Source organism: Hymenobacter jeollabukensis, assembly GCF_005771675.1.
GTDB classification, from domain to species: Bacteria; Bacteroidota; Bacteroidia; order Cytophagales; family Hymenobacteraceae; genus Solirubrum; species Solirubrum jeollabukense.
Genome location: NZ_VAJM01000001.1, coordinates 224,863 through 995,904, shown reverse-complemented (window position 1 = coordinate 995,904; position 771,042 = coordinate 224,863). Strand labels below are relative to the sequence as shown.

The window sequence follows — 771,042 nt, the reverse complement described above, 5'->3', positions numbered from 1 at the left end:
GTTCATCTGCGCCCAACACCAGAAAAACCCGGCTATCTTCACTCGCGACCCGAACCACCTCACGCTGGGACTATACATCTAGTGAGGCAGGGTTTCTTCCTCGTCGGGGCGGCTGTAGAGGTTGATCCAGACCAGCTGGCGGAAGAAGTTGAACGTGTCGCAGCAGTTCGGGTCGTCCTCGTGGGGCTTGCTGCGGGCGTGGCGCACGAACAGGTCGCGGGCGTCGCCGTCGGGCAGCACCTGCAGGCCGCGCACGTAGGCCGCGTCGGCTTTGGGCAGCGCCGCTCGATTGATGACGTCGTCGGGCGTGGTGGTTTCGTTCACGTCGCGGTGACTGAGGCCGGCTTCCAGCATCTGGTCGGCAATGCGGGCCGCCAGGGTCCAGCGGTATTCGGGGGCGGTGCGGTCGGGGGCAGCAGCGGTAGTAGCCATAGGGGCTGGTACGCGGCAGCGGCGCGGGCGTTGCGCGCTTACAGCTCCACGAAAGGGGAGGGGCTGAAACAGAGGATGAACACGAGCACCATCAGCCAGCCCAGCACCCGGCGGCCGGGGGAGAGGGGCCGCTCGTCGGGCGCGGGCGGGTGGTAAATGCCCGTGAGTCGGCCCAGCAGCAGGCCGAAGAGCAGCCAGCCGGGGTTGCCGCTAATGCCCGGTAGGGCCGTGGCCACGGCCAGCTGCGCCAGCCACACGCCCGCCGCCAGCAGCGCCACGCGCCGGAAGCCCGGCAGCACCCGCCACAGCGCCGCCAGCAGGTACAGGGCGTACACCGGGCCGTAGTACAGCCAGGTCTGCCAGGAGGAATCGAGCGTGAACAAGCCCAGCCCGGCGTAGAACATAAAGGCCAGGAACAGCACCGTCGAGAGGCGGTTGAAGCGCCGGAAGCCCAGCAGGCCGTAGAGAATGTGCCCGCCGTCGAGTTGGCCGATGGGCAGCAGGTTCAGGGCCGTGAAAAACAACGACAACGACCCGGCCAGCAGCACCGGGTAGTGCAGCAGCTCGTGCGCGTCGGGCAGCAGCGCGGGGTCGGCCAGCCAGCGGGCCAGCAATTGGTAGAGCAGCGGCTGGCTGAAGGTGAGGCCCGCTGCCGGCTGGCCCTGGTAAGCGTAGCGGGCGTAGTCGGCGCCGTAGGCCCGGTAGTCGGGGTGAATCTGAAAGAGATACTCCAGCGGCGGCAGGTGCGTGAAGCCGTAGATGAGCAGCGGCACGGCCACCACGAAGCCCGCCAGCGGCCCGGCAATGCCCACGTCGAAAAACTCGCGCCGCGAAAAAATCTTCTCCCGGATGCGAATCACCGCCCCGAACGTGCCGATGCCGAAGGGCACCGGCAGAAAATACGGCAGCGACACCCGGATGCGGTTGCGCCGCGCCGTGAAGTAGTGCCCGAACTCGTGCACGGCCAGCACCCCCAGAAACGGCCCAGCAAACCACAGCCCGCGCAGCAGCTCGGCGTTGCGCGCCGCCGCTGGCAGCTGAAACACATCCAGCGGCAGCAAATCAACTCCCCCGCGCGTGAGCATCACGCCAGCCAGGGTGGTAGTGACCAGCGTGATAAGAAACAGCCCTAGGTGCAGCAGCGCCGTTCGCCATAGCGGGGGCTCGGGCCGCTCGTAGCGGCGCCAGCGCAGCAGAAAGGGCGGCAGCGGCCTCAACTGCGGGCGGGGTTTGTCGTCGTCAGGAAACAGAGTCGGGAAAGGCACGAAGGGCGGCGGGCAGGGCTTCGGTGAGGGTAGCGGGCGGCTGCAGAAACAGGGTGCGAATCCCCAGTTGCTCGGCCGTGCGGATGTGCTGAATACTATCCTCGATGAAAAGGGTTTCCTCGGGCCGCCAGTTCATTTCGCGCAGCACGTGCTCGAAAATTTCCGTCCCGGGCTTGCGCAGGCCCACTTCCTGCGAGTAGAACACTCGGTCGAGCACGTCGGCAATGCCGTGCTGCAGCCCGTACTCCCGCCGCAGCATCTCGTTGATGACGGCAATGTGGATGCTGTTGGTATTCGAGAGCAGGGCCGTCTGGTACCCCTGCCGGCGCAGCTCCCGGATGTACTCCAGCCGCTCCAGCGGCAGGTCGAGCAACATGGCGTTCCAGGCTGCGTCCAGTTCCGCGTCGGTGGCGTGGTGCAGATCATAGTGCGTGCGCAGCCCCTGCCGAAACCCCTCGGGCGTGAGCCGGCCGGTTTCCAAATCGTCGAACAGCGCCGACTGCGCCGCCTGGGTAAACTCAATGGCCGAGCCCACCCGGCTCAAGGCGCGCATGGCTTCCAGGGTGCGGTTGTAGTCGATATTGATGATGACGCCGCCAAAATCAAACAGCAGATTCGGCAAGCGAGGCGCAGCGTTCATAGCAGGAAGGTTTGGTAATACCGCTGCGAAATTGGTAGATTGCGCCGCCGAAACCAACCAGTAGGGCTTCCTCTGGGCGGTTTTAGCCGGGCCTATAGCTCAATCGGTTAGAGCAGCTGACTCATAATCAGCAGGTCGCTGGTTCGATTCCAGCTGGGCCCACTAAAAAAGCCTGTTTCCAAGCTGGAAACAGGCTTTTTTAGTTATACCCCCGCTTTTGCCAACGATCACCTGCTATTAAGCAGCAGGCGAGGGCCGCTAGACGGCGTCCAGGCCCGGCAAGCTGAGGAGAGCGGCGGCGCGGTGCGCCACGGTTTTGACGCTGGCGACGTCCGGGCCGGTGATGGTCAGGTGGCCCATCTTGCGGCCGGCGCGCGCGTCCAACTTGCCGTACAGGTGCAGTCGCGTGCCCGGCAGGCTCAGCACCGCCTGCCAGTCCGGCTCCCGCCGTTGGCCGCCGGCATCAAACCACACCTCGCCCAGCAGGTTGAGCATGATGGCCGGGGAATGCTGCCGCGGCTGCGGCAGGGGCAAGCCCGCCATGGCGTGCACCTGCAGGTCAAACTGAGACGCGTCGCAGGCGTCCAGGGTGTAGTGGCCGCTGTTGTGGGGGCGCGGGGCCATTTCGTTGACCACCAGGCCGCCGTGCGCACTGCCGTCGTCCACCACAAAAAACTCGACGCACAGCACCCCGACGTAGCTGAGGTGCTGCGCGATGGAAACGGCCGCGTCGCGGGCCCTAGTGGCCAGGGGGGGCGGCAGGTTGCCTTCGTAGGCGTGGGTTACGGCCAGAATGCCGTCGACGTGCACGTTGCGCTGCGGGGCGAAGCTGACGACTTGCCCGTCCCAGCCGCGGGCCACCAGCACCGAGCATTCGGCGGTGAGCGGCAGCATCTTTTCCAGCACGCAGGCAACGCTGCCCAGCTCCGCCCAGGCGGCAGCCAGCTCCGCGGCGTTCTTCACGCGGACCTGCCCCTTGCCGTCGTAGCCCAGGCGGGCGGTTTTCAGGATGCCGGGCAGCAAATCCGGCCGATCGGCCTGCACGGCCTGCAGCTGGGCCGGCGTTTCAATCACCGCGTAGGGCCCGCAGCTCACCCCCGAGACGTCGGCGCAGGCGGCGAAGTGGACTTTTTCCTCGATGCGGTTTTGGGCAATGCCCACCACGGCCGCGCCCGGCGCCACGGGGCGGGTCTGCGCCAGCGTTTGCAGAACCTGGGCCGGCACGTTTTCAAACTCGGTGGTAATGGCCTGGCACAGCTGGGCCAGCTGCGCCAGCCCGGCCGGGTCGTCGTAGCCGGTCCGGATATGGTGGTGGCTCACCAGTCCGGCCGGACTTTGGGCGTCCGGGTCCAGCACGGCGGTGAAGTACCCCAGGCGCTGGGCGGCGTGCAAAAACATGCGCCCCAGCTGGCCGCCGCCCAACACGCCCAAGGTGGCGCGCCGGCCCGCGGCGTCCACACTGCCCGGGTAAATTGGGGTCATGGCTGCAATGTCAGTTCCGTCGTTCATACCGGCAGCTTCATGGCGCGGGCGGCTTCCGTTTGTTCAGCGCGAAACGCCAGCAGCTTGGCCGCCAGGTCCGCATCGTGCAGGGCCAGCAGGCTGACGGCGAACAGCGCGGCATTGGCCGCCCCGGCATTGCCGATAGCAAATGTCGCCACGGGTATTCCTTTGGGCATCTGCACGATGCTGTGCAGCGAATCCACGCCCTGCAAGTGGCGGCTGGCTACCGGTACGCCCAGCACGGGCACCGTCGTTTTGGCGGCCAGCATGCCCGGCAGGTGGGCCGCCCCGCCCGCGCCGGCAATAATGGCCTGCAAGCCGCGCGAACCGGCCTGTTCGGCGTAGGCAAACAGGTCGTCGGGCATGCGGTGGGCCGACACCACGCGCGCTTCGTGGGCCACGCCGAAGTCCGTGAGAATTTGCACGGCGTACTGCATGGTTTCCCAGTCGCTGCTGGAGCCCATGACCACGCCGATCAGGGGCTTGGGGGTATCGGAGGAAGAAGGAGTACTCATGGAGAATTATTTGGTCGTCATGCTGAGGGCAGTCGAAGCATCTCTACCGCTTCGCTGTGGCTACATAGGGGGATGAAGGAAATGCTTTGCGTACTCAGTGTAGATCATCCCGCCTGCTACGAATTTGTCAATAGAAGCTCCGTAGGCTTCAGTAGCAAAAGCAAGGGCCTCTTCTACTGAATCAAACTCATATCCTGTTCCATAAGGAGCATCTTCTGGATCCAACACAGAAAACTCATGTACGTCGTGAAATCCTTCGTCACCTTCGTCAAAAGACTCGAAATAAGTGACGATAAACTGGTTTTTGTCTTTGCCAATGGATAACCATCTGATAAAGGCGGACTCAGCCTCTTGCACGTAGGACAGCCATTGCTCGACTTCCTTTCCAAGACGAACACGAGCTATTAGTTCTAGAATAGTCAGGTAGCTTGACATCGTTGCCGTTTCAGAACATTTAGCCTTCAGATTCACAGAAGTATCCTGGTAGAGATGCTTCGCGGGGCTTAGCATGACGTTCTGTTTATCAGCTATTCACCACTAGCTGTTCGCGCTCCAGCAGGATTTCCGTGCCCAGAATCACCATATCCACCCGGCCTTGCAGCGTTTGGTTGATGAAGGGCGTGTTCTGGGATTTGGACTTCATGAACTCCTTCGTGAAAGTCGTTTCCGCCTCGGTATCGAACAAAACGCACTCGGCTTGCTGACCGACTTCGATGGTGGGCACCGGCAGGCCCATCAGGCGGCGGGGCTCGGCCGAATAGCGCTTCACCACCAGGTCCCAGCCGAATTTTTCGGGCCGCACGAAATAGTGATAGAGCGACACCAGGGCCGTATCCAGGCCGGTGATGCCGTTGGGGGCGCTGATGAAATCCTGGGCTTTTTCGTAGGGCGTGTGCGGCGCGTGGTCCGTGGCAATGAGGTCGAATACGCCTTCCTTGAGCCCTTCGAGCAGCGCGTCACAATCGGCCTGCGTGCGCAGCGGCGGGTTCATCTTGTAGTTCGTGTCGTAGTCGCCGATGTGCTCGTCGGTGAACAGCAGGTGGTGCGGGGCCACTTCGGCCGTGACTTTCACGTCGCCGCGGGATTTCCACCAGCGGATGGTTTCCATGCCCAGCTTGCTCGACACGTGCTGGATGTGAATGTGCGCGCCCGCCGCCCGGGCCAGCCGGATGTCGCGGTCGATGATGATTTCCTCCGCGCAGGCCGGCGAGCCTTTGATGCCGAGGCGGTAGCTCATCACGCCTTCGTTCAGGGCGCGGGGCCCGGCCAGCTCCGGCACCTCGCAGTGACTGGCGAAAAACATCCCAAACTCGGTGGCGTACTGCATGGCCCGCAGCAGCACGGCCGGGTCGTTGGTGGTGTCCCCGTCGTCGGTCAGCATCTGCACGCCGAGCATGCGCATGCCGTCGATTTCGGCCAGCTCCTTGCCCTCGCGGTTCTTGGTGACGCAGCCGGAGGTGTACACCGGAATGCGGGAGCGGAGTTTGGCGTTGTCGAGCACGGCTGCCACCACCGCCGCCGAGTCGATGGCCGGGCGGGTGTTGGGCATCATCACCACGCCGGTCACGCCGCCGTTGATGGCCGCTTCGCTGCCCGTGGTGATGGTTTCCTTGTTCTCGAAGCCCGGGGCGCGGAAATGCACGTGGGCATCAAACATGGCCGGCATCAGCACCCGGCCGCGCGCGTCGATGACGCGGGCGCCCTCGGGAACGGCGAGGTTGGTACCGATTTCCTGGATTTTTCCTTCGACAATCAGGACGTCGCCCTCGCGTAGTGCCGGTGAATGTTCGGAGGCGATGCGGGCGTTTTGCAGGAGGAGCATGAAGGGTTGATTTCGGTAAACGGGCAAGGGGAGGAGGGAGGTTCGGGCTGTTGGAGCTGCAAAGAAAGAACGGAATCAGCCGCCGCCGGCGTGCAAGGCACGAGCCGTGGAGCTAACTCGCTACCCTGCGGCGACCAGGACCGAGGCTAGGCCGTCAGGTGCGGGAGCTGCGCGAAAGACCGCTCGAACGTCGGCTCCGACTTCGGTGCTTCCCCACCCGGCGTGAGCCAGTCCAGCACGGCCATCCGGATGGCAATGCCGTTTTCGACCTGGTTGTTGATCAGGCTGCGCTCATAGTCCATGACGGCGTCGCACAGCTCGACTCCGCGGTTCACGGGGCCGGGGTGCATGATGTAGAGGCCGCGCTGACGAATTTCCGCCAGCCGGTCGTTGGTGATGCCGTAGATGCGGTGGTATTCGCGCAGGCTGGGGAAGAACTGCACGTCCTGGCGCTCCATCTGCACGCGGAGCAGGTACACCACATCGGGCGCCCAGGCCATGGCCTCCTCGTAGTTGGTGAAGCGGCGGATGTTTTCCGGGCCGTACTTAGGCACCAACGAGCCCGGGCCGAGGTAGGCGACATCGAGGCCCAGCTTTTTCAGCAGGGTGCTGGTGGAGCGCGCCACGCGGGAGTGGAGTATGTCCCCGATGATGAGGACTTTTTTGCCCACAGGATTGGGGAATTTCTCCCGGATGGTGAAGGCGTCCAGCAGGGCCTGGGTGGGGTGCGCGTGCGCCCCGTCGCCGGCGTTGATAACCGACGCCTTGGTCAGGCGCGCAATCATGCCGGGCAGCCCGGACCGGCCGTGGCGGACAACGATGTAGTCGGTGCGCATGGCCTGGAGCGTCTCCACCGTCTCGCGCACCGATTCGCCCTTGGTGATGGAAGACTGGGCAATGTCGAAATTCGTCACCTCGGCGGAAAGGCGCTTGGCCGCGACTTCGAAGGAGGTGTGCGTGCGGGTGCTGGGCTCGTAAAAGAGCATGAGCACGGACTTGCCCTCGAGGGAGGGGACTTTCTTCACCGAGCTGGTGAACTGTTCCTTAAAGGACGTGGACTGGTCGAGCAGGAACTCGATTTCCTCGCGGTGAAGAGATGCAATGTCGAGCAGGTCTTTACGGGCCATAGCGGAGTGGAGGAAAAGTGAGGTCGTCTGGCTAAAACGGATGGTGTGAAGGCTGATTTACTGCGGCCCACGCCGGAGCCGCGGGCGGCCGGTGCGGGCCGCGGCGCTGGGGGCGGCTGCCGCGTTTGGGGGCGCGGGCGTTGGCGGCCAGGGGAGGTTTGCGGGGCGCACTTGACCGGTGAACTGGCTGCGGGGCAGCCGCCGACGAACCCAATGGGCATAAAAAAACCGTTTCGAAATCCGAAACGGTAGCGGGGCAACACCCAGAAAAAACAACGGAAATGCCAGCGGCAACATCGAAAAAACCGACGGGGGCGAGGACCTTTTGGTCCCCTCGCGGTTCCTTGCCGAGCACGGCCCCGCGCTTCATCAACGGGTTCTTTGGTTGAAGCACGGTGCAAAACTACGGCATTGTTGGGCCCGGTAATTCATCGGCAAGGTTAATTTTTTTCGCCCCGCTTTTCGCAGCTCTTGGCTTCGGGCCAACGGGCCGAACGTTGCTTGGCCAGCACAAGCCGGCCTGCTGAACGGTACTCGGTAGTTCGTGGGCGGCTTGATTTGGCAGCGCTAATCATTAGGATTAGCAGGGCATCTCATAGCCGCAACAGCTCCCTGATTTGCTACTTGGGATTACCGAAACCGGCCCCAGCACGGCAGCGCCTGCTGGGACCGGGTTTCAGGTGCTGCTTTCGGTAAAGCCATCTTCTTCAACTGGCGGGTGAAGCCCTGAAGAGTGGAAGCCTTGCAACGCGCTAGTTGTTGAAATTTAGCGCTTTGGCGTTGTCGGTCTGGTTCCAGTCGATCAATAAATTGCGCGGGTCAACCCCCACGGTAGCGGGTCGGTCAGGTAGCGTGAGGACAATCGTCTGCGGGCCGGATTTGAGCAGGTGCTTCTGTAGATAAAGCGGCTGGCCGACCTCATGGCCCGCTTCGGCGGGAGCAAAGACGCCAATTTCCACCCAGTCCCGCAGCGGCAGTTTCGTCTCGGTGCCGGCGCTGTCCACGGCCACCTTATGCGCTTGCAGAGTGAGTGTTACCTGCCACTTGCCGCCCTTCAGCTGCCGAGCGGCGGCCGATTTCGTCTGCAATTCCCAGAAGGTGTTGGCCCGAAACAGGTCGTGCAGCAGCGGCTGGAGCGAGTCCGGGGTGACTGTCTGCAGCTCTTGGTACAAATCCAGCGAAGTGGGGCAGGGGAGCGTGCCGGGGCGGTGGTGCACAAGCAGCTGCCGGAGCGCGCCGTTTACCCGGTCGCGGCCGATGTACTGGCTCAGCGCGTACAGCGCCAGGGGGCCTTTGCGGTAGTTCTGGTACCAGTCATCGGCCTGGAGCAGCGGCAGGGCGGCGCGGGTGCGCGGGGTCTCATTTTCTTCCCGCAGAAAACGCAGCAGCCGCTGCAGGTGCGCCGGGCCATACTTGTCCTCCAGTACGCCCATGGCCGAGTACCAGGCCAGGCTTTCGGTAATCAGGCCGGCACCCTCCACGTAGGCTTGCTTGAGCTGGTTGCCCCACCACTGGTGCGCCACCTCGTGCGCCACCACGGCCGTCACCAGGTCGAAGCCGCGCTTGTCAGCTTCGGGGTTCAGCAGGAAAAAGCCTTCGTCGGCCGTAATGTCGATGGGGGCGGCGTGGTGGCCGAAGCCGGAGCTGGGACGGGCCACGAAGCGCAGCTGCCGGTGCGGGTAGGGCCCGAACTGCCGGGTGTAGTAGTCCAGCGACGCCCGGGCGCTGCGGACCATGCGCGCCGGGTTCTGCGTGAGCCCCGGCGGATAGTACACCTGGATGGCCACCGCCTGCGCCGGACCGGCCGATGAGCTGCGCCATTGGCCTTGCTGCACGGCGTAATTGGCCGAGAAGAAGGCGTACTCGTTCCGAATGGGCGCGTCGGTGGCGTAGTGGAAGTAGCGGCGGCCGGCGTGGGTCCAGGTGCGGCGCAAGGTGCCCGGCGCCACCGCCGTCTGGCCCGCATCCGTGCCCACGACGGCCTCGAAGCGGACCTGCTCGGCAAAGGGGGCGTAGCGGCGGGCTGCCACGTCGCGGAGCGAGTAAGTGGCGGGCCGGGGCGGCAGACCGTAGGCTTTGCGGGCGCCGGCCTCGTCCAGCTCCCGGTAGGGCTGGTAGCCGATGACCGGCAGCCACTCCAGATTCCGGAAGCTGCTGCCGTTGGCCAGCACCTGCGCGTCGGCGCCATCATTGGCAAAGCCCCGCGCCTGGTACGTCACCTGGAAGCGCAGGCGCAGCGAATCACCGGGCCGCACCGGCCGGGTCAGGGCGTAGATGCGGTGGTCAAGCTCCGCGTCCAGCCGCACCTCCTTGGCGGGCTGGCTGAAGTGGACTTCCGTGGTCTGCACGCCGGCGCCGGTGCCCAGGTGCACCGAGTCGATGGGAACTTGGCTGTTATTCACCAGCAGGTAGGTGCCCCGGATGTCCACCGTCCGCTGCCGGGGGTACAGCTCCACCCGCAGATTTACGCCGGTGAGCAGGGGCTGGGGCGTGGCGTGGTAGCGGCGGTAGCGTTGCTCATAAGCCGCCCGCTGGGCCGTGGCAGCGACCGAGCTGGTATAGTCGTGCAGCACGTTGGTGTTGTAGAATACAAACCCGCCGGCCCTCACGAGGCCGACTACGGCCACCGCGGCCAGCCCGGCCGCCGCACCCGTGAAGCGCCGACGGGCCAGCTGAATTCGGGCCGCAACGCTGCCTTCCCGGCCCCGCACCCCGAACAGCACCGCTACCACCGCCAGCAGCAGCGCCCAGGCCGCCCAGTAGGCTTTAAACCACAGCCAGGGCGCCAGCGTGGGCCCGAAACCGGCCATGGCGGTATACGTCCAGGGCGGGCTGGCGCCGAAGATGAGCAGCTTGTGCTCGAGGCCCAGGGTAGGCGCGAAGGCCATGGCTCCGTAGGCCAGCAGCGCCACCAGGTGCCCCACAAACTTCTGGTTCACCAGCACGTGCACCGTGAGGGCCAGCAGGGCGAAGAGCAGGCAGTCAACCAGCTGCAGCCCGAAGAGCGTGTGCAGGTACAGCCCGATTTCGGGCGCCGCGCCTCCGATTGCCACCTGCGCGGCTACTGCGGCCAGCAGCAGCAGGCCCAGCCAGAGCACCAAGACCAGGCCAAGGGCCAGAAACCGGCTCAGCAGCTGCACCCAGTCCGGTACCGGGGCCGCGTTGGTTAGGTCGCTCAGGCCGGCTTCCCGCTCCCGCCACACCAGCTCGCCGGCGTAGAAAATGGTGAGCAACGCAATAACGGGCCAGAAACGCTCCGGCTGCGTGAGGGGCGCGGTCAGGTATTCCAGCACGAAGTCGGTGCGGGGAAGCAGAGGCGTGCCGCGGCCCTGCAGGTTGTTGGGGACGACGGCACCCACCAGCAGAGCTAAGGCGGCCAGCAGGGGCAGCCCGGCCTTGCTGGTGGCCAGCGGCCGAAAGGCGTGCCAGGTAATGCGGCGCAACTGGCGCAGCTGCGTGGCCCCGCCGTGCGTGCCCCGGGCCGGCGGCAGCGCTTCCCCGTTTCCCCAGCGCAGCTTCGGCCAGGACGGCGCCGCCGGCAGTGGCCGGCTACTCGCAGGTGGTTTGGGGCTTACATCGGGCAGCACCAGCTGAAACCGGAAATACGTGAACGTGAGCAGGCCCAGCGAAATGCCGAGCCACAGCAGGCGGTTGGCGAGGAAGGAGCCTTCGAGCAGCAGGAAACGCGTGTTTTTCTCCAGTGAGGTCCAGTCGTTAGACAGATGACTCAGCACCGGGCCAAAACTCATCGGGTCAGCCAGATTGCCCCATTCGCCGCCTTTTTCCAGCAGGGGCCAGATTGTGTAGGCTGCCGCGAACAAGGCCGCGCCGACCAGATAACTGGCCAAGGGCCGGCGGCTGAGCACCGCCGCCGAAAATTGCATGGTGGTGGCGAAAAAGGCGTTGGGCAGCGCGATAAAGCCAAAGGTCGTCAGGTAAGGAGCCACCCGAAACGGACCCAGAATCGCGGCTTCTACCCCGGCAAAGTGCATGGCCAGCAGCATTCCCACCGGAATGGCCAGCAACTGGAGCGCACTCAGGGCAAAGGCGGCCAGGTACCGCCCGCCCAGGTAGGCGGCTTTGCTGGCCGGGGCCGCGTAGGTGAGCAAGTGCATACGGGTCTGCACGTCGCGGGCCGCCGCCTCGCCCGCCACGGAGGCTCCTATTACCAGCCAAAACACGCAGCTGATAACCGTGACGGCGGCCATGACGATGGGCGCGTTCAGGACGATGTACCCGTCCCGCGCATCGGCGGCGTAGTTGGCAATGACCACCAGAAACGTGATAAGCAGTACGACCCCGAAGTACAGCCAAGTGGTGGCCCGGCGCAGCTGGTAGCGGAATTCCAGCGCAAAAATCCGTTGGAACTTCATAGTCCTGCCGCCTCCGTTTGCTGCTGCTCAATGGCCGGACCGAAGCAGCCCGCCAGCGCACTGAAGTAGACATCCTCCAGATCCGGCTCCGCCGCCTCAAACCCGGGGCCGGGCTGGTCGGGGCTGTACACGTGCACCAGGGTGCGGCCGCTGAGCAGCTTGGCCGAAATGATCTGGTGCTCCTGCTGTAGCGCGGGCAGGGCCTGCTTGTCGATGAGCCGGCGCCAGATGCGGCCTTGCAGCGCCGCCACCGCTTCCAGCGGCTCGGCTTCCAGCAGAATCCGGCCCTGGTTGATGATGGCCATGTTGGTGCACAGCTCGGCCACGTCGGCCACAATGTGCGTGGAGAGAATTACCACGCTGTTTTCGCCCAACTCACTGAGCAGGTTGAGGAAGCGTACCCGCTCGGCCGGGTCCAGGCCCGCCGTGGGCTCGTCCACAATCAGCAATTGGGGGTTGCCCAGCAGGGCCACCGCCACGCCGAAGCGCTGCTTCATGCCCCCGGAGTAGCCACCCAGCTTCTGCTTGCGCTTATCCCACAGGTTGGTTTGCCGCAGCAGGGCCTCGGTGGTTTCCCGGCGCGCCGTGCGGTTGGTGATGCCCTTGAGCACGGCAAAGTAGTCGAGCAGCTCCTCGGCGCTGGCTTTGGGGTACACGCCAAACTCCTGGGGCAAGTAGCCCAGCGTCTGGCGCAAGGCGTCCTTCTGGTGCACCACGTCGATGTCGCCCAACAGTAGTTGCCCCGAATCGGGCTCCTGCAGCGTGGCCAGGGTGCGCATCAGGGTCGATTTGCCGGCGCCGTTGGGCCCCAGCAGCCCATACATGCCCGGCGGAATATTGAGCGACACGTCGTGCAGGGCCTGCACGCCATTGGCGTAGCGTTTGGAAACGTTGCGGATAATCAGGCCGCTCGGGGGCTTTTTCATGGTATCGGATGGGCTGCGGTTGCGCTATTGCAGTCCGAAGCACTCCTTACCGGCGCGGAAAGCGAAACCCGATATGCTGGGGCGGGGAAGTAATCGACCAAGTGGGCGTTTGCTGCCGCCAACCCGCTGGCAAACTCGTTTTCGTCGCTCGTAGATTAAGATGCGCAACTGGTCGAGAGCAATAGGCTGGGTGGGGCCGCAACAACCACCTTTGTGCTATGGAGCGCGTCAAACACATCTTCCGGCTGATTCACCTGGGAGTCTGGGTTTTGTTCATCTTTCTGGTCGTCTTACAGCTCAAGAGTGAAACCGATGCCTACTGGCGGAGCACCGCGGCCGGATTCATAGCCACCTGTCTGTATGTTTTCTACCTCCATTTCTACCTACTGACCCAATATTCCGGTAAGAGAAAAGAAAGAGGGTACTGGCTACGGCTGGGGGCAATTGCGTTAAGCGGCCCGTTGCCCTTTTTGATTTTCCACCAGAAGCCGTTCGATGTTGGGTTTTATTCGATGTGCCTGGTTACGATAATTCCCATCTTTCTTTGCCTGAGTTGGCTGGCCCGGGTTACTGAAAATCTGGTGCTCAATACCATCCGGAAAGAGCAGCTGGAAAAGCAAGCGGCGGAAGCCGAATTGCATTATCTAAAATTCCAGATCAACCCGCATTTTCTCTTCAATACGCTCAACAACATTCACACCCTGGTCTATAAACAAGCGCCCGCCGCGCCGGAAGCCGTCATGCAGCTGGCCTCGCTGATGCGCTACATGCTGTACGAGTCCAATGCGGCCACGGTGCCGCTGGCCCGGGAGATGGACTACCTGCGCGACTACGCGAACTTGCAGCAGCTCCGCTACAAGAACAACCCGGTGGTCGACCTGCAGATAACGGGCGAAACCGAGGCCTGCCCCATTGCCCCCTTGCTGTTCATTCACCTGCTGGAAAACGCCTACAAGCACAGTCCCGCCCGCCTGCAGCCCGGCGACGTGAAGGTGCGGGTGGCGCTACAAGCCGATACCCTCACCTTCAGCGTGCAAAACCCGATAGCCCCCAAACCGGCGAATCCGCTGGAAGGACCCGGCGGCATCGGGCTGCCCAACGTCCGGAAACGGCTGGCCTTGCTGTATCCCGAGCAGCATACCTTGACCATTCAGAACACCGGCGCCACCTTTACGGTCACGCTCACTATCCACGGCCTCCACGACGTACCGGCCCATGCAAGAAAAGCTCACCTGCTGCATCATTGAGGACGAGTACCTGGCCCAGGAAATCCTAGAGGAATACGTCAGCAAAGTCCCGTTCCTGGAGCTGAAAGGCACTTACATGAGCCCCCTGGAAGCCGCCGCCGACAAGCCCGACCTGCTGTTTCTGGACATCAATATGCCGGACCTGGACGGGCTCAGCTTCATTCCGATGCTGAACCCCAAACCTATGATTATTCTCACCACCGCCTACGATCAGTACGCGCTGAAAGCGTACGAATTAGAGGTAAAGGACTATTTGTTAAAACCCTTTACGTTCGAGCGGTTTTACAAAGCAGTGCTGCGGCTATACCAAGAGCAAAGCCCCCGGCATATTCAGGAAAAAAAAGAGGAAAAAGCAGTACTGAAAAATGAGCAGGAATATATCTTTATAAAAGTGGGTCACCGTATTCAGAAAGTAGCCATTCGCGATATTCTATTCGTGGAGGGAATGAAAGATTATTTGCGCATTCACACCACGGATGAAAAAATAATGACGCTGCTGAATTTTGCCAAACTAGAAGAGCTGCTGCCCGCCCAGAATTTTGCCCGCGTGCACCGGTCCTTTCTGGTGGCTATTGACAAAATCGACCACATCGAGAAAAACCGTATCCAGATTGCCGATCAAATCATTCCCATCAGTGATACGTACGCCGATGCTTTTTATAAAATGCTGAAGGGGTTTCAGTAGAGGAGTTGGAGCGTGTTGAGGATGTTCGTTTCAAGTCATGCTGAGCTTGATCGAAGCATCTCTACCGCGTCGTCAAGGAATCTTCAACGAAGCGGTAGAGATGCTTCGACAAGCTCAACATGATGTTCTAGAAGCACTTTTGGCAAAATCCACACACGCTCTTGGTACCGGGGCTTGGTATGCCGTGCCATTCAACCACGCGACGCGAACCTTAGGACGGCGCAACCAACACGCGTTTGTACCCCGGTGGCAAAATCACGGTGAATGCGCCCCGCCAGCACTTGATTTGGTGGTTTTTTGGAAGGAGGGCAGAAAACGGCCAGGTCAGGACTGCGCCGTGAGTCGTCAGGTCGGCATTGTGCGAGAAGATGATTCCAGGGGCTGCTGAGATGGTTGATGTGCTTGCCTTTAGCGCTGGATAGAAGATAGTTAGCTGGCGAATCGGGCGCGCTGATCCACGCAGCCGTGACGGGCAGGCTACGGGGGCGGCAGCCGGCGCGCTTCGGGGCAACAGCAGAAAGTTACGTTGGCGAGTAGGGGTGATGACGCCGATGGGTGTAGTACCCCAAACGTTTGCGGCCGATGGTCCCAAACGTTTGGGGCCATCGACGGCGCTTGGGCGTTGTCAGCGACTCTTTCCTACGCCCTTTCCTAACCCATACCCAATGTCCCACCCTTACTCCCGAGTTGCCCGGCTTACCCGCGTGAGCAGCTGCCTGATGATGCTGGGGCTGCTGCTCGGCGGCCCGGCCGCTCAGGCGCAGACCACGCCGCCGCTCAGCGGCACCTACTACGTCGGTACCAGCGCCTCGCCCAACCCCAGCCGCACCTTCGCCGACCTGCCCGCCGCCATGACGGCCCTAGGCGGCGGCGTGACGGCCGGCAGCAGCGTCACCTTCACCCTGCTCGACGCGAGCTACCCCCTGACGGCCACCCTGACGGTGCCGGCCCCGGCGCTGAGCGCGGGCCAGGGCATCAGCATCGTGCCGGCGGCGGGCGTGAGTCCGGTTATTTCGGGCAGCGTGGCCGCCGGCCTGCTGCTGCTCGACGGCACCGATAATCTGAGCATCAACGGCTACGACGGCAGCACGGCGGCGCGCACCATTACCATCCGCAACGCGGCGGCGGGTGCGGCCGTGCTGCTGCGCAACGACGCCACGGGCAATGCCCTGCGCTACCTCACGCTGGAATCGGCCAACACCGGCGCCAGCAGCGGCACGGTGCTGTTCAGCACCAGCGCCACCGGCGGCACCGGCAACGACTTCAACACGGTGGCCAACTGCGACGTGCGCGAGCTGAGCATCAGCCCCAACACGGTGCCGGCCAACGCCATTTTCTCGCTGGGCACCGGCGCGGCGGTCAGCGGCGTGCCGGCCAGCACGTCCAACAGCGACAACACCGTTCAGGACTGCAACATCTACAACTTCACCGCCGGCGGGGTGTTCTTGAACGACACCGGCAACGGCGGCAACTGGACCATCAGCGGCAATAATATCTACCAGACGGCCACGCGGACCGCGGGCGGCATCCGCGGCATCCGGGTGACCTACGGCAGCGGCCACGCCATCCGCAACAACAACCTGTACCAGGCGGCGGGCACCACGGCCAGCCTGTTTTACGGCATTGCCGTGGCCAACGGCGCCAACGGGGTGGAAATCAGCGGCAACACCATCGGCGGCTCGGCCCCCGGCGCGACGGGCGCGGCCATGGCGTTTACGGGCACGGCCATCGTGTACCCGATTTTCCTCTCGGTGGGCACCACCACGCCCTGCAGCATTCAGGGCAACACGATTCGCAACATCAGCTCGGCCTCGACCAGCGTCCTGTACGGCATTGATCTGCAGAACGGGGCGGCCAACATCGGCACGGTCACGGCCAACGTCATCGGCGGTACGGGCAGCGGGCAGGGGCTGGCGGCGGCCGGGCCGCTCTACGGCATTCAGCTGGAAAACGCCGCTACCGCCACCATTCAGAACAACATCTTCGGGGGCCTTTCCACCACGGCGGGGCTGCTGACGGCGGTGTACCTGAGCGGCAGCGGCGCGGCCACCGTCAGCGGCAACACCATCAGCGGGCTGTCGAGCAACCTGACGACGGCCGCGCAGCTGGCGGGCATTCAGTCGACGGGCACCGGGGCGGTGAGCATCAGCAACAACACCCTCAGCGACATCAGCCAGAGCGGGCTTACGAGCAACCTCTACGGCATTCAGAACAACTTCGTGGCCGGCTCCAACGTGAGCGGCAACACGGTGACCAACGTGACCTACTCGGGCAGCACGACGGGCAACACGGTGTACGGCATCTGGGCCGGCGGCTCGAACACGATTTCGGGCAACATCATCAGCACAGTGCAGGCCACCGGCACTAGCAAGGCCAACCTGCGCGGCCTCTACATCGGCGGCACCGGCGCCACGCCCACCGTGACCAGCAACCAGGTGACGGGCGTGCTCAACAGCACCACCGGCACCGACGTGCAGAGCATCGGCGTGTACGTGGGGCCGACTTCGGGCGCGATGGGCGCGGCCATCGTGCGCGGCAACCGCATCAGCAACGTGGGCACCGTGAATACCACCGCCACGGCCAGCACCAACGTGGTGACGGGCCTGCAGCTCGGCTCGCTCGGCAGCGGCTCGCTGATTGAGCGCAACCGGGTGTGGAACGTGTATGGCGGCTCGGCCGGCACCGGCGCCAACGCCGACCAGGTGCGCGGCCTGGCCGTTATCAGCCCGAATACGGGCACGACGGCCGCGGGCACCTTCGCCAACAACCAGATCAGCCTAACATCCGGCACGACCAGCCAGCTGAGCTACGGCATCGTGGACGCTTCGGGCGGGGGCACCAACAACTACTACTATAACACGGTGTACCTGGCCCCGGCCAGCGCCGCGGCAGCTACCAGCTACGGTTTCTTCCGCAGCGCCACGGCCACGCCCGCCACGGTGGAGCTGCGCAACAACATCCTCTACAATGACCGGCTGGCCGCCAGCGGGGCCAACGCCTTTGCCATCGGCACGGCCAGCACGACGGGCTGGACGGCCGCCAGCAGCAACTACAACCTCTTCGTGACGCCCACGGCTGCCGTAATGGGCGACTGGGCCGGCGCGGCGCTGGACTTCGCGGGCTGGAAAACCTCCTCCGCCGGCGACGCCAACAGCTACTACCGCCTGAACTCGGCCCTGCCGGCCGCCACCATCTTCGCGGCCCCGGCCAGCGGCAACCTGAGCATCAACCCCGCTTACTACAGCACGCCGTCCGTTATCGAATCGGGTGGGGTGGCGCTGAGCGGGGTGACCACCGACTACGACGGCGACACCCGCCAGGGCGCCGCCGGCTACAGCGGCACCGGCACCGCGCCCGACCTGGGCTCGGACGAGTACAACGCCGCCGCGCCCGCGGGCATGAGCTACGACCCGGCCACCGGCACCGCCGTGGCGCAGGTGACCGGCCCGGTAACGGCCGGCAGCACCAATCAGGCCATCCTCCGGGTGGCGCTGACCACCACCGGCGCGGCCAACCCGATTTCGGTCACGCAGCTGAACTTCACCGCCGACGGCACCACCGCGCTGGCCAACATCAGCAACGCCCGCGTGTACTTCACCGGCAGCAGCCCCACGTTTAGCACCGCCACCCAGTTTGGCACCAGCAGCGCGGCCCCGGCCTTCGGCCCGACGGGCTTCAGCCTCACGGGCAGCCAGGCGCTGAGCGAAGGTGTGAACTACTTCTTCCTGACCTACGACATCGTGGCCGGCGCGACGACCGGCAACGTGGTGGACGCGGCCCTGACCGGCGTGAAAATCGGGACGGGCGCGGTGAGCAGCATCAGCAGCGCCACCGGCAGCCCGGCCGGCAGCCGCCCGATTCTGGGGCCGATGAGCGGCACCTACACCGTGGGCTACCAGCTCGGCTCGGAAACCTACGCCTCGCTGACGGCCGCCGTGGCCGACCTGACCACGCGCGGCGTGGCCGCGGGCCAGAGCGTGACCTTTCAGCTGACCAACCCCGGCGCCAGCAAGCCCTACGACGACGCCACCTCGACCCCGGCGGCCAACCGGGAAACCTTCCCCATCGTCTTCCCGGCCGCCGCGCTCAGCCCCGGCCAGGGCCTCAGCATCGTGCCGGCTACGGGCGTGGCGCCGCTGCTGGCGGGCAGCAACACCACCGGCCTGCTGGTGCTCGACGGCACCGACAACCTGAGCATCAACGGCTACGACGGCAGCACTTCGGCGCGCACCATCACCGTGCGCAACGCGGGCAACGGTCCGGCCGTGACCCTGCGCAACGACGCCACGGGCAACGTGCTGCGCTACCTCACGCTGGAGTCGGCTAACACCAGCGCCAGCAGCGGCACGGTGTTTTTCGGTACCACCACCGGCACCACGGGCAACGACGACAACCTGATCAGTAACTGCGACGTGCGCGAGCTGAGCGTGGCCCCGAACACGGTGCCGGTGTACGCCATCTACTCGCAGGGCACCGGCACGGCCACCAATGGCGTGCCGACGGCCACGGCCAACAGCGGCAACGCGGTGCAAAGCTCCAACCTCTACAACTACACCGGCGGCGGGGTATACCTGAACGCCACCGGCAGCGGCGACGCCTGGATGGTGGGCGGCCCGACGGCGGCGCTGGGCAACCAGTTTTACCAGACTGCCGCCCGCACGGTGACCAACCTGATCAACATTCGCCTGGGCATCGGCAGCAACCACGTGGTGAGCAACAACCAGGTGTACCAGGCCACGGGCGCGGTGACGGGCACGTTCTACGGCATCTCGCTGATCGGCAACGGCAACGGCGCGGTCATTGCCAATAACACCATCGGCGGCTCGGCGGCCGGCGCGACGGGCAGCCCGCTGAGCGTGAACGGCTCGTTCTACGGCCTGAACCTGGTGGTGGGCACCACCACGCCCGCCAGCGTGCAGGGCAACGTGGTGCGCAACATCAGCAACACCAGCACCTCGGCCGAAACCCACGGCATCCGCGTCGATTCCGGCTCGGGCGCGGTGAACATCGGCACTACCACCGGCAACGTCATCGGCGACCCGAACCCGACCAGCCCGGCCGTGGGGCTGACCTCGACCCGCAACCTCTTCGGCATCTCGGTGTACAGCGCCAGCAGCACGGTGATTAATGGCAATACCATCGGCGGGCTGAGCTACGTGGGCAGCAGCAGCGGCATTGCCTCGTACGGCATCTACTCCAACGTCGACAACTCGGCCCACACCATCACCAATAACACGGTGAGCGGGTTGCTGGCTTCCAACGCGGCGGCCGTGAACCTGCGCGGCATCTACGTGGGCGGCAACGGCGCTACGCCGGTGGTCAACGACAACCAGGTAACGAGCGTGCTGAACGCCTCCAACGGGGCCGCCAACACCGCCGGTATCTTCGCGGGTCCGACCAGTGGCGCCTTCGCCAGCCTGGAAGTGCGAGGCAACCGCGTGAGCAACGTGGGCACCACCGCTACGGCCGCCCTCAGCGGCGCCAACCAGTACGTGACGACCGGCCTGCTCGTCGGGGCTACGGCGGCGGCTACGGTGGAGCGCAACCGGGTGTGGAACGTGTACGGCAGCTCGGCCGGCACGGGAGCCAACGCCGACCAGGTGCGCGGCCTCGCGGTGCAGGGCGCTTCGTCGGGCAGCTACGCCAACAACCAGGTGAGCCTGGCCGCCGGTACCGCTACTCAGCAGACCTACGGCATCCAGGACGCTTCCGTGAACGGCACCAACAACTTCACCTACAACTCGGTGCTGCTGCCGGCCGCTCCGGCCGCCGCGGCCACCAGCTACGCCTTCTTCCGCAGCGCCACCACCACGCCGCCCGCCGGCTCGCTGCGCAACAACCTGCTGTACAACGGCCGCCCCGCCGCCAGCGGCGCCAGCGCCTTTGCCATCGGCACGGCCAGCACCGCGACGTGGACGGCCGCGACCAGCAACTACAACCTGCTCATCAGCCCCGACGCCAACGTAGTGGGGGACTGGGGCGGCACCGCGCTGAGCTTTGCCGCCTGGAAGGCCGCGCAGCCCGCCGGTTCGGGCGGGGATGCCAGCTCCCTGAGCGTGACGAGCACCGTGGCCCCGGCCGCCAGCCTGTTTGCCGATGTGACGACGGGCAACCTCGATATCAACCCCGCCAACCCCGAAGCCTGGTACGCCAACGGCAACGGCGTGCAGGTAGCCGGCCAGACCGCCGACTACGGCAGCGCCGCCGCCGGCCGCTCGGTGAGCGTGATGACGGGCGGCACTGACATCGGTTCCGACGAATTCACCCCGACTTCGACGCCCCCGGCCCTGACGGTGTCGGCCGCGCCCGCGCCGGGCGGCACCCAGACCTTCAGCCTGGGGGGGCGCACCCTGGCCGTGCTGACCTACGGCACCGCCGGCACCGTGCCGACGAGCGTGACGGGCCGCTACTACTCGGGCGCCAACCCGCTGAACCCGCTGGTGAATGCCCGCTACCAGAACAGCTACCTGCGCCTGGAGCCCACCGGCGGCGCGGGCTTCACCTACGACCTGACCCTGTACTACGACGACGCCCTGCTGGGCACGGTAACGCCCGAAGCCAGCCTGCGCCTCTCGCGCCGCGTCCCGGTGGGGGGCTTCTACGAGTTCTACCCGCAGTCGGTGCTCGACGCTACGGCCAACACGCTCACGCAAACCGGCCTGGGGGCCTTCGGCGACTTTACCGGCTCCGACCAAGCCGCTCCGCTGCCCGTCACGCTCACCGGCTTCGCGGCTTTCCGCGTGGGCCAGCAGGCGCTGCTGAACTGGAACACCGCCACCGAGCGCAACAGCGCGGGCTACGAAGTGCAGGTGGCCACCGACGGCCGCGCGTACCGCGCCCTGGGCTTCGTGCGCAGCGCCCTGCCCAACAGCACCGCCCCGCAGTTCTACCAGTTCACCGACACCGAGGAGGGCAAGCAGGGCCTGCGCTACTACCGCCTCAAGCAAATCGACCTCGACGGCAAGTTCGCTTACTCGTCGGTGCAGACGGTGAGCTTCGGCGCCGCCGTGGCGGCCCCGGCCCTGACGGCCGCGCCCAACCCCTTCGCCGACGAGCTGACCCTGACGCTGACCGCCGCCAGCCCGGCCCCGGCCCAGCTGACGCTGACCGATGCCACCGGCCGCGTGGTGTACGCCCAGGACCTGCCGCTGTCCGCCGGCCCGACCCGCCTCACGCTACGCCAGCTGGCCCAGCTGCCCGCCGGCCTCTACGTGGTGCAGCTGACCGCCGAAGGCCGCGTGCAGCGCGCCAAAGTGGTGAAGCGGTAAGTGAGTTGTCAGTTGCGAGTTGCCAGTTGTCAGCGTCGTTCTGAATCAGAACCTCCTGACAACTCGCAACTGACAACTGACAACCGACAACTAATCCACCTGACAACTCAAAATCGACAACTGAATATGCGTAAACCTCTTCTCCTGCTAGCCCTGGGGGCTCTGACGTGGGGCTCGGCGCGGGCGCAGGCCGTGCGCTCGGTGCTGGCCGACTTCGGCCCCAACGACGTGACCAACGGCAACATCACGCCCAGCCCCGACGTCAACGGCAACTACTGGAACAACATCCTGAACCAGACCGGCGTGGCCGACACGTTCCGGCTGGTCGACAAAGCCAACGCGGCCACCGGCATCAAGCTCAAGGTGGGGGCCAACTTCCTCACCAACGGCATCACCACCGGCGGCCTGCTCGCGCCCGATCCGGCCCTGCTCGGCCAGTACGCCATTGCCACCGCCACCCAGGACTACTTCTTCCTGCAGGGCACCGGCGCCACCAGCGTGGGCTCGATGCGCATCAGCGGGCTGAACCGCTCGAAGCGCTACGTGTTCCACCTCTTCGGCAGCCGCGTGGCCACCGCCGAAACCCGCGTGACGCAGTACAAGCTCACCGGCAGCTCCGTCAACACCCTCTCGCTGACCACCACCGGCACCAATGTGGGCGCCAACGGCTACGCCGGCAACAACAACACGCTGGCCCACTCCGACACGCTTACGGCCGACGCCAGCGGGGCCATCGTGCTCGAAGTCAGCAAGACCACCGGCATGTACGCCTACCTGAACCTGATGCGCATCGACGAGGTGCCCGGGCGCACGTCGACGGTGAACTACGCCTTCCAGAACACCGGCTTCGAGCTGGGCAACCTGACCTCGTGGACCACCGCCGGCAACGCGGCCGGCGCCACCGTGAACACCGCCACCAAGCACCTGGGCGCGTACGCGGCCAAGCTCACCGGCGCCAGCCTGGGCCTGCAGCAGCAGATCAGCTACCGCGCCGCCGCGGGCGTGACCAGCTACCGCCTCGGCGGCTATTTCCTGAACCCCAGCGGCACCGAGGCCCTGCGCGGCGCCCAGTCGGCCCACCTGGAGCTGCTCTACTACGACCAGGCCATGACCTTGCTCGGGCGCTTCCGCTCCGATTCGCTGGTGGCCACCTCGGCCCCCAACGCCTGGGTCCGGCTCGACGCCATCGGCACGATTCCGGCCAACACGGCCTTCGTGAAAGCCGTCGCCGTGTGGCGCAACGCCGCCGGGGCCGCCGGCAGCGTGTACTTCGACGACCTGGAGCTGGCGCCCTACACCCCCCAGAACCCCTACAAGCTGACCTACATCGGCTCGTCGGGGGCCTACGGCACGGGCGCTACCAACCAGCGCGGCTACACCACCCTCTACGCCGAGCTGCTGACGCGGCGCAGCACCGCCGGCCAGGGCGCGCCCTGGGTGACGGCCAACGTGTGCGTGCCCGGCAACAACACCGTGGACGTGCTCGGCCGCTTCGACCGCGACGTGCTGCCGCAGAACGGCAAGTACGTGATGATCGGGCTGGTGCTCGGCAACGAGGGCATCATCACGGGCGGACAGGCCACATTCAATCAGTTCCGCACCAACATGATTCAGCTCATCAACCTGGCGCGGGCGGATGGCTTGGTGCCCATCATCAACAACGGCTACACCCGCAACGACTACACGGCCACCCAGTACACCTTCACCCGGCAGATGAACGCGCTGATCCACGGCTGGAACGTGCCCAGCGTGAACCTGCTCGGCGGCGTGGACGACGGCAACGGCCGCTGGGCCGAGGGCTACTGGTGGGACGCGCTGCACCCCAACGACCGCGGCCACGCCGAGCTGTCGTACACCATCGTGCCCTCATTGATGGACGCGCTGAACGCCAACAAGGCCCTGCCCACCCGCCGCGTGAGCAACGGCATCGTGCTGCGCAACTCCGCCACGGCCCCGGCCGATATCATCCGCCTCACGCCCGAGGAAGTGGTGCACCCCTTCACCACCGCCATCCGCTTCCGGGCCACGCAGGCCGGGCGCCTGGTAGAAGTGCAGGACAGCGCCGGCCTGAGCGCGGGCACCATCCGCATTGCCAGCAACGGCAAAGTGGTGTACCAGTCGGCCAAGGGCAACACCATCAACGGCACCGTCACCGTCACCGACAACCGCTGGCACAAGCTGGTGCTGACCCACTACTACGCCCGCGGCGCCACCCAGCTCTACGTCGACAGCGTGCGCGAGGGCAACGTGCCGGAGCGCCTGCGCCCCACCCGCCTCGACCTGGGCGGCAACCAGGCCCCGGCCCGCCTGCAGCTGCGCGACTGGTTTTTCTACCGCTCGGGCATGAACCAGGACGAAATCTGGGCCCTGGCCGCCGACTCGCTGCTCAAGTCCAGCCAGGAGCTGTACGCCCCCCTGGACGGCCGCCGCGTGGTCAGCACCGACTCGCTGACCAACCTGGCCCAGAGCCTGAACACGCTCACCCGCGTCAGCAGCCCGCTGGCCGTGCGCGAATCGACCCAGGCGGCGCTGGTGAGCCTGTTCCCGAACCCGACCACCGGCGCGCTGCTGTTGCAGGCCCCGCTGCGCCTGGAAGGCGTGCCCGTGACGGTGTACGACCTGGCCGGCCGCGCCGTGCTGACGGCCCCGGTGCGCAACGGCCGCCTGAGCGTGGCTTCGCTGCCCGCCGGCCTCTACACCGTCACCTTCCAGCTGAACGGCGAAGCCATTCACAAGCGGCTGGTCAAGCAGGACCGGTAACGGTGCCCCTGGCTCACATCAACAGAAAAGGCGGCTGCCCGATTGGGGAGCCGCCTTTTTGCGTGTCGGACGCGGGCCGCGCGGAGCTAGTTCCTGGGCTTGCGCAAGGACGACTCGCGCACCAGCAGCTGGGGCTTGAGCACCACGTTGCGGGGCTGGGGCTGGCGGTGCTCGGCGGTGTGCTGCAGCATCTGCTGCAGCAGGCGCACGGCCGAAATGCCCATCGTCTCGCAGCCCTGGTCGACGCTGGTCAGGTTGGGCTCGGTGAGGGTGGTGAAGGTTTCGTTGCTGAAGCCGGCTACGGCCACGTCCTGCGGCACGCGCAGCCCGGCGGCTTGGATGACGCGCATGGCGCCCACGGCGGCCAGGTCGTTGGAAGCAAACACGGCGTCGGGCGGGGTAGGCAGCTCCCGCAGCAGGCGCTGCATGGCCTCGGTGCCGCCGGCCTGGCTCTGCTCGCAGAACACGATGAGCTGCTCGTCGAGGGGCAGGCCGTGGTCACGCAAGGCGTCGCGGTAGCCCTGGTGGCGGTTTTTGTGGATGCTCATGTGCAGCGGCCCCGAGAAGTGCGCGATGCGTCGGCAGCCCTGCTCGATGAGGTGCTGCACCACCTGGTAGGCGCCGGCGTGGTCGTCGAGCACCACGGCCGAGACGTTGGCCCCGCGGAAGTCCTCCACCACGCGGTCGAAAAACACCAGCGGCACGCCCTGCTGGCGCAGCTCCTCGAAGTGGCTGATATCCTGGGTGGTGTTGGCCAGGGACACCATAATGCCCTCCACCTGGTTGTGGCGCAGCAGCTCGATGTTCTTTTTCTCCTGGGCCGCGTCCTCGTTCGACTGGCAGATCATCACCGTAAAGCCGGCCTTGCTGGCCTCGGTGGCAATGCCATTGACCACCTGCGGGAAGAAATGCCCGGTAATGTGGGGCACCAGCACGCCCAAGGTGTTGCTGCGCCCGCGGCGCAGGGCCGCCGCCAGCTGGTTGGGCTGGTAGTTGAGCTCCTGGGCCAGCTTGCGCACCCGGGCTTTGGTCGCCTCGCTCACCTCGCTGTGGTCGGCCAGGGCCCGCGACACGGTGGAGGGCGACAGGTTAAGTTGTTTGGCCAGTTCCGTCAGGGACACCCGCTGCATCGTCGTCGTACGTTAAGTCAAGCTGCGCCCGTTGCGAAGCCGGCCTCCGAGCAAGGGACATTCAACCCTTGTAGCAGGCGGCGGCGCTTACCGGCGCAGTACCGGGCCAAGTTACGCCCCGCGCCCGATAATCGGCACGCCGAGCATCGGGTGGGCCCAAAATGGGATTTGGCGCCGCCGGCCGCGTGATTTTTTTGTTAATTTTAGTGCCCCTTTTCGAACCCTCTCCCCGAGTGGAAATAGCGCGTGACTTTTCTGAACTGGACTGCCTTCGACGGCTGCGGCTGGGCGACGAGCGGGCCTTCGACGCGCTTTTTCGGCACTATAGCGCGCTGGTCTACCGCTTCGCCTACAGCTACCTCAAGGCCCGGCCCGAAGCGGAGGAAATCGTGCAGGAGTGCTTCCTCAAGATATGGGAGAAGCGCGAGCAGATTCACGACGACGTGCCGCTGAAGGGCTACCTCTTCACGGTAGCCCACCACGCGGTGCTCAACCAGCTGCGCCGCCGCCAGCACCACCTGCGTTTCCAGGCCTACACCACGGCCGCCGCGCCGCAGCACGCGCAGGTGGGCAACGAAGCCGAGTTTGCCGAGCTGGAAACGCTCTACCGCACCGCCCTGGCCCAGCTGCCGCCCAAGCGCCGCGAAATATTCGAGCTGAGCCGGCAGCAGGGCCTCTCATACCCCGAAATAGCCGCCCAGCTCAACCTCTCGGTGAAAACCGTGGAAGCGCAGATGTCGCACGCGCTGAAATTCATGCGCGAGTATTTCCAGGCCCACGGCGAAGGCGCCGCCGGCCTGGTGCTGGTGCTCGTGGTGGCTGGCTTGTAAGTAGGGTGGTTGTTGGTAGGGGAGTGGCGCCTGGGGCGCCCCCCGAACGTCATGCCGAGCACAGCCGAGGCATCTCGCGTGCTGAATCTGAATAGAATTTGATGAAAGCCCGTCATCCTGAGGCGCAGCCGAAGGACCTTCCTCGCACCCTGCACCGCCGCTGCCTACGAAGTGCCTACGCTTTTTGGTTAACGCCAAAGCGCAGCCGCCACGTCCGGATGATGGGGCGTTGGTGGCTGCGCTTATCGGTTCGTGCGGGGTTAGAGGAAGGTCCTTCGTTCTGCTCAGGATGACGGGCTGTTTTTCCCTTTTCACCTATCATCCTCGGCCTACTCAGCAATCCAGATAACCTCCAAGAAGCGCCTTTTCGGCCTCAATCGCCGCATCAACGTGCGCGCACCGTGGCCGCCCGGCCACACTTTATCGGGCTGAGGCAGAACCTACTTAAAAATTTTTTCCGGGTGGAGTAGGGGGGATGCCCCCCAGCGGTGTAGTACTGCAAACGATTGGGGAATCCATTCCCAAACGTTTGGGGCGCTACCCCGCCGCCGGCCGTGCGTGCCCGGCGGCAAATCACCCGGTAGCAACGCCCTTTCCCAACACCTGACCCTATGCCCCTGGACATTACCCAAGACCTCTTCACCCGCTACGTGCAGGGCACCGCCACCGCGGCTGAGTCCGACGCCGTGCGCGAATGGCTGGCCCAGCCCGCCAACCAGCTGCTGGCCCAGCACTGGATGCGCCAGCACTGGGACGTGCTGGCCGAAGCGCCCGCCCAGCCCCTGGCCGACGAGCCCGACTACGAAGACCTGCTGGTGAACCTGCACGAGCAGCTGGGCTTCCGCCGCGAGGAGCTGCCCATCAGCAGCCCGTGGTGGCGCCGCTGGGCCGCCGCTGCGGCCGTGGCCCTCACCGTGGGCGCCGGCGGCTGGCTGCTGTACTCGCAGCGCGCCGCCACCCCGCAGGAACTGGCCACCGACTACGGCCAGACGCGCACTGTGCGCTTGCCCGACGGCTCGGAGGTGACCCTGAACGGCCACTCCAAGCTGCACTACGCCCCGAAGTGGACTGGCGAAGGCCCGCGCGAGGTGTGGCTGGAAGGCGAGGCCTACTTCTCGGTGAAGCACCAGCCCAACGACCAGCGCTTCGTGGTGCACACCCAGGCCGGCTTCAACGTGGAAGTGCTCGGTACCAAGTTCACCGTGTACCGCCGCCGCGAGCAGGCCCGCGTGGTGCTGCTCTCGGGTAAGGTGCGCATCGACTTCGAAGACCACACCCGCCCCGACGTCATTCTGAAGCCCGGCGAGCTGGTGGAAACCCGCGACGCCCAGCCCGAGGCCGTGGTGCACAAGGCCGTGCACACCGCCCCCTACGCCTCCTGGAAAGACGCCCGCCTGGTGCTCGACGAAACCAGCATCGGCGAGCTGGCCACCCGCCTGCAGGACACCTACGGCATCACGGTGGAAGTGCAGACGCCCGGCCTGACCGAGCGCAAAGTCACCGGCACCATGCCCGTGGGCGACCTGGACGTGCTGCTGCAGGCCCTGGAAGAAGCCTTCGACCTGCACGCCACCCGCGAGGGCAACCGCATTATTCTGGCCGACAAGGCCAAGCCCTAACGCCAGCCTAGGGCCGCCGCCCGACCTCCCGACGACATTCCCACACTTTTTCTGATATGAACGAGTCCTCTACGCCCCTGGGCCGGCTGCTGACGCGCCCGACCACCCTCACGGCGGGCATCCTGCTGCAGGCGCTGCCCCTGGCCGCCTCCGCGCAGCTGCTGGCCGTCAACCACGCCGGCGGCCAGCACCCCTCGGTGGTGCCGGCCGTGGCCGAAAGCGTGGCCCTGAAGTCGCTGCTGCGGCAGTGGGAAACCGAGTACCGCGTCACCATCTTCTACGAAAGCAACGTGGTGGGCAACAAGCGCGTGCTGCCCCAGGCCACCGGCTCGCTCGAAGACAAGCTCAGCGCGGTACTCCCGCAGGCCGAGCTGCGCTTCAAGAAGCTGCGCGACGACTACTTCGTGGTGGTGAGCGAGCAGACGACCGGCGCCGCGCCGGCCGCTGCGGCTACCACCAGCGGCGCCGCTACCGCCGACGTGGCCGTATCGGGCCGCGTGACGGGCGCGGGCGGGGAGCCCCTGCCGGGCGTGACGGTGCTGGTAAAAGGCACCGCCATCGGCACGGCCACCAACGCCGACGGGCAGTTCGCGCTGAACGTGCCCGAAAACAGCACCCTGGTCTTTACGGCCGTGGGCTACGTGCGCCAGGAGGTGCCGGTGAGCGGCGCGGCTTCGGGCCTGAGCATCACCCTGCAGGAAGACCTGCAGGCGTTGAGCGAAGTGGTGGTGGTGGGCTACGGCACCCAGTCGCGCGCGGCGCTGACCACCTCCGTGGCCTCCGTCAACGGGGAAGCCCTGACGCGGCAGCCGGTTGCCGGCTTCGACCAAGCCCTGCAGGGCCAGGCGGCCGGCGTGCAGGTGACGGCGCCCTCCGGCGCGCCCGGCGCGGGCATCAACGTACGCATCCGCGGCACGGCCACCACCGGCCTGAATCCCTCGCCGCTGTACGTCATCGACGGCGTGCCGGTGCTGCCCACCTACGAGCAGGAGCTGGCCGTGGGCAGCCAGCGCCCCAACCCGCTGAACGCGCTCAACCCGAACGACATCGAGAGCATCGACATTCTGAAGGACGGCGCGGCGGCGGCCATTTACGGCCTGCGCGCGGCCAACGGGGTAGTGGTCATCACCACCAAGCGCGGCAAGGTGGGCAAGGCGCAGGTGGGTCTGAACATGTATTTCGGCCGGCAGACGCTGCGCAAAAAGCTGGACGTGCTCAACGGCCCGCAGTTTGCCGCCCTCTACAACGACATTCGGCAGAACGCCGGCTTCGGCCCGGCCTATTCGCTCGATACGGTGCGCACCACCACCGACTGGCAGGACGAAATCTACAGCCCGGCCAACATGCAGAACTACCAGCTGAGCGTGGGCGGTGGCACCGACAAAACCCGCTACTACCTGGCCGGCGGCTACTTCAAGCAGGACGGCATCAGCCTGAACTCGGGCTTCAACCGCTACACCTTCAAGCTCAACCTCGACCAGCAGCTCAGCAACCGGTTTCGGGCGGGCACCAGCTTGAACTTCAGCCGCACGCTGAACAACAACAGCACCCGCAGCGAAAACGGCGCCGGCAACTCGGGCACCGTGCTCGGGGCCCTGGCGCAGGTGCCCACCATTCCGGTGCGCTACGCCAACGGGCAGTACGCGGTCAACCCCTTCGACATCACCTTCAACAACCCGGTGGGCAACATCCGGGAAACCAGCAACAAGGCCCTGATTTACCAGGTCATCGGCAACGTGTACGGGGAGCTGGACCTGCTGAAGAACCTGACGCTGCGCTCCACGGCGGGCATTGATTTCCGCACCCAGACGGAAAACTACTTCCAGACCCTGAACTACCCCGGCACGGCCAACGCGGCCCCGGACGTGCGCGGCGTGGCCAACACGGCTACCAACCAGCAGCTGATCTGGCTGCAGGAAAACACCCTGACCTACAAGCCCGAGTTGGGCGGCAGCCACGACCTGACGCTGCTGGCCGGCGAGTCGATGCAGGCTTCGGACCGCTTCACCTCCAGCGCCGGCGGCACCGGCTTTGCCAGCAGCGCCGTGCCCTACGTGGCCAACCCGGCCAAGTTCACCACGCCCAGCAGCTACCAGGACCAGTGGGGCCTGGTGAGCTACTTCGCCCGCGCCATCTACAACTACGACCAGCGCTACCTGGCCACCCTCAGTCTGCGCGCCGACGGCTCCAGCCGCTTCGCGAAGGGCAATAAGTTTGGCTACTTCCCGGCCCTGGGCCTGGGCTGGCGCATCTCGAAGGAGGGCTTCTTCCCGCAGACCAAGGCGGTGTCGGACCTGAAGCTGCGCGCCAGCTTCGGCGCCAACGGCAACCAGGAATTCTACACCTACCAGCGGTTCCCGCGCTTCGGGGTGGGCAGCAACTACCCCGGCCTGGCCGACCTGGTGCTGCCCGGCATTGCCCAGACCGACATCGGCAACGAGAACATCAAGTGGGAAACCACTTACCAGTACAACGCGGGCGTGGACCTGGGCCTGCTGGCCGACCGCCTCACGCTGACCCTGGACGTGTACCGCAAAGACACCAAGGACCTGCTCACGCTGGTGGACATTCCGCTGAGCACCGGGGCCGCGTCGCTGCAGGTGCTGCAGAACCTGGGCAGCATCCGCAACCAGGGCGTGGAGCTGGGCCTGAACACGACCAACGTGCAGGCCCCCGACAACGGCTTCGGCTGGACCACCAACCTGAACGTGACCGTGAACCGCAACAAGGTGCTCGATCTGGGCCAGGTGCTCAACAACGAAGGACGGCTGGAAGACCGGCGCCTGCCGGGCGGCAACGGCTTCGTGCTGGTGGGCCAGCCCCTGGGCGTGTTCTACGGCTACCAGGTGGAGGGCATCATCCAGACCCAGGACGAGCTGAACGCGCTGAACGCGAAGTCGCCGACCGGCAACTACCAGTCGTCGAGCACGGCCCCCGGCGACATCAAGTTCCGCGACCTGAACGGCGACGGATTCGTGAACGATAAGGACCGCACGGTGATTGGCAACCCCAACCCCAAAGCGGTGGCCGGTGTGACCAATACCTTTACCTACAAAGGGTTGGAGCTGAGTGTGTTCTTCCAGGGTAGCTTCGGCAACGACATCTACAACCAGAACCGCGAAACGCTGGAGGCCATGTCGTCGCCGCTGAACCAGACCACCCGCGTGCTGGACCGCTGGACGCCCACGCACACCAACACGCGCGTGCCGCGCGCCATCCTGGGCGACCCGAACGGCAACGCCCGCTACTCCGACCGCTTCATCGAAGACGGCTCCTACGTGCGCCTCAAGAACCTGACCCTGGGCTACACCGTGCCCTCGGCCCTCACCCGCCGCGCCGCCATCGGCAGCCTGCGCCTCTACGTGACGGCCCAGAACCTGATTACCTGGACGGATTACTCCGGCTACGACCCCGAGGTAAGCTCCGCCCCGTTCTCGACCACCGGCCAGGGCCGCGACTTCGGCGTGTACCCGCAGGCGCGCACCTACATCGCCGGCCTGAACGTCACTTTCTAAGCCGCTAGCCCCGCCCCATTCCCATGAAAAAAGTACTGATTCCCGTGGTGTTGGCCGTTGCCCTGCTCAGCGGCTGCAACGTGCTGGACAAAGAGCCGCTGACGGCCATTGCCCCCTCGAACTTTTTCCGCACCGCCCAAGACGCGGAGGCCGCCATCACGGCCTGCTACGACGGGCTGCAGCGCAAGGGCTGCTACGCCGAAGTGCAGAACCTGATCGGCAACATGCCCTCCGACGACTGCACCAGCCAGAACGGCGACGTGCGCACCCTGGAAACCATCAACTGGAACGCCTCCACCGGGCAGGTGTACGACGCCTACCGCGACCCGTACGCGGCCATCAACCGGGCCAACGCCGTGCTGAAGTACGTGCCGGGCATCGAGATGAACCCCGGCCGCCGCAACGAAATCCTGGGCGAGGCCCGGTTTGTGCGGGCCCTGTGCTACTTCAATCTGGTGCGCCTATACGGCGGCGTGCCGCTGCGCCTGCTGCCCACCGAAACCGACGCCGCCGCCGAGCTGAACCTGCCCCGCGCCACGGCCGAGGAGGTGTACGCGCTGCTCATCGGCGACCTGACCACGGCCGAAAGCCTGGTGCCCACCAGCAACCCGGCCCGTGCCACCCGGGGCGCCGTGAATGCCCTGCTGGCCCGCGTGTACCTCACCCGGCGGCAGTGGGCACCGGCCCGCCAGGCCGCTGCCAAAGTGCTGACGAGCGGCTCTTACTCCCTGCTGCCGAGCTTCAACGCCCTCTTCCCGGCCGACAACAAAACCGAATCCATCTTCGAGATTCAGTTTTCGGGCAGCGCCGACGCCGGCACCAGCAACACCCTGCCCGACATCATCCTGCCGAACCCGCCGGCCACCTACTCCTTCCAGAAGTTCAACATTCCGACGGCCGAGCTGCTGAGCGTGCCCGACCAGGCCAACGACCTGCGCTGGAGCGACCAAGGCGTGGTGAATGCCGGCCGCAGCCACGCCAGCTACGTGGACCGCGGCCCCGGCAGCGGCAACGACAACGGCCCCTTCGTGTACAAGTGGCGCAGCAACGGCAACGGCTTCAACTCCTCGGACAACTACTACGTGCTGCGTCTGGCCGAAGTGTACCTGGCCTACGCCGAAGCCGCCAACGAGGAAGCCGGCCCGTCGCAGGATGCGCTGGAACACCTGAACATGGTGCGGCAGCGCGCCGGCCTGCCCGGCCTGCAGCTCACCGACCCCGAAGCGGCCAACAAGCAGAGCCTGCGCCGCGAAATCGAGAAGCAGCGCCGCCTGGAGCTGGCCTTCGAGGGCGAGCGGTGGTTCGACCTGATCCGCTACGCCCGCCACGAAACCGCCGACGCCAGCGCCGACCACGCCGTGACGGCCCTCGACGTTATTGCCCAGTTTCACAACGGCACGCGCGACCCGAACTACCTGCTGTTCCCGATTCCGCTGGCCGAGCTGAACACCAACACCCAGATTCAGCAGAATCCGGGGTACTAGCGTGGTCCGGACCGGGCAGTAGCCGGACGGGAAATAGTGCGTCTGACTACTGCCAGCCCGCTACTGACTACCAATCAAACAGCCGTTCCGGGGCAGCGGGGAACAGGGGAATGAGAATAACCCTGCCCTGGGACGGCATCTTTTTGTGCAGAAGGGGAACCGTAGGGTCCGACCCGCCGGCCTGGCGCCGTGAGGTGAGTGGCAGGGCGCCACCGCCGGCGGGTTTCCCTTCCTGACTTCCTGCTGCTTTTTCCTCTTTCGACTTTCTATGGCTCCTGGCATTATCACGCTGGCGCCGGCCGACACCGCGGCCGCTCCGGCCACCGGCACCGCGCCGCGCTACTCTTCGGCCCTGGCCTCGCTGACGGTGCTCTTCTTCATGATGGGCTTCATCACCTGTCTGAACGACATCCTGATTCCCTACCTGAAAGCCATCTTTCAGCTGAGCTACACCCAGGCCAACCTCATCAACCTCTGCTTTTTCGGGGCCTACTTCGTGATGGGCATTCCGGCGGGCCGGGTGGTGCAGCGCCTCGGCTACAAGGGCGGCATGCTGCTGGGCTTCGTGGTGGCGGCGCTGGGCTGCTTCCTGTTTTACCCCGCCGCCGACAGCCATTCGTACCCCTTGTTCCTCGGCGCCCTGTTCGTGCTGGCTACGGGCGTGGTGCTGCTGCAGGTGGCCGGCAACCCCTACGTGGCCGTGCTCGGGCCGGCCCGCTCGGCCCCGGCCCGCCTCACGCTCACCCAGGCCTTCAACTCGCTGGGCACCACCGTGGCCCCGCTGCTGGGCTCGGCCCTCATCCTCTCGCGCCTGCCCGACCTCGACGCGGCCCGCGCCGCCGAGGCCATCGACGTGCGCGCCGTGCAGGTGCCCTACCTGTGCATCGGGGCGGTGCTCATCGTCATCAGCGTGCTGCTGGGGCTGATGAAGCTGCCCGTCATTCAGCACGAAGAAGGCGCCGAAGACCACGCCGGCCGCCGCGCCTGGCACTACCGCCATTTGGTGCTCGGCATGGTGGGCATCTTCGCCTACGTGGGCGGGGAAGTGGCCATCGGCTCGCACATCGTGTCGTACCTGGGCCTCTCGGACGTGATGAACCTCTCGCCCAAAGCCGCCGGGGAGCAGATTGCCTACTACTGGGGCGGGGCCATGGTGGGCCGCTTCATCGGGGCTTACGTGCTCAACAAATTCAACCCCGGCCGGATGCTGGCCCTGAACGCGGTGGGCGCCGTGCTGCTACTTGTGGTATCGATGCTCACGCGCGGCGAACTGGCCATGTGGGCGCTGCTGGCCGTGGGGCTGATGAACAGCATCATGTTCGCCACCATCTTCACCCTGGCCGTGGCCGGGCTCGGCCGCCACACCAGCGCCGCCTCGGGCCTGCTGAACGTGGCCATCGTGGGCGGGGCCGTGGTGCCCATGCTCTTCGGGCTAGTGGCCGATGCCGCCTCGCTGCGTTTGGCGCTGCTGCTGCCGGTGGTCTGCTACCTCTACATCATGTGGTACGGCCTGCAGGGCCACGTGCGCCGCACGGCCTAAGATTTTTCCGCTTACCCCGACTTCAACGTGTCTACGCTTTTCTCCGTCCGCTTTACTGCTTCTGCCGGCTGGCTGCTGGGCGCGGCCCTGGCCGTAGCGCCCCTGCACAGCCACGCCCAGAAGCCGGCCAAAACGGGCGCGGCCAAAACGACCCAGGCCACCAAAGACGGCAACGCCGCCACGCTCTGGCTGACCACGCCCGACAAAGCCCAGCTGCTGCGCCAGCAGCCCGGCAAGCTGGCCTTTAAGCCCGCCGCCGCGAAAACCGTGGCCGGCCCGGTTATCGAGCTGAACGACGCGCAGCAGTACCAGAGCATCGACGGCTTCGGCTACTGCCTGACGGGCGGCTCGGCCGAGCTGCTGCACCGCATGGGCGCGGCCGAGCGGGCCAAGCTGCTGCGCGAGCTGTTCGCCACCGACGCCGCCAACATCGGCGTGAGCTACCTGCGCCTGAGCATCGGCGCCTCCGACCTCGACGCGCAGGTGTTCAGCTACGACGACCTGCCCGCCGGCCAGACCGACCCGGAGCTGAAGCAGTTCAGCCTCGCGCCGGACAAACAGCATCTGCTACCGGTGCTCAAGGAAATCCTGGCCATCAACCCCCGAATCAAGCTGCTGGGCTCGCCCTGGTCGCCGCCGACGTGGATGAAGACCAACGGCGAGTCCAAAGGCGGTTCGCTGAAGCCGGAGTTCTACGACGCCTACGCCCGCTACTTCGTGAAGTACGTGCAGGACATGGCCGCCGAAGGGGTGCGCATCGACGCCATTACCGTGCAGAACGAGCCGCTACACCCGGGCAACAACCCCAGCCTGCTCATGCCGGCCGAGCAGCAGGCCGAGTTCATCAAACAAGCCCTCGGCCCGGCCTTCAAAGCCGCCCGGCTAGACACGAAAATCATCGTGTACGACCACAACTGCGACAAGCCCGAGTACCCGCTCACGATTCTGAAAGACCCCGAGGCGGCCCAGTACGTCGACGGCTCGGCCTTCCACATGTACGCCGGGCAGATCGAGGCCCTGAGCCAGGTGCACGACGCCTTCCCGCAGAAGAACGTGTATTTCACCGAGCAGTGGATCGGGGCGCCGGGCAAGTTCCCGGGCGACCTGGCCTGGCACGTACGCACGCTCATCATCGGGGCCACGCGCAACTGGGCCCGCACCGTGCTGGAGTGGAACCTGGCGGCCGACCCGCAGCAGAACCCGCACACGCCCGGCGGCTGCACCGAGTGCCTCGGCGCCCTCACGCTCGACGGCAACGCGGTGACGCGCAACCCGGCCTACTACATCATCGGCCACGCCAGCAAGTGGGCCCGGCCCGGCTCGGTGCGCATCGGCTCCACCACGCCCGACAAGCTGCCCAACGTGGCCTTCCGCACGCCCGCGGGCCAGCACGTGCTCATCGTGCTCAACGACGCGGCCGCCGCGCAAGCCTTCCGCATCCGCCTCGGCGGGCGCGACGCGGCCACCCAACTGCCGGCCGGGGCGGTGGGCACCTACGTCTGGTAACTGCTTTCAACCCCTGACTCAACCCTACACACCAACTCATTCCCATGAACAAATTTTCTACCCTCGCGGCTGCGGCCGTTTTCTCCCTCGGCGCCTTCAGCGCCCAGGCCCAGTTCACCGTCAACGGCGTGCTGGCCCCGGCCGAAATCGGGACCGGCGCGGGCAAGTACCAGCTGGTGGGCACCTACACCAACACGCACTCCGTGGCCGACCGCGGCCTGAAGCAGCTGTACGTGGGCACCACCGCCACCACTCTGAACGTGATGCTGGTGGCCTCGCCCGAGAAAACCGACTACAACGCCCTGGTCTTCTACCTGGACATGCCCAACAAGACGGGCATTGCGGCCGGCACCCGCCTGCCCGGCGGCGACGACACGTCCTCGCAGCTGCGCCACCGCCCCACGCTGGATTTTCAGGCCGACTACGGCTTCCGCATCACCGTGTCGCCGCTCTCCAACACCGGCACCTTCAACGTGTACCTGAGCAAGCTGGACTACACCGTGGCGCCCAACACCGCCGGCAAGTATCCCGACAAATACCTCGGCCCGACCGACAAAACCGGTGCCGTGCTGAGCGTGACGGACGCAACCACCAACATTGTGGGGGCCAAGTTTGCCTACCGCACCACCACCAGCGTGGCCGCCAACACCACCACCGGCTGGGAATTTGAACTTCCGCTGACGGCCCTGGGCGGCGCATCGGCCAACGACGTGATGAACATGATGGCCGGTTACGTGGGCGACAACGGCGACTTCTACTCCGACGTGCTGCCGCAGGTGGCCGGCCAAATCACCGACCTGGGCCTCGATCCGAACTTCTCGCTGATTGCCGGCCGCCAGAGCTTCGCCTACCAGGTGGGCAACGGGCCGCTGGCCAGCCGCGCCGCCACCGCCGCCGCGCTGAATCTGGAAGCTTACCCCAACCCCGTGACGGCCGCCAGCCAGCTGCGCTACGCCGTGGCCGGCAGCCCCCAGCCGGTGAGCGTGGAGGTCTACAACTCGCTGGGCCAGCAGGTGCTGCGCCTGCTCGACGCCGAGCAGCAGCCCGGCCAGCACGCCACTTCGCTGGCCCCGCTGCGCCAGCTGGCGGCCGGCAACTACCTGGTGAAACTGCGCGTGGGAACGCAGCTCACCAGCCGCCGCGTGGCCGTGCAGTAATGCCACCGCGGTAGGGCCGAACGACCGGGCGGCCGCCCGTGTTGCCCGGTCGTTCTTAGCCCGCTGTTTTCCGCTTTTTCCGTTCCTGAGATGATGAATGCCCGCATGTTTGCCCTGAACCCGAAGCGTCTGGCGCGTCTGGCCCTGTCGGGCCTGCTGCTGGCCGCCGTGGCCTGCCAGGAAAAGGACCCCCAGCCCAACGACCCGGGCACCGATCCGCCCGTAGTGCAGCCCAGCGGCCCCTCGCAGGTGGCGTTCTGGCTGACCAACGGCGACCGGTCGGCGCTGTTCCGCAAGCAGGCGACGCGGCTGAATTTCGCCCCGCTCACTAATCAGAATCCGACCATCGTCGTCGACACCACCCAGCAGTACCAGGGCATCGACGGCTTTGGCTTCACGCTGACGGGCGGCAGCGCCTACGTCATCAACCGCATGAGCAGCACGGCCCGCGCCGGCCTGCTGCGCGAGCTGTTTGCCGCCGACAGCACCTGGCTGGGCGTGAGCTACCTGCGCCTGAGCATCGGCGCCTCCGACCTGAGCGACCGGGTATTCACCTACAACGACCTGCCCGCCGGCCAGACCGACGAGCCGATGGCGCAGTTCAGCCTGCAGCCCGAGCGCGCCGACCTGCTGCCGGTGCTGCGCGAAATCCTGGCCATCAACCCCAACATCAAGCTGCTCGGCACGCCCTGGACGGCGCCGTCGTGGATGAAAACCAACGGCAGCCCCATCGGCGGCTCGCTGAAGTCGCAGTACTACGCCGCCTACGCCCGTTACTTCGTGAAGTACGTGCAGCAGATGCAGGCCGAAGGCGTGCGCCTCGACGCGGTGACGGTGCAAAACGAGCCGCTGAACCAGTACAACGAGCCGAGCATGACCATGACGGCCGCCCAGCAGGCCGAGTTCGTGCGGGATTACCTCGGGCCGGCGTTTCAAGCCAATAACCTCACCACCAAAATCATTGCCTACGACCACAACGCCGACGCGGCGGGCCTGACTTACGTCAACGCCGTGCTCGGCGACGCGGGCGCCCGCGCCTACCTCGACGGCTCGGCGTTTCACCTCTACGAGAACAGCAACATTACCAACCTCTCGGCGATTCACAACTCCTTCCCGCAGAAGAACGTGTACTTCACCGAGCAGTACGTCAACTCCACCGGTAGCTTCGCCGCCGACCTCAACTGGCACGTCAACAACCTGCTGATCGGGGCGCCGCGCAACTGGAGCCGCAACGTGCTGGAGTGGAACCTGGCCGCCAACGCCGGCAACGGCCCGCGCACCACCGGCGGCTGCAGCACCTGCCTGCCGGCCGTGACGGTGACGAGCGACAACGTGACGCGCAACCAGGCCTACTACATCATTGCCCACGCCAGCAAGTTTGTGCGCCCCGGCTCGGTGCGCATCGGCTCCAACACGCCCAGCGACCTGGCCAACGTGGCCTACAAAACGCCCGCCGGCAAGAAAGTGCTCATCGTGCTGAACACCAGCTCGGCCCCGCGCACCTTCAACATCGACTACCGCGGCAAGCAGATTGTCAGCGCGCTCAACGGCGGCTCGGTGGGTACCTACGTGTGGTAGGCTGAGGCGGCAGCCAGCCATCCGGCGGCCGGTTGCTTGCCTTGCCGTTGGATATCAGCGGCCCATTTATTGGCTGATTACGGCTGACGGCTTCCGCTAAAAAAACGCCCTGCTTTTCCGGAAGCGGGCCAACCCCAATCCTGCTGGTTCTGCTTTGCCGCGGCCTTTTTGGGCGCCGGCCCGCCCGGGGCATGTCTGCTCCGATCAACTTTCTGCCCGTGAAAACGCCGCTTCTTCCCGCCATTGCCGCGCTGGCCCTGGTGGCCAGTCTGCCCGCTTCCGCCGCCGTGCGGCTGCCCCGCCTCGTGGGCGACCATATGGTGCTGCAGCGCGGGCAGCCGCTGCCCCTCTGGGGCTGGGCCGATGCGGGCGAAGCCGTGACGGTGACCTGGCGCGGGCAGACCTACGCCGCCAAAACCGGCGGTCCGAACGGCCGCTGGACGGTGACGCTGCCCGCCACGCCCGCCGGCGGCCCCTACGAGCTGACGGTGCAGGGTCAGAACCAGCTCACCGTGCGCGACGTGCTGGTGGGCGACGTGTGGCTGGCCTCGGGCCAATCGAACATGGAGTGGCCGGTGCGCGACGCGCTGAACGCCCCGGCCGAAATAGCCGCCGCCAACTTCCCGCGCATCCGCCGCATCGACGTGCCCAACGAGGCCGCGCTGACCCCGCAACCCGACTTCGGTGGGGCGGGCTGGCAGCCGTGCACGCCCGAAACGGTGGGCAGTTTCTCGGCCGTGGCCTACTTCTTCGCCCGCGAGCTGCAGCAGCAGTACCAGGTGCCCATCGGCCTGATTACGGCCGAATGGGGCGGCACCCCGGCCGAGGCCTGGACCAGCGCCGAAAGTCTGCGCCGCCTGCCCGATTTTGCCGAGCGGGTAGGGGCGGTGCAGGCCCTGAAAGGCAGCATCCCCAGCCTGCAGGCCGATTTCGACGCCCGGACCAAGGCCTGGCAGGCCAGCCCCGCCGGCCAGGACCAGGGCTTGCAGGGCGGCCAGGCCCGCTGGGCCGACCCCGCCTTCGACGCGCAAACCTGGCCCACGATGACGCTGCCCGGCTATTGGGAAAGCCAGACCGAGGCCCTGCGCGACTTCGACGGCATCGTGTGGCTGCGGCGCGCGTTTACCCTCACGGCCGCCGACGCCGCCCAGCCCGCCACCGTGGGCCTGGCCCGCATCGACGACCGGGACTCCACTTGGGTGAACGGCGTGGCGGTGGGCGGCACCCGCGGCTACTATCCCCAGCGCCGCTACCCAGTGCCCGCCGGCCTGCTGCGCCCCGGCCGCAACGTGGTGACGGTGCGCGTGGTGGACGACGGCGGGGGCGGGGGCATCTGGGGCGCCGGCGCCGACATGTACCTGGCCCTGCCCACCCGCCGCCTCCCGCTCGACGGCCCCTGGCAGTACCACGTGGCCTACGAACCGGCCACCCAGCCCCGGGCGCCCTTCCCCGGCGGTCCGCAGATGACCCCGACGGTGCTCTTCAACGGTCTGATCAACCCGCTGGTACCCTACGCGCTGAAGGGCGTCATCTGGTACCAGGGCGAAACGAACGCGCCCCGCGCCGCGCAGTACCGCACGCTGTTTCCGGCGCTGATCCGGGACTGGCGCGCCCAGTGGCAGCGGCCCGAGCTGCCCTTCCTCTTCGTGCAGATTGCCGGCTACCAGCCCAACGGCAATCTGCCCGCCGAGTCGACCTTCTCGGAGCTGCGCGAGGCCCAGCAGCTGGTCCTGGCGCTGCCCGCCACCGGCATGGCCACCGCCATCGACGTGGGCGACTCCACCGACATTCACCCCCGCGACAAGCAGACGGTGGGCCGCCGCCTGGCCCTGCAGGCCCGCCGCGTGGCCTACGGCGAGGCCGGCACCGTGGCCAGCGGCCCGGTATTCGATAAGATGACCATCAGCGGCAACACCGTGCGGCTGACCTTCAAAAATGCCGGCCACGACTTGGTACTGAAAGACGCCGGCGGTCCTTACCTGAAAGGCTTCGCTCTGGCCGGGGCCGACCGCAGGTTCGTGTGGGCTCAGGGCGAGGTGCAGGGCAGCAGCATCGTGCTGCGCAGCCCCGCGGTGCCCAAGCCGGTGGCCGTGCGCTACGCCTGGGGCAACATGCCCTTCCTGAACCTCTACAACCGCGAAGGACTGCCCGCGCCACCCTTCCGCACCGACCAGTGGCCCGGCCTGACGACGGGCAAAAAGTAAGTCCGCCGGCCGCGTCGCTGGTTGAAGTAAACCAACTCAGCACGTCATGCTGAGCGGAGTCGAAGCATCTCTACCGCTTCGCCAGAAACTACTCAACGAAGCGGTAGAGATGCTTCGACAGGCTCAGCATGACGCCCAGGAAGACTTGAATAGCCCTTTAGACTCAGCCTACCCGCCTGCGAAACCAAAGACCCGCCGCCAAACCACACCTTTTTGACCTTCCCCTTAACCGCTTCCGCCTATTCCTGAATTCCGCCTGCTCTAAGCTCCTACGCCTATCCTGTTGCACGCTTCCGCTCTGCCTTTCCGCCCCGCTCGGGGGCATTTCCACAACCCCAACCCATTACGCGTATGCAACACGTTTCCCGCTTACTCATTGGTCTGCTCGCCGGCGGCGGGGCCCTGCACGCCCCCGCAGCGCTGGCCCAGACGGTGAACCTGTGGGTGACCACCGGTGACCAGACCAAGCTGCTGCAGCCGCAGACGGCGCTGAACTTCGTGCCGAGCACCGGCACGGCCACCACCACCATCACCATCGACGAGGCCACGACTTACCAGACCATCGACGGCTTCGGGGCTTCGATGACGGGCGCCTCGGCTTACCTGCTGAACCAGAAAATGTCGGCCGCCCAGCGTGATGCGCTGCTCAACGAGCTGTTCACCGGCGCAGGCATCCGGCTCGGCTTTCTGCGCCACAGCATGGGCGCCTCGGACTTCTCGGCCTACGGCAACTACACCTACGACGACAAGCCCACCGGCCAGACCGACCCCATGCTGGCCTCGTTCAACCTCGGCCAGGATCTGACCGACGTGGTGCCCATGCTGCAGGCGGCCCGCGCCAAGAACGGCAGCCTCAAAATCATGGGTACGCCCTGGACGGCCCCGACCTGGATGAAGGAGGTGAACACCCAGTGGAACGGGAGCTGGCTGAGCACCGCCTGGTACCAGACCTACGCCAACTACTTCGTGAAGTACGTGCAGGCCATGCAGGCGCAAGGGCTGCCGGTGTACGCCGTGACCCTGCAGAACGAGCCGCTCTACGCCGCGCCCTACGTGTCGATGCGCATGGACGCGGGTAACCAGGCGGCTTTCCTGAAGAACAACATCGGGCCGGCCTTCCAGGCGGCGGGGCTCACCACCAAGCTCATTGCCTACGACCACAACTGGGACCACCCGGAATACCCCAACGCCATCTTCGCCGACGCCGCGGCCGCGCAGTACGCCGCCGGCTCGGCCTTTCACGGCTACGGCGGCGCGGTGAGCGGGCAGACGACGACGCACAACGCTTACCCTAACAAGGACATCTGGTTTACCGAAATCAGTGGCTCGGTGGGCTCCAGCTTCGCGGGGGACTTGAAGTGGCACCTCTCGAACATCATCATCGGCACGACGCGCAACTGGGCCAAGTCGGCGCTGGAATGGAACCTGGCCCTGGACCAGAACAACGGCCCGACCAACGGCGGCTGCACCAACTGCCGCGGCGTGGTGACCATCAACAACGCGACCGGCGCCGTGACGCGCAACGTGGAATACTACGCCCTCGGGCACGCCAGCAAGTTTGTGGATGCCGGCGCGGTGCGCCTCAGCTCCAACACCGTGGCCGGCGGCATCGAAAACGTGGCCTTCCGCAACCCCGACGGCACCCGCGTGCTCATCGCGCTGAACAACAGCACCGCCGCCAAAACCTTCAAGCTGATCTGGGACGGGCAGTCGTTCATTTACACCCTGCCGGCCGGGGCCGCGGCCACCTACAAGTGGGACGGCAACGAGCCGCGCATCGGGCGACTCTACGAAATCAGCTCCAAGAACGGCGGCAAGGCCTTGGAAATAGCCGGCAGCTCAACCTCGAACGGCGGGCAGGCCCAGCAGAAAACCTGGACGGCGGCCAGCAACCAGAAGTGGAAGCTGGTGGACACCGGCAGCGGCTACGTGCGCGTGGTGAACCTGTTCAGCAACAAGTCGCTGGACATTGCCGGGCCTTCGACCTCGAACGGCGCGCTGGTGCAGCAGTGGGACTGGCTCAGCCAGGACGACCAGTACTGGCAGGTGCTCGGCAACGGCGACGGCACCTACCGCCTGCAGAGCAAGTATAGCGGCAAGGTGCTGGACGTGCAGGGCAACTCCACCGCCGACAACGCCCTGATTCAGCAGTGGGACTACACCGGTGGCAACAACCAGCGCTGGTGGTTCTCGGACCAGGGCGCTGTCACGCGCACGGCCCTGGCCACCGCCTCGCCCGAGGTGGACGCCCGCCTGGCCGTGTACCCCACGGTGGTGGGCGCGGAGCTGGCCTTCACCTACGCCGCCGACCGCAGCCAGGAACTGGCGGTGCAGCTGGTCGACGTGCTCGGTCGTAGCGTGGCGCAGCTGCCGCGCACGGCCCACGCCGGCCCCAATCAGTTCACGCTGGACGTGGCCGGGTTTCCGGCCGGCGTCTATACCTTGCGCGTAGCCACGCCCGATGGGCAACTGCAGCGCCGCGTCCTCATCAGCCGCTAATGTCCCCGACCTGCTCCTTATTCCGACCCTGAAGCCCAGCCCCGCTCCGCCGCCCCGGCGGGGTGGGGCTGTCTGGCTCCCGGACCAGCAGCCACCGGGCGGCAGCGGCGGCTCATCATTCCCAACCCAATTTCATTCCTTACGCTAATGCACACTGCCACCTCGACGTGGGCCGCCGGCCTGCTGCTCGGCGCGGCCCTGACGGCCGCCCCGGCCGCCTCGGCCCAGACCAAAACCAAAGTCAAAACCAAATCGGCCACGACGATGACCGCGCCGGCCGCAGCGCCGATTTCGTACTCCGCCGCCGGCAAGCAGGCGCAGGTGTACCTGACGGTGCAGGGCACGCCGAGCCGACTGGCCGCCACCGAGAAGCTGAGCTTCAGGGAAGTGGGCCAGCCGCTGGAAACCGATCCGACGGTGTTCATCGACCCCACGCACGCTTACCAGACCATCGTGGGCATCGGCGGGGCGCTGACGGACGCCTCGGCCGAAACTTTCGCCAAGCTGCCCAAGGCCCAGCAGCAGGAATTGCTGCGCGCCTATTACAGCCCCACGCAGGGCATTGGCTACACGCTGGCGCGCACCAACATCAACAGCTGCGACTTTTCGAGCGACACCTACACCTACGTGCAGGACGGGGACAAGGAGCTGAAAACCTTCAACATCCAGCACGACGAGAAGTACAAGATTCCCTTCATCAAGCAGGCCACGGCGGCGGCGGGCGGCACCTTGCCCTTGTACGTGAGCCCCTGGAGCCCGCCCGCCTGGATGAAGGACAACAACTCCATGCTGCAGGGCGGGCACCTGCGGCCCGAGTTCCGCCAAGCCTGGGCGAATTACTACGTCAAGTTCATCCAGACCTACGAGAAAATGGGCCTGCCCATCTGGGGCCTGACGGTGCAGAACGAGCCCATGGCCAAGCAGCGCTGGGAGTCGTGCATCTTCACCGCCGAAGAGGAGCGCGACTTCGTGAAGGGCTTTCTGGGGCCCACGCTGCAGAAAAGCGGCCTCGGCGACAAAAAGCTCATCGGCTGGGACCATAACCGCGACCTGGCCTTCCAGCGCGCCAGCACCCTCTTCGACGACCCCGAAGCCAGCAAATACTACTGGGGCCTGGGCTACCACTGGTACGAGACGTGGACCGGCTCCAGCATGCAGTTCGACAACCTGCGCCGCGTGCACGAAACTTACCCCGCGAAGAACCTCATCTTCACCGAAGGCTGCATCGAGAAGTTTGACCTCGGCAAGGTCAATGACTGGCAGCTGGGCGAGAAGTACGGCCACTCGCTCATCAACGACTTCAACGCCGGCACCGTGGCCTGGACCGACTGGAACGTGCTGCTCGACGAAACCGGCGGCCCCAACCACGTCGGCAACTTCTGCTACGCCCCGGTCATTGCCGACACCAAGGCCGGCAAGCTCATCTACACCAACATCTACTACTACCTCGGCCACTTCTCCAAGTTCGTGCGCCCCGGCGCCCGGCGCATTGCCACCGCCAGCAGCCGCGACGTGCTCCAAACCACCGCTTTCCGCAACACCGACGGCTCGGTAGCCGTGGTGGTGATGAACCAGACCGACAAGGAACTGCCCTTCCAGCTCTGGATCAAAGGCCAGGCCGCCGCGACGGTCAGCCCCGCCCACTCCATTGCCACCTACGTGCTGAACTAGCGGGGAAAGCAGCGGAATCAGAATGCCAGGTAGTGGAAAAAGGCCGTCATCCTGAGGCGTAGCCGAAGGACCTTCCTCGCACCCTGCACTAACTGAGAAGCGCAGCCGCCAACGCCCAATCGTAAGGGCTCGGTGGCTGCGCTTCTTGGTTTGTGTGCTGCTGTTCTGGCGCCAGGGTCTGCACTTCGTAGGTGGCGACGGTGCGGGGTGGGAGAAAGGTCCTTCGCTGCGCTCAGGATGACGTTCTGAATTTTCCGGCTAACCCCAAACGTAGCGCGTCCGGCCTCTACAGCCGATCCAGCCGGCCGCCGTCCACGCGGATTTCGGCGCCCTGCACGAAGGCGGCGTCGTCGGAGGCGAGGTAGGCTACGGTGGCGGCCACGTCCTCGGGGCGGCCCACGTCGGCTTTGTCGATGGTTTCCACCCCGCTTTTCACGTTGGGATTTTCCCAGAGCATGGGCGTATCGATGGCGCCCGGCATGACCACGTTGACGCGGATGCCCTTGGGCTTGCCTTCCAGCGCGGCCGAGCGGGTGAGCGAGTTTACGCCCGCCTTGGCCGCCGCGTAGGGCGCCACCAGCGGGCTGGTTTCGACGGCGTGAATGCTCGACACGTTGACGATGCTGCTGCCGCGCTTCATGTGCAGAAAGCCCTGCTTGATGAAGTAAAACGAGCCGAGCAAATCCACGCTCAGCACGCGCAGCCAGTCTTCGCCGCTGTACTGCTCCAGGGGCTTGAACAGCATCAGCCCGGCGTTGTTGACGATGACGTCGAGGCGGCCGAAACGCTCCAGCGTGCCCTGCACGGTGGCTTCCACCTGCGCCTCCACCGATACGTCGCACACGCTGGCCCAGACCTCGGGCGCGCCGGCTTTTTTCACCAGCTCGGCGCCTTCGGTCAGCTGCTTTTCGGTGCGCCCGACTAATACCACGCGCGCCCCTTCCGAGGCCAGCCGCTGCGAAATAGCCAGGCCAATCCCGCTGGCCCCGCCGGTAACGATGGCAACTTTATCCTGAAAACGAGTCATTCGGAGTTTATGAGTTAAGGAGGTTGTGAGTTAATTAGTTAGGGTCAGGAGTGGGTGAATCGGGCTGGCGAGTAGGACGTAAGGTTTGCGGAAAGGAGCAGCTGGTAAGCTTTGGCTGCCGCACGAAGCCTGCAACTCTTTAACTTACAACCTCCTCCACTCGCAAACTAACCGGCTCCTTAGCTCGGCGCGTTGGCGGCCACGGTGGTTTTGTCCTGCTGCTGAGCTTCGGCCTGGTCCTGCTTCTGCTGGGCCCATTCCTGGCTTGCGTCGTGGGGCATCACAATGGGCACCTGCAGGCACACGCTCTGGGCGGGCAGCACCTGGCGCCAGTCGTGGATGAGCTGCTTGTAGGCCGCGCCCACGGGCCGGATTTTGCGGTCCAGGTCGTAGAGGCCCAGCGGGTTCACGGTGCCGCGGTCCTCGCGCAGGGCCGAGTCCCAGTCGACTTGGTCGGTGAGCGAGTACCAGGTGAAGCCCACGATGGGCACCCCGTCGTTGCGCACGCGCAGCACGTTGGCCCATTCCTTCCAGAGCCAGTTCACGGCCTCGTCGCCGCAGGGGCCCTGCCAGAGGTTGGTTTCGGTGTGCATCACCGGCAGGTGGTACCGGTCGTGGTACTGGCGGGTGATGACGTGGTAGCCGAACACCTCGCCCGAGGCCGTGGTGCTGCCGTCGGCGCGCACGCGGTGCTCGTTGGTTTTGTAGTAGTCGTTGCCCATGATGCACTGGTGGCGGCGGTGGTTGCGCAGGAAGAAGTGGTATTCCTCGCGCGTCATGCCGTTGTCGAGCAGGTACTCGTACATCTCCGAGTCCACGCGCCGGCCGTAGTTGAGGTCCAGCGAGAGGAAGCGGCGGGCGTTCATCAGCTCGGCCGGCTTGATGGCCTGCGGGTTTTCGGCGTGGAAGTACTCCGACGACTCGCTCTGGATAAACAGCGCGTCGGGCCGGACCTCGCCGATGGCGTGCATGGCCAGCACGTTGGCCTTCACGATGTGCTTGAGCGCCGTCACGAAGCTTTGGTCGCTGCTCAACTGCTCGTTCCACCAGCCGTAAAGGGCCGAAAACTGCGCGCAGATGAACATTTCGTTGACCGGCGTGTAGAGCTGCACCCACGGAAACCGCTCGGCAAAGGCCCGGGCATAGTCGCCAAACAGGGCCGGGAAATTCGGGTTCTGGAAGTTGCCCAGCCAGTCGGGCAGGCCGAAGTGACATAGGTCCACGATGGGGGCGATGTTGCGGCGGCCCAGGTCGCGGAAGGTCAGGTCGGCGAAGGTCCAGTCGTACTTGCCCGGCCCCAGCCAGGTGGTATGGATCGGCGGGCCGTAGCGCAGGAAGTGGATGCCCAGCTCTTCGACGAGGTCGAAATCTTTCTGCCAGAACTCGTAGTGGCGGCACTTGGCCATTTCATCGATGCGCACCCGGCCGTTCTGAATGGTCGGGTTGCTGTTTTCGATGCCGGTGGCGAATAAAAACTGCGGAATCATGCGGCGGAGCGGCCCGGGCACGGCGGCGGAGGGGCCAGCGGCCGCGGGGCGCTGCTAAATACTCCGTTCCGCCGCGGCGCGTTGCGCTCTGTGGGTAAAGGCGCCCCGCATGATTAGAACGTCATTCAGAGCGTAGCGAAGAATATCGCGTGCCGACGGTAGGGGTGATAAACCGGAACGTCATGCTGAGCGCAGTCGAAGCATCTCTACCGCTTCGTTGAATCGTGCGGTAGAGATGCTTCGCGGGGCTCAGCATGACGTTCTTTCTTGGTCGTTCAACGAAGCACGCGAGATGTCTCGACTTCGCTCGACATGACGGCCTGGATGAGGTCGTTCTTACCGCGGCAGTTCTTTAGCCGGCGAAGCGCTCCAGCAGCCACATGAGCACCAGGGCAATGAGGACCACAATGACGACGTACTTGGTGTTGGCCGGCGGCAGCGTCCGGCGCGGACGGGTGGGGCGTTGCATGACGTTGGGGAGAGTGGAAGGGAAGATGCGGAACTATACGCAGAGGCCGGCCGCACCGCTCGTCAGGCGCAGCCGGCTCCAAAGTAGCAACGCCACCGCCGCGCCGAAAATTTCAACGACCATCCGGGCCTTACGATAGCGCCTGCGGGGGCGGGGCCGCGCCCCCGGTGCCGGCCGGGCGGGTGCGGTCCTCGGGCAGGGGCACAAACTCGGCGTTGTCGTTGGGCGGCAGCGCGATGCGCCCGGCTTGCCAGTCGGCCTTGGCCTGCTCGATGCGCTCCTTGCGCGAGGACACGAAATTCCACCAGATAAACCGCTCCCCCAGCGGCTCGCCGCCCAGCAGCATCAGCGTGCTGGCTTCCAGGGCCACGATAACCGGGTCGATGCCGGGCGTGAAGACCAGTAGCTGGCCGGGGCCGTAGCGGTGCCCGCCCACTTCCACCAGGCCCTTGGCCACGTAGGCGCCGCGCTCGGGGTAGCCGCGCGGGAGGCCGAATCGCGCCCCGGGCTGCAGCACTACGTGCAGGTAAAACAGCGGCGAATGGGTGCGCACGTCGTTATGGAGGCCGTAGGCGTCGCCAGCAATCAGGCGCATCCACACGCCGGTATCGGTGAAAATGGGCAGCTCCTGGGGCTGGTAGTTCACGAAGCTCGGCGCGTTTTCCTCGGCCGCTTCGGGCAGTGCCACCCAGGTCTGAATCATTTCCAGCTGCCCGCCGGCCAGCGTGGCCGGGTCCTCGAACCGCTCGGAGTGCGCAATGCCGCTGCCGGCCGTCATCCAGTTCACTTCGCCGGGCCGGATGATCTGCTCCACGCCCAGGCTGTCGCGGTGCGTGACCTGCCCGCCGAACAGGTAGCTGACGGTGGAGAGGCCGATGTGGGGGTGGGGCAGCACGTCGAGGTTGTGTACCTGCTCGGGCGCTACCTGCACCGGCCCGGCGTGGTCCATGAAAATGAAGGGCCCGAGCATGCGACGCAGGCGGTAGGGCAGGATGCGCCGCACGTTGAAGCCGGCGCTGAGCGCCGCCGGGCGGGCGTCGATGACGAGGTCGAGCATGAGTAGGAGGGGGCTAGGCGTGAGAGGCAGGAAGGGAAAGGGGCCGTCCGGCCCAGTTATTACCGCCGAGTGAGTGGCTGGTTTGGCATGGCGTGGGTTTCCGCCGGGGTACCAGGTATAGCAGGGGGTAGGCGGAGCCCGGCCAGTGACCAGTCGGGAGGGCGAATAAGTGAAAAAAGTAGCCGGCTCGGTAGCGTTTTTCAGGTGTTTTTTATCCGCACGCGGCGCCGGCTGGCTACTGTACGGCGGCTGGTTGCGCGGCCTTTCCGCGTGTGTGCTAAGTGTACGCCACACGGGGCAGCAAGCGTACAACGGCCGTGTTTTGGCTTCAGACGCAGGGTTTTGGTGCTTGCATTTTAGCCCGGCAAGTATAAATATTAGGGTATTGCCGCCGCGGATCAGCCCCCTGAGCATCCGCCGCCCGGCTCCTGGCGCAAGCAGGTAGTGCCCCTCCGACCCCGACCCAACCATTCCCAACCCAAACACCTTATGAAAAACCTGTTTACCTCCCTGCTGGGCGCGGGGGCTGCGGCCTTGTTGTGCCTGGCCGCGCCCACCCACGCCCAGGCCCAAACCTACCAGCTCGTCTGGGCCGACGAGTTCAACGGCAGCATCAGCCCCGATTGGGTGTTCGAAACCGGCGGCGGCGGCTGGGGCAACAACGAGCGGCAGTACTACCAGCGCGCCAACGCCACCGTGACGAGCACGGAATTGCAGATAACGGCCCGCAAGCAGAGCGTGGGCGGCATGCCCTACACCTCGGCCCGCATGAAAACCCAGGGCACCCGGCAGTTTACCTACGGCAAGATCGAGGCGCGCATGAAGCTGCCGCTGGGCCAGGGACTATGGCCCGCGTTCTGGATGCTGGGGGCCAACATCGGCTCGGTGGGCTGGCCGGCCTGCGGCGAAATCGACGTGATGGAGCACATCAACAGCGAAAACAAGGTGTACGGCACCGTGCACTGGGACAGCAACGGCCACGCCGAGTACGGCGGCAACGTCATCACCTCCCCCGAGGCCTACCACGTGTACTCGGTGGAGTGGGACGCCAGCTACATCCGCTGGTTTGTCGACGGGGCCAAGTACCACGAAATTCTGATTCAGGGCGGCACGGGCAGCACCGAGGAGTTTCAGCGGCCCTTCTTCCTGCTGCTGAACCTGGCCGTGGCCGGCAACTGGCCCGGGCAGACGGTGGACGAAGGCAAGCTGCCCGCCACCATGTCCGTCGATTACGTGCGGGTGTACCAGAAAACCAGCACGCCGCCCAGCTCCACCACCATTCAGGCCGAAAGCTACTCGGCCATGAACGGCGTGCAGGTGGAAGCCTGCTCCGAAGGCGGGCAGAACGTGGGCTACGTGGATGCCGGCGACTGGCTGGCCTACAACAACGTGAACTTCCCGACCTCGGGCAGCTACACCATCGAGTACCGGGTGGCCAGCCCCTCTGGCGGCACCCTCTCGTCGGATTTGAACGCGGGCTCGATTCAGCTGGGCAACACGGCGGTGCCGGCCACCGGCGGCTGGCAGAACTGGACGACGGTGTCGCGCACGGTCAACGTCAACGCGGGTACGTACAATTTCGGCGTGTTTGCCCAGACCGGCGGCTGGAACCTTAACTGGATTCGCATCACCCGCAACGCCGCTGCCCGCGAAACGGCCGGTGCTTCCGCTACGGCTGCTCCTAACCGCCTGGATGAAAAAGCCGCCCCGCTGGAGCTGTACCCCAACCCGGTGCAAGGCGTGCTGAACGTGCGGCTGACCACCGGGCAGCCGCAGCAGCTGACGGTGACCAACCTGCTCGGCCGCACGGTGCTGCGCCAGGCACACGCCGGCACCCAGCCCGCCGCGCAGCTCGACGTGACGACGTTGCCCAAGGGCGTATACCTGCTGAGCGTGGAAACCGCCGGGCACGTGCAGACGCAGCGTTTCGTGAAGGAGTAAGCCGGGTACAAGCCTCAAAACGGCAAACGAAACGCCCGGTACGCGTTGCTGAGTCCGGCTCAGCGCCGCGTACCGGGCGTTTCGTTATTCCAGGAATCAGGCGGCCGTCGAAGCCTGGTCTGAGAAAGTGTGGGACGGCCCGTAAACGGCGGCCGTCAAAGTCGGCGGCCCGTCGTTTACGGGCATGCTTTCGAGCTTTATTCAAACCGGATCCAGTCGATTTCGACTGGCGCGGCCGTCCGGGACTGCACGACCAGGGGGTGGGTGCCGGGCCGAAACGCTGCCAGGGACACCCGCACTTCCCGCCAGCCGCTGGTTTTCGGTACGCTGACTTGCGCCAGCACCGGGCCGGTGGCCGCGTCGGCCCGCACCTGCACCGTGGCGCCGGCCGGTGCCGCTACGCGCAGCGTGATGGTCTTTAGCGGCTGCTGGCCGAAGGCCACGCCGTTGTACTGCACCCAGCCCTGCGGCCCCGACAGCACGGTTTTCCAGCCCTGAAACGGGTTGGCGGTATCCAGCAAGGCAATGGCCGCGCCTTGGGGGCTGAGGCGGCTGTAGCGGTCAAGCTGAATGCGCTGCCGGGCGTCGGTTAGGCCCACGCCACGCAGGGTGGGAGTGACTTTGCGGATGCGGCCATCGGGCTCGAAAAATAGGCTGTCCAGGCGAATGGAGCGGTTTTTATCGAAACGGGGCGAGAGGTCGTTGTGGTGGTAGAACAGGTACCACTGGTTTTTGAATTGCAGCAGGGAGTGGTGGTTGGTCCAGCAGCCGGTCGGCGACTCATCCATGATAACGCCCCGCACCTTGAACGGCCCCAGCGGCGAGGTGCTGGTGGCGTATTCCAACCGCTCGGTTTGGTGCTCCACGTGCGGGTAGGTGAGGTAGTACACGCCGTTGCGCTCAAACAGAAAGGGGCCTTCCTTGAGGCCTTTGGTCGGCAACTCGCCGAGGGTTTTGGGTTCTTCAGCCAGCTCCAGCATGTTGTCTTTCAGCTTGGCTCCGTAGATGTGGCCCTGCGACCAGTACAGGTAGGCCTGCCCGTCCCGGTCGATAAACACGTTGGGGTCGATGCCGCGCACGCCCCGGATGGGCTGCGGCTGCGGCACGAACGGGCCGGTGGGCTTATCAGCGACAGCTACCCCGATGGTGAAGCCGCGGCCGTTAAGCGTCGTGTCCTGGGGCGTGGTGGGGAAGTAGAAGTAGTATTTGCCGTTGCGCTGGATGCAGTCGGGGGCCCACATGCTGTAGCTGTCGGGCTTCACCCAGGGTACCTTGTTCTGCGTCACGATGACGCCGTGGTCGGTCCAGTCGGTGAGGTTGGCGGAGGAAAATACGTGGTAGTCTTCCATGCAAAACCAGCCGATGCGCCCGCGCCCCGGCCCGCAGGGAATGTCGTGCGACGGGTACACGTACACCCGGCCCTCGAACACCCGCGCCGTGGGGTCGGCGGTGAACTGGCTGGTGATGAACGGGTTTTGGGCCGTGGCGGCAGTGGTGAGTAGCAGCAGGATGCTTAGCAGGCAGAGCGCCTCACCCCCCGGTCCCCGCTCTGAAAAGGAGCGCAGGAGCCGGACGACGGCACGGTGGCGACCTGTAAGCAGTAAATTCTGCCGCCAGCGGCGAAAGTTGCGCATTGTCATTGGGCTGGTGGAAGCTGGTAGAAGAACTGTTTTGCCTGTCATGTCTCGCCTTCGCTCGACATGACGGTCCGGGTGCTTTGCTTTTCGGGAATGAGCAGATGACTACCTGCCGCCAGACGTTCTTTATTTCAGCTTGTCCTCGATGCGGAAATAGTCGAAATCGGCGTAGCCGCCGGGGTGCTGGGTGGCGTAGGTGAACAGCCCGAACCGGTAGCCCATGAAGTGCGGCAGCGTGTAGGCCATCTTCAGCGGCGCGCCGATGGGCTGCCAGGTCTTGCCGTCGAGGCTGTAGAAGAAGGTGGCCACGTCCCGGCGGTCCGTGAAGTCGCAGGTGGCTTTGAAGTACACGGTGTTCTGCACCAACGGAATGCGCTGCAGCTCCACCGGCTTTTCCGATTCGGCGCTGACCATCACGATGAAGCGCTGCCCGCCCCGCTGCGTCACGCCCACCAGCCCATAGCGCCGCTGCAGCAGGGCCAGGCCGGCCACGTCGCCGTCCTGCAGGTGCGACACATCGAGGGCGGTGCGGCCGGCGCAGGTGGGGCCGATGGTACGCTGGGTGAGGGTGTTGCGGGCCCGCAGGAAGGTGGTGTCCACGCGGTCGGTGCGCAGGCGCAGGTAGCCGGGCCGCTCCGTCACCGACCACAGCTCGCGGGCCGGGTTGTGGTTCCACTGCCATACCAGCGGCAGCCGGGCTTCCCCCTTGCGCCGGCTGAACTCGTCGGAGGCCACCACGCCGGGAATCAGGGGCTTATTGGCGGGCAGCGCCAGCGCGGCGGGCACTTTGCCGGCCGGGTCGCCCAGCACGGGCCAGCCATCCTGCCAGCGCACGGGCACCAGGTACGGGATGCGGCCCACGGCGCCGAAGTCGCGGAACAGGTAGGCAAACCAGCGGCCGTCGGGCGTGTCGATGAGGCCGCCCTGGGCCACGCCCAGATCCTGCAGGGCCACGCGGCCTTCGTAGGGGCCGGTAAGCTGGTCGGCGCGGTGCACCAGCACCGTGCGCATGCCGTCCTTGGGCCACACGATGTTGAAGAGATAGTACTTGCCGTTGATTTTGAAGAGCTGCGAGCCTTCCGCCGGCAGGTTGATGTTGGGCCCGGCCGGGGCGCTGGCGTTGGCTATGAGCACCTGCTCGGGGGCGCCGGGCTGCACGCCGGCAGCGTCGGCGGTCAACTCGACCAGCCGGATTTTGCCGCTGCCGTACACGAGGTACACGCGGCCGTCGTCGTCGAAAAACAGGGAGTGGTCGTGGTAGCTGGGCCGGAACGCCGCCCGTTTCCAGGGGCCTTTCTCGATGTCGCGGGTGGAGTAAACGTAGGTTTGGCCGGTCGTCTGGGCGAAGGTCGTGACGTAGTAGGTGCCGCGGTGCAGGCGCAGGCTGCTGGCCCAGGAGCCGCGCCCGTAGGTGCTCTGGCCATTCGTCAGATTCAGCGCGTCCACGTTGGCCAGCGTGTCGTAGGCGTAGCCGACCAGCTGCCAGTTCACCAGGTCCATCGATTTCATAATCGGCACGCCCGGACTCAGGTGCATGGTGGTGCTGCTCATGTAGTAGGTGCGGCCCACCCGGATCAGGGCCATATCCGGCACGTCGGCGAAGATGACGGGGTTCTGCGCCGGCTTGCTTTGCCCGAATGCACGGGCGCCGCTGAGCAGCCCGAGCAGCAGCAGGATGATCGAAACGACGTGTTTCATGGAAAGCAGGGAAAGAATGGACGAAATCATCAGCCCGGCATGTCGAGCGAAAGACAGCTCACGGGCTGATGCCGGATAGCACCCGTTTCGCGCAACGAGCAGATTACCACGCGAGCGAGATGTCTTTCGCTCGACATGACGTTCTTAAGGTAGCCGCGCCAGGTCAGCACGCGAGATGCTTGCCTACGGCGACCTTCGGTTCGGCTTCGCCTCTGCATGACGGACGGAGTTGGACGGTTGAAGCGCCGTCATTTCACCGGGGCCACGCCCTGGGTGGTCTGCACGATGGGCTGAATGGTGCCGTCGGGGTTGTAGCGCAGGATGTCCACGCAGATGGAGCGGCGGTAGCTGCCGCCGGTGGGCAGGGCGCCGTTGTGATAGAAAAAGTAGCTCTGGCCTTTGTAGTCGATGATGCCCGGATGGGTAGTGAAGCTGTTGGGCACGTTCGGCTGAATGATGCCCCGGTAGGTCCAGGGCCCGGTGGCGCTGGGAGCGGTGCAGTACTCAATCATTTCGGGCTTGGTGCCTTTGCCGGCGTACACCAGGTAGTACACCTTGTTGCGCTTGTACACCCACGGCCCCTCCATGTAGCCAGTGGGCGTGAAGACGTTGATGGGGCCGGCCAACTCGGTCAGGTTGTCCTTGAGCTTCACCCAGCGGCAGCTGCCGTTGCCCCAGTACAGGTAGGCCTGCTGGTCGTCGTCGATAAATACCGTGGGGTCGATGTCGTCCCAGGCGTGGGGCTGGTCCCGGGTCATTTCATTGACGATGAGCGCCCGGCCGATGGCGTCGCGAAACGGCCCCGTCGGGCGGTCCGACACCGCCACGCCGATGGCCGCCCCGCCCTGGCTGTGCTCGTCCTTCTTGTGAAAGGTCGACACGAACCAGTAGAACTTGCCCCGGTGGTACACGCACTGGGCCGCGTAGGCGTCGCCGGTGGCCCAGGCGAAGGTGCGCGGCGAGAGTCGCCGGCCGTAGGACTGCCAGTGCACCATGTCGGTGGTGGAGTAGATGCGCCAGTCGGGCATCTTGTAGTTGGTTTCCTGCGTCGAGGCCGTGTCGTGGCCGGTATACAGAAACAGCGTGTCGTGGTACACGAGCGGGGCCGGGTCGGCCGTAAACGCGTCGCGCAGTATCGGGTTTTGGGCTTGCAGGCCGAGGCTGGCCAGCAGGCCGAGCAGCAGCAGGAGCAGAGCTTTTTTCATACGGGGAGAATGGGGCAGCCTAGAACAGCTGCTGGGCAAACTGGTACAAGTCGTGGCGCCACACGGGCCAGGTGTGGCCGCCGGGGTACTCGCTGTAGGCGTAGCGGATGCCAAGCCCGTCGAAGCGGGCACGCATGGCCTTGTTGTTGGCGTAGGCAATGTCTTCGGGCCCGCCCATCGACAGCCACAGCTGCCGCAGGTTGGCGTTGATGGTAGTGGCATTGGCCTGCATGAAGGCGTACTGTGGGTCCGAAAGCTGCGGGTTGTTGGCAAAAAAGCCGGAGCTGAACACGCCCAGGTATTGGAACATGTCGGTGTTGCGCACGCCGGCGTAAAGCGTCTGCAGCCCGCCCATCGAGAGGCCGGCCAGGGCGCGGTTGGGGGCGCCGGGGGCCGTGCGGTAGCTGCTTTCCACCAGCGGCAGCACCACCTGCTTCAGCTCGTCCTCGAAGCGTTTCAGCGTAGCCTCCCCGAAGCCCGCCAGCCCGCCGGGCCCGCCTAGGTTGCCGTCGAGCATGACGACGAGCATGGGCTTGGCTTTTTTCTCGGCCAGCAGGTTGTCGAGGATCAGGTCTGCTTTGCCCTGCCGGGCCCAGCCGGTTTCGTCTTCGCCGCCGCCGTGCAGCAGGTACAGCACCGGATACTTGGTGGCGGCGTTGGCGTCGTAGCCCGGCGGGGTGTACACGAAAAACCGGCGCCACGAATTGGTGACTTTGGAGTAGAACCGCCGCTCGCGCACCTCGCCGTGGGGCACGTCGCGCAGGGCGTAGAAGTCCGTGCCGCGGCCGGGCACCTCCAGGCCGCTGGCCATGCGCCCCATGCCGTAGAAGGTGTCGCTGGCGGGGTCGGCAATGGGCAGGCCATCGAGGATAAGCGAATAGTAGTGCAGGCCGGGGCTGAGCACGTCGGTGGTGGCCGTCCAGGTACCGGTGCTGTCCTTGACCATATCGTATTTGCGGCCCAGGTCCAGCTGCACGCGCTGCACGCCGGGGGCTTTCAGGCGAAACACGGCCCGGTTGTCGGGCAGCAGCTGCGGGTACTTGGCGTTGCGCACGTTGGTGGCGGCCGGCGTACCCAGCACGGTGTAGCGGGGCAGGGCGGCCACGTCCACGGGCTTGAACAGCTGCTGCGCGAACATGTAGAGCCCATTTTTCCAGACCTTAAAGTCGTGGCCACCGGGCTCCAGGTAGTACACGTGGGGCACGCCGCGCTGGTAGAGGTAGTCGTGGGTGCGCTGGCTGACGGGCAGCAGGTTGTCGGCGTCGCCGCAGGAAATCCAGAGCAGCTTGAGGAGCTTCTTCGCCTTCTCAGGGTCGGGTACCAGCTCTTCGGGCTTGCGGGTATTGGGCGCCGAGGAAAAGCCGCCTACCCAGGCAAACTGCTCCATGTGACCCAGCCCGAAGTTCAACGACTGCCCGCCGCCCATCGACAGCCCGGCCACGGCCCGGTTTTCGCGCGTTTTCAGCGCAGGGTAGTGCCGCTGCACGTAGGGAATCAGGTCGGTGAGCAAATCCTGCTCGAAGGTGCCGAAGGCGGCCACCTTGTCGGGGCTGAAGATGTTGCCCACGGCCCGGTCGTCCTGCATGGCGCGGCCGTTGGGCATCACCACCAGCATGGGTTGCAGCTTGCCCTCCGCGTAGAGGTTGTCGAGAATCACCTGCGGCCGGCTGCCTTTCAGCCACTCCTTTTCGTCGCCGCCGATGCCGTGCAGCAGATAGAGCACCGGGTACTTCTTCTTTTTAGAATACCCCGGCGGCGTGTACACCAGCGCCCGGCGCACCGTGCCCACCGTTTTGGAGGCGTAGCTGATGGTATCGATGCGGCCCGTGGCAATACCTGGCCGGGGCTGGTCGAAGCCCTTGGGGGCTTCTATGGGCACTTTTTGCGCCAGGCTGGGGCTGGCGCCGAGCAGAACGGCACCTAGCGCGAGGAGTAAAGCGTGTTTCATTCGGATGGAAAAGGATGCGGCGGTAGGCAGGAGGCAAGGGAGCGGAAAAGGCCGTCATGCTGAGCTTGTCGAAGCATCTCTACCTCTTCATCGCGCCTCACCCCCGGCCCCCTCGCCGAAAAGGAGAGGAGAGCCTGACGAAGTGGAAGCAGGTTTCAAATAGGCTCAGGTGGCCTTTTTCAGCCTGGGTTGCTGATTCACTGGTCGTATTTAGCCAGCGGAATCAGCAGACCTAAAAAATTCTGGCTCCCCCTCTCCTTTTTCGGCGAGGGGGCGGGGGGGAGGCGCAACAGCTGGGCGTCAGGGCCGCACCACGAAGCCACCGCGCGCGGGCAGCGTCAGATTCAGCGTCTTGCCCGTCGCGGCTTGGGTGCGGAAGCTGCGGTTGGTGTCCCCGTCGGTGATGACGGTGCCGGCCGAGAGGCCCAGCTTGCCCAGGTCCAGTTGCAGGGTTTTGGGCTGGTCGGTGCCGTTGATGCCGGCCAGGTACCAGCGGCCGTCGGGGGCCTGGCGGGCCAGCACGGCGTACCCGCCGGGGAAGCCGTCGAGGTACTTCACATCGGCCCAGCGCGGCGGCAGGCTGCGCATGAAGTCCTGCACGTAGGCGGGCTGGGCGGCCATGCCCTCGGTCGTTTCGGCGTAGTGCTGGATACCCGACTGGAACAGCACCGCCAGGGCCAGCTCAAAGGCGTTGGAAGTGCGGCGCTGCTTGCCCCGGATTTCCGAAAACGCCACCGGCGTGAAGTCCATCGGGCCCACCGCGTTGCGGGTAAAGGGCAGAGTGGCGCAGTGCGTGGCTTCCTGGTCGGTGTTGCGCTGGTCAAAGGTCAGAAACTCGAAGCCCTTCACCGCCTCCATCGTCATCAGGTTGGGGTAGGTGCGGTTCCAGCCGCGCGGCAGGGTGGCGCCGTGGAAGTTCACCAGCAGCCCGACCTGGGCCGCGTCCACCAGCAAATCCTGGTAGTAGTTCATAAACGACTGCCCGTCGCCGCCGAAAAAGTCGATTTTCACCCCGGCCACGCCCATCTGCTTGATGCGGGCAAACTCGCGGCGCCGGCTTTCGGGCTCAAACAGCACGTTGGTGGGCGTCTGCGGGGCCTGGTTCCAGCTCCCGTTCGAGTTGTACCACACCAGCAGCCCCACGTTCTTGCTACGGGCGTACTGAGCCAGCTCCTGCACCTTGTCGTAGCCGATCTGCTTGTCCCAGAGCGCATCCACCAGGCAGTACTGCCAGCGCATATCGGCCGCGTAGTCGATAAAGCGGCGCTGCACGTCGTAGGTGGTGTTCTGGTCGCCCATCAGCACCCACGACCACGACGATTTGCCCGGCGCATTGGGCAGCACGGGCGTCTGGGTCGGCGCGCTCAGGTCGGTGGTCAAAGTCGATTCCACGATGGGAGCCAGGGACTTGCCCAGCACCAGCACGCGCCAGGGTGTGCGCCAGGGTAACGGGCTTTCGGGCAGCAAAGCCGCTTCGGGCGTGGTTTTTTCGGGCGCCTGCGGAAAGGCCACCTGGTACTCGCCGCCCGCCGATTCGTGGGCCAGGTGGGCGCCGCAGTAGGTGCGGCCCATGCCGGCCTCGGTCAGCAGCAGCCAGTGCCCATCGGTCTGAAACAAGGCCGGAAACGACCAGCCCTGGCCCAGCGGCGAAGGCGTGCCGACTGCAATTCCGCGCTGGTAATTCTCCTCGTACGAGGGCTGGGTGTTGGCAAAACCGGTCTGGGCCTTGGCGTGCGGGTGCAGCCAGCCCTTGGCCCCGCCCGGCAGCCGAAACGTGGTGGCTTCCTGCGTGATGCGCTGCACGTCTTTGGCCGGGCCTTCGATGAGGTACTGAAACGCCACCCCGTCGTCGGACACCTGGAAGATGACGCTGAGCTGCGGCCCGCCGGCCGCGCCCGCGAAGTGCAGCACGCGCCGGGTGGCCCGGTAGCGGCAGTGGGCGCGCTTGTCGGTGTTGAGCTGGTAGTCGTCGGCGACGGTGCTGGGCTTATCGGCCTGGGTCAGGCGCAGGCCTTGGCTGAGGTCGGCGCCGGCCAGCTTCAGACCCAGGCGCGAGGGTTGCAGCAGCTCCGTCTGGCCGTAGCGCACGGCGTAAGTAGGCTGGCCCTGGGCGGTCAGGTCCACCGTCACGCGCACGGCCCCGTCGGGGCTATTTATCTGAACGGGCTGGGCGGCCCGGGCGGCGCCGAGGGGTAACACGAGCAAGGTGATTAGGCTAAAATAACGCATACGGCGGGGCTTATTTGCGGTACATCGGGTCGTTACCCGCGTATTTCAGCCACTTGAAGGCGGCCGTGTTGGTCGTGGGCTGGCCCGCCGAGGTGCCGTACATGCCCAGCACGCAGCCGATAAAGCCGCCCGCCGTCTGGGTGCTCAGGAAGCGCGCGTCCACCTGGTCCTGGAGCGTCTGCCACTTCTTGCCGTCCTCCGAGAACTGGAAACCGTACTTGTCGCCCGCGAAGCTGACCCGCAGCCCCAGCTTGCCGCCGGCCGCTTTCAGCGGGGCCTGGGCCAGCTTCTCGGTTTTGTTGACCTCGGCGGTGCTTTTCAGCAGCTGCACCACCGGCTTGCCGTCGGCCACCGATTTGCAGAGGTAGTAGAAGTGCTTTTCGTCCTGAAACACCACCAAGCCCGCCGATTCGTTGGCCGCTTTGGCCGCGAAGTTCAGCTCGGTTTCGGTGCTGCCGTACATGTGCTGCTGCCGCTTGCCGATAAAGGCCGGGTTGCCCGTTTCGGCCACGGTTTCGGGCTTGAGCTTCAGCGTAAGGCCGTTGGCCTTGCTCAGCGAGAAGCTGCTGCTGTCCACGGTGCGCATGAAGAGCAGGGCCGGATCGAGCTGCTTCTCGAAGGTGAGGGTGTAGCCGAAGTTGCCGCTCTGCGGCCGGGCGCCGGGCTGCTTCACCTCCGGAAATTTTGCCGGGTAGCTGTACTGCACGCCATTGGGACCCGGCACCGTCACCGGCCACTCGTCTTTCCACTCCACGGGCACGATAAACGTCTCGCGGCCGGTGTTGTAGTGGTTGCCCTCGTAGGGGCGCACGGCCAGGAAGATGGCGTAGGTCTTGCCGTCGGGCCCGTCCACGAACTGCGCGTGCCCGGCCGAGGTAATCGGGTCTTTGCGGTCCTGGGGCAGCTCCCGCTGCGAGAGAATCGGGTTTTTCTCGTAGGGCACGAATGGCCCCCAGGCCGATTTGCCCCGGAACACTACTTCGGTGTGGTTCACAGAGGTGCCGCCTTCGGCCGCGTACAGGTAGTACCAGCTGCCGCGCTTCATCAGGTGCGGCCCTTCGATCCAGACGGGCTTTTTGCTCAGGTCCACCCCGCCGTTGACCACGATTTTGGCCTCGCCCACGGTCTGCAGCTTCACCGGGTCCAGCTCGATGATTTTGATGGAGCGGTGGCCGGAGTACAGCGGCTTGTTGTCGGGCGGGTCGCTGTTGTAGATGACGTAGGCCTTGTCGCCCTCGAAAAACAGCGAGGGGTCGATGCCGCGTACCTCGGGCAAGAATACCGGGTCGCTCCAGGGGCCGGCGGGGTTTTTGGCCGTCACCACGAAGTTGCCCTTGTGGTCGATCTGGGTGCAGGTGACGTAGTAGGTGCCGTTGTTGTGCTCGATGGCCGGCGCAAACAGTCCGCGCGTCATCCGGTCGCCCAGGAAGTTCATCTGCGTGGGCCGGCTGATGACGTTGCCGATCTGCTGCCAGTTCTTCAGGTCCTTGCTGTGAAAAACCGGGATGCCGGGAAAGTAGGAAAACGTGGAGTTGACTAGGTAGTAATCCGTCCCGACGCGAATCACGCTAGGGTCTGGGTAGAAGCCAGATAGGATCGGGTTTGTCAACACAATCGATTGTGCAAATAAAGCCGAATTTAGGAGCAGCAGGGCCGTTAAAGAACCAAGGAATCGTCTCAGTCGCGGTAGGAGCATGGGCTGGGGCGGAAAGGGTTGGGGTGGTTGGAAAAGGAGTCGGGTTGTCATTGCTGATCAGGCTTAGCGGAGCAGGCGCACGTCGTACACGCCGCCGGCCGTGGAGCCGGGCGCGGCCTCGAACTTCACGGTGAGCGAGGTGGCGGCCGGGGCGCGGCGCAGGGCTTCGGGCAGCGGGTATTCCACGTCGTAAAAGCTGCCCTCGGGGTTGCCGGTCAGCGTTACCTGGCTCAGCGGCGCGCCATTCACCAGAATCGTGAAGCGCCGGCCCTTGTCGCCACCGGCGTAGGTGACGCGCAGGGTGCGGGCGGCACGCTCGGGGTTACGCAGCTGGTAGCTAAACCAGCCGGCGGCGTGGCGCCAGTGGCGGTTGCGGTGCAGGCCGGTTTCCGTCTGCTCGCCCCGGAAGCCGTGGTCCGACTCGGGCTGCTGCTCCCCGGGCGTCACCTGGTCGACGGTGCGGGCTTCGAGGGCCCGCTTCTCGGCGTCGCGGCGGCGGATTTCCTCGGTGCGGGCCGCGAGGCCCTCGGGCGTCGTCACCGGCCAGTATACCATGTAGCGGGCGTCGTGGATCTGGTAGAAGGGCACCAGCCGCAGGTTCTGGTACCGTTCGGCGCCGCTCAGCCCGGCGGCGGTAAACGTCAGCGGCTGGCCCGCCACCGGCCGGATGCTGGCGGCCACGTCCTTGGGCGTAGTCGTGACGAGCACCGGGGCTTCTTCCAGCGGGTAGAGCGGGCCGCTGGCCACGTGGGCCATGCGCTGCCCGTCGGCGCGCAGGCCGCGCAGGTCGGTGGTATCGGTGGCGGCGGCCAGCACCACGGGCCCGTGCACGAAGGATACCCAGGGCGAGCCGTCGGGCAATGCCTCGGCGGTGGTGTGCATGGGCAGCGCCAGCGTCACCACGTCGCCCGTGCGCCACTTGCGGGTGAGCGTGAGGTAGCCGGGCGCGGTGGCGGCGGGCGTCACGGGTTTCCCGTTTACCTGCACCGCCAGCTGGCCCGCCGGCAGCCAGCCGGGCTGCCGGATGCTGAGGGCGAAGGTGCGCGGCTTCTTGAGTTTCAGCTCTAGCCGGGAGCGTTCTTCCTGCGGAAAGGTCGTTTGCTGGGTCAGGGTCAGGCCCTGCTCGGGCCAGCTCAGGCGGGAAGGCACGAACAGGTTCACCAGCAACTCCTGCTCCTTGCGGTGGGCGTACACCAGCTCGCCGTACTTGGCGTGGTTTTCCAGGCCCGAGCCCACGCAGCACCAGAAGCCCTCCTGCGGCTGCGAATACACGCGGTAGTGGCGCGGGCGCATCGGCGTGAAGTACACGAAGCCGCCCGCCGGCCCTGGGTGCTGCGAGGAGAGGATGTGGTTGTACATGGCCCGCTCGTAGAAATCGAGGTAGCGCGGGGCGCCGCTCTGCAGGTACAGCTGCTGGGTGAGCTTCAGCATGTTGTAGGTGTTGCAGGTCTCCGGGCCTTCTACGCCTTCCAGCATCGACGTGAAGTTGCCGGCCGGGTTGAAATGCTCACTCACGCTGTTGCCGCCGATGGACACGGTGCGGCGGTCCACCACCGTCTGCCAGAAAAATTCCGCCGCCCCGCGCCAAGCCGGGTCGCCGCCCACCTCCGCAATGCGCTCAAAGCCGATGACCTTCGGAATCTGGGTGTTGGCGTGCATGCCGTTGAGCACGTCCTGCCGGGCCAGCAGCGGCGTCAGCACGGCCTGGTGCGAAAAGCGCTGGGCCAGCGTGAGGTATTTCTTGTCGCCGGTGATTTGGGCCACGTCGGCAAACACCTCGTTCAGGCCGCCGTGCTCAGAGCGCAGCATGTCCTGAATCTGGGCGTCCGAAAGGCCCGCCGTGAGGTCCAGGCACCAGTCGGTGAGGCGGATGAGCATGGTGCGGGCCTGCTGGTTGCCGCCGATGAGGTAGGCGTCGCGCAGGCCGGCGTAGGTTTTGTGCAGGTTGTACCAGGGCACCCACTTCTGGTTCAGCCCGAAGCTGTTGGCGTTGATCTGCCCGGCCTTGACCTGCGCCCACATGGCCCGGCCGCCGGGCACGCCGCCGAGGTAGCCGTCCGGGTTCTGCTGCTGGCAGCGGGCCAGCTCCGTCACCATATACGTCAGGCGCTGCTGCACCTGCGCGTCGTGGGTGGCGGCGTACATCAACGCCAGGGCCGAGAGGTAGTGCCCGCCGATGTGGCCGTCGAGGCCGGTGTTTTCCCAGTTGCCGTAGCGCGCTGCCTTCGAGGGCAGGCCCGCCTCCAGCCGGTAAGGCGCCAGCAGCCGGTCGGCGTCGAGGGCCAGCAGATAGGCCTTGTCGGTTTGCTGCGCCTGCTGAAACGGGCCCGGCAGCAGCTCCACGGCCGTGGCCGGAAAGCGTTGCAGCGCAGCCGACTGCCCTGGGCTCAACCGAGTCAGCAGGCAGGCGCCCGCGGCCAATAAAAGGAATCGTTGCATAGAAGCTGTTTAGAAGGTCGGTGGCAGGCTGGCCGCCCCGACGCAGAAAAGAGCTTGTCCGGCAGGTTGCCCGAACTACAAAAGACCGGCCTGCTTCCGCTGCCATCCGCGCCGCCGAAGCTGCGCTACCGCTTCGTCAGAAGGGCTCATTCACTCACCACGAGGCAGCTGATTTCCAGCAGTAGCGCGGCTTTGGCAAGCGGATGACAGTGGATGCCGGGCCGGGTCTAAATGTCCAGCGAAAACACGCCGCCCAGGCCTTTCAGCGAGGATTTGCGGATGATCAGGTCGCCGCTGACGACGAAGGTGCGGGGCTGAAACCGCTCCTTTTGCTCCACCTGTTCCAGGAACAGTCGGGCCGCCTGCTGCCCGATGCGGTGCGGGTGCAGGTTGACGGTGGTCAGGCCGGGCTCGATCATGGCGGCCATAAACTCGTCGCCGAAGCCCACCACCGCTATTTCCTCGGGCACGCGCACCTGGCGTTCCTTCAGGGCCACCAGCAAGTCAAAGGCGTTGGTGTAGTTGATGGCAAAAATGGCGTCGGGCGGCTCGGGCAGGGCCAGCCAGCGGTCCAGGGCCGCCACCGCCGATTCGGGCCGGAAGTTGATGTGGGTCCGCAGCTCGGGCAGGGCCGGCAGCCGGTGCTTGGTCAGGGCGCTGAGGTAGCCCGCCAGGCGGTTGCGGCTGATGAGCAGGCTTTCGGGGCCGGCCAGAATGGCAATGCGCCGGGCGCCCTGCTCAATCAGGTGCTCCGTCACGTTGTACGCGCCGTTCCAGTCGTCCAGTATCACCTTGGCCGTTTCCACCTCGTCGCACACCCGGTCGAAGTGCACCACCGGCACGCCGCGGGTGGCGGCCGGGCGCACGTGGTCGAAGTTTTCCGTCTCGCGCGAGTGGCAGATCAGCAGCCCGTCGACGCGCGAGGCAATGAGGGCCTGCACGTTGCTGACCTCCATTTCGTACGACTCCTTCGACTGGCAGATCATCACGCGGTAGCCCGCCTCCGAGGCTACCTGCTGAATCCCGCTCACGCAGGTGGCGAAAAACGGCCGCTCGATGTCGGGGATGACCACGCCGATGGTGTGGGTGGCGCTGCTTTTCAGGCTCTGGGCCAGCAGGTTGGGCTGGTAGTCGAGCTGCCGGGCCACTTCCAGAATGGCCTGCCGGGTGTTGGTGTTGATGTCGGCGTGGCCGTTGAGCGCGCGCGAAACGGTGCTGGGCGCCACGCCGAGCACCTTGGCCACGTCGCTGATGGTAGTTTGGTGGCTGCGGCGCTCCGGGGTACGGGGCAGCTTCTGGTCAATGAAATGGTAGTCGCAGAGCTTGCAGAAGTAACGCTGCCGGCCGCGAATAAAGCCGGCGCGCTGCACTCCGTCGGGGGAGTTGCATTTGCTGCACTTCATCATAGAAGTAGGGCGTGGGAATGGGATTTTTTGAAAATCCGGGGCAGGTGGAGCGAAAATCAAGGGCCAGGTGGCCTTTGATTATTTGAAGATAGACGTAGGAAAATTTTTTCCATGGCCGGGCGCTAAAGATACCTATCGAAACCGTTTTCGGAAACGTTTGCGGTATTTTTTATTTGAAATCAGCGAGTTATAGCGGTTTTCGGACTGGATTTTCCGGAAATCGTTCGGCTATCTTCGGTCATAAGTCAGCACTCACCCACCCCCGCAACGTTCCCACGCAAATTGCGGCAACAACCTGGGTAGGCAGCTGTTCAATTGTACTTTACCATAGTACGCGTATGCTTCCCACCATGCGCTGGTTCGGCCCCACCGACCCGGTTCCCTTGTCCCACATCCGCCAGGCGGGCTGCACCGGCATCGTAACGGCCCTGCACCAGATTCCGGTAGGGGAGATGTGGTCGGTCGAAGATATTCGGGCCCGGCAGCAGCTAATCGAAGCCGGCAATAGTGAGTACTCACCGCTGCACTGGCTAGTGGTGGAGAGCCTGCCGGTGCACGAGGCCATCAAGAAGGGCCTGCCGGCGCGCGACGCGTACATCGAAAACTACAAGGCCTCGCTGCGCAACCTGGCCGCCTGCGGCCTGCGCACCGTCTGCTACAACTTCATGCCGGTGCTCGACTGGTCGCGCACCAACCTGGACTTCGAAATGCCCGACGGCTCGCGGGCCCTGCGCTTCGTGTGGCAGGACTTTGCCGTGTTCGACCTCCACATCCTGCAGCGCCCCGGCGCCGCGGCCGACTACGAGCCCCAGGTGCGGGCCGCCGCCCGCGACCAGTACGCGCAGATGAGCGACGCCGAGCGCCAGCACCTCGCCGACACCGTGCTGCTGGGCCTGCCCGGCTCGGAAGAAGCCTTCGAGTTGGCCGGCTTCCAGCAGCTGCTCGACGAGTACGCCGCCATCGACGCCGACGCGCTGCGCGCCAACCTGCACTACTTCATTCAGCAGGTGGGCCCGGTGGCCGCCGAAGCGGGCGTGAACCTCTGCATTCACCCCGACGACCCGCCCTACCCGCTGCTGGGCCTGCCCCGCGTGGTGAGCACCGAAGCCGATCTGACGGCCCTGCTGACTGCCTACGACCACCCCAGCAACGGCATCACCTACTGCACCGGCTCCTTGGGCGTGCGCGCCGACAACGACCTGCCGGGCATCGTGCGCCGACTCGGGCACCGCATTCACTTCGTGCACTTGCGGGCCACCAAGCGCGAGGACAACCCGCGCAACTTCCACGAGGCCGACCACCTCACCGGCGACGTGGACATGTACGCGGTGGTGCGCGAGCTGGTGCTGCAGGAGCAGCGCCGGCAGCGCAAGGGCTTCGGGCAGCCGCAGCTGCCCATGCGCCCCGACCACGGCCACCAGATGCTCGACGACCTGAACAAGAAAACCTACCCCGGCTACTCTGCCATCGGCCGCCTGCGCGGCCTGGCCGAGCTGCGCGGCCTGGAGCTGGGCATCCGCCGCTCCCTCGAAATCGAGCCGGCGCCTGCAGCCTCGGCCAGCTCGGCGGCCCACGCCGCGGCCTGGTTGCTGAACTAAACCCACGTGCCCCTTGCGCCCGCGCCGCTGCGCGCACTACTGCCGGCCTTCCCGGGCCAGTTTCCCGCCTCCGCTTCCCCGCATTCCCGCACCACGATGTCCCTGCGTACCTGCCTGCTTTTGCTATGCCTCTTCGTTTGCGCCGCCACCCGCGGCGTGGCCGATGACGGCTACCGCCTGTGGCTGAAGTACGACCTGATCGGGGACGCGGGGCAGCGCAAGCAGTACCAGCAGGCGGCGCAGTTCGTCAGCGTCAGCGGCCAATCGGCGACGCTGAAAGCCGCCGCTGACGAGCTGCAAACGGGCCTCAGCGGCCTGTTGGGCCAGCCGGTGCCGGTCATCGGCGACGCCAAGGGCAGGAAGGGCGGCATCATTCTGCGGGTCGACGCCCAGGCGCCCGACAACGCCGGGCTGGGGGAGGAGGGCTACCGCCTCTACGACGACAAAAACAACCTCGTCATTACCGGCCGCCGCGACGTGGCCGTGCTCTACGGCGCCTTTGCCCTGCTGCGGCAGGTGCAGACGCGGCAGCTGCTTGAAGGTCTGAAAATCAGCAGCGTACCGAAGATTCAGCGCCGCCTGCTCAACCACTGGGACAACCCCAACGGCACGGTGGAGCGCGGCTACGCGGGCTCTTCGATCTGGAAGTGGTACGAGCTGCCGGAAGTGGTGGACCCGCGCTACCGCGACTACGCCCGCGCCAACGCCTCGGTGGGCATCAACGGGGCGGTGCTCAACAACGTCAACGCCTCGCCGCGCCTGCTCACCACCGAGTACCTGCACAAGGTGGCCGCCGTGGCCGGCGTGCTGCGCCCCTACGGGCAGCGCGTGTACCTGTCGGTGTTCTGGGCCGCGCCCAAGGTTATCGGCGGGCTGCCCACCGCCGACCCGCTCGACCCGCAGGTGCGGCAGTGGTGGAAGGCCAAGACCGACGAGATTTACCAGATCATTCCCGATTTCGGCGGCTTTCTGGTGAAGGCCAACTCGGAAGGGGAGCCCGGCCCGCAGGACTACGGCCGCAACCACGCCGACGGGGCCAACATGCTGGCCGCCGCCCTGGAAGGCCACGACGGGCTGGTGATGTGGCGGGCCTTCGTCTACAAAGCCGACCCCAAGGGTGACCGGTTCAAGGCCGCCTCGGCTGAGTTTCTGCCCCTCGACGGCAAGTTCGCCCCGAAGGTGCTGGTGCAGGTCAAGAACGGGCCGATTGACTTTCAGGCCCGGGAGCCGTTTCACCCGCTGTTCGGGGCCATGCCGCGCACCCCGCTGGTGCTGGAAGTGCAGCTCACGCAGGAATACCTGGGCTTTGCCACCCACGCCGTGTACCTGGCCCCGCTCATCAAGGAGTGCCTGGATTCGGATACCTACGCCCAGGGCAAAGGCTCGACGGTGGCCCGCGTGGTCGACGGCTCGGTGGACCAGCACGCGGTGAGCGGCATGGCGGGCGTAGCCAACATCGGCGCCGACCGCAACTGGACCGGCCACCCTATCGGGCAGGCCAACTGGTACGCCTTCGGCCGCCTGGCCTGGGACCACACGCTCGGTTCGGAAGCCATTGCCGCAGAATGGACCCGGCAGACCCTCACCACCGACCCGCCGGCGGTGCAGACCATTGCCGGCCTCCTGCAGCAGACACGCCGCATCTACGTGCGCTACACCGCGCCGCTGGGCCTGCACCACATCATGGGCGAAGGTATTCACTACGGCCCGCAGCCCTGGCTGGAGCGCAGCGCCCGCCCCGACTGGACGGCCATCTACTACCACCGCGCCGACTCCGTGGGCCTGGGCTTCGACCGCACGGCCACCGGCTCCAACGCCCTGGCCCTGTACAAGCCGGAGGTGCAACAATTGTGGGGCAACGCGCAAACGATTGCGCCGGACTACCTGCTCTGGTTTCACCACGTGCCCTGGCGCCAGCGTCTGCGCACCGGCCGCACCCTCTGGGACGAGCTGTGCACCCGCTACTACACCGGCGCCGACTCGGTGCTGTGGCTGCAGCGGCAGTGGGCGCAGGTGCAGCCCAAGGTGGACCCGGCCCTGCACGCCGACGTGACGGCCCGCCTGCAAACCCAATACAAGGAAGCCCTCTGGTGGCGCGACGCCTGCGTGCTCTACTTCCAGACCTACGCCCGCCGGCCCATTCCGGCGCCCTTCGCGCCGCCCCAGCGCACCCTCGCCGACGTGAAGCGGCTGGTCGACATCTACCAGCTGCGCTAATCCTTCTTCCCCCGCTTCAACTCCTTTATTTCCGCTTCCTGATGGAAAACATTGTCGAACTCCTCAGCCAACACGGTCACCACGACGCCCTGGGACCGAAAACCACCGGCCAGGTGGCGCACGAGCAGGCGTTTTCGCTGGAGGGGCGCCTGGCCCTGGTGACCGGGGGCGGCAGCGGCATCGGGCTGGAAATAGCGCGCTGCATGACGCAAGCCGGCGCCACGGTCATCATCACCGGCCGCCGCGAGGACGTGCTGAAGGACGCCAAGCAAGCCCTGGGCGAGCGGGCTGAGTACCTCGTCAACGACGTGTGCGACCTGGCCGGGCTCGACGGGCTCGTGGCGCACATCGAAGCCACCTACGGCCCGCTCGACGTGCTGGTCAACAACGCCGGCATCAACATGAAAAAGCCGGCCCTGCAGGTCACCGACGAGGAATTTGCCCGCATCATCAATACCAACCTCAACGCGGTCTTCGCCCTCACGCGGGCCGCGGCCCAGCGCATGGTGGCCCGGCGCCAGGGCGTCATCCTGATGATTTCGTCGATGGCCGCCTACTACGGCATCGACCGCGTGGTGGCCTACGCGGCCTCCAAATCGGCGGTGGAAGGCATGGTGAAGGTGCTGGCCTCCGAGTTTTCGGCCCACGGCGTGCGCGTCAACGCCATTGCTCCGGGCTTTATCGAGACGGAGATGAGCCGCACGGCCATGAACGCCGACCCCGACCGCAAAAGCCGCGCCCTGCGCCGCACCCCGATGGGCTCCTTCGGCCAGCCCGAGGACATCGGCCGCGCCGCCGCCTTCCTGGCCTCTGACGCGGCCCGCTACATCACCGGCGCCTCGCTGCCCGTCGACGGCGGCAACTCCATCGGCTTCTAGCGCGGCCGGAGCCCTGACTGACTCCTACCTTTCCACAATTCCCACTCTCACTTCCATGACTACACCTTTACGCAGAACGGCCCTGCAACTCAGCTGGCCGCTGCTGACGGCCGCGGCCCTGCCGCTCGCCTTTGCCGGGGCGCCGCTGAGCGCCGTGGCCCAAGCTACGCAATCGGTATCGGGCCGCGTGACCGGCGCCGATGGCTCCGGCCTGCCGGGCGTGAGCGTAGTGGTGACCGGCACCTCGCAGGGTACGACTACCAACGCCGAGGGCATCTACAACCTGCAGAACGTGCCCGCCGGGGCCACGCTCACCTACTCCTTCGTGGGCTACAGCTCCCAGCGCATCCCGATGGACGGCCGCAGCGCGGTCGACGTGAAGCTGCTGGAGGACGTGCAGAACATCAACGAAGTGGTGGTGGTGGGCTACGGCACGCAGCGGGCCGAGGCCGTAACGGGCTCGGTGGCGTCGATCAGCGGGGACAACCTGCGCGAAGTGCCGGCGGCCAACATCTCGCAGTCGTTGCAGGGCCGGTTGCCGGGCGTGCAGTTCTCGCAGTCGTCCTCGCAGCCGGGCGCGGCCACCCAAATCCGGATTCGGGGTACCCGCTCGCTCCTGGCCACCAACGACCCGCTAGTGGTGCTCGACGGCATTCCGTTCCCGGGCTCCATCGGCGACATCAACCCCAACGACATCCAGAGCGTCGACATCCTGAAAGACGCCTCGGCCACGGCCATTTACGGCTCGCGGGGCGCCAACGGGGTTATCCTGGTGACGACGAAGAAGGGCAAGAGCGGGCAAAAGCCGCAAGTGTCGTACGACGGGTTCGTGGGCGTGAAGACGGTGTTTTCCCGCTACCCGATGATGACCGGGCCCGAGTTTGTGGCCCTGCGCAAGGCGGCCAACCTGTACCCCGCCAACGGGACCGACGAAGCCAACGACGTCGATACCGACTGGCAGGACCTGCTCTACAAGACCGGCCGGCAGATGAACCACAACGTGGGCATCAACGGCGGCACCCAGGACGGGCGCTACAACTTCAACGCGGGCTACTACCAGGAAGACGGCGTGGTGCCGACCCAGAAGTACACCCGCTACACCGTGCGCGGCTCCTTGGACCAGGGCGTGGGCAAGTACGTGCGCCTGGGCTTCACCGTCAACAACAGCTACAACCGCACCCAGGGCGCCAACATCGGGCTGTACCCCACGCTGAACTCCTCGCCCATCGCCAATCCCTACAACCCCGACGGCTCGCTGAAGCGCGTCATTAAGATGGCGGCGGATGACCAGTGGGTGTACACGAAAGAGACAATTGAGGCCAACAAGGACAAGTTTCTGAACGAAACGAAGAGCCTGGCCAGCTACAACACCCTCTTCGGCGAGTTGAAGATTCCGGGAATTGAGGGCTTGCGCTACCGCCTCAACCTGGGCGTGAACTACCGCCAGAGCCAGAACGGGGCCTTCACCGGCCGGGGCGTCAATGCCATCGACCCGGCAAACGTGTCCACGGGCTCGGTGAGCAACCAGGTGACCACCGACTGGACGGTGGAAAACCTGCTGATGTACGACCGCACCTTCGCCGAGAAGCACACCATCAGCGCGGTGGGCCTGTACTCGGCGTCCAATAACCTGTTCAACCAGACGCAGCTGGCGGCCCGCGACATTCCGTACGACGCCTTCCAGTACTACAACATCGGCCAGGCCGACGCGAAAAACATCACCGTCGACCCCAACCAGCAGCTCTACCGCAAATTCGGCCTGCTCTCGTACATGGGACGGGTAATGTACTCCTACGACGACCGGTACCTGCTGTCGGCCACGGTGCGCTCGGACGCTTCCTCGGTGCTGGCCAAGGGCTACCAGTGGAACACCTACCCGGCCGTATCGGTGGGCTGGAACGTGGCCCGGGAAGGGTTTATGCAGAACTTGTCGGTGGTGGACATGCTCAAGCTGCGCGCCGGCTTCGGCCGCACGTCCAACCAGTCCATCGGGCCGTACGCCACCCTGGGCCTGCTCTCGACCCGGCCGTACAACTTCGGCTCCGACTTCCAGACCGGCCTGTACGTGAGCCAGCTGCCCAACCCCAAGCTGGGCTGGGAATATTCCAACACCTGGAACTACGGCTTGGACTTCGCGCTGCTGAAAAACCGGCTGTCGGGTACGGTGGAGTACTACGTGACCAATACCGAGAACGTGCTGCTGGGGCTGCCGCTGCCCTACACGTCCGGCGTGGAAACCTTCACCACCAACATCGGCTCGACCCAGAACAAGGGGGTTGAGCTGTCGTTGAACGGGGTCATTCTAAGCAACCCCGACGGCTTTACCTGGGAAGCGGGCTTGAACCTGTACACCAACCGCAACAAGATTACCTCGCTGGCCGGCTCGCAGCCCGACGACAAGAACAACTGGTGGTTCGTGGGCAAGCCCATCAACGTCATCTACGACTACGAAAAGCAGGGCCTGTGGCAGCAGGACGACCCGTACCGCAGCATCCTGGAGCCCGGCACCAACACCGTGGGCATGATCAAGGTGAAGTACACCGGCCCGACCAACCCCGACGGCACCCCGACCCGCGCCATTGGGGCCGACGACCGGCAGGTGCTGGATACCAACCCCAAGTTTCAGGGCGGCTTCAACACCCGGCTGGCCTACAAAGGCTTTGACCTGACCGCGGTGGGGGCCTTCCAGAACGGCGGCCTGCTCAACAGCACCCTCTACGGCGCCTCGGGCTACCTGAACCTGATGAACGGCCGGCGCGGCAACGTGAAAGTGGACTACTGGACGCCCGAAAACACCGACGCCCAGTACCCCAACCCCGCCAGCATCCGCAGCGGCGACAACCTCAAGTACGCCTCTACGCTCGGCTACTTCGACGCTTCCTACCTGAAAATCCGCACCATCACGCTGGGCTACAACTTCGACCGGATGGACTGGCTGAAGAATGCCGGGGTGAGCCGCCTGCGGCTGTACGTGACGGCGCAGAACCCCTTCGTGTTCTTCTCGCCCTACAAGAAAGAGTCGGGCATGGACCCGGAAACCAACTCGTACGCCGACCAAAACGTGGCCGTGACGACGGGCGTCCCGCGCCGTCTGCTCACCATCGGCACCAACGCGCCGGCCACCCGCACCTTCCTGGCCGGGCTCAACGTCACCTTCTAAGCACTGCTTCCCACCATGAAACGCGTTAACCTAACTTTTCTGATCGGGGCGGCCGTCATCTCGCTGGCCACGCCTGGCTGCAACAAACTGCTGGACGAACAGCCCCGCGCCACCTACGACCCGAGCTACTTCCAGACGGAGCGGGGCGTCAGCGGCGGCCTGACGGCCCTGTACGCCCACCTGCGCTACATCTACGGCAACGCCTACTACTACAACACCACCCTGACCGGGACGGATGAAGTAACCTACGGGCAGAGCGCCGACGAAAACTTCCTGGCCATGGACTACTCCGGCCGGGCGGCGCTCAACGCCACCAACAGCCGGGCCGACGCCCTCTGGGTGGCGGCGTTTCCGAACATCAACACCGCCAGCGGCATCATCGAGAATGCCACGGCGGTCGGCACCATCTCGCCGGCCCTGATTGCCGAGGCCAAGTTTTTCCGCGCCTTCGACTACTTCCTGCTGGTGCAGACTTTCGGCGGCGTGCCGCTGGACCTGGGGGCGGGCGAGCTGAAGTTCAACAACAACCCGGTCCGGACCTCGGTGCGCAACACGGTGCCCGAGGTGTACACCAAAGCCATTTTCCCCGACCTGCTGCAGGCCATCAACGACCTGCCGGCCAATGGGCGGGTGACGGGCGGCGTAACCAAAACGGCGGCCCGCCTGCACTTGGCCAAAGCCTACCTGACCTACGCCTGGTGGCTGGAAAACCCGAACAACATCCCGACCTACCCGGCCACCCCGCGCACCGACCCGGACGGCCACAACGCCCAGTGGTACTACCAGAAGGCCTACGACGTAGCCGCCGACGCCATCGACAACCCGGGGCTGTTCCGCCTGCAGCCCACGTACTACGACGTGAACGTGGCCACCAACGACCGCAACAGCGAAATGCTGCTGTACGCCGACCACACCGAAGCCAGCGAGCAGTACAACGGCGGTAGCCTCACCTTCGGCAGCGGCGGCGCCCCCGACAACTTCGCCGGCTGGATGCTGACCTGGAACTACACCGCCATCCGCAGCAACGGGGTATCCTCGGTGCAGCGCGAAGCCGTGCAGCCGCTGGGCCGCCCCTGGGTGCGCATGGCGCCCACCATCGGCGCCATCGAAAATACCTTCGCCGACAAAACCAACGACTCGCGCTACGACGGCACCTTCACCACGGTGTACCGCGGCAACTGGCTGAAAACCGGTACGGGCGTAACGGCGGCCACCCTGAACAACGCCAACGGCCTGCCGATAACGCCGGGCAACGCGGTGCTGACGTTCCTGGATGCCGAGCCGGCTACGCCCATTAACTACGGCTCCGGGGGCGGGGCCAGCGGCGTCGGGGCCGGCACGCTGCCCGGCCGGGCCGACTACGTGGTTGGACCGCGCGGCATCAGCCGCATCGTGTACCCGGGCCTGTGGAAGCTGGGTCCCTACCGCACCGACAACGGCACCGGCCTGGGCCAGCCCAACGCCGGCAGCACCCGCCCGTTCAACATCGCCAAGTTCTCGGAGCTGTACTTCGTAGCGGCCGAAGCCGCCGTGAAGGGCGCCACGCCGCGCTCGGGCAAAACGGCCCGGGAGCTGATCAACGTGATTCGGGCCCGCGCCGGCAAGTGGCGCTTCGATAACAACGGCAACGTGGTCAAGAACCAGGACAACAGCGCCGCCATGGTAGCGGCCACCCCGGCCACCATCGACATCAACTACATCCTGGCCGAACGCTCGCGCGAGTACTTCGGCGAAGGCTACCGTTGGTTCGACCTGGTGCGCACCCAGAAGTGGAACGAGCTGGCCGGCACCTACAGCATCGGCGGCGTCAACTACGGCGACCATACGCCGCAGACCGTCACGCGGACCATCATGCCCTACCACTACCTGCGCCCCATCCCGCAGGTGCAGCTCGACCGCATGGACGTGTCAGCTGATGTAAAAGCGACGTACCAGAACCCTAACTACCAATAGGGCAATGAAAAGCATGGCTGCTCAACCTGAGCAGCCATGCTTTTGGCCGTCCGCGCTGCCCCGGTGCGTGCGGGTCGCACGCACCGGGCTGCCGGGGCAGGCTATCGGCTGCCAATTTAGACCAAGCCTGCGCCGCAAAGGCGCTTACTCAACCCGGCACGTTGTGCCAGGGTTAGCTCCCGACTGCCATCCGTCGGCGGGCTGCCCCGGCCAGCTCAACCGGACTTGCGGCTAAAACCGCGCTACCACCGCTCCAATTCCCAACCACCCATGCCCAACTTGTTTCGTCTGGTGCTCTGCGCCGCCACCCTCACTACTGCTGCCCCGGCCTACGCCGCCGTGCGCCTGCCCCGCCTCATCAGCGACGGGATGGTGCTGCAACGCGGTACCTCGGTGCCGGTGTGGGGCTGGGCCGACAAGGGCGAAGCCGTGACGCTGAGCTTTCAGGGCAAAGCCTACCGCGCCACCGCCGGCCAAGACGGCAAGTGGCAGGTGCAGCTGCCCGAGCTGAAGCCGGGCGGCCCCTTTACCATGATCATTAAGGCCAGCAACCAGCTGGACCTCAAAGATATTCTCGTCGGCGACGTGTGGCTGTGCTCGGGCCAGTCGAACATGGAGCTGCCCATGGCGCGGGTGCGCGACAAGTACCCCGAGGTGGTGGCCCAGGCCACGAACCCGCAGATCCGGCAGTTCGACGCGCCGACCCGCTACAGCAACCGCGGGCCGCAGAACGACCTGCCCTCGGGCCGCTGGACCGCCGCCGACCCCAAATCGGTGCTGCAATTCACGGCCGTGGGCTACTTCTTCGCCAAGGAGCTGCACGCCAAATACAAAGTGCCCATCGGCCTGATCCGGGCCGCCGTGGGCGGCTCGCCGGCCGAAGCCTGGCTGAGCGCCGACGCCCTGAAAAGCTTCCCCGTTTACGAAAAACGCGCCCAGCAGATCAAGGACAGCCTCTACGTGGCCGGCGTGCAGCAGCAGGAGCGGGCCCGCGACGTGGCCTGGTACCGCAACGCGCGCCAGCAGGACCAAGGCTCGGCCAAGGGCCAGACGCCCTGGTACCTGCCCACCGCCGACGCCTCGGGCTGGCAGCCCATGCGCATTCCCGGCTACTGGTCCGAACAAGGGTTGGGCCCGGTGAACGGCGTGGTGTGGCTGCGCCGCGAAATCGAAGTGCCGGCCAGCATGGTGGGGCAGCCCGCCCGCCTGGAGCTAGGTACCATCGTCGATGCCGACTCGGTGTACCTGAACGGTAAGTTCGTGGGCACGACGGGCTACCAGTACCCGCCCCGCAAGTACGAGCTGCCGGCCACGACGCTCAAGCCGGGCAAAAACCTGCTGGTGGTGCGCGTCATCAACAGCGCCGGCCGGGGCGGCTTCACCCCCGAAAAAACCTACGAGCTGCAGGCCGCCGGCCAGAAAGTGGATTTGCGCGGGGAGTGGCAGATGCGCCTGGGCATGAAATCGGAACCGCTGGCGGGGCCTACCTTCTGGCAGTGGCAGCCCGGCGTGCTCTACAACGGTATGGTGACCCCGCTGGCACCCTACGCCGTGAAGGGCGTCATCTGGTACCAGGGCGAATCGAATACCAAGGCGCCCAAGGAATATCTGCCGCTGATGACCAGCCTGATTGGGGACTGGCGCCGCACCTGGCAACAGCCGAACCTGCCCTTCCTGTACGTGCAGCTGGCCAATTTTATGGCCGTGAAGCCGCAGCCCACCGAAAGCAGCTGGGCCGAGCTGCGCGACCAGCAGCGCCGCACCCTGGCCGTGCCCCACACCGGTATGGCCGTGGCCATCGACCTGGGTGAGTGGAACGACATTCACCCGCTCGACAAGGCTACCGTGGGCCACCGCCTGGCTTTGCAGGCCGAGCGCGAAGCCTACGGCGAGAAAGTAGAAGCCTCCGGGCCGCTGTACCAGGGCATGAAAGTCAGCGGCAACAAAGTCACGCTCAGCTTCACGGAGCTGGGCGGCGGGCTGGTGGCCAAGGGCGGCGGCGAGCTGAAGCAGTTTGCCATTGCCGGGGCCGACCAGCAGTGGCAGTGGGCCCAGGCCCGCATCGAGGGCGACAAAGTGGTCGTCTGGAGCGAGCAGGTGCCCAACCCCGTGGCCGTACGCTACGCCTGGGCCGACAACCCCGAGGGCGCCAACCTCTACAACAAGGCGGGGCTGCCGGCCTCGCCCTTCCGAACTTCCAACTAACAACTACCGGCGTCGCCTCAATGTGGCGGCGCCCCGAGCATCCGGCCCACTGCGGGCCGGATAGCAACCCCGGCACGGATGCGCCCGACCAGCCGACGAGCGTGGGAACTCGTCGGCCCGGTGCCGCGCACTTGCCGCCACGCGGCGGCGGGAACAGGGGAATGTAGCGGCGCAGCGCCCGAAACACTGCTTTCGGCGGCTGCGCTGGGTGCCCCGTGCCGATGGTTGCGGCGCAGCTCAGAGTCAGTGGGGCTCTGACTGACACCGGCAGCTTCCTCCTGGTGAGTGACAGGGGAAGCTGCCGGTTTTGCCGCCGCTGCCGGATCCTTTATCGATTCAAGCTGCCGCGTCAAGCTCGGGTATAACAGCCTGTGCCCCTCCGCTGCGAAAGCACGCTGATTTTAACTCTCGCCGTAGTCATTGCCGCCGAATTCTTCACCGTTTGCCATGAATTCCAAGCCTTTCCTGCCGCTGGCCGCCGCGCTGCTGGCTCTGCCCCTGATGCTGCCACTGGCCGCGCAGGCCCAGGCCCCCGCCAGCGTGGCCCCGCTCTACCTCGACCCGGCCCAGCCGCTCAACGCCCGCGTCAACGACTACATCAGCAAGCTGACCCTGGCCGAAAAGGCCGACCAGATGATGTACAACAGCAAGGCCATCGAGCGGCTGAACGTGCCGGCCTACAACTGGTGGAACGAGGCCCTGCACGGCGTGGGCCGGGCCGGCGAGGCCACGGTGTTTCCGCAGGCCATCGGCCTGGGCGCCAGCTTCGACGAGGACCTGGCCCTGCGCGTATCGACGGCCATTTCGGATGAGGCGCGGGCCATGTACAACACGGCCGTGGCCAAAGGGCACCGCCTGCGCTACAGCGGCCTCACGTTCTGGACGCCCAACGTGAACATCTTCCGCGACCCGCGCTGGGGCCGCGGCCAGGAAACCTACGGCGAAGACCCCTACCTGACCTCGCGGCTGGGGGTGGCCTTCGTGCGCGGCCTGCAGGGCCCCGACCCCGAGCACCTGAAAGTGGCGGCCTGCGCCAAGCACTTCGCCGTGCACAGCGGACCCGAAAAGCTGCGCCACGAGTTCAACGCCCAGGCCAGCCCGCACGATTTGCGCGAAACCTACCTGCCGGCCTTCCAGGCGCTGGTGCAGGAGGCGAAGGTGGAAGCGGTGATGTGCGCCTACAACGCCACCAACGGCGAGCCGTGCTGCGCCAACCAGTACCTGCTCAACACGGTACTGCGGCAGGAGTGGAAGTTCCGGGGTCACGTGGTGTCCGACTGCTGGGCGCTGGTGGACCTTTACGAGGGCCACAAAGTGGTGAAAACGCCCGCCGAGGCCGCCGCGCTGGCCCTCAAGCGGGGCGTGAACCTGAACTGCGGCAGCGTGTACCCCTACCTGCCCGAAGCCGTGCAGAAGGGCCTCGTCACCGAAACCCAGATCGACAGCTCCCTGGCCGTGCTGCTGCGCACCCGCTTCCGCCTGGGCCTGTTCGACCCGGCCGGCGCCTCGCCCTACGACAAGATTCCGGCCTCGGTGGTGAATAGCGCCGAGCACCGCGCCCTGGCCCGGGAAGCGGCTCTGAAGTCGATGGTGCTGCTGAAAAACAACGGCGTGCTCCCGTTGCGCAACGACTTGCCGATGTACTTCGTGACCGGGCCCAACGCCAGCAACCTGGAGGCGCTGCTGGGCAACTACTACGGCGTGAACCGCAACATGACCACCATCCTGGAGGGCCTGGTGGGCGGGGCGGCGGCCGGCAGCCAGGTGCAGTACCGGCAGGGCACTTTGCTCGACAAACCCAACCAGAACCCCATCGACTGGACCACCAAAGCCGCCCAGGAAGCCGACGCGACCTTCGTGGTACTGGGCATCAACGGGCTGATGGAAGGGGAGGAGGGCGAGTCGATTTCCTCCACGACCTACGGCGACCGGCTCGACTACAACCTGCCCGCCAACCAGCTGGAATTCCTGCGCAAGCTGCGCAAGGACAACAAGAAGCCCATCGTGGCCATCATCACCGGCGGCTCGCCCATGAACCTGCAGGAGGTGCACGAGCTGGCCGACGCGGTGCTGCTGGCCTGGTACCCCGGCGAGGAAGGCGGCAACGCCGTGGCCGACCTGGTCTTCGGCAAGGCCGCGCCCTCGGGCAAGCTGCCGATAACCTTTCCCAAGAGCCTGGACCAACTGCCCGCCTACGAGGCCTACGGCATGACCGGGCGCACCTACCGCTACCTGCAGGCCGAGCCGATGTACCCCTTCGGCTTCGGGCTGAGCTATGCCAAGTTTGAGTACTCGGGCCTGAAGCTGCCCAAGAAACTGGCCAAGGGCAAGCCGGTGGAGGTGGAAGCCACCGTGACCAATACCGGCAAAATGGCCGGCGAGGAAGTGGTGCAGCTCTACCTCACCCACACTGCTCCGAAAGGTCAGCAAACCCCGCTCTACGCGCTGAAAAGCTTCCGCCGCGTGCAGCTGGCCCCCGGCGCCAGCCAGACGCTGCGCTTCACCCTCACGCCCGAGCAGCTGGCCCGCATCGATGATCAGGGCCGCAGCGTGGCGCCCTCGGGGCCGGTGACGGTGGCCGTGGGCGGCTCGTTGCCCTCGGCCCGCAGTCAGCAATTGGGGGCCGCCGCGCCGGCTACGGCCCAGCTGGCTGTGAAATAGTCGGCCTCCGCGCCTTCTGCGGGCTAAACCCATCCGGGCCGCTCCGCAATTATCCTCCGAATCTACTGCCACCGGGGCCCTACGGCCCGCATCCCCAACACCATATATGAACCGAAACACTACTTTACTGCTGGGCCTGCTCGGGTTGCTGAGCCTGGGCACCCAAACTGCGCAGGCCCAAAACGCGCCCGTGATTCAGCAGGCCGAAGGCGGCACGCTGGGCACCGACTGGCTGAGCCAGACGGCCAGCGGGGTGCAGTACGTGACCATCACGCCCACGGCCACCATCAACGCCCAGAACCCCGGCACGGCGGCGCGCGTGATTAACTACTCCGTGACGTTTCCCGGCGCGGGCTCTTACGACCTCTACGCCCGGGTGCGCGTGGGGCCGGCCGGGGCCAACGACGACAGCTTTTACTACGCCAACGGCTTCGGTACGAAGCTGCCCGCCGACGACACGAACTGGATTACCGTCAACAACCTGAACGCGGTGGGCTACGCCAGCACCGCCGGCAACGTGGCCGTGGACGGGGCCGGCGGCGCGGGCACGGGCGTGTGGAAGTGGCTGAATCTTTCCAAGTTCAACGGCGGGGAAGCGCCCGTCAGCTTCACCGTGGCCGCCGGGGCGCTGACGCAGACCTTCCAGCTCGGCGCCCGCGAAGACGGCCTGGACATCGACAAACTGGTGTTCGGCCAGACCGGCATCTACTTTACCCCGGCCCAGCTCGATGCAGGCCAGCAGGGCTCGACCACGCCGCCCGTCACCTTCACGCCCAGCGGCCCGCCGATGGCCCAGGGCAAGCCCAAGTACCTGGGCGGGGTGTGGAGCACCCCGCAGAAGCCGTTTTTCAACAAGTACTTCAACCAGGTGACGCCCGAAAACGCGGGCAAATGGGGCTCGGTGGAAGGCACCCGCAACCAGATGAACTGGGCCGAGCTGGACTCGACCTACGCCCTGGCCCAGCGCAACGGCATTCCGTTCAAGATGCACACGCTGATCTGGGGGGCGCAGCAGCCCATCTGGATTGAGACGCTGTCGGACGCCGACCAGCTGGCCGAAATCAACCAGTGGTTTCAGGCCGTGGCCCAGCGCTACCCCAACATTGCGCAGATCGAAGTGGTGAACGAGGCGCTGAACGACTTGCCGCTCAACGGCTCGACCGGCAACAACGGGCCGAACACGCCCGGCAGCGGCGCCGGCAACTACTACAACGCCCTCGGCGGGGCCGGCGCCACCGGCTGGGACTGGGTCATCACCTCGTTCACGCTGGCGCGGCAGTACTTCCCCAACGCCCAGCTGATGATCAATGACTACGGCGTCATCACCAACACGACCAACGCCCAGCGCTACCTCACGCTGATCAACCTGCTCACGGCCCGCAACCTGGTGGACGGCGTGGGCATTCAGGGCCACGCGTTTGAGACGCGTGGCATCCCGGCCACCACGCTGGCGGCCAATCTGACCACCCTGGCCTCGGCCGGCAAGCCGCTCTACATCACCGAGCTGGACATCGACGGCGTGGACGCGAGCAGCAACCTCGACGACGCCATTCAGCTGGCCGAGTACCAGCGCATCTTCCCCACCTTGTGGACGCACCCGGGCGTGAAGGGCATCACCCTCTGGGGCTACCGTCCCGGCCACTGGCGCACTGCCCAGGGCGCCTACCTGGCCAACGCCGACAACACCGAGCGCACGGCCTTCGTGTGGCTGCAGAATTACGTGCGCACCACCGTGCTGAAGGTCAAAAACGGCCAGGAAACCACCGTGCGCCTGTTTCCGAACCCCACGGCCGACGGCCGCTTCAGCCTGACCGGCACCCAGACTATCACGCAGCTGCGCATCGTCGACCGGCTGGGGCGCACCGTGCACCAGCAGGCCCTGCGCCAGCAGCCGGCGGTGGATTTGCAGCTCCAGTTGGCCCGCGGCCTCTACGTGGTGCAGCTCACCGAGCAGGACGGCAGCCTGATTACCAGCAAGCTGCTGGTGGAATAACCCCGCCGAACTTCGGGCTTTCCGGGCCGGCGGCTGCCCGCCGAAGGTGAGTGCGGCGGCCCGCCGCCGGCTCCGGGAACCTGACCAAGCATTACCTAACACCCTTTTTTCTTACCTCATCATGGCGCTGAGCACGCTTTCCCAAACCGAGTATTTCAAGGGCATTGCGCCGATCCAGTTCGAAGGCCGCGAGTCGGACAACCCGCTGGCTTTTAAGTGGTACGACGAGTCGCGCGTCGTGGCCGGCAAGACGATGAAGGAGCACCTGCGCTTCGCCACGGCCTACTGGCACACCTTCGTGGGCACCGGCGGCGACCCGTTCGGCCCCGGCACCAAGCAGTTTGCCTGGGACCAGCACGCCGACATCCTCGGCCGCGCCCAGGACAAAATGGACGCCGCCTTCGAGTTCTTCACCAAAATCGGCACGCCCTACTACTGCTTCCACGACGTGGACCTGGTGGACGAGGGCGCCTCGCTGCGCGAGTACGAAAGCAACCTGGCCGCCATCGTGGACTACGCCCGGCAGAAGCAGCAGGAAACGGGCGTGAAGCTGCTCTGGGGCACGGCCAACGTGTTTTCGAACCCGCGCTACATGAACGGCGCCAGCACCAACCCCGACTTTCAGGTGCTGGCCCACGCCGGCACGCAGGTGCTCAACGCCCTGGACGCGACCATCGCGCTGGGCGGGGAGAACTACGTGTTCTGGGGCGGGCGCGAAGGCTACATGACCCTGCTCAACACCGACATGAAGCGCGAGCTGGCGCACATGGGCCGCTTCCTGACCATGGCCCGCGACTACGCCCGCAAGCAGGGCTTCACCGGCAAGTTTTTCATCGAGCCCAAGCCGGCCGAGCCCACCAAGCACCAGTACGATTTCGACGCGGCCACCGTCATCGGCTTCCTCAAGGAGTACGGCCTGCAGGACGACTTCATGCTGAACCTGGAGGTGAACCACGCCACGCTGGCCGGCCACACCTTCCAGCACGAGCTGCAGGTGGCCGCCGACGCCGATATGCTGGGCTCGATGGACGCCAACCGCGGCGACTACCAGAACGGCTGGGACACCGACCAGTTTCCGGTGAACCTGAACGAGCTGACCGAATCCATGCTCATCATCCTGGAGCACGGCGGGTTCAAGCACGGCGGCATCAACTTCGACGCCAAAACCCGCCGCAATAGCACCGACCTGGAGGACATTTTCATTGCCCACATCGGCGGCATGGATGCCTTTGCCCGCGCCCTGGTGGTGGCCAACGACATCCTGGAAAAGTCGCCCTACCGCCAGTTCCGCCAGCAGCGCTACGCCTCCTTCGACGCGGGCGACGGCGCGGCATTTGAAAAAGGCCAGCTGACCCTGGAAGATCTGCGCCGCATTGCCCACGCGCACGGCGAGCCGACGCCGCGCAGCGGCAAGCAGGAGTGGCTGGAAAACATCATCAACCAATACATTTAACCAGTGCTGCGAATCTCATTCCCCGGCTTCCGTAGTTGCGAGCGAGGAAGCGTAGTCAACCCAGGACCAGAGGCGGTGCGGGGCCCCGGCTTATCTGCTCGGCCGCAGGCCCCGCGCCGCCCCCAAGCCCTGACGTCTGGCTCCCCCTCTCTTTTGGAGAGGGGGCCGGGGGGTGAGGCTTCACGCCTGCGCGGGCTCGTCGCCGCCCTGGCGCTGCTGACGCTGACGGCCACCGCGGCCCTGGCGCAGCAGCCCGTGCAGCTGACGGTGCAGCCCGCGCCGGCCGCCAAAACCACCATCAGCAAGCACATCTACGGGCACTTCGCCGAGCACCTGGGCCGCTGCGTGTACGACGGCTTCTGGGCCGACCCGGGGCTGAACGTGCCCAAGCAGGGCCGCATCCGGCTGGATATCGTGGAGGCGCTGCGCAAAATCAAGGTGGCCAACCTGCGCTGGCCCGGCGGCTGCTTTGCCGACGCCTACCACTGGCGCGACGGGGTGGGGCCCACGGCCCAGCGCCCGCGCACCATCAACACCTGGTGGGGCGACGCGGTGGAGGATAATAGCTTCGGCACGCACGAGTTTCTGGAGCTGTGCCAGCTGCTCGGCGCCGAGCCCTACCTGGCGGCCAACGTGGGCAGCGGCACGGTGCAGGAAATGGCCAACTGGATGGAGTACCTGAACTCCAACGCCGACACCCCGCTCACCCAGCAGCGCCGCCAGAACGGCCATGCTGAGCCGTACGGCGTGACCATGTGGGGCATCGGCAACGAAAGCTGGGGCTGCGGCGGCAACATGACGCCCGCTTACTACACCGACGTGTACAAGCGCTACGCCACCTTCGCCCACAACTACCCCGGCTCCCCGCCCCTCAAGCGCATCGTGAGCGGGGCCAACGGCGACGACCCGGCCTGGACGGAGACGTGCATGAAGAACATCCCGCTGGGCATGATGTGGGGCCTCACGCTGCACCAGTACACGCTGCCGACCGGCGACTGGGGCAAGAAAGGCCCCGCCACCGGCTTCGGCGAAGCGGAGTACTTCAGCACGGTGCGCAACTGCCTGCGCATGGACGCCATCGTGGCCAAGCACGCGGCCATCATGGATAAGTACGACCCCAAAAAGCAGGTGGCGCTGCTGGTGGACGAGTGGGGCGTGTGGACCGACGTGGAGCCGGGCACCAACCCCGGCTTCCTGTACCAGCAAAACTCCCTGCGCGACGCCCTAGTGGCCGGCACCACGCTCAACATCTTCAACAACCACTGCGACCGGGTGCGCGGCGCTAACCTCGCCCAGGCCGTGAACGTGCTGCAGGCGCTCATCCTGACCGACAAGGAAAAGATGCTACTCACGCCCACCTACCACGTCTTCGACCTCTACCAGGTGCACCAGGACGCGGAGTGGCTGCCCGTGCAGTTTCAGAGCCCCGAGTACGAGCTCGGCGGCGAGAAAATCCCCGCCCTGAACGCCTCGGCCTCCCGCGACAAAAGCGGCGCGGTGCACATCTCGCTGGTCAATCTCAACCCCAACCAGGCCCTGACGCTGCAAACAACCTTGCCCGGCATCAGCTGGAAGGCCGTGAGCGGCCGCATCCTGACCTCGGCCAAGGTCAGCGACTACAACTCGTTTGACAAGCCCAACGCCGTGCAGTTGGCCGACTTCAAGGGCGCCAAAAAGCACGGCGACCAGCTCGTGGTGACGCTGCCGGCCAAATCGGTGGTGGTATTGGAGCTGACGCCTACGGGCAAAACCGGCTCCTGATTCTTGCGCAATTTCTCTAGCACGTCATGCTTCGACAAGCTCAGCATGACGTTCTTTTTTCGTCCCATGACCAAGATTAATCTGCCCGCTCACCTCGGCCACCGCCTGCTGATGGCTGGCCTGTTACTGGGCAGCACCGCGCTGCTCAGCAGCCAACACTCCGCAGCCGACAAAGGCCTGAAAGACTACTACAAAGACTATTTCCCCGTCGGGGTGGCCGTGGGGCCGCAGTCCTTGCAGGGCGAAGAGGCCGCGCTCATCAAGGCGCAGTTCAACAGCGTGACGCCGGAAAATGCCATGAAAATGGGCCCGATTCACCCGGAGGAAAACCGCTACTTCTGGCGCGACGCCGACGCCATCGTGAGCTTCGCCCAGGCCAATCAGCTGCGGGTACGCGGCCACAACCTGCTCTGGCACGAACAGACGCCCAAATGGCTGTTTAAGGACGCGCAGGGCAAGCAGGTCAGCAAAGAAGTGCTGCTCAAGCGCCTGCACGACCACATTTTCACTGTGGTGAAGCGCTACAAGGGCAAGATTTACGCCTGGGACGTGGTCAATGAAGCTATTGCCGACAACCCGCAGGAGTTTCTGCGCAACTCGGAGTGGCTGCAGATCTGCGGGCCCGAGTTCATTGCCAAGGCTTTCGAGTACGCCCACGAGGCCGACCCCGACGCGGTGCTCTTCTACAACGACTACAACACCGAGCGGCCCGAGAAGCGCGAGCGGGTGTACAAGCTGCTCAAGCAGCTCGTCGACGCCAAGGTGCCCATTCACGCGGTGGGGCTGCAGGGGCACTGGTCCTTGCAGGAACCCACCGAACCGGAGCTGCGCGCGGCCATCGAGCGGTACGCCTCGCTGGGGCTGAAGGTGCAGATTACCGAGCTGGACGTGTCCATCTACCCCTGGGAAAAGGAGCGCCGCGCCAAGCGCCCGGGCGAGTCGGATGCCTATACGCCGGAGCTGGAGCAGAAGCAGGCCGAGCAGTACCGGATGTTCTTCCGCGTGTTCCGCGACTACCGCAAGGTGCTCACCGGCGTCACGTTCTGGAACGTGTCGGACCGCTACAGCTGGCTGGATACCTACCCCGTGGCCGGCCGCAAAAACTACCCGCTGCTCTTCGACCAGCAGCTGAAGCCGAAAAAGGCCTTTCAGGCGGTGGTGAGTTTCTAGAACCGCCTGTGTCGTAGCGCGAACTTTGCAGTTCGTGCTACGGCGCTGCCAGCCGCTTATTTTCACATTCGCATGTCCTTCCCCGAATCCATAATCCGCCGCGTCTGGCCACTGCTGCTGCTTTTTCTGCTGACGGCCGCCGCGCCCGCGCTGGCCGCACCCACCGTGCCGGGCAGTGAGGTATACGTGTCGCCCGATAAGGGCAAGGGCCGCTTCCCGCTGGTGGCCGGTGGCAAGGCCGCGCCGCTGTTCGCCAGCGCCCAGGACTGGCCCGGCGTGCTGCGCGCCGCCCGCGACCTGCAGGCCGACGTCAACCGCGTGACGAAAATTCCGCCGCCGCTGACCACCGACCAGGCGCCGCGCGGCAAGGAAGTCGTGCTCATCGGCACGGTGGGCAAAAGTCCGCTCATCGACGGGCTGATTCGGGCCGGGAAGCTCGATGCCAGCGGCCTGGCCGGCAAGTGGGAAACCTTCGTGGTGCAGACGGTGGATAAGCCGCTGCCGGGCGTGGAGCGGGCCCTGGTCGTGGCCGGCAGCGACAAGCGCGGTACCATTTACGGCATCTATGATTTGTCGCAGCAAATGGGCGTCTCGCCCTGGTACTGGTGGGCCGACGTGCCGGTGACCCCGCAAAAGGCGCTGTACGTGCTGCCCGGCCGCCATACGCTGGGCGAGCCGGCGGTGAAGTACCGCGGCATCTTCCTCAACGACGAAGCGCCGGCGCTGAGCGGCTGGGCCAAGGAGAAGTTCGGCGGCATCAACTCCAAGATGTACGTGCACGTGTTCGAGCTGATTCTGCGCCTGAAGGGCAACTACCTCTGGCCCGCCATGTGGGGCAACGCCTTCAACGACGACGACAAGCAAAGCCCGGTGCTGGCCGACGAGTACGGCGTGGTGATGGGCACTTCCCACCACGAGCCCATGCTGCGGGCCCAGCAGGAGTGGAAGCGCTTCGGCTCGGGGCCCTGGAACTACCAGACCAACCAGAAAACCCTGGCCGACTTCTGGCGCCAGGGCATCGTGAACATGGGCACCCACGAAAGCATCGTCACCGTCGGCATGCGCGGCGACGGCGACGAGCCCATGAGCGAGGAAAGCAACATTGCCCTGCTCGAACGCATCGTGGCCGACCAGCGCAAGATTTTGGCCGAGGCTACTGGCAAGCCCGCCGCCCAAACGCCCCAGCTCTGGGCCCTCTATAAGGAAGTGCAGGACTACTACGACCGCGGCATGCGCGTGCCCGACGACGTGACCCTGCTGCTCTGCGACGACAACTGGGGCAACCTGCGCAAGCTGCCCAAAGTGGGAGAGAAGCCCCGCGCCGGCGGCTATGGCATCTATTACCACTTCGACTACGTGGGCGGGCCACGCAACTACAAGTGGCTGAACACGAACCCGCTGCCGCGCATCCGGGAGCAGATGCACCTAGCCCACGAGCACGGCGCCAATCAAATCTGGATTGTGAACGTGGGCGACCTGAAGCCCATGGAACTGCCCATCAGCTTCTTCCTCGACTACGCCTGGAACCCCGCCCGCATCGGCGCCGACCAAGTGGCGGACTACACCCGGCAGTGGGCCGCCCAGCAGTTCGGCCCCAAGTCCGCCGCCGGCATCGCCGATATTCTGGCCAAATACACCAAGTACAACGCCCGCCGCAAGCCCGAACTGCTCAACGCGGACACCTACAGCCTTGCCAACTACGGCGAGTGGACCGGCGTGGCTGCCGACTGGCGCCAACTGCTGGCTCAGGCCGAACAACTGGGCCGGCAAGTGACCCCGGCGCAGCAGGATGCCTACTACCAACTGGTGCTGCACCCGGTGCAGGCCTGCGCCAACCTCAACGACCTGTATTACACCGTGGCCCTGAACCGCGCCGCGGCCCAGGCCGGCGCGGCCAATACCAATGAGCTGGCCGAGCAAGCCAAAGTGCTGTTTGCCAAGGACCAGGAAATCACCCGGCGCTACCACGCCCTGGCCGGCGGCAAGTGGAACCACATGATGGACCAGACGCACATCGGCTACACCTACTGGCAGCAGCCCGAGCAGCAAGCCATGCCGGTCGTGCAAACCCTGGCCGCCGGCGCGGCCAAAGCGCCGGCATTGGTGCCAGCTTCCGCGCCCGTCCCAGCTACCAGCACCGTAGCCCCGGGTGTTGGCTTCGTGGAAACCGACGGCTACGTGAGCATCGAGGCGGAGCACTACAGCCGGGCGGTGAATGGCAACGGCGTGAGCTGGCAAGTGCTACCCGACTTCGGCCGCACGCTTTCGGGTGTGACGGTGCTGCCCGCCACCGCCCCGGCCGTGGTGCTCGGTGCCGGCAGCCCGCACCTGCAGTACCAGGTGCAGTTCAGCGGCACGGCGCCCGTCACGGTGCACGCTTACCTGGCGCCCACGCTGGACTTCCGCCACCAGGGCGGCCTGCGCTACGCCGTCAGTTTCGACGACGAAGCCCCGCAGGTCGTCAACCTGCACCCCGGCTTGGTGGCGGACAACGGCAACCGGCCCTGGGAGCAGGCCGTGGCCCAGAACATCATCATTCGCACCTCGCAGCACCAGTTCCGCCAGCCCGGGGCGCACACGCTGAAGTTCTGGCTGGTCGACCCCGGGGTGGTATTGGAAAAGCTGGTTATCGACTGTGGCGGGCTGAAGACCAGCTACCTCGGCCCACCCGAAAGCCCACGCGGCGCGACGAAGAATCCGTAAGCTAGTCCAGCAGATGTGCTGCCGCCATACGTAGGGGTGCTGCCGAAAAAGTGAGCCAATGGCTCACTTTTTTTATTGTTTGTTATCCGCTTCGCAAACGTTTGCAGCCACTGATTTAAGGGCGTTGGCGCGGCAAATACGTGACACAACCGTGTGCGCTAAGCGTACATACGTAAGCGTAAAAGTGCGTTTCTGGCTTCTGAAGGAAGTTTTTATGCTTGCTTTTGGCTAACAACCCCCATAGCTTTGATCAACCAGAGTCCCTGACCGGCCGCCGCGGCTGCACCGCTGCCCGCCTTTTCCCCAACCACGGCCGGGGCCCTGGACCCTTCCCGCTCTTCCTGCCCGGCGTCGGCAAGGTCCGCTACTCGCGGGCTGCCGCGCCCCAGCCTGCCGGCCGCTTGCGCCGGCAGAGGTTGCTGCTCCACTTGGTGAGGCAGACAGCCGGCTATTGCCCGCTCATTCCCCAACCTCCACAACCATCATGACAACACTTCTACTCACCGGGCGGGCCGGGCAGTGGCTCCGCCGCAGCGCCCAGGCGCTGGCCGCCGGCGCAGGTCTCGCCGCGCTCAGCCCGAGCACCGCCCTGGCCCAGTGCAACCAGATTGTGTGGCAGGACGAGTTCAACACTGCCGGCGACCTGAGCAAGTGGCGCGTGTACGAGGGCGACGGCTGCGCCGAGGGCAACTGCAACTTCGGCAACGCCGAACTGCAGGCCTACCGCGCCGCCAACGCCGCCGTGGCCGGCGGCTACCTCACCATCACCACCCGCTACGAGCCGAGCACCGTGGGCGGGCGCAACTATGCCTACACCTCGGCCAAGCTGTTTTCGAAAACGGCCGCCGGCGCGCTGCAGACCTTCAGGTACGGCCGCATCGAAGCCAGCATCAAGCTGCCCTCGGGGCAGGGCGTGTGGCCCGCGTTCTGGATGCTGCCCGACCCCGGCAACTGGCCCAGCACCGGCGAAATTGACATCATGGAGGCCAAGCACAAGAACCCGACCTCCGTCGCCGGCACCATTCACTACGACGACAACGGCTGGCACTTCACCGGCCGCGAAGCCACGGGCACGGTGGATCTGAGCACCGGCTTTCACACCTACGCGGTGGAGTGGAGCCCCAACCAGATCAAGTGGTTTATCGACAACACGCTCTACCACACGGCCTCGCCCAAGACCACTTCGGGCGGCTCCTGGCCCTTCAACGACGGCAACTTCTACCTGATGCTCAACGCCGCCGTGGGCGGGCCCGGCACCGGCTTCACCGGCTACCAGAACCCCAACCCGGCCGATTACCCCACCACCATGCAGGTGGATTTCGTGCGCGTCTACAAGGGCAGCTACAACTACGCCGTGCTCGGCGACGAGACGGTGTACCAGAACGATACCAACAAAACCTACCGCCTCGACGCGGTGACGGGGGCCACGTACAGCTGGTCGGTGCCGGCCGGCGCGACGATTACCGCCGGGCAGGGCACCAACGCCATTCAGGTGAGCTGGGGCTCGTCGGCGGGCGGCAACGTGACGGTGACAACGGCCGTGAGCGGCTGCCCGACCGGGACTTACGCGCTGGGCGTGACGGTCAGCCCGGCCCTGCAGCTGGAAAAGCTCTACGAGGATTTCGAGGCCAACCGCTTCATCACCTACGCCTCGGCCACCGGCGTGCTCACCCAGGCCTTGACCAACCCGGTGAGCGGGGGGCAGAACACCTCGGCCAAGGTGGCGAAGTACGTGCGCAACACCGCCGAGCAGTACGACGTGATTTCGCTGCGCAACCTCACCGTCGGCAACGCCAACGACTTCGTGGCCGGGCGCAAGAAAATCTACCTCGACGTGTATTCCACGGCGCCGGTGGGCAGCAAGGTGACCCTGCAGCTGGAAAACAGCGCGGTGACGACGGCCACCAACTTCCCGCTGGGCCGGCACAGCGCCTACCGCGCCTACACCAGCCGGCAGAACGCCTGGGAAACCCTGGAATTCGACCTGGAGCGCAGCATCGACGCGGGCACCAGCATCTACAGCATCGACAACGTGACCCTGCTGTTTCAGCCCGCCACCAACTCCGGCGCCACGTTCTACTTCGACAACCTGCTGGTGAAGCAGCAGCCCGTGCCGGCCATCGTGAGCACCGACGTGCTGATCAACTACGACGGCGCGGCCCGCATCAGCCAGAACGCCGCCAAGACCAACGGCGCCTACACGGCCAACTTCGCCAACCCCGCGGCGACGGGCGTGAATACCTCGGCCCGGGTGGCTAAGTACGTGCGCAACAGCGCGGAGCAGTACGACGTGCTGTTCTTCGACGCCACGCCGGCGGGCACCATCATCGAGGACGCGGCGCTGTTTAAGAACCAGACCTACCAGATTCAGGCCGACGTGTACACGGCCGCGCCGGTGGGCACCGCCGTGCTGCTAAACCTGCAGAACAAGGCGGCCGCCGCCAATACCTACCCGGCCGGGCGCAACAGCACCTACGAGGCGCGCACCACGGTGCAGAACCAGTGGCAGACGCTGACGTTCAACTACGTAACCTCGCCCGACGGCGGCACGGCCAACGTGGCCATCGACGAGCTGGCCTTCCTGTTCGGCAACAACTCGCTGACCGGCGACACTTATTACGTCGACAACATCCGCATCGTGAAGCGGGCCGCCGCGCCGACCTACGCCGTCGCCGCCACCTTCGAGAACTACGACGCGACGCGCAACCTGACCCTGCTGAGCGCCAACGGCACCTACGCGGCCGTGGTGAACAACCCTTCGGCCACGGGCATCAACACCTCGACCAAGGTGGGGCAGTACGCCCGCAACGCGAGCGAGCAATACGACGTGCTGGCTTTCCGCAACCTGCTGACCAAGGACGGCGCGGCCTACAAGAATGGCGACAAGGCGTTTGCCATGGACGTGTATACCTCAGCCCCGGCCGGTACGGTCGTGTCCTGGCAGCTGGAAAGCAACGCGGCCTCCCGGCCCCAGAATTACCCCACCGGCCGCCACAGCATCTACCAGGCCGTCGTCAAGCAAACCAACGCCTGGCACACGCTCGTCTTCACCTTCGCCAGCGCCCCCGACCCCGGCACGCCCGACGCCGACGTGGACAACTCGGTGTTCCTCTTCGCCCCGAATACGCTGACGGGCGCCACGTTCTACATCGACAACCTGCGCAGCCTGACGAAGAACGGCGCTACCAACGCCGCCCCGAGCGTCAGCCTGACCTCGCCGGTGAGCGGCGCTTCATTCGCGGCGCCGGCCAGCATCGGCCTCACGGCCAGCGCTTCGGATTCGGATGGCTCGATCAGCAAGGTGGAGTTCTACAACGGCAGCACCCTGCTCGGCACCGCCACCACGAGCCCCTACAGCTACACCTGGACGGGCGTAGGCGCGGGCAATTACAGCCTCTCGGCCAAAGCCACCGACAACGCCGGCGCCGTGACGACCTCGGCCGCCGTGAGCGTCACCGTATCGGCCGCACCGACCGCGCAGGCCATTCCGGGCAAGATAGAGGCGGAAAGCTTCAGCACGCAGTCGGGCACGCAGACGGAAGCCACCACCGATACCGGCGGCGGGGTGAACGTGGACTGGTTTGAAACCGGCGACTGGCTGGACTACAGCGTGAACGTGGCCGCGGCCGGGCAGTACACGGTGGATTTCCGGGTGGCCTCGGCCAACGGCGGCGCCACCCTGCAGCTGCGCAACAGCGGCGGCACGGTGCTCGGCAGCATCAACGTGGGCAACACCGGCGGCTGGCAGAACTGGCAGACCCTCAGCACCACCGTGACCCTGCCCGCCGGCGCGCAGACCCTGCGCCTGTACGCCGCGGCCTCGACGGGCTGCAACGTGAACTGGCTGAATTTCACGGCCGCAGCGGCGGCCCCCAACCTGGCCCTGAACAAGCCGACCTTCACCTCCTCGACCGAAAACGCGGGCACGCCCGGCTCGGCCGCCGTCGACGGCAACGCTACGAGTACCCGCTGGAGCAGCGCCTTCTCCGACCCGCAGTGGCTGTACGTGGACCTGGGCGCCAGCTACAGCGTGAGCCGGGTGAAGCTAACCTGGGAAGGCGCCTACGGCAAGGATTACCTGGTGCAGGTATCGGCCGATGCGGCCACCTGGACCACCATCAGGACCGTGGCGGGCAACGCCACGCTCGTCAACGACCACACCGGCCTGACGGGCACCGGCCGCTACGTGCGCATCTACGGCACGGCCCGCGGCACCGCCTACGGCTACTCGCTCTACGAGCTGGAGGTGTACGGCACGGCCGCCGGCGGCACCAACCCGGGCGGCACCGGCCTCTGCACCGGCACCGTCGCCAATGGCGACTACAGCTACGAAGTGTCGACCACCAGCGGCACGGTAAGCTGGAAGTTCATCCCGCTCACGCCCATTGCCGGCAGCACCATGGCCCTGATCTATGTGAAAGTGGGCACCGGCGGCTACGCGGGCTACCAGATGACGGCCGCGGGCAGCAACTTCACCTTCTCGCAGGCCCAGGCGGCCGGCGCGGCGCTGTCGTTCTACTTCACCTACCGCGTGGGCACCAGCACCGCCGAGCGCAACTCCAGCGCCACCCCGCACAGCTACACCGCCGGCAGCACCTGCACCGGCAGCCGCCCGGCCCTGGCCAGCAAAGCGGCCCGGGCGCAAGCGGCCCCGCTGGCTTACCCGAACCCGGTGCGCGAGCAGCTGACCGTGCCGCTGCCCACCGCCGAAGCCGCCACCATTACCCTCACCGACGCCCTCGGCCGGGTGGTGCTGACGCAGACCACGGCCGCCAAGCAGGCCACCGCTACGCTGGATGTTCAGGCGCTGCGCCGCGGCGTGTACCAGCTCTCGGTGCGCAGCGCGACGAGCGTTCAGACCCAGAAAATCATCAAGGAATAACCTTTTGAAGTGAGTGAATGCGAGGGCAACGGGGCGGGGTTTCCTCGCCCCGTTTCTCGCTTTTGCCGCTTTCGATTTCAGCTATGAATCAGCGTACTACCCGCCTTTTTTTTCCTTCGGTAGCGACTAGCCTGCGGCGCGCCGGCGCCCTGGCCCTCACGGCGCTGCTGGGGCTGCCCAGCCTCTCATCATCGGCCCAGCAGCTGAGCTGGCTGAAGGCTCGGGGGCCGCAAATCGTGGATGCCCAGGGCCGGCCGGTGGTGCTGCGCGGCTGCAACGTGGGCGGCTGGCTGCTGCAGGAAAGCTACATCCTCAAAACCGATACCCTCGGCTGCCAGCGCCGCATCCAGCAGGGCCTGCTGCGGACGATGCCCGAGCGCGAGGTGGAGGAATTCTACCGCCAGTACCGCGCCGGTTTTGTCACCCGGGCCGACATCGACTGGCTGGCCCGGCAGGGCTTCAACTGCGTGCGCCTGCCGTTTCACTATGACTTGTTTCTGACCGCAGAGCAGCGCCGCGCCCGTACCAAAGCCCTGCAGAACCCCAATAGCGACGCCGCCGTGGACGCCTACGTGCAGGCGCTCGGCCGCTGGTACGACGCGAACGAGCTGTTCACCGCCGACCCGAAGACGCTCGACGGCTTCCGCCACCTCGACCAGGTGCTCGACTGGTGCGCGGCGAATAAGATGTACGTCGTTTTCGACCTGCACGCGGCGCCCGGCGGCCAAGGCACCGACGCCAACATCAACGACAACTTCCGCCCCCTGGACCTCTGGAAGCGCCGCGACGCCCGGGGCCGCCTGATTTACCAGGACGTGACCGTGCGCCTCTGGGAGCAGCTGGCCAAACGGTATAAAAACGATGCACGCGTGGCCATGTATGACCTGATCAACGAGCCGCACAACCTCAACGCCGAGCACGGACTTTCGGCTGATAATCAAGAGCTGAACGCTTTGTACAGCCGCCTCATCGACGCGGTGCGGGCCCAGCAGGACCGGCACCTGCTGCTGCTGGAAGGCAACGGCTACGGCAACGAGTACACCAACCTGACGCCGGACAAGCTGAAAAGCCAGGACAAAACCGGCCTCGTCTACAACGCCCACCGCTACTGGTGCCCCAACGACGCCACGGCCGGCGACCCGAACCCCAGCCAGATCAACCTGGTGAAGAACCTGGCCGCGTTCCGGGACCGGTGGCAGGTGCCGGTGTGGGTAGGGGAGACGGGCGAAAACTCCAACGAGTGGTTTGCCGCCGCCGTGCAGCAGCTGAATGCCCAACACATCGGCTGGTGCCACTGGAACCTGAAGCGCGTGGACGCCGGCAGTAGCCTGCTGCGGGTGTCGCCCTACGGCAGCATCCTCACGGCCGCCGGCCGGGCCGCCCTGCTGCGCAACGCCCAGTTTGCCAGCTGCGCGGTGAACCGCGACGCCCTCTTCGCCCTCACCCAGCCCGCCGACGCTCGTCAGCCCTTCGCCGCGTACCGGCTGCCCGGCACCCTCTTGGCCGCCGACTACGACCTGGGCCGCGAGGGCCTGGCCTACCACGACACCTACAACGCCCGCATCGACTACCGCGAGCTGAAGCCCACCAACAGCGGCAACGCCTACCGCAACGACGGCGTCGACGTGCAGCCTATCCAGGACGCGGGCGGCAACGGTTTCGGCGTGGGTCACACCGAGGCCGGCGAGTGGCTCAGCTACACCGTGACGGTGCCCAAAGCCGGCGCCTACGCCCTGCAGCTGCGTGCCACCAACGCCGGCGCCACCCCGGCCCGGCTGCTGCTGAAGCTGAACGATACCGTCGTGGGCCGCTTCACCGTGGCACCGGCTGCGACGGAAGCGGCTGGCTGGCAGACCATCAGTGGCGGTACGGTCGCGCTGCCGGCGGGTACGCACATGCTGCGCCTCGTGGTGGAGCAGCCGGGCGCCGTGCTCAGCTGGCTGCGCTTCAGCGAGGCCAAAGCTGCTACCCAGGGCGGGCAGTAGTGCTTTGGGCGAGTCCAGCCGGGTGATGCTCGGCTACCCAACACAAGCCGTCATAATTGGCGTGTAAGTGAGCTAGTACTTACTTTCAGTCTTCGGTATACTGATCAATTCGAGTTGTATGGTAAGTTGTTAATTACGAATACTCTACGGTTTACCCGCCGCGCGGGCGGGGCCCTTTGCTTATTCGGCCGACTGCGTGCGCTGCGGGTAGTTTCTCTAACTTGTAGACTCCCATGCGCCCCACCTTGCCCATTCCCAACACGTTCTTGTTCCTTGCCCGCTCTGGCCCGCTGCGCTGGCTCGTCACCCTGCTGGTCGGGGTGCTGCTCAGCGGTTTCAGCACCGCCGCGCCGCTGGGCCCTGAGAAGCCGCTGACCGTCAGCGCCCGGCAGGAGGAGGTTCTGATTCTGCCGCCCAACTACAGCGTGCTCGAAGACCCCGGCGGCAAGATGACGCTGACCGACGTGCAGCTGGGCGTGAATGCCGCCCGCTTCGTGGCCGGCTCCACCATTTCCACCAACATGCAGCACACCGGCGCGGCCTACTGGCTGCGCCTGACGGTGCAGGCCCGCGGTCCGCTGCCCCAGCACTGGTACCTGGAGCTGTACGATTCGCACCTGAGCGACGTCGTGTTCTTCCCCGATGCCGCCGACCCCGCCAGCGCCGTGCACACCGGCGCCGACCGGTCGTTTTTCTCGCGGCCCTACGGCTACAAGAACTTCCTGCTGCGCCTGCCCCTGCGCGCCGACCAGACGCAGACCTACTACCTGCGCCTGCAGGCCAACTCCAAGACCAGCTTCCTGGCCCGTCTGCGCACCGAGCAGGGCCTGGTAGAGCGTTTTCAGCAGGAATATGGCCTGCTGGGCGGCTTCTACGGCATCCTGCTCATCATGGTGGTGTACAACCTGTGCCTGTACTTCTTCACCCACGAGCAAACCTACCTGCGCTACGTACTCTACGTGCTCAGCTGCAGCCTCGTGTTTCTCTCCGAAGACGGCCTGGGCTTTCAGTACCTCTGGCCCGGCCACCCCTGGTTCAATCAGCTGGTGATTATCAGCTCGGCGCCGCTGCTGCTGCTCACCTTCAGCTACTACGCCCGCCACTTCCTCGATGCCCCGCAGCGCCTGCCGCACTACGACCCCTGGGTGCGCAACGTGGTGCTGCTCAGCGCCGCCGCCCTGCTGGTCGACGCGCTGTGGTGGCAGTCGGACCTGAGCTTCTGGCTGTATCTGCTGCCCTACGGGATGCTGTTCGTGGCTGCCCTGCGGGTGTGGCGCGGGGGCTTTCGGCCGGCGCGGTTTTTCCTGCTTTCCCACACGCTGGTGGTAGTCAGCGTGGGCTTCCTCATCCTGCGCAAGCTCGGCATCGACACCTTCACCAACACCTTCACGGTGTACAGCATGAACGCCGCCTTCGTGCTGGAAGTGGTGATTCTGTCCTACGCGCTGGGCGAGAAAATCAAGGGCATCCAAGACGCGACGCTTAGAGCGCAACAGCGCCTGGTGAAGCAGCTGCGCAAAAAGCACGAGGTGCAGGAGCAGCTGGTGGAGCAGCTGCGGCAGAACGATGAGCTTAAGGATCAACTCAATACCGAGCTAGAAGGCCTGGTAGCCCAGCGCACCGAGGAGTTGCGCGAGCAGGGCGAAACCATTGCCGCCCAGAACCGCGAGCTGCTACAGGCCAACGGGCTGCTGGCCCTGCAGTCGGCCGCCATCGAGAAGCTGAACGGTGACCTGCAGCGCGACCTGCAAAAGGCCCAGGCCGCCCGGGTGCTGGCGCAGGAAGTGGATTTTGGCGAGTTCAGCCAGATCTACCCCGACAAGGATGCCTGTCTGAGCTACCTGGCCGACCTGAAATGGGCCCAGGGCTACCACTGCCGCAAGTGCGGCCACGACAACTTCTGCGAAGGCCGCGAGCCGCACTCCCGCCGCTGCACCCGCTGCCGCTACGTGGAGTCGGCCACGGCGTACACCTTGCTGCAGAAGTGCAAGTTTCCCATTGTCAAGGCTTTCTACGCGGTGTTCCTGCTGCACACGCACAAGGGCAACTACCCCGCGCAGGAACTCTCGCGCGTGCTCGATCTGCGCCGCGCCACCTGCTGGAGCTTCAGCCAGAAAGTGCTGGAAGCCATGCGCCGCCAAGCCGCCGACGCCGCCGAAGACGAGAGCTGGACCGACCTGCTGCTCGACGATACGGCGGCTGATTCGGACGAGACAGGAGAGGAGGAAGTAACCTCCGTGCCGGTGTTGGCAAGGAAAGTGGAGACGTGGGCGAGTAAAGCAAAAACTAGTGAAAAAAAAGTGGGCTAAACCCCCACTTTTTTTTGTGTTTTTTACCCGTAAGGGCCGGAGTGGCTGAATGGCGCAAACGATTGCAGTAGCCGCATAATCGACCGGAAAAGAGGGTGCTCTAAGCGTACAGACGAAAGTGCGACGTAAGCGAAAAACGCTGTTTTTAGGCTATAGGCGCATTTTTGTCGCTTGATTTTTCAAAAACAACGCCGCTATATTTGACCAACCTTAATACGCCATTAATCTCCTGCCTCACTCGCTGGCTCGATCAACGCACCCCAGTCCAGCCCGCGGCCATGGCCGCCCGCCCGGCCTCCTGCGTGGGCGCCGCTTCGGCGCCCCTGGTGCGTGCTTCTATTAAAGAGCTGAAGCTGCCCGCCGCACTTTCCTGAGCCCAGGCCTCTCGCGGGCTCCCCGCCTTTGCTACTTACTGCCCGTTCCGGCCCGCCGTGGCCCGGAGCCCGGCTGCCTCTTTGCCTTGCCGAAGCCCACGGGCCCGGCATCGGTTTGCCGAAAAACACCTCACTCAATCACATCCATTCCCACACACATGAGCTACCACTTTTACCCGCATTCCATACTGCGGCGGGCGGTACCCCTGGCAGCCTGCGGCCTGCTGACGCTGGCCGCCCCCGCGCTAGCTGCTGCCAGCCCCGGCGACGCCCGCAGCCACCGCCCTGCCGTGGCCGACGTGCCCGTGTCGGGCCGCGTGACCCAGACCGATGGGGCGCCGATGCCCGGCGTCACCGTCATCGTGAAAGGCACCACGCTGGGCACCAGCACCAACGCCGAAGGCCAGTTTTCGCTGAACGTGCCCGAAGGCAGCACGCTGGTCATCAGCGCGGTGGGCTTTATGAAGCAGGAAATTCCCGTTTCGGGCGCCACGACGGGCCTGGACGTGAAGCTGCAGGAAGATCTGCAGGCGCTGGGCGAAGTGGTGGTGGTGGGCTACGGCACCCAGCAACGCAGCAGCGTGACGGGGGCGGTAGCCTCGGTATCGGGCCAGGAAATTCGGCAGCAGCCGATTTCGGACCCCACGCAGGCGCTGCAGGGCCGGGCCGCCGGCGTGACCGTGACGCAGAACTCCGGCGCGCCGGGTGGCGCGGGTGGTACCTCGGTGCGGGTGCGCGGCGTGACCTCGGCCGGCTACAACGCGCCGCTGTACGTGGTGGACGGCTTTCCGCTGCCCCCCGGCGACGAAAACCAACTGAACGCCATCAGCCCCAACGACATCGAGAGCATCGACGTGCTGAAGGACGCTGCGCAGGCCTCGATTTACGGGGTGCGCGCCGCCAACGGCGTGGTCATCATCACCACCAAGCGCGGCAAGGCGGGCAAAGCCAGCATCAACCTGGATGCCTACCGCGGCGTGCAGCAGGTGTGGCGCAAGCTGGACATGCTCAACGCCCGGGAGTACGCCGTCATCAACAACGAGGGGCGCATCGCGGGCAACACGGCCCTGCTGCCCAAGCTGCAGAACCCGCAGTCCTTGGGCGAAGGCACCGACTGGCAGGACCAGATTTTCCGCCGGGCCGCCATTCAGAACTACTCCCTGACGGCCACCGGCGGCAGCGACAAGGCCCGCTACGCTGTGGCGGGTAGCTACTACAAACAGGATGGCACCATCGTTGGCTCGAACTTCGAGCGGTTCACGCTGCGCGCCAACGGCGACCTGGACGTGAACAAGTGGTTTCGGATGGGCAACAGCCTCTCGCTCACGCACCTGAGCGACCGGCAGGTAAACACCACCGACGAGTTCAACGGCATCGTGACGCTGGCCCTGCAGATGCCGCCCACGGTGGAGCCCTACAAGCCCGACGGCACCTGGAACATGCCCGACCCGGTGGCCGATGCCTTCACCGAGCCCAATCCGCTCATCGAAGCCCTGCTGGACAAAAAGAAATTCACCCGCAACCGGGTGCTCAGCACGCTCTATGCCGAACTGGAGCCCGTGAAAGGGCTGCGCTTCCGCACCAACGTGGGCGTGGACATGATTTTCGATTACAGCCGCTACTTCCGGCCCGGCATTCCGAGCATTCCGAAGTACGCCACCATCACCGCCAACGCCAATTCCGCGTACTCGCCGAGCTACCTGATCGAGAATACGCTGACCTACGACCACCTGTTCGCCGGCAAGCACCAGGTGACGGCCCTGCTGGGGCAGTCGGGGCAGCAGTTCAACTTCTACAACCTGGGCGGCGGCCGCAGCGACTATGTTCGGCCCGACTTGCAGGAACTCGACGCCGGCCCGCGCAACGATAAGCGCTACAACAACGGCACCAGCAGCGAAACCTCGCTGGCCTCGTACTTCGGCCGCTTCAACTACGAGTACGCCGGCAAGTACATGCTGGCCGCCATCGTGCGCTACGACGGCTCGTCGGCCTTCAAGAGCGGGGAGCGGTTCGGCTTCTTCCCCGGCGTGTCGGCCGGCTGGCGCCTCTCGGAGGAGGGCTTCCTGCAGGACAACCGCCTGATCAGCAACCTGAAGCTGCGCGCCGGCTACGGCGTGGTGGGCAACCCCGCCAACGCCGGGGCCTTTGCCTCGCTGCCCACCATCAACACCGACATTATCTACCCCTTCGGCGAACAGGGCCAGACGGTGAACCAGGGCGCGGCCCCCACGCGGCTGCCCAACGACCTGCTGAAGTGGGAGAAAAACCAGCAGCTGAACGTGGGCCTGGACCTGGGCTTCTGGGACAACCGCGTGGAGGCCATCATCGACGTGTACAACCGCAAGTCGCCCAACCTGATTGCGGGCGTGCCGCCCTCGCGCGTGTCGGGTACCTACGAAGCGCCGCCCACCAACGCCGCCTCGGCCTACAACCGCGGCATCGACCTGGCTCTGACCACGCGCAACATTGCCAAGGGTGAGCTGACCTGGACGACCACGCTGAACTTCTCGACTTACAAAAACGAGCTGACTTCGCTGGGCTCGGGCCTGCCCTACGACGGGCAGGTGTACCGCAGCGGCGCCGTGGTGCGCTACGACAAGGGCCACCCCTTCGGCTTCTTCCGCGGCTTCGTGGCCGACGGCCTCTTTCAGACCGAGGAGGACGTACAGGCCCACGCCACCCAGGCGGGCGCTGCCCCCGGCGACATCCGCTTCAAAGACGTGAACGGCGACGGCACCATCAACGACCTGGACCGCACGCAGATCGGCAACCCCAACCCGGACTTCACCTACGGCCTGATCAACAACGTGGCGTGGAAGGGCTTCGATTTGTACGTGTTCCTGCAAGGCTCGCAGGGCAACGACGTGTACAACCTGAACCGCTTCTACACCGAGGGCGGCCTGAACGGCAACGGCAACTCCACCACCCGCGTGCTCGGGCGCTGGACCGGCCCGGGCACCAGCAACAGCGTGCCCCGCGCCACCACCAGCAACCCAAACCAAAACCAGCGGGTGAGCAGCTACTATGTGGAAGACGGCTCCTACATGCGCATTAAGGCCCTCACGCTGGGCTACTCGCTGCCCAAAAAGTGGGTCGGCGCCATCGGCGGGCAGCAGGTGCGAGTGTACGTATCGTCCCAGAACCTGCTGACGCTGACCAAGTACTCGGGCTTCGACCCCGAGGTGGGCGGCAACGCCGTGGACCGCGGCACTTACCCGCAGGCCCGTACCTTCCTGGGCGGCGTCAACATCGGGTTCTAGCAGTAGTCGGCGGGCCGGCGCCCGTCCGGCCTGCTTCACTCTTCCCCTTTCCAGCTTCTCATTCCCATGCTACATACCAAACGTTTTTTGGGCGCGGCGCTGCTTGCGAGCCTGCTGCTCAACAGCTGCGGCGATAAATTCCTCGACCAGGCGCCCACCGACCGCCTGACGGAGGCCAGCTTCTACAAAACCGAAACCGACGCCATTCAGGCCACCAACGCGGCCTACGGGGTGCTCACCCAGCAGGGCCTCTACAACGCCTCGCTCTGGGGCTTCGGCGACGTGATGGCCGACAACTCCGAAACCGGCGGCGGCGGCGGCGGCGACGGGGCCGAGTACGTGCAGCTCGACAACTACACCATCGCCCCGACCAACCCGCTGATTTTCGAGCACTGGTCGGCCTGCTACCTGGGCATCGGCCGGGCCAACCTGGTGCTGGAGCGCGTACCGGGCATCAGCATGACGGAGAGCATCCGCAAGCGTTGCCTGGGCGAGGCGCAGTTTCTGCGGGCCCTCTACTACTTCCACCTAGTGCGCATCTACGGCGACGTGCCGCTGATCCTAACCCCGCCCAAATCGGCCGCCGAGGCGCTGATTGCCCGCAGTCCGCAGGAAGAGGTGTACACCCAGATCGTGAAGGACCTGAACGACGCGGCCACCAACCTGGCCGCCTTCGAAAAGTACACCGGCGACGACGCCGGCCGGGCCACTAAGTGGTCGGCCGTGGGCCTGCTGGCCAAGGTGCAACTGACCCGCGGAAAGATGACGGAAGCCGCCGCTGCCGCCCGCCAGGTGATTAACTCCGGCAAGTTTCAGCTCTGGTCGGACTACGGCAACAACTTCAAGGTGGCCACCGAAAACGGGCAGGAATCCATTTTCGAGGTGCAGTTCAAGTCGAGCGTAACCACCTGGAACGACTACGGCGTGGGCTTCAAGGGCAACGAGTTCTTCGCCCCGCGCGGCCAGGGCCTGACGCCCAACAGCGGCTACGGCTTCAACGTGCCGATGCTGGAGTTTGCCCAGGGCTACGAAACCGGCGACACCCGCCGCGCCGTCACCATCTGGCGCCCCGGCGACGCCTACCCAGCCGGCACCACCGCCGGCACCGCGCAGCCCAACTCGCTGCCCGGCTCGCCCAACGGCCTGAACGTGAAGAAGTGGTTTGTGGGCCGCGCCAACAACTGCTGCCACGACTCGGAGCTGAACATTCCGGTGCTGCGCCTGGCCGAGATGCACCTGATTCTGGCCGAGGCCCTGGGTGCCACCACCGAGGGCTTCGAGAACCTGAACATCGTGCGCCGCCGCGCCTTCGGCGACACCACCCACGACCTGACCCCCGCCAACACGCCCGACTTCAAGGCGGCCGTGCTGCGCGAGCGGCGCTACGAGCTGGCCTTCGAGGACGACCGGTGGTACGACCTGAAGCGCACCAACACGCTGGTTTCGACCATGCGGGCCCGCGGCAAAAACATTCAGGAGTTCAACACGCTGCTGCCCATCCCGCAGTCGGAGCGCGACATCAACCCCAAGCTGACCCAAAATACCGGGTACTAACCGCCTTACCGCATCATTCCCATGCATTTCGATACGCTTTTCTCTTTGCGCCGCCCGGCCCTGGCCGGCAGCATGGCGCTGCTGCTCGGGGGCCTGCTGCTGGGCAGCTGCCAGGAAGACGACCCCGACGGCCTGGAGGGCCCCGTGCCCACCGCCGCCTTCAGCACCCAGCTCAACACCGCGCAGTACCCGGTGGAGGTGACGTTTACCAGCAGCAGCCAGGATGACTTTCTGGAGCAGTGGAACTTCGGCGACGGCTCGGCCCTGGAAACCCACCGGGCCGGCGAGGTGGTGAAGCACACCTACACCCGCGCCGGGGCCTACCAGGTGAAGTTGACCGCGGCCGGACGCGGCGGCACGGCCGTGTCGCCGGTCCAGACGGTCACCATTCCCTCGCTCTGCGGCGACGCGACCTTCAACGCCCTGACCAAGTGCAGCGGCAGCACCGGCTCGGCCTCCTGGCGCCTGAGCGACCAGCCCGGCGCCATCAAGCGCCTGTCGGCCAGCGGGACGGTCCTCTCGTCCTCCGCCGCGCCGCTGGATGCCTGCCTGACCGACGACGAGTTTTCTTTCGCCAACACCTACTCCTACAGCTACAACGCGGGCGCCGGCACCTACAGCGGCGGCACCTGCGGCCCGGCCCGCACGGCCAATTCCGGCTTCGTCTACAAAACCGGCAGCGGCAGCGTGCTGGGCCAGATCATCCTGCAGGGCAAAGGCGCCTTCATCGGCACGGCCGACTCGGTGGTCAATAAAACCTACAACATCGTGGAGGCGTCGGCCACCATCCTGCGCCTGCAGGGCACCAACCCCGACGGCACCAAGACCGAAGTGACGCTGCTGCCCCAGCTTTCGGCGCTGGAACTCATTAAGCTGCAGCTAACGGGCACCACCTCGCGCACCTGGATACTGGACAACCGGAAGGCTGCCGCCATTATCGTAGGCGAAAACGACGCCAGCCCGGGCGGCTACTACGGCGGCGGCGCGGCCGGAGCCCTGCCGCCCTGCCAGGCCGACGACGAGTTTACCTTCTCGGCCGCCAACGTGTACACCTACAACGCCAAAACCGAAACCTTCGTGGCAGGCGGGGTGGGCTGCCAAGCACCGCTTTCGGGCACGTCGAACTTCACGTTCGGGGCAGTGAGTGGCGGAGCGGGCGTGGCGCAGTTTGAACTGAGCCGCCCGGGCGCCTTCATCGGCGTGACGGATGCGCCCGACCTGCTGTATCGCATCATTTCCATCAACGACTCGTTGATGGTACTGCGGGCCGGGCGCAACAAGCCCACCGGCGCGGGCGGCATCGTGTTTACCATGAAGATGCGCGTGAAGTAATCGTTCTTGCTGCCGAACCCTTCTTTGCTACCTGATGCTTACCGTTTTTGATTTGCTGTGCCGCACGCTACGGGCCAGCGCCGGCCTGGGGCTGGCGCTGAGCCTGGCGGGCTGCACCGAAGAACCCGCCAAGCCCAAGCCCGTGCCGCCCGCGCCCGCGCCCAACGCCGCCGCCCGGCCCTTTGCCGACTACTCCCGGAAGATTACCGACAACAGCGACGATTTCGACGGCAGCGCGCTGAACCAGCAGAAGTGGAGCTATGAGGTGAGCGAAAACTGGTACAACAACGAAAAGCAGGCCACCACCAGCTCGCCCAATAATCTGTTTGTAACCAACGGCGAGCTGCACATCGTGGCCCGGCGCGAGCAGTCCGGCGCCCGGCAGTACACCTCGGCCCGCATCGTCACCAAGGGCAAGATGAACTACGGCTTCGGCCGCCTCGACGTGCGCGCCAAGCTACCCAAGGGCCAGGGCATCTGGCCGGCCATCTGGATGCTGGGCATCGACGACGCCACTACGGGCTGGCCAGCCTGCGGCGAAATCGACATCATGGAGCTGCGCGGCCACACGCCCAACGAAAACGTGATGACCGTGCACTACGGCACCAGCGCCACCGCCCACCAGCAGAAAGGCACCAGCTGGCGCCTGGCCAGCGGCGACTTTTCGGAGGCCTTCCACACCTTCAGCCTGATTCGCAGCGAGAATCAGCTGCGCTGGTTTATCGACGGCACGGAAGTCTACTCCGTCACGTCCGGCACGGTGTCGCCCTATCCCTTCAACAACCCGTTCTACACCATCCTGAACGTGGCCGTGGGCGGCGACTTTGGCGGCGACCCGACGACTTCGGAGCCCTTCCCCAAGGAAATGCTCGTCGACTACGTGCACTTTTATCAGTACCCGGAGTAGGGGCGTTTCGGGCGTCGTACGTAGTGCTTAGAGGGCTTGGCGCGTGCTGATTTCGATGCGAATGAAGCACGCCGCAGTCCTCACCGGGCACTACCAACCAAGCACCAAGCACTAATGACCAAGCAATACCTGTCCTTTGGGGCGGCCCGCGGCAAACGAATGTGGAATGTGCTGGTTGTGGGACTGGCCATTCTGGGAACAGGGGCGTTTGTCGGGGCCGCACCCGCGGGGCAGCCTTACCAGGCCCCGCAGGCCACCACCGCGCCCGTGCTCGACGGCCGCGCCACCGACGCCTGCTGGGCCCGCGCCGAGTGGCGTCCGCTCGACCAGCGCTGGGTGGGCCCGCCCGCCACGGCCGCCGACTTCCAGGGCCGCTACAAGGTCGTCTGGACGCCCGCGCGGCTCTACGTGCTGGCCGAAATCACCGATGACCGGCTCATCGACATTCACCCCGACCCGCTGGACAAGTGGTGGGACGACGACTGCCTGGAAATCTTCGTCGACCCGGACCGCTCCCGGGGCGACCATCAGTACAACTACAACGCCTGGGCCTACCACGTGGCCCTCGACGGCCACGTGGTGGACATGGGCCGCGACCAGAAAGGCCACCTCTTCGACGCGCACGTGCAGAGCAAGCACCGCCAGCAGGGGAAGGTGACTACCTGGGAAACCTCAGTAGCCCTGTACGCCGACACCTACGACGACCAGAACCCGGCGGCCAACCGGCCGCTGACCATCCGGGCCGGGCAGCCCATCGGCTTCGCCCTGGCCTACTGCGACAACGACCACAGCCCCGAGCGGGAAAACTTCTTCGGCAGCGAAGTGGTGACCGGCGAGGACAAAAACCGGGGCTGGATCGACGCGGGCATTTTCGGCACGCTCGTGCCAGTGGCCGCTCCTAAGGCTCCGCGCCGCTAGGTCCTTTCTGCGCGACGCGCCACCGCTGCGGCTGACCCAGCCCACCGCAGGGGCCCGGCTGGTACTTCATCGGCCGTGTTCCGGCGAAGCCGCCGCGCAGGCCGACGCCGCGTAATGCCCCGGCTTTGAGCCCGACTGACCCGGCCCCTCCATTGCGCCAACCACCTCCCCGCACGCCGCCTTACCGGCAAGCGGACCTCGGCTGGCTTTTTTCCACCGATTACCCAGCATTTCCTATGGCTGCTCCCGTTGTATCCGCCGCCGCGCCGCCGGCCGCCGCGCCGCCCGGCACGCCCCAAGCCAACTACGCCCCGGCCCTGGCCTCTTTGACGGTGCTGTTCTTCATGATGGGGTTCATCACCTGCCTGAACGACATCCTGATTCCCTACCTGAAAGGGCTGTTCACGCTCAGCTACGCCGAAGTCAACCTGGTGAATTCCTGCTTTTTCGGGGCTTACCTGGTGATGGGCGTGCCAGCCGGCCGGCTGGTGCAGCGCGTGGGCTACAAGGGCGGTATGCTGGTCGGCTTCCTGGTGGCGGCACTCGGGGCGGTGCTCTTCTTCCCGGCCGCCGAAAGCCGCACCTTCGGGCTGTTCCTGGGGGCGCTGTTCGTGCTGGCCACGGGCATCGTCACCCTGCAGGTGGCCGGCAACCCCTACGTGGCCATCCTCGGCCCGCCCGAAACGGCCTCGTCGCGCCTCTCGCTCACCCAGGCCTTCAATTCGCTGGCTACCACCGTGGCCCCGGTATTGGGCGCCCGGCTTATTCTCTCGCACCTGCCCGACCTCAAGCAGCTCACGCCCGCCCAGGCCGCGGCCCTCGACGTGACGTCGGTGCAGTACCTCTACCTGGGTATTGCGGCCGTGCTGGTGGTCATCAGCCTGCTGCTGCTGGTGCTGAAGCTGCCCCGCATCGAGCACGCCCCGGCTGTGGCCGGAGACACGCGCCGCGCTTGGCACTACGGCCACCTGCTGTTCGGGCTGGTGGGCATCTTCACCTACGTCGGGGCCGAAGTGGCCATTGGCTCGCACATCGTGAGCTACCTGAACCAGCCCGAGGTGATGGGCCTGAGCGCGCAGGCCGCCGGCTACCAAGTGGCCTACTACTGGGGCGCCGCCATGGTCGGCCGCTTCATCGGCATCTTCCTGCTGCGCGCCGTGGCGCCCGGCCGGGTGCTGGCCCTCAACGCCGCGGGCGCGGTGCTGCTGGTGCTGATTTCCATCAATACCACCGGCGCGGTGGCCATGTGGAGCCTACTGCTGGTGGGGCTGATGAACTCTATTATGTTCCCGGTCATCTTCACCCTGGCCGTGGCCGGCCTCGGCCGCCACACCGAAGACGCCTCGGGCCTGCTTTCGGCCGCCATCGTGGGCGGGGCGGTGGTGCCGCCGCTGTTCGGGCTGGTGGCCGACAGCGCCCTGGGTGGGGGAGGAGTGCACGCCCTGCGCCTGGCCTTCCTGCTGCCGGTCGTCTGCTACCTCTACATTGCCTGGTACGGCCTGCGGGGCTACCGCCCGGCCCCCGAGCCGGTGGCCGTACCCATCCAAAGCGTCTGAGGCATGGGCCGCCACCGCGACTTGCTCCGGCTGACGGCCGCCCAGCGGGCGGCCGTCAGCCACTGCCTGGCCCAGCCCGCGCTGGACCCGCGCCAGCGCAACCGCGCCGCCACCCTGCTCGACTGGGACGCCGCCCGCCCCGTGGCCGACACCGCCCGGCAGCTGGGCATGACGGTGGGCCGGGTGTACGCCCTGCGCCGCCTCTACCGCCTGCAAGGCCTGGAGGCTTACCTCAACGCCCCGCCCCAGGGCGGCGCCCCCACCAAGCTGACCCCGGCCGTGGAACAAGCCCTGGCCGCACTCATCACCGGTCCCGAGGCCGACGAAGCCAGCCACTGGCCGCTGCGCCGCCTCGCCGCCTACCTGGTGGAGCAGGGCTGCACGCACTCCATCAGCCCGGCCACCGTGGCCAAAGCCTGGCAGCGCCTGCGCACCCTGCTGCCGGCCGAAGCCGCCACGGGGTAGTCGGTACCCGGTAGTCAGTTTTAAGCAAGGCGCTTAGAAGCGAGTGTCTGACTACCAAGTGCCTGCTGCCCATTCCTCTGAACTGTTCACTTCCCTGATTACCCGGCGATGCATCTTTCCCGAATTGCCCTGCTCACGCTGCTGTCCGGCGGCCTCGCGCTCAGCGCCCAGGCCCAGCAGCAGAAAGTAAAAGTCAAGACCAAAACCAGCAAGGCCGGCCAGGCTGCTGCGTCCGCTGCTCCTTCTGCCGCCGATATTGAGCGCCGCGTGGAAGCCCTGCTGGCACAGATGACGCTGGAAGAAAAAGTGGGGCAGATGGCCCAGGTCACGCTCGACGTCATCGGCGTGGGCACCAACCGCTTCAGCAGTGCCGAGCCCTTCGCCGTGGACCCGGCCAAGCTGCGCGACGCGGTGGCGAAGTACAAGCTGGGCTCCATCCTGAACGCGGCCAACAACCGCGCCCGCACCCCGCAGGTGTGGGAGGGCATCATCCAGCAGATTCAGGACGTGGCCACCAAGGAGACCCGCCTGAAAATCCCGGTGCTCTACGGCATCGACGCGGTGCACGGCGAGACGTACACGGCCGGGGCCACCATGTTTCCGCAGCAGATAGCCCAGGCCGCCGCCCGCAACCGCCAGCTGGTGCGCCGCGGGGCCGAAATAACGGCCTACGAAACCCGCGCCAGCGCCATTCCCTGGGCCTTTTCGCCGGTGCTCGACCTGGGCTCCGACCCCCGCTCGCCCCGGCAGTGGGAAACCTACGGCGAAGACCCCTACCTGGCTTCGGAAATGGGCCGCGAGGTGGTGAAGGGCTACGAGGGCGAGCAAAACAATGTGGGTGCCCCCACGCACGTGGCTGCCAGCATCAAGCACTTCATGGGCTACCAGGTGCCGCAGTCGGGCAAGGACCGCACCAACGCCTATATCCCGCTGGAGTCGCTCTACGAGTACCACCTGCCGTCCTTCAAAGCCGCCATCGACGCCGGGGCCCACACCATCATGATCAACTCGGGCCTGATCAACGGGGTGCCCATGCACGCCAACTACGACATGCTCACCAAGCTGCTGCGCGAGCGGCTGGGCTTCCAGGGCCTGATCGTGACGGACTGGGGCGACATCGACAACCTGTATAAGCGGGACCACGTCGTGGCGAACGTGAAGGAGGCCATTGCCCTGGCCATCAACTCGGGCATTGACATGGGCATGCTGGCCTACCAGTACGAGGAGTTCTGCGACAACCTGGCGGCCAACGTGCGGGAGGGCAAGGTGAAGCAGGCCCGCGTGGACGACGCCGTGCGGCGCATTCTGCGGCTGAAAATGCAGCTGGGCCTGTTCGAGCAGCCCGTCACCCACGCCAAGGACTACCCCAAATTCGCCAGCGCCGAGCACGAAAAAGCCGCTTACGACATGGCCGCCGAGGCCATTACGCTACTCAAGAACCAGAATGGGCTGCTGCCGCTGAAGAAAACCAGCAAGGTGCTCGTGACCGGCCCCAACGCCAACTCCATGCGCGCCCTCAACGGCGCCTGGACCTACTCCTGGCAGGGCGAAAAGGTGGAAGACTTCGCCGCCAGGTACAACACCATTCTGGAGTCCGTGCAAAAGGAAATCGGCGCCCAGAACGTGCGCTACGTGCCCGGCGTGAGCTACAACCCCAAGCAGGACGGCAAGTACTACGACGAATCGGTCGATAAAATGGACGAGGCTGTGGCCGCCGCCAGGGACGTCGACGCCGTCATCCTCTGCCTGGGCGAAAACAGCTACGCCGAAAAGCCCGGCGACCTGAACGACATGACCATTTCGCCCCTGCAGATCGAGCTGGCCCGGCGCCTCGCGGCCACCGGCAAGCCCGTGGTGCTGGTGCTCAACGAAGGCCGCCCGCGCGTCATTTCGGCCTTTGAGCGCGACATGCCCGCCATCGTGCAGACCTATTTGCCCGGCAACCACGGCGGCGACGCGCTGGCCGACATCCTTTTCGGCGACGTGAATCCCTCCGGCAAGCTGCCCTACACCTACCCGCGCTACCCCAACGCCCTGGTCAGCTACATCCACAAGTACGCCGAGGAGCAGAAGAAGGGCGACGGCGTGTACAACTACGAAGCCGACTACAACCCGCAGTGGGAATTCGGCCACGGCCTGAGCTACACTACCTTTAAGTACGCCAACCTGGAGCTGGACCGCAGCAGCCTGACCAAGGACGGGCAGCTGACGGTGAAAGTGCAGGTGACCAACACCGGCCAGCGCGAAGGCCAGGAAGCCGTGCATCTCTACAGCTCCGACCTGGTAGCCGCCAACGTGGCCCCCGACGTGCGCCGCCTGCGCCGCTTCGATAAGGTGAGCCTCAAACCCGGCGAAACCAAAACCGTGACCTTCACCCTGCCCGCCCAGGAACTCGGCTACACCGGCCGCGACGGGGAGAAAGTGCTGGAAGCCGGCGAGTTCGAAATCCGCGTAGGCGACCAGATGAAGAAGGTGACCCTGACCGATTCCGGCTCGGCTTCGGCCAACTAAGCTGCGCCAGAAGGTATTAGAACGTCATGCTTCATCTGGCGTCCGCTTGTCGAAGCATCTCTACCGCTTCGTCAAATACTATTCAACGAAGCGGTAGAGATACTTCGACAAGCTCAGCATGACATTCTTGATTTACGTGCCTGTCCACCGTCTGATTCTGGTTCGGTTGGCTTCCTCCTGAGGTAAAAACAGGCAAGTTCAGCCGCCTGCCTACTCATACAGCCCGGCAAACTGCTCAACCGCCGCTTTAATCCTCGGATTGGAGCGGCGGTTTGCGTTGTGAGCCAGCAGAAAAGATTCAGCCGGAAGCGCCCCGCGAACCTGAAAAGCACCAAAAGCCGGCCCTTTTGGCCAATAATCAGCCTGTTTGTTGAACAATGCCGATGGTAGTATGACTATTTATAATTTAAGTATAAATTAATATTGTTTAAAGCATAAATATTGCCGTCCTTGGTTATCGAAAGTCAGCCGCCTGCAAGCTGCTGACAGAGTCCAGTCCTCGTAGCTCCCTCTCCGCCAGACCATGGAACGCTACCGCCACTATTCCGATGCCTCCCGCATCGTGCTGCCCATTGTGGATGTGCTGCTCATCTTGGGCGCCTTCCGCGTTGCCGGCTACATTGCCGCCGGTTATTGGTCATTCGATGGGTTGTACCCGGCCTTGTTCGCCGTATTCGCGCTGCTGTGGTGGATTCTCTCGGGCCACTACGCCAATATCTACCGCGTCGACAAGCTCATCACCTACCCCGAGAAGCTGCTGTACCTGGTACGCACCTTCCTGCTGCACGCCGTGCTGCTGCTGGTGGGAGCCGTGTTGCTCGGTCAATATTGGGTGCCCGCGCGCTACCTGCTCTCGGTCTACAGCCTTTCGGTAGTTGCCATCGTGACGGGGCGCTTCCTGCTCACCTTCGGCTACCGCAAGTACATGCAGTACCTCTCCCGGCCCATTAGCCGCTACGTCATCGTGGGGGTGGGGGAGAGCGGGCAGAGCCTGTACCGCTTCCTGGCCTCGCACGACCCCGACGGCAACGAATTCGCCGGTTTCTTCGCCGACGAGCCCATTCCCGGCGGCCTGCGCCCCCTGGTGCGCGGCCGGCTGGCCGACCTCAAGGAATACTGCCAGCGCAGCCAGGTCGACGAAATCTACTTCTCGCTGCCCCTGGACCGCCGCGACCTGATCGAGGACTTCTCGCAGTTTGCCGACCAGCACTTCCTCTCGTTCCGCATCGTGCCCGATTTCAGCGGCACCGTGCGCAAGGACGTGAACGTGTACTTCTACGACCACCTGCCCATCCTTACCATCCGGCACGCGCCGCTGGGCATCCGCACCAACCAGGTGCTTAAGCGGGTGTTCGATATCGGCTTCTCGCTGACGGTCATCCTCACGGTTTTCCCCATCCTGCTGCCCATCCTGGCCCTGATTATCAAGCTGGATTCGCCCGGGCCGGTGTTCTTCAAGCAGATGCGGCCGGGCAAGCGCAACCAGCTGTTCCCCTGCTTCAAGCTGCGCACCATGCGCACCGACCACGGCCGCGCCGAGCTGCAGGCTACCAAAAACGACGTGCGCATCACCCGTGTGGGCACTTACCTGCGCAAATACAACCTCGACGAGCTGCCCCAGTTCTTCAACGTGCTGCTGGGCCATATGTCGGTGGTGGGGCCGCGGCCCAACATGATTTCGCAGCTGGAAGAGTACTCCAAGCACATCAGCCAGTACCAGATGCGCCACGCCGTGCCGCCCGGCATCACCGGCTACGCCCAGGTCAACGGCTACCGCGGCGAAACCCGCGAGGCCGGCACCATGGAAAAACGCGTGGAGTACGACCTGAAATACATGGAAAACTGGTCGTTCGGGCTCGACATGAAAATCATCGGCCAGACCGTGTGGAACATGGTCCGCGGCGAAAAGAATGCCTACTAAGCGGTGAAGTAGTGATTTAGCGACTTCGTGAAACAGCCTTCTGCCAACGCAGCCGGCGCGAGCAATCCGTCCTCACGAAGTCGCTAAACCTACTCAGACACCGCATCCGAAACCCCGGAGGTGGACCGGGGTACCAACGTTCTGGCTGATTGCGCTTCCGAGTGTAGTGACGTCAGGACGTTGGTCCCCGGCCGCTCCGTTTTCTCGCCTCACTTCCTATCCGAGCCGTGCTACCGCGCTACCCCGTTCTCTCGTCCTGGATTTCGACCGGCCCGGCCCCGGCATTCGTGGATGCCGTGCTGCGGCTGGGGGCGGCCCGCTCCTCTTCGTACGTCTGTTTTGCCAACGTGCACATGGTGGTGGAAGCCCACCGCCAGCCCGCGTTTGGGCAGGTGGTCAACCGCGCCGCCCTGGTAGCGCCCGACGGCAGCCCGGTGGCGGCGGCGGTGCGCTGGTTTGGCGGCCCCGCTCAGCCCCGCGTGGCCGGCATGGATGCGCTGCCCCTGCTGCTGGCCGAGGCCGCGCGGCGCGGGCAGTCGGTGTATTTCTACGGTACCACGCCCGAAGTGCTGGGCGCCATCGAAGCCCGCATCCGGCAGGAGCTGCCCGAGCTGCGCCTGGCCGGCCTGCACGCCCCGCCCTTCCGGCCGCTCACGCCCGAGGAAGACGCCGAAGACGTGGCCCGCATCAACGCCGCCGACCCCGATCTGCTGTTTGTGGCCCTGGGCTGCCCGCGGCAGGAGCAGTGGATGGCCGCCCACCAGGGCCGCGTGCGCGCCTGTATGCTGGGCGTGGGCCAGGCCTTCATGACCTACGCCGGCCTGGAAAAGCGCCTGCCCGCCTGGGCCCGCCGCCTGTGGCTGGAATGGGCCTACCGGCTGTGGCTGGAGCCCCGGCGGCTGTGGCGGCGCTACCTCGTCACCAATTCGCGCTTCGTGTGGCTGATGCTGCGCCATGCGGCGGCCCAAGTCGGGCGCAAGGAATCTGAGCCAGCCACTTGGTGATAGTTTTATAACTATTTGAATTGTAATTATACTTTTGAAAATATTTAGGCTTATTAATTGTTGATAAATTATAATTAAAAATACCTTTAGTTATAATGATAGCGGTACTAAAAGCATTGCTCCCTGAGTGGATAAGGTTTTCTCACCGCTTCGGCTTTTCTCCACCTTTATTTCATTCTGCGCGATGAAAGCAGTTCTACTCGCCGGGGGCTACGGCACCCGCATCAGCGAAGAAAGCGGCATCCGACCCAAGCCCATGGTCGAAGTGGGCGGCAAGCCCATTCTGTGGCACATCATGAAGATCTACGCCCACCACGGCATCCGCGACTTCGTGGTGTGCTGCGGCTACAAGGGCCACCTGATCAAGCAGTACTTCGCCGATTACTTCCTGCACAGTGCCGACGTGACGTTCCGCATGGACCGCAACGAAATGCAGGTGCACCGCCACCACGCCGAGCCCTGGACGGTGACGCTGGTGGACACCGGGCAGGAAACCATGACCGGCGGCCGCCTGCGCCGCGTGCGGGAATACGTGGGCGACGAAACCTTCTGCCTGACCTACGGCGACGGGGTGGGCGACGTGAACATCCGCGAAGCCATCCGCTACCACCGGCAGCAGGGCGTACTGGCCACGCTCACGGCCGTGCGCCAGCCGGGCCGCTTCGGCGTATTCAACCTCGCGGAAGGCTCCGGCGCCGTCAATTCCTTCACCGAAAAGCCCGAGGGTGGCGAAACGCCCTGGATCAACGGGGGCTTCTTCGTGCTGGAGCCCGGCGTGTTCGATTACCTCGACGGCGACAATACCATCTGGGAAAAAGCACCGCTGGAGCGCCTGGCCAGTGCCGGGCAGCTGGCCGCCTACCGCCACCAGGGCTTCTGGCAGCCCATGGACACGCTGCGCGACCGAAACCTGCTGGAGGAGCTGTGGCAGAGCGGCAAAGCCCGCTGGAAAGTGTGGAGCGACCAGCCCGAATCCGCCCACGAAGACCCCGTGCTGGCCGAAATTCTGACCTCGCCGGTGCAGGCTCCGAAGGGGCAGCGCGTGGCCGGGCCCACGGTACTGCCCATAGACTAGCGGTGAACTGGTGAGATGGTGAATTGGTGAGTGTCGTTCTGCCTGCGCACCATGCGCGGTTCGCGCCTCCCAAACATCAAACTCACCATCTCACCATTCCACTATCTCACTTCTTTCTCCACCACATGAAACGCATCCTGATTACTGGCAACATGGGCTATGTGGGACCGGGCGTCGTGCGGCGTCTGCGCCAGGCTTTTCCCGGTGCCGAGCTGATTGGTTACGACCTGGGCTTCTTTGCCCACTGCCTCACCGGGGCCGACTGCCTGCCCGAAATCCGCCTGGACCGCCAGGTGTTCGGCGACCTGCGCCACCTGCCGCAGGATCTGCTGACGGGCGTCGAGGTGGTGGTGAACCTGGCCGCCATCAGCAACGACCCGATGAGCCACGCCTTCGAGGAAGTGACCCTGGCCGTAAACCACCGTGCCGGCATCGAGCTGGCCCGCCAGGCCAAGGCCGCGGGCGTGCGCAGCTTCGTCTTTGCCTCCTCGTGCAGCATGTACGGCGCCGGTGCCGACGCCCCGCGCACCGAATCGGCCGTGCTGAACCCGCTCACGGCCTACGCCCGCAGCAAAGTGCTTAGCGAGCAGGACCTGGCCCCGCTGGCCGACGAGCACTTCCGCGTGACCTGCCTGCGCTTCGCCACGGCCTGCGGCTGGAGCGAGCGGCTGCGGCTGGATCTGGTCGTCAACGACTTCGTGGCGGGGGCCGTGGCCACCGGGCGCATCAACATTCTCAGCGACGGCACGCCCTGGCGCCCGCTCATTCACGTGCAGGACATGGCCCGGGCCATCGAGTGGGCCGTGGAGCGGCCGGCGGCCAACGGCGGCGCCTTCCTGGCCGTGAACGTGGGCGCCGACAGCTGGAACTACCAGGTGCACGAGCTGGCCGCCGCCGTGGCCGCCGGCGTGCCCGGTACCGAGGTGACGCTCAACCACGAAGCCCCGCCCGACAAACGCTCCTACCGCGTCGATTTCAGCTTATTCCGCCGCCTGGCGCCTTTCCACCAGCCCCAGCGCAGCCTGACCGATACCATTGCCGAGCTGCGCGACCAGCTGCTGGACATGGGCTTCCACGACGCCGAGTTCCGCGCCTCCCAGCTCATGCGCCTGCGGGTGCTCACGGCCCTGCGCGAAGCCGGCCGCCTCAACGACCAGCTGGAGTGGCAGCGCAGCCCCGTGGCCGTGGTCCGTCCGCTCATCACCGCCGACCCGGAGCTGGTGGCCTAAGCGGTGAACTGGTGAGATGGTGAAATGGTGAGTTGATGCCCACGCGGCACTGTTTCGCACCGTTCTTACCGGCCGCTCCTTCAGAACGAAACTCACCATTTCACCAATTCACCATCTCACTACTTCCACCGCTATGATTTTCACCGAAACCGAACTCGCCGGCGCCTTCATCATCGACGTGGACCGCATGTCCGACGAGCGGGGCTTCTTTGCCCGCTCCTGGTGCGAAGACGAGTTTGCCGCCCACGGCATCCTCATGCCGCCGGTGCAGGCCAACCTCTCCTCGAACCCCCGGCGCGGCACGCTGCGCGGCATGCACTACCAGCTGGAGCCCTACGGCGAAACCAAGCTGGTGCGCTGCACCCGCGGCGCCATCTACGACGTCATCGTGGACCTGCGCGAGGAGTCGCCCACCTACGGCCAGTGGCTGGGCGTGGAGCTGACGGCCGACTCCTTCCGCATGTTGTTCGTGCCGGCCTGCTTCGCCCACGGCTTCATCACGCTGCAGGACCATACCGACGTGTGCTACCAGGTGTCGGCCAAGTATGCGCCGGGCTACGAGCGCGGCCTGCGCTGGAACGACCCGGCCATCGGTATTGAGTGGCCCGCCGTGCCCACCCTGATTTCTGAAAAAGACCGGCGGCACCCCGATTTCCAGCAGTTGGTGCACCATTCCTCCTAAGCCAACGGGTCGTCCGATCCTCCTCCGCAACCAGCGCCTGCCATGTCCGTCTCGCTCCCGTCTGCTTCCGCTGCCCCGGCCCGTCCGCTGCTCCTGGGCAAGGCCCGCCGTCTGCTGACGAGCAGCCCGGTGCCCGCGGCGGCCGAGCCCGGCTGCCGCTTCTGCGGGGCCACGCTGCGCACCACCTTCGTCGACCTGGGTACCTCGCCGCTGTGCGAAGACCTGGTGCGGCCCGAGCACTTCAACCGCGCCGAGCCGGTGTACCCGCTGCACGCCCGCGTCTGCGGGCAGTGCTGGCTGGTGCAGGTGGGCGACTTCGTGCGGCCCGAAGACATTTTCCGCGACGAGTACCCGTACTTCTCCTCGTTCTCGACCTCCTGGCTGCAGCACGCCCGCCGCTACACCGACGAGGTGACAGCGCGCTTTGGTATCGGGCCGGCGCAGCGGGTGGTGGAGGTGGCCAGCAACGACGGCTACCTGCTGCAGTACTTCCTGGAAAAGGGCGTGCCGGTGCTCGGCATCGAGCCGGCCGGCAATGTGGCCGACGCGGCCCGGGCCCGGGGCATCGAAACCATCAGCAAGTTCTTCGGGCGCAAAACGGCGCGCCAGGTGGCCCTCAGCCACGGCCAGGCCGACCTGCTGATCGGCAACAACGTGCTGGCCCACGTGCCCGACATCAACGACTTCGTGGGCGGGCTGCCGATCCTGCTCAAGGCTGGCGGCGTCATCACCATGGAGTTTCCGCACCTGCTGCGCCTGATCGAGGGCCGGCAGTTCGACACCATCTACCACGAGCACTTCAGCTACCTCTCGCTCTACACTGTGGAGCGCATTTTCGCCCACCACGGCCTCACCGTCTTCGACGTACAGGAGCTGCCCACCCACGGTGGGTCGCTGCGCATCTTCGCCCGCCACGCGGCCGACGCCAGCCAGCCGGTGGGCGAGCGGGTAGGGGAACTGCGCCGCCGCGAAATCGAGGCCGGCGTGTGCACCGAGGCCTTCTACACCGGTTTTGCCGAAACGGTGAAGCAGGCCAAGCGCGAGCTGCTGCAGTTTCTCATCGAGGCCAAAAACGCGGGCCAAACGGTGGTGGGCTATGGCGCGCCCGGCAAGGGCAACACCCTGCTCAACTACTGCGGCATCCGCACCGATTTCCTCGACTACACCGTCGACGCCAACCCCCACAAGCACGGGCTGTACCTGCCCGGCACGCGCATCCCGATTTACCCGCCCGAGCGCATCCGCCAGACGCGGCCCGATTTCGTGCTCATCCTGCCCTGGAACCTGAGCACCGAAATCCGGCAGCAAATGGCCGACATCCACGACTGGGGCGGCCGCTTCGTGGTGCCCATACCCAAAGTAACCGTCCTGGATTGACCCCACTTATTGCTCCGAATGCCGCGCGCTGAGCTATTGTCTGCCTCCTGACATGTAGTCTCCCTCCCCCTAACAACCCTCCTCGCTATGAAAGTCGTGCTGTTTTGCGGCGGTTTTGGAATGCGCCTGCGCGAATACTCCGAATCGACCCCCAAGCCCATGGTGCCCCTGGGCTACCGGCCCATCCTCTGGCACATCATGCGCTATTACGCTCACTTCGGCCACACCGATTTCATCCTCTGCCTGGGCTACAAGGCCGACAGCATCAAGCAGTACTTCATGAACTACAACGAGTGCCTCTCCAATGACTTCGTGTTTTCGAATGGCGGCAAGGACGTGAAACCCCTCACAACCGACATCGACGACTGGAACATCACCTTCGTGGATACCGGGCTGACGGCCTCCATCGGGCAGCGCCTGCTGGCCGTGCGCCATCTGCTGGAAGGGGAGGACATGTTTCTGGCCAACTACGCCGACGGCCTCTCCGACGTGAACGTGAACGAGACGGTGGCCGAGCTGACGCGCTCCAACGCCGTGGCCAGCTTCATGGCCTACCAGCCCACGCAAAGCTTCCACGTGGTGTCGCTGGGCGAGGACTCGCGGGTGGACTACATCAGCCCCATTGCCCAGTCGGGGCTGTGGATCAACGCGGGCTACTTCGTGCTGCGCTCCGAAATCTTCGATTACATGCGGCCCGGCGAGGAGCTGGTGGAGCAGCCGTTTCAGCGGCTGATTGCCAAGGACCGCCTGCTGGCCCACCGGCACCGGGGCTTCTGGGCCGCCATGGACACCTTCAAGGACAAGCAAACGCTCGACGAGCTACACGCAAACGGACCGGCGCCCTGGGAAGTGTGGCGGCAGCCGGAGGCCAGGGAGGCAATGCGCAAAGTCGTCCCGAAAACCCCGCAGCTGGCGGCATGATCCGGCTGCTGCCCGTGCCGCCCGCCGGAGCCGCCGGCCTGCGCGTGCTCTGCCTCGGAGCCCACGCCGACGACATCGAGATTGGGGCCGGGGGCACGCTGCTGCGGCTGCTGGCCGACAAACAGGTGGCGGCCGTGACCTGGGTGGTGTTCAGCAGCACGCCCGAGCGGGCCCGCGAGGCCCGGGCCAGCGCCGAGGCCTTCCTGGCCGACGCCCCGGCCAGCCTGCCGCGCGACATCCGCATCCTGGCCTTCACCGACGGGCTGCTGCCCCAGCTGGTGCCCGAGGTCAAAGCCATTTTCGAGCAGCTCAAAGCCTTCAACCCCGACCTGATCCTGACCCACTACCGCCACGACCTGCACCAGGACCACCGCCTGCTCTCGGAGCTGACCTGGAATACGTTTCGCAGCCACTTGGTGCTCGAATACGAGATTCCGAAGTACGACGGCGACCTGGGCAACCCCGGCTGCTTCGTGGAGCTGCCCGCCGCGGTGCTCGACCGCAAAGTGGAGCTGCTGCTCCGGCACTTCCCCTCGCAGGCCGGCAAGCACTGGTTTGACGCCGAAACGTTTCGGGCCCTGCCCCGGCTGCGGGGCATGCAGGCCGCCTGTTCGGGCCGATACGCCGAAGCCTTTTACACCCGCAAGGTGCTTTTATAAGTCTGATAACCTGCCTGAAACACTCCCACTGGCCGCTCCTCATTCGCGGTTGCTTTCCTTCTGACCTCTCCGCCTTTTAACGTTACCTGAGCCATGAACTGCCGTCACTGCGGAACCGAGCTGACCCACGTGTTTGCTGACCTCGGCCACTGCCCGCCGTCCAACTCCATGCTAAGCGCCACGCAGCTGGAAGAACCCGAACAGCACTACCCGCTGAAAACCTACGTCTGCGACAACTGCTGGCTGGTGCAGATCGGGGAAGTGAAAAAAGCCGTCGAGATTTTCGGCGAGGAGTACACCTACTTCTCCTCGTACTCGACCTCCTGGCTGGACCATGCCCGCCGCTACGTGGACATGATGATGGCGCGCTTCGGCTACACCGAAGACTCCCTGGTGATGGAAGCCGCCAGCAACGACGGCTACCTGCTGCAGTACTTCCACCAGCACGGCGTGCCGGTGCTCGGCATCGACCCCACGGCCAACACCGCGCGCATTGCCGCCGGCCGCGGCGTGCGCACCCTGGTCGACTTCTTCACCACCCGCCTGGCCCGCGAGCTGGCCGCCGACGGGCAGAAGGCCGACCTGCTGATCTGCAATAACGTGCTGGCCCACGTGCCCGACATGAACGACTTCGTGGGCGGCATGCAGCTAGTGCTCAAGCCCGGCGGCGTGGCTACCCTGGAATTTCCGCACCTGCTGAACCTGGTCGACGACTGCCAGTTCGATACCATCTACCACGAGCACTTCAGCTACCTCTCGCTGAACACCGTGGCCCGCGTCTTCGCCGCCCAGGGCCTCACCGTCTTCGACGTGCAGGAGCTGCCCACCCACGGCGGGTCGTTGCGCGTCTTCGCCCGGCACTCGGCCGACCGCAGCAAGCCCGTAACCGACGCGGTGCGCGAGCTGCTGGCCCGGGAGCGGGCCGCCGGCATGCTCACGCTGGAGTACTACCAGGATTTCCAGCCGCGCCTCGACACGGTGCGGGCCGAGTTCTTGGAGTTCCTGCTGGAGCAGCGCCGCGCGGGCAAAAAGGTCGTCGGCTACGGCGCCGCCGCCAAGGGCAACACCCTGCTCAACTACTGCGGCATTCAGGGCACCGACCTGATGCCCATCGTGGTCGACGCCTCGCCCTACAAGCAGGGCAAGTACCTGCCCGGCAGCCACATTCCGGTATTGTCGCCGGAGGCCATTCGCGAGGAAAAACCTGATTTCGTGGTCATTCTGCCCTGGAACATCAGCGCCGAAGTGGCCGATAACCTGAGCTACATCCGCACCTGGGGCGGGCAATTCGTGACGGCCATTCCGAGCCTGCACATCTTCAGTGAAGGCCATGCAAGCCGCGCCCGCACCGCCCCCGTTTGCTGAGCCGGCGCTGGCCTCGGCCACCGCGTCGGAGCGGGGCGAGGCCCTGCACGCGCTGCTGCGGGAGCTGTACCCCCTGCCGCGCAGCCTGACCGGCGACGGTGTGCGCCAGACGCTGCGCCTGCTGCAGGAGCGCCTGCTGCCTGGCCTCGTCGTCCACGAAGTGCCCAGCGGCACTGCGGTGCTCGACTGGACCGTGCCCGCCGAGTGGCGCATCCGCGACGCGTACGTGGCCACGGCCGAGGGCGAGCGGGTTATCGACTGGCACGCCCACAACCTGCACGTGCTCGGCTACAGCCAGCCGGTGCACAGCTGGCTGACGCTGGACGAGCTGCGCCCGCACCTCTACGCCCTGCCCGAGCAGCCCGATCTGATTCCCTACCGCACCTCCTACTACCACGCCAACTGGGGCTTCTGCCTCACGCAGCGGCAGCTTGAGGCGCTGGACGAACCGATCTACGAAGTCTGCATCGACACCGAGCTGGACCCGCACGGCAGCCTCACCTACGGCGAGCTGCTGCTGCCCGGCGAGGTGGAGGATGAGGTGCTGATTTCCTGCCACGTCTGCCACCCCTCGCTGGCCAACGACAACCTCTCCGGCATCGTGGTGGCCGCGCACCTGGCCCAGGCCCTGAGCCAGCGCCCGCACCGGCTGTCGTACCGGTTCCTGTTCGCGCCCGGCACCATTGGCTCCATCACCTGGCTGAGCCGGCAGACGCCCGCCACGCTGGCCCGCATCCGGCACGGACTGGTGACCACGCTGCTCGGCGGCCCCGGCGCCTTCACTTACAAGCGCACCCGTCTGGGCCAGGCCGACATCGATAGGGTAGTGGCCCACGTGCTGCGCCGCGAAGGCTACCCCCACGAGCTGCGCGACTACGTGCCCTACGGCTACGACGAGCGGCAATTCTGCTCCCCGGGCTTCGATTTGCCGGTGGGCTGCCTGTCGCGCACCCCGCACGGCGAGTTTCCGGAGTACCACACTTCGGCCGACAACTGCCAGTTCGTGCGGCCGGACCAGCTGGATGAGTCGCTGGCGCTGTACGAGCGGGTGGTGCAGGTGCTCGAAGGCAACCAGCGCTACCAGAACCGGCAGCCCTACGGCGAGCCGCAGCTCGGCCGCCGCGGCCTCTACGGCGCCGTGAAGGGCCAGGGCAACCCCCGCGAAGCCGAAATGGCCCTGCTCTGGGTGCTCAGCTACGCCGACGGCCACCACGACCTGCTGGCCATTGCCGAGCGCAGCGGGCTGCCCTTCGCCGTCATCCGCCGCGCCGCCGACCAGCTCCTCGCCACCGACCTGCTTGCGCCCCTTCCGGCCGTCGCCTGAGCCGCCGCTGTCATATTCTTCCACCACCATTAGCGTCCACCAGCCTTATGGAAACCGAACTGCTTACCACTGCCCCGGCCACGACTGCGGCCACCCAGCCCTGCCCGGTGTGCGGCTCCGCCGCCGGCGAAGTGTTTTTCGAAACCCACGGCGTACCCACGCAGTCGGGCATCCTCTGGCCCACCGTCGAGGCGGCCCGGCACGCGCCGACCACCGACATCAGGCTGGCCTTCTGCCCGCACTGCCACTACATCCACAACGAGGCCTACGAGGCCAGCAAAATCACCCACACCCGCAACGACTTCTCCCTGGAGTTTTCGCCCTCGTTCCGGGCCTTCACGCTGGGGCTGGCCACCGACCTGATCGAGCGCTACAACCTGCGCAACGGCCGCATCGTGGACATCGGCTGCGGCGACGGGGACTTCCTGCGCACGCTCTGCCGCCTGGGCCCCAACACCGGCCTGGGCATCGACCCGGGCTACGCGTCGCCGTTCGGCCTGCCCGAGGGCACCAACGAAGCGCTGGGCGTTACGTTCGTGAAGGACTACTTCGGCCCGGCCACCGCGCACGTGCTCGAAGGGGCCACCTTCATCAGCTGCCGCCACATGCTCAACGTGCTGGCCGGCCACGTCACGCAGTTTGTGCGCGACCTACGGGCCGCCATTCCGGCCGGCACCGCGCCCATCGTGTACGTGGAAGTGCCCAACGCGCTCTACGACATCGGCCAGCAGGTGGTGTGGAACATCGTCAACGAGCACGCGTCCTGGTTTACGCCCGCTTCGCTTTCGTACCTGTTCCGCAGCGCCGGCTTCGAGGTGCTGGACGTGCAGCCCTGCTGGCACGGCGAGTACCTGGGCCTGACGGCCCGCCCCACCACCGTGCCCGACCCGGCCACCCTCGCGCCCACCGACGACCCCGAAACGCCCGCCGCCGTGCGCGCCTTCGGCCGCTCGGCCCGGGCCGTGATGGAGCAGTGGCAGGACCGCGTCGACGAGCTGCGTAGCAGCGGCAAGCGCGTCCTCGCCTGGGGCGCCGGCTCGCGCGCCATCACCTTCCTGAACACCTTCGACCTGGCCGACACCGTGCTGGCCGTGGTCGACATCTACCCGCGCCGGCAGGGCCAGTTCATGCCGCTGACGGCCCACCCGGTCATCGCGCCGGAGGCCATCATGGACTACCGGCCCGACGTGATATTCATCACCAACCCGACCTACGCCGACGAAATCCGCACCCAGGCCCGCCAGCTCGGCTTCGAGGGCGAGTTCCTCGTGCTCTGAAGCCTCGCCCGCTTCGCCAACCCCGCTTTCCGCTCCAGACCACTCCAACCCAAAGTAGCTATATGAATACCGTGTACTTCGACTCGCCCATGTCCGACGACCAGCGGCGGGAGCAGCTTTACCGGGGGCAGCTGTTTGCCTACCAGCCCCGGCCCAGCGTGTTGGCGCTGGTGGAGTTCGGCCGCGAATTCGTGCGCGAAGCCTTCGGCGACATCGACCCCGCCCTGGCCCAGCACACCATGACGCCCGAGGCCTACAACGCCATCCTGGCCGATTTCAAGCCGCGCTTCATCAACCACGAGCGGTCCAAGCTCCTGGTGCAGCAGCTGCTGCTCGACTTCGGCTGCGACCCGGAGAAAACCTACTTCGACGTGCCCCGCATGCGCACCGTGACCAGCAACAACTTCCTGACCCACGGCCTGGCCTACCGCTTCGATACGCACCGCGACACCTGGTTTTCGGCCCCGCTGAACCAACTGAACTGGTGGTTCCCGATGTACGAGCACGAGTCCGGTAATGCGCTGGCCTTCCATCCCAATTACTGGGACCGGGGCGTTGCCAACGGCTCGGAAAACTACCATATGCACGAGTGGTACGCCGAGGGCGCCCGCCTGGCCGCCAGCGGCGAGCCGGACCGCCGCGAGCGGCCCCGCGCCTACGACGAGCTGGAGCTGCTGGAGCCGCAGCTGCGGCTGGTGCTGCCCCCCGGCGGCGTCACCATCTTCTCGGCCGCGCAGATGCACTCCACCGTGGTCAACCAAACCGGCCGCACCCGCTACAGCATCGATTTCCGCACCGTGCACATCGACGACGTGCGGGCCCACCGCGGCGCCCCGAACCACGACTCGGCCAGCACGGGCACCAACCTGATTGACTTCTTCCGGGTGTCGGATCTGGCCCGACTGCCCAAGGAGCTGACCGACGAGTACGAGCCCGGCACGCCGCTGCTCGACCCGGCCGTGATGCAGCCCGTGTCGGCCTGACCGGGGCCGAACGCCTGCCCGACGAGGCGCTGGGCCGTGGGCCCGCCAACCCCGGCTCAGCGCCCCGCGGGAAATGCTCCTAACTGCTTGCCAGTTGCCGGTTTCTGCCGGCCTCACTCTCCACCACCTCGCTCATGCTCCTCTCCAACTCTGCTTCGCCCCCGATCTGCCAGCCCGTCACGGCCCCCGATCAGCTGCTGCCCAGCCGCTTTACGGCTTCGCACGCGCTGCAGCCCCGCTTTCACGCCGCCATTCCGGGCGGCAGCCACACCTACGCCAAGGGCGACGACCAGTTTCCCGAGGGCCTGGCGCCCTACCTCGTGCGGGGCCGCGGCTGCCGCGTGTGGGATGCCGACGGCAACGCCTTCGTGGAGTACGGCATGGGGCTGCGCGCCGTCACGCTGGGCCACGCCTACGCCCCGGTGGTGCGGGCCGCCCAGCGCGAAATCAGCCGGGGCACCACCAACGTGGGCCGGCCCACCGTGCTGGAGCTACGTGCCGCCGAGGACTTTCTGGCCACCACCGGCGCCGGCGACATGGTGAAGTTCGCCAAGAACGGCTCCGACGTGACCTCCTCCGCCGTGAAGCTGGCCCGTGCCGCTACCGGCCGCGACCTGGTGGCCCTGTGCCAGGACCACCCCTTTTTCTCCTGCGACGACTGGTTTATCGGCACCACGGCGGTGCGGGCGGGTATTCCCGCGGCCGTGCGCGCGCTGACGCTGACCTTCCGCTACAACGACCTGGCCTCGGTGGAGCAGCTGTTTCGGGAGCATCCGGGGCAGGTGGCCTGCCTGATCCTCGAAATCGAAAAGGACGTGCCGCCCGCGCCCGGCTTTCTGCCCGGCCTGCGCCGCCTCTGCGACCAGCACGGCACCGTGCTCATCTTCGACGAAATCATCACCGGCCTGCGCTGGCACGTGGGCGGCGCCCAGGCGGCCTACGGCGTGCGCCCCGACCTGAGCACCTGGGCCAAAGCCCTCGGCAACGGCTTCAGCATCGCGGCCCTCACCGGCCGGCGCGAGCTGATGGAGCTGGGCGGCCTGCACCACGACAAGGAGCGCGTGTTCCTGCTCTCGACCACCTACGGCGCCGAAAGCCACGCCCTGGCCGCCATGCGCGAGGTGCTGGCTACCTACCGCCGCGAGCCGGTCATCGAGCACCTGCGCCAGGCCGGCGACTACCTGCGCCGCCTGCTCGAGCAGTCCATTGCCGAGCACGGCCTGACCGACTACTTCAGTCTGCAGGGGCCACCGCAGTGCATGATCTACGTCACCCGCGACGCTGCCGGGCTGCCTTCGCAGGGCTTCCGCACGCTGTTTTTGCAGGAAACGCTGCGCCGCGGCCTGCTGCTGCCCTCGCTCATCGTGAGCTACGCCCACCAGCCCGCCGACATTGAGCTAACCGCCGAACGAATTCACGAAGCCCTGGCCGTGTACCGCCGCGCCATCGACGAGGGCCTCGACCAATACCTGCACGGCCGCGCCGTGCAACCCGTGTACCGAGTGCGAAACTGAAAGGTGGAGCAGTTTCGATGCTTAGGTGCCGCGCCGTCGGTCTCGCAAGAGGCCGGCGGCGTTGTTATTCCGGGCGAGTCGCAAGAGGTGAGCCGGGGCCGGCGGGAGCCAGTTGGAATTGCCCGCTGCCGGCAATATCTTCACGCTGCCGGACTACCCGAAGCGGATTGACCCCGATACCATGTTTGCCCGACTGCCGCCTTTTATCTGGTTATTGCTGGCGCTGCTGCTGCTTTGCTGCCTGAGCTGCGGCCTGCAGTATGGCCCGACAGGCTTCTTCCGGGCCCTGCGCAACGCCGGGCCGCCGGCATTAGCCGTGGGCTGGATTTACGCCTACTGGAAAAGCAGAGGATGAATGGTGGCTGGCCCATACGCAAAAGCCCGCTGCCGGTACCGGCAGCGGGCTTTTGCGTATGGGCCGGCTTGAATTACCGGGCCAGCGGTACCAGCGGCGGGTGCTGCACCTGCTGCTCAGTGAGGGCGTAGCGGAAGTCGAACAGCGGCTTGCTGGCCAGCAGCTCGCGCCGCTGCCGAAACTCGGGCCAGCTGGTGAGCAGCACCAGCGCATCGACCTGCTCCACCAGCTCGGGCAGCGAGTCGGCGTAGGCAATGGGCAGCTGGGTTTCGCGGGCAAAGACCTCGTTGGCCATCGGGTCGTAGGCCACGATGCGGGTGTAGCCGCGGGCGCGCAGCTTCTCGATGATGGCCCGGCTCGGGCTCAGGCGCACGTCGTCGGAGCCGCTCTTGAAGGAGAGGCCCAGGATGCCGATGCGCTGCTGCGGCGTGACCTGAGCGGCAATCTGCTCGACCACGAAGTCCTTGATGTCCTCGTTGATCTGCAGGTTGGCGGGCAGCATTTTGGGCTGGTAGCCGTGGGTTTGGGCAATGCTGTTGAGCGCGGCCGTGTCCTTGGGCAGGCAGTAGCCGCCGTAGCCGCAGCCCGGAAACACGTAGCTGGCCATGGCCGCCGGCGTACCCGACCAGCGCCGGTCCTGGTGCAGCAGCTGGAAAGCCGCCGGCACGTCGATGCCGCCGATGTGGTGGGCTATCATGGCCATTTCGTTGGCGAAGCTCACCAGGGTCGACAGCAGCGTGTTGGAGAGGTACTTGACAAACTCGGCCGTGCTGAAGTCCACGAAGTGCACCGGCGCGTTGAAGGGCAGGTACAGCTCCGCCAGCACTTCCTTGGCCGCTTCGTCCTGCACGCCCACCACCACGCGGTCGGGGTGCATGAAGTCGTTCCAGGCGTGGCCTTCGCGCAGAAACTCGGGGTTCGAAGCCAGGCCTAGCTGCTTGCCGTACTGCTGGCTCAGCTCGGCCACGAAGGGCTGCACCGCGCGCGCCACCGTGGAGGGCGGCACCGTCGATTTCACCACCAGCACCCGGTAATCCGCGTCGCTGACGGCGAAGACCTCGCGCACCGCGTCGAGCAGGTAGGCGAGGTTAGCCTGGCCGTCGGGCAGGCCGGGCGTGCCCACGCAGATGATGACGGCGCGGCTGTCGTTGACGGCTTCTTCCAGCGAGGCGTCCACCACGAAGTTGTGGCCCAGCTCCTCGCGCAGCGCGTCTTCCAGGTGGGGCTCGTAGAAGGGCACCTCGTAGCGGCGGATGCTCTCCACCCGCGCCGCGTCCACGTCGATGCCGTAGACCTTGAAGCCTTTCTTGCTGAAGCCCAGGGCCGTGGTCAGCCCCACGAAGCCCAATCCGAGTACGGTAATCATGAGACGCTACGGGTCATGGAGTGGTGGAGAAACTGCAGGTAGCGGCGGATGCCCGTGGCCACGTCGACCGTGGGCGCGTACCCCAGCACGGCGCGGGCCTTGGCGAGGTCCGGGCAGCGGCGGTTGGGGTTATCCGTAAGATACTCTTTATCAGCGGAAACTTGAAACGTGATGCGCCCCGGGTAGCCGAAAATGTCGCGCCCGGCCTCGGTAAACAGCTCCGCGAACTGCCGCACCGACAGCTCGGGCTGGTCCTGGCCGATGTTGAACACGTCGAACTCGCCGTGCAGCAGCACTTTCAGGTAGCCGCTGATGGCGTCGGCGATGTAGCAGAAGGTGCGCGTGGGCGAGCCGTCGGAAAGGATTTCCAGGTCGCGGCCTTCCACCACGGCCTTGGCGAAGTCGGCGGGCAGGCGCTTGTCGCCCAGGCTCATGCCCGGGCCGTAGTTGTTGAAGGGCCGCGCAATGCCGATGGGCATCTGGTACTTCTGGGCGAAGAGGTAGCAGAGCGTCTCGCCGAAGCGCTTGGCCTCGTCGTAGCAGGCGCGCGGGCCGATGCTGGCCACGTTGCCGCGGTAGTCCTCGGGCGTGGGAATGAACTGGGGCTGCGGGTCGCCGTAAATCTCGCTGCTCGAAAAGAACAGGAAGCCGCGCAGAGGCCGCTCGGCGTAGTAGTCGAGCAGGCGGCGCAGGCCGGTCACGTTCGCATCCACGGTTTCGAGCGGGTAGATGCGGTAAAACGTCGGCGAGGCAATGGAGGCGAGGTGAATAATGAGGTCGGCCTCGGCCGCGCCGGGCACCGCGGCCACCTCGTCGGTGATGACGTTGAACTCGTGCAGCTGAATCAGCTCGGGGTGCCGGGCCGTCAGCTCGTCCAGCCAGTCCTTGGTGCCGGTCAGGAAGTTTTCCAGCGCCACCACCCGCCGTAACCCCAGCTCGGGGGCGTACTCGGCGAAGAAGTGCATGAAAAAGTAGCCCAGAAAGCCTCCGCAGCCGGTAATGAGCACGGTGGCGTCCCGGAACTTGGCCCGCTCGGCGGCGGTGAGCGTGGCGTATACCGCCGCCAGGTCTTCGCGGAGGATGCGGTTGTCGGTTGTGGTGGCTACGGCTTCCATGGGAAGGGGCCTCACCCCCCCGGCCCCCTCTCCGAGGGAGAGGGGGAGCCGCGGCGGCGCGGACGTTAGTGGTGGAGAAGAGAATTGATGGAACGGGCGGGGCCGCGCAGCGCGAGCGGAGCGGCCCCGCGTCGTCAGAACGATGCCATTGCTGACGGCCGGCTCCCCCTCTCTTTTGGAGAGGGGGCCGGGGGGTGAGGCCCTACGCCAGCGCCGCCGCGGCTGGCAGCGCCTGGGCCTGCAGGTGCGGGAAGAAGCGGGCCTGCTGCTCGCGCCAGAGGCGCTGCACCAGGTTGTCTTCGGGCAAAATCACGTCGTCGAAGGTCAGGGGCGTGTCGCGCTCCACGGCGTGGCGCAGCGTGCAGCCTTCGGCCAGGCCCACGGGCAGCAGGTTTAGCTGGCGGGCGGTGCCGGCGTTTTCGCACTGCCCGTAGGTGTCGTAGCCGCCGAGGCCGTCGAGGCGGTGGCCGGCCGGCAGCGGCGTTTTGGCCAGGGTGATGACCTCCACCACCGGCGCGCCGAGCGGGGCCATGGTCACGTCCTGCAAGAGCACGAGCCGGGCAATGGAGTGCGGAATTTCGGCGTAGATGAGGTGGTAGGGCTGGTAGAACGAGTACAGCGGCCCCGGCCCCAGCTTGCCGTAAGCGAGGTAGTGCTTGGATTTGGGGTCGTCGGTGGTGGCGTACACGAACACGCCGGGGCCGGGCTTGGGCCCCACCACGTAATCCACGATGCCGCCCAGGCGCTTCAGCTCGTCGATGTCGTACCACGAGGTCATGTCGTCCACGTGGCCGTCGTGCCGGTAGCCGTACATGCCGCGCCGGGCCACGCCCATGCCGGTGGCGTTGGCCACGGTGGCCTGCTCGATGCTGATTTTGGTGCCATCGGCGAAGCTGGTGACCATTTCGGGCGTCAGGTGCCACTGCGCGGCGAAGCCGGCCTGGGTGGTGGGGTTGCGGTAGTAGTCCTGCAGCCCCTTGATGTTGCCGCAGAGCAGCGGCGTCAGTCCCATGCCCTGCACGAAGCGGTACAAATCGATGATGCAGCCGGGCTGGTCGCCGGAGCAGCCGCTGAGCAGCACCCCGGCCTGGTCGGCGTACACTTTCAGGATGGGCCCGATCAGCGCGTCCACTTCGGGGTTGAACAGCAGGACGTTGCGCCCGTTGGCTATGGCCTTCATAATCAGGCCGGCGGCGTAGTGAACGGTGCCGGTGCACTCCACCAGCAAGTCCAGCCCGTCGACCTCGCAGAGCAGCTCCCCGTCATCAACGACGGCCAGCTGGCCCGCGTCGAGGCAGGCCTGCAGCTCGGCGCGGCTGCTGCACTCGCGGGCCACGTGGCCGGTATAGGCGTAGGCCTGGTGGGCCTTGGCGAGGGTGCGGTTGGCAATGACGCTGACTTCCATGCCCGGCGTGTAGCGCATCACCTGGTTGACCATGCCCTGGGCCATTTCGCCCGCACCCCATAGGCCTACTCGAACGGGGCGGCCGGCGCGCTGCCGGGCGTCCAGCAGTTTGTCGATAATAATCATGACGGAAGCGGTTGTTGGTGGAGAAGTGGGCCGCGGCGGGCCGGTAAAGCGAGGGGCGGACGGGTGGTCAGTGGGCCGGGGCAGGTGCGGAGGTCGGGGCAGGCGTGCGGGTACTGGCGGGCGGCATCGTGGTGCCTTCGTTTGGGAACCGCGGCGAGGCCAGCAGCAGGGCCGAGAGGCCCATGCGCGCCGGCGCCCAGCGGGCCGGCATGGCGAGCTGGCGCAGGGCGGGCAAGTCGAAGAGCTGCAGTACCTGGCGGGCGGCGTCGGCATCGTGCTGCTGCAGGCTGCGGTAGGCCCCGGCAAGGATGAACTGGTGGAAGAAGTGCGCCTGGGCCCGGCGCAGGTGCGGCTCGGGCAGCAGGCCGGTGGCCCGCACTTTCTCGAAGATGCGCAGCAGGTTATCGACGGTGGCGGGGGTGAACATGCGGGCCGTAATGGCCCCGGTGTGCACCGTGTAGGCCGCCGTGCAGGCGGGCACGCGCAGCACGCCGTGCCGGGCAAACACCCGGGCCCAGAGGTCGGTGTCGGCGGTGCTGCCCTGGCTTTCGTCGAGGCCGCCCGCTTCGGCGTAGGCCGCCCGGCTCACCACGATGGCCGGAATGCGCACGAAGGACGAATTGGTCAGCAGCTGCTCCACGGCCTCGGCGGGCGGCAGGTAGGTTTCCTCGGTCGCGCGCTGGTAGCGCAGCCGGCGCTTTTCCATGTCCACCACTTCCACGCCGAAGAGCACGGCCTGGTGGCTGGTCTGCACCTGGTGCAGGGTGTTGAGCATCCGCTCCAGGCCCCCGGCCAGCAGGTAGTCGTCGTCGTGCAGGTGCAGCACGTAACGGCCGCGGGCGCGCTGCAGGCACAGCCGGAAGTTGTCGACGGCGTTGCTGCCGGCGGGGTTGCGGTAGTAGCGCCACTGGCCAGCGGGCTGGGGCGTCAGCAGACGGTGGGCGGCTTCCTCGCAGGCGTCGTCGGCCACTGAGTTGTCGGATACCAGCACTTCCACCTCGGCCGGCAGCGGACCGATGGAGGCCAGCGCCCGGCTCAGCAGCTCGGGCCGGTGGTAGCAGGGCACGCAGATGCTCAGCAGCGGGGCCACGGGCAGCGGCCGTTCGGCGGCGGGCTGCCAGCCGCGCCGGGCCCGGGCCTGCACGCGTTGCCGGGCACCCCACAGGGCCCGGCGGTGCCGCCACACGTAGCGGTAGGCCGTCAGGGAGCGTGGCTCGCGCAGCACCAGAAACAGCAGGATGGCCAGCTGCCGGGGCAGGGCCTGCAGCCAGGTGCCCAGCGCCTGGCCCACCGGCGCATTCTTGATGAGCAGCAACAGCTGGTTTTTCACTGCGTCGGCCTTGATGGCCCCGTTCAGGCGCTGGCGCAGGGCCCAGTTGCCGGGGCGGAACACGCGCGGGTGCACGGCCCGGCAGCCCGGCTCCAGCCAGGTGCGCCAGCCAAACAGCTCCCCGCGCCAGGCCACGTCCCAGTCTTCCTTGTGGGCAAAAAACCGCTCGTCGAAGAACTGCCCTTCCACCCGCAAGTCGTCGATAAAGCGGCGGCGGTAGAGGGGCAGGGCGCCGTCGGCACCGGCCACCCAGCCGGGCTGCACGGTGGCTTGGCTCAGCAGCTCGTTGTGGTGGCGCAGGCCGTAGCGCCCGCCCGGCAGGGCCAGCAGCCCGGCCGAGTCGATGCGTGGGTCCGCATCGTGGCTTTGCACCAGCAGCCCGCACACGGCCCCGATGCGGGCGTCGCGCTGCATGGCCGAGAGGGCCCGGGCCAGGTAGTCGGGGGCCATGTCCACGTCGGGGTTCACCAGCAGCACGTAGTCGGTGCGGGTGCGGTCGAGGGCGTAGTTGTGGCCGCCGCAGAAGCCGGTGTTCTGGGGCAGCCGGTGCAGGCGCACGCGGGCGTCAGTGGCGGCCAGGGCGGCCACGCGGGCGCAGGTGTCGTCGGCCGAGGCGTTGTCGACCACCCACACCACGAAGTCGCGGTAGCTCTGCCGCAGCACCGAGCGCAGGCAGGCTTCGATGGTGGCGGCGCTGTTCCAGCTCACGATGGACAGCAAAACGGAAGGAGTACTAGCACCCATGACTGGCGGAAGTCAGTAGAAAAAACAGGCCGGGGTGGTGGCGCCCCGCGGCCGCGGGCGTCAGGAGGCCACCGCCGCGGCCGGCTGGCCGAGCAGGTGGGTAAGGCAGAGACGCAGCGCGTCCAGGTCGACGGTCAGATGCTCCCGGCGGGCGTCGCCGAGGTTGGTGGCGGCCTGCGCGTTCGGGCACACCAACCACTGGTAGCTCAGCCCGAGGCGGTAGCTGAATTCCATAAAATCGGGCACCACGAAGCCCTGAGGCAGCAGCTCCAGCACCGGCGTGCCCGGAGCCGCAAACGCCAGGTTGCTCAGCCCCGCGCCCACCGGTCCGATGATGGCCTTGGCCCCGCCGAACAGCGCCACCTTTTCGGCGAAGCTGAGCTGGCTGAGCACGTAGGTGCGGAAGCCGTAGGGCCGCAGCAGCTCCTCCACGGCGGCTTCATTGAGCACGTGGCGGGCATCGGCGTCGCGGCGGCTGATGTAGACGTAGGGCGCGAACTGCCGGGCCTGCACCAGCGCCGGATCGGGCGGCAGGTAGCTGCGGCGCAGGAAGTCGCAGGCCCACTCCGGCGTGTGCGCCCCGGTGCCGCGCACCGGCGAGGTCACCAGCAGGCGGTCGGCGCGCAGGTGGCGGTGGGTGCGCACGTCGATGACCTGCTCGGGCCGAATACCCAGCGGCGTCAGCGTTTGCAGCACGAAGCGCCAGTCGCGGTTGTAGACCAGGAAGTAATCCACCTCGCGCAACAGCCCGGCCGCCTGCAGCAGGTGCAGCCGCGGCAGCGAGTCGATCAGCCAGTGGTAGTAGTTGCCGATGGCCGCCCCGCCGCCCGCCAGCAGGCTGCACACGGTGCCAGCCACGGGCACGGGCTCCAGAAAGTATGCCTGCCGGAAGATGTTGTTGTCCTCGGGCCGGATGGTTTCCCAGGTTTTGTTGGTGTACTGAAACGAGGCGTCGCCCACCAGCCGGTCGTCGGCGGCTATGACGGCCACCGAGTCGTTGTTGTCGGCGTAGAGGCGGCCGCCGCGCAGCTCCAGCACGAAGGCAGCGGGCACTTCTTCGGTGCGCGGGGGCTTGCTGTGCAGGTGCCCGCCGTAGGCCGAAGCGGCCTCGTAGAACGCCGCCGGAATGTCGGTGTGCGAGGTGTGGGCCGCCTCCACTTCGTAGTAGGTGGCGGCGGCTCCGGGTATCTCGGGCAGCTCCCGGCTCGTGGCATGAATGCCCACCGGGCGGTAGTGCAGATTCAGCGGCAACCACTCGCGCAGCAGGCGGCCGGCGCGGCGTTGGGCTCTTTCCAGTAGCTGATGCATGGCGGAAGCGGGGTCAGAGGGTGGAGACTCGCCCGGCTCAGGCTGCCAGCATCGGCGCGGGTTGCGGGGCCAGCAGGTGGCGCCACTCGGCGTCGGTAATGGTGCGGGCCAGCCCCTCGCGCAGGCTGATCTGGTGGTGCCAGCCCAGGCCGTGCAGGCGGCTCACGTCGAGCAGCTTGCGCATGGTGCCGTCGGGCTTGCTGCTGTCGAACACGACCTCGCCGCGGAAGCCCGTCAGCTCGGCCAGCAGGCCCGACAACTCGCGGATGGTCAAATCTTCGCCGGTGCCCACGTTCACCGGCTCGCGGCCGTCGTAGTGCAGCATCAGGTGCAGGCAGGCGTCGGCTAGGTCGTCCACGTGCAAGAACTCGCGGCAGGGCGCGCCGGTGCCCCACACGGTCACCTGGGGCAGGTTCAGGTCGGCCGCTTCGCTGAACTTGCGCAGCAGGGCCGCCATCACGTGCGAGTTCTGCAGGTCGTAGTTGTCGTGCGGGCCGTAGAGGTTGGTGGGCATCACCGTGATGAAGTTGCAGCCGTGCTGGTCGCGGTAGGCCTCGCACATCTTCAGGCCGGCAATCTTCGAAATGGCGTAGGGCTCGTTGGTGGGCTCCAGCTGCCCGGTCAGCAGGTACTCCTCGCGGATGGGCTGCGGGGCCAGCTTGGGGTAGATGCACGAGGAGCCCAGGTACAGCAGCTTCTTCACGCCGTGGCGGTAGGCCTGGTCGAGCACGTTGCCCTCGATCATGAGGTTGTCGTAGAGGAAGTCGGCGCGGTAGGTGTTGTTGGCGTAGATGCCGCCCACCTTGGCGGCGGCCAGCATCACGTACTCGGGGCTCTCGTCGGTGAAGAAGGCGGCCACGGCGGCCTGGTCGCGCAGGTCCAGCTCCTTGGAGGTGCGGGTGATGATGTTGGTGTAGCCGGCGCGGCGCAGCCGCCGCACGAAAGCCGAGCCCACCATGCCACGGTGGCCCGCCACGTAGATTTTGGCGTTCAGGTCCATGTTGAAGAAAAGGTAAAGGGGTGAAATGGTGAGTGGTGAACTGGTGAGTTGATGTTCGAGCGACGCGGAACTGTGCATTGCGCGCAGCCGGCGCGGCACTCACGATTTCACCAGCTCACCAATTCACAGCTATTCATAGTAGTTGAGCACGCGGTGGCCGGCTTCGAGCAGCACGGCATCGCGGCGGAACACTTCCAGGTCGGCCTGCATCATGTCCTGCACCAGCGCGGGCAGGTCGTAGCGGGGCGTCCAGCCCAGCTTCTGCTGCGCCTTGGTCGGGTCGCCGATGAGCAATTCCACCTCGGTGGGGCGGTAGTAGGCGGGGTCCACGGCCACCACTTCCTTGCCCAGCGGCAGCTGGTAGTCGGGGTTGTGGCAGGCCACCACGTGGCCGGTTTCGTCGGCGCCTTCCCCGAAGAAGGTCAGCTCCACGCCCAGCTCGGCAAAGGCCATGCGCACGAAGTCGCGCACGGTGGTCGTCACGCCGGTGGCAATGACGAAGTCCTCGGGCGTGTCCTGCTGCAGAATGCGCCACATGGCTTCCACGTAGTCCTTGGCGTGGCCCCAGTCGCGGCGCGCGTCCAGGTTGCCCAGGTAGATTTTGTCCTGCAGCCCCAGCCCGATGCGGCTCACCCCGCGGGTGATTTTGCGGGTCACGAAGGTTTCGCCGCGCAGCGGGCTTTCGTGGTTGAAGAGGATGCCGTTGCAGGCGTACATGCCGTAGGCCTCGCGGTAGTTCACCGTAATCCAGTAGCCGTAGAGCTTGGCCACGGCGTAGGGCGAGCGGGGATAAAACGGCGTGGTTTCGCGCTGCGGCACTTCCTGCACCAGGCCGTACAGCTCTGAGGTCGAGGCCTGGTAGATGCGCGTCTTGCGCGTCAGGCCGAGGATGCGGACCGCCTCCAGCAGCCGCAGGGTGCCGATGCCGTCGACGTCGGCCACGTACTCGGGCGTGTCGAAAGACACCTTCACGTGCGACATGGCGCCGAGGTTGTAAATCTCGTCGGGCTGCACCTCCTGAATGATGCGGATCAGGTTCGTCGAGTCCGTCAGGTCGCCGTAGTGCAGCTTGAAGCGCACCTCCGATTCGTGCGGGTCCTGGTAGAGGTGGTCGATGCGGTCGGTATTGAACAGCGAGGAGCGGCGCTTGATGCCGTGAACCTCGTAGCCTTTGCTGAGGAGCAGTTCAGCCAGGTAAGCTCCATCCTGGCCGGTAATGCCGGTAATAAGGGCACGCTTCATGGGCAGAGAAGGTGAAGTGGTGGAGAGTTCGGAAAAGCAGCACTGTAGAACTTTGCCAGCAAATAATTGCATTAGAATTGGTAATTGCAATGGTTGTTGTAGGAAAAATTATTTATTTGTAAGGAATAGTTATATAGCAAGCGGCTAAGCACAAAAAAGCCTGACGCTTTAGCGTCGGGCTGAGCAAAAGGGCCTTGGAAATTGGTGACGCACCGGCCTCAGGCAGCCAAGTAAGCCCGCCCCAACGCGGAGCACCGCCGCAACATGCGGGTATGAGCAGGCAGAAAGGCTCCCTGAGTGCCCCTGAAAAACAACAGCGCCCGGCCTTGGGGGCCGGGCGCTGTACCGAGGAGCTGGTGGAAAATTACTGGACCTTGAAGATTTCGACGCCCGAAACGTTGGCGTAGCCGCCGCTGGTCTGGAGCAGGATCTGGCCGTTGGTCACCGTCACGCGCAGCGGGGTGGTCTTGCGCCAGGTGCCGGCGGGGCCGCTGTTGTAGTTGGTCAGCAGCGTCTGGCCGTTTACCGTCGCGCTGAAGGTTTCGGCGGCGTTGTCCTCGAAGAGGTAGTAAGCCACTTCGTAGGTGCCATTCGGCACGTTGGTCACGTTGTAGCGCAGGTTCTGGCCGTACACGAAGGAGCGGATCATGCCCGCGCGGGCGGCGTCGGTAGCCGGGTTCAGCGTCACGTTCGGCGTAGCCAGGCGGGTGCCGTTGGTGCTCACATTAGCGGCCGTGTTGCCGGCTTCGTAGCTAAGCCCGTCGATGGTCGAGGCGCTGCCGTTCACGTTGATGGCGCGGAAGAGGGTGCGCGTCGTCGGCGTGGTCGTCGGAGGCGTAGTCGGCGTGGTCGTGCTCTGCTTCCAGATTTCGATGCCCGAGAGGTTGGCGGCGCCGCCCTGCAGGTCCACCGAGATGTTACCGTCCGTTACGTTGGCCGTGAAAGGGCCCACGCGCTTCCAGCTGCCACCCGTGCCGCTGTTGAAGGCCGGTAGTACTTTCTGGCCTTCCACCGAGATGTCGTAGGTTTCGGGGCTGTTATCCTCGAATACGTAGAGGTACACGGCGTAGGTCCCGTTGGCCACATTGCCGACCGAGGCCGTCACGTGGTAGCCCCAGATAAAGGAGCGAATCAGGTCGGTGCGCGAAGCGTCGGTGCTCGGGTTCAGAGCCACGCTGCTCGTCAGGGGCGAGCCGCCGGTGTAGCTTACGTTAGCGGCGTTGCCGGCTTCCCAGGCGTTGCCGTCCAGAGTCATGGCCGAGCCGTTTACGTTCAGGCCACGGAAGAAGGTGTAGCCGCTCGGGCCCGTGGTGCTGCCGCCGCCGGTAGCGGGGGGCGTCGTGGTCTGAGCTGCGGCTACCGTTACGCTTACGGCCGTCGAGGTGGCGGCGGCGCCGGCGTTGTCCGTAGCCTTAGCCGTCAGCGAGAGGGTGCCGGTGGCCGTGGGGGTGTAGCTCAGCGTGTACGGAGCCGAGGTGTCTTCGCCAAGCTTGGTCGAGCCGTTGAAGAACTCCACTTTGGCAATGGTGCCGTCCGGGTCAGCGGCCGTAGCCGAGAGGGCCAGGGCCGTGTTCACCGTTACCGAGCTGGCAGCCGTCAGGGCCACGGTCGGGTTCTGGTTGGCGGCGGCGGCGTTTTGCTTCCAGATTTCGATGCCCGAGAGGTTGGCGTCGCCGCCCGAGGTAGCTACCGAGATGGTGCCGTTGGTCACGTTGGCCGTGAAGGGGCCGATGCGCTGCCAGCTACCAGCCGAGCCGCTGTTGAAGCCCGAGCGAACCGTCTGGCCCTGCACCGAGATGTCGTAGGTTTCGGCGTTGTTGTCTTCCCACACATAGAGGTAGACGCCGTAGGTGCCGTTGGCCACGTTGCCGACCGAGGCCGTCACGTTGCGGCCGTACACGAAGTTGCGGATCATGTCAGCGCGGCCGGCGTCGGTGTTCGGCGTCAGCGCCACGTTGGGGGCCGAGTAGGGCGTCGCGTTGACGGTTACACCCGCAGCGCCGCTGGCGGCTTCCCAGTTGTTGCCGTCCAGGGTCACGGCCGAGCCGTTCAGGTTCAGACCGCGGAAGAAGGAATAGCCGCTCGGGCCGGTCATCGGCGTGCTGCCGGTGTTGCCGCTGCCCGTCGTGCCACCGCTGGTCGGGGGCGTGGTGGGAGTCGTCGGCGTGGTCGGCGTCGTGGGGGTAGTCGGCGTGGTGGCCGGGCCACCGCCGTTAGCGCCCACGGTGATGCCGTTCTGCTGCAGCTTCTGCTGCCACAGGGTGAATTCGTTGTCTTCGGTCTGCAGCGTGATGGGGTTCGGCAGGTGAGTAGTGCCGGTGCACGGGGTGCAGTTGCCGTAGCTCAGGTCGTGGCGGTCCGGGTAAGGGATGCTGTAGCCCACGCTGCGGAAGCCGATGGTGTTGTTCTCCACGCGGTTGCCGAAGAACACGTTGCTCGGCATCTGGTAGGAGTTGAAGATCGAAGTAGCGGCGTACACGGCGCGCATCGGCGTGCCATCGGGGAAGTACGAGCTGGTAATCAGGCGGTTGTCGTGGTAGTAGTTGTCGTGGCCGGCGGCAATGTTCATCGACGCGTTCGAGGTGGCCAGAAACTGGTTGTTGTAAGCTTCCACGTAGGCCGTGGTCGTGCTCGGCGACGAGCCGTCCCCGTCGGTGGTCATGCCCGTACCCGAGTAGCTGGTGCCATTGGCGGGGTAGGGGTAAGCACCCTTGATGAAGTTGTCGTGCACCCGCACCGGGCTCGAAGCCGTGCCCGAAGCGTTGTAGAAGTTGATGATGTCGCCCGTCGAGCATTCGTTGGGCGTGTTGATAACCTGGTTGAAGGCTACCTCCATGTTGGCCACGCCCTGCACGGTGTTGAAGCCGATGAAGCTGCCGTTGTACTCCTGCGCGCTGCCCGAAATCTGGTTCCGGAAGCGGCCATCGATATTCGTTGCCTTATTGTAGCGCACGCGCACCGTCTCCGAGGTCGAGCCGTTGCCCGTCCAGCGGTACACCACGATGCCGCAGGTGTGGTCGAGGTAGTTGTTTTCCACCACCAAGTTGCGCCCGTCGCTGATGACGATGAAGCGGCCGCGGGGCACGTTGTCCATCGTGGGCGTCAGGCCGTAGCCCTGGCTGTTGCGGATGGTTACGTTGCTGCCACCCCCAGCACGGATCAGGTCACTGGCGCTGGCGATGATGCAACCTTCCAGAATCACCGGTTGCGACGTGTTGATGGTCACGGCCGGGGTGCTGGAGTCATTGCTACGGTAGTTACCAGTGTAAGTACCGCCTTGGGTAATGTTGATGGGCCCTTGAAACGTCACATTCGGAACGTTCTGGGCCGAGAGCGGCAGCGCCAGAAAGTTCATTACCAACAGCACGAGCGCCACCAACGGCAGAAAGCGTGCACCAGAGGACATTTCACGGTCAAACCGCGGCCGGATGTTTCCAGAGGTTTTTTGCATTCTGTTTTTGTTTATGAGAAACCCTATATAGGGTTTGTTGAGTGCTTAACCGTGTCAGGAGTCAATCCGTTCCGGCGAGCTGATTTTTTTTGTGCAATTACTTTCAAAGTATTCCGGGGCTCCCGTCTTGCGCCTTTGGCAACTGTTTTCACGGGGCTGGCCGGCCGGATCCAGCAGCGGAGCGGTAGGCTGATGCGCGGCCCGGCTTAAGGCGGCGCTACCTGAAAAAGGGGTATGTATGCAGTAAATGAAGTCATTGTCCTTCTGCTCTGTTCCAACATCACTGACTTTCCAACTACTAAGGCCCCAAGGACCTTCTCACTCTCAGAGTCCAACTGCAAAAGCCATTACGAGGCAAACAGGCAAACATCCGAAGCCCATGTTCTGAGTAGTGAATTGAAATAATTCAATTTCAGTTACTGGGGTGTGTTGCAAATGTATAAAAAAATGGCAGAAGGCAATACCTCGTGTAAATTTATTGTTTTGTACTTTTATTATATATAATTGATGAAATATGTGATGTGGTAGTTGGACGGTGCCGGGAAGCGCTATTGGCCAAAACACCGCGAAAGGCACAAAAAAAGCCTCCAGCAGGAGGCTTGGCGGCATATTGAAGCAGGTAAGAGGCGCGAAGGCGCCCCGACAGAGCGCCGCCACAAAAAAAGTGAACGGTGCTGCCGGGATTCTGCTCAGACAGTCAACTTCTTACCGGGAGCAAGGGCGTTCTGCTAGCGGCGGGCCAGGGGCGGCAACGAAGCCGGCGGCTCCCCGGCATCCAGCCGAACGCCCCGGCGGCGCAGCTTCTGCTGCCACAGCTGCCACTCTTGCCGCTCGGTGGCCAGCGTGATGGGGTTCGGCAGGTGCTCGTTGTCGGTGCAGCCGGTGCAGTTGCCGCTGCTCAGGTCGTGGCGGCTGTCGGCGGGCACCGCGTAGCCCGCCTTGGCGTAGCCGATAACGTTGTGGTCGACCGAGTTGCCAAAAAACACCGTGGCCGGCTGGTGGTAAGCATTAAAGATGGACGTAGCCGCGTAGGTGGCTTTCAGGGCCTGGCCGTCGGGCAGCAGCCCGCTGGTCACCATGCGGTTGTGGTGAAAGCGGATGTGGTGGCCGGCGGCAATGTTCATGGCCGCGTTGCAGGTGCTCACAATCTGGTTGTGGGCCGCATCTACGTAGGCCGTGGTCGTCAGGGCCGATACCCCGTCGCCGTCGGTGGTGAGGCCGGTGCCGGTGTAGTGCTGGGCCGTGGCGGGGTAAGGGTAGGCGCCCTGGATGTAGTTATTATGGAAGCGAATGGGGCTGCGCGCGGTGCCCGAGGAGTTGTAGAAGTTCACCACGTCGCCGGTAGCGCACTGGTTGGGCTCGTTCACCACCTCGTTGTAGCTGATGTCTACATTGGCCACGCCGCGCACCTGGTTCAGCCCCAGAAAGCTGGCGGTGGCGTCGGCGTCGCCGTTGCGGTAGCGCCCGTCAATGTTGCGCACGCGGTTGTAGCGCACGGTGAGCGTTTGGGCGGGGCTGCCGTCGCCCACCCACTGATACACCAGGATGCCGATGGTGTGGTCGAGGTAGTTGTGCTCGACGCGCAGGCTGCGGGCTGCGGCGGCCGTCAGAAACCGGCCCCGGCTGACGTTGTCCAGGCTCGGCGTAAGGCCGTAGCCCCGGCAGTTGCGCACCACCAGCCGGGCGCCCGGCTCGGCCACAATCAGGTCGCCCGCGCCGCGCAGCTCGCAGTTTTCCAGCACCACCGGCTCGTCGGTTTTGATGCGCACGCAGGGCACGGCGGAGTTGCGGCTGGTAAACCGCCCGGTGTAGCGGCCGCCGTGGCGCACTACCAGCACATCGGCGCCGAGCAGGGCACCCGACTGGGACGAGGGTAGCAGCAGGCAGGTGCCGGGCAGCAGCAGCGAAAAGAAGTGGGCGAAGCGTAAAATCATCGGCAGCGGGAATACGCGGGCGCTAGTCGTCGGTGTAGACCTGGAAATCGGCCAGCGGCACGGGCTGATCGGGCGTTTCCAGGTGCAGCAGCGGGACTTCGCCGTAGAACGAAGCCCACATGGAGTAGGAGCTGGGCGGCCCCAGCAGGTAGTCGCAGCCAGCCAGGGCGTACATATCCTCCACGAACTGACCGGAGGCGAAATGCACCTGCAAGCCCGGGAAGGCGGCAGCGGGCGGGGCGGCTTCGGAGCAGGCCACGAGGAAGGCCACGCGCTGCCCGGCCGGAAACTGCGCCGCCACGGTCTGCATGAAGCGGGCGTAGGTGGCGTCGTCGTAGTAGTAGCGGCCGTCGAGGTAGGTGGCGTAGTCGCTGCGGCGGATGTGCACGCCCACCAGCACGTCGGCCGTGCGGCGGGCGGCGGCCAGCACTTCGGCCACGGCCGTGCGGTGCGGCTCGATGAGCTGAAACAGCTCACGGATCAGCGCGGCGTGCTTGCGCAGGTTGGGCCGGTCGCGGAAGCACCAGCCGTGGAGCAGCACCGGCCGCTGGCCGTGGGCCAGCGAGAGGTAGTCGGGCTGGTTGAGGTCGTAGCCGTGGTCGTCGTCGAGGTAGAGCAGCTCGGGCAGGGCCGGGGCGGGCAGCTGGCGCCGCAGCCGCTGCAGCGCCCCGAACACGGCCGGGCGCTGCACCATATTAAAGAGGCGCTCCAGCCACCGCTCGGAGCGGGTGCCCAGCAGCACGTTGACGCGGATGGGCAGGCCGCCGAAGTCGCCGGTGGCCGGGGCCTGGAAGTAACGGGCGTAGCCGTTGAAGCTGGGGTTGGCTAGGGCGTAGCCGTGCTCGGCGGCGTTGGCCACCAAGTGCGCGAAGAGAAATAAGCGGTTGCCCAACTGGCCGAAGCGCTTGATCAGGATAACCATCGGTGGCGAGATGGTGAAGTGGATGAAGAGGTACTGGGGTTGTCCGGTCGAACGGAACAGGCACTTAGGTCAGACGAAATCGAACGTCATGTCGAGCTTGTCGAGACATCTCGCTGGATAGTAATGTCAATCGTCAGACTGGCTACTGCCTGACGTCTGCACATGAGGCAACGCCTTCCTTCGGGTCCTCGACAGGCTCGGAATGACGTTCTATTATTGCGGTGCTGATTTCATCGTTCAACGACGCACGCGAGATGTCTCGACTTCGCTCGACATGACGGCCTGTTGTTGACGCTCTGGATTGCTCGACATGACGTTCTGTTTTGTGCTGCCAATCAGTGCAGGAAGTAGCCGCCGAGGCGGCGCACGTAGCCGTTGAGCAGAAAGGAGGGAAGCAGCAGCGGTGGGCAGTTTTTCAGGGCGAAATGCGTGAAGTTGACCAGGTTGCCCCCGCCACGGATGCCGAAGAGGTGCTGGTAATAGCCGCGCAGGCTGCGCTGCTTGCGCGTCTGTTCCTGCCCGCTTTCCTCGGGGTAAGTGAGTAGGTGCGCGTCGTAGTTCAGGTACACCGGGAAGCCGTGGCGGCGGGCCACGCTGGTGTAGTCGTAGTCGGCCAGGTAGTGGGGCAGGCGCTTCTCGTCGAAAAGGCCGATGGCGGCCACCACCTGCGCCGGGATGAGCAGGCCGCGCCCCGGCAGGTAGGTGACGGGGTGCAGGCCGCGCCGCTGGGGTGGCGTGAGCTTGCTTAGTAGATCCTCGCTGCGGTGGGTAAGCCAGCTGAACTGCTCGCCGCCGTACACCGGCTGGCCCGAGTGCACGTCCAGCTCCAGGGCGCCGAGCAGGGCGTCGGGGTAGCGCTCGGCCCAGTGCAGCATGCGGGCCACGAAGTCGGGGGCGGCCACCACGTCGTTGTTCATGGTCATCAGGCGGTCGGCGCCTTCGCCCAGGGCGCGGCGCAGCCCGGCGTTGACGCCGGCCGTCCAGAACAGCTGTCCGGTGCCGGGCACCACTATTACCTCGGGATACTCGCGGGCCAGCACCTCGGCGGTGCCGTCGGTGGAGCCGTCGTCGACGACCACCGTGCGAAACTGTTGGGTGGTCTGGCGGCGCAGGGCGTCGAGGCAGGCCCGGGTGTACGCCAGGCGGTTGAATACCGGAATGACGATATAGAGCATCGGGGAGATGGAGAGGTGGTGAACTGAGGAGAGAAGGGCGCCGCGTCAGCTGGCGGCCAGCATGGCCGGATCGGGAGCGGGCGTAGGGGCTGGCATGCGCGTGGGCAGCGGCTCCGGCTGCGGCAGGCGCAGGGGCAGCGCGGCCAGCAGGGTCCGGAAACGGGCGGCCCGGGCGGGCCAGGTCTGGGTGAGGGCGTATTCGTAGCCGGCCCGGCCCATGGCGGCGCGGCGCAGCGGGGCGGCGGCCAGCTGTTCCACGGCCCGCGCCAGGGCGGCCGAGGTGACTTCGGGCGTGGTCACCGGCACTTTAATGGCGGCCGAGTCGGGAATAAAGTCGCGGGCGCCCTGGTGGTTCAGCGTGATGATGGGCAGGCCGCAGGCCATGGCTTCGAGGAACTGCGAGGCAAACGAGTCGCGCAGGCTGCCGAAGAGGAACACGTCGTGGGCCAGCATTTCGCCCTGAATCAGCGGCCAGGGCACTTCGCCGCGCCAGGTCACGCGGTCGGTGAGGCCGTACTGCGCAATCCAGCCGGGTACCAGCGGGCCCATGGGCCCGTCGCCGATGACGGTGAGGTGAAAGCGCACCGCCGGGGCCACCTGGGCCAGGGCTTCGAGCACCAGCGGCAGGGCCTTGCGCGGGTAGAGGCGGGCCAGCCAGAGCAGGCGCAGCTCGGGGCCGGGGCGGCGCTCCACGTACTGCCGGCCGTAGAACGACTCGGGCAGGCCGGTATCGAGGAACAGCTCCACGCGCTGGGCGCCGAGGCGGCGGGCCAGGGCGGCCGTTTCGCGGTTGCCGGCCAGCACCAGCGCGGCGTGGCGCACCGTCTGGCGGGCGTTGGGGCTCAGCGTCATCAGCAGCCCGCCGATGGCGTCGCGCATGGTTTCGGTCTTGAACCAGCCGGGCATGTAGCGGCGGAAGGCCTTGGGGGCCTGCTGCCCGCCGCCGACCGGCCCGAAAATCAGCGGCTTGCCGAGGCGCCACAGCTCCGAGCCCATCTGCAGGCTGCCGTAAGTGGCGTGGTGCACCAGGTCGAAGTCGACGGCGCGGTCGAGCTGCCGGGCGCGGCGCCAGGCCATGTGCTGCCACACGAGGTAGTGCACGTACACGCCGAACTGCCAGCGGTACAGAAACTGCACCCAGGCCGCCACCGCCACATAGACGACGTGCAGGCGCTGGGCTATGGGGGCGTGGGCGTGCTCGGCCAGGTAGGAGTCGAGGTCGGCGCGCTCAAACTCGGTGGTCAGGCACCACACCTCGTGGCCTTGCTGGGCGTGTTCCCAGGCCCAATGGAAGCCGTTGCCCCCTTCGCCGCCGTGGCGCGGATTGCAGGCGTAAGCCGAAAGCAGCACGTTCATGAGCGGGCCAGCTGAATGGTGGAGGAAGCAAGCTCGGGGGCCGCCGCTGGGGCGGGCTGCGGCAAGGACGCAGTAGTCGGAGCGGCGGGCAGTGCGGGCTGCGCGGCGCCGGGCACCAGGCGGCGCAGCAGGCGCTGCAGCTGGGCCGCTACGCGCTCCAGCATGAAGGCGCGGAAGCGGCGCTGGTCGCGGGCCCGGTCGCGGAGCACGGCCGGCGGGTGCTGCAGCGGCCACTGGAGCGCGGCCGTGGGCACGTCGGCGTGGGCGTCGCCCGCGTCGAAAGTGTGGGTGGCGTCGGTGCCGAAGCCGATGTTGCGCACCAGGTTCACGGCCGGCACGATGCACAGGCCCGAGTGGGCCGCCACGGCGAAGTGCCACTGGTAGTCCCAGATATCGGGCGGGGTGGGGGCGGCGTGCAGGGCGGCAAACTTGGGCAGCCAGTAGCGCCGCTCCAGGGCCGAGGGGTAGAGTCGCCCCAGCAGGCCGCGCCGTTGTAGCTCGGGCCAGAGGCGCAGGCTGAAATCGAATAGGTGCCAGGCCCGGCGCCAGGTGGCCCAGCCCCAGCTGTTCACCTGCCCCGAGAAGTAGTAGGAGTCGGCGCCGGCGGGCAGGGGGCGCAGGGCTTCGGCGGCGAAGTTGTTGCCGCCGATGTGCATCACGCGGCTGTCGTGGCGGTAGCGGGCCAGCAGGTCCTGGCAGAACGGGAAGAACTCGGGCGCGGGCACGCAGTCGTCTTCCAGGATAATGCCCTCCGACTCGTGGCCGAAAAACCAGCTGATGGCCGTGGCCGGGGCCACGCCGCAGTTCAGATTGGTGTCGTGGTAGAGGGTGTGCAGCTCGCAGGACCAGTCGACGGCCGTGCGCACCAGCTCGCGCACCTGCTGGCACAGGACGGCATCGGTGGGGCGGTGGGCGCGGGGGCCGTCGGCGGCGACGTAGAGGCGGGCCGGCCGCACTTCCCGCAGCGCGTCGAGCACGCGCCGGGTGGGTTCGGGTCGGTTGAAGACCAGCAGCAGCACCGAAGTCGGAAACGCGGCAGTAGGTGTCGTGGTCATAGTAAGGAGTAGGCAGTCAGTGGCGGAGAAAAACTAGGCGGCGGGCGCGGCCGTCAGCGCGGCGGGCACCGCGGGCGGCGCGGCGGCCAGCGTTTCGGGGCGGGGCTCGTCGGCCCCGAGGCGGCGCACGAACCGGGCCGGGTTGCCCGACCAGATTTCGTTGGCCGGCACGTCGCGGGTGACCACGCTGCCCGCCCCGATGACGGCGTTCCGGCCGATGGTGACGCCCTTGAGAATGATGCTGTTCATGCCGATAAACACGTTGTCCTCAATGACCACCGGCCGGCTGCGGATATTATCGAAGTTGAAGCGGCGGCTGTCGGTGCCCAGCGGGTGAAAGTCGGTGTCGGCCACGAAGGCGTTGGCGCCCATCATCACCCCGTTGCCGATGCGCACCTCCGTCTGCACGCAGATGCCGCCCCCGCTGATGCCGAAGTCGTCGCCGATGGTCAGGCGGGCCTCCGGGCTCATCAGCCGAATCATCACCGGGTGGTTGACGCCGGGCTGGCTGAAAAACGAGTCGGAAATCAGCCAGGCGCCGCGCCCGATGCGGATGTTCTGCCAGTTCTCGACTTCGAGCAGCGGCAGGCCGAACACCTGCACCGCGTTGCCGAGGCGCCGGGCGTAGCGGGCGTTAAACCAGGCATTGAGCAGCAAGTGCACCGCCTTGCGGACGCCCCAGATGCGAAACAGTGGATTCATGGCGGAGAGGGAGGTTAAGCGTAAGCGAGGGGGCGGGGCGTCGTCTGGTCGGCCAGCGGGTCGGCGTGGGCCTGCTGCACCGCGCGGTAAATGGCCAGGGTGCGCTCCAGAATGGTGGCTGGGTCGTGGCGGCGGCGGGCCACGACTTGGGCCTCGGCGGCCAGGCGCTCGGCCAGGCCGGGCTCCTGCAGCAGGCGCAATACCTGGGTGGCCAGATGTTCCGGGTTGAGGTCGGAGAGCAGGCCGGTGTGCTCGTGCTCGATCAGCGAGCTGACGCCGCCCACGTCGGAGGCCACCACCGGCAGGCCGGCCACCTGGGCCTCGCACACGCTGTTGGGGCTGTTGTCGATGTAGGAGGGATGCAGCAGGCAGCACGACTGACCGAACAGCTTCAGCAGCTCGGCCGTGCTCTGGTAGCCCCGGCACTCCACGTCGACGGGGTCCACGTGGCGCAGGCCGGCCTGCCGGATGTACTGCGCCACCTCCTCGGCATGCGAGTCGCCCACCAGCACCAGGCGGGCGGGCCGCTGCTGGCGCACCAGGTCGAAAGCCTGCAGGGCCTCGCGGAAGCCCTTCATGCGCTGGGTGCCGCCCATAAACAGGATCTGGGGCGTGGCGGGGTTGCGGGCCGGGCGCTCGGCCCGGAAAAACTCCGGCCGCAGCATTTCCCAGTTGTGGTGAATGCGCGCCCCCGGGCTCAGGCGCGTGATGCAGGCCTTGTCCCAGTGCGTGCGGCAGGAAAAGTCGTGGATGCGGGGCAGGTGCTGCCGCTCGTAGTAGCTGGCCAGCGTCCAGAGGGCCCGGCGCATGGTCAGCCACTCGGGCAGCAGCTTCAGGCACTCCGATACCAGCCCCTGCACCGACAACAGCACCGGCACCTCGAGCCCGGCCACGGCGGCCTGGTACTGCAGCTCGGAGCCGTGCACGTGAATGAGGTCGTAGCGCTGGGCGTGGCGGCGCAGGTAAGCAGCCGTGCGCGCAATGCGCTGGGTGTAGAGCGTGAGGATGTCGGCCCGGTTGCGCGGGGCGCGCACGAAGATGAAGCGCAGGCCCTGGTGCTCAAACTCTTCCACCGAGGCGGTCTGCTGCTCATCCCAGTTCAGGATGGTCAGCTCGACATCGGGCTGGGTGCCGAGGGCGCGGGCCAGGGAGGTGAGCCAGGGGGCGGGGTGCGTGGTGCTCCGGTGCGGATGGGGGAACGGGGCCAGCCAGAGGATGCGCATACAATAGGGGAGAGAAGTGGAGCAGGCGGGTCGGCGTCAGTAGGTAAGCGCCGGCGGGGCCGGCTCCGGAGAAGGAAAGGGGCGGGCTGCGGGCCGCTTCCGGGCCGCAACGGCCACCGCCGCGGCCGCCGGCACCGGCGCCGAGTCCTGCACGCCAGCCAGCATCAGGCCCACCAGCGCGTAGTAGTAGGCCGGCCAGTCGTAGGAAATGGCGTACACCACCAGCGTGGCGCAGCAAGCCATCAGCGCGGCCGTGGTGGCCGGGATGGGCCCCGGCTGCAGCAGGCGCTTCGCCACCACGTAAATCGGCATCAGCAGCACCAGCAGCACGCCCACGATGCCGAAGTAGAACAGGCGGTCGAGGTAGAAGCTGTGGAAGTGGTGGCCGGTGAAATTTTCCCAGACAGGGGCGTCGGTGTCGTCGCTGTAGAACTGCACCGGCAGCTCGAAGCCGTCGAGGCGCCAGCCCAGCACGGGCCGCTCGCGCAGCACGGGCTCGTAGGCTTCGTACTGCTTCATGCGCCAGCTGCCGGTGCCCTGCTTGTCGGGGTTCTGAATATCCTCGATGCTGGCTTCCAGGCGCTTGATAACGTTGGGATTGTCGATGATGGCCGCCACGCCGCCCACGCCGCCCACCAGCACCGGCAGCAGGCCCAGGATCAGCAGGCGCTGCGCCGAAAACCGCACGCCCGACACCCGGCGCAGCAGCAGCAGGTTCAGCGGCAGGGCCACGGCCGTGCTCACCCACACCGTGCGGTGCTGCAGGAACACAATCATGGCCATGCAGCCGAAAAACAGGCAGACGTGCAGCAGGTGGCCGCGCTGCAAAAACCAGTTCAGGTTCAGCAAACCCACCACCAGAAACAGGTAAGCCGAGGTGGTGACGAAGCCCCGCTCGTTGTTCAGAAAGGCGTTGAGCGAGAGGGAGTCACTGTTGAAGAAGGCCAGGTTGATGCCCAGGCCCAGCAAAATCAGGAACACCAGCGGGCCGAAGGGCGGCTGGCCCACGCGCCGGTAATAGGAGTAGGCCCCGAACACGTGCAGCAGCACCGTGAGCTTGCCAAACACGTGCGGGTACACCATCCACGAGCCCCAGCCCTGGTACGACTCCAGCGCCAGCAGGCTCAGCGCCGTCAGCACCGCGAAAAACCAGCGCCGCATGCCCACCGACATGTAGCGCAGGTTCAGCAGGCTGATTGCCAGTGAGAAGCCCACCAGCAGGTAGTGGTAGCGGCCCAGCAGTGGGTCGTCTTCGTGCGCGAAAAACAGCTGGTTGAAGCCCCGATCGGTGACGAGGATGGCCACGAACACGCCGAGCACCAGGAAGCGGAGGTTGATTTTCATGGCACCAGTACGCTAGCAGTGGAATCGGAAACGCGGGCTTCGACCGTCAGCTCGTGGCGGCGCAGCCAGCTTTGCAGGCCGGCCGTGCCCGGCACTTCCAAGTGGCCCAGGTGCCGGGCCACTTCGGTGTGCAGCTCGCGCAGCGGCAGCAGCAGGGCCAGCCCGGCCAGGCTCACCGCCCCGGCGCCCAGCTCGGCCGCGAAGCGCAGGGCCAGCGGCCATTGCGCCTGCAGGCCCAGCCAGGCCACCGCGGCTATGCTCAGGCCCACGCCCGCGCTCAGCACCACGGCCGGCCCGTAGCAGGCCAGCACCCGCAGCGGGGCCACGTCGAGCACCCGGCGCATCAGCAGCACGTAAAAGACGGTGCGCAGCACCTCGCCCAGCAGCACGCCCGCCGCCACGCCCAGCAGCCCGAAGCCCCGCAGCAGCCAGAACAGCCCCAGCAGGGCCCCGGCGTGGGCCAGCGTCAGCCAGAACTTGCGGCTGAGCGTGGCCGTAGCGTCGGCCACGGTGGCGGCAAACATGTTCATCATGCTCAGGGCAAACACCCCGCACACCAGCCGAAATACCGGTACCGCCTCCAGCCACTTCGCACCCAGCATCACGCGCACCACTTCGGGCGCGGCAGCGGCGGCCCCCAGGCAAATCGGCGGAATCACGCTGCCGATGAGCACCAGGCTGCGCAGGTAGGCCGCCCGCAGCCGGGGCCGGTCGTGCTGCACCTGGCTGAAGGAGGGCAGCGCCACCCGCGCCACGCTGGAGGAGAGGGTGTAAATCGGCAGGCCAATGAGCATCCAGGCGCGGGAGTAGAGGCCCACGGCGGCGGCGCCCCACAGGCGGCTGATGCTGAGCTTGTCCAGCTCGCCAGTCATGTACTCACAGAAGCTGATAACCGACGACCAGCCCCCGTAATGCACCAGCGGCCGGTAGGTGGCCCAGTCGAACAGCGGCCGGATGCTGTGGCGGGTGGCGGCGTAGGCCAGCACCATCAGCACGGCGGCCTGGGCCAGCTGCGCCCCCACCAGGCTCCAGACGCCGTAGCCGCGCCAGGCCAGTACGATGCCCACGCCCGCGTAGCCCACCAGAAAGGCCGTCACCTCCACCGTGGCCAGGGTGCGGAAGCGCATCTGCCGGCGCAGCAGGCTGATGGCGGTGGAATACAGCCCCACCAGCATCAGGCCGCCGGACAGGGCCCGCACCACCGGCACCACGGCCGGTTGCTCCAGCAGGTGCCCGCCCACCGGGGCCAGTAGCAGCAGCAGCCCGCCAAACACCACGCTCAGCCCCACCGAGGAGGTAAAGGCGGCGCGCACGTCGCGCTGGGTCAGCTCGGCTTTCTGGATGATGGCCTGCTCCATGCCCATCTGGGCGAAGTAGGAGCCGAAGCGCAGCAGGATACCGGCCAGCGCCACCAGCCCGAAAGCCTCCGGCGAGAGCAGCCGCGCCATCACGGCGGTGTAGCCCACCTGCAGCACGGACGTGGTCAGGGTGGCCGCGGTGGTCCATTTCACGCCGTGGACGGCGGCCTTGGTCAGGCTTTGGGTTTCGTCGACGGGGGCTGTGGTAGGGGAGGGAGCCATACGCGCGGGAGAAGAGGTGGAAACAAGGCGCGGCGGTGGGAGGCAGGTAGCGGAGCGAGTCTGAGCGGGCCGGTGCCTAGCTGTAACCGTAGGCGTAGGCGTTTTTCTTGTAGCGGTACTCGTAGGTCTTGCTGAAGTGCATGTCGTTGATAATCATGTACACGTGCTTGATCTTGCCCTCCGCGTACAGCTCGTTGATCTGCGCGATGAGCGAGCGGTCGGTGTAGTTTTGGCGCACCACGTAGATGTTGGCGTCGAGGTAGCGCAGCAGCACGAAGTACTCCGACACGTAGCCCACCGGCGGGGTGTCGAGCAGCACGTAGTCGTATTCGGCGCGCAGCTGCTCCAGCAGGCCGGCCATGCGCGGGCTTTCCAGCAGCTCCGTCGGGTTGGGCGGAATGGCCCCGCAGATCAGCACGTCGAGGTTGGGAATGCCCGAGGCGCGCAGGCAGCGGCCCAGCGGCTCCAGGTTGGCCAGGTAGGCGGCCAGGCCGGGCGCGTCGCGGTCCAGGTCGAAGTAGCTGGCCACGGTGGGGCGGCGTAGGTCGGTTTCCACCAGGGCCACGCGGCGGCCCGAGTGGGCCAGCTCGGCGGCCAGGTTCACCGCGCAGAAGCTTTTGCCTTCGCCCGGCACCGAGGACGTGACGCCCAACACCTTCTTGTCCAGCCCCGCCGAGAGGTACTGCAGGTTCACCCGAATGGAGCGGAACGACTCGGCAATCGGCCCTTTGGGGTTGCGCAGCATGTCGGCGCGCTCCTGCTTGTTGCCGTGGGCCACCACGCCCAGCATCGGAATGTCCGTCACGCGCACCAGGTCTTCCTTGCTCTGAATGCGGCGGTTGGCCTTGTCCAGCAGCAGGGCCAGGCCCAGCGGCCCCATCAGCCCGACGAGCATGGCCACCAGGCCCACAAACATCGGCCGGGGGGCCGAGGGGCCCGCGCTGCTCATGGCCGCCGCGTCGATAACCTTCTTGTCCGTCGAGTTGGTGGCCAGCGTGATGGCGGCTTCGGCCCGCTTCTCCACCAGGAAGTTGTAGTTCTTGTCGTTGAAGTCCGACTTGCCCTTGAGCACGGCCAGCTCCCGCTCGTTTTCGGGCATGCGGCTCATGTCGGCCCGCACCCGGCCCAACTGCCCGCCCATGTCGGCCAGCTGAATGTCCATGTTGTGAATCATGCTGGCCAGGTTCTGCTCCAGCGACGACTTGGTGGTGCGGATGCGCTCATCGAGCACCGTCACCAGCGGGTTGTTCACGCTGGCATTCACCACCAGCCCGGCTTTCTGGTTCGAGAGGTCGGCCAGCTGCAGAATCAGGCTGCTGAGCACCCCGTCGGGCACGCCCGCGGCGGCGGCGGCCGTCACGGTACGGTCGGCGCGCAGCTGCCCGAGCAGGTTCTGGTAGTAGCTGCGCTGCGAGGTGAGGCGGCTGCGCTCCAGCTCCAGCCCGGCGGCCTGCTGAATGCCCGCCGTCGACTGCGCATTCACGTCGACCACGCCGCGCGTGGCCCGGAACGTGCTCAGCGCCGCCGCCGACTGCTGCCGGGCCTGGCTGAGCTTCTTGATTTCGTTATCGAGGAAGGCCACGGTTTTCTGGCCCGTCAGGTTTTTCTCGCGCAGGTCTTCGGCAATGAACACGCTCATCAAGGTGTCCAGAAACTGCTTTTCCTTGGCGGGCACCGTTCCCTTGGTCGTCAGCTCGATGATGCGTGACTCGTGGTCGACGGAGCGCACCTGCAGGCGGCCCTGGTAGTCGCCGGCCACGCTGCCCAGGTCGTTGAGGGTGAAGTAGTACCGCTCGTGCGGGTCGGGTGTCACGCCGGGTTCGGGCTCGATGGTGAGGCTGAGCAGCGGGTGCTGCAGCGGCTCGCCGGCCCGCACGGTCTGGTCCACGTTCACGTCGAGCACCTCGCGCACCAGCTCGCCGGTGGGCAGGCTGGTGAGCTGACCCTGCTTGGCCTGGGCCGTGAGGCGGTACTTGCCACCGGGCAGGGGCTGCACCTGCACGCGCAGGCCGCTGAGCTGGGCTGCCGCCTGGTCGGGCACCACCCGGAAGGGCACCGAGCCAGACGCCCGTTCCCGCACCTGCAGCAGGCGCACCTTGTTTAGCCAGTTGTTGGGGGCGGCGTAGTAGCTCACCTGGAAGCCGGGCAGGCGCTGCACCACCTGGCGCACCATGCCGGCCGAGCTGATCAGCCCGATTTCGTCCTCCATCTTGATGCCCCGGTCCTTGACTTCCAGCAGGTTTAGCAGCTCCTGGGCCCGCTTCGAGCCCGAGCTCTGGTTGCCCAGCAGCATGGTGGCTCGGAAGTCGTACACCGGCGCCTTGGTCTGCAGGTACAGCCAGGCACAGGCCCCGGCCAGCAGCAGCCCGGTCAGAAACAGGGGCCAGCGGGCCCGCAACTTGAAAAACAGCAGGTGAAGATCAAGCTCGTCGGTTGCAGCGGTGCGTGGTTCCATAGCCGGGGCAGATTTACGGGGGCGGCCGGACGGCGCGGAGCGCGTCCGGCCGCCGCTAATTGGTTATCTTGATGTAGTTCAGAATCAGCACCAGCGCCGAGATGCCCGAGAAAACCAGGGCCAGATTACCCGCGTTGGCGCGGCGGGTGCGGGCCACCAGCGGCTCCACGTAGATGGCATCGTTGGGCAGCAGGTAGAAGTTGGGCGAAGCGAGCAGGGCCGGGTCGGTCAAATCCAGCAGCACCACCTCGTTGCCCTGGGGCGTGGGCCGGATCAGCTTTATGTTCTGGCGGTTGCCGTACTCGGTCAGGTCGCCGGCCAGGCCCAGGGCCTCCAACACGGTGGCCTGCCCATTGTACACGAAGTAGCGACCGGGCGTGCGCACTTCCCCGAGCACGGTTATCTTGAAGGAGAGCAGCTTCACCAGCACGTTGGCGTCGCGCACGTAGCGGCTCACCTGCTGCTGCACCAGCGCCTGCGCCTCGTCGACGGTGAGGCCCTGCACCTTGATCTTGCCCACCGTGGGCAGGTTGATGGTGCCGTTGGCGTCCACGTTGTAGCCGGCCAGAAACATGTTGCCCGGGTCGCCGGCCATCACGCTGCGCGTGTCCGTCACGTTGAACATCTCGTTCAGGGCGGGCTGCACGCTCTGCACGCGCACCGACAGCACGTCGTTGGGCTGCAGGCGGTAGGGCTGGGGGGCATTGGCTACGGCCACGGGGGCACGGGTGGAGTACTGCGGGCTTTGCAAGTAGGGCAGCTTGCGCTGCGAGATGCAGCCTCCGAGCCATAACAGCAAGAGGCACAGCACCGCCAGTGGCGGGCGGTTGATCCGGAAAGGGTAAGCCATGGTGGTGGTGGAGTTGGCTTAATTACAAATAGGCTGCTGAGGAGCGGGCAACCCGTGGCGCGGATGCCTGCCCGAAGAAGCCTAACAGCGCAAGAAGGGTTGAAGAGTCATGTTGATGTAATTTTTCCTTAAACATATAGGACTTAAATCTAAGAGTCAAGTTATTTTTTACTTATTCCATTAATAATTTGTAATAGTTTTTGTTGTAACTCCCCTCGTAGCGTAGTATTAAAGACGCATTAAAGTGGACGAGGTGCGCCCAAAGCGCCGGCAACCGCCTACCTTCGACCGCGTATTCATTGCGCGTATGAAGATTCTCCTGGTTGAAGACGAGCCCAAAGTGGCGGCCTTTCTGCAAAAAGGCCTGAGCGAACAAACCCACGCCGTCGACGTGGCGGCCGATGGGCTGCTGGGCCTGCGGCAAGCCCTATCCACCTCCTACGACCTGATCATTCTCGATCAGCTGCTGCCGGGCCTGAGCGGGCTGGAAGTGTGCCGGCAGGTGCGCGCCCACAACCCCGCCGTGCCCATCCTGATGCTCACGGCCCTGGGCGAGACGGACGATAAAATCCGCGGCCTCGACGCCGGCGCCGACGACTACCTCGTCAAGCCCTTCGCGTTTCAGGAGCTGCTGGCCCGCATCCGGGCGCTGGCCCGGCGGCGGCAGGAGCAGCCCGCCCAGCCCCAGCTGCGCCTGGCCGACCTCACCCTCGACCCCGTCAGCAAGGTGGTGACGCGCGCGGGCCAGCCCGTGCAGCTCACCGCCCGCGAGTTTGCCCTGCTCCACTACCTGCTGCGCAACCAGGGCCGCGTCGTCTCCCGCGTCGACATCCTGGAGCATGTCTGGGAAACCTCCTTCGACACCGGCTCCAACGTCATCGACGTGTACATCAACTTCCTGCGCAAGAAAATCGACAAGGACTTCACGCCCAAGCTCATTCACACCCTGGTGGGCATGGGTTACGTAGCCAAAGTCAATGAATGAGGTGAGATGGTGAGGTGGTGAACTGGTGAGTGCCGTGCGGCTGGCGTAAGGCTGCGCGGTCTGCGTCAGTTGCGCAGGACCAACCTCCCCAACATCAAACTCACCACCTCACCACCTCACTATCTCACCGCTTATGTCAATTCGTCTGCGGCTGGCGCTGCAGTACGCGGCCATCGTGGCCGTTACGCTGCTGCTGTTTTCGGCGCTGGTGTACGGCTTCACCTACTACTCGCGCAGCCAGTTTTTTGCCGAAACGCTGCGCAGCCGCGCCCGGGTAGTCGGCCACGTGTACTTCGACGGGCAGCACCCGCAGGCCGACGAGCGGCACCGCGCCGCCTACACCCGCTACCTGCGTCAGCTCTACCGCACCCTGCCCGACGAGGAAGTGCGCATTTACGACGCGGCCGGGCGCGTCGTCTTCCGCGAGGGCCAGGCCACCAGCCGGGAGGTGCCGGCCGGCTGGCTGACCACCATTGCCGAGCCGCTGCTGCGCCGCGACGCGGGCTGGCACTACACCCTCGGCCTGCACTACCGCGCCCCCAACGGCGGCCGCTACCTGGTGGCGGCGTGGTCGGTGGATACCGACAGCCAGCGGCAGCTGGGCACCCTGCGCAGCGTGCTGGGCATCGGCCTGCTGGTGTCGATGGTGCTGACGGGCATCGGCGGCTGGGTATTTGCCGGGCAGGCGCTGAGCCCCATGCGCCGGGCCGTGCAGGAAATGGGCAGCATCACGGCCTCCGATATGCACCGCCGCCTTTCCGGGGCCGAGGGCCAGGACGAGGTGTCGCAGCTGGCGCGCACCTTTAATAGCCTGCTCGACCGCCTCGAAACGGCCTTCGCCGGGCAGCGCACCTTCGTGCGCGACGCCTCGCACGAGCTGCGCACCCCGCTCACGGTGCTCATCGGCGAGCTGGAAGTGGCCCTGCTGCAGCCGCGCACCGCCGAGGGCTACCAGCAGGTGCTGCGCAACACCCTCGACGCGGCCCGCCTGCTCAAGGACCTCGCCAACGGCCTGCTGCAGATTGCCCGCGCCTCCGACGACCCTTCGCAGGTGCCGCTGAAGCCCCTGCACATGGACGAGCTGCTGCTGCAGGCCCACGAGGAGCTGCAGCGCCGCCACCCCACCTGCCGCATCGACCTAGACTTTCACCTGCCGCCCGAAGCCCCCGACGCCCTGGTACGCGGCAACGAGGCGCTGCTGCTCTCGGCCGTGCTCAACATCCTCGAAAACGCCTGCAAATTCTCCCGCGGGGCCGAGCACCCCATCATGGCGACCCTGCGCGCCCGCCCCGGCCGGGTGCTGCTGGAAGTGCAGGACCGCGGCGTAGGCATGAGCGAGGCCGACCGGCAGCAGGTGTTCGTGCCCTTCTTCCGCGCCGACAACGCCCGCGGCGTGCCTGGCCACGGCATCGGCCTGCCGCTCACCCACAAGATTATGGAGCTGCACCACGGTGCCATTCACGTCGAAAGCCAGCTGGGCGAAGGCACCCGCGTAGTGCTGGAGCTGCCGCGGGCCTGATGGAATGACGCAGTAAAATAGCCGGTCATCCTGAGCAGAGCGAAGGATCTTCCTCGCACCTTGCACGAACTGCTAAGCGCAGCCGCCAACGCCCAATCGTCAGGACGTGGTGGCTGCGCTTATAACATGCGTCTGCGCGTTGCTGGCAGCGGCGGGGTAGGATGCGAGGAATGTCCTTGGCTACGCCGTCCTGCGGTTCGGCTACGCCTCAGGATGACGTTCTGGTTTCTGCGGCTACCGTTACTCACCCCATCACGCTTTTAATCACCTTTTAATACCCTTTTAACGGGAGCTTAAGACGGGTGAGGAACCTTTGGGCTTAGGATCGGGAAGTGCGTCTAGCTTGCAGCGTCGCAAGCGGTAATGACCCGGTTTTGGTTGATCCGCCCTATGGAAGCATTCAAAATCGTTCCGGACCCGAAGCCGCACATGACGGCCAACGCCCCGCAACCGCGGCGCCTGGGTTCTACCCTAGGCAAGGACCTGCCGGCCGGGCTGGTGGTGTTTTTGGTGGCGCTGCCGCTGTGCTTGGGCATTTCGCTGGCTTCGGGCGCTCCGCTGCTTTCGGGCCTGATTGCGGGCATCATTGGCGGGCTGGTGGTAAGCTGGATCAGCGGCTCGCAGCTGAGCGTGAGCGGCCCCGCCGCCGGTCTGACGACCATCGTGCTGGGCGGCATTCAGAAAATGGGCAGTTACGAGGCCTTCCTGGTGGCCGTAGTGCTGGCCGGGGTAATGCAGTTCGCGCTGGGCCTGCTCAAGGCCGGCGTTATCGGCATGTACTTCCCCACTTCCGTCATCCGCGGAATGCTGGCCGCTATCGGCATTATTCTACTGATGAAGCAGATACCGCACTTCTTGGGCGGGCGCGAAGACTTTTTCAAGGACTTGGACCTGTTCGAGTCGGAGTTCGTGGGGACGCTGGACAAGATTCAGCGCGCCGCCTCCAAGCTGCAGCCCGGGGCCATGCTCATCGGCCTGATTTCGCTGTCGGTGCTGCTGATCTGGGAGCAGCCGTTTATCAAGCGCGTGCCCGTGCTCAAGCTGCTGCCCGGGGCGCTGGTGGTGGTGCTGGCGGCTATCGGCATCAACGAGCTGCTGGGGGCGCTGCGCCCCGAGTGGCAGGTGCAAACCGCCCACCTCGTGAACCTGCCGAGCATCAGCAGCCTCGACGATCTGAGCAAGGTGCTACGCTTCCCCGACTGGTCGGTGCTCACCAAGGGCCCGGGCGTGTACCTACTGGCCGCCACCATTGCGGCGGTAGCCTCGCTGGAAACGCTGCTGAGCGTGGAAGCCGTCGACAAGCTCGACCCGCAGAAGCGCCGCACGCCCACCAGCCGCGAGCTGCTGGCTCAGGGTGCCGGCAACTCCCTCTCGGGCCTGCTGGGCGGGCTGCCGCTGACGGCCGTCATCGTGCGCTCCTCGGCCAACGTGGGCGCCGGGGCCCAGTCGCGCCTCTCGGCCTTCATCCACGGCGTGCTGCTGCTGCTGGCGGTGCTCTTCCTCGACGACGTGCTCAACCTGATTCCGCTCTCGGCCCTGGCCGCGGTGCTGCTGCTGGTGGGCTACAAGCTCACCAAGCCGGCCCTGTACTCGGGCCAGTGGCGCCTGGGCGCGGCGCAGTTCGTGCCCTTCGTGGTGACGGTGGTAGCCATTTTGGCCTCCGACCTGCTCAAGGGCGTGGGCGTGGGCCTGGCCGTGGCCGCTTTCTTCATCCTGAAGGCCAACGCCGAGTCGGCGCTGTTTTTCCACTACGAGCCTGATCATCTGCCCGGTACCGTGCACGTGAAGCTCTCCGAGCACGTAACCTTCCTCAACAAAGCCGCCATTACCACTACCCTAGACCGCTTTCAGCCCGGAACACGCGTAATTTTGGACGGCTCCGATTCCGTCACCATTGATTACGATGTGCTCGAAGCCATCGAAAACTTCCGCCAAAGCGCCGCCGACCGCGGCGTGCAACTGGAGCTGCGCAGCATTCCGCAAGTGCAGCTGGCGGGCCACTAAGGTCGGCTACCGACCGAACGGCTGCGTAGAAGTTCAACGACATTCATTCTGGTTTCACTGCTGAACATCTGCTGCCATGGCCATTCCCAAGAACACCCCTCCCCACATGCAACGAATTCTCGAAGGCAACCGCCGCTGGGTGAAAGACCAACTGGCGAAAGACCCCGAATACTTCGAAAAACTCTCGCTGGGCCAGAAACCCCGCTACCTCTTCATCGGCTGCTCCGACTCGCGTGTGCCCGGCTCGGGCATCACCGGCACCGGCCCGGGCGAAATGTTCACCCACCGCAACATCGCCAACCTGGTGGTGCATACTGACATGAACCTGCTGTCGGTGCTGCAGTACGCGGTGGAAGTGCTGGAAGTGGAGGTTATCATGGTAGTGGGCCACTACGGCTGCGGTGGCGTGGCTGCGGCGGCTTCCAACAACCAGTACGGCCTCATCGACAACTGGCTGACCAACATTCGCGACGTCATCCGGCTGCACGAAACCGAGCTGCTGCGCATCAAGGACGACGAGGAGCGCCTGCGCCGCCTGGTCGAGCTGAACGTCATCGAGCAGGTGCGCAACCTGGCCAAGACCACCATTATCCAGAACGCCCGCAAGCGCCAGAACCCACCCAAGCTGCACGGCTTGGTGTACGACATCCGCGAGGGCCTGCTGAAAGACCTGGAGGTGAGCACCGAAGACCTAAACGAGTTCCAGCACATCTACCAGCGCGACAAGGCCGTGCTGACCGCTGGCACCCAGGTCTTGCTGGAAAAGCTGCAGCAGGAAGACAACGGGCACCAGGCGCCGGCCGCGCAGCCGGAGGAAAACCACCCGTTGGCACCGGAAATGTCGGAAGAAGAACAGGCCGAGGAAGCTGTGAACCTCAACAGCGCGGCCAAACAGAGCGGGCGGCGCGGTTAAGCGCCGGCCCAACAACAGTGCAGGTGTGGGTTGATAGCTCACCCACCCAGCCCGAAAACCTCCGTCGCCCTTGGCACGGAGGTTTTTTTGTGTCCAGAGGCGCCGGAGGGTCGCTTGGGCCGTCGTATGTTGCGGCCCGTCCTCGCCGCCATCCTGCTATGTCGCCCGCCGAACTGCTTCGTCTGCGCCTGCTGCACCAGCAGCTGCGCGCCCCCACCTGCGCCGAACCGGCAGATATGCCCGCGCATTTCGGGGCTATGCAGGCCCAGGATTACGCGCAGAGCCTGTGGGCCGTGGGCGTGCGGCTGCCCGGCAACCCGGCCCCGGCCGTGGAGCAGGCCCTGACCTCCGGCCGCCTCGTGCGTACCTGGCTGCTGCGCGGCACCCTGCACCTGGCCGCAGCCGCCGACGTGCGCTGGCTGCTGACGCTGCTGGCCCCGAGGCTGATTGCGGGCAGCGCGGCCGTGTACCGGGCCCGCGAGCTGGACGCGGAGACGATCAGCCGCAGCCTGCGGGTGCTGGAGCAGGCGCTGAGTGGCCAGCCGCCCCAGCCACGCCGTGCCCTGGCCGCCGCCCTGCAGCAGGCCGGCATCCGCACCGATGAGCAGCGCCTCTACAGCCTGCTGCACCGCGCCGTGCTGGCCCAGCTCATCAGTCCCGCCGGGCGGCAGGGGGCCGAGCCCACCTACGCCCTGGCCGATGACTGGCTGCCGCCCTGCGTACCCTTCACTGGCCCCGAGGCTGTGGCCGAGCTGGTCCGCCGCTACTTCCAGAGCCACGGCCCGGCCACGCTGGCCGATTTTGCGGGCTGGGCCGGACTGCCGCTGGGCCTCGCCCGCCAGGGCCTGGAAGCAGTGCGGCCCGGGCTGGTAAGCGTCGAGGCCGAGGGGCAGACGTATTGGCTGCCCGAGCCGCCCGCGGCCGAAGCGCCCGGGCCGGCGGCCTACCTGCTGCCCGGTTTCGACGAGTACCTGCTGGCCTACAAAAACCGGGAGCTGTTGCTCGACCCGGCCCGCACCCGGCAGGTGCTGACCGTCAACGGCATCTTCCGGCCGATTATCGTGGTCGACGGGCGGGTGGTGGGCACCTGGCGCTGGGCCGGGGAGCGGGTAGAGCTGGCGCCGTTCGGAGCCCTGCCGGCCCAAGCCGCCGCGCCGTTGGCGGAAGCCGAGCAGCGGCTTGCGCGGTTCTGGCAACCTTGAAAGCAGCTCCGGCGCCGGGCGTTATGGGCTGCTGAACGTATTTCGGCAGGGAGAATAGCGGCCGATGATGGTTGTGCGTACTGCCAGCTATAGCTGTTCTCACGTCCGTGTATCATCCTTTTTTCCAACGACCGGTCGGCAGGCTTTGGGCCGGCTGACCGGTGCGGACACGAACCCGGGAACTGCTCTAACTCCTCGTTCCCGCCCATGAAAGCCATTTACTACCTCGAATACGGCTCCGCCGACGTGCTGCGGTACGGCGAGCAGCCCACGCCCGAGCCCCGGGCCGACGAGCTGCTGCTGCGCGTACACGCCAGCAGCATCAACCCCGTCGACTGGAAAATCCGGCGCGGCGAGTTGAAGCTGGTGTCGGGCTTCGGCTTTCCGCAGATTCCGGGGCGCGACGTGGCCGGCGTGGTGGAGCGGGTGGGGGCGGCGGTCCAGGAGTTCCGGCCCGGCGACCGGGTGTTCGGCATGGTCGACAGCCTGGGCGGGGCCAATGCCGAATACGTGGTGCTGCCCGCCCGCGTGGCCGCCGCGCTGCCCCCGAATCTGAGCTTCGAGCAGGCCGCCGCGTTGCCGCTGGCCGGCCTCACCGCCCTGCAGGCCCTGCGCGACAAGGGCGCGCTGCGGGCCGGGGAGCGGGTGCTCATCAACGGGGCGTCGGGCGGGGTAGGTACGCTGGCCGTGCAGCTAGCCCGCCTGCTGGGCGCGGGCTCCGTGGTGGCCACCTGCGGCGCCCGCAACGTAGGGCTGGTGCGCGGCCTCGGTGCCGATGAAGTCATCGACTACGCCGCGCACGACTTCACCCAGGACCACGGCCGCTACGACCTGATTTTCGACGCCGTGGCCCACAGCAGCTACCGCCAAAGCAAGGCCGCCCTGCGCTCTGGTGGCCGCTACGTCACCACCGTGCCCAACCCCAAAGACCTGGCCCTGGGCCTGCCGCTGAGCGTGTTTTCCGACAAAAAGCTGCGCATCGTGGTGACCAAGGACCGCGGCCCGGATATGCGGCAGCTGGCTCAATGGCTGGGCCTGGGCCGGCTCCGCCCCGTCATCGACACTGCCTTTCCGCTGGCCGATACCGCCGCCGCGCACCGCTACAGCGAGCAAGGCCACGCAGCCGGCAAAATCGTGCTGACGGTGGCCTGAGACGGCCGCGAAAAGTCAGACGCGGGCGTAAGCTGTTGGGAGCGAAGCGGGGTTGGTGGTTATCTTCCGGCTCGCATCCGTCGCCGGGCGGTGCGCTTTGGCCTTCGATTTCTCGTTCTGATTTGATGAAGCGGCTCCCAGCCTTCGTGTTTCTGTTCGTTTCCACCGCGGGCTTCGGCCAAAGTCTGGCTGCCTCCGGCACCGAAACCACCGGCTGGGCCTTGTTCCGCAGCTACGCCCCGCTGCTGGCGGTGCTCATCCCGCTGGTGACCTACCTCACGGCCCAGTACAAGGACTGGCGCTCGGCCCAGGGCACGCTGAACAAAGCCTTCCAGGGCGAAAACGACGCGGTGGTGTACATGACCCACAAGGTGCAGCACAACGAGTGGAAGCGCCGCATGAAGCGCGCCCCCGGCTTCCGCCGCGAGGTCATCACGGCCCTGTGCCTGGCCTGGTCGGTGCAGCGGCTCGACTATATCAAGGCCCTGATTTTCGACGCCCTGCTGTGCGTGGGCCAGCAGGGCTACGCCGACGAAACCCAGTTCGTGCTCGACAAGCTGCTGCGCCAGTACCAGCAGTACCACGAACGGTTCGAGGCGGCCGAGTTTTCGGGCGTCATCGGGAGCATGGAACAGCTGAAAGTGGCCCTGGCGGCGGGGGAGGCCGAACGGGCCCCAAAAAACCAACGCGTTTAGAATTACAACTGATTCTAAACGCTATGATTACGCTACAGGCTATTATCGACAAGCTGCGCGCCAACCAGCACCGGCTGGGCATCGAGCTGAATCCGCCAGCTCCTGAAGCGGCTATTCAGCAGCTGGAGCAGGCTCTGGGCCGCCCGCTGCCGCCCGACATTGCGGCGTTCTACCGCTACTGCAACGGGTTTGAATGCGTCCAGGACTTTCTGTTCAAAATCAACCCCATTGACTGGATCCTGGAGTTCAGCGGCCAGTTGGCAGCGCAGCGGTTCGAGGTGGCCGATTACCTGATTTCCTCCGACGTGTGGGAAGTGGTGCTCGACCCAACTGACTTGGCCCGGTACCGCATCATCAACGCCAACCACGGGATGGAAGCTGAGGTGACGCTGACCGATTCCTTGTACGCCTTCATCAGCCGCTACCTCGATGGAGAGGGTTATCTGGATTTGTACCAGTGGTACGAACAGGTAAAGCAGCAACTGCCGTAGCCCGGGCCGGCGAAAAGTGCAACTTCCCCCGCCCGCCCCGACTTTTTCTCCGGTTATCTTTGTTGATTCAACGCGCCGCTGATGCCCCCGCCGTCAGCGCCGCCGGAATCATCAGCGGGAAGCTGCCAGTAGTGAAAGTCTGCATTGCCGAGAAGCCCAGCGTCGCCCGCGAAATTGCCAACGTGCTCGGCGCCCGCCTGCGCATGGACGGCTACTTCGAGGGCAACGGCTACCAGGTCACCTGGACGTTCGGGCACTTCTGTACTCTCAAGGAGCCCCAGGACTACCATCCCGAGTGGAAGCGCTGGAGCATCCACGACCTGCCCATGCTGCCCGAGCAGTTCGGCATCAAGCTGATGGAGGACGACGGGGTGCGCAAGCAGTTTGCCACCATCAAGCGCCTGCTGGCCGACGCGGAAGAGGTTATCAACTGCGGCGACGCCGGGCAGGAAGGGGAGGTGATTCAGCGCTGGGTGCTCACCGAGGCCAAGTACCGCAAGCCCTTCAAGCGCCTCTGGATTTCGTCCCTGACCGAAGAAGCCATCCGCCAGGGCTTCGCCAACCTGCGCGACGGCAAGGAATTCGACCGCCTGTACATGGCCGGCAAGAGCCGCGCCATCGGCGACTGGCTGCTGGGGCTGAACGCCACCCGCTTGTTCACGCTGAAATACGCCCAGGGCCGGGGCCAGGTGCTCAGCCTGGGCCGGGTGCAGACGCCCACGCTGGCTTTGCTGGTCGACCGCTACCACGAGATTCAGAACTTCAAGCCGGAGCCGTACTGGGTGTTGCGCACCGAGTACCGCGGCACCATGTTCAGCCACGTGGCGCCGCCCAAGAAGGGCAAGGCCGAGGACGACGAGCCGGACGAAAAGGCCCGCCTGAAGGCCCGCGGCTATTTCGTGAGCCAGGAAGAGGCCGATAAGGCCATGGAAGCGGTGAAGGATGTGCCGCTGGTCATTACCGGCGTCGAAATCAAAAAGGCGCTGGAGTCGCCGCCCTCGCTCTTCGACCTGACCTCGCTGCAGGTGCAGTGCAACAACCAGCTGGGCCTCTCGGCCGAGGATACCCTCAAAACCGTGCAGGCGCTCTACGAGAAGAAGGTGGTCAGCTACCCGCGCGTCGACACCACCTTCCTGCCCGACGACCAGTACGCTAAGATTCCGGGCATTCTGCAGGGCATCAGCGGGCCGTACCACAGCCTGGTGCAGCCGCTGCTGGGGCAGAAAATCCGCAAGTCCACCAAGGTCTTCAACAACAACAAAGTCACCGACCACCACGCCATCATCCCCACCGGCAACGCGCCCGGCGGGCTGAGCACCTGGGAGTCGAACGTGTACGACATCATCGTGCGCCGCTTCCTGGCCGCGTTTTACCCCGACTGCGAAGTCTCCAATACGACGGTAACGGCGGCGGCGGCCGGCTACCCCTTCCGGGTGCGCGGCCGGCAGATTCTGAGCCCCGGTTGGCGCATCGTCTACGGCGACCCGACGCAGCAGCAGGCCCCGAGCACCGCCAAAGCCGGCGAGGGCGACGACGACGTGGTGAATACCGTGCTGCCCAGCTTCGTGAAGGACGAATCGGGCCCGCACAAGCCCCGGCTGGACCAGAAAGTAACCCAGCCCCCGCGCGAGTACACCGAGGCCATGCTGCTGCGCGGCATGGAAACCGCCGGCCGCAACGTAGACGACGAGGAGCTGCGCCTGGCCATGAAGGAAAACGGCATCGGCCGGCCCAGCACCCGCGCCGCCATCATCGAAACGCTGTTCAAGCGCGGCTACATCCAGCGGGAGAAAAAGCGCATCGTGCCCACGCCGACCGGCGTCGAGCTGATCGGCCTGATTCGCAACCCCACCCTGAAATCGGCCGAGCTGACCGGGCAGTGGGAGCGGAAGCTGCGCCAGATCGAGGCCGGCAACCTGGAGTCCGACCAGTTTCTGGCCGAGCTGAAGACGCTGGTGCAGGAAATGGTGTTGGAGGTGAAGCAGGACCGCGCCCGCATGGTGGCCCTGCCACCCACCGCCACCGACGCGGCGGCGGCCGCGGCCAAAAACGGCGGCAGCAAAGCCCCGGCGAAGTCGGCCGCCAAGCCTGCCGCCCCGGCTGCCGGGGCCGCGCCCGGCCCTGAAGGCGCCCTCGGGAGCTGCCCGGCCTGCGGCAAGGGTCACGTCCTGAAGGGTAAAACCGCTTTCGGCTGCTCGCGTTGGAAGGAGGGTTGCAAATTCCGACTACCGTTGGTATTCGAGGGCAAGAAGTTCACCGACAAGCAGCTCACGGCCCTGTTCACGAAGGGCCGCACGCCCGTCATCAAGGGCTTCGTCGACGACGTGGGCCAGAAGTTCGACGCGGCCATCGGGCTGAACGCCCGGCACGAGCCGGAGCTGCTGCGCGCCGCCGAAAGCAAGCCCGCCGCCGACGATAAGCCCCAGCAGATTCCCTGCCCGGTGTGTCGCCTGGGCACCATGCTCAAGGGCAAAACCGCCTGGGGCTGCTCCCGCTTCCGCGAGGACTGCCAGTTCCGGGTGCCCCTGGAGCTCTGCGGCCGGCAGCTCACCGACGCCCAGGTGGCCAAGCTGCTGCGCCGCGGCAAATCCGACGTCATCCGCGGCTTCACCTCCCAGCGCACCGGCCAGAAGTTCGAGGCCGCGCTGGAAGTCACGGCCGAGGGCGAGGTGAAGTTCGTGTTCGAGAAGAAGGCGTGAGCAGCTTGCGGTAATGAGCAAACTATTGTGTGACTGTGGCCACGTCATCGTTGACCAGACGGATAATCTGCCTTACAAAGCTGATTTGATTCCGGATCAGCATCAGGAGAACTTGTATGCGCAACTTCCGAATGCGCTGGCCGGGCTGGTAAAGGCTACGCAGGAAGGTCGAAGAACTGATTGAATTCGCCGGAACTTCAGCGACGATTACCCTACTAATCTGAGGGATGAAAGCCTGATTGCTGATCTTATAAGCCGGTACTATCTGAATTGCTTCCGCCGGATGTATCAGTGCGAGGCTTGCGGGCGGCTCTTGGTTCAGATTAGCGGGTTAAATCGGTATGCGTCGTTCTTACCCGAAAGCAAGGAAGGACGCAACATACTCGCTGTACAGAGCAAATTCCCGCGCCTTGATATTTAAAGCATGGCCAAGAGACCCACCAAACGCCGCCCGGCCCCCACGCCTGCCCCGGTCCCAGAAATTCAGCCCGCCGCCCTGTTCCGCGCCCGGCTGCTGGGCTACCTCGTGGGCCTGCTGCCGCTGCTGGCGTTGCTGCTGATGTTCCGGCAGGTGCTGCCCAGCAACGTGGCGCTGGCGGTGGTGTTCATCGGCTTCATGGCCTCGGTGTGGCTGCAACAGCGCGTCCGGCAGCGCTACCCGTACGATTTCAGCCGCCGCGCCGAGTGGTGGGCGCTGGGTGCGTACACGGTGATTGTAGTGGCGGTGACGGTGGCGTTTTTGTCGCTGGTGCGCTGATGCGGCGCCGTACCCTGCGGCTGCTGGCGGGGCTGCTGGTCCTCGGTGGCCACCGGCCGGCCGCCGCGCAGGCCAGCCGCCTCGACTCCATCCGCACCGACGATGCCGTGCTGGCCCTGATCCGGCCGCTGGGCTGGGAATATGCCGCCGCCGTGCTGGGCGACTCGGCCGTCAGCGCGTACCGTCCGTACCGCAATACCCGTTTTGCCGTGCGTGGCGGCCAGACGTGGTGCAAGGCTGATTTTGACGGCAACGGGCGCACTGATTTGCTGGTGCTGGCCCGGCGGGCGGATATTCCGCTGGTGTTCTGCGTGCTGGATATGGGCGGTAGCCGCCTGCGGGCGGTGCGTAGCTTTTACAACGCCGTCCACCGCCGCCAGCCCACGGCCCAGGTCGTGTACCGGCGCGGGCAGGCGCTGCTACGCTACACCGATTTTGCCCGCCGCCGGGGAAGCAACGGTCGCTTGCGCAACCGGCACACCCAGCTGCTGGCCTACACGTACGGCGCGTTTCTGCCCGTGCAGCGCCGTCCAACGCGGCACCGCATCGAGGCTATTCGCCTGACCTGGAAGCTGACTTATCACGACCACGAAGAACTCGATCTGCGCATCGAACCAGATGACCGGGCTTACCTGCAAACGACGGAATACCCGGTGCTAGCACCTCAACAGATCAGCCGGCAGGCCCTGACGACGCAGCTCGACAGCGCCTGCCGGGCCGATATGGCCGGTTTGCTGAATTACGTGCGTTTCAGTCGCTGCCGCAACCAGTATGACGGGGGCGACCTGAACCATCATCCTCGCGTCGAGCTGACGATAACCTACGACGGTGGGCGCACGAAAACCATTCGGGATGCCAACGGTGAGGGCACGCCGGGCCTGGAATACGTGTACACGTACTTGGTAGGGCTGCGCCGTAGCCAACGCTGGCAGCCCACCACCGCTTCTGACGACCATGTCGCCCCACCTCGGTAAGCGCCTCGTCGTGCTGGGCCTCGACCTGGCCGTGCCCGGCGCCGTTATCTGGCGGAGCGGCAGCAGCTGGCTCAGCTGGTTCGGCCGCCTGCCTGGCGACATCCGGGTGGAGCGGCCGGGCTTTCGATTCTACGCCCCGCTGATGTCCATGCTGCTGGTGAGCTTGGCGCTAAGCGCGGTGCTCTGGCTGATTCGGCGGCTGGGTGGCTAGCGGCCGCCCCCCAGCGGCAGGGCGTAGCGCAGCTGGCCGTTGAGCTGGTAGTGGCGGCCGAAGTCAGTGGCGGCGTAGGGCTCCAGCAGCAGGCCGGTGCGGCCCAGCCGAAGCTGCCCGCTGACAAAGCCCATTACCGGCTGCGGGTAGTGACTGGCAAAGGCCAGGCCCGCCAGCAGGTGGCCGCCGTCGGTGGCGCCCAGGCCCGAGCCCACCCCTAGGCGGTACATGTAGTTGCCCAGGGCCAGCGGCCCCGTCCCAAAATCCATTTGCAGATAAGCCACGCGGCGTACCCCGGTCCACAGCGACGCTTCGGGCAGCACTTGCAGTGGGCGCGACCTGCCGGAGCTGGCCTCGCGCCGTATGGCATTATCAGAGTACCCTAGCTGCCCGATGTGCAACCCGGTCCGAAAGCCGATTCCCCAGTCGCCGCCGTCGGGGTAACGGTATTCTAGGTAGGGATTGATGTCCCAGAGCCGGCGGTGCAGCACATAATCCGGATTGCCAGTGACGAATGGTCCATTGGGGTCCAATTGCCTGATGCCGATATCTTCGGAGCCTCGCCACACGCCCACACCCAGCGCCCGGAAAGCCCGGCGAGGGTTCTGCACCGTGTATTCGACGGTGCCGCCCGCCACCCGGTAGCGGTGGTAATAGGCTGTGCGCGAGGAGTTTACGCTGCAGCCCGATTCCGTGTGTTGCTGGTCGTATGCTCCCCCGACCCCGCCCACGCCCAGCGTTAGGTAGCGGCGCACCGTCGCTGAATCGGCCGGGGCCGGCGCCTGGTTGGTAAACAGCAGCACCACCGACGCCAGCCCCAGCGGCAAGCTCAGGCGGTGCGGGCCGGCTTCGGCGCGGCTGCGCAGTAGGGCAACGGCTTCGGTCAGGAGCACCACCGTCAGGCCGGCTTTTATCACCAGCACCTCGGGCAGGGTGAAGGCGGCCGGGCCCAGCAGGGCCGTGAGGGCCAGCATGGCCGCCACGCCCAGCAGGATGCGCAGCGAATGATTGGCAGGCACCACGTCCGCCGCCGGGGCCGTGGTCCGCGGCCGGGTGCGCCGCCACCAGCCCCAGCCAAACAGCAGCAGCAGCGGCAGCAGGGTCCATTGCACCTGCTTCAGCGCCACGCCGCCCAGCGTCGTCAGCCCGGCGCCCACCTGCTCGCCGGCCGGGTCGCGCCCGAACTCGATCAGGAAGCGGCCCAGCAGCAGCAGGGCCACCTGCAGCAGCCGCCAGCTGCCGCCCGGCCAGGGCCGGTGGCGCAGCGCCCACAGCAGCCCGCCCACGCCCAGCACCAGTAGCCCCGACAGCGCCTGCGTGGGCAGCACCGGCAGGGAGTGCGCGGCCGTAGCCGGAATCAGCCCGCGCTGCACCTGCGCCAGGTAGGGCAAGGTGTCGGGGGCGTACTGCACGCCCCAGTCGGCCACGTGGCCGAAGCAGCAGCCGGTGAGCAGGCAACCCACGCACTGCACGGCGTAGGCGGCGGCCATGGGCAGGCAAAAGGCATCCAGTGCGTGCCAGCTGTAGCCCAGCCAGCGCCGCAGCGCCAGTCCGGCCAGCGCGCCCCCAATGGCCCCGCCCAGCACCGAGCGTGCCGTGCCGGCCGGCCATTGCCCGTGCTGCCACAGCGCGGCCCAGTCGGTGCCCGGCGCGGCTATGAGCTTGGTGCCCACGATGAAGGCCAGCGTGACGCCGGTGGTCAGCAGCAGCCAGGAGCGCAGCGGGTAGCCGCGCCGGTAGCCCACCCAGAGCAGCAGCGCTTGGTTGAGCAAAAAGGCCAGCACGTAAAACGTGGTGTAATAGTGGTGGCCGACGGGGGAGGGCAGCAGGAAGGCGGAGAAGTGCGGCATAGAGGCGGGAAATAGCGGGGCCGCCTACCCGGAAGCAGCTGCGGAAAGTACGACTGGGCGCGCCGAAAGCACCCGCAATGTCAGTCAGCATCTGACGCGTCCGGAGCGGCGGTATTGCGGGTAATGTATTGATTTGTAAAGAATAAATGTCGGAATAAATAGACTTTACGCGGCCCCCTGCGCGGCCCCCTGCGCGGCGGGCTTCGGCGACGAGCCGGCTGCTGGCGTGGCCCCGGCGGAGGGGTACTGCCCGATGTTCTCAATCATGCCCCGGAAGATGACGAAGTGGAAGGGCACCAGCGCGTACCAGTACAGCCGCCCGGCCAGCCCCCGGGGCCGAAACGCGGCCAGCTGCTCCAAGGTGTGCGAGCCGTCGGCGTTGTCGAGGATGCGGAACTGCAGCCAGGCCTCGCCGGGCAGCTTCATTTCGGCGTAGAGCAGCAGGCGCCGCCCGGCGCGGTCGGCCACCAGCACCCGCCAGAAGTCCAGCGGGTCGCCGGGGCGCAGGTCGGTGGGGGAGCGGCGGCCCCGGCGCAGGCCCACGCCGCCCGCCAGCTTGTCGAGCACGCCGCGCACCCGCCAGAGCCAGTCCACCTTGTACCAGCCGCGCTGCCCGCCGATGCGCCAGACGTTGTCGAGCACCTCCGCGGGCGGGCGGGTGAAGCGCAGCGTCTGCCGGTCGAAAAACATGCCCTGCTGCGGAATCTGCAGGTAATCCATGTAGTTGTCGGCGGCCACGCCGCTGCTGGCCGCGTCCTTCCAGCTGCTCACCACCTCGTTCTGCTCGATGCGCTGAAACGCCAGCGCCAGGGCCTCGGGGTAGCTCATGCAGTGGTGGGGCAGCACCCGCGCGATACTGCGCTGCGGATCCACTATGGTGTCGTTGCGCAGGGAGTCGACCAAACTCTGGGCCAGCGAAAACGAGGTGCGCGTGACCAGAAACAACCACCACGACGACAGCCGCGGCGTGAGCACCGGCACCGTGACGATGTAGCGCCGGAAGCCGCGCTGCCGGGCCAGGCCCTCCAGCATCTGCCGGTAAGTCAGCACGTCGGGCCCGCCGATGTCGAAGGCCTGGCCCAGGCAGCCGGGGTGGCCGAGCACCGCCGTGAGGTAGTGCATCACGTCGCGCACGCCGATTGGTTGGCAGCGCGAGTTCAGCCAGCGCGGCCCCACCATCACCGGCAGCTTTTCCACCAGGTCGCGGATGATTTCAAAGGAGGCCGAGCCCGAGCCGATGACGATGCTGGCCCGCAGCACCGTGAGCCGGGCCCGGGCGGCGCCGCGCAGCTCCTCTTCCACTCCCTGCCGGGAGCGAAGGTGCTCCGAGAGGTGCGCGTCGTTGACGATGCCCGAGAGGTAAATCACCTGCTGCACCGTGGTCTGGTCGAGGTACTGCACGAAGTTGCGCGCCGATTCCTGCTCCACGCGGGCAAAGTCGCGGCCATTGGTGCTCATGCTGTGTACCAGGTAATACGCCGCGTCGAAATCGGTGGGGAGCTGCCGCAGCGTATCGGGCTGGCGCAGATCGGCCGCTACCACCCGCACCCGCTCCCGCAGCGGCGCCGGCAGCTCGAAGCGGCGCGGGTCGCGCACCAGGCAGGTCACGTCGTGGCCGGCCGTGACCAGCAGCGGCAGCAGGCGCTGGCCGATGTAGCCGGTGGCGCCGGTGAGCAGGATGCGCATATAGGGGCAAAAAAGCAGATGGTAGGTTAATGGCCTATCCGCGCGGTAATTAGACGGATACCATGCTATATCCTACGCAAACCGAGCCGCCTTGGGCTGAAAAATGTCAATCGGCTCAACCTCCGGCGACAATTTCGCGGGCCGCATTTGCCCGGAGTGCCTGATCCGCCTTTGCCGCTCATGCACCAAGCCGGCCGCAGGACGCGCATGAGCAGCAGGGCTACTGGAAGCGCCGCCCGAAAACGGGGAAACCGATTCGACAGCCAACGCGGCCGGTTTTGGGCTATTTTTGCCCCGCTTCACCTGCCTTTTACCTATGCCTGCTTTGCCCCCAATGTCTTCGCGCCTGTGGTTGTGGCTGCTGCTTGCCGCGCTGGGCGGGGCCTTTCTGCTGAACCTGAACGCCTGGGGCGTGCTGGAAAGCAGCGAGGCCCGCTACGCCGAAATCGGGCGCGAAATGCTAGCGGGTGGCGACTGGCTGCACCCGCGGCTGCTCGGTATTCAGCACTTCCACAAGCCCCCGCTCACCTACTGGCTCACGGCCGCGGGCCTCGGCTTGTTCGGCGGCACGGCCGGGGCGGTGCGCCTGCTGCCGGTGCTGGCCGTGCTGGCGCAGGTGGCGTTGGTGTACGCGCTGGGCCTGCTCGTCTTCGCCCGCGACCGGCGCCGCGCCCTGGCCGCCGCCGTGGTCTACGGCACCTTGCCGGTGGTGCTGATTTCGGCCCTGAACGTGACCACCGACGCCTACCTGGCCACCCTGGAGCTGCTGGCGGCCTACGCGTTTCTGCACTACCACTGCACGCCCGCCGGCCGGCCCGCCGCCCGCTGGCTGTACCTGGGCTGGGTGGCGCTGGGGCTGGGCTTTCTGACCAAAGGCCCGGTGGCCGTGGTGCTGCCGGTGATGGTCGTCATCAGCCAGCACCTGAGCAAGGGCAGCCCGCGCCGCCCCTGGAGCTGGCACCACCTGTCGGCCGGCCTGCTCTTCGCGCTGGTGGGCCTAAGCTGGTACCTGGTGCTGGTGGCCGACAACCCCGCCTTCGTGCGCTACTTCCTCTTCGAGCACACCGTGGAGCGCTTCGCCAACGCGGCCACCTTCAATCGTGCCAAGCCCTGGTGGTTTTACCTGGTGCTGGCGCCGGTGGGGGCCCTGCCGTGGTCGGCGGCGCTGCTTACCGAGCTGGTGCGCAACGGCTGGCGCCGCCTGGGCCGCCGCTGGCAGCAGGTGCTGCTGTGGTGGGTGCTGGTGCCGCTGCTCTTCTTCTCGCTCTCCAAGTCCAAGCTGCTGCTCTACGTGCTGCCCATCTTCCCGGGCGTGGCCCTGCTCACGGTGGAGCTGCTCGGCCGCCGCACCGATGCCGTGCTGCTGCGCTGGTACGTGGGCTTCATGGCCCTGTTCGGGCTGGTGCTGGGCGGGCTGTGCCTGCTGCCGCTGCTGGGCGTGGGCTACGGGCTGGTGGTGGCGCCCTGGGTGGCGCTGTGGCCGGCGGCAGGCGTACTGCTGCTGCTCTTCACCCACATGTTCTGGGACGAGGTGCGCGTGGCGCCGCGCCTGCTGGTTCTCACGGTGCTCTTCTCGCTGGGCCTGCTGGCGGCGGCCAAACCCATTCTGGGCCAGATCGAGGCGCGGGCCAACGGCAGCCGCCCGGTGGCCCGGCGGCTGAAGGAGCTGAATCTGCAGGACCGTCCGGTGCTCGTCTACAACGAACTGCTGCCGTCGCTGGCCTTTGCCCAGCGCCGCCTGCCCGTCTCGCTCTACGACGGCAACCAGGCCCTGCAGCGCGAAACGCAGTTTGAGGCCGACGGCCGCTGGCATCAGAACCTGATCAACCTGCAGGACCCGGCCGACACCACCGTGCTCGGCCCGCTGCTGCGCCGCCAGCCGGTGCTGCTGGTGAAGGGCGAACTGCCTGAAGGCCGGGCCTGCCTGGCGCAGCGCCTGCCCAAGCACGAGCACGTCGGGCCGTGGACGATTTTCTACGCGCAGTAGACCGATAGAGGCGGTTGATTAACGAAAAACTGAAGCAAGACGCCCCGTGGCTCCACCAAGAGCCACGGGGCGTTGCATTTCATTAACAGGTTGGGGTGGGCCTACCCGACGTACACCGCCGCCGCCTGGTCGCGCAGGTTGTAGTGCGAGGACATAACCTCGCCGTAGGCCCCGGCCGTGCGCAGCACCACCACGTCGCCGCGGCGGGTTTCGGGCAGCGCCACCTGCCGCCCGAACGTATCCGACGACTCGCAGATGGGCCCTACCACGTCGTACAGTCGTTCCGAACCCTGGCTCGTGAGGTTTTCGATGCGGTGGTAGCTCTGGTACAAAGCCGGGCGGATCAGCTCGGTCATGCCCGCGTCGAGGATGGCGAAACGGGTCTGCTGGCTTTCCTTCACGTAGAGCACCCGGCTCACCAGCGTGCCGCACTGCGCCACCAGGGCCCGGCCCAGCTCCACGTGCACCTGCTGCCCCGGCCGCCGCTGCAGCAGCCGCCCGAAGATGCCGAAGTACCGCGCGAAGTCGGGCACGAGGTGCGCGTCGGGCTCCTGGTAATCCACGCCCAGGCCGCCGCCCACGTTAAGGTGCGGCAGCGGGATGCCGCGGTGCTCAAACCACTGCTGCAGCTCGTTCACGCGCCCGGCCAGCGTCTCAAACACCGACAGATCGGTAATCTGCGAGCCGATGTGCACGTGCAGGCCCACCAGCTCCACGTGGGGCAGGCGCCCGAGCAGCTCCACCACCTGCGGCAGGTCGGCTAGGTTGATGCCGAACTTGTTGGCTTCCAAGCCAGTGGTGATGTAGTGGTGAGTGCGCGCGTCCACGTTCGGGTTCAGGCGCAGGGCCACCCGGGCGCGGCGGCCCCGGGCCCCGGCCAGCTCGTCGATGACGGCCAGCTCGGGCGCCGACTCCACGTTGAAGCACCAGATGTCCGCGTCGAGGGCGCGGATGATTTCGGCGTCGGACTTGCCCACGCCGGCGAAGACGACGTGGTCGGGCGCGAAGCCCGAGTCGAGGGCGCGCTGCACCTCGTTGCCGCTCACACAGTCGGCCCCGAAGCCGTGCTGCTGCACCAGCGCCAGAATGGGCGCGTTGGAGTTGGCTTTCAGGGCGTAGTGTACCTGGATGTCGTGCGCCTGGGCCGCCGCGCGGGCGGCCTCCAGCGTCCGGCCGAGCAGGGCCAGGTCGTAGAGGTAGAAGGGCGTAGGCCGGGTCGAAAGGTCGGCCGGAAGTTGCAAGGGCATAGGGAGAAAAGCTGTAGCGCGAACTTGCCGTTCGCGTATTTCGGAACGATGTCCGTCGGTCCGGGGCCGGGCCGTTCGGCGACACGCGAACGGCAAGTTCGCGCTATCCGCAGGCGGCTAGGGCGCGACCGAGGCGCGGCGAAACAGGCCGTCGTTCAGGGCCAGCAGGGCGCGCTGCTTGTCGGCGGTATTGATGAGGATGCTGATGTTGTTGGGCGAGCCGCCGTAGCTGATCATGCGCAGCGGCACGTCGCGCAGCGTGTCGAACACCTGCCCGGCCGCGCCGTGGTGCTCCTGCACCAGGTTGCCCACTAGGCACACGATGCTCAGGTTGGTATCCACTTCCACCATGCCGAAGCGGCGCAGCTCCTCCAGAATTTCCGGCAGGTGCGTGGCGTCGTCGACGGTCAGGGACACGGCTACTTCCGAGGTCGTCACCATGTCGATGGGCGTACGGAACCGCTCAAACACGTCGAAAATGCTGCGCAGAAAGCCGTAGGCCAGCAGCATGCGGCTGCTCTTGATGCGGATGGCCGTCAGCCCGTCCTTGGCGGCCACGGCCTTGATGGCCTCGTCGCCGGTGCGGGCCGAAATCAGCGTGCCGGGCGCCTCGGGCTGCATGGTGTTGAGCAGGCGCACCGGGATGCCGTGCTCCCGGGCCGGCAGCACCGAGCTGGGGTGCAGAATCTTGGCTCCGAAATAAGCCAGCTCGGCTGCCTCGTCGAACGACAGCTCGCGGATAGGGTAGGTGCCGGGCACCACCCGCGGGTCGTTGTTGTGCAGCCCGTCGATGTCGGTCCAGATCTGAATTTCCGAGGCCCCGGCCGCCGCCCCGATCAGCGAAGCGGAGTAGTCGCTGCCGCCGCGCTTGAGGTTGTCGATGCCGCCGCCCACGTTGCGACAGATATAGCCCTGGGTGATGAACAGCGCGGCATCCGGGTGCTGGGCCAGCTGCTGGGCCAGCTGCTCCCGGATGTAGGCCGCGTCGGGCTCTTCGTCGGCGTCGAGGCGCATAAACTCCAGCGCGGGCAGCAGCACGGCCTGCTCGCCGCGGATGCGCGTGAGGTAGAGGTGAAACAGCCGGGTGCTCAGCAGCTCGCCCTGGGCCAGAATCACCTTCTCGCCGGCGGCCGACAGGGGCTGGCGCGTGAGGTTGAAAATGCTCTTGAACGAGTCATCGACCAGCTTCAGGCCCTCGGCGGCCACGGCTTCCTCGGGCAGCAGCTCCCGGGCCACGATGTGGTAGTGCTGGCGCAGCACCTCAATCTGCAGCGAGCCGGCATTCAGGTCGCCCTCGAACAGCAGCCGGGCAATGTTGACCAGCGCGTTGGTGGTGCCCGACATGGCCGACAGCACCACGATGCGCGGCTCGGTGGGGGCCTGAATCAGCCCGGCCACGGCCCGCATCCGCTCGGCCGTCCCGACGGACGTGCCGCCGAACTTGAGAACTTTCATGGAATCGGTGAAAGAAGAAGGTCAGAATGCGCAGCCGCCGACGTGGCCGGCTGCAGGATGAAACGCAACAAAAAAGCGCCGGTTCTCAGGAGAGGACCGGCGCGGCTGTTTGGGAAAGTCGGGGAGGACGGGTAACCAGGCGACGACGGTCAGCTTCGGGTGTGTTTCACCCGTTTAGCGCCCTTGCGTTTCTTGCTCACCAGACACGCGCCGCCCTTGGCCGATTTCGGCGAGCCAGCGGCAACGGGGGTGAAAAAACGCGGATTCAGGGTCATCGTGCTTGCATTGGTAAAGCCATTGGCGACAGGATACGCCGGCTTTGCGGCCGCAAGTACGGACAGAACGGGGCCATTTCCAGCGGAGGCGGCAAGAAAATTTAGAGTCCCGCCGGCGCCAGCTGGTAATACTCGCGCAGCCGAAAATCCTCGGCCGCGGCGTGCGAGGCCAGCTCGCGCAGAAGGTAATATTTGTGCGCGTGGCCCACCAGCACCACCACGCGCCGGGGCCGCAGCCGGGCTAGGTGCTGGCGGATGTGCCGGGCCATGGCCTGGTTGCGCTGGTCCCAGAAATCGGCGTAGAGGCGGTAGAAGGCATGGTACTCGATCAGCTCGGGCCGGGCCGCCACCACGTCGCGCAGCTGCTGAAACTGGTAGTGCTGGCGCCGCTCGGCCAGGGCGTAGGTGCCCGGCTGGTTGATAACGGCGGGCTGCTGCTGGTTGCAGCGGTTCAGCGAGTCGGTGAGGGCGTAGTAGCGGTCGAGGATGGTGCCCTGCGCGGGCGTAAGCTGGCGGCTTTGGTAGAGCGCGTCGAGCTGGGCCAGCACTTCGCCGGGCCGGGTGAGCAGCTGGTGCCGGCGGTGAAACTCGTTGCGCCCTTCGATGTCGAAGGGGCGCAGACGCACGGCGGGGTGCAGGCGGCGGTAGCGGGCCAGGCCAAGGTCCTCGTTTTCGCGGCCGGGCGTTTTCAGCTCGAAGGTCGGGGTGAAAAAGCTGCTGTCCAGCTCCACCAGAATCAATTCGGGCTGCACCCGCGCCAGGATGGCCGCCACCGAGTCGGGGTTGAACAGCCGCGTGGGCCGGTGCACCGTGCCCACGATGACCAGTTCGGTTGGCGCCGCAGCCGGCGGGGGCGGGTTCCGTTCAGGGCTTGAGGTGCCGAGCAGGGGCGCGGTCAAGAGCAGGGCAGGCAGGCGGAAACGGGCGAAACGCAACACAGGCAAAGCGGACTCGGAGGGCGCCAGCAGTGCGCCGCAACGGAGGAAGATACGGTCGTTTCCGGGTTTTCGCCGGCCGGCGACTTTGGCCGCAAGCGCCCGGTTGCCGGCCCGCTGAGTACCAGTTGTTTACCCGAAAGTGAAGCATAAATCAGCTGACAATCAGTAGGCTTCGGTGAATAATGCAAGCCCGCGCTGAATGCCCAGGCGGGCCTGCACAATAAAAAAACGGCCCGTACGTTGCTTGCCGCGGTCCGCCTGGCCCACCGCGGGTTTCCCAAGCCCGGCACCACGGCGCCACAATACAATTTGGCCAGGGCCGGCTCATAACTGCCGGAATGGGCCGATGTTTGCGGGAAGCTACCCCGGTTCCCACCGTTTCTGTCGCATGAAAACACTTCCGACCCTCGTCCTCGCCGGCTGCCTTTGTTGTCTGGCCGCGCCCACCCTGCAGGCCCAGCAGCTGCGCCTGCCCGCTATGAGCCCCACCGTGCGCCTGCGCGAGGATTTTTCGACTTCCTTTATCGAGCTGACCTACGCCCGCCCCTCCAAGCGCGGCCGGGAAGTATTCGGCAAGCTGGTGCCCAACGGCGAAGTGTGGCGCACCGGGGCCAACTCGTCCACCCGCATCCGCTTCGGCGAGGACGTGAAATTCGGCGGGCAGAACGTGCCGGCCGGTACTTACGCCCTCTTCACGATTCCCGACCCGAAGGAGTGGACGTTTATCCTGAACAAGGACACTTCGCAGTGGGGCGCCTACGACTACCGCCCCGAGCTGGACCTGCTGCGCGTAACGGCCAAGCCGCGCACCTCCAACACCGCTTTGGAAAGCTTTTCGCTGGGCCTGGAAAACCTGCAGCCCGAAGCCGCCGATCTGACCCTGCGCTGGGACAAAGTGCGGGTGAGCGTGCCCATCGTGGCCGACCCCGACGCCCGCATCATGGCCCAGATTCAGGAAGCCATGAAGGGCGACAAAAAGCCCTACTTCGCCGCCGCGCAGTACTACTACAGCACCAATAAGGATATCAACCAGGCCATCAGCTGGCTCGACGAGGCCATCAAGCAGCAGCCGAGCTACTACGGCTACTACTGGAAAGGCAAGATGCTGCAAAAGGCCGAGCGCAAAACCGAAGCCGCCGAGGCCGCCCGGCAGTCCTTGGTCCTGGTCAAAAACGAGAAGAACGCCCGCACCAAGGACGAATACACCCGCCTGAACGAGCAGCTGCTCAAGGAAGTCGGCGGCAATAGGAAGTAAGCCCGCATGCTTACCGCACGAGCGGCCGGTACCCTGCTGAGGTGCCGGCCGCTCGTTCTTTGGGGCGGTAGCTATTTGAGGTTGATGCGGTCGGCCAGGTAGGGCGGCAGCGTTTGAGCGGCTAGCTGCAGCTGCTGCCGGCTCCGGCGTTGGCGGGTGCTGTCGGCCAGGGAGCCCACGTAGTTGCGGTAGAGGTAAAACATCAGCAGGCGGTTGTAGTCGTCGAGCTGGGCGTCGGCCACCATGCCGCGCAGCTTGGTTTCGAGGGCGGCGGCGTGCTCGGTTTCGGCCAGGGCGCGGCCCAGCCGGCCGATGTTGCCGTAGTAATGGTTGGCGCTGGCGTTCTGCACTCGCAGGCTGCTGCCCAGCAGCAAATCCAGCACGTTGAGGTCGAGCACCTCCAGCTCGCGGATGTAGGTCTGGCGCCGGGCCTGGGCGTAGCTGCCGTCCGACACGCGCTCGAACCGGTCGTTCATGATGTCGAGGTGGGCGCGCAGAAACACCTCCCAGCTCACCGACTCGGCCGCCAGCTTGGCAATGTTCAGGGCGTGCACCCGCGGGCCATCGTCCATGCTGCAGCCGCCCACCACGATGCGGCTGCGCTTCAGCTCCAGGGCCGCGCGCGGCGAGGCGTAGCGGCTCACGTACTCCTCGAACTCGTCGTCGGAGCCCTGGCCGGCCCGGGCTTCGGCCAGGGCGGCGGCAAACAGCTGCTGAAACTTCGGGGTGGCGGCCAGCTGCTGGTCGATGACGAGGAAGCGGCGCAGCCGCCAGGCATCCAGGGCTTTGCTGTGGGCTTCGTATTCTTCGCCCCGCAGCTCGGGCTTTTGCGTTTCGGTGCCCACGTAGGCCACAAACTTCTCCACGGCGCGGCCCTGCTCGGAGCGGTAGCGGCGGCCGGTGCGGCGGGCTGCTTCGGTGAATACCAGCGCGCTGGTGTCCACCATGCAGTCGGTGTACTGCACCAGGCGGGCGTAGGGCTCGGGCAGGGCCGGCTGCCGAAATTCATCGAGCACGTAAAACGCCCGAATGGCTTCGGCAGAATATTCCGTTTTTTCGTCGTGAACCGTTACCCATTTTCCCCGCAGCGGCTGCTCGAAACGCGCTAAGTTTTCGTGGAAGGAAATGTAAGGCGCGTCGTCATAATTCAGCGGGATGCTGCGAAATACAACCTGCGCTTTTTCGTCGTAGTCCGTGCCGGCATACCGGGTTACTAATAATTCCTTTTCGATTTGCGCCTGCGGGTATTTGCGCACGAAATCTTCGAAACTAATGCCGCGTGCCAGGTCCTGCTGGGCCTGCCTGACGTTGCCCGTATCGAGCTTCACGTAGTGCGCGCGGGCTTGGGCGGGTGCCACGTAGCGGCGCGTCAGGTCGCAGGTGGTGAAGCGGTAGTTCAGGGAGTCGACGATGCGGCGGAGCTGCCGCAGGGTGCTGCGGGAGTAGATCAGGCCGCTATCGGTGGCGCCAAACTCGCCGTCCGGGTCGGCGGCAACGGCTTTTTCCTCGGCTGCCGCCTGGGCCATGGTATCGGCCAATTGCTGCGGGGCGGTGCGGGCGCAGGCGGCGAGCAGTAGGGCCGCCGTGGGTACTAGCATCAGGGCTTTCATAACGGGACATATGCGTGGAAAAACAATTGTGCCGAGCCGGAAATGCTGAATTAATAAGATGAAAATAGCAGCGGGCCGGTGCTGATAAACCGGCCCGCTTTAAGTGGTAGCTACTATGACGGCAATAAGAATTAAAGGAAGGTATTAAAACACAAAAGCAACCAGCGGCCTGGCGGCCATCCGGTTGCTTTCAGAACGCAAAAACCAAATTCAATATTGCGGTAGTTGCATACAAAGATTAATAAATTGTTGAGCAGCGGTTGGCAAGGCACTCTTTGCGTCCCGTAATCAAGCAGTTAAAGCTGACCGGGGCCGGATGGACTAACGGGCTCCTACCGGTTTCAGGCTCACGGCCGCGCCGCCGCCGGGCGCCAGCTGCAGCTTCAGCGTGGTCTTGCTGTCCACCGTCTGCTTGCGGATCTGGTAAGCTTCAGGGTTTTTATCCCAGGACGCGCCTTTGGCGTCGGCGTAGATGGTGGCCAGGTACTTCTGCCCGGCGGGCAGGAAGTCCAGCTTCACGGTTTGCTGGCGGGCGTTTTCATCGGTGATGGCGCCGAGGTACCACTCATTCTTGCCCTTGGCCTGGCGGGCAATGGTCAGGTACTCGCCGGGCTCGGCCTGCAGGATGCGGGTGTCGTCCCAGTCCACGGCCACGTCCTTGATGAACTGGAAGGCGTCGGGGTGCTGCTCGTAGGCTTCGGGCAGGTCGGCGGCCATCTGCAGGGGCGAGTACATGGTCACGTACAGGGCCAGCTGCTTGGCCAGCGTGGTGTGCACCTGCCGGCCCTTGTTGCGCTCGGGGTTCCAGCTTTCCAGCTTGATGCGGAAAATGCCGGGCGTATAGTCCATGGGGCCGCCCATGAGGCGGGTGAAGGGCAAAATGGTTTCGTGCTCGGGCGGGTTGCCCTCGCTCCAGGCGTTAAATTCGTTGCCGCGGGCGGCTTCGGCGGCCAGCCAGTTGGGGTAGGTGCGGTGCAGCCCCGTCGGCCGCACCGACTCGTGCATGTCGACCATGATGCGGCGCTGGGCCATGTTTTGGGCGGTGCGGTTGTAGTGATTCACCATCCACTGCCCGTCGTGGTGCTCCCCGCGCGGGATGATGCGGCCCACGTAGCCGGTTTTCACCGCGTCGTAGCCGTGGGCCTGCATGAAGTCGAGGGCGCGGTCCTGGCGCCGCTCGTAGTTGGTGACGGAGCCCGAAGTTTCGTGGTGCATGATGAGCTTGACGCCCTTGCTGGCGGCGTACTGCTGCAGCTCGGCCACGTCGAAGTCGGGGTAAGGCGTCACGAAGTCGAACACTTCTTCTTTCCAGTTGCCGTGCCAGTCCTCCCAGCCCACGTTCCAGCCCTCCACCAGCACGCTCTGCAAGCTGTTCTGAGCCGCGAAGTCGATGTAGCGCTTCACGTTCTGGGTGTTGGCGCCGTGGTGGCCGTTGGGCTTGAGCGCCTGCCAATCGGTATCGGCCAGCTTGAGGTTGGAGGCGTCGGAGTAATTCCAGCTGCTGCGGTTCACGTGCATTTCCCACCACACGCCCACGAATTTCTGCGGCCTAATCCAGCTGGTTTCGGTCAGCTGGCTCGGCTCGTTCAGGTTCAGAATCAACTTGCTGGCCAGGATGGCCGGGGCGTTGTCGGCTACCACCACAGTGCGCCAGGGCGTGTGCTCGGGGGCCTGCAGGTAGGCCGCCGCGCCGGTGGCGCTGGGCACCAGCTGCGCCGCCAGCCCGAAGGTTTGCGGGTTCACGTTGAGCATCATGGCCGGGTAGTTCACCAGCGCGGCCTCGTGGATATTCACGTACAGCCCGTTATCGGTCTTGAGCATCAGGGGCGTCTGCACCCGCTGCGGCGCCGATTTTTCCTGAATCGGGGTGATGCTGGCGCTGTTGACCTGGCTCAGGCGCGAGGTGGTGTAGGCGTACTCGTTGGAGTCGTAGTCGCCCGGAATCCAGAAGGCCTTGTGGTCGGCGGGCAGGTTGAACTCGGTCTGCTCGCCCGTCACGGTGAAATACTGCAGATTGGGCTGGCGCGGCCACTCGTAGCGGAAGCCCAGGCCGTCGTCGAACAGGCGGAAGCGCAGCTGCACCTGCCGCTGCTCGGTGCCGGGCTGTTGCAGCGTCACCAGCAGCTCCTTATAGTGGTTGCGAATCTGCTTGACCTCGCCCCACACCGGCGCCCAGGTGTCGTCGTGCTCGGTGGAGTCGACGCGCACCACCGTCAGGCCCTGCACGAAGCCCGCCTGGCCCTGCATGGCCACGCCGAGGCGACTGGGCCTGAGCACGGGGCGGTTGTCGTAGCTGAGCTGGTAGGTCGGCTCGCCGGCGGGACTGAGGCCGAACTGCAGGGCAAGCTTGTGGGAAGGCGAGTGGAGGCGTTGGGCAAGGCCGGGCAGGGCCAGCAGCGCGGCCGCCAACGTGAGCAGGGAGCGGGTCATAGCCCGAAAGTACACCGCCGGTCGGATTTCGCGCGGGCGCTGATGTGCTTGGTGGTCAGATAGCGTTGATAGTGAAGTGATAAAATAATGGCGCAAGTAATAATGCCCTTTGCCGGGCCCCTTGGCTTACGGCAAGGGGGCAGGTGATGCCAGTCGTGGGAGCAGCCGTCTTGGCAGGAAGTGATGCGGCGCTGCGTATCGGCAATGCGGAACAGGGTAAGCAGGGCCGCAAACGCATTGCGCCGCTCATCGGCTCGCAGGCTTATGATTTTGGGCAGCGCTATGTGAAAGGGAAAAGCGCGCAGCAGGGCTAGCGGCGTTGCGCCGCGCTTGATTGGTGCGGTAGCAACGGCTTGCTGAACCATCGTCGGCGTGGGATGCGACTGATGGACATAAAGGTGAAGCTCGTTCATTGCGGCCCGCTGTTCTTCGTCCGTCAGGGCATCGAACCAAGTCAGGCCAGCAGACAACGGGAGCTGGTCCTGAGCAATGCGGTTAAGCATCAGAAAAGCTGCGTCGAACATAGCTATCCTACGCGTTGCCAAGTGTGCCTGACCGGCTCAACCACTGCGCCGCCGTCATCTCAAACCACACTTCTCCGCTGCTCGTGCGCCCGGTTTCCTGCCAGCCCTGGCGGCGGTAGAATTCCTCGGCGCGGGTTCCGGGGGCGGTGCTGAGCCACACGGTTTCGGTGGTTTGCTGGAAGTACCAGTCCAGCATCAGCCGGTGCAGCCGCTTGCCGATGCCCTGCCGGTCGAAGTCGGGATGCACGAATAGGGCCCAGATGCTGTGGCCTTGCAAATCGGCAATGGCGAAGCTGGCCACTTGGTTGTCATCCGTCACGGCTACCCAGCCCCGGCCGCGGTGGGTGAGGTAGGCCACGTAATCGGTCGTCGTGACCAGGGCGGGGTTGCGCAGCTCGTTTTCGCGCACGGCCAGGCGCACGCGCGTCAGCTCGGGAATGTCGGTCAGCTGGGCTTCGCGGTAGTGCATAGTGCGAGAGAAGGTTTGCCGGCGTGGCAGTTGGCTTTGCTGGCTGCCGGCTTTTGCCCGTGTGGCTTACAGCAGCACTTCCAGCGTGAGGGCGGGCAGCACCAGCAGGCGGCGGCCGGTTTTGCGCATGGTGGCGCCGCCCTCGTCGTACTCGGCCCGGAAGCCGTTGGCCACGAACAGCTGCAGGCCGGTGCGCAGGTGCCGGTGAAAGCGCACGTTGGCTCCGAAGCCCCCGCCCACGTTCAGGTCGCGCACGTGGCCGCGGCCGCCGTGCTGCTGCCAGTGGTAGCGCGAATACAGGCCGCCCACCCCAATCATCGGCTCCACGGCTTTGAGGTGGGTGGGCAGGTAGTAGGTCAGCAGCCCGAGGCCGGCCGTGCTGTATTCGCCGGGGATGGTGCCGTCGGACTGGCGCACGGCGGCCAGCTTCAGCGCCCACGGCCCGCGGGCGCGCACTTCGCCCAGCAGCCCCACGGTGCGGTAGGAGCCGAGCACGCCCACGGCCGCGCGGTAGGGCGGGGGCGAATCGGGGGTGGCAGCGGGCGTCTGGGCGGCGGCGGGCAGCGTCAGCAGGGCGGCCGCCAGCAGGGACGGGAGCTTCATGGCAGATAGGTCGAGGGGGAATAGCGCGGGCCGAAGATAACAGTGCCCGGCCGGGCCCCGCAAGGTCCGACCGGGCAACTCAGAAATCAGCGGGTAACGTATCGGGTAGTGGCAATAGCCGCAATGGAATCGGGGGAGGCTAGCGGCCCATTACCTCGGGCGGGTGGCGGAAGGCCGTGACGAGCAGCAGCGTGGCCACCGGGCCCAGCAGCAGCGACAACAGAAACCAGTTGAGGCCGCTGCGGCCCTTGCTTTGGGCCAGGCCGGCGTTCAGCAGGGCCAGCGTGCCCCAGCCGAAGGTTTGTTCGTGGTGGTAGTGCATGGGTGACGAAGTGTTGAGGAAAGTTGGAAGCAACGCGGCACTGGGTCAGGCGGCGGGGCCGGGACGAATCGGCGGCGCGTCTTAGCGGCCCTCGTTGAGCAGCCGCACCACGGCAGCCGGGTCCCGCACTTCGATGATGAGCTGGTCGTAGTCTTCGTGTTCCAGCTCGATGATGACGGCCTGCTGCTCGTCGTGCACGTCCCAGAAGATGCGGCGGCCGTCCTTGAAGTAGGTGCCGGCCGTGAGCAGACCGGGTACGTGGGTGCCGGGCATGCGCCAGCCCTTCCACCAGCCGCCCAGCGCCTCGGCATCCTGGCGGGCCGAGCGGATGTGCGCGGCCGGAATCTGAAGCTGGCTTTTGAAGGCCCAAAGCTTGTGCAGGCCCTGCACGTCGAAGACGAACATATCAGCCTGGCGGGTTACGTTGACCATCGGTGAGTTAGTGATTTAGTGAATGAGTGAGGGGAATGGGTGGCAAACGTCCAGGTTGCCTATTATTCAAGGTGCTTACTGAGCGGCCGGCGGGCTGGCCATCTGCGAGAAGGCGCGGGCGGCGTTGGTGAAGTCCGAGGGCACGAGCACCACGGTGGTGGTATTGTTGTCGATACCGATTTCCGAGAGCATCTGCATGCGGCGCAGCTCCAGGGCCATGGGGCTGCCCTCCATCTGCCGGGCGCCCTGGGTAAGCTTCTCGGAGGCTTCCAGCTCGGCTTCGGCCTTGATGAGGCGGGCGCGCTTTTCGCGGATGGCTTCGGCCTCGCGGGCCATGGCGCGCTGCATGGAGCCGGGAATTTCCACGTCCTTGATTTCCACCATCTCAATCTTCACGCCCCAGGGCTCGGTGGCCTGATCCACCAGCTGCTGCAGCGTGCGGTTGATCTGCTCCCGCGACTTGAGCACCTCGTCGAGCTGGTGCTGCCCGATGATGTTGCGCAGGGCCGTGACGGACAGCTGGTACACCGCCTGGTTGAAGTTGGCCACCTTGATGACCGCGTCGGCCGGGTTCACCACCCGAAACCAGAGCACCGCGTTGACCTTGATGGTGACCGAGTCCTTGGTGATGGTTTCCTGCTGCTCCAAATCCACCGTCTTGGTGCGGATGTCGATGGTCTGCTGCCGGTCGATGAAGGGAATAATCCAGTATAAGCCGGGCCCGCGCACGCCGATAAAGCGGCCCAGGCGGAAGACAATGGCCCGCTCGTACTCCTGCGCGATGCGCAGGCCCAGGAGCAGAAAGACGGCAATAATGCTGAAGGTGATAAGGAAGTCCGACATGATTGAAGCATCGGCGGGAAAAGCCGATGCCCTTCCGTTGCAGCCGGCGTGCCAAGTGCTGCGGTTGAGCTCTAAAGGTGCCCCAAAAGCTTCTTAGCAGTCCGGTAGCCACGTTTTTTGATGATAGGCTTCCGCATAAAAAAAGCCGACCCTACCGTTTTGGTAGGGTTGGCTTTTCGTTTCGGGGAGTGTGGTCAGGGGCCGTTCGTAACAATTGGGGGCGGGGCTTTGAACAGAATCGGCTGGCAGGTAGCCCGGTTGCCGTTGGCGTCGATGGCTTCGAAGCTGACCCTGTATTCCGTTTCAGGCTGCAAACGAAAGATTTCGGCACAGGTAAACGTGCCCACATCCAAATAACCCTGCAGCGGCGTTATGTAGCCCCGCAGCGTGCGGCCACCGCCCACGGGCTGCACGGTGGCCCGCACTAAGTAAGCCGAAGTGTCGCGCACGGTAGAAGTGAAGCGCACATAAACATCCTTGCCTTCGCTGTTGTAGGATGATACATGGCCGGCTACCTGCGGCGTGCCGCGCCAGCGCGGTGCTTCAGTATCGGCCACTGCCACGCGCCAACGGTAGCGGCTGGGCAGCACAGCCGTGCGGCCAAGGGGCGTATTGGGAAGCAGGTTGTAAGCGGTTGGTGAGTTGATCAGGAAGCGCAACTGATAGACGGTGTCGGGCATCAACGCCTGTTCAGGCCGGAGTATCAGGCTTAGGTTTCCGGCGTCGTCCAGCAAGCTGTCGGTGGCCAGCAGACCCACTGAATCGTGGCGCGTCCACAGGTAAGCGTTGAAGTCGCGCCCGAACCGGCGGAGCGCCAGGAACGTGCCGGCGCCGGGCTCGTGGGCCGAGAACAGGAATACCTGCCGGGGCTGAATGCTCGGTTGCTCTTGTTTGGGCCAAATACCGAGGAAAGGCCACCCTACGCACTGCGCCCAAAGCAGTTGGGGCAGTAGTGCAAAAACAAGCGCGGTAAGGGCTGCGCGCATACATACTAGCATTGACGGGCCACTCAATTTCTAAATGCTGCATGAAACGGCCGGGCCTTGTGTTTACCGCACCGGCCGCGGAATCACCGGCAGGCTCTCGTGCCCCGCGGCATCCACCGCGGCCACGCCGAAGATGTAGTTGTCCTTGCTGTGGGGCAGATCGGCCGTGAGGCCCTGGGCGGGGAAGCGTTGCTGCCACACCGGCGAGGAGGTTTCGCGCATGAGCACCACGTAGCCGGCGGGCGGCCGGCCGGTGGCGGGAGCTTCCCACTTCAGCTGGGTGCGGTTGGTGAGGCCGGCGGTGAGCACGCCCACGTTTTGCGGCGCGGCCGGGGCCAGGGCCAGGCCGGCCAGGGTGGCCAGATTCACGCCGGTATTTTTGCGCAGGTACTCGTAGTCGACGAACTCGGGCAGGTCACCGTAGGGGCGGCCGGCTTCGGTGCGCAGGTCCTGGTGCTGGTGGGTGAAGTCTTCGTTCATCTCCGAGAAGCGGATAGCGGCGTAGCCCTGCTGGTTGAAGGGCGTATGGTCGCCGCCGCGCAGGAATCGGTCGGGGCGGTACTCCAGCTCCACTTTGTGGCCGGTCACGTACTGCTCGCCGGCCTGCTTGGCGTAGCGGGCCAGCTGGCGGGAGGGCGAGTCGTTTTCGCTGCTGAGCTGGCGGCGCAGCTGGGCCTGCTCGGGCGTTTCGTTGGCCGGCACACCTTCGCTGAACACGCGCACGCGGCCGGCGTCGCTCAGGTCCGGGTCGTGGCCGTGGGAGTTGCCCACGATGTCGTTGTTGAGCATGCCCACCACGTTCCAGTTCAGCGCCTTGGCTTTTTTAGCCAGGTAGCCCGAGCCGATCAGGCTCTGCTCTTCGCCCTGCACGGCCACGAACACGATGGTGCAGGGAAACCGTCGCGTCGACATGACGCGGGCCAGCTCCATCACCGTGGCCACGCCCGAGCCGTCGTCGTTGGCGCCGGGCGCGTCGGCGGTGCGGTTCATCACGTCGGTCACGCGCGAGTCGAGGTGGCCGCTGACGATGAACACGCGGTTGTCGGCGGGGTCGGTGCCGGGCAGGGTGGCCATGACGTTGGCCATGACGGTTTTCACGTCGACGCGGCGGCCGTCGGGCTTCACCGTGAAGGTGTCCTGCTCCACCTTCAGCCGCCCGCCGCTGGCCTTGGCGTACTTGCGGAACTCGTCCTCCACCCAGCGCCGGGCCGCCCCGATGCCGCGCTTCTTATCCTTGGTGTCGGAAAGCGTGTGGCGGGTGCCGAAGCTCACCATTTTGTAGATGTCGTCCTTGAGTCGCTCGGCCGACAGCTCGCCCACCATCTTCTGGATTTCGGCATCGGCGGGCGGCGGGGCCAGCTGGGCCGTAGCGGCAAAGGGCAGGGCAAAAACGGCGGAGAGAAGCGCGAAGGATTTCATAAGGCAGAACGTGGGAAAAGCGCGGCATGGCGAACATACGGCATTTTGCCCGGCCCGATGCCGGCTTATTCCACCCGCCGCACCACCGCGCAGGCCGCGTTGCCCCCGAAGCCCGCCGCGTTGACCAGCACCCGCCGCGCCGGCTGGCGAAGCGGATGTTCATTGATCCAGCTGGTGAAGGGCAGCGTCGGCGGCAACTCCTGCCGCCGCAGCAAGTCCAGGGCCCAGGCCACGCTCAGCGCCCCCGAGGCCCCGAGCGTGTGCCCGAGCAGCCACTTATTGGAAGCACAAGCCGGCAAGTCAGCCCCGAACACGGCCGCCAGGGCCGCCCGCTCGGCCGCGTCGCCGGCGCGGGTGCCGGGGCTGTGCAGCACGACTAGGTCGATGTCGGTGGGGGCGGGGCCGGCCAGGTGCAGGGCCTGCCGCATGGCTTGCTGAAAGTGCCGGCCGTCGGGCGTGAGGCCGGTTTTGGTGCCGGTGGCTTCGAAGCCGAAGCCCACGCTTTCCAGCACCATGTCGCCGGGACGCAGCGCCTCGGCGGGCACGGCTTCGAGGGCGAATACGGCCGCCCCCTCGCCCAGTACGAAGGTCGACGGGCCGCCCGCGCCGGGGCGGCAGGGCCAGTCGGCAGCGGGCAGGGCGGAGTAAATGCCCACGGCCTGCATCTGCGCCAGCGTGAAGGGCGTGAGCGGGGCCTCGGTGCCGCCGGCCACGAAGCGTTGCGCCAGACCGGCGCGCAGCCAGGCCACGGCGTTGCCCAGGGCCTGCAGGGCGGTGCTGCAGGTGCTGCTGTGGCTGATGGCCGCCCGTGCGCCGCCCAGGTCGTCGGCCACCCAGCTGGCCACGTTGCCCAGCGTGGTGAGCGGCGAAGCGGCCGGCGCGGCGGTGCCCGTGCGCAGGTACTCGGCGTGGAAGCTTTCCAGCCGCTCAGTGGCCCCGAGCGAGGAGCCGATGCTGACGGCCAGCGTTGCCGTTTCGTATGCTGCGGTAGCTTCTGATAGTGGGGCCGTGGCTGAATTGGTCTTAGCCAGCCAGCCTGCTTGTGCTACGGCATGCCGGGCGGTCAGCAGGGCCAGCAGCACGCTGCGGTCGAGGGCGCGGTAGGCGGGGCGGCTGCGGCGTAGCGCTTCTAGGGCGGCTTCGGCGGCGGGCGGCAGGGCGGCTACGGGCAGGTTCCGGGCATCCGCGGCTGGTACGAACGGGGACGTGGTGCCGGGCGCGGCGAAATCCAGCCCCAGAGCCGAGGCACTGCCCCAGCCGCGGATGACGACGGCCGGCAGGGCGGAATTAGTCATTGAGCGGAAATTCGGGCAAATGCGTGGCGGCGGGCGCGTTGGCGGGGCGCAATACCAGCTCGCGCATGGCGCGCAGCACCTCGTACACCAAGCCCAGCTCTTCGTCCTGAATGCAGTAGGGCGGCAGCACGTACACGATGTTGCCGAGCGGGCGCAGCACCACGCCGTGCGCTAGGCCCAGGGCGTAAAACTCGTCGCGCAGGCGGCTGAAGTATGAGGAGCTGCCATCGGCCCCGAACTCCACGGCCAGGATGGTACCCCGCTGGCGTACGGCCCGGATGCCGGCCTGCCCGCGCAACTCCTCGGCAAAGGCGGCGTGCCGGGCCGCTATGCGCGCCCGGTCGGCGGCCGACGCGGGGGTGAGCAGCAGTTCCAGGCTGGCCAGGCCGGCGGCGCAGGCCACGGGGTTGGCGGTGTAGGAATGGCCGTGGAAGAACGTGCGGGCCCGGTCCTCGCTCAGGAAGGCCTCGTAAATGGCGGCGGTGCAGGTGGTAGCGCCCAGGGCCATGGTGCCGCCGGTCAGGCCCTTCGAGAGGCAAAACAAATCGGGCTGCTCAGTGAGGTAATCGGCGGCGAACAGGCGGCCGGTGCGCCCGAAGCCGGTCATTACTTCGTCGGCAATGCAGAGGGCGCCGGCCTGGTGGCAGCGGCGGATGAGCGCGTCGAGGGCGGCGGGCTCGTACATGACCATGCCGGCCGTGCCGAGCACCAGTGGCTCGAAGATGAAGGCGGCCACGGCGTGCTCCCGCAGAATGACGTCGAGCTGGGCCAGGGCCTCGACTTCGCGGCCGGGCACCGGCACGTCGATGTACTGCACGTCGAAGAGCAAGTCGGCAAAGGGCGCGGTGAAGGCTGAACGGGCGCTTACCGCCATGGCCCCGAACGTGTCGCCGTGGTAGGAGTCGCGGAAGGCCACCAGGGTGCGGCGTTCAGGCTGGCCCAGGTGGTAGAAGTACTGCACGGCCATTTTCAGGGCCACTTCGATGGCGGTGGCGCCGTTGTCGGAGTAGAACACCCGGCGCTGGTTGGCGGGCAGCACGCGCAGCAGTACTTCGGCCAGCTCCACGGCCGGGGCGTGGGTGAAGCCGGCAAACATCACGTGGGCCAGCGTGCCGAGCTGCTCGCTCACGCGGCGGGCAATGACGGGGTGGGCGTGGCCGTGCAGGTTCACCCACCACGAAGCCACGGCGTCCAGGTAGCGGCGGCCGTCGTCGGCCAGCAGCCAGGCGCCCTCGCCGCCGACCACCGCAATGGGCAGCGGGGCGGTCTGCATCTGGGTGTAGGGGTGCCAGAGGACGGCGGCGTCGCGTTCGGCTAAGGTCATGAGGGGCAGGAAAAAGCGAATGAGTGGCCAGCGAAGTGGGCTGATTGCAAGAGCACGGCGTGGGCCGTGCTGACAAAAGCGCGAGAAGCTGTTCAAAATGGTTTTCTGCGCGCCGAGTCGATGTAGAGACGCAACCTTGCGTCTCGTTGGCCGCGCCGTGTGGACTTCACCTTCACAGCGGGAGTCGTTCAATGACGAGAAGCAAGGATGTCTCTCTACACCGGGCCGATGGTGCCCAAACCAGCTTTAGCCGGGGCTGGGTTTGGGTGAAGCGGCCGGCGCGGCCGAATCGGCCGGATGCCACTGCACCCGCCGGGCGTAGGCGGCCACCACCTGCGGCGTTAGCTCGGGCTCCTGGCGCAGGCGCAGCAGTACCGGCGCATCGGTGTAAGCGAGGATGGCGGCTTCGGTGATGGAGTCGTCGGGGCCGTTGAACACCAGCCCGCGCACCCGAATGCCGCGCTGCCGCAAGGCTTCCAGCGTGAGCAGGGTGTGGTTGATGGAGCCCAGGTAGTGCCGGCTGACAACCACCACGCTCAGTCGCAGGTGCTGCACCAGGTCGGCCACGAGCAGGCCGGGGGCCAGCGGCACCAGCAGCCCGCCCGCGCCCTCCACCACCAGGTGATTGGGCGTATCGGGCAAGGTAAAATCAGGGGCCCGGATCAGCACACCCTCGGCGGCGGCGGCGCGGTGGGGCGAGGCCGCCAGTTGCAGGCGGTGCCGCTCGGGGTGGAAGCTGCTGCCCGGGTGCGTCACGAGGCGGCGCACTTCGTCCGTGTCGGTGTGAGCGAGGCCGCCGGCCTGCACGGGCTTCCAGTAGTCGGCGCCGAGGCTTTGGGTGAGGATGGCGGCGGCCACAGTCTTGCCCACGTCGGTGCCGATGCCGGTGATGAACAGCCGTTCGGGGTGCTCAGGCCAGCGCCGTACGGAGGGCGGAAACGAGGTCATCGATGTCGGATTCGGAGTTGAAGCTGTGCGCGATGATGCGCAGGCACTGCCCGCCCGCCGGCACGGTCGGCGGCACGATGGCGCGCACGTCGAAGCCGGCCTGCTGCACTTGCGCCGCCACGGCCCGCACCTGCGCCGGGCTCAAGTCGGGCAGGCGCAGGGGCTGAATGACGCCCGGCTCGGCCGGCGGTACGGCACCCGGCAGAGTGGCCAGATGCTCGGCCAAGTAGGCGGCCCGGCTGCGGAGCAGCTGCCGCTCGGCGTCAAGGGTAGGCAACAGGTCGTAGGCCGCTTGCAAGGCGGCCACGGTGTAGGCCGGCAGGGCGGTGGTGTAGATGAAGGGCCGGCTGAAGTTCAGCAGGTAGTCGCGCAGCAGGGCCGGGCCTACCACGGCCGCGCCCTGCCCGCCCAGCGCCTTGCCGAAGGTGACGACGCGGGCCAGCACCTGGTCGGTCAGGCCCAGCTCGGCCACCAGCCCGGCACCCTGCGGCCCGTACACGCCCACGCTGTGCGCCTCATCCACCACCAGGTGCGCGCCGTGCTCCTGGCAGATGGCGGCCAGCTCGCGCAGCGGTGCCTGGTCGCCGCCCATGGAATACACCGCTTCCACGGCCACGAAGACCGACGCCCCGGCGGGCAGCACGAGCCGGGCGAGGCGCCGCCGCAGGTCGGCCCCGTCCTTGTGGCGGAAGCTGTAGGCCGTGGCGAAGGACGAGCGGATGCCGTCCTTCACCGAGGCGTGCGAGGCTTCGTCGTAGAGAATCACGTCGGCGCGCTGAGGCAGAGCGGCGAAGAAGCCGTGGTTGGCGGCGTAGCCCGAGGTGAAAAGCAGGGCGGCTTCGGCCTCGTGCAGGGCGGCCATCCGGGCTTCCAGGGCTTCGGCGGCGGCCGAGTTGCCGGTGAGCAGGCGGGCGCCGGTGCTGCCGAGGCCCGCCTGCTCATTGCTCAGCGCCTGCTGCACGGCGGCGCGCAGGGCCGGGTGCCGGCTCAGGCCGAGGTAGTCGTTGGAGGCAAAATCGACCAGCCCGGCAGCGGGCGCGGGCGGCAGGCGGCGGCGGGTGCCGGCCTGCTCGCGCTGCCGCAGCTGCCGGGCCAGGCGATGGAGAAGGGGAGACGCTTCGGGCATGGTACATCGGGGCCACGGCGCGGGCGCCGCGGCAGGGGCTCAGGCCTCGACGCGGCCCGCCGCCAGCCACACCGAGCCGTCCTGGCCGAAGGTGCGGGCCGTGATGAGCACCCACTCGGAGTCCACCTCCACCCGGTCGCCGACGGCGGGCAGGGTGCGGTGGCGCTGCCACACCAGGTTCACCGCCGCCCCGATTTTGTCTTCGAGGTCGGTGATGAGCTCCTGGGCGGCCAGCGAATCGGGGTTTTGCTGGCGCAGGTGTTCGGCGTAGGTGTGGTCGAGGTTGAGGTCGAAAAGAATATCCATGAACTGTGATTCAGTGAATGAGTGATTGAGTGAGAAAATGGCCGAAGGAGTGACGGGGCAGCCGCGCCGTTGCGGGGTCGGTTTCGGTGGGGCTGAATAACGCTGGGGCCGCTGCCAGGGTTGGGCTGCCGCGCAACCTTGCTCAATCACTCATTCACCGAATCACTTATTCACAGCCCGCCAGCACGGTGGCGCCTTCGGGGACGTGGTTTTTGAAGGCGGCGCGCGGGGTCAGGCCCAGCAGGGCAAACATTTCCTTGTCGGCGTCGAAGTCGGGGTTGGGCGTGGTCAGCAGCTTTTCGCCGGAGAAGATGGAGTTGGCGCCGGCCAGGAAGCACAGCGCCTGCTCCGTGACGGGCATTTCCTGGCGGCCGGCCGAGAGGCGCACCATCGTGCCGGGCATCAGGATGCGGGCCGTGGCAATCATGCGCAGCATTTCCCACACGCTCACGCGGGGCTGCTCGGCCAGGGGCGTGCCCGCCACCGGCACCAGCGCATTCACCGGCACCGACTCGGGGTGGGCCGGCAGGGTAGCCAGGGTGTGCAGCATCTTCACCCGGTCCTCGTCGGTTTCGCCCAGCCCGATAATGCCGCCCGAGCAGACGGAAATACCGGCCTTGCGCACGTGCTCCAGGGTGTCGAGCCGGTCGTCGTAGGTGCGGGTGGTGATGATGTTGGAGTAGTGGTCCTCGCTGGTGTCGAGGTTGTGGTTGTAGGCGTAGAGGCCGGCCTGCTTGAGGCGCTCGGCCTGGTACTCATTGAGCATGCCCAGGGTGCAGCACACTTCCAGGCCGAGGTTGTTGACCTCCGTTACCATGCCGAGCACGCGGTCGAAGTCGCGGTTGTCGCGCACTTCGCGCCAGGCGGCGCCCATGCAGAAGCGGGTGGAGCCGGCGTCCTTGGCGCGCTGGGCGGCGGCCAGCACTTCGGCGCCGGGCAGCAGCTTGTGGGCCTGCACGCCGGTGTGGTAGCGGGCGGCCTGGGGGCAGTAGGCGCAGTCTTCGGGGCAGCCGCCGGTTTTCACCGAGAGCAGGGTGCACACCTGCACTTCGCCGGTGGTTTGGTGCTGGCGGTGCACCTCGCTGGCCTGGGCCACGAGCTGCAGCACGGGTTGGTGGTAGAGGGCGTGTACTTCGGCGAGCGTCCAGTCGGTCCGGAGCATAAAGCGGTGGGAGAGGTTGTGGGGAATAAGGAGCAGCCGTTCGGGGCAACGAAAACGGCCCGCCAAAGCCGCAGAGGGCGGCTTTGGCGGGCCGAAGGTAGGAGAGAAGCTTGATTTTGTTGCGCTGCGGCCCCGGAAGCGGGCGGGTATTGCCGCGGGCGCGTTTGGGGCTACCGGCCGCCGCACTGCCCCAACGCAAAGGCCCTGACGCGTTTGCGCCAGGGCCTTTGCGTTAGGCAAAGAAGCCGCCGATTACTCGCGGACCACTTTCGTGACGAACTGCCTGGTTTTGGTTCGCACCGTGGCTACGTAGAGGCCGGGCGCCAGGGAATAAACGCGGGGCAACTCCACGGTGGTGACGCCCGCTACCAGCTGCACGGCCTGGCTCAGGATCATGCGGCCCAGGCGGTCCTGCAGCGTCAGCGTGGCCGGCTCTGTCGTGGTGGCGTTGATGCGCAGCTTCAGGTTGTCCCGGAACGGATTCGGGAAGGCTTCCATCACCAGCTCCTTGTCGCTCGACACCCATAGCGCAACCAGCGGCGACACGGTTGCGGTGCCGTCGTGGTCTACCTGGCGCAGGCGGTAGTACAGCAGGGCCTGGCCGTGGCGGCCAATGCGCTCATCCACAAACTGGTAGTCCGAGCGGCCCAGCGAATTGCCGCGGCCCGCCACCTGCCCCACCGGCTGAAACCGCTGCCCGTCGGTGCTGACCTCGACCAGGAAGTGGCTGTTGTTGTGCTCCGTGGCCGTGGACCAGCGCAGCAGCGCGTCGGCTCCGCGGCCCTGGGCCGTGAAGTGCAGCAGCTCCACGGGCAGCGGGTTGCTGACGTTGCTCACCGTCCAGCGGGAAAACGAAGGCGCATTCACCGTGATGGAGCGCGTGGCCGAGGCATCGGCTTCGCCGCCCACCGGCCGCCAGGGGTCGGCGGCCGTTTCCTGCTTCCAGACCCGGGCCTGCGTAAGGGTCAGCCCGTTGTCATTGTCCGCCACCCAGTTAAAGGTCACGGGAACCGGCGCAGTCGGCTGCGTCGTCGGCGTAATCTCCCAGATCTGGTCGATGCCCTTGATCAGGCCGCTGGCCGGATTGGTGCCGTAGCTCACGCCCGCGCTTTGCAGGCCGGCGGTTCGTTTCACCGTCACCGTGCCCAGGGAGCTGGTGGCATTGATGGTCACCCCGTTGCCAAAGCTGGTTATGCCGCTGACGTTGTTGGCCTGCGTTATCAGGTTGCCTTTCACGTAGCGGCCGGCGGTTTCGCCCGTGACCGATGCGCCCACCGCCATCGTAATGGCCGACGTCGCCGACGTCTGCACCATGCCGCGGGTAAACGCGAGCAGCGAGTTGATGGTCAGGTTGTCGTTGACGACAACCGCGCCGGCGGACTTGTCAATCGTGAGCTTTGCCAGCGCCGCGCCATTAGTGACCAGGGTCTGGTTGCCGCTGCCGTTGAGCACCAGACCGCCCGAGCCCAGGCCCGTCGTGCTGGTGGTATAGTTGACATTGCCGGCAACCGTTGCCGAAGGCACGTTCAGGGTCCCGTTAACCGTCAAGTCACCGCTTACACTCAATGCTCCGTTTACGCTAAGCGAGGAGCCACTCGCTACGCTCAGCGAAGTGCAGTTGATAGCGCCGGTGGCGTAAAGGGAGGTGCTGCTGGTTACCGTCAGGGAGCCGCAGCTGATAGCGGACCACGCCTGCGGAGCCGGAGGATAATAATAGACCGGCTGCCAATACGTGTTGTAGCAGGTGCGGGGTCTTAGCCACGTGCCGCAGCTGTAGCTCGTGGTGTAGGAGTAGCCGCGGTCCTGGTAAGGCTGGGGCGAAACGACCACCGCCGTATTGCTACCGGGCACCACGCCCGTGTTCCAGTTCTGGGGGTTGTGCCAATCCGACGAAACATTGCCGGTCCAGTAAGTTTGAGCCTGGGCGCCGCCCAGGCTCAGCAGCAGGAATGTCAAGAGGCCGACCAAGCGGCAGGTGCGCAGCTTGCCAGGTAAAAATGAACTCATCAAGGAGGGGTATTAGGGCAAAAAGGAATGATCCGTACGCCGGGCACTACTACCGTATTGGCTGCCCAGCATTGAGGTGCAATGCCGCAGAAAACCGGTGGACGGGAAAGTGCAGGGAACGGTTCGTATTGTAAAAGTAAAACATTAGACCTGTGTATTACAATAAAGTCATTATATTAATAATAAAAATATAATATTAAATTACTAAAATTATAAACCTTTTGCTTGTTGCCTCGTTGGCGTTGGCCAGTTGATTCCCGGCCAAATGGCTGGCCTACACATTGGCTGGCAGGCCGGCGCAATACCTAGGGAGTGCGGGCAATGGCTGCGTGGTGGTCGAGCAGCCGGGGCAGGGCCCAGGTGGCGTAAGCCAGGCCCGCTTGCTGGCCCCGCTCAATGGCGTCTCGAAAATGAATGCCTCCGTAGAGGCGCGAAATGGCAGCCTCCGCCGCCGCCTGCCGAAACGAGGTGAAACGCCGCGTCGGTAAGCCGTACGACTGCTCCGTGGCATCGGCGTAGGCGAAGTCGGGCCCGAAGTAACGGGTAAGAACTTCGGCGGCGGCAGTTGAAATAACGGAGTGCCCGCTGAGGTACTCCGGGAACGGCGGCGTCTGCAGCAGCGGCTTCCAGGTGGGGTCTACGTAGTGGCGGATGACCGTTTCGGGCCGGATGCGGTTGCTGCGGTACTTCTCGTCCCAGCAGCAGATGAAGGCATCGGTGAGCACCACCGCCAGCACCGCGTGAATCTGCAGGGTTTGGGCAAAGGCGGTATTGCGCTGCCGGCAGGCGGTGCCCGCAATAGCCATCCAGTGTCCCCCGGGCGACATTTTTTTGAGCCCCAGGCGCAAATGGCCGTCTTCGCGCAGCGCAAAGGGGTTACAGTCCCAGAACGCCGCGATGGTGCGTTGTTCCGCGGTCAGCGTGCGGCTGGCCTGGTACACCTCCCGCATGAGGCTGGCAAAGCCGGAACCGGGCAGCGAATCGAAGGCGGTGGGGGGAACGGGCCGAAACTGTGCGGCCGAGGTCAGCACAAACGGCCGTACCCGGTTGAAATACGGCTCCACCGCGCCGAAAAAGGCCGGTGGCGTGGGGCTCCAGTAGGCCCGGCCGGCCGTGGGCGTGTAGCGCGGGTAGTTGCTGATGCGGTTGTAGCCGTCCTGCTTGGCATAGGCCAGCAGCGCCGTGCCCACCTGCTGCCCATACGCCTGCGCTTCCGCCACTACCTCTTCGGGCACGCCGCTGCGGCGGCAGCTGTCACCCAGGGCCGTGACGGCCGCCGCCAGCTGCGCGCCCGAGGGCTGGAGCTTGCCGGCCGTGTGGAGCATGGCAAACAGGGCGGCCAGCTGCGGCGCCTGGCAGCGCCGCGCGGGCCGGGCCAGCCGCGGGTAGTCGCGCAGGCGGCCGTGCATCGACACCAGGGCGGAATCCGACTGCGCCAGGACCTCGTAGCCGGCCAGCATGGTATAAGCGTAAAAGCGGGCGGCCAGGGGCGGATTGGTCACGTCTTGGCGCATGAGCCGCTGCATGCGGTCGACCACCCAGTTTATGCGGGCAGCGGGCATCGCGTACGACACTGGCTGGGGCGCGCGCCGACAGGCCGGCCCCACGGCCAGGCCGGTGGCCAGTAGCAACAGAAAGATAACGGTCCTCATGGCGTGCGGAGGCGGTAGGCTTGCAGGGAATCGGCGCTGCGGCCCACTAGTAAGGTGTTGGGCAGCAGCGCAAAGCTGCGGATGTCGCCGCGGATGCGCAAGCCGGCTTCGCGCTGCGGCACGTAGCGGAAGCCGCCCTTGCCGTCGCCGGCGAGCAGGCAGCCGAAGCCCGCGTCCTGGTTGCCGAACCGGATGCGGTGATGCGCGATGTTGCCCCCGAGCAGCAGATCGGGGTGGCCGTCGTGGTTGTAGTCCAGCGGCTGCACGGCAAACACGGGCGTGAACTGGGCCTGCACGGGCAGCGTGGCTACGCGGTAGCGGCCGGCGGGCGTGCTCACGTAGCACTGGGTGCGCAGGCAGTTGGCCCGCAGCTGCTTGGCGCCCTTCAGCTCCTCGGGCGTAAATACCTCGGCCAGCGTAGCCGTGGCAAAGCGGGCGTAGGTGGGGAAGCGCGGGCGCAGCATGCTGATCTGGTCCAGCAGCTCGTCGCGGGTGGCGTAGGGGTAGCTTTTGCCCTGGTTGAAGAGGCACAGAATCGGGTCGATGGCCCCGTTGTCGTCGAAGTCCTTGTATACCAGCTCGGCGGGCTCCGCGTCGCTGGCTTTGCACTGGGAGTTCAGGCCCAGGTTGCCGGCCACGATGTCCACCCGGCCGTCGTGGTTCAGGTCGGTCAGCTGCAGGGTATTCCACCAGCCGGTGTGGGTGGCGGGCAGGTAGCGGGCGGTTTCGTCGCGCAGCCCCCGGCCGCCCTGGCTGATCCAGACCTGAATGGGCAGCCACTCGCCGGCCGTCACGAGGTCGGGGTAGCCGTCGGCGTTCAGGTCGGCCCAGGCGGCGGCCGTCACCATGCCCAGCCGCTGCAGCGGAGGCGCCAGCCGGGCCGTCTGGTCGGTGAAGCGGCCGTGGCCGTCGTTCAGCAGCACGTAGCTGCGCGGCGCTTCGGGGTAGCGGCCGGGCACCACGCGCCCGCCCACGAACAGGTCCGCGAACCGGTCCCCGTTGATGTCGGCGACGGCCACCGTGCCGGTGCTGGTGCGCATGCGGGGCAGGGCCGCCGGGCTCTTGCGGAAGCGGCCGCGCCCGTCGTTCAGGTACAGGCGGTCCTGCAGCCGCGCATCCTCGGGCTCGAAGGAGTCGTAGCCGCCGCTGCCCACGTACAGGTCCAGGTCGCCGTCGTTATCCGCGTCCAAAAACGCGGCGGCGGCGTCTTCGCTCGCCGCATCGGCGGCCAGCGCGGGCTGCGGCAGCTCCGCGTAGCTGCCCCCGGCGCCTTGCACCCACACGCGGCCCGGGTGGCCCTGCGCCCCGCCCACGAAGAGGTCGGGCCGCTGGTCGCCATTCACGTCGGCCGAAACCAGGCAGGGCCCGCCGTACGAGAGGCTGGCCGGCAGCAGGGGCTGGCGCTTGAAGTCGTTGACGTCGTTTTCGGGGCACACGGCCGGCACGGGCGAGGGCACGGCCGTGAACACCGGCCGGAAGCGCGGGGCGCCGGGTCGGGGGGCGGGGGCGGCCGCGGTTTCGCGCAGCGTGAGCAGGCCGTTGGGCTTCACGTCCCGCAGCGTTTGGGCGGCGCCGCCGGGCCATTGCACTTGCACCGAGTCGATGACGGCCGCCGCGCCGAGCCCGAAGTGCAGCACGGGCGACACGCTGGACTGAAAGCCGCGCACGAGCAGCTGCTCCAGCAGCTGGTGCCGGCCGCCGCCGTGCACCGTCACTTTGGCCCCCACGCCGTAGGAGTTGTGGCCCGCGCCCTGCAGCTTCACGCGCAGGTAGCCGTTGGCCGCCCCCCGGTGGCGGGTGTTGTTGCGGTACACAAAAGCGGGCTCGTTCAGGTTGTTCACCACCAGGTCCAGGTCGCCGTCGTTGTCCAGGTCGGCGTAGGCGGCGCCGTTGCTGTTGGCGGCCGCGCTGATGCCCCAGGCCGCGTTCATCGGCCGGAACCTCACGCCGTCCTGGTTTTGGAAGACGTAGTTGCTCAGCCGGGTCGCCGGCACCTGCTTGGCCAGCCGGTACAGGGCTTCCTTGGAGATGTTGCCCTGGCGCATGTCGATGGAGTCGCCGGAGCGGCGCACGAAATCCATGTTCGTGTAGTCGTGCAAAAAGCCGTTGGTCACGAACAGGTCCTTCAGCCCGTCGTTGTCGTAATCGGCCAGCAGGGGTGCCCAGCTCCAGTCGGTATTGGAAATGCCCGCCAGCTGCCCTACTTCGGCGAAGGTGCCGTCGCCGTTGTTGAGGTGCAGCATGTTGCGCATGAACTGCCGGTGCAGCCCCGTGCGTACGCGCATCTGGAAGACTTCAAAGCTTTCGTCGCCCATCAGCAGCTTCTGGCGCCGAAAGTCCTCGGGGAGCATGTCCAGGGTCAGGATGTCCAGCAGGCCGTCGTTGTTGACGTCAGCAATGTCGTTGCCCATCGAAAACGTGGACGTGTGCCCGAGCTGCTGGCGGCTCTGGTTCTGGAAGGTGCGGTTGCGCTGGTTGAGGTAGAGGTAGTCCGGGGCCTCAAAGTCGTTCGACACGTACAGGTCGGCCCAGTTGTCCAGGTTCAGATCGGCCGCGGTGGCGGCCAGCCCGTGCGTGAAGGTGGTGTTGCGAATCTGGCTGCGCGCGTCGAGCACGAAGTGCGCGCGGCCCGCGTCGAGCTGGTTGAGGTAGAGCTTCAGGCCGTTCAGGGAGTCGGGCGTGGCCAGGGCGCGGCGGATGAAATCTTCATCCAGCGTGGTCATCCGCTCGGAGTTGTAGTTGACCAGGAGCATGTCCAGGTCGTGGTCGTTGTCGTAATCGAAGAACACGGCCTGCATGCTGTTGGCCGGGTCGGCGAGGCCGTAGGCGGCGGCTTCCTCCCGGAAGCGCGGGATGCCCTGCGGGGAGTTGCCCTGGTTGATGAACAGCTGGTTGCGGCTGTTGCTGCCGGGCGCCACCGCCGAGCGGCACACGTGCAGGTCCAGCCGCCCGTCGCCGTTCACGTCCACCATCGTGATGCCGGTTTTCCAGGTGCCCGGCGCCGCCACGCCGGCCGCCGCCGTCACGTCCTCGAAGCGCAGGCCGCCGCGGTTCAGGTACAGCTGGTTGGGGGCCTGGTTGGACGAAAAGTAGATGTCCTCCCGGCCGTCGTTGTTCACGTCCCCGATGGCCACGCCCCCGCCCATGTAAGCCGTGGCCTGCACGAAGCCGTTCACCTCCTTGTCTTCCCGCAGAACGTTGTTGAACGTGACGTGGGTGCTGTCCGGGGAAAGCGGCGTGAACAGGGTGGCAGGGGTGGGGGCGGGGCTGGCGCAGCTGGCCAGCCACAGGCAGCCCACCGCACCGCGCAGCAGCGGGGCAAGACGCATCAGCATAGCATTCGGGCTTGGGGGGCCGGCCGCCCCGAGTCGGGGTAGTGGCCAGGGTGTGGCAACGTTCGGATTGGTAGCGGGTTAGCGGCCGGTTTGGCGGCCCCGGCCGCCGCTGGTATTGGGGCGAGCGGCGCGGGCCGCCGGCTTGCCGGCGGCTTTGCGCGGGGCTTTGCCGGCGGGCTTCGGGGCGGCGTTGGCGGGGGCGGCTTTGCCCGGCGCAGCTGCCTTGGGCTTGCCCGTGCCCGGCCGGTGGCGGCCCTTGGCCTTGGCCTCGGCGCCGTAGGTTTTGGGGCGGGGCTTGGCCTCTTTCGGGCGCGGGGCCTCGCTCAGCCATTCCTCGCTGGCTATCTGCTGCGGGGTTTTCTCGCCCCGGGCGCGGCGGGTACGGGTGGTGCCGCTGGAGTGCTCGATGTTCTCGAAGAGCACCTTCAGCTCCTTGTCGGTCAGCTCGCGCCAGTCGCCCACGCCCAGGCCCTTCAGGGTGATGTGCATCACCCGGATGCGCTCCAGCTGCACCACCTCGTAGCCGAAAAACTCGCACATGCGGCGAATCTGCCTGTTCAGGCCCTGCACCAGGGTGATGCGGAAGATGTAGTCGGTTTCCCGTTGCACCGGGCAGGGCTTGGTGATGGTGCCCAGCATGGGCACGCCTTGGCGCATGCTCTCCAGCACGGCGTCGGTCAGGGGCTTGTCCACCATCACGATGTACTCCTTCTCGTGCTGGTTGCCGGCGCGCAGGATCTTGTTGACGATGTCGCCGTTGGACGTGAGCAGAATCAGGCCCTGCGACTCCTTGTCGAGGCGGCCGATGGGGAAGATGCGCTCCGAGTGCTTGATGTAGCGGATGATGTTGTCCTTCACCCCCCGCTCGGTGGTGGTGGTGATGCCCGGCGGCTTGTTGAAGGCAATGTAGATGGCGTCCTCGGCCGCGCGCGGCTCGATGCGGTTGCCGTTGACCACCACTTTGTCGGTGGGCTCCACCTGGGTGCCCACCTCTGCGCGCTTGCCATTGACGAACACCACGCCCTGCTCAATGAAACGGTCGGCTTCGCGGCGCGAGCAGATGCCGCTTTCGCTGATGTATTTGTTGAGACGGGTAGGCATGAGGCAAGCGGGGTTAAAAAAGAGGCGCAAGTTACGAAGACCTCACCCCCCGACCCTCTCTCCTTAGGGAGAGGGGGAGCCACGGCGGCGCTGAGGGCCGGTAATGCAAAAGGGAAAGGGTGTTTTGCTTTGCGTAAGGGGTATTTCGTGTTGCGGAGGGGGTGTTTTGCACTCCGTAGGAGGTGTTACGGCTTGCGGAAGAGGTGTTTTACGCTGCGGAGGAGGTGTTTTGCTTTACGCACGGGGTGTTTCGTATTGCGGAGGAGGTGTTTTGGGCTGCGTAGAAGGTGTTTTCGACCTCTAACAAAGCGTTTTCAGAGGCAGGGGACAGGCTTACTTAGCTCGAATGGGTTTCGGCAGATTCCGGATAGTTTTTAGAAGGAGCTACCAAAGACCTTGCATGTGTCCAGTAGCCGTTCCTGAGCAGCAGTGGAGCTGCTTCTTCGCCAAGAGGCTGCTGGCTCTGGCTAATACCTAAAGGTGCGCTTCTCAACGAGCACCTTCTTGCCTTCGATCAACTCGTACTGCTTAGTCCAGGGGCCGCGTGGCGAATAATCGTAGTCATACTGCTGATTGTCGCCTTGTCCATCGATCCAGAATGTGACGGCCGGTTTGGGCGACATAGAGCGGGTTTCCTGAATCAAATGGCCGCGGTCGTTGTATTGGTGAGTCACCGTGGTGATGGTCGCGCCTTCAGGTTCGTAATCGGTGCGGCGGTTGGTTTCCTGTCCGGTGGCGTAGGTTATTTCGGTCAGCGACGCGGGCGCACGGCCCAAGCCGTGGGCTTGTGTGAGCTTGGTAGGGCGGTTGGCGGCGTCGAATTCCAGAAACCGGGCGATGTAGAGCGTATCGGTGTCGGTATAGCAAACTTCCAGCAGTACCCGGGACGAATCTGCGTTGTAGCGGTAGGTATTGTAGATGTTGTGGGTGGTGTTGGGGTGGTTGATGTCAAACGTGGTAGCCTGCCGGAGCACCTGGTGCCGACGGTTGTAGGTGTATATAGTAGTAGACAGGTGTCGGCGGCTGCGGTAGCGCTTTTCCTCGGTCGCATGGCCTTGGTTGTCGAATTGGTACAAAGCCCAAAAACCGGCAGGCCCCCGGCCAAATGCCTGTATTTTCAGGCGTTTGGCTCCCGGGAATCTTTCCTGCTCCACGTTGAGACTCTGCGCCCGGACTGAGGTCGTGGAAAGGAGGGCCAGACCGGCCACTAAGCTTAGGGCGTCAGTGGTGCGCATAAGGTATAGGGACTTGAGCTTAATCCAGGATAAGATCCTGCGGTACTTAAGGGGGAAGTGGCCTACAAAGACATTTTCTGCTCGCCCCGGTCCACCGCCAGCATCCACTTCGTGAGCCCGGCCATGTAGGTCGGCTGGTCGTCGTAGAAGCTCATGTGGCTGCCGTTGGGGCAGATCAGAGCGGTGCCGTGCTGCACCTTCCGGGCCACCATGCGCATGTGCTCGGGGTCCATGGTGTCGTACTTGCCGCCGATGCTGAGCACGGGCACCGTGAGTTTGGGCAGGTCGGCCACCCGGTCCCAGTTCACCAGCTTGCCCGAGGCGCCAAACTCGCTGGGGCCCTGCATGGTCACGTAGAGCGACTGATTGGTTTTGCCCAGGGAGCGGGCGGCCGGCTCGGGCAGGGGCACGCGGCAGAGGTGCTCGGCGTAGAAGTTGGGTTCCAGCAGCTGCATGTAGCGCGGGTTGTCGAAGTCCTTCCTGGCCTCGATCTGCCGGATTTCGGCCAGCACCTCGGGCTTGAGCTGCGGGGCCAGCACCTCGTCGGCGTACTTGTTGTAGGCCGGAATGCTCATCATCATGTTGGAAATGACGAGGCCCTTCAGGTGCTGCTGGTACTTCAGGGCGTACTCGGCGGCCAGGATACCGCCCCAGCTGTGGCCCAGCAGGTAGAAGTTGTCTTTGTCCAGCTGCAGGGCCTGGCGCACCTGCTCCACTTCCTCCACGTAGCGCGGCAGGCTCCACATGCTGGTGTCCTTGGGGTTGTCGGAGTTGCCGCAGCCGAGTTGGTCGTAGTAGATGAACTCGATGCCCTCCTGCGGCAGAAAGCTCTCCATACACTCGAAGTACTCGTGGGTGGCGCCGGGCCCGCCGTTGAGCAGCAGCAGCCGGATGCGCGGGTTGTGGCCGAAGCGCTTGGTCCACACGTTGAACGTGCCCTTGGGCGTGCGGATGGGAATGACCTGCACGCCGCCGGTCTTCACGCGGGCCGTGTCGCCGCTGAAGTAACTGGCGGGCGCGGCGGCGGCCGCATCAGCTGGTTTGGTTTCGGTGGGTGAGGAGCAGGCGGCGGCCAGCAGCAGGGCGGCGGGCAGGAGTTTGGTAAGGTGCATGGCGTAGGGCGGAGGAGAAGCAGAAGCCTAAACCTAGGGCTTTGCCGAGGCTATTCCTACTGCTGCGGGGGCCGCAGGTCAGTGCCGCTCCTGCAGCCACTGCAGGGCCCAGTATTCGTCGGGGCCGAGAAACAGGTTCAGGATCTGCGGGGCGGCGCGCAGGCCGTTTTCGCCGTTGGTGAGGAACACCACGCTCTCGCCGGTATCGGGGAAAACCAGGAAGAAGTTCTTGAAGTCCACGTTGTCGCCCCAGTGCCAGAGGGCGCGGCCGCGGCTGCTCTGCTGCAGGCCCACGCCCAGGCCCCAGCCCAGGTGCGCCCCGGCCGTGCCGGGCGGCCCGCAGTGCGCGGCCGGGCCGCTGGCCGTGAGCAGCAGCTGGTGGGTGGCGGGCTGCAGCCCGGTGCCCTGGGCCAGGGCCCGCACGAAGCGGCTGTAGTCGGTGGCGGTGCTCACGAGGCTGAAGGCGGCGCTGGGCTCGCGGAAGCGGCGGCGCAGGGTGGGCGTGCCGGTGCTGTCGTGGCCCGAGCAGAGGCGGCCGCTGAAGCGGGCGTCCCAGCCGAAGCTGCTGTCGGCCATGCCCAGCGGCCCGAACACCTCTTCCTGGGCCAGCTGCTGCAGACCCTTGCCGGTGAGGTGCTCCACCACCCGCTGCAGGTAGGCGTAGCCCTCGCCCGAGTAGTGCCACAGGCTGTCGGGGCGGTAGCGCAGTTGCAGCACGCCCTGGTTCCAGCGGGTAATCTTCGTGTCACCGTACTCGGCCCAGTGCGAGAGGCCGCTGGTGTGGCGCAGCACCATGCGGGCCGTGATGCGGGCAGCCACCAGCTGATTTTGCGGGTGCTTGTGCGGCAGCCCGTAGCGGGCCAGCGGCGCATCCAGGTCCAGCACGCCGCGGTCGACGAGGCGCAGCACCACGTAGGCAAACACCGGCTTGCTCAGCGAGGCGGCCTGAAACACGGTGTGGTCGTCGACGGCCGGTGCCTCGCCCTGGCACTGTACGCCCTGGCTGAGCGTGGTGGTGCGGCCGTCGGGGGCGGTGTAGGCCAGCTGCAGGCCCGGAATGTGGTACTGCTCGGTGAGGGCCAGGAGCAGGCGCAGCTGCACGGCCGCCACCGGCGACACCCGCAGCTGGGCCCGGACCGGCAGGCCGAGCAGCAGTAGCAATGCCAGGAGCACAGGCCGCATTCAGATGTGCCCTGGCTTTTCCAGCAGCACTCGTTTCCCCCCGCGTCGTACAATCAGAACCATTCGCCGGCATTCGGTATGCAGTGCTGAAAATACCGATTTGATTGGACCTTGCCAAGCCAGGCCTGGCCGGCCAAGGTTCGGGAGGCCCCAAAAACAAGCTCCCCCGCCGGCCAAGGGGCCAGCGGGGGAGCCTGCAACTTGCTGAACGTGGTGGGGCTTAGCCCAGGGTGTGGTACACGGCCTGCACGTCGTCGTCGTCCTCGAATTTTTCGATCAGGTTCATCACCTCTTCCAGTTGCTCGCCTTCCAGGTGCACGGTGGTGTTCGGAATGCGCTGCAGTTGGGCGCTGATGACGTTCAGCTGCTTCTGCTCCAGGGCCTTTTGCATCTGGCCGAAGTCGCTGAAGGCCGTTTCCACCACGATGTAGTGCTTTTCGTGGCCGTGCTCGTCTTCTTCCGAGTCCTCGTAGATGTCGTCGGCGCCGAAGTCAATCAGCTCCAGCTCCAGCTCCTCGGCGTCGAGGCCTTCGGCGGCCAGCTTGAACACGCCCTTGCGGGTGAAGGTGAAGTCGGAGGAGCCGGCCGTGCCCAGGGCGCCGTTGCCGCGGTTGAAGTACATGCGCACGTTGGCCACGGTGCGGGTGGGGTTGTCGGTGGCCGTTTCCACCACGATGGCCACCCCGTGCGGGGCGTAGCCCTCGTACACCACCTCCGAGTAGTTGCCTTCTTCCTTCGACGAAGCGCGCTTGATGGCGGCCTCCACGCGGTCCTTGGGCATGTTCACGCCCTTGGCGTTTTGCATGGCCGTGCGCAGGCGCGAGTTGGTGTCGGGGTTGGCGCCGCCTTCTTTCACGGCAATGACGATTTCGCGCCCGATGCGGGTGAAGTCTTTCGACATTCGGTCCCAGCGCTTCATTTTGCGGCCTTTGCGGAATTCAAACGCGCGTCCCATCTATCAGTGAAGTGGTGAAATGGTGATTTAGTGAGTTAAGCTCCGACAAACCGAGGGGCCGGCTGCCGAAGGGGCCGCAAGTTAGCCGAAAGCCCGGCCAAGGGCAACCCCCGGCGCGGCGAAGTCCGGCTTAGCGCTGCTCTTGGCGCCGGGGCAGCAGCCCGATGCTGCGGCCCAGCAGCCAGTCGAGCCAGCGGGCGGGCAGCAGGCGCGGCACCACCCAGGCCCGCAGCAGATCCGGCACGATGGCGTAGCGCACCCTGGGGCGCGGGGTTTCCAGGATGCCGACCAGCCGCTGGGCCACGTATTCCGGCGTCAGGCCTTCCCGGATGGTCTTCTGCACGTACTGCACGAAGCGCTGCGCCGGGCCGTAGTAGGGCGTGTCGCGGTAAGCTTCCAGGTCGATTCCCTTGTCCCAGATGGGCGTCCTGGTCACGCCCAGCCCGATCAGGATGACGTCGACGCCGAACAGCTGCAGCTCCCGCCGCCAGCTGGCCGAGAGGCCTTCCAGCGCGTGCTTCGAGCCCACGTAAGCCCCCACGAACGGCGCGGCCACCTGCCCGCTCACCGAGCCGATGTTGATGAAGCGGCCGGTCGTACCGGTGAAGTTCGGGCGGGCGCCCAGCAGCGGCAGAAACGCCTGCGTGACCTGCACCAGGCCCACCACGTTCACCTCGAAATGCTGCCGCACTACCTCGATGGGCTGGTAGAGCAAGGGCCCGCCGAAGGCCACGCCGGCGTTGTTGATCAAGGCCGTCAGCGGCGCGCCGGCCAGCTCGGCCTGCACCAACGCTACCGCCGTAGCAATGGCCGCCGGGTCCGTCACGTCGAAGAGCAGGGGCGTGAACTGCGGCCCCAGCGCCTGCTGCAACTCCTTGGCATCTGCCGGGCGGCGCACGCTGCCGAAGACGCGGTAGCCGCGCTGCAGCAACGCCTCGGCGGTGGCCCGGCCCACGCCGCTGGAAACGCCGGTAATTACGATGGTTTTCGGGCGGTTGCTCATGCCCGCAAGCTACGCAGCCGGGGCCTACTTGCCGGGGGTGGCCGGGGTCGTTGCGTCGGCGCCGGCCACCAGGGTATACACGCTGCGGCTGCCGGCCGGAAAGCCCTCGATGGTGATGACCAGGGCGCCCTGCTGGGCATCGTAGCGGTAGGTGCCGGTGTCGGTGCGGGGCTGGCCCTGCTTGGTGAGGTAGCGGAAGCGCAGGGCGTGGCCGCCGAGTAACTGGTACTCGCCGCTACGCTCAAACACGGTGGTTTTCGGGGCCAGCCCGATGCGCAGGCGCTGCTCGAAGCGGCCGTCGGGGCGCAGAGTGAGCGTGCCGCCCACGCCCTCGGCCACGATGGGCTCGGGGCCGCTTTCCGAGTCGTAGATCAGGAAGGAGAGGTAGGCATAGGTGGTGCATTGCAGGCTGCTGTCGGCAGGCAGCGCGGCGGTAGGAGGGAGGGGCTGGGCAGCGGGAGCGGCAGGGAGCGTCTGGGCCGCGGCCGGGAGCTGCCAAAACAGCCCGCCGAGCCCGAGCACCACGGCCAGCAACAGGCGGTAGGACATACGCAACAGGGAAAACGGCCGCTGCGGTCGGCAGCCGGCGTGCAAGTTACGGCGCTGACGGCTAGTGGGGCCGTGCGGGGGGCGTTGCGGCTTCCCGTTCGGCGGCCTTACCTTAGCCCGCCGGCCGCGCCCCTCATCGGCCCGCCTCATCCGCCCCCATGCAGCTTTTCGACCTCACCCACCCCGCCGAGCAGCGCCTGCCCATCGTCATCAGCGTGCCCCACGCCGGCACCGAGTTTCCCGACGACATCCAGGCCGAGCTGAAGTCCCACCTGCTGCCGCCCGACGACACCGACTGGTTCGTGCACCAGCTCTACGACTTCGCCACCGAACTGGGCATTCCCATTCTGCGCGCCCGCTACAGCCGCTGGGTTATCGACCTGAACCGCAACCCTGACAGCGCCCCGCTCTACTCGGACGGCCGGGTCATCACCGGCCTGTGCACGGCTACCACCTTCCTGGGCGAGCCGATTTACCAGGACGAGCGCACCGAAGTAGCCCCCGCCGACGTGGCCTGGCGTCGAGCCCTGTACTTCGCCCCCTACCACCAGGCCCTGCAGCGCCTGCTCGACGACACCCGGGCCCGCTTCGGTCGCGTGCTGCTCTGGGACTGCCACAGCATCCGCCGCCTGGTGCCCGCCATTCACCAGGGTCCCTTCCCCGACCTCATTCTCGGCTCGGCCGACGAAACCTCCGCTGCGCCCGCGCTGATTCAACAGGCGCTGCAGCAGCTCGGTAGCGGCGCGTACTCGCTGCAGCACAACCACCCGTTCAAGGGCGGCTACATCACCCGTCACTTCGGCCGTCCCGACATCGAGCAGCACGCCCTGCAGCTGGAAATGGCCAAGGACGTGTATATGAACGACGCCGAGCTGGCCTACGCGCCCGAGCGGGCCGAGCAAATCCGCGCCGTGCTGCGCCAAACGCTGCTCACGCTGGGGCAGAGCCTATTGCAGTAGTAGAACGACCCAAGAAGAACGTCATGTCGAGCTTGTCGAGACATCTCGCGTGCTTCGTTGAACGAGCAGAAAGAACGTCATGCTTCATCTGGCGTCCGCGCAGTCGAAGCATCTCTACCGCTTCGTCAGATAGTAAACTCAATACCTGCCATCAGCCCGCGAGGTTTCTCGATCCTTGCTTAATGCGCAACAAGCTCGACATGACGGCCGGTTGGCCCGTTCTTTTTGCCTGATGATTACAACCGCCCCACCCAACTCCCCGCATGCACTATTACCACTTCTCCGCCCTGCTGCTGCAATCCGGCTGGCTCCGTCCGGCCTACGTCGGCGTCGATGCGCAGGGCCTGATTCAGTATCTCTCCTCGGAAGCCCCCACGGAGCCCGGCGCCACCGTGGAAGCGGTGGCTGGCGCCGCGTTGCCGGGTTTTCAGAACGCGCACTCGCACGCCTTTCAGTACGGCATGGCGGGCCACGCTGAGCAGCACGAGCCCGGCACCCGCGACGACTTCTGGAGCTGGCGCGAGGCCATGTACGCCTGCGCCGAAACCTTCTCGCCCGAGCAGAACGAGCAGGTAGCCACCACGCTCTACCGCCACCTGCTGCGCAACGGCTATACGTCAGTAGTCGAGTTTCACTACCTGCACCACGACCCCACCGGCCGCCCCTACGCCAACCTGGCCGAAATGGGCGAGCGGCTGGTGGCGGCTGCCCGCACCGCCGGCATCAAAATCACCCTGGTGCCGGTGTTCTACCAGAAGGGCGACTTCGGCCGCGAGCCGGCGCCCCGGCAGCGCCGCTTCATCTCGCCGGATCTGGAGGCCTACCTGCGCCTGCTCGACGCCAGCCGCCAGGCCGTGACGCACTACCAGCGGGCCCGCCTGGGCTTCGGCGTGCACAGCCTGCGGGCCGTGGAAGCCGCCGACGTGCTGGCCACTCACGCCCAGGGCCCGCAAGACCTCCCGTTTCACCTGCACGCCGCCGAGCAGACCCTGGAAGTGGAGCGCAGCCTGGCCCACCTCGGCGCCCGCCCGGTGGAGTGGCTGCTCGACCACCTGCCCCTCGACGAGCGGTTTCACCTCGTGCACTGCACCCACATGACGCCCGACGAAACCCGCCGCCTGGCCCAGTCGGGCGCCCAGGTGGTGCTCTGCCCCGGCACCGAGGGCAACCTCGGCGACGGCATCTTCCCGCTGGTCGACTACGCCGCCGCCGGGGGGCGCTGGTCCATCGGCACCGACAGCCACATCAGCCTTAACCCGCTGGAAGACCTGCGCTGGCTCGACTACGGGCAGCGCCTGATTAACCGCCGCCGCAACACCTTCGCCGACGGCGCCACCACGCTGGTCGACACCACGTTCTTTGCCGGGCAGCGCGCCGCCGGCCGCCGCGTGGCCGACTACTTCGCCCTGGGCCAGCCCCTCGACGCCGTCGTCTACGACCTGCAGCAGCCGCTGCTGGCCCAGGCCGGCACCCAGCACCTGCTGCCGGCCCTCGTCTACACCACCGACCCGTCGGCCGTGCTTGGCACCTTGGTGGATGGTCGGTGGGCTTACCGAGCCAGGGAATAGGAGGGGGGTGTTACGAAGAGATTAAGGAACGAATTAAACAGAACGTCATCCTGAGCGAAGCGAACCGAAGGTCGACGTAGTCAAGGAGCTTCCTCGAAGCTTGCACCGCCGCTGCCTATTAACGAGCAGACGCTAATCGTCACAACCACAAAAAGCGCAGCCACCAGCCCGATAAGTAAGCGTCGGTGGCTGCGCTTGTTAGTTGGTGCGAGGTGCGAAGAAGGTCCTTGACTACGTCGACCTTCGGTTCGCTTCGCTCAGGATGACGGAAGGAGAGGCACTGAAAAAAATATATACGAAAAATTTCGTTGTATCTGCAACTGCGGATATTCCGGCGTCGTCAGTAGGGCAACATTCCAAACCACACAGCCCTTCTGACGCTATGAAGACCCTGCTTACCGCCCTGCTGCTGAGCACCGCCGCCCTTGCCGCCCGCGCCCAATCGGCGCCCGCCTTCACCTCCACCTGCGAGGAGGGCAAGTGGGGCAACTCCGAGCAAAAGCGCTACTGCGAAACCCGCGACCTGACCCTGCCGGCCATCAAATCGGGCCAGCTGACCGTAGACGGGGGCCACAACGGCGGCATCTCGGTGAAAGGCTACAGCGGCTCCGAAATCCGGGTGCGGGCCAAGGTGCAGGCCTGGGCCAAGGACGAAGCTACCGCCAAAGCCCGCGTGGCCGACATGAAGGTGAGCACCGAGGGCAACACCCTGCGCGCCGCCGGCTCCGACGGCCGCGGGCAGAACGACGGCTACGCCGTCAGCGACGGGGGCTACGCGGTGAGCTACGAAATCTTCGTGCCCGAGAAAACCGCCCTGGCCCTGAGCACCCACAACGGCGGCATTCACCTCGAAAACCTGCGCGGCCCGGTGAGCTTCCAGGCCCAGAACGGCGGCGTGAGCATCCTCGGCGACGGCGGCGACGTGAAGGGCCGCACCCAGAACGGCGGCCTGAGCATCACCCTCACCGGTAGCAAGTGGGACGGGGCCGGCCTCGACGTGGCCACCACCAACGGCGGCATCAACTGGAAGCTGCCCGCCGATTATTCGGCCCAGTTTTTCACCAGCACCGTGCACGGCCCCATCCGCACCGACTTCCCCTCCAACGTGCAGGGCTCGGTCAGCCGCTCGGAAGTAGCCGTGGCCCTGGGTAAGGGTGGCGCGCCGGTGAAGGCCGTCACCACCAACGGCGGCGTGACGGTCAGCCGCTCCGGTAAATAAAAAATCGTATATTCCCAATCCGCTCACATACACAAGTCCGGGCCGTTCCGCTAGCGCGGGGCGGCCCGATGTATGGGACGGCCAACGAAAAGCCCCCGCGCTTCAGCGAAGCGCGGGGGCTTTTCCGGTTTTCAGGCCAGGCCAGGATGTATGGCCTAATTATCCTGGAAGGTCATTCCGAGCATGTTGCGCATCAAGCAAGGATCGAGATATCCCACTCAATAGTATTCTGCTCGTTGAACAAGATTTACTATCGTCCATCAGCAAGCGTTATGTCGAGCGCAGCCGAGACATAACGCTTGCTGAAATAGCTCTACCTATAGACCCTTAATACCGTATTTCCTTGTACGGATACTCGTCCGAAGCCGGCTCGCAGGAAGCCTGGCCGGACTTGCGGGCCCGCCGGGCGGCCAGGTCGTATACCTTGGAATTTTTCTTGGGCTCCTTGGCCGGCTTGTGGCCGTTGGATTTGCCGCCGCGGCTGAGCAGGGCTATGCCCACGGCCGCCAGAGCCACGCCCGCCCCGACCAAGGCGGCCTTGGCCGGCAGGGTGTCTTTGGGCGCGGGCGGCAGGTACTGTACCCCGGCGACGTCGATAACGGCCGGATCGGTGACGTAGCGACCGTGCGCGGGCATGGGGAAATGGTTGGCCAGCTGCCGCAGGTCGACCGATGCTTCGGCGCCCTGGATAACCGGCCCGTGCCCGCAGCCGATGGCGTGGGGCACCAGCGCAGCCAGGGTCTGCACCGAGTCGCGCACCTGCTGCCAGTTGTAGTTGAATGGCGCGCCCGCTACGCTGATTTTCGGCAGCTGCAGCAGCAGCGAGGGCACCGATTCGTGGTTGGCGGTGGCAAAGGCATCGGCGCCGAGCAGGGTGCGGTCTTCCTCGCGGAACAGAGCTATCTGGCCGGGGGCGTGGCCGGGCACGTGCAGCCAGCGCCAGCCGGGCAGGAAGGGCGTTTCGTCGTTGTCGGTGGCCAGGGGCTGCACCACGTCGCTGAGCTGGAACGACTGGGGCGGGAAAAACCGGGACACGAAAGCCAGCGTGCCGCCGCCGTCCACGGTGGGGTCGGCGGGCGGGTACACGGCCTTGCCCTGCAGGAAGGGCAGCTCCAGCGGGTGCGCCAGCACCGGCACGTGCCAGTGCTCGGCCAGGGCCCGCGCCGAGCCGGAGTGGTCCATGTGGCCGTGCGTCAGGATGATGGCCGTGGGGTGGGTGCCGGGGTAAAACAGCGCGTCGGCGGCGGCAATGATGTCTTTTTCGGAGCCCGGCAAGCCGGTATCGACCAGCACCCACTCGCCGGGGTTGCTGCTTTCGACGAAGTATACGTTGACAAAGCGTTGGATCTGGAGCTGGGTGACGCCAGCGGCTACCTGGTTCATCGGGTTCGGGTGTTTGGTGTAGCGTGGAGTACGCAGCTTGGCCGCTGGCGGGTGCATCTGGGAGCAATTACCGCCACGCGGATGCCCGTAGCCACGCGGCGCCGTCAGGACAACCCAGAGCGGATAGGTGGCGCTACGGCAGCAATGGTTTGATACGCTAATTGAATAGATAAATCCAATAAATAATAAATATGTCATCATTTTTCGATCATATAATTTTGATATAAAAAGTTTTGTTTGGATTTTGGTTGTGCGTTTAACCCTGGCCAATAGTCCGAGCGTAGGAGTTACAGCCCGTTGAAGTCTTGCCCCGTTTCGCCACAGCGGCTGCCGGACCCGTCGTTTTCCAATGCCATCAACCATTTCCACCATGTCCGCCACCCTTACCCGTTTCCTGATCTGCGCGCTGCTGCTGCTGGGCAGCAACCTCTGCTTCGGCCAGAGCCGCGCCGCCGAATCCCTGCTGCGCCAGGCCGAAGAGCTCGACCGCGCCGGCAAGCTGGACGCTGCCACCGCCGCCTACCAGCGGGCCGAGCGCGCCTTCAACCAGGCCAACGACTACAACGGCCGCCAAAAAGCCATGACCGCGCTGGCCGCCCTCTCGGAACGCCAGGCCAATCAGCTGCTCAGCAGCGTTGGGGCCAGCGAAATGGCCTCAACCGCCCCGGCGAGTGCTGCACCTGCGGCGGCGCCGGCTGCCGCCGCGCCCTCTGCCCCGGTCGCCAGCCCGGCTCCCGCCGACAAAGCCGCTTCCAGCCGCCCGGCTGCACCCGCCGCCCGCCTACGCTGATGGTGCTTTAGGGTGTATTTCGGCGTTGGTGATGCTTCATCTGGCGTCCGCTTGTCGAAGCATCTTTACTGCTTCGCCTGAAAATAAGCTCAACGAAGCGGTAGGGATGCTTCGACAAGCGCAGATAAAGCATGACGTTCTAGAGGCGTTTTCAGCGAAACCCAGATGTTTTCTTAGCTCAAGTTGGCCCTACCCGGACTTCTGCGGCCGGCGGTGGCCCCTGAAGCCGATGACTCGTTAAGCAGACCCCGCAAAAAACGGCAAGCCCCACGTCAGTGAGACACGGGGCTTGCCGTTTTTGGGTACGTATGGGTCCGGAATGCCTATTGCCCGGCCATGGTGTCTGGCATGGCATTGTTGGTGGGGGCGCCCGCGTCGGTGCGCACCGTATCGACTTTGCCTTCGTCGCCATCGGCGTTGCCCAGGCGGGTGCTGGTCATGGTCGAGCCGGAGGCGTTGCCTTCGGCACCGTTGGTTTTGCTTTCGTCGCAGGCGGCCAGGCTCAGGGAGGCAGCGGCCCGGGCCAGGAACAGGACTCGTTTCATCGCGTTGGATCGGTGTCGGTTGTGGATTGTTTTCCTGGGTAAACGTACGCCGGCCGCGCTGGTTGGCCCGGCCAAACGAAGCGGACCCGCGGGCGCGGCGCCTGCCCGCGCCGCAAGCCTCGTCGGCCCGCCGCCAATTGAGCCGCCGCAAAACGGGCACCACGCGCCGAAAACGCTATATTCGCCGTTCCACCCGAACCCCCGATTCACTCCCCTCGTCATGTCGCATTCCGCTCTCGACACGCCCGAACTCAACCTCGAAGCCACCAGCAAATCCTCGGCCATCGGCAAGAACGCCCAGCGGCCCATGTACTACGAGTACAAGCCCACGGAAACGGTGAAGGCCCAGCACGGCACCACGCTGCGCTGCAAAACCTGGGAAGCCGAAGCGGCCCTGCGCATGCTCGAAAATAACCTCGACCCGGCCGTTTCGCTGGTGTACGACGAGCTGATTGTGTACGGCGGCGCCGGCCGCGCGGCCCGCAACTGGAAGGAGTTCCAGACCATTGTCAAGAGTCTCAAGGAGCTGGAAGCCGACGAAACCCTGCTGGTGCAGTCGGGCAAGGCGGTGGGCGTGCTGCGCACCTGGGCCCACGCCCCGCGCGTGCTCATTGCCAACTCGAACATCGTGCCCGCCTGGAGCACCCAGGAGTACTTCGACGAGCTGGACCGCATGGGCCTGATGATGTACGGGCAGATGACGGCCGGCTCCTGGATTTACATTGCCACCCAGGGCATCCTGCAAGGGACGTATGAAACCTTCGCCGCGGTGGGAGACAAGCACTTCGGCGGCACGCTGGCCGGCACCGTCACCATCACGGCCGGCCTGGGCGGCATGAGCGGCGCGCAGCCGCTGGCCGTGACCATGAACGACGGCGTGTGCCTGGTCATCGAGCCCATTGACGCCCGCGTGAAGCAGAAGGTGCGCGAAGGCTACGTCGACGAGCAGGCCCGCGACCTGGACCACGCCCTGGAGCTGTGCGCGCAGTACAAAGCCGCCCGCCAGGGCTGGAGCATCGGCCTCACCGGCAACGCCGCCACGGTATTGCCCGAGCTGCTGGCCCGGGGCTTCAAGGCCGAAATCGTCACCGACCAGACCTCGGCCCACGACCTGATGGACTATATTCCCGAGGGCGACATCGACCAGGTGCTGCAGCTGCGCAAGGACCAGCCCGAGGAGTTCAAGCGCCAGGCCCTGGCCTCCATCGTGAAGCACTGCCAGGCCATTATCGACATGCAGGCCGGCGGGGCCGTGGCCCTCGACTACGGCAACAACCTGCGCGGGCAAGCCGAAAAAGGCGGCCTGCGGGTGCGCGACGAAAACGGGCAGTTCCTCTACCCCGGCTTCGTGCCCGGCTACATCCGCCCGCTGTTCTGCGAGGGCAAAGGCCCCTTCCGCTGGGCCGCCCTCAGCGGCGACCCGCAGGACATCCTGCGCATCGACCGCGCCCTGCTCGAAACCTTCCCCGACAACAAGATGCTGGCCCGCTGGATCGAGAAGGCCCAGGCCAAGGTGCCCTTCATCGGCCTGCCCGCCCGCGTGTGCTGGCTGGGCTACGGCGAGCGGGAGAAATTCGGCCTGGTCATCAACGACCTGGTGGCCCGCGGCGAAGTATCGGCCCCCATCGTCATCGGCCGGGACCACCTCGACTGCGGCTCCGTGGCCTCGCCCAACCGCGAAACCGAGGGCATGAAGGACGGCTCCGACGCCGTAGCCGACTGGCCCCTGCTCAACGCCCTGGCCAACTGCGCCAGCGGCGCCGACTGGGTGAGCCTGCACAACGGCGGCGGTGTGGGCATCGGCAACAGCACGCACTCCGGTATGGTGATAGTAGCCACCGGCACCCCCGAAAAAGCCGAGCGCCTGCGCCGCGTCCTCACCACCGACCCCGGCATGGGCGTCTTCCGCCACGCCGACGCGGGCTACGAACTGGCCCAGCAGGTAGCCGAGGAGCGCGGGGCGAAGATTCCGGGACTGGAGTAAAGTGTCATCCGCACGATGTAGAGACGCAACCTTGCGTCTCCTCGTTGAACGACTGACGTCCGCATGATGACCCAAGCGGTGCGGACGACAAGGCGCAAGGTTGCGTCTCTACATCGTTCTTTAAACCGTCCAGCGGCGGCCGGTGGAATATTCCGCCGGCCGCCGTTGTTGCTTTCGTATCTTCCAGAAACAACCAGTTCAGACGATGACACTCGTGCTTGTAGAAGTCCCCGATAAAGCTGCCGTCGAGATTCTCCGGCTACAAAAGAATGTACGCGTGGTGGGTATTATAGAGCAATCGGGCGATGCGTATGAAGGAGTAAAGAAGCTGCCTTTAGCCCAGCCCTCACCCAAACCTTCAGTGGCTTCTCTCATCGGAAGCCTTTCGCCTGAGTCAGCGAAGCGGATGCTGCAACAAAATGCTGAACTGCGCGACGAATGGGAGCGGGAATCCTAATTGACACGAACGCAGCAATTGAGTTTCAAAGCCAGTTGCTGCCGCCTGCCAGTCTACAATGGATGGTGCAGGTGATAGATGGAGGTACTGCATTCCTGTCGGTTATCAATCGAATAGAATTGCTGATCAAGCCGGCCAATGCTGCGGAAGAGGCGGCGTTGCTTCAGTTTATTGGTCTTTGCACCGTGCTGCCGCTCGACGAGCCGGTCATTCAGCAAACCATCCGGTTGCGCCAGCAGCACCGCATCAAGCTCCCCGACGCCATCATTGCCGCCACTGCCCTGGCTCACGGCCTGCCGCTGCTCACCCGCAACACCAGCGACTTTGGCGCCGTGCCCGGCCTGCAAGTGCTGAACCCGCACGACGCCGGGCAACTGCCGCCGCTGTGAGGCTTCAGGTGTGTTGCCACAACGAGTACTGGTTTTATATTCGGTTGATAGAGTAGAACATAACTGCTGATAATAAACTTTCGCTGAATAGTTAATTTTTAAAGGATATAAGTAGATGAAAAATATTTTGGCATTGATTGCGCTTTGTTTATTTTCTATTGCCGCTAAGGCGCAAAGTGGGGCTGCTACGTTGGTGGATACTCTTTATTCTGCCTTTAGGCCAGAGGGTGATGATGTAGAAACTGTGGTAAGGAAGCTGCCGGAATACAAAGCGGAATCTTGTTTGTTCAGCTTGCTAGACGATATTATACGACATGACAAGGCTTGTAAACGGGAAGTAGGCTACTACTTTTCATGCGCTAAAGTCGAAGAAAAAACAGTAGTTAAAATAAGTCCGGTTAATTTTAATAGAATAGTTCACGGAAAGTATTTTGGCTATTTTGTCTATGGTAACAGAAATTTCTTATGCTATGGTGATACACGTTATTTTGTCTCCAAGAAGCTGCTAGGCACTCCGCTTGTGTTGACTTCATTCATATCGGAATATCCTCAAATAGCTGATATTTATCTTGGCGGGGATACAAACGGTATGCTGAGGGCTTTTAGCTGCAATAATGAAAAGCAGTATGCGCTGATTAAAACGTGTATAAGTCCAGTTAGAAAGGAAGCAACACAGAAGTAGGGTAGTAGTGGTCCATCTAGTTAACTGTCCACCCAGCCCCACCAAACAATCCCCCCACCTCCGCTGTCTACCTGCCTGAACCTGCGCCGGCCCCCGGCCGGCGCTCAAACGTAGACAACCATGAACATCGGAATCATTGGCGCCGGCCACATCGGCAGCGCCCTGGCGGAGCGGCTTACGGGCCTCGGCCATACGGTATACATTGCTAACTCCCGTGGGCCGGAAACCCTGAAGGACGTGGAGCAGAAGACGGGCGCCAAGGCCGTCACGGCGGAGGAAGCGGCCCGGCGCGGCAGCGACATCGTGGTGGTGACCATCCCACTCAAGAACATTCCCGATCTGCCCAAGGACCTGCTGGCCGCGGTGCCGGCGGACGTGCCCGTTATCGATACCAGCAACTACTACCCGTTGCTGCGCGACGGGAAGATTCAGGAGCTGGAAACGGGCGACTTGACCGAGAGCGAGTGGGTGCAGCAGCACCTGGGGCGCCCGGTGGTGAAGGTGTTCAACAACATCTACGCCCACCACATCGTGGAGAAGGGGCAGCCCGCCGGCACGCCCGGCCGCATTGCCCTGCCCGTGGCCGGCGACGATGCCGCCGCCAAGCAGAAAGTAATGGCCCTGGTGGACGAGCTGGGCTTCGACGCGGTGGACGACGGCACGCTGCGCCAGTCGTGGCGGCAGCAGCCGGGCGGGCCGGTGTACGGCAACGACTTGCCGGCCGATAAGCTGCGGGCGCAGCTGGATAGCCTCGGCACCGAGCGCACCGAGGCCCAGCACGCCGAGTTCCTGGCCAACCACGCCAGGATGGAGCAGGGCATCCGGCAGCAGATGCAGCAGTCGTCGGCGGAGTAGCTGGTGGCTGGCCGCTGGCTGGCGCGAGCTTAGTGCCCGGGGACGGGCCTAGCGGGGGAGGTGCTGCCTCCCCGGCCGCATTACTGCCAAACCGTTACCAACGCCGCCCGGGGAAACCCGGGCGGCGTTGTTCGTTTGGGCGGGGGCGTACCGTTTGCCGGGGCCAGCGGCCCCGGGCTGCCGGCCCGCGCCTGCTTGGGCGCGGCGCGGCCGGCAACGCCGTGGGCAGCGGTCCGGAAAACCTCGGATACCTCGCGGACGCTTCCGCGAGGCACCCGGAAAACTTCGGGTGGCCCGTGGAAGCTTCCGCGAAGCACTCGGAAAACTTCGGGTGGCCCGCGGAAGCTTCCGCGAGGCACCCGGAAAACTTCGGACGGCCCACGGAACCTTGCGCGAGGCATCCGGAAAACTTCGGGGGGCCCGCGGAGACTTTCGTGGGCCGGCCGGGAAACCTCGGGTGGCCCGCGGAAGCTTGCGCGAGGCTTCCGCGGTTTTTCGGTTGGATAATTCAGCTATTGTTGGTAGCTAGAAGGAAGTTTAACCTTCACTTACCTACCTTTTTATGTTGTCGTTCGACAAAATTTTTGGCGACTGGTTTGCGGATGATTCCATCAGCAACCAAGACTTGGAAGCCGGCACCCGGGACCACCTGGACCGCCTGCGCAAAGGCAACGAGGCCGGCCGCTTCGACGGGCTCATTGCCGGCACGGAGGCCCGCTTCACGGCCTACTTCGGGCACCGCAGCGACGCCAGCACGGGCCTGAGCGCCGGCAAGGGGCAGACGCTGACGCTGGAAGCCGCCCGGGATACCCTGCGCAAGTGGATTACCGGCGAGGGCCGCGAGGACGTCCACTACAAAATCAAGGACGAAGCCCAGCGGCTGCGCTTCTACCCCAACGGGGCCACGGAGTACCACAAGGCCGACTACGCCGAGTGGCCCGGCCTGCTGGAGCGCTTCGACCAGGCCCTGGCGGAGCTGGGCACCAAGTTCGACGCCAGCTTCAAGACCACCTACACCCAGCACCGCGACGCGCTGCTGGCGGCCCTGAAGGCGCAGAGCGGGCAAAAGAAGGTGCAGGCCGACGCCCGCGTGGGCACCAAGGCCGAGCGCGCCCTGCTCACCCGCCAACTCTCGCGCAACGCCCGCCAGCTGGGCCTCGACTTCGAGGAGCAGCCCGCCCTGGCCCTGACGTTCTTCGACCGGAAGTTCTTCAACCAGCACCAGCCCGCCGACGCGGCCAAAACGGCCGTGCCCGCGTCCCGGCCCGCGCTGAACTAAGCCGCCGGGCCGCCCGGCCCGCACCCCGTCGCCCCGCTTATTCTCGTTCGATTCTACCTATTGCACGCACGCCGGCGCCCGGCTTCCCACTTGCGGAAGCCGGGCGCTTTGGCGTATAGGGGAAAGCGTTGATTGGGCCTGAGGACGCTGGGGGCGGTGAACGGTGACCCATCAGCACGTCATGCTGAGCTTGTCGAAGCATCTCTACCGCTTCGTCAGATACAATTCAACGAAGCGGTAGAGATGCTTCGACAAGCGGACGCCAGATCAAGCATGACGTTCGGGTGTTGGCGACACGCCCCGGCCCCAAACCGGGGCCGGCCCATCTTGGCCGATACGTACAAGTTCCGGGGCGGCCGGGGGCGGACTTTTGTCGAAAAACCAACCGCTATGAAACGAACCCTGCTTTTCGCCTCCCTCATCGTGGCCTCGGGCCTGCTGCTCACCAATATCTACACCTCGCTGGTGGATGCGCCCGCCTGGGGCCACGACATTCCCCGCTCGATTCAGACCGCCCGGGACTACTACCGGGTGTCGAACCCCGGAAACTTCTTTCGCGTCTTTTCGCCGCTGAACCAGGGCCTGGCGCTGCTGTGCGCGGCCCTGTTCTGGAAGCGCGGCCGGCCCACCCGCCACCTGCTGCTGCTGGCCCTGCTGCTGTACGTGGGGGCCGAGGGCATGACGTTCAACTACTTCTATCCGCGCAACGCCATCCTGTTCGGGCCGCAGGTGACGGACGTGGCCACCCTGCAGCGCATCTGGCAGGAGTGGAGCGCCATGAACTGGGTCCGCACGCTGGTCGTGGCCGGGGGCATTGTCTGCTCGGCCCTGGCCCTGCACCGCAGCTATTTCCCGGCCCTGGCCGCACGAGGAGCGGAGCGGAAGGGCGTGGCCATAGGCGCTGCCTAGCGCCCGGCCCGGCGGCCAGCGAAAATAGGTTTGTAGAAACGCGGATTCGCATCTGGTCGGGCGTGCCGTTTACTGAGCAGAAACGAATAAGTATCCCTACAATGCTTCCCGCACGGCCCCGAAACGGTTAACTCCCACTTCGTCAACCAGCAGCGCAGCTGGAAGCGGTTCCGCCGCCGCCAGTGGAAGGATTGAGCCGGAGCCCCGGCTACCCGCGCCGCCCCGAAAAACCGGGGCGTCGCTTTTCGTTCGGGCCGGCTACCTGAGGTCGTTGGCCTTATTCAGCTCAATGCGGACTAATATTGTCGCCGCAACCCTGGCCCTGCCCGATGCGACTACCACTCAAAACCTACCACTACTGGACGGGTGTCCTGTTGTCCGGGTTCATCCTGGTTCACCTGGCCAATCACCTGGCGGCGCTCGGGAGCGTGCAGGCGCACCAGGTGGTCATGACCGCGCTGCGCCGGATGTACCGGCATCCGGTGGTCGAAACGGGTTTGCTGCTGGCCGTAGTGGGGCAGGTATTCACCGGTCTGCGCCTGTACTGGCGGGGCCGCCGGCAGCCGCCGTGGCCGGTGGCGGAGCGGGTTCAGATTCTCTCCGGCCTGTACCTCGCCTTCTTTCTGCTGGTACATACCGGGGCGGTGCTCACCGGCCGGGCCGTGTTTGGGCTCGATACCAACCTGTACTTCGCGGCGGCGGGCATCAACACCTTTCCCTTTAGCCTGTTTTTCGTCCCGTACTACTTTCTGGCCGTCACGGCCGTCTTTCTGCACCTGGCCAGCCTGCACTACCAGAAGGGCCGCGGCCTCTGGGGCGAGGCCCGCGCGCGGCGGCAGGCCGTGGGCATTGGCGGCGCGGGGGTGCTGGTGGCCTTGCTCATCCTGTTTGCCATGACCAACCGCCTGCAGGGCCTGCCCATTCCCGCGCCCTACCTGCGGACCTTGGGCAAGTAAAGCGGCTCGTTTATCCCCATGAAATACCTTCTTACTGCCCGAGCTGCGGCCCACGGGATGCTCCTTATTCTGAGTCTCATCGTGCTGTTCCACCTTTTGATTCTAACGGGCGTTATTCCGTTTGCCATCGTGTGGGGCGGGCGCCTGAAAAGCCACCAGCAGATGCTGTCGTTCGAAACCGTGTCCATCGGCCTGAACCTGCTGATGCTGGCCGTGGTGGCCCTGGCCGCGGGCCGGCTGCGGCTGCGCGTCAATTCCCGGCTGATAACGGGCGCGTTATGGCTGATGACGGCCCTGTTTCTGGCGAATACCGTGGGCAATCTGCTGGCCCGGACCGCGCTGGAGCAGCTGGTCTTTACCCCCTTGACGCTGTTGCTGGCCGTGTTCAGCTTCCGCCTGGCTATGGATCGGAAAAAAATTACCGTGCCTGCCAGCGCCTAGCCGGCCCCGCTGCCTGCGGAATGTTGTAGCACCTGCGCCAGTTGAGCGCGCGTATCAAGCTCCTCCCTTTCACCGACCGATGAAACCCGAATTTCAAGCCCTACCGCTCGTCGACAATAGCGGCAGCCACCGCTTCGAGCTGACCGTGAACCACGCCACCGCCTTTATGGAGTACGGCGACCGGGACGGCGCCCTGGCCCTGTTCCATACCGAAGTGCCGGCGCAGCTGGAAGGGCAGGGGGTAGGCACGGCCATCGTGGAAAAGGTGCTGGCCGAAGTCGAGCGGCGGCAGCGGCTGCTGATTCCGCTGTGCCCCTTCGTGACGAGCTACCTGAAGCGCAACCCCGAGTGGCAGCGGCTGGTGGCACCCGCTTATCAGCGCTGGTTTCAGGGGTAGGGTGCGTGTGGGCCATGCGTAACAAGAACGTTTCGGGCACCTGGCCCGCTTCGGCCGCCGGTTCGGCTGCCTGCCTTTTCATCTGAGGGCGGTTGCGCAATCGACCGGAGGATGAACCGCTGACTGGTAGCGGCTTGGGTCAGAGGATAGGTGCTTATTTGATTTAAATAAGCTGTTTTTGAACTTAGTTTAGGTACGCCCCGTTAAGCCCATTGTAACCTGCTGCCAGTCGCCGCACCCTCCCGCAACCGGGCTTGTCAGTCGCCGCGCCGCGAGTCACGCATTTTCAGGCAAGTTGCCTCGTTTCACCTACCTCCATTCGCTTGCAGAATCACCGTAGCGTTCCGTTGTCAGTTGCTTTTTGTACTCTCTTTTCCTAAAGCATCATGTCAACAGGAACCGTAAAATTCTTCAATGAAATCAAAGGCTTTGGTTTCATCAACGACACCACCACCGGCGAGGACGTTTTCGTCCACGTAACCGGCCTCATCGACGAAATCCGTGACAACGACGCGGTACAGTTTGAGGTAGAGCAGGGCCGTCGTGGCCTGAATGCCGTCAACGTACGTCGCGCCTAGTTTCGGCCGCCGACAACAGCAGAGCAGCACCCCTCGGGTGCTGCTTTTTTGTGCCTGCCGGGGCCGTCAGCGCGGTTTTGCCCGGGCGCAGCCCGGGAGTCGTGGTGGCCCCGACGGGCAGTATTTAAAGTAGCCGCCGACTGAACTTTCCCCCCCAACGGCCGGTTTGACACCCGTAACGCGACCTGAAAGACCGGGCAAACCTGTGAAGGCCGGAAATAAAGGCGTATGTTTACACTGTTTAAGGCAAGTTGCCTCGTGTTACCTACCCCCCTTCGCTTGACGAACTACCGTAGTGTTCCGTTGTCAGTTGCTCGTTTTTCACCTTTTTCCTAAAGCATCATGGCAACGGGAACCGTAAAATTCTTCAATGAGACCAAAGGTTTTGGTTTCATCAATGACAGCACCACCGGCCAGGACATCTTCGTCCACGTAACCGGTCTGATCGACGAAATCCGCGACAACGACAAAGTCGAGTTCGAAGTGGAGCAGGGCCGCAAGGGCCTGAACGCCGTGAAAGTTCGTCGCGCCTAGTCCGAGCGACTACCGCACAAAAAAAGCAGCACTCCCACCGGGAGTGCTGCTTTTTTTGTGCCCGGCGGCGTTAGCGCCGCGTGGCCAGCAGCTCCGGCACCGTGGTCCAGCGCATGTCCGGGTAGCGGTTGTTGTCGAGCGGCTCGGCGAGTTTGGCCTGGCCGGTGAGCATGTTGTGCAAGTACTGCATGCCCTGCCAGGGCGGAAACACCTCCTCGCGGGCCGGCATCAGGGCGCGCGTGACCTTGATCATGCCCGCGAGCATGCCCAGCCCGCCGACGCGGAACAGGTGGTAGGGCTGGCCGGTGGCGGCCGTGGCGGCGGCCTGCAGCCCGCGGATGCTGCGCACGTCGCCGGCCACGCGCAGGTAGCGCGGCGTATCAGGGTCGAGGGCGGCGCGGGCGGTGAAGGCGGCCGTGTCGGGCATGGTGGTCACGTCCAGGGGCTGGTCGGCGTCGCCCCAATAGATGATCAGGCGCGGGCCGGGCTGAATCAGCGGCGCCTGGCCCTTGAGCAGCTCCATGAACATGCCGTTGAGAATGGAAGTGGCCCGGATCGGCGCTTTATCGAGGCGGCGCATAAACTCCCGGCGCAGGTCGAAGTTGCGGTTGGAGCCCTCGGGCAAGTGGGTGAAGTCGGCGGCGAAATCCGAGGGAATGAAGCGCGGCACGCCGGCCGCCACGGCCCCATCGAGCAGCCGCGTCTGGGCATCCACGATGACCTCGCGCAGCCCCGATAGGGCCGACACCACGCAGCCCGCGCCGCGACAGGCTGCCGTCAGCGCCGCCGCGTCGTGGTAATCGACTTCGAGCACCTCCACACCCTGCAGGCGTAGCGACTCCACTTCGGCGCTGGCGCGTCTCTCGGGGCGAATGAGGGCCCGCACCGGGGCCCCGAGCTGGCGCAGGTGGTGGGCAATGAGCAGACCCAGCTGCCCGGTGGCGCCGGCCAGCACCACGGGTGCGGCTGATGAAGCGGCGGAGGCGGAAGAGGGGGAATTCATGAAAGGCGGGAGAAATGGTGGTGCGGGCGCCCGGGGTGGGGCCGCGGCTACAATACCCCCGCGCATCCCGGAAGGTTATGGGCGGGGGCGCGGGCGCAACGGCGGCGGGTGCATATTTGCCGCGGACCTTTCCCACCTGCCATGCCTGATTTCGCGCCTTCCCGACCAGTCGTGCTGGTGCCGTACCAGCCCGGTTGGGCCGTTGAGTTTGCCGCCCTTGCTGCCTGTCTGCGGGCCCTGGTCGGACCGGTGGCGCTTGGCATCGAGCACATTGGCTCCACGGCCGTGCCGGGGCTCAGCGCCAAGGACGTCATCGACGTGCAGCTGACCGTGCCGGACCTGGAAGCGGCGGCGGCGGAGCTGCTGCCGCCGCTGTGGCGGGCGGGGTTTCGGCAGGGGCGGGAGTGGCAGTACGACCAGTTTCACGACCTGCCCGCCGACTCGCCGGAGCTGCGCAAGCTGTACCTGCGCGAGCCGGCCGGGGAGCGGCGCCTGCATCTGCACCTGCGCGAGGATGGCCGCTTCAACGCCCGCTTCGCCCTGCTGTTTCGCGACTACCTGCGCGCCGAGCCGACGGCCCGCCGCGAGTACGAGCTGCTGAAGCAGCGCGCCGCCGCGCTGTTCCCGGCCAGCATCGACGGCTACCTGTACCTGAAAGAGCCGGTGTTTCACCTGATCTACCAAGCCGCCACGCACTGGGCCGCGCTGACGGGCTGGCAACCGGCCGCCGCTGCCGGCGGCGCGGGGTAAAGGCAGGCGGAGTCGCGTCGGCTGGAAACGGGCTGAACCTGTGGGCAAGGAATCAGAACAGTAGTCAAAAGGGCGTCATGCTTCATCTGACGTCCGCTTGCCGAAGCATCTCTACCGCTTCGCCTGATACTAAATTCAACGAAGTGGTAGAGATGCTTCGACTCCGCTCAGCATGACGTTCTGCTGGTCACTGGTAACCAAACTTCCAGACGGAGCCGGTTCTAAGTGCGAATAACGGCTGAGCGTAAAGTATTTGCTCGGCTGCTGCGTCGGCCCTGGCAGCCACCACGTAAGCCTATTTCTGATGCCTGAACTCTCCGATCAAATCGTCCTCGTCACCGGTGCCACCTCGGGCATTGGCGAAGTAACCGCCCGCGAACTGGCCCGTCGCGGCGCCCAGGTAGTGCTGCTGGCCCGCAGCGCCGACAAAGCCGCCGCTACCCAGGCCCGCATCGAGGCGGCCGTGCCCGGGGCGCAGGTCGACGTGCTGCTGGCCGACCTGGCCGACTTCGAGCAGGTGCGCCGCGCCGCCGCCGAATTCAACGCCCGCTACCCGCGCCTCGACGTGCTCATCAACAACGCCGGCCTGCTGCCGCCCGATGAGCGCCGCCGCACGCCCCAGGGCCTCGACTTCAGCCTGGCCACCAACCACCTCGGCCCCTTCCTGCTCACCAGCCTGCTGATCGACCGGCTGCGCCAGAGCCCGGCGGCCCGCGTCATCAACGTGTCGTCGGCCCTACACCAGCAGGCCCGGCCCGATTTCGGGGATTTTCAGCACGAGCGGCACTACGACACCACCCTTGCCTACGCCAACGCCAAGCTCTACAACATCATGTTCACGCAGGAGCTGGCCCGCCGCCTGCGCGCCCATGGCATCGATAACGTGGTGACCAACGCCCTGCACCCGGGCGTGGTGGCCACGGCCTTCGGGGCGGGCGGCAAGAGCATGATGGCGCGGGTGCTGCCCCTTATCCGGCCATTCCTGAGCACGCCGGAGCAGGGCGCCGCCACCACGCTTTTCCTGGCCACCGACCCGGCCGCCGGCCGCAGCAGCGGGGGCTACTACGCCAAGCAGCGGACCCAGGCCGTGAAGAACCCCTTCAACACGCCCGAAAACGCCCGCCGACTCTGGCAGCTGAGCGAGGAACTGACGGGTACTACGCTGCTGAGCGACTAAAGCGGAGGGCGGCGTAAAAGTCGGGGCAGCAGAAGAGGCGGCGGTTTGGCGCGAGCCGCTAACTTGGGCTCCGCCAGACTCCAACGGTCCGGCTTGCTGCCCATGCTCCCTGCCGCCGACGTATCTGTGCCCGTTGCAAATTCCCCTACCGCTGCCGTTCGTGTGCAGGCCATCGACGTGGTGCGCGGGCTGGTCATGCTCATCATGGCCATCGACCACGTGCGCGACTGTTTCAGCCCCACGCCGTTTCGGCCCGAGGACCTGGGGCAGACCACCACGCTGTGGTTTTTCACGCGCTGGATTACGCACTTCTGCGCGCCCACCTTCGTGTTTCTGGCGGGCGTGAGCATCTGGCTGGCCCAGCAGCGCCGCGGCAGCCGCCGGGCCACCAGCTGGTTTTTGCTCACGCGCGGGCTGTGGCTGGTGGCGGCCGAGGTGCTGCTCATCGCGCCGGTGCTGCACTGGGACTACGGCATGATTCTGCTGCAGGTCATCTGGGCCATTGGCTGGGGCATGGTGCTGCTGGCGGGGCTGCTCTGGCTGCCGCGCCCGGTGCTGCTGGGGCTGGCCGCGCTGATTTTGCTGGGCCACGACGCGCTGCCGTTTATTCAGCCCGTCACGGCGCACAACGCGCTGTGGGCCCTGCTGCACAACAACACCTTCGTGCTGGCCCTGCCGCCGCTGCCGCCGCTGCTGGTGGCCTATTCCATCGGGCCGTGGCTGGGCGTGCTGCTGGCGGGCTACCTTATCGGGCCCTGGTTTGCGCTGCCGCTGCCCGAGCGCACCCGGCGGCTGCGTGTGGCCGGCACAGCCGCGTTGCTGCTGTTCGGAGCCCTGCGGGCCACCAACTGGTACGGCGACCCGGCGCCCTGGAGCCAGCAGGCGCGCGGCGCCTGGTACACGGTGCTGTCGTTTGTGAACGTGAGCAAGTACCCGCCCTCGTTGCTGTTCGCGTGCCTCACGCTGGGCGTGGCGCTGTGGCTGCTGAGCGGGGCCGAGCAGCTCAGCAGCCGGCCGGCCCGCTGGCTGCGCACCTACGGGCGGGTGCCGTTTTTCTACTATATGCTGCACCTTCTGCTGATCAGCGGCGGGAGCTGGCTGTGGACGCGTGCCGCCTTCGGGCAGCCCTTTAACCTCGCCTTCTCGACCCCGGCCGAGTGGCCGGCCGCGTATCAGCCCAGCCTGCTGCGCACCTACGTGGTGTGGCTGGCGGTGGTAGGGCTGCTCTACTGGCCCTGCCGCTGGTACGAGGGCTACCGGCAGCGGCACCGCTACTGGTGGATGTCGTACCTGTAGGCGGGCTGCCACCCTTGGCTGGCCTGGCGAGGGGGCGATGAATCCTGGCACACTGGGCAATGCCGCTGAGCTTAAGGCGTTGATTAAGGGTGCCGTAGCGTCATTGCGTGGCTTCGGCACCGGTTGTTTGTGCTCTTATCCACCAAAACCCGGTTTTCATGTATTCCAAACTATTTACGGCCCTGGCGCTGCTGGTCGCCAGCGGCAATGCCCGGGCCCAGACGAACTGCCCCGCACCCGCGCTCAGCGTGTTGCGCGACAACCAGCCCGTGCCCGCCACCGGCAGCGCCCTGGCCCCGGCTGTGACGTTGGAGCTCAAGCCCAATCCGCAGTGTCCGCCCGAAATGCGCTATCAGTTCACCCATGCGGAAGTCACGCTGATGCGTGGTATCCGGCCCGCTACGCCGACCTTGATTGCCGCCAAACCCGAGTTGAGCCTTAGCGCTTTCATGCCGCTGTACCAGGATGGCGACTGGCTCTACATTTTCATCCCTTACAAAAATCTGCGCGTCGTGGGAGCTGATGGCCAGGCCCAGCCTTACACCGCGCCTGTCACCGGGGCCGACAGCAACGCCGACAACGGAATCGGCTTCAGCTGGCCCCTGAGCCGGAAATAGGTTGGGCGGCGCCTCGCGGATCGGCGCAAAACCATCGGTAAAAAATCAGAAAAAATATGTACGTTTACCCCCGTTCAAAGGCAAGTCGCCGCGCATTGCTACCGTTTATTCGCTTGCAGAATTGATAGAGCAGTGTCGTTGTCAGTTGCTTTATTTTCATCACTTTCCTAATGCATCATGGCTACGGGAACCGTAAAATTCTTTAATGAGACCAAAGGGTTTGGTTTCATCAAAAACAATGAAACTGGTCAGGACGTGTTCGTTCACGTAACCGGTCTGATCGATGAAATCCGCGAAAACGACAAAGTCGAGTTCGACGTGGAGCAGGGCCGCAAGGGCGTGAATGCCGTAAAAGTGCGCCGCGTAGCCTAACCTGCACCGAACTCTACGCAGAGTAAAGAAGCATGCCCCAGGCATGCTTCTTTTTTTATGCCCGCAGGATTGGTTGAAAGCCCCTGCCTGGTCCTCGCCGGGCCCGATGAAGCGAAGCAAAACGGCCCGGCGGATGCAGCATCCGCCGGGCCGGCAATTGGTCGGTCAGCTAGCTATGCCAGCGTTTCGGCGGCCTGCAGCTGCTTCACCAGCTGCTGCAGCGGCTGATGGTGGGGCAGCTTGGCGGCCAGCATCAGCAGGCTGCCCATTTCCCGCTCGCCCAGCGGCAGGGGCTGGCCGCCGGTGAAGTGGCGCACGTTGCGCTCAAAGCGCTGGCGGGCGTCGGGCTGGCGGCCGTGGCCTTCGAGGCGGAACTGGGCCGGGGCCAGCATGCCGAAAAACAGCTCGGGCGCCAGCTCGGGGTACCGCTCGATGCTGGGAGCCACGCCCAGGTCGTGCGAAATCATTTCGGCCACTTGCTGGCAGGTGGCGTGGCCGCGCTCCTGCTGCAGCCGCGCTTCGGCCAGGCCCACGGCCATATCGACGGCGGTGGGGGTGGGGTGGGCCCCGCTCCAGCAGGCCGCAATCCAGCGGGCCTGCAGCTCGGCCGTCACAAAGTAGGAGCCGATCTGCTCGTAGAGGCCCATGAAGGCGAAGCCGGGCAGGGCGGGGTGGAAGGTGAAGTGATGCAGCTCCAGGTGTTGGCGGTTGGCGCGCACGGCCCGGCGCAGGTCTTCGTGCAGGAAGGGCAGGTGCAGGTCGTAGCCCGTAGCCAGGATGACGGCGTCGACCTCCAGCACTTCGCCGTCGGTGAGCACGGCCCGGCCGGGGGCGTAGGCCTGCACGCCCGTCACGGCCCGGATGCGGCCGGCCTGTACCAGGTCGAGGTAGTCCTGGCACTGCGACACGCCGGCTTCCATCAGGCTGTCGGCCGGGCGCAGGCCGCCGAAGTCGGCGGGGTTGCCCACGGCGCTCAGGATGAGCTGCTTCAGACCTTCGGCGGCCTCGGCGGGCGGCAGGGCCTGGTTGACGTAGGCCCCGAAGCGGGTGAAGGCCAGCTGGTCGGTGGGCACGCCGTGCATGATTTTGCGGGCGATGTAGCGCGGCTTGCGGGCCGAGGAAACAACCGTAACGGTTTCGTCCTTGGCCAGGTCGCTGGCAATTTCCAGCCCGCTGATGCTGTTGCCGACCACCAGCACCCGCTGCCCGCGGAACTGCTCGCGCCCGCGGTACTCCATCGAGTGGATGACGCGGCCGTGGAAGTGGTCGAGGCCGGGCGTGTTGGGGTAGCGCGGCTTGTTGTAGCGCCCGGTGGCCACGATGACGCGCTCGAACAGCTCGGTGCGCCGCTCCCCGTCCTTGTTCACCGTCCACACCACGTACTGGTTTTCGGGGCCACGGGCAATCAGCTCGACGCGGGTATGAAAGCGCACGTGGGCATCGACGCCGAAATGGTGGGCGTAGTCGTGCAGGTAGGCCAGCACCTCCCGGTTGGTCGGGAACATCTGCGTGCCGGTGGGGTAGTCGTAGTCCGAGAAGGACATCTTGATGTGGCAGGAGTTGGCGTGCATGCCGGGCCACTGCCCGCTGTGGGCCGCGCCCTGCTGCCACTGCCCGCCGAGGGCGCCGCTTTGCTCAATGATGACGGGCGTCAGGCCGTCTTCCAGGAGAGATTTGGCGGCGGCAATGCCGGCCGGACCGCCACCGATGATGGCTACTTGGTTGGTTTTCATAGCAAATGGGTTGGGAAAGAAGCGAAGCCGCCGGACCGTCACGAAGCCGGGTCATTTGGCGATGCAAGTCTAGCGGTATTTAACCCCTATTGTCTATAGCATTTTCATGTGAGCGGGAGCTGGCCGGGCCGACCATAACGGCTCGGCTGTGCTACCACTTCTTTTCTGAGCCCAAGCCCCTGATCTATTCTGGTCAAGGATAATAGCCTGATTAACAAGTATAAATTTGCGGTGCGGGGTCTGCTAAATTTTTGTAAGTTTGTATTTTAAGGAGAAATTATGTACACTCATATATGAGTGCCGACAATTCTCTGCCCTGCTCTGCCTGCCCGAAACCCACATACCTATGTCGCAATCTTCTACTCGCAAGTTGACGCCCGCCCGGCGCTTGCCGGCCGGCTCGGAGCGGTCCTGGTGGCGGCGTTGGCTGGGCGCCGGCCGCGTGGTAGCCATGGGCGGGGGCGTGCTGCTGGCTGCCAGCGCCCACGCCCAGGACGTCATTATCAAGAACGATAAGTCCGAGATTAGCGCCAAGGTCATCGAGATAACCGAAGACCACATCAAATACCGCCTGTCCGACTTCCTCGACGGGCCGCTCTACAACGTGCGCAAGACGGACGTGTGGATGATTATCTACGAGAAGGGCCGGCGGGAAAAGTTTAACGTGCCCGAGCAGACGGCCGCCGCGCCCGTTGCGCCGGCTGCCGCTCCTGCTACGCCCGCTCCGGCTGCCGCCGCTGCCCCGGCCCCAGTCACGGCTGCGGCTCCGGTGGTGGTGCCAGCCAGCCCGGCCGCCCCTGCCGAGCCGCTCGTAGCCGCCCCCGTCGCCGTTGTGGCGGAGGCGCCTGCCGCTCCGGCAGTGGCTCCCGCTACGCCGGTTGCCGCCCCAACCCCGGCTCCCGAGGCTCCGACTGCGCCGGCGCCAGCTACTTCGCAGCTAGCTGTGGCCCAGGAGCGCCCCGCCACGCCCGCACCGGAAGCGGTGCCCGTCGCGGCTCCGGCTGCCCCGGAGCCGGTACCACCCGTGCCCGCGCCGGCTGCCACCGCTACGCCCGCCGCTGAAGCCGTGGCACCCGCGCCCGAAGCGGCTCCTATCAGCCCGGCGCCTACAGCCGCACCGCCGGCCTCGCCCGACGTGGCGGCCACTGGCGGCGGAGAGGCTCCTCCGGCTCCCAACGCCCCGGCTCCCACGACGGCCACTGCGACGGATTCGCCCGCTGCGGTGGCCGTCGAAGCTAATGAGGACACGGCGGCGCCGGAGCAGGACCCGGTACCTACGCGGCTGGCCGATGCGCCGCCCGCGCCGGTGCCGGTACTACCTGCCCGGCTGCGGCGCGAGCCGGCGGCCGACGTAGCTGCGGGGCAGCAGGTGTGGGCCAAGCTCGGCAACGGGCCGGCGCCGGTGAAGTACCTCAACGCCGACGGCAACATCCTCATCCTGAAGGCCAACTTCGTGATGAGCCTGGCCAAGAACACCGGCAAGCCGCTGTGGCTGACCAAGGTGGAGCGCACCAAATCGGCCCACCTGATCGGCAACGGCCCGCTGATTCAGGTGGTGGCCAAGTCGGCCTCTTCCGAGTACCTGCAGTCGTACATTCTCAACTCGGAAACCGGCAAGGCCGTGTACAGCCCCCCGGCGGCCAGGCAGCTGGAAAACCGCATCATCGACGCGGCTCACCTGGTGGTGTGGGAAGCCACCGACGCGGGTACCCGGGCGCTGCTGCTTGACAAGGTGACGGGCGCGCGTCTGCACGAGCTGCCGATTGCGCCGACCTGGGCCAAGGCCGCCCGCATTCTGCCCCTGCCCGACGGCAAGGTGTGCGTGGTGTCGAGCTACGGGGTGACGGCCCTGGACCCGGCCAGCGGCAAGCTGCTCTACAACCTGCCGCTGAAACGCTCGGGCAAGGTGGCGGAGCTGCTGCCGCCCACCGAGCCCACGTTTGAGGTGCTGGAAACGGGCACGCCTGGGCTGGTGTGCGTGCTCCAGAACGGCTACCTCACCGGCGTGAACGTGCGCACCGGGCAGCTCACGGGCGAAACGGAGCTGCCCGGCGCCTTCGTCACCTACCGCGACGCGGGCCCGGACCGGCTGGTCGTCGGCAAGTCGGGCAAGAAGGACAAGGACCTGCTGCTGGCCGTGTACGACAAGCGCAGCTGCCAGGAGCTGCGCACGGCCACGGTCGACATCAGCAACGCGGGCGCCATGCAGCCCATCGGCAACGACCTGTTCGTGGTGAGCGGGGGCTCGGCGGTGAAGCTGGTGGACCTGACCACCCTGCAGCTGAAAGCCGACAAAACCTTCAAAACCAGCGGCGACAACGTGCAGCTGTTCGTCAACGACCAGGGAATCGGCCTGCTCAGCGCCTGCTGCGTGGAGTACTTCAACCCCCAGGGCTACGCGGCCATCGGCAAAACCCGCTACTTCGACCCGGCGGGGCGCGTGAAGCTCAAGGCCGGCGAGGACACCTACTTCTGGGCCAACGGCTACCTGGGCCGGGTGAATCCGAAGAAAGGGGAGGAGACCCTGCTGCTGAAGGACAAGCTGCCCCTGAAGCTGCTCGACAACGAGGCGCCCCAGCTTGAGCTGCTCGACGACGGGCTGGCGGTGGTTACGGCGCAGTCGGTAACCAAGGTGGATTTCAACGGACGCATCGTGTACAACCAGTACTTCACGCCGCCGGTGGTGGTGGCCGGCGCCATTGCGGGCCAGGCCGCCGCGCAGGCGGCCGATGCCGCGGCCAAGGCCAAAGTCCACGCCACCAAGCAGTCGTGGGTGGCCGCGCAGCACGCCTTCGAGGCGGGCAGCAGCGAAGCCGTGTACAGCGGGCCTCGCACGTTTCACACCGAGCTGCGGCACCACATCGTGCTGACCAAGGCTGACAGGGACGAAGTCGGCCGCTTCAAGCTGCTCAAAATCAACAAGGCTACCGGCAAGGTGGAGGGGCAGGTGGAAGTGGAAAACCGCACCCCGGACTACATTTTTGACCCCGTCGACAGCGTGGTATACCTGTTCGACGTGGACTCGGTGCGGGCCTACAAGATTTGAGCCGCTGAGCCCGCCGAAGCAAGCGTCGCCCCGGTTACGGACCTGCCGTGGTCGGGGCAGCGTTTTTCGGGGCAAATTCGGGCGGCCGGCGTACTAAACCGCCCGGCCCGGCAGTTGAGCTAACACGAGGCCGGAGGCACCGCCGGCGCAGCTATAGCTCATGAAATGGTATCTGATTGGGAGCCTGCTGCTGAGCGGGCTTCGCGGCTGCTCGGCGCAACCGGCCGCCCCCGCCGCGCCCACGTTTTCGCCGGCCGACTACCGCCTCCGCCTGCGTGCCCTCGACGCCCGGCGCCAGCAGCTGGGCCGCCGGTACCGGCAGGCGCCCAGCGCCGCCGGGCGGGCCGCCTGCCTGGCCAAAGCGCGCACCCTGTTCCTCGCGGCCCTCGACAGCACCATCTTCCCGGCCTGGGAGGGCACGCCGTGGGCGTTTTACGGGCAGAGCTGGGAGCCCCGCCGGGGCAGCATTGCCTGCGGCTACTTCGTGACGACCACCCTGCACGACGCGGGCCTGCATCTGCAGCGCAGCCTGCTGGCCAAGCAGGCCTCCGAAGTCATCATCAAGAACCTCACCGCCGAAACCTACATCCACCGCTACCGGGGCCTCGACCAGGCCGAGTTCGTGCGGCAGGTGCGGGCGCTCGGGCCGGGGCTTTACGTGCTCGGCCTCGACTTTCACGCCGGCTTTCTGCGCGTGCGCGACGACGGGACCGTGCAGATGGTGCACTCCTCGTACCTAGGCCCGGCCACGGTGACACGCGAAGCCGCCGAAGCCGCTGAGGCGCTGGCCTCCACCTACCGGGTGGTGGGCAAAGTATCGGCCGATGGGGTGTTGCTACGGGCCTGGCTGCTAGGCCGGCCGCTGGCCGTACGCGGCGCTACGGTGCGGAAATGAGCCAACGAGAAATCGGCAGAGCACTTGGCTTGTCCAAAAAGGGGGTAACAAATAGCATATCATAATTTTTGAATGGTTGGACGGTACAAGCAAAGGGGGTAGCCATTACATTGACGACGAATTAGTTGTTAACCCCCTTCTCTCACCACCCCTCACCGTTCGATGAAGCAACTTTACCCTGCAGCGACTCCGGCAGCACCCACTGCCGGCCGTCGCCTGTACCGATTGCGTGCGTACCTGTGGGCCCTGCTGCTGGGGCTGCTGGCGCCGCTGGCGGCGGCCGCCCAGATCGAGCCGGCCGCGCAGTACACCAAGCTGACCATGGCGCAGTTTATGGCCTGGACCACGACCGGCCCGACGGCCATTCCGGCCAACGTGAGCCGGGTGCCGCTGGCCGCCCGCCAAAACGCGCTGGCCCCGCAGCTCAACCCAGCCATGAGCTTCAGCCACAAGGTCAACTACATTCCCGACGGCATGGCCAACTTCGCCGGCTACCTCGGCGAGCAAAACCACTTCAACCTCTACAACTTCACCCACTGGCAGTACATCGACGTGCTGACCTGGTTCGACGGCACGGTGGGCATTCCGACGCGGCCCTGGGTGGAAACGGCTCACCGCAACGGCGTGAAGGTCATCGGCACGGTGTTTACCAGCGCCGCCGACGTGGCCGCCCTGCTGCAGAAAGACGGCAATGGCGCCTACATCGGGGCGCAGAAGCTGGTGGACATGGCCACCTACTACGGCTTCGACGGCTGGTTTTTCAACCAGGAAAACACCCTGAGCACCGCCCAGGCGCTGGAGCTGCGCGCGTTTCTGCAGCGGCTGCAGGTGATTAAGCCCGCCGGCATGGAAATTCACTGGTACGATGCCATGCGCTCCAACGGGGTGCTGGCCTACCAGAACGCGCTGAACGCCAACAACCAGGCCCTGCTGCAGGACGGCACCACGCGCGTGAGCGACGCCATGTTCACCAACTACTTCTGGTCGGGCGCCACCAACATCAACACCTCCGTGACCACGGCCAACGCCATCGGCCGCAGCCCCTTCGACGTGTACATGGGCGCCGACCTCTGGCCCGGCCGCAACCCCCAGGGCCTGTTTGCGCGCACCACCTGGTTCGACAACTACTTCACCAACGGTGACCTGACCCAGCCCCGGCTGTCGGTGGGCCTGTTTGCCACCAACCTGACCTACAACGGCGGGCTGAACAACTTCAACAACAACCCGGCCGACTACGCCAATTTCTACCGCACCGAGCAGCGCGTGTTTGCCGGCGACGATTACGACATCACCACCGCCGACGCCACCGGTTGGAAGGGCCTGGGCTACTACCTGCCGGTGCGCACCGTCATTACCAGCCTGCCCTTCGAAACCTTCTTCTCGGTGGGGCAGGGCAAGGTGTTTGCCAACAACGGTGCCGTGGTGACCAAGGAGTGGACCGACATGGGCAAGCAAAGCCTGCTGCCCTCCTGGCAATGGGCCAAAACCGGCGCCGCCCCCGTCACCGTCGGCTTCGACTTTGACGACGCCTACTACGGCGGCAGCTGCGTGAAGCTGACCGGCAGCCTGGGCGGCGGTACCAGCAGCGCGGTGGTGAAACTGTACCAGACCAAGCTAGCCATTACGGCTGCCAGCAGCTTCGAGGTGGTGTACAAAGCCGCCGCGGCAGGCGCCACCAGCACCCAGCTGCTGCTCTACTTCTCCGACAACCTCGCCGCGCCCGTGGCGCTGGACTTCGGCACCGCCCCCGACGCGCAATGGAACACCCGCACCTTCTCGCTGGCGGCCTACGCCGGCCGCGAGCTGGCCATTATCGGGGTGCAAGCCTCGTCGGCCACGGCCGTGGGTGCGTACGGGCTGAAGCTGGGCAAATTCCGGGTGTACGACGGCACGGCGGCGGTAGCGGCGCCCACGGCGGGCTTTTCGGCCAGCGCCACCCGCGTGGTGGTGGGCGAGCCGGTGACCTTTGCCAACTCCTCGACCGGGGCCAGCAGCTACACCTGGACCTTTGCCGGGGGCACGCCGGCCAGCAGCACGGCCATTCACCCGGCGGTGAGCTACGCCGCGCCGGGCACGTACGCGGTGAAGCTGCGCGCCCAAAGCGCCGCCGGCCGCGACTCGCTCACCCGCCCCGACTACGTGACGGTGGTGCCCGCGGCCACGCCCGGCGGCAATACCGCCCTGCTCTACGACGGGGTGGGCAAGTACGTGGACGCCGGCCCGATAAACCTCAGCGGCACGGCCCTGAGCCTGGAGTGCTGGGTGAAGGTCAACGCCTTCAAAACCGGGGCCCCCTACATTTCCAGCCTGATGGGCATCGAAGACAACGGCGGCGCGGCCATGCTGCGCCTCGGCGACGCGGGGCTGGCGGCCAACCGGGTGCAGTTCGTGCTAGGCGGTGTCAATCTGGCCTCCAACGCGGCGCTGAACGCCAACACATGGTACCATCTGGCCGGCACCTTCGACGGCAGCGCCATGCGCCTCTACGTCAACGGCGTGCTCGACAACAGCCGCACCGGCCCCAGCTCGGTGCTGGCCGACGCGAATTTCTACCTGGGCCGTAACTACGCCAGTTCCCGCTGCCTCGACGGCTCGCTGGACGAGGTGCGGGTGTGGAAGCGGGCCCTTACAGCCGCCGAAATAGCGGCCAACGCCTGCCAGGTGAGCCGCAACGCGGCGGGCCTGGAAGCCTACTGGCCCTGCAACGAGGCCACCGGCTCGGTGGCCAACGACGCCACCGGCCACGGCCACACCGGCACGCTGATGGGCATGGTGCGCAGCGACTGGTCCGACAACGTGCCCACGCAGTGCGCCGGCATTACGGCCGTGCAGTCCGCGCGGGGTGTTTCGGGCCTGCAGGTGCAAGTGCTCGGCAACCCCGCCCACGGCAGCCAGGTCGAGCTGGCCATCAGCGGGGCGCAGGGCCAGCCGGTCCGCCTGGAGCTTCTGAACGCGCTGGGGGCGGTGGTGCGCACGCTGCCGGTGCCGGCCGGCGCCACGCGCGCGACGCTGCCCTTGCCGGCCGCCGCCGGGGTGTACGTGGTGCGGGTGCGCACGGCCACCGGCACCGCGTCGGTCAAGCTGCTGAAACCGTAGCGTTGCGGCTGGCCCAAAGCGTCGGTCGGGGCCTGCGGTGCCGGCAATGGCAGAAGCCGCGGCGCAGCGGCCCGTGCCTGGGCTGCGCCGAAATGCGCAGCGCAGCCCAGTGCAATTACTTGAAAAACAATCATTCAACCAGTTTCTTTTTAACCCCTTTTCATTGATGAAACACGCTTACTCTTCGTCGCAGCCGGCTTCCATCACCGGCTTCCTCCCATCGTCGTTGCGCGGGGCCGTGCTGGCGGGGCTGCTGGGCCTGGGCCTGCCAGCCGCCGCGCAAAGTCCATCGGCCCTGACGCTGAACGGCTCCTCGTCGTACGTGCAGGCCAATACGGTGACGCTCAACGGCACGGCGCTGACCATGGAATGCTGGGTGCGGGTATCGGCATTCAAAGCATCTTCGCCCTTTATTTCCAGCGTGATGGGCGTGGAAGACGGCAACAACGCGGCCATGTTGCGCTTCGGCGACGTGGGCATCGGCTCCAACAAGCTGCAGTTCGTGCTGACGGTGGGCACCACCCAGCGCAAGCTGAATTCGGTGACTTCTTTTAACACCAACACCTGGTACCACGTGGCCGGCACCTTCGACGGCAGCACCATGCGCCTCTACGTCAACGGCGTACTGGATGGCTCGGCGAGTGGTACGGCGGGTTCGATGGCCGGTACCGGCGTGTTCTGCCTCGGCCGCAACTACGAAAGCGTGCGCGTGCTGAACGGCACCGTGGACGAAGCCCGCGTGTGGACGCGCGCCCTCACCGCCACCGAGCTGGCCGCCAGCCCGTGCAGCGTCAGCGCCTCGGCCACGGGCCTGGAAGCTTACTGGAAGTTGGACGAAGGCACCGGCACCGTGGCCGCCGATGCCTCCGGCCGCGGCCACGGCGGCACGCTGATCGGCACCACCAACGCCAGCTGGACCACCGCCATTCCTACGCAGTGCGTTACCACGGCGGTGAATACGGGGCGTAAACTGGACGGCTTGCAGGTGCAGGTGCTCGGCAATCCTGTCCACGGCAGCCAGGCTACCATCGAGGTGCGCGGCACGCAGGGCCAGCCGGCCACGGTGCAGGTGTTCAACATGCTGGGGGCGCTGGTGCAGCGTCTCACGCTGAAACCCACCACCGACGCCCAGCAGAGTCGCCTAACGCTGCCCGGGGCCGCCGGCCTCTACGTGGTGCGCGTGAGCACGCCCGCCGGCACGGCCACTACCAGATTGATCAAGCAGTAATCAACTGGGATTCGCCGGCGCTCTGACTCGGGGCCCTCACCGCCGTGGTGAGGGCCCCGTTTGGCGTAAACCCGTCCCAGACGCGTCGAACGAAGCCGCACCAGGCCTTAGGCAGCTTCTTCGGGCGGAGTTTCGGTCGGAGCGTCAGCTGCTGCGGGCTGCTGCAGCTCTCGCCATTCGTCTTCCAGAATGCCCATTTCCACCAGGCTCCAGTAAGTGTCGCCGTGGCGCACCACGTCGCGCATCACGCCTTCTTGCCGGAAGCCCGCTTTCAGGTAGCATTTCAGGGCGGCGTGGTTGAAGTCGTACACGCCCAGGCTGATGCGGTGCAGCTGCAGCTCCTCGAAACCGATGCGCAGCAGCGCCTGCACCATGCGGCGGCACACGCCCTTGCCGCGGGTGCACTGGTTGCCCACCAGCACCCGCGTCACGCGCGCCGACCGGTCGCGCTGGCTGATGCTGCCCAGCGAAATGTGCCCCACGGCCTCCCCGGTCTTGGTGTCGACGGCCTTGTAGACGAACACGTCGGGGTTCTGCAGGTCGTTGGCGCCTTCGATGTACCAGGCCAGGCTTTCCTCGGTCAGCGGATACGAAAACAGGGAGCCCGACCATTCCTTCATCAGCCGCTCGCTGTTGATCCATTCGATGAGCTGGCTGAAGTCGGCCGGGGTGAAGCGTTCTAGGCGAATCATAGGCAAAAGGGAGGAGAAGGGGCCGGCAGCCCGATTAAGCCCTACGGCTCATACCAGGGCACGTTGCACGGGGCGACGCGCTGCCGGCAAGCCGGTCCGACTTGTCGGCAGTCGGCCCAAAGGTACCGGGTTTGCGGATGAGCTTGCGGGGCCGCCGAACCAAGCGCCCCGTAACTTGTGCCGACTTATCCCTGCCGCCTATGTCCGTTGCCCGTACCGTCCTGCTCGTCCGCCCCGCCAGCTTCGGCTACAACGCCGAAACGGCCGTCACCAATCACTTCCAGCAAACCCCGGCCGGCCTCGACGCCGCGGCCGGGCAGCAGCAGGCCCTGGCCGAGTTCGATGCGGCCGTGGCCACGCTGCGGGCCCACGGCCTGGAGGTGCTGGTGTTCGACGACACGGCCGCGCCCGCCAAGCCCGACGCGGTGTTTCCCAACAACTGGCTGACCCTGCACCCCGACGGCCGCGCCCTGCTCTACCCCATGTGCGCCCCCAACCGCCGCGCCGAGCGCCGCCCCGACATCCTGGCCGCCCTGGGCCGGCAGTTTCAGCTGCGCGAAATCATCGACTTCTCGCCCTACGAGGCCGAGGGGCGCTACCTCGAAGGCACCGGCAGCCTCATCTTCGACCATGCGCGGCGCGTGGCCTACGCCGCCCTCTCGCCCCGCACCGACGCCCGGCTGCTGGCCGAAGTGGCCGCCCTGCTCGGCTACCACTCCCTGGCCTTCCACGCCGTCGACGGGCAGGGGCAGGCCATTTACCACACCAATGTGATGATGTGTCTGGGCCCGGGTTTCGCCGTCATCTGCCTCGAAAGCCTGCCCGACGCGGCGGAGCGGGCCGCGGTGGTGGCCGAACTCGAAGCCGGCGGCCACGAAATCGTCGATATCACGTTGGCCCAGGTGGCGCGCTTCGCCGGCAACATGCTGGCGCTGGAATCCGCGGCCGGACAGCCGCTGCTGGTCATGTCGCAGAGCGCCCACGACGCGCTGACGCCCGCGCAACGGGAACAGTTGCAGCGCCACGCGGAGCTGCTCCCGCTGTGCATTCCCACCATCGAAACGTTGGGCGGGGGCAGTGCGCGCTGCATGTTGGCCGAGGTGCTGCTGCCGCGGGCCTGAGAGGGCTGCCGGGAATGAGAAAAGCCGCCCGGCTGGTAGGCCGGGCGGCTTTTGCGTTGATGGGCCGGACGGTAACTGCGGTCAGCCGCCGGCAGTAGCAGATCCTACAGGGAGTAAAACAGGGCGCTGGCCGCAGCCAGGCTCATGAGCAGGTACACCACCACGTCGTTGCGGCGGACTGCCCGGTTGTATTGGCCGTGCGAAAGCATGAGGTTTGGTCGTTGGAGAGTCGCCGCAAGGGAATGCCGGAAGGACTGCCCGTCGGGGCGCTGCGGCGGCGATGGGGCCGGCGGCGGGCAGCTAGTGTTAGAACGAGAAACGTCGTGGAACGGCTACCGATTGGTGTTACCAAAACGTTATCAATCTGGCTGTCAAACCCGAAGCGAAGCAGATTGTTTGCCAGGGCGCAGTTTAGCCAGTCTACTGGGCGCGCTGTAGACCCGAAAACACGCAGGCCCGGGGTGTGCCCCAGGCCTGCAGCAGGTCCACTGGCAAACCCGCCGCCTTAGCTGCTGACCGAGGCGTTCAGGCCCAGCACCTCGCCGGTGTGGGTGCGGATTTCTTCCACCAGCTGCGGGTTGTCGTTGAGCGAGAGGCTAAAGGAGGGAATCATCTGCCGGAACTTGGCCTGCCACGCGGGCGTGGCCGCCTGCTGCGGGTAGCAGCGCTGAATCAGGCCCAGCATGATGCTCACGGCCGTGGAGGCGCCCGGCGAAGCGCCCAGCAGGGCCGCAATGGAGCCATCGGCGGCGCTGACCACCTCGGTGCCGAATTCGAGCACGCCGCCTTCTTTTTTGTCCTTCTTGATGACCTGCACGCGCTGCCCGGCCACTTCCAGCTCCCAGTCTTCGGAGCGGGCGGCGGGCAGGTACTCGCGCAGGGCCGCCAGCCGGTCTTCCGGCGACTGCCGCACCTGGTTGATGAGGTAGCGGGTCAGCGGAATGTTTTTCAGGCCGGCAATAATCATCGGGCGCATGTTGCTGAGCTTGATGCTCAACGGCAGATCCAGGAAGGAGCCCTTCTTCAGGAACTTGGTGCTGAAGCCCGCGTAGGGCCCGAACAGCAGCTCCTTCTTGCCGTTGATGACGCGCGAATCGAGGTGGGGCACCGACATGGGCGGCGAGCCGACCGAGGCCTTGCCGTACACCTTCGCGTCGTGGCGGGCAATGACGGCGGGGTTGGTGCATTTCAGCCACTGCCCGCTCACCGGGAAGCCGCCGAAGCCCTGCCCCTCGGGAATGCCCGAGGCAATGAGCAGGGGCAAAGAGCCGCCGCCCGCGCCGATGAACACGAACGGCGCCCGGAGCTTGAGCTTGGCGCCGGTAGCGCGGTTTTCGGCCCGCACGCCCCAGCGCCCGTCCTCCTTGCGCTTGATTTTCTCCACCTCGTGGTGGAAGTAGAACGTCACGCCGGGTTTTTCCTGCAGGAGGTAGAACATGCCGCGGGTCAGGGAACCGAAGTTGACGTCGGTGCCCAGGTCCATGCGGGTGGCGGCCACGGGCTGCTGCGGGTCGCGGCCTTCCATCACCAGGGGCATCCACTGCAGCAGCTCGGCCGGGTCGGTGCTGAACTGCATGCCCCGGAACAGCGGCGAGAGGGTGAGGGCGGCGTGGCGCTTGCGCAAGTATTCCACGTTGTCGGGGCCCCACACGAAGCTCAGGTGCGGCACGTGGTTGATGAAGCGGCTGAGCTCCTTCACCTGGTATTGCTCGGCCAGGTAGGTCCAGAACTGCTTGCTCTGCTCAAACTGCTCGGCAATCTTGATGGCCTTGCTCGTGTCGATGCTGCCGTCGGGGCGTTCGGGGGTGTAGTTCAGCTCGCAGAAGGCCGAGTGGCCGGTGCCGGCGTTGTTCCAGGCGTCGGAGCTTTCGGCGGCGGCCACGTCGAGGCGCTCCACCACGGCAATGCGCAGGTCGGGCTGCAGTTCCTTGAGCATCAGGCCCAGCGTGGCGCTCATGATGCCCGCCCCGATCAGAATGACGTCGGGCTGCAGCTCGGTATCGGCCGAAGGATTGGGAGTATTCATAAAGTCGGAAAAAGACTTTGGCAGTACGGGAAAGCGAAAAAAAGGTGGCTACCGCCCAGGTTAGCGGGCGGCCCGCCAGGAAAGCAGGGCAGCAGAAGCGGAGCCGTAATTCGGACCGGGCACGAAGCCGCTGCTGCGGGCCTGGGCCCGGCTGGCAGGGGCGGGGCTGCCGGAATCGGGTGTCAGTAGCCGGGCCCGGGACGGGCTAGCCGGGCGGCGGGGCGTGCTGGCCGGGATGCCCCGAGTTGGCCGGGGGCTGCAGGATACGATGCCGGGTTCGGCCGCCGGCATATTCGCCGGCCCGAACCGCTAGCCGCAAGTCAGGTAGAAAGCACACTTCGCCAAGGCTGAGCGCGAAAAATCAAGAAGGCAACGCGGCGGTGGGAGGGGAGGCCGTCGTTTTGGCGCGGGTGGTGGCGGGGCTCAGCCGGGCAAAGATATCGGGAAACCGAATTTCCGGGCCACTATGTTTAATCACAACTTGCCCCGCCCATGATTCTGCCCGTGATACCGCCCGCCGGGCGCCGTTCGTCGGCCCCCGGCTTGGCGCCAGTAGCCCTGCGGGCCGGCCTGCTGGCCGGCACCCTCGATATTCTCGCTGCCATCGTGGTCTTCGGCTGGCTGCGCGGCAAGGCCACCCCGCTGCAGATTCTGCAGTCGGTGGCCAGCGGCGTGTGGGGCCCGGCTGCCTACGAAGGCGGCTGGACGACGGGCCTGGCCGGCCTGGGCCTGCACTTCCTCATCGCGCTGCTTTGGGCCGGGCTGTTCGTGGCCGCCGCCCGCGCCTGGCCCGCGCTGCGCCGGCACTGGGTGCTCAGCGGCGTGCTCTACGGCGCCGTGGTGTGGGCGCTGATGAACTTGGTGGTCGTGCCCCTGTCGCAGGTGCCGCCCCGGCTGCTCACGCCGGTGGGCATAGTCCTGAACCTGAGCATTCTGGTGCTGATGATCGGCCTGCCCATTGCCTGCACCGCGTTCAGGCCGTGCGAATTGCTCAATACCCCAGCGGTGTGCCCAGCCCCGGCGCGTAGCCCGGCGCCGTCGCGCCCTGCGACACCCGCACCCCGCCCGACACCGAAAAGTGCTCGGTAACGTGGTAGTCGGCGCGCAGGTTCACGCCCTGGCCCAGGTTGCCGCCGAAGCCGGCGTAGGGATTCACCAGGGTGCCCGGAGTGGTGGGCGTGAGGTCTTTCCAGGCGCTGCCGGTCAGAAACAGGCGGGGACTGAGCGCGTAAGTGCCGCCGCCCTGGATGAGGTAATGATTGGTGCCGGCCCAGCCGTTGGGGCGCCGGCCGCCTTCGGTGGCGGGCTGGTAGGCGCCGGGCAAGGTGCGCAGGTAGGTCAGGCCGCCGAACAGCTGCAAGCGGTTGGTCAGCTGGTAGTTGGCCTGCGGGCTCAGGTAGGTGGCCGAGCCGTAGCGGCCCGCGAACATAGCGCCCGCGTTGAGGCTGTAGCTCACCCGCGACGCCGGGCGCAGGCCCTGCGTCGGCGCTTCGGTCGGCGCGGCCGTTTGGGCCGAAACGGCGGTGGCGGACAGCAAAGACAGCAGGACGGCGGGCAGAAACAGGCGCATGGTCGGCAAAGGAAAAAGACCTACGGCCAAGGTACGAAGCCCGGGCCGGAAAGCTGAAGCTTAAACGGCGGCCGGGGCGGGATTGGTGCCGCCGGCCACCGCAATTCTTCACCCGGCCGCCAACCAAACGGGCCGCTCGTTGGTATTACCGCCGTTTCGTCCCTGCTTTACCTTGGCTGCTTCTCTCATGAACCTGACCGACAACACCATTCTCATCACCGGCGGCGCCTCGGGCATCGGCCTGGCCCTGGCCCAGCGCTTCGTGCGGGCCGGCAGCACCGTCATCGTCTGCGGCCGCCGCGCCGATAAGCTGCGCGAAGCCCAGCAGCAGGTGCCCGGCCTGCAGGTGCGCGCGTGCGACCTGGCCTCGCCCGCCGAGCGCGTGGCCCTGCGCGACTGGGTTACCGCGCAATTCCCGCAGCTCAACGTGCTCATCAACAACGCCGGGGTGCAGCGCCGCTTGCAGGTGGCCGACCCGGAAGACTGGGCCACGCGGCAGCAGGAAATTGCCATCAACTTCGAGGCGCCGGTGCATTTGTCGGAGCTGTTTATCCCGCACCTGCGCCAGCAAGACTACGCGGCCATCGTCAACGTAACGTCGGGCTTGGCCTTCACGCCGCCCACCTTTGCCCCGATCTACGGGGCCACCAAGGCGGCGCTGCATTCCTTCACCATTGCCCTGCGCCACCAGCTGCGCGATACGCGCATCGAGGTGCTGGAAATCGTGCCGCCGGCCGTGAATACCGACCTGGGCGGCACGGGTCTGCACAACTTCGGCGTGCCGGTGGATGAGTTTGCCGATTCGGTGCTGGCGCGGCTGGCCGCCGGCGAGCTGGAAGTCGGCTTTGGCACCTCAGAGGAGCGCCGCCTGGCCTCGCGCAGCGAGCTGGACGCGGCCACCGAAGCCATGAATGCCCGCTTCAGCTAAGACGAGCCCGGAACCACCAGAGCAGTCATGCTGAGCACAGTCGAAGCATCTCTACTGCTTCGCGTGAATAACCCAAGCAGAACGTCATGTCGAGCGCAGTCGAGACATCTCGCGTGCTGACGCCAGATAGTAAAACCATTTCAACGATGGAATTGCTATCCAACGAGATGTCTCGACTGCGCTCGACATGACATACTTGTTAGTTCCGGTTCAGCGAATGGGCGAAGTAGGGCGTCTTTGGAATTGAAGCTGAGCAACGCCGCCCGGCTCACTCGGCAACGCTGCTGACGGCGAAGCCGGGCGCCGCCGGGGCGTCGACGGTGGTGCGCGTGCGGGGCAGGCACTCGGGGTAGTGCTGCTGAATGAAGCCCACGAGCCGTTCGCGCACGTCGCAGCGCAGGTCGAAGGCCTGGCTGGAGTTGGCGGCGCTGACCAGGATGCGCAGCTCCAGGGTGCGCTCCTTGGAATCGGTGACCTGGAGCACGCACACGCGCTTGTCCCAGAGCGGATGAGCGGCCACGAGGCGCTGCAGCTCCTGCCGCACCGCGTCGATGGGCAGGGTGTAATCGGTGTAGATGAACACGGTGCCCAGCAGCTGCGAGGTGGTGCGCGTCCAGTTCTGGAAGGGCTTTTCGATGAAGTAGTTGAGCGGCAGTACCAGGCGCCGCTCGTCCCAGATGCGCAGCACCACGTAGGTGAAGGTAATTTCCTCGACCCGGCCCCACTCGCCTTCCACCACCAGCACGTCGTCGAGGCGGATGGGCTGGGTGAAGGCAATCTGGAAGCCAGCCAGCAGGTTGCCGATGGAGCGCTGCGCCGCAAAGCCCACGATAACCGACACGATGCCCGCCGAGGTGAGCAGCCCGGTGCCGATTTTGCGCACCGTGGCGAAGCTCATCAGAATCAGGGCCACGGCCAGGAAGACGATGAGTGACACGACCAGCTTGCGCACGAACTGCAGCTGGGTGAAGAGCTTGCGCACCCGCAGGTTGTCGGCCTCGCCCAGGCGGTAGTGCTCCTGCACCAGGTCTTCCACCACGTTCACGGTGCGCACCAGGCCCCAGGCGAAGGTGCTGATCAGCAGGGACTCCACCACCCGCCGCAGCACCTCGAAGGGCTTAGGGCCCAGCGGGGCCAGCGGCAGCAGAAACGACAGCGCCAGCACCGGCAGAAACCACGCGCTGGGTGCGCTCAGCCAGCGCGCCACCGATTGGGTAAGGAGCGGCGCGTCGGGCCGGCGGTTGTAGACGCGCAACAGCCCAAACAGCAGCCACTTAAGCAGCAGGCCCAGGCCGAGGCCGCCCAGCACCACGGCGGCGGTATCGAGAACGAGCGAAAGACGGTAGGGCAGGTCCAGGCCGAGGTCCGACGACGACATAGGCGGAGTAGGGGGGACAGCGCGGCACCGGCGCTGGTGCCCGCTGCGTCTACCCCCGCCCGCCGGCAAAGGTTATGCACCAGGGCCATGCACCGAGCTTCGGTATCTGACCGGAGGGGCATGCTGGCGCCTCACATCATTATGTGAATCAGCGGACTAGTCGCATATTTTACCTTTGTGCCGAACCGCGCCGAGGCCACCCGGTCGCGCCGGAGTTACCCACTCTACCACTCATGTCTCGTTTGCCGCCCGGGCTACGTACCGGCGCGGTCCTCATCCTTTTTGCCCGATGGCGTACCAGGGTCAAACTATCGAAAACCCCTTCACGGGGCAGAGTCTACACTTTCTGACCACGGCCCGGCAAACCGGCGGTACCGCCCTGGTACTGCAATCCAGCTGGCGCGGGCAGGGCAGCGAGCCGGCGCCGCACTACCACCCGGCGCAGGAAGAGCTGTTCGAGGTGTTGCAGGGCCAGCTCACGGTGCGCCTCGACGGGGAGCTACGCCACCTGCGCGCCGGGGAGCAGCTGCGCATCCGGCCCGGACAGGTGCATTCGATGTGGAACGAGGTTGACGAGCGGGCCACCGCCCGCTGGACCACCCGCCCCGCCCTGCGCACCGAAGACCTGCTGGAAACCGTTTTCTCACTGGCCCAGGCCGGCCTCGTCAAGGCCGATGGGGCGCCGGGGCTGCTACAGGCCGCCGTGCTGCTGCCCGCCTACGACCAGGAGTTTCGCTTGGCCAGGCCGCCGCGCTGGGTGCAGCGCGTGGTGTTCGGCCTGCTGCGCCCCCTGGCCCGCCTCATCGGCCTGAAAGCCACCTACAGCGCGGGCCAGCCATGGACCGAAAAGGTAGCCGCGGTTAAGGCCTGAGTAACAATTGGCCGGCTTAAAACGCCATACTTGATCTGGAATCTGCTTGTCGGCGCAGCCCTACCGAACAACGGAGCGGTAGAGCTGCTTCGACAAGCGGATGCCAGATGAGCATGACGTTATCGGATTTCAGATGACTCACCGAGTTGTCCGCAGGTGGCCGGTTTGGCGTGACAAGGCGGTGCCACTCGCGGTGCTGGCTAGCCCAGCAGTTCCCGGCTGTGCACCAAGTGGCCGCCCAACTGGTGCAGCTCGGCCTTGGCCTGCTCGAAGCCTTCGGGCGAAATGGCGCGGGTAGCGTCTTCGATGATGAAGGTGTCGAAGCCTTGGCCGCGGGCGTCCTTGGCGGAGTAGAACACGCAGTAGTCGGCGGCCAGGCCGGCCAGGTACACCTCGGTCACCTCGCGGCCGCGCAGGTAAGCGGCCAGGCCGGTGCTGCGGCGGTGCCCGTTGTCGAAGAAGCCGCTGTAGCTGTCGATTTCGCGGGCCATGCCCTTGCGAAAGATGGCCTCGATGCGGTGCTGGTCGAGGTCGGGGTGCAGCTCGGCGCCGGTGGTGCCCTGCACGCAGTGGTCGGGCCAGAGCACCTGGGCCAGGCCGTACAGCTCGATGCGGTCGAACACCTGCCGGCCGGGGTGGCTGCTGGCGAAGCTCAGGTGCCCGGCCGGGTGCCAGTCCTGGGTGGCCACCACCAGGTCGAATTGCGGCTGCAGGCGGTTGACGAGCGGGATGATGTCGGCCCCACCGGGCACAGCCAGCGCGCCGCCGGGCACGAAATCGTTCTGAATATCAATCAGCAGGAGAGCTTTCATGGGGTAGCGGGTATGAAGTCATCAGACTATTACGGCCCGAGCCGGCTGCGCTGGGGCCGGGCGAAAGTACGTGGCCGAAGCCAATGGCAAACCGCACCGGAGCAACGCGGGCTACGCGTTTTCGCCGAACGGGAAGGTGCGCAGCAGCTCCCAGGGGCCGCCGCGGTAGGCCCACAGCTGCAGGCCGGTGCCGGTGGCCACGAAGGGCCGGAACGTAGCCGTCAGCTCGGCCAGCAGGTGGCGGGCCTCGTCGGGCGTCACCTTGTTCTGCACCGTCACGTGCGGGCGGCGGCGCTGCTGGTCCTGGGGCGTGAGGTGGGTTTGCCAGTGCGTCTGCAGCTCGTGGTGCAGGGCCTCGGTGGCGGGGCTGAAGAGGGAGTAGGCCACGCCGCGCCCCAACGACTGTAGCCCACTCACGTGCAGCTCAATGGGTGCCTGCGCCCGGCAGCGCACAGCCAGGTAAGCTTCGATGTTGTCCAGCTCGGGCCCCGGCAGGTGGTGAAACAGCGTGAGGTGAGCGGCCAGAAAATTGCGCTCGGGCGGAAAGTGCTGCTGGCGTAGCGCATCGAAAAACGCCTGAGCTTCGGCATCGAGCTGCAGGGTCAGGATCAGCGGGGCATCAATAGGCGGCATGGGCAGGGAAGGAGGTCGTCGGCTACTGCCTACCCGGCCACGGCCCGGAAGGTTGCGTCCGGCCGCTCCCTCGCTTCGGCCGCAGCCCGGCCGCCGGCGCTACTGCGGGGCCGGGTTACACACTTCCGCCAGCAGCTGCCAGCCCTTGGCGCCGTGCTGCCACAGGTGCACGTAGCTGCCGCGGCCGGGCTGCCCGGCGCCGCTGTTCTGATAGGTGCCGTAAGTGTAAGCCAGTTCGCCGGAGCGGGCGATGCGGCCGCCCGCGGGCAGCAGTTGGCGCGGCGCCTCGCCGTCGAGCTGCTGCCGGATGGCGGCCGGCGTGGTCAGCGGCATGATTCCTTCGCGCAGCAGCCGCGCCTGCGGGTGCAGCCGGGCGGTGTAGGCCGGGGCCAGTCCCTGCGCCGCCGTGGCCGCCGACAGTTGTTCATCCAGCGCCGTAGCGGTGCGCAGCACGTCGGTGCTGCCGCGCCGGGGCGGCTGGCCGGCGGCGGGGTAGCTGAGGGTGGCCGGCGGCTCGGGGCTGCCGGCGGGGGCAGGGTGGCTGATGCCGTTATCGAGCAGCCAGCGGTAGCGGCCGTCGGGCTGCCGCGCCCAGATGGTGAAAAACTGCCCGTAGGTCACGCGCTGCCCGTCGGGCTGCTGCAGGTACCAGGGGCCGGTGCTGTAGCCCAGCTCGCCGGAAGCGGCGGCGCCTACCGTAGCGGGCCCCCAGCGCAGGCTCGGATCGGTGGGCGTGGCGGCGGGACGGCCGCTCCACACGCTGCGGGCCAGCGCCGGTTCGGCCCGGCTGAACACCACCGCCGAATCGGCCATAGTCGCCAGGAACGCGGCTTTGTTGCCTTCCTGCAGGGCCTGCGCGGCAAAGGCGCGCTCGGCCGCCGCAATGGCCTGCGCGGCCGGCGGGGGCGAGGCCGGTTTCGGGGATTGGGCGGTGGCCCCTAGCGGCAGCAGGCTGACAGCGAGCAGGGGAAGTAAGCCTGGTTTCATAGGCGGAGCAACGGGGCGGCAAGCTGCGGATTCGCGGCGGCGGGTGCAACGACATAATGATGTGAGGCGTGGCCCGGCGTGGCAGCGCCGATAAGACTATTGTTTGCTAAACTGCGGCCATGCAGGCCATCATCTTTTGCGGCATTCAGGCCACCGGCAAGTCCACCTTCTACAAGGAGCGGTTTTTCAATTCCCACATCCGCCTGAGCCTGGATTTGCTCAACACCCGTAACCGCGAAGCCCGCCTGCTGCAGCTCTGCCTCGACACCCAGGCCCGCTTCGTGGTCGACAACACCAACCCCACGGCGGCCGAGCGGGCGCGCTACATTGGCCCGGCCAAAGCGGCGGGCTACAAAATCGTGGGCTACTACTTCCAGTCGGTGCCGCGGGCGGCCGTGCTGCGCAACCGGCAGCGCCCCGCCGCCGAGCAGGTGCCCGACGTGGGTTTGTTCGGCACCGCGGGGCGGCTGCAGCTGCCCACCTGGGCCGAGGGCTTCGACCAGCTCTACTACGTGCGCATCCTGCCCGAAGGCGGCTTCGCGGTGGAGCCCTGGCAGACCGAGGCGCCGTCCGAATCGAGCATCCCCGGCCCGCCCAAGCCGGCCGCATCCTAGTCTTTTATTCCCCCAGCATAGCCCCTCCGCGGCCCCATGAAGTTCGACGCCCTCGACGCCCGCCTGCGCGTCTTCGAAACCGCCCACGACCACTGCGCCCTGCCCGGGCTCTACCTGGTGGCCCGCCTCGACGGGCGCGGCTTTACCCGCCTCACCAAGGAAATGCACCAGTTTGAAGCGCCCTTCGACGTGCGGTTTCGTGATATGATGGTGGCCACCGTGGAGCACCTGATGCAGTGCGGCTTCCGCGTCAGCTATGGCTTCACCTAGAGCGACGAAATTTCGCTGCTGCTCGACCCGGCCGAGGACACCTTCGGGCGGAAGCTGCGCAAGCTGATTTCGGTGCTGGCGGGCGAGGCCTCGGCCAAGTTCACCCAGCAGCTCGGCGCCCTGGCCTGCTTCGACTGCCGCATTTCGCAGCTGCCGCGCCCCGCCGACGTGGTCGACTACTTCCGCTGGCGGCAGGAAGACGCCCACCGCAACTCCCTGAACGCGCACTGCTACTGGCTGCTGCGCGGCCTCGGCCAACCGGCTCCCGCCGCCCACGCCCGGGTGCAGGGCCTGAGCGTGGGGGCCAAAAACGAGCTGCTGTTTCAGCACGGCGTCAACTACAACGCGCTGCCCGTCTGGCAGAAGCGCGGCGTGGGGGTGTACTGGGCCACCCGGCTGAAAGATGCCTTTGACCCCATCCGCCAGCAGCCGGTGCAGGTGACGCGCCGCGCCCTGCACGCCGACTACGAGCTGCCGCTCGGGCCCGATTACGCCGCGCTGGTGCAGCAGTGGCTGCCGCGCGCCGGGCAGGAGTAGAATTCCTATTTTACCGCCATGAAATCCGCCGTCGACAAACTGCAAATCAAGCCCGGCGCCGTGGTGGGCCTGCTGGGCCTGCCCTCCGACCTGCAACCCGCCCTGGCCGAGCTCTGGGAGCGGGCCACCGTGGAAGCCGCCCTGGCCCCGACGGTGCCCTTCACCTCGGTGCTGGCCTTTGCCACCAAGCAGCAGGAAGTGGAGGAACTGGCCGCGCAGCTGGTCCACGCCCCCGGCGACGTGGCCGTGTGGGTGGCCTACCCCAAGGGCACTTCCAAAAAGTACCGCTGCGAGTTCAACCGCGACACCGGCTGGGCGGCCCTGGGCGCGGCCGGCTTCGAGCCCGTCAGCCAGGTGGCCATCGACGAGGACTGGTCGGCGCTGCGCTTCCGGCGGGTGGAGTTTATCAAGAAAATGACCCGCGGCGGCGCTATTTCGGCGGTGGGGAAGCAGCGGATTGGTAAGTAGCGTCTTGCCGGGTAATAAATAAGGTACGAGGCGCGTTGGCGGAGCCAAATGGGGATGTCCGTTTCAGGCCCGCAATAACCTTACATAACCACGACGATGCGTTTAACTATTGCCCTTTGCCTGCTGCCGTTGCTCGGCGCGGCGCAGACCAAACCTGTGCTGGGAGCCAATGACAACCCGGTGCTGACGGCGCCGGAGGTGCGTTTTCTGGACTCGCTGCTGCGCGACCAGCGCCAGGAATTCACCTTCGCCGAAAAACGGATTGCGTTTTCCTCGGGCAGCGGCGGAACGGTGATTGAGTCGAAAAGTCGGGCGTTTCAGCATATCCTTCCCTGGACCACCAAAGGCCAGCAGCCCGCAGTACGTCTGGTGCCGCTGACGGCCGCCGAGAAGCAGGCATCGGGCGGCTACGACGCTCTGGTGGTGACATGGGCGAAAGTCTTCGACGAAAAGCGGAAGCAGCGCGTGTTGCGGGCATTAGGCAACGGTATGCGGGCTGGCTTGGTGCCGTAAGCGGCCCGTCACTTGCTGCCCACGCCTGATGGCATAAAGGCCCGGCCGCGTACTTTTGACGCGCACCTAGCCCGCGCCGCCATGCCCCAGCCCTACTCCCTGCTCTTCTGCCACGCCGCCCAGGTGCTCACCCTGGCCGGCGGCCCCACTGATAAGCCCCTCACTGGCCCCGACCACGCCGACTGGCGCATCATCGAGCACGGCTACGTGGCCTGCCTGGGCGACACCATTGCCGCCGTGGGGCCGATGGGCGAGCTGGACGCCGGCCGCATCGGGCCCGATACGCGCATCGTGGACGTTTCGGGGCGGGTACTGATGCCGGGCCTGGTGGAGTGTCACACCCACCTCGTGTTTGGCGGCAACCGCGCCGACGAGTTTCAGCGCAAGCTGCAGGGCGAGTCCTACCTCGACATCCTGGCCGCGGGCGGCGGCATCCTGAGCACCGTGCGCAAGACCCGCGCCGCCTCGGAGGACGAGCTGCTGCAGAGTGCCCTGCACCACCTGGAGGGCTTCCGGCGTTACGGCGTCACCACGCTGGAGGCCAAAAGCGGCTACGGCCTCGACGCCGCCACCGAGCTGCGCCTCGTGCGGGTGGCCCAGGAGGCCAGCCGCCGCCAGTCCGTGCGCGTGGTGCCCACCTTCCTCGGCGCCCACGTACCCGGCCCCGAGTACAGAGGCCGCCCCGTCGAGTACCTCGACATGCTGGCCGCCGACGTGCTGCCCCGGCTCGACCCGGCCGCGGTGCCCTTCGTCGATATTTTCTGCGAGGAAGGCGCCTTCAGCGTCGACGACTCGCGCGGCTACCTGCAGCGGGCCCGGGAACTGGGCTTCGGGCTGAAAATCCACGCCGAGCAGCTGCACGACCTGGGCGGCTGCCTGATGGCGGCCGAGCTGGGCGCCATCAGCGTCGACCACTGCGACTACCTCACGCCCGAGGGCGCCGCCCAGGTGGCCGCCGCCAGTCAGGGCCGCACCGTGGCCGTGCTGCTGCCGCTGGTGCCGCTATACCTGCGGCAAGAGAAGTACGCCCCCGGCCGGCAGTTCATCGAGGCGGGCCTGCCCGTGGCCCTGAGCACCGACTTCAATCCCGGTTCCTGCCCCAGCAAAAACCTCTGGCTGGCCCTGCAGGTGGCCTGCCTGAAAATGGGGCTGACCCCGCGCGAAGCCCTGGCCGCCGTTACGCTCAACGCCGCCTGGGCCATCGGCCGGCAGCACGACTGCGGCTCGCTGGAGCCCGGCAAGCGCGCCGACCTGCTCATCCTCGGCGTGCCCGATTACCGCGAGCTGCCCTACTGGCTGGGCGAAAACCCGGTGGAGCAGGTCGTCATCGGCGGCGAGGTGCTGGCGTAGCCGATAAGCAGAAAAGCCGCCCCACCCAGGGCGGCTTTTCACGGGCATGCGTTAGGGAAAAAATAGAAGCGTTAAGAATAGAAGGCGCGCGGGTGGTCAACGGTTGCAAACCCGCCGCCCGCCACCGGAATCTATAGTTGCTGCACCTCGGCCAGTAGGTCGGCTTCGCTCAGGGCGCGCAGCGTCGGCGCATACTGCTGGTTGGCCGCCACCGTGGCCGTCTGTTTGCCGAAGTAATACTGCCCGTTGACCAAGCGGATGACCACCGCCGTCACCGACAGCCCCACCGGCATGTTGGGCGTGGTCACCGTGTTCTGGCCCGTCGTCACGTAGCCGCGGGCCACCGAGTTGATGCTGTTGAACACCCAGAACACCATCGTGTTGCCCGGTTCCACCTCGGCCGCGGGCACGGCAATGGTGGCCGTCACCGTGGTTTTGGGGTTGATGTTGGCAAACCGGTCGCAGTTAATCCAGCCCAGCGAGTCGTTGTTGAGCGTGAGGTTGTAAAAATTGCCTTGCCCCAGGCTGTCGACGCTGATGGTCGAGGGGTTCTGCTGCGGCTGCGGCGTCCAGTTGACGCTGCCGTTGGCCATGGGCGAGCCGAAGAACAGGCGCATGGCGTAGTCGGGCTGCCCGACGGGGTTGGGCGCCTTGATGTAGAGCCGCGCCGAGGGCTTCAGCCGCAGCCGCGCGTTGTTCTGGGTGGCGCGCAGGTAATACTGCCCGCCCGATACCAGGATTTCCCCGTTCGACACCGTCGGCATGGCGCTGAGCACCATGTCGGGCTTGCGCAGAATTTCGCGCACGGTCAACTGCACGGCCCCGGTGGCGGGCGTCACGCCATCGGCCTGCACGAAGGCCCCGTAAGGCACCGTCACGCGGGCGCCCTTGGCCGTGACGAAGCTGGCGGTGGCCCCCGGCGCCGGGTTCACCGTGAAGCTCTGCGCCGGGGCTTCGTATTTGCGCACGAAGGAGTTGGTCAGCGAGGCGTTGGTCAGCACCTCGTGGTCATCGGTCGGGGCGGGTGTGCAGTCGATTTGGTCTTTGGAACAGGCCGCGAAGAGTAGGCCACCCGCCAGTAGCGAGCAGATCAGGTTGAGTTTCATAAAGGGGATTAGGATGAAGGAGTGAACGAAAAATCAGGGCAAGTCGAAACGCATACCGGTCTGCACCGACAAGCCCAAGGGGCGGCGCGCGGGCCGCGGAGATTCGCTGATGGAGTGCAGGGCCTGCTGCAACACCGGCTGCAGCAGCACGTGCCAGCCCGGGCGCAGCTCGTATTCGGCGGCGGCGCCCACCGTCAGCAGGGCCGTAGCTACCCGAAACGGACTATTGCCGGGGCGCCAGCTGATTTGCTCGCAGGCGCAGGCTGAACTGCCCTGGGTGGTGCGCCCGCCCAGGTAGAGGCCCAGCGCCGCGCCGGCCAGCACGTCGTACGACCAGCGGCCCGCCGTGCCCAGGCGCAGCCGCGCTTGCAGCGGCACGGTGAGGTAGCGGTAGGTGTCGCGCTGGCGCAAGCTGGTTCGCGTAGTTCCCACGATGGAGTCGTGGCTGGTCACGAAGACGAGCGTGTCGCGGCGGGTGCCGTTGCTGAACACCTGCACCCTGCGGCTGGTGAAGGTTTGCACCCGCGCCGCCGTGACCACGGCATTGAAGTGCGTCGCGTATTCGACGTAGCCCAGGCCCGTGCTCAGGCGCAGCCGGGGGGTGGCCGCGTAGCCCACCTGCAACTGCCCCGCGTAGCCCAGGGCCGGCCGCTCCAGCCGGCTCAGGCCCGGGCCGGCGCTGTCCGTTGCCGCGCCCAACAGGCGGTAGGTGAGGGCGGGCCCGGCCTGCACCGCCAGGCTCCAGCGGCTGGGGCGCGTGGGTGTGGGCAAGGGCAGCGGCGTGGTGGGCACGCCCGCCAGCGGCGTGGGCAGGGGCGAGGCCGGCAACTGCAGCGCGGCGTGGCGCCAAGAGAGGCTTTCGGTAATGCCCGGCGAGGAGGCCAGCGCCGCCGCGGGAAGTCCGACTGAGCCGGAGAATTGGCCGTCGTTCGGCTGCTGGGCAGCGGCGGAGTTGCTGTTGTTGCCCGGGGCATTGCCAGCGCCGACACCCGGCAGCGCCGCTGTGGCTGGGGCGCTGCTAGTAAGCTCTTTCGTCCCAAGGGTGGTCTGCTGCGCGGCAGCGCGAGTTGTCGGCCCGCCCGCCAAAACACCGCCTGACTGAGCGGCTTCCAGGGCCGCCGGCGAGGAGTTGGTGGCCGAAGGCGTACGGCCCACAGTCGTCGAGCTGCCCGTGGTGCGCGCTTCGGCAGCGGCCCGGCGCGACACGGCCCGGCGCGACACGGGCTGGCGCGAGCCGGAGCCGGCAATGACGAGGGCTACTGCTTGCCGCCGCGCCCGTCGCCCGGGGCGCGCAATGCCAGCCCGAGCGGTTGAGGCGTAAGATGCTGTAGCCGCTCGAGCACGCGCCTCGCGTGTTTGGGCACCCGACGACAGCTGCTGGGACGGCTCCACCAGCGGCGGCGTGGCCAATGCGCCGCCGGCGCTTGCCGAAGCGGGCTTGGTAGCCAGAGCGGGTGGCGCGGACTCTGCCAAAGACGATTGACTGGAACCAGCCGGGCGGGACACTGGTGCGCCCGCAGCACCCGGGCGCGGCGCCGACGAAATTGAGGAGGCCGTCCCGGCGCGTTCAGCTGCCGAAGAAGCCGATGATGCCGCCGTACCCCCCGCGCGCTCTGGGCGCGCCGTTTGCCGGGCGGCCAAGGGCGGTGCGGGACTCAGGCGCTGCCACAGCGCCGCGGGCACGCCGACGAGCAGCAAGCAGGCCGCTACCAGCAGCCAGCGTTGCCAACGCTGCGCCCGGGTGGGAGCGGCCGGGGCCGCCAGGTGCTGCTCCAGGCCCGCCCACACGTCGGGCGAAGGATGGCTGCCGTAGTCCTCCAACTTGCGGCGCAGCTCCTCGAAAAGATGATCTGGTTCGCGTTCGGTCATTTGGTGGCTAGCCGGCTGGGCGTAGGAAGTGACAATTTGGATTCGAGCAGGCGGCGGGCGCGGGCCAGCTGCGACTTGCTGGTGCCCTCCGAGATGCCGAGCATTTCGGCTATTTCGGCGTGGGAGTAGCCCTCCACCGCGTAGAGGTTCAGCACGGTACGGTAGCCCAGGGGCAAGGTGTGGAGCACGCGCATGAGGTCGTCGGCCGATAGTTGTTCCAGGGGCGTGCCGTCGGGGTGAGCCACTTCCGGGGCGTCGTCGTACTCCACGTGCGGCCCGCGCTGCTGGCGCTGGTGGTAGGCATTGATGGCCGTGGTGACGGCAATGCGCCGGGCCCAGGCCTCGAAAGGACCTTTGTCGTTGAACTGGTGCAGGTTGGTGAAAATCTTGATGAAGGCGTTCTGCAGGGCATCCTCGGCTTCGGCCCGCGAGGGGCAGTAGCGCAGGCACACTCCCATCAGCGGGTACGCCAGGTGCTGATACAGCGCCCGTTGTGCCCCCGACTGGCCCCGCCGGCAGCCGGCCAGGATGTCCTCAAGTGATAAAGCCATGCGCGGAGGCGGAAGAGCAGAAGAGCAGCGGCAAAAGGCCAGATTCGGGGTTCTGCAGCCATGACCAGCCGAGTGGCCAACGGGTTGCGCGAGCTAAAATAAATGTGTTATGTACTTGATAATAAGATTGATAATTTTTTCATAATGGATTGGGTTTCTGCTTAGCGGCTGATCCAGGACGGGGCGCATCCGCCGGCGCGACGCCGCGGCCATTGGCGGTAATGGCGCGCTGGATAACCGGATTTAGTAGCTTAGCCCGCCGCGAATTCCGCCCGCCCTCCTCATCCGCTTCGCCATGACGCTTCCGCTTTACCAGGTCGACGCCTTCACCGACCACGTCTTTGCCGGCAACCCGGCCGCCGTGTGCCCGCTCCAGGAGTGGCTGCCCGCTGATACCATGCAGGCCATTGCGGCCGAAAACAACCTGGCCGAAACCGCCTTTTTCGTGCCCCGCGCCGGCACCGCGGCCGAGTACGAGCTGCGCTGGTTTACGCCCGCCGTGGAAGTCGCCCTGTGCGGCCACGCCACCCTGGCCACGGCCCACGTGCTGTTTCGCCACCTCGGGGCCACCGCCGCCGAGCTAACCTTCCACTCCAAGAGCGGCCCGCTGCACGTGCGCCAGCAGCCGCACACCGGCCGCCTCACCCTCGACTTCCCAGCCCAGCCGCCCCAGCCCCTCACCCAGCACCCCGACGGCCTCATCGACGGGCTGCGGGCCACGCCCCTGCGCATCCTCGCCGGCCCCGACCTGATTGCCGTGTTCGACACCGAGGCCGAAGTGCGCGCCCTGCGCCCCCACATGCAGCACCTGGCCAAAGTCGAGTACCGCGGCATCATCGTCACGGCGCCCGGCAGCGGCGAAATCGACTTCGTGTCGCGCTTTTTCGGCCCCCGCGTGGGCGTGCCCGAAGACCCCGTCACCGGCTCGGCCCACACCCAACTGGTGCCGTACTGGGCCGAGCGCCTGGGCAAAACCGAGCTGCGCGCCCGGCAGGTATCGGCCCGGGGCGGTGACCTGTGGTGTGAGCTGCGCGGCGAGCGGGTGCTGATGAGCGGCGCGGCGGTGACCTACCTGAAGGGCGAAATCGAGTGGTGAGCGGCGCGGCAAAACCGGCGTCGAATCGGCTGTACGCCCTGCTGACCTACGCCCTGGCGGCTGTGTGGCTCGTTAACGGGCTATTGTGCAAGGTGCTGCTGCTGGTGCCCCGCCATCAGCAAATCGTGGCCCGCATCCTGGGCGCTGAATACGCCGGGCCGCTCACCCGCCTGATCGGGCTGGCCGAAATCGGCATGGCCGTGTGGGTGCTCAGCGGCATCCGGCGGCGGCTGTGCGTACTGACGCAGATGGTCCTGGTGCTGCTGATGAACGCGCTGGAATACGCCCTGGCGCCCGACCTGCTGCTCTGGGGCCGGCTGAACTTGGTGTTTGCCGTTCTGTTTGTGCTCGGACTTTATTATTACGGGTTTCGGCTGCCCGCGCCCCAGGCCGCACGCCGCTGATGCTGCACCACCATCCCTTCGCCGTGGAGGCCCTGCTGGCCCGCACCACCGTGCTGACCTACGCCGCCCCCGCCGCCGCGCTGCAGCCGCTGCTGCCCCCCTGCCTCACGCTCAATGCCCTCGACGGGCGGGGCTTCGTGGCGGTGGCCCTGGTGCAGACGCGCCAGCTGCGCCCCCGCGGCCTGCCGGCTTGGCTGGGGCAGGATTTCTTTCTGATCGGCTACCGGCTGCTGGTGCGCTACACTTCCGCGGCCGGCAAGCGGCTGCGCGGCCTCTACATCCTGCGCTCCGAAACGGACCGGCGGCGCATGACCTTGCTGGGCAACATGTTTACCAGCTACGGCTACGTTACGGTGGATATTCAGCAGCACGCTGCCGGCAGCCGGCAACGCATTCACTCCACCCAGTCGGGGCTCGATATTGTGGTCGACCACGCCGAAGCGGCACCAGCACTACCGCCCGGTTCGCCCTTTGCCGACTGGGCGCAGGCCCGCCGCTACGCCGGGCCGCTGCCGTTCACGTTTTCTTACCACGCCCCCGAGCGGCAGGTCGTCATCGTGCAGGGCCGACGCGAAGAGTGGGCGCCGCAGCCCGTGCGGGTAGTGGCGGCCGAGGTGCCGTTTCTGGCGCAGCTGACCACGGAGCCACTGACCCTGGCCAGTGCCTTCGTCACCGAAAACATTCCCTACCACTGGCAGAAAGGCCGCATCGAGCAATGGAAAGGGTAAGAAGGCCCTGGGAAGGCACCTGGAACATCGTGCGCTTCAACTGGCACTTCTACGCCGGAGCCGGGGCCGCCTGTGCGTCGCTATTGCTGCTGCGGGCCTGGCCAAACCAGCCGCTGGGCCCCTGGCCCCAACTGGCCGCCCTGGGCATTGCCGCGGCCACGCTGGTTTCGCTGCTCGTGTCGGCCTACGTGTACGATGGCTCGGGGCTCTACCAGCTGGCCTGGCTGCGCGAAGCCGCCCCGCCGCACCCGGCAGCCGTAGTCAACATCCATGCGGGTTTCGACGAAAGCAGCCACCTGCTGCTGCAGTACCTGCGGCCGGCCTCGCTCGCGGTGCTGGACTTTTACGACCCCGCCGCCCACACCGAATTGGCCATTCGCCGGGCGCGGCGGGCCTACCCGGCCTTTCCCGGCACCCGGGCGGTGCCCACGGGCCGGCTGCCCCTGCCCGCTGACGCCGCTGACCTGGTGCTGCTGATGCTGGCCGCTCACGAAATCCGCAGCGAAGCCGAGCGCACCGCGTTCTTTCGCGAAGCCGGCCGCATCACCCGGCCCGGCGGGCGTATCGTGGTGGTAGAGCACCTGCGCGACGCGGCCAACTTGCTGGCCTACAACGTTGGGGCGTTTCACTTTTACTCGCGGCGGTGCTGGCGGCGCGTGTTTGGGCGGGCGGGCCTGCGGGTGCTGCAAGAGCAGAAAATCACTCCTTTCGTAGCCGTTTTTACCCTTACCCATGCTGATTCTGCAGGTTAGGCTGCTGGGCTTGCTGTTGCTGCTGCTGGCCGTGGCCCACGCCGGCTTTCCGCGCTACTTCAACTGGGCCGGTGAGCTGCGGACGCTGAGCCTGATCAACCGGCAGATGATGTACATCCACACCCTGTTCGTGGCCCTGGGAGTGCTGCTGATGGGGTTGCTGTGCCTGACGAGCGCGCCTGAACTGGTCGCCACCGCGCTGGGCCGCAGAGTTTGCCTGGGGCTGGGCCTGTTCTGGCTGGCGCGCCTGCTGGTGCAGTTTGTGGGCTATTCGCCGGCACTATGGCGGGGCCGCCGCTTCGAAACCGTCGTCCACGTTGTTTTTGCCCTGCTCTGGGCGTACCTGACGGTGGTTTTCTTCGTTGTGGCCTGGGGCCGAGCTATGTAAGATGCGCTTTCGAGCCAAGTAACCGTCTTCCGCCGCCCGAATACGCCCCCGTCAGCCGCCAATCCGCCAGCAATTGCGACTTTTGGGGCCCGAGGCGCGGGGGAAATGAATGTTGCAGGGGTGGCCCCAGCCCAATTCTCAGTCCACACAATCAATGGATACCATAAATAAATCAGCCGCGGCGCTGAATCCCCGGCGCATCGTACCGGTTGACGAAACCGATTACCAGGCCGTGCACAACCTGCGCCGCGCTAGCGAAGATCAGGTGCTGGTCGTGCTCGACGAGCTGCTGGCCTGGACGCGAACCGGCAACTCGGCCATCACCCGGGGCGTGGGCGAAGTGCTGGCCCAGCACTTCCAGGCCATTCGGCCGGCGGTGCTCAAGGTGCTGCGCGGGCATGATGCCAACTGGCAGTACTTCCTACTAAGCCTCGTCGTGGGGCCGGTGCTGCGGGCGCACGTTGATCAGGAGCTGGTGCGCGAGCTGCGCCGCCTAGCGCAGCAGCCCGCGCCCGGTGAGCAGGCAGCCGAGCGGGCCCGCCTCCTGCTCGACGAAATAGGGCTTTGACCGAGGGGCTAGGCCGCCGGCTTCTTGCGGGCGGCCACGGCTTTTTTGCCGGCCACCGGCGCGGCCAGCTTGCCGGGGTTGTCGGCCAGAAACTTCCCCCAGCTCTTGCCGCCGGCCTGCACGTTGTTACCCTTCTGGTGGTGGTGGCACATGGCCACGGCCAGCGCGTCGGTGGCGTCGAAAAATTTCGGCGCATCCTCCGCGGACAGGTTCAGGGTCTGGCGCAGCATGGCCGCCACCTGCTCCTTGCTGGCCGCGCCCGAGCCGGTGACCGACTGCTTGACCTTGGTAGGGGCGTATTCCACGTAGGGAATCTGGCGGGAGAGGCAGGCGGCAATGGCCACGCCTTGCGCTCGGCCTAGCTTCAACATACTCTGCACGTTGGCCCCGTAGAAGGGCGCTTCGATGGCCAGCTCGTCGGGCAGGAACTCCTCGATCAGCTCGATCATGCGGTCGAAGATCTTCTTTAGCTTTACGGCGTGATTGGACCCAAACGCCTTGAGATTGATGACGTCGTAGCGCAGCACCTGCACGCGCTGCCCGGTAACCTCAATCACGGCGTAACCCATAATCTGGGTGCCGGGGTCCACGCCCATGATAATCTTGGGCAGGTCGGGGAGGGGAGCAGAGGGGAGGAAAGCGGCCATGTACCCCAAAGTTACGCAACGAAACCCCGGCACGCGGGCAAAATCCGGCGGCAGCGCCTGCGCCCCTGGGTGGTGGCCAGCAAGCTGGCCGTCACGGCCCTGACGCTGTGGCTGCTGTGGCAGTCGGTGGTGGCCGACCGGGCCACGGCCGCCGCCTGGCGTGGCCTGCTCACCGATGCCCAGCGCGGCCCGGCCCTGGCGGCCCTGCTGCTGGTGCCCCTGAACTGGGCCCTCGAAGCCTGGAAGTGGTGGCGCTTGGCCCGGCACCTGGAGCCGGTGTCCTTCGCGCGCAGCTTCCGGGCGGTGCTCACCGGCCTCACCCTGGGCTTCGTGACGCCCAACCGCGTGGGCGACTACGCCGGCCGCCTGCTCGAACTCAAAAACCGCCGCCCCGAAGCCTTGGGTGCGGTATTTCTGGGGCGCTACTGCCAGTTGGTCATCACCCTGCTGGCCGGCTCGGGGGGCGTGCTCTACTTCGTGATGCGCTACCTGGGGCCGCAGTACCCGCTGGTGGCGGCTGGCCTGGGCCTGACGGCCCTGCTCGGCAACGCCCTGGTGCTGCTGCCGCTCTACCGCAGCCGCCTGCTGCTCACGGCCGTGCTGCAGTGGCGGCCCCTGCGCCGGTTCCAGCGCTACACGGCCAACCTGCCGCATTACCCTACCTCGGTGCTGAACCAGGTGCTGCTGCTCTCGGGGCTGCGCTACGGGGTGTTCACGGCCCAGTTCGGGCTGCTGTTGGCGGCGTACGGCGCCAAGGTGCCGCTGGGGGCCGCGCTGGCCGCTATTGCCGGCACCTTCCTGCTGAAGTCATTGGTGCCCTCGCTCAACGCCCTCACCGACGTGGGCGCGCGGGAGCTGTCGGCCACGCACCTGTTTGGGCTGCTGGGGCTGCCGGTACTGCCGGTGCTGTCGGCCAGTCTGAGCTTGTGGGTGCTCAACATTGCCCTGCCCAGCGCCGCCGGGCTGTTGTTCGTGCTGCGCCTGAAGGTGCTGCGCCGCAGCCACCGGCAGCCGGCTACCGGGCCGGCCGCATGAGCGGGGCTGATTGGCTGGGGCTGCTGCTGTGCTTGCCTTCTGCCCTTTACGCATTGATATTCTGGCAATACCGCCGCTCCTGGTTGCGCCTCGGCGGGTCCGATGTGCCCGGCCAGCCCGGCAGCGACGCGGATCAGATGTTACCGGCCGGGCTGCAGGCTTCCGTCATCATTGCGGCCCGCAACGAGGCGCTGGCCCTGCCCGCGCTGCTGGCCGACCTAAGCCGGCAAACCTGGCAAGGGCAGGGCGGCCCGTTTTTCGAGGTCATCGTGGCCGACGACCACTCCTCCGACGGCACGGCTGACGTGGTGCGCCAGGCCGCAGCCGACAGCGCCTTCCCGGTTCGATTGGTTTCACTGAGCGAGCTGCCCGGCCGGCCCACCGGCAAAAAGGCCGCCGTGGAAGCCGCCCTGGCCGTAGCGCGGGCGCCCTGGGCCATCTGCACCGACGCCGACTGTCGGGTGTCGACGGGCTGGCTGCGGGCCTACGCGCCGTATTTCGGGCAGGAGGCGGTGCAGTTCGTGAGCGGGCCGGTGCTGCTGACGGGGACGGGTCTGCTGGCCGATTTGCAGGGGCTGGAGCTGGCCGCCCTGGTGGGCACCGGCGCCGCCAGCATCGCCCGGGGGGCGCCCACCATGTGCAACGGCGCCAACCTGGCCTACCGCCGCGCCGCCTTTGCCGAGGTCGGGGGCTTCCGCGGCAACGACCACCTGCCCAGCGGCGACGACGAGTTTCTGCTCCATAAACTGGCAGCCAGCTACCCGCAGGGCATCCGCTTCGTGCGGCACCCCGCCGCCACGGTGCGCACCGCCGCCCAATCCGGCCTCGGCGCCTTGCTGCAGCAGCGGGTGCGCTGGGCCAGCAAGTGGCGGCATTACCAGCCGGGCGGGGCCTCGCGCGGCCTGGCCCTGCTGGTGCTCGGGGCCAACGTGAGTTTGTACCTGCTGCCGTTGCTGCTGCTCTGGCAGCCAGCATCCTGGCCCTGGGTCGTGGCCGGCTGGGCCCTCAAGCTGGGCGCCGACGTGCTGTTTCTGACGCCGGTGTTGGGCTTTTTCGGGCGGCGGCGCTGGCTGCGGCTGGTGCCGCTGCTGCAACTGCTGTACCCGCCTTACGCGCTGGCCGTGGGGCTGCTGGGCTTGCGCGGGGGGTATAGCTGGAAGGGGCGGCAGATAATATAGCGGTTTCGCGAACGGTCAATCAGGTGAGTGTAGAGACGCGACCCATCGCGTCTCAATCGTTGCTGACTCCTGTATGACCAGGACGACGGCTGTTCGACGACGAGACGCGATGGGTCGCGTCTCTACATGGACCTATCGTTCGCGAAACCGCTATATGATGTTCGGATAGACCATCTAAAGGTTTTGCGAAGCCTTAGATAGTAGTACCTATTCGTTGTTTGCATAGGAATAGCTTAGTTGCATATGATGAAGCTGTTTAGGAAGTCATTCAGAGCGCAGCGAAGAATCTCGCGTGCTGATTCCAGATATTAATTCACTCGTTCACGAAGGAAATTACTATCCAGCGAGATTCTTCGCTGCGCTCTGAATGACTTCCTAAACAGCTTCGATTAAAGTTTAAATACTCTGAATTAGTATCAGGATGAAAAGATTGCTTTTAATAAGCATTGTTATGGTTTTGCTGTGGAAAAACTCGGCATCAGCCCAATGCTTGCTCCCTGTTGCCTGCCAACCCGGCAATGCTCCCACCGCGAACCAGAGCTTCGGCATGGGCATCTACCGCGTACAATTCGGCGGGCTGGACACGACTACCAACGGGGCGGCCGACGGCTACCAGGACTACAGCTGCCGCGCCCGTGCCGCCCAATTGGTGCGCGGGGGCAGCTACACGCTGGTGGTGCGCACCAATCCGAACGTCGACGAAACGGTGCGCGCCTGGTTGGATACCAACAACGACGGGCAGTTCGCGGCAGCCGAGCAGGTGCTGGCCTCCACCAACGCCCGCCAGCACCAGGCCACCTTCACCGTGCCGGCCACGGCCCCGGCAGGCGTGGGCCTGCGCCTGCGCATCGCCGCCGATTACGCCAACGCGCCCGTGCCCACGGCCTGCTCCACGCGGTAGTACTCGCAGACCGAGGACTACCGCGTGGTGGTGCTGGCCACGGCCCCGCCCCGCCCGCAGGCGCGTTTCGCGGCCGTGGACACCGTGAGCTGCGGGGCAGCGTTGAGCTTTCGCGACCAGTCGCTGAACGCGCCCACGCAGTGGCGCTGGGACTTCGGCGACGGGCAGACCAGCGCCCAGCAGCACCCGCAGCACACCTACGCCGCGGCCGGCACCTACACCGTGAAGCTGCGCGCCTGCAACGCCGCCGGCTGCGACTCCCTCACCAAGGCCGGCTACGTGACCGTGCGCGCCGACGCCCCGCGCCCGGCCCCGTGCACGCCCGCCACCACGGCCTACTGCTGCGGCTACGGCCTCACCCGCGTGCAGCTGGGCAGCATCGACCGCCGCTCGCCGGACGGGCAGGGCGGCTACGAAGACTTCAGCTGCGGCTGGCGCGCCACCCTGACGGCCGACCGCCCCGCTACGCTGCAGCTGACCACCGGTGCCATTGCCCACGACGTGCGCGTGTACCTGGACCTGAATGACGACGGGCAGTTCACGGCCCCGGCCGAGCTACTGTACCAGGGCCTGGCCGTGCAAAGCCCCAGCACCCCGCTCACCGTGCCCGGCACCGCGCCCGGGCTGGTGTACAACCGCCCGCTGCGCCTGCGCATCGTGGCCGACTACGCCGGCAGCGCGGCCACCGGGCCGTGCAGCGCCCCGCGCCAGGGGCAGGTGGAGGACTACAGCGTGGTGGTGCAGCCCAACGCGGCCCCACCCGCCGCCGCGTTTGCCGTGACCTACCAGCAGTTTTGCGGCCCGGTGCGGGTGAGTTTCGCCAACCAGACCACCGGGGCGGCCACCGCCTACGCCTGGGACTTCGGCGACGGCACCACCAGCACGCTGGCCTCCCCGCCGGCCCACACCTTCGCCCGCGCCGGTATGTTTGAGGTGCGGCTGGTGGCCCACAACGCCGCCGGCCGCGACACGGCCTGGCAGCGCGCCTGCCCCACCTACTGCACGCCCGGCGGCACGGGCGGCAGCACCTCGTCCCCGACGTACTTTACGGGGGTGCGCCTCGGCGCCATCGACAACCAGGTGCCGCGTACGCGCGGCGTGGCCTACCGTGACTTCACTGCCCAGTACACTACCCTACAGATCGGGCAGATGTACCAGTTTGAAACCCATTCGCCGCTCGACTCGTGGAGCACGGGGGGCGACAAGCGGGTAACCTTGCTACTCGACAGCAACCAGGACGGCTTTTTCACGGCCTCCGAATACCTAGGCACTGTCACTGGATCGACCGTCCATGTGGCGTCGTTTCAACTGCCCGCTGCTACCAAGGTGGGCGCCACGCGGCTGCGGGCGGTGGTGCAGAGTACAAATACGGCCACGCCCTGGCCCTCCACCACCTGCACGCCCTCGTTCTTCCAGGGCGCCACCGAGGACTACACCGTGGTGGTGCTGCCCGCGCCGGGCCGGCCCCGGGCGCTGTTTTCGGCGGAGCTGCCCACCTCGTGCACCGGCACCGTGCAGTTTCGCGACTCCACGCAGCACGGCCCCACCAGCTGGCGCTGGCGCTTCGGCGACGGCGACTCGGCCGCGGTGCAGCACCCGCGCCACACCTACGCCGCCCCTGGCACCTACACCGTGTCGCTGGTGGTGCGCAACCGCTTCGGGGCCGATTCGCTCACGCGCACCGGCTACGTCACCATCCGCAGCCTGAACAGCGGGCCGGTACCGGCGGCCTGCCGCCCGGCGCCGGGCACCACCGGCTCGCTGCGCGCCATCCAGACGTTCCGCATCGGCTCGGCGCTCAGCTACGGCCCGCAGCCGCTCAACGCGCCTATTTACCGGGACGAAACCTGCGCTACGCCTGCGGCCACGCTGGTGCGCGGCACGTCATACCAACTGACCATGGCCGACCGCTACAACGCCGGGGCGGCGGCGTTTGTGTGGCTGGACGTCAACAACGACGGGGTGCTCGACCCGGTGGCCGAGCTGCTCTACGACGCCATTCCCTTCCCCGTGCCGTTCGGCACCCCGCGCACGGGCACGCTCACCTTGCCGGCCGCCACCGTGCTGGGGCAGCCCCTACGCCTGCGCGTGATGTTCGCCAACGGCACCTTGCCCAACGGCGACTTCGACGGCGTGCCCGCGCCCTGCTCCCAGCGCGACGCCGACCAGGTGCGCGACTTTACCGTCATTGCCACCAGCGCCACGGCCTCCGCCGCAGGAGCAGTTCCAGTCTGGACGGCGTTTCCGAATCCATCTACCGGGGCTGTTTCGTTGCGCGGCGACTTCCGCCAGTTTACGGAGGTAGAAGTGCACGACGTATTGGGGCGGCCGGTGTACCGTCGGCGGCTGTCGGCGGTAGCCGGCGAACTACGACTGGACCTGACGTCGCTTCCCCGTGGTGTGTATTTGCTGCGCCTGCCAACCTATGGTGGTAACGTAAGATTGCTGTTGGAATAAGCTTGGGCAACGGCGCACAAATCCGCGAAAAAGCTTGGCTGCCAACGCTGCCGCTGCTACTTTTTGGCCGATTTCAATGTGCCCGAATTAGCCCCGTTCGCCATGTCCCGTAATGCCCTCACGCTGGTATTTCCAGCCGCCGTTGCGCTGCTCGTGTGCAGCCTTGTCGTATTATTTCTGACGGCTACCGGCCTGGAGCCGGGACCAGCCTCCGATGAGCCGCTGGCAGCCGCAACGGCCGACTCCGTGCGCCGCGCCACCACGCCTGGCAACGATTCGCTGTACCTGGCTTCATTGAATCTGTCGGCCGCTGATGCCGAAGCCATAGCCGCCGGCGACGCGCTGTTTAAAAGTAACTGCGCCCAGTGCCACGCCGTCAACGACGTGGTAGTCGGCCCGGCTTTGGCCGGCATCGACAAGCGCCGGCCCATGCCCTGGCTTATCAAGTGGGTGAAGAATTCCAGCAAAGTGGTGGCCAGCGGCGACGAGTACGCGGTGAAGCTCTTCAACCAGTACCAGAAGCAGCAGATGCCCAGCTTCAGCCTCACGGACCAGGAAATCGAGCGCATCGTGAAGTACGTGTCCTCGCCGGGTTCCTGCCTGCCCCCGCGCGGAACCGATGACGCAGTAGCCGTCAACTGACCCGGATTTAGGTGTGCGCACCGGTCAGCCGGCCCAAAGCCGGCCGGCCGGTCTTTGGAAGGATGATACACGGACGGGAGAACAGCTGCAGGCGCGACTCCTCGGGGCTGAAACCCGGACTTCGCATTCCTGCCCGGCCAATGATACCTTTGCCGCATCATCCGCTGAGCTTCCCGCCGTGACCGACGCCGAATTCGATATCCTCGACGAGCTGTACTTCGTCGCTTCCTTTCCCGACCTGCTGCAGCGCACCAAGCTGCCCGCCGCCGAGCTGGAACAGGGCCTGCGCGGCCTGCTGGAGCAGGGCCTGATCCGTTGCTACTGGCCCGACCCCGACACCGAGCTGGCCTACGAGCCGACGTCCTTCGGCGCCCTGCGGCAGGACTGCTTTTTCCTGGCCTCCAAGGAAGGCCTGCTGCAGCACAACACGCGCTGATGGCGGCCCCCGTCCTAGCTCCGACAGCCGCGCCGGTGCGCACGCCCGGCTACTACGTGCGCCGGCGCCTGTTGCGCAACGCCCCGGCCATGGCCGGGGCCGGCTTTATCCTGCTGTGTACCCTAGTGGCGCTGCTGGGCTACCTCATCCTGCCCGACGCCTCGCCCGACGCCAACAACAGCCTGGTGCAGCTGCAGAAGCAGCCGCCCGGTTTCCGCGCCACCCTGCTGCGCCTGCCCCTCACCGACTCGGTCGGGGAGGCCCCCGGCCTGGGCGGGCGCTGGCTGGGCGGCGCGCCCCTGCGCTACGAGGAAGTGCCCATCGGCGGCTGGCAGGTGCAGGGCGATACGCTGGTGGCGCAGCCGTTTCAGGCCAAGGGCACCCTGCCCGAGCCGGCGCGCCGCTACGCGCTGAGCCGCATCACCGGCCATCCTGGTCCGGCCGCCGCGCTGCGGGCCGAAATCGAGCAGGAGCATATCAGCCAGCGCACCTACTGGCTGGGCACCGACAAAGCCGGCCGCGACGAGCTGAGCCGCCTCTTGCTGGGCACGCGCATTTCGCTGGGCATTGGGCTGGTGGCGGTGCTCATCTCGCTGGTCATCGGCGTGACGGTGGGCGCCGTGGCGGGCTACACCGGCGGCTGGCTCGATTCGCTCTTGCTGGGCGTGATGACAGTAGTTTGGAGCATTCCGGGCATCATGCTGGTTATTGCTATTTCGCTGGCCTTTGGCTCCAAGGGCGTGTGGACCAGCTTCGTAGCCGTGGGTCTGACCATGTGGGTGGACGTGGCGCGGGTGGTGCGCGGGCAGATGTTGAGCTTGCGCGAGAAAACCTTCGTGGAGGCCGGCCGCGTACTAGGCCTGCCGACGAGCCGCCTGCTGATCCGTCACCTGCTGCCCAACCTGCTCGGCCCGCTCATTGTCATTGCCACCAGCAACTTCGCCGCCGCCATCCTGCTCGAAGCCGGCCTGAGCTTCCTCGGGCTGGGCGTGCAGCCTCCGGCCCCCTCCTGGGGCCTGATGGTCAACGAAGGCTTTCAACTACTAGGCACCCAGGCCGGTTTGTGGCTTACGCTGCTGCCCGGTGCGGCTATTAGCTTGCTGGTGCTTAGCTTTAACCTGCTCGGCAACGGCCTGCGCGACGCCTACGACCCCAAAACGCCCCTCCAGTGAAATGGTAAGATGGTGAAATGGTGAGTTGATGTTCAATCAACCCGCATTTCGCCCGTCAACCTCACCATCTCACCATTTCACCATCTCACCGATTATGCCCGATACCCTGCCCCCGCTCACCAAGGAAGAGCACCTGCTGCTGAAGCTGAAGGAGCGGGAGCTGGCCGCCTTGCTGGAAATCACGCAGTCCATCAACGGCGAGCCCAGCGACGAGAACCTCTACAAGATTTTCCAGTTCACGCTGCTGGGCCAGCTCGGCGTGCGGCAGCTGGCCGTGTACGTGGTGGAGGACGGGCAGTGGCGCTGCCCGGTGGCCTTCGGGCCCGGCATTCCCGATTTCCGCGGCATTGTGCTGCCCGAGCAGCTGCAGCGCTTTCCGCCCGAGCACCCGGTGGAAGTGGCCGACCTGGAGTTGGGTAAGCCCTGGTTTCACTTCGCCTCGGTGCTGCCCGTGCGCCAGAGTGACCAGCTGCTGGGCCTGGTGTTCATCGGGCTGCCGCACCAGAACTACACCGCCACAGCCGAAGCCCGGCGCGAGGCCGTGTCGTTCATCGAGTCGCTGAGCCAGATTCTGCTGGGCGCGGTGTCGTCGCGGCGGCTGGTGCGCCAGCAGGTGCAGGCCGCGGCGGTGCGCAAGGAAATCGAAATTGCCCAGGAAGTGCAGGCCATGCTCTTCCCCAGCAAGCTGCCCAACGACGCGCAGGTAGCGGTGCACGCCACCTACGTGCCCCACACCGCCGTCGGCGGCGACTTCTACGACGTGGTACCCATTGACAAGGAGCGGTTTCTCTTCTGCGTGGCCGACGTGTCGGGCAAGGGCGTGGGGGCTTCGCTGCTTATGTCGAACTTCCAGGCCGGGCTGCGCACCTTGCTGCGCCAGCGGGCCGAGCTGTCGACGGTAGTCAGCGAGCTGAACAACCTCATTTTTCGCAACTCTGGCGGCGACCGGTTCATCACCGCCTTCTTCGGGGTGTACAACCGCAGCACGCGCGAGTTGGAGTACGTCAACGCCGGCCACAACGACCCGCTGCTGCTGCCCGACGTGGGCCAGGGCCCGCCGCAGGTGCTCAAAACCGGCACCATCATGCTGGGCGTGATGGACGAGCTGCCCATGCTGCAAGTAGGCCGCCTGCCGATACCGCCCCACAGCACCCTGCTCAACTACACCGACGGCCTGACCGAAGTATTCAACGAGCCCGGCGACGAATTCGGGGAGGAGGGCGTGCTGCAGACCATGCAGGAGCACCGCTACCTGCCCCTGCCCAAGCTGCACGACGAGCTGCTGCGCCGCATCACCGCCTTCAACGTGAAGGGCACGCACTACGCCGACGACATCACCATCCTGACCTGCCGCTTCCGCTAAACTGGAACCGCCACCCCGCCAAACGGGCGCCGGCCACGCAGGAAGTCTTCTGCGAGCCGGCGCCCGTTTGCATTAACCACCTATCATGTCCGATTCTGCCAATATTCCCGCCGTCATTGCCCATATTCGCTACGTCCTCGACGACGCTTTTGCCCGTCTGAACGAGTGGTTCGACCACCCCGAAGCCGAGCGGAAGTTCCGCCCGCGCAGCGGCGGCTGGACCGCGGACGAAGTACTGGAGCACGTCGGGCTGACCAACCACTTCCTGCTCATCCTCATCGACAAGGGCGCCGCCAAAGCCCTGAAAAACCAGGCCGGTCTGGACCTGGCCACCGAGCTGCAGAGCTACCAGTTCACCGACCCGCGCCTCGATGAAGTCGGTCTGCATAAGTCATTCGAGTGGATTCGGCCCGCCCACATGGAGCCCACGGGCCAAAAGCTGCTGCCCGAGGTGCGGGAGCAGCTACAGGAGCAGCTCCGACACTGCCACCGCGTGCTCGACCTGCTGCCCAACGGGGAAGGAGTGCTGTACCGCACCACCATGACGGTCAACGACCTGGGCAAAATCGACGTGTACCAGTACGTGTACTTTCTGGCCCGCCACGCCGAGCGGCACCTGACGCAGCTGGCCCGCATCCGGGAGGAGTACGCGGCGGATTAGCGGTTGATTTCCTCCGCGGCGGCGGGTTCTCCCATCCACTCCCGGCACTTAATCAGCACGGCCAGGCTGATGAAGAAGAAGGAGCCGATTTTGTCGACTTCCACCAGCTCGTTCAGCGTGAGGTGGAAGATGATGACCACCAACGACAGCGTAGCGGCCAGCACCACCGGGCGCAGGGCCGGGCGGGCGGCGGCGCGGTGGTAGAGCGTTTCGGCCGTAATCAGCGCCACGCAGAGCAGCAGCGCAAACAGCGCGAAGCCCGGCACTCCCTGCTCGGCCAGCTGCAGCAGGAAGTAGTTGTGGGTGGTGGAGTGCTCCGGGTTGTCCGACACGTAGGTGCGGAAGCTCTTGACGGTGTAGCGCTTATACTCGGGGTAGAACGTGGAGGGCCCGCTGCCGGTCAGGGGCTTGTCCGACACCATACGGGCGGCGGCCACCCAGCGGTATACCCGCTCCATACCCGACACGTCCTGCAGCTTGTAGGTGGCTTCCAGGTGCTTCTCGAAGTTGCCGCCGTTGAAGATGGTCTTCTCGAAGTCCGGGGCGTAGAGCATGTAGTTATTCTGCTGCACGAAGTAGCCCGCCCCGCCAGCCACCCCGATCAGGGCCCCCAGCAGCACCCAGCGCGTGAGGCGCAGGCGCATCACCCCGTAGAAAAGGGCCGCAATCGGGATGGAGAGGATGGAGGCGCGGGTGTAGGAAATCAGCAGGCCGAACACCAGCACCGCCACCGCCAGCTGCCACCAGCGGCGCGGCATGCCTTTGGCCGCGCGGGCGGCGTAAAACGCGTAGGGCAGCAGCAGGGCCAGCACCGTGGCGTAGATAACGTGGTTGATGTAGAATGGCTGAATGGCCCAGTTGATGTCGGCAAACCCGAAGCCCTTGGTGGCGTGCCGGGCGGCCGTGTAGAGCACCGTGAGGCAGGCGCCGCCCGCGTGGCAGGCCGCAATGCGCCACACGTCGGCGGGGCGGCGCAGCAGCATGAGCGTGATGAGCAGGAAGGGCCCCAGGTACCAGGTTTTGGCCAGCAGATACTTCACCGACTTGGTGGTGTCCACCGAAAACAGCGTGGACACGCAGGCCCAGAGCAGCATCAGGCCCAGAATGACCACCACCGGGTGCTGCAGCTCGCGCCGCGTGAGGCCGGTGCGGCCCGCCAGCACGGCCACGCCCAGGCAGCCCAGCAGCACCAGCATCAACGGCTCGGAGGGCACGTCCAGCGTGAGGCTACCCAAGTGCAGCTCCTGCGAAAAAGCCAGGGTGCTCAGCAGCAGGTAGTACAGCCAGCGCCAGTCGACGAGCAGCACGCCCACGCCTACCACGGCCAGGGCCGGCGCCACGCCCAGCGGCGTGCGGGCCAGCAGGGCCACGGCCCCGCCGCCCACCAGCAGCAGCACGAAGGCCACGAACACCCGCTCCGGGGTGTCGCGCGGGGTGAGGCGGGCCAGCCAGGTATTCATGCCGTTACGCGTGTTGGGCCGGCTGCGCAGGGTTCGGGCGGCCGATGTTGCGGCGGTACAGTTCCAGCAGCGTAATCACAATCACCGACAGCACGAAGGTGATGAGCACCGACGAGGCCACGATCAGCCAGCGGATGGGCTTGGATTTCTTGGCGGCCGGGTAGGCTTTCTGCACCACGTACAGCGACGAAATGCGCCCCTTGATGGCCAGTTCAGCCGTTTCGTAGGCCGAGCGGGCGCCCACCAGGCGGCTCTGCAGGTCGTTGAAACGGGCGTAGAGGGTCGTCATCGAGTCGGTGCCCTGCACGTAGCTTTCCAGGTTGATGACGTTGCCGCCGTCGGCGTGGGTGAGGGCGTAGAGGGCGCGGCGCAGCTCGTTGGCCTCGCCGCGGTTGCCGGCGGCCTCGGCCCGGCGCAGCGCCGTTTCGGTCTTGATGATTTCCATGCCCAGGTAGCGCGACTGCTGCTCCAGGCCGAAGATGCCGTAGCGGCGGCGGCCTTCCAGCAGGGCCTTGCGGGTGCGGTCGTACTCGCCCTGCAGAAACCGGTAGCGGGTGCCGTAGAGCCCGAGCACGCGGCGGCGGTTTTCCAGCGTGAGCTGCTGGTTAAACGAGTCGATGACGCTGACCAGGGTGTTGGCGACCTGGGCGGCCAGGTGCTTGTCCTTGTCCTGAAAAGTCAGCTCGATGGCGTCGCGGTCGGTGTGCACGATGTTCAGGTTGCCGCTGAACTCATCCAGCGCGGCCTGATCGGCCATTTCCTCGCCGGGCTTGCCGGCCTTGTAGTGCTGGTGCAGCCGTAGTTTCTGGATGACGTACTCGGCCACCGGCTGCGAGTTGCCGATGGTGATGACGCGGTCGATGTCCTCAGTGCGCCCGCTCAGCTCCAGCTTGCCGCCCTCGATGACGATGCGGTCGGGGTCGGTGGTCTGGGGGTTGGTGGGGTAGAAGACGGCCGTCGACTTAAAGATATTGGGCAGCAGCAGGGCCACCACGATGCTCACGACGGCAGCCAGGGCCACGGCCCCGAGTACCAGGTACTTCCAACGATTAACAATCGGCCAAAGGCCCAATAAAGAGTACGGGCGTGCGGACATGTAGCGCAAAAACGAGGAAACCAGCCCGGCGCAGGGTCGCATCTTCGCGGCCGGACTCGGCAAAGCTACCACAAAAACCGGGTACGCGCGGCTTTTTGGTAGCTTTGCGGCCCACCTTCCTGCCCCCGCCATCAAACGCTTTTTCGGAAACATCAGCCTGGCCGTTTTGCTCAACCTGCTCGTGAAGCCGGGCTGGGTGCTGGCCGAAAACGTGGTGCAGGACCGCATCGGCAATGCGGCTTTCGGCACGTTTGCGGCCTTGCTGAACTTCACGCTGGTGCTGGCCTCGGTGTCGGACCTGGGCATCACCCAGCACACCACCAAGCGCGTGGCGGCCGAGCCGGGCTTTCTGCCCGAGTATTTCCCCACGGTGCTGCCGTTGCGCGGGGCCTTGAGCGTGGTGTTTCTGGGGGTGATGGTGGCCGGCGGCTGGCTGATGGGCTACCGCGGCCACACGCTCATGCTGCTGGCCCTCATCGGCGTGGGCCTACTGCTGACGCAGTACGCGCAGTTTTTGCGCGGGGCGGTGCAGGCCCACCAGCACTTCCGCACCGATGCCTGGCTGTCGGTGCTGGAAAAGGCCCTGATGCTCGGGCTGGTGCTGGCCCTACTGCCCATCGGCATCACCCTGGACCGCTACGTGACGGTGCGCACCGCCGCCGCGGGCTTCACCTTCGTGCTGCTCTATGGCCTCGTCACGCGGCTGTTCGGACGGGTGCCCTGGCGGCCGCGCCGGGCCCAGGCCGGCGAACTGCTGCGCGGCAGCCTGCCTTTCGCCCTCATCACCCTGCTCTACGGCATGAATGAGCGCATCGACATGCTGATGATCGAGCGGCTGGCCTCGCCCCAGGAAGCGGGCTACTACGCCGGCGCCTACCGCTGGGTCGACGCCATCATGATGTACCTCTGGACGGTGCTGCCGCTGTTCTTCGCCAAGTTTGCCCACTCGCTGCACAGCCGCGAGGAGCAGCGGGAGCTGCTGTGGTTCGGGCAGCGGGTGGCCACGGTGCCGCTGCTGTTCGTGGCGGCTTTCGTGCTCTTTCACGGCGAGCTGCTGTTCTTCCAGTTCAAGCACAGCACCCCCGCCGAGCTGGCCCGGATGACCTTGTGCGCCCAGCTGCTCTTCCTCAATGTGCTGGTCCACGCCTTTTTCGCCATCTACAGCACCCTGCTCACCAGCACCTCGCACGAGCGGCCGGTGAGCTGGCTGGTGGCCCTGAGCATCGCGCTGAACATCGGGCTGAACGTGCTGCTGCTGCCGCGCTACGGGGCCGTGGCCGGGGCCCTGAACACGCTGATCTGCGCCATTATGGTATCGGGCGGCTACGTGTGGCTGGTGCAATACCGCGCCGGGGTGGCCGTGCCCTGGGCGTTGCTGGCCCGCCTCGGCCTGACCTTCGGGGGCCTCTGCGCCGGGTGGTACGCCCTGCAAGCCTACGCCGGCCTGCCCTGGCTGCTGGAAAGCCTGCTGGCGGGCCTGGCCTTCGTGGGGCTGCTGTTTGCTACCGGCGTGCTGCGGGTAGGGGAGCTGCGCGGGGCACTGCGCCGCAATGATTGAATGACTGAATGAGGGAATGATTGATGAGCTATGATTCTTTTGCCGGCCCGCGTGATTTTCGGTTTTCGAAGGCTTGGCGCTTGTAGCGACTTTTGGCCGCCCAGCTGATTGTCAGCTGCGGCAGAAGCGGAAACTTGCGCAGAAGCTGCGGCAACCAGCTGGTCCAGGCGCTCCTTCACTCATTCACTTCTTCACTCATTGGACATAGCCGTCAACACTCGCTTCCTCTTGCCCGGCGACCAGCTCGAAGGCATCGGGCGCTTCACCTACGAGACGCTGCGGCGACTGGTGCGGCAGCACCCGGAGCACACGTTTCACTTCCTCTTCGACCGCGCCTTTGACAAGCGCTACCTGTTCGGGCCGAACGTGGTGCCGCACGTGCTCGGCCCACCGGCCCGGCACCCGCTGCTGTTCGTGGCCTGGTTTGAGGGCGCCGTGGCCGCGTGGCTGCGCCGCCACCGCCCGGCCGTGCTGCTGAGCACCGACGGCTTCACCACGCTGATGACCTCGGTGCCGCGCGTGACGGTGGTGCACGACCTGGCCTTTGAGCACTTTCCGCAGGACGTGAGCTGGCTGGTGCGCCGGTACTACCACTTCTTTTTCCCGCGCTTCGTGCGCGCCTCCCGCCGCCTCGTGGCCGTGTCGGAAGCCACCCGGCAGGACGTGGTACAGACCTACGGCGTCGATCCGCGGCGCATTGATATTGTATACAACGCCGCCGACGCGCACTTCCGGCCCCTGCCTGCCGCCGCGCAGCCGGCTGTGCGCCAGCAGTTCAGCGGCGGGCGGCCCTACATCCTGTTCGTGGGCGCCCTGCAGCCGCGCAAAAACCTGGTGAACCTGCTGCGCGCCTTCGACCAGTTCAAAACCCAGACCGGCTCCGACACCCAGCTGCTCATCGTGGGGCGCAAGGCCTGGAAAGCCGGCCCCATCTTCGACGTGTACCAGCAGATGCAGCACCAGCCGGCCGTGCACCTCACCGGCCGCGTGACGGACGAGGAGCTGGTGCAGCTCTACGGCGCCGCCCGCGCCTGCGCCTACGTGCCGTATTTTGAGGGTTTTGGCATCCCGATAGTGGAAGCCCAGCAGAGTGGCTGCCCGGTGCTGACCTCCGACCGTAGCTCCATGCCCGAGGTGGCCGGCCCCGGCGGCGCGCTGCTGGCCGATCCATTTTCCGTCGATGAGCTGGCCGCTGCCCTTACGCGTCTGGATGCCGACGAGGCGCTGCGGGCGCAGCTGGTGCAGCAGGGGTTCGAAAACGTGCGTCGCTTCAGCTGGGACGAAAGCGCCCGGCGGTTGTGGCGCAGCATCGAGGCTGCTGTCGGTGAAGGTGGTAAATAAGCTTACTGGTTTGGTAATCTAATTTAGTAAGTGGCTTGATGCTCGCTCATCAAATCGATTAGAAAGCAATTCTCTTCGATTAGGCGCTGTTCTAGTAACAAGAGCAACTGCGCTACGCTCTGTTCGGGCTCTTCTAGCTGGCGCTTAAAAGCCTGTAGCTCCGGCAGCGACATCGTAAAATACTGGCGCAGCTCCCGCAGCGTAAGCGGCTGCCGGGCCCGCTCAGCAACCCGCTGCTCAAAATACTGCAACTGCTGTTGTAGCTTTCGTAGCGCGGAAAAATCGGCCCAGCCAATTTCCTGAACTCTCCGGCTGCGCTTGCCGATGACGTAGCCAGGCGCGCCGGCAAACTGCATGCTTCGTGCTGCGTGGGGAAGGCCTGGGCGGTGCGCTGTGCAGTTGTCAAAGTACCACAATTGGCGGTATTCCACCGGCTGGCCTACCACTAGGTAGTAATCAGGATGCAGCGGAGTTTCGGCGTTGCACTGCGCAATGTAGCGTCGAGCCGCGTCAAGGGCTTCTTCTCGGGTCATGGAGTCGAAGATGGAGTGAGCAGCCGTGAAGATGCACGAAATCCGGCTACCGGCCCGACTGCCGCGCCTGCCTTACCTTCGCGGCGCACCATCCTTCCTCCCGCTTCATGCGCCTGCACCGCCTGCCCGACGTGATGCACCGCTGGCTGCCCGGCGCCGTCTGGCAGGGCCCGGCCGCCGCGCAGCCCACCGTGTACCTCACCTTCGACGACGGCCCCATCCCCGAGGAAACGCCCTGGGTGCTGGAGCAACTAGCCCGTTTCGATGCCCAGGCGCTGTTTTTCTGCGTGGGCGACAACGTGGAGCGCCACCCCGACGTGGCCCGGCAGGTGCTGGACGCCGGCCATCAGCTTGGCAACCATACCCACCACCACCGCAGCGGTTGGAGTACCCCGCGGGAAGCCTACCTGCAGGACGTAGCCCGCTGCCAGCAGGCGCTGGATGCCCTGCAGCCCGACGCCCGGCGCTACTTTCGTCCTCCCTACGGCCGCACCACACCCAGCCTGCACCGCGCCCTGCACCCCGACTACCAGGTAGTGATGTGGGACCTGCTCACCTGCGACTACGACCGCGCCTACGCCCCCGAGCGCTGCCTGCGCGATGCGCTGCGCTACACTCGCCCCGGCGCCGTGGTGGTGTTCCACGACAGCCTCAAAGCCAGCCCCAACCTGCGCTACGTGCTGCCCCGCTACCTCGAAGCGCTGCGCGAGCAGGGCTACCGCTTCGGCGCTTTGTAGCATTAGCATGCTGCTGCGTCACAAGCACGTCGTGTCGAGCATGTCGCGAATCAAGCGAAGGCCCTAGACATTTTGCTGGATGGTATTCTGCTTGTTGAATTTACTATTGGACATCAGCACGCGAGATGTCTCGACAAGCTCGACATGACGTTCTAATGGTTTTATGATAAAACGCTCCTTTTAATTGCCCTCTTTCCTCCTGCTCGTCTTCTTCGCCGGCTGGTTTGCCGTGTTGCTGGGCTCCTGGCTGCTGTTTAGCCGCCGCCGGGCGCCACAGGGCCGCCCGCTGCCTGCTGCGCCGCCCCGGGTGAGCATCCTCATTGCCGCCCGCAACGAAGAAGCCGTCATAGCCCGCTGCCTGCGCAGCGTGCGCGCCCTCGATTATCCGCCCGCGTGCCTGGACGTGCTGCTCGGCGACGACGCCAGCACCGACCAGACGGCCGCCGTGGCCGAGGCCGCCATGCAGGGCTTCGCGGGCACGTTCCGCATCCTGCCCATCACCGATGCGCTGGGCTCGGCCCGCGGCAAGGCCAACGTGCTGGCCCATCTGGCCCGCGCCGCCACGGCCGATGTATTCCTCATCACCGACGCCGACATCCGCCTGCCCGCCAGCTGGGTGCGGGGCCTGCTGGGTCACCTGCGACCCGGCCTGGGTACCGTGACGGGCCTCACGCTGGTCACCGGGCCGCGCCTGTTCGACCGCCTGCAGGGGCTGGATTGGCTGATGTCGCTGGCGCTGGTGCAGATGGTGTCGGACCGGGGGCAGCCGGTTACGGCCATGGGCAACAACATGCTCATCACCCGCGAAGCCTACGAGGCCGTGGGCGGCTACGAGAGCCTACCGTTTTCCGTCACCGAAGACTACGAGCTGTTTCGGGCCGTGCTGGCGAAAGGTTTCGGCTGGCTGAACCTGTTCGAGCCCGCCGTGCTGGCCGAGTCGCTGCCCATCGGCACCTGGGCGCAGCTGCTGCACCAGCGGCGGCGCTGGCTGCGCGGGGTGGAGGGCCTGCCCGGTCACATTCAGGCCGGCCTGATCTACTACGCCGGTTTCTACCCGGCGTTGGCGGTGGCGGCCTGGCTCTGGGGCGGCGGGGCGGTGTTGGGCATCTGGACTGCCAAAATGCTGGCCCAGGGCCTGCTGGCCGGCAGCGCATTCCGCAAAACAGGCCGCCGCGCCCCGCTGCACCTGCTGCCGCTGTTCGAGCTGTACACCCTGGCCGTCACGGCGGGCCTGACGTGGTTTCGCCTGAGCCGCCGCCCCTTCGTGTGGAAAGGCCGCCAGTATTCGAGGTGATGGGAGTGTGTAAGTGACACGTGACACGTAACAGGTAACACGTGACAGGCAACAGGTAGCCGTCATTCCTGCCATTGGGAAGACTTGTACACCGATTACGCCTCGCGCAATGCCCAGTCATCTTCGCCCGTCACCAGTCAAGCCCAAACCTGTCACGTGTTACTTGTCACGTGTTACTTGTCACGTGTTACCCCCTAGCTTTGCCCCAATCGTCCACCAAATCCGTGCAATCCGGAAAATCCGTCTAAATCCGTGGTCCTGACCGATTCCCACGCCCACATCTACGCCGAGCAGTTCAAGCCGGACCGCGACGCGGCGCTGGAGCGGGCCTACGCCGCCGGCGTGCGTACCATCCTGATGCCCAACATCGACCACACCAGCATCGACGTGATGCTGGAGACGGAGGCGCGGCACCCCGGGCACTGCCACGCCATGATGGGCCTGCACCCCTGCCACGTACTCAAGGACTTCGAGCAGGAGCTGTACCGGGTGGAAGACTGGCTGTCGAAGCGCCCGTTCGTGGCGGTAGGGGAGTGCGGCGTCGATTTGTACTGGGACAAAACCACCCTGGCCTGGCAGCAGGAGGCGCTGAAAGTGCAGCTCGACCTGGCCAAAAAGCACCGACTGCCCATCGTGCTGCACACCCGCGAGGCTTTCGACGAAACCGCCGCGCTGGTGGAAGCCGCCCAGGATGGCACGCTCACGGGCGTGTTTCACTGCTTTTCCGGAACGAAAGAGGAGGCCGAACGCGCCATCAAGCTGGGCTTCAAGCTCGGCATCGGCGGGGTAGCCACGTTCAAAAACGGCGGCCTCGACCAGGTGCTGCCCCATATCGGCCTGGAGCACCTGCTGCTGGAAACCGACTGCCCCTACCTGGCCCCCGTGCCCCACCGCGGCAAGCGCAACGAGCCCAGCTACCTGCCCCTCATTGCCCAGCGCGTCGCCGACCTGCTGCAGCGCGACGTAGCCGAAATAGCCGAAGCCACCACCCGCAACGCGGCGGAGCTGTTCAAGCTGTAAAGGGGCGACTTTCCATCGGCGGCCGGGCGCAGGCACAAGACGCGGTCCGGCTGAAAAAGGACGGACTACCAGTAGTATGGCCGGGGTAAGCCCTGAATCCTGGCAAGCTGTCGGCCCGGGCCGGAGCCGGGGGAACCGTCTCAGGCGGTGGCCGCCGCCCGGTGCGCGAGCAGCAGTATGCAGCTTGGCGGGGCGTATTACTGCCGCTTCACCACGACCTTGCCCTTGGCCCGTCCCGTTTCCACGTAGGCCAGCGCCTCGTTGGTTTGCGCAAACGGAAACGTCTTGTCCACCACGGGCTTGATAATCCCGGATTCCAGCAGCTGGGTGAGTTGCTCCAGTTGCTGGCCGTTGGCTTTCATAAACAGGAAAGTAAAGCGCACCCCCAGCTGCCGGGCCTTGCGGCGGATGCTGAAGCTCAGCAGCTGGGCAACGACCCGGACGTACCAGGGCAGGCCGGCTTCCTGGGCAAATGCGCCGTCGGGCGGCCCGGAGATGGATACGACTACGCCGCCGGGCTTGAGAATCCGCAGCGACTTTTCCAGGGTTTTGGCGTCCTGGCTGTTGAGCACCACGTCGTAGTCGCTGAGCAGGGCTTCGAAATCCTGGGTTTTGTAGTCAATCACCACGTCGGCGCCCAGGCGCCGGACCAGCTCCGCGTTGGCCGCGCTGGTGGTGGTAGCCACGAAGGCGCCCAGGTGCTTGGCCAGCTGGATGGCAACGGTGCCCACCCCGCCCGAGCCGGCCTGGATAAATACTTTTTGCCCCGGCCGCAGCTGAGCCCGCTCCACAAGGGCCTGCCAGGCCGTGAGGCCCACCAGCGGAACCGCCGCGGCTTCCGCCATCGTAAGGTTGCGCGGCTTGTGGGCCACATCGGCTTCCGGCACGGCAATCAGCTCGGCGAACGTACCGATGTGGAAATCGGCCGGGCGGGCGTACACCGCGTCGCCGACCCGGAACCGGCTTACCCGCGCCCCGACGGCCACCACGGTGCCCGCCACGTCGTGGCCCAGCCCGAACGGCGGCTTGTAGGGCAAAATCAGCTTGAATTCCCCGTCGCGGATTTTGGAATCCAGCTGGTTTACGCTGGCCGCGTGGACCTCAATCAGCACCTCGTCGGCTTGCGGGGTGGGCGGTGGGGTTTCGGTGAGCTGCAACGGTTCGTTTTTGCCGTAGCGGGTTACCAGAAAGGCTTTCATATCGGGCAGGGGGAAGAATAGAAAACGGGGGCCGCTTTAGCCGGCAGTGGCGGGGCTGAACCGGCCCATCAGGTTGATGGTACTTTTACGGGGCAGCAGCCGGCTGAAAAACACCAGCAGGCGGTTCATGGACCCGGACACCACGCGGGGCCGGCTGCGCCGCCGAAGCGCCCGCACCAGCTCCTGGGCCACGGCTTCCGGCGTTTGCATGGAAGAGAAGGTGTCTTTCCCGCCGCCGGCCGCCGTGTGGAAGCTGCTGCCGGTGGCGCCGGGGTTGAAGCTCATCACGTAGACGCCCCGGTCTTTCATTTCCCACCACAGCGTCTCGCTCAGAATGCCTACGAAGGCCTTGGTGGCCGTGTACACGCCCGTGCCGGGCAACGAAGTCAGCCCCACCGTCGAGGCGGTATTCACCAGGGCGTCGCCGCGCCGGGCCTGCCGCAGGTAGTGGTGGGCCAGTACGGCCACCGCGTCCATGTTGAGGTGCATGAGGTCGAGCTGCTGGGCGAGGGGCAGGTCGGCGAAGCGGCCGTAGATGCCCGCCCCGGCATTGTTGATGAACGCATCGTAGCGGTTTTCGTCGATGTGCTTCGCCACCAGGCTCATGCCCGCGGGCGTCGAGAGGTCGGCGACCAGGCTGCGGTGCCCGCTGCCGGCCAGGGTGCCCAGCGCGGCCTGCAGCTTTGCGGGGTCGCGGGCCACCAGCGTGAGGGCGGCCCTCTCGGCGGCCAGCAGCTGCGCGGCCGCCCGCCCGATTCCGTCGCTGCCGCCGGTAATCAGAATCTGTTTCATGGCAAAAGGGAAAAGAAAGTGAGCAGAAACTCCGGTCTTGTCCGAGACGTTCGTTACTGGTGGTTAAAAAGATTACAGTGTTTAGAATAAGGGTAAAAAAATAGGGTTACAGTGCCCTTCTGATAAGGTCGTAGAACAAGGTCAGGGCTTCCTGCATGGCGGGGAGCCGGCGTTCCTCGGGCAGCACCACCAGCCGCTGCCGCAAGTGCAGGGCGGCCAGGCCGTGCACCTGCGCCCACACCATCAGCGCCGCGCTTTCGGCGTTCTGCGGCCGGAATACCCCTTTATCAATGCCGCGTTGCACGATGCCGACCACCTGCGCGAAGGCCGAGCCACCCCCGGGCCAGGCATTGGCGCCCGCGCAGGCCTGGGCAGCCACCATCGGCCCGCTCATGATGAACATCAATTCGAACAGCTCCGGATGGCGGAAGGCAAAGCCCAGAAACTGCTCCCCGACGGCCCGCAGCTGCTCGGCCGGGTGCTCGATGGACGTGATGACGCCCAACTCCCGCACCAACAGCTCAAAGCCCTGGGTTTGCAGGGCCAGTAGCAGCTCGTTTTTGTCCTTAAAATAGAGGTAGATAGTTGCCGGGCTGTACTCGATGGTGTCGGCAATGTTGCGCATGCTCACCTTCTCAAACCCCTGCTGGGTGAACAGGTGCAGAGCCGCGTCCAGAATGGCCTGGCGGCGTTCGGTTTTTTCGCGCAGCTTTCGGTCGGCAATGCCCACGGCGGAGGGAGGTGTGTTTACGATGCAAATATAATGAACACTGTTCTGTATTTGTTTCGACGTCGTACAAAATACCCCGGCTCCCGTTCTAATTCATCGTTTCACTGGGCTGAAGGGGGAGAAAAAGTCAAGCCATGGTGTCAATCCGGGCGGGCGGGAGAGGAGCGGCGGTAGTTGACGCCGGCCCGGTAGGGCCCCGACGTGCTTTTCTCGGCCGGCGTATCTGGGGGTATCTGGTAAATGTGGCACCTTTGTCCAGTCTAAACTCTCCCTTTCTTCCCCCCTTTGGAGCCTCAAATAATCGTTGAAGCGCCGGCCTCGGCGGCCGGGGAACGGCCGGCCTCGGTGCTGGTGGTGTACACCGGCGGCACGGTGGGCATGTCGGTCAACAAGCGCGGCGAGCTTGTGCCAATGGATTTCACCCAGATCCGCAAGCAGGTACCCGAAATGCGCCATCTGGGCATGCAGGTGTCGGTGCTGAGCTTGCCCGAGCCCATCGACTCAAGCAACGTGACGCCCGCCGAGTGGCTGATGCTGGCTGGCATCCTGCAGCAGCACTACGCGCAGTACGACGGCTTCGTGGTGCTGCACGGCACCGATACGATGGCCTATTCGGCCGCCGCGCTGAGCTATCTGCTGGAAAACCTAGGCAAGCCCGTCATCTTCACCGGGGCGCAGGTGCCGGTGGGCCGCATCCGCACCGATGCGCGGCGCAACCTGGTCACGGCCCTGGAAATTGCCGCCGCCCGGCACCCCCGGGCCGGCACCGTGCGCGTGCCCGAAGTCTGCGTGTTCTTCAACGACGTGCTCATCCGCGGCTGCCGGGCCAAGAAGGTGGAAAGCCAGCACTACTCGGCCTTCAAGAGCGAGAATTACCCGCCGCTGGCCCGGGCCGGCATCGAGCTGGAATTCGATGACAGCCTGGTGCGCCTGCTGCCCGCCGGCCCCCTGCGCGTGCACCCGCAGCTCGACGACCGGGTGGTCATCCTCAAGCTCTTTCCCGGCATCACCGAGCGCACCGTGCGCGGCATCCTCGGCGCCGAGGACCTGCGCGGCTGCGTGCTCGAAACTTACGGCTCGGGCAATGCGCCCACCAGCCCGTGGTTTCTGGAGTGCCTACGCGAAGCCACCGCGCGGGGCGTGTTCGTGCTTAACGTGAGCCAGTGCGAGGAGGGCCGCGTCATCCAGGGCCGCTACGAAACCAGCGCCCACCTCACCGACCTCGGCGTCATCGGCGGCGAGGACATTACCACCGAGGCGGCCATCACCAAGCTCATGTACGTGCTCGGCCTAGGCCACGATGCCGCTACCACCCGCCGCCTGCTGATGAGCGACTTACGCGGCGAAATCTCGCTCGGCCCGGCCGCCGGCACCGGTATCCGCGTCTAGCGGCTTGCAGATGTGCGAAATGCCGCGTTACTTTGCGCAGCTTTCCGCAACCTAGAGAGGTGTCCGAGTGGTCGAAGGAGCACGCCTGGAAAGTGTGTATGGCCCAAAAGGTCATCGTGGGTTCGAATCCCATCCTCTCTGCTGAAAAGCCCGTTTCTGCGCCAGAAACGGGCTTTTTATTTTGCCGGGAAGCGGCTCCTGCCCCGGGCTCAGGGGCAGATTGCCGTTTATTTTTCGCGTCACCGGGAGTAAGGCGGGAAGAACAGCTCCGCGCGGCACCCGGGCTGGCCGGCCCGATTCGGCGCAGCGGCCGGGCCCGTGAGCGGCGCGCCGGGCCCGGGCCCCCGAAAGGCGGTATCTTACCCGGGCCTTAGCGGTTGGAGCTTACCCGATCCGGCCTTTTTGAAGCACGGCCCGTTGGCCGTCCTTGCCCACTCGCGGGTCCGCCTGCAGCGGATGCCCGGGCGCATGGGGTATTTCCCGGTAAACAAGTCAACGCCTGCCGGCCCGGCGGGCAACCCCTGCACGATGACGGAAAGCGAAACGAATGATCCGGCCCGCCCGAAAGCCAGCCCGGATATGGTGGTTACCGTCGATCTGCAGGGCGGCATCGTCGCCTGCAATGAGGCGGCGCTGACGCTCACGGGCGCGGCCCGCGACGCCGTGCCGGGAATCGATTTCTTCCGCTTGTTTACCGAGCCAGAGGCCCTGCGGGAGCTTCACCACGAAGTCGTAACCCAGGGGGCGGTCCGCGACGTGCCGCTCGTGCTGCGCCCGGCCCGGCAGGCGCCGACCCAAGTGCTGGTCAGCGGCGCGGCGACCAAGGACGAGGACGGCAATGCCTCGGGCGCGGTGTACCAGGTGCGGGATGCGGCCGAACCTAGTTGGGCGACGGCGCTGGGCCTGGCCAACCAGGAGCTGGCGCTTCAGCAGCTGGAAAAGGCCAAGCGGGCCGATGAGCTGCTCCTGGCCAACGAGGAGCTGGCGTTTCAGAACGACGAGAAGGAGAAGCGTGCCCAGGAATTGCGCGCGGCCAACCAGGAACTGGCGTTTCAAAACGACGAGAAGGAGAAGCGCGCGGCGGAGCTCCGCATTGCCAACCGGGAACTGGCGTTTCAGAACGCGGAAAAGGAGAAACGCGCCCAGGAGCTGCTCATCGCGAATGCGGAGCTGGCCTTCCAGAACGAGGAAAAGGAGAAGCGGGCGGCCGAATTGGTGGTGGCCAACCGGGAGCTGGCCTTCCAGAACGAAGAAAAGGTGAAGCGGGCGGCCGAGCTGCGCGTGGCCAACTACGCCCGGGGCCTGATCGAGGCCAGCCGCGACCCGCTGATTACCATCAGTCCGGAAGGCAAAATCACGGACATGAACCAGGCTACGGTGAACATCACCGGCCTGGACCGCGCCCGGCTGATCGGCTCCGATTTCTTCGCGTATTTCACCGACCCGCAGATGGCGCGCGAGGTGTACCAGGAGGTGTTTGCCCGGGGCACCGTGGCCGACGCGCCCCTGACCCTGCGCCACCAGGGCGGCAAGCTCACCGACGTGCTCTTCAACGGGTCGGTGTACCGCAACGACGAAGGCCGGGTGCTGGGCGTGGTGGTGGTGGCCCGCGACGTAACCGAGCAGAAGCGCATTGCCTCCGAGCTGATCGAGGCCCGGTTCGCGGCGGAGCGGGCCACGGTGCTGGCCGAAGAGGCCCAGGCCAAAGCCGAAAGCGCGGTGAAGGCCAAGCAGCAGTTTCTGAGCAACATGAGCCACGAAATCCGCACGCCCATGAACGCCATCATCGGCTTCACGAAGGTGGTGCTGAAAACCGAGCTGACCGACAAGCAGCGCGAATACCTGACGGCCATCAAGCTCAGCGGCGACACGCTCATTGTGCTCATCAACGACATTCTGGACCTGGCCAAGGTGGACGCGGGCAAGATGACGTTCGAGCAGATTCCGTTCCGGCTGGCGGCCTCAGTGGCGGCCATGGTGCACCTGTTCGAAGCCAAGTGCCAGGAAAAAAACCTGGCCCTGGTGCTCGATTACGACCCGCGCATCCCGGAGGTGCTGCTAGGCGACCCGGTGCGCCTGCACCAGATCATTCTCAATTTGGTGAGCAACGCCGTCAAGTTTACCAGCGCGGGCAGCATCACCGTGGGCGTGCGGCGGCTGGTGCAGGACGCGGACCACGTTATCCTGGAGTTTGCCGTCACCGATACCGGCATCGGCATCGAGCAGGCCCAGCTGAGCGCCGTGTTCGACGACTTCCAGCAGGCCAGCAGCGGCACTGCCCGCCTCTACGGCGGCACGGGCCTGGGTCTGGCCATCGTGAAGAACCTGGTGGAGGCGCAGGGTGGCACCGTCGACGTGAAAAGCCGGGTGGGCGTGGGCTCGACCTTCAGCTTCGTGCTGCGCTTCGGCAAAACCACCGCCCTGCCCGAGGCCGACCTGCCCCTGGCCGTCGAGCAGGAACCGGGGCTGCAGCACGCGCGCATCCTGGTGGTGGAGGACATTGCCCTGAACCAGCTGCTGATGAAGACCCTGCTGGAAGACTTCGGCTTTCACATGGACGTGGCCGTCGACGGAAGCCAGGCCCTGGACATGTTGCGCGCCGCCCCCTACGACCTGGTGCTCATGGACTTGCAGATGCCGGTCATGAACGGGTTTGAGGCCACGGCCTACATCCGGCAGGAACTGGGCCTGAGCGTCCCCATCATTGCCCTCACGGCCGACGTGACGTCGGTGGACGTGGCCAAATGCCAGGCCGTGGGCATGAACGACTACATCACCAAGCCGATTGACGACCGGCTGCTGTACCGCAAAATCGTCAAGTTTCTGAAGCAGGATGCCCCGGCTCAGCCCGCGGCGCCTGCCCCGGCCGCCGCGGGGCCGCCCCCGCCCCGGAGCTGCGTCAACCTGGACTACCTGAAGCGCATCACCAAAAGCGACGCGCGCCTGGCGGAAATGCTTGGCCTGTATCTGCAGGAAATTCCGCAGCTGGTGCAGGCCGTAAAAAAGGCCCTGGCCGAAAAAGACTGGCCGGGCCTGAAGCTCGCCGCGCATTCCCTGATTCCCACCTTTGCCACCGTGGGCATGCCGCCGGAATTCGAGCTTATCACCAAATCCATGCAGAGCACGGCCGAGCAGCTGCTGGCCAGCGGCGCCGGCCCCAGCCAGGAAACCATGATGGGGCTGCTGGCCGCGTTTTCCAAGATCGAAGCCGTTTGCGCCCAGGCCGCCCGGGAATTGGAGGAAAAGCTGCTGGCACTGGCCCCGCCCGCTGCCCCGGCCCCAGAAGCGCGGTAGCCGCGGCTACCTGCCAAACCCGGACGGCGTCAGTGCATGGTGGGCAGCACCAGCACGGGCACGGGGCTGTGCTGCAGCAGCTGGGCCGTGACGCTGCGGTGAAATAGCCCGTCCAGAAACGTGTGCGGGCGGGCCAGCACCACCAGCATGTCGGCCTGCAGTTCGGCGGCGGCGTGCAGAATGCCCGTGGCGGTGGCTTCCTCGCGCACTTCGTAGAGGCTGTTGTCGGAAAGCGGGCCGAACAGCTCGCAGCGGCGCACGGCCTCGAAGCCCACCGCGGCCTGCGAGGGGCCGTGGGCCGGACCTACGTGCACGACGGTGGTGCTGGGCTGCCAGCGGGCAATCAGCTCGCCCAGGGCCAGGGACTGGGGCGTGAGCCAGAAGCCGTGGTCGTCGGCGGCCACCACGAGGCGGCGCGGAGCGGCATCGGCGGACCAGCATTCGGGCACCAGCAGCAGGGGGTAGCGGGCGGTTTGCAGGATAGGGCCGGCCTGGTGGCGCAGCAGGCGGTCAATCATGGTGCTGTGCTGCTCGCGGCCGAGCGCCAGCAGCAGAGGGTGGTGCTGGGCTACCACCTCGGTCACAGCGTCGCCGAGCGTATCGATGGAGAGGTGCGTTTCGGTGGGCAGGGCCTGCTGCCGGGCGCGCTCGGCCAGTTCGGCCAGAATTTGCTTGCGGCTTTGCAGCACCATGGGCAGGGTCACCATGGCGGCTTCGGGCTCCAGCAGCGGGTCCTGGTACACGTGCAGCAGCACCAGCCGGCCATCGACCTGCTCGGCCAGCCGGGTGGTGTAGCGCAGCGCCCGCTCGGCGGCGGGCGAAAAATCGGTGAGAACGACAAAGGCGGGGTGCATGGCGAGATGGGTTGGGAAGGAGGAGGGCAACAGCGCGGGTTGGGTAACCCGCGTGGCAGGGCCTTGAATTCAAGTTTTCAGCGCTGCCAGGGGCGGTGGGTGCTGAGGCCCAGCACGCCGTAGAGCGGGCAGTAGCCGATGGCGCCGGTCAGCAGCAGAAACAGGGGAATGAGCAGCCAGGCCAGCAGTTCGGGGGCGCTGAACTGCTTGCCGAGCACCAGCAGGCCGGCGGCAATTGCCGCGGCCAGGGCCATGCGAATTACCCGGTCGTAGGAACCTATGTTCTGAGTCATGACGAAAAGCGAAAAAAGGGTGGGAAACAGGTAGGAGGGAGCAGGGTCAGCGCCCCGAAGGCGAAGCAACGCTCAGGCCACCAGGGCCGGCGGATAATCGGAGGGCGCGGCCGGGCGGGGCGGTAGGCTGGCGTGCGTCTGCACCAGCAGCCCGTTGACGACGCTGAGCACCCCGGCCGTGCCGGCGGCCAGCTCTTCCAGGCGGGCTTTTTCGAAGTGGCCGGGCACGGTGCCGCGCAGGATGGCGCGGCCGTGGTCGACCACCCATTCCACCGGCAGGGCCTGCACGTAGGCGTCGTGGGCCTGGGCCCGCTGCAGGGTGTGTAGCAGCTCCGCGTCGTCGGGCAGGCGGCGCGGCCACACGCGCAAGTGGTTGTTGACGTGCCAGATGCCGGTGGCATTGCGGGCGTCCTGCTCGGCGGCGCGGCGGGCCCGCACGGTGCTCACAGCCCCGTTGAGCGTGGCCACGCCGTTGACGACCTGCAGGGCGGGCAGATCGGTGCCCAGGCGCTCATCCAGCTGCCAGGCGTCGTGAATGGCCTGCTCGCTGGCGCTATCGGGCACGCGCAGACGCGGGGCGCGGGGCTCGGCGGGCGGCCGGGCCCACACGCCCACGGCCAGCTGCCCGGCGTCGACGGCGGTGGCGCCGGCGGCCCAGGCCGTGGCTACCAGCCGGCTGCGGGTGCAGTCCGAGTCGACGGCCCCGCGCAGGCGTACCCGGCCGCGCTGCACCTGCACGTCCACCCCGTCGGCGCGCAGGTAGGCGTCCCAGCTGAGCTGCTCGTCGAGGTACAGGCTGAGGTCGGCGTCGCTGATGCCCTGGGCGCCGGTGCAGGCCAGGCGGTCCTGTACGTGCCAGATGCCCACCACCTGCTTCACCACGCGCAGCAGCCACTGCTTCACCACCCACGAATCGACCACGCCGCTGAGGGTGGCGGTGGCGTGCTGCACCGTGACCTGCACGCTGGGGTGGGGGCCGCACTCGGCCAGAATCAAAGCGGCGGCCCGCTGCTGCAGCAGCTCGTCGGCCAGGTCGGCCGTGCGCATCTGTAGCTCGTTGACTACGCCACGCACGCCGTTGACGGCCCGGGCCAGCTCCTCGGCGCGTTCCAGCGAGAGGAGGTTGTCGGTGAAGCCCGTCAGGCGCACGATGCCCCGCACCACGGCCACCTGAATGCGGGTGTCGTGTACGCCGGGCTTGAGGGAGTATTGCCGGTGGACGGCGGCGGCCAGCTCCGCATCAGCGGGCGGCGGCAAGGAAAGCGTGTCGAGCAAATGGTTCATGGGGCAACAGGCTGTGGAGTAAGTAAATATCCACGTTTGCTGAGCCCGGTTCCATGACGCACGTTACCCGAAAACGTGACGTATATCATGCCGCCGGCCGGCCAAAATCAGCCCCGTGGCGGCCCGATTCGGTGCCCCGCTGCTTACCCCTGCGCCTGCTGCTGCAGGTCGGCCGTCAGGGGCACGGCATCGGCCTCCACGACCGGCAGCAGCAGCACCGGCAGCGTGCTGCGCTCAATCACGGCGGCCGTCACACTGCGGTGAAACAGCTCGCCGAGGTAGCTGCGCGAGCGGGCCAGCAGCACCAGCAGGTCGGCGCCGACTTCCTCGGCCGCGCCCAGCAGGCCGGTGGCCGCATCGGGCGCCAGGCAGCCGCGCAGCTCCACCGTGGTTTCGGGCGCCAGCACCCCGCTGGCCTGCACCGCCCGCAAGGCCCGCGCGCACCCCGCGTCATCCTCCACCTCCGACACGTAGGCGACGGTGAAATCGGCCCCCAGCGTCTGGAGCAGCCCGGCGGCGGCTTCGCTGGTGGGGGCCAGGCCGAAGGCTTCGCGGTCGGCGGCGATGAGCACGCGCTGGGGCAGGTCGGCGGCCGTGGTGGCTTCGGGTACGAGCAGCACCGGAAACTGGGCGGCGCGCAGCAGCTCCAGGGCGGCCGTGCTCACCTGCCCGGCGGCTTCGGGGCCGGCGGCGGGCAGGCCCAGCACGAACAGGGCCGGGGCGTAGCGCTGCGTCAGGGCCGGGAGCATGGTGGGCAGCAGGTCGGTCATCAGCTCCACCGTGGCGGGCGCCCGCAGCTGCCCGGCCAGCTCGCGCAGCAGGGCCGCCGCGTCGGCATCCTGGGCCAGCTCCTGGCGGCGCCAGGCCTCGCCGGCAAACATGTAGGGGTCGTAGAGCGAGGCGCGGTGGGCGTGCAGCAGCACCAGGTGGCCGCCCTGGGCGCTGGCCAGGGCGTCGGCGTAGCGCAGGGCCCGCTGCTCGGGCGGGTAAAAGCTGGCTAGAACGAGGAAGGTGAAGGCCATGGCAGTAGGGAAAAGCGGGGTCGGCGGAAGCTAGTCGGCGGCGGGCAGCAGCAGCATGGGCACGGGGCAGGTGCGCAGCAGGCGGCTGGTGACGCTGCGGTGAAACAGCGCGCTCAGGAAGCTGTGGCGGCGGGCAATGAGCACGAGCAGGTCGGCCGGGGTTTGGGCCACGGCCTGCAGCAGCCCGCCCACCGGCGACTGGTGTCGGATGGCTTCCACGTCGGTGTGGCAGGCGGTGGCGGCCAGCCCGGCGCTGTGCACCTGCCGCAGGGCCGTGGCGCACACCGCGTCTTCCGCCGCCGCCGACACGGTGGCCACCGTCAGGCGCGGCTCCAACTGCTTGAGCAGCTGCAGGGCCGGGCCGGGGTGCTCCAGCCGGAACGGGTCACCATCGGCCGCCACCAGCGCGTGCGTGGGCACGGCGGGGCCCCGGTACGCTTCGGGCACGATGAGCAGCGGAAACTCGCCGCTGCGCAGCACGTCCAGCACGGCCTGGCTGACGGGCGCGTCCTGCTCCACCTCGGCGGCCTGGCCGAGCACGAACACGGCCGGAGTGTACCGGTGCAGCAGGGCGGCGGCGGTGCTCAGCTGCAGGTCGGGCACCAGCTCGATGCTGGTGGGCACGTACACCTCGTCGGCCAGGGCCTGCACGGCCATCAGCAGCTCCCCGTCGCGCTCCTGGCTGGGCTGGTCGAGCAGCTCCCCATCGAGCACCGAAACCTCCCGCACGTGCAGCAACACGAGCTGGGCCCCCAGCGGCGCCGCCAGCTCGGCCGCGTAGCGCACGGCCCGGTGCGCGGCCGGGAAGAAGTTGGTCAGCACAATCAGCGACAGGGACTTCAGCTCGCCTGCCGGTGGCATTGTGGGCGCATTTTGAATCTGGTTGAGCGTCATGGCCAAAGCAGGTTAAGTGAACGGGTGGAGATGAACAGAGCCCGGCCACTGGGGCCGGCTATCTGCTCAGGCAAGGTGGCCCCGACCGGAGGGCATTGGCAATGATTTCTGTCAGCCGGGAAATTGCCGAAAGCGGGGCTAGGGCTGGGGCAGGGCCGCGGCCAGGGCCCGGCGCAGGGGCGCGTCGCGCTGGTAGATGTCGGGGTAGAAGCGCAGCTGGCCCTGCTCCACGGCGCAGGTGGCGTAGCACACGTGCAGGGGCATGGGGCGGCGCAGCCACACGTTCCGGGAGCGGGCATCCCGGGCGCAGGTGGCTTCGTCGGGCAGCTGCGCGGACTGGCCCTCGCGGCGCAGCAGGTAGGCGGCTAGGCGCATGGGCTCGGCCACCCGCATGCAGCCGTGGCTCAGGGCCCGCTGCGGCTGCTCGAAGAGCTGGCGCACGGGCGTATCGTGCAGGTACACGGAGTAGGGGTTCGGGAAGCGGAAGACGATGTTGCCCAGAGCGTTGTCGCAGCCCGCCGTCTGGCGGATGATGTAGCTGAAATTCCCGGACGTCACCCCCGACCAGGCCACCTGCCACGGGTCGAGGGGCCGGCCCCGGCTGTCGTAGAGCGCGTAGTGGTTGCGGGCCAAGTAGCCGGGGTCGGCCTTCACGCGCGGCAGCAGCTCCTTGGTGGCGATGGAGCGCGGCACGTACCAGTCGGGGGCCAGGGTGAAGTACAGGATGTGGCTGCTGAGCGTGGGCGAGGGCGTCCGGGGCTTGCCCACTATCACGCGGTGCTGCTGCCGCACGGTGTCGCCGCGCACCACCAGCAGCTCGTAGGCGGGCAGGTTCACGAGCACGTACTCCGATTCGGGCAGGGCCCGCCAGCGCCAGCGTTCCAGGTTCAGGGCTACCTGCTCGTAGCGGGCCTGCCAGCGGGCCGCCGAATCGGCCGGCACGGGCTGGCGCAGCCACCGGGCCAGCGCCGCCTGCAGCCGGCGGTACTCGCGGTGCCGGGGCTGGCAACGGAGCACCGCCGCCCGCACGTCGGCGTCGGCCAGGGCTTGGCGCAGGGTGTCGGCGGGGCTGAACGTGGTGCCGCTGGCGCGCTCCGCGGGCGAGGGCGTGGCGGGACGTAGGCGGCCGCGGTGCAGGTCGCGCATGAAGCTGAGGGCGGCGTCGCTCAGGTACACCTCGAAGCGGGCCTGCCGCGCCGGCAGCTGCGCATCCGCGGGGCCGGCCAGGGAGTCGCGCAGGGCCTGCAGGCGCGGCATTCCATAGTACGCCGGCTGCAGCCCATAGGCCGGTGCCTGCTCCAGCAGGGTCAGCAGGCCCTCAGCCGAGGGCGTGAGGGTGCCGTCGGCGTGCGTCCAGACGGGCGCCGGCGCCGGCCCGTACAGCATCCGCACGGCCGCCTCGCTCTGCAGGCGCGGCCGGCCGGTGGTCGGCACGGTGTCGAGCAGCACCCGCAGCCAGTGCGCTACCGGCGTTTCGCCCGGCAGCACGGCGTCGACCGCCACGGCCCGCACAGGCAGCCCAGGTGAAACGGCCAACGGCACCGCGACGAGTCCGTCAGGCCGCGGCGCCGCCAGCCACCAGCCGATCAGCAGCAGCCCGGCGGCGTACAGGGCCGGGCGCGTCAGGTGGCTGAGCAGGGAATCGGAGGTTTTCACGGCGAGCAGACTGGCTGCAGCACCGCCGGGGCGGGCTGCAATTCGTGGGCGGCGGGGTGGCCCTGCGCCCAGGCATCGAGGTTTTCGACGGTGGTCGTGGCAATATTGCTCAGCGCCTCCCGGGTGAGAAAGGCCTGGTGGCCGGTCACCAGCACGTTGGGCTGTTGCAGCAGCTCGTCGAGCAGCGCATCGTGGGTGGCGTCCTGGCGGTGGTCCTCGAAGAAGAGGCCGCGCTCATGCTCGTACACATCGAGGCCCAGGTAGCCGAGCCGGCCCGACTGCAGGGCGGCCAGAGCGGCGGCCGTGTCGAGCACGGCCCCGCGCCCGGTGTTGATGAGCATGGCCCCGGGCTTGAGCTGGGCCAGTAGGTCGGCATCGATCAGGTGGCGGGTTTCGGCCGTCAGCGGGGCGTGTACCGACACGATGTCGGCCGCCGCGCACAGCTCGGGCAGCGACACGTAGCGCAGGCCGGTGCGCTGGCTCAGCGCCGGGTCGGGCTGCACGTCATAGCCAAGCAGGCGGCAGCCGAAGCCGCGCAGGATATCGGCCAGCACCCCGCCGATGCGCCCGCAGCCGATGAGGCCGACGGTTTTGCCGTGCAGGTCGAAGCCCTCCAGCCCGTCGAGGCGGTAGTCGTGGCGGCGCAGCTGCTGGTCGGCCTGGCGCAGGCGGCGGTTCAGGGCCAGCATCAGGGCCACCGCGTGCTCGGCCACGGCATAGGGCGAGTAGGCGGGCACGTTGGCCACGCGCAGGCCCAGGCGGGCGGCGGCGGGCAGGTCTACCTGGTCGTGGCCGGCGGCGCGCACGGCCACGTAGCGTACGCCCAGCTCGGCCAGGCGCGCCAGCACCGGGGCCGAGGCATCGTCGCTGGTGAAGAGGGCCACGGCTTGGCTGCCGGCGGCCTGGGCCGCGGTATCGAGGGAAAGCGGAGTTTCCACGAAGCGCAGCTCATGCCGCCCGCCCGCCGCGGCGGTGAGGTGGGGCTGCTCGTAGGCATGGGCACTGAAAACGGTGACGTGCATGGGGGAAAGAAAAATTAGTTGGTTGGGATGTAATACGTTTTGAATGAGCTGCTTGAATGGTTTTGCTTAAACAATGACAGCAGGTTTGGCGCCGGCCAGGCCGCAGCCGCTATAGCCCGGTAAACAGCACGTCGGACTCGCCGTATTCGGGCACGGTCACGTTGGCCCAGCCCCGCTCCAGGCGCAGGGTTTGGGCCAGGCTGGCGGCGGCGGCCGGCTCGCCGTGCACCACGAACGTGCGCTTGGGCGCCTGCTGAAAGCCGTGCAGCCAGCGCAGCAATTCGCCCCGGTCGGCGTGGGCCGAAAAGCCGTCGAGCTCGGCCACGTGGCAGCGCACCGGCACCCAGTCGCCGAACATCTTGATTTCCCGCTCGCCGTCCTGCAGGCGGCGGCCGCGGGTGCCCTCGGCCTGGTAGCCCACCAGCAGCACCGTATCCTGGGGGCGGGGCAGGCGGTGGTGCAGGTGGTGCACGATGCGCCCACCGGTGCACATGCCGCTGGCCGAAATGATGATGGCCGGCCCGGTCAGGCGGTTCAGCGCCTTGGACTGCTCCTGATCGGTGACGAAGGTGAGCCCGTCGAAGTGAAACGGGTTGTCGTGGCCCAGGCGGTGGGCCGTCGGGTGGTTGCCGAACAGGTGGGTGACCCGGATGCCCATCGGGCTGTCGACGTAGACCGGCACGGCGGGCACGCGGCCCTGGCGGCGCAGCTCGCGCAGGTGGTAGAGCAGCGTTTGGGTGCGGCCCACGGCGAAGGCGGCAATGAGCAGCACCCCGCCGCGGCCCAGTGCCTCGTTCACCACAGCGGCCAGGGCGGCGGCCGGGTCGGCAGTGCGCGTGTTCCGGTCGCCGTAGGTCGACTCGACCAGCAGCACGTCGGCCTCGCGGATGGGCGTCGGGTCGAAGAGCACCGGGTTGTCGTAGCGGCCCAGGTCGCCGGAAAACACCAGCTTCTTGGTTTGCCGGGCGCCTTCCACCTGCAGTTCCACGATGGCCGAGCCCAGGATGTGGCCCGCGTCGTGGAAGGTGACCTGCACGTGCTCGGCTACCAGCACCGGCACGCCGTAGGGCGCGGGGCGCAACAGCGGCAGCACCTGCTCGGCGTCGGCCACGGTGTAGAGCGGCCGGGCCGGGTGGTGCTTGGAGAAGCCCTCCGCGTTGGCGTAAGCGGCTTCTTCCTCCTGCAGCCTGGCCGAATCGAGCAGCAGGATGCGCAGCAGCTCGGCCGTGGCTTCGGTGCAGAAAATCGGGCCCTGGAAGCCGTCTTTCACCAGCTTGGGCAGGTAGCCGCTGTGGTCGATGTGGGCGTGGGTGAGCACCACGGCATCGAGCGCAGCTACGTCTATGGGCAGCGCGTCCCAGTTGCGGTGGCGCAGCTCCTTCAGGCCCTGAAACAGGCCGCAGTCGACCAGCAGGCGCTGCTGGTGCGGGCCGCGGCTGAGCGTGAGCACGTACTTGGAGCCCGTCACCGTCTGGGCCGCGCCGAGAAACTCCAGGCTCACGTCGAGCCCGTACAGCTCGGGCGAAAGAATGCCCGCCTGCTCCGGCTGCCAGGTCGTGGGAGCGGGCGCAATGGCGGGCGACGGGCCGGCGGCGCGGTAGGGCAGGCAGGCGGGGGCTACCGGTCGGGAGAGGTGTGGGAAGGCATTCATAGCAGGCAGAACGTGAGCGGGTTAAACGCTGGTGGGAGCGGCCGGCGACTGGTAACAAGTATACCGGGCCCGGCGGACAAAAAGGATGACATTAATCATGGCCGAGCACGATACTTGTGCTGGCTTAGGGCGAGGGGAATTGCGTATTTAATGGCTTGGCGGTACGAAGCCGCCAGTTCCCGCCACCGCGGGTTGGCCCGGTCGGTTCGCAGCGGTTTGGCCGGGGCCGCCAGCCGCGCCCGGCGCACCGTAATTGTAAGTTCCTGCTTGTCAGTATTCGGGGTGGCCAAAACGCAAGACGGAGGCTACTGCCGCGGGCAAACCGGCAGCCAAGCCCGGTCCTGTGCCGTATGAGGAAGCACAAGCCGGCTGGCGGCGCGTGCCGACAGGTGCCGCCAGCGCGGAATCCGTTCCATCATTTTCTACCCAGCAGCATGGCTACCACGCCCGACCACGCGCAGCCTTCCTCGCCCAACGAGGAGCCGAAGCGCCCCCACGCCAGCAACAGCGGCGCCAACGATAACCCCGACGAATTCAGCGAATTCCGCAAGCCCAACGCGCCCGGCACCGAAGACTACAGCGCCGAAAGCCGCCAGGCCGACCCCCGCGAGCAGCCCGGCCACGTGGAGCAAAACCAGAACCCCGACGCCGTAGCCGCCGCCCAAAACGCCGACAACGACGAGCAGCGCGCCGCCTGGAAGGCCGACGACCCGCGCTACGGCAGCGGCCACCGCCCCGGCACCCAGCGCAGCCCCGCCGACGGGGGCGAAGACGCCGACTAATCCCCGAATCGATGCCAGGCCCGACGCTGGCTCCGCCCGAAGCGGGGTGCCGGTCGGGTGGCAGAAAGAACAAGGCCCGCCGACATTGCGTCGGCGGGCCTTGTTGCGTTGGTAGAATCGGCGGAGGTTAGCGGGAACCGAGCTGGCTGGTCACTTCCGGGCTCAGCGGCGACACGGCCGGGCCGAAGTAGTGCGTCAGCCGGCCGTCGGGGCCGACGAGGTACTTGGCAAAGTTCCAGTCGGGGGCCTGCTCGTTCCAGCCGTTGCGGCGGGCGTCGCTGAGCCACTGGTACACGGCGTTCTGCTGGGGCTGCTTCACCACCACGCTCTTCTTCATCAAGGGAAACGACACGCCGAAGTTCACCTGGCAGAACTGGCTGATGGCGTGGTCGTCGGCTTTTTCCTGCTCGGCAAAGTCGTTGGCCGGAAACCCCAGCACCACCAGCTGTTCGCCGTACTGCTCCTGCAGCTGCTGCAGCTCCTCGTATTGCCCGGTAAAGCCGCAGTTGGAGGCCGTGTTGACCAGCAGCACCTGCTTGCCTTTCAGGTCGCGGAAGGGCAGGGGCTGGCCCGAGTTGAGCGTGCCGGCCAGGTCGTAGAACGAGGCCGGGGCGGCGGCGCGCTGCTTGTTTTCCAGCACCTTGCCGCGGCTGCTGGACTTGCTCAGGCGCATGATCAGGGGGTAGAGCAGCTTCAGGAGTTTCTGGCGGAACGTGGGCATGGCGGCAAACTGGAAGTGAAGTCGATAGGTACTGGCCGGCAACCCGGTGGGTTGCGCGGCGGGCAAAGGTAGCGCCGGGGCGGCTGGGAGCGGTGCCGGTTCCGGGCGCAGCCGCTATCATTGCGGCCGGCTACCCGCTTTTCCGCCCCCGGCTTGACCCAGTACCTGCTTTTTGTCGACACCGAAACCACCGGCCTGCCGCGCCGCTGGGACCAGCCCTACGCCTCGGGCCAGTGGCCCCACGTGGCCCAGCTGGCCTGGCAGATCTACACCGCCGCGGGTGAGCTGGTGAAGGAGGAAAACCACTTCCTGCAGATTCCCGCGGGCTCCATGCCGGCCGCCGCGGTGGCCGTGCACGGCATCACCCCGGCGTTTTTGCACCAGCACGGCCAGCCTCCCGGCCCGGTGCTGCAGCGCCTGCTGGCTGACCTGGCGCAGTACCAGCCGCGCGTCATCGGCTACTTTCTGCAGCTCGATTTTCACGTCATCGGGGCCGCGCTGCACCGCGCCGGGCTGCCCAACCCGCTGCCGGCCCTGCCGCAGTTTTGCACCATGAAAGTCAGCGGCCGCCCCGACGACGGCACCCACCGCCGCTACCGCCGCCTGGCCGAGCTGCACGAGCTGCTGCTGGGCCAGGCCCTGCCCCGCCTGCACGACGCCCGTGAAGACGCCGCCGCCACCGCCCGCTGCTTTTTCGAGCTGCGGCGCCTCGGCCGCATCCCGCCCGACGTATTGAGCGGGCAGCCGCCGCTGCAGCCGCCCACCGGCCGGCCCGCCGCCGTGTGGCCACCCCGCTCCTTGTTGCTCGTGGGCGGCGCCTTGCTTCTCGTTCTGCTCTTACTTGCCCTGCTATGGACACTCGTTTAGCCTTTCTGCGCACCGTGGAGCCCTTTGCCTTCCTGCCCGACGAGGTGCTGGCCGGCGTGGTGGAGCTGCTGGAGGAAGTGAAGTACCCCCAGAAAACCCTGCTCTACCAGCAGGACGCGACCAAGCTGCGCCACCTCGACATCGTGGTAGAGGGCGCCTACGACACGTTTTTCCTCGACAGCGAGCAGCGCCAGCGCCTGCCCGAGGTCTACGGCGCGGGCACCTGCTACGGGGGCATGTCCATCTTGCTCAACAAAAAGCGCAGCCTGCGCACCGTGGTGGCCCGCGCCGGCACCCGGGTGCTGCAACTACCGCGCCGCGACTTTCGGGCCCTGTGCCTGGCCTACGAGCCGTTTTTTCAGTATTTCACCCACCGCTTCGGCCAGCGCATGCTCGACGACGAGTACGCGCACTTCGTCAAGCCCGCCTCGCCGCCCGAAGAGAATTTCCTCGTCGCCGACCAGCTGTTCTCGCGCCGCATCGACTCGCTGGAAGTGCGGCCCATCGTGGCGGCGCCGGCCAGCACGCCCATTTTCCAGGTGGCCCGGCGCATGGGCACGGCCAAGGTCAGCTGCCTGTTCGTGACCGACGAGAGCGGCGACAACCTCGTCGGTTACTGCACCGACATTACCCTGCGCGACGCGGTGGTGGCCAAGTGCCTCGACGCCACGCGGCCGGTAGGGGAGGTGGCGGCCACCCCGCTGGTTTCCATCCCGAGCGCGGCCTACGTGCACGAGGCCATCCTGCTCATGTTTCAGACCAAGACGCGCTACCTGCTGGTGGAGCGCGAGGGCCGCTATGTGGGTTTTCTGAGCCGCAACAAGTTGCTGTCGGACCTGGCGCAGTCGCCGTTTATGTTCATCCAGGCCGTGAAGCTGGCCCAGAGCACCCGGGAGCTGAAGCGCCGCTGGGACATGGTGCCCGACATGGTGAACCAGCTGCTGACCCGCGGCGTGCGCCCCGAAATCGTCAACCAGGTCATCAGCACCGTGGCCGATACCATTGCCCTCAAGGTCATCGAGCACGTGCTGGAGGCCCACGGCCCGGCCCCGGCGCGCTTCGCCTTCATGGTGCTCGGCAGCGAGGGCCGGCAGGAGCAGACGCTCGTCACCGACCAGGACAACGCCATCATTTACGAGGACAAGGCCAATGAGCAGCGCGAGCTGGTGCGCGCCTACTTCCTGCGCTTCGCCGAGGCCGTGTCGGACGAGCTGAACCACATCGGGCTGCACTACTGCACGGGCGGCTTCATGGCCAAGAACCCCAAGTGGACGCACTCCCTCTCGCACTGGAAGCGCAACTACCAGGCGTGGATTCGCGAGTCGGTGCCCGAAACGGTGATGCAGTTCGCCACCTTTTTCGACTGCCGCCACCTCTACGGCGACGCCGCGCTGGTGCAGGAGCTGCAGGCCTTCGTGCGCGACGAGCTGCAGGCCGGCAAATCGGAGCGCTTCCTGTTTTTCCTGGCCAAAAACGCCCTGCAGTACGAGCCCCCGCTGACCTTTTTCCGCGGCTTCCGCACTTTCGCCCAGGAAGGCCAGCAGGTGTTTGACCTGAAGAAAGCCATGACGCCCATCGTGGACCTGGTGCGCGTGTACGCCCTGCAGCGGCAGGTGCCCGGCACCAACACCGGCGAGCGGCTGGCCCGCCTGCGCGAGCTGGGTGTGTTCAAGGAGCGCGAGTACGAGGAGCTGCTGCAGGCCTACTACTACCTGATGGGCATGCGCCTCAAGAAGCAGGCCCGCCAGCTCATTTCGGACCGCCGCGCCGCCACCAACTACCTCGACCCCAAGACGCTGACCCAGGTGGAGCAGGTGACCCTGAAGGAAATCTTCAAAGTCATCGGCGACTTCCAGGTGAAGATTAAGGTGGCGTTTACCAAGGCGCTGTAGGGGCGGGTCGGTTTTGGCTGTAGCTTATGGGCCGCTGCTGACCTCCGCAGTCTTCACGCATTTGTTTCTCTCATGCTTCGGCAAAAAAACTATAACTCCTCTCTCGTATTGGTGGTGGCTTCGCTTTTGGGGAATTGCACCTCAGCTCCGGAAGAAAAACCAGCAGAGCCTGCTGCTCCTCTCTCGGCGGCACCTGCGCCCGTGACCACCCCTGCTGCCTGTGCGCTGCCGGTGTACGATCTGGCCACAATTGCGAAAACGCACAAGCGGCTGAGCACTGACGACGTGCAGCAGATGATGCGCCAGAACCCGGGTTTACCGAGCTTTTTCAAAGACTACAGCCAGTACACGGATCTGTTGGTGCTGGATACGCTGCGCTGCCAAGGTTACACGCTGGTGCCGGTGCTGTGGCGTCACGAAGACTGTTGCGAGGATTTGGTGTACCTGACTACGTCGTCGGATGGCTCGGCGGTGCTGGACTCGATGCGAGTAGCGGGCCGTGGCATGGATGGGCAATGGCACGCGGAGGCATCGATGCGCCTGGCAAGCCACGGGGAGCTACTCGCGACGGTGCTCGAAGAAAACGCTTCGGATTCGGAAAGCGAGCCAAACGTGCTGGATTCGGTCGTCACCGCTTATGCGGTTAGTCCGCAGGGGCGGTTTACGAAAAGACAGGTCAGCAGCGTGCAGCGAAATCTGCGAGCAGGGGAGCATATTCCCGGCCCAAAAAAGTAAGCGGTTGTCCTATAAGACGCGCCGGAAAAGCCGCATTATCCTTCTTCCGCCAATCTGATGCGGTACCCGATGGCGGAACAGCCGTACCCGGCCCAACCGGGAGAGTAACGGTCGAAATGCGCTGCGCTAGGCGTTGCGCCGACAATTTTTACTGCGCCACCGAGCCGCTAGCTGCCAGCCGGTTGCGGCGCGGCTGATTGCAAAAATCATCGGCTTTCGGCCGTTATGCTGGGTCGACTATATCGTCGGCTACTGATTTTCTTGTTATTTTTCCCCAGAAGAGACTAGCCCGGTGCCAGCAGGGCCCGGCCAGGCCTTCCCCCGCGCCCCTTCGTCCGAGCCCACCCCCGAAGGTTGTTACCGTCCCTGTTTCGGCTTTCAACCCCTTCCGCCCGCTGAGCAGCCGCGCCTTGCGTGTTGCCCGCGCCGGCTTCGTCTCCGACTTCTTATGGGTGCCTCTTCGTTGGCCGCCGACCTCGCGGCCGATTTTCAACTGCACTTCGGGGCTGCGCCCGTGGTGGTGCGCGCCCCGGCCCGCGTCACCCTGCTCGGCAAGCACCTGGAGCACTACCAGGGGTGGGTGCTGCCCGCCGCCCTCGACCGCGAAGCCGTGGTGGCCGTGGCCCTGAACCACACCGGCCGGGTGCGCCTCTATTCCTACGATTCCGACGTGATGGTGGAAGCCCCGCTGGCCGCCACCGGCCCGCCCGGCGCCAAGTCGTGGATGTACCGGCTGCTGGGCGTGGCCGCCGGCTTTCAGCAGCTGGGCTACGCGCTGCCGGGCTTCGACTGCATGTTTGGCGGCAACATTCCGGTGGGGGCGGGCCTCTCGCCGGCCGCCGCCGTGGCCAGCGGCCTGGCCTTTGCCCTCAACCAGCTGCTCGACGCCCGCCTCGACGGCCTGGCCCTGGCCCGCCTGGCCCAGCGCGCCGAGTACCTCGAAGCCGACCACCCCGCCGGCCTCATCGACTATGTGGCCGCGCTGTGCGGCAGCCCCGGCCACCTGCCCCGCCTCGACTGCCGCACGCTAGAAGTGGAGCTGCTGCCCTTCGACGCCGCGCAGTACCGCTTCGTGCTCTGCGACGCGGGCATCTCGCGCAGCCGGGCTAGCGCGGGCTACGCCGTGCGCCACGAGGAATGCGCCCGCGGCCTGGCCGTGCTGCGCCGCCACTACCCCGAGCTGCGCAGCCTGCGCGAGGTGACGCCCATGCAGCTGCACCGCTACCGCCAGGAAATGGGGGAGTCGGTGTACCGGCGCTGCGCCTTCGTGCTGGCCGAAAACCAGCGCGTGGAGCTGGCCGCCATGCACCTGCAGGCCGGCAACGTGCGCGCCCTAGGCCAGCAGATGTACGCCGCCCACGCCGGCCTGCGCAACGACTACGCCGTGAGCTGCCCCGAGCTGGACGAGCTGGTGCTCATTGCCCAGGACTACCCCGGCACCCTGGGCGCCTGCATGCTCGGCGGCCTGAGCAGCTGCACCCTGAACCTGCTGCCCGCCGCCGCCGCCGATACCTTCGTGCGCCACGTGGCCGCCGCCTACCAGCAGCGCCGCGACGGGGCCCTGGTCACCTACCAGGCCGGCATCAGCCCCGGTGTGGTGCTCATCGACGAAGCCGAGCTGGCCGCCGTGGCGCGCTGAGCCGGTGAGAGGCCGAAAGAAAGCAGCCCCGACTACCGGCTAAGAGTGTGTCGGGGATTTTAGAACTTGGTCATGCGTCGCGGGGCTCTGCTTGACGCTCAAGAATCCTTTTTATGGAAATCCAAACACCCTCTTAGCCCCAGATCAGCACCAGGGTGCCCGTGATGATGAGCCCCGCGCCCAGGCCCGTCTGCCAACTCAGCCGCTCGCCCAGAAACACCACCGACAAAACAATGGCCAGGGCCACGCTCAGCTTGTCGACGGGCGCTACCTGCGACACCTTGCCCAGCTGCAAGGCCCGGAAATAGAACAGCCACGACAGCCCGGTAGCCAGGCCCGAGAGGCCCAGAAACAGCAGGTTCTGGCGCGTGAGCGTGTGCACCTGCTCCAGCCCGCCGCGGAAATACACGATGCCCCAGGCCAGCACCAGAATGACGGCCGTGCGCACGGCCGTGGCCAGGTTGGAGTCGACGCCCTTGATGCCGATTTTGGCCAGCACGGCCGTGAGGGCGGCGAAGAAAGCGGAAAGCAGAGCGTACATCCACCACATAAGTCAGCGCGAAAAGGGTACAGCCACCGTGTACGGCGTCGGCGGGCCGACTGGCGACGGGCGCTGCTGCGCAGGACTTCAGGGCGCGGTCAGCTGCGCCAGTTCCGCCCGCACTTCGGCCAGCCGAGCCTGCTTCTGCGGCTCGCGCTGCGTGGCGGCGGTGCGCGTCCAGTAGCGGTGGGTGGTTAAGAACTCCTGCTGCAGCCGCAGCCAGGCCGCCGCGTCGTAGGGCTGACCGTGGCTGGCCAGCTCGGTGCGCAGGGTCTGGCTGATGGGCCAGTAGTCGGGGCGGCCGAGGTAGTCCAGGTCGGCGTCGCAGAGGATGCGGGCCAGCGGCTCGGGGCCGGGCGCCTGGGGCATTTCGGTGGCCATGATAAGCCGGCAGATCAGCTCGATCTGCGCCGCGGAGTAGCCGAACCCGGGCAGAACCGTGCGGGCCAGAGCGCAGCCGGCGGCTTCGTGGCCGCGGTAAGTCGAGAGGAAGCCCGCGTCGTGGTAGTGGGCGGCGGTGCGCAGCAGGGTTAGCTGCTCGGGGTCGGTGATGCCCTCGGCGGCGGCCAGGGCCTGGGCAGCCGCTACCACGTCGAGGGTATGGTGCCGGCCGTGGTAGCGCAGGTCGGGGGGCAGCTGGTGCAGCAGGTCGAGCACGTAGGTTTCGGCGCGCAGGCAATCCATCGGGGGAGGCGAGGGGTTAAGGGCGCGTAATTACCGGAAAAATCCGCGCCGGGCCGCTTCGGGCGCTATCTTGCAGCTTTCATGGGGCCCCGGGCTCCGCCAGATTCAGCTATCCGGAATGACACTACTCGCACGCTGGCGCCAGTTGCTGGGCATTCGCGCCGACGAAGGGCGCACGGTGGGCCTGTTCTTCCTGCACAACTTCCTGCTCGGCATCGGCACCATCCTGGTGTACGTGTCGGCTAACGTTATCCTGCTCGAAAACAACCCCGAGCGTAACCTGCCGCTGGCCTACATGGCCGCCGCCGCCGCCATGATCGGGGCTGGCAAAATCTACGCCCGCTACGAGCACCACCTCGGCCTGCAGCGGGTGGCCGTGCGGGTACTGCTGGCCACCCTGGCCCTGACCGGGGTGCTGGCCGCCTTGGTTACCTGGGGCCACTCGGTGGCCGCGGCGGTGGCCATCATGACGGGCTACCGCGTGATTTACCTGCTCACCAACCTGGAGTTCTGGGGCGTGTCGGCGGTGGTGTTCGACGTGCGCCAGGGCCGGCGCCTCTTCAGCGTCATCAGCTCGGGCGACATGCCGGCCAAGGCCCTGGGCGCGGTGCTGGCCATCCTCATCCACCACCACTCCGAGCTGCTCTGGCTGCTGCTCACCGCTTTCGGGGCCTACCTGGGCGCCCTGCTGGTGCTGCGGGCCACCGGCCGGGGCCACGCCGTGGAAGTGCGCGCCGCCGCCCGCGGTGCCCGGCAGCAGGCCGTAGCGCCGGCCCTGCAGCGCTGGTTCGGCAGCAGCCGCCTGGTGCTGACGATGTGCCTGAGCATGCTGGCCGTGGCGGCCGTCACCACCGGCATCGAGTACTCGTTTTTCGTCAACGTCAAGCACAAATTCCACGACCAGGCCACGGTGATGCGCTACGTGGGCTCGGTGCTCGTCGTCACCTACCTGCTGGCGCTGGGCTTCAAGCTGCTGCTCTCGCGTGCCACCACCGACCAGGTGGGCGTGCGCCGCACCCTCATGGCGCTGCCCATCATCATGGCCGCGGGCATGGTGCTGGCCGGCGGCCTGTGGTACGTGCAGGCCGACGACGAAACCCTGCTGCTGTACTTCTGCGGGCTGTTTCTGATCCTGGAAGTGCTGCGCCGTGCCCTGTTCGACCCGCTGTTTCTGACCCTGTTTCAGCCCCTTTCGCCGCCCGAGCGCCTGCAGGCCCACACCCTGGCCAAGGGAGTGTATGAGCCGCTGGGCCTGGGCCTGGGCGGCCTGCTGCTGCTAGCGGTGCACCGCCTGCCCGACGTGTCGGCCTGGGCGCCGTTTGCCTGGATGAGCGGCTTCGTGCTCATGGCCGGGTACTTCCTGTTCCGCACCCACAACCACTACCTCGCCGAGCTGCAGCACGCCCTGAGCCGCCGCTTCTCTAGCACCGCCGACACCGCCGCCAGCCTGCGCTGGGCCGATACCGCCGACGCGGGCGGCAGTGCCGCCGCTGATTTCAACCCGGACGATTTTGCGCCGGTCGAACCGGCTCAGCTCATCGAGGCCCTGCGCGACAAAGCCACCCGGCCCGCCGCCACCCAGGCCCTGCTGCAGCGTGGCCCCGCCGCCGTGCCGGCCCTGGCCGCCACCCTGGAAAGCCCCGACGCCGACGACGCGCTGGTGCGCCGCGTGGCCCTGCTCTGCGGCCGGCTGCCCCTGCCCGCCAGCCGCCAGGCCCTGGTGGCCCTGGCCTGGCAGCCCAACCTTTTCCGCCGCGAAGCCGCCCTGCGCGCCCTGCGCAGCTTTGCCCCCGAGGCCGCCGACGCGCCGGTGTTCGAGGCCCTGGTGCAGGAGGAGCTGCAGCTGGCCCGCCACCTGCTCAGCGGCCTCGCCGAGCTGGACCCGGCCGCGCCGCTGGCCAGTAGCCTGGAGTACGAGCTGACGCGGGTGCAGCAGCGCCTGTTCGGCCTGCTGGGGCAGCTCTACCCGCCCCAGCTCATTGCCGACGCCCAGCGCGGCGTGGCCCAGGCCGCCCGCGAGCGGCAGGCCAACGCCCTCGAAATCCTCGACAACCTCATTCCGCAGCCCGTATACCAGGCCCTGCAGACCCTGCTGGAAGTGGCCCCGGCCGCCGCGCGCCTGCGCACCTTCGAGCAGCTGCTGACCTACGACGAGCCATTGGCGGCCATCGTGCCCACCGTAGCCCGCCGCGGCGAAGCGGCCTTCACCGACTGGACCATTGCCCAGGCCCTCGGGCAGTGGCAGCCCACCGCCGCCCTGGCCGACGCCGCCGCCCTGCGGGCCCGCCTGGGCAGCGCCAGCCCGCTGGTGCGCGAGGCGGCCGAAGCCCTGGCCCGCCGCGTGCAGCAGCAGGAGCCCGGGCTGTACGCACAGCTGCGGACCCATCAACCCACCCTCGATTCCGTTCTCATGAGCCATTCTGCGCCCGAATCCCGCATTTCCGCCGCCGAGCGGGTGGCCCTGCTCAAGCACACCGCCCTCTTCGCCGCCACCCCCGAAAACGTGCTCAGCAGCATCGTGCCCATCATGAAAGAAGTCAGCTTCCCGGCCGGGGAGCAGATTTTTGCCAAGGGCGACCTGGGCACCTCGCTCTTCATCGTGCAGACAGGCGAGGTGGGCATCTTCTCCGGGGCGCAGCAGCTGGCCACCTTCGGCCCCGGCGACTTTTTCGGCGAGCTGGCCCTGCTCGACGCCGAGCCCCGCTCCGCTTCCGCCCTCACCCAGGGCCCCGTGCTGGCCTTCCGCCTCGATCAGGACGACTTCTATGACGTGATGGAGGAGCGCCCCGAAGTGCTGCGCAACATCCTGCGCGTGCTCTGCCAGCGCCTGCGCCGCCAGAACGAGAAGTCGGTAGCGGCGGGATAGGGGTTCGTTGTTTGTTTTTCGTTGTTCGACAGGTAAAAGCCGTCATCCTGAGGCGCAGCCGAAGGACCTTCCTCGCACCCTGCACCACCGCTGCCTACGAAGTGCTGACGCTTTTCCGGTAATGCAGAAGCGCAGCCGCCAAGCCCGGACAAAAGGGCGTTGGCGGCTGCGCTTCGTAGTTGGTGCAGGGTGTGAGGAAGGTCCTTCGCTCTGCTCAGGATGACGTTCAGGGGACGAACAACGAACAACGAAAAACGCTCCTACGCCACCACTTCGTAAATCATGATGGGCTGGGCCTTGTTCTTCAGCGTCACTTCGTGCAGCGGGCGGCACTGAAACGACTCCTTCACCAGCTCGTAGGTCGATTCGGTGATGATGATCTGGCCGGGCTGGGCCACCGACTGCAGGCGCTGGCTCACGTTCACCGTGTCGCCGATGACGGTGTAATCCAGGCGCTTGAGTGAGGCCGAGCCGATGTTGCCCGACACCATTTCGCCGGTATTGACGCCGATGCTCACCTGCGGCTGGTAGCGCTGGCCGTCGGGCAGGGTGTACTCGTTGGCCTGCACCGTGGCGCGCACCGCCAGAGCCGCGTCGATGGCGCGGTCGAGGTGGTACTCGCCCCGGAACACGGCCATGACCGCGTCGCCCATAAACTTGTCGACGTGGCCGCCCTGGGCAATGATTTCCTTCACCATCTGGTCGAAGTACGTATTGAGCATGCCCACGATGTCGGCGGCGGGCAGCACTTCGGAGAGGCTGGTGAAGCCGCAGATGTCGATAAAGGCCACGCTGGCCTGCACCGTCTCGCTGATCATGAGCGTGTGCTCGAACTCGGGCCGGGCCATCACGTTGAGCACCGTCTCGTCGACGTACATCTTCAGGATGTTGTTTTCCTGGATGGCGCGCAGCGTGTCGCGCAGCTGCTGTACGTGCTGGGCGGTCTTGTCCATGGTGGTTTCCAGGTCGGCGAAGTCCACCGGCTTGGTCACGAAGTCGAAGGCGCCGCGGTTCATGGCCGTGCGCAGGTTCTGCATGTCGCCGTAAGCCGACACGATGACCGTCTTGACCACCGGGTTCGTCTCCTGCAGGCGGCTGAGCAGGGTCAGCCCGTCCATCACCGGCATGTTGATGTCGCTGAGGATGATGTCGGTGTCGGGGTGCTGGCGCAGCGCGTCGAGGGCCTGCTGGCCGTTGCTGGCAAATACGAACTCGTAGACGTTTTCGCGGATTTTGCGCCGGAACTTCTGCTTGATGAGCAGTTCCAGGTCCGCCTCGTCGTCGACGACCAGAATCTTAGTTTTCATGCGGTTCCATGGCGGCCAGCTTGGCCTTAAGGGCGACGAAGTCGACGGGCTTGGTCAGGAAGTCATCGGCGCCGAGGCGCAGGGCCTGGTCGTGGCTGTCCTGGTCGCCGTAGGCCGTAATCATCATCACCTGCGGGGGCGGCGGGGCCGGGTATTCGGCCCGGATGTGGCGCAGCAGCTCCAAGCCGCTCATGCCGGGCATGTTGATGTCGCTGAGAATCAGTACTACTTCGGAGGGGTGCGCGTGCAGGTACTCCAGGGCTTCTTCGCCGGAGTAAGCGAAGGAAAACGAGAACTGCCCGCTGCGGATTTCGCGGCGAAACCGCTGCTCAAACAGCGTGCGCACATCCGGCTCGTCGTCGACCACTAATATTTTCATCGTAAGCAAAGCTAGGGCAATTCGCTGGAGCGCGAACGGCTGCTAGGCCGGCAAGGTGATAATAAACTCGGTGCCGACGCCGGCCGTCGACTCCACTTCCAGGGTGCCGCCGTGGCCCTTGGTGACGATGTCGTAGCTCAGCGACAGGCCCAGACCGGTGCCTTCGCCGGTGGGCTTGGTGGTGAAGAAGGGCTGGAAGATTTTCTGCTGCACGTCGGCCGGAATGCCCGTGCCGTTGTCCTTCACCCGGATTTCCACCTCGCCCGCGCGGTTGCGGTGGGTGGTCACGCTCACGGTGGGCACGTAGCCGGCGCCGTCGGCTTCCTGGCGCTTCTGCACGGCGTAAAAGGCGTTGGTAAACAGGTTCAGCAGCACCCGCCCCAAATCCTGCGACACGGCGTCGATGCTGCCCACGGCCGGGTCGAAGAAGGTGGTGATGGTGGCGTTGAAGGCCTTGTTTTTGGCCCGCAGGCCGTGGTAGGCCAGGCGCAGGTACTCGTCGGCGAGGTTGTTCACGTCGGTGGGCTGCCGTTCGCCGGTGCTCTGGCGGGAGTGCTCCAGCATGCCGCGCACGATGCTGGCGGCCCGCTGCCCGTGGTGGTGGATCTTCTCCAGGTTCTGGCGCAGGTCGCTGAGCAGCTCGGCTTCCAGGTCCGGGTCGCGTTCGGGGCGCTGCTGTTCTTCCAGCAGCTCCTGCACCAGCTCAGCCGACACGTCGGAGAAGTTGGTGACGAAGTTCAGCGGGTTCTGGATTTCGTGGGCAATGCCGGCGGTCAGCTCGCCCAGCGAAGCCATTTTCTCGCTCTGAATCAGCTGGTCCTGGGTGGTCTTGAGCTCGTCAAGCGCGTGCTGCAGCTCCTGGGTCTGCTGGGTGAGGGTGGCGGTGCGCTCGGCCACCATGCGCTCCAGTTGGCTGTTTTCGGCCTCGATGCGGCGTTTTTCGGCCGCTTCTTTTTCGCGCTCAGCCAGCTCCCGCTCCAGGTGCTTTTTCTGGTTGCGGGCAATGAGCACGAAGCTCACCAGCCAGATGATGGTGAAGCCCTGGGAGGTTTCGAACACCTCGTCGTAGCTCTTGAGCAGGCTTTTGCCGAAGGCCGCCACCAGCAGCTCAATCAGCGAGTAGGCTACGAATGGCGCCAGCGCCAGCACCAGGGTGCGGGCCGGGCGGTAGTCCTGGCAGCGCACCAGCACGTAGAGCACCACCCCGAAGACGAACAGCTGGTACACCTCGTCGAGCAGGCTGGAGTCCCAGCCCACCGACAGGGCCAGCAGGGCCACGCCGGGTACCCAGATCCAGTCGAGCAGGCGGTTGATCTGGGGCAAGCGGGTGGGCAGGTTCAACAGCTGCCGCAGCCAGCGCACGGCCAGCATGCTCAGGGCAATGGGAATGACGAGGGAGGTGTTGACGTTCATGGCAGCCGGACAGGGGCGGAGAAGTTAGTCGTTCTTGGGAGCGGCCGGGGCCTCGGCCTTTTTGCCGGATAGCAGCTGCGGCAGCGGCACCGTAAAGACCAGCACCGGGTTGCTGGTGCGCGGGGCCGTTTTGCCGGCGGGCTTGGCGGCGTTGTCGTCCTTGCTGAGCAGCCGCATGGCGTAGCCCACGGCCGTGGGCAGGGTCACGCGCAACGTCATTACCTGCTGGGCCGGGGCGGCCGGAGGGGGCTCCGGCCGGGTCTGGGCCCGGGCCGGCATGGCTGCCAGCGCGACAAGCGGAAAGAGCAGAAACAACCGGTGGCTAAACGACATCAAAAAAGCTATTGGTGGCCAAAGATGCGACTATATGCGAAGCGGCACCAAAGCCGAAGCCCGGTGCCGCCGAATTAGATTCGAAATAAGGGCCGGCCGTTGCCTGAGCGCCGTGCTGGGTTAGTCGCTCACTCCGGGTTTGCGCGGTATTTTGGAGAAGTAAGAAATACCGCGCAAACCCAACGGCGAATCATGCGCGGTATGCTGAATTTGTGGGAAATACCGCGCAAAAAACATTGGCTGGCGAGTCTGGCGCCCCTTGCCCAGCCAGCGCGGACTCAAGCCCACATACCCACCGCGTGCTTGCTGGGCAGCGCCGTTTTGCCCATCAGAAACTGGTCGACCTGCCGGGCGGCTTCGCGGCCCTCCGAAATGGCCCAGACCACCAACGACTGCCCGCGGCGCATGTCGCCGGCCACGAACACCTTCGCCACGCTGGTCTGGTAGTCCTGCTCCGAGGCCCGCACGTTGCCGCGCTCATCCAGGGCCGCGCCGAGTTGCTGGAGCAGGCCGCCCGGCTCGGGGCCGGTGAAGCCCAGAGCCAGCAGCACCCGCTGGGCCGGAATTTCGCGCGCCGAGCCCTCGATTTCCTGGAAGCCCAGGCGGCGGCCCAGCACGTCGGTTTCCCAGCTGATGTCGGATACCAGCAGGGCGCGCACCCGGCCGGCGGCGTCGCCCAGGAAGGCCTTGGTTTTGATGCCCCAGTAGCGCTGGCAGCCTTCCTCGTGCGAGGTGCTCGTGCGGAAAATGGCCGGCTCCAGCGGCCAGGGCGTGTGGGCGGGCCGCTCGGCGGCGGGCTCGTTCATCTGGGCAAACTGCGTGACCGAGCGGGCCTGCTGGCGGTTGGCCGTGCCCACGCAGTCGGAGCCCGTGTCGCCGCTGCCGATGACCACCACGTCTTCGCCGGCAAAGTGCAGCTCCTCGCCCTCAATGGGCTGGCCGGCCACGCGGCGGTTGTGCTGCGTGAGGTAGGGCATGGCCTGGTGGATGCCCTGCAGCTCCCGGCCGTCGATGGGCAAATCCCGCGGGGCCAGGGCGCCGCCGGCCAACACCACCGCGTCGAAGTCGCGCAGCAGGTCGGCAGCGGGCAGGTCGCGGCCAATTTCCACCCCGCAGCGGAACTGCACGCCGTCGGCTTCGAGCAAGGCCAGGCGGCGGTCAATTACCCACTTTTCTAGCTTGAAATCGGGTACGCCGTAGCGTAGCAAGCCGCCGGGCCGCTCGTCGCGCTCAAACACCGTGACGGCGTGCCCGGCCCGCACCAGCTGGGCCGCCGCCGCCAGTCCGGCCGGCCCCGAGCCCACCACCGCCACCGCCCGGTCCGACTTCAGCACCGGTGACGTAGGCCGCACGTAGCCCTTGGCGAAGGCCAGCTCAATGATGTGCTTCTCGATTTCCTCGATGGCCACCGGCGCCCGGTTGATGCTCAGCACGCAGGCCGCCTCGCAGGGCGCGGGGCAGATGCGGCCGGTAAACTCGGGGAAGTTGTTGGTGGCGGCCAGAATCTGGTAGGCCTGCTCCCAGTCCTGCCGGTGCACCGCCTCGTTGAACTCCGGGATGATGTTGCCCAGCGGACAGCCCGCGTGACAGAACGGAATGCCGCAGTTCATGCAGCGGGCGGCTTGCGTGGTCAGCTGCGCCTGCTCGTAGCGGCCCACGAACTCCTGGTTGTGCTGCACGCGCTCCTGCGGGGCCGCCTTGGGGGGCAGCTCGCGGGCAAATTCCTTGAAACCGGTGATGTGTGCCATAGGCGCCTCACCCCCCGGCCCCCTCTCCGAAAAGGAGAGGGGGAGCCTGACGACTTTGGGAGGCTGGTTTGTTTTCGTTGATGATTGATTTTGGATTGGTGCGAATCCGCTCGTCACCCTAACCTGAATTTCCCATTGATGCAGGACCACGTCGTCGCCGCCATCAGGCTCCCCCTCTCCCCAAGGAGAGGGGGCCGGGGGGTGAGGTTACCGCTCAGCCGGCTCCAGCTGCGCCGCCTGCAGCACCTTTTTGTACTCCGAAGGAAACACCTTCACGAAGCGGCCGGCTTCCTGCGGCCAGTTATCGAGCAGGAAGGCGGCCAGCCGGGAGCCGGTGAGCTGCTGGTGGCGCAGCAGCAGCTGGCGGATCTGGTCTTCGTCGTCGGCGTCGAGCGGGTCCAGGTCCACCATTTCCCGGTTGCAGTTGGCGGGGAAGGAGCCGTCCGGGTCGTACACCCAGGCCAAGCCCCCGCTCATGCCGGCGGCGAAGTTGCGCCCGGTGCGGCCCAGGATGAGGGCCCGGCCCCCGGTCATGTACTCGCAGCCGTGGTCCCCCACGCCTTCGACCACCGCCGTGGCGCCGGAATTGCGCACGGCAAACCGTTCCCCGGCCTGCCCGCGCACGAACAGCTCCCCGGAGGTAGCCCCGTACAGGGCCACGTTGCCGATGATGATGTTCTGCTCAGGCAGGTAGCGGGCCTCGGGCGGCGGACAAATGGCCAGCTGCGCCCCACTCAGGCCCTTGCCCACGTAGTCGTTGGCCTCGCCTTCGAGCCGGAACGAGAGGCCCCTGGCGCAGAACGCCCCGAAGCTCTGCCCCGCCGAGCCGCGGAAGGTGTAGTTAATCGTATCGGCGGGCAGCCCGGCGCCCTGGTAGCGCTTGGTCACCTCGTTGCTGAGCAGGGTGCCGATGGTGCGGTCGGTGTTGTGCACTTCGAAGGTGGCAAACACTGGTACCCGCTCGGCTAAAGCCGGCTGCGCGTGCTCCAGCAGCTGCCAGTCGAGGACATGGCGGAGGCCGTGGTCCTGCTCCTCGCTCTGGTGTAGGGTGCCGCCCGAGGGGTTGGGCACGGGCTGCAGCAGGTCGGTCAGGTCCAGGGTGCGGGCTTTCCAGTGGGTGAGGTCCTCGCGCACTTTCAGAAACTGCGGCCGGCCCACCATTTCATTTACCGTGCGGAAGCCCAGCTCGGCCATGATTTCGCGCAGCTCCTCGGCCAGGAAGCGGAACAGGTTCACGATGTGCTCGGGCTGGCCGGTGAAGAACTTGCGCAGCTCCGGGTCCTGGGTAGCCACGCCCACCGGGCAGGTGTTCAGGTGGCACTTGCGCATCAGGATGCAGCCGCCGGCAATCAGCGCGGCCGTGGCTACGCCCCATTCCTCGGCCCCGAGCAGGGCGGCCACGGCCAGGTCGCGGCCGGTTTTCACCTGCCCGTCGGCCTGCAGCACCACCCGGCTGCGCAGCTGGTTGCGCACCAGCGTCTGGTGGGCTTCGGCCAGGCCCAGCTCCCAGGGCAAGCCGGCGTGCTTGATGGATGAAATGGGCGAGGCCCCGGTGCCGCCGTCGTAGCCGGCAATCAGGATGACGTCGGCGTGGGCTTTGGCGACGCCCGCCGCAATGGTGCCCACGCCGGCCTTGGATACCAGCTTCACGCTGATGCGGGCCGCCCGGTTGGCGTTTTTGAGGTCGAAGATAAGCTGGGCCAGGTCCTCGATGGAGTAGATGTCGTGGTGGGGCGGGGGCGAGATGAGCCCGACGCCGGGCGTGGCGTGCCGGACCCGGGCAATCCACTCGTCCACCTTGTGGCCGGGCAATTGGCCCCCTTCGCCCGGCTTGGCGCCCTGGGCCATCTTGATCTGCAGCTCGTCGGCGTTGGTCAGGTACTGGGCCGTCACGCCGAAGCGGGCCGAGGCCACCTGCTTGATGGCCGAGCGCATGGAGTCGCCATTGGGCAGCCGTTCGTAGCGCAGCGGGTCCTCGCCGCCTTCGCCAGTGTTGCTTTTGCCCCCGATACGGTTCATGGCAATGGCCAGGGTGCTGTGCGCCTCGTGCGAGATGGAGCCGAACGACATGGCCCCGGTGGCAAAGCGCCGCATGATGCTTTCGGCCGGCTCCACTTCCGCCAGCGGAATGGCCGGCCGGTGCCGGGCAAAGTCCAGCAGCCCGCGCAGCGTAAACAGCCGCTCCTGCTGCTCGTTCACCAGCCGGGCGTAACGCCGGTAGGTTTCGTAGTTATTGGTGCGGGTGGCGTGCTGGAGCAGGTGCACGGTTTCGGGGTTGAACATGTGCGCCTCCCCGCGCCGCCGCCACTGGTACACCCCGCCCTCCGGCAGCAGCGGCTGCTCCTCCGCCGACGAGCTGCGGAAGCCCTGAAACTGCTTGTACAGCGTCTCCCGGGCAATTTCATCCAAGCCCAGCCCGCCGATGCGCGTCACCGCCCCGGTAAAATACCGGTCGACCACCGCCTGGTTCAGGCCCAGAATTTCAAACACCTGCGCGCCCTGGTACGACTGCAGGGTGCTGATGCCCATCTTCGAGAAAATCTTCAGCAGCCCGTCGCACACCGCCTTGATGTAGTTCTGCCGCAGCTTATCGGCGTCGAGCGTAGTCCGGAACTGCCCACCCGCGTGCATGGTCTGCACCGTCGACAGCGCCAGGTACGGGTTGATGGCCGTGGCCCCGAAGGCCAGCAGGCAGGCGAAATGGTGGACTTCCCACACGTCGCCGGCCTCCACAACCAGGCCCACGGCGGCGCGCACGCCCAGCCGGATCAAATGGTGGTGCACCGCCGACACGGCCAGCAGCGACGGAATCGGGGCGTGCTTGGAGTCCACGGCCCGGTCGGAGAGGATGAGCACCTCGAAGCCGTCGCGCACCGCGTCCTCGGCGTAGCGGCACAGGCGCGAAAGGCCGGCTTCCAGAGCGCCCGGCTGCCCGTCGGCCTTGAAGTAGGTCTGCAGGGTCTTGGCGTTGAACAGGCCCGTATCGATGCTGCGCAGCTTTTCGAGCTCGTGGTTGGTCAGCACCGGCTGCCGCAAAGCCACGCAGTGGCAGTGCATCTTGTCCTCGTCCAGGATGTTGCCGTTGTTGCCGATAAACGTGGCCAGGCTCATCACCAGCCGCTCCCGGATCGGGTCGATGGGCGGGTTGGTGACCTGGGCGAAGAACTGCTTGAAGTAGCTGCTCAAATGCTGCGGCTGGTCCGACAGCACCGCCAGCGGCACATCCACGCCCATCGAGCCAATCGGCTCCTTGCCCTCCAGGGCCATCGGCGTAATCAGCGTGTCGATATCCTCGCGGGTGTAGCCGAACACCTGGTGGTACTTAAACACCGCGTCGGCCGCCAGGTCCGTGAACACCTGCCGGGGCTCGGGCAGCTCCTCCAGCCGGATCTGGTACTCCGCCAGCCACTGCCCGTAGGGCTGCTGCCGCGCCGCCTGCGACTTCAGCTCCTCGTCCGTCACGATTTTGCCGGCCCGCGTGTCGATGAGCAGCATCTTGCCCGGCTGCAGGCGGCCTTTCTTGGTGATGGTGGCCTCGTCAATCGGCAGCACGCCGGTTTCGGAGGCCACCAGCACCCGGCCATCGTCGGTGAGGGTGTAGCGCAGGGGGCGCAGGCCGTTGCGGTCCAGCATGGCCCCGAGCAGGTGGCCGTCGGTAAACAGCAGGGCCGCCGGGCCGTCCCAGGGCTCCATAAACGTGGCGTGGAACTCGTAGAAGGCCTTTTTCAGCGGGGCCATCTGCTCGTTGCCGTCCCAGGCTTCGGGCACCAGCATCATCAGCACGTGCGGCAAGGGCCGGCCCGAGTGCAGGAGCACCTCCACGATGTTATCCAAGCAGGCCGAATCCGACTGCTGGCTGTCGATAACCGGCAGCAGCATGTCCATTTCTGCCCGCGTGAAGTACGGCGACACGTATGAGCGCACCCCGGCGTAAAACCAGTTCAGATTGCCCCGCAGCGTGTTGATTTCGCCATTATGCGCCAAATGCCGGAATGGCTGGGCCAGCTTCCAGGAGGGCAGCGTGTTCGTCGAAAAGCGCGAATGCACCATCCCAAACGCCGACGTCACCCGCGCATTCGACAAATCCGGAAAGTAGCTGCGCACCTGGTAGGTGGTCAGCTGCCCCTTGTATACGATGGTCTGGCTCGACAGCGAAGCAAAGTAAAAAACGTCCGCCGCGGCCGGCACCGTTTCGGCTACCGTCTTGGTGATGAAGCGGCGCAGCACGTACAGCTTCCGCTCGAAGTCCTCGACTGTAGCCAGCCCCGGTGGCCGCAGTACGAACACCTGCTCCATAGCCGGCTCCGCTGCCAGCGCCGTCGGCCCGATGCCGGCGGGGTTGGTGGGCACCGGGCGGTAGCCCAGGATGGGCAGCCCCAGCTGCTTACCCGCCGCGTTGATGACCTGGCGGCAGGCCGTTTGCGCGGCCGCGTCCTTGGGCAAAAACAGCATGCCCACGCCGTAGCCGCCGGGCTCGGGCAGGCGGATGCTCAGGGCGGTGCATTCTTCGAGCAGAAACCAGTGGGGGAGTTGGAGCAGCAGCCCGGCGCCGTCGCCGGAATCTGCGTCGCAGCCGCAGGCGCCGCGGTGCTCCATGTTTTCCAACATGGTCAGCGCGTCGCTGATGATCTGGTGCGACTTCTGCCCGTTCAGGTACGCGATAAATCCCGTCCCACAGGCGTCGTGCTCGAACTCCGGGCGGTAGAGGCCCGGGGAAGGAGTTGGCGTCATTGGTAGCTGGTGCTAAACGGGAATGCGGTAGGCAGGAGCGGCGCGAATTAGTAAGGTAGAGAATAATTTGTTGGATGTTACCCGACTCTTGTGTTAAAAAAATATCATCTGGATTCTGTAACGGATAACGGCTAAAAACCGCTTAGTTACGGTCGTTTGGCAGGTTGGGCTGCAAACGTTTGCGGTACCAAGCGGCTTTCGTTGCTACATTCTCAATTGATGAAGTTGCACAAGTGCCGCAAACCCATTACTTGCATCGGCTTAACAATTCGGTAACATGGAAGTCGCAGTTTTGAAGTACCCGGCGGTGCGTAACTACGTCGCTGGTCAGTTTGTCGAAGACGCCGGAGCCCGCAGCCTCGACGTGTACAGCCCGCTTACCGGCGGGGTGATTTCCACGGTGCCGCTGTCGGGCACGGCCGCCCTGGACCAAGCCGTGCAGGCCGCCAAAGCCGCGTTTCCCGCCTGGTCGGCCATGCCGATTAAGGAACGGGTGCAGATTTTCTACCGCTACAAAACGCTGCTGGAGCGCGACATGAAGGCTCTGGCCGACCTGGTGCAGGAAGAAAACGGCAAAACCTTCGACGAAGCCCGCGCCGAAGTGGAAAAAGCCATTGAGCTGACCGAGTTTGCCTGCTCCATGCCCCAGCTGATTCAGGGCGAGTTTCTGGAAGTAAGCAAGGGCGTCGAAGCCCGCGTGGAGCGCAAGCCGCTGGGCGTAGTGGCCAGCATCGCGCCCTTCAACTTCCCCAACATGGTGCCGCACTGGACCATCCCGAACGCCCTGGTGCTCGGCAACTGCATGATCCTCAAGCCCTCGGAAGTAGTACCGCTGAGCGCCGGCCGCATTGCCGAGCTGCTCAAGGAAGCCGGCCTGCCCGACGGCGTGCTCAACATCGTGCACGGCGACCGGGAAATCGTGGAAGCCATCTGCGACCATCCGGGCATCGAGGCCGTGTCGTTCGTGGGTTCCACCAAAATTGCCAAGGTCGTCTACATCCGCGCCACCTCGAACCTGAAGCGCTGCGTAGCCCTCGGCGGGGCCAAAAACCACCTGATGGTGCTGCCCGACGCCCACCCCGACATGACCGCCTCCAATGTGGCCGCCTCCATGTCGGGTTGCGCGGGGCAGCGCTGCATGGCCGGCTCCACCATGGTCGGAGTAGGGGCCGTCGACCACATCGTGCAGAAGCTGGTGGATGAGGCCAAGAAAATCGTGCCCGGCCAGAACCTGGGCTCGGTTATCAGCAAGGAAGCCAAGGAGCGCATCGAAAAGCACATCACCGAGGCCGAAGCCGCCGGCGCCAAAGTGCTGCTCGACGGCCGCAACGCCCGGGTGGAGGGCCACGAAGACGGCTACTACGTGGGCCCCACCGTGGTCGACTACGTGACGCCCGACATGCGCATTGCCCAGGAAGAAGTGTTCGGCCCGGTGCTGGCCATCCTGCGCACCAACACGCTCGACGAGGCCCTGGCCATCGAAAACGCCAACCCCTACGGCAACGCGGCGGCGGTATTTACCCAGAGCGGCAGCATGGCCCGCTACGTGATGGACCACGCCAACGCCGGCATGATTGGCGTCAACATCGGCGTGCCGGTGCCCCGGGAGCCATTCTCCTTCGGCGGCTGGAACGAGTCGAAATTCGGTGCCTGCGACATCACCGGCAAAAGCTCCATCGAATTCTGGACCCAGCTCAAGAAAACCACGACCAAGTGGAACCCCGAGTCGCGGGTAAACTGGATGAGCTAACAGGAATTTCTTAACTTAATTTCTCGCAATGTTTCGCGATTTTCAAGCGCAGTGTTTCGCAGTGTGCTGATATCGTTAGAACACTGCGAGACACTGCGTAATCCTCTGCGGAACACCGCGAGAAATTAATCCCACCCACAAATGGAAACCTACACCGAAACCGACAAGGAGCAAATCCTGCGGGATAATCTGGACCATACCCTGTTTTCCTGGTCGAAACAGGCCGGGCTAAACCCCATCAGCGCCGAGCGGGCCGAGGGCGTGTATCTGTGGGACCGGGACGGGAAGCGCTACATCGATTTCTCGTCGCAGCTGATGAACGTTAACATCGGCCACGGCAACCAGAAGGTGACTGAAGCGGTGGCCGCGCAGATGCGGGAGCTGAGCTACGTGTACCCCGGCATGATTACTAAGGCCCGGGGCGACTTGGGCAAGCGGCTGGCGGAAATCACCGCCCCTAACCTGACCAAGGCCTTCTTCACCCTGGGCGGGGCCGAGGCCATTGAAAACGCCATCAAACTGGCCCGCATCTACACCGGCCGGCACAAGATCGTGTCGCTGTACCAGTCGTTTCACGGCGCCTCGTACGGGGCCATCAGCGTGGGCGGCGACCCGCGCAAGTTCGCCGTCGACTCCCAGGCCATGCCCGGCACGGTGCACGTCGAAAACCCGTATTTCTACCGCTGCCCCTGGTACAGCAGCACGCCCGAGGAGTGCGCCGAGCGCGCCGCCGCGGCCATGGAACGCATCATCGGCTACGAGAATCCGGGCAGCGTGGCGGCCATCGTGCTGGAGGGCGAGTCGGGCACTTCGGGCTGCATCAAGTACCCGCCCGGCTACTGGCAGCGGGTGCGGCAAATCTGTGATAAACACGGCATTATGCTGATTGCCGACGAGGTAATGTCGGGCTTCGGGCGCACGGGCAAATGGTTTGGCTCCGACCACCACGGCGTGAAAGTCGACCTGATGTGCATGGCCAAGGGCATCACCGCCGGCTACCTACCCCTGGGCGCGGTGATGGTGGACGATGCCATTGCGCACTACTTCGACGAGCGGCCCCTGCCGCTGGGCCTCACGTACTCGGCTCACCCGGTTTCCTGCGCCGCCGCCGTGGCCGTGCTCGACATCTACGAGGAGGAAAACATGCTGCAGAACGTGCAGGAGCTGGGCCACTACCTTGACGCCCGCATCTGCGACCTGATGGCGGAGCACCCGAGCATCGGTGACTGGCGCAACACCGGCCTGTTTGGCTGCCTGGAACTGGTGAAGAACCGCGACACCAAGGAGCCGATGGCACCCTGGAACGCCACGGCCGAGCAGATGGCGGTGATGAACCAGGTGGCAGCCAAAATCCGGGAGCTGGGCATGTACACTTTCGTGCGCTGGAACCTCATCTTCATTGCGCCCCCGCTCAACATCACCAAGGACGAGCTGGACGAGGGCCTCGATATTATTTCCCAGGCCCTGCGCATCGCCGATCAGCACGTAAATTAATCGGCGCTGCAAAATGCAATTCAGGAGTCAATTCAGGCTCCTGAATTTTCAGTCACAATAATTATCGGTAGGGTTTGTTGCCTCGCTTGGCACGGGGTAGGGTAGCTATTTTCTGCTGAGTAATAATTATGCGCTTTGGTAAATTGAAATCAGCGCGGAAAAGCTTATATTTTCCAACTGATTGCGGTACTTCTTTTTTCCATTGAATGGCGTCTTTGCTGATTAAAAATGGCCGCGTCGTGACGGCCGATTCCGACGCGGTGTGTGACATCCTGGTTGAGGGCGAAACCATTGCCGCCATCGGGAAGAATCTGCCGGTGCAGGCCGACGAAACCATCGACGCTACCGGCAAAATCATCGTGCCGGGCGGCATCGACCCGCACGTGCACCTGGACATGCCCTTTATGGGCACGTTCAGCTCCGACACCCACGAGACGGGCACCCGCGCCGCCTTGCACGGCGGCACCACCACCGCCATCGACTTCGTGCTGCAGAAGCAGGGCCACTCCTTGCGGGAGGCGCTGACCGAGTGGCAGGGCCGGGCCACCGGCACGGCCGTGGGCGACTACTCGTTCCACATGGCCGTGACGGATTTCAACCCGAGCACCAAGGAGGAAATCAAGGATATGGTGGCCGAGGGCATTACCTCGTTCAAGACCTTCATGGCCTACAAGGGCGCCCTGATGATTGACGACGCGCAGATGGTGGGGCTGATGCAGGAGGTGCGCCGGCACGGCGGGCTGGTGACGGCCCACGCCACCAACGGCGACATGATCGACACGCTCATTGCCCAGCACCGGGCCGCGGGCAAGCTCACGCCGCGCTACCACTACCTCTCGCAGCCCGAAGTGACGGAGGCCGAAGCCTCGGGCCGCTTCGCCGACATTGCCAACTACACCGGCGTCAACAGCTACATCGTGCACCTGACCTGCGAGGGGGCCCTCAACCAGGTGCGCCGCGCCACGGAGCGGAATCAGCGGGTGTTCGTCGAAACCTGCATCCAGTACCTGCTGCTCGACGCCTCGCTCTACGGCGACGATTTTGAGGGCGCGAAGTGGGTGATGTCGCCGCCGCTGCGGGAGCCGAAGGACCAGCAGACGCTCTGGGCCGGCATCAACCAGGGGCTGGTGCAGGTGGTGGGCACCGACCACTGCCCCTTCATGTGGGAGCAGAAACGCATGGGCGCCGACGACTTTTCCAAGATTCCGAACGGTCACCCGGCCATCGAGCACCGCATGGAATTGCTGTTTTCGGAGGGCGTGAACAAGGGCCGCATTTCGCTGCAGAAGTTCGTGGAAGTCAGCAGCACCAACTCGGCCAAGATATTCGGCATGTTTCCGCGCAAAGGCACCATCAGCATCGGTGCCGACGCGGACTTAGTGCTTATTGACCCGGAGAAAAAGCACACGATTTCGGCCGAAACCCACCACATGAACGTGGACTACTCCGGCTACGAAGGCTGGGAGCTGACCGGCAAAATCGAGACGGTGCTGCTGCGCGGGCAGGTGGCCGTGGACGCGGGCGAGACGAAAGTCGGGCGCGGCTACGGGCAGTTTATTAAGCGCGGGCCAGTTAATTACTAACTTACTAGGAGGTGTTTTCCAGCACGTCATGTCGAGCTTGTCGAGACATCTCGCGTGCTGACTCCGGATAGCAACTTCTGTTCAACGAGAGAATCACCATCGAGCGAGATTCCTCGACTTCGCTCGGATTGACGCCCTTTGGGCTCATCCCGACTTCCGCCAGAAACCCTTTCCCAACCAAATAACCGCGTACCCCACAATGCCACGAATGATTAAATCCGGGCTCATTCAGATGAGCCTGCCCATGACCGAAGGCGAAGGCACGATTGCCGAAATCATGGAAGCCATGGTACAGAAGCACATTCCCTTGATTGAGGAGGCTGGCCGGCAGGGCGTGCAGATTCTGTGTCTGCAGGAAATCTTCAATACGCCCTATTTCTGCCCCGGTCAGGACAAGGCCTGGTACACCTCCGCCGAATCGGTGCCCGGGCCCACGACCGAACGCATGGCCGAGTACGCCAAGAAGTACAACATGGTCATCATCGTGCCGGTGTACGAAAAGGAGCAGGCGGGCTTCCTCTACAACACCGCCGCCGTCATCGACGCCGACGGGACCTACCTGGGCAAGTACCGCAAGAACCACATTCCGCACACCTCGGGCTTCTGGGAAAAGTACTTTTTCAAGCCCGGCAACCTGGGCTACCCGGTGTTCCAGACCAAGTACGCCAAGGTGGGCGTGTACATCTGTTACGACCGGCACTTCCCCGACGGCGCCCGGGTGCTGGGCCTGAACGGGGCCGAAATCGTGTACAACCCCTCGGCCACGGTGGCCGGCCTCTCGCAGTACCTCTGGAAGCTGGAGCAGCCCGCCCACGCGGCCGCCAACGGCTACTTCATGGGCTGCATCAACCGCGTGGGGGAGGAGAAGCCCTGGAACCTGGGCCGCTTCTACGGCACGAGCTACTTCGTGGACCCGCGCGGCCAGATCATTGCCGAAGCCGACGAATACAAGGACGAGCTGCTGGTGGCCGACTTCGACCTGGACATGATTGACGAGGTGCGCGCCACCTGGCAGTTCTTCCGCGACCGGCGCCCCGAGACGTACGAGAAGCTGGTGGAGCTGTAGGCCGGCGCTGATGCCATGGAGCCGACACCTCCGGCCGGTGCAAGCCGTTCCGCAATTGTAGGGTGGTACAGACGAGCAACCTTCTGCTACGCACTGCCCTTTGGCTTGGGGTTGCTGGGAGCAGTTGTACCGCTCTTTTTCACGCTGGCGCTACTTGGTATACTTCCGCTCGCCCTAGCGGGTCTCTTCTTCACGAAACGCGGTTGGACGCTGGCCGTCCGGAGCGGCGATGTGGAGAAAAAGGACGTCGGCTTCGCGAATTTCATTCTCGGAGCCATTCTCCTGGCGCTTGGTCTCCTCGGTTTCTTTCTTGCTTACCTCATGACCAGTTAGCCCCGGCTACCTGGGCTATGGAGCGCAACCGAACAGCTCGGTGGCGCTCCGGGTCATATTTTCCTTCTCTCCGCAACCAACGCCATACCCCCATGGCCGAGTACCCAACCCCCACGACCGAGCAGGAGTTTGCGGCGAATTTCGCCCAGATCAAGCCCCTGATGAGCAACACCGAGGCGCTCTACGAAAGCTCCCGCTGCCTGTTCTGCTTCGACGCGCCCTGCATCAAGGCCTGCCCCTCGGGCATCGATATTCCGCAGTTTATCCGGCAGATCAACTCCGGCAATACCACCGGCGCGGCCAAAACCATCTACGAGGCCAACTACTTCGGCAACGCCTGCGGCAAGGTGTGCCCCACGGAGGTGCTCTGCGAAGGCGCCTGCGTGTACAACCTCAACGAGCAGAAGCCCATCGAAATCGGGCGGCTGCAGAGCCACGCCACCCGCAAGGTTATCGACAGTGGCAAGCAGCTGTTCGCGCCGGGCGCCGCGAACGGGCGCAAGGTGGCCGTTATCGGGGCCGGGCCGGCGGGTATTTCGGCGGCCTGCGAGCTGCGCGCTTTGGGCTACGAGGTGGACGTGTTTGAGGCCCGGGCCCAGCCGTCGGGGCTGACCTTGTACGGCGTGGCGCCCTACAAAATCACCAACGCCGAGACGCTGGCCGAAATGGACTACCTGCAGATGCAGTTCGGCTACCGCGTGCACTACAACCAGCGCATCGGCAGCCGCGAGGAGCTGGCGGCGCTGGAGGAAGCCTACGACGCCATCTTCCTCGGCATCGGGCTGGGCGCGACGAATGCGCTGCTGCTGCCCGGCGAAGAGCGGCAGAACTGCGTGGGCGCGGTGGAGTTCATCGAGCAGCTGCGCATCGGGCACGAGCAGGTGCAGGTGGGCCGCAAGGTGGTGGTGCTCGGCGGGGGCAATACGGCGATGGACGCGGCCTCCGAATCGGCCCGGATGGGGGCGCAGGACGTGGTGCTGGCCTACCGCCGCGGCAAGGATGAAATGGGCGCCTACGAATTCGAGTACGACCTGGCCAAGGCCGTGGGCGTGAAGGGCCTGTTCAACGTGGCGCCGGTGGAAATCGTGGGCAACGGCAAGGTGGAGGGCGTGCGGTTTATCCGCACCGCCACCGTCGACGGGCAGGTGCAGGTGGTGCCCGGCTCGGAGTTCGTAGAGCCCTGCGACATGGTCATCAAAGCCACCGGGCAGGCCAAGCAGACGCACTTTCTGCACCTTATTCCAGGTTTGCAGCTCGACGGCAAAGGCCGTATCGTGGCCGATGCGCGCACCGGGCAGACCACCAACCCCAAGTATTTCGCCTCCGGCGACGCGCTGAACGGCGGGGCGGAGGTGGTCAACGCCGCCGCCGAAGCCAAGCAGACGGCGCGGGGGATTCACGCATTTCTGAGCGGCAACTAACCTCCCTGGCCGTCATGCTCTATCTGTCGTCCGCCTGTCGAAGCATCTCTACCGCTTCGTTGAGTTCTATCTGACGAAGCGGTAGAGATGCTTCGACAGGCGGACGACAGATAGAGCATGACGTTCATTTTCAACTGACAACCAATGCCTGACCTTTCCATAAATTTTGCCGGTATCAAGTCGCCGAACCCGTTCTGGCTGGCTTCGGCGCCGCCCACCAACTCCGGCTACCAGGTGATGAAAGCCTTCGACGCGGGCTGGGGCGGGGCCGTGTGGAAGACCCTGGGCGTGCCCGTGGTCAACGTGTCGAGCCGCTACGGCGGGGTGAACTACCGCGACAAACGCCTCATCGGCTTCAACAACATCGAGCTGATTTCGGACCGCCCGCTGGCCGACAACCTGCGCGAAATCGAGGAGGTGAAAAAGCGCTTCCCCAACCACGCCGTCATTGCCTCCCTGATGGTACAGAGCCGGCAGGAGTGGCACGACATCGTGCGCGACGTGCAGAACGCCGGCTCCGACGGCATCGAGCTGAACTTTGGCTGCCCGCACGGTATGTGCGAGCGGGGCATGGGCTCGGCCGTGGGCCAGGAGCCGGAGGTGCTGCGCACCATCGTAGAGTGGGTGATGGAAGTGGCCCGGATTCCGGTTATCGTCAAGCTCACGCCCAACATTTCGGACATCACCGAGCCGGCCCGGGCCGCCCGCGCCGGCGGGGCCGACGCCATTTCGCTCATCAACACCATCCAGAGCATCGTGGGCGTAGATCTGGACCGGTTTGCGCCGTACCCCATCGTCGACGGGCAGGGCTCGAACGGGGGCTACTGCGGGCCGGCGGTGAAGCCCATTGCCCTGAACATGGTGAAAAACTGCGCCCAGGACCCCGACGTGCGCCTGCCCATTTCGGGCATTGGCGGCATCGAGAACTGGCGCGACGCGGCGGAGCACATTCTGCTCGGCGCCAGCTCGGTGCAGGTGTGCACGGCGGCCATGCACTTTGGCTTCGGCATCATCCGCGAAATGACGGCCGGGCTGGAGCAGTACATGACCGAGAAGGGCTTCAACACCATCTACGACTTCGTGGGCAAGGCCCTGCCGAACGTGCGGCACTGGGAGGATCTGAACCTGAAGTACAAGGTCACGGCCAGCATCAACGAGGACAAGTGCATCGGCTGCCAGCTGTGCTACACGGCCTGCGAAGACGGCGCCCACCAGGCTATCCGCCTGCAGGAAGGCACCCGCACGCCCGCCATCATCGAGGAAAACTGCGTGGGCTGCAACCTCTGCTCGTTGGTGTGCCCGGTGGAGGAGTGCATCACCATGGAGCGCCGCGACGACGGCACCCAGCACCTGACCTGGAAAGAGCGCACCGAAGCCAACGATATTCCGGTGACCTTCAACGACGAGCGGGCCGGCGGGCTGCACCACTGGGTGCCCGAGCCATCGGCCGCCCTGGGCAAGGAGCGGCACAAGACCCTGCCCGGCAAAGCCCGCGCCCTGGGCAGCCCCGAGGATGCCGTGGCGAAAACGGCTTCCGACGTGGTCAGCTGATTCGACCGATGGCTACAAGCACCAACGCCGCTTCTGGAACAGTCCGGAAGCGGCGTTGGTGCGTAAAGAATTATAGTCCAGTGCGTAGCGCTGGGCGTTGCCAGAGCCGCAGCGCGGCGGCATGTTGGTAGAAATCCGGGGCGGGTACGGCTTGGAGCTGCAGCGCAGCGGCATCCGTTGGTTCCGGTGACCTTCGGTTGCTGACGTTTGAGCGGCAGGTGACGGCCAAGCGGCTCCTTTACCATGCCGCTTGCAGCTCCACGTTCTGGCGGGCAGTTTTGCTACCGATATGGCGCCGCGCTGCGGCTGTGGTACCTACTTGTAGCACTCATGGGAGTCCTAGCTCCTGCGACGGGCGGTTTCGGCTACTTCAGCACTTCCAGCCAGCCCTTGAAGCGGCGGCCGTTGGTGTAGGTGACGAGGTAATAGTAGGTGCCGGCCACGCCCGCGCCGGGCCAGTTGAACGAGCGTGTCGCCGAGTGGTACACCTCGTTGCCCCAGCGCGAGAAGATGCGCACCCCGGCGAAGCGCTGGTCGCAGAAATCGGGCGGCAGATTGGGCAGGGTGAACGAGTCATTCAGGCCGTCGCCGTTGGGCGTGATGACGTTGGGCGGCAGAAAGGCCACGGAATCAGTAGCGGGCACGAGGCGGAAGCGCACGGTGCGCTGCTGGGGCAGGGGCGTACAGGTGGCCGCTTCCTGCAGCTGGAACACCACCGTCAGCTCCGGCTTGCCGGCCGCGTCGCAGGTGGCCTGCCACTGGAAGGTACCGTCGGCGCGGCCGGTGCCGTTTTGGGCGCTGAACTGCATGCCCATGGCGGGCAAGTCGAAGCCCTGGCCGGTGGCGGTGAGCGTGAGGCCGTTGTTATCCGTGTCGGTGCCGAGCAGGGTGGCCGCGTAGGTCTGGCCGGGCGTGAGCTGCACGAGCACGGGCGGATCGGCGGCGTCCTGCGGGGCGGGCGGGAAGGTGGTCGTCAGCAGCGGGGCGCGGTTGACGGCCGGGCGGGCGGTGAAGGCCAGGCGCACGGTGTCGCGCTTGGGCAAGGAGCAGCCGTTGTCGGCCACGATGAGGTCGAGCAGATACACGCGGCCCTGCGAATCCATGCAATCGGGAAAGCAGAGGGTGGCGCGCAGCGTATCGGGGGCGCCGGCCGCGCGCACCGTGCCGCTGGTGGCGGTGGTGAAAACCGGGCCGGGCGCGCCGCTGGCCGGGATGTAGTTGACGGGCAGCGCCGTCAGGGTGAGCTGAGTACTGGGGTCAGGGTCGGTGAAGACGAGCTGCACGCAGTGGTCGGTGCCGGGCAGCAGGCGCAGGGTGTCACGGCCGGGCTGGTAGGCCCGGGGGCGGCCTGGCTGCTGCAGCGCCACGCTGGGGGCCGCATTCTGCGGGCAGGCCAGCACCATGAGTTGAAAGTCGCGGCGCGTTTCCCCGATTTTAATGCCCCGGTGGTACTCCGCGCAGCGCACCCCGAATACGAAGAGCCCCAGGCGGCTGGGCCGCACCGTCAGCCGGCCCGTGTGGGCATCAATGCCGAGCGTCGGGGAGCCCGGAATCTGGTTCTGGGCGCTCAGGCCGGTGCTCCAGGTGATGGGGCTGAACGGGGCGGCTTGGGTAGTAGTCAGCGTGGGGGCGCTGGCGGTGGTGTGGCCGTTGAGCGGCGTCACCAGGTCGTAGACCAGCGAGTCGCCGTCGGCGTCCTGCCCGCCGAAGTCGTAGTAAAACAGCTCGCCCAGGCAGGCGTAGTCGCCCAGGGGCGGGAAGATGCGCGGGGTGGAATCGATAAACGGCCGGCCGTCGCGCACCACCGCCGGAAACTCCAGGTAGAACGTCTGGGCCGCCGCGCCGGGGCTGACGATGTTGCCGATGGCCAGGTTGCGGCAGCAGCGCTCCACGGCCGCGTAGTAGCCGGCCGTACTGGTGTAGGTGGCCGCGTCGAGCGTCACGTCGAGGCTGTACACCAGCTTGCGCGTGCTCAAGGAGCCGGCCGCGCAGGCCGGGTTGGTGTAGCTGACGAAGGTATTGCTGACCAGCGGCAGTGTGACTTGCTGCAGGCGCCGGTTGGTGGCCTTGTCGAAAATGCCGGCCAGCATCTGCTGGTCGAGGGCGCCGGCGTTGCCGTTGACGGCGTCGAAGTACAGGTTCAGCGTGAGCGTGTAGGTGCTGCCGCTCTTGTGCGTCAGCTCCATTTCGCCGCCCACAATGTGCGTGGCGCGAGCCGGCAGCAGCAGCCCCAGGCAGCCGCACAACAGCAGCAAGCGGCGAAGAGTGTAGGAGAAAAAGGGCGCCATCACAACGTCAACGAAAAGGAAATTTGCCGGAGCTGAGAGCAGACTAGGCGGAGGTAAGGCAGGCAGAATAGCGGCAGGCTGGGCGTCGCTGCTAAGGCGCCTGACCGACCAAACCCGGAAAGCAGCGGCCGATAGCCCGATCGGCCGCTGCCCGGGAGCTTAGCTGGCGCCGCCCGTGCCGGTAGTCGTGGTGGTCGTGCCAGTCTTGGTGCCGCCGCAGCCGCCCTTGCCGCCTTTCGGGCTGACATCGGGCGTTTCGCAGCTGCTGACGGCCAGCGCAAGGCCGGCCAGCAGCAGGCCGGAAAAACGAAGCGAGAGGTTACGCATAGAGCAAAACAGAAAAAAGGTGAAACGCGGGCTGATGAGGCAGCGCCCGCGCCGGCCAGCCCAGCCGGCAGCGGGTCGAAATCAGAGGTTGCCCCCCACGGGCAGGCCGCTGGGCACGCGCGCGGGCACGCTGCGGTCGAAGCTGCTGGCGCTGAGGGCGCCGAGAAAAGCCACGATGGCCGGCTGGTTGGTGACGCGGGTGGGCAGCAGCGCGTCGAGGCGGCTGGCGGGCACGTTCGGGTTCAGAGAGGCGCGGCCGCCGCGCGGGCCAGCGTCGTAGAAGCGCACCACCTCGGCCAGGGTGCTCATCGTGCCGTTGTGCATGTAGGGCGCGGTGGCGGCCACCTGGCGCAGGCTGGGCGTGCGGAAGGCGTAGGTGCCGTTCTGGCCGGCGTCGGAGGCGGCGAGTTTGGCGTTGTCGGCCACGCCGAGCACGTGGGTCTGGTAGTCGGAGAACATGGGACCCGCGTGGCATTTCGGGCAGCCGCTCTGCACGAAGGCCGTCAGCCCCTGCACCTGCTCGTCGGTGAGGGCGGCGTGGTCGCCGCGCAGGTAGCGGTCATAGGGCGCGTCGGTGGCCGTCAGGCTGCGCTCGAAGCAGGCCAGGGCACGGCCGAGGTTGGCGGCCGTCACGGGCTCGGCGCCCCCGAACACCGCCCCGAAACGCTGCTGGTACTCCTGAATGCGGCGCAGCCGGGCCACCACCGAATCGACGGCCGCGGCTTCCGGGAACTGGCGCCCGCGCATTTCGGCCAGGGTGGCAAGGGGCAGCAGCGTCTGGGCTTCCAGCGAGTGGGCGCGGCTGTCCCAGAACATGGCCGCCGTCCCCGGGTCGCAGTGGCCGGCCGCGTCGATGCCATTGAAGGCCACGTTGAGCACGGTGGGGGCGTTGCGCTGGGCGAAGGGCAGGTCGTTGGGCTGGCGAAAATGCCGGCTGCTGCCCTGGCCCTGGCCGTTCGGGCCAATGGAGAGGTCCAGCGCGTCGGTGTAGCCCGAGGCCGGGTGGTGGCAGCTGGCGCAGCTCACGTCGCGCGGACCGGAGAGGACGGGGTCCCAGAACAAGAGCCGCCCCAGCTCCACCTTGGCCGCCGACGAGGGGTTGTCGGGCGGGGCCGTGACGGCCGTGGGCAGGGCGCTCAGGCCGTTGTCGGCGGCTAGGCGCACGGCATCGGGCGTGGGGCTGTCGGGCTGGCAGGCCACTACGGCGCTGAAGAGGCCGGCGGCGAGCAGGCCCGCCAGGCGACGAACGGAAAACGGGGTAAACCTCAGCGTCATAGCAGGCAGCACGGGCGGCGGGGCCGCGGGACGGGAAAAACTCAGCCCTGCCAAAAGGGTGGCGGTTATGGCTCCAAAACAAGTGTAAGGCGCGCAAGCGGCTAAACGCAATAGACGACTCGCCCCCGAATGCCGACGAACGGGCCCGGGTCGGTGCTAGCTAGCTCGGAGTTGAGGCCGGCTGTGGTTGCCTGGGGCGGAAGTGCCCTTGGGTTTCGCGCCAAATTCGCCCGAAAAGCCCCCGGTGTGGGCTTGTCCTTACCCAAAACTTTTTTCGCCCTTTAACAGGTGCTGCAAAGGCCTTTTTTTGTCCGCTGAAACGGACGAAAACGAGCTAAAACAAGTAGGCAACCAAGCGAAAAAGCCCTTCCGGCCAGGTGGCCGGAAGGGCTTTTGAGTTTTGGGTAAGGACAAGAGTGTGGGGCGGGCTTGCCACAGGGCGGCCGTGGAGTGGCAGCGGTGCCGACCCCGGTCAGAAGCACCGCGGGGCGGTGGCAGCTACAGCTTGGCAGTGCCGACCACTGTGAAGGTTAGCTGGGTGGTTTTGTCGTCCAGGTTCGGCACCGAGTAAGTATCAACCGACTGCGTGGGGCTGAGCTGCCGGAACTGGCGCCGGTAATAGGTCGTCGTGCGCATGGGCCGGGCGTGGCCCGATGGTGCGCTAATGCCAGCGTGGACTTCCGTAAAATCCGTGCGGTTGGAATATGTTCTTGTCCAGCGCGAGTACAAAAAGCGGGAGTACGACGCGCTTTCTCGCTCCCGGGAGTACGGCTCAGTTTTATCGGTGGAGACGGGCCGCGGCCGGGCGTACACCGTGGCGGTGACGCGGCGTTGGGCCGGCTCAATGGTCCAGGTAATGGTTTCCTCGTTGTTGTCGTGCCAGCGCCGGTTGCCGGGGTTGCGGCGCTCCAGCAGCGTTAGTAGGTAGGTTTGGTTGCCGGCCCAGGCCGGGTCGTCGCTCGTGGCGCGCAGCTGGTAGCAGGCCAGCGTGTCGCCCTGCAGGCCCTGCTGGGCGTTGTATACGACCAGGGTCTGGTCCGGCCGGTAGGCGGCCGGTTGCAGGCTCAGCAGGGCCAGCGGGTTGAGGTTGCCTTGTAACCGCACGTCGCCCGCGTCGAGGCCGCCGAAGTCGCTGGTGTACCGGTGGTAGAGGCCCCAGCTCGACGGCAGACTGTCGTTTGGATGCGAGTAGCGGCTGAGCTGGTAGCGGGCGTAGGCCACGGCCGCCGCGTGGCCGGTTTCGCCGCGCAGCAAATAGCTTTCCCGCGTCCAGCGCTGGTACCGGCTGGAGTCGGGTTCGGCCGAGGTCCGTACCCCCGCCGACTCCAGCAGGTACGGGCGTTTATCCACCAATAAGGATTGTTGACGGGCCGTTACGCCCGGGGGCAGCAGAGCTTCCTGGTAACGGAAGGTGGTTTCCAGGCGGCGGTTGAAGAGGTCGTTGACCCGCACGAGCAGCTCGGGTGCCTGGGCAAACACGCCGGGACTAACTACCAGCAGGCCGCCCGACAGGAACCAGTCCAAACAGCGGCGCTTCAGCATAGCAAGGCTAAGGGAAAAATACAGTGACCGGCGGCGGGGGTAGCGCGCCGGGCGGGAAAAGACAACGCGCGGTCGGGCGGCCCTGTTGCGCGGGGCCGTAACCTGCAACTCACAATCCAGGCAGCCCTAAACCTTATTTCACCACCTACTGCGCCCGTTTCAGGCCGGCGGTGGCGGTGGCGTCGCCGGGGCGGATGAGCAGGGCCTTGCCGTAGAGCACGCGGGCCTCGGTTTTCTTGCCCAGGTTCAGGTAGGCCCAGGCCAGCGAGAGGTTGGCGTCGTAGTCGAAGGGGTAGAGGTTGACGACCTTCTCGAAGTAGCGGGCGGCCGACTCGTAGCTTTTGCGGTTGAGGAAGATGACGCCCAGCCAGTAGTTGGCCTGGGTATTCTGCGGGTCGATTTTCAGGATGGCCTGGTACAGCTCCTGCATGCGCTCCACCTTGTTCAGGGCGTTGAGCGGCTTCACCAGCCCCAGTTTCGGCTCGATGGCGTAGGGGCGCTGCTCCACGGCTTTCTGGTAGTAGGCCTCCGAAACCGGGTAGTTCTTGGCCAGGAAATACAGCCAGCCCAGGCGTAGGTTCTGCTCGTAGGTGCCGGCGTAGCCCTTTTTCAGGGCCGCAATGGCGTCGGCGTACTCGCCCTTGGCCTCGGCGGCGTAGCTGCTGGCAAAAGCCGCCTGCAAATCCTGGGCGCGGACGCCGAGGTGCACGGTGAGGGCCAGGAGCAGCGTAGCGGTGAAGAGTTTTACCAGGTCCATGTGGCGGCGAGGGTCAGCGTGTGTTGGGTGTAAAACGTAAGCGTCTGAATCTGGGTGCGGGCTTCGGCGCCGTAGTACAGGCGCGCCTGCCAGTGGCCGCCGGGCAGCGGCACCAATAGCCCCAGGCCCAGGCGGCGGCGCAGCGGGTCGAGCAGGTTGTAGACGTAGGCCCCGTCCTGATCGGCCAGCACTGGCACGCGGCCCCAGCCGGCGTAGCCCTCGGCCCAGAGGCGCGAAGCCAGCCGGGCGCCGGCCCCCACCAGCACGTGCGGGTAGGTGCGCCCGGCCGAACGCACGAAGGCCGCCCGCGTGAAGCCGTAGAGGCGCAGGTTGCCCAGCGGCAATATCGTCAGCTGCACTTCGGTCTGGGTGCGGCTGGTGTCGGTAAGGCGGCCGGCGTAAAGACCTGCCTGCAGCTGCCAGTAGGGGCGCACGTAGCGCAGGGCCGCGTACGCCAGGTGGCCGGGGTAGCGCGTCTCGTGGAAGCGGCTGCCCGTGAAATGGTAGCCCAGGCGGCCCTGCAGGTGCAGCGGCAGGGGCACCGTCAGCAGGGCCTGGTAGTCGAACTGCCGCACGGGCACCCAGCGGGGCCGCACCGGCTCGGGGTAGGGGCCGGGGCGCGGGTCGGGGTACGGGTCGGGCACCGCCACGCGCACCTGCTGGGCGTAGTGGGAGGCGGCCTGCCAGAGCGTCCAGCCCCCGCCCAACTGGCTGCCCACGCCCAACCGCACGAAGCTGGCGGCGCTGCGGTCGGGGCTGCTGGGCCACTGCGCGCCCACCTCGGCTTCGGCCCGGGCCATGGCGCGCGGGCTCAGGTGCAGCGCCCGCCGCAAGGAGTCAGGCAGGGGCCGCGCCAGCTGGGCGGCAGTTTCGCGCTGATTCAGGGCCAGCCAGCCGTAGGCCAGGCCCAGGCGCGCGAGCGGGTCGGCGGCGTTGGCGTGCCGGGCGCGTTCGTACTGCCCGATGGCCACCGCCGGCCGGCCGCGCAGGGCGGCGGCGTAGCCCAGGCGCTGGCGCAGCACTGGGTAGTCGAGACCCAGGGCCAGGGCGCGGCGGCCGGCCGAGTCCAGCGCCGCCCAGCGGCCCCGGGCCAGCAGCGCCGCCGTCAGGCTATCGGCGTAGGCGTAATCCGACAAATCCCGCGGGCCGATGCGCGGCGGGGCGTATCGAACTGAATCGACTGGCGTCACCGGCTCGACAACCAGACTATCGGTTTTAGTGGGGCGCAGGGTATCGGCCGGCAGCTGCTCCACCACGAGGCTATCGGGGCGGGCGGGCGGCGTGGTTTGGGCCGCGGCGGGCCGCCGGCTCAGTCCCAGCAGCAGGCCGAGCCAGAGCAGGGGCAGGGTCAGGCGGCGGGGCGGCATACGAAGCGAAGAGGCGAGGACTGATCAGGGAGTTGCACGCTAAAGCCGGCCAGCGCGCCGCCGGCCAGCTCGATATCGGCCTGCTGCAGCAGTTGTGCCCGGCCAAAATAGCGCAAAGTGGCGCGGCTGCTGAGCTGCAGGCGGCGCGGGTGGTAGGCATCGTCGGCGCCGTGGTAGCGCAGGGCGAAGCTGGGACGGATAAAGCGCACGAACGGGGCCACCACGTCCTGGGCCCACTTCAGCGCGGGGTTGCGCACCAGGGTCAGCGGGAAGGCGTCGAGCAGCTCGGCCTGGGGCTGGTAGCTGAGCAGCACGCGGTAGGCGGCGCGGTAGAAGTAGTAGAGCGCGGTGGTTTCGGAACCGTAGTAGGCCGTGAAGCTGAAGGCCGCCGTGCTGCGCTCAAAGTAGGCCACCGCGCCCGAGTGGTGGCAGTAGAGGTAGGTTTTATTGTAGGCGTCGGTAAATACCTCCCAGCGCTGGACCGGCGCGGCTTCGTCGTCCGGATTGACTACATCGAGGCGGAAGCCGGGCGGCAGGTCGAAGGCCTGGCGGAGCAGGGGGCTCAGCGGCAGGTTCTGCACGGTTTCGCCCTCGGCCGGCACCTGGAAGCTGCGCACCTGCGCCGCGAGGCCGCTGCCGCTCAGGTAGTAAGCCAGCGGGTAGGCCAGGGTGCGCGAACCGATGTAGGGCGTGGCCTGCACCTGGAAGTGCAGGTGCGGCTCGGCCGAGCGGCCCGAATTGCCGCAGGTGCCGAGCAGGTCGCCGCGGCGCACCCGGTCGCCGGGCTGCAGGGTGGTGCTGTGCGGCCGCAAGTGCGACACCTTGCTGAACAGCCCCGGCTGGTGCTCCAGCACCACGGTGTTGCCCCAGTTCTGCTGGGTATTCACCTGGCCCACCGGGTTGTCGTCGAGGTGCGCCACGACTTCAACCACCACCCCGTCGGCGCAGGCCAGCACGGGCTTGTTGTAGCAGTAGTAGTCGGCCAGGTTGGCGCCGGGGCCGCGGTAGGTGCGCCCGTCCGCGTCGCGGATCATGAAGTCCAGGGCCTGGGCCCATTCGCCCTGGTGGGTGGGCTGGCCCGCGTAGCCCTGCGTCACCTGCCACTCGCCCAGGAAGGGCAGGCTCAGGTGCACGTAGAGCTGACTTTGCAGCCGCTCCCGGTCGTTGGTGTAGGCGTAGAGGTTGCGCTCGGGCGAGTAGCGCTGAATGGGCGTGAGCGGCAGCCAGTCGGCGCGCTGGCGCAGCAGCAGCACGTACAGGAACAGCTGCGAGGTCAGGCAGAAGGGCAGCGCGAAGGCCGGCAGCCCCAGGCGCGCCAGCAGGGTGGTCAGCCCCGCCACCAGCACCGCCGTGATGGGCACGCTCAGCAGCGCCCACAAGTACGAAGCCGCCGAAGGCACGACGAATACCCCGCCCACCGCCACGGCCGCCATGATGTAGTTGGCGCCCAGGTTGTAGTGGTTGATGCCCTCCGCGTAGGCCCCGGTAGCCATGCCGAAGGCGTAAGCGCCCAGAAAGGCCACTATCGACAGCGAAAACGCAATGCGGGAGTGCCAGAGCAGCCCGGCGGCCATCAGCAGGCCCACCAACGGACTGTCCTGGAAAAAGACGGAGCTCAGGGCCCGCAGGTAGGTGTCGGGCATCAGCGGCAGGTGCCAGCCGTTGAGCCAGTGAATGACGTGCAGCAGCGGCGCCCCGCCCACGGCGTACATTTCGTTGAGCCAGTAGATGCCCCGCTCGTTCAGGGCCAGGGCGTGAAACTGCTCGGCCGCCGGCGTGAGCAGCCAGATGACGCCCAGAAACGGCAACGACAGCGGCGGCAGCCCGCGCGGGCCCAGCCAGCCGCCCAGGGCCACCGTCAGCAGCAGCGCAAACAGCGCGCCCACCAGCAGCACCAGCCCGTAGGCCCAGCCCGGCTCGTAGAACGTGCCCAGGGCCAGCCCCACCAGCAGGGCGTTGAAGCCGTAGCCACCGGTGGCCAGCACCTCCCGGTTGAAGCCCATCAGCCAGCCCGCGCCCACCGCCAGCACCGTGGCCGCCAGTCCCGCCACCCCCGCGCCGGGGTTGGCAAACGAGAGCAGCAGCAGCAAGGCCGCGAAGCCCCGGTGCTGGGAAAAGAAAATCAGGCTGTAGCTGCGCAATACGGCCAAAGCGAGGGTGCGCAGGGTCGTATTGGCTGGGAGCATTTGAGGGGCCTCACCCCCCGGCCCCCTCTCCAAGGGGAGAGGGGGAGCCGAGGCGGCGCGAAGGATGAATGGTGGAAAAACAAAGGTAGAACGGGCGGGGCCGCGCAGCGCGAGCGGAGCGGCCCCGCGGCGTCAGAACGAAATCAGCCGGGCGTCGTCGTTGCTGATGGCTGGCTCCCCCTCTCTTTTGGAGAGGGGGCCGGGGGGTGAGGCCCCAGGTGCGCCGGTACTTCCTCCAACTGCTGCAGATAGTCCAGCGTTTCGGCCTGGCGGATGCGGTGGGGGCGGCCCTGCTCATCCAGCAGCACTACGGCTGGGCGCAGGGTGATGAACTGCATCCACTGCGTCATGTTGTAGGCGCCCACTTTATGCACCACCACCTGGTCGCCGCGGTTGAGCAGGGGCAGGTTCACGCTGTCGCGCAGCACGTCGATGTTCATGCACAGCGGCCCGAAGAGCACCGTGTCCTCGGTGTGCTGCGAAAAGTCGCCGGCCGGGCTGATTTTGTGGTCGTACCAGAAGCTGGTGAAGAGCACGTTCACCCCGAAGTCGAGGATGGTGGCGCGGCGGCCGTCGGCCAGGCGCTTGGTGGCCAGCACCGTGCCCAGCAAATAGCCCGCGTCGTCGACGAGCAGGCGGCCGGCTTCGAGGATGAGCAGCGGCAGCTCGTCCTGGCGGAAGCCGGCCCGTTGCAGCGTGTCGGCAATGACTTCGGCAAACTCGTCGATGCCCGGCGCGGTGTCGGTGCCGGGCAGGTAGGCGCCCTTCAGGGTGTTGGTCGACGGAAAGCCGCCGCCTAGGTCCAGGTACTGAATGGGCGTGTTCAGCTGGGTACGGCAGCTCCAGGCCAGGTCGGCCAGCTTCTGGGCAGCCACGCCGTAGGGCTTGGTGGTCAGCAGGTAGGTGCCCAGGTGGCAGTGCAGCCCCACCAGCTCCAGCCGCCCCGAGCCCACGATGCGGCCGATGGCGTTCCAGGCCTGCCCGTTTTCCAGGTTGAAGCCGAACCGGTCCCACTGCGGGTACACGCCCGCGTCGAGGTTGACGCGCACGGCCACTCGCGGCCGGCGCGGCAAGCTGGCGGCCAGGTCCAGCAGCTCGTACAGCTCGTCGAAGTGGTCGAGGTGAATCACCGAGTCCAGCTCGCAGGCCCGCTGCAGCTCCGCCCGCGACTTGCCCGGTCCGTTGAAGATGATCTGCGGGCCCGGCACCCCGTTCAGCAGCGCCTTTTCGTACTCAAAGCCCGACACCACTTCCGCCCAGGCGCCCTCCTGGTGAAACACCCGGCACACCGCGTTGAGGTAGTTGGTCTTGTACGACCACGCGAACTGCACCCGCGGGTAGCGCGTGCGAAACGCCCGCACCGCCAGCTGGTAATTGCGCCGCAGCTGCTTTTCGCTGAGCACGAACAGCGGCGAGCCAAACGCGCGCAGCAGCTCCTTCACCGGCGCCCCGTCGATGTCGGGCACCGGCTGGGCCTCGGTGCGCGCGCCGAACTTGTTGAGCGGCCCGGCGCTGAGCTTTTTGATGAGCGGCCGTTCGTAGCGTTGTTTCATACGGGTGGAATGTAGCGCGAACTTTCAGTTCGCGTAGCGCAGAACGATAAAGGAGCGGGTCGGTTTCGACCTGATGGCAGCGGGAATACGCGAACTGAAAGTTCGCGCTACAACTCGCCGAAAGCGGAAATCTGGTGAAACTCGTGGTTGTCGGTAATCAGGTCCCAGGCGTAGCGGATAAACATGCGGCCCACGGCGTACTGCGTCCAGGGCTCCGTGGGTAGGCCCAGGGCCAGGCGCACCAGCGCGGCCGGCTGGTTCTGGCCCGCCGCCGCCGTCAGGTAAATCCAGGCCGGGAAGCGCGGGTTGATTTCCAGGATGTAGGGCCGCCCGTCGGCGGTGCGCATGATTTCCAGCTCGCAGCCGCCGCGCCACTGGGTGCCCGCCACGAAGCGGCGCGCCAGCTGCAGCAGGGTTTCGTCTTCCAGGGTGATGCCGGCCCAGGCCTTGCCCTTGTCGGTGATGTAGAGCTTGCGCATGGGCACCGCGCTCAGGGTGCGGCCGGTGCCGTCGCCCAGGGCCGCCACGTTGATTTCGTGGCCCTGCACAAACTCCTGGGCAATAACCGGCAGCCCCCACTTGGCGCTGATCTGGTGAAAGGCCTTGCGCGCTTGCTCCAGCGTGTGCGCCACCACCGCGTCGTAAAACCGGCCCTTGACGACCAAGGGGTAGCCCAGTTCGTCAGCGGCGGCGGCCAGTTCGTCGGCGCGGTGCAGCAGGCGCTGCCGGGGCACCAGCAGGCCGTGCGCCTCGCCGAACGCGCGCAGGTTCAGCTTGTCGCGGGCTTCCAGCTGCTCCAGCGTGGGCAGAAAGGTTCGGATGCCCAGCGCCGCCAGCCGCGAAGCCAGGCGCACGAAGTTGGGCAGCTCCGCGTCGAAATTCGGAATGATGACGTCCAGCCCTTCCCGCTCGTGAATCTCGCCGAGGCGCTCCAGCAGCACCTGCGTGCCGGCCGAGGGGTAGGGCAGCTGGTAGGTTTTGTCGACGAGCTCGTGCATGTAGATGCCCGGCTCCAGCGCCTCGTAGCTCAGCCCGATGATGCGCACCGCGAAGTCCGGGCTTTCGCGCAGGGCCCGGATAACGGCCACGCCCGGCCCGGGGCTGTCGATGGCGTTCAGCCCGGTCACGCCGATGACGTAGCGCGGGCGGTGGTCGGCGGTGGCACTCATCTAGTCCAGCAGCTGATGGTCGCGCAGCTGGGCCACGAGGTCGTCCCAGTCTTTTTCGAGCTGGTTGGGCTCCACGTCGTAGCGGTTGAGCAGCAGGGTTTTGATGTCGGCCGGGCTGCGGTCCTGCTTGAGCAGCTGCAGGATTTCGGTGGCCAGCGCGTTGGCCGTAAACGAGTCGCCTGTAGCGGGGTTGAAGATGAACCCGGTTTCGCTGGTGGCAATGTTCTTCTTGAGTTTCATAGCTGGGCATCCGGCGCAGGGCAGGCAGGGCAAAGGTGGGGGCAAGCCGGAAAAGGTGCGCTCCTGCCCCTAAACATACGTCGTGCCTACCGCAGCAGCCATTACCCAATCGACTAGCACTGGGCAAACACCGACGAACCAGCAACTGGAACACTCTTCAGAAAAACAGCTCCAAGTGTTCCACTAGCTGGAACACTTTATATAAAAACTGAAAGGAGTGTTCCAGCTAGTGGAACACTTTATAATAAATCAGGGGAGAATGTTCCACCGAGGAGCCGTCAGGGCTAAGGAGCTTGCCGAAGCCCGCAATCAGCGCGTGAGCGTCGCCCGCGTTGGAAATAGTAGTGCCCCAATGACCGCTGCGTCAGTCGTTACCCGCAAAACCCAAGCAGCGTTACACTCATTCACCACCACTCGCGCGGGGGGCGCAAACGCCGGCGCGGGGCGGTCATCGGGAAGCGTAGCGGTGGGGTCGATAGCAGGCAGTTAGGCGGCGAGGTAGTGCAGAATGTCGGTGAGCAGGCGGCCCTGCTGGGCGGCCGAGAAGTACGTGCTCAGCTGCGGGTGCGGAGCCGCGGCCGGGGCCTGGCGGCCGGCCTGCAGCACTTCGCGCGTCTGCATGGCGCAGAAGGCTAGGTCGCGGGCCGGAAACAGGTGCTGCAACCCCGGAAAATCGGCGGCGCTGGCGCCCTCGGCCGCTACCACCGGGCACGCGGCGGCCAGCGCCGCGAGCAGCAGCGGGTCGTAGTCGTCGGTGGGGGCGGGGGAGAGCAGCGCGTCGAGGGCGGGGAAGAGCAGGCCGCCGGCCTCGGGAGCGTGAAACGGCCGCAGGTACACCGCCTGCGAGAGGCCCAGCGCCCGGGCGTGCTGGCGCAGCTGCTGCCAGCGGCGGGCGTCGGGCGCGGTGCGCGGGTGGCTCACGACGACCAGCTCGGCCGGCAGGTGCAGCTCGGTGCGCAGGCGGTAGAGCACTTCCAGGGCAAAGTCGGCGCTCCGGCCGTCGTCGGCCACGCCGAGCAGCGGGGCCGCGGTGGGCAGATCGAGCAGGCGGCGGGCCTGGGCGGGCGGGGTGGCGGCCACGCGGCGGGCGGCGGCAGGCAGGCCGGGCGGCACCACCCACAGCTGCCGGGCATCGAGGCCGGTGCGGGCTTCCACGGCGCGGGCCGTGCCGGGCAGCGGGGCCAGCCAGGCATCGAGCGGGCGGCGGCTCAGGCGCGCCCACCACGCGGCCGGCGCCGCGGCGGCCAGCGGCTCGTGCTGGTGAAACACCAGGCGCAAGCGCCCGCGCAGCAGCCACTTGGCGGCGCTGGCCACCGGCAGATCGAGGGCGCGGGCCACTAGCAGCGTGCCGATGCGCTGCCGGCGCAGCCAGCGGGCCAGCAGCCAGGCCGCACGCGGTACGCGGCCGAGGCTTCGGGGACCCGACAAGGGCGGCACCGGCAGCCGGCCGGTGGCGTGGGGGGCCAGGGGTGAATCGGTGGCCACCACCAGCTGCACGGACTGGGTGGCCGTGCGCAGGGTGGCGCACAGCCGCAGCAGCTGCTCTTCGGCCGGGCCGAGGTCCGGCGCCAGGCTCAGTACGGCCAGCGGCTCGGCCAGCACGACCGGCGCGCTGGGCCGCACAAGGACGGACGCAGAAACAAACGTGGGCATAAGACGAAAAACGGGGCATGGAAGAGCAACGGCTCAAACATAGCCGACCGCCCAGGTCGACACTCACGGATTGGACCAGCCGCCCGATTGTATCGACCAATCCGGCGCGGCGGCGGCCCGTCACCGGCTTGGACGCTCGGAGAGGCCCGGGGTTCAGCCAGCTAGAAAAACCCGCCATTCGTCTAGGTCTAGGGTCGATTGGGCGAATGCGCTGGCGCGGCAGCTGGCGGCTGAGTTGTTTTACCGCAGGTTTCTGCTCCGCGTCACCTGCGGCACCGTTCGGTCAGCTTCGCTGGACCCCGGGCAGCTTCCTAAAGGAAAACTTTATTGTGTTGGGGAAAAGGCCGCTTTGATTCAAAGCGGTTTTTTTATTGCCCAGTGGCAGGTAATAAGCGGATAGGAAAGACGGACGCCAGATGAAGCGTGACGTCCTGGCTAATTTCGACGACTTCCTAAACCGACTCAATGGGACTGTTCAGGATGACCGACGGCGACCCTAAAACGGTATGCATCGGCCGAAGAAAACCCGGCCCCGGTCGGTAAACTTCGGCCGCTGGTGGAGCGCGGGCGCCCGAATGCGCCTCCACCCGTAGCTTGCCGCAGGTTGGCGGGGCCGGGCGCCTCAGTTCCTGGCGCGGCCAACCCCGCCGGCCGCTCCTGCGTCTGAGGGCGCAGCGCCGCCGCTACCCGTCCCGACTCGCCCAATGCCCCTGAATTCCACCTTCGTCCGCTACGCCTCCACCTTGCTGCTGCACGCCCTCATCTGGGGGCTGATCGGGCTGCTGCTGGCCTCGCCGCCGCCGGGGCAGCCCAGCCCGCTGCCCACGGCCTTCTGGCTGAAGCAGGGCGCGGTGCTGCTGGCGCTCATGGTGCTGTTCTACGCCAACGCGCTTTGGGCCGTGCCGCGCCTGCTCTACCGCCGCCGGGTGTGGCTGTATCTGCCGCTGCTGGCGGCGGCCGTGGCCGGTGTGCTCGGGCTGCACCAGCGCCTGGAAGTGGCCCTGAACGTACCCGAGCTGCTGGCCCAGGCCCGCGAAAACGCCCTGAACGTGAGTGCCTGGTGCGGCCCGCGCCCCCATGTGCAGCTCGGGCCCCAGGACGAGCCCGAAATCCTCAACCCCGGCATCCTGCTCATCACGCTGCTCACGCTGGCCATCAGCACCGGCACCACGGTGGTGCAGCGCGCCCAGCACGAGGCCCAGGTGCGGCGCGAGCTGGAGCAGGAAAAGCTGGCCACCGAGCTGAGCTTGCTCAAGGCCCAGATCAACCCGCACTTCTTCTTCAACACGCTCAACAACATCTACGCCCTCACGCTCATCGACGGAGAGCAGGCCCGCGCCGCCCTGCACCGCCTCTCGCGCATGATGCGCTACGTGCTCTACGAAACGCCCGCCGGCACCACTTTGCTGAGCCACGAGCTGACGTTTGCCCGGGACTACATCGAGCTGATGCACCTGCGCCTGACCGACAAGGTGCAGGTCACTTTCGATGCGCCCGAGCACGTGCGGGAAGTGCAGATTGCGCCCATGATGCTGCTGCCCTTCGTCGAAAACGCATTCAAGCACGGCGTCAGCGCCGTGGAGCCGAGCCGCATCTACATCGGCGTGCGCCAGCCCGATGCGCATACCGTGGAAATGGAAGTGCGTAACACCCTGTTCCCCGAGCGTGCGGGCAGCCTCGACGAGCCCGGCGGCATCGGCCTCGTCAACACCCGCCGCCGCCTGGAGCTGCTCTACCCCGGCCGCTACACCCTCACCGTCAACCCGCGCACCGCCCACCACGAGTACCAGGTGCTCCTAACCTTAGCCGTATGATTCTGAACTGCATTGCCGTCGACGACGAGCCCCTGGCCCTGGGCATGGTGTGCGCCTTTATCGAACAGACGCCGTTTCTGAAGCTGGCGGGCCGCTACGGCAGCGCCGTGGAAGCCCTGCGCGGCCTGCACCAAACGGCGGGGGAGCCGGTCGACCTGATCTTCCTCGACATCCAGATGCCTGACCTCAACGGCCTGGAGCTGGCCCGCGTGCTCGGCCGGGGCGAGGACAAGGCCCGCATCATCTTCACCACGGCTTTCAATCAGTACGCCCTCGAAGGCTACAAAGTCGACGCGCTGGACTACTTGGTGAAGCCCTTCAACTACGACGAGTTTCTGCGCGCCGCCCTCAAGGCCAAGAATTACTTCGAGCTGATTCGGCGCCCCGCCGCCGTGGCTGCCCCGGCCCCGGCAGCCGAGCCCGCCCCCGCCCCCGCGCCGCCCGCCCCCGAAGACGAGTACCTCTACCTGAAAGTGGAGTACCAGCTGGTGCGCGTGCCGCTCAGCGACATCCTCTACATCGAAGGCCTGAAGGACTACATCAAAGTGTACCGCCGCAGCGAAGCCCGGCCGCTTCTCTCGCTTTCCAGCCTCAAGGGGGTGGAAGACAAGCTGCCCGCGCGCCGCTTCATGCGCATTCACCGCTCCTACATCGTGGCGCTGGACCACATCACGTCCGTCACCCGGGGCACCGTGCAGATCGGCGGCGAAACCATCCCCGTCAGCGACAGTTACCGCGAGGCGTTTGATAAGTACCTGAGCCGGTGGAAGTAGCTTGTTTGCTGACGCGCCAGCTGGGTAACGGTGCCGGAGCGGCCATCGTTAGGCGTCGTCTACAGCCGCGTAGCGGCGCCATCTTGGTAGCATTTGGCGAAACAAGAACGGACATGAGCTGCAGCGCAGCGGCATAGTACTGCTGACGTTACCTGGGGCGTATTGGTCAAGCGGGCACCTTTGTCATGCCGCTGCGTTGCAGCTCTAACGTTCGTTTTGGGCACGTATCCTACCAATATGACGCCGCGCTGCGGCTGTATTTTCGCACTGTTCTGAAGCCTGCTTGGTAAAAACCAGAAACGGCCGCCCGAACCCGGGCGGCCGTTTCTTCGTGGCGCGGATGGTGACGAATCAGCGCTTGCGCAGGCGGCGCAGGGCGTAGGCCGCGCCACCGGCCAGCAGCAGCGAGGCGCCGCCGTCGATAGGTACGGCCGTGGGTTCGGGGGCGCCGGGCGTGGGGCCACCCGAGCCCGGGTCCTGGGCAAAAGACGCTGCGGCGCAGAACAGCAGCGGCAGCAGAAGCAGCAGAGAGCGTTTCATTGGTGGAGGAGGCGTTAGTTCAGAACGAGTTTGTGGGTAAGCGAGCCGGCAGCCGTGCGCACCTGCACGGTGTACACGCCCGCGGGCAGCTGCTCAACCGACAGCTGGTGCTCCAGCAGGCGGCCGCTGAGCGGGGCCGTTTCGCGGCGCACCAGCTGGCCCAGGCTATTCAGCAGGCGCAGCTCGGCCTGGCCGCCCGTCAGCCCCACGGCCGACACCGTGACCGTGCGGCCCTGGGCGGGGTTGGGAAATACGTGCAGCTCGGTGCCGGCGAGGTGGGCATTCTGCGTCGAGGTCACGCGCTGGGCGTTCAGGTGCAGCACGAAGCGCGTGGTGCTGGCTCCGGCGGCGAGCTGGGCGGCGTAGTCGCCCTGGCGCAGGTCGTGCCAGGTGCCGCTGAGGCGGTCCTCCAGGTAGATAGCGGCCGTGGTCGGGAAGTTCACCAGCTGCCGGGCCGCGAAGGTGTAGGTGCCGGCGGCGGGGGCGTAGAGGCCCAGCGGCAGATCGACGGGCTGATTGCCGTCGGGCAGGCCCTGGATGCTCAGCGCATCGGCGCCGGCCTGCTGGTAGAGCGTGGGCTGCTGGCCGCCGTTGAGCTGCACCTTGAGCGCGTCGTAGCGGCCGTCGAAGTTCAGCGTGGCGCCGGCCTGCTGGTACACGAAGAGCACGTCTTCACGGGCGGCCGCGCCGGCGGCGTTCGGGGCCGTCAGTGCCAGCTCCAGCAGCGGGCGGATTTCCTGGGTGCGGTTCAGGGCCGGGTTTTCCAGCGTGGTGACGCGCGCGGTGTTATTCAGCGCCAGGGTGGGCGTGCCGGTAGCGGCCCGCACAAAGAAGGCCTGGCCCAGCGGAATCAGCTGGGCGCCGGGGGCACCCACGCCGTTGACGTAGCTGATGTAGCCGCCGGCGTAGGGGCCGGTACTGCGGTACACGTAGGCCGCCGCGTTCATGCCGGTCGGAATGGTCACCAGCGCCCAGTCGAGGGGCGAGGGGTAGGGGTTGCCCACCAGGTTCCAGCCCGGGGCCGCCGTGCCGCGGGTCAGCGGGATGTTCACCGCGCCGTTGCCCAGCGTGCCCACGAAGTCTACCGTCTGCTGGGTGAGCTGCACGGTGTAGCCGCGGCCGGGCGTCAGCGCATCAGCCGTGCTGGCCGGCGACTCCCAGCCGGTGTCGAAGGTGTTGGCGGTGGCCGTCAGGCGCTGCTCGTTGTAGCCGAACACGGTGGGGAAGGGCGTCACCGTGCCGGGGTTGGCGGCCGCGTTGTAGGCCGGGTTCACCACCGGGGTAAACAAGCCGGTGCCCAGGTCGGCCACCGTCGAGCCGCTGACGGGTGCGGCCAGGTGGCGGTAGCCGGGGCCGGCATTGATGGCGGGGCTGATCCAGCGTTGCACCGTGGCCGTACCCTGCACCACGCCGCCGTTGTTGTAGACGGAGGCCGTGCCGGAGCCGTTCGAGAGCAGGGTTAGCGCCTGCCCGTTCACGTTCAGGTTGCCGTTGAGCGTCAGCAGGCCCTGCACCCGCAGCGCGGCCGTCATGCGGGCGCCGGCCGAGCCCACGCTCAGGTTGCCGAAGTCGGTGCCGAGGCCGCCGAGGTCGTTGGGCGTGGCGCCCAGCAGGCTCACGGTGCCGCCGGTCTGGTTGAAAAAGCCGCTGTTGGTAAACTGGCCCATCACCGAGAAGTTGCCGCCCGTGAGCGAGACGGTGCCGCCGCTCAGGATGGTGATGCTGCCCACCGAGGCATTGGCGCTGATGATGGGGTAGCGCGGCATACCGGCCGGAATCGTAATGTTGTCGGCTGCCGTGGGTACCACGCCGCAGGCCCAGTTGGCCGCGTTGTTCCAGTCGGTGCTCACCGCGCCGCTCCAGCTGAACTGCCCGCCCACGTTCACCACCACGGAGGCTTCGGCAAAGCAGCCGCTGTTCACGTTGGTGGCCCGCACGCGGTAGGTGGTCGTGGCGGTGGGATTGGCCAGCACGGCGGCCGTGGTGGTACCGCTCAGGCCCGTGGCCGGCGTCCAGGTGTAGGCCAGGCCCTGGCGGATGGTGGCCGTGTTGTTGATCCAGGTGGGCGTGGTGCTGCCGCTGCCCAGGGTGCCGTTGTTGGCGTTGGCGGTCTGGTCGACGAAGGCGGTGCCGTTGCCCTCATCCAGGCGGTAGTAGGCCACCAGGCCGGGCTGGGTGCCGAGCACGGTTTTGTTGTAATCGGCCTGCACCTGGGCTTCCGAGCGGGCCACGTTCCAGAGGCGTACTTCATCCAGCTGGCCGTTGTAGTATTCCGCGTAGCCGGGCTGATTGCCCAGGGCCAGGGCGTTGCCGTTGGTGGCCACGGTGCCGGTCAGGGCCTGGTCCAGCACCTTGGCCCCGTCGATGAAAATCTTCACCCGGCTGCCGTCGTAGCTGGCCGCCACGTGGTGCCAGCTGCCCTTGTAGGCGGTGTAGGGCGTCGAAAACACCCGCCAGCTGCCATTGATGTGCAGCCAGATGGCCAGGTCGTCCCAGCGCGTATCGGTGCGGGGGAAGATGTAGCCGGTGTTGGCGCTCTGGCTCGATTTGCACACCACGTCCTGCGTGGCGGCCCCCGTGCCCACCGGGTTGATCCAGGCCTCCATCGTCAGGGCCGAGGTCAGGTTCAGCGAGTTGCTGGCCGGCACGCTGGCCACGTCGTCGGTGCCGTCGAAGCGCAGGCCGCGGCCGGCCACCGAGGCGGTGTTGTTAGTGCCGGTGGCGGTGAGCGTGGTGGAGCCGCCCGAGCAGATGGTGGTGCTGCCCGCGGGCGAAATCGTCACCGACGGGGCCGTGTCGGCCATGATGTTGAAGGGCGCCGAGGTGGCCGTGCAGCTGGCATCATTGGTTACGCGTACCGAGTAAGCGCCGGTGGTGCTGATGTTCGAAAGGCCCGGCCCGTTGGCGCCGGTGACGCTGGCGGCCAGGTCCACGCCGTTGAGCTGCCACTGATACGTCGCCGCCTCGTCCGAGAGGGCCACGGCGTCGATTTCGTTCCAGCCTGGCACGGCCGCCGAATTGATGGCCAGGCGCACGTCGCGCACGGCGAAGGTGGTCAGCGGGAAGTTGATATTCAGAATGCGCGAGTTGGAGCCGGCCGCGGCGGCCGTGGCCGTGTACACCGGCACCCAGGCGTTGGTCGAGGGGTTGCGCACAAACACCGTGTCGATGGCGCCGGGGTTGTAGGTTTCCCAGATCAGGATGCGCTTGGCCGGGGCCGGGTTGTCGAAGCGCAGCACCAGGTACTCGCGGGTGCCGTCGGCCGCGCTGCTGGCCCAGGTGCCGCTGATGTCACCGTGCTGCGGGTACACGTTGGGCGTGCCGGTGGCCATGCTGGCCGCCCAGCTGCTGCTGTACTCGGTGCTGAAGCGCAGCACCGAGGCGGCGTAGCGCACTGGGTTGGCGCCGAGCGTGGTGATGAGGCTGACCTGCCCGTTGCAGACGGAGGCAGCGCCGTTGGAGGTGACGGTGGGCGCGGGGCATTGCGCCAGGGCGGCCTGGGCCCCCCAGGTGCTCAGTAACCCAAGCAGGGGTAAGATTCGGTTCATGCAAAGCGTGCGGTTAGAAGTTCACGATGGCCGCCCGCCGGCCGCCCCCAAGCGGACCCGACGAAGCCTGCGCAAAGGAATGCTTCTGCGTTGCACTAATCAATGGCATGATTGAGTTTTAAAAGCATATGCGCCTCACATAATCATGTGATGCACCAGGGCCTCCACCCGTCAGCCCCGGGCACTGCGAGGCGCCGACTCAGTCGCAGAGCGTGGGCAGCTCGGGCTGTCGGGCAAAGCGGAACATGGCCGCCAGCTGCGCCGCCGTGGCCCGCGCTTCCGACAGCGGCAGCGTCGCAATTTCGCTTTCGCGCACCCAGCGCACCTCGCCCGTCTCCATGGTGTGGCTCTGAATGGCACCGCCTACCACCCGGCACAGGATAAAGCACTTGTACACGTACCACGGCTCGACGGGGTGGGCGTGCAGTTTTTTGTCGAAGAGGGCCAGCAGGCGCACGGCTTCCACGTCCAGCCCGGTTTCCTCGCGGGCCTCTTTCACGGCCACTTCCTTGGGCGTGTGGCCGATGTCGGCCCAGCCGCCGGGCAGGGTCCAGCGGTTGTCGTCCACCTTTTCCTGTACCATCAGCACTTCATCGGAGCCCCGGAACACGACGGCCCGCACGTCAACTTTGGGCGTCTGGTAGCCGGTTTCGGTGGCGAAGAGCCGAGTGAGCTTGTCAACCGGCTCGTCGGTCAGGCGGTGCAAAATGTCCACGCTCAGGGCGCGCAGCTGCTCGTAGCGCTCCGTGTCGTACACGTTTTGGCTGTAGGTCAGGCCGGTTTGGGCAATGGCTTGCAGCTGCTGGGCAATGCCGAGCCAGTCGAGGTTGGTCATGGAGCGAAAGTAGCGCCGGTCGGCGGTTCGCGCTGCGGCGCGGCCCGCGCTACCGCCGGCCGCGCAGCTGGCTTAGGCGGCGCCCGGCGTCGCGGCCGAGGCGCGGGTGCTTGGCCGTGCCCACCACCTGCGCCCCGTAGATGCCGCCGTGGCCCGAGGTGAGGTAGGCCACCACGCAGCCCAGGGCCAGGTAGGGCGCGGCGGGCAGGCCAAACAGCTCCAGGCCCATCAGGGTGCAGGCCAGCGGGGTGTTGGCCGCGCCGCTGAACACGGCCACGAAGCCCACGCCCGCCAGCAGGGCCACCGGCAGCGGTAGCACCAGGGCCAGGGCCGACCCCAGCGCCGCGCCCACAAAAAACAGCGGTGTCACCTCGCCGCCCTTGAAGCCCGCGCCCAGGGTGAGCGAGGTCAGCAGCAGCTTCAGCCCGAAGCTGTACCAAGGCAGCGGCGCCTCGAAGGCCGCCACGATGGTGGGCACACCCAGGCCCAGGTAGCGCGTCACCTCGGGGCCGATGACGAGGTAGAGCAGCCCCACCAACGCCAGCAACCCGGCCCCGCCCGCCACCGGCCGCAGCGGCGGCCAGGCTATCAATCGGCCAAACCAGCTCTGCCAGGCGTGCACCGCCGCCACGAAGCCCCGGGCCGTGAGGCCGCTGAGCAGCCCCAGCAGCAGCGTGGCCGCCACACCCGCGGCCGACAGCGCCGGCACTTCGAGCACCAGGTAATGCGTGTGGCCCACGCCCCAGGCCCGCGTCACCCAGTCGGCACCGAAAGCGGCCAGCAGGCTGGGCAGCAGCGCCTCGTAGCGCAGCCGGCCGACGCGAAATACCTCCAGCCCGAACACGGCCCCGGCCAGCGGCGTGCCGAACACCGAGGCGAAGCCCGCGCTGATGCCCGCAATGAGCAACAGGCGCCGCTCACGCGGGCGGTGCAGGCGCAGGCCGCGCGGCAGCCAGCGGCTCAGCTGGTCGGCCAGGGCGCCGCCCATCTGCACGGCCGTGCCCTCGCGGCCCGCCGAGCCGCCCACCAGGTGGGTGAGTAGGGTGCCCAGCAGCACCAGCGGCGCCATGCGCAGCGGCACCACGTCGCGGGGCTGGTGGATTTCCTCGATGAGCTGGTTGTTGCCCCGCGCCACCGATTGGCCGAAATAATGGTAGAGCAGCCCCACCAGCAGTCCGCCCACCGGGAGCAGCCCGAGCAGCCAGGGCTGGGCCTCGCGGGTGCGGGTCGTCCAGTCCAGCGCCACCAGGAAGCCCGCCGAGGCCGTGCCCGCCAGCGCGCTGACCACGCCGCCGAGCAGCAGCCAGCGCAGCACGAACTGCAGCTGGGGCAGCGGCTCGGGCCAGGGGCGGCGGCGCGGGTTCGGAGCAGGAGGGGAGGGAGCGGTCAAGCGGCGAGACAAGGGCGGTGGGCGTAAAAGTAGGGGAGTCGGGCCAGCCTCAGGCGGCCTTTCGCTGCCGACTGCGTATGTAGTCCACTATTATTGCCGGGCCGAAGCACCCCGACCGCCGCCAACCGCCGGTTGATTCAGCCCACTTTACAGCGTCCTCCTCGCATGACCACCCCGCCCATTCCCGCCGTGCTCCTTGCCGCCGGTGCCTCCACCCGCATGGGCCAGCCCAAGCAGCTCCTGCCCTACCAGGGCCGCACCCTGCTGCGTCGCGCCGCCGAAACCGCCCTGGCCGCCGGCTGCGCGCCCGTTATCATCGTCACCGGGGCGCTGCACCAGGAGCTGGTGGCCGAGGTGGCCGACCTGCCGGTGCAGCTGGTGCACAACGCCGTGTGGGAGGCCGGGCTGGGTACTTCCATCGGGGTGGGCGTGCAGGCCGTGGAAGAGGCCGCCCCCGAGGCGGCGGCCGTGCTCATTATGCTCACCGATCAGCCCCTCGTCACGCCTGAGCTGCTGCGCGAGCTGCTAAAAGAGTGGCAGCAAAGCGGGCTGCCCGTGGCCACCGGCTACGCCAGCAGCGTGGGCGTGCCCGCCGTGTTCGGCCGGCTGGTGTGGCCGCAGCTGCTGGCCCTGCCCGCCGCCGCCGGCGCCAAGCTGCTGCTGCAGCGCCTCGGCGACGAGCTGGCCGTGGTGCCCTTTCCCGCCGCCGCCCTCGACGTGGACACGCCCGAGCAGTACCAGCAGCTGCTGGGCGAAGCACCCGAGGTATAACCCTATGTTGATCAGGTGTTGGCAAACGCACCATGGTCCGCTCATGCGGGCCCATTGAGGCTGGGTTGAGCGGCTCGGGCATCATGGCGCGAATCGTAGGCGGGCATAGCCAATTCGCTGCTCTACCTGCCCGATGACCCGTTTGGATAGCGGCTACAGTGCGGCACACCGGCTGGCACTGCCCGCGGGCAGTGCCGATTCAAATGCTTCAGAAAGCCGCGCCAGCGCCGGACGCTACGCCAACTCGATGAAGAAGGTGCTGCCCTTTTGCTCCTGGCTTTCCAACCAGATAGCTCCGCCGTGCAGCTCCACGATCTGGCGGGCAATAAACAGTCCCAGGCCGGTGGTCGTTTCGCCGTGCAGGCCGGCGCGGCGGGTGGGGTTAAACTTCTCGAACAGCTGCGCGTGCAGCTTGCCGGGAATGCCAATGCCGGTATCCCGGACCATGAAACGGGGTTTGCCCTTCTCCAGGCGCAGGCCCAGGGTCACGGTGCCCCCGGCCGGGGTAAACTTCAGGGCGTTGGCGAGCAGATTGCCTATCACCCGGCCGAACTTGTCGGGGTGCAGGCGGATCTGCACCGGATCCGTGGGCAGATCCAGCACCAGGGTTATTCCTTTGGTGCGCGCCTCCAGTTGGTGCAGCTCGGCTTGGGCCGCCAGGTACGAGGACAGGTCGGTGGCGCGTTTTTCCAGGCCGTTCTGGTCCAGGTCGCCCACGTAGAGCACGTCGTCGAGCAGGCTGCGGGCGCGGAAGCAGGCCGCCTGGATGAGGTCGAGGTAGTGCATCATCTCGGGCGGGGGCGGCCCCTGCCCGCTGCGGCTGTTGACTTCGCGCTGCAGCAGGTCGGCGAGCAGCTCGATCTGGGCGACGGGGCCCTTCAGGTCGTGGGTGGCCAGCTGCAGGATGGTTTCCTGCGCGTCATACACCCGCTTGAGCGAGGCTTCCAGCCGTTTGCGCTCGGAAATGTCTTCCAGGATGGTGTAGCCCAGCTCGGCCCCGTCGTCGGGGAAGAGCACGGAATGCACCTGGCACCAGAAGGAGGAGCCGTCGGCGCGCACCAGGCAGGTTTCGAGCGAAAACGCGGGCAGCTTGTGCTGCCACAGCCGGGTTTGCAGCTCCTGCCAGTCGGCGCGGTGGCCGGGGTGCGCGAATTCGAGAATCCGGCGGCCGATCAGCTCCTCGGGCTGCTCGTAGCCGAGCATGTTCACCACGGCTTGGTTGACCTGGCGAATGGTCAGGTCCGGGGTGATGATTTTTTGGCCGAGCGGGGCATTTTCGAACACGGTCCGAAAACGGGCCTGGCTTTGGGCGTACCGGTCGAGCGGCGCCAGGGGCTCCGCAGCCGCGGCGAGCTGGGCGCGCAGCTGGCCAATTTCCACGCGCAGGGCGTCGTTTTCCGCCTGAAGCGAAGGTTCAGAGTCGGCGGCAGGGGACGGATGAGGCATGGGCGCAGAGCGAGGGTACCGCCTATACGGCCTGCCCGCCAAAACAACCGGCCGCGGGCAAACTCATTTGGGCGCTTGCATCCCGCGACAAGCCCACTGGCGTAGCCGGCTACAAAACGCGCTGTCCGTAAGGTGGTTCGAAAGGCTTAGGGCCGGAGCGTACGCCGCCGCCGCCCGCCGCCCCGGCCGCCGCGCCGGTATCCTATTTTGGGACGGAGCCCCGCCGCCGTCGGCCATCCCGGGGCGGCCAAGGGGCCGTTGGGGTCGCACCGCCCGGCTTCATCGCCCGCCCGGGCTGACGCGGCCCCGGCGCGGCCGCCTCCCATTTTGATAAAGCCTTTGCCGGGTGGCAGAAGCCAATATATTCGAAGCTCAACCTTAACCCCTTCTATTCCAATGCCCATCGAGTATTCGCTGGCGGAGCGCGGCAACCCCAGCAAGCCCACCGAGCCCAAGAAATTCTACGCCGCTGCCCGTTCCCAGGGCGACACCACCGTGCGCGGCATCGCCGAGCGCATCAACCAGATGAGCACCGTCAGCACCATCGACGTGATGGCCGTGCTCGAAGCCTTCTTCCAGACGGTGCCCCAGGAGCTGGCCGACGGCCGCATCGTGCGCTTCGGCGACTTCGGCTCCTTCTTCGTCACCTTGCAAAGCGAGGGCGCGGCCACCGAAAAGGAGTTCAACGCCGCCCTCATCAGCAACGTGAAGGTGCAGTTTCGCCCCGGCAAGCTGTTCGACCAGGCCATGCAGGGGGCGGCGCTGAAAAAAGTGAGCCCCTCGGCTGAGTCAGTAGCCCGGGCTGCCCGGCGCAAAACCAAGTAGCCCGCGAAAGCGGACAACCTATCGTCCGCCCCCGGACGATAGGTTGTCCGGGGGCGGACGATAGGTTGTCCGGAAAAACCGCCGACGGGCCTGCCACTACCGGCAGGCCCGTTATTTTTGGCGCCCACTGCCGTGCAGGTTTGTAGAGACGCATCATGGCGTTTCAGCGTGCGCGCCGCCCGGGTCACGCGGGCGAGGTCGTTCAACGACGAGCCGCTACAGCCCTGGTTCTTTGCCGAAACCGCCCCCGCTTCACCGCGATAGTGCGCGCCAATTTCGCGCATTTACCGCAGCACTAACCACCGCCTGCGCCGATTCTGCGTAGTTTGCCCGTTGCCAACCCTCACCCCCCACGAGCTACATGACCACTGCCGCCGCGCCCGCCGCCGACTCGGGCTTTGAAAGCGTACCCAAGGACGACAAGCGCATCACCCGCGGCTGGACGTTCTACGACTGGGCCAACTCCGTCTACCCGCTGGTCATCACCAGCTCGATCTTCCCGATTTACTGGGGCTCGGTCACCAAGGAGCTGAGTCCGGAAACCGACGTGGTGAACTTCCTGGGCTTCCAGGTGCCCGGCTCCTCGCTGCTGACCTACGCCATTTCGGCCGCCTTCCTGCTCATTGCCCTGGTCAGCCCCTTCCTCACGGCCCTGGCCGACTACTCGGGCCGCAAGAAGCTGTTCATGCAGATCTTCTGCTACATCGGGGCCATTTCCTGCGCCGCGTTGTACTGGTTCGACAAGTCCACGCTGGTCGTGTCGACGTTTATCTTCATTGCCGCCACGGTGGGCTTCTCGGGCTCCATCGTGTTCTACAACAGCTACCTGCCCGTCATCAGCTCCGAGGAAAAGTACGACTCGCTCTCGGCCCGGGGCTTTTCCATGGGCTACATCGGCTCGGTGCTGCTGCTGGTTATCTGCCTGGTGCTCATCATGGGCCACGAAACCTTCGGGCTCGAAACCGGGCAGGCCACCCGCATCGGCTTTCTGCTGACGGGCATCTGGTGGGCCGGCTTCGCGCAGATTCCCTTCGCCACGCTGCCCAAGGACCCCGGCCGCGCCGCCGGCGCCGCCACTTCCGACGCGGGCTGGGTGCTCAACGGCTTCCACGAGCTGGGCAAGGTGTGGGCGCAGCTCAAGCACCTGCCCAACCTCAAGCGCTTCCTGCTGGCCTACTTCACCTACAACATGGGCGTGCAGACGGTGATGTACGTGGCCACCATCTTCGGCGACAAAGAGTTGCACCTGGAAAGCACTGCCCTGATTACCACCATTCTGCTGCTGCAATTGGTCGGCATTCTGGGCGCCTGGCTGTTTGCCAAGCTCTCCGACCGCATCGGCAACACCCGGGCCCTGAGCTGGTCGGTGGTTATCTGGTGCGGCATCTGCGTAGCGGGCTACTTCGTGCAGGCGGGCTGGTCGTTCTACGCCCTGGCCTCGGTTATCGGCCTCACCATGGGCGCCATCCAGAGCCTCTCGCGCAGCACCTACTCCAAGATAATTCCCGAAAATACGCCCAACACGGCCGCCTTCTTCAGCTTCTTCGACGTGACCGAGAAGCTCAGCATCGTGATTGGCACCTTCTCCTTTGGCTACATCGCCCAGCTCACCGGCTCGATGCGCAACAGCATCCTGGCGCTGATCGTGTACTTCATCCTGGGCCTGCTGTTCCTGCTCACCCTGCGCGGCAAGAAGCTGCGCGACATCACCACCCACGGCGCCCAAATCATGCCGCCCCCGCCCGCCTCGGCCAACGTGAGCATGCCCGCCTCGATTGAATAGAGCACTAGTAGTCCACCGCACGAAAAAGCCCCGCGGCCAGCCGGCCGCGGGGCTTTTTCGTGCGGTGGACTGGGCTGCCCGACTCCGGTAACGGGCGGCTCCAACTATTCTGCTATTTATGCAACCCGGAACCCTCTCATCTTTTCTCCCATGTCCGAAACCTTACCCCAACCTACCATCCAGGCCGCCTACGCCCAGGAGCTGAAGCACGAGTTGCAGTTGACGCGCCGCCTGCTGGAGCGCGTGCCCACCGACCGGTTCGACTGGGCGCCGCACCCCAAGTCCATGCCCATCGGCAAACTGGCCACGCACATGGCCAATTTGTTGACCTTCGTCGAACGCTCCCTACAAGGACCCGAAACCGATATGCTGACCGTGGCCCCGCCGCCCGCCCTCAGCAGCACCGACGACCTGCTGAGCCGCTTCGACGTAAACGCCGCCAGCATTCAGCAGGCGGTAGTTCAGGCCGCTGATGAGGCCTGGCAGCAGCCCTGGGTTATGCGCCGCGGCGAGCAGGTTATCTTCAACATGCCGCGTCGGGCGGTGGCCCGCGTGCTGGTGCTCAACCACCTGATTCACCACCGCGGCCAGCTCTCTGTGTACCTGCGCCTGCTCGACATCCCCGTACCCAGCATCTACGGCCCCTCCGCCGACGAGCGGTAGGCGCCAAGAGAAATAAAAAGCGGCTTCCTGAGGTTCAGGAAGCCGCTTTTGCATACGTAATAGTGCCGATTACTTCGCACCGTACACCTTCTCGCCCTGGATGTAAGTGCCGAGTACTTTCGCGTCGCGCAGCTGCTCGGCCGGGGCGGTCATGATGTCGCGGTCCAAGATTACGAAGTCGGCCCACTTGCCGGGGGTGAGCGTGCCTTTCTGGTCGTCCTCGAAGGCGGCCCAGGCGGCCCACTCGGTCATACCGCGCAGGGCCTGCTCGCGGGTGAGGGCGTTTTCGGGCTGAAAGCCGCCTTTCGGGAAGTTCTTGGCGTCTTGCCGGGCCACGGCGGCGTGGAAGCCGAACAGCGGGTTCAGGTACTCCACCGGGAAGTCGGAGCCCAGGGCCAGGCGGCCGGTGGCGCGCAGCAGGTCCTGGTAGGCGTAGGCGGTTTTCAGCCGCTCGGCGCCCAGCCGCTCCCCGGCCCAGTACATATCGGAGGTGGCGTGGGTGGGCTGCACCGAGGGCACGATGCCGTAGCGGGCAAACTTGGCCACGTCGGGGCGGCTGACCACCTGGGCGTGCTCGATGCGCCAGCGCCGGTCCTTCTGCCCGCGCAGCACCTCGCCGTAGATGTCGAGCAGCAGGCGGTTGGCCGAGTCGCCGATGGCGTGGGTGTTCATCTGGAAGGGGCTGGCGGCCAGGCGCTGGGCCAGGGCGCGGTACTCCTGCACCGAGGAGAGCAGGAAGCCCGTTTGCTTGGGCCGGTCGGCGTACGGGTGCAGCAGGCAGGCCCCGCGGGAGCCCAGCGCCCCGTCGGCGTACACCTTAAAGGAGTTGACGGTGAGCCGGTCGGTGCGGGTAGGCCCCTGCTTGAGGTAGTACTGCACGTTGGCCGGCGAGGCGCTGACCATGGCATCCAGTCGTAGCTTCAGCTTGCCAGCCTTTTGCAGGGAGTCGATTCGCGCAATCTGGGCGGGCTCCAGGCCGGCGTCGGCGAGGCTGGTCAGGCCCAGGGCCAGGCACTCCTGCTGGGCCTGCATGAGCAGCTTGCCGGCTTCGGCGGGCGTGGGCTCGGGTATTTTGGCCGACACCAGATCCACCGCGTTGTCAACGAGCAGGCCCGTGAGGCGGCCCTGGGCATCCTTTTCCAGCACGCCGCCGCTGATGGGCGTGCGGGCCGTCACGCCGGCCAGATCCAGCGCCTTTTGATTAACCAGCGCCGCGTGCCCGTCGATGCGGATGAGGAACACCGGCACATCGGGAAACTGCCGGTCCAGCGAGTCTTTGGTCGGAAACTGCTTCGAAGCCCAGTCGTTCTGGTCCCAGCCGCGGCCCGTCAGCCACGGCGCCTGCGGGTACTGCCGGCGCTGGGCGCGCAGCTTCCGCAGCACGTCGGACCAGGAAGTAGTGCCCACCAGCAGGGCGTCGCGCAGGCCCAGGCTGTAGCGGTAGAAGTGGCAGTGCGCGTCGTAGAAGCCGGGGTAGATGAACTTGCCTTGGGCGTCGACTTCTTCCTTGCCCTGGTAGCGCCGCCGGGCCTCGGCCGCGCTGCCCACAAATACCACGCGGCCACCCTGCACAGCCAGGGCCTCGGCCTTGCTGAAGGTGGAATCGACGGGATATACGGTGGCGTTGTAGACCAACAAATCGGCGGGCTGCCGGGCGCTGGGGCAGCCGGTGAGGCCAAGGAGCAGGGCGGGAAGGGCGGCCGGCAGCCAGAGCTGGCGCAGCCGCGGCAGGCGGAGCGGGCGAATCATGGGGCGAAGGTACTGCCTCGCCTGATTCGCCGCTTACGCCACCGCCGCGTCGTGGCTGGCGCAGAGGTGCAGCCAGCGGCGGGCTTCGGTTTCGCTGGTAAAGCGGGCCAGCTGGTAGGGGCGCCGGTCGTAGTGCGAGAGGTCGGCGATGCGCGGATCGGCCAGGGCCCCGGCCAGCTGGTGCGGGGCCATGAGCAAGGCAATGTAGGTGATGCCGCCCAGGCGCTTGGGGAGCTGCGGAAAAAACTCTTCGCGCATCCACTGCACGTCGCCCGCGTCGAGGCCCACGCGGCGCGGGGTCGTGTCTACCAGCCAGAACCGGCACCGGTGCTTTTCGGCCATGTCGAGCAGGCGGTCGTAGCCGCGGCTCAGCTCGAAGGGCATCACCATGCGCTGCCAGCGGCCGGTAAGCACACCGGTTTCGGCGTCGTAGTTGACGGTGAGGTAGTCGGAGACAGGCATGAGCAGACTGACGAGAGGACGGCAAAAATAGCAAGACCCCGGCAATTTTGCCGAGGTCTTGCGGTAAATCAGCCAATTAGAACCGCGTTCAGTACCACGCGAAGCAGGCCGCGGAGGACCTACTCAAAGCGCATGTGCTTCACCGACTCGCCCGAGTTTTTCAGCTCCAGCAACGACTCAATGCCGATTTGCAGGTGCGAGGTGACGTAGTCAGAAGTAACTTTCTTGTCGCTTTCGGCCGTTTTCACGCCCTCGGGCGTCATCGGCTCGTCCGACACGAGCAGCAGGGCGCCGTGGGGAATTTCGTTGGTGAAGCCCACCACGAAGATGGTGGCCGTTTCCATGTCCACGGCCATGGCCCGGATCTGCCGCAGGTAGTCCTTGAAGCTCTCGTCGTGCTCCCACACGCGGCGGTTGGTGGTGTACACCGTACCCGTCCAGTAGTCCTTCTCGTACTTCTTGATCATCGACGACACGGCCCGCTGCAGGCGGAAGGAGGGCAGTGCGGGGATTTCCGGAGGTAGGTAGTCATCCGACGTACCCTCGCCGCGGATGGCGGCGATGGGCAGGATCAGGTCGCCCACGCGGGTGTTGTGCTTCAGGCCGCCGCACTTGCCCAGGAACAGGGCCGCCTTGGGCTTGATGGCCGAGAGCAAATCCATCACGGTGGCGGCCATGGCCGAGCCCATGCCGAAGTTGATGATGGTAATGCCGTTGGCCGTGGCCGTCTGCATGGGCTTGTCGAGCCCGCGAATCGGCACGCCGAACTGCTGGGCAAACATTTCCACGTAGTTGATGAAGTTGGTCAGCAGGATGTACTGGCCAAACTCCTCCAGCGGCACGCCCGTGTAGCGCGGCAGCCAGTTCTTGACGATGTCTGGTTTGGTCTTCATGTATTGTGGGAAAGGGTCTTGGCTAACTTGTTGGATTGTTGCATTGTTAAATTGCTGACTCGCTCAGATCCGGGTGCGGGTTTACAGAACAGCCAACAATTTGACAATTCAACAATGAAGCAATGTAGAGGATACAAAAAAACCGTCGTACATGTGCTGAACGACGGCTCTGCGAAGCGAAAAGCGGGTGCAGGAGCCTGACTTGTGCCGTACCTTTGGAGGTGATGCAAGCGTTGAACCTGCCGCCTTTCGCCCACAAACTTACGCAATCCGGCGCAAATCTGCTGATCTGGGACGGCCTACGCCGCCGCAACGTGGTGTGCACGCCCGAGGAATGGGTGCGCCAGCACGTGGTCAATTACCTGGTGGAGCACCTGGGCTACCCGCGCGGCCTGATCAGCCTAGAGCGCGGCCACACCTACAACCAGCGCCGCAAGCGCACCGACCTGCACGCCCTCGGCCCCGACGGCCAGCCCCTGCTGCTGGTGGAGTGCAAAGCCGCCGCCGTGCCGCTGACGGCGGCCGTCACCATGCAGATTGCCACCTACAACCAGACCGTGGGCGCCCCGCTGATGCTGGTGACGAACGGCGTGCAGCATTACTGCTGGCGCGTGCACCCGCTGGAGCGCACCACCCAGGCCCTCACGTTTATTCCCACCTACGCCGAAGCCCTGGAGCTGCTGGCCGTAGCCCGGCCGTAGCCGCCGATGCCGCGCTGGTGCCTGGAACGGGGGTAGGCCAGAGGATACCCGGCTGCCCACGACCGGACCTGCCTGGCCTGGTAAGCGCCCGATTGGTACCGAACCACGGACCGGCGGGATTATTTTGTGCCCGACGAAGGCCAATCGGAACCAAAATCGGCTACCTTCCGGCTAGGTGCCGCCGCAACCACGGCACCCCGCTCATGGTCGAAAGCGACTTCACTCCCCTCGAGCCGCAGTCCGGGCCGCAGCCCGAAGCCCTGGTCTACCTCAACGGTCGGGGCGAATTCGTGCATGGCAATGAGGTCTTCGCGGCCCTGACCGGCCATTTGCCCACCGCCCTGCCCGGGCAGTCGTTGCTAGACCTGGTCGACCCCGCCGAGGCGGAAGCCATGCTGCCGGTGCTGCGCCGCGGCCTCAGCGGCGAAACGCTTACCTGCCACGTGCGTCTGCGTACCGCCGCCGGCCAGCACGTACGGTTTGCCCTGACCATGTTTCCGCTGCACCCTACGGCCGACGCCGGTACCGGCGTCATTCTGCGTCCGGCCGGCGCCTCGGCGGCGGCGGCCGTTCTGGAGCGCGAAAAGCAGCTCTCCATCATCTTCGAAACCATTGCCGACGTGATTTTCGTGCTGAAGGTGGAAGAGCCGGGCCAGTACCGCTTTCAGTTCGTCAACCACGCCTTTACGCGCATCACCGGGCTCAGCCCCGAGCTGGTGGTGGGCCGGCTGGTGACGGAGGTCATTCCCGAGCCCTCACTGAGCCTGGTGCTGGAGCATTACCAGCAGGTCGCGCAAACCGGCCAGCCCGTGCGCTGGGTCGAAACCTCGGACTACCCCTCGGGCCGGGTGGTGGGCGAGGTGAGCGTGAAGCCGGTGTTCGACGCCCGCGGGCAGTGCAGCCAGCTGGTGGGCGTGGTGCACGACCTGACCGAGCAGCAGCAGGCCGAGCACGCCCTGCGCGACAGCAACGAGCGGTTTCGCTACGCCCTCAAGGCCACCACCGATGCCCTTTACGACTGGGACGTGGCCGCCGATACGCTGTTCTGGGGCGAAGGCTTCGAGGAGCTGTTCGGCTACCATATCGCCCAAAATCCGACGCCCTTCCGCCAGTGGTCGGCGCACGTACACCCCGAGGATGCGCCGCGCACCGTCGACGACCTGCGCCACACGGCTTTCTACACCACGCGCACCCGCTGGCAGCAGGAGTACCGCTTTCAGCGCGCCGACGGCAGCTGGGCCACCGTGTTTGACCGCGGCTACCTGCTGCGCGACGCCGCCGGTCGGGCCACGCGCATGATCGGGGCCATGCAGGATATTTCGGAGCGCAAGGAGGCCGAGCGGCGGCAGCAGCAGCTGGCCCAGGAACTGTTTCAGCACAACGCCGACCTGCAGCAGTTCACTTACGTCGTGTCGCACAACCTGCGCGCCCCGCTGGCCAATGCCACGGGCTTCGCCGGGCTGCTGAGCCGCCTGCAGCCCGGCTCGGCCGAGTTTGGGCAGGCCATCGAGCATCTGCACACCAGCCTGCGCCGCGTCGACGAGGTGCTGCGCGACCTGAACACCATCCTGTCGGTGCGGGGCCAGGCCCTGCTGGCCGAGCCCGAGCCCGTGGTGCTGGCCGACGTGCTGGGCGAAGTCACCGATCTGCTAGTGGAAGACCTGGCCAACTGCGGCGGCGAAATCCGCAACGAATTGCCGGCCGGCCTGCGCGTGCTGGGCCGCCGGGCTTATTTCCACAGCATCTTCTACAACCTGCTGGCCAACGCCATCAAGTACCGGGCACCGCAGCGCACCTTGCGCGTGACCATCAGCGCCGAGCCGCCCGCTGAGGGCGTCGTCACGCTGCACGTGGTCGACAACGGCGCCGGATTTGACGCCGGCCGGGCCGGCACCGACGCCTTTCAGCTCTACCAGCGCTTCAACCAAGCGGTGCCCGGTCGGGGCATCGGCCTGTTTTTGGTGAAAGCGCACACTGAATCGATGGGCGGCCGCGTGACGGTGGTCAGCCAAGTCGGCCAGGGTACTACCTTTACGTTGCAGTTCCGCTTGCCCGCCGCATGACGATTTATTTGATTGACGACGACTCTCTGGGTAATTACCTGACCGAAGCCTTGCTGAGGCTGGAAAACTTCGCCAGCCAGATTCGCACCTACGAATCGGCCGAGGACGCCTTGGAGGAGCTGCTGCAGGCCCCCGTGCCGCCCCGCGTCATCTTTCTGGACCTGAACATGCCCGTGATGAGCGGCTGGGACTTTCTCGAAGCCCTGGCGCCTTACCGCCCCCGCCTGCTGGGCCAGTGTCACATCTACATCCTGACGTCGTCCCTGGCGTTGTCGGACATGGAAAAGGCCCGCACCTACGACCTGGTCAGCGGCCTCATCCACAAGCCCATCGACCGGGAGGAAATCCGCGCCATTCAGGCCGAGCTGACCACCGAAGACCACAGCTGAGCCCCGGTCACCGGGCTGCGCCCTACGGCGCCGGCTGGCGGTACAAAGAGTTGTCGAGCAGGCCGTTGGTGAAGTACTGCGTCACGGCCCGCAGCTCGTCGCCGTACCGCTGCAGCTTGGCGGCCGGCGGGTGGGGCAGGGGCTGGGCGGGCAGCTGGTGGGTGGCGTAAGGGTAGAGGCGCACCTGGTTATCGGCAGTCAGCTCGGTCACGTAGTCGTGGTGCACGAGGTAATGCGCGCCGTTGGAAAGAAACAGCGCCCGGCCGGGCGCCTGCCCATCGAACACCGAGTAGCCGAAAGGCAGCAGCTGCCGGCTGTCGGCCCCGAAGCCCAGGGCGTCGAGCACCGTGGCGGGCACGTCGGCCTGCTGGGTGATGCGGTGCGCGTCGGCCGGGGGCAGCGGGCGGCCGGGGTGGAAGAGCAGCAGCGGCGTCTTATGCTCGCCGAGCAGGTTCTGGTAGGTGGGCGCCTGGCTTTGCGAAGTATGGTCGGCCAGCAGCACAAACAGCGTGTTGCGGTACCAGGGCTGGTGGCTGGCCGTCTGGAAAAAGCGGCGCAGCGCGTAGTCGGTGTACTCGATGGAGGCGTGAATTTCCAGCGGGCCGGGCCGGAAGCGGCCCCGGTACTGCGGCGGCACCGGAAACGGGTCGTGCGAGGTGAGCGTGAAGACCGTGGAAAAAAACGGCGGCTTCTGCCGGCTGAGCTGCCCGGCAAAGTACTGCAGGTAGGGCTCGTCGTAGATGCCCCAGTGCCCGTCGAAATCCGGGCTTCGGGTGCCGCCGGGGTATTCTTCCAGGCCGTAGTACTGCTGCACGCCTGCCTTGCCGCTGAACACGTTGAAGCCCATCGTGCCGTTCTGGGCGCCGTGAAACACGGAAGTGGCGTAACCGCGGCGGCCCAGCAGCTCGCCCAGGCCGTGCAGCTCGTCGGTCTGGAAGTTGGAGGTGATAAAGGCCGACTCCATCAGCGCCGGCAGCCCCGCCAGCACCGCCGGCAAGGCCTCGATGGAGCGCTGCCCGTTGGCGTAATGCTCGCGCATCAGCAGCGCCCCCGGGCTCGTGGCCAGCGAATCGAAAAACGGCGTGTAGCTGCGCTGCCCCGGGTTTTCGACGCCGTTGTACTCCGACGCGAAGCTTTCCACCAGCAGAATCACCACGTTGTCGGGCGTCGGATTGGGCCGCGGGGCGGGGTAGTGGGCCGCCAGGGCCCGCTGCAGCTCGGCCTCTGAGGTGAAATATTCCGGCCGCTCCAGCGTCTTCTGCCCAATGCTTTTGATGAAGGTGAAGGTGCTGTTCAGGGCCACGTGGCCGAGGGCGGGCGGCGTCTGCACGAAGGCGTGCCCGGGTCGTAAGGGCTTGAGCTGCAGCCCGCCGCGGATACCGAGCACCGCCAGCGCGGCCACCAGGCTCAGTTCCGACATGGCCCAGGCCATGCGCCACAGCACCGGACGCGGCGTGGGCGCGGGGGCCGCGCCGGGCATGGGGTAGCCGTACCACAGCAGCCCCAGCAGCAGCAGCCACGGCAGCAGCAGAAACCAGTAGTGCCCGAAAAGCTGCCCCGCCTGCCGCTCAATGTCTCCGGTGATGGTGAATAGCTCGTCGGAGGTGCGCCGGCCGATAAACTTGAAGTACTGGCTGTCGATGATGTTCAGGGCCAGGCCCGGCGCATTCAGCACCAGGTACAGCCCGCGCAGAAGTTGCTGCCAGCCCCGCCCGTACCCCGGCACGAACGAGAGCAGGATAAACGGCACGTTCACCAGCAGCAGCGCCGATAAATCGAACCGGAAGCCGTGCCAGAAGGCCAGCACCGTCTGCCCCGCCGAGGCCTCCGCGAAAGCGCCGTAGTTGGCCGCGTAGAACCCGAGGCGCAGCAGCAGGTAGGCCGCCAGCAGCAGCGAAAACCGGCGCAGCAGCAGCCAAAGCAGGGGAGAGGGCATTCAGGTGAAATGGTGAAATAGCGAAATGGTGAGTGATGTTCTGGTGTGTCGAACGTCAAACTCACCAGTTCACCAGCTCACCATTTCACCGCTAGTAGTCTTTGCGCAGGCGAATCTGCTGGCCGGGCTTGAGCTTGATGATCTGCTTGTAGAGGTGGGCCAGGGAGTGCAGACGCACTTCCGTGGGCATGCGCGTCAGCTCGAAGCTCTCGTCGTCGCTCTTCACGCACACCGGCGGGTAGATGGCCAGCAGCTCACCGGGCTGCAGCAGGGCGCCGTATTCCATGAACTGACCCACCGGGCCGAGGTCCAGGGCCTTGTCGGGGAAGCGCTGCACGCCCTCGATGAAGCCGGTGAAGTTGACGCCCAGGGGCTGAATTTCGCCGGTTTCCGCGTCGAGGAAGATAACCTCGCCGCGGCGCAGCAAGAACTGGTTGCCCACCGCGTCTTCGGCGAAGGGCAGGTCGGAGCGCTTCACGTTGCGGTAGTTGCGCCAGAAAGCGTTGGGGCCGTCCCAGGTTTCGCGGATGCTGTGCCAGAGCGGCTCCTGGCAGCAGCCGCGGATGTGCAGCGCGCCGTAGTAGGCTATCAGGCCGTTGTTCTGCAGCATAAACGACTGCATATCAAACGGCAGCAGCTTGAAGGTGGCCGCGTCGGATACGGGCGCCCCGATGTAGGTAATGTCTTTCATAAGCAAAAGGAAAGCAGTTCAGCAAAAAGCCTCCCCGGCCACGGTCGGGCGGGAAGGCTCTTCAGGTAATTCTGAATTGAGAATTATGAATGCTGAATTGGGCCGAAACGAAATTCAGAATTCATAATTCCTAATTCACAATTCAAAATTAGGCCACGTAGGCCGGGTCCAGCACCTTCGATACGTTGGTCAGGCCCAGGCCCCAGGCTTCGGCCACGCCTTTGTACACGACCTCGCCGTTCACCACGTTCAGGCCCAGGCGCAGCGCCGCGTCGCGGGTGCAGGCCTCGCGCCAGCCCAGGTTGGCCAGCTTCAGGGCGTAGGGCAGGGTGGCGTTGGTCAGGGCCAGGGTGCTGGTGTAGGGCACCGCGCCGGGCATGTTGGCCACGCAGTAGTGCACCACGTCGTCGATGATGAAGGTCGGGTTTTCGTGGGTCGTCGGGGTGCAGGTTTCGATGCAGCCGCCCTGGTCCACGGCCACGTCCACCACCACGGCGCCCGACTTCATGTCCTTGAGCATGTCGCGGGTGACGAGGTGCGGGGCCTTGGCGCCCGGAATCAGCACGGCGCCAATCACGAGGTCAGCCGTTTTGATGGCTTCGCGGATGTTGTAGTCGTTGGAGTACTGGGTCACCACGTTCTTGGGCATGATGTCGTCCAGCTCGCGCAGGCGGTTCAGGCTGATGTCCATGATGGTCACCTGCGCGCCGAGGCCGGCAGCCACTTTCGCCGCGTTGGTGCCGACCACGCCGCCGCCCAGGATGAGCACTTCGGCGGGGCGCACGCCGGGCACGCCGCCCAGCAGGATGCCGCGGCCTTTCAGCGGCTTCTCCAGGTACTTGGCGCCTTCCTGCGGGGCCATGCGGCCGGCCACTTCGCTCATCGGCACCAGCAGGGGCAGCGAGCGGTTGGGCAGCTCCACCGTCTCGTAGGCCAGGCAGGTAGCCTTGCGCTCGATCATGGCGTGCGTCAGCTCTTCCGACGAAGCAAAGTGGAAGTAGGTGAACAGCAGCTGACCTTCCTTGATCAAACCGTACTCCTCCGAAATCGGCTCCTTCACTTTCACGATCATCTCGGCCTGCGCGTACACCTCTTCGATGGTCGGCAGCAGCAGGGCGCCGGCTTGCTCGTATTCGGCGTCGGAGAAGCCGCTGCCGAGGCCGGCGCTGGCTTGTACGTACACCGTATGGCCCGCCTTGCGGAATTCAGCTACACCGGCCGGCGTCACGCCCACTCGGTTTTCGTTGTTTTTAATCTCCTTCGGAACGCCGATGATCATGGGAAAAATGCTGGGATGGGTTGACGGGGGAAAACGCCGGCAAATATAGGCAAGGTTTCGCGCGGGCGGGCGAACAACAGTTAGTTTGTGGCCGCTGAGCAGCGGCCAACCAACTGTAACCGCAACAGGCCAACCGCTTGCCCGGGCATTTCGGCCGCGGTTGCAGTCAAGCCCGTGTCCGCCTAAAACCGGTACCGATTGCTTGGAATTTCGATAACCCGGGCGAAGCTGCCGGCCGGCGAATACACCCGTGGGTGGTAAAATAGCTGCAGCTGGTAGTCGGCCTGCGACTTGGGCCGCGTCTGCCCACCGAAGCGGCTCAGGGGCAGCTCGTAGGTGCGCGTGACGCTGCCGTGGGCCGGCACGGTGATGCGCTGGTCCTTGCCGCGGCGCATGTGCAGCTCCCAGGGCAACGCCTGGCCGTTTACCCACACCACCGGCAGGCAGGCCTGCGTCTGGGCCGGGTCCGACACCACGAAGGGCAAATCGTTCTGGTTCACCAGCTCCACGGTGGCACGCACGCCGTCGAGGTCGGTGCCGGGCGTGATGGGGGGCAGGCTCACGCGCACCTGCAGGCCGTACTGCGGCGTGGCGCGGGGCGAGTGGACGTTGCGGGCGCAGCCGCCGAGCAGCGCGGCCGAAAACAGGAGCAGGGTGGGTAGGGGAAAACGCATAGCTTAAGCTTGTTGAGAGGAGAGAAGCAGGGCGCCGAAGCGCGTGAGCAGGGCCCATAAAAAATAATGCCACGACCGGCGGCCGTGGCATCAAAACTGGCGGAAATCAGCGAATCGGCGTCAGAATCAGCCGAAAAGAAACGTGGAGTGCAGAAGACGTTTGGGACACCAGACGATTCCAGCCACAAAATCCGTGAAATCCTTGGCCTTTACTTGAAGGGCACCGCGGCGTTGCCTTCCTTCAGCATGCTCTGCTGGCTGAGGCTCTGCACCACGTAGGCCTTCAGCACCACTTTGGCGTCGGCGCCGGTGATGTCGTTGGAGTGCAGCGTGACTTCATCGGCCATCAGGCCCACCTGGCGCTGGGCGTACTGCAGCTCGATGACGGCCGACGCGCCCGGCTTAATGCCTTTGGGCAGGCTTTTGGCCGTCACGCAGAAGCAGCCCGACGAAACGGAGCTGATGTCCAGCGGCGACTTGCCGGTGTTTTTCACCGTCACCTTGGCCGTGGGCTGCTGGCCGGTTTCCATCTTACCCAGGTCGACGGTCGTGCGGTCCAGCGTCAGCTTGGGCGACTTGGCAATTTCGGCCGCGCTGTAGGATTTGGCCATTTCCGCCTTGTCGACCACCGTGCCGGTGATGCTGAGCGTCACGGAAGGCTCCTTGGCGTTGCTGGTCACCGTCACCGACTTGTTGAACTGGCCGGGGCGGCCGGCGCTGTTGTAGGCGGCGCGGATAAAGCCGGTTTTGCCGGGCAGTACGGGCGTTTTGGTCCAGTCCGGGGTGGTGCAGCCGCAGGAGGCCTGCACGTTGGCAATAACCACCGGCTGGTTACCGGTGTTGGTGAACTTGAACTCGTGGGTAGCCATGTTGCCCTCGGCCACCTGCTTGAAGTCGTGGGCCTTTTCGGTGAACGTGAGCACGCCTTGGGCCGCGGCCCCCAGCGAAGCCACCAGAACCAGGGCCAGCGGGCCCAGCAGGGAAGTAAAAATGTTGCGCACCATATGCAGAGAAGTTGAAAACCAGGGAAACGAGCCCGCAAAAACGGCGCCGTAAAGTGAAACCGCGGTGAAGCTACGTCGCGCCGCGCACCCCAGCAAATATAATCATAACCCGCGGCGGATGCACGACGCCCGGGCGCGGTCCGTACCCTAACGCTCGTTTTGCGTACTTTTGCCTGCCTGCCGTGCGGTCAGGCCGCCCTGCCCACCGGGCGTCTGCTCCCCCAATCCATTCCCCCATAGTTACTGCATGTCCACCGCCGACTCGGCCGTAGCTTCGGCCGCCGCCACGCTTAGCAAGGAAGAACTGCTCCGTGATTACCGCCTCGGCTGGGAAAGCCGGCAGGCCTCGCTCACCGGCCGCAAAGAAGTATTCATGGGCAAGGCCAAATTTGGCATCTTCGGCGACGGCAAAGAGCTGCCGCAGCTGGCCATGGCCCGCGCCTTCCGCCCCGGCGACTGGCGCTCCGGTTACTACCGCGACCAGACCTTCATGCTCGCCACCGGCGAGCTGACGCTGCAACAGTACTTCGCCCAGCTCTACGCCCACCCCGACGTAGAGGCAGAGCCCAGCACTGCCGGCCGCGCCATGAACGGCCACTTCGGCACCCGCATCCTCGACGAGGACGGGCAGTTCAAAGACCAGCTGGCCAGCAAGAATTCCTCCGCCGACATTTCGCCCACCGGCGGGCAGATGCCTCGTCTGCTAGGTTTGGCCTACGCCTCCAAGCTCTACCGCCAGAACCCTGCGCTGGAGCAATTCGCGCAGTTTTCGCGCAACGGCGACGAGGTGGCTTTCGGCACCATCGGCAACGCCAGCACCTCCGAGGGCATGTTCTTCGAGGCCATCAACGCCGCCGGTGTGCTGCAGGTGCCCATGCTGATGAGCGTGTGGGACGACCACTACGGCATTTCGGTGCCGGCCGAATATCAGACGACGAAGCAGAGCATCAGCGAAATCCTGATGGGCTTCCAGCGCAACGCGCCGGGCGAGCAGGGCTTTGAAATCTTCGTGGTGAAGGGCTGGGACTACCCGGCGCTGGTCGATACCTACCAGCGCGCCGCCGAGGTGTGTCGCCGCGAGCATGTGCCGGTGCTCATCCACGTCACCGAGTTGACGCAGCCGCAGGGGCACAGCACCAGCGGCTCGCACGAGCGGTACAAGAGCAAGGACCGCCTGGGCTGGGAGCAGGAGTTTGACTGCCTGCGCCAGCTGCGTATCTGGCTGCTGCAGGAAGGCCACGCCACCGAGGCCGAGCTGGACCAGATTGAGAACGAGGCCAAGGACACCGTGCGCCAGGCCCGCGCCGCCGCCTGGGAAGCCTTCTTCAACCCCATCAAGGAGGAGCGTACGGAAGTGGTGCGGCTGCTCAACGAGCTGGCCACCGAAGCCGGCCGCGAAAACGAACTGCACGAGCTGATTCACCAGCTGGAGCACAACCCCACGCCCATCCGCGCCGACCTGATGCGGGCCGTGCGCAAGGCCCTGCGCATGGTGCGCGACCTGAAGCGCAGCTTCGCCCGCGCCGAGCTGCGCCGCTGGCACGAGCAGGCCCTGGCCGACAACGCCGACCGCTACAACTCCCACCTGCACAGCCAGAGCGAAGACGCGGCCCTCAACATCGACGAAATCAAGCCCGAGTACGCCGCCGACGCCCCGCAGGTGGACGGCCGCGAGGTGCTGCAGGCCTGCTTCGATGCGCTGTTCAGCCGCGACCCGCGCGTGTTTGCCATCGGCGAGGACGTGGGCCGCATCGGCGACGTGAACCAGGCTTTTGCGGGCCTGCAAGAGAAATTTGGCGAGCTGCGCATTACCGATACCGGCATCCGCGAGTGCACCATCGTGGGGCAGGGCATCGGGGCGGCGCTGCGCGGGCTGCGGCCCATCACCGAAATTCAGTACCTGGATTACCTGCTCTACGCCATCCAGATTCTCTCTGACGACGTGGCCTGCCTGCAGTACCGCACCAAGGGCGGCCAGAAGGCACCGCTCATCGTGCGGACGCGCGGGCACCGGCTGGAAGGCATCTGGCACAGCGGCTCGCCCATTCAGATGATTCTGGGCTCCATCCGCGGCATGTACCTCTGCGTGCCCCGCGACATGACTCAGGCCGCCGGCTTCTACAACCTGCTGCTGAAGGGCGACGACCCGGCCATCGTCATCGAGCCGCTCAACGGCTACCGCCTCAAGGAGCGCCTGCCCGCCAATGTGGGCGACTTCACGGTGCCGCTGGGCGTGCCCGAGGTGCTGCGCAAAGGAGAAGACGTAACCGTCGTCACGTACGGCTCGATGTGCCGCATCGTCATGGACGCGGCCAAGCAGCTGGAGCAGGTGGGCGTGTCCGTCGAGGTTATCGACGTGCAGACCCTGCTGCCCTTCGACCGCGAAGGCGTGATTCTGGAGTCGATTCAGAAAACCAACCGGGTGGTCTTCGCCGACGAGGACGTGCCCGGTGGCGCTTCGGCCTACATGCTACAGCAGGTGCTCGACGAGCAGGGCGGCTACCGCTTCCTCGACTCGCAGCCCCGCTGCCTGGCCGCCCAGCCCCACCGCCCGCCCTACGGCTCCGACGGCGACTATTTCAGCAAGCCCAACGCGGAGGATGTGTTCGACGTGGTGTACGAGCTGATGCAAGAAGCCGCGCCCGGCCAGTTTCCGAACATCTACTAGGCGCGGCCCCGCGGCCGGAAACGCAACCGCCCCGCCATCGGCTTAGCTGATGGCGGGGCGGTTTAAGTTCGCGGGAAGCAGCTGGCTAGGGCAGCACCAGCTCCTCGGTGGTGATGACGTTGCTTTTGTGCAAGGCGCGGTCGTAGATATAGATATCGAATTTGACGCGGTTGCCGGGCCGAAATTCGGGGTAGTTGATGGGAAAGCCGTCACCCTTGCCCGGTTCGTAGGTGAGGTCGCCGCGGATAGGCTGTGGCTTGGCGGTTTCCTCCAGCATGCGGGCAAAGGTACCGTTGTAAGTCAGGGCGGGGTTGGGGTAAACGTACTCCTCGAACCGCAGGTAATTAGTGTTGTACCAGTACAGCTTCACGTGGTAGTTAAACCGGTAGTCGCTAGTCGAGCTGTTGAACGGCGGGGTGTCCTTGTCGGCGGCCGAAAGTCCCAGGTCGCCGTTGCCATCTTTGTAGCCGATTGTAATGAAAATCCGGTTGCTGGGCGTGCCGCCGTTGGCCGGGGTGTCGCGCTCGGCCCGGATGTTCTTGAACTCAATCGACGGCTCGTCGGGGTAGGTTGGCGCCGACTCGCAGGCTCCGACGGCCAAGGCCGTGGCGGCGGTGAGCAAGCTCGAAAGTAAACGTGTGCGTAGCATAGGAACTGGCAAAGCGGGCGTGGGCAACATCCGACGGCAAAAAGTACGCATTAATATCCTCTGAACGCGCAAGGGCCGCATTTGTTATGCTCTTTCCAAACCCGGTTTTCCAGCAATGAGTTTCCGCGCCGATTACTTGTCTGAGCTGCCCCAGGTGACGCCCGCCACGGCCGAAGCCCTGGCCCTGCGCCTGTTCCGCCACCAGGCCGAGCACTGCGCCCCGTACCGCCAGTGGCTGCAGGCGCTGGGCTGCCGCCCTGAGCAGGTGCAGCGCCTGACCGACGTGCCGTTTCTGCCCATCGAGTTTTTCAAAACCCAGGACGTCGTCACCCTGGAGCCGGGCGAGGCGTGGGCGCCCGCGCAGGTGTTTCGCAGCAGCGGCACCACCCTGCAGCAGCGCAGCCGCCACCTCGTGCGCAACCCGCAGCTCTACCACCAGCACGCCCAGCGCATTTTCGAGCAGCAGTACGGGCCGCTCCCGGGCTGGACGTTTCTGGCCCTGCTGCCCTCGTACCTGGAGCAGGGCGAGTCGTCGCTGGTCGACATGGTGGAGCATTTCGTGCGGGCCTCGGGGCAGCCGCAGCAAGAGGTCTTTTTCCTGCGTGACCACGCCGCGCTGCTGGCCGCCATACAGCAGGCAAAGCAGGTGCAGCCCAAGCGGAAGCTCATGCTCATCGGGGTGACCTACGCCCTGCTGGACCTGCTGGCCGCGTACCCCGACCACCCAGCCCTGGCGCTACCCGATGCGGTGCTGGAAACCGGTGGCATGAAGGGCCGCCGCCGCGAAATGATCCGCGAGGAGCTGCACGCCGAGCTGGCCGCCGGCTTCGGGCAAACGGTCATCCACTCCGAGTACGGCATGACGGAGCTGCTCTCGCAGGCCTACAGCCCGGGCCACGGCCGCTTCTGGGCCCCGCCAGCCCTGCAAATCCTGCTGCGCGAGCCCACCGACCCGTTCAGCGCCAGCTTCGAGCGGGCCGCCGGGGCCCTCAACGTGGTCGATCTGGCCAACGTGGACAGCTGCGCCTTCCTGGAAACCCGCGACCTGGGCCGCCGCCACCCCGACGGCTCCTTCGAGGTGCTCGGCCGGCTCGATAACTCCGATATCCGCGGGTGCAGCCAGCTGGCGTAAGGGCAGCGGTTCACCCCGCAGTCATTGCGAGCGAAGCGCGGCAATCGTTCCTCCCGCGGCACAACGGTTTAGCTGGCAGAAACCGAAAATAGCTGAACTGAAAACGGCACCGCCCGAAACTGCAGCTATCAGTTTCGGGCGGTGCCGTTTTCGGTTTGTAGGTATTGCTTCGGCGGTGCTGCTAGAGGAACGATTGCCGCGCTTCGCTCGCAATGACTGCCAGGGCTACCGTTGGCCTGCTACTTCCCGGCGTAGCTCTTCGCGTCGTCCTCGGTTATCGGGTCGCCGCCCATAATGACGAGGCGCTCCACCACGTTGCGCAGCTCGCGGATGTTGCCGCGCCAGTCGAGGCTTTGCAGGTAGGTCATGCCTTCGGGGCTCATCTTTTTGGGCTTGGTGCCGTAGTCGTTGCCGATGTCGGCCAGGAACTTCTCCACCAGAGCCGGAATATCGTCGCGGCGGTCGTTCAGGGCGGGCACCTGGATGAGGATGACCGAGAGGCGGTGGTAGAGGTCTTCGCGGAAGTTGCGGTCGGCAATTTCCTGCAGAAGGTTCTTGTTGGTGGCGGCCACCACGCGCACGTTCACGCTGATTTCCTTTTCGCCGCCCACGCGGGTAATCTTGTTTTCCTGCAGGGCGCGCAGCACCTTGGCCTGGGCCGAAAGGCTCATGTCGCCGATTTCGTCGAGGAACAGCGTACCGCCGTCGGCCTGCTCGAATTTGCCGATGCGCTGCTTGACGGCCGAAGTGAACGAGCCTTTCTCGTGCCCGAACAGCTCCGACTCAATCAGCTCGGAGGGAATGGCGGCGCAGTTGACCTCCACCAGCGGCCCGTTGGCGCGGTTGCTCAGCTCGTGAATCTGCCGGGCCACCATTTCCTTGCCGGCGCCGTTGGGGCCGGTGATGAGCACGCGGGCATCGGTGGGGGCGACTTTCTCAATGGCAGTGCGCACGGCGCTCAGGGCGGCCGAGGAGCCCACCATTTCCGAGCTTTTGGCAATCTTCTTCTTCAGCGTCTTGGTTTCCGTCACCAGCTTGGTGCGGTCCAGGGCGTTGCGCACCGTCACGAGCAGGCGGTTCAGGTCGGGCGGCTTCGGGATGAAGTCGAAGGCGCCCTTCTTGGTGGCGTCGACGGCCATTTCGATGTTGCCGTGGGCCGAAACCATGATGAAAGCCGTGTCGGGGGCAATTTTCTGGGCGCGCTCCAGCACTTCGAGGCCGTCCATCTTGGGCATTTTCACGTCGCAGAGCACCACGTCGTACTTGTCCTTGATGAGCATGTCGAGGCCGGCGGGCCCGTCTTCGGCCTGGTCGACGGTGTAGCTTTCAAACTCCAGGATTTCCTTGAGCGTGTGGCGAATGGCTTTTTCGTCGTCGATGATGAGGATGCGGGGCATGGAAAACGGGGTAGGTCAGTCGGGGGTGAAAGTAAGGAAAAGGGCGGAGTGAGCTGTAGCGCGAACTTTCGGCTCACGTATCGTTGAACAGTCGGCGTTCGGGCGGCAAGCAGCGATACGCGAACTGGAAGTTAGCTTCGCTGACCTGCGGCTCGCGCTACAAGCAAAAACCGGCCGCCGCTGCTGATGCAACGACGGCCGGTTCCTGATACGCAGTGATGCGCCTGTAAGCCGGGTTCTGTCCGCCCCCTTGCGGCAGCGGCCCCACCATTTATCTAGGCCCGAACTCGCGCGCGGGCTCCATCAGCCTACCCGCCGACCGGACGAGCCGCCCGTTGCCAAGCCGAAGCCTGGCATGCCGGCCTATTTGGCCTTTCAACCCCTGAGGTTTACCCAGCCGGACGGTCACCCGCCCGCTGGTGCGCTCTTACCGCACCTTTTCACCCTTACCGGATGGTGAGGTGGTGAAATTGTGAAATGGTGAGTGTCGTTGGACGATTGACTCACTAGTTCACCAATCACCATTCCACCGCCCGGCGGTAGTTTTCTGTGGCACTGGCTGTCCGGCGGCCGTTCCCAGCCGCCGTCCTTCCCGTTAGGAAGCAGGGTGCTCTGCGTTGCCCGGACTTTCCTCTCCGCCCTTGCGGGCGCAGCGGTGGGGCGGCGCATCACTTGCGGGCAAAGGTAGGCTATAAGGGAAGCAAGTAGGACTGGTCAGCGCAAATTCCTCTCTTATCTTTTACATTTGATTGATGATCAGAAAAGGTTTATTATCAACACTTCGTGCAGTGGATCTTCGTAAAAGGCGACTGACGTCGTAGTTCTATTATGTTCTGCTTAACCAGGTCCGGCGATGCTGCTAGCCTTATTGCTATCCGAAAACACCCCTATTGCCTTAGCCGGCTTTATTCTGCTGCTACTGCCATTACTATTGATAGTTCTATTGCCTTGTTACCTGCTGACCAGAGCGGGGGCTTCCTCAAAATCCATCGTTCTGGCTTTGGTACTGGCCGCACTACCAATTTGGCTTGGTCAGGGCTTGGCTTCAGAGCTTGGTGGCTTAGCGGCCCTGTTCAGCTTTTTACCGCTGGCTTTGGTATTCGTAAATCTGGCCCGAAGCGCGAACAAAGGATAACAGCTTACTTCCCCGTCCACACGTTGTCCTGCGGGTAGCTGTCCGGTACCAGGGTGCTGCCCAGCTTCACCTGCTTCACCGGTTTATCGCCGGGAATCGTCACCGTGACGCTGCGGGCGCCGGTTTCCCAGACGGCCACCGAGCGGTGGGCCTGCTGGGTCGAGCCGTCGGTGAAGGTGACAGTGAGGTCGACGGGGACGGGTTTCGTGCCTTTGGCTTCTACTACGATGTCGTGGCCGGCGCCCTGCTTGCTGACGCTTTGGATGCTGAGGTCGGGGTAGCCGACGTCGAAAAACCAGCGCTGCCAGAACCAGTTCAGGTTGCGGCCGGAGCCGGCGTTCATGCTGTTGAAGAAGTCGAAGGGCATGGGGTGCTTGCCGTGCCAGGTCTGGATGTAGTGGTGTAGGGCCTTGGTGAACAGCTCGTCGCCGAGCATGTCCTTCACGTAGAGGTAGCCCAGGCCGGGCTTGGGGTAAGAGTTCAGGAAGAAGGCCCGGTCGGTTTGCTGGGTGCTGAGCGTGGTGATGGGCACGTCGACTTCAGTGGCGGCCAGACCGGCGTAGGGCGCAATACCGTAGTCATCATCCAGCTTGGGGTCGATGATGCTGGAAATCAGCCACTCACCGATGGTGGCCCAGCCCTCGTCCATCCAGCCGTACTTGGTTTCGTTGGTGCCCATGTAGAAGGGAAACATGGTGTGGAAGATTTCGTGGTCGGTCAGCGTAATGGCGTCGGCACGGGTTTCCACCGGGTTGTCGTTCACCATCATCGGGTACTCCATCTGGTCGAGGCCGTCGAACACGGTGATGTGCGGGTAGGGGAAGGGCCACCGGGGGAAGGTGTAGCTCATGGCTTCCACCGTCTTGCGCCCAAACTGCACCACTTCCTCGTAGTCCTGGTGCTTGGGGTTGTACACGGCATCGACCCGGGTGCGGCGCTTGGTTTTCGGGTCGACCACCAGGCTGGTGGCCTGCCACACGTAATGATCCGACGTGGCGAAGGCAAAGTCCGTCACGTCCTGGGCCTCGAAGTGCCAGGTGTTCTGCGCGTTCGGGGCGGTGATGCCGCGGCGCTCGGCCTCCTGTCGGCTGATGATGGTGGTGTAGCCGTCCTTTTTCTCGGCTTCGCGCAGGCGCTTGAGGTAAGTTTTGGTCAGCACCTGCTCGGCGTTGGTCAGGTCGCCGGTGGCCCACACCAGGAAGTCCTTGGGCACGGTCACGTCGGCGGAGAAGTTGCAGAAGTCGTTGTAGAACTCCTGCTGGCCGTTGTAGGCAAACTCGTTCCAGCCGTCGATGTCGTCGTACACGGCCACGCGCGGGAAGAAGTAGGCCACGAAATCGGCCCCCGGCTCAATCTCGCCGGTGCGCATGTGCGAGCCTTTGTTGAGCGTGTACGAATACGTAATGGACACCTGCGCGTGCTGCTTCGAGGCCAGCGCCTGCGGCAGCGGCACCGACATATTGGTGGCCTGCACGCGCCACTTGGCCGCGTCCACCGCCTGCCCGTTCACCGTCAGCCGCTCGATCTTCACCCCGTCGCCGATGTCCTCGGGGTTCATGTGCCCGGCGCGCTGGGCGCCCTTCTGGTACAGGTTGGGGTAGAGCTTCAGCAACAGCCGCGGCAGCTCGTCGGGGCTGTTGTTCTGGTATTTGATGTCGACGGTGCCCGCCACGCGCCGCGTCGTGGGGTCGAAGTTGACCTTGATAACGTAGTCGGCCGTGTTCTGCCAGTAGTTGGGGCCGGGCTGGCCGTCGGGGCTGCGGGTGCCTTTGGTATAGGTGGCTTGCAGGTTGCGCGGCACGGGCAGCGCGGGCGCGGCGGGCTGCTGGGCAAACAGGGAGAAGGTGCTGAGGACGAAGAGCGGCGCGGCGAGCAGGCCAGAACGAGTCATGCGGGGCAATGGAAAAGCGGTAGATAAGCCAAGAGACGAAGCTAGCGGTAATTTGCTGCGTGAGCCGGGCCGGAAAGTCTTTTGCCGCCTGTGTCAGCTACGAGTTTTCGGGCAGCCCAAGGCCCCAGCGGCCTAAGTCCACTCGCCCCGTCCGCCGGGGCAGCGCCGCCGACTCACCCTTAAAAACAGGCTGGGCGGCCTCTTGCACGGAGCCGCCCAGCCTGTTAAGTAATACTATGACTAATTATCTGCGCACTATCTATAACGCTGTAGTCAGTTACTCGCGCACTACCTGCCGGCTGCTGACCGAGCCGTCGGGCAGCGTCACGCGCAGGATGTACAACCCGGCGGCCAGGCCGCGCAGGTCCAGGGTTTCGCGCAGGCTGCCGGCCGCGGTCCGCAGGGTTTGTTGGCGCACGGGGCGGCCCAGCGCATCCCGCAGCTCCAGCCCAACGGCCCCGGCGGTGGGCACTTCGGCCGAAACCGTAATAGCGTCGGCGGCGGGGTTGGGGTAGGCGCTCCAGGCCGGCGCCTGGTGCTGGGCCACGGCGGCGGTGGCCAGCGCCACGGTGGTGGTAGTCGTGTTGGTACGCACCGGGCTGTTGTAGTCGAAGAAAATCGAGGCGTGGTTCGGAATGACCTCGCCCACCGCCAGCGTGGTGCGCGGCTGCACCCGGAAGCGCACGAAGCCCTGGGAGCGAATCACGTCCTGGCCGCGGTGGGGCAGGCCGATGAAGGGGAAACGCACCGTCAGCTCGCCCTGGCCGCTCAGGCTCCAGATGCAGTTGTGCGACTGGGCCACCAGCTGCAGGGTGTTCAGGTTGAGCTTGCTGAAGTTGAGCGTGTCCTTCACGACCACCGTAAAGGCCGTATCGGTGCCCATGTTCTGAAACCGGACGGTGTAATCGAGCGGCTGGCCGGCGGCTACCTGCGCCGGCGTGAGCCGCGAGTAATTGACGGTAATGTCGTTGGGGTCGAAGGAGCCGGTAACCGTATGCGGCAGGCTGGCCGTGTTGTCGGCGGGCACCACGTCGGCGGCCAGCGGGGCCGCGGCCGCGCTGGAGAGCAGGGTGCCCAGCGGCGTGTTGACGGGCAGGCTGAAGAGCACATCGAACTCGCGCTTGCCGAACGGGGCCAGGCTGGCGTAGCTCCACGTAATGGTTTGCCCGCTCACCGTGCCGCCGCCCGTGTTGCTGATGTAGGCGGCCCGGCTGTCGAGCGTGGCGGTGGCGCTGCCGCTGGCCACGGTGGTGCCCACGTTTTCGAGCGTTACGCGGTAGCGGGTCACGAAGCCCGGGCGGGCGGCACCGTAGGCGGTTAGGCTGACGCGGACATCGGTTTGGTTGGCCACGGGCCGGTAGCCGAAGTGCCGGGCCGTATCGACGCCGCCGTAGCCCGTAAAGCTGCCCGCGTACGCCCCGTTGCCGGGCTGGCTGAGCGTGTAGTGCAGCGGGGCCACCGGTACGGAGAGGGAATAAGCGCCCGTGCCCACGTACACGTTGTAGAAGCCTTCCGTGTCGAACGTGCCGAGCCGGGCGAGGGTGGGTTGCAGCGACTCCAGCACCATGTTGTGCGGGAAGGGGCCTTCGCCGGTGTCGCGCACGCCGTTGCCGTTGGCATCGAGGTAGAGGCGGCCGCGGACGGTGTTGTGCTGGGTGCCGATGCAGGCCACGCTCACGCCGGCGCCCATCTGCGTCAGCGGCCCCAGCAGGTAGGTGGGCAGCAGGTTGCTGGTCCAGTTGCCGGGGGCCGATACGTAGTACACGTTGCCGCGCGCGTTGACGCCCAGCGCCACCGGTTCGTTGACAAAGGGCGAGGTAATGACGGTGAACCGGCTGGCGTCGCGGGGGGCGGCCAGCCACTTCGGCTCACCGGTTCGGGAAAGGTGAATGATATTTTGTTCGTCGCGCAGCTCAAAATTGCCGTAGGTTGCCACGGACATGGTGGGCCGGTAGTCGGGCTGCGCGACGATGGTCACCTCCTGGTTCTGGTCGACTACGAGCCGGTTAACGTAGTTGAAGTTGTAGGTAGCGCCGCCGGCCAGGGGCGGCTGCGGGGGTTGCGTGGTCACCCACAGCAGGGTGCCGCTGGCAGAATACTTGGCCACGCTGATGTTGCTGCGGGCGTTGTTGCCCGCGTCGCAGCTGCCGCCCACGTAGTAGTTGCCAACTGCGTCGGCCGCCACGGCCGAGGCCACCGGCACGGGCTGCGAGCCGGCCTGGCCATCGGGCCGAATCCAGGTCAGGGTGCCGGTCGGGCTGACGGAGGCAATAAACCGGTCAAACGTGTTCAGCGGTTTGCTGCTGTTCAGTACCGGCGGATTGCCGGCGCTGCCGAAGTACAGCTGCTGATTGAAGGAGCCGAACAGCAGGCAGCCGCCGTCCGCCCTCGGCCCGAGGCCGACTTCGCCGAGGCCAGCCGGAAAGTTCAGGGCGTAGGGGGTGGTTACGCGCGGCATGGGCGTAGCGCGCAGGCGCTGGGTCCACTCGCCGTTCCCGCCAAGGTTGTTGCCTACCATAAAAACCTCCGTGGTGTCAATGGGCAGGCTGCCCAGCGTACCGGTGCCGCTGTTGCCAAAACGGGTTACAAAGCCGGCCACGTAGCAGTTGCCCTGCCGGTCCACGGCGAGCCGGATGGGAGAATTGGGGTTGCTGGGCAGCGGGCGCGTCCACAGCAGGTTGCCGGCGGCGTCGCAGCGCCCATAAAACCCCTGAAACTGCTGCGCCGGGATGGTGGCCGCGGCCGGAATGGCCACGCCCCCCCAGGTGGCGCCCGGGTACATGATGCCGGTCACGAAAAAGCCCAGGTTGGGCGGTCCGGCCTGCAGCATGCTCTGCCCGCTCCCCGTTTGGAGGTAGATGTTGGCCAGCTCTTTTATCCAGGCCAGCCGGCCCGTCGAGTCGTACTTGATGACGTTAAGGTCCCGGCTCAGGCCGACGGAAGGGGCCGTGCGCAGCACGCGCCGGCCGCCCACCCGGGCGCTGTCTTTGTAGGCAAAGGCCACGTAGGAATTGCCGGATCCGTCGATGGCCGCGCCCGCGTCGGTGCCGTAATGATTGCCCCGGTTGTGGGCCAGCTGGGCCCATTCAAACGCCTGACTAAACCCGGGGAAGTGCCCGCCCAGTACGAGTACGGTCAGCAGCAAAGCATTTCGTAATAAGTTCGATGTCATGTTGGAGTAAAAAGAGATGCGTGCGAAGAATGAAAAGTCACCGGTAACCACTGGTTGCGCCGGCCGGGCCGCAGCGAGGATATCGGGTTTCAGGTTGTCAGACCGGCGCCGCGGGCAAAAGGCTGCCGGCGTCGCGCAAATAATTACAGCTTGACCCGCAGCCCCACCTGCAGGCCCGTGGCCACCGGCTGCTGAATCAGCCCGGTGCTGGCCTTGTAGACCGACAGCGTCTGCCAGCGCAGGCTGGGCGCCACGCTCAGGCTGAGGCGCTCGGTGAGGGCATAATTCAGCGCCAGGGAGCCGGACAACGCCAGATTGAGCGCCCGGAACGGCCCGTTGTGCACCGTGATTTTTTCGCTGTAGAAGTTCTGCCCATCGGCGGTGACAGCCTGCGTGCCGCCCAGGAAAAACTGCAGCTGGGCGCCCGTGGCCACATCGGCCCACCAGCGGCCGGGGCCCAGGGTGAGGCGGTAGCGCAGCAGCACGGGCACGGTGAAGAAGCGGTAGGTGGGCTTGAGCACTTTCGTGCTGAACACGTCGTGCTTGCTGATGAGCGGGGTGATGGTGTTGGTGGTGGTGCGCACCGTGTCGTGCTGCAGGGTGGTGGTGCGCACGGTGTCCTGGCGCGGCACGTACACGGTGTCGTAGCGAATAACCTGGCCGTTGCCGTTGAACACGGGCGACAGTTGCGGAATCTGAATGATGCGGATGGAGTACGTCTGGTGCGTGCTCGTGTAGGCCGTGGTCGTGTGCGTGGTGGTGGTATCGTAGGTCACGCGCACGTCGGTTTCCTTGTTGGTGATGCGCAGGTTGGCCCCGTAGGTGCTGTAGCCCACCCCGGCCCCGATGCTCAGGCGCGGCTTCAGCTGATACTCGGCCACCAGGCTGGCGTTGAAGCCGCCGCGGCCAGTTTCGTGGGTGCGGCGCAGCGAGTTCAGGGTGTCGCCGGGGCGGCTGCGCAGCGAAAGAGTGTTTTGTTCCGGGGCTGTCGAGAGCAGCAGGCTCCAGCGGCGGGTGAGGGGCAGCGGCAGGCGGGGCCGCAGCTGCGCGGTGTCGGGCGCGGCGGCCACGACGGGCGGAGCCGCCAGCGAAACGGCGCCCAGGGCCAGCAGGGTGCTGTCGGTGCGGCGCTGCAGGCGCAGCAGCTCGGTGCGCTGAGCGCGCAGGGTCCGAATGAGTTCGGTCCGGCTGCCGGCCGTGGCGGGGCCCGGCGCCAGCGTGCCGATGCCCGGTAGCTGCGTCATCGACTGCCGCTCCAGCGCCACCAAGGGGCGCAAAGCCGCCGGCACGGAATCGGCCGGCGCGGCGACCGAGCCAGCCGCGGCCATTGAGGCGGCCGGGCTGGCCGTAGCTGCCGAGGTTGCCGGGGTGGCCGCGGTTGCGGGGGTGGCCGCCTCAATGGAGTTCGGCACGGCTTGGGACGCCGGGCTATCCAACGGCGCAGCATCGGCCGCCAACTGCCGGGCCAGGGTGGTCCGCTCGGGCTGCCCCGCTACGACCACCACAGCCGCCGCCGACCGGCGCCGACCCGTAACGGTTGAGCGGATTCGCTGGGAGGCAGCTTCTTCGGCTACTTGCTGACGCTCTGCTGCCGCGGAAGTAACGGTAGACGCGGCGGCGTAACCGGTCCGGCCGGCCGGCGTCGCGGCCGACTGGGGCGCTGGCTCGGCGGTGCTTGCGGCCTGACGGTGCGCCGCGGACTGGCCGGCGCCGCGCGGTGCCGACTCAACCCGTGGCCTGGTGCTGGCCCAGGGCGACTGGTGCGGTAGCAGCCAGCCCAGCACCCCGCCCAGCAAGCCTACCAGGGCAAACAGCAGCGGCAGGGGCACCGGCAGCCGGCGGCGCGGGCGCAGCTGGGGCGCCGGCGGAATCCGCTGCTCAATGCCCGCCCACACCGGCGCGCCCGGGGTGAGCTCGAAATCTTCGAATTTATTGCGCAGGGACTGGTCAAGCCAGTTCTCTTCTGGTTCCTCCATCATAATTTCAAATAGCTGATCTGCCGCTGGTGCAGCAGGTGGAGTTGCTTGCGGGCTTTGCTAAGCTGGGCCTTGGAGGTACTCTCCTGAATGCCCAGCAGCTCGGCAATTTCGCCGTGGGTGTAGCCGTCCACGGCGTAGAGGTTGAGCACCAGCCGGCAGCCGTCGGGCAACTGCTCCATCAGGGCCAGCACTTCGGTCACGCTCAGGCGGTCGAGGGCGTCGGCCTCGGCGGCGGGCGGCTCGGCCACGTCGTCGAGGGCGAGGTGCTGGCGCTGGTGCTGCCGGCTCTGCCAGTGGTTGATGGCCGTGGTGACGACGATGCGCCGCATCCAGCCCTCAAACGAGCCCTCCGCCCGGAACTCGCCCAGATGGGTGAACATCTTCACGAACGCGTCCTGCAGAATGTCCTCGGCTTCGGCCTGGGTGCGCACGTAGCGGCGCGCCACGCCCAGCATCCGGCCGGCGTAGCGGGCGTACAGCAGGCGCTGGGCCGCCGGTTCGCGGCGGCCACAGCGGGAAAGCAGATCGGCTAAGTCAGCGGCGGAAGCTGGCATGAAGGCAAAATAAGCCCGCAAAATGGGCAAGCGCGGGGCAGACAAGCGCCGCCCGAAAAAGGCTGCTCTGGTCGGCAACTTTTTTTTCGCCGACTTCAGCCGACCACCCGGACAAGCGCAGCCGCACGGCTCCGACGAGCGGTAAAAGCGCACGACGCAATCTGTTGAAGATACTCCGGAATAGCCCGCCAGCATGGTCGCCACAGCGTTGGAAACGGCGCTTTCTGGCTCCCCGCAGGGCGTCGCTGCCAGAGCTGGCCAACAAAAAAGCCCCTGGTCGAATGACCAGAGGCTCGTTTAGTGAAAAGAGGTGTGGAAGGCGGGGCAACGGACGGAGCAGCGGCCCCGGCCTTCTGCGCCGCGTTACTTCAGCCGCACCAGCGTGGCGCCGTAGCCGAACTTCTCCTTGCGCGCTTCCTCGAAGAACTTGATGTCGCGGTTGCGGCTCAGGCGCTTGTGCAGCTCCTTGCGCAGCGTGCCGTTGCCCACGCCGTGGATGAAGATGATTTCGTGCATGTTCGTCGCCAGGGCCCGGCTCAGCGCATCCTCGAAGGCGGCCGTTTGCAGCTCCAGCACGGCGGTGTTGCTCAGACCCTCGATGCCGCCTTCGGGCTTCAGGGCCTCCAGGTGCAGGTCCACCTCGTGGGGCGGGGCTACAATGGCCTTCAGCGGCTCCTGCTTGGGCGCGGGCACTACGGTTTTGGCGTCGCCGCGCAGCTTGTCGGCCAGCTGGTCGCGCAGCTTCGCCGGGTCCACGGTAGGGGTGGGCTTGGGGGCCTCGTCGGTGAGGGGCACGGCAATGGGGGCGGCGGGCTTCTCGTCGAGCTGGAACAGGTAGGCCTCGCGCTTAATCACCGGCGCCTCGCGGCGCGCGGAGTAGAACGAGCTGGCCTTGAACGAGACGCGCTTGAGCAGCGTGTCGTAAAGCGTGGGCGCGTTCAGCTGGGCGGGGAGCAGCTGCACCACCGCCGTGGCCCACTGGTCGAAGTCCTTGAGGTGGCGGTGGCCCAGCGGTTGGCTCACGGTCTTGGGGGCCAGCTTGTCGGCGGCCAGGGCACGGTACTGCCCGCCGCGCTCCTCCCCGAAGGTGAAGAGCACGTCGGCGTCAGTGTTGTTGATGAGGTGGGCCACCAGCAGCTCCGAGGTTTGCTGCACCAGGGCCAAATACAGGCCCTTGGGCGCGGGCGGGGCCGGCGCGGCCTTGGCGGGCGTGCTGGTGCTGCCGGTGGGCGTGGTGGTGGTGGTAGGCGCGGCGGGGGCTTTGCCCGGCTTGCCGGGCTTGAGCGGGCGGGCCGGGGCTACCTGCGAAGGCGCCAGCTCGCTGCCGCCGAAGGCCTTAAATTCTTCGGCAGCCACCAGCACCAGCTCCGAGCGGAGCACCGGCACCGGGAAGTCGTCGATGGTAACTTCCACCAGGTTTTGGTCGAGGATGCGGGTAACGATGCCTTCTTCGCGGCCCGACATGAGGCGCACACGGTCTCCGATATTCATAGTTGTTGCGTGGGTGAGTGGTCCTTGCATACGCGGAGCGGGGCCGAAAAAGTGCCGCCGTGGCGTCGGGCAAGGGGGTAAAGGTCGGCAGAGAATCGGGAATGTTGCCTGCGGGGCTAGCTGCGGCGCCCATGGGCACCGCTTGGGCGCGTACCAGGCTTCGCTGACCGGTCAGCAGCCCCGTTTCCGGTACGAAATAGCCTCGCTGATCAGGCAGCACACACTTCCCTAACTAAAAATGCCCCTGCTGAACGTCCAGGGGCAGATCTAGCCGCTAGCCGGGCAATCAGGGGCAGCGGGAATTGGTGCTGCAAAAGACCCTACAAGGGTTGAATTAATGTCGCGGGCTAATAATACAGCCCGTGCAGCACCAGGCCGCGCTTGCGGTTCAGCTCCAGCGCCGGGGCGGGCAGGTGGAAGATGCTGGCCACGTAGAACACCGTGCGCAAGGCCTTGCTGCGCGTCGGGATGCGGCGCAGGTCGAGGTCAAAAGACAAGTAGTACTGCCGGTAGCTGTCGAGGCCGGCGGCGCGGTTGGTGGCCGCGTCGTTGTACACCAGCTGCTGGGCGCCGTAGCCCAGGGCCGGCTGCAGCCAGCGCGGCCAGCGGCTGCCTGCGGGCAGAAATACGCCCACGTCGGCGCACAGCCAGTAGGTCTGCCCGTTGTAGTCCTTCAGCAGCCGCTCCCCGAAGCTCTGGCCGAGCACGTTGGGCCGCTGCCGGGCGTAGGGCGTCAGGTGAAACGACACCTTGGGCATCAGCCGCACCTCGCCCCAGGCCAGCTGCTGCCCGATGAGGCCCGCCGAGCCCAGGAAATTGGCCGCCAGGTCGCTGGCCGAGGCGCCGTAGGCCGGGTCGCGGCCGTCGAAATACTCGATGGGGCTCTGCAGCAGAAAGCCCACGAAGCCGCCGTACCACAGGGCCTTTTTGGGCGAAAGGCCCGCCCAGCGCAGCATGTCCACCGCGCCCCGGCTTTCGTGGAAAGCTCCCCAGAAATGGCCGGCTTTGTCGAGCTGCTTCCACTCGGGCAGGTCGTTGAACCAGTGAAACCGCTCGCGCGGGCCGGTGTACCAGCCCGCCGCCAGCGCGGAGTACGTGCCGGCGTAGCCCGCGGCGAAGGTGCCGATGACCAGCGGCAGGCGGTAGCGCGGCACGGCCAGCGGCAGCGAGTCGGGCAGGGGAGCGGGGCGAGAGAGACTGACGGGGTAGTGGTATTCGACTTGCCCGCGAATAGGCATCCGGTGGCGCAGCATCTGCTCGATGGAAGGCTGGTCGCCCGCCGAAGTTATTGCTGCTAAGCGGGGAATTACCCGTTGAGAATCCGGGTTTTGCCCCTGGGCTGAGTGAGCACTCAATCCATTAAAAAACATTAATAAACCACACAAATAAAAACGGAAGTAACTTAGTGGCTTCATCGCCCGAAAAGTACGCAGAAAAGCCCGATACGCCCGGTTACGTGTGTTGAACTGCTGCCGGACCAGGGTGGCCAACCTTCGCTGCAAACGATTTTTCCCAACCATTCCCACTCCCTACATGAAAGCACTTCGACTCCTGACGGTGCTGCTGCTGGCGCTGACCGGCGTAGCGCGGGCCCAGGTGGTAACCACCAACCCCGCGTTTTTCACCGCCGCCGACGCGGTGACGCTGACCTTCAACGCCGCGCAGGGCAACCAGGGCCTCAACAACTTCACCGGCGACGTGTACGCCCACATCGGCGTCATCACCAACCTGAGCACCTCGCCATCGGATTGGAAGTACGTGAAGTTCACCAACTTCAACGCCGCTGATCCGTCGGTGCTCCTGACGCGCACCGGCACCAATACCTACACGCTGAGCATCACGCCCAATGTGCGGGCCTGGTTCAACGTGCCGGCCGCCGAGCAGATTCTGAAGCTGGCCATGGTGTTTCGCAACGCCAACGGCTCCATTGTGGGCCGCGCCACCGGCGGCGGCGACATCTACGTCGACGTAGCCCAGACCAGCGCCCTGGCCGTGCGCCTCACCGCCCCGACCACGGGCCAGAACCCGACCTTCATCAGCTCGGGCGCCACGGTGAACGTGACGGGCACGGCCTCGCAGGCCGCCACGCTCACGCTGCGCCTCAACGGCACGCAGATCAGCCAGCAAACCAACGCCACCAGCTTCAGCGGCAGCGTGGCCCCGACCCAGGCCGGCCGCAACGTCATCCGCCTGACTGCCACCGTGGGCAGCACCTCGGTATCCGACTCGGCCATCGTGTTCGTGCGCCCGGCCGTGACCACCGCCGCCCTGCCCACCGGCATGCGCGACGGCATCAACTACCTGGCCGGCGGCACTTCCGCCGTGCTGGTGCTGACGGCCCCGGGCAAGCAGTTCGTGTACGCCATCGGCGAGTTCAACGGCTGGCAGCCGGGCACGGCCGCCTACATGAACAAGACCCCCGACGGCAACCAGTGGTGGGTGCAGCTCAACGGCCTGACGGCCGGCCAGGAGTACGCCTTCCAGTACCTCGTCGACGGCGACCTGCGCGTGGCCGACCCCTACGCCGAGAAAGTGCTCGACCCGAACAACGACCGGTTCATTCCGGCCGCGACCTACCCCAACCTGAAGGCCTACCCCACGGGCCAGACCACCGGCATCGTGTCGGTGCTGCAAACCAACGCGCCGGGCTACACCTGGCAGGTGACCAACTTCCAGAAGCCGGCCAAGAGCAAGATGGTGGTGTACGAGCTGCTGCTGCGCGACTTCATTGCCCGCCACGATTACCAGACGCTCATCGATACGCTGGGCTACCTGCAGCGCCTCGGCGTGAATGCCATCGAGCTGATGCCGGTGGGCGAGTTCGAGGGCAACGAATCCTGGGGCTACAACCCCTCGTTCCACATGGCTCCCGACAAGTACTACGGCCCGAAAAACGAGCTGAAGCGCTTCGTGGATGCCGCCCACGCCCGCGGCATGGCCGTGGTGCTCGACATGGTACTCAACCACGCCTTCGGCCAGAACCCGATGGTGCAGCTGTACTTCGCCAACGGCAACGTGACCGCGGCCTCGCCCTGGTTCAACGTGACGCCCACCCACCCCTACAACGTGGGCTACGACTTCAACCACGAAAGCACCTTCACCAAGAACTACTGCAAGCGCGTGATGCAGTACTGGCTGCAGGAGTACCACATGGACGGGTACCGCTTCGACCTCTCGAAGGGCTTCACCCAGACCAACTCCGGCACTTCCGACACCGGCGTGGGCCCCTGGGGCCGCTACGACCAGTCGCGCATCAACATCTGGACCGACTACAACACCTACATCAAGTCGGTGGACCCGAACGCCTACGTCATCCTGGAGCACTTCGCCGAAAACTCGGAGGAAACCGTGCTGGCCAACGCCGGCATGATGCTGTGGGGCAACCTGAACTACAACTACGCCGAGGCCACGATGGGCTGGCTGCCCAACTCCAACTTCAGCTGGGGCTACTACGGCAGCGGCAACGGCGGCCGCGGCTGGTCGCAGCCCGGCCTGGTGACCTACATGGAAAGCCACGACGAGGAGCGGCAGATGTTTAAGAACATCACCTACGGCAACCAAGCCAACCTCGCCCACGACACGCGCACCCTGCCCGTGGCCCTGGCCCGCAGCGAAGCCGCCGCGGCCTTCTTCTTCACCGTGCCCGGCGCGAAAATGCTGTGGCAGTTCGGCGAACTGGGCTACGACGTGAGCATCGACTTCAACGGCCGCGTGGGCAACAAGCCCATTCGCTGGAACTACTACCAGGAGCCCGCCCGCCGCAAGCTCTACGACGTGTACAGCTCGCTCATCGCCCTGAAGAAAAGCCAGGCCGTGTTCGACAACCCCAGCAGCTACAGCCAGCAGCTGGCCGGCGCTGCCAAATCGATTCACCTGAGCGACGCTGCCCAGAAAGTGACGGTCATCGGCAACTTCGACGTGACCAGCACCACCATCGACCCGGCCTTCCAGCAAACCGGCAAGTGGTATAACTACCTCTCCGGTGACAGCATCAGCGTGACGAACGTGAATGCCCAGCTGACCCTGCAGCCCGGCGAGTACCGCGTGTACACCACCGCCCGCGTGCGTCGCCCCGCCACCGTGCTGGCCTCGAAAGCCGCCCAGCAGGTGGCTGCCCTCGGCCTGACCGTGGCCCCGAACCCCGCCGCCGCCCGCGCCACCGTGCGCCTGACGCTGCCCTCGGCCGCGCCCGTAACGGTGAGCGTGCGCAACGTTATCGGCCGCGAGGTGCGCCGCGTGCAGCTGCCCGCCCGCCCCGCCGGAGCCACCGTGGAAGTTCCGTTGACGCTCGATGGCCTAGCCGCCGGCCTCTACATCGTGAACGTGCAGGCTGGGGCTGCCAGCGCCGCCACGCGCCTCGTGGTGCAGCCCTAACCGTTTCGAAAAGCAATTAAAAAGCCCGCTCCGGATTCCGGGGCGGGCTTTTTTATGGGTGTAACATGGCAAAATCAAGAACGTCATCCTGCGGCGCAGCCGAAGGACCCTCCTCGCCCCCGTACCGCCGCTGCCGACGAAGCGCAGGCGCTTTTTAGAAGAGCACAATAATGCAGAAGCGCAGCCCCCGCGGCCCCGATGATTGGGCGTTAGGGGCTGCGCTTGTCGGTTAGTGCAAGGTGCGAGGCAGGCCCTATGACGTCCATTTACACCGTTTTTCGTTACTCCGCCGCGGCCATTTCCACGTGGTAGTCCACCAGCGAATCGATAGGGGAGCGGATGATCTTGCCGACTTCCATACCGTGCGAGCGGGCCACCTGGGCCAGCGCGTCGCGGAAGTTGTAGCCCACCGAGCCCACGCAGTTGAACGAGTAGTCCTGGTAGCCCGGGTACTGAATCACCAGGTTCTGGAAGAATGCTTCGAAGCCCTCGACCACGATGTCGCGGCAGTAGCTCACGTTGTTGTGGTCGTAGGCAAACTTGCTGAACGAGGCCAGGAAGCGGTTGGGCAGCGGCTGGTTGTAGACGCGGTCGAAGATCTGCTCGTTTTCCAGGCCGTACTGCTCGCGGAAGGCGTCCTGCAGGCCGTCGGGCAGCAGCTTGCGCATGTAGTCGCGCAGCAGGCGCTTGCCGATCCAGGAGCCCGAGCCCTCGTCGCCGAGGAAGTAGCCCAGCGAGTCGATATTGTGGGTAATGTCCTTGCCGTCGTAGATGGCGGAGTTGGTGCCCGTGCCGAGGATGGCCGCGAAGCCCGGCTTGTTGCCCAGCAGCGCCCGGGCCGAGGCCAGCAGGTCGTGGCCCACGAAGATGTTGGCCAGCGGAAACACCTGGCGCATGGCTTTTTCCACGATGGCCACGTTGTGCTCGGTGGAGCAGCCCGCCCCGTAGTAGCTCACTTCGCGCACGGCCTGCCGGTTCAGCGTGTCGGGCAGGTTGGCATCCAGCGAGGCCACGATGCCGGCCGTGTCGATGAAGTAAGGGTTGTAGCCTTCCGTGTTGAAGTGCACGCGCTGCTGCGGGTCGGCCAGATCGAGTTGGCACCAGCTGGTCTTGGTGGAGCCGCCGTCGGCAATCAGGATCATAAAAGGAGAGGTTGCGGTAAGACATATCCGCGACACCGAGGCGGCACGGGGCGGCTAAGTTACGGGCCTGTGTGGAAGTTAACGCGTATTCCGGATTCCAGAGCCGGGTTTTTTCGATGATGTAAGTGAGCCTTTACACACAGCGGCCAATCACGCAGGAATAATACATCTTCCGGTGAAAAAAACACGCAACTTACACACGGCGCCTTTGCGTGGTAGTCAACTTCCTTCTCTCACGGTTAGGCACCAGAGCGGCGGCCCGGGTGCAGGTGGAAGGCGCGGCTTATTCGTATGCCGGTACCAAGGGGTATGCATGAGCTTTTAGTTGACAACCGCAGACGATTTTAGAAGCCTAACGACCAAGGTTACCAACTACTCAATGAATTCACGGCGGCTCTAGGTCATAAAAAAAGCTCCGGCCATTGGCCGGAGCTTTCAGTAAGTTGTGCAAGCAGTTCCTAAGGACGTTTCGACCAAGTGAACGTTTTGGCGGCGACGTTCAGGCTGATATCGTAGTTGCCGCTGCCGCTTGGTACGGAAATATCCGGACCGCCACCTACCAGCGTAGGCGAGGGCGTATTAGCCGATGCCGCAGCCGTGCCACCGAAGTTGAGAGCCCAGTCATCATTCGCGCGGAACTTGAACTTGCCGCTAGCGCTGAGGGCAATGTTGCTGATTTTGTACGTCCCGGAACAGAAATCATAGTTCATATCGGAGTCTGAACCCCAGCCGGTAGGCGTAGCATCGCCGATAATTCCCCATCTGTCAGTCGGGGCTTGCTGCGCTTGGTAAGGCGTCGCCGTGAAAGCCAGCACCTGCGACATAGAAGGATCCACTTTATCGCCAATGGAGGCCCGTACACGCACGTCGAGTGGCGTGGCGGGTGGGGCAGCCGGCAGGTTGCAGTCCAAATCGTTGTAGACCTGGTTCAACTCGCCTTTGGTAAACGACTTGGTGAGCGTAGTGAGAGGAAATGCCTTGGCGTTGGCGAAATTGGTACCGGCTTTGGCGAATTCCAGCGTGTATGTCACAGCCGCTTGGTAGCCGAATTCAGCTGGGGTCCAGCTGAACGTTACCCCGGCTTGGCTGGCATTGGCAGGCGTGAGGGTCGCCGACGTGGCCGTAGCCGTTAGAGTTGGCATATTGCCAACTTTGAGCGTAGCACGGTCCTCATCTTTGTCGCAGGCCGTGAAGCCAAACCCAAGTGCGCAGACAACCGCTGCTTGGAGAAACCATTTTTTCATAAGACTGGATTGTTTTGAAGTTGGGTGAGGTGTATGTAAAGCCAACGGCCAAGGCTGTAACCCCTGCAGAGTGGCTTTAAATTCACGAACGGGGTAGCATTCAGGAATTTACGGCGTTCATCCGAGGCGAGTGATACCCGCGAGAAAGTGGCGGGTGGCCAATCAGGCTATTTCTGGTAAGCCAACCCCGTCGCTTACACCAGCCGTTGCCGTTTGGGGTCAACGGCTGGTGCCAGACGGATTAGTAGCCGTCGTTTTGCGGCAAAGCCGGATTCACGGCCCGGTCCGAAGCCGGAATTGGGAACAGTACACGGGTGTCTGCCACAGCCCGGCCAGTGCGCGAGCCGCCTTTGAAGGGCCAGTTCGAGCGCGGGTTAGTGGTTACGCGGGTAAACATGTTGTCGAAGCGGATCAGGTCGGAGCGACGGAACCCTTCCCAGTGCAGTTCGCGCTGGCGTTCATCCAGCAAGCGGTCCAGCGTCAGGGAAGTGAAGTCGACCGAGGCGTCCGGCGTGTTAATGGGCTTGTTGTAAGCCCGGCGGCGAATCTGGTTGACGTAGCCCAGTGCCAGGCCCGCGTCGCCGGTGCCGCCGCGCTGCACGGCCTCGGTGTAGTTCAGCATAACTTCCGCCAGACGGATCATCGGGAAATCAGTGCTGGCAAAGTAGAAGGCTGGGGCCAACGGCTGCGCAATAGCCGTACCACTCGAGGTGACGTTGCGGTATTTCACCACCCCGTAGCCCTGCTCTTTCTTGGTGACGTCGTCAATATCGAGCGTCTGACCCTGGGCCCAGAAGCGGCCGCGCGAATCACGCCCCCGGGCCGTGTCCGCCCCGAATACGTCCACCAGGTTACGGGTAGTCCGCAGACCATCCCAGCCCGAAGGCATCCCTACGTAGTTCTTCCAACCGGTGCTGCCGCTACCCGTCGAGCCGTTGATCAGGAAGCTGGTGCCCCCGAAGCTGCGCGTGTTAGCCGCGTCAAAGGTCACGGGCCAGATAACCTCGTTGCGAGCAGGTGCCGTGTGGTTATCAGCCAGGAACAGGCGCCCGTAGGCCGAAGACACCGTACCGGCCGCCGTGGTATTCAGCGTGTAACCCGCGTCGATTACTTGCTTGGCATACCGGGCTGCGTCCGTGTAACGAGCGGTGCCGTTGTTCTGGCCCGGTACGGAGGCCGTATACACGTTCGCGTTCAGGTACAGGCGCGAAAGCATGGCCCACGCGGCGGCTTTGTCGACGCGGCCGTACTCGTTGGTACGCGGCTCAGCAAATTCCGGGCTGCTGGCCAGGGCCAGCAACTCCTGCTCCACGTACTCAAACAGCTGCTGCCGGGTGCGGTACGGGGGCGTGTACGCCGTGGGGTCGGTATCGATGACGAACGGGCCGCCGCCGTACAGGTCCACTACGTGAGAGTAAGCCACGGCGCGCAGGAAACGGGCCTCGGCGCGGTAGCGCTTGGCGGTGGCCACGTCAGCGCCGCTGAGACGCGAATTCAGCTTGTCGTCGCTCGACTCGCGGATGAACTCGTTGCAGAGTGCAATTTCGTAGTACAAGCGGTAGTACAGGCCGCGCACCACCACGTTGGAGGCCGTCCAGTTCATGTTGTGCCAGTCCTGCACACCGGGGTCCGGCCAGGTCCACACGGCTTCGTCGGTGGTCAGTTCCTGCGCGCTCCAGAGCTGACGAATGTAGTCGGAAGTGCCTTCGTCGATGTCGGCAATATCGCCACCACCGGCCGCGCCGTTGGCGTTATCGTTGCCCAGGCCCGTCACGGCAAAGCCGCCGTACACCTTCGCCAGCACCGAGCGGTAGCCATTCAGGTCCACGTAAACTTTGTCGGGGGTATTCTCATACTTGGGTTTGAGGTCCAGGTCGTTGCAGGAAACCAGGCCTGCGCTCAGGGCCAACCCGGTGGTGGCTACTACTAAGCCACGAGTGAAAAGATGTTTCATTAGATCGGGTGGGTTAGAAGCTGGCGTTCAGGCCGAAGGTAAACGTGCGGGCGCGGGGGTAGAAGTTATTATCAACCCCGCTGAAGATTTCCGGATCCAAACCGCTGTACTTGGTGATGAGGAACACGTTCTGAACAGCGGCGGTCAGGCGAAGATTCGTGCCTTCGCGGAAAATTTTACCCACGTTGTAGCCCAGCGTGATATTCTCCCCGCGCAGGAACGAGCCGTTTTCCAGGTAGTAATCGGAATAGATCTGGCGCTGGCGGCTGGCGTTGAAGTACGTGTCGCGGACGCTGGTGGGCACGTTGCTTAGGAAGAGCGCCGAGCCCTGCTGAATACCAATCAGGTTGGCTTGGTCAGCGGCAATGCGGTTGTACACGTAGTTGCCCACGTTGGCGCGCAGTACGGCGTTCAGGGTCAGGCGCTTGTAGGTGAAGTTGGTGGTAAAGCCGAACGTTGCCAGCGGCGCGCGTTGCTTGTAGCGGTACAGGTCGGCCTCGTTCAGGACGCCGTCGCCGTTGCGGTCCACATACAATTCCTCAACAGGGCGGCCATCGGCGCCGTATACCTGCTGGTACACGTAGAAGGCGTTGTTGGGGTAGCCGACAGTCTGGATCTGGATGTTGTTGCCAGTGCCGCCGCCGATGCCCTCCACCTGGTAGCCGATGAAGCCTTCCAGCTGCGGACCCAGGTCGGTGATTTCTGTCTTGTTGTAAGCCGCGTTCAGGTTCACGTCCCAGGTGAAGTCCTCCGTACGAACGGGCACTACGTTCAGGGCCACTTCCACGCCACGGTTGCGCAGCGAGCCTACGTTGCGGTTCAGCTTGTTGGCCAGGCCACCGGCCGGCACGAACACGTTGGCCAGCAGGTTGTCGGTGTTGCGCTGGTACACGTCAATGCTACCCGACACGCGGTTGTCGAACAGACCCCAGTCCAGGCCCGCGTTGTACGTGGCGGTGGTTTCCCAGGTCAGGTCGGCGTTGTAGCCGGCCGGGCGCTGGAACGGAATGAAGATGGGGTTGCCGGCGGCATCCAGTCCGAGCTGGTACTGTACCGAGTTGTTCCCCCGTACGTAGCGCGGCAGGTAGTCAAACGGCCCGCCGATTTCCTGCTGACCCGTGATGCCGTAGCCAGCGCGCAGCTTCAGCTCGGTCACCGATTGGTTGTTGGTCAGGAAATTTTCGCCTTTCAAGCGCCAGCCCAAACCCAGCGCGGGGAAGTAGCCGCTGCGGTTGCCCTCGCCAAAGCGCGAGGTGTTGTCGTTACGCAGCGTAGCCGTGAGCAGGTAGCGGTCCTTCACCGACAGGTTGGCCCGGCCGAAGTAGGAAATCAAACGGTACGGGTCGTAGTAACCGCTCGGGGAGGGCGGGTCGCCGAGCGGGGTGGTGCGGTCGAAGCGGAAGATCTGGTAGTTCGGGCCCTGGTTTTCGAAGTCCTGGTACGAGTAACCGGCTTGCACGTCAAACTTGGTGTCGGCGCCGAGCTGCTTGTTGTAGGCCAGGTAGAATTCCAGCAGGCGCATGTCTTTGTCCTGCTTGAACCGGGTGAAGCGGCCTTGGCCCACATTGCCGAAGTCGGTCACGCTGGTAGCCGTCGAGCCTTCGCCCCGCGACACGTCGGTGGCCAGGTTCAGGTTGGCGCGCAGCTCGGGCAGGAAGTGGAACTTGTAGTCCAGCTGCACGTTGCCGATGAAGCGCTTCACCGTGCTGATGTTGTTCGAGTTGTTCAGAGCCGCCACGGGGTTGCCCGGCGCCTGGGAAGCCGGCAGGCCGTTGGTGCCCAGGTACTGGAAATAGCCGCCGTAGGGCACGTACTGCGCTTCGGACGAGCGAACTGGCACCGTGGGGTTGTAGCTGATGGCACCGCCGATCTGGCCGTCGTCGATGAAGCGGTTCTTGATCTGCGTACCCTTGGCGTTGATGTCCACGCGCAGGTGGCCGTCGAGCAATACGGGCGTCAGGCTCAGGGAGCCGGTGTTACGCTTCAGGCTGTTGGTGATGACGATACCGTCCTGGTTCAGGTTGCCGTACGACACGCGGAAGGGGAGCTTCTTAATGCTACCCGTCAGGCTGATGTTGTTGTCGAACGTTGCGGCCGTGCGGAAAATCTCGTCCTGCCAGTCCGTATTGGCCGTGCCCAGGTTGGCTTTCTGCGCGGCCGAGCCGCGCTCCTGCACGAGGGTGCGCAGTTCGTCGGCGCTCAGCACGTCGTACTTGTTGAAGCGGCGCGATACTGACGTCTGCGAGGAGAAGTTCACCGTCAGCTTTTCGCCCTGCAGGCCGCGCTTGGTGGTGATGAGCACGACGCCGTTGGAGGCACGGTTGCCGTAGATGGCCAGCGCCGAAGCGTCTTTCAGCACCGTCACCGACTCGATGTCGTTCGGGTTGATGAGCGAGAGCGGGTTGCTGGCGCCGCTGATGCCGCCTTTGTCCACCGGCACGCCGTCGATAACGAACAGCGGGTCGTTGCTGGCATTCAGCGAGGAGTTGCCGCGGATGCGGATGGCGTTGGCCGAGCCCGGGGCACCGCCGCCGGTCGTGATGCTCACACCCGCGATTTTACCCTGCACCAGCTGCTCCGGGTTGGTTACCTGGCCCGGCACAAAGTCCTTCGAGGTCACCGTGGCAATGGAGCCCGTCACGTCCTGGCGGCGCTGCACGCCGTAACCCACGACAACGGCCTCGTTCAGCAGGGTGGTATTTTCACCCAGCGTGATGTCCTTCACGTTGGTGGTCTGGCCGTTGGCTACGTTCACCGGCAGGCGCTGGGTGGAGTAGCCCACGAACGAGGTCAGCACGGTTTGCTGACCCGCGGGGACGTTCTGAATTAGGAACTGGCCTTCGGCGTTAGTGGAGCTGCCGAGTTGCGTTCCTTCGATGATTACCGTTACGCCCGGCAGCGGCTGCGCCTTTTCATCGAGTACGCGGCCGCCCACGGTGCCCTGAGCGGCCGCACTCAGCGTGCAACTAATGAAAAACAGCGGAAAACCGAGTTTCGACAGGTAGGATTGCTTCATGTTGTCATGAAAAGGGTTGTGGGAAAATGGCAGGGTTTGCGGAGGGCGGCTGGGGTGGCCGGAATGACTTCCCGGCAACGTTTGCGGAACCTACGAAATCAGCCCGAAAGCTGATGATGCTCTTTAAAAAACGGCGCAAGATAAATTAGGAAAATTGACCGTATCCCCAAGCAGCATCCGCATCGGCGGCCAAGGTTACGCCAGGATTATCGGCGCCCCGAAAGCCAGTCGGCTGATTATCAGTTAGGATGCGAACCAAGGAAGCAAGAGGCTGAGCGACTGACGTGAGTAAGCGTTCAATCACCAAAAGGTTTTCGTAGGCAAATTTCGCTGGTTTCTACCACTTTTGTGCTGTAAACCCCCCGATTATATGCGTCTTTTTTTTGCTTTGCTATTGCTGCTGACCAGCAGTGCCCGTGCGCAAACGATTGTTCGACTGACCAGCATCCCAGCCAACACGCCTGCCGGGGCCACGCTGTATCTGGCCGGCTCGTTCAATAGCTGGAACCCGAGCAGCGCCACCCACGCTCTGGCGCGCCAACCCGACGGCAGTTACACCGTCACGCTGCCGGCCTCGGTCACCGGCGCGCTGGAGTTCAAGTTTACCCGCGGCAGCTGGACCTCCGTGGAATCCGATGCCCAGAACCAGGACATCAGCAACCGCCGCTACACCGCCACTGGCGCCCCGACCACGGTGAATCTGCAGGTGCTTGGTTGGAAGGACCTGGGCACCGTGGCGCCCTGCCAGTCTTCAGCGCTGCAGCCCAACGTGCAGGTCATCAACACCGCGTTTGCCATGCCGCAGCTCGGGCGCACCCGCCGCGTATGGGTGTATCTGCCTACCGGCTACGCCAGCAGCGGCACCCGGCGCTACCCCGTGTTGTATATGCACGACGGCCAGAACGTGTTCGACCAGTGCACCAGCTTCTCGGGCGAGTGGGGCGTGGACGAGGCCCTGGCCGCGCTGCAGCAAAACGGGCAGGACCCCACCGGCTGCATCGTGGTGGCCATCGACAACGACGGGGCGCAGCGCCTCAACGAGTATTCGCCCTGGAACAACCCGCAGTACGGCGGCGGGCAGGGCGACCAGTACGTGGAGTTTCTGGTGCAGACGCTCAAGCCCTACATCGACCAGCAGTACCGCACCCTGCCCGACCGCCTGAACACCGGCATCGGCGGCAGCAGCATGGGCGGGCTTATTTCGCTGTACGCGGCCCTGAAGTACCCGGCTGTGTTCGGGCGGGCGGCCATTTTCTCGCCCGCGTTCTGGTTTGCCGAAGCCCCGCTGAAGGCCTACCTGCACCAGCACCGCGCCACCGCCGCCCAGCCCACGCGCTTCTACTTCGTGGCCGGCACCGCCGAAAGCCAGACCATGGTGCCCTTGATGCAGGCCGTGCGAGACTCGCTGCAGCGCGCCGGCTACGCCGCCTCGGACCTCAATTCCCTCTCGCTGGCCGACGGGCAGCACGCCGAATGGTTTTGGCGCCGCGAGTTTCCGGCCGCTTACCAGTGGCTGTACCGCCCCGGCACCACCACGGCAGTACGCCCCACCAGCGGCGCCACGTTCCAGCTGTTTCCGAACCCGGCGGCGCACGTGCTGACGGTGCAGCTGCCCGTCGGCTGGCAGCGCGGCCGGCTGGAAATTCAGGACTCGGCCGGCCGGGTGGTGCTGCGCCGTAATCTGCGGCAGGCGGCTGAGGCCGTCAACGTGGCTGGCCTGCGCCGTGGGCACTACGTGGCGCGGCTGCAGGGCGAGAAAACCACGCTCAGTCAGCCTTTCGTGAAGGAATAGCCCAGAGCTGACGCGGCCCAGAAAGCCGTTTGCCTGCTTCGTGCCGGGCACTGCCAAAGAACTTTGGTGGTGGCCGGCACGACTTTTTTAAGCGCCTGGCGTTAGCATATCCGCAAAATGGGCGGGTGTTGGTCGGGTGATTTTAGAAGCAGGCAATAATTTGAACAGGTATTTTGCGAATTGTTAAAATTTTTACTGATTGTTTAAAATAATTTGATTTTGACTTGGCGCCTGCTGCCCGGCTGCGGTACTTTTGCAGCGTCAACCATTCACTCACCATGACACTCGCTTCGAACCTGCATCTGCCGCTTTGGTGGTGGTCCAGCCGTTTTGCCGGTCGGGACCAGCTCTTTGCGTGTATAGCCTAAATCGAAGCAGTTGACCCTGCTATCCTTGAATGCTTAGCAGTGCAAGCCCGGCCCGCCAGCCGGGCTTGTTGCTTTTCGGAGCCTGCCGCTACGCCTTCTGCCGCCCCGTTTTCTCTACCGACTCAGTATGCCGCCTACCATTGCCCTGCGCACCCGCCACCTGCGCCTGCCCGCCGACACCGTTACGCCCGTAGGGCTGTATTTGCGGCTGCGCGACCAGTATCCCGGCTGCCTGCTGCTGGAAAGCTCCGACTACCACGCCCAGCAGAACGCGTTTTCCTACCTCGCCCTCGACGAGCTGGCCCGCTTCGAGCTGCGCGGCGCCGAGCTGCTGGAGCGCCTGCCCGGCGGCCGGGAGCAGCGCCGCACCCTGCAGGACCCGCGCCACGAGGCCCTGGACTGCCTGCGCCAGTTCGCCGGCCGCTTCTCGGCCCCCGACAGCGGGCAGCCCTTCATCAGCGGTGGCCTGTTCGGTTTCATGGGCTACGGCGCCGCCCCGTACTGCGAGGACGTGACCTTCGACGCCGGCAAGCCCGCGCCCTACCAGCTGCCCGACGCGCGCTACGGCCTCTATCGCTACGTGCTGGCCCTGAACCACTACCGCCAGGAGCTGCACGTATTTGAGCACACGCCCGAAGGGCAGGAGCCCGACGAGGCCGCCCTGCAGCGCCTGCTGAGCGTGGTGCGCAGCCCCGTGCGGCCCTCGTTCAGCTTTGCGCTGGAAGGGGAGGAGGCCACCAACCAAACCGACGACGAGTTCCGGCGGGTGCTGGCCCAGGGGCAGCGCCACTGCCTGCGCGGCGACGTGTTTCAGCTGGTTCTCTCGCGGCGCTTTCAGCAGCGCTTCCGTGGCGACGAGTTTCAGGTGTACCGCGCGCTGCGGGCCATCAACCCCTCGCCCTACCTGTTTTACTTCGACTACGGCAGCTACCGCCTGCTGGGCTCTTCGCCCGAGCCGCAGCTACGGGTGGCCCACGGCGAGGCCAGCATCTTCCCCATTGCCGGCACCTTCCGCCGCACCGGCCACGACGCCGAGGATGCCGCGCTGGCCGAAAAGCTGGCCGCCGACCCCAAGGAAAACGCCGAACACGTGATGCTGGTGGATTTGGCCCGCAACGATTTGGCCCGCCACGCCGAGCGGGTGGAGGTGCGCCGCTTCCGCGAAATCCAGTACTACTCGCACGTCATCCACCTCGTCAGCCACGTGCAGGCCACGCTGGCCCCGGGCACCGACTCGCTGCAGGTGGCGGCCGATACCTTTCCGGCCGGCACGCTCTCGGGCGCGCCCAAGGTGCGGGCCATGCAGCTCATCGACGGGCTGGAGCCCACGGCTCGGGGGCTCTACGGCGGCTGCCTCGGCCACCTGGGCTTCGACGGCAGCTTCAACCACGCCATTTTCATTCGCTCCTTCGTGAGCGTGGGCGGCACGCTCTACTACCAGGCCGGCGCGGGCGTGGTGGCCAAGTCCGACCTGGAAGCCGAGCTCAACGAGGTGCACCACAAGCTCGGCGCGCTGCGGCAGGCGCTCAAGCAGGCCGCCCGCGCCGGCGAAGAAGTGGTGGCCACCGAGCTGGGCGAGCGGGCGCCGTTTCCCACCGCAGCCGTCTGATTGCCCCTGCCTCTGAGCCCCGATTACGCCTCGAAAACCCACTTGAGCCGATGAATATCCTCGTTTTCGACAACTACGACTCCTTCACCTACAACCTCGTGCAGGTACTGCGCGAGCTGGGCCACGGTACCGCATTGACGGTGCGCCGCAACGACCAGCTCGATCTGGATGAGGTGGAGGCCTACGACGCGCTGCTCCTCTCGCCCGGCCCGGGCATCCCTTCGGAAGCTGGCCTGATGCCCGCGCTGATTCAGCGCTACGCCCCCACCAAGCGCATCCTGGGGGTATGCCTGGGCCACCAGGGCATTGCCGAAAGCTTCGGCGCCGAGTTGGTGAACCTAACCGAGGTGCACCACGGCGTGGCCAGCCAGGCCACCGTCACGTTGCCCGACGAGCGGCTGTTCCAAGGCCTGCCGACGCACTTCAACGTGGGCCGCTACCACTCCTGGGCCGTGCGCCCCGGCTCCCTGCCCGCCAGCCTCGAAGCCACCGCCCACGACGCCAGCGGCGAAATCATGGCCCTGCGCCACCGCACGTATGACGTGCGCGGGGTGCAGTTCCACCCCGAATCGGTGTTGACCGAGCACGGCCACCAACTGCTGCAAAACTGGCTCGAAGGTGAAATAGTGAGATGATGAAATGGTGAGTTGAGGCGCCGCTTGCGCATGTAACTCTTCTCCAACATCAAACTCGCCACTTCGCCATTTCACCACCTGACATGAAAGAACTGCTCACTGCCTTATTCGACCACCATACCCTGAGCCGCCCGGAGGCGCACGCGCTGATGCTGCGGCTGGGGGAGGGCGAGGTCACGGACGTGGAAGCGGCGGCCCTGCTGGCCGTCTACCGCATGCGCCCGATTACCGTGCCCGAGCTGGCCGGCTTCCGCGACGCGCTGCTGGAGCTGTGCCGCGACCCGCTGCTGGGCACCCACGAGGTGCTCGACATCGTGGGTACCGGCGGCGACGGCAAGGCCACGCTCAACATCAGCACCCTCGCGTCCTTCGTGGTGGCGGGGGCGGGCTACAAGGTGGCCAAGCACGGCAACTTCGGCGTGTCGTCGCCGGTGGGCTCCAGCAACGTGCTGGCCTACTTCGGCTACGACTTCGACGCCGACCCCGACCGCCTGCGCCGCCAGCTCGACGCGGCCGGCATCTGCTTCTTGCACGCGCCGGCCTACCACCCGGCCATGCGCCGCGTGGCCCCGGTGCGCCGCGACCTGGGTGTGCGTACCTTCTTCAACATGCTCGGCCCGCTGATCAACCCCGCCCGCCCGGCGGCCCAGCTGCTGGGTGTGTACAGCCTGGAGCTGCTGCGCCTCTACCAATACCTGCTCGAAGACGCCGGCACGCGCTACGCCGTGGTGCACGCCCTCGACGGCTACGACGAGCTAAGCTTGACCGGCGAGGCCAAAATTGCCACCTCGGCCGAGGGCGAGCAGCTGCTCACGGCCGAAGCCCTGGGCCTGCCCGTATGCCAGGCTGAAGAGTTGGCCGGCGGGCAGTCGGTGGAAGCCTCGGCGCGCATCTTCCGCGACGTGCTCGACGGCAAAGGCACCCGCGCCCAGTGCGACGTGGTGGCCGCCAACGCCGCCCTCGGCATCCGCTGCATCAACCCGCACATGTCGCTGCCCGACGCCCTCGAAGCCGCCTACGATTCCCTGGATTCCGGCCGCGCCCGACGCGCCTTCATCGGCCTGCTGAACACGCATTAAGTTCTAGTAGAGCAGCATAGGCGCTTTTCCTCGCGGCAGCCGCGGAAGGTTATCTAACGCTGAGACGCAAGGTTGCGGCTTTACCCCCGCCGCATTTCCCTAAACATCAACCCAACATACCTCCCACGCCATCAGGCTCCCCCTCTCCCCATGCTGCGCATCAAGCAGGGGAAGGGGGCCGGGGGTAAGGCCCTTATGACAACTACTCTGAACACCCCCGACGTACTGGCCCGCATTGTGGCCCACAAGCGGCAGGAAGTGGCCGAGCGCCGCGGCCTGCAGCCCGAAAAGCTGCTGGAGCGCAGCCAGTACCTCGACGCGCCCACGCTTTCCCTGCGCCAGTACCTGCGCCGGCCCGAGCTGAGCGGCATCATCGCCGAGTTCAAGCGCCGCTCGCCCTCCAAGGGCTGGATCAACGAGTTTGCGCCGGTGGAGCGCACCACCCTGGGCTACATGCAGGCCGGCGCGTCGGCGCTGTCAGTGCTCACGGATACCGAGTTTTTCGGCGGCAAAAACGAGGACCTGACCACGGCCCGGCGCTTCAACCTGTGCCCGATTCTGCGCAAGGACTTCGTGGTCGACGCCTACCAGCTGCTCGAAGCCCGCAGCCTCGGCGCCGACGCGGTGCTGCTCATTGCCAGCGTACTCACGCCCCAGGAAATCCGCGAACTGGGCCGGCAGGCGCAGGCGCTGGGCCTGGAAGTGCTGCTGGAAGTGCACGATAAAGAAGAGCTGGACCGCTCGCTCGACGCGGCCCACGACGCCATCGACCTGGTTGGCGTGAACAACCGCGACCTGCGCGACTTCAGCGTGTCGTTGGAGCGCAGCCTGCAGCTGGTGGAGCACCTGCCCGCCGGGCTGGGCCGGGTGGCCGAAAGCGGCCTGCGCACGGCTCAGGACGTAGCCACGCTGCGCCGGGCCGGCTTCGAAGGCTTCCTCATCGGCGAAACGTTCATGCGCCACGGCCGCCCCGAGCGGGCCTGCGCCGCCCTGGTGCAGCAACTGCGCGAGCTGTCGGCCGCCCGCTAGCCTTATCAAGCCATGACCATGACCTCTGCCATCAGCGCCCCCGCCCTGCCCAGCCCGCGCCCCGATCGGCCGCTGCTGAAGGTGTGCGGGCTGAAATACCCCGCCAACGTAGCCGCCGTGGCCGCGCTGCCAGTGGATATACTCGGCTTCATCTTCGCGCCGAAGTCGCCGCGCTACGCCCCGCTAGCCCTGGATGCGGCCCAGCTGCGGATGCTGCCGGTGGCCAAAGTGGGCGTATTCGTGGACGAGACGCCGGCCGTCATTCGTCGCACGGCCCTGCACTTCGGGCTGACGGCCGTGCAGCTGCACGGGCAGGAGTCGGCGGCCGACTGCGCGGCGCTGGCCGAGGCCGGGCTGCCGGTGCTCAAGGCCATAGCGGTAGGGGAGCAGCTCGACCTGGCGCGGCTGGCCGCTTACGCGCCGTTTTGCTCTTACTTCATCTTCGATACGGCCGGGCCGGCGGCGGGCGGCAACGGCACCGCCTTCAACTGGGAGCTGCTGCGCGCCTACGACCTGCCCACGCCCTACCTGCTGGCCGGCGGCCTCGGGCCCGACCACGCGGCCGTCCTGCGCGAATTGCGGCTGCCGGGCCTCGCGGGCTTCGACGTGAACAGCCGCTTTGAGCAGGGGCCGGGGCTGAAGGATGTGGCGCGGCTGCGCCACTTTATTGACGAATTGCGCGGCTAGCTTTTTAGCCCGCAGCGGGCGCCGAAGTTCCGCGGAGGGCGCTGAGTCGCTCAACGACGCTTTGCCCCAACAACCAGAACCATCATGAGCCAATACCAACCTTCCGCCCGCGGCTATTACGGCCAGTTTGGCGGCGCTTTCATCCCCGAAATGCTCTACCCCAACGTGGAAGAGCTGCGGGAGCAGTACCTCGACATTCTGGCGGACCCGGACTTTCAGCGGGAGTACCAACTGCTACTGCGCGACTACGTGGGCCGTCCCACGCCGCTGTTCCGGGCCGAGCGGCTGAGCCAGCACTTCGGCGCCACCATCTACCTCAAGCGCGAGGACCTCTGCCACACCGGCGCCCACAAGGTCAACAACACGGTGGGGCAGATTCTGCTGGCCGAGCGCCTGGGCAAGAAGCGCATCATTGCCGAAACCGGGGCCGGGCAGCACGGCGTGGCCACGGCCACCGTCTGCGCCCTGCGCGGGCTGCAGTGCATCGTGTACATGGGCGCCGTCGACATGGAGCGGCAGAAGCCCAACGTGGCCCGCATGCGCATGCTCGGGGCCGAGGTCCGTGCCGCCGTCAGCGGCTCCCAAACGCTCAAGGACGCCACCAACGAGGCCATTCGGGACTGGATTTCGAACCCTACCGACACGCACTACATCATCGGCTCGGTGGTGGGCCCGCACCCGTACCCTGATCTGGTGGCCCGGCTGCAGGCCGTTATCAGCGAGGAAATCCGGCGGCAGCTGCGCGAGAAAACCGGCTCGGAGCTGCCCGACTACGTGGTGGCCTGCGTGGGCGGGGGCTCCAACGCGGCCGGCGCCTTTTACCACTACCTCGACGAGCCCGCGGTGCAGCTGGTGGCCGTGGAAGCCGCCGGCCACGGCGTCGATACCGACAAGTCGGCCGCTACCTCGGTGCTGGGGCGGCCGGGCATCATCCACGGCAGCCGCACCCTGCTGATGCAGGACGAGCACGGCCAGATTACCGAGCCGCACTCCATTTCGGCCGGCCTCGACTACCCCGGCATCGGCCCGCTGCACGCCTTTCTGGCCGACTCCCGGCGGGCGCAGTTCCTGAGCATCACCGACCACGACGCGCTGCAAGCCGCCCAGCTCTGCAGCCGCCTCGAAGGCATCATCCCGGCCCTGGAATCGGCCCACGCCATTGCCGCGCTGGAGGTCATGGATCTGAAACCCACCGACGTGGTGGTGCTCAACCTCTCCGGCCGCGGCGACAAAGACCTGGAAACCTACCTGCGCGAGCTGCAGCTGGTTTGATGCTTGAATGCCGGACGATAGGTCGATTTTCAAAAACGACCTATCGTCCGGGGGCGGACATACTATCGTCCGGTTCGGGACATAGGTATGTTCCAAAAGCCTGCTTCGTTCAACGACAGTCGTCCCGGGCTACGCGAGCTGCAAGTTCGCGCTACACGCGGGTGACGCGGCGGGCCCAATCGTCCACAAAATCCGTGAACCGAAGGAAGGCGCAAGCCAAATCCGAAAATCCGCACCAATCCGTGATTAATCGATTCCAAAACCTGCTGGCCCGCAAGCCCCAGTGCCTGCTCAATCTGTACGTAACGGCCGGCTACCCCCGCCTGCACGACACTGTGCCACTGCTGCAGACCCTGGCCGCGGCCGGCGCCGACATCCTCGAAATCGGGGTACCCTTCTCCGACCCGCTGGCCGACGGGCCGGTGATTCAGCAAACCAGCGCGGTGGCCCTGCGCAACGGCATGACGCTGAAGCTGCTGCTGCGGGAGCTGCAAGGCATCCGGCAAGTGTTGCCCGATACGCCGCTGCTGCTCATGGGCTACCTCAACCCCGTGCTGCAACTGGGCATGGAGGAGTTCTGCCGCCAGGCTTCGGAAGCGGGCATCGACGGCGTCATCCTGCCCGACCTGCCCGCCGAGGAATACGCGGACTTCTACCAGGAAACGTTTCGCCGCTACAACCTGCGGCCGGTGTTTCTCATCACCCCGCAAACTTCCGAGGCCCGTATCCGCCGCCTCGACGAGCTGACCGACGCCTTCCTCTACCTCGTCTCGGGCCCGGGCCTGACCGGCGGCAACCAGACCGCCGACCAGGGCGCCCAGCAGGCCTACCTGCGGCGCGTGGAGGCCCTGAACCTGCGCAATCCCCGCCTCGTGGGCTTCGGCATTGCCGATAAAGCGTCGTTCGAACAGGCCTGCCAGCACGCCCACGGCGCCATCATCGGCTCGGCCCTGCTGCGCGCCCTCGACGGGGCCGCCGACCCGCACGAAGCGGCCCGGCAGTTCGTGCAGGGCATCCGGCCGGCACAGTCCACAACGCCCGCCATTTCCTGATTTCCCCCGCTGAATCCGGTCGGTGCTCCTCGGAGCGTCGGCCACCTTTCCCCGCTTTTTCGCCGCCCCATGATCATTCACCTCGCCCCCGACCTTACCGCCGCCGACCAGGACACCCTGGTGGCCCAGCTGCGCGAATTGCGCTTCAAAGTAACCCCCGTGCGCACCCAGCGCGCCGCTTACCTCGTGGCCCTGGGCCCTCAGGACGTCGACATCCGCCGCATCGGCGCCCTGCCCGGCGTACGCGACGTGCACCGCGTGTCCGATGACTACAAGCTCGTCTCGCGCAAGTGGCGCGTGCACCCCACCGTGCTCGACCTGGGCGACGGTATCCATCTCGGCGAAGGCTCGTTGAGCATCGTGGCCGGGCCGTGCAGCATCGAAAACGAGGCGCAGATGGAGGTCGTGATGCAGCATTTGGTGCAGAGCGGCGTGCGGCTGATGCGCGGCGGCGTGTTCAAGCCCCGCTCGTCGCCGTACTCCTTCCGCGGCCTGGGGCTGGAGGGCCTGCGCGACTTTTACCGCCTGGCCCGGCAGCACGGCCTGCGCATCGTGACGGAGGTCATGCAGGTGTCGCAGGTGGAGGAAATGCTCGATTACGTGGACGTGTTCCAGGTGGGCGCCCGTAACACCCAGAACTTCAACCTGCTCGACGCCTTGGGCCAGGTGGATAAGCCGGTGCTGCTCAAGCGCGGCGTGTCGGGCACCATCGAGGAGCTGCTGCACTCGGCCGAGTACATCTTCTCGGGCGGCAACGAGCACATCATCCTCTGCGAGCGGGGCATCCGCACCTTCGAAACGGCCTCGCGCAACACCCTGGACCTGAACGCGGTGCCTATCCTCAAGGAGAAAACCCACCTGCCCGTGTTCGTCGACCCCTCGCACGGCATCGGTATCCGGGAGCACGTGGCCCCGCTGGCCCTGGCCGGCGTGATGGCCGGCGCCGACGGCATCCTCTACGAAACCGCCCCGGTGCCCGAGCGCGCCGCCTCCGACGGGCAGCAGACCCTGAACTTCGACGAGTCGGCGCGGCTGGTGGAGGCCCTGCGCCGTACCTACGCCCTGCGCCAGGAGCTGCAGGAGCTGGAGCTGGTGTAGCGGAGCCGCTTCCCGGCGCGGGCCGGCGCCTATATTCGCGCCATGCCGCCTTTCGTCTTCAATGCCTACAGCAGCCTGCTCCTGCCATTCTTCGTGCAGGGGCTGGTGGTGAGCGGGCTGCTGCTGGTGCGCGGCCGGCGCCACGGCACCCCCGCCGACGGCTGGCTGGCCCTGCTGCTGCTGCTGAGCACGGCCCGGCTGGCGCAGTGGATGCTGGGCTTCGGCGGCTGGTACGACGCGCACGACGCGCGCACGACTTTCATGTTCTACTTCCCGTTCGGCAACTGGCTGGCGCTGGGGCCCGGGCTGTACTTCTACTTCCGCAGCCTCACCAACCAGGAATTTCGCTTCGGTGGGCGCGACGGGCGCCACTTCCTGCCCGCCTTGCTCTACCTGGCCGGCTGCCTGCTGCTCTGGGCCTACGACGTGGGCTGGCAGCACCTGGTGCTGGGCCGGCCGCTGCCCGGGCACTTCGGCACCAAGGGCAGCCTGGCCACCTGGCTCGACGCCTCCGCGCTGAGCCGCGGGGCCGAGCTGCTGGGCTACGTGTCGGTGCTGCTGTACGCCGCGCTGACCTTGCGCCACTACCGCGCCTACCGCCGCTACGTCAACGACAACTTCAGCGACACCGAGCGGCTGCGCTTCACCTGGCTGCGCAACGTGCTGGTGGCCGTGCCGGCGGGCCTGCTCGTCACGCTGCTCTTCGAGGCCGTGAATGCCGCCATCCGCCCCCTCGACTACTACCAGGCCTGGTACGACTACCTCTTTACCGGCATCCTGATTTACTACCTGAGCATTGCCGGCCTGCTGGCCAACCACCGCCTCACCGCGCCCCTGCACTTTCAGCCCACCGCGCCGGCCCCTGATGAAGCGCCACCCGAGCGGGCAGTTGCCACCAGTGTATCGGCCCCTGAATCCAACCTGCCTGCGGCTGCTCTAACCTTCGGAACGGCGAGTGTCATCAGCCCAACCGGCCCTTCGGAACTGCCGGCCGCTGCGGTGGCCGAAGCGGAAGTAATTGCCGCAGCCGAAGCCGCCGCGCCCGACCGGGAGCTGGAACGCTGGACCGAAAAGCTGCGCGCCCACATGGCCGCCGCCCGGCCCTACCTCGCGCCCGAGCTGACGCTGAGCGAGCTGGCCGCGCAGCTGCGCACCAATACGTCCTGGTTGTCGCGCGTCATCAATACCGGCTGCGGGCAGAACTTCAACGACTTCGTGAATGAGTACCGGGTGCGCGAGGCCGAGCAGCGGCTGCGCGACCCGCAGTTTCGGCACTACACATTGCTGGCCGTGGCGCTGGAGTCGGGCTTCAACTCCAAGTCCACCTTCAACCGCGTATTCCGCAAGCTGCGCGGCCTGACGCCCAGCGAGGCGGCGGGGCGCAATCCATAAGTTGGGACGTCCCAATGCGTAATGCGGCGCGCACGGCGGGCCGAAGCGGGGCTCTTTTGGGGCATTGTTTCACCCCAATCCCGCACTGCCATGTTGCGCCCCCTGTTTCTCGCCGCCCCGCTCGGCCCCCGCGCCCTCGACGCCGCCTACCTGCTCTTCCGCCTGCACCTGGGCCTCTCCATTGCCATCGGCGCCGGCTGGTCCAAGCTCATCAACCTCAGCACCACCCGCGACCTGGCCAAGCTCCTCTGGCACCCCGACCAGCTCAGCACCCCCGACTGGTTTGTGCAGCAAGTGGCCGGGCTGGGCTTTACGTTTCCGTCGCCCTACTTCTGGGCCGCGCTGGCCGTGTGGGGCGAGCTGCTGGGCGGCCTGCTCATTGCCCTGGGCCTGGCCACGCGCCTGGCCGCCGCCCAGCTGGCGGTGCAGTTTCTGGTCATTGCCTTCTTCTGGTACGAAACGCCCGAGCCCGTGCTCGGCATGTACTACCAGCAGCTGCTGTTCTGGGCCTTCGTGCTGGTGACGGCCCTCGGCGGCGGCCGGTTCTCGCTCGATTACCTGCTGAGCCGGCCGCGTCGTACGCCGGCGGTGCGGGGCCTCGGCGCACCGGCCCTGGCCGTCATCGGCCTGTGGCTGATCTGCGCCACCGCTCCGGTACAGGCCCAGGCCCCGCCCGCCGATACGCCCGCCGTGCGCCTGGCCGATTTCCGCCCGCTGCTGCGTTACGACTGGCAGGGCACGCTTACCTACCTCGATTACCAAAGCCAGCGCCCCGTCACGCTGGTCACCCGCCTCAACGGCATGCAGGCCGGCGCTGGTGAGCTGGTGCTCGACTACCAGTACCAGGAGCCCGAAGGCGGCCTGGTGAAGGGCTTCGAGCGACTACGCCTGCGCCCCGACGGACACGGCTTGGTGTGGGACGAGCTGCCCATGCGCCTGCATCAGCGCACGGCGCGGCCCGACAGCACCCTGCAGCTGGTGCTGGTGGGCGAGGGGCGCGACGACAACCGCCCGGCTACCATCCGGCGCACGGTGCTCATCGGCGCCCGCCGCTGCCGCATCCGCAAGGAGGTGCGCTTTGCCGGGCAGACCGATTTTCTGCAGCGCAACGAATACCAGTTCACCCGGTGAATATGACCGCAGCGTGAAATTTATTGGCTCGAACCCAGTTGGGTTTGCACAAGTCTGAAATCCTGCTACTTTTGTAGTCACCATGCTGCACCAGACCATTAATTGCAACTTTACGATGTACGTCCAGCCCCTGAAAGGGCCCGGAGCCGTGCCGTTGCAAACTGTCTGGAAATGAAGCCCCCGCAGCTCGTTTTTCCGACCTGAAATCAACCAAGCCCGGCTCCGCACCACGGAGGCCGGGCTTTTTTTCTGCCTTGCCAGTTATGAAAGCCCCGCTCTTCACCGCCGAAGACCACCTCGTGTGGAAAGTTCTCTTCGACCGTCAGACCGCCCTGCTGCACCGCCGGGCCGCGGCGCCCTTTATGGCCGGCGTGCAGCGCCTCGGCCTCAGCCGTGACGCCGCCCCCGACCTCAACGCCCTGAGCCAGCGCCTGCACCGCCTCAGCGGCTGGGAAGTGGTGCCCGCCCCCGGCCGCGTCGACGACCAGACGTTCCTGGGTTTGCTGGCCGAGCGGAAGTACCCCGTCACGCACTGGGTGCGCTCCATGCAGTTCTTCGACTACCTCGCCGGGCCCGACCTCTTCCACGACGCCTTCGGCCACCTGCCGCTGCTCACCGACCCCGAGTGGGCCGCCTGGCTGGCGCACTTTGGCCAGATAGCCCGCCACCACCTGCACGACGCGCAGGCCGCGCAGCAGCTGGTGCGCCTGTTCTGGCACACCGCCGAGTTTGGTCTCGTGCAAGAAGGCGAGGCGCTGCGCGTGTACGGCGCCGGCCTGCTCTCCTCGGCGGCCGAGCTGCACCACTGCCTGGCCGCCGAAGCGCCCCGGCAGCCGCTCGAAGTCAGCACCGCGCTGGCCACGCCCATCGTGCGCGACGGGTTTCAGCAGCAGTACTTCGTGCTGCCCGCCTGGGCCGAGCTGGCCGACGTCACGGCCGAGCTGGTGGTGCGCCTGACGGCCACCCCTGCGGCGCCGGTGCTGGCTCCTGCGCCGCAGGTAGCCGCCTCGCGCGTGCAGCCCTAACGGGTTCCAGGCATAAGCTTGTGCCGCACACTCGTGAAACGGGTTGACACGAAAAAGGCCCGCTCCGGATTTCGGAGCGGGCCTTTTTCGCGTAGCGGATAACTGCGGTGAGGCAGGAGCGAATCAGCGTTTGCGCAGACGCTTGAGAGCGTAGAGCGCGCCGCCGGCCAGCAGCAGCGAGGCCCCACCGTCGATGGGCACGGCGGTGGGTTCGGGGGCGCCGGGCGTGGGGCCGCCTGAGCCCGGATCTTGCGCCTGGGCGGCGTGAACAAACAGAACGAGCAGCCCGGTGCACAGACCGGTGCGGAAAAGAGCGGTTGAAAAGGTCATACGATGGAGTTGGAACAAGAGCGTAAGAAATGCCAGCGGCGGGGTTACTCAACCACGACGCGCTTGGTGACGGTGCCGGCGGCCAGGGCTACGCGCAGCGTGTACACGCCACGGGCCAGCTGACCCAGCTGCAGGGCCTGCGCCGCCGCGCCCCGGCCAGCCGGCAGCGTGCGGTGCATCACCTGTTGGCCCAGGGCGTTGAGCAACACCACCTCGGCCACGTGCTGGTCGGCGGGCAGGCTCAGCCAGAGCTGCTGATGCGCCGGGTTCGGGTACACCGATACCTGGGCGTTGAGGGCGGCGGGAGTAGCCGCCGTAACGCGGCTGGCATTGAAAATCAGCTCGAAGCGGGGCGTGCTGAGCGAGGCATCGGCCGTGAACGAGTACGTAGCCTGCGGCGTCAGCGGCGTGAGGGTGCCGGTGAGCAGGTCGCGCAGCTGCACGGTGGTGCCGGCGGGCAGGTTCAGCAGCTCGTCGGCGCGCAGGGTGTAGGTGCTGGTCCGGGCTACGCGCACGAGCACCGGAACCGTGACGGGAGCAGTGCCCAGCGTCGGCAGGCCGTTGATGGCCAGCAGCGCGCCGGGCGTGTCGAGGCCCAGCAGCACGTTGTGGCCGGCCGTCAGCTTGGGCGCGTCAAAGGCGGTATCGAAACCCGCCGTGGCGCCGGCCTCGAAGTACACGGCTACCTCGTCGCTGACGCCCAGGCCGCTCAGGCTCAGGCGCAGCAGCGGGCGGGTTTCGGCCGTGGTGCGCTGCAGAGCGGCATCAGTATAAGAGCTCAGGCGGGCGGCGTTGCTCAGGTTCAGGCTGCCGGGCGTAGCGGCTGAGGAGGTGCGCACGAAGAAAGCCTGGCCCAGCGGAATGATGTTGGAGCCGCCGTTGACGCCCACGCCGTTGACAAAGCTGGCGTAGGAGCCGGCATACTGGCCGCTCGACTTGTACACGTGCACGGCATTGTCGAGGCCGGTGGCGCCGAGGTAGGCCTGGGTCCAGTTGATGGGGGCCGGGTAGGGGTTGCCTAGCAGGTACCAGCCCGACTGGGCCGATGCTCCGCGCGTGAGGCCGGTGAGCGGCACGCTGCCGTTACCGAGCGTGCCCACGAAATCCACCGTCTGCCCGGCGGCCAGGTTCACGGTGTAGCCCCGGCCCGGCGTCAGGGCATCCGTCGTGCTGCCCGGCGACACCCAGCCTTTGTCAAAATCGGCCACGGCCCCGCCGGCGCCGGTGCTGACGCGGCTCTGGTCGTAGGAGAATACCGTGGGGAAGGGCGTAACGCTGCCCGGGTTGGCGGCCGTGTTGTAAGCCGCATTGACGCGCGGCGTAAAGCTGGCGGTGGTCAGATCGGCCACGGTGGTATTGCTGACGGGCGCTGCGAAGTGGCGGTAGCCCAGGCCCGGGTTGAGGCCGCCATCGATGTAGCGCTGCACGGTGGCCGGGCCGCTCACGGCCGCCGTCCCGTTATTGATGACCATGGCCGTGCCCGTTGCCGACGAGAGCAGCGTCAGGTTGCCGCCCGAAGCCAGGTTGCCGTTGAGCGTGAGCAGTCGGGCCACGGCCAGCGGGGCATTCAGCTGCAGGCCGGCCGCGCCCACGGTTACGTTGGCCAGGCTCAGGCCGCTGCTGCCGCCCACGCTCTGGGCCGAGCTGCCACCCGTGAGCAGGGTGCCCGCGCCGCTGAGCGTGCCGTTGTTGGTCAGGTTGCCGTTCAGGGTGAGGGTGCCGCCGCTGCCGATGCTGAGCGAAGCGCCGCTGGCCACCGTGAGGCCCGCCGCGGCCGCGCTGCTGCTGAGCAGCGGCATGCGCGGCACGCCCGCCGGAATTACCACGTCGGTGGTGCCGGTGGGCAGCACGTTGTTGGTCCAGTTGCCGGCCGTGGCCCAGTCGGTGCTCACCGCGCCGGTCCAGGTGCCGTTGGTCACGGGCGGGTTCACAACAACGGTCAGATCGAACGTGGTTTGCGCCGGTGCCGGCAGGCCGTTGTCGAGGGCGATGAAGCTGACTACGTTGGTGCCCACGTTGCACGGGCTCCCGGTTACCGTAAACGTGGTCGTGGGGTTGGTGCCGCCGTTGCCGGTGGTGGTAGCCGAGGCATTGCAGAGGCCGCGCAGGGCCGTGCTCACGTCGACAGTTTGGTTGGTTTCAGGACCCGAAAACTGCAACGGCACCGTAACGGTTTGCCCCTGGTTTACGGTGATGGTATTGCCGGCGGGCAGGCCGGCCACGGCGGGCGGAATGTTGCTGCTGCCGGTGCTCGAGCCGCGCACCTGGTAGCCCAGGCACTGCTGATCCAGCCAGTTAATGCCGCCCGGGTCGCCCACGTTGGGCTGGTTGGGAGCTTGGTTGCTGTTCAGGTTGAAGCGGCCGGTCTGAATGTAGTCGACGTTGTTGCCGCGGTTGGCCCCCACGGTGGCCGGAATGCCACCGAAGCCAAAAGAGCCCTGCGAGGCGCTGCCCGTTGTCCACTGCATGTCATCGTAGGAGATGAGCACGTCGTTGCCGGTGAAGCCGGGGGCGGTATTGGCCTTGATAACGAGCTGGAAGGTGTTCTTTTTGTCGGCTTGGCTATTGAAATAGCCCACCTTGTTCCAGACTACCACCAGCCGGTCGGGGAATACCTTGTACCAGACCGAGCCGCTGGCTGGGTTGCGGGTGTCCACGTCGGCCCAGAAAGCGGCTACCATCGGTGTGGCGATGGGGAAGCCCGCCGCGTTAAACGTGCTCAGCGGCGAGTCGAAGGTGATGTTGCCGTTGGTATTGATATACACGTTGTTGTACCGCGCGCCGAACAGCGAAAAGTCCCAGCCCAGCGCCACCGGCCCAAAGGAGTTGTCGTCGTCGCGCACCACCTGCGACCAGCCGCCCGTCGCCGTGGTGTCAAACGGCTCGAAGCAGGCCGGGCGGGCCACAACCGGCCCGTTGGGCAAAGCAGCCGCTGGACTACTGCGCCGCACGGGCGCTGTGGGCGGGCTGGCCTGTTGCTGCTTGTGTTGGGAATAGTTGGGGTTGGTATCGGCCGGATTCCAATTGCGGGCTGGGCCGGTTTGCTGGGCCACCGCAGCGCTGCCCAGCAACGCTGCCAACAGCCCGGCGCCGAGCAAACGACGTAGTCGGGTAAATGTGGTCATAATGCGAGAAAATGAAATGGAAAAATCTTGATTTAAGTCACCACGGGCCTGACAGCCAGCGGCGACACGACTAGCGGCAATAGTCTGAGCGAATGTAATAGGAGTAAGCAGGGAAACAACCGGCCAAATCAGGGATTTTAGCCCAATGACGGCGGCGGTATACCAGTCCCCCCTCATCAGTCGGCCCGGACGGGCACGAAGTCGACCAAGCTGATCCTGCGGTGTGCTATGGAATAAGCAGCATGCAAAAGCCGCCGACACCCGAGGGCGCCGGCGGCTTGTAACGGCCTCTGAAACCGGGGATTATGCCTTCAGCTTGAACTTTTTCAGCAGGTAGTTCAGGGCAATGGTATTGGCCTGAGTGGCCGCCTTGGCGTCGTATTTGGGGTTCGAGGGGTTGGCAAAGGCGTGCACGGCGTCGAAGTTATGCACCGTGAGCTGCTTGCTGGCCTTCTTCATATCGGCCTGAAACTGCTTCACCACGGCCGGGCTGATGCCCTGATCCTGGGTGGCAAATAGCCCCAGCACGTCGGTGTTGAGGGTTTTGAGCTTGGCCACGTCCTTTTCCGGCATACCGTAGTACATCACGCAGCCCACCGCCTGCTTGCCGGCCAGCAGCGCCGCCTGCAACGACCAGCCCCCGCCGAAGCACCAGCCCAGCGTGGCTACCTGCGCTTTGGCCCCGGCGCGGGTAAGGGCGCCGCGCAGGATGTTTTTGGCGCGGTTGTTATCCACGGCCTGCACCAAGCGGCTGGCTTCGTCGGCGGTGGTGGCCAGCTTGCCGTCGTAGAGGTCCACGGCCAGCACCGTCACGCCGGGCAGCGAAGCGGCCAGCCGGTCGGCCTCGCGCTTGATGTAGTCGTTCAGGCCCCACCACTCATGGATGACCAGCAGGTACTTGCCGTCCTTAGTGCCCGGGCCTACCTGATAGGCGTGAGCCGTGCTGCTGTCGGGCGTGGGATAGGTGACGAGCTTGCCGGCTTCCTGGTAATCCAGCGGCAGGGGCGAGTCGTGCCCGCTCATGAATGCGGGGTCGGCGGCCAGGCTGGCAAAGGCCACCAAGGCGTCAGGGGCGGGTTTGGCGCAGCAGGAGGGCGCGGCCTTCTGGGCGAAGGCGGCCGTGGAGGCCAGCAAGGCCAGCAATGAAAAAAAGAAATGCTTCATGGAATAAGAAGGCTGAGAAGTGGGCTTGGTGCCTTGAATCGAAATCCGGGGCAATAGGTTGCGGCGCCGGGCCCTGAGGCCACCCACGGCGTCACTGCTGAACTTAAAACCGAACAGCGGAGCCCGCCTTCGGTCAGGACTATTCCGCCGTGTCGCTGGCGTCACCCGTGCGCACGCGGGCTTTCAGTTCCGTCAGCAGCGCGTACAGGCCCACGTAGGTGCGGTTCAGGTAGATGAAGTGCTCCGAGCCGCGCGGCTCCCGCTGCTGGCGCAGCTCGGGCTGCTGCATCAGGTCGTCGCCGAGGGCGTAGAGGGCCTGCATAAAGCCCGGGTCGCCGAAGTCAAAGGTAGGCTGGCGGAACGGGCGGCCCACCAGCGCCAGCGAGTCGTGCAGGGTGCGCAGGTAGAGCTGGCGCAGGGCGGGCGCATCGTGGGGGCGCAGCACACCGGCTTCCTCCAGCAGGGCCGCGAGGCGGCTTTCGTCCTCCAGGGTTTCGGGGGCGAGCAGGGCGGTGAACAGGCGGTGTACTTCGGCTGGAATTTCCTTGACGCAGCCGAAATCGAGCACGCCCACGGTGCCGCCCGCGTCGGCGCGCAGCAGGAAGTTGCCCGGGTGCGGATCGGCGTGCACCTGCCGCAGCGTGTGCAGCTGGTGCATGTAGAAGTCCCAGAGCGCCTGCCCGAGCTGGTTGCGCACCTGCTGGCTGGGCTCGGTGGCCAGAAACTCGCGCAGGTGCTGGCCGCCGAGCCAGTCCATCGTCAGGATGCGGGCGCCCGACAGCTCCGGGTAGTACCGGGGAAACTCCAGGTGGAGCAGGTGGGCGCACTGGGCGGCAATGTGCTGGCCGCGGCGCAGCTCCAGGGCGTAGTCGGTTTCCTCCATGAGCCGCGTTTCCACCTCCTGCAGGTAAGGCCGCACGGTGGCTTCGTCCAGGCCCAGCACGCGCAGAGCAATGGGTTTCACCAGCCGGATGTCGGAGCGGATGCTGTCGGCCACGCCCGGGTACTGCACCTTCACGGCCAGGGCGCGGCCATCCTTGCGGGCAAAATGCACCTGCCCGATGCTGGCCGCCTGCCGGGCCTGGGGCTCGAAGGCGTCGAACAGCTCGTAGGGCGACTGACCGAACGCGTCGCGGAAGGCCTTGACCACCAGTGGGCCCGACAGCGGCGGCGTCTGGTACTGGGCCTGGGCAAACTGCTCGGCGTAGGCCGCCGGCAGAATGTTCTTTTCCATGGCCAGCATCTGCGCCACCTTCAGCACCGAGCCTTTCATCTCGCTCAGAGCGCCGTACAGCTCCGCCGCGTTGGCCGCGTGCAGGTCTTCGGGGCTGACTTCGGCCCCGGCGGCCCGCTTGGCGTAGTGCTTCACGTAGTTGGCGCCCACCTTCAGGCCGGTCTTGGCGAAGCGCGCCGCCCGGGCCACTTTGGTGGTCGGCAGCGAGGCCTGGGGCTGGTTTTCGGGTTCCGACGGCGCCGGGCTCGGGGTTGGCTCGCTCATCCGCGCCGGGCCGATTGGATGAGGAAGCGCGCCAAATCCAGGGCTGAGTCGAAGGTGTTGCGGCCCACCAGGTCGAAGCTCAGCGTCACGGCTTTTTCCACGGCCGCGTCGGTGCGCTCGAAGTTCAGCGACTCGTCTTTGGCGAAGAAGCCGAGCACGAACAGCACCTGCTGCCAGAAGGCGCGCGGGTACTGCTCCTGCACCAGCGGGCGGCTGGCCACTTCCTCGCTCAGCCGGCCTTCGCGCAGCAAGTCGGCCACGAAAGTTTCAAAGTCCTGGCGGAAGTCGTCGAGCACCCGGGGCGTGAAGCCGGGCACCGACGGCATCGAGCGGTGCAGGGACTGCAGCGCGTAGCTGCGGTTTTGCTTCAGGATTTCGAGCAGCGTGAAGTAAAACGCCAGTAGCTTTTCGCGGGCCCCGTACTCGGCCCACACCGGCTCCTGCGCGGCCCGGTTGCGGGCGTCGCGCCCGAAATCCGCCCACAGCTCCCGGTCGATGGCCGCGAAGGTGGGGTAGAAGCGGTAAAACTCAGTTTCGGGCAAGTCCAGCTGCTGCGTGAGCTGGTACACCGAGGCCGGCGGCTGGTTGTGCCGGAGCACGTAGTCGAGGTAAGCCTGCTTGATGCGGTCCTTTTCCATAGCGGAACAATAACCGCCTGATTGGCCGAATAGTTGGGAGAAATCAAAGTCATTAACAGTAATGTATTTAAATAATATTTTATTGAACATAGTTGTTGTTATGTGCAACAATACTATTTTTGGATAAGCGTATTTTATGTCATTTGTCTAATGATACATGCCCATACCCTGCGTCCACTGCTTTGCTGGGGTGGCCTGCTGCTCACTGCATCGGCGGTGCAGGCTCAAAACGTCAATAGCTCCATAGCCGGCAGTGTGCAGTCGGCTGATCATCAGGTGCTAAGCAAAGCCCTGGTAACGGTAGTACACGTGCCATCCGGGGCCAAAAAAGCCACTACCACCGATGGCAGCGGGCAATTTGCGCTCAGCGGGCTGACCGTCGGCGGACCTTACGTGGTGCAGGTCACCCAGCCCGGCTTTCAGTCGCGCATGGCCGACAACGTGTTTCTGACCACTGATAAGCCGACCAGGCTTTCCTTCACCCTGAGCCGGCCGGGCACCCGGCCCACCGTGGCCGCCGCCCCGCCCACCTACATCAAGCAGGTGCCGCGCCCGGACGAAACATCGGCGCCCACCACCGCTGCACCCCCCGCAACGTCCCCCAATCCTGCTACCATCACCGCTTCGGCGGCTGCTCCTGCCCCCGCCGCTGCCAACGAGCCGCCGCGCACCTACCGCTACAAGCCGCAGTACGCCTATACGCCGCGCAAACCCGCGCCCGTGGTTAAGCCCGTCACCAGCGGCCACTACGACGCCAAAACCGGCAACTACATCTACGAAACCGGCACCCCCGTCACCCTGAAGCTGGCCGGCGGCAGCCAGCTGACCGGGGTGGGGCAGATGTCGACCGAAAGCCTGCTCCACCGCTTCCTCACCGACCCGGCCGCGCAGGTCGATACGGTGGACCTGACCAAGGGCTGGCTGAACTTCGACCGGGTGTTTTTCGAGCCCGGCAAAGCCACCCTCACGCCCGACTCCAAGGTGCAGCTCGGCCACATTGCCCAGATCATGCGCGCCTACCCCAAGGTGCGCATCAAAATCGGGGGCTACACCGACAGCACCGGCACCTACAAGGTAAACCGCCTGCTCAGCGAAGCCCGCGCCCAGGCCGCCTGGGCCGTGCTGGTCGAAATGGGCGTGGGTGCCAGCCGCATGGATGCTCGCGGCTACGGCCCGCGCTACGCCATTGCGCAGAATACCAGTGAGGAAGGCCGGGCCATGAACCGCCGCCTGAGCATTAAGGTGCTGCAGAAGTAACCACTGGCATCGACTTTAAAATCCCGGGCCCAACTACCATTTGGCAGTTGGGCCCGGGATTTTTGGCTAAGGCAGCACCTCAGCCGCCAGCCGCGGTCTGGTAAGCCGCCCGGTAGGTATCAATGGCCCGCTGCCGGGCCCATTTGTGCTCCACCATGGGCGCGGGGTAGGCGGGCGTGCCGAGTTCGGGCACCCAGCGGCGTACATACTCATGCGTGGGGTCGAATTTCTGCAGCTGCGAGTCGGGGCTGAACACCCGAAACCAGGGCGCGGCCACCACGCCGGTGCCGGCCACCCACTGCCAGTTGCCCACGTTCAGGGCCAGGTCGTAGTCGAGTAGCTTGTCGCCGAAGTACCGCTCGCCCCAGCGCCAGTCGATGAGCAGGTGCTTGACCAGGAAGCTGGCCGCCGCAATGCGCGCCCGGTTGGGCAGGTAGCCGGTCTGGTTCAGCTCCCGCATGCCCGCATCGATGAGAGGGTAGCCGGTCTGGCCCTCGCACCAGCGTTGAAAGTCCGCCTCGGCGTGGCGAAACGGCACCCCGCGTAGCCGCGGCTCGAAGCTCTGCTCGGGCAGCTGCGGGTAGTGCCAGAGCAGCATCATGAAATAGTCGCGCCAGATCAGCTCGGCCAGCAGCTTGGGGTTCAGCTCCTGCGCCTGCCGCATCAGCTCCCGCACGCTCAGTGTGCCGAAGCGCAAGTGCACCGAGCGCCGCGTGCTGCTGTCGACGAGGTGCAGCTGGTCGCGGGTGGCGTGGTAGTGGCGCACCAGCTGCTCGGCCGGCAGCTCCGCGGCGGGTACGAACTGCTCGTACCGCTCAAAACCCATCGAGGGCAGCGTCGGCCGCGGCGGGGCGGTGGGCAGGAAGTGCAGTCGGCCGCCCAACAACTCGGCGGAAGGGTATGGCTGCAGCATCTCGGGGCGCAGGGCCGCCAGCCAGGCGTCGCGGTAGGGGCCGAAGCTGCGGTGCGGGGTGCCGCTCTTGGTCAGCACCTCGCGCCGGTGAAAAATCACCTGGTCTTTCCGGGCCTCGAAGCCGATGCCGCGCTGCCGGCACAGCTGCGCCACGGCGGCGTCGCGGGCGGTGGCGTAGGGCTCGTAATCGGCGTTGGTATACACCGCCGCCACGTCCAGCTGCTCGAACAGCTGCCGAAAAACCTCTGCCGGCCGGCCGTAGTAGGCCAAAAACGTGCCCCCGGCCGTGGCGGTCTGCTCCGCCAGCCGCTCCACCTGATCATGAATGAACGTGACGCGCGCATCCCGGGGGCGCGGAACGTGGTCGAGAATGTCGGTGTCGTAAATGAAAAGGGGCACGACGGGCAGGCCACTCTGCAGGGCGGCCGTCAGGCCCGCGTTGTCGTGCAGGCGCAGGTCGCGCCGGTGCCAGAACAGGGCTATGGGCATAGATCAGGATAGGAGTTTAGGAGTTAAGAACGGTGGGAGTTTGTGAGTTGTCGGAGCAATAACTCCCGAACTCTTACCCTCCCAACGTCTTGCCCCTATTTCAGGGTGGAGTAACCTCCATCGACCCGGATAATCTGCCCGGTGATGAAGCTGGCCGCGTCGGAGAGCAGAAAGGCAGCGGTTTCAGCTAGATCTTGTGGCTGGCCCACGCGCTGCAGCGGGTGCCGTTTGGCGCCGGCTTCCTGCTTTTCGGGCGTGTTGAGCAGCGCGGCGGCCAGGGGCGTATCGGTGAGCGAAGGCGCCAGGGCATTGACGCGCACCCCGCTGCTGGCGTACTCGGCGGCCAGGGAGCGAGTCAGGCCTTCGAGGGCGGCCTTGGCGGCGGCAATGCTGGCGTGAAAAGGCATGCCGTTGTAGGCCGCCACCGTGCTAAACAGCACAACGGAAGCCCCACCGGCCTTTTTCAGCCGCTTGATGACGGCCTGCAGCACCTGCACCGCACCCACCACGTTCAGCTCGAAATCCTGCCGGAACTGCTCCGGCCCCAGCCGCTCAAACGGCCGCAGCAAGATGGAGCCCGGGCAGTACACCACCCCGTGCAGCACGTCGGGCAGCGCGTCCAGCGCCGCCGCGTCGAACTGCGTTACGTCCAGCGCTAGGTGCTGGGTAGCCAGCGCAGCCAGCTCGGCCGATTGGTGACGCGAAGCCGTAATCAGGGTGGCGCCGGCGGCGTGCAGCCGTTGGGCGGTGGCCAGGCCGATGCCCGACGAGGCACCGACGATGAGAATGGTTTTGCCGGTGAAATCCATGTGGTGGGAGTGGTTGCGGAACGAGGCATGAACCCGGCCGGAGCCCGAAGGTTTGCCCGAAAGCCGCCCCAGGGCAGAAATCGGCGGTAACGCTCAGACAGCAGCTGCGGGCAACCGGTCAGACGTAGAAATATCCCGGTCTAACTAACTATCTTTTAGTCAAGAACCTCTTGCTGGAGGAGTATAAATTAACGGCGCAAAAATACTCGGCATGCCGACTATATCTCCGGCGAAAGCAGTGGCTTTTGCGTAGCTTCGGCGCATCCCCTCCCCACGTTCCCCAACCCCACAACCTCACTTTCATGAACATCCGCAAGCTGCTCGTCGCCAACCGCGGCGAAATTGCGATTCGCGTGCTGCGCGCGGCCACCGAGCTGGGCATCCAGACGGTGGCCATGTACACCTACGAGGACCGCTACTCGCTGCACCGCTACAAAGCTGATGAGGCGTACCAGATCGGCCGCGACGAGGACCCGCTCAAGCCCTACCTCGACATCGAGGAAATTCTGCGGGTGGCCAAGGCCAACGGCGTCGACGCGATTCACCCCGGCTACGGCTTCCTCTCCGAAAACGCCACGTTTGCCCGGCGCTGCGGCGAGGAGGGCATCACCTTCGTGGGTCCCCGCCCGGAGGTGATGGAAGCCCTCGGCGACAAAGTGAAGGCCAAGGAAGTGGCTGTGCGCTGCCAGGTGCCCATCATCGAAAGCAGCCAGCAGGACCTGACCTCATTTGAAATAGCCCGGCAGGAAGCGCAGCGCATTGGCTACCCGGTGATGCTGAAGGCGGCCTCGGGCGGCGGCGGGCGCGGCATGCGCGTCATCCGCGACGACGAGCAGCTGGAAAAAGGCTTTTTCGAGGCCCGCAACGAAGCCCTCAAAGCTTTCGGCGACGACACGGTGTTTCTGGAGAAGTTCGTGGAGCGGCCCAAGCACATCGAGGTGCAGCTGGTGGCCGACAACCACGGCAACATCATGCATCTCTACGAGCGGGACTGCTCGGTGCAGCGCCGCTACCAGAAAGTGGTGGAAGTGGCCCCGTCGCTGAACCTGCCCGACCACATGCGCCACCTGTTGTATGAGTACTCGCTGCGCCTGGGCCGGGCGGTGGGCTACAACAACGTGGGCACCGTCGAATTCCTCGTCAACCCCGAGCTGGACCGCATCTACTTCATCGAGGTGAATCCGCGCATTCAGGTGGAGCACACGGTGACGGAGATGATTACCGGCATCGACCTGATCAAAACCCAGCTGCACATTGCCGACGGCCGCCACCTTTCGGACCCCGAAATCGGCCTGGGCGGCGACAAGCCGCTGAAAATCGGCTACGCCATTCAGTGCCGCATCACCACCGAAGACCCCGAAAACGACTTCAAGCCCGATTACGGCACCATCGTGGCCTACCGCTCGGCGGGCGGCTTCGGCATCCGCCTCGACCAGGGCTCGGTGTATCAGGGCGTGAAAATTTCTCCCTTCTTCGACTCCCTATTAGTGAAGGTGTCGGCCCACGCGCCCACGCTGGAGGGCGCGGCGCAGAAGATGCAGCGGACCCTGGACGAGTTCCGGGTGCGCGGGGTGCGCACCAACATCCAGTTTTTGCAGAACATCATTCAGCACCCGGTCTTCGTGAGCGGGCAGGCCAACGTGGACTTCATCAAAGACCACGCGGAGCTGTTCAAGTTCAAAGTCCGGCTCGACCGCGGCACCCGCCTGCTGGAGTTTTTGGGGGACCTGATTGTGAACGGCAACCCGGACGTGAAGGGCCACGTCGACCCCAAGAAGGAGCTGCCCAAGCCCCACCTGCCGTACAGCGAACCGGGCCTGGCGGTGCCGCCCGGCAGCAAGCAGAAGCTCACGGAGCTCGGCCCCGAGGGCTTTGCCCAGTGGCTGCGCGAGGACCCGCTGATTCATTACACCGACACCACTTACCGCGACGCGCACCAGAGCCTGCTGGCCACCCGCATGCGCTCCTTCGACATGCTGAAGGTGGCCGACCGCTACGCCCGGCGCCACCCGCAGACTTTCTCGATGGAAGTGTGGGGCGGCGCCACCTTCGACGTGGCCCTGCGCTTTTTGCACGAAGACCCCTGGGACCGGCTGGCCAAACTGCGCGAGGCCGTGCCCAACATCCTGCTGCAGATGCTCATCCGCGGGGCCAACGGCGTGGGCTACAAGGCCTATCCCGACAACCTGACGGAACGCTTCGTGCAGCAGGCCTGGGAAACGGGCGTCGACGTGTTCCGCATCTTCGACTCGCTGAACTGGATGAAGGGCATGGAGGCCTGCATCGGCTTCGTGCGCAACAAAACCCAGGGCCTCGCGGAAGCGGCCATCTGCTACACCGGCGACATTCTGGACCCCAAGCGCAACCAGAAATACAACCTCGACTACTACCTGCGCCTCGCGAAGCAAATCGAGGACGCGGGTGCCCATATCCTCTGCATCAAGGACATGGCCGGGCTGCTCAAGCCCTACGCGGCCACCGAACTGGTGATGGCCCTGCGCGCCACGGTGAAGCTGCCCATTCACCTGCACACCCACGACACCTCGTCGTTGCAGGCCGCCACCTACCTGAAGGCCGTGGAAGCGGGCGTCGACGTTATCGACGTGGCGCTGGGCTCCTTGTCGGGCCTGACCTCGCAGCCCAACTTCAACTCGGTGGTGGAAATGCTGCGTGGCACGCCCCGGCACCGCGAGTTCGACCAGCTGAGCCTGAACGAGTTCAGCAACTACTTCGAAACGGTCCGCGACTATTACTACCCCTTCGAGTCGGGGCTGAAGGCGGGCACCTCGGAGGTGTTCCAGCACGAAATTCCCGGCGGGCAGTACTCCAACCTGCGCCCCCAAGCCGCCGCGCTGGGCCTCCTGGACAAGTTCGAGCTGATTAAGAAGACCTTCGCCGAGGTCAACCAGCTGTTCGGCGACATCGTGAAGGTGACGCCGTCCTCGAAAGTGGTCGGCGACATGGCCCTGTTTCTGGTGTCGAACAACCTCACGACCGAGGACGTGCTGACCAAGGGGGACGGCATCGACTTCCCGGAGTCGGTGCGCGAGCTGTTCCGCGGCGACATCGGGCAGCCCGAGGGCGGCTGGCCAAAGAAGCTGCAGAAGCTGATTCTCAAGGACGAGAAGCCCTTCAAGGACCGTCCCAACGAGCACCTGCAGCCCATCGATTTCGAGCGGGAGTGGCCGAAGTTTCAGGAGAAATTCGGCCCGGGCGCGCGCTTTACCGATCTATTGTCCTGGCTGCTGTACCCCAAGGTGTTCGAGCAGTACTGGTCGCACCTGCAGCAGTACGGCGACGTGTCGGTGGTGCCCACGCGGGTGTTCTTCTACGGGCTGCGACCTGGCGAGGAAACCATCATCGACATTGCCCGCGGCAAGAGCATCATCGTGCGCCTGCAGTCCATCGGTCAGGTCAACGACGACGGCTGCCGCACCATCTTCTTCACCCTGAACGGGCAGACGCGCAACCTGGAAATCCGCGACAAGTCGGTGGAAGTCAAGACCGTGTCGAACCCCAAGGCCGACAAGAGCAAGACCGGACAGATCGGGGCGCCGCTGCAGGGGCTGCTCTCGAAGGTGCTGGTGGCAAACGGGCAGAAGGTCAAGCGCAACACCCCGCTATTCATCATCGAGGCCATGAAGATGGAAACCACCATCACCGCCCCGGCCGACGCGTTGGTGCAGGCCGTGAACCTGAGCGAAGGCACCCTGGTAAATGCCGACGACCTGGTGCTGACGCTTAACTAAAGCGGCGCAGCGGGTAGCACCGGCCGGTCAGCGCGGACTCGTTCCGGCCGACCGGCCGGTGCTTTTTGGCAGAATATTGGCTAAGTTGCGTCGGTTTATCCTTTCTCTACAGTCGATGAATACCACGTTTCAGCCTCGTCTGAGCCAACTCCTGCTGCTGGGTTTCGCCCTGGGTGTCACGCCCGCCGTAGCCCAGCAAACCACGAACGGCGCCGCTCAGCCCGCCAATTACAACAAGACCAACATCGCGCCCGGGGAATTCCAGGCCTACAACACCTTCGACCACCGCTACGAGGGCCTCGTAGGCACGCCCTACCTGAGCAAAGGCTGGTCGATGGCCAAGGTAACGCTGGCCGACAAGCGCGAGCTGGCCGGCGCCCCCGCGCGCTACGACGTGTACCGCCGGGTGCTGGTGGTGCAGCCCTACGCCAACAAAAAGGACTCGGTGTGGCTCGATGCCAACCGCATGAAGGAATTCAGCCTGCTGCCCGTGTTGCCCGGTCAGGCCGAGCGCCGCTTTCTGCCCTTTGCCGAGGCGCCCGACGCGGAAAAGCGCACCGCCTTCGTGGAAGTGCTGTACCAGGGCGCCAGCGGCTACGCGCTGCTCAAGCTGCCCCGCAAGCTGATGGTGAAGGCCAACTACCAGGGCGGCTACGCCGCCGACCGCCGCTTCGACGAGCTGGTGGACCGTACCGAATACTACCTGCGCCGCCCCGACGGCTCGGTCGTGGAAGTGAAGCTCAACCAGAAATCCATTGCCGGCGCCGCCCCGGCCCTGGCCGCCCTGGGCCAGACCAAGCGCACGGTGAAAACCGAGCAGGACGCGGTGGAGCTGCTGCGCGCGGCCGACCCGGCGAAATAACCCGCTGCTGACGACAAGCAATTGACGGCAAGGCCGCCGCTCCGATGTGGGCGGCGGCCTTCGTCGTTAGCGGGTGTACACGGCTTCGAGCCGCAGCAGGGGCGCGGTTTCGGCGGGCGGCCCGGCGTAGAGCCGCAGCGTGTCGCCGACGATGCGGAAGTAGCTGATCTGGCCGAGGGCGCCCATAAAGCGCGTTTCGGTGTCGAGGGCGGGGCAGGCCATTTTGGTGGACAGCAGCTTGCTGAAGCGCACCTGCTCGGGCGTAGGCTGCTCGTAGGTGCCCGAAAACCGGTTGCAGCCGGCGTTGCCCTGCACGCGGGTGTCCTCGGTGCGCAGCAGCAAATCAGCTTCGCGGCCCTCGGCGGGCACGGTTACGGCCTCGGAGCCGAGCTGGCGGAGCACCCAGCGGGTATTGCGCAGGGGCGCGGGCGGGGTGGTGGGGGAGGCGCCGGTCTGGGCGGCGGGCCCGGCCGTCTGGCAGGCGGAAAGCAGCAGGCCGGCGGCCAGAAGGCGGAAATAAGCAGGAATCATAGCAGGACGAGCAGGAGTGGGTGCGTCAATCGGCTTTCCTTAACGCGGCGGAGCTGGCGGAGTTGGGCGCCCCGCAGCAAGTAACTGGGCTTGATCGGCTTATTTGCTGGGGCGGCCGCCAATGCCAGCGCCCCCGCCGCCCGCTCGAAGAGGGGCCGCGGGGGCGCGGATGCGGAAATGCGCGGGACGGTTAGTAGCTACCCGAGGCTAGGGGCTGCATGCGTTGGGCGCGGGAACGGTTAGCGGGGCTGATGGCCTGTTGCCGCTCCAGCTGCTGGAGTTGGACATTCTGGGCGTTGTAGCGCGTCACCAGCTGGTCGTAGGCCTGCAGCAGGTTCTGCAGCTGCGTTTTCAGCTCGGTCAGCTCCGAGGCCTGGGCGTAGCGCGGGTCCATGGGCTCCGGGTCGCCAAAGCCGGTGACGGATGTGTTGGGGCGTTCCGCGGGCGTCTGGGCGTGGGCGGAAGCGTAACCGAGCAGGAGCAGGGCGAAGAGCAGCAGGAAGCGGAAGAGCGTGGACGGCATTTTGTGTTGGATGGAGCGTGGTTTGAATGTGACAAAACTAGGTCGTCTGCATTCTGCTCACAATCACACGAACATGTGAGCCGCGCAACCAGCCGCGCCCGCCTGTGCTACCTAATGCGGCAGCCGCACGCTCAGCCCGCCGCTGACCACGGCCCCGCGCTGGCCCGTAAAGGCCTGACCCGCACCGATATCGAGGCGCAGACCGGGCAGGGGGCGCCAGTTCAGGCCCACGGTGCCGCCATTGGTAAAGCTCTGCCGGCCAAAACCGTAGGCTTCGGTGAAGAAGCCAAACTTACCCACCAGCGGCCCGTTCAGCGCCAGCGTGTAGAGAAACTGCCCCTGCTTGGTATCGGCCGCCCGAAAACCGCTCTGGCTGAAGCCCAGGTTGGTTTCAATGCCGAAGCGCTGCCCGATCTGCTGCGACACCAGGGCCCGGGCCGAGGCCAGCGGCTTGGCCAGGTGCAGGGTCTGGTCGCCGGTTTTGGGCAGCGTCAGCTCGGTGAGGAATACCACCTGCGAGCGGGCGTCCTGGTTGGTGGAAGCCAGCCACTTGGCGCCCACGGTGAGCGGGGCGAGGCCAGCCGCCACCACGGCGGCATCGGAGCCGAGCACGCGCGGGCCGGCGTGCTGGTAGCCCTGGGTGAGGCGCAGCTCCATGTGATTGAAGAAGCCCACGCGTAGCAGCCCCGTGGAGAGGGTGCGGGCCTGGCCGCCGGCCGGCAGCTGCCGCTGCGTGCCCAGCTCCACCTGAAACTGGCCAGGGCGCAGCATGCTGGTCGTCACGGTCTGGCCGGGTCGGTCGGGCCGGATGTTGCGCACAAAGGGCGCGTCTTCGTTGTACGTCGGGTCGATGGCGGGGGACTGGGCCAGGGTGCGGCCGGTGGCAGCCGCAAATAGGGCGCCGGTCAGCAGGATGGTCGTACGCATATCCTATCGACACGCATGAGCCTGTTTGTCGTTCAATAATTGTCTGCCGGGAAGGAATAACTTTAAAATCAAGTCAATCAGTTGGATTTAAATTGTTCTTTTCAAAGAATATGAAATAAAATACAACCTTGGCTGCCCGATTTCGTCAGCCGTCCGCAACGACACCTCCCGTACTTTTTTGCGCTATGAAGCACTTTTACCTCCTGCTGGGGCTGACGCTGAGTTGTTCGGCGGCCCGCGCCCAGAGCCCCGCCGCGGCGGCCGATTCCATTTCGCTCTGGAAAACCAAGTTCAAGGGCGCGCTGAATATCAGCGAAGCCCTGCTGTCGGACAACTGGAAGGGTGGGGGCGTGAGCTTCCTGGGCCTGAACGGGCTGCTGAACGCGCAGGCCAACTACCGCCGCGACCGGTACAGCTGGGACAACCAGGCCGACCTGCTCTTCGCCTTTGCCCAGAACAAGGGCCAGGGCTACCGCAAAAACCAGGACCGCCTGTTCCTCGACACCAAGTACGGCTACGGCATCAGCGGCGACTGGGACATGTTTCTCTCCCTGAACCTGCTCTCGCAGTTTGCCCGCGGCTACGAGTACGGCAAGGACGCCAACGGCAACGAGCAGGCGCGGCTGGTGTCGTCGTGGTTTGCGCCGGCCTTCCTCACGGCCGCCTACGGCTTCGAGTACCACCCGGCTACCTTCTTCAAGCTGCGCCTCTCGCCCTTCGCGCCGCGCTTCACCTTCGTCAACCGGCCGGAGCGCTTTCTGACTTCCGTGGGCGCCGAGCCCTACGGCGTGCGGCCTCCGCGCGAGGTGCGCCGCGAGTGGCTGGCCGCGCAGGTGCTGGCCGAGTTCGACAAGGACATCATGCAGAACGTGAACCTGAAGGCGCGCTACCTGCTATTTGCCAACTACCAGGAACTGCGCTGGCGCAGCATCGACCACCGCCTGGAACTGGCCGTAACGGCCAAGGTCAACCGCTACATCAACGTGGCCGTGACCGGTATCGGCCTCTACGACCGGGACCAGGACGCGCACGTGCAGGCCAGCCAGGCGTTGTCGCTGGGCTTCCTCTACACCTTCCAGAACTACGAAGACAAAAAGCAGCCGTAAGCAACGGCCCGCTCAGGGGCCACTGCTTCCGGGCGGGCGCTACTCCATCGAGTGCGTTTCCGTCTTGGTGGCGAAGCGCCGCAGGATGAACTCGGCGTCTTCGGCAATGCCGTTGCGCAGCCGCAGCACGGCGGCGTCTTCCCAGTTGCGCAGCTGCATGGGGTCGTGGCGGCGGTTGTGCAGGCGGTCGGGGTGGGTGCTCAGCCACTGGGCCACATAGGCGCGGGCCTGCTGGTCGTTCATCGATTCCATGGGTATTGGGAGTTTGGAGTTGCCGATGGATATAAGATACAACCGCTTGGTTCCGAAACGGATGAGTCGGGTGCTGATAATTGTCAGCACCGCATGACCGTCCGGCCAGCAAGCCGCCGACGCCGCCGGCTATGACCGGTCACAAAGCGGCCCGTAACAACGCAGGTTGCTACGGGCCGCTTTGTTACGGATCCGGTGACCTACCGGGCTTAGCGGCGGCGCTGGTTGCCCAGGTCGGGCGTGTCGCTCCAGCCGCGGCGGCTGTCCCGGCCGCGCCGCTCAGCCTGGTCGCGCGGCGCATTACGGTTGTCCTCGGGGCGGCGGAAGGCACTGTTGCGACTGTTCGGGTCGTAGAGGCTGCTGCTGTAGTCGTCGCCGTAGCCGTAGTCCGAGCGGGCGCCGTCGCGGTTGCTACCGTCGTAGCGGCGGCGCTGTTCGGGGCGGTCCGGAGTGCGGCGGTCCGGAGTGCGGCGGTAATCCTGGCGCGATTCTTCGTCGCGGGGCTCGGGGCGGCTGGCGAAGTTGTCGCGGTAGCTTTCGGAGGAATGGCTGGGGCGCTGGTCGAAGTCGCGGCGCGAGGGCAAGTTGCGGGCGTCGTCGTAGCCCCGGCGGCCCGAATTGTCCCGGGCGTGGCGGGAGGTGTCGCGGTCATCGGTGCGCCGGTCGCTGAGGTAGCCGGAGGTGCCTTCGGGGTGGTAGCCCCGGCTGTCGGCGTCGCGGCTCGGGCGGCGGCTGTCATCGTCTGGGCGGCGGGTGTAGTCGGCGCGGCCGGCTTCCGGGCGGCCGGCCCCGTAGCCGCGGCCCCGGTCGGAACCGGCGTAGTCGCCGTAGTGGCTGAAGCCGCGGCGGCGGTCGTCGTCTTCCTGGTGGCGGCGGCGGTCATCGGCTTCGTGAGGCTGGTCCCAGCGGCTGCGGAAGCGGCCCTGCTCGTCGCGGGGCTCTTCGCGCCAATAGTCGTGGCGGCGCGGCTCGTAGTTGTCGCCGAACCGGTCGTGGGGGCGGCGCTCATCGTGGCGGTTATGCTGGTTGCGGCTCCGGTCGTCGAATTCGTCCGGGCGGCGGTTTGGGTGCTGGTTCATGGTGCGGATAGGGTTTGATTGTCAGCTTGTTTACCCCGGAAGCCGGGCGCGGGTTGCAGGTCGCGAATCCTGGCAATGGGGGCGGGCAATTCAAGCAAAAAGCCCCTGGCCAGTGGTCAGGGGCTTTCGGAAACTCGTTCGGAACGGTGGAAAAAGGAACGAGCAAGGCGGAAAAACCGGTGCCGCGCCTGCGCCCGAACCGGCGCGACAGGCGGGGCCGGAGAACTTTCCGGGCTGCCTACGCCGTGGCCAGCTGCCGCTCGGCCGGGGCGGCGGGCGCATCCTGGTGCAGGGAGGCGTAGGCCCAGCGGAACACCAGCGGGAATACCAGCAGCGTCAGCACCGTGGCCGACACCAGCCCGCCAATCACCACGATGGCCAGCGGCTTTTGCGTTTCGGAGCCGATGCCGGTGCTCAGCGCGGCCGGAAACAGGCCAATCATGGCCATCAGGGCGGTCATCACCACCGGGCGCACGCGGGAGGCCACGCCCAGGCGCAAGGATTCGTCGAGCGTGAGCTTTTGGCGCAGGTTCTGCTTGAACACGGTGATGAGAATCACCCCGTTCTGAATGCAGATGCCGAAGAGGGCGATAAAGCCGATGCCGGCCGAGATGCTGAAGTTGGTGTGCGTCAGGTGCAGGGCCGCGATGCCGCCGATGAGGGCGAAGGGCACGTTGACCAGCACCAAGCCGGCGTCCTTGGCGTTGCCAAAGGTGATGAAGAGCAGGATGAAGATGATAACCAGCGACACCGGCACCACCTGGGTGAGACGCTTGGTGGCGCGCACCTGGTTTTCAAACTCCCCGGCCCAGGCAATGCTGTAGCCCTTGGGCAGGTGAATCTGCTTGTCGACCTTCTTCTGCGCCTCGGCGATGGTGGAGCCCATGTCCCGGTCGCGGATGCTGAATTTGACGGCAATGAAGCGCTGCCCGTTGTCGTGGTACACGAAGGCCGGGCCGGTGATGGTGCGTACGTCGGCAATTTCCTTGAGGGCTACTTTGCCGCCGTGGATGGTGGGAACCCGCAGTTCCCGAATCTGCTCCTCAGTCGAGCGGTACTGCTCGGGGTAGCGGATGCGCACGTCGAACTTCCGCTCGCCCTCGAAGAGCTGGGTGGCTGCTTTGCCGCCGATGGCCATTTCCACCACCGTCTGCGCGTCGGCGGTGCGCACGCCGTAGACGGCCATGCGGCCTTCATCGAGCAGCACGCTCATTTCGGGCTGGCCCAGGTTGCGCATGATGCCCAGGTCCTTCACGCCGCGCACGCCCTTGAGGATGGCGGCCACCGAGTCAGCTTTCTGGTCGATGGTTTCCAGGTCGTTGCCGAAGATTTTGACGGCCAGCGAGGCGTTGATGCCGGCCACGGCCTCGGCCACGTTGTCGATGATGGGCTGGGAGTAGTTATAGATGACGCCGGGGTACTGGCGCAGCTTCTGGTCCATCTGGTCGATGAGCTGCTCCTTGGAAATCTTGCGCGTCCATTCCTCTTTGGGCTTCAGGTTTACCTGGCACTGCACGTAGTACATGCCCGAGGGGTCGGTGCCGTCGTTGGAGCGGCCGGTCTGGCTCAGCACCCCGTTGACTTCGGGGAAGGAGCCCAGAATCTTGCGAAACTCGGCCACTTTCCGGGTCGTCTCGGTGAGGGACGACGACATGGGCAGCTTGGCTTCCACCCACAGGGCGCCCTCGTTCAGCTCGGGCAGAAACTCCGAGCCCAGGAACTTAAACGAGTACAGGGCCACGGCCATGATGGCAAAGCTCACCAGCAGACTCAGGCGGCGGTGGGCGTAGGTGAAGGCAAAGCCGCGGGTGACGATGCGGTCGAAGAAGTTGACGATGGGGTTGTTCTTTTCCCGCACGTTCCGGTTGAGCAGGATGGAGGCCATGACCGGCACGAAGGTCAGGGTCAGGATGAGGGCGCCGAGCAGGGCAAAGCCCAGGGTCCAGGCCAGGGGGCTGAACATCTTGCCTTCCACCTTCTCGAAGGCGAAAATGGGCAGCAGGCAGGTCAGGATGATGAGCTTGGAGAAGAAGATGGCCTTGCCCAACTCCTTGCCAGTCTTCTTGATGAGGCCCAGCTTCGCCAGCTTGTTGTAGGTGGGCATGCCCACCTGATGGGCCTTGTGGTCGAGCACCACGAACAGACCCTCCACCATCACCACGGCCCCGTCGATGATGATGCCGAAGTCGATGGCGCCCATGCTCAGCAGGTTGGCCGACATGCCTTTCAGCCGCAGGCAGATGAAGGCAAAGAGCAACGAGAGCGGGATGATGATGCTCACGATGAGCGTGGTGCGCCAGTCGGCCATGAACAGGAACACGATGAGCGTGACCAGCAGAATGCCCTCCACCAGGTTGTGAATCACGGTGTGGGTGCAGAATTCCATGAGCCGGTCCCGGTCGTAGAAGGTCACCAGCTTCACGTCGGCGGGCAGCACCTTGGTGTTTAGCTCCTCGATTTTGGCCTTGACGCGCCCCAGCACCTCGGCCGGGTTTTCGCCCTTGCGCATAATCACGATACCCTCCACCACGTCGTCGTTGCCGTCGAGGCCGGCCTGGCCCACGCGCGGGGCGTGGCTTTCGGCCACCCGGGCCACGTTGCGCACCAGAATGGGCGTGTTGTTGACCTCGTCGACGATGATGTTGCCGATGTCGTCGGGCTTGTTGAGCAGGCCGATGCCGCGCACCACGTAGGCCTGCCCGTTCTTCTCAATCACGTCGCCGCCCACGTTGAGGTTGCTTTTCTGCACGGCCTCATACACGTCGGCGGGGGTGAGGTTATACTTCTGCAGCTGGGCCGGGTCGACGCTGATTTCGTAGATTTTCTTGGTGCCGCCGAAGGCTGCAATGTCGGCCACGCCCGGCACCGATTTCAGGGCCCGCTCCACCGTCCAGTCCTGGATGGCCAGCAAATCGTTGGTGTTGCGGCCGGCCTTGCTCTGCACGGTGTAGCGGAAAATCTCGCCGGTGGGGCCGTAGGGCGGCTGCACGTGGTTTTCGCAGCCCTCGGGGAAGTTCACGCCGGCCAGCAGGTTGTTGACCTGCTGCCGGGCGAAGAAGTCCTCCACGTCGTCGTCGAAGTTGATTTTGATGACCGACAGCCCGAACATGCTGATGGAGCGCATGTTGGACTTCTTCTGCACCGAGTTCATGGCCACCTCGATGGGCACCGACACGAACCGCTCCACTTCCTGCGCCGAGCGGCCCGGCCACTGGCTCACGATGATAATCTGGGTGTTGGTGACGTCGGGAAACGCCTCGATGGGCGTGTGCAGGTAGCTGAAGATGCCGCCGGCCACCAGCAGGGCCGTGAGGAAGAACACGAAGAAGCGGTTCTTCAGCGAAAAGGAAATGATGCCCTGAATGAATTTATTCATCGGGATGCGCCGGCATGAGCCGGTCGGGAAAAGAGGTGGTGAGGAAAAACGCTGAAGGCAGGAGCACTAAACGCCACGAAGCCGCCCGCCCAAATCGGGCAGGCGGCAGCGGAGGCGAACGGGCTGGTTTAGGAGGCGGGGAGGCGGGGCATAGGGTAGAAGATGGTGAGGCTGGGATGTAGGCGGAATGAAGGCCTGGTTTGGCAGAAAACCCGCCGTGAAACACGACGGGCTTTTCTCTCACCAAACCTTGAAAGGGTAATCAGAAGAACTGTCCGGCCGGGCCGACCGCGGCCCGTTGCTGCCGCCCGCGCCGGTACGCCGCGCGGAACAGGTGGCGCAGGTGGGCCAGGTTGGCCACCACCAGCACCGTGGTGGCATAGCCGATGAGCATTTCGCTGGTCACGTAGCACTGCCCGAGCAGGGTGGTGGGGTACACCTCGTTGCTGCCGGCGGTGGTGAAGGTGCCCGCGCTCAGGTAGAAGAAAGTGAGCAGCTGGCCCAGCGGGTCCCGCTCGCCGAAGGGCAGCCGGAATGCCCCGGGGTAGATGCGGTGCAGGCAGTAGTAATCGAGGGCGTAGGAGGTGATGATGAGCAGCACCGTCAGGGCCATGAAGGTGGTCAGGTGGTGCAGGTGCTCGGTCGAATCCACCGTGCGCCGGATCCAGCCCAGCACGGCCCGGCCGCAGTACCACAGCTTGCCGGCCGTGACGAGCAGCAGGAGCCCCGCCACCAGCCCCGGCCGGGCCAGCGTGTACCAGTCGAGCACGAAGAGCACCGCGCCCAGCCCGATAAGGCCGGCAAAGAGCAGCAGCGCGTGTAGCACGGAAGCGGGAAGGCGAAGCATGGCGGAAGTGGGGAACAGGGGAGTGGGGGCGTCGGCCAACCGGCCGCCGGGCTGCCGCGGCAGGCCCGGGCAACCGGGGCGGCGGGCCGTTAGTGCACGAGCACGGCTTCGGTTTCGGGGTGCAGCTCGGCGTCGGTGTGCGGGCCGTACTTACTGTGCTCGGCGCGGTAGGCGCGCTCGAAAATCAAGGGGAAGATGAACAGCGTCAGGATGGTGCCGGTGATGAGGCCGCCGATAACCACGATGGCCAGGGGCTTGGAGGTTTCGGAGCCGATGCCGGTGCTGATGGCGGCCGGCATCAGGCCGATGGTGGCCATCAGGGCGGTCATCACCACCGGGCGCACCCGGCTGGTCACCCCGTCGTAGATGCTCCGGTCGAGGCTCATCTTGCGCAGCATGTTCTGCTTGAACACCGAGATGAGAATCACCCCGTTCTGAATGCAGATACCGAACAGCGCGATGAAGCCGATACCGGCCGAAATCGAGAAGTTGGTGTGCGTGATGAGCAGCGCGGCCACGCCGCCGATGATGGCGAAGGGCACGTTCAGCAGCACCAGCCCGGCGTCCTTGAGGTTGCCGAAGAGGATGAAGAGGATGAAGAAGATCAGCCCGAGCGAGATGGGCACTACCTGGGTGAGGCGCTGGGTGGCGCGGCGCTGGTTTTCGAAGTCACCGGTCCACTTCATGGTGTAGCCCTTGGGCAGGTGCACGGCCTGCTCCACCTTCTTCTGAGCTTCCTCGATGGTCGAGCCCATGTCGCGGCCCCGAATCGAGAATTTCACGGCGGCGAAGCGCTTGTTGTCGTCGCGGTAGATGAGGGAGGGGCCGTTCACGGGGCCGATGGTGGCTATTTCCGAAATCGGGATGGTCTTGCCCGCTTGGGTGGGCACCATCAGCTGGGCAATCTGGGCGGGCGTCGAGCGGTACTGCTGCTCGTAGCGGACGCGGATGGGGAATTTCCGCTCGCCCTCGTAGAGCTGGGTGGCCTGCTTGCCGCCCACGGCCATTTCCAGCACCGCGTTGGCGTCGGCCTTGTCCACGCCGTAGCTGGCCATCTTGTTCTCGTCCAGCTCCACGTGCAGCTCCGGCTGGCCGATGTTGCGCAGCGCGCCCAGGTCGTCGATGCCCTTAATCTTTTTGAGCACGGCGTACACCTCGCGGCCTTTTTCCTCCATCAGCTTGAGGTCGGTGCCGTAGATTTTGACGGCAATGGAGCCTTTCACGCCCGAGGCGGCTTCCTCCACGTTGTCCATGATAGGCTGCGAGAAGTTGAAGTCCACGCCGGGGAAGCGGTTGAGTTTCGCCTTCATGTGCTCGATGAGCTGGGCCCGGTAGGCGGCCGACTTCATCTTGTTCTGCACGTCCTTGGTGTGCTTGATCTGCACCAGGAACTCGTTGTTGTAGAAGCCCGTCGGGTCGGTGCCGTCGTTGGGGCGGCCGGTCTGGCTCACCACGTCCGACACCTCCGGAAAGCTCAGGAACACCCCGCGCATCTCGTTGCAGAGCTTGTTGGACTCGTCCAGCCCGATGCTCAGCGGCAGCTGGGCCCGCACGTAAATCGAGCCTTCGTTCAGCTCCGGCAGGAACTCCGAGCCCAGGAACTTGAAGGCCCCGAGGCCGCCGGCCACCACGATGGTGGCAATGAGCAGGCTGATGCCTTTGCGGGCGTAGGTGAAGCGGAAGAAGCGCTGGGCGCCGCGGTTGATGCCCCGCACGAAGAAGTTATCCTTCTCCCACACGTTCTTCTTGAGCAGGATGGAGGCCAGCACCGGCACCAGCGTCAGCGTGAAAATCAGGGCGCCGAGCAGGGCGAAGCCGAGCGTCCAGGCCAGGGGCGAGAACATCTTGCCCTCCACTTTCTCGAAGGAGAAGATGGGCAGCAAAGCGGTGATGATGATGGCCTTGGAGAAGAAGATGGCCTTGCCCATGTCGCGGCCGGTCTTCTTGATCAGGCCGAGCTTGGCCAGCTTGTTGAACCGCTCCATGCCCTTTTTGTGCGCCTCGTGGTCCAGCGCCACAAAGAGGCCCTCCACCATCACCACCGCGCCGTCGATGATGATACCGAAGTCGATGGCGCCCATGCTCAGCAGGTTCGCGCTCATGCCCTTCAGCCGCAGGCAGATAAAGGCGAAGAGCAAAGCCAGCGGGATAATCACCGACACGATGACGGTGGTGCGCCAGTCGGCCATGAACAGGAACACGATAACCGTGACGAGCACGATGCCTTCGAGCAGGTTGTGAATCACCGTCTCCGTCGAGAAGTCGATGAGCTGCTGCCGGTCGTAGAAGGTCTTGATCTGTACGCCCGGGGGCAGGATCTTCTCGTTCAGCTCCTGCACCTTGTCCTGCAGGCGGGCAATGACCTCCGAGGGGTTTTCCCCCTTGCGCATCACCACGATGCCCTCCACCTTGTCGTCCTCCAGCCCGCGCCCGACTTTACCCAGGCGCGGCAGCGCCGACTCCTGCACCGAAGCCACGTTCTTGATCAGAATCGGGGCCCCGTTCACGTTCTTGATGACCGTGTTGTTGATGTCGTTGATGTTGTTCAGCAGCCCGATGCCGCGCACCACGAAGTTCTGCTGGCCCTCGTTGATGACGTCACCGCCCACGTTGATGTTGCTGCGCTGCACGGCGTTGTACACGTCGAGCGGGGTGATGCCGAAGGTCTGCAGCTTGGTGGGGTCCACGCTGATTTCGTAGTCCTTCACCTCGCCGCCGAAGCTGTTCACATCGGCCACGCCGGGCACGGCTTTCAGGTTGCGCTCAATCACCCAGTCCTGGATGGTTTTCAGCTCGCGCACCGTCTTGCCCTTGCTCTCGATGGTGTAGCGGTAGATTTCGCCCGTCGGGCCGTAGGGCGGCTGCACCTCCGGGTCGATGCCGTCGGGCAAATCCACGTCGGCCAGCAGGTTATTCACCTGCTGCCGGGCGAAGAAATCCTCCACGCCGTCGTCGAAAATCACCTTCACCACCGACAGGCCGAAGAGCGAGGTGCTGCGCACCGAGGTCTTCTTCTGCACCGGGTTCAGCGCAATTTCAATCGGCGCCGTCACGAACTTCTCAATCTCCTCCGCCGAGCGGCCGGGCCACTGGGTGATGATGGTAATTTCGGTGTTGGTGACGTCCGGAAACGCTTCGATGGGCGTATTCCGGTAGCTCACCACCCCGGCCACGATGGCCACCGCCGTCATCAGGAAGACGAACCCGCGGTTTTTAAGCGAAAAGGCAATGATGCCCTGGATGAACTTGTTCATTTTGTTGAGCTGCAAGCTTTAAGCGGCAAGCTTCAAGCAATGAGAATAGGCAAAGGGGGGGCTGGCTGCCAGCAGAGCCGGCAACGGTGAGGCAGTAGGAATTGGCCGGTCAGGCCGCCGCGGCGCAGAAAAACTTGCCGCTTGTAGCCTGAAGCTTGCAGCTCCCTAGTCATTAAGCTCGTCGTACACGAGCAGCTGGTTTTTGGCGATGATGACGTCGCCGTCCTTCAGACCGGAGGCCACGTAGCTCACGTCGCCCACGGTCTTGTCGATTTTCACCTCGCGGGTGTCCACGTGCTTCCGGTCGCGGTAGACCATCACGTAGTTGCGGTCCTTGTCGAAGATGACGGCCTCGGCGGGCACGGCCAGCATCTTGGCGTCCTCGGTGTTGAGCACGTTGATGCGGGCGTACATTTCGGGCTTGAGCAGGTAGCCGGGGTTGGCCAGGCGCACCCGCACTTTCATCACCTTGGCCTGCGGGTCGAGCACGTTGAATACCTTGTCGATGCGGCCCTGGAAGTGCTTGTCGGGGTAGGCCAGCGTGGTCACGTCGGCCTGGTAGCCCTCCTTCACCTTCGAGATGTCCGACTCGAACACGTTGGCCATAATCCACACGTCGTCGAGGTTCGACACGGTGAATAGGTTCTGCACGTTGTCGGCGTTGAACTGCATGTGGTCGGTGGCGTTCTTCTCCGTGATGAAGCCCGAAATTGGGGCCCGCAGGGTGTAGGTGCCGTCGGCCGATACGCCGTAGATGCTCAGCTGCTTGCGCGACTTGCCCACGTTGCTCTGGGCTTTCTGCAGCTCCTTGCGGGCCAGCACCACGTCACGCTCCGAGGCCAGGCCAGATTGGAACTGGTCCTCGGCCACCGCCAGGTTTTTGCGGGCAATGTCGAGGTCGGTGCCGGCGGTGCTGCTCTGGTTCTGCAGGTCCGCTATTTCGCCCGAGCGGATAACGGCCAGCACCTGGCCCTTTTGCACATGGTCGCCCAGCTCCACGTTGAGCTGCTCGACCACGCCGCCCACCAGCGGGAATACCTGTACGGTCTTGTCGCCGTTGGTGGCAATCTGGCCCGACAGGGTCAGCTCGTTGCGCACCGCCTCGGCGTGCACCGTGTCGAGCTTGATTTCCTTCATCATCGTGTCGGACAGGGCGAAGGGCTGGGTTTCTTCGGCGGCCGGGTTGGCGTCGGAATCGGTGCAGCTGCTCAGCAGGCCCGCGGCGGCCAGCGGAAACAGCAGAGCGGTAAGGGAGCGGGAAACGCGAAGCATGGCGGTATTGGTGAGGAGCGCGGCAGGCGCTTGAGGTTGAAAGACGGAAGGTGTTCGGGGTTGGCGGGAGCAAGCGGCTCACCCCAGGTCGTCATGTCGAGCTTGTCGAGACATCTCGCCGGATAGTAAGTCCAATCACTAGGTTACTATCTGAAAGTGAGCACGCGAGATGCCTCGACAAGCTCGACCTGACGTTCTGTAAGATGATGTTCTACTGGGGCGTCAGCACCGGGCGGCCGACGGCGTAGTTGAGCTGCTCGTAGGCGCGGATGCGGTTGTTGCTGCGCTCATTGCGCTGGAGCAGGTTTTCCTTGTAGCTCTCGTAGAAGTCGAGGAATTCCACGATGGTGATGTTGCGCTGGGCGTAGCTGCGCTCGATGCCGTCGATGAGCTTGTCGAAGTCGGCGGTGTTGCGGTCGGTGTTGGCCGAGAGCTGCTCGGCCTGCTGGGCCAGGGTGTAAGCCTGAAACACGTCCTGGCGTACCTGCAGCTGCTGCTGCGAGAGTTGGGCCCGGCTGCCCTCCATCTGCGCCTTGGCCGTGCGGATGTTGCCCTGGTTGCGGTTGAAGATGGGCACCGCAATGCCCAGGGTCAGCGCGTTGTAGTTCTGGATGTAGTTGCCGGCGCGGTCGTACACGTAGCCCACGGCCAGGTCGGGGGTGGCCAGGGCGTGCTGCAGGCGTAGGTTGGCCTGCTGCTGCTGCACCTGGGCCATGCGGGCCTTCACGTCGGCGCGGTAGGTCTGGGCCGAGTCGGCCAGGGCGGTTTCGGCCGGGGCCTGGCCCAGCGAGAGGGCCCGCAGGGCGGCCACCGAGGCCTGGGGAACCAGGTAAGAGCTGGTTTCGTCGCGCAGCAGCACGTGCAGGTCGGCCTGGTCCTGGGCCATGTCGCGCAGCAGGGTCTGCCGCTCGGTTTCCAGGTCGAAGAGGAAGGCTTTCAGGCGCACCACGTCCTTCAGCGCGATGTTGCCCTTCTGCAGCTGCTGCTCGTAGAGGCCGATGGTGCGCCGGAATTCGCTGATCTGCCGGTCGTACACGCTCAGGGAGCGTTGCTTGAAGTACAGGTCGTAGAAGGTGGTGCGCAGCTGAAAGCGCAGCGTACGCAAGAGGTCCTGCAGGTTGTACTGCTCGGCCAGCGCGTTCTGCTGGGCCACGGCCGCGGCGGCTTTGCGGCGGCCCGCAATGGCGAACAGCTGCTGCACCTGCACGATGGTGTTGCCCTGCTTGGTAACGTCGAAATACCGGCGCGTCTGCGGGTTGTAGGTGTTCTGCTCGACGCTGACCGTCGGGTTGTCCCACAGCCGGGCCTGCAGGATCTGCGCCTCGGCGGCCGACACGTTGTAGCGCTGGGCCAGCAGGGCGAAATTGTTGTCGGTAAACTGGCGTTCGGCCTGGCTCAGGTCGAGGCGGAGGGTATCGGCAGCGGTAGCCTGGACGGGCGCTGCGGCGCGGGCGGCGGCAGCCGTCAGCAGCAGGCCGGCGGCCAGGGAAAGAAAGCGAAGAGGGGCGCGGAACATTGTCGTCTGGTGAGTTGACAATGCAAGTGTACCGTGGGGGTATTAGGCGAGAATTAGAGGTGGATTAGAAACAGATTAGAACGGCTTTTTTTTCTGGAAAAGTCGGTTTTTAGGCTGTTAAAGGGCTTTTTTGAAACGCTCCAGAGTCAGCTTTTTTTAGAAAGTAAGCGGCGCGGTGCAAACAACAGACGCGTGGCTTGGCCGAATCAGCCGTGGCATACCGCCCCTCTGAGGCCAATTCGGCGCTAGCCCGCCGCCGGCTCAAATACCACCTCGGCCACCGTGCCGCCGTCCGGGCGGGGCCGGAGCGTTAGCTGCCCGCCGTGCCGCCCGATGATGTTCAGCGCCAGCGGCAGCCCCACGCCGTGGCCCACCACCTGGCGCGAGTTGTCGCCGCGGAAGAAAGGCTGAAACAGCCGGGCAAAATCCTTTTCGGCAATGCCGATGCCCCGGTCGAGTACGCGCAGGCGCAGGATGCGCGGGGCTTGGTATTCAAGGCGGAGCTCCACCGGCTGCTCGTCGGGGGAGTATTTCAGGGCATTTTCCACCAGGTTGCTCACCGCCCGCAGCAGCAGGGAGCGGCTGCCGCGCACCACCAGCTGGTCGGCGTCGTCGGGCAGCTCACCCAGCTGCACCTGCACCCGGCGCCGTTGCTCGGCCGGCAGTCCGTCGCGCACTTCCCACACCAGCTCGTCGAGGCGGATTTCCTCGGCCTGGGGCAGCGCGGAGTCGTCCTGGGCCAGTTCCAGCAGGTTGTTGACCAGCACCCGGAACTGCTGCAGCTCCGCCAGCACCGAGCCCAGGGCTTCGCGATAGGCGGGGGCGTCCCGCTCGCGGGCCAGCAGCACCTGCAATTCGCCGATGGTGGCCGTGAGTGGGGTGCGCAGCTCGTGGGAGGCATTGCGCACGAAGGTGCCCTGGCCCTCGAACGAGTCCTCCAGCCGCTGCAGCATGCGGTTGAAGGTGCGGGCCAGGCGCGAAATTTCGTCGGGCTTCTCGTTCTGGCCTTCGTCGAGGCGCAGGTGCAGGTCGCGGGCCGTAATGCGCTCCACCTGGTCGTTGATGTCGGCAATGGGGGTGAGGGCCCGGCCCGCAAACACGCGCCCGGCCACGTAAGTCAGCAGCAGACTGATGACGAACACGGCCGCCAGCGAGAAGGTCATGTACTCGGTGCGGTCCTGCCCGGAGGCGTTCTGGGCCGCCGCCACGATGACAAACTCGCCCTGGTTGTCGCGGTAGAAAATGCCCACGGCCTGCCGCCGCCCCATGTTGAAGAACACCTCCTTTTCGGCCACGATGCGCGCCAGCAGCTCATCCGATACCTTGATTCGCTCGTCTTCCTCGATGAACGTCGGCTCCATCTTCGAGTCGTAGACCTGCAGAATCTCGTTGGGCAGCGTCTGCATAAAGCGGCGCTGAAAATCCCGAAACGCGGCGGCCCGCATCTCGTCGCGCTCCAGAAAGATGTAGCCCGTCACGTCGGCCCGGTCGCGCAGGCGGTCATTAAACTGCTCGTGGGTGTAGTCGGCGTGGATGATGAGCGTAGCCGACAGCGCCCCGAGCAGAATAACGCCCACCAGGCCCACGAACAGCAGCGTCAGGCGGTTACGAATGGTCATTGTGGTGAAATAGTGAAATGGTGAGTTTGATGTGCAGGTAAACAGGAGGTCAGAACGGCACTCACTATTTCACTATCTCACCATTTCACCGCTCGTCTTCCCGCATCACGTAGCCCATGCCTACCACGGTGTGGATCAGCTTGGTGGGGAAGGGCTTGTCGACTTTGTTGCGCAGGTAGTTCACGTACACGTCGATGACGTTGGAGCCCGCGTCGAAGGAGTCTTCCCAGCTGTGCTCGGCTATTTCGGCCCGGCTGAGCACGCGGCCCTGGTTGCGCAGCAGCAGCTCCAGCAGGGCAAACTCGCGGGCCGTCAGCTTGAGCGGCTGCCCGGCCCGGGTCACGGTTTTGGCGGCCGTGTCCAGCGTGAGGTCGGCCAACGTCAGGGTGGCGCCCTTCACGCCGTGCCCCCCGCGGCGGCGGGTGAGGGCCCGCACCCGGGCCAGCAGCTCCGGAAAGTCGAAGGGCTTGACCAGGTAATCGTCGGCCCCGGCGTTGAAGCCCTCCAGCTTGTCGGTGGTGGTGCCCAGGGCGGTGAGCATGAGCACCGGCACGTCCTGGTCGCGCTGCCGGATGGTTTTGAGCACCTCAAAGCCGCTCATGCCGGGCAGAATCACGTCCAGGATAATCAGATCGAAGCTGTGCCCCAGGGCCAGCCGGGCGCCGAAAGTGCCGTCGTAGGCCACCTCCACGTCGAAATGCTCTTCTTCCAGCCCTTTCCGAATGAAGGCTGATACCTTGGGTTCGTCCTCGACGAGCAATATTTTCATCGTGTGGGGCTGGGCTAGGTGTATCGTCCGCACCGTGCGCGCTACGGCCCGCACGGCCCATTTGTCGAAAAATGTTAGGCGTGCCGAATAAATTTTAGTCGTCCTCGTAGTCCAGTCCGAGTACGTTATTGAGGGCGCCCTGCAGCTCCGAAGCGGCGTGCATCTGCCCGGCTTTACGGGCCACGGTGAGGCCCGTACGCAGGATGTTTTCGGCTTCTTCCACGTGCCCCTGTTCCTGCCGGAGCTTGCCGGCGTGGTAGTAAGTGCCCACGTAATCAGGGTGTTCCGTCAGGAGCTTCTGGTAGTACTGCCAGGCCGTGTCCGGGTCGCCGGCCGAGCGGTACTCGGTGGCCAGCGCGTACACGGTAAAGGCGTCGGTCGGGTCTTCCTTGTAGAAGGTGAGCAGTTGCTCCAGGCGGCTAGGTGCGGTTTCCATCGGCGGGATTTTCCAGTATCTTCGGCCCGAAATTAGGGCATTGCCCGCATCTTCTGACCCTTAAGTCGACCTGATGAAGTTCCTCGTTTGCATTAGCAACGTCCCGGACACGACGACCAAAATCACGTTTACCCCGGATAATAAGGAGTTTAACAAGGCGGGCGTGCAGTTCGTCATCAATCCGTGGGATGAGTATGCACTCACTCGCGCCATTGAGCTCAAAGAAGCCCAGGGCAGCGGCACCGTCACGGTGCTCAACGTCGGGGAAGCCGACACCGAACCCAACATCCGCAAAGCCCTGGCCATCGGTGCCGACGACGCCATCCGCGTCAACGCCGCCCCCAAAGACGCCTGGTTTGTGGCCCAGCAGATTGCCCACTACGCCAAGGAAGGCGGCTACGAGGTCATCCTGATGGGCAAGGAAAGCATCGACTACAACGGCTTTCAGGTGCACGGCATGGTGGGTGAGCTTCTCGGCATTCCCACGGTAGCCCCGGCCATGAAGCTCGACATGAGCGGCAACACCGCCACGCTAGAGCGCGAAATCGAAGGCGGCAAGGAAATCGTGGAGGTTGCGGCCCCGTTCGTGGCCTCGTGCCAGCAGCCGATGTGCGAACCCCGCATCCCGAACATGCGCGGCATCATGACGGCCCGCACCAAGCCGCTGAAAGTGGTGGAAGCCGTGGGCGAAGGCGCCGCTACGGCCGTGGCCGAGTACCAGCTGCCGCCCAAGAAGCAGGGCGTGAAGCTCATCGACGCCGCCAATGCCGGCGAGCTGATCAAGCTGCTGCGCAACGAAGCCAAAGTCATCTAAGAATCAATTAATAATTAATAATGAAGAATTAATAATTGGTTTGACCGTCAATGCGGCAGGCTAATCATAATTCTTAATTATTAATTATTAATTCTTAATTGTAGAACCATGTCTGTTCTCGTAGTAGTAGAATGCGATAAGGGCGAAGTGAAAAAATCTTCGCTGGAAGTAGCGTCGTACGGCGCGCAGGTGGCCCAGATGCTCGGCACCACGGCTACGGCCGTGGCCGTGGGCGAGGCCACCGAAGCCAACCTGGCCGCCCTGGGCGAGCAGGGCATCACGAAGGTGCTGTTCGACGCGGAGCCGCGCCTGAAGGACTTCGTCAACGGCGCCTACACCAAGCTGATTGCCGCCGCCGCCGATAAGGAGCAGGCCAAGGTAATCGTGCTGGCCAACTCCAACATCGGGGCTTCGGTCGGCTCGCGCCTGGCGGTGCGCCTGAAGGCTTCCCTGGCCACCAACGTGGTGGAACTGCCCAAAACCGACGGCGGCCAGTTCACGGTGAAGCGCGGCGCCTTCTCGGGCAAGGCCTTCGCCGATGTGACCCTGTCGGGCGACCGGAAAATCATTGCCGTTAAGAAAAACAGCATCGAAGCCCAGCACAACGGCGGCCAGACCGCCCAGGTGGAGTCGTTCACGGCCCAGCTGTCCGACGCTGACTTCGCCGACGCGCCCAAGCAGGTGATTATGCAGGATCAGGCCGGCGGCATTCTGCTGCCGGAAGCCGACAAAGTGGTATCGGGTGGCCGCGGCATGAAGGGCCCGGAGAACTGGCACCTCATTGAGGACCTGGCCAAGGCGCTGGGTGCGGCTACGGCCTGCTCCAAGCCGGTGTCGGACGTTGACTGGCGCCCCCACCACGAGCACGTGGGCCAGACGGGCATCACCGTGTCGCCGAACTTGTATATTGCCTGCGGCATCTCGGGCGCCATCCAGCACTTGGCCGGCGTCAACTCGTCGAAGGTTATCGTGGTCATCAACAAGGACCCCGAGGCTCCCTTCTTCAAGGCCGCCGACTACGGCATCGTGGGCGACGTGTTTGAGGTGCTGCCCAAGCTGACCCAGGCCGTCAAGGAGCTGGGCTAGCCGAGTGACTGCGCAAAAAGTGCGGGCGGGAAAAAATCAGCTAACATTTTCCCCCCGCTCGCATTATTGCGTTAGAAGCAATTCAGTCACCCATCACCCATTCGCATACATTTCTCCCTCGTGAAGAAAATTCAGCTCGAAATTCTGGGCTTGTCCTCCAGCCAGTCGCAATCGGGGTCGTTTGCCCTGATTCTGGGTGAAAAGCACGGCAACCGCCGCCTGCCCATCATCATTGGCATGTTTGAGGCGCAGAGCATTGCCATCCAGATCGAGAAAATCAACCCCAACCGTCCGCTCACCCACGACCTGTTCAAGTCGTTTGCCGAGCAGGTACACGTGACCATCCTGGAGGTGCTCATCTCCGACCTGAAGGAAGGCGTGTTCTACTCCAAAATCGTGTGCTCCGACGGGGCCACCACGTTTGAGCTGGACTCGCGGCCTTCCGACGCCATTGCCATCGGCCTGCGCTTCGGCGTGCCGATTTACACGGTGGAAAGCGTGATGAGCGAAGCCGGTATCATCCTCTCCGACCTCGACGAAGGCGCCGAAACCGACGACGAGGACGATGACGACGAGGACGACGACACCCCGAGCACCCCGCGCAGCGAGGTGGCCGAGCACAAGGAGCCCTCGGGCCAGGTGTCGCAGGAAGAGCTGACCAAGATGCTGGCCCAGGCGCTGGAGCGCGAGGACTACGAGAAGGCCGCCAAAATCCGCGACGAGCTAAACAAGCGCGGCGACAAGGACAAAGGCCACGAATAGCGGCCTGGCCGGCTGTTCCAGTCGTTTGATCCAGAAACAAAGCGGCCCGTTTCCGGCAAGGAAACGGGCCGCTTTGCGTATTGCCGGCAGGAGGGAAGCACCTATCGGTTGGCCGCAATTCCGTAGACTTGCGGCGCTTAATTTTGCCCCTATGTCGACTCCCGAAACCCAACCTGCCGCCGAGCAGGACCTGCGCTACCCCATTGGCCACTACCAACTGCCCGAGCAGCCGCTGACGGCCGAGCAGCGCCACGGCTACATTCAGCAGCTGATGGCTTTGCCCACCGAGCTGCGCATGGCCCTCGATGGCCTTAGCGGGGAGCAGTTTGATACGCCCTACCGTCCGGGCGGCTGGACGGTGCGCCAGGTGCTGCACCACCTGCCCGACTCGCACGTGAACAGCTACACCCGCTTCCGGCTGGCTCTGACCGAGGACAACCCCACCATCCGGCCCTACAACGAAGCCGCCTGGGCCCAGCTGCCCGACGTGACCATCGTGCCGCCCGACGTGTCGCTGATCCTGCTCGACGCGCTGCACGCCCGCTGGGTGGTGCTGCTCAGCCAGCTCACCGACGAGCAGTGGCAGCGCACCTGGTACCACCCGGCAACGGAGCAGACGATTCGCCTCGACCAAGCCCTAGTGCTGTACGCCTGGCACGGCCGGCACCATATTGCGCACATCACCAGCCTGCGCAAGCGCATGGGCTGGGGCAACTTCCAGCAGGGATAAGCAAGCGGCTGCCCCGGCCGTCATTGCGAGCGAAGCGCGGCAACCGCAGGAAGGCGTAGCCAATCTTTCCTCCAGTAGCACCGCCGCTACAACTGGCAGAAACCCAAAACAGCACCGCCCGAAACCAGCGTTACTTGGTTTCGGGCGGCGCCATTGTTACTCAGTCGACTTTCGGTTTGCAGGCATTGCATCGGCGGCACATTGGCCAGGACCGATTGCTTCGCGCTGCTCGCAATGACGGCCAGTGCTGCCGTCTGCTTGTGTTGCCGATGGCTAGATGTCCTTCGAGGGTTCCTGGCGGATTTCCTCCAGGCTGCCGCCTTCCATTTCGATGCGCTTGGCGGCGCGCACCAGGCTGCTGCTGAAGATGAATTCCTTCAGCTCGGGCACCTGGGCGTTGAGAATTTCATCCTTGGTGCCGTCCCAAAGCTTCTGGCCCTTGTGCAGGTACACGATATGGTCGCCGATTTCCACCACTGAGTTCATGTCGTGGGTGATGATGACGGTGGTGATGTTGTACTCGTGGGTAATTTCGTAGATCAGCTCGTCGATTTTGATGCTGGTGAGCGGGTCGAGGCCGGAGTTGGGCTCGTCGCAGAACAGGTAGGTACAGTTCGGGGCAATGGCGCGGGCAATGCCCACGCGCTTCTTCATGCCGCCCGACAGCTCGGAGGGCATCTTGTTGCCGGCCGCTTCGAGGCCCACGCGCTTCAGGCAGAACTCCACCCGGTCGCGCCGCTCGGCCCGGCTCATGTCGGGCGTGAGCATCTTCAGCGGAAATTCCACGTTCTCGAACACGTTCATCGAGTCGAACAACGCCGAGGCCTGGAACAGCATCCCGATCTGCTTCCGGATTTCCTGGCGGATTTCCACCTTGTTGTTGGTGAAGATGGTGCCGTCGAAGGTGATGGAGCCGATGTCGGGCTTGAGCAGGCCCACGATGCACTTGAGCAGCACCGATTTGCCGGTGCCCGAGCCCCCGAGCACCAGGTTGCACTTGCCAGTCTCGAAGGTGCAGGTGACGCCCTTCAGAATGGGCGCGTCGCCGAAGGATTTATGGACGTTGTGAATTTCGATCATGTCACAAGTGGTGAGATTGTGAGGTGGTGAAGTGGTGAGTGTCGTTTAGGCTTCCCAAACGTTAAACTCACCACTTCACCAGCTCACCATTTCACCTTTAAAGGAGCGTGTAGGCCAGGACGAAGTCGCCGATCAGGATGGCAATGATGGAGTGCGTGACGGCCGTGGTGCTGCTGGCGCCCACTTCCAGCGCGCCGCCTACGGTGAAGTAGCCGCGGTAAGCCGAAATGGCCGATACCAGGAAGGCAAACACCACCGACTTGATCAGCGCAAACACGATGTTGTAGGGAATAAACGTGTCGCGGATGCCTTCCACGTATTCCTGGGCGGTCATGGCGCCGGAGAGCGTGCCGGCCAGGTAGCCGCCCAGAATCGAGAGGACCATGGCCAGGATAACCAGCAGCGGAAACGTGATGATGGAGCCCAGAATGCGCGGCAGCACCAGGTAGTTGCTGGAATTGATGCCCATGACCTCCAGGGCGTCGATTTGCTCGGTGATGCGCATGGTGCCCAGGCCGCCGGCAATGCTGCTGCCCACCTTGCCCGCTAGCACGATGCTGGTGATGGTGGGGGCCAGCTCCAGAATGGTCATTTCGCGCACCATGTAGCCGATGGTCGACTTCGGAATGAGCGGGTTGATGAGGTTGTAGGCAATCTGCACGCAGGTTACGGCCCCGATAAAGGCGGAAACGATGCTGACGATGAGAATCGAATCGATGCCGATGAGCACGGCTTCGTCGAGGGTGCGGTTCCAGATAACTTTGACGCGCTCGGTGCGCACGAGCATGCTCTGCAGGAAAAGCAGAAATTGGCCGAAAACTTTGACCATAGTAGGGGCTGGAGAGAAAAAATGAAACCGCCGGAGCGGTGCGAGCTTACATACGTACAAACCGCGAAACAATCTTACGCGATATGCAGAAAACAATTGTGGTGACGGGCGGCAGCAAGGGCATTGGCCGCGCCATTCTGGAACGTTTTGCCCGCGCCGGCTGGCGCCTGGTCACCTGCGCCCGCTCGGCCGAAGACCTCGACGCGCTGCGCACCGATTTGGAGCAACAATTCCCGGACGCCGAGGTTCAGGCCCTGCCCGCCGACCTGAGCAAGCCCAACGAAGCCCGCCGCTTCGTGGATTTCGTGCTCGGCCTGGGCGGCGACGTGGACGTGCTGGTCAACAACGCCGGCTCCTTCGTGCCCGGCCGCCTGCAGGACGACGCCGCTGATGGCTCGACCCTGCGCGACATGCTGGCCGTGAACCTGCTGAGCACCTACGACGTGACCCGCGGCCTGCTGCCGCAGCTGTTGGCGCAACCGGCGGCGCACATTTTCACCATGTGCTCCACCGCCAGCCTAGTGCCGTACCCCAACGGCGGCTCCTACGGGGTGGCCAAGTTTGCCCTCTACGGCCTGACCAAAAACCTGCGCGAGGAGTTGAAGCTCACCAACGTGCGCGTGACGGCCGTGCTGCCCGGCGCCACCTACACCGCCAGCTGGGAAGGCGTAGAGCTGCCCCGGGAGCGGTTTATCCGGGCCGAAGACGTGGCCGAAGCCGTGTTCAGCACCTGGAGCCTCTCACCCCAGGCCGTGGTGGAGGAGCTACTGATCCGGCCCCAGCTGGGAGATATTTGAGGGCAATGAGCAATTATCAATAAGCAATGAACAATAGGGAATACACCCTTGCGCCATTGTTCATTGGCTTACCGCCCGGCCTTTACCCGTCACGCTGATGTCTTTCTGCGCGGCGGAGCCATTGTAGTACAGGCTGCCATTGCCGGCCACGCGGGCGCCGAGGAAGTCGGTGACCAGCACGTGGGCGTCGCCGTCACCGAGCTTGTCCAGGTCGACGCTGGCGCGGCGGACGCGCAAGCCCTGGGCGTAGAGGCTGCCCAGGTCGCCGACGGTAGCCACCAGCTCGTCGGTGCGGCCGGAAAGGCGCATGTCGCCCAGCTCGTAGAGGTCGACCCACAGCCGCTTGCTTTCGACTTCGAACTCCACATCGCCGGCGCGGGCCAGGTGCAGAAAAAGTGTGTCCTGGCGGAAAACGCCCTGGGTGCGCAGGGTTTTCTCGCCGGTATGAAACACGTCGGTGAGGCGCGGGGTGTGCAGCGTGACTTGCCGGGGCACGTCGTAGCGGCGCACCCAGTTGCAGCGGCTGGTGTTGCGGATGGTCAGCGTGCCGTCCTGCTCGGTCAGCTCCAGGTCTTCCTGCAGGTTCTGGCCGGTGCGCACCAGGGCGTAGGTTTCCGCGTCCTGCACCACGGTTACTTCCACGTTGTCGTAGAGGCGCAGCACCCGGAACGGGGCCAGCTCGCGCCGCTCCTCCGTCACCTTGCCGCTGCTCTTGAAACAGTCGCCCTCGTGGTCTTTGCGGCAGCCGCCGAGCAGCACGGCCGCCACCAGCAGGGCCGGGGCCGCGTATGCCCCTAGCCGGAGGCGCGTGCTATCTTGCGCGCCCGTTTTGCAGCGGTTCATCAACACTTTTTCCAACCTAACAACATCATGGATCTGAACGGCAAGGTAGCCATTGTCACGGGCGTCAGCAAAGGCATCGGGCTGGCCACGGCGGAGCTGCTGCTCCAGCGCGGAGCCGTGGTGGCCGGCTGGGGCCGCAGCCGGCCCGCCGGGCTGCAGCACGAGCGGTTTTCGTTTTTCGAGTGCGACGTGCGCGACGAAGTGCAGGTGCAGGAAACCCTGACCAACACGCAGCGGGAGCTGGGCCCGGATATTCACGTGCTCGTCAACAACGCCGGCCTGGGCATTTCGGGCGCCGTCGACGGCTTCAGTTCCGCCGACTGGCACCAGATGTTCGATACCAACGTGCACGGGCTGTTCTACTGCACCAAGGCCGTGCTGCCGCCGATGAAACGCCAGCAGCTGGGCCACATCGTCAATATTTCGTCCATTGCCGGCCTGACGGGCATCGAAATGATGGCCGGCTACTGCGCCACCAAGTATGCGGTGCGCGGCTTTTCGCACTCCATCTTCAAGGAAGTGCGCAAGGACGGCATCAAGGTCACCTGCCTGTATCCCGGCTCCACGCAGACCAACTTCTTCGACGACATTCCCGGCACCACGGCCAACGAGCACATGATGCAGCCCGCGGACATTGCCGGCGCCATTGTTTACGCCCTCGAAACACCGTTCAACTTCCACGTCGTGGACATGGAAATGCGGCCCCTGCAACCCAAAGGCCGCTAAGCCGTGTTGCTGATCTGGGCCGCGTCGGTGCTGCTGCTCTGGTACACGCTGCGCCAGTACCGGGCCGCCCGGCCGCCGCGCCGGCCGGTGCTGCGGACGTTCGTTTTCCTGGCCCTGGCCTGGATTGTGCTGCTCGGCATCTGGGTGATTTTCCCGCTGGTGGCTTCCTGGGTCGGGGAGTACCTGCTGCGGAAGCCGTAAATAGTTGTCTGACTGATAGCGGATTTAATATGGGCCAGAAGTGGAAATTGCCGCTGCCGCAGGCGCAGGAAAACGGCACGGATTACCTGGTGGCGGAAGACGACATCGACGGCACGGGCGGCGCCTACGTCTACTACCTGAGCACCATCAACCCCGCGCAGGGCTTCGACAGCTGGCACGAAACCCTGGCCGAGGCCCTGGATATGGCGGCCGAGTATGGCTGCAGCCTCGAAGATTGGCAATCCATGCCGCCCGAGGCTTAACGGACGTGTATCTTCGCGCAATGGTTGAAATTTCTCACCTGACCAAGCTCTTCGGTTCGCAGGCCGCCGTCAATGACATTTCGTTTACGGCCGGCCGGGGCGAAATCCTGGGCTTCCTGGGCCCGAACGGCGCCGGCAAGTCCACCACCATGAAAATTGCCACCGGCTACCTGCCGCCCAGCAGCGGCACGGTGCGCGTGGCCGATTTCGACGTGGTGGAGCAGCCCCTGGAAGTGCGCCGCCGCGTGGGCTACCTGCCCGAGCACAACCCGCTCTACCTCGACATGTACGTGCACGAGTACCTCGACTTCATCGGCCGCGTGCACGGCCTGGGGGGCAGCGCGCTGCGCCAGCGGGTGCAGGAGCTGGTGGGCCGCGTGGGCCTCACCCGCGAGCAGAACAAGCAGATCGGGGCCCTCTCGAAGGGCTACCGGCAGCGCGTGGGGCTGGCCCAGGCCCTGATTCACGACCCGCAGGTACTCATCCTCGACGAGCCCACCACCGGCCTCGACCCCAACCAGATTGGCGAAATCCGCACGCTGATCCGGGAGCTGGGCCAGGATAAAACGGTCATTTTTAGCACCCACATCCTGCCCGAAGTGCAGGCCCTCTGCGACCGGGTGGTCATCATCAGCCGCGGGCAGCTGGTGGCCGATGCGCCCGTGCGCGAGCTGGCCGGCCTCACCAAGGGCGGCGCCGTCATCCGCGCCGAGTTCGAGGGCCCGATCGACCCGGCCCCGCTCTGGCAGCTGCCCGGCGTGAAAGCCGTCGAGCAGGGGCAGGGCGGCGCCTGGATTATCCGCACCGAAGGCAAGGGCGACCAGCGCCGCGCCATTTCGCAGCTGGCCGCCCAGCAGGGCTGGCTGCTGCTCGGGCTGCGCCAGGAAGAACAGTCGCTGGAGCAGGTGTTCCAGGAACTGACGACCTCCACCAAATCTGAAAAGTAAGAACGTCAACTCCCCTCCTTTTTTCAAGGAGGGGTGGCCGAAGGCCGGGGTGGTTTTCGGCAGTGAACGTCAGGCGTCCGGTAGATTACTATCTGACGTGAAACCACCCCAGCCAACGCTGGCGCGTTGGCGTCCCCTCCTTCAAAAAGGAGGGGAGTTTACCGTCCTATCATCAGCACATTCCTCTGAATGTTCGCCGTCCTTCGCAAAGAATTCAACGCCTTTCTCAACTCCCCGGTGGCCTACGTGGTGCTCGGGGTGTTTCTGGTGGCCACCGGCCTGTTCGTGTGGGTCTTCCCCGATAGCAGCGTGCTCGACTACGGCTTTGCCGACCTGCAGACACTGTTCAACCTCGCGCCCTGGATTTTCCTGTTCCTGATTCCGGCCATTACCATGCGCACCTTCGCCGAGGAGAAGAAGGCCGGCACCATCGAGCTGCTGCTCACCCGCCCGCTCACCGACGGGCAATTGGTAGGAGGGAAGTACCTGGCCTGCCTGCTGCTGGCCCTGCTGGCGCTGGTGCCCACGCTGCTCTACTACTACTCCGTCTACCAGCTCGGCTCCCCGCAGGGTAACATCGACTCGGCCGCCTTTGCCGGCTCGCTCATCGGCCTGGCCCTGCTGGCCGCCGTCTTCGCCGCCATCGGTGTGCTGGCCTCGGCCCTCACGCGCGACCAGATCATTGCCTTCCTCGTCGCCGTGGTCGGCTGCTTCCTGGTCTACTCCGGCTTCGATTCGCTGGCCTCGCTCTTCGACGGCGGTCCGGCCTACTACATCGGCCAGCTCGGTATTGCGGCCCACTACCGCGACTTGAGCAAAGGCCTCATCGACTCCCGCGACCTGCTGTATTTCTTTTCCGTGGTAGCCGCCATGCTGCTGGCTACCCGCCTCGTGCTGCGTAGCCGCAACTGGTAACCCGGACTTTCTGACGCATGGAAACCACTCCCGCCGCCACTTCGCCCGCCCCGGTTGCCCCCGCTTCCTCCCGCAAGCAGCGCGACCTGCTCCGCTTCGGCCTTGTCCTGCTGGCGCTGCTGGTGCTCAACGTGCTGGCCCAGCAGTTCTTCGTCCGCCTCGACCTGACGGAGGACAAGCGCTACAGCATGGCTCCCGCCACCAAGCAGCTGCTCGAAACCGCCCCGGAGCCCATTACCGTGACGGTGTACCTGGCCGGCGACTTTCCGCCCGCCTTTCGCCGCCTCGCCCAGGCCACCCGCGAAACCCTCGACGAAATGCAGATTCACGCCGGCTCCAAGCTGCGCTACGTCTTCGTCGACCCCTCCGCCGCCAGCTCCGAGGCCGACCGCAACAAGGAGTACGCCCGCCTGGTGCAGAAAGGCCTGCGCCCCACCAACCTCGGCGCCAACGAGGGCGGCAAGCGGGTCGAGAAAATCATCTTCCCCTGGGCCACCATCACGGTGGGCAACCGCGAGGAAAACGTGCTGCTGCTGCGCGGCAACCAGGCCGCCCCGCCCGACGTGCGCCTCAACCAGAGCATCGAGGGCCTCGAATACGAGCTGGCCAGCGCCATCCGCCGCCTGGAACCCTCGAAGCGTAAGCTCATCGGCATCGTGGAGGGCCACGGGGAGCCGGATAATGAGCACGTAGCCGACCTTATCGGCACCCTGCAGCGCGACTACAACGTGTACCGCATCGACCTGAACAAGGTCACCGAGCAGAACATGAAGGCCCTCTCGGCCGTCATCGTGGCCAAGCCCGAACGCCCGTACTCCGACCCCGAGAAGTACCAGCTCGATAAGTTCATCACCGAGGGCGGCCGGGCGCTGTTCTTCGTGGATGCCATGCGCGTGAACCTCGACAGCGCCAACCGCGGCGGCATGCTCTCCTTCCCGCAGGAGTTGGGCCTGACCGACCTGCTGTTCACCTACGGCGTGCGCGTCAACGGGGACCTGATCCTGGACGTGAACTGCGGCCTGATTCCGCTGGTGACGGGCATGTCGGGCAACAAGCCGCAGGTGGAGCCCATGCCCTGGCCGTTCTACCCGGTCGTCAACAACTTCAGCCCGCACCCCATCACCCGCAACCTCGACGCGGTGTACCTCAAGTTCGTCAGCAGCATCGACACGGTGAAGGCCCGCGGCATCCGCAAAACCCCCCTGATGTTCACCTCGCGCTACACCCGCGTGCTGCCCGCCCCGGTGCCCATCAACCTCAATGACGCCCGCCTGCCCCCCGACCCCAAGCTGTACAAAAGCGGCCCCAAACCCGTCGGCTACCTGCTCGAAGGCCAGTTCCGCTCTCTCTTCGCCAACCGCGCCAAGCCCGGTACCACCCAATTCCTGCCCGCCCAGAGCCCCCAGGCCAAGCCCAGCAAAATCCTGCTCATCTCCGACGGCGACTTCGTGCGAAACGACGTGGACCCCAAAACCAAGCGCCCCCTGCGCCTGGGCTATGACCGCCTCGCCACCACCGAATTTGCCAACCGCGAGCTGACCCAGAACGCCGTCGACTACCTGCTCGACGAATCCGGCCTGATCGGCGTGCGCGGTAAGCAAATCACCCTGCGCCCCCTGGATAAGGTGAAAATCAACGCCGAGAAGCGCCAGTGGCAGCTGCTGAACCTGGGCGCCCCGCTGGCCTTGCTGGCCGTGTTCGGGCTGGTGCGGGCCTGGCTACGCAAGCGGAAGTACGCCTCCTTCGCCACCGAATAAAAGAAAAGCCCTTCCACCGGCTTATCCTTACCCAAATCTTAGAAGTGATTCTGCTTAATTGGGGCCTTCTGAGAAGGCGGACTAAATAGCACGTTAAGTGCCGTAGGGATTTACAGTGGCAGGACGCACATTTAGTACACCGAGGATAGGTGTCCGTTATGTTCAGACAAAAGGGCAGTTAGTTGGTCTTACCACCATTTTTCTATGCGGATAGCATTTAAAAAGAGGTAGATTCCGACAAAGAACACGGTCAAAAGCATGAAACCAATCCCATAGCCTAGGGCTTGGCGAAAGCGGCGGGTAACCAATTTCCAGCAGAAGAGCATTAGGTTAGCAGCCAAGCCGATGCCCGCCAGGGGTAGCAAGATCATGAGCGGGCCCAAAGTTGCGTAGCTACCCGACGTAGCGGCCACAGCCAGCCCGTCCACGAGTAAGAGGCCCCACACGACGCCGTTGAGACGCCACGCGCCGGCATGAATTCTAGCAGGAAACTCAGGAGTAGGTCTTGAAGACATAACGAACAAGAAGTAAAGCTAAAGTGTCCAATATACATTCATCTATGACCAGTCATCCTGGCTGCCGCGCCCAGCCGGCGGCCAAGCGGTAGACGCGGCGTGTACGCCGGACGTCGCCCAGTTGCACGGTGCCGAAATGCCGTTGCGCCCAGCCGACGGCATCCCCAAAATCAGTCGAAACCCTCATGCCCATCACTTACGAAAAAGCCGCCCCAGTCACTTAACCGGGGCGGCTTCGAGTTTTGGGTAAGGATAAGCCACCGGAAGGGCTTTTCTTTTATTCGGTTTTGTCACCTGGGTAATGAATCGTTGGTTGTGAGGCTCCTTGTAGAACGGATTATAGATCTATAAATTCTTCTTGCCCTATAGTTTTGAACTACATTGTAGTAGGCGTGATTTGAATACGGAAAGCTTGCAAGATAGAATCTACATTTGTTTATGACAAAGCCGTGTATCATCCACATGGTAGAGCCATTTTGGTATGTCTGCCCGGAACCGTCAACTGAAGGTATCTTAGGTGTTTTGCAACTGCGTTTGAATATTCTATGACCAACAGACTGTCTTATCTTTTTTATGCCTTTAAATTCTAATTTGCCTCCTTGCTCGACTAATTCAGGTGCCAATTCAAACAGGTATGAGTAGAACGCAGTCGGTGTTTTGACTATGAATATGTTTCTGTAATCATAAGGTATCTTATTGCGCCATTGTAATGAGCGCAACTGTAGTATACTTGAAATGGTATCTTCTTTGGTCATTTCTTCATAAAATATGGAATGATTGATTTTGCTACTTGTGCTTTGACTACACAATTTACTTGGTATAATAATGCACAATAGTGCTAAAGCCGATATGGTTAATTTTATTTGATTCATGAGCTTTGAGTTGTGGTAGCGTTGAAACAATGCGATAAGCCAAAGCTTACATGTGGCTGGTGTTGTCTTTGAGGTGTTCCTCCCGCCACCGCCGATAATTCTCCAGCAACCCCCGAATATTGGCCGCGCCCACCGGGTTGGCCGAATGCACGTTAAACCGCTCCACCAGCAGCTCCTGCTCCACCAGCCACTTAGCGCAGTCGTAGCCGCTGTAGAGACGCATATTTGCGTCTCGTCGTTGAACGACCAGCTGGTAACCTCCGCCTTACTCCACCGTCAGACGCAGGCGCTGCACGCCGGTGCCGCCGTCCCAGGTCAGCACGTAGAAGCCGGCGGGCAGATTCGTGAGCGGCAGGTCGAAAGCGGGCTGGTCGGTGGGGCCGGTGGCCGTGCGTACCGGGCGGCCCAGCGCGTCGAGCAGCTGCACGCGGGCGCGGCCGGCCGGGGCCAACGGCCCGCGCAGGTGCACCAGCCCGGTGGCGGGGTTGGGGTAGGCGCTGAGGGCCCCGGCTTCGCCCTGCACCGCCACCGCGGACGAGTACGCCACGGTGCCGTCCTGATCTACCTGGCGCAGGCGGAAGTAGCGCAGCCCTGCCACCGGGCGCGCGTCCTGGGCCTGGTAGTGGCGCAGGCTGGTGCTGTGGCCGGCGGCGGGCTGGCGCGTCAGCTCCTGCCAGGTGTTGATGCCGGCTTCCTGGCTTTCCACCGCGAAATAGGCCGCGTCCAGCTCCGAGGCCGTAGACCAGTTCAGCCGGGTGCCCTGGCCGGGCGCGTAGCGGGCCGTAAAGGCCACCAGCTCCACGGGCAGCGGGCAGGCGCTGGTAGCAGCATAGGCGGCGAAGGAGCAGCGCTGGGCCGCGGTGGCGCTGGTGCTGTAGCTGGTTTCGTCGCTGGCGGCGGCCAGGTCGGTGCCGGCGTCGAGGGTGCGGCGGGTGGTGCCCGTGGTCAGGGCAAAATTCATCACCCCGGTGCTGGAAATAATGTGCCCCAGCTGAATGCCGTGGCCCTGCTCGTGCAGGGCCACGCTTTGAAAGTCGGACTGCCCGCCGCCCGGCGTGCCGGTGCCGTAGTAGAAGTCGGCTGAGTTGGAAAACGTGTAGTCGGTTTCGGTCAGCACCCAGTAGAGGGTGCCGCCGCTGAAGCAGCCGCTGTAGTAGCTGCTGGTGACGCCCAGCACCCCGGCCGGCAGCGCCCCGAAGCTGACCAGATTTACCCCATCCTGGTTGGCCTGGGTCTGGCTGGCGTCGATGCTGCCGATAACGCGGTTGGCGCCGCCCTGGCAGGCCCAGGTAGCCAGGGCGGTTTCGAAGGCGGTGCGGGCGGCGGCCGGCACCGCCGTGCCCGCGGCCGCACTGGCGGTGTAGCGCAGCACGTAGCCGCCCGGGTTGGCGGTGCCGCCGGGACCCACCAGCCCGATGCGGTAGTTCTGGCCGCTGTCGTCGATGTTGGTGAGGGCGTAGGTGACGGTGAGGCTGGCGCTGCTGCCCGCGCTGCCGTCGCTGTTGACGACCGTTACCGGGCCGGTGCCGGCCGTGTTGCCGCTGGCGCTGTTGGAGGGCACCCGCACCCGGATCTGGGTGTCGCTCCAGGCCAGGTAGTCGCCGGCTAGAGGCTGGGTGGCGCCGGCGCCGCCGTTGTCGGCGTTGCGAAATGCCACGTAGCCCGTGCCCCGGCTGGCGTTGAAGCCCGAGCCGTTAATGGTCAGAATACCGGGGTTCGACGGCGTGGTAACGGTATTGGTGCCCGCCGGGAGGGCCGTCGGCGAGAGGCTGCTGATGCTGGGCGTGGCGGCGGGCCGGTGCGCGGCGGTCTGCGCCGCCCGTGCCCGCGCCGCCTCCAGGCCAGTGTTGGGCTGCACCGGGCGGGCGGTTTGGTTGGTCAGGACCGCGAGGGTGGGGTAGAGGCCGGCCCCGATGGCGGGGTAGCGGGCAAACGGGTCAGTGGCGGTGAGGGTGCCCAGGTCGTAGGCCAGCAACCCCTGGGGCCCGGCCGCCAGGCGCAGTGCGCCGGGGTGTTCGGGGTCGGGCTCCAGCAGGAAAATGCCCTGCTGCCCCGGCGCCGGGGTGAGCGAACCACTGACCACTTCGCGCCGCCGGCCCACGGTGCCGCCCGGCGTCAGCAGCTCCAGGGAGCTGGCCGCCGGGCCCTTGAGCACCGCGAATACCCGCAGCGTGGAGCGCGTGCCGATGCGGCCGCCGGGCCACAGCTCCGCCCGTTGCTCAACGATCTGCGCCTCCACCACCCGCGTGGCCAGTTGCACCCGTTCGGCCAGCGGTACCGGCGTCAGCAGGCAGCCCGATTGCGCCCGTGCCCCGACCGGGCCCAGAATCAGCATCCCCAGCACCCAGGCCAGGGCCATTCGGCAAACAGCAGTATTTCGTTTCATCGCGCCATCGTGATGACGCAAGATACATGGTTGGCTGCCGCCCCACTGACCCACGTTCAGCGCAACACCGCTCGTGCCCAGCTACAATATACATCTACTGCCGTCCCAGCCGCAAAATCGCACCGCCGGCCACTCAAACGCCTGCCTCATCCGCCCGCCACCGCCGATAATTCTCCAGCAGCCCCCGAATATTCGCCGCCCCCACCGGGTTGGCCGAATGCACGTTGAACCGCTCCACCAGCAGCCCCTGCGCCACCAGCCACTTGGCGCAGTCGTAGCCGCTGGGCAGCTCACAGTTCCGGGTTTCGTCCCAGCCCAGGTCGTGGTCGAAGGAAATTTCCTCGGGTACGCCCCGCTGCTCGATGGTAGCCACGAATTCCTCGAAGCTGCGCACCACCACCCAACCCTCGTTGCGGGGCGTGCGCAGGTCATCCAGGTAGAGCTTGTAGGGCATAAGTAGAGAAGGCCGAATGCAGAGACGCAACCTTGCGTCTCGTCGTTGAACGATGTAGCAGGAGGGAAGCCGCCACGGCGGAAACGCAAATATGCGTACAGCATATCAACACCTCTCACCAGCCCGCCAGAACGAGTAACAAGGTCGCCAGAACCAGTAACGCGCCCGACAGCGGCCATTACAAGGTCGACAGTGGCCATTACAAGGTCGACAGTGGCCATTACAAGGTCGGCAGAAGCCATTACAAGCTTGACAGACGCCATTACAAGCTTGACAGACGCCATTACATGCCCGACAGCAGGCATTACAAGGTCGACAGCAGCCATTACATCCCCGACAGATGCCATTGCAAGGTCGGCAGACGCCATTACAGCTTCGGTAGCGGCCATTACAAGGTCGGCAGCGCCGCGCCACAAACCCCGCCCATTCCCGCCCCCGAAGCCTAGTTTTACCCGCTTACCCTTTTATCTTTGTCCTCCCCAAACCGACACATTTCCCAAAGCCCTATATGAAGTTCATCGTCTCGTCCTCGGCGCTCCTCAAGCAGCTCCAGAGCATCAACGGCGTCGTCACGAGCAACCCCGTGGTACCCATCCTGGAGAACTTCCTCTTTGAAATCGAGAACGGCAAGCTCACCATCACGGCCTCCGACCTCGAAACCAGCATGATTACCGAGCTGCCCGTCGAAGCCCGCGAAAGTGGCCGCATTGCCGCCCCCGCCCGCATCCTGCTCGATACCCTCAAGAACCTGCCCGACCAGCCCGTCACCTTCACCCTGGACGAGGAAACCTACGGCATCGAAATCAGCTCCGCCAACGGCCGCTACAAGCTGGCCGGCGAAAACGCCACCGACTTCCCCCGCGTGCCGGTGGTGAAAGGCTCGGCTCCGGTCGAAATTCCATCCAGCTCCCTGCTGCGCGCCATCACCAAGACCATCTTCGCCGTCAGCACCGACGAGCTGCGCCCGGCCATGACCGGCATCCTGGTGCAGCTGGCCGACAACCAGGCTACCTTCGTCGCCACCGACGGGCACCGCCTGCTCCGCTACCGCCGCCAGGACGTGGCCGCCGGCCAGACGGCCAACCTCATCATCCCGCGCAAAGCCTTCAACCTGCTGAAAGGCGCCCTGCCCTCCGAAGCCACCCCCGTGCGCATGGAGTTCAACCAGTCGAACGCCTTTTTCTCGTTCAACCAGATGCGCCTCGTGTGCCGCCTCATCGACGAGCGGTACCCCGACTACGAGAACGTAATTCCCGTCTCGAACCCCAACAAGCTCATCATCGACCGCGGCCAGCTGCTGAACTCGGTGAGGCGCATTGCCATCTACTCCAACAAGACCACTCACCAGGTGCGTCTGCGCCTCGCCGGCTCCGAGCTGACCATTTCGGCCGAAGACCTGGACTTCAGCAATGAAGCCAACGAAAAGCTGCCCTGCCAGTACGACGGCGAGGACATGGAAATCGGCTTCAACGCCCGCTTCCTCATCGAAATGCTCTCCAACATCGACTCCGAGGAAATTACCCTGGAGCTGAGCACGCCCAACCGCGCCGGCCTGCTGATGCCCACCCTGGCCGAAGACAACGAGAGCATCCTGATGCTGGTGATGCCGGTGATGCTGAACAACTACGTGTAATCCCGGTTTACACGCTTCCCAAGCCCGTCATGCTGAGCTTGTCGAAGCATCTCTCCCGCTTCGCTCGATAGTAATTTCTATCTGACATCAGCGGTAGAGATGCTTCGGCAAGCTCAGCATGACGTTCTTTTTTGCTCTGACTTACTCACACACGCATGAAAAAATCCGAAATCCGCTTCAGCATTGCCCTCGACGACCAGAAAATTCCCGAGGCCATCAGCTGGAGCGCCACCGACGCCGGCGCCGACATTCACTTCGCCAAGGCCATGAACATCTCGATCTGGGACCGGGAGCAGGCCGGCACCATGAAAATTGACCTCTGGACCAAGGACATGCCCGTCGACGAGATGAAGCGCTTCTACGTGGACATGATCGGCTCCCTGGCCGAGGGCATCATCGCCGCCACCAACGACGAGTACATGGGTGCCAAGCTCCGGGCCCTGGGCAAGGAGCTGGCCCAGCACGTGGAGCAGGAGGAGCGCAGCCAGCGCTAGAAAACGTTGTGCTAGCGCACAAAAAAGCCCGCCCGGCGAATTGCCGGGCGGGCTTCTCATTTTTATATAGCGTGGGGCTTAGCGCGTACGCGCGGCGGCCGACTTGCTGTCGTCGCGGGTCTGGGTGATGGTTGCACCCTTGGCACTGGCCGGCAGCGGGTTCTGCACCGACTTCACGAGCATGATGTCCGAAGCCTGGGCCGCGTAGTCCTTGTCGTACTTGTAGTACACCGAGCGGTTGCTGAAGTAATTGCTGTACTGATCGGTCGTCAGTACGGCGCGCAGCTCCCGGTCGCGCTCCTGGCACACGCCCTGGCATTGCTGGTCGATCAGCTGGTTGTTGCCGGCCAGCTTGGTCTCGATGGCGGCCATCTTGGCCACTTTATCCTCGTTGATGGCGCGCAGCTTGGTGGTCTGGTAGTTGTTCAGCCGCAACTCGCGGGCCATCTGGTTGGAGAGGCGTTCGGCGCGCTGCTGCACCACCGGAGTTTTCTTGGCTTGGGCCTGCACGCCAAGGGCTACTCCCGTTGCCAGCGCGGCCGTTGCTAGGATCTTCTTCATCGTCATGGCAAGTTGTATCGTTAGCGGGCCGAAGCCACGGAGACTGAGAATCAGGCTGCCAAAGCAACCAACGCCCTTTCCTAACGAAAAAGTGTGCCAACCGGTTCGGCCTCAAACCAAATCTGCCTGAAAACACCATTCCAAGCCCCGCGGGGCCCGGGATTCAGAAGCGCCACCAGCGGGCTAAAACTTGTTCATCCACATCATCGACTCCACGGGCTGGTCGGTGCGCTGGTTGTACTTGGCGTTGGGCTTGCGGTTGTAGTAGTTCTGGATGGCGCCTTCCACGGTGAAGTAGATCAGCTGGCCGATGGGCATGCCGCGGTAGATACGCACGGGCTGCGTCACGCTGATTTCCAGCGTCCAGGTGTTGGAGAAGCCCACGTCGCCCTTGCCGGCGGTGGCGTGAATATCGATGCCGAGGCGGCCCACCGAGCTTTTGCCTTCGAGGAAGGGCACGTGGGCGTGGGTTTCGGTGTATTCCTCGGTCACGCCCAGGTACAGGGTGTTCTGCTCAAGTACAAAGCCCTCCTCGGGGATTTCGAAAACGTTGATCTGGTTGTGCCGACGGGCATCGAGCACCCGGTCGCGGTAGGTAGCCAGGTAGCGGCCCAGGTGCACGTCGTAGGAGTTGGTGCCGAGGCAGGCGCGGTCGTAGGGTTCGATTACGATGGTGCCGCGCTCCATCTCGGCCAGGATTTGCTCGTCGGTGAGAATCATCTTTGGGAATTATGAATTAAGAATTATGAATGCTGAATTAGGGGATTGACTTCCACAGCCAATTCATAATTCCGCATTCATAATTCAGAATTAGGCGAAGCACTAGGCTTCGTCGTCTTCGTAGCGGTCCTCGGGCAGCACGGCGGCGGGGCGCTTGGCCGGGGCGGGGGCCTCTTCGTCCTCTTCAAAGGGCTCGGGCTCCACGGTGAGGCTGTTGAGCTGGGCGCGCATGCCGGGAATGACCGACATGGTCAGGTACAGCAGCAGGGCCAGCGAGGTCACCGCGCAGAGCAGGGTGGTGTAGTCGAGCCAGTCGTGGCGGGGGGCGCCGTAGTCGCCAAGGGCGCGGGTGCGGGCGGTAGCCGACTCGGTGGAGGCTGCCGCTTCAGCCTCGGCTTCGGCAGTAGGGGCGGCGTCTTCCAGCGGCTTGGTCAGCGGGGCTTCGGCGTTGGCGTCCACGTCGGCCGGGGGCACATTGGCCGCGTCGACCAGCAGCTCCTCGGGCGCCGGGTCTTCGGAGGCGTTAAACTGGGCGCTGGCCTGCTTGATGTAGCGTTGCAGGCCGTGGATGAGGCCGGCCCGCTCGTCGCGCGGCAGGCCACGGATGAAGAACTCGAAGTTGGAGTCGATGAGGATGCCGTTGAGCTGCTTCTCGAACTCCACCAGGTCGGTGCGGCCCTTGCCGAAGCGGTTCTTGAACCGCTCGGCCACGCCGTTGTAGTTGCGGAACAGGGTCTTGAGGTCGTCGCGGCCGGCGAAGTCGTCGAACTCGCGGCGGGCCTTGGCCGTGCGCAGCGTCACGGGAAACTTGCGGCGGGTAAAGGCCTTGTCGTAGACGGCTTCCATGGTGCGGAAGTTCATCTCATCGACGGCGCGGTCGTAGAGCTGCTTGTTTTGCGCGGTGGTTTTTTCGGTTTGGGCGCGCAGCATCGACGGCACCACCAACAGCACGAGCAGCAGGCTCCAGAACCCCAAACGGTAGCGGTAAGGCATAGCAGGCAGCAAACGGTTTGGGGGCAAAGATAGACCGCGGATAGGGTATGATGCCAAACGGATGGCTATAATGCGGAAAATGAGGGCTTGGGGCTTGGAATAAGCTAAAATGTTGGTTGTGTCAGAGGGATAAAAACCCGTCAGCCTGAGCAGAGCGAAGGACCTTCCTCGTAGCCTGCACCAACTGAGAAGCGCAGCCACCAACGCCCAGTCGTCCGGGCAAGGTGGCTGCGCTTTGACGTTAGCGGGAAAGCGGTTGTACTTCGTAGGTAGCGGCGGTGCAGGGTGGGAGGAAGGTCCTTCGCTCTGCTCAGGATGACGGGCTTTTACCCCTGCCAATCCTCCTCCTACAACCCGTGGGCTTCGCGCATGGCGGCGCGGCAGGCGCTCAGGTAGAGGTCCACCAGGTCGTCGGTGACGGCGGTGCTGACGAAGAGGGCCTCGAACTGCGAGGGCGCCAGGTAGATGCCGCGGTGCAGCATGGCGCGGAAGTAGCGGCCGAAGGCTTCCAGGTCGGAGGTTTTAGCCGAAGCCAGGTCGGTGACGGGCTGAGTGGTGAAGAACACGTTCCACATCGAGCCGACGCGGTTGACGGTGTAGTTCAGGCCCAGCTCGGCGGCAATCTGCCGGGTACCGTCGGCCAGCAGGGCGCTGGTGCGCTCCAGCTGCTGGTACACCTCGGGGTGCTCGTTGAGGTAGCGCAGCTGGGCCAGGCCGGCGGCGGTGGCAATGGGGTTGCCGGAGAGCGTGCCGGCTTGGTACACCTTGCCGGCCGGGGCCACCTGGTCCATGATTTCCTTTTTGCCGCCGTAGGCGCCCACCGGCATGCCGCCGCCGATGATTTTGCCCAGGGTGGTCATGTCCGGCTCGATGCCGTAGAGCTCCTGCGCGCCGCCGCGGGCCAGGCGGAAGCCGGTCATCACCTCGTCGAAGATGTAAACGATGCCGTGCCGGGTGCACAGCTCGCGCAGGCCCTGCAGGAAGCCTTCGGCGGGCGGCACCAGGCCGATATTGCCGACGACGGGCTCCAGAATGATGGCGGCAATCTGCTCGGGGTTGGCCTCGATGGCCGCGGCCACAGCGGCGAGGTCGTTGTAGGGCACCGTCAGGGTATCCTTCGCCACGCCTTCGGTCACGCCGGGCGAATCGGGGGTGCCCAGGGTGAGGGCGCCCGAGCCGGCCGCAATCAGGAACGAGTCGCCGTGGCCGTGGTAGCAGCCCTCAAACTTCAGGATCTTGGGGCGGCCGGTGTAGCCGCGGGCCACCCGGATGGCCGACATGGTAGCCTCGGTGCCGGAGTTGACCAGGCGCACCTTTTCGATGCTGGGCACCATCTCAATGATAAGCTCAGCCATGTCGACCTCGCGGCGCGTGGGGGCGCCGAACGACAGCGACGAGGGCAGGGCCTGCGCCACGGCGTCGAGCACGATTTGCGGGGCGTGGCCCAAAATCATCGGGCCCCAGCTGTTGATGAAGTCCAGGTAGCGGTTGCCGTCGACGTCGGTGAGCCAGGCGCCCTGGGCCGACTGCATGAACACCGGGTGGCCGCCCACGGCGCGGAAGGCGCGCACCGGCGAGTTGACGCCGCCCGGAATCAGGTCTTTGGCGCGGGTGAAGAGCTGGTCGCTGGTCGAGAGGTTGAGGTCGGGAGCGGAAGAGGCTTGCTGCATAATGGGCCGAGGGCGCGGCGGGGTGGGTTTGGCCCGGCGCGGTGCAGGCAAAGGTAGACCGCCGCGAGTTATATGCTGCCGGATATGGGTGCGTGCTGGCTGACGGTAGATGTTTCTGAACGTGAGTAGTTGACCAACGCCAGCAACGGCGGTCAGCCACCCCAGCGGCAAGTAAACCTGCCGCGTCCCCTCCTCATCCGAGGAGGGAAGCTTGTCGTTCAATCCTAACTCCTAACTCCTAACTCCTAACTCCTAACTCCTAACTCCTAACTCCTCAGAACCCTTTCGGCAGGTCGATACCCTTGATGGTGCGGAAGAGGCTGAGGGCGTTCTGGTCGGTGAGGGTGCCCACGTAGTCGGTCAGCAGGATGATCTGCTCGTAGGCCGGGAGGTCGGCCTGGGCGCCGGTGGCGCGGTAGTGAGCGGGCAGCAGGTCGAGCAGCTTGCGCGAGCGGGCGGAAGCCGAAGGGTCGAAGGCGGCGTGCAGGAAGGCGTCGAGCAGGCCAGCCAGCACCTCGAAGCCGGCGGCCTCGATTTGCAGCACGGGGTGGCTGCGGTAGAGGTGCTGCACCGAGAGCTGCTGGATTTCCTGCAGCTGGGGCCAGCATTCCAGCTCCTGGATCAGGCAGTCGTCGTAGTCGCCGGTGAGCATGGCGGGGGCGTGCCGGGCAAAGACCTGGGCGGTTTCGGCCACCAGCTTGCCGATGAGGCGGGCACGCAGGTAGCCCAGCTCCTCGCGCCAGTCGTGCCACTGCACGGTGCGGGGACGGTCGGCGGGGTCGGCCAGGATGGCGCGCAGGCGCTGCAGGCCCTCGGCCGGGGGCAGCAGACCCAGCTTAAGCGCGTCCTCGAAGTCGATGATGCGGTAGCAGATGTCGTCGGCGGCTTCGACGAGGAAGGCCAGCGGGTGGCGGTGGTAGAAGCCCTGGGCGTCGTCGGCCTTGGGCAGCAGGCCCAGGTCCTGGGCCACGTGCTGGAAGCGGGCGGCCTCGGTCTGGAAGTGGCCGAACTTCTTTTCGCTGGCCCCGCCGGTCTGGTCGCTGGCCCCGCCGGTCTGGTCGCTGGCCTCCACCTGCGAGGGGCGCGGATACTTGGTAAAGGCGCCGAGCGTGGCGTAGGTCAGGCCCAGGCCGGCCGTGCCGCTGCTGTGGGCCGGGTAGGTGTGGGTGAGCACGCGGAAGCCCGCCGCGTTGCCGCCGAAGTGCTGCAGATCGGCGCGTTGGGCGGCGGAGAGGGTGCGCACGAAGGGCTCGGCGGCGGGGCTGTTGAAGTAAGCCGCAATGGCATCTTCGCCGGCATGGCCGAAGGGCGGGTTGCCGATGTCGTGGGCCAAGCAGGCGGCGGCCACGATGTCGCCGCAGTCGGCGTCGAAGAAGGGCAGCTCCTCGGCCAGCGTGGGGTCATGCTCCATCAGCAGGCGCCCGCCGAAACGGCCCAGGGAGCGGCCCACGCAGGCGGTTTCGAGGGAGTGCGTGAGGCGGGTGTGCACGAAATCAGTTTCGGGCAGGGGCACGTTCTGGGCTTGGCGCTGCAGGCGGCGGAAGGCCGAGCTGAACACCACCCGGTCGTAGTCCTGCACAAAGGCCCCGCGCACGGGCGCCGCGTCGGTCACGACGTGCAGCTGAGGCTGGTCGGGGTAGCGGCGGCGCGAGAGCAGCCGCGGCCAGGACATGGGGGCGGGGGAGGAGGCGAGGTGCATGCGGTAGGCAAGATACGCAGGGGGCAAGCTTCCTATTCCTCCTCTGTTTTTACAAAGTCAATGAAAGCAGTATAACCGCGAATTAGTACCGACAGATGGTAAGCGTTGTGCAGCCAAGGAATTGCAGTTGGGTGGTTTTCTGGCTCAGCTAAGTCAGATAATAATCTAACAATGGTTTTACGACCAATGCCGGGTACTTTGAGGAGCAGTGAGGTCTGCTGCTCCGCCCAATTCGAGGGAGCGTGTTCAGGTTTCTCTGCATGTACCTGCGAGGTGAATGTTGTGCAGCGGTAATCGAAGAAGAAGGTATAGAGCGGCATGGGGCAATAATTGGCAGCTCAACTATTTGAGTAGGAGCTAAATTACTCAAACACATTGGTGGCTTTGGAAGGCATAAGACAGCACGTAGTAAAGCCATTCTTACTCTTCCGCCGTCACCTGCAGCCGCCCCAAGGCCCGTAGCGTGAGGTAGCCCAGCAGCAGGAAGGCGCCGAGTAGCACGGTGACCCCCCAGGCGCGGGGGTGCGAAGCCGGGTGCAGCAGGGTGCCGAGGATGTCGTAGGCGAGGCTGAAGGGGTTGGTGAGGATGTCCCAGCTGTTCCAGCGCAGAAAGCGGCCCAGGTACACGCCGTAGGAACTGAGCGTGAGGGCCACCGTGCTGAACACCCAGCCCGTCGCCCAGCCCAGGCGCTCCTCTACGAAGCGCTGCATGTCGAGCAGGGAGGCGTAGCCGAGCATCAGGCCATTCCAGCCCGCGGTGAGAATAAGCGTCAGGTCGTACCAGCGCGGCACGCCGGGGTACTGGCCCAGGTGCAGCAGATCGGTGAGGATGTAGGGTGCGTTGGGGAAGAACAGCAGCCAGAGCAGGCCCACCGGCAGCAGCCAGCGGCGGCGGGCATTGGGCGTCAGCAGCCCCAGCAGCAAGCTCAGGCCCAGCGGAATGGCGGCCAGAAACAGGTTCCAGAGCAGGAAGACGAAGGTGATGTGGTGCGTCCAGAACACGCGGAATACGATGAGCACCGTGCTCAGGGCCAGCGAGGCACCGAGAATGAGCACGAGGCCGAAACGTTGGCGCAGCAGGGAGCTGGCAGCGGGGGATAGGGTAGCCATAGCAGCTAAGAAAAGGGCGAAGCCGCTTCAACGCGGCAGCAGCGGTAATTGGTATACGGGAAGGTAACGAAAAGACAGTGAGGCTGGCACTGCGGGGCGAAGTTGCGCTGGGCGCTGATGAAAAGGTGAAGCGCCCCGCCCGATTGGACGACGCGCTTCACGACTCACACTCATGCAGCATTCACCCGCAAGTAATGAGAAGCGTCTTAAGCTCAGATTAAGGTGAGCTTAAACCTGCGTTAAAAAAGCTGGATTCGGCGGGCAAAATGACGGAAGCTCCTGGGGGCGGCGGGCGCGAGCCGTATCGCGGGGCAGGGCAACTGTGTACCTTTGCCCACCGGGCCGGCCTGAGCGGCCTGGGTTGTCCTCCCCGTTGACCACTTTCCCCTATGCGGTCCTTTCTCGCGTGCTTTCTCGTGACGTCGTCGGTGCTGGCCGGGCCGGTGCTGGCCCAGCAGCCCACGCCGACCAAGCCAGCCCCGGCCAAACCAGCGGCTACCAAGCCGGCGACCAGTGCCACCCCGAAGCCCGCGGCGGCGCCCGGCAAAACCACGCAAACGCCCGCGAAGCCCGGCAGCACCGCCCCCGGCGCCAAGCCCACGACCACCACCGCGCCCAAGGCCGCCGGCACCACTGCCAAGCCCGCCGCTGGCACCAGCACCCCGGCCAAAGCAGCCACTACCGCCGCGCCCGTCACGGCCCCGGCCGCCCCGAAGCCCGCGCCGAAACCCGCCCCGCCGCTGCCCGCCAACCTCGGCTCCCAGGACCCGAACACCCGCTACCGCAACGGCAAGACGCTCATCGACCAAACCCGCTACGACCTGGCCATGGAGGAGCTGCTGCCGCTCACGGCGCCCGCGGCTAAGTTTGCCAAAGCGCCCGAAGCGGCTTACCTCTACGCCGTGGCCGCCAGCCGCGCCCGGCGCTGGGCCGAGGCCGAGCAGATGCTCAACCTGCTGCGCACCGAGTACCCGCAGTGGCCGGGCCTGCCCGACGCGTACTTCCTGCAGGGACAGGTGTCCTTCGAGCAGGGCGACACCGATAACGCCCTGCAGGTGCTCGGCCAGATTCCGGCCACCCAGCTGCGCGCTCCGCGCACGGCCATGAAAACCACCTACCTGGCCCGCCTGCGCGACAAAGCCCTCTGGCAAAACCTGGTGCGCCGCTACCCCCAGGACACCGTGCTGGCCCGCGCCTACGCCGAGCAGCTGGTCTTCGGCGGCCTCTACACCGATGCCGACCGCCCGCAGCTCGACCAGCTGGTGCAGCAGTACGGCCTCGACCGCACCCGCTACTCCCCACGCCCCCGGCCCCAGAAAAAGACCAGCTACAACGTGGCCGTGCTGCTCCCGTTCGAGTTCGACGACCCGAGCTGGGAGACGCGCCGCCGCCTGCAGTTCGTCACCGATCTGTACGCCGGCATGAAGCTGGCCCAGGACTCGCTGCAGCGCGAGGGCCGTTTCGTGAACCTCTACGCATACGATACCGGCGCCGACACCCTGCAGCTTAAGCAGCTCCTGCAGCAGCCCGAGCTGGCCGGCATGGACCTGATTATCGGGCCGGTGTATAAGACCGGCGCCCGCATTCTGGCCCGCTACGCCCAGCAAAACCAGATTGTGGCCGTGAATCCCCTCTCGCAGGACGGCTCCCTGGTGCAGGACAACGCCTGGTACTACCTCTACGAGCCAAGCACCGCCACCCAGGGCCGCGTGGCCGCCGAATACGCCTACCGCACCTTTAATAATAGTCGCCCGGCCGTGGTGTTCTACGAAGACACCAAGGACGACGCGGCCTTCGCCGAGGCCTACAAGAAAACCTACGAGGCCCTCGGCGGCAAGGTATCGGCCATGCGCCGCATCGATTCCGACAACGCAGAAAGCCTCAACGCCGGCTTCGGCGGGCTCGATTTGACAAGCGCCGGGCACCTCGTGGTGGCCTCCGACCACCGCAAGGCCGGACCCTTCGCGCTGGGCGTGATGCAGACCCAGGGCCTGACCATGCCGCTGATTACCTACGCTTCCTGGCAGGAAAACCCCAGCATCAGCCTCGGCCAGCTCGACCGACGCGACATTCACTTCCTGCAGCCCAAGTACCTCGACCTCGCTCTGCCCGGCGTGCGCCGCTTCCGCCAGCTTTACACCCAGCAGCAGAATATTCCGCCCTCGGTGTTTGCCGCCTCGGGCTACGAGCTGCTCTACTATTTCGGCTCGCAGCTGCACCAGAACGGCCCCGCTTTCCAGCAGCCGCTGGCCAATAGCGGCCCCGTGTCGGGCACGCTGTTTCCGGGCATCGGCTACCCCCAGCAGGCCCACGACAACCAGTACGTGCCCATCACCAAGCTGGAGCGCCTCGAAATCGAGGTGCAAAACCCGGTGGGCATTAGGTGAAATGGTGAGATGGTGAACTGGTGAGTTTGACATTTGGGGTGAATGCGCAAACGGCCCCGGCAACACGTGTTGCCGGGGCCGTTGACGCTAACGGAGGTATGGTAGGATGAGAGGCCGTCGGAACGTCAACTCACCAGTTCACCACCTCTCCATTTCACCACTTTGGTTTATTCCCACTCAATCGTCGCCGGCGGCTTCGACGAAATGTCGTACACCACGCGGTTGATGCCGCGCACTTGGTTGATGATTTTGTTCGACACGTCGGCCAGGAACTCGTAGGGCAGGTGGGCCCAGTCGGCCGTCATGCCGTCGACGCTGGTGACGGCGCGCAGGGCCACCACCTGCTCGTAGGTCCGCTCGTCGCCCATCACGCCCACGCTGTGAATGGGCAGCAGGATGGCGCCGGCCTGCCACACCTTCTCGTAGAGGCCGGTCTGGTGCAGGGCGTCGATAAACACCGCGTCGGCCGCCTGCAACAGCTGCACTTTTTCGGGCGTGATGTCGCCCAGGATGCGGATGCCCAGGCCGGGGCCGGGGAAGGGGTGGCGGTGCAAGATGTGGTGGGGCAGCCCGAGGGTTTCGCCCACTTCGCGCACCTCGTCCTTGAAGAGCATGCGCAGCGGCTCCACCACCTTCAGGTTCATCTGCTCGGGCAGCCCGCCCACGTTGTGGTGGCTCTTGATAGTCACCGCCGGGCCCTTCACCGACACCGACTCAATCACGTCGGGGTAGATGGTGCCCTGGGCCAGCCACCGGGCGCCCTCTACTTTGTGCGCCTCCCGGTCGAACACCTCGATGAAGGTGCGGCCGATGGCCTTGCGCTTCTGCTCGGGGTCGGAGAGGCCCTTGAGCGCGGCGTAAAACTCCTCCGACGCGTCCACGCCGGTCACGTTCAGGCCCAGGCCCTGGTAGGAGTGAAGCACGCTCTCAAACTCCTCTTTGCGCAGCAGCCCGTTGTTGACGAAGATGCCGTGTAGGCGCGGCCCGATGGCCCGGTGCAGCAGCAGGGCTGCCACCGACGAGTCGACGCCGCCCGAGAGGCCCAGAATCACCTGGTCGTCGGGGCCGATGGTGCGCTGCAGCGCCACCACCGAGGAATCGACGTAGTGCTCGGGCGTCCAGTCCTGGGCGCACTGGCAGATGTCGACCACGAAGTTGCGCAGCAGCTGCTTGCCCTGCGTCGAGTGCGTGACTTCGGGGTGAAACTGGATGCCGTAGGTGGGCTGCCCTTCGATGTGGTAGGCGGCCACTTCCACTTCCGGGGTGCTGGCAATGACCTCGTAGCCCTTGGGCAAGGTCTTAATCGTGTCGCCGTGCGACATCCACACCTGCGAGTCCAGGCTCAGGCCTTGCATCAGCGGGGAGCTTTGCTCGATGTGGTGCAGCCGGGCGCGGCCGTACTCGCGGATGGTGGCCGGCAGCACTTCGCCGCCGCCCTGCTGGGCTAGCAACTGCGCCCCGTAGCACACGCCGAGCACCGGCACGTGGCCCAGGTACTTGCTGAGGTCGGGGTTGGGTGCCTCCGGGTCGCGCACCGAGCACGGACTACCTGAAAGCACAACGCCCCGGATATCCTCAGTGAGGTCCGGGGCGTGCGTGAAGGGGTGAATTTCGCAGAACACGTTCAGCTCGCGGATGCGCCGCGCAATCAGCTGGGTGTACTGCGACCCGAAATCAAGGATCAGAATCTGTTGAGGCATGGGCAAAGGTAGGGCCGCAAACCCTTGCCATCCAAGCTCGGGGCGCGGGCTAATGCGCCGGCGGCCCGCGTGGGCCCGGGCGGGCGGGGCCGATTAGGATGCGAAAAAGACCCGGCTTGATTATTTGGGCACGCCGCCGAAAACGCGGGAAACGGCTTGCATTGAATATGCGGAATTCGCTTTCTTACACCACGTTCCGAAATTCTGCCCTCCTCTTACCCGCGTGCAAAAACTTTTACTTCTCCTCCTCCTCACGACCGGCGCCGCACAGGCCCAGTCGCTGGATATGCTGCCGCCCGGCGGGGCGGCCGTACCCCCGCCGCCCCCGGCCGTAACACCCAAGCCTGTTGCTCCAGCGCCCTCGGCCTGGCAGGGCGGCCTGCTCATGGGCCACGATTTGTTTCGCGTCACCAACCAGCGCCCAGCCTTTTCGGTGGGCCAGTACCGGGTGGTGCCGCGCATGACCACGCCCGCCCCCGGCTTCCGCATTGGGTTCTGGGCGCGCTACAACTTCGGCCCCGGCCGCCGCTGGTTGGTGCAGCCCGAGGCCTCGTATTCGCGCAGCCAGAGCTGGCACCGCGTCACCAATACGGCCGCCAATAACGGCCCGGGCACGCCGCCCAACGCCGACTTCAGCGCCCTCTCCACCAGCCAGGACTGGCAGCGGCTCAACCTGGCCCTGCCCGTGGGCTACCGCCTCACCCGGCGCCTGCTGGTGCTGGGCGGCCCGGTGCTGGCCCGGCGCATTCCCACCGGCTACGAGCGGCTCGACCAGGGCTACGCGATGCGCATCGTGGAGAGCATCAACCACAGCATGCGCCGCAACGGGCTGGCCTGGCAGGCCGGCGTGGGCTACGAGCTGGGCCGCGTGCTGCTCACCGCCCGCTACGAGCGCAGCCTGCTGCACGTGGCCCGCGACATCGAGCTCGACGGGCAGCGCTACGCCTTCCGGCACTTCGCTACCCAGATCAGCTTTGGGGCGGCTTTGCGCGTGGCGCCGCTGCGCTGAGCTGTTTTTTTTGCGGCCCGGAGTGGTTATAAACCAGCTTGTTTGGCGGGCTGGGGAAGCTCCTGACGCAGTTTTTTGCGGCAATTCGATGCCCGAGCTTGTTTCGGGCCGAATTGCCGTTGTATCTTTGCAGCGGCGAATCAGTACGACCAGCTCCCGCTGAACTCCCCCAGGACCGGAAGGTAGCAAGGGCAGGCGGTTGAAGCGGTGCGATACTGGTTCGCTTTTTTTTTGCCCTATCCCTAGCGCGTCCGTGGGGCCATGTCCACGGCGGGATGCCCCGCGACGCCCGGCTATCGGCCTCGTTTTCGATGCCGTGCCGGTCACAAAATCCGTGACATCCGCAAAATCCGGTGAATCCGTGGTTAGCTTTGGGCCAGCATTTTCCTTTTTTAAGCGTTTCCCCCGATGAAGTTTTTCATTGACACCGCCAACCTGAAGGACATTCAGGAAGCCGTGGAGCTTGGTGTGCTCGACGGCGTAACCACCAACCCCTCGCTGATGGCCAAGGAAGGCATCGGCGGCGTGGACAACGTGATGGCCCACTACAAGCGCATCTGCGAGCTGGTGGACGGCGACGTGTCGGCCGAAGTTATCGGCACCACCTACGAGGACATCATCCGCGAAGGCGAGGAGCTGGCCGAGCTGCACCCCAACATCGTGGTGAAAGTGCCCATGATCCGCGACGGCGTGAAGGCCATCAAGTACTTCTCGGAGAAAGGCATCAAAACCAACTGCACGCTGATTTTCACGGCCGGGCAGGCTCTGCTGGCCGCCAAAGCCGGCGCCACCTACGTGTCGCCCTTCGTCGGCCGTCTCGACGACATCGGCCACGACGGCATTCAGCTCATCGAGCAGATCGTGCAGATTTTCGGCAACTACGGCTACCCCACGCAGGTGCTGGCCGCCTCGCTGCGCCACGTGCCGCACCTGATTCAGTGCGCCGAAGTGGGCGCCGACGTGGTGACCTGCCCGCTCAGCGTCATCACCGGCCTGCTGAACCACCCCCTGACCGACAAAGGCCTGGCCACCTTCCTGGCCGACCACAAAAAGGTCAACGGCTAAATGAATTATGAATGTTGAATTATGAATTATGAATTCTGTTTTGGACCGGTTTAGCGGCTTCAATTCAGAATTCAGCATTCATAATTCATAATTCCTACCCCGGTGTACATCATCAAAGTCAAAGGCAAGGCGAAGATTCCGGACTACATCCAGCTCCGCGACAGTGACTTCGTGCTCATTGCCTACTTCCGCGCCGACCGCCCGCTGAAGGATTTGCACCGCTACGGGCTGGAGGGCAAGGAAGCCGAGCTGGCCGCCGTTATCGAGCAGCTGGAGTTCGGCAAGCTGCAGCCGCTGGCCATTTAAGCCGACTGGTTTTTAGGTATCCTGGGTGTCGGGCCGTGCGCCGGGCGCCCAGGATACTTATTTTAGCGCCCGGTCCCCACTGTTTCGCCCGTAAGACCCCGCATGGAATCTTCCCCCGCCGTTATCGAGCTGCGCGACGCGCGCATCATGCAGGACTTTCACACGGTGCTGCAGCATGTGTCATTGACGGTGGCCAAGGGCGAGTTTGCCTACCTGGTAGGCCGCACCGGCTCGGGCAAAACCTCGTTGCTGAAGACGCTCTATGCCGATTTGCCGCTGCCCGAGGGCATGGGCACGGTGGTGGGCTACCCCCTGCAGAAGCTGGCTGTGGCCAAAGTGCCCTACCTGCGTCGCAAGCTGGGCATCGTATTCCAGGATTTTCAGCTGCTCTACGACCGGAGCGTGGCCCAGAACCTGCTGTTCGTACTGCAGGCCACCGGCTGGCAGGACCGCGCCAAGATGAAGCAGCGCGTGCAGGACGTGCTCATGCGCGTGGGCCTGAGCAGCGTGGGCACCAAAATGCCGCACCAACTCTCGGGCGGCGAGCAGCAGCGCGTGGTCATTGCCCGCGCCCTGCTCAACGAGCCGGTGCTGCTGCTGGCCGACGAGCCCACCGGCAACCTCGACCCGGACGTGACCGACGGCATCATGCGCCTGTTTCTGGAAATCAACAACGCGGGCACGGCCGTGCTCATGGCCACCCACAACTACGACCTGATTCACCGCTACCCCAAGCGCGTATTCCGCTGCGCCGACGGGCAGGTATCGGTAATTAATAATGAAGAATTAAGAATTAAGAATTGGGAGGGCTAAACTGCCTGACTCGACTTTTCCACGAGTCGCAAATAGCCATTGGGCTGCCAGGTCGAACGGCTGATTTTTAATTTTTAATTCTGAATTTTTAATTGAAACCCGCAGGGCTTTCGGTGCTGATTCCGGTGTACAACTGGCCCGTGGAAGGCCTGGTGCGCGCCCTGCTGGCCCAGCTGCCCGACTGGCCCGGCCCCGCCGAAATCCTGCTGCTCGACGACGGCTCGGCCCCGGAATTTCGGCAGCGAAACCGGCTGCTGGCCGAGCTGCCGGGAGTGCAGTACGAGGAGCTGCCGCGCAACGTGGGCCGCGCCGCCATTCGCAACCAGCTGGTGGCGCGGGCGCAATACCCCTGGCTGCTGCTGCTCGACAACGACTCCTCGCTGCCCGACGCGCAGTTTCTGGCCCGCTACGCCGCTGCCAGTGCCCAAGCACCGGTGCTCGTGGGCGGCACCTGCTACCCCGCCACTCCGCCTGCCGACGCGGCCCTGCGCCTGCGCTGGCACTACGGCCGGCAGCGCGAGCAGCGCCCCGCCACCCTGCGGCAGCAGCTGCCCTACGCCCAGCTCACGGTCAACAACCTGCTGATTCAAGCTGCGGTGTTTCGTCAGTTCGGCCTCGATGAAGAACTGACCCGCTATGGCCACGAGGACACCAAATTCGGCTGGCACCTGCGCGAAGCGGGCGTGCCGGTGCTGCACCTCGACAACCCCGTGCTGCACGACGGCCTGGAACCCGCCGAGGCGTTTCTGCGCAAGTCCCGCGACGCGGTGCGCAACCTAGCCGCCCTGTACCGCGCCGAGGGCCTCGGCACCGACTCCCGGCTGCTGACGATGGCGCTGCGGCTGGGCCGCCTGGGCCTGGCCACTGCTGCCCGCCGCACCCTGCAGCTGCTGGAGCCGCGCCTGCGCCGGCAAGTACTGGGAGCCAAGCCCAACCTGCGCGCCTTCGACCTGCTGAAGCTGCTGTGGCTGCTGCAGGAATTGACGTAATCGGGCATTTCGGGGCTCATTCCGAGTGCAGCGAGGAATGAAAAGCGGCCCCTTCGGAAAACCGAAGGGGCCGCTTCACTCGACGACAATCGTCCACAAAATCCGTGGAATCCGGATAAATCCGTCGAATCCGTGGTCCTTAGTCGTTGTCGGTGTTTTTGACTTCCGACTTCACTTCCTTGTAGCCTTCCTTGGTTTTCTCGCCGACTTTCTTGGCGACGTGGCCGATGCCGTGGCCTACGTCCTTGCCGGCCTGCTTCACGTCCTGGGCGGTGTTCGAAGCGGCCTGGCCGACTTTGCTACGCTCGTCGCGGGTGTCTACCTCGGCTTGCTGGGCCTCGCCTTTCACGTCGGTAACGGCTTGCTCGGCTCGTACGGCCGTCTTATTGGCCGATTTGATGCCCGCGTACTTCAGTTTCTCTTTCTGAATTTCAGCCAGGTCCTTGGCCGGAATGTCGCCTTTGACTTTGTCGTAGGCCTCGTCCAGGGCCCGCCATTCGGCATTCACGTAGCGCCAGTCGTCGATGTCGTACTGGCCACCGTTTTGCTTGACGTTGTTGACAAACGACTCGTAGGTCTGGCGGGCGTTGGCAGCCGTAATCTGAGCGGCCGGGTTCATCGGCGTGTAGTACTTGCCGGGCTTGGTGGGCATGGCCGCGCTGGCCGAAGCCCCGCCGGCGCTCATGCTGGCCGTGTAGGCGGCGGCGCGCTTGTCGTAGGCGGTGGTGTAGCGGGTTTTGAGCTGCTCATACTCCTGCTTGCGGGCCTCGTCCCAGTTGCCCATATCGGCTTCGGCGGCAGCCACTTTGGCGTCGTATTCGTCCTTGAGCTGCTTGGTTTCCTCGTCCCACTCGGCCTGGGTTTTGTTGCCCACGGCTTCGGCGTTGGTTTCGGTGTTGGCCACGAAGGTTTTAAAGTCGTCGTAGGCCTGGTCGGTTTCGGCGGCGGCCTCCTGGCGGTCGGCGCGGTTGCAGCTGGTGCTGGTGAAAGCCACGCCGCCACCGAGCAGCAGCAGGGCGAGGGCGTGGATGGTCAGGGTCTTCTTAAACATGGTCGTAGCTAGGTTACGGTGGGGAAGGGCCCGCGTTGCGGCAGCGGGCGTTTGGGCCGCATTAACGCAGCCTCAACATAGCAGGTTACGCATACAGCCCGCGAAAGGATCAGCCCGGGCGGATTTTCGGGCCAGCAGCGGCCGGCGTCGCCTATCTTTAGCGCCCCGCGCCGCGTGGCGCGGTTTCGTTTCGATCTGCCGCTTTGCCTGCTCCGCTGCCCGCCGCCCCGCCCGCGCCCATCCGCCTGCTCGATCTGCCCGCCCAGCACGCCGCCATTCAACCCGAGCTTGACGCGGCCCTGCGGCGCGTGATGCAGGAGGGCGCTTTCATCCAGGGCGCCGACGTGCAGCTGTTCGCCGACGAGCTGGGCCGCTACCTCGGCGGGGCCCGCGTGGTGCCCTGCGCCAACGGCACCGATGCCCTGCAGCTGGCCCTGATGAGCCTCGCCCTGCAGCCCGGCGACGAGGTCATCGTGCCGGCTTTCACCTACGTGGCCACCGCCGAAGCCGCCGCCATCCTGGGCCTGCGCCCCGTGCCCGCCGACGTCGACCCCGGCACCTTCAACCTCGACCCGGCCGCCGCCGAAGCCGCCATCACGCCGCGCACCCGTGCCATTCTCTGCGTACACCTCTACGGGCAGTGCGCCGACCTGACGGCACTGCGCGCCCTGGCCGACCGGCACGGCCTGGCCTTGATCGAAGACAACGCCCAGGCCATCGGCGCCACCTGGCAGATGCCCGATGGCGCTGTGGCCCACGCCGGCACGGTAGGGGAGGTGGGCACCACGTCGTTTTTCCCCTCCAAAAACCTGGGCTGCCTCGGCGACGGCGGCGCCCTGCTCACCCGCGACGAGGCCCGCGCCACCCTGCTCTACGAGCTGGCCAACCACGGCCAGGCCCGCGGCCGCAAGTACGTGCACCAGCGCCTGGGCTTGAATTCCCGCCTCGACACCCTGCAGGCCGCTTTGCTGCGGGTGAAGCTGCGCCACCTGGCCGACTGGACGGCCGCCCGCCAGCGCGTGGCCGCCCAGTACGACGCCCTGCTGGCCGATGTGCCCGGTCTGCGCACGCCGCAGCGGCAGGCCGGCAGCAGCCACGTCTTCCACCAATACACCCTCACGCTCCACTCCGAAGCCCGGCGCGACGCGCTGCAGCAGCACCTGCAGCACCACGGCGTGCCCTCGGTGGTGTATTACCCGGTGCCGGTGCACCGGCAGCCGGCCTACGCGTACCTGGGCTACGGCGAAGGGCGGTTTCCGGTGGCCGAGCAGCTGTGCCGCACGGTGTTGTCGCTGCCCATTCACCCCGGGCTGACGCCGGAGCAGGTGGCTTACGTGGCGGCGGCGGTGCGAATGGTGAGCTGGTGAGTGTCGTTGACGCGAAACTCACTATTTCACCAATTCACCACCTCATAACGGCGCTGGCACCGTTTTTTCTAGGCGGCCGTACAAGCCACCATTGATTCTCAACCGACCATGAACCGTTCCCTGCACACCCTTGCCGCCTCCGCCCTGGCCGTAGCCGGGCTGACGGCCGCCGCCGTACACCAGCCCGCAGCCAAGCCCGCCGCTCCGGCCCAGGGCTTCAATATTTTCTCCGTCGACCAGGATGTAGCGCTGGGCGCCCAGGTAGCCCACCAGACCGACTCGATGTACCAGGCCAAGGGCCAGTTGATGGCCCGCGGCAGCAACGCCCGCGCCTACCAGCTGCTCGACGGCGTGGTAAACCGCGTGCTCGACAACGGCAACCTGAAGTACCGCACGAAGTTTCCCTGGGACGTGAAGCTCATCAAGGACGACGCCACCCAGAACGCCTTTGCCACGCCCGGCGGGCATATCTACGTGTTTACCGGCCTGGTGAAGTTCCTCGACAACGAAAGCCAGCTGGCGGGCGTGCTCGGCCACGAAATTGCCCACGCCGACCGGCGGCACAGCACCCAGCTGCTGCAGCGCCAGTACGGGGTGGGCATTCTGGCCAGCATGATTCTGGGCAAAAACCAAGGGTTAGTCGCCCAAATTGCCGGCGGCTTGGCCGGGCTGGGCACGTTGAAATTCAGCCGCACCTTCGAGCAGGAAGCCGATAAGTACTCCACGGTGTACCTCAACGGCACCCGCTACTACGCCTGTGACGGGGCCGCCGGCTTCTTCATCAAGGCCGAAAAGCAGGGCAGCGCCAACCCGCCGGAGTTTCTGAGCACCCACCCCAACCCCGGCTCCCGCATTCAGGCCATCCAGAACAACGCCCGCTCCCTGGGCTGCACCGGCCGATCGGTAAGCAACAGCAACTTCGAGGAGCTGAAGCGCCTGCTGTAGCCGCAACCCGGCCCGCCAATGCGAGCAACCAACGAGCCACTCTGAAGCCGTGCCGCGCAGGAGTTGCCGGCGGGCCTTCCGCCACCTGTTAAGCGCCGCTGCTTCTTCCGACGAAGGAGCGGCGGCGCTTTTACCTGGACCAGCTTTGCAGCGTGGGGTTGTACGAGTAAGTGAGCCTTTTTGAAAACACTCGTACAAGAATGCCGCAGCGGTTGTACGACTCTTTTCAGAAATCTGAATCGGTTCGTACACGCTGCGGCTCCCGTCGAAGCACTTGCGCCAGGGCGTCGTCATTGCATCCGGCGCTTTTTTCGGAGCTTGCGGCGTGCTGTCCTCCGACTCTATTTCTGCTGCTGCGGCGCCGGTCCGCTTTGTTATCTGCGGCGTGGGCCACATCGGCCGGCGCCATGCCTCGCTGGTGGCCCGCCACCCCGGCGCCACGCTCACGGCCCTCATCGATACCAACGAGGCGCTGCGCCCGGGCCTCGAAGCCGAGTTTCCGGGCGTGCCCTTCTTCGCCTCCCTCGACGATTACCTCGCCCACGGCCCCCAGGCCGACGTGCTGACGGTGGCCACGCCGAATTACCTGCACGCCCCGCAGGCCATCCGGGGGCTGCGCGCGGGGCTGCACGCGGTGGTCGAAAAGCCCATTGCCCTGCGCAAAGCCGACGCCGAAGACCTCGTGCACACGGCCCTGCAAACCGGCCGGCTGGTGTTCGGAGTGATGCAGAACCGCTACTCGCCGCCCGCCGCCTGGCTGAAGCAGGTGGTCGACGAGGGCCGCCTAGGCCAAATCTACCTGGTGCAGCTCAACTGCTTCTGGAACCGCGACGCCCGCTACTACCGCCCCGGCAGCTGGCACGGCACCCGCGAGCAGGATGGCGGCACGCTATTCACCCAGTTCAGCCACTTCATCGATCTGCTCTACTGGGTGTTCGGCGACATCCACAACATCACGGCCCGCTTCCGCGACTTCAACCACCAGCAGCTCACCGAATTTGAGGACAGCGGGCTGGTGACGTTCGACCTGGTGCGCGGCGGCTCGGGCACCCTGCAGTACAGCACCGCCGTGTGGGACCGGAATCTGGAAAGCTCCCTGACGGTGGTGGCCGAGCACGGCAGCCTGCGCCTCGGCGGGCAGTACATGGACAAAGTGGAGTACTGCCACGTGCAGGATTACGTGATGCCCGCGCTGCCGCCCACCAACCCGGCCAATAACTACGGCCCTTACCAGGGCTCGGCGGCCAACCACGTGCAGGTCATCGAAAACGTAGTGGACACGGTGCAGCGCCGCAGCTACGCCACGACCAACGCCTTGGAAGGGCTGAAGGTGGTGGAGATTATTGAGCGGATTTATGGTCTGAAGCCCCGCTACACCTAACCTCTTGCCCTGGTGCACATGCCCAATTCGCGTCGCGAAAGAGTACAGATACTTTCGAGCTGGAAGTTGCGCCGCCGCCTGCTGGCCAGTCGCCCGGTGCTGCTGGGGGGGCTGTTGGTGCTCCTGCTGTTGCCCTTCTTGGCGCTGTGCTACTTCAACGTTCCGTACTGGGACGACTACGGCAACGCCGCACTGGCCCGCGACCTGGGTGCTTGGCCGGCCCTGAAGCAGCTGTACGTTACGTGGAGCGGCCGCTACTTCTCGCTGTGGATGCTGACGGCACTGAACCCGCTCACCTACGGCTGGCTCGGGGGGCTGCCGGCTTTTTCCCTGCTGGTGTTTGCCGCTACCTGGTGGGTACAGGCGTTTGCCTTGCGCGTGCTCACCCGGCAACAACTGGCATGGCCGGGCGCCGCGGGCTGGTCGGCGCTGTTGCTGCTGGCCCAGCTCTATATCTACCCAAGTCCAAATTCGGCGTTTTACTGGTTTGCCAGCGTGGTGGTCTACCAGCTGGCGGCCATCCTACTCTTGCTGTTGCCGATTGCGGTGCTGCAGGCCTTGCGGGCCCGGTCCGGTTTTGGGCGCGTAGCCTGGTACGGGCTGGCTGTGGGATGCGTATTGGCCATTGCCGGGGCCAACGAACTGGCCCTGTTGCTGCTGGGCTGGGTGCTGGCGGGGGGCTGCGCAGTTTGTTATCGGCAGGGCCTGCGTCGGGCGCTGCGCTACTGGGCGGTTCTGCTGGGCGTAGCGGTGCTGGCCGGCAGCGTGGCGCTGCTGGCGCCCGGCAACGTTGCCCGCATGGTCTACGAGGGCAAAGCCGCTTCGCCGGGCCTGCTACGCATTGCCTGGCGCGGCCTCACGCATAGCTATACCCTGCTTAGCGAGCCGCGGCTGGCTACGGCTCTGGCTGTGCTGCCCCTGCTCCTGTCTGGAGTGGGCCACCGCTACCGGCACCTGCGGCCGGCCGGTCTGGCCATGCCGCTGGGCCGTAGTCTGAGCTTCCTGCTGCTCGGACTGCTGCTGCTGCTACTGCTGCTGGGTCGAACCTGGTCGGGCTACCCGGCCGCGCGCACCCAGAACTTTCTGTACTTCTGGGTGCTGATCGGCTGGCTGCTGGCACTATGGGCCGCCGTGCCCACGTCCGGCCCGAGAATCTGGCAACCACTTTTACGTCGCCTCCGGTGGCCCACCGCAGTGTATGTGACCTTGATCATGGGCGGCGGCACCGAGCGGGCGGCTTGGCAGGAACTGCGCGAAAATGCCCGCGCCTGGCAGCAGCAGCACCAGGACCGGCACGCCGCCATCCTCGCCGCGCGGCGGCAGGGCGTGCGCCGCCTAGTCGTCGAACCCATCCGAAACATCAGGCCGCAGCAAGTACTGATTCTGGGCGAAACGCTGGATACGCAGGCCGCAAGCGACCTGAATAAGGCCGTAGCGGCCTGGTACCGCCTGGATTCCCTGCGGGTAAAGCATCTGGTCCTGCCGCCAGCCGACGTCAATCTGCACTGAGGGAATAATCATTATTGGCCGTCACCGGATACCCCAACTTGAAAATGAGCCCCACCGACCAACACGCTTACACCGAACTGCACCGCTGGCAGCAGAAGATGCAGGCCGCGCCCGGCCCGCTCGACCGCCTCACCCGCACGGTGCAGACGCGCCTGAACGCCCTGCTGCCCGAGAAGCTGCATCAGGCCATAACCGCCACCATCAAGCAGATGGTGCGCGGGGTGCTGTTCGGCTCCACCCACCTCACGCGCCGTCCGCTGACCGAGGGCACCCTGGCCGAGCGGGAGACGGTGGTGCGCCAGCGCATCCGCCGCTACCGGCACGTGGCCGTGGTGGAGGGCGCCGCCACCGGCGCGGCCGGCTTCTTCGTCGGGCTGACGGATTTTCCGCTGCTGCTGGGCATCAAGCTCAAGCTGCTCTTCGACGTGGCCGCGCTCTACGGCTACGACGTGAAGGATTACACCGAGCGGCTATACCTGCTGCACGTGTTTCAGCTGGCTTTCAGCAGCCAGCACACCCGCAACGCCACCTACCAGCGCCTGGCCCACTGGGAAGAGTACCGCCAAAGCCTCCCGCCCGACGCCGCCGACTTCGACTGGCGCACCTTCCAGCAGGAGTACCGCGACTACATCGACCTGGCCAAGCTGGCCCAGCTGATACCGTTCATCGGCGCGGCCGTGGGGGCAGTGGCCAACTACCGCCTGCTGGAGCAGCTCGGCGAAACGGCCATGAACTGCTACCGGATGCGGTATTTTGAGGCGGAAGCGGCGGAAGGCAAGCCAGAATAGCTTAGCCAACGGCCACGCCGGCCGTCATTGCGAGGCGTAGCCGAAGCAATCCTTCCTCTAGTAGCACCGCCGCCACAGCACGCACCAACCGAAACAGCGCCGCCCGAACCTGCAGATAGTAGGTTTCGGGCGGCGTTGTTTTGGGCTTCTGCCAGTTGGGCCGTTGGGCCGCGAGGGGAAAGATTGCTTCGCGTTGCTCGCAATGACGGCTGGTGTTGTCGTGGTCGGCTGGCTGGCACCGCTGCTTTTCAGCCTAGCCCTTCACCTGCTTGCGAATCCACTCCAGGATCAGCAGCTGCACCTGCTGCGACACGACGGGCTGCTGCTGGCCGTTGATGAGCGGCCACTCCTGCGGCGGGGCCTGGAAGGTGTGGTTGAAGCCCTCGAGGCGGCGGAACTGGGCGCGTTTGTTGTCTTTCAGGGCCTTTTCCAGCGCGTTGAGGTTGCTGGGCTGCAGCTGCTGGTCGTCGGTGCCGTGGAGCAGGAGCATGGCGGCGCGCAGCTGCCCGAAGTTGGCGGTGGGCGTGTAGTTGAGGTAGGCGCGGTACCAGGGCGCGGTCATTTCCGCCGCCAGGGCCTGGGCGTCGGCGACGGGTAGGTCGGGCTGCTGCTGGCGCAGCATGTTCAGCACGATGGCCTGGGCCTGGCCGTTGTCGGCGGTGTGGCGCACGATTTCCATCATCGGGCGCTGGCGCTTGTAGCGGCCGTCGAGCTGTTTTTTGTCGGCGGCGCGCTGGCGCATCTGCTGCTGGCCCACGTAGGTGTCGATCTGGGCCGAGTTGGCCCCTTTGGCGCGCAGCTCGGCCACTTTCTCAGCCGTGGTCTGCTGCTGGCGCAGGCGGCGGCGGGCAGCGTTTTCCTGGGCCGTATCGGCTTCACCGGCTTTCAGGAAGCCCAGCGCGGGGCGCTGCGCCATTACCTCGTAGCCGGGCGTGCCCGCCCCGGCCAGCGACACCACAAAGGCCGGCCCCAGCGGCTGGGCCGCCACTTCCAGCGCCACGTTGGCCCCCGTGCCAACGCCGATGATGCCCAGCTGGGCAATGTCGATGCGGGGGCGGGTACGCAGGAAGTTCAGCGCCACCTGGGCGTCCTTCTGCAGATCGAGCGGGGTGGCGCTGCGCCAGTCGCCGCCCGACTGGCCCACGCCCCGATCGTCGAGGCGGAGCACGGCCACGCCGTGGCGGGTGAGGTAATCGGCCATGGCCCCGAACAGCTTGTAGTCGCCCTGGGTGGCGTCGCGGTCCTGGGGGCCGAGGTCGGAGAGGAGCAGTACGGCGGGGAAGGGCCCCTCGCCGGGCGGCACGGTGAGCGTGCCGGCCAGCTTGGTGTTGTCGTGGGCGCTGGTGAAGGCCACGTCCTCCACGCGGTAGGGCGGCGGAAACTTAAACGTCTTAGGCTGGGGCGGCAGCGGGGTAAACTGCAGCGTGAGGCTGGACGGAGCAAAGCCCTGCTGGCGCCACTGGCCCTGCAGCTGCTGGCCGTCGGCCGAGCGCAGGCACACGTAGCTGCAGCCCAGCTCCTGCGAGTCGAAAATGACGGTGTCGGCCTTGAGGTCGACGGTGAGCAGGGCGCGGTTGATGCGTTGGGCGGGCACGCTGAGCACGGCAAAGCGGGTGCCGTTGGCCAGCTCCGTCACCGTGATGCTCAGCGGCAAAGTGCCGCCGGGCACCGTCAGCGGGCCTTTCCACTCGCCTTCGAGCGTGGCTTTCACGGCCGGCTGGGTTTGGGCCGCGGCCAGCAATGGGCAGAGTACTACGAGCAACAACCAGCCGAATCCGCTGGCAAACAACTTCTTCATGCCGTAAAAGTAGCCAAGCCCGCCGCTGCAGCCGCACCCGGGGCGACTAACCAGCGGCGGGCGTCGCCGAAGAGGAACAAAGCGTGGCCGAACGGCTAGGGCATCAGCACCCGGTCGATGACGTGCACCACGCCGTTGGTGCACTGGATATCGGGAATGACCATGTTGGCCGTCTGCCCGTTGTTGCCGTTGGCACGCACCGTCAGCGTGCCGTCCACGAAGGGGCCGAAGGTGACGTTGCCGCCGCCAGCCGAGCCCGCCGTGGCGTTTTCGGGCAGCTCCGGGGTGAATTTGGCGCCGGGCAGGGCGTGCTGCAGCAGCACCGCCTCTACCGTGCTTTTGGGTAGCTTGCGCACGTCGGCGGGCACGTAGCCGGCGGGCGAGCCGGGCGTGACGCGCTCGGTCGTCAGCAGGTTGCGGAAGGCCTGGTCGTTGGGGGCAAACACGGTGAACGGCCCGGGGCCGGAAAGCGTGGCGGCCAGATCGGCGTAAAGGACGGCTTCTACTAGGAACGTCAGGTCGGGCTGCACGAACACCTGGCCCTGGCTTACGGCCACGGCCGAGCCCACGATGTTGGCGCCCGTGGCCAGCAGCACTTTGTCGATGACGTGGACCGTGCCGTTGGAGGCGCGCACGTCGGTGGCCAGAATGCGCGAGCCGTTGACGTAGGTGCTGCCGCCGCGGGTGATGACGCGCCGCGTGAGGCCCTGAAGTGCTGAAGCAGAGGTGCTGCCGGCTTGCAGGGCGCTGCCCGGCAGGGTGCCACCCGTCACGTGGTAAAACAGCGTGTTGGTCAGAAATTCCTTGTTGAGCGCCAGCAGATCGGGGGCGCTGCGCAGGCCGAGGCGGGCAAAGGCGGCATTGTTGGGGGCAAACACGGTGTAGTTGCCCTGGGACGCCGGGTCGGGGTTTCGGTTCGACAGAATGCCCACCACCCCGCCGCGCACAGCCGCGTCTTCGAGCACGCTGAAGTCGTCGTTGGCCACGGCAATGCCGGCAATCGACGGGTTCGTTTCGGTGTTTTTGTTGCAGCCGCCGAGCAGGGAAGCGGCGGTTATTCCCAGGATGGGAAGAAACAGGCGTAGGGGTGTGGGCATGGCGGAGGAGGTGATTTGGGCGGATTGACGGCGAAGCCGACTACAAACGGGGGGCGTTGGGCGAGCGGATTTACCCGTTCAACAAATTTTTCTCCCGCTATGGGAATCCGAAGGTAATCTTGTTCCCGTAGCTAGCGCGCCTCAATTAGGTAAGCACCGGAAACTGCCCTCTCAACGGCCCGACTTGCTCGCTGAAGCGCCCTTTCCTCCACCACTTCCTGCTCCTCTATGCCACACTCTTACCGCCGCATCGTCCTGACCGGAGCCGCGCTGCTGTGCCTTGCCACGGCCGGTCAGGCCCAAAGTCTGATTACCGGATTCATGGCCGGCAAAAGCCACGGCTCGGTGGTTTTCACCGGCACGGCCGAGCGCTACCGCAACGTGTTTCTGGTGCCCGAGAAAGTCGACGCCGTGCCGATTTACCGGGAAGTGCGCGTGTCCTCGGTGAGCCTGTTTGCCAACTACGGCCTCACCGACAAGATCGAGGCCGTGGTGAGTCTGCCGTTTATCCAGTCGACGGGGCGGGCCAACAAGACGGTGCTCGACGCCCTGGGTTCGACCTACACCAACACCCGCAGCGGCTTGCAGGACTTCTCGGCCTTCGTGAAGTTCAAGGCGTATTCGGCGCCGGTCGGCAACAGCCAGCTCGACCTGCTGGGCGCGGTGGGCGTGAGTACGCCCGCCAGCAGCTACCAGAGCAAGGCCGATCTGGGCTACATCATTGCCATCGGCAACCGGGCCACCAAGTACACCACGGTGGGCGTGGCGCACCTGCGCACGCCCTCGGGCGTGTTCGTGACGGGGCAGGCCGGCTACAGCGCCCGCACCAACCCGGTGCCCGACGCCTTCGTGGCCGACGGCAAGGTGGGCTACGCCGGCCTGAAGCTCTACGGCGAAGCCTGGGTGTCGTACCAGCAGTCGAGCAGCAAGGGCACCGACATTCTGCAGCCCGGCTTCACGGGGCTGTTCACCGCCACCCGCGTCAACTACACCCGCGTGGGCGTGAGCCTCTACAAGCCGCTGAGCAAGGGCGTCGGCATCATTCTGGGCGCCAGCCAGTACCTGGCCGGCCGCAACGTGGGCCAGTCGACGGGCGTGTCGGCGGGCGTGTCGTACAATTACTAGCCGCGCGTTTTCTGAGCTAGGAAACCAAACTTACTTGTGCAGCCCGGTGGGGTGGAGGCCGTGCGGCCGCCGCTGCGCCGGGCTGCCGGCGTTTGCGGGTGGCGTGGGCTTGCACAGTGGGCGCCGCCGGGGCTACCTTTGCGGCACCAATTCTTTACTGCTGAAGGATTGTTTTTATACAGAGGCGTGGAGAGACAGGCTCCGTGAAGCGCCGGCAACCCCCGGGAACGTCCCGAACGGTGCCAAGTCCTGACCATATAAAAACAAGTTGCCGTGGGCTTTTCGCACCCGTTTTTCGCTTCGTTTGCCAACCGCTTTGCCGCCGCCGCGCCGCATTGTTGCTGTTGTTGCTGAAGCTCCCGTCGGCTGAGTCGCCGGCTGATTGCCGCCCGTAGCCGCCGCTAAGCGCCGCCCGGGCCGCCCTTTTCATCCTTTCTCTATTTCTGATTTCCGCCGATGCGGGCTGGCTGCTTTGCGCGCCGGTGCGTCGGAGGAAGGCCGCGCTGCGGATGCGCGGGTGTTTTCGGGTGTCCGCCGCGGCGGGCGCCGCCCTTGTGTTATGCTCAAAAAATCCTTGGAGCTGCTGCGGCTGGAAGCCGCGGAAAGCGGCTCGCACACGCTCAAGCGCAGCCTGGGCCCGCTCAACCTCATTGCCATTGGCGTGGGTGTCATCATCGGGGCGGGGCTGTTTTCGCTCACCGGCATTGCCGCCGCCAACCACACCGGCCCGGCCGTTACGCTCTCCTTTATCGTGGCGGCCATCGGCTGCGCGTTTTCGGCCCTGTGCTACGCCGAATTTGCCTCCATGGTACCGGTGGCCGGCTCGGCCTACACCTACTCCTACGCCACGATGGGGGAGCTGTTTGCCTGGATTATCGGCTGGGATTTGGTGCTGGAATATTCGGTGGGCGCGGCTACGGTGGCCATCAGCTGGTCGCAGTACCTGGTGAAGTTCCTCGCTAAATACGGCTTGCACCTGCCGCCGCAGCTGGTGATGTCGCCCTGGGAAACGGCGCAGCTGGCTGATGGCGCGGTGGTGCACGGCTGGGTGAACCTACCGGCGGTGCTGGTGGTGCTGGCCATTACGGCCATCATCGTGCGCGGCACGCAGGGCTCGGCCTGGTTCAACGCCGTGGTGGTGGCCCTGAAGGTGGCGGTGGTGCTGGTGTTCATCGGGCTGGGCTGGCGCTACATCGATCCGGCCAACTACCACCCCTACATCCCCGAGAATACCGGCAAATTCGGCGAGTTTGGCTGGAGCGGCATTCTGCGCGGGGCGGGCGTGGTGTTCTTCGTGTTCATCGGCTTCGACATCGTGGCCACGATGGCGCAGGAGGCCAAAAATCCGCAGCGCAACATGCCTATCGGCATCATTGGCTCGCTGGTGGTGTGCACGGTTTTGTTCGTGGTGTTCGGCTACGTGATGACGGGGCTGGCGCATTACACCGAGTTCAAGAACAGCGCCGCGCCGGTGGCCGTGGCCATCGAAAAGACGCCTTACGGCTGGCTGTCAACGGCCATTATCGGGGCCATTCTGATCGGCTATACGTCGGTTATCCTGGTCGACTTGCTGGGCCAGAGCCGGGTGTTCTTCTCCATGAGCCGGGACGGGCTGCTGCCGCGGGTCTTCGCCGAAATTCACCCGCGCTTTCAGACGCCCCACAAGTCCAACCTGCTGCTGGGCGCGTTTATCAGCCTGTTCGCGGGGCTGGTGCCCATTCAGGTGGTGGGCGAGATGTGCAGCATCGGCACCCTGCTGGCCTTCGTGATGGTGTGCGTGGGCGTGCTCATCATGCGCAAGCGGGAGCCCGACGCCCCGCGTGCCTTCCGCACGCCCTGGGTGCCGCTGGTGCCCATCCTGGGCATCGTCACCTGCCTGGTGATGATGCTGAGTTTGCCCCTGGATACCTGGATTCGCCTGTTCGTGTGGCTGGCCATTGGCCTGGTGATTTACTTCGGCTACGGCAAGAAGCACAGCAAGCTGGGCCGGGGCATCGGGGTGGATGCGACGGTGGAACCGGTAGGCAACCAGGTGGCGTAGGCTGGCCGGCTGGTAGCAGACCACACGCGGCGGCGTCGTTTTTAGCCCGGGCAGAATGGCTATTTTGCAGGGTATCCGCGTCACGTAATGGAGCCTACCTATTCCGAAGCCGAAGCTTCCCCGACTGAACTTATTGAAGCCGCAGCGGCTGAGCGGGCCGCCGTGCCACCGCCGGCCTACCCGACTTACGCCGAAAGCTGGGGCGTGCTGGGCTGGTACCTGCTCACCATGCTGTTGACGGGCATTGTGGCCGGGGGCTTCCTGCTGTGGCTGCCCAAATCGACGCGCACCGGCCCGACCATGCTGCTCGGCGAGTTGGCGCAGCTGGGGCTGGTGTTTTGGCTGGTGGCGCAGGCGGGAGGGCGTGCTCAGCCCGTGCGCTGGCGGGGCCGCTTCGATGGTCCGGTGCTGGGCGCCGTGGTGGTACTCACCACCTACGGCGTGGCCCTGGCCGTGTCGGCGCTGCAGTGGCTGCGGCTGCCGCACTGGGGCGTGGATGCGGCGTTCAACCAGCTCATGCTGAACCCGGCGTTGAGCTTCGGGCTGATCTGCGTGGCGGCGCCCGTCATTGAAGAGTGGCTGTTTCGGGGGCTGCTGCTGCCGGGCCTGGCGCGCAACTACGGCCCGACGCGCGCCATTCTGCAGAGCAGCCTGCTGTTTGGCATCATTCACTTCAACCCCGCCCAAAGCCTGATGGCTTTTTGCCTAGGGCTGTTTCAGGGCTGGCTGTATACCCGCACCCGGTCGGTGCGCGTCTGCGTGCTGTCGCACGCCACGGTGAACACGGCGGCCTGGGCCGGCATGTACTTCACCCGGCAGCCGTACGGCCAGGCGACGTCCTGGGCTCAAACCTCGGCCGGGGATTTGGCCAGCATCGGGGCCGGAGCGCTGGTAGCCGCCGCCGGCATCTGGTACCTGCATCGACTAACCGCCGCCGGCCAGCCGGACGCCCTGGAGGTGGCGGCTTCTCACTGGCCAGCCGAGGACTGAGCCGGCCCGCTGTGCCTGCCGTGCGGCCGTGAACAACCGAAACCGAGGGCTGGACGACCGGGACTTCGCTTTGGAAGATCGTGACCAAGGCTTGAACGACTGCGTCCGAGCCTTGGAGGGTTGAGGCGAAGCTTTGGAGCATCGGAACGTAGGCTTGGCTGGCTGCGCCCAAGGCTTTGATGGTCGAGGCAGAGGCTTGGCTGGCTGCGACCAAGCCTTGGACGATTGGGGCGCAGGCTTGAAGGACTGCGGCCAAGGGTTGGCGGCTCGTGCCATAGCATTGGATGACTGCGTCCAGTGTTTGGCTTTTCAGTCCGAAATCAGCGCAAGCGGGCGCGGAGTTTCTGCAGCAGCGGCTGCACTTCCGGTACGGCCCGGGTGAGCAGCAGACCGACGGCGTACACCAGCGTCAGGGCGGCGGAGCGCAGCACCATCGTCACGAAGAACGAGTGCAGCGCCGGCACCAGCCAGCCGGCCAGCGCGGCGGCGGCGGCCACGCCCAGGATCAGCGGAATGCGCCCGTCGAAGGGCTGCAGTCGGTAGGCGTGCCACACAAACCAGGTGCGGGCCACGTTGATGCTGGTAAGGGCCAGCAGCGCCGCCCAGGCCGCGCCCACCATGCCCAGCGGCGGAATCAGCAGCAGGTTCAGCCCCACGGTACCCGCAGCCAGGGCCACGTTGAACACCAGATCGAAGCGGTAGCGCGGGGAGGTGACGACGATGAGCCCGTTGACGCCGGTGATGCCGTCCAGGAGGCGGCCGGCCAGCAGAATCCAGACGATGGTGGTGCCGGCGGCGTACTCGGGCTTCATCAGCGAGTAGATAAAGTCCAGGTTCAGGCCGATGCCCAGGGCCAGGTAGCAGCCCAGCACGGTGTTGAGGCGGGTGGTACGGCGGTAGAAATCGGCCATGCGGGCCATGTCCTGCTCCTTCCAGTAATCGGCCAGCAGCGGAAAGGCAATCTTGTAGAGCGAGCGGAACGGAATGGTCAGCGCCGTGCTGATAAAAAAGGCCGTGGTGTAGACGCCGGCCGCCTTCAGATTCACCTTGGAGCCCACCATCAAGGCGTCGATGGAGCTGATGACGGTGCCGGAAATATTGGAGAGCAGCGCAAAGGCCCCGAAGCTGAGCAACTCGCGCACCGGCCGCACCCGCAGGGCCGCCCGGGTGGGCCGCAGGTGCAGCTCGCCGATGTAGGCCAGGTAGCCGGTCAGCAGCAAGGTCAGCGCGCTGTTGACGCCGATGTAGGCCAGCACGAACTGGTGAAACGTGAGGTAGCCTAGCCCGAAGGCCAGCGTGACGCCGGCAATGAGCACGCGCAGCAGCACTTCCTGCAGAAACGAGGAAAACGCGGTGTGGTAGAGGCCCTTCAGGTAAGCGTCCTGCAGGGAGTAGAGCAGGGTAAACAGGGCCAGCAGGGCGCACCAGCCGTAGTAGGGCCCGAGCAGGGCCGCGTCGGCGTCGTAGGCGGCCAAAATTAGCGGGCGGCCCAGCCAGTAGGCCAGCGAAATCACGGCGAAGCCGAGCATGGGCAGCCCCAGCAGCAGCGGCAGAAAGCCCTGGTGGCCAGCTTCGCGGTTGCGGAAATAAGGGAAGAAGCGGATGCCCGCGCTGGCAAAGCCGAAAGCCGCCAGCTGGGCGTAGATGGTGGCCAGGCTCAGCAGCACCCGCGTCAGGCCCACCTGGTCGGAGGCCAGAAAGCGCGGCATCAGCAGGGCCGTATTGACGAAGCCCAGCCCCAGCCCGAAGTAGGAAATAACGGTATTGCGCAGCCCCTGGCGCTGAACGATGCCCAAGCGGTGAAATGGTGAAATGGTGAACTGGTGAGTGACGGCCTAGCGGCGTGGCTGTTGCCAGAACGACAAACTCACCAGTTCACTATTTCACCATCTCACAGATTGCCCGTCCCGTCAAGAAGGCGGTTTGGCGGCTGCGAAGGTAGGCCATGATGCGGTGGAACTCCCGCGGGCCGTTCACGGTGTTGGCCGGGTCGAAGTTTTCGTTGTGCCAGAGCAGGGTGAAGACGCCCCCGAACCGCTCGATTTCCTGCAGCATCGGCTCGATGGCGGGCAGGATTTCGTCGGGGGCCAGCTGCAGGTAGCGGGGGTGGTGCAGGGTGGCGTCCATCAGGTTCAGCGGAATTTCGAGGAAGCGGCAGGCTTCGCCTTCCTCAAAGTTGAACGGGTGGAAGGGCAGGCAGTAGCTGTGGCGGAAGCCGAAGTGCTCGGCGAAGCCCAGGGTGGAGTCGTACTCGAAACCGGTACTTTCTACCACGTGGGGCGTGATGCGCGGCTCCCAGCGCAGGTAATGAAAGCGGTTGCCGCGCGGTTTGACGGGCAGCATCTCAGTTTCCAGCCACAAGTCGGCCTCGTGGGTGTCGGTGCCTAAGCTGCCGTGGATAGCTATTTCGGCGCCCAGGTCGTGGAGCTGCCGAATCTGCTGTTGCACGGCAGGGGCACGCAGTCGGTAGTCGGCATTGGGCGTACCAGCGGGGCTCGGCCGGTGGTTGCCCAAAAAAAAGTACGTGCTCCGCGCTCCGTATTGGGCTACGGCTTGCTGTAGCTGCGCCAGATTGTCCCAGGCATCGGCGTGCGTGAAGCGCCGGCCAACCTGACGTAAAAAGTCGATAGCATTGACGCGCCGCAGCGCCGCCTTGGCCGGCTCCTTCCAGGCGCTGTACAGGTTGTCGATGTCGTGGGTGACGAAGGTGGCAAAGGGTGCGCCATCGGCCCAGCGGCGCGGGCGCAGCGGCCGGCCCGTTACGTGTTCCACGGCCCGGCGCAGCACGTCGAAGTAGTAATTAACTACCGGTACTTCCACAAAGCCGAAGAAGTCCTGCACGCTGGCCGCGAATGGAAAGCGGCCGTGCTGGTCGCGTTCCTCCGAGTAATATTCCTGCCAGCCGCTGAGCAGGTAAAAGGCGGCGGAAACGACGTCCACGTGGATTTCGGCCCGGCCCGGCGCCAGCGTGAGCAGCGGGCCGGTAGTACCCGGAGCAAAAAAGAACGGCAGTTCCCGACCCATCCACACCAGGAAAGCCGGCGGGGGTGCGTACGGCTCGGTGCCGCTGAAAAAATCCCCGGCCGCATCGGCTACTTCGATATCTGGCTGCGTGTCGGCGTAGCCAATGCTGGGCAGCCCGCCCTCGACTTCGTAGGCTAGGCGGAAATGCCGGAGCACGTAAGCCAGTCGGGTGTCGGCCGAAACGGGTGAGGCTTCCAGCGGCGGGAGCGGAGGAACAGGAGCAGCCATAGGCGCAAATTACGCCGCGCCGCCCTTCGCCAGCCAGGCGTCCAGCTCCCGCAGGGCCAGCTGCTGGCTGCGGCCTTCGTCGGGCGTGCCGAGGGTGGCGCAGTAATAGCCGGCGCGGCGGTAGTGGTCGGCGGGCTTGTGGGCCACGTAGCCGCGCAGCAGCTGGCCCAGCTCGTCCAGCGAAAAGGCGCGGTCCACCAGGCCGTGGGCGGCGTAGCCGTAGTAGTCATCGGCCACGCCGTGCTGGCCGAAGCGGTAGTACAGGCTCACCAGGTTTAGCAGGGTGGCTTCGAGGTGAGTGGAGGTGTCGGCCGCAATCAGCGCGTCGTGACGCTGCAGAAACTCAAACACCGACTCCTGCCGGGCATCCGAAAACGCGAGCTGTGGAAAGCGGGTGCGCAGCTCCTGGAAGCGGCGCGGGTCGCTGGGGTGGGCGCGGTAGGTGAACTGTAGCGCCGGAAACGCAGTCAGCAGGTACGTCACCGCCGCCTCGATGCCGGCCGTATCGTCCAGCGTATTCGTGGCCAGGGCTACGCGCTGCACCCGGGGCTGCTCGTTGCGTTGCCGCACAAAAGCGTCGGCCTTGGGCATGCCTACCAAGCGCGTCTGGCCCGGTACGGGGCCGCAGAGCCGGTATTTGTCCAGCGCGTCCTGGCCTTCGAGCAAACTCAGGTCGAAGCCCAGGGGCGGGAAGTTGGTGCTGACGCTGGCGTGCTGCACGTAGGCCGTGGGCACGCCCTCCCGGCGGCAGGCCAGCAGCAGGGCCCGGGCGTCGTCGTTGTGGTCGTTGGCGAAGACCACCGCCCGCGGCCGGTAGTGCCGCAGGGCCCGGCGGTACACCTCGTAGTAGCCGATGGCGTTGAAAATCAAGTCGAAGAAGCGCCAGGCCCGGCGCCCCTCCGTGCGCAGCAGCCCCACCAGTACCAGCGGCAGCTGCCAATAGTACAGCAGCTTGCGCCGCAGCGAAAGGCGGTTTACCTGCTGGTTGTAGCGCCCGATCTGCTTGGCCTGCCCGGCCAGCAGCACCGCGTCGGCCCGGTGCTCCTTGATGAAGCGTAGCGAGTCGTAGTTGTTCTGACTAACCACGTACAGCCAGACCGCCCCGCGCAGCTGCTCGGGGTTTTTGAAGGGTTTGAACACGTTCCCGACCAGCCGCAGGGCCGCGTAGCCCAGCACCTTGGCCAGGCGCTTGAGCGGGTTGCTGGGCGAAATCGACTCCAGTAGCGCCTTCGGAAACGCCTCGAAGTGGTCGGTGAAGCGCACGTACAGCAGGTCGCGCAGCCGGGTGGTGCGGGTAGGCGGAACGGCGTCGGTGGGAGTGAAGCGGGGCAAGGCGGGGTGTAGCGCGAACTTTCAGTTCTCGTTTAACAGAACAACGAATCAGAGCTGGATGCGGCCAATAAGCGTGTAATGCGCGAACTGAAAGTTGACGACGTTGACCTTCGGTTCGCGCCACCAGCGCTGCTACCCGATATGCCTCACCAGCATAAACGCCTCGGCAAACGGCTGGCCGATAACCACGCCCCAGCGCTGGGCCTGAATGCGCAGGGCCTCCGGGGAGCGGGGGTGCGGGTAGGGGCGCTTCTCAAACTCGTAGGCCTCCATACCGGTGATTTTGGCCTGCACGTCTTCTTCCGTCACGGCCAGGAAGACGTTCGGCAGAAACGGATTCGGATAGCTGGCCGCCTGCCATTCGGTGCTTGATGGCGTTTCGCAGGCCAGGATGGTGCGCATCGGCTCCCCCGGCACGGGGCGGCTGCCGGTCACCACGGCCTCGAAGGTGCGGCGGTGGTCAATGTTGGTGTCGCCGCCGTGGTGGGTGAAGATGTAGTCGGGCTGAAACTGCTCCTTCTCCTGCTCAAATACCTTCACCAGATCCAGCAAATTCACCGAGTCGAAGCGGTTGTCGGCGAAATCGTAGATACCGGTGGAGCTGTAGCCGATGGCCGCGGCGGCCCGCTCAATGTTGGAGCGGTGCACGCGTAGCTCCTCGGCCCACTTTTCCGGGTCGCGCACTTCCGAGCGGGAGGTGATGCCCTCACCCAGGATGACGGCGCGGGCCGTGCAGCCGTGGTGGTGAACCAGGCGGTGAATGGTGGCGCCCAACCCCAACAACTCGTCGTCGGGGTGAGCTACCACGACCAGGACTTTCTTCCCTTCGAAATCAAACGGCATCGGGCGAAACGGCTAGCAGGCGGCGGTATTCCTCGGGCAGTACCGAGCTAAATGGGCGGCCGGTGTAAAACTTGATGCCCCGGCGGCGAAGGAAGTCGCGGAAATCCTCCTCGACTTCGCCGAAGGCCCCGGCGGCTTGCATGGTCGTGAGGTCAAATACCACTTCGTTGCAGTAAATGCGCTGGCTGTCAGTATCGAAGCGCAGCGTTGCGGACAGCTGTTTGTAGGCAGCCAGCTCCTGGTAATCGGCCAGCACGCGCTCTACGAGCTGGTCGTTGCGCTGCTGGTCGTGGCTGGGGTACACGTTTTCGCGCAGAATCTTCACCGGAATGCCGCCCGCGAGGCAGCCGTCGGGCAGGTCCTTGTTGATGAGCGAGTTGGTGCCGATAACCACGTTGTTGCCGATGCGCCGGTTGGGCAGCACCGTCGACTTGGCGGGCAGCCACACCCGGTTGCCGATGCTCACCGGCCCGAAATCGGCCGGAAATCCTTCCAGAATGGGTAGGTAGGAGCCGTGCGTCCACACGGCCACGTCCTCGCCGATGCCCACGTACTCGCCGATGTCAATGCGGTGGTTGACGTTCAGCGTGATGCGGGCGCAGATCATGGAGTAGCCCCCAACCGTCAGGTGCGCGTCCTGGCTGAACTTGCCGCCGTGCCCCACCACCACGTTCGAGTCCCAGTACACGTACCGACCGACCTGCACCGTGCGGGCCGTCACGTTGTTCTGGTTGCCGAATATGGTCAGCTCCTCAATTTCCAGGCGCTGGCTCACCAGAAACACGTTGCCCGCGCCGATGCTCACGTTGTCGCCGATGATGCACTCCGAGGCCCGAATCGTGGTGTTCGGCCCGATGCGGAAGTTTGCGCCGATGCTCAGGCGGTCGGCAATGATGTAGCTGCCGTTATCGAATTTGCGGATTTCCATAGGTCGTCAAGATGGAAAAACAGAACGTCATGTCGCGCTTGTTGAGACATCTCGCTCGATAGTAATTCCTTCGTTGAACGAGGATTTTACCATCCAGGGGCAGCACGCGAGATGCTTCGCTGTGCTCTGCATGACGTTCAACATTGCTTACAACAAGTCCCAGCTCAGGGCGGTGCCGCGGCGCACGGCCTGGCGCACCGCACGGCCCAGCACCTGCTCCAGCAGGTGGGGCGGCAGGCCGTGGCCGGGCCGGATGACGCGCACGTTTTTGCGGGTCAGCGCTTCGCCGGCGGCCACGTCTTCCACCACGTAGATGGAGCGGCGGAAGGCCAGGGACTTCAGCTCGGCCTGGGTGGGGCCGTACTGCACGGTGCCCAGGGCCTGCTGCGCCTGCCGGCACTCCACTACTAGGCGTGCCATTTCCTCGGGCTCCATCGAGAAGGACGAGTCGGGGCCGCCGTCGGCGCGGCGCATGGTCAGGTGCTTTTCGATGACGACTGCGCCCATGACCGTGGCGGCTACGGCCACGCCGGTGCCCATGGTGTGGTCGGAGAGGCCCACGTGGCAGCCCAGCATCTGGCGCAGGTGCGGAATGGTGGCCAGGTTGGTATTGTGCGGCAGGGCGGGGTAGGTGCTGGTACACTTGAGCAGAATCACCTGCTCGTTGCCCTCGGCTCGGACGGCCTGCACCATGCGCTCCAGGTCGGCCAGATCGGCCATGCCGGTGCTGATGATGACAGGCTTGCCGGTGCGGGCGGCGTGGCGAATCAGCTCGGTCCAGTTGTTTTCGAAGGAGGCAATCTTGTAGGCCGGGCAGCCCACCGACTCCAGAAAATCAACGGCTTCGGTGCCGAAGGGGGAGCTGAAGGCCACCATGCCGTGCTCCCGGGCGCGGGCAAAAATGGCCGCGTGCCACTCGTAGGGGGTGTAGTTGGTGGTGTACAGCTCGTAGAGCGACTGGCCTTCCCAGTCCTGGTTGGCCCCGCGCACGATAAAGTCCGGCTCACGGCTGTTCAGCGTGAGCATGTCCGGCGTGCTGGTCTGAATCTTCAAACCCTGACAGCCCGCGGCAGCGGCGGCATCCACGATTTCCAGGGCTTTTTCCAAACTCTGGCCGTGGTTGCCCGACATTTCGGCAATGATGAACGGCGCGTGCCCCGCGCCGATGCGGTAGTCACCGATGAGTATATCCTGCATAGAAGCGCAACTAAGCGGGCGAACCGAATGCGGCCGCCGCGTGCAAAAATACGTCGTAGGGCTCATCGTGCAGCCGCCTGGTGCCCCAGCGCCGAAAGCCCAGCCGCTCAAACACCCGCGCCGAGGCCTCGTTCTGCGGTTTCACCTGGCCGACCACTGTCCAGTCGCCCGCCCGATCCTGCCGCAGCTGCTGCAGTGCCCGGTGCAGAATGGCCGTACCCAGTCCGCGCCCGCGCCAAGCCGCATCCACCGAGTAGTCGATAATGCCGGAGGCGGCAACATGCTCACCGTCAAACTCGATGCGCACCTGCCCGACCGGCGTGCCGTCCTGCTCCAGCACGTAGAGGTAGGCGGCCGAGTCGGCGAGGCGGCGGCCAAACCAGCCGACGTGCCCTTCCCACTCGATGGGCTCGGTATGCACCGCGTTCCGGCGCACGGCCGGGTCGTTGGCCCAGTCGAAGTACAGCCGGGCATCGTCGGCCGTGGCGCGGCGGATGGTGAGGCCGTCGGGGGCCGCCGTTGAAGGGCTGGCGGCGGAAGTTGCTACAGCGCCTTGCTCGGCCGGCGAATCAGCAGCTGCCAGCTCCGCAAAAGCCCGCCGGATGCGCTCGGCCACGCGGCCGTCGAAGTGCTGGTGCTGGGCTAGGCGCATGCGTTCGGCCACGCGGGCCGCTTCGCCGGAGGTCAGCACGTTGGCGGCCGAGTGGTAGGGCAGGGCCAGGCCCTGCTCGCGCAAAAACCGGTCGATGCCGCGCTGATTATCGGCCAGGGGCTGGGTGAACAGCAGGCCGCCGCCGCTGGCGCAGTACTCGTAGCTGACGGTGCTGGGGGCGCACACGGCCGCTCCGCAGAGCTGCATCAGCGCCACTAGGTCGGCCGCCGCGAGGTTGCGGTGCAGCAGCAGGCGGGGCTGGTCGGTGGCCCACTGCTGCAGGGCGTCCCAGCCCTGGTAAGCGCTGCCGACTACGGCATTGACCTGCCGCACCGATGCCAGCGCCAGCAACGCTTCGGCCACGCGCTGGGTTTGCTGCGACGGGTCGGCGCCACCCAGGCAGATCAGGATGGTATCGGGCTCGGCGGGTTGTCGTTTGGCGGCCGAAGCAGCAGCAGCCAGGAAGGCGGGGCGCAGCGGGGCGTAGGCCGGGCCGCTCAGCAGTCGGGCGCCGGGCTGGCGCAGGTCGTAGTCAGCCGCCGATACGCCGCCGGCGGGATTGATAACCAGATTGGCCGCCGAGGGGAAGCTGTGCAGGTCGTCGAGGCAGACGAGCCGGGCCACGTGCGGGCGCACGTCCTGCTGATAGTTGTACTCGAAGCCGTAGCCATCAAGAATCAGAATGTCATCGGGTTGTAGGACGTGCTGTGCTAACCATGCTGGCTCCCCGGCGGCCGGCTGGGCAGTCATTTCCACCACCTCATCCACCGCAGCCGTCAGTAGCGCCAGCAGCTCAGCGGAGGGCTCCTGGATGACGAACGTGGTGCGAAAATCCGGGCGCAGCATATCGGCCAGGGCCAGCAGGCGCATCACGTGGCCCAGGCCGATGCGCGGGTTGCCGTCGGCGCGCAGCACCAAGCGGGGCAGATCGGGGCGGCTCATACTTTTACCTGTTGGTTGTCATGATTGATGAAGCGCAGCCAGGGTTGCGCGGCCAGCAGCTGCCCCACCTCGGCCAAGCCAAAACCGGCGGGCAGGGTGGTAAACAGCAGGTGCAGCAGGGCGTAGTCGCTCGGATAATCCAGGGTCAGCCGCAGATCAGCCGGGGCGCCCGGGGCCGTCAGCGGCAGCGTCTGCAGCCGAAACAGCTCGGGGTGGCGGCGCAGGTAGGGCGTCACGTGTTCCCGCTCCTCGGGTTGCCGGGCCTCGGCAGCGGCCCGATCCAAAGCGGCCCGCCCGATGATTTCCAGGTTGGTTCCCAGTGGCAGGCCGGTCGTGAGCGTGTAGTCGGCGGCGGCGGCGAGGTGGCTGCGCACGGCTTCATCGAGGTACTGCGGGTCGAGGGCTGGGTTGTCGCCGGTGAGCCGCACGATGACGTCGAGCCGGTGCTCGACGGCGGCTTGCTGGAAGCGCCCCAGCACATCGGCCTCGTCGCCGCGGAATACGGGTGCGCCCAGGGCCGCCGCCGCGGTGGCCAGCACGTCGTCGGCGGGCAAGGTGGAGGTGGCTACCACGGTGGTATGCAGGGTGGTGGCGCGGCCGGCGCGGGCCAGCACCTGCGCCAGCACCGTGGTCGGGCCGCCCAGCGGCAGGGGCATCAGCGCCTTGCCCGGCAGGCGCATCGAACCCATGCGCGCCTGCAGCAGCGCCCCGATGCGCGTTACTTGATGGTCCATCCGCCGTCGACAACTAAGTTGTGGCCCGTCACGAAATCCGAGGCCCGGGACGCCAGAAACACAAACGAGCCGGCCAGGTCCTGGGGCTGCCCGATGCGGCCCAGCGGAATGCGCCGGCTGAGCTGCTCCACGAACTCGGTGCTCTGCTCCTGCACCGCCGGGCTGGGAAAGGCGCCCGGCGTGACGCAGTTGACCTGGATGTTTTCGGGGCCGAGGTAGGAGGCGAAGTACTTGGTGAGCTGAATCACGCCGGCTTTGGCCGCCCCGTAGTGCGGCGGGTTGGTGAATTGGGGCGTGGCTTCATAAGCCGAAAAGTCGGGCGCCACTACGCCGTACATCGAGGCCACGTTGATGATTTTGCCGCCGCCGCGCCGCCGCAGGTAGGGCAGCGCCTCACGGATGCAGCGGTAAGTGCTAACCAGAGAACCGTCGAGGCCGAGGGCAAACTCCTCATCCGTCAGCTGGTCGGGGCGGCTGCCGCGGCTGTAGAAGGCGTTGTTGATGAGCACCGCGGGCAGCCCGTAATGCGCCTCCACGGCCGCCAGCGCGGCCTGCACGGAGGCGGTGTCGGCTACGTCGCAGAACTGAAAGTGGATGGTGGATTCGGCCGTGAAAGTGGTTTGGAAGGTCGCTTCGTCGCGGCCGAGCACGACTACGCTAGCGCCGTGAGTCGCCAGGCCGCGGGCTATGGCCTGGCCCAGGTAGCCGTAGCCGCCGGTGAGCAGTACGAGCTGGCCGCGCAGGGAAAACAGATTGGCAAATGATAAATTGGACATGCTGAAATCCGCTGGAAGAGGCTGTCCATCGTTTCGGACAGGGGAAAGCGGGTGCGGGCGCAAAGGTGACAAAATCACAGAACTGATGCCGATCAACCTATCTTTGTCGGTTGCTTACCGTGGCTAACAGGTCTATTTCCTGATTTTTTAATTCTACTTCGGCGCGATGCCTAACAATTATTATTGGCTGCTGCTGGCGCTGTGGCTTACCTCTGGCTGGCTTGGCGTGCGCGGCCAGGGCTACAACAACAACTGGTATTTCGGTACCCAAGCCGGGCTGACGTTCAGCAGCGGTACTCCCGCGCCGCTCACCAACGGTCAGCTGACTTCCTACGAAGGCTGCGCCTCGATTTCCGACGCCACAGGTACGCTACAGGCCTATAGCCACGGCGTCACAATCTGGAACCGCAGCCACCAACCCATGCCCAACGGCACCGGTATGGGCGGCCATGAGTCGGCTTCGCAGGCGTGCATGTTTCTGCCCTACCCGGGCCAGCCCAGCAAGTTCGTTTATCTGATTGTCGATGCTATCGACAACAACCTGGTGTACGGCTTGCGCTATTCGGTGCTCGATATGACCTTGCAGAACGGGCTGGGGGACGTGACGGCAACAAAGAACGTACGCCTGCCGACCCCAACGCTTACGGGCAAGGTGACGGAAAAACTTACGGCGGCCTTGCACGCCAACGGCCGAGACTATTGGATTATCGTGAAAGGCTGGCAAAATAATGAGTTTTACAGCTTTCTGCTCAGTCCCAGCGGGGTCAGCAGCACGCCGGTCATCAGCGCCGCCGGGCCAGTACACCAAGGTGGCGGCAGCTTCTTCGGGGCTGGCAATGCCGTTGGCTGCATGCGGGTATCACCGGATGGGCAATGGCTAGCTCTGGCCCAGCGCGACAACGAGTTTGCCCTACACAACTTCAACAACGCTACAGGTGTAGTGTCGAACTACGTCCGATTAGGTGCGTTCGGCTACAACTACGGCGTGGAGTTTTCCCCGAACAGCTCGCGCCTGTACTGTGCCGCCAGCCCATTCGGTAGCATCGGCCAATACAACTTGCAGGCTGGCGCGCTGACGCAGATTGCGGCTTCGCGGGTCACTATCTACAGCGGCGACATCAGCAGCCTGCAGCGCGGCCCCGATGGCAAAATCTACGGCGCTATGTTGTTCAATGGCAACATCAGCGTCATTGATAACCCTGATGCATTGGGTACGGCCTGTAACCTGCGGGTAGCAGGCGTGCCGCTGGGCGGCCGCCAAAGCCAGAATGGCCTGCCCAATTATCCTAATGCCTTTGCCCGCAACGTAGTGCTGTCAATTGCCTTAACGGCTACTCCGGCCTGCCTGCCCAGTCCGTTCACTTTCGTGGGCACCGCGTCGGGTTTTGTGACGGGCAGTACGTATACCTGGAATTTTGGCGACCCGACTTCCGGCGCGGCCAATACTGCCACGGGACTTACGGCGTCACACGTATTTTCCGGGCCGGGGACGTATACCGTGACGCTGCTAGGAACCTCGCCGGATGGCACCGCCAGCGCGACGCAAACGGTTACCGCTGCGGCCCCGCCCGCCTTCAGCCTTGGGCGTGACACGACCGTGTGCCTCACCCAACCGTTTGTGCTGCGGCCAACGCCTGCGCAACCTGGTGGCACCACTTACCGCTGGCAGGACGGCTCGACTGGGGCCACTTACGCCGCAGCGTTGCCGGGCATTTACTCGGTGGAAATTACCCGCAACGGCTGCAGCAGCCGCGACGAAATCATCGTGACGGGGGCCGCTGCTCCCAGCTTCTCCCTCGGGCCCGACACGCTCGTCTGCCTGGAAAAGCCCTTGGTGCTGCGGCCGCGCGCTGCGCAGCCGGCCGGTTCCACGTACCGCTGGCAGGATGGCTCGACGGCGGCGACCTTTACCGTCACCGAGCCCGGTACCTACTGGCTGGAAATCAGCCGTAACGGCAGCTGCAGCGGCCGCGATGAAATCAGCGTCGGCAACCAGTGCCCGGTGGTCATTCCGAACATCATCACGCCCGACGATGGCGACCAGCTCAACCAGACGTTCAAACTCAAAGGGCTGATTGCCGCGGAATGGTCGTTGGAAATCTATAACCGCTGGGGCAGGGAAGTTTACCAGGTAAGCCGCTACGACAACAGCTGGAGTGCCGACAAGCAGCCGGCCGGCGTCTATTACTACCACCTGCGCCACAACGCCACGGGGCAGATGTACCGGGGCTGGGTGAAGGTAATGCGCTAACCTCGCGGCGGCCAGCGGTAGGGCAGAATCAGCTCCTCCGTGGTTTCGGCCAGCTCGGCCAGGGCCGGGCGCAGGGCCGTGAAGGCCGGCAGGTAGTGCTCGGCCGCTACGTTGGCCCGCAGGTTGGCCACCGTATCGACGCCGATAACGACGCGGGCCACGCCGGGCGCGGTGGCCGCGAAGAGCAGCAAGGCGGCTTCGAGCGGCATGCCGGCCGCCGCCGCCAGCGCGCGTAGCCGCGTCAGCCGGGGCCGCAACGGCTCGAAGTAGGTCGGGAGCGTATCGAGCGGACGCAGCAGCAGGCCCTGCAGAAACGCCGAGCGCACGTGCACTTCCACGCCGCGTTCGGCCAGGGCCGGCAGCACCGCCTCGAAGCGCTGGTCGAGCACGTTGTAGGGCACCTGCAACAGGTCCACGTCCCAGCCCCGGCGGTCGAGCAGCCACTGGGCCTGCCAGGGATGGTAGAGCGAAATGCCGATGCGGGTGGTCAGGCCGGCGGCGCGGCTGGCCTGCAGGCCCTGCCAGGCCGGCAGTTGCTGCTGCAGGGCGTTGAAATCGTGGAAGAGCACCCCGTACACCCGCGTCAGCTGCAGCCGCCCGAGGCTGGCCTGCACCGCCGCCCGCACCACGGCCGGCGCGGCCGCCGCCACTTTGGTCACTACCTCGAACGGGGCTTCCGGGTGCTGGCTGAGCCACTGGCCCAGGCGCGCCTCACTGTCGCCGTAGGCCGCGGCGGTGTCGAGCAAGGTCAGGCCGGCCGCCTGGGCTTCGGCCAGCACGGCGGCCACGGCGTCGTCGTTGGGGCGGCCCTGGGTGTTGTTGATGCCGTAGGCCAAGCCGAACTGCGCCGTGCCCAGGGCCAGCTTCTGCCGAAATTCCGCCGCCGTCATTGGCCCACAAACTCGCGCACGCAGTCGATGACGTACTGCTGCTCCTCGTCGGTAAGGCTGGGGAACATGGGCAGGCTCAGGCAGCGGGCGTAGTAGGCCTCGGCCGCCGGAAAGTCGCCGGGCTGCCAGCCCAGCTGCTGGTAGTAGGGCATGGTGTGCACCGGGATGTAGTGCACCTGGGCGAAAATCTGCTTGCCGCGCAGAAAGTCGTAGAGCCCGCGCCGGTCCTGCACCTGGATGACGTAGAGGTGGTAGGCGTGGCCCGCGGCGCCGGCCAGCGGCGTCACGCCGGGCGTCTGGGCAAAGGCCGCGTCGTACTGCCGGGCCAGCTGGCGGCGGCGGGCCAGGCCTTCGTCGGCCCGCTCCAGCTGGCTGATGCCCAGGGCGCAGAGCATGTCGGGCATGCGGTAGTTGTAGCCCAGCTCCTGCATTTCGTAGTACCAGCCGCCCTCGTCGGGGTGCTGCAGGCGGCCCGGGTCGCGGGTGATGCCGTGGGTGCGCAGCAGCAGGAGCTGCTCGTACAGGTCGCGGCGGTTGGTGGTAATCATGCCGCCCTCGCCGGTGGCAATGTGCTTGACGGGGTGAAACGAGAAGATGGCCAGCTCGGCCAGTTGCCCGTTGCCGCAACGCTGCTCCCGGCCCTGGTCATCGGTGAAGAAGCCGCCGGGCGCGTGGCAGGCATCCTCGATCAGCCAGAGCCCGAACTCGTCGGCCAGCTGCCGGGCCGCCTGCAGATTCACGGGCAGGCCGGCGAAATCCACCGGAATCAGGCCGTGGAAGTAGCCCTTGGGGTGGCTTTCGAGCAGGCTACGTACCGCTTGCAGGTCGATGAGGGCCGTTTCCGGGTCGATGTCGGCGAAGTGCACCTCGCCGCCGCAGTAGCGCACGCAGTTGGCCGAGGCGGCGAAGGTGATGGGCGTGGTGATGACGCGCTGCCCCGGCTGCACCCCCAGCGCCAGCGCGCACAGGTGCAGGGCGGCCGTGCCGTTGCTCACCGCCACGGCGTACTCCACGCCGATGTATTGGGCGAAGCGGCGCTCAAACTCGGCCACCTGCGGGCCCTGGGTCAGGAAGTCGGAGTGCAGGGTGCTGATGACGGCCTGCACGTCGGCGTCGGTGATGTGCTGGCGGCCGTAGGGGATGGGGCGGGTCGGGGTGAAGGAAAGGCGCATGATGATCAAAAGTACACGCTGGAGGCTGGGAAACCGTTTTCGCTGCCGTAGTTTTACCGGCCCACCAGCAGATAGGGCCTTATAGCACGTGAAAATTAAGCAGCAATTCTTCAGGCTTTACCTAGCCGTGGTGCTATGCACGTTCCTGGTCCAGCCGGCCCTGGCTCAGCGCGAGTTTTACCACTGGTACTTCGGCAACCGGGGCGCGTTCCGGCTGCAGCCGGGTGGGCCGCCCGCAGGAGTGAGCGGCAGCGTGATGAACACTCAGGAGGGCTGCGCGTCGGTGGCCGACAAGCACGGTAACCTGCTGCTCTACACCAACGGCGAAGCCATCTGGGACCGTACCAACACGCTCATTCCGCTCAGCGGCTTGGGCGGCAGTGGCTCCGCCACGCAAGGGTCGCTGATTGTGCGGCAGCCCGGTAGCCAGACGCGGTATTACGTGTTTGCCGTTGAGGCGGTGGAGCAGTGGACCAGCGGGCCGAACGTCGCCGGGTTTCGCTACGGCGTGGTCGATATGAGCTTGCGCAACGGCTTAGGCGGCATGGCCGGGCCCAGCGGGGTGAGGGTGCCGCTACCACCCAACAACCACGCCGCCGAGCAGGTGTTGGCCGTGCGGCAGGCCAACGGGGTGGACTACTGGATTGTGGTGCACGGCGGCAATACCAACGCGTATTTTGCCTTTCCGCTGACGGCGGCGGGGCTGGGCACAGTGCCGGTGGTGAGCCAGGTGGGAGCCGTGCGCCAGGAGGGCGGCTTCACAGCCAGCGGATGCGCCAAAGCGTCGCCCGACGGCACCCAGCTGGCGGCGGCATTTTACCGCTCGCACTTCGAGCTGCTCGACTTCGACCCGGCAACCGGGCAGGTTAGCAATGCGCGGCGGCTGGATGCCTACGTGCCGCCGAGCCTGGGCCAGACAGCATACGGCGTCGAGTTTTCGCCCGACGGCACCAAGCTATACCTGACCGGCGGCTATCAATCCTTGTTGCAGGGCGTGTATCAACTCGACTTGACCAATAACTTCGCCTGCGTAAAAGTCGACCCGTACACCACGGGCGCACCGTATACCGGCCTGCAGCTGGGCCCCGACGGCCGCATCTACACCGCCGTGTGCACCGGTCCCGGCATCGATGTCATCACCGAGCCCGACCGGCCCGGCGCGGCCTGCGGCTTCCGCACCCGGGCCGTCGTGCTGCCGACGGGCTACGTGGTGTTTGGCATCACCAACTTTCCCACCCCCGATTTCCTAGCGCCCCGGCACGTGGCTTTGCAGGGGGCCACTCGCGTGTGCACCGGTGAGCCGGCTGCGTTTGGCTGTGTCGCTTCCGGCGCGGCCGTGGTGAGTTGGGACTTCGGCGACGGGGCCGTGGAACCGGCCGGCACCACACGCACAGTTCACCTGTACACCCGCCCCGGGCGTTACCTCGTCGGGGTAACGGTGGCCGATACCGCCGGCGCGGTGCTGCGGGCGTACCACCCGGTATGGGTAAGGGCTGCGCCGGTCGTTGACCTGGGCCCGGGAGAGCAGGAGGCCTGCGCCGAGCGGCCCTTGGTGCTCGACGCCCGGCAGCCCGACAGCGTAGCTGTGCGCTGGTCCGACGGCTCCATGACACCCACCCTGACGGTGACGACCTCGGGGACATACTGGGTGGAGGTGCGCACGCCCGGCGGTTGCCGCGCCGCCGATACGGTGCGGGTAACGGTGCGACCTTGCATCGTACCCAACATCATCACCCCCGACGGCGACGGGCTCAACGACACATTCGTGTTGCGCGGCCTGGAGCCGGGCATCTGGACGCTGCGCGTATTCAACCGCTGGGGGCGGCTGGTGAACCAAACCACTCAATACCGCAACGAGTGGCAGGCGCACGGGCAGCCGGCCGGGGTGTACTACTACGAACTGCTTTCCCCCCGCACCGGCCAGCGCCTCAAGGGCACGGTGGAAGTGGTGCGCTGATAACTGCTGCTACGAAAAAAAGCCCGGCTGTTGGTCGCAGCCGGGCTTTTTCGTGGATTGTCGAATCGCGGCTTATGCCTGAAACGTGGGGTCGACGTGCACGCGGATTTCCTCGCGCAGCTGCTCGGCGCTCAGCCACTCGGTGTTGTTGGCCGAGTCGTAGTGGAAGCCCAGCGGCACGCGCTGCCCGCCGAAGTGCTGGATAAACTTGTCGAGGCTCCACGGCGGCGTGGCGGGCAAAATGACGTAGTAGCGGTCCAGCTCCACGGTGCTCAGCGCGTCGGTTTCCGTAATCATTTCCTCGTGCAGCTTCTCGCCGGGCCGGATGCCCACGATTTCCTGCTGGCACTCGGGCCCGATGGCCGTGGCCAGCTCGGTGATTTTGTAGGAGGCAATCTTCGGCACGAAAATCTCACCGCCCCAGGCGTGCTCCAGCGCGTAGAGCACCAGGTCGACGCCCTCTTCCAGCGAGATGTTGAAGCGCGTCATGTCGGGGTGGGTGATGGGCAATACCCCCTTGTGGCGCTGCTGCAGGAAAAAGGGCACCACCGAGCCGCGCGAGCCGATAACGTTGCCGTAGCGCACCACCGAGAAGCGCAGGTCGCGGGCGCCCTTCATGTTGTTGGCCGCCACAAACAGCTTGTCGGAGCAGAGCTTGGTGGCGCCGTACAGGTTGATGGGGGCGGCGGCTTTGTCGGTGCTCAGGGCTACCACGTCCTTCACGCCGCAGTCCAGGGCGGCGTTAATCACGTTTTCGGCCCCGAAGATGTTGGTCTTGATGCACTCCATCGGGTTGTACTCGGCGGCGGGCACCTGCTTGAGGGCCGCGGCGTGCACAATGATGTCGATGCCCTCGCAGGCGCGCTTCATGCGCTCCGCGTCGCGCACGTCGCCGATGAAGTAGCGCATGGCCGGGTACTTCTCGACGGGGAAGTGCTGGGCCATCTCGTACTGCTTCAGCTCGTCGCGCGAAAACACGACGAGGCGTCGGATCTGCGGAAATTGGTCGAGCACCGTTTGCACGAACTGTTTGCCGAACGAACCGGTGCCGCCGGTTACCAGGATGGATTTATGGTTGAGGTCGAGGGCCATGTAAATTATGCAGTGCCAGCCGGCGGGGTGGGCGGCGGCAAGGGCGCAAAAGTAGGCAATCTTTGCACCACAGTTGTCAGTTGTTAGTTGCGAGTTGTCAGTCCTGGTTGGTCCTGGCAACTCGCACCTGATAACCGGCAACGATACTAGAACCTCCCGATGGCGCCCGATCTGACCACTGACAACTTCCAACTGTCAACTGAAAACCCCGTCAAGCTCATCATCTGGGACCTGGACGACACGTTCTGGCGCGGCACGCTCTCGGAAGGCGAAATCGAAGCCGTTGCCGACCACGTGGAGCTGGTGCGCGCCACGGCGGCCCGCGGCATCATCCACACCGTGGTCAGCAAAAACGACCTGGCCCCGGCCGAAGCCAAGCTCCAGGAGCTGGGCGTGCGCGACCTGTTCGTGTTCCTGCGAGTGAGCTGGCAGCCCAAAGGACCGATTATCAAACAGCTGCTGGAAGACATGCAGCTGCGCGCCCCCAACGCGCTGTTCCTCGACGACAACCCCATCAACCGGGCCGAAGCGCTGCACTACAACCCCCGGCTGCAGGTAGCCGACCCCGCCGACCTGCCCCGCCTCGCGCCCGCGCTGCTGGCCCTCGGCCAGCCCGACCCCGGCTACGCCCGCCTGGAGCAGTACCGCCTGCTGGAGCGCCAGCAGCAGGCCCGCGCCGACTACCAGGGCGACAACCTGGCCTTCCTGCGCGACGCCCAGGTGCGGGTGGAGCTGCGCGAGGGCAAAGACGCCGTGTGGCCCGACTTCAACCGCGTCGATGAGCTGATTAACCGCTCCAACCAGCTGAACTACACCAAGAAGCGGGTGGTATACCAGCAGCTGGAAGCCCGCTTGGAGGCCACGCGCCTGCGCTGGGGCACCGTGCGCGTCCGCGACCGTTTCGGCGACTACGGCCTGGTGGGCGTGTACGCCCTGAACACCTTCACCAACGAGCTGGAGCAGTTCACCTTCAGCTGCCGCATCCTGCACCTGGGCGTGGAGCAATGGACGTACGCCTACTTGGGTTTTCCGAAGCTCGACGTGCAGGGCGACGTAGCCACTCCGCTCAACCAGACCGAGCAGCCCGACTGGATTACGCTGGAAACCCCGGCCGAAGCCGCGCAGGGCCGCGAAGCCGCCGCCCTGCCGCCGGGCGCCGACCACGGCCGCCTGCGCATCCTGCTCAAGGGCGGCTGCGACCTGGGCCAGCTCACGCCCTACCTGCAGACTTACCAGGTCGACGTGACCGAGGACTTCAACTACGTCAACGACCAGCAGGTGCCGGTGCACACCGAGCACACCGAGCTGCTGCGCCTGAGCCAGACGCTGCCCGCCGCCGAGCAGCACCGCCTGGCCGACGCGCTGCCCTTCCTCGACCGCGAAGCCTTTCAGCCCCGGCTCTGGCAGCCCGGTCCCGGCTACGACGCGGTGGTGTACAGCCCGCTGATGGACTACACCCAGGACCTGTACCGCGAAAATGCCACCGGCCTGCTGATTCCCTTCGGCGGCTACCAGGACCTGACCCAGGTCGACCCCGCCGCCCAAGCCCGGCGCTACGCCCAGCGCAAGTTTCGCGGCATGGACGAAGCCTGGCTGCGCCGCTTCCGCGAGCAGTTCAGCTACGCCGGCCCGCTCACGCCCGAGCGGTTCCAGGAGAACCTGCAGTGGCTGCGCCAGCAGCTACCGGCCGCGGTGCCGCTCATCCTGCTCACCGGCGCCGAGGTGGAAGTGCCCGGCTCGCCCGAACCCGGCGCCGTGCAGCGCCACCAGCAGATGAACGCCGCCCTGCTCGACTTCGCCGCCCGCACCCCCAACGTGCTGGTAATCGACGTGCGCGAGGTGGTGCGCACCCGCGCCGACGTGACCAACAACCTGCGCCACTACCAGCGGCCGCTTTACAAAGCCCTGGCCGAAAAGCTGGCCGCCGAGCTGGCCCAGTGGCAGGGCGGCCAGTTGCGCCGTTCACCCCTGGGGCAACTGCGGGCCGCCCTGCTGGATGCCATGCCCAAGCCCGTGCGCAAGGTGTGGGACCGGCTGACGCAGTAACGTGCAGCGAACGGTCGATGTAGCGCGAACGTTTAGTTCGCGTATCGTTGCTGACGTCCGTTCGATTGCCGTTTAACGGCTTCGTTCAAGATTACACGACCGGAAAATTCGCGCTACAGTCGCCTACTTCCGAATCAGCTCCACCAGCCGCTCGGTCAGGCCGCGGCGGGAGTAGCGGGCGCTGCTGAAGGCGGGCAAGTCCTGATTCGGGTTCTGCTGCCAGCTGGCTACCAGCTGGTCGAGGTAGGCGCGCATGGCCGCCCGGTCCTCGTAGTCGAAATTCTGCCCGGCGCTGGTTTCGTCCAGGATGTGGGCCGCGTCGGAGCCATCCGGGCCGATGCAGAGGACGGGCTTGTTGGCGGCCAGGTACTCGAACACCTTGCCGGGCAGAATGCCGCGGTTGTGCGGCACGTCGGGAATGCCGAGCAGCAGCGCAGTGCTGCGCAGCATGTAGCCCACGGCCTCGTCGTGCGGCACGAATTCCACCAGCTCGGTGCGCTCCACGAGGCCCGCTTCGGTCAGCTGCTGGGCCACTTCCTTGGCCACGCGCCCCACGAAGCGCAGGCGCAGCGGCACCTGCGGGTGGCGGACGGCGCAGGCCGCTAACTCTTCCAGAAACGGCCCGACGTGGTACTGCCCAGTAATGGTGCCCACGTAGGTCAGCAGCAGCGCATCAGCGGGTGGGAGCGAGGGGTGCTGAAAATCGGCCTCGTCGTAGCCGTTGGGCAGCACCGCAAACTTATCCGAGTGCAGCCCGGTGCCCTTGCCCTGCAGCAGCCGGCCGGTGTCGGGGCTGGTGGTGATGACCACGTCGGCGGCTTCCAGCACCTGCCGCTCGTAGCGCTGATCCAGCCAGCGGGCCACGGCGGTGCGCATCAGCGTCTGGGTGTAGTAGATGTCGGTCCACGGGTCGCGTAGGTCGGCCAGCCAGCGCCAGCCGTAGCGCTTCTTGAGGGCCAGGCCGATGAGCTGGGTGGAATGCGGCGGCGAGGAGGTAAGCACCGCGTCAAACTGCTCCCCGGCGGCCATCAGGGCCGCTACTTGCTTCAGCACGAAGCTGTTCCAGCCCCGGCGCGGGTCGGGCAAGAACACGTTGCCGCGCACGAAGCGCGCCACCCGCTGCGCCATCGAGGGCCGGCCTTCGTTGGCAAAGCCGCCGTGCGGAATGGGCCGGTTAGTCAGCTTCTGGTAGGCCCCGAACGGCTCCCGCGTGCCCGTGCGCAGCACCCGTACGCCCGGCGGCACGTCGGCCTCCAGCGAGTAATCGAGCACCGGATACGCCGCTTGGGCCGGGTCGACGGTGATGACCGTGGGCGCCACGCCCAGGGCGGGCAGGTGCTTCACCCACTTCAGGCAGCGCTGCACCCCGGCCCCGCCCGAAGGCGGCCAGTAGTAGGTGATGACCAGCAAACGAAGCGGCGCGGGCACGGCGGGGCGGTTTTTGGGGTGATGGGAGGGCGAAAGTAAAGCGCAGAACCGGCTTTCATGGTTTTGTGGCTATTTTTGTGCTTGGTGCTCCGGCCCCGCGCTTGGGGCGCGGCCTCCCAGCCTGCACTTTTTCGCCCGAAGCAGCTCTTTGCTACTCCCGACCCATGTTTGATAATTTATCTACCAAGCTCGACCGCGCCTTCAAAACCCTCAAAGGCCAGGGCAGCATCACCGAAATCAACGTCGCCTCGACGGTCAAGGAAATCCGCCGCGCGCTGGTGGACGCCGACGTGAACTACAAGGTGGCCAAGGAAGTCACCGACAAGATCAAGGACGAGGCCATGGGCCGCGAAGTCCTGACGGCCGTGTCGCCGGGTCAGCTGATGGTCAAAATCGTCTACGACGAGCTGACCGAGCTGATGGGCGGCGAGAAGAAGGACATCCAGATCAAGGGCGACCCGGCCGTGGTGCTGCTCTCGGGCCTGCAGGGCTCGGGCAAAACCACCTTCGCCGGCAAGCTGGCCGCCTTCATCAAAAAGCAGAATCGCACCGTGCTGCTGGTGGCCTGCGACGTGTACCGCCCCGCCGCTATCGACCAGCTCAAGGTGCTCGGCGAGCAGATCGGGGTGGAGGTGTACGCCGAAGTCGAGAACAAGAACCCGGTTCAGATTTCGCAGAACGCCATTGAGTACGCCCGCAAAAACAACAAGAAGGTCGTCATCATCGACACCGCCGGCCGCCTGGCCGTGGACGAGCAGATGATGGCCGAAATCGAGCAGGTAAAGCGGGCCATCAACCCCTCGGAAACCCTGTTCGTGGTCGACTCCATGACCGGCCAGGACGCGGTGAACACCGCCAAGACCTTCAATGAGCGCATCAACTTCGACGGCGTGGTGCTCACCAAGCTCGACGGCGACTCGCGCGGCGGCGCGGCCCTGAGCATCCGGGCCGTGGTCGAAAAGCCCATCAAGTTCATCTCGACGGGCGAGAAGATGGAGGCGCTGGACCTGTTCTACCCCGACCGCATGGCTCAGCGCATCCTGGGCATGGGCGACGTGATTTCGCTGGTCGAGCGCGCCCAGCAGCAGTTCGATGAGGACGAGGCCAAGCGCATCAACGCCAAGATCCGCAAGAACCAGTTCAACTTCGACGACTTCCTCTCGCAGCTGGACCAGATCAAGAAGATGGGCAACCTGAAGGACCTCGTCGGCATGATTCCGGGCATGGGCAAGGCCATGAAGGACGTGGAAATCGACGACGACGCCTTCAAACCGATTGAGGCCATCATCAAGAGCATGACCCCGCAGGAGCGCGCCAATCCGGACATCATCAACGGTTCGCGCCGCAAGCGCCTCGCCGCCGGCTCGGGCCAGGGCATTCAGCAGGTCAACAACCTGATGAAGCAGTTCGACGAGATGCGCAAGATGATGCGCACCATGAACAAGATGAGCCAAACCAAGGGCGGCATGGCCCAGATGGCCAAGATGATGGGTATGCGTCGCTAATTCAGCGCCGGCAGCACTGGCCGTCATTGCGAGCAACGCGAAGCAATCTTTCCTCCAGTAGCACCGCCGACACAATCCTTACTGACCGAAAACGGCACCGCCCGAAACTGTAGCATCAGTTTCGGGCGGTACCGTTTTCGGTCAGTTGGTCCGTCTGTGCCGCGAGAGGAAAGATTGCTTCGTCCTTCGTCCTCGCAATGACAGCGGGGTGAACCGCCTTATCGGATTAGTACTCCGTCTTGCCTTCCTGCTGCTCCCAGGCGCCGAACCCTTCCAGAGCTTCGTCGCGCAGCAGCTGCTGCATGGGAATGCTGCGCTCGGCGAGGGGCTTCTCGATTTCGTCGTAGATGAACTGGTCGTCGAAGCCGATGGCGGCCGCGTCCTGCTTGGTGTTGCCGTAGAACACGCGGCGCGGGCGGGCCCAGTAGATGGCCCCGAGGCACATGGGGCACGGCTCGCAGCTGGTGTACAGGTCGCAGTCGGTGAGCTGGAAGGTGCCCAGCTCGCGGCAGGCCTTGCGGATGGCGTCGACCTCGGCGTGGCAGGTCGGGTCGTTGGTACTGGTGACCTGGTTGTAGCCGCGGGCGATGATGCGGCCGTCTTTGACGACGACGGCGCCGAAGGGGCCGCCGTGGCCGGCCTGCATCTGCTCGACGGAGAGGCGGATGGCCTCGCGCATGAAGTCGGGGTTGGGAGAGTCCATAGAAAAAAGTGGGAAACGAACCGGCAAAAATACGTTGCTGCCAAGCAACTATCCGCGGCCGGATTGCGAGTTTACGACTAGCACTTAATAAAGGCCGGCTGGCACTGCGCAAAGTGGGCTGCCCGGCCTTACCACAACCAAACCCTTTTCCCACTCCTCAACCAAACCTCCTCCCTTATGAACCGACCATCTACGCTTGGACGACTGTTCGGGCTGGCCGCCGCGCTGCTGCTGAGCCTGGCCGCCCGCGCCGACCACCTGCGCCCCCACCTGCTGCTCGGCGCCCAGCTCAGCGGCGCTCAGGAAGTGCCGGCCGTCACTACTACGGCCCGGGGCGTGGCCAGCTTCACGCTCAACGCCACCCGCGACACGCTCTTTCTCACTGCCGCGTTCAATGGCCTGAGCGGCCCCATCACCCAGGCCCACGTGCACGATGGGGCCCGGGGCGTGGCCGGCCCGGTGGTGACCAACCTGCTGCAGTTCGTGCAGGGCAACCGCATGCAGGGCTTCCTCACCGGTACTGACATCGACCGGGCCAAGCTCAGCAAGTACCTGCGCGGCGAGTATTACATCAACGTGCACACGGCGGCCAACCCCGGTGGCGAAATCAGGGGGCAGATTGAGGTGGAAACCGATGGGGAGTACGCCGCCGCGCTGACCGGCGACCAGGAAGTGCCGGCCGTCACGACCAGCGGCACCGGCCTGGGAACGTTTAACCTGAGCCAGGACCAAACCAAGCTCAAGTTTAAAGTGGTGGTTTCGGGACTGAGCAGTGCCATCACCAACAGCCACTTTCACACGGGCGCTATCGGGGTTAGCGGTCCGGTCATCGTGGGGACGGAATCCTTCCGCACTGGCAACGTCATCGAGGGCGAAATCACGCCCACGGCGGCCTTCCTCACGGCTTTGGCCGCCGGACAGATTTATTTCAACGTGCACACGGCTAATAACCCTGGCGGCGAAATTCGCGGCCAGGTGCTACTCACCGCTCGTTCGCTGGCCCACGACGCCCGCCTCGACGGCTCGCAGATGGTGCCGGCCGTCACGACCAGCGGCCACGGCGTGGCCGTGTTGCGCTTAAATACCACGCTGGATACGCTCCGAATAGCTATTTCGCACACCGGGCTGAGCGGCGCGCCCACCAGCATTCAGCTGTTTGCCACCGAAGCAGGCACCGCCAATACCACGGCCAATCGGTTGCTGAACGTCGCCATTCCGGCCGGCACGGCCAACAGCTTCGGCCTGACGCTGACCGGCCTGAGCGCGGCGGCTATCAACCTGTTTCTGAGCGGCGGCGCCAACGTGGTGTTTACCACGGCCGCCAACCCCAACGGTGAAATCCGCGGGCAGATTTACCGCCTGGCGCGCGAGGGCTACACCTTCGCCCTGAACGGCCAGCAGGAAGCGCCCACGCCCGTGAGCAGCAGCGGCTACGGTGCCGGCTTCGTGTCCATCGACCGCGACCAGACCAACGCACACTTTGCCTTGGTGTGGGGCGGTCTGAGCGGCCCGGCCACCAACGCCCACTTCCACACCGGGTTGTTCCGGCAGGCCGGGCCGGTAGTATTCAATCTGCCGCCCTTCTTCAATAATACCACCAACCCCTTCGAAGCCAACGGTTTCTGGACCAGCGGGGCCGCACAGCCCTTCAACCTGCGCCGCTCCCAGCAGTTCCGCAAGGACAGCATGTACGTGAACATCCACACGGCTGCCAACCCCGGCGGGGAGATTCGCGGGCAGGTATTCCGCGGGGCCCGCAACCTGAGCCGGGTGCTGGCCACCCAGCCCGCCGCCCTGGTGGCCGAGTCGTTTGCGGCCTTCCCCAATCCGGTGCAGGAGCAGGTGCAGCTAACTTTTGAAAGCCGAGTGGCCGCGCCGGGCACTATTCAGGTGACCGATGTGTTAGGCCGCCAAGTTCTTTCGCAGACCGTGCGGATGCAACCCGGAGCCAATAATCCGACTCTTGGGGTTAGTGACTTGAAGGCCGGAATATATTTTGTCACCATAAATAGTTCTGGCACGAAGATTGTCACTAAATTTGCGAAAGAATAGTTTTTAGGTGTTTTGGTTGTGGAAAAGAGGGCGGCTGTTAGCTGCCCTTTTTTTATTACTGATAAACAAATAGTTACGTCGGTTTGCGGTCTGCCAAAAAGCATGTCAGTACATCAAATTGACAGCGTCACCCGCTCTGCCAAAGCCCGCAGTATTCAGCTAGACGCATAGAAATACTCCTGCCGCGGTTCGGAACTGCCGTGGCGGCGGTGCTGCTCTTCCTGCGCCCGCAGTTCCACCCGCCGAATTTTGCCGCTGATGGTCTTGGGTAGCTCGGCGACAAACTCCAGGATGCGCGGCATCTTGTAGGGGGCCAACTGCTGTCGGGAAAAGGCAAACAGCTCGGTGGCCAGCGCCTCGGAAGCCGGCGTGTCGGGGTGCAGGATGATGAAGGCCTTGATTTCGTGGCCCTTGATGGGGTGCGGCGAACCGACCACGGCGGCTTCCACCACGGCCGGGTGGTCAATCAGCGCGCTTTCTACTTCGAAGGGGCCCACGCGGTAGTCGGAGGATTTAATGACGTCGTCGTCGCGGCCCACGAACCAGACGTAGCCGTCGGCGTCGCGGTAGGCTTTGTCGCCGGTGTAGTAGAGGCCGTGGCGGAACACGGTGGCGGCGCGTTCCGGCTCGCCGAAGTATTCCTTGAAGATGCCGTTGGGGCGGCCCGTGGTCATGCGCACCGTGATGTGGCCTTCCTCCAGCGCAGGCAGCTCGCGGCCTTCGTCGTCGGCAATGACGATGTCGTACATAAACGACGAGCGGCCCATGGAGCCGAAGCGCACCGCGCTGCCGGGCAGGTTGTAGACCATGGCGGTGCTTTCCGTCTGCCCGTACCCGTCGCGGATCAGCCGGCCGGTGCCGCGCTGCCAGGCCTCGATGACCTCGGGGTTGAGCGGCTCGCCGGCGCTGACGCACTCGCGGAATCGGAACTGGTAGGCGGTAAGGTCTTCCAGAATGAGCAGGCGCAGCACGGTGGGCGGGGCGCAGAAGGTGGTGGCGCCCTCGCGCGCTAAGGCCCGCAGCAGGGGCGGGGCCGCGAATTTGCCGGCTTGCCGATACACCAGCAGCGTGGCGCCCACGCTCAGCGGAGCAAAAAAGCTGCTCCAGGCAAACTTGGCCCAGCCCGCCTGCGAGATGTTGCAGTGCAAATCGTCGGGCCCAACGCCAATCCACGCGGCCGTGCTCAGGTGCCCGACGGGGTAAGAGAAGTGCGTGTGCGTGACGACTTTGGGCAGGCCCGTGGTGCCCGAGGTGAAGAAGAGAAACAGCGGGTCGTCGGCGCGGGTGGGGGCGGCGGTGGCGGTATCCGGGTACGGCCGGGTTTCGTCGAAGCGGACCCAGCCCGGGCGTTCGGCCGGGCCCACCAGCATTTTCAGCGGAATCTGGGCGCCCAGCGCCGCTTCGGCCTGGTCGATTTTGGCGGCGTTGTCGGCGTCGGCAATGACCACGGCGGGCAGCAGGCGGCCGAAGCGGTACTGCAGGTCGGCTACCGTCATGATGGTGGCGGTGGGAATGAGCACCTGCCCGCCCTTGATGCCGGCCAGGTAGGTAAACCACAGCTCGGCCACCACGGGCACCATCAGCAGCACGGCCTGCCCGGGCTGCACGCCGCGGGCGCGCCAGTAGCCCAGCAGGCGGTTGGCGTGGGCGCTCAACTCGGCGTAGCGGTAGCTTTCCACCGGCTCCGCTTCGTCGCCAACCAGGCGTAGCGCCTCCTTATCGGGGTGCGCGGTCGTGTGCAGGCCCTCGAAGATGTCGGCGGTCCAGTTGAACAGCTCCGGCTTGGGCAGGGGCCGCCGGGCCAAATCCTCGTAGCGGCCGGCGGCGGCCAGCTGCTGAAACTGCTGGAAATACGCTTTCATGCGGGCAAAGTAGGGGAGGAGCAGAACTAAAAAAGCGCGGCCGACCCAGGTCGGCCGCGCCCGAAGCGCCGGGCTCCGGCTGGTTAATGTACGACCCGCAGGATGTAGTTGGGCGCGTCGGCGGGGCTGTTTTCGTCGCGGAAAGCGCCCACGCGGCTGGGGCCGTAGCCCAGGTTCACCTTCACCCATTCGTCGCGGGTGGGGAGCAGGGCCAGTACCTCCTGGCGCAGGGCATCAAGGGTGGTGTGCAGGTTGTCGCGCTGCTGGGTTTGCTCGTCGGTGGTCTGGTCGAAGCTGCCGGTGGGCGGGCGCTGCTCAAACGGAGCGGTGTCGGGCGCGGGCTGGGCGGTTTCGGCCTGGTACGTGCGGGTGGCCACGTTCAGCTGGCGCAGCTCTTCTTCGGCGGCGAGGTAGGCGGTGACTTTCTCCTCCAGTGGGAGCAAGTTGGGGTCGAGGTAATCGAGGTTGGAGGCCATGGTTGAGAGAAAACAAGGTCGGTAACTGAACGGAAGGCGCCGCGGGAAGGATACAGCGGGCGCGGAAGCTAACCAGCGCGTCGCGCGTGCAACAGATGTTTGGAGGCGGAGAAACGCCCGGAAGGTCAGGGTGCAGGTTCGGGTTTCGGCCGGTTGCGCTGGCACTTTTCGCCGCAGTATTTCACCTCGTCCCAGCTGCGGGCCCACTTCTTGCGCCAGGCAAAGGGCCGCCCGCAGGTAGCGCAGATTTTGGTGGGCAGGGTGGCTTTGGTGTAGCGCGGAGCGGGGGCCATAAGAAAGCAGGACGGGTGCGTATGTGTTATTACTCGGCGGACGGGCGCCGAGTTGTGCCTACCTTTGCGGGCTTTTTCCGTTTCCCCACCCGCATGAATCGATTACTCCTGATGCTGCTGGCCGTCAGCATGGGCGCGCTGCTGCCCGTGCAGGCCGCGCTGAATACGCGCCTGGCCCGCGCCACCGACGGCCCGGTGGTGGCCGCCCTGGCGTCCTTTGCCGTGGGCACGCTCACCTTGCTCGTCATTGCCCTGGCTGCCGGCATGCGCCTGAGCAGCATCACCGAAGCCGTGCGCACCCAGTCGCCCACGGTGTGGCTGGGCGGGGTTATCGGGGCCTGCTACGTGGGCTCGGTCACGGTGCTCACCCCCCGGCTGGGTGTGGCCCTCACTTTCGGGCTGCTCATTGCCGGGCAGCTGGTGCTGTCGGTGCTCTTCGACCATTTCGGCCTGTTCGGGTTGCCGGTGCAGCGCCTCTCGCCTGGGCGCGTGGCGGGCGTACTTTTGCTGCTCATCGGCGTAGTACTGATTCGCCGCTTCTGAGCAGGTACCCCGGGTCGTCGGCCTAACTAACGACGGCGGCCGGGGCCTGACAACTGGCAACCCACAACTGACAACCCCCAATGGCTTCCACTTTCGACCCCATCGGCGCCGCGCTGCTCGACTACGTGGCCGGCCACTCGGCCGCTACCATCACCGTGCACAGCAACGTGGCTGAGGACGAGCCGCTGCCCGCCAAGTACTTTTTCCGCACGCTCTGGGAAATGCCCGCTTTGGAGCGCACCGCCCTCGACCAGTGCCGTGGCCGGGTGCTCGACCTCGGGGCCGGGGCCGGCGCCCACGCCCTGGAGCTGCAGAGCCGCGGTTTCCAAGTGAAGGCCGTCGACGTGTCGCCGGGCGCGGTGCAGGTGATGCAGCAGCGCGGCGTGCAGGAAGTGGCCTGCCACGACGTGTTCGAGCTGAGCACCCGCCACGATGACGTCCGCTACGACACCCTGCTCATGCTCATGAACGGCCTGGGCGTGGTGGGCACGCTGGAAGGGCTGGAGCAGTTTCTGCAGCTAGCGCACCCGCTGCTGGTGCCCGGCGGGCAGATTCTGGCCACTTCGGCCGACATCAGCTACCTCTTCGAGGACGAAGACGGCGCCTTGGTGTTCGACCTGAACGCGCCGTACTACGGACAGGTGGAGTACCAGATGAGCTACCAGGAGCAGACCGGCCCCACCTTCCACTGGCTGTTTGCCGACCCTACCATCGTGCAGGACTACGCCGAGGCCGCCGGCTACGAGGTGGAGTTTGTCGATGAGGACGAGAACCAGCAGTTCCTGGTGCGCCTCACGCGCCGCTAGTCCCGGGCACTGTTTCAGGGGGCGTTGCTGAGCTGTACATTGCTCCGCCGACGGCCCGCTCGTCCGTTTTACGCAGTTGCGGCGGCCCCGCAGGCCGAAACATCTGCCCGCAGCGCCGGTTATCCTGCCTTTCGGCCGCGCGCCCATTTCCTCCCTCATGACGACCTACGCCAAGCACTACCCCATTCGGTGGGCCGACCTCGACCCGAACGGCCACATGCGCCACTCGGCCTACAACGACTACGCCGCCCAGCTGCGCCTCGACTACCTCACCGACGCGGGCTTTCCGCTGGCGCAGTTTGCCAAGCTCGGCATCGGCCCCATCCTGTTCCGCGAAGACACGCGCTTCCTGAAGGAAATCAGCCCGAACGAAACCATCAAGGTGGATGCCCAACTGGCCGGCCTGAGCCCCGACGGCAGCCGCTGGCGCATCGTGCACACGGTGTACAAGCAGGACGGGCGCGCCTCGGCCACCATCACCGTCGACGGGGCCTGGCTGGATTTGCGCCAGCGCAAGCTGGCCGTGCCGCCGGTGGAGCTAGCCACCGCCCTCAGCCAGCTGACGCACCACAGCACCTACGGCGAGATTGAGCGGCGGCCCAAGGCCGAATAAAGCTGTTTTTCCAAATTTCAGCAATAAGCCGGCCCGGCCGATTCGAAGCACTGTTCGAATCGGCCGGGCCGGAGTGGTTTTGGTTGATTTCGGGCGATGCTGCCGATGCGGTTACCCAGCCGCGGCTTGCTGGCCCTTGCGGGCGGGCGGAGCCGGGACGGGGGCGGCGCCCAGGGCCTTGGCAATGCGCGCCACCTGCTGGCGGTGGTGCAGCACATGGTCGAGCATAAAATCCAGCGTCTGCTCGATGGTAAGCATGCCGGCGCGCGGGTGTTTGAAGATGGGGCGGCGGGCTAGTTTGCTCGGAAACTCGTTGAGCAGCTGCTCCAGCTGCCGCCGGGTGGAGGCCCACTGCTGGCGCATGTCGGCCAGCGGGGGCAGGGCGGTGGTGTCGGTGGGAGTGAGGGCGGCGAGCTTGGCGGGGGCTTTGAACTTCAGGCCCGGCAGGCGCAGGGCCAGCCGCAGCAGCACCGCGCGCAGCTTGGTGCCCAGCGTGGCCGGCCCCAGCTGCGCCTGCTCGCGCAGTTTCTGCTGCAGATACTGCCCGATGGCCACTTCGGACGCCAGCAGGTGGTGCACCACGTGCGCGGCCGACCACTGCCCGGCGGCCGGGGCCGCGTAGGCCCGCTCGCCCAGGTTTGCGGCGGCTTGCAGGAGCTGTTCGGTGGCGCTTTCGAGCTGTTCGAAGCGCAGGTGCAGGCGGTTATTCATGGGGAATGCGGCGGGGGAAGAAGCGGGCGGAACTGGCAAAGCTCGGTCTAAAAGGTACACCTTTGCGGACGAATGAGTTTGCAGCCGTCCTCCGCCCCCGAACGCGTCATCGTCCGGCGCCTGACCGGTGCCCTGTTGCTGGGCTACCTGGTGTACCTGTTCAGCACCCCGTATACGGCCCTGTACTACGATTCGATGACGTACTGGGACCTGACGGGCCTCTACTATTATCCCACCAAGAGCTTCCGTCTGCTCTCGTTCAACTCCAGCATCCGGGGCTACCTGCTGCCGCTGCTGCTGTTTCCGTTTCGGGTAGCGGCTTACCTCACGCACGTTCCGCCGATTCAGTTTACGCGGGTGCTGGGCGCGGTGCTGGCCGCCGGGCTGTTTGGCTGGGCCGCGCCGGCCACCTGGCAGGCGGTGGTGGCGCCCGCGCCGCTGAGCTGGCCGCGGCGGCTGGCCTTTGCGGCCTTGGGCTTCCTGTTCTGGCGCGACTATTTCAACTTCCCGCTCACCGATTTCCTGTCGCTGGGCCTTATGCTGACGGTGTTCTGGCTGATTGCCCGGCGCGGGCAGCGGCCGGGTTGGCTGCTGCTGGCCGGGGCGCTGTGCATGGCCGCCGTGAACATGCGCCCGGTGTACGCCGGTGCCGCCGGGCTGCTGGTGCTCGGCGGGCTGGTGCTGGCCCGGCAGCAGCGCCTGGGCTGGCCGGTGGTAGGCCGTTTGCTCGGGGCCTTCGTGCTGGGCATGGCTCTGGTGGGCGCCCCGCAGCTGGCCATGAATGCCCGGCACTATGACCAGTACACCCCGCTGGTGCTCACCTGGAAGAACCCCGCTGCCCCGCAGAGCCTCTACCTCTCGCAGCTCAGCTGGGGCCTGGCCGTGCAGAAGTACGAAACCACCATCGACCCTAACTACCCGAATACTAAGGAGCCCGACCCGCGCATCATGTACGTGGACAAGGTGGGGCAGCGCATCATGGACGAGGAGCAGATTTCCTTTGTCTACGGCCTGCGCGACCTGAACCACTACCTCGTGGCCGTCGGCCACAACCTGCCCGACATGGCCGCGCTCTACGCCCGCCACATCTTCAACGGGCTCGACGTGAAATACCCCACGCCCTACCTGCCGCGGGTGTACGGCTCCACGCTGCCGCTGTCGTTGCTGAACTACACGGTGCTGTTTCTGGCCGGGCTGCTCTTGCTGGGGCGGCGGCACCAGCGCCCCAGCTGGCCGCAGTGGGTGGTGCTGGTGGTACTCGTCGGGCCCTGCCTGCTGGCCATTCCCACCGCCATCGAGTGCCGTTTCTTCATTCCGATCTACCTGCTGATCTACGCCGTGCTCTGCTTTCAGTGGCCCACCGACTGGCGCCAGTGGCTGCTGCGCTGGCCGGTGGCGCTGGCCTACGTGGCCTTCGTGCTGATGTGCCTGGTCATGTCGTCGAACACCATGTGGCACATGAGCAACGGCCCACGCCTGCTTTGGCCCTGAACCAGGGATGGGCAGTGGGGTAGGGAATTGACTTTCTTGCGCGGTTCTCTACCCATCATGTGACGAAAATGGAGCCCGCACGAGGACACGTGCAGAAGTCCGCGGTTCTGAGTCCGGCGTGGTAATTTCGCCGGGTGCCGCTGCCTCGATGCGCGACCTTCTCGTCACATTTTCCGTTGCGTTTGCCCGATTCCACCGCCTTTCTGCCGAGCCGACCTGCTTGGCGCCTTTATTTGCCGCTGGCCCTGCTAGTGCTGCTGGGCTACCTGCTGTATTTGCCGCTGACCGGCTACCCGCGTTTGGTGTATGACGCCGAGCTGTACTGGTTCATCTCCATCTACTTCCACAAAGCAGGCAGCATCTCGCTGCTGCACTTCCACGATGCCATGCGCGGCTACGTGTGGCCGCTGCTGCTGCTGCCGGCGCGGGTGGCACAGTTTTATTCAGGGCTGCCGCCCATCTTCTTTACCCGCCTGCTGGGCGCGCTAACGGCGGCCGGGGGCTTCGGGCTGCTGGGGCCGCTGCTGTGGCAGGCCGTGCGGGCCGCCGCTGCGCCGCTGAGCTGGCGGCGGCGGCTGGCGTTTGCCGGCCTCGGTTTCCTGCTGTGGCGCGACCATTTCAACTTCCCGCTCACCGATTTCCCCGCGCTGTGGGCGCTGGGTCTCGGCCTGTTGCTGCTCTTCCGTCGGCCGGGGTGCCTGGGGCCGGCGCTGGCGGCGGGCCTGTGCCTGGCCGCGGCCACCAACATGCGCCCGATCTACCTCGCGTCGGTGCCATTCTTTCTGATGCTACAGTGGATGTTGCTGCCCGCCGGGCTGAGTGCTGGCCGCCTCGCCGGAGCGGTAGCCGCGTTGCTACTGGGGGCGGTGCTGGTGCTCGGGCCGCAGCTGCTCATCAATCAGCGCCACTTCGCCCAAGACACCCCGCTGGTGCTGGCCCAGGATGCCAATATTGCCCCCGGCACCTTGTATTGCTTCAAGCTGCTGCGGGGCCTGAAGTTTCAGAAGTACGAAACCAGCATCGGCACCGATTATCCGCAGTCGGTGCTCTTCTTTTTCGACCCCGCCGGCCGCCGCTTCGTGGAGCAGCAGCACCTGCGGGAGTTTCGCTCCACCGCCGAATACGCCCGCCTGGTGTTGCGGCACCCGGTATTCTTCGCCCGCCTTTACTTGCGGCGCCTCTTCAACGGTCTCGACGTGCAGTACCCTACGCCTTACATTCAGCGGGTGTACGCGCCCACCTGGGGGCTTGCCATGCTGAATTATACCATCTGGTTTGCCGCCGGGTTGGTGGCGTGGCACGGGCGTCGACGGCTGAGCGCAGTGCAATGGTTGGTGCTAGCGACCCTGCTGGTACCCTGCTTGCTCGTCGTGCCCACCGACCTGGAATGCCGTTATCTGTTGCCCCTGCATCTGCTGCTCTACGCGCTGCTGTGCTTCGGCTGGTCCGCTAAGTGGCGGCCGGCAGCAATACCCCAGCGGCGGCTGTGGCTGGTTGGTGCGGCTTACGCGGCGTTTTTGTGGGGATGCTTTGTCCTCTCGGCCACTACCCAAGCCCAACTAGAGTATGGTGGCCGCTCGTTGTTGGGCCAGCGACTGTCGCCCCCGCGCTAGCTGCCCGGGGCCGGCTCCTTGGCTGGGCAGCGTAGGAGCGTGTTCGGGTTTTGGCTTAACAGGCCTCCAAACCCCAGGCGGAGCCCCGCGCAACGTCTGCACCGCACGATTCAACGAGGCAGTAGAACTGCTTCGACGGCGCGGCTGCCAGATGAGCAGGACCAGAAACTGAGAAAACCAAACACGCCCTATACCCGCAAGATTTGGTTTCCGCACGTCGCCGGGGATACACCGTTTGCGAATCCGCTATACTTTTGTCTGCGCATTGTATCCGTATTGCATGAAAGAATCTGCTTCAAAACGTCCGCTGCTCGAAAACAGCCTCCTGTGGTTCTTTATCGTCTTCTTGGTGTTTTCAACGCACTTGCTTACCTCGAAGTATAATACCCTTTATTATGATTCGCATGATTACTGGAAGTATGCCAAAACCTTTGTGGTGGATGATAAATTTTCGCTTCTGAATTTCACTGACCGGTTGCGGGGGTATGTGTACCCCTTGCTGAATTACCCGCTTATCTTCTTTTTCAGCGAGGGCGACCCGGAACCGTCCAGCAAAGAAATGGTGGCCATTAAACTGCTGGGGGCACTGTACGCCAGTACAATATTTGCCGTGGTGGCGCCGTCGTTGTGGATGGCCGTTACACGCACGAATCGGCTCGGCTGGTTTCGCCGGTTAGCTTTTGCCGCCGCCGGGTTTTTCATGTGGCGGGACTATTTCAATTTCACGCTTTCGGATTTTCCCGGGCTTCTGGCGGTAATGGCAGCTATTCTCGCGGCGTACAAGCTGCGGAATATTCCGGGTGCTTTTCTGGTGGGCGTTCTGACTGCCGCTGCGATATACATACGGCCGGTATACGTGCTGTCCGCGCCTTTTTTATTGCTGCTGGTTGTGCAGCAGCAGGCCGTGTTACGTCAGAAGTATCTGCATGCCCGCAATTACCTGGCCCTTGCTGCCTTTGCTGGCGGCCTCGTTCTGGTCGGATTGCCGCAGTATTTAATCAATAAAACGAATTTGGGAAGCAATAGCGTATTGGTGCTGGCCGATAACGAATATTATTTGGTTGCCGGGAAACCCAACTTGTACCTGTGGCAATTAAATAGCGGGTTGAAAGTTCAGCGTTACGAAACCAATATTGGCGGCGACTACCCCAATGCGCAGGTGTTCTTCAACGACTTGGCGGGGCAGACCATGCTTAATAACGAAGGCGTAGCTGAGCTTACGTCATACGCAGATTATTTTCTGTTTATGCTTAAAAGGCCCGTTGATGCTATTGCGTTGTATGGCCGGCACCTCTTTAATGGGCTGGATATCTTATACACCACGCCGTACCTGGCCCATGTACATGCGAAGGCACTGTGGCTGTCATTCCTGAACTATACGTATTTCTTTAGCGCCCTGCTGGTCCTGATTTTTGCGAAAAAGAACCTGCGTATCGATCATTGGTTGATTTTGGCCGCCTTGCTGCTGCCCTGCGCCGCCTGCGTGCCGATGGTGGTCGAGTGCCGTTTTTTCCTGCCCTTGCACCTGCTACTCTACGCGGTAGCCTGCTTTGGCTGGCCCAGCCACTGGCAAGGCCAATTCAAGCAGCTGACGCGGCTGCAGCTGACGCGACTGGCCACGTCCTACGCCTTCTTCCTACTGATCTGCTTTATGCTGTCTTCCAGCACGCAAGCAACGCTGCAAATGGCCACGAAAATCATTCAGCCCTAACAGGTTGAATGATAGGCCACAGCAAAAAGGCCCGGATGGAATACCATCCGGGCCTTTTTGCTGATTGCGTAGGCTGGTTTAGCGGTACAGCACGTCTTTCACCGCCTTCACCGTGCGGGCTACGTTCGGCAGTGCGGCTTCGATGAGGGTGGGGGCGTAGGGCAGGGGCACGTCGGCCGAGGTCACGCGGCCGATGGGGGCGTCGAGGTAGTCGAAGGCGTAGCGCTGCACGTGGTAGGCCAGCTCCGAGCTGATCGAGGCCAGCGGCCAGGCTTCCTCCACCACCACGAGGCGGTTGGTTTTCTTCACCGATTCCACCAGGGTGGCGTAGTCGATGGGGCGCACCGAACGCAGGTCGATGACCTCGGCTTCGATGCCTTCCTTGGCCAGCTCGTCGGCGGCGGCGTACACCACCTTCATCATCTTGCCGAAGGATACCAGCGTCACGTCCTTGCCCGGCCGCACGATGTTGGCTTTGCCGATTTCGAGGATGTACTCCTCTTCCGGCACCTCGCCCTTGTCGCCGTACATCAGCTCCGACTCCATGAAAATCACCGGGTCGTTGTCGCGGATGGCGGCCTTGAGCAGGCCCTTCGCGTCGTAGGGGTTGGAGGGCACCACCACTTTCAGGCCGGGGGTGTTGGCGTACCAGTTCTCGAAGTTCTGTGAGTGCTGCGAGGAGAGCATGCCCGCGTTGCCCGTCGGGCCGCGGAACACGATGGGGCAGGTGTACTGCCCGCCCGACATCGACATCATCTTGGCGGCCGAGTTAATCACCTGGTCGATGGCCACCAGCGAGAAGTTGAAGGTCATGAACTCGATGATGGGGCGCAGGCCGTTCATCGAAGCACCCACGCCGATGCCGGCAAAGCCCAGCTCGGCAATCGGGGTGTCGATGACGCGCTCCGCACCAAACTCGTCGAGCATGCCTTGGCTTACTTTGTAGGCGCCGTTGTATTCGGCTACCTCTTCGCCCATCAGGAAAATGCTCGGGTCACGGCGCATTTCCTCGGACATGGCTTCGCGCAGGGCTTCCCGGAATTGGATGGTCCGCATGTAGATGTCAGGAAAGAAAAAGTCGGGTCAATGAAAACTTGGGCCGATTCGGGCTGAACCGGCTCGTAAAGCTACAACCCTCGGCCGGAGTGGGCAAATTCGGGCCACCTCGCGGGAAATAGCAAACGTTTGCGGCGGGTAAAACTGCTTACGCCATCGATTCGCGCTACGACGTACGCGGCGCGCACATCCGCATTTACTGCCGCAGGGCCTCGGTAAAGACCTTATTCGAGGCGTACTCGCGGAATTCCAGGTCCTCCACGGCCCGCTGGGCGTAGCTGCGGTCGAGCTGCACGGCGCGGCGCAGAAACTGGCCCACGTCGCCGGGGCGCTGGGCGCGGGCGGCCACCACGGCCAGGCAGTAGTAGGCCTGCGCGTCGTTGGGCCGGATGGTGAGGGCCTGCTGGTAGCGGTCGGCGGCGCCCTCGTAGTTTTCCTTCATCAGGTAGATGAGGGCCTTGTTCATCACGTTCTGGTAGGCCTGCGGGTCGCCGAAGGCGAGGCTGCGCAGGGCGTCGTCGGTCTGGCCGATTTCGATTTCCAGGGCGGCTTTGTCGGCAAAGACCTTGTCGAGCACCAGGCGCGGGCCGCCGAGCTTGATGGCGTAGTCGTAGTTCTGCAGGGCTTCGAGCCGGTCGCCGGCGCGGTGCCAGGCGGTGGCCACGTGGTAGAACATGTCGGCCGTGGGGTTGCGGTGGGCGGCCAGCGTGAAGTTGGTGGCCGCCCGGCGCTGGTAGGCCTTGCGCACCCGGTCCGATACCTCCTTGTCGGCGCGCTCCAGCAGCACCACCCCGAGGTTGTGGTAGGCCTGCCAGCTGCCCGAGGTGGCCACGGCCGTTTCGTAGATGCGCTGCTTTTCGGCCAGCAGCGGCGTGAGCGTGGCCGAGTAGCGCAGCTCCTCGGGCGTCAGCGCGTCGGCCTCCACTTCCTTCTCCACGATTTTCTTCGAGAGAATGTAGATTTCCGACTGCAGGCGCTTGGGTGCCGAGTATTTCACGGCCACCGTGCCGAAGCGCATCACCGGGTAGATGTACTGCTCCAGGTAGTCGAAGTAGCTGAGCCGGTGCAGGGCTTTTTCCTTGCCGGCCCAGCCGCCGGGCGCGTCGTTGATGATGTCGATAACCGAATCCTGCTGGGCCGGCTTCAGGGCCGAGGCCTGCAGCTTGCTCACGAACAAATCCCAGCGGCGGTGGTAGGCCTGCGTCTCGAAGCGCACCGATTTTGGGGAATTAAGGTAGGAATCGGTATCGAGGCGCTTCTGGTAATACTTCAGCAGGGCTTTCACGCGCTTGTCGGCCAGCTGCGCGTCGTGCGAGTCCAGCGAGTCGGGTGAGTGGCCGGCCACAATCATCACCCGCTCGGTGCGCTGGTTGGCCTCGATAAATTCCTCCAGCGCGGCCACGTTGGTGCCCAGGTAGTTGCGGATGGCCGACTGGCCCTGGTCGAAGAAAAAGGGCAGCACCCGGGTGCCGCCGCCCTCCAGGCTGGCCGCCTCGGGTAGGTACTGCACGGGCAGCAGCTCGCGCACCACCATCCGGCTGGGCTGGGCCACGCCCCGCGCCAGCACGATTTCCTGCTCGGCCTTGAGCACCTTGCCGTTGGCCTTGAGCTGGCGCACCTGCGGGCGGGCCAGCAGCTGGCCCGGGTTTTTGCGCGGCTCGAAGCGAAATGCTATCGGCTTGCGCACTACCAGCAGGCTCTTGTCGGCGTCGTCGTACACGTACTCGCCGAGCTGAAAGCGCACGGTGCCCACGGTGTCTTCGCGCAGGCCGTTGTCGTAGCGGTAGCGCAGGGGCAGCTCGTACACGGCGCCCTTGTGCAGGTGCGCGGCGGGCACTTTGATGGTCAGCTCCCCGAGCACCTGGTCGCCGTTGGCCTCCAGCACCGGCGGGTGGGGCTGCACCTGCTGGCCGCCCTGGGCAACCCGCAACATGCGCGGCAACGTACAAGCGGGAAGCCAAGCCGTTGAAATAACCGTAATTAGCGGGACCAGCGCGCGGCGCGAAACATTCATGCAACTCAATTCAGACGGCAAAATCAGCACCCTTAACGCAGATTGCGGCGGCTCGGACACGTAACCAACGAACTTTACGGCGCCCGGGATTTGCCCGATTGCCGGCAGCAAGTTAACTTTTCGGCAGAACTGCCCTGAACCCCACCCCGCTATGAAACGCATTACCGACTTTATCGAGCAGCAAAGCTTCGGCGTGTGCAGCGCCATGGGCAACCGGCTGGGCTTCTCCACGCGTAGCGTCCGCCTGTCCTTTATCTACGCCTCGTTCTTCACGTTCGGCTCGCCCGTCGTGCTCTACTTCGCGCTGGCCTTCTGGATGAACATGCGCCGCGCCCTGCGCCAGCAGCGGAGCACGGTTTGGGATTTGTAGCACTGGCTTTTGACTTCGACTTCAACCCGGCTGGATGGCGTTGCGCTATCCGGCCGGGTTTTTCGTTATGGCCTGGCCGTTCAGCGGAGAAATCAGCCCGCTGAGGGCGCCGAAGAAACGCTGAGGGCGCAGAGCGCGGACGATTCAGGGCAGCAGCTCACTGAAGCGACGCTTGCCCCGCGCGAAGTAGGCCCAGACCAGGCTGCCGTTGTAGGTGCCGGGCCGCTGGGCGGCGCGCAAATGCGGCTTGGCCAGTGCGCGCCGTTGCCGCCAGTAGTCCAGCTTCTGCCAGAAATGCCAGTGGGCCCGCAGGATGGCGCGGAAGTCGCCAGCCTGGCCTTTCGCCAGCATCTGCGCAGCGGCTACGAGGTCGAGCACGGTGCGCTGCAGCAGCGTGGGCCACAGTTCGCCGGGCGCTAGGTTTTTGTAGAGCAGGGCCAGGCCGTTGCGGAAGTTTAGGTAAGTCTTGCGCGGATTTGACTTGTGCAGGGTGCCGCCGCCCACGTGGTACACAGTGCTGCCGCCGTGGTACCACACCTCATAACCGGCGTTCCAGAGGCGCCAGCACAGGTCGATTTCCTCCATGTGGGCGAAAAACGCCGGCTCCAGGCCCTGCTGCGCGTGCCAGGCCTCGGCGCGTACCAGCATGCAGGCGCCGGTAGCCCAGGCCACGGGACGCGGGTCGTCGTACTGGCCCTGGTCGGTTTCCAGCGTGTCGAACAGGCGGCCGCGGCAGAAGGGGTAGCCCAGGCGGTCGAGGTAGCCGCCGCCGGCGCCGGCGTACTCAAACTCCGTCTTGGCGTGGAAGGCGCGAATTTTGGGCTGCACGGCGGCCACCGCGGGCCGCTCGGCCAGGAGCTGCAGCTGCGGGCGCAGCCAGTCGGGCGTCACTTCCACGTCGGAGTTGAGCAGCACGTAGTGCGCGTAGCCGAGCAGCTCGCGCAGGGCGCGGTTGTAGCCCTCGCAGAAGCCGAAATTCTCGGCCAGGCGCAGCACCTGCACCTGCTCGGGGTAGTGCGCCCGCAGCCAGGCCACCGAGTCGTCGGAGCTGGCGTTGTCGGCCACCACGATGCGGGCCGCGTCGGAATGGGCCAGCACCGACGGGAGAAACTGCTCCAGCCAGCGCCGCCCGTTCCAGTTCAGGATGACCACGGCCACGCCGGTGGCGTAGCCGGTGGCCGGTACGCTGCTAGAGGCCAAATCCGCTCAGGTCGAGGCCGGGAATGTTGGGCAGCAGGCCCTGGGTGCGCGACTTGAGGTGGTCCTTGCCCTTGTCGCCGGCTTCGTCGAGTACTTTGTTGACGGCGGCCACCACCAGGTCGGCCAGCATGTCGCGGTCCTGCGGGGTGAGCAGCGTCTCGTCGATTTCCAGCTTGAGCAGCTGGCGCTTGCCGTTGGCCGTGGCGCGCACCATGCCGCCGCCGGCTTCGGCCGTGGCCGTGATGTGCTGCAGCTCTTCCTGGGCTTGCTTTACTTTCTCTTGCAGGTCTTTCAGGCGACCCATCATGCCCATCATGTCAAACATAGCGGAGGCGGTTTTCGGGAAAAGGGGAGAAACAACCGCGCCGGACCACGGCCAAACCGCGGCCCGGCGCCGGCGTTGGGACTTCAAAAGTACGCCACGCAAGCCGACCGGCCTACTACCGCTGCTCAGCGCAGCAGCGTGACGGTGGCGCGCTGGATGATGCGCTGCCCGGTTTCATCCACAGCCTCAAAGCGGTACGAAAACACCTGCGGGGCGGCCAGCGCGCCGCGGATGCGGCCGTCCCAGGTCTGGGCGCGGTCGGTGGCGCGGAATACCTCCACGCCGTTGCGGTCGTAGAGCGTCAGGCTGAAGGCCTTCAGGAAGCGGCCCTTGATTTCGAGCACGTCGTTCAGCCCGTCGCCGTTGGGACTGAAAGCCGTGGGGATAATCACCAGCAGCTTGCGGGTGACGGTGGCCACGTTGCTGAACACCACCAGGCCCGCGGCCGAAGTGGCTTCGAGGCGGTAGCGCAGCACCTGCCGGTCGGTGGGCGGGGCAGGGGCCTGGGCGGGCTGGGTGGCGGTGCTCAGGGCCGAGCTGCTGAGCTCCTGGCCGGCCTCATCGAGCAGGATGAGGCGGTAGCGCCAGCCGCTGCCCTGGCCGGCCGGCTCGGCCCAGGTTAGGTCGATGCGGTTGCCTTCGCGGTCGGTGGGCACGGCGGCCAGCACCGGCGGGCAGGCGCTGGGGCCATCGGCCGAGGCGTTGCCGCAGGGGTCGGTGAGGCGGCCGACGTAGCAGGGCACCTGCGCGGGCGTCACCAGCCCGGGCTGATCAACTACCGGGCGGCGACGCGAGAAGGGAAGCTCGGTGGTGGTGGTGCCAAGCGTACGGCGCAGCAGCAGGCGGCTGGCCGTATCGGCGGCCGCGGCGGCCAGGTTGATTTCGACGCTGTTGTCGAGGCGGAACGAAGCCGTTAGGCGCGGAGCGGGTGCGGCCTGGGCGGCCACCGTCGTCACCGTGCGCTCAGCCGAAACGGAGGTGGCCGGGCCGCTGCGGGCCACAACCTGGTAGCGGTAGGCCACGCCGCAGGTCACCGTCTGGTCGGTGTACTGGCGGTCGGTGGCCGCGACGGTAGCCAGCGGCTGCCCGTCGCGCAGCAGGTCGTAGGCGGTGACGGTGCTGCCGGCGGGTTGGCTCCAGGTGAGCGTGTTCTGGCGGTCGGCCGAACTGACCTGCAGATCCACCGGGCAAAGCACCGCCGAGGGGCGGTTGAGCAGGCCGCAGGCATCGGTGAGGCGCAGGCGGTAGCAGCTGCTGAGCGAGGCGCCGGGCAGCTCAAACGTGGTGCTGGTGGCCGGTACCGGCGTGCCCGGGCCGGCGTCGGGCTCCAGCACGTAGCGGAAGCTCGGGTCGTTGACCAGGCCGCTGAACGTGAAGGCCAGTCCGGTGGGCAGCACCGCCAGCCGCTGCAGCCCCGGCGTGCCGGCGGTGGGCGGTGCGGTGAATGTCACCGGGGTACTGCCCTCGCAGAGCAGCGCGTCGGTGTAGTTGGCGTACACGGTGAGCCCAGCGGCTCCGGCCGGCACGGGGTAGGCCGCGCCGCTGGGCTGCGTTAGGGGCTGGCGCGGGCCGTTGCCCAGCTGGATTTCGTAGCGGATGTTGGACTGCGCGTTGGTAATGGCCACGAATACCTGCGTGAATGGGCTGCCGCAATAGCGCACCTGCACGGCCGGTACCGGCGCCGCGCGCACCTCAAACGAGCGGGAATACTGCAGCCCTAGGCGGTTGGCCGGGTAGCCGTTGCCGCCCGCCGGAAAGGGGTTGGGCCGCTGCTGCAGAATGATCAAGGGGCCCGTACTGGGCACCGTCAGCGTGGTGATGGTATCGGTGTTGGCGCCGCTGCAGCCTAAGCCGTAGCGGATGTTGGTGCGCGGAATATTCTCACCGCCGCAGTAGCGCACCCGGATGCGCGTACCAGCGCAGAGCACCGTGGGGCCGTTGGGGCCGGCCACGTCGAGCAGCTGGCCGGTGGTGCTGTAGACCTGAAAGCAGTTGCCGGGGATGCCCACGTCGTCGAGGGGGCACACCGCTTGGGCCTGGGCCGCCATTATGGTCAGCCCCAGCAGGCACCCCAGCAGTCCGAAACAACGAAGCATCATGGCGAGACCAACGCGGGCTGGCCGGTTTTCATATTTCATCAGCGGCTATTCTGTACGAAAGCAAGGCAGCGCCGGGTGGCTACACCCAGGCATACGTGCGCACAAACTGCGCGGCGGCGTGCAGGTCGGGGTAGAGCACCCGGTCGCGGGCAATGAAGGGCGCCTGTTGCTGAAACGCGGCTACCACCGCTTCCAGGGCTTCGGACGAGCGGGCCGGGCGGCGGAAGGCCAGGGCCTGCACCGCATTCAGCAGCTCGATGCCGAGCACCTGCTCGGTGTTTTCGATGACGCGCAGGGCCTTGGTGGCCGCGTTGGCGCCCATGCTCACGTGGTCTTCCTGCCCGTTGCTGCTCACGATGCTGTCGACGGAAGCGGGGGTGCACAACTGCTTGCTCTGGCTGACGATGCTGGCGGCGGCGTACTGCGGAATCATCAGGCCGGAGTTCAGCCCCGGCTCGGCCACCAAGAAGGGCGGCAGGCCGCGCTGCCCGCCGATGAGCTGGTAGGTGCGGCGCTCCGAAATCGAGCCCAGCTCGGCTACGGCAATGGCCAGGAAATCAAGCGAAAGGGCCAGGGGCTGGCCGTGGAAGTTGCCACCGGAGAGGATGGCGTCGCTTTCGGGGAAGATGTTGGGGTTGTCGGTGACGGCGTTGCACTCGGTCTCGACCACGCCGGCCACGTGCTGCACCGCGTCGCGGGAGGCGCCGTGCACCTGGGGCATGCAGCGGAAGGAGTAGGGGTCCTGCACGGCGGTTTTCGCTTGCTGCTGCAGCTCGCTGCCGGCCAGCAGCTCGCGCAGGTGGCGGGCGGTGGCCAATTGGCCGGCGTGGGGCCGGATGCGGTGCAGGCGCTCATCGAAGGGCTCGGGGCGGCCGTCGAAGGCTTCGAGGGACAGGGCGCCGATAACGTCGGCTGCTTCGAGCAGGCGGCGGGCCCGCAGGGTGGTGTGCACGGCGTAGGCCAGCATAAACTGGGTGCCGTTGAGCAGGGCCAGCCCTTCCTTGGCCTGCAGCTCGATGGGCTGCCAGCTGAAGAGGTGCATGGCGTCGGCGGCGGCGAGGCGGTAACCTTCAAAGTGCACCTCGCCCAGCCCGATGAGGGGCAGGCAGAGGTGGGCCAGCGGGGCCAGGTCGCCGCTGGCGCCGAGGGAGCCCTGCTGGTAGACGACGGGGTGAATGCCGCGGTTGTAGAAATCGAGCAGGCGCTGCACGGTGCGCAACTGCACCCCGCTGTGGCCGTAGCTCAGGCTCTGGGCCTTCAGGAGCAGCATCAGCCGCACCAGCTCGGCGGGGACCTCCTGCCCCGTGCCGCAGGCGTGCGACATCATCAGGTTGGTCTGGAGCTGGCCGCGGTCTTCGGGCGAGATGCTGGTGTTGCAGAGGGCGCCGAAGCCGGTGTTGATGCCGTAGATGGGCGCGTCGGAGTGTTCGAGGCGGTCTTGCAGGTACTGGTGGCAGTGCTCGATGCGTTGGCGGGCGTCGTCGCTGAGGGCGAGGGGGCGCTGTTCGCGGAGTACTTGCTCCAGGGTATTGAGGTCGAGGTAAGTGGCGGGGCTGAGGGTAAACGTGTCGGGCATGGGGTGAAGCGCGGCCGGGGCGAGGGGGTGGGCGGCCGTTTGGGAGCCGGAAGCTACTCAGATTGGGCGAAATCAGCGGCCCCGGCGCCAACTCGACCCGCCCGGCGGCTGCCGGGAACTGAACGCGCAGCTGCGGCAACGGAGAAAATTATTTGCGTTAATGCTATGGGTATTTAGTGCAAATTCTATTTGGAAGAAAGTAAGCTTTTATAAATTAGCAAATGTGCCACAAAAATAAAGCCGCGTCTTTGCAATCGATGCCGTTATCGTTCCCGATATCGATTGCATAATTATATCCACTCCGCAGAGCATTTTGCCGTTGGGAGGGTGTCAATATTAGCCCCGGCTAACCAGGCGGTTAGCGCATTTCCACAACCAACACAATATCCCATGAAAACCCTTTCCACGCTACTGCTGCTGGCAGTAGGCGCCGCCGCGTGCAGCAAGCACAACGACCCGACGCTGAGCCCCGAACTGACCGCTAAGTCGCAGTCTGCCAAAGTCAGTACGACGGTGACCACCGAATCGGCTCTGCGCACGGCCATCGGCAACGCCAAACCCGGCGACATCATCACCGTCAGCGGCACCATTCGCCTCACCAGCACGCTGCAGTGCCTGAACAGCGGGACCAGCAGCGCCAAAATCAACTTTGCCGGCGGCACGCTCGACTGCTCGGGCATTGCGTCGGGCTGGGGCGTGAAGGTGAACGGCAGCTATTGGAACATCACCAACATGGTGATCAAAAATGCGCCCGACTGCGGGCTGGTGTTCCAACAGGGCGGCTATAATTACGTGTACAAAGTTACCACCACGGCCAATAAAGATTCGGGCCTGCAGGTATACAACGGCGCGCACGACAACAACATTTCGTATTGTACTTCCACCGAGAATTTCGACACGGCCAACAACGGCGAAAATGCCGACGGCTTTGCCTGCAAACTATCGGCGGGGCGCAACAACAAATTCGACCACTGCACGGCCAACCATAACTCCGACGACGGCTGGGATTTGTACGGGCAGCCCTACACCGTGACCATTACCAACTGCACCGCCACCAACAATGGCTACGGCGGCGCGGGCGACGGAAACGGGTTCAAGCTCGGCAGCGCGGGCCAGACGGTGGCGCACACCGCCACGGGCTGCACCAGCAGCTACAACAAAGCCAGCGGCTACGACGGCAATGGCAACACCGGCCACATCACCACCACGGGCAGCGGCGGCACCGGCAACGGCAAAATGCTGTTCTACCGCATCTACTAGCGGGCTTACCCGGAACAAAAAGCGGCCCTGCCAGGAAGGCGGGGCCGTTTTTTTGCAGCTAACCATCAAGGCGGCTAAGCCAGGATTTGCAGCGCGGCGGCCACCTCGGCGGCAGCCACGGTTTGCTCGGTGCCGGCGCGCATGTCGCGCAGCTTCACCACGCCGTTGGCGCGCTCTTCGGAGCCGGCCAGGATCATGAAGCGGATGCCGCGCTTGTCGGCGTACTCGAACTGCTTTTTGAGTTTCGAGACTTCCGGGTACAGTTCGGCCGAGAGGCCCGCGTCGCGCAGCTGGCGCAGCAGGGGCAGCACGGTGCTGCGGCCCTCGGCGTCGAAATTGGCCACCAGGCAGAGCGGGGCGGCCACGGCGCCTTCGGGGAACAGCTGCAGCTCTTCGAGCACGTCGTAGATGCGGTCGACGCCGAACGAGAAGCCCACGCCGGAGAGGCCGGGCAGGCCGAAGCTGCCGGTGAGGTTGTCGTAGCGGCCGCCGCCCGAGATGCTGCCCATCTGCACGTTGTTCACCTTCACTTCGAAGATGCAGCCGGTGTAGTAGCTCAGGCCGCGGGCCAGCGTCACGTCGAAGTCGAGGCGCTCGAAGTGCTGGAAGCCGAAGTCCTGCAGGTACTGCTGCACCTCGGTGAGGTCCTGCAAGCCCTTGGCGGGGCCGGCGGTGGCCTCCGTTAGCACGCCATCCTGGCCGAAAGCAGCGCGCAGGGCGGCCAGCTTCTCGTCGAAGGAGCCGCTGACTTCCAGGTAGCCGAACACCTTGTCCACGGCCGCCTGCGGGAAGCCGCGCTCCAGCAACTCCTTGGTCACGCCGTCGCGGCCGATTTTATCGAGCTTGTCGATGGCCACGAACAGGTCCGACTCGCGGCCCACGCCGCCTAGGGCCTGGTAGATGCCCGAGAGCACGCCGCGGTGGTTGATTTTGATGGTGAAGTCCGTCAGGCCCAGCGTCGACAGCACTTCGTTGATCATCAGCACGATTTCGGCCTCGCAGAGCAGGGAGTTAGTGCCCACTACGTCGGCGTCGCACTGCACAAACTCGCGGTAGCGGCCGCGCTGGGGGCGGTCGGCGCGCCACACGGGCTGGATCTGGTAGCGCTTGAAGGGTAGGGTGAGCTGGCCCCGGTTCATCACCACGTAGCGGGCGAAGGGCACCGTCAGGTCGTAGCGCAGACCTTTCTCGGCTACTTTGGGCAGGATTTTCTTGGCGCCGGCCGTCAGGTCCTCGGCCGTCACGTCCTTGGCGAAGTCGCCGGAGTTGAGGATTTTGAACAGCAGCTGGTCGCCCTCGTCGCCGTACTTGCCGGTGAGCACCGCCAGATTTTCCATCGTCGGCGTCTCCAGCGGGGCGAAGCCGAATTTTTCGAATACGCGGCGGATAACGCCGAAAATATAGTTGCGCCGGGCCACCTGCACGGGACCAAAGTCGCGGGTGCCTTTCGGGATGCTGGGTTTCTGAACGCTCATTCGTCAGGGAAAACTCGAAAATGTGGGCGCGAAGGTACGGCCTGCCACCCAGAGCAGCCAGAGCTGGCCGGATGAGGTATGGGCGGACTGATCGAACCTGCTGGGGCCGCCGGCATAAAAAAAGCCGCCCACCGATGGTCGGCGGGCGGCTAATAGGGTGCGAACGAGGCCGTTTACTGCACCACCAGCTTCTGCTGGCCCCGGGCGTCGCCGGCGCGCAGCTCCAGCGTGTAGAGGCCGGCGCGGCAGCGGCTCAGGTCGAGGGTTGTTTCGGCGGCAGCGGCGGCGGGCTGCTCCAGCACTAGGCGGCCCAGCGCGTCGCGCACGCGCAGGTGAGCGGCCGGCCCGGCGGGCACCTGCACGCGGAAGCGGCCGTCGGCCGAGGGGTTGGGGGCTACCTGCACGGCCAGGGCCTGCGGGCGAGCCGACGAGAGGGCCGTCCCAACGTACTGGTTCATGCCCGCGCCGCCCGTCACGTCCCCGTTGGCATCCACCACCAGTTCCGCCGACCAGCCGGCCGCGGCACTCACGAAATCGACCAGGCCGTGGTTTCGCGTGCTTTCGATGGGCGTCCAGGTCTGGCCGTCATCGGTGGAGTACGAGGAGCCGGCCCCGGTGCCGAAGCCCGGGCCGGTGCCCGATAAGGCCACGCCGGTGGCGACGTAGGTGCGGGTGCCCGGAACAGCGTCGAGGCCGACGGTATGGTAGGCGCCGCCGGGCTGCAGGCGCGTCCAGGTAGCGCCGCCGTTGGTGGTGCGCAGCAGCTGCCCGTCGACGAGCATGATCAGGCCGTTGTTGGCGTCGCGGAAGGCAATGGCCGCCGCGAATTCATTGCTGGCATCCATCCCGGTGCTGCTGGCCGCCCAGCTCTGGCCGGCGTTGGCCGAGTAGAATACGCGGCCTTCATCGGTGGTAAACCACAGGGACGTCCCGCTCTGCGCGATGCGCGGCACGATTTCGTAGATGGTTTCGTACTGCAGCGTGACCGGAATATTGGCTGCGGGCACGGCCGTCCAGGTGCTGCCGCCGTTGCTGGTGGTATATATCTCGAAGCGTCCCCCCACGGCTTCTCCGATGACCACGCCCTGGCTGGCATTGAAGAAGCGCAGGTACGCGGGGAAACTTTCGGAGTCGGCAAACATGGCCGGCGTGCTGGCCACGGTCCAGGTCTGGCCGCCGTTGGTGGTTTTGATGAGCCGGTTGCCGGTAGCGCCGGGCGTACCCAGGTCACTGGCGACGATGGCCCAGGCCGTATTGGCATCAAGGGCCTGCAGCTCGACAATGGCCTCGCCCTGCGCCACGCCCGGCACGGGCTGCACCGTCCAGTTCTGGCCGCCGTTGGTCGTGCGCGCGTAGAGCAGCGTGGGGCCGTCCAGGATGTTGTCCGGTTCCACCACCGTGGTCCAGGCCACGTTCGCGTCGACGGCGGAAATGCTCAGGTTGAATTGAGCGGGGTTGGCAAAGGGGACGGGGCGGTTCAGCCACTGCGCCGACGCCGAAAAACCGCTGGCCAGCAAGCCCAGCAGGAGTAGGGTTTTGTTCATCGTGAATTAAGACCGAGACAAGGAAATAGAGCCCGCCCCAACCGCTGCCAGGGCGGGCCGAGGGGTTATTGAATGACGAGCTTTTGCTGCGCCACGCCTGTATCGGAGCGCAGCTCCAGGGTATAGAGGCCGGCCTTCTGCTGGCGCAGATCGAGCGGGGTGCTGCCGGCCCGCCCGCTGGTGGCGCGGAGCGCGGTGCGGTACACTTCGCGGCCCAGCGCATCGGTCACGCGCAGCTCAGTGGCCTGGGGCAGGCTGGTGGCCAGATCCAGCGTGAACACGCCGTCGTGGCTGGGGTTGGGGTACACCGACAGAGCCTGCTGCAAGGCCGCGTCGCGGCGGGTGCTCTGTATGAAAACGCTGAATTTGTTCACGCCGTTGCCGCCGAGGGTATTGGGGTTGACGCTGCCCGACCAGCCGCTCGCGTTGCTGAGCATGTCCAGCGACGTGTGGTTGAAGGTCGTTTCGAGGCTGATCCAGCTCGCGCCGTTGTTCGTGGTGTACGACGAGCCGCCGTCGTTGAGGCCCAGCAGCGGCAGCGAAAAGCCCGCCGTCATGTAGCCGCCACTGATACCGGGAATGTTGTCGATGGCCGCCGCGTGCAGCGGGCCCGTGTACGTCACGGCCGCCCAGGTGGTGCCGCCGTCGGTGGTCCGCCGCAACTCGTAGCTGGAGCCCGTGGCATCGGGGGCCACCAGCAGGCCGTTGCTGACCGTGGAGAAGCTGAGGCTGGAGATGTCGCCGCTGGCGCCGCTGCTGCTCACGGTCCAGGTCTGGCCCCGGTTGGCCGAATGGTAAATGCGGCCCGCGTCCGTCGCAAACCAAACGTTGTCGCCAACTACAGCGGGGCGGATGGTCGAGCCGATGATGGTAGTAGCCCCCAGTTCGTCGGTCAGGGCCGCCGGCAAGGAGCTGAGGCGCGTCCAGGTGGTGCCGCCGTTGGCCGTCGTGTAAATTTCGAAGCTGGGCGTCGTGCCATCCGGGTCGCCCACGGCTACGCCTTCGTTGGCGTTGAAGAAGTGCACGAAGTTGGCGTAGCTGTCCGGATTGGCAAACGGGCTACCGCCGGTTTGGGCCGCCCAGATGGTGCCGCCGTCGGTGGTTTTCAGAATGCGGCTGCCGCCGCTGGCCGTGTTGTAGGTCGTGACCCAGGCCAAATTGGCATCGACTGCGCTCAGGTAGGTTAGGGTTTCGCCGGTGCTCAGTGCCGGTCCAGCGCCCGGCGTCCAGGTCGTGCCGTCGATGGTGCGGGCCGTGCCGGCCGCGGTGCCGAGCGGGTCGAGGGCCATTGCCCAAGCGACGCCGCTGCTCACGGCGTTGACGTGCGTCACCACCAAGGCGGAGTTGCTGAAGCCGACGGGCTGGTTGATCCATTGGGCCTGAGCTGCCAGGGTAGTCAGGCCGAAAGCAGCGAGGGTGAGTAGTTTTTTTCTCATAGCATGAAAAAATTGGAATTTAGCCGAAAGGTAACGCCTGCCAGTCGTGAACGAGGCATTTCCCTACGATAGAGCTGTCAGGAGCCCATCTGGTTGGCTGAGCTGCATTATTTTTCTGCTCCCCGGCGCGCCTGGTAGATAACCGAAGCGGCCAGCGGGGCCTTCAGCGCGGCCCGGATGCCGGCGCGGCCCAGGGCCTGGTTGGTCCAGTCGTTGCAGGTGCGCAGGGCGTGATAGTGGCCGCGGGCGCGGAAGAAGAAGTCCTCCGGCGAGTAGCCTGCCGCGTTGCGCAGCTGCCAGCGCCCCGCCGAATCGGGCGCGAAGGACTGCGCTACGTAGCGGCTCAGGCGCTGGTACTGGGCCACCGAAATGCGCAGCGGCACCACCCGCGGCCCCGCTTGTGGGCCGTGGCGGTAAAAATCGACGTGCATCAGGGTGCGGCCGGGCAGCAGGGCGCCCAGCACGGTGCCGGCTTTGGGAAAGTGGCCGCTGTAGGACTGCAGGTAGAACTGCTCATTGCCCCAGCCGAATGCCACGTACTCGTACGTCCCGAACTGCTGCTGCCACTGCGGCTGGCCCAGGCGCTGCAGCCAGTCCTGCCCGGTGCGCGGCTCGCGCAGGGGCAGCACCACGTCGGTGTGAAAGCCGTTCGACACCACGTAGATGGGCACGCCGTCCGGGGTCGGGCGAAAATCGGCGTGGCGGGGCACCAGGGTGCCGCCCATCAGCAGCAACACGAAAACGGCAAAAGCGGGCATCAGCAGGCGAAAGGTGCGGCTCAGCAAACGCATACGCGGCGCGGGGAAGGGCCGGCCGGGGGTGGCAAGCCCTGTTCATCCGCCGCGGCCGGCTACGTAACCCGCCTGAACGCAAACGGCCGGGCCCCGCACCACCAAGGGCGGGGCCCGGACCGGCGGGCAAACCCGGAAAAACCGGCAGGGCTAGAGCTGCACCGGGCGCGAGGCCGTCAGGCGCTGGCGGTGGGCCGAGGTCAGCACGAAGCGGCCGGCGTTGCCCACCTTGGCCACGCGGCTGGCCGGAGCGGGTTCGGGCGTGCCTACCAGCTGGCCGGCCAGGGTGGCGCCGAAGGGCATCATTTCCACGCTGCCCAGCGCCAGGTTAGGCTGGCGGTTCGATACGGCCACTACCGGGCGCATGGGCTCGTAGCCGAGTACGGTGGGCTGCAGGCGGTAGCGGCCGAAGGGCACGTTGTGGAAGGCGAACGAGCCGTCGGCGCGGGTGGCAGCGGTGGCCACGTAGGCGCCGTCGGCGGCGCGCAGCAGCACCACGTTGGCCTGCGGAATGGCCTCGTGCGAGCCGCCGTCGAGCAGGGTGCCGGTGAGCTGGCCGTGGGTGGCGGGGCCGGGGGCCGCGGCCGGGGCGTAGAGGGCCACCGAGGCCAGGGCCAGCACCGAGAGGAATAAGCGGAAAGGAGCGAAGGTTTTCATAGCAGCAGAAAGGGTCGGAAAAGCGGGTTGGGAAACGCAGCGAATCTGGGGGCTTGGGCGGGCAGCCGCGGTACTGCCTCGGTGGAGCCGGTTGATTCGGCGGGTGGCCTGTAAGTCAGTTGCTTAGCGGCCGTTGGATTGTTGGTCAGCCAACGATACAAAGGTAGCCCGGGGCCCCGGTGCGGATCAATCGCACGATGATGTGGGGCGGGTTAAAATCGGCGTTTGCAGCGGCTGAAAGCGGTTTTCGAAACCTGAAAAACGGTTGATTTCCCGGCCATCCATCAAGCCCCCGGCCGGGCCTAACATACCTGGGTGATGCCGGGCCAAAAAAGAAGCCGCCGGAGCAAGCATCGTCGGGCACCTCCACTGCCAAGCCTGGGTCACACTCATTCACCAGCACCCGGAATCCTACGTGTAAGGCGCCGCGACTATGCTCAGTCCGGCAGCTCATTTTTTGGTTGTCAGTTGCGGGTTGTCAGTTGTCAGGGCGGGCGACAACCCGGCTACGATGCGTCAGCGTATTTTCTGACAACTGACAACTGACAACTGACAACTGACAACTCGATTACCCGCCGAAGCCGCCTCCGCCGCCCTGCGGCTGGTTGTCGATTTTCTTGGAGGGCTTGGTGTTGCCCAGGAACCAGGCGAAGCCCAGGTAGCCCACCCGACTTTCCCACTTGTTGTAGGAGTGGGCCGTGTAGCGCGTGTCGGCCGTCGTTACGAAGGACTCGGCGCGGTTGCGCTGGGTGTTGAAGATATCCGACACGCGCAGGGTGAGGGCGGCGCGGTCCTTGAACAGGCGCTGGCGCAGGGCCACGTCCACCGAGCCCACGGGGGCGAAGCGGCCCTGCGAGGTGAGGGTAGCGGCGCGGTAGTTGCCGGTCAGCTGCAGGTCCAGCTTGGGGGTGGGGGTGAAGGAGTTCATCACCCGGGCCGTGCCCGACACCGTGCTGCGGCTCGATTCGTTGCCGGTGGCGGCCGTCACGCTGGTCTGGAACAGGGAGCCGTTCACGGTCAGGCGCCACCACTTGGCCAGCGGCTGGTTCAGGCTCAGCTCGGCGCCGTAGCTGTAGGCCCGGCCGAAGTTGTCGGCGTACTGGGCCGTGATGAGGGCGCCGTTGCCATAGCGGCGGCTGGCCACGCTGTCGATGGCCGTCAGGCGCTGGATGGCGTTGGTGGTCTGGCGGTAAAACAGCGTCGAGGTCACGTTGGCCTGGCCCAGGGTCATCTGGTGGCCCAGCTCCAGGGCGTTGATGTACTCGGGGCGCAGCGTCGGGTCGCCGATGCGGTAGCTGCGCTGGTCCTGGTAGAGCGGGAAGGCCAGCAGCTGCATGAAGCCCGGCCGGTTCAGGCGGCGCGAGTAGCTCAGCTGCACGCGCTGGTCGGCCTTCTTGATGTTGCGCACCAGGGTGGCCGAGGGGAACAGGTTCAGGTATTCCTGCCGGAAGGGCCCTTTGCCGTTTTCCACCTCGCCGCTGGTGTTGGTGTATTCGGCCCGCAGCCCGCCCTGCACGCTCCAGGGGCCTATTTCGTGCTGGTAGGTGCCGTAGGCGGCCTGGGTGTATTCGTGGAAGGTGTAGACGTAGGAGCGGTCGGCCAGGCGGTCAAACTCCGACCCGTCGGCGCGCTGCTGCAGGAAGTTGTCGGTGCCGCCGTTGTTGTTCCACTGGCCTTTCAGGCCGGCGTCGAGGCGGGTTTTGTCGCCCAGCGGGTGCACGTAGTCCACCTGCCCATACATGGCGCGCAGGTTCACGTCCAGGTCCTGCTTCCACTCGCGCAGGTCGGTGGTTTCGCTGCCCTCGGTGTTGCGCTGGCCCACCACCACGTCGGCACTCACGTTGGAGTAGCCCAGGTTGGCCGTCAGCTCGCGGCCCTTGTGCGCCTCCCAGGTGCGGCGGTAGTCGGCCGACACGTCGGTGTTGTCCACGTTTTCATCCACGCGAAACAGGCTGTTGATCTGGCGGGTGCCGCCGGCGTTGGTGATGGTGGCGGCCTGGGTGCCGCTGTTCACGCTGCGGTTGAAGTTGGGCTGGGCCGTCACCGTCAGGCTCTGGTTGGCCGGCAGGGTCAGGTCGAAGCCCAGGCGGCCGCCGTAGGTTTTGTTGTGGCGCACGTTGGTGCCCGTCTGGAAGGTGCTGACGCGGTTGCCCTGCAGGTCGGCCACCTGGTCGGTCCACTGATTGCTGCGGAATACCATGTCGCGCGCGTCGGCCGAGGCGAAGTAGTTCAGCTTGCCGGCGCGGCGGTTCAGGCTCAGGCTGCCGTTGTATTTGTCGCGGGTGCCGGCCGTGAGCGAGGCCTGCCCGTTCCAGCCGTCCTTCTTCTGCTTTTTCAGGATAATGTTGATGACCCCGCCCGCGCCGGCCGCGTCGTAGCGGGCCGAAGGGTTGGTCACCACTTCCACCTTCTCGATGCTGCTGGCCGGAATCTGCTCCAGGCGGTTGCCCATGCCCCCGTTGCCCCCGCCCATCGGCTTGCCGTCGATGAGGATGGTCAGGTTCGAGGAGCCGCGCATGCTCACCGTGCCATCAGCCGATACGGCCACCGAGGGCACGTTCTGCAGCACGTTCACGGCCGTGCCGCCCACGCTCGTCAGGTCCTTTTCCACGTTGATGACCTTCTTATCGAGGTTGTCCTGCACGGCCGCCCGCTCGCCGGTTACCGTCACGCCCTTCAGCTGCGTGGTGGTGGGCTGCAGGGCCACGCTGCCCAAATCCAGCGTCCCGGTCGGGCCCACCGTCACCGGCCGGCGCAGGGCCTGGTAGCCCAGCACCGTGGCGCGCAGGGTGTAGGTGCCGGCGGCCACTTTCTCCAGCCGGAAGCGGCCGGTTTCGCTGGTCTGCGCGCCCGTCACCAGCACTGAGTCCTGGGCGCGAAACAATACGACGTTGGCGAAGGGCAGCGGCTGCTGGTTGCTGCCATCAAGCAAGGTGCCGCTGATGCCGCCGGTGGTCTGGGCCTGCACCGCCAGCGGGGCGGTCAGGGCGAGGGAAGCGGCGCAGCAGGTTTGGAAGAAGGAGAGCGTGTTCATAGCGAGGAGCGGTGAGTGAGTGAGCTGACGTTACGTCGCACGAAAGGAACCTGTGAGTGGCTAGTACTGTGTAAAACAAGGTACATGGCCGAAAAAAAGGCGGATAAATCCGCAACGAGGCAATCAAGGACTATCCGAAGGCTGGATAGGAGCGTCCCGGAGTCCGGGAAGTCAGCTTGCCAGTGCGGGGCAAGCATGACTCCACCGGAGGAAAGAGGCAGCGGGACTGAGCCGCTGAAGGCCGGGAATGCGGGGACGGTGCATGGTGCAGGTGGCTTAGGGCTGGGTAGCCAGGGCCACCATGGTCGTCGTTTTGGTCGAAGCCGTAGCGCTCAGCGGAATCAGCGCGTAAGTGCCCAAGTCAATCAGGTCGCGGCCGGCAGCCAGCGTTACGGTTTCGTGGAGGGGTTGGTAGCCAGGCACTTCCACGTGCAGGGTGTAGTGGCCGAAGGAGGCGCGGTCGAGGCGGAATTCGCCGTTTTCGGCCGACAGAGCGCCGGAAATCAGCTGCTCACTGTCCTGGCGCATCAGGGCCACGGTGGCTTGCTGCAGCGGGCGGCCGGTGTACTGATCGAGCAGCACGCCGGTGAACGAGCCGGTCAGCTGCAGGGTGGGCCGCACGGGGTTTTCGGCCAGGTTGGCCGTGGCGGGTTGGGAAACGGAAGCGGCGAGGAGGCTGGCGCTCAGCAGAGCGCGGTTCAGCAGGGAGAACAACATGGCTTTGGAAAAGGAAAGGTTACACGAACGGGTAAGGCCGTCGGGCAGCCGTGGCCGCGGATCCACGTGTTGCTGTCAGGTAGGCCGACTACGGCAGAAAAACAGACGAGTCGCTGGAAGTCAAGGGGCTGGCAGGGCTCATCGCCGGGGCCAGGCGGGGTTGGCAGCAGGCCCGGGGGCCGGCAGTGCCTGGTTCAGAACCGGACCCCGCGCTGGTTAGATGCTTTCAACGGTTCAAAGGTAATTACAGGTACTTTGTAAAGCAAGGTACTTGGTAAATTTTTTTATTGGGAAGTTTCAAAGCTCAGAAAGGCAGGGGAGGCGGGGCGTGTGCAGCGGAAGATGGAAGCGCAACGAGAAGCGTTGCCGGGCGTCGAAAAAAAGCCGGCGGAACCCGCGACGCAGCGCTGCTTGGGCGGCTGGTCGCTGAGCGGGAGGGAGTCGGCCGGCGGCCGCGGTTCCGCCGGCCTTTCACTCACTCATTCACTCGGGTTACTGACTACGAAACGATTCGTAGGTTGCACAAAGTATTGAACGAGCTGAATATTTTTTTTCGAGCTCGTTCCGGCGGCCCCGGTTGGGCCACCCAAAAGTCGCAGCGGCGGGTAGCTAAGCGGCTTTCGGGGGTATAGATGGCAGCCGGAAAGCAGGCGTTGCCTGGAAACAAAAAAATAACCGCCGACCCCTGCAGGAGCCGACGGTTCAGCGAGTTAGCGGCGAGAATTATTTGCTGCCCGCGGGTAATTCCTGGCCGTTGCGGAAAGTTTTTTTCTGCTGCACGGTTTTGCCGTCGGCCGCGAAGTAGCTCCACACGCCGGTTTCGCGGTTGTTGCGGTATTGTCCCTGCACTTCCGCGGTGCCGTCCTCGCGCAGCTGGCGGTAGGCGCCCACCTTGTTGCCCGATTTCCAGGTGGTTTCGCTGCGCAGCTTGCCCGAGGGGAAGTATTCCTGCTCCAGTCCGCTGGCGCGGCCCCCTTCATACAGGAGCTTGCGCTGCACCTGCCCGCTGGGGTGATAGGTCAGCTGCTCGCCCACCAGGCGGCCGTTGGCGTAGGTTTCCTTACGTTGCAGCTGCTTGCCGCCGGGGAAAAACGTGCGCCAGGCTCCGCTGCGCTGGGCGTTCTTGTACTCCTGCTCCTCCTTGGTGCCGCCCTCCTCGAAATACACCGTGACCTTACGGTCCTTGCCGTTATTGGAGTACGCCACGTCCTGCTCGGGCTTGCCGGAGGCATAGAAGTAGTGTGCCGTGCCCGTCAGCACGCCGCCCTTATAGGTCTGGGTGCTCTTGACGGTTCCGCTTTCATAATAAGTCTTCACCGGGCCTTCCAGGTTGGCGGTGCCCGGCGCCAGCTGCTGGGCGCGCTTGGTCAGGTCGTCGCCGAGCTGGTTGGTCACCGCGCGGGTAGCGGCGGCGGCGGGCACGTAGTTGCCCTCGCTGCGCAGCTTGCCCGAGGGGTAGTAAGTTTTGATGGTGCCCCGGCCGGTTTTGTCCATGCTCACGTCGGTTTCCACCTGCCCGTTCTGGTACCAGGTTTTGTAGCCGCCCGCCAGCAGGCCGTTGCGGTAGGTGCCTTCGCTCTGCACCTGCCCGTTGGGGAAGTAGGTGCGCACGAGGCCGTTGGGCTGGCCGCCGGCGTAGGTCATTTCCACCTGCGGCTTGCCCGAGGCGTACACCTGCCGCACCACGCCCGTGGGCTGGCCCTTTTCCAGCGTGGTTTCCAGCTTCAGCTCCCCCGAGGGGTGGTACATCTTGATGGTGCCACTGGGCTGGTCGTCGAGGTAGCTGCCCTCCTGCGCGAGCTTGCCGGTGGGGTAGAAGGTGCGAAACGGCCCCTGCCGCTGCCCGTCGCGAAAGGTCACTTCCAGCCGCCGCTGCCCGCTCTCGAAGAACTCCACGTAGGCGCTGTCGGGCTTGCCGGCGCGGTAGCCCGTCTGCACTTCCAGCTTGCCCGAGCGGTAAAAGCGCTTGTAGCCGCCCTCCAGCACGGTGTCGCGGCCCACCAGGGCGTGGTATACCTCGCGCCGCTTGGTGCGGGTGGTGTCGTAATACGTCGTCAAAAGGCGCGGACGCTGGGCCAGCGCCTCGTGGGCGCCGAGCGTGAGCAGCGTCAGCAAAAGCAACATGATTCGATTCATGCCCGCAAAAACGCAGAAATTCTGCCAAACGTGCGGACCACGGATTTTTCGGATTTGACGGATTGCCCGGATTTCGTGGACGATTATCGTCCGAACGCGTGGTGCTAGGACTCTAAAGTCGTGGCACCACTACGTGTAAGCAGCCCACATGGCGGCTCAGCAGACAAGTAGAATTAGTAAAGCCCTTCGCCACCATAATAAAAAAGTGGTGCCACGACTCCCAAAGTCGTGGCACCACCCGGTGCTGGATCATCCACAAAATCCGCGGAATCCGAAGAATCCGGCGAATCCGTGGTTACAGCTTCTCGAACACCAGCGAGCTGGCACCGCCGCCGCCGTTGCAGATGCCCGTCACGCCGATTTTGCCGCCTTCGTTCTTCATCACGTTCAGCAGCGTGGTCACGATGCGCGCGCCCGAAGCCCCCAGCGGGTGGCCCAGCGACACGGCCCCGCCGTACACGTTCACCTTGTCGCCTTCCAGGTTCAGCAGCTTGTTGTTGGCCAGCGACACCACCGAGAAAGCCTCGTTGATTTCGTAGAAATCCACTTTGTCGGCCGACACGCCGGCGTTTTTCAGCGCCTTCGGAATAGCCAGCGAGGGGGAGGTGGTAAACCACTCCGGGGCCTGCTCGGCGTCGGCGAAGCCCAGCACCTTGGCCAGGGGCGTCAGGCCCAGCTCCTCGGCTTTTTCCTTGCTCATCAGCAGCACGGCGGCGGCGCCGTCGTTCAGGGTCGAGGCGTTGGCGGCCGTCACGGTGCCTTCCTTGGTAAAGGCCGGCTTCAGGCCCGGCACCTTGGCGAAGTCGACTTTCAGATACTCCTCGTCGTCTTCCACCACCACGGTCTTGCCGCGCTGCTCGATGGTCACCGGCACGATTTCGTCCTTCTTCTTGCCGGCCTTGGCCGCGTTGGCGCTGCGGGTGTAGCTTTCGATGGCGAAGGCGTCCTGCTCCTCGCGGCTGATGTTCATTTCCTTGGCCGTATTCTCGGCCGCGTTGCCCATGGCGTAGTTGTGGTACGGGTCCCACAAGCCGTCCTTCATCAGGCCGTCAATCATCTGCCCGTGGCCGTACTTGGCGCCGAAGCGGGCTTTGTCGAGGTAGTAGGGCACGTTCGACATACTTTCCATGCCGCCGGCCAGCACCACGTCGGCCTGCCCAAGCATGATGGCCTGGGCGGCCATCATAATAGCCTTCGAGCCCGAGGCGCACACTTTATTTACGGTCGTGCACTCCACCTCATAGCCGAGGCCAGCCTTGAGAGCCGCTTGGCGGGCCGGGGCCTGACCCAGGTTAGCGGAAATCACATTGCCCATGATGACCTGCTGCACTTCTTTAGGATCCACGCCGGCTTTTTCCAGCGCCCCTTTCAGCGCGATACCGCCCAGCTCGACGGCCGACAGCGAAGCAAGGCTGCCCCCGAAGGAGCCAATGGGCGTGCGTACGGCCGAAATGACGTAGACTTCTTTGGTCTGCATGATGGTAAGTAGGGTAGGGTTGGGAATGAGTTCGGGGCTGAAACCGGGCGGCCCGCTAGGCCCGCACCGCGCCAAAAGTAGCAGGATTTTTCGGCCCTGCGGCGAAACTGCCTAACGTTTGTTTGCCTATTGGTAACAGCAAATTTACCAAGCTGGTTTCCGCGGATCGGCGCGGCGGGTGGCGCGGTGAGGCAGTTGCTGCAGATACTGCTGCTCAGCGGCCTGCAGGGCATCAAGCACCTGGCGGGCCTGCGCCTCGTTGAGGTTGCCCGCTGGCTCGCGCTGGCGGGTGCCCAAGCGGTTGTCTTCGGCCGTAGCGGCCTCGGCGCTGGGCGCTTTGCCGGGTGCGGTGCCGCTGCTGCCCGCATCCAAACCACGCGTAGTACCGCCGGCCGTGCCCTGAGCCATTTCCTGCGAAGTTCCCTGCCCGGGCGCCTTTCCTCCGCCGGCCGGGGCATCGGTAGTGCCGCTGGCGTCCGGCGCGGTCTGGGGTTTTTGCTGCGGCTGATTACCCGATTTGGGTCGGTTTTGCTGGCCCTGGCCGGGCGGCGGGGGAGGGGGCGGCAGCTGCGGCGGCTGGCGGCGGCCGAGCAGCGGGCTTAGCAGCTCGTAATTGTAGCGCGCCACCGCATTGGCCGGATTATCGGTCAGGGCCTGCCGCAGCAGCGCCACCGCCTGCGGGTAGTTGCCCTCGGTAGCCGCCAGCACGGCCAGCTGCTGCCGGGCCAGGCTCCGCAGCGCGGCCGAAGCGTTGGTCAGCACCTGGCCATACGCCTCCCGGGCCGCCGCCGACTGGCCTGATTGCGCGTAGGCGTGCCCAAGGTCGAGCTGCAGCTGGGCCGAGCGGCTGCCCAGCTCCCGCGCCCGGGCAAACGCGGCGGCGGCGGCGCGGTAGTCGCGGCGGCTGAAAGCGGCGGCGCCAAGTTGCTGGGCCTCATTGGCGTGCTGCACGCGCTGAAACGCGTCCCACCAGCTACCAATAAAGAGCAATAATAGAAGCAGGACCGGCCGCATCATGGCTTGATAACGGTAACGGTGAGCACCACATCCAGCGCCAGCAGCAGCAGGGCCGCCGCCAGCGGGTAGGTGTAGCGGTTGTCGGCTACCGTCACGGTGCGCACCTGCTGAGCCTGGCCTTCGAGGCGGCTCAGGGCGCGCAGCAGCAGCGGCATTTCGTCGCGCTGATCAGTTAGCTCCACGTAAATTCCGCCGGTAGCTTCGGCCAGGCGGCGCAGCGGGGCGGCCTGCAGCCGCGTCACCACGGGCTTGCCCTGGGCGTTGCGCAGGTAGCCGCCCGGCCGCGAAATGCGCCCGCCGGCCGCCGTGCCCACGCCCACCGTGAACAGGCGCTGCCCGCTGCGAGCCAGGTCACGCAGCACCGCTTCCTGGTTTTCCCCGAAGTCTTCCCCGTCGCTGACGAGCACCAGCGCCGTGGCCCGTGGCGCGGCCCCGGCCGAATCGGCGCTGCTGGCGGCCGCGCGCGCGAGGGCCAGGTTTAGCGGTTGGGCGAGGTCGGTGCTGCCGGGTGGCACCAGGCGAGTATCGAGGGTGCTGAGCAGCAGCAGCAGCGCGTCCTGGTCGTAGGTAAGCGGGCAGTGCACGTAGGCTTCGGAGCTGAACACGATCAGGCCGATGCGGTCGGCCGGGAAGCGGCGTACCAGCTCTTCCAGCTCCGCCCGGGCTTTCTGCAGGCGTGAGGGCGCCACGTCGTCGGCATCCATGGAGCGCGAAAGGTCGACCAGCAGCCACAGGTCCTTGCCGGCGGTGCGCACGGCGCGCTGGGTGAGGCCGTAGGCGGGGCCCAGCAGGGCCACCAGCAGCAGGGCAAAGGCCAGCAGGCGCGGCAGCAGTTTCCAGCCCACCCGCCAGCCCGACTGATTCAGGGGCCGCGCCAGGCGAACGGTGCGCTGCACGTAGCCCAGGTACAATAGTCCGGCCGCCGCGGCCAGCGCAGCCTCCCATTGCGACCAGGAATACAGCCAATTAAGCATAGCGGACAGCCGATGGTTGGGCCGGCAGGAAGTCAAAGATAAGGCCCTGGCGAGGCCGTAGGGCATAATTTTTTTTGTGGGTGGGGTTGGTTTGGAAAAAGTCGCTTGTATATTTGCTGCCCCGAAGGGTAAACGGCCCACGGGATAAAGCCTCAAACACGGAGAGGTGGGTGAGTGGCTTAAACCAGTAGTTTGCTAAACTGCCGTAGCTCTAAAGGCTACCGGGGGTTCGAATCCCCCCCTCTCCGCCACGGGCTTTCCGGTTGCTCCGGGAAGCCCGCTTTTGTATCTGCCAACGCCGTCCGGGCGTTGGCGCCGCGGGGTGTAGCGTAGCCCGGTATCGCGCCTGCTTTGGGAGCAGGAGGCCGCAGGTTCGAATCCTGCCACCCCGACCACTTGTGGAAGCCGTCTGCCCGCCCTGTCGCGGTGGGCGGCTTCCGCTGTTTTTATGCCCCGTTAGCTCAGTTGGATAGAGCATCCGCCTTCTAAGCGGACGGTCAGGAGTTCGAATCTCTTACGGGGTACTGCAAGGCTGCGCTTCGGGGCAGCCTTTTGCATTTGGGCCTGATGGCTGCGCAACGCGGGTAGCAGCTCATCAATAATGGGCAGGGCGTGCAACCAAATTAGCCGACGACCAGTCTACTTACCGGCTGAGGGAGGATTCCTGCGACGGACCAAACCCGGGTTATCACGTGCGTTTGCCGTTTTCCGAGCAAAGTCATTACCTTGCAGTGCCTCACACCCAGGCAGCACTCACCCCGGATTCCTTCCACTCAACACCTTCACCATGAAGAAAACCTTACTCACTCTGGCCTGCGCTATGCTCTTCGGCACGGCGGCCTACGCGCAACAACCGTGGTCTGTCGTATCAGTTGGCACGGCTGTACCGACCAATTACATCACAGAGGACATCGTTACGGTCAGCCCGGCTGTCGTGTGGGCCTTGTACCGCGAAATTCCGGCCCAAGGTGCTACCACCGCGCCGCCGACCCGCACGTATGCCCGCACTATCGACGGGGGCCAAACCTGGACGGGTGGTACCCTGGGTATTCCGGGTGACTTGAACGTGACCAACATCACCGCCGTTGATGGGCAGACGGCTTGGATTGCTGCTTTCACCGGCTCGACGAATAAAGCTTCTCAGGGTATTTACAAGACCACCGACGGGGGCGCAACTTGGACCAAGCAAGGCACGGCCAGCTTCTCCACCGCGGATTCCTTCCCGAACGGGGTGCATTTCTTCGATGCCAACAACGGCGTTTGCTTCGGGGATTCGCCCACGCCGCACACTACTAGCTCGCGCCTAGAGGTATACACTACTTCTAACGGCGGTACCACTTGGACGCCGCGCACCGGGCCTCAAGTAACCAATCTGCAGGAGTACGGCCTGGCTGGGTCCTACTTCGCGCTGGGCAACACCATCTGGCACGGCGGCGTGAGCGACGACGGTAGCGGCCCGGCGTCGGGAATTGGGGCGCGGCTCTACAAGTCGACCGACCGGGGCGTGACTTGGACTGCTGCCGACACCGACCTGCCGTACGCAGTGAACTACATTGCCTTTACCAGCCCCACAAACGGCTTGCTCTCCAGCGGCTACGAGTTGCTATCGACCAACAACGGCGGCACGACCAACCTGACGCTGCTGTACTCGGGCAACTTCCGTAGCGCAGGCATGGACGCAGTTCCGAACCTGGCCAATACCTACATTTCCGTAGGGGTACCCCAGGGCGGCACTTCGTCTAACAATGGCAGCTCTATTTCGTACGACGGTGGCAACAACTGGACGAACATGCTGACGGGCACGGCCAGCATCAACCAGTACGAAATCGACATGCTCAGCAACACGGTGGGCTACACCGGCGCTGTAGCGCAGGGCACCGTTGGGGCGCCGACCGTAAACGTGGCGGGCATCACCAAGCTGAACACCGTACTGCAACTGCCGAACGCCAGCAAGAACAGCGAAGCGCTGCGCGGCGTGCTGCAGGTGTTCCCGAACCCGAGCAACGACGGCCTTTTCCTGTACAACGTGAACCTGCCTGGTGCCACCAAGCGCGACCTGACCGTAACCGACGCGCTGGGCCGCGTGGTGAAGCAGATCAAGCTGAATGCTACCGGCGCAACGGTGCAGAACCAGTCGCTGGACCTGAGCCAGTGCAAAGCCGGCGTGTACACCCTGCGCCTCGTAACTGAGCAGGGCACCACGGTGGAGAAGCTCGTTATCAAGTAAGCGTAGCTTCGGCTTCGTTCAAAAGCCCCCGTTCAGCCTAGCTGAACGGGGGCTTTTTTGTGTCCCGTCCGGAGAGCTATTGGGTTTACTTTAGTTCGTTGGCCGCCTGCTGGGGACGGCGTAAACAGCAGTAGGAGGGCAGGGGGACAGACTATGATCAATCGTGGCCGGATGGAGGCGAAACGGACGCAATAAATCCCCCTGAAAACCCCGCAAAACCTAGTTGGAAAGGGATGTTTCGGTATCTTCGCGTGTTATACAGAACTGAACATTAACCGCTGCTACATGAGCGAAACTCAAGAGAAAAAAGCCTCCACCGCCTACTCCGCGGACAGTATCCAAGTACTGGAAGGGCTGGAAGCCGTGCGCAAGCGCCCGGCCATGTACATCGGCGACATTGGCATCAAAGGTCTGCACCACCTGGTGTGGGAAGTCGTCGACAACTCGATTGACGAGGCCCTGGCCGGGCACTGCGACACGATTGACGTCACCATCAACGAAGACAACTCCATCACCGTCCGCGACAACGGCCGCGGCATCCCGGTGGATTTTCACCAGAAGGAAGGCCGCTCGGCGCTGGAGGTCGTGATGACCGTGCTCCACGCCGGTGGTAAGTTTGACAAGGACAGCTACAAAGTATCCGGCGGCCTGCACGGCGTGGGCGTGAGCTGCGTGAATGCCCTCTCGAACCTGCTGCGCGTGACCGTGTACAAGGACGGTAAGGTGTACCAGCAGGAGTACGAGCGCGGCGCCCCGCTGTACCCGGTCAAGCAGATCGGCGAAACGGACACCCGGGGCACCCAGGTGGAGTTCTGGCCCGACGACTCGATCTTCACCGAAACGGTGTACCGCTACGAAACCATCGCGGCCCGTCTGCGCGAGCTGTCGTACCTGAACAAGGGTATTCGCATCAACCTGCTCGACAAGCGCGAAATCGATGAGAACGGCGTGGCTCGCGGCGAGCAGTTCTACTCCGAAGGCGGCCTGGCCGAGTTCGTGCAGTACCTCGACGGCGCCGAGCGCCGGGCCCTGATGCCCAAGCCCATTCACGTGGTGAGCGAGAAGGGCAACGTGCCGGTGGAAGTGGCCCTGCAGTACAACGACTCCTACCAGGAGCACGTGTTCAGCTACGTCAACAACATCAACACCCACGAGGGGGGCACCCACGTGGCCGGCTTCCGCTCGGCCCTGACGCGCACCCTGAAGGCCTACGCCGACAAGTCGGGCCGCCTGGCCAAGGAGAAGATTGAAATTTCGGGCGACGACTTCCGCGAGGGCATCACCGCCGTTATTTCGGTGAAGGTGCAGGAGCCGCAGTTCGAAGGCCAGACCAAAACCAAGCTGGGCAACAGCGAGGTGAGCGGCGCGGTGAACACCGTGGTGGGTGAAATCCTGGCCCAGTACCTGGAGGAAAACCCCAAGGAGGCCATCCTCATCGTGGACAAGGTAATTCTGGCCGCCAAGGCCCGCATTGCCGCCAAGAAAGCCCGCGAGATGGTGCAGCGCAAGACGGTCATGGGCTCGTTCTCCTTGCCCGGCAAGCTGGCCGACTGCTCGGAAACCGACCCGGAAATCTGCGAGCTGTATCTGGTGGAAGGGGACTCGGCCGGCGGCACCGCCAAGCAGGGCCGTAACCGGGCGTTCCAGGCCATTCTGCCGCTGCGCGGCAAGATCCTGAACGTGGAGAAGGCGCAGGAGCACCACATCTACGAAAACCAGGAAATCCGGAACATGATTACGGCCCTGGGCGTGAGCTTCGGGGTGCCGGCCGATCCGGAACGCGGCATCGAAAAGGACGAGAAGGCGCTGAACCTCTCCAAGCTGCGCTACCACAAGGTCATCATCATGACTGACGCCGACGTGGACGGCTCGCACATCCGCACGCTGATCCTGACCTTCTTCTTCCGCTACATGCGCGAACTGGTCGACAAGGGCTACGTGTACATTGCGCTGCCGCCGCTATACCTGGTGAAAAAGGGCAAGGAGGAGCGCTACTGCTGGACCGAAGTAGAGCGCCAGGCCGCCGTGGACGAGCTGGCCAAGGGCCGCCCCGAATCGGTGGGCATTCAGCGCTACAAAGGCTTGGGCGAGATGAACGCCGAGCAGCTCTGGACCACCACCATGCAGCCCGAGACCCGCTCCCTGAAGCAGGTAACGGTGGAATCGGCCGCCGAAGCCGACCACCTGTTCTCCATGCTGATGGGCGACGAAGTGGCCCCGCGCCGCGACTTCATCGAGAAAAACGCCAAATACGCCAAGCTGGACGTGTAAGCGTCGAGCGAGTAGAAAAGCCCGCCTTGCGCGGGCTTTTTTATTGGCTAACATTGATTTTGTAAGCCCGTCATGTCGAGCGAAGTCGAGACATCTCGCGTGCTGATGTCGGATAGCAACCTGTGTCGTTCAACGAAGGAATTACTATCCAGCGAGATGTCTCGGCTGCGCTTGACATAACGTGCTACCCTAGTTCTGATAACTCATGAGCAGACAACTCATATCCTCCGAATCACCCTGGGAAGGGCCGGTCGGTTATTCCCGCGCCGTGCGCGTGGGCAACGTAATTGAAGTGGCCGGCACCACCGCCCAGGACGGCGACGTGACGCCCAGCGGCGACGCCTACGCCCAGACCAAGCGCATCCTGGAAAAAATAGCCGACGCCCTGGCCCAGGCCGGTGCCACGCTGGAAGACGTGGTGCGCACCCGCATTTACGTAACCGACATTAGGCACTGGGAGGCGGTGGGCCGGGCCCACGGCGAGGTGTTTCACGCCATTCGGCCGGCCAGCACCATGGTCGAGGTCAGCGCCCTGATCGACCCGCGCCTGCAGGTGGAAATTGAAGCCACGGCCATTATTTCGTAACTCTGCGCAACCTCGCGCGGGCTGGCCCGAATACGCGGGTAGCATTTTCCCCTGTATGAAGCTGTTTAAGTCCTCGGACCTCATCCGCAAAAGCAAATACATCAGCCGCGACCTGAGCTGGTTGCGCTTTAACTACCGCGTGCTCGACCAGGCCCGCGACGCCGGCCGCTCGGTGCTCGACCGGCTGCGCTTCCTGGGCATCACGGCCTCCAACCTCGACGAGTTCTTCATGATTCGCGTCGGGTCGCTGTATAACTACCTCGATTACGGCAAGCTGCGCGTCGACTATTCCGGGCTGCGCGAATTGCCCTTCCGCCGCAAGCTGCTGGACTTCGCCCACCGCTTCGTGCACGACCAGACGCAGACCTTCACCCAGGAGCTGCGGCCGTTGTTTGCCAAGAACGGCTTCGACATTCTCAGCGTGTCGGAGCTGACGGAGGTGGAGCAGAAGAAGGCCGACGGCTACTTCAAGAACACCGTCTTCCCGCTGCTCACGCCGATGGTGTACGACTCCTACCACGGCTTTCCGCTGATGATGAATCAGCTGCTGGTGTTCGGGGTGGTGACGCGCATGAACCCGGAAGGGCCGGAGGAAGGGCAGGAGCGGCTGACGTTCGTGCAGATTCCGGCCAACCTGGCGCGCTTCTTTGAGCTGCAGCGCAAGGACCGCGTCATCTTCGTGCCCATCGAGGAAATCGTGCGGGCCAACCTCGACAAGCTGTTTCGCAACGTCGACATTCTCTCGGCCACGCTGATGCGCATCACGCGCAACGGCGACTTCACGCTGGAAGAGTCGGACGACATCGACGTGGACTTTATCCAGGAAATTCAGCTGGGCCTGAAGACGCGCAAGCGCGGCCGGGTGGTGCGCCTGGAAGTGGAGCCCGACGCCTCCAACCTGCTGATGAACGTGCTGAAGGAGCGGTGGAAAATCGACAACGGCAACGTGTTCGTCATCAACGGCCTCATCGACCTGCGGGGCCTGAACCAGATTGTGCGCCACCCCAGCTTCCGCGACAAGCTGCCGCGCTCCATGTCGCCGGTGCAGCCGCTGAGTTTGCCGCTGGGCGCCGACGAGAACCTGTTTGAGTACCTGAAGCACCACGACGTGCTGCTGCACCACCCCTACAACTCGATTGACCCGGTGGTGAAGCTGCTCGAACAGGCTGCCGAAGACCCGCACGTGCTCGGTATCAAACAGACGATTTACCGCCTCGCCGACGACTCGCGCGTGACGGCGGCGCTGCTCAAGGCGGCCGAAAACGGCAAGCACGTGTCGGTGCTCTTCGAGGTGAAGGCCCGCTTCGACGAGGAGCGCAACATCCGGGAGGGCACCAAGCTGGAAAAGGCGGGCTGCTTTGTCATCTACGGCGTGTCGAAGTACAAGACGCACACCAAGATGGCCATGATCATCCGCAAGGAGGGCGAGAAGGTAACGCGCTACGTGCACATCGGCTCGGGCAACTACAACGAGGCCACTTCCCGCTTCTACACCGACGTGAGCCTGCTCACCACCAACGACGTGTACGGCCACGACGTGTCGGAATTCTTCAACGTGATTACCGGCCACTCGCAGCCCGACGACTACGAGTACCTCATCACGGCGCCCAAGGACATGCGTCAGCAGCTCATTCAGCTCATCCGCGACGAGGCCCGCAACGCCAAGAAGGGCCTGCCCGCCGGCATCGTGATGAAGATGAACTCCCTGGAGGACCGCGACGTCATCGACGAGCTGTACAAAGCCTCCAAGGCCGGCGTGCCCATCCGCCTGATCGTGCGCGGCATCTGCTGCCTGCGCCCGGGCCGGCCCGGGCTGAGCGAGAACATCGAGGTGCGCAGCATCGTGGGCGAGTACCTGGAGCATACGCGCCTGTTCTACTTTCACCACGCCGGCCACCCCAAGCTGTACTCCGGCTCGGCCGACGTGATGGTGCGCTCCTTCGACCGCCGCATCGAGGCGCTGTTTCTCATCGTGAATCCGCAGTTGATGCGCGAGGCCATCAACATCCTCTACTTCAACCTCAAGGACAACTACAATACCTACCTCATGCGAGAGGACGGGGCCTACATCAAGCGCGTGCCGGAGGAAGGCGAACCGCTGTTCAACGTGCACAAGGAGTTCTATTTCAAGAACTACGGCCTGATGAGCGACTCCGCCCTGTACGACGACTACCTGGTGAAAAAGTCGGCCGACGTGCCCGACGGCGAAGCTGTGTCGCCCTCGGAAGACAGCCTGATTGCCGGCGAGGAAATCGTGCTACCCGACGAGGACGTGGAAATCAACGGCGTGCCGGAGCCTCTGCCGCTGGTCGAAGCCCCCGCCGAGCCGCTGGCCCCCGGCCCGATTCCGCCGGTCATTGCCGAGGACGTGGAGAATGTGTAAGCAGTAAAAGGATGGCGCCGGCTCGCCCGCAGTCATTGCGAGGCGTAGCCGAAGCAATCGGTCCTGGCCAGCGTGTCGCCCATAAAAGAAAAGTAGCACCGCCCGAAACCCAGCGTCTGCAGGTTTCGGGCGGTGTCGTTTTCGGGTAGCAGGAACTTAATCGGCGGTGCTACTGGAGGAAGGATTGCTTCGCTTCGCTCGCAATGACGGCTAACTCTACCGACAGCTTATGATTCCGAATCGTTCTGAATCGTCAGGTACGGCACGCGCAGGGTGTGGTCCGTCACGGGGCGGATTTCCTCGAAGTGGTCCTCGAACAGGGCCTGCAGCATGCCGTCTTTCAGGCCGATATCGGGCACGAGCATGTCCTTGGCGCCCGACCATTCCATGGCCGAGAGGTAAATCTGCCCGGCGGGCACGATGACGTCGGCGCGGTCGGGGTTGAGCATCAGCAAGTTCACCCGCTCGTCCATGCTCATGCCGCGCAGGCGGGTCAGGATGTCGCTGATGCGCTTGCGGGGCAGGGGCTGATCGGCGGGCAGCTGGGCCAGGGAGTAGATTTTGTTGATGTTGCCGCCGGTGCCGATGGCGCGGGTCACGTGGAAGCGGCGGGAGTTGTCCTTCACCCACTGCTCCATGCGCTGCCAGGTGTCCTGCAGGGCCTCACCGGGCTGCCCGTTCTGCTGCAGCCGGCGGATGGAGCCCACCTCGAAGGATTGCGAGGCAATTTTCTTGCGGTCGGAGTAGAGGTTGAACTCGGTGCTGCCGCCGCCCACGTCGATGTGCAGGTAGTGGCGCTTGTCCTCCAGCAGCTGCATTATAACGCGGTTGACGTAGGCGGCCTCGGCCTGCCCGTCGATGATCTGCACCTTAATGCCCAGCTCGCGCTGCATGCGGTCGGCAATGGCCTGCCCGTTGTCGGCGGAGCGCATGGCGGAGGTGGAGCAGATCAGGTAGTGCGCCACGTCGTGCACGTCCATCAGCAGCTTCAGGGCGTGCATGAACTTGACGAACTTCTCCTCCTTTTCGGGCGAAATGTGGCCGGTGGCAAACACGTCTTCGCCCAGGCGCAGGGGGTAGCGCACGTACTCCACCCGCTTGAGGCGGTAGGCGCCCTCGTACTCCAGCACGGCGGAAATCTGACAACGGACGGCGTTGGAGCCGATATCAATGGCGGCCAGTTTCAGCAGCGGGTATTCCATGCGCGGGAGTGAAGTGACGGGAGAAGTGCGGCAAAGATAAAAGGCCGGGGATAAGCCCGGCCTTTTCTGTTATTCGGCATGCCGAAGAGTTTGGTTGCGCGCCCGGTTACTGGTCGATGCGGAAGCCCAGGCCGAACTGGATGAGTGCGGCTTCTTCCACCGAGTGCTGCACCGATACCGATAGGGCGAAGGTTTCGTACACCGGCGCGATGTAGAAGCCGCCGCCGTAGCCGCGGTGCCAGCCGCCCAGCGCGTCGCCCTTGTAGTACACCTGGCCCTGGTCGTAGAAGCCGAACAGACCGTAGTAGAAGGGCAGAATGGAGGTGTTGGCGTAGCCCAGGGAGAGGCGCAGCTCCGTGTTCAGGTACAGCGAGGCGTCGCCGGTGAAGCGGTTGCGCACGTAGCCGCGCAGGCTCTGGCGCTGGCCCAGCTGGGTGAACTTGTAGAACGGAATGTCGTCGTCGGGGCCGTAGTTCTTGCCGCCGCCGCCCTTAACGGCCAGCGTCACCGGGATGCCCAGGCGGGCGGTGGCCAGGTACTCGGCAAAGGCTTCGGTGAGGCCGAAGGTGTTGCTGCCTTGGTTGAGCTGCTGCCAGGTGGTGTGCTCCCCGTAGAGGCGTACGCCCTTGCGGGCGAAGAGCTTCCGGTCCCGGAAGTCCAGGTCGACCACGGCTTTACCGCCGAGCAGGCGCTGGAAATCGGTGTTGGGTACCAGGTCGGAGGGCGTGGGCTGGGCTTTCAGCTGGCCGATGTAGCTGCTGGCCGAAAAGTCGCTCTGGTACTGCTCGTACACCGGCCCGAGGCGCACGTAGCTCTTGCCACGGAAGGCCCGCTCGAAGAAGGCCTCCGTCTGGTAGCCGCGGTAGCGGGCCCGGTAGTAGTGGTCGTCGTAACGGTTGTCGTCCTTGGCGGTGTTGTTGCCTAGGCCGAAGAAGTTGTAGAAGGGAAAGAAGTTGCCGTAAGTGGCGCGGGCGCCGAAGTCCCACTTGCCGATCAGGTAGCGCCAGCGCACGTTGCCCGTAAGCTGCCGGTTGCCGCCGGTGGTGTACTGCGCGTCGATGCCGTAGCGCACCCGGTAATCGGGCTTGCGGAAGCCCTGCTTCACCCAGTCAAAGCCGGCCGCGATGCCGAAGCCGTCGTTCTGGTTGTAGATGATGCTGCCGCGGGGGGCGTAGCCGTCGTACTCGAAGGCGTCGCGGTCGTAGTGGTTGATGCCCAGGCGCAGGGAGCGGCGGTCGGCGGTGCCGGGGCCGGCTTTCAGCTCGGTATTGGGCACGTCGTACACCTCGGTGCGGCCGCCCGTGGCGTTATCGGCCACCATATCACCCCCCTCGCCGCCGACGATGCGCACGCGGATGCTGTTGTTGCCCGCGCCGCTCACGTTAAACACGTCCTTGCCGTCGAGGCCGTAGAGGCGGATGTCGCGGGTTTCACCCTTCACGAAGGTGCGGTCGAAGAAGGGCTGGCCCTTGGCCGCGCCGTCGTCGTCCTTCTTGCTGACCTGCACGCGCACGTTGCCGTCGGGCAGGCGCTGCACGGTGAAGACCTCGGCCTTGTTGGAGCCGACCACGTCCACGTCGCGGGCCAGCATCAGGTAATATTCGTCGATGGCCTTGGGCAGCTCCTGAATGCGGCTTTTCAGCTTGCGGTTGATGTCGTTGCCCGAAATTCCCTGGATTTCCCTGGGCAGCTGGGCCGTGGCCGAGTCGATAGCCGTGAGCGTGATGCGCCGCTGCAGGTACTGGCCGATCTGCTTCCAGTCGTCGCGGGTGAGGCTCTGCAGCAGGGCGCGGTCGAGGTGGCGGGCCGGCCAGTTCAGGCTTTCCAGGTCGTTGAACTTCAGCTGGAAGTCCTCGATGCTGGGCACGGCCCACTCACGGTTGGCAATCCAGGTCAGCGCCCCGTTCCAGAGGGTAAATGACTGGTCCCGGTCGCGCGGAATGGGCTGGTACACCGAGCCTTTGCCTTCCTTGTACTCGGCCCACTTCCAGTTGTCCTCGTGCTTGCCGAAGTCGGCTACCAGCATGTCGAAGGCCCGGGCTTTGCCCAGCTGCTTGGCATCGACGCGGTTGTCGTTGTCCTTGTAGAGCTGCCGGAACATGCTGAACGAGCGGCGCACATTGTCGGAGCCGCCGAAGCCGGCAATGTTGTCCTTCTTGTCCCACGGGTCGTCTTCCAGCGTGCCGAGCAGGCCGGCGTACTGCTCGCGGTAGGGCCCGAGCTGCTGGTTGTCGGGCAGCACGAACAGGCGCGGGCGGGCGTGCAGAATGTCGGTGCGGTCGAGCAGGGGCGAGATGACCAGGGCCGAGTAGGGGTGGGCCGTGGGCGTGATGTCGCGCAGGATGTCGGCCGCCACCGAGCCGCGAAGCTCCGGCGGCAGAATCTTGGTCACGTCCTTGTCGACGGAGCGGAAGGTGTACTCCGACGAATCGGCCGCAATCATCTTCAGCGAAGTGGTCTGGCGTCCGCCGCCGCGCCCGGTGGGGCGCAGCCCGCCTTTCTCGGTGTTCAGATCGAGCACCGGCACGGTCACCGGCTGCGTCCAGGAAGTGCGGTATACCGGCCCCACCATTGACTTCTGCAGGCCGTGGGCGCGGTACTGCGGGCCGGGCGTCACGGTGGCCGTGGGGCCGCCGGCCGCGTCGGGTTTGGGCACGGCCACGCCCTTCGGCGCTGTGGGGCAGTCGGGCATGAAGGCGTTGGTGGGCGTGTCCTTGCTGGCGGGCAGGCAGGCCGACTGAAACAGCGTGGCCGAAAATGCCTCTTTCACCGCGTCGCCCGCCTCAAAGCGCAGCATCACCGTTTTCACCGTGCCGTCGGGGTAGTAGTCGAGGCGGGTGTAGCCGGCGTCGGCTTCGTTGTAGAGCGACTTGGCGTTGCTGCCCACCGGCTCGGTGTGCGCAAACGAGCCGCTGACGATGTGGTAGTTTTTCTCGAACGGCGTGAGCTGCAGGCTGAAGTCGTGCGCCGCGGCGTAGATGACGCCGGGGTGCTCCTTCAGGGTGCTCAGCAAGGTTTTCTTGAACTCCTGGTAGCCCGGTGAAGCCATGTCGCGCGGGGTGCCCACGTTCTGGCGGTAAGCCGCGTTGATGGTACCAAAGACCGGCGGGGATAGGTGGCGCTTCAGCGGCTGAAAGCCGCCGTAGGTGCCGTTGCTGATGGCCGGCTGGTGGCCCACCAGCAGCACGTTGCGGCCCTTGGTGTCGTCGATGACGTCCTGAATCTGCTCCCGGAATTCCTCCGTCGACATGGTTTTGCAGTCCGTATCGGGGGCTTCGGGCCGGTCGAAGGGGTGCGAAAACCAGGGCGTGTTCAGCGCCACCAGCCGCACCAGCGGGGCCACGTCCACGATTTCGGGGCCGGGGCAGCCGTTGCTGGGGATGAAGGCGTTCTGCCCACCCAGCTGCTGCTCGATGTATTTTTCCAGCCGCCGCACGCTTTTCTGCCCGTCGCGGCCGGAGTTGTTCCAGTCCTTGTCGCCGGGCACGAAGTAGATGCGGCCGTTGGGCAGGTCCTTCACCAAGGCCAGCAGGGCGTTGGCCCGGCTTTCGAGGCCGGCGCGGGTGGTATCCTGCTTGTCGGAGAGGCCCGCGTTGCCCACAATGTCGCCCAGGTGCACCACGGTGAAGGGCGTGGTTTCCTGCTCCAGCGTGCGGCGCAGGGCCTTCAGGCGGGCGTCGGGCACCGGCCCGGCGGTGTTGCCGAGCAGGTAAACGTGGTGGGCCGGCGGGGTTGATTGGGCATGGACGGGCAAAGCCGCCGTCAGCAGCAAACCCGCGGCGAACAGCGGGCGGTAGAAATAGCTCATTGGCGAGGAGGGTAGAACGGGAACCCGCCGGCTGCGGCACCGGCAAGGCTTGTTGGCTACCTACGCGAAAACCCGTTCTTGGGATAACCCAATGACAAACATCAGTCGGCCCCGCGGCTCCTGCGCCAACTGCCGTTCGCGCGGGCCTTTGATATTTCCCGGCAAATGAGCTGCTTACGCCGTCGACATTGCCGCCTCATGCAAACTGCTACCCCCTTACTCGTGGCGGGCGCGGGCCCCACGGGCCTGCTGCTGGCCCTGGAACTGTGCCGCCACGGCCTGCGCCCCCGCTTGGTAGACGCCGCGCCCGGCCCCTCGCCCCTGAGCCGGGCGCTGGTGGTGCACGCCCGCACCCTGGAGCTGCTCGACCGGCACGGCCTGGCCCATGCCTTCGTGGGGCGGGGCGAAGTGCTGCGGGCGGCGGGCCTGCGCCTGCACGGGCGGCTGCGGGCGGTGGCGCCGGTAGGCCGCATTGGCACCGGGCTCAGTCCGTTCCCGTTTCTGCTGACCCTGTCGCAGGACCAGACCGAGCAATTGCTGCGCGAGGCCCTGGCCGGCTACGGGGTAGCAGTGGAATGGGGTACCCGCCTGCTCGGCCTGAGCACGGAGGCCGACGGCGTGACGGTGCAGCTGCAGCGCGGGGCCGGCGCCGTGGAAACAGCCCGAACTGGCTACGTGGCCGGCTGCGACGGGGCCCACTCGGCCGTGCGCCACGCGCTGGGCGTGGGCTTTCCCGGCGGCACCTACGAACAGGTGTTTTTCGTGGCCGATACCGTGACCGAGGGCCTGGACGCGCCGGGCGGGGCGCGGCTGCTGCAGATTTCCCTCGACGAGCGGCAGTTTTCGGCCTTCTTTCCCATGCCGCAGGGCTGCACCCGCATCATCGGCCTGCTGCCGCCGGGCGTGGCCCCGGCCGAGGCTTCCTTCGAGCAGCTGCGCCCCGCCCTGGAGCAGCTGGAGCGCATTCGGGTGCGCGAGGTCAGCTGGTTTTCCACCTACAAAGTCCACCACCGCGTGGCCGAGGCCTTCCGCCGGGGCCGGGTGCTGCTGCTCGGCGACGCGGCCCACGTGCACAGCCCCGCCGGCGGGCAGGGCATGAACACCGGCCTGGGCGACGCCGTGAACCTGGGCTGGAAGCTAGCCGCCGTGGCCGAAGGCCAGGCCCCCGAGCGGCTGCTGGACACCTACGCCGCCGAGCGCCTGCCCTTTGCCCGGCAGCTCGTAGCCACCACCGACCGCGCCTTCACCGGGGCCACGAGCGGCTCGGCCTGGGCCAGCTGGGTGCGCACCCAGCTGGTGCCGCGCGTGCTGCCCTGGCTATTGCGCGTGCCCGCGCTGCGCCGGCTGCTGTTTCGCATCCTCTCCCAAACCGGCATTCATTACCCCGATTCGCCCCTGAGCCAGGGCCGGGCCGGCCGGGCCCGCGGCGGCGACCGGCTGCCCTGGGCGCCAGAGCCGCGCTACGAGCCGCTGCGACAACCCGGCTGGCAGCTGCTGAGTCTGGGCAAGCCAACGGCGGCGCTGCGGACCTGGGCCGCCCGGCAGCCGCTGCCGCTAACCGTAGTGCCTCCCGGCCAAGGGGAAGCCGCCGGTACCATCTACCTCGTGCGGCCCGACGGCTACCTCGGCCTGGTCGCACCGCGGTTCGACGAACCGCAGTTTTCGGCGTACGCGGCGGAATGGAACGTGCGGGGAATGGTCCCAGACGCCGGTTTTCAGCCCTGATTCGCCCGCGCCAGCAGCTCCTGGACGACCCGCGGCACACCTACGGTGGCCGGCTCGGCTACGAACTGCACCCCGCGCCGTGAGGTGCCGGGCTGGCCGGGGTCGATGACGTACAAGGGCCGGCCGCTGGGCAAATAGTGCAGCAATCCGGCCGCCGGATACACCTGCAGCGAGGTGCCCACCACCAGCATGATGTCGGCGGTGGCGCACTCTTCGGCGGCGCGCTCAATCAGCGGCACGGCCTCGCCAAACCACACGATGTTGGGCCGCAGCTGCTGGCCCCGCTCGCACAGCTCGCCCATCTCAATGCGGTCCTTGTCGCCGAGCGGGTACACCAGCTCCTCGTAGCGCGAGCTGCGGGCCTCGTTGAGCTTGCCGTGCAGGTGAATGACGTGATGAGAGCCGGCCCGCTCGTGCAAATCATCCACGTTTTGCGTCACGATGACGACTTCGTAGGCTTTTTCCAGCTCCACCAGAGCGCGGTGGCCAGCGTTGGGCTGGGCGCGGCGGGCGGCGGCGCGGCGCTGGTTGTAGAATTCCTGCACCAGGGCGGGGTTGCGGGCCCAGCCCTCGGGCGAGGCCACGTCCTCCACCCGGTGATTTTCCCAGAGCCCATCGGAAGCGCGGAAGGTGGCAATGCCGCTTTCGGCGGAGATGCCCGCGCCGGTAAGAACAACGACTTTCTTCATAACAGCCCATTTTACGAAGCCAGTGGGAAATTCTGTGGGTAAGAACCTACTTCTTTTGCTATGACCCTTTCTACCCATTGGGGTAGAATCACTAGCAAGTGTCGTTGACTCTATCCAACACGCAGAATAAGTAAGCTAAGCCTTATAGCTCGTCAGGTAGAAGATATCGTGAAGCCAAGTAGAAACTTCTACCCTAGCAGTTGTTCAGCGCCGGCGCAATACCAGCCGGTTTGTCTTGCCGGATTGGGCCGGGGCCGCGCTATTGCCAGCGCTTCAGCTGGTCGGCCCCAAATTCCCACTCCGGCGTCTCGAACACGCCATTCGAGGCCTCCAGCCGAAACCAGGCGCCCAGCTGCGGCTCGTTCACGTTGCGCAGCACGTGCATATCCTGGGCGGGCATGTAGCTCTGGGCCAGCAGCACGTAGCGGGCGTGGGTGCTGGGGTGTTCGGCCACGTCGAGCACCGTCACGGCATGGCCCGGCGAGCCGCCCTGCACCAGCACGTCGCCGGGCTGGGCCTGCGTGAGCGGCACCGGCCGCAGCTCCCGGCTCAGCGACAAAGTACCGGCGTAGGTGAACATCACGTCGAGGTAGCGGCGCAGAGCCGCGTGGGTAGGGGCTTCGGCGGGGCGGGAGGCCGGCAGCACTTCCTCGCCCTGTACCCGGAAGCCCTGGCCCGCCACCCAGTCTCCAAACCAGATGTCGTGGCCGCTGGTGAGGTAAAAGTGAATCGAGCGGAAGTTCTGGGTGAACTGGTACTCGGCCCGCAGGCGAATGGCCGCGTCGGCGCACTGCTGCAGGTCGCGCGGGCCGGTGTCGATGTCGATGACGGCCGCGTGAACCGTCTGCGGGTCTTTCAGCCGGCCGTCGTGCAGGCGCACGGCGGTGCCCCGGGGCCGCAGCGGCAGCCCCCGCAGCCATTCGCCGTAAGAGCCCGAGGCCACGGCCACCCGCTGGCAGCCAGTCGGCGGGGCAAAGCGTGCCGCCAGGGCCGCTTGGGCGTTGTAGGGCCGGGTGAGCCAGTCGTAGCGAGGCGCGGGGGCCGGGGTAGGGCTCGGGATTAGCGGCTGCTCGGGCGGTGGTACCAGCAACGGCTCAGCCGATGCAAACAGCCCGGCGGCGGCCAGCGAAACGATAAATAGTGACTTGCTCATAGGCCACTAGCAACGTGACCGGGCGGCTTTTCTTGCGTACGGGCGGCCAGCATCGGACATACTTTTTGGCGGCTCAATCCGCGTCGCCGGCCGTGGGCTGGGGCTGGCCGGGCACGGCTTGGTTGAGCCGCGCCTTGTGCTGCCGCCAGTCGGGCATAAACTGGTCCATGAGCCCCCAGAAGCGGGCGTTGTGCAGCCGTTCGTGCAGGTGGGTCAGCTCGTGGACCAACACGTATTCCAGGCAGTCCTGCGGCTTTTTGATCAGCTCCAGGCTCAGCCAGATGCGGTGGGCGCGGGTGTTGCAGGTGCCCCAGCGGGTGCGCATCTGCTTCACGCCCCAGGCCGCGGCCCGGGCGCCCACCACCGGCTCCCAGCGGGCCAGCAGCGCGGGCAGCTGCTCCTTCAGCCGGGCGCGGTACCACGCCGCCAGCACCTGCTGCCGCTCGGCGGGCGTGCTGGCGGCCGGGGCGTACAGGTCCAGCACGCCCTCGTCTTCCTGCAGCACAACCCGGGCGCGGCCTTCGGTGGCGTGCACGCGCAGCTGGTAGGGCCGGCCCTGGTAGTAGTGCGTTTCGCCGGTGCTGTAGCTCAGCTCGGCCGCCGGCGTCTGCGTTGCAAAACGCGCCTGGTGCTTTTGAATCCAGGCCCGCCGGGCCTCGATGAACTCGTGGATGTTGGCCTCGGGCAGGCGCAGGGGCGCGGCCACGCGCACCCGGCCGTGGGGCGGGTACACCGTCACGCGCAGGGTGCGAATGGCCTTGCGCACCAGCTCCACTTCCAGCCCGGCAATCTGAATGGTCTTACTCATTGCTATTCCTCCTCCCGCAGCCTGACGCGAAACGGTTCAAGCGCCTCCATTTCTTTTATTCAGCGCCCGGCCGCATTCCGCAAAAGTACGCCACGCAAAAGCCCCGCCGACGAGCTTGCGTCAGCGGGGCTTGCACGATGGAAGGCGGCCCAGTTACTTGGTCGTCTTCTTGGCGGCGCCGGTGGCTTTGGGGGCCGCCGGTTTCTTGGCCGCGGTGGTCGTTTTCTTCGCCGCAGCCGTCTTGGTCGATGCTTTGGCGGCCTTGGCGGGCGCGCCGTCCGTCGCCGGGGCGGCTTTCTTTGCCCCGAAGCGGCCCTTGGCGGGCTTGTCCGGGGTGGCGTCGGCCAGCTCGATGCAGCGCTCCAAGGTCAGCTCCCGCGGCTCTTCACCCTTGGGAATCTTCACGTTCTTGCCCGCCGCCACGATGTAGGGGCCGTACTTGCCGTTGACCACCTGCACGTCGGCGCGGCCCTCAGCCTCGAAGCTCTTGATGACCTTCTCTGCCTCCTGTTTGCGCTTGGCGTTGATGAGCTCCACGGCTTCCTCGGCCGTCACGGTGTGCGGGTCCTGGCCCTTGGCAAGGGAGTAAAACTTGCCGTCGTGGCGGATGTAGGGACCGAAGCGGCCCACGGCGGCGGTCATGTCGGCCTCCTCGTACTGGCCCACGTTGCGCGGCAGCTTAAACAGCTCCAGCGCGTCTTCCAGCGTCAGGCTCTCGATGAACTGGCCCTTGCGCAGGTTGGCGTAGGCGGGCTTCTTGGTCTTGTCCTCGTCGATTTCGCCCAGCTGCACGTAGGGCCCGAAGCGGCCCAGCTTGGCGTAGATTTTCTCGCCGGTTTCGGGGTGCAGGCCCACTTCACGGGTGGTGCCCACGTCGGCGCGCTCCACTTCCTTGCCGCGCTCCACGGTTTCGTGGAAGGTGCCGTAGAAAGCCGCAATCATTTCCTCCCAGCTTTCCAGCCCGTCGGCAATGCGGTCAAACTCGTCCTCCACCTTGGCCGTGAACTGAAAGTCCACAATCACCGGGAAGTGCTCCACCAGGAAGTCGTTCACCACCATGGCCGTATCGGTGGGAAAGAGCTTGGCCTTATCGGCCCCGTAGGTTTCGGTCTTGACCTCGGTCTGCACCTCGCCGCCGTTCAGCGTGAGCACATGGAACTTCCGCTCCTTGCCCTCCCGCGAGTCTTTCTCCACGTAGCCGCGCTTCTGAATGGTGCTGATGGTCGGGGCGTAGGTCGACGGGCGGCCGATGCCCATTTCCTCCATCTTCTTCACCAGCGAGGCTTCGGTGTAGCGCGCCGCCGGGGTGGCGTAACGCTCCGTGGCCGTCAGGCGCTGCAGCGGCAGCGGCTGGCCCACCGACAGCGGCGGCAGCCCCCGCGAAAACGACGACTCCCCGTCCGTGGCCTCGTCCTCGTCCTTCGACTCGGCGTAGGCTTTCAGAAAGCCTTCAAACGAAATGACTTCGCCCGTGGCCGTCAGGCGGGTATCGGGCTGGGTGCTGATGCCGATGGTAGCGGTGGTGCGCTCGATCTGCGCGTCGGCCATCTGCGAAGCCAAGGCACGCTTGCGAATCAAATCGTACAGGCGCTGCTCGGCCGAATCCTCACCGGCTTTCACCAGCGAGAAGTCCGTGGGGCGGATGGCTTCGTGGGCCTCCTGGGCCGAGGCGGCTTTGGTTTTGTACTGCCGGGTGTGGGCGTACTCGGGGCCGTAGCTGCGCTCAATCTCGTGCTTGGCCCCGGTCAGCGCCTCCTGCGAGAGATTCACCGAGTCGGTTCGCATGTAGCTGATCTTACCGGCTTCGTAGAGGCGCTGGGCCACGCTCATGGTCTGCGCCACCGAGAAGCTCAGCTTGCGCGAAGCTTCCTGCTGCAGCGTGGAGGTGGTGAAGGGCGGGGCGGGGGAGCGTTTGCCCGGCTTCTTTTCTAAGGTGTCGATGGTGTAGGCCGCGCCCACGCAGCGGGCCAGGAAGTTCGAGGCTTCCTCCAGCGTCGGCAGGCGACGGGGCAGCTCGGCCTCCAGCACGGCGCCGTTGCCGGCGTCGAAGCGGGCCACCACGCGGTAGGCCGAGGAGGTCTTGAACTGGCTGATTTCCCGCTCCCGCTCCACCACCAGGCGCACAGCCACCGACTGCACGCGGCCGGCCGAAAGGCCGGTCTTAACCTTTTTCCAGAGCACCGGGCTCAGCTCGAAGCCCACCAGGCGGTCGAGCACGCGGCGGGCCTGCTGGGCATTCACTAGGTTCAGGTCGATTTCCCGGGGCGAATCGATGGCGTTCAGGATGGCATTCTTGGTGATTTCGCGGAACACGATGCGCCGCGTCTTCTCGTTGGTCAGGTCCAGCGTTTCGGCCAGGTGCCAGCTGATGGCTTCGCCTTCGCGGTCATCGTCACTCGCCAGCCACACGGTTTCGGCTTCCTTGGCCAGCTTCTTCAGCTGGGCAATGACCTCGCGTTTGTCGGGTGACACCACGTAGGTCGGTTTGAAGCCGTTCTTAATATCAATGGCGTTGTTGTCCTTGGGCAGGTCGCGGACGTGGCCGAAGCTGGACTTGACGATGAAGTCTTTGCCCAGGTAGCCTTCTATGGTCTTCGCCTTGGCGGGCGACTCCACGATGACAAGATTCTTGACCATACAATGAGGGGGTAGTATCGGTAGGCGCTAAGCGTCGGTTTGGGGAAAAAACGGAAACAAAAAGCGCGGCGCGGCGTTGAAGTTGGCCGCAAAGATGAACGAATAATCCGTTGTGCGGCGCCGTGCGTTCGTTAGGCTCCTAGCAACGCGCCCGGTCCGCGCCGAGTTTCGCCCCCGTGAAAGTATTGCCGGTCAGCACCCTTGCGAAGTCATATTTGACCTCCCGCCAACACAAAAGAATATATAGTAGCGCGCAACCGAAGTGGTTTGCTACTTTTGCCGATACCGCCTGCCATGCCCGGCCGGCTTCCCCACGCCCTCACTGCGCTTCCTCGCGCCCTGCATTCCGCACATATGGCCACCGGTAAGACCAGCAAACCTGCTACGACGCCTACGCCCTCCGACGCCAACCTGCCCGATACTCCTGTCACCGGCACCGGACCCGTTACCCGCAACGGTACCGGCATGCTGGCGCGCACCACGTCGGACCTGACGCGCAAACGCGGCGTGGCCCGCGGCGGCGCCAACGACTCGGCCGACCCGGACTACGTCAACGAGCAGCTCAACCGGGTGCTCTACGCCCTCGACGCCTTTAAGAAGGGCGACATCTCGGTGCGCCTGACCAAGCAGAACGACGACATCTTCGCCGAAATTGCCGAAGCCTACAACTCCATGGTGGAGATGATTGGCGGCGTGGGCGGCGAGGTGTCGCGCATCTCCAAAGTAGCCGGGGTAGAAGGGAATCTGAAGGCCCGCGCCTCCGGCGAAAACGCCACGGGCTTCTGGCGGGACATGATCAACAACATCAACGGCCTGGTGGACTCCATCGCCGTGCCGGTGTTGGAAGTGGGCAAGGTACTGAAGAACATCAGCCGGGGTAACCTGGACGAGTCGTTCCAGATTCCGGTGTCGGGCGACTTCAAGCTGATGGCCGAAACCATCAACAAAACCATCGATAACCTGAACGTCTTCGCCAGCGAAGTAACCCGCGTGGCGCAGGAAGTAGGTACCGAAGGGAAGCTGGGCGGCCAGGCCTCCGTGCCGAACGTGGGCGGGGTGTGGAAAGACCTGACCGACAACGTGAACACGATGGCCTCGAACCTGACCTCTCAGGTACGGGACATTGCCAACGTGGCAACGGCCGTAGCCCGCGGCGACTTGAGCCAGAAAATCACGGTAAACGTAAAGGGCGAGCTGCTGCAGTTGAAGGAAAACCTCAACCAGATGGTGGACTCGCTGAACCTCTTCGCCGGCGAAGTAACCCGCGTGGCGCAGGAAGTGGGTACCGAAGGGAAGCTAGGTGGCCAGGCCGTGGTACCGGGCGTTGGCGGGGTTTGGAAAGACCTGACCGACAACGTAAACAACATGGCCGCCAACTTGACGAGTCAGGTGCGTGACATTGCCAACGTAGCTACCGCCGTAGCAAAAGGCGACCTGAGCCAGAAGATTACGGTTGACGTGAAAGGCGAGCTGTTGCAGCTCAAGATGAACCTCAACCAGATGGTGGACTCGCTGAACCTGTTCGCCGGGGAAGTAACCCGCGTGGCGCAGGAAGTGGGTACCGAAGGCCGCCTCGGCGGCCAGGCCAACGTGCCCAGCGTGGCCGGCGTGTGGAAGGAACTGACGGACAACGTGAACACGATGGCCTCGAACCTGACCTCGCAGGTGCGTGACATTGCCAACGTAGCTACCGCCGTAGCCAAAGGGGACCTGACCCAGAAAATCACCGTGGACGTGAAAGGGGAGCTGCTCCAACTGAAGCAGAACCTCAACCAGATGGTGGACTCGCTGAACCTGTTCGCCGGCGAAGTAACCCGCGTGGCACTGGAAGTTGGTACGGAGGGTAAGCTCGGCGGTCAGGCCATTGTGCCGGGCGTCGGCGGGGTGTGGAAGGAGCTGACCGACAACGTTAACAACATGGCCTCGAACCTGACCTCTCAGGTACGAGACATTGCCAACGTGGCTACCGCCGTAGCCCGCGGCGACTTGTCGCAGAAGATGACGGTGAACGTGAAGGGCGAAATCCTGGAGCTCAAGAACATCTTGAACCAGATGGTGGACTCGCTCAACATCTTCGGTGACGAAGTAACCCGCGTGGCCCGCGAAGTGGGTACGGAGGGTAAACTGGGCGGCCAGGCCGTGGTGCCCCGCGTCGGTGGTACCTGGAAGGAGCTGACCGACAACGTAAACACCATGGCCTCGAACCTGACGAGCCAAGTGCGTGACATTGCCAACGTAGCCACCGCGGTAGCAAAGGGTGACCTGACCCAGAAAATCACGGTAGATGTAAAGGGCGAGCTGCTGGATCTGAAGAACATTCTGAACCAGATGGTGGACTCGCTCAACATCTTCGCCGGCGAAGTAACCCGCGTGGCCCGCGAAGTAGGTACCGAGGGTATCCTCGGCGGCCAGGCCAACGTGCCGAACGTAGGCGGGGTGTGGAAGGATCTGACGGACAACGTGAACACGATGGCCTCGAACCTGACCTCGCAGGTGCGTGACATTGCCAACGTAGCCACCGCCGTAGCCCGCGGCGACTTGAGCCAGAAAATCACTGTAAATGTGAAAGGTGAGCTTCTCCAGCTCAAGGAGAACCTTAACCAGATGGTGGACTCGCTGAACACCTTCGGTGACGAAGTAACCCGCGTGGCCCGCGAAGTAGGCACCGAAGGAAAGCTGGGCGGGCAGGCCAACGTGCCCAACGTCCGGGGTACCTGGAAGGAGCTGACCGACAACGTAAACACCATGGCCGCCTCGCTGACCTCGCAGGTGCGCGACATTGCCAACGTAGCCACGGCCGTAGCAAAAGGCGACCTGACCCAGAAGGTATCGGTGGATGTGCGCGGCGAGATGCTGGAGCTGAAGAACATCCTCAACCAGATGGTGGACTCGCTCAACGTGTTTGCCGGCGAAGTAACCCGCGTGGCGCAGGAAGTGGGTACCGAAGGCCGCCTCGGCGGCCAGGCCAACGTGCCGAACGTGTCGGGCGTGTGGAAGGACCTGACCGACAACGTAAACCGCATGGCCGCCAACCTCACCACGCAGGTACGCGGCATCGTGAAGGTAGTAACCGGCGTATCGCAGGGTGACCTTACCCAGAAACTGACCCTGGAAGCCCGCGGCGAGGTGGCCGACCTGGCCGACACCATCAACCGCATGGTGGACGACCTGAACCGCCTGGCCCAGGAAGTGTCGCGCGTAGCCCGCGTGGCCGGGGTGGAAGGCAAGCTGACCGAGCGCGCCATGGTAACCGGCGTATCAGGTTCGTGGAAAGACATCGTGGACACGCTCAACGACCTGATCGAGTCCATTGCCTCGCCGGTACTGGAAGTGTCGCGCGTGGTGCGGGCCCTCTCGGAAGGCGACCTGACCCAGCGCGTGGAAGTACCCACCGCCGGCGACATCTACGCCATGGCCATGGCCCTGAACACCGCCGTGGACTCGCTCAACGAGCTGCTGGCGGAAATCAACGAGTCGTCCCTGGTAGTAGGGGCTTCGTCGGAGGAAATGGCCCAGAAAGGTCTGGAGATGAGCCGCGTGACAGTGGACGTGTCCTTGGCCATGCAGCAGATGGCTGAGGGCGCCCAGAATCAGGCTATGAAGACCGACCAGGCCTTCAAGCTGATCGAGGAAATCATGACGGCCACCAAGGAAACGGCCAACAAAGCCGACGTGGTAAACAAAGCCGCCATCCTCGGGGAGCAAACCTCCCAGCTCGGTCTGAAAACCGTGGCCGAGGTGGTAAAGAACATGGAAGAAATTTCCAGCGCTTCGGCCGGCACCGCCCGCACCATCGACGTGCTGTCGGTCCGCTCGCAGGACATTTCCAAGTCGCTGGGCGTAATCACCGACATTGCCGCCCAAACCAACCTGCTGGCTCTGAACGCCGCCATCGAAGCCGCCCGCGCCGGGGAAGCCGGTCGGGGTTTCGCGGTGGTAGCCGAGGAAATCCGCAAGCTGGCCGAAGGCTCCCGTAAATCCGCCAACGAAATCAACACGCTGGTAGAGGACGTGAAAAAGGACACCGCTTCGGCCGCCGCGGCAATTTCGACCATGGAAGGCCGAGTGTTGAAAGGGAAGAACGCGACGTTTGAGGCTTCGTCGGCCTTTAAAAACATTGCCACCAGCTCGGGCGAAATCCTGCGCACCTCCCGCGACATTCTCACGGCCACCGAGATTCAGAAAACCTCGATTGGCGACGTGGTGAAGTACGTGGAAGAAGTGGTAGCCATTGCCGAGCAAACGGCTTCGGGCACCCAGCAGGTAGCCAGCACGGCCAAGCAGCTCAGCTCGTCGATGGCCGAGCTGACCGCGTCGAGCCAGAAGCTGACCGACATTGCCGACGACCTGCAGGTGGGCCTCTCGGCCTTCCAGCTGATGGACTACATGGCCGAGGATGTCTACTACGAGCCCGAGCCCGTGCGGCCCGCCCGCCCGGCGCGTCGGCAGCCCGTAGCGCCGCAGCCCGAGGCCCCGGCCCAGCGCCCGGTGGGCCGCATGGCCGCCCGGCAGGCCGCGTCGGCGGCGCCGTCCGCAGCACCCGCCGCGCCGCCGCGTCGTCCGGCCCCGGCTCAGCGCCCCGCTGCCGGTGGCGCTTTGACCAACGCCGCCCCGGCCCGTCCGCTGCCGACGCGCAAGCCCGCTGCCCACGCGGCGGAGCCCACCGAGCCGACCATGCCCACGCCCCGCAAGGCGCCGGTACGTCGGGCGGGAGCCTCGGAGGCCAAAAACGGCAAGCCGGCCGACAACCAGCGTCCGGATAACGCGGCCAAAGCCCCGGCTCCCAAGCAACGCAAGAAATAATACGGTCTGAATGCTGCCCGGCCGGAGCCTCATCCGCTCCGGCCGGGCCGACCGTTTCGCTCTAACCCACCCCGTGCATGCCTGATAGTCAAGCGGCCGCCGACAAAAAAGCCTCCAAGCCCGACGTGCCCGTGCAGCTCATCGTGTTCCGCCTCGCCGGCGAAGAATACGGGATTCGCATCGAGCAGGTGAAGGAGGTCACGCTCACCCCCGAAATTGCGCGCATGCCCAAAACGCCGCGCTTCGTGAAGGGCATTGCCAACCTGCGCGGCGACATCATTGCCATCATCGACCTGGAAGAGCGGTTTCGGCTGCGCACCTCCAGCAACGAGCCGGTGACGGGCGTGACCTACACCATGGCCCTCGAGGCCAAGGACTACACCATCGGCATCATCGTGCGCGAGGTGCCCCAGCCCCTGTCGCTGCCGGCCGCCAGCATCGAAAAAGCCCCGGAGTTCATCCAGGACCTGAACATCAACGACAAATACATTGAGGGCATCGCCCGGGTGGAAAACCGCATCATCATCGTGCTGGACATGCTCAAGCTGCTCACGCCCGAGGAAATCATGCAGCTCAAGCCCAAAGCCACATCTTCCGCCGCTACTGAGCGTAGATAGGCCCGGTAACTCTGCCACTCCCACGCTCACTCCCTAGACCGCACCCTTATGAAAAACCGCATCCTCATCGTAGACGACTCGTTCTACATGCGCACGATGCTGAAGAATATGCTCACCGACGCCGGTTACGACGTGGTGGGTGAGGCCGCAAACGGCCAGCAGGCCCGCGACCTAGCCAGCGAAACCAAGCCCGACCTGATTACCCTCGACGTCATCCTGCCCGACAACACCGGCCTGGAAGTGCTCAAGGACATCCGCCAGGAGCTGCCCAACGTGAAAATTGTGATGTGCTCGGCCGTAGGGCAGGAGGTCATCGTGAACGAAGCCCTGGAAAGCGGCGCTTCTGCCTACATCGTGAAGCCTTTCTCCGAAGACAAGGTGCTCGAAATCGTGGGCGGCGCGCTGCAGGACAGCGGCGCTTCGGCCTAATTCCGCGTTCGGCGTTGGCGCGGCGCCCCGCCTAAGGGACGCCGGCTCGTGTTCTGCTTCTGTTTCGTTGCGCTTTGTTTAACCCCCCGGTACTGCCTGCTCCCCTGACCATCCTGCTTGGCGACATGCCAGGCTTGATGCGCTTGGCGTTGTCCAAGCTGCTGCGGACCGACGCGAGCGTGCAGATTGTGGGCAGCACCGCCGGCCCCGACGACCTCATTGCCCAGGCCCGCCGCCTGCGTCCCGACCTCGTCATCACCGGCGAGCAGCCCGTGGCCAGCATGAAGCGCCTGGCGCAGTTTCACCGCGGCCCCGTGCTGCTCTACGCCGGCTACACCCTGCCCTCGGCCACGCTGCGCGAAGCCTCGCAGTGGGGCGTGTACGACCACATCGGCCCCTTACCGGCGCCCACCGACCCCGACTATGGCTTCGCGCGCCGCGACCTGCTGCGCAAAGTGCACCAGTCGCGGGCGGTAGCCACGGCGGCCCTGCAACGGCTGAGCCTGAGCAGCGGATCGGCCGTGTACGGCATGGCCGGACACGTGCTGAGCACCACCCCGCGCGGCGTCATAGTTATCGGCGGCTCGACGGGCGGGGCGGCAGCGGTGGAAGCCCTGGTGCGCGGCCTGCAGCCGGGCCTGCGCTGGACGGTGGTGGTGGCGGTGCATTTGCCGGCGGCTTTCACGGCTTCGCTGCTGGAACGGGTGCGCCGGGCCGCGTCGTTGCCGGTAGTGGAGGGCCGCGCCGGACTGCGCCTGCAGGCCGGGCAAATCGTGGTGGTGCCCGGCGGCTCGAACTGGGCCGTGCGCGGCGAAGTGGGCCAGTCGCTCTGGCTGCAGCAGGCCCATGAGCCCGCCGCCGGCCTCGACGAGCCCAACATTGATTTGCTGATGATTTCGGCCGCCCGGGCCGCCGGCGCCCGCACCCTGGGCGTGGTGCTGACCGGGCTGGGCTGCGACGGCACCGCCGGCGCGGCCATGATCCGCCACTTCGGCGGCACGGTCCTGGCCCAGAGCGAACAGTCGGCCGCCGTATTTGCCATGCCCAAGGCTGTCATTGAGGGCGGACACGCTTCGGCGGTGCTGGCCCTGGAAGACATGGCCCGCTTTATCAACGGCCACGTGCAGCCGCTGCGCCCCGCCGCCCCGCCGCGCGTGTCACCCGCTATCCGTTCGTACTCCCGATGAAGTCACGCGAACAGGAATACCGGGAGTTGTTTATGGCCGAGGCCCTGGAGGCCTACGACGCCATGAGCCAGCACATGTCGGTGCTGGAAAAGCGGCCGGGCGACGAAGGGGCGTTGAACGAAGTGTTCCGCCTGCTCCACAACCTGAAGGCCAACGCCCGGGCCATGGGCCACGACGCCATCGGCGAAGTGGCGCACCGGATGGAAACCATCTTCGGGCAGATCCGCAGCAAGGAGCGGCCCTTCGCCGGCTCCATGGTACCCGTGCTCTTCAGCGGCATCGACGTGCTGGGCGGCATGATCCGGGCCGTGGGCGCCAACCAGGAGCTGACCGAAAACCTTCCGCTCATCGAGAACCTGGACCGGGTTATCGAGGGCGAAGAGCCGGTGCTGCTGGACGACGACGAATCTGGCAGCGAGGAAGATGCCACCCGCAAGTTGGAGCTGTCGGACCTGGTTTACATCCCGATCAAGAAGCTCGACCACCTGCTCAACCTCGTCGGGGAGCTGATCATCGACCGGGACCGGGTGCTGACCCTGGCCCAGGAAATCGGCGACACCACCCTGCAGACGGTGACGGCCCACCTCAGCCGCCTCGCCGACGATTTGCAGTACTCAGTGATGGACGCCCGCCTGGTGGGCGTGGGCACGCTGTTCAACAAGTTTCCGCGGGTGGTGCGCGACGTGGCCACTGCCGAGCAGAAGCAGGTGGAGCTGACCATCAGCGGGCAGGATATCCAGATCGACCGCAACATCCTGCAGATCATCACCGATTCTTTGCTGCACCTGGTGCGCAACGCCATCGGCCACGGCCTGGAAACGCCCGAGGAGCGCGTGAAGGCGGGCAAGCCGGAAATCGGGCAGCTGGTCCTCTCGGCCCAGACCGACCGCGACAACGTGCTCATCCGCATCAGCGACGACGGGCGCGGGGTGGACGTGGAGCGCGTGCGCCGCAAGGCCGTGGACCGCGGGCTGCTCACGCGCGAAGCGGCGGCCCGCCTCAACGAAACGGAAGTGCACAACCTGCTCTTCGAGGCCGGCTTCTCGACGGCTGAGCAGGTAACCGAAATTTCGGGCCGCGGCGTGGGCCTCGACGTGGTAAAGCTGGCCATCGACTCGCTCGGCGGGCAGCTGCGCGTGGATTCCAAGCTGGGCCAGGGCACCACCTTCACGCTGGTGCTGCCCACCTCCATTGCCGTGAAGGGCGCCCTGCTCTTCGAACTCGACGGCCACCCGTACGCGCTGCCGCTGATGCACACCGACTCGGTGGTGTCGTTGGCGCCGGAGAAGCTGCACGTGGTGGGCGGCACGCTGCTGGCCAAGGTGCTGACCGAGAACATTCCGGTGGTGCGCCTGGCTGACCTGCTGGCCGACAACGACGACGCCCTGCTGCCGGCCAACCGCGCCGCGCTGACCGGGGCGCAGGACATCATCATCACCAATTACAACGGCCGTAAATTAGGCCTGATTGTCGACCGGTTCCTGCGTCAGCAGGATATCGTCATCAAACCCGTCAGCCAGCCGCTCGACATGATCGATCTGTTTGGCGGAGTTACCTTGCTCGGCAGCGGGCAGGTGTGCCTGGTACTCGACGTGCCAGCTATTACGCGCCTGTTCTTATCCCGCCGCCCATGAAATTCGTACTGCCAACCCCCCAGGGTCGCTGCCGCGTAGCCGCCGCCGGCCTGCTTTTAACCTAAGCCACCCGTATGGACCTGCTCATGAATGATCTGGAACGGGATATTATCCGCGAAATCCTGAATATCGGATTGGCGCGGGCCGCCGACTCGTTTGCAGCCATTGCCCAGGAGAGGGTGTTGCTGGAAGTGCCCAGCCTGGAGCTGGTGCGCGCCGGCGACATTATCAAGCTCATCAGCAGCTACCAGAGCAGCCACGTGGCCATTCAGTCCGACATCAAGGGCGACTTCAACGGCACCACGCTGATGTTCTTCTCCGGCCAGCACGTGCAGCGCCTCTCCAAGGTGTGCCTGCGCATGGACGTGAGCGACGACCTGAACATCAACGAGATGCAGGAGTCGTTGCTGCTGGAAATCAGCAACATCATCACCGGGGCCTTGGTGACGCAGCTGGCGAATATCCTGAAGGCGAAAATCTACGGGGCCCCGCCGCGCGCCGCCACCCACGGCAACCTGGCCCACTCGCTCGACAGCCTGCTGGAAACGCACCCGAAGATGCAGCCGCTGATTTTCTCGGTCATCACGCAGTTTTCCGACCAGAACAGCAACGTGGAACTGCCCCTGATGCTCTTCTTCGACCGCGAGACCTTCGACAAAATCCTGACCATTATCCGCACCTACGACCTGCCCGGCAACGGCCTGCCCGCCTAGCCACCGGCAGCTGACGGCAGGATTGAACCGGTGCGGAAACCCTTCCAGCGCCGCTTCAATCCTGCCGTTTTTTTACGGCCCGCTTCTTCTTTCTCCCCGAATTTTCCTTTCGTCATGCACGACCCGATTGTCCTTGCGCTGCAGCAGAAAATAGCCAATTTCGACCCCAACGCCGTCGGTGATACGTCCGGTGGCCTGTTCGGCCTGCCTTTCTCGCCCGAGGAAGCCCAGGTGGTGGTGGTGCCCGTGCCCTGGGAAGTCACCGTGTCTTACCGCGCCGGCACGGCCCAGGGCCCGGCCGCCATTGCCGAGGCCTCGGCCCAGGTCGACCTCTACGACCCGGACCTGCCCGACGCCTGGAAGCTGGGCCTGGCTATGGAAGAGGTGGACGAGAAGTGGGAAGCCGAAAGCCGCGAGCTGCGTGAGCTGGCCGAAGGCTACATCGGCTGGCTGGAAGACGGCCAGCCTGCGGAATCGGCCAAGAAGTTTGCCAACGTGACGGGCAAGGTCACCGAGCGGGGCGAGGCGCTGCTGAAGTGGCTCAAGGCCAAAACCGGCGCTTACCTCGACGCCGGCAAGGGCGTGGTGGTGCTCGGCGGCGACCATAGCACCCCGCTGGGCTACATGCACGCGCTGGCCGAGCGCCACGAGGAATTTGGCATCCTGCAGATCGACGCGCACTGTGACCTGCGCACGGCCTACGAGGGCTTTCAGTACTCGCACGCCAGTATCATGTACAATGCCCTGCAGCTGCCGCAGGTGAAGAAGCTCGTGCAAGTAGGCATCCGCGACCTGTGCCAGCAGGAGGCCGACCTCATTGCCCAATCGGGCGGGCGGGTGGTGATGTTCCACCACCGCTTCCTGCGCGAGGGCATGTACGAGAAGAAATCCTGGAAAAAGCAGTGCGGTAAAATCATTGCCCAGCTGCCCCAGAAGGTGTACCTGAGCTTCGACATCGACGGGCTGGACCCCAAGCTGTGCCCCGGCACCGGCACCCCGGTACCCGGCGGGCTGGAGTTTGAGGAGGCGCTGTACCTGATCCGGGCCGTGGTGCGCTCGGGCCGCCAAATCATCGGCTGCGACCTGAACGAAGTAGCCCCCGGCGACACCGACTGGAACGGCAACGTGGGCGCCCGCCTGCTCTACCAGATGGCCAACTGGATGGCCGTGTCGCAGGGCCGGCTGACGGCCAACGGCATTACGGAAGCGTAAGCGCAGCCAAGCATAGACTTTTGCGTATAGTTGCCCGTCGGTTCACTGCTGAGCCGGCGGGCTTCTCTTTTCTCCTCCTTCCAAACTGTTTCCCGTATGGGCTTCATTCTGAAATTCATCCTCAGCGCCATCATTGCCTACGTGCTGACGAAGGTGCTGCCCGGCGCCCACCTCGGCGGCTTCACCGACGCGCTGCTGCTGGTGCTGGTGCTCGGCATCCTGAACGCGGTGGTCAAGCCCATCCTGAAAATCCTGGGCTTCCCCATCACTGTGCTCACCCTGGGCCTGTTTCTGCTGGTCATCAACGCCGTCATCGTGCTGCTGGCCGACTGGCTGCTGCCTGGCTTCAAGGTCGATGGGTTTCTTTACGCCCTCATCTTCAGCATCGTGCTGACCTTGGTGACGTCGGTAGTGGATATGATCATCGACTGAGCAGCTTGCTGCTTGCTACGCACAAAAAAGCCCGGTACCGCAATGAGGCCGGGCTTTTTTGTGCGTAAGCGGCACTACTACTGCAAAGCCAGCCGGCGCAGGCGCCAGCGGCGAACCAGCCAGAACACAACGCCCCCGACCAGCAGTAGCGGCCACAGCGCCACCAGGCCGATGCACAGCCCGGTGACCAGCTGCCAGCCGTCGTAAAATGCCTCGACTACGCGGCTGCCGAAGGAAATAACCGGCGCGTCGGGCGCGGGCAGGGTCAACGGCTGGTAGAGCTTCAGCGTGATGGTGGAGTAGGCTACTTGGTCGTTCAGGGCCTTAAAGCGGCTTTCCGCCGACTCGATTTCCTCGCGCACCTGCCCGATTTTGCCCTCGATTTCCAGCACCTCGCTCACCTTTTTGGCCTGGCTCAGCAGCCCGATGTAGCGCTGCTCCAGGGCGCGCTTGGTGCGCAGGCGGGCCGCCACGTCGGCGTGCTCGGCCGTTACGTCCTCCGAAGTCAGGGCCTTGCGCTCCACGGTACCGAGGGCGGACAGGCCCGCGAGCAAAGTGGTAAACCGCTCGGGCCGCACGCGGATGGTCATTTCCTGCCGCCACGCGTCGTCGGAGTGGGTTTGGGCGGCAGCGCCCACCCAGCTGCCGCTGCGCCGCACGATGCTGTCGACGCGGGCCGCCGCGCGGGGCAGGTCACGGACTTTGATGTCGACGTCGGCCTTGTAAATCAGCTGCCGGGCCGTGGGGCTGACGGGCACGGCGGCGGGGCCGCTGTTGCCGTCGGCCAGGGCATCGGCCTGCTCTGCTTCGGCGGCTCCGGAAACCGGCGCGTATTCCACGGCCGGGGCCTCCAGCATCACGGCCTGATCGGCCACGGCTGGGGCCGCTTCCTTATCGTTGCTGCAACCGCCCAGCAGCAACCCCAACCCCACCAGAATTCCAGTTAGTTTATGCATGGCAATACATGGGTTTAGATGAATGTGGATGGATAACGACGGTTGGAGAATTTCCTTTTGCGGCAGCGCTTGGGGCAAACAAAAAGCCCCGCCGGTAGGGGCGGGGCTTTTTAGGGTCAACGGGCTTCGGTGCCTTAGCCGACGCGCTTGATCTGGGCACCCAGGGCCTGCAGGCGGCCTTCGATGTTCTGGTAGCCGCGGTCAATCTGCTCGATGTTGAGAATCGTGCTCTTGCCCTCGGCCGAGAGGGCGGCAATCAGCAGGGCCACGCCGGCGCGGATGTCGGGCGAGGTCATGGTGATGCCGCGCAGGGCGTGGTGCTTGTCGAGGCCGATGACGATGGCGCGGTGCGGGTCGCAGAGGGTAATCTGCGCGCCCATGTCGATGAGCTTGTCGACGAAGAACAGGCGCGACTCGAACATCTTCTGGTGAATCAGCACGGTGCCTTTGGCCTGAGTGGCCACCACCAGCATAATGCTCAGCAAATCGGGCGTGAAACCCGGCCAGGTGTGGTCCGATACCGTCAGGATGGAGCCGTCGAGGTAGGTGGCAATTTCGTAGCGCGGCTGGGCCGGCACGAAGATGTCGTCGCCGCGGAACTCCAGCTGGATGCCCAGCTTGCGGAAGGTGTCCGGAATCAAACCCAGCTCGGGGATGGCGCAGTCCTTGATGGTAATTTCCGAGCCCGTCATGGCTGCCAGCCCGATAAACGAGCCGATTTCAATCATGTCGGGCAGCATGCGGTGCTCGGTGCCGCCGAGCGACTTCACGCCTTCGATGACCAGCAGGTTCGAGCCGATGCCTTGGATATTGGCGCCCATACGCACCAGCATCCTGCAGAGCTGCTGCAGGTACGGCTCGCAGGCCGCGTTGTAGATGGTGGTGGTACCCTCGGCCAGCACCGCGCCCATCACGATGTTGGCCGTGCCCGTTACCGAAGCCTCGTCCAGCAGCATGTACGCGCCGCGCAGCCCGTTCGAGGCCGACATACGGTAAAACTCCGGGCCTTCCACTTTCAGGTCGGCGCCGAGTTTCTGCAGGCCCCAGAAATGGGTATCCAGCGGCCGGCGGCCAATTTTGTCGCCGCCGGGCTTGGGCAGCTGGCACTTGCCGTAGCGGGCCAGCATCGGGCCCAGAATCATCACCGAGCCGCGCAGCTCGCGCGCCTGCTTCACGAACTCCGGCGTGTCGAGGTAGTCGAGGTTGACTTCATCGGCCTGGAAGCGGTAGGTATCGGCCGAGAGCCGCTCTACCTGCACACCCATGCTGCCGAGCAGCTCAATGAGCTTGTTGACGTCGCGGATGTCCGGAATGTTGGAGATGGTGACGGGCTCCGGGGTCAGAAGCACGGCACAGAGGATTTGCAGGGCCTCGTTTTTGGCCCCTTGCGGCACTATCTCGCCGCGCAGCGGTTTCCCGCCGATTACTTCAAAAGCTGCTGCCATTCTGGAACAGAGTCGATGAGATATGAGACAGTGAGGCCTGAGAAGGGAGACGGACATCCAGGTTCAGCGAAATCGTTGCTGACGTCTGTCTCACTTCTCATGTCTCACCAGCCCATGTCCAAATAATTACTGCGGCGGTTGTTGCGGTTCACGGCCTCCTTTTTTGCCCCGGCGCTTGTCGCGGCGCTCCTGCTTGCCGCCACCGCGGCGCTGCTCCCGCTCCTGGCGGGGCTGCGGCACCACGAATGCGCCCTGGCTGGCGCGGCCGCCGCCACCACCGCCCTGACTGGCCGAGCCGGTCATGGTGTCGAAGCCGCCGGCGGCGTCCACCTGGGCCTGGTCGAGCTGCAGCTTGCCGGCCGACAAATCTTTGAGGTGGCGGATGATGGTCACGTCCTTCGGGATGTCCTTGCTGTGCATCCGGTGCAGAAACTTCATCACCCGGCCGATACTAATGGCTGCCTGCTCGCGGGCGGTGGTATCTTCCAGGGCCACGGCCTTGGCCACCAGCTCCTCCACGTTTTTGCCGTAAGGACGCAGCTTGGGGCCCTTGGTGGGGTAGCTGAGGCGTTCGGGCTTGCGGGTAAACTGGTCGAGGCCGGTGAGGGGGAAGGGGGCGTCCACGTCCAGCTGGTTGCCGGTCATGGCGTAGAGGTGGTTCCAGAGCTTGTGCTGGTAGTCCTGCTGCTCCCGTACGCCGGGATTCAGGCGGAACATGAGCTGCACAATCTGCTGGGCGCGCTTGGTGCGCTCGGCGCGGTCTTCCAGCGTGAGCAGCGTCTGGGCCAGCTGGTAGGTATTCTGGCCGTATTCGCGCACCAGCAGCTGGAGCTGCGGGGGAAGAATGTCAATCATTGGTTTGTCAGGAAAGGAATTCGGCGGCGCGGAGTCGGATACCCGGATAGGAGGGGAGGCCAGCCGAGGGTGCCGAGCAGGTAATGGCTCGACGGTTTGAAGCGCTAAATATACGGCAGTTGCACCGTTCAGGTCGCGTTTTCGCCGCTACGAAACGCCAACAGCCCAAATTATTGGCCGGCCGCCAGAATACGTAGGGCTTCGGCCAGCGCCGCCGCATCCAAGCCGCGGTGGTAGGCCGTGCGGACCCAGTGCCGGCGGTAGTGGTCTGGCAGCCCGGCCAGCCGGCTGTCGTCGTCGATAATGACGTAGCGGGCCGGCTCGCCGTGCCGGGTCAGCCAGCCCTCTATTTCAGAAGCGCGGGACGTCCCGTTTGGTTCAGTGGCCTCATCGACTTTGCCCCGGATGTCACCACGAAAGCCACGGCGCTGCATCAAGGCCTGAAATCCGGCCAAAGTTACGGTCATGCGGCGCGACGAAGTAAGGACGATCTGTGCGCCGGTTTTTTCAACCAACGCGTTCAGATTGGCCACGCAGGCGGCGTTGAACTCGCTGTACCCGTCGTCGGCCATGACTTCTGGCTTCCATAGTGGTTGGGTGCAGAGCACGCCGTCGATATCGAGGAAGATCATGCTTGTGTGGCTCATTAGCTAAAAAAATAGTTCGCGTATCCTTAGCGGCATCTTGTAACGACAACCGTTCAGGATACGCGAACTACAAGTTCGCGCTACGACGCGGGCGGGGTTATACAATCCGCAGCTTGGCGAAGCTCAGCAGCAGGGTTTTCTCGCCCACGCCGCCCTCGAACTGAATCGTGGCTTTCACCGAGCCGTCCTGCTTTTCCAGCTTGACCACCGTGCCGAAGCCGAACTTGGGGTGCTCCACCTTGTTGCCGACGGCCAGGTTGGTGGTGTCCGAGGGCTTGAAGTCGGGGGAGGGCACGTAGGGCTTCACCGGGGCCGCGGCGGGCTTGATTTTCTGAGCGCCGACCAGGTTCGAGCGGCGTTCCAGCACCGGGGCGAAGGGGCTTTCCTCCTGCCCGTACTTGAACTCCACGAACGTGGGGTCGATTTCGTCGATAAAGCGGCTTTTCTCGCAGCTGCGCAGGTTGCCCCACTGGTAGCGGGAGGTGGCGTAGCTGAGCGTGAGCTTTTTCTCGGCCCGGGTAATGGCCACGTAGAACAGGCGGCGCTCCTCCTCCAGGTCCGAGCGCGAGGTTATCATCATCTGCGAGGGGAACAGGTTTTCCTCCATGCCCACGATGTACACGTTGCGGAACTCCAGGCCCTTGGCCGAGTGAATCGTCATCAGCGTGACGGATTCGCCCTCGTCCTTGGCGTCCTTGAGGTCGGTATCCGTCACCAGCGCAATGTCCTGCAGGAAGGAAGCCAGAGACTTGTCCTCCCGCTCCGGGTCGTCCACGTATTCCTTGATGCCGTTCAGCAGCTCCTGGATGTTCTCGTAGCGCGAGAGGCCCTCGATGCTCTTGTCGGCGTAGAGGTCCTCGATCATGCCCGAGTTCTTGGCAATGAACTTGGCCGCCTCGAAGGCGTCATCCTTGCCGGCCACCACGGCGTAGCTCTTGATTTTCTCGCCGAAGTCCACCACCGGGTTCGACACCCGGGCGGGCAGAAACTGGTCAGCATTGGTCACCACTTCCCAGAGCGTATGGTTCGACTCCTCCGCCGCGTTGATCAGCTTGCTGATCGTGGTGTCGCCGATGCCGCGCTTGGGGTAGTTGATGATGCGGCGCAGGGCCTGCTCGTCGTTGGGGTTGACGGTTAGGCGCAGGTAGGCCACCAGGTCCTTGATTTCCTTGCGCTGGTAGAACGAGAGGCCGCCGACGATTTTGTACTTGATGTTGAGCTTGCGCAGGGCCTCTTCCATGGCCCGGCTCTGAGCGTTGGTGCGGTAGAGGATGGCAAAATGGTCGTAGGAAAGATGGTGGTTCATCTTCTCCTCGTAGATGCCGTTGGCCACCAGCTTGCCCTCCTCGTTGTCTGAGGCCGCCCGAATCACCTCGATGCGCGGGCCTTCCTCGTTGTCGGAAAACACGCTTTTGCGCAGCTGGGCCTGGTTGTTCTTGATAACCGAGTTGGCCGCCTTCACGATGTTTTTCGTGCTGCGGTAGTTCTGCTCCAGCTTGAAAATGGCCAGCTCGGGGTAGTCCTTCTCGAAGTTGAGGATGTTCTGGATGTCGGCGCCGCGGAAGGCGTAGATGCTCTGCGCGTCGTCGCCCACCACGCAGATGTTGCGGTTTTTGGCCGCCAGCTTCCGGCTGATGAGATACTGCGAGTAGTTGGTGTCCTGGTACTCGTCCACCATCACGTAGTGGAAGATGTTCTGATACTTGTTCAGCGCGTCCGGGTGGTCCTTGAACAGGACGTTGGTCTGGTACAGCAGGTCGTCGAAGTCCATGGCGCCGGCCTTGAAGCAGCGCTGCTGGTACTGCTGGTAGATGACGCCGATTTTGGGCCGCAGCGCGGCCTCGTCGTCCTGCTTGATGACGGGGTCCTGCAGGTACTGCTGCACCGAAATCAGTTTGTTCTTGGCCGCAGAAATGCGGCCCAGCACGGTGCTCGGCTTGTAGAGCTTGTCGTCCAGGTCCAGCTCCTTCACAATCTGGGTGATGAGCGTCTTGGTGTCCTGGGTGTCGTAGATGGTGAAGTGCCGCGGGTAGCCGAGCTTATCGGCCTCCGAGCGCAGAATGCGGGCGAAGATGCTGTGGAAGGTGCCCATCCACAGGTTCTTGGCCTCGGGGCCCACCACCTTCTCAATCCGGGCGCGCATTTCGCGGGCGGCCTTGTTGGTAAAGGTCAGGGCCAGGATGTTGAACGGGTCCACGCCCTTTTCCAGCAGGTGGGCAATGCGGTAGGTCAGTACCCGCGTCTTGCCCGAGCCCGCGCCCGCAATAATCATCGCCGGGCCCTCGGTGTGCAACACCGCGCCGCGCTGCGACTCGTTGAGTAGGTTGATATAGTCCAGTGCCATTCGTCGTCTTCGTAGCCGGCTTGGCGGCTAAACCACAAAGGTAAGACGAACGGGGCGGCGGGGGAAGGGGCCGGGCGGCTAATGTGGTTAGCTTACTTTATCTTTCACTTCCATGAACGCAGACCAACTTTCCTGGGGCCGCTCGGCAGCGGCGGGGTTTGCCCTGACGGTCGGGTTTTACTTGCTGTGCATAATTGCCTGCGTGCTAATGGCGCAGTTCATGCCGGTGGGTAGTGCATGCACGTTAGGAACACCCGTACTACCCCTGCTCTTCGGTTATGGCTTTGGCATTTTCTGGGGCCTGTTCCTCGTGGGCAAATGCATCCTGGAGCGCGCTTCTGCCTTTGACAAGGGCAGCTTATCGGCTCACGTCCTGGTATTGGGCATTGTGTTGATTTGCGTGAAGCTGTGGCGCTGAGTTTGCCTTACGTGACGGGTAGGTGCGCTGAGCGGCTAAGGGAAAGGCGAACTTCGCGCCGCCGGGCGTTGTTCGGCAGCGAATCTGCCGCCGTATCTTTGCGGCTCGTTTCCCGCACCCTTCCATGATTGTCATCCAGAATACCATCGTCTCCGACGACGTCCGCGACCAGTTTTTCGTCTGCAACCTGGAGCGCTGCAAGGGCGCCTGCTGCGTGGAGGGTGACCTGGGCGCCCCGCTGGAAGAGGCGGAGCTCAAGATTCTGGAGCAGGAGTACGATAAGATCAAGCCCTTCCTGACCCACGCCGGCCGCCACGCCATTGAGGAGCAGGGCCTGTACGTGGAGGACTGGGAGGGCGACTACTCGACCACCACCATCGACAACCGGGAGTGTGCCTACGCCTTGTACGACGAGCGGGGCATCCTGAAGTGCGGCATCGAGCAGGCCTATCTGGCCGGGGCCACCACGTTCAAAAAGCCCATCAGCTGCCACCTGTACCCCATCCGCATCAGCAAGTACGACGAGTTCGAGGCCCTGAACTACGACCGGTGGGAAATCTGCAATCCGGCCTGCGCCTTCGGCGCCCAGCTGGGCGTGCCGGTGTACAAGTTCCTGAAGGAGCCGCTGATTCGAAAGTACGGCGAGGCCTGGTACCAGGAGCTGACCCAGGAAATCGAAAATCCAACTCCTGAAACGACGACCTAACAGCCACGGGGCCGACCAATTGGCCGGCCCCGCGGCTGTTATTGCGGGTTCAACGCGCGCCCGGTCCTAGCTCATAGTGCAGCGTCAGTTCGGCAAAGTCCTCGCCGGTAGCACGCTCCGGCACACGGGCGGGGTCTGGGCCGTGGCGGCCGGCGCCGGCAGTAGCGTAATCAGCACGGCAGGAGGAGCAGAAAATGGCCGGGTCGGCGGCATACGGAGCGCAGATTTGCGCCTTAACGCCGCGGCTTGGTATTCAGTGTGGGCCGCTTGGTAGAGGCCAGTCCCGGGTCCATCGACTTTGCGCGGATTTCGGCGGCGCAATGGGTATTTTCTGAGCCCGTCCACCATTCCCCGGCATTCCCACCATGTCAGCCCGTTTCCTCGCCGCAACCCTGGTTGTGGCCGCGCTGCTGAGCAGCCGCCCGCTCCACGCGCAGTCCGATGCCGCCGCCAAGCACCAGGCCGTAGTGGCCATTTATCCAGTGATGCTGCAGGCGGTGCAGGCGCGCAACCTCACCCAGGCCCGGACGCTCTGCCAGCAGGCCATCGACTACGAGCCCCAGGACCCGGTGCACCGCTACAATATGGCCTGCATTGAGTCCCTGGCCGGCAATGCCAACGCCGCCTTTGCCGCTCTGAACCAGGCTACGGCCCTAGGCTACGCCGACCCCAACTCCCTGCGCACCGACGCCGACCTGGCCGCCGTGCGCCCCGATGCACGCTTTGCCACCGTGCTGCAGGCCGCCGCCCGCAATGCCGGCGGCAGCGCCAGCGCGCCAGCTCCGGCGACGCAGCCGGCCAGCACTATCCGACCGGTAGGGCCCGGCCCCGCCACCGCCCCGGCGGCGGCCCGCCCGGCTCCGGCCGTCACGGCGGCCCCGCGCCCGGCAGCCCGCCCGGCCGCCGTGGCCCAGCCCCTGGTCGGCAAGGTGACGGGCAACCGCCCGGTGGGCCTGTTTTTGATGACGCGCTACTGGATTGCCACCCGTTCCCTGGAGAAAAGTACCTACTACTTCACGCCCGATGGCCGGGTGTACGTGGACCCGACCGGCTTCTCGGCGGCCGAGCTGGCGGCGCTCAAGCCGGGCTACCGCGGCACCTTCCAGGTTAGTGGCAACAAGCTCACGGTAGCCTGGGCCAGCGGGCAGAAATCCAGCAGCGTGGTGGAGGACGCCAAAGCCGACGCCTTCAACTGGGACACGGGCATCTTCGTGGGGGCACAGCCGTTTCGCAGCACCCAGCAGCTGCTAGGTACTTTCGAGGGCGGCAATTCCGTTTCCACCGGCTCAGGCTCCATTGCCGTGGCCGGCACCTACACCTTCCGCGCCGACGGCACCTATTCCCGCTCCGGCGTGGCCTCCTCCAGTAGCGTCTCCGACGGCTCGGTCCTGAAGACCGGCGGGCAGGGCCAGGCAGCCGGCCGCTGGCAGCTCAACGGCTTTGTCCTGACGCTGACCGACAACCAGGGGCAGCAAACCAGCGGGGTGAGCTTTCCCTTCGTGACCGAAGGCACGGCGGCCAAGCCCGAACGCATCTACTTCAATGGTACCTTGTACAAGCGCCAATAAAGCCCTGTTGCAACCGAAAAAAGGCCAGCTGAAGCAGCTGGCCTTTTTTCATTCACACAAACATTAAAGCGTCTTCCCGGCGCTACTGCCAGGTATCGGTGCGCGTCAGCGTGGTGCCGGTGGGGGTGAAGCTGCGGTTCGAGCCGCCTTCCCAGAGCACGTTGCCGGCCCCGTCCTTGCGGATGTACTTGTACTGCACGGCCGTGCCCGCGGTCAGGTTCACGGTGCCGCTCCACTTGGGCCAGGCCGCGCCGCTGAGCTTGATGGCGCTGGCCGTGTTCCAGTTGCCGAGCTGGGCCGTGCTGCCGATAACGTACACATCCTGCCCGCTCACGGTGTTGCTGTAAGTCACGTTGAACGTCACGGCCGTGGTGCCGCTGGGTGGGGGCGTGGTGCCGCCGGTGCCAGGCACCCACACAGCGTAGCCGCGGGCACCCACCGGGAAGTTGCCGGTGCCGTTGGCGTCGGTGGTGATGGTGCTGGTGTTGTTGCCGGTTTTGTCGGTCAGGGTTACGCTCTTGAAGGGCGTGGTAATGGTCTTGGTGCGGGCCGTGCTGCCGTCGTTGAGCAGCACCAGCAGGCCGGGGTGCGAGGCGTCGCCGGCGCGGGAATAGGCGTACACGTCGGCGTCATTCACGCTGGTGTACTCCGTGGCGGCCCCGTAGGCGTTGGCTTTGCGGATGGTAATGAGCGTTTTGATCTGCCCGCCCAGGCCGTACTCGTAATAGTCGCGGTAGAACACGCAGGGGTAGCCTTTCTCGCGGGTGAGGATGTAGGCGTAGGCCAGCATCTTCAGGTTGGTCACCGGCGAATACAGCGCCCCGCCCTGCTGGTCGGTGTCGTGGTTATCCACGAAGGATACCGACAGCGGCCCGTTGGCCTCGGTGAAGCCGGCAAACTGCAGCCCGCGCATGTCCCAGCTGCCATTGCCGTTGCTCATGTCCTGGAAGGTGTAGTGCAGCGGCACGTCGAACAGGCTGGTGCGGCCCCCGGTGGCGGCGGCGTAGTTGTTCATGTCGCCCAGGTTCCGGAACCAGGCCTCCGACACGGCAAACCGGCCGCTGCTGCCCTTCACCGCGTCCAGCCACTGATTCACGTAGGGCGTGTAGATGTGCTTCGTGGCGTCGAGGCGGTAGCCGTCGAGCTGGAGCTTGGTGGTAATCCAGTTGCCCCAGTTGATGGTTTCGGTGGCATTGCTGGCGTTGCCGTTGTACTGGATTTCCGAGCCCAGCAGGTTGTCGTAGGCGTCGTTGTTGGCGTAGGGCTGAAAGTCCCAGCTTTTCCACTGGTACCAGCCGTTGTTGGGCGCCTGCTGGGTGCCGGTGAAGTTGTTGTAGCCCCACTTATAGGCGCTGTAGGTGCTGCCGCGGCCGGGGTAGTTGAACTTGGTGTACACTGTGTTGCCGTTCACCGTTTCCTGCGCGTCGGCCCAGGTGAGGTGGTTCATCACCATGTCCTCGTACACCTGGATGCCCTTGCCGTGCAGGGCCGTAATGGCCGACTGCAGCTGGCCGATGGTGCCGTAGCGGGTGGCCACGGTGCCTTTCTGGTTGAATTCGCCCAAATCGTACCGGTCGTACACGCCGTAGCCCACGTCCTGGGCGCTGCCGCCCTTGTAGGCCGGGGGCAGCCAGATGGCGGTGATGCCCGCGTCGCTCAGCTCCTGGGCCTTGCTGCCCAGGTTTTGCCACCAGCTGCCGGCCGTGGTGCTGATGGGCGTGTTCCAGTAAAAGCCCTGCATCATCACGCCGTTGGCGGCCACGGCGTTGGGGGTAGTGGCCAGGGGCGCCACGGCGGGAGCGGGCGAGAGGGCCGCTTCTTTGCTGCACGAAGCCAATACGGCTCCGGCCGCGAGCAGCCAGGCGGCTGCCGCAGAGTGTTTGAACATAATGGTGGGAATGGATTGGTTGTGGAGGCGGCAAATAGTCAATTATTGGCGATATTTCATAAAAAAATTACGCAAGATTGAAATTGTCATAACGACAGATAAAGTTCGTTACCAAAGCTCACAGGCATAAAGTGGGGTTGTGTAGGTTGATAAAATATGACTTCGGATACCGGGAGTGGTGCCCGACACCAGGAAATGGGGCGGTTTTGACTTTTCGAATATGCCCAGCCCGCGTTCAGCCAGCCGCAGGGGCGGTTGACTGAATTATGCGGGGAGCTATAAAACCGTATGATTATTTTTAGGGTCCTGCCTTGTCTCCGCCCCATGCTCCCCGGATTTCCCCGCCCGCTTACCTCCCGCTTGTCCCCCAGGTTCTGGATTCGCTGCTACTTCGCCCTGTGGCTGCTGCTGGGCCTGCTGCTACTGCCCGGCTACGGCGTGTCGTGGGACGAGCCCACGGACCGCACCACCGGCCTGATCAGTACCCGGTACGTGACCAGCCAGGTGGCTCCGGCCTGGACGGCCCGGCAGCCGGCCCTGCAGAATCTGCCCGACTTCGCCACCTACTCCGACAACGACCACGGCGTGCTGTTTGAGCTGCCGGTGTGTCTGCTGGAGCAGCTGCTGGGCCTGCACGATTCGCGGGCGGTGTACCTCTGGCGCCACGGCTGCGTGTTCCTGGTGTTCTGGATGGGCGCCTGGGCGCTGTATGGGCTGGCCCGCGCCCGGTTCCAGGACTGGCGCCTGGGGCTGGCCGCCAGCACCTTGCTGCTGCTCTCGCCCCGCTTTTTCGCCGAGGGCTTCTACAACACCAAGGACATCGTGTTCCTTGCCTTTTTCACCCTGGGCGTGTACACCCTGGTGCGCCTGCTGCAGCGCCCCACGCCGGGCCGGGCGGCGCTGCACGGCCTGGCCACCGCCGCCGCCACCGACGTGCGCATCATGGGTATCCTGCTGCTGGCCTTCACCCTGGGCATGGTGGCGCTGGAGCTGCTGGCGGCGCCCCGCCCCGACAAGCAGCCCGGCCGGTGGCTGCGCCTGCTGCCCGTTTACCTGCTCGTGACGCTGGTGGCCATCATCGTGGGCTGGCCCTACCTCTGGGCGGCCCCGCTTGCCAACTTCCAGCGCGCCTTTGCCAGCCTGAGCAAGTTCAGCTTCGACGCCGACCTGCTGTACTTCGGCCAGCGGGTGTCCATCAACGCCCTGCCCTGGCACTACATCCCGGTGTGGGTGCTGCTGACCACGCCGGTGGCCTACGTGACGGCCGCGCTGCTGGGCGCCGGTACCTACCTGGCGGCCTGGCTGCGGCGCCCCCTGGCCCAGCTGCAGCCGCTCAATGGCCGCCTCGACGCGCTGTTCATTGGCTGGCTGGCCTTGCCCGTGCTGATGGTTATCGTGCTGCACTCGGTGGTGTACGACGGCTGGCGTCACCTGTACTTCATTTACCCGGCCCTGCTGCTGCTGGCCCTGCGCGGCGCCTGGGCCGTGGCGCAGGCCGCCCGGCGCCCCGGCTGGGGGCGGCGGCTGGCCCAGGGCGCCGCCACGCTGGCCGCTGTCGAAGTACTGCTGACCCTGGGCCGCATGGTGGCCGCCCACCCGCAGCAGCAGGTGTACTTCTCGTTTCTGCCGCCCGCCGTGGTCGAGCAGCAGTTCGAACGGGACTACTGGGGCCTCTCGTACCGGGCCGGCCTGGAATGGGTGCTGGCCCACGACGCGGCCCCGCGGATTCACCTCGACGCCGGCCAGCGTATGCCGATGATGAACAACGTGGCCATCCTGCCCGCCGCGGCCCGTCAGCGCCTGCAGCTGGACCCGGCCGCCAAGGATGTGTACTTCCTGACCGCTTACCGCACGCATCCCGAGGCCTACCCCGATTCGCTCGGCGCCGAAGTGTACGTGCTGCGTGCTAACGGCGTGAAGGTGCTGTCGGTGTTTCAGAAGCGGCCCTGGTAGTGCATCGGCGCCGAACTTATTGCCAGCACTGGCTAAACCGCGCAATAACCGCTTGCAGCCAGGCCCGGATGCCCGGCACCACGGCTAGCGCCCCGGCGTAGGACTCCGGGTGCCGGTGCGTAAGGCTGCACACATCCTCGATGAGCCGGCGCTCCACGGGCGGCTGCACAAACGCCAGCGGCGCCACGCGCATAGCGCCCCCGTTGCCGGCCGCGTACTCGCCGCCGCGGCCTGCCTGGCTCCAGTGGCCGCTCGCTGCCAGCCCCTGCAAGGCCTGCAGGGAAGAATCAGCAGGGCCGCCGGGCAGACCAGCCAGCGCAGGGAGCGGTCCAGAATCGGTAGTTTGCGGGGCACCATCGGATAGTAAGTAGCAACAAAAAACGGCTCATCCAGACGAGGATGAGCCGTTTTACGCTTGCGAAAAAGCCGCTTACAGCGTCGAGAAGTCAAATGACTCCAGGAACTTCGTGGTGAAGTTGCCGGCTTTGAACTCCTCGTCGTCCATCAGCTTCAGGTGGAAGGGAATCGTCGTCTTGACGCCTTCCACCACGAATTCCGACAGGGCGCGCTTCATTTTCACCACGCACTCCTCCCGGGTCTGGGCCACGGTGATGAGCTTGGCAATCATCGAGTCGTAGTTGGGCGGAATCTGGTAGCCCGCGTACACGTGGGTGTCCACGCGCACGCCGTGGCCGCCGGGAATGTGCAGCACCGTGATTTTGCCGGGCGCCGGGCGGAAGTCCTTGCGCGGGTCCTCGGCGTTGATGCGGCACTCCATGGCGTGCAGCTTGGGTAGGTAGTTTTTGCCCGAAATGGCAATGCCCGCCGCCACTTTGATCTGTTCCTTGATCAGGTCGAAGTTGATAACCTCCTCCGTCACGGGGTGCTCCACCTGGATGCGGGTGTTCATCTCCATGAAGTAGAAGTCCCGGTTTTTGTCGACCAGGAACTCGATGGTGCCCACGCCCTCGTAGCCGATGCTGCTGGCGCCGGCCACGGCGGCCTTGCCCATCTTCTCGCGCAGCTCGTCAGTCATGAAGGGCGACGGGGCCTCTTCCACCAGCTTCTGGTGCCGGCGCTGAATCGAGCAGTCCCGCTCCGAGAGGTGGCACACGGTGCCGAACTGGTCGCCGGCAATCTGGATTTCGATGTGGCGGGGCTCCTCCACGAACTTCTCCAGGTACACGCCGTCGTTGCCGAAAGCGGCTTTGGCCTCGGTGCGGGCGTCGTTCCAGGCCTTCTCGAACTCGTCCTCGCTCTTGATGATGCGCATGCCGCGCCCGCCGCCGCCGGCCGTAGCCTTCAGGATAACGGGGTACTTGATCTTGGCCGCCACCTTCTTGCCCTGCTCAATGGAGTCGAGCAGACCGTCGGAGCCCGGAATGGTGGGCACGCCGGCCTTTTTCATGGTGTCCTTGGCCGAAGCCTTGTCGCCCATCGAGTTGATCATCTCGGGCGAGGCCCCGATGAACTTGATGCCGTTTTCGCGGCAGATGCGCGAGAATTCCGCGTTTTCCGACAGGAAGCCGTAGCCGGGGTGAATGGCGTCGGCGTTGGTGATTTCGGCGGCGGCAATCAGATTCGGAATGTTCAGGTACGAGTCGCGCGAGGCGGGCGGCCCGATGCACACGGCTTCGTCGGCGAAGCGTACGTGCAGGCTTTCCTTATCGGCGGTGGAGTACACGGCCACCGTCTTGATGCCCATCTCGCGGCAGGTGCGAATCACGCGCAGCGCAATTTCCCCGCGGTTGGCAATGAGTATTTTCTTGAACATGGTTGTGGGAAAGAAATGAGACTGTGAGACATGAGAAGTGAGATGGACGATTTCGCAGAACGATTCGTCTGTCTCACTTCTCATGTCTCACAGTCTCATGTCCAAGGATTACATCGGCTCGATCAGGAACAGGGGCTGGTCGTACTCCACGGGGGAGGCGTTGTCGACCATGGCCTTCACGATGCGGCCACGCTGCTCGGCTTCGATTTCGTTGAACAGCTTCATGGCTTCGATGATGCAAATCACCTGGCCCTGCTCCACCACGTCGCCCACGTTCACGAAGGAGGGGCTTTCGGGGCTGCTCGAGCGGTAGAAGGTGCCAATCATCGGGGCTTTCAGCGCTACCGTGTTGCTGGCAGCCGGCGCTTCGGCGGCGGCAGGCGCAGCAGCCGGGGCGGCCGGAGCGGCGGCGGGGGCAGGCGCAGCAGCCGGGGCGGCTACGGGTGCCGGGGCGGCGGGAGCTGCCGAGGCCACGTATTTCGTGTTCGGCTCGCGCTGAACCGAAATCTTGAATTCTTCCGTCTCGATGTTGACCTTGTTCAGGCCCGACTTCGCGATGAAGTCGATGAGGTCTTGCAGTTCTTTGGCTTTCATGGCAGCGGGGGAGGGCTTCGCTTGGTCCTTATTTGACTCTTTCGACATAGGAGTAGTCGCGGGTGTCGACCTTGATTTTCTGGTCCTGGTCAATGAACAAAGGCACCTGGATGCGGGCCCCCGTCTCCAGGATGGCCGGCTTCAGGGTGTTGGTGGCCGTGTCGCCGCGCAGGCCGGGCTCGGTGTAGGTCACCACCAGCTCCACGAAGGCGGGCAGCTCGGCAGTCAGCGGCTGCTCGGTTTCGGCGTGCATCAGGATGGTCGCCATCTGGCCTTCCTTCATCAGGTCGGCGAAGGGCACCATGGCCTCGGGCAGCGTAATCTGCTCGAAGCTGTCGGTATCCATGAAGGTGTAGCCGTAGTCGTCCTTGTACAGGTACTGGTGCGGGCGCTGCTCCACGCGGGCCGTTTCCACTTTCACGCCGGCGTTGAAGGTGTTGTCAATCACCTTGCCGGTCTTGATGTTGCGCATTTTGGTGCGCACGAAAGCGGGGCCTTTGCCGGGCTTCACGTGCTGAAACTCCGTGATGACGTGCAGGTCCCCGTTGTAGTTCAACACGAGGCCATTGCGAAAATCCGCGGTGGTTGCCATGAGGTAAAGAAGAGTTTGGGTTGACGCCGCTGCCGGGCTGATTCCGGAAAACCGTCGGGCTGCCGCGCCAGGGGAGGAAAACGATTGGGGGAGAAAACAAAAACGTGCCGACCCGTCCGGGTGGGCGGGGCGGCACGTCGGGAGGTGCAAGTATAGGGGTTCCGCGCCGGCCGCCTGAAATTAAGCGGTTTGCGGACCAGGCTTCGGGTCGTAGGCCCACTTCACGTAGAGCGCGCCCCAGGTGAAGCCGCCGCCGAAGGCCGCCACAATCAGGTTGTTGCCGCGACGCAGCTGGCTTTCGTAGTCCGAGAGGCAGAGCGGAATGGTGGCGTTGGTGGTGTTGCCGTACTTGTAGATGTTCAGCATCACCTTGTCGGCGCCGATGCCCACGCGCGAGGCGGTGGCGTCGATGATGCGCTTGTTGGCCTGGTGCGGCACCAGCCAGTCGATGGTGTCGGCGGTGAGGCCGTTGCGCTCGGCCACGGTGCCGGCCACATCGGCCATGCCCTTCACGGCAAACTTGTACACCGTTGCGCCTTCCTGGTACACGAAATGCTCCCGGTTGGTCACCGTCTCGATGGACGGCGGGCGGCGCGAGCCGCCGGCTTTCTGGTACAGGTAGTTTTCGCCGATGCCGTCGGAGCGCAGCTCCTGGTCGAGGATGCCGTAGCCGTCGGTGGTCGGTTCCAGCAGCACCGCGCCGGCCCCGTCGCCGAACAGGATGCAGGTGCTGCGGTCGGTGTAGTCGGTAATGGCCGACATCTTATCGGCCCCGACGATGATGACTTTCTTGTACAGACCCGCCCGGACGAACGAGGCGCCGGTGGCCAGGGCAAACAGGAAGCCCGAGCAGGCGGCCGAAATGTCGTAGCCGAAGGCATTCTTGATGCCCACGCCTTCGCAGATGATGTTGGCCGTAGCCGGGAAGACCATGTCCGGCGTGGTGGTAGCGCAGATCAGCAGCTCCACTTCCTCGGGCCGGGTGCCGGTTTTGTCCAGTAGCTGCTGCACGGCCTTGATGGCCATGACCGAGGTACCCTGATTTTCACCTTTCAGGATGCGGCGCTCCTTGATGCCGGTCCGGGTCTGAATCCACTCGTCGTTGGTATCGACCAGCTTTTCGAGTTCCTGGTTGGTCAGCACGTACTCGGGTACGTAGGCGCCTACGCCGGTAATGGCAGCGGTCAGCTTCATGGGCAAGAGAAAAAGAAAGGTGCGGCTGATGAGAAGGCGCCGCCTAAAACGGCCGCCAAGGTAGTAAAAAGTCCGACCGAGGTGGCCGGACTGAGCGGCGGATGTGCTTCCGCGCTAGGACTTGAAGGTGTCCTTGATCTGGTCGGCAATGCCCGACTTGGCCATCTGGAAGCCCTGCATCAGCATGCTGCAGATAGCCTTCGGCCCGCTCACGCCGTGGCCGATGATGACGTTGTCGTTGATGCCCAGAATCGGGGAGCCGCCCACGCCTTCGTAGTCGAACTTGTGGAAGAACGGGTCCTTATGGATGCCCTTCTCGTGCATGATGTCGTAAAACGACTCCGAGAGCTTCAGAATCACGTTCCCGGTGTAGCCGTCGCACACAATCACGTCGGCCTTCTCATTGAACATGTCGCGGCCCTCGATGTTGCCGATGAAGTGAATGTGGGGGTTCACTTTCAGCAGGTTGTAGGCGGCTTGCAGCAGGGCGGTGCCCTTGCCTTCTTCCTCCCCGAGGTTCATCAGGCCTACTTTCGGCCGATCAATGCCCAACACGTACTGCGCGTAGAGCGAGCCAAGCTCGGCAAACTGCTCCAGCATTTCGGGCTTGCACTCGGCGTTGGCGCCGGCGTCCACCATCACGCCGTACTCGCCTTTCAGCTTGGGCACGAGGTTGGCAATGGCCGGGCGCATCACGCCGGGCACGGGCTTCACGCTGAAGATGGCGCCCACCAGCATGGCACCGGTGCTGCCAGCCGAGCAGAAGGCTTCCACGTCGCTGCCGTGCAGCAGCTTGTAGCCCACGGCAATACTGGAATCGGGCTTTTGCTGCAGGGCTTTGGTGGGGTGTTCCCCCATGGCAATGACCTGCGTGGCGGGCACGAACTCAATATTGCGGGCACGCTCGCCGTGCGCGTCGAGCAGGGGGCGCACGGCTTCTTCCTGGCCGATGACCACAATAGTGGCCTGGCCATCGAGTTGTTCGGCGGCCAGCACGGCTCCGTCCACGGCAGCTTTGGGGGCGAAGTCGCCGCCCATGGCGTCGAGGGCTATTTTCATGAAAGCGGGATGAAGAACAGTCGGCGGTAATGTAAAACCGGCGGCCGGGTGAGGGCCGCCGGCTGGGCTAGGAGCGGGTCGGGGCTATTCCTCGTCGGTGCTGGGAGCGGCCGAAGCTACCGGAGCGTAGCCGGCAATAGCTACTTTACCGTTGAGGTACAGGTCACCATCTACCACGTACGCGCGGTGACGCAGGTGCAGCTCGCCGGTGGTCTGGCAAACGGAAACCGGCTTCGGGTCGAGCTTGTAGTGGGTGCGACGCTTGTCGCGGCGGACGGCGGAAATGCGTCGTTTGGGGTGTGCCATGAGTGAAAGTGAAGAAAAAAATGAAAAAACGGGAGAAGGGGTGCGGCCTTAGTTTAGGTTCCGCAGCGCATTCCAGCGCGGGTCGCCGGGGTCCTGGTCATCATCGTCCTCGGCGTCCGAAGACGAGCCGGTGGAGTAGATGAGCTTGACTTCGGCGTCGGGGTTGTCGTCCTCCTCATTCTGGAAGCGCGGGTGCAGCTTCTTCATGGGCAAGGCCAGACCGATGTAGTCGAACAGGTGCTGGGCCATCGGCAGGGTCTGCGTGTCGGGCGTCACCTGCAGCACGTCGTCGTCGAGCTCCAGTTCCTGGTCGCCGAAGCGCAGCAGCAGCTGGTTTTCCACGTCGATGGGCTGGTCGAACTCGTCGAGGCTCCGGTCGCAGATCAGCTGCACGGTGCCCACGATGTGCGTGTCGATGACGATGCGCTGGGCGGTTTTGTCGACCACCACATCGGCGCGCAGCTTGCCGTCCGGAATCAGGGTCTGGTCGAATTGCTCGAAGAACGCCTGGTCGAGGTCAAACACGAACTCGTGCTTTTTCTCGGTCAGGGCGGCCAGCGGCAGGTCGTATTTATGGTCCTTTTTCACGGAGTCGGTTCAGGCGGGCGGCAAAAATAGCAATATTTCGCCGCTTGAATGAGGGTTGAGGGAAGCTTCAGCGGGAGTTTAGGCCTTTTTGAGAATAAACTCCGGACTGATGCCCAGCCGCTCGTAGAGCTTTTTGGCCAGATCCAGGGTTACGCGGCGCTTGCCACTCAGGATCTGGGACAGGGCGCCGGCCGGCACTTCCAGCAGCTGCGCCAGCTCTTTCTGCTTGAGGCGCATCTGCTGCCGCTTCAGCTCAATCATGTCGGCCAGCGACTCCGGCAGCGACGGAATGGGCATCAGCCCGAGCTGGCCCTCGTAGGCGTCGATGGCCACGACCAGCTCCCGAAACTCGGTTTCCAGCGCCACGTTGCCCTCGAAACCGGCGGCCACCAGTGCGTCGAGGCGGCGCAGGGCAGACTTATATTCCGAAGGGTTGTGGAGCGTCATGAGCGAGGTGAAGCGAGGGTGGAACGGCGGAATCAGACGGTGCCAATCAGCCTTTCCGGCTACAAAGGTGCAGCAGAAATTGCGAAATCAAAAACAAAGTTTCGTTTTTGAAAAGAATGTTTCTGTGATGGTAATAGTAAATGCGCCGCTCCTAGGTTGTAATCAAGGCGTAAAGGGTTCATGCACAGCCGCCGAGCGGCGTCATATTGGTAGGGGCGACGTGCAGAAAGAACAGCCGAGCTGCAGCGCAGCGGCATGGCAGAGGTGCCGCTAGAACGTCAAAATTAGCCCCACATCAGCAAGGCAATGCCGCTGCGCTGCAGCTTGGCTGTTCTTCTATACCGCTGGGTTACTACCAACATGTCGCCGCGCTGCGGCTGGGGACGACTCAGACGGCCACGCGCCGCAATGCCGGATTACCGCGCCGTGGCTTCCTTCTCCTTGTTGCGGTTGCGTACCAGGTCACAGGCCAGGTACAGGGCTTCGCGGAAAGAGGTCGGGTCGGCGTCGAACTTGCCGGCCAGGCCGTAAGCGGTGCCGTGGTCGGGAGAGGTGCGGATGACGGGCAGGCCGGCGGTGAAGTTGACGCCCCGCTCGAAGGCAATGGTTTTGAACGGGATGAGGCCCTGGTCGTGGTACAAGGCCAGGGTGGCGTCGAACTGCCCGTACTGCCGGGTGCCGAAGAAGCCGTCGGCAGGGTAGGGGCCGTAGACGAGGTGGCCGTCGTTGAGGAATTGCTGGATAACCGGCATCACCAGATCCTGTTCTTCTTTGCCGATCAGGCCTTTTTCGCCGGCGTGCGGATTCAGGCCCAGCACGGCCACCCGGGGCTTATCGATGCCGAAATCCTGGCGCAGGGAGTGCAGCAGCATCCGGAGCTTGCCGCTGAGTACCTCGGAGGTGAGGCGGGCGGGCACGTCCTTTAGGGCAATGTGGCCGGTGGCGGTGGCCACGCGCAAATCGTCGGCCACCAGGAACATCAGGCTGTCGTTGTTGGGGCTGAAGTGGTGAGCCAGGAACTCGGTGTGGCCGGGGAAGTTGAATCCCTCGCCCTGGGTGTTTTCCTTGCTGATGGGCGCCGTCACCAGCGCGTCGATCAGCCCGGCCTTGAGGTCCTCGGCGGCGGCAATCAGGGACAGGCGGGCGGCGCGACCGGACGCTTCGGTGGGCTGGCCGGGCGTGAGTACGAAGTCCTCGTCCCAGCAGGTCACGGCGTTGACTTTGCCGGCCGTGATGTCGGCTGCCTCGCGCACCTGCCGGAAGCTCAGCGGCGGGTGGTGCTTATCGTGCGGGAAGTCGTCGAAGAGGGTGGCGGCGGTGCCGTAAACTACCGGGGTGCAGAAGCGTAGAACCCGCGGGTCCTGCAGGGTGCGGTAGATGATTTCGGGGCCGATGCCGGCCAGGTCGCCGGTGCTGATGCCAATGCGGGGAAGCATTCTGTGGAGTTGGTGCTAAGGGAGGAGAGAAGCAGCTGAACCGAAGCAGCTGACTAAACAGAACGTCATGTCGAGCTTGTCGAGACATCTCGCGTGTTTGGTCTGAAAGCAATTTCCTCGTTCAACGAACGGGTTGCTATCTGGCATCAGCACGCAAGATGCCTCGGCTGCGCTCGGCATGACGTTCTTAGAAAACCAGGCTACGCGCGGCTGGTTAGGAAATCGTAAATCAGCCGCACGGCCGTGCCGGTGCCGTTTTTGCCGCGGTACGAGTCGGGAGCGGTGAGGTAGGCGGGGGCGGCAATGTCGAGGTGAATCCAGGGCGTGCCTTCGATGAAGCGCTCCAGGAACTTGCCGGCCGAAATGGCGCCGGCTTCGGCTTTGCCCAGGTTGTTGATGTCGGCAATGTCGCTCTTGATGTGCTCGGCGTACTCGTCCCAGAGCGGAAACTCCACGATCCGCTCGTGCACGCGGCGGCCGGCGGCGGCCAGCTCCTGCATTGTTTCGTCGCCGCAGGTGCCCATGGCCACGATGCCCTCCTTGCCGATGGCGCGGGCGGCCGAGCCGGTGAGCGTGGCCGCGTCGATAACCAGCTCGGGCTGGTATTTCTTGGCGAAGTGCAGCGCATCGGCCAGGATGAGGCGGCCTTCGGCGTCGGTGTTGAGCACTTCCACCGTGAGGCCCGAGTGCATGGTCAGCACGTCGCCAGGGGCGAAGGCGTTGCCGCCGGGGCGGTTGTCGGTGGCGGGCACCAGGCCGATGACGTGCAGCGGGACGTTGTTTTTGGCCAGGGCGTAGAGCGTGCCCACCATAGCGGCGGCGCCGGCCATGTCGCACTTCATAAAGTCCATGCTGCCGGGCGTGGGCTTTAGGCTCAGGCCGCCGGTGTCGTACACCACGCCCTTGCCCACCAGCACGTAGGGCTTGTCATTTTTGGCGCCCGCGGGCTTCCACTCCATGATGGTGAAGGTGGGCGGCTCGGGGCTGCCTTGGTTCACGGCCAGCAGCCCGCCCATGCGCAGGGCTTCGATGCGGGCCTGGTCGAGGATTTCGACCTGGAAGCCGGCCTGCTCGCCCGCGGCGGCCATCTGCTCGGCAAAGTTGGTGGCGGTGAGCTTGTTGGCGGGCAGGTTCACCAGGTCGCGGGCCAGCTCCACGCCGCTGAGCAGGTGGGCCAGGGCCGTCACCTCGGCTTCGGCGGCGTCCACCAGCACCACGCGCTGCAGGTCGGCCGGCTGCTTGCTTTTCTCGTCGGTTTTGTAGCCCTCGAACTGGTAGGCCGTCAGGTACAGGCCTTCGGCCAGGGGCAGGGCGGCTTTCTTTTCAGCGGTCAGGTCGACGATGTGCAGCTCCTTGACTTTGGCGGTTTTCAGCTTGGCGTGCAGCTCGTGGCCCTTGCGGCGCAGCTGCTCGGCGTTGAGGTCGGCGGTTTTCTTCTCTTCGGCCACCACCACGTACAGGCGGTGCGAGTACAGGTTCACGGCGAACAGCTTCTGCTCGGCGGCCAGCTGGCTTTCGGCGTACTGGCGGGCAGCCTCGGGCAGGGCGGGGGCTTGGGCGGGCAGGGAAGTGCTGCCGGCGGGCAGAATCACGACGGTATCGGCGGGGCCGGCGGGCAGCGCGGCGGCAGTGGCGAGTTGGAGAGACATTAGCGCAGGTATAGCTTCGGCGCGCAAGTTATCGGGTTATGCGTAACCGCCGCGTAACACGCGGGCGGCGCGGCCCGGCCGGGCTTTCGTACTTTTGCCGCCCAATCCAACGCGCGAAGCTGTCCTTTGCGCCCCCGCCCGTGGAACGCGTCACCCCGAAGAAGCACCTGGGCCAGCATTTTCTGGCCGACCTCAACATTTCTCGCGACATCGCCGAAAGCCTGCGCCTGCCCGACGGCGTGCGCCACGTGCTGGAAGTGGGCCCCGGCATGGGCGTGCTCACGCAGTTCCTGCTGGAGCGCCCGGACGCGTACGAAACCACCGTTATCGAAATCGACCGGGACTCGGTGGCCTACCTGAAAGTGCATTTTCCGGCCCTGCAGGACCGCATTCTGTCGGCCGACTTTCTCAAGCAGGACCTGGGCAAGCTGTTCAATAACGAGCCGCTGGCCGTCATCGGCAACTTTCCTTACAACATCAGCACCCAGATTTACTTCAAGGTGCTGGAGCACCGCCAGCAGGTGCGCGAGTGCGTGGGCATGATCCAGAAGGAAGTGGCCGAGCGCATTGCCGCCGGCCCCGGCTCCAAGGTCTACGGCATCCTGAGCGTGCTGGTGCAGGCTTTCTACGACACCGAATACCTCTTCACGGTGCCCCCGCACGTGTTTGTGCCGCCGCCCAAGGTGCAGAGCGCGGTGCTGCGCCTGACGCGTAATAAAGTAGAGCGTCTCGACTGCGATGAGAAGCTGTTCTTCCAGGTGGTGAAGCAGGCCTTCAGCACCCGCCGCAAGACGCTGCGCAACTGCCTCAAGCCCCTGGGGATGCCCGCCGAAGCCATGACCGAGCCCATCTTCGACAAGCGCGCCGAGCAGCTCAGCGTGCAGGATTTCATCGGCCTGACCCAGCAGGTGGCCGCGCACCGCAAGCAGGGCTAAGTACTGCCGGCCAGCGGATTGCCGCTGGCTCCCGCTCGATGCCTGCGGCTTAGGCCAACCGGGCGTGGTTTTCGCTGTTCCGTTCTCTCCACCACCTATCCTGAGCTATGATCTGCTGCCTTGTCGTCGATGAAATGCACCCTTCGCTAAAGACGCTCATGCGTGAAGCCGGGGTGCAGATTGATTACGAACCCGATTTGCTGCCCGCCGAAGTGCCGGCTGCGTTAGCCAAAAGACCCTACGACGGCCTGATCGTGCGCTCCAAGGTGCGCGTGACGGCCGAGCTGCTGCGCCACGGCCACCAGCTTCGCTTCGTGGCCCGCGCCGGCGCCGGCGTCGACAACATCGACGTGGCGGCCCTGGAGGCGGCCGGCGTGGCGCTGGTGAATGCGCCCGAAGGCAACGCCCAGGCCGTGGGCGAATTTGCGGTGGGCACGCTGCTGGCCCTGCTGCGCAAAGTGGCCTCGGCCGACGCCGAGGTGCGCCGCGGCGAGTGGCAGCGCGAAGCCAACCGCGGCTACGAGCTGCAGGCCCGCACCGTGGGCATTATCGGCGCGGGCCACATGGGGCGCAGCTTTGCCCGCTGCCTGCGCGGCTTCGGCTGCACCGTGCTCGGCTACGACCACGACCCGGCCGTAGCCGCCACCGACTACCTGCCGCTGGTGAGCCTGGCGGAGCTGCAGCAGCGCTGCGACGTGCTCAGCATCCACATTCCGTACTCGCCCGAAAACCACGGCTTCGTCAACGAGGCACTGCTGCGCGGATTCCACCACAAGCTCTGGCTGCTCAACACGGCCCGCGGCGAAGTGCTCGACCACAGTGCCCTGGTGCCGCTGCTGCGCGAAGGCAAGCTGCGCGGCGCGGCCCTCGACGTGCTCGACAACGAGCGGCTGAGCGGCCTCAAGCCCGAGCAGCGCACCCGCTTTGAGTATCTGCGCACGGCTCCCAACGTGGTGCTCACCCCGCACGTGGGCGGCTGGACGCACGAGTCCTACCAGCGCATCAACGAGGTGCTGGCTCGGAAGATTGGTGAGTTGGTGAGGGTGTGAAATGGTGCGTTTTCGGAGGCGCTGACGCCGGTTTGTCAACAGCACGTTGCGCAACCGTGGCCTACATACCGCCGGCTCTCAGCCTGCGTCCGGCGCCCGCGCGAAACCACTGGGCCGCCACTGTAACCGTCTACGCTGGTTGCATACCTGCTTTACGCCGGGCTCCGGTTACGCCAGCGGCTAAACCGGGACCAGTGCGCCGGGCCGAACCAAAAAATGAGGTTCTGGCAATCAGAACAGTCACGCACCATTTCACCATCTCACCAGTTCACCGGTTGCGCACTGTGGGCCTGATTGCCTATATTTGCTGATGCCTGTTCGGGAGAACGGCCGGCAGCGCCGGCCGTTCTCCTTGTTTTTTTACCTGATTGACCCACCACACCCTACTTCGTCATGGCCGTCAACTATTATACCGCCGAAGGCTTGCAAAAGCTGAAGGACGAACTGCAGGATCTTAAAATCCGCGGTCGGGCCGAGGCAGCCCGCCAGCTGGCCGAAGCCCGCGACAAAGGTGACCTGAGCGAAAACGCCGAGTACGACGCGGCCAAGGAGTCGCAGGGCCATCTGGAGCTGAAAATCTCCAAGCTCGAAGAAATCATCGGCAACGCCCGCATCCTCGACGACAGCAACCTGGACAACAGCAAGGTGTTGATCATGAGTAAGGTGAAGCTGAAGAACCTGAAGAACAACATGGTGCTCGACTACACGCTGGTGGCCGAAGAAGAAGCCAACCTGGCCGCCGGCAAAATCTCGGTGAAGTCGCCCATCGGCAAGGGCCTGCTGGGCAAGTCGGCCGGCGACGTGGCCGAAATCACCGTGCCCGCCGGCAAGCTGCAGTTCGAAATCCTGGAAATCAGCCGGTAAGCGGTGAGATGGTGAGTGGTGAACTGGTGAGTTGACCATTACTGCTCTCCTGCGACATTGTAAAAAGGGCGAAGCTGCGGCTTCGCCCTTTTGCATTTTGCCCCGTACTTTGACGGCCGGCCCAATCGGCCCGCCTGGTGCCGCCAGAACGGCAACTCACCAGTTCACCACCTCACCATTTCACCGCATGCCTTCCATCTTTTCCCGCATCGTGGCGGGTGAGCTGCCCGCCTACAAAGTGGCCGAAGACGAGCATCACCTGGCCTTTCTCGACATCACGCCGCTGGTGGAGGGCCACACGCTGGTCATTCCCAAGAAGGAGGTCGACTACATCTTCGACCTGCCCCCGGCCGAGTTGGCGGCGCTGCACCAGTTTGCCCAGCGCGTGGCCAAGGGCGTGAAGGCCGCCGTGCCCTGCAAGCGCATCGGGGTGGCCGTTATCGGGCTGGAAGTGCCGCACGCGCACATTCACCTGATTCCGATGAACCAGGTGTCGGACATGAACTTCGCCAACCCCAAAATCAAGGTGCCCGAGGAGCGTATGAAGGAGCTGGCCGCCGCTATTGCCGCCAAGGTGCCCGGTGCCGACGGCAGCCCGGCCGCCAAAACGGCCGATAAGCCCCTGGAAAGCAAGGCGGAGCGCGAAACCGCCGCTTCCAACGTCGCCAAAACTGCCGACGCCAGCCCGGCCGATGCCTCGCTCGAGCAGCTGCGCCAGCTCACCGAAGGCCTGTACTTCGTCAGCGAATCGGATGCGCCGCTGACGGTGGTGAGCTACCAGGCCCCGAGTGGGGCGCTGGACGCCAAGGAGCTGCTGAAGCTGCTCAATCAGCCCGCCGACACGCCGGTGCAGGAGCAGGAGCTGACGTACTTCCTGCGCAACCACACCGCCGACGACGGCGTGCTCGGCAACGTGGACCTGGCCAACCGCTACAAAGCCCTGCAGATGTTCCTGAAACAGGAGCTGGAGGACGTGAAAGTGTACCGCATCGGGAAAGGGCCGCAGCTGGAGGCCTACGCCCTGGGCAAAACCAGCGGCGGCAAGCTGGCCGGCTTCAAAACCACCCTGGTGGAAACCTGAGCCGCCGGGCACTGGCCTGCGGGCATGAGCGCAAGGGGCCGCCGGTTGGCGCTGGTTTACGGGCCGTGCCGGCCGGCGGCCCCTTGGCTGAGGATGACGGAATGATAATGCGGGAAAGTCGTGGCTGATCGAATGCGGCGCGAAAGTTGCGTGAGCAGGCACCTAAAACCGGCTGCGGACGTTGTTGCGTAGCTTCAGTCATTCCTTATCCCAACGCTTATGTCACGGTTGCTAGTCGTTTGCTCATTGCTCCTGTTGGGGCACACTACCACTTCCTGGGCCCAGTCGGCGCCGACTGCCCTGGCAACTGCCAACGGCGGCCCGGTAGCGGCCGCGCCGGCCGCGTCTCCGGCCAGCATCGAAGCCTACGTCCGGCAAGCCAGCCGCGGCGGCGAAATGGACTTCGAGAAGCTGCTCGCCTCGAAAAAGCAGACCATGTTTCTGCACGACGGCAACATGTACAACCGCCACCAGTACGCCTTGGTGCTCTGGGGCATGCGGGCCAAAACGTTGGGCGTCGAAACGGCGGAGCGCGCCTGCGCCGTGTACGCCCAGGCCAGCAACCGCCCGCTCTCGGCCGCCGACCGGCAGCTGCTCGTCAGTGGTTTCGACAGCGGCACGCGGGAGTAACCGCCGTTGAATGCTCAATAAAGCGCAAGCCCGCTCTGGCAACTGCCGGAGCGGGCTTGTTCATGGTATAGCCGAAACCGGGCCTAGCGCGTGGGGCCGGCGTCGACCTGGGCTTCCAGCCGGGCCTGGGCCTCGACGGGCAGCAGGCTGAGCAGGTCGAGGCCGGTGGCGGCTTCGATGGCGTCGACGGAAGTGCGGTACTTCGCCCAGTCGGGGTCCACGCTGTTGTCGTTGGGCGTGTCGATGGCAATGAGGCGGGCCTGGCCGCCGGCAATGCGCTGCAGGTCGCCGGAGCCGTTGGGCAGCACCACCAGCACCTTCCACACGCGCTTGGGCACGGTCACGTGGCCGTTGTCGAGGGTTTGGGCGGGGCCGTTGGAGCCGGTGCCGCCGCGGCCGTAGCTGCCCATCAGCACGTACACTTCGTTGCCGGCCTGCACCAGGTCGCGCGAGTAGTCTTCGAGGTGATTCCAGGTACGCTGGTTGTTCATGGGCGCCTGCGGAATCATGTTGGTCATCAGGAAGGTGGCCGAGTTGTCGTCCAGCGTCAGGCTGCGGTCGGCCGAGGGGCAGTTGTGGCCCTTGTCGAAGCCCGAGCCGGAGTAGGAGCGGGGCGTGACCTGGTACCAGCCGCGGGGCAGGGCCGGGTCGGGGCGAAAGTCGTCCTGGCGCGGGGCCGAGCCCATCCACGCCTTGCTCAGGTGCCACACCACCCAGTTGGGCGTGCCCCGGTCGCGGGAGTAACTGAGAGTGTACTGGGGCTTCACCATCAGGTAGTTGTTGGGCGACTGGGCGGGGCTGCTGGTGGCGCCGCTGGGGTTGCCGAGGCTGAGCGGGTCGTCCTGACCCGCCGGACCGGTGCCCTGCGGCAAGGTGGCCGGCGCAGTGGTGGTAACCGGTGCGGCAGCGGCGGGCGTTTTGGCGCCGTTGCCGGCCACGGCGGGCGGGGTGCCGCCCTGGTAGGGCTCCACCGAGAAGTCGTCGATGTTCAGCCGGTCGTCGCCGCCATCGAGCTTGCGGATTTCCAGGCGCAGCGGGCCGGGGCGGTTCACCACGATGGTAGCGGGCAGGCCGGCGCCTTCCACCTTGATTTCGCTGCCCACGGGCTGCCAGCTACGGCCGCGGTCCTGGGAGCCCCAGAGCTGCCAGCGCACGGCGCCATCCTTGCCGTAGCTGGCGTGAAAGACGCGCACCCGGCCGGCGCCGGCGGGCAGGTCGAAGCGCATCTGGGCGCGGCCCTTGCCGCGCAGGCGCAGGGCTTTCTGGCCGTGCTTGTGGTCTTGCTCGGCCGTGCCGATGAGGGCGTCGTCGAGCAGCCAGCGGCCGGAGGGCAGGGTTTCTTCGGCGGCGGCGTAGGAGCCCTTGCTGCCGGCTTCGAAATCTTCGCTGAGGGTTTTACCAGTTTGCAGCACCACGGCATCGGCGCCGGGCGCGGCGGCAGCGGCTTGGTGGGCTTCGTCGGGGCTGCGCTGGAAGCAGGCGGCCAGGGCGCCGGTCAGCAGCAGGGCGGGCAGGAGCGGGGAGGTATTCAGGCGCATAGGGTACGGAGGAGGGGCGCAATATAGAAAAGCGGGCCGTCCGTGGCACCGGCCGTTGGGGCTACCGCCGCCCCGCCGCCCGCGCCGGGGGCGGCCTTTACCGGGTGGCGGGGCGGCGGCGCAGCAGCAGCAGGGCCAGCAGACCGGTGCCGAGGGTCAGCAGGATGGTATTCAGGTTCAGCGGCAGGCCGGCAGTGCTGGGGGCAATGGCCACTTGCTCCAAGGCGGTGAGGCGGGCGCGCAGCCGCTCGTTTTCGACTTGCAGGGCGCGGGTGCGGGCGTCGAGGGCCTGCACACCGGCCAGGGCTACGCCGTCGGCGTCCACGGTACCGATGCTGATGCTGTCGGGGCCGAGCTGGAAGGCGCGGTAGAAGTCCTGGGCCATGGGGCCGAGGTGGCGCACCGGGCCGGTTTCCTGCTTGTAGCTCCAGCGGGTGATGGGCAGCCGGCGCAGGCGGCGCAGCACGTCCTCGCCCGACACGGCCTCGAAGCGGTGCTTCCTGTGGCGGTCGGAGGTATTGGTCCACACGCCGCTGGTGCTCAGGTAGGCCCCGGTGGAGGTGGAGATGACCGCGTTGTTCTGGCCCCAGTTGTTGGTAACCGTACCCGACTGGAAGGTGACGCCGGTGGTCAGGTTGCTGCTGGTAAAGACGCGGAAGCCGCCCGACACCCGCCAGTTGGCCAAGTGGTTGACGCCGGCCCGGAAGGCATTGTTGTTGGAGCCGCCGTTATCGTGCACCACGGAGCGGTCGGCGAAGACGAAGGAGCCCTGCCGGGCGTTGGTGTGCGCGTCGTAGCCCAGGGCCACCGAGGTGGCGCCCGACGCGACGGCGTATTCGCCCGCGGCAACGGAACCGAACTGGGCGGCCGTCACGTCCTTGCCGAAGGCGGTAGAGTATTCGCCAAAGGCCCGGCAGTTGAAGCCGGCAGCGGTGGAGTAGCTGCCGATGTTGGCCGCGTCCCACTGGGTGCCGTCGATGCCCCCGGCGCGGAAGGCGCCTTTGCCGGGGTACCAGATCAGGCGGGTGCCGCTGCCTTCCAGCGGGACGCCAAGGCCGCTGGGGTCCCCGTCGTAGTCGCCGCCGAGGTAGAGGCCGCCGGTGGTCTGCAGCTGCAGGCGCGTGGCCGGCGTGGCGTCGGTGGTTTTGACTTCCACGAGGGAAGCGGGGTACTGGGCGGCGGCGGCCAGGGGCAACAGGGCCAGGGCACCGACGCGCAGGCAGGCAAAGAAGCGGGGCATACGAAGGGCAGTTGAGAGAAAGAGGAGCTAAATATAGGGCAGTGATAATAGGTGTAATGCGCAGCCACCGGGTACTGCGGGAGAATTGCTGGCAGCGGCTGGGAATAGCAAGCCCAGGTGGCAAGCATGAGCAGGACGAAGCGGCCGGCAACTGTGGCGCGGGCCAGTGCCCGCAGTCGGGCGAACCGTTCACCGCATTTAGTGCCCGCCGCCGTGGACTGAGCCGAAGCCCGGCGCCAAGCCCGCACTGCAGTGGGCCGTGCCGGTCTGACTACTGACTACTGCATACCGACTACCGACTACCCCCTTACAGCCGCCGGCGCACCTGGCCCAACACGCGCTCCACCTCGTTGCGCACGGCCCAGCTGCTGGCCGCGTGGTTGTTGTTGAGGAAGGCAAAGGCGACGAGCCGGCCCGAGCGGGTGCGCAGGTAGCCGCAGAGGTTGAGGTCGTGGCGCAGGGTGCCGGTTTTGGCCCAGAGCCAGGGGCCGTGGGCGTCGGCGTAGCGGCGACGCAGGGTGCCGGGGCCGCCGCCGGCCGCCAGCAGGCTCAGCAGGCGGTGCTCGGGCATCTCGGCGTGCAGGCGGCAGAGCAGGGCGGTCAGGTCGCGGGGAGTGAGCAGGTTCAGGGGCGAGAGGCCGGAGCCATCCACCCACACCGGGGCGTCGGGCAAAAAGGCGAGGCTGGTGCGGCGGGCCGCGCGGATGACGCGGCCGGTGCTCAGCGAGTCGTGGTAGCCCACCCGGGTGCTGCACAGGAGCAGCAGCTGCTCAGCCAGGAAATTGTCGCTCACGCGCAGCATGCGGCGGTAGAGCGTGTCGGCGGGCAGGCCCGGCAGGGTGCGGATGGTGTCGCCGCGGCCGGGGTGGGGGCGCCAGGGAGCAGCCACCACCCGGCGGCGCAGCGTGTCGCCGAGCAGGCGCAGCAGCAGGGTGCGGCTGGTGCGGTAGGGGACCTCGTCGACCCAGCGGCGCGGCGCGGGCAGGGCCACGAAGCGGTTGTCGAGCTGGGCGCGGCGCACGTGACCCTGGGCCGGGCCGGGCTCCGGGGCGGGGGCCAGCGCGGTGAGTGGCGCAAAGACGCGGGGGCGCACCTGCAGCCGGGCCGGGCGGCCGGGGCGGCGGCGCAGCGCGGGCACGGCGGGCGAGTAATAAAAACGCACTGTATGGCCGTAGAGCGGGAAGGCGCCGCGCTCGGCCTGGAAGTAGTAGCGGTAGTCGTCCCAGGCCCAGCCGGGGCCGTAGGCGGGGGCGGTGGGCAGCTCGCAGTAGGCCAGTACGCGCTCGGGGCGGGTAGCCAGGAAGGCGTAGGCCCGGCGCGAGGGCACGTCGGGGTGGAGGAAGGTCGGGTCGCCGGTGCCCTGGAAGTAGAGGGTATCGTGGCGGGAGAAGTAGCGCAGGCTGGGTAGCGTGTCGCCGAGCAGGTGCCGGGCCGCGTAGAAGCTAAGCAGCTTCAGGGTGCTGGCCGGCACGAAGTACTGGTCGGCGTGGTAGGCGTAAAAGGGCCGGGCGCTGTCGGCGTAGGCCAGGCTGAGGCCCACGGCGTGGCGACGCAGGCCGGGCGTGGTGGTCAGCAAGGAATCCAGCCAGGGCAGGGGCGTGGCGGCGGTGGCCGGGGGCGGCACGGCGGCCGGGCCGCGCTGGCGGGAGCAGGCAGGGGGCCAGGACAGACTCCAGGCCGTCAGCAGCAGAAGCAGGGAAGTACGGAGCAGCACGGGGCGCAAGATACGCAGGCGTGGCGGCTGGTTTCGCGGTCTATGGGGATTGGCAGCACGGGCTGCGGCAAAATAGCGGGAGGAAAAAGCGCCGTTTGCCGGGTTACTTCCCCCGCCTCGCCGGTATGTACAGAACCCCGGCGCTACTGGCGCCGGAGGCTTCACACCCGGCCCGGCGCCCTTGCGCCGCTGGCCGCGCCGGTGCTGCAGTTGCGGGTTTTCGTCGCGAAGAAAACCCGGGCCGCAGCGCCGCCCCCCGCAGGTCGCGAATTGCGGCGGGGCGGGTAGCCGGTGCGCCTAGACCGGGGCGTTTCCAGTCCACCTAAGCCTTTTCCTGCCATGACGATTATCCGCTTGCGGCCCCTGCGGGGGCTGCTGCTGGCGGCTGCGCTCTTGTCGGCCTGCAGCCAGCAATACTCCACCGAAAACCTGAAAGCCGGGGCCCAGCCCGAGCTGGTTGAAACCACCACGGATGCCGCAATGGCACCGGAGCCGGTGGCCAATCAGCCCGTGCCTGGCGCGGCCGACACGGCCCCGGCCCGCCGCGAGAATTACGCCGTCATCCACGAAAACCCGTTTCTCGACGCCCGGCGCAACCCGCTCAGCACCTTCGCCATCGACGTAGACCGGGCTTCATACGCCAACGTGCGCCGCTTTCTGCTGCAAAACCGCCAGCTGCCCCCGCCCGACGCGGTGCGGCTGGAGGAGCTGGTGAATTACTTTCCCTGCCAGTACCCGCAGCCCGGCAGCGGCCCCGCCTCGCTGAATGCCGAGGTGGCCGCCTGCCCCTGGAACCCCGCCCACCAGCTGGTGCTGGTGGGCGTGCAGGGCAAGGACGTTGCCTCCGAAAACCTGCCGCCGGCCAATCTGGTGTTTCTGCTCGACGTGTCGGGCTCGATGAACGACCCCGACAAGCTACCGCTGCTGAAAGAGTCGCTGCGGCTGCTGGTGCGCGAGCGGCTGCGGCCCCAGGACTACGTGAGCATCGTGGTGTACGCCGGGGCCGCCGGGCTGGTGCTGCCGCCCACTTCGGGCACCGAGCGGGAAACCATCCTGGGTGCCCTGGATAAGCTCGAAGCCGGCGGCTCGACGGCGGGCGGCGAGGGGCTGCGCCTGGCCTACGAGGTGGCGCGGCAGCACCGGCAGCCCGGCGGCAATAACCGCGTCATCCTGGCCACCGACGGCGACTTCAACGTGGGCGAGCAGAGCGACGCCGACATGGAGCGGCTGATTACCCGGGAGCGGGAGTCGGGAGTGTTTTTGTCGGTGCTGGGCTTCGGGCAGGGCAACCTGCAAGACAGCCAGATGGAGCTGCTGGCCGACAAGGGTAACGGCAACTACGCCTACATCGACCAGCTGGGCGAGGCCCGGCGGGTGCTGGTGCAGCAGTTCGGCGGCACGCTCTTCACCCTGGCCAAGGACGTGAAAGTGCAGGTCGAGTTCAACCCCGCCCTGGTGCGCGAGTACCGCCTGCTGGGCTACGAAAACCGCCTGCTGGCCGCCGAAGACTTCAACGATGACCGCAAAGACGCCGGCGAGTTGGGCGCGGGCCAGCAGGTCACGGCCCTCTACGAAATCGTACCCACCGGGTCCCCCACCGCCGCTGCCAGCCCCGCCGTCGATCCGCTGAAGTACCAGGCCACGGCCGCCACCTACGCGGCGGGCAGCAGCCCGGAGCTGCTCACCGTGAAGCTGCGCTACCAGGAACCGCAGGGCAGCCCCAGCCGCCTGCTCACCCTGCCCGTGCGCGGCGCCCGTCTCGACGAGCCCATTGTCCGGGCCTCCGACAACCTGCGCTGGGCCGCGGCCGTGGCGCAGTTCGGCCTGCTGCTGCGCGGCTCGCAGTACCGCGGCACGGCCAGCTGGGCCAGCACCCAGGAGCTGACCAGCCGCGCCACTGGCCCCGATGCCGACGGCACCCGCGCCGAGTTCCGGCAGCTGGTGCAACAGGCGGCGATGCTGCAAGGCGAAACCGCTCAGCGTTGAGCCCGCGCTACCGCCCACAAAAAAGCCGGGCCGCTGACGTCAGCGGCCCGGCTTTGGGCATTCGGCATTAGGGAAAAAGTACTTACAGCATCTGGCCCATCACCGTGAGGGCGGCCATGGTGGGGGTGGGGTGGCCGCCGGCGTCTTCCAGCGTCACGGCAAAGGCCTGGGCGCTGGCCACGTCCTTCATGCGCTGCAGACTGTCGCCAACAGCGGTGGTCTGGGCCAGCATGCCGGCGTCGACGGGCTTGCCCTTGTCGAGGGCCCATAGCTGGTACTGCTTGCCGCTGGGAGCGGCGGGCAGGTTCTTCACGTCCACGTATACGCGGCGGCTGACGGGGTTGTACATCACCCGGGCGCGGGCGCCGGGGGCCTGGGCCGTACCGGTCATCACCACCATGCGGAACTGCTCGTCGCGCAGCACCCCGATTTCCTGGGTACGCGCGGCCAGGCTTTTCTGCACGGCCTGGGTGGTAGCCGCGTAGCGGGCCTGCTCGGCCTGGGCCAGCACCAGTTGGTTTTCCGACTGCTGCCAGCGGCTGTAGAACAGCCAGTTGGCCCCCAGGCTCAGCAGCAGCGCCACCGAAGCGGCAATGGCCAGCCAGCGGAAGCCGCTGCCGGTAGATTCGGCGGGCAGGCTGCGCACCACGGCTTCGGGGGCCGGCGCGGCCTCGTAGCGGGGAGCCGGGGCGGTGGGCGCCACACTTGGCACTACATAAGGAGCGGACGTTTCGGTCGGCGCGGAGGGTTCGGCGGCTGAGGCGGCTTGATTAACGGCTTGCTGGAAGCTGCTGAGCACCCGCTCGCGCAGGGCGGCGGGCGGGGTCACGGCGTGGGCTTCGGCGTAGAGGCCCAGGGCCCGCTGTACGTTGATGAGTTCAGCCCGGATGGGCGGGTGTTCGGCCGCCAGCCGCTCCACCTCGGCCGCTTCGGCCGGGGAAAGCTGCTGCAGCGCGTACAGCTCTAGTTGACCCGATTCGATGTATTCCTCGATGTTCACGGCAGGTTATCGGATCAGGGTGGAGAGGACTTTGATGGCGGCGCGGGCGCGGGTTTTCACTGTACCTAGGGGCATATTCAGCTCGTCGGCCACCTCGCTTTGGGTGTAGCCTTCGAAATACAGCAAGTCGACAATTTGGCGCTGCTCAGGGTTCAATCGGCGCGTGAGTTCCTGCAGCCCGATGTGCTCGGGCCGGAAGGAATCGACGGCGGGTTGGCGCTCGGCAGGACTATCGTCCAGTGGCTGACTGTGAGAACTTACGCGGTACTGGCGGGAGCGGATTTTGTCGATGGCTAAATTTCTGCTCACGTTCAAAACCCACGTAAACAGGCGCCCTTTCGACGCGTCGTAGCTCGGAAACGAATGCCATATTTTTACCATGGCCTCCTGCAGCACGTCTTCGGCTTCTTCCTCGCGGCGCACGATGCGCAGGATTACGCCGTAGAGCGCAGCCGAGTACTTGTCGTAGAACTCGGTCATGGCGGACTCGTCCTGGGCGCGCAGCCGGGCTACGAGCTGCTGTTCAGCGGCGGGGGGCGACTCGGGTAGCAAACTGGTCACGGTGTGGGAAATGGGGCCGCCGCCGTGCCGGAGTGGGCGCAGACCGGGGCCGGTCAAAAGTAAGGACAAAACGCAGACGACAAAGGCGGCCGGGTCAACCCCGGAGTCGGCAAACCGGTTATAGGTAGCGGCCGCGCGCTTTCTGCGTACGTACTTACGGAGCCACCGTTGCCCGCCGATTTGCACTTTTGTTTATGCCCATCGAGTCCTACAACCCCTACACCGGCCGCGTGCTGCGCCGTTTCCGCCCCTTTGCCTGGTCCCGCGTCGAGCGGATTCTGGCCCAAAGCCACCGCGCCGCCGCCCAATGGCGACTGACCACGTTTGCCGAGCGCGCCCGCCTGATGCGCCGCGCGGCGGCCTTGCTGCGCGAGCGGGCCGACGAGCTGGCCCGCCTCATGGCCCTGGAAATGGGCAAACCCGTCGTCGACGGCCGGGCCGAAGCCCAGAAGTGCGCCCTCTGCTGCGACTACTACGCCGAGCACGCCGAAGCCTTTCTGGCCGACGAGGAAATCAAGACCGAGGCCCGGCGCAGTTTCATCAGCCACGAGCCCATCGGCGTGGTGCTGGCCGTGATGCCCTGGAACTTCCCCTTCTGGCAGGTGGTGCGCTTCGCCGCGCCCGCGCTGATGGCCGGCAACGTGGGGCTGCTCAAGCACGCCTCCAACGTGCCGCAGTGCGCCCTGGCCCTGGAAAAGATTTTCCACGACGCGGGCTTTCCGCCGGCCACCTTCCGCACCCTGCTCATCGGCTCCGAGCTGGTGAGCAAGCTCATCGAGGACGACCGGGTGCGGGCCGTCACGCTCACCGGCTCGGAGCCGGCCGGGGCGCAGGTGGCCGCCACGGCCGGTGCCCAGATCAAGAAAACCGTGCTGGAGCTGGGCGGCTCCGATGCCTTCGTCGTGCTGGCGGATGCCGACCTGGAGCTGGCCGCCAAAACCGCCGCCCAGGCCCGCATGATCAATGCCGGGCAGAGCTGCATTGCCGCCAAGCGCTTCATCGTGGAGAAGCCGGTGCTCAAGGAGTTCATCAGCAAGATGAAAACCCACCTGCTGGCCCTGCGCACCGGCGACCCGCTGCTGGAAACCACCCAGTACGGCCCCCTGGCCCGCCCCGACCTGGCCGACGAGCTGACCGAACAGGTCAATGACTCGGTGAAACAGGGCGCGAAGGTGGAGCTGTTCGGCGGGCAGTCGGCGCCCGGCACGGCGCTGTTCCGCCCCATGATCCTGTCAAACGTGAAGCCCGGGCAGCGGGCCTACGCGGAGGAGCTGTTCGGCCCGGTGGCGCTGGTGCTCGAAGCCAAGGACGCGGACGATGCCATCCGCCTTGCCAACGACTCGCGCTTCGGCCTGGGCGCCGCTATCTGGACCCGCGACGCGGCGCGCGGTGAGGCGCTGGCCCGGCGCATCGAGGCCGGGGCGGTGTTCATCAACGCGTTGGTGAAGTCTTCGCCCGAAATGCCCTTTGGTGGGGTCAAGAAGTCGGGCTACGGCCGGGAGCTGAGCTATTTGGGTATCCGCGAGTTTGTCAATCAGAAATCGGTGTGGGTAGCGCCGGCGCCCCAGTCGGAGGGTAAGAAGGTGGAATAGCCTAAGGATTGAATTGGGAAATCGTCCGTCATTCTGAGGCGCAGCCGAAGGATGACGGACGATTTCCCTATCCGCCCATTCCCTCACGCGTAGCCCAGCACCCGGTACACCACGTAGCCGCTGATTTCGTGCAGCAGCAGGCTCCAGCGGGCCAGCGCGTCGGCGTCGGGCACCAGCCAGTAATCGGGCGAGAGGCGACGGTCGGTGGTGACGAAGCCGGCGGGGAAGGGCGCCGGGCGCAGCCCCACGCGGTGGAAACAGCCCAGGGCCCGGCGCTGGTGAAAGGCCGAGGTGATGAGCACCAGCGACTTGATATCGGGGTGCCGGGCCAGCAGCTCCTTGGTGTAAAGGGCGTTTTCGCGGGTGTTGCGGCTTCGCTCTTCCAATAGGATGTCGCGGGCGGGCACGCCGGCCAGGCGCAGCAGCACGTACAGCTCGTGGGCTTCGGTGTGCCCGCGCGCACCCTTCAGCAGCCCCGAGCCGCCCGAGATGATGATGCGGCGGATGCGGCCGGCGCGGTACAGCCACAGGGCGTTGGTCAGGCGGTCGGCGCCACGGCCCAGGTACACCCGGTCGTGCGGCGACTTGCGCCCGTCGCCGATGCCGGTGAGCAGCACGCCCGCGTCGTAGGGGCCACCGAGCTGGCGCAGCGTCAACGGGGGCAGCTCCCAGGCCAGCAGGGCTTCGTTGACGAGGGCGTTGTTGGTGCCGATGACGAGCAGCAGCAGCGCCGTCAGCAGCAGGGCGCGGCGCCGGGCCGGGCGGCGGGTGAGCAGGGCGGCCAGCAGCAGCCCCAGCAGCCACAGGGCCGGCAGCAGCAGAAAGTCGAGCAGCTTGGAGAGCAGGAAAAACACGGCCGCAAAAATCACGGATTCTTGCGGATTTGCCGGATTACCCAGATTGCGTGGACGATTGATTCACGAACCTGCGTGGGTTTGACGAATTTCCTGGACTGCCAAGGTGCTCGTAACCTGGTGTCTGGCCGGGAATATGCCTTAATCACCAATCACCAATCACCAATCACCAATCACCAATCACCGCGTGTGCGGCACGAAGGCGCGCAGGCGGTCGAGCATGCCGCGCACGGCTTCTTCGGTGGTGAGCGAGTCGCACTCCAGCAGCTGGCCCTGGCAGTAGCTCACGAAAAACGGGGCCACGCGCTCCTGCATCAGCTTTTTGGCCACCGGATTTTCGTCGGAGTCCAGGCGCAGGAAAAGGATGGGCTGGTACTGCTCGTCGTCGGCAAACTTGGCGAAGGGCGGGGCCAGCAGCTCGCAGGTGGCGCAACCCTGGGAAGTGAACTTGGCGAAGACCTTCAGGTGGTCGTGGGTGTAGTGGCGCAGGCCCTCATCGTCGGTATCGTACACGCGCTGGCGGTCGGCTTCTTTCATTGCGGCAGGCTGAGTTAGGAGCTTGTGGAGAAGGTGTGTATCGGCCGTTGTACGCAACCGGCCCGCTTTTGGCTCAAATTGGGACGGCTGCCAGCCGCGCGCCCGGCGGACCGCAAAGCGCCGAGCCCCGCTCAGCGGAGCCCGGCGCGCCGGCACGGGTGATGGGCCGCTTAGCGCAGCATCAGCTGGCGGATGTACTTCACCGGGGCGCTGCCGTAGCTCAGGAACTGCTCGTTGAAGTTCTTCAGGTCGAAGGCCTTGCCCTGTTTCTGCTTCAGCTCCTCGCGCAGGGCCATGATTTCGCTGTAGCCGGTGAAGTAGGAGCTGAGCTGCACCTGGCTGAGCGTGGCGCGGCGCCACTTGTTACGGGCCTCGGCTTCCTCCTGAAATCCGTCGCGCATGAGCAGCTGCACCGTTTCGGGCTCCGTAATGCTGCCCGTCTGCACCAGGTGGTCGAGGATGGTGTTGAGCGTCACGCGCATGTTCCACTTGTCCCACATCAGCCAGATTTCGTCGGAGCCGCCGGCGTAGCCGCTTTCCAGCATCATGCGCTCGGCGTACACGGCCCAGCCCTCGATCATGGCCCCGTTGCCGAGCACGGCCTTGATGATGCTGGGCGAGCGGTTGGCGTACACCAGCTGGGTGTAGTGGCCCGGAATGGCCTCGTGGATGTTCAGAATCTGCAGGGTGTACTGGTTGTACTCGCGCAAATAGCTTTCGGCCTGGGCGGCGGGCTGTCCGTCCAGCGGCTCCACATTGTAGTAGGTGTCGGCGCCCTTGTCGTAGGGGCCGGGAGCCGAAACCGACGCGCCCGCGCCCGAGCCGCGCATGTACAGCGGGGTTTCGCGCACCACCAGCGGCTTGGTCGGGTCCTGGGTGAGCAGCTTCTTGTCGTCGACGAACTTGACGAGCACCGGAATCTGCTGGCGCACCGCATCCACGAAGCCGGCCTGCGTGGCGTGCTTCTCCGACAGCTTTTGAATGACCGCGCGGATGCGGGTGAGCGTGTCGGCGGGCATAGGCTGCGCGGCGAAGTACTTCGGCCAGAGGCGGGTGGCACGCCGGGCCATGTCCTGCAGCAGCTCCTGCTTGTGGCGCTGGGCCCGCTGGTACACTTCGTCGGCCGAGGCGTTGGCCACGATGTCGTAGCGGAATTTCTGGTCGAACAGCGTCTTGCCGATGCGGAAGCTGCGCCGGGCCTGGGGCCGCAGCTCCTTATCGAGGAAGCGCACGTACTCCTGCATCACCTGCCGGGTGGTTTCGATGCGGGCGCGCAGCTCCTCCTTCTCGCGGGCGGGCAGGTCGGCGCGGCTCACCGAGTCGAGCAGGGCGGGGCCGAACACGTCGAGGCCGCCGCGGTTCTGCAGGATGGCCAGCTCCAGGTGCTCCCGGGTGGGGTTCTGCAGGTTGGTTTTGGCCGCTTCGTAGTACTCGGCCACCCGGTTGATTTTGGCCGAAATGCTGCGCAGGCGCATGGCCAGCGGCTGGTAGCGGCCGTTAAGGATTTCGGCCACCGGGGCGCTGAGGTTGTACTGGCTCGGGTCCCATTGCCAGCTGCGCAGCGTGTCGTTGTACCAGCGCGTCGAGCGCAGCTGGTTCACCATCAGCAGGTAGTCGGTCTGGTTGTTGGGCGAGAGGCTGTCGAAAGCGAAGCCGCGCAGCTCCTTCAGGCCGCGGGCGGCGGCCACGTTCTCCACCTGCCGGCGCCCGGCCGTGGGAATGACGAGCACCGCGTCGTACTTGTGAAAGCCCTGCGAGGAGGCCCAGCCGGGGTTGTAGTACCAGAGCGAGTCGATGAACCGCTTCTTGTAACGGTCGAAGCCGATGTCGGCGGGCGAGGCCTGGGCCGCGTCTTGTTTGGCGTCGCGCTGGCAGGCGGCGGTGCCCAGCGCGCCGGCCGCGAGCAGCAGGCCCAGCAGGCGGGAGTAGGAGTGGGGCATAGAATCGGGGGGATTGAAACGACAAGGTAGCGGCAAATCCGCCCGTTGCTACCCGCCCGGCGGCTTCGGCGCGGGGCACCGCTCACGGCTGGGGCTGCGGGCTGCCAGCGCCGGCCAATATTTCCGCCAACGTGGAAGGCTATTTGTACGTTCGTGTTGTATTTTCTTTGGACTTTTGGGTTTTCGACTCCTCCATGCACGGCACCATTTTCACCCTGCTCAAGCGCTACGTGCAGACACAGTACGACCACAGCACCTGGATTCGCCTCGTTGAAGCGGCCGGCATCAGCGGCCTCGACTTCGACCACAAGCACGTGTACCCCGACGAGCACATGTACGCCCTGGTGGGCCACGCCGCCGAAATGACCGGCATTCCGGCCGCCGAGCTGCAGGAGAAATTCGGCGAGTACCTCGTGCCCGACCTGCTCTACATGTACCAGAAGCTCATGGACCCCGGCTGGCGTACCCTGGAAATGCTGGAGCACACCGAAAAGGTGATGCACAAGCGCGTGCGCGAGGAGCACGAAGACAATGCCCCGCCGGTGCTCGACGTGCGCCGCGTGGCCCCCGACGAAGTGGTGGTGGAGTACGTGTCGAAGCGGCGCATGGGCGCGCTGGCCGTGGGCATCGTGCGCGGCCTGGCCACTTACTTCGACGAGGCCGACCGCATCGAGGTGACGCCCACCACCCGCGAAGACGGGGAGCACGTGCACATCCGGGTACGCCGGCTGGCCTAGCTGGCCCCGGCCGATTTTTCACCCCGCCAATCCGAACCCGGCGCGGCTACGTTTGTTGACCCCACTATGGAAAAGAGCACCTACTACAATCCCGCCGACCTGGCCAAGTTTGGCAACATCACCGAGTGGCAGGCCGAGATGGGCCGCAAGTTCTTCGACTACTACGGCGAGGTCTTCAAGGAAGGCGCCCTCTCGGAGCGCGAAAAAGCCCTCATTGCCCTGGCCGTGGCCCACGCCGTGCAGTGCCCCTACTGCATCGACGCCTACACCACCGACTCCTTGCAGAAAGGCGCCGACGAGGCCCAGATGATGGAAGCCGTGCACGTGGCCGCGGCCATCAAGGGCGGGGCCGTCCTGGTGCACGGCGTACAGATGATGAACAAGGCCAAGGAACTGTCCATGTAGCAGTTAATGTGGGGGAATGTGCTGAATGGGTGGCGCTTTGCTGATGTGAGAAATGTGCTTGTTTGCTGATGAATGACTCAAAACAGCGTCAGCTCGTGTTCCACATCCCGACGCATTAGCGAAGCGCCGCACCTTTTCCGATTCCCGCACATTTATCACATTCAGAATTTGAAACGACTCCTGCTGATGTGGTCCGCTTTGCTGGCGCTGGTCGGCTGCGGCTCGGCCCAGACGAAGGCGCCCGATCCGGCCGTGTCGCCGGCCTACGCGACGCTGCTGCGGACCATGTACAAGAACACGGTGCCCACCGTGTCGGCCGCCGAGCTGGCGCAGCTGCGCCAGCAGCGGCCCGCCCTCACGCTGCTCGATACGCGCACCGCGGCCGAGTACAACGTAAGCCACCTCGCCGGCGCCCGCTTCGTCGATTACGACGCGTTCAGCCCGGCCGCCGTGCGCGACCTGCCGCGCGAGCAGCCGGTGGTGGTGTATTGCTCGGTAGGCGTGCGCTCCGAGCGCATCGGCGAGCAGCTGCGGGCCCTGGGCTTCCGCGACGTGCGCAACCTCTACGGCGGCATCTTCCAGTGGGCCAACGAAGCCCGCCCGCTGGTCGACGCCCACGGCCCCACCCAGCGCGTGCACCCATACTCGGCCCTCTGGGGCGCCTGGCTGACCCGCGGCGAAAAGGCTTATAATTAATGTGAAGAATGAGGTGGAATGTGCGAAATGTGGCGACCATGAGCCATGAAATAAGCGCCCCGGCGCTGTTGGCGGCTGATGGCATTGCAGAACAGCTCGGCGAGCTACGACTTCTCTTCCGCGAACCGCTGTCAGAAACCGTCGCCTGCGCATTGCGCACATTACCCCACATGCGCGAAGCGCAGCATATTCCCGCATATTAAATGACTGAGCACCTGCTGATTTTTGCGCGCTACCCGGAGCTGGGCAAGGTGAAGACGCGCCTGGCCGCCGGCCTGGGCGAAGAAGCCGCGCTGGACATCTACCGGCAGCTGCTCGACCACACCCAGGCGGCCGTGGCGCCGCTGCCCATCGAAAGCACGCTCTGGCTGGCCGCCGCGCCGCCCCCCGGTGCTGGTCCGCTGTGGCCCGGCACCCGGCAGCAGCTGCAGCCCGCCGCGGCCGACCTGGGCCAGCGCATGGCCCACGCCTTCGCCGCGGCCTTTGCCGAAGGCGCCCAACGCACGGTGGTCATCGGCACCGACTGCCCGGGCCTGAGCACCGATATCCTCGTTGCCGCCTTCCGTCAATTGCACGGCCACGACGTAGTGCTCGGGCCGGCCGACGACGGCGGCTACTACCTGCTGGGCCTGCGCCAGCCCCAGTCCGCGCTGTTCGAGGGCATTCATTGGAGCACCGACTCGGTGCTGCGCGACACGCTGGCCCGGGCCGCCGCAGCCGGCCTGACGGTGGCCCTGCTGCCCACGCTCCACGACGTGGACACGGCCGAGGACTGGCGCCGCTGGCAGGCCGCGACGCCCGAATAGCCCGGCGGGCGTACCTTGCGCCGACATTCTGCCCGTATGCCTGCTCGCCCTTTTCGTCTCGCTCTTCACTCCTGCGCCGGGGTAGTTCTTGGTGCGCTGCTGCTCACCGGTTGCGGCCAATCAGGCCCGGCCATGGAGCGGGCTGGCACCGACCAGTACCCGCAGGCGCTGAAGCCGCTGCACCGTTATTTCAACGTGAATTGGGCGCAGAACAAGCTCTGGGACGATGGCTTGGCCGAGGTGGCGACGTACTCGGCCGAGCGGGTGGTGTACGACAAGCCGCGGGCCTACGAGCTGACCATCATCACGGTGAAGGAGGACTTCAACCGGGCCTTCGACGTGAAAACGGACGACTACAAGCGCGAGGACCTGTTCGGGGTGATGAAGGTGAACGAGTTCTGCCAGATTCCGACCGACAACTACCCCTACCACTACCTCACGTCCCTGTTTTTCCGGCGCGAAGACCCGCTGCAGCTCCATAAGCTGACCAGCTCCTCGCAGGAGTGGTGCGGCAACACGTTCAAGGCCATTACGCAGCAGGAGCAGGGCTACGACCTGAGCTACAACTCGTACTGGGACGGGCAGGGCACCGGGCACCGGTCGCTGCCCTTCGACCTGGTGCTGGAAGACGCGCTGCCCTACACCCTGCGCAGCCTGCGCTTCAACGACGAGCCGCTGCTGGAGCTGAACGTGCTCGAAACCCAGCAAACCAGCAAGGCCGCCGAGCCCAAGCGCTACCGCGCCGAGGTCCGCGTGGCCCGCGCCGCCGATGCCGAGGCACCGCGCCCTTCCTGGCGCGTGACGGTGCGCCTGGAGCGCGGCAAGGACAACGTGTACTGGTTCGATCAGCGGTATCCGCACCTGCTGCTCAAGCACGCGGCCTGGGACGGCCGCACCCTGCTGCTCAAGGACGTGCGCCGCTACGCCTACTGGCAGCACTGAGCCGGCTCGCGGCCGGCCGCCGCGCAATGGCGTACTTGCCAGCTCAGCACTCCGAACGATGAGCGACTTTGTAGGCTATTGCGCGGCCCAGGTAGCCGATGCCGACCTGAACCTGACCTTCCCGGTGGCGGTATTTTACCCCACCGACACCGCCAGTCAGCCCGAAACCATCGGCCTGTACCAGCTCGACGTGGCCCGTGACGCCGCGCCGCTGGCCGGGCCGTTTCCGCTGGTGCTGCTCTCGCACGGTACCGGCAGCTCGGGAATGGTGCACCGCAACCTGGCCCTGGACCTGGCCCGCCGCGGCTACGTGGTGGCCCTGCCCGAGCACCCGCACAACAACCGCGACGACGACAGCTGGGCTCATACGGCGCAGAACCTGCAGGCCCGCCCCCGCCACCTGCAGCTCGCCATCGACCACCTGCTGACCGATGCGCGTCTGGCCTCGGTCATCCGGCCCAACGCGGTGGCGCTGATCGGCCACTCGCTGGGCAGCTATACCGCGCTGGCCCTGGCCGGTGGCCGGCCCACCAGCGTGTCGCGCACCCCAGCCGACGGTCCGCCCCGGCTCATTCCGGTGCCCGCCGCCGATGCGCGGGTACGGGCCCTGGTGCTGTTGGCGCCGGCCATACCCTGGTTTTTGGCCGAGGGCAGTCTGCGCGGGGTGCAGGTTCCGGTGCTGGCGCTGGCGGGCGAGCAGGACGAACACATACCGCCGGGCTTCATCCAGCACGTACTGAACGGCTTGCCCGACGCGAACCGGTTGGATTACCGCCTCGTCGCCAACGCCGGCCACTTCTCGTTTTTGAGCCCGTTTCCGGCGGCGCGGGTCAGTCCGCAGTTTCCGCCCTCCCAGGACCCGCCGGGCTTCGACCGGGCCCGTTTCCACCAGCAGGAGCTGTACCCGGCCATTGCCGATTTCCTCGGGCGCTTGCTCCGGTAGGTCATTATCCACCCCCCCGAGCCGTAAGATGGGATGCCCGGCTAGCGGTTTTGATTAAAAATCAGATAGATACCGGGTGTGTCCGTTTTCGCAGTCGGAGGGTTCAGCCGTCCGTACCCACTCAGTCGGCGCGGCCCGGGCTGATTGGTGCTGCTGGCTCGACGGGCGTAGTGGCTACCCGGCGGCGCCAGTCCCCCAGGGCCATCAGCAGCACGCCCAGGTACTCCAGCGCCACCAGCGCTAGGTTTTCGTGGTAGGCAGCGGTGCGGTAGGTGGCATACGAAAGCGTCGCCAGCGCCGCCCAGGCTGCCGGGTAGCGCCAGCCGGTGAAGCAGCTCAGCGCCACCAGCGGCGTGAGGTACCAGGGGTGTACGGTGGTGGCCAGCAGATAGTAGAGCGTGAAGGCCAGCAGGGCCGCCCGCGGCAGCGTGGCCAGCGTGGGGAGGCTCTCCAGGGCTGCCAGCAGCAGCACGCCCAGCGCCGCCGTGGCCGCCAGCCCGGTGCCAAGGCGGGCAATTTCGTTGTAGCCCGTGAGCTGGTAGCCGATGGCGCGCAGCAGGTAGTACACGCTGGCGTTGAACTCGAAGGAGTGGAAGTACAGATCGAGGCTGCGGCCGATGTTGCGTAGCAGCGCGGCCGAGGCAAAGGGGGCGAAGCTGGCCGCCAGCACGACGCCCAGGGTCAGGCCAAACAATACCGTGCGCCGCCAGCCCAGCCGGCGCAGCAGCAGCGGCAGGGCCAGCAGGGGCGTAAGCTTGGCTGCCACGCCCACGGCTAAGGCTCCGGCCGCCCACAGCAGCTGGCCGCGCGTCAGCAGCCAGAGGGCGCCCAGCACCCCGGCAATTACCACCGCCTCGAAGTGCAGGTTGCCCACCAGCTCGGTCAGCACCAACGGGTGCAGCAGGTACAGAAAAGCCCGCTCCGGCGGCTGCCCGAACCGGCGCAGCAGCCGCACCAGCAGCAGGGCCGTAGCCGCTTCGGCCAGCAGCAGCGCCAGGCGCAGCACGATGATCTGCGCCAGTTCCGAGGCCGGGAACAGCCGCATGGCCAGTCCGAACAGCGCCTGGCAGACCGGGGGGTATACCGAATAGTAGCGCGGCGAGTTCAGGTGCTGGTAGAGCTGCGGGGTGAGTTGGGGCGGGCCCGTCAGCGTGCCGCCGCCGGCCTGGTATTCGTCGGGGCGGTGCAGGAAGGGGCTTTGGCCGGCCGCCACCTGGGCCCCGTCCCAGCGGAAGCGGTGGTAGTCGTCGGACAGGGCGGGCGTGGCGGGCAGCCAGAGCAGGCGCAGCAGCAGGGCCAGCAGCAGGCCGGCGCGCAGGGGCAGGCGGTAGTGCAGGAGGGCCGCGTAGGCCAGGGTGCCGAGGCCGAACAGCGCCAGCAGCTGCGCGGTGTGAGGGCGGGGCGTGTAGTAGGCCAGGCCGAGCTGGGTGGCGGCCAGCAGCAGGGCCGCGGCGCCCAGCAGCGTGGGGCGGCGGGCAGCGCTCATGGCTGCCGGGCGTGCCGCACGCTGTAGTACACCACCGCCGCGTAGCCCGCCGTCAGCAGCAGGTGAAAGGGCAGCAGACCGTAGTTGTGCAGGCGGAACGCGAGGTAAATGCCCCCGGCGAAGTACAGGGCCAGCAGTGCCTCCAGCACCGTCTGCCCGTTGACGGAGCCGGTGCGGTAGCGCCGGAGGCGGGCCGTAGCGCCCGGCGTGCTCAGCCCCGATTTCGGCGTGCGCACGAAGGGCGTGAGGCGGCCGGCCAGCCCGGTGAGCACCGCCCAGCCGTTGTGCAACGAGAGGCCCATCGAGATGGAGAGGAAGAGCAGCAGCTTGGGCGCAAAGGCGCGGCCCGTGGCGCCCCGGCCGCCGTTCCAGCGCCAGGCCGCGTAGTAATAGGCCACCAGCGGCGTCAGGCTCAGCACCGAAAGGCCCGCCAGCCGAAACACCCAGCTCAGCTCGGGCGTGGTGGTTTGCACCAGCAGCAAGGGCACGCTCAGCAGGCCCATCAGCAGCACGGCCACGAACACGGCGCTGTTGAGCAGGTGGGCGGTGGCGTAGAGCTTGGTGCTCAGCGGCAGCGCGGCGCTGCGCCACACCCGGCCCAGGTGCTTGCGGGCGGTTTCGGCCCCGCCCTTGTTCCAGCGGTGCTGCTGCGAGCGGAGCGCGTCCATCTGGGCGGGCAGCTCGGCCGGGGCCACCACCGCGGGCAGGTAGCGGAAGTGCCAGCCGCCGAGCTGGGCCCGGTAGCTTAGGTCCAGGTCTTCGGTGAGCGTATCGGCCTGCCAGCCGCCGGCCTGCTCGATGCAGCGCCGCCGCCACACCCCGCCGGTGCCGTTGAAGTTGATGAAGTGGTGCCCGGCGTTGCGGCCCACTTGCTCCACCAGAAAGTGCGCGTTCAGCCCGAAGGCCTGCAGCTCGGTGAGCAGGGAATAATCCTCGTTGAGGTGGCCCCAGCGCGTCTGCACCACGCCCAGCTGCGCGTCGGCCAGGAAGTAGGGCACCGTCAGGCGCAGAAAGTCCGGCGCGGGCACGAAGTCGGCGTCGAAGATGGCCACCAGTTCGCCGGTGGCCGATGCGAGGCCGTGGGCCAGGGCTCCGGCCTTGTAGCCCTGCCGGTCGGGCCGCCGCACCTGCTCGATGTCGACGCCGCGGGCGCGGTGGTAGGCCACGCGGGTGGCGGCCAGGGCCACCGATTCGTCGGTGGAGTCGTCGAGCAGCTGAATCTGCAGGCGGTCGGCGGGGTAGTCTAGGGCGGCGGCGGCGTCGATGATGCGCTCCACCACGTTCAGCTCGTTGTAGACGGGCAGCTGCACCGTCACGCGGGGCCACTGCCGCGCGTCGGCGGGCAGGGGCGGGGCGGGCGCGGTGGCCGCGGCTACGTAGGCGCGTCGGGCCAGGCGCGTGAGCCGCCACTGCGCCACGCTGAAGGCCAGCACGAACAGCAGGCACAGCCCGTAGAGGACTAGCAGCAGAATTTCCAGCCCAAGCATCGGTAAGCAGCCACGGTAATCAACTTCATCGGCCCGGCAAAGGTACGCGGCCGGGCGGCGCGGCGGCTAGCCACGGGCGTAGCGGAAAATGGTCCACAGAATCTTGTAGCCCGCGCCCAGGGTGCCCTTCACCGTGCCCGACACCTTCGACACGCCGATGCGGCGGCGGTAGCGCACCGGCACCTCGGCGCAGCGCAAGCCCTGTTTGGCGGCTTTGAGCTGCATTTCCACCGTCCAGCCGTAGGTCTGGTCCTGCATGTCGAGGCGGCGCAGGGCCTCGGCCCGGATGGCACGGAAGGGGCCCAGGTCGGTGAAATGCGCCCCGTAAAGGCGCCGCAGCAGCGTGGTGGCCAGCCAGTTGCCGAAAATCTGCTGGGGCAGCATGGCGCCCGGCTCGCGCTGGCCCAGGGCCCGGGAGCCGATGACCATGTCCACGCCATCCTCCAGAATCGGGCGCAGCAGCTCGGGCAGCTGCTCGGGGTAGTCGGAGTAGTCGCCGTCGAGAAACACGATGATGTCGGGCTGCTCCCGGGGCGGGCGGGCGTAGCAGTGGGCCATGCCGCGCAGGCAGGCGAAGCCGTAGCCGGGGCGGTCTTCGCGCAGCACGGTGGCCCCGCCGGCGCGGGCCGGGGTGGCCGTGTCGTCGGTGGAGGCGTTGTCGACCACGATGACCTCGCGCACCCAAGCCCAGGGAATGTCGCGGAGCACCAGCCCGATGCTGCGGGCTTCGTTGTGGGCCGGGATGATAACGTCGATGAGCGGAAGCGGGGAGGGCGGTGCGGAAGAAGAGGGCATGCGGCGCGAATCAGGGCGCAAAAGTGGGGACAAGCAGCCGAACCGGCGGCAAACGGTACGGCGCGGAGGGGCTACTCGTGGCGGCGGCGCTGCAACACCCGGCGGTGCCAGCGGCCGGCGCGGTTGCTGGTTTGCAGCTCGGCTTCCTCGCTCAAAATCAGGTATAGGCTGTAGCCGAACACGAAGGCCGTGGCCCCGCTCAGCAACCAGCCCCAGCTGCGGGTGAAGGCCATGAAGAAGTCGTAGGCCATGACGGCGCCCGGCACGGCGGCGGCCAGCACGGCCATGCGGCGCGAGGGGCGGGGCTGCTCGAACAGCAGGGTGGCCAGGAAGGCCGTCAGCAGCACCGTCTGGTGAATGGCCTCGCCCATCCACCAGGGCAGCAGGTTGTTGAAGCCGATGAAGCGCGACACGGCGCGCAGCACGTAGGCCAGGGCCGCCGCTTCCACGATGGCCAGCAACAGGGGCAACAAGGGGCGTAGTACGAGTCGGGCCATAGGCACGGGCTAGGGTAGAGGGCAGGGCGGCGGCAGGGAAGGCGCAGCGGGCGTCACGGGCGGTGGCCCCCCACATACGCGGCGGGCCGGGCGGCCGGTTTTCGGCCGGAGCGCCCAATTCGCGCCTTCCAATATACCTCTTTCGCGCATCCGGCGCCGGTGGCTTCGGCGGCAGCCAGCCGGAATGAAGCCGGCGCCGCGCCTTTAAAGGCGGCCGACCCGCACCTATCGGCCCGCGTCGGCTTGCCGAACCAAACGGGCTGGCTACTTTTAGCCCTTCTTATCGTCCGAATCCCAGCTGCTTCCCCGTGCCTCCATCCTCCCGCCTGCAAGTGCTGCACTCGTACGACATCCTGCACTCGGCCCAGGAGCCGCTGTTCGACGACCTGACGGCCCTGGCCGCCTACATTTTCAGCGTGCCGGTGGCGCGCATTGCCTTCGTGGCCGACGAGGAGGTGTGGCACAAAGCCAGCGTGGGCATGCCCGCCCAAGACAGCCTGCCGATTGAGCAGAGCATCTGCCCGCAGGCCGTGCGCCACGAGCTGCCGGTGCTCGTTTTCCCTGACCTCGCCGCCCAGCCCCAGTTCAGCACCCCGCTCATGCGGGCCCAGCACGTGGTGTTCTACGCCGGGGCCCAGCTACGGGCGCCGCAGGGCGGCTGCCTGGGCACGCTGTGCCTGGCCGGCTACGAACCCCGCGAGCTAACCGAAGCCGAGCAGCAGATGCTGGCCCACCTGGCCGAGCTGACCATGCTGGCCCTGGAAGCCCGCCGCCGCCTGCGCGCCGCCGACGAGGCCGGCTGGGAGCGGCTGCGCCAGAATGCCGAAACCGAGCTGCGCAACCAAATGGCCCTGGTGCGCTACCTGAAAGTGCGCAGCGGGGAGCAGGTGCCCGTACCGGCCGATTTCCTGGAAGAAGTAAGCCGCCGCCTGCGCGAAGTGGCTGGTTTGCTGGCCGCTGCCGCGCAGGGGTAAGCTCGGTAGCGCCTCGCCGGCTCAAGATTCACGTACTTTGCGCCCGTACTTACCCCGCAGGGATTCCGCATGCCGCCTTACGTTCAGCCCGCCTCGCTTATTCCGGCCACCGAACCGACGCGCCTGCGCACGCTCTACCAGTACGAGATTCTGAATACCACCCCGGAGCCGATTTTCGACGATTACGTGGCCTTGGCCGCGCAGCTCTTCAATCTGCCCATCTCGCTGATTTCCCTGGTCGGGGCCGAAGATGTGTTTTTCAAGGCCAACGTGGGCCTGCCGGGCCTGGAAACCGTGCCCCGGGCCGACAGCCTGTGCTCGGCGGCCGTGCTGGAGCATACTACTGTCACCTTCCCCGACCTGGAGCAGGAGCGTTGCAACCTGGTAAACCCGCTGGTGGCCGAAGCCGCCGGGCTGCGCTGCTACGCCGGGGCCCCGTTGCGCATGCCCGAGGGCGAGAACATCGGCACTATGTGCGTGATTGGGCGGGAGCCGCGCGCATTTACCGCCGCCGAAGACGCGCTCCTGGCCCGGCTGGCCGGCCTGGTAAGCCTGACCATCCAGCTACGCGCCCGCCTGCTGACCGGAGGCAGCGCGGACGCTTGGGAGCAGGCCCAACGCGAGCTGCGCAGCTACCTGCACGAAAGCTCGACGCTGGCGCGCTACCTGGCCGCCCGCACCAACGGCGCCGCCTTCTTCAGCGACGAGGTGCTGCAAACCGTCAACCGCCGCCTGGACGTTATCGAGCAAGCCCTACGCCGCCTGCTGCGCTAACACCCCGAAATTGTAGCGTGGGCTTTAGTCCGCGTCCGCGTGGGAGGCAATTGTCCGGGCGGACGCGGCCCGGTTGAAATGGCCATAGCTTCGGTCCCAAACCACCGCGGGCCCCGACTGTCTGGCAGTCGGGGCCCGCGGTGGTTGCTGGCGACAAACTTGCTGCGCGGCTTATTGCGTCACCATCGGCTCGATGGTTTCGATGCTGCCGTCGGGGCGGCGTTTGAGTTCGGTCACTTTCACGTTGCGCAGGTGGGTCTTGCCCGACAGCTCGGTGTCGTGGTAGAAGATGTACCACTTGCCCTTGTGCTCGATGATGGAGTGGTGCGTGGTCCAGCCCTGCACCGGGTTCATGATGACGCCTTTGTAGGTAAACGGCCCGGTGGGCTTGTCGCCGACGGCGTAGACCAGCAAATGGGTGTCGCCGGTGGAGTAAGAGTAGTAGTACTTGCCCTGGTACTTGTGCAGCCAGCCGCCCTCGAAAAAGCGGCGCTTGGTGTCGCCGGCCAGCAGGGGCTTGCCGTTTTCATCCAGAATCTGCACTTCCGTCACCGGCCCGGCGAAGCTGCGCATGTCCTTGCTCAGCCGCGCCACCCGCGGGCCGATGGCCACGGCCTGGGCGGGCTGGTTGGGCGCCACCGTCGAGTCGTACTGCGTGCCGCGCCAGCGCTGCAGCTGCCCGCCCCAGATGCCGCCGAAGTACAGGTAGCTCTGCCCGTCGGCGTCGGTGAATACGTTCGGGTCGATGCTGTAGGAGCCGGCCATGGGCTTGGGGTCGGCCTTGAAGGGGCCGGTGGGTGAGGTGCTGGTGGCCACGCCGAGGCGGAACACGTCCTGCTTGTCCTTCACCGGGAAGTAGAGGTAGTAGGTGCCGTTCTTGAACTCCGCGTCGGGCGCCCAGAGCTGGCGCTTGGCCCAGGGAATGTCCTTGATATCCAGCGCCACGCCGTGGTCCGTCACCTTGCCGCCCACGCTGTCCATCGACAGCACGTGGTAGTCGCGCATGGCGAAGTGGGCGCCGTTGTCGTCTTCCTTGATGCCCGCGTCGATGTCGTGCGAGGGATAGATGTAGATGCGCCCGCCGAACACGTGCGCCGAGGGGTCGGCCGTGTAGATGTCGCGTACCAACGGCGCCGACAGGAATTTGGGCTTGGCGGCGGTGGCCGTAGCGGCGGAGTCGGCCGCGGCGGGCTGGGCCGTGGTAGTTTCGGACGACGAAGAATTGCTCTGGCAGGCGGCGCCGGCCAGCAGCAGCGGCAGGCCGAAGCCGAGCAGGTGAGCCTTCGAGAGGCGGGAAACGAGCATGGGCGGGAGATAGGTAAGGCGTTGGTTCCGCAAAAAACACCGCCTCGTTCCGGAAAACGACCGATATAGATAGGTTCCGAATCGGCATAGGAGAAATTCACCCTTTGGCCTCTGAAAAAGCCGCAAAGCTGCTTTCTGCGCCGTATTTTGCGCGTCTTACCGATGCCCTTGCGGCGTCTGAATCGATTTCGATGGGAGCTTTACTGACCGATTTGCTGCAGCGGGCCCAGCGCAACCGCCGCGTGGTGGCCCTGCAGGCCGCCGGCGAACTGTACCTGGGCTATGTGCTCAGCCACAACCCCGACCTGGTGCTGCTGCGCACCATCACCCGCCAGGGCATGCTCACCGGCGTGCGCAGCATCGCGCTGCCCGAAGTGGCCCAGGTGCACTTCGACGACAAGTACGTGCGCCTGATTGAGTTTAAGGAGCAACACCCCGAAGCCGTGTACGGCCTGCCCACCGCCCCCGACGGCCTCGATGAGCACTACCTCACTGTGCCTGCCCTGCTGCAGCGCGCCCACGAGGCGCACCAGCTTGTGCAGCTCGTCACTTCCAACTCCCAGAACGACCCCTACGGCTACGTGGTGCGCCTCACCGACGACGAGCTGCTGCTGGAAGTCTTCACCGCGTTCGGCGAGCCCGACGGCCACACCGTGCTGCAGGTGGAGGACGTGCGCAGCGTGGTGTGGAGCGACGAGGAAACGCGCACCATCGAGCTGCTGCTCCGGCAGCGGGCCGCAGAAGGGCAGTAGCCGTGAACAGGAAGCCATTGCTGCTGCCGCTGGTGGCGGCCGGGGCGTTTGCGCTGGGCTGGTTTGGCCGGCCGCAGGGCCCGCCGGCCCCGGCACGCCGCTCGGGACCGGGGCCCGACTACGCCACCGAGCTGCGGGGCCGCTTCCTGATCGATTCCGCCGAGTGCGCCGGGTTTGAGTTTGTCGGCAGCGACTACGCCATCTGGCGCAACGAAATTACCTGCAACGACCCCGATACCTTTTACCTGCGCTGGCTGGACCGCACCACGTTCCTGGCCAAGCAAAAGCACCCCTACGACGAGCAGCACAGCCCGCTGCTGTGGGTATACTCCGTCGACCACTACGACGGGCAAACCCTGCGGCTGCGCGAGTTGTGGACGGGAACCGGGCCGTTTCGCGACGAGTTGCAGCAACTGCGGCGGCTCCCTGGTGAGCCGGCCGAACGGTAGCCTTTCCCTGATTGTGCCGCCGCTGGTTAGCTGAGCTTGCTGCCCCCGCGTACCGGTACGGCCAGCGCTTCGGGCTGCGGCGCCAGCCAAAACCGGCCGTTCTGCGTAACTCGGGGCTCCACCAAGCTTCTCTCGATGCCTCGTTTGCTTCTCCTCGTGCTGGCGGCACTGCTGCTCAGTGGCCGCCCGGCCGCCGCCCAGTCGGCCGTGCCCCACGTGCTCAACGCCACCCTCGACGACTACGACTACCCGCACCCGGTGCAGTACCTGCCGCTGCGGCTAGAGGGCCAGCCCGTGCGCATGGCCTATATGGACGTGCGGCCCACCGCCGCGGCCAACGGCCGCACCGTGCTGCTGCTGCACGGCAAAAACTTCTTCGGGGCCTACTGGCGCGGCACCATCGAGGCGCTGACCAAGGCCGGCTTTCGGGTGGTGGTGCCCGATCAGGTGGGCTTCGGCAAGTCCGATAAGCCCAACCTGCACTACTCTTTTCACCAGCTGGCCCGCAACACCAAGACCCTGCTCGACACGCTGGGCGTGAAAAAAGCCGTGGTGCTGGGCCACAGCATGGGCGGCATGCTGGCCACGCGCTTCGCCATCGAATACCCGGCCGCCACCGAGCGGCTGGTGCTCGAAAACCCCATCGGGCTGGAGGACTACCGCCGCGGCGTGCCCTTCCAGACGGTGCTCGACGCCACCCGCACCGAGCTGCAGGCCACCGAGGAGAGCATCCGCAAGTACCACGCGAGCTACTACCCCGGGCCGTACCCGCAGGCCCACGACCAGTGGCTGCTGCCCCTGGCCGCCCAGACGCGCAGCCCCGATTACCCCACCGTGGCCGTGGCCAGCGCCCTCACCTACGATATGATCTACCAGCAGCCCGTCTGCTACGAGTTCGACCGGGTGCAGGTGCCCACGCTGCTCATCATCGGGCAGAAAGACCGCACGGTGGTGGGCAAAGGGCTGATCAAAGACCCGAAAGTGCTGGAGAAACTGGGTCAGTACCCGGCGCTGGGCCAGCGCACGGCCAAGGCCATCAAGGGCAGCAAGTTGGTGGAGCTGCCCGGCGTGGGCCACATTCCGCACCTGCAGGAGCCACAGCAGTTCTACGCCGCCGTGCTGGCGTTTCTGAAGTAGGCCCGGTGATAGGTGCCGGGCGGCCGGTTGAGAAATGACCGGATTGTACGATGGTCAGGACTGCAACATATGCAGGATTTGGTGCGTCTTTAATCTGGTTAACTAACAGTTATTCAGTATGAAAACCGGCCTTCTGATCATCGGCTTTTTGCTGTTGGCTGGCAATGCCATGGCCCAGCAGAAGCCTGCCAAACCGGCCATCGAGCCCGTGCCCAAGGCGCCGCTTAGGTTTGACCGCCTCTACCCCGCCCACGACGCACCGCTGCTGTTGACCGACCTCGCACCCATGTCGCCCGCGCCCGGCAGCTACCGCGCCGAACCCTACGCCCTGCGCGTCGTGGTGCCCGCCCCGCACCCCGATTCGGCCGCCGTGGTTCGGCTGAGCCGAAAACAGCCGGAACGGATGCCGCAGGAGTCGCTGCCCAAGGTGCGGCTGGTGCCGGAAAGGCCGCGTCAGCAGCAGTAGCGCGGTCTACTTGCGGTTCGGGTAACTCGCTTCGCACACGCATCGGAACCCCACAGTGGGAGCCGGACCGGAATAGCTGCCGCGGGCTCTGACGGTGCAGGCAGTCAGCTGGTCCTGGTAGCTGCCGCCCTTGGTGAGGCCGGGCTCCTGCACCAGCTCGGCCGCGTTGCCGAACATCTGGTACAAGCCAAAATCATTAGGCGGGCCTTGCCAGACGTAAGCCGGGGAAGCCAAGCGTAGAAAGTAGGGCTCGGCTTGGGCATAGCTCACCCAGTCGCGTGCGGGCTGCCGCTGGTTGTATGCTTTGATGTCAGCTGCAATCTGCTCGACGCTGGCCGTGCTGCCCGAGCGGCGCTGCAGGTAAGCCGCCGCACTCGGATTCACGCGTACCGGAATGCTGATGCATTTGACGCCCCAGGGCCCTCGGCCCCCGGCTGCCGCGGCCAACTCCCATTCGGCTTCGGTGGGCAGGCGGTATTCGAAGCGCACGTAGTCACGGTTGAGCGAGTCGAGGTGGTTGCCCGTATTGTAGGCCTGCGTCACCACGCGGCTGCGCCAGCGGCAGAACACCTGAGCCTGCTCACGGCTGATGCCCACGATGGGAAAACGGTGGTAAAACGCATCGGTGTAGTAGGCCGGTACGGGCAGCGCTGGTGCCAGGGGCTGCACGGCGGGGTTGAGGGGCTGGCCGGCGGGTGCGGTCAGCTCCTGGTAACGTTTCCATTCCAGCACCGACACCTCTGCTTCATCAATGCCCAGCCCCGCTGTGGGCAACGGAACAATGCCCGGCGCCTGCGGTAGCCTGGTATGCTGTAGTTCTTTGTAGGAGAAGGTCAACGTGTCGCGACAGCGCTCATCGGTGGCTTTTCCAGGGTGGAATTTCAGCACATTGAAATCGTTGATGCCGCCGGCTGCCGTGGTCCACACGCGTGAGCCAGTGGCCGGCAGGCCGGTGGTGGCGGCATAGAGGCCAGGCGAAATGCTGCTGGGAGGCCCGATGCTGACGCAGCCACTAAGCAGAAGAAGGTCGGTCAGCAGAATCAGCAGCTGACGGGAAAAAAGAGGCATAAACGAACAAGGCAACGCAGTGGGCCGGCGGAGAACCTTGCAATACTACAAGGACCGCCACAATCGGCCGGCATGCTAGTCCAGAATCCGCAGGCTCTCGGCCCGAATCAGCTGGCTGGGCTGGTAGCGGCCTTCGCGCGGGCCGTTTTCCAGGTTCAGCACCCCGCGCGGGCAGGCCGTGCTGCACAGGCCGCAGCCCACGCAGGCCGCCCGGATGATCGGCTCGCCGCGCTGGGCGTACTGCTTCACGTCGATGCCCATTTCGCAGACGTTGGAGCAGTTGCCGCAGCTGATGCACTGCCCGCCATTGGTCGTGATGCGGAAGCGGGAAAAATGCTTCTGCAGCAGGCCCAGGTAGGCCGCCATCGGGCAGCCGTAGCGGCACCACACCCGGCTGCCCAGAATAGGATAGAAGCCCACGCCCACCACGCCCGAAAACAGCGCCCCGACCACGAAGCCGTAGGTGCGCGAAAACTCGTCGGAGAGGCGGCCGAGCAGGGCCCCGCCCAGGCGGGTGTTCAGCCACAGCAGCGCCGTGGTCACCACGATGAAGCCGAGCACGGTGTAGACGATGCTGACCTCGTAGCGCCAGGCTTCGCGGCGTTTGTCGCTGAGGTGGCGGTACGGGTCGCCGGCGGTTTCGGCGAGCCCGCCGCAGCCGCACACCCAGGAGCAGTACCAGCGCTTCCCGAAAAAGTAGGTGAGCACCGGCGTGGCCACGAAGGACATAATCACGCCCCAGCCGACCATGAAGGCGCCGAGGTGCCCGTTTTGCAGCAAGGACTGCACGCCGCCGGGAAACAGGTAATCGTACTTCAGCGGCCAGAAATAGGTGAAGTAAAACTCGGGCTGCTGCAGGGCCAGCAGCACGCCCGGCAGCAGCCAGGCAAAGCCCAATTGAAAGAACATCACCGAGGCGGTGCGCACGCGCTGGTAGGGCGAGTGGCGGTACTTCAGCAGGGCCCGCGCACCCATCAGCAGCACGGCCAGGGTGTAGAACGTGCCGTAAAGAAACCACTGGTCGGCCTGGCGCTGGCGCAGCAACTGGCTCAGCCCGTCGAGCGGGCGGATGAGGTTTTCCAGGTACTCGGGCCACCAGTACAGCACCACGTAAAAGCCCGTTAGGGCCACGCCCGTAACCCAGGCTACGGCTCCGCGCGAGGTGCTGGCGCGGGCCCAGAGGTAGTTGTGACGCACGCCATCGGGGCCCCGTCCAAACTTCCACCAGCTCCAGCCCAGCGCACCGGCGCTCAGCAGGGCCACGCCCAGCCAGAAGGCCGGCTCGCGCAGCCCGGCCGGGGCAGCGGCCGTCACGACCAGGGCCAGCAGCCCCAGGGCTACCAACGCCAGCCACAGGCGCTCCGCCGCGGGCGTGTCAGGAGCAGGGTGGGCCAGGGGCTGATCGGAATACGCGGAAAGTGAGGGCATGAAACGAATGAAAGTGAACTGGCCCCGGTGTCGCAATGCAGCGGCGTAACCGGCGCCAGCCGTTGTCAATGATGATGATGGTCGTCGGGCTTGCCGAAGAGGTTGGTGAGCGTGCCGAGCACGAAAACCCCGGCCCAGACCACGTACAGCCAATGAAATCCGTCCGGCTTGGGCTGCCGAATCAGGGCTAGTACGAGCTGGGCGCCCAGAGTCATTACGATGCCGGTGAAGGCAATGGTTTGCCAGGCGTTGAAAGCGGCGGGGTGATAGAGCTTGCGGTAGTCGGGTTTGGCGGCCATGATGGGCGGATTATACGGAAAGCAGGCGGCCGAGCAGGCCCTTGCGGCGGCGCAGCACCACGGCCGGCTCGTCGGGGTGCCGGGCGTTGTACGCGGCCACGATGGCCGGCTCGTGCTGGGCGAAGAATTCGGGGTCGAAATTAGCGGCCCCGAGCTGCGCCAGCACCTCCGGCACCGGCGTGGCGCGGCGCAGCCACTGGTCGCACACGTCGTGGCGCAGGCGCAGACCCAGCGCATTGACGCCCAGCAAGGCCCGGGAGGCGTCGGCGCGGTAGTGCAGGCGCAGACCCAGCGGGGCCGTGGGGTGCTGCCACCAGAAGCTGGCCTTGCCGTCGGCGGGCCGGGCCGGCACCTGCCCATAGGTCTGGTATTCGAGGTCGAAAAACTTGGCTGAGTTGAACCAGGGCCCGCGCTGGTACGCCGTGGGCTGCCCGCAGATGGTGTGAGCTACCGTCTCGCCCTGCATGCGGCCGGTGTACCACAGCGGCTCGATGGCCGCCTCGCCGGGCGGCGGCGTGCGGCGCTGGGCACAGTCGCCGGCCGCGAAAATGCCCGGCACCGAGGTGCGCAGGTACTCGTCGACGAGGATGCCGCGGTCGGTTTCGATGCTGGTGCCGGCCGTAAGGGCTAGGTTGGGCACGACGCCGGTGGCCACGCCCAGCCACTGGCAGGGCAGCTCCTGGCCGCCGCTGGTGCGCACGGCCCGCACCCGGCCGCTGGCGTCACCCAGAATTTCGGCCAGCTCGGTGCCATACTGCACCCGCACGCCGTGGCGGCGCAGCTGGGCATCGACCAGGGCCGCCTCTTCGGGCGGCAGCACCGAGCCCCAGTAGTGCCGGTCGCGCACCAGCATGGTGACGGCCAGGCCGCGGGTGCGCAGCATCTCGGCCATTTCCACCCCGATCAGGCCGCCACCTACCACCACCGCCTCGCGCACGTCGCGGGTGAGGTCGGCCATCAGCTCCACGTCGGCTTTCGACACCAGGCCTTGCACGCCGCGCAGGTCTTGGCCGGGCCAATCGTAGTACTGGGTGGTGGCGCCGGTGGCCAGCAGCAGCGCGTCGTAGGCGAGGGACGGGCCGGCGGCCAAGTGCACCGTATGCGCGTCCGCGTCGATGCGGGTGGCGCGGTCGTGCACCAGCTCCAGGCGGTTTTCGACCCAGTACCAGTCCTCGAAGGGCTTCACGTCGGGCCAGCGCAGGTGGCCCATGTAGAGGTACATCAGCGCGGGGCGGGAGAAGTGGTGGGCGCTTTCGGCCGACACCAGCGTAATGCGGGCCTCGGGCCGGAGGCGGCGCACCGTCTGGGCGCAGCTGACGCCCGCAATGCCGTTGCCGATGATAACCAGGTGCATGGGTCGAGGAGTGGATGAGCAGGTGAGCGGATCAGCCGGGGCGTAGGCGGCGGCGCGGCGGCGCCTGGTTTGGGGCCGTGGCCAAACGTACTGGTTTTTGACCGCGCCGGATTCAGCCACGGCTTTGCCTACGCGAAATCCGCCATCCACGGCCGGTCCGAACGCGGGGCCGGTGCGCTGCGTACAGCCTACCAGACACCAACTCAGTCCTACCCGTCATGGCAACTCCCCTCAACCTCAATACCGAAGGCACCCACAACGACGACAACGAGCAGATCAAGCGCGACAAAAACGTGGTGCCGCGCGACCCGCAGCAGGAGCAGGAGCGCGACTTCCAGCAAATTGTCAACAACAACACCGATGTCGACAAGGACCCCACGGCCTACCGCAACGCCGGCGCCCGGGGCTACACCCAGCGCGAAGGCGAGAAAAACCAGCTGAAAAACCTGCACATCGGCGGCAGCGAAACCAGCCCCCAGGGCGCCAACGACCACGTCACGGACCAGAGCAAGCGGCAGGGCTCGGGCTTCGAGGCGGAAGGCAGCTTCGAACTGGACCACGAGCAAAACCTGCGCACCCGCGAGCAGCCTTTCGGTTCAACGGCCCCCGACGGCGCGGCCCAGCCAGTGCAGGAATAAACGCGTCGTCAGCAGCAATTTTAGCGTCGCTCCGGGCTTGATGACCGGGGCGGCGCTTTGTTTTTGGCGAATTGCATCCGCCTGTTGCAGTATAGCCATACGAATGTGATATATTTAGGGACGAACTAGACAACCTGCGCACAATCCAGGGCCGGCCACCGTGCTTGGCCTGGTTGGGTTGGCTGGTTCACCTCCCATTCACCCCGGTACCCCCACCGTACTTTTTACCGCCGATGAGCGACAACTACCAATCCGTTACCGAAGAGCCGGTTGAGGCCGACGAATCGTCCCTTGACTCGGGCAACCGCAAGCTTGGCCTGCTGGCCGGCGGCGTAGTGCTGCTGCTGGGCGCTGCCCTGGCCTTCGGCCCGGCCGCCAACCGCGAGCGTATTGCCAACGGGCAGATGCCCAGCTTTGAGCTGATCGGCGCCAGCGTCGTAGGCTCGCGCAGCGCCGCAGAAGAAGAAGCCGCGCCAGCCGAAACCGCCGCCCCCACCGCCGCTGCCGCCGCCAAAACCACGGCCGCCCCCATCAAACCAGCTGCTTCGGCTAAAGCCACGGCAGCTCCGGCCGCCAGCGCCCCCGCTGCCACGGCCGCACCCGAGCCGGCGGCTCCCGCCGCCGAGCCCGTGGCCGCTGCCGCGCCGGTGGTGGAAGAAGCCCCGCGCACGGCCACGCTCAGCGGCCGCATCCTCGACGAAAACGGCAAGCCCATGGCCGGCGCCACCGTGTTCGTGAAGGGCACCAACAAGATTGCCAGCACCGACCAGAACGGCAACTATACCGTGGAAACGCCCGCCGGCGAAGCCAGCGTGGTGTACGGCTACGGCGGCTACCAGGACCAGGAAATGCGCGTACGCAGCGGCCAGGCCAACAACGTGACCCTGCTGCCGAGCGAAAACGGCAAGCGCCGTCGGCGCTAGTCGCCGGCCCGTTTTTCGGCTCAACGCAAACGGCCGCTTTCCTCGTGGGAAAGCGGCCGTTGCTTTTTCACTGCTGGTCGTCGGTGCCTCAGGACTGCGGCGGCACGTTACCGGCAAAGCGGTTACGGAACAGGAAGTACACCGGCACCCCCAGGGCCACCAGCACCAGCCCGCGCCACGAAAACTCGGCCGTGCCGGGGGCAAACAGCAGAATCAGGCAGAAGGCCGAGGCCAGCAGCACGTAGATGGCCGGCAGCACCGGGTAGCCCCAGGCGCGGTAAGGGCGCGGGGCGTCGGGGCGGGTGCGGCGCAGCACGAAGATGCCGATGATGGTGACGACGTAGAACAGAATCACCGAGAACATCACGTAGTTGAGCAGCTGGCCGTAGGAGCCGCTCAGGCAGAGCTGGCAGGCCCACAGGCACTGGGCCCACAGCGCCCGGTTGGGCACGCCGGCCGCGTTCAGCCGAGCCAGGCCGGGGAAGAACAGCCCGTCCTTGGCCATGGCGAAGTAGGCGCGGGCCCCGGCCAGGATGATGCCGTTGTTGGCCCCGAAGGTGCTGAGCATGATGAGCACCGCCAGCACCACGGCGCCCACCGGCCCGAGCACGTGCTCGGCTACGGCGGTGGCCACCCGGTCGTCGGTGGCGTACATGATGCCGCGGCCGGCCAGGGTGGTGGCGTCGGGCGAGCCGTGCAGGGGCAGCACCAGCAGGTACACCACGTTGGAGAGGATGTAGAGGGCCGTGACGATGGCCGTGCCAATGGCCATGCTGCGGACCAGGGTGCGCTCCGGATTCACGATTTCCTCGCCCGCGAAGCCGATGTTGTTCCAGGAGTCAGAGGAAAACAGCGAGCCGGTCATGGCCATGCCGATGGCCACGACTAGGCCGCTCAGGGTTAGGGGCATGGGCAGGGCGGTGGTGCCGGGGGCAGGGTAGCTCACGGTGCGCCACATGTCGTGGAAGTTGGCCTGCACGGCTTCGGCGTTCAGCCCCAGCAGCAGGCCGCCGACGATGAGCAGGGCCAGGGCCACCAGCTTGGTCGAGCTCAGCACGTTCTGAATCAGCTTGCCGGCGCGCACCCCGCGGGCGTTGATGGCCGTGATGCCGATAATCAGGATGATGGCCAGCAGCTGCACCGAGGAAAAGGGAAACGGCCCCAGGGAAAACAGCACGTTGTTGACGCTGAACCAGGGCACGAGCACGCCGGTGAACTTGGCAAAGGCCACGGCCACGGCCGCAATTACGCCGGTCTGAATGACGAGGAACAGCGTCCAGCCGTACAGGAACGCCACCAGCTTGCCGAAGGCCTCGCGCAGGTACACGTACTGCCCGCCCACCTTGGGGAACATGGAGGCCAGCTCGCCGTAGCTCACCGCCCCGGCCAGCGTAATGACGCCCGTCAGCAGCCACACCACCAGCAGCCAGCCCGCGCCGCCCACCTGCCGGCCGATGTCGGCCGAGACAATAAAAATACCGGAGCCAATCATGCTGCCGGTCACAATCATAATGGCGTCGAACAGCCCGATGGCGCGCTGAAAGTGGCCTTGTGGTTCGCTCATGCGGAGGAGGGAGTGAGGAATGAGGGCCGGAAGATAGACGTTTGCCCCGCATCGACCCCAACAAAAAGGCCCGCCGAAAGGGCAGGCCACTGAAAAATCCGCTGCAAGTAAAAGTCGGACGCGGTCGGTTGGCTCCCAATTCCGGAAAATCCTTGGGAAAGACGCGAGCCAGCACGGCTGCAATCCGTGATTAAAACTCGCTGCGGTCGTACCAGCGGCGCATGCGCCAGGGCTCCGAGCGGTTTTTGCGCACCAGCTCCAGGCGGGCCGTGCCGGTGCCGTCGAAGCGCTGGTTGTCGCGCTGCTCGATGCTCAGCGAGAAGGCCCGCTCCACGAACACCAGCGTATCGGAGTACATGGTGTCGGTGGTGGGCAGGTACTGCGTCCACTGCAAGTTGGCCGAGCGGGCGGCCCGAAACAGCTTGTAGGTGGCATTCACGTCCACGTCGCGGTTCCAGCTGCGGTCGGCGTTGGCGGCGAAGTCGCGGTAGGTGAAGGTGAACTTGCGGTTGACCAGCTGCCCGTAGAGCGTGGAGTCGCGCAGCTGGTAGGAGGCCCGGAATCGGTCGAAAAAGCCGCGCACCGTCACGGGGTTGCCCAGCAGCTGGTTGGGGTTGATGCTTTCGTCGTCGAGGCCGGGGGCGAAGGGGTTGCAGGCGGCCAGGGCCACGGCTGCGCCCAGCGGGGCCCAGCGCCCCAGGCGAGTCGGCACCGGGCGGGCAGGCAAGCGAAACAGGGGCAAACGGTTCATCATCCGGGGCATACGGTTCGGTGCAAGCTACGGCGCGGCCCGGCAAGGTGCAATAGCTCCGGGCTATATTCTATCAGCCGAGCTGGGGCCGCGGCGCAGCCAAACGCCGGGACCATGCTTTTGTTGGCAGCCCGTCAGTTGCGGATGAAGTATTTTTTGGCTTCCGTCCACACCGGCTGGCTGCCGGTGGCCAGGTCGCGCCAGGCCGAAATCTGCCACTCGTTGTTGCGGCGGCGCAGCAGCAGGCGAATGTTGCCCGTCATGGTGCGGTAGTGAAAGGCCGTATCGGTCTGGCTGAGGGTGAGCAGGTACTGGGCCGATACCTCGGCCGAGTCGGGCCCGTAAATCTGGTCGCGGCGGGCCGAGAGTAGCAGCTGGTTCTGGGCCGCAGCGGGCGTGCGCTGCCGCAGGCGGTTGAAGTAGTCCAGCTCTTCGCGCAGGCCCCAGTTGGCAAACAGGGCCGCGTTGGTGGAGCCCGCCGCGGCCGGATCGGGGTAGAAGCGGTAGCCGCGGGGCACGAAGCACCGCTCGTAGTTGGCCGCGTTGAGCCGCTGCACCGCCGTGGCGAAGTTGGTGAGCAGCAAATCGATGCTGGTGGGCGATACCCACTCGCTCGACGCGTTGGCGGGCTCCGGCGTGCGCAAATCAAAGCAGGCGGGCAGGGCCGCGAGCAGCAGGAGGGAAGCAGCGGGCAACAACGGGCGGGAGAAGCGCGGCATACGGTGCGGAAGGTACGGAATCGGCGGGCCGGATGCTACGGGTGGTTGGATTCGGAAGGCGGTAGCAGGTAGCAGTAACGTCATGTCGAGCGAAGTCGAGACATCTCGCGTGCTGACTTCCACAAGTAATTTTCTGACGATTGAAATTACTACCAAGCGAGATGTCTCGACTTCGCTCGACATGACGGCCTGGCGGGGGCAACGAAGCGGCCAATTCGGCAACCTGTTCGGCCACCGGTCCGAATAGCTACCTTTGCCGCCTTTCCACCCCGCCTCGCCGCCGCTGCATGTCGAACCGCTTACTGGTCCTGCTTTCGGGTTTGCTGCTGCTCATGGCGCTGGCGTCGTACGTGTACTACCGCCGCGTGGTGGCCCGCACGCCCGTCGACCCCTGGGCGCTGGTGCCCGAGGACGCGGCCCTGGTCATTGCCACCCGCGACCATCCCACGCTGGTGCGCCGGCTGAAGGAAACGCAGCTCTGGGACAACCTGGCCTCCCTGCGCTACTTTCAGCAGGTGGAAGAGCAGGTGGTGCTGGCCGACAGCCTGGGCAGCACCAAGGGCTCGGTGCTCGACTTCCTGGGCCGCAAAACGGTGCTGACCTCGCTGCACGTCACCGGCCCGCGCAGCTTCGATCTGTTGTTTCAGGTGCCGGTGAGCAGCGTGCGGGAGCACCGCCAGATTCGCACCCTTGTGGAAAGCCTGGGCCGCGACGCCCGCTACCAGGTGAGCACCCGCGACTACCACGGCAACCAGCTCATCACCGTCACCCAGCGCCGCAACGGCCTCGGGATGACCTACGTGAACTACCGCAATACGCTCATCATCAGTGCTAATTCGGGCCTGGTGGAGGCCGTGCTGCAGCGCACCGAATACCCGCAGCAGCCGTCCATTGCGGCGGAGTTTGGGGAAACCGACTACCTGCAGCTCAAAGACGTAGACGCGGCCCTGCTCATCAACTACCGCCAGCTGCCGCCGTTTCTGGGCGTGTTTTTCCGGCCCGAGCTGCGACCCGATTTTGAGTACCTGGCCAGCATCGGCAGCAAGAGCCTGCTGGAAATGAAGCTGACCGGCAACCGCGTGCTCTTCAACGGCTTCACCAACGCCGAAACGGCCGCCGGCAGCCTGCACCAGCGCCTGCGGGGGCAGCGGGCCGGCCGCCTGCGCATGGCCGAGGTGCTCAGCACCCGCACCGCCGCCCTGGTGCACCTGCACGCCGCCACCGCCGCCCTGCGCCCCGCCACCGCCGCCGATACCCTGGCCCGCCCGCTGGTCGACAGCCTGGCCGCCACCCTCGACGACGAAGCCGCGCTGTGCTACCTGGCCACGCCCTCGCCGCGGGCGCTGCCGGGCCGCCTAGCCCTGGTGCGCACCCGCAACGCCGCCCGCACCGCCCAGTGGCTGGGGCGGCTGCGCCGCCGCACCGGCACCAGCCCCAGCTTCGAGCGGTTCGGGCCCTACCAACTGTACCAAAACGGCGTGCCGCGCCTACCCGAGCGCCTGCTTGGGCCGCTGTTTGCGCCCGTCGCGGCCTCGGTGGGCAGCGCCACCGCCCTCGTCGGCGACTACCTGGTGCTGGCCGACGACGCCGCGGCCCTGCGCACCTACCTCACCGACGTAGCCGCCGGCCAGACCTGGACCCGCACGCCCTCACAAGTAGCGTTGCTGGAGGAAACCACGCCCGTGGCCGAGCTGAGCGTGATGCTCGACACGCGCAACAGCTGGAATATGCTGCTGCGGGCCCTAATAGAGGAGCGCCGCGCCGGCCTGCTGCGCAACGAAGCGCTGTTGCAGCGCTTTCCGCAGGTGGCCCTGCAGTACGCCCCGGCCGACAGCGGGCAGTACTATACCCAGCTGGTGCTGCGCCACCCGCCGGTAGGGCCGGCCGTGGCGGGCCCCCAAACGGCCGGCGGCGTGGGCAGCAGCCTGACTTTTCAGGCGGGCCTGGCCCCGCTGGGCCCGGTGCTGCTGCCGGCCGCCCCGGGCCGCACCGCGCCGGTGCTGGTGCAGGACTGCCGCGGCGCCGTGCACTACGTCACGGCCGACAACACCGTGGGCTGGTCCGACTCGCTGGGCGGGCCGCTGGTGGTGCCGCCTAGTGTGCTACCCGGGGCGTTCGGCCGGCGGGCGGGTCTGCTGCTGCTGACGGCCAACCGCATACACTTGCTCGATGAGCGCGGCCGGCCCGCCCGCAACTTCCCGCTAAACCTGCCCGATACCGTGCAGGCCGCCTCGCTGAGCAGCGTTCCGCCAGCCGATAACCAGCCCGCCCGCCTGCTGGTGGCCGACCGCTACGCCAACGTCTTCCTCTTCGATGCCCGTGGCAACGCCCCGGCCGGCTGGCAGCCCAAGCGGCTGGACTTTGCCCTGGCCGCGCCGCCCCAGTTGCTGCGCGTGGGCGGCCGCGACGTGGTGGTGTGCCTGCTCGAAAACGGCTACATCTTCGCCTACGACGCGCTGGGCAATACCCTGCCGGGCTTCCCCATCAGCCTGGGGGCGCGCCTGCACACCAGCGCCTTCGTGGAAGCCGGCCCCACGCTGCGCCGCACCCGCCTGACGGTGGTCAACCAACACGGCGAGCTGCTCACCTTCACGCTCAGCGGCGAAATCAGCCCGCGCCGGCGCCTCGCCACCTGGAGCCGCAACAGCGTGTTTCGCCTCGTGGCCGATCCGGCCGGCCGGGGCTACGTCATCGTGCGTGACGACGGACTGGGCCACCTCACCGTGCTCGATGCCGCCGGCCGCCGCTTGGTGGAGCAGACCTTCCTCACCTCGGCCGAGAAGCCTGCGCAGCTGTTTGATTTCGGCAACGGCCGGCGCGTGCTGGTCGTCACCGAAACCGGCCCCGGCAAGGCCTACCTCTACGACGCCCGCGGCCGCCTCATCGGCGGGCAGCCCTTCGATAGCACGGCGCCCACCGTGGGCCTGAGCTACGACGCCTCGGCCGGCACCTACCAGCTGTTTCGGGTGGTCGGCACCGAGCTGCGCCGGCTCACGCTCAAGATGGATTAGCCGGCTGGAAACCCGTTCGGGAATGACCAATCAGCCAACGCATCGGACCGGCCTCGTGGTGGGCAAGTTCGCTCCGCTGCACCGCGGGCATCAGCTGCTCATCGAAGCGGCGGCAGGGCAGGTCGCGGAGCTGCACGTGTGGGTGTACTCCGAGCCCGACCTGGCGCGCCTGCCGGCTCCGGTGCGCGCCGAGTGGCTGCGGCAGATCTATGGGATGAGTATCGGCGACTGCCGCCTGCACGTGCGGGCGCTGACCAAACCGGACTACCCGCAGCTGCCGCCCAACGATGCGCCGGACTTCGCGCACCGGGAGTTTGTGCGTCAACTGCTGCTTGAGCTGAACTTGCGCATCGACGTAGTATTCACCAGCGAAGCCTACGGCGCGGGCTTCGCTGCCCACCTCGGCGCGGCTCACGTGCTGGTCGACCAGGAGCGGCGCCTGCGGCCGGTGTCGGGCACGGCGCTGCGGGCCGATGTGTACGGGCAGCCCGAGTGGCTGCACCCGGTGGTGCAGGCTCATTTCCGCTCCGCCGACTACGTGCAGCGGGTGGCGCTCCTCGGCGCCGAAAGCACCGGCAAGTCGAGGCTGACGGCGGCGCTGGGCCAGCACTTGGGCACGGCCTGGGTGGCCGAATACGGCCGCACGCTCTGGGAGGAGCAAGGTGGGCAGCTGGCTTACGCCGACCTGCTGCGCATTGCCCGGCAGCACCGCGCCCTCGAAGACCAGGCCCTGCCGCGGGCCCGGCACTGGCTTCTGAGCGACACCAACGCCGTGACGACGCTCTGGTACAGCTACGCCTATTTCGGCCGGGCCGAGGCGGCGCTGCACGCGCTGGCCGCCGAGTGCCGCACCCGTTATGCCCACACCTTCGTCTGCGCCCCCGACTTCCCTTTCGAGCAGGACGGCACCCGCGCCCCGGCCGCGCAGCAGCCGCTGCAGCAGCACACCCAGCTCATGCTGCTGGACGTGCTCGGCATCCCGTACCAGCTGCTGACGGGCTCGGTGGATGAGCGCGTGCGGCAGGTGCAGGCGGCGCTGGGCGAAGCGCTGCCGGTGCGGCTGTAGGGAGGGTTTTATGGTTTTAGTAAATAAACTGTTAGTCATCAATTGCTAAACCATCCCTTGCGGTAGAAATACACCAACATCCCGATGGCGACGACGCCCATAAAGATGAGCACCGTGGGGTAGCCGATGGGGTTATATAGCTCCGGCATGTTCAGGTGGTTCACGCCGCCTTGCGGATTCTCGCGGGAGAAGTTCATGCCGTAGACGCCGGCAATGAAGCTGAGCGGGATGAACACGGCGCTGATCATGGTCAGCACTTTCATCACCTCGTTCATGCGGTTGCTCTGGTCCGACATGTACAGGTCGATCAGGCTCGACACCGATTCGCGGTAGCTTTCGGTCAGGTCGAGGGCCTGGATGGCGTGGTCGTAACAGTCGCGGAAGAACACCTTGATTTCCTCAGGCACCACCTCGTCGTGCATGCGCAGCAGCTCGGCAATCTTCTCCCGCTCGGGGTACACCAGCCGGCGGAAGCGCACGATGTCCTTCTTGATCTGCAGGATGCGCGCCAGCAGCCGCTTGGTGGGCCGCCCGCGGATGATGGCGTTTTCCAGGTCCTCGATGTAGTCGCCGATGGCGGCCATGGTGGGGTAGTAGTGGTCGAGCACTACGTCGGTGAGGGCGTAGGCCAGGTACAGCGGCGGGCGCTGCTTGATCTGGCTGAAACCCGAGCGGATGCGCTGCCGCACCGTGTCGAGGCAGTCCTCGTAGTCGTCCTGGAAGGAGAGGACGTAGTTGGGGCCGGTGAAGATGCTGAGCTGGTCGTCGTCGATTTCGAGCTGCTCGGTAAACTCCGTCATGCGCGAGACGAGGAACAGGCGGTTGTCGCCGAATACTTCCACCTTGGCCCGCTGGTAGTCGCCCAGCACGTCCTCCATCTGCAGCGGGTGCAGGTCGAAATCCTCCATGATGCGCTGCATCAGGGCCACGTCGCCGTAGCCGCGCACGTCGATCCAGTGGCGGCGCTCGGGGTGGGTGCGGAAGCGGTGCATCAGCTCGGCGTAGTCTTCGCACTCGTGCTCGGCGTAGCCGTTGTCGTCGTAGCTGAAGATGAACAGCCGGGGCGCGAGCGAGCCGGCGCGGGGGCTGAGCGTACCGGGGCGGGCGCCCACGCCCTGCAGGCGGGCCTGGCGGGTGGCGTCGCGGTCGGAAACGCTGGTGGCGGCCGCCTCTTCGGCGGTGGGGGGCGGAGAGGATAGCTCAGGAGCGGAATCGGCCGGTGCGGCGGCGCGGGTTTCCGGTGCAAAGTCGGGCATGAACAAACGCGGGGTAATCGGCCCAGGAGCGGGCGGCTGGTAATGCTACGCAGACGCGGCCAAAAATGTGCGGCCGGGCCGGCAGGAAGTGCCCCGGAAACGACGTCCAACAACCGGTACGGCCGATTTTCACGTACTTTCGGCGCTTCGTTGCTTTGTCCGTGCCCGGTTTTTCGCCTCCCGTTGCTCCTTCCACCTTCCTGGCCGCGCCGCCCGAGCTGCCGGCCGGGCAGGGGCGTTACCGGCTGCGCTGGCTGACGGACGCCGCCGCACCCCCGCTGCCGCTGGCCGCCGAGCTGTACCTCTACCAGCAGCCCGCCCAGCTGCGCGCCGCAGTGCCCCCGCTGGCCGTAGCCCTGCTCGAAGACCAGCACGCGGCCCAGACCGTGGCCTGGTGGCCCATTTTTCGGCAGCCCGACGGCCTGGCCGGCAGCAGCCCCGCGGCCCCGTTCAGCTACCCCCAGTTGCTCACGGCCGAGCTGCCCGCGCCGGTGCTTGAGGAGTGGCTGCGCGCGGTGCATGAAACGCTGGCCGCCCAGGGCTGCCTCGCGTGGCAGCTTCGCCTGCCGCCCTTCGCCTACGAGCCAACCAGCGGCGCGCTGGTGGCCGCGTTGGAGCGCCTGGGCTACTGGGTCGAGCTGGCCGAAATCGATACCTACCTGCCGCTGGATCAGCCCTACGAGGCGCGGCTGCATCCTTCGGAGCGGCGGCGGCTGCACAAGTGCCAGCGCCACGGCTTCCGCTTCGAGCAGGAGCCGCCCTTGCTGCTGCCGCTGGCCTACGAGTTTCTGCGCCGCTGCCGCGAGGAGAAGGGGCAGGCCCTGTCGCTGAGCGAGGCACAGCTCACGGCCCTGTTCCGCGACTTCCCACGCGACTACCTGCTGTTTTCGGTGCGCGACGCGGCCGGCGACTGGGCCGCCCTGACGGTGGCCGTGCTGGCCGGCCGCGGCGTGCTCTACAATTTTTACCCCGCCAGCCCGTTGCGCTACAACGCGTTCAGCCCGGTGGTGCTGCTTAACGCCGGTCTGCACGCCTTCGGCCTGGCCAGCGGCCTGCGCCTGCTCGACCTGGGCACTTCCACTTTGCCCGAGGGCCAGAACGAGTCGTTGCTGCGCTTCAAGCGTCACCTCGGCGGCGTGCCCAGCCTCAAGCTCACGCTCACGCGGCGCGGCTGAAGAGGCCGTCGGCAAGTAGACAATGGGGCTGGCCGCAGCTTCGTTAGCCACTTAGGCGTTGAATCCCTATTCACTACAGTTGTTATGCATCGACTGCTATTCCCACTGGCTGTGTGCCTGACCGCACTACCGCTTACCGCCGTGGCGCAGCGCGCCTGGCATCTGGGGCTGACGGCCGCCGCCGCCCGCAGCGGCTTCACGGATCGGGTGGAGCTGACGTTCAGGCCGCTCGACGGCAGCGCGGGGGTGAATCCCGGCTACGGCTCGGGCCCGGCGGCTACGGCCACCTACCACCTGGGGCTGCAGATCAGCGGCGAGCTGACCGACCGCCTCACCCTGGAAATAGAGCCGCGCTACTGGCGCCTGCGCCACGAATACCAGCTGACGCTGGGGCAACCGCCCAACCAGACGTACATCAACGGGCGCGTAGTGGGCGGCACGGTGCAGCTGCCGCTGGGGCTGCGGTGGCGCTTTGGCCGACCCGGTAGCCTGCAGCCGCACCTGCTGGGGCGGGTGGTGTCGGGCCTCACTCAAACGGCCGTGGAGCCCCCGCGGCTGGTGCCGAATAGCCGCACGCCCTCCCTGCTGAGCATCGGCCTCGACGGCGTGGGCCTGCACTGGCAGCTGGGGCTGGAAGGCGGTATCGGCGTGGTGGTGCGGCAGCGGGTGGGGCTGAACCTGCTTTACTACCACGGCTTGCGGCCCACGCGCCTGGCCCGGCCTGACGCCCTGCTGCTCTACGAAGCCAACGACGGCGGGCAATACCTCTACACCGCGCAGGGCGTGCTGGCCGGGCGGCTGAACGCGCTCAGCCTGCAGGCCGTGGCTTATTTCAACTAAGGCCTACCCGTCAGCGCGTACCTTGCGCCGCCCCAGCCCGTTGCCATGAGCCTGCCCGCCGCCGAAGACGATGCCACCGAAACCCTGCCCGCCGCGCCGGCGCCGGCCGGGCTGGCGCGCTTCGTGCGCGGCTCCTTGGGCTCGGGCGTGTCGGTGCTGGCGCGGGCGGGCGGGGCGCTGGCCCTGAACAAGCTGCTGGCCGTGTTTGGCGGGCCCGGCGGCCTCACCCTGCTGGCGCACTTTCAGAACCTGATGGCCCTGCTCACCACCCTGCCCAACGACGGGGTGCACGTGGGCATCGTGAAGTTCCTGGCGCCGCGGCGGCCGGGCTCGGCGGGCTGGCGGCTGTGGTTCGGCAGCGGCGTGGTGCTGAACGCGGCCGTGCTGCTGCTGGGCTTCCTGGCGTTGCCGGTGCTGCGCGGGCCGCTGCTGGCCGCGTTCCGGCCCACGGCGGGCTGGGTGCTGGGCGTGGTGGCGGGCATCACCCTGCTCACCGCTCATGCCTACCTGGCCGCCGTGCTGCTGGCCGCCCAGCGCCTACGCGCCTATGTGGCCCTGACGGTGCTGCTGAGTTTGCTCGGGCCGCTGGCGGTGGCCGGCGCGCTGGCTTTGCATTGGCCCGTGCCGCGGGTGCTGCTGGCCTACCTGCTGGCCCAGGGACTGACGGTGCTGCCCACTGCCTGGGTGTGCGCCCGCGCCGGGCTGCTGACCTCGGTACGCCCCCGCCTGAGCCGCCCGGCGCTGCTGGGCCTGGGCCGCTTCCTGCTGATGGCCCTGAGCGTGCTGGTGTGCAGCAAGGCCGTCGACTTTGCCGTGCGCGACCTGCTCATCAGTCGCTTCAGCCTGACGCAGACGGGCCTGTGGCAGGCCGTGGCCAAGCTCTCGGACAACTACACCATGGTGTTTTCGGCGGTGATGGGGGCCGTGTTCTATCCCCGGCTGGCGGCCCTGGCCGGGCAGCCGGCCGCTCGCCGCGCCTACGTGCGGGCCGTGTTCGGGCTGCTGGCCGGGTTGCTGGCCCTGGGCCTGGCCTGCCTCTGGCTCTTGCGCGACTGGCTGCTGCCCCTGCTCTTCGACGCCCGCTTCGCCGCCGCCCGTACCCTGCTGGGCCCGCAGTTGCTCGGCGACTGGGCCAAGTTTCTGAGCTGGACGCTGCTCTACCTGCTCGTGGCTGAGGCCCGGGCTGGGCGCTACGTGGCAGTGCAGCTGGCCTCGGCGGCCCTCTACGCCGGGCTGCTGGCCCTGCTGCTGCCGCGCTACGGCCTCTACGGAGCCCCGCTGGCCCACGCGGCGCGCTTCGGCATGGTACTGCTGGCCTGCGGGCTGTACTTTCGGGCCTATTTTCGCCGCTGAAGCCGCCACCAGGTCGGCCGCGGAATCAGGCTCCTAAGCTCCGGATGAGTATCGGCTGGAGCCGCTTATGCTTTCAGTCTCATGATGCCGGATCAATCGTCTGCCACCGCCTCTGCTTCGCCTGCTCAGCCGCGCCCCCTCGTTACCATCGTGGCGCTGTGCCACAACCACGCCCGCTTCCTGGCCGCCGCCCTCGATTCAATTGCGTCCCAGACCTACCCTAACCTGGAGGTGTGGCTGGTCGACGACGCCAGCACCGACGGCAGTCCGGCGCTGCTGCAGGAGTACGCCGCCCGCTTTCCGGCCTGGCACCTGCTGCTGCTGCCCGACAACGTGGGCAACTGCCGCGCCTTCAACCAGGCCCTGCGCCGCAGCCGGGGCGAGTTTGTCATCGACTTCGCCACCGACGACGTGCTGCTGCCCGAGCGCGTGGCCCGGCAGGTGGCCTTCATGCAGGCCGAGGGCCCGCGCTGCGGCGTGGCCTACCACGACTGCGACCTGATTGACGAGCAGGGCCAGCACGTGCGCTTTCACTTCCGCCGCGACGAAGCCGGCCGGCCGGTGCACCCGCGCCCCGCCGCCGGCCAGGTCTTCGCCGACGTGCTCAGCCGCTACTTCATCAGCACGCCCACTATGCTGTTCCGGCGCTCCATGCTCGACGCCCTCGGCGGCTACGACGAGACGCTGGCCTACGAGGACTTCGACCTGTGGGTGCGCGCCGCCCGCGACTGGGACTTCGGCTTCCAGGACGAGGTGCTGACCCAGAAGCGCCTGCACCCGCAGTCCATGTCGCGCAAGGCCTACCGCCCCGGCGACCCGTACGTGGCCTCCACCATCCGCGTCTGCGAAAAGGCCCTGGCCATGTGCCGCACCCCTGCCGAGCGGGCCGCCCTGGCCGTGCGCCTGCGCTGGGAGCTGCGCCAGGCCGTGCGCTTCCGCCGTGGCCCTGAAGCTCGCCGGCTGTACGCCCTGCTGCGCCAAACCGGCCCGCTTCGCCCGCTGGACTACGCCCTGGGAGTGGCGGCGCGTTTGCTTAAGTGATGATGAAAATGGTTGCGGATATGTGCACTGGAAATAAGTTACTTATATCAAGTATTAGCTAATGTGAATAGGCGCCAGCTTTAAGCTGAATTGCTTGGCAAAGCCTGCATCTAGCCTAGGCCAGCGTCACTTGATCTGGTACAGCTCCACCGGGCCATCCTGCAGGAGCAAGCGGCGGCGCGGGTACCAGCTGAGCACGCTGTCGGGGGAGTAGCGCAGCAGCTTGCGGGTCAGCTCGGGGTTGCGGAGGGTGGCGTGGTTGAGCAGCAGCCAGGCGGTTTCGCCGGGCGCCAGCTGCACCGAGTCGCGGGCCCAGTAGCGGCGGAAGCGCAGCCCGGCCGGCATTCGAAAGCGGTAATAAAAGTCGTAGTTTCCGATCAGGTAATCGTCGACGAACACCACCCCGCGGCGGGGCGGCTGCAGCGCTTTCTCGATGACGCGGGCCTGCGGAAAGTGCCCCGATACGCTGGGCTTCAGCAGCAGGTAGGCGGGGCGCAGCGCCAGCACGGTCGCCAGCCCGAGTATCCCCAGGGCTGCGTAGTGGCCGGGCCGCTCGGGGCGTAGCGGGTGCCGGAGCAAGGGCAGGCTCAGCCCCGCCAGCACTGCGGCGCAGCCGGCGTACAGCACGGCGGCGCTGCCCCGGTCGAGGGCGGCCAGCAGCACCAGGCCGACCGCGTACAGCCCCAGCCGCCGGCCGCTCTGCAGGGCATCGGCCAGCCCGAACGCGGCGGCCAGGCACAGCGGCGGCAGCAGCGGCGTGAGCATGCGGGGCACCAGGCTGATGGGGTTGTAGGACGTGAGTGAAGTGCTACCCAGCCAGTAAACGGCCAGGGTGCTCAACGCGAGGCCCAGCCAGAAGCGCCGGTCATCGGAGCCAGACTCGGCTGCTGGAAAAGGTGCCGACTCGGCGCGCAGCGGAAATGCTGACCCCACGGCCAGCAGCACGGCCAGCCCCAACCCGCTGCCCAGCAGCACCTGCGACGGCGCCAGGGTGAGCCGGTGCAGCAGCGCGGCGTGGTTGCCGGCCAGGTAGTTGCCCTCGGCCAGCACCTCGTTGGTGTGCTCGATGAGGTGCAGCCGGTACAGTGCGTCGGCGGTCTGCCACTGGTAGAAGGCCAGGTAGGCGCCCAGCAGCAGCGCGCCCGCCCCGGCCGCGACCAGCCAAAAGCGCAGACGACCCCGCCGGGCGTCGAGCAGGAGCAGGGCCAGGTAGAAGGGCGCGTAGAAGACCACGGTTTCCTTGCACAGCAGCGCGGCCATGTTCAGCCCGGCAAAGGCCACGCCCCAGCCCACGGCCGCCCGCCCCGCCGCCCGCCGCCCGCGCAGCAGCGCCAGCGCCGCCCCCAGGCAGGCCAGCATGTTCACGTTGTCGGGGTAGAGGTAGGTGGTCAGGTTCAGGCTGAAGTAGTGCAGGCCCAGCAGCACCAGCGCCCCGCTGGCCACCAGCGGCTGCCGTCGGCGGTACGCGGCCCAGATCAAACCCAGGCAGGCCAGCGTGGCCAGCAGCGGCCAGAGCGTGGTGCTCCAGATGTTGATGCCCAGCAGGGCGTAGAGCCCCGCCACCGGCCCGAAAATCAGCCACCGCTCGTGCAGCGGGTCGTGCAGCTGGCGGAGCGGATCGGGCCCGAGATGGAAGGTGCCGGTGAGCAGCTGGTGGGCGTAGCGGGCGTAGTAATAGTCGTCGAGGGCGTAGAGGCCCTCGTGCGCGCCGACGAAGTAGGCGAGGGTGACGAGCGTGACCAGCCCCAGCGTGAGGGTCGGCAGCAGGCGGAGCAGGCGCGCGGAAGGATTCACGGCGGCGAAAATCGGGAAAGAATCCGGCCGGCCGCGCGGCCCGCGCCCGATTCGCGTATTTTGCCGGCTATGACGCACGCTTCGGGGCTGGGCTATTGGGGGCGCGTCGTCGGCCTGCCGGTGCTGCTGGTGCTGCTGACGGCCACCGTGCTCGGCAGCCACTACGAAACCAACGACGACTTCAGCATCACCTTGCTGCTGCGCGGGCGCACGACCGCGGCCCCGGTCACCAATCTGCACCTCTACTTCCACGGCTGGGCCTGGCTGCTGGCCCGGCTCTACCAAACCTGGCCCGGGCTGCCCTGGTACGGCCTGGTGCTCTACGGCCTGCTCACGCTGGCCCTGGTGCTGCTGACGGCCGTGCTGGAACGGCTGCTGGCCCCGCACACCAGTCCCGCGCAGCGCGCCGGCCTGCTGGCTGGGTTTCTCTTGCTGGCCGGCCTGGAGCACGCGCAGTGGTTCAACTACGTGCGGGTGCCGCTGCTGCTGGGCGGCGCGGCCGTGCTGTGGGCGGCGCAGCAGCCGGGCGGCCCCCGAAGCCGCCCGGCTCTGCTGCTGGGCTTACTGCTTTTCGCCGCCGCCTGGGCCATCCGCCCCAGCGCCGCCGTGCTGGGAGCCGTCGTAGTGGCCCCAGTCGCGTGGGGGCTGGGCCGCCCCGGCGCCTGGCGCGTGGTGGCCGGCGCCGCTGCCGTGGCCCTGCTGCTGGGCCTGCTGGTGCAGCTCACCCGCACGCCCCAAGCCGCCCGCTACCGCCGCCTCGACGTGCTCAAGTCGGAAGTGCTGGACTACGGCTGGCGCGTGCCCGCCCCCCGCACCCGCGCCGACAGCCTGGGCGTGCAGGCCGTAGAGCAGTGGGCGTTTGGCGACTCGACGCTGGTAAACGAGGCGTTTTTTCAGCGGGCGTACCGGCCCAATCCGCGCTTTGTCGCCGAGCGGCTGGCCGGGCTGCTGCCCGCCGCTGTTCAGCTGGCGCGTGACTATTTTCCGCTGCTGGCCCTCAGTGCTTTGCTGCTTCTGCTGGGCCTGGACCAGCCCGCCGCTCGGCGCCGTTGGTCGCAGCTGTACCTGCTGGGGCTGGTGCTGCTGTTGCTGGGGCTGCAGCTGGGCCTGAAGCTGCCGCCGCGCCTGGCCGGCCCGCTGCTCACGCTGGGCGTGCTGACGCAACTGGCCCTGATGGCGGCCCAGCCCTGGCGCCTGCCCGCCTGGAAACGGCGCCTTGTTTTGCCCGTACTGGCGTTGCTGGTCAGTGCGTACGGGTACAAGGTGATGCACCGCCGGCAGGTATTACATGAGGAAGAACGTCGGAACCTGGCGCTGCTGCGTAGCCAGCTAAGGCGGCCGCCTGAAAGGGCGCGCGTAATCGTCGGAGTCGGCCTGGAAGCTGCGTTCAAGTCCCTTTCACCCTTTCGGCAGGTGGTGCCCGCCGACGGCCCACCCTGGCTGCTGCTCACCGGCTGGCCCACGCTCGACCCCTCGCAGCCCCAGCTGCGTCAGCAGCTCACCGGCTCCCGCGTCCAGCCCGAGGCCCTGCGGCGCCTGGCACGCCGCTCCGACGTACGCTGGCTCGGCCCGGCGCCGCTGCCGCCCGCCCGGCCGCTGCCCCAAACCTACCGGCAGCCGCCACGCTAATTATCCCAGGCAAGGTTGGGCTTTTCCTGCATGAGTTTCGTATGAACAAATAGCGCAAGCGTCCATCAGGCATTCCACCCGGTAATTGCCTACTTTTGGCCTTTCCCCGACTGCTTCGTCCTTCTTCCTCCATCACCACTTTTCCTCAGCCCGCATGATTGCTACCATGACTTCCCGCGGGGAAGTATTGCAGCACCTCGAAGTTTTTTTGCGTGAGAACATGGGTTCTTTCCTCAAAAAAGTAGAGGACAGCTGGCAACCGTCCGATTTTCTGCCCGACTCGCGCCTCGACAACTTCTTCGACGAAGTGAAGCTGTTGCGCGAACGGGCCAAAGAGCTGAGCTATGACCTGCTGGCCGTGCTCATCGGCGACACCATTACCGAAGAAGCTCTGCCCAACTACGAAGCTTGGTTTCACCAGCTCGACGACCTGAACCGCGACCCCAACAACGGCTGGGCCCAGTGGATCCGGGGCTGGACGGCCGAGGAAAACCGCCACGGCGACCTGCTCAACCGCTACCTCTACCTCTCCGGGCGCGTGAACATGCGCGAGTTCGAGATGAGCACTCAGTACCTGATTGCCGACGGCTTCGACCTGGGCACCGCCCACGACCCGTACCGCGCCTTCGTGTACACCTCCTACCAGGAGGCCGCCACCAACCTCTCGCACCGCCGCGTGGGCCAGCTGGCCCGCAAAGCCGGCGACGCGGCCCTCTCCAAGCTCTGCGGCATGATTGCCGGCGACGAAGTGCGCCACGCCCGCGTGTACCAGACCTTCGTGGAGAAAATCTTCGAGGTGGACCCGAGCGAGATGATGCTGGCCTTCGAGGACATGATGCGCAAGAAAATCGTCATGCCCGCCCACTACATGCGCGAGCTGGGCGTGGAAGTCGGCAAGACCTTCGGCCACTTCACCGACGCGGCCCAGCGCCTCGGCGTGTACACCAGCCAGGACTACACCGACATCCTGGAAGGCCTGCTGCAAACCTGGAACGTAGACAAGATTACCGGCCTGAGCGCCCCAGCCGAAAAGGCCCGCGACTACGTGATGGCCCTGCCCAACCGCCTGCGCCGCGTAGCCGACCGCATGCCCGTACCCAAGCTGGAGTACAAGTTTAAGTGGATTGAGTAAAGAGCTTAACGATTATAGTGTTGCACGACTGAATTGTTGGCCATTCTGACGATTTGATGTAAACTGCAACAACGCAAAAGGCCGCTCCCCAGGGAGCGGCCTTTTCTTTTTAGGCAGAAAAAAGAGCTTGGCAGAACGACCAGCAATTCGGCTACGCCGCAGTTAAGCAATGCCATCTAAACCCCATCCCGGTGCCCCACCACGGTGATGGCGCCTTCCTTTTTGGGCATCTCGTACTCCACGGTGCGCGTGCCGCCCGAGGGCGTGCTGTTGGGGTCGTCGGGGCGGTAGATGGGGAAGGTGCGAATGATGCGGCGGCCGTCGACGCGGAAGGCATCGTGGCCGAGGTAGCCCTCGGCGGCGGCGCCTTCTAGCGTAGGCAGCGTGAGCGGACGGCGGCCCCGGCTCAGAAACTCGTAGCCAACCAGGCGGCCGTAGGAGCCGCTGCCGGCATCGGCCACAAAGACCAGCAGCTCGGGGTAGTCGTCGTTATTGAGGTTGGTTGCCTGCGCGTCGAGCACCGTGCCGTCGAGATTGTCGGTCATGGAGGCCAGCTCACGGCCCAGGCGCTCGGCCCGCCACACCAGCTGGCGCTGGCTGCCGGTGCCCAGCGTCTGCACGGCAAAGCGGTAGTCGCCGCGCTGCAATTCTTTCTGGTAGCTCACGGCCGAAGCGGCGGGCGACGTGGTAGCCGTGGAAACCGGCGCGGCGCTTTCGGAGGTGGTGCGCTGCGAGTCGCAGCCGCTGCCGAGCAGCACCAGCGCCGTGGCGGGCAGCAGGAGGTGGCGAGGTGTGGTCATGGGGCAAAGCAGAAGGGCAGGGCCAAGGAGCGGCCAGCCCGGTGGTACATGCGGAGCGGTACTGGTACTAACGCGGGGCCGCAGGCGAGGTTACGTTGCCAAAGCTGTAGCGGTGATGCATGCACTGCGGCATGAAAAAGCCCGCCTTGGGCAAGGCGGGCTTTTTCTGATTGGGACGAAGCCGAAGCTGGATTAGGGCTTGGGCGGAGTCGTGGTGCCCGACTGGGGCGCCACCACCGGCGTGGTCGGCATCGGCATCAGCATGCCTTGCCCGTTCAGGGTGTACTCCACCGTCTGCGACTGGCCGGTGGCCGTGGCGCTGGCGTCGGTGCCGGTGTACACGGGGTAGGTGCGCACCAGGTGGTTGCCGCGGATTTCGTATTTGTCTTCGCCCTTGTAGCCGGCGGCCAGGTCATTGCTGAGCTTGGGGATGGCCTGAATCGGGCGGAATGCCTTGTCGACGAACTCGTAGGCTTCGACGCCACCCATACCCATCGAGCCGCCGCTGGTAAACACGTAGAGCTCGGGGCTGCCGTTGCCGTTCAGGTCGCCCATTACCGCGTCGGTTACGTTGCCCTTCACGTTCAGGCGGATCGGGTCGGTTACCAGCGCGTCGCCGCGGCGGGTCTTGATGGTGAGCTGCTGGCCATTGTCCAGCGTATTCGACTGAATCTGAAAGCGGTACTCGCCCTGGGTCAGGTCGCGCGAGAAGGCTACGTCGCCGGGCGTGGTCACGGTCGTTTCCACGGTTGCGGTGCCGTTGGAGGTGTCGGTGGTATTGCGGGCCGAGTCGCAGCTGCCAAGCAGCACGAGCGCGGCGCCGAGCGGCCACACTGCAGTAAGTCGTTTCATGAGGGTTGGAATATGGAAGTGGAGAGAAGGAGCAGTATTGTCAGTGCGCTATACTAACGCCTTTTGGCCAAATGGGTTACGTCGCGGCCATTATTTACCCGTTACGGCACCACCTGTACGCCCTTCCAGAAGGCCACCCGGCCGCGGATGTGCTCGGCCGCCGGCTTGGGGTCGGCGTAGTACCAGGCAGCGTCCTTGTTGAGCTGCCCGTCGACGCGCAGGGAGTAGTAGCTGGCGCGGCCTTTCCAGGGGCAGGTGGTGCCGGCAATGCTGTCCTCAAAGTATTCATTATTAAGCGAATAGGCCGGGAAATAATGGTTATTTTCGACGAGCACCGTGTCGTCGCTTTCCGCCAGCACGGCGTTGTTCCAGATGGCTTTCATGGGTGTTCGTTTTTCGTTGTTGGTTTTTCGTTGTTCGTGCCGGGCAGCCCAGCGCCTATGCCTGGGCCCAGTGCTGTCGAGCAACGATAAACGAGTAACGAAAAACTAACTCGGGCCGGCCGTTGTTTTCCTGGTCCATTCCTCCTGACTATGGCTGTTGGTTTCCGCTTCCGCGACTTTGTACCCGACGAAAACCCCGAAAAGGGCTTCGATACGCTTTTTAAACTGTTCATGCAGCTGGTCACCATCACGGCCGGCGACGTGAGTGAGGCCCTGCAGTGGCTCAACGAGCTGGATAAGCAGTACGGCCTGACCGACGACGAGTACGGCATGGGCGACTTCATCGAGGACCTGAAGAAGAAGGGCTACATCGATGAAAACGAGCAGCAGCTGGGCGAACTGAAGATTACCGCCAAGTCGGAGCAGCTGATCCGCAAGTCGGCGCTGGAGGAAATCTTCGGCAAGCTCAAGCGCGGCACCCAGGGCAACCATCGCACCCCGCACGCGGGCCAGGGCGACGAGCTGACCACCGACCTGCGCGACTACCAGTTCGGCGACACCATCGAGCAGATCGAAATGACCGAGAGCCTGCGCAACGCCCAGCTCAACCACGGTCTGGAGGGCAACTTCCTGCTTACCGAGGGCGACCTGGAAGTGCGCGACACCGAGCACAAGACCCAGACGTCGACGGTGCTGATGATTGATATTTCGCACTCGATGATTCTGTACGGCGAGGACCGCATCACGCCGGCCAAAAAAGTGGCTATGGCCCTGGCCGAGTTGGTGAAGCAGAAGTACCCCAAGGACTTCCTCGACATCATCGTGTTCGGCAACGATGCCTGGCAGATCGAGGTGAAGGACTTGCCCTACCTGCAGGTGGGGCCCTACCACACCAACACGGTAGCCGGCCTGGAGCTGGCCATGGATTTGCTGCGCAAGCGCAAGACGGCCAACAAGCAGATTTTCATGATTACCGACGGCAAGCCCACCTGCCTCAAGGAACCCGGCGGCTACTACAAGAACTCGTTCGGCCTGGACCGCAAGGTGGTCAACAAGACCCTGAATCTGGCCGCCGCCGCCCGCCGCCTCAAGATTCCCATCACCACCTTCATGATTGCCTCGGACCCGTACCTGCAGCAGTTCGTGCGTGAGTTCACCGAGACGAACCAGGGCAAGGCCTACTACAGCTCGCTGAAGGGCCTGGGCAGCATGATTTTCGAGGACTACAAGCGCAACCGCCGCAAGACGCTGTAGCCCACGCAGCCGCTACAAAGCCCAACCGGCGCCCCGAAGCAATTTCGGGGCGCCGGTTGAGTGTTCGGACCAGGGGACACTAGTCCTCCGGGTTGGCCGTGCGCGTACCGGCGTAGTAGTACAGCTCGGCCAGCGTCTTCTCGTAGCTGGCGCGCAGGCTTTCCTGCTTCAGCCGCAGGTCGATGAGCTTGGTTTCGCGGGCGTTGACGAGGAAGATGGTGCTTTCGCCCAGCTCGAATTTCTGCGTTTCGGCCCGCAACAGGGTGCGCTGGTTTTCGATGGTCTGCGCCTGCAACAGCAGCTGCCGCTCGTAGGCCTTCAGGGCATTGAATTTGGCCGACACCTGGGTGACGATGCTGCGGCGGCTGTTTTGCTGCTCCAGGGTGGCGTCCTGCACCTTCACGCGCGTTTCCCACAGCTTGCCGCGCTCCTTGCGCAGAAACAGCGGCACGGCGAAATCCACGCCCACCTTGTAGTTGTTCAGGCCGAAATCGTAGCTGGCGGGCACCTCGGGGCGGTAAAAGTCGCCGCGGCTGAGCAGGTAGCCGCTCACGTTAAGGGTGGGCTTCAGCAGCTCGCGGCGGTAGCGCTCCTCCACGCCCAGCTGCCGGATTTTGGCGTCGAGCTTGAGCAGGGTGGGGTGGCGGCTGTCGGCAAAGTCCAGCAGCCCGCGCAGCGCCAGCGTATCGACGGGCGTGAGCGGGGGGCGCTGGGGCACGGCGTAGGCGGGCAGTTCCACGGGCTGGCCGTCCCGGTTCCAGAGGTGATTGGAGAGCAGCAGGCGGGCGTTCTGCAGCTCCACCAGCAGCTGCTCGTACTGCACCTGCCGGTCCTGCACCGTAATCTGGGCTTCCACCGAGTCGATGGGGGCCTGGTCGCCGAGCAGGGCGCGGCGGCTGGTGCCTCGGAAGCGCGTTGCGGCCAGCTCCACGCCTTCCTCAATCAGCCGCATCTGCTGGTAGGTGTAGTACCAGGTCCAGTAGTCCTTGGCGGCCTGCAGCCAGATTTCGTTGATCTGTTTCACCTGGTCGGCCTCGGCCGCGTCTACCATAATGCAGGCCTGGCGCAGGGTGCTGCGGCGCGCGTCAATGAGCAGGCCCTGGCCCAGCGGCACCGACAGGCCGGCCACGGCCAGCCCGTCGAGCGGGGTGCGGTACTCCGGGTTCACGTAGCGGCCCACCATCCGGTCGTAGCCCACTTTCAGGTCGATGCCGGCGGGCCAGATGGGGACTTTCAGCTCGTTGGCCCAGTTGTTATAGTAGTCGGTGCCGCCGAAGAGCTTACGGTCGAAGCCCGAGCCCAGCTTGGGGTCGAAGCCGCCGCGGGCCTGCTGCACCTGGGCGCGGGCGGTTTCGCTCAGCAGCGCGGCCTGCTTCACCACCGGGTGATTGGCGAAGACCAGCTCGGCCAGGTTCTGCAGGGCAAACACGCGGGCCGTATCGGCGGCCGGGCGGTCCGGGGCCAGCTGCTCCGTTTGCAGCGGGGCGGGCTCCAGGCCGGGCTTACGGGCGGGCAGGCGCGGGTCCTGAGCCTGGGCGCTCAGGCCCAGGCCGGCGGTCAGCAGCAGCAGGGCGGCGGTGCGTTTCCCGTTGGTGGCCGTCCGTTTTTCGTCCAGCCATGAACCAAGAAGCAACGACCAGGAATTGGGGCGCTGTTTCAGGAAACGGGAAGTCAACGAAAAAAGAAAAGCGAACAACGAAAAACCAGTCAAATGCTTCCTCATACCCTTACTTCTCCGCTTTGACTTTCACCGGGGCCTCGGCCGGTTCGGCCTGCAGCGTCGGCGGGAAGCCGTTGAGCTGCCGCCAGATTTCGTACCACACCGGCACCGAGTCCAGAATCACCCAGCCGTACACGCCCGAGCCCAGGCGCAGCTGCGCCGGCCAGGGCTTGTCGCGGCGGTGGTGCTGGGCGGGGCGCACCAGCAGGCGGTACTTGCCGTTGCCGCTGCTCACCACGTCGATGACGGTGACCGTGCCGGCAAAAGTGCCCACGGCCACCGAGGGCCAGCCCGAAAACTGAATGGCCGGCCAGCCGTCGAACTGCAGGCGCACCTGCCGCCCGCGCTGAATCAGCGGCACGTCCATGGCCCGCACGTATATCTCGGCGGCCAGCACCGGCGCGTCGGGCTGCAGCGTCACGATGGATTCGCCCTCCTTGATGGTTTCGCCGATGCCGGCCTTGAGCGTGCGCACCACGTAGCCCGCCTGCGGGGCCCGCACCACGTACAGCCCGCGCCGCACCTCCACGTTGCTGATTTTGTTGCGCAAAGAAGCTACCTCGCCTTCCGACGACGCCCGGCTCGACACGGCCGAGCTGCGGTCCGAGAGGGTTTTGGCCAGGTCCTGCCCGTACTTGGCGCGCAGGTTGCTCAGCTCGATGCGGGCATTGGCCAGGCTCTGCTGCGAGTTCAGCAGCTTGTTGCGTTGGGCCGTCACCTTGGCCTGGTCCTCCTGCAGCTTCAGGCGCCGGCTTTCGATGTCGGTAAGCGAGAACAGGCCGTTTTTGTAACCTTCCTCGTAGCGGGCCAGCCGGGCCTGGGCAATCTGGTAGAAGTTGGTCACCGCCACCAGGTCGGCCGAGTCGATGCGGACGCTGTTGCGGGCCTGGGTCACGCGGTTGCGGGCGGCGGCCAGCTGCACGTCCAGTGTCGTACGCAGGGCCGCAATCTGTTGATCGGTGGCCTCGATTTTGGCCGCGTTGGCGGCCACGTTGCCCTGCTTGGCGGCCAGCTGCTCGCGCAGGCGCTCGGGCAGGTTGGGGTCGAAGTACTCGTCCTTGATTTCGGAAATGGTCAGCAGCGTGTCGCCGCGCTGCACCAGCAGCCCTTCGCGCACGTGCCACCGCTCGATGCGGCCCGCAATCTGGTTTTGCACCGTTTGGGGGCGGTCCTGGGGCCGCAGGGTGGTCAGCGTGCCTGTGCCTTCGATGGTCTGACGCCAGGGCAGGAAGAGAATGATGAGGAAGATCAGGCCAATCACCAGCAGGACGCGGCCCAGGCGGCGGCCCCCCTTGGGGTCGAGCAGCTCGCGCTGGGCGCGGGGCAGCGACTCGTCCCATACCCGCTCGGCCACTTGTTGGTTCGAGATGTTAAGCATGTTCGATGTCGGCTTGGGTTTCGTCCAGGGGCAGGTCGGTCACGGCGGCCAGCTTTTCCACCCCGGTCAGGATGTCGAACACGGTGTTTACGCCGGTCAGCAGCTTCTCAATGGAGCCGCTGATCTGCACGATGAGCACCTCAGCGGCCACGAACTGGCCCAGCGTCATCTGCCGCGACACCACGAACAGCGTACCGGCAATGAGCAGGCCGCCGGTAAGCACCGTGCGCAGGCCCACGCCCCAGCCGTAGAGGTTCTTGAGCACGCCGAAGTGGCGGTTGCGGGCCCGCAGGTAAGCGCTGGTCAGCTCGTCGGTGCGCGCCAGGGCGTGGCGCTGCTCCGCGTCGTTGCGGTGGAAGCGCGGCAGGTCGCCGGCCACCTGCTCCAGCCAATCCACGGTGTCGTACTTGTGGGCCGATTCCTCGATGCTGGTGCGCAGGGCTCGGCGGTAGTTCAGGGCGTAGATCAGGCCCAGCGTGAGCAGCGTGAACACCCCCAAACCGATAAAAATCGGGTGGTAAAACGACAGCACGATGACGCCGAACAAAATCTGAATACCGGCAAACATCAGATCAATCAGCACTTTGGTCAGGCCTTTCTGCACCGTCAGCACGTCAAAAAAGCGGTTGACCAGCTCCGGCGGGTTTTCGTCGTCCCAGGCCTGGGGCTGGATGCGCGGCAGCCGGTAGGCGTATTCCAGGGCCGCCTTGGCAAACAGGCGCTGCTCCATGGATTCAACCAGGGTGAGCTGCCCGATGAGCAGGATGCCCGCCAGCAGCACCCCCAGCACCACCACCCCGATCAGGATGTAGGTCGAGGCAAACACGGCCCCGGTCGACACCAGGTTGAACACGGCCTGGGTGCCCAGCGGCAGCGTCAGGCTGATCAGGCCGGTGACGATGGCGTAAAAGAGGATGAAGCGGATGGTACGACGCTCCGGCTCCAGCATGCGGGTGAAGCGCTGCCAGGGCGTCGGTGGGGGTAAAGCGAGGTTTTTTGAAGCCATAAAGGGCAATAATGACCACGTCCCGGGGCAGCACGCAGGGTGCAGAACCAACTCGCAGAGCTGGAGGTGGTCGGGTGAAAAAATGAAACTGAGCAACCGGACGCGGAACTGTCCGGCAAGCTCAGTAGCACCGGGACGTACGAAATAACAACTGAATAGGACAAGAAGTTGGATTAAAATTGTATTAAATAGGGTCGGCTGGGCAGTAAGGGCCAGCTACTGAGTTCGGTATAACGACAAAAACGGTCATCCCCGACTGGGATGACCGTTTTGCACAGCCGGGCTTGGTTTTTCCCTAACGCGTAGCCACGGCGGCGGCACCGTCTTCCGGCGTCGCGTTCTTAAGTACGGGAACGGTGCGTAAATAGGCGTAAATGGCCTTGGCTTCCGTTTCGTCCATGAGCGTAAACTTGGGCATGGGCGCCCGCAGCGGCCCGTGCGGCGACTGACCGTAGCGCACGGCCTGCACGAACTGCGCCTCCGTCCAGTCGCCGAGGCCGGTTTCGGGGTCGGGCGTGAGGTTGCGCGTCACAATGCTGCTGCCATCGGGCATGGTCATGGCGGCGCCGCCGGCCAGATAGCCTTCCGACTGCTCCGGCTCCAGGTGGTTATTGGTCTTGAAGTCCTTGCTGTGGCAGTCGTAGCACTTGTAGCGGCCGATGACCAGGTAGCGGCCGTAGGCCACGGCGTCGGTGGGTTCGGGAGCCAGCACGGCGCCGGCCGGCATGGGCAAGGGCTTCATCACCGTGTTCACCAGCGCCTTGGCCAGGAAGGAGGGCTCCTGCTCGTGCGAGGGCGTGGCATTGGGCTGCACCTGCGAGTCGGTGGAATGCAGGTAGGAAATCACGCTGGCCACGTCCTCGTCGGACATGTGCACGAAGTTGGGCATCACCACCCGGAAGCGCCCGTCGCGCCCGATACCGGTGCGCAGCAGGCCCACCAGTTCCTCGTCGGACCACGCGCCGATGCCGTGCTGCTTGTCCTGGGTGATGTTGGCCGAGTAAAGCTTGCCGAATTCCGGCGGCAGCTCGGTGAGCAGCTTGCCGGTCAGCGCACCGGTCTGCTTATTGAGGTGGCAGTCGGCACACATGGCATTCACGATTTTCTGGCCGTGGGCAATGCGCGCGGGCGTGGCCACGATTTTCTGGGCCGCTACCTGCGGCTTGTCGTAGCTCGGAATACCGCGCACCTGCACGAAGGTGGCTGCGCAGGCGCCCAGAAACACGACGCCGGCCAGGAGCAGGCCGAGCATACGGAGGACTTTTTTCATAGCATCAGAAAGGCTGTTGGGAGCAATAGGAGAGTGGGACAAAAGTAGGCTAGCATTGCACTCCAGTCACTCGCATAATGATGTGAGTGGGTCCAGGTGCGGGCCGCTCCACCTGCTATTCATCCATTCCAGCAACAGAAAAAAGGGCGGCTGAACCATGCCAGCCGCCCTCACTACCGATCAGCCAGGCGGCTGCTTCAGCGCTGCGCCACGGCCGTGGGGCCGTCCTCCGGTGTGGCGTTTTTGATGACGGGCACCGTGCGCAGGTAGGCGAAGATGGCGCGGGCCTCTTCGTCGGTCACCAGGGAATATTTGGGCATGGGGTAGCGCAGCGGGCCGTTGGGCGAGCGGCCGTACTTCATGGCCTGGGCAAACTGCTCGGGCGTCCAGTCGCCGGTGCCGGTTTCGGGGTCGGCCGTCAGGTTGCGGCTCAGAATGTCGTGGCCCTCCGCGTCCTGCAGCACCGAGCCGCCGCCCATGTAGCCAAAGGACTTTTCGGGGTCTTTGCCGTCGGTTTTCAGGATGTCGCCGGAGTGGCAGTCGTAGCACTTGTAGCGCGAGGTGACGAGGTAGCGGCCGAAGGCCACCTGGTCGTTGGGGTTGGGCTGCAACACCGGCTTGGCGGGCAGCTCCTCGGGCTGAATGATGGTGTTGGCCAGTACGTTGCCCAGAAAGCTGGGCTCCTGCGCGTGCGAGGGCGTGGCGTCGGGCTGCACCACCGCGTCGGCGGAGCGCAGAAAGGCCACGACGCTCAGCACATCCTCGTCGGAGAGGCGGTTAAAGGTGGGCATCACCGAGCGGATGCGGCCGTCGGGGCCCAGGCCGGTGCGCAGCAGCGCCACCACCTGCGCGTCGGTCCACGCGCCGATGCCGTGCTGCTTATCCTGGGTGATGTTGGCCGAGTAGAACTTGCCGAACTGGGCTGGAATGTCCTTGAGGTGCTGCCCGCTGAGGCGGCCGGTTTGCTTGTCGCGGTGGCACTCGGCGCACACGCTCATCACTAGGCGCTGGCCGTGCTCCACGCGCTCGGGAGTGTAAGCCACGGGGGCCAGCTTGAGCTGGGGCGGGTCGTAGCTCGGGATGCCGCGCACCTGCACGAAGGTGGCCGCGCAGGCGCCCAGGAAGACCAGGCCGGCCACCAGCAGGCCGACGATTCGGAGGATCTTTTTCATAGCGGAAAAGGGTAGGGTTGGAAACGGAGCGGAGTGTCGGGGCAAAAGTATCCGCGGGAGCTACGCCTGTCAGTCGCATAATCATGTGTATCGCGGGCGGACCCGGCTGAAAAGCAGCCCGTCATTCTGCGGTTCGCTCTGCTCAGAATGACGGGCTTTCCCGCTCCGCCCCATTCATTCATCCCCACCCCCACGGGCCCCGCCGAACCTCAGCCGCCCTTTCGCTGTTTAGGTAGCCGGGACCCTTCTCCCGCTCCCTATCTGCCCCGAATGAACCACGAAGCTATTCACACCCTCGGCCAGCTCAAGGCTGCGGGCTACCGCTCACGCACCGTCAAGGAAGAGCTGCGCGACAACCTGATTCAGAAGCTCCAGCGCCGCGAAAACGCCTTTCCCGGCATCCACGGCTACGACGAGACGGTGATTCCCGACCTGCAGCGGGCCATCCTCTCCATGCACCACATCAACCTGCTGGGTTTGCGCGGGCAGGCCAAGACGCGCATTGCCCGCCAGCTCGTGGGCCTGCTCGATGAGTACATCCCCGTCGTGCAGGGCTCCGAGCTGAACGACGACCCGCTGCAGCCCCTCTCGCGCTACGCTCTGGACCTGGTGGCCGAAAAGGGCGACGACACACCCATCAGCTGGCTGCCCCGCGCGGAGCGCTACACCGAGAAGCTGGCCACGCCCGACGTGTCGGTGGCCGACCTCATCGGCGACGCCGACCCCATTAAAGCCGCTACGCTCAAGCTGCCGTACTCCGATGAGCGCGTGATTCACTTCGGCCTGATTCCGCGGGCGCACCGGGGCATCTTCGTCATCAACGAGCTGCCCGACTTGCAGGCCCGCATCCAGGTGGCGCTGTTCAACATCCTGCAGGAAGGCGACATCCAGATCCGCGGCTTCAAGGTGCGCCTGCCGCTGGATATCCAGTTTGTCTTCACCGCCAACCCCGAGGACTACACCAACCGCGGCAGCATTGTCACCCCGCTCAAGGACCGCATCGACGCGCAGATCATCACGCACTACCCCAAAACGCTGGAAATCGGCAAGCGCATCACCCGCCAAGAGGCCCGCCTCACGGACGCCCAGCGCGGGCTGGTGACCGGCAACGAGGTCATTCACGACCTGGTCGAGCAGGTGGCCATCGAGGCCCGGGGCTCGGAGTACGTCGACGCCAAGTCGGGCGTGTCGGCCCGCCTGACCATCTCGGCCTACGAGCAGGTTATTGCCGCCGCCGAGCGTCGGGCGCTGATCAACGGCGAGACGAGCACCCGCGTGCGCGTGGCCGACTTCATGGCCGCCGTGCCCGCCATCACCGGCAAGGTGGAGCTGGTGTACGAGGGCGAGCAGGAGGGCGCGGGCATCGTGGCCGAGAAGCTGATGGGCAAGGCCCTGCGCACCCAGTTTCTGCACTACTTCCCCGACCCCGAAAAGGCCAAGAAGCAGAAGGACAAGCCCAACCCCTACAAGCCGGTGCAGGATTGGTTTGGCGCCCACACCGTCGACATCCTGCACGACGCGCCGGCGGCTGACTACCAAAAGGCCATCGAAGCGGTGCCGGGCCTGAAAGACCTGGTGACGCAGAGCATCCCGGCCGACATGTTTGCCGAAGACCCGCTGTTCTGGCAGGAATTTGCCCTGCACGGCATGGCCGAAATGAGCCTCTTGTCCCGCAACCGCCTCACCGGCGGCACCCAGTTCAAGGACCTTTTCTCCTCCATGTTCACCATGCCGAACTTCGGCGGCGACGACGACGATGACGACGAGGACTACCTCTCGTCGAAGAAGCGCAAGCGGCGGTAGGTGCCGCTGCCACCCGGACCACAAAAAAGCCGCCTGCAAATGCAGGCGGCTTTTTTGTGGTCTGACCATTGCAAATCGAATGGAAGATGCTCCTAAATTCCGGGGATGTGCTGCTGGAAGTATTGGTCCAGAATGGCGTGAACCTTGGCCTCGGTCAGCGGCTTGTCGACGACGGTGGTGACGGGCAGCTGCTGCACCTGCTGCATGTCGCGCGCGTGCAGGGACGTGGTCAGCACCACCACCACAGTGCCCTGGCGGCGGGCCACGGGCAGCTGCTGCCAGGCCTGCAGAAACTCGATGCCGTTCATCACGGGCATGTTCACGTCGAGCAGAATCAGGGAGGGGGCGGGGCTGCCCAGGGCCTGGGGCGGCGGCGCCAGCAGGCGGAGCGCCTCGGCGCCGTTTTCCGCTACCAATAGCTCATCGGCAACGGCCATGCGGCGCAATAGGTGCTGATTTAGAAAATTAGTGGTCGAGTCATCGTCGACCAGCAGAATACTGGATAGGTGCGGCATGCGGAAAACGGCCCGGGGGAGGCCAGAGCGGAGCTTGCCGCCTTATACGCAACTCAGGCCGGCAGGTCGATAATAAAGGTGCTGCCTTGGCCCAGCTCGCTCTGCACCCGGATGCTGCCGCCGGCATTTTCCACGATTTTCTTCACCATGTAGAGCCCGATGCCCGAGCCTTCGACGTGGGTGTGCAGGCGCTGAAACATGCCAAAAATGCGGCCCTTCTGCGCTTCGTCGAGGCCCAGGCCGTTGTCCTGCACCTGCAGGTGCAGGCGGCCGTCGAGGTGCTGGCAGCTCAGGCGCACGTCGGGCACGCGCGCGGGGTGGTGGTACTTGAGGGCGTTGCTGAGCAGGTTGTAAATGATGCTGCGCAGGTTTTTGGGCGAAAACAGGATAGTAGGGCAGGCGGCCACGTCCACGCTGAGCCGGGCGCCGGTATTGCGCAGCAGCGGCAGCAGGTCCTGGCGCACGTCCTCGATCAGGGCGGTCAGATCCACCGGCTCGGTGGGCTGGGCGTGCTCCTGTTGCAGTTTGCTCACGTCGGTGAGGTTGTCCAGGGTACGCTTGAAGCGGTCCACCGCGCCGTGCATGCGCGCCAGAATGGGCTCCACCAGGTCCTGCTGCAGCACCTCGGTCGGGAGCTGCTCGGAGAGGGCGTGCAGCAGGCCCTCGATGTTGGTGATGGGCGCTTTGAGGTCGTGGGAGGCGGTGTAGATGAAGTTGTCCAGGTCCACGTTGGTGCGCCGCAGCTGCTGGTTGAGTGCGTCGAGGTCGGCGTTGGTGCCGCGCAGCTGCTCGTTGGCGGTGGCCACCTGCTGCCGGGCCTCCACCTGCTCGGTCACGTCGCTGACGAGGGCATAGAAACCCAACACCTGTCCCTCGCGCCAGTCGGGAATGTAGTCGACGTGGATGTAGCGGACGAAGTCCTCGCGGTAGGGCATACGCGCCTCAAACTCCAGCCGCTCACCGGCAAATACCCGCTCCATGTACTGCTTGACGTTGCGGTACGCCGCTTCGCCCACCACGTCGCGCACCAGCTGGCCCATCAGGTCGCTCGGGCGCTGGTTGAACCAAGCCTCGTAGGCGCGGTTGGCAAATTGGTACCGCTCGTCGCGGTCGACGTAACTGATGAGCACCGGCAGCGCGTCGGTGAGCAGCTGCAGCCGCTGGGCACTGGCTTCGCTGGCCTGGCGGGCGCGCACCTGCTCCGTCACCTCGAAGGCAAACACCATCACCCCGTCGATGCGGCCCTGCTCGTCGAAGCGGGCCTGCTGGATGTAGTTGAAGTAGCGGTTTTCCAGCACTCCGTCGCCGGGGCGGGCCAGCGGAATGAGCATGCCCAGCTCCTGTTGGGTGTGGCCCGTCGCGTACACTTCCCGGAACGCTTGGTACACGATGTGGTTACCGAGCTCCGGCAGTGCTTCGAGCAGGGGGCGGCCCAGCAACTGCCGGTCGGGAAACAGCTGCTGGTAGCCGGGGTTGACCAACTCGAACACCAGCTCCGGGCCGCGCAGAATGCAGATGGCGGCCGGGGCCTGCATAAACAGGCGCTCCAGCAGGGCGCGCTGCCGCTCGGCTTCGGCCCGGGCGGCCTGCGCCTCGCGGGTGCGCAGCTCCACGCGGGCTTCCAGGGCCTGGGCCAGCTCCTGCAGCTGCGCCTGGGCGTGCCGCAGCTCAGTGTTGGTCCTCAGCAGTTCCGCGTTGATGGCGGCCAGCTCCTCGTTGAGGGCCTGCACCTGCTGGCGGGTCTGCACCTGCGGCGTCACGTCGTAGGCAAAGACGAAGATGCCGTCGATGGTGCCGGCCAGGTTGTAGCGGGGCTGGTAGATAAAGTTGTAGTAGCGCTTTTCCAGCTCCCGCCGGCCCTCGTTGTGGTGGTCGAGCTGCACCAGCATTTCGGTGGCGTGAAAGGTGCGCCCGGTGTGGTACACCTCGTCGAGCAGCCCGAAAATGGACTGGCCGGCCAGCTCGGGCATGGCCTCGCGGATGGGGCGGCCCACCAACGGCCGCTCGCCCACCAGCGCCTGGTACTGCGGGTTGACAAACTGGAAGGCGTGCGCCGGCCCGTCGAATATGCAGATCATGGCTGGGGCCTGCTGAAACACGCTGCGCAGCTGCTGGCGCTGCAGCTCGGCCTCGGCCCGGGCTGCCCGCTCCCGGGCCTGGCTGGCGCGCAGCGCCTCCTCCACGGCCGTGCGCGCGTGGTCGGCGGTGTCGGTAAAGCTCACCACCAGCAGGGCGCCGCTGCGCTGGGCCTGCAGGTGGAAGTAGTTGTCGAGCCCGTCGAACTGGTAGTTGACGTCGTAGCGCCGGGTTTCGCCGCCGGCCAGGAAGGCGGCGCAGTAGAAGTCGAAGACGCCCGTTTCGGGGGCCTGGGCGTGGGGGTAGAGCGTGAGGAAGGTGTCGTTGGGGCGCTCGGGCAGGCGCAGCATGCGCTGGGCCGCCGGGTTCAGGTGCACGTAGGCCAGATCGACGATGGTAGCCTCGTCATCGGCGGCGTACACGGGCTGGAACAGGATAACGCCGGTCAGCGACACGCTCAACAGCGCCTGCAGCAGGTCACCGGCCGGGGCCGAAGCCAGGGTGGCGGGGGGAAAGTCGGGCATAGCGGCAGCGCCGGGCGGTGAAGGCGAAGGGTGGGACGGGCCCGATTATCAGGCCGGCAAGTTCGCGGAAAAGCCCATACCGGCAACGGCGCAACCGCCGAACGGGTTGCCGGCCGGGCTCAGCCAGCGAGGCGCGCCGTTCGCACAGCCGTTTTCCCCATTCGGCGAAACTCCCGGCGGGCAGGGGGCGGGCCGCCGCACCTTTGTCATGTCGAACGGGCACAACGGCCCGCTCCACGCTCCCGAAACGCCCTTTTTGCCCGAACTTATGAAAGCCACCGTCCTCGCCCGCCTCGCCTCGTTCTTCCTGGTTGTTGCCCTGCTGCTGCCCTCGCTGGACGCCGCCGCGGCCCGCCCCGGCAACTTCGGCCGCCGTGGCAAGACCAGCATGCACCGGCCGGTATACAAGAAATACCAGCCCGGCTGCCGGTGGATTTTCCAGAAATACTAGTTGCCCGGACCGCGGATGCGGGGTCAGCAGAAGGGAATGGCTGCTGCTCCCGATTGCCCTTCCGCCGGTCTGCGACTAGCGTTGCCCTCTTCGTCGGTACCGGCCGGCGGGAGGGCATTTTTTTTGAGCTGCCGGTGCCGCCATCGGTCGTAAAAAAAGCCCGCCGCCGAATACGGCCGCGGGCTTTTTGCTGCGTGGCAGAAGGGCCGGCGCTAGGCCTGGTCGTCCTGCACCACGATTTTCTCGATGGTGTCGTTGGGGCGGATCTGGTCGATGACGTCCAGGCCCTCTACCACCTTGCCGAAGCAGGTGTGGTTGCGGTCGAGGTGGGCGGTGTTGTCGCGCGAGTGGCAGATGAAGAACTGCGAGCCGCCGGTGTTGCGGCCGGCGTGGGCCATAGAGAGCACGCCGCGGTCGTGGTACTGGTTGCCGCCGGTCAGCTCGCAGGGAATCTTGTAGCCGGGGCCGCCGGTGCCGGGCGTGCCCTTGGCGCCGTCGCGCGAGTTGGGGCAGCCGCCCTGAATCACGAAGTTCGGCAGCACGCGGTGAAACTTCAGCCCGTCGTAGAAGCCCTTCTGGGCCAGGTCGGTGAAGTTCTTCACGGTGCCGGGAGCATCCTGCTCGTAGAACTCAACTTTCATCACACCCTTGCTGGTGTGGATTTCGGCAGTTTTCATGGAATGAGGGACTGTGGGGAAACGGGTACCCGAACCGGCCCGCGGGCCGGAGCGGCTGCAAAAGTAGCTGTTTACGGCGGGTCGCAAATCCGGGGTGCCCTCGGGCTTCGTAAGGTGCTGACCGCGGGCCGTTGACATACGGCCACCCGCGGTGCCATCCTTCTTTCCAAACCCTCATTCCGCTCGATGAAAAAGACCCTGACCACCGCTGCCCTGGCCCTGCTGACCGTGGCGGCCCCGCTGGCCCTCAGCAGCTGCGGCGACAACAAAACGGCCGAAACCACCACGACCACCGAAACGGCCACCGTCACGGAGGCGCCCATGGACTCGGCCACCGCGGCCCCGGCCGGCGAAGGCGTGCTGGTGGGCGGCGCCATGATGACGCCCGATAAGGACATCGTCGACAACGCCGTGAATTCCAAGGACCACACCACTTTGGTAGCCGCCGTGAAGGCCGCCGGCCTGGTGGAGACACTGAAAGGCGCCGGCCCGTTCACGGTCTTCGCGCCCACCAACGCGGCTTTTGAAGCCCTGCCCGCCGGCACCGTGGACGGCCTGCTGAAGCCCGAGAGCAAGGCCAAGCTCACCAAAGTGCTGACCTACCACGTGGTGCCCGGCGCCCTGAAGGCCGCCGACCTGACCGATGGCCAGGAACTGACCACCGTGGAAGGCGAGAAGCTGAAAGTGAGCGTGAAAGACGGCAAGGTGATGGTCGGCGGCGCCACCGTCACCATTCCCGACGTGGTGTCGAGCAACGGCGTGACCCACGTGGTCGACAAAGTGCTGCTGCCGGCCAAGCTCTAAGCCCGGCGCGGTCTGGCGAATACCGGCCCGGTCTGCTCCACGCAGGCCGGGCTTTTTCTTGCCGGGCGTCGTCGTGGCGGCCCGCAGAAAGGGGAGAAGCCGCCGCCGGGCCAACCTTGCCGGCCGCTCTTGCGTCTGCTAGCTTTACGCTCCCAATTTGACTTCTATGCGCATCCGCTTTACGCCCCTGCTGGCTTTGCTGCCGCTGCTGGCCGCCTGCAACTCCCAGCCCGAAACCACCAACCCCGAAGGCACCGACGCTGCCGTCACCGACTCCACCGCCTACGACCCCAACGCCAGCTCCGATTCCCTGCGCATGGGCAAAACCGGCGGCGTGGAAGTGGGCGGCTCGGCCCTCACCCCCGACAAAACCCTGGCCCAGAACCTGGCCGCATCGCCCGAGCTAAGCCAGCTGCTGGCCGCCGCCCAGAAAACCGACCTGGCCGCCAAGCTGGCCGGTGACGGGCCCTACACCGTATTTGCCCCGAGCAACGCCGCCTTCAAGGGCCTGCCCTACGGCGCCATGGCCGGCCTGCTCAAGCCCGAAAGCAAGGACAACCTGACCGGCCTGCTGGGCTACCACATCATCCAGAGCCGCCTGCTGGCCCTCGACCTGCGCGACGGGCAGGAGCTGACTACCATGGAAGGCCACAAGCTGAAAATCAGCGTGCAGGGCGACAACATCACCGTCAACGGCGCCAAAGTCACCACGCCCGACGTGGTGTCGAAAAACGGCATCATCCACGTCATCGACAAAGTGCTGCTGCCGCCCAGCGAGTAGTTGAGAATGGGAAAAGGCGTGTCATCCTGAGGCGTAGCCGAACCGAAGGTCGACGGAGTCAAGGACCTTGCTCACACCTTGCACCAACGCCGAAGCGCAGCTACCAAGGCCCCGTCGTTCGGGCTAGGTAGCTGCGCTTCGGTGTTAATGACATCACAAAGAAAGCTTCAGCACTTCATGGGCAGCGGCGGAGCGAGGGACGCGCAATGTTCTTGGCTACGTCTTCCTGCGGTTTGCGCTGCTCAGGATGACCGAGCAGATTATTTCACCGAATCAAACCCGCGCTTTCGGAAATGCGCCGGGCGAAGGACGTCCAGTCTTCATCGGCGGAGGAGTGGCGGGTGACGGTGGCGGTCAGATGGTCAAGGATGATGTTGGCCACGGGCATGGGCACCTGGTGGGCGCGGGCCTCCGCCAGCGTAAGCTTCAGGTCTTTCTCCAGCAGGGACGGTGCCGTGCCAGCGGGCTGGTAGTCTTCCTCGGCCACCATACGGCCGTAGGTGCGGTAGGCGGGGCTGTTGAACAGCGCCGTGGTCAGAAATTCAAACACCACCATGCGGTCTAGCCCGCTCTTTTCGGCCAGGGTAAAGGCTTCGGCCATGGCCTCGATGGCGGCGCCCAGCATGAAGTTGCCGCAGAGCTTGAGCACGTTGGCCGCGCCCGGGTCTTCGCCTAGGTCGAAGTTGCCCTGGCTGAAGGAAGGCAGCAGCGGCAGCAGGCGCGACTTGGCCTTGTTCGGGCCGGCCAGGCACACCCACAACTGCCCGTTGGCCGCCACGATGGGCCGCCCGAACACCGGCGCCGCCACCAGCCAGGAGCCGTGCTCCCGGTGCATCATGGCCAGCTCCTGATTGGTGGCGGGGGCCACGGTGCTGCAGGAGGCGTGCACGGCGTCGGGGGGCAGGCCGGCCAGGATGCCGTCGTCGCCAGTGGTCAGCTCGCGCAGCACCTCGTCGTCGGTCACCATCGTGAAGACGACTTCGGCCTCGCGCACCGCGTCGGCGGGCGTGTCGGCTACGCTGGCGCCGCGGGCCCGCATGGCCTCCGCTTTGTCCGGCGAGCGGTTGTAGACGGTGAGGGTGTGGCCGGCCAGCAGCAGGTTGGTCGCCATGGCCTGGCCCATGCGGCCCAGGCCAATGAAGGCAATGTGATGCTTCATGGAATACGTCCGCGCCCAAGGAGGCCCGTACTGGTGTATTCGCAGCGAACGGGGCGCAGGTTGTTGCCGAGCCGAATCAGCGAGTTGTGGGAGCCGGCAACGATAGTGGTAGCACGACCTGAAAGTCGTGCTGTCCCAGCGGTTTAGTGGCGGTTGTCCTCGTCGGCGAGCATGCTGAGGTAGCTGTCGTAGCGGGGCAGGGCAATGCGGCCCTTTTTCACGCCCTCGCGCACGGCGCAGCCGGGTTCTTCCACGTGGCGGCAGTTGTGGTAGCGGCACTGGCCGAGCAGGGCGCGCATTTCGGGGAAGTAGTGCGCCAGCTCAGTCTTCTTCATATCCACCAGCCCCAGCTCCTTGATGCCGGGCGTGTCGATGAGGTAGGTGCCGGGGCGCACTTCCAGCATTTCGGCGAAGGTGGTCGTGTGCTTGCCCTTGTCGGAGTACTCGCTGATTTCGGCCGTTTTCAGGTCCAGGTCGGGCACCAGCGCGTTGATGAGCGTGCTCTTGCCCACGCCCGAATGGCCCGAGAGCAGGGTAGTTTTGCCCTCCAGCAGCGCCGCAATCTGAGCGACGCCTTCACCGCTGTGCGCCGAGCTGCGCAGGGTGGGGTAGCCGGTGCGCTGGTACATATTCTCGATCTGCCCGAGGTAGTCCAGCAGCTCTTCCTCGTAGATGTCTACCTTGTTGAACACCAGCGTGGCCGGAATCTGGTAGGCCTCGGCCGTCACCAGAAACCGGTCGATGAAACCGAACGAGGTGGCCGGCGAGGCCAGCGTCACCACCAGCAGGGCCTGGTCGATATTGGCCGCCACAATGTGCGCGTGCTCGGTCTTGTGCACCGAGCGGCGGATGATGTAGTTGCGCCGTGGCTCGATGTGGTCGATGACGCCGGTGCCCGCGTCGCCGTCGAGGTCGGTGTCAAACCGCACCACGTCGCCCACGGCCAGCGGGTTGCTCACCTTCAGGCCCTTGTGCTTGAAGCGCCCGCGCAGGCGGCAGCGGTGCAGCTGCAGGGTGGCATGGTCGCGCACCACGTACCACGAGCCGGTGGATTTGACGACGGTTCCGGTCATGCGGTGAATGAGTGATTGGTGAATGAGGGAAGTAGCAAGCGGGTAGACGAATGTGAGGTGGTTGAAATAGAACGATAATCACTCATTTGCTCATTCGCTCATTCACCGCGCGCAGAATGCGCGCCGTGGCCCCGGCTTCGTGCTGTACGTAGGCGCGGGCCCGCTGGCCCAGGTCGGTGCGCCGGGCGGCATCCGTCAGCAGCGGCGCTAAGCGGGCCTCGGCTTCGGCGGCCGTGGTTACCACGAAGGCGCTGCCCCCGGCCACCAGGTCGCGGGCTTCGCGAAACTTCTCGTAGCGCGGGCCGAAGAGCAGGGGCAGGCCGAAGGCGGCGGCTTCCAGGGTGTTGTGCAGGCCCTTGCCGAAAGCCCCGCCCACGTAGGCCAGGTCGCCGGCGCGGTACAGCTCGCGCAGCAGCCCGATGTTGTCGATGAGCAGCACGCGGGCCTGGGCCACGGTAGCGGCGTCGGCGCGGGAGTAGCGCACCACCCGGCCGGGCAGGGCAGCTTCCACCTGCTGGAGGTGCGCCTCGCTGATTTCGTGCGGGGCCACGATGACGCGCAGCTCGTCGGCGTGGCGCTGCAGGCTGGGCGTGAGCACGTCCACGTCGGGCGGCCACACCGAGCCAGCCACCAGCACCGGGGCCGCATCGGCCGTGAAAGCCGCCACGATGGGCAACTCCCGCGCCGGGGCGGCCGCTGTAGCCACCACCGTATCGAAGCGGGTGTCGCCGGCCACCGTCACCTGCGAAATGCCGATGCCGCGCAGCAGCCGGGCCGAGGCCTCGTCCTGGGTGAAGATGTGCGTCAGCTGGCGCAGCACCCGGCGGAAAAAGCCGCCCCAGGGCTTGAAAAACGCCTGTTCGGATCGGAAGATGGCCGATACGCACACGGTCGGCACCTGCTGGCGCTTCAGCTCGGCCAGGTAATGGTACCAGAACTCGTACTTGACAAAAATGGCCAGCTCGGGCCGCACCGCCGCCACGAAGGCGCGGGCGTTGGCGGCCGTGTCGAGCGGGAGGTAGAACACGTAGTCGGCGCCGGGCCAGTCCTTGCGCACCTCGTAGCCCGAGGGCGAGAAGAACGTCAGCACCAGCCGGTGGCCGGGGTACTGCCGGCGCAGGGCTTCCAGCAGCGGCCGGCCCTGCTCAAACTCGCCCAGCGAGGCGCAGTGCAGCCAGATGCGCGGGGCAGCATCGTTGGCCAGGCGGGCCTGCAGGCCCGGCAACCAATTGCGGCGGCCGTCCACCCACTGCCGGGCTTTGGGCACAAAGGGCGCCACGAGCCGCAGCAGCAGACCGTAGAAGTGAAGGGCGAGAGAATAAAGGAAAACCAACTTTTAGTGCTTGGTGCGTAGGTGCTTGGTGCGTAGGGGCATCAAGCGGCGGAAAGCCGGCGTTCAAAGGCAGCCGACCGATCAATCAGGCTGCAAAATTAACCGGTAGCCGCTGGTAATACTGCCGGTAGCCCCAAAAACGAAAAAGCTCCGGCCGCAACGACCGGAGCTTTTCAACGTGCATTAGCTTATTACTAAGCGTGCTTGGCCAGGTAGCTGGCTACGCCTTCGCGGGTGGCCGACATGGCTTCCTTGCCTTCTTCCCAGTTGGCGGGGCACACTTCGCCGTTTTTCTCGAAGTACTGCAGGGCATCCACTAGGCGCATGGCCTCGTCGATGCTGCGGCCCAGCGGACCGTCGTTCACCAGCTGGTGGCGCACGATGCCGTCCTTGTCGATCAGGAACAGGCCGCGGTAGGCTACGGGCGAGCCCACGAAGGTCATTTCGCCGGCTTCGTTGTAGTCGTAGTGGCCGCCGAGCACGTCGTAGTTGGCCGCAATGGTTTTGGTCGCGTCGGCTACCAGCGGGTAGGTCACGCCTTCGATGCCGCCCTTGTCGCGCGGGGTGCTCAGCCAGGCGAAGTGCGAGAAATGCGAGTCGGTGGAGCAGCCCACGACGGCTACGCCTTTAGCCTCAAACTCGGCCAAACGGTCTTCAAACGCAATGATTTCGGTGGGGCAAACGAACGTGAAGTCGGCCGGGTAGAAGTAGAAGATAACGTGCTTCTTGCCCAGGTAACGGTCGAGCGAGAAATCCTCTTCGAATTCGCCGTCGATAACGGCGGTAGCTTTGAACGAGGGGGCACGCTTGCCTACGAGAACTGCCATGATTATGGGGTTGAGTGAAAAAGGGTTGTTTGCGGTTGGTTGGTGGGACAGTTATTAGGTGCGGTCGGTTGCGGGGGTATACGCAGCAGCCCGCGCGCCGGCCGTGCCGATGGGACGCGCCAACTGGGTTGCGGTCAGCGGGGGGTTACTTGCGCACACCGGTGATGTGCAGCGAGAAGGAGTGGGGCTGGAAATGCTCGAAGCCCCGGCTGGCGAAAAATTCCTGCAGCAGCTGGTCCAGCTTCGGGTCGCAATAATCGATGATTTCCTGCGTGTCCTGGCAGACGAGGTGGTGGTGGTTGGTGCAGTCCGTGTCGTAGCGGCGGCGGGTGCCGTCGGCGTCAGCCACGCGCTTGAGCAGGCCGGCGGCCACAAACGAGTCCAGCGCCTTGTACACCGTGCCCAGCGAAATGGTAGGGTTGGCCGGCCGCACCGAGCGAAACACCTGCTCGGCCGTGGGGTGGCCCGGCAGGGTCAGCAGGGCTTCCAGAATGCCCAGGCGCTGTTGCGTGGCCCGCAGCCCGGCCTTGGTCAGGCGCTGGTACAGCTGGTCACGGTCGGGAACGGACAAATTCAAAGGCGTACTCACAGATAGGAATGATTCTCCGCAGCAAAAGTACGCCTATAAGCCGAACCGGGCCAAAAAGGTTTGATGTTGGGGGGCAAGTAACCGGTGGCACGTAAAAAGTTCATGTTTGCGGCCTGTCACCCGTCACTTGTCAGCTGAAGCTCGCGCCACGAACTGAAACGTCTGCCGGGTGCGCTGCTCCAGCAGCAGCTCGCGCCCCTGCGTCAGCTGGCTGATGGCCTCGGGCGTGTAGTTCTTGATGGTGTAGAGCTCCAGGCCGGTGTTGTAGTAGATGGTGAACTGCTCGCGCAGCTGCTCCAGCAGCTTGCGCAGGCGGTACTCGTGCCAGTCGGTACACACCGAAAACGAAATGGCCGAGTTCTGCATCAGGTTGATTTTCAGCCGCACTTGGGCCAGCGTGCCGAAAATAACCTCCAGGTTCTCCTCCGAAATGAACGTCAGGTCTTTCGATTCAAAGGAAATCAGGCATTGATCCGTCTTGCGAATCAGCGCCGGGGCCAGCAGCCCGTGCTTGCAGTCGTGAATCTTGGTGCCCTCGGCCGCGGGGTCCACAAACGACTTCACGTACAGCGGAATGCGCCGCACGGCCAGGGGCTTGATGGTCTTGGGGTGAATCACCGAGGCCCCGTAGTAGGCCATTTCGATGGTTTCCTGGTAGCTGATTTCGGGGTAGCGCACCGTATCGGGGAAGATTTTCGGGTCGGCATTCAGCAGCCCCGCCACGTCCTTCCAAATGGTCACCGACTCGGCCCCGAGGCAGTAGGCCAGGATGGCGGCCGTGTAGTCGCTGCCCTCGCGGCCCAGCGTGGTCGTCTGCCCGCTGGCCGTGCCGCCCAGGAAGCCCTGCGTGAGCACCACCCCGCGCTGCAGCATGGGCAGCACCTGCTCGCGCAGGTTACGCTCGGTGGTGGCCCAGTCCACGCGGCCCTCGCGCCAGCTGTGGTCGGTGCGAATGAGTGGGCGCACGTCCAGCCATTGGGCGCCCACGGCCGCCGCCACCACGCAGGTGGCCAGCAGTTCGCCGAAGCTCACCACCTGGTCGTACTGCCGGTCGTACTCGCCCTTCGTCAGCGTGGCCAGCCGGTCGCCTAATTCCTGCAGCAGGTGGTGCAGGGCGCCGCTGCCTTCCCCGCAGGCGGGCACGCCGTCGGGGTTCAGCTGGGCGTCGGGCAGCAGGGCTTGGGCTACCTCCAGGTGAAAGCGGCGCAGCTCGGCCAGCGGGGCGGAATAGTCCTCGCCCGAGTGCGCCAGATGGAATATGTGCTCCAGCGCGTTGGTGGTTTTGCCCATGGCCGAAACCACCACCAGAAGCGGTTGGCCGTCAGGATTCTGCCCCAGGATATGTTGCAGATTTTTTATCGCGGCGGCGTCCTTGACGGAGGCGCCACCGAACTTATACACGCGGAGCGGGTGCGAAGATTGCATGCGTCAAAAGTAGAAAGCGGGTCGAAAAGGCGTAGTTTTGTTACCCCCTGTTCCCGCTTTTTTCTCACTTTCCCACTGCTATGGATCATAATCAGGACCGCCTCGCGCTGCCGGTCGGCACCACCCTCGACCGGTTTATCATGCGCAAGCAGGAGGACTTCCCCTACGCTACCGGCGAGCTGTCCCAGCTGCTGCGCGACATTGCGCTGGCGGCCAAAATCGTCAACCGCGAAATCAACCGCTCCGGCCTGATCGACATCACCGGCGCCTACGGCCAGCAAAACGTGCAGGGCGAAGAGCAGCAGAAGCTCGACGTCATTGCCAACATCCGCTTCATCCGCGCCCTGCGCAACGGCGGCGAAGTCTGCACGGTCATTTCCGAGGAAGACGAGGACATGATCCAGACCGGCAAAAACCAGGGCAAGTACGTGGTGGCCATCGACCCCTTGGACGGCTCCTCGAATATCGACGTGAACGTGAGCATCGGCACCATCTTCTCGATTTACCGCCGCCAGTCGGCCATCGGGCAGGAGGGCACCCAGGAAGACTGCCTGCAGAAGGGCGTGCACCAGGTAGCCGCTGGCTACGTGATTTACGGCTCGAGCACCATGCTGGTGTACACCACCGGCAACGGCGTCAACGGCTTCACCTACGAAGCTTCGCTGGGCGAATTTTTCCTTTCGCACCCCAACATCACCACGCCGCCGTCGGGCAACATCTACTCCATCAACGAAGGCAGTGCCAACTCCTTCCCCGAGGGCGTGAAGCAGTTCGTGCAGTACTGCAAGGACGAGTCGTTTTCGGCCCGCTACATCGGCTCCCTGGTGGCCGATTTCCACCGCAACCTGCTCAAGGGCGGCATCTACATCTACCCGGCCACGGCCAAAAACGCCAACGGCAAGCTGCGCCTGATGTACGAATGCAACGCCCTGGCCTTCATCGTGGAGCAGGCCGGCGGCAAGGCCAGCAACGGCCAGAAGCGCCTGATGGAAATCGAGCCGACCTCGCTGCACCAGCGCTGCCCGCTCTACATCGGCTCGACGGAGCTGGTCGACAAAGCCGAGTCCTTCCTCTCGCCCGAGCCCGCCGAAGCCGTAGCCGCCCGCGAGGCGTAGGCCGGCAACAGCGCGATAAGCCCGTCGTGCCTCGGCTGCGCCCGACCTGATGGGTCATCATGAAACACAATAAAAAAGCCCCGCTGAGCAATCAGCGGGGCTTTTTTGTGCGAGTCAGGCCTGATTACTCTGCCTTCTTGCTCTTGCGCTTGGGCTTATCTTCCGTGGCGGCTTCGGGGCTGCCGGCCGCGTCATCGGCCTCCGTCGACTGGGTGGGCACGGCGCCGCCGGTGCTCAGCTCATCCGTCGAGCCAGCGTCTTCGGCGGCCGCTTCCTGGTAGGGCAGGCGGCTGCTCACGGCCGCGTACCACGATACCAGTTTCTTGATATCGGAGAGGTACACGCGCTGGCGGTCGAAGTCGGGAATGATGTCGCCCAGGAAGCCGGTCAGCTCCTTGTCGGTCGACTTGTTGGTCACGGGCAGCTGTTGGCCGTGCTTCTGGTAGATGCGGTCAAACACCTCCGTCAGCGGCACGGTGTAGTCCGGGTCTTCGGTGTAGATGCTGATTTCGTGCAGCAGCGAAACTTTGTTGCGGGCCGAAGCTACGGAGCGGCGGGCCTGCGGGTCCAGGGTTTCCACCAGCACACCGTTGTTGGCGGGGCGCACGAGGCGGTAGAGGCCGGGCATACCGCTGATGGCGGCAATTTCCCTCAGGTCGTAGGGCATAAAGAGCGGGGAATGGGATGTGAGAAAAAAGCGGGGTTATTCGGCGGTCGTGTTGGCGCCGGCAGCGCCCAGCTTGAAGCTGATGGGCAGGCTGGTCAGAATGGGGTATTCGGGCTTCTTGAATTGCAGCAGCTTCACCAGGCGCAGCGCTTCTTCGCCCGTGCCGCCGCCGACCTGCTTCACGAGCTTCACGCCGCTCATGGTGCCGTCCGGGGTCAGGGTAAAGCTCACGATGCAGGTGCCCTGAATGCGGTTGCGACGGGCCATCAGCGGGTACTTCAGCTCCTTGTAGATGAAGTCGTACATGGCCTGCTGCCCGCCTTCGTAGTACTCGGCGACGGGAATGGATTTCGGAGCGGCCGTGGCAATTTTGGTAACCGGGTCCTGCGCGGGGGCTACTTCCGGAGCCGGCGCGGTGCCTTCGGTTTTCACTTTCACTTTCTGCTGAGCCAGGGCGGGCAGCGCAACCAGCGCCGACAGGGCCAGGGCCAGCGTGAAGGTGGTCTTTTTCATGGTGAGGAGGGGTGGAAAAGAGAAGGAAACAAAACGAGTGCGCAGCGCGCGTTCCGGCTTGGCAATTACGCTGCCAATCTACGCATTCCCTTCCGTTTCGCGCATCTGCCCGTTCACCTCCTCGATGAAGGCCAGCACCGCGTCGCGCCCCTCCCGGGCCGAGGCCGAAGTGATAAACCAGCGCGGCAATTCGTCCCAGGTTTCGCTCATCTTGGCCAGGAACACGTCCACGTTCTGCTGGGTTTTGCCGGTCGACTGCTTATCGGCCTTGGTGAAGGCCAGCACGAACGGCACGCCCCGCTCGCCCAATTCGCTAATAAACTCCAGGTCAACGGGCTGCGGGGGCAGGCGCGAGTCGATGAGCACAAATACGCAGGTCAGATTTTCGCGCTTCGACAAATACGCCCAAATCATTTTGCGCCATTTGGCGCGCGACTCCTTGCTCACGCGGGCGTAGCCGTAGCCCGGCAAATCGACTAGGTACCACTGCTCGTTAATTATAAAATGGTTGATCAGCTGGGTTTTGCCCGGCAACGATGACGTTTTGGCCAGCCCGGTGCGGGCAGTCAGCATATTGATCAGCGAGGATTTGCCCACGTTGGAGCGTCCGATAAAGGCATATTCGGGCAGCGTGGCCGGCGGGCACTTGGCTACTTCGGTGTTGCTGGTCAGAAAACGGGCGTCACGAATGTGCATATTTACCGGGCCTTGAATTAGGTGAATTACGCCCGCAAAAGTACGGGGCCGCGGATTAGGGATTAGAAGTCCTATTTTTTCTGGGTTCGTATTAAATTTTTGGCTGGCCCCCTTGCTATTATTATTGTGCGTCTATATTTGTGCGGCTCCAAGTGGGTTTTTCACACTTTTTTGCAAGCGGCAAAATCACGAAACTCTTGGGTGTCAGCTTGCCAGCGGATTGGATACGGCGAAGGTCGTATTATAAAATTTTTATCTTTGCCCGTGGTAAACCCGTTTTCGGGTGTCTCCGCGGGGGTTAGAAGGAAGCCGACTTTCGACAGAAGAGCCGGCTTCTCCGCAAAATTACCCGACGGCAAACTAACCTTAAGGCAGCTTTTGAGTATATAGGGACGCTTTTGCTAACCCTAGCCCCGTTTTTCGGGAGTACGCAAAGCACCGCACAACCCTTCTCTGCAACTCCATATTCCAAACTCCCCTTCCAATGGACAACTTCGTCAGAAGGTTACTACAGGCTTCGGTGGCCATGGCCCTGACTGCTGCGGTGGCTCAGCCTTCGATGGCCCAAGGCACCCGAAAGCAACTCAAGACCGCCAATAAGTTCTTTGACCAGGAGAACTACCGCGCCGCCATTCCCTACTACGAGCAAGTACTGGCCAAAGACCCCAACAACGCCCTGGCGCTGTTCCGGGCCGGCATCTCGTACATGTCGTTCGACAAGGAGAAGGCCAGCGACTACATCTACAAGGCGCAGAAACTGAAGCCGAAAGTCTCGAAAGACGTTGAGTACTGGCTCGGCCGCGTCGACCACCTGAACTATAACTTTGACGAGGCCATTGCCCACTTCCAAGCGTACAACGCCACGCTGAAGAAGAAGGACACCCGCAAAGCCCAGCTGGCCCAGCTGATTCAGCACGCCAAAAACGCTAAGATTCAGTTCAACTCGCCCAAGGACATCTTCGTGAAGAACCTCGGGCCGACGGTGAATACCTCGTACTCGGAGCACAGCCCGGTTATTTCGGCCGACGACAAAGTGCTGTTGTTCACCTCGCGCTCGGGCGAAGCCCGCGGTGCCGACCCAAACAACGCCACCCCGAGCGGCAAGCAGAAAGTAGCCGCCGACGGCGAGTACTACGAAGATATCTACGAGTCGAAGCGCCTGGGCGAAGACGAGTGGGAGAAGCCCCGCTCGCTGTCGGGTGCGCTCAACGGCAAGGGTCACGACGCCTCGATTCAGGTGTTCGATAATGACACCAAGCTGCTGATGTACCGCAACGACGAGAACGGCGACATCTTCTACTCGGAGAAGACGGGTGCTGACTGGTCGGAGCCGAAGAAGCTGAACGGTAACATCAACTCGAAAGCCTTCGAGTCGGATGCTTACATCACCCCGGACGGGCTGACCATCTACTTCTCGACCAGCAAGTACTCCGAGGACAACACCCTCGACATATACTACGCCACCCGCCAGCCCGGCGGCGACTGGGGCCCGGCCAAGAGCATCGGCAACCAGATCAACACCAAGTTCGACGACGACAGCCCCTACCTGAGCCGCGACGGCAAGACGATGTACTTCGCCTCGCGTGGTCACAACACCATGGGCGGCTACGACATCTTCAAGTCGAGCTGGGACGAGGCGGCCCGCGCCTGGGGCCGCCCCGAAAACATGGGCTACCCGGTGAACACGCCGGACGATGACACCTACTACCGCCTTTCGCCCGACGGCTCGTACGCCTACCTGTCGTCGTACCGCATCGGCGGCTACGGGGAAAAGGACATCTACACCATCAACTACATCAAGAACGTCAACATCAAGGGCAAGGTCTTCTCCTCCCGCGACTCGACGACGGTCATTCCGGGGGTAGAGCTGGTGTTCAACGGGCAGACGGCTTCGAAAGAGGTTATCAGCTTCCGCGACGTGACCAAGCCCGACTCGGGCAACTACCAGGTGAACGTGCTGTCGGGCCGTTCGTACCAGGTGGCGCTGTCGAAAGACGGTAAGAACATCACGACAGAGGAGTTTGCCGTACCGGTGGTAACGAACGATTCGACCACCATCACCAAGAACTTCTACATCCCGTACGTGGACACGACCTCCCTGGCGGGCGTGAACATGAAGCCGATTTACTTCGATACGGACAAGTACAACCTGCGTCCTGAATCGGTGAAGCAGCTGAACAACGTGGCCGGCATCATGAAGTCGAACCCCGGGCTGAACATCTCCATCGAGGGCCACTGCGACTCGCGTAACACCGACGAGTACAACATGGTGCTTGGGCAGAACCGCGCCAACTCGGCCTTCAACTTCCTGAAGAAGAATGGCGTGACGGATACCCGCATGGTAACGGTTAGCTACGGCGAGCGTCGCCCGGCTGCCCCGAACGATTCGCCGGAGAACATGCAGCTCAACCGCCGTGTGGAATTCAAGCCGATTCTGAAGGAAGGCCAGACCATCAACGACGTAATGACGACCCCCGGCGGCGGTGCCACCACCACCACTACTGGTACGACTACTACGACCACTGGCACGTCGAGCCGCACCACGGCCCCGCTGCAGCCCGGCAAAACCAAGGCTAAAACGGCCGACGGCACCAAGGTGAAAACCAAGGTGGACGAGGACAGCGACAAAGTGAAGGTGAAAACCAAAGGCGCCGACGACTCCAAGACCAAGACCACGACCAAAAACGGGGAACTGGACGGCAAAGCCAAGGACGCCACCGGCGACAAAACCAAAGTGAAAACCAAAACCGAATAGCCTAGCCGGTTTTGGCAGCCCGAAAAGCGGGTCGGACCAGTGGTCCGACCCGCTTTTTTTTAACATTATGCGGGCGGCTCCGTTGTTATTGGGCAATTTGCGGCCCCTTTGGCCGTTTGTACGCCCACCGCACCATGACCGTAGTACCCTACAAAGACGACCCCACCGGCAAGAAGACGCAGGTCGCGCAGATGTTCAACAGCATCGCGGGCAAGTATGACTTCCTGAACCACTTCCTGAGCGCCGGCACCGATATCTACTGGCGCCGCAAGGCCGTGGGCGAGCTGAAAGCCCTGCACCCGAGCCGTATTCTGGACATTGCCACCGGCACCGGCGACTTCGCCTTCGAAACCCTGAAGCTGGGCGAGCAGGCCCACGTGACGGGCGTCGACATTTCGGAGGGCATGCTGGAGGTGGGGCGCCGCAAGGTGCGCGACCGGGGCCTGGGCCACCGCGTGGAGCTGCAGCTGGGCGACTCGGAGAACCTACCCTTCGAGGACAACACCTTCGACGCGGTGACGGCTTCCTTCGGGGTGCGTAACTTTGAAAACCTGCGGCAGGGCCTGGCCGAAATGCAGCGCGTGCTGCGACCGGGCGGTAAAGTGGTGATTCTGGAGTTTTCCAAGCCCCGCAAGTTTCCCTTCAAGCAGGCCTACAACTTCTACTTCCGGCACGTGCTGCCGGTATTCGGCAAATTGATTTCCAAGGACCGCGCGGCCTACACCTACCTGCCCGAATCGGTGCAGGCCTTCCCCGACGGTCCGGATTTTCTGACCATCCTGCGCGAGGTCGGATTTACTTCTCCCCAATGGCAACCGCTCACCTTCGGCATCAGCTCCATCTACACCGCCACCAAGTAACGCTGCGCCTGTTGGCGCTGCTACTGCTGGGCCTGCCCACGGCGGCCCTGGCCCAGAATAAAAGCTACACCAAAGCTAAGCGCGGCAAGAACGGGCAGGTGAAATCGGTGACGGTGAACAACCTGCCGGGCTACGACGAGCGGTGGTACCGCCCGGGCTTCAACATTGGCCTGAACATGTCGCGCTACCGGCTGGAGCACTCGCAGTACTACGTGGACCGCATCAAGGGCGGCACCGGTATTGCGGCCAACGCCAAGGTGGCCCCCGGCTTCGCGGTGGGCTTCGTCAACGACGTGCGCCTGGCCGACCACTGGAACCTGCGCTTTATTCCCGGCGTGTCGTTTCTGACGCGGCAGGTGGAGTTCGAGAAAGTGGGCAACGCAACGGAGGAAATCAACAACCAGGAAATCGGCTCGACGCAGCTGGATGTGCCGCTGCTGATCAAGTTTAAGTCGGACCGGCGGCGCAACACCCGCATGTACCTGGTGGGCGGCGTGCGGCAGAGCTTTAACATCGGCAACCGCCGCCGCGACCCGGAGCGCAACCAGATGCAGGTGGGCACCTCGGACTTCGCCATCGAGTACGGGGTGGGGCTGGACCTGTTCTACCCGTTCTTCAAGTTTGCGCCCGAACTGCGCTTCTCGCACGGGCTGACCAACTTGGCCCAGCCGGGTGCCCCCGACGTGTACTCGCGCAGCTTTCAGCGCATCCGCAGCAACACGGTGACGCTGTACTTCACGTTTGAATAAGTTTTGACTGTCAAATGGCTGAATGGATAAATGGCTGGTCGTTCTGGTAACAGAACAATCAACCGTTTGACCATTCAGCCATTTAACCATTTCGCAAGATGAAAACAGCACTTGTAACCGGCGCTTCGTCGGGTATCGGGCGGGCTACGGCGGTGGCGCTGGCGCAGGTCGGCTTCCAGCTGGTCGTGACGGGGCGGCGGCGGGAGCGGCTGGAGGAGCTGGCCGCCGCGCTGGGCCCCGCGCCGGTCCATATTCTGACTTTCGACGTGCGCGACCGGGCCGCTACCATCGCGGCCGTCGACAGCCTGCCGGTAGCTTTTCGGCAGATTGACGTGCTCGTCAACAATGCCGGCAACGCCCACGGCCTGGCGCCGATTCAGGACGGCGACCCGAACGACTGGGACCTGATGCTCGACAGCAACGTGCGCGGGCTGCTGAACGTGACCCACGCGGTGCTGCCGGTGATGCAGGAACGACGCAGCGGCTTTATCGTCAACATCGGCTCCATTGCCGGACACGAGGCCTACGCCAACGGTAACGTGTACTGCGCCTCCAAGGCGGCCGTGGCCTCGCTCAGCAAGGGCATGCGGCTGGATTTGATCAGCCTGGGCATCCGGGTGGCGGAGGTAAACCCCGGCGCCGTGGAAACGGAGTTTTCGGCGGTGCGCTTCAAGGGCGACGCGGAGCGGGCGGCCAAGGTGTACCAGGGCTTCGAGCCGCTCAAGCCCGAGGACGTGGCCGAAGTCATCCAGTTCATTGTAACGCGCCCGCCGCACGTGACCATTTCGGAAGTCACCATCCTGGCCGGGGCCCAGGCCGCCGCTACGACCATCGTCAAGCAGCCGGGGTAGCCCTCATTTCATTAGCGCCACAAGACGAACGGCCCGCTACTCAGCGGGCCGTTTGCTTTTGCCTGAATTAGTGCTGCGCCAGCCGGCGTAGGATGGGCGGCTTCATCTCGTGGTTGCCTTCAAACCAAATCATGTCTGGCTGGGCGCCCAATCCGCGCAGCAGGGCCAGCTGCTCGTTGACGCGCTCCTCGGGCAAATAGCTGTCCGAGTCGCCGCAGACGACGGTGAGGCGGGGCACGCGGGTGAGCAGGGCGGTGGCTGCGGTGGGGTCGACGTCGGCGGGGAAGGTGCCGGCCCAGAGGACCAGGTGCGCGGGCGTGAAGCCGCTGCGCAGCAGCCAGCGGCTGACGGTGGTGGCACCCTGCGAAAAGCCGAGCACCGTCACCGCGACATCGGCGGGTGCGGCGGCCAGCAGCTGCTGAAGCAGGGTGTCAAGGTAGGCCGAGAAGTCCTCGATTTCGGTGAGGCGGTCCTCGCTCGTCATCCAGGTGGCGCCCACGCGGCCGCTGTTGCCCTGCAGGTAGAACCTGGAGAGGCCTTCGGGCGCTACCACGACCGTGCCGGGCACGGTGTCGACGGCCAGGCGAAAGTGGCGGATGAAATACGCCGCCAGCTGTCCGTAGCCGTGGCAAACCACGAAGAGCTGGCGGGCGGTGGCCAGCTCGCCGAGCTGGTAGTAGCGGGCGGTGCGGGGCACCTGCAGGCGGTGTTCGTGGGCTTCCATAGCGGGCAACTGAGCGGGCGGGCGAATAACCACCGCCCGCCCGTTTGGTTAGCCGCGGGCCGGCAGCACGTCCGACATAAACTGGAAGGGGAGCAGGTCGGCCAGGCTGTGGAAGCGCCAGATGGTGCCGTTGGGGCCGGGCAGCAGCAGCGGAATCGACTCGGCCTGCCGGCTTTCGGACTCGGCCATCACCTGGCGGCAGGCGCCGCAGGAGGTGACGGCCACGAACTCGCCGTTTTGGGGGCGGGCGGCCACGGCCATCAGCTTGACGGTGCGGCCGGGCTGGCCGTTCAGGCCGAAGAGCACGGTGCGCTCGGCGCAGAGGCCGGAGGGATAGGCAGCGTTTTCCTGGTTGGTGTTCCAGGTGATGCTGCCGTCATCAAGCAGCAGGGCGGCGCCGACGTGGAAGTGGGAGTAAGGCGCGTACGCGTGGTCGGTGGCGGCCTGGGCGGCCTGCCAGCAGCGGGCTTCGTCGGCGGAGAGTTCCGCCGGCGTCAGCACGTCGGCGGTAATGGTAAGGTTCAGGGTTTGGGCCATCAGAAGGCTCAAAAACGGCGGGAAAAGAAGGGAATGCAGCCACCTGAACGGTGGCCCCGTTGGGCCACGGGGGACGAAAATAGTACATTTCGGGCAGGAATCAGTTGTCAGTTGCGAGTTGTGGGTTGTCAGTCATTGAAAAATTGGCAGCACCAGCCCCCTGACAACCGACAACTCGCAACAGATAACTCACTTTCCCACCTGCATGACCCGCATCCTCCTGCTCGGCGCTGGCCGCTCGGCTTCGTCCCTGATTCAGTACCTGCTTCGCCACCTCGCCACCGAAGACTGGCAGCTCACCATTGCCGACGTGAACCCCGAGCCGCTGGGCCCGGTGGTGGCCGCGCACGGCGAGCGGGCCCGGGCCGTAGCCTTCGAAATCGGGCAGACGGAGCGGCTGCACGAGCTGGTGGCCGCGCACGAAGTGGCCATTTCGATGCTGCCGGCGCTGTTTCACCCGCTGGTGGCCCAGGCCTGCCTGCACCACGGCCGGCACCTGGCCACGGCCTCGTACGCCACCGAGGAAATTCGCGGCTTCGATGCCCAGGCCAAGGCGCAGGGGCTGACGTTTCTGATGGAATGCGGGCTCGACCCGGGGCTGGACCACATGTCGGCGCTGCCCGTCATCGAGGAAATCCGGGCCCAGGGCGGGCGGCTGACGTCGTTTAAGTCGTACTGCGGCGGGCTGATGGCGCCCGACTCGGAGGGCGACAATCCGTGGCGCTACAAGTTCACCTGGAACCCGCGCAACGTGGTGGTGGCCGGGCAGGGCACGGCCCGCTACATCGAGGGCGGGCACCCGCGCTTCATCCCGTACCAGCAGCTGTTTCGGCGCACCGAGCGGCTAAGCGTGCCGGGCTACGGCGAGTTTGAGGGCTACGCCAACCGCGACTCCCTGAGCTACCGCCCGCTCTACGGCCTCGACGACATTCCGACCATGCTGCGCGGCACCCTGCGCCGTCCCGGCTACTGCGCCGCCTGGGCCGCCCTGGTCGCGCTGGGCCTCACTGACGACTCCTATCACCTCGGCAACGCCGCCGAGCTGCCCTGGGCCAGCCTGATCGAGTCGTTCCTGCCGCCGGCCGCCGAATTGGCGCTGCCCGCGCGCGTGGCCGCCTACCTCGGCCTCGACCCCGCCGGCGAAGAAATGCAGCGCCTCGCCTGGGCCGGGCTGTTCGGCCCCGCGCCCGTGGGCCTGCCCGACGCCACGCCCGCGCAGCTGCTGGAGCGCCTGCTGACCGCCAAATGGCAGCTGCAACCCCACGACCACGACATGATTGTGATGCAGCACCTGTTTGAGTACGAGCCGGCCGAGGGTGGCCCCGCGCAGCAGCGCACTTCCTCGCTGGTGGTTACCGGCGACGACGCGGTGCACACGGCCATGGCCAAGACCGTGGGTTTGCCGCTGGGCATGGCCGTGCGCCGTCTGGCCCGGGGCGAGGTGGCCCACCAGGGCGTGGTGGTGCCCGTGCACGCCGACCTATACCGGCCCATTCTGCGGGAGCTGGAAATCGACTACAACATTCGGTTTGTGGAATCGGAACACGCGCTGGCCTAGCCCCGCCGCGTTATCGGCCCGATGAAAGACTACCTGCTTCTGCGCCTGCGCACCCAAACGCGCCAATGGGCCGAGCTGGGCTGGTGGCGCGCGGCCTTGCTGTTGGTGCTGCTGGCGGCGGCCGGGCGGCAGCTGTGGCTGGTGCTGGCCACCCAGCCCGCCGCGCAATGGGCCGTGCCGCCGCTGCTGGCCCTGGCCGTCGTGGGGGGCCACCGCCAGCGCGCTGACCTGACGTTTCTGCAGCTCACAGCGCCGCAGTACCGCCGCTGGCTGATGGGGGAGTACGTGGTGCTTGGGCTGTTAGGGGCCGCTTGGCTGTTGCCCTTCGGCTACTGGTGGAGTGCCCTGCTCACCGTGCTGCTGCCGCCGCTGGCCGTCCTGCTGCCCCCTGCGGCCGAGCGCACCGCCCGCACCCGCCGCAGCCTGGTGCGGGCCGAGGCCTTCGAATGGGTGAGCGGGCTGCGCCGCCGGACCGGCTGGCTGCTGTGGCTGGTGCTGCTGGCCGTAGCCGTGTGGCAGCGCGAGCAAAGCGCTGCGCCCGCGCTGTGCCTGGTCGCGTGGCTACTGCTCGTCACCAGCTTCTACGACGTGCCCGAACCCGTGGAGATGCTGCTGAGCGCGGCCCGCAGCCCCGGGCAGTGGCTGCGCGGCCGCCTGGGCTGGGCCGTCCTGTACTTCGGGCTGACGGCCGCGCCGTTTCTGGTCCTGCTGGGGCTGGGCGCCGCGAGCTGGGGTGGGGCCGCCGCGCTGCTGCTCTGGTGCCTGACGGTGCTGACCCTGGTGATATTGGCTAAATACACGTTCTACCCGCACGTCACCATCATGCGCTACGCCCAGGGCGCGGTGGTGGCGCTGGGCTTCCTCATTCTGGTCCATTCGGTGTACGCGGCCCTGCTGGCCGCCGCGCTGGTGGGCCTCGTCTGGCGCAGCCGCTACCGCCTCCGCACCTACCGCTATGATTAACATCCGCGACCTGCACTACCGCTACGGCCGCCACGAGGTGCTGCGCGGCGTGAGCCTGACACTGCGGCCCGGCAGCATTCATGGGCTGGTGGGCGCCAACGGGGCCGGCAAAACCACCCTGCTGAGCTGCCTCTACGGACTGCTGGCCGATTACCAGGGCGAGGTGCGCGAAGCCAGCGGCCAGGCCATCCGCGAATGCGCCGGCCTGCTGCCCTACGAGCCGTTTTTCTACCCGCGCCTGACTGGCCGCGAGTACGTCACCTTCTGTCTGCAGGCCCGTCGCCAGCCCGTGCGCGGCCTCGATGCCTGGAACGAGCTGCTGGAGCTGCCCCTCGATCAGTACGCCGAAACCTACTCGGCCGGCATGAAAAAGAAGCTGGCGCTGCTGCCGCTGCTGGTGCAGCCCTTCCGCTACCTCATCCTCGACGAGCCCTTCAACGGCCTTGACCTGGGCGCCAACCTGCTGCTGATGGAAATGCTGCGCCGCCTGCGCCGGCAGGGCACCGGCCTGCTGCTGACCTCGCACCTGCTGGGCTCCCTCACCGAGCTCTGCGACGAAATAACCGTGCTGGCCGACGGCCGGGTGCTGCGCCACTACGCCCAAACGGAGTTCGGGGCCCTTTCCGCCGACCTGCTCGATACCCTGCACCAGCACAAGCTCCAACGGCTGCAGACCTTGCTGCCGGAGCGGTAGGAAAGTAGATTTTCCGTCACCCTGCGCCCAGCCGAGCTGAAGGTTAAGGACCCTTCTCGCACCCTGCACCGCCGCCAGCCTTCTGGAACGCTAAAGCGCAGCCGCTTCGCCCTGACAATTGGGCGTTGGTGGCTGCACTTTACAGTTGGTACAGGGTAGGAGGAAGGTCTTTTGCTGCGCTCAGAATGGCCAGCCTTTTACCGGCGCCGGAAGCCCGTTACGAATCTTCCAGAATCTGCTCCACCTCCAGTAGCAGCTTGGAACTGGTTAGCAAATCGTTCAGCCACATCAGCTCATTGAGGCTGAACAGCAGCGTGAGGTTGTCGACGGGACTGCGCAGGCTGATGCGGCGCATATCGGGCTCCTGGGCCGATTCCAGGGCGTAGCCGTTGTACAGATTATGGACGGTATCGAGCCAGGGAGCCAGCTCGTGGGGCTTCAGAGCCAGGGCTACGTTGCCGAAATAGACGTGCAGGCAGCAGCCACCCGGGCAGCGCAGGGCACAGCCGAACTCGTTGGAATGAAGGCACCGGTGCATGGTTGTGGAGTTTTGGTGGTTGTCAGTTGCGAGTTGGTAGGGCAAGTGTCAGCCCGGTACTGGTCAGGCAGCGTATTTTCTGACAACTGACAACTGACAACCGCATGAAATGGCAGCGGCGGGGGGGGGCTGCCGCCGGTCCTTCCGGCCCGTGGCAGCCGCACCGCTGTTCCCGCAGCGCTGTTTAGATAATTTCTAAACAGTGGTAAAAGTAATTCTGGAATCTTGTCCTGCAAGAATTATTTAGAATAATTTTAAATAAACTCGCTTTTTCTCACCAATCAACCCTAGCTTCGCCACCATAACCCTTATTTCGTCCTGGATTCGCGGTTGATGAAGCGCGCGTCAGCTCGTTCCCGTGGGGACATGTGAAAGCACAGCGGTATGCGGCCCCAGGACGCGGGCTTGGGCTGCTGAAGATTACGACCCAGGCGCCTTGCCCCGGCAAGGCAAAAGCCTCGCCTTCTTCCTCATCAGTTCCGCCAAAATTTCCGACGTCCTGCGTCGCCGGCCTGCTGGTCTACGGTGCGGTCCTACATGTTTCAGGCCCACCCCTGCACCTTCAGCCCCGGTGTGCCCACCGCCCGTCTGCACGACCATGCATGCACTGCTGGCCCTGGTCGATACGTTGCGCATTGGCCACGCCGGGCAGCGCAAAACCGTCTGCGACTTGCTACTGGTGCGACCGGGGCGTGGTTGAGGCTCCCGCGGGCTTATCAGTACCGTCGCGCCGCCAGGGCATCAGAAGGCCAGGTAAAAGTCTCGCAGCAAGGTGCGGAATTCGGCAGAATACGACTCGTCGGCGGCGTGAATGGTCAGCGGCGACTCTACTGGTGTCGGCTGCGGACCAGCGGCCAAGCCGAACGTTGTCACGTGCCGCAGCGGCTTGCTGCCGGGGCGGTGCCGCAGAATCAGGTGACTGATGGGGGAGAGGGCAGCGCGGGCGGCTTCCTGCTCAAACTCGCGCATCTCGGGCGGGGGCAGCAGCACCGTGAGGCGGCCGGCGGGCGTGAGGTGTGCGGCGGCAAAGGCGGCCAGCTCGGCGAAGCTCAGCGTATCAGCGGCGGCGTGGCGGGCGGTGGTGCGCTGCGCGTCGGGGGAGCGGAGGGAGTGGCGGAAAAACGGCGGATTGCTCAGGATGTGGTCGAACGGCCCGGGCGCGGTAGCCGCGTAATCGGCCAGGCTTAGGGCGTGAACCCGAATCCGGGCGGCCCAGGGCGAGGCGGCCACGTTGCGCGCCGCCTGGGCCGCCGCCGCCGCGTCGATTTCCACGGCTTCAATCCGCGCCGTAGGATTGCGCTGGGCGGCCATCAGGGCCAGCAGGCCGGTGCCGGAGCCCACGTCCAGGATGCGCGCGGCACCGGCTACCCCGGCTGCCGCGCCCAGCACGCAGGCGTCGGTACTGACCTTCATGGCGCAGGCGGCCTGCTCGATGCGGAAATGCTTGAACTGAAAGTAGTCGTTGGGCACGGCGCGGGAGAAAAGGCAGCCGGACTAAGCCCGCCGGGCCTCGATCAGCTCGTAGCCCTCGTCGACCAACAAGCGGCCCTGGGTGGCGCTGCCCACGGCCAGCTGGTCGCACCGCTCGTTTTCGGCGTGGCCGTTGTGGCCGCGTACCCACTTGAACTGCACCTTGCGCTGGCGGTACACCTTCAAGAAGCGGCGCCAAAGGTCCTCGTTGGCCTTTTTGCCGAAGTCAGGCTTCTTTTCCCAGCCGAATACCCAACGTTTCTCCACCGCGTCGACCACGTACTTGGAGTCCGTTACGACGGTGATGGGTAGCTCGGGGCGGGTAATGGCTTCCAGGCCAATGATGACGGCCAGCAGCTCCATGCGGTTGTTGGTGGTCAGGCGGAAGCCCTGGGTAAGTTCTTTTTCGTGCGGCCCGAAGCGCAGAATGGCGCCGTAGCCGCCGGGCCCGGGGTTGCCGCGCGACGAGCCGTCGGTGAACAGGTGAATCAAGGGGCAAAAGGAGAAATTAGAACGTCATTCCGAGCGAAGTCGAGGAATCTCGCGTGCTGATGGCAGGTAGTACATTCTTTTTTTAGAGAAAATTACTATCCAGCTAAACACGCGAGATTCCTCGGCTTCGCTCGGAATGACGTTCTGAAAATTAAAAATTCTGTTTGAAGAGCTTGATGGCAATGGCCAGCAGGATGACGCCGAACACGCGGCGCAGAATGTCTTCGCCGGCCTGCCCGAGCTTGCGCTCAATCCAGTGGCTGCTTTTGAGCACCAGGTACACGAATACCAGGTTCACCACGATGCCCACCAGCACGTTGGGCAGCGAGTAGATGGCCCGCAGCGACAGCAGCGTGGTCATGGTGCCGGCCCCCACGATGAGCGGGAAGGCCAGCGGCACGATGGAGCCGGTGCCGCTGGTGGTGGGGTTGTGGCGGAAAATCTGCACCCCCAGCACCATTTCCAGCGCGATGAAGAAGATGATGAGCGAGCCGGCCAGGGCAAACGAGGCCAGGTCGACGCTGAACAGGGCCAGGATGCTCTGGCCTAGGAACAGGAACACCACCATCAGCACGCCCGCCACCAGGGTGGCCACTTCGGAGTTGATGCGGCCCTCGCGCTGGCGGATCTGGATGATGATTGGAATGGAGCCCAGGATGTCGATGATGGCAAACAACGTCAGCGTCACCGACGAAATCTGCTTCAGCGAGAACAGGGTGGCAAAGTCAGGCATGAGCGTAATATACTCCAGCCCGTCATGCAGAGGCGAAGCATTTCGCGTGCTGACTCCTGGTAGTATCTTCTTCGTTGAGCCACAAAGGTACTAGCAGGAGTCAGCACGCGAGATGTCTCGACTACGCTCGACATGACGGCCCATGGTGGCCGTGAAGGAAGACCGTTAAGCCGCCGGCACCGCGCTCAGCACCTGCAGCAGCTGGTCGAAGGCCACGTCGGGCAGGGCGGGGAAGTTGGCAATGCGGAAGGTGCTCTTGGCCCAGTTGCCGTAGCCGCTGCCCAGGGTGAGGCCGGCGGCGGCGGCGCGCTTCTTCACCTCGTCGATGAGGGCCGGAGCGGCCTGCACGGCAATGACGGTGGTGGAGCGCGTCTCGGGGTTCTGCACCAGGGGCTGAAACTGCGGGTGCTCCTCCAGGAACTGGTACAGCCGTTGGGCCCGCTCGCGCAGGTGCTGGTCGATGGCCTTGATGGGGGCGCGGTCGAGCAGTACGCGGCAGAGCAGGTAGATGGCCAGCACGTTGGGCGTGTGGGTGGTCTGGTGGTTGAGCATCTTCTCGTACATGCTCACCAGCGAGTTGTAGTGGCCCTTCTCACCGATTTCGCGGGCGCGGGCAATGGCCCGGGGCGAGCAGATGAGCAGGCCCAGGCCGGCCGGCATACCGAAGCACTTCTGCACCGAGCCGTACCACACATCGGCCTTGATGTGCTTGAGCTGAATGCCCGCCAGCGAGGAGGTGACGTCGACGCAGAGCAGGGCGCCGGTCTGCTGGCAGCGGTTGAAGAGGTTGAGCACGGCCCCGTCGCGCAGCTGGGTGGCGGTGCTGGTTTCGTTCTGGGTGATGCAGACCAGGTCGGCGTCGGCGGGAATGAGGCTGGCGTCGGGCACTTCCTCCAGGCCGAACTGGTGGCCCGAGCTGGCCGGGTGAATGGCCTGGGCGTAGTCCAGCCACTTCTCGCCGAACGAGCCGTTGTAGAGGTGAAAGCTGCGCTGCTTGGTCAGGCTCTGGGCCAGGATTTCCCAGCACTCGGTGGCCGAGCTGGTGAAGAACACGAAGTAGTCCTGCGGGATGTTGAGCTTGGTTTTCAGCTCGGCCACCGTCTGGCGGACCAGGGCCGTAAACCGCTCCCCGCGGTGCGGGGCCGAGAGCCAGCCCTCGTCGAAAGCGGCCGTGAGGTACTGCCGAATGGCCGGGTATACCTGCGACGGGCCGGGATTGAATGTATACATAGGTGCGAAAGGCTAGGAGAGGAGCGGCAAAGGTAGATCGGGGAGTTGAACGGATAGCTAACGGATAACAGGAACGGATTCGTGCCGCCGGTAATCCATGCCGCCGGTGCGGGTGGCGTCATTGCGAGCGAAGCGCGGCAATCTTTCCTCCAGCAGCAGCAACGGTACGACCGGCAGAAACCAAAAACGGCACCGCCCGAAACCCGTCGCTGTGCGGATTCGGGCGGGGGCGCTTTCGGTCAGTGGGCATGTTATCGGCGGTGCTACTGGAGGAACGATTGCCGCGCTTCGCTCGCAATGACTGCGGGTGCTGCCGTCAGCCTGCTCAATTCCCCGATTTAAACCCCACTCGCCGGGGGCGCAGGTTCTGGAAGTACTGCAGGGCCAGGCGGTAGCTTTCCAGCTTGAAGCCGCTGATGCTCCCCACGCAGTGCCGCCCGATCAGGCTGCGCTGACGGAACTCCTCGCGGGCGGCGAGGTTGGAGAGGTGCACTTCGACCACGGGCGTGTTGATGTCGGCAATGGCGTCGGCCAGGGCCACGCTGGTGTGGGTGTAGCCGCCCGCGTTCAGCACGATGCCGTGGTAGGCGAAGCCCACTTCGTGCAGCTTGTCGATGAGCGCGCCCTCGTGGTTGCTCTGAAAATGCTCGATGGCGAAGTCGGGAAAGGCCTCCTGCAGCTCGGGCAGGTAGTCCTCGAAGGAGCGCGTGCCGTAGATGCCCGGCTCGCGGCGGCCGAGCAGGTTCAGGTTGGGGCCGTTGATGATCAGGATTTGCATGGGGCGAAGATGCAGCGCGGGCGGCGGTTTCGCTAACCCGCCGGACCAACCCGGCGCTTGCAGAAGAAAGGCAGGCTTCAGGTCTAAGCCCGACCGGCGCCAAAACTGCGTTGGGGACGCTGCCAGGCCCGATTTGTTTACGGGCCGGGCACCCGGAAGCGGGCGTTGTAAAGTCAGGCCACCCGAAGATGTGATTTGGGCCCGGTGCCGGCCGTCCTACCTTTGAGGCCATGAATCTGCCCGCCCCGCGCCTGCGCCGTACGCTCCTTCTGCCCCTGCTCACGCTGGCCCTGCTGGGGGGCAGCGGCTGCAAGAAAGTCGCCGATGCCATCAAGCCCAAGCTGCCCGCCGAAACCCAGGAGGGCAAGGGCACCTTCGGCTGCCTGCTCGACGACAAGGTGTGGCTGCCGCGCTCCGACCACGCGCTGCTGCCCCCGCTGCACCCCGACTACAACCCCGGCAGCTTCACCCTGCGCGCCTCCGACGACCACGACGACGCCCCCGGCTGGGAGGAATTCAACCTCGCCGTCAGCGCCCCCGACATCGTGCCGGGCACCTACGCGCTGGGCAGCGGCTTCACGGCCAGCTACTGGCGCCGCGACAACGACGGGGCCAACATGGAAACCTTCACCGCCGGGCCCGCCGACCAGGGCCAGCTCATCATCACCAAGGTGGAGCACCGCACCCGCACCGGCTCGCTCACCGGGCAGGTGGTGCCCTACACCATCGTGTCAGGTACCTTCGCCTTCACGGCCACCTCGACCAGCGGCGGCAAAATCCGGGTGGAGTCGGGCCGCTTCGACGTGGACCCGGCCGATTAGGTTGGTCGGCTGGCGCCGGTTTAGCAACGGAGTTGCGTAACCGGTGCCCAACATCAGTCAGGCTTTCAGCCTGCGGGCAGCACCTGCGCAATTCGGCTGCTCCGATCCGACAACGTTCCACGCAGGTTGAAAACCTGCTTTATGCCGGGCACCGGTTACACGCGCTTCGCTCGCTAAACCGGCGCCAGCGCGTTTTCAGGCTAACTTTACGGGTATGGCGCTTACCTGGAACCTTGCCCTGAAACAGTTTGAAGGCTACCTGCGGCTGGAAAAGTCCTTGTCGGGCCACTCCATCGAGGCCTACGTGCGCGACGTGGACAAGCTGCGCCAGTACCTGGAAATCCGCAAGCTGCCCGCCCGGCCCGAGCAGGTGACCAGCGGCATCGTGCGCGACTTTCTGGCCTGGCTCAGCGAGCTGGAGCTGACGGCCAACTCCCAGGCCCGCACCCTCTCGGGCCTGCGGGCCTTCTACAAGTTTCTGCTCATCGAAGACCTGGCCCAGCAGGACCCCACCGACACGGTGGAGTCGCCGAAGCTGGGGCGCAAGCTGCCCGACACGCTCAGCTACGAGGAAATCGAGCGGCTGCTCTCGGCCATCGACCTGAGCACCAACGAGGGCACCCGCAACCGCGCCATGCTGGAGGTGCTCTACTCCTCGGGCCTGCGCGTGTCGGAGCTGGTGGGGCTGCGCCTCTCGAATATGTACGTCGACCAGGGCTTCGTGCGCGTCATGGGCAAGGGCTCGAAGGAGCGCCTGGTGCCCATCGGCCGCGACGCGCTCAAGCACGTGGGCCTGTACCTGGAAGGCGTGCGCTGCCACCTAGAGGTGCAGCGCGGCTCCGAGGACATCATTTTCCTGAACCGCCGGGGCGGCGCCCTCTCGCGGGTGATGGTGTTCAACATCATCAAGGACACCGCCGTGAAGGCCGGCATCGACAAGGTCATCAGCCCGCACACCTTCCGCCACTCCTTCGCCACCCACCTCATCGAGGGCGGGGCCGACTTGCGCGCCGTGCAGGAAATGCTCGGTCACGAAAGCATCACCACCACCGAAATCTACACCCACCTCGACCGCGACTACCTGCGGCAGGTCATCACGGCGTTTCACCCGCGCAGCTAGGGCCGAAACCAGGGCTAACGGACCCGTCGGCAGGCGTGTCCGAGGCATTGTCGACCCTGTCGGCCGCATCTCCAGCCCTGACCGCCAGATTTCCCCGCCTAACCGCCGTATTTCCAGCTGTGGCCGGCGCATTTCCGGGGGTAACGGCGGCGTTTCCAGCCATGCGCGGGACGTTTCCACCCGTGCGGCTCAGGTTTCCATCCATGCGCGGCGGTTTTCCAGGGGCAACCGAGCATCATCACGCCCAACCGACTTTCGCCACGGTCAACCGAGCTTCACCACGCCCAACCGATTGGTGTCACGCTCAACTGAATGTCGACACCCGATTTGCTTGCGTATCGATACGAGGCTCAATAGACGGCCGGCTGCAGATCCATTTCCGATGTCCTTCGGCGCAATTACCCGCCCCGGCTGCGACCTTTGCGCCGCATGAGTGCCCCGAATCCGCCCGTTTTCCGCCGTCCCGTCGTCTGGGCGCTGCTGGCCCTGCTGCTGCTGTGGCTGCCCGTCCTGCTGCGCGGCCCCGATAGCTACGTCATCCTCGACGACAACCTCGACGCCGAAGTGAGCGTGCCGGTGCTGCTGCACCGCTTCGGCGTGGCCCTGGACTACCGCCCCGAGGCCACCATTCCGGCCATCATGAACGGGCTGCCGCGCAGCGCCCAGCGCCCGGGCCTGAACGTGACCGTGGGCCTCTTCGGCCTGCTGCCCCCGCTGGCCGCCTACTGGACCAACGACCTGCTGGTGCGCGCCGCCGCCCTGCTGGGCCTGTACCTGCTGCTGCGCCGCTACGCCCTGCGCCGCCCCACTGACCGCCCGCTGGCCGCCGCCGTGGCCCTGGCCTGGGCGGTGCTGCCCATGCACTCGATGTACGGCCTCTCGGCGCTGGGCACGCCCTGGCCCGCGCTGGCCCTGCTGAACCTGCGTGCCGGCCGCGGCCGGTGGTACGACTGGCTGACGCTGGCCCTGTTCCCGCTCTGGTCGATGCTGGTGCTGGCGGGCTTCTTCCTGCTGGCCGCCTTTGGCCTGCTGCTGCTGGCCGACCTGCTGCTGAAGCGCCGCCTGCCGCTGGCCGCCTGGGGTGGGGTAGGAGTGCTGGCCCTGGGCTACGTGGTGGTGGAGTGGCCGCTGCTCAGCAGCACCCTGCTGCACCCGCAGTATGTGCCGCACCGGGTGGAATTCCGGCTGGCCGAGCTGACGCCCAAGGGCCTGAAAGCGGGCATCCTGAGCTCCTGGCAGTACTTTATGTGGGGCCAGTACCACGCCAGCCGCTTTTTCCGCGGCGTCATCCTGCTCACCCTGCCCGTGGCCGCGTGGTGGCGCTGGCGCCGCGGCGAAACCGACCGGGGCTGGGAAGCCGGCACCATGAGCGCCCTGGCCGGCCTGCTGCTGCTGGCCGTGTTCTGCGGCTTCTACCCCCAGCTGATGGGGCCGGTGCAGCGCCTGGCGCCTTCACTCGGGGCTTTCAACCTCAGCCGCTTCCACTTTCTCACGCCGCTGCTCTGGTTCGGCCTCTGGGTGCTGGCGCTGCGCGAGTTGCCCGCCGGCCCGCTGCGCACCGGCCTGGTGGCGTTGCAGCTGCTGCTAGGCCTGGGCCAGAACCCCGAGTGGAGCCAGAACCTGCGCCGCTGGGCCGGTCGGGCCGATGCGCACGAGCCCAGCTGGCAGCAGTTCCTAGCCCCAGAGCTGCTGACGCGGGTGCGGCAGCGCCTGGAGCAGCGCAGCGGGCAGCCCGCCCGCGCGTGGCGCGTGGCCTGCCTGGGCCTGCCGCCCGCCGTGGCCCAGCTCAGCGGCTTCTACACCCTCGACAGCTACCAGAGCACCTACCCGCTCAGCTACAAGCACCAGTTCCGCCCGCTGATTGCCGGCGAACTGGCCAAGAGCCCCGAGCTGCGGCGCTACTTCGACGACTGGGGCAGCCGCTGCTACCTCTTCTCAGCCGAGCTGGGCCGCAACTTCCGCGTGTCCCGCCACGACAGCCTCACGGTGCAGCACTGGCGCTTCGATGCCCGGGCGTTCCGGCGGCTGGGCGGGCGCTACGTGCTGTCGGCGGTGCGGCTGGCGCGGCCGGAAGGGGCGGGGCTGCGGCCGGTGGGCTACTTCACCGCGCCCGTGGCGTACTGGGGCTTGTATATTTATGAAATGATGGAGTGAATGCCGGAATAGTGGGGTGGGGCAGACAAGACCCGAGGTGGCAATAACGTTGCTGAAGCAGCCGTTACGGCTGCCGGCGCTAAAAACCTTAGCTTCGCAAGTGTCTGACTATCCGCGTCCGGATGATCATTCCGTCACGCAACAACTCAATCATTGCCTCCCAAACCCGTAATTTCGGCCCTTTAGTGCGTCTGAATGGCAAAGAATACCTACAAACCCGCCAGCGGCCCGGCTCCCCGCGCCACGAACGAACCCCGCCCGGCGCGCAATCAACCGAGGGCTGAAGCCGCCCCGGCGCCGGCGCCCGGCCGGGAGCCGCGCCGTCCGGCCGCGCCCGCCGCGCCCAAAGCCCCGCGCAAGCCCCTGAAGCTGCCCAACTTCGGCGGTGCCCTGAGCTTTCTGCAGGACCGCCGCTTTCAGCTGTTTGCCGGCTTCGGCTTCCTGATCTTCTCGCTGTTTCTCACCATTGCCTTCTTCTCCTACCTCTTCACCGGCCACGCCGACCAGAGCGTGGTGGAGGGCATGGGCCAGACCACGGTGAAGGAAGCCGGCCAGGAAACCGGCAACTGGCTGGGCCTGATGGGCGCTTGGCTGTCCCACAAGCTGATTCAGCAGGGCTTCGGCATTGCCGCTTTTGCCCTGATTCCGGTGGCCTTTGCCGCCGGCTACAAAATCGTGTTCCGGCGCCAGGAAGTCTCGCTGAGCTTCGTCTCGGCCGTGTGCCTCTTCGCTATGCTCTGGCTGAGCATGCTGCTGGGCTACCTGGTGCTGACGCTGCAAACGCCCGGCACCGACCCGCGCGCCGCCCACAGCCTCGACTTCCTCTGCGGCCGCGTGGGCTACGAGGCCGCCCTGTGGCTCGACAGCCTCATCGGCTGGGGTACGGTGCTGCTGCTGGCCTTCCTGCTGATTTCCTTCGTGGTCGGCTTCTTCAACGTCACCACCATCAACCTGCCCCGCCGCAACGCCGGCCTGGACGATGAAGACGAGCTGGAGCCGGCCACGGCCACCCAGACGGGCGCCAACCGCTCGACCAAAGCCGCTGCCGTAGCGGCGGAGGATGAGGCCGAGGGAGAAGAGGATGCCGAAAGCGACCTGGGCTTCACGGTGCGCAACATCGGGCCGGTAGCGGAAGTACCGAAGCCGGCGGCTCCGGCTCCGGCCGAAACCAAGCCCGCCGCCGGCACCAAAACCGCTCCCGCCCGCCCCAGCGTCGCCCTGACGGTGGAAGGCGACGACGACGGCACCCCGCCCTGGGAAGTCAGCCCGGCCGCCAGCACCGGCAGCGTGGCTACCGCCGCCGCTTCCTTGGCCATGGGCGGACTGGGCACCGCTGCCAGCGCCGCTACGGCCCCGGCCGTTGCTGCTGCTACCACGGCTGCCGCGGCCCTTAGCGCCGGCCCCAGCTTCTCCATCGAAGCCCCGACGACCGAGCCGGTAGCAGCCCCGACGCCGCGCGTGTCCTCGGTGCCCACGCCGCTGTCGTTGGCTGATCTGGCCGATAACGACGCGCCGCTGCCCGCCCCTACCGCTCCGGCTGTGCCCGCTAAAGGGCCCTCGTTCGAGGTGGAAGTGGCACCTGAACCGGAGCTACGCATCGAAACGACCAAGCCGGGCGAGCTGGACCCCGCCGCCGGCGCCGACATGGCCGTCATTTCGGAGGAAGACGAGGATGCCGAGCAGATGCCCAACGTGAACTACGACCCCACGCTGGACCTCTCGCGCTACCAGTACCCCACGCTGGAGCTGCTCAACGACTACGGCGTGCCCAAGGCCCAGGTGAGCAAGGAGGAGCTGGAAGCCAACAAGGACCGCATCGTGGAGACGCTGGGCCACTATGGCATCAACATCGCCTCCATCAAAGCCACCATCGGCCCCACCGTCACGCTCTACGAAATCGTGCCCGACGCCGGGGTGCGCATCTCGAAAATCAAGAGCCTGGAAGACGACATTGCGCTGAGCCTGGCGGCCCTCGGCATCCGCATCATCGCCCCGATTCCGGGCAAGGGCACCATCGGCATCGAGGTGCCGAACACCAAGAAGGAAATGGTGTCGATTCGCTCGGTGTTTGCCACCGAGAAGTTCGCCAATACCGAAATGGACCTGCCCATCGCCTTCGGCCGCACCATCACCAACGAGGTGTTCGTGGTCGATCTGGCGAAGATGCCCCACTTGCTGATGGCCGGCGCCACGGGCCAGGGTAAGTCGGTGGGCCTGAACGTGATTCTGGCTTCGCTGCTCTACAAGCGCCACCCCGCCCACCTGAAGTTTGTGCTGGTCGACCCCAAGAAGGTGGAGCTGAGCATCTTCAACAAGATCGAGCGGCACTTCCTGGCCAAGCTGCCCGACACCGAGGAGCCCATCATCACCGATACCAAGAAGGTGGTGCACACGCTCAACTCCCTGTGCATGGAAATGGACCGGCGCTACGACCTGCTCAAGGATGCTGGCTGCCGCAACCTCAAGGAATACAACCGCAAATTCATCGAGCGGCGGCTAAACCCTAAGAAGGGCCACCGCTTCATGCCCTTCATCGTGCTGGTCATCGACGAGCTGGCCGACCTGATGATGACGGCCGGCAAGGAAGTCGAGACGCCCATTGCCCGCTTGGCCCAGCTGGCCCGCGCCATCGGGATTCACCTCATCGTGGCCACCCAGCGGCCCTCGGTGAACGTGATTACCGGCATCATCAAGGCCAACTTCCCCTGCCGCATCAGCTTCAAGGTTACCAGCAAAATCGACTCGCGCACCATCCTCGACGCCGGCGGCGCCGACCAGCTGGTGGGCCAAGGCGATATGCTTATCTCCCAGGGCTCCGACATCATCCGCGTGCAGTGCGCCTTCATCGACACGCCGGAGGTGGACCGCCTCTGCGACTTTGTGGGCGAGCAGCAGGGCTACCCCGACGCCTACCTGCTACCCGAAGTAGCCGGCGCCGATGGCGACAACAGCAGCGCCGACTCCGATTTCGACCCCACGGACCGCGACTCCATGTTCGAGGAAGCTGCCCGCGTTATCGTGCTGCACCAGCAGGGCAGCACCTCGCTGATTCAGCGCAAGCTCAAGCTGGGCTACAACCGCGCCGGCCGCCTCATCGACCAGCTGGAGCACGCCGGCATTGTGGGGCCCTTCGAGGGCAGCAAAGCGCGGGAGGTACTTATTCCGGACGAATACGCTTTGGAACAGTTGTTGAATACGCTCCCCAAGTAAGCCGCCTGCGGCCTGCGAAATGACAAAATGAAGATTTGGGGAGCGTTTTTAAACAATCCCGCGTTTTGTACGTCTCATAGGCGCAGTTCCTTTCCGAACTCCCTCCAATTCTCCCATGAAAAAAATCATTGCCCTGCTGGCCCTGGCCGCCTCGTTTGTACAGCCGGCCGCCGCGCAGCAGGACCCCAAAGCCGGCAAGATTCTGGATCAGATGAGCGCCAAGTATCAGGCCATGAAGGCGTTCAAGGCCTCGTTCACCCAGACGCTGGAAAACCAGACGGCCAAGGTGAAGGAAAACATGAGCGGCGACATTCTGGTGAGCGGTACCAAATTTCGCCTCAAGGTCAACGGTCAGGAAGTCATCAACGACGGCAAGACCATGTGGACCTACATGAAGGCCGAAAACGAGGTGAACATTTCGGAGTACGACCCGTCGGACGACCAGGAAATTAACCCCTCGCAGATCTACACGCTCTACAAAAAGGGCTACAAGTATACCTACGCCGGCACCACCAAGGAAGGCGGCGTCACCTGCGACGTGATTGAGCTGGCCCCCGACGACCACAACAACCAGGTGTACAAAGTGCGCCTGAACGTGAGCCAGGCCGACAAATCTGTGAAGAGCTGGAAGATGTTCAAGAAGAATGGCAACCGTTACACCTTTGCCATCAAGAAGTTCGAGCCCAACGCGCTGGTGGATGCCTCGACGTTCACCTTCGACAAAGCCAAGTACAAGGGCGTGAAGGTTATCGACCTGCGCTAAGCCTGGATTACTACAATTTGCGGCCCGCTTCTGCCACTCTGGCGGAGGCGGGCCGTGGTGTTTTGTCGTGAATCCTAGAATTCCTCACCGAGCAGTTTGGCCAGGCGTAACATAGCCCACTGGTGCTGATGGGCGGCGGCTTTTTCAAGCCAGAACCGGGCATCGGCTTGGTTGCCGGCGCCGTCCCATTGCTCTTCTGCCCACCGTCCCAGCAGGTACATGGCATGGGCTTCCCCAGCTTCGGCAGCCAACTCCAGGTGGTAGCGTGCCCGCTGCCAGTCTTGGCAGTCCGCGTGAATGTATTCGAGGCCCAGGCCCACGTGTGCCCGGGTACAGCCAGCCGCCAGGGCAGCCTGAAACCAGCGCACAGCTTTGCCATGGTGGCGCGGGCCACCCCGGCCGCGCTGGTAGCAGTAAGCCAGCTCGCACATGGCTTCGGCCTGACCGTGCCGGGCGCTGCGACGGTACCAGCGGCGGGCCCGGGCATAATTCTGCGTTACTCCCTCACCGCGGGCGTAAAAGCTGCCCACCGCCTGCATGGCTTCGGTGTCGCCCAGCCGGGCGGCCCGGCGGTAATAGCGGAATGCCTGGGCGTAGCTCTTCCCAACCCCGTAGCCATTGTCGTAGCACAGGCCCAGGTTGTAGCACGCCAGGCGGTGTCCGGCCGAAGCGGCCACTTGTAGCCAATGGACAGCCTGCGCGTAGTCTTCTGCTACGCCCCAATATCCACCGTAGGCGGTTCCCAGCAGACCGGCGGCGCTGATATTACCGGCTTCGGCGGCTTGGTGCAGCATTTCGAGGGCCCGGCGGGCGTAACGAGAGCTGTAGTTGCAGGCGAAGCGGGCCCGAAACAGGAATAGCAGCGCCCGGCGGGTCGGCTCGGCCGCAACATGCGAATCAAAAGGCGCGCGCAATAAAAATCACTGAGCAGTTGGGAAGGCCAAGTTACCGGTTGAGGTCTATATTTAGCCTCATAGTTTAGTCCTCATCCTTAGTTCGTTGATCATGCAGGAAGATTTTCTCCACTACGTCTGGCAGCACCAGTATTTCGACAAAGCCAGCCTGTGCACCGAGCAGGGCGAGCCTATCGTGGTGCTCAAGCCCGGTTTCCGCAACGCCGACGCCGGCCCCGACTTCCTCGGCGCCCGCCTGATGATCGGCGAAGTAGAGTGGAACGGCGCGGTGGAAATCCACCTGCGCGCCTCCGACTGGTACCGCCACCAGCACCAGACCGACCGCAAGTACGACCAGGTAATCCTGCACGTGGTGCACGTAGCCGACCAGCCCGTGCGCCGCACCAATGGCAGCGAGGTGCCCGCCCTGACCCTGCAGCCGCGCCTGGTGCCCAGCCTGCTTTACGCCTACGAAGCCCTGATGGCGGCCGACAACCCGCAGCTGCTGCCCTGCGCGGGCGCCCTCTCCACCGTGCCCGAGGTGACGCGGCTGATGATGGTGGAGCGGGTGCTGCTGGAGCGCGTGGAGCAGAAAGCCGCCGCCGTACAGGAGGTGCACGAGCGTTCCGGGCACGACTGGGAAACCACGGCCTGGCAGGTGCTGGCGGCCGGCTTCGGCTTCAAGAAGAACTCGGAGCCGCTGACCCGCCTGGCGCAGGCCCTGACGCTGGCCGTGCTGCGCCGCCACCGCCACGAGGCGCGCCCGACCGAAGCCCTGCTGTTCGGGCAGGCCGGGCTGCTGCCGGCGGCGGCCGAGGCGCCGGATGCCTACTGCGCCGAGCTGCGCCGCGAGTACGACTTTCTGGCGCACAAGTACAACCTGACTAGCTCGGCTATGGCCGCGCACGAGTGGAATTTCCTGCGCCTCAGGCCCGCCAACTTCCCCACGGTGCGGCTGGCCCAGCTGGCCGCCTTGGTGCACGCCCAGCCGCGCCTGTTTCAGCCCCTGCTCGATGCGCCCGACGTGCCCACGCTGGAGCGCATGCTACTGGCGCCGGTGGGAAAGTACTGGCAGCGGCACTACCGGCCCGGCGTGGCCGCCGCGGCCCCGGTGCCGGCGCTGGGGCGCAGCAGTGCCCACCTGCTCATCATCAACGCCGTGGTGCCCCTGCGCGTGGCCCACGCCCTCAGCCTCGGCAACCGGGAAGGCGTGGAGGCGGCCGTGGAACTGCTCACCCAGCTGCCGCGCGAGCGAAACAGCGTGCTGGCGCCCTACGAAGCCCTGCGCTTCCAGCACCGCAGCGCGGCCGACTCGCAGGGGCTGCTAGCTTTGCAGCGCGGCTACTGCCAGCCGCGCCGCTGCCTGCAATGCGCCATCGGCAGCCGCATCCTCCAACGCAACGTGCCCCCGTCCGCTTCGTGAAGCTTCTGCTCCTGCTCGTTGCCAATGCTGCCGTGCTCGGGGGGCTGTACCGCTGGCTGCGGGCCCAGCGTCGCGTGGCGGGCCTGGGCTACTTGGTGGTGCCTACGCTGGCGCTGCGGCTGCTGGCCGGCGCGGTCAGCACCATCCGCCCCACCGACGACGCGTGGTACTACCATCTCTGGTCGGGGCAAATGGCGGCGCAATTGTGGGCAGCGCCGGGCCAGTGGCTGCAGATGCTGACCACCGACGAGTTTCATTTCGGCGAGCGGCACTTGGTCTTTCACGGTTATTCCAACACCTTCTTCTTCATGAAGCTGCTCTCGGCCTTTGGCTGGCTGACGGGCGACTCGCTGCTGCTGCAGGCGCTGTACCTCTCGCTGGCGGCCTTCGGGGCGTGCTGGACGCTGGTGCGCGTGCTGAGTCAGCTATTTCCGGGCACCCGCGGCGCGGCCGTGGTGAGTCTGCTGCTCTGGCCCTCGGCGCTGTACTGGTCGAGCGGGGTGACCAAGGAAAGCCTGCTGCTGGCGGGCAGTGCCCTGCTGCTGGCTTCGGTGCTCATGCTGTTGTATGGCCCGGCCGGTACGCGGCGCTGGCTGTGGGCTGCGGGGGCGCTGCTGGGCACCTGGCTGAGTTTTAAGATGCGCTTTTTCTTCGGTGGGGCGCTGCTGGCCGTGCTGCTGGCTCTGGCGACGGTACACGTCGTGAGTCAGCTGGGCGGGCCGCTGCGGCGGCGCCGCTGGCAGGCGCTGCTGCTGATTGGGCTGCTGGGTGCGGGGGCTTGGGGGGCGGGCGAAGTCAGCCCGGTTTTTCGCTTCAACAAGTTCGCCAGCCAGCTGACGCGCACCTATTCAGCCCTGCGGCAAAAGTCGCTGGGGCGGCCGCACGTGGCGCTGCCCGAGCTGGCGCCCACGGCCGAGAGCATCCTGCGCCACACGCCCAAGGCCATTGCCAGCACCTTGTTCCGCCCCTTCGCCTGGGAAGGCGACACCGTGTTTTACGGCTTTGCGGCCCTCGAAAACCTGGGCCTGCTGCTGCTGGCAGCCCTGGCGGCCTGGGACTGGGCGCACCGCCGCCGGGCCCCGCTGCCCTTCCTGGTGGCGCTGGGGCTGCTGCTGTACTGCCTGCTGATGGCCGCGCTGGTGGGCCTGAGCACTCCGAACCTCGGCACGCTCAGCCGCTACCGGGCGCCGTGGCTGCCGCTGCTGGTGTACCTGCTGCTGGCCCAGCCCACCGCCGCCGGGCTGCTGCGCCGCCTGCGCATCCTCACGCCTGCTTAGGCCCGGACGACATTTTTCCGCCCCCGGTGCCGTATCTTTACGGCTTAGTGCGCCCCGCCGCGGGCGCCGTTTCCCGATAGATTCGCGCATGGAAAATCCCGTAATCATCCTTGGTGCCCAGACCGTCGGCACCGCCGCCCTCGACGCCTTCACCAGCAACGACGTGGTGGTATACTGCCTGCTCGACGACAACCCCAAGCTCAAGGACACCGACCTGCACGACGTGCCCATCATGGGCGCCACCGACGACGAGGAAATGCTCAAGCTGCTCGGCAAGAAGTGCGAGGTGTTCGTGGCTACCGAAGACACCGCCTCGCGCAAGGCCCTGACCAGTATGCTGCGCCAGGAATACGAGCAGGTGCCCGTCAACGCCATCCACAAGGCCGCCAGCGTCTCAGAGCACGCCTGGCTGGGCCACGGCAACCTGATTTCGGCCGGCGCCGTCGTCGCCTCCGATGCCAAGGTGGGCAACGGCTGCCTGCTCGGCGTACGCTCCGTGGTGGACGTGCGCGCCCAGCTGGCCGACTACGTGGTGGTGGGTGCCGGCGCCATCATCAACGGCGACGCTGAAATCGGGGAGCAGGCCTTCATCGGCTCGGGCGCCGTGGTGGTGTCGGGCGTCAAAATTGGGGCCAAGGCCCGCGTGGGTGCCGGCGCCGTGGTGGTGGCCGACGTGCCCGCGAACCAAACGGTATTCGGCAACCCGGCGACGAAGGTTTAAGACCTAGTTCTGGATTTTGAATTATGAATGCTGAATTATTTCAGCTCCAGCAGGGGCGTAAAACGACTGCCCGAATGGCCAATTCATAATTCAGAATTCATCATTCAGAATTAAAAAAGAATGGATTTCCGCGTCCTGCTTTACTACTGCTACACGCACCTGCAAGACCCCGAGGCCTTCCGCGAGGAGCACCACCGTCTGTGCCTTAGCCTGAACCTGCGCGGCCGCATCATCGTGGCCGAAGAGGGGCTGAACGGCACCGTGTCGGGCACCGTGGCCGACTGCGCGGCCTACATGCAGGCGGTGAAGGCCGATCCGCGCTTCGCGGCCTTGGAGTTTAAGGTGGAGGAGGCGCCGGCGCATACGTTCCAGAAGCTGCACGTGCGCGTCAAGCCCGAAATCGTGCACGTGGGCCTGCCCGCCATCAAGCCCTACGAGCGGACCGGCGTACACCTCTCGCCCGAGGAGTTTCGGCAGATGAAGGACCAGGACGACGTCATCGTGCTCGACGTGCGCTCCGACTACGAGCACCACCTCGGCCGCTTCAAAAACGCCGTGACGCTCGACATCGGCAACTTCCGCGAGTTTCCGGACAAGGTGGAGGAGCTGCGCCAGTACCAGGACAAGAAAATCCTGACCTACTGCACCGGCGGTATCAAGTGCGAAAAAGCCTCGGCCTTCCTGCTGGAGCAGGGCTTCGAAAACGTGTACCAGCTGCACGGCGGCATCATCAAGTATGGCCTCGAAGCCGGCGGCGAGGATTTTGAGGGCAAGTGCTACGTCTTCGACGGGCGCGTGGCCGTCGACGTCAACACCGTAAATCCCACCGTGGTGGCCCAGTGCATCAGCTGCGGCCGGCCCGATGAGCGTATGGTCAACTGCGCCAACCCGCACTGCAACGCCCACGTGGTGCTCTGCCAGACCTGCGCCGAGCAGCGCGCAGGCGCCTGCTCCGACGCCTGTCAGCAGCACCCCGACAAGCGTCCCTACGATGGCACTGGCAACTACCCCAAGCTCAGCAACCACTACAACCCGGAGCAGGGCCTCTCGTCGTACCGCGCGCCGGTGCGCTCCTAAGCGCCTCGCGGCGAAGCTTGTTACCGGAATGTTGCCAAAAAGCCCGGCCGCGGCCGGGCTTTTTTCGTTTTTTAGCCGACGTTTGCAGGCCTATGGACGCATTGGACGGTTATGAGTTGGAAAAGTGGCTTTGGACGGAAGCCGACTTCGAAACCATGGGCTGGCACGACGCTTCGGTGTATGCATGGCGCCTGCAGGGCTCGGAACTACTGATGGATATCGACTACATATTCCAGTGGAATCAGCCCGAAGTAGAAGGCACCAGCTTTACATTCTGGGTAGCACCAGCTACACTCGTCTTTCACGAGGTGCAGAACGTGGAATTTGACTTCGATTTCATCGGGACGGAGCCATTTAAAGCAGCTGCTCTCGAAATAGATAGCCTTGAATTGGAAACGCCGAACGAGTGGACCATTCAGTTTCACAACGGATACCTTGGCTTCACGGCGACGGGCTTCTCCCAGTACATTCGCAAAGCGCCTTCTTTTGAATTTGGCCAGCAGGTATCGTATCCAAACCGCGCTGGAAACTCGTTTGAAAGAGTCACCGGTGAAGTGCAGGCCGATGCCTTCAACTTTGCGGAGTTCCGTAAAACAAACATTTGGCGCTTATACCAGCTGATGCTGGACCAGGCACGAGTCCGCCAGCAGCTCGAGCAGTTGTTAGACGAACGAGCTGCCGGAAAGCTGGCCTTGAAAGACTTTCTAATGCGGAAGCGCGACCTGCAGGACCGTATCAATTACCTCGGAATCGAGTTGCGCGGTACGCGCTTCGCCCGAACATAATCACTGCCCTTTTCCCACTTTTTCTCTCACCCGAACCCCTACTGCCATGCCGATACCTTCGTCGGAGCTCATCCTGAACCGCGACGGCAGCATCTACCACCTGAACCTGCTGCCCGACCACATTTCCGACACCATCATCACCGTCGGCGACCCGGACCGCGTGGCGCTGGTCAGCCAGCACTTCGATTCCATCGAGACGCAGGTCAGCAAGCGCGAATTCGTGACCCACGTGGGCTACTACCGCGGCAAGCGCCTCACCGTGGTGTCCACCGGCATCGGCACCGACAACCTCGACATCGTGCTCAACGAGCTGGACGCGCTGGTCAACGTGGACTTCGTAACTCGCGAAGTGTGCCCCATCGAGGAGCGCATCAACCTGCGCATCATCCGCGTGGGCACCAGCGGCGCGCTGCAGGCCGATATTCCCGTGGGCTCGCACCTGGTATCGGAGCACGCCGTGGGCCTGGAGTCCCTGATGCAATTCTACCCGCTGGTGGAAACCGGTGCCGAAGTGGAGTTTGCCACTGCCGTGCAGAAAGCCGTGGGCCTCGACTACCGCCCGTACTGCGTGCTTGGCTCCGACCTGTTGCGCGAGCAGCTGGGCGAAGGCATGATTACGGGCAACACCGTCACCTGCCCCGGCTTTTACGGCCCCCAGGGCCGCGCCCTGCGCCTGCAGCCCCGCTTCCCCGACCTCATTGAGCGCCTGGGCCAGGTGCAGTACAGCAACGCTGAGGGCACTTTCCGCCTGACCAACTTCGAGATGGAAACCGCCGGCTACTACGCCCTGGGCCGCATGTTGGGCCACGAAGTCGTGTCGCTGAACGCCATTGTGGCCAACCGCGTCACCGGCGAATTCGCCGACAATGCCGACCAGGTCGTCAACGACCTGATTGCCAAAACGCTGGAACGGCTGTAGAAGCGGTAGTACCAGCCGTCATTGCGAAGCGCAGCCGAAGCAATCGGTCCTGGCCAACGTGCCGCCGCTACAATCGCACAAACCGTAAAAACAGCCCCGCCCGAAACCACAGATACTGGTTTCGGGCGGGGCTGTTTTCGGCTTCTGCCAGTTGTGGCGGCGGTGCTGCTAGAGGAAGGATTGCTGCGCTTCGCTCGCAATGACGGCTGGCACTACCGCCGTCACCTAATAGAAGTCGAACCCGATGATGGCGTGAATCGGGAGGGTGATGCCGGCTTTGAGCGTGAGGTAGCTTTCGTGCACGCCCCAGACGGTGGTTTGCACGCGCTTGGCGGAGCCGTCGGCAGTTTTGAAGTAGATGTCGAGCTTGCCGTGCTCGTTGTTGCCGAGGGCGCAGGCGCGGTCGGCATCGAAGCGGCGCAGCTTACGCTCTTCGGGGGTGGAGAGGACGTCTTCCTGAGGGAAGTGGAGGGTCGGAATCGTTTCCTTGGCAACGGTTTCGGCCGATTCAGTGACGACTAGCATGAGGGTCAGATCGGAAGGTTCGGTAAACGGAGAACAAACAACCGTGCCAAAAACGGCGCGGCCGGTGAAGGCCGCGTGAACGTCGGAAAACGACGGGTGCGGCTGAGCTTTCTACGGCAATGACGCCAAAAAGGCCATGGTATCCACGCCGTCGGCGTATTCGTTCACGCCCGGCTGCTGGGCCTGCCCGGCGGGCACCGAGCCAGGGTACCAGCCGTTCACCGACACGACCACCTGCGTTTTGTCGGCCACGTCGGCCAGCTGCTGGCGCAGGTCCTGCTCGTCCTGGTACTCGCTGAAGTGCAGCACCGAAATGGGGGAGACCAGCTGCATGCTCTCGGTCAGCAGCAGGAAGCCGTTGTCGAGGTGGGGCACGCGGTTCACCAGCAGCAGGCTCTTCTGGTAGTCGTAGTTGTTGTGGTAGCGGTTGTGGTTGTCCACCGCTTCCCAGCTCTGCATCGAATCGAGAAAGGGCGTAAAGTCGTAGCCAACGGGCACCAGCAGCTTGGCCACGTTGCGGCAGCCCAGGCCGTAGTAGCGGAATACATCGGGCCCGAACTGCGCCAGCTCCTCACGCGGCTCCAGCCCGGCCAGCACGCCGATGCTCGAGCGGTTGCGGCGGATCAGGTGGGGCTTCTTGCTGAAGTAGTATTCGAAGTAGCGGGCGGTGTTGTCGGAGCCGGTGGCAATGAAGGCATCGGCCTCGCGCAGCATGTCCACGAACCGCAGCTGCGCCTCGAAGCGCGGCTCGATGTCGAGCAGCTGCTGGCCCACCCAGCGCAGCAGGATGTTGTCGTCCGAGGAGAGCTTGGCCAGCAGGATGTGGCCGCTGAGCAGCACGCAGAGCATATCGTGAAAGCCCACCAGCGGGATATTGCCGGCCATGACCACGCCCACGCGGCGCGGTTCGGCCTGGGGCTCGGGCGGGTACTGGGCGGCCCAGGCAGTCAGCAGCTCGGCGTCGAGCAGGTGGGCTACGCCCAGGAAGGCGGCGCGCACATTGGCTTCGTCGAACCAGGGGTTGTGGTTGCGGGCGCGGGCGGCCAGCGAGTACAGCTCGTCGTCGGAGAGGGTGCGCAGGCGCTGGCCCAGGCGGATGAAGGCGGCGAGTCGTTCGGCGTGAGTCATAAGAGGGGAAAAGCGGGAAAGCGGGAAAGCGGGCCGAAAGTTCGCAAGAAAGCGCCGCCGGTACTACTTTTGCCCGGCTATACGCACGCCAGCGGCGTCGGCCGCCGCCGATTTAAGTTAACCTGCGGCCCCCGCCCCTGCGTATCAGGCTACACACGACCTCTCAACTGACGACCTACGGCCATGGCCATCATGATTACCGACGAGTGCATCAACTGCGGTGCCTGTGAACCGGAATGCCCCAATAACGCCATTTACGAAGGCGGTGCCAACTGGCGCTGGGCCGACGGCACCACCCTGAAAGGCACCGTCGACGTCGACGGCGGCAAGCAGGTGGACGCCACCGCGCCCCAGACGCCTGTGTCGGACGAGTACTACTACATCGTGTCGGACAAGTGCACCGAGTGCGTAGGCTTCCACGAAGAGCCCCAGTGCGCCGCCGTCTGCCCCGTCGACTGCTGCGTGGACGACCCCGACTACCGCGAAACCCAGGAGCGCCTGCTGCAGAAGAAAGACTGGCTGCACGTAGCCTAAGCACGGCGGTTGACCTAGCCGTCATTGCGAGCGAAGCGCGGCAATCGTTCCTCTCGCGGCACGACGGCTCAACCAGCAGAAGCCCAAGAACGCCACCGCCCGAAACCAGATTCACTTGGTTTCGGGCGGTGGCTTTTTGAGTTAGTATGTCTGGTACCTTTGTGCCGCGAGAGGAACGATTGCCGCGCTTCGCTCGCAATGACAGCGGAGTGTTACCGTCTTATGTACCGCAGTTGAAGTACTTGTCGTAGGCCGACTCGGGGAGCAGGCGCAGCTTGCTGGCCAGCTTGATGGGGTAGCGCAGCAGGCGAATCAGCGAGTAGTTGTTGGGGTAGTCGCGGAAGGTCTTCACCGGCGCGTTGACAATCTGCTCAAACTCCTCCCGGGTCAGGCCCAGGCGCTTGATGCAGAGGCTGATGACCTTCTCGTCCTCGATGGCGTTGACGTGCTGGCAGCGTTCCAGGGCCTCTTCGCGCGTCATCTGGCCCGAGCGCACCAGGGCGGAGTAGTTGAACAGGCGCCGGTCGATGTTGAACTTAACGCGGTTCAGGTAGTAGATGACGCTCTGGTACAGGTCGTCGAAATAGTGCGCGCCGGGATTCACCCAGTCCAGCTCGCGTTCCAGCAGCGGGTCGACTTCGGCCCGCACGTAGGGCAGGTGGTAGAGCAGCGTGACGGTCTTGATGCCGCGCAGCACCGTGTAGTAGAACATTTCCTTCACGTCCAGGTGAAAGCCCGGGTCGTTGGGCGTCCACTTGCGCAGCGGCACCGTGCCGAACTGCTTGTGCACCGCCTTCAGGTACTTGCCGTCGAGGAAGTTCCACGACAGGGGCGCAATGCCCTCGGTGCGGAACGACTGCCCGATGATGATGCGCTGCACGCCTTCCTTGGCCGCCACCCCGTACAGGGCCGTGGCAATACCGATGTCGGTGCCTTCCTCGATGTCGGGCGTGGAAGCTTTCAGAAAGGCAATCTTGAGGTCTTTGGACTCGCGCCAGTCCGAGGTGATGGTGCGCAGCTCCACCCCGAGCTTGCGGCAGGCCTTCACCATGTTTTCGCCGGCCACGGGGTTGCCGAAGCCGTCGTTGAAATGCACGGCCAGGGGGCGCAGGCCCAGCTGCACCACGCAGTACCAAAGCGTGTAGCTGCTGTCGCGCCCGCCGCTCACACCCAGCACGCAGTCGTACTTCTTACCGCGACCGAGGCGCTTCATCTCCTCGGCGGCGCCGCGCACGTAGGCCAGGCCCGCCGGGCCCAGCGGGTTGTCGTGGTCCAGCTTGTCGTGCAGCTCGCAGAAGTTACACTCCCCGGTGTGGGGGTGAAAGCGGATGCCGGGCACGGTGGTATCCATTATGCACCGCGTACAGCACTGGTAGCCCGGGTGGGGGGCCGGCTGGTCGATGGGTGAGTCGACGGTGGCGTTAACGGGGGAAGAGGGCATTGAGTACTGCTGTGGCAATAGGCGAGGGGTGAGGGGCGGCGGTGGGTGGAAAAGAAAGTTAGGCAGGATTGGGCAGCTCGTCAAACCGGTAGCCGAGGCGCTGCAGCCGGGCCGTAATGGCCGTGCCGCGCTCGGGGCGCTGGGGCCGGGGCAAATCGGCCACGATCAGCTCGCCGGCAAACTCATTGAATTTGCCCTGGGCCTTGATGCCGTCGGCCGCCACGGCCAGCGAGCAGCCCACGCTTTTCTTGCCTTCGTAGGGCCCGCCCACGATGTAGCCCACCGAAGTGGTGCCCACGACGACCACGTTGTAGTAAGACGCCAGAATCTGGTAGGGCTTGATCCACTTCTCGCGGTAGGGGTCGTCTTCCTCCGTGATGGAGTAGTCCACCGTCCACGACGAGGGCGAGAGGATGATTTCGGCGCCCATGCGGGCCAGGGTGTGCCCGATGGGCAGCCCGTCGATGTAGTTGTCGGCGCAGATGTTCAGGCCCAGCCGGCCCAGCGGGGTGTCGATGACGTTGAGCGTGGTGCCGACTTCGTAGAACGGCTGCTCCACCGTGAGCAGGTTGATTTTGTGGTACTTGAGCAGGATGTCGCCTTCCGGGCTGATGAGCACCGCCGCGTTGTAGATGCGCCCGTCGGCGGCGCGCTCGGTCAGGCCGGCACACACGTAGATACCGTGGCGGGCGGCTTCCTGGCAGAGCAGGTCGGAAAAGCGGCCCGGAATGGGCTGGGCTTCGGTGAGGGCGCTGGGGTGCGTCCAGGCGAAGTCCAGGGTTTCGGGCAGCAGCACCAGGTCGCAGCCCTGCTCGGCGGCTTCGCCAATCATGCGGGCGGCGCGCTCCAGGTTGCGCAGCGGCTCGCCGCCTTCCACCAACAGCTGCCCCATGCCGACGCGGATGGTGCCAGCGTGCGCGGCGTTGGTCGGGGTGGGGGTGGAAAAGGCACGCTCGGGAACTGCGGTAGTGGCAGCCGGCGCCTCATCAGTTTTCTTCCAGCGGCTGAACAAAGAAGGCATCAGGTAACGGGCGGAAGTTGGCGAAAGGGCAAGTTTTGCTACCTAAAAGTACGCCACTGGTGTCAAATCTAATTCAGCTTTGAGTGGGGCAGGTTGGCAAAACTACTATTCTTAGTAGCGTTCAATATTAAAGCTGGATTAAATGCAAGTTGGTTGCACGTGATTAACGTCAGGAGTTCCGGCACCGGGCCGAAATAGCTACTTTTGCCGATTCCGAACTGATTTCCCCTGACTATGTCCATTCCAAAGACCTACCAGCCCGCCGAGGTAGAAGACAAGTGGTACCAACGCTGGCAGGAACAAGGCTTTTTCACCTCGAAGCCCAACCCGCGCAAACCGGCCTACTCGGTGGTCATTCCGCCCCCGAACGTGACCGGGGTGCTGCACATGGGCCACATGCTGAACAACACCATTCAGGACGTGCTGGTGCGCCGCGCGCGCATGCAGGGCAAGGAAGCCTGCTGGGTGCCCGGCACCGACCACGCCTCCATTGCCACCGAGGCCAAGGTGGTGCAGATGCTCAAGGAGCGCGGCATCGAGAAGAAGGATATCAGCCGCGAGGAGTTCCTGAAGTACGCCTGGGAGTGGAAGGAGAAGTACGGCGGCATCATCCTGGAGCAGCTCAAGAAGCTGGGCGCCAGCTGCGACTGGTCGCGCACGCGCTTCACGATGGAGCCGGACCTGACCGAGGCCGTGCTGCGCGTGTTCGTGGATCTGTACCGCAAGGGCCTGATTTACCGCGGCATCCGCATGGTGAACTGGGACCCGCTGGGCCGCACCGCCATTTCCGATGAGGAAGTAATTCCCAAGGACACCATGGCCAAGATGTACCACCTGCGCTACCCGATTGTAGGCCGCGACGGGGAGTTCATCACCGTGGCTACCTCCCGCCCCGAAACCATCATGGCCGACGTGGCCGTGGCTGTGAACCCGAATGACGAGCGGTACCAGCACCTGCACGGCGCCAAGGTGAGCATCCCGCTGCTGGGCCGCGAAATCCCGGTGATTCTGGACGAGTACGTGACCATCGAGTTCGGGACGGGTGCGCTGAAGGTGACGCCGGCGCACGACCTGAACGACTACGAGCTGGGCGTCAAACACAACCTGCCGGTTATCGACATCCTCGACGACGCGGGCTTCCTCAACGAGAAGGCCGTGCTCTACGTGGGCCAGGACCGCTTTGCCGCCCGCCGCACCATCGTGAAGGACCTCGACGAAGCCGGGCTGCTGGCCAAGGTGGAGGAGTACGCCAGCATCGTGCAGACCTCGGAGCGTACCGGCGCCGTCATCGAGCCGCGCCTGTCCTTGCAGTGGTTCCTGAAAATGGCCGACATGGCCGGCCCCGCCCTGGAAGTGGTGGAGGACGACCGCGTGAAGCTGCACCCGCCCAAGTTCAAGAACATGTACCGCTCGTGGATGGAGAACGTGCGCGACTGGTGCATCTCCCGGCAGCTGTGGTGGGGGCAGCGCATCCCCGCCTACTACCTGCCCGACGGCACCTTCGTGGTGGCGCTCAGCGACGAGGAAGCGCTTCAACTGGCGCGTGAGCAGAGCGGCAACAGCGCGTTGCAGCTGAGTGACTTGCGTCAGGATGAAGACGTGCTCGATACCTGGTTCTCGTCGTGGCTGTGGCCGATTTCGGTGTTCGATGGCTTCAAGGACCCGGACAACGCCGACGTCAACTATTACTACCCCACCGACGACCTCGTAACGGCCCCGGAAATCCTGTTCTTCTGGGTGGCGCGCATGATCATGGCCGGCCTGGAGTACCGCAAGGACGTGCCCTTCCGCAACGTGTACCTGACCGGCATCGTGCGCGACGCCCAGGGCCGCAAGATGAGCAAGAGCCTCGGCAACTCGCCCGATCCGCTCGACCTCATTGCCGAGTACGGGGCCGACGCGGTGCGCACCGGCATGCTGTTTTCCTCGCCCGCCGGCAACGACCTGCTGTTCGACATCAAGCTTGTGGAGCAGGGCCGGGGCTTCACCACCAAGCTCTGGAACGCCTACCGCCTGGTGAAAGGCTGGCCCGTGGATGACACCCTGCCTTTCGCCAATGAGCAGGCCACTGAGTGGTTCCAGGCGCGGCTGCAGGCCACCCTGGCCGAGCTGGACGAGCACTTCGCCAAGTTCCGCATGTCGGACGCGCTGATGACCGTCTACAAGTTCGTGTACGACGACTTCTGCGGGCTGTACTTGGAGATGATCAAGCCTGCGTACCAGCACCCCATCGACGCGGAGACGCTGCGCCGCACCAACGGCTTTTTCGAGCAGGTGCTGAAGCTGCTGCACCCGTTTATGCCCTTCATCACGGAGGAGTTCTGGCACGGGCTGGCCGAGCGCGGGCCCAAGGACTACCTCTGCGTGGCGCCCTGGCCCAAGCAGCAGCCCGTAGCCAATGGCGCGGAGCTGATGAGCCGCATGGGCAAGGCGCTGGATATCGTGGGCGGCGTGCGCACCATCCGCAACCAGAAGGGCCTCAGCCCGAACAAGCCGCTGACCCTGGCCGCCAAAACCGACGACGCCCAGCTGCTGCAGGACTACGAGGGTATCCTGCGCAAGCTGGCCGGGCTGACGGAAATTAGCGTGGTGGACGCCGCCCCGGCCGCCGCGGTGGGCTTCGTGTCCGGCGGCGCCGAATTCTTCGTGCCCATGGAAGGCCAGATTGACCTCGGGGCCGAGAAGGAGCGCCTGAGCAAGGAGCTGGAATACGCCCAGGGCTTCCGCGAGTCGGTGCTGAAAAAGCTGGCCAACGAGAAGTTCGTGCAGAACGCCAAGCCCGAGCTGGTGGACAAGGAGCGGCAGAAGCTGGCCGACGCCGAAGCCAAGATTTCGGCCCTGGAGCAAAGCCTGGCCGCGCTGTAGCCCCCGGTTTGTCAATACTGAAACCGGCTGCCTTCCTTGCGGAGGGCAGCCGGTTTTGCTTTTGTGGGCGTGTTCCGCAATACGGTTTCGTCTACAGCCGCAGCGCGGCACCATATTGGTAGCAAGGCCAACGCCCGCACGGAATGAGCTGCAGCGCAGCGCCATTGCCTTGCTGACGATGCTGAGGTTCGCGCGGCGCAGAACAGTGCCGCTGCACCGCAGCTTCAAAACGCTCTTCCGATTCAGCAACTACCAGGATGGCGCCGCGCTGCGGCTGAGCTGGAACCGTAGTGCAAAACCCGTTTTTGGACCGTAGCGGAACGCTACTGTTTTGCCACGCTTTGAGTACGCCGGATAAGGCTGACCGTCGCGTTCTGCTACTCCTGTTCGCCCGGCACGGGCTGCCCGGCCGCCGCGGCCTTGTCGCGGGCCTGGGCCGTCAGCTGATTTTGCAGCTGAAACGTCACCTGCTCGCAGTCGGCTACGTGGCGCTGGGCCTGGGCCAGCTCCCGCTCGGCGGCGGAGAGGCGCACGTAGAGGTACACAATCAGGGCCAGCGAAATGACCAGGGCCCCGAGGGTGATGAAATTTTTCATAACCAGAAGGAAGTCAAAAAGAAAAGCCCGCCGAGGTGACGGGCTTCTTCAACCAGGGAAAGTCGTTGCTTAGATGCTGGTGTTCGGGTCGAACTGCTCCAGGTAGTCGGCCACGCGGCGGACGAACTGGCCCCCGAGCGAGCCGTCGACCACGCGGTGGTCGTAGCTATGCGAGAGGAACATGAAGTGGCGGATACCGATCAGGTCACCCTGCGGCGTCTCGATGACGGCGGGCTTCTTCTTGATGGCACCCACGGCCATGATGGCCACCTGCGGCTGCATGATGATTGGCGTGCCCATCACGTTGCCGAAGGAGCCTACGTTCGAGAGCGTGTAGGTGCCGCCTTCCAGGTCCTCGGGCTTGAGCTTGTTGGCCCGGGCGCGGGCGGCCAGGTCGTTCACGCGCTTGGTCAGGCCATTCAGGTTCAGCTGGTCGGCGCCGTGAATCACCGGCACGATGAGGTTGCCCGAGGGCAGGGCCACGGCCACGCCGATGTTGATGTCGCGCTTCTTGATGATGTAGTCCCCGTCCACCGACACGTTGATGTTCGGGAAGTCCTGGATGGCGCGGGCCACGGCCTGCACGAAGATGGGCGTGAAGGTGAGGTTTTCGCCCTCGCGCTTCTTGTAGGCGTCCTTGTGCTTGTTGCGCCAGTTCACGATTTCGGTCACGTCGGCCTCCACGAAGCTGGTCACGTGCGGCGAAATGCGCTTGGAGTCGACCATGCGCTGGGCAATCATCTTGCGCATGCGGTCCATTTCGATCAGCTCCTGGCCGCCCGAAACCGAGGGCGCGGGCTTGCTGGCCTGCACAGCCGGAGCCGCAGCGGGCTTGGAAGCGGGAGCGGTGGGAGCGGTAGCTGCCGGAGCCGCTTGCTGCGGTGCGGGAGCAGCCTGCGGCGCCGCTGCGGCGGCCGGAGCCGGCTGCTGGCCCCGATTAGCCACGAAATCGAGAATGTCCTTCTTGGTCACGCGGCCCTGCTGCCCGGTGCCGGGCAGGCGCTCCAGGTCGCTCATCGAAATGCCTTCCTCGCGGGCGATGTTGAGCACCAGCGGGGAGTAGAAGCGGCCGGGCTGGGCCTCGCCGAGCTGCGCGCCACCGGCGTTGGCCGCGGCTGCGGCATTCGGGACGAAGGGCACGGCTTCGGCCGCCTGGGCTTCTTCGGCAGGGGCCGGAGCTGCGGCAGCGGGGGCCTGGCCGTTGGAAGCCGCGGCCGCATCGGTTTCGACGATGGCAATGGGGGCGCCCACGGCTACCACCTGGCCTTCTTCCACCAGAATCTGCTGCAGCACGCCGGCGTGAATGGCGGGTACCTCGGTGTCCACTTTATCGGTGGCCACTTCCAGCACCGATTCGTCCTGCTCAATGGTGTCGCCCACCTGTTTGAGCCATTTCAGGACGGTGCCTTCCATGATACTTTCGCCCATTTTGGGCATTACCATTTCCACTCGTGCCATGCGGAGGTTGCTTTGAAGAATTCGGGGGTGGGAAAGGAAGCTTGGTCTGTTCGGGGTCGACTAGCGGCTGGGGAGGCCGAAATCGGGGCCAAAGGTAGCGGATTTGCCAATTGCGGCGTAATCGAATCCGAACACTTGTTAGGCTAGAGCAGAAAATCTGCCCTGCCGGACGCCCGGAGCTGCTTGCCGCCGCTATTCCGCTGCCGGCAGATGGCGCCGCACCATGTCCAGCGCCACGGTGCTGATGTAGCTGATATTCAGCTCCCGCCCGCGGTTCATGCTCACCTTGCGCGCCACCGTCTGGTGCCGGTCGGCGTAGGCCAGCCAGAACGTGCCCACGGGCTTTTCGTCGGTGCCGCCGCCGGGCCCGGCAATGCCGCTGGTGGCTATTGCTACATCCACGTCGAGCTGGCGGCGCAGGCCCTCCGCCATTTCGCGCACCGTCTGCTCGCTCACCGCCCCGAACTGCTCCAGTGTGTCGGGGCTGACGCCGAGCTGGTTGACTTTGACCTGGTTCGAATAAGCCACCACCGAGCCCAGAAAGTACCCGGACGAGCCCGCCACGCTGGTCAGCCGCTGGGCAATGGTGCCGCCGGTGCAGCTTTCGGCCGTGCCGATGGTCAGGCCGCGCTCCTTCAGCAGCTGGCCTAGGGCGGCTTCCAGGGTGACTTCGCCCTCGGCGTAGAGGTAGGGGCCGATGAGGGCGCGCACGGCCGGCAGCTGGGCTTCCAGGCGGCCGCGCAGGTCGGGCTGGCCGTCGTCGGTGGCGGTGAGGCGCAGGCGCACGGCCCCAAACGACGGGAGGTAGGCCAGCTTCATGTTCGGGGGCAGCTGGTTTTCCCAGTCGGCAATCTGCTGGGCCAGAAACGACTCGCCCTGGCCCACGGTCTGCAGCACGGCGTGCTCGATGGGCGGCACTTGGAACTGCTCTTTCAGCTTGGGCAGCACGTGCGTCGTCATCAGGTGCTTCATTTCGAAGGGCACGCCGGGCATCGAGACGAATACCACGCCGTCCTGGCCGTCGAACCACATGCCGGGCGCCGTGCCCACGGTGTTGCGCAGCGGGGTGCAGGCCGCGGGCAAATAGGCCTGCTGGCGGTTTACTTCCAGCATGGGCCGGTTGAAGCGGGCGAAAATGGCTTCCACGTCGCGCAGGCTGGGCTCATACAGGGCTAGCTCGGAGTTGAAGTATTGCGCCAGCACGTGCTTGGTCAAGTCGTCCTTGGTGGGGCCGAGGCCGCCGGTCATCAGCACCACCTGGGCGCGCCCTCGGGCCTCGTCGAGGGCGCGCACGATTTCCGCGGCCTGATCCGACACGGAGCTGATCTGGCGGATGCGCAGGCCGATTTTGCCCAGCTCCTGACCCATCCAGGCCGAGTTGGTGTCGACGACCTGCCCGTAAAGCAGTTCGTCGCCGATGGTGATGATTTCGACGGCTGGGGTATGGGGCATGGCGAAAGAAAGTGGGAGAGACGGGAATTCGGCGCAATTTGCGCACGGCGTTTGTAAGACCACGCCGCGCGGCTTTGGTTTGTCAATTCCCATTCCTTTCCCGCCGCCCTCACTCGTCTTTTCTAAACTTCCCCGCATGAACGCACCCCGTCTTTCCACCTTCCTGCTGGCCCTGGGCCTGCTCACCGCCGCTTCGACCGCCGCCGAGGCCCAGACCACCAAGAAAACTACGACCACCACGGCTAAGAAGACCACGACGGCGAAGAAAACCACGCCCGTCAAAAAGACCACGACCACCAAGCCGGCCACCAAAACCACCACCACGACCACCAAAGTCACGACGCCGGTAGTGGCCACGCCGCCCCCGCTGACGGCCGACGAAGCCACCGCCGCCGTGAAGGAAGCGCTGAGCCTGAGCATCACCCGCGCCCTGGAAGCCGGGGCCGCCGCCGACGGCTTCAACGGCAACTCCGACATCCGCATTGCGTTTCCGCCCGAGGCCGAGCTGGTCAACACCACCCTGCGCGGCCTGCGCATGGGCGCCGTTATCGACAAGTTCGAAGTGCAGATGAACCGCGCCGCCGAAGCCGTAGCGGCCAATCCGCAGGCCCAGACCATTCTGGCCGGCGCCGCCCAGCGCTACGCCATTGCCGACGGCCTGGCGCTAGTCAACACCCGCGAGAGCCGCCTGATTGCCACCCAGTTCAAGACCCAGCAGCTGGCCCAGGTGCAGCAGGAGCTGCGCCCCCTGGTGGATGCCGCCCTGGAGCAGACCGGCGCCAAGCAGGCCTACGGGGAGCTGATGCTGCGCTACAAGAAAGTGCCGCTGATGACCCCCATCACCACCAACCTCACCGACTACACCACCGGCAAAGTGGCCGAAGGCCTCTTCACGCTCGTGGCCGACGAGGAAAGCCGCATCCGCCTGAACACCTCGGCCCGCAGCACCGACACCCTCAAGCGGGCCTTCGGCCAGCAGTAGGCGGGGAATCCGCGCCGTTGGTCGATTTTTTGGTCCGGTTTCTGCCTTCGGCCGAACCGAAACCGTGTTTTGGGTTTTACTACTGCTATGAAGAACTTTCGCTCCGTTGCCCTGCTCACCGCCGCGCTGGCCCTGGCCGCCGTCTCGGCCCAAGCCCAGATCAAGCTGCCCGGCCTGGGCACCATCAAGCTGCCCTCGACCACTAAGACTACCACTGGCGGCTCGGTGACGCAGCAGGAGGCCGCCATGGGCCTGAAGGAAGCCCTGACCCAGGGCATCAGCAAGGGCGCCGACCAGGCCTCCAAGCAGGACGGCTTCTACCTCAACAGCCTGATCCGCATTCCCTTCCCGCCCGATGCGCAGCGCGTGGCCACCACCCTGCGCAGCATCGGCCTGGGGTCGGAGGTCGATAAGTTTGAGCTGGCGCTGAACCGCGGCGCCGAGCAGGCCGCCATCAAGGCCAAGCCCATCTTCATTTCGGCCATCAAGAGCCTGAGCTTCTCCGACGTGTGGAACATCCTCACCGGGCAGAAGGACGCGGCCACGCAGTACCTGAAGCGCACCACCACCACGCAGCTGGTTACGGCGTTTTCGCCCATCATGCAGCAGGCCCTCGACCAGACCAGCGCTACCAAGTACTACACCGGCCTGGTGACGCGCTACAACCAGATTCCGCTGGTGAAAAAGGCCAACCCCAACCTGAACGAGTACGCCACCGGCAAGGCCGTCGACGGCTTGTTCACGCTCATCGCGCAGGAAGAAGCCAACATCCGCGAAAACCCGGTGGCCCGCACCACCGAGCTGCTCAAGAAAGTGTTTGGCAGCAAGAAAAGCTGATTTTAGTGCCTGGTGCTTAGATCTGGCAACGAAAAAGGCCCGCTGGAATAGTCCAGCGGGCCTTTTGCTTTTGGATGCTACTCGAAGCCTAAGCACGAGGCACTACGCTCCAAGTACTAAATCCTAGAAGTCGTCATCGTCGTCGCGGCCACCGCGGCGGCTGCGGCGCTGGGCTTCGTAGCTGTCCTCGTCGTCCAGGCCCAGGTCGTCATCGTCGTCGTCCAGGGCGCCGTAGCGGTTGGAGCCCTCGGGGTCTTCCTGGGCTTCGGCGGCCGAGAATTCGTCTTCGGTCAGGTTGGCCAGGTCCAGCGCCTCGTCGTGCGAGGAGCCGGTGTCGCGCCACATCAGGTAATCGGCGTACTTGGCGCCCAGGGAGTCTTCCGAGGAAGCACCCTTGCGGCTGCCGCTGCGAGCCGACTTGGCGCCGGCCGGGGGAGTATCCAGCTCGTCGTCGTCATCGAGCAGGTCGTCGTCGTCGAAGTCGTCGTAGCTTCTCATGTGAGGGGGTAAGGTAAGAAGTTAAAGCGGTGGCAAAAGTAGGCGTTGGAACCGAATCAAGGCCGAATTAAGCCCGCAAACGCAGGCAGGATGAGCGGGGTTACAAGGATTTTTGGGCCAAGATCATGGAATGATTTTTGGGCCGCAGCCGTGCTCAATTGTTCAGACGGAGCCGTTGAACCTTCTCGAATCTAAGCAGGAATCAGCAATGCTGCCCCTAGCGTCGCGGGGCAAAATCCGTCACCGTCAGGCGCTCCTGGCAGAAGGCATATTCTTCCTCCACGTTGCTCGATACGAGCACCAGCCGCCCCGCCACGGTGGCCGCCACGTGCTCGTGGTACCAGGCCACGCCGGCGCGGTCAAGGTTGGTGGTGGGCTCGTCGAGCAGCAGCAGCGGCGCCTCGGCGTACAGGGCCAGCCCGAGCTTGACGCGCTGCTTCATGCCCGAGGAAAAGTCGCGCAGCAGCTTGTGGCGCGCGTGCGGCAGCTGCAGCAACTCGATGAACTGCGCGGCCGAAAGACCGGCCCGCAACGGGCGGAAACGGGTGTGAAAGTGCACCAGCTCGGCGAGGCTCAGCTCCTCAATCAGCTCCAGCGCGGGCGCGCACAGGGCCAGGTGCCGGGCCACGTCGTCGGGACGCACGGCCGTGCCGCCGAGCGTGTAGTGCAGCTCCCCGGCCGAGGGCAGGGTGTAGGCCGCCAGCGTCTGCAACAGGGTGCTTTTGCCCGAGCCGTTCGGGCCCAGCAGGGCCGTGGCCGTGCCGGGGCGGAACGTATGCGTCAGGTCCCGGAAAATCCAGTCGCGGCCGAAGCGTTTGCCCAGCCCCCGGGCCTCAATCTGCACCGTTGCCGTTGCGCGAGTAGCCCTTCACGATGCCGCGCGAGGAATTGCGCACGAAGTTGACCACCTCGTCGCGCTCGGGCGAGGGCGGCAGCTCCAGCTCGATCTTGTCGAGGGCGTCGCTGGTGTTCAGCCCGCTCATGAACAAGAGGCGGAAGCACTGCTGAATCTGCAAAATGGCGGATTCGGAGAAGCCCCGGCGACGCAAACCCACCGAGTTGACGCCGGCGTAGGTCAGCGGCTCGCGGCCCACTTTGATGAACGGCGGCACGTCCTTGCGCACCAGGGAGCCGCCGCCCACGAAGGCGTGCTGCCCGATGTTGACGAACTGGTGCACGGCCGAAGTGCCGCCCAGAATGGCCCAGTCGCCGATGACCACGTGGCCGGCCAGCTGGGTGGTGTTCGACAGAATGCAGTTGTCGCCCACCACGCAGTCGTGCGCGATGTGCACGTAGGCCTGCAGCAGGCAGTTGGCGCCCACCACGGTCTTCATGCGGTCCACGGTGCCGCGGTTAATCGTCACGCACTCCCGGATGACGGTGTTGTCGCCGATGTGGGCGGTGGTTTTCTCCCCGGCGAACTTGAGGTCCTGCGGAATGGCGCTAATCACCGCGCCGGGGAAAATCTTGACGTTTTTGCCGATTCGGGCCCCCGCCATGATGGTGACGTTGGGGCCAATCCAGGTGCCTTCCCCGATTTCGACATCGTGCGCAATGGTGCTGAAGGGCTCCACCACGACGTTCTGGGCAATGCGGGCTTCGGGGTGAATGTAGGCGAGGGGCTGGGTCATTGAAGCAATGAACAATTAACAATGAGCAATGAGCAATGAACCAAGGATCAGACCACAACAGCCTGAGTAACCGGTTATTGATAATTGTTCATTGTTCATTGATAATTGAAAATTAAGCGTCTTTCCGGACGATGCTGGCCGACATTTCGGCTTCCATCACCACTTTGCCGTTGACGAAGGCTTGGCCGCGCATCTTGGCAATGCCGCGCTTGATGGGCGAAATCAGCTGGCACTTGAAAATGATGGTGTCACCGGGCTTCACCATGCGGCGGAAGCGGCAGTTTTCGATGCCGAGGAAATAGGTCCAGTAGTTCTCGGGGTCGGGTACGGTGTGCAGCACCAGGATGCCGCCGGTCTGGGCCATGGCCTCGATCTGCAGCACCCCGGGCATCACCGGGTTGCCGGGGAAATGGCCGGGGAAGAAAGGCTCGTTCATCGTCACGTTTTTCACGCCCGTCACCGTGGTGGCGTCGAGGTGAATAATCTTGTCGATGAGCAGGAAGGGGTAGCGGTGCGGCAGCGTGGCGGCTATCTGGTTGATATCCAGTACCGGCGGGCGCGAGGGGTCGTAGTGCGGCACCGGGGAGGAGTCCACCTCCAGCATCTTCTTCTTGATCTTCTTGGCGAAGGCCACGTTGGCCGCGTGCCCGGGGCGGGCCGCCAGAATCTGGCCTTTCAGCGGACGACCCACCAGGGCTAGGTCACCCACCACGTCGAGCAGCTTGTGGCGGGCCGGCTCGTTTTTGTGGCGCAAGTCCACGTTGTTCAGGATGCCTTCCTTTTTCACGGCCACCTTGGGCTTGCCCAGCATGGTCGCCAGCTCGCCCAACTCCTCCTCGCTCACCACCCGGTCGACCACCACAATGGCGTTCGACAGGTCGCCGCCCTTGATCAGGTTCGACTTGTAGAGGGCCTCCAGCTCGTGCAGAAAGCAGAAGGTGCGCGAGGCGGCAATTTCTTCCTGAAACTGGGTGATGTTGGTCAGTGAGGCGTGCTGTGAGCCGAGGACCGGCGAATTGTAGTCCACCATTACCGTCACGCGGTAGTCGTTGAGCGGCAGGGCGGCCAGCTCCACGCCGCGCGAGTGGTCGACGAAGCGGATTTCGTTGGGAATTTCGAAGTAGTTGCGCAGCGCGTTCTGCTCCTCCAGGCCCACGGTCTGCAGCGCCTCAATGAAGGGCAGCGAGGAGCCGTCCATGATGGGCGGCTCGGGGCCGTCGAGCTGAATCAGCACGTTGTCGATCTGCAAGCCCACCAGGGCCGCCAGCGTGTGCTCCACGGTATTGACGCGCGCGCCGTTCTGCTCAATCGTCGTGCCGCGGGAGAGGTCCACCACGTTGTCCACGTCGGCGTCGACGGTGGGCTGGCCATCCAGGTCGATGCGCTGAAACTTGAAGCCGTGGCCCACCGGGGCCGGGCAGAAGGTCATGGTGGCCTGGACGCCCGTGTGCAAGCCCACGCCGCTCACGGTGACCGGGGCCTTAATCGTATGCTGTTTGTCGAACATTAGTAGGAGCTAGGAGTCAGGAGCTGGAAGCTAGGAGAGGGGAAGCCGCTCCGAATCGAACCAAGCCCGATTCCAGCTCCTAGCTTCTAACTCCTCGCTTCTGATTCCCGAAGTCGCCTGCAAAGCTATGACTTTTCCGCCGCGTCTGGCTTCTCCTGGGCGCGTTCCAGCTTCAGCAGGCGCCGTTCCAGCTCCGGCAAATGACGGAATACCGCGTTGGCCCGCAGCGAGTCGCGCAGGTTGAAGGCGGGCGCGCCCTGCAGGAAGGTGCCTTCTTCCTTTACCGATTTGCCCACGCCCGACTGCGCCGTGACGGTGGTACGGTCGGCCAGGGTGAGGTGCCCGGCCAGGCCCACCTGGCCCGCCAGCACGCAGAAGTTGCCCACTTTCGTCGAGCCCGAAATGCCCGACTGCGAGGCCACCACCGTGTGCCGGCCGATTTCCACGTTGTGGGCAATCTGCACCAGGTTGTCGATTTTCGAGCCCTCCCGGATGATGGTCGAGCCCATGGTGGCGCAGTCGATGGTGGCGTTGGCGCCGATGCTCACGTTGTCTTCCAGCACCACGTTGCCGATCTGCGGAATGGGCCGGTAGGAGCCATCCGGCTGCGGGGCGAAGCCAAACCCGTCGGAGCCGATGACCGCGCCGGCGTGCACCACGCAGCGCGCCCCGATAACGGTGTCGGCGTAGATTTTGGCCCCGGCGTAGATGATGGTGCCCTCGCCGATGCGGCACCGGTCGCCGATGCTGGCGTGGGGGAAGATGAGCACCCCGCGCCCGATCTGGCAGTTGTCGCCCACGTAGCTGAAGGCCCCGCGGTAGCCCTCGTCGCCGATGTCGGAGCCCGGGCCCACGAAGCTGGGCTGCTCCACGCCGCGCTTGCCGGCGCGGGTGAATTGCTGGTAGAACTCCAGCAGGGCGGTGAAGCCCAGGTACGGATCATCCACCCGAATCAGCGCCGCCGACACGGGCTGCTTCAGCTCCAGCGTCTTGCTCACGATAACGGCCGAAGCACCCGTACTGTACAGGTGCGGCTCGTACTTGGGGTTCGACAAAAACGCCACGGCGCCCTCGCGGGCTTCTTCGATTTTGGCGAGCCGGTCGACGCGCAGGGAGGCGTCGCCCTCCACCGTGCCGTTCAAAACGCCCGCAATCTGGCCTACCGTAAATTCCATAGGCGGCAAAAGTATCGGGTTTTTGGTTGTGGGTGGCTGATGTGGGGTTTCCCGCGGTAAACTGATGGGGCAAGTGGGGCGGGTGACACCGGCCGTCATTGCGAGCGAAGCGCGGCAATCCTTTCTCTAGTAGCACCGCCGATGCAATGCTTACCAACCGAGCAACCGCCAGAACGCAAGCTGGGGTTTCGTCTGATGCTGTTACGGCGGGTAGCGCGGGTTGTCCCCTTGTGCCGCGAGGGGAAAGATTGCCGCGCTTCGCTCGCAATGACTGCCAGTGCTACCGTCATTCTTCCTCGCAACAGCGGCCAGAATGGTTGCTGCTACAACCCGGTAATTTCCTTGGGGTAGCAGACGTAGTATTTCTCCACGCGCGTGCTCAGGGAGCTAATATTCGGCAAGTCAGATGCCTGGGCGACGTCGATGACGTGGCCGCGCTTGGTGAGCACGTTGATGGTGTCGTCGCCCGAGGTATCGTAGGCGTGGTTGCTGATGCGGCCGGCAATCATGAGCGTGGCGGCTTCCTCCAGGGGCAGCTTGAAGTGCTCGGCTATCAATTCGATGATGCCCAGTTTAAAATCCTCGTCGATGGGGGCGTTGTCGAGGGTGATTTTGAACAGGCGGCGCTCTAGCAGGCTGTGGGCCAGGAACGACAGCACGAAGTCCGGGTGCGCGGCCCAGCTTTTCACCGCCGACCAGATATCGGTATCGTCGAGCCGCACGAAGCGCTGAATAATGGCCGGGTCGTCCTCGAAGTCGAGCATGCGCACCGGGTTGGTTAGAAAGTAGCTCAGCTCGGGCGAGGCCGGGACCAGCACGCCGGCGCGGGCCAGGTCGCGGGCCCGCTCCATGAGGCGGATGACCATCTGCTCGGCCGAGGTGACGGCCTTGTGCATGTACACCTGCCAGTACATCACGCGCCGGCTCACCAGGAAGTTCTCGATGCTGTACACCGCCTTTTCCTCCAGCACCAGCCGCTCGTCGTCCGAGATGGTGAGCATCTTGATGAGGCGGTCGGCGCCGGGCTGGCCCTCCTTTACGCCCGAGTAAAACGAGTCGCGGTTGAGGTAGTCGAGCCGGTCCATGTCGAGCTGACTCGACACGAGCTGGTGGAAGAACGGCCGCGGGTAGCTGCCCTGGAAAATATCGATGGACAGCTGCAGCCGGCCGCCGAACTCCTGGTTGAGCAGCTCCATTAGGTGCAGGGAAATCCGCTCATGGGGCACGTCCTCGAACAGGGCGTGCTCCAGGGCGTGGGAGAGCGGGCCGTGGCCGATGTCGTGCAGCAGGATGGCAATCTGGGCCGCCTCGCCTTCCTGGGCCGTGATGCGCACGCCCTTGTCCTTGAGCGTGCGCAGGGCCAGCGACATCAGGTGCATGGCGCCCAGCGCGTGGTGAAAGCGCGTATGCAGGGCGCCGGGGTAGACGAAATCCGTCAGGCCGAGCTGCTTGATGCGCCGCAGCCGCTGAAAATAGCGGTGCTCGATGAGGTCAAATATCAGCTCGGTCGGGACGCTGACGAACCCGTAAACCGGGTCGTTCAGGATTTTTCGCTTGTTCAAGGGGCGCGGAAGGTGGTTTGGGGGCCGAAAAGTAGTCGGATTCAGTGGTACGGAAAGCACGGGCGCCGGGTCGGGGCGAAAAAAGCCGGCCGGCGCCACAGCGGCCGGCATCGGCGAGAAAAGCCGGGCGTTGGTCGATGCTTCGGGTACATAGCGCGGGCCGAATGCAACCCTGGGGCCCGGTTTGGGGTTACCCTAGCTTGAAGCTCACTCGCCTTTTCGATTGGGGCCGCATCATAAATCGGCTTTGATACGTTAGGTTGCGCACCGCAAAACCGGCGGGGCGCCGTGTTTCAAGCGCCGCAAGTGGCCTTTGCCCGCCACGCATCCTCTCAACCCGAACTACACTGCATGCAACGTTACAGCATCCTCTGGGCCGACGACGAAATTGACCTGCTCAAGCCGCACATCCTGTTCCTGAAGGAGCGGGGCTACGACGTGACGGGCGTCAACTCCGGCGCCGACGCCATCGACGAGGTCCAGGAGAAAAACTACGACCTCGTGTTCCTCGACGAGAACATGCCCGGCATCACCGGCCTGCAGGCTTTGTCCGAAATCAAGGCCGCCAAGCCCACGCTCCCGGTCATCATGATTACCAAGAGCGAGGAGGAGCACATCATGGAGGAAGCCATAGGCTCCAAGATTGCCGACTACCTCATCAAGCCCGTCAACCCCAACCAGATTCTGCTGTCGGTGAAGAAGGTGCTCGACAACAAGCGCCTCGTCTCGGAGAAAACCAACAGCAGCTACCAGCGCGACTTCCGGCAGCTGGGCATGCAGCTGTCGGACCGGCTGAGCCCCGCCGAGTGGGCCGACGTGTACAAGAAGCTGACTTACTGGGAGCTGGAAATCAACGAGACGGAGGGCAAGAGCATGGCCGACGTCTTCAACATGCAGAAGGACGAGGCCAACACCTACTTCGGCCGCTTCATCACCGAGAACTACGAGGACTGGGTGAACGGCGAGGACAAGGACGCCCCGCTCATGTCGCACCAGCTGTTCAAAGAGCGGGTGTTCCCCTTGATGAAGCAGACTGGTGATACCCCGGTGTACTTCGTGCTCATCGACAACCTGCGCTACGACCAGTGGAAGGTGCTGGAGCCCATCATTGCCGAAATGTTCACGGTGGACACGGAGGAAATGTACTACTCCATCCTGCCCACCACCACGGCCTACGCCCGCAACGCCATCTTCTCGGGCATGATGCCCGGCGAGATTCAGAAGAAGTACCCCAACCTGTGGGTGTGGGACGACGACGACGAGGGCAAAAACCTGCACGAGGCCGAGTTCATGGAAATCAACTTCCAGAAAAACAACCAGAAGCAGAAGTTCAGCTACAACAAGGTCACGAACCTGCAGGCCGGCAAGGACCTGCTGGGCAAAATGCCCAACCTGCACAACAACTACAAGCTGAACGTCATCGTCTACAACTTCGTAGACATGCTCAGCCACGCCCGCACCGACATGGCCATGATCCGGGAGCTGGCGGCCGACGAATCGGCGTACCGCAGCATCACCCGCTCGTGGTTCCTCCACTCGCCGCTCTACGAGATGCTGCAGGTCATTGCCGACAAGAAGGGCAAGCTTATCATCACCACCGACCACGGCACCATCCGCTGCAAGCGGCCCTACAAAATCGTGGGCGACCGGAACACCAACACCAACCTGCGCTACAAGCACGGCAAAAACCTGGGCTTCGACGAGTCGCGCGACGTGTACGTGGTGCGCAAGCCGGAGCGGGTGTTTCTGCCGCGTGAGAACGTGTCGACGGCTTACGTCTTCACCGTGGGCGACTATTTCTTCGCCTACCCCAACAACTACAACTACTACGTGAACTTCTACAAGGACACCTTCCAGCACGGCGGGATTTCCCTGGAGGAGTGCATCATCCCCTACATCACGCTCAGCCCGAAAGGAGCGTAAGCGGCAGTGTAGAAGCGAAAAAGCCGGTCGAAAGACCGGATTTTTTCGTGGTGGGCTATTGCAAGTAGTGGCGGGACAAACGAAAAAAGCAGCGCCTCTACTTCGTCAGCGCCGCATTAGGCAGCTGCTGCGTGGGTTGCTGCTGCCGCTGCTTGAACAGCGCGGCCTGTTGCTTACGCCGCGGCCTGGAGGTGATGAGCACCGCCCCGTTGAGAGCCTGGCTGCTGTAGAGCGCCGTGCCTTGCTTAGCGGAAAGGACCTCAATCTTCTGAATGTTCTCAGGATTCAGACTGGCAAATTGCTCCGTTGTGGCAGGTCTGCCGTCGATGAGATAAAGCGGCTTGTTGCCGGGCGGAGGGCTCATGCGACAACGGACTACAACCGGACGCGCCGCCGGAGGTTCCTGGGCCAGGGTGGCTTGCTGGGTGGCCTGGGCGGGCGCCTGGGCCCGGGCCGACAATGCCAGCAGGCTGAGAATAGCGGATGCGAGTAAGTGCTGGTGAAACGGAGGCATAGCAAACAGCTGAAGATGGAGGATGATACGACTTAGATGCTGCAGGCAGCTAATTCCACACGGCCTATGTGCGTTTTGTTGGGTAAGCCCGCCGATTCCGCGTGAATTTGGCAGCCGGGTTTGCTCTGTTAGGCTAGTGGTCGAACCGTTCGCGCCAGGATAATCGGCCGGCAGCCAGCAGCCGGTGAGCCTGCTTCTACGGGCGTTTGAGCCAACGATTCCGTTTGGCTGTTTCGATCAGCAGCGCGCCGCGGCTGGCCCGCTGGCCGTAGCGCCTCACCGCTTCCCCCGGCTCCAGCTCCCGCAGGCCGATAATATCGTCGGGGAGCGGCAGGTCAGCAGAGTCGGGCAGCGCGTGGCCATCGACGACCAGCAGCGGGCCGCGGCGGGGCTGGTGCAGCGGCGTGGTAAGGCCCCAGACCGCATCAGCCGGCACGCGCCGCACGTCGACCGGAAATACCTCCGGCGCCTCCGCGGGCAGCCGGGTGAACTGGGCGAAGCCGGGAACGGCCGCCAGCAGCAGCCCGAGTAGCAACAGTCGTTTCATGGCCTGAAGCGCGACGCCGGGAATCGGAGCGGCCGTCGGTAAGTAATAGACACCGTAGATATAGCGTAGGGTTGCAGATCGAGGCACACGGCTGTAAGCGAAGCTGTTAAGGGCCAGACGCCCACGCGGTACCCTCGTGCCGGGGTGCTGCGTGGGCGTCTGGTCGATTAGGAGCCGGATTAGCGCCTCACCGCGGGCTTCGCGGCGGCTTTTTTCGGGCGAAGGGCCGGCCGGGGCGTCGGCTGGGAGGCGGGCTGGGGCTGCAGCTGGTACAGTACCACGGTGTTGCGGTTGTACTGCACCTGCTCCACCTTGCGGCCCAGCGTACCGAAGTAGCCTTGCAGCAAGCCCGGCGGACTGAAGTCTTCCCGGTGGTACCAGGCGGGCAGGGTCACGTAGTCGCCGATGGCGTTGCGGTTCTGGTTGTCGTAGAGCAGCCAGACGCGGCGGGCACCTTTGAGCTGGTCGAAGTCGGGCTGCAGGCGGCGCAGGTAATCGGCCGGGCTGCTGGCCTCGTTCTTCACGAAGCTGCCCGTCACGGCCCGGAACTTCAGCGGGTAGGCCAGCTGGTAGTACTCGTAGCTCTGGTTCATGTTCCAGAACACGTACACCGCGTCGCCGGGGCGGTAGTGCGCATTCACGTACATGAGGGCCTCGCGGCTGTACTCGGTGTGCATGGCCAGGCGCGGGTCGGCGGCTTCGCGGGCCGAGGTAATGACCGTGGGGGCGAAGAATAACGCCAGCAGCAGCCCAAACCAGGCCGGGCGGCCGCTCAGGCGCCGCTGCAGGTACTCCACGCCCAGGCTGATGAGGATGATGAGCGCCGGCAGCAGAAACAGCGTGAACCGCTCGTGGAAGGGGTAGACCTTCACGGCGGAGGCGGCTACCGCCAGCAGCATGGGCAGCAGCAGCACGGCGAAGTTCAGCCGGTCTTTGCGGGCGAAATACACCGCGCCCACGGCCAAGCAGATCAGGTGCAGCCAGCCCATCTTGAAGACGTAGCGCAGCGGGTGGTGATTGAGCGCGTCAAGGTTGCCGTCGAGGTCCAGCATGAGGCTCAGCGGATGCAGCAGGGTCAGGTACACCTTGTGCGCCAGCCACTTCGCGCTAGCCAGGGAGGGCGGCATGGGCATGAAGGCCTGATCCATCCGGTCGAAGTAGTCAATCAGCCAGCCCGACTCGTGGTACTTGCTGGTAATGAGCAGGTACTGCGCCCCGAAGCTAATCACCCACAGCCCGAAGGGAATGGCGTACAAGAACAGCGTGCGCCACTGCCGGCGCGCCACCGCGTGCACGCTCAGCCCCAGCCCGATGCCGGCCAGCACGAAAATCAGCGAAAACGAAAACCACAGCAGCGCACTGCCCAGCAGCCCCCAGATTAGCAGGGAGCCCACGTCGGTGCGGGCCCGGTAGCGGGTGTAGAGCCACACGGCCACCACGGCCGCGAATAGCTCGGTGGCGTACTGCTTGGCCTCGATGGAATGAAACACGCAGGCCGAGGAAAATGCCATAATGGCCACGGCCACCACCACCGTGCTGGGCTTCAGGAAGTAGCGCGCCACGGGCACCAGCACCAGCAGGGAGCCGATACCGGCCAGCAGCGACACCAGCCGCAGGGACTTTTCGCCGTAGCCGAAGACCAGCGCCACCGTCTTCACCGCCCACAGGTAGCCGATGGGCGCCTTCTGCTGGTAGGCAAACGGCTCGGTCACCAGCGCCCAGTAGCCCTTGCGGATCAGGTTGACGCCGAGGTACAGCTCATCGGTGACGAAGGAGCGGCTGTAGAAGAAATGCACCAGCCGCAGCGCAATGCCCAGGGCCAGCACGAGGTACAGCAAGCGGTGCCAGGACACGCGGCCGGTCCGCGCCGGCCCGGAATCCGCCACCGGGGTGACGGGCCGGGGCCGGGCGGGCGCGCTGACCGCGAAGGACAGAACAGACATAGCGGGAAGGGCAGGAGGTGGAGGATGCGGCGGCCCCGCGGGCTAGCGGCCCAGGTTGTAGTGGTCCTGCAGCAGGTTGTGCAGTGGCGGAATGTTGATGAACATCAGGCCCGTCAGCAGCAGGCAGAAGAGCACCACGTAGGTCATAAACCAGTAGCGGGTGTACAGCTTCTCGGAGCCCTGCACCGGCGAATCCTTGAGTAGGCCGATGCGCAGATACCACGAAAACAGCAAGGCGAAGAAGGGGAAGCTCACCAGCAGCTCCACGCGGTTCTTGATCAGGAAGATGCCCAGGAAAAACGCGCAGGTGAGGGCGTAGAAGAACATCGAGATGAGCAGGCTGTGCTCGGTGTAGAACTTAAACGAGCGGCGGTACAGCCCGGCGCGCTCCGGGTCGCCGATGAGGCGGTACTCGGCGAAGCGCTTGGTGGCCATCAGGAAGGCCCCGCCCATCCAGTAGGCCACGATGATGCTGCTCGGCGGGAAACTGTTCAGCAGCTGAAACGAGTCCAGGTCGGCCAGGGCTACCACCGGCGCCACCGTAAACCAGCCCAGCGCGAAGCGGATGGGGTTGTTCACCGATTCCGACAGCACGTCGATGTAGGCCCGCTCCTTGGTGCGGAAGGGGCGCACGTTGTACATCACGCCCATGAACAGCAAAAACATCGACACCAGCAGAAACTGCATGCTGATCTGGTAGGCAATGGCGAAGCCCAGCAGCGCGAGGCCCAGCCACTCGGCGTACACCAGGGCCGGCTTCACCACCCGCACCACCGAAGTGCGCTTCTTCTTGAGCGGGTGAAACTTGTCGAATTCCGCGTCGAGGTACTCGTTGATGACGTAGTTGGCCGAGGCCACCAGGCAGGTGCTCACGATGCCCAGCACCACCTTCACCAGCAGCGCCGCGTCGATGGCAGGGTTGAACACGATGAGGGCGAAGAGCACCCCGGGCATCATAAACACGTTTTTCACCCAGTTGTCGGGGCGGGCAATGGCCACGTAGTCCTTGAGGCCGGCCGGAATAATGGCCTGTGGCGTCTCTTCAGCGTTGGAGAGTACAGGTGTCTGGTTCATGGGAAGTGGTGGTTTGGGTGGCCCGGAGCTGGCGCGTGAGGCCGTGGTAGAAGTCGAATTCCGGCAGGGGTTTCTGCTCGACCAGCAGGAAGGGCATATGTGCGCGGCGGGCACACTCCCCATCCAGTTCGGGCCGGTCGCCGATGAACAGGCATTCCTCGGGCCTCAAACCCAGCTCTTCGGCCAGCAGCAGCAGGCCGCGCGGGTTGGGTTTCAGGCGGTTGACGGCCGCGTCGGTGGAGCTGATGACCACGTCAGCCTCCAGCCCCATGGCTGCCAGCTTGGCGTGGGCGGGGTAGTCGGAGTAGATGCCGATGGGAATGCGGCGGGCCCGCAGCGCGGCGAAAAATGCGTCGATGCCGGGGTACATGCAGCCGGCCAGGTAGCGGTTGGGGTGCTCAAACATCCAGCGGCCCACCACCTCGCGGATGGCCGGAATGGCCGCCGGCTGGTTGTCGGCGCACCAGGCGTACTGGTCCACTTCCAAGTTGGGGCCGGCGTAGGTCAGGTTTTTCTCCCGCTCGTGCCGAAAGCGGCGCAGAATCAGCATGTCGCGCAGGCGCCAGGGCCGCAGCGCGTAGTGACTCAGCAGCGCCACCAGCATCTTCCGGCGGAGTTTGCCCTGCGTGTACAGCGTCCCGTCAACATCGAAGATAACGGCCTTGATATGTTGCCATTCCATGTTGATGTATTAATTGTCCGATGTAATGTTATAGAATTTATTCGAATTGTTAAATAAAAAACTGGAAAAAATATATTCCGCTTTTGGGACGGTTATAGGCTCCATTCAGGCTGAAATGAAGTACTGATCAAGATCTGGCAAGCGCCTGGTAGGTCAGCTCGGCTCCGTGGTCAGGCTCAGCACCGGGCAGCCGGCCCCGGGCCGGCTGGTCGCCGGCTGCCCTGGCAGGCCCGCCCGGTACCCTGCTAACAGCCTGATGTGGACTACTGCAGGCAACTGCCAGTCGACGTATCCTTGCGGTACAGCCGAAGCCCGATCAGGGCTTGGGGCTCGATGCGGCAGCCGGCCGGGGCATTTCGTAGAGGCTGGCGGTGTGCGGGCCCAGCTGGAAGAAATCGATGCGGCGGCCGTGCTGCGCGAAGTAGTCTTCCAGCGGTTGGGTGGGCTTGAATGCGTCCTCGTGGTACCAGGCCGGCTGGTTGGCGTAGTCCCCGATGGGGTCCCGGTTCACATAGTCGTACACGAACCAGACCCGGCGGGCGCCCTGCAGCCGGGCCAAATCCGGCTGCAGCTTCTGCATGAACTCCGTCGCATTGTGCGACTCGTTTTTCACGTTGCTGCCCTTCACGGGCGTAAAGCGCAGGCCGTAGGCGCCCTGATAGTACTCGTACACGTGGCGCATGTTCCAGAACAGGTACACCACGTCGCCCGGCTGGTAGTGGGCGTTGACGTACATGATGACCTCCCGGTTGTATTCGCGGTTTTTGAAGCGGCTCGGGTTCAGGGCCTGGGCCGTAGTGTTGTAAAACGGCGGGGCGAAGAAGACGAGCAGCACCAGCGGCGCGGCCCGGAAGCGGGGCGTAGCGGCGTAGAGGAAGCGGTCGAGTCCGTAGGCCGCCATCAGCATCAGGGCCGGGGCCAGAAACTGCGTAAACCGCTCGAAAACCGGGTACACGCCTAGTCCCGAGGCCACCAGCATCAGGGCTATGGGCAGGGTGAGCACGAAGAACTTCAGCCGGTCGGCGCGCAGCAACAGGGCGGCGCCGGCCAGCAGAAAGCCCAGGTGCAGCCAGCCCAGCTTCACCACGTAGCGCCAGGGCGAGAACAGCAGGAACTCGGAGTCTTCCTTGTGCGGCATCAGCCCCAACGGGTGCTGGGTGAGCATGTAGGTTTTGTGCGCCAGCCAGGGCAGCAGCGCCGTCGGCGACCAGGGCATGAAGGCGTCGTACTGCTGGTCGAAGAAGTCCATCAGCCAGGCCGACTGCGGAAACTTGCTGATGTAGAGCGCGTACTGCAGCCCGAAGCTCAGCAGCCAGCAGCTGAAGGGCAGCACGTAGGCCCGCACCTGCCGCCAGTCGCGGCGCAGCAGGGCGGCCATGCCCAGGGCCCCGGCCATGCCGGCCAGCACGAATATCACCGGGAAGGAAAACCACACCAGCAACGCGCCGAACAACCCCCACTGCAGCTGCCCGCGCAGGCTGGGCACCGGTTGGTAGCGGATGTAGAGCCACAGGGCCAGCAGCGTGGCCAGCAGCTCCACGGCGTACTGTTTGGCCTCCAGGGCGTGATAGATGCAGGAATCGGAGGCGGCCAGCATGGCCACGGCGGCCACCACGCCCCAGGGCCGCAGGAAGTGCCGGGCCACCGGCACCAGCACTAGCAAGGCGGCCAGGCTGCTGAGCAGCGAAAACAGGCGCAGCGCCTGCTGCCCCGGTCCAAACAGCACGGCGAATAGCTTTACCGTCCAGAGGTAGCCCAGGGGGGCTTTCTGCTCGTAGAGCAGCGGCTCGGTGGCCAGCTGCCAGAAGCTGCGGCCCACGAAGTTGACGTTCAGGTAGATTTCGTCGATGAAGAAAGACCGGTCGTAGGCGAAGTGGTACACCCTGACCAGCATGCCCAGGCTCAGCACCGCCAGCAGCGCCGGGCCGGAGTAGGGGAGCAGTGCCGCCGCAGCCGAGCGAGGCCGGGACGCGCGTGCGGGAGCCACCTGCGTCGGAGCAGTGGCGTTGAACAGCAACGGCATGGCAAAGAGGATTATCGGCGGCCAAAGAGCCGCGCAAATGGTGGACGAACGGCTGATAAAGCAGAATCTACGCGTATTCCAGAGGCTGGCAACCTGTGGTGCGCGGCGGTTGTTTTAGTCAAATAAAACAAATAATTCTTGAATAAGGTAATAAATTGATTCCAAATTGGATGATCTGCCAACTCTCATGGTCGGTGAAGGAACGGAAGCAGAGCTGATTTTGGCGTCGGAAAGAGCAGGGGCGCGTATTTTGCCGAAAAGCCGAACCCTGCGGCTCGTTGTTTTCCATGAAAGACGTCTTTCCCGACCCCGCCACCTTCCGCGTCAACGGCCGCCTCTGGATCGAAGGCCCCGCGGACCGATTCCTCGGCATCGGGCGGCTGGAGCTGCTGCAGCACATTCAGCTGCTGGGCTCCATTTCCAAGGCCGCGCAGGCCATGAACATGTCCTACAAGCGGGCCTGGGAGCTGGTCAGCTCGATGAACACCCAGGCGCGGGTGCCGCTGGTGAGCACCCAAACCGGCGGGCAGCGCGGCGGCGGGGCGCACCTGACGGATGCCGGCGCGCAGGCCGTAGCCGATTTCGAGGCGCTGCAGCTTCGCTTTCAGGCCTTTGTGGAAGCCGAAACCGCCCGCCTGCACGGCTAGCGTAACCCAGCGGGTGAAGTGTCGTTATGTTTGACCGGGAATAACGCATCGTTGCGGTTGCAAACGAAGCGCCCTTTCCCGGCATAGCGGGTGGCTGAGCCGCCCCGCCGACGACTTCACTGGGGTTACTACATGAGCGAATTGCTACGCTGGTTGCGGCCCGCCGCCGCGCTTTCCTGCCTGACGGCCTGGCCACTCGGCGCGGCTACGGCCCAAACCGTGCCGACGACTAGTGCTGCCACGCCGGCCGATACCGCCCGCCGGGCGCCCATTGCCCTGGGCGAGGTGGTAGTGGCGGCCTCGCGGGTCGAGGAAAGCATCCTTCAGTCGCCGGTGACGGTGGAGAAGCTAAGCGCCCGGGCTCTGCGCCTGACGCCGGCGCCCTCGTTTTTCGAGGCCATTGAGGGGGTGAAGGGCGTGCAGGTGATTACGCCCAGCCTGGGCTTCAAGGTCATCAACGCCCGCGGTTTCGCCAATACCACCAACGTACGCTTTGCCCAGCTGGTCGACGGCATCGACAACCAGGCGCCGCACATCGGCGGGCCCATCGGCAATGCCCTCGGGCCGAGTGACCTGGATATTGCGGCGGTGGAAATCGTGCCGGGCACGGCGGCGGCGCTCTACGGGCTGAACGCCATCAACGGGCTGGCCAACTTCACGACCCGCAGCCCGTTCAGCTCCGAGGGGCTGAGCGGGCTGCAAAAAACCGGCGTCAACCACCTGAACGACCCCAACAGCGCCGCCCGGCTCTTCAGCGAAACCAGCCTGCGCTACGCCCGGGTGCTGAGTTCGAAGTGGGCGTTCAAAGTCAACGGTACTTACACCCGCGGCTACGACTGGGTCGCAGGCGACCTGACGGACCTTTACCCGCAGGGCAATGCCTCGGCCGGGCTGCCCGGCGGCCCCTCGAACCCGGCCTACGACCCGGTGAGCGGCTACGGCAACGAGTCGTCGAACCGCTCCACGTTCACTTTGGGCGGCAAGGACTACACCGTGGCCCGCACCGGCTACCGCGAGCTGGACGTGGTGGACTACCGCCTGCGCAACCTCAAGGCCGACGCGGCCCTGCACTTCCGCCCCGCGGCCCGCACCGAGCTGGCCTACACCTACCGCGTGGCCGGCCTCGACAACGTGTACCAACGCTCCAACCGCTTTCGGCTGGCGGGCTACACCTTGCAGCAGCACGCCCTGGCGCTGACCACACCGCTGGTGCAGGCCCGGGCCTACTTCACCCACGAAAACACCGGCCGCAGCTACAACCTGCGCTCCGCCGCCGAAAACCTGGACCGCAGCTTCAAGTCGGACGCGCAGTGGAAAACCGACTACACCGCCGCCTGGAACGCCGCCGTGCAGGCCGGGCAGTCGGTCGGGCAGGCCCACGCTGCCGCCCGCCTGGCCGCCGATGCCGGCCGCCTGCAGCCCGGCACGCCGGCCTTCGAGGCCAAACTGCGGGAGCTGGCCGACATCAACAACTGGGACCAGGGCGCCGCGCTGCGGGTGCGGGCCGACCTCATCCACGCCGAAACCCAGGTGGATGTGGCCCAGGCCCTGCGCGGCGGCCCCTGGGCCGCCCTGCCCGCCCGCTACGACCTGCGCGCCGGCCTCGACCACCGCACCTACGTCATCGTGCCCGACGGCAATTACTTTATCAACCCCGAGCCGGGCAAGGACCAGTTCAGCCCGCTCACCTACGGCAAGACCGGCGGCTTCGTGCAGGCCGGCGCCCGGCTCTGGCGCGAGCGGCTGCGCCTCACGGCCACCCTGCGCGCCGACAAAAACGACTACTTCGCGGTCCGCCTGAACCCGCGGCTGACGGCCGTCCTGTCGCCCACCGCGCGGCACCACTTCCGGTTGAGCTACCAGAGCGGCTACCGGTTTCCGAGCCTGTTCGAGGGCTTTTCGAACGTGAACAGCGGGCAGGTGAAGCGCATCGGCGGGCTGCGGGTGATGTCCGATGGCGTGTTCGAAAACAGCTACCTGCGCAGCAGCATCGACCAGTTCAACGCCGCCGTGACGGCCGAAGTCAACGCCAATACCAGCGGCGCCCCGGCGGCGGACAAGCGCCGCCTCGCCATCGGGCACAACCAGGGCCTGCTGCGCAAGAACCCTTACACTTACCTGCGGCCCGAGCACATCCGCTCCCTGGAGCTAGGCTACAAGGCGGCCCTGCTGCCGGGCGGCCGGCTGCTGCTCGACGTGGACTTCTACTACAACCGCTACCAGGACTTCATTGCCCAGGTGGAAGCCTACGTGCCGCTTGATGCCGCCGGCCAGCCCCTTAGCCCCGCCGCCGACCCCAATGCCGTGGCCACCGCCCTGAATGCCCGCGCCACCCAGGCCCGCTACCGTCTCTGGACCAACTCCCAGAGCCGCGTGAGCAACTACGGCGGCTCCCTGGGCCTGCGCTACGAGCTGCCCGGCGGCCTGCTGGCCGGGGCCAACGCCACCTACGCCCGCCTGCGCCGCACCGAGTCGGGCGACGGGCTGGAAGACGGCTTCAACACCCCGCGCTGGATCTACAACCTCAGCCTGGGCCACGAGCACGCCTTCTGCGGCCTGGGTTTCGGGCTGAACTACCGCTGGCAGCAGCGCTACTACTCGCAGACCTTCCTGGTCACCGGCTACGTGCCGGCCTACGGCACCCTCGATGCGCAGCTAAGCTACACCGTGCCCAAGCCCGACCTGCGCTTCAAGCTCGGCGCCACCAACGTGCTGAACGACTACTATGTGTCCTTTCTCGGCGGCCCGAGCGTGGGCGGGCTGTACTACCTTTCGGTAACGTACGGGCTGAACTGAACACGAAATGAAATATGTAGCTCTGATTCTAATCTTGTTACTGGTGAACTGTCGGACGACTCAGCCGACTCAGTCGACCCAGCCTGTGGATGACTGGGAAATAATATCACCATCCCGTGACCTAGACACCATGGCTGTCCTTTCATACGACAAAACCGATGAGTACTTCTATCGGGATAGCCGCAAGGAATTATTCGGCGGCGCCACCAATCTGGAGTTAACTCCACGTGAATTGGTACTAACAGATTCGTTATTGCAGCAGAGCGTAGCGGCTTGGAACCGGTACCAGCGTCAGCACGGCTACACTGGCCCTTTACTGAATTCAAAAGGATACAAACGCCAGTTGATTGCCGTCATCGATACTGCTGGTGAAAAGCGGGTCTGGATTAACGGATTTTGTGGGGCGGATGGCTCCGGCTGGAAAAAGAGAATTATCCAAGTGTGGGATGGCGGGATATGTTATTTTAACGTCAAGCTTAACCTCAGCCGCAAAACCTGGGAAGAATTGGACGTGAACAATGAATAACGCCCCGACGAAGCATTGCCACCGCGAGGTGCGGGCTTCTCAATTCACTCACCCACGCAAGGGCTGCGCTGCGGTGACAATGCTTCTGGTCGGGCGCGGGGCGGCTTAGCCGTTGCTGCCGCCGCCCTGCTTCTGGTCGTCGTTCTGAATGCTCTTCTTCGGGCGGCTCTGGTTGTCCATCTTGCCGAAGCGGTAGAAGAAGCTCACCCGGATCTGCCGGTTGTAGAAGTAGGAGTTGTTTTCGTAGTCGAAGCTGGGCGTGGCCAGGTCGTTGCGGAAGGCCAGGCGGGCGTTGAAGGGGTTGATGACGGCCACCACCACGTTGGCTTTCTTGTCCCAGAACTCCTTTTTGGCCCCCAGGCTGTAGATGCGGTAGCCCGAGTTGCGGCCCTGCAAGGTGACCTGCCGCGAGTTGGCGAAGGCGAAGAACTGCGCGCTCCAGCCCTTCTCGAATTGCCAGGAGGAGTTCAGGTTCAGGTTGAACATGCCCCCGCTGTTCGAGAGGCCCAGGGCCGGGCTGCTCACCTGCCGCCAGTAGAAGTTCATGTTGCCGCTCAGGCTCCACTTCTCCGTCAGCTTGGTCGAGCCGAAGGCCGAGAGGCCGTAATTCGAGTTGCGGGCCAGGTTGCGGAAGGTCGTGTAGAGGATGCGCGTCGTGTCGGCGGTGGCCAGCAGCTCCGAGCCGGGCACCAGCCGCGCCACGCTCTCGATGGCGTTGTTGGTTTGTCGCCAGTAGCCCGAAAACGTCACCGAGCTTTTCTTGATGAAGGTGGTGTAAGTCAGCTCGTAGGCGTCGGTCAGCTCCGCGCGCAGGTCCGGGTTGCCCGACGACACGTTGCGCCGGTCCGCGGTGTTGATGTAGGGGTTCAGGTACCAGATGCCCGGCCGCTGAATGCGCCGCGAGTAGCTCAGCTTCAGGGTGTGGTCGGGCGTGAGGGCCCAGGCCGCCATCAGGTTGGGCGCCAGGTTGGTGTAGTGGGTGCGCAGCGTGGTGCCCGTGCTCCGAAACTCCCCGGCAATGCGCGTGTGCTCCAGCCGCCCCCCGGCCTTGAAGGTCCATTTCTTGCCCAGGCCGAAGCCGTAGGAAGCGTAGCCGGCGTACACGTTCTGGTCGTAGCCAAACTCGTTGGAGCGGGCCGGCACCGGCCGGTAACCGCGCCCGTCGAGGCTGTCCGCGTCGATGCGGTAGTCGCTGTCGACGTGGCGCAGGATGGTTTTGGCGCCGGTTTCCAGGGTCTGCGTGCTGTCGAGGGGCTGCACGTAGTCGGCCTGCAGGGTGATTTCGCGGTTGCGCGAGTCGTTGCGGCTCCGCTCCAGGTAGTCCGTCCGCTCCCCGCGCTGTTGGTCCAGCTCATAGCGCGTGCGGCCCAGATTCACGCTGTAGAGACCCAGCAGGCTCAGCTCCTGCTTGGGCTTGGTAAATTGCTTGGTGTAGCCCAGGTTCACGTCCACGTTGCCGTTGGCGTCGCGCGTGTCGATGTCGCGGTTGTAGGCGTCCACGAACGGGTCTTGGCCCGGGCGGAACAGCCGGTAGTCGGTGTACTGCTGCCGGTCGTTCAGAAAGCCACGGTAGTTGCCCTGCACGCCCAGGCTGAGCACGTCCTTGGGCGTCAGGTCGTAGTCCAGGCCCAGGTTGCCCCACAGGCCCCAGCCCGAGTTGCGGAAGCGCCCGGTTTGCAGCAGCTGGCTCTGGCCGTTGTCGCCGAGGTAGTCGGTGCGGCGCGCCATGCTTTTGGCGAGGTTGAAAAAGGGGTTGGTGCCCAGGCCCGTGTTCAGGCCCAGCTTGCCGCGACGCTGGTTGAAATTACCGTTTACGTAGGCGTTGCGGTTGCTCGCGCCCGCCCCGATGTTGCCGCTCTTGCCCTCCAGGTTGTTTTTCTTCAGAATGATGTTGACCACGCCCGCCGTGCCCTCCGCGTCGTACTTGGCCGAGGGCGAGGTAATGACTTCCACCGACTTGATCTGGTCGGCCGGAATCTGCTTGAGCGCCTCCGCCAGGTTGGTCGCCAGCAGGGTGGAGGGCTTGCCGTTCACCAGCACCCGGATGTTCGAGGAGCCGCGCAGCTGCAGGTTGCCGTCGAGGTCCACGGTGAGTAGCGGGGCCTTCTGCAGCACGTCGGCCGCAGTGCCCCCGCTGTTGGTCAGGTCCTTATCGGCGTTGTACACGATGCGGTCCACCTTGCTTTCCACCAGGGCCCGCTCGCCCGTCACCTTCACCTCGCTGAGCTGCGTAGCCGTGGCCGCCAGCAGCACCGGCGGCAGCTCCAGCACCAGGCGCTCGGCCGTCACCACCACCGGCACCCGCTGCGGCTGGTAGCCCACGAAGCTCACCGCCAGCGTGTACTCGCCCACCGGCACGTTGCCGAGCACGAAGGCGCCTTTCTCGTCGCAGGCGCCGGCCAGCACCGCTTTTTCGCTGCCCGTCGCCAGCAGGGCCACCGTGGCAAACTCCACCGGCTGCTTGCTGGCCGCATTCTGCACCACCCCGCTGATGCGGCCGGTGACTTTCGCGGCCGTGCTGCCGGCCGCGGGGGCGGTTTGGGCGGCCACCGGGACCGTGGCACTCAGCAGCAGGCCCAGCGCCAGCCCAGCCGCGCAGGTAGTCGACAGGTTCGGCCGGAGCGCCACTGGCCGGGAGAGGAGAGTAGCTTTTTTCATAGCAAGGCAGGCAAGGTTTGTACGAATGTTTTCGTATAATTTGGTCGGCGGGTCGCCCGTGGACACTGTCCACCAGCGAAAAGGTTACTGGGAAAGGGGAGGGAAAATGAGCTGCGCGTACTGGCTGCGCGAAAGGGCTAACGGCTCAAGTTGTAGCAAAGACCGATCAGTATTACCGCCGTTGCATATTATCAACGAAAAATTTCGTATTAACTGTAAGTTTCTGATTTATAGTAAGTAAAAATATAAATAGGTATTCGTATGAACGTTATCCTGAGCGTAGTGAAGGACCTTCCTCGCACCCTGCACCGCCGCTGCCTACGAAGTGCCGACGCTTTTTTGGTAAAAAAGAAGCGCAGCCACCAAGCCCAGACGATTAGGCAATAGTGGCTGCGCATTATGGTTGATGCAGGGTTCGAGAAAGGTTCTTCGCTCTGCTCAGGAAGCCAGACCAATGGATGCTAGTTGCCCCCGGCGCGGCGTTTCTCATCCTCGGCCCCGCCGCCGCGGCGCTTGCTCGGCGCCACCTTGTCGTTGCCGAAGCGGTAGTTCAACGACAGCGTCACCACCCGCGACTCGTAGCGCTGGAAGAACCGCTCCCCGTAGTTGTCGAAGGCCACCGTCGAGCGGGTTTTGTTGGTGAAGAAAATGTCCGTGGCGTTCAGCTTCACCGTGGCCTTGTTGTGCCACACCGATTTCTGCACCCCCAACGATACCTGACCCTGCCCCCGGCCCACGAAGAAGGCGTAGCGGTTGGGCGAGTCGTAGTTGGCGTTCAAATCGGCTTTCCAGTCGTGGCCCAACGTGAAGGTGCTGTTGCTGCTCAGGTTGTAGGCCGGGCGGCCGGCGTTGAGCGTGGTGCCGGCCAGCTTGCCCTGGAAGCGGCTGTAGTAGAGCACCGCGTTGTTGTACACGCTCCACCACTTCGTTATTTCCACCGGCGCGGTCAGCGTCAGGGCGTAGTTGAACTGCCGGTCCAGGTTTTCGGTGGTCGAAACCACGGTGCGGCCGCCTTCCGGGGCGGGCTGCACCGTGCCCACGATGGGGTTGTTGGTCACGGCGTAGCTCAGGCCCACGCTGTACTTCTGGCGGAAGGTGTGGGTCAGCTCCAGGTTGTAGCTGGTCTGCGGGCGCAGGTTCTGGTTGCCCGCCCCGTAGGTGGTCGGGTTGATGTAGCTCTTGAAAGGGTTCAGCTGCCCGTAGGAAGGCCGGTCGATGCGGCGGCTCAGCGAGAGGCTGGTTTCGTTCTTGTCGGAGAAGGTGTGCTTCACGGCCGCCGAGGGAAACAGCTGGAAATAGTGCCGGTCGAAGCGGCCCGAGTCGGCTTCCGGCCGGCCGATGGCGTTGGTCTGCTCCCCGCGCAGGCCGGCCTGCAGCGTCCACTGGGGCAGGGTCTGGCTCATGCTCACGTAGCCAGCCAGGATGTTCTCGTCGTAGCGGAAGCGGTTGGAGCGGCGCGGGTCGCGCACCAGCTCGTCGACGGCGCCGGCCCGGGCGGGCACTTTGAACAGCAAGTCATTGTCCGACAGCACCCAGCTGACTTTGCTGCCCGCCTCCAGTCGGCTGGTCTTGCTCAGCGGCCGGGTGTAGTCGGCCTTCACCGACTGAATGGTCAGATCGTTGCGCTGGTCGCTGGTCAGGCGGTCCAGGGTTTCGGCGGGCAGGGTGTAGCGCGTGTCGAGCCGCTGGCCGCGGCGCGAGTCGTAGCGGGCGTAGTCGGCATCGGCCGTCAGCTCGTGCTGGCCCAGAGAGTCCTGGAAGGTGTGGCGGAAGTTGGCGTTCAGCGAGTAGTTGGGCAGGTCGCCGTCGCGCAGGTTCACCGACGTGTACTGCTCGTTCAAGCTGCCATCCGAAGCGTAGGATTTGACGTCGTTGCTGCCGCGGCTGTCGGTTTGCAGGGCCAGCCCGTTGGCCACCACGCCCAGCACGGTGCGCTCGGAGAGGTAGTAGTCGAAGCCGGCTTTCCAGTTGTGGGAGCGGCCGTGGCCCACGCCCTCGTTGTCCAGAAACGAGCGGCCCGTCAGCGTCCGCACCCCATCCTGATTCACAAAAAAGTCGCGGTTGATGGTCAGCGCGTTCCAGTTGCGGCGGTCGGCGAAGGTGTAGGTGCCGAACACGTTCAGGTTCTTGCGGCGGTGGTTCAGCGACAGGCCCGAGGTAAACTTGCCGTAGCGCCCGTAGCCGTAGCTGAGGTTGGCGGAGCCGTTGGTGCCCAGCTTCTGGTCCTTTTTCAGGTTGATGGCAATGATGCCCGCGCCGCCCTGGGCGTCGTACTTGGCCGGCGGGTTGGTTATCAGCTCGATGTTTTTCACCTGGTCGGCCGGCAGGTTGCGCAGGTAGTCGGCCAGCTCGGTGCCCGTCATGGGCTGGCGCTTGCCGTCGATGAGCACCAGCAGCCCCTGCCGCCCGCGCAGCGCCAGGTTGTCGCTGCCATCGACGGTGACGCCCGGGGAGCGGCGCAGCACGTCCAGCGAGGTATTGCCGGCCGACAGCGGCGAGTTTTCCACGTTCACCACCGTGCGGTCGGCCAGGCGCTCAAACTGCGGCCGCGTGCCCGTCACCTTCACCTCCTTGAGCTGGGTGGCCGCGCTGGCCGCCAGGGTCAGGGCCGGCACCGCCACTTTCTCGCCGCCCACGTCAAACGGCCGCGACCATTGCCGCTCAAAGCCCACCTGCGAAGCCGACACGAGGTACTGGCCCGCCGGCGCCTGCTCGAAGGCAAACAGCCCCTTGTCGTCGCTGAACTCGGTTTTGACCACGGTCGAGTCCTTGGCCCGGTGCAGCGTCACGGTGGCGTAGTCGATGGCGGCGCCGGCCGAGGAGCGCACGGCGCCGCTTACGGTGGCCGCGGTCTGGGCGTAGCTCACCTGCGCCAGTCCGAGGCCGGAGAGCAGCAGCAGCGTGGCGCGGGGGGAGGAGTAGGAGGTTTTCATAGCAAAGAAAGGCTGGAACAAGAGTGGCAGGAGTGAGGAGGGCAACGGCGGCGGGTAAAAGGTGAATCTGTATTACGAACGACTTCGTAGTAAACGTACGAATGATTTCGTATTATCAAAAAAACGCGTCAGAATCAGGAGCAAGGCCGGGCACTAGGAAGTGGGCGCGCAGTTCAGGGCAATGCGGTCGAGCAGGGGGCGCATCAGGGCCAACTCCTCCTCGGAAATGCCGGCCAGGGCTTTGGCGCGGTTCTGCAGGATGATGGGCTGCACCGCTTCCAGGATGCGGTGGCCCGCCTCGGTCACGCGCAGCTGGGTGCGGCGGCCGTCGTGGGGCAGGGGAATGGCCGAGAGCAGGCCGCGGCGGGTGAGCAAAGCCAGGATGCGGGCCACCGAGGCCTGGTCCTTGAATACGCGCTCGGCAATGTCGTGCTGGGTCAGGTCGTCGTGCTCCAGCAGCACCCGCAGCACCAGCCACTGGTCGACGGTGATGTCGAGGCCGGCGCGGTCGATGTTGGCCTGGGCCATGCGCCGGTAGCTGCGGATGGCTTTGTCGAGGGCGTAAAAAACGATGGAAGAGAGCATGCGGAGCGAGGTTGGCGCAAAGACTATGATATATCATAAAGGTTGCAAAAAGTATTTCGGTTGGTGGTTGGCGAATGGGGAAGTGAATGAGTGTCCGGTTTTGATGAATACCGGTAGCCTTCGCTATGGATATAGCCAATGACAATGCCATGATTATAATATTCTATAAATCAATTTGTTAACTTGTAATTGGGGTGGATAAGCCGTTGTAAATATGTCCATTCATGGACAGGCTGTTCGGTTATGATCCTATCAGGCGCCAATTAGGCGCTGTGGGCAGCAACCACAGAATGAGTTTTGTTGCTATTTGGCCGTCATGCTTCGCGGGGCTCAGCATGATGGTCTTTCGGCTTGCTATCCACGCCGCCTGGCACCAGGCATTTCATCTCCAGAAGCAGCAGTAACCGGTAAGCAGCGGGCGCGGCTTACTTTTGCGCTGCTCAACTACCTGCTGCCATGCCCGCCCACCCCGACGAAGCCCGCGACGAAAACGGCTACCTCATCCGCGAACTGCACGGCGTCAAGCTGGCGCAGATTCTCGACTACCTCGTGCAGCACTACGGCTGGCAGGAGCTGGACCGCCTGATTCGCATCAACTGCTTCGCCAACAACCCCACCATTAAGAGCAGCCTGAACTTTCTGCGTCGCATGCCCTGGGCCCGCGAAAAGGTCGAGCAGCTCTACATCGACACCCGCACCGACGAGGTGCTTCGCCAGCAGCGCGACGCCGAAAAAAAAGCCGCCGACTCCGGGGGAGCCAGCGGCCAGTAGTGCTTTTTTGAGCGTCAGGCTACTCAATACGTCATGCCGAGCACAGCCGAGACATCTCGCTGGATAGTAATTTCCTGTCGCCAGGTTACTATCCGAAGTCAGCACGCGAGATGTCTCGGCTGCGCTCGACATGACGTTCTTTTCAGAGGCGTCTGGGGCTATTTAGGCTCTTACTTGAGCGCGTCGAGCGCGGCCTTCAGGCGGGGCAGCGCGGCCTGAATCGACTCCAGAGAAGCGCCGCCAACTGAAGCCCGGAACCACGGCGCGGTGGGTGCCGTGCCGAACGCGCTGAACGGCACCAGGGCCAGGCGGGCGGCGCTGATAAGGTAAGACGTCAGCTCCTGCGTGGTGCTGAGCACCTGCCCGGCGGGCGTGGTTTTGCCCAGTACGTCGAGCTTGATGGTGAGGTAGATGGCGCCCATCGGCTCGACGGCCTGCACCGGGTAGCCCTGCTGCTGCAGCTCCTGCAGGCCGTGGTAGAGCGCGTCGAGGCTGGCCTGGATTTTATCCCGGAAGCCGTCGACGAAGCCGTCGACTTCGGTGGTGCGGGGCAGGTAGTGGGCGGTGGCCACCTGCTCGGCCTTGGGCGCCCAGGCGCCGATGTGACCCAGAATGGCCTTCATCTTGTCGATGATCAGGCTGGGGCCGAAGGCGTAGCCCACGCGCACGCCGGTGGCGGCCAGAGCCTTCGAAATGCCGTCGATGTAGATGACGTACTCGCGCAGCTCGGGGCGCAGGTTCACCGGGTCGAAGTGCTTGGTGTCACCGAAAGTCAGCAGCCAGTAAATCTGGTCGTACATGATGTACAACGGCTTTTCGTCGGGGCCGCGGCGCTGGTTTTCGGCAATGACCAGGTCGCAGATTTCTTCCAGGTCGGCCCGGGAGAAGACGGTGCCGGTGGGATTGAGCGGCGAGCAAAGGGCCAGCAAGGTGGCGCCCGCGAGGTGCGGGGCTACCTCGGCGGCGGTGGGCATGAAGTTGTTTTCGGGCCGCGTTTCCACCAGGCCCTGCTCGGCGCCGCTGAGGTGGCAGTAGTGGTTGTTGTTCCAGGAGGGCACCGGGAAAACCACCTTGTCGCCCGGGTCAATCAGGGCCATGTAGGTGGCGTAGATGAGGGGGCGGGAGCCGCCGGCCACCAGGATGTCGTTGGGCGAGTACTTGAGGCCCAGGCGCGTTTCCAGGAACTGGCTGACCGCCTGGCGCAGGTCGAGCACGCCGTTGGCGGGCGGGTAGTTGGTGTTGCCGGCTTGGTAAGCGGCGGTGATTTCGGCTTCCAACTCGCTGGGAATCGGGAAAATGCCGGAGTCGAAGTCGCCGATGGTGAGGTTGCAGATCTGCTCCCCCTTGCGGATCATGTCGTTGACCTCGTTGCCGATTTTGATGATTTCGGAGCCGATGAGGCTGCCGGCCATTTTGGAAACTTGCATGAAAAATGGTGCTGGTACGCGTGGCAAACGCGGCGGCCCCGGCCGGGCCACGGCGCCGCAAGTTAGACGCTCAAACGGTTTTCGGCCGGAAAAGTCACGTCAGGAGCGGATTCGGCACCAGCGGCGTTTCCCTGATACCTTTGCGCCCATGCTTGCCGATATCGACATTCCGACGCTGGCCGCCCTGCCCGCCGCCGCCCAAGAGCTCAAAGCCATCCTTGCCGCCGCCGGCTGCCCGGTGGTGCTGCTGGAAGGGGAGATGGGCGCGGGCAAAACCACCCTCATCAAGGCCCTGTGCGCCGTGCTGGGCGTGCAGGACGACGTGAGCAGCCCCACCTTCTCGCTCGTCAACGAGTACCGCGACGCCCTGGGCCGGCCCATTTACCACTTCGATTTCTACCGCATCGACTCCGTGGACGAGGCCCTGCGCATCGGGGCGCAGGAGTACTTCGATTCCGGTTATCTTTGCCTGATCGAATGGCCCAGCCGCGTCGGGCCGCTGCTTCCGCCGGATCGGCTGCTCGTCACCGTGGACGTCACGGGGCCGGAGTCGCGCCGGGTCCGGGTGCAGCGCGAGGCGGACTGACCCCGACCGTTACGCCCGCCCATTTTCGCTTCGACCACCCCCTCCACAATGCCCGACCAGCTCCCCCCCGGCTTCTCCTCGCTGACCGCGCCCGGCCGGGCCTACGTGCCCCAGGAATCCATGCTGGCCGTCGAGACGCGCAAGCGCCGGCTGTTCATCGGGCTGCCCCGCGAAACTTCGCTGCAGGAAAACCGCGTGGGCCTCACGCCCGAGGCGGTGAAGCACCTCGTCAACGAGGGCCACGAGGTGGTACTGGAAAGCGGGGCGGGGGAGCCCAGCAAGTACTCCGACCACGACTACTCCGAGGCCGGGGCCAGCATCGTGTACACGCCCAAGGAAGTGTACGAGGCCGACCTCATCCTCAAGATTGCCCCGCCCACGCTGGAGGAAATGGAGCACCTGCACGCGGGCCAGACCTTGATTTCGGCCCTGCAGCTCGGCTCCCTCTCGGTGGAATACCTGCTGGCTTTGCAGCGCAAGAAGGTCAACGCCATTGCGTTTGAGCTGATCAAGGACCCTTCGGGCGCCAAGCCGGTGGTGCGGGCCATGTCGGAAATTGCCGGCTCCACGGTGATGCTGGTGGCGGCCGAGTACCTGGCCCTGGGCAACGAGGGCAAGGGCATCATTCTGGGCGGCATTACCGGGGTGCCACCCTCGCAGGTGGTCATTCTGGGGGCCGGCACGGTGGCCGAGTACGCCGCCCGCGCCGCCATCGGCCTGGGCGCCGACGTGAAGGTGTTCGACAACCACCTCTACAAGCTGCGCCGCCTCAAGCAGAACCTGGGCGCCCCGCAGCTGTTCACCAGCACCTTCGACTCGTTCACGCTCAGCCAGCAGGTCCGCCGCGCCGACGTGGTTATCGGGGCGCTGAACGCCGAGGAGGGCCGCATTCCGTTTATGGTATCCGAGGACGTGGTCAGCACCATGTCGCCGGGCTCGGTGATTATCGACGTGAGCATCGACCAGGGCGGTTGCTTCATGACCAGCGAAATGACCTCGCACGCCCGGCCGGTGTACCGCAAGTACGACGTGATTCACTACTGCGTGCCCAACATTGCCTCGCGGGTGCCGCGCACGGCCTCCAACGCGCTCAGCAACATCTTCACGCCCATTCTGCAGGAAATCAGCCAGCAGGGCGGCATCAACGAGGCCCTGTTCGCCGACGAGCATTTCCGCTCGGGCGTGTACCTCTACAAAGGCTCCCTGACCAACGCCATGATTGCGCGCAAGTACAACCTGCGCTACAAGGAGCTGGGCCTGATGATTGCCGTGCGCAACTAAGGAGCCACGGACCACGGATTCGACGGATTTTTGGCTACGCCGACCGTCGGTTCGGATTGTACGGATTTTGTGGACGATTTGAGCCCGCGCTTTGGTGCGGGCTTTTTCGTGCGCTTGCCTTTCGGCTGCCTGTACAGGCACTGGCTTCAAGCGCAGCATTTGCGCAACTTGCCGCCATGACTTTCTCCGCCGACCGTCTTACTTCCCGAACCCTATTGGAGTGTTCCGCCGCCGAGCAGGCTGCGGCCATGAACTGCTCCTTCGAGCAGTACATCGTGCCCCTGCGCTTCGACGTGGCCAGCTTTCAGCGCCGCTTCCGCGGGGAGCACCTCGACGCCGAAGCCAGCCGCCTCTGGTACTGCGACGGGGAATTAGTGGGCGTGGTCTACATCAGCCGGCGGGGCTGGACGAGCCGCGTGGCCGCCATGGGCCTGGTGGTGGAGGCGCGGGGGCGGGGCCTGGGCAAGCCGATGCTGCAAACGGCCATCGACGAAGCCCGGCAGCGCGGCGACCGGCGCATCATGCTCGAAGTGTTTACCAACAACCCGGCCGCCATCCGGCTGTACGAGCGGCTGGGCTTTGGCATCACCCGCACCCTGAGCGGCTTCGGTGCCCCCGCCGGCCCTGCATCGGGCGCGGCCCCGACTCACGAGCTGACAGAAGCCGACCCGGCTGAGGTGGCGCGGCAGATCAGCCGGCACAGCGACGCGGACCTGCCGTGGATGCTGGCCGGCGAGACGCTGGCCGCCACCACCGCGCCCTTCGTGCAGGCCTGGCAGCTGGGCGAGCAGGCCTACGCCCTGGTGCGCCCCGAGGCCGACAAAACCGTGCTGCTGAGCCTGGTGGTACCCACAGCGCACCGCCGGCAGGGCTGGGGCACGCGCCTGTTGCGCGCCCTCGAAGCGCGCTACGCCGGCAAGCCGCTGCTGATGCCCTGCCTGCTGCCGCCCGGCCCGGGGCAGGCCCTGCTACGGAGCTGCGGCTGGACGCAGACCGCCCTGGAGCTGTACGAAATGGAACGGCCGCTGTAAACCGCGCCTGTGGGCCGCTGAGGCAGGCACCGGAGAATTTGATGTATACTGCCGGCTCAACTTCTCACCGCCTCCGCGCTTTGCCAATGAATCCAACCTGGTCCGCCATTATCCGCCGCGGCAGCGGCCTGCTGCTTGCCGGACTGAGCGCGTGCCAAGCGGCCCCCTCAGCCGCCGAGCTGGCCCGGTACCAGTCGCTGGAACAGACGCTGACGCTGCTCAACCAGCAGAGCCGCCACCAGGCTCGGAGCACCCTGGCTAACCTGACGGAGCAGGTGAAACGCAACGGCTGGCAGCCCCGGGACGTGGCCGTGCTGCGCGAGGCCGAAGCCATTCGCACGCGCACCGACAGCCTGGCGGGCTACCTCGGGCAGCTGCGGCAGCAGTTGCCGTCCGACCCGGTGTCCTCCCTGCCCGAGTCAGCGGGCCTACCGGGTGCCAGCGCCGACACGCTGCAGCAACGCTTGAACGCCTATGCCCGCTACATCCGCCGGTTCGTGCCGGATGCCGCCCCGCTCGCGCTGGATGGGGCCGACGATGTCCGCATCAGCCCGGCGCTGAAGGCGTTGCGGGCGTGGCGCTACGGCGAAGTCGCATTCAAAGGAGCCACCGTGACGGCCGCGCGGACCACTCTGCTGCGGCAGGAAGCCGAAGTGCGCCGGCTGGAACGGGCCGCCCTGCAGCTGCCGAGCCAGAAGGTTGGCGGCCCAGTTATCGTATTCGATAAAATAGCACCCATGGCCGTGCCCCTGGCGGATGAAGTCGGGGCCGGCGAAACCTACCGGGCCTCGTTGTTTTTGACCACTAGCGCCCCCACAAGGCGCCTGACCATGCAGGCCGATAGCCGGCCGGTGCCGGTCGGGCCCGATGGGCGGGGGCAGGTGGCGTTTGTCGTGCCCGCCGCCACCGCCCCCGGCCCGGCTGCCTGGGAGGGGCGCATTCAGGGGGGCTTTCGCGGCCAGGATACCACCTTTACCCTGCGCGTACCCTACACGATTCTGCCGAAATGAGCCGCTCAATGAAGACTATGTTGTGGAAGCAGCGCGTGCCGGGGCGCCGCCCGTTGCGGCAGGTAGTGCTGGGAGGCGTACTGCTGGCCGTAGCCTCCTGCCAGCCGGCCGGGCGTTCGGCCGAGCTGTTGCGCCTGGAGTACATCAATGACGCGCTCCTGGCCACCAATGCCGAGCTGTGGCGAACCAACGAGCATACCCTGCGGGCCATTCACGCTCAGGTCGACCGCAACCAGCGCCAGCCGTCCGACACGCTGGCGCTTCGGCGGGCCGAGGCCGTGCATGACAGCACACGCCACCTGCTGGGCTACCTGCAGAGCCTGCGCGAACGGCTGCTGCGCGCCACGGGCAACGCCGCCCGTTTCGAGCACCTGGATGCCCACCGCGAAGTAGCCGACCTGCTGGGAGCCGCCGTGGTCGACAGCCTGCAGATCCAGCTGCGCCGCCACGACGCCCTGCTGCGGCAGCCATTACCGCCCGCGGCCGGCACCAACCTGGCTTCCGGGGCGACGCTGGCGCCGGAGCCCGCCGCCTTCGACTTCACCGACGCGCCGCTGGTGGCGGTGCTGGCCGCGCTGGCCGAGCGCGAATCCCGCGCCCTGCTGGACGAGGAGACCGTGCTGGCCGCGCTACGGGCGCGGACGGAAGCCGGCGTGCTCAAACCCACGCCGCGCCCCCTGGCCATTGCCGTCAACGCCACGGTGGCGCCGGGCGCGACGTACCGGGCGACCCTGCTGCTGACGACGGCCCTGAATGCCAACCGGACGCTGAAAATGACCTGCAACGGGCAGCCCATTTCGGTGGACGCGGCCGGGTATGGGCAGGTCGCGTTTGTGGTGCCGGCTCTTCCCTCCGGCCTCACGCGTCGCCGGGCCGAGTGGACGGGCACTATCACGCACCGCTACTTGGGCCGCGACACTACTTTCCACGTCCGCGTGCCCTACACCATCGTGCGGGGCCGCTAGCTTACTCGGCCAGCAGCAGCACTTTCCAGGCGTCGAGCAGGCGGCCTTCTTCCAGCAGCTGCTGGCCCAGCCGGTGCAGATGACGGCGCAGCTCCGGGGCGTTGTCGGCGTATTTGTTCAGCGTGAAGGCCACCAGCGGCTCGTCGCGGTAGGCCTGCGCGTCGGCGGCCGTGGGCAGGGCTTCGCGCTCGATGTTGCCCAGGCGGCCCAGGTTGTTGCCCGTCAGCACCTCCGAGTGGCGGATGTGGACCGGCAGCTCATCAATGCCGATGCCCTTGTGGCGGTTGGGCTTGGGCACTTCGAACAGGCTTTCGGGAATGACGCGGCTGTACCAGTCGCCGCCGAGGCGGGCTACCGCGTCGAACTTGTGCGGGTCGATGCCGGCCCCGTTGGCGAGCAGAATGTCTTCGCGGAAGTGGCTCTGCACCACCCGGCAGATGACCAGGTTGCCGCCGCCGTGCTGGTCGCCGATGGCAATGACCTGCTCCACCACGCACTCAAACGAGACCGGGCACTCGGCCACGCGGGGCGGGCGCACCTTGTCGGCGGCCAGCTCGGTGAGGCCCGCCTTGCGGAATTCGTTGACCTCGCGGCCGTACTCGGTCGAGGCCAGCGACATTTGCTCCACCAGCGGGTAGTCGCAGATGTTGATGACGCACTCGGGCACCTCGTCGCGCACGTTGTAAAGGGTGTGCTTCTGGGTGTTGTCGCGCACGCGGTTGGCCGGCGAGAAGATGAGCGTGGCGGGGTTGGAGCTGAACACGTTGAAAAACGAGAACGGGCTCAGGTTCACGTTGCCGGCCCGGTCGATGGTGCTGACGAAGGCAATGGGCCGCGGGGCCACGGCGCCGAGCATGAACTGGTGCCACTCGGGGCCGGGCAGGGTGCCGGGCGTGATGGTGCGAAACGCGGAAGCGGTGGGGGCGGGCAGGGGCATACGAATGGGCTGATTCGGGGCCGAAGTTCTGGTTTTTGGCCGGAATCAGTCGTCGGAATGCCAGCGGCCGCCGGGGCCGTGGTAAAACGACTGCACCATCAGGCCCTCGTCGTACCCCAGCTGGTAGCCGCCGGCCCGCGACGTATCGGCTGCATCGGAGTGGTAGTAGAAGGTGTACTGCCCCAGGGCGTAAGCCGTGTGCGGCTCGGCCGGCAGATACGTCGGCACCAGCTGCGCCAAGGAATCGGGGTAGTGGCCCTGCCGGGTGCGGTATTGCTCCAAGGACTGAATCAGCGTGGCGGCGCGGCGGCGGGAAACGTCGGCTTGCCAACCGGCCAGCACGAACGGCAACACCACCGCCAGGGCCAGCGCGGCCGTGGTGGCCCGCAGGTAGGCCCGCAGCGGCTGCCGGGTGTAGATAAATGTCAGCGGGGCCAGCAAGACTGCGCCGAGCAGCAGGACGGCCGAGCTAATGACGAACTGGACGCCGAGAAACAGTTGCAGCTGCAGCACCAACAGGCCCAGCAGCAGCAAGAAGCCGGAGAGCAGCGGAAACACAAAGGATTTGCCGGGGCGACGCACGAATGATAGAAGGTAAGGTGGACAACAAGTGCTAAAGTACACTCCCCGCCAACATGCTGACGGCCACCGTAGCCGCCTTATCGCGCCAGGCTCAGCGTGCTGGTACCGTCCCCGCCGTGCTTACCGGCGCGGGCGTGGCGCTTTTCCTTGAAGTACGCCTCGGCGTCGGTAGCCATTTCGGAGTAGGGCTCGGCCTGGGCCTTCACCAGCGCGAAGTAGCGCGTAGCGGCCGACCAGTCCTGCTGCTGCTGGGCCAGCTTGGCCAGGTTCCAATGGGCGTTCAGGTAATAGCCGCCGCGGGTGTCGCCGGTGGTTTCGGCGAAGACCAGGCAGCGCTGGTACAGCTCCCGGGCCTGGGCCGGGTTCTTGTAGCGGTACTGCTGCAGATAGGCCAGAAAGTAGCTGGCGTAGCGCCCGCTCACGGCCTCGTAGCCCGCCTGCCCGTGGCCCAGCTTGTCGAGGATTTCCAGGCTGACCCGCTCACACTCGCGGATCTGGCCCTGGCTGAAGCACAGCTGGGCGTAGGTGCGCTGGAAGTAGGGGTTGTCGGGGTATCTGGCGGCCAGCGTGCGGGCCAGGGGCAGGGCCTCGTGGGGGCGGTGCTCCTCGTACTGCAGAATCTGCAGCAGGAAATACTGCGTTTCGGGCGCGGTGTAGAAGCCGTTGGCGGCCACGTGGCGCAGCTGCTGCAGGCCCAGCTGCCGGTTGCCCTTGGGGAAAAACAGCAGCACCGGCTTCAGCAGCGGGTAGTTGTCCGAAATCCACGGCGCGTAGTAGTTCAGCAGGCCCTGGCCGAAGAGAAACTCCGGGCTGAGGTTATTGGCTTCCTGGCTTTTGGCGAGGTAGTCGAGGGCGTGCTTGCTGCTGACGGTAGCGCGGCGCCAGTTGTGGCGCAGCGCGTTCAGGCGGGCATCGAAGCCGTAGGCGGCCGAGAGGAAAAAGCAGGCCTCGTAGTTGTGCGCGTCCTGCGCGTACAGCGCCTCGGCCTTGGTAATGGCCGTGTCCATGTACGCCAGGAAGGGCCGGTCGTAGCTGGTGGTCTGCAGCTGCGAGGGTACCATCTGCCACCACTGCGCCAGGCCCATCAGGAAGTAGGGCATGGGGTGCTGAGGGTAGCGGCGGCGCAGGGAGCGAAACTGCCGCTGGGCCTTGTCGTGCTTGAAGTTGTATAGGTTGTCGACGGCCCCCTCCAGCTCCAGCCGGATGTCGGGGTTGACGAGCAGCCAGCCCTGCACCGCTTCGGGGTTCACGTCCACGTTGGCCAGCCGCACCACGCGCAGCGTATCGGCGGCCGACTGGCCCTGGGCCACCGGGGCGGCCAGCAACAGCCCCAACGCGGCCAGCAGGCCGGCGGCGGAGCGGCGCAGCCGCGGCGTAAGCAGGAAGAAGCAGAAGTAGAGTTTACCCATGCAACAACGGCTGGCAAGCTGAAGGCAACCCGTAACCTGGCTGCCGGCTAATAGTACTTATTCGATGCGGGTTCGGTTGGCAGTGAGGCTGAGCTGGCGAAAAAATCTAATTGCTGAGTCAGTTCTGCCTGAGCCCGTTGAACCCATTGCAAATCTAAGAAGCTTGCTGCCTTGTTGATACACGCTGCTTTTACTTTGTCGTGCGAAAATTCAAAATAGGAGAAGCTTGTTTAAGTGAATATTGTGATTGTGCAAATAACCTGCTAATGAGCTGAGCCAAGGCCTGATTTGTAAAATTCGCATAGTCTAATATTGATCCGGCCAAAATGTACTGGCGTCTTCCGCGGGTCGTTGTCTGCTTACACGTATGCGTCTACCCCTGATAATCGTCTGCCTGGGCCTGCTGATTGCCCACAGCCGCCCGGCCGCCGCCACCGCAGCGGCCTCTGCCGACTCTGCCCGCCTGCGCCGACACCTTACCTACCTCGTCTCGACCCCGCAGCCGCGTAACCACCAGTACGTCGCCGTGCTCGACTCGGTAGCCGCCTACCTCGGCCGGCAGCTGAGCCGCAGCGGCGGCCGCGTTTCGGAGCAGCCCTACCAGGCCGGCGGCCAGACCTACCGCAACGTCATTGCCAGCTTCGGGCCCGCAACCGGCCCGCGCCTCATTGTGGGGGCGCACTACGACGTGTGCGGGGAGCAGCCCGGCGCCGACGACAATGGCTCGGGCGTGGCCGCGCTGCTGGAGCTGGCCCGCCTGCTCGGGCAGCAAGCCAACCTGAAGCAGCGCATCGACCTGGTGGCCTACACCCTGGAAGAGCCGCCCTACTTCCGCACCCGGCAGATGGGCAGCTACGTGCACGCCAAGAGCCTGCACGACGAACAGGCGGCCGTAACGGGCATGGTGGCCCTGGAAATGCTCGGCTACTACGACGACCGGCCCGGCTCCCAGCACTACCCCTTCGGCCCGTTGCGGCTGCTCTACGGCGGGCGCGGCAACTACGTCACGGCCGTGCGCAAGCTGGGCGGCGGCCGTTTCGCCCGGCGCTTCAGCCGCCACTACGACCACGGCGCCCAGCTGCCCGTCAAGCGCTTCATCGGGCCCGCCTGTCTGCCCGGCGTCGACTTCTCCGACCACCTCAACTACTGGCAGTTCGGCTACTCGGCCCTGCTGCTCACCGACACCGCCTTTTACCGCAACCGCAACTACCACCACGCCACCGACTCGCTGGAAAAACTGGACCTGCGCCGCCTGGCCCTGGCCACCGATGCCGTGCTGGCTGCCCTGCTGCGGATGTAGCGCTTCGTCGACCTCCGGTTCGCCGCGCGCAGGATGACGTGACCAGCCACGCAACCGTTTTCGGATAGGTTTTGGCGGCCGGAATAGGAGGGTACAGGCAGGTTTGGGCCCGGGGGCGTGTACATTGGCCGCCACGTCCTTTCCACCACCAGCCGATTCCCATGCCTTCCCAGCTCCCGCACCGCGCCCCGGCCACCGAAACCCGGGCCGCGGGCGCCGCCGCCACCCCGGCGGCCCACGACAACAACGACGTGCCCGTCGGCAAAATCTGGCAGGTCATTTCGGCCTCCTCGGTGGGCACCGTCATCGAGTGGTACGACTTCTACATCTTCGGCTCGTTGGCGGCCATCATCGGGCCGGTGCTGTTCGGCTCGCAGGGCAAGCCCGAGGACACCCTGCTCGGAGCGCTGGCCGTGTTCGGCGCGGGCTTCGTGGTGCGTCCCTTCGGGGCGGTGTTCTTCGGCCGCATCGGCGACATGATCGGGCGCAAGTACACCTTCCTGCTCACCCTACTCATCATGGGCGGCGCCACGGTGGTTACGGGCCTGATTCCGAGCTACGACCGCATCGGGCTGGCGGCCCCGCTCATCGTGCTGGTGCTGCGGCTGCTGCAGGGGCTGGCCCTGGGCGGGGAGTACGGCGGCGCGGCTACGTACGTGGCCGAATACTCGCCCGATAAGAAGCGCGGCTACTTCACCAGCTACATCCAGATTACGGCCACCGCCGGCCTGATTCTGAGCATCCTGGTGATTGTGCTGACCAAGAAGTCCATGTCCGACGCGGCTTTTAAAGACTGGGGCTGGCGGGTGCCCTTCCTGCTCTCCTCGGCCCTGATTGTGGCCTCGTACTACATCCGCCGCCGCCTGCACGAGTCGCCGCTTTTTGCCAAAGCCAAGGCCGAGGGGCGCACCAGCCAGCACCCGCTGCGCGAGTCGTTTCTGAACCCGGTGAACCGCCGCCTGGTGCTCATTGCCCTGTTCGGCGCCACCATGGGGCAGGGCGTGGTGTTCTACACCTCGCAGTTCTACGCCTACTCCTTCATGCAGAACACGCTGAAGCTCGACCTCATCGACGCTAGTATCGTGCTGGTGGTGGCCATGGTGCTGGCCACCCCGCTGTTCGTGTACTTCGGCGCCCTCTCGGACCGCATCGGCCGCAAGCGCATCATCATGACCGGGATGCTCTGCGCGGCCCTCTTCACCGTGCCCCTGTTCTACGGCCTGCAGGCCTACGCCGGCCCGCTGACGGAAGTCACGCCCGCCACCGTCGACGCGGCCGGCAAAACCGTGGCCGCCGTGCAGAAGGCCCTCACGCCCAACCTGCCGATGATGACAGCGCTGACCTTCTGCCTGGTGTTGTTCGTCACGATGGTCTACGGCCCCATTGCCGCCTACCTGGTGGAGCTGTTCCCCACGAAAGTGCGCTACACCTCCCTCTCCGTGCCCTACCACATCGGCAACGGCGTGTTCGGCGGCTTCGTGCCGCTCGTAGCCACCTGGATTGCGGTGTGGGCCAAGGCCCAGCCCGAAGGCTCGTTTTTCCAGCAGCACGCCTCCTTGTCGGGCCTGCTCTACCCGGTCATCATCGCGCTGGCCTGCTGGATTATCGGCACCGCGCTCATGAAGGACGTGCGGGGCGTGAAGCTGATCCAGGAATAAACATCGGGCCGATGTAGAGACGCATCCTTGCGTCTCGGCGTCCGCGCCGCGTGGACCTCGCCGTGGCAGCGAAAATTGTTCAACGACGAGACGCAAGGATGCGTCTCTACACCGGCCTGCTAGCTTTCTTGATGCCCGTGAGTAGCTTCTACGCCGATTCAAACCGCGCAAATCAGCGTAGAAACACCGGAAACGGACGTAGAAGCAGCGGAAACCTTCTTAGAAACACCGCGACGAACGGAGAAGCACCGGAAACGGACGTAGAAGCGACCGAAACCAACGTAGAAGCGCCCGCAACGGATAAAGAAGCACCTCCAACGAATAAAGAAGCGCCCCCAACGGATAAAGAGGCGCCCCCAACGGATAAAGAGGCGCCCGCAACCAACAAAGAAGCCGTTTAACGGACGAAGAAACGGCCGAAACCAACGCAAAGGCTGTTCGACGCACAAAGAAGCACGCGCACCGGACGTAGTGGCGCGCAGTACCGACGCAGAAGCCGTTCAGCGAACAACGGAGCGCCCCGAACCACCTGAGCAGCAAGCTGGCAGCGAAAGGGGTAGGGGATATGGCGCGGACGTTCCGGGCGCGTCGCGCAGCACGACTTCCGGCCAGGCGCCAGCAGCGCGACGCGCCCGGAACGTTCGCGCTACATCCCGCTCTGCGACTCCAGCGCCACATTCTGCGACAATCCGACAACGCGGGCGCAGCCGCTTTTTCGTAAACTGCCGCTCCTACCTACCAGTCACCTCCTCATGCCTCAGCACCCCCGCATTCGTTCCGTTGAAGAGTACCAGCAGGCCTACCAGCGCAGCGTCCAGGACCCCGACGCGTTCTGGGCCGAGGTGGCCGAGCCCTTTACCTGGCGCCGCAAGTGGACCTCGGTGCGCGGCGGCGCGTTTTCGCCCGAAGGCCGCAGCACCTGGTTCGACGGGGCCCGCCTCAACATCACCGAGAACTGCCTCGACCGCCACCTGGCCCAGCGCGGCAACAAGCTGGCCCTGATCTGGGAGCCCAACGACCCCAAGCAGCGCCACCTGCGCCTGACCTACCGCGAGCTGCACCAGGAAGTGTGCCGCTTCGCCAACGTGCTCCACAACCTCGGCGTGGAGAAGGGCGACCGGGTGTGCCTCTACATGCCCATGATTCCGCAGCTGGCCATTGCCGTGCTGGCCTGCGCCCGCGTCGGAGCCATTCACTCGGTCATCTTCGCCGGCTTCAGCAGCACCGCCATTGCCGACCGCGTCAACGACGCCGAAGCCGCCTTCGTCATCACCGCCGATGGGCTGAACCGCGGCCCCAAGCAGATTCCGGTGAAGCGCGTGGTGGATGAGGCCCTGGCCCATTGCCCCTCGGTGCGCAAGGTGCTGGTGGTGGAGCACCTGGGCTGGCCCGTGCACATGCACGAAGGCCGCGACGTGTGGTACCACGAGGAAGCCGAGGGCGTGGCCAAAACCTGCCCGGCCGAGGAAATGGAGGCCGAAGACCCGCTGTTCATCCTCTACACCTCCGGCTCGACGGGCAAGCCCAAGGGCGTGGTGCACAGCACCGCCGGCTACATGGTGTGGGCCGATTACACCTTCCGCAACGTGTTTCAGGTGGAGGAAAACGACGTGTACTGGTGCACCGCCGACGTGGGCTGGGTCACCGGCCACTCGTACCTGCTCTACGGCCCGCTGCTGGCCGGCAGCACCTCGCTCATGTTTGAGGGCGTGCCGACCTACCCCGACGCCGGCCGCTTCTGGGAAGTCATCGACAAGCACTCGGTGAGCATCTTCTACACCGCGCCCACCGCCATCCGCAGCCTGATGGCCGCGCCCCTCGACAACGTGCTTAGCTACTCGCTCGACTCGCTGCGGGTGCTCGGCTCGGTGGGGGAGCCCATCAACGAGGAAGCCTGGTACTGGTACCACACCCACGTGGGCAAGGAGCGCTGCCCCATCGTGGATACCTGGTGGCAGACGGAAACCGGCGGCATCATGCTCTCGGCCCTGGCCGGCATCACGCCCTCGAAGCCCGCCCACGCCGGCCTGCCCATACCCGGCGTGCAGCCGGTGCTGCTGACGCAGGAAGGCCAGGAAATCGAGGGCAACGACCAGGAAGGCTACCTGGCCATCAAGGCCTCGTGGCCGGCCGTCATCCGCACCACCTGGGGCGACCATGAGCGCGCCGAGCAGACCTACTTCCGGCCGTACCCCGGCTACTACTTCACCGGCGACGGCGCCCGCCGCGACGAAAACGGCCTCTACCGCATCATCGGCCGCGTCGACGACGTCATCAACGTGTCGGGCCACCGCTTCGGCACGGCCGAAATCGAAAACGCCATCAACCAAAACCCCCACGTGGTGGAGTCGGCCGTGGTGGGCTTCCCGCACGACGTGAAGGGGCAGGGCATCTACGCCTACGTTATCTGCCGGCCGGGCGAGGGGCAGAAGGAAACCGACCTGCTCCACCTCGAAGCCAGCATCATCGAAACCGTGGTGGCCGAAATCGGCAAAATTGCCCGCCCCGACAAGATCCAAATCGTGTCGGGCCTGCCCAAAACGCGCTCCGGCAAAATCATGCGCCGCATCCTGCGCAAAGTAGCCGAAGGCGAAACCAGCAACCTCGGCGACACCACCACCCTGCTCGACCCGGCCGTGGTGGACGAAATCATCGGCGGGCGGAAGTAAGCGGTAGTACAAGCAGTCATTGCGAGGCGTAGCCGAAGCAATCCTTCCTCTAGTAGCACCGCCGCTACAATTCCTGCGAACCGAAAACGGCACTGCCCGAAACTAGAGTTACTTGGTTTCGGGCAGTGCCGTTTTCGTTTTCTACCAGTGGGGCCGTCGTGCCGCGAGCGGAAGGATTGGCTACGCCTTCCTGCGGTTGCTTCGCGTTGCTCGCAATGACTGCCAGCTGAACCGCTTGCGGTTAGTGCGTCACCACTACGCGCTGCTGGTAGAGGCCGGCTGCGCCCACGACCTGTACCAGGTACAGTCCGGCGGGCACTGCCGTCAGATTCAGGTTGGCTTCCGCCTGGCGGGCGGGCAGGCGGCGCTGCTGCACCAGGCGGCCCTGCAAATCGAGCAGGCGCAGCTGCTCGGCGCCGGCGGGCAGCTGCACCGTTACTTGCTGCTGGGCCGGGTTGGGGTAGAGCGTGAGCGGCTGGGGCAGCTTGCCGGCCGGCTGGGTGGCCAGGGTGGTATTGGTGAGGCGGGCCAGGCCGATGCGCGTCTGGCCGGCCACGTAGCGGAACGAGCCGTAGAGGATCAGCTTACCGTCGGTGGGCTGCTGGGTCACGCCCGTCAGCACGTCGTCGCCGGTGAAAATGCTGCTCGGCACGGCCACGGCCGCGTAGCCGTTGTCGCGCGAACCATCGGCGTTCAGGCGCACCAGCTGGCTGCCGGCGTTGCTCAACGCGTTGCTGCCGGTAGTGGCTACGATTTTGCCGTCGGCCTGCACGTAGCGCGGCGTGTAGTACTCCGTCAGGCCGGAAAACGTGGCGTCTACCGCGCCGGTGGTGGTCAGGCGCGTCAGGCCGTAGGGCGCCGACTGCCCGCTGAAGCTGGTGAAGGCCGTATTCCAGACGAGCAGCTTGCCATCGGACTGGGGCAGCACGGCGAAGGTGGGCAGCGCGCCGCTGGCGTTGGCCGGTCCCGTGCCGATGGCAAAGGTGTTATCCACGCTGCCGTCGGCGTTGAGGCGGGTTAAGAACTGCTGAAGCGAGCCTTGGTAAGCAGCCCATTGGTACAGGATCTTGCCCCCGGGCAGCACCCACACCGCCGTCACGCGGCGGAATTCGTTGGGATTGACTGGCAGGCTGGTGCTAGCCGGCGGGACAAACGAAGCATCGAGTGAGCCGTCGGCCAGCAGGCGCACCAAGCTGCTGCGCGGCACCCCGTCGTAGGAAGAGAAGACGCCGTAGAGCAGCACCTTGCCATCGGGCTGGAGAGCAGCGCCCGACAGGGAGGCGCCGAGGTTGCCGGTGCCGGTGCCGTAGCGGCTGGCGAGGGTGCGCGTTGCAAACCCGTTGTCGAGGGTGCCA

Annotated in this window: 614 protein-coding genes, 5 tRNA genes, 2 other RNA genes, 1 pseudogene and 1 riboswitch (1 of these 623 only partly in view); of the genes and pseudogenes, 299 read left to right on the top strand and 323 right to left on the bottom strand. The window is 65.5% G+C overall.

Going from position 1 to position 771,042, the window contains the following annotated elements; genetic code table 11:
* Positions 1-78: 78 nt before the first annotated feature.
* Genes FDY95_RS04105 through FDY95_RS04095 form a run of 3 tightly spaced genes read right to left on the bottom strand, consistent with a single transcriptional unit; the run spans position 79 to position 2,337 of the window.
* Positions 79-432 (bottom strand): hypothetical protein, encoded by a 354-nt coding sequence (locus FDY95_RS04105; RefSeq protein ID WP_138075425.1) that lies wholly within the window; start codon positions 430-432, stop codon positions 79-81.
* A 38-nt stretch (positions 433-470) separates the two neighbouring features.
* The gene (locus FDY95_RS04100) at positions 471-1,697 is read right to left on the bottom strand and encodes a site-2 protease family protein (RefSeq protein WP_138075424.1); all 1,227 of its coding nucleotides are present in this window, start codon (positions 1,695-1,697) and stop codon (positions 471-473) included.
* Entirely contained in the window at positions 1,672-2,337 is a 666-nt protein-coding gene (locus tag FDY95_RS04095) for an HAD family hydrolase (RefSeq protein ID WP_138075423.1), read from the bottom strand. The genes FDY95_RS04100 and FDY95_RS04095 overlap by 26 nt, the downstream gene beginning before the upstream one ends.
* Before the next feature lie 88 nt (positions 2,338-2,425).
* Here FDY95_RS04095 and FDY95_RS04090 point away from each other — a divergent pair.
* A tRNA-Ile gene (locus tag FDY95_RS04090) sits at positions 2,426-2,499 on the top strand.
* A 96-nt stretch (positions 2,500-2,595) separates the two neighbouring features.
* Here FDY95_RS04090 and FDY95_RS04085 read toward each other — a convergent pair.
* The 7 genes from FDY95_RS04085 to FDY95_RS04055 form a co-directional block, all read right to left on the bottom strand.
* On the bottom strand, positions 2,596-3,819 hold the full coding sequence (locus tag FDY95_RS04085; protein WP_138075422.1) for a 5-(carboxyamino)imidazole ribonucleotide synthase: 1,224 nt from the start codon (positions 3,817-3,819) through the stop codon (positions 2,596-2,598).
* A gap of 23 nt (positions 3,820-3,842) precedes the next feature.
* Positions 3,843-4,355, bottom strand: coding sequence for a 5-(carboxyamino)imidazole ribonucleotide mutase (gene purE, locus FDY95_RS04080; protein ID WP_138075421.1), 513 nt, complete (start codon positions 4,353-4,355; stop codon positions 3,843-3,845).
* Between the two features lie 60 nt (positions 4,356-4,415).
* Positions 4,416-4,826: a hypothetical protein gene (locus FDY95_RS04075; RefSeq protein ID WP_138075420.1), complete on the bottom strand. Its 411-nt coding sequence runs from the start codon at positions 4,824-4,826 to the stop codon at positions 4,416-4,418.
* 52 nt (positions 4,827-4,878) lie between these two features.
* On the bottom strand, positions 4,879-6,177 hold the full coding sequence (locus FDY95_RS04070) for a dihydroorotase (protein WP_138075419.1): 1,299 nt from the start codon (positions 6,175-6,177) through the stop codon (positions 4,879-4,881).
* Positions 6,178-6,323: 146 nt separating this feature from the next.
* The gene (locus FDY95_RS04065) at positions 6,324-7,304 is read right to left on the bottom strand and encodes an aspartate carbamoyltransferase catalytic subunit (RefSeq protein ID WP_111476036.1); all 981 of its coding nucleotides are present in this window, start codon (positions 7,302-7,304) and stop codon (positions 6,324-6,326) included.
* 752 nt (positions 7,305-8,056) lie between these two features.
* Positions 8,057-11,677, bottom strand: a complete 3,621-nt coding sequence (locus FDY95_RS04060) for an ABC transporter permease/M1 family aminopeptidase (protein WP_138075418.1) — start codon at positions 11,675-11,677, stop codon at positions 8,057-8,059.
* On the bottom strand, positions 11,674-12,603 hold the full coding sequence (locus FDY95_RS04055) for an ABC transporter ATP-binding protein (RefSeq protein WP_138075417.1): 930 nt from the start codon (positions 12,601-12,603) through the stop codon (positions 11,674-11,676). The genes FDY95_RS04060 and FDY95_RS04055 overlap by 4 nt, the downstream gene beginning before the upstream one ends.
* Before the next feature lie 218 nt (positions 12,604-12,821).
* Between FDY95_RS04055 and FDY95_RS04050 the strand changes: the two genes are divergently transcribed.
* From FDY95_RS04050 to FDY95_RS04035, 4 genes are all read left to right on the top strand, one after another.
* Positions 12,822-13,850, top strand: coding sequence for a sensor histidine kinase (locus tag FDY95_RS04050; protein WP_138075416.1), 1,029 nt, complete (start codon positions 12,822-12,824; stop codon positions 13,848-13,850).
* Positions 13,819-14,535 carry a LytR/AlgR family response regulator transcription factor gene (locus tag FDY95_RS04045; protein WP_138075415.1) on the top strand — a complete coding sequence of 239 codons (717 nt, stop codon included), beginning with the start codon at positions 13,819-13,821 and terminating at the stop codon, positions 14,533-14,535. Before FDY95_RS04050 ends, FDY95_RS04045 begins: the two co-directional genes overlap by 32 nt.
* A gap of 665 nt (positions 14,536-15,200) precedes the next feature.
* The gene (locus FDY95_RS04040) at positions 15,201-21,803 is read left to right on the top strand and encodes a BNR-repeat neuraminidase N-terminal domain-containing protein (RefSeq protein WP_138075414.1); all 6,603 of its coding nucleotides are present in this window, start codon (positions 15,201-15,203) and stop codon (positions 21,801-21,803) included.
* Between the two features lie 126 nt (positions 21,804-21,929).
* Positions 21,930-24,563, top strand: a complete 2,634-nt coding sequence (locus tag FDY95_RS04035) for an SGNH/GDSL hydrolase family protein (protein ID WP_138075413.1) — start codon at positions 21,930-21,932, stop codon at positions 24,561-24,563.
* 86 nt (positions 24,564-24,649) lie between these two features.
* Here FDY95_RS04035 and FDY95_RS04030 read toward each other — a convergent pair whose 3' ends face one another.
* A complete protein-coding gene (locus tag FDY95_RS04030) occupies positions 24,650-25,693 on the bottom strand; it encodes a LacI family DNA-binding transcriptional regulator (protein ID WP_138075412.1) in 1,044 nt (347 codons plus the stop codon).
* 233 nt (positions 25,694-25,926) lie between these two features.
* On the opposite strand from FDY95_RS04030, the gene FDY95_RS04025 reads away from it, so the two are divergent.
* From FDY95_RS04025 to FDY95_RS03975, 11 genes are all read left to right on the top strand, one after another.
* Positions 25,927-26,523, top strand: coding sequence for an RNA polymerase sigma-70 factor (locus FDY95_RS04025; protein WP_171025519.1), 597 nt, complete (start codon positions 25,927-25,929; stop codon positions 26,521-26,523).
* A gap of 611 nt (positions 26,524-27,134) precedes the next feature.
* On the top strand, positions 27,135-28,142 hold the full coding sequence (locus FDY95_RS04020) for a FecR family protein (protein ID WP_138075410.1): 1,008 nt from the start codon (positions 27,135-27,137) through the stop codon (positions 28,140-28,142).
* Between the two features lie 56 nt (positions 28,143-28,198).
* On the top strand, positions 28,199-31,657 hold the full coding sequence (locus FDY95_RS04015) for a SusC/RagA family TonB-linked outer membrane protein (protein WP_138075409.1): 3,459 nt from the start codon (positions 28,199-28,201) through the stop codon (positions 31,655-31,657).
* Between the two features lie 23 nt (positions 31,658-31,680).
* On the top strand, positions 31,681-33,141 hold the full coding sequence (locus FDY95_RS04010) for a RagB/SusD family nutrient uptake outer membrane protein (protein ID WP_138075408.1): 1,461 nt from the start codon (positions 31,681-31,683) through the stop codon (positions 33,139-33,141).
* 268 nt (positions 33,142-33,409) lie between these two features.
* Positions 33,410-34,681 (top strand): sugar MFS transporter, encoded by a 1,272-nt coding sequence (locus FDY95_RS04005; protein WP_138075407.1) that lies wholly within the window; start codon positions 33,410-33,412, stop codon positions 34,679-34,681.
* Between the two features lie 27 nt (positions 34,682-34,708).
* The gene (locus tag FDY95_RS04000; protein WP_246073917.1) at positions 34,709-36,187 is read left to right on the top strand and encodes a glycoside hydrolase family 30 protein; all 1,479 of its coding nucleotides are present in this window, start codon (positions 34,709-34,711) and stop codon (positions 36,185-36,187) included.
* A gap of 44 nt (positions 36,188-36,231) precedes the next feature.
* Entirely contained in the window at positions 36,232-37,344 is a 1,113-nt protein-coding gene (locus FDY95_RS03995) for a T9SS type A sorting domain-containing protein (protein WP_138075406.1), read from the top strand.
* Between the two features lie 90 nt (positions 37,345-37,434).
* On the top strand, positions 37,435-38,922 hold the full coding sequence (locus FDY95_RS03990; RefSeq protein WP_246073916.1) for a glycoside hydrolase family 30 protein: 1,488 nt from the start codon (positions 37,435-37,437) through the stop codon (positions 38,920-38,922).
* Between the two features lie 218 nt (positions 38,923-39,140).
* Complete coding sequence (locus FDY95_RS03985; RefSeq protein WP_246073915.1) at positions 39,141-41,126, top strand: sialate O-acetylesterase; 1,986 nt, start codon at positions 39,141-39,143, stop codon at positions 41,124-41,126.
* A gap of 351 nt (positions 41,127-41,477) precedes the next feature.
* On the top strand, positions 41,478-43,625 hold the full coding sequence (locus FDY95_RS03980; RefSeq protein WP_138075404.1) for an RICIN domain-containing protein: 2,148 nt from the start codon (positions 41,478-41,480) through the stop codon (positions 43,623-43,625).
* A 147-nt stretch (positions 43,626-43,772) separates the two neighbouring features.
* The gene (locus FDY95_RS03975) at positions 43,773-45,296 is read left to right on the top strand and encodes a glycoside hydrolase family 30 protein (RefSeq protein WP_212744851.1); all 1,524 of its coding nucleotides are present in this window, start codon (positions 43,773-43,775) and stop codon (positions 45,294-45,296) included.
* 286 nt (positions 45,297-45,582) lie between these two features.
* Here the strand turns inward: FDY95_RS03975 and FDY95_RS03970 are convergent, their stop codons facing one another.
* The 3 genes from FDY95_RS03970 to FDY95_RS03960 all read right to left on the bottom strand — a co-directional run bounded on the left by FDY95_RS03970 (position 45,583) and on the right by FDY95_RS03960 (position 49,336).
* Complete coding sequence (locus tag FDY95_RS03970; RefSeq protein WP_138075403.1) at positions 45,583-46,323, bottom strand: SDR family NAD(P)-dependent oxidoreductase; 741 nt, start codon at positions 46,321-46,323, stop codon at positions 45,583-45,585.
* 179 nt (positions 46,324-46,502) lie between these two features.
* A complete protein-coding gene (locus tag FDY95_RS03965; RefSeq protein ID WP_246073914.1) occupies positions 46,503-47,831 on the bottom strand; it encodes a family 1 glycosylhydrolase in 1,329 nt (442 codons plus the stop codon).
* 578 nt (positions 47,832-48,409) lie between these two features.
* Positions 48,410-49,336, bottom strand: coding sequence for a pirin family protein (locus FDY95_RS03960; protein WP_138075402.1), 927 nt, complete (start codon positions 49,334-49,336; stop codon positions 48,410-48,412).
* Positions 49,337-49,825: 489 nt separating this feature from the next.
* Between FDY95_RS03960 and FDY95_RS03955 the strand changes: the two genes are divergently transcribed.
* Positions 49,826-51,277, top strand: a complete 1,452-nt coding sequence (locus FDY95_RS03955) for a carbohydrate-binding protein (protein WP_138075401.1) — start codon at positions 49,826-49,828, stop codon at positions 51,275-51,277.
* Between the two features lie 197 nt (positions 51,278-51,474).
* Here the strand turns inward: FDY95_RS03955 and FDY95_RS03950 are convergent, their stop codons facing one another.
* The 8 genes from FDY95_RS03950 to FDY95_RS03915 form a co-directional block, all read right to left on the bottom strand.
* Positions 51,475-52,911 (bottom strand): family 43 glycosylhydrolase, encoded by a 1,437-nt coding sequence (locus FDY95_RS03950; protein WP_138075400.1) that lies wholly within the window; start codon positions 52,909-52,911, stop codon positions 51,475-51,477.
* 129 nt (positions 52,912-53,040) lie between these two features.
* The gene (locus FDY95_RS03945) at positions 53,041-54,612 is read right to left on the bottom strand and encodes a glycoside hydrolase family 43 protein (RefSeq protein ID WP_138075399.1); all 1,572 of its coding nucleotides are present in this window, start codon (positions 54,610-54,612) and stop codon (positions 53,041-53,043) included.
* Positions 54,613-54,860: 248 nt separating this feature from the next.
* Entirely contained in the window at positions 54,861-55,817 is a 957-nt protein-coding gene (locus FDY95_RS03940; protein ID WP_138075398.1) for a glycoside hydrolase family 43 protein, read from the bottom strand.
* 19 nt (positions 55,818-55,836) lie between these two features.
* A complete protein-coding gene (locus tag FDY95_RS03935; RefSeq protein ID WP_138075397.1) occupies positions 55,837-57,765 on the bottom strand; it encodes an alpha/beta hydrolase-fold protein in 1,929 nt (642 codons plus the stop codon).
* A 300-nt stretch (positions 57,766-58,065) separates the two neighbouring features.
* Positions 58,066-59,964, bottom strand: coding sequence for a glycoside hydrolase family 97 protein (locus FDY95_RS03930; RefSeq protein ID WP_246073922.1), 1,899 nt, complete (start codon positions 59,962-59,964; stop codon positions 58,066-58,068).
* A 40-nt stretch (positions 59,965-60,004) separates the two neighbouring features.
* The gene (locus FDY95_RS03925) at positions 60,005-61,690 is read right to left on the bottom strand and encodes a glycoside hydrolase family 43 protein (protein WP_138075395.1); all 1,686 of its coding nucleotides are present in this window, start codon (positions 61,688-61,690) and stop codon (positions 60,005-60,007) included.
* Positions 61,691-61,753: 63 nt separating this feature from the next.
* Positions 61,754-64,129 carry a glycoside hydrolase family 127 protein gene (locus FDY95_RS03920; RefSeq protein WP_138075394.1) on the bottom strand — a complete coding sequence of 792 codons (2,376 nt, stop codon included), beginning with the start codon at positions 64,127-64,129 and terminating at the stop codon, positions 61,754-61,756.
* A 227-nt stretch (positions 64,130-64,356) separates the two neighbouring features.
* Positions 64,357-65,535, bottom strand: coding sequence for a LacI family DNA-binding transcriptional regulator (locus FDY95_RS03915; RefSeq protein ID WP_138075393.1), 1,179 nt, complete (start codon positions 65,533-65,535; stop codon positions 64,357-64,359).
* Positions 65,536-65,873: 338 nt separating this feature from the next.
* Between FDY95_RS03915 and uxuA the strand changes: the two genes are divergently transcribed.
* From uxuA to FDY95_RS03800, 23 genes are all read left to right on the top strand, one after another.
* Entirely contained in the window at positions 65,874-67,133 is a 1,260-nt protein-coding gene (gene uxuA / locus FDY95_RS03910; RefSeq protein WP_138075392.1) for a mannonate dehydratase, read from the top strand.
* 96 nt (positions 67,134-67,229) lie between these two features.
* Positions 67,230-69,350: an alpha-glucuronidase family glycosyl hydrolase gene (locus tag FDY95_RS03905; protein ID WP_138075391.1), complete on the top strand. Its 2,121-nt coding sequence runs from the start codon at positions 67,230-67,232 to the stop codon at positions 69,348-69,350.
* A 41-nt stretch (positions 69,351-69,391) separates the two neighbouring features.
* Positions 69,392-70,228, top strand: a complete 837-nt coding sequence (locus FDY95_RS03900) for an SDR family NAD(P)-dependent oxidoreductase (protein WP_138075390.1) — start codon at positions 69,392-69,394, stop codon at positions 70,226-70,228.
* 55 nt (positions 70,229-70,283) lie between these two features.
* The gene (locus FDY95_RS03895; protein WP_138075389.1) at positions 70,284-73,388 is read left to right on the top strand and encodes a SusC/RagA family TonB-linked outer membrane protein; all 3,105 of its coding nucleotides are present in this window, start codon (positions 70,284-70,286) and stop codon (positions 73,386-73,388) included.
* Positions 73,389-73,403: 15 nt separating this feature from the next.
* On the top strand, positions 73,404-75,341 hold the full coding sequence (locus FDY95_RS03890) for a RagB/SusD family nutrient uptake outer membrane protein (RefSeq protein WP_138075388.1): 1,938 nt from the start codon (positions 73,404-73,406) through the stop codon (positions 75,339-75,341).
* A 270-nt stretch (positions 75,342-75,611) separates the two neighbouring features.
* Positions 75,612-77,546 (top strand): sialate O-acetylesterase, encoded by a 1,935-nt coding sequence (locus tag FDY95_RS03885; protein WP_138075387.1) that lies wholly within the window; start codon positions 75,612-75,614, stop codon positions 77,544-77,546.
* A 447-nt stretch (positions 77,547-77,993) separates the two neighbouring features.
* The gene (locus FDY95_RS03880; RefSeq protein WP_138075386.1) at positions 77,994-80,207 is read left to right on the top strand and encodes a glycoside hydrolase family 3 N-terminal domain-containing protein; all 2,214 of its coding nucleotides are present in this window, start codon (positions 77,994-77,996) and stop codon (positions 80,205-80,207) included.
* A gap of 106 nt (positions 80,208-80,313) precedes the next feature.
* Positions 80,314-82,200 (top strand): endo-1,4-beta-xylanase, encoded by a 1,887-nt coding sequence (locus FDY95_RS03875; protein ID WP_138075385.1) that lies wholly within the window; start codon positions 80,314-80,316, stop codon positions 82,198-82,200.
* Positions 82,201-82,321: 121 nt separating this feature from the next.
* Entirely contained in the window at positions 82,322-83,653 is a 1,332-nt protein-coding gene (gene xylA / locus FDY95_RS03870) for a xylose isomerase (RefSeq protein WP_138075384.1), read from the top strand.
* 153 nt (positions 83,654-83,806) lie between these two features.
* Entirely contained in the window at positions 83,807-85,414 is a 1,608-nt protein-coding gene (locus FDY95_RS03865; RefSeq protein ID WP_246073913.1) for an alpha-N-arabinofuranosidase, read from the top strand.
* 66 nt (positions 85,415-85,480) lie between these two features.
* On the top strand, positions 85,481-86,584 hold the full coding sequence (locus FDY95_RS03860) for an endo-1,4-beta-xylanase (RefSeq protein ID WP_394348386.1): 1,104 nt from the start codon (positions 85,481-85,483) through the stop codon (positions 86,582-86,584).
* Between the two features lie 72 nt (positions 86,585-86,656).
* Entirely contained in the window at positions 86,657-89,287 is a 2,631-nt protein-coding gene (locus tag FDY95_RS03855; protein WP_138075383.1) for a glycosyl hydrolase 115 family protein, read from the top strand.
* Between the two features lie 484 nt (positions 89,288-89,771).
* Complete coding sequence (locus FDY95_RS03850) at positions 89,772-94,169, top strand: carbohydrate-binding protein (RefSeq protein ID WP_138075382.1); 4,398 nt, start codon at positions 89,772-89,774, stop codon at positions 94,167-94,169.
* Between the two features lie 83 nt (positions 94,170-94,252).
* Positions 94,253-96,154 carry a cellulase family glycosylhydrolase gene (locus tag FDY95_RS03845; protein WP_171025518.1) on the top strand — a complete coding sequence of 634 codons (1,902 nt, stop codon included), beginning with the start codon at positions 94,253-94,255 and terminating at the stop codon, positions 96,152-96,154.
* Positions 96,155-96,387: 233 nt separating this feature from the next.
* On the top strand, positions 96,388-98,463 hold the full coding sequence (locus FDY95_RS03840; RefSeq protein ID WP_138075380.1) for a 7TM diverse intracellular signaling domain-containing protein: 2,076 nt from the start codon (positions 96,388-96,390) through the stop codon (positions 98,461-98,463).
* A 532-nt stretch (positions 98,464-98,995) separates the two neighbouring features.
* Positions 98,996-102,097, top strand: coding sequence for a SusC/RagA family TonB-linked outer membrane protein (locus tag FDY95_RS03835; protein WP_138075379.1), 3,102 nt, complete (start codon positions 98,996-98,998; stop codon positions 102,095-102,097).
* A 66-nt stretch (positions 102,098-102,163) separates the two neighbouring features.
* Positions 102,164-103,651, top strand: a complete 1,488-nt coding sequence (locus FDY95_RS03830) for a RagB/SusD family nutrient uptake outer membrane protein (RefSeq protein WP_138075378.1) — start codon at positions 102,164-102,166, stop codon at positions 103,649-103,651.
* Positions 103,652-103,672: 21 nt separating this feature from the next.
* On the top strand, positions 103,673-104,983 hold the full coding sequence (locus FDY95_RS03825) for a PKD domain-containing protein (protein WP_138075377.1): 1,311 nt from the start codon (positions 103,673-103,675) through the stop codon (positions 104,981-104,983).
* 34 nt (positions 104,984-105,017) lie between these two features.
* A complete protein-coding gene (locus FDY95_RS03820) occupies positions 105,018-105,890 on the top strand; it encodes a glycoside hydrolase family 16 protein (RefSeq protein WP_138075376.1) in 873 nt (290 codons plus the stop codon).
* A gap of 114 nt (positions 105,891-106,004) precedes the next feature.
* A complete protein-coding gene (locus tag FDY95_RS03815; protein WP_138075375.1) occupies positions 106,005-106,808 on the top strand; it encodes a sugar-binding protein in 804 nt (267 codons plus the stop codon).
* A 236-nt stretch (positions 106,809-107,044) separates the two neighbouring features.
* On the top strand, positions 107,045-108,364 hold the full coding sequence (locus FDY95_RS03810; protein ID WP_138075374.1) for a sugar MFS transporter: 1,320 nt from the start codon (positions 107,045-107,047) through the stop codon (positions 108,362-108,364).
* Positions 108,365-108,367: 3 nt separating this feature from the next.
* Positions 108,368-108,829 (top strand): helix-turn-helix domain-containing protein, encoded by a 462-nt coding sequence (locus FDY95_RS03805; RefSeq protein WP_138075373.1) that lies wholly within the window; start codon positions 108,368-108,370, stop codon positions 108,827-108,829.
* A 108-nt stretch (positions 108,830-108,937) separates the two neighbouring features.
* The gene (locus FDY95_RS03800) at positions 108,938-111,340 is read left to right on the top strand and encodes a glycoside hydrolase family 3 N-terminal domain-containing protein (RefSeq protein ID WP_138075372.1); all 2,403 of its coding nucleotides are present in this window, start codon (positions 108,938-108,940) and stop codon (positions 111,338-111,340) included.
* Positions 111,341-111,550: 210 nt separating this feature from the next.
* On the opposite strand, the gene FDY95_RS26550 is transcribed toward FDY95_RS03800, so the two are convergent.
* Positions 111,551-111,718, bottom strand: coding sequence for a hypothetical protein (locus FDY95_RS26550; RefSeq protein ID WP_212744849.1), 168 nt, complete (start codon positions 111,716-111,718; stop codon positions 111,551-111,553).
* A 145-nt stretch (positions 111,719-111,863) separates the two neighbouring features.
* Here FDY95_RS26550 and FDY95_RS03795 point away from each other — a divergent pair, with 145 nt between their 5' ends.
* The 14 genes from FDY95_RS03795 to FDY95_RS26205 all read left to right on the top strand — a co-directional run bounded on the left by FDY95_RS03795 (position 111,864) and on the right by FDY95_RS26205 (position 127,026).
* Entirely contained in the window at positions 111,864-113,261 is a 1,398-nt protein-coding gene (locus FDY95_RS03795) for an exopolysaccharide biosynthesis polyprenyl glycosylphosphotransferase (RefSeq protein ID WP_138075371.1), read from the top strand.
* Positions 113,262-113,488: 227 nt separating this feature from the next.
* Positions 113,489-114,265, top strand: a complete 777-nt coding sequence (locus tag FDY95_RS03790) for a WecB/TagA/CpsF family glycosyltransferase (RefSeq protein ID WP_138075370.1) — start codon at positions 113,489-113,491, stop codon at positions 114,263-114,265.
* 184 nt (positions 114,266-114,449) lie between these two features.
* The gene (rfbF, locus tag FDY95_RS03785; RefSeq protein ID WP_138075369.1) at positions 114,450-115,340 is read left to right on the top strand and encodes a glucose-1-phosphate cytidylyltransferase; all 891 of its coding nucleotides are present in this window, start codon (positions 114,450-114,452) and stop codon (positions 115,338-115,340) included.
* Between the two features lie 125 nt (positions 115,341-115,465).
* Positions 115,466-116,569 (top strand): NAD-dependent epimerase/dehydratase family protein, encoded by a 1,104-nt coding sequence (locus tag FDY95_RS03780; protein ID WP_138075368.1) that lies wholly within the window; start codon positions 115,466-115,468, stop codon positions 116,567-116,569.
* 133 nt (positions 116,570-116,702) lie between these two features.
* A complete protein-coding gene (gene rfbC / locus FDY95_RS03775; RefSeq protein ID WP_138075367.1) occupies positions 116,703-117,251 on the top strand; it encodes a dTDP-4-dehydrorhamnose 3,5-epimerase in 549 nt (182 codons plus the stop codon).
* 42 nt (positions 117,252-117,293) lie between these two features.
* A complete protein-coding gene (locus tag FDY95_RS03770) occupies positions 117,294-118,628 on the top strand; it encodes a class I SAM-dependent methyltransferase (protein ID WP_138075366.1) in 1,335 nt (444 codons plus the stop codon).
* Positions 118,629-118,715: 87 nt separating this feature from the next.
* Positions 118,716-119,549 (top strand): glucose-1-phosphate cytidylyltransferase, encoded by an 834-nt coding sequence (locus FDY95_RS03765; protein WP_138075365.1) that lies wholly within the window; start codon positions 118,716-118,718, stop codon positions 119,547-119,549.
* Complete coding sequence (locus tag FDY95_RS03760; protein WP_138075364.1) at positions 119,546-120,208, top strand: PIG-L deacetylase family protein; 663 nt, start codon at positions 119,546-119,548, stop codon at positions 120,206-120,208. The genes FDY95_RS03765 and FDY95_RS03760 overlap by 4 nt, the downstream gene beginning before the upstream one ends.
* 93 nt (positions 120,209-120,301) lie before the next feature.
* Entirely contained in the window at positions 120,302-121,573 is a 1,272-nt protein-coding gene (locus FDY95_RS03755) for a class I SAM-dependent methyltransferase (protein ID WP_138075363.1), read from the top strand.
* On the top strand, positions 121,539-122,897 hold the full coding sequence (locus tag FDY95_RS03750) for a DUF4910 domain-containing protein (protein ID WP_138075362.1): 1,359 nt from the start codon (positions 121,539-121,541) through the stop codon (positions 122,895-122,897). The genes FDY95_RS03755 and FDY95_RS03750 overlap by 35 nt, the downstream gene beginning before the upstream one ends.
* A gap of 47 nt (positions 122,898-122,944) precedes the next feature.
* Positions 122,945-124,174, top strand: coding sequence for a class I SAM-dependent methyltransferase (locus FDY95_RS03745; protein ID WP_138075361.1), 1,230 nt, complete (start codon positions 122,945-122,947; stop codon positions 124,172-124,174).
* Positions 124,175-124,236: 62 nt separating this feature from the next.
* Positions 124,237-125,157 (top strand): hypothetical protein, encoded by a 921-nt coding sequence (locus FDY95_RS03740; RefSeq protein WP_138075360.1) that lies wholly within the window; start codon positions 124,237-124,239, stop codon positions 125,155-125,157.
* A gap of 134 nt (positions 125,158-125,291) precedes the next feature.
* Positions 125,292-126,671 carry a glutamate-1-semialdehyde 2,1-aminomutase gene (locus tag FDY95_RS03735; RefSeq protein ID WP_138075359.1) on the top strand — a complete coding sequence of 460 codons (1,380 nt, stop codon included), beginning with the start codon at positions 125,292-125,294 and terminating at the stop codon, positions 126,669-126,671.
* 181 nt (positions 126,672-126,852) lie between these two features.
* On the top strand, positions 126,853-127,026 hold the full coding sequence (locus FDY95_RS26205) for a hypothetical protein (protein WP_171025517.1): 174 nt from the start codon (positions 126,853-126,855) through the stop codon (positions 127,024-127,026).
* A gap of 73 nt (positions 127,027-127,099) precedes the next feature.
* Here FDY95_RS26205 and FDY95_RS03730 read toward each other — a convergent pair whose 3' ends face one another.
* From FDY95_RS03730 to FDY95_RS03640, 19 genes are all read right to left on the bottom strand, one after another.
* The gene (locus FDY95_RS03730) at positions 127,100-128,392 is read right to left on the bottom strand and encodes a UDP-glucose dehydrogenase family protein (RefSeq protein WP_138075358.1); all 1,293 of its coding nucleotides are present in this window, start codon (positions 128,390-128,392) and stop codon (positions 127,100-127,102) included.
* Entirely contained in the window at positions 128,389-129,507 is a 1,119-nt protein-coding gene (locus FDY95_RS03725; RefSeq protein WP_138075357.1) for an NAD-dependent epimerase/dehydratase family protein, read from the bottom strand. Before FDY95_RS03725 ends, FDY95_RS03730 begins: the two co-directional genes overlap by 4 nt.
* 202 nt (positions 129,508-129,709) lie before the next feature.
* A complete protein-coding gene (locus tag FDY95_RS03720; protein ID WP_138075356.1) occupies positions 129,710-131,038 on the bottom strand; it encodes an NAD(P)H-dependent oxidoreductase in 1,329 nt (442 codons plus the stop codon).
* Positions 131,039-131,105: 67 nt separating this feature from the next.
* On the bottom strand, positions 131,106-133,088 hold the full coding sequence (locus FDY95_RS03715) for a glycosyltransferase family 2 protein (RefSeq protein WP_171025516.1): 1,983 nt from the start codon (positions 133,086-133,088) through the stop codon (positions 131,106-131,108).
* A gap of 84 nt (positions 133,089-133,172) precedes the next feature.
* Positions 133,173-134,420: a glycosyltransferase family 61 protein gene (locus tag FDY95_RS03710; RefSeq protein ID WP_138075354.1), complete on the bottom strand. Its 1,248-nt coding sequence runs from the start codon at positions 134,418-134,420 to the stop codon at positions 133,173-133,175.
* Positions 134,421-134,457: 37 nt separating this feature from the next.
* On the bottom strand, positions 134,458-135,420 hold the full coding sequence (locus FDY95_RS03705; protein WP_138075353.1) for a GDP-L-fucose synthase family protein: 963 nt from the start codon (positions 135,418-135,420) through the stop codon (positions 134,458-134,460).
* Between the two features lie 129 nt (positions 135,421-135,549).
* Positions 135,550-136,662, bottom strand: coding sequence for a GDP-mannose 4,6-dehydratase (gene gmd / locus FDY95_RS03700; RefSeq protein ID WP_138075352.1), 1,113 nt, complete (start codon positions 136,660-136,662; stop codon positions 135,550-135,552).
* A 364-nt stretch (positions 136,663-137,026) separates the two neighbouring features.
* Positions 137,027-140,068: an Ig-like domain-containing protein gene (locus FDY95_RS03695; protein WP_138075351.1), complete on the bottom strand. Its 3,042-nt coding sequence runs from the start codon at positions 140,066-140,068 to the stop codon at positions 137,027-137,029.
* Between the two features lie 773 nt (positions 140,069-140,841).
* Positions 140,842-142,047: a hypothetical protein gene (locus tag FDY95_RS03690; protein WP_138075350.1), complete on the bottom strand. Its 1,206-nt coding sequence runs from the start codon at positions 142,045-142,047 to the stop codon at positions 140,842-140,844.
* A 22-nt stretch (positions 142,048-142,069) separates the two neighbouring features.
* Positions 142,070-142,969, bottom strand: a complete 900-nt coding sequence (locus FDY95_RS03685; protein ID WP_138075348.1) for an O-fucosyltransferase family protein — start codon at positions 142,967-142,969, stop codon at positions 142,070-142,072.
* A gap of 335 nt (positions 142,970-143,304) precedes the next feature.
* On the bottom strand, positions 143,305-144,144 hold the full coding sequence (locus FDY95_RS03680; RefSeq protein WP_138075346.1) for a glycosyltransferase family 2 protein: 840 nt from the start codon (positions 144,142-144,144) through the stop codon (positions 143,305-143,307).
* Between the two features lie 45 nt (positions 144,145-144,189).
* Positions 144,190-145,500 (bottom strand): glycosyltransferase family 4 protein, encoded by a 1,311-nt coding sequence (locus tag FDY95_RS03675; protein ID WP_138075345.1) that lies wholly within the window; start codon positions 145,498-145,500, stop codon positions 144,190-144,192.
* A complete protein-coding gene (locus FDY95_RS03670; RefSeq protein ID WP_212744848.1) occupies positions 145,497-146,555 on the bottom strand; it encodes a nucleotide-diphospho-sugar transferase in 1,059 nt (352 codons plus the stop codon). Before FDY95_RS03670 ends, FDY95_RS03675 begins: the two co-directional genes overlap by 4 nt.
* A gap of 33 nt (positions 146,556-146,588) precedes the next feature.
* Positions 146,589-147,257 carry an acyltransferase gene (locus FDY95_RS27050; RefSeq protein WP_138075344.1) on the bottom strand — a complete coding sequence of 223 codons (669 nt, stop codon included), beginning with the start codon at positions 147,255-147,257 and terminating at the stop codon, positions 146,589-146,591.
* Positions 147,258-147,271: 14 nt separating this feature from the next.
* A complete protein-coding gene (locus FDY95_RS03660) occupies positions 147,272-148,480 on the bottom strand; it encodes a glycosyltransferase family 4 protein (RefSeq protein WP_138075343.1) in 1,209 nt (402 codons plus the stop codon).
* A gap of 36 nt (positions 148,481-148,516) precedes the next feature.
* Positions 148,517-149,824: an O-antigen ligase family protein gene (locus FDY95_RS03655; protein WP_138075342.1), complete on the bottom strand. Its 1,308-nt coding sequence runs from the start codon at positions 149,822-149,824 to the stop codon at positions 148,517-148,519.
* Complete coding sequence (locus FDY95_RS03650; protein WP_138075341.1) at positions 149,821-151,404, bottom strand: lipopolysaccharide biosynthesis protein; 1,584 nt, start codon at positions 151,402-151,404, stop codon at positions 149,821-149,823. Before FDY95_RS03650 ends, FDY95_RS03655 begins: the two co-directional genes overlap by 4 nt.
* 76 nt (positions 151,405-151,480) lie before the next feature.
* Positions 151,481-153,859 carry a GumC family protein gene (locus tag FDY95_RS03645; protein ID WP_138075340.1) on the bottom strand — a complete coding sequence of 793 codons (2,379 nt, stop codon included), beginning with the start codon at positions 153,857-153,859 and terminating at the stop codon, positions 151,481-151,483.
* Between the two features lie 55 nt (positions 153,860-153,914).
* Complete coding sequence (locus FDY95_RS03640; RefSeq protein ID WP_138075339.1) at positions 153,915-154,709, bottom strand: polysaccharide biosynthesis/export family protein; 795 nt, start codon at positions 154,707-154,709, stop codon at positions 153,915-153,917.
* A 307-nt stretch (positions 154,710-155,016) separates the two neighbouring features.
* On the opposite strand from FDY95_RS03640, the gene FDY95_RS03635 reads away from it, so the two are divergent.
* From FDY95_RS03635 to FDY95_RS03580, 12 genes are all read left to right on the top strand, one after another.
* Positions 155,017-155,694 carry a response regulator gene (locus FDY95_RS03635; RefSeq protein WP_138075338.1) on the top strand — a complete coding sequence of 226 codons (678 nt, stop codon included), beginning with the start codon at positions 155,017-155,019 and terminating at the stop codon, positions 155,692-155,694.
* A 133-nt stretch (positions 155,695-155,827) separates the two neighbouring features.
* Positions 155,828-157,213: a HAMP domain-containing sensor histidine kinase gene (locus tag FDY95_RS03630; RefSeq protein WP_138075337.1), complete on the top strand. Its 1,386-nt coding sequence runs from the start codon at positions 155,828-155,830 to the stop codon at positions 157,211-157,213.
* Positions 157,214-157,603: 390 nt separating this feature from the next.
* Positions 157,604-159,217: a SulP family inorganic anion transporter gene (locus tag FDY95_RS03625; RefSeq protein ID WP_317129471.1), complete on the top strand. Its 1,614-nt coding sequence runs from the start codon at positions 157,604-157,606 to the stop codon at positions 159,215-159,217.
* Positions 159,218-159,323: 106 nt separating this feature from the next.
* Positions 159,324-160,130: a carbonate dehydratase gene (gene can, locus FDY95_RS03620; protein WP_138075336.1), complete on the top strand. Its 807-nt coding sequence runs from the start codon at positions 159,324-159,326 to the stop codon at positions 160,128-160,130.
* Between the two features lie 158 nt (positions 160,131-160,288).
* On the top strand, positions 160,289-161,332 hold the full coding sequence (locus tag FDY95_RS03615; protein WP_138075335.1) for a winged helix DNA-binding domain-containing protein: 1,044 nt from the start codon (positions 160,289-160,291) through the stop codon (positions 161,330-161,332).
* A 207-nt stretch (positions 161,333-161,539) separates the two neighbouring features.
* Complete coding sequence (locus FDY95_RS03610) at positions 161,540-162,484, top strand: NAD(P)-dependent alcohol dehydrogenase (RefSeq protein ID WP_138075334.1); 945 nt, start codon at positions 161,540-161,542, stop codon at positions 162,482-162,484.
* A 125-nt stretch (positions 162,485-162,609) separates the two neighbouring features.
* Complete coding sequence (locus tag FDY95_RS03605; RefSeq protein WP_138075333.1) at positions 162,610-163,179, top strand: hypothetical protein; 570 nt, start codon at positions 162,610-162,612, stop codon at positions 163,177-163,179.
* Positions 163,180-163,202: 23 nt separating this feature from the next.
* Positions 163,203-163,670 (top strand): SMI1/KNR4 family protein, encoded by a 468-nt coding sequence (locus FDY95_RS03600; protein ID WP_138075332.1) that lies wholly within the window; start codon positions 163,203-163,205, stop codon positions 163,668-163,670.
* Positions 163,671-163,729: 59 nt separating this feature from the next.
* The gene (locus FDY95_RS03595) at positions 163,730-166,369 is read left to right on the top strand and encodes a type IA DNA topoisomerase (RefSeq protein ID WP_246073912.1); all 2,640 of its coding nucleotides are present in this window, start codon (positions 163,730-163,732) and stop codon (positions 166,367-166,369) included.
* Between the two features lie 424 nt (positions 166,370-166,793).
* Positions 166,794-167,126, top strand: a complete 333-nt coding sequence (locus FDY95_RS03590) for a hypothetical protein (protein ID WP_138075331.1) — start codon at positions 166,794-166,796, stop codon at positions 167,124-167,126.
* Entirely contained in the window at positions 167,126-168,100 is a 975-nt protein-coding gene (locus FDY95_RS03585) for a hypothetical protein (RefSeq protein WP_138075330.1), read from the top strand. The genes FDY95_RS03590 and FDY95_RS03585 overlap by 1 nt, the downstream gene beginning before the upstream one ends.
* Positions 168,081-168,311, top strand: coding sequence for a DUF2905 domain-containing protein (locus FDY95_RS03580; protein ID WP_138075329.1), 231 nt, complete (start codon positions 168,081-168,083; stop codon positions 168,309-168,311). The genes FDY95_RS03585 and FDY95_RS03580 overlap by 20 nt, the downstream gene beginning before the upstream one ends.
* Here FDY95_RS03580 and FDY95_RS03575 read toward each other — a convergent pair.
* Both FDY95_RS03575 and FDY95_RS03570 read right to left on the bottom strand, forming a co-directional pair.
* Complete coding sequence (locus tag FDY95_RS03575; RefSeq protein WP_138075328.1) at positions 168,308-170,161, bottom strand: prolipoprotein diacylglyceryl transferase family protein; 1,854 nt, start codon at positions 170,159-170,161, stop codon at positions 168,308-168,310. The genes FDY95_RS03580 and FDY95_RS03575 overlap by 4 nt on opposite strands.
* Before the next feature lie 165 nt (positions 170,162-170,326).
* Positions 170,327-171,847 carry an SDR family oxidoreductase gene (locus FDY95_RS03570; RefSeq protein WP_138075327.1) on the bottom strand — a complete coding sequence of 507 codons (1,521 nt, stop codon included), beginning with the start codon at positions 171,845-171,847 and terminating at the stop codon, positions 170,327-170,329.
* Positions 171,848-172,181: 334 nt separating this feature from the next.
* On the opposite strand from FDY95_RS03570, the gene FDY95_RS03565 reads away from it, so the two are divergent.
* Entirely contained in the window at positions 172,182-173,834 is a 1,653-nt protein-coding gene (locus FDY95_RS03565; RefSeq protein WP_171025515.1) for an ArnT family glycosyltransferase, read from the top strand.
* A 101-nt stretch (positions 173,835-173,935) separates the two neighbouring features.
* Here FDY95_RS03565 and lysA read toward each other — a convergent pair whose 3' ends face one another.
* From lysA to FDY95_RS03550, 3 genes are all read right to left on the bottom strand, one after another.
* Complete coding sequence (gene lysA / locus FDY95_RS03560; RefSeq protein ID WP_138075325.1) at positions 173,936-175,081, bottom strand: diaminopimelate decarboxylase; 1,146 nt, start codon at positions 175,079-175,081, stop codon at positions 173,936-173,938.
* A 117-nt stretch (positions 175,082-175,198) separates the two neighbouring features.
* Complete coding sequence (locus FDY95_RS03555; RefSeq protein ID WP_138075324.1) at positions 175,199-176,536, bottom strand: aspartate kinase; 1,338 nt, start codon at positions 176,534-176,536, stop codon at positions 175,199-175,201.
* A gap of 376 nt (positions 176,537-176,912) precedes the next feature.
* Positions 176,913-177,749 (bottom strand): hypothetical protein, encoded by an 837-nt coding sequence (locus FDY95_RS03550; RefSeq protein ID WP_138075323.1) that lies wholly within the window; start codon positions 177,747-177,749, stop codon positions 176,913-176,915.
* Positions 177,750-178,137: 388 nt separating this feature from the next.
* Here FDY95_RS03550 and FDY95_RS03545 point away from each other — a divergent pair, with 388 nt between their 5' ends.
* Positions 178,138-179,004, top strand: a complete 867-nt coding sequence (locus FDY95_RS03545; RefSeq protein WP_171025514.1) for a DUF2911 domain-containing protein — start codon at positions 178,138-178,140, stop codon at positions 179,002-179,004.
* Between the two features lie 71 nt (positions 179,005-179,075).
* On the opposite strand, the gene FDY95_RS03540 is transcribed toward FDY95_RS03545, so the two are convergent.
* From FDY95_RS03540 to FDY95_RS03415, 26 genes are all read right to left on the bottom strand, one after another.
* Positions 179,076-180,602, bottom strand: a complete 1,527-nt coding sequence (locus tag FDY95_RS03540) for a hypothetical protein (protein WP_138075321.1) — start codon at positions 180,600-180,602, stop codon at positions 179,076-179,078.
* 333 nt (positions 180,603-180,935) lie between these two features.
* Positions 180,936-183,044, bottom strand: coding sequence for a glycoside hydrolase family 97 protein (locus FDY95_RS03535; protein WP_138075320.1), 2,109 nt, complete (start codon positions 183,042-183,044; stop codon positions 180,936-180,938).
* On the bottom strand, positions 183,041-183,568 hold the full coding sequence (locus tag FDY95_RS03530; RefSeq protein WP_138075319.1) for a DUF5958 family protein: 528 nt from the start codon (positions 183,566-183,568) through the stop codon (positions 183,041-183,043). Before FDY95_RS03530 ends, FDY95_RS03535 begins: the two co-directional genes overlap by 4 nt.
* A 7-nt stretch (positions 183,569-183,575) precedes the next feature.
* The gene (locus FDY95_RS03525; RefSeq protein ID WP_138075318.1) at positions 183,576-184,037 is read right to left on the bottom strand and encodes a GNAT family N-acetyltransferase; all 462 of its coding nucleotides are present in this window, start codon (positions 184,035-184,037) and stop codon (positions 183,576-183,578) included.
* Between the two features lie 66 nt (positions 184,038-184,103).
* Entirely contained in the window at positions 184,104-184,640 is a 537-nt protein-coding gene (locus FDY95_RS03520) for a hypothetical protein (protein WP_138075317.1), read from the bottom strand.
* Between the two features lie 139 nt (positions 184,641-184,779).
* Positions 184,780-184,962, bottom strand: a complete 183-nt coding sequence (locus FDY95_RS03515) for a hypothetical protein (RefSeq protein ID WP_138075316.1) — start codon at positions 184,960-184,962, stop codon at positions 184,780-184,782.
* An 81-nt stretch (positions 184,963-185,043) separates the two neighbouring features.
* Positions 185,044-185,394 (bottom strand): hypothetical protein, encoded by a 351-nt coding sequence (locus FDY95_RS03510; protein ID WP_138075315.1) that lies wholly within the window; start codon positions 185,392-185,394, stop codon positions 185,044-185,046.
* Positions 185,395-185,469: 75 nt separating this feature from the next.
* Complete coding sequence (locus tag FDY95_RS03505) at positions 185,470-186,237, bottom strand: slipin family protein (RefSeq protein WP_138075314.1); 768 nt, start codon at positions 186,235-186,237, stop codon at positions 185,470-185,472.
* A 194-nt stretch (positions 186,238-186,431) separates the two neighbouring features.
* On the bottom strand, positions 186,432-187,223 hold the full coding sequence (locus FDY95_RS03500) for a hypothetical protein (RefSeq protein WP_138075313.1): 792 nt from the start codon (positions 187,221-187,223) through the stop codon (positions 186,432-186,434).
* Positions 187,224-187,286: 63 nt separating this feature from the next.
* A complete protein-coding gene (locus tag FDY95_RS03495) occupies positions 187,287-188,642 on the bottom strand; it encodes a M28 family metallopeptidase (RefSeq protein ID WP_138075312.1) in 1,356 nt (451 codons plus the stop codon).
* Positions 188,643-188,707: 65 nt separating this feature from the next.
* The gene (locus tag FDY95_RS03490; protein ID WP_138075311.1) at positions 188,708-189,937 is read right to left on the bottom strand and encodes a beta-ketoacyl synthase N-terminal-like domain-containing protein; all 1,230 of its coding nucleotides are present in this window, start codon (positions 189,935-189,937) and stop codon (positions 188,708-188,710) included.
* On the bottom strand, positions 189,930-191,261 hold the full coding sequence (bioA, locus tag FDY95_RS03485) for an adenosylmethionine--8-amino-7-oxononanoate transaminase (RefSeq protein ID WP_138075310.1): 1,332 nt from the start codon (positions 191,259-191,261) through the stop codon (positions 189,930-189,932). The genes FDY95_RS03490 and bioA overlap by 8 nt, the downstream gene beginning before the upstream one ends.
* A 246-nt stretch (positions 191,262-191,507) precedes the next feature.
* Complete coding sequence (gene bioD, locus FDY95_RS03480; protein ID WP_138075309.1) at positions 191,508-192,209, bottom strand: dethiobiotin synthase; 702 nt, start codon at positions 192,207-192,209, stop codon at positions 191,508-191,510.
* The gene (locus FDY95_RS03475) at positions 192,172-193,335 is read right to left on the bottom strand and encodes an aminotransferase class I/II-fold pyridoxal phosphate-dependent enzyme (RefSeq protein ID WP_138075308.1); all 1,164 of its coding nucleotides are present in this window, start codon (positions 193,333-193,335) and stop codon (positions 192,172-192,174) included. Before FDY95_RS03475 ends, bioD begins: the two co-directional genes overlap by 38 nt.
* A gap of 39 nt (positions 193,336-193,374) precedes the next feature.
* Positions 193,375-193,641 (bottom strand): hypothetical protein, encoded by a 267-nt coding sequence (locus FDY95_RS03470; RefSeq protein ID WP_138075307.1) that lies wholly within the window; start codon positions 193,639-193,641, stop codon positions 193,375-193,377.
* Between the two features lie 166 nt (positions 193,642-193,807).
* Positions 193,808-194,803: a biotin synthase BioB gene (bioB, locus tag FDY95_RS03465; protein WP_138075306.1), complete on the bottom strand. Its 996-nt coding sequence runs from the start codon at positions 194,801-194,803 to the stop codon at positions 193,808-193,810.
* 252 nt (positions 194,804-195,055) lie between these two features.
* Positions 195,056-196,810 carry a T9SS type A sorting domain-containing protein gene (locus FDY95_RS03460; protein WP_138075305.1) on the bottom strand — a complete coding sequence of 585 codons (1,755 nt, stop codon included), beginning with the start codon at positions 196,808-196,810 and terminating at the stop codon, positions 195,056-195,058.
* A 305-nt stretch (positions 196,811-197,115) separates the two neighbouring features.
* Entirely contained in the window at positions 197,116-198,462 is a 1,347-nt protein-coding gene (locus tag FDY95_RS03455) for a vanadium-dependent haloperoxidase (protein WP_138075304.1), read from the bottom strand.
* Entirely contained in the window at positions 198,459-201,797 is a 3,339-nt protein-coding gene (locus FDY95_RS03450) for a VCBS repeat-containing protein (protein WP_138075303.1), read from the bottom strand. Before FDY95_RS03450 ends, FDY95_RS03455 begins: the two co-directional genes overlap by 4 nt.
* Positions 201,798-201,875: 78 nt before the next feature.
* Positions 201,876-202,898 (bottom strand): 23S rRNA pseudouridine(2604) synthase RluF, encoded by a 1,023-nt coding sequence (gene rluF, locus FDY95_RS03445; protein ID WP_138075302.1) that lies wholly within the window; start codon positions 202,896-202,898, stop codon positions 201,876-201,878.
* A 467-nt stretch (positions 202,899-203,365) separates the two neighbouring features.
* Positions 203,366-204,133, bottom strand: coding sequence for a hypothetical protein (locus tag FDY95_RS03440; RefSeq protein WP_138075301.1), 768 nt, complete (start codon positions 204,131-204,133; stop codon positions 203,366-203,368).
* A gap of 62 nt (positions 204,134-204,195) precedes the next feature.
* Positions 204,196-205,245, bottom strand: coding sequence for a proline iminopeptidase-family hydrolase (locus tag FDY95_RS03435; RefSeq protein WP_138075300.1), 1,050 nt, complete (start codon positions 205,243-205,245; stop codon positions 204,196-204,198).
* A gap of 78 nt (positions 205,246-205,323) precedes the next feature.
* Positions 205,324-206,418, bottom strand: coding sequence for a serine hydrolase domain-containing protein (locus tag FDY95_RS03430; RefSeq protein ID WP_171025513.1), 1,095 nt, complete (start codon positions 206,416-206,418; stop codon positions 205,324-205,326).
* A gap of 229 nt (positions 206,419-206,647) precedes the next feature.
* Positions 206,648-207,382, bottom strand: coding sequence for a YebC/PmpR family DNA-binding transcriptional regulator (locus FDY95_RS03425; RefSeq protein WP_111476161.1), 735 nt, complete (start codon positions 207,380-207,382; stop codon positions 206,648-206,650).
* 130 nt (positions 207,383-207,512) lie between these two features.
* Complete coding sequence (locus FDY95_RS03420) at positions 207,513-208,385, bottom strand: SDR family oxidoreductase (protein WP_138075298.1); 873 nt, start codon at positions 208,383-208,385, stop codon at positions 207,513-207,515.
* Positions 208,386-208,409: 24 nt separating this feature from the next.
* Positions 208,410-208,934, bottom strand: a complete 525-nt coding sequence (locus FDY95_RS03415; protein WP_138075297.1) for a hypothetical protein — start codon at positions 208,932-208,934, stop codon at positions 208,410-208,412.
* Positions 208,935-209,092: 158 nt separating this feature from the next.
* On the opposite strand from FDY95_RS03415, the gene FDY95_RS03410 reads away from it, so the two are divergent.
* From FDY95_RS03410 to FDY95_RS03400, 3 genes are all read left to right on the top strand, one after another.
* Positions 209,093-209,893, top strand: coding sequence for an N-formylglutamate amidohydrolase (locus FDY95_RS03410; protein ID WP_138075296.1), 801 nt, complete (start codon positions 209,093-209,095; stop codon positions 209,891-209,893).
* Between the two features lie 263 nt (positions 209,894-210,156).
* The gene (gene hutF, locus FDY95_RS03405; RefSeq protein ID WP_138075295.1) at positions 210,157-211,461 is read left to right on the top strand and encodes a formimidoylglutamate deiminase; all 1,305 of its coding nucleotides are present in this window, start codon (positions 210,157-210,159) and stop codon (positions 211,459-211,461) included.
* 382 nt (positions 211,462-211,843) lie between these two features.
* Positions 211,844-212,680 (top strand): DUF4097 family beta strand repeat-containing protein, encoded by an 837-nt coding sequence (locus FDY95_RS03400; protein ID WP_138075294.1) that lies wholly within the window; start codon positions 211,844-211,846, stop codon positions 212,678-212,680.
* Between the two features lie 327 nt (positions 212,681-213,007).
* Here FDY95_RS03400 and FDY95_RS03395 read toward each other — a convergent pair whose 3' ends face one another.
* Positions 213,008-214,063: an MBL fold metallo-hydrolase gene (locus FDY95_RS03395; RefSeq protein WP_171025512.1), complete on the bottom strand. Its 1,056-nt coding sequence runs from the start codon at positions 214,061-214,063 to the stop codon at positions 213,008-213,010.
* 370 nt (positions 214,064-214,433) lie between these two features.
* On the opposite strand from FDY95_RS03395, the gene FDY95_RS03390 reads away from it, so the two are divergent.
* On the top strand, positions 214,434-214,853 hold the full coding sequence (locus tag FDY95_RS03390) for a hypothetical protein (RefSeq protein ID WP_138075292.1): 420 nt from the start codon (positions 214,434-214,436) through the stop codon (positions 214,851-214,853).
* Between the two features lie 323 nt (positions 214,854-215,176).
* Here the strand turns inward: FDY95_RS03390 and FDY95_RS03385 are convergent, their stop codons facing one another.
* The gene (locus FDY95_RS03385) at positions 215,177-215,398 is read right to left on the bottom strand and encodes a hypothetical protein (protein ID WP_138075291.1); all 222 of its coding nucleotides are present in this window, start codon (positions 215,396-215,398) and stop codon (positions 215,177-215,179) included.
* A 220-nt stretch (positions 215,399-215,618) separates the two neighbouring features.
* Here FDY95_RS03385 and hutU point away from each other — a divergent pair, with 220 nt between their 5' ends.
* The 12 genes from hutU to FDY95_RS03325 all read left to right on the top strand — a co-directional run bounded on the left by hutU (position 215,619) and on the right by FDY95_RS03325 (position 224,859).
* Positions 215,619-217,382, top strand: a complete 1,764-nt coding sequence (gene hutU / locus FDY95_RS03380) for a urocanate hydratase (RefSeq protein WP_138075290.1) — start codon at positions 215,619-215,621, stop codon at positions 217,380-217,382.
* A gap of 142 nt (positions 217,383-217,524) precedes the next feature.
* Entirely contained in the window at positions 217,525-217,839 is a 315-nt protein-coding gene (locus FDY95_RS03375) for a hypothetical protein (RefSeq protein ID WP_171025511.1), read from the top strand.
* Entirely contained in the window at positions 217,821-218,228 is a 408-nt protein-coding gene (locus FDY95_RS03370) for a type II toxin-antitoxin system VapC family toxin (RefSeq protein ID WP_138075288.1), read from the top strand. Before FDY95_RS03375 ends, FDY95_RS03370 begins: the two co-directional genes overlap by 19 nt.
* A gap of 115 nt (positions 218,229-218,343) precedes the next feature.
* Positions 218,344-218,910 carry a hypothetical protein gene (locus FDY95_RS03365; RefSeq protein ID WP_138075287.1) on the top strand — a complete coding sequence of 189 codons (567 nt, stop codon included), beginning with the start codon at positions 218,344-218,346 and terminating at the stop codon, positions 218,908-218,910.
* Positions 218,911-219,030: 120 nt separating this feature from the next.
* Complete coding sequence (locus FDY95_RS03360) at positions 219,031-219,765, top strand: NADPH-dependent F420 reductase (RefSeq protein WP_138075286.1); 735 nt, start codon at positions 219,031-219,033, stop codon at positions 219,763-219,765.
* Positions 219,766-220,327: 562 nt separating this feature from the next.
* A complete protein-coding gene (locus tag FDY95_RS03355; RefSeq protein WP_138075285.1) occupies positions 220,328-221,044 on the top strand; it encodes a hypothetical protein in 717 nt (238 codons plus the stop codon).
* Between the two features lie 390 nt (positions 221,045-221,434).
* A complete protein-coding gene (locus tag FDY95_RS03350; RefSeq protein ID WP_171025510.1) occupies positions 221,435-221,953 on the top strand; it encodes an anthrone oxygenase family protein in 519 nt (172 codons plus the stop codon).
* A gap of 329 nt (positions 221,954-222,282) precedes the next feature.
* Positions 222,283-222,909, top strand: a complete 627-nt coding sequence (locus FDY95_RS03345; protein ID WP_138075283.1) for a hypothetical protein — start codon at positions 222,283-222,285, stop codon at positions 222,907-222,909.
* Between the two features lie 18 nt (positions 222,910-222,927).
* Complete coding sequence (locus tag FDY95_RS03340; protein WP_138075282.1) at positions 222,928-223,350, top strand: hypothetical protein; 423 nt, start codon at positions 222,928-222,930, stop codon at positions 223,348-223,350.
* Positions 223,351-223,429: 79 nt separating this feature from the next.
* Entirely contained in the window at positions 223,430-223,747 is a 318-nt protein-coding gene (locus FDY95_RS03335; protein ID WP_138075281.1) for a GNAT family N-acetyltransferase, read from the top strand.
* A 386-nt stretch (positions 223,748-224,133) separates the two neighbouring features.
* The gene (locus tag FDY95_RS03330; protein ID WP_138075280.1) at positions 224,134-224,325 is read left to right on the top strand and encodes a cold-shock protein; all 192 of its coding nucleotides are present in this window, start codon (positions 224,134-224,136) and stop codon (positions 224,323-224,325) included.
* A 342-nt stretch (positions 224,326-224,667) separates the two neighbouring features.
* Positions 224,668-224,859, top strand: coding sequence for a cold-shock protein (locus FDY95_RS03325; RefSeq protein WP_111476180.1), 192 nt, complete (start codon positions 224,668-224,670; stop codon positions 224,857-224,859).
* A gap of 70 nt (positions 224,860-224,929) precedes the next feature.
* Here FDY95_RS03325 and FDY95_RS03320 read toward each other — a convergent pair whose 3' ends face one another.
* Positions 224,930-225,862: an NmrA family NAD(P)-binding protein gene (locus FDY95_RS03320; protein ID WP_138075279.1), complete on the bottom strand. Its 933-nt coding sequence runs from the start codon at positions 225,860-225,862 to the stop codon at positions 224,930-224,932.
* 141 nt (positions 225,863-226,003) lie between these two features.
* Here FDY95_RS03320 and FDY95_RS03315 point away from each other — a divergent pair, with 141 nt between their 5' ends.
* The 5 genes from FDY95_RS03315 (at position 226,004) to FDY95_RS03295 (ending at position 230,074) form a co-directional block, all read left to right on the top strand.
* Positions 226,004-226,612: a GrpB family protein gene (locus tag FDY95_RS03315; protein ID WP_138075278.1), complete on the top strand. Its 609-nt coding sequence runs from the start codon at positions 226,004-226,006 to the stop codon at positions 226,610-226,612.
* Between the two features lie 304 nt (positions 226,613-226,916).
* Positions 226,917-227,789, top strand: coding sequence for an SDR family oxidoreductase (locus FDY95_RS03310; RefSeq protein WP_138075277.1), 873 nt, complete (start codon positions 226,917-226,919; stop codon positions 227,787-227,789).
* Between the two features lie 162 nt (positions 227,790-227,951).
* Positions 227,952-229,085: a DUF1624 domain-containing protein gene (locus tag FDY95_RS03305; RefSeq protein WP_171025509.1), complete on the top strand. Its 1,134-nt coding sequence runs from the start codon at positions 227,952-227,954 to the stop codon at positions 229,083-229,085.
* A 158-nt stretch (positions 229,086-229,243) separates the two neighbouring features.
* Positions 229,244-229,702 (top strand): hypothetical protein, encoded by a 459-nt coding sequence (locus tag FDY95_RS03300; protein WP_138075275.1) that lies wholly within the window; start codon positions 229,244-229,246, stop codon positions 229,700-229,702.
* A gap of 177 nt (positions 229,703-229,879) precedes the next feature.
* Positions 229,880-230,074, top strand: a complete 195-nt coding sequence (locus tag FDY95_RS03295; RefSeq protein WP_111476184.1) for a cold-shock protein — start codon at positions 229,880-229,882, stop codon at positions 230,072-230,074.
* 173 nt (positions 230,075-230,247) lie between these two features.
* Here the strand turns inward: FDY95_RS03295 and FDY95_RS03290 are convergent, their stop codons facing one another.
* The gene (locus FDY95_RS03290; protein ID WP_138075274.1) at positions 230,248-231,807 is read right to left on the bottom strand and encodes a flavin-containing monooxygenase; all 1,560 of its coding nucleotides are present in this window, start codon (positions 231,805-231,807) and stop codon (positions 230,248-230,250) included.
* A 346-nt stretch (positions 231,808-232,153) separates the two neighbouring features.
* Here FDY95_RS03290 and FDY95_RS03285 point away from each other — a divergent pair, with 346 nt between their 5' ends.
* The 4 genes from FDY95_RS03285 (at position 232,154) to FDY95_RS03270 (ending at position 240,072) form a co-directional block, all read left to right on the top strand.
* Positions 232,154-234,853, top strand: a complete 2,700-nt coding sequence (locus tag FDY95_RS03285; protein ID WP_138075273.1) for an outer membrane protein assembly factor BamB family protein — start codon at positions 232,154-232,156, stop codon at positions 234,851-234,853.
* 160 nt (positions 234,854-235,013) lie between these two features.
* Positions 235,014-235,748, top strand: coding sequence for a hypothetical protein (locus tag FDY95_RS03280; protein WP_138075272.1), 735 nt, complete (start codon positions 235,014-235,016; stop codon positions 235,746-235,748).
* A gap of 162 nt (positions 235,749-235,910) precedes the next feature.
* Positions 235,911-238,844 (top strand): endo-beta-N-acetylglucosaminidase, encoded by a 2,934-nt coding sequence (locus tag FDY95_RS03275; protein WP_138075271.1) that lies wholly within the window; start codon positions 235,911-235,913, stop codon positions 238,842-238,844.
* Between the two features lie 166 nt (positions 238,845-239,010).
* Positions 239,011-240,072, top strand: a complete 1,062-nt coding sequence (locus tag FDY95_RS03270; protein ID WP_171025508.1) for a LamG-like jellyroll fold domain-containing protein — start codon at positions 239,011-239,013, stop codon at positions 240,070-240,072.
* Positions 240,073-240,179: 107 nt separating this feature from the next.
* Here the strand turns inward: FDY95_RS03270 and FDY95_RS03265 are convergent, their stop codons facing one another.
* The gene (locus FDY95_RS03265; protein WP_138075269.1) at positions 240,180-240,764 is read right to left on the bottom strand and encodes a GNAT family N-acetyltransferase; all 585 of its coding nucleotides are present in this window, start codon (positions 240,762-240,764) and stop codon (positions 240,180-240,182) included.
* A gap of 200 nt (positions 240,765-240,964) precedes the next feature.
* Between FDY95_RS03265 and ctlX the strand changes: the two genes are divergently transcribed.
* The gene (gene ctlX, locus FDY95_RS03260) at positions 240,965-241,885 is read left to right on the top strand and encodes a citrulline utilization hydrolase CtlX (RefSeq protein WP_138075268.1); all 921 of its coding nucleotides are present in this window, start codon (positions 240,965-240,967) and stop codon (positions 241,883-241,885) included.
* Between the two features lie 505 nt (positions 241,886-242,390).
* Here ctlX and FDY95_RS03255 read toward each other — a convergent pair.
* Positions 242,391-243,911: a malate:quinone oxidoreductase gene (locus FDY95_RS03255; RefSeq protein WP_138075267.1), complete on the bottom strand. Its 1,521-nt coding sequence runs from the start codon at positions 243,909-243,911 to the stop codon at positions 242,391-242,393.
* 492 nt (positions 243,912-244,403) lie between these two features.
* Between FDY95_RS03255 and FDY95_RS03250 the strand changes: the two genes are divergently transcribed.
* Positions 244,404-245,000 (top strand): hypothetical protein, encoded by a 597-nt coding sequence (locus tag FDY95_RS03250; RefSeq protein WP_138075266.1) that lies wholly within the window; start codon positions 244,404-244,406, stop codon positions 244,998-245,000.
* Here FDY95_RS03250 and FDY95_RS03245 read toward each other — a convergent pair.
* Positions 244,903-245,481, bottom strand: coding sequence for a hypothetical protein (locus tag FDY95_RS03245; RefSeq protein ID WP_138075265.1), 579 nt, complete (start codon positions 245,479-245,481; stop codon positions 244,903-244,905). The genes FDY95_RS03250 and FDY95_RS03245 overlap by 98 nt on opposite strands.
* A gap of 172 nt (positions 245,482-245,653) precedes the next feature.
* On the opposite strand from FDY95_RS03245, the gene FDY95_RS03240 reads away from it, so the two are divergent.
* A complete protein-coding gene (locus FDY95_RS03240; protein ID WP_246073911.1) occupies positions 245,654-246,409 on the top strand; it encodes an SDR family oxidoreductase in 756 nt (251 codons plus the stop codon).
* Positions 246,410-246,677: 268 nt separating this feature from the next.
* Here the strand turns inward: FDY95_RS03240 and FDY95_RS03235 are convergent, their stop codons facing one another.
* Complete coding sequence (locus FDY95_RS03235; protein ID WP_138075264.1) at positions 246,678-247,787, bottom strand: mechanosensitive ion channel family protein; 1,110 nt, start codon at positions 247,785-247,787, stop codon at positions 246,678-246,680.
* A gap of 289 nt (positions 247,788-248,076) precedes the next feature.
* On the opposite strand from FDY95_RS03235, the gene FDY95_RS03230 reads away from it, so the two are divergent.
* Positions 248,077-248,658, top strand: coding sequence for a cupin domain-containing protein (locus tag FDY95_RS03230; RefSeq protein WP_138075263.1), 582 nt, complete (start codon positions 248,077-248,079; stop codon positions 248,656-248,658).
* Between the two features lie 200 nt (positions 248,659-248,858).
* On the opposite strand, the gene pncA is transcribed toward FDY95_RS03230, so the two are convergent.
* The 3 genes from pncA to FDY95_RS03215 form a co-directional block, all read right to left on the bottom strand.
* On the bottom strand, positions 248,859-249,470 hold the full coding sequence (gene pncA, locus FDY95_RS03225; protein WP_138075262.1) for a bifunctional nicotinamidase/pyrazinamidase: 612 nt from the start codon (positions 249,468-249,470) through the stop codon (positions 248,859-248,861).
* Between the two features lie 111 nt (positions 249,471-249,581).
* The gene (locus tag FDY95_RS03220; protein WP_138075261.1) at positions 249,582-250,103 is read right to left on the bottom strand and encodes a 2'-5' RNA ligase family protein; all 522 of its coding nucleotides are present in this window, start codon (positions 250,101-250,103) and stop codon (positions 249,582-249,584) included.
* A 99-nt stretch (positions 250,104-250,202) separates the two neighbouring features.
* Entirely contained in the window at positions 250,203-251,090 is an 888-nt protein-coding gene (locus FDY95_RS03215; protein WP_138075260.1) for a Cif family virulence factor, read from the bottom strand.
* Positions 251,091-251,209: 119 nt separating this feature from the next.
* On the opposite strand from FDY95_RS03215, the gene FDY95_RS03210 reads away from it, so the two are divergent.
* From FDY95_RS03210 to hutI, 6 genes and pseudogenes are all read left to right on the top strand, one after another.
* Positions 251,210-251,704: an AAA family ATPase gene (locus tag FDY95_RS03210; RefSeq protein ID WP_138075259.1), complete on the top strand. Its 495-nt coding sequence runs from the start codon at positions 251,210-251,212 to the stop codon at positions 251,702-251,704.
* Between the two features lie 36 nt (positions 251,705-251,740).
* Positions 251,741-252,118 (top strand): annotated as a pseudogene (locus FDY95_RS27100) (tRNA(His) guanylyltransferase Thg1 family protein); the annotation flags it as partial.
* Positions 252,119-252,142: 24 nt separating this feature from the next.
* Positions 252,143-252,511 carry a hypothetical protein gene (locus FDY95_RS26665; RefSeq protein ID WP_246073921.1) on the top strand — a complete coding sequence of 123 codons (369 nt, stop codon included), beginning with the start codon at positions 252,143-252,145 and terminating at the stop codon, positions 252,509-252,511.
* A gap of 18 nt (positions 252,512-252,529) precedes the next feature.
* Positions 252,530-252,979, top strand: coding sequence for a hypothetical protein (locus tag FDY95_RS03200; RefSeq protein WP_138075258.1), 450 nt, complete (start codon positions 252,530-252,532; stop codon positions 252,977-252,979).
* A 96-nt stretch (positions 252,980-253,075) separates the two neighbouring features.
* Positions 253,076-253,492, top strand: a complete 417-nt coding sequence (locus FDY95_RS03195; protein ID WP_138075257.1) for a hypothetical protein — start codon at positions 253,076-253,078, stop codon at positions 253,490-253,492.
* An 81-nt stretch (positions 253,493-253,573) separates the two neighbouring features.
* The gene (hutI, locus tag FDY95_RS03190; RefSeq protein ID WP_138075256.1) at positions 253,574-254,842 is read left to right on the top strand and encodes an imidazolonepropionase; all 1,269 of its coding nucleotides are present in this window, start codon (positions 253,574-253,576) and stop codon (positions 254,840-254,842) included.
* Positions 254,843-254,973: 131 nt separating this feature from the next.
* Here the strand turns inward: hutI and FDY95_RS03185 are convergent, their stop codons facing one another.
* Genes FDY95_RS03185 through FDY95_RS03175 form a run of 3 tightly spaced genes read right to left on the bottom strand, consistent with a single transcriptional unit; the run spans position 254,974 to position 258,368 of the window.
* Positions 254,974-255,948, bottom strand: a complete 975-nt coding sequence (locus FDY95_RS03185) for a hypothetical protein (protein WP_138075255.1) — start codon at positions 255,946-255,948, stop codon at positions 254,974-254,976.
* Between the two features lie 33 nt (positions 255,949-255,981).
* Positions 255,982-257,817, bottom strand: a complete 1,836-nt coding sequence (locus FDY95_RS03180) for a hypothetical protein (RefSeq protein WP_138075254.1) — start codon at positions 257,815-257,817, stop codon at positions 255,982-255,984.
* Entirely contained in the window at positions 257,814-258,368 is a 555-nt protein-coding gene (locus tag FDY95_RS03175; RefSeq protein WP_138075253.1) for an RNA polymerase sigma factor, read from the bottom strand. The genes FDY95_RS03180 and FDY95_RS03175 overlap by 4 nt, the downstream gene beginning before the upstream one ends.
* Positions 258,369-258,663: 295 nt before the next feature.
* Between FDY95_RS03175 and FDY95_RS03170 the strand changes: the two genes are divergently transcribed.
* The 6 genes from FDY95_RS03170 to FDY95_RS03145 all read left to right on the top strand — a co-directional run bounded on the left by FDY95_RS03170 (position 258,664) and on the right by FDY95_RS03145 (position 262,304).
* Positions 258,664-259,464, top strand: coding sequence for a PhzF family phenazine biosynthesis protein (locus FDY95_RS03170; protein WP_138075252.1), 801 nt, complete (start codon positions 258,664-258,666; stop codon positions 259,462-259,464).
* Positions 259,465-259,526: 62 nt separating this feature from the next.
* Complete coding sequence (locus FDY95_RS03165) at positions 259,527-259,868, top strand: DoxX-like family protein (protein WP_246073910.1); 342 nt, start codon at positions 259,527-259,529, stop codon at positions 259,866-259,868.
* Positions 259,868-260,596: a DUF2071 domain-containing protein gene (locus FDY95_RS03160; RefSeq protein ID WP_138075251.1), complete on the top strand. Its 729-nt coding sequence runs from the start codon at positions 259,868-259,870 to the stop codon at positions 260,594-260,596. Before FDY95_RS03165 ends, FDY95_RS03160 begins: the two co-directional genes overlap by 1 nt.
* Entirely contained in the window at positions 260,584-261,348 is a 765-nt protein-coding gene (locus tag FDY95_RS03155) for a class I SAM-dependent methyltransferase (protein WP_138075250.1), read from the top strand. The genes FDY95_RS03160 and FDY95_RS03155 overlap by 13 nt, the downstream gene beginning before the upstream one ends.
* Positions 261,329-261,736, top strand: coding sequence for a hypothetical protein (locus tag FDY95_RS03150; RefSeq protein ID WP_246073909.1), 408 nt, complete (start codon positions 261,329-261,331; stop codon positions 261,734-261,736). The genes FDY95_RS03155 and FDY95_RS03150 overlap by 20 nt, the downstream gene beginning before the upstream one ends.
* A gap of 154 nt (positions 261,737-261,890) precedes the next feature.
* A complete protein-coding gene (locus FDY95_RS03145; protein WP_171025507.1) occupies positions 261,891-262,304 on the top strand; it encodes a DUF5071 domain-containing protein in 414 nt (137 codons plus the stop codon).
* An 8-nt stretch (positions 262,305-262,312) separates the two neighbouring features.
* Here the strand turns inward: FDY95_RS03145 and ruvC are convergent, their stop codons facing one another.
* Positions 262,313-262,951, bottom strand: a complete 639-nt coding sequence (gene ruvC, locus FDY95_RS03140) for a crossover junction endodeoxyribonuclease RuvC (protein WP_138075248.1) — start codon at positions 262,949-262,951, stop codon at positions 262,313-262,315.
* A gap of 72 nt (positions 262,952-263,023) precedes the next feature.
* Here ruvC and FDY95_RS03135 point away from each other — a divergent pair, with 72 nt between their 5' ends.
* The 9 genes from FDY95_RS03135 to FDY95_RS03095 all read left to right on the top strand — a co-directional run bounded on the left by FDY95_RS03135 (position 263,024) and on the right by FDY95_RS03095 (position 272,796).
* A complete protein-coding gene (locus FDY95_RS03135; RefSeq protein WP_171025506.1) occupies positions 263,024-263,986 on the top strand; it encodes a lysylphosphatidylglycerol synthase domain-containing protein in 963 nt (320 codons plus the stop codon).
* Positions 263,987-264,039: 53 nt separating this feature from the next.
* Positions 264,040-265,164: a glycosyltransferase gene (locus FDY95_RS03130; RefSeq protein ID WP_171025505.1), complete on the top strand. Its 1,125-nt coding sequence runs from the start codon at positions 264,040-264,042 to the stop codon at positions 265,162-265,164.
* A gap of 490 nt (positions 265,165-265,654) precedes the next feature.
* Positions 265,655-266,065 (top strand): GEVED domain-containing protein, encoded by a 411-nt coding sequence (locus tag FDY95_RS03125; protein WP_138075245.1) that lies wholly within the window; start codon positions 265,655-265,657, stop codon positions 266,063-266,065.
* 27 nt (positions 266,066-266,092) lie between these two features.
* Positions 266,093-268,522, top strand: coding sequence for a PKD domain-containing protein (locus FDY95_RS03120; protein WP_171025504.1), 2,430 nt, complete (start codon positions 266,093-266,095; stop codon positions 268,520-268,522).
* 102 nt (positions 268,523-268,624) lie between these two features.
* A complete protein-coding gene (locus FDY95_RS03115; RefSeq protein WP_138075243.1) occupies positions 268,625-269,164 on the top strand; it encodes a c-type cytochrome in 540 nt (179 codons plus the stop codon).
* A 178-nt stretch (positions 269,165-269,342) separates the two neighbouring features.
* Complete coding sequence (locus FDY95_RS03110; protein WP_138075242.1) at positions 269,343-269,600, top strand: hypothetical protein; 258 nt, start codon at positions 269,343-269,345, stop codon at positions 269,598-269,600.
* Positions 269,600-270,772 carry an ABC transporter permease gene (locus tag FDY95_RS03105; protein WP_138075241.1) on the top strand — a complete coding sequence of 391 codons (1,173 nt, stop codon included), beginning with the start codon at positions 269,600-269,602 and terminating at the stop codon, positions 270,770-270,772. The genes FDY95_RS03110 and FDY95_RS03105 overlap by 1 nt, the downstream gene beginning before the upstream one ends.
* A gap of 94 nt (positions 270,773-270,866) precedes the next feature.
* Positions 270,867-272,135, top strand: coding sequence for a PP2C family protein-serine/threonine phosphatase (locus FDY95_RS03100; RefSeq protein ID WP_138075240.1), 1,269 nt, complete (start codon positions 270,867-270,869; stop codon positions 272,133-272,135).
* Positions 272,136-272,220: 85 nt separating this feature from the next.
* Positions 272,221-272,796 carry a DinB family protein gene (locus FDY95_RS03095; protein WP_138075239.1) on the top strand — a complete coding sequence of 192 codons (576 nt, stop codon included), beginning with the start codon at positions 272,221-272,223 and terminating at the stop codon, positions 272,794-272,796.
* Here FDY95_RS03095 and FDY95_RS03090 read toward each other — a convergent pair.
* Together FDY95_RS03090 and FDY95_RS03085 are read right to left on the bottom strand one after the other, a co-directional pair.
* The gene (locus FDY95_RS03090) at positions 272,793-274,256 is read right to left on the bottom strand and encodes an O-antigen ligase family protein (protein WP_138075238.1); all 1,464 of its coding nucleotides are present in this window, start codon (positions 274,254-274,256) and stop codon (positions 272,793-272,795) included. The genes FDY95_RS03095 and FDY95_RS03090 overlap by 4 nt on opposite strands.
* 4 nt (positions 274,257-274,260) lie before the next feature.
* Positions 274,261-275,352, bottom strand: coding sequence for a GumC domain-containing protein (locus tag FDY95_RS03085; RefSeq protein WP_171025503.1), 1,092 nt, complete (start codon positions 275,350-275,352; stop codon positions 274,261-274,263).
* 166 nt (positions 275,353-275,518) lie between these two features.
* Here FDY95_RS03085 and FDY95_RS03080 point away from each other — a divergent pair, with 166 nt between their 5' ends.
* Positions 275,519-276,910 (top strand): oligosaccharide flippase family protein, encoded by a 1,392-nt coding sequence (locus FDY95_RS03080; protein ID WP_171025502.1) that lies wholly within the window; start codon positions 275,519-275,521, stop codon positions 276,908-276,910.
* A gap of 198 nt (positions 276,911-277,108) precedes the next feature.
* Complete coding sequence (locus tag FDY95_RS03075; RefSeq protein ID WP_171025501.1) at positions 277,109-278,251, top strand: glycosyltransferase family 4 protein; 1,143 nt, start codon at positions 277,109-277,111, stop codon at positions 278,249-278,251.
* Between the two features lie 23 nt (positions 278,252-278,274).
* On the opposite strand, the gene FDY95_RS03070 is transcribed toward FDY95_RS03075, so the two are convergent.
* On the bottom strand, positions 278,275-278,784 hold the full coding sequence (locus tag FDY95_RS03070) for a hypothetical protein (protein WP_138075234.1): 510 nt from the start codon (positions 278,782-278,784) through the stop codon (positions 278,275-278,277).
* 107 nt (positions 278,785-278,891) lie between these two features.
* Here FDY95_RS03070 and FDY95_RS03065 point away from each other — a divergent pair, with 107 nt between their 5' ends.
* The 3 genes from FDY95_RS03065 to FDY95_RS03055 all read left to right on the top strand — a co-directional run bounded on the left by FDY95_RS03065 (position 278,892) and on the right by FDY95_RS03055 (position 281,835).
* Positions 278,892-279,521 (top strand): polysaccharide deacetylase family protein, encoded by a 630-nt coding sequence (locus FDY95_RS03065; protein ID WP_171025500.1) that lies wholly within the window; start codon positions 278,892-278,894, stop codon positions 279,519-279,521.
* Positions 279,522-279,705: 184 nt separating this feature from the next.
* Positions 279,706-280,815, top strand: a complete 1,110-nt coding sequence (locus tag FDY95_RS03060; protein WP_138075233.1) for a glycosyltransferase — start codon at positions 279,706-279,708, stop codon at positions 280,813-280,815.
* 252 nt (positions 280,816-281,067) lie between these two features.
* The gene (locus tag FDY95_RS03055; protein ID WP_138075232.1) at positions 281,068-281,835 is read left to right on the top strand and encodes a TatD family hydrolase; all 768 of its coding nucleotides are present in this window, start codon (positions 281,068-281,070) and stop codon (positions 281,833-281,835) included.
* A gap of 197 nt (positions 281,836-282,032) precedes the next feature.
* Here the strand turns inward: FDY95_RS03055 and FDY95_RS03050 are convergent, their stop codons facing one another.
* The 3 genes from FDY95_RS03050 to FDY95_RS03040 form a co-directional block, all read right to left on the bottom strand.
* Positions 282,033-283,034: an NADP-dependent oxidoreductase gene (locus FDY95_RS03050; RefSeq protein WP_138075231.1), complete on the bottom strand. Its 1,002-nt coding sequence runs from the start codon at positions 283,032-283,034 to the stop codon at positions 282,033-282,035.
* A gap of 36 nt (positions 283,035-283,070) precedes the next feature.
* The gene (locus FDY95_RS03045) at positions 283,071-283,826 is read right to left on the bottom strand and encodes an SDR family NAD(P)-dependent oxidoreductase (protein ID WP_138075230.1); all 756 of its coding nucleotides are present in this window, start codon (positions 283,824-283,826) and stop codon (positions 283,071-283,073) included.
* 106 nt (positions 283,827-283,932) lie between these two features.
* Positions 283,933-284,556 carry a TetR/AcrR family transcriptional regulator gene (locus FDY95_RS03040; RefSeq protein WP_138075229.1) on the bottom strand — a complete coding sequence of 208 codons (624 nt, stop codon included), beginning with the start codon at positions 284,554-284,556 and terminating at the stop codon, positions 283,933-283,935.
* A gap of 285 nt (positions 284,557-284,841) precedes the next feature.
* On the opposite strand from FDY95_RS03040, the gene FDY95_RS03035 reads away from it, so the two are divergent.
* The 3 genes from FDY95_RS03035 (at position 284,842) to FDY95_RS03025 (ending at position 289,239) form a co-directional block, all read left to right on the top strand.
* Positions 284,842-285,945 (top strand): asparaginase, encoded by a 1,104-nt coding sequence (locus FDY95_RS03035; RefSeq protein WP_246073908.1) that lies wholly within the window; start codon positions 284,842-284,844, stop codon positions 285,943-285,945.
* A gap of 53 nt (positions 285,946-285,998) precedes the next feature.
* A tRNA-Ser gene (locus FDY95_RS03030) sits at positions 285,999-286,086 on the top strand.
* Positions 286,087-286,473: 387 nt separating this feature from the next.
* Positions 286,474-289,239: an ATP-binding protein gene (locus tag FDY95_RS03025; RefSeq protein ID WP_171025499.1), complete on the top strand. Its 2,766-nt coding sequence runs from the start codon at positions 286,474-286,476 to the stop codon at positions 289,237-289,239.
* Between the two features lie 29 nt (positions 289,240-289,268).
* Here the strand turns inward: FDY95_RS03025 and FDY95_RS03020 are convergent, their stop codons facing one another.
* The 8 genes from FDY95_RS03020 to FDY95_RS02985 all read right to left on the bottom strand — a co-directional run bounded on the left by FDY95_RS03020 (position 289,269) and on the right by FDY95_RS02985 (position 297,915).
* Entirely contained in the window at positions 289,269-290,093 is an 825-nt protein-coding gene (locus FDY95_RS03020; RefSeq protein ID WP_138075228.1) for a universal stress protein, read from the bottom strand.
* Positions 290,094-290,170: 77 nt separating this feature from the next.
* Positions 290,171-290,386 carry a YgaP family membrane protein gene (locus FDY95_RS03015; RefSeq protein WP_138075227.1) on the bottom strand — a complete coding sequence of 72 codons (216 nt, stop codon included), beginning with the start codon at positions 290,384-290,386 and terminating at the stop codon, positions 290,171-290,173.
* 72 nt (positions 290,387-290,458) lie between these two features.
* On the bottom strand, positions 290,459-291,670 hold the full coding sequence (locus FDY95_RS03010) for a BON domain-containing protein (protein ID WP_138075226.1): 1,212 nt from the start codon (positions 291,668-291,670) through the stop codon (positions 290,459-290,461).
* A gap of 143 nt (positions 291,671-291,813) precedes the next feature.
* Complete coding sequence (locus tag FDY95_RS03005; protein WP_138075225.1) at positions 291,814-292,692, bottom strand: universal stress protein; 879 nt, start codon at positions 292,690-292,692, stop codon at positions 291,814-291,816.
* 30 nt (positions 292,693-292,722) lie between these two features.
* Complete coding sequence (locus FDY95_RS03000; RefSeq protein ID WP_138075224.1) at positions 292,723-293,586, bottom strand: universal stress protein; 864 nt, start codon at positions 293,584-293,586, stop codon at positions 292,723-292,725.
* A 138-nt stretch (positions 293,587-293,724) separates the two neighbouring features.
* On the bottom strand, positions 293,725-295,242 hold the full coding sequence (locus tag FDY95_RS02995) for a L,D-transpeptidase scaffold domain-containing protein (RefSeq protein ID WP_138075223.1): 1,518 nt from the start codon (positions 295,240-295,242) through the stop codon (positions 293,725-293,727).
* Complete coding sequence (locus tag FDY95_RS02990; protein WP_138075222.1) at positions 295,239-296,264, bottom strand: 2-hydroxyacid dehydrogenase; 1,026 nt, start codon at positions 296,262-296,264, stop codon at positions 295,239-295,241. Before FDY95_RS02990 ends, FDY95_RS02995 begins: the two co-directional genes overlap by 4 nt.
* Positions 296,265-296,373: 109 nt before the next feature.
* A complete protein-coding gene (locus FDY95_RS02985; protein WP_138075221.1) occupies positions 296,374-297,915 on the bottom strand; it encodes an MBL fold metallo-hydrolase RNA specificity domain-containing protein in 1,542 nt (513 codons plus the stop codon).
* Positions 297,916-298,349: 434 nt separating this feature from the next.
* Between FDY95_RS02985 and FDY95_RS02980 the strand changes: the two genes are divergently transcribed.
* On the top strand, positions 298,350-298,697 hold the full coding sequence (locus FDY95_RS02980) for a hypothetical protein (RefSeq protein WP_138075220.1): 348 nt from the start codon (positions 298,350-298,352) through the stop codon (positions 298,695-298,697).
* Between the two features lie 127 nt (positions 298,698-298,824).
* On the opposite strand, the gene FDY95_RS02975 is transcribed toward FDY95_RS02980, so the two are convergent.
* Positions 298,825-299,418, bottom strand: a complete 594-nt coding sequence (locus FDY95_RS02975) for a glutathione peroxidase (protein ID WP_138075219.1) — start codon at positions 299,416-299,418, stop codon at positions 298,825-298,827.
* Positions 299,419-299,571: 153 nt separating this feature from the next.
* Between FDY95_RS02975 and FDY95_RS02970 the strand changes: the two genes are divergently transcribed.
* From FDY95_RS02970 to FDY95_RS02955, 4 genes are all read left to right on the top strand, one after another.
* Positions 299,572-300,285, top strand: coding sequence for a 3'-5' exonuclease (locus FDY95_RS02970; protein ID WP_171025498.1), 714 nt, complete (start codon positions 299,572-299,574; stop codon positions 300,283-300,285).
* Positions 300,270-302,177, top strand: coding sequence for a DUF294 nucleotidyltransferase-like domain-containing protein (locus tag FDY95_RS02965; protein ID WP_138075217.1), 1,908 nt, complete (start codon positions 300,270-300,272; stop codon positions 302,175-302,177). The genes FDY95_RS02970 and FDY95_RS02965 overlap by 16 nt, the downstream gene beginning before the upstream one ends.
* 72 nt (positions 302,178-302,249) lie before the next feature.
* On the top strand, positions 302,250-302,912 hold the full coding sequence (locus FDY95_RS02960) for a hypothetical protein (protein WP_138075216.1): 663 nt from the start codon (positions 302,250-302,252) through the stop codon (positions 302,910-302,912).
* A gap of 448 nt (positions 302,913-303,360) precedes the next feature.
* Entirely contained in the window at positions 303,361-304,551 is a 1,191-nt protein-coding gene (locus FDY95_RS02955; protein ID WP_138075215.1) for a galactokinase, read from the top strand.
* Between the two features lie 133 nt (positions 304,552-304,684).
* On the opposite strand, the gene FDY95_RS02950 is transcribed toward FDY95_RS02955, so the two are convergent.
* Together FDY95_RS02950 and FDY95_RS02945 are read right to left on the bottom strand one after the other, a co-directional pair.
* Positions 304,685-305,101, bottom strand: a complete 417-nt coding sequence (locus FDY95_RS02950; protein WP_138075214.1) for an EamA family transporter — start codon at positions 305,099-305,101, stop codon at positions 304,685-304,687.
* 78 nt (positions 305,102-305,179) lie between these two features.
* Positions 305,180-305,776, bottom strand: a complete 597-nt coding sequence (locus FDY95_RS02945; protein ID WP_138075213.1) for an HD domain-containing protein — start codon at positions 305,774-305,776, stop codon at positions 305,180-305,182.
* Positions 305,777-305,894: 118 nt separating this feature from the next.
* Here FDY95_RS02945 and FDY95_RS02940 point away from each other — a divergent pair, with 118 nt between their 5' ends.
* A complete protein-coding gene (locus FDY95_RS02940; protein WP_138075212.1) occupies positions 305,895-308,642 on the top strand; it encodes a cyclic nucleotide-binding domain-containing protein in 2,748 nt (915 codons plus the stop codon).
* A gap of 260 nt (positions 308,643-308,902) precedes the next feature.
* Here the strand turns inward: FDY95_RS02940 and FDY95_RS02935 are convergent, their stop codons facing one another.
* The 6 genes from FDY95_RS02935 to gltB form a co-directional block, all read right to left on the bottom strand.
* Positions 308,903-309,949, bottom strand: coding sequence for an adenylate/guanylate cyclase domain-containing protein (locus FDY95_RS02935; protein WP_138075211.1), 1,047 nt, complete (start codon positions 309,947-309,949; stop codon positions 308,903-308,905).
* Positions 309,939-310,328 carry a response regulator gene (locus FDY95_RS02930; RefSeq protein ID WP_138075210.1) on the bottom strand — a complete coding sequence of 130 codons (390 nt, stop codon included), beginning with the start codon at positions 310,326-310,328 and terminating at the stop codon, positions 309,939-309,941. Before FDY95_RS02930 ends, FDY95_RS02935 begins: the two co-directional genes overlap by 11 nt.
* 42 nt (positions 310,329-310,370) lie before the next feature.
* The gene (locus FDY95_RS02925) at positions 310,371-311,741 is read right to left on the bottom strand and encodes an ATP-binding protein (protein WP_138075209.1); all 1,371 of its coding nucleotides are present in this window, start codon (positions 311,739-311,741) and stop codon (positions 310,371-310,373) included.
* Positions 311,742-311,765: 24 nt separating this feature from the next.
* The gene (locus FDY95_RS02920; RefSeq protein ID WP_138075208.1) at positions 311,766-312,074 is read right to left on the bottom strand and encodes a hypothetical protein; all 309 of its coding nucleotides are present in this window, start codon (positions 312,072-312,074) and stop codon (positions 311,766-311,768) included.
* A gap of 278 nt (positions 312,075-312,352) precedes the next feature.
* Positions 312,353-313,822 (bottom strand): glutamate synthase subunit beta, encoded by a 1,470-nt coding sequence (locus FDY95_RS02915; protein ID WP_138075207.1) that lies wholly within the window; start codon positions 313,820-313,822, stop codon positions 312,353-312,355.
* Positions 313,823-314,029: 207 nt separating this feature from the next.
* A complete protein-coding gene (gene gltB / locus FDY95_RS02910; RefSeq protein WP_138075206.1) occupies positions 314,030-318,553 on the bottom strand; it encodes a glutamate synthase large subunit in 4,524 nt (1,507 codons plus the stop codon).
* A 277-nt stretch (positions 318,554-318,830) separates the two neighbouring features.
* Here gltB and FDY95_RS02905 point away from each other — a divergent pair, with 277 nt between their 5' ends.
* From FDY95_RS02905 to preA, 6 genes are all read left to right on the top strand, one after another.
* Entirely contained in the window at positions 318,831-320,303 is a 1,473-nt protein-coding gene (locus FDY95_RS02905) for a CoA-acylating methylmalonate-semialdehyde dehydrogenase (RefSeq protein ID WP_246073907.1), read from the top strand.
* A 141-nt stretch (positions 320,304-320,444) separates the two neighbouring features.
* A complete protein-coding gene (locus FDY95_RS02900) occupies positions 320,445-321,797 on the top strand; it encodes an aminotransferase class III-fold pyridoxal phosphate-dependent enzyme (protein WP_138075205.1) in 1,353 nt (450 codons plus the stop codon).
* Between the two features lie 206 nt (positions 321,798-322,003).
* Positions 322,004-323,380 carry a dihydropyrimidinase gene (gene hydA, locus FDY95_RS02895; protein ID WP_138075204.1) on the top strand — a complete coding sequence of 459 codons (1,377 nt, stop codon included), beginning with the start codon at positions 322,004-322,006 and terminating at the stop codon, positions 323,378-323,380.
* Between the two features lie 208 nt (positions 323,381-323,588).
* Positions 323,589-324,446 (top strand): nitrilase-related carbon-nitrogen hydrolase, encoded by an 858-nt coding sequence (locus FDY95_RS02890; protein WP_246073906.1) that lies wholly within the window; start codon positions 323,589-323,591, stop codon positions 324,444-324,446.
* 425 nt (positions 324,447-324,871) lie between these two features.
* Entirely contained in the window at positions 324,872-326,200 is a 1,329-nt protein-coding gene (locus FDY95_RS02885) for an FAD-dependent oxidoreductase (RefSeq protein ID WP_171025496.1), read from the top strand.
* 144 nt (positions 326,201-326,344) lie between these two features.
* Positions 326,345-327,751 (top strand): NAD-dependent dihydropyrimidine dehydrogenase subunit PreA, encoded by a 1,407-nt coding sequence (preA, locus tag FDY95_RS02880; protein WP_138075202.1) that lies wholly within the window; start codon positions 326,345-326,347, stop codon positions 327,749-327,751.
* A gap of 365 nt (positions 327,752-328,116) precedes the next feature.
* On the opposite strand, the gene FDY95_RS02875 is transcribed toward preA, so the two are convergent.
* The 11 genes from FDY95_RS02875 to FDY95_RS02830 form a co-directional block, all read right to left on the bottom strand.
* A complete protein-coding gene (locus tag FDY95_RS02875) occupies positions 328,117-330,006 on the bottom strand; it encodes a gliding motility-associated C-terminal domain-containing protein (protein WP_171025495.1) in 1,890 nt (629 codons plus the stop codon).
* Between the two features lie 192 nt (positions 330,007-330,198).
* Entirely contained in the window at positions 330,199-330,366 is a 168-nt protein-coding gene (locus FDY95_RS26200; protein ID WP_171025494.1) for a hypothetical protein, read from the bottom strand.
* An 81-nt stretch (positions 330,367-330,447) separates the two neighbouring features.
* On the bottom strand, positions 330,448-331,641 hold the full coding sequence (locus FDY95_RS02870) for a cytochrome-c peroxidase (RefSeq protein WP_138075200.1): 1,194 nt from the start codon (positions 331,639-331,641) through the stop codon (positions 330,448-330,450).
* A 498-nt stretch (positions 331,642-332,139) separates the two neighbouring features.
* Positions 332,140-333,183, bottom strand: a complete 1,044-nt coding sequence (locus tag FDY95_RS02865; protein ID WP_138075199.1) for a hypothetical protein — start codon at positions 333,181-333,183, stop codon at positions 332,140-332,142.
* Positions 333,184-333,328: 145 nt separating this feature from the next.
* Complete coding sequence (locus tag FDY95_RS02860; RefSeq protein WP_138075198.1) at positions 333,329-333,940, bottom strand: tetratricopeptide repeat protein; 612 nt, start codon at positions 333,938-333,940, stop codon at positions 333,329-333,331.
* Positions 333,928-335,307 (bottom strand): tetratricopeptide repeat protein, encoded by a 1,380-nt coding sequence (locus FDY95_RS02855; RefSeq protein ID WP_138075197.1) that lies wholly within the window; start codon positions 335,305-335,307, stop codon positions 333,928-333,930. Before FDY95_RS02855 ends, FDY95_RS02860 begins: the two co-directional genes overlap by 13 nt.
* Positions 335,289-337,493, bottom strand: coding sequence for an urea transporter (locus FDY95_RS02850; protein WP_138075196.1), 2,205 nt, complete (start codon positions 337,491-337,493; stop codon positions 335,289-335,291). Before FDY95_RS02850 ends, FDY95_RS02855 begins: the two co-directional genes overlap by 19 nt.
* A gap of 143 nt (positions 337,494-337,636) precedes the next feature.
* Entirely contained in the window at positions 337,637-339,046 is a 1,410-nt protein-coding gene (locus tag FDY95_RS02845) for a type III PLP-dependent enzyme domain-containing protein (RefSeq protein WP_138075195.1), read from the bottom strand.
* A gap of 107 nt (positions 339,047-339,153) precedes the next feature.
* Positions 339,154-340,215, bottom strand: coding sequence for an ATP-grasp domain-containing protein (locus FDY95_RS02840; RefSeq protein WP_138075194.1), 1,062 nt, complete (start codon positions 340,213-340,215; stop codon positions 339,154-339,156).
* A complete protein-coding gene (locus FDY95_RS02835; protein WP_138075193.1) occupies positions 340,216-340,455 on the bottom strand; it encodes a PqqD family protein in 240 nt (79 codons plus the stop codon).
* Positions 340,456-340,941: 486 nt separating this feature from the next.
* Positions 340,942-342,108, bottom strand: a complete 1,167-nt coding sequence (locus FDY95_RS02830) for a glycosyltransferase (RefSeq protein WP_138075192.1) — start codon at positions 342,106-342,108, stop codon at positions 340,942-340,944.
* Between the two features lie 704 nt (positions 342,109-342,812).
* Here FDY95_RS02830 and FDY95_RS02825 point away from each other — a divergent pair.
* On the top strand, positions 342,813-343,922 hold the full coding sequence (locus FDY95_RS02825) for a sensor histidine kinase (protein WP_138075191.1): 1,110 nt from the start codon (positions 342,813-342,815) through the stop codon (positions 343,920-343,922).
* Positions 343,919-344,695, top strand: a complete 777-nt coding sequence (locus tag FDY95_RS02820) for a LytR/AlgR family response regulator transcription factor (RefSeq protein ID WP_138075190.1) — start codon at positions 343,919-343,921, stop codon at positions 344,693-344,695. Before FDY95_RS02825 ends, FDY95_RS02820 begins: the two co-directional genes overlap by 4 nt.
* Positions 344,696-345,046: 351 nt before the next feature.
* On the opposite strand, the gene FDY95_RS02815 is transcribed toward FDY95_RS02820, so the two are convergent.
* From FDY95_RS02815 to FDY95_RS02800, 4 genes are all read right to left on the bottom strand, one after another.
* Complete coding sequence (locus FDY95_RS02815) at positions 345,047-345,235, bottom strand: PID-CTERM protein-sorting domain-containing protein (RefSeq protein WP_138075189.1); 189 nt, start codon at positions 345,233-345,235, stop codon at positions 345,047-345,049.
* Positions 345,236-345,249: 14 nt separating this feature from the next.
* The gene (locus tag FDY95_RS02810; RefSeq protein ID WP_138075188.1) at positions 345,250-348,783 is read right to left on the bottom strand and encodes a LamG-like jellyroll fold domain-containing protein; all 3,534 of its coding nucleotides are present in this window, start codon (positions 348,781-348,783) and stop codon (positions 345,250-345,252) included.
* Between the two features lie 199 nt (positions 348,784-348,982).
* On the bottom strand, positions 348,983-349,618 hold the full coding sequence (locus FDY95_RS02805; protein WP_138075187.1) for an NUDIX hydrolase: 636 nt from the start codon (positions 349,616-349,618) through the stop codon (positions 348,983-348,985).
* A gap of 49 nt (positions 349,619-349,667) precedes the next feature.
* Positions 349,668-351,008, bottom strand: a complete 1,341-nt coding sequence (locus tag FDY95_RS02800) for a chloride channel protein (RefSeq protein WP_212744846.1) — start codon at positions 351,006-351,008, stop codon at positions 349,668-349,670.
* A gap of 165 nt (positions 351,009-351,173) precedes the next feature.
* Between FDY95_RS02800 and FDY95_RS02795 the strand changes: the two genes are divergently transcribed.
* Complete coding sequence (locus FDY95_RS02795; protein WP_138075186.1) at positions 351,174-351,779, top strand: nucleotidyltransferase family protein; 606 nt, start codon at positions 351,174-351,176, stop codon at positions 351,777-351,779.
* A gap of 234 nt (positions 351,780-352,013) precedes the next feature.
* Here the strand turns inward: FDY95_RS02795 and FDY95_RS02790 are convergent, their stop codons facing one another.
* On the bottom strand, positions 352,014-353,225 hold the full coding sequence (locus FDY95_RS02790) for a PAS domain-containing sensor histidine kinase (protein WP_138075185.1): 1,212 nt from the start codon (positions 353,223-353,225) through the stop codon (positions 352,014-352,016).
* A gap of 396 nt (positions 353,226-353,621) precedes the next feature.
* Between FDY95_RS02790 and FDY95_RS02785 the strand changes: the two genes are divergently transcribed.
* The 3 genes from FDY95_RS02785 (at position 353,622) to FDY95_RS02775 (ending at position 356,496) form a co-directional block, all read left to right on the top strand.
* Positions 353,622-354,050, top strand: coding sequence for an HU family DNA-binding protein (locus FDY95_RS02785; protein ID WP_138075184.1), 429 nt, complete (start codon positions 353,622-353,624; stop codon positions 354,048-354,050).
* Positions 354,051-354,411: 361 nt separating this feature from the next.
* The gene (locus FDY95_RS02780) at positions 354,412-355,833 is read left to right on the top strand and encodes an MFS transporter (RefSeq protein ID WP_138075183.1); all 1,422 of its coding nucleotides are present in this window, start codon (positions 354,412-354,414) and stop codon (positions 355,831-355,833) included.
* A 150-nt stretch (positions 355,834-355,983) separates the two neighbouring features.
* Positions 355,984-356,496 (top strand): DinB family protein, encoded by a 513-nt coding sequence (locus FDY95_RS02775; RefSeq protein WP_138075182.1) that lies wholly within the window; start codon positions 355,984-355,986, stop codon positions 356,494-356,496.
* Between the two features lie 69 nt (positions 356,497-356,565).
* Here the strand turns inward: FDY95_RS02775 and FDY95_RS02770 are convergent, their stop codons facing one another.
* From FDY95_RS02770 to FDY95_RS02760, 3 genes are all read right to left on the bottom strand, one after another.
* Positions 356,566-358,245 carry an amidohydrolase gene (locus FDY95_RS02770; protein ID WP_138075181.1) on the bottom strand — a complete coding sequence of 560 codons (1,680 nt, stop codon included), beginning with the start codon at positions 358,243-358,245 and terminating at the stop codon, positions 356,566-356,568.
* Between the two features lie 33 nt (positions 358,246-358,278).
* Positions 358,279-358,707 (bottom strand): hypothetical protein, encoded by a 429-nt coding sequence (locus FDY95_RS02765; protein ID WP_138075180.1) that lies wholly within the window; start codon positions 358,705-358,707, stop codon positions 358,279-358,281.
* A gap of 119 nt (positions 358,708-358,826) precedes the next feature.
* Complete coding sequence (locus FDY95_RS02760) at positions 358,827-359,600, bottom strand: AMP nucleosidase (RefSeq protein ID WP_138075179.1); 774 nt, start codon at positions 359,598-359,600, stop codon at positions 358,827-358,829.
* Positions 359,601-359,824: 224 nt separating this feature from the next.
* On the opposite strand from FDY95_RS02760, the gene FDY95_RS02755 reads away from it, so the two are divergent.
* The 3 genes from FDY95_RS02755 to FDY95_RS02745 all read left to right on the top strand — a co-directional run bounded on the left by FDY95_RS02755 (position 359,825) and on the right by FDY95_RS02745 (position 362,753).
* Positions 359,825-360,301, top strand: a complete 477-nt coding sequence (locus tag FDY95_RS02755) for a type I restriction enzyme HsdR N-terminal domain-containing protein (RefSeq protein ID WP_138075178.1) — start codon at positions 359,825-359,827, stop codon at positions 360,299-360,301.
* Positions 360,302-360,504: 203 nt separating this feature from the next.
* The gene (locus tag FDY95_RS02750; protein ID WP_138075177.1) at positions 360,505-362,364 is read left to right on the top strand and encodes a PAS domain-containing sensor histidine kinase; all 1,860 of its coding nucleotides are present in this window, start codon (positions 360,505-360,507) and stop codon (positions 362,362-362,364) included.
* Positions 362,361-362,753: a response regulator gene (locus FDY95_RS02745; protein ID WP_138075176.1), complete on the top strand. Its 393-nt coding sequence runs from the start codon at positions 362,361-362,363 to the stop codon at positions 362,751-362,753. Before FDY95_RS02750 ends, FDY95_RS02745 begins: the two co-directional genes overlap by 4 nt.
* 22 nt (positions 362,754-362,775) lie before the next feature.
* Here the strand turns inward: FDY95_RS02745 and FDY95_RS02740 are convergent, their stop codons facing one another.
* The 5 genes from FDY95_RS02740 to FDY95_RS02720 form a co-directional block, all read right to left on the bottom strand.
* Positions 362,776-364,689: an LTA synthase family protein gene (locus FDY95_RS02740; RefSeq protein ID WP_138075175.1), complete on the bottom strand. Its 1,914-nt coding sequence runs from the start codon at positions 364,687-364,689 to the stop codon at positions 362,776-362,778.
* A 91-nt stretch (positions 364,690-364,780) separates the two neighbouring features.
* Entirely contained in the window at positions 364,781-365,380 is a 600-nt protein-coding gene (locus tag FDY95_RS02735) for an SMI1/KNR4 family protein (RefSeq protein ID WP_138075174.1), read from the bottom strand.
* 148 nt (positions 365,381-365,528) lie between these two features.
* Entirely contained in the window at positions 365,529-366,659 is a 1,131-nt protein-coding gene (ald, locus tag FDY95_RS02730) for an alanine dehydrogenase (protein ID WP_138075173.1), read from the bottom strand.
* A 182-nt stretch (positions 366,660-366,841) separates the two neighbouring features.
* On the bottom strand, positions 366,842-367,333 hold the full coding sequence (locus FDY95_RS02725) for a hypothetical protein (protein WP_138075172.1): 492 nt from the start codon (positions 367,331-367,333) through the stop codon (positions 366,842-366,844).
* Between the two features lie 209 nt (positions 367,334-367,542).
* Positions 367,543-368,337 (bottom strand): DUF1573 domain-containing protein, encoded by a 795-nt coding sequence (locus FDY95_RS02720; RefSeq protein ID WP_138075171.1) that lies wholly within the window; start codon positions 368,335-368,337, stop codon positions 367,543-367,545.
* A gap of 247 nt (positions 368,338-368,584) precedes the next feature.
* On the opposite strand from FDY95_RS02720, the gene FDY95_RS02715 reads away from it, so the two are divergent.
* Positions 368,585-371,005, top strand: a complete 2,421-nt coding sequence (locus FDY95_RS02715; RefSeq protein ID WP_138075170.1) for an alpha-ketoacid dehydrogenase subunit alpha/beta — start codon at positions 368,585-368,587, stop codon at positions 371,003-371,005.
* Positions 371,006-371,090: 85 nt separating this feature from the next.
* Here FDY95_RS02715 and FDY95_RS02710 read toward each other — a convergent pair whose 3' ends face one another.
* Positions 371,091-371,654 carry a hypothetical protein gene (locus tag FDY95_RS02710; RefSeq protein WP_138075169.1) on the bottom strand — a complete coding sequence of 188 codons (564 nt, stop codon included), beginning with the start codon at positions 371,652-371,654 and terminating at the stop codon, positions 371,091-371,093.
* Positions 371,655-371,769: 115 nt separating this feature from the next.
* On the opposite strand from FDY95_RS02710, the gene FDY95_RS02705 reads away from it, so the two are divergent.
* Positions 371,770-372,786 (top strand): acyl-CoA synthetase family protein, encoded by a 1,017-nt coding sequence (locus FDY95_RS02705; RefSeq protein ID WP_138075168.1) that lies wholly within the window; start codon positions 371,770-371,772, stop codon positions 372,784-372,786.
* Between the two features lie 239 nt (positions 372,787-373,025).
* On the opposite strand, the gene FDY95_RS02700 is transcribed toward FDY95_RS02705, so the two are convergent.
* Together FDY95_RS02700 and rnpB are read right to left on the bottom strand one after the other, a co-directional pair.
* Entirely contained in the window at positions 373,026-374,183 is a 1,158-nt protein-coding gene (locus tag FDY95_RS02700) for a sigma-54-dependent transcriptional regulator (protein WP_138075167.1), read from the bottom strand.
* A 211-nt stretch (positions 374,184-374,394) separates the two neighbouring features.
* Positions 374,395-374,855: RNase P RNA component class A (gene rnpB, locus FDY95_RS02695), an RNA gene on the bottom strand.
* Between the two features lie 181 nt (positions 374,856-375,036).
* Here rnpB and FDY95_RS02690 point away from each other — a divergent pair.
* On the top strand, positions 375,037-375,318 hold the full coding sequence (locus FDY95_RS02690; protein ID WP_138075166.1) for a hypothetical protein: 282 nt from the start codon (positions 375,037-375,039) through the stop codon (positions 375,316-375,318).
* Between the two features lie 4 nt (positions 375,319-375,322).
* On the opposite strand, the gene FDY95_RS02685 is transcribed toward FDY95_RS02690, so the two are convergent.
* The 6 genes from FDY95_RS02685 to FDY95_RS02660 form a co-directional block, all read right to left on the bottom strand.
* Entirely contained in the window at positions 375,323-377,209 is a 1,887-nt protein-coding gene (locus FDY95_RS02685; protein ID WP_138075165.1) for a M1 family metallopeptidase, read from the bottom strand.
* A 277-nt stretch (positions 377,210-377,486) separates the two neighbouring features.
* A complete protein-coding gene (locus tag FDY95_RS02680) occupies positions 377,487-380,354 on the bottom strand; it encodes a T9SS type A sorting domain-containing protein (RefSeq protein WP_138075164.1) in 2,868 nt (955 codons plus the stop codon).
* A 170-nt stretch (positions 380,355-380,524) separates the two neighbouring features.
* Positions 380,525-382,360 (bottom strand): porin family protein, encoded by a 1,836-nt coding sequence (locus tag FDY95_RS02675; RefSeq protein WP_138075163.1) that lies wholly within the window; start codon positions 382,358-382,360, stop codon positions 380,525-380,527.
* Positions 382,357-382,914 carry an RNA polymerase sigma factor gene (locus tag FDY95_RS02670; RefSeq protein ID WP_171025493.1) on the bottom strand — a complete coding sequence of 186 codons (558 nt, stop codon included), beginning with the start codon at positions 382,912-382,914 and terminating at the stop codon, positions 382,357-382,359. The genes FDY95_RS02675 and FDY95_RS02670 overlap by 4 nt, the downstream gene beginning before the upstream one ends.
* Before the next feature lie 363 nt (positions 382,915-383,277).
* A complete protein-coding gene (locus tag FDY95_RS02665) occupies positions 383,278-384,405 on the bottom strand; it encodes a Smr/MutS family protein (RefSeq protein WP_138075161.1) in 1,128 nt (375 codons plus the stop codon).
* A gap of 347 nt (positions 384,406-384,752) precedes the next feature.
* Entirely contained in the window at positions 384,753-385,643 is an 891-nt protein-coding gene (locus FDY95_RS02660) for a DUF2279 domain-containing protein (protein WP_212744845.1), read from the bottom strand.
* A gap of 295 nt (positions 385,644-385,938) precedes the next feature.
* Here FDY95_RS02660 and FDY95_RS02655 point away from each other — a divergent pair, with 295 nt between their 5' ends.
* Entirely contained in the window at positions 385,939-388,779 is a 2,841-nt protein-coding gene (locus FDY95_RS02655) for an alpha-amylase family glycosyl hydrolase (RefSeq protein ID WP_138075160.1), read from the top strand.
* 281 nt (positions 388,780-389,060) lie between these two features.
* Here the strand turns inward: FDY95_RS02655 and FDY95_RS02650 are convergent, their stop codons facing one another.
* From FDY95_RS02650 to FDY95_RS02635, 4 genes are all read right to left on the bottom strand, one after another.
* Positions 389,061-389,921, bottom strand: a complete 861-nt coding sequence (locus FDY95_RS02650) for an N-acetylglucosamine kinase (protein ID WP_138075159.1) — start codon at positions 389,919-389,921, stop codon at positions 389,061-389,063.
* Between the two features lie 458 nt (positions 389,922-390,379).
* Entirely contained in the window at positions 390,380-391,165 is a 786-nt protein-coding gene (locus FDY95_RS02645) for a SusE domain-containing protein (RefSeq protein WP_138075158.1), read from the bottom strand.
* A 241-nt stretch (positions 391,166-391,406) separates the two neighbouring features.
* Positions 391,407-393,119, bottom strand: coding sequence for a RagB/SusD family nutrient uptake outer membrane protein (locus FDY95_RS02640; RefSeq protein ID WP_138075157.1), 1,713 nt, complete (start codon positions 393,117-393,119; stop codon positions 391,407-391,409).
* A 13-nt stretch (positions 393,120-393,132) separates the two neighbouring features.
* On the bottom strand, positions 393,133-396,135 hold the full coding sequence (locus FDY95_RS02635) for a SusC/RagA family TonB-linked outer membrane protein (protein ID WP_138075156.1): 3,003 nt from the start codon (positions 396,133-396,135) through the stop codon (positions 393,133-393,135).
* A 370-nt stretch (positions 396,136-396,505) separates the two neighbouring features.
* Between FDY95_RS02635 and FDY95_RS02630 the strand changes: the two genes are divergently transcribed.
* From FDY95_RS02630 to FDY95_RS02575, 12 genes are all read left to right on the top strand, one after another.
* Positions 396,506-397,927 carry an alpha/beta hydrolase-fold protein gene (locus FDY95_RS02630; protein WP_138075155.1) on the top strand — a complete coding sequence of 474 codons (1,422 nt, stop codon included), beginning with the start codon at positions 396,506-396,508 and terminating at the stop codon, positions 397,925-397,927.
* 495 nt (positions 397,928-398,422) lie between these two features.
* Complete coding sequence (locus FDY95_RS02625; protein ID WP_138075154.1) at positions 398,423-399,904, top strand: anthranilate synthase component I family protein; 1,482 nt, start codon at positions 398,423-398,425, stop codon at positions 399,902-399,904.
* A 50-nt stretch (positions 399,905-399,954) separates the two neighbouring features.
* Positions 399,955-400,539 (top strand): anthranilate synthase component II, encoded by a 585-nt coding sequence (locus FDY95_RS02620; protein ID WP_138075153.1) that lies wholly within the window; start codon positions 399,955-399,957, stop codon positions 400,537-400,539.
* 83 nt (positions 400,540-400,622) lie between these two features.
* The gene (trpD, locus tag FDY95_RS02615) at positions 400,623-401,618 is read left to right on the top strand and encodes an anthranilate phosphoribosyltransferase (RefSeq protein WP_138075152.1); all 996 of its coding nucleotides are present in this window, start codon (positions 400,623-400,625) and stop codon (positions 401,616-401,618) included.
* 195 nt (positions 401,619-401,813) lie between these two features.
* Positions 401,814-402,647, top strand: a complete 834-nt coding sequence (gene trpC, locus FDY95_RS02610) for an indole-3-glycerol phosphate synthase TrpC (RefSeq protein ID WP_138075151.1) — start codon at positions 401,814-401,816, stop codon at positions 402,645-402,647.
* An 18-nt stretch (positions 402,648-402,665) separates the two neighbouring features.
* Complete coding sequence (locus FDY95_RS02605) at positions 402,666-403,334, top strand: phosphoribosylanthranilate isomerase (RefSeq protein ID WP_171025492.1); 669 nt, start codon at positions 402,666-402,668, stop codon at positions 403,332-403,334.
* 84 nt (positions 403,335-403,418) lie between these two features.
* Complete coding sequence (gene trpB, locus FDY95_RS02600; protein ID WP_138075149.1) at positions 403,419-404,606, top strand: tryptophan synthase subunit beta; 1,188 nt, start codon at positions 403,419-403,421, stop codon at positions 404,604-404,606.
* 242 nt (positions 404,607-404,848) lie between these two features.
* Positions 404,849-405,658 carry a tryptophan synthase subunit alpha gene (gene trpA, locus FDY95_RS02595; RefSeq protein WP_246073905.1) on the top strand — a complete coding sequence of 270 codons (810 nt, stop codon included), beginning with the start codon at positions 404,849-404,851 and terminating at the stop codon, positions 405,656-405,658.
* Positions 405,659-405,727: 69 nt separating this feature from the next.
* Positions 405,728-406,756 (top strand): bifunctional 3-deoxy-7-phosphoheptulonate synthase/chorismate mutase, encoded by a 1,029-nt coding sequence (locus tag FDY95_RS02590; protein ID WP_138075147.1) that lies wholly within the window; start codon positions 405,728-405,730, stop codon positions 406,754-406,756.
* Between the two features lie 42 nt (positions 406,757-406,798).
* Positions 406,799-408,148: a helix-turn-helix domain-containing protein gene (locus tag FDY95_RS02585; RefSeq protein WP_138075146.1), complete on the top strand. Its 1,350-nt coding sequence runs from the start codon at positions 406,799-406,801 to the stop codon at positions 408,146-408,148.
* 90 nt (positions 408,149-408,238) lie between these two features.
* A complete protein-coding gene (locus FDY95_RS02580) occupies positions 408,239-409,279 on the top strand; it encodes a DoxX family protein (RefSeq protein ID WP_138075145.1) in 1,041 nt (346 codons plus the stop codon).
* Positions 409,280-409,542: 263 nt separating this feature from the next.
* Positions 409,543-410,304 carry a phenylalanine-4-hydroxylase gene (locus FDY95_RS02575; RefSeq protein ID WP_138075144.1) on the top strand — a complete coding sequence of 254 codons (762 nt, stop codon included), beginning with the start codon at positions 409,543-409,545 and terminating at the stop codon, positions 410,302-410,304.
* Between the two features lie 123 nt (positions 410,305-410,427).
* Here the strand turns inward: FDY95_RS02575 and FDY95_RS02570 are convergent, their stop codons facing one another.
* The 5 genes from FDY95_RS02570 to FDY95_RS02550 form a co-directional block, all read right to left on the bottom strand.
* Positions 410,428-410,634 (bottom strand): PID-CTERM protein-sorting domain-containing protein, encoded by a 207-nt coding sequence (locus FDY95_RS02570; RefSeq protein ID WP_138075143.1) that lies wholly within the window; start codon positions 410,632-410,634, stop codon positions 410,428-410,430.
* 44 nt (positions 410,635-410,678) lie between these two features.
* The gene (locus tag FDY95_RS02565; RefSeq protein ID WP_171025491.1) at positions 410,679-413,759 is read right to left on the bottom strand and encodes a nidogen-like domain-containing protein; all 3,081 of its coding nucleotides are present in this window, start codon (positions 413,757-413,759) and stop codon (positions 410,679-410,681) included.
* 303 nt (positions 413,760-414,062) lie between these two features.
* The gene (locus FDY95_RS02560) at positions 414,063-414,923 is read right to left on the bottom strand and encodes a dienelactone hydrolase family protein (RefSeq protein ID WP_138075141.1); all 861 of its coding nucleotides are present in this window, start codon (positions 414,921-414,923) and stop codon (positions 414,063-414,065) included.
* Positions 414,924-415,062: 139 nt separating this feature from the next.
* Positions 415,063-416,421 carry an ABC1 kinase family protein gene (locus FDY95_RS02555; RefSeq protein ID WP_138075140.1) on the bottom strand — a complete coding sequence of 453 codons (1,359 nt, stop codon included), beginning with the start codon at positions 416,419-416,421 and terminating at the stop codon, positions 415,063-415,065.
* Positions 416,418-417,059, bottom strand: coding sequence for a TetR family transcriptional regulator C-terminal domain-containing protein (locus tag FDY95_RS02550; protein WP_138075139.1), 642 nt, complete (start codon positions 417,057-417,059; stop codon positions 416,418-416,420). Before FDY95_RS02550 ends, FDY95_RS02555 begins: the two co-directional genes overlap by 4 nt.
* A 150-nt stretch (positions 417,060-417,209) precedes the next feature.
* Between FDY95_RS02550 and FDY95_RS02545 the strand changes: the two genes are divergently transcribed.
* Positions 417,210-418,316 (top strand): OmpA family protein, encoded by a 1,107-nt coding sequence (locus FDY95_RS02545; RefSeq protein ID WP_138075138.1) that lies wholly within the window; start codon positions 417,210-417,212, stop codon positions 418,314-418,316.
* A gap of 79 nt (positions 418,317-418,395) precedes the next feature.
* On the opposite strand, the gene FDY95_RS02540 is transcribed toward FDY95_RS02545, so the two are convergent.
* Complete coding sequence (locus FDY95_RS02540) at positions 418,396-419,718, bottom strand: cryptochrome/photolyase family protein (RefSeq protein ID WP_138075137.1); 1,323 nt, start codon at positions 419,716-419,718, stop codon at positions 418,396-418,398.
* 95 nt (positions 419,719-419,813) lie between these two features.
* Complete coding sequence (locus FDY95_RS02535) at positions 419,814-420,527, bottom strand: SDR family NAD(P)-dependent oxidoreductase (RefSeq protein WP_138075136.1); 714 nt, start codon at positions 420,525-420,527, stop codon at positions 419,814-419,816.
* 302 nt (positions 420,528-420,829) lie between these two features.
* Between FDY95_RS02535 and FDY95_RS02530 the strand changes: the two genes are divergently transcribed.
* Positions 420,830-424,276: a pyruvate carboxylase gene (locus FDY95_RS02530; RefSeq protein ID WP_138075135.1), complete on the top strand. Its 3,447-nt coding sequence runs from the start codon at positions 420,830-420,832 to the stop codon at positions 424,274-424,276.
* Positions 424,277-424,391: 115 nt separating this feature from the next.
* Positions 424,392-425,138 (top strand): hypothetical protein, encoded by a 747-nt coding sequence (locus FDY95_RS02525; RefSeq protein WP_138075134.1) that lies wholly within the window; start codon positions 424,392-424,394, stop codon positions 425,136-425,138.
* Between the two features lie 66 nt (positions 425,139-425,204).
* Here FDY95_RS02525 and FDY95_RS02520 read toward each other — a convergent pair whose 3' ends face one another.
* From FDY95_RS02520 to FDY95_RS02510, 3 genes are all read right to left on the bottom strand, one after another.
* Positions 425,205-425,669: an META domain-containing protein gene (locus tag FDY95_RS02520; RefSeq protein WP_138075133.1), complete on the bottom strand. Its 465-nt coding sequence runs from the start codon at positions 425,667-425,669 to the stop codon at positions 425,205-425,207.
* Between the two features lie 190 nt (positions 425,670-425,859).
* The gene (locus FDY95_RS02515; protein WP_138075132.1) at positions 425,860-426,192 is read right to left on the bottom strand and encodes a hypothetical protein; all 333 of its coding nucleotides are present in this window, start codon (positions 426,190-426,192) and stop codon (positions 425,860-425,862) included.
* A 111-nt stretch (positions 426,193-426,303) separates the two neighbouring features.
* The gene (locus FDY95_RS02510) at positions 426,304-427,119 is read right to left on the bottom strand and encodes a transporter (RefSeq protein ID WP_138075131.1); all 816 of its coding nucleotides are present in this window, start codon (positions 427,117-427,119) and stop codon (positions 426,304-426,306) included.
* Positions 427,120-427,304: 185 nt separating this feature from the next.
* Between FDY95_RS02510 and FDY95_RS02505 the strand changes: the two genes are divergently transcribed.
* Positions 427,305-428,225 (top strand): DUF3078 domain-containing protein, encoded by a 921-nt coding sequence (locus FDY95_RS02505; protein WP_138075130.1) that lies wholly within the window; start codon positions 427,305-427,307, stop codon positions 428,223-428,225.
* Between the two features lie 39 nt (positions 428,226-428,264).
* Here FDY95_RS02505 and FDY95_RS02500 read toward each other — a convergent pair whose 3' ends face one another.
* From FDY95_RS02500 to FDY95_RS02455, 10 genes are all read right to left on the bottom strand, one after another.
* Positions 428,265-428,477 carry a hypothetical protein gene (locus FDY95_RS02500; RefSeq protein WP_138075129.1) on the bottom strand — a complete coding sequence of 71 codons (213 nt, stop codon included), beginning with the start codon at positions 428,475-428,477 and terminating at the stop codon, positions 428,265-428,267.
* Positions 428,478-428,686: 209 nt separating this feature from the next.
* Positions 428,687-429,556 (bottom strand): hypothetical protein, encoded by an 870-nt coding sequence (locus FDY95_RS02495; protein ID WP_138075128.1) that lies wholly within the window; start codon positions 429,554-429,556, stop codon positions 428,687-428,689.
* Between the two features lie 238 nt (positions 429,557-429,794).
* Complete coding sequence (locus FDY95_RS02490) at positions 429,795-432,932, bottom strand: efflux RND transporter permease subunit (RefSeq protein ID WP_138075127.1); 3,138 nt, start codon at positions 432,930-432,932, stop codon at positions 429,795-429,797.
* A gap of 262 nt (positions 432,933-433,194) precedes the next feature.
* Positions 433,195-433,779 carry an ion channel gene (locus FDY95_RS02485; protein ID WP_138075126.1) on the bottom strand — a complete coding sequence of 195 codons (585 nt, stop codon included), beginning with the start codon at positions 433,777-433,779 and terminating at the stop codon, positions 433,195-433,197.
* 89 nt (positions 433,780-433,868) lie between these two features.
* Complete coding sequence (locus FDY95_RS02480) at positions 433,869-437,033, bottom strand: efflux RND transporter permease subunit (protein ID WP_138075125.1); 3,165 nt, start codon at positions 437,031-437,033, stop codon at positions 433,869-433,871.
* 165 nt (positions 437,034-437,198) lie between these two features.
* Positions 437,199-438,305: an efflux RND transporter periplasmic adaptor subunit gene (locus FDY95_RS02475; protein ID WP_138075124.1), complete on the bottom strand. Its 1,107-nt coding sequence runs from the start codon at positions 438,303-438,305 to the stop codon at positions 437,199-437,201.
* Between the two features lie 211 nt (positions 438,306-438,516).
* Entirely contained in the window at positions 438,517-439,821 is a 1,305-nt protein-coding gene (locus FDY95_RS02470; protein ID WP_138075123.1) for a TolC family protein, read from the bottom strand.
* A 245-nt stretch (positions 439,822-440,066) separates the two neighbouring features.
* Positions 440,067-441,440, bottom strand: a complete 1,374-nt coding sequence (locus FDY95_RS02465) for a sensor histidine kinase (RefSeq protein ID WP_138075122.1) — start codon at positions 441,438-441,440, stop codon at positions 440,067-440,069.
* Between the two features lie 85 nt (positions 441,441-441,525).
* Positions 441,526-442,209: a response regulator transcription factor gene (locus tag FDY95_RS02460; protein ID WP_138075121.1), complete on the bottom strand. Its 684-nt coding sequence runs from the start codon at positions 442,207-442,209 to the stop codon at positions 441,526-441,528.
* Between the two features lie 94 nt (positions 442,210-442,303).
* Positions 442,304-442,645, bottom strand: a complete 342-nt coding sequence (locus tag FDY95_RS02455; protein WP_138075120.1) for a tetratricopeptide repeat protein — start codon at positions 442,643-442,645, stop codon at positions 442,304-442,306.
* 73 nt (positions 442,646-442,718) lie between these two features.
* Here FDY95_RS02455 and FDY95_RS02450 point away from each other — a divergent pair, with 73 nt between their 5' ends.
* The 4 genes from FDY95_RS02450 (at position 442,719) to FDY95_RS02435 (ending at position 446,037) form a co-directional block, all read left to right on the top strand.
* Positions 442,719-443,459, top strand: coding sequence for an electron transfer flavoprotein subunit beta/FixA family protein (locus FDY95_RS02450; RefSeq protein WP_138075119.1), 741 nt, complete (start codon positions 442,719-442,721; stop codon positions 443,457-443,459).
* A 108-nt stretch (positions 443,460-443,567) separates the two neighbouring features.
* Entirely contained in the window at positions 443,568-444,545 is a 978-nt protein-coding gene (locus FDY95_RS02445; RefSeq protein ID WP_138075118.1) for an electron transfer flavoprotein subunit alpha/FixB family protein, read from the top strand.
* Between the two features lie 120 nt (positions 444,546-444,665).
* Positions 444,666-445,307 (top strand): bifunctional nuclease family protein, encoded by a 642-nt coding sequence (locus tag FDY95_RS02440; RefSeq protein WP_111476336.1) that lies wholly within the window; start codon positions 444,666-444,668, stop codon positions 445,305-445,307.
* 151 nt (positions 445,308-445,458) lie between these two features.
* Positions 445,459-446,037, top strand: a complete 579-nt coding sequence (locus FDY95_RS02435; protein ID WP_138075117.1) for a YfiT family bacillithiol transferase — start codon at positions 445,459-445,461, stop codon at positions 446,035-446,037.
* 273 nt (positions 446,038-446,310) lie between these two features.
* On the opposite strand, the gene FDY95_RS02430 is transcribed toward FDY95_RS02435, so the two are convergent.
* Positions 446,311-447,117, bottom strand: coding sequence for an ABC transporter ATP-binding protein (locus FDY95_RS02430; protein WP_138075116.1), 807 nt, complete (start codon positions 447,115-447,117; stop codon positions 446,311-446,313).
* A gap of 97 nt (positions 447,118-447,214) precedes the next feature.
* Positions 447,215-447,946, bottom strand: a complete 732-nt coding sequence (locus FDY95_RS02425) for an MlaE family ABC transporter permease (protein WP_138075115.1) — start codon at positions 447,944-447,946, stop codon at positions 447,215-447,217.
* An 83-nt stretch (positions 447,947-448,029) separates the two neighbouring features.
* Between FDY95_RS02425 and FDY95_RS02420 the strand changes: the two genes are divergently transcribed.
* Complete coding sequence (locus tag FDY95_RS02420; RefSeq protein WP_138075114.1) at positions 448,030-448,743, top strand: SDR family oxidoreductase; 714 nt, start codon at positions 448,030-448,032, stop codon at positions 448,741-448,743.
* Positions 448,744-448,803: 60 nt separating this feature from the next.
* Here the strand turns inward: FDY95_RS02420 and FDY95_RS02415 are convergent, their stop codons facing one another.
* Complete coding sequence (locus FDY95_RS02415; RefSeq protein WP_138075113.1) at positions 448,804-449,586, bottom strand: GIN domain-containing protein; 783 nt, start codon at positions 449,584-449,586, stop codon at positions 448,804-448,806.
* Between the two features lie 27 nt (positions 449,587-449,613).
* Here FDY95_RS02415 and FDY95_RS02410 point away from each other — a divergent pair, with 27 nt between their 5' ends.
* From FDY95_RS02410 to gldG, 6 genes are all read left to right on the top strand, one after another.
* A complete protein-coding gene (locus tag FDY95_RS02410) occupies positions 449,614-450,312 on the top strand; it encodes an SDR family oxidoreductase (RefSeq protein WP_138075112.1) in 699 nt (232 codons plus the stop codon).
* Between the two features lie 3 nt (positions 450,313-450,315).
* On the top strand, positions 450,316-450,513 hold the full coding sequence (locus FDY95_RS02405) for a hypothetical protein (protein WP_138075111.1): 198 nt from the start codon (positions 450,316-450,318) through the stop codon (positions 450,511-450,513).
* A 29-nt stretch (positions 450,514-450,542) separates the two neighbouring features.
* Complete coding sequence (locus tag FDY95_RS02400) at positions 450,543-450,776, top strand: hypothetical protein (RefSeq protein ID WP_138075110.1); 234 nt, start codon at positions 450,543-450,545, stop codon at positions 450,774-450,776.
* 20 nt (positions 450,777-450,796) lie between these two features.
* Positions 450,797-451,723 carry a gliding motility-associated ABC transporter ATP-binding subunit GldA gene (gene gldA / locus FDY95_RS02395; RefSeq protein WP_138075109.1) on the top strand — a complete coding sequence of 309 codons (927 nt, stop codon included), beginning with the start codon at positions 450,797-450,799 and terminating at the stop codon, positions 451,721-451,723.
* 189 nt (positions 451,724-451,912) lie between these two features.
* Positions 451,913-452,638 (top strand): gliding motility-associated ABC transporter permease subunit GldF, encoded by a 726-nt coding sequence (gldF, locus tag FDY95_RS02390; RefSeq protein WP_138075108.1) that lies wholly within the window; start codon positions 451,913-451,915, stop codon positions 452,636-452,638.
* Positions 452,639-452,655: 17 nt separating this feature from the next.
* Positions 452,656-454,395, top strand: a complete 1,740-nt coding sequence (gene gldG / locus FDY95_RS02385; protein ID WP_138075107.1) for a gliding motility-associated ABC transporter substrate-binding protein GldG — start codon at positions 452,656-452,658, stop codon at positions 454,393-454,395.
* Between the two features lie 188 nt (positions 454,396-454,583).
* Here gldG and FDY95_RS02380 read toward each other — a convergent pair whose 3' ends face one another.
* From FDY95_RS02380 to FDY95_RS02365, 5 genes are all read right to left on the bottom strand, one after another.
* Entirely contained in the window at positions 454,584-454,910 is a 327-nt protein-coding gene (locus FDY95_RS02380; RefSeq protein WP_138075106.1) for a hypothetical protein, read from the bottom strand.
* A 52-nt stretch (positions 454,911-454,962) separates the two neighbouring features.
* Positions 454,963-455,097: an IS4/Tn5 family transposase DNA-binding protein gene (locus tag FDY95_RS27095; protein ID WP_171025490.1), complete on the bottom strand. Its 135-nt coding sequence runs from the start codon at positions 455,095-455,097 to the stop codon at positions 454,963-454,965.
* 731 nt (positions 455,098-455,828) lie between these two features.
* Complete coding sequence (locus tag FDY95_RS26195; RefSeq protein ID WP_171025489.1) at positions 455,829-456,005, bottom strand: cyclic-phosphate processing receiver domain-containing protein; 177 nt, start codon at positions 456,003-456,005, stop codon at positions 455,829-455,831.
* Positions 456,006-456,047: 42 nt separating this feature from the next.
* Positions 456,048-458,141, bottom strand: coding sequence for a hypothetical protein (locus tag FDY95_RS02370; RefSeq protein WP_138075104.1), 2,094 nt, complete (start codon positions 458,139-458,141; stop codon positions 456,048-456,050).
* A gap of 160 nt (positions 458,142-458,301) precedes the next feature.
* Positions 458,302-458,622: a cyclic-phosphate processing receiver domain-containing protein gene (locus FDY95_RS02365; protein WP_138075103.1), complete on the bottom strand. Its 321-nt coding sequence runs from the start codon at positions 458,620-458,622 to the stop codon at positions 458,302-458,304.
* Positions 458,623-459,130: 508 nt separating this feature from the next.
* Here FDY95_RS02365 and dnaN point away from each other — a divergent pair.
* The gene (gene dnaN / locus FDY95_RS02360) at positions 459,131-460,255 is read left to right on the top strand and encodes a DNA polymerase III subunit beta (protein WP_138075102.1); all 1,125 of its coding nucleotides are present in this window, start codon (positions 459,131-459,133) and stop codon (positions 460,253-460,255) included.
* A 155-nt stretch (positions 460,256-460,410) separates the two neighbouring features.
* Positions 460,411-460,749, top strand: coding sequence for a gliding motility protein GldC (gldC, locus tag FDY95_RS02355; protein WP_138075101.1), 339 nt, complete (start codon positions 460,411-460,413; stop codon positions 460,747-460,749).
* A gap of 78 nt (positions 460,750-460,827) precedes the next feature.
* On the opposite strand, the gene FDY95_RS02350 is transcribed toward gldC, so the two are convergent.
* From FDY95_RS02350 to FDY95_RS02320, 7 genes are all read right to left on the bottom strand, one after another.
* The gene (locus FDY95_RS02350) at positions 460,828-461,310 is read right to left on the bottom strand and encodes a hypothetical protein (RefSeq protein WP_138075100.1); all 483 of its coding nucleotides are present in this window, start codon (positions 461,308-461,310) and stop codon (positions 460,828-460,830) included.
* 183 nt (positions 461,311-461,493) lie between these two features.
* On the bottom strand, positions 461,494-462,030 hold the full coding sequence (gene dcd, locus FDY95_RS02345) for a dCTP deaminase (protein WP_138075099.1): 537 nt from the start codon (positions 462,028-462,030) through the stop codon (positions 461,494-461,496).
* 102 nt (positions 462,031-462,132) lie between these two features.
* A complete protein-coding gene (locus FDY95_RS02340) occupies positions 462,133-463,023 on the bottom strand; it encodes a hypothetical protein (RefSeq protein ID WP_138075098.1) in 891 nt (296 codons plus the stop codon).
* Between the two features lie 347 nt (positions 463,024-463,370).
* On the bottom strand, positions 463,371-464,693 hold the full coding sequence (gene hemL / locus FDY95_RS02335) for a glutamate-1-semialdehyde 2,1-aminomutase (RefSeq protein ID WP_138075097.1): 1,323 nt from the start codon (positions 464,691-464,693) through the stop codon (positions 463,371-463,373).
* Between the two features lie 274 nt (positions 464,694-464,967).
* Positions 464,968-466,392: a dGTP triphosphohydrolase gene (gene dgt / locus FDY95_RS02330; protein ID WP_138075096.1), complete on the bottom strand. Its 1,425-nt coding sequence runs from the start codon at positions 466,390-466,392 to the stop codon at positions 464,968-464,970.
* Positions 466,393-466,424: 32 nt separating this feature from the next.
* Positions 466,425-466,712: a hypothetical protein gene (locus FDY95_RS02325; RefSeq protein ID WP_138075095.1), complete on the bottom strand. Its 288-nt coding sequence runs from the start codon at positions 466,710-466,712 to the stop codon at positions 466,425-466,427.
* A gap of 100 nt (positions 466,713-466,812) precedes the next feature.
* Complete coding sequence (locus FDY95_RS02320; protein WP_138075094.1) at positions 466,813-467,502, bottom strand: DUF1361 domain-containing protein; 690 nt, start codon at positions 467,500-467,502, stop codon at positions 466,813-466,815.
* A gap of 389 nt (positions 467,503-467,891) precedes the next feature.
* On the opposite strand from FDY95_RS02320, the gene FDY95_RS02315 reads away from it, so the two are divergent.
* The gene (locus tag FDY95_RS02315) at positions 467,892-469,889 is read left to right on the top strand and encodes an ABC transporter substrate-binding protein (protein ID WP_138075093.1); all 1,998 of its coding nucleotides are present in this window, start codon (positions 467,892-467,894) and stop codon (positions 469,887-469,889) included.
* A 167-nt stretch (positions 469,890-470,056) separates the two neighbouring features.
* On the opposite strand, the gene guaA is transcribed toward FDY95_RS02315, so the two are convergent.
* Complete coding sequence (guaA, locus tag FDY95_RS02310) at positions 470,057-471,589, bottom strand: glutamine-hydrolyzing GMP synthase (protein WP_138075092.1); 1,533 nt, start codon at positions 471,587-471,589, stop codon at positions 470,057-470,059.
* 223 nt (positions 471,590-471,812) lie between these two features.
* Here guaA and FDY95_RS02305 point away from each other — a divergent pair, with 223 nt between their 5' ends.
* The 6 genes from FDY95_RS02305 (at position 471,813) to FDY95_RS02280 (ending at position 475,771) form a co-directional block, all read left to right on the top strand.
* The gene (locus tag FDY95_RS02305; protein WP_138075091.1) at positions 471,813-472,598 is read left to right on the top strand and encodes an outer membrane beta-barrel protein; all 786 of its coding nucleotides are present in this window, start codon (positions 471,813-471,815) and stop codon (positions 472,596-472,598) included.
* A 132-nt stretch (positions 472,599-472,730) separates the two neighbouring features.
* Positions 472,731-472,828: signal recognition particle sRNA small type (gene ffs / locus FDY95_RS02300), an RNA gene on the top strand.
* 178 nt (positions 472,829-473,006) lie between these two features.
* Entirely contained in the window at positions 473,007-473,663 is a 657-nt protein-coding gene (fsa, locus tag FDY95_RS02295) for a fructose-6-phosphate aldolase (protein ID WP_111476363.1), read from the top strand.
* Between the two features lie 102 nt (positions 473,664-473,765).
* Positions 473,766-473,969 (top strand): fructose-6-phosphate aldolase, encoded by a 204-nt coding sequence (locus tag FDY95_RS02290; RefSeq protein WP_138075090.1) that lies wholly within the window; start codon positions 473,766-473,768, stop codon positions 473,967-473,969.
* A gap of 102 nt (positions 473,970-474,071) precedes the next feature.
* On the top strand, positions 474,072-474,782 hold the full coding sequence (locus FDY95_RS02285) for a cell division ATP-binding protein FtsE (protein WP_138075089.1): 711 nt from the start codon (positions 474,072-474,074) through the stop codon (positions 474,780-474,782).
* Between the two features lie 92 nt (positions 474,783-474,874).
* Positions 474,875-475,771, top strand: coding sequence for a glycosyltransferase family 2 protein (locus tag FDY95_RS02280; RefSeq protein WP_138075088.1), 897 nt, complete (start codon positions 474,875-474,877; stop codon positions 475,769-475,771).
* A 139-nt stretch (positions 475,772-475,910) separates the two neighbouring features.
* Here the strand turns inward: FDY95_RS02280 and FDY95_RS02275 are convergent, their stop codons facing one another.
* Entirely contained in the window at positions 475,911-476,822 is a 912-nt protein-coding gene (locus FDY95_RS02275) for a hypothetical protein (protein ID WP_138075087.1), read from the bottom strand.
* A 203-nt stretch (positions 476,823-477,025) separates the two neighbouring features.
* Between FDY95_RS02275 and FDY95_RS02270 the strand changes: the two genes are divergently transcribed.
* The 5 genes from FDY95_RS02270 (at position 477,026) to FDY95_RS02250 (ending at position 482,812) form a co-directional block, all read left to right on the top strand.
* A complete protein-coding gene (locus tag FDY95_RS02270; RefSeq protein WP_246073904.1) occupies positions 477,026-478,189 on the top strand; it encodes a DegT/DnrJ/EryC1/StrS family aminotransferase in 1,164 nt (387 codons plus the stop codon).
* 108 nt (positions 478,190-478,297) lie between these two features.
* On the top strand, positions 478,298-479,134 hold the full coding sequence (locus FDY95_RS02265) for a M48 family metalloprotease (protein ID WP_138075086.1): 837 nt from the start codon (positions 478,298-478,300) through the stop codon (positions 479,132-479,134).
* 325 nt (positions 479,135-479,459) lie between these two features.
* Complete coding sequence (locus FDY95_RS02260; protein ID WP_246073903.1) at positions 479,460-480,515, top strand: Gfo/Idh/MocA family protein; 1,056 nt, start codon at positions 479,460-479,462, stop codon at positions 480,513-480,515.
* Between the two features lie 18 nt (positions 480,516-480,533).
* On the top strand, positions 480,534-482,024 hold the full coding sequence (locus FDY95_RS02255; RefSeq protein WP_138075085.1) for a hypothetical protein: 1,491 nt from the start codon (positions 480,534-480,536) through the stop codon (positions 482,022-482,024).
* A gap of 44 nt (positions 482,025-482,068) precedes the next feature.
* A complete protein-coding gene (locus FDY95_RS02250; RefSeq protein ID WP_138075084.1) occupies positions 482,069-482,812 on the top strand; it encodes an EcsC family protein in 744 nt (247 codons plus the stop codon).
* A 253-nt stretch (positions 482,813-483,065) separates the two neighbouring features.
* Here the strand turns inward: FDY95_RS02250 and FDY95_RS02245 are convergent, their stop codons facing one another.
* Complete coding sequence (locus FDY95_RS02245) at positions 483,066-484,610, bottom strand: alpha/beta hydrolase family protein (RefSeq protein WP_138075083.1); 1,545 nt, start codon at positions 484,608-484,610, stop codon at positions 483,066-483,068.
* Between the two features lie 95 nt (positions 484,611-484,705).
* A complete protein-coding gene (locus FDY95_RS02240) occupies positions 484,706-485,707 on the bottom strand; it encodes a fasciclin domain-containing protein (RefSeq protein WP_138075082.1) in 1,002 nt (333 codons plus the stop codon).
* A 228-nt stretch (positions 485,708-485,935) separates the two neighbouring features.
* On the opposite strand from FDY95_RS02240, the gene FDY95_RS02235 reads away from it, so the two are divergent.
* The 3 genes from FDY95_RS02235 (at position 485,936) to FDY95_RS02225 (ending at position 489,863) form a co-directional block, all read left to right on the top strand.
* Complete coding sequence (locus FDY95_RS02235) at positions 485,936-486,832, top strand: hypothetical protein (RefSeq protein ID WP_138075081.1); 897 nt, start codon at positions 485,936-485,938, stop codon at positions 486,830-486,832.
* Positions 486,833-487,003: 171 nt separating this feature from the next.
* A riboswitch (SAM riboswitch) is annotated at positions 487,004-487,096 on the top strand.
* Between the two features lie 295 nt (positions 487,097-487,391).
* A complete protein-coding gene (locus FDY95_RS02230; protein ID WP_138075080.1) occupies positions 487,392-488,873 on the top strand; it encodes an amino acid permease in 1,482 nt (493 codons plus the stop codon).
* Positions 488,874-488,960: 87 nt separating this feature from the next.
* A complete protein-coding gene (locus FDY95_RS02225) occupies positions 488,961-489,863 on the top strand; it encodes a CPBP family intramembrane glutamic endopeptidase (protein ID WP_138075079.1) in 903 nt (300 codons plus the stop codon).
* 320 nt (positions 489,864-490,183) lie between these two features.
* On the opposite strand, the gene FDY95_RS02220 is transcribed toward FDY95_RS02225, so the two are convergent.
* The 9 genes from FDY95_RS02220 to FDY95_RS02180 all read right to left on the bottom strand — a co-directional run bounded on the left by FDY95_RS02220 (position 490,184) and on the right by FDY95_RS02180 (position 500,519).
* The gene (locus tag FDY95_RS02220) at positions 490,184-491,659 is read right to left on the bottom strand and encodes a lipopolysaccharide biosynthesis protein (protein WP_138075078.1); all 1,476 of its coding nucleotides are present in this window, start codon (positions 491,657-491,659) and stop codon (positions 490,184-490,186) included.
* 82 nt (positions 491,660-491,741) lie between these two features.
* Positions 491,742-493,115 (bottom strand): DUF7033 domain-containing protein, encoded by a 1,374-nt coding sequence (locus tag FDY95_RS02215; protein WP_138075077.1) that lies wholly within the window; start codon positions 493,113-493,115, stop codon positions 491,742-491,744.
* A gap of 9 nt (positions 493,116-493,124) precedes the next feature.
* On the bottom strand, positions 493,125-494,447 hold the full coding sequence (locus tag FDY95_RS02210) for a glycosyltransferase family protein (protein ID WP_246073902.1): 1,323 nt from the start codon (positions 494,445-494,447) through the stop codon (positions 493,125-493,127).
* A gap of 132 nt (positions 494,448-494,579) precedes the next feature.
* Positions 494,580-495,290, bottom strand: a complete 711-nt coding sequence (locus FDY95_RS02205; RefSeq protein ID WP_138075076.1) for a PIG-L deacetylase family protein — start codon at positions 495,288-495,290, stop codon at positions 494,580-494,582.
* On the bottom strand, positions 495,280-496,218 hold the full coding sequence (locus FDY95_RS02200) for a hypothetical protein (RefSeq protein ID WP_138075075.1): 939 nt from the start codon (positions 496,216-496,218) through the stop codon (positions 495,280-495,282). The genes FDY95_RS02205 and FDY95_RS02200 overlap by 11 nt, the downstream gene beginning before the upstream one ends.
* Positions 496,219-496,365: 147 nt before the next feature.
* Positions 496,366-497,415, bottom strand: coding sequence for a pseudaminic acid synthase (gene pseI, locus FDY95_RS02195; protein ID WP_138075074.1), 1,050 nt, complete (start codon positions 497,413-497,415; stop codon positions 496,366-496,368).
* A 10-nt stretch (positions 497,416-497,425) separates the two neighbouring features.
* Complete coding sequence (gene pseG / locus FDY95_RS02190; protein WP_138075073.1) at positions 497,426-499,009, bottom strand: UDP-2,4-diacetamido-2,4,6-trideoxy-beta-L-altropyranose hydrolase; 1,584 nt, start codon at positions 499,007-499,009, stop codon at positions 497,426-497,428.
* On the bottom strand, positions 499,006-499,743 hold the full coding sequence (locus tag FDY95_RS02185; RefSeq protein ID WP_138075072.1) for a cytidylyltransferase domain-containing protein: 738 nt from the start codon (positions 499,741-499,743) through the stop codon (positions 499,006-499,008). The genes pseG and FDY95_RS02185 overlap by 4 nt, the downstream gene beginning before the upstream one ends.
* Positions 499,728-500,519 carry an SDR family NAD(P)-dependent oxidoreductase gene (locus FDY95_RS02180; protein ID WP_138075071.1) on the bottom strand — a complete coding sequence of 264 codons (792 nt, stop codon included), beginning with the start codon at positions 500,517-500,519 and terminating at the stop codon, positions 499,728-499,730. Before FDY95_RS02180 ends, FDY95_RS02185 begins: the two co-directional genes overlap by 16 nt.
* 166 nt (positions 500,520-500,685) lie before the next feature.
* Here FDY95_RS02180 and FDY95_RS02175 point away from each other — a divergent pair, with 166 nt between their 5' ends.
* On the top strand, positions 500,686-502,770 hold the full coding sequence (locus tag FDY95_RS02175) for a T9SS type B sorting domain-containing protein (protein WP_138075070.1): 2,085 nt from the start codon (positions 500,686-500,688) through the stop codon (positions 502,768-502,770).
* On the opposite strand, the gene FDY95_RS02170 is transcribed toward FDY95_RS02175, so the two are convergent.
* Both FDY95_RS02170 and pseC read right to left on the bottom strand, forming a co-directional pair.
* A complete protein-coding gene (locus FDY95_RS02170) occupies positions 502,767-503,660 on the bottom strand; it encodes an aldo/keto reductase (protein ID WP_138075069.1) in 894 nt (297 codons plus the stop codon). The genes FDY95_RS02175 and FDY95_RS02170 overlap by 4 nt on opposite strands.
* Positions 503,657-504,832 (bottom strand): UDP-4-amino-4,6-dideoxy-N-acetyl-beta-L-altrosamine transaminase, encoded by a 1,176-nt coding sequence (gene pseC / locus FDY95_RS02165; protein ID WP_138075068.1) that lies wholly within the window; start codon positions 504,830-504,832, stop codon positions 503,657-503,659. The genes FDY95_RS02170 and pseC overlap by 4 nt, the downstream gene beginning before the upstream one ends.
* 88 nt (positions 504,833-504,920) lie before the next feature.
* Here pseC and FDY95_RS02160 point away from each other — a divergent pair, with 88 nt between their 5' ends.
* Positions 504,921-506,789, top strand: coding sequence for a T9SS type B sorting domain-containing protein (locus FDY95_RS02160; RefSeq protein ID WP_138075067.1), 1,869 nt, complete (start codon positions 504,921-504,923; stop codon positions 506,787-506,789).
* A gap of 72 nt (positions 506,790-506,861) precedes the next feature.
* On the opposite strand, the gene pseB is transcribed toward FDY95_RS02160, so the two are convergent.
* Positions 506,862-507,881 (bottom strand): UDP-N-acetylglucosamine 4,6-dehydratase (inverting), encoded by a 1,020-nt coding sequence (gene pseB, locus FDY95_RS02155; RefSeq protein ID WP_138075066.1) that lies wholly within the window; start codon positions 507,879-507,881, stop codon positions 506,862-506,864.
* Positions 507,882-508,040: 159 nt separating this feature from the next.
* Here pseB and FDY95_RS02150 point away from each other — a divergent pair, with 159 nt between their 5' ends.
* Positions 508,041-509,927: a hypothetical protein gene (locus FDY95_RS02150; protein WP_138075065.1), complete on the top strand. Its 1,887-nt coding sequence runs from the start codon at positions 508,041-508,043 to the stop codon at positions 509,925-509,927.
* Positions 509,928-510,050: 123 nt separating this feature from the next.
* Here FDY95_RS02150 and FDY95_RS02145 read toward each other — a convergent pair whose 3' ends face one another.
* Positions 510,051-511,355, bottom strand: a complete 1,305-nt coding sequence (locus tag FDY95_RS02145) for a glycosyltransferase family 4 protein (protein ID WP_246073901.1) — start codon at positions 511,353-511,355, stop codon at positions 510,051-510,053.
* A gap of 164 nt (positions 511,356-511,519) precedes the next feature.
* On the opposite strand from FDY95_RS02145, the gene ffh reads away from it, so the two are divergent.
* A complete protein-coding gene (gene ffh / locus FDY95_RS02140; RefSeq protein WP_138075064.1) occupies positions 511,520-512,860 on the top strand; it encodes a signal recognition particle protein in 1,341 nt (446 codons plus the stop codon).
* 226 nt (positions 512,861-513,086) lie between these two features.
* Here ffh and FDY95_RS02135 read toward each other — a convergent pair whose 3' ends face one another.
* The gene (locus FDY95_RS02135) at positions 513,087-513,563 is read right to left on the bottom strand and encodes a nucleoside deaminase (RefSeq protein ID WP_111477473.1); all 477 of its coding nucleotides are present in this window, start codon (positions 513,561-513,563) and stop codon (positions 513,087-513,089) included.
* A 177-nt stretch (positions 513,564-513,740) separates the two neighbouring features.
* Between FDY95_RS02135 and FDY95_RS02130 the strand changes: the two genes are divergently transcribed.
* On the top strand, positions 513,741-515,615 hold the full coding sequence (locus tag FDY95_RS02130) for a CHRD domain-containing protein (protein WP_138075063.1): 1,875 nt from the start codon (positions 513,741-513,743) through the stop codon (positions 515,613-515,615).
* Positions 515,616-515,770: 155 nt separating this feature from the next.
* Here the strand turns inward: FDY95_RS02130 and FDY95_RS02125 are convergent, their stop codons facing one another.
* The 3 genes from FDY95_RS02125 to FDY95_RS02115 form a co-directional block, all read right to left on the bottom strand.
* Entirely contained in the window at positions 515,771-517,477 is a 1,707-nt protein-coding gene (locus FDY95_RS02125) for an acyl-CoA synthetase (protein ID WP_138075062.1), read from the bottom strand.
* A gap of 83 nt (positions 517,478-517,560) precedes the next feature.
* Complete coding sequence (locus FDY95_RS02120) at positions 517,561-517,953, bottom strand: hypothetical protein (RefSeq protein WP_138075061.1); 393 nt, start codon at positions 517,951-517,953, stop codon at positions 517,561-517,563.
* Between the two features lie 125 nt (positions 517,954-518,078).
* A complete protein-coding gene (locus tag FDY95_RS02115) occupies positions 518,079-518,246 on the bottom strand; it encodes a DUF2256 domain-containing protein (protein ID WP_138075060.1) in 168 nt (55 codons plus the stop codon).
* A 93-nt stretch (positions 518,247-518,339) separates the two neighbouring features.
* Here FDY95_RS02115 and FDY95_RS02110 point away from each other — a divergent pair, with 93 nt between their 5' ends.
* The 3 genes from FDY95_RS02110 (at position 518,340) to FDY95_RS02100 (ending at position 520,208) form a co-directional block, all read left to right on the top strand.
* Complete coding sequence (locus FDY95_RS02110) at positions 518,340-518,789, top strand: DMT family transporter (RefSeq protein ID WP_171025488.1); 450 nt, start codon at positions 518,340-518,342, stop codon at positions 518,787-518,789.
* A gap of 80 nt (positions 518,790-518,869) precedes the next feature.
* A complete protein-coding gene (locus tag FDY95_RS02105) occupies positions 518,870-519,595 on the top strand; it encodes a class I SAM-dependent methyltransferase (protein WP_138075058.1) in 726 nt (241 codons plus the stop codon).
* 157 nt (positions 519,596-519,752) lie between these two features.
* Entirely contained in the window at positions 519,753-520,208 is a 456-nt protein-coding gene (locus FDY95_RS02100) for an acyl-CoA thioesterase (protein WP_138075057.1), read from the top strand.
* Positions 520,209-520,319: 111 nt separating this feature from the next.
* Here the strand turns inward: FDY95_RS02100 and FDY95_RS02095 are convergent, their stop codons facing one another.
* Entirely contained in the window at positions 520,320-520,919 is a 600-nt protein-coding gene (locus FDY95_RS02095) for a DinB family protein (protein WP_138075056.1), read from the bottom strand.
* 78 nt (positions 520,920-520,997) lie between these two features.
* Between FDY95_RS02095 and FDY95_RS02090 the strand changes: the two genes are divergently transcribed.
* From FDY95_RS02090 to FDY95_RS02080, 3 genes are all read left to right on the top strand, one after another.
* Positions 520,998-522,410, top strand: coding sequence for a hypothetical protein (locus FDY95_RS02090; RefSeq protein ID WP_138075055.1), 1,413 nt, complete (start codon positions 520,998-521,000; stop codon positions 522,408-522,410).
* Positions 522,411-522,592: 182 nt separating this feature from the next.
* A complete protein-coding gene (locus FDY95_RS02085) occupies positions 522,593-524,023 on the top strand; it encodes a hypothetical protein (RefSeq protein WP_138075054.1) in 1,431 nt (476 codons plus the stop codon).
* A gap of 280 nt (positions 524,024-524,303) precedes the next feature.
* Positions 524,304-525,734: a hypothetical protein gene (locus FDY95_RS02080; protein ID WP_138075053.1), complete on the top strand. Its 1,431-nt coding sequence runs from the start codon at positions 524,304-524,306 to the stop codon at positions 525,732-525,734.
* Between the two features lie 78 nt (positions 525,735-525,812).
* On the opposite strand, the gene FDY95_RS02075 is transcribed toward FDY95_RS02080, so the two are convergent.
* Together FDY95_RS02075 and FDY95_RS02070 are read right to left on the bottom strand one after the other, a co-directional pair.
* A complete protein-coding gene (locus FDY95_RS02075) occupies positions 525,813-526,790 on the bottom strand; it encodes a pyruvate dehydrogenase complex E1 component subunit beta (RefSeq protein ID WP_138075052.1) in 978 nt (325 codons plus the stop codon).
* A 196-nt stretch (positions 526,791-526,986) separates the two neighbouring features.
* The gene (locus tag FDY95_RS02070; protein WP_138075051.1) at positions 526,987-528,723 is read right to left on the bottom strand and encodes a tetratricopeptide repeat protein; all 1,737 of its coding nucleotides are present in this window, start codon (positions 528,721-528,723) and stop codon (positions 526,987-526,989) included.
* A gap of 232 nt (positions 528,724-528,955) precedes the next feature.
* Between FDY95_RS02070 and FDY95_RS02065 the strand changes: the two genes are divergently transcribed.
* Entirely contained in the window at positions 528,956-529,174 is a 219-nt protein-coding gene (locus FDY95_RS02065; protein ID WP_138075050.1) for a PspC domain-containing protein, read from the top strand.
* A gap of 144 nt (positions 529,175-529,318) precedes the next feature.
* On the opposite strand, the gene FDY95_RS02060 is transcribed toward FDY95_RS02065, so the two are convergent.
* The 4 genes from FDY95_RS02060 to hutH all read right to left on the bottom strand — a co-directional run bounded on the left by FDY95_RS02060 (position 529,319) and on the right by hutH (position 534,374).
* Positions 529,319-530,374, bottom strand: a complete 1,056-nt coding sequence (locus tag FDY95_RS02060) for a glycosyltransferase family 2 protein (protein ID WP_246073900.1) — start codon at positions 530,372-530,374, stop codon at positions 529,319-529,321.
* Complete coding sequence (locus tag FDY95_RS02055; protein WP_138075049.1) at positions 530,364-530,699, bottom strand: YbaB/EbfC family nucleoid-associated protein; 336 nt, start codon at positions 530,697-530,699, stop codon at positions 530,364-530,366. The genes FDY95_RS02060 and FDY95_RS02055 overlap by 11 nt, the downstream gene beginning before the upstream one ends.
* Positions 530,700-530,824: 125 nt before the next feature.
* Positions 530,825-532,798 (bottom strand): T9SS type B sorting domain-containing protein, encoded by a 1,974-nt coding sequence (locus tag FDY95_RS02050; RefSeq protein WP_171025487.1) that lies wholly within the window; start codon positions 532,796-532,798, stop codon positions 530,825-530,827.
* A gap of 79 nt (positions 532,799-532,877) precedes the next feature.
* The gene (gene hutH / locus FDY95_RS02045; protein ID WP_138075047.1) at positions 532,878-534,374 is read right to left on the bottom strand and encodes a histidine ammonia-lyase; all 1,497 of its coding nucleotides are present in this window, start codon (positions 534,372-534,374) and stop codon (positions 532,878-532,880) included.
* Positions 534,375-534,764: 390 nt separating this feature from the next.
* Between hutH and FDY95_RS02040 the strand changes: the two genes are divergently transcribed.
* Positions 534,765-535,634 carry a right-handed parallel beta-helix repeat-containing protein gene (locus FDY95_RS02040; RefSeq protein WP_138075046.1) on the top strand — a complete coding sequence of 290 codons (870 nt, stop codon included), beginning with the start codon at positions 534,765-534,767 and terminating at the stop codon, positions 535,632-535,634.
* 74 nt (positions 535,635-535,708) lie between these two features.
* Here the strand turns inward: FDY95_RS02040 and hisS are convergent, their stop codons facing one another.
* The 11 genes from hisS to FDY95_RS01985 all read right to left on the bottom strand — a co-directional run bounded on the left by hisS (position 535,709) and on the right by FDY95_RS01985 (position 550,892).
* Positions 535,709-537,109, bottom strand: a complete 1,401-nt coding sequence (hisS, locus tag FDY95_RS02035; RefSeq protein ID WP_138075045.1) for a histidine--tRNA ligase — start codon at positions 537,107-537,109, stop codon at positions 535,709-535,711.
* Positions 537,110-537,282: 173 nt separating this feature from the next.
* The gene (locus FDY95_RS02030; RefSeq protein WP_138075044.1) at positions 537,283-538,653 is read right to left on the bottom strand and encodes a T9SS type A sorting domain-containing protein; all 1,371 of its coding nucleotides are present in this window, start codon (positions 538,651-538,653) and stop codon (positions 537,283-537,285) included.
* Between the two features lie 65 nt (positions 538,654-538,718).
* Complete coding sequence (locus FDY95_RS02025; protein WP_138075043.1) at positions 538,719-540,089, bottom strand: T9SS type A sorting domain-containing protein; 1,371 nt, start codon at positions 540,087-540,089, stop codon at positions 538,719-538,721.
* Between the two features lie 107 nt (positions 540,090-540,196).
* Positions 540,197-540,880, bottom strand: a complete 684-nt coding sequence (locus FDY95_RS02020; protein WP_138075042.1) for a TIGR02117 family protein — start codon at positions 540,878-540,880, stop codon at positions 540,197-540,199.
* Positions 540,881-541,030: 150 nt separating this feature from the next.
* A complete protein-coding gene (locus FDY95_RS02015; RefSeq protein ID WP_138075041.1) occupies positions 541,031-541,537 on the bottom strand; it encodes a beta-sandwich domain-containing protein in 507 nt (168 codons plus the stop codon).
* Positions 541,538-542,105: 568 nt separating this feature from the next.
* Positions 542,106-544,571, bottom strand: a complete 2,466-nt coding sequence (locus tag FDY95_RS02010; RefSeq protein WP_138075040.1) for a TonB-dependent receptor domain-containing protein — start codon at positions 544,569-544,571, stop codon at positions 542,106-542,108.
* A 276-nt stretch (positions 544,572-544,847) separates the two neighbouring features.
* The gene (locus FDY95_RS02005) at positions 544,848-545,288 is read right to left on the bottom strand and encodes a carboxypeptidase-like regulatory domain-containing protein (RefSeq protein WP_138075039.1); all 441 of its coding nucleotides are present in this window, start codon (positions 545,286-545,288) and stop codon (positions 544,848-544,850) included.
* Between the two features lie 723 nt (positions 545,289-546,011).
* The gene (locus tag FDY95_RS02000) at positions 546,012-547,424 is read right to left on the bottom strand and encodes a toxin-antitoxin system YwqK family antitoxin (RefSeq protein WP_138075038.1); all 1,413 of its coding nucleotides are present in this window, start codon (positions 547,422-547,424) and stop codon (positions 546,012-546,014) included.
* A gap of 295 nt (positions 547,425-547,719) precedes the next feature.
* A complete protein-coding gene (locus FDY95_RS01995; protein WP_138075037.1) occupies positions 547,720-548,901 on the bottom strand; it encodes an acetyl-CoA C-acyltransferase in 1,182 nt (393 codons plus the stop codon).
* A 144-nt stretch (positions 548,902-549,045) separates the two neighbouring features.
* The gene (locus FDY95_RS01990) at positions 549,046-549,891 is read right to left on the bottom strand and encodes a hypothetical protein (protein ID WP_138075036.1); all 846 of its coding nucleotides are present in this window, start codon (positions 549,889-549,891) and stop codon (positions 549,046-549,048) included.
* Between the two features lie 23 nt (positions 549,892-549,914).
* The gene (locus FDY95_RS01985; protein WP_171025486.1) at positions 549,915-550,892 is read right to left on the bottom strand and encodes a vWA domain-containing protein; all 978 of its coding nucleotides are present in this window, start codon (positions 550,890-550,892) and stop codon (positions 549,915-549,917) included.
* A gap of 160 nt (positions 550,893-551,052) precedes the next feature.
* Between FDY95_RS01985 and FDY95_RS01980 the strand changes: the two genes are divergently transcribed.
* The 7 genes from FDY95_RS01980 (at position 551,053) to ppk1 (ending at position 558,359) form a co-directional block, all read left to right on the top strand.
* A tRNA-Ser gene (locus tag FDY95_RS01980) sits at positions 551,053-551,143 on the top strand.
* Positions 551,144-551,210: 67 nt separating this feature from the next.
* Positions 551,211-551,287 (top strand) — tRNA-Pro (locus FDY95_RS01975).
* A gap of 55 nt (positions 551,288-551,342) precedes the next feature.
* A tRNA-Arg gene (locus FDY95_RS01970) sits at positions 551,343-551,416 on the top strand.
* A 263-nt stretch (positions 551,417-551,679) separates the two neighbouring features.
* Entirely contained in the window at positions 551,680-553,119 is a 1,440-nt protein-coding gene (locus FDY95_RS01965; RefSeq protein WP_171025485.1) for a T9SS type A sorting domain-containing protein, read from the top strand.
* 285 nt (positions 553,120-553,404) lie between these two features.
* A complete protein-coding gene (gene gyrB / locus FDY95_RS01960; RefSeq protein WP_138075033.1) occupies positions 553,405-555,390 on the top strand; it encodes a DNA topoisomerase (ATP-hydrolyzing) subunit B in 1,986 nt (661 codons plus the stop codon).
* A 205-nt stretch (positions 555,391-555,595) separates the two neighbouring features.
* Positions 555,596-555,976 carry a RidA family protein gene (locus tag FDY95_RS01955; RefSeq protein ID WP_138075032.1) on the top strand — a complete coding sequence of 127 codons (381 nt, stop codon included), beginning with the start codon at positions 555,596-555,598 and terminating at the stop codon, positions 555,974-555,976.
* Between the two features lie 55 nt (positions 555,977-556,031).
* Positions 556,032-558,359 (top strand): polyphosphate kinase 1, encoded by a 2,328-nt coding sequence (gene ppk1 / locus FDY95_RS01950; protein ID WP_138075031.1) that lies wholly within the window; start codon positions 556,032-556,034, stop codon positions 558,357-558,359.
* Positions 558,360-558,586: 227 nt separating this feature from the next.
* On the opposite strand, the gene FDY95_RS01945 is transcribed toward ppk1, so the two are convergent.
* Positions 558,587-559,561, bottom strand: coding sequence for a Ppx/GppA phosphatase family protein (locus FDY95_RS01945; RefSeq protein WP_246073899.1), 975 nt, complete (start codon positions 559,559-559,561; stop codon positions 558,587-558,589).
* A 106-nt stretch (positions 559,562-559,667) separates the two neighbouring features.
* Positions 559,668-563,369, bottom strand: coding sequence for a hypothetical protein (locus tag FDY95_RS01940; protein WP_138075030.1), 3,702 nt, complete (start codon positions 563,367-563,369; stop codon positions 559,668-559,670).
* 198 nt (positions 563,370-563,567) lie between these two features.
* Here FDY95_RS01940 and FDY95_RS01935 point away from each other — a divergent pair, with 198 nt between their 5' ends.
* Entirely contained in the window at positions 563,568-565,094 is a 1,527-nt protein-coding gene (locus FDY95_RS01935; protein ID WP_171025484.1) for an FAD-dependent monooxygenase, read from the top strand.
* Here the strand turns inward: FDY95_RS01935 and FDY95_RS01930 are convergent.
* The 4 genes from FDY95_RS01930 to topA form a co-directional block, all read right to left on the bottom strand.
* Positions 565,085-565,783, bottom strand: coding sequence for an SIR2 family NAD-dependent protein deacylase (locus FDY95_RS01930; RefSeq protein ID WP_138075028.1), 699 nt, complete (start codon positions 565,781-565,783; stop codon positions 565,085-565,087). The two genes, FDY95_RS01935 and FDY95_RS01930, sit on opposite strands and share 10 nt — an antisense overlap.
* Before the next feature lie 259 nt (positions 565,784-566,042).
* Positions 566,043-566,936: a DUF4846 domain-containing protein gene (locus tag FDY95_RS01925; RefSeq protein WP_138075027.1), complete on the bottom strand. Its 894-nt coding sequence runs from the start codon at positions 566,934-566,936 to the stop codon at positions 566,043-566,045.
* 73 nt (positions 566,937-567,009) lie between these two features.
* Positions 567,010-567,744: a M48 family metallopeptidase gene (locus FDY95_RS01920; RefSeq protein WP_138075026.1), complete on the bottom strand. Its 735-nt coding sequence runs from the start codon at positions 567,742-567,744 to the stop codon at positions 567,010-567,012.
* A gap of 153 nt (positions 567,745-567,897) precedes the next feature.
* The gene (topA, locus tag FDY95_RS01915; protein WP_138075025.1) at positions 567,898-570,381 is read right to left on the bottom strand and encodes a type I DNA topoisomerase; all 2,484 of its coding nucleotides are present in this window, start codon (positions 570,379-570,381) and stop codon (positions 567,898-567,900) included.
* 354 nt (positions 570,382-570,735) lie between these two features.
* Between topA and FDY95_RS01910 the strand changes: the two genes are divergently transcribed.
* The 8 genes from FDY95_RS01910 to FDY95_RS01875 all read left to right on the top strand — a co-directional run bounded on the left by FDY95_RS01910 (position 570,736) and on the right by FDY95_RS01875 (position 581,408).
* A complete protein-coding gene (locus tag FDY95_RS01910) occupies positions 570,736-575,184 on the top strand; it encodes a methyl-accepting chemotaxis protein (protein ID WP_246073898.1) in 4,449 nt (1,482 codons plus the stop codon).
* Positions 575,185-575,261: 77 nt separating this feature from the next.
* The gene (locus FDY95_RS01905) at positions 575,262-575,801 is read left to right on the top strand and encodes a chemotaxis protein CheW (protein ID WP_138075024.1); all 540 of its coding nucleotides are present in this window, start codon (positions 575,262-575,264) and stop codon (positions 575,799-575,801) included.
* A gap of 48 nt (positions 575,802-575,849) precedes the next feature.
* Positions 575,850-576,230, top strand: a complete 381-nt coding sequence (locus FDY95_RS01900) for a response regulator (protein ID WP_138075023.1) — start codon at positions 575,850-575,852, stop codon at positions 576,228-576,230.
* Positions 576,231-576,304: 74 nt separating this feature from the next.
* Positions 576,305-577,417, top strand: a complete 1,113-nt coding sequence (locus FDY95_RS01895; RefSeq protein WP_138075022.1) for a chemotaxis protein CheB — start codon at positions 576,305-576,307, stop codon at positions 577,415-577,417.
* Positions 577,414-579,051, top strand: a complete 1,638-nt coding sequence (locus tag FDY95_RS01890; RefSeq protein WP_138075021.1) for a chemotaxis protein CheA — start codon at positions 577,414-577,416, stop codon at positions 579,049-579,051. Before FDY95_RS01895 ends, FDY95_RS01890 begins: the two co-directional genes overlap by 4 nt.
* 74 nt (positions 579,052-579,125) lie before the next feature.
* Positions 579,126-579,764, top strand: a complete 639-nt coding sequence (locus tag FDY95_RS01885) for a chemotaxis protein CheC (RefSeq protein WP_246073897.1) — start codon at positions 579,126-579,128, stop codon at positions 579,762-579,764.
* Between the two features lie 114 nt (positions 579,765-579,878).
* On the top strand, positions 579,879-580,976 hold the full coding sequence (speB, locus tag FDY95_RS01880; RefSeq protein WP_138075020.1) for an agmatinase: 1,098 nt from the start codon (positions 579,879-579,881) through the stop codon (positions 580,974-580,976).
* A 96-nt stretch (positions 580,977-581,072) separates the two neighbouring features.
* Positions 581,073-581,408 (top strand): phage holin family protein, encoded by a 336-nt coding sequence (locus FDY95_RS01875; RefSeq protein WP_138075019.1) that lies wholly within the window; start codon positions 581,073-581,075, stop codon positions 581,406-581,408.
* A 77-nt stretch (positions 581,409-581,485) separates the two neighbouring features.
* Here the strand turns inward: FDY95_RS01875 and FDY95_RS01870 are convergent, their stop codons facing one another.
* The 5 genes from FDY95_RS01870 to FDY95_RS01850 form a co-directional block, all read right to left on the bottom strand.
* Positions 581,486-582,364, bottom strand: coding sequence for a DUF4349 domain-containing protein (locus tag FDY95_RS01870; protein WP_138075018.1), 879 nt, complete (start codon positions 582,362-582,364; stop codon positions 581,486-581,488).
* A 134-nt stretch (positions 582,365-582,498) separates the two neighbouring features.
* Positions 582,499-583,809: a UDP-N-acetylglucosamine 1-carboxyvinyltransferase gene (gene murA / locus FDY95_RS01865; protein WP_138075017.1), complete on the bottom strand. Its 1,311-nt coding sequence runs from the start codon at positions 583,807-583,809 to the stop codon at positions 582,499-582,501.
* 126 nt (positions 583,810-583,935) lie between these two features.
* Complete coding sequence (locus FDY95_RS01860; RefSeq protein WP_138075016.1) at positions 583,936-584,664, bottom strand: DUF4290 domain-containing protein; 729 nt, start codon at positions 584,662-584,664, stop codon at positions 583,936-583,938.
* 170 nt (positions 584,665-584,834) lie between these two features.
* Positions 584,835-585,296: an HAD domain-containing protein gene (locus FDY95_RS01855; RefSeq protein ID WP_138075015.1), complete on the bottom strand. Its 462-nt coding sequence runs from the start codon at positions 585,294-585,296 to the stop codon at positions 584,835-584,837.
* 112 nt (positions 585,297-585,408) lie between these two features.
* Positions 585,409-587,649, bottom strand: a complete 2,241-nt coding sequence (locus FDY95_RS01850) for an ATP-dependent helicase (RefSeq protein WP_138075450.1) — start codon at positions 587,647-587,649, stop codon at positions 585,409-585,411.
* 118 nt (positions 587,650-587,767) lie between these two features.
* On the opposite strand from FDY95_RS01850, the gene FDY95_RS01845 reads away from it, so the two are divergent.
* From FDY95_RS01845 to FDY95_RS01835, 3 genes are all read left to right on the top strand, one after another.
* Positions 587,768-588,073 (top strand): hypothetical protein, encoded by a 306-nt coding sequence (locus FDY95_RS01845; RefSeq protein ID WP_138075014.1) that lies wholly within the window; start codon positions 587,768-587,770, stop codon positions 588,071-588,073.
* A gap of 124 nt (positions 588,074-588,197) precedes the next feature.
* Positions 588,198-588,779, top strand: coding sequence for a DUF3109 family protein (locus tag FDY95_RS01840; protein ID WP_138075013.1), 582 nt, complete (start codon positions 588,198-588,200; stop codon positions 588,777-588,779).
* Between the two features lie 365 nt (positions 588,780-589,144).
* Complete coding sequence (locus tag FDY95_RS01835) at positions 589,145-590,347, top strand: TPR end-of-group domain-containing protein (RefSeq protein WP_138075012.1); 1,203 nt, start codon at positions 589,145-589,147, stop codon at positions 590,345-590,347.
* Between the two features lie 82 nt (positions 590,348-590,429).
* Here the strand turns inward: FDY95_RS01835 and FDY95_RS01830 are convergent, their stop codons facing one another.
* The gene (locus tag FDY95_RS01830; protein WP_138075011.1) at positions 590,430-592,235 is read right to left on the bottom strand and encodes an alpha-amylase; all 1,806 of its coding nucleotides are present in this window, start codon (positions 592,233-592,235) and stop codon (positions 590,430-590,432) included.
* 360 nt (positions 592,236-592,595) lie between these two features.
* Here FDY95_RS01830 and FDY95_RS01825 point away from each other — a divergent pair, with 360 nt between their 5' ends.
* A complete protein-coding gene (locus FDY95_RS01825) occupies positions 592,596-594,188 on the top strand; it encodes a glycosyltransferase family 39 protein (protein WP_171025483.1) in 1,593 nt (530 codons plus the stop codon).
* A gap of 16 nt (positions 594,189-594,204) precedes the next feature.
* Here FDY95_RS01825 and FDY95_RS01820 read toward each other — a convergent pair whose 3' ends face one another.
* From FDY95_RS01820 to FDY95_RS01770, 11 genes are all read right to left on the bottom strand, one after another.
* Positions 594,205-594,495: an ADP-ribosylglycohydrolase family protein gene (locus FDY95_RS01820; protein WP_262710159.1), complete on the bottom strand. Its 291-nt coding sequence runs from the start codon at positions 594,493-594,495 to the stop codon at positions 594,205-594,207.
* Between the two features lie 123 nt (positions 594,496-594,618).
* A complete protein-coding gene (gene accC, locus FDY95_RS01815; protein WP_138075008.1) occupies positions 594,619-595,962 on the bottom strand; it encodes an acetyl-CoA carboxylase biotin carboxylase subunit in 1,344 nt (447 codons plus the stop codon).
* A 108-nt stretch (positions 595,963-596,070) separates the two neighbouring features.
* Entirely contained in the window at positions 596,071-596,556 is a 486-nt protein-coding gene (gene accB, locus FDY95_RS01810; protein WP_138075007.1) for an acetyl-CoA carboxylase biotin carboxyl carrier protein, read from the bottom strand.
* 28 nt (positions 596,557-596,584) lie between these two features.
* Positions 596,585-597,148, bottom strand: a complete 564-nt coding sequence (efp, locus tag FDY95_RS01805) for an elongation factor P (RefSeq protein ID WP_138075006.1) — start codon at positions 597,146-597,148, stop codon at positions 596,585-596,587.
* Between the two features lie 180 nt (positions 597,149-597,328).
* A complete protein-coding gene (locus FDY95_RS01800) occupies positions 597,329-598,342 on the bottom strand; it encodes a beta-ketoacyl-ACP synthase III (protein ID WP_111476450.1) in 1,014 nt (337 codons plus the stop codon).
* Between the two features lie 114 nt (positions 598,343-598,456).
* Positions 598,457-599,401, bottom strand: coding sequence for a phosphate acyltransferase PlsX (plsX, locus tag FDY95_RS01795; RefSeq protein WP_111476451.1), 945 nt, complete (start codon positions 599,399-599,401; stop codon positions 598,457-598,459).
* Between the two features lie 84 nt (positions 599,402-599,485).
* Entirely contained in the window at positions 599,486-599,707 is a 222-nt protein-coding gene (gene rpmF / locus FDY95_RS01790; protein WP_111476452.1) for a 50S ribosomal protein L32, read from the bottom strand.
* 48 nt (positions 599,708-599,755) lie between these two features.
* The gene (locus tag FDY95_RS01785) at positions 599,756-600,295 is read right to left on the bottom strand and encodes a YceD family protein (protein ID WP_138075005.1); all 540 of its coding nucleotides are present in this window, start codon (positions 600,293-600,295) and stop codon (positions 599,756-599,758) included.
* A 78-nt stretch (positions 600,296-600,373) separates the two neighbouring features.
* A complete protein-coding gene (locus FDY95_RS01780) occupies positions 600,374-600,742 on the bottom strand; it encodes a helix-turn-helix domain-containing protein (protein ID WP_138075004.1) in 369 nt (122 codons plus the stop codon).
* A 416-nt stretch (positions 600,743-601,158) separates the two neighbouring features.
* Entirely contained in the window at positions 601,159-602,178 is a 1,020-nt protein-coding gene (pdxA, locus tag FDY95_RS01775; protein ID WP_138075003.1) for a 4-hydroxythreonine-4-phosphate dehydrogenase PdxA, read from the bottom strand.
* 200 nt (positions 602,179-602,378) lie between these two features.
* Entirely contained in the window at positions 602,379-603,827 is a 1,449-nt protein-coding gene (locus FDY95_RS01770; RefSeq protein ID WP_138075002.1) for a leucyl aminopeptidase family protein, read from the bottom strand.
* 140 nt (positions 603,828-603,967) lie between these two features.
* Between FDY95_RS01770 and rsmA the strand changes: the two genes are divergently transcribed.
* The 5 genes from rsmA to FDY95_RS01745 all read left to right on the top strand — a co-directional run bounded on the left by rsmA (position 603,968) and on the right by FDY95_RS01745 (position 608,386).
* A complete protein-coding gene (gene rsmA, locus FDY95_RS01765) occupies positions 603,968-604,762 on the top strand; it encodes a 16S rRNA (adenine(1518)-N(6)/adenine(1519)-N(6))-dimethyltransferase RsmA (RefSeq protein ID WP_138075001.1) in 795 nt (264 codons plus the stop codon).
* Positions 604,763-604,869: 107 nt separating this feature from the next.
* Entirely contained in the window at positions 604,870-605,811 is a 942-nt protein-coding gene (locus FDY95_RS01760) for an NAD(P)-dependent oxidoreductase (RefSeq protein ID WP_138075000.1), read from the top strand.
* Positions 605,812-606,204: 393 nt separating this feature from the next.
* Complete coding sequence (gene greA, locus FDY95_RS01755) at positions 606,205-606,675, top strand: transcription elongation factor GreA (RefSeq protein ID WP_111476460.1); 471 nt, start codon at positions 606,205-606,207, stop codon at positions 606,673-606,675.
* A gap of 187 nt (positions 606,676-606,862) precedes the next feature.
* Positions 606,863-607,756, top strand: coding sequence for a nuclease A inhibitor family protein (locus FDY95_RS27040; RefSeq protein ID WP_138074999.1), 894 nt, complete (start codon positions 606,863-606,865; stop codon positions 607,754-607,756).
* Positions 607,757-607,975: 219 nt separating this feature from the next.
* The gene (locus FDY95_RS01745; RefSeq protein ID WP_138074998.1) at positions 607,976-608,386 is read left to right on the top strand and encodes a hypothetical protein; all 411 of its coding nucleotides are present in this window, start codon (positions 607,976-607,978) and stop codon (positions 608,384-608,386) included.
* An 83-nt stretch (positions 608,387-608,469) separates the two neighbouring features.
* On the opposite strand, the gene FDY95_RS01740 is transcribed toward FDY95_RS01745, so the two are convergent.
* From FDY95_RS01740 to FDY95_RS01730, 3 genes are all read right to left on the bottom strand, one after another.
* Positions 608,470-609,924 (bottom strand): DNA/RNA non-specific endonuclease, encoded by a 1,455-nt coding sequence (locus tag FDY95_RS01740; RefSeq protein ID WP_138074997.1) that lies wholly within the window; start codon positions 609,922-609,924, stop codon positions 608,470-608,472.
* Between the two features lie 97 nt (positions 609,925-610,021).
* Positions 610,022-611,164 (bottom strand): tail fiber domain-containing protein, encoded by a 1,143-nt coding sequence (locus tag FDY95_RS01735; RefSeq protein ID WP_138074996.1) that lies wholly within the window; start codon positions 611,162-611,164, stop codon positions 610,022-610,024.
* Between the two features lie 307 nt (positions 611,165-611,471).
* Positions 611,472-612,878 carry a D-alanyl-D-alanine carboxypeptidase gene (locus FDY95_RS01730; RefSeq protein WP_138074995.1) on the bottom strand — a complete coding sequence of 469 codons (1,407 nt, stop codon included), beginning with the start codon at positions 612,876-612,878 and terminating at the stop codon, positions 611,472-611,474.
* A 339-nt stretch (positions 612,879-613,217) separates the two neighbouring features.
* On the opposite strand from FDY95_RS01730, the gene FDY95_RS01725 reads away from it, so the two are divergent.
* Complete coding sequence (locus FDY95_RS01725) at positions 613,218-614,864, top strand: vWA domain-containing protein (protein ID WP_138074994.1); 1,647 nt, start codon at positions 613,218-613,220, stop codon at positions 614,862-614,864.
* 82 nt (positions 614,865-614,946) lie between these two features.
* On the opposite strand, the gene FDY95_RS01720 is transcribed toward FDY95_RS01725, so the two are convergent.
* Both FDY95_RS01720 and FDY95_RS01715 read right to left on the bottom strand, forming a co-directional pair.
* Entirely contained in the window at positions 614,947-615,864 is a 918-nt protein-coding gene (locus tag FDY95_RS01720; RefSeq protein ID WP_138074993.1) for an anti-sigma factor, read from the bottom strand.
* Between the two features lie 6 nt (positions 615,865-615,870).
* A complete protein-coding gene (locus FDY95_RS01715; protein WP_246073896.1) occupies positions 615,871-616,425 on the bottom strand; it encodes an RNA polymerase sigma factor in 555 nt (184 codons plus the stop codon).
* 194 nt (positions 616,426-616,619) lie between these two features.
* Between FDY95_RS01715 and FDY95_RS01710 the strand changes: the two genes are divergently transcribed.
* Positions 616,620-618,017 (top strand): NAD-dependent succinate-semialdehyde dehydrogenase, encoded by a 1,398-nt coding sequence (locus FDY95_RS01710; RefSeq protein WP_138074992.1) that lies wholly within the window; start codon positions 616,620-616,622, stop codon positions 618,015-618,017.
* A gap of 83 nt (positions 618,018-618,100) precedes the next feature.
* Here FDY95_RS01710 and FDY95_RS01705 read toward each other — a convergent pair whose 3' ends face one another.
* The 3 genes from FDY95_RS01705 to FDY95_RS01695 all read right to left on the bottom strand — a co-directional run bounded on the left by FDY95_RS01705 (position 618,101) and on the right by FDY95_RS01695 (position 621,348).
* Positions 618,101-618,871: a YdcF family protein gene (locus FDY95_RS01705; RefSeq protein WP_138074991.1), complete on the bottom strand. Its 771-nt coding sequence runs from the start codon at positions 618,869-618,871 to the stop codon at positions 618,101-618,103.
* Positions 618,872-619,051: 180 nt separating this feature from the next.
* Positions 619,052-619,408, bottom strand: a complete 357-nt coding sequence (locus FDY95_RS01700; protein WP_138074990.1) for a thioredoxin family protein — start codon at positions 619,406-619,408, stop codon at positions 619,052-619,054.
* Between the two features lie 170 nt (positions 619,409-619,578).
* Positions 619,579-621,348, bottom strand: a complete 1,770-nt coding sequence (locus FDY95_RS01695; protein WP_138074989.1) for a DUF885 domain-containing protein — start codon at positions 621,346-621,348, stop codon at positions 619,579-619,581.
* Between the two features lie 167 nt (positions 621,349-621,515).
* Between FDY95_RS01695 and FDY95_RS01690 the strand changes: the two genes are divergently transcribed.
* From FDY95_RS01690 to FDY95_RS01665, 6 genes are all read left to right on the top strand, one after another.
* Complete coding sequence (locus FDY95_RS01690) at positions 621,516-622,085, top strand: heme NO-binding domain-containing protein (RefSeq protein ID WP_138074988.1); 570 nt, start codon at positions 621,516-621,518, stop codon at positions 622,083-622,085.
* A 66-nt stretch (positions 622,086-622,151) separates the two neighbouring features.
* The gene (locus FDY95_RS01685) at positions 622,152-622,490 is read left to right on the top strand and encodes an arsenosugar biosynthesis-associated peroxidase-like protein (RefSeq protein ID WP_138074987.1); all 339 of its coding nucleotides are present in this window, start codon (positions 622,152-622,154) and stop codon (positions 622,488-622,490) included.
* Positions 622,491-622,658: 168 nt separating this feature from the next.
* Positions 622,659-623,186: a rhodanese-like domain-containing protein gene (locus FDY95_RS01680; protein WP_138074986.1), complete on the top strand. Its 528-nt coding sequence runs from the start codon at positions 622,659-622,661 to the stop codon at positions 623,184-623,186.
* A gap of 203 nt (positions 623,187-623,389) precedes the next feature.
* Positions 623,390-623,992: a TIGR04282 family arsenosugar biosynthesis glycosyltransferase gene (locus FDY95_RS01675; RefSeq protein WP_138074985.1), complete on the top strand. Its 603-nt coding sequence runs from the start codon at positions 623,390-623,392 to the stop codon at positions 623,990-623,992.
* A gap of 36 nt (positions 623,993-624,028) precedes the next feature.
* On the top strand, positions 624,029-624,934 hold the full coding sequence (locus FDY95_RS01670; protein ID WP_138074984.1) for a hypothetical protein: 906 nt from the start codon (positions 624,029-624,031) through the stop codon (positions 624,932-624,934).
* A 58-nt stretch (positions 624,935-624,992) separates the two neighbouring features.
* The gene (locus FDY95_RS01665; RefSeq protein WP_138074983.1) at positions 624,993-625,877 is read left to right on the top strand and encodes an alpha/beta hydrolase family protein; all 885 of its coding nucleotides are present in this window, start codon (positions 624,993-624,995) and stop codon (positions 625,875-625,877) included.
* A 121-nt stretch (positions 625,878-625,998) separates the two neighbouring features.
* Here FDY95_RS01665 and FDY95_RS01660 read toward each other — a convergent pair whose 3' ends face one another.
* The 4 genes from FDY95_RS01660 to FDY95_RS01645 all read right to left on the bottom strand — a co-directional run bounded on the left by FDY95_RS01660 (position 625,999) and on the right by FDY95_RS01645 (position 630,142).
* Positions 625,999-627,363, bottom strand: coding sequence for a glycosyltransferase 87 family protein (locus FDY95_RS01660; protein ID WP_138074982.1), 1,365 nt, complete (start codon positions 627,361-627,363; stop codon positions 625,999-626,001).
* Positions 627,360-628,850 (bottom strand): cellulose synthase family protein, encoded by a 1,491-nt coding sequence (locus tag FDY95_RS01655; RefSeq protein WP_138074981.1) that lies wholly within the window; start codon positions 628,848-628,850, stop codon positions 627,360-627,362. Before FDY95_RS01655 ends, FDY95_RS01660 begins: the two co-directional genes overlap by 4 nt.
* 66 nt (positions 628,851-628,916) lie before the next feature.
* The gene (locus tag FDY95_RS01650; protein ID WP_138074980.1) at positions 628,917-629,645 is read right to left on the bottom strand and encodes a glycosyltransferase family 2 protein; all 729 of its coding nucleotides are present in this window, start codon (positions 629,643-629,645) and stop codon (positions 628,917-628,919) included.
* Between the two features lie 71 nt (positions 629,646-629,716).
* A complete protein-coding gene (locus FDY95_RS01645; RefSeq protein ID WP_138074979.1) occupies positions 629,717-630,142 on the bottom strand; it encodes a hypothetical protein in 426 nt (141 codons plus the stop codon).
* Between the two features lie 308 nt (positions 630,143-630,450).
* On the opposite strand from FDY95_RS01645, the gene FDY95_RS01640 reads away from it, so the two are divergent.
* On the top strand, positions 630,451-631,116 hold the full coding sequence (locus FDY95_RS01640) for a GAF domain-containing protein (RefSeq protein ID WP_138074978.1): 666 nt from the start codon (positions 630,451-630,453) through the stop codon (positions 631,114-631,116).
* A gap of 69 nt (positions 631,117-631,185) precedes the next feature.
* Positions 631,186-631,890, top strand: a complete 705-nt coding sequence (locus tag FDY95_RS01635; RefSeq protein WP_138074977.1) for a GAF domain-containing protein — start codon at positions 631,186-631,188, stop codon at positions 631,888-631,890.
* Between the two features lie 171 nt (positions 631,891-632,061).
* Here the strand turns inward: FDY95_RS01635 and FDY95_RS01630 are convergent, their stop codons facing one another.
* Positions 632,062-633,195 carry a glycoside hydrolase family 43 protein gene (locus FDY95_RS01630; RefSeq protein WP_138074976.1) on the bottom strand — a complete coding sequence of 378 codons (1,134 nt, stop codon included), beginning with the start codon at positions 633,193-633,195 and terminating at the stop codon, positions 632,062-632,064.
* Between the two features lie 191 nt (positions 633,196-633,386).
* On the opposite strand from FDY95_RS01630, the gene FDY95_RS01625 reads away from it, so the two are divergent.
* From FDY95_RS01625 to FDY95_RS01610, 4 genes are all read left to right on the top strand, one after another.
* The gene (locus tag FDY95_RS01625; protein WP_138074975.1) at positions 633,387-633,947 is read left to right on the top strand and encodes a hypothetical protein; all 561 of its coding nucleotides are present in this window, start codon (positions 633,387-633,389) and stop codon (positions 633,945-633,947) included.
* A 2-nt stretch (positions 633,948-633,949) separates the two neighbouring features.
* On the top strand, positions 633,950-634,396 hold the full coding sequence (locus tag FDY95_RS01620; RefSeq protein WP_138074974.1) for a hypothetical protein: 447 nt from the start codon (positions 633,950-633,952) through the stop codon (positions 634,394-634,396).
* 135 nt (positions 634,397-634,531) lie between these two features.
* A complete protein-coding gene (locus tag FDY95_RS01615) occupies positions 634,532-635,533 on the top strand; it encodes an alpha/beta fold hydrolase (protein WP_138074973.1) in 1,002 nt (333 codons plus the stop codon).
* A gap of 118 nt (positions 635,534-635,651) precedes the next feature.
* Complete coding sequence (locus FDY95_RS01610; protein ID WP_138074972.1) at positions 635,652-635,999, top strand: hypothetical protein; 348 nt, start codon at positions 635,652-635,654, stop codon at positions 635,997-635,999.
* Positions 636,000-636,005: 6 nt separating this feature from the next.
* Here the strand turns inward: FDY95_RS01610 and FDY95_RS01605 are convergent, their stop codons facing one another.
* The 4 genes from FDY95_RS01605 to FDY95_RS01590 form a co-directional block, all read right to left on the bottom strand.
* Positions 636,006-637,067 (bottom strand): SUMF1/EgtB/PvdO family nonheme iron enzyme, encoded by a 1,062-nt coding sequence (locus FDY95_RS01605; protein ID WP_138074971.1) that lies wholly within the window; start codon positions 637,065-637,067, stop codon positions 636,006-636,008.
* A gap of 75 nt (positions 637,068-637,142) precedes the next feature.
* Entirely contained in the window at positions 637,143-638,495 is a 1,353-nt protein-coding gene (locus FDY95_RS01600; RefSeq protein WP_138074970.1) for a 4Fe-4S binding protein, read from the bottom strand.
* A gap of 65 nt (positions 638,496-638,560) precedes the next feature.
* A complete protein-coding gene (locus FDY95_RS01595; RefSeq protein ID WP_138074969.1) occupies positions 638,561-638,794 on the bottom strand; it encodes a hypothetical protein in 234 nt (77 codons plus the stop codon).
* Positions 638,795-638,804: 10 nt separating this feature from the next.
* Positions 638,805-640,148, bottom strand: coding sequence for an NAD(P)/FAD-dependent oxidoreductase (locus FDY95_RS01590; RefSeq protein ID WP_138074968.1), 1,344 nt, complete (start codon positions 640,146-640,148; stop codon positions 638,805-638,807).
* A 218-nt stretch (positions 640,149-640,366) separates the two neighbouring features.
* Between FDY95_RS01590 and FDY95_RS01585 the strand changes: the two genes are divergently transcribed.
* Together FDY95_RS01585 and FDY95_RS01580 are read left to right on the top strand one after the other, a co-directional pair.
* Positions 640,367-640,786, top strand: coding sequence for a hypothetical protein (locus FDY95_RS01585; RefSeq protein ID WP_138074967.1), 420 nt, complete (start codon positions 640,367-640,369; stop codon positions 640,784-640,786).
* Between the two features lie 233 nt (positions 640,787-641,019).
* Positions 641,020-641,709, top strand: coding sequence for a carboxypeptidase-like regulatory domain-containing protein (locus tag FDY95_RS01580; protein WP_138074966.1), 690 nt, complete (start codon positions 641,020-641,022; stop codon positions 641,707-641,709).
* Between the two features lie 88 nt (positions 641,710-641,797).
* Here FDY95_RS01580 and FDY95_RS01575 read toward each other — a convergent pair whose 3' ends face one another.
* The 3 genes from FDY95_RS01575 to FDY95_RS01565 form a co-directional block, all read right to left on the bottom strand.
* A complete protein-coding gene (locus FDY95_RS01575; protein WP_138074965.1) occupies positions 641,798-643,273 on the bottom strand; it encodes an APC family permease in 1,476 nt (491 codons plus the stop codon).
* Positions 643,274-643,463: 190 nt separating this feature from the next.
* Positions 643,464-644,024, bottom strand: a complete 561-nt coding sequence (locus FDY95_RS01570; protein WP_138074964.1) for a hypothetical protein — start codon at positions 644,022-644,024, stop codon at positions 643,464-643,466.
* A gap of 134 nt (positions 644,025-644,158) precedes the next feature.
* Positions 644,159-644,743 (bottom strand): hypothetical protein, encoded by a 585-nt coding sequence (locus FDY95_RS01565; protein WP_138074963.1) that lies wholly within the window; start codon positions 644,741-644,743, stop codon positions 644,159-644,161.
* A 287-nt stretch (positions 644,744-645,030) separates the two neighbouring features.
* On the opposite strand from FDY95_RS01565, the gene FDY95_RS01560 reads away from it, so the two are divergent.
* Together FDY95_RS01560 and FDY95_RS01555 are read left to right on the top strand one after the other, a co-directional pair.
* The gene (locus FDY95_RS01560) at positions 645,031-647,754 is read left to right on the top strand and encodes a hypothetical protein (RefSeq protein WP_138074962.1); all 2,724 of its coding nucleotides are present in this window, start codon (positions 645,031-645,033) and stop codon (positions 647,752-647,754) included.
* Between the two features lie 22 nt (positions 647,755-647,776).
* Positions 647,777-648,820 carry an AAA family ATPase gene (locus FDY95_RS01555; RefSeq protein ID WP_138074961.1) on the top strand — a complete coding sequence of 348 codons (1,044 nt, stop codon included), beginning with the start codon at positions 647,777-647,779 and terminating at the stop codon, positions 648,818-648,820.
* A gap of 38 nt (positions 648,821-648,858) precedes the next feature.
* Here FDY95_RS01555 and corA read toward each other — a convergent pair whose 3' ends face one another.
* Positions 648,859-650,076 (bottom strand): magnesium/cobalt transporter CorA, encoded by a 1,218-nt coding sequence (gene corA / locus FDY95_RS01550; RefSeq protein WP_138074960.1) that lies wholly within the window; start codon positions 650,074-650,076, stop codon positions 648,859-648,861.
* 161 nt (positions 650,077-650,237) lie between these two features.
* Here corA and FDY95_RS01545 point away from each other — a divergent pair, with 161 nt between their 5' ends.
* From FDY95_RS01545 to FDY95_RS01530, 4 genes are all read left to right on the top strand, one after another.
* Positions 650,238-651,251, top strand: coding sequence for a GNAT family N-acetyltransferase (locus FDY95_RS01545; RefSeq protein WP_138074959.1), 1,014 nt, complete (start codon positions 650,238-650,240; stop codon positions 651,249-651,251).
* Between the two features lie 84 nt (positions 651,252-651,335).
* Entirely contained in the window at positions 651,336-652,091 is a 756-nt protein-coding gene (locus FDY95_RS01540) for a porin family protein (RefSeq protein ID WP_138074958.1), read from the top strand.
* A gap of 45 nt (positions 652,092-652,136) precedes the next feature.
* The gene (locus FDY95_RS01535; RefSeq protein WP_138074957.1) at positions 652,137-653,444 is read left to right on the top strand and encodes an MATE family efflux transporter; all 1,308 of its coding nucleotides are present in this window, start codon (positions 652,137-652,139) and stop codon (positions 653,442-653,444) included.
* 81 nt (positions 653,445-653,525) lie between these two features.
* Positions 653,526-654,485 (top strand): glycosyltransferase family 2 protein, encoded by a 960-nt coding sequence (locus FDY95_RS01530; protein ID WP_138074956.1) that lies wholly within the window; start codon positions 653,526-653,528, stop codon positions 654,483-654,485.
* Between the two features lie 126 nt (positions 654,486-654,611).
* Here FDY95_RS01530 and FDY95_RS01525 read toward each other — a convergent pair whose 3' ends face one another.
* Positions 654,612-656,279 carry a hypothetical protein gene (locus FDY95_RS01525; RefSeq protein ID WP_138074955.1) on the bottom strand — a complete coding sequence of 556 codons (1,668 nt, stop codon included), beginning with the start codon at positions 656,277-656,279 and terminating at the stop codon, positions 654,612-654,614.
* 69 nt (positions 656,280-656,348) lie between these two features.
* On the opposite strand from FDY95_RS01525, the gene FDY95_RS01520 reads away from it, so the two are divergent.
* The gene (locus tag FDY95_RS01520; protein ID WP_138074954.1) at positions 656,349-657,908 is read left to right on the top strand and encodes a hypothetical protein; all 1,560 of its coding nucleotides are present in this window, start codon (positions 656,349-656,351) and stop codon (positions 657,906-657,908) included.
* Positions 657,909-658,062: 154 nt separating this feature from the next.
* Positions 658,063-659,040, top strand: a complete 978-nt coding sequence (locus FDY95_RS01515; protein WP_138074953.1) for an acyl-ACP desaturase — start codon at positions 658,063-658,065, stop codon at positions 659,038-659,040.
* Positions 659,041-659,216: 176 nt separating this feature from the next.
* Here the strand turns inward: FDY95_RS01515 and FDY95_RS01510 are convergent, their stop codons facing one another.
* The 3 genes from FDY95_RS01510 to FDY95_RS01500 all read right to left on the bottom strand — a co-directional run bounded on the left by FDY95_RS01510 (position 659,217) and on the right by FDY95_RS01500 (position 661,075).
* Entirely contained in the window at positions 659,217-659,840 is a 624-nt protein-coding gene (locus FDY95_RS01510) for a hypothetical protein (protein ID WP_138074952.1), read from the bottom strand.
* Between the two features lie 192 nt (positions 659,841-660,032).
* Positions 660,033-660,692, bottom strand: coding sequence for a hypothetical protein (locus FDY95_RS01505; protein WP_138074951.1), 660 nt, complete (start codon positions 660,690-660,692; stop codon positions 660,033-660,035).
* A gap of 101 nt (positions 660,693-660,793) precedes the next feature.
* Positions 660,794-661,075: a DUF427 domain-containing protein gene (locus tag FDY95_RS01500; protein WP_138074950.1), complete on the bottom strand. Its 282-nt coding sequence runs from the start codon at positions 661,073-661,075 to the stop codon at positions 660,794-660,796.
* Between the two features lie 150 nt (positions 661,076-661,225).
* Between FDY95_RS01500 and FDY95_RS01495 the strand changes: the two genes are divergently transcribed.
* Complete coding sequence (locus FDY95_RS01495; protein WP_138074949.1) at positions 661,226-662,329, top strand: vWA domain-containing protein; 1,104 nt, start codon at positions 661,226-661,228, stop codon at positions 662,327-662,329.
* 79 nt (positions 662,330-662,408) lie between these two features.
* Here FDY95_RS01495 and FDY95_RS01490 read toward each other — a convergent pair whose 3' ends face one another.
* The 5 genes from FDY95_RS01490 to FDY95_RS01470 all read right to left on the bottom strand — a co-directional run bounded on the left by FDY95_RS01490 (position 662,409) and on the right by FDY95_RS01470 (position 668,875).
* Positions 662,409-664,004 (bottom strand): TolC family protein, encoded by a 1,596-nt coding sequence (locus FDY95_RS01490; protein WP_246073895.1) that lies wholly within the window; start codon positions 664,002-664,004, stop codon positions 662,409-662,411.
* A gap of 52 nt (positions 664,005-664,056) precedes the next feature.
* Positions 664,057-665,427 carry an HlyD family secretion protein gene (locus tag FDY95_RS01485; RefSeq protein ID WP_138074947.1) on the bottom strand — a complete coding sequence of 457 codons (1,371 nt, stop codon included), beginning with the start codon at positions 665,425-665,427 and terminating at the stop codon, positions 664,057-664,059.
* Complete coding sequence (locus tag FDY95_RS01480) at positions 665,420-666,433, bottom strand: ABC transporter transmembrane domain-containing protein (protein ID WP_171025481.1); 1,014 nt, start codon at positions 666,431-666,433, stop codon at positions 665,420-665,422. The genes FDY95_RS01485 and FDY95_RS01480 overlap by 8 nt, the downstream gene beginning before the upstream one ends.
* 295 nt (positions 666,434-666,728) lie before the next feature.
* Positions 666,729-667,703 (bottom strand): c-type cytochrome, encoded by a 975-nt coding sequence (locus tag FDY95_RS01475; protein WP_138074946.1) that lies wholly within the window; start codon positions 667,701-667,703, stop codon positions 666,729-666,731.
* A gap of 197 nt (positions 667,704-667,900) precedes the next feature.
* Positions 667,901-668,875 (bottom strand): c-type cytochrome, encoded by a 975-nt coding sequence (locus FDY95_RS01470; protein WP_138074945.1) that lies wholly within the window; start codon positions 668,873-668,875, stop codon positions 667,901-667,903.
* A 270-nt stretch (positions 668,876-669,145) separates the two neighbouring features.
* Between FDY95_RS01470 and FDY95_RS01465 the strand changes: the two genes are divergently transcribed.
* Positions 669,146-670,678 (top strand): sigma 54-interacting transcriptional regulator, encoded by a 1,533-nt coding sequence (locus FDY95_RS01465; protein WP_138074944.1) that lies wholly within the window; start codon positions 669,146-669,148, stop codon positions 670,676-670,678.
* Between the two features lie 92 nt (positions 670,679-670,770).
* Here FDY95_RS01465 and FDY95_RS01460 read toward each other — a convergent pair whose 3' ends face one another.
* Together FDY95_RS01460 and FDY95_RS01455 are read right to left on the bottom strand one after the other, a co-directional pair.
* Positions 670,771-671,193, bottom strand: coding sequence for a response regulator (locus FDY95_RS01460; RefSeq protein ID WP_138074943.1), 423 nt, complete (start codon positions 671,191-671,193; stop codon positions 670,771-670,773).
* Between the two features lie 53 nt (positions 671,194-671,246).
* Positions 671,247-673,793, bottom strand: coding sequence for a PAS domain-containing sensor histidine kinase (locus FDY95_RS01455; protein WP_138074942.1), 2,547 nt, complete (start codon positions 673,791-673,793; stop codon positions 671,247-671,249).
* Positions 673,794-674,061: 268 nt separating this feature from the next.
* Here FDY95_RS01455 and FDY95_RS01450 point away from each other — a divergent pair, with 268 nt between their 5' ends.
* Positions 674,062-674,244 carry a hypothetical protein gene (locus FDY95_RS01450; protein WP_138074941.1) on the top strand — a complete coding sequence of 61 codons (183 nt, stop codon included), beginning with the start codon at positions 674,062-674,064 and terminating at the stop codon, positions 674,242-674,244.
* A 212-nt stretch (positions 674,245-674,456) separates the two neighbouring features.
* On the opposite strand, the gene FDY95_RS01445 is transcribed toward FDY95_RS01450, so the two are convergent.
* On the bottom strand, positions 674,457-674,921 hold the full coding sequence (locus FDY95_RS01445) for a peptidylprolyl isomerase (protein WP_111476521.1): 465 nt from the start codon (positions 674,919-674,921) through the stop codon (positions 674,457-674,459).
* Positions 674,922-675,242: 321 nt separating this feature from the next.
* Here FDY95_RS01445 and FDY95_RS01440 point away from each other — a divergent pair, with 321 nt between their 5' ends.
* Entirely contained in the window at positions 675,243-675,725 is a 483-nt protein-coding gene (locus tag FDY95_RS01440) for a fasciclin domain-containing protein (protein WP_246073919.1), read from the top strand.
* Positions 675,726-675,891: 166 nt separating this feature from the next.
* Positions 675,892-676,506, top strand: coding sequence for a fasciclin domain-containing protein (locus FDY95_RS01435; RefSeq protein WP_138074939.1), 615 nt, complete (start codon positions 675,892-675,894; stop codon positions 676,504-676,506).
* A gap of 265 nt (positions 676,507-676,771) precedes the next feature.
* On the opposite strand, the gene FDY95_RS01430 is transcribed toward FDY95_RS01435, so the two are convergent.
* The 6 genes from FDY95_RS01430 to FDY95_RS01405 all read right to left on the bottom strand — a co-directional run bounded on the left by FDY95_RS01430 (position 676,772) and on the right by FDY95_RS01405 (position 682,912).
* Positions 676,772-677,665, bottom strand: coding sequence for an NAD(P)-dependent oxidoreductase (locus FDY95_RS01430; RefSeq protein ID WP_138074938.1), 894 nt, complete (start codon positions 677,663-677,665; stop codon positions 676,772-676,774).
* Positions 677,666-677,808: 143 nt separating this feature from the next.
* Complete coding sequence (rsgA, locus tag FDY95_RS01425) at positions 677,809-678,738, bottom strand: ribosome small subunit-dependent GTPase A (RefSeq protein ID WP_138074937.1); 930 nt, start codon at positions 678,736-678,738, stop codon at positions 677,809-677,811.
* A gap of 82 nt (positions 678,739-678,820) precedes the next feature.
* Positions 678,821-680,071, bottom strand: a complete 1,251-nt coding sequence (locus FDY95_RS01420; protein WP_138074936.1) for a 3-deoxy-D-manno-octulosonic acid transferase — start codon at positions 680,069-680,071, stop codon at positions 678,821-678,823.
* Positions 680,072-680,265: 194 nt separating this feature from the next.
* On the bottom strand, positions 680,266-680,898 hold the full coding sequence (locus FDY95_RS01415; protein ID WP_138074935.1) for a peroxiredoxin: 633 nt from the start codon (positions 680,896-680,898) through the stop codon (positions 680,266-680,268).
* A gap of 145 nt (positions 680,899-681,043) precedes the next feature.
* Entirely contained in the window at positions 681,044-681,469 is a 426-nt protein-coding gene (locus FDY95_RS01410; protein ID WP_138074934.1) for a Fur family transcriptional regulator, read from the bottom strand.
* 141 nt (positions 681,470-681,610) lie between these two features.
* Positions 681,611-682,912 carry an aspartate kinase gene (locus tag FDY95_RS01405; protein ID WP_138074933.1) on the bottom strand — a complete coding sequence of 434 codons (1,302 nt, stop codon included), beginning with the start codon at positions 682,910-682,912 and terminating at the stop codon, positions 681,611-681,613.
* Between the two features lie 80 nt (positions 682,913-682,992).
* On the opposite strand from FDY95_RS01405, the gene fbp reads away from it, so the two are divergent.
* Positions 682,993-684,027 carry a class 1 fructose-bisphosphatase gene (gene fbp, locus FDY95_RS01400; protein WP_138074932.1) on the top strand — a complete coding sequence of 345 codons (1,035 nt, stop codon included), beginning with the start codon at positions 682,993-682,995 and terminating at the stop codon, positions 684,025-684,027.
* 124 nt (positions 684,028-684,151) lie between these two features.
* Here fbp and FDY95_RS01395 read toward each other — a convergent pair whose 3' ends face one another.
* From FDY95_RS01395 to yihA, 3 genes are all read right to left on the bottom strand, one after another.
* Positions 684,152-684,694, bottom strand: a complete 543-nt coding sequence (locus FDY95_RS01395; RefSeq protein WP_138074931.1) for a DUF5606 family protein — start codon at positions 684,692-684,694, stop codon at positions 684,152-684,154.
* A gap of 36 nt (positions 684,695-684,730) precedes the next feature.
* On the bottom strand, positions 684,731-685,207 hold the full coding sequence (locus FDY95_RS01390) for an energy transducer TonB (RefSeq protein WP_138074930.1): 477 nt from the start codon (positions 685,205-685,207) through the stop codon (positions 684,731-684,733).
* 78 nt (positions 685,208-685,285) lie between these two features.
* On the bottom strand, positions 685,286-685,903 hold the full coding sequence (gene yihA, locus FDY95_RS01385; protein WP_138074929.1) for a ribosome biogenesis GTP-binding protein YihA/YsxC: 618 nt from the start codon (positions 685,901-685,903) through the stop codon (positions 685,286-685,288).
* A 484-nt stretch (positions 685,904-686,387) separates the two neighbouring features.
* On the opposite strand from yihA, the gene FDY95_RS01380 reads away from it, so the two are divergent.
* The 4 genes from FDY95_RS01380 to FDY95_RS01365 all read left to right on the top strand — a co-directional run bounded on the left by FDY95_RS01380 (position 686,388) and on the right by FDY95_RS01365 (position 691,118).
* The gene (locus tag FDY95_RS01380) at positions 686,388-688,658 is read left to right on the top strand and encodes an OmpA family protein (RefSeq protein WP_171025480.1); all 2,271 of its coding nucleotides are present in this window, start codon (positions 686,388-686,390) and stop codon (positions 688,656-688,658) included.
* 134 nt (positions 688,659-688,792) lie between these two features.
* Positions 688,793-689,518 (top strand): bifunctional demethylmenaquinone methyltransferase/2-methoxy-6-polyprenyl-1,4-benzoquinol methylase UbiE, encoded by a 726-nt coding sequence (ubiE, locus tag FDY95_RS01375; protein ID WP_138074928.1) that lies wholly within the window; start codon positions 688,793-688,795, stop codon positions 689,516-689,518.
* A complete protein-coding gene (gene porT / locus FDY95_RS01370; protein ID WP_138074927.1) occupies positions 689,467-690,267 on the top strand; it encodes a type IX secretion/gliding motility protein PorT/SprT in 801 nt (266 codons plus the stop codon). The genes ubiE and porT overlap by 52 nt, the downstream gene beginning before the upstream one ends.
* A 98-nt stretch (positions 690,268-690,365) precedes the next feature.
* Positions 690,366-691,118, top strand: a complete 753-nt coding sequence (locus FDY95_RS01365; RefSeq protein WP_138074926.1) for an SDR family NAD(P)-dependent oxidoreductase — start codon at positions 690,366-690,368, stop codon at positions 691,116-691,118.
* A 67-nt stretch (positions 691,119-691,185) separates the two neighbouring features.
* Here FDY95_RS01365 and FDY95_RS01360 read toward each other — a convergent pair whose 3' ends face one another.
* Positions 691,186-691,842, bottom strand: coding sequence for an alpha/beta hydrolase (locus tag FDY95_RS01360; protein ID WP_138074925.1), 657 nt, complete (start codon positions 691,840-691,842; stop codon positions 691,186-691,188).
* A gap of 48 nt (positions 691,843-691,890) precedes the next feature.
* The gene (locus FDY95_RS01355) at positions 691,891-692,379 is read right to left on the bottom strand and encodes a cytidine deaminase (protein WP_138075446.1); all 489 of its coding nucleotides are present in this window, start codon (positions 692,377-692,379) and stop codon (positions 691,891-691,893) included.
* Positions 692,380-692,584: 205 nt separating this feature from the next.
* Here FDY95_RS01355 and FDY95_RS01350 point away from each other — a divergent pair, with 205 nt between their 5' ends.
* The 3 genes from FDY95_RS01350 to FDY95_RS01340 are packed head-to-tail and all read left to right on the top strand — an operon-like array spanning position 692,585 to position 695,594.
* Positions 692,585-693,937, top strand: a complete 1,353-nt coding sequence (locus FDY95_RS01350; RefSeq protein ID WP_138074924.1) for a saccharopine dehydrogenase family protein — start codon at positions 692,585-692,587, stop codon at positions 693,935-693,937.
* A gap of 21 nt (positions 693,938-693,958) precedes the next feature.
* Entirely contained in the window at positions 693,959-694,900 is a 942-nt protein-coding gene (locus tag FDY95_RS01345) for a hypothetical protein (protein ID WP_138074923.1), read from the top strand.
* Entirely contained in the window at positions 694,893-695,594 is a 702-nt protein-coding gene (locus FDY95_RS01340; RefSeq protein ID WP_138074922.1) for an ATP-binding cassette domain-containing protein, read from the top strand. Before FDY95_RS01345 ends, FDY95_RS01340 begins: the two co-directional genes overlap by 8 nt.
* Positions 695,595-695,811: 217 nt before the next feature.
* Here the strand turns inward: FDY95_RS01340 and FDY95_RS01335 are convergent, their stop codons facing one another.
* From FDY95_RS01335 to aroQ, 6 genes are all read right to left on the bottom strand, one after another.
* Positions 695,812-696,132 (bottom strand): DUF6686 family protein, encoded by a 321-nt coding sequence (locus tag FDY95_RS01335; RefSeq protein WP_138074921.1) that lies wholly within the window; start codon positions 696,130-696,132, stop codon positions 695,812-695,814.
* 741 nt (positions 696,133-696,873) lie between these two features.
* Positions 696,874-697,602 (bottom strand): tRNA1(Val) (adenine(37)-N6)-methyltransferase, encoded by a 729-nt coding sequence (locus tag FDY95_RS01330; protein WP_246073894.1) that lies wholly within the window; start codon positions 697,600-697,602, stop codon positions 696,874-696,876.
* A 24-nt stretch (positions 697,603-697,626) separates the two neighbouring features.
* Positions 697,627-698,094 (bottom strand): ribonuclease HI, encoded by a 468-nt coding sequence (rnhA, locus tag FDY95_RS01325; RefSeq protein ID WP_138074920.1) that lies wholly within the window; start codon positions 698,092-698,094, stop codon positions 697,627-697,629.
* Positions 698,095-698,245: 151 nt separating this feature from the next.
* A complete protein-coding gene (locus tag FDY95_RS01320; protein WP_138075444.1) occupies positions 698,246-698,809 on the bottom strand; it encodes a MarC family protein in 564 nt (187 codons plus the stop codon).
* Positions 698,810-698,992: 183 nt separating this feature from the next.
* Positions 698,993-700,057 carry an aminotransferase class V-fold PLP-dependent enzyme gene (locus FDY95_RS01315; protein ID WP_138074919.1) on the bottom strand — a complete coding sequence of 355 codons (1,065 nt, stop codon included), beginning with the start codon at positions 700,055-700,057 and terminating at the stop codon, positions 698,993-698,995.
* Positions 700,058-700,382: 325 nt separating this feature from the next.
* Complete coding sequence (aroQ, locus tag FDY95_RS01310; protein WP_138074918.1) at positions 700,383-700,835, bottom strand: type II 3-dehydroquinate dehydratase; 453 nt, start codon at positions 700,833-700,835, stop codon at positions 700,383-700,385.
* 230 nt (positions 700,836-701,065) lie between these two features.
* On the opposite strand from aroQ, the gene FDY95_RS01305 reads away from it, so the two are divergent.
* The 5 genes from FDY95_RS01305 to FDY95_RS01285 all read left to right on the top strand — a co-directional run bounded on the left by FDY95_RS01305 (position 701,066) and on the right by FDY95_RS01285 (position 708,903).
* Positions 701,066-701,656, top strand: a complete 591-nt coding sequence (locus FDY95_RS01305) for a hypothetical protein (protein WP_138074917.1) — start codon at positions 701,066-701,068, stop codon at positions 701,654-701,656.
* Positions 701,657-701,870: 214 nt separating this feature from the next.
* Positions 701,871-702,776: a site-specific tyrosine recombinase XerD gene (gene xerD, locus FDY95_RS01300; protein WP_138074916.1), complete on the top strand. Its 906-nt coding sequence runs from the start codon at positions 701,871-701,873 to the stop codon at positions 702,774-702,776.
* Positions 702,777-703,205: 429 nt separating this feature from the next.
* A complete protein-coding gene (locus tag FDY95_RS01295) occupies positions 703,206-704,930 on the top strand; it encodes a DUF6044 family protein (RefSeq protein WP_138074915.1) in 1,725 nt (574 codons plus the stop codon).
* Between the two features lie 195 nt (positions 704,931-705,125).
* Positions 705,126-708,140 (top strand): FtsK/SpoIIIE family DNA translocase, encoded by a 3,015-nt coding sequence (locus FDY95_RS01290; protein WP_138074914.1) that lies wholly within the window; start codon positions 705,126-705,128, stop codon positions 708,138-708,140.
* A gap of 115 nt (positions 708,141-708,255) precedes the next feature.
* Positions 708,256-708,903 carry a LolA family protein gene (locus tag FDY95_RS01285; RefSeq protein WP_138074913.1) on the top strand — a complete coding sequence of 216 codons (648 nt, stop codon included), beginning with the start codon at positions 708,256-708,258 and terminating at the stop codon, positions 708,901-708,903.
* Between the two features lie 74 nt (positions 708,904-708,977).
* On the opposite strand, the gene FDY95_RS01280 is transcribed toward FDY95_RS01285, so the two are convergent.
* Positions 708,978-709,817 carry a tetratricopeptide repeat protein gene (locus FDY95_RS01280; RefSeq protein ID WP_138074912.1) on the bottom strand — a complete coding sequence of 280 codons (840 nt, stop codon included), beginning with the start codon at positions 709,815-709,817 and terminating at the stop codon, positions 708,978-708,980.
* A 91-nt stretch (positions 709,818-709,908) separates the two neighbouring features.
* On the opposite strand from FDY95_RS01280, the gene FDY95_RS01275 reads away from it, so the two are divergent.
* The 6 genes from FDY95_RS01275 (at position 709,909) to FDY95_RS01250 (ending at position 715,998) form a co-directional block, all read left to right on the top strand.
* A complete protein-coding gene (locus FDY95_RS01275; protein WP_138074911.1) occupies positions 709,909-711,219 on the top strand; it encodes a DUF2851 family protein in 1,311 nt (436 codons plus the stop codon).
* On the top strand, positions 711,216-712,496 hold the full coding sequence (locus FDY95_RS01270; RefSeq protein ID WP_138074910.1) for a hypothetical protein: 1,281 nt from the start codon (positions 711,216-711,218) through the stop codon (positions 712,494-712,496). Before FDY95_RS01275 ends, FDY95_RS01270 begins: the two co-directional genes overlap by 4 nt.
* Positions 712,497-712,584: 88 nt before the next feature.
* Positions 712,585-713,217, top strand: a complete 633-nt coding sequence (locus FDY95_RS01265; protein ID WP_138074909.1) for a NeuD/PglB/VioB family sugar acetyltransferase — start codon at positions 712,585-712,587, stop codon at positions 713,215-713,217.
* A gap of 120 nt (positions 713,218-713,337) precedes the next feature.
* Complete coding sequence (trhO, locus tag FDY95_RS01260) at positions 713,338-714,294, top strand: oxygen-dependent tRNA uridine(34) hydroxylase TrhO (RefSeq protein WP_138074908.1); 957 nt, start codon at positions 713,338-713,340, stop codon at positions 714,292-714,294.
* Between the two features lie 92 nt (positions 714,295-714,386).
* Complete coding sequence (locus tag FDY95_RS01255; protein ID WP_138074907.1) at positions 714,387-715,079, top strand: hypothetical protein; 693 nt, start codon at positions 714,387-714,389, stop codon at positions 715,077-715,079.
* A 46-nt stretch (positions 715,080-715,125) separates the two neighbouring features.
* A complete protein-coding gene (locus FDY95_RS01250) occupies positions 715,126-715,998 on the top strand; it encodes a nucleoside phosphorylase (RefSeq protein WP_138074906.1) in 873 nt (290 codons plus the stop codon).
* 225 nt (positions 715,999-716,223) lie between these two features.
* On the opposite strand, the gene FDY95_RS01245 is transcribed toward FDY95_RS01250, so the two are convergent.
* On the bottom strand, positions 716,224-716,523 hold the full coding sequence (locus FDY95_RS01245) for a hypothetical protein (protein ID WP_246073893.1): 300 nt from the start codon (positions 716,521-716,523) through the stop codon (positions 716,224-716,226).
* 111 nt (positions 716,524-716,634) lie between these two features.
* Entirely contained in the window at positions 716,635-717,651 is a 1,017-nt protein-coding gene (locus FDY95_RS01240; protein ID WP_138074905.1) for an acyl-CoA reductase, read from the bottom strand.
* 183 nt (positions 717,652-717,834) lie between these two features.
* Between FDY95_RS01240 and FDY95_RS01235 the strand changes: the two genes are divergently transcribed.
* The gene (locus FDY95_RS01235; RefSeq protein WP_138074904.1) at positions 717,835-718,185 is read left to right on the top strand and encodes a 4Fe-4S dicluster domain-containing protein; all 351 of its coding nucleotides are present in this window, start codon (positions 717,835-717,837) and stop codon (positions 718,183-718,185) included.
* Between the two features lie 220 nt (positions 718,186-718,405).
* Here FDY95_RS01235 and FDY95_RS01230 read toward each other — a convergent pair whose 3' ends face one another.
* Together FDY95_RS01230 and FDY95_RS01225 are read right to left on the bottom strand one after the other, a co-directional pair.
* Positions 718,406-719,626, bottom strand: coding sequence for an adenine nucleotide alpha hydrolase family protein (locus FDY95_RS01230; RefSeq protein WP_138074903.1), 1,221 nt, complete (start codon positions 719,624-719,626; stop codon positions 718,406-718,408).
* 58 nt (positions 719,627-719,684) lie between these two features.
* Positions 719,685-720,647: a carbon-nitrogen hydrolase family protein gene (locus FDY95_RS01225; protein WP_138074902.1), complete on the bottom strand. Its 963-nt coding sequence runs from the start codon at positions 720,645-720,647 to the stop codon at positions 719,685-719,687.
* Between the two features lie 234 nt (positions 720,648-720,881).
* On the opposite strand from FDY95_RS01225, the gene FDY95_RS01220 reads away from it, so the two are divergent.
* Complete coding sequence (locus FDY95_RS01220; RefSeq protein ID WP_138074901.1) at positions 720,882-723,512, top strand: valine--tRNA ligase; 2,631 nt, start codon at positions 720,882-720,884, stop codon at positions 723,510-723,512.
* 377 nt (positions 723,513-723,889) lie between these two features.
* On the opposite strand, the gene FDY95_RS01215 is transcribed toward FDY95_RS01220, so the two are convergent.
* From FDY95_RS01215 to FDY95_RS01205, 3 genes are all read right to left on the bottom strand, one after another.
* Positions 723,890-724,108 (bottom strand): hypothetical protein, encoded by a 219-nt coding sequence (locus tag FDY95_RS01215; protein ID WP_138074900.1) that lies wholly within the window; start codon positions 724,106-724,108, stop codon positions 723,890-723,892.
* A gap of 69 nt (positions 724,109-724,177) precedes the next feature.
* Positions 724,178-725,566: a dihydrolipoamide acetyltransferase family protein gene (locus FDY95_RS01210; RefSeq protein WP_138074899.1), complete on the bottom strand. Its 1,389-nt coding sequence runs from the start codon at positions 725,564-725,566 to the stop codon at positions 724,178-724,180.
* Between the two features lie 192 nt (positions 725,567-725,758).
* On the bottom strand, positions 725,759-727,018 hold the full coding sequence (locus FDY95_RS01205; RefSeq protein WP_138074898.1) for a competence/damage-inducible protein A: 1,260 nt from the start codon (positions 727,016-727,018) through the stop codon (positions 725,759-725,761).
* 136 nt (positions 727,019-727,154) lie between these two features.
* On the opposite strand from FDY95_RS01205, the gene FDY95_RS01200 reads away from it, so the two are divergent.
* Entirely contained in the window at positions 727,155-728,000 is an 846-nt protein-coding gene (locus tag FDY95_RS01200) for a DUF4197 domain-containing protein (RefSeq protein ID WP_171025479.1), read from the top strand.
* An 87-nt stretch (positions 728,001-728,087) separates the two neighbouring features.
* The gene (locus tag FDY95_RS01195) at positions 728,088-728,837 is read left to right on the top strand and encodes a DUF4197 domain-containing protein (protein WP_138074896.1); all 750 of its coding nucleotides are present in this window, start codon (positions 728,088-728,090) and stop codon (positions 728,835-728,837) included.
* Positions 728,838-728,960: 123 nt separating this feature from the next.
* Here FDY95_RS01195 and FDY95_RS01190 read toward each other — a convergent pair whose 3' ends face one another.
* From FDY95_RS01190 to FDY95_RS01165, 6 genes are all read right to left on the bottom strand, one after another.
* Positions 728,961-729,335 (bottom strand): hypothetical protein, encoded by a 375-nt coding sequence (locus FDY95_RS01190; RefSeq protein WP_138074895.1) that lies wholly within the window; start codon positions 729,333-729,335, stop codon positions 728,961-728,963.
* Between the two features lie 217 nt (positions 729,336-729,552).
* Positions 729,553-730,179, bottom strand: a complete 627-nt coding sequence (locus FDY95_RS01185; protein WP_138074894.1) for an ABC transporter ATP-binding protein — start codon at positions 730,177-730,179, stop codon at positions 729,553-729,555.
* The gene (gene lpxA / locus FDY95_RS01180) at positions 730,169-730,966 is read right to left on the bottom strand and encodes an acyl-ACP--UDP-N-acetylglucosamine O-acyltransferase (protein WP_111476582.1); all 798 of its coding nucleotides are present in this window, start codon (positions 730,964-730,966) and stop codon (positions 730,169-730,171) included. Before lpxA ends, FDY95_RS01185 begins: the two co-directional genes overlap by 11 nt.
* Before the next feature lie 112 nt (positions 730,967-731,078).
* Positions 731,079-732,473, bottom strand: coding sequence for a bifunctional UDP-3-O-[3-hydroxymyristoyl] N-acetylglucosamine deacetylase/3-hydroxyacyl-ACP dehydratase (locus tag FDY95_RS01175; RefSeq protein WP_138074893.1), 1,395 nt, complete (start codon positions 732,471-732,473; stop codon positions 731,079-731,081).
* Between the two features lie 125 nt (positions 732,474-732,598).
* The gene (gene lpxD / locus FDY95_RS01170) at positions 732,599-733,648 is read right to left on the bottom strand and encodes a UDP-3-O-(3-hydroxymyristoyl)glucosamine N-acyltransferase (RefSeq protein WP_138074892.1); all 1,050 of its coding nucleotides are present in this window, start codon (positions 733,646-733,648) and stop codon (positions 732,599-732,601) included.
* Between the two features lie 323 nt (positions 733,649-733,971).
* Positions 733,972-735,210 carry an HD domain-containing protein gene (locus FDY95_RS01165; RefSeq protein WP_138074891.1) on the bottom strand — a complete coding sequence of 413 codons (1,239 nt, stop codon included), beginning with the start codon at positions 735,208-735,210 and terminating at the stop codon, positions 733,972-733,974.
* Positions 735,211-735,561: 351 nt separating this feature from the next.
* Between FDY95_RS01165 and porX the strand changes: the two genes are divergently transcribed.
* On the top strand, positions 735,562-737,133 hold the full coding sequence (porX, locus tag FDY95_RS01160) for a T9SS response regulator signal transducer PorX (RefSeq protein WP_138074890.1): 1,572 nt from the start codon (positions 735,562-735,564) through the stop codon (positions 737,131-737,133).
* Positions 737,134-737,230: 97 nt separating this feature from the next.
* On the opposite strand, the gene FDY95_RS26190 is transcribed toward porX, so the two are convergent.
* The 6 genes from FDY95_RS26190 to FDY95_RS01130 form a co-directional block, all read right to left on the bottom strand.
* Positions 737,231-737,497 (bottom strand): TonB-dependent receptor plug domain-containing protein, encoded by a 267-nt coding sequence (locus FDY95_RS26190; RefSeq protein ID WP_171025478.1) that lies wholly within the window; start codon positions 737,495-737,497, stop codon positions 737,231-737,233.
* 346 nt (positions 737,498-737,843) lie between these two features.
* On the bottom strand, positions 737,844-738,194 hold the full coding sequence (locus FDY95_RS01150) for a hypothetical protein (RefSeq protein WP_138074888.1): 351 nt from the start codon (positions 738,192-738,194) through the stop codon (positions 737,844-737,846).
* Between the two features lie 179 nt (positions 738,195-738,373).
* Positions 738,374-740,137 carry a glycosyltransferase family 39 protein gene (locus FDY95_RS01145; RefSeq protein ID WP_138074887.1) on the bottom strand — a complete coding sequence of 588 codons (1,764 nt, stop codon included), beginning with the start codon at positions 740,135-740,137 and terminating at the stop codon, positions 738,374-738,376.
* A gap of 42 nt (positions 740,138-740,179) precedes the next feature.
* Entirely contained in the window at positions 740,180-741,211 is a 1,032-nt protein-coding gene (locus FDY95_RS01140) for a UbiA family prenyltransferase (RefSeq protein WP_138074886.1), read from the bottom strand.
* On the bottom strand, positions 741,180-741,893 hold the full coding sequence (locus tag FDY95_RS01135) for an HAD family hydrolase (RefSeq protein WP_138074885.1): 714 nt from the start codon (positions 741,891-741,893) through the stop codon (positions 741,180-741,182). Before FDY95_RS01135 ends, FDY95_RS01140 begins: the two co-directional genes overlap by 32 nt.
* Before the next feature lie 316 nt (positions 741,894-742,209).
* The gene (locus FDY95_RS01130; protein ID WP_138074884.1) at positions 742,210-743,916 is read right to left on the bottom strand and encodes a glycosyltransferase family 39 protein; all 1,707 of its coding nucleotides are present in this window, start codon (positions 743,914-743,916) and stop codon (positions 742,210-742,212) included.
* A gap of 287 nt (positions 743,917-744,203) precedes the next feature.
* Here FDY95_RS01130 and FDY95_RS01125 point away from each other — a divergent pair, with 287 nt between their 5' ends.
* The 3 genes from FDY95_RS01125 (at position 744,204) to FDY95_RS01115 (ending at position 747,885) form a co-directional block, all read left to right on the top strand.
* On the top strand, positions 744,204-744,563 hold the full coding sequence (locus FDY95_RS01125; protein ID WP_138074883.1) for a winged helix-turn-helix domain-containing protein: 360 nt from the start codon (positions 744,204-744,206) through the stop codon (positions 744,561-744,563).
* A gap of 132 nt (positions 744,564-744,695) precedes the next feature.
* Positions 744,696-747,359, top strand: coding sequence for a TonB-dependent receptor (locus tag FDY95_RS01120; protein WP_138074882.1), 2,664 nt, complete (start codon positions 744,696-744,698; stop codon positions 747,357-747,359).
* A 130-nt stretch (positions 747,360-747,489) separates the two neighbouring features.
* Complete coding sequence (locus FDY95_RS01115; RefSeq protein ID WP_138074881.1) at positions 747,490-747,885, top strand: hypothetical protein; 396 nt, start codon at positions 747,490-747,492, stop codon at positions 747,883-747,885.
* Positions 747,886-747,990: 105 nt separating this feature from the next.
* On the opposite strand, the gene FDY95_RS01110 is transcribed toward FDY95_RS01115, so the two are convergent.
* The 3 genes from FDY95_RS01110 to FDY95_RS01100 all read right to left on the bottom strand — a co-directional run bounded on the left by FDY95_RS01110 (position 747,991) and on the right by FDY95_RS01100 (position 754,061).
* Positions 747,991-750,543: an outer membrane beta-barrel family protein gene (locus tag FDY95_RS01110; protein ID WP_138074880.1), complete on the bottom strand. Its 2,553-nt coding sequence runs from the start codon at positions 750,541-750,543 to the stop codon at positions 747,991-747,993.
* A gap of 461 nt (positions 750,544-751,004) precedes the next feature.
* Positions 751,005-753,476 carry a TonB-dependent receptor gene (locus FDY95_RS01105; RefSeq protein ID WP_138074879.1) on the bottom strand — a complete coding sequence of 824 codons (2,472 nt, stop codon included), beginning with the start codon at positions 753,474-753,476 and terminating at the stop codon, positions 751,005-751,007.
* Between the two features lie 153 nt (positions 753,477-753,629).
* Positions 753,630-754,061, bottom strand: a complete 432-nt coding sequence (locus FDY95_RS01100; protein WP_138074878.1) for a MarR family winged helix-turn-helix transcriptional regulator — start codon at positions 754,059-754,061, stop codon at positions 753,630-753,632.
* A gap of 456 nt (positions 754,062-754,517) precedes the next feature.
* On the opposite strand from FDY95_RS01100, the gene FDY95_RS01095 reads away from it, so the two are divergent.
* Positions 754,518-754,832: a VF530 family protein gene (locus FDY95_RS01095; protein ID WP_138074877.1), complete on the top strand. Its 315-nt coding sequence runs from the start codon at positions 754,518-754,520 to the stop codon at positions 754,830-754,832.
* A gap of 170 nt (positions 754,833-755,002) precedes the next feature.
* Here the strand turns inward: FDY95_RS01095 and FDY95_RS01090 are convergent, their stop codons facing one another.
* Positions 755,003-756,259 carry a pyridoxal phosphate-dependent aminotransferase gene (locus tag FDY95_RS01090; RefSeq protein WP_138074876.1) on the bottom strand — a complete coding sequence of 419 codons (1,257 nt, stop codon included), beginning with the start codon at positions 756,257-756,259 and terminating at the stop codon, positions 755,003-755,005.
* Between the two features lie 148 nt (positions 756,260-756,407).
* Here FDY95_RS01090 and tsaE point away from each other — a divergent pair, with 148 nt between their 5' ends.
* The 5 genes from tsaE (at position 756,408) to FDY95_RS01065 (ending at position 761,132) form a co-directional block, all read left to right on the top strand.
* Entirely contained in the window at positions 756,408-756,845 is a 438-nt protein-coding gene (tsaE, locus tag FDY95_RS01085) for a tRNA (adenosine(37)-N6)-threonylcarbamoyltransferase complex ATPase subunit type 1 TsaE (protein WP_138074875.1), read from the top strand.
* A gap of 48 nt (positions 756,846-756,893) precedes the next feature.
* A complete protein-coding gene (locus FDY95_RS01080; RefSeq protein WP_138074874.1) occupies positions 756,894-758,126 on the top strand; it encodes an alanine dehydrogenase in 1,233 nt (410 codons plus the stop codon).
* A 176-nt stretch (positions 758,127-758,302) separates the two neighbouring features.
* On the top strand, positions 758,303-759,157 hold the full coding sequence (locus tag FDY95_RS01075; RefSeq protein ID WP_138074873.1) for a GNAT family N-acetyltransferase: 855 nt from the start codon (positions 758,303-758,305) through the stop codon (positions 759,155-759,157).
* 86 nt (positions 759,158-759,243) lie between these two features.
* Positions 759,244-760,167: a hypothetical protein gene (locus FDY95_RS01070; protein WP_138074872.1), complete on the top strand. Its 924-nt coding sequence runs from the start codon at positions 759,244-759,246 to the stop codon at positions 760,165-760,167.
* A gap of 8 nt (positions 760,168-760,175) precedes the next feature.
* A complete protein-coding gene (locus FDY95_RS01065; protein WP_171025477.1) occupies positions 760,176-761,132 on the top strand; it encodes a hypothetical protein in 957 nt (318 codons plus the stop codon).
* 1 nt (position 761,133) lies between these two features.
* Here the strand turns inward: FDY95_RS01065 and FDY95_RS01060 are convergent, their stop codons facing one another.
* The 3 genes from FDY95_RS01060 to FDY95_RS01050 all read right to left on the bottom strand — a co-directional run bounded on the left by FDY95_RS01060 (position 761,134) and on the right by FDY95_RS01050 (position 764,060).
* Complete coding sequence (locus tag FDY95_RS01060) at positions 761,134-762,069, bottom strand: flavin reductase family protein (RefSeq protein WP_138074870.1); 936 nt, start codon at positions 762,067-762,069, stop codon at positions 761,134-761,136.
* 45 nt (positions 762,070-762,114) lie between these two features.
* On the bottom strand, positions 762,115-762,651 hold the full coding sequence (locus tag FDY95_RS01055) for a hypothetical protein (protein WP_138074869.1): 537 nt from the start codon (positions 762,649-762,651) through the stop codon (positions 762,115-762,117).
* Between the two features lie 77 nt (positions 762,652-762,728).
* On the bottom strand, positions 762,729-764,060 hold the full coding sequence (locus FDY95_RS01050) for a tetratricopeptide repeat protein (RefSeq protein WP_138074868.1): 1,332 nt from the start codon (positions 764,058-764,060) through the stop codon (positions 762,729-762,731).
* 367 nt (positions 764,061-764,427) lie between these two features.
* On the opposite strand from FDY95_RS01050, the gene FDY95_RS01045 reads away from it, so the two are divergent.
* The 4 genes from FDY95_RS01045 to acs all read left to right on the top strand — a co-directional run bounded on the left by FDY95_RS01045 (position 764,428) and on the right by acs (position 769,687).
* The gene (locus FDY95_RS01045; RefSeq protein ID WP_138074867.1) at positions 764,428-765,360 is read left to right on the top strand and encodes a M28 family peptidase; all 933 of its coding nucleotides are present in this window, start codon (positions 764,428-764,430) and stop codon (positions 765,358-765,360) included.
* 161 nt (positions 765,361-765,521) lie between these two features.
* Positions 765,522-767,018: an MFS transporter gene (locus FDY95_RS01040; RefSeq protein ID WP_138074866.1), complete on the top strand. Its 1,497-nt coding sequence runs from the start codon at positions 765,522-765,524 to the stop codon at positions 767,016-767,018.
* A 137-nt stretch (positions 767,019-767,155) separates the two neighbouring features.
* Positions 767,156-767,419, top strand: coding sequence for a hypothetical protein (locus tag FDY95_RS01035; RefSeq protein ID WP_138074865.1), 264 nt, complete (start codon positions 767,156-767,158; stop codon positions 767,417-767,419).
* 351 nt (positions 767,420-767,770) lie between these two features.
* Positions 767,771-769,687 carry an acetate--CoA ligase gene (gene acs / locus FDY95_RS01030; protein WP_138074864.1) on the top strand — a complete coding sequence of 639 codons (1,917 nt, stop codon included), beginning with the start codon at positions 767,771-767,773 and terminating at the stop codon, positions 769,685-769,687.
* Positions 769,688-769,928: 241 nt separating this feature from the next.
* Here the strand turns inward: acs and FDY95_RS01025 are convergent, their stop codons facing one another.
* A protein-coding gene (locus FDY95_RS01025) for a T9SS type A sorting domain-containing protein (protein WP_171025476.1) crosses the window boundary here: on the bottom strand, positions 769,929-771,042 show its 3' end. It continues 1,352 nt past the right edge of the window; only the last 1,114 of its 2,466 coding nucleotides appear in the window; the start codon falls outside the window, past its right edge — the gene reads right to left on this strand; the stop codon is at positions 769,929-769,931.

Coding starts and splice junctions, on each gene's coding strand:
- FDY95_RS02685 (WP_138075165.1), bottom strand. CDS start 377,209: ATGACTCGTTCTGGCCTGCTCGCCGCGCCGCTCTTCGTCCTCAGCACC.
- FDY95_RS01740 (WP_138074997.1), bottom strand. CDS start 609,924: ATGCGCCTGAATACCTCCCCGCTCCTGCCCGCCCTGCTGCTGACCGGC.
- FDY95_RS02490 (WP_138075127.1), bottom strand. CDS start 432,932: ATGAATAAATTCATTCAGGGCATCATTTCCTTTTCGCTGAAGAACCGC.
- FDY95_RS02760 (WP_138075179.1), bottom strand. CDS start 359,600: ATGAAGACCAAACCAGACATCGTCAAGAACTGGCTGCCGCGCTACACG.
- FDY95_RS02820 (WP_138075190.1), top strand. CDS start 343,919: ATGATTCTGAACTGCATTGCCGTCGACGACGAGCCCCTGGCCCTGGGC.
- FDY95_RS03050 (WP_138075231.1), bottom strand. CDS start 283,034: ATGAAAGCCTTTCTGGTAACCCGCTACGGCAAAAACGAACCGTTGCAG.
- FDY95_RS04035 (WP_138075413.1), top strand. CDS start 21,930: ATGCGTAAACCTCTTCTCCTGCTAGCCCTGGGGGCTCTGACGTGGGGC.
- FDY95_RS03185 (WP_138075255.1), bottom strand. CDS start 255,948: ATGAAACTCAACCTGATCTGCTCGCTACTGGCGGGTGGCCTACTCTTC.
- FDY95_RS03335 (WP_138075281.1), top strand. CDS start 223,430: ATGAAACCCGAATTTCAAGCCCTACCGCTCGTCGACAATAGCGGCAGC.
- trpB (WP_138075149.1), top strand. CDS start 403,419: ATGAGCCAATACCAACCTTCCGCCCGCGGCTATTACGGCCAGTTTGGC.
- FDY95_RS01235 (WP_138074904.1), top strand. CDS start 717,835: ATGGCCATCATGATTACCGACGAGTGCATCAACTGCGGTGCCTGTGAA.
- FDY95_RS01135 (WP_138074885.1), bottom strand. CDS start 741,893: ATGGAATGGCAACATATCAAGGCCGTTATCTTCGATGTTGACGGGACG.
- FDY95_RS03345 (WP_138075283.1), top strand. CDS start 222,283: ATGCGACTACCACTCAAAACCTACCACTACTGGACGGGTGTCCTGTTG.
- fsa (WP_111476363.1), top strand. CDS start 473,007: ATGAAGTTTTTCATTGACACCGCCAACCTGAAGGACATTCAGGAAGCC.
- FDY95_RS02480 (WP_138075125.1), bottom strand. CDS start 437,033: ATGAACAAGTTCATCCAGGGCATCATTGCCTTTTCGCTTAAAAACCGC.
- FDY95_RS01395 (WP_138074931.1), bottom strand. CDS start 684,694: ATGCCCTACGACCTGAGGGAAATTGCCGCCATCAGCGGTATGCCCGGC.
- FDY95_RS03010 (WP_138075226.1), bottom strand. CDS start 291,670: ATGAACCATTTGCTCGACACGCTTTCCTTGCCGCCGCCCGCTGATGCG.
- FDY95_RS03770 (WP_138075366.1), top strand. CDS start 117,294: ATGTCCGTCTCGCTCCCGTCTGCTTCCGCTGCCCCGGCCCGTCCGCTG.
- FDY95_RS02445 (WP_138075118.1), top strand. CDS start 443,568: ATGTCTGTTCTCGTAGTAGTAGAATGCGATAAGGGCGAAGTGAAAAAA.
- FDY95_RS03660 (WP_138075343.1), bottom strand. CDS start 148,480: ATGCGCATCCTCTGGCTGGCCCCGTTCCCCCATCCGCACCGGAGCACC.
- FDY95_RS01870 (WP_138075018.1), bottom strand. CDS start 582,364: ATGCATAAACTAACTGGAATTCTGGTGGGGTTGGGGTTGCTGCTGGGC.
- FDY95_RS03455 (WP_138075304.1), bottom strand. CDS start 198,462: ATGAGGACCGTTATCTTTCTGTTGCTACTGGCCACCGGCCTGGCCGTG.
- FDY95_RS04020 (WP_138075410.1), top strand. CDS start 27,135: ATGCCCCTGGACATTACCCAAGACCTCTTCACCCGCTACGTGCAGGGC.
- FDY95_RS01710 (WP_138074992.1), top strand. CDS start 616,620: ATGCCCATCGAGTCCTACAACCCCTACACCGGCCGCGTGCTGCGCCGT.
- FDY95_RS03610 (WP_138075334.1), top strand. CDS start 161,540: ATGAAAGCCATTTACTACCTCGAATACGGCTCCGCCGACGTGCTGCGG.
- FDY95_RS02265 (WP_138075086.1), top strand. CDS start 478,298: ATGAACCGTTCCCTGCACACCCTTGCCGCCTCCGCCCTGGCCGTAGCC.
- FDY95_RS03850 (WP_138075382.1), top strand. CDS start 89,772: ATGACAACACTTCTACTCACCGGGCGGGCCGGGCAGTGGCTCCGCCGC.
- FDY95_RS02565 (WP_171025491.1), bottom strand. CDS start 413,759: ATGACCACATTTACCCGACTACGTCGTTTGCTCGGCGCCGGGCTGTTG.
- fbp (WP_138074932.1), top strand. CDS start 682,993: ATGGATCATAATCAGGACCGCCTCGCGCTGCCGGTCGGCACCACCCTC.
- FDY95_RS01570 (WP_138074964.1), bottom strand. CDS start 644,024: ATGAACCGTTTGCCCCTGTTTCGCTTGCCTGCCCGCCCGGTGCCGACT.
- FDY95_RS03365 (WP_138075287.1), top strand. CDS start 218,344: ATGAAAAATATTTTGGCATTGATTGCGCTTTGTTTATTTTCTATTGCC.
- pncA (WP_138075262.1), bottom strand. CDS start 249,470: ATGAAAGCTCTCCTGCTGATTGATATTCAGAACGATTTCGTGCCCGGC.
- FDY95_RS01585 (WP_138074967.1), top strand. CDS start 640,367: ATGGCAACTCCCCTCAACCTCAATACCGAAGGCACCCACAACGACGAC.
- FDY95_RS01140 (WP_138074886.1), bottom strand. CDS start 741,211: ATGAACCAGACACCTGTACTCTCCAACGCTGAAGAGACGCCACAGGCC.
- FDY95_RS03280 (WP_138075272.1), top strand. CDS start 235,014: ATGAAATGGTATCTGATTGGGAGCCTGCTGCTGAGCGGGCTTCGCGGC.
- FDY95_RS01535 (WP_138074957.1), top strand. CDS start 652,137: ATGAGCCTGCCCGCCGCCGAAGACGATGCCACCGAAACCCTGCCCGCC.
- FDY95_RS02545 (WP_138075138.1), top strand. CDS start 417,210: ATGATACATGCCCATACCCTGCGTCCACTGCTTTGCTGGGGTGGCCTG.
- FDY95_RS02240 (WP_138075082.1), bottom strand. CDS start 485,707: ATGCCCACACCCCTACGCCTGTTTCTTCCCATCCTGGGAATAACCGCC.
- FDY95_RS02890 (WP_246073906.1), top strand. CDS start 323,589: ATGATTAAATCCGGGCTCATTCAGATGAGCCTGCCCATGACCGAAGGC.
- FDY95_RS01830 (WP_138075011.1), bottom strand. CDS start 592,235: ATGTTCAAACACTCTGCGGCAGCCGCCTGGCTGCTCGCGGCCGGAGCC.
- FDY95_RS03390 (WP_138075292.1), top strand. CDS start 214,434: ATGTCCGCCACCCTTACCCGTTTCCTGATCTGCGCGCTGCTGCTGCTG.
- FDY95_RS03350 (WP_171025510.1), top strand. CDS start 221,435: ATGAAACGAACCCTGCTTTTCGCCTCCCTCATCGTGGCCTCGGGCCTG.
- FDY95_RS01335 (WP_138074921.1), bottom strand. CDS start 696,132: ATGCACCGGTGCCTTCATTCCAACGAGTTCGGCTGTGCCCTGCGCTGC.
- FDY95_RS03115 (WP_138075243.1), top strand. CDS start 268,625: ATGTCCCGTAATGCCCTCACGCTGGTATTTCCAGCCGCCGTTGCGCTG.
- FDY95_RS01605 (WP_138074971.1), bottom strand. CDS start 637,067: ATGCCTCTTTTTTCCCGTCAGCTGCTGATTCTGCTGACCGACCTTCTT.
- FDY95_RS03645 (WP_138075340.1), bottom strand. CDS start 153,859: ATGGAACCACGCACCGCTGCAACCGACGAGCTTGATCTTCACCTGCTG.
- FDY95_RS03825 (WP_138075377.1), top strand. CDS start 103,673: ATGCATTTCGATACGCTTTTCTCTTTGCGCCGCCCGGCCCTGGCCGGC.
- FDY95_RS03420 (WP_138075298.1), bottom strand. CDS start 208,385: ATGAGCAACCGCCCGAAAACCATCGTAATTACCGGCGTTTCCAGCGGC.
- FDY95_RS02120 (WP_138075061.1), bottom strand. CDS start 517,953: ATGGCCTCCAACCTCGATTACCTCGACCCCAACTTGCTCCCACTGGAG.
- FDY95_RS26205 (WP_171025517.1), top strand. CDS start 126,853: ATGTTTGCCCGACTGCCGCCTTTTATCTGGTTATTGCTGGCGCTGCTG.
- FDY95_RS04095 (WP_138075423.1), bottom strand. CDS start 2,337: ATGAACGCTGCGCCTCGCTTGCCGAATCTGCTGTTTGATTTTGGCGGC.
- bioB (WP_138075306.1), bottom strand. CDS start 194,803: ATGCTCCGGACCGACTGGACGCTCGCCGAAGTACACGCCCTCTACCAC.
- rfbF (WP_138075369.1), top strand. CDS start 114,450: ATGAAAGCAGTTCTACTCGCCGGGGGCTACGGCACCCGCATCAGCGAA.
- FDY95_RS03400 (WP_138075294.1), top strand. CDS start 211,844: ATGAAGACCCTGCTTACCGCCCTGCTGCTGAGCACCGCCGCCCTTGCC.
- ruvC (WP_138075248.1), bottom strand. CDS start 262,951: ATGGCCGCTTTCCTCCCCTCTGCTCCCCTCCCCGACCTGCCCAAGATT.
- FDY95_RS01145 (WP_138074887.1), bottom strand. CDS start 740,137: ATGTCTGTTCTGTCCTTCGCGGTCAGCGCGCCCGCCCGGCCCCGGCCC.
- FDY95_RS02470 (WP_138075123.1), bottom strand. CDS start 439,821: ATGTTCCGCGCCCCTCTTCGCTTTCTTTCCCTGGCCGCCGGCCTGCTG.
- FDY95_RS26190 (WP_171025478.1), bottom strand. CDS start 737,497: ATGAGCCCTCCGCCCGGCAACAAGCCGCTTTATCTCATCGACGGCAGA.
- FDY95_RS01105 (WP_138074879.1), bottom strand. CDS start 753,476: ATGAAAACCTCCTACTCCTCCCCCCGCGCCACGCTGCTGCTGCTCTCC.
- FDY95_RS02775 (WP_138075182.1), top strand. CDS start 355,984: ATGTCCGAAACCTTACCCCAACCTACCATCCAGGCCGCCTACGCCCAG.
- FDY95_RS03510 (WP_138075315.1), bottom strand. CDS start 185,394: ATGGTCAACGTAACCCGCCAGGCTGATATGTTCGTCTTCGACGTGCAG.
- FDY95_RS03815 (WP_138075375.1), top strand. CDS start 106,005: ATGACCAAGCAATACCTGTCCTTTGGGGCGGCCCGCGGCAAACGAATG.
- FDY95_RS04085 (WP_138075422.1), bottom strand. CDS start 3,819: ATGACCCCAATTTACCCGGGCAGTGTGGACGCCGCGGGCCGGCGCGCC.
- FDY95_RS03670 (WP_212744848.1), bottom strand. CDS start 146,555: ATGACCACGACACCTACTGCCGCGTTTCCGACTTCGGTGCTGCTGCTG.
- FDY95_RS01360 (WP_138074925.1), bottom strand. CDS start 691,842: ATGGAAGCCCACGAACACCGCCTGCAGGTGCCCCGCACCGCCCGCTAC.
- FDY95_RS02380 (WP_138075106.1), bottom strand. CDS start 454,910: ATGTCTTCAAGACCTACTCCTGAGTTTCCTGCTAGAATTCATGCCGGC.
- FDY95_RS01625 (WP_138074975.1), top strand. CDS start 633,387: ATGGGAGCTTTACTGACCGATTTGCTGCAGCGGGCCCAGCGCAACCGC.
- FDY95_RS02010 (WP_138075040.1), bottom strand. CDS start 544,571: ATGAACACGCTCTCCTTCTTCCAAACCTGCTGCGCCGCTTCCCTCGCC.
- FDY95_RS01855 (WP_138075015.1), bottom strand. CDS start 585,296: ATGATCTTCCTCGATATCGACGGCGTGCTCTGCACCCAACCACTATGG.
- purE (WP_138075421.1), bottom strand. CDS start 4,355: ATGAGTACTCCTTCTTCCTCCGATACCCCCAAGCCCCTGATCGGCGTG.
- FDY95_RS03090 (WP_138075238.1), bottom strand. CDS start 274,256: ATGAATACCTGGCTGGCCCGCCTCACCCCGCGCGACACCCCGGAGCGG.
- FDY95_RS03780 (WP_138075368.1), top strand. CDS start 115,466: ATGAAACGCATCCTGATTACTGGCAACATGGGCTATGTGGGACCGGGC.
- FDY95_RS02605 (WP_171025492.1), top strand. CDS start 402,666: ATGACCTCTGCCATCAGCGCCCCCGCCCTGCCCAGCCCGCGCCCCGAT.
- FDY95_RS01965 (WP_171025485.1), top strand. CDS start 551,680: ATGAAGAAAACCTTACTCACTCTGGCCTGCGCTATGCTCTTCGGCACG.
- FDY95_RS02535 (WP_138075136.1), bottom strand. CDS start 420,527: ATGGATTTCACCGGCAAAACCATTCTCATCGTCGGTGCCTCGTCGGGC.
- FDY95_RS03570 (WP_138075327.1), bottom strand. CDS start 171,847: ATGCGCATCCTGCTCACCGGCGCCACCGGCTACATCGGCCAGCGCCTG.
- FDY95_RS02715 (WP_138075170.1), top strand. CDS start 368,585: ATGTCCACCGCCGACTCGGCCGTAGCTTCGGCCGCCGCCACGCTTAGC.
- FDY95_RS01245 (WP_246073893.1), bottom strand. CDS start 716,523: ATGCTAGTCGTCACTGAATCGGCCGAAACCGTTGCCAAGGAAACGATT.
- FDY95_RS03285 (WP_138075273.1), top strand. CDS start 232,154: ATGTCGCAATCTTCTACTCGCAAGTTGACGCCCGCCCGGCGCTTGCCG.
- FDY95_RS02960 (WP_138075216.1), top strand. CDS start 302,250: ATGCTTCGGCAAAAAAACTATAACTCCTCTCTCGTATTGGTGGTGGCT.
- rsgA (WP_138074937.1), bottom strand. CDS start 678,738: ATGACCGGAACCGTCGTCAAATCCACCGGCTCGTGGTACGTGGTGCGC.
- gldG (WP_138075107.1), top strand. CDS start 452,656: ATGGAAACCACTCCCGCCGCCACTTCGCCCGCCCCGGTTGCCCCCGCT.
- FDY95_RS02400 (WP_138075110.1), top strand. CDS start 450,543: ATGGGCCAGAAGTGGAAATTGCCGCTGCCGCAGGCGCAGGAAAACGGC.
- FDY95_RS02540 (WP_138075137.1), bottom strand. CDS start 419,718: ATGCCCATAGCCCTGTTCTGGCACCGGCGCGACCTGCGCCTGCACGAC.
- FDY95_RS02765 (WP_138075180.1), bottom strand. CDS start 358,707: ATGCCTGTCTCCGACTACCTCACCGTCAACTACGACGCCGAAACCGGT.
- FDY95_RS02435 (WP_138075117.1), top strand. CDS start 445,459: ATGTCGACTCCCGAAACCCAACCTGCCGCCGAGCAGGACCTGCGCTAC.
- guaA (WP_138075092.1), bottom strand. CDS start 471,589: ATGCCTCAACAGATTCTGATCCTTGATTTCGGGTCGCAGTACACCCAG.
- FDY95_RS02810 (WP_138075188.1), bottom strand. CDS start 348,783: ATGAACCGAATCTTACCCCTGCTTGGGTTACTGAGCACCTGGGGGGCC.
- FDY95_RS03580 (WP_138075329.1), top strand. CDS start 168,081: ATGTCGCCCCACCTCGGTAAGCGCCTCGTCGTGCTGGGCCTCGACCTG.
- FDY95_RS03220 (WP_138075261.1), bottom strand. CDS start 250,103: ATGCCGCCTATTGATGCCCCGCTGATCCTGACCCTGCAGCTCGATGCC.
- FDY95_RS02175 (WP_138075070.1), top strand. CDS start 500,686: ATGCCTAACAATTATTATTGGCTGCTGCTGGCGCTGTGGCTTACCTCT.
- pdxA (WP_138075003.1), bottom strand. CDS start 602,178: ATGCTTCCCCGCATTGGCATCAGCACCGGCGACCTGGCCGGCATCGGC.
- bioA (WP_138075310.1), bottom strand. CDS start 191,261: ATGACCTTAGCCGAACGCGACGCCGCCGTCCTCTGGCACCCCTACACC.
- FDY95_RS01390 (WP_138074930.1), bottom strand. CDS start 685,207: ATGAAAAAGACCACCTTCACGCTGGCCCTGGCCCTGTCGGCGCTGGTT.
- FDY95_RS01295 (WP_138074915.1), top strand. CDS start 703,206: ATGAGTGCCCCGAATCCGCCCGTTTTCCGCCGTCCCGTCGTCTGGGCG.
- FDY95_RS01250 (WP_138074906.1), top strand. CDS start 715,126: ATGCCGATACCTTCGTCGGAGCTCATCCTGAACCGCGACGGCAGCATC.
- FDY95_RS03925 (WP_138075395.1), bottom strand. CDS start 61,690: ATGCTCCTACCGCGACTGAGACGATTCCTTGGTTCTTTAACGGCCCTG.
- FDY95_RS02640 (WP_138075157.1), bottom strand. CDS start 393,119: ATGAAACATCTTTTCACTCGTGGCTTAGTAGTAGCCACCACCGGGTTG.
- hutF (WP_138075295.1), top strand. CDS start 210,157: ATGCACTATTACCACTTCTCCGCCCTGCTGCTGCAATCCGGCTGGCTC.
- FDY95_RS02005 (WP_138075039.1), bottom strand. CDS start 545,288: ATGTTGTTCTCCCTGCTGAACCGCGCTCTGCTGAGCGCCAGCCTCCTC.
- FDY95_RS02630 (WP_138075155.1), top strand. CDS start 396,506: ATGCGTCTTTTTTTTGCTTTGCTATTGCTGCTGACCAGCAGTGCCCGT.
- FDY95_RS03200 (WP_138075258.1), top strand. CDS start 252,530: ATGAAATCCGCCGTCGACAAACTGCAAATCAAGCCCGGCGCCGTGGTG.
- FDY95_RS01255 (WP_138074907.1), top strand. CDS start 714,387: ATGGACGCATTGGACGGTTATGAGTTGGAAAAGTGGCTTTGGACGGAA.
- FDY95_RS03045 (WP_138075230.1), bottom strand. CDS start 283,826: ATGAAACAGATTCTGATTACCGGCGGCAGCGACGGAATCGGGCGGGCG.
- FDY95_RS01340 (WP_138074922.1), top strand. CDS start 694,893: ATGATTAACATCCGCGACCTGCACTACCGCTACGGCCGCCACGAGGTG.
- FDY95_RS03355 (WP_138075285.1), top strand. CDS start 220,328: ATGTTGTCGTTCGACAAAATTTTTGGCGACTGGTTTGCGGATGATTCC.
- FDY95_RS02750 (WP_138075177.1), top strand. CDS start 360,505: ATGGTCGAAAGCGACTTCACTCCCCTCGAGCCGCAGTCCGGGCCGCAG.
- FDY95_RS03275 (WP_138075271.1), top strand. CDS start 235,911: ATGAAGCAACTTTACCCTGCAGCGACTCCGGCAGCACCCACTGCCGGC.
- porT (WP_138074927.1), top strand. CDS start 689,467: ATGGCAACCGCTCACCTTCGGCATCAGCTCCATCTACACCGCCACCAA.
- FDY95_RS01940 (WP_138075030.1), bottom strand. CDS start 563,369: ATGAGCTATTTCTACCGCCCGCTGTTCGCCGCGGGTTTGCTGCTGACG.
- FDY95_RS03800 (WP_138075372.1), top strand. CDS start 108,938: ATGCATCTTTCCCGAATTGCCCTGCTCACGCTGCTGTCCGGCGGCCTC.
- FDY95_RS03970 (WP_138075403.1), bottom strand. CDS start 46,323: ATGACTCGTTTTCAGGATAAAGTTGCCATCGTTACCGGCGGGGCCAGC.
- FDY95_RS02930 (WP_138075210.1), bottom strand. CDS start 310,328: ATGAAAATATTAGTGGTCGACGACGAGCCGGATGTGCGCACGCTGTTT.
- FDY95_RS02245 (WP_138075083.1), bottom strand. CDS start 484,610: ATGAAGAAGTTGTTTGCCAGCGGATTCGGCTGGTTGTTGCTCGTAGTA.
- FDY95_RS03415 (WP_138075297.1), bottom strand. CDS start 208,934: ATGTCCTACCGCCTGTTGCTGGCCGTGGTGCTCGGGCTCGGCGGGCTG.
- FDY95_RS03735 (WP_138075359.1), top strand. CDS start 125,292: ATGCTCCTCTCCAACTCTGCTTCGCCCCCGATCTGCCAGCCCGTCACG.
- FDY95_RS02650 (WP_138075159.1), bottom strand. CDS start 389,921: ATGATCCTGATTGCCGACGGCGGCTCCACCAAGACCAGCTGGTGCCAA.
- FDY95_RS03855 (WP_138075383.1), top strand. CDS start 86,657: ATGTCCTTCCCCGAATCCATAATCCGCCGCGTCTGGCCACTGCTGCTG.
- FDY95_RS03505 (WP_138075314.1), bottom strand. CDS start 186,237: ATGTCGGACTTCCTTATCACCTTCAGCATTATTGCCGTCTTTCTGCTC.
- FDY95_RS03895 (WP_138075389.1), top strand. CDS start 70,284: ATGACTACACCTTTACGCAGAACGGCCCTGCAACTCAGCTGGCCGCTG.
- FDY95_RS01985 (WP_171025486.1), bottom strand. CDS start 550,892: ATGCTTAATTGGCTGTATTCCTGGTCGCAATGGGAGGCTGCGCTGGCC.
- FDY95_RS02500 (WP_138075129.1), bottom strand. CDS start 428,477: ATGGAATCGATGAACGACCAGCAGGCCCGCGCCTATGTGGCCCAGTGG.
- FDY95_RS01430 (WP_138074938.1), bottom strand. CDS start 677,665: ATGAAGCATCACATTGCCTTCATTGGCCTGGGCCGCATGGGCCAGGCC.
- tsaE (WP_138074875.1), top strand. CDS start 756,408: ATGCTTGCCGATATCGACATTCCGACGCTGGCCGCCCTGCCCGCCGCC.
- FDY95_RS03210 (WP_138075259.1), top strand. CDS start 251,210: ATGCAGGCCATCATCTTTTGCGGCATTCAGGCCACCGGCAAGTCCACC.
- FDY95_RS01800 (WP_111476450.1), bottom strand. CDS start 598,342: ATGAAGCTGACCGCTGCCATTACCGGCGTAGGCGCCTACGTACCCGAG.
- FDY95_RS01090 (WP_138074876.1), bottom strand. CDS start 756,259: ATGCAAGTTTCCAAAATGGCCGGCAGCCTCATCGGCTCCGAAATCATC.
- FDY95_RS04060 (WP_138075418.1), bottom strand. CDS start 11,677: ATGAAGTTCCAACGGATTTTTGCGCTGGAATTCCGCTACCAGCTGCGC.
- FDY95_RS03695 (WP_138075351.1), bottom strand. CDS start 140,068: ATGTCCTCTGGTGCACGCTTTCTGCCGTTGGTGGCGCTCGTGCTGTTG.
- FDY95_RS01780 (WP_138075004.1), bottom strand. CDS start 600,742: ATGACGCTCCACAACCCTTCGGAATATAAGTCTGCCCTGCGCCGCCTC.
- FDY95_RS03990 (WP_246073916.1), top strand. CDS start 37,435: ATGATGAATGCCCGCATGTTTGCCCTGAACCCGAAGCGTCTGGCGCGT.
- FDY95_RS01910 (WP_246073898.1), top strand. CDS start 570,736: ATGGCCACCGGTAAGACCAGCAAACCTGCTACGACGCCTACGCCCTCC.
- FDY95_RS01735 (WP_138074996.1), bottom strand. CDS start 611,164: ATGCCCCGCTTCTTTGCCTGCCTGCGCGTCGGTGCCCTGGCCCTGTTG.
- FDY95_RS01560 (WP_138074962.1), top strand. CDS start 645,031: ATGTCGAACCGCTTACTGGTCCTGCTTTCGGGTTTGCTGCTGCTCATG.
- FDY95_RS01285 (WP_138074913.1), top strand. CDS start 708,256: ATGAAAAAAATCATTGCCCTGCTGGCCCTGGCCGCCTCGTTTGTACAG.
- FDY95_RS03690 (WP_138075350.1), bottom strand. CDS start 142,047: ATGATTTTACGCTTCGCCCACTTCTTTTCGCTGCTGCTGCCCGGCACC.
- FDY95_RS02575 (WP_138075144.1), top strand. CDS start 409,543: ATGAAAGCCCCGCTCTTCACCGCCGAAGACCACCTCGTGTGGAAAGTT.
- FDY95_RS03490 (WP_138075311.1), bottom strand. CDS start 189,937: ATGACTAATTCCGCCCTGCCGGCCGTCGTCATCCGCGGCTGGGGCAGT.
- FDY95_RS01595 (WP_138074969.1), bottom strand. CDS start 638,794: ATGGCCGCCAAACCCGACTACCGCAAGCTCTATCACCCCGCCGCTTTC.
- FDY95_RS01460 (WP_138074943.1), bottom strand. CDS start 671,193: ATGCCGCACCTATCCAGTATTCTGCTGGTCGACGATGACTCGACCACT.
- FDY95_RS01175 (WP_138074893.1), bottom strand. CDS start 732,473: ATGTTCGACAAACAGCATACGATTAAGGCCCCGGTCACCGTGAGCGGC.
- FDY95_RS02965 (WP_138075217.1), top strand. CDS start 300,270: ATGGACACTCGTTTAGCCTTTCTGCGCACCGTGGAGCCCTTTGCCTTC.
- FDY95_RS02985 (WP_138075221.1), bottom strand. CDS start 297,915: ATGAATGCCTTCCCACACCTCTCCCGACCGGTAGCCCCCGCCTGCCTG.
- FDY95_RS03920 (WP_138075394.1), bottom strand. CDS start 64,129: ATGCAACGATTCCTTTTATTGGCCGCGGGCGCCTGCCTGCTGACTCGG.
- FDY95_RS01495 (WP_138074949.1), top strand. CDS start 661,226: ATGGCTGTTGGTTTCCGCTTCCGCGACTTTGTACCCGACGAAAACCCC.
- lpxD (WP_138074892.1), bottom strand. CDS start 733,648: ATGGAATTTACGGTAGGCCAGATTGCGGGCGTTTTGAACGGCACGGTG.
- FDY95_RS02980 (WP_138075220.1), top strand. CDS start 298,350: ATGGCTACCACGCCCGACCACGCGCAGCCTTCCTCGCCCAACGAGGAG.
- FDY95_RS02415 (WP_138075113.1), bottom strand. CDS start 449,586: ATGAACCGCTGCAAAACGGGCGCGCAAGATAGCACGCGCCTCCGGCTA.
- FDY95_RS02870 (WP_138075200.1), bottom strand. CDS start 331,641: ATGACGCTGAGGTTTACCCCGTTTTCCGTTCGTCGCCTGGCGGGCCTG.
- hutH (WP_138075047.1), bottom strand. CDS start 534,374: ATGCCCGACACGTTTACCCTCAGCCCCGCCACTTACCTCGACCTCAAT.
- FDY95_RS02325 (WP_138075095.1), bottom strand. CDS start 466,712: ATGCCGCTCTATACCTTCTTCTTCGATTACCGCTGCACAACATTCACC.
- FDY95_RS03325 (WP_111476180.1), top strand. CDS start 224,668: ATGGCAACGGGAACCGTAAAATTCTTCAATGAGACCAAAGGTTTTGGT.
- FDY95_RS02030 (WP_138075044.1), bottom strand. CDS start 538,653: ATGAACAAAACCCTACTCCTGCTGGGCTTGCTGGCCAGCGGTTTTTCG.
- FDY95_RS01760 (WP_138075000.1), top strand. CDS start 604,870: ATGATCTGCTGCCTTGTCGTCGATGAAATGCACCCTTCGCTAAAGACG.
- FDY95_RS03495 (WP_138075312.1), bottom strand. CDS start 188,642: ATGAAATCCTTCGCGCTTCTCTCCGCCGTTTTTGCCCTGCCCTTTGCC.
- FDY95_RS01365 (WP_138074926.1), top strand. CDS start 690,366: ATGAAAACAGCACTTGTAACCGGCGCTTCGTCGGGTATCGGGCGGGCT.
- murA (WP_138075017.1), bottom strand. CDS start 583,809: ATGGCAGCAGCTTTTGAAGTAATCGGCGGGAAACCGCTGCGCGGCGAG.
- FDY95_RS01590 (WP_138074968.1), bottom strand. CDS start 640,148: ATGCACCTGGTTATCATCGGCAACGGCATTGCGGGCGTCAGCTGCGCC.
- FDY95_RS02840 (WP_138075194.1), bottom strand. CDS start 340,215: ATGAGTGCCACCGCCGACCACCGCCCGCGCTACGTCATCGGCGTGACC.
- FDY95_RS02935 (WP_138075211.1), bottom strand. CDS start 309,949: ATGAAAACTAAGATTCTGGTCGTCGACGACGAGGCGGACCTGGAACTG.
- FDY95_RS01685 (WP_138074987.1), top strand. CDS start 622,152: ATGGAAAAGAGCACCTACTACAATCCCGCCGACCTGGCCAAGTTTGGC.
- FDY95_RS02150 (WP_138075065.1), top strand. CDS start 508,041: ATGGCGCCCGATCTGACCACTGACAACTTCCAACTGTCAACTGAAAAC.
- FDY95_RS02250 (WP_138075084.1), top strand. CDS start 482,069: ATGAGCCCCACCGACCAACACGCTTACACCGAACTGCACCGCTGGCAG.
- FDY95_RS01220 (WP_138074901.1), top strand. CDS start 720,882: ATGTCCATTCCAAAGACCTACCAGCCCGCCGAGGTAGAAGACAAGTGG.
- FDY95_RS03805 (WP_138075373.1), top strand. CDS start 108,368: ATGGGCCGCCACCGCGACTTGCTCCGGCTGACGGCCGCCCAGCGGGCG.
- FDY95_RS03500 (WP_138075313.1), bottom strand. CDS start 187,223: ATGCGCGCAGCCCTTACCGCGCTTGTTTTTGCACTACTGCCCCAACTG.
- FDY95_RS01060 (WP_138074870.1), bottom strand. CDS start 762,069: ATGCCCCTGCCCGCCCCCACCGCTTCCGCGTTTCGCACCATCACGCCC.
- FDY95_RS01130 (WP_138074884.1), bottom strand. CDS start 743,916: ATGCCGTTGCTGTTCAACGCCACTGCTCCGACGCAGGTGGCTCCCGCA.
- FDY95_RS01265 (WP_138074909.1), top strand. CDS start 712,585: ATGGAAAATCCCGTAATCATCCTTGGTGCCCAGACCGTCGGCACCGCC.
- hutU (WP_138075290.1), top strand. CDS start 215,619: ATGTCGCATTCCGCTCTCGACACGCCCGAACTCAACCTCGAAGCCACC.
- FDY95_RS03170 (WP_138075252.1), top strand. CDS start 258,664: ATGACGCTTCCGCTTTACCAGGTCGACGCCTTCACCGACCACGTCTTT.
- FDY95_RS02655 (WP_138075160.1), top strand. CDS start 385,939: ATGAAAGCACTTCGACTCCTGACGGTGCTGCTGCTGGCGCTGACCGGC.
- FDY95_RS02720 (WP_138075171.1), bottom strand. CDS start 368,337: ATGGTGCGCAACATTTTTACTTCCCTGCTGGGCCCGCTGGCCCTGGTT.
- FDY95_RS01745 (WP_138074998.1), top strand. CDS start 607,976: ATGTCACGGTTGCTAGTCGTTTGCTCATTGCTCCTGTTGGGGCACACT.
- plsX (WP_111476451.1), bottom strand. CDS start 599,401: ATGAAAATAGCCCTCGACGCCATGGGCGGCGACTTCGCCCCCAAAGCT.
- FDY95_RS03565 (WP_171025515.1), top strand. CDS start 172,182: ATGTCTTCGCGCCTGTGGTTGTGGCTGCTGCTTGCCGCGCTGGGCGGG.
- FDY95_RS02745 (WP_138075176.1), top strand. CDS start 362,361: ATGACGATTTATTTGATTGACGACGACTCTCTGGGTAATTACCTGACC.
- FDY95_RS03215 (WP_138075260.1), bottom strand. CDS start 251,090: ATGAAACCAGGCTTACTTCCCCTGCTCGCTGTCAGCCTGCTGCCGCTA.
- FDY95_RS02070 (WP_138075051.1), bottom strand. CDS start 528,723: ATGTTGCGGGTTGCCCAGGGCGGCCAGCAGGTGCAGCCCCACCCGCCG.
- FDY95_RS04030 (WP_138075412.1), bottom strand. CDS start 25,693: ATGCAGCGGGTGTCCCTGACGGAACTGGCCAAACAACTTAACCTGTCG.
- FDY95_RS01995 (WP_138075037.1), bottom strand. CDS start 548,901: ATGCAGACCAAAGAAGTCTACGTCATTTCGGCCGTACGCACGCCCATT.
- FDY95_RS01450 (WP_138074941.1), top strand. CDS start 674,062: ATGAAAGCCACCGTCCTCGCCCGCCTCGCCTCGTTCTTCCTGGTTGTT.
- pseI (WP_138075074.1), bottom strand. CDS start 497,415: ATGCAGGATATACTCATCGGTGACTACCGCATCGGCGCGGGGCACGCG.
- FDY95_RS01500 (WP_138074950.1), bottom strand. CDS start 661,075: ATGAAAGCCATCTGGAACAACGCCGTGCTGGCGGAAAGCGACGACACG.
- FDY95_RS01050 (WP_138074868.1), bottom strand. CDS start 764,060: ATGGGTAAACTCTACTTCTGCTTCTTCCTGCTTACGCCGCGGCTGCGC.
- FDY95_RS02450 (WP_138075119.1), top strand. CDS start 442,719: ATGAAGTTCCTCGTTTGCATTAGCAACGTCCCGGACACGACGACCAAA.
- FDY95_RS02410 (WP_138075112.1), top strand. CDS start 449,614: ATGGATCTGAACGGCAAGGTAGCCATTGTCACGGGCGTCAGCAAAGGC.
- FDY95_RS01475 (WP_138074946.1), bottom strand. CDS start 667,703: ATGAAAAAAGTCCTCCGTATGCTCGGCCTGCTCCTGGCCGGCGTCGTG.
- FDY95_RS02100 (WP_138075057.1), top strand. CDS start 519,753: ATGACGACCTACGCCAAGCACTACCCCATTCGGTGGGCCGACCTCGAC.
- FDY95_RS02635 (WP_138075156.1), bottom strand. CDS start 396,135: ATGAAGCAATCCTACCTGTCGAAACTCGGTTTTCCGCTGTTTTTCATT.
- FDY95_RS03155 (WP_138075250.1), top strand. CDS start 260,584: ATGGAAAGGGTAAGAAGGCCCTGGGAAGGCACCTGGAACATCGTGCGC.
- FDY95_RS03605 (WP_138075333.1), top strand. CDS start 162,610: ATGAAGCGGCTCCCAGCCTTCGTGTTTCTGTTCGTTTCCACCGCGGGC.
- acs (WP_138074864.1), top strand. CDS start 767,771: ATGCCTCAGCACCCCCGCATTCGTTCCGTTGAAGAGTACCAGCAGGCC.
- FDY95_RS01225 (WP_138074902.1), bottom strand. CDS start 720,647: ATGCCTTCTTTGTTCAGCCGCTGGAAGAAAACTGATGAGGCGCCGGCT.
- aroQ (WP_138074918.1), bottom strand. CDS start 700,835: ATGCAAATCCTGATCATCAACGGCCCCAACCTGAACCTGCTCGGCCGC.
- porX (WP_138074890.1), top strand. CDS start 735,562: ATGCAACGTTACAGCATCCTCTGGGCCGACGACGAAATTGACCTGCTC.
- FDY95_RS01190 (WP_138074895.1), bottom strand. CDS start 729,335: ATGAGAAGCTACGACGACTTCGACGACGACGACCTGCTCGATGACGAC.
- FDY95_RS02485 (WP_138075126.1), bottom strand. CDS start 433,779: ATGCTTCGCCTTCCCGCTTCCGTGCTACACGCGCTGCTGCTCTTTGCC.
- gldA (WP_138075109.1), top strand. CDS start 450,797: ATGGTTGAAATTTCTCACCTGACCAAGCTCTTCGGTTCGCAGGCCGCC.
- xerD (WP_138074916.1), top strand. CDS start 701,871: ATGGCGCTTACCTGGAACCTTGCCCTGAAACAGTTTGAAGGCTACCTG.
- ctlX (WP_138075268.1), top strand. CDS start 240,965: ATGTCCGTTGCCCGTACCGTCCTGCTCGTCCGCCCCGCCAGCTTCGGC.
- FDY95_RS03545 (WP_171025514.1), top strand. CDS start 178,138: ATGAAAACACTTCCGACCCTCGTCCTCGCCGGCTGCCTTTGTTGTCTG.
- FDY95_RS02110 (WP_171025488.1), top strand. CDS start 518,340: ATGAATCGATTACTCCTGATGCTGCTGGCCGTCAGCATGGGCGCGCTG.
- FDY95_RS01695 (WP_138074989.1), bottom strand. CDS start 621,348: ATGCCCCACTCCTACTCCCGCCTGCTGGGCCTGCTGCTCGCGGCCGGC.
- FDY95_RS02835 (WP_138075193.1), bottom strand. CDS start 340,455: ATGAAACTCAAGAAGAACATTGCCACCAGCGAAACCGGGTTCATCTTC.
- FDY95_RS03730 (WP_138075358.1), bottom strand. CDS start 128,392: ATGATTACCGTACTCGGATTGGGCTTCGTGGGGCTGACCACGGCCCTG.
- FDY95_RS03435 (WP_138075300.1), bottom strand. CDS start 205,245: ATGCACCTTACCAAACTCCTGCCCGCCGCCCTGCTGCTGGCCGCCGCC.
- FDY95_RS03265 (WP_138075269.1), bottom strand. CDS start 240,764: ATGATTCGCCTAGAACGCTTCACCCCGGCCGACTTCAGCCAGCTCATC.
- FDY95_RS03710 (WP_138075354.1), bottom strand. CDS start 134,420: ATGCATCAGCTACTGGAAAGAGCCCAACGCCGCGCCGGCCGCCTGCTG.
- ppk1 (WP_138075031.1), top strand. CDS start 556,032: ATGAAGCTGTTTAAGTCCTCGGACCTCATCCGCAAAAGCAAATACATC.
- FDY95_RS01345 (WP_138074923.1), top strand. CDS start 693,959: ATGAAAGACTACCTGCTTCTGCGCCTGCGCACCCAAACGCGCCAATGG.
- FDY95_RS01210 (WP_138074899.1), bottom strand. CDS start 725,566: ATGGCACGAGTGGAAATGGTAATGCCCAAAATGGGCGAAAGTATCATG.
- FDY95_RS02275 (WP_138075087.1), bottom strand. CDS start 476,822: ATGTTTAAGAAGACCCTGACCATCCACGCCCTCGCCCTGCTGCTGCTC.
- FDY95_RS03725 (WP_138075357.1), bottom strand. CDS start 129,507: ATGGAAGCCGTAGCCACCACAACCGACAACCGCATCCTCCGCGAAGAC.
- FDY95_RS01925 (WP_138075027.1), bottom strand. CDS start 566,936: ATGAGCAAGTCACTATTTATCGTTTCGCTGGCCGCCGCCGGGCTGTTT.
- FDY95_RS04005 (WP_138075407.1), top strand. CDS start 33,410: ATGGCTCCTGGCATTATCACGCTGGCGCCGGCCGACACCGCGGCCGCT.
- FDY95_RS03835 (WP_138075379.1), top strand. CDS start 98,996: ATGAGCTACCACTTTTACCCGCATTCCATACTGCGGCGGGCGGTACCC.
- FDY95_RS04050 (WP_138075416.1), top strand. CDS start 12,822: ATGGAGCGCGTCAAACACATCTTCCGGCTGATTCACCTGGGAGTCTGG.
- FDY95_RS03175 (WP_138075253.1), bottom strand. CDS start 258,368: ATGGCTTTATCACTTGAGGACATCCTGGCCGGCTGCCGGCGGGGCCAG.
- FDY95_RS03840 (WP_138075380.1), top strand. CDS start 96,388: ATGCGCCCCACCTTGCCCATTCCCAACACGTTCTTGTTCCTTGCCCGC.
- FDY95_RS02420 (WP_138075114.1), top strand. CDS start 448,030: ATGCAGAAAACAATTGTGGTGACGGGCGGCAGCAAGGGCATTGGCCGC.
- FDY95_RS03145 (WP_171025507.1), top strand. CDS start 261,891: ATGGATACCATAAATAAATCAGCCGCGGCGCTGAATCCCCGGCGCATC.
- FDY95_RS01305 (WP_138074917.1), top strand. CDS start 701,066: ATGAATCTGCCCGCCCCGCGCCTGCGCCGTACGCTCCTTCTGCCCCTG.
- FDY95_RS03685 (WP_138075348.1), bottom strand. CDS start 142,969: ATGGTTATCCTGATCAAGCGCTTCGGCCAGTTGGGCAACCGCTTATTT.
- FDY95_RS01110 (WP_138074880.1), bottom strand. CDS start 750,543: ATGAAAAAAGCTACTCTCCTCTCCCGGCCAGTGGCGCTCCGGCCGAAC.
- FDY95_RS02885 (WP_171025496.1), top strand. CDS start 324,872: ATGGCCGAGTACCCAACCCCCACGACCGAGCAGGAGTTTGCGGCGAAT.
- FDY95_RS03860 (WP_394348386.1), top strand. CDS start 85,481: ATGACCAAGATTAATCTGCCCGCTCACCTCGGCCACCGCCTGCTGATG.
- hydA (WP_138075204.1), top strand. CDS start 322,004: ATGGCGTCTTTGCTGATTAAAAATGGCCGCGTCGTGACGGCCGATTCC.
- FDY95_RS03005 (WP_138075225.1), bottom strand. CDS start 292,692: ATGGCCTTCACCTTCCTCGTTCTAGCCAGCTTTTACCCGCCCGAGCAG.
- preA (WP_138075202.1), top strand. CDS start 326,345: ATGCCTGACCTTTCCATAAATTTTGCCGGTATCAAGTCGCCGAACCCG.
- FDY95_RS02825 (WP_138075191.1), top strand. CDS start 342,813: ATGCCCCTGAATTCCACCTTCGTCCGCTACGCCTCCACCTTGCTGCTG.
- FDY95_RS02860 (WP_138075198.1), bottom strand. CDS start 333,940: ATGGACCTGGTAAAACTCTTCACCGCTACGCTGCTCCTGGCCCTCACC.
- FDY95_RS04105 (WP_138075425.1), bottom strand. CDS start 432: ATGGCTACTACCGCTGCTGCCCCCGACCGCACCGCCCCCGAATACCGC.
- FDY95_RS02660 (WP_212744845.1), bottom strand. CDS start 385,643: ATGCCTATTCGCGGGCAAGTCGAATACCACTACCCCGTCAGTCTCTCT.
- FDY95_RS01195 (WP_138074896.1), top strand. CDS start 728,088: ATGAAGAACTTTCGCTCCGTTGCCCTGCTCACCGCCGCGCTGGCCCTG.
- pseG (WP_138075073.1), bottom strand. CDS start 499,009: ATGAGCCGCCCCGATCTGCCCCGCTTGGTGCTGCGCGCCGACGGCAAC.
- FDY95_RS03980 (WP_138075404.1), top strand. CDS start 41,478: ATGCAACACGTTTCCCGCTTACTCATTGGTCTGCTCGCCGGCGGCGGG.
- FDY95_RS04015 (WP_138075409.1), top strand. CDS start 28,199: ATGAACGAGTCCTCTACGCCCCTGGGCCGGCTGCTGACGCGCCCGACC.
- FDY95_RS03905 (WP_138075391.1), top strand. CDS start 67,230: ATGTCCCTGCGTACCTGCCTGCTTTTGCTATGCCTCTTCGTTTGCGCC.
- FDY95_RS01465 (WP_138074944.1), top strand. CDS start 669,146: ATGAACCACGAAGCTATTCACACCCTCGGCCAGCTCAAGGCTGCGGGC.
- FDY95_RS03935 (WP_138075397.1), bottom strand. CDS start 57,765: ATGAAACACGCTTTACTCCTCGCGCTAGGTGCCGTTCTGCTCGGCGCC.
- FDY95_RS03940 (WP_138075398.1), bottom strand. CDS start 55,817: ATGAAAAAAGCTCTGCTCCTGCTGCTGCTCGGCCTGCTGGCCAGCCTC.
- FDY95_RS02130 (WP_138075063.1), top strand. CDS start 513,741: ATGAACCGACCATCTACGCTTGGACGACTGTTCGGGCTGGCCGCCGCG.
- FDY95_RS03750 (WP_138075362.1), top strand. CDS start 121,539: ATGCAAGCCGCGCCCGCACCGCCCCCGTTTGCTGAGCCGGCGCTGGCC.
- FDY95_RS01115 (WP_138074881.1), top strand. CDS start 747,490: ATGGCTGTCCTTTCATACGACAAAACCGATGAGTACTTCTATCGGGAT.
- FDY95_RS01440 (WP_246073919.1), top strand. CDS start 675,243: ATGGACTCGGCCACCGCGGCCCCGGCCGGCGAAGGCGTGCTGGTGGGC.
- FDY95_RS03290 (WP_138075274.1), bottom strand. CDS start 231,807: ATGAAAACCAACCAAGTAGCCATCATCGGTGGCGGTCCGGCCGGCATT.
- FDY95_RS03230 (WP_138075263.1), top strand. CDS start 248,077: ATGGCGTACCAGGGTCAAACTATCGAAAACCCCTTCACGGGGCAGAGT.
- xylA (WP_138075384.1), top strand. CDS start 82,322: ATGGCGCTGAGCACGCTTTCCCAAACCGAGTATTTCAAGGGCATTGCG.
- FDY95_RS03975 (WP_212744851.1), top strand. CDS start 43,773: ATGCACACTGCCACCTCGACGTGGGCCGCCGGCCTGCTGCTCGGCGCG.
- FDY95_RS01380 (WP_171025480.1), top strand. CDS start 686,388: ATGGACAACTTCGTCAGAAGGTTACTACAGGCTTCGGTGGCCATGGCC.
- FDY95_RS03065 (WP_171025500.1), top strand. CDS start 278,892: ATGCGCCTGCACCGCCTGCCCGACGTGATGCACCGCTGGCTGCCCGGC.
- FDY95_RS03955 (WP_138075401.1), top strand. CDS start 49,826: ATGAAAAACCTGTTTACCTCCCTGCTGGGCGCGGGGGCTGCGGCCTTG.
- FDY95_RS01900 (WP_138075023.1), top strand. CDS start 575,850: ATGAAAAACCGCATCCTCATCGTAGACGACTCGTTCTACATGCGCACG.
- FDY95_RS01700 (WP_138074990.1), bottom strand. CDS start 619,408: ATGAAAGAAGCCGACCGCCAGCGCGTGTACGATACCGACGATGAGGGC.
- FDY95_RS02185 (WP_138075072.1), bottom strand. CDS start 499,743: ATGGACCATCAAGTAACGCGCATCGGGGCGCTGCTGCAGGCGCGCATG.
- FDY95_RS01955 (WP_138075032.1), top strand. CDS start 555,596: ATGAGCAGACAACTCATATCCTCCGAATCACCCTGGGAAGGGCCGGTC.
- FDY95_RS03625 (WP_317129471.1), top strand. CDS start 157,604: ATGGAAGCATTCAAAATCGTTCCGGACCCGAAGCCGCACATGACGGCC.
- FDY95_RS03680 (WP_138075346.1), bottom strand. CDS start 144,144: ATGCTCTATATCGTCATTCCGGTATTCAACCGCCTGGCGTACACCCGG.
- FDY95_RS03085 (WP_171025503.1), bottom strand. CDS start 275,352: ATGTCCGCACGCCCGTACTCTTTATTGGGCCTTTGGCCGATTGTTAAT.
- FDY95_RS01675 (WP_138074985.1), top strand. CDS start 623,390: ATGACTGAGCACCTGCTGATTTTTGCGCGCTACCCGGAGCTGGGCAAG.
- dcd (WP_138075099.1), bottom strand. CDS start 462,030: ATGATTCTCACCGACGAGCAAATCCTGGCCGAGATGGAGCGCGGCACC.
- trhO (WP_138074908.1), top strand. CDS start 713,338: ATGGATTTCCGCGTCCTGCTTTACTACTGCTACACGCACCTGCAAGAC.
- FDY95_RS02495 (WP_138075128.1), bottom strand. CDS start 429,556: ATGAACCAGCACCCAAACCGCCGCCCGGACGAATTCGACGACCGGAGC.
- FDY95_RS02670 (WP_171025493.1), bottom strand. CDS start 382,914: ATGCCAGCTTCCGCCGCTGACTTAGCCGATCTGCTTTCCCGCTGTGGC.
- FDY95_RS04010 (WP_138075408.1), top strand. CDS start 31,681: ATGAAAAAAGTACTGATTCCCGTGGTGTTGGCCGTTGCCCTGCTCAGC.
- FDY95_RS01435 (WP_138074939.1), top strand. CDS start 675,892: ATGCGCATCCGCTTTACGCCCCTGCTGGCTTTGCTGCCGCTGCTGGCC.
- FDY95_RS02900 (WP_138075205.1), top strand. CDS start 320,445: ATGGAAACCTACACCGAAACCGACAAGGAGCAAATCCTGCGGGATAAT.
- FDY95_RS01530 (WP_138074956.1), top strand. CDS start 653,526: ATGATGCCGGATCAATCGTCTGCCACCGCCTCTGCTTCGCCTGCTCAG.
- FDY95_RS03000 (WP_138075224.1), bottom strand. CDS start 293,586: ATGACGCTCAACCAGATTCAAAATGCGCCCACAATGCCACCGGCAGGC.
- FDY95_RS03845 (WP_171025518.1), top strand. CDS start 94,253: ATGAATCAGCGTACTACCCGCCTTTTTTTTCCTTCGGTAGCGACTAGC.
- FDY95_RS03890 (WP_138075388.1), top strand. CDS start 73,404: ATGAAACGCGTTAACCTAACTTTTCTGATCGGGGCGGCCGTCATCTCG.
- FDY95_RS27095 (WP_171025490.1), bottom strand. CDS start 455,097: ATGAGGGTTTCGACTGATTTTGGGGATGCCGTCGGCTGGGCGCAACGG.
- FDY95_RS01885 (WP_246073897.1), top strand. CDS start 579,126: ATGGACCTGCTCATGAATGATCTGGAACGGGATATTATCCGCGAAATC.
- FDY95_RS03555 (WP_138075324.1), bottom strand. CDS start 176,536: ATGAAAGTTCTCAAGTTCGGCGGCACGTCCGTCGGGACGGCCGAGCGG.
- FDY95_RS02115 (WP_138075060.1), bottom strand. CDS start 518,246: ATGGCCCCCGCTCCGCGCTACACCAAAGCCACCCTGCCCACCAAAATC.
- FDY95_RS03470 (WP_138075307.1), bottom strand. CDS start 193,641: ATGGATATTCTTTTCGACCTCAACCTCGACCACACCTACGCCGAACAC.
- FDY95_RS01630 (WP_138074976.1), bottom strand. CDS start 633,195: ATGCTCGTTTCCCGCCTCTCGAAGGCTCACCTGCTCGGCTTCGGCCTG.
- pseC (WP_138075068.1), bottom strand. CDS start 504,832: ATGCGCCTTTCCTTCACCCCGACCCGCCCCATCCCCTACGGCCGCCAG.
- FDY95_RS01600 (WP_138074970.1), bottom strand. CDS start 638,495: ATGCCCTCACTTTCCGCGTATTCCGATCAGCCCCTGGCCCACCCTGCT.
- gltB (WP_138075206.1), bottom strand. CDS start 318,553: ATGACGCCAACTCCTTCCCCGGGCCTCTACCGCCCGGAGTTCGAGCAC.
- FDY95_RS01840 (WP_138075013.1), top strand. CDS start 588,198: ATGATTGTCATCCAGAATACCATCGTCTCCGACGACGTCCGCGACCAG.
- FDY95_RS02740 (WP_138075175.1), bottom strand. CDS start 364,689: ATGCCCTCTCCCCTGCTTTGGCTGCTGCTGCGCCGGTTTTCGCTGCTG.
- FDY95_RS01845 (WP_138075014.1), top strand. CDS start 587,768: ATGAACGCAGACCAACTTTCCTGGGGCCGCTCGGCAGCGGCGGGGTTT.
- FDY95_RS02785 (WP_138075184.1), top strand. CDS start 353,622: ATGCCCATCGAGTATTCGCTGGCGGAGCGCGGCAACCCCAGCAAGCCC.
- FDY95_RS02925 (WP_138075209.1), bottom strand. CDS start 311,741: ATGAACGTCAACACCTCCCTCGTCATTCCCATTGCCCTGAGCATGCTG.
- hisS (WP_138075045.1), bottom strand. CDS start 537,109: ATGAGCGTTCAGAAACCCAGCATCCCGAAAGGCACCCGCGACTTTGGT.
- FDY95_RS03020 (WP_138075228.1), bottom strand. CDS start 290,093: ATGCACCCCGCCTTTGTCGTTCTCACCGATTTTTCGCCCGCCGCCGAG.
- FDY95_RS03960 (WP_138075402.1), bottom strand. CDS start 49,336: ATGCTCGACCTCGTCATCGACGCCCGCCCGGCGGCGCTCAGCGCCGGC.
- FDY95_RS03995 (WP_138075406.1), top strand. CDS start 36,232: ATGAACAAATTTTCTACCCTCGCGGCTGCGGCCGTTTTCTCCCTCGGC.
- FDY95_RS03160 (WP_138075251.1), top strand. CDS start 259,868: ATGCTGCACCACCATCCCTTCGCCGTGGAGGCCCTGCTGGCCCGCACC.
- FDY95_RS02780 (WP_138075183.1), top strand. CDS start 354,412: ATGACCACTGCCGCCGCGCCCGCCGCCGACTCGGGCTTTGAAAGCGTA.
- FDY95_RS01645 (WP_138074979.1), bottom strand. CDS start 630,142: ATGGCCCGACTCGTACTACGCCCCTTGTTGCCCCTGTTGCTGGCCATC.
- FDY95_RS02065 (WP_138075050.1), top strand. CDS start 528,956: ATGAAACGCATTACCGACTTTATCGAGCAGCAAAGCTTCGGCGTGTGC.
- FDY95_RS03655 (WP_138075342.1), bottom strand. CDS start 149,824: ATGAAAATCAACCTCCGCTTCCTGGTGCTCGGCGTGTTCGTGGCCATC.
- FDY95_RS02050 (WP_171025487.1), bottom strand. CDS start 532,798: ATGATGCTTCGTTGTTTCGGACTGCTGGGGTGCCTGCTGGGGCTGACC.
- FDY95_RS01485 (WP_138074947.1), bottom strand. CDS start 665,427: ATGCTTAACATCTCGAACCAACAAGTGGCCGAGCGGGTATGGGACGAG.
- FDY95_RS02430 (WP_138075116.1), bottom strand. CDS start 447,117: ATGATCGAAATTCACAACGTCCATAAATCCTTCGGCGACGCGCCCATT.
- FDY95_RS02705 (WP_138075168.1), top strand. CDS start 371,770: ATGAGTTTCCGCGCCGATTACTTGTCTGAGCTGCCCCAGGTGACGCCC.
- FDY95_RS02350 (WP_138075100.1), bottom strand. CDS start 461,310: ATGAAGAAGATCCTAGCAACGGCCGCGCTGGCAACGGGAGTAGCCCTT.
- FDY95_RS02460 (WP_138075121.1), bottom strand. CDS start 442,209: ATGAAAATATTGCTCGTCGAGGACGAACCCAAGGTATCAGCCTTCATT.
- FDY95_RS01520 (WP_138074954.1), top strand. CDS start 656,349: ATGACGCACGCTTCGGGGCTGGGCTATTGGGGGCGCGTCGTCGGCCTG.
- FDY95_RS02465 (WP_138075122.1), bottom strand. CDS start 441,440: ATGACCATTCGTAACCGCCTGACGCTGCTGTTCGTGGGCCTGGTGGGC.
- FDY95_RS02555 (WP_138075140.1), bottom strand. CDS start 416,421: ATGAGCGAGCCAACCCCGAGCCCGGCGCCGTCGGAACCCGAAAACCAG.
- FDY95_RS26200 (WP_171025494.1), bottom strand. CDS start 330,366: ATGCGTAACCTCTCGCTTCGTTTTTCCGGCCTGCTGCTGGCCGGCCTT.
- FDY95_RS27050 (WP_138075344.1), bottom strand. CDS start 147,257: ATGAATCCACTGTTTCGCATCTGGGGCGTCCGCAAGGCGGTGCACTTG.
- FDY95_RS01230 (WP_138074903.1), bottom strand. CDS start 719,626: ATGCCCTCTTCCCCCGTTAACGCCACCGTCGACTCACCCATCGACCAG.
- FDY95_RS03525 (WP_138075318.1), bottom strand. CDS start 184,037: ATGCACTACCGCGAAGCCCAGCTGACCGACATTCCCGAGCTGACGCGC.
- FDY95_RS02510 (WP_138075131.1), bottom strand. CDS start 427,119: ATGCGTACGACCATCCTGCTGACCGGCGCCCTATTTGCGGCTGCCACC.
- FDY95_RS01470 (WP_138074945.1), bottom strand. CDS start 668,875: ATGAAAAAGATCCTCCGAATCGTCGGCCTGCTGGTGGCCGGCCTGGTC.
- FDY95_RS02125 (WP_138075062.1), bottom strand. CDS start 517,477: ATGAAAGCGTATTTCCAGCAGTTTCAGCAGCTGGCCGCCGCCGGCCGC.
- FDY95_RS03650 (WP_138075341.1), bottom strand. CDS start 151,404: ATGGCTCCCTCCCCTACCACAGCCCCCGTCGACGAAACCCAAAGCCTG.
- FDY95_RS01555 (WP_138074961.1), top strand. CDS start 647,777: ATGACCAATCAGCCAACGCATCGGACCGGCCTCGTGGTGGGCAAGTTC.
- FDY95_RS01405 (WP_138074933.1), bottom strand. CDS start 682,912: ATGCAATCTTCGCACCCGCTCCGCGTGTATAAGTTCGGTGGCGCCTCC.
- FDY95_RS03950 (WP_138075400.1), bottom strand. CDS start 52,911: ATGCGCAACTTTCGCCGCTGGCGGCAGAATTTACTGCTTACAGGTCGC.
- FDY95_RS01655 (WP_138074981.1), bottom strand. CDS start 628,850: ATGCTTGGGCTGGAAATTCTGCTGCTAGTCCTCTACGGGCTGTGCCTG.
- FDY95_RS01355 (WP_138075446.1), bottom strand. CDS start 692,379: ATGGCCCAAACCCTGAACCTTACCATTACCGCCGACGTGCTGACGCCG.
- FDY95_RS02255 (WP_138075085.1), top strand. CDS start 480,534: ATGCCCAATTCGCGTCGCGAAAGAGTACAGATACTTTCGAGCTGGAAG.
- FDY95_RS02095 (WP_138075056.1), bottom strand. CDS start 520,919: ATGAATAACCGCCTGCACCTGCGCTTCGAACAGCTCGAAAGCGCCACC.
- FDY95_RS02855 (WP_138075197.1), bottom strand. CDS start 335,307: ATGCCGCCCCGCCGCCTGACCCTGCCCCTGCTCTGGCTCGGCCTGCTG.
- FDY95_RS02000 (WP_138075038.1), bottom strand. CDS start 547,424: ATGAATCGAATCATGTTGCTTTTGCTGACGCTGCTCACGCTCGGCGCC.
- speB (WP_138075020.1), top strand. CDS start 579,879: ATGCACGACCCGATTGTCCTTGCGCTGCAGCAGAAAATAGCCAATTTC.
- FDY95_RS01120 (WP_138074882.1), top strand. CDS start 744,696: ATGAGCGAATTGCTACGCTGGTTGCGGCCCGCCGCCGCGCTTTCCTGC.
- FDY95_RS26195 (WP_171025489.1), bottom strand. CDS start 456,005: ATGCGTCTCTACAGCGGCTACGACTGCGCTAAGTGGCTGGTGGAGCAG.
- FDY95_RS01770 (WP_138075002.1), bottom strand. CDS start 603,827: ATGTCTCTCCAACTCGCCACTGCCGCCGCGCTGCCCGCCGGCCCCGCC.
- FDY95_RS01930 (WP_138075028.1), bottom strand. CDS start 565,783: ATGAAGAAAGTCGTTGTTCTTACCGGCGCGGGCATCTCCGCCGAAAGC.
- can (WP_138075336.1), top strand. CDS start 159,324: ATGCAACGAATTCTCGAAGGCAACCGCCGCTGGGTGAAAGACCAACTG.
- FDY95_RS02235 (WP_138075081.1), top strand. CDS start 485,936: ATGCCACACTCTTACCGCCGCATCGTCCTGACCGGAGCCGCGCTGCTG.
- FDY95_RS04070 (WP_138075419.1), bottom strand. CDS start 6,177: ATGCTCCTCCTGCAAAACGCCCGCATCGCCTCCGAACATTCACCGGCA.
- FDY95_RS01540 (WP_138074958.1), top strand. CDS start 651,336: ATGCATCGACTGCTATTCCCACTGGCTGTGTGCCTGACCGCACTACCG.
- FDY95_RS03740 (WP_138075360.1), top strand. CDS start 124,237: ATGAATACCGTGTACTTCGACTCGCCCATGTCCGACGACCAGCGGCGG.
- FDY95_RS02215 (WP_138075077.1), bottom strand. CDS start 493,115: ATGGCTGCTCCTGTTCCTCCGCTCCCGCCGCTGGAAGCCTCACCCGTT.
- FDY95_RS02915 (WP_138075207.1), bottom strand. CDS start 313,822: ATGGCACACATCACCGGTTTCAAGGAATTTGCCCGCGAGCTGCCCCCC.
- FDY95_RS01875 (WP_138075019.1), top strand. CDS start 581,073: ATGGGCTTCATTCTGAAATTCATCCTCAGCGCCATCATTGCCTACGTG.
- FDY95_RS03025 (WP_171025499.1), top strand. CDS start 286,474: ATGACGGAAAGCGAAACGAATGATCCGGCCCGCCCGAAAGCCAGCCCG.
- FDY95_RS03630 (WP_138075337.1), top strand. CDS start 155,828: ATGTCAATTCGTCTGCGGCTGGCGCTGCAGTACGCGGCCATCGTGGCC.
- FDY95_RS01125 (WP_138074883.1), top strand. CDS start 744,204: ATGAAAGACGTCTTTCCCGACCCCGCCACCTTCCGCGTCAACGGCCGC.
- FDY95_RS03015 (WP_138075227.1), bottom strand. CDS start 290,386: ATGACTCAGAACATAGGTTCCTACGACCGGGTAATTCGCATGGCCCTG.
- FDY95_RS03440 (WP_138075301.1), bottom strand. CDS start 204,133: ATGCGCACCACTGACGCCCTAAGCTTAGTGGCCGGTCTGGCCCTCCTT.
- rluF (WP_138075302.1), bottom strand. CDS start 202,898: ATGCCTACCCGTCTCAACAAATACATCAGCGAAAGCGGCATCTGCTCG.
- FDY95_RS01205 (WP_138074898.1), bottom strand. CDS start 727,018: ATGCCCCATACCCCAGCCGTCGAAATCATCACCATCGGCGACGAACTG.
- FDY95_RS02690 (WP_138075166.1), top strand. CDS start 375,037: ATGCTGCTAGCCTTATTGCTATCCGAAAACACCCCTATTGCCTTAGCC.
- FDY95_RS01935 (WP_171025484.1), top strand. CDS start 563,568: ATGCAAACTGCTACCCCCTTACTCGTGGCGGGCGCGGGCCCCACGGGC.
- FDY95_RS03745 (WP_138075361.1), top strand. CDS start 122,945: ATGGAAACCGAACTGCTTACCACTGCCCCGGCCACGACTGCGGCCACC.
- FDY95_RS02015 (WP_138075041.1), bottom strand. CDS start 541,537: ATGAAAACCTTCGCTCCTTTCCGCTTATTCCTCTCGGTGCTGGCCCTG.
- yihA (WP_138074929.1), bottom strand. CDS start 685,903: ATGCACATTCGTGACGCCCGTTTTCTGACCAGCAACACCGAAGTAGCC.
- FDY95_RS02225 (WP_138075079.1), top strand. CDS start 488,961: ATGGAGCCTACCTATTCCGAAGCCGAAGCTTCCCCGACTGAACTTATT.
- FDY95_RS01615 (WP_138074973.1), top strand. CDS start 634,532: ATGCCTCGTTTGCTTCTCCTCGTGCTGGCGGCACTGCTGCTCAGTGGC.
- FDY95_RS02590 (WP_138075147.1), top strand. CDS start 405,728: ATGATCATTCACCTCGCCCCCGACCTTACCGCCGCCGACCAGGACACC.
- FDY95_RS02580 (WP_138075145.1), top strand. CDS start 408,239: ATGTTGCGCCCCCTGTTTCTCGCCGCCCCGCTCGGCCCCCGCGCCCTC.
- accC (WP_138075008.1), bottom strand. CDS start 595,962: ATGTTCAAGAAAATACTCATTGCCAACCGCGGGGAAATTGCGCTGCGC.
- FDY95_RS02320 (WP_138075094.1), bottom strand. CDS start 467,502: ATGGCTACCCTATCCCCCGCTGCCAGCTCCCTGCTGCGCCAACGTTTC.
- FDY95_RS02560 (WP_138075141.1), bottom strand. CDS start 414,923: ATGAAGCATTTCTTTTTTTCATTGCTGGCCTTGCTGGCCTCCACGGCC.
- FDY95_RS02370 (WP_138075104.1), bottom strand. CDS start 458,141: ATGGCCCTGGCCTGGGTGCTGGGGATGCTGATTCTGGGCCCGGTCGGG.
- FDY95_RS01920 (WP_138075026.1), bottom strand. CDS start 567,744: ATGAGTAAGACCATTCAGATTGCCGGGCTGGAAGTGGAGCTGGTGCGC.
- FDY95_RS03830 (WP_138075378.1), top strand. CDS start 102,164: ATGCTACATACCAAACGTTTTTTGGGCGCGGCGCTGCTTGCGAGCCTG.
- gldF (WP_138075108.1), top strand. CDS start 451,913: ATGTTCGCCGTCCTTCGCAAAGAATTCAACGCCTTTCTCAACTCCCCG.
- FDY95_RS03235 (WP_138075264.1), bottom strand. CDS start 247,787: ATGTCGTCGTCGGACCTCGGCCTGGACCTGCCCTACCGTCTTTCGCTC.
- FDY95_RS01610 (WP_138074972.1), top strand. CDS start 635,652: ATGAAAACCGGCCTTCTGATCATCGGCTTTTTGCTGTTGGCTGGCAAT.
- FDY95_RS01580 (WP_138074966.1), top strand. CDS start 641,020: ATGAGCGACAACTACCAATCCGTTACCGAAGAGCCGGTTGAGGCCGAC.
- FDY95_RS02365 (WP_138075103.1), bottom strand. CDS start 458,622: ATGCCCTACAAGCTCTACCTGGATGACCTGCGCACGCCCCGCAACGAG.
- FDY95_RS03180 (WP_138075254.1), bottom strand. CDS start 257,817: ATGACCGAACGCGAACCAGATCATCTTTTCGAGGAGCTGCGCCGCAAG.
- FDY95_RS02570 (WP_138075143.1), bottom strand. CDS start 410,634: ATGACCTTTTCAACCGCTCTTTTCCGCACCGGTCTGTGCACCGGGCTG.
- FDY95_RS03705 (WP_138075353.1), bottom strand. CDS start 135,420: ATGGACCTGAACGCCAAAATCTACGTGGCGGGCCACCGTGGCATGGTG.
- FDY95_RS01065 (WP_171025477.1), top strand. CDS start 760,176: ATGAAGACTATGTTGTGGAAGCAGCGCGTGCCGGGGCGCCGCCCGTTG.
- FDY95_RS02425 (WP_138075115.1), bottom strand. CDS start 447,946: ATGGTCAAAGTTTTCGGCCAATTTCTGCTTTTCCTGCAGAGCATGCTC.
- efp (WP_138075006.1), bottom strand. CDS start 597,148: ATGGCAACCACCGCGGATTTTCGCAATGGCCTCGTGTTGAACTACAAC.
- FDY95_RS01650 (WP_138074980.1), bottom strand. CDS start 629,645: ATGCCCTCTTCTTCCGCACCGCCCTCCCCGCTTCCGCTCATCGACGTT.
- FDY95_RS02530 (WP_138075135.1), top strand. CDS start 420,830: ATGAACATCCGCAAGCTGCTCGTCGCCAACCGCGGCGAAATTGCGATT.
- FDY95_RS02795 (WP_138075186.1), top strand. CDS start 351,174: ATGACCACCCCGCCCATTCCCGCCGTGCTCCTTGCCGCCGGTGCCTCC.
- FDY95_RS02025 (WP_138075043.1), bottom strand. CDS start 540,089: ATGAGAAAAAAACTACTCACCCTCGCTGCTTTCGGCCTGACTACCCTG.
- FDY95_RS03885 (WP_138075387.1), top strand. CDS start 75,612: ATGCCCAACTTGTTTCGTCTGGTGCTCTGCGCCGCCACCCTCACTACT.
- FDY95_RS03450 (WP_138075303.1), bottom strand. CDS start 201,797: ATGCTGATGCGTCTTGCCCCGCTGCTGCGCGGTGCGGTGGGCTGCCTG.
- FDY95_RS01070 (WP_138074872.1), top strand. CDS start 759,244: ATGAATCCAACCTGGTCCGCCATTATCCGCCGCGGCAGCGGCCTGCTG.
- FDY95_RS02850 (WP_138075196.1), bottom strand. CDS start 337,493: ATGCTCCCAGCCAATACGACCCTGCGCACCCTCGCTTTGGCCGTATTG.
- FDY95_RS02475 (WP_138075124.1), bottom strand. CDS start 438,305: ATGCTTCGCGTTTCCCGCTCCCTTACCGCTCTGCTGTTTCCGCTGGCC.
- dnaN (WP_138075102.1), top strand. CDS start 459,131: ATGAAGTTCATCGTCTCGTCCTCGGCGCTCCTCAAGCAGCTCCAGAGC.
- FDY95_RS01215 (WP_138074900.1), bottom strand. CDS start 724,108: ATGAAAAATTTCATCACCCTCGGGGCCCTGGTCATTTCGCTGGCCCTG.
- FDY95_RS01860 (WP_138075016.1), bottom strand. CDS start 584,664: ATGATTGACATTCTTCCCCCGCAGCTCCAGCTGCTGGTGCGCGAATAC.
- hemL (WP_138075097.1), bottom strand. CDS start 464,693: ATGCAGCAAGCCTCTTCCGCTCCCGACCTCAACCTCTCGACCAGCGAC.
- FDY95_RS02735 (WP_138075174.1), bottom strand. CDS start 365,380: ATGAAAGACATTACCTACATCGGGGCGCCCGTATCCGACGCGGCCACC.
- FDY95_RS03105 (WP_138075241.1), top strand. CDS start 269,600: ATGGCGGCCCCCGTCCTAGCTCCGACAGCCGCGCCGGTGCGCACGCCC.
- FDY95_RS01510 (WP_138074952.1), bottom strand. CDS start 659,840: ATGACCACACCTCGCCACCTCCTGCTGCCCGCCACGGCGCTGGTGCTG.
- FDY95_RS27040 (WP_138074999.1), top strand. CDS start 606,863: ATGCCTTCCATCTTTTCCCGCATCGTGGCGGGTGAGCTGCCCGCCTAC.
- FDY95_RS03245 (WP_138075265.1), bottom strand. CDS start 245,481: ATGCGCCTGTTTCTGCCCGCCGTCCTGCTGTCTTTGCTGTCCGCCACC.
- FDY95_RS03755 (WP_138075363.1), top strand. CDS start 120,302: ATGAACTGCCGTCACTGCGGAACCGAGCTGACCCACGTGTTTGCTGAC.
- gyrB (WP_138075033.1), top strand. CDS start 553,405: ATGAGCGAAACTCAAGAGAAAAAAGCCTCCACCGCCTACTCCGCGGAC.
- FDY95_RS03810 (WP_138075374.1), top strand. CDS start 107,045: ATGGCTGCTCCCGTTGTATCCGCCGCCGCGCCGCCGGCCGCCGCGCCG.
- FDY95_RS03900 (WP_138075390.1), top strand. CDS start 69,392: ATGGAAAACATTGTCGAACTCCTCAGCCAACACGGTCACCACGACGCC.
- FDY95_RS03675 (WP_138075345.1), bottom strand. CDS start 145,500: ATGAACGTGCTGCTTTCGGCTTACGCCTGCAATCCGCGCCACGGCGGC.
- FDY95_RS03575 (WP_138075328.1), bottom strand. CDS start 170,161: ATGCCGCACTTCTCCGCCTTCCTGCTGCCCTCCCCCGTCGGCCACCAC.
- FDY95_RS01290 (WP_138074914.1), top strand. CDS start 705,126: ATGGCAAAGAATACCTACAAACCCGCCAGCGGCCCGGCTCCCCGCGCC.
- ald (WP_138075173.1), bottom strand. CDS start 366,659: ATGATCATCGGCGTTCCGAAGGAGATTAAAAACAACGAAAACCGAGTG.
- FDY95_RS03765 (WP_138075365.1), top strand. CDS start 118,716: ATGAAAGTCGTGCTGTTTTGCGGCGGTTTTGGAATGCGCCTGCGCGAA.
- FDY95_RS02755 (WP_138075178.1), top strand. CDS start 359,825: ATGCAAGCGTTGAACCTGCCGCCTTTCGCCCACAAACTTACGCAATCC.
- FDY95_RS03540 (WP_138075321.1), bottom strand. CDS start 180,602: ATGCTAGTACCCACGGCGGCCCTACTGCTCGCCGCCTGCGCCCGCACC.
- FDY95_RS03915 (WP_138075393.1), bottom strand. CDS start 65,535: ATGATGAAGTGCAGCAAATGCAACTCCCCCGACGGAGTGCAGCGCGCC.
- FDY95_RS02945 (WP_138075213.1), bottom strand. CDS start 305,776: ATGGATTGCCTGCGCGCCGAAACCTACGTGCTCGACCTGCTGCACCAG.
- FDY95_RS01040 (WP_138074866.1), top strand. CDS start 765,522: ATGCCTTCCCAGCTCCCGCACCGCGCCCCGGCCACCGAAACCCGGGCC.
- FDY95_RS03070 (WP_138075234.1), bottom strand. CDS start 278,784: ATGACCCGAGAAGAAGCCCTTGACGCGGCTCGACGCTACATTGCGCAG.
- FDY95_RS03615 (WP_138075335.1), top strand. CDS start 160,289: ATGTCGCCCGCCGAACTGCTTCGTCTGCGCCTGCTGCACCAGCAGCTG.
- FDY95_RS01835 (WP_138075012.1), top strand. CDS start 589,145: ATGTCAGCCCGTTTCCTCGCCGCAACCCTGGTTGTGGCCGCGCTGCTG.
- gmd (WP_138075352.1), bottom strand. CDS start 136,662: ATGAAGCGTGCCCTTATTACCGGCATTACCGGCCAGGATGGAGCTTAC.
- FDY95_RS01575 (WP_138074965.1), bottom strand. CDS start 643,273: ATGAGCGAACCACAAGGCCACTTTCAGCGCGCCATCGGGCTGTTCGAC.
- FDY95_RS03295 (WP_111476184.1), top strand. CDS start 229,880: ATGGCTACGGGAACCGTAAAATTCTTTAATGAGACCAAAGGGTTTGGT.
- FDY95_RS03640 (WP_138075339.1), bottom strand. CDS start 154,709: ATGGCTTACCCTTTCCGGATCAACCGCCCGCCACTGGCGGTGCTGTGC.
- FDY95_RS02950 (WP_138075214.1), bottom strand. CDS start 305,101: ATGTGGTGGATGTACGCTCTGCTTTCCGCTTTCTTCGCCGCCCTCACG.
- FDY95_RS02180 (WP_138075071.1), bottom strand. CDS start 500,519: ATGTCCAATTTATCATTTGCCAATCTGTTTTCCCTGCGCGGCCAGCTC.
- FDY95_RS02285 (WP_138075089.1), top strand. CDS start 474,072: ATGGAATCTTCCCCCGCCGTTATCGAGCTGCGCGACGCGCGCATCATG.
- FDY95_RS03945 (WP_138075399.1), bottom strand. CDS start 54,612: ATGAAACACGTCGTTTCGATCATCCTGCTGCTGCTCGGGCTGCTCAGC.
- FDY95_RS02805 (WP_138075187.1), bottom strand. CDS start 349,618: ATGACCAACCTCGACTGGCTCGGCATTGCCCAGCAGCTGCAAGCCATT.
- FDY95_RS02205 (WP_138075076.1), bottom strand. CDS start 495,290: ATGCCGTTTGATTTCGAAGGGAAGAAAGTCCTGGTCGTGGTAGCTCAC.
- FDY95_RS01415 (WP_138074935.1), bottom strand. CDS start 680,898: ATGGCAGTTCTCGTAGGCAAGCGTGCCCCCTCGTTCAAAGCTACCGCC.
- FDY95_RS01200 (WP_171025479.1), top strand. CDS start 727,155: ATGAACGCACCCCGTCTTTCCACCTTCCTGCTGGCCCTGGGCCTGCTC.
- accB (WP_138075007.1), bottom strand. CDS start 596,556: ATGAAAGCCAAAGAACTGCAAGACCTCATCGACTTCATCGCGAAGTCG.
- FDY95_RS01665 (WP_138074983.1), top strand. CDS start 624,993: ATGAGCGACTTTGTAGGCTATTGCGCGGCCCAGGTAGCCGATGCCGAC.
- FDY95_RS03880 (WP_138075386.1), top strand. CDS start 77,994: ATGAATTCCAAGCCTTTCCTGCCGCTGGCCGCCGCGCTGCTGGCTCTG.
- FDY95_RS02645 (WP_138075158.1), bottom strand. CDS start 391,165: ATGAAAAAATGGTTTCTCCAAGCAGCGGTTGTCTGCGCACTTGGGTTT.
- FDY95_RS02230 (WP_138075080.1), top strand. CDS start 487,392: ATGCTCAAAAAATCCTTGGAGCTGCTGCGGCTGGAAGCCGCGGAAAGC.
- FDY95_RS03360 (WP_138075286.1), top strand. CDS start 219,031: ATGAACATCGGAATCATTGGCGCCGGCCACATCGGCAGCGCCCTGGCG.
- FDY95_RS03635 (WP_138075338.1), top strand. CDS start 155,017: ATGAAGATTCTCCTGGTTGAAGACGAGCCCAAAGTGGCGGCCTTTCTG.
- FDY95_RS01045 (WP_138074867.1), top strand. CDS start 764,428: ATGCGTCTACCCCTGATAATCGTCTGCCTGGGCCTGCTGATTGCCCAC.
- FDY95_RS02520 (WP_138075133.1), bottom strand. CDS start 425,669: ATGATTCCTGCTTATTTCCGCCTTCTGGCCGCCGGCCTGCTGCTTTCC.
- FDY95_RS03515 (WP_138075316.1), bottom strand. CDS start 184,962: ATGCACTACCACCACGAACAAACCTTCGGCTGGGGCACGCTGGCCCTG.
- ubiE (WP_138074928.1), top strand. CDS start 688,793: ATGACCGTAGTACCCTACAAAGACGACCCCACCGGCAAGAAGACGCAG.
- FDY95_RS01080 (WP_138074874.1), top strand. CDS start 756,894: ATGCCCGACCAGCTCCCCCCCGGCTTCTCCTCGCTGACCGCGCCCGGC.
- FDY95_RS02710 (WP_138075169.1), bottom strand. CDS start 371,654: ATGCTACGCACACGTTTACTTTCGAGCTTGCTCACCGCCGCCACGGCC.
- FDY95_RS01240 (WP_138074905.1), bottom strand. CDS start 717,651: ATGACTCACGCCGAACGACTCGCCGCCTTCATCCGCCTGGGCCAGCGC.
- FDY95_RS03585 (WP_138075330.1), top strand. CDS start 167,126: ATGCGGCGCCGTACCCTGCGGCTGCTGGCGGGGCTGCTGGTCCTCGGT.
- FDY95_RS02200 (WP_138075075.1), bottom strand. CDS start 496,218: ATGGAAATCCGCAAATTCGATAACGGCAGCTACATCATTGCCGACCGC.
- FDY95_RS04045 (WP_138075415.1), top strand. CDS start 13,819: ATGCAAGAAAAGCTCACCTGCTGCATCATTGAGGACGAGTACCTGGCC.
- FDY95_RS04055 (WP_138075417.1), bottom strand. CDS start 12,603: ATGAAAAAGCCCCCGAGCGGCCTGATTATCCGCAACGTTTCCAAACGC.
- FDY95_RS01350 (WP_138074924.1), top strand. CDS start 692,585: ATGACCCGCATCCTCCTGCTCGGCGCTGGCCGCTCGGCTTCGTCCCTG.
- FDY95_RS02080 (WP_138075053.1), top strand. CDS start 524,304: ATGAAAGAATCTGCTTCAAAACGTCCGCTGCTCGAAAACAGCCTCCTG.
- FDY95_RS03395 (WP_171025512.1), bottom strand. CDS start 214,063: ATGAACCAGGTAGCCGCTGGCGTCACCCAGCTCCAGATCCAACGCTTT.
- FDY95_RS01100 (WP_138074878.1), bottom strand. CDS start 754,061: ATGCTCTCTTCCATCGTTTTTTACGCCCTCGACAAAGCCATCCGCAGC.
- FDY95_RS02770 (WP_138075181.1), bottom strand. CDS start 358,245: ATGATTCGCCCGCTCCGCCTGCCGCGGCTGCGCCAGCTCTGGCTGCCG.
- FDY95_RS03425 (WP_111476161.1), bottom strand. CDS start 207,382: ATGGGACGCGCGTTTGAATTCCGCAAAGGCCGCAAAATGAAGCGCTGG.
- FDY95_RS03100 (WP_138075240.1), top strand. CDS start 270,867: ATGCCCGATACCCTGCCCCCGCTCACCAAGGAAGAGCACCTGCTGCTG.
- FDY95_RS03385 (WP_138075291.1), bottom strand. CDS start 215,398: ATGAAACGAGTCCTGTTCCTGGCCCGGGCCGCTGCCTCCCTGAGCCTG.
- FDY95_RS01315 (WP_138074919.1), bottom strand. CDS start 700,057: ATGTATACATTCAATCCCGGCCCGTCGCAGGTATACCCGGCCATTCGG.
- dgt (WP_138075096.1), bottom strand. CDS start 466,392: ATGCACCTCGCCTCCTCCCCCGCCCCCATGTCCTGGCCGCGGCTGCTC.
- FDY95_RS03475 (WP_138075308.1), bottom strand. CDS start 193,335: ATGCCCGAAGCGTCTCCCCTTCTCCATCGCCTGGCCCGGCAGCTGCGG.
- FDY95_RS03320 (WP_138075279.1), bottom strand. CDS start 225,862: ATGAATTCCCCCTCTTCCGCCTCCGCCGCTTCATCAGCCGCACCCGTG.
- FDY95_RS03600 (WP_138075332.1), top strand. CDS start 163,203: ATGATTACGCTACAGGCTATTATCGACAAGCTGCGCGCCAACCAGCAC.
- FDY95_RS02725 (WP_138075172.1), bottom strand. CDS start 367,333: ATGCGTTTTCCCCTACCCACCCTGCTCCTGTTTTCGGCCGCGCTGCTC.
- FDY95_RS02815 (WP_138075189.1), bottom strand. CDS start 345,235: ATGAAACGCTCTCTGCTGCTTCTGCTGCCGCTGCTGTTCTGCGCCGCA.
- FDY95_RS02665 (WP_138075161.1), bottom strand. CDS start 384,405: ATGAATATCGGAGACCGTGTGCGCCTCATGTCGGGCCGCGAAGAAGGC.
- FDY95_RS03315 (WP_138075278.1), top strand. CDS start 226,004: ATGCCTGATTTCGCGCCTTCCCGACCAGTCGTGCTGGTGCCGTACCAG.
- FDY95_RS02315 (WP_138075093.1), top strand. CDS start 467,892: ATGCGGTCCTTTCTCGCGTGCTTTCTCGTGACGTCGTCGGTGCTGGCC.
- FDY95_RS03530 (WP_138075319.1), bottom strand. CDS start 183,568: ATGTTCGACGCAGCTTTTCTGATGCTTAACCGCATTGCTCAGGACCAG.
- lysA (WP_138075325.1), bottom strand. CDS start 175,081: ATGCCCTTGCAACTTCCGGCCGACCTTTCGACCCGGCCTACGCCCTTC.
- FDY95_RS01945 (WP_246073899.1), bottom strand. CDS start 559,561: ATGGAATACCCGCTGCTGAAACTGGCCGCCATTGATATCGGCTCCAAC.
- hutI (WP_138075256.1), top strand. CDS start 253,574: ATGCCCCAGCCCTACTCCCTGCTCTTCTGCCACGCCGCCCAGGTGCTC.
- FDY95_RS02990 (WP_138075222.1), bottom strand. CDS start 296,264: ATGCACGTCACCGTTTTCAGTGCCCATGCCTACGAGCAGCCCCACCTC.
- FDY95_RS03150 (WP_246073909.1), top strand. CDS start 261,329: ATGCTGATTCTGCAGGTTAGGCTGCTGGGCTTGCTGTTGCTGCTGCTG.
- FDY95_RS01480 (WP_171025481.1), bottom strand. CDS start 666,433: ATGGCTTCAAAAAACCTCGCTTTACCCCCACCGACGCCCTGGCAGCGC.
- FDY95_RS01660 (WP_138074982.1), bottom strand. CDS start 627,363: ATGAGCGCTGCCCGCCGCCCCACGCTGCTGGGCGCCGCGGCCCTGCTG.
- FDY95_RS03720 (WP_138075356.1), bottom strand. CDS start 131,038: ATGATTATTATCGACAAACTGCTGGACGCCCGGCAGCGCGCCGGCCGC.
- trpC (WP_138075151.1), top strand. CDS start 401,814: ATGACAACTACTCTGAACACCCCCGACGTACTGGCCCGCATTGTGGCC.
- rfbC (WP_138075367.1), top strand. CDS start 116,703: ATGATTTTCACCGAAACCGAACTCGCCGGCGCCTTCATCATCGACGTG.
- FDY95_RS02865 (WP_138075199.1), bottom strand. CDS start 333,183: ATGCTGAAGCGCCGCTGTTTGGACTGGTTCCTGTCGGGCGGCCTGCTG.
- FDY95_RS03095 (WP_138075239.1), top strand. CDS start 272,221: ATGTCCGATTCTGCCAATATTCCCGCCGTCATTGCCCATATTCGCTAC.
- FDY95_RS03535 (WP_138075320.1), bottom strand. CDS start 183,044: ATGACCCGCTCCCTGCTCACGTTGGCGGCCGCGCTGCTGGCCCTGCCC.
- pseB (WP_138075066.1), bottom strand. CDS start 507,881: ATGGCCCTCGACCTCAACCATAAATCCATCCTGGTAACCGGCGGCACC.
- FDY95_RS03460 (WP_138075305.1), bottom strand. CDS start 196,810: ATGAGTTCATTTTTACCTGGCAAGCTGCGCACCTGCCGCTTGGTCGGC.
- FDY95_RS01670 (WP_138074984.1), top strand. CDS start 624,029: ATGCCTGCTCGCCCTTTTCGTCTCGCTCTTCACTCCTGCGCCGGGGTA.
- FDY95_RS04065 (WP_111476036.1), bottom strand. CDS start 7,304: ATGGCCCGTAAAGACCTGCTCGACATTGCATCTCTTCACCGCGAGGAA.
- FDY95_RS01150 (WP_138074888.1), bottom strand. CDS start 738,194: ATGAAACGACTGTTGCTACTCGGGCTGCTGCTGGCGGCCGTTCCCGGC.
- FDY95_RS03255 (WP_138075267.1), bottom strand. CDS start 243,911: ATGAATACTCCCAATCCTTCGGCCGATACCGAGCTGCAGCCCGACGTC.
- FDY95_RS03760 (WP_138075364.1), top strand. CDS start 119,546: ATGATCCGGCTGCTGCCCGTGCCGCCCGCCGGAGCCGCCGGCCTGCGC.
- FDY95_RS02170 (WP_138075069.1), bottom strand. CDS start 503,660: ATGACGGCGGCGGAATTTCGGCAGAAGCTGGCCCTGGGCACGGCGCAG.
- FDY95_RS02340 (WP_138075098.1), bottom strand. CDS start 463,023: ATGCCTTACCGCTACCGTTTGGGGTTCTGGAGCCTGCTGCTCGTGCTG.
- FDY95_RS02075 (WP_138075052.1), bottom strand. CDS start 526,790: ATGCGGACCATCCAATTCCGGGAAGCCCTGCGCGAAGCCATGTCCGAG.
- FDY95_RS02790 (WP_138075185.1), bottom strand. CDS start 353,225: ATGCCTCATCCGTCCCCTGCCGCCGACTCTGAACCTTCGCTTCAGGCG.
- bioD (WP_138075309.1), bottom strand. CDS start 192,209: ATGACCTCGTTTCCGCCCTCCGTACGGCGCTGGCCTGAGCACCCCGAA.
- FDY95_RS02525 (WP_138075134.1), top strand. CDS start 424,392: ATGAATACCACGTTTCAGCCTCGTCTGAGCCAACTCCTGCTGCTGGGT.
- FDY95_RS02515 (WP_138075132.1), bottom strand. CDS start 426,192: ATGCCGTCCACGCTCTTCCGCTTCCTGCTGCTCTTCGCCCTGCTCCTG.
- FDY95_RS02830 (WP_138075192.1), bottom strand. CDS start 342,108: ATGCCCACGTTTGTTTCTGCGTCCGTCCTTGTGCGGCCCAGCGCGCCG.
- FDY95_RS01905 (WP_138075024.1), top strand. CDS start 575,262: ATGCCTGATAGTCAAGCGGCCGCCGACAAAAAAGCCTCCAAGCCCGAC.
- FDY95_RS03270 (WP_171025508.1), top strand. CDS start 239,011: ATGAAACACGCTTACTCTTCGTCGCAGCCGGCTTCCATCACCGGCTTC.
- topA (WP_138075025.1), bottom strand. CDS start 570,381: ATGGTCAAGAATCTTGTCATCGTGGAGTCGCCCGCCAAGGCGAAGACC.
- FDY95_RS03795 (WP_138075371.1), top strand. CDS start 111,864: ATGGAACGCTACCGCCACTATTCCGATGCCTCCCGCATCGTGCTGCCC.
- FDY95_RS02675 (WP_138075163.1), bottom strand. CDS start 382,360: ATGATGGAGGAACCAGAAGAGAACTGGCTTGACCAGTCCCTGCGCAAT.
- FDY95_RS03875 (WP_138075385.1), top strand. CDS start 80,314: ATGAACCGAAACACTACTTTACTGCTGGGCCTGCTCGGGTTGCTGAGC.
- FDY95_RS01890 (WP_138075021.1), top strand. CDS start 577,414: ATGAAGTCACGCGAACAGGAATACCGGGAGTTGTTTATGGCCGAGGCC.
- FDY95_RS02455 (WP_138075120.1), bottom strand. CDS start 442,645: ATGGAAACCGCACCTAGCCGCCTGGAGCAACTGCTCACCTTCTACAAG.
- FDY95_RS02020 (WP_138075042.1), bottom strand. CDS start 540,880: ATGCGTTTGCTGAGCCGCACCTTTCGCCTGCTGATGCCCGCTTTTGCC.
- FDY95_RS01075 (WP_138074873.1), top strand. CDS start 758,303: ATGACTTTCTCCGCCGACCGTCTTACTTCCCGAACCCTATTGGAGTGT.
- FDY95_RS01635 (WP_138074977.1), top strand. CDS start 631,186: ATGCCGCCTTACGTTCAGCCCGCCTCGCTTATTCCGGCCACCGAACCG.
- FDY95_RS03310 (WP_138075277.1), top strand. CDS start 226,917: ATGCCTGAACTCTCCGATCAAATCGTCCTCGTCACCGGTGCCACCTCG.
- rpmF (WP_111476452.1), bottom strand. CDS start 599,707: ATGGCACACCCCAAACGACGCATTTCCGCCGTCCGCCGCGACAAGCGT.
- FDY95_RS02700 (WP_138075167.1), bottom strand. CDS start 374,183: ATGCCCCGCATCCTCATCATCGACGACGAAAAAGCCATTCGCCACACG.
- FDY95_RS02905 (WP_246073907.1), top strand. CDS start 318,831: ATGGAAGTCGCAGTTTTGAAGTACCCGGCGGTGCGTAACTACGTCGCT.
- FDY95_RS02620 (WP_138075153.1), top strand. CDS start 399,955: ATGAATATCCTCGTTTTCGACAACTACGACTCCTTCACCTACAACCTC.
- FDY95_RS03370 (WP_138075288.1), top strand. CDS start 217,821: ATGGGAGCGGGAATCCTAATTGACACGAACGCAGCAATTGAGTTTCAA.
- trpD (WP_138075152.1), top strand. CDS start 400,623: ATGAAAGAACTGCTCACTGCCTTATTCGACCACCATACCCTGAGCCGC.
- FDY95_RS03520 (WP_138075317.1), bottom strand. CDS start 184,640: ATGAAGCTCCCGTCCCTGCTGGCGGCCGCCCTGCTGACGCTGCCCGCC.
- corA (WP_138074960.1), bottom strand. CDS start 650,076: ATGCCCGACTTTGCACCGGAAACCCGCGCCGCCGCACCGGCCGATTCC.
- FDY95_RS01505 (WP_138074951.1), bottom strand. CDS start 660,692: ATGAAACGACTTACTGCAGTGTGGCCGCTCGGCGCCGCGCTCGTGCTG.
- FDY95_RS02585 (WP_138075146.1), top strand. CDS start 406,799: ATGCCGCCTTTCGTCTTCAATGCCTACAGCAGCCTGCTCCTGCCATTC.
- FDY95_RS02055 (WP_138075049.1), bottom strand. CDS start 530,699: ATGTTTGACATGATGGGCATGATGGGTCGCCTGAAAGACCTGCAAGAG.
- FDY95_RS03590 (WP_138075331.1), top strand. CDS start 166,794: ATGGCCAAGAGACCCACCAAACGCCGCCCGGCCCCCACGCCTGCCCCG.
- FDY95_RS02550 (WP_138075139.1), bottom strand. CDS start 417,059: ATGGAAAAGGACCGCATCAAGCAGGCTTACCTCGACTACGTGCTCCGG.
- FDY95_RS03820 (WP_138075376.1), top strand. CDS start 105,018: ATGCTTACCGTTTTTGATTTGCTGTGCCGCACGCTACGGGCCAGCGCC.
- FDY95_RS03340 (WP_138075282.1), top strand. CDS start 222,928: ATGAAATACCTTCTTACTGCCCGAGCTGCGGCCCACGGGATGCTCCTT.
- FDY95_RS01095 (WP_138074877.1), top strand. CDS start 754,518: ATGCCCGCCCACCCCGACGAAGCCCGCGACGAAAACGGCTACCTCATC.
- FDY95_RS01515 (WP_138074953.1), top strand. CDS start 658,063: ATGATTGCTACCATGACTTCCCGCGGGGAAGTATTGCAGCACCTCGAA.
- FDY95_RS02505 (WP_138075130.1), top strand. CDS start 427,305: ATGAAGCACTTTTACCTCCTGCTGGGGCTGACGCTGAGTTGTTCGGCG.
- FDY95_RS03300 (WP_138075275.1), top strand. CDS start 229,244: ATGTATTCCAAACTATTTACGGCCCTGGCGCTGCTGGTCGCCAGCGGC.
- FDY95_RS02920 (WP_138075208.1), bottom strand. CDS start 312,074: ATGTCGTTTAGCCACCGGTTGTTTCTGCTCTTTCCGCTTGTCGCGCTG.
- FDY95_RS03195 (WP_138075257.1), top strand. CDS start 253,076: ATGCGTTTAACTATTGCCCTTTGCCTGCTGCCGTTGCTCGGCGCGGCG.
- lpxA (WP_111476582.1), bottom strand. CDS start 730,966: ATGACCCAGCCCCTCGCCTACATTCACCCCGAAGCCCGCATTGCCCAG.
- greA (WP_111476460.1), top strand. CDS start 606,205: ATGGCCGTCAACTATTATACCGCCGAAGGCTTGCAAAAGCTGAAGGAC.
- FDY95_RS02975 (WP_138075219.1), bottom strand. CDS start 299,418: ATGCCCACGTTCCGCCAGAAACTCCTGAAGCTGCTCTACCCCCTGATC.
- FDY95_RS02040 (WP_138075046.1), top strand. CDS start 534,765: ATGAAAACCCTTTCCACGCTACTGCTGCTGGCAGTAGGCGCCGCCGCG.
- FDY95_RS01725 (WP_138074994.1), top strand. CDS start 613,218: ATGACGATTATCCGCTTGCGGCCCCTGCGGGGGCTGCTGCTGGCGGCT.
- gldC (WP_138075101.1), top strand. CDS start 460,411: ATGAAAAAATCCGAAATCCGCTTCAGCATTGCCCTCGACGACCAGAAA.
- FDY95_RS04040 (WP_138075414.1), top strand. CDS start 15,201: ATGTCCCACCCTTACTCCCGAGTTGCCCGGCTTACCCGCGTGAGCAGC.
- FDY95_RS01455 (WP_138074942.1), bottom strand. CDS start 673,793: ATGCCCGACTTTCCCCCCGCCACCCTGGCTTCGGCCCCGGCCGGTGAC.
- FDY95_RS01565 (WP_138074963.1), bottom strand. CDS start 644,743: ATGCCGCGCTTCTCCCGCCCGTTGTTGCCCGCTGCTTCCCTCCTGCTG.
- FDY95_RS01445 (WP_111476521.1), bottom strand. CDS start 674,921: ATGAAAACTGCCGAAATCCACACCAGCAAGGGTGTGATGAAAGTTGAG.
- FDY95_RS02845 (WP_138075195.1), bottom strand. CDS start 339,046: ATGAAACAACGCTACGAACGGCCGCTCATCAAAAAGCTCAGCGCCGGG.
- FDY95_RS02955 (WP_138075215.1), top strand. CDS start 303,361: ATGGGTGCCTCTTCGTTGGCCGCCGACCTCGCGGCCGATTTTCAACTG.
- FDY95_RS01275 (WP_138074911.1), top strand. CDS start 709,909: ATGCAGGAAGATTTTCTCCACTACGTCTGGCAGCACCAGTATTTCGAC.
- ffh (WP_138075064.1), top strand. CDS start 511,520: ATGTTTGATAATTTATCTACCAAGCTCGACCGCGCCTTCAAAACCCTC.
- FDY95_RS02625 (WP_138075154.1), top strand. CDS start 398,423: ATGCCGCCTACCATTGCCCTGCGCACCCGCCACCTGCGCCTGCCCGCC.
- uxuA (WP_138075392.1), top strand. CDS start 65,874: ATGCTTCCCACCATGCGCTGGTTCGGCCCCACCGACCCGGTTCCCTTG.
- FDY95_RS02940 (WP_138075212.1), top strand. CDS start 305,895: ATGACACTACTCGCACGCTGGCGCCAGTTGCTGGGCATTCGCGCCGAC.
- FDY95_RS03410 (WP_138075296.1), top strand. CDS start 209,093: ATGCAGCTTTTCGACCTCACCCACCCCGCCGAGCAGCGCCTGCCCATC.
- FDY95_RS03250 (WP_138075266.1), top strand. CDS start 244,404: ATGATTCTGCCCGTGATACCGCCCGCCGGGCGCCGTTCGTCGGCCCCC.
- FDY95_RS03330 (WP_138075280.1), top strand. CDS start 224,134: ATGTCAACAGGAACCGTAAAATTCTTCAATGAAATCAAAGGCTTTGGT.
- FDY95_RS02135 (WP_111477473.1), bottom strand. CDS start 513,563: ATGGACTCTCCCAACCCCGACTTCATGCGCGAGGCCATCCGCCTCTCC.
- FDY95_RS02105 (WP_138075058.1), top strand. CDS start 518,870: ATGGCTTCCACTTTCGACCCCATCGGCGCCGCGCTGCTCGACTACGTG.